The organism is Clostridium cadaveris, from assembly GCF_020911725.1.
Taxonomy (GTDB): domain Bacteria; phylum Bacillota; class Clostridia; order Clostridiales; family Clostridiaceae; genus Clostridium_X; species Clostridium_X cadaveris.
The window spans coordinates 562501-1485246 of record NZ_CP076620.1 but is presented as its reverse complement, the minus strand read 5'-3'; the positions used below and the strand labels follow the sequence as shown (position 1 = coordinate 1485246).

854 protein-coding genes, 1 tRNA gene, 2 rRNA genes, 2 other RNA genes, 14 pseudogenes, 13 riboswitches and 3 other annotated features (1 of these 889 only partly in view) are annotated in these 922746 nt (G+C 31.0%); of the genes and pseudogenes, 157 read left to right on the top strand and 716 right to left on the bottom strand.

Annotated elements, in window-relative coordinates; all coding sequences use genetic code 11:
- The first annotated feature begins 4 nt into the window (after positions 1 to 4).
- Positions 5 to 1135 (top strand): aldo/keto reductase, encoded by a 1131-nt coding sequence (locus KQH81_RS06865; protein WP_074845867.1) that lies wholly within the window; start codon positions 5 to 7, stop codon positions 1133 to 1135.
- Positions 1136 to 1181: 46 nt separating this feature from the next.
- Here the strand turns inward: KQH81_RS06865 and KQH81_RS06860 are convergent, their stop codons facing one another.
- From KQH81_RS06860 to KQH81_RS06850, 3 genes and pseudogenes are all read right to left on the bottom strand, one after another.
- Positions 1182 to 2009 carry an N-acetylmuramoyl-L-alanine amidase gene (locus KQH81_RS06860; protein ID WP_027637986.1) on the bottom strand — a complete coding sequence of 276 codons (828 nt, stop codon included), beginning with the start codon at positions 2007 to 2009 and terminating at the stop codon, positions 1182 to 1184.
- A 257-nt stretch (positions 2010 to 2266) separates the two neighbouring features.
- A pseudogene (locus KQH81_RS06855) lies at positions 2267 to 2427 on the bottom strand (IS200/IS605-like element IS200H family transposase); the annotation flags it as partial.
- Between the two features lie 60 nt (positions 2428 to 2487).
- Positions 2488 to 2901, bottom strand: a pseudogene (locus KQH81_RS06850) (manganese catalase family protein); the annotation flags it as partial.
- A 245-nt stretch (positions 2902 to 3146) separates the two neighbouring features.
- Here KQH81_RS06850 and KQH81_RS06845 point away from each other — a divergent pair.
- From KQH81_RS06845 to KQH81_RS06835, 3 genes are all read left to right on the top strand, one after another.
- Positions 3147 to 3446, top strand: a complete 300-nt coding sequence (locus KQH81_RS06845) for a hypothetical protein (RefSeq protein WP_326839256.1) — start codon at positions 3147 to 3149, stop codon at positions 3444 to 3446.
- 137 nt (positions 3447 to 3583) lie between these two features.
- Positions 3584 to 3934 carry a site-specific integrase gene (locus KQH81_RS06840; protein ID WP_027637984.1) on the top strand — a complete coding sequence of 117 codons (351 nt, stop codon included), beginning with the start codon at positions 3584 to 3586 and terminating at the stop codon, positions 3932 to 3934.
- Positions 3935 to 3951: 17 nt separating this feature from the next.
- The gene (locus KQH81_RS06835; RefSeq protein WP_230029131.1) at positions 3952 to 4101 is read left to right on the top strand and encodes a tyrosine-type recombinase/integrase; all 150 of its coding nucleotides are present in this window, start codon (positions 3952 to 3954) and stop codon (positions 4099 to 4101) included.
- Between the two features lie 55 nt (positions 4102 to 4156).
- Here the strand turns inward: KQH81_RS06835 and rnpB are convergent.
- The 7 genes from rnpB to KQH81_RS06800 form a co-directional block, all read right to left on the bottom strand.
- Positions 4157 to 4528, bottom strand: an RNA gene (rnpB, locus tag KQH81_RS06830) — RNase P RNA component class A.
- A 100-nt stretch (positions 4529 to 4628) separates the two neighbouring features.
- On the bottom strand, positions 4629 to 5432 hold the full coding sequence (locus KQH81_RS06825) for a Nif3-like dinuclear metal center hexameric protein (RefSeq protein ID WP_027637983.1): 804 nt from the start codon (positions 5430 to 5432) through the stop codon (positions 4629 to 4631).
- Positions 5423 to 6115, bottom strand: a complete 693-nt coding sequence (locus KQH81_RS06820; RefSeq protein ID WP_027637982.1) for a tRNA (adenine(22)-N(1))-methyltransferase — start codon at positions 6113 to 6115, stop codon at positions 5423 to 5425. Before KQH81_RS06820 ends, KQH81_RS06825 begins: the two co-directional genes overlap by 10 nt.
- Before the next feature lie 26 nt (positions 6116 to 6141).
- Entirely contained in the window at positions 6142 to 7029 is an 888-nt protein-coding gene (locus KQH81_RS06815) for a PH domain-containing protein (protein WP_027637981.1), read from the bottom strand.
- Positions 7030 to 7112: 83 nt separating this feature from the next.
- Complete coding sequence (gene rpoD / locus KQH81_RS06810; RefSeq protein WP_051196189.1) at positions 7113 to 8177, bottom strand: RNA polymerase sigma factor RpoD; 1065 nt, start codon at positions 8175 to 8177, stop codon at positions 7113 to 7115.
- 39 nt (positions 8178 to 8216) lie between these two features.
- The gene (dnaG, locus tag KQH81_RS06805; protein ID WP_027637979.1) at positions 8217 to 9980 is read right to left on the bottom strand and encodes a DNA primase; all 1764 of its coding nucleotides are present in this window, start codon (positions 9978 to 9980) and stop codon (positions 8217 to 8219) included.
- A 238-nt stretch (positions 9981 to 10218) separates the two neighbouring features.
- Complete coding sequence (locus KQH81_RS06800) at positions 10219 to 11247, bottom strand: deoxyguanosinetriphosphate triphosphohydrolase (RefSeq protein WP_074844182.1); 1029 nt, start codon at positions 11245 to 11247, stop codon at positions 10219 to 10221.
- Positions 11248 to 11404: 157 nt separating this feature from the next.
- Between KQH81_RS06800 and KQH81_RS06795 the strand changes: the two genes are divergently transcribed.
- Complete coding sequence (locus tag KQH81_RS06795; protein ID WP_027637977.1) at positions 11405 to 12475, top strand: CotS family spore coat protein; 1071 nt, start codon at positions 11405 to 11407, stop codon at positions 12473 to 12475.
- 36 nt (positions 12476 to 12511) lie between these two features.
- Here KQH81_RS06795 and ppdK read toward each other — a convergent pair whose 3' ends face one another.
- The 26 genes from ppdK to gpr form a co-directional block, all read right to left on the bottom strand.
- Complete coding sequence (gene ppdK, locus KQH81_RS06790) at positions 12512 to 15142, bottom strand: pyruvate, phosphate dikinase (RefSeq protein ID WP_027637976.1); 2631 nt, start codon at positions 15140 to 15142, stop codon at positions 12512 to 12514.
- Between the two features lie 66 nt (positions 15143 to 15208).
- Positions 15209 to 15850: a helix-turn-helix transcriptional regulator gene (locus KQH81_RS06785; RefSeq protein ID WP_027637975.1), complete on the bottom strand. Its 642-nt coding sequence runs from the start codon at positions 15848 to 15850 to the stop codon at positions 15209 to 15211.
- A gap of 115 nt (positions 15851 to 15965) precedes the next feature.
- A complete protein-coding gene (locus tag KQH81_RS06780) occupies positions 15966 to 16556 on the bottom strand; it encodes a DUF4342 domain-containing protein (protein WP_027637974.1) in 591 nt (196 codons plus the stop codon).
- Positions 16543 to 17304, bottom strand: coding sequence for a DNA repair protein RecO (recO, locus tag KQH81_RS06775; protein ID WP_027637973.1), 762 nt, complete (start codon positions 17302 to 17304; stop codon positions 16543 to 16545). Before recO ends, KQH81_RS06780 begins: the two co-directional genes overlap by 14 nt.
- Before the next feature lie 12 nt (positions 17305 to 17316).
- Positions 17317 to 18207 carry a GTPase Era gene (gene era, locus KQH81_RS06770; protein ID WP_027637972.1) on the bottom strand — a complete coding sequence of 297 codons (891 nt, stop codon included), beginning with the start codon at positions 18205 to 18207 and terminating at the stop codon, positions 17317 to 17319.
- An 8-nt stretch (positions 18208 to 18215) separates the two neighbouring features.
- A complete protein-coding gene (locus KQH81_RS06765) occupies positions 18216 to 18620 on the bottom strand; it encodes a cytidine deaminase (protein ID WP_027637971.1) in 405 nt (134 codons plus the stop codon).
- 71 nt (positions 18621 to 18691) lie between these two features.
- The gene (locus KQH81_RS06760) at positions 18692 to 19396 is read right to left on the bottom strand and encodes a diacylglycerol kinase (RefSeq protein ID WP_027637970.1); all 705 of its coding nucleotides are present in this window, start codon (positions 19394 to 19396) and stop codon (positions 18692 to 18694) included.
- Between the two features lie 57 nt (positions 19397 to 19453).
- Positions 19454 to 19960: an rRNA maturation RNase YbeY gene (ybeY, locus tag KQH81_RS06755; protein WP_027637969.1), complete on the bottom strand. Its 507-nt coding sequence runs from the start codon at positions 19958 to 19960 to the stop codon at positions 19454 to 19456.
- Positions 19961 to 19962: 2 nt separating this feature from the next.
- Positions 19963 to 22035: an HD family phosphohydrolase gene (locus KQH81_RS06750; RefSeq protein ID WP_027637968.1), complete on the bottom strand. Its 2073-nt coding sequence runs from the start codon at positions 22033 to 22035 to the stop codon at positions 19963 to 19965.
- Between the two features lie 42 nt (positions 22036 to 22077).
- Positions 22078 to 23205, bottom strand: a complete 1128-nt coding sequence (gene yqfD / locus KQH81_RS06745) for a sporulation protein YqfD (RefSeq protein ID WP_027637967.1) — start codon at positions 23203 to 23205, stop codon at positions 22078 to 22080.
- A complete protein-coding gene (gene yqfC / locus KQH81_RS06740; RefSeq protein WP_027637966.1) occupies positions 23195 to 23482 on the bottom strand; it encodes a sporulation protein YqfC in 288 nt (95 codons plus the stop codon). Before yqfC ends, yqfD begins: the two co-directional genes overlap by 11 nt.
- A gap of 139 nt (positions 23483 to 23621) precedes the next feature.
- Complete coding sequence (locus KQH81_RS06735; RefSeq protein WP_027637965.1) at positions 23622 to 24071, bottom strand: GatB/YqeY domain-containing protein; 450 nt, start codon at positions 24069 to 24071, stop codon at positions 23622 to 23624.
- 23 nt (positions 24072 to 24094) lie between these two features.
- On the bottom strand, positions 24095 to 24271 hold the full coding sequence (gene rpsU / locus KQH81_RS06730; RefSeq protein ID WP_027637964.1) for a 30S ribosomal protein S21: 177 nt from the start codon (positions 24269 to 24271) through the stop codon (positions 24095 to 24097).
- A gap of 131 nt (positions 24272 to 24402) precedes the next feature.
- The gene (locus KQH81_RS06725) at positions 24403 to 24747 is read right to left on the bottom strand and encodes a histidine triad nucleotide-binding protein (RefSeq protein WP_027637963.1); all 345 of its coding nucleotides are present in this window, start codon (positions 24745 to 24747) and stop codon (positions 24403 to 24405) included.
- A gap of 40 nt (positions 24748 to 24787) precedes the next feature.
- Entirely contained in the window at positions 24788 to 26092 is a 1305-nt protein-coding gene (gene mtaB, locus KQH81_RS06720) for a tRNA (N(6)-L-threonylcarbamoyladenosine(37)-C(2))-methylthiotransferase MtaB (RefSeq protein WP_027637962.1), read from the bottom strand.
- A complete protein-coding gene (locus KQH81_RS06715) occupies positions 26092 to 26841 on the bottom strand; it encodes a 16S rRNA (uracil(1498)-N(3))-methyltransferase (protein ID WP_027637961.1) in 750 nt (249 codons plus the stop codon). The genes mtaB and KQH81_RS06715 overlap by 1 nt, the downstream gene beginning before the upstream one ends.
- A gap of 12 nt (positions 26842 to 26853) precedes the next feature.
- On the bottom strand, positions 26854 to 27789 hold the full coding sequence (gene prmA, locus KQH81_RS06710) for a 50S ribosomal protein L11 methyltransferase (protein WP_027637960.1): 936 nt from the start codon (positions 27787 to 27789) through the stop codon (positions 26854 to 26856).
- A gap of 184 nt (positions 27790 to 27973) precedes the next feature.
- Positions 27974 to 29098: a molecular chaperone DnaJ gene (gene dnaJ, locus KQH81_RS06705; RefSeq protein ID WP_027637959.1), complete on the bottom strand. Its 1125-nt coding sequence runs from the start codon at positions 29096 to 29098 to the stop codon at positions 27974 to 27976.
- 237 nt (positions 29099 to 29335) lie between these two features.
- Positions 29336 to 31180, bottom strand: coding sequence for a molecular chaperone DnaK (gene dnaK, locus KQH81_RS06700; RefSeq protein ID WP_027637958.1), 1845 nt, complete (start codon positions 31178 to 31180; stop codon positions 29336 to 29338).
- 30 nt (positions 31181 to 31210) lie between these two features.
- Positions 31211 to 31828 (bottom strand): nucleotide exchange factor GrpE, encoded by a 618-nt coding sequence (gene grpE / locus KQH81_RS06695; protein ID WP_027637957.1) that lies wholly within the window; start codon positions 31826 to 31828, stop codon positions 31211 to 31213.
- Positions 31829 to 31845: 17 nt separating this feature from the next.
- A complete protein-coding gene (hrcA, locus tag KQH81_RS06690) occupies positions 31846 to 32877 on the bottom strand; it encodes a heat-inducible transcriptional repressor HrcA (protein ID WP_027637956.1) in 1032 nt (343 codons plus the stop codon).
- A gap of 209 nt (positions 32878 to 33086) precedes the next feature.
- Complete coding sequence (gene hemW, locus KQH81_RS06685) at positions 33087 to 34211, bottom strand: radical SAM family heme chaperone HemW (protein ID WP_027637955.1); 1125 nt, start codon at positions 34209 to 34211, stop codon at positions 33087 to 33089.
- Positions 34212 to 34225: 14 nt separating this feature from the next.
- Complete coding sequence (gene lepA / locus KQH81_RS06680) at positions 34226 to 36034, bottom strand: translation elongation factor 4 (RefSeq protein ID WP_027637954.1); 1809 nt, start codon at positions 36032 to 36034, stop codon at positions 34226 to 34228.
- Positions 36035 to 36176: 142 nt separating this feature from the next.
- Positions 36177 to 36533, bottom strand: a complete 357-nt coding sequence (locus KQH81_RS06675) for a hypothetical protein (protein ID WP_027637953.1) — start codon at positions 36531 to 36533, stop codon at positions 36177 to 36179.
- A 69-nt stretch (positions 36534 to 36602) separates the two neighbouring features.
- Entirely contained in the window at positions 36603 to 37670 is a 1068-nt protein-coding gene (locus KQH81_RS06670; RefSeq protein WP_027637952.1) for a stage II sporulation protein P, read from the bottom strand.
- A gap of 51 nt (positions 37671 to 37721) precedes the next feature.
- Positions 37722 to 38696: a GPR endopeptidase gene (gene gpr, locus KQH81_RS06665; RefSeq protein WP_027637951.1), complete on the bottom strand. Its 975-nt coding sequence runs from the start codon at positions 38694 to 38696 to the stop codon at positions 37722 to 37724.
- A 242-nt stretch (positions 38697 to 38938) separates the two neighbouring features.
- Between gpr and rpsT the strand changes: the two genes are divergently transcribed.
- Positions 38939 to 39205 (top strand): 30S ribosomal protein S20, encoded by a 267-nt coding sequence (rpsT, locus tag KQH81_RS06660; RefSeq protein WP_027637950.1) that lies wholly within the window; start codon positions 38939 to 38941, stop codon positions 39203 to 39205.
- A 43-nt stretch (positions 39206 to 39248) separates the two neighbouring features.
- Here rpsT and holA read toward each other — a convergent pair whose 3' ends face one another.
- The 9 genes from holA to KQH81_RS06615 all read right to left on the bottom strand — a co-directional run bounded on the left by holA (position 39249) and on the right by KQH81_RS06615 (position 47970).
- On the bottom strand, positions 39249 to 40292 hold the full coding sequence (gene holA, locus KQH81_RS06655; protein WP_027637949.1) for a DNA polymerase III subunit delta: 1044 nt from the start codon (positions 40290 to 40292) through the stop codon (positions 39249 to 39251).
- 3 nt (positions 40293 to 40295) lie between these two features.
- A complete protein-coding gene (locus KQH81_RS06650; RefSeq protein ID WP_051196187.1) occupies positions 40296 to 41954 on the bottom strand; it encodes a ComEC/Rec2 family competence protein in 1659 nt (552 codons plus the stop codon).
- 82 nt (positions 41955 to 42036) lie between these two features.
- The gene (gene spoVAE / locus KQH81_RS06645; protein ID WP_027637948.1) at positions 42037 to 42390 is read right to left on the bottom strand and encodes a stage V sporulation protein AE; all 354 of its coding nucleotides are present in this window, start codon (positions 42388 to 42390) and stop codon (positions 42037 to 42039) included.
- The gene (spoVAD, locus tag KQH81_RS06640; protein WP_027637947.1) at positions 42390 to 43415 is read right to left on the bottom strand and encodes a stage V sporulation protein AD; all 1026 of its coding nucleotides are present in this window, start codon (positions 43413 to 43415) and stop codon (positions 42390 to 42392) included. The genes spoVAE and spoVAD overlap by 1 nt, the downstream gene beginning before the upstream one ends.
- 16 nt (positions 43416 to 43431) lie before the next feature.
- Positions 43432 to 43890, bottom strand: a complete 459-nt coding sequence (gene spoVAC, locus KQH81_RS06635) for a stage V sporulation protein AC (protein WP_027637946.1) — start codon at positions 43888 to 43890, stop codon at positions 43432 to 43434.
- An 83-nt stretch (positions 43891 to 43973) separates the two neighbouring features.
- On the bottom strand, positions 43974 to 44729 hold the full coding sequence (gene sigF / locus KQH81_RS06630; protein ID WP_027637945.1) for an RNA polymerase sporulation sigma factor SigF: 756 nt from the start codon (positions 44727 to 44729) through the stop codon (positions 43974 to 43976).
- A 9-nt stretch (positions 44730 to 44738) separates the two neighbouring features.
- Positions 44739 to 45170, bottom strand: a complete 432-nt coding sequence (spoIIAB, locus tag KQH81_RS06625) for an anti-sigma F factor (RefSeq protein ID WP_027637944.1) — start codon at positions 45168 to 45170, stop codon at positions 44739 to 44741.
- A gap of 16 nt (positions 45171 to 45186) precedes the next feature.
- Positions 45187 to 45519 (bottom strand): anti-sigma F factor antagonist, encoded by a 333-nt coding sequence (spoIIAA, locus tag KQH81_RS06620; protein WP_027637943.1) that lies wholly within the window; start codon positions 45517 to 45519, stop codon positions 45187 to 45189.
- 150 nt (positions 45520 to 45669) lie between these two features.
- Positions 45670 to 47970, bottom strand: coding sequence for an AAA family ATPase (locus KQH81_RS06615; RefSeq protein WP_230029129.1), 2301 nt, complete (start codon positions 47968 to 47970; stop codon positions 45670 to 45672).
- Positions 47971 to 48297: 327 nt separating this feature from the next.
- Between KQH81_RS06615 and KQH81_RS06610 the strand changes: the two genes are divergently transcribed.
- Positions 48298 to 48711 carry a hypothetical protein gene (locus tag KQH81_RS06610; protein ID WP_027637941.1) on the top strand — a complete coding sequence of 138 codons (414 nt, stop codon included), beginning with the start codon at positions 48298 to 48300 and terminating at the stop codon, positions 48709 to 48711.
- Positions 48712 to 48749: 38 nt separating this feature from the next.
- Here KQH81_RS06610 and KQH81_RS06605 read toward each other — a convergent pair whose 3' ends face one another.
- The gene (locus KQH81_RS06605; protein ID WP_027637940.1) at positions 48750 to 51290 is read right to left on the bottom strand and encodes a calcium-translocating P-type ATPase, PMCA-type; all 2541 of its coding nucleotides are present in this window, start codon (positions 51288 to 51290) and stop codon (positions 48750 to 48752) included.
- 121 nt (positions 51291 to 51411) lie between these two features.
- Between KQH81_RS06605 and KQH81_RS06600 the strand changes: the two genes are divergently transcribed.
- Positions 51412 to 53055: a putative manganese-dependent inorganic diphosphatase gene (locus KQH81_RS06600; protein ID WP_027637939.1), complete on the top strand. Its 1644-nt coding sequence runs from the start codon at positions 51412 to 51414 to the stop codon at positions 53053 to 53055.
- Between the two features lie 45 nt (positions 53056 to 53100).
- Here KQH81_RS06600 and KQH81_RS06595 read toward each other — a convergent pair whose 3' ends face one another.
- The 13 genes from KQH81_RS06595 to KQH81_RS06535 all read right to left on the bottom strand — a co-directional run bounded on the left by KQH81_RS06595 (position 53101) and on the right by KQH81_RS06535 (position 69935).
- Positions 53101 to 53865: a hypothetical protein gene (locus KQH81_RS06595; protein WP_027637938.1), complete on the bottom strand. Its 765-nt coding sequence runs from the start codon at positions 53863 to 53865 to the stop codon at positions 53101 to 53103.
- Between the two features lie 118 nt (positions 53866 to 53983).
- Positions 53984 to 54370, bottom strand: coding sequence for a chemotaxis protein CheW (locus tag KQH81_RS06590; RefSeq protein ID WP_051196186.1), 387 nt, complete (start codon positions 54368 to 54370; stop codon positions 53984 to 53986).
- 7 nt (positions 54371 to 54377) lie between these two features.
- Positions 54378 to 54737, bottom strand: a complete 360-nt coding sequence (locus KQH81_RS06585; RefSeq protein ID WP_027637936.1) for a response regulator — start codon at positions 54735 to 54737, stop codon at positions 54378 to 54380.
- A 19-nt stretch (positions 54738 to 54756) separates the two neighbouring features.
- Positions 54757 to 55362: a chemotaxis protein CheC gene (locus KQH81_RS06580; protein WP_027637935.1), complete on the bottom strand. Its 606-nt coding sequence runs from the start codon at positions 55360 to 55362 to the stop codon at positions 54757 to 54759.
- A 12-nt stretch (positions 55363 to 55374) separates the two neighbouring features.
- The gene (locus KQH81_RS06575) at positions 55375 to 56991 is read right to left on the bottom strand and encodes a chemotaxis protein CheA (RefSeq protein ID WP_230029128.1); all 1617 of its coding nucleotides are present in this window, start codon (positions 56989 to 56991) and stop codon (positions 55375 to 55377) included.
- Positions 56992 to 57084: 93 nt separating this feature from the next.
- Positions 57085 to 57726 carry an HAD family hydrolase gene (locus tag KQH81_RS06570; RefSeq protein ID WP_027637933.1) on the bottom strand — a complete coding sequence of 214 codons (642 nt, stop codon included), beginning with the start codon at positions 57724 to 57726 and terminating at the stop codon, positions 57085 to 57087.
- Positions 57727 to 57789: 63 nt separating this feature from the next.
- Positions 57790 to 58164, bottom strand: coding sequence for a DUF1292 domain-containing protein (locus KQH81_RS06565; RefSeq protein ID WP_027637932.1), 375 nt, complete (start codon positions 58162 to 58164; stop codon positions 57790 to 57792).
- A gap of 183 nt (positions 58165 to 58347) precedes the next feature.
- Complete coding sequence (gene nifJ / locus KQH81_RS06560) at positions 58348 to 61848, bottom strand: pyruvate:ferredoxin (flavodoxin) oxidoreductase (protein ID WP_027637931.1); 3501 nt, start codon at positions 61846 to 61848, stop codon at positions 58348 to 58350.
- Between the two features lie 299 nt (positions 61849 to 62147).
- Positions 62148 to 63521: an MBL fold metallo-hydrolase RNA specificity domain-containing protein gene (locus KQH81_RS06555; protein WP_230029127.1), complete on the bottom strand. Its 1374-nt coding sequence runs from the start codon at positions 63519 to 63521 to the stop codon at positions 62148 to 62150.
- Between the two features lie 98 nt (positions 63522 to 63619).
- A complete protein-coding gene (locus KQH81_RS06550) occupies positions 63620 to 64693 on the bottom strand; it encodes an undecaprenyldiphospho-muramoylpentapeptide beta-N-acetylglucosaminyltransferase (protein WP_230029126.1) in 1074 nt (357 codons plus the stop codon).
- Positions 64694 to 64793: 100 nt separating this feature from the next.
- Complete coding sequence (locus KQH81_RS06545) at positions 64794 to 66845, bottom strand: PAS domain-containing sensor histidine kinase (protein ID WP_051196184.1); 2052 nt, start codon at positions 66843 to 66845, stop codon at positions 64794 to 64796.
- Positions 66846 to 66961: 116 nt separating this feature from the next.
- Entirely contained in the window at positions 66962 to 68725 is a 1764-nt protein-coding gene (gene recJ / locus KQH81_RS06540) for a single-stranded-DNA-specific exonuclease RecJ (protein WP_027637927.1), read from the bottom strand.
- Positions 68726 to 68741: 16 nt separating this feature from the next.
- Positions 68742 to 69935: a M16 family metallopeptidase gene (locus tag KQH81_RS06535; protein WP_027637926.1), complete on the bottom strand. Its 1194-nt coding sequence runs from the start codon at positions 69933 to 69935 to the stop codon at positions 68742 to 68744.
- 47 nt (positions 69936 to 69982) lie between these two features.
- On the opposite strand from KQH81_RS06535, the gene KQH81_RS17730 reads away from it, so the two are divergent.
- Positions 69983 to 70432: a GtrA family protein gene (locus tag KQH81_RS17730; protein WP_074844219.1), complete on the top strand. Its 450-nt coding sequence runs from the start codon at positions 69983 to 69985 to the stop codon at positions 70430 to 70432.
- A 27-nt stretch (positions 70433 to 70459) separates the two neighbouring features.
- On the opposite strand, the gene KQH81_RS06525 is transcribed toward KQH81_RS17730, so the two are convergent.
- The 9 genes from KQH81_RS06525 to KQH81_RS06485 all read right to left on the bottom strand — a co-directional run bounded on the left by KQH81_RS06525 (position 70460) and on the right by KQH81_RS06485 (position 85730).
- Positions 70460 to 71008 (bottom strand): DJ-1 family glyoxalase III, encoded by a 549-nt coding sequence (locus KQH81_RS06525; RefSeq protein WP_099335696.1) that lies wholly within the window; start codon positions 71006 to 71008, stop codon positions 70460 to 70462.
- A 23-nt stretch (positions 71009 to 71031) separates the two neighbouring features.
- Positions 71032 to 73941, bottom strand: a complete 2910-nt coding sequence (locus KQH81_RS06520) for a DNA topoisomerase IV subunit A (RefSeq protein WP_027637923.1) — start codon at positions 73939 to 73941, stop codon at positions 71032 to 71034.
- 26 nt (positions 73942 to 73967) lie between these two features.
- Positions 73968 to 75917, bottom strand: coding sequence for a DNA gyrase/topoisomerase IV subunit B (locus tag KQH81_RS06515; RefSeq protein ID WP_027637922.1), 1950 nt, complete (start codon positions 75915 to 75917; stop codon positions 73968 to 73970).
- A 22-nt stretch (positions 75918 to 75939) separates the two neighbouring features.
- Positions 75940 to 76986, bottom strand: coding sequence for a tRNA 2-selenouridine(34) synthase MnmH (gene mnmH / locus KQH81_RS06510; RefSeq protein ID WP_230029124.1), 1047 nt, complete (start codon positions 76984 to 76986; stop codon positions 75940 to 75942).
- Between the two features lie 194 nt (positions 76987 to 77180).
- Positions 77181 to 78566, bottom strand: coding sequence for a glycosyltransferase family 2 protein (locus KQH81_RS06505; protein WP_027637920.1), 1386 nt, complete (start codon positions 78564 to 78566; stop codon positions 77181 to 77183).
- Between the two features lie 299 nt (positions 78567 to 78865).
- Entirely contained in the window at positions 78866 to 81388 is a 2523-nt protein-coding gene (locus KQH81_RS06500; protein WP_027637919.1) for an RNA polymerase sigma factor sigma-70 region 4 domain-containing protein, read from the bottom strand.
- A 143-nt stretch (positions 81389 to 81531) separates the two neighbouring features.
- A complete protein-coding gene (locus tag KQH81_RS06495; protein ID WP_027637918.1) occupies positions 81532 to 82908 on the bottom strand; it encodes an MATE family efflux transporter in 1377 nt (458 codons plus the stop codon).
- Between the two features lie 201 nt (positions 82909 to 83109).
- Positions 83110 to 85146: a helix-turn-helix domain-containing protein gene (locus KQH81_RS06490; RefSeq protein WP_027637917.1), complete on the bottom strand. Its 2037-nt coding sequence runs from the start codon at positions 85144 to 85146 to the stop codon at positions 83110 to 83112.
- A gap of 17 nt (positions 85147 to 85163) precedes the next feature.
- A complete protein-coding gene (locus KQH81_RS06485) occupies positions 85164 to 85730 on the bottom strand; it encodes a hypothetical protein (protein WP_027637916.1) in 567 nt (188 codons plus the stop codon).
- A 160-nt stretch (positions 85731 to 85890) separates the two neighbouring features.
- Here KQH81_RS06485 and KQH81_RS06480 point away from each other — a divergent pair, with 160 nt between their 5' ends.
- Positions 85891 to 86886, top strand: a complete 996-nt coding sequence (locus tag KQH81_RS06480; protein WP_027637915.1) for a CehA/McbA family metallohydrolase — start codon at positions 85891 to 85893, stop codon at positions 86884 to 86886.
- A gap of 10 nt (positions 86887 to 86896) precedes the next feature.
- On the opposite strand, the gene KQH81_RS06475 is transcribed toward KQH81_RS06480, so the two are convergent.
- Entirely contained in the window at positions 86897 to 87247 is a 351-nt protein-coding gene (locus KQH81_RS06475; RefSeq protein WP_230029122.1) for a hypothetical protein, read from the bottom strand.
- A 238-nt stretch (positions 87248 to 87485) separates the two neighbouring features.
- Between KQH81_RS06475 and KQH81_RS06470 the strand changes: the two genes are divergently transcribed.
- Positions 87486 to 87953: an Lrp/AsnC ligand binding domain-containing protein gene (locus KQH81_RS06470; protein WP_027637913.1), complete on the top strand. Its 468-nt coding sequence runs from the start codon at positions 87486 to 87488 to the stop codon at positions 87951 to 87953.
- Positions 87954 to 88003: 50 nt separating this feature from the next.
- Here the strand turns inward: KQH81_RS06470 and KQH81_RS06465 are convergent, their stop codons facing one another.
- A complete protein-coding gene (locus tag KQH81_RS06465) occupies positions 88004 to 88525 on the bottom strand; it encodes a protease complex subunit PrcB family protein (protein ID WP_177192643.1) in 522 nt (173 codons plus the stop codon).
- Between the two features lie 143 nt (positions 88526 to 88668).
- On the opposite strand from KQH81_RS06465, the gene KQH81_RS06460 reads away from it, so the two are divergent.
- Entirely contained in the window at positions 88669 to 88875 is a 207-nt protein-coding gene (locus KQH81_RS06460; RefSeq protein WP_027637911.1) for a DUF378 domain-containing protein, read from the top strand.
- Positions 88876 to 88952: 77 nt separating this feature from the next.
- Here the strand turns inward: KQH81_RS06460 and KQH81_RS06455 are convergent, their stop codons facing one another.
- Complete coding sequence (locus KQH81_RS06455) at positions 88953 to 89672, bottom strand: lysophospholipid acyltransferase family protein (RefSeq protein ID WP_027637910.1); 720 nt, start codon at positions 89670 to 89672, stop codon at positions 88953 to 88955.
- A gap of 152 nt (positions 89673 to 89824) precedes the next feature.
- On the opposite strand from KQH81_RS06455, the gene KQH81_RS06450 reads away from it, so the two are divergent.
- The gene (locus tag KQH81_RS06450) at positions 89825 to 90688 is read left to right on the top strand and encodes a ComEC/Rec2 family competence protein (RefSeq protein WP_027637909.1); all 864 of its coding nucleotides are present in this window, start codon (positions 89825 to 89827) and stop codon (positions 90686 to 90688) included.
- Positions 90689 to 90735: 47 nt separating this feature from the next.
- Here KQH81_RS06450 and KQH81_RS06445 read toward each other — a convergent pair whose 3' ends face one another.
- A complete protein-coding gene (locus KQH81_RS06445) occupies positions 90736 to 91407 on the bottom strand; it encodes a ribonuclease H-like domain-containing protein (RefSeq protein WP_035770452.1) in 672 nt (223 codons plus the stop codon).
- 250 nt (positions 91408 to 91657) lie between these two features.
- Between KQH81_RS06445 and KQH81_RS06440 the strand changes: the two genes are divergently transcribed.
- Genes KQH81_RS06440 through KQH81_RS06430 form a run of 3 tightly spaced genes read left to right on the top strand, consistent with a single transcriptional unit; the run spans position 91658 to position 93844 of the window.
- Positions 91658 to 91918, top strand: coding sequence for a FeoA family protein (locus tag KQH81_RS06440; RefSeq protein WP_027637907.1), 261 nt, complete (start codon positions 91658 to 91660; stop codon positions 91916 to 91918).
- The gene (feoB, locus tag KQH81_RS06435; RefSeq protein ID WP_074844228.1) at positions 91893 to 93668 is read left to right on the top strand and encodes a ferrous iron transport protein B; all 1776 of its coding nucleotides are present in this window, start codon (positions 91893 to 91895) and stop codon (positions 93666 to 93668) included. Before KQH81_RS06440 ends, feoB begins: the two co-directional genes overlap by 26 nt.
- 20 nt (positions 93669 to 93688) lie before the next feature.
- The gene (locus KQH81_RS06430; protein ID WP_081670199.1) at positions 93689 to 93844 is read left to right on the top strand and encodes a FeoB-associated Cys-rich membrane protein; all 156 of its coding nucleotides are present in this window, start codon (positions 93689 to 93691) and stop codon (positions 93842 to 93844) included.
- Between the two features lie 41 nt (positions 93845 to 93885).
- Here KQH81_RS06430 and KQH81_RS06425 read toward each other — a convergent pair whose 3' ends face one another.
- Both KQH81_RS06425 and KQH81_RS06420 read right to left on the bottom strand, forming a co-directional pair.
- On the bottom strand, positions 93886 to 94677 hold the full coding sequence (locus tag KQH81_RS06425) for a ribonuclease H-like domain-containing protein (RefSeq protein ID WP_051196180.1): 792 nt from the start codon (positions 94675 to 94677) through the stop codon (positions 93886 to 93888).
- Positions 94678 to 94712: 35 nt separating this feature from the next.
- Complete coding sequence (locus tag KQH81_RS06420) at positions 94713 to 96077, bottom strand: DALR anticodon-binding domain-containing protein (RefSeq protein ID WP_230029121.1); 1365 nt, start codon at positions 96075 to 96077, stop codon at positions 94713 to 94715.
- Positions 96078 to 96321: 244 nt separating this feature from the next.
- Between KQH81_RS06420 and KQH81_RS06415 the strand changes: the two genes are divergently transcribed.
- Positions 96322 to 97830 carry a Ppx/GppA phosphatase family protein gene (locus KQH81_RS06415; RefSeq protein ID WP_074844237.1) on the top strand — a complete coding sequence of 503 codons (1509 nt, stop codon included), beginning with the start codon at positions 96322 to 96324 and terminating at the stop codon, positions 97828 to 97830.
- A gap of 44 nt (positions 97831 to 97874) precedes the next feature.
- Here KQH81_RS06415 and trmB read toward each other — a convergent pair whose 3' ends face one another.
- The 5 genes from trmB to KQH81_RS06390 all read right to left on the bottom strand — a co-directional run bounded on the left by trmB (position 97875) and on the right by KQH81_RS06390 (position 102928).
- Positions 97875 to 98510 carry a tRNA (guanosine(46)-N7)-methyltransferase TrmB gene (trmB, locus tag KQH81_RS06410; protein WP_230029120.1) on the bottom strand — a complete coding sequence of 212 codons (636 nt, stop codon included), beginning with the start codon at positions 98508 to 98510 and terminating at the stop codon, positions 97875 to 97877.
- Between the two features lie 25 nt (positions 98511 to 98535).
- Positions 98536 to 99183, bottom strand: coding sequence for a site-2 protease family protein (locus tag KQH81_RS06405; RefSeq protein WP_230029119.1), 648 nt, complete (start codon positions 99181 to 99183; stop codon positions 98536 to 98538).
- Positions 99184 to 99277: 94 nt separating this feature from the next.
- Positions 99278 to 100294, bottom strand: a complete 1017-nt coding sequence (locus KQH81_RS06400; protein WP_074844244.1) for a hypothetical protein — start codon at positions 100292 to 100294, stop codon at positions 99278 to 99280.
- A 20-nt stretch (positions 100295 to 100314) separates the two neighbouring features.
- Positions 100315 to 101352 carry a phosphodiester glycosidase family protein gene (locus KQH81_RS06395; protein ID WP_074844250.1) on the bottom strand — a complete coding sequence of 346 codons (1038 nt, stop codon included), beginning with the start codon at positions 101350 to 101352 and terminating at the stop codon, positions 100315 to 100317.
- Positions 101353 to 101551: 199 nt separating this feature from the next.
- The gene (locus tag KQH81_RS06390) at positions 101552 to 102928 is read right to left on the bottom strand and encodes a PhoH family protein (protein WP_027637899.1); all 1377 of its coding nucleotides are present in this window, start codon (positions 102926 to 102928) and stop codon (positions 101552 to 101554) included.
- 185 nt (positions 102929 to 103113) lie between these two features.
- On the opposite strand from KQH81_RS06390, the gene KQH81_RS06385 reads away from it, so the two are divergent.
- Positions 103114 to 104088, top strand: coding sequence for a biotin--[acetyl-CoA-carboxylase] ligase (locus KQH81_RS06385; protein WP_027637898.1), 975 nt, complete (start codon positions 103114 to 103116; stop codon positions 104086 to 104088).
- Positions 104089 to 104179: 91 nt separating this feature from the next.
- Entirely contained in the window at positions 104180 to 104794 is a 615-nt protein-coding gene (locus KQH81_RS06380; protein WP_027637897.1) for a 3'-5' exonuclease, read from the top strand.
- A 42-nt stretch (positions 104795 to 104836) separates the two neighbouring features.
- On the opposite strand, the gene pdaA is transcribed toward KQH81_RS06380, so the two are convergent.
- Positions 104837 to 105784 carry a delta-lactam-biosynthetic de-N-acetylase gene (pdaA, locus tag KQH81_RS06375; protein ID WP_027637896.1) on the bottom strand — a complete coding sequence of 316 codons (948 nt, stop codon included), beginning with the start codon at positions 105782 to 105784 and terminating at the stop codon, positions 104837 to 104839.
- Positions 105785 to 105935: 151 nt separating this feature from the next.
- The gene (pflA, locus tag KQH81_RS06370) at positions 105936 to 106652 is read right to left on the bottom strand and encodes a pyruvate formate-lyase-activating protein (protein WP_027637895.1); all 717 of its coding nucleotides are present in this window, start codon (positions 106650 to 106652) and stop codon (positions 105936 to 105938) included.
- A 348-nt stretch (positions 106653 to 107000) separates the two neighbouring features.
- On the opposite strand from pflA, the gene KQH81_RS06365 reads away from it, so the two are divergent.
- Complete coding sequence (locus KQH81_RS06365) at positions 107001 to 107816, top strand: formate/nitrite transporter family protein (protein ID WP_027637894.1); 816 nt, start codon at positions 107001 to 107003, stop codon at positions 107814 to 107816.
- Between the two features lie 85 nt (positions 107817 to 107901).
- On the opposite strand, the gene pyrE is transcribed toward KQH81_RS06365, so the two are convergent.
- The 9 genes from pyrE to KQH81_RS06320 form a co-directional block, all read right to left on the bottom strand.
- Positions 107902 to 108582 carry an orotate phosphoribosyltransferase gene (gene pyrE / locus KQH81_RS06360; protein ID WP_027637893.1) on the bottom strand — a complete coding sequence of 227 codons (681 nt, stop codon included), beginning with the start codon at positions 108580 to 108582 and terminating at the stop codon, positions 107902 to 107904.
- Positions 108583 to 108604: 22 nt separating this feature from the next.
- A complete protein-coding gene (gene pyrF, locus KQH81_RS06355; RefSeq protein ID WP_230029118.1) occupies positions 108605 to 109471 on the bottom strand; it encodes an orotidine-5'-phosphate decarboxylase in 867 nt (288 codons plus the stop codon).
- A 24-nt stretch (positions 109472 to 109495) separates the two neighbouring features.
- Positions 109496 to 109699 (bottom strand): hypothetical protein, encoded by a 204-nt coding sequence (locus KQH81_RS06350; RefSeq protein ID WP_051196178.1) that lies wholly within the window; start codon positions 109697 to 109699, stop codon positions 109496 to 109498.
- Positions 109700 to 110623 carry an aspartate carbamoyltransferase gene (gene pyrB, locus KQH81_RS06345; protein WP_027637891.1) on the bottom strand — a complete coding sequence of 308 codons (924 nt, stop codon included), beginning with the start codon at positions 110621 to 110623 and terminating at the stop codon, positions 109700 to 109702.
- Positions 110624 to 110829: 206 nt separating this feature from the next.
- Positions 110830 to 111612 (bottom strand): serine hydrolase, encoded by a 783-nt coding sequence (locus KQH81_RS06340; RefSeq protein WP_027637890.1) that lies wholly within the window; start codon positions 111610 to 111612, stop codon positions 110830 to 110832.
- Between the two features lie 21 nt (positions 111613 to 111633).
- Entirely contained in the window at positions 111634 to 112731 is a 1098-nt protein-coding gene (locus KQH81_RS06335) for a 6-phosphofructokinase (protein ID WP_099335686.1), read from the bottom strand.
- A 333-nt stretch (positions 112732 to 113064) separates the two neighbouring features.
- Entirely contained in the window at positions 113065 to 113700 is a 636-nt protein-coding gene (locus KQH81_RS06330) for a hypothetical protein (RefSeq protein WP_027637888.1), read from the bottom strand.
- Between the two features lie 110 nt (positions 113701 to 113810).
- Complete coding sequence (locus tag KQH81_RS06325; protein ID WP_230029116.1) at positions 113811 to 114788, bottom strand: type I phosphomannose isomerase catalytic subunit; 978 nt, start codon at positions 114786 to 114788, stop codon at positions 113811 to 113813.
- A 25-nt stretch (positions 114789 to 114813) separates the two neighbouring features.
- The gene (locus KQH81_RS06320; protein ID WP_168972472.1) at positions 114814 to 116649 is read right to left on the bottom strand and encodes a tetratricopeptide repeat protein; all 1836 of its coding nucleotides are present in this window, start codon (positions 116647 to 116649) and stop codon (positions 114814 to 114816) included.
- Positions 116650 to 116780: 131 nt separating this feature from the next.
- Here KQH81_RS06320 and KQH81_RS06315 point away from each other — a divergent pair, with 131 nt between their 5' ends.
- From KQH81_RS06315 to KQH81_RS06305, 3 genes are read left to right on the top strand one after another with little or no spacing between them, the layout of a single operon-like run.
- Positions 116781 to 118136, top strand: coding sequence for a Mur ligase family protein (locus tag KQH81_RS06315; RefSeq protein ID WP_143081303.1), 1356 nt, complete (start codon positions 116781 to 116783; stop codon positions 118134 to 118136).
- 16 nt (positions 118137 to 118152) lie between these two features.
- Positions 118153 to 118884 (top strand): type 1 glutamine amidotransferase, encoded by a 732-nt coding sequence (locus KQH81_RS06310; RefSeq protein WP_027637885.1) that lies wholly within the window; start codon positions 118153 to 118155, stop codon positions 118882 to 118884.
- 20 nt (positions 118885 to 118904) lie between these two features.
- Positions 118905 to 119615, top strand: coding sequence for a helix-turn-helix domain-containing protein (locus tag KQH81_RS06305; RefSeq protein WP_027637884.1), 711 nt, complete (start codon positions 118905 to 118907; stop codon positions 119613 to 119615).
- Between the two features lie 213 nt (positions 119616 to 119828).
- On the opposite strand, the gene KQH81_RS06300 is transcribed toward KQH81_RS06305, so the two are convergent.
- Genes KQH81_RS06300 through KQH81_RS06270 form a run of 7 tightly spaced genes read right to left on the bottom strand, consistent with a single transcriptional unit; the run spans position 119829 to position 124554 of the window.
- Positions 119829 to 120377: a 2-oxoacid:acceptor oxidoreductase family protein gene (locus KQH81_RS06300; protein ID WP_027637883.1), complete on the bottom strand. Its 549-nt coding sequence runs from the start codon at positions 120375 to 120377 to the stop codon at positions 119829 to 119831.
- Between the two features lie 4 nt (positions 120378 to 120381).
- On the bottom strand, positions 120382 to 121128 hold the full coding sequence (locus tag KQH81_RS06295) for a thiamine pyrophosphate-dependent enzyme (protein WP_027637882.1): 747 nt from the start codon (positions 121126 to 121128) through the stop codon (positions 120382 to 120384).
- The gene (gene vorB, locus KQH81_RS06290; protein ID WP_027637881.1) at positions 121128 to 122186 is read right to left on the bottom strand and encodes a 3-methyl-2-oxobutanoate dehydrogenase subunit VorB; all 1059 of its coding nucleotides are present in this window, start codon (positions 122184 to 122186) and stop codon (positions 121128 to 121130) included. Before vorB ends, KQH81_RS06295 begins: the two co-directional genes overlap by 1 nt.
- Positions 122187 to 122203: 17 nt before the next feature.
- A complete protein-coding gene (locus KQH81_RS06285; RefSeq protein WP_027637880.1) occupies positions 122204 to 122422 on the bottom strand; it encodes a 4Fe-4S dicluster domain-containing protein in 219 nt (72 codons plus the stop codon).
- 24 nt (positions 122423 to 122446) lie between these two features.
- Complete coding sequence (locus KQH81_RS06280) at positions 122447 to 123121, bottom strand: nucleotide-binding protein (protein WP_027637879.1); 675 nt, start codon at positions 123119 to 123121, stop codon at positions 122447 to 122449.
- Between the two features lie 43 nt (positions 123122 to 123164).
- Positions 123165 to 124211 carry a Glu/Leu/Phe/Val family dehydrogenase gene (locus KQH81_RS06275; RefSeq protein ID WP_035770395.1) on the bottom strand — a complete coding sequence of 349 codons (1047 nt, stop codon included), beginning with the start codon at positions 124209 to 124211 and terminating at the stop codon, positions 123165 to 123167.
- Positions 124212 to 124263: 52 nt separating this feature from the next.
- Positions 124264 to 124554 carry a hypothetical protein gene (locus KQH81_RS06270; protein ID WP_230029115.1) on the bottom strand — a complete coding sequence of 97 codons (291 nt, stop codon included), beginning with the start codon at positions 124552 to 124554 and terminating at the stop codon, positions 124264 to 124266.
- Between the two features lie 84 nt (positions 124555 to 124638).
- Here KQH81_RS06270 and KQH81_RS06265 point away from each other — a divergent pair, with 84 nt between their 5' ends.
- Positions 124639 to 125394 (top strand): helix-turn-helix domain-containing protein, encoded by a 756-nt coding sequence (locus tag KQH81_RS06265; RefSeq protein WP_027637877.1) that lies wholly within the window; start codon positions 124639 to 124641, stop codon positions 125392 to 125394.
- Between the two features lie 169 nt (positions 125395 to 125563).
- Here KQH81_RS06265 and KQH81_RS06260 read toward each other — a convergent pair whose 3' ends face one another.
- From KQH81_RS06260 to KQH81_RS06225, 8 genes are all read right to left on the bottom strand, one after another.
- Complete coding sequence (locus KQH81_RS06260) at positions 125564 to 126379, bottom strand: polysaccharide deacetylase family protein (protein WP_230029114.1); 816 nt, start codon at positions 126377 to 126379, stop codon at positions 125564 to 125566.
- 96 nt (positions 126380 to 126475) lie between these two features.
- Positions 126476 to 127093, bottom strand: a complete 618-nt coding sequence (locus KQH81_RS06255; protein WP_027637875.1) for a cyclodeaminase/cyclohydrolase family protein — start codon at positions 127091 to 127093, stop codon at positions 126476 to 126478.
- Positions 127094 to 127168: 75 nt separating this feature from the next.
- The gene (ftcD, locus tag KQH81_RS06250) at positions 127169 to 128062 is read right to left on the bottom strand and encodes a glutamate formimidoyltransferase (RefSeq protein WP_230029113.1); all 894 of its coding nucleotides are present in this window, start codon (positions 128060 to 128062) and stop codon (positions 127169 to 127171) included.
- A 267-nt stretch (positions 128063 to 128329) separates the two neighbouring features.
- Complete coding sequence (gene hutH, locus KQH81_RS06245) at positions 128330 to 129874, bottom strand: histidine ammonia-lyase (protein ID WP_074844483.1); 1545 nt, start codon at positions 129872 to 129874, stop codon at positions 128330 to 128332.
- Positions 129875 to 130188: 314 nt separating this feature from the next.
- Complete coding sequence (locus tag KQH81_RS06240) at positions 130189 to 133281, bottom strand: AAA family ATPase (RefSeq protein WP_230029112.1); 3093 nt, start codon at positions 133279 to 133281, stop codon at positions 130189 to 130191.
- 128 nt (positions 133282 to 133409) lie between these two features.
- A complete protein-coding gene (locus KQH81_RS06235; RefSeq protein ID WP_027637871.1) occupies positions 133410 to 134576 on the bottom strand; it encodes an iron-containing alcohol dehydrogenase in 1167 nt (388 codons plus the stop codon).
- 193 nt (positions 134577 to 134769) lie between these two features.
- Positions 134770 to 136338: a sigma-54 interaction domain-containing protein gene (locus tag KQH81_RS06230; RefSeq protein ID WP_407647341.1), complete on the bottom strand. Its 1569-nt coding sequence runs from the start codon at positions 136336 to 136338 to the stop codon at positions 134770 to 134772.
- A gap of 84 nt (positions 136339 to 136422) precedes the next feature.
- Entirely contained in the window at positions 136423 to 136716 is a 294-nt protein-coding gene (locus tag KQH81_RS06225; protein WP_027637869.1) for a nitrous oxide-stimulated promoter family protein, read from the bottom strand.
- Between the two features lie 229 nt (positions 136717 to 136945).
- Here KQH81_RS06225 and KQH81_RS06220 point away from each other — a divergent pair, with 229 nt between their 5' ends.
- Positions 136946 to 137272, top strand: coding sequence for a DUF1904 domain-containing protein (locus tag KQH81_RS06220; protein ID WP_027637868.1), 327 nt, complete (start codon positions 136946 to 136948; stop codon positions 137270 to 137272).
- A 169-nt stretch (positions 137273 to 137441) separates the two neighbouring features.
- The gene (locus KQH81_RS06215; RefSeq protein WP_051196176.1) at positions 137442 to 138284 is read left to right on the top strand and encodes a CAP domain-containing protein; all 843 of its coding nucleotides are present in this window, start codon (positions 137442 to 137444) and stop codon (positions 138282 to 138284) included.
- 77 nt (positions 138285 to 138361) lie between these two features.
- Here the strand turns inward: KQH81_RS06215 and KQH81_RS06210 are convergent, their stop codons facing one another.
- From KQH81_RS06210 to KQH81_RS06200, 3 genes are all read right to left on the bottom strand, one after another.
- The gene (locus KQH81_RS06210; RefSeq protein WP_230029110.1) at positions 138362 to 139255 is read right to left on the bottom strand and encodes an SPL family radical SAM protein; all 894 of its coding nucleotides are present in this window, start codon (positions 139253 to 139255) and stop codon (positions 138362 to 138364) included.
- Between the two features lie 9 nt (positions 139256 to 139264).
- The gene (locus KQH81_RS06205) at positions 139265 to 139528 is read right to left on the bottom strand and encodes a zinc ribbon domain-containing protein (protein WP_027637866.1); all 264 of its coding nucleotides are present in this window, start codon (positions 139526 to 139528) and stop codon (positions 139265 to 139267) included.
- 69 nt (positions 139529 to 139597) lie between these two features.
- Positions 139598 to 140506 (bottom strand): helix-turn-helix transcriptional regulator, encoded by a 909-nt coding sequence (locus KQH81_RS06200; protein WP_027637865.1) that lies wholly within the window; start codon positions 140504 to 140506, stop codon positions 139598 to 139600.
- Between the two features lie 139 nt (positions 140507 to 140645).
- On the opposite strand from KQH81_RS06200, the gene KQH81_RS06195 reads away from it, so the two are divergent.
- Complete coding sequence (locus KQH81_RS06195) at positions 140646 to 141986, top strand: MATE family efflux transporter (protein ID WP_074844287.1); 1341 nt, start codon at positions 140646 to 140648, stop codon at positions 141984 to 141986.
- Between the two features lie 22 nt (positions 141987 to 142008).
- Here the strand turns inward: KQH81_RS06195 and KQH81_RS06190 are convergent, their stop codons facing one another.
- A complete protein-coding gene (locus KQH81_RS06190; protein WP_230029259.1) occupies positions 142009 to 142659 on the bottom strand; it encodes a deoxynucleoside kinase in 651 nt (216 codons plus the stop codon).
- 341 nt (positions 142660 to 143000) lie between these two features.
- On the opposite strand from KQH81_RS06190, the gene KQH81_RS06185 reads away from it, so the two are divergent.
- Positions 143001 to 143525, top strand: a complete 525-nt coding sequence (locus tag KQH81_RS06185) for an ECF transporter S component (RefSeq protein ID WP_230029109.1) — start codon at positions 143001 to 143003, stop codon at positions 143523 to 143525.
- Positions 143526 to 143567: 42 nt separating this feature from the next.
- Here the strand turns inward: KQH81_RS06185 and KQH81_RS06180 are convergent, their stop codons facing one another.
- From KQH81_RS06180 to KQH81_RS06125, 12 genes are all read right to left on the bottom strand, one after another.
- Positions 143568 to 143987, bottom strand: a complete 420-nt coding sequence (locus tag KQH81_RS06180) for a DUF3842 family protein (protein WP_027637861.1) — start codon at positions 143985 to 143987, stop codon at positions 143568 to 143570.
- Between the two features lie 156 nt (positions 143988 to 144143).
- Positions 144144 to 146339, bottom strand: coding sequence for a sensor histidine kinase (locus tag KQH81_RS06175; protein ID WP_230029108.1), 2196 nt, complete (start codon positions 146337 to 146339; stop codon positions 144144 to 144146).
- The gene (locus tag KQH81_RS06170) at positions 146314 to 147018 is read right to left on the bottom strand and encodes a response regulator transcription factor (RefSeq protein ID WP_074844294.1); all 705 of its coding nucleotides are present in this window, start codon (positions 147016 to 147018) and stop codon (positions 146314 to 146316) included. Before KQH81_RS06170 ends, KQH81_RS06175 begins: the two co-directional genes overlap by 26 nt.
- Before the next feature lie 56 nt (positions 147019 to 147074).
- Complete coding sequence (locus tag KQH81_RS06165; protein ID WP_230029107.1) at positions 147075 to 147689, bottom strand: lysophospholipid acyltransferase family protein; 615 nt, start codon at positions 147687 to 147689, stop codon at positions 147075 to 147077.
- Positions 147679 to 148938, bottom strand: coding sequence for a glycosyltransferase (locus KQH81_RS06160; protein ID WP_099335678.1), 1260 nt, complete (start codon positions 148936 to 148938; stop codon positions 147679 to 147681). The genes KQH81_RS06165 and KQH81_RS06160 overlap by 11 nt, the downstream gene beginning before the upstream one ends.
- Before the next feature lie 19 nt (positions 148939 to 148957).
- Positions 148958 to 149467, bottom strand: coding sequence for a DedA family protein (locus KQH81_RS06155; protein ID WP_027637857.1), 510 nt, complete (start codon positions 149465 to 149467; stop codon positions 148958 to 148960).
- A gap of 447 nt (positions 149468 to 149914) precedes the next feature.
- Positions 149915 to 150979, bottom strand: a complete 1065-nt coding sequence (locus tag KQH81_RS06150; RefSeq protein WP_027638990.1) for an ABC transporter permease — start codon at positions 150977 to 150979, stop codon at positions 149915 to 149917.
- A complete protein-coding gene (locus tag KQH81_RS06145; protein WP_230029106.1) occupies positions 150951 to 152033 on the bottom strand; it encodes an ABC transporter permease in 1083 nt (360 codons plus the stop codon). Before KQH81_RS06145 ends, KQH81_RS06150 begins: the two co-directional genes overlap by 29 nt.
- 9 nt (positions 152034 to 152042) lie before the next feature.
- On the bottom strand, positions 152043 to 152978 hold the full coding sequence (locus KQH81_RS06140; RefSeq protein ID WP_027638992.1) for an ABC transporter ATP-binding protein: 936 nt from the start codon (positions 152976 to 152978) through the stop codon (positions 152043 to 152045).
- An 88-nt stretch (positions 152979 to 153066) separates the two neighbouring features.
- Positions 153067 to 153702 (bottom strand): response regulator, encoded by a 636-nt coding sequence (locus tag KQH81_RS06135; RefSeq protein WP_027638993.1) that lies wholly within the window; start codon positions 153700 to 153702, stop codon positions 153067 to 153069.
- Complete coding sequence (locus KQH81_RS06130) at positions 153703 to 154857, bottom strand: sensor histidine kinase (protein WP_027638994.1); 1155 nt, start codon at positions 154855 to 154857, stop codon at positions 153703 to 153705.
- Positions 154858 to 154872: 15 nt separating this feature from the next.
- The gene (locus KQH81_RS06125) at positions 154873 to 155964 is read right to left on the bottom strand and encodes an acyltransferase family protein (RefSeq protein ID WP_230029105.1); all 1092 of its coding nucleotides are present in this window, start codon (positions 155962 to 155964) and stop codon (positions 154873 to 154875) included.
- Between the two features lie 219 nt (positions 155965 to 156183).
- Between KQH81_RS06125 and KQH81_RS06120 the strand changes: the two genes are divergently transcribed.
- The 4 genes and pseudogenes from KQH81_RS06120 to KQH81_RS06105 all read left to right on the top strand — a co-directional run bounded on the left by KQH81_RS06120 (position 156184) and on the right by KQH81_RS06105 (position 159720).
- Positions 156184 to 157020, top strand: coding sequence for a prephenate dehydrogenase (locus KQH81_RS06120; RefSeq protein WP_027638996.1), 837 nt, complete (start codon positions 156184 to 156186; stop codon positions 157018 to 157020).
- A gap of 108 nt (positions 157021 to 157128) precedes the next feature.
- Positions 157129 to 157698: pseudogene (locus KQH81_RS06115) on the top strand (LemA family protein).
- 3 nt (positions 157699 to 157701) lie between these two features.
- On the top strand, positions 157702 to 158466 hold the full coding sequence (locus KQH81_RS06110) for a TPM domain-containing protein (protein ID WP_230029103.1): 765 nt from the start codon (positions 157702 to 157704) through the stop codon (positions 158464 to 158466).
- Between the two features lie 174 nt (positions 158467 to 158640).
- The gene (locus KQH81_RS06105; protein WP_230029102.1) at positions 158641 to 159720 is read left to right on the top strand and encodes an NAD(P)H-dependent flavin oxidoreductase; all 1080 of its coding nucleotides are present in this window, start codon (positions 158641 to 158643) and stop codon (positions 159718 to 159720) included.
- A 55-nt stretch (positions 159721 to 159775) separates the two neighbouring features.
- Here the strand turns inward: KQH81_RS06105 and KQH81_RS06100 are convergent, their stop codons facing one another.
- From KQH81_RS06100 to KQH81_RS06080, 5 genes are all read right to left on the bottom strand, one after another.
- The gene (locus KQH81_RS06100; protein WP_230029101.1) at positions 159776 to 160114 is read right to left on the bottom strand and encodes an arsenate reductase family protein; all 339 of its coding nucleotides are present in this window, start codon (positions 160112 to 160114) and stop codon (positions 159776 to 159778) included.
- A 14-nt stretch (positions 160115 to 160128) separates the two neighbouring features.
- The gene (locus tag KQH81_RS06095; protein WP_230029100.1) at positions 160129 to 160473 is read right to left on the bottom strand and encodes a hypothetical protein; all 345 of its coding nucleotides are present in this window, start codon (positions 160471 to 160473) and stop codon (positions 160129 to 160131) included.
- A 14-nt stretch (positions 160474 to 160487) separates the two neighbouring features.
- The gene (locus KQH81_RS06090; protein ID WP_074844319.1) at positions 160488 to 161639 is read right to left on the bottom strand and encodes an AI-2E family transporter; all 1152 of its coding nucleotides are present in this window, start codon (positions 161637 to 161639) and stop codon (positions 160488 to 160490) included.
- A gap of 239 nt (positions 161640 to 161878) precedes the next feature.
- Positions 161879 to 162082 carry a hypothetical protein gene (locus KQH81_RS06085; RefSeq protein ID WP_230029099.1) on the bottom strand — a complete coding sequence of 68 codons (204 nt, stop codon included), beginning with the start codon at positions 162080 to 162082 and terminating at the stop codon, positions 161879 to 161881.
- 28 nt (positions 162083 to 162110) lie between these two features.
- Entirely contained in the window at positions 162111 to 162323 is a 213-nt protein-coding gene (locus tag KQH81_RS06080) for a hypothetical protein (RefSeq protein WP_230029098.1), read from the bottom strand.
- A gap of 177 nt (positions 162324 to 162500) precedes the next feature.
- Here KQH81_RS06080 and KQH81_RS06075 point away from each other — a divergent pair, with 177 nt between their 5' ends.
- Complete coding sequence (locus KQH81_RS06075) at positions 162501 to 163208, top strand: response regulator transcription factor (protein WP_230029096.1); 708 nt, start codon at positions 162501 to 162503, stop codon at positions 163206 to 163208.
- Positions 163198 to 164652, top strand: coding sequence for a sensor histidine kinase (locus tag KQH81_RS06070; RefSeq protein ID WP_230029095.1), 1455 nt, complete (start codon positions 163198 to 163200; stop codon positions 164650 to 164652). Before KQH81_RS06075 ends, KQH81_RS06070 begins: the two co-directional genes overlap by 11 nt.
- A gap of 125 nt (positions 164653 to 164777) precedes the next feature.
- On the opposite strand, the gene KQH81_RS06065 is transcribed toward KQH81_RS06070, so the two are convergent.
- The 5 genes from KQH81_RS06065 to thiD form a co-directional block, all read right to left on the bottom strand.
- Positions 164778 to 165464, bottom strand: a complete 687-nt coding sequence (locus tag KQH81_RS06065) for a helix-turn-helix domain-containing protein (protein WP_178311106.1) — start codon at positions 165462 to 165464, stop codon at positions 164778 to 164780.
- Between the two features lie 175 nt (positions 165465 to 165639).
- On the bottom strand, positions 165640 to 167076 hold the full coding sequence (locus KQH81_RS06060; RefSeq protein ID WP_230029094.1) for a DEAD/DEAH box helicase: 1437 nt from the start codon (positions 167074 to 167076) through the stop codon (positions 165640 to 165642).
- A 111-nt stretch (positions 167077 to 167187) separates the two neighbouring features.
- On the bottom strand, positions 167188 to 168288 hold the full coding sequence (locus KQH81_RS06055) for a GH25 family lysozyme (protein ID WP_230029093.1): 1101 nt from the start codon (positions 168286 to 168288) through the stop codon (positions 167188 to 167190).
- A gap of 235 nt (positions 168289 to 168523) precedes the next feature.
- On the bottom strand, positions 168524 to 169891 hold the full coding sequence (locus KQH81_RS06050) for a Na+/H+ antiporter NhaC family protein (protein ID WP_230029092.1): 1368 nt from the start codon (positions 169889 to 169891) through the stop codon (positions 168524 to 168526).
- A 268-nt stretch (positions 169892 to 170159) separates the two neighbouring features.
- On the bottom strand, positions 170160 to 170939 hold the full coding sequence (gene thiD, locus KQH81_RS06045) for a bifunctional hydroxymethylpyrimidine kinase/phosphomethylpyrimidine kinase (protein WP_230029090.1): 780 nt from the start codon (positions 170937 to 170939) through the stop codon (positions 170160 to 170162).
- Between the two features lie 98 nt (positions 170940 to 171037).
- Positions 171038 to 171147: riboswitch (TPP riboswitch) on the bottom strand.
- Between the two features lie 353 nt (positions 171148 to 171500).
- Here thiD and KQH81_RS06040 point away from each other — a divergent pair.
- Positions 171501 to 172853 (top strand): alanine/glycine:cation symporter family protein, encoded by a 1353-nt coding sequence (locus tag KQH81_RS06040; RefSeq protein ID WP_027639009.1) that lies wholly within the window; start codon positions 171501 to 171503, stop codon positions 172851 to 172853.
- 84 nt (positions 172854 to 172937) lie between these two features.
- Here the strand turns inward: KQH81_RS06040 and KQH81_RS06035 are convergent, their stop codons facing one another.
- The 3 genes from KQH81_RS06035 to KQH81_RS06025 all read right to left on the bottom strand — a co-directional run bounded on the left by KQH81_RS06035 (position 172938) and on the right by KQH81_RS06025 (position 179809).
- Positions 172938 to 177485: a synaptonemal complex protein 1 gene (locus KQH81_RS06035; protein ID WP_230029089.1), complete on the bottom strand. Its 4548-nt coding sequence runs from the start codon at positions 177483 to 177485 to the stop codon at positions 172938 to 172940.
- A 198-nt stretch (positions 177486 to 177683) separates the two neighbouring features.
- A riboswitch (cobalamin riboswitch) is annotated at positions 177684 to 177885 on the bottom strand.
- Between the two features lie 160 nt (positions 177886 to 178045).
- Positions 178046 to 178399 carry an arsenate reductase family protein gene (locus KQH81_RS06030; RefSeq protein WP_178311114.1) on the bottom strand — a complete coding sequence of 118 codons (354 nt, stop codon included), beginning with the start codon at positions 178397 to 178399 and terminating at the stop codon, positions 178046 to 178048.
- Between the two features lie 90 nt (positions 178400 to 178489).
- A complete protein-coding gene (locus KQH81_RS06025; protein ID WP_230029088.1) occupies positions 178490 to 179809 on the bottom strand; it encodes a sodium-dependent transporter in 1320 nt (439 codons plus the stop codon).
- A gap of 436 nt (positions 179810 to 180245) precedes the next feature.
- Here KQH81_RS06025 and KQH81_RS06020 point away from each other — a divergent pair, with 436 nt between their 5' ends.
- Positions 180246 to 181841: an ABC-F family ATP-binding cassette domain-containing protein gene (locus KQH81_RS06020; protein WP_074844362.1), complete on the top strand. Its 1596-nt coding sequence runs from the start codon at positions 180246 to 180248 to the stop codon at positions 181839 to 181841.
- A 59-nt stretch (positions 181842 to 181900) separates the two neighbouring features.
- Here KQH81_RS06020 and KQH81_RS06015 read toward each other — a convergent pair whose 3' ends face one another.
- The 11 genes from KQH81_RS06015 to KQH81_RS05965 form a co-directional block, all read right to left on the bottom strand.
- Positions 181901 to 183799 carry a deoxyguanosinetriphosphate triphosphohydrolase family protein gene (locus KQH81_RS06015; protein ID WP_230029087.1) on the bottom strand — a complete coding sequence of 633 codons (1899 nt, stop codon included), beginning with the start codon at positions 183797 to 183799 and terminating at the stop codon, positions 181901 to 181903.
- Positions 183800 to 183908: 109 nt separating this feature from the next.
- Positions 183909 to 185390, bottom strand: coding sequence for a DUF4825 domain-containing protein (locus KQH81_RS06010; RefSeq protein ID WP_168972444.1), 1482 nt, complete (start codon positions 185388 to 185390; stop codon positions 183909 to 183911).
- A 73-nt stretch (positions 185391 to 185463) separates the two neighbouring features.
- Positions 185464 to 185937 (bottom strand): L,D-transpeptidase, encoded by a 474-nt coding sequence (locus KQH81_RS06005; protein ID WP_230029086.1) that lies wholly within the window; start codon positions 185935 to 185937, stop codon positions 185464 to 185466.
- 118 nt (positions 185938 to 186055) lie between these two features.
- The gene (locus tag KQH81_RS06000; RefSeq protein ID WP_027639016.1) at positions 186056 to 187285 is read right to left on the bottom strand and encodes an NAD(P)-dependent malic enzyme; all 1230 of its coding nucleotides are present in this window, start codon (positions 187283 to 187285) and stop codon (positions 186056 to 186058) included.
- Positions 187286 to 187309: 24 nt separating this feature from the next.
- Positions 187310 to 188701 carry an aspartate ammonia-lyase gene (locus tag KQH81_RS05995; protein WP_099336206.1) on the bottom strand — a complete coding sequence of 464 codons (1392 nt, stop codon included), beginning with the start codon at positions 188699 to 188701 and terminating at the stop codon, positions 187310 to 187312.
- Positions 188702 to 189117: 416 nt separating this feature from the next.
- Positions 189118 to 190281 (bottom strand): AI-2E family transporter, encoded by a 1164-nt coding sequence (locus KQH81_RS05990; RefSeq protein WP_027639018.1) that lies wholly within the window; start codon positions 190279 to 190281, stop codon positions 189118 to 189120.
- Positions 190282 to 190565: 284 nt separating this feature from the next.
- Complete coding sequence (locus tag KQH81_RS05985; RefSeq protein ID WP_099336205.1) at positions 190566 to 191837, bottom strand: helix-turn-helix domain-containing protein; 1272 nt, start codon at positions 191835 to 191837, stop codon at positions 190566 to 190568.
- Between the two features lie 200 nt (positions 191838 to 192037).
- Positions 192038 to 192271: a hypothetical protein gene (locus tag KQH81_RS05980; RefSeq protein ID WP_027639020.1), complete on the bottom strand. Its 234-nt coding sequence runs from the start codon at positions 192269 to 192271 to the stop codon at positions 192038 to 192040.
- Positions 192272 to 192354: 83 nt separating this feature from the next.
- On the bottom strand, positions 192355 to 193692 hold the full coding sequence (locus KQH81_RS05975) for an HAD-IIB family hydrolase (RefSeq protein ID WP_099336204.1): 1338 nt from the start codon (positions 193690 to 193692) through the stop codon (positions 192355 to 192357).
- A 98-nt stretch (positions 193693 to 193790) separates the two neighbouring features.
- Positions 193791 to 194579: a hypothetical protein gene (locus KQH81_RS05970; RefSeq protein ID WP_099336203.1), complete on the bottom strand. Its 789-nt coding sequence runs from the start codon at positions 194577 to 194579 to the stop codon at positions 193791 to 193793.
- Positions 194580 to 194749: 170 nt separating this feature from the next.
- Positions 194750 to 195616, bottom strand: a complete 867-nt coding sequence (locus KQH81_RS05965; RefSeq protein ID WP_027639023.1) for an SDR family oxidoreductase — start codon at positions 195614 to 195616, stop codon at positions 194750 to 194752.
- 173 nt (positions 195617 to 195789) lie between these two features.
- On the opposite strand from KQH81_RS05965, the gene KQH81_RS05960 reads away from it, so the two are divergent.
- Complete coding sequence (locus tag KQH81_RS05960; protein ID WP_180269234.1) at positions 195790 to 196686, top strand: LysR family transcriptional regulator; 897 nt, start codon at positions 195790 to 195792, stop codon at positions 196684 to 196686.
- A gap of 42 nt (positions 196687 to 196728) precedes the next feature.
- Here the strand turns inward: KQH81_RS05960 and KQH81_RS05955 are convergent, their stop codons facing one another.
- The 3 genes from KQH81_RS05955 to KQH81_RS05945 all read right to left on the bottom strand — a co-directional run bounded on the left by KQH81_RS05955 (position 196729) and on the right by KQH81_RS05945 (position 200086).
- Complete coding sequence (locus KQH81_RS05955; protein ID WP_230029257.1) at positions 196729 to 198042, bottom strand: cation:dicarboxylate symporter family transporter; 1314 nt, start codon at positions 198040 to 198042, stop codon at positions 196729 to 196731.
- Between the two features lie 84 nt (positions 198043 to 198126).
- The gene (locus KQH81_RS05950) at positions 198127 to 199461 is read right to left on the bottom strand and encodes a CoA-disulfide reductase (protein ID WP_230029085.1); all 1335 of its coding nucleotides are present in this window, start codon (positions 199459 to 199461) and stop codon (positions 198127 to 198129) included.
- A gap of 268 nt (positions 199462 to 199729) precedes the next feature.
- The gene (locus tag KQH81_RS05945; protein WP_027639027.1) at positions 199730 to 200086 is read right to left on the bottom strand and encodes a zinc-ribbon domain-containing protein; all 357 of its coding nucleotides are present in this window, start codon (positions 200084 to 200086) and stop codon (positions 199730 to 199732) included.
- Positions 200087 to 200259: 173 nt separating this feature from the next.
- On the opposite strand from KQH81_RS05945, the gene KQH81_RS05940 reads away from it, so the two are divergent.
- The gene (locus KQH81_RS05940) at positions 200260 to 200682 is read left to right on the top strand and encodes a hypothetical protein (RefSeq protein ID WP_027639028.1); all 423 of its coding nucleotides are present in this window, start codon (positions 200260 to 200262) and stop codon (positions 200680 to 200682) included.
- 62 nt (positions 200683 to 200744) lie between these two features.
- On the opposite strand, the gene KQH81_RS05935 is transcribed toward KQH81_RS05940, so the two are convergent.
- The 4 genes from KQH81_RS05935 to KQH81_RS05920 all read right to left on the bottom strand — a co-directional run bounded on the left by KQH81_RS05935 (position 200745) and on the right by KQH81_RS05920 (position 205215).
- The gene (locus KQH81_RS05935; RefSeq protein ID WP_099336200.1) at positions 200745 to 201923 is read right to left on the bottom strand and encodes a M20 metallopeptidase family protein; all 1179 of its coding nucleotides are present in this window, start codon (positions 201921 to 201923) and stop codon (positions 200745 to 200747) included.
- Between the two features lie 26 nt (positions 201924 to 201949).
- The gene (locus tag KQH81_RS05930; RefSeq protein WP_230029083.1) at positions 201950 to 202642 is read right to left on the bottom strand and encodes a hypothetical protein; all 693 of its coding nucleotides are present in this window, start codon (positions 202640 to 202642) and stop codon (positions 201950 to 201952) included.
- A 16-nt stretch (positions 202643 to 202658) separates the two neighbouring features.
- A complete protein-coding gene (locus tag KQH81_RS05925) occupies positions 202659 to 203372 on the bottom strand; it encodes a DUF5058 family protein (protein ID WP_074844396.1) in 714 nt (237 codons plus the stop codon).
- A gap of 253 nt (positions 203373 to 203625) precedes the next feature.
- The gene (locus KQH81_RS05920) at positions 203626 to 205215 is read right to left on the bottom strand and encodes a PucR family transcriptional regulator (protein WP_099336199.1); all 1590 of its coding nucleotides are present in this window, start codon (positions 205213 to 205215) and stop codon (positions 203626 to 203628) included.
- Positions 205216 to 205435: 220 nt separating this feature from the next.
- Here KQH81_RS05920 and KQH81_RS05915 point away from each other — a divergent pair.
- Positions 205436 to 206580 (top strand): IS3 family transposase gene (locus tag KQH81_RS05915; RefSeq protein WP_180269231.1). Its coding sequence is split into 2 segments (ribosomal slippage): positions 205436 to 205694 and positions 205694 to 206580, totalling 1146 coding nucleotides; the frame shifts between segments, so codons are not numbered across the junction.
- A 75-nt stretch (positions 206581 to 206655) separates the two neighbouring features.
- Here the strand turns inward: KQH81_RS05915 and KQH81_RS05910 are convergent.
- On the bottom strand, positions 206656 to 210312 hold the full coding sequence (locus KQH81_RS05910; protein ID WP_230029082.1) for an efflux RND transporter permease subunit: 3657 nt from the start codon (positions 210310 to 210312) through the stop codon (positions 206656 to 206658).
- A 145-nt stretch (positions 210313 to 210457) separates the two neighbouring features.
- Between KQH81_RS05910 and KQH81_RS05905 the strand changes: the two genes are divergently transcribed.
- The gene (locus KQH81_RS05905; RefSeq protein WP_051196267.1) at positions 210458 to 210760 is read left to right on the top strand and encodes a hypothetical protein; all 303 of its coding nucleotides are present in this window, start codon (positions 210458 to 210460) and stop codon (positions 210758 to 210760) included.
- 81 nt (positions 210761 to 210841) lie between these two features.
- On the opposite strand, the gene KQH81_RS05900 is transcribed toward KQH81_RS05905, so the two are convergent.
- The 3 genes from KQH81_RS05900 to KQH81_RS05890 form a co-directional block, all read right to left on the bottom strand.
- Positions 210842 to 211870, bottom strand: a complete 1029-nt coding sequence (locus KQH81_RS05900) for a threonine aldolase family protein (protein ID WP_168972447.1) — start codon at positions 211868 to 211870, stop codon at positions 210842 to 210844.
- Positions 211871 to 211895: 25 nt separating this feature from the next.
- On the bottom strand, positions 211896 to 212372 hold the full coding sequence (msrA, locus tag KQH81_RS05895) for a peptide-methionine (S)-S-oxide reductase MsrA (RefSeq protein ID WP_027639035.1): 477 nt from the start codon (positions 212370 to 212372) through the stop codon (positions 211896 to 211898).
- Between the two features lie 244 nt (positions 212373 to 212616).
- On the bottom strand, positions 212617 to 213510 hold the full coding sequence (locus KQH81_RS05890; RefSeq protein WP_074844407.1) for an anthrax toxin lethal factor-related metalloendopeptidase: 894 nt from the start codon (positions 213508 to 213510) through the stop codon (positions 212617 to 212619).
- 273 nt (positions 213511 to 213783) lie between these two features.
- Here KQH81_RS05890 and KQH81_RS05885 point away from each other — a divergent pair, with 273 nt between their 5' ends.
- On the top strand, positions 213784 to 214305 hold the full coding sequence (locus KQH81_RS05885; protein ID WP_027639037.1) for a nitroreductase family protein: 522 nt from the start codon (positions 213784 to 213786) through the stop codon (positions 214303 to 214305).
- A gap of 71 nt (positions 214306 to 214376) precedes the next feature.
- On the opposite strand, the gene KQH81_RS05880 is transcribed toward KQH81_RS05885, so the two are convergent.
- The 17 genes from KQH81_RS05880 to KQH81_RS05800 all read right to left on the bottom strand — a co-directional run bounded on the left by KQH81_RS05880 (position 214377) and on the right by KQH81_RS05800 (position 227194).
- Positions 214377 to 214856, bottom strand: coding sequence for a cupin domain-containing protein (locus KQH81_RS05880; RefSeq protein ID WP_074844499.1), 480 nt, complete (start codon positions 214854 to 214856; stop codon positions 214377 to 214379).
- Position 214857: 1 nt separating this feature from the next.
- Positions 214858 to 215949 (bottom strand): ethanolamine utilization protein EutH, encoded by a 1092-nt coding sequence (gene eutH / locus KQH81_RS05875; protein ID WP_027639039.1) that lies wholly within the window; start codon positions 215947 to 215949, stop codon positions 214858 to 214860.
- 18 nt (positions 215950 to 215967) lie between these two features.
- Complete coding sequence (locus KQH81_RS05870; protein WP_027639040.1) at positions 215968 to 216513, bottom strand: BMC domain-containing protein; 546 nt, start codon at positions 216511 to 216513, stop codon at positions 215968 to 215970.
- On the bottom strand, positions 216506 to 216772 hold the full coding sequence (locus tag KQH81_RS05865; protein WP_230029081.1) for a EutN/CcmL family microcompartment protein: 267 nt from the start codon (positions 216770 to 216772) through the stop codon (positions 216506 to 216508). The genes KQH81_RS05870 and KQH81_RS05865 overlap by 8 nt, the downstream gene beginning before the upstream one ends.
- 10 nt (positions 216773 to 216782) lie before the next feature.
- The gene (locus KQH81_RS05860) at positions 216783 to 217442 is read right to left on the bottom strand and encodes a hypothetical protein (RefSeq protein ID WP_074844410.1); all 660 of its coding nucleotides are present in this window, start codon (positions 217440 to 217442) and stop codon (positions 216783 to 216785) included.
- Positions 217443 to 217462: 20 nt separating this feature from the next.
- A complete protein-coding gene (gene eutD, locus KQH81_RS05855; RefSeq protein WP_027639043.1) occupies positions 217463 to 218089 on the bottom strand; it encodes an ethanolamine utilization phosphate acetyltransferase EutD in 627 nt (208 codons plus the stop codon).
- Between the two features lie 13 nt (positions 218090 to 218102).
- Positions 218103 to 218255: a hypothetical protein gene (locus KQH81_RS05850; RefSeq protein ID WP_155850295.1), complete on the bottom strand. Its 153-nt coding sequence runs from the start codon at positions 218253 to 218255 to the stop codon at positions 218103 to 218105.
- Positions 218256 to 218307: 52 nt separating this feature from the next.
- Positions 218308 to 218592, bottom strand: coding sequence for an ethanolamine utilization microcompartment protein EutM (gene eutM / locus KQH81_RS05845; protein WP_230029255.1), 285 nt, complete (start codon positions 218590 to 218592; stop codon positions 218308 to 218310).
- Between the two features lie 25 nt (positions 218593 to 218617).
- Positions 218618 to 220084 (bottom strand): acetaldehyde dehydrogenase (acetylating), encoded by a 1467-nt coding sequence (locus tag KQH81_RS05840; protein ID WP_099336193.1) that lies wholly within the window; start codon positions 220082 to 220084, stop codon positions 218618 to 218620.
- The gene (locus tag KQH81_RS17675; RefSeq protein WP_326839255.1) at positions 220084 to 220719 is read right to left on the bottom strand and encodes a BMC domain-containing protein; all 636 of its coding nucleotides are present in this window, start codon (positions 220717 to 220719) and stop codon (positions 220084 to 220086) included. Before KQH81_RS17675 ends, KQH81_RS05840 begins: the two co-directional genes overlap by 1 nt.
- Before the next feature lie 15 nt (positions 220720 to 220734).
- On the bottom strand, positions 220735 to 221388 hold the full coding sequence (gene eutL, locus KQH81_RS05830; RefSeq protein WP_027639046.1) for an ethanolamine utilization microcompartment protein EutL: 654 nt from the start codon (positions 221386 to 221388) through the stop codon (positions 220735 to 220737).
- Between the two features lie 12 nt (positions 221389 to 221400).
- Positions 221401 to 222297: an ethanolamine ammonia-lyase subunit EutC gene (gene eutC, locus KQH81_RS05825; RefSeq protein ID WP_230029080.1), complete on the bottom strand. Its 897-nt coding sequence runs from the start codon at positions 222295 to 222297 to the stop codon at positions 221401 to 221403.
- Positions 222298 to 222309: 12 nt separating this feature from the next.
- Positions 222310 to 223674, bottom strand: a complete 1365-nt coding sequence (locus tag KQH81_RS05820) for an ethanolamine ammonia-lyase subunit EutB (RefSeq protein WP_027639048.1) — start codon at positions 223672 to 223674, stop codon at positions 222310 to 222312.
- A 16-nt stretch (positions 223675 to 223690) separates the two neighbouring features.
- A complete protein-coding gene (eutA, locus tag KQH81_RS05815) occupies positions 223691 to 225124 on the bottom strand; it encodes an ethanolamine ammonia-lyase reactivating factor EutA (RefSeq protein ID WP_230029079.1) in 1434 nt (477 codons plus the stop codon).
- Between the two features lie 58 nt (positions 225125 to 225182).
- On the bottom strand, positions 225183 to 225614 hold the full coding sequence (locus KQH81_RS05810; protein ID WP_027639050.1) for a EutP/PduV family microcompartment system protein: 432 nt from the start codon (positions 225612 to 225614) through the stop codon (positions 225183 to 225185).
- An 8-nt stretch (positions 225615 to 225622) separates the two neighbouring features.
- A complete protein-coding gene (gene eutS, locus KQH81_RS05805; RefSeq protein ID WP_027639051.1) occupies positions 225623 to 225970 on the bottom strand; it encodes an ethanolamine utilization microcompartment protein EutS in 348 nt (115 codons plus the stop codon).
- Between the two features lie 90 nt (positions 225971 to 226060).
- Positions 226061 to 227194: a 1-propanol dehydrogenase PduQ gene (locus KQH81_RS05800; protein ID WP_230029077.1), complete on the bottom strand. Its 1134-nt coding sequence runs from the start codon at positions 227192 to 227194 to the stop codon at positions 226061 to 226063.
- Between the two features lie 201 nt (positions 227195 to 227395).
- Here KQH81_RS05800 and KQH81_RS05795 point away from each other — a divergent pair, with 201 nt between their 5' ends.
- Together KQH81_RS05795 and KQH81_RS05790 are read left to right on the top strand one after the other, a co-directional pair.
- The gene (locus KQH81_RS05795; protein ID WP_074844433.1) at positions 227396 to 229156 is read left to right on the top strand and encodes a sensor domain-containing diguanylate cyclase/phosphohydrolase; all 1761 of its coding nucleotides are present in this window, start codon (positions 227396 to 227398) and stop codon (positions 229154 to 229156) included.
- A gap of 167 nt (positions 229157 to 229323) precedes the next feature.
- Positions 229324 to 229467 carry a hypothetical protein gene (locus tag KQH81_RS05790; protein WP_168972448.1) on the top strand — a complete coding sequence of 48 codons (144 nt, stop codon included), beginning with the start codon at positions 229324 to 229326 and terminating at the stop codon, positions 229465 to 229467.
- A 56-nt stretch (positions 229468 to 229523) separates the two neighbouring features.
- Here the strand turns inward: KQH81_RS05790 and KQH81_RS05785 are convergent, their stop codons facing one another.
- The 8 genes from KQH81_RS05785 to KQH81_RS05750 all read right to left on the bottom strand — a co-directional run bounded on the left by KQH81_RS05785 (position 229524) and on the right by KQH81_RS05750 (position 237214).
- Complete coding sequence (locus KQH81_RS05785) at positions 229524 to 231227, bottom strand: bifunctional diguanylate cyclase/phosphohydrolase (protein ID WP_230029076.1); 1704 nt, start codon at positions 231225 to 231227, stop codon at positions 229524 to 229526.
- A gap of 58 nt (positions 231228 to 231285) precedes the next feature.
- On the bottom strand, positions 231286 to 231411 hold the full coding sequence (locus tag KQH81_RS05780) for a cyclic lactone autoinducer peptide (RefSeq protein ID WP_099336188.1): 126 nt from the start codon (positions 231409 to 231411) through the stop codon (positions 231286 to 231288).
- Between the two features lie 28 nt (positions 231412 to 231439).
- Complete coding sequence (locus KQH81_RS05775) at positions 231440 to 232072, bottom strand: accessory gene regulator ArgB-like protein (protein WP_099336187.1); 633 nt, start codon at positions 232070 to 232072, stop codon at positions 231440 to 231442.
- Positions 232044 to 232532: a hypothetical protein gene (locus tag KQH81_RS05770; RefSeq protein ID WP_099336186.1), complete on the bottom strand. Its 489-nt coding sequence runs from the start codon at positions 232530 to 232532 to the stop codon at positions 232044 to 232046. The genes KQH81_RS05775 and KQH81_RS05770 overlap by 29 nt, the downstream gene beginning before the upstream one ends.
- Before the next feature lie 16 nt (positions 232533 to 232548).
- The gene (locus KQH81_RS05765) at positions 232549 to 233085 is read right to left on the bottom strand and encodes a DUF5317 family protein (protein ID WP_230029075.1); all 537 of its coding nucleotides are present in this window, start codon (positions 233083 to 233085) and stop codon (positions 232549 to 232551) included.
- Positions 233086 to 233405: 320 nt separating this feature from the next.
- Entirely contained in the window at positions 233406 to 234791 is a 1386-nt protein-coding gene (locus KQH81_RS05760; protein ID WP_230029074.1) for a L,D-transpeptidase family protein, read from the bottom strand.
- Between the two features lie 254 nt (positions 234792 to 235045).
- Positions 235046 to 236212: a class I SAM-dependent methyltransferase gene (locus KQH81_RS05755; protein WP_074844443.1), complete on the bottom strand. Its 1167-nt coding sequence runs from the start codon at positions 236210 to 236212 to the stop codon at positions 235046 to 235048.
- 60 nt (positions 236213 to 236272) lie between these two features.
- Positions 236273 to 237214, bottom strand: a complete 942-nt coding sequence (locus tag KQH81_RS05750) for a dipeptidase (RefSeq protein WP_230029072.1) — start codon at positions 237212 to 237214, stop codon at positions 236273 to 236275.
- A gap of 156 nt (positions 237215 to 237370) precedes the next feature.
- On the opposite strand from KQH81_RS05750, the gene KQH81_RS05745 reads away from it, so the two are divergent.
- From KQH81_RS05745 to KQH81_RS17720, 3 genes are all read left to right on the top strand, one after another.
- Entirely contained in the window at positions 237371 to 238549 is a 1179-nt protein-coding gene (locus KQH81_RS05745; protein ID WP_027639795.1) for a galactokinase, read from the top strand.
- Positions 238550 to 238633: 84 nt separating this feature from the next.
- Entirely contained in the window at positions 238634 to 239215 is a 582-nt protein-coding gene (locus KQH81_RS17725; RefSeq protein WP_407647340.1) for a helix-turn-helix domain-containing protein, read from the top strand.
- Positions 239182 to 240057, top strand: a complete 876-nt coding sequence (locus KQH81_RS17720; protein WP_407647349.1) for an IS3 family transposase — start codon at positions 239182 to 239184, stop codon at positions 240055 to 240057. The genes KQH81_RS17725 and KQH81_RS17720 overlap by 34 nt, the downstream gene beginning before the upstream one ends.
- Before the next feature lie 85 nt (positions 240058 to 240142).
- On the opposite strand, the pseudogene KQH81_RS05735 reads toward KQH81_RS17720, so the two are convergent.
- Both KQH81_RS05735 and KQH81_RS05730 read right to left on the bottom strand, forming a co-directional pair.
- Positions 240143 to 240283 (bottom strand): annotated as a pseudogene (locus tag KQH81_RS05735) (phosphohydrolase); the annotation flags it as partial.
- Positions 240284 to 240470: 187 nt separating this feature from the next.
- Positions 240471 to 241514 carry an aldose epimerase family protein gene (locus KQH81_RS05730; protein WP_027639793.1) on the bottom strand — a complete coding sequence of 348 codons (1044 nt, stop codon included), beginning with the start codon at positions 241512 to 241514 and terminating at the stop codon, positions 240471 to 240473.
- Positions 241515 to 241695: 181 nt separating this feature from the next.
- On the opposite strand from KQH81_RS05730, the gene KQH81_RS05725 reads away from it, so the two are divergent.
- Both KQH81_RS05725 and KQH81_RS05720 read left to right on the top strand, forming a co-directional pair.
- Positions 241696 to 241905, top strand: a complete 210-nt coding sequence (locus KQH81_RS05725) for a cold-shock protein (RefSeq protein ID WP_027639792.1) — start codon at positions 241696 to 241698, stop codon at positions 241903 to 241905.
- 387 nt (positions 241906 to 242292) lie between these two features.
- A complete protein-coding gene (locus tag KQH81_RS05720) occupies positions 242293 to 242685 on the top strand; it encodes a GGDEF domain-containing protein (RefSeq protein WP_081670372.1) in 393 nt (130 codons plus the stop codon).
- A gap of 38 nt (positions 242686 to 242723) precedes the next feature.
- On the opposite strand, the gene hypE is transcribed toward KQH81_RS05720, so the two are convergent.
- The 10 genes from hypE to KQH81_RS05670 form a co-directional block, all read right to left on the bottom strand.
- Positions 242724 to 243734 (bottom strand): hydrogenase expression/formation protein HypE, encoded by a 1011-nt coding sequence (gene hypE / locus KQH81_RS05715; protein WP_230029070.1) that lies wholly within the window; start codon positions 243732 to 243734, stop codon positions 242724 to 242726.
- A gap of 16 nt (positions 243735 to 243750) precedes the next feature.
- Positions 243751 to 244782, bottom strand: a complete 1032-nt coding sequence (hypD, locus tag KQH81_RS05710) for a hydrogenase formation protein HypD (protein ID WP_074844454.1) — start codon at positions 244780 to 244782, stop codon at positions 243751 to 243753.
- Positions 244779 to 245006, bottom strand: coding sequence for a HypC/HybG/HupF family hydrogenase formation chaperone (locus KQH81_RS05705; RefSeq protein ID WP_027639789.1), 228 nt, complete (start codon positions 245004 to 245006; stop codon positions 244779 to 244781). Before KQH81_RS05705 ends, hypD begins: the two co-directional genes overlap by 4 nt.
- Position 245007: 1 nt before the next feature.
- Entirely contained in the window at positions 245008 to 247248 is a 2241-nt protein-coding gene (gene hypF / locus KQH81_RS05700) for a carbamoyltransferase HypF (RefSeq protein ID WP_230029069.1), read from the bottom strand.
- Between the two features lie 24 nt (positions 247249 to 247272).
- Positions 247273 to 247923, bottom strand: coding sequence for a hydrogenase nickel incorporation protein HypB (hypB, locus tag KQH81_RS05695; RefSeq protein ID WP_074844458.1), 651 nt, complete (start codon positions 247921 to 247923; stop codon positions 247273 to 247275).
- A 1-nt stretch (position 247924) separates the two neighbouring features.
- Entirely contained in the window at positions 247925 to 248188 is a 264-nt protein-coding gene (locus tag KQH81_RS05690) for a hydrogenase maturation nickel metallochaperone HypA/HybF (RefSeq protein WP_230029068.1), read from the bottom strand.
- Complete coding sequence (locus KQH81_RS05685; protein ID WP_230029066.1) at positions 248169 to 248642, bottom strand: hydrogenase maturation protease; 474 nt, start codon at positions 248640 to 248642, stop codon at positions 248169 to 248171. Before KQH81_RS05685 ends, KQH81_RS05690 begins: the two co-directional genes overlap by 20 nt.
- On the bottom strand, positions 248642 to 250042 hold the full coding sequence (locus KQH81_RS05680; RefSeq protein WP_230029065.1) for a nickel-dependent hydrogenase large subunit: 1401 nt from the start codon (positions 250040 to 250042) through the stop codon (positions 248642 to 248644). The genes KQH81_RS05685 and KQH81_RS05680 overlap by 1 nt, the downstream gene beginning before the upstream one ends.
- A 15-nt stretch (positions 250043 to 250057) precedes the next feature.
- Positions 250058 to 250906, bottom strand: coding sequence for a hydrogenase small subunit (locus KQH81_RS05675; RefSeq protein ID WP_099336181.1), 849 nt, complete (start codon positions 250904 to 250906; stop codon positions 250058 to 250060).
- A gap of 137 nt (positions 250907 to 251043) precedes the next feature.
- Positions 251044 to 252750 (bottom strand): ABC transporter ATP-binding protein, encoded by a 1707-nt coding sequence (locus KQH81_RS05670; protein ID WP_027639783.1) that lies wholly within the window; start codon positions 252748 to 252750, stop codon positions 251044 to 251046.
- 257 nt (positions 252751 to 253007) lie between these two features.
- Between KQH81_RS05670 and KQH81_RS05665 the strand changes: the two genes are divergently transcribed.
- Both KQH81_RS05665 and KQH81_RS05660 read left to right on the top strand, forming a co-directional pair.
- Positions 253008 to 253739: a 3'-5' exonuclease gene (locus tag KQH81_RS05665; protein WP_230029064.1), complete on the top strand. Its 732-nt coding sequence runs from the start codon at positions 253008 to 253010 to the stop codon at positions 253737 to 253739.
- A gap of 93 nt (positions 253740 to 253832) precedes the next feature.
- Positions 253833 to 254231: a hypothetical protein gene (locus KQH81_RS05660; protein ID WP_230029063.1), complete on the top strand. Its 399-nt coding sequence runs from the start codon at positions 253833 to 253835 to the stop codon at positions 254229 to 254231.
- 57 nt (positions 254232 to 254288) lie between these two features.
- On the opposite strand, the gene KQH81_RS05655 is transcribed toward KQH81_RS05660, so the two are convergent.
- From KQH81_RS05655 to KQH81_RS05645, 3 genes are all read right to left on the bottom strand, one after another.
- The gene (locus tag KQH81_RS05655) at positions 254289 to 255038 is read right to left on the bottom strand and encodes a GNAT family N-acetyltransferase (protein ID WP_027639781.1); all 750 of its coding nucleotides are present in this window, start codon (positions 255036 to 255038) and stop codon (positions 254289 to 254291) included.
- A gap of 248 nt (positions 255039 to 255286) precedes the next feature.
- Positions 255287 to 255823 (bottom strand): DUF1836 domain-containing protein, encoded by a 537-nt coding sequence (locus KQH81_RS05650; protein WP_027639780.1) that lies wholly within the window; start codon positions 255821 to 255823, stop codon positions 255287 to 255289.
- Positions 255824 to 255844: 21 nt separating this feature from the next.
- Entirely contained in the window at positions 255845 to 256696 is an 852-nt protein-coding gene (locus KQH81_RS05645; RefSeq protein WP_099336180.1) for a DegV family protein, read from the bottom strand.
- Positions 256697 to 257021: 325 nt separating this feature from the next.
- Here KQH81_RS05645 and KQH81_RS05640 point away from each other — a divergent pair, with 325 nt between their 5' ends.
- Positions 257022 to 258074: an inorganic phosphate transporter gene (locus KQH81_RS05640; protein ID WP_074844467.1), complete on the top strand. Its 1053-nt coding sequence runs from the start codon at positions 257022 to 257024 to the stop codon at positions 258072 to 258074.
- A gap of 39 nt (positions 258075 to 258113) precedes the next feature.
- Positions 258114 to 258737, top strand: coding sequence for a DUF47 domain-containing protein (locus KQH81_RS05635; protein ID WP_027639777.1), 624 nt, complete (start codon positions 258114 to 258116; stop codon positions 258735 to 258737).
- A gap of 119 nt (positions 258738 to 258856) precedes the next feature.
- Here the strand turns inward: KQH81_RS05635 and KQH81_RS05630 are convergent, their stop codons facing one another.
- Entirely contained in the window at positions 258857 to 259195 is a 339-nt protein-coding gene (locus tag KQH81_RS05630; RefSeq protein ID WP_051196339.1) for a hypothetical protein, read from the bottom strand.
- A gap of 232 nt (positions 259196 to 259427) precedes the next feature.
- Between KQH81_RS05630 and KQH81_RS05625 the strand changes: the two genes are divergently transcribed.
- Complete coding sequence (locus tag KQH81_RS05625) at positions 259428 to 260432, top strand: CPBP family intramembrane glutamic endopeptidase (RefSeq protein WP_230029062.1); 1005 nt, start codon at positions 259428 to 259430, stop codon at positions 260430 to 260432.
- A gap of 69 nt (positions 260433 to 260501) precedes the next feature.
- Here the strand turns inward: KQH81_RS05625 and KQH81_RS05620 are convergent, their stop codons facing one another.
- The 17 genes from KQH81_RS05620 to KQH81_RS05540 all read right to left on the bottom strand — a co-directional run bounded on the left by KQH81_RS05620 (position 260502) and on the right by KQH81_RS05540 (position 278920).
- Positions 260502 to 261503, bottom strand: coding sequence for an electron transfer flavoprotein subunit alpha/FixB family protein (locus KQH81_RS05620; protein ID WP_099336231.1), 1002 nt, complete (start codon positions 261501 to 261503; stop codon positions 260502 to 260504).
- Positions 261504 to 261515: 12 nt separating this feature from the next.
- Positions 261516 to 262310, bottom strand: a complete 795-nt coding sequence (locus tag KQH81_RS05615; RefSeq protein ID WP_027639666.1) for an electron transfer flavoprotein subunit beta/FixA family protein — start codon at positions 262308 to 262310, stop codon at positions 261516 to 261518.
- Between the two features lie 16 nt (positions 262311 to 262326).
- Positions 262327 to 263463 carry an acyl-CoA dehydrogenase family protein gene (locus KQH81_RS05610; RefSeq protein WP_027639665.1) on the bottom strand — a complete coding sequence of 379 codons (1137 nt, stop codon included), beginning with the start codon at positions 263461 to 263463 and terminating at the stop codon, positions 262327 to 262329.
- 27 nt (positions 263464 to 263490) lie between these two features.
- On the bottom strand, positions 263491 to 264918 hold the full coding sequence (locus tag KQH81_RS05605) for an FAD-binding oxidoreductase (protein WP_027639664.1): 1428 nt from the start codon (positions 264916 to 264918) through the stop codon (positions 263491 to 263493).
- A 171-nt stretch (positions 264919 to 265089) separates the two neighbouring features.
- Positions 265090 to 266640: an L-lactate permease gene (locus KQH81_RS05600; protein WP_178311446.1), complete on the bottom strand. Its 1551-nt coding sequence runs from the start codon at positions 266638 to 266640 to the stop codon at positions 265090 to 265092.
- 508 nt (positions 266641 to 267148) lie between these two features.
- Positions 267149 to 268495, bottom strand: a complete 1347-nt coding sequence (gene mgtE, locus KQH81_RS05595; protein ID WP_099336234.1) for a magnesium transporter — start codon at positions 268493 to 268495, stop codon at positions 267149 to 267151.
- Between the two features lie 405 nt (positions 268496 to 268900).
- Positions 268901 to 269413, bottom strand: coding sequence for a ferritin (locus KQH81_RS05590; RefSeq protein ID WP_027639661.1), 513 nt, complete (start codon positions 269411 to 269413; stop codon positions 268901 to 268903).
- A 149-nt stretch (positions 269414 to 269562) separates the two neighbouring features.
- The gene (locus KQH81_RS05585) at positions 269563 to 270174 is read right to left on the bottom strand and encodes a class I SAM-dependent DNA methyltransferase (protein ID WP_099336235.1); all 612 of its coding nucleotides are present in this window, start codon (positions 270172 to 270174) and stop codon (positions 269563 to 269565) included.
- A gap of 29 nt (positions 270175 to 270203) precedes the next feature.
- Positions 270204 to 270755 carry a DUF2087 domain-containing protein gene (locus KQH81_RS05580; RefSeq protein WP_027639659.1) on the bottom strand — a complete coding sequence of 184 codons (552 nt, stop codon included), beginning with the start codon at positions 270753 to 270755 and terminating at the stop codon, positions 270204 to 270206.
- The gene (locus KQH81_RS05575) at positions 270756 to 271163 is read right to left on the bottom strand and encodes a hypothetical protein (RefSeq protein ID WP_027639658.1); all 408 of its coding nucleotides are present in this window, start codon (positions 271161 to 271163) and stop codon (positions 270756 to 270758) included.
- A gap of 21 nt (positions 271164 to 271184) precedes the next feature.
- Positions 271185 to 272228: an aminopeptidase gene (locus KQH81_RS05570; RefSeq protein WP_099336236.1), complete on the bottom strand. Its 1044-nt coding sequence runs from the start codon at positions 272226 to 272228 to the stop codon at positions 271185 to 271187.
- 254 nt (positions 272229 to 272482) lie between these two features.
- Positions 272483 to 273343 (bottom strand): CPBP family intramembrane glutamic endopeptidase, encoded by an 861-nt coding sequence (locus KQH81_RS05565; protein ID WP_230029061.1) that lies wholly within the window; start codon positions 273341 to 273343, stop codon positions 272483 to 272485.
- 184 nt (positions 273344 to 273527) lie between these two features.
- A complete protein-coding gene (locus KQH81_RS05560) occupies positions 273528 to 274736 on the bottom strand; it encodes a cytochrome c biogenesis protein/redoxin (protein WP_230029059.1) in 1209 nt (402 codons plus the stop codon).
- Positions 274737 to 274760: 24 nt separating this feature from the next.
- Positions 274761 to 275099: a winged helix-turn-helix transcriptional regulator gene (locus KQH81_RS05555; protein WP_027639655.1), complete on the bottom strand. Its 339-nt coding sequence runs from the start codon at positions 275097 to 275099 to the stop codon at positions 274761 to 274763.
- A gap of 10 nt (positions 275100 to 275109) precedes the next feature.
- Positions 275110 to 276486: an FAD-dependent oxidoreductase gene (locus KQH81_RS05550; protein WP_099336238.1), complete on the bottom strand. Its 1377-nt coding sequence runs from the start codon at positions 276484 to 276486 to the stop codon at positions 275110 to 275112.
- Between the two features lie 132 nt (positions 276487 to 276618).
- Complete coding sequence (locus KQH81_RS05545) at positions 276619 to 278331, bottom strand: S41 family peptidase (RefSeq protein ID WP_099336239.1); 1713 nt, start codon at positions 278329 to 278331, stop codon at positions 276619 to 276621.
- A 172-nt stretch (positions 278332 to 278503) separates the two neighbouring features.
- Positions 278504 to 278920, bottom strand: coding sequence for a hypothetical protein (locus KQH81_RS05540; protein WP_099336240.1), 417 nt, complete (start codon positions 278918 to 278920; stop codon positions 278504 to 278506).
- A 214-nt stretch (positions 278921 to 279134) separates the two neighbouring features.
- Between KQH81_RS05540 and KQH81_RS05535 the strand changes: the two genes are divergently transcribed.
- Both KQH81_RS05535 and KQH81_RS05530 read left to right on the top strand, forming a co-directional pair.
- Positions 279135 to 279557, top strand: coding sequence for a MarR family transcriptional regulator (locus KQH81_RS05535; RefSeq protein WP_027639651.1), 423 nt, complete (start codon positions 279135 to 279137; stop codon positions 279555 to 279557).
- Between the two features lie 19 nt (positions 279558 to 279576).
- Positions 279577 to 280416: a DegV family protein gene (locus KQH81_RS05530; protein ID WP_230029058.1), complete on the top strand. Its 840-nt coding sequence runs from the start codon at positions 279577 to 279579 to the stop codon at positions 280414 to 280416.
- A gap of 166 nt (positions 280417 to 280582) precedes the next feature.
- Here the strand turns inward: KQH81_RS05530 and KQH81_RS05525 are convergent, their stop codons facing one another.
- The 3 genes from KQH81_RS05525 to greA all read right to left on the bottom strand — a co-directional run bounded on the left by KQH81_RS05525 (position 280583) and on the right by greA (position 282159).
- On the bottom strand, positions 280583 to 280849 hold the full coding sequence (locus tag KQH81_RS05525) for an ATP cone domain-containing protein (protein WP_027639649.1): 267 nt from the start codon (positions 280847 to 280849) through the stop codon (positions 280583 to 280585).
- A 78-nt stretch (positions 280850 to 280927) separates the two neighbouring features.
- Positions 280928 to 281566, bottom strand: coding sequence for a YczE/YyaS/YitT family protein (locus tag KQH81_RS05520; protein ID WP_027639648.1), 639 nt, complete (start codon positions 281564 to 281566; stop codon positions 280928 to 280930).
- A gap of 128 nt (positions 281567 to 281694) precedes the next feature.
- Entirely contained in the window at positions 281695 to 282159 is a 465-nt protein-coding gene (gene greA / locus KQH81_RS05515) for a transcription elongation factor GreA (RefSeq protein WP_099336241.1), read from the bottom strand.
- A 178-nt stretch (positions 282160 to 282337) separates the two neighbouring features.
- Here greA and KQH81_RS05510 point away from each other — a divergent pair, with 178 nt between their 5' ends.
- On the top strand, positions 282338 to 284134 hold the full coding sequence (locus KQH81_RS05510) for a WG repeat-containing protein (RefSeq protein WP_178311436.1): 1797 nt from the start codon (positions 282338 to 282340) through the stop codon (positions 284132 to 284134).
- 203 nt (positions 284135 to 284337) lie between these two features.
- Positions 284338 to 285972 (top strand): aspartate 4-decarboxylase, encoded by a 1635-nt coding sequence (gene aspD, locus KQH81_RS05505; protein WP_230029057.1) that lies wholly within the window; start codon positions 284338 to 284340, stop codon positions 285970 to 285972.
- A 67-nt stretch (positions 285973 to 286039) separates the two neighbouring features.
- On the opposite strand, the gene KQH81_RS05500 is transcribed toward aspD, so the two are convergent.
- The 15 genes and pseudogenes from KQH81_RS05500 to KQH81_RS05430 all read right to left on the bottom strand — a co-directional run bounded on the left by KQH81_RS05500 (position 286040) and on the right by KQH81_RS05430 (position 304895).
- A complete protein-coding gene (locus KQH81_RS05500; protein ID WP_207654106.1) occupies positions 286040 to 286945 on the bottom strand; it encodes a putative ABC transporter permease in 906 nt (301 codons plus the stop codon).
- A 48-nt stretch (positions 286946 to 286993) separates the two neighbouring features.
- Positions 286994 to 287530 carry an HD domain-containing protein gene (locus tag KQH81_RS05495; RefSeq protein ID WP_206153036.1) on the bottom strand — a complete coding sequence of 179 codons (537 nt, stop codon included), beginning with the start codon at positions 287528 to 287530 and terminating at the stop codon, positions 286994 to 286996.
- A gap of 197 nt (positions 287531 to 287727) precedes the next feature.
- Positions 287728 to 289920, bottom strand: coding sequence for an extracellular solute-binding protein (locus KQH81_RS05490; RefSeq protein WP_099336244.1), 2193 nt, complete (start codon positions 289918 to 289920; stop codon positions 287728 to 287730).
- 156 nt (positions 289921 to 290076) lie between these two features.
- A complete protein-coding gene (locus KQH81_RS05485) occupies positions 290077 to 291822 on the bottom strand; it encodes an ABC transporter permease (protein WP_230029056.1) in 1746 nt (581 codons plus the stop codon).
- 22 nt (positions 291823 to 291844) lie between these two features.
- Complete coding sequence (locus KQH81_RS05480; RefSeq protein ID WP_027639641.1) at positions 291845 to 292849, bottom strand: ABC transporter ATP-binding protein; 1005 nt, start codon at positions 292847 to 292849, stop codon at positions 291845 to 291847.
- Positions 292850 to 292905: 56 nt separating this feature from the next.
- Positions 292906 to 293961, bottom strand: a complete 1056-nt coding sequence (locus KQH81_RS05475) for an extracellular solute-binding protein (RefSeq protein WP_027639640.1) — start codon at positions 293959 to 293961, stop codon at positions 292906 to 292908.
- 31 nt (positions 293962 to 293992) lie between these two features.
- Positions 293993 to 294832 carry a glycerophosphodiester phosphodiesterase family protein gene (locus KQH81_RS05470; RefSeq protein WP_027639639.1) on the bottom strand — a complete coding sequence of 280 codons (840 nt, stop codon included), beginning with the start codon at positions 294830 to 294832 and terminating at the stop codon, positions 293993 to 293995.
- 267 nt (positions 294833 to 295099) lie between these two features.
- A complete protein-coding gene (locus KQH81_RS05465) occupies positions 295100 to 295726 on the bottom strand; it encodes a hypothetical protein (protein ID WP_027639638.1) in 627 nt (208 codons plus the stop codon).
- Between the two features lie 26 nt (positions 295727 to 295752).
- The gene (locus tag KQH81_RS05460) at positions 295753 to 296532 is read right to left on the bottom strand and encodes a pseudouridine synthase (protein ID WP_027639637.1); all 780 of its coding nucleotides are present in this window, start codon (positions 296530 to 296532) and stop codon (positions 295753 to 295755) included.
- A 64-nt stretch (positions 296533 to 296596) separates the two neighbouring features.
- A complete protein-coding gene (locus KQH81_RS05455; protein WP_099336245.1) occupies positions 296597 to 299788 on the bottom strand; it encodes a ligand-binding sensor domain-containing protein in 3192 nt (1063 codons plus the stop codon).
- A gap of 167 nt (positions 299789 to 299955) precedes the next feature.
- Positions 299956 to 301965 carry an FtsX-like permease family protein gene (locus KQH81_RS05450; RefSeq protein WP_099336246.1) on the bottom strand — a complete coding sequence of 670 codons (2010 nt, stop codon included), beginning with the start codon at positions 301963 to 301965 and terminating at the stop codon, positions 299956 to 299958.
- The gene (locus tag KQH81_RS05445) at positions 301955 to 302722 is read right to left on the bottom strand and encodes an ABC transporter ATP-binding protein (protein WP_027638850.1); all 768 of its coding nucleotides are present in this window, start codon (positions 302720 to 302722) and stop codon (positions 301955 to 301957) included. Before KQH81_RS05445 ends, KQH81_RS05450 begins: the two co-directional genes overlap by 11 nt.
- 185 nt (positions 302723 to 302907) lie before the next feature.
- Positions 302908 to 303882, bottom strand: coding sequence for an aromatic acid exporter family protein (locus KQH81_RS05440; protein ID WP_168972246.1), 975 nt, complete (start codon positions 303880 to 303882; stop codon positions 302908 to 302910).
- A gap of 29 nt (positions 303883 to 303911) precedes the next feature.
- Positions 303912 to 304215 (bottom strand): annotated as a pseudogene (locus KQH81_RS05435) (aldo/keto reductase); the annotation flags it as partial.
- A 2-nt stretch (positions 304216 to 304217) separates the two neighbouring features.
- Entirely contained in the window at positions 304218 to 304895 is a 678-nt protein-coding gene (locus KQH81_RS05430) for a class II aldolase/adducin family protein (protein WP_027638853.1), read from the bottom strand.
- Positions 304896 to 305013: 118 nt separating this feature from the next.
- Between KQH81_RS05430 and KQH81_RS05425 the strand changes: the two genes are divergently transcribed.
- Positions 305014 to 305580, top strand: a complete 567-nt coding sequence (locus tag KQH81_RS05425) for a hypothetical protein (protein ID WP_168972245.1) — start codon at positions 305014 to 305016, stop codon at positions 305578 to 305580.
- Between the two features lie 95 nt (positions 305581 to 305675).
- Here KQH81_RS05425 and KQH81_RS05420 read toward each other — a convergent pair whose 3' ends face one another.
- Together KQH81_RS05420 and KQH81_RS05415 are read right to left on the bottom strand one after the other, a co-directional pair.
- On the bottom strand, positions 305676 to 307445 hold the full coding sequence (locus KQH81_RS05420; protein WP_168972244.1) for an oleate hydratase: 1770 nt from the start codon (positions 307443 to 307445) through the stop codon (positions 305676 to 305678).
- A gap of 147 nt (positions 307446 to 307592) precedes the next feature.
- A complete protein-coding gene (locus tag KQH81_RS05415; protein WP_027638856.1) occupies positions 307593 to 308150 on the bottom strand; it encodes a TetR/AcrR family transcriptional regulator in 558 nt (185 codons plus the stop codon).
- Between the two features lie 119 nt (positions 308151 to 308269).
- Between KQH81_RS05415 and KQH81_RS05410 the strand changes: the two genes are divergently transcribed.
- Positions 308270 to 308677, top strand: a complete 408-nt coding sequence (locus tag KQH81_RS05410) for a DUF5684 domain-containing protein (protein WP_206153034.1) — start codon at positions 308270 to 308272, stop codon at positions 308675 to 308677.
- Between the two features lie 34 nt (positions 308678 to 308711).
- Here the strand turns inward: KQH81_RS05410 and KQH81_RS05405 are convergent, their stop codons facing one another.
- From KQH81_RS05405 to KQH81_RS05390, 4 genes are all read right to left on the bottom strand, one after another.
- A complete protein-coding gene (locus tag KQH81_RS05405; RefSeq protein WP_168972243.1) occupies positions 308712 to 309902 on the bottom strand; it encodes an MFS transporter in 1191 nt (396 codons plus the stop codon).
- A 149-nt stretch (positions 309903 to 310051) separates the two neighbouring features.
- Positions 310052 to 311635 (bottom strand): Na+/H+ antiporter NhaC family protein, encoded by a 1584-nt coding sequence (locus KQH81_RS05400; protein WP_230029055.1) that lies wholly within the window; start codon positions 311633 to 311635, stop codon positions 310052 to 310054.
- 245 nt (positions 311636 to 311880) lie between these two features.
- The gene (locus KQH81_RS05395; protein WP_230029054.1) at positions 311881 to 313503 is read right to left on the bottom strand and encodes an amidohydrolase; all 1623 of its coding nucleotides are present in this window, start codon (positions 313501 to 313503) and stop codon (positions 311881 to 311883) included.
- Between the two features lie 306 nt (positions 313504 to 313809).
- On the bottom strand, positions 313810 to 315531 hold the full coding sequence (locus tag KQH81_RS05390; protein WP_230029052.1) for a sigma-54 interaction domain-containing protein: 1722 nt from the start codon (positions 315529 to 315531) through the stop codon (positions 313810 to 313812).
- A 284-nt stretch (positions 315532 to 315815) separates the two neighbouring features.
- Between KQH81_RS05390 and KQH81_RS05385 the strand changes: the two genes are divergently transcribed.
- The 4 genes from KQH81_RS05385 (at position 315816) to KQH81_RS05370 (ending at position 320812) form a co-directional block, all read left to right on the top strand.
- Positions 315816 to 316610 (top strand): SDR family NAD(P)-dependent oxidoreductase, encoded by a 795-nt coding sequence (locus KQH81_RS05385; protein ID WP_027638862.1) that lies wholly within the window; start codon positions 315816 to 315818, stop codon positions 316608 to 316610.
- Positions 316611 to 316647: 37 nt separating this feature from the next.
- Entirely contained in the window at positions 316648 to 318039 is a 1392-nt protein-coding gene (gene gcvPA, locus KQH81_RS05380; RefSeq protein ID WP_168972240.1) for an aminomethyl-transferring glycine dehydrogenase subunit GcvPA, read from the top strand.
- Positions 318040 to 318060: 21 nt separating this feature from the next.
- A complete protein-coding gene (gcvPB, locus tag KQH81_RS05375; RefSeq protein ID WP_230029051.1) occupies positions 318061 to 319623 on the top strand; it encodes an aminomethyl-transferring glycine dehydrogenase subunit GcvPB in 1563 nt (520 codons plus the stop codon).
- A gap of 79 nt (positions 319624 to 319702) precedes the next feature.
- Positions 319703 to 320812: an ATP-NAD kinase family protein gene (locus tag KQH81_RS05370; protein WP_230029050.1), complete on the top strand. Its 1110-nt coding sequence runs from the start codon at positions 319703 to 319705 to the stop codon at positions 320810 to 320812.
- Between the two features lie 104 nt (positions 320813 to 320916).
- Here KQH81_RS05370 and KQH81_RS05365 read toward each other — a convergent pair whose 3' ends face one another.
- From KQH81_RS05365 to KQH81_RS05355, 3 genes are all read right to left on the bottom strand, one after another.
- Positions 320917 to 322356: a deoxyguanosinetriphosphate triphosphohydrolase gene (locus KQH81_RS05365; protein WP_027638866.1), complete on the bottom strand. Its 1440-nt coding sequence runs from the start codon at positions 322354 to 322356 to the stop codon at positions 320917 to 320919.
- A gap of 222 nt (positions 322357 to 322578) precedes the next feature.
- On the bottom strand, positions 322579 to 322773 hold the full coding sequence (locus KQH81_RS05360; protein WP_027638867.1) for a hypothetical protein: 195 nt from the start codon (positions 322771 to 322773) through the stop codon (positions 322579 to 322581).
- A 34-nt stretch (positions 322774 to 322807) separates the two neighbouring features.
- A complete protein-coding gene (locus KQH81_RS05355) occupies positions 322808 to 323614 on the bottom strand; it encodes an alpha/beta hydrolase (protein ID WP_027638868.1) in 807 nt (268 codons plus the stop codon).
- Between the two features lie 224 nt (positions 323615 to 323838).
- Here KQH81_RS05355 and KQH81_RS05350 point away from each other — a divergent pair, with 224 nt between their 5' ends.
- On the top strand, positions 323839 to 324942 hold the full coding sequence (locus KQH81_RS05350) for a DEAD/DEAH box helicase (protein ID WP_230029049.1): 1104 nt from the start codon (positions 323839 to 323841) through the stop codon (positions 324940 to 324942).
- A gap of 182 nt (positions 324943 to 325124) precedes the next feature.
- On the opposite strand, the gene KQH81_RS05345 is transcribed toward KQH81_RS05350, so the two are convergent.
- The 10 genes from KQH81_RS05345 to KQH81_RS05300 all read right to left on the bottom strand — a co-directional run bounded on the left by KQH81_RS05345 (position 325125) and on the right by KQH81_RS05300 (position 335000).
- Positions 325125 to 326345 (bottom strand): patatin-like phospholipase family protein, encoded by a 1221-nt coding sequence (locus tag KQH81_RS05345; protein ID WP_051196250.1) that lies wholly within the window; start codon positions 326343 to 326345, stop codon positions 325125 to 325127.
- Between the two features lie 150 nt (positions 326346 to 326495).
- The gene (locus tag KQH81_RS05340; RefSeq protein ID WP_027638872.1) at positions 326496 to 327113 is read right to left on the bottom strand and encodes an arginase family protein; all 618 of its coding nucleotides are present in this window, start codon (positions 327111 to 327113) and stop codon (positions 326496 to 326498) included.
- Between the two features lie 430 nt (positions 327114 to 327543).
- Positions 327544 to 328485: a sugar kinase gene (locus KQH81_RS05335; RefSeq protein WP_230029048.1), complete on the bottom strand. Its 942-nt coding sequence runs from the start codon at positions 328483 to 328485 to the stop codon at positions 327544 to 327546.
- Positions 328486 to 328509: 24 nt separating this feature from the next.
- Complete coding sequence (eda, locus tag KQH81_RS05330) at positions 328510 to 329478, bottom strand: bifunctional 4-hydroxy-2-oxoglutarate aldolase/2-dehydro-3-deoxy-phosphogluconate aldolase (RefSeq protein ID WP_230029046.1); 969 nt, start codon at positions 329476 to 329478, stop codon at positions 328510 to 328512.
- An 18-nt stretch (positions 329479 to 329496) separates the two neighbouring features.
- On the bottom strand, positions 329497 to 330447 hold the full coding sequence (locus KQH81_RS05325) for a C-terminal binding protein (RefSeq protein WP_178311419.1): 951 nt from the start codon (positions 330445 to 330447) through the stop codon (positions 329497 to 329499).
- Between the two features lie 59 nt (positions 330448 to 330506).
- On the bottom strand, positions 330507 to 331271 hold the full coding sequence (locus KQH81_RS05320; RefSeq protein ID WP_230029045.1) for an SDR family oxidoreductase: 765 nt from the start codon (positions 331269 to 331271) through the stop codon (positions 330507 to 330509).
- 18 nt (positions 331272 to 331289) lie between these two features.
- Positions 331290 to 332093 carry a 5-deoxy-glucuronate isomerase gene (locus tag KQH81_RS05315; RefSeq protein ID WP_027638877.1) on the bottom strand — a complete coding sequence of 268 codons (804 nt, stop codon included), beginning with the start codon at positions 332091 to 332093 and terminating at the stop codon, positions 331290 to 331292.
- Between the two features lie 85 nt (positions 332094 to 332178).
- Complete coding sequence (locus KQH81_RS05310) at positions 332179 to 333459, bottom strand: TRAP transporter large permease (RefSeq protein WP_027638878.1); 1281 nt, start codon at positions 333457 to 333459, stop codon at positions 332179 to 332181.
- Positions 333459 to 333965: a TRAP transporter small permease gene (locus KQH81_RS05305; protein WP_230029044.1), complete on the bottom strand. Its 507-nt coding sequence runs from the start codon at positions 333963 to 333965 to the stop codon at positions 333459 to 333461. The genes KQH81_RS05310 and KQH81_RS05305 overlap by 1 nt, the downstream gene beginning before the upstream one ends.
- 12 nt (positions 333966 to 333977) lie before the next feature.
- Positions 333978 to 335000, bottom strand: coding sequence for a TRAP transporter substrate-binding protein (locus KQH81_RS05300; RefSeq protein WP_168972237.1), 1023 nt, complete (start codon positions 334998 to 335000; stop codon positions 333978 to 333980).
- 325 nt (positions 335001 to 335325) lie between these two features.
- On the opposite strand from KQH81_RS05300, the gene KQH81_RS05295 reads away from it, so the two are divergent.
- On the top strand, positions 335326 to 335748 hold the full coding sequence (locus KQH81_RS05295) for an HIT family protein (RefSeq protein WP_230029043.1): 423 nt from the start codon (positions 335326 to 335328) through the stop codon (positions 335746 to 335748).
- A 66-nt stretch (positions 335749 to 335814) separates the two neighbouring features.
- Here KQH81_RS05295 and KQH81_RS05290 read toward each other — a convergent pair whose 3' ends face one another.
- Positions 335815 to 336501, bottom strand: coding sequence for a FadR/GntR family transcriptional regulator (locus KQH81_RS05290; RefSeq protein WP_027638882.1), 687 nt, complete (start codon positions 336499 to 336501; stop codon positions 335815 to 335817).
- A gap of 450 nt (positions 336502 to 336951) precedes the next feature.
- On the opposite strand from KQH81_RS05290, the gene KQH81_RS05285 reads away from it, so the two are divergent.
- Genes KQH81_RS05285 through KQH81_RS05275 form a run of 3 tightly spaced genes read left to right on the top strand, consistent with a single transcriptional unit; the run spans position 336952 to position 338025 of the window.
- Complete coding sequence (locus tag KQH81_RS05285; protein WP_027638883.1) at positions 336952 to 337497, top strand: NADH peroxidase; 546 nt, start codon at positions 336952 to 336954, stop codon at positions 337495 to 337497.
- An 18-nt stretch (positions 337498 to 337515) separates the two neighbouring features.
- Positions 337516 to 337833, top strand: coding sequence for a DUF1540 domain-containing protein (locus KQH81_RS05280; protein WP_027638884.1), 318 nt, complete (start codon positions 337516 to 337518; stop codon positions 337831 to 337833).
- Between the two features lie 9 nt (positions 337834 to 337842).
- On the top strand, positions 337843 to 338025 hold the full coding sequence (locus KQH81_RS05275) for a (2Fe-2S)-binding protein (RefSeq protein WP_027638885.1): 183 nt from the start codon (positions 337843 to 337845) through the stop codon (positions 338023 to 338025).
- Between the two features lie 197 nt (positions 338026 to 338222).
- Here the strand turns inward: KQH81_RS05275 and KQH81_RS05270 are convergent.
- From KQH81_RS05270 to KQH81_RS05220, 12 genes and pseudogenes are all read right to left on the bottom strand, one after another.
- A pseudogene (locus KQH81_RS05270) lies at positions 338223 to 339234 on the bottom strand (transposase); the annotation flags it as partial.
- 63 nt (positions 339235 to 339297) lie between these two features.
- A pseudogene (locus tag KQH81_RS17830) lies at positions 339298 to 339549 on the bottom strand (transposase); the annotation flags it as partial.
- A 167-nt stretch (positions 339550 to 339716) separates the two neighbouring features.
- On the bottom strand, positions 339717 to 339839 hold the full coding sequence (locus KQH81_RS17600; RefSeq protein ID WP_267890559.1) for a hypothetical protein: 123 nt from the start codon (positions 339837 to 339839) through the stop codon (positions 339717 to 339719).
- Between the two features lie 103 nt (positions 339840 to 339942).
- Complete coding sequence (locus tag KQH81_RS05260; protein WP_027638886.1) at positions 339943 to 340878, bottom strand: 3-hydroxyacyl-CoA dehydrogenase family protein; 936 nt, start codon at positions 340876 to 340878, stop codon at positions 339943 to 339945.
- 412 nt (positions 340879 to 341290) lie between these two features.
- Entirely contained in the window at positions 341291 to 341611 is a 321-nt protein-coding gene (locus KQH81_RS05255) for a CGGC domain-containing protein (RefSeq protein WP_230029039.1), read from the bottom strand.
- A gap of 153 nt (positions 341612 to 341764) precedes the next feature.
- Positions 341765 to 342646, bottom strand: a complete 882-nt coding sequence (locus KQH81_RS05250; RefSeq protein ID WP_168972236.1) for a Cof-type HAD-IIB family hydrolase — start codon at positions 342644 to 342646, stop codon at positions 341765 to 341767.
- Positions 342647 to 342830: 184 nt separating this feature from the next.
- On the bottom strand, positions 342831 to 343838 hold the full coding sequence (locus KQH81_RS05245) for a YeiH family protein (protein ID WP_027638889.1): 1008 nt from the start codon (positions 343836 to 343838) through the stop codon (positions 342831 to 342833).
- 107 nt (positions 343839 to 343945) lie between these two features.
- The gene (locus tag KQH81_RS05240; protein WP_027638890.1) at positions 343946 to 344635 is read right to left on the bottom strand and encodes a radical SAM protein; all 690 of its coding nucleotides are present in this window, start codon (positions 344633 to 344635) and stop codon (positions 343946 to 343948) included.
- Position 344636: 1 nt separating this feature from the next.
- The gene (locus KQH81_RS05235; protein ID WP_074845806.1) at positions 344637 to 345197 is read right to left on the bottom strand and encodes an ECF transporter S component; all 561 of its coding nucleotides are present in this window, start codon (positions 345195 to 345197) and stop codon (positions 344637 to 344639) included.
- 23 nt (positions 345198 to 345220) lie between these two features.
- Positions 345221 to 346201, bottom strand: coding sequence for a nucleoside hydrolase (locus KQH81_RS05230; protein WP_027638892.1), 981 nt, complete (start codon positions 346199 to 346201; stop codon positions 345221 to 345223).
- Between the two features lie 206 nt (positions 346202 to 346407).
- Positions 346408 to 346452: riboswitch (PreQ1 riboswitch) on the bottom strand.
- Between the two features lie 80 nt (positions 346453 to 346532).
- Positions 346533 to 347996 (bottom strand): protein adenylyltransferase SelO, encoded by a 1464-nt coding sequence (locus KQH81_RS05225; protein ID WP_230029038.1) that lies wholly within the window; start codon positions 347994 to 347996, stop codon positions 346533 to 346535.
- A 14-nt stretch (positions 347997 to 348010) separates the two neighbouring features.
- A complete protein-coding gene (locus KQH81_RS05220; RefSeq protein ID WP_027638894.1) occupies positions 348011 to 348526 on the bottom strand; it encodes a hypothetical protein in 516 nt (171 codons plus the stop codon).
- 160 nt (positions 348527 to 348686) lie between these two features.
- Here KQH81_RS05220 and KQH81_RS05215 point away from each other — a divergent pair.
- Positions 348687 to 350027 (top strand): annotated as a pseudogene (locus tag KQH81_RS05215) (MATE family efflux transporter).
- 154 nt (positions 350028 to 350181) lie between these two features.
- Here KQH81_RS05215 and KQH81_RS05210 read toward each other — a convergent pair.
- The gene (locus tag KQH81_RS05210) at positions 350182 to 350487 is read right to left on the bottom strand and encodes a hypothetical protein (protein ID WP_027638896.1); all 306 of its coding nucleotides are present in this window, start codon (positions 350485 to 350487) and stop codon (positions 350182 to 350184) included.
- A gap of 217 nt (positions 350488 to 350704) precedes the next feature.
- Between KQH81_RS05210 and KQH81_RS05205 the strand changes: the two genes are divergently transcribed.
- The 4 genes from KQH81_RS05205 to KQH81_RS05190 all read left to right on the top strand — a co-directional run bounded on the left by KQH81_RS05205 (position 350705) and on the right by KQH81_RS05190 (position 355492).
- Complete coding sequence (locus KQH81_RS05205) at positions 350705 to 352528, top strand: S8 family peptidase (protein ID WP_230029037.1); 1824 nt, start codon at positions 350705 to 350707, stop codon at positions 352526 to 352528.
- On the top strand, positions 352512 to 354233 hold the full coding sequence (locus KQH81_RS05200) for a S8 family peptidase (protein ID WP_206153042.1): 1722 nt from the start codon (positions 352512 to 352514) through the stop codon (positions 354231 to 354233). The genes KQH81_RS05205 and KQH81_RS05200 overlap by 17 nt, the downstream gene beginning before the upstream one ends.
- 117 nt (positions 354234 to 354350) lie before the next feature.
- Entirely contained in the window at positions 354351 to 354926 is a 576-nt protein-coding gene (locus KQH81_RS05195) for a hypothetical protein (RefSeq protein ID WP_035770762.1), read from the top strand.
- Positions 354927 to 354955: 29 nt separating this feature from the next.
- Entirely contained in the window at positions 354956 to 355492 is a 537-nt protein-coding gene (locus KQH81_RS05190) for a hypothetical protein (protein WP_027638899.1), read from the top strand.
- A gap of 24 nt (positions 355493 to 355516) precedes the next feature.
- Here KQH81_RS05190 and KQH81_RS05185 read toward each other — a convergent pair whose 3' ends face one another.
- The 12 genes from KQH81_RS05185 to KQH81_RS05130 form a co-directional block, all read right to left on the bottom strand.
- Positions 355517 to 357031: a bifunctional metallophosphatase/5'-nucleotidase gene (locus KQH81_RS05185; protein ID WP_027638900.1), complete on the bottom strand. Its 1515-nt coding sequence runs from the start codon at positions 357029 to 357031 to the stop codon at positions 355517 to 355519.
- Positions 357032 to 357102: 71 nt separating this feature from the next.
- Positions 357103 to 358377 carry an ABC transporter substrate-binding protein gene (locus KQH81_RS05180; protein WP_027638901.1) on the bottom strand — a complete coding sequence of 425 codons (1275 nt, stop codon included), beginning with the start codon at positions 358375 to 358377 and terminating at the stop codon, positions 357103 to 357105.
- Positions 358378 to 358394: 17 nt separating this feature from the next.
- A complete protein-coding gene (locus KQH81_RS05175; RefSeq protein WP_027638902.1) occupies positions 358395 to 359690 on the bottom strand; it encodes an MBL fold metallo-hydrolase in 1296 nt (431 codons plus the stop codon).
- Positions 359674 to 360492, bottom strand: a complete 819-nt coding sequence (locus KQH81_RS05170; RefSeq protein WP_027638903.1) for a carbohydrate ABC transporter permease — start codon at positions 360490 to 360492, stop codon at positions 359674 to 359676. Before KQH81_RS05170 ends, KQH81_RS05175 begins: the two co-directional genes overlap by 17 nt.
- Positions 360493 to 360500: 8 nt before the next feature.
- Positions 360501 to 361382 carry a carbohydrate ABC transporter permease gene (locus KQH81_RS05165; RefSeq protein WP_230029036.1) on the bottom strand — a complete coding sequence of 294 codons (882 nt, stop codon included), beginning with the start codon at positions 361380 to 361382 and terminating at the stop codon, positions 360501 to 360503.
- A complete protein-coding gene (locus KQH81_RS05160; protein ID WP_027638905.1) occupies positions 361382 to 362452 on the bottom strand; it encodes an ABC transporter ATP-binding protein in 1071 nt (356 codons plus the stop codon). Before KQH81_RS05160 ends, KQH81_RS05165 begins: the two co-directional genes overlap by 1 nt.
- A gap of 307 nt (positions 362453 to 362759) precedes the next feature.
- Positions 362760 to 362918: a DUF1540 domain-containing protein gene (locus KQH81_RS05155; RefSeq protein ID WP_074845789.1), complete on the bottom strand. Its 159-nt coding sequence runs from the start codon at positions 362916 to 362918 to the stop codon at positions 362760 to 362762.
- Between the two features lie 171 nt (positions 362919 to 363089).
- Positions 363090 to 364838 (bottom strand): 5'-nucleotidase C-terminal domain-containing protein, encoded by a 1749-nt coding sequence (locus KQH81_RS05150; RefSeq protein ID WP_051196253.1) that lies wholly within the window; start codon positions 364836 to 364838, stop codon positions 363090 to 363092.
- A gap of 266 nt (positions 364839 to 365104) precedes the next feature.
- Positions 365105 to 365263, bottom strand: coding sequence for a DUF1540 domain-containing protein (locus tag KQH81_RS05145; RefSeq protein WP_074845786.1), 159 nt, complete (start codon positions 365261 to 365263; stop codon positions 365105 to 365107).
- 89 nt (positions 365264 to 365352) lie between these two features.
- The gene (locus KQH81_RS05140; protein ID WP_027638906.1) at positions 365353 to 366522 is read right to left on the bottom strand and encodes an ABC transporter permease; all 1170 of its coding nucleotides are present in this window, start codon (positions 366520 to 366522) and stop codon (positions 365353 to 365355) included.
- The gene (locus tag KQH81_RS05135) at positions 366509 to 367654 is read right to left on the bottom strand and encodes an ABC transporter permease (RefSeq protein ID WP_027638907.1); all 1146 of its coding nucleotides are present in this window, start codon (positions 367652 to 367654) and stop codon (positions 366509 to 366511) included. The genes KQH81_RS05140 and KQH81_RS05135 overlap by 14 nt, the downstream gene beginning before the upstream one ends.
- A 12-nt stretch (positions 367655 to 367666) precedes the next feature.
- Complete coding sequence (locus KQH81_RS05130) at positions 367667 to 368599, bottom strand: ABC transporter ATP-binding protein (RefSeq protein WP_027638908.1); 933 nt, start codon at positions 368597 to 368599, stop codon at positions 367667 to 367669.
- 186 nt (positions 368600 to 368785) lie between these two features.
- On the opposite strand from KQH81_RS05130, the gene KQH81_RS05125 reads away from it, so the two are divergent.
- Complete coding sequence (locus KQH81_RS05125; protein WP_027638909.1) at positions 368786 to 369844, top strand: sensor histidine kinase; 1059 nt, start codon at positions 368786 to 368788, stop codon at positions 369842 to 369844.
- Between the two features lie 21 nt (positions 369845 to 369865).
- Positions 369866 to 370489, top strand: coding sequence for a response regulator transcription factor (locus KQH81_RS05120; protein WP_027638910.1), 624 nt, complete (start codon positions 369866 to 369868; stop codon positions 370487 to 370489).
- A gap of 87 nt (positions 370490 to 370576) precedes the next feature.
- Here KQH81_RS05120 and KQH81_RS05115 read toward each other — a convergent pair whose 3' ends face one another.
- Positions 370577 to 371170, bottom strand: a complete 594-nt coding sequence (locus KQH81_RS05115) for an ECF transporter S component (protein ID WP_206153030.1) — start codon at positions 371168 to 371170, stop codon at positions 370577 to 370579.
- Positions 371171 to 371528: 358 nt separating this feature from the next.
- Between KQH81_RS05115 and KQH81_RS05110 the strand changes: the two genes are divergently transcribed.
- Positions 371529 to 372035, top strand: a complete 507-nt coding sequence (locus KQH81_RS05110) for a GNAT family N-acetyltransferase (RefSeq protein WP_027638912.1) — start codon at positions 371529 to 371531, stop codon at positions 372033 to 372035.
- A gap of 182 nt (positions 372036 to 372217) precedes the next feature.
- Here KQH81_RS05110 and KQH81_RS05105 read toward each other — a convergent pair whose 3' ends face one another.
- From KQH81_RS05105 to KQH81_RS05095, 3 genes are all read right to left on the bottom strand, one after another.
- Complete coding sequence (locus KQH81_RS05105) at positions 372218 to 373576, bottom strand: transglutaminase-like domain-containing protein (protein ID WP_230029034.1); 1359 nt, start codon at positions 373574 to 373576, stop codon at positions 372218 to 372220.
- A gap of 75 nt (positions 373577 to 373651) precedes the next feature.
- Positions 373652 to 375304: a hypothetical protein gene (locus tag KQH81_RS05100; RefSeq protein ID WP_027638914.1), complete on the bottom strand. Its 1653-nt coding sequence runs from the start codon at positions 375302 to 375304 to the stop codon at positions 373652 to 373654.
- A 2-nt stretch (positions 375305 to 375306) separates the two neighbouring features.
- Entirely contained in the window at positions 375307 to 376086 is a 780-nt protein-coding gene (locus tag KQH81_RS05095; protein WP_035770766.1) for an ABC transporter ATP-binding protein, read from the bottom strand.
- 233 nt (positions 376087 to 376319) lie between these two features.
- Here KQH81_RS05095 and KQH81_RS05090 point away from each other — a divergent pair, with 233 nt between their 5' ends.
- Positions 376320 to 376673, top strand: a complete 354-nt coding sequence (locus KQH81_RS05090) for a hypothetical protein (RefSeq protein ID WP_027638916.1) — start codon at positions 376320 to 376322, stop codon at positions 376671 to 376673.
- 63 nt (positions 376674 to 376736) lie between these two features.
- Here KQH81_RS05090 and KQH81_RS05085 read toward each other — a convergent pair whose 3' ends face one another.
- The 4 genes from KQH81_RS05085 to KQH81_RS05070 form a co-directional block, all read right to left on the bottom strand.
- On the bottom strand, positions 376737 to 377699 hold the full coding sequence (locus KQH81_RS05085) for a tRNA dihydrouridine synthase (protein WP_027638917.1): 963 nt from the start codon (positions 377697 to 377699) through the stop codon (positions 376737 to 376739).
- A 35-nt stretch (positions 377700 to 377734) separates the two neighbouring features.
- A complete protein-coding gene (locus tag KQH81_RS05080) occupies positions 377735 to 378943 on the bottom strand; it encodes a BaiN/RdsA family NAD(P)/FAD-dependent oxidoreductase (protein ID WP_230029033.1) in 1209 nt (402 codons plus the stop codon).
- Positions 378944 to 379006: 63 nt separating this feature from the next.
- Complete coding sequence (locus tag KQH81_RS05075; protein WP_230029032.1) at positions 379007 to 379438, bottom strand: hypothetical protein; 432 nt, start codon at positions 379436 to 379438, stop codon at positions 379007 to 379009.
- Between the two features lie 91 nt (positions 379439 to 379529).
- Positions 379530 to 379679 carry a hypothetical protein gene (locus KQH81_RS05070; RefSeq protein WP_230029031.1) on the bottom strand — a complete coding sequence of 50 codons (150 nt, stop codon included), beginning with the start codon at positions 379677 to 379679 and terminating at the stop codon, positions 379530 to 379532.
- A 279-nt stretch (positions 379680 to 379958) separates the two neighbouring features.
- On the opposite strand from KQH81_RS05070, the gene KQH81_RS05065 reads away from it, so the two are divergent.
- Positions 379959 to 380261, top strand: a complete 303-nt coding sequence (locus KQH81_RS05065; RefSeq protein WP_027638920.1) for a hypothetical protein — start codon at positions 379959 to 379961, stop codon at positions 380259 to 380261.
- A gap of 161 nt (positions 380262 to 380422) precedes the next feature.
- Here the strand turns inward: KQH81_RS05065 and hdhA are convergent, their stop codons facing one another.
- From hdhA to KQH81_RS17595, 3 genes are all read right to left on the bottom strand, one after another.
- Complete coding sequence (hdhA, locus tag KQH81_RS05060; protein WP_027638921.1) at positions 380423 to 381220, bottom strand: 7alpha-hydroxysteroid dehydrogenase; 798 nt, start codon at positions 381218 to 381220, stop codon at positions 380423 to 380425.
- A gap of 161 nt (positions 381221 to 381381) precedes the next feature.
- On the bottom strand, positions 381382 to 381612 hold the full coding sequence (locus tag KQH81_RS05055; protein WP_027638922.1) for a hypothetical protein: 231 nt from the start codon (positions 381610 to 381612) through the stop codon (positions 381382 to 381384).
- Positions 381613 to 381625: 13 nt separating this feature from the next.
- Positions 381626 to 381757 (bottom strand): hypothetical protein, encoded by a 132-nt coding sequence (locus KQH81_RS17595; protein ID WP_268254225.1) that lies wholly within the window; start codon positions 381755 to 381757, stop codon positions 381626 to 381628.
- 118 nt (positions 381758 to 381875) lie between these two features.
- Between KQH81_RS17595 and KQH81_RS05050 the strand changes: the two genes are divergently transcribed.
- Positions 381876 to 382490 carry a hypothetical protein gene (locus KQH81_RS05050; protein ID WP_027638923.1) on the top strand — a complete coding sequence of 205 codons (615 nt, stop codon included), beginning with the start codon at positions 381876 to 381878 and terminating at the stop codon, positions 382488 to 382490.
- Here the strand turns inward: KQH81_RS05050 and cydC are convergent.
- The 4 genes from cydC to KQH81_RS05030 form a co-directional block, all read right to left on the bottom strand.
- On the bottom strand, positions 382437 to 384080 hold the full coding sequence (cydC, locus tag KQH81_RS05045) for a thiol reductant ABC exporter subunit CydC (protein WP_035770774.1): 1644 nt from the start codon (positions 384078 to 384080) through the stop codon (positions 382437 to 382439). The two genes, KQH81_RS05050 and cydC, sit on opposite strands and share 54 nt — an antisense overlap.
- A 31-nt stretch (positions 384081 to 384111) precedes the next feature.
- Positions 384112 to 385926, bottom strand: coding sequence for an ABC transporter ATP-binding protein/permease (locus tag KQH81_RS05040; RefSeq protein WP_027638925.1), 1815 nt, complete (start codon positions 385924 to 385926; stop codon positions 384112 to 384114).
- An 18-nt stretch (positions 385927 to 385944) separates the two neighbouring features.
- Positions 385945 to 386259 carry a hypothetical protein gene (locus KQH81_RS05035; protein ID WP_027638926.1) on the bottom strand — a complete coding sequence of 105 codons (315 nt, stop codon included), beginning with the start codon at positions 386257 to 386259 and terminating at the stop codon, positions 385945 to 385947.
- 106 nt (positions 386260 to 386365) lie between these two features.
- Positions 386366 to 386755 (bottom strand): YbaN family protein, encoded by a 390-nt coding sequence (locus tag KQH81_RS05030; protein WP_027638927.1) that lies wholly within the window; start codon positions 386753 to 386755, stop codon positions 386366 to 386368.
- A gap of 416 nt (positions 386756 to 387171) precedes the next feature.
- Between KQH81_RS05030 and KQH81_RS05025 the strand changes: the two genes are divergently transcribed.
- Positions 387172 to 387711, top strand: coding sequence for a 50S ribosomal protein L25 (locus KQH81_RS05025; RefSeq protein ID WP_027638928.1), 540 nt, complete (start codon positions 387172 to 387174; stop codon positions 387709 to 387711).
- A gap of 166 nt (positions 387712 to 387877) precedes the next feature.
- Here the strand turns inward: KQH81_RS05025 and KQH81_RS05020 are convergent, their stop codons facing one another.
- From KQH81_RS05020 to KQH81_RS04990, 7 genes are all read right to left on the bottom strand, one after another.
- On the bottom strand, positions 387878 to 389401 hold the full coding sequence (locus tag KQH81_RS05020; RefSeq protein WP_407647338.1) for a transposase: 1524 nt from the start codon (positions 389399 to 389401) through the stop codon (positions 387878 to 387880).
- Between the two features lie 170 nt (positions 389402 to 389571).
- The gene (locus tag KQH81_RS05015) at positions 389572 to 392520 is read right to left on the bottom strand and encodes a putative mucin/carbohydrate-binding domain-containing protein (RefSeq protein WP_178311634.1); all 2949 of its coding nucleotides are present in this window, start codon (positions 392518 to 392520) and stop codon (positions 389572 to 389574) included.
- A 107-nt stretch (positions 392521 to 392627) separates the two neighbouring features.
- A riboswitch (cyclic di-GMP riboswitch) is annotated at positions 392628 to 392711 on the bottom strand.
- Between the two features lie 60 nt (positions 392712 to 392771).
- Complete coding sequence (locus KQH81_RS05010) at positions 392772 to 393509, bottom strand: amino acid ABC transporter ATP-binding protein (RefSeq protein WP_027639556.1); 738 nt, start codon at positions 393507 to 393509, stop codon at positions 392772 to 392774.
- Positions 393510 to 393521: 12 nt separating this feature from the next.
- A complete protein-coding gene (locus KQH81_RS05005) occupies positions 393522 to 394298 on the bottom strand; it encodes an amino acid ABC transporter permease (protein WP_027639555.1) in 777 nt (258 codons plus the stop codon).
- Between the two features lie 67 nt (positions 394299 to 394365).
- On the bottom strand, positions 394366 to 395184 hold the full coding sequence (locus tag KQH81_RS05000; protein WP_027639554.1) for a transporter substrate-binding domain-containing protein: 819 nt from the start codon (positions 395182 to 395184) through the stop codon (positions 394366 to 394368).
- Between the two features lie 143 nt (positions 395185 to 395327).
- A riboswitch (Lysine riboswitch) is annotated at positions 395328 to 395511 on the bottom strand.
- 159 nt (positions 395512 to 395670) lie between these two features.
- On the bottom strand, positions 395671 to 396096 hold the full coding sequence (locus KQH81_RS04995; RefSeq protein WP_027639553.1) for a flavodoxin: 426 nt from the start codon (positions 396094 to 396096) through the stop codon (positions 395671 to 395673).
- A gap of 119 nt (positions 396097 to 396215) precedes the next feature.
- Entirely contained in the window at positions 396216 to 396497 is a 282-nt protein-coding gene (locus KQH81_RS04990) for a DUF2325 domain-containing protein (protein ID WP_027639552.1), read from the bottom strand.
- A 417-nt stretch (positions 396498 to 396914) separates the two neighbouring features.
- Between KQH81_RS04990 and KQH81_RS04985 the strand changes: the two genes are divergently transcribed.
- On the top strand, positions 396915 to 399659 hold the full coding sequence (locus KQH81_RS04985) for a leucine-rich repeat protein (RefSeq protein ID WP_230029029.1): 2745 nt from the start codon (positions 396915 to 396917) through the stop codon (positions 399657 to 399659).
- A gap of 122 nt (positions 399660 to 399781) precedes the next feature.
- Here KQH81_RS04985 and KQH81_RS04980 read toward each other — a convergent pair whose 3' ends face one another.
- Entirely contained in the window at positions 399782 to 400672 is an 891-nt protein-coding gene (locus KQH81_RS04980) for a YitT family protein (RefSeq protein ID WP_051196324.1), read from the bottom strand.
- A 458-nt stretch (positions 400673 to 401130) separates the two neighbouring features.
- Here KQH81_RS04980 and KQH81_RS04975 point away from each other — a divergent pair, with 458 nt between their 5' ends.
- Complete coding sequence (locus KQH81_RS04975) at positions 401131 to 402156, top strand: ornithine cyclodeaminase (protein WP_027639549.1); 1026 nt, start codon at positions 401131 to 401133, stop codon at positions 402154 to 402156.
- A gap of 210 nt (positions 402157 to 402366) precedes the next feature.
- On the opposite strand, the gene KQH81_RS04970 is transcribed toward KQH81_RS04975, so the two are convergent.
- From KQH81_RS04970 to KQH81_RS04940, 7 genes are all read right to left on the bottom strand, one after another.
- The gene (locus KQH81_RS04970) at positions 402367 to 402957 is read right to left on the bottom strand and encodes an McrC family protein (protein WP_081670355.1); all 591 of its coding nucleotides are present in this window, start codon (positions 402955 to 402957) and stop codon (positions 402367 to 402369) included.
- A 34-nt stretch (positions 402958 to 402991) separates the two neighbouring features.
- A complete protein-coding gene (locus KQH81_RS04965) occupies positions 402992 to 403237 on the bottom strand; it encodes a hypothetical protein (protein WP_027639547.1) in 246 nt (81 codons plus the stop codon).
- Positions 403238 to 403513: 276 nt separating this feature from the next.
- The gene (locus KQH81_RS04960; protein WP_027639546.1) at positions 403514 to 404080 is read right to left on the bottom strand and encodes a DUF4352 domain-containing protein; all 567 of its coding nucleotides are present in this window, start codon (positions 404078 to 404080) and stop codon (positions 403514 to 403516) included.
- A 107-nt stretch (positions 404081 to 404187) separates the two neighbouring features.
- The gene (locus KQH81_RS04955) at positions 404188 to 404439 is read right to left on the bottom strand and encodes a hypothetical protein (RefSeq protein ID WP_051196323.1); all 252 of its coding nucleotides are present in this window, start codon (positions 404437 to 404439) and stop codon (positions 404188 to 404190) included.
- 251 nt (positions 404440 to 404690) lie between these two features.
- Complete coding sequence (locus KQH81_RS04950; RefSeq protein ID WP_155850328.1) at positions 404691 to 404861, bottom strand: hypothetical protein; 171 nt, start codon at positions 404859 to 404861, stop codon at positions 404691 to 404693.
- Between the two features lie 197 nt (positions 404862 to 405058).
- Positions 405059 to 405316 carry a hypothetical protein gene (locus tag KQH81_RS04945; protein ID WP_099335786.1) on the bottom strand — a complete coding sequence of 86 codons (258 nt, stop codon included), beginning with the start codon at positions 405314 to 405316 and terminating at the stop codon, positions 405059 to 405061.
- Positions 405300 to 405476, bottom strand: a complete 177-nt coding sequence (locus tag KQH81_RS04940; protein ID WP_180269204.1) for a hypothetical protein — start codon at positions 405474 to 405476, stop codon at positions 405300 to 405302. Before KQH81_RS04940 ends, KQH81_RS04945 begins: the two co-directional genes overlap by 17 nt.
- Positions 405477 to 405554: 78 nt before the next feature.
- On the opposite strand from KQH81_RS04940, the gene KQH81_RS04935 reads away from it, so the two are divergent.
- Entirely contained in the window at positions 405555 to 405884 is a 330-nt protein-coding gene (locus KQH81_RS04935; RefSeq protein ID WP_074844735.1) for a hypothetical protein, read from the top strand.
- Positions 405885 to 406058: 174 nt separating this feature from the next.
- On the opposite strand, the gene KQH81_RS04930 is transcribed toward KQH81_RS04935, so the two are convergent.
- The 3 genes from KQH81_RS04930 to KQH81_RS04920 all read right to left on the bottom strand — a co-directional run bounded on the left by KQH81_RS04930 (position 406059) and on the right by KQH81_RS04920 (position 407340).
- Complete coding sequence (locus KQH81_RS04930) at positions 406059 to 406220, bottom strand: hypothetical protein (RefSeq protein ID WP_155850326.1); 162 nt, start codon at positions 406218 to 406220, stop codon at positions 406059 to 406061.
- Between the two features lie 141 nt (positions 406221 to 406361).
- The gene (locus KQH81_RS04925; RefSeq protein WP_099335787.1) at positions 406362 to 407135 is read right to left on the bottom strand and encodes a nucleotidyltransferase domain-containing protein; all 774 of its coding nucleotides are present in this window, start codon (positions 407133 to 407135) and stop codon (positions 406362 to 406364) included.
- A 61-nt stretch (positions 407136 to 407196) separates the two neighbouring features.
- A complete protein-coding gene (locus KQH81_RS04920) occupies positions 407197 to 407340 on the bottom strand; it encodes a hypothetical protein (protein ID WP_230029027.1) in 144 nt (47 codons plus the stop codon).
- A 365-nt stretch (positions 407341 to 407705) separates the two neighbouring features.
- Here KQH81_RS04920 and KQH81_RS04915 point away from each other — a divergent pair, with 365 nt between their 5' ends.
- Positions 407706 to 408509 carry a recombinase family protein gene (locus tag KQH81_RS04915; RefSeq protein WP_230029026.1) on the top strand — a complete coding sequence of 268 codons (804 nt, stop codon included), beginning with the start codon at positions 407706 to 407708 and terminating at the stop codon, positions 408507 to 408509.
- A 15-nt stretch (positions 408510 to 408524) separates the two neighbouring features.
- On the top strand, positions 408525 to 409232 hold the full coding sequence (locus KQH81_RS04910; RefSeq protein ID WP_230029025.1) for a zinc ribbon domain-containing protein: 708 nt from the start codon (positions 408525 to 408527) through the stop codon (positions 409230 to 409232).
- Here KQH81_RS04910 and ssrA read toward each other — a convergent pair.
- The 3 genes from ssrA to smpB all read right to left on the bottom strand — a co-directional run bounded on the left by ssrA (position 409184) and on the right by smpB (position 414847).
- Positions 409184 to 409539, bottom strand: a transfer-messenger RNA (tmRNA) gene (ssrA, locus tag KQH81_RS04905). The genes KQH81_RS04910 and ssrA overlap by 49 nt on opposite strands.
- 309 nt (positions 409540 to 409848) lie before the next feature.
- On the bottom strand, positions 409849 to 414186 hold the full coding sequence (gene polC / locus KQH81_RS04900) for a DNA polymerase III subunit alpha (RefSeq protein ID WP_178311658.1): 4338 nt from the start codon (positions 414184 to 414186) through the stop codon (positions 409849 to 409851).
- A gap of 184 nt (positions 414187 to 414370) precedes the next feature.
- On the bottom strand, positions 414371 to 414847 hold the full coding sequence (gene smpB, locus KQH81_RS04895; RefSeq protein ID WP_027639539.1) for an SsrA-binding protein SmpB: 477 nt from the start codon (positions 414845 to 414847) through the stop codon (positions 414371 to 414373).
- 300 nt (positions 414848 to 415147) lie between these two features.
- Here smpB and KQH81_RS04890 point away from each other — a divergent pair, with 300 nt between their 5' ends.
- Positions 415148 to 415495 (top strand): four helix bundle protein, encoded by a 348-nt coding sequence (locus KQH81_RS04890; protein WP_326839253.1) that lies wholly within the window; start codon positions 415148 to 415150, stop codon positions 415493 to 415495.
- A 364-nt stretch (positions 415496 to 415859) separates the two neighbouring features.
- Here the strand turns inward: KQH81_RS04890 and fsa are convergent, their stop codons facing one another.
- The 19 genes from fsa to malQ form a co-directional block, all read right to left on the bottom strand.
- Positions 415860 to 416510: a fructose-6-phosphate aldolase gene (gene fsa, locus KQH81_RS04885; protein WP_230029024.1), complete on the bottom strand. Its 651-nt coding sequence runs from the start codon at positions 416508 to 416510 to the stop codon at positions 415860 to 415862.
- A gap of 138 nt (positions 416511 to 416648) precedes the next feature.
- On the bottom strand, positions 416649 to 417908 hold the full coding sequence (locus KQH81_RS04880) for a PTS ascorbate transporter subunit IIC (RefSeq protein ID WP_230029023.1): 1260 nt from the start codon (positions 417906 to 417908) through the stop codon (positions 416649 to 416651).
- 133 nt (positions 417909 to 418041) lie between these two features.
- Positions 418042 to 418311 carry a PTS sugar transporter subunit IIB gene (locus KQH81_RS04875; RefSeq protein ID WP_027639535.1) on the bottom strand — a complete coding sequence of 90 codons (270 nt, stop codon included), beginning with the start codon at positions 418309 to 418311 and terminating at the stop codon, positions 418042 to 418044.
- Positions 418312 to 418331: 20 nt separating this feature from the next.
- Positions 418332 to 418781 carry a PTS sugar transporter subunit IIA gene (locus tag KQH81_RS04870; protein WP_027639534.1) on the bottom strand — a complete coding sequence of 150 codons (450 nt, stop codon included), beginning with the start codon at positions 418779 to 418781 and terminating at the stop codon, positions 418332 to 418334.
- Positions 418782 to 418907: 126 nt separating this feature from the next.
- Positions 418908 to 419840 carry a transketolase family protein gene (locus KQH81_RS04865; protein WP_027639533.1) on the bottom strand — a complete coding sequence of 311 codons (933 nt, stop codon included), beginning with the start codon at positions 419838 to 419840 and terminating at the stop codon, positions 418908 to 418910.
- A gap of 14 nt (positions 419841 to 419854) precedes the next feature.
- Positions 419855 to 420676, bottom strand: a complete 822-nt coding sequence (locus KQH81_RS04860) for a transketolase (protein WP_027639532.1) — start codon at positions 420674 to 420676, stop codon at positions 419855 to 419857.
- A gap of 14 nt (positions 420677 to 420690) precedes the next feature.
- Positions 420691 to 422823: a BglG family transcription antiterminator gene (locus KQH81_RS04855; protein ID WP_027639531.1), complete on the bottom strand. Its 2133-nt coding sequence runs from the start codon at positions 422821 to 422823 to the stop codon at positions 420691 to 420693.
- A 317-nt stretch (positions 422824 to 423140) separates the two neighbouring features.
- Positions 423141 to 423911 (bottom strand): SDR family NAD(P)-dependent oxidoreductase, encoded by a 771-nt coding sequence (locus KQH81_RS04850; RefSeq protein ID WP_027639530.1) that lies wholly within the window; start codon positions 423909 to 423911, stop codon positions 423141 to 423143.
- A gap of 71 nt (positions 423912 to 423982) precedes the next feature.
- Positions 423983 to 426223 carry a ribonuclease R gene (gene rnr, locus KQH81_RS04845; RefSeq protein ID WP_027639529.1) on the bottom strand — a complete coding sequence of 747 codons (2241 nt, stop codon included), beginning with the start codon at positions 426221 to 426223 and terminating at the stop codon, positions 423983 to 423985.
- A 183-nt stretch (positions 426224 to 426406) separates the two neighbouring features.
- A complete protein-coding gene (locus tag KQH81_RS04840; RefSeq protein ID WP_027639528.1) occupies positions 426407 to 428437 on the bottom strand; it encodes a sodium-translocating pyrophosphatase in 2031 nt (676 codons plus the stop codon).
- Positions 428438 to 428665: 228 nt separating this feature from the next.
- Positions 428666 to 428899, bottom strand: coding sequence for a preprotein translocase subunit SecG (gene secG / locus KQH81_RS04835; protein ID WP_027639527.1), 234 nt, complete (start codon positions 428897 to 428899; stop codon positions 428666 to 428668).
- 296 nt (positions 428900 to 429195) lie between these two features.
- Positions 429196 to 430488, bottom strand: coding sequence for a phosphopyruvate hydratase (eno, locus tag KQH81_RS04830; RefSeq protein ID WP_027639526.1), 1293 nt, complete (start codon positions 430486 to 430488; stop codon positions 429196 to 429198).
- 167 nt (positions 430489 to 430655) lie between these two features.
- Positions 430656 to 432185 carry a 2,3-bisphosphoglycerate-independent phosphoglycerate mutase gene (gene gpmI, locus KQH81_RS04825; protein WP_027639525.1) on the bottom strand — a complete coding sequence of 510 codons (1530 nt, stop codon included), beginning with the start codon at positions 432183 to 432185 and terminating at the stop codon, positions 430656 to 430658.
- 168 nt (positions 432186 to 432353) lie between these two features.
- Complete coding sequence (gene tpiA, locus KQH81_RS04820) at positions 432354 to 433100, bottom strand: triose-phosphate isomerase (protein WP_027639524.1); 747 nt, start codon at positions 433098 to 433100, stop codon at positions 432354 to 432356.
- An 85-nt stretch (positions 433101 to 433185) separates the two neighbouring features.
- The gene (locus KQH81_RS04815; protein ID WP_027639523.1) at positions 433186 to 434364 is read right to left on the bottom strand and encodes a phosphoglycerate kinase; all 1179 of its coding nucleotides are present in this window, start codon (positions 434362 to 434364) and stop codon (positions 433186 to 433188) included.
- 102 nt (positions 434365 to 434466) lie between these two features.
- Positions 434467 to 435477 carry a type I glyceraldehyde-3-phosphate dehydrogenase gene (gap, locus tag KQH81_RS04810; RefSeq protein ID WP_027639522.1) on the bottom strand — a complete coding sequence of 337 codons (1011 nt, stop codon included), beginning with the start codon at positions 435475 to 435477 and terminating at the stop codon, positions 434467 to 434469.
- A gap of 51 nt (positions 435478 to 435528) precedes the next feature.
- The gene (locus KQH81_RS04805; RefSeq protein ID WP_027639521.1) at positions 435529 to 436572 is read right to left on the bottom strand and encodes a sugar-binding transcriptional regulator; all 1044 of its coding nucleotides are present in this window, start codon (positions 436570 to 436572) and stop codon (positions 435529 to 435531) included.
- Between the two features lie 202 nt (positions 436573 to 436774).
- Entirely contained in the window at positions 436775 to 438142 is a 1368-nt protein-coding gene (gene rpoN, locus KQH81_RS04800) for an RNA polymerase factor sigma-54 (protein ID WP_230029251.1), read from the bottom strand.
- Between the two features lie 175 nt (positions 438143 to 438317).
- A complete protein-coding gene (gene malQ / locus KQH81_RS04795) occupies positions 438318 to 439799 on the bottom strand; it encodes a 4-alpha-glucanotransferase (protein ID WP_230029021.1) in 1482 nt (493 codons plus the stop codon).
- A 331-nt stretch (positions 439800 to 440130) separates the two neighbouring features.
- On the opposite strand from malQ, the gene KQH81_RS04790 reads away from it, so the two are divergent.
- Positions 440131 to 441654: a transposase gene (locus KQH81_RS04790; protein ID WP_407647337.1), complete on the top strand. Its 1524-nt coding sequence runs from the start codon at positions 440131 to 440133 to the stop codon at positions 441652 to 441654.
- A 205-nt stretch (positions 441655 to 441859) separates the two neighbouring features.
- Here the strand turns inward: KQH81_RS04790 and KQH81_RS04785 are convergent, their stop codons facing one another.
- From KQH81_RS04785 to KQH81_RS04675, 23 genes are all read right to left on the bottom strand, one after another.
- A complete protein-coding gene (locus KQH81_RS04785) occupies positions 441860 to 442795 on the bottom strand; it encodes an ABC transporter permease (protein WP_027637287.1) in 936 nt (311 codons plus the stop codon).
- Positions 442788 to 443870, bottom strand: coding sequence for an ABC transporter permease (locus KQH81_RS04780; protein WP_035770161.1), 1083 nt, complete (start codon positions 443868 to 443870; stop codon positions 442788 to 442790). The genes KQH81_RS04785 and KQH81_RS04780 overlap by 8 nt, the downstream gene beginning before the upstream one ends.
- Positions 443863 to 445404: an ABC transporter ATP-binding protein gene (locus KQH81_RS04775; protein WP_027637289.1), complete on the bottom strand. Its 1542-nt coding sequence runs from the start codon at positions 445402 to 445404 to the stop codon at positions 443863 to 443865. Before KQH81_RS04775 ends, KQH81_RS04780 begins: the two co-directional genes overlap by 8 nt.
- Before the next feature lie 65 nt (positions 445405 to 445469).
- Complete coding sequence (locus KQH81_RS04770) at positions 445470 to 446582, bottom strand: BMP family lipoprotein (protein WP_099335843.1); 1113 nt, start codon at positions 446580 to 446582, stop codon at positions 445470 to 445472.
- A gap of 373 nt (positions 446583 to 446955) precedes the next feature.
- A complete protein-coding gene (grdD, locus tag KQH81_RS04765) occupies positions 446956 to 448119 on the bottom strand; it encodes a glycine/sarcosine/betaine reductase complex component C subunit alpha (protein ID WP_168972409.1) in 1164 nt (387 codons plus the stop codon).
- A gap of 14 nt (positions 448120 to 448133) precedes the next feature.
- Positions 448134 to 449669, bottom strand: coding sequence for a glycine/sarcosine/betaine reductase complex component C subunit beta (gene grdC / locus KQH81_RS04760; protein WP_027637292.1), 1536 nt, complete (start codon positions 449667 to 449669; stop codon positions 448134 to 448136).
- A 129-nt stretch (positions 449670 to 449798) separates the two neighbouring features.
- The gene (grdB, locus tag KQH81_RS04755; RefSeq protein WP_230029249.1) at positions 449799 to 451112 is read right to left on the bottom strand and encodes a glycine reductase complex selenoprotein B; all 1314 of its coding nucleotides are present in this window, start codon (positions 451110 to 451112) and stop codon (positions 449799 to 449801) included.
- Positions 451113 to 451139: 27 nt separating this feature from the next.
- Positions 451140 to 451598: a glycine/sarcosine/betaine reductase complex selenoprotein A gene (gene grdA, locus KQH81_RS04750; RefSeq protein WP_081670136.1), complete on the bottom strand. Its 459-nt coding sequence runs from the start codon at positions 451596 to 451598 to the stop codon at positions 451140 to 451142.
- 48 nt (positions 451599 to 451646) lie between these two features.
- Entirely contained in the window at positions 451647 to 452933 is a 1287-nt protein-coding gene (locus KQH81_RS04745) for a glycine/sarcosine/betaine reductase component B subunit (RefSeq protein ID WP_027637297.1), read from the bottom strand.
- Between the two features lie 91 nt (positions 452934 to 453024).
- Complete coding sequence (gene trxA, locus KQH81_RS04740) at positions 453025 to 453354, bottom strand: thioredoxin TrxA (protein ID WP_027637298.1); 330 nt, start codon at positions 453352 to 453354, stop codon at positions 453025 to 453027.
- Positions 453355 to 453433: 79 nt separating this feature from the next.
- A complete protein-coding gene (gene trxB / locus KQH81_RS04735) occupies positions 453434 to 454357 on the bottom strand; it encodes a thioredoxin-disulfide reductase (protein WP_027637299.1) in 924 nt (307 codons plus the stop codon).
- A gap of 37 nt (positions 454358 to 454394) precedes the next feature.
- Entirely contained in the window at positions 454395 to 454772 is a 378-nt protein-coding gene (locus tag KQH81_RS04730) for a GrdX family protein (RefSeq protein WP_074844773.1), read from the bottom strand.
- Between the two features lie 88 nt (positions 454773 to 454860).
- Positions 454861 to 454921, bottom strand: a riboswitch (glycine riboswitch).
- A 1-nt stretch (position 454922) separates the two neighbouring features.
- Positions 454923 to 455025: riboswitch (glycine riboswitch) on the bottom strand.
- Positions 455026 to 455277: 252 nt separating this feature from the next.
- Positions 455278 to 456114 carry a DegV family protein gene (locus tag KQH81_RS04725; protein WP_027637301.1) on the bottom strand — a complete coding sequence of 279 codons (837 nt, stop codon included), beginning with the start codon at positions 456112 to 456114 and terminating at the stop codon, positions 455278 to 455280.
- 22 nt (positions 456115 to 456136) lie between these two features.
- A complete protein-coding gene (trmL, locus tag KQH81_RS04720) occupies positions 456137 to 456604 on the bottom strand; it encodes a tRNA (uridine(34)/cytosine(34)/5-carboxymethylaminomethyluridine(34)-2'-O)-methyltransferase TrmL (protein ID WP_099335846.1) in 468 nt (155 codons plus the stop codon).
- A gap of 179 nt (positions 456605 to 456783) precedes the next feature.
- On the bottom strand, positions 456784 to 458907 hold the full coding sequence (locus tag KQH81_RS04715; RefSeq protein WP_230029019.1) for a transglutaminase-like domain-containing protein: 2124 nt from the start codon (positions 458905 to 458907) through the stop codon (positions 456784 to 456786).
- Positions 458908 to 458925: 18 nt separating this feature from the next.
- The gene (locus KQH81_RS04710) at positions 458926 to 460086 is read right to left on the bottom strand and encodes a DUF58 domain-containing protein (protein WP_230029018.1); all 1161 of its coding nucleotides are present in this window, start codon (positions 460084 to 460086) and stop codon (positions 458926 to 458928) included.
- Entirely contained in the window at positions 460073 to 461038 is a 966-nt protein-coding gene (locus tag KQH81_RS04705; protein WP_074844776.1) for an AAA family ATPase, read from the bottom strand. The genes KQH81_RS04710 and KQH81_RS04705 overlap by 14 nt, the downstream gene beginning before the upstream one ends.
- Before the next feature lie 113 nt (positions 461039 to 461151).
- Complete coding sequence (locus tag KQH81_RS04700; RefSeq protein ID WP_178311644.1) at positions 461152 to 462597, bottom strand: VanW family protein; 1446 nt, start codon at positions 462595 to 462597, stop codon at positions 461152 to 461154.
- A 395-nt stretch (positions 462598 to 462992) separates the two neighbouring features.
- Complete coding sequence (nth, locus tag KQH81_RS04695; RefSeq protein WP_051196121.1) at positions 462993 to 463637, bottom strand: endonuclease III; 645 nt, start codon at positions 463635 to 463637, stop codon at positions 462993 to 462995.
- Positions 463638 to 463649: 12 nt separating this feature from the next.
- A complete protein-coding gene (locus KQH81_RS04690) occupies positions 463650 to 464354 on the bottom strand; it encodes a lysophospholipid acyltransferase family protein (RefSeq protein WP_178311646.1) in 705 nt (234 codons plus the stop codon).
- A gap of 83 nt (positions 464355 to 464437) precedes the next feature.
- Positions 464438 to 465439, bottom strand: a complete 1002-nt coding sequence (gene queG / locus KQH81_RS04685; protein WP_027637309.1) for a tRNA epoxyqueuosine(34) reductase QueG — start codon at positions 465437 to 465439, stop codon at positions 464438 to 464440.
- A gap of 104 nt (positions 465440 to 465543) precedes the next feature.
- Positions 465544 to 466155 (bottom strand): NUDIX hydrolase, encoded by a 612-nt coding sequence (locus KQH81_RS04680; protein WP_178311648.1) that lies wholly within the window; start codon positions 466153 to 466155, stop codon positions 465544 to 465546.
- 790 nt (positions 466156 to 466945) lie between these two features.
- Complete coding sequence (locus KQH81_RS04675; protein ID WP_230029017.1) at positions 466946 to 468310, bottom strand: IS110 family RNA-guided transposase; 1365 nt, start codon at positions 468308 to 468310, stop codon at positions 466946 to 466948.
- Positions 468311 to 468718: 408 nt separating this feature from the next.
- Here KQH81_RS04675 and KQH81_RS04670 point away from each other — a divergent pair, with 408 nt between their 5' ends.
- The 4 genes and pseudogenes from KQH81_RS04670 to KQH81_RS04655 all read left to right on the top strand — a co-directional run bounded on the left by KQH81_RS04670 (position 468719) and on the right by KQH81_RS04655 (position 471879).
- Positions 468719 to 468937: a hypothetical protein gene (locus KQH81_RS04670; RefSeq protein ID WP_206153009.1), complete on the top strand. Its 219-nt coding sequence runs from the start codon at positions 468719 to 468721 to the stop codon at positions 468935 to 468937.
- Positions 468938 to 469002: 65 nt separating this feature from the next.
- A pseudogene (locus tag KQH81_RS04665) lies at positions 469003 to 469755 on the top strand (ParA family protein).
- 76 nt (positions 469756 to 469831) lie between these two features.
- Positions 469832 to 471031: a ParB N-terminal domain-containing protein gene (locus KQH81_RS04660; RefSeq protein ID WP_230029015.1), complete on the top strand. Its 1200-nt coding sequence runs from the start codon at positions 469832 to 469834 to the stop codon at positions 471029 to 471031.
- A gap of 278 nt (positions 471032 to 471309) precedes the next feature.
- On the top strand, positions 471310 to 471879 hold the full coding sequence (locus KQH81_RS04655; protein ID WP_168972142.1) for a hypothetical protein: 570 nt from the start codon (positions 471310 to 471312) through the stop codon (positions 471877 to 471879).
- Positions 471880 to 472111: 232 nt separating this feature from the next.
- Here KQH81_RS04655 and KQH81_RS04650 read toward each other — a convergent pair whose 3' ends face one another.
- From KQH81_RS04650 to KQH81_RS04635, 4 genes are all read right to left on the bottom strand, one after another.
- On the bottom strand, positions 472112 to 472675 hold the full coding sequence (locus tag KQH81_RS04650; RefSeq protein ID WP_168972143.1) for a manganese catalase family protein: 564 nt from the start codon (positions 472673 to 472675) through the stop codon (positions 472112 to 472114).
- A gap of 17 nt (positions 472676 to 472692) precedes the next feature.
- A complete protein-coding gene (locus tag KQH81_RS04645; protein WP_168972144.1) occupies positions 472693 to 472941 on the bottom strand; it encodes a spore coat protein CotJB in 249 nt (82 codons plus the stop codon).
- 11 nt (positions 472942 to 472952) lie between these two features.
- A complete protein-coding gene (locus KQH81_RS04640; protein WP_168972145.1) occupies positions 472953 to 473102 on the bottom strand; it encodes a spore coat associated protein CotJA in 150 nt (49 codons plus the stop codon).
- 200 nt (positions 473103 to 473302) lie between these two features.
- On the bottom strand, positions 473303 to 473974 hold the full coding sequence (locus tag KQH81_RS04635; RefSeq protein WP_168972146.1) for a manganese catalase family protein: 672 nt from the start codon (positions 473972 to 473974) through the stop codon (positions 473303 to 473305).
- Positions 473975 to 474135: 161 nt separating this feature from the next.
- On the opposite strand from KQH81_RS04635, the gene KQH81_RS04630 reads away from it, so the two are divergent.
- Positions 474136 to 474321: a hypothetical protein gene (locus KQH81_RS04630; protein ID WP_168972147.1), complete on the top strand. Its 186-nt coding sequence runs from the start codon at positions 474136 to 474138 to the stop codon at positions 474319 to 474321.
- A gap of 13 nt (positions 474322 to 474334) precedes the next feature.
- Complete coding sequence (locus tag KQH81_RS04625) at positions 474335 to 474583, top strand: spore coat protein (protein ID WP_168972148.1); 249 nt, start codon at positions 474335 to 474337, stop codon at positions 474581 to 474583.
- Between the two features lie 464 nt (positions 474584 to 475047).
- Here KQH81_RS04625 and KQH81_RS04620 read toward each other — a convergent pair whose 3' ends face one another.
- A complete protein-coding gene (locus tag KQH81_RS04620) occupies positions 475048 to 475656 on the bottom strand; it encodes a VanZ family protein (protein WP_168972149.1) in 609 nt (202 codons plus the stop codon).
- Positions 475657 to 475740: 84 nt separating this feature from the next.
- Between KQH81_RS04620 and KQH81_RS04615 the strand changes: the two genes are divergently transcribed.
- Complete coding sequence (locus KQH81_RS04615) at positions 475741 to 476130, top strand: hypothetical protein (protein WP_230029014.1); 390 nt, start codon at positions 475741 to 475743, stop codon at positions 476128 to 476130.
- A gap of 596 nt (positions 476131 to 476726) precedes the next feature.
- Here KQH81_RS04615 and KQH81_RS04610 read toward each other — a convergent pair.
- The 24 genes from KQH81_RS04610 to KQH81_RS04495 all read right to left on the bottom strand — a co-directional run bounded on the left by KQH81_RS04610 (position 476727) and on the right by KQH81_RS04495 (position 499384).
- A complete protein-coding gene (locus KQH81_RS04610) occupies positions 476727 to 477098 on the bottom strand; it encodes a hypothetical protein (RefSeq protein WP_168972668.1) in 372 nt (123 codons plus the stop codon).
- Positions 477099 to 477175: 77 nt separating this feature from the next.
- Positions 477176 to 479134 carry an ImmA/IrrE family metallo-endopeptidase gene (locus tag KQH81_RS04605; RefSeq protein WP_230029013.1) on the bottom strand — a complete coding sequence of 653 codons (1959 nt, stop codon included), beginning with the start codon at positions 479132 to 479134 and terminating at the stop codon, positions 477176 to 477178.
- Between the two features lie 57 nt (positions 479135 to 479191).
- The gene (locus KQH81_RS04600) at positions 479192 to 479401 is read right to left on the bottom strand and encodes a hypothetical protein (RefSeq protein WP_168972670.1); all 210 of its coding nucleotides are present in this window, start codon (positions 479399 to 479401) and stop codon (positions 479192 to 479194) included.
- Between the two features lie 36 nt (positions 479402 to 479437).
- Complete coding sequence (mobP2, locus tag KQH81_RS04595) at positions 479438 to 480616, bottom strand: MobP2 family relaxase (RefSeq protein ID WP_168972671.1); 1179 nt, start codon at positions 480614 to 480616, stop codon at positions 479438 to 479440.
- Positions 480617 to 480618: 2 nt separating this feature from the next.
- Positions 480619 to 481026, bottom strand: coding sequence for a hypothetical protein (locus KQH81_RS04590; RefSeq protein WP_168972672.1), 408 nt, complete (start codon positions 481024 to 481026; stop codon positions 480619 to 480621).
- Positions 481027 to 481048: 22 nt separating this feature from the next.
- Positions 481049 to 481324: a hypothetical protein gene (locus KQH81_RS04585; protein ID WP_168972673.1), complete on the bottom strand. Its 276-nt coding sequence runs from the start codon at positions 481322 to 481324 to the stop codon at positions 481049 to 481051.
- Between the two features lie 243 nt (positions 481325 to 481567).
- On the bottom strand, positions 481568 to 482398 hold the full coding sequence (locus tag KQH81_RS04580; RefSeq protein ID WP_168972674.1) for a hypothetical protein: 831 nt from the start codon (positions 482396 to 482398) through the stop codon (positions 481568 to 481570).
- A gap of 28 nt (positions 482399 to 482426) precedes the next feature.
- Positions 482427 to 483023 (bottom strand): hypothetical protein, encoded by a 597-nt coding sequence (locus tag KQH81_RS04575; RefSeq protein WP_168972675.1) that lies wholly within the window; start codon positions 483021 to 483023, stop codon positions 482427 to 482429.
- A gap of 28 nt (positions 483024 to 483051) precedes the next feature.
- Positions 483052 to 484182: a C40 family peptidase gene (locus tag KQH81_RS04570; protein WP_168972676.1), complete on the bottom strand. Its 1131-nt coding sequence runs from the start codon at positions 484180 to 484182 to the stop codon at positions 483052 to 483054.
- Positions 484183 to 484261: 79 nt separating this feature from the next.
- Positions 484262 to 484858, bottom strand: coding sequence for a hypothetical protein (locus KQH81_RS04565; RefSeq protein WP_230029012.1), 597 nt, complete (start codon positions 484856 to 484858; stop codon positions 484262 to 484264).
- Positions 484859 to 484869: 11 nt separating this feature from the next.
- Positions 484870 to 486771 carry a VirB4 family type IV secretion system protein gene (locus tag KQH81_RS04560; RefSeq protein WP_168972678.1) on the bottom strand — a complete coding sequence of 634 codons (1902 nt, stop codon included), beginning with the start codon at positions 486769 to 486771 and terminating at the stop codon, positions 484870 to 484872.
- A 59-nt stretch (positions 486772 to 486830) separates the two neighbouring features.
- Positions 486831 to 487496, bottom strand: a complete 666-nt coding sequence (locus KQH81_RS04555; protein ID WP_168972679.1) for a hypothetical protein — start codon at positions 487494 to 487496, stop codon at positions 486831 to 486833.
- Between the two features lie 52 nt (positions 487497 to 487548).
- Positions 487549 to 487827 carry a DUF5592 family protein gene (locus KQH81_RS04550; RefSeq protein WP_230029011.1) on the bottom strand — a complete coding sequence of 93 codons (279 nt, stop codon included), beginning with the start codon at positions 487825 to 487827 and terminating at the stop codon, positions 487549 to 487551.
- Complete coding sequence (locus tag KQH81_RS04545; protein WP_230029009.1) at positions 487827 to 489641, bottom strand: pLS20_p028 family conjugation system transmembrane protein; 1815 nt, start codon at positions 489639 to 489641, stop codon at positions 487827 to 487829. Before KQH81_RS04545 ends, KQH81_RS04550 begins: the two co-directional genes overlap by 1 nt.
- 97 nt (positions 489642 to 489738) lie before the next feature.
- Positions 489739 to 492051 (bottom strand): VirD4-like conjugal transfer protein, CD1115 family, encoded by a 2313-nt coding sequence (locus KQH81_RS04540; RefSeq protein ID WP_230029008.1) that lies wholly within the window; start codon positions 492049 to 492051, stop codon positions 489739 to 489741.
- A 50-nt stretch (positions 492052 to 492101) separates the two neighbouring features.
- The gene (locus KQH81_RS04535) at positions 492102 to 492338 is read right to left on the bottom strand and encodes a hypothetical protein (RefSeq protein ID WP_168972683.1); all 237 of its coding nucleotides are present in this window, start codon (positions 492336 to 492338) and stop codon (positions 492102 to 492104) included.
- A gap of 3 nt (positions 492339 to 492341) precedes the next feature.
- On the bottom strand, positions 492342 to 492527 hold the full coding sequence (locus tag KQH81_RS04530) for a hypothetical protein (RefSeq protein WP_168972684.1): 186 nt from the start codon (positions 492525 to 492527) through the stop codon (positions 492342 to 492344).
- 57 nt (positions 492528 to 492584) lie between these two features.
- Positions 492585 to 492956, bottom strand: coding sequence for a hypothetical protein (locus tag KQH81_RS04525; protein WP_168972685.1), 372 nt, complete (start codon positions 492954 to 492956; stop codon positions 492585 to 492587).
- A gap of 45 nt (positions 492957 to 493001) precedes the next feature.
- Entirely contained in the window at positions 493002 to 494690 is a 1689-nt protein-coding gene (locus KQH81_RS04520; protein WP_168972686.1) for a pentapeptide repeat-containing protein, read from the bottom strand.
- 100 nt (positions 494691 to 494790) lie between these two features.
- Positions 494791 to 495012 (bottom strand): hypothetical protein, encoded by a 222-nt coding sequence (locus KQH81_RS04515; protein ID WP_230029007.1) that lies wholly within the window; start codon positions 495010 to 495012, stop codon positions 494791 to 494793.
- Between the two features lie 167 nt (positions 495013 to 495179).
- Positions 495180 to 495362, bottom strand: a complete 183-nt coding sequence (locus KQH81_RS04510; RefSeq protein ID WP_230029006.1) for a hypothetical protein — start codon at positions 495360 to 495362, stop codon at positions 495180 to 495182.
- Positions 495363 to 495909: 547 nt separating this feature from the next.
- Positions 495910 to 496131, bottom strand: coding sequence for a helix-turn-helix domain-containing protein (locus KQH81_RS04505; protein ID WP_168972459.1), 222 nt, complete (start codon positions 496129 to 496131; stop codon positions 495910 to 495912).
- The gene (locus KQH81_RS04500; RefSeq protein ID WP_168972460.1) at positions 496125 to 496361 is read right to left on the bottom strand and encodes a helix-turn-helix domain-containing protein; all 237 of its coding nucleotides are present in this window, start codon (positions 496359 to 496361) and stop codon (positions 496125 to 496127) included. Before KQH81_RS04500 ends, KQH81_RS04505 begins: the two co-directional genes overlap by 7 nt.
- Positions 496362 to 496456: 95 nt before the next feature.
- Entirely contained in the window at positions 496457 to 499384 is a 2928-nt protein-coding gene (locus KQH81_RS04495; protein WP_230029005.1) for a SpaA isopeptide-forming pilin-related protein, read from the bottom strand.
- A 338-nt stretch (positions 499385 to 499722) separates the two neighbouring features.
- On the opposite strand from KQH81_RS04495, the gene KQH81_RS04490 reads away from it, so the two are divergent.
- Positions 499723 to 500052, top strand: coding sequence for a hypothetical protein (locus KQH81_RS04490; protein WP_168972462.1), 330 nt, complete (start codon positions 499723 to 499725; stop codon positions 500050 to 500052).
- A gap of 212 nt (positions 500053 to 500264) precedes the next feature.
- Here the strand turns inward: KQH81_RS04490 and KQH81_RS04485 are convergent, their stop codons facing one another.
- The 15 genes from KQH81_RS04485 to KQH81_RS04415 form a co-directional block, all read right to left on the bottom strand.
- A complete protein-coding gene (locus KQH81_RS04485; protein WP_230029004.1) occupies positions 500265 to 501212 on the bottom strand; it encodes a CAP domain-containing protein in 948 nt (315 codons plus the stop codon).
- Between the two features lie 41 nt (positions 501213 to 501253).
- Positions 501254 to 501484 (bottom strand): hypothetical protein, encoded by a 231-nt coding sequence (locus KQH81_RS04480; protein ID WP_168972464.1) that lies wholly within the window; start codon positions 501482 to 501484, stop codon positions 501254 to 501256.
- A gap of 204 nt (positions 501485 to 501688) precedes the next feature.
- Positions 501689 to 502156, bottom strand: a complete 468-nt coding sequence (locus KQH81_RS04475) for a hypothetical protein (RefSeq protein WP_168972465.1) — start codon at positions 502154 to 502156, stop codon at positions 501689 to 501691.
- Positions 502157 to 502195: 39 nt separating this feature from the next.
- Complete coding sequence (locus tag KQH81_RS04470; protein ID WP_230029002.1) at positions 502196 to 502900, bottom strand: DUF2786 domain-containing protein; 705 nt, start codon at positions 502898 to 502900, stop codon at positions 502196 to 502198.
- Between the two features lie 42 nt (positions 502901 to 502942).
- Positions 502943 to 503089: a hypothetical protein gene (locus KQH81_RS04465; protein WP_168972467.1), complete on the bottom strand. Its 147-nt coding sequence runs from the start codon at positions 503087 to 503089 to the stop codon at positions 502943 to 502945.
- Between the two features lie 16 nt (positions 503090 to 503105).
- Positions 503106 to 503444 carry a type II toxin-antitoxin system PemK/MazF family toxin gene (locus KQH81_RS04460; RefSeq protein ID WP_168972468.1) on the bottom strand — a complete coding sequence of 113 codons (339 nt, stop codon included), beginning with the start codon at positions 503442 to 503444 and terminating at the stop codon, positions 503106 to 503108.
- A 12-nt stretch (positions 503445 to 503456) separates the two neighbouring features.
- Complete coding sequence (locus KQH81_RS04455) at positions 503457 to 503717, bottom strand: hypothetical protein (RefSeq protein ID WP_230029001.1); 261 nt, start codon at positions 503715 to 503717, stop codon at positions 503457 to 503459.
- Between the two features lie 17 nt (positions 503718 to 503734).
- Complete coding sequence (locus KQH81_RS04450) at positions 503735 to 504223, bottom strand: hypothetical protein (RefSeq protein ID WP_230029000.1); 489 nt, start codon at positions 504221 to 504223, stop codon at positions 503735 to 503737.
- A 12-nt stretch (positions 504224 to 504235) separates the two neighbouring features.
- Positions 504236 to 504643, bottom strand: a complete 408-nt coding sequence (locus KQH81_RS04445; RefSeq protein ID WP_168972470.1) for an HTH domain-containing protein — start codon at positions 504641 to 504643, stop codon at positions 504236 to 504238.
- A 208-nt stretch (positions 504644 to 504851) separates the two neighbouring features.
- Positions 504852 to 505424: a serine O-acetyltransferase EpsC gene (epsC, locus tag KQH81_RS04440; protein ID WP_230028999.1), complete on the bottom strand. Its 573-nt coding sequence runs from the start codon at positions 505422 to 505424 to the stop codon at positions 504852 to 504854.
- A gap of 29 nt (positions 505425 to 505453) precedes the next feature.
- Positions 505454 to 506359 carry a cysteine synthase A gene (cysK, locus tag KQH81_RS04435; RefSeq protein ID WP_027637312.1) on the bottom strand — a complete coding sequence of 302 codons (906 nt, stop codon included), beginning with the start codon at positions 506357 to 506359 and terminating at the stop codon, positions 505454 to 505456.
- Positions 506360 to 506448: 89 nt separating this feature from the next.
- Positions 506449 to 506684, bottom strand: a binding site (T-box leader).
- A gap of 139 nt (positions 506685 to 506823) precedes the next feature.
- Complete coding sequence (asnB, locus tag KQH81_RS04430) at positions 506824 to 508680, bottom strand: asparagine synthase (glutamine-hydrolyzing) (protein ID WP_027637313.1); 1857 nt, start codon at positions 508678 to 508680, stop codon at positions 506824 to 506826.
- A gap of 12 nt (positions 508681 to 508692) precedes the next feature.
- A complete protein-coding gene (locus tag KQH81_RS04425) occupies positions 508693 to 510057 on the bottom strand; it encodes a hypothetical protein (RefSeq protein ID WP_027637314.1) in 1365 nt (454 codons plus the stop codon).
- A 164-nt stretch (positions 510058 to 510221) separates the two neighbouring features.
- Positions 510222 to 511487 carry a magnesium transporter gene (locus tag KQH81_RS04420; protein ID WP_027637315.1) on the bottom strand — a complete coding sequence of 422 codons (1266 nt, stop codon included), beginning with the start codon at positions 511485 to 511487 and terminating at the stop codon, positions 510222 to 510224.
- A gap of 187 nt (positions 511488 to 511674) precedes the next feature.
- Positions 511675 to 511837: riboswitch (M-box (ykoK) riboswitch) on the bottom strand.
- 78 nt (positions 511838 to 511915) lie between these two features.
- A complete protein-coding gene (locus tag KQH81_RS04415) occupies positions 511916 to 513775 on the bottom strand; it encodes a DUF5696 domain-containing protein (protein ID WP_230028998.1) in 1860 nt (619 codons plus the stop codon).
- 280 nt (positions 513776 to 514055) lie between these two features.
- Here KQH81_RS04415 and KQH81_RS04410 point away from each other — a divergent pair, with 280 nt between their 5' ends.
- Entirely contained in the window at positions 514056 to 515975 is a 1920-nt protein-coding gene (locus KQH81_RS04410) for a YgiQ family radical SAM protein (protein ID WP_074844784.1), read from the top strand.
- 53 nt (positions 515976 to 516028) lie between these two features.
- On the opposite strand, the gene KQH81_RS04405 is transcribed toward KQH81_RS04410, so the two are convergent.
- Together KQH81_RS04405 and KQH81_RS04400 are read right to left on the bottom strand one after the other, a co-directional pair.
- Complete coding sequence (locus tag KQH81_RS04405) at positions 516029 to 516673, bottom strand: hypothetical protein (protein WP_027637318.1); 645 nt, start codon at positions 516671 to 516673, stop codon at positions 516029 to 516031.
- Between the two features lie 44 nt (positions 516674 to 516717).
- Positions 516718 to 517602: a YegS/Rv2252/BmrU family lipid kinase gene (locus KQH81_RS04400; RefSeq protein ID WP_027637319.1), complete on the bottom strand. Its 885-nt coding sequence runs from the start codon at positions 517600 to 517602 to the stop codon at positions 516718 to 516720.
- A gap of 246 nt (positions 517603 to 517848) precedes the next feature.
- Here KQH81_RS04400 and pssA point away from each other — a divergent pair, with 246 nt between their 5' ends.
- On the top strand, positions 517849 to 518361 hold the full coding sequence (gene pssA / locus KQH81_RS04395; protein WP_027637320.1) for a CDP-diacylglycerol--serine O-phosphatidyltransferase: 513 nt from the start codon (positions 517849 to 517851) through the stop codon (positions 518359 to 518361).
- Between the two features lie 11 nt (positions 518362 to 518372).
- Here the strand turns inward: pssA and KQH81_RS04390 are convergent, their stop codons facing one another.
- The 7 genes from KQH81_RS04390 to KQH81_RS04360 form a co-directional block, all read right to left on the bottom strand.
- A complete protein-coding gene (locus KQH81_RS04390) occupies positions 518373 to 518732 on the bottom strand; it encodes a hypothetical protein (RefSeq protein WP_027637321.1) in 360 nt (119 codons plus the stop codon).
- A gap of 61 nt (positions 518733 to 518793) precedes the next feature.
- The gene (gene cax, locus KQH81_RS04385; RefSeq protein ID WP_074844787.1) at positions 518794 to 519879 is read right to left on the bottom strand and encodes a calcium/proton exchanger; all 1086 of its coding nucleotides are present in this window, start codon (positions 519877 to 519879) and stop codon (positions 518794 to 518796) included.
- Positions 519830 to 520036, bottom strand: coding sequence for a hypothetical protein (locus KQH81_RS04380; protein WP_074844790.1), 207 nt, complete (start codon positions 520034 to 520036; stop codon positions 519830 to 519832). The genes cax and KQH81_RS04380 overlap by 50 nt, the downstream gene beginning before the upstream one ends.
- 12 nt (positions 520037 to 520048) lie before the next feature.
- On the bottom strand, positions 520049 to 520600 hold the full coding sequence (locus KQH81_RS04375) for a rubrerythrin family protein (RefSeq protein ID WP_027637324.1): 552 nt from the start codon (positions 520598 to 520600) through the stop codon (positions 520049 to 520051).
- Positions 520601 to 520723: 123 nt separating this feature from the next.
- Positions 520724 to 521599, bottom strand: a complete 876-nt coding sequence (gene sdaAA, locus KQH81_RS04370; RefSeq protein WP_027637325.1) for an L-serine ammonia-lyase, iron-sulfur-dependent, subunit alpha — start codon at positions 521597 to 521599, stop codon at positions 520724 to 520726.
- A gap of 2 nt (positions 521600 to 521601) precedes the next feature.
- Positions 521602 to 522285, bottom strand: a complete 684-nt coding sequence (gene sdaAB, locus KQH81_RS04365) for an L-serine ammonia-lyase, iron-sulfur-dependent subunit beta (RefSeq protein ID WP_027637326.1) — start codon at positions 522283 to 522285, stop codon at positions 521602 to 521604.
- A gap of 83 nt (positions 522286 to 522368) precedes the next feature.
- Positions 522369 to 524024, bottom strand: coding sequence for a nucleoside kinase (locus KQH81_RS04360; protein ID WP_230028997.1), 1656 nt, complete (start codon positions 524022 to 524024; stop codon positions 522369 to 522371).
- A gap of 212 nt (positions 524025 to 524236) precedes the next feature.
- On the opposite strand from KQH81_RS04360, the gene KQH81_RS04355 reads away from it, so the two are divergent.
- The 3 genes from KQH81_RS04355 (at position 524237) to fba (ending at position 526329) form a co-directional block, all read left to right on the top strand.
- Positions 524237 to 524884, top strand: coding sequence for a DUF421 domain-containing protein (locus tag KQH81_RS04355; protein ID WP_027637328.1), 648 nt, complete (start codon positions 524237 to 524239; stop codon positions 524882 to 524884).
- Positions 524877 to 525260: a DUF4363 family protein gene (locus KQH81_RS04350; protein WP_051196122.1), complete on the top strand. Its 384-nt coding sequence runs from the start codon at positions 524877 to 524879 to the stop codon at positions 525258 to 525260. Before KQH81_RS04355 ends, KQH81_RS04350 begins: the two co-directional genes overlap by 8 nt.
- Positions 525261 to 525396: 136 nt before the next feature.
- Positions 525397 to 526329, top strand: coding sequence for a class II fructose-1,6-bisphosphate aldolase (gene fba, locus KQH81_RS04345; RefSeq protein WP_027637330.1), 933 nt, complete (start codon positions 525397 to 525399; stop codon positions 526327 to 526329).
- A 50-nt stretch (positions 526330 to 526379) separates the two neighbouring features.
- Here fba and KQH81_RS04340 read toward each other — a convergent pair whose 3' ends face one another.
- A complete protein-coding gene (locus tag KQH81_RS04340; RefSeq protein WP_027637331.1) occupies positions 526380 to 527417 on the bottom strand; it encodes a nucleoid-associated protein in 1038 nt (345 codons plus the stop codon).
- Between the two features lie 168 nt (positions 527418 to 527585).
- Between KQH81_RS04340 and KQH81_RS04335 the strand changes: the two genes are divergently transcribed.
- The 4 genes from KQH81_RS04335 to KQH81_RS04320 all read left to right on the top strand — a co-directional run bounded on the left by KQH81_RS04335 (position 527586) and on the right by KQH81_RS04320 (position 532051).
- Complete coding sequence (locus tag KQH81_RS04335) at positions 527586 to 528134, top strand: class IV adenylate cyclase (protein WP_027637332.1); 549 nt, start codon at positions 527586 to 527588, stop codon at positions 528132 to 528134.
- A 62-nt stretch (positions 528135 to 528196) separates the two neighbouring features.
- Positions 528197 to 528415: a binding site (T-box leader), on the top strand.
- Between the two features lie 42 nt (positions 528416 to 528457).
- Positions 528458 to 530917 (top strand): leucine--tRNA ligase, encoded by a 2460-nt coding sequence (gene leuS, locus KQH81_RS04330; RefSeq protein ID WP_178311654.1) that lies wholly within the window; start codon positions 528458 to 528460, stop codon positions 530915 to 530917.
- Positions 530918 to 531118: 201 nt separating this feature from the next.
- The gene (locus KQH81_RS04325; RefSeq protein WP_230028995.1) at positions 531119 to 531448 is read left to right on the top strand and encodes a HesB-like protein; all 330 of its coding nucleotides are present in this window, start codon (positions 531119 to 531121) and stop codon (positions 531446 to 531448) included.
- A gap of 396 nt (positions 531449 to 531844) precedes the next feature.
- Positions 531845 to 532051, top strand: coding sequence for an iron-sulfur cluster assembly accessory protein (locus tag KQH81_RS04320; protein WP_230028994.1), 207 nt, complete (start codon positions 531845 to 531847; stop codon positions 532049 to 532051).
- A 59-nt stretch (positions 532052 to 532110) separates the two neighbouring features.
- On the opposite strand, the gene KQH81_RS04315 is transcribed toward KQH81_RS04320, so the two are convergent.
- From KQH81_RS04315 to KQH81_RS04280, 8 genes are all read right to left on the bottom strand, one after another.
- Complete coding sequence (locus tag KQH81_RS04315; protein WP_035770168.1) at positions 532111 to 533478, bottom strand: vWA domain-containing protein; 1368 nt, start codon at positions 533476 to 533478, stop codon at positions 532111 to 532113.
- A 12-nt stretch (positions 533479 to 533490) separates the two neighbouring features.
- Positions 533491 to 534609, bottom strand: a complete 1119-nt coding sequence (locus KQH81_RS04310) for an ATP-binding protein (RefSeq protein WP_027637336.1) — start codon at positions 534607 to 534609, stop codon at positions 533491 to 533493.
- 21 nt (positions 534610 to 534630) lie between these two features.
- Positions 534631 to 535413, bottom strand: coding sequence for a hypothetical protein (locus KQH81_RS04305; protein ID WP_027637337.1), 783 nt, complete (start codon positions 535411 to 535413; stop codon positions 534631 to 534633).
- A gap of 164 nt (positions 535414 to 535577) precedes the next feature.
- Positions 535578 to 536366 carry a GTP pyrophosphokinase gene (locus KQH81_RS04300; protein ID WP_027637338.1) on the bottom strand — a complete coding sequence of 263 codons (789 nt, stop codon included), beginning with the start codon at positions 536364 to 536366 and terminating at the stop codon, positions 535578 to 535580.
- A gap of 70 nt (positions 536367 to 536436) precedes the next feature.
- Complete coding sequence (locus tag KQH81_RS04295) at positions 536437 to 537123, bottom strand: metallophosphoesterase (RefSeq protein WP_027637339.1); 687 nt, start codon at positions 537121 to 537123, stop codon at positions 536437 to 536439.
- 169 nt (positions 537124 to 537292) lie between these two features.
- A complete protein-coding gene (gene tyrS / locus KQH81_RS04290; protein ID WP_027637340.1) occupies positions 537293 to 538513 on the bottom strand; it encodes a tyrosine--tRNA ligase in 1221 nt (406 codons plus the stop codon).
- Positions 538514 to 538708: 195 nt separating this feature from the next.
- Entirely contained in the window at positions 538709 to 539131 is a 423-nt protein-coding gene (locus tag KQH81_RS04285; RefSeq protein ID WP_027637341.1) for a hypothetical protein, read from the bottom strand.
- Positions 539132 to 539337: 206 nt separating this feature from the next.
- Positions 539338 to 539832 carry a YajQ family cyclic di-GMP-binding protein gene (locus KQH81_RS04280; RefSeq protein WP_027637342.1) on the bottom strand — a complete coding sequence of 165 codons (495 nt, stop codon included), beginning with the start codon at positions 539830 to 539832 and terminating at the stop codon, positions 539338 to 539340.
- A gap of 322 nt (positions 539833 to 540154) precedes the next feature.
- Between KQH81_RS04280 and KQH81_RS04275 the strand changes: the two genes are divergently transcribed.
- The 4 genes from KQH81_RS04275 to KQH81_RS04260 all read left to right on the top strand — a co-directional run bounded on the left by KQH81_RS04275 (position 540155) and on the right by KQH81_RS04260 (position 544078).
- The gene (locus KQH81_RS04275; protein WP_027637343.1) at positions 540155 to 540316 is read left to right on the top strand and encodes a zinc-ribbon domain-containing protein; all 162 of its coding nucleotides are present in this window, start codon (positions 540155 to 540157) and stop codon (positions 540314 to 540316) included.
- A 201-nt stretch (positions 540317 to 540517) separates the two neighbouring features.
- Positions 540518 to 540747 (top strand) — a binding site (T-box leader).
- Between the two features lie 67 nt (positions 540748 to 540814).
- Positions 540815 to 541810, top strand: a complete 996-nt coding sequence (gene trpS / locus KQH81_RS04270) for a tryptophan--tRNA ligase (protein WP_027637344.1) — start codon at positions 540815 to 540817, stop codon at positions 541808 to 541810.
- Positions 541811 to 542214: 404 nt separating this feature from the next.
- Positions 542215 to 543810, top strand: a complete 1596-nt coding sequence (locus KQH81_RS04265; protein ID WP_027637345.1) for a peptide chain release factor 3 — start codon at positions 542215 to 542217, stop codon at positions 543808 to 543810.
- A gap of 67 nt (positions 543811 to 543877) precedes the next feature.
- Positions 543878 to 544078, top strand: coding sequence for a hypothetical protein (locus KQH81_RS04260; RefSeq protein ID WP_027637346.1), 201 nt, complete (start codon positions 543878 to 543880; stop codon positions 544076 to 544078).
- Between the two features lie 137 nt (positions 544079 to 544215).
- On the opposite strand, the gene KQH81_RS04255 is transcribed toward KQH81_RS04260, so the two are convergent.
- From KQH81_RS04255 to lysA, 3 genes are all read right to left on the bottom strand, one after another.
- A complete protein-coding gene (locus tag KQH81_RS04255; RefSeq protein WP_074844807.1) occupies positions 544216 to 544785 on the bottom strand; it encodes a hypothetical protein in 570 nt (189 codons plus the stop codon).
- A 178-nt stretch (positions 544786 to 544963) separates the two neighbouring features.
- Positions 544964 to 545209: a zf-HC2 domain-containing protein gene (locus tag KQH81_RS04250; protein ID WP_074844810.1), complete on the bottom strand. Its 246-nt coding sequence runs from the start codon at positions 545207 to 545209 to the stop codon at positions 544964 to 544966.
- Positions 545210 to 545379: 170 nt separating this feature from the next.
- On the bottom strand, positions 545380 to 546687 hold the full coding sequence (gene lysA, locus KQH81_RS04245; protein ID WP_074844813.1) for a diaminopimelate decarboxylase: 1308 nt from the start codon (positions 546685 to 546687) through the stop codon (positions 545380 to 545382).
- An 87-nt stretch (positions 546688 to 546774) separates the two neighbouring features.
- Positions 546775 to 546942, bottom strand: a riboswitch (Lysine riboswitch).
- Positions 546943 to 547133: 191 nt separating this feature from the next.
- On the opposite strand from lysA, the gene KQH81_RS04240 reads away from it, so the two are divergent.
- Positions 547134 to 548321 carry a cation diffusion facilitator family transporter gene (locus tag KQH81_RS04240; protein WP_074844816.1) on the top strand — a complete coding sequence of 396 codons (1188 nt, stop codon included), beginning with the start codon at positions 547134 to 547136 and terminating at the stop codon, positions 548319 to 548321.
- Positions 548322 to 548387: 66 nt separating this feature from the next.
- Here KQH81_RS04240 and KQH81_RS04235 read toward each other — a convergent pair whose 3' ends face one another.
- The 14 genes from KQH81_RS04235 to KQH81_RS04170 form a co-directional block, all read right to left on the bottom strand.
- On the bottom strand, positions 548388 to 549077 hold the full coding sequence (locus tag KQH81_RS04235; protein WP_027637350.1) for an amino acid ABC transporter ATP-binding protein: 690 nt from the start codon (positions 549075 to 549077) through the stop codon (positions 548388 to 548390).
- 14 nt (positions 549078 to 549091) lie between these two features.
- The gene (locus KQH81_RS04230; protein ID WP_027637351.1) at positions 549092 to 549733 is read right to left on the bottom strand and encodes an amino acid ABC transporter permease; all 642 of its coding nucleotides are present in this window, start codon (positions 549731 to 549733) and stop codon (positions 549092 to 549094) included.
- 33 nt (positions 549734 to 549766) lie between these two features.
- Positions 549767 to 550576, bottom strand: coding sequence for an amino acid ABC transporter substrate-binding protein (locus KQH81_RS04225; RefSeq protein ID WP_027637352.1), 810 nt, complete (start codon positions 550574 to 550576; stop codon positions 549767 to 549769).
- Between the two features lie 137 nt (positions 550577 to 550713).
- A complete protein-coding gene (gene yjeM, locus KQH81_RS04220; RefSeq protein ID WP_230028993.1) occupies positions 550714 to 552210 on the bottom strand; it encodes a glutamate/gamma-aminobutyrate family transporter YjeM in 1497 nt (498 codons plus the stop codon).
- 127 nt (positions 552211 to 552337) lie between these two features.
- Complete coding sequence (locus KQH81_RS04215) at positions 552338 to 553291, bottom strand: sugar-binding transcriptional regulator (protein ID WP_230028992.1); 954 nt, start codon at positions 553289 to 553291, stop codon at positions 552338 to 552340.
- Positions 553292 to 553324: 33 nt separating this feature from the next.
- Positions 553325 to 553990 (bottom strand): deoxyribose-phosphate aldolase, encoded by a 666-nt coding sequence (gene deoC / locus KQH81_RS04210; RefSeq protein WP_027637355.1) that lies wholly within the window; start codon positions 553988 to 553990, stop codon positions 553325 to 553327.
- Between the two features lie 309 nt (positions 553991 to 554299).
- Positions 554300 to 555723, bottom strand: a protein-coding gene (locus KQH81_RS04205) for an IS3 family transposase (RefSeq protein WP_230028991.1) whose coding sequence is annotated in 2 segments (ribosomal slippage) — positions 554300 to 555234 and positions 555234 to 555723 — 1425 coding nt in all. Because the reading frame shifts where the segments join, the coding sequence is not laid out codon by codon here.
- A gap of 83 nt (positions 555724 to 555806) precedes the next feature.
- The gene (locus KQH81_RS04200) at positions 555807 to 557006 is read right to left on the bottom strand and encodes a 6-phosphofructokinase (RefSeq protein ID WP_230028990.1); all 1200 of its coding nucleotides are present in this window, start codon (positions 557004 to 557006) and stop codon (positions 555807 to 555809) included.
- Between the two features lie 278 nt (positions 557007 to 557284).
- Positions 557285 to 559123, bottom strand: a complete 1839-nt coding sequence (locus tag KQH81_RS04195) for an LTA synthase family protein (RefSeq protein ID WP_035770173.1) — start codon at positions 559121 to 559123, stop codon at positions 557285 to 557287.
- 138 nt (positions 559124 to 559261) lie between these two features.
- Entirely contained in the window at positions 559262 to 561385 is a 2124-nt protein-coding gene (locus tag KQH81_RS04190) for a HelD family protein (protein ID WP_035770174.1), read from the bottom strand.
- Between the two features lie 76 nt (positions 561386 to 561461).
- On the bottom strand, positions 561462 to 563324 hold the full coding sequence (gene ftsH, locus KQH81_RS04185; RefSeq protein ID WP_051196123.1) for an ATP-dependent zinc metalloprotease FtsH: 1863 nt from the start codon (positions 563322 to 563324) through the stop codon (positions 561462 to 561464).
- 76 nt (positions 563325 to 563400) lie between these two features.
- Positions 563401 to 564771: a dipeptidase PepV gene (pepV, locus tag KQH81_RS04180; RefSeq protein ID WP_027637359.1), complete on the bottom strand. Its 1371-nt coding sequence runs from the start codon at positions 564769 to 564771 to the stop codon at positions 563401 to 563403.
- A gap of 7 nt (positions 564772 to 564778) precedes the next feature.
- The gene (gene lepB, locus KQH81_RS04175; RefSeq protein WP_027637360.1) at positions 564779 to 565327 is read right to left on the bottom strand and encodes a signal peptidase I; all 549 of its coding nucleotides are present in this window, start codon (positions 565325 to 565327) and stop codon (positions 564779 to 564781) included.
- Positions 565317 to 565547, bottom strand: coding sequence for a DUF3006 domain-containing protein (locus KQH81_RS04170; protein WP_027637361.1), 231 nt, complete (start codon positions 565545 to 565547; stop codon positions 565317 to 565319). The genes lepB and KQH81_RS04170 overlap by 11 nt, the downstream gene beginning before the upstream one ends.
- Positions 565548 to 565915: 368 nt before the next feature.
- On the opposite strand from KQH81_RS04170, the gene KQH81_RS04165 reads away from it, so the two are divergent.
- The 3 genes from KQH81_RS04165 to KQH81_RS04155 all read left to right on the top strand — a co-directional run bounded on the left by KQH81_RS04165 (position 565916) and on the right by KQH81_RS04155 (position 569551).
- On the top strand, positions 565916 to 567229 hold the full coding sequence (locus KQH81_RS04165) for a helix-turn-helix domain-containing protein (protein ID WP_074844833.1): 1314 nt from the start codon (positions 565916 to 565918) through the stop codon (positions 567227 to 567229).
- Between the two features lie 193 nt (positions 567230 to 567422).
- Positions 567423 to 569285 carry an LTA synthase family protein gene (locus tag KQH81_RS04160; protein ID WP_074844836.1) on the top strand — a complete coding sequence of 621 codons (1863 nt, stop codon included), beginning with the start codon at positions 567423 to 567425 and terminating at the stop codon, positions 569283 to 569285.
- A 5-nt stretch (positions 569286 to 569290) separates the two neighbouring features.
- Positions 569291 to 569551 (top strand): hypothetical protein, encoded by a 261-nt coding sequence (locus KQH81_RS04155; protein WP_027637364.1) that lies wholly within the window; start codon positions 569291 to 569293, stop codon positions 569549 to 569551.
- 73 nt (positions 569552 to 569624) lie between these two features.
- Here the strand turns inward: KQH81_RS04155 and KQH81_RS04150 are convergent, their stop codons facing one another.
- The 4 genes from KQH81_RS04150 to KQH81_RS04135 all read right to left on the bottom strand — a co-directional run bounded on the left by KQH81_RS04150 (position 569625) and on the right by KQH81_RS04135 (position 573910).
- Complete coding sequence (locus tag KQH81_RS04150) at positions 569625 to 570002, bottom strand: RidA family protein (RefSeq protein ID WP_027637365.1); 378 nt, start codon at positions 570000 to 570002, stop codon at positions 569625 to 569627.
- A 118-nt stretch (positions 570003 to 570120) separates the two neighbouring features.
- Positions 570121 to 571554, bottom strand: a complete 1434-nt coding sequence (gene cls, locus KQH81_RS04145) for a cardiolipin synthase (RefSeq protein WP_230028988.1) — start codon at positions 571552 to 571554, stop codon at positions 570121 to 570123.
- A gap of 118 nt (positions 571555 to 571672) precedes the next feature.
- Positions 571673 to 572539: a polysaccharide deacetylase family protein gene (locus KQH81_RS04140; RefSeq protein ID WP_051196124.1), complete on the bottom strand. Its 867-nt coding sequence runs from the start codon at positions 572537 to 572539 to the stop codon at positions 571673 to 571675.
- A 219-nt stretch (positions 572540 to 572758) separates the two neighbouring features.
- Positions 572759 to 573910, bottom strand: coding sequence for an iron-containing alcohol dehydrogenase (locus KQH81_RS04135; RefSeq protein ID WP_027637367.1), 1152 nt, complete (start codon positions 573908 to 573910; stop codon positions 572759 to 572761).
- A gap of 293 nt (positions 573911 to 574203) precedes the next feature.
- Between KQH81_RS04135 and KQH81_RS04130 the strand changes: the two genes are divergently transcribed.
- Both KQH81_RS04130 and KQH81_RS04125 read left to right on the top strand, forming a co-directional pair.
- Positions 574204 to 574848, top strand: a complete 645-nt coding sequence (locus tag KQH81_RS04130) for a transaldolase family protein (protein ID WP_230028987.1) — start codon at positions 574204 to 574206, stop codon at positions 574846 to 574848.
- 20 nt (positions 574849 to 574868) lie between these two features.
- Complete coding sequence (locus KQH81_RS04125) at positions 574869 to 576413, top strand: BglG family transcription antiterminator (protein WP_027637369.1); 1545 nt, start codon at positions 574869 to 574871, stop codon at positions 576411 to 576413.
- Between the two features lie 84 nt (positions 576414 to 576497).
- Here the strand turns inward: KQH81_RS04125 and KQH81_RS04120 are convergent, their stop codons facing one another.
- The 21 genes from KQH81_RS04120 to KQH81_RS04020 all read right to left on the bottom strand — a co-directional run bounded on the left by KQH81_RS04120 (position 576498) and on the right by KQH81_RS04020 (position 600000).
- Positions 576498 to 577109 (bottom strand): YitT family protein, encoded by a 612-nt coding sequence (locus tag KQH81_RS04120; RefSeq protein ID WP_027637370.1) that lies wholly within the window; start codon positions 577107 to 577109, stop codon positions 576498 to 576500.
- A 63-nt stretch (positions 577110 to 577172) separates the two neighbouring features.
- Complete coding sequence (locus KQH81_RS04115) at positions 577173 to 577889, bottom strand: ribulose-phosphate 3-epimerase (protein ID WP_027637371.1); 717 nt, start codon at positions 577887 to 577889, stop codon at positions 577173 to 577175.
- A 276-nt stretch (positions 577890 to 578165) separates the two neighbouring features.
- Positions 578166 to 579785 (bottom strand): PTS transporter subunit EIIC, encoded by a 1620-nt coding sequence (locus tag KQH81_RS04110; protein ID WP_074844839.1) that lies wholly within the window; start codon positions 579783 to 579785, stop codon positions 578166 to 578168.
- Between the two features lie 19 nt (positions 579786 to 579804).
- Positions 579805 to 581139, bottom strand: a complete 1335-nt coding sequence (locus tag KQH81_RS04105) for a Sapep family Mn(2+)-dependent dipeptidase (RefSeq protein WP_230028986.1) — start codon at positions 581137 to 581139, stop codon at positions 579805 to 579807.
- Between the two features lie 243 nt (positions 581140 to 581382).
- Complete coding sequence (locus tag KQH81_RS04100) at positions 581383 to 582597, bottom strand: CapA family protein (RefSeq protein ID WP_074844845.1); 1215 nt, start codon at positions 582595 to 582597, stop codon at positions 581383 to 581385.
- A gap of 159 nt (positions 582598 to 582756) precedes the next feature.
- Positions 582757 to 583494 carry an ATP-binding protein gene (locus KQH81_RS04095; protein ID WP_027637374.1) on the bottom strand — a complete coding sequence of 246 codons (738 nt, stop codon included), beginning with the start codon at positions 583492 to 583494 and terminating at the stop codon, positions 582757 to 582759.
- A gap of 129 nt (positions 583495 to 583623) precedes the next feature.
- Complete coding sequence (locus tag KQH81_RS04090) at positions 583624 to 585381, bottom strand: CotH kinase family protein (protein WP_230028985.1); 1758 nt, start codon at positions 585379 to 585381, stop codon at positions 583624 to 583626.
- Between the two features lie 15 nt (positions 585382 to 585396).
- Positions 585397 to 586068 carry a DUF4956 domain-containing protein gene (locus KQH81_RS04085; RefSeq protein ID WP_027637375.1) on the bottom strand — a complete coding sequence of 224 codons (672 nt, stop codon included), beginning with the start codon at positions 586066 to 586068 and terminating at the stop codon, positions 585397 to 585399.
- Positions 586069 to 586100: 32 nt separating this feature from the next.
- Entirely contained in the window at positions 586101 to 586787 is a 687-nt protein-coding gene (locus KQH81_RS04080; RefSeq protein WP_027637376.1) for a polyphosphate polymerase domain-containing protein, read from the bottom strand.
- A gap of 164 nt (positions 586788 to 586951) precedes the next feature.
- A complete protein-coding gene (locus tag KQH81_RS04075; RefSeq protein WP_230028984.1) occupies positions 586952 to 588412 on the bottom strand; it encodes a sensor histidine kinase in 1461 nt (486 codons plus the stop codon).
- Positions 588402 to 589082, bottom strand: a complete 681-nt coding sequence (locus KQH81_RS04070) for a response regulator transcription factor (protein ID WP_027637378.1) — start codon at positions 589080 to 589082, stop codon at positions 588402 to 588404. The genes KQH81_RS04075 and KQH81_RS04070 overlap by 11 nt, the downstream gene beginning before the upstream one ends.
- Before the next feature lie 121 nt (positions 589083 to 589203).
- Complete coding sequence (gene rsgA / locus KQH81_RS04065) at positions 589204 to 590247, bottom strand: ribosome small subunit-dependent GTPase A (RefSeq protein WP_230028983.1); 1044 nt, start codon at positions 590245 to 590247, stop codon at positions 589204 to 589206.
- A gap of 445 nt (positions 590248 to 590692) precedes the next feature.
- A complete protein-coding gene (locus tag KQH81_RS04060; RefSeq protein ID WP_230028982.1) occupies positions 590693 to 590908 on the bottom strand; it encodes a hypothetical protein in 216 nt (71 codons plus the stop codon).
- A gap of 373 nt (positions 590909 to 591281) precedes the next feature.
- The gene (gene mgtA / locus KQH81_RS04055) at positions 591282 to 593927 is read right to left on the bottom strand and encodes a magnesium-translocating P-type ATPase (RefSeq protein WP_407647333.1); all 2646 of its coding nucleotides are present in this window, start codon (positions 593925 to 593927) and stop codon (positions 591282 to 591284) included.
- Positions 593928 to 594337: 410 nt separating this feature from the next.
- Positions 594338 to 594499: riboswitch (M-box (ykoK) riboswitch) on the bottom strand.
- Positions 594500 to 594643: 144 nt separating this feature from the next.
- Positions 594644 to 595078, bottom strand: coding sequence for a DUF3955 domain-containing protein (locus tag KQH81_RS04050; RefSeq protein ID WP_178312140.1), 435 nt, complete (start codon positions 595076 to 595078; stop codon positions 594644 to 594646).
- Positions 595075 to 595551 carry an RNA polymerase sigma factor gene (locus tag KQH81_RS04045; protein ID WP_027637382.1) on the bottom strand — a complete coding sequence of 159 codons (477 nt, stop codon included), beginning with the start codon at positions 595549 to 595551 and terminating at the stop codon, positions 595075 to 595077. The genes KQH81_RS04050 and KQH81_RS04045 overlap by 4 nt, the downstream gene beginning before the upstream one ends.
- Positions 595552 to 595719: 168 nt before the next feature.
- On the bottom strand, positions 595720 to 596769 hold the full coding sequence (locus tag KQH81_RS04040) for an ABC transporter substrate-binding protein (RefSeq protein WP_027637383.1): 1050 nt from the start codon (positions 596767 to 596769) through the stop codon (positions 595720 to 595722).
- 21 nt (positions 596770 to 596790) lie between these two features.
- Entirely contained in the window at positions 596791 to 597561 is a 771-nt protein-coding gene (locus KQH81_RS04035; RefSeq protein WP_074844702.1) for an ABC transporter permease, read from the bottom strand.
- Entirely contained in the window at positions 597555 to 598397 is an 843-nt protein-coding gene (locus KQH81_RS04030; RefSeq protein WP_027637385.1) for an ABC transporter permease, read from the bottom strand. The genes KQH81_RS04035 and KQH81_RS04030 overlap by 7 nt, the downstream gene beginning before the upstream one ends.
- Positions 598397 to 599440 carry a spermidine/putrescine ABC transporter ATP-binding protein gene (potA, locus tag KQH81_RS04025; RefSeq protein WP_027637386.1) on the bottom strand — a complete coding sequence of 348 codons (1044 nt, stop codon included), beginning with the start codon at positions 599438 to 599440 and terminating at the stop codon, positions 598397 to 598399. The genes KQH81_RS04030 and potA overlap by 1 nt, the downstream gene beginning before the upstream one ends.
- Positions 599441 to 599460: 20 nt before the next feature.
- Complete coding sequence (locus KQH81_RS04020; RefSeq protein WP_027637387.1) at positions 599461 to 600000, bottom strand: helix-turn-helix domain-containing protein; 540 nt, start codon at positions 599998 to 600000, stop codon at positions 599461 to 599463.
- Positions 600001 to 600482: 482 nt separating this feature from the next.
- Here KQH81_RS04020 and KQH81_RS04015 point away from each other — a divergent pair, with 482 nt between their 5' ends.
- Positions 600483 to 600983 carry a CarD family transcriptional regulator gene (locus KQH81_RS04015; RefSeq protein ID WP_230028981.1) on the top strand — a complete coding sequence of 167 codons (501 nt, stop codon included), beginning with the start codon at positions 600483 to 600485 and terminating at the stop codon, positions 600981 to 600983.
- Positions 600984 to 601025: 42 nt separating this feature from the next.
- Here the strand turns inward: KQH81_RS04015 and KQH81_RS04010 are convergent, their stop codons facing one another.
- The 4 genes from KQH81_RS04010 to KQH81_RS03995 form a co-directional block, all read right to left on the bottom strand.
- Positions 601026 to 602555: an alanine/glycine:cation symporter family protein gene (locus KQH81_RS04010; RefSeq protein ID WP_230028980.1), complete on the bottom strand. Its 1530-nt coding sequence runs from the start codon at positions 602553 to 602555 to the stop codon at positions 601026 to 601028.
- Between the two features lie 162 nt (positions 602556 to 602717).
- Positions 602718 to 603263: a folate family ECF transporter S component gene (locus KQH81_RS04005; protein WP_230028979.1), complete on the bottom strand. Its 546-nt coding sequence runs from the start codon at positions 603261 to 603263 to the stop codon at positions 602718 to 602720.
- A 61-nt stretch (positions 603264 to 603324) separates the two neighbouring features.
- A riboswitch (THF riboswitch) is annotated at positions 603325 to 603427 on the bottom strand.
- 98 nt (positions 603428 to 603525) lie between these two features.
- Positions 603526 to 604701 carry a YibE/F family protein gene (locus tag KQH81_RS04000; RefSeq protein ID WP_099336028.1) on the bottom strand — a complete coding sequence of 392 codons (1176 nt, stop codon included), beginning with the start codon at positions 604699 to 604701 and terminating at the stop codon, positions 603526 to 603528.
- 90 nt (positions 604702 to 604791) lie between these two features.
- A complete protein-coding gene (locus tag KQH81_RS03995) occupies positions 604792 to 609525 on the bottom strand; it encodes a CehA/McbA family metallohydrolase (protein WP_230028978.1) in 4734 nt (1577 codons plus the stop codon).
- Between the two features lie 900 nt (positions 609526 to 610425).
- On the opposite strand from KQH81_RS03995, the gene KQH81_RS03990 reads away from it, so the two are divergent.
- The 5 genes from KQH81_RS03990 (at position 610426) to KQH81_RS03970 (ending at position 615803) form a co-directional block, all read left to right on the top strand.
- Complete coding sequence (locus tag KQH81_RS03990; protein WP_230028977.1) at positions 610426 to 610926, top strand: NADH-quinone oxidoreductase subunit NuoE family protein; 501 nt, start codon at positions 610426 to 610428, stop codon at positions 610924 to 610926.
- An 11-nt stretch (positions 610927 to 610937) separates the two neighbouring features.
- Positions 610938 to 612176, top strand: coding sequence for a complex I 51 kDa subunit family protein (locus KQH81_RS03985; RefSeq protein ID WP_027637393.1), 1239 nt, complete (start codon positions 610938 to 610940; stop codon positions 612174 to 612176).
- Positions 612177 to 612203: 27 nt separating this feature from the next.
- A complete protein-coding gene (locus KQH81_RS03980; RefSeq protein WP_230028976.1) occupies positions 612204 to 613964 on the top strand; it encodes an NADH-dependent [FeFe] hydrogenase, group A6 in 1761 nt (586 codons plus the stop codon).
- Between the two features lie 200 nt (positions 613965 to 614164).
- Positions 614165 to 614884, top strand: coding sequence for a MerR family transcriptional regulator (locus KQH81_RS03975; protein ID WP_230028974.1), 720 nt, complete (start codon positions 614165 to 614167; stop codon positions 614882 to 614884).
- Positions 614885 to 614981: 97 nt separating this feature from the next.
- Positions 614982 to 615803 (top strand): MBL fold metallo-hydrolase, encoded by an 822-nt coding sequence (locus KQH81_RS03970; protein ID WP_230028973.1) that lies wholly within the window; start codon positions 614982 to 614984, stop codon positions 615801 to 615803.
- 82 nt (positions 615804 to 615885) lie between these two features.
- Here KQH81_RS03970 and KQH81_RS03965 read toward each other — a convergent pair.
- The 8 genes and pseudogenes from KQH81_RS03965 to KQH81_RS03930 form a co-directional block, all read right to left on the bottom strand.
- Positions 615886 to 616008 (bottom strand): annotated as a pseudogene (locus KQH81_RS03965) (glutathione peroxidase); the annotation flags it as partial.
- 4 nt (positions 616009 to 616012) lie between these two features.
- The gene (locus tag KQH81_RS03960) at positions 616013 to 616489 is read right to left on the bottom strand and encodes a glutathione peroxidase (RefSeq protein ID WP_230028972.1); all 477 of its coding nucleotides are present in this window, start codon (positions 616487 to 616489) and stop codon (positions 616013 to 616015) included.
- A 143-nt stretch (positions 616490 to 616632) separates the two neighbouring features.
- Positions 616633 to 617064 carry a MarR family winged helix-turn-helix transcriptional regulator gene (locus KQH81_RS03955; protein WP_027637398.1) on the bottom strand — a complete coding sequence of 144 codons (432 nt, stop codon included), beginning with the start codon at positions 617062 to 617064 and terminating at the stop codon, positions 616633 to 616635.
- 185 nt (positions 617065 to 617249) lie between these two features.
- On the bottom strand, positions 617250 to 622829 hold the full coding sequence (locus KQH81_RS03950; RefSeq protein WP_230028971.1) for a beta-N-acetylglucosaminidase domain-containing protein: 5580 nt from the start codon (positions 622827 to 622829) through the stop codon (positions 617250 to 617252).
- A gap of 260 nt (positions 622830 to 623089) precedes the next feature.
- Positions 623090 to 624028, bottom strand: a complete 939-nt coding sequence (locus tag KQH81_RS03945; protein WP_230028970.1) for an L-lactate dehydrogenase — start codon at positions 624026 to 624028, stop codon at positions 623090 to 623092.
- Positions 624029 to 624225: 197 nt separating this feature from the next.
- A complete protein-coding gene (locus KQH81_RS03940) occupies positions 624226 to 624540 on the bottom strand; it encodes a PTS lactose/cellobiose transporter subunit IIA (protein ID WP_027637400.1) in 315 nt (104 codons plus the stop codon).
- Positions 624541 to 624588: 48 nt separating this feature from the next.
- Entirely contained in the window at positions 624589 to 625197 is a 609-nt protein-coding gene (locus KQH81_RS03935) for a copper homeostasis protein CutC (protein WP_027637401.1), read from the bottom strand.
- A gap of 63 nt (positions 625198 to 625260) precedes the next feature.
- The gene (locus tag KQH81_RS03930) at positions 625261 to 626220 is read right to left on the bottom strand and encodes a N(4)-(beta-N-acetylglucosaminyl)-L-asparaginase (RefSeq protein ID WP_027637402.1); all 960 of its coding nucleotides are present in this window, start codon (positions 626218 to 626220) and stop codon (positions 625261 to 625263) included.
- Positions 626221 to 626489: 269 nt separating this feature from the next.
- Here KQH81_RS03930 and KQH81_RS03925 point away from each other — a divergent pair, with 269 nt between their 5' ends.
- Positions 626490 to 628079 (top strand): sigma 54-interacting transcriptional regulator, encoded by a 1590-nt coding sequence (locus tag KQH81_RS03925; protein ID WP_027637403.1) that lies wholly within the window; start codon positions 626490 to 626492, stop codon positions 628077 to 628079.
- Between the two features lie 80 nt (positions 628080 to 628159).
- On the opposite strand, the gene pepV (KQH81_RS03920) is transcribed toward KQH81_RS03925, so the two are convergent.
- The 12 genes and pseudogenes from pepV (KQH81_RS03920) to nagE all read right to left on the bottom strand — a co-directional run bounded on the left by pepV (KQH81_RS03920) (position 628160) and on the right by nagE (position 641354).
- Positions 628160 to 629542, bottom strand: coding sequence for a dipeptidase PepV (gene pepV, locus KQH81_RS03920; RefSeq protein ID WP_230028969.1), 1383 nt, complete (start codon positions 629540 to 629542; stop codon positions 628160 to 628162).
- 20 nt (positions 629543 to 629562) lie between these two features.
- Positions 629563 to 630666: a M42 family metallopeptidase gene (locus KQH81_RS03915; RefSeq protein ID WP_230028967.1), complete on the bottom strand. Its 1104-nt coding sequence runs from the start codon at positions 630664 to 630666 to the stop codon at positions 629563 to 629565.
- Between the two features lie 17 nt (positions 630667 to 630683).
- Positions 630684 to 631754, bottom strand: a complete 1071-nt coding sequence (locus tag KQH81_RS03910; protein ID WP_027637406.1) for a M42 family metallopeptidase — start codon at positions 631752 to 631754, stop codon at positions 630684 to 630686.
- Between the two features lie 33 nt (positions 631755 to 631787).
- Positions 631788 to 632912 carry a Sapep family Mn(2+)-dependent dipeptidase gene (locus KQH81_RS03905; protein WP_230028966.1) on the bottom strand — a complete coding sequence of 375 codons (1125 nt, stop codon included), beginning with the start codon at positions 632910 to 632912 and terminating at the stop codon, positions 631788 to 631790.
- A gap of 111 nt (positions 632913 to 633023) precedes the next feature.
- Positions 633024 to 633545 (bottom strand): GrdB-related putative oxidoreductase, encoded by a 522-nt coding sequence (locus KQH81_RS03900; protein WP_027637408.1) that lies wholly within the window; start codon positions 633543 to 633545, stop codon positions 633024 to 633026.
- A gap of 12 nt (positions 633546 to 633557) precedes the next feature.
- A complete protein-coding gene (locus KQH81_RS03895; RefSeq protein ID WP_230028965.1) occupies positions 633558 to 634898 on the bottom strand; it encodes a PTS sugar transporter subunit IIC in 1341 nt (446 codons plus the stop codon).
- 27 nt (positions 634899 to 634925) lie between these two features.
- On the bottom strand, positions 634926 to 635249 hold the full coding sequence (locus KQH81_RS03890) for a PTS sugar transporter subunit IIB (protein WP_027637410.1): 324 nt from the start codon (positions 635247 to 635249) through the stop codon (positions 634926 to 634928).
- A 64-nt stretch (positions 635250 to 635313) separates the two neighbouring features.
- Positions 635314 to 635835 carry an RDD family protein gene (locus KQH81_RS03885; RefSeq protein WP_230028964.1) on the bottom strand — a complete coding sequence of 174 codons (522 nt, stop codon included), beginning with the start codon at positions 635833 to 635835 and terminating at the stop codon, positions 635314 to 635316.
- Between the two features lie 448 nt (positions 635836 to 636283).
- Positions 636284 to 636814, bottom strand: coding sequence for a phosphatase PAP2 family protein (locus KQH81_RS03880; protein WP_178311699.1), 531 nt, complete (start codon positions 636812 to 636814; stop codon positions 636284 to 636286).
- An 87-nt stretch (positions 636815 to 636901) separates the two neighbouring features.
- Complete coding sequence (locus KQH81_RS03875) at positions 636902 to 638206, bottom strand: Na+/H+ antiporter NhaC family protein (protein ID WP_178311697.1); 1305 nt, start codon at positions 638204 to 638206, stop codon at positions 636902 to 636904.
- Positions 638207 to 638358: 152 nt separating this feature from the next.
- A pseudogene (locus KQH81_RS03870) lies at positions 638359 to 639663 on the bottom strand (voltage-gated chloride channel family protein).
- A 52-nt stretch (positions 639664 to 639715) separates the two neighbouring features.
- Positions 639716 to 639775, bottom strand: a riboswitch (Fluoride riboswitch).
- Positions 639776 to 639905: 130 nt separating this feature from the next.
- The gene (gene nagE, locus KQH81_RS03865; RefSeq protein ID WP_230028963.1) at positions 639906 to 641354 is read right to left on the bottom strand and encodes an N-acetylglucosamine-specific PTS transporter subunit IIBC; all 1449 of its coding nucleotides are present in this window, start codon (positions 641352 to 641354) and stop codon (positions 639906 to 639908) included.
- Between the two features lie 394 nt (positions 641355 to 641748).
- Here nagE and KQH81_RS03860 point away from each other — a divergent pair, with 394 nt between their 5' ends.
- On the top strand, positions 641749 to 642294 hold the full coding sequence (locus tag KQH81_RS03860) for a DUF6512 family protein (RefSeq protein WP_027637415.1): 546 nt from the start codon (positions 641749 to 641751) through the stop codon (positions 642292 to 642294).
- A gap of 94 nt (positions 642295 to 642388) precedes the next feature.
- Here KQH81_RS03860 and KQH81_RS03855 read toward each other — a convergent pair whose 3' ends face one another.
- The 11 genes from KQH81_RS03855 to KQH81_RS03805 all read right to left on the bottom strand — a co-directional run bounded on the left by KQH81_RS03855 (position 642389) and on the right by KQH81_RS03805 (position 650928).
- Positions 642389 to 642895 carry a GyrI-like domain-containing protein gene (locus KQH81_RS03855; RefSeq protein WP_027637416.1) on the bottom strand — a complete coding sequence of 169 codons (507 nt, stop codon included), beginning with the start codon at positions 642893 to 642895 and terminating at the stop codon, positions 642389 to 642391.
- A 21-nt stretch (positions 642896 to 642916) separates the two neighbouring features.
- A complete protein-coding gene (gene pcp / locus KQH81_RS03850) occupies positions 642917 to 643564 on the bottom strand; it encodes a pyroglutamyl-peptidase I (protein ID WP_027637417.1) in 648 nt (215 codons plus the stop codon).
- Between the two features lie 33 nt (positions 643565 to 643597).
- Positions 643598 to 644563: an aminopeptidase gene (locus KQH81_RS03845; RefSeq protein ID WP_230028961.1), complete on the bottom strand. Its 966-nt coding sequence runs from the start codon at positions 644561 to 644563 to the stop codon at positions 643598 to 643600.
- Positions 644564 to 644992: 429 nt separating this feature from the next.
- The gene (locus KQH81_RS03840; RefSeq protein WP_168972019.1) at positions 644993 to 645145 is read right to left on the bottom strand and encodes a hypothetical protein; all 153 of its coding nucleotides are present in this window, start codon (positions 645143 to 645145) and stop codon (positions 644993 to 644995) included.
- A 91-nt stretch (positions 645146 to 645236) separates the two neighbouring features.
- The gene (locus KQH81_RS03835; RefSeq protein ID WP_230028960.1) at positions 645237 to 645671 is read right to left on the bottom strand and encodes a hypothetical protein; all 435 of its coding nucleotides are present in this window, start codon (positions 645669 to 645671) and stop codon (positions 645237 to 645239) included.
- A 68-nt stretch (positions 645672 to 645739) separates the two neighbouring features.
- Positions 645740 to 646129: a DUF2871 family protein gene (locus tag KQH81_RS03830; RefSeq protein ID WP_230028959.1), complete on the bottom strand. Its 390-nt coding sequence runs from the start codon at positions 646127 to 646129 to the stop codon at positions 645740 to 645742.
- 83 nt (positions 646130 to 646212) lie between these two features.
- Positions 646213 to 646650: a MarR family winged helix-turn-helix transcriptional regulator gene (locus KQH81_RS03825; protein ID WP_230028958.1), complete on the bottom strand. Its 438-nt coding sequence runs from the start codon at positions 646648 to 646650 to the stop codon at positions 646213 to 646215.
- Positions 646651 to 646800: 150 nt separating this feature from the next.
- The gene (locus KQH81_RS03820; protein WP_230028957.1) at positions 646801 to 647976 is read right to left on the bottom strand and encodes a GGDEF domain-containing protein; all 1176 of its coding nucleotides are present in this window, start codon (positions 647974 to 647976) and stop codon (positions 646801 to 646803) included.
- 118 nt (positions 647977 to 648094) lie between these two features.
- Positions 648095 to 649153, bottom strand: a complete 1059-nt coding sequence (locus tag KQH81_RS03815; protein ID WP_230028956.1) for a lysylphosphatidylglycerol synthase transmembrane domain-containing protein — start codon at positions 649151 to 649153, stop codon at positions 648095 to 648097.
- Positions 649146 to 649841 (bottom strand): polysaccharide deacetylase family protein, encoded by a 696-nt coding sequence (locus KQH81_RS03810; protein WP_027637423.1) that lies wholly within the window; start codon positions 649839 to 649841, stop codon positions 649146 to 649148. The genes KQH81_RS03815 and KQH81_RS03810 overlap by 8 nt, the downstream gene beginning before the upstream one ends.
- 1 nt (position 649842) lies before the next feature.
- Entirely contained in the window at positions 649843 to 650928 is a 1086-nt protein-coding gene (locus KQH81_RS03805) for an MGDG synthase family glycosyltransferase (RefSeq protein ID WP_051196134.1), read from the bottom strand.
- Between the two features lie 147 nt (positions 650929 to 651075).
- On the opposite strand from KQH81_RS03805, the gene KQH81_RS03800 reads away from it, so the two are divergent.
- The 3 genes from KQH81_RS03800 (at position 651076) to KQH81_RS17715 (ending at position 653910) form a co-directional block, all read left to right on the top strand.
- Entirely contained in the window at positions 651076 to 651759 is a 684-nt protein-coding gene (locus KQH81_RS03800; protein WP_027637424.1) for a response regulator transcription factor, read from the top strand.
- Complete coding sequence (locus KQH81_RS03795; RefSeq protein WP_027637425.1) at positions 651746 to 653113, top strand: sensor histidine kinase; 1368 nt, start codon at positions 651746 to 651748, stop codon at positions 653111 to 653113. The genes KQH81_RS03800 and KQH81_RS03795 overlap by 14 nt, the downstream gene beginning before the upstream one ends.
- A gap of 98 nt (positions 653114 to 653211) precedes the next feature.
- Complete coding sequence (locus KQH81_RS17715; RefSeq protein ID WP_407647332.1) at positions 653212 to 653910, top strand: CPBP family glutamic-type intramembrane protease; 699 nt, start codon at positions 653212 to 653214, stop codon at positions 653908 to 653910.
- Between the two features lie 95 nt (positions 653911 to 654005).
- Here the strand turns inward: KQH81_RS17715 and KQH81_RS03790 are convergent, their stop codons facing one another.
- The 7 genes from KQH81_RS03790 to KQH81_RS03760 all read right to left on the bottom strand — a co-directional run bounded on the left by KQH81_RS03790 (position 654006) and on the right by KQH81_RS03760 (position 662726).
- Entirely contained in the window at positions 654006 to 655448 is a 1443-nt protein-coding gene (locus tag KQH81_RS03790; protein ID WP_027637427.1) for a bifunctional metallophosphatase/5'-nucleotidase, read from the bottom strand.
- A 68-nt stretch (positions 655449 to 655516) separates the two neighbouring features.
- On the bottom strand, positions 655517 to 655867 hold the full coding sequence (locus tag KQH81_RS03785; protein ID WP_027637428.1) for a DsrE family protein: 351 nt from the start codon (positions 655865 to 655867) through the stop codon (positions 655517 to 655519).
- A gap of 122 nt (positions 655868 to 655989) precedes the next feature.
- On the bottom strand, positions 655990 to 657720 hold the full coding sequence (locus KQH81_RS03780; protein ID WP_027637429.1) for an FAD-binding oxidoreductase: 1731 nt from the start codon (positions 657718 to 657720) through the stop codon (positions 655990 to 655992).
- Between the two features lie 13 nt (positions 657721 to 657733).
- On the bottom strand, positions 657734 to 659353 hold the full coding sequence (locus KQH81_RS03775; protein ID WP_230028954.1) for an FGGY-family carbohydrate kinase: 1620 nt from the start codon (positions 659351 to 659353) through the stop codon (positions 657734 to 657736).
- A 40-nt stretch (positions 659354 to 659393) separates the two neighbouring features.
- Positions 659394 to 659759, bottom strand: coding sequence for a DUF1667 domain-containing protein (locus KQH81_RS03770; RefSeq protein WP_027637430.1), 366 nt, complete (start codon positions 659757 to 659759; stop codon positions 659394 to 659396).
- Positions 659759 to 661000 (bottom strand): NAD(P)/FAD-dependent oxidoreductase, encoded by a 1242-nt coding sequence (locus tag KQH81_RS03765; protein ID WP_074844652.1) that lies wholly within the window; start codon positions 660998 to 661000, stop codon positions 659759 to 659761. Before KQH81_RS03765 ends, KQH81_RS03770 begins: the two co-directional genes overlap by 1 nt.
- Entirely contained in the window at positions 660987 to 662726 is a 1740-nt protein-coding gene (locus KQH81_RS03760; protein WP_027637432.1) for an NAD(P)/FAD-dependent oxidoreductase, read from the bottom strand. The genes KQH81_RS03765 and KQH81_RS03760 overlap by 14 nt, the downstream gene beginning before the upstream one ends.
- A 282-nt stretch (positions 662727 to 663008) precedes the next feature.
- Here KQH81_RS03760 and KQH81_RS03755 point away from each other — a divergent pair, with 282 nt between their 5' ends.
- Complete coding sequence (locus KQH81_RS03755; protein ID WP_178311682.1) at positions 663009 to 663596, top strand: TetR/AcrR family transcriptional regulator; 588 nt, start codon at positions 663009 to 663011, stop codon at positions 663594 to 663596.
- A gap of 106 nt (positions 663597 to 663702) precedes the next feature.
- Here the strand turns inward: KQH81_RS03755 and thiC are convergent, their stop codons facing one another.
- The 18 genes from thiC to KQH81_RS03665 form a co-directional block, all read right to left on the bottom strand.
- Positions 663703 to 665010 (bottom strand): phosphomethylpyrimidine synthase ThiC, encoded by a 1308-nt coding sequence (gene thiC, locus KQH81_RS03750; protein ID WP_230028953.1) that lies wholly within the window; start codon positions 665008 to 665010, stop codon positions 663703 to 663705.
- A 69-nt stretch (positions 665011 to 665079) separates the two neighbouring features.
- Positions 665080 to 665187, bottom strand: a riboswitch (TPP riboswitch).
- A gap of 68 nt (positions 665188 to 665255) precedes the next feature.
- Entirely contained in the window at positions 665256 to 666260 is a 1005-nt protein-coding gene (locus KQH81_RS03745) for an AraC family transcriptional regulator (protein ID WP_074844646.1), read from the bottom strand.
- Positions 666261 to 666262: 2 nt separating this feature from the next.
- Positions 666263 to 667588, bottom strand: coding sequence for a PocR ligand-binding domain-containing protein (locus KQH81_RS03740; protein WP_074844643.1), 1326 nt, complete (start codon positions 667586 to 667588; stop codon positions 666263 to 666265).
- A 232-nt stretch (positions 667589 to 667820) separates the two neighbouring features.
- Positions 667821 to 668936, bottom strand: coding sequence for a 1-propanol dehydrogenase PduQ (locus KQH81_RS03735; RefSeq protein ID WP_230028952.1), 1116 nt, complete (start codon positions 668934 to 668936; stop codon positions 667821 to 667823).
- Between the two features lie 48 nt (positions 668937 to 668984).
- On the bottom strand, positions 668985 to 670403 hold the full coding sequence (locus KQH81_RS03730) for an aldehyde dehydrogenase family protein (protein ID WP_027637438.1): 1419 nt from the start codon (positions 670401 to 670403) through the stop codon (positions 668985 to 668987).
- A 36-nt stretch (positions 670404 to 670439) separates the two neighbouring features.
- A complete protein-coding gene (gene eutJ, locus KQH81_RS03725) occupies positions 670440 to 671249 on the bottom strand; it encodes an ethanolamine utilization protein EutJ (protein WP_027637439.1) in 810 nt (269 codons plus the stop codon).
- The gene (locus KQH81_RS03720) at positions 671240 to 671908 is read right to left on the bottom strand and encodes a phosphate propanoyltransferase (RefSeq protein WP_074844638.1); all 669 of its coding nucleotides are present in this window, start codon (positions 671906 to 671908) and stop codon (positions 671240 to 671242) included. Before KQH81_RS03720 ends, eutJ begins: the two co-directional genes overlap by 10 nt.
- Before the next feature lie 67 nt (positions 671909 to 671975).
- Positions 671976 to 672254 (bottom strand): propanediol utilization microcompartment protein PduA, encoded by a 279-nt coding sequence (gene pduA / locus KQH81_RS03715; RefSeq protein ID WP_027637441.1) that lies wholly within the window; start codon positions 672252 to 672254, stop codon positions 671976 to 671978.
- Positions 672255 to 672290: 36 nt separating this feature from the next.
- Positions 672291 to 673475, bottom strand: coding sequence for a methionine adenosyltransferase (gene metK, locus KQH81_RS03710; protein ID WP_230028951.1), 1185 nt, complete (start codon positions 673473 to 673475; stop codon positions 672291 to 672293).
- Between the two features lie 24 nt (positions 673476 to 673499).
- Positions 673500 to 674822, bottom strand: coding sequence for an aldehyde dehydrogenase family protein (locus KQH81_RS03705; RefSeq protein WP_143081315.1), 1323 nt, complete (start codon positions 674820 to 674822; stop codon positions 673500 to 673502).
- A 24-nt stretch (positions 674823 to 674846) separates the two neighbouring features.
- Complete coding sequence (locus KQH81_RS03700; RefSeq protein ID WP_027637444.1) at positions 674847 to 675110, bottom strand: EutN/CcmL family microcompartment protein; 264 nt, start codon at positions 675108 to 675110, stop codon at positions 674847 to 674849.
- 63 nt (positions 675111 to 675173) lie between these two features.
- Entirely contained in the window at positions 675174 to 675770 is a 597-nt protein-coding gene (locus KQH81_RS17670; RefSeq protein ID WP_027637445.1) for a BMC domain-containing protein, read from the bottom strand.
- 12 nt (positions 675771 to 675782) lie between these two features.
- Positions 675783 to 676541 carry a hypothetical protein gene (locus tag KQH81_RS03690; RefSeq protein WP_027637446.1) on the bottom strand — a complete coding sequence of 253 codons (759 nt, stop codon included), beginning with the start codon at positions 676539 to 676541 and terminating at the stop codon, positions 675783 to 675785.
- 75 nt (positions 676542 to 676616) lie between these two features.
- A complete protein-coding gene (gene pduA / locus KQH81_RS03685; RefSeq protein WP_027637447.1) occupies positions 676617 to 676904 on the bottom strand; it encodes a propanediol utilization microcompartment protein PduA in 288 nt (95 codons plus the stop codon).
- Positions 676905 to 676942: 38 nt separating this feature from the next.
- Positions 676943 to 677734: a propanediol utilization microcompartment protein PduB gene (pduB, locus tag KQH81_RS03680; protein ID WP_027637448.1), complete on the bottom strand. Its 792-nt coding sequence runs from the start codon at positions 677732 to 677734 to the stop codon at positions 676943 to 676945.
- 26 nt (positions 677735 to 677760) lie between these two features.
- A complete protein-coding gene (locus KQH81_RS03675; RefSeq protein ID WP_074844630.1) occupies positions 677761 to 678678 on the bottom strand; it encodes a glycyl-radical enzyme activating protein in 918 nt (305 codons plus the stop codon).
- Positions 678679 to 678713: 35 nt separating this feature from the next.
- Positions 678714 to 681245, bottom strand: coding sequence for a glycyl radical protein (locus tag KQH81_RS03670; RefSeq protein WP_027637450.1), 2532 nt, complete (start codon positions 681243 to 681245; stop codon positions 678714 to 678716).
- Between the two features lie 147 nt (positions 681246 to 681392).
- A complete protein-coding gene (locus tag KQH81_RS03665; RefSeq protein ID WP_027637451.1) occupies positions 681393 to 681965 on the bottom strand; it encodes a DJ-1/PfpI family protein in 573 nt (190 codons plus the stop codon).
- Positions 681966 to 682250: 285 nt separating this feature from the next.
- On the opposite strand from KQH81_RS03665, the gene KQH81_RS03660 reads away from it, so the two are divergent.
- Positions 682251 to 682709, top strand: coding sequence for a GlcG/HbpS family heme-binding protein (locus KQH81_RS03660; protein ID WP_230028950.1), 459 nt, complete (start codon positions 682251 to 682253; stop codon positions 682707 to 682709).
- 65 nt (positions 682710 to 682774) lie between these two features.
- Here KQH81_RS03660 and KQH81_RS03655 read toward each other — a convergent pair whose 3' ends face one another.
- Together KQH81_RS03655 and KQH81_RS03650 are read right to left on the bottom strand one after the other, a co-directional pair.
- Complete coding sequence (locus KQH81_RS03655; protein WP_230028948.1) at positions 682775 to 682951, bottom strand: hypothetical protein; 177 nt, start codon at positions 682949 to 682951, stop codon at positions 682775 to 682777.
- A gap of 33 nt (positions 682952 to 682984) precedes the next feature.
- Positions 682985 to 683869: a hypothetical protein gene (locus KQH81_RS03650; protein WP_074844621.1), complete on the bottom strand. Its 885-nt coding sequence runs from the start codon at positions 683867 to 683869 to the stop codon at positions 682985 to 682987.
- A gap of 256 nt (positions 683870 to 684125) precedes the next feature.
- Here KQH81_RS03650 and KQH81_RS03645 point away from each other — a divergent pair, with 256 nt between their 5' ends.
- Together KQH81_RS03645 and KQH81_RS03640 are read left to right on the top strand one after the other, a co-directional pair.
- The gene (locus KQH81_RS03645; RefSeq protein ID WP_074844618.1) at positions 684126 to 684821 is read left to right on the top strand and encodes a Crp/Fnr family transcriptional regulator; all 696 of its coding nucleotides are present in this window, start codon (positions 684126 to 684128) and stop codon (positions 684819 to 684821) included.
- Between the two features lie 160 nt (positions 684822 to 684981).
- On the top strand, positions 684982 to 685488 hold the full coding sequence (locus KQH81_RS03640; RefSeq protein WP_074844615.1) for a CPBP family glutamic-type intramembrane protease: 507 nt from the start codon (positions 684982 to 684984) through the stop codon (positions 685486 to 685488).
- A gap of 151 nt (positions 685489 to 685639) precedes the next feature.
- Here the strand turns inward: KQH81_RS03640 and KQH81_RS03635 are convergent, their stop codons facing one another.
- From KQH81_RS03635 to KQH81_RS03610, 6 genes are all read right to left on the bottom strand, one after another.
- The gene (locus KQH81_RS03635; protein WP_230029245.1) at positions 685640 to 685981 is read right to left on the bottom strand and encodes a DUF6050 family protein; all 342 of its coding nucleotides are present in this window, start codon (positions 685979 to 685981) and stop codon (positions 685640 to 685642) included.
- A gap of 155 nt (positions 685982 to 686136) precedes the next feature.
- The gene (locus tag KQH81_RS03630) at positions 686137 to 686697 is read right to left on the bottom strand and encodes a hemerythrin domain-containing protein (RefSeq protein WP_027637456.1); all 561 of its coding nucleotides are present in this window, start codon (positions 686695 to 686697) and stop codon (positions 686137 to 686139) included.
- Positions 686698 to 686701: 4 nt separating this feature from the next.
- The gene (locus KQH81_RS03625) at positions 686702 to 687328 is read right to left on the bottom strand and encodes a hypothetical protein (protein WP_074844609.1); all 627 of its coding nucleotides are present in this window, start codon (positions 687326 to 687328) and stop codon (positions 686702 to 686704) included.
- A gap of 12 nt (positions 687329 to 687340) precedes the next feature.
- The gene (locus tag KQH81_RS03620; protein ID WP_027637458.1) at positions 687341 to 687535 is read right to left on the bottom strand and encodes a DUF1858 domain-containing protein; all 195 of its coding nucleotides are present in this window, start codon (positions 687533 to 687535) and stop codon (positions 687341 to 687343) included.
- Positions 687536 to 687726: 191 nt separating this feature from the next.
- Positions 687727 to 688503 (bottom strand): SDR family NAD(P)-dependent oxidoreductase, encoded by a 777-nt coding sequence (locus KQH81_RS03615; protein WP_027637459.1) that lies wholly within the window; start codon positions 688501 to 688503, stop codon positions 687727 to 687729.
- A 20-nt stretch (positions 688504 to 688523) separates the two neighbouring features.
- Positions 688524 to 691331, bottom strand: coding sequence for an oxidoreductase (locus KQH81_RS03610; protein WP_230028947.1), 2808 nt, complete (start codon positions 691329 to 691331; stop codon positions 688524 to 688526).
- A 165-nt stretch (positions 691332 to 691496) separates the two neighbouring features.
- Here KQH81_RS03610 and KQH81_RS03605 point away from each other — a divergent pair, with 165 nt between their 5' ends.
- Complete coding sequence (locus KQH81_RS03605; RefSeq protein ID WP_230028946.1) at positions 691497 to 693023, top strand: PucR family transcriptional regulator; 1527 nt, start codon at positions 691497 to 691499, stop codon at positions 693021 to 693023.
- Positions 693024 to 693192: 169 nt separating this feature from the next.
- Here KQH81_RS03605 and KQH81_RS03600 read toward each other — a convergent pair whose 3' ends face one another.
- The 4 genes from KQH81_RS03600 to KQH81_RS03585 are packed head-to-tail and all read right to left on the bottom strand — an operon-like array spanning position 693193 to position 696184.
- Positions 693193 to 693780, bottom strand: coding sequence for an ATP-binding cassette domain-containing protein (locus KQH81_RS03600; RefSeq protein ID WP_027637462.1), 588 nt, complete (start codon positions 693778 to 693780; stop codon positions 693193 to 693195).
- Positions 693781 to 694545, bottom strand: coding sequence for an ABC transporter permease (locus KQH81_RS03595; protein WP_230029243.1), 765 nt, complete (start codon positions 694543 to 694545; stop codon positions 693781 to 693783).
- Positions 694517 to 695521: an ABC transporter substrate-binding protein gene (locus KQH81_RS03590; RefSeq protein ID WP_230028945.1), complete on the bottom strand. Its 1005-nt coding sequence runs from the start codon at positions 695519 to 695521 to the stop codon at positions 694517 to 694519. Before KQH81_RS03590 ends, KQH81_RS03595 begins: the two co-directional genes overlap by 29 nt.
- A 12-nt stretch (positions 695522 to 695533) precedes the next feature.
- Positions 695534 to 696184 carry a Crp/Fnr family transcriptional regulator gene (locus KQH81_RS03585; protein WP_027637465.1) on the bottom strand — a complete coding sequence of 217 codons (651 nt, stop codon included), beginning with the start codon at positions 696182 to 696184 and terminating at the stop codon, positions 695534 to 695536.
- A 192-nt stretch (positions 696185 to 696376) separates the two neighbouring features.
- Here KQH81_RS03585 and KQH81_RS03580 point away from each other — a divergent pair, with 192 nt between their 5' ends.
- Genes KQH81_RS03580 through KQH81_RS03570 form a run of 3 tightly spaced genes read left to right on the top strand, consistent with a single transcriptional unit; the run spans position 696377 to position 698725 of the window.
- Entirely contained in the window at positions 696377 to 697069 is a 693-nt protein-coding gene (locus KQH81_RS03580; protein ID WP_230028944.1) for a GTP-binding protein, read from the top strand.
- Positions 697069 to 697824, top strand: a complete 756-nt coding sequence (locus KQH81_RS03575) for an ATP-binding cassette domain-containing protein (protein ID WP_099336108.1) — start codon at positions 697069 to 697071, stop codon at positions 697822 to 697824. The genes KQH81_RS03580 and KQH81_RS03575 overlap by 1 nt, the downstream gene beginning before the upstream one ends.
- Positions 697811 to 698725, top strand: coding sequence for an ABC transporter substrate-binding protein (locus tag KQH81_RS03570; protein ID WP_027637468.1), 915 nt, complete (start codon positions 697811 to 697813; stop codon positions 698723 to 698725). Before KQH81_RS03575 ends, KQH81_RS03570 begins: the two co-directional genes overlap by 14 nt.
- Before the next feature lie 110 nt (positions 698726 to 698835).
- On the opposite strand, the gene KQH81_RS03565 is transcribed toward KQH81_RS03570, so the two are convergent.
- The 16 genes and pseudogenes from KQH81_RS03565 to KQH81_RS03490 all read right to left on the bottom strand — a co-directional run bounded on the left by KQH81_RS03565 (position 698836) and on the right by KQH81_RS03490 (position 717323).
- The gene (locus tag KQH81_RS03565) at positions 698836 to 699960 is read right to left on the bottom strand and encodes a radical SAM protein (protein ID WP_027637469.1); all 1125 of its coding nucleotides are present in this window, start codon (positions 699958 to 699960) and stop codon (positions 698836 to 698838) included.
- 281 nt (positions 699961 to 700241) lie between these two features.
- Positions 700242 to 701270, bottom strand: a complete 1029-nt coding sequence (locus tag KQH81_RS03560) for a sensor histidine kinase (RefSeq protein WP_051196136.1) — start codon at positions 701268 to 701270, stop codon at positions 700242 to 700244.
- A gap of 2 nt (positions 701271 to 701272) precedes the next feature.
- Positions 701273 to 701989 carry a response regulator transcription factor gene (locus tag KQH81_RS03555; RefSeq protein WP_099336111.1) on the bottom strand — a complete coding sequence of 239 codons (717 nt, stop codon included), beginning with the start codon at positions 701987 to 701989 and terminating at the stop codon, positions 701273 to 701275.
- 41 nt (positions 701990 to 702030) lie between these two features.
- Positions 702031 to 703206 (bottom strand): hypothetical protein, encoded by a 1176-nt coding sequence (locus KQH81_RS03550; RefSeq protein ID WP_230028942.1) that lies wholly within the window; start codon positions 703204 to 703206, stop codon positions 702031 to 702033.
- 41 nt (positions 703207 to 703247) lie between these two features.
- On the bottom strand, positions 703248 to 703889 hold the full coding sequence (locus KQH81_RS03545; protein WP_230028941.1) for a hypothetical protein: 642 nt from the start codon (positions 703887 to 703889) through the stop codon (positions 703248 to 703250).
- A gap of 140 nt (positions 703890 to 704029) precedes the next feature.
- A pseudogene (locus tag KQH81_RS03540) lies at positions 704030 to 704635 on the bottom strand (ATP-binding cassette domain-containing protein); the annotation flags it as partial.
- 177 nt (positions 704636 to 704812) lie between these two features.
- Entirely contained in the window at positions 704813 to 706174 is a 1362-nt protein-coding gene (gene allB / locus KQH81_RS03535; protein ID WP_230028940.1) for an allantoinase AllB, read from the bottom strand.
- 11 nt (positions 706175 to 706185) lie between these two features.
- Entirely contained in the window at positions 706186 to 707628 is a 1443-nt protein-coding gene (locus tag KQH81_RS03530) for an NCS1 family transporter (protein WP_230028939.1), read from the bottom strand.
- Positions 707629 to 707768: 140 nt separating this feature from the next.
- Positions 707769 to 708752, bottom strand: coding sequence for an electron transfer flavoprotein subunit alpha/FixB family protein (locus KQH81_RS03525; protein WP_230028938.1), 984 nt, complete (start codon positions 708750 to 708752; stop codon positions 707769 to 707771).
- On the bottom strand, positions 708753 to 709547 hold the full coding sequence (locus KQH81_RS03520; RefSeq protein ID WP_099336116.1) for an electron transfer flavoprotein subunit beta/FixA family protein: 795 nt from the start codon (positions 709545 to 709547) through the stop codon (positions 708753 to 708755).
- A gap of 45 nt (positions 709548 to 709592) precedes the next feature.
- Positions 709593 to 710756, bottom strand: coding sequence for an NAD(P)/FAD-dependent oxidoreductase (locus KQH81_RS03515; protein WP_178311662.1), 1164 nt, complete (start codon positions 710754 to 710756; stop codon positions 709593 to 709595).
- 48 nt (positions 710757 to 710804) lie between these two features.
- The gene (locus KQH81_RS03510) at positions 710805 to 712040 is read right to left on the bottom strand and encodes a Zn-dependent hydrolase (RefSeq protein ID WP_178311660.1); all 1236 of its coding nucleotides are present in this window, start codon (positions 712038 to 712040) and stop codon (positions 710805 to 710807) included.
- A gap of 32 nt (positions 712041 to 712072) precedes the next feature.
- A complete protein-coding gene (allE, locus tag KQH81_RS03505) occupies positions 712073 to 712834 on the bottom strand; it encodes a (S)-ureidoglycine aminohydrolase (RefSeq protein ID WP_027637480.1) in 762 nt (253 codons plus the stop codon).
- A 34-nt stretch (positions 712835 to 712868) separates the two neighbouring features.
- Complete coding sequence (gene allC, locus KQH81_RS03500) at positions 712869 to 714101, bottom strand: allantoate deiminase (RefSeq protein ID WP_099336119.1); 1233 nt, start codon at positions 714099 to 714101, stop codon at positions 712869 to 712871.
- A 21-nt stretch (positions 714102 to 714122) separates the two neighbouring features.
- Entirely contained in the window at positions 714123 to 715475 is a 1353-nt protein-coding gene (gene allB, locus KQH81_RS03495; RefSeq protein ID WP_027637482.1) for an allantoinase AllB, read from the bottom strand.
- 177 nt (positions 715476 to 715652) lie between these two features.
- Positions 715653 to 717323: a PucR family transcriptional regulator gene (locus KQH81_RS03490; protein ID WP_326839252.1), complete on the bottom strand. Its 1671-nt coding sequence runs from the start codon at positions 717321 to 717323 to the stop codon at positions 715653 to 715655.
- 225 nt (positions 717324 to 717548) lie between these two features.
- On the opposite strand from KQH81_RS03490, the gene KQH81_RS03485 reads away from it, so the two are divergent.
- Together KQH81_RS03485 and KQH81_RS03480 are read left to right on the top strand one after the other, a co-directional pair.
- A complete protein-coding gene (locus tag KQH81_RS03485) occupies positions 717549 to 717764 on the top strand; it encodes a helix-turn-helix transcriptional regulator (protein ID WP_027637484.1) in 216 nt (71 codons plus the stop codon).
- Positions 717751 to 718194, top strand: coding sequence for a hypothetical protein (locus tag KQH81_RS03480; RefSeq protein ID WP_027637485.1), 444 nt, complete (start codon positions 717751 to 717753; stop codon positions 718192 to 718194). The genes KQH81_RS03485 and KQH81_RS03480 overlap by 14 nt, the downstream gene beginning before the upstream one ends.
- A gap of 73 nt (positions 718195 to 718267) precedes the next feature.
- Here the strand turns inward: KQH81_RS03480 and KQH81_RS03475 are convergent, their stop codons facing one another.
- Positions 718268 to 718534, bottom strand: coding sequence for a hypothetical protein (locus tag KQH81_RS03475; RefSeq protein ID WP_027637486.1), 267 nt, complete (start codon positions 718532 to 718534; stop codon positions 718268 to 718270).
- Between the two features lie 217 nt (positions 718535 to 718751).
- On the opposite strand from KQH81_RS03475, the gene KQH81_RS03470 reads away from it, so the two are divergent.
- The gene (locus KQH81_RS03470; RefSeq protein WP_051196139.1) at positions 718752 to 719447 is read left to right on the top strand and encodes a response regulator transcription factor; all 696 of its coding nucleotides are present in this window, start codon (positions 718752 to 718754) and stop codon (positions 719445 to 719447) included.
- The gene (locus KQH81_RS03465) at positions 719431 to 720486 is read left to right on the top strand and encodes a sensor histidine kinase (RefSeq protein ID WP_027637488.1); all 1056 of its coding nucleotides are present in this window, start codon (positions 719431 to 719433) and stop codon (positions 720484 to 720486) included. The genes KQH81_RS03470 and KQH81_RS03465 overlap by 17 nt, the downstream gene beginning before the upstream one ends.
- A gap of 33 nt (positions 720487 to 720519) precedes the next feature.
- Here KQH81_RS03465 and KQH81_RS03460 read toward each other — a convergent pair whose 3' ends face one another.
- From KQH81_RS03460 to KQH81_RS03440, 5 genes are read right to left on the bottom strand one after another with little or no spacing between them, the layout of a single operon-like run.
- Complete coding sequence (locus tag KQH81_RS03460) at positions 720520 to 721083, bottom strand: ABC transporter ATP-binding protein (RefSeq protein WP_326839251.1); 564 nt, start codon at positions 721081 to 721083, stop codon at positions 720520 to 720522.
- A 42-nt stretch (positions 721084 to 721125) separates the two neighbouring features.
- On the bottom strand, positions 721126 to 721938 hold the full coding sequence (locus KQH81_RS03455) for an ATP-binding cassette domain-containing protein (RefSeq protein ID WP_027637490.1): 813 nt from the start codon (positions 721936 to 721938) through the stop codon (positions 721126 to 721128).
- A 10-nt stretch (positions 721939 to 721948) separates the two neighbouring features.
- Positions 721949 to 722776 carry an ABC transporter permease gene (locus KQH81_RS03450; RefSeq protein WP_206152965.1) on the bottom strand — a complete coding sequence of 276 codons (828 nt, stop codon included), beginning with the start codon at positions 722774 to 722776 and terminating at the stop codon, positions 721949 to 721951.
- Positions 722769 to 723752 carry an ABC transporter permease gene (locus KQH81_RS03445; protein ID WP_027637492.1) on the bottom strand — a complete coding sequence of 328 codons (984 nt, stop codon included), beginning with the start codon at positions 723750 to 723752 and terminating at the stop codon, positions 722769 to 722771. The genes KQH81_RS03450 and KQH81_RS03445 overlap by 8 nt, the downstream gene beginning before the upstream one ends.
- A 59-nt stretch (positions 723753 to 723811) precedes the next feature.
- The gene (locus KQH81_RS03440; protein WP_207719606.1) at positions 723812 to 725449 is read right to left on the bottom strand and encodes an ABC transporter substrate-binding protein; all 1638 of its coding nucleotides are present in this window, start codon (positions 725447 to 725449) and stop codon (positions 723812 to 723814) included.
- 310 nt (positions 725450 to 725759) lie between these two features.
- On the opposite strand from KQH81_RS03440, the gene KQH81_RS03435 reads away from it, so the two are divergent.
- Together KQH81_RS03435 and KQH81_RS03430 are read left to right on the top strand one after the other, a co-directional pair.
- Complete coding sequence (locus tag KQH81_RS03435; RefSeq protein ID WP_027637494.1) at positions 725760 to 727241, top strand: helix-turn-helix domain-containing protein; 1482 nt, start codon at positions 725760 to 725762, stop codon at positions 727239 to 727241.
- Positions 727242 to 727301: 60 nt separating this feature from the next.
- A pseudogene (locus tag KQH81_RS03430) lies at positions 727302 to 728285 on the top strand (IS256 family transposase); the annotation flags it as partial.
- A 177-nt stretch (positions 728286 to 728462) separates the two neighbouring features.
- Here the strand turns inward: KQH81_RS03430 and KQH81_RS03425 are convergent.
- From KQH81_RS03425 to KQH81_RS03185, 49 genes are all read right to left on the bottom strand, one after another.
- The gene (locus tag KQH81_RS03425; protein WP_099336549.1) at positions 728463 to 729689 is read right to left on the bottom strand and encodes an IS256 family transposase; all 1227 of its coding nucleotides are present in this window, start codon (positions 729687 to 729689) and stop codon (positions 728463 to 728465) included.
- Positions 729690 to 729823: 134 nt separating this feature from the next.
- Positions 729824 to 730996 (bottom strand): LPXTG cell wall anchor domain-containing protein, encoded by a 1173-nt coding sequence (locus tag KQH81_RS03420; RefSeq protein WP_230028936.1) that lies wholly within the window; start codon positions 730994 to 730996, stop codon positions 729824 to 729826.
- 1617 nt (positions 730997 to 732613) lie between these two features.
- Positions 732614 to 733501: an N-acetylmuramoyl-L-alanine amidase gene (locus tag KQH81_RS03415; RefSeq protein ID WP_230028935.1), complete on the bottom strand. Its 888-nt coding sequence runs from the start codon at positions 733499 to 733501 to the stop codon at positions 732614 to 732616.
- 50 nt (positions 733502 to 733551) lie between these two features.
- Positions 733552 to 733929 (bottom strand): phage holin family protein, encoded by a 378-nt coding sequence (locus KQH81_RS03410; protein ID WP_074845026.1) that lies wholly within the window; start codon positions 733927 to 733929, stop codon positions 733552 to 733554.
- Between the two features lie 48 nt (positions 733930 to 733977).
- Entirely contained in the window at positions 733978 to 734190 is a 213-nt protein-coding gene (locus tag KQH81_RS03405; RefSeq protein ID WP_230028934.1) for a hypothetical protein, read from the bottom strand.
- Between the two features lie 4 nt (positions 734191 to 734194).
- Positions 734195 to 738664 carry a hypothetical protein gene (locus KQH81_RS03400; protein WP_230028933.1) on the bottom strand — a complete coding sequence of 1490 codons (4470 nt, stop codon included), beginning with the start codon at positions 738662 to 738664 and terminating at the stop codon, positions 734195 to 734197.
- Positions 738665 to 738680: 16 nt separating this feature from the next.
- Positions 738681 to 738878, bottom strand: coding sequence for a hypothetical protein (locus KQH81_RS03395; protein ID WP_230028932.1), 198 nt, complete (start codon positions 738876 to 738878; stop codon positions 738681 to 738683).
- Positions 738878 to 739114, bottom strand: a complete 237-nt coding sequence (locus KQH81_RS03390; RefSeq protein WP_230028931.1) for a hypothetical protein — start codon at positions 739112 to 739114, stop codon at positions 738878 to 738880. Before KQH81_RS03390 ends, KQH81_RS03395 begins: the two co-directional genes overlap by 1 nt.
- A gap of 61 nt (positions 739115 to 739175) precedes the next feature.
- A complete protein-coding gene (locus KQH81_RS03385; RefSeq protein WP_230028930.1) occupies positions 739176 to 739409 on the bottom strand; it encodes a hypothetical protein in 234 nt (77 codons plus the stop codon).
- 181 nt (positions 739410 to 739590) lie between these two features.
- On the bottom strand, positions 739591 to 739767 hold the full coding sequence (locus tag KQH81_RS03380; protein WP_178312349.1) for a hypothetical protein: 177 nt from the start codon (positions 739765 to 739767) through the stop codon (positions 739591 to 739593).
- 20 nt (positions 739768 to 739787) lie between these two features.
- A complete protein-coding gene (locus KQH81_RS03375) occupies positions 739788 to 740132 on the bottom strand; it encodes a DUF6711 family protein (RefSeq protein WP_027639499.1) in 345 nt (114 codons plus the stop codon).
- 13 nt (positions 740133 to 740145) lie between these two features.
- Positions 740146 to 742845, bottom strand: coding sequence for a hypothetical protein (locus KQH81_RS03370; protein WP_230028928.1), 2700 nt, complete (start codon positions 742843 to 742845; stop codon positions 740146 to 740148).
- A 55-nt stretch (positions 742846 to 742900) separates the two neighbouring features.
- Positions 742901 to 743323, bottom strand: coding sequence for a hypothetical protein (locus KQH81_RS03365; RefSeq protein WP_178312302.1), 423 nt, complete (start codon positions 743321 to 743323; stop codon positions 742901 to 742903).
- A gap of 44 nt (positions 743324 to 743367) precedes the next feature.
- A complete protein-coding gene (locus tag KQH81_RS03360) occupies positions 743368 to 743733 on the bottom strand; it encodes a Gp15 family bacteriophage protein (RefSeq protein WP_027639501.1) in 366 nt (121 codons plus the stop codon).
- Positions 743690 to 744031, bottom strand: a complete 342-nt coding sequence (locus KQH81_RS03355) for a hypothetical protein (RefSeq protein WP_230028927.1) — start codon at positions 744029 to 744031, stop codon at positions 743690 to 743692. The genes KQH81_RS03360 and KQH81_RS03355 overlap by 44 nt, the downstream gene beginning before the upstream one ends.
- Positions 744032 to 744090: 59 nt before the next feature.
- On the bottom strand, positions 744091 to 744546 hold the full coding sequence (locus KQH81_RS03350) for a phage tail tube protein (RefSeq protein WP_230028926.1): 456 nt from the start codon (positions 744544 to 744546) through the stop codon (positions 744091 to 744093).
- Positions 744536 to 744937 carry a phage tail terminator protein gene (locus KQH81_RS03345; protein ID WP_027639504.1) on the bottom strand — a complete coding sequence of 134 codons (402 nt, stop codon included), beginning with the start codon at positions 744935 to 744937 and terminating at the stop codon, positions 744536 to 744538. The genes KQH81_RS03350 and KQH81_RS03345 overlap by 11 nt, the downstream gene beginning before the upstream one ends.
- Entirely contained in the window at positions 744937 to 745320 is a 384-nt protein-coding gene (locus tag KQH81_RS03340; RefSeq protein ID WP_230028925.1) for a minor capsid protein, read from the bottom strand. The genes KQH81_RS03345 and KQH81_RS03340 overlap by 1 nt, the downstream gene beginning before the upstream one ends.
- Complete coding sequence (locus KQH81_RS03335; RefSeq protein WP_074845049.1) at positions 745320 to 745643, bottom strand: hypothetical protein; 324 nt, start codon at positions 745641 to 745643, stop codon at positions 745320 to 745322. Before KQH81_RS03335 ends, KQH81_RS03340 begins: the two co-directional genes overlap by 1 nt.
- A gap of 2 nt (positions 745644 to 745645) precedes the next feature.
- Positions 745646 to 746008, bottom strand: a complete 363-nt coding sequence (locus KQH81_RS03330) for a head-tail connector protein (protein ID WP_074845052.1) — start codon at positions 746006 to 746008, stop codon at positions 745646 to 745648.
- A 31-nt stretch (positions 746009 to 746039) separates the two neighbouring features.
- Positions 746040 to 746273 (bottom strand): hypothetical protein, encoded by a 234-nt coding sequence (locus KQH81_RS03325; RefSeq protein ID WP_074845055.1) that lies wholly within the window; start codon positions 746271 to 746273, stop codon positions 746040 to 746042.
- 13 nt (positions 746274 to 746286) lie between these two features.
- Complete coding sequence (locus tag KQH81_RS03320) at positions 746287 to 747195, bottom strand: capsid protein (RefSeq protein ID WP_168972575.1); 909 nt, start codon at positions 747193 to 747195, stop codon at positions 746287 to 746289.
- A 20-nt stretch (positions 747196 to 747215) separates the two neighbouring features.
- Entirely contained in the window at positions 747216 to 747800 is a 585-nt protein-coding gene (locus KQH81_RS03315) for a hypothetical protein (protein ID WP_230028924.1), read from the bottom strand.
- A 106-nt stretch (positions 747801 to 747906) separates the two neighbouring features.
- Complete coding sequence (locus tag KQH81_RS03310; protein ID WP_168972574.1) at positions 747907 to 748278, bottom strand: ABC transporter ATPase; 372 nt, start codon at positions 748276 to 748278, stop codon at positions 747907 to 747909.
- A 61-nt stretch (positions 748279 to 748339) separates the two neighbouring features.
- Positions 748340 to 748507, bottom strand: a complete 168-nt coding sequence (locus tag KQH81_RS03305) for a CPCC family cysteine-rich protein (RefSeq protein ID WP_230028923.1) — start codon at positions 748505 to 748507, stop codon at positions 748340 to 748342.
- A 3-nt stretch (positions 748508 to 748510) separates the two neighbouring features.
- Positions 748511 to 750148 carry a phage minor capsid protein gene (locus KQH81_RS03300; RefSeq protein WP_230028921.1) on the bottom strand — a complete coding sequence of 546 codons (1638 nt, stop codon included), beginning with the start codon at positions 750146 to 750148 and terminating at the stop codon, positions 748511 to 748513.
- Positions 750132 to 751658, bottom strand: a complete 1527-nt coding sequence (locus tag KQH81_RS03295) for a capsid protein (RefSeq protein WP_230028920.1) — start codon at positions 751656 to 751658, stop codon at positions 750132 to 750134. The genes KQH81_RS03300 and KQH81_RS03295 overlap by 17 nt, the downstream gene beginning before the upstream one ends.
- A 2-nt stretch (positions 751659 to 751660) precedes the next feature.
- Entirely contained in the window at positions 751661 to 753034 is a 1374-nt protein-coding gene (locus KQH81_RS03290; protein ID WP_230028919.1) for a terminase large subunit domain-containing protein, read from the bottom strand.
- Complete coding sequence (locus tag KQH81_RS03285) at positions 753027 to 753548, bottom strand: terminase small subunit (RefSeq protein ID WP_168972571.1); 522 nt, start codon at positions 753546 to 753548, stop codon at positions 753027 to 753029. Before KQH81_RS03285 ends, KQH81_RS03290 begins: the two co-directional genes overlap by 8 nt.
- Before the next feature lie 16 nt (positions 753549 to 753564).
- Positions 753565 to 753774, bottom strand: coding sequence for an Rpo12/RPC10 RNA polymerase subunit family protein (locus KQH81_RS03280; RefSeq protein WP_230028918.1), 210 nt, complete (start codon positions 753772 to 753774; stop codon positions 753565 to 753567).
- Positions 753775 to 753932: 158 nt separating this feature from the next.
- Positions 753933 to 754367: a DNA-binding response regulator gene (locus KQH81_RS03275; RefSeq protein ID WP_230028917.1), complete on the bottom strand. Its 435-nt coding sequence runs from the start codon at positions 754365 to 754367 to the stop codon at positions 753933 to 753935.
- Between the two features lie 129 nt (positions 754368 to 754496).
- Positions 754497 to 754646: a hypothetical protein gene (locus KQH81_RS03270; RefSeq protein ID WP_230028916.1), complete on the bottom strand. Its 150-nt coding sequence runs from the start codon at positions 754644 to 754646 to the stop codon at positions 754497 to 754499.
- A 79-nt stretch (positions 754647 to 754725) separates the two neighbouring features.
- Positions 754726 to 756087 carry an SNF2-related protein gene (locus KQH81_RS03265; protein WP_230028914.1) on the bottom strand — a complete coding sequence of 454 codons (1362 nt, stop codon included), beginning with the start codon at positions 756085 to 756087 and terminating at the stop codon, positions 754726 to 754728.
- On the bottom strand, positions 756084 to 756362 hold the full coding sequence (locus KQH81_RS03260; protein ID WP_230028913.1) for a VRR-NUC domain-containing protein: 279 nt from the start codon (positions 756360 to 756362) through the stop codon (positions 756084 to 756086). The genes KQH81_RS03265 and KQH81_RS03260 overlap by 4 nt, the downstream gene beginning before the upstream one ends.
- 278 nt (positions 756363 to 756640) lie before the next feature.
- Positions 756641 to 759055 (bottom strand): virulence-associated E family protein, encoded by a 2415-nt coding sequence (locus KQH81_RS03255; RefSeq protein ID WP_230028912.1) that lies wholly within the window; start codon positions 759053 to 759055, stop codon positions 756641 to 756643.
- A gap of 53 nt (positions 759056 to 759108) precedes the next feature.
- A complete protein-coding gene (locus KQH81_RS03250) occupies positions 759109 to 759291 on the bottom strand; it encodes a hypothetical protein (protein ID WP_230028911.1) in 183 nt (60 codons plus the stop codon).
- 28 nt (positions 759292 to 759319) lie between these two features.
- A complete protein-coding gene (locus KQH81_RS03245; protein WP_230028910.1) occupies positions 759320 to 761272 on the bottom strand; it encodes a DNA polymerase in 1953 nt (650 codons plus the stop codon).
- 4 nt (positions 761273 to 761276) lie between these two features.
- Positions 761277 to 761438: a DUF6877 family protein gene (locus KQH81_RS03240; RefSeq protein ID WP_230028909.1), complete on the bottom strand. Its 162-nt coding sequence runs from the start codon at positions 761436 to 761438 to the stop codon at positions 761277 to 761279.
- Between the two features lie 5 nt (positions 761439 to 761443).
- Positions 761444 to 762001, bottom strand: coding sequence for a DUF2815 family protein (locus tag KQH81_RS03235; protein ID WP_230028907.1), 558 nt, complete (start codon positions 761999 to 762001; stop codon positions 761444 to 761446).
- Between the two features lie 2 nt (positions 762002 to 762003).
- Positions 762004 to 762372, bottom strand: coding sequence for a helix-turn-helix domain-containing protein (locus tag KQH81_RS03230; protein WP_230028906.1), 369 nt, complete (start codon positions 762370 to 762372; stop codon positions 762004 to 762006).
- Positions 762373 to 762380: 8 nt separating this feature from the next.
- On the bottom strand, positions 762381 to 763529 hold the full coding sequence (locus tag KQH81_RS03225; protein WP_230029241.1) for a DUF2800 domain-containing protein: 1149 nt from the start codon (positions 763527 to 763529) through the stop codon (positions 762381 to 762383).
- Positions 763526 to 763939: a hypothetical protein gene (locus KQH81_RS03220; protein ID WP_230028905.1), complete on the bottom strand. Its 414-nt coding sequence runs from the start codon at positions 763937 to 763939 to the stop codon at positions 763526 to 763528. Before KQH81_RS03220 ends, KQH81_RS03225 begins: the two co-directional genes overlap by 4 nt.
- A 23-nt stretch (positions 763940 to 763962) precedes the next feature.
- Positions 763963 to 764490 (bottom strand): hypothetical protein, encoded by a 528-nt coding sequence (locus KQH81_RS03215; RefSeq protein ID WP_178312013.1) that lies wholly within the window; start codon positions 764488 to 764490, stop codon positions 763963 to 763965.
- A gap of 60 nt (positions 764491 to 764550) precedes the next feature.
- The gene (locus KQH81_RS03210; protein ID WP_230028904.1) at positions 764551 to 764805 is read right to left on the bottom strand and encodes a sporulation transcriptional regulator SpoIIID; all 255 of its coding nucleotides are present in this window, start codon (positions 764803 to 764805) and stop codon (positions 764551 to 764553) included.
- Positions 764806 to 764816: 11 nt separating this feature from the next.
- On the bottom strand, positions 764817 to 765392 hold the full coding sequence (locus tag KQH81_RS03205; protein ID WP_230028903.1) for a sigma-70 family RNA polymerase sigma factor: 576 nt from the start codon (positions 765390 to 765392) through the stop codon (positions 764817 to 764819).
- A gap of 145 nt (positions 765393 to 765537) precedes the next feature.
- Positions 765538 to 766374, bottom strand: a complete 837-nt coding sequence (locus KQH81_RS03200) for a Rha family transcriptional regulator (RefSeq protein WP_230028902.1) — start codon at positions 766372 to 766374, stop codon at positions 765538 to 765540.
- Positions 766375 to 766385: 11 nt separating this feature from the next.
- Positions 766386 to 766589, bottom strand: a complete 204-nt coding sequence (locus KQH81_RS03195) for a helix-turn-helix domain-containing protein (protein WP_168972224.1) — start codon at positions 766587 to 766589, stop codon at positions 766386 to 766388.
- A gap of 16 nt (positions 766590 to 766605) precedes the next feature.
- On the bottom strand, positions 766606 to 767346 hold the full coding sequence (locus tag KQH81_RS03190) for a hypothetical protein (protein WP_230028900.1): 741 nt from the start codon (positions 767344 to 767346) through the stop codon (positions 766606 to 766608).
- A gap of 14 nt (positions 767347 to 767360) precedes the next feature.
- A complete protein-coding gene (locus tag KQH81_RS03185; RefSeq protein ID WP_027638630.1) occupies positions 767361 to 767567 on the bottom strand; it encodes a helix-turn-helix domain-containing protein in 207 nt (68 codons plus the stop codon).
- A gap of 72 nt (positions 767568 to 767639) precedes the next feature.
- Between KQH81_RS03185 and KQH81_RS03180 the strand changes: the two genes are divergently transcribed.
- Positions 767640 to 767834, top strand: coding sequence for a hypothetical protein (locus KQH81_RS03180; RefSeq protein WP_230028898.1), 195 nt, complete (start codon positions 767640 to 767642; stop codon positions 767832 to 767834).
- Between the two features lie 3 nt (positions 767835 to 767837).
- Here the strand turns inward: KQH81_RS03180 and KQH81_RS17590 are convergent, their stop codons facing one another.
- A complete protein-coding gene (locus KQH81_RS17590) occupies positions 767838 to 767972 on the bottom strand; it encodes a hypothetical protein (RefSeq protein WP_268254224.1) in 135 nt (44 codons plus the stop codon).
- A 240-nt stretch (positions 767973 to 768212) separates the two neighbouring features.
- Here KQH81_RS17590 and KQH81_RS03175 point away from each other — a divergent pair, with 240 nt between their 5' ends.
- The 3 genes from KQH81_RS03175 to KQH81_RS03165 all read left to right on the top strand — a co-directional run bounded on the left by KQH81_RS03175 (position 768213) and on the right by KQH81_RS03165 (position 770491).
- The gene (locus KQH81_RS03175; protein WP_230028897.1) at positions 768213 to 768623 is read left to right on the top strand and encodes a helix-turn-helix domain-containing protein; all 411 of its coding nucleotides are present in this window, start codon (positions 768213 to 768215) and stop codon (positions 768621 to 768623) included.
- Positions 768624 to 768635: 12 nt separating this feature from the next.
- A complete protein-coding gene (locus tag KQH81_RS03170) occupies positions 768636 to 769064 on the top strand; it encodes an ImmA/IrrE family metallo-endopeptidase (protein ID WP_230028895.1) in 429 nt (142 codons plus the stop codon).
- Between the two features lie 143 nt (positions 769065 to 769207).
- Positions 769208 to 770491: a site-specific integrase gene (locus KQH81_RS03165; protein WP_230028894.1), complete on the top strand. Its 1284-nt coding sequence runs from the start codon at positions 769208 to 769210 to the stop codon at positions 770489 to 770491.
- 65 nt (positions 770492 to 770556) lie between these two features.
- Here the strand turns inward: KQH81_RS03165 and rlmD are convergent, their stop codons facing one another.
- The 46 genes and pseudogenes from rlmD to KQH81_RS17665 form a co-directional block, all read right to left on the bottom strand.
- Positions 770557 to 771927: a 23S rRNA (uracil(1939)-C(5))-methyltransferase RlmD gene (gene rlmD / locus KQH81_RS03160; protein WP_027637497.1), complete on the bottom strand. Its 1371-nt coding sequence runs from the start codon at positions 771925 to 771927 to the stop codon at positions 770557 to 770559.
- A 150-nt stretch (positions 771928 to 772077) separates the two neighbouring features.
- On the bottom strand, positions 772078 to 772434 hold the full coding sequence (locus KQH81_RS03155) for a DUF1540 domain-containing protein (protein WP_027637498.1): 357 nt from the start codon (positions 772432 to 772434) through the stop codon (positions 772078 to 772080).
- A gap of 487 nt (positions 772435 to 772921) precedes the next feature.
- Positions 772922 to 774331 (bottom strand): annotated as a pseudogene (gene pyk, locus KQH81_RS03150) (pyruvate kinase); the annotation flags it as partial.
- A gap of 84 nt (positions 774332 to 774415) precedes the next feature.
- Entirely contained in the window at positions 774416 to 775375 is a 960-nt protein-coding gene (gene pfkA / locus KQH81_RS03145; protein ID WP_027637500.1) for a 6-phosphofructokinase, read from the bottom strand.
- Between the two features lie 212 nt (positions 775376 to 775587).
- Positions 775588 to 779184: a DNA polymerase III subunit alpha gene (locus KQH81_RS03140; RefSeq protein WP_178312197.1), complete on the bottom strand. Its 3597-nt coding sequence runs from the start codon at positions 779182 to 779184 to the stop codon at positions 775588 to 775590.
- Positions 779185 to 779335: 151 nt separating this feature from the next.
- Entirely contained in the window at positions 779336 to 780235 is a 900-nt protein-coding gene (locus KQH81_RS03135; RefSeq protein WP_178312195.1) for an ROK family protein, read from the bottom strand.
- Between the two features lie 36 nt (positions 780236 to 780271).
- Complete coding sequence (locus tag KQH81_RS03130; RefSeq protein WP_027637503.1) at positions 780272 to 781576, bottom strand: DRTGG domain-containing protein; 1305 nt, start codon at positions 781574 to 781576, stop codon at positions 780272 to 780274.
- A gap of 2 nt (positions 781577 to 781578) precedes the next feature.
- Positions 781579 to 782532 (bottom strand): DNA-binding protein WhiA, encoded by a 954-nt coding sequence (gene whiA, locus KQH81_RS03125; protein ID WP_027637504.1) that lies wholly within the window; start codon positions 782530 to 782532, stop codon positions 781579 to 781581.
- Between the two features lie 13 nt (positions 782533 to 782545).
- On the bottom strand, positions 782546 to 783877 hold the full coding sequence (locus KQH81_RS03120; protein ID WP_027637505.1) for a gluconeogenesis factor YvcK family protein: 1332 nt from the start codon (positions 783875 to 783877) through the stop codon (positions 782546 to 782548).
- Positions 783874 to 784758 carry an RNase adapter RapZ gene (gene rapZ / locus KQH81_RS03115; protein ID WP_027637506.1) on the bottom strand — a complete coding sequence of 295 codons (885 nt, stop codon included), beginning with the start codon at positions 784756 to 784758 and terminating at the stop codon, positions 783874 to 783876. Before rapZ ends, KQH81_RS03120 begins: the two co-directional genes overlap by 4 nt.
- A 156-nt stretch (positions 784759 to 784914) precedes the next feature.
- Positions 784915 to 785481 carry a pyridoxal 5'-phosphate synthase glutaminase subunit PdxT gene (gene pdxT / locus KQH81_RS03110; protein WP_099336127.1) on the bottom strand — a complete coding sequence of 189 codons (567 nt, stop codon included), beginning with the start codon at positions 785479 to 785481 and terminating at the stop codon, positions 784915 to 784917.
- A gap of 1 nt (position 785482) precedes the next feature.
- Complete coding sequence (gene pdxS / locus KQH81_RS03105; RefSeq protein ID WP_099336128.1) at positions 785483 to 786352, bottom strand: pyridoxal 5'-phosphate synthase lyase subunit PdxS; 870 nt, start codon at positions 786350 to 786352, stop codon at positions 785483 to 785485.
- Positions 786353 to 786629: 277 nt separating this feature from the next.
- Positions 786630 to 787544: a UDP-N-acetylmuramate dehydrogenase gene (gene murB, locus KQH81_RS03100; RefSeq protein WP_027637509.1), complete on the bottom strand. Its 915-nt coding sequence runs from the start codon at positions 787542 to 787544 to the stop codon at positions 786630 to 786632.
- Between the two features lie 70 nt (positions 787545 to 787614).
- Positions 787615 to 788343: a phosphatase gene (locus tag KQH81_RS03095; RefSeq protein ID WP_178312193.1), complete on the bottom strand. Its 729-nt coding sequence runs from the start codon at positions 788341 to 788343 to the stop codon at positions 787615 to 787617.
- Positions 788340 to 790211, bottom strand: a complete 1872-nt coding sequence (gene uvrC, locus KQH81_RS03090) for an excinuclease ABC subunit UvrC (protein ID WP_099336130.1) — start codon at positions 790209 to 790211, stop codon at positions 788340 to 788342. The genes KQH81_RS03095 and uvrC overlap by 4 nt, the downstream gene beginning before the upstream one ends.
- 155 nt (positions 790212 to 790366) lie before the next feature.
- Positions 790367 to 791830 carry a peptidoglycan D,D-transpeptidase FtsI family protein gene (locus KQH81_RS03085; RefSeq protein ID WP_027637512.1) on the bottom strand — a complete coding sequence of 488 codons (1464 nt, stop codon included), beginning with the start codon at positions 791828 to 791830 and terminating at the stop codon, positions 790367 to 790369.
- A 1-nt stretch (position 791831) separates the two neighbouring features.
- Positions 791832 to 793007, bottom strand: a complete 1176-nt coding sequence (locus tag KQH81_RS03080) for an FtsW/RodA/SpoVE family cell cycle protein (protein WP_035770236.1) — start codon at positions 793005 to 793007, stop codon at positions 791832 to 791834.
- 110 nt (positions 793008 to 793117) lie between these two features.
- Complete coding sequence (locus tag KQH81_RS03075) at positions 793118 to 793546, bottom strand: FHA domain-containing protein (protein WP_027637514.1); 429 nt, start codon at positions 793544 to 793546, stop codon at positions 793118 to 793120.
- A gap of 167 nt (positions 793547 to 793713) precedes the next feature.
- Positions 793714 to 796554 carry an excinuclease ABC subunit UvrA gene (gene uvrA, locus KQH81_RS03070; protein WP_178312191.1) on the bottom strand — a complete coding sequence of 947 codons (2841 nt, stop codon included), beginning with the start codon at positions 796552 to 796554 and terminating at the stop codon, positions 793714 to 793716.
- A gap of 209 nt (positions 796555 to 796763) precedes the next feature.
- Complete coding sequence (murQ, locus tag KQH81_RS03065) at positions 796764 to 797663, bottom strand: N-acetylmuramic acid 6-phosphate etherase (RefSeq protein WP_027637516.1); 900 nt, start codon at positions 797661 to 797663, stop codon at positions 796764 to 796766.
- 308 nt (positions 797664 to 797971) lie between these two features.
- Positions 797972 to 801301: a penicillin binding protein PBP4B gene (gene pbp4b, locus KQH81_RS03060; RefSeq protein WP_230028892.1), complete on the bottom strand. Its 3330-nt coding sequence runs from the start codon at positions 801299 to 801301 to the stop codon at positions 797972 to 797974.
- A 217-nt stretch (positions 801302 to 801518) separates the two neighbouring features.
- A complete protein-coding gene (locus KQH81_RS03055) occupies positions 801519 to 801836 on the bottom strand; it encodes a DUF1540 domain-containing protein (protein ID WP_027637517.1) in 318 nt (105 codons plus the stop codon).
- A 62-nt stretch (positions 801837 to 801898) separates the two neighbouring features.
- Entirely contained in the window at positions 801899 to 802741 is an 843-nt protein-coding gene (locus tag KQH81_RS03050) for a MurR/RpiR family transcriptional regulator (RefSeq protein WP_027637518.1), read from the bottom strand.
- A gap of 49 nt (positions 802742 to 802790) precedes the next feature.
- Complete coding sequence (uvrB, locus tag KQH81_RS03045; RefSeq protein WP_027637519.1) at positions 802791 to 804761, bottom strand: excinuclease ABC subunit UvrB; 1971 nt, start codon at positions 804759 to 804761, stop codon at positions 802791 to 802793.
- A 53-nt stretch (positions 804762 to 804814) separates the two neighbouring features.
- Complete coding sequence (locus KQH81_RS03040) at positions 804815 to 806104, bottom strand: PDZ domain-containing protein (protein ID WP_027637520.1); 1290 nt, start codon at positions 806102 to 806104, stop codon at positions 804815 to 804817.
- Positions 806105 to 806118: 14 nt separating this feature from the next.
- Complete coding sequence (locus tag KQH81_RS03035; RefSeq protein WP_027637521.1) at positions 806119 to 807378, bottom strand: S41 family peptidase; 1260 nt, start codon at positions 807376 to 807378, stop codon at positions 806119 to 806121.
- 141 nt (positions 807379 to 807519) lie between these two features.
- The gene (ftsX, locus tag KQH81_RS03030; RefSeq protein ID WP_230028890.1) at positions 807520 to 808437 is read right to left on the bottom strand and encodes a permease-like cell division protein FtsX; all 918 of its coding nucleotides are present in this window, start codon (positions 808435 to 808437) and stop codon (positions 807520 to 807522) included.
- Positions 808403 to 809089: a cell division ATP-binding protein FtsE gene (ftsE, locus tag KQH81_RS03025; RefSeq protein ID WP_027637523.1), complete on the bottom strand. Its 687-nt coding sequence runs from the start codon at positions 809087 to 809089 to the stop codon at positions 808403 to 808405. The genes ftsX and ftsE overlap by 35 nt, the downstream gene beginning before the upstream one ends.
- Before the next feature lie 225 nt (positions 809090 to 809314).
- Positions 809315 to 810157: a YitT family protein gene (locus KQH81_RS03020; RefSeq protein ID WP_099336134.1), complete on the bottom strand. Its 843-nt coding sequence runs from the start codon at positions 810155 to 810157 to the stop codon at positions 809315 to 809317.
- Positions 810158 to 810530: 373 nt separating this feature from the next.
- Positions 810531 to 811373 carry an RnfABCDGE type electron transport complex subunit B gene (locus KQH81_RS03015; protein ID WP_099336057.1) on the bottom strand — a complete coding sequence of 281 codons (843 nt, stop codon included), beginning with the start codon at positions 811371 to 811373 and terminating at the stop codon, positions 810531 to 810533.
- Between the two features lie 19 nt (positions 811374 to 811392).
- Positions 811393 to 811971 (bottom strand): electron transport complex protein RnfA, encoded by a 579-nt coding sequence (locus KQH81_RS03010; RefSeq protein ID WP_027637526.1) that lies wholly within the window; start codon positions 811969 to 811971, stop codon positions 811393 to 811395.
- Positions 811972 to 812016: 45 nt separating this feature from the next.
- Positions 812017 to 812688, bottom strand: a complete 672-nt coding sequence (gene rsxE, locus KQH81_RS03005; RefSeq protein WP_051196140.1) for an electron transport complex subunit RsxE — start codon at positions 812686 to 812688, stop codon at positions 812017 to 812019.
- Positions 812688 to 813278 carry an RnfABCDGE type electron transport complex subunit G gene (locus KQH81_RS03000; RefSeq protein ID WP_027637527.1) on the bottom strand — a complete coding sequence of 197 codons (591 nt, stop codon included), beginning with the start codon at positions 813276 to 813278 and terminating at the stop codon, positions 812688 to 812690. The genes rsxE and KQH81_RS03000 overlap by 1 nt, the downstream gene beginning before the upstream one ends.
- Positions 813268 to 814206, bottom strand: coding sequence for an RnfABCDGE type electron transport complex subunit D (locus KQH81_RS02995; RefSeq protein ID WP_035770243.1), 939 nt, complete (start codon positions 814204 to 814206; stop codon positions 813268 to 813270). Before KQH81_RS02995 ends, KQH81_RS03000 begins: the two co-directional genes overlap by 11 nt.
- 98 nt (positions 814207 to 814304) lie before the next feature.
- Positions 814305 to 815627 (bottom strand): electron transport complex subunit RsxC, encoded by a 1323-nt coding sequence (gene rsxC, locus KQH81_RS02990; RefSeq protein ID WP_027637529.1) that lies wholly within the window; start codon positions 815625 to 815627, stop codon positions 814305 to 814307.
- A gap of 140 nt (positions 815628 to 815767) precedes the next feature.
- On the bottom strand, positions 815768 to 816259 hold the full coding sequence (locus tag KQH81_RS02985; RefSeq protein WP_027637530.1) for a Gx transporter family protein: 492 nt from the start codon (positions 816257 to 816259) through the stop codon (positions 815768 to 815770).
- A 14-nt stretch (positions 816260 to 816273) separates the two neighbouring features.
- Positions 816274 to 816654, bottom strand: coding sequence for a NusG domain II-containing protein (locus tag KQH81_RS02980; RefSeq protein WP_027637531.1), 381 nt, complete (start codon positions 816652 to 816654; stop codon positions 816274 to 816276).
- Entirely contained in the window at positions 816638 to 817678 is a 1041-nt protein-coding gene (locus tag KQH81_RS02975) for an FAD:protein FMN transferase (RefSeq protein WP_027637532.1), read from the bottom strand. Before KQH81_RS02975 ends, KQH81_RS02980 begins: the two co-directional genes overlap by 17 nt.
- 197 nt (positions 817679 to 817875) lie before the next feature.
- Complete coding sequence (locus KQH81_RS02970) at positions 817876 to 818814, bottom strand: transketolase family protein (protein ID WP_027637533.1); 939 nt, start codon at positions 818812 to 818814, stop codon at positions 817876 to 817878.
- Positions 818814 to 819638: a transketolase gene (locus KQH81_RS02965; RefSeq protein WP_027637534.1), complete on the bottom strand. Its 825-nt coding sequence runs from the start codon at positions 819636 to 819638 to the stop codon at positions 818814 to 818816. The genes KQH81_RS02970 and KQH81_RS02965 overlap by 1 nt, the downstream gene beginning before the upstream one ends.
- Positions 819639 to 819822: 184 nt before the next feature.
- Positions 819823 to 820173 carry a type II toxin-antitoxin system PemK/MazF family toxin gene (locus KQH81_RS02960; protein ID WP_027637535.1) on the bottom strand — a complete coding sequence of 117 codons (351 nt, stop codon included), beginning with the start codon at positions 820171 to 820173 and terminating at the stop codon, positions 819823 to 819825.
- Positions 820124 to 820429: a hypothetical protein gene (locus KQH81_RS02955; RefSeq protein WP_027637536.1), complete on the bottom strand. Its 306-nt coding sequence runs from the start codon at positions 820427 to 820429 to the stop codon at positions 820124 to 820126. The genes KQH81_RS02960 and KQH81_RS02955 overlap by 50 nt, the downstream gene beginning before the upstream one ends.
- A 204-nt stretch (positions 820430 to 820633) precedes the next feature.
- Positions 820634 to 821794, bottom strand: coding sequence for an alanine racemase (gene alr / locus KQH81_RS02950; protein ID WP_230028888.1), 1161 nt, complete (start codon positions 821792 to 821794; stop codon positions 820634 to 820636).
- A 47-nt stretch (positions 821795 to 821841) separates the two neighbouring features.
- Entirely contained in the window at positions 821842 to 822489 is a 648-nt protein-coding gene (locus KQH81_RS02945) for a germination lipoprotein GerS-related protein (protein WP_230028886.1), read from the bottom strand.
- An 86-nt stretch (positions 822490 to 822575) separates the two neighbouring features.
- Complete coding sequence (locus KQH81_RS02940) at positions 822576 to 823889, bottom strand: NAD(P)H-hydrate dehydratase (protein WP_035770198.1); 1314 nt, start codon at positions 823887 to 823889, stop codon at positions 822576 to 822578.
- Positions 823890 to 824022: 133 nt separating this feature from the next.
- Positions 824023 to 824238, bottom strand: coding sequence for a DUF6514 family protein (locus KQH81_RS17665; protein ID WP_326839249.1), 216 nt, complete (start codon positions 824236 to 824238; stop codon positions 824023 to 824025).
- A gap of 818 nt (positions 824239 to 825056) precedes the next feature.
- Here KQH81_RS17665 and KQH81_RS02930 point away from each other — a divergent pair.
- A complete protein-coding gene (locus KQH81_RS02930; RefSeq protein WP_027637540.1) occupies positions 825057 to 826271 on the top strand; it encodes an FprA family A-type flavoprotein in 1215 nt (404 codons plus the stop codon).
- Between the two features lie 88 nt (positions 826272 to 826359).
- Here the strand turns inward: KQH81_RS02930 and KQH81_RS02925 are convergent, their stop codons facing one another.
- From KQH81_RS02925 to KQH81_RS02845, 17 genes are all read right to left on the bottom strand, one after another.
- Entirely contained in the window at positions 826360 to 826707 is a 348-nt protein-coding gene (locus KQH81_RS02925; protein WP_027637541.1) for a single-stranded DNA-binding protein, read from the bottom strand.
- A gap of 230 nt (positions 826708 to 826937) precedes the next feature.
- Positions 826938 to 827858, bottom strand: a complete 921-nt coding sequence (locus tag KQH81_RS02920; RefSeq protein WP_230028882.1) for an IS1/IS1595 family N-terminal zinc-binding domain-containing protein — start codon at positions 827856 to 827858, stop codon at positions 826938 to 826940.
- A 293-nt stretch (positions 827859 to 828151) separates the two neighbouring features.
- Entirely contained in the window at positions 828152 to 829810 is a 1659-nt protein-coding gene (locus KQH81_RS02915; protein WP_178312051.1) for a putative 2-aminoethylphosphonate ABC transporter permease subunit, read from the bottom strand.
- An 18-nt stretch (positions 829811 to 829828) separates the two neighbouring features.
- Complete coding sequence (locus KQH81_RS02910; protein ID WP_168972204.1) at positions 829829 to 830800, bottom strand: ABC transporter ATP-binding protein; 972 nt, start codon at positions 830798 to 830800, stop codon at positions 829829 to 829831.
- Between the two features lie 83 nt (positions 830801 to 830883).
- On the bottom strand, positions 830884 to 831933 hold the full coding sequence (locus KQH81_RS02905; RefSeq protein WP_178312049.1) for a putative 2-aminoethylphosphonate ABC transporter substrate-binding protein: 1050 nt from the start codon (positions 831931 to 831933) through the stop codon (positions 830884 to 830886).
- Between the two features lie 11 nt (positions 831934 to 831944).
- Positions 831945 to 832637 (bottom strand): CTP--phosphocholine cytidylyltransferase, encoded by a 693-nt coding sequence (locus tag KQH81_RS02900; RefSeq protein WP_027637545.1) that lies wholly within the window; start codon positions 832635 to 832637, stop codon positions 831945 to 831947.
- 225 nt (positions 832638 to 832862) lie between these two features.
- Positions 832863 to 834167: a phosphoenolpyruvate mutase gene (aepX, locus tag KQH81_RS02895; RefSeq protein WP_027637546.1), complete on the bottom strand. Its 1305-nt coding sequence runs from the start codon at positions 834165 to 834167 to the stop codon at positions 832863 to 832865.
- A gap of 14 nt (positions 834168 to 834181) precedes the next feature.
- The gene (gene aepY / locus KQH81_RS02890) at positions 834182 to 835309 is read right to left on the bottom strand and encodes a phosphonopyruvate decarboxylase (RefSeq protein ID WP_074844584.1); all 1128 of its coding nucleotides are present in this window, start codon (positions 835307 to 835309) and stop codon (positions 834182 to 834184) included.
- A gap of 56 nt (positions 835310 to 835365) precedes the next feature.
- Positions 835366 to 836496, bottom strand: coding sequence for a 2-aminoethylphosphonate aminotransferase (locus KQH81_RS02885; protein ID WP_027637548.1), 1131 nt, complete (start codon positions 836494 to 836496; stop codon positions 835366 to 835368).
- Positions 836497 to 836766: 270 nt separating this feature from the next.
- Complete coding sequence (locus KQH81_RS02880; protein WP_230028880.1) at positions 836767 to 837726, bottom strand: DMT family transporter; 960 nt, start codon at positions 837724 to 837726, stop codon at positions 836767 to 836769.
- A gap of 17 nt (positions 837727 to 837743) precedes the next feature.
- Entirely contained in the window at positions 837744 to 839603 is a 1860-nt protein-coding gene (locus KQH81_RS02875) for a winged helix-turn-helix transcriptional regulator (protein ID WP_027637550.1), read from the bottom strand.
- A 178-nt stretch (positions 839604 to 839781) separates the two neighbouring features.
- Positions 839782 to 841629 (bottom strand): winged helix-turn-helix transcriptional regulator, encoded by a 1848-nt coding sequence (locus KQH81_RS02870; protein WP_027637551.1) that lies wholly within the window; start codon positions 841627 to 841629, stop codon positions 839782 to 839784.
- Positions 841630 to 841664: 35 nt separating this feature from the next.
- Entirely contained in the window at positions 841665 to 843155 is a 1491-nt protein-coding gene (locus KQH81_RS02865; RefSeq protein ID WP_027637552.1) for a flippase, read from the bottom strand.
- Between the two features lie 6 nt (positions 843156 to 843161).
- Positions 843162 to 844175, bottom strand: coding sequence for a glycosyltransferase family 2 protein (locus KQH81_RS02860; protein WP_027637553.1), 1014 nt, complete (start codon positions 844173 to 844175; stop codon positions 843162 to 843164).
- Positions 844168 to 845571 (bottom strand): O-antigen ligase family protein, encoded by a 1404-nt coding sequence (locus KQH81_RS02855; RefSeq protein WP_074844575.1) that lies wholly within the window; start codon positions 845569 to 845571, stop codon positions 844168 to 844170. Before KQH81_RS02855 ends, KQH81_RS02860 begins: the two co-directional genes overlap by 8 nt.
- A 23-nt stretch (positions 845572 to 845594) precedes the next feature.
- Complete coding sequence (locus KQH81_RS02850) at positions 845595 to 846410, bottom strand: LicD family protein (RefSeq protein ID WP_074844571.1); 816 nt, start codon at positions 846408 to 846410, stop codon at positions 845595 to 845597.
- A 60-nt stretch (positions 846411 to 846470) separates the two neighbouring features.
- Positions 846471 to 847766: an O-antigen ligase family protein gene (locus tag KQH81_RS02845; RefSeq protein WP_178312047.1), complete on the bottom strand. Its 1296-nt coding sequence runs from the start codon at positions 847764 to 847766 to the stop codon at positions 846471 to 846473.
- Positions 847767 to 848050: 284 nt separating this feature from the next.
- Here KQH81_RS02845 and KQH81_RS02840 point away from each other — a divergent pair, with 284 nt between their 5' ends.
- Positions 848051 to 849850, top strand: a complete 1800-nt coding sequence (locus KQH81_RS02840; protein ID WP_230028878.1) for a sulfatase-like hydrolase/transferase — start codon at positions 848051 to 848053, stop codon at positions 849848 to 849850.
- Between the two features lie 63 nt (positions 849851 to 849913).
- On the opposite strand, the gene KQH81_RS02835 is transcribed toward KQH81_RS02840, so the two are convergent.
- Both KQH81_RS02835 and KQH81_RS02830 read right to left on the bottom strand, forming a co-directional pair.
- Positions 849914 to 851296 (bottom strand): sugar transferase, encoded by a 1383-nt coding sequence (locus KQH81_RS02835; protein WP_027637558.1) that lies wholly within the window; start codon positions 851294 to 851296, stop codon positions 849914 to 849916.
- Between the two features lie 218 nt (positions 851297 to 851514).
- Complete coding sequence (locus KQH81_RS02830) at positions 851515 to 852546, bottom strand: mannose-1-phosphate guanylyltransferase (protein WP_027637559.1); 1032 nt, start codon at positions 852544 to 852546, stop codon at positions 851515 to 851517.
- Between the two features lie 183 nt (positions 852547 to 852729).
- On the opposite strand from KQH81_RS02830, the gene KQH81_RS02825 reads away from it, so the two are divergent.
- A complete protein-coding gene (locus tag KQH81_RS02825; RefSeq protein WP_083405163.1) occupies positions 852730 to 853791 on the top strand; it encodes an LCP family protein in 1062 nt (353 codons plus the stop codon).
- 115 nt (positions 853792 to 853906) lie between these two features.
- On the opposite strand, the gene KQH81_RS02820 is transcribed toward KQH81_RS02825, so the two are convergent.
- The 16 genes from KQH81_RS02820 to KQH81_RS02745 form a co-directional block, all read right to left on the bottom strand.
- Positions 853907 to 855070: a DHHW family protein gene (locus KQH81_RS02820; protein WP_051196143.1), complete on the bottom strand. Its 1164-nt coding sequence runs from the start codon at positions 855068 to 855070 to the stop codon at positions 853907 to 853909.
- A 13-nt stretch (positions 855071 to 855083) separates the two neighbouring features.
- Positions 855084 to 856499: an MBOAT family O-acyltransferase gene (locus KQH81_RS02815; RefSeq protein WP_230028876.1), complete on the bottom strand. Its 1416-nt coding sequence runs from the start codon at positions 856497 to 856499 to the stop codon at positions 855084 to 855086.
- Between the two features lie 145 nt (positions 856500 to 856644).
- On the bottom strand, positions 856645 to 860031 hold the full coding sequence (locus KQH81_RS02810; RefSeq protein ID WP_230028874.1) for an N-acetylmuramoyl-L-alanine amidase: 3387 nt from the start codon (positions 860029 to 860031) through the stop codon (positions 856645 to 856647).
- Positions 860032 to 860212: 181 nt separating this feature from the next.
- Entirely contained in the window at positions 860213 to 861334 is a 1122-nt protein-coding gene (locus KQH81_RS02805) for a glycosyltransferase family 4 protein (RefSeq protein WP_230028872.1), read from the bottom strand.
- A gap of 12 nt (positions 861335 to 861346) precedes the next feature.
- Positions 861347 to 862366 carry a UDP-glucose 4-epimerase GalE gene (galE, locus tag KQH81_RS02800; protein WP_230028870.1) on the bottom strand — a complete coding sequence of 340 codons (1020 nt, stop codon included), beginning with the start codon at positions 862364 to 862366 and terminating at the stop codon, positions 861347 to 861349.
- Positions 862367 to 862501: 135 nt separating this feature from the next.
- Complete coding sequence (locus tag KQH81_RS02795; RefSeq protein ID WP_230028868.1) at positions 862502 to 863314, bottom strand: glycosyltransferase family 2 protein; 813 nt, start codon at positions 863312 to 863314, stop codon at positions 862502 to 862504.
- A 205-nt stretch (positions 863315 to 863519) separates the two neighbouring features.
- Positions 863520 to 864725: an ethanolamine utilization protein EutH gene (gene eutH / locus KQH81_RS02790; protein ID WP_035770831.1), complete on the bottom strand. Its 1206-nt coding sequence runs from the start codon at positions 864723 to 864725 to the stop codon at positions 863520 to 863522.
- A gap of 22 nt (positions 864726 to 864747) precedes the next feature.
- A complete protein-coding gene (locus KQH81_RS02785; RefSeq protein WP_230028866.1) occupies positions 864748 to 866490 on the bottom strand; it encodes an NTP transferase domain-containing protein in 1743 nt (580 codons plus the stop codon).
- 167 nt (positions 866491 to 866657) lie between these two features.
- Positions 866658 to 867563, bottom strand: a complete 906-nt coding sequence (locus KQH81_RS02780) for an LCP family protein (RefSeq protein WP_230028865.1) — start codon at positions 867561 to 867563, stop codon at positions 866658 to 866660.
- A 257-nt stretch (positions 867564 to 867820) separates the two neighbouring features.
- On the bottom strand, positions 867821 to 869854 hold the full coding sequence (locus KQH81_RS02775; RefSeq protein WP_051196269.1) for an LTA synthase family protein: 2034 nt from the start codon (positions 869852 to 869854) through the stop codon (positions 867821 to 867823).
- Between the two features lie 131 nt (positions 869855 to 869985).
- Positions 869986 to 870381: a D-ribose pyranase gene (gene rbsD, locus KQH81_RS02770; protein ID WP_027639064.1), complete on the bottom strand. Its 396-nt coding sequence runs from the start codon at positions 870379 to 870381 to the stop codon at positions 869986 to 869988.
- Between the two features lie 53 nt (positions 870382 to 870434).
- Entirely contained in the window at positions 870435 to 871553 is a 1119-nt protein-coding gene (locus KQH81_RS02765; protein ID WP_230028863.1) for a hypothetical protein, read from the bottom strand.
- A gap of 9 nt (positions 871554 to 871562) precedes the next feature.
- Positions 871563 to 873026: an MBOAT family O-acyltransferase gene (locus KQH81_RS02760; RefSeq protein WP_230028861.1), complete on the bottom strand. Its 1464-nt coding sequence runs from the start codon at positions 873024 to 873026 to the stop codon at positions 871563 to 871565.
- 193 nt (positions 873027 to 873219) lie between these two features.
- Complete coding sequence (gene galU, locus KQH81_RS02755; protein ID WP_027639067.1) at positions 873220 to 874083, bottom strand: UTP--glucose-1-phosphate uridylyltransferase GalU; 864 nt, start codon at positions 874081 to 874083, stop codon at positions 873220 to 873222.
- Positions 874084 to 874194: 111 nt separating this feature from the next.
- Complete coding sequence (locus KQH81_RS02750; RefSeq protein WP_230028859.1) at positions 874195 to 874767, bottom strand: response regulator; 573 nt, start codon at positions 874765 to 874767, stop codon at positions 874195 to 874197.
- The gene (locus KQH81_RS02745; protein ID WP_230028857.1) at positions 874767 to 876602 is read right to left on the bottom strand and encodes a sensor histidine kinase; all 1836 of its coding nucleotides are present in this window, start codon (positions 876600 to 876602) and stop codon (positions 874767 to 874769) included. Before KQH81_RS02745 ends, KQH81_RS02750 begins: the two co-directional genes overlap by 1 nt.
- A gap of 194 nt (positions 876603 to 876796) precedes the next feature.
- On the opposite strand from KQH81_RS02745, the gene KQH81_RS02740 reads away from it, so the two are divergent.
- The 5 genes from KQH81_RS02740 (at position 876797) to KQH81_RS02720 (ending at position 880336) form a co-directional block, all read left to right on the top strand.
- Positions 876797 to 877192, top strand: a complete 396-nt coding sequence (locus KQH81_RS02740) for an NAD-binding protein (protein WP_027639070.1) — start codon at positions 876797 to 876799, stop codon at positions 877190 to 877192.
- Complete coding sequence (locus KQH81_RS02735; RefSeq protein ID WP_230028855.1) at positions 877180 to 877584, top strand: NAD-binding protein; 405 nt, start codon at positions 877180 to 877182, stop codon at positions 877582 to 877584. The genes KQH81_RS02740 and KQH81_RS02735 overlap by 13 nt, the downstream gene beginning before the upstream one ends.
- Entirely contained in the window at positions 877572 to 878246 is a 675-nt protein-coding gene (locus tag KQH81_RS02730) for a potassium channel family protein (protein ID WP_230028853.1), read from the top strand. The genes KQH81_RS02735 and KQH81_RS02730 overlap by 13 nt, the downstream gene beginning before the upstream one ends.
- Positions 878247 to 878345: 99 nt before the next feature.
- On the top strand, positions 878346 to 879878 hold the full coding sequence (locus KQH81_RS02725) for a TrkH family potassium uptake protein (protein ID WP_230028851.1): 1533 nt from the start codon (positions 878346 to 878348) through the stop codon (positions 879876 to 879878).
- Positions 879854 to 880336, top strand: a complete 483-nt coding sequence (locus tag KQH81_RS02720) for a hypothetical protein (RefSeq protein ID WP_230028849.1) — start codon at positions 879854 to 879856, stop codon at positions 880334 to 880336. Before KQH81_RS02725 ends, KQH81_RS02720 begins: the two co-directional genes overlap by 25 nt.
- Before the next feature lie 64 nt (positions 880337 to 880400).
- On the opposite strand, the gene rocF is transcribed toward KQH81_RS02720, so the two are convergent.
- The 19 genes from rocF to KQH81_RS02625 all read right to left on the bottom strand — a co-directional run bounded on the left by rocF (position 880401) and on the right by KQH81_RS02625 (position 901716).
- A complete protein-coding gene (gene rocF, locus KQH81_RS02715) occupies positions 880401 to 881303 on the bottom strand; it encodes an arginase (RefSeq protein WP_230028848.1) in 903 nt (300 codons plus the stop codon).
- Between the two features lie 305 nt (positions 881304 to 881608).
- Positions 881609 to 881830 carry a hypothetical protein gene (locus KQH81_RS02710; RefSeq protein WP_230028846.1) on the bottom strand — a complete coding sequence of 74 codons (222 nt, stop codon included), beginning with the start codon at positions 881828 to 881830 and terminating at the stop codon, positions 881609 to 881611.
- 637 nt (positions 881831 to 882467) lie between these two features.
- Positions 882468 to 883076, bottom strand: a complete 609-nt coding sequence (locus tag KQH81_RS02705) for an acyltransferase (RefSeq protein ID WP_230028844.1) — start codon at positions 883074 to 883076, stop codon at positions 882468 to 882470.
- Positions 883077 to 883096: 20 nt separating this feature from the next.
- A complete protein-coding gene (locus tag KQH81_RS02700; RefSeq protein WP_230028842.1) occupies positions 883097 to 884611 on the bottom strand; it encodes a lipopolysaccharide biosynthesis protein in 1515 nt (504 codons plus the stop codon).
- Between the two features lie 8 nt (positions 884612 to 884619).
- Entirely contained in the window at positions 884620 to 885531 is a 912-nt protein-coding gene (locus KQH81_RS02695; RefSeq protein ID WP_230028840.1) for a WlaTC/HtrL family glycosyltransferase, read from the bottom strand.
- Between the two features lie 72 nt (positions 885532 to 885603).
- On the bottom strand, positions 885604 to 886704 hold the full coding sequence (locus tag KQH81_RS02690; RefSeq protein ID WP_230028838.1) for a polysaccharide pyruvyl transferase family protein: 1101 nt from the start codon (positions 886702 to 886704) through the stop codon (positions 885604 to 885606).
- Positions 886705 to 886816: 112 nt separating this feature from the next.
- Positions 886817 to 887512 carry an O-antigen ligase family protein gene (locus KQH81_RS02685; protein ID WP_268254230.1) on the bottom strand — a complete coding sequence of 232 codons (696 nt, stop codon included), beginning with the start codon at positions 887510 to 887512 and terminating at the stop codon, positions 886817 to 886819.
- A gap of 482 nt (positions 887513 to 887994) precedes the next feature.
- Positions 887995 to 889278, bottom strand: a complete 1284-nt coding sequence (locus KQH81_RS02680; protein WP_230028834.1) for a glycosyltransferase family 4 protein — start codon at positions 889276 to 889278, stop codon at positions 887995 to 887997.
- A gap of 43 nt (positions 889279 to 889321) precedes the next feature.
- Positions 889322 to 890524 carry a glycosyltransferase gene (locus KQH81_RS02675; RefSeq protein WP_230028832.1) on the bottom strand — a complete coding sequence of 401 codons (1203 nt, stop codon included), beginning with the start codon at positions 890522 to 890524 and terminating at the stop codon, positions 889322 to 889324.
- A gap of 1 nt (position 890525) precedes the next feature.
- Complete coding sequence (wecB, locus tag KQH81_RS02670; protein ID WP_230028830.1) at positions 890526 to 891650, bottom strand: non-hydrolyzing UDP-N-acetylglucosamine 2-epimerase; 1125 nt, start codon at positions 891648 to 891650, stop codon at positions 890526 to 890528.
- A gap of 2 nt (positions 891651 to 891652) precedes the next feature.
- Entirely contained in the window at positions 891653 to 892762 is a 1110-nt protein-coding gene (locus KQH81_RS02665) for a capsular polysaccharide biosynthesis protein CapF (RefSeq protein ID WP_230028829.1), read from the bottom strand.
- A 28-nt stretch (positions 892763 to 892790) separates the two neighbouring features.
- The gene (locus KQH81_RS02660; protein WP_230028827.1) at positions 892791 to 893834 is read right to left on the bottom strand and encodes a polysaccharide biosynthesis protein; all 1044 of its coding nucleotides are present in this window, start codon (positions 893832 to 893834) and stop codon (positions 892791 to 892793) included.
- Between the two features lies 1 nt (position 893835).
- The gene (locus tag KQH81_RS02655; RefSeq protein ID WP_230028826.1) at positions 893836 to 895047 is read right to left on the bottom strand and encodes a glycosyltransferase family 4 protein; all 1212 of its coding nucleotides are present in this window, start codon (positions 895045 to 895047) and stop codon (positions 893836 to 893838) included.
- 34 nt (positions 895048 to 895081) lie between these two features.
- Complete coding sequence (locus tag KQH81_RS02650; protein WP_230028824.1) at positions 895082 to 895735, bottom strand: GNAT family N-acetyltransferase; 654 nt, start codon at positions 895733 to 895735, stop codon at positions 895082 to 895084.
- 25 nt (positions 895736 to 895760) lie between these two features.
- Positions 895761 to 896450 (bottom strand): sugar transferase, encoded by a 690-nt coding sequence (locus KQH81_RS02645; RefSeq protein WP_230028822.1) that lies wholly within the window; start codon positions 896448 to 896450, stop codon positions 895761 to 895763.
- A 22-nt stretch (positions 896451 to 896472) separates the two neighbouring features.
- Positions 896473 to 897726 (bottom strand): DegT/DnrJ/EryC1/StrS family aminotransferase, encoded by a 1254-nt coding sequence (locus tag KQH81_RS02640; RefSeq protein ID WP_074845909.1) that lies wholly within the window; start codon positions 897724 to 897726, stop codon positions 896473 to 896475.
- Positions 897727 to 897864: 138 nt separating this feature from the next.
- Positions 897865 to 899736, bottom strand: a complete 1872-nt coding sequence (locus KQH81_RS02635; RefSeq protein WP_230028820.1) for a polysaccharide biosynthesis protein — start codon at positions 899734 to 899736, stop codon at positions 897865 to 897867.
- A gap of 417 nt (positions 899737 to 900153) precedes the next feature.
- Complete coding sequence (locus KQH81_RS02630; protein ID WP_027639096.1) at positions 900154 to 900984, bottom strand: YihY/virulence factor BrkB family protein; 831 nt, start codon at positions 900982 to 900984, stop codon at positions 900154 to 900156.
- Positions 900985 to 901152: 168 nt separating this feature from the next.
- Positions 901153 to 901716 (bottom strand): sigma-70 family RNA polymerase sigma factor, encoded by a 564-nt coding sequence (locus KQH81_RS02625; RefSeq protein WP_230028818.1) that lies wholly within the window; start codon positions 901714 to 901716, stop codon positions 901153 to 901155.
- 339 nt (positions 901717 to 902055) lie between these two features.
- On the opposite strand from KQH81_RS02625, the gene KQH81_RS02620 reads away from it, so the two are divergent.
- The gene (locus tag KQH81_RS02620; RefSeq protein ID WP_230028816.1) at positions 902056 to 903105 is read left to right on the top strand and encodes an LCP family protein; all 1050 of its coding nucleotides are present in this window, start codon (positions 902056 to 902058) and stop codon (positions 903103 to 903105) included.
- Between the two features lie 223 nt (positions 903106 to 903328).
- Entirely contained in the window at positions 903329 to 903469 is a 141-nt protein-coding gene (locus tag KQH81_RS02615) for a hypothetical protein (RefSeq protein ID WP_230028814.1), read from the top strand.
- Between the two features lie 168 nt (positions 903470 to 903637).
- Here KQH81_RS02615 and KQH81_RS02610 read toward each other — a convergent pair whose 3' ends face one another.
- Both KQH81_RS02610 and KQH81_RS02605 read right to left on the bottom strand, forming a co-directional pair.
- Positions 903638 to 903781 carry a YvrJ family protein gene (locus KQH81_RS02610; protein WP_230028812.1) on the bottom strand — a complete coding sequence of 48 codons (144 nt, stop codon included), beginning with the start codon at positions 903779 to 903781 and terminating at the stop codon, positions 903638 to 903640.
- A gap of 101 nt (positions 903782 to 903882) precedes the next feature.
- A complete protein-coding gene (locus KQH81_RS02605) occupies positions 903883 to 904482 on the bottom strand; it encodes a DUF1836 domain-containing protein (RefSeq protein ID WP_027639099.1) in 600 nt (199 codons plus the stop codon).
- A gap of 805 nt (positions 904483 to 905287) precedes the next feature.
- Here KQH81_RS02605 and KQH81_RS02600 point away from each other — a divergent pair.
- Positions 905288 to 905533 carry an AbrB/MazE/SpoVT family DNA-binding domain-containing protein gene (locus KQH81_RS02600; protein ID WP_027639100.1) on the top strand — a complete coding sequence of 82 codons (246 nt, stop codon included), beginning with the start codon at positions 905288 to 905290 and terminating at the stop codon, positions 905531 to 905533.
- A gap of 405 nt (positions 905534 to 905938) precedes the next feature.
- Here KQH81_RS02600 and rsmI read toward each other — a convergent pair whose 3' ends face one another.
- The 3 genes from rsmI to KQH81_RS02585 form a co-directional block, all read right to left on the bottom strand.
- A complete protein-coding gene (gene rsmI / locus KQH81_RS02595) occupies positions 905939 to 906775 on the bottom strand; it encodes a 16S rRNA (cytidine(1402)-2'-O)-methyltransferase (protein WP_230028810.1) in 837 nt (278 codons plus the stop codon).
- Between the two features lie 306 nt (positions 906776 to 907081).
- The gene (locus tag KQH81_RS02590; RefSeq protein WP_178311930.1) at positions 907082 to 907816 is read right to left on the bottom strand and encodes a tRNA1(Val) (adenine(37)-N6)-methyltransferase; all 735 of its coding nucleotides are present in this window, start codon (positions 907814 to 907816) and stop codon (positions 907082 to 907084) included.
- 137 nt (positions 907817 to 907953) lie between these two features.
- Positions 907954 to 909201 (bottom strand): C40 family peptidase, encoded by a 1248-nt coding sequence (locus KQH81_RS02585; RefSeq protein WP_178311928.1) that lies wholly within the window; start codon positions 909199 to 909201, stop codon positions 907954 to 907956.
- A gap of 282 nt (positions 909202 to 909483) precedes the next feature.
- Between KQH81_RS02585 and KQH81_RS02580 the strand changes: the two genes are divergently transcribed.
- Complete coding sequence (locus tag KQH81_RS02580) at positions 909484 to 911193, top strand: methyl-accepting chemotaxis protein (RefSeq protein ID WP_230028807.1); 1710 nt, start codon at positions 909484 to 909486, stop codon at positions 911191 to 911193.
- Positions 911194 to 911321: 128 nt separating this feature from the next.
- On the opposite strand, the gene KQH81_RS02575 is transcribed toward KQH81_RS02580, so the two are convergent.
- Positions 911322 to 911621: a hypothetical protein gene (locus KQH81_RS02575; RefSeq protein ID WP_027639105.1), complete on the bottom strand. Its 300-nt coding sequence runs from the start codon at positions 911619 to 911621 to the stop codon at positions 911322 to 911324.
- A gap of 263 nt (positions 911622 to 911884) precedes the next feature.
- Here KQH81_RS02575 and KQH81_RS02570 point away from each other — a divergent pair, with 263 nt between their 5' ends.
- The gene (locus tag KQH81_RS02570) at positions 911885 to 913228 is read left to right on the top strand and encodes a [Fe-Fe] hydrogenase large subunit C-terminal domain-containing protein (protein ID WP_178311924.1); all 1344 of its coding nucleotides are present in this window, start codon (positions 911885 to 911887) and stop codon (positions 913226 to 913228) included.
- Between the two features lie 171 nt (positions 913229 to 913399).
- Here the strand turns inward: KQH81_RS02570 and KQH81_RS02565 are convergent, their stop codons facing one another.
- From KQH81_RS02565 to KQH81_RS02555, 3 genes are all read right to left on the bottom strand, one after another.
- Positions 913400 to 914635 (bottom strand): O-antigen ligase family protein, encoded by a 1236-nt coding sequence (locus KQH81_RS02565; RefSeq protein WP_230028805.1) that lies wholly within the window; start codon positions 914633 to 914635, stop codon positions 913400 to 913402.
- Between the two features lies 1 nt (position 914636).
- A complete protein-coding gene (locus tag KQH81_RS02560) occupies positions 914637 to 915473 on the bottom strand; it encodes a LicD family protein (RefSeq protein WP_168972157.1) in 837 nt (278 codons plus the stop codon).
- Between the two features lie 302 nt (positions 915474 to 915775).
- Positions 915776 to 916522, bottom strand: a complete 747-nt coding sequence (locus KQH81_RS02555; RefSeq protein ID WP_230028803.1) for a peptidylprolyl isomerase — start codon at positions 916520 to 916522, stop codon at positions 915776 to 915778.
- A gap of 134 nt (positions 916523 to 916656) precedes the next feature.
- On the opposite strand from KQH81_RS02555, the gene KQH81_RS02550 reads away from it, so the two are divergent.
- Positions 916657 to 917331 (top strand): uracil-DNA glycosylase, encoded by a 675-nt coding sequence (locus KQH81_RS02550; protein ID WP_178311919.1) that lies wholly within the window; start codon positions 916657 to 916659, stop codon positions 917329 to 917331.
- 111 nt (positions 917332 to 917442) lie between these two features.
- On the opposite strand, the gene KQH81_RS02545 is transcribed toward KQH81_RS02550, so the two are convergent.
- From KQH81_RS02545 to KQH81_RS02530, 4 genes are all read right to left on the bottom strand, one after another.
- Positions 917443 to 920037 carry a glycoside hydrolase family 3 N-terminal domain-containing protein gene (locus tag KQH81_RS02545; protein ID WP_230028802.1) on the bottom strand — a complete coding sequence of 865 codons (2595 nt, stop codon included), beginning with the start codon at positions 920035 to 920037 and terminating at the stop codon, positions 917443 to 917445.
- A 226-nt stretch (positions 920038 to 920263) separates the two neighbouring features.
- Positions 920264 to 920339 (bottom strand) — tRNA-Phe (locus tag KQH81_RS02540).
- Between the two features lie 5 nt (positions 920340 to 920344).
- Positions 920345 to 920462, bottom strand: a 5S ribosomal RNA gene (rrf, locus tag KQH81_RS02535).
- Between the two features lie 134 nt (positions 920463 to 920596).
- Positions 920597 to 922746, bottom strand: a 23S ribosomal RNA gene (locus tag KQH81_RS02530); it runs 755 nt beyond the window's last position.

Here is a 922746-nt window from a genome sequence, read left to right as displayed (position 1 = left end):
TTTTATGCTATATAGAAATTATGGTAAAACTAACGAAAAAGTATCCACATTAGGTTTTGGTCTTATGAGACTTCCTTTATCAGATGGCAAAATAGACAGGTCAAAATCTAGTGAACTTTTAGACTACGCTATATCAAGAGGGCTAAATTATTTAGATACCGCTTATCCATACCACAATGGAGAGTCAGAGGAATTTTTAGGTGAATATCTAAAGTCACGTAATATTCGTGAAAAAGTATTTATTGCAACTAAACTTCCAAGTTTTCTTATAAAAACTAGAGATGATTTTGAAAAATATTTTAATGAGCAGATGAAAAAACTTCAATTGGATTATGTTGATTTTTATCTAGTCCATGCTTTGAACAAAGAGTATTTTGAAAATGTGAAATCTCTTGGAGTTTTTGAGTTTCTTGATTCCTTAAAAGCTCAAGGTAAAATCAAACATGTAGGTTTTTCTTTCCACGACAAATTAGAAGTTTTTAAAGAAATTGTTGATTCTTACCCTTGGGAATTCTGCCAAATACAATATAATATCTTAGATGCAAACTATCAGGCAGGCGAAGAAGGCTTAAAATATGCTACTGATAGAGGTCTTGGACTTGCTGTAATGGAACCTTTAAGAGGTGGAAGGCTTGCTTCAAATGTTCCTAAGGACATTAAAGAGCTTTGGGATAGTGCCGAAGTTAAACGAACTCCAGCTCAATGGGCCTTTAAATATCTTTGGAACAATGAAAATGTAGATGTGGTTTTAAGTGGTATGAATGATTTTGATCAAATAAAGGATAATATAGATACTGCCGAAACTACAGATGCAAATTCCTTATCTCATTCTGAAACAGAACTTATTGAAAAAGTTAAAGAAAAATACATTTCAAAAATAAAGGTAAACTGCACCGCATGCAGGTACTGTATGCCATGTCCAATGGGAGTAAACATTCCTAAAGCTTTCGACTATCTAAATAATGCCTCTTTGTTTGATGATTTATCAACATTTAAAGAAAACTATATAAAATCCCTTAAAGATAAAGAAAGCCCTGTAAATTGTATTAAATGTGGAAAGTGTGAAACTATTTGTCCTCAACACATAGAAATAAGAAAATCTTTAGAAGAAACTATTTCTGTTTTTAATTTATAATAAAAAAATGGGATGAAAACTCATCCCATTTTTTATATAATTGTTACTATAATAATAGCAGCTTTCTCCATGTTTCTTTTCCCACAATACCATCTTCAGTTAACCCATTATCTCTTTGAAATTTCATTATAACTTGTTTAGTTCCATAACCCAAAATGCCGTCTGCTCCATAAGGTAAGCCATATCCAAGTGATGTAAGACGTTGTTGCATTATTCTTACAATGCCTCCTGTATTACCTATTCTGAGCATAGGACATACTTCTAAAGTATTCTCATCAGCTATTCCTTGTATAATCTCAATATTACCTCTTTCCTTGCTACATTCTTTTTGAAGCTCTTCCACCCAGCTTTTCCTGCTTTTCTTTCCTATAATTCCATTAACTATTTCACTAGCCATAGCTTCTGCATTATACAATTCCATGTCTTTTTCATTGTCTATAAAACAACATTCTATCACCATAGCTTTCATTACCGTTTTTCTAATAACATATAATCTTGATCCATCCTTAATTCCTCTGTTACGATATCCCAGACTAGATATATTTTCCAAAATATCTAGAGCCTCTTTAAACTTTCTAGCGGCATAGGTATAAATCTCTGTTCCATATGCAATACCATTAAAAGCATGCAGATGTAATGATATATATAAATCTCCCCCCTCTTTGTTAGCAGTTTTAACTCTATATTCTAAGGATTCGTGCAATGTAGCTGCATTATCAGGACTACATACTATAACTCTATGTCCTATAGCTTCCAATTTTTCTTTTATCTTATAACCTATTTCTCTAGTGCATTCCTGCTCTTTTCTGCCACAACCTTCCGTACCTAAGTCAGCTCCGCTTAACGTATGTCCCATATCCAGTAAGATTTTCATTTTAGACCTCCTTCTTAATTTCTGTACATACTACATAGTGTGCGAATCTTTAATAACCGTCACTTTAAAATTTTAATTTTTTACGGTAACACAATAGTTATAAAATTTTTATATGATTCCTTAGATATAACTTTTTTATTTTATTGTATAAAATTTTTTAAAGTGTCTATAATTTAGAAGGAGTTTAATGCTATAACCTATTTTTATTTTTTTATAATACTCCCTCTATTTTAAAAAGCTAGATACGAATCTGGCTTTTTTATTTTCTTTGTATCTTTTCCTACTATATCAACATAATATACCCTACAGCAGAATTCTCTATTTCTATATTTGTCCATTTTCATATATCATTAAACTACTCTTACCCTTCAAGACCCCCCATAAAACTTTAAATACTCATCTTTGGAGGTATTTCAAGTTTGCATTTAATAAACTATGTACATCATTCAACTTTGAATATGCGGTATTAAATATAAAGTTATCTTCTTGGATTTTCAAAAGATGGTGGTGTAGGGTTCAGAGATTCATGATTAGGCCCAGGAGTAGATAAATTAAAATATAGTTTAGAGTCTTAAGTAACTCCAAAATCTTTATTTGAACCTGTATTTTGAACCTTATTTAAAGCTTCTCTAAATAAAGCATTATGAGCCTCTTCTCTATTTAGTAAGAAATCAATTGTTGCTCTTACTTCTTTATCTTCTATTTGTCTATATAAATATTCATAAACTACTTTAGCTCTCTGCTCAGAAGCTATATTGGATAACAAGTCAGCAACTAAATCCCATGTTACTGTGACATAATCAGATGTCCAAGGTGATCCTGATGAATTAATTAGAACTGGTGACAAATCACATTGTACATATGTTTGAATTTCACCACTATCAACTTTTTCATTACTGTATTATTTAACTTTCAAATAACGTCTATATCTTCTTATCTTATAATTGCGAACTTATTTTATTAATAATATAGAAAAACCTTCTCTTAATTTCAGGTCATTAGCGCATCTTCTATAAACTTAAGTTATTTTTTCTTATCTACCCTTCCTATATAAATTGCATATTATAATTTCCATTACACACAATAACTTTGAAAGGATGATATTCTATGAAAAAATATATTTGTATATTGTTAATTTTGATAGGATTAACATTTAATCCATTTGTTTCAACGACTGCATTTGCCAAAAATATATTCAATGAAGGCATTTATACATCAAGTGATTTTAACTTCTCATCTAATGAAACTTATTTTGTGCAGAATATTTCATCAAATAATAGTGCTCATATTACCATTTATAATGAAAATCAACTTATTTTACAAAGTATCCATCTAAATCCTAAATCAGCTAAATTTGATTTAATTCCTCTTAAACCTAGTTATAGAGTTGTAATAGTTGGAAATGGCAAAATATTCATTGATAAAGATACCAGATAAATTCTTTTATTATTTTATTGTCATATGAGTGTATAATCTTACGTAAGTATCCTCATATGACGTTATTTAATGCTATTTCAATATAGTGCTACAATTTATTGTCCTACCCACCATTTCATAACATCCTCAGAAGTTTTATGAATAGAGCTTTAAAATTAAGGCTAATTAAAGAGAACCCTTGTAAATATATAGAACGTCCAAAAAGAGAAAAATTCACTCCGGATATATTAACTCCTAGTGAAATCTCTACAATAGTCAATAAGCTAGATTTATCTAATGAATATGATTATATGTTTTATATTGCTCTTAGATTAACTCTGGAACTTGGACTTAGACGTGGTGAACTTGAAGGTCTTGAATGGAATAATCTTAAGCTTAGTGAAAACTCATTAATTATCAAAAATAATATGATATATAGTAATGGTCATGTATATTTAACTACTCCTAAAACTATTGAGAGTATAAGAGAGTTAGATTCCATGATTTAAGACATACTAATGCAACCTTGCTTTTGCAGCAAGGAGTAAATTCAAAAGTAGTTCAAGAAAGATTGGGTCATAAAGATATAGCTACAACTTTAAATATCTATTCTCATGTAAATAAAAAAATGCAGAAAGATGCCACTGACAAACTCACAGACATTCTTCACTTTTAGAATGTCAAAAGAATTTCAATAAAAAAAATACTAAGCGTAAACCTAGTATTTTCAATGCGCGACTAAATCTATAAGCCGAGTTCTGTATTTGACAATCATCTATCTAGGCCTATTGTTACCAATAAGCTCAAGCGACACACCCGATGGCGGGACGGGCAGCCCCATATGCCATCCTATTCGGTCTTGCTCCAAGTGGGGTTTACATAGCCGCAAAGTCGCCAATGCGCTGGTGAGCTCTTACCTCGCCTTTCCATCCTTACCAGTCAGCCGTAACTGCTCTCATTTTAATAAATTAAAAATCTGGCGGTATATCTCTGTTGCACTTTCCTTCAAGTCACCTTGACTGGGAGTTACCCAGCACCCTGCCCTACGGAGCTCGGACTTTCCTCTCCTAAGTAAACTTAGCAGCGATTATCTGACTTACTCGCAGAACTTATGATAACACATAATCGCATTATTTGCAAATCATTTTAGAATTTTAAAATCTATAAGCGAGTCCTATAATTATCAATTATCTATTTTAAAAATTAATATACTGAATACGGCTCTTTAGATTTCTCCGAAATATATACTTTTAAATCTGGATCCATTCTTTTTAACTCTTCTTCTATATTTTCGAAAAATTTCTTGAATAGAGGCCACTCACAGCTGAAATGTGTTATATCTATTATTGACATGCCCATTTCTTTGTAGTCACTTACATAATGATAAGATGTATCTCCAGTTATTATAAGATCTGCTCCTAAATTTTTAGCTTCTTCAAAATAATCTTGTCCACTGCCATTTATAATTGCAACCTTTGAAATTTTGCTATACATATCTCCAACAACTCTTAAAAAGGGAGTTTGAAGTTTCATTCTTATATTTCTGCATATTTCTTTTAAAGTCATTTCCTTTTCTAATTCAACTATTCTTCCTATGCCACATCCATCATGGCCCTTCTTGTCATCTATAATAGTGCTGTTTTCATATCCAAGTAGGTTTACTATTATATCATTTAGTCCTCCTCCTACAGAGTCTAGGTTAGTATGAGCACTATATACATTTATATTATTTTTAATAAGCTCTATTATCTTCTTTCCTTGAAGGGTATCGGTAGTTATGGTTTGAGGTTTTATAAATAAAAGAGGATGGTGTGAAAATATTAAATTTGCTCCTTTTTCTTTAGCCTCTTCAATAACATCTAATGTGACATCTAATGCAACCAATATTCCTTTTATATTATCTTCTTTATCACCTATAGCCAATCCAACACTGTCATAACTTTCTTTAAGCTCTACTGGGGCTATTCCTTCTATATATGATGCAAATTCTTTAACAATTAAAGCCATGTTGTCAACTCCTCTAATTCTTTGATTTTTCTTTCAACCTTTTTCTTTTTTTCTAAAGCATTTTCAGTTACATCCTGAATTTTTGATAGTATCTTTTTATTGTTATCTATCTTTTCCATTAAATAATCTTTCATATGCACATTTCCACTTTTTAATAAAGATGAACTTACTTCATAGTATACCTCTGGTATAGAAACAGGAGAATTCCCTTCAAATTTTACTTTCATAACTTCATAATAAATTCCTTCGTCTAAACATAAGTCCTCTTCTAATATGGTTATTCCTTCTTCATAAAGAAATTTTCTTAATACTTCTGGATTTTGACTTGGTTGAAGAACCGCAAAATCTAGTTCTTTAAATATATCATAACTTTGTAATATTATATCTCTTATTAAATTTCCGCCCATACCAGCAATTACAGCCCCTTGAACTTCACCCTTTTTTACCGTTGTAAGTCCAGGTCCAAGTCGACATTCAACCTTATCCTTCATTCCATACAATGATACATTTTTCTTAGCTTTATCCACAGGTCCTCTATTTATATCAGAGGCAATAGCTTTATCACATAAAGTTTTCTCTGTTAGGTATATGGGTATATATCCATGATCTGTTCCAACATCAACTATTGAATGACATTTATCTACTAAATTACTTATCGTCTTTAATCTTATGCTTAATTCCATAATTTCTCCTTTGATCTCTATAAATTTTATGCAAATGCCACTAAAACCTTTATCTGCATAAATAAAAATGCTAAAGCAGATATAAGCGATATATAGATATATTTATATGCAGACTCCTTATCGTACTTTGCACAGAAGCGAGATGCATAATACATACATAATAATACTATCATATTAAATACACCATAAGTCATCTGTCTAAATGCAAATATCTTTCCTGTAGTAAATGCAATAACCTCAAAATTTGCATTGAAACTTACAGGCATCATTGCAGGAAGCTTGTTCATTAAATAAAACATAAAAGGATTAATTGTCATAAATATTATAATTGCTGATGCTAGAACAAATGGTATAATAAATTTTTTCTCTTTATATAAATGTACATTCTTGTTTTTTACAACTTCAAAAGTTTTAAGCTCTTTACCATGATTAATTAGCATTTCCTCAAACTTATCTATTCTTTTAGGGCTTATTCCATAGCCGATATCTTTAGTCTTTATATATAGAACCTCTCTGCAAGAAGGTGTATACATATAGGTAATGCCTACATTTTCAATAAGTCCCTTACCAAAAGCAAATTTTGATGTTCCTATACCAGAAAGCTTAGTTCCCTCTATAGCACCATTTTGTTTTCCATATCCTAAGATCTCATTCATAGGAATTTTAACTTTTCTAAAAGGCATAATAGTGTTTATTTCTATCATATCATCGTAAACTCTATATTCTAAAGTTAAATCCATTATAAAATAATAAAGACAATAAAGCGTAAAGCATACTATAAAAACCCCTATTAAATTTAAAATAATATAAGAATCTAAAAACTGCATCAAAAGTAATGCTAATCCATCAACTATGAATATACTTAGAAAAAGATAAATCGCTCCTCTTCCTCTTTCCGGTTTATAAATTTTCATTAAAGTCACCTCTATTCAATCAAATAAGTTCTCACTTTTATATTATACTATTATAAAGAAAGAAAAAAAGCACCAAATAGGTGCTAATCTAAATAATCTTTTAATTTTTTACTTCTGCTTGGATGTCTAAGTTTTCTAAGAGCTTTTGCTTCTATCTGTCTAATTCTCTCTCTAGTTACGTTAAATTCTTTACCAACTTCTTCAAGAGTTCTAGCTCTTCCATCATCTAATCCAAATCTTAATCTTAATACTTTTTCTTCTCTTGGAGTTAAAGTATCTAGCACATTGATTAGCTGTTCTTTTAGCATAGTGAATGCTGCAGCTTCTGCTGGTGCTGGTGCTTCGTCATCTGGTATAAAATCACCAAGATGGCTATCTTCCTCTTCTCCTATTGGAGTTTCTAAAGATACTGGTTCTTGAGCTATTTTCATTATTTCTCTTACCTTGTCTACAGGCATTTCCATTATCTTTGCTACTTCTTCAGGAAGCGGTTGTCTTCCCAGCTCTTGTAAAAGCTGTCTTTCTATTCTTATTAATTTGTTTATAGTTTCTACCATATGAACAGGAATTCTTATAGTTCTTGCTTGATCAGCTATAGCTCTTGTTATTGCCTGCCTTATCCACCATGTTGCATAAGTAGAGAATTTATATCCTTTTCTATAATCAAATTTCTCAACAGCTTTTATAAGACCTAAATTACCTTCTTGTATAAGATCTAGAAAAAGCATACCTCTTCCTACGTATCTCTTTGCAATACTTACTACTAGTCTTAGATTGGCTTCTGCAAGCTTTTTCTTTGCCCACTGGTCTCCTTCCTCTATCCTTTGTGCAAGATTAATTTCTTCTTCTGAGGATAAAAGTGGAACTTTCCCTATTTCTTTTAAATACATTCTTACTGGGTCATCTATTGCTATACCTTCTGGTATTGAAAGATCTAATTCACCCTCTGCAGGAGCCTCTTCTTGTATGTCTCCTATAACTTCTACACCCATAGATTCTAGTACTTCATAAATTTTTTCTATTTGTTCTGGTGCAAGCTCTACGTCATCAAGTTCATCCATTATTTCTTTATAGGTTAAGCTTCCTGATTTCTTTCCTTTATCTATAAGCTTTTTAACTATATTCATTTTGGCATTTTTATCCTTCATGTTCTTGCCTCCTTCCGTCATAAGCTTCTAATCCCCTTCCTAACTCTTTTTCTGAAGATCCTTAAGTTTTGATGCATACTTTAATGCTTCTTCAAATTTTCCAGATTCCTCAAGTTCTTTTATAATTTTTATAAGATTTTTTTTATCATTTTGAGATCTAAAATTATTTATCTCATTTATATAGTCGTCTATCAAAGACATGATTTGATCTTCTTCACAAATAATAATAGTGTCATTTATATTAACCCATTCTTTAATTATGTCAGTATTACTATTACATTTATTTTCTATATATGATTCTTTTTCTTTTAAATCCTTTTTGTCTCCACATTCTACTATAAGATTAAATATAAATCTATGAGCTTCCATTACAAAATCTGATTCATTGATATTTGAACATATATAGTCATAGCAATTTGAATTATTTCTAACCAGAAGTTTTAGTAGGCTACGTTCTGCCTTTATATATGCGGGTTCTACATATAATTTTTGTCTAAATCCTTCAGTTGTATTCATATTTTCGTAACTAGATGTAGCTTTTTGAATATTTTCATTCAATAAATCATAGATAGCATTCTCTCCTATTCCACTTTCCTCTGAAATTTTCTTGATATATACATCTTTTTCTATACTATCCAAGCTAGTAAGAATATCTGTAACTTTTTTAACATATGATATAACCATATCTCTATTTTTAAAGTTTACACCTTCTTTAGCTTTGTTTAGTCTATAATCAATTAGAGGTAATGCTAAATCCATTAATTTTTGAAAAGCTTCTTTTCCATTGTTTCGTATAAATTCATCAGGGTCTTTTCCATTTGGTACTGTAAGAACTCTAACATCAAAGCCATTAGACTTTAGTATTTCCAGCCCTCTCATCGTAGCCATCTGTCCCGCCAAATCCGCATCATAAGATATTATAACCTTATCTGCATACCTTTTTAAAAGCCGAGCCTGGTTCACCGTAAGAGCTGTTCCTAGTGAAGCTACTGCATTAGTTATTCCATGCTGATGAAGAGAAATCACATCCATATACCCTTCTACTATTATAAAAGTTCTAGTATTGCTATTTTTAATAGCAAAATTTAATCCGTATAGATTAGTTCCCTTATTGAAGATCAAAGTTTCAGGAGAATTTAAGTATTTAGGTTTTGAGTCATCTAAAACTCTTCCTCCAAATCCTATCACTCTTCCCTTGTAATCAAAAACTGGAAACATTACACGATTTCTAAATCTGTCGTATACAGTTCCCTTTTCGCTTTTTAAAACCAACCCCGCTTCTAATAATAATTCTTCCCCATATTTTCTACGAAATACTTGCAGTACACTATTCCAACTATTTAAAGAATATCCAAGTCCAAATCTTCTTATAGTCTTCTCATCTATGCCTCTAATGTTAAAATAGTTTTTACCAGTTTCGTATTTGTATAGATTATTAAAAAAGAATCTAGCCACTTCCTTATTTAAATTATATAAAATCTCCTTTTTGTCATGGAGCTTCTTAGAAGAGCCTTTTTCTTCTATTGTTATATTTGCTCTATCTGCCAAATATTTTACAGCATCTATATAACTCATATTTTTGTATTTCATAATAAATGAAAAAACATTGCCGGCTTCCCCGCAACCAAAGCATTTGAAAATTTGTTTATCGCTAGATACACTAAAAGAAGGTGTTTTCTCACGATGAAACGGACATAGACCTATATAATTTCTTCCGCTTCTTTTAAGTTTTACTACTTCTGAAATTACATCCACTATGTCATTTTGTTCCTTAATTTTCTCAATTATATGTTCTGGTATCAATGATACTTCCCACCTAACTTTTAATTGATAAAAGTCCAACAAAGAATATTATATTCGACACAAATAATGATTTTCCTTCTTATTTTTAACTTTTCATATAAATTTTTATAAAATTCTTCTTATATTTGACCTTTACTCTATATATATTCTTTGTAAAAACAGTTTTTCCTTCTATTCAGTACTATTTTTCTCTTTGGTTATTTTACCCACAACCTTAATAATATTATTCCTTATTATATTAAAAGATAACAATCTTTGGCATGTATATGTTATTGAATACATATATACAATAATCATCCGTCATACCTGATATGTAATCTGAAACTCCTCTACATATTCCATCATTATAGGCTATTTCTTGATATAGTTTCGGCATTTTTTCTGGATGATTTTTATAATACTCAAATACTTTTTTTAAAACAAATTTAGCCTTATCTCTTTCTTCACTAAGAACATTCCCGAGATATATCCTTTCAAACATAAAATTCCTAAGGGAAGTCAGAGCATTTCCTATATCTTCGCTTAATTCTATTTTTAAAACACCTTGTTGTATATTGTTTTTGCTCGTTTTTATACAGTCCTTTACTAATGTGTCAATTCTCTTGCTGTTAGTATCTCCAAGAAGGTTAATTATATTTTGGGGCAATTCTTCCTCTTTTAGAAGTCCCGCTCTTATAGAATCATCGATATCATGATTGACATAAGCAATTTTATCGCTAAACTTCACTATCTGTCCTTCTAAAGTATACGCAGTTTTATTACCTTTGCTAAATCCACTATGATAAAGAACCCCATCTAAAACCTCCTCAGTCAAGTTCAATCCTCTTCCATCTTTCTCTATATATTTGACTACTCTTATACTATTTTCATTGTGTTTAAATCCGTTAGGAAGAATCTCATTTAGAACCTCTTCACCACTATGAGCAAAAGCCACATGCCCAATATCATGACATAAGGCTACAGCTTCTACTAAAGTTTCATTGAGTCTCAAAGACTTTCCTATAGTTCTTCCTATCTGAGAAACTTCTAGTGTATGTGTAAGTCTTGTTCTATAATGGTCACTAGATGTTTTTATAAATACTTGAGTTTTATGTTTTAATCTTCTAAAAGCTTTACTGTGAATTATCCTGTCTCTATCAACCATAAAACACGTTCTTATCTCATCCTCTTTTTCATAGGATGCTCTTCCTTTAGAATCTTTACACTTGCAGGCCTCTTTAATAAAAATCATATCTTCATAATCTTCAATTTCTTTTCTTATTTCCATAAAACTCACCTCTTTGTATACTTCTATAAATCATCCTAAATTTCCTTTAAGGTTGTTATAGGAATAAACTCTAATATATAAATCATATATTAGTATGTATATATTTATTATTTGATTAATATGATTATAGTAAGATTAATTTTAAAGGAGTGTTATAATGCCTGAGGATTCTGCCAAATATCTTCAATATGAGCTTTTAAAAGAAGAGAATATTAAACATTATATTCTTCCTCATTATGGACTTGAAAACGGAACAGTATCTCAAATAAAGTTCAAGGATACAGATAAGCAAAGAGCTGTATATAGAATAGAAACTCCTACAAATAAATTCTGTTTAAAGAAAATATATTTTGATAAACCTCAGCTTCTTTTTGTATACTCTGCCATAGAATGGCTTTATAGATACGAAGTTAATGTTCCACGTATACTTCCAACTCTTCGTGGAGGTAGGTTTGTAGAAAAAAATGAAATGCTTTTTATATTAACAGAATGGGTAAACGGAGATAAATGTGATTATGATAACATAGAAAATGTTATGAATTCTGCTGCTAATCTTGCAAAACTTCATAATGCCGGCATAAAATTTCAACCAATTTTAGGCAGCGCATCAAGGACAGGATTTGATAGCATATATGATTCTACATCTAAACATTTTCAAGATTTATTAAAATGTTCAAATCTCGCATTTAAGTACAAGGATAGGTTTTCGAAAATATTTTTAGACTCGTTTGATTCTAATTTATTATTAGCGTCTAAAGCCTTAGAAATTTCATCCTCTATAGACAGTAATAATCTAAGAAGAAGTCTTTGTCACGGTGACTACGTAAATAAAAACATAATTTTTGATAAAAATAATAATGTTTTTGTGATTGATTTTGATAAATGCAAAATGGATTATTGCTGTCATGATATATCATATTTTTTGAGGCGTCTTTTGAAAAGAGAAAATACAAAATGGGATTTTGAAATTGCTATAAACGCTTTGTCTTTATATAATAAGACTTTGCCTTTATCCATTGATGAATATAAATATATTATAGCTTATCTCGCTTTTCCTCAAAAATACTGGAAACTTTCTAAGGACTACTATAACAATATTAATAAATGTAATAAACATTCTTTCCAATCACTTATTATACATGCTACTAAAAAGACTGATGGACAATTAGAGTTTATTAATAAACTTATAAACTATACTGAAAATCTTTTTAATTCATCATTATCATAAAAAAAGACCACTTTTTAGTGGTCTTTTTTATGTTTATTATCTTTTATTCTTAACTTGTGCTTGAGCTGCAGCAAGTCTAGCTACTGGAACTCTAAATGGTGAACATGACACATAGTTTAATCCTATATTATGACAGAATTCAACTGATGATGGATCTCCACCATGCTCTCCACATATACCAAGCTTTATGTTTGGTCTTGTAGATCTTCCTTTAACTGCTGCCATTTCAACTAATTTTCCAACTCCATTTTGATCTAACTTAGAGAACGGATCTGATTCATAAATTTTTCTTTCATAGTAATCATTCAAGAATTTGCCAGCATCATCTCTTGAGAAACCAAATGTCATTTGAGTTAAATCATTTGTACCAAATGAGAAGAACTCAGCTTCCTTTGCAATCTCATCAGCTGTTAGTGCAGCTCTTGGAATTTCTATCATAGTACCAATTAAGTACTTCATATCTGTTCCTTTTTCTTTTATTATTTCATCAGCTACTTTAACTGCTATATCCTTAACAAATTTAAGTTCTTTAACTTCGCCAACTAATGGAATCATTATTTCAGGTATTATATTGTAACTACATTTTTCTTTCACACATATTGCAGCTTCTATAATAGCTCTTACTTGCATTTCTGCAATTTCAGGATAAGAAACAGCAAGTCTGCATCCTCTATGTCCCATCATTGGATTGAATTCATGTAGTGATTCTACTGTATTTTTAAGATCTTCAAAGGTTAATCCCATTTCCTTTGCTAAATCCCTTATATCCTCATCATCATGTGGTAAAAATTCATGTAGTGGTGGATCTAAAAGTCTTATAGTAACAGGTCTTTCTTCCATAGCCTCATATATTCCTATAAAGTCTTCTCTTTGCATTGGAAGAAGTTTCTCTAAAGCTTTCTTTCTTTCCTCTACATTTTTGGCAACTATCATTTCTCTTACTGCTGAAATTCTGTCTTCTGCGAAGAACATATGCTCAGTTCTGCAAAGACCTATTCCTTCTGCTCCAAACTTAACAGCTTGTCTAGCATCTCTTGGGCTATCAGCATTAGTTCTAACCTTTAAAGCCCTTATTTCATCAGCCCAACTCATGAATGTTGCAAATTCACCACTTATTTGTGGCTCTTCTGGACTTATTGCTTGCCCATAAACATTTCCTGTATTACCATCTAAAGATATATAATCTTCACAACCATATACTTTACCATTTACTGACATAGTCTTAGTTTCTTCATTAACCTTTATATCTCCACATCCAGCTACACAGCAAGCACCCATACCTCTAGCTACAACCGCTGCATGAGAAGTCATTCCGCCTCTTACAGTCAAAATTCCTTCTGCTGCTATCATTCCTTCAATGTCTTCTGGGGAAGTTTCAAGTCTTACAAGAACAACATCTTCTCCCGCGTCTGATCTTTCCTTAGCTTCTTCTGCTGTAAATGCAATCTTACCACAAGCTGCTCCTGGAGAAGCTGGAAGTCCTTTTGCTATAACTTCTGCTGATTTAAGCTCTTTTGCATTGAAAGTTGGATGAAGAAGTGAATCTAATTGTTTAGGTTCTACCTTTAATATAGCTTCTTCTTTAGTTAACATTCCTTCTGCAACTAAATCAACAGCTATCTTTAATGCAGCCTGTGCTGTTCTCTTACCATTTCTAGTCTGCAAAAAATATAATTTTCCTTCTTCAATAGTAAATTCCATATCTTGCATATCTTTATAATGCTTTTCTAATTTATCAACGATTTTTACGAATTGATCATAAATCTCAGGCATATCATCCTTAAGCTTTGATATAGGTTGAGGAGTTCTTATTCCTGCTACAACATCCTCCCCTTGAGCATTCATTAAGTATTCAGCAAATAATTTCTTTTCCCCTGTAGATGGGTTTCTTGAGAACGCAACTCCAGTACCTGAAGTATCTCCTTTGTTACCAAATACCATTTGTTGTACGTTTACAGCTGTACCCCAGTTTCCTGGTATGTCATTTAATCTTCTATAAACTATTGCTCTAGGGTTGTCCCAAGATCTAAAAACTGCTGTTATTGCATCAATTAATTGAGTCTTAGCATCTTGAGGGAAGTTTTCTCCCATTTCCTTTTTGTAAAGCTCTTTAAATTTAAGTACCAATTCTTTTAAATCGTTACAATCAAGTTCAGTATCATACTGAACGCCTTTTCTCTCTTTTGCTTCATCTATTAACTTCTCAAATAATCTCTTTTCTACTCCCATTACTACATCAGAGAACATTTGTATGAATCTTCTATAAGAATCATATGCAAATCTTGGATTATTTGTCTTTTTTGCTACAACTTCTACAGTTTCATCATTTAAGCCTAGATTTAATATTGTATCCATCATACCTGGCATTGAAACTCTTGCACCTGATCTAACTGAAACAAGAAGTGGGTTATCTAAGCTTCCAAATTTCATTCCTGTAATTTCTTCAAGTTGTACCATCTTTTCTTCTACTTCAGTCATTATTTCTTTGGATATCATCTTACCATCATCATAATACTTGTTACATGCTTCTGTTGATACTGTAAATCCTTTTGGTACTGGGATACCTAGATTTGTCATCTCAGCTAAATTGGCACCCTTTCCACCAAGTAAATTTCTCATTGAAGCATTACCTTCACTAAAGAGGTATACATATTTTTTGTTGTCCATCTTATAACACTCCTCTAATTTGTGATTTTATTATAAATGGGATTTCCTCCCTATTTTATAAACTATTTAATCATTTTCACCTAATTTAAGGAATAACTTTGTTATGTTTGTTTTGGATACTTTACCTACAATTTTCATTACTTCTCTACCGTCTCGTTCCATTCTCTCTATCACGGGAAGACTATCCACTTCATGCTCTATAATTTTCTTAGCTGCAAGATAAGCGCTGTCCTCTCTCTCGATACAAATAATGTTAGGCATTCTAGTCATTATAATTCCAACTGGAACCTTGTGTATGTCAGTTCCACCTATTGCTATTTTTAGAAGGTCTTTTCTGGATATTGCTCCTACTAAAACTTCCTTGTTTTCTACAAATAGAGTTCCAACATCATTTAGGAATATATGAACCGTAGCATCATATACTGAAGTTTCTTCATTTACAACCACAGGTGCAGACATTATATCTTTTATTTTTATATCAATGATATAATCATATACCATACTATGGGATGGCTTTTGAGAATAAATATATCCGACCTTCGGTCTTGCTTCCAATATTCCAGTCATAGTTAGTATTGCTAAGTCTGGTCTGAGAGCTGCTCTTGTAACCCCTAGATTACGAGCTAGAGCTTCACTAGTTATAGGTTCATTTTCCTTAACTAGTTTTATTATTTCATGCTGTCTTGGTGTAAGTTTAATTGCCCTCACCTCTTTCCATAACATTCAAATACTATAATTAATTATACAACAAATCTACTTAATGGTATACACTATTTTTCAATTAGTCCATATTTTTTAACTTTATATATTATTTGGATTGTTATTAATTTTCTTTATTTTCTTCATCAAATTTTACTGTATACTGATAAACAGGCTCATCATTTGATATTATATTTCCATCTTCTGTACTCTTATTCTTTAAGTTAGTCGTAAAGTTTTTAAATCTATTCTTCATATCTTCAGCTACTGCAGAAGCTTTATCTTTTACATCATTTGCTGTTGTTTTTACTAGCTTATTTACCACTTCTATAGAGCCATCATCTTTTGTAATTTCTATTGTAACTTTTGATACAACTGCTGTTGCAGTAAGTATTGCTGCTATAGGCCACCATATTACTGCTATAACTCCAGCAGCGACTCCGGCATTTACTGGAACATCAACTATAACCTTATCATCTTTTTTCACTTTAATTCTAGATATATTGCCTTTTTCAATAGTATTTTTTAGCCATTCCTTAAATTGTTCTAAGCTTGTATCTACTGGAGATGGTTCATTATTCTTCTTCTCTTCAATGTAAATTATAGCGTCAACCACATCTCCATCACATGTTTCTAGAGCTTCTCTAGCTTCACCATAAGATACACCAGTTCTCTCTTTTATCATATCTAATTTTTCCAAACTAATATCTATCATCTTTAACACTCTCCTTAAACATAGTAAGCATTTCTAAACTTTTAGGTTTTCTTGAATAGCTGTTTTGAATTATGTATGATAATATTTTTTCTATTTCATCTTTAGTTTTTCTATCTAAATTAAGTCTATAAACTTTTTCAAAGGTAGTGTTATATAAAAACCTTAGAGCATTAAAAGTTCCTCTAGATACCACTAATCCTCTTTCCTTTCTACAGTTATCACAAACACCACCAGAATAAGCTAAGTTTATGTAATTAGATGATTTTAAAGGAGTTTTGCAGGCTACACAATGATTGAGCTCCATGCCATATCCTGTAAGCTTTAAAAGCTTAAGTTCGAAAGTACGAACCAGCATCTCATCATCCAAAGCATTTGAGTTCATAAAATAAAGAGCTGAAACAAATATTTTAAATAATTCCCGATTAGGTTCCTCTTCCATTTCACTTATGTCTATAAGTTCGCAAAGATATGTAGCATAAGTTAGTTTTTCTAAGTCATCTAATAACCCTTGAAAGGATGCTTTTATCCTTCCTTCATTTATTGTATACAAACTCTTTCCTTTATATAAAACATATTCTCCAAAACACAATGGCAGGGATGATGGAAATAACTTATTGCTATTCTTTTTTGCTCCTTTAGCTATAGCAGTTATTTTACCAAGATTTTCTGTAAATATCCAAAGGAGCTTATCATTTTCTTTGTAATCCTGAGACTTAATTATAACTCCATTAGTTTTAAACTGAGCCAGAAAATCATCTCCCTACTTTTTAGTTTTATAACCTAATTCTTTTAAGAATGATGGATTATCTCTCCATTCCTTTCTTACCTTTACCCAAATTTTTAAGTTTACATTTGCTCTTAAGAATTTTTCTATATCTTCTCTTGCATACTGTCCTATTCTCTTTAATGTTTGACCATTTTTACCAATGATTATTCCTTTGTGAGAATCTTTTTCACATATCATATCAACCTCAATGGTATACTTTCCTCGTTGATCCCTTTTCATTTGAATGATATCTACTGCTATTCCATGAGGCACCTCATCAGATAAAAGCTTTAAAGCTTTTTCTCTTATTATTTCGCTGACTACAAATCTCTCTTGAACATCTGTTATCATATCATCTGGATAATATTTCGGTCCTTCTGGAAGTTCTTTCTGCATAAGCTCTACAAGTACATCTACATTTTTTCCCTTTATAGCACTTATAGGAATTATCTCTTTAAATTTAAATTTTTTCCCGTAAGCTTCAAGAGTTTCTGCAACTTTATTTTGAGTATTCTCATCAATTTTATTTACGATTAAAAACATTGGTATCTCTATGTCTTGAAGCTGCTCTAATATAATTTCGTCTCCTTTTTGGATTTCTCCTTCTGGTGTTGTCAAAAATAATATTAAGTCCACTTCTTTTAATGCATCCTTAGCTACCTTTACCATATATTCACCAAGCTTATGCCTTGGTTTATGTAGTCCTGGCGTATCTACAAATACCATTTGATAGTCATCAGTTGTAAGTATTGTTTGTATATTATTTCTAGTAGTTTGTGGTCTTGGTGAAACAATAGAAAGTTTTTCACCCATAATATAATTTAATAGCGTTGACTTTCCAACATTCGGTCTTCCGATTATAGTAACAAATCCTGATTTAAACATTTTGCCTCCTATGCTTGATCTAAATCCTTTTTAGTAAAACTTCCAGGAATTATCTCATCTAATGTTTTTGTAATGAATTCTTTCTTGTTTTTAATTATTATAACAGGTATATCTTTATTTTCTGCGAATTCAAGCATAACCTGTCTGCATATCCCACAAGGATAAGTATATGCTTTAGTATCACCTATAACAGCTATGGCTTTTATAACTCTATGACCTTCTGAAACAGCTTTAAATATAGCAGTTCTTTCCGCACAATTAGTAGCACCAAATGATGCATTTTCAACATTACATCCACTGTATATAGATCCATCTTCAGTGAGCACAGCAGCTCCAACCTTAAAATGGGAATAAGGAGTATAGGCCGCTTCTCTTGCTTCTATAGCTTTTTCTATTAATACATCATATTTCATATTTTATTCCTCCAATAGTTAAGCTCTTGTATTTAAATTATAGCATTATTTATATGTATTTCAATAATGTTCTATACTATAGAAAGAAATTTGAATATTGCAACTGTTAAAAGTGTACCAAAAATAGCACCTACTATTACTTCCAAAACAGAATGAACCTCGGAATCAACTCTGCTTTGTGCAACAATTAGTGCCAATAGATAGCTAAGCATGACACTTATAGGTTCTTCTGTTATTAAGGCTATAGTTGTGGCTATTGAAAATGCTATAGCACTGTGTCCGCTTGGCATGCCTCCCTTTAATGGTGTTCCCTCTCCAAATATAGCTTTTACAATTAATGTAGTTATAGATACGAATATAAGTACTAAAAATATTAAATATGGATCTGAATTCTTTATCTTATCTATAGTTGAAAATGTTATTTCACTTAATCTATCCCAAAATATTATATATCCTACTATAAGAGCATTTATAGCTGTAACTAAAACTGCACCTGCTGCAACATTTTTTGCTATTTTTGCAAGAGGGTGATAATAGTTTGTCGTAGCATCAACAGCAGCTTCTACAGCTGTATTTATAAGTTCTGCCCCAATAACCATACTAACTGTTATTGTTATTATTAAAAGCTCCATTTTAGTAAGGTCATAAAAAAAGCACGCTGACAGAACACATAAAGTAGCAACCATATGAATCTTCATATTTCGTTGAGTTCTAACAGCATATATAATTCCTTCTATTGCATAGTTAAAACTATCTACTAGTCCTCTTATTTTCACAAAACCACCACCTCTTCTAGTATGTTTAAAAAGAGTTAAGTTTAATCTTAACTCTTTTTAAAGTTCCCTATTAATATTAAACTTGTCTAAAATATACTCTTCTCTTTGCCTCATAAGGATTTTCTCATCATTTTCCATATGGTCATAGCCCAAAAGATGTAGAACAGAATGTATTACCAGATAACAAGCTTCCCTCATGTAGGAATGCCCAAACTCTATGCTCTGCTCCTTTGCTCTTTCTAAGCTTAAAACTATATCTCCTAAGACTAAAAGATCTCCATCCAAGTCTTCTGCTTTAAATTCATATCCTTTATATGCATCTTTAAATACTTTTCCATTAGGATAATCTAGCATAGGGAAAGATAACACATCGGTTACCTTATCTATTCCTCTCTGCTCTTTATTTATTTCGTGAATACCTTCATTATCTACAAACAACAGACTTATCTCATAAGGAACTTTCACTTCCTCTTCTTTTAATGCAAAATCTATCATTTCAGAAAGCTTTTCTTTAAATTCTTCTGAAGGTTCTATCTTCTCTTGTTCATTATCTATAAAAATCATTATTATTCTCCTTGTTTCTTTAATCCTATAGTATGATCTGTAGGATATTCTATCCTTTGGTGGTAAATTCCATTCAAGGATTTCAAAAATGACTCTCTTATTTTATCCAAATCTTTTAATGTTAAATCGCAGTCGTCTAATTGTCCAGTATTTAATTTATCCTTTATTATGTTGTTTACCATCTCTTCAATTTTGCCTTTAGTAGGGTCAGGAATAGATCTTACAGCTGCTTCAACACCATCTGCCAGCATTATAATACCACTTTCTTTAAATTGTGGTATTGGACCCATATATCTAAAATCTTCTTCTTTTATCTCTTCTGGATTCTCTGCATTGTTCTTTGCAGTATAATAAAAATATTTTACTAAAGTAGTACCGTGATGCTGTTGTATTATATCTTGTATAACCTTTGGAAGATTATTTTCTTTTGCCATCTCAAGACCATCTTTTACATGAGATGTTATTATCAGCGTACTTAAATTAGGACTTATCTTATCATGAGGATTTTCTTTTCCTGTTTGATTTTCTTTGAAGAAATAAGGCCTTTTTGTCTTTCCAACATCATGATAATAAGCTGCTATTCTTGCCAGTACTGGATTTCCACCAACAGCTTCTGCAGCTAGTTCTGCTAAATTTGCCACAAGAACGCTATGATGATATGTTCCCGGAGCTTCCATTAGAAGTTTCCTCATAAGAGGATTATTAGGATTAGAAAGTTCTAAAAGTTTTATAACTGTGACTATGTCAAACATGCTCTCAAACAAAGGTAAGAAACCTATAGTTAAAATAGCCGCAAGAACACTTCCTGCTCCTGCATATCCGGTCTTTTTTATAACATCTAATATGTTATTTGATATAAGGGTTCCCATTGAAAAAGTTATTATCATATTAAATGCTGCAATATATATAGATGAGTACAATATATCATTTCTCTGCTGAAGTCTCTTAAGAGTTGTAGAAGCCACTATTATACTTACAAGTGCTATTATAGTTATTTCAACGTTAAAATCTACTACAGGACTTATAAGAAGTATATTTAATGCACTTATGACTATTGATACTTTATAGTTTAATAATATTGATAATAATAGTGGTCCACACGCAAAAGGAATTAAAAACGGAGATACAAAGTTCATAATCCTTGATATCACTATCATAGATACTGTAATGACGCTTATGAGTATAAGTTTTCTATTGTCATTATATATTTCATCCCTATGGTATTTATATAGGTACATCCATTGTAGATATAAGCTCATCATAACAACCATAGCTATTACAAGGTATATATACCACGCAGTGCCTACGGAATCATCTAATATACCTAAATCCATAAGGATTTGTATTTGTTCTGCTGTAGCAGGTTCTCCCTCTTTTACGACTATTTGATTCTTTTGTATCATTTCAGGAGTTATATTTTTTACTGCCTGCTTTTTCATTTCTTCCGTTTTATCTTTATCATAAAATAAGTTTGGCGCTATTTGATATACACCTATCATAGAAGCTACATCCTTAGATTCAGAGGACATATTAGATTTTGTAATAAACCCTAAAAATACTTCTTGAGCCTTTTTTAAATCTTCGGAATTATTTTCTTTTATGCTTCCTTCATAAACTTGATTCATTCCATCCAAAATCTGATTTTCCATTGAAGTTAAATCTTCCTTAGATAGCTTTAAAAGATATTCAAATCCATCATTCTTCAATGTTATAGGACTCTCCTCTTTTAATCTTGAAATCTTTTCTTTGTCTTCTATAGTCATGTCCCTATAAGTATTTACCTTAGCAAATAAAGTCTTTATATTTTCTATAGAGCTCTTTTTGACATCAGGTTTTTCCGTATACTGATTAGGGACATTTTCTTCAGCTTGTTTTTCCTTTGCTTTTGTCGCTATGTTGTTTATTACCTCTCTGTTGGCTTTTATATTGTATTTAGCTATTTCTCCAACAGATATATTTATCTTTTTAGCTATTTGAGAAGTCATAAGAACTACATAGCAAAGCATAAAGGTAATTATAAATATAAATGGTTTCTTATACTTTTCAAAAAAACTGCCTTCTTTTTTCGTTTCCATCTTTTATCACCCACTCGTTTTTAATGTGAAATAATCGTCTTTTTAATGTGTAGCAATATCTTGTTCCACTATAAAGACTGTTCTTATATTTACATTAGTTTCACTAATTTCTTTGTCTATTATTTTATCTGTTACTACTGAGCTTTTATCAAGATTTTTCGCAAGTTCTTCCTCCATTTTTTGCACTTCCTTTACCACCACATCATCTACATTACTTTCAAAAGCTTCTTCCTTAACTTCATAGTATATAGTGCTATTTAAAAATTTTCCACTCTCTTCTATTTTATCATATTTTGAATATTTCACATCACATTTTTTCAAATATAATTTTTTACCAAAAATATTTAAATATATATCTTTTTCCTGATTTCCAGTCCTTACATCATTTACTCCTTTTATCTTCACATTTTTCGAGTTTTCGTAAAAGGTTTTAGCTATCACAGTTCCCTCTGCAGGTGTTTCGTAGGTGAATCCTTCTTTACCTTGTATTCCTTGTATAAGAACCTGTCCTTTCTTTACTATATCTCCTTTTGATACTACAGCACTTCCAGAAGTAGTATAAAGCCTCACTATTTGTCCATCACATTTAGCAATTATATCTCCTTTATTTTCCTGTACCTTTATAGATGGTGGATTCTGCTTTTCTTCTATTTTAATTCTCAAAGTTCCGCCTTCTATTCTTGCTCTTGCCCACATTATTCTATCGTCATCTTTTTTCAAATCATTTTCTAAATCATATATATTTATAGATGATTTTTTTATTCCAGGCTTTATTCCATAAGTAAGAAGCTGTTGCCTTACTTCATAAGGAGATAAAACTTTTGTATCATCTATATTGATATTCCATACATAAAGGGACAAGTAATAAATAAGAAATATAAATATTGCTATCCCACTTATGAGAAGACCCCCATTTTTCACTCTAGATAGTATATATAATATACCATTAGATCTTAAAACCCTCACTTTGCACTTTTTTATTTTTGCTATTTCTTTTACATTTGATAAATCCCTTATATTTATATCTAAGTTAAGTATTGTTATGTTTATTCTTTTCAAATTCTTTATGTCTATCCCTTGAGCCCACATAGCATTTATAGTACTTTCTGGATGCATACCCTGGATCTCTATGGTTATAGTTCCACTTTTAATGCTATCTTTAATTTTCATTGCTTCCATACCCTACAGATTCTAAAATACCGCCTATAGTCAAGGTATTCCCCCCTATGAACAACACTTTAAAATCCCTTCCCTTTAGCGTTATTGATCCTACTTTAGAATTAACTACAACCATGTTTTCATCAAATACTATTAGTCCCTTATGATTCTCTATAACTATTTGATAGTTTCCGTCTATTATAATCTTAGGTATGTCCAAAGCGACTTCTAAAGGTATCCCTAATGTATCAGCTACAGCTTCTCTTGTTCTATTTAGTTTACCATCCATACTCTCACCTCATAAATTTTAAGTTTTCATAAATATCCTCATATTATCTTATGAGGATATTTTCTTATAAATGCTTATGAGATGAATAGTAATTATTATTTTTTGCGCAAATCAAAAGACTCACCTTTCGGTGAGTCTTTTATTTATTATTCAAGTAATTTTTTACTATTGAACTTACAAGTCTGCCATCGGCACGACCTACTATTTTCGGCCTTACTTCTGCCATAACTTTGCCCATGTCTTTCATGCTACTTGCGCCCAAGTTATCAGCTACATCTATAACAATTTTTTTAATTTCTTCTTCACTTAACTGCTGAGGAAGGTATTCTTTTAAAATTTCTATTTCAGCTTTAGCACTATCAACAAGATCTTGCCTATTTCCCTTTTGGAATTCAAGGATAGCCTCATTTCTTTGCTTAACTTCCTTTGCCAAAATCTCTATAACCTGCTCATCCTCAAGCTTAATACCATCAGTTTTTTCAACTAAAAGTATTGCAGACTTTGCCAAGCTAATAGTAGAAGATCTAAATTTATCTTTAGATTTCATTGCTTGTTTCCAGTCTTCTTGAAGTCTTTCTTTTATGGGCATATTTTTACCTTCTTTCAAAACTCTTACTTAAACTTTCTCTTTCTAGCAGCTTCTGACTTCTTCTTTTTCTTAACGCTTGGCTTTTCATAATGCTCTCTCTTTCTAACCTCTGAAAGAACACCAGCTCTAGCGCACTTTCTCTTAAATCTTCTTAACGCACTATCAAGTGATTCGTTTTCTCCAACTTTTATTTCTGACATCTAATATCCCTCCCTCCGCTAGCACATTATTACATTATAATTAAGTAAACTAAAGTAGCTAACGCTAATAGCACACGCTTAATTATACAATAAGCTATTCTTCACTGTCAACAATTTCATTTATATATTTTTTAACCTGGAGGCCAAGCAAGATTTCTTCCACCTAATAAATGAAAATGAAGATGATCTACAGTCTGTCCTCCATGTTCTCCACAGTTGCTTACAACTCTATAGCCATCCTTGTCTATTCCTTGTTCTAATGTTATTTTATTAATAACTTCAAAGATATGTGCTATTATATGGCTATTGTCATTGTTGATTTCATTAATATTCCTTATGTGACATTTTGGCACAATTAAAATATGAAACGGTGCTTCTGGACTTATATCTTTAAAAGCAAAAACAACATCATCTTCATAAACCTTTTGAGATGGAATCTCTCCATTTATGATTTTACAAAAAATACAGTTTCCCATGATTTCACCTCCTTTAATGTGCTTATGTAAAAGTATATCTTTATAAAACTTCTCCAATAAGGTTATCTTTAGAAACTTCTTTTATATATACTTTTTTTATCTGTCCAATTAAATCTTCAGTACCTTCACATATAGTTTTTATATAGTTTGGAGTATATCCTGTATATATTTTTTCTTCTCCATGTACAACTTCCTCAAATAATACATCTACAGTTTTTCCAACCATTTTTTTCATGAATTCTTCTTCATTCTTTTCATTAAGTTCAATAAGCGCTTTGCTTCTTTCTTCCTTTATTGTACCATGAATTTGGTCTTTCATAGTAGCTGCTTTTGTACCTTTTCTTGGACTATATTTAAATATATGCATTTTAGTAAGTCTTACATCTTTTAAAAATTCATAAGTCTCTTTAAACTCTTCCTCAGTTTCACCTGGAAACCCTACAATTATATCTGTAGTTATAGATACATCTTCTATAGAGTTTCTAAGCATATTAACTATATCTTTATATTCCTCTTTAGAATATCTTCTATTCATCCTCTTTAATGTATCATTGCTTCCACTTTGAAGGGATAAATGAAAATGAGGACATAATCTTTTAAGTTTTACAAGCCTTTCTTTTATATCTTCTGTAAAAAATGTAGGATCTATAGAACCTATTCTTACTCTCTCTATACCTTGGATTTTTTCAATTTCTTCTAGTAGATCCATAAGTGTTGTTTTATCTTCTAAGTCTACACCATAGGAAGCGGTATGTATTCCTGATAATATTATTTCTTTAAATCCATGTATTGCAAGATTTTTGACTTCTTCTATAACTACCTCTGGTTTTTTACTACACACAGCACCTCGTGCATAAGGTATAAGGCAGTAGCTACAAAATCTATTGCATCCATCTTGAATTTTTAAGAAAGCTCTTGTTTTATCCTGATAATCTTCTATCTTAAGTTCTTCAAAAACCTTATTTTTCAATATATTTTCTGTTACATTTACAACCTTGCTTTTTTCTGATTTTGCTCTATTAACCCAATATACTATATCTCCTTTATTTCTTGTTCCAAGGACTACATCTACACCATCTATTGATGAAACTTCGTCTGGAGCAATCTGAGAATAACATCCAACTACTGCAATTATTGCTTTTTCATTAAGTCTTCTTGCTCTTCCTATTATCTGACGAGATTTCTTATCTCCCATATTGGTAACAGTACATGTATTTATAACATAAACATCAGCTTTTTCAGAGAAGTCTACAACTTCATAGCCTTCCTTTATAAATTTCTCTGCCATAGCTTCTGATTCATAAACGTTAACTCTACATCCTAAAGTAGAAAAAGCTACTTTCATTATACGACACCTCCTACATCCCCTAATTCATATTGAAGAATAGCAGTACATACAAAACCTGCACTTTCAGTCCTTAAAATTCTAGGTCCCAAAGTCACTATATGAGCTCCTATATCTTTAAGTTTTGATATCTCCTCTTCTTCAAAACCGCCTTCAGGTCCTATCACTATAGCAATATCCACTATAGATTCTGCATTTAAGTTATCCATCATCTTTTTTATTCCATATCCTTCTGCATTTTCATAAGGCACCACAATAAGGTCCATATCATTTATTTCACTCATCATAATTTCAAAGGATATAGGAGTATTTATAGAAGGTATTAAGGTTCTCTTACTCTGTTTAGAGGCTTCTAAGGCTATTCTCTGCCATCTATCTACTTTTTTAAATTCACCCTCATTTTTTACAATAACTCTTTCTGTTATGACAGGAGTTATAGATGAAATACCAAGTTCTGTTCCCTTTTGAGCTATTAAATCCATCTTTGTAGATTTAGGGAGCCCTTGATATAAATGAATTCTTATTGGACTTTCATTGCTTACATCTAACTTTTCTATAATTGCAAGCTGAACTTCTTTTTTGTTTATATCATCTATGCGAGCTAAATATTCCTGACCATTAAGATTATTGATTATGATTTCATCCCCAACTTGCAATCTTAATACTTTATAAATATGTTTTACATCATCGCCTTCTATTAAGGCTTTATCTCCATCTATAAGATTGTTTGAAATGAAAAACTTATGCATTATTACTCTCCTTTAAGCTTCTGCAATTATGCAAAGCCATTCTCCCTGCTCTTTAACTTCTTTTATCTTAAATCCTTTTTCTTTAAGTTTTGTTTCAACAAGTTCTCTTCTTTCTCTTATTATTCCTGAAGTTATAAAAAGTCCTCCAGGAACTAAGAAATTCTTAACGTCTTCTGCAAGAACTACTATTATTTCTGCAATTATGTTAGCAACTACTAAGTCAGCTTTCCCTGTTACAACATCCATAAGATTTCCATAAAGAATTTCTATGTTATTTAAATCGTTAAAGCTTACATTCTCCTTTGCTGAGTCTACAGCTACAGGGTCTAGATCAACTCCTATTACCTTTTTCGCACCAAGTTTAGCTGCTGCTATAGCTAATATTCCTGAACCTGTTCCTATATCAAACACCGTAGTGTCACCTTTAACATTTTCTTCCAAAGCCTCTACACACATTCTTGTAGTTTCATGAGTTCCTGTTCCAAAAGCCATTCCAGGATCAAGCTCTATAATCATTTCCCCATTAGCTTCATATTCTTCCCATATAGGCTTTACAATTATATTTTTTCCTATTTTCGTAGGCTTATAATACTTCTTCCAATTGTTGGCCCAATCTTCTTCATTTACTTTTATGTACTCCACAGTACCTTCTCCAATATCTACGCCCATATCTTTGATTTCTATAAGCTTAACTTTTATGTATTCTAAGATTTCTTCCATATCATCTTCTACTGAAAAATATCCTTTTACTACTGCAGCCTTTCCACCATGCTCTAATATGTTTATATCTGCAAAATCCCATGTAAGAGGTCCTTGTTCTCTCTCTAATATATCTCTAGGGTCTTCTATAGCCACCCCTTTTACATCTAATCCGTAAAAAATCCCCTGCACCATCTCTAATGCATCAGGCTTTGTCACAACTTTAACTTCTATCCAAGTTCCGTTCACTAATATCATCCCTTCTAAAGTTATCTGCTTCATTGTTAGTTTCTAATTTACTTATATATTTTATACCTTATCTTAAAATATGTCCACAATACTATTATCTAAGCATAAATGTCTATACTTTTTACTTTAAAATAATAGACCTTCAGCCTTTTATTTTAGGTTGAAAGTCTATCTCATTTTAAGTCTATCTTTTGAATTTACTGAAAAATCCTTTTTCATGCTCTGATTTATGTTCTCCACTTGCTTCTAAAAACATTTCAAGAGCTTCCTTTTGTTTGTCATTTAACTTCTTTGGAACTTCAACTACGACATCTACATACTGGTCTCCCCTAGAAGAACTATTTATCTTAGGTACACCTTTTCCTTTAAGTCTAAATCTTGTTCCTGGCTGAGTTCCAGATGGCACTGTATAAATTACATCTCCATCTACTGTAGGAACTTTTATTTCTGTTCCAAGAGCCGCTTTAGCCATAGATATATGTGTGTCTATATAAATATCATTGCCTCTTCTCTTAAAATATTTATGAGGAGCTACATTTATTCTCACGTAAAGGTCTCCTGCTGGTCCACCTTGTCTACCATGGTCTCCCTGACCTCTTAGTGGTATTACATTTCCAGTGTCTACTCCAGCTGGTACATTTATTGTTATATTCTTTCTCTTATTTTCTTTTCCACTTCCGTGGCAGTTAGGGCATGGATCTGATATTATCTTTCCTTTACCTCCACATTTATCACAAGTTGAAACTGTAGCAAACACTCCAAGTGGTGTTTGTCTTTGAACTCTTACCTGACCTGTTCCATGACATTTGTCACATGTTACAGGAGAAGTGCCTGACTTAGCTCCACTTCCATGGCACTTTTCGCAGTTCTCTTCTCTATTTATAGTTATTTCTTTAGTTGTTCCAAATACAGCTTCTTCAAAAGTTAAGTTTAAAGTGTACTCAAGGTCATCTCCTCTTACAGGTCCATTCTTACGTCTTGAGCTTCCTCCAAAACCTCCTCCAAAGATATCTCCAAATCCTCCAAAGATATCTCCTAAGTCACTGAAATCAAAGCCACCTGCACCTCCGCCAAAGCCTGCTCCATCAAAGTCAGCAGTTCCAAACTGATCATATCTTGCTTTCTTCTCTGGATCACTAAGAACTTGGTAAGCTTCATTTATCTCTTTAAATCTTTCTTCTGCTTCTTTATCTCCTTGATTTTTATCAGGATGATATTTTATAGCTAGTTTTCTAAATGCACTTTTTATTTCACTTTCGCTGGCACCTTTTTGAAGACCCAGCACTTCATAATAATCCTTCTTTGCCATGGATTTACACCGCCTATAACTACTATTTTCACTACTTATCTATATAATGCCCACCATTGTAAAACTTCCATCTCTTTTTAAAGAAAAGTTGCACACCATTAGATAACGATTTATAACCTTCAGAGAAAGTTAAAACTCCTTCTGAAGCTAAGAATTCAGTTTATTATAACTCAAATATAGGGGAAGACCGCTTTTGGCTTCCCCTATATATTATACCATCAGTTAATGAAATTGCTATTATTTATCGTCATCAACCTTAAAATCTGCATCTACTACATTGTCATCATGAGAAGCACCTGCTCCTGGATTTCCACCCATGTCTGGACCTGCTCCTTGACCTGCTTGTTGCTGATCTTGATATAATTTTGATGAAATAGCATAGAATTCTTGAGTTAATTCTTCAGTAGCCTTTTTAATAGCTTCTAAATCTTCACCATCTTTGATTTTCTTTAATGCTTCTACTTTAGCTTCTATCTTTGATTTATCTTCTGCTGAAACTTTATCTCCTAGTTCATTTAAAGTCTTTTCAGTTTGATAAACTAATTGATCTGCATTATTCTTTACTTCTATAGATTCTTTTCTCTTCTTATCTTCTTCTGCAAATTTCTCTGCTTCTTTAACTGCCTTATCTATTTCGTCATCAGAAAGATTAGTTGATGCAGTAATTGTTATATTAGCTTCCTTTCCTGTTCCCTTATCCTTAGCAGATACATTTACTATACCATTAGCATCTATATCAAAGGTTACTTCTATTTGAGGAATTCCTCTTGGGGCTGGAGCTATTCCTGATAAAGTGAATCTTCCTAAAGTCTTGTTATCTGCTGCCATTTGTCTTTCACCTTGAACTACGTGAATTTCAACAGATGTCTGTCCGTCAGCAGCTGTAGAGAATACCTGGCTCTTTCTTGTTGGTATTGTTGTATTTCTTTGTATAAGTGATGTAGCAACTCCACCTAAAGTTTCAATTCCTAAAGTTAATGGAGTAACGTCTAATAATAATACGTCCTTTACATCTCCTGTTAATACTCCAGCTTGAATTGCAGCTCCTATAGCAACACATTCATCTGGATTTACTCCCTTTGAAGGTTCTTTTCCTGTAAAGTTCTTAACTGCTTCTTGAACTGCTGGTATTCTTGTAGAACCTCCAACTAATACTATCTTATCTATATCGCTTAATGAAAGACCTGCATCAGCTAAAGACTTTCTCATTGGCTCTATAGTTCTTTGTACTAAATCATGAGTTAATTCATTGAATTTTGCCCTAGTAAGATTCATATCTATATGCTTTGGACCAGTTGCATCTGCAGTTATGAATGGAAGATTTATATTTGTTTGAGTTGATGAAGAAAGCTCTATCTTAGCTTTTTCAGCAGCTTCTTTTAATCTTTGTAATGCCATTTTATCATTTCTTAAATCTATTCCATATTCAGCTTTGAATGTTTCAGCAATGTAGTTCATTACAGCTTCATCAAAGTCATCTCCACCAAGCTTTGTATCTCCGTTAGTTGCTTTAACTTCAAAAACTCCATCTCCAAGTTCTAGTATAGATACGTCGAAAGTTCCGCCACCTAGGTCATATACTAATATCTTATGATTTGTGTCAACCTTATCCATTCCATAAGCAAGTGATGCTGCTGTTGGTTCGTTTATTATTCTTAAAACTTCAAGACCTGCAATTTTTCCAGCGTCCTTAGTTGCCTGTCTTTGGCTATCGTTAAAATATGCTGGAACAGTTATAACCGCTTGAGTTACTGGCTCTCCTAAGTAAGCTTCTGCATCCTTCTTTATTTTTTGAAGTACCATTGCTGATATCTCTTGAGGAGTATATTCTTTGTCATCTATCTTAACTTTATGGTTAGTTCCCATATGTCTCTTTATTGACATTATAGTCTTTTCTGGATTTGTTATTGCTTGTCTTTTTGCAACCTGTCCTACTAGCCTTTCACCATTAGCTTGGAAAGAAACAACAGATGGGGTTGTTCTTGCTCCCTCTGAGTTTGCTATAACTACTGGTTCTCCACCTTCCATAACAGCTACACATGAATTTGTTGTTCCTAAATCAATTCCTATTACTTTTCCCATTTTCTATTTCCTCCTTATACTCTTCTCTAATTAATTAGCTACTTTTACCATGCTATATCTTAAAACTTTATCTCCTCTTTTGTATCCCTTTTGGAATACTTCCACTATTACATTAGGATCTAAGCTTTCATCCTCTACATGCATTACAGCATTGTGGAAGTTAGGATCAAAGTTACCATCTGCATCTATTTCTTCAACATTTAATTTATTTAATGAATCCTTAAATGACTTCATAGTCATCTCTACACCTTTTTTAATGTCTTCTGCACTGCCTTCCATAGAAATAGCTCTTTCTAAATTATCTATTATAGGCAATACTTCTTTTAATACATCCTCACAAGCATCGGTATATATGCCTTCTTTTTCTTTTGAAGTCCTTTTTCTGTAATTGTCATACTCTGCTGTTATTCTTAACAATCTGTCCTTTAATGTGTCAACTTCCTTTTGAAGTTTATCTTTACTATTCCTTAATATGGCTAACTCCTCCTTAAGGGCATCAAATTCGTTTTTTTCATCTTCTTTTTGAACTTGATTTGCATTCTCTTCAATATCCACATTTTCGGATTCTTCTGAAACATTTTCTTCAAGATTTTCTTTTAATTTTTCATCTAAATCTTCAGCAGAAGAATTTTTCTTATTTTCCTCCATAGTAACACCTCATTCCATTAATAATCAGTATTAAATCTTAGCACTTCATTCAGCTCATTCACAACTTTTGCCATTATGGATGTAACCTTGGAGTAAGGTATCCTTGTTGGTCCTATAAGAGCAATAGATCCAAGAGATTTATCTCCTATCTTGTAAGATGCCGAAATAATACTACAATCTTTGGCCTCTGGCAAGAAATTTTCCTTTCCTATCCTTATAGAGATTCCTTGTTCATCTGTAAGTAAATTTTTAATGTATTCCTTACTATTAATTAGTGATAGAAATTCCCTTGCCCTTTCAACGTCATTATACTCAGGATAGTTGAACATATTTGTTGCACCTTCCATATATACGTCGGTATCGGAACTTTCTTTTAAAATATCATACAACGCTGGAACTATAGCATTAAATATCTCATCATATCCTTGCAAATCACTCTTCATTTTATTAATTACTTCTAAATTAATTTGCTCAATTGTAAGATTTTTAATTCTTTCATTTAAAGTAGTTGACATCTTATAAAGCACTTCACTGCTTGGAACAATTCTAACTCTTATCATACTATTTTTTATTATAGAATCATCAGTTACAACTACCAGTAAAATCAAGTTATCATCAATCCTTATAAGTTGAAGCGATTTTATATAACTCTTATTTACTGATGGTGTGGCAAGTATGCATGTAAGCTTTGTAAGCTCTGATAATAATCCCATAGCCTGCTTTAAAGTCTTATCAACTTCAAATAAAGCTTTATCTAACAAATATCCTTTTATTAGATTTTCTTCTTCAAGAGTAACAGGTTCATTTCGCATAAGTTTATCTACATAAAGCCTATAACCTCTATCCGAAGGCTTTCTTCCAGACGAAGTATGGATTTGTTCAAGATACCCCATCTCCTCTAAGTCGGCCATTTCGTTTCTTACAGTTGCTGAACTTATTCCTAAGTCATATTTTTTTGCAATAGTTCTGGAGCCAACAGGCTCGCCAGTATTGATGTAGTCACTAATAATAGCCTGAAGAATTTTTATTTTTCTATCATCAATATCCATGAGACCACCTCACTTATTAGCACTCACTCTTGTCGAGTGCTAATGACTACGATTTAAAGATATCATTTAGCCTTTTTTTTGTCAATATCACCCTTAGCTATTCTTTTTAATATTTAGGCATTTTATTGATAATATCCTATAAATTCTCGAATTATCTTCTTTTTTCTTTGTATATCTAAGTTTTATATTCCAAAAATATTTTTTATCGATTACAATATGAAATCCTTCATTACATAATTAGAAACTTCTATTCCGTAAGTTGTTAGATATATTTTTTCCTCATCTTCTACAAGGAGCTTATTTTTTATATGAGTTGATATTACTTCTCCATATACTTCATGAATTTCTTTCTTAAATCTTTCTTTAAACTCACCTTTATTTATTCCTTCTATCTTTCTAAGACCCATAAACATGAATTCTTCCATATCATCCTTTATTGAATTTTCAAACACCTCTTCTATAGCATTCCCGTTTTCCATCATAAATTTTATATATTTTTCTATAGAAGTATAATTACTTATTCTTTTTTCATCTATATAAGAATGAGATCCCGAACCAATGCCTATATAATCATAAAGACTCCAGTATACAATGTTATGCCTGCATTCATATCCTGGCTTTGAAAAGTTAGATATTTCATATTGATTATATCCACTTTGCTTCAATATTCTTAAAGCTCTTAAATACATTTCTCTCTCTAAATCTTCATTAGGGAGATTTAGTTTTCCATCATCAAAAAGTTTATAAAAAACCGTCTCTTCTTCTACTATAAGACTGTAGCAAGATATATGTTCCGGTTTCAGATCTATTATTGTCTTCAAAGTTTCATCTAAATCTTCTAGACTTTGGTCCGGAAGGGCAAACATCAAATCTACGTTTATATTATTAAAGCCAAGATTTCTAGCAAGTATAAAATTTTCTTTAAACTCCTTATAACTGTGAATTCTTCCTATTTCCTTCAGCAACCTATCTTGGACAGCCTGAAGTCCTATGCTCAGTCTGTTTACACCCATATCTTTTAAAACCTTAAGTTTTTCTTCATTTAAAGTTCCCGGATTACATTCTACTGTAAATTCTCCGTCACTTTTTAAGTTGACTTTTTTCATTATAGTTTTAAGTTTAATTAATGCCTCTAAATTTAAATAGGTGGGAGTACCGCCACCTATAAATATAGTATTTATAGCAGTATCTCCCACCCTTAAATCAAGTTCTTTTTCTAATGAATTTAAATAATCATTTATTAAGGTTTCTTTTCCACTGAAGGAAGGAAAATCACAGTAAAAACACTTTTGTTTACAAAATGGTATGTGAACATAGAGTGATTTACCTTTCATGTTTTTCCTCCATATTAATCGACTTTCAGCACAGACATGAATGCTTCTTGAGGCACTTCTACTGAACCTACCTGTCTCATTCTCTTCTTTCCTTCTTTTTGTTTTTCTAAAAGCTTTTTCTTTCTGCTTATATCTCCACCATAACACTTGGCAAGAACGTCTTTTCTCATAGCCTTTACAGTTTCCCTTGCTATGATTTTAGAACCTACTGCTGCTTGTATAGGGATTTCAAATAACTGTCTTGGAATTATCTCTTTAAGCTTTTCTGCAATTCCTCTTCCTCTATGATAAGCACGTTCCTCTGGAACTATCATAGATAAAGCATCTACTATATCTCCATTTAAAAGTATATCTAGCTTTACAAGTTTTGTTTCCTTATAACCTTTAAGTTCATAATCTAGTGATGCATAACCTCTAGTTCTGGACTTTAAAGCATCAAAGAAGTCATATATAATTTCATTTAGAGGTATTTCATAATTAAGCATTGCTCTTGTTGTTTCAAGATATTGCATATCTATGTATGTTCCTCTCTTATTTTGACAAAGTTCCATTACTGCACCTACATAATCTGTAGGAGTTATTATGGAAGCTTTTACAATAGGCTCTTCCATGTATGATATTTCAGATGGTTCAGGAAGATTAGCTGGATTAGTTATATCAAGGACAGTGCCCTCTGTCTTAGCTACTTTGTATATAACAGATGGTGCTGTTGTTATAATATCCAGATTAAATTCTCTCTCTACTCTTTCTTGAATTATTTCCATATGAAGCAATCCTAAGAATCCGCATCTAAAACCAAAACCTAAAGCCAATGATGTCTCTGGCTCAAATGATAAAGCAGCATCATTTATCTGAAGCTTTTCTAAGGCTTCTTTTAATTCTCCATACTTGGCTCCATCTACAGGATAAATTCCACTGTATACCATAGGTATAGCTGGTCTATATCCTTCAAGAGCCTCTGTTGCTGGTCTTTCAGCTTCAGTAACAGTATCTCCAACTCTAGCATCCCTTACATTTTTTATGGAAGCTGTTATATATCCAACATCTCCAGCCTTCAATTCTCCTGTAGGTAAAAAGTTTGGCGAGAAAACACCTGCTTCTGTTATCTCGTAAGTTTTGTTTGTAGCCATAAGCTTTACTTCTGTGCCAACCTTAAGACTTCCCTCTTTTACCCTTATGTAACACACTACACCTTTGTATGCATCATAATATGAGTCAAAAATAAGTGCTCTTAAAGGAGCATCTTCATCTCCCTCTGGGCAAGGCACCATTTCAACTACAGCCTCTAAAACATCATTTATATTTAGTCCTGTCTTTGCAGATATAAGAGGAGCATTATGTGATTCTATTCCTATAACATCCTCTATCTCCTGTTTTACTTCATCTGGTCTTGCAGATGCCAAATCTATCTTGTTTATAACAGGTACTATTTCTAAATCATGATCCAAAGCCAAATAACAATTAGCTAACGTCTGCGCTTGTATTCCTTGTGTCGCATCTACAACAAGAACTGCTCCTTCACAGGCTGCAAGACTTCTAGATACCTCGTAGTTAAAGTCTACGTGACCTGGGGTATCTATAAGATTTAATATATATTCTTTGCCGTCTTTTTCTCTTCTATATATAAGCCTTACTGCTTGAGATTTTATAGTTATTCCTCTCTCTCTTTCAAGATCCATGTTATCAAGAACCTGCGATTCCATTTCTCTTCGAGTTAGAGTTCCTGTAGCTTCTATAAGTCTATCAGCAAGGGTTGATTTACCATGGTCAATATGGGCAACTATAGAAAAGTTTCTTATACACTTTTGTCTTTCACTGCTCACGCTTTCACCCCCGTAACATAATAAGTCAAAATAAATTATATCACAAATCACATGAGTTCTGTCAATATTTTAATATGTGCATTTTATTAAGATTTTATATAGATAAATTTAATAAGGTCTGAATTTCTTCAGACCTCATCTACTATTTTTCAAACATGTCTTTTACATATTCTTTTAAGGTTGTCATATTAGTCTTAAAATTATATGCCATATCAGTCGTCATATTATCATTTACCACTATATTATAATCGCCAAAATTTATTTTTAATGAAAATGGATCTGAGGAATTGTATATCTTTAAAAAACTTCTATCTCTATCTCTCAAAAATATCTTCTCATATCCTTCATCTTTAAGCAGACTTTCTGTATTAGATACAGTATTTTCTAAATATTGATTTTTGGCAGTCATATCTATATTTATAATTATTATACCTGCAAATAATATCAAAGCAGCAATCACTATTACTATACTTTTTTTATATTTTCTTATTACATTCATAATAAAAGACACCCCTATAAGTATTTTACTTATAATGATGTCCCATATTATAGATTTATATTCCTTTTTTTACTTTTTACCATTCAATTCTTCTGCAATGAGTCTTCCTATAATCTTAGCAGTATTCTGCGCCTCATCTAATGTATTCATTTCAGTTCCCATCTCTATAAGAACCACATTATCACTTAAATCCTGATTAAAGTGATAACTTCCATGATTATACCACCATATATAATCTCCCCATTTAGTCTGTCTCATTGCCCCTGGATATAATTTATTTGCAGTTGCTATCATTCTATCTACAAGAGGCTTATTTTTACTATAATTACTTCTATCTTTTGATATTACAAACATAAATCTAGCTACCTTTTCTCCATTTACTGTAGCTGTAACGCTGTCCTTATTAACTCCAGAGTCTCTGTGAAGGTCTATTATAAGTTTAAAATTCCCATATTTATTTAAATATTTTTGTACTGTTTCTCTGGACCTTTTATAACTTAAAGTATACATATCATTATGGAGCGTGTTGTCATGAATAACAGATATACCGTATTTATCTTGAAGTTCTGATGTCAATACATCTCCTACTGCAACTATGTTTTTGCTATTGTCTTTTGAATTGGCATCTCCTGGCGCAAAACTTTCAGTGGTGTGACTATGATATATTAAAACCTCTGGCTTATTAGGGTTCAAAGTTTTCTTTAAAGATGCATCAGATACTTCTATAGAACCATTGCTACCTTCCTCATCCTTTACTATGTTTGTTTCATTTAATTTAAACGGGTTCAAACCATTAAGCTCTGGCTTGCCTCCTCCATTATCTTTTAAAGCTTCTTTGAAAAACGGAATTTCTTTAGCAATTATAGATAATGGGTTACTTATGTTTATGCCTAAGGCATTTAATACTTCTTCTTTTATATTTAATCTATGTTCCGATTCTCCAATATTATTTCCTTGAGTCAATATAGGAATTGAGTAATTAAGTATAGACGTGTATAATATGTTTCCTTTAGTTCCTTTTATCATTTTATCGCTTAATGAATTTAAAAGCATTAAACTCAAAATGATGGTAAGCAAAAATAATCCTAGGAGCTTAAGTTTTAGCATTTTATTAGCATTAGTTTTAAATTCAATCACAAGAATCCCTCCCCATAGTCTTAATATATGAAGAGGGATTTTTTTATATGATTAATTTAAAAATTTATTTATATCTTCTACATCTAGTGATGGCTGAAGTGCCATATTTATTCCTGTTGAAATTATCTTCGATACTGCATCTATTACAGCATCCACATCCTTAGGAGTAACTACTAAATCCCCCACATAAGGATTTAATAAATCACGTATCATCCTGTTCTTTTCTCCTTTGTCAAGAGATTTAAGCATATTATAAAACTCTCCGCCACTAGTAGCTTGATGTATCATCTCATCTAATACTAAGTCTATGCTGTCATTAGCTATTGTTGCAGCATCAACTACTGTTGGAACACCTATTGCTATTACAGGAACACCCACAGTTTTTTCACTTATTTCCATTCTTCTGTTACCTACTCCTGCTCCTGGACTTATACCTGTAGTACTTAACTGTATAGTTGTATTTACTCTGTCTATCCTTCTTGAAGCCAAAGCATCTATACATATAATAAAATCAGGTTTTATATTTGATACTATTGATTTTATTATCTCTCCAGTTTCAATACCTGTTATCCCCAGAACTCCTGGCGCTATAGCACATACAGGTGTCACTTCATCATCTATACTGTCTGGCATTAATGCCTTTAGGTGTCTTGTTATCATGAGCTTTGATACAACTTTAGGTCCCAAAGCATCAGGAGTCACCTTCCAATTTCCAAGTCCTACTACAAGAGTAGTGCTTTCTTTCTTTACTTTTAATATTTCACCTATTTGAAAAGCCAATATTTTGCTAACTTCGTCCATAAGTTCTCCATCATAAAGTGTCAACTGAGGCATTTGAAGGGTTATATATGTACCTATAGGTTTCCCCATATTTTCTTCTCCAGTTTCATTTAAAATTTTAACTGTAGTCACATCAACATTTCCTTGTTTTCCCTCTAGAAACTCTATCCCATCTGATTCTTTTCGATTAGTTTCAACATACATTTCTCTAGCTTCTAAGGCTAGGTCAGTTCTTATACTAAACATAAAATTTTCACTCCTTAAACTTTCTCTATATACTATTTTCTCTATTTTTCTATAGAAATATTACTAAAACTAAAAAATACTATTCTTTTTTCATTTTTTTATAAAATAAATAGACAGATCTATATAAATAAAGACTTGAAGTAATAATAGATTAATGTTATAATAGCTTTTGTTAAAATGAAACTCGCAAGCAGATTCCCCAAGCTGCTGAGACCCTATAAAATTAAAGGGGGTGAATTAGAATGGCAAACATAAAATCAGCTAAAAAAAGAATAAAGGTTACTGAAGCTAAGACTTTACAAAATAAGATGATAAAGTCTGCGCTTAAGACAACTATAAAGAAATTTGAATCAGCTGTTGCTGCTAACAACGCAGAAGAAGCTAAGGTTGCTTTCAACGCTACAGTTAAAGCTTTAGATATGGCTACTTCAAAGGGAGTAGTACATCAAAACATGGCTGCAAGAAAGAAATCAAGACTATCTGCTAAGTTAAACGCACTAAGCGCATAATAAATAAACCGGTATTTATACCGGTTATTTATTTTTTTGATATTTAATTCTTAATTTGTGCACTTCTTACAAGAAGCATTTCAAGTTCCATCTTAGCATTGACAGATTTTGATTTCAGTATTCCATCTACATCTGCACATATCTTTATGCATTCTTTTAACTTTTTCTCTGAGAATCTTCTGCTCTGTTCCATTATTCTTTTTCCAACATAGAAATTCACTCCATGAAGCTTCTCAAATTCTTCTGCTCCTTGTCTATTATTTACAGCAACTTTTCCTTTCAATAAAAGATCGAACTGTCTTTCAATCATATATAAGATATTTATTTCATTTGTCCCTTTAAATATAAGTTCATTCATAAGGGAAATAGCTTTTTCAATTTTTCCTTGGCATATTGCATCCACTAAATCAAAAACATCATCAGTATGAGATATATTTAGAAGCTTTGATATATCATCTTTAGTTATAGTTCTATCCATACAATAGCTTATGAGCTTATCTACATCATTTTCTATTATGTTCAAATCCTTACTACTGTTTTCACAAAAATAAGTAAGTTCTATCTTCCCTATGTCTCTTCCTTTTTCTCTAAAAATATCAGCAACTTTCCTATACAGCCTATCACCTTTTAGTTCCTCTACTTTTATCAGACATATATCACTTTTCATATTATCCAAAGCTTTATTTTTTTCTCTCTTATCATTAAATACATAATAAGCTATTATAACACAGTGATTTGGAGGATTTTTTAGGTAATCCATCAGCTCTTTGCTTTCTTTTTTTGCGTTGCCCTTTCCAGCTTCCTTAGATTTTGCCCTTAATGCTTCTGTTCTATAAAGAACCATAACCTTTTTCTCACTCATGAAAGGTATATTTTCCGCATTTTCCTTAAAGGACTGAAAATCAAAATTCATTCCGTCAAATTTAAATAAATTCAAATCTTTTAGAGGACCATCTAAAACTTTATCTATAATGGCTTCTATAGCTTCCTTTATCTGCTTTTCATCTATTCCATAAAAGATATAAGAATTGTGTACTATACCTTTTTTTAATTCTAAATACAAATTTTCAATAGATATATGACTCATCTTTTACCCCCCTATTTTAAGTATCTTTCCATTTAGTATGGTGTAAATGCAACCTTCTACATTTAAATCCAGAGTTTCATAATCTTTATCCGTAATTAAATACCGTTTATTTTCATTAACTAATATACCATACTTAGAATTTAATTTCACTTTCATATTTTTATCTTTCAACGGCTTAATCTCAAAACCGACATATTTATTTCTTAATTTTTTGCTTTTCCCTTCATTAATTATTATAAGTTCTCTTTTAAATCCATCATTTACAGTTATACCATGCTCGTATCCTTCTTTTACTGGGAAGATTAATGGAAAGAAGTTGTAAGAACTTATAGCTGCACATATACATGCCGATAATGCTAAAGCTTTTCCCCATTTTATATTATTGAAATAAAATATAATTCCCATCAAAAATGCCATATATATAATTCCTATAGCATAATCCATATAGCTTATATTAGGTGATATTGCTGTAAGGATGCCACATAAAAAATATATAAAATCTATAAGTTTCCCTATCAAAAATACAGATACATTCTTTAATACAGGTATAAACTGTATGGGTATATATATCATGCCTAGAACTACTAAAACACTGTAAAGCGGTATTAAAATCATGTTTCCTATTACAAATCCTAATGCAAAGTTGTTAAATGAGAAGGCTGTATAAGGAAACACAAAAACTTGTGCACTTAAGCATAAACTTAAATTGCTATTTATTTTTTCTGGAAGTTTGTATAATAGTTTTCTAATTTTATTATAAAATAAAATTATGCCTAATGTAGAAATATAAGATAAGTGGAACCCCATATTAAGTGCAAAATAAGGTTTATATACTAAAAGAATTAAAGCGGATGTGCATAGGGCACTTAATGGATTATATTTTTTATATAAACACTTGCTGAGTTTCATCATCATTATCATAATAAAAGATCTTATAGTTGCTGCTTTGCTTCCAGTGAAAATCACATACAAAAAGCAAATTATAAGTGCAACTTTATACCCAAAAACTTTTTCAACTGCTGAAAACACTAATGCTATATGAAGTCCTGATACACTTATAACGTGTATTATACCTAAAGTTTTTAATTGGTTCATAGTATCTTCGTCTATAGAATCTACCATTCCATATGCAACACCGTTTATAACCGCTGCTCTTTTATCTCCTAATGTTTCTTTAAAAGAGTCTATAGTATAATTCTTAAATTCATATATCTTTTGTAAAATACCACTTCTTGTCTCTTTCACAATATCTATATAAATTGTTCCAATAAATCCATTTTCATAAGATATTTCTTTTTTAAAAACCCCATGTCCTTTTATATAGCTGCCTTCTTTTATTTTTTCTTTGTTGTCCGGAAGATTAAGATTTACCCTTCTTCCTTTATATTCCCCCTCAGTATAATATTCCTTATATTCATCCAGCTTTAATTCATATACTCCCCTTCGTGGCACATCTATATTGAAATATTGATAAAATAAACCAAAACCTAGGATTAAAAATATAATCATGAGAATAGCATATTTATTTTTTATAGTTACAGCCATAACTCCTGATATTGTAATAAAGAATATAAGTGCAATAACCTTATTAAAAAAGTACAAATATCCAGACAGCATACCCAAAAACACCATAATAGTATAATATACAATTGCTTTATTCATAAAACCCTCACATAAAAAATAGTCTTTCTATAAGCATTAACAATTATAGAAAGACTTAGTCAAAATTTCTTTATGTATTCTTTTATTTTGTTCTAGACCTAGATAATAAAGCCATTATATATCCAAAGATTATTGCAGCAGTTATCCCACCAGCAGTTCCTTTGACCCCTCCAGTAAGAACTCCTATAAGTCCACTATTATCTACTTCTTTCATTACTCCCTTTGCCAAAGAATATCCAAACCCTGGAAGAGGAACTGTTGCTCCGGCTCCTCCAATCTCAACTAATTTATCATAAATGTTGAGTCCTCCAAGGATTGCTCCTATAGTTACAAAAGCTACCAATATTCTTGCTGGAGTAAGTTTAGTTTTGTCCATAAGAATTTGCGCTATAACGCAGATAAGTCCACCTACTATAAAAGCTTTTATGTAATCCATTATCTCCCCTCCTTATTGTATTCTATGGTTACAGCATGTGCGATTCCAGGTATAGTTTCTCCTTGATAGCTGCTTGTCGGACTCATTAAAGCCCCTGTTGAAACAATCATAATTCTCTTAAACTTTCCTTCCCTCATCTTCTTATATACGTATCCGCATCCAACTACAGCTGAGCATCCACATCCACTTCCTCCAGATTCTGTTTTCTGCTCACTATCATCGAATATGGAGTCACCGCCATCCATATATATGCTTCTTATATCCAAGTCATATTCTTCTAAGAGCATCTCTTCAGTTATACTCTTTCCTACTTTACCCAAATCTCCACTCATTATAAGGTCATAATCTTCTACTTTAAATCCTGTATCCTTAAAATGTTGACTTATAGTAGAAACAGCTGCTGGAGCCATTGCTGCTCCCATATTGTTTGCATCATTTATTCCATAATCTTTTACCTTTCCTGTAGTTATATATGTAACTTCAGGATAGTCTCCATTCAGTCCTAAAAGCATACATCCAGATCCAGTTACAGTCCATTGAGCTGTTTTTGCTCTTTGACTTCCAAACTCTAAAGGATATCTATACTGCCTTTCAGCACTGCTGAAATGTGAGGATGTGCATGCCAAAGCGTAATCAGCAAATCCTCCGTCTAATGTCATTGCTGCTAAGCTTAAAGATTCGGACATAGTTGAGCATGCTCCATACAATCCAAAGAAAGGAATATCAAGGCCTCTTGCAACATAGTTGGAAGATATAGTTTGGTTTAAAAGGTCTCCCGCAAAAAGATAATTTATATCCTTATCCTGAAGGCCAGCTTTTTTTATGGTTTCTTTAATAGCAAGATCCATAATACTGCTTTCAGCTTTCTCATAGCTGTCTTGACCATTTTTATCATCTTTTAAAATTATGTCAAAATAATCTTTTAAAGGACCCTGACCCTCTTTAGGTCCGACAACAGAAGTCGTTGCTATAATTTTAGGTTTCTTTTCAAGCTTTACAGTTTGTTCTCCCATTCTTTTACTCATAATATCACCACTTTCTTTACATTACATATTTCACTATATAATAAACTATTCCAACTAAGACTGAAGATGATATACCATAAACCAATACCGGTCCGGCAATTGTAAACATCTTAGCACCTACACCAAACACATACCCTTCAGATTTAAATTCTATGGCTGGAGAAACTATAGAGTTAGCAAAACCTGTTATTGGTACAACAGTACCTGCTCCTGCGTAATTAGCTAATTTATCATATACTCCAAGTCCGGTTAGGAAAGCTCCTAAAAATATCATGGTAGATGATACTAATATAGAAACTTCATCTTTATCAAAGCCAAAATTAGTATATAAGTTAAAAAAAACCTGTCCGATTGTACAAATAGCTCCTCCAAATAAAAAAGCCATTATACAGTTTTTTAGTAAATTTGGCTTTGGCTCAGCTTCCTTAGCTATCTTATGAAATTTTTTCTGCAATTCACTATCTTTTTTATCCATAATATCCTCCCTAAATATATTTTCTTCTATTTTGCCAATTCTATATAATTTATATTCAAAAAAAGAAAAAGGACTTAGCGTCCTCATTCTGTAAGCATCTCTTTCATCTGCTTTAAAACCTTTTTTTCAATTCTCGATACTTGTACTTGGCTTATTCCAAGCATCTTTGCAACCTGCACTTGAGTTTTATCTTTAAAATATCTAAGCATTATTACCTGCCTAGCTTTTTGATCTAAATCTCTTAAAGCTTCTTTTAAGGCTATTCTATCTATTATAGCCTTATCTTCTTCTGGACTTTCACTAAGTTTATCTATAAGCAATACTGGAGCACCTTCATCTTGATGAATAGTATCATAAAGGTAGTTTATATTATTTATTGAATCTAACGCAAAAACTACATCTTCTACATCTATACCTGAATACTCTGCAAGTTCTTCTACGGTAGGCTCTCTATCAAGCTTTTTAGTTAATGCTTCTCTATCATAATGCAGCTTTTTTGCCGTATTTTTTACACCTCTGCTGACTTTTATCATACCATCGTCTCTTAAAAATCTCTTGATTTCACCTACAATCATAGGCACAGCATAAGTTGAGAATTTAACATTAAAGCTAGCATCAAAATTATTTATTGCCTTTATAAGTCCCATGGAACCTATTTGATATATATCTTCGTAGTCATAACCTCTATTTAGAAATTTTTTGCTTATAGATGAAACTAATGGAAGATTTATTCTTATAACCGTGTCTAAAGCATTCTTATCTCCTGTTTTAGATATCCTTATAAGTTCTTCATTGTCGTCATAGTTGTAAAGCTCTTTTTTTTGTAATACTTCATCCATAACTTTCACCTAACTTACTGATTTAAAGATTTTCTTCATTATGACCTTTGTACCTTTTCCTTTCTCGCTGACAACTTCTAAATTATCCATAAAGCTTTCCATAACGGTAAATCCCATACCTGATCTTTCAAGGTCTGGTCTTGAAGTATATAAGGGTTCCATAGCTTCCTTTAAGTTCTCTATACCTACTCCATTATCTTCTACAATAACAGTAACATTATTATCACATATTTCAGCCTCTATCATAACTAGCTTATCCTCTTTATTCTCATACCCATGTATGATAGAATTTGTAACTGCTTCTGACACTGCTGTCTTTAAGTCTGAAATTTCTTCAATAGTAGGGTCGATTTGAGAAACAAAAGCCGCTACAGCAACTCTTGCAAACCCCTCATTTTCTGATTTACTTAAAAACTCTATTTTCATTTTATTATGAAGCATATTTATCCCCCCATCACTAGTTCTTTAAGGCCTCTTCTATAGTGTCAAATTCCTTTATTATCTTATACATACCAGAAAGCTCAAATATCTTCTTTACTCTGTTGCTGACTGACACTACAAAAAGAGATCCGTTTTTCATTGCAAGTTTTTTATATCTTCCTATAACAACTCCTATACCAGAGCTGTCCATAAAAGTAACTCCTGAAAAGTTTAATATAAGTTTTGTTATATCATCATTGTCTAATCTATAATCGATTTTATTTCTAACTTCTTCAGAGCTATGGTGATCTAATTCACCTAGTAAGGTCACAATTAAAGTTTTATCCTGTTCATCAAATTTTAAATACATAATGTTCCTCCTTTACATAGAATATTTTCTGGCTGTAAAATTAAAAAATATATTTTCATAAACTAGTCATAACGCCCTACTACATTCATATTCTACGCAAAGGATTATTTTCCTTCTTTTTCCATGAAAATTCATATTCTTAGGTTTAATCTATTTCTTCTTTCCTATAAACCTTTTTATTTCATTATTAAATATCTCCATAAAGCGACTCCAATTCATGTCTTCCATAAGGATTTCCACAGCATCTTCTATAGTATTCATAGTATATATGGAGAATTCTCCTTTTCTTACTGCTTCTTCTACCTTGTGATTTAGTATTATATCACTAAGATTAGTAGCTGGGATTAAAACTCCTTTTCCATCAATCGTTGAGATACTGTCACATAAATTAAAAAATCCCTCTATCTTTTCATTTATTCCTCCTACAGGCTGAATTTCACCAAATTGATTAATAGAACCTGTAACAGCTATATTTTGATTTATTGAAATAGAAGTTAAAGCTGATAACATGGCTATAACCTCTGCTACAGAGGCACTATCACCTTCGAGATTTCCATAAACCTGCTCAAAGCTCAAATAAAAATCAACAGGTAGAGAGTTGTATTTGTCATACAAACTATTTATATAGGCTTTTAAAATGTTTAAAGATTTCTCATGAATCTTACCGCTTAGCTTACTTTCTTTATGGGCATCTAGTATATTCCCATCGCCTTTATAGCAGACACAAGTTATCCTTATAGGCTTTCCAAAACTTATATTATTTGTCCCTACCACAGATAATCCATTAACGGAACCAGTTTTAGTTCCATCTACATTTATAAGAACTTTTCCTTCTTTGTACATATCAATATTTTCAATTTCAAAAATAGATTTTTCTTCTGTTATTTTTTGGATTGATGCTTCATCTATTTGATTCTTACCACTTATCTTTGCTTTTATACAACATCTTTGCAATAATCTTACAACATCTTCATCATTAAAATAAATCTTGTCTCTATTTTCAGATTTTCTGCATAAATATTTCACGATTTCTTTAAAACCACCATGAGTTATCTGAAGCAAATTGTTGTCTTTAATTATCTTATTTAGCCTAACTCTTATATCTTCCATATCTTCTTTACAAATCCTTATCACAGGATTTGCTTCTAAATGTATTGGAAAATTGCTTTTAAAATTACTATCATATTCTGATAATATATTGTAATATTCAAAATCTCCTATTATTATTATTTTCGTATCAAATGGTATCTCTTCAATGTCTAAAGTGCTTAAAGATAGTATTTCTAAATAACTTCTATAAAAATCATAGCTTATTTTTTTATTAAATATAGCTTTGTTTAAATACTCATATGAACCTGCGTTATTTAACAAATCGCTAATCCTTACAATAAACACTCCTTCATTGGCTCTTATAAGTGATCCTCCATATATTAGAGAAGGACTTGTAGCATACGTTCCACTCTGAGTTTCATATTCTATTTTGCCCATGAGATTAGACACTATAGGATTGCTTTCAAATATTACTCTTGGATGTTTTTCTCCACTATTGTCAGCTATTATATTTACTATAAATTTTTCTATAATCTTATCTATAACCTCTGCATCATCATCCAATTCTCCTGAAAAATTATCTACCGCTGAATCTATAATATTATTTATCACAAATTCCAAATAATTCATAGAAACTTCATCACCATTTAAATCTTTGTAATATTGATCTTTTATATCTTTGCTTTTATCATCCAAATAAGTTTTCATTATCATCTTTACCTTATCTAGATATTTATCTTCAAGCTCTCTTATTGAATCTAATATATCTTGAGCTGAACTCTTAAGTTTTGATACTTTTCCTAAAATCTCCTCCTTAAGAAGCATATCAAGACCGTCATATTCCTTGGTCGTCATGGCTTCCCCTTCTTCTTTTAATGGCATAAAAGCAAATCCTTGAGATGTAGCCTTTATGTCAAACCCCTCATCTTTAGCTTTTTCCATTAAAAATTCTATTAAATCACTTCTCTTTTTATTTAATTCATCCATAATTAAATCTTTATCATTTGCCGAGGAAGTACTATAAAATTTTAAAATTATTTTATATACTTCCTCCTTAACAAACTCTAAAGATTCTTTAAGCTTTACTGCCATACCATTTTTAAGAATAAGCACTTTAGGAGCTTTTTCATTATCATATATGACATAGCAAATATCCTTAGGCGGATTTTTGCCTTTTAATATCTCTTCTATTCTTGATATAAGATCATTTATTTTATCTTTAGAGAATTCGTCTACCAAATATATATTCAAATCTCCTTTTTCATCATGTAAAACTATCTCTTCTATCTCTTTGTATACATCTTTATATTCGTGAAGCACACAATCCTTCGAAAGATCCATGTCTTCACCTTTAAAATCAAACTGAAATATTACTTCCTTAGAGGTTAATTTTCTCTTCATAGCCGCACCTATCTTTAATTTTTTTAAAGATAGTCCTCCCTTCAAAACATTACTATTATATTAATATTCATTATTGTGATTTTTAGTAACAATATTAAAAATAAAAGTTTTATGATACCCTTAACTTATTAACTATATTTTTAATAGAGAAATTGTTAGAACATAAAATAAGTTAATTTATATATAAAAATATCTAACATAAGTTTTAATCTACAAATTTTATATAAGCTATTTTAATGATATTTATACTATGATATAATATTTCTTAGTCATATATAAAATTGATGTAATAATATATTTACAATTTATAGTAAAGGAGTCTTTAATATGGGATTTAAGGATAAGCTTGTACAGCATTATACTAATGCTTATTTCAAAAAATATGGTGACAGATTAACACAAGTTCAAGGAAATGTAGTTTCTGCTAAGGTAGAAGAAAAGAGTATTCTTTGGATTTTTCATAAGCTAACTGCAACACTAATTGTTAGACCTCAAGGAACAAAAAACGTAACTAAGTGCGTTTATCAAAAAAATAAATGGTTTAAAAAACCTGAATTTATAACTATAGCTCAAGGACATTCTGTAATCATTCAAGGACTAAAAGGCAAAAAAGGTAAAAAAGGCAAAGAGAACAAAGAAAGTATAGAAGTTATGAACATAAGAAACTTAACTACAAAACGTGATTTAGTTCCTGTTGATGCTCCAATGAAACAGCAAGTTAAAAGAGTTAGATACAAATAAATTATTAACGGCTAGCCCTGAGGTTAGCCGTTTTTTCATTATCTTTTTCTATATAGATACAAGCTGTTTATCATCGCTATTATCCCTGAAAAGAAAACCACTATAAACCATTGTCCAATATTTAACATTGTAGTTTGGAAAACAATAGATAAAAATGGTATATAAATTATAGATAAAAGCATTACGATGGATACTAATACAGCTCCAACTAAATATGGATTAGTAAATAATTTTATCTCAAATATAGAGTGTCTTTCAGACCTGCATTCAAATACATGAATTAATTGAGATAAAACTAAAGTACTAAGAGTCATAGTCCTGCAAGTTTTAATGCTGAATCCATAATACATTCCTGCTATAAAAGTTAAAAGTGTGCAAATTCCTATAAGTGCTCCCCTTATAACTATCTTTTCAACTAATCCTCTAGCAAATATATCCTCATTCTTTTTCCTTGGTTTTTCTCCCATTATATCACTGTCTGGTGGGTCTACACCTAACGCTATTGCTGGAAGTCCATCTGTTGCAAGATTTACAAATAGTATTTGTATTGGTGATAATGGTATTGGAAGACTGAACATAGATGCTAAAAACATAGTTAGAACTTCTCCCAAATTACATGAGAGCAAGTATCTAATAAATTTTCGTATGTTATTGTATATTACTCTTCCCTCTTCTACTGCAGAAACTATAGTTGAAAAATTATCGTCCATAAGTATCATAGCAGAAGCCTCTTTAGATACATCTGTTCCTGATATACCCATAGCTATTCCTATATCGGCTTCTTTTATGGCAGGAGCATCATTAACTCCATCTCCGGTCATAGCCACTACTTTCCCAATACTCTTATAAGCTTTAACTATTCTAAGTTTGTGATTTGGACTTACTCTCGCATATATCTTTGTTTTCATAACTTTTTTTATAAGATCTTTGTCACTGATACTCTCTATCTCTTCGCCAGTCATGACTTCATCTAGAGATGTACATAAATCAATTTCTTTTCCTATAGCAAATGCTGTATTTTTATGGTCTCCAGTTATCATAACAGGTCTTATTCCAGCCATTCTGCATTTTAGAATAGAATCCTTTACTTCTTTTCTTGGAGGATCTATAATACCAGCTATTCCTAAGAAAATAAGATCTTTCTCCAAAGACTCATTTTTTGTAATTCCGCTGTCCTTATAAGCTGCGCCTATACATCTTAAAGCCTTAAGTGACATTTCTTCTATAGATTTTGACACCTTATTTTTTAAAGTATAATCAAAAGGAACTACAGAATTATTCAAAAGTATATATTTGCATTTTCCAATTAATTTTTCAGGTGCACCCTTAACATAACATACCTCTTTGCCATTTTCTTTTACTACTACAGACATCATTTTTCTAGATGAGTCAAATGGAAGTTCATAAATTCTTTGAGCGCCGTTTAAAAATATTTTTATATCTTTCATATTCTTAAAATAAGCACTTATTAAAGCCGTTTCTGTAGGATCACCCATTAGTCCTTTTTCCATAGACCTACTTTCAAAATCATAATTACAGTCATTGCAATAAGTAAAGGCTTTCTTTAAAAGAATATTTTCTGGTAATGATATTTTGTCACTTTCATATATGTTATTGTTAAAGTACATAGCTTTTACAGTCATCTTATTTTCTGTAAGAGTACCTGTCTTATCACTGCATATTATAGAAGTACATCCTAAGGTTTCAACTGCTGGCAGCTTTCTTACAAGAGCATTTCTCTTAAGCATTCTAGATACTCCTAATGCTAGTGAAACTGTAACTATTGCTGGAAGTCCTTCTGGTATAGCTGCCACAGCTAGTGATACTCCCAAAAGGAACATTTCTCTTGGTTCTTGTCCTCTTGCTATTCCTACTAAAGTTACAACAGCGCATATAGCCATACATACAACAACAAGAACTCGCCCGACTCTATTTAATTTTTCCTTCAATGGCGACTTTTCTTCTTCTATGTTTGATAACATATCAGCTATCTTTCCCATTTCTGTTGACATTCCTACTTCTGTTATCTTAGCTAGGGCCTTTCCCTTTAAAACGATAGTTCCCATAAAAATTTTATTATTTCCTCTTAAGTTCTTTTCAACACCATCAGATTCACCAGTCAAAAGAGATTCATTTACCATGATTCCATTGCCATCAATGATTATTCCATCACCTGGTATCCTATCTCCTGCCTCTAAAACTACCACATCACCTAATGTAATCTTTTCCGCGCTCATGACGCATATCTTCCCATTTCTATAAACTTTAGTTGTAGGAGCTGCTAAATTTTTTAAAGCTTCTAAGGATTTCTCTGTTCTATACTCTTGAACAAAACCTAGCAACCCATTTATTACAACTATTATAAGTATGGTTATAGCATCTGCCATGTCTCCCATAATTCCTGATATCACAGTAGCTGCCAATAGCACCCACGTCATGAAATCATTGAACTGTGCTAAAAATATAAAGATGGGAGATATCTTTTTCTTATCTTGAAGAGTATTTAATCCATAGACTTTTAATCTTTTATCAGCTTCCTCGTTTGTTAAACCAATTATTAAATCTTTTTCTTCAACCATTTTATCTCTCCTCTGGTATTAAAATTATGTTATATAGTAATATATGTTAATACCCCTTGAGTATATGAAATATTTATGATATAAAAATATGTATCAGTGCTAATTTAAGGAGGCGTTTTTATTGAAAGACGTATTATACATTACAGGACACAAAAATCCCGACTCAGATTCAATCTGTGCTGCTATAGCTTACGCTTATTTCAAGAATAAAATAGGAGTATCAACAGCTATGGCAGCAAGACTGGGAGAAGTAAACAGAGAAACTAAGTTTATACTTGATTATTTTGGAGTAAACGAGCCTACTTTAATAGAAACAGTAAAGCTTCAAGTATCTGACCTTCATATAGATAATATAGCACCTATATCAAAAGATATATCTGTTAAAATGGCATGGGCCATAATGAAAAAAAATGATGCAAAAACTCTACCTGTAACAGATGAAAACAATAATCTTATAGGACTTGTTTCCTTATCAAACCTCACTTCTACCTGCATGGATATTTGGGACAGCCATATACTAGGTAAAAGTCAGACTACTTTAGATAATATTTTAGATACATTATCTGGTGAGATAATATATGCTACTGATGAACCTTCTTTCAAGGGTAAAATTGTTGTTTCTGCAATGCATCCAGATAGCTTGAAAGATATAGTGGAAGAAGGAGATATTGCTCTTTGTGGTGATAGAGAAGATGCACAATCTCTTCTTATAAACTCAAAAGCATCACTTATTATAGTTACAGGAAAACATTATTTAAGTGATACTCTTATAAATAAAGCTAAAGAAAATAAATGTAGTATAATCTCTACCCCTTATGATTCATTTACAGCTTCAAGACTTATAACACAAAGTATTCCTGTAAGTTACATAATGACTACAGGTGATCTTGTAAGCTTTTCTACAGAAGACTTTGTTGATGAGATAAAAAGTGTAATGCTTGAAACCAGATATAGAAGCTATCCTGTTGTTAATGAAAGCAATAAGGTAATGGGAAGCATATCTAGGTATCATCTTATAGCTCAAGCTAAAAAGAAAGTGATTTTAGTAGACCATAATGAAAAAGGTCAGTCTGTTCATGGTCTTGAAGAGGCAGAAGTTTTAGAAATAATAGACCATCATAGAATTGCTGACATACAAACTGGTAATCCTATTTATTTTAGAAATGAGCCAGTTGGAAGTACTTCAACTATAGTGTCATCAATTTTCTTCGAAAATGGCATAATACCATCAAAAAAAATAGCCGGCATATTATGTGCTGCTATAATATCAGACACTCTTTTATTTAGATCTCCAACATGTACTCAAGTTGATAAAATCATGGCTAATAGACTTTCAAAAATAGCAGATATAAATATAAATGAATTTGCTAAAGAAATGTTTAAAGCCGGAACATCATTAAGCGGAAGAACACCTTATCAAATGCTACATCAAGACTTCAAAGTATTTAATATAGATAACATAAAAATAGGTGTATCCCAAATAAATACAATGGATATTGAAGGATTTCAGTCATTAAAAGATGATATTTTAGATCTAATGGAAGAATATACAAAAGAAAATAGTTTCAGGATTTTAGTATTTATGCTTACTGATATCTTAAAGGAAGGGTCTGAAATTCTTGTAGTAGGTCCTGATAAAGATATAATATCAAAAACTTTCAATGTAGATTTTGATACAACAAATTCAGCATTCCTTCCTGGAGTTCTTTCTCGTAAGAAGCAGGTTATACCTCCAATAACAGCTACTATAGCTTCTTTAAACTAAAAAATAAAATCAGCAGATTTTCAAATATCTCTGCTGATTTTTTACTTAAAGTATTCTTATAATTAAGAAAACTATAAAGAACAAAAATGCTACACCATATACTATATTTAAATAATCCTTGATACACTCCTTATCAATCTTCGAATTAAAATTTCCATAACTCTTTATATAGCTTGCATTTTTACTCTGAAAGTAATAATAAAAGTTTATATTTTCTATATATGCAGCCATTATATCTGGATTTAAAACAGGTCTTTTTATTACATTTGATAGATAGTCCTCTTTAAAATCTATTTTGAATGTTCTGTTCTTAAAAATATATATGATGTAATAGATTCCTTGTAATATTAGAGATGGTATTATAGTTGTTATTCTAAAAAGAAAGTCTATAATCACATAATCTCCTACTTCGTAAAGTTGATAGATCATAAAATATATTATTCCATAATAGTTGTTTCTAAAAACCATTATGGAAAATAGAGGTGCTATAAATCCACATAATATACCCTTTGTTAGAAGTGATAAAGATTTATAAAATTGTATTTTGTCAGTTAAGTTCAAATTATACCTCTCACTGTAACTTATGTTTATGACTAAAAAAGCAGTTATAAAGTTCATGTATTCATTAGACCCCAAATAGTAATATACAAAAAATAGAGCTATGATAAAAGATAAATATATAACCTCAACTACTATTTTTTCTCTAAAGATTTTTATAAGCTTATCATTTATCTTTTTAAAAATCTGCTGTCTATCGATTTTCCATAAAAGTATGCTGACTAGACATCCTAATACATATCCTATACCCATAAAACCCCTCCATAATTCTAATAATAAATTATATGAAAAGCTTAAAGTTTATATTCTGATTATAATTAATAAAGACTGAAAATTAGACTTATGTTTTTATAAATCTAATTTTCAGTCTTTATATTATACAATTCGTATTTATTATAGATATTTTCTTTTCCTTTACTTCTACTACTCCACAAAGAAATATATTATTTTGAATTAACTCTATTTTTTCTTTATCTATCTCAACAATTTCTAAAGCTTTGTCAACTGTAATACCCATTTTTTCTTTATCTACATTAAATATAATTATATTTTTTTCAATATTATCTTTGCTTAAAGATAATATTGCTTTTATATCTAAAACAGTAATTATATTTCCATTAAGTCCAATAATTCCTTTAATATAATAGGGCGCTAGAGGTACCCTTGTTATATCTCCTGTATCTTTTATAAGCTCTATATTTTCTATATCTAGTGCAAATAACTTTTCTTCTAAAGTAAAGATTAAAATCTGCATCATTCTATTCCTATCCTATAACTTTATTGATAGCCTCTAAAACCTGAGATTCCTCAAAAGGCTTTACTATAAAATCTTTTGCTCCAGCTCTTATTGCATCTATGACCATAGCTTGCTGCCCCATAGCCGTACACATTATTATTTTAGCACAGCTATCTATTTTTTTGATCTCTTCCACTGCTTTAATTCCATCCATATCAGGCATAGTTATATCCATTGTTACTATATCTGGCTTGTACTTCTTATATTGTTCTATAGCAGACATTCCATCCTTTGCTTCTGCTACTACATGAAAACCATTCTGTTCTAATATATCCCTTATCATCATTCTCATAAAAGCTGCATCATCCACAATCAACACACTACTCACTTTTATTCCCACCCCCACTTTATCTTACTTTTAATGATTTTAGAATCCTGTCTAAAGAATCTGTAGTTGGAATATAATAAAGATGTCCAATAATTTTTTCATATTCTTCTGATACCAAAAACCTTATTTCTAAATCAACCACCTTATCTTCAAATTGGCTTAATTCTATAAACGTAGTAGACAAGATAGCTCCAAGTGTATCCTGTACAACTTCTTGGTTTGAAGAAACAACCTCAAGACCTGTAAATTTTGATATAGATTTTATAAAGTATTGAGAAATAATTTCTACCATATTTTTAAACATCTCTATATTTAGAATAACTTTATTTTTCTCTTCAATCTGTATATAAAAGCTTGAAAATTCATCAATCTTATTCTTTTCTAATATAAAAAGTATACTTCCATGTATTTCTCCCAATATCCTTGTTCCTATTGAAATGACCACTTTTTCCGCATCTAAATCCCCAAATATTTCATCAAAGCTTAATATATTAATCTTAGGAACAGTCATATTTACCTTTTTATTGATTAACCCTGAAATTGCTGTTGCGGCATTTCCAGCTCCTATATTAATTACCTCTTTAATAGCATCAAGTTCAATATCATTGAACTCTTCCCTACTCATACAGCATCCCTCCTACATCACCTTAAATGCGCTTATATCTAAAATCAACACCACTTTTCCATTCATTAAAATAGTTGCCCCCATATATTCCTTTAAACCAGAAATTATTTTTCCAAGAGGCTTAATAGCTATTTCTCTTTGCTCCAAAATAGCATCAACTAAAAAAGCTAAAATCTTTTCTTCAACTTTCACAATTATAACAAAATTCTCATCGTGAGCCTTAACAGCCCCATACATATTTACTATGGGGATATAGTTTCCCATATAATTGATTATTCTTTTATCTTCTATTTCTTCTATAACAACTTCTTCAGTACTTATAATTCTATATATGTAGGATAAGGGAATTGCAAAAATATTTTCACCTATTTTTACTATTGTTGCTGCTAATATTCTTAAAGTTAATGGAATTTTTATAATAAATGTAGAACCTAATCCATTTTCACTATAAAAATCTATACTTCCCCCTAGATCATCAATCTTAGATTTAACAATACTCATACCAACTCCACGACCAGATATATTAGTAACTGTATCCTTTGTGGAAAAGCCTTGAGTAAAAATCAATTTTTTAATCTCATCCTTGTCCAATTTCTTTTCTTCCAAATTTAAAGATTTTCTTTTTAATCTTAGTGCTTCTGTATCTATACCACAACCATCATCAGATATTTTTATTATTGCATTTTTTCCTTCTTGATAAGCTGTAAGCCTTATATTTCCTATTGGTTCTTTACCCTTCTTAATTCTATCATCATTAGACTCTATGCCATGATCAATAGCATTCCTTAAAAGCTGAATCAACGGTTCTCCTATTTCTTCTATAACAGTTCTATCCATCTTTGTTTCTTTTCCCTCTATGACAAAATTTATCTCTTTATTTAATTCTACAGATAAATCTCTCATCATCCTAGGAAATCTGTTAAATACAACTTCTAACGGCATCATGCTTATATCCTCAACTAGATTTTGAAGCTTTGCTGTAGTACGCATCATATCTTCAAGAGTTTCATTTAACTCAGTTAGTCTATTTTCTTTAGTAATCTGTTCTAGATTTAATCTCTGTGCAATTACCTCAGAGACTAGATTCATTACTTCATCTAGTTTGTCTACCTCTACTTTTATATTTTTATTCCTATTATTTAATATACCTTTATTAAGTTCCGAGTTATTTATCCTTTTTTCATTTTTTAAAGTCTTAGAATTAGTTGAGTTAGGTGTTATTATTTCTTTAGGCTTTATACTTTTTTCTATATGTAAATTTATTCTTTCTATCTCAGCACTAACAGAGCTTATATCATACTCACCGTTTTCTGTATTGTCTATAGTATTCACTATCAATGTAAGTATATCTATACAATTAAATAAAGTATTAGTTATATCAGAATTTAGCTCTATAAGTCCACTCTTTATGATTGTCAATAGATCCTCCATCTTATGAGTAAGTTCTGACATAGCTTTAAACTCCATAGCTGCGGACATACCTTTTAATGTATGTGTTCCTCTAAAAATTATATTTATTTCGTTTAAATCATGAGGATTTTTTTCAAGAGCTAACAAACTATTGCTTATCATCTGGAGATTATCCTTGGACTCTTCTACAAATATCGAAAGATATTTTAATTTATTCAAATTTCCACCTCTGAATTTAAATATTACTATTATTCATTTTAATTAATTCTATATCATGATTAGAATTCCTTCTGACAAATGTATTGAATTCTTTTATTTCCAATGCAATATTTCTACACCATCATATTTTTTCTTATAATTGATTAAGTATGGCTTCCCAACAAGCTTTAAAAGTGGTAAATCAGATAAGGAATCAGAAAACATATATGAGTCTTTAAAATCCACCTCTATATTATCTTTTTTTAAAGATTCCATAAGGCGTTTTATCTTCTCCTCTCCTTTGCAATTTACGCCCTCCATAAATCTAGTGTAAAGTGATTCTTCTCTTTTAAATTTTGTACCTATTATCTTATCAATTTCTTTCATCTCATAAAGTTCATTAAGATAAAATTCAGGAGATGCTGATATTAAATAAATTTTATATCCTTCATTTTTTAATTTTTTAATCATCTCTATCCCATCTTTATAGAGAATTTTTTTAAATCTATTTTCATAAAAGTCTTTAATTAATTCATCCATCTTTTCTTCACTCATTCCATGAATAAATTTTAAAAAAAATTCCTTGGTTCTTTTTTCGTCAAAGATTCTCATAACAAATAAAAGTCCTGACAACACAGCTCTTGGTGCATAAATTATATTTTTAGGATATCTTTTTAAAGAATAATAATAAAATTGTCTTAAAGTCTCCTTGCTGGTTAAAGTATAATCCACATCAAATATAGCTAATTTTTCTATGGTAATCCCTCCAATACCTTCATCTATAAGAAAAAGAGCCGCCTTACGGCAACTCTTTAAATTTTACTCTTCTTCTTCCATAAGACTTTCATAGTAAGCAGTTACTTCTTCAAACTCCTCGTCATCAGGAATAACTAATTCGCCTTCTTCACCTATTGATTTAAATAAGTAGCATGATCCATCTTCAGGATTTTGTACTAGAACGTATTGACCATCATTGTATTCAAATGCGTCTGTCACAGGACACGATATGATATTTCCTTCTTCATCTTCTAAGTCAACAACAAATGCTTCTTCATCATGACCTTCACAACCGCATCCGCAGTCATGATTATGCTCATGGCTATGTCCCTCACAGCAGCAGTCATGTTCCTTCTCATGGTTATCAGTGCAATCACAAGAATTGCATCCACAATTTTTAATTTCTTCGTTATTCATATAGTCATAGTTGCGAAGTCCTCGCAACGTCCTCCTTTCCATTTATGGATTATGTATTCATTTTACCCTTAAATTCAAGTTATTAAAAGACTTTTTTTTATTTAATATATACTTTTTATAAAAAGATGACTTTTGCATCACTGCAAAAGTCATCCTTTATATAATCGCTAGGTTTTAAAACTATTATTGATTTGCTAATTTCTTATAGTTTTCTAATCTTTCCATAGCATCTTTATGAGTCTTTTCAAATAAAGCTTCTGCTGCTTCTGGGAATGCTTTAGCAAGTGAAGCATATCTAACTTCGCCCATTAAGAATTCCTTAAAGTCTGCAGTTGGCTCTTTAGAATCTAATGTAAATGGATTCTTTCCAGCTTCTTTTAATTCTGGATTGAATCTATACATTTGCCAGTATCCACATGCAGTCGCTCTCTTAGCTTCTTCTTGGCTGCTTGACATACCAATCTTAATTCCGTGGTTTATACATGGAGCATAACCAATTATTAATGATGGTCCATGATAAGCTTCTGCTTCAGATATTGCCTTAAGAACTTGGTTTCTGTCAGCTCCCATGTTGACTTGTGCTACATATACATAACCATAGCTCATAGCCATCATTCCAAGGTCTTTCTTCTTAGTCTTCTTACCTGATGCAGCAAACTTAGCTATTGCAGCAGTTGGAGTAGACTTAGAAGATTGTCCACCTGTGTTAGAGTAAACTTCTGTATCAAATACAAATATATTTACATCCTCTCCAGAAGCTAAAACGTGGTCAACTCCACCGTATCCGATATCGTAAGCCCAACCGTCTCCTCCGAAGATCCATTGAGATCTCTTAACGAAGTAGTCTTTTTCAGCTAAAATATCCTTAGCAGCTTCTGTTCCTGATTTTTCTAGAGCTGCAACTAATTTGTCCGCTCTTTCTCTAGTTCCAGCACCTTCATTCATGTTGTCTAACCAATCTTGTAATTCAGCCTTAGCTGGATCTCCAGCTTCTATAGCAGCCTTAGCCTTTTCAGCTATAGCTTCTCTTATAGCATTAACTCCTAAGAACATACCTAATCCGAATTCAGCATTATCTTCAAATAATGAGTTAGCCCAAGCTGGACCATGTCCATTGTGGTTCTTAGTATATGGAGTTGAAGGAGCAGATCCTCCCCAAATTGATGAACATCCTGTTGCATTGGCAATCATCATTCTGTCACCAAATAATTGAGTTATAAGCTTAGCGTATGGAGTTTCTCCACAACCAGCACAAGCTCCTGAGAACTCAAGTAATGGTTGTTCAAATTGGCTACCCTTAACTGTTGTGTTCTTCATTGGGTTAGCTTTTGGTGATACTTCATCTATTAAGTAATCCCAAGCTTCTATTTGACCATGTTGGCTCTCTTGTGGCTTCATTTCTAATGCATTTACTGGACAGATTTGAGCACAGTTTGAGCATCCTGTACAATCAAGTGGTGCTATAGCCATAGCATATGATAATGTTTCTTCAGCCTTTATTCCCTTAGCAGCTACAACCTTAACAACTTCTGGAGCTGCTGCCTTTTCTGCATCATTTACAAGAATTGGTCTTATAGCAGCATGTGGACATACTAAAGAACATTGGTTACATTGGATACACTTGTCCATATTCCATTCTGGAACATTTACAGCGATTCCTCTCTTTTCGAATGCTGCAGTACCAGCTTCGAAAGTACCATCTTCCATTCCTACGAATGTTGAAACAGGAAGAGAATCTCCTTCTTGTCTATTCATTGGAATAACTATATTCTTAACGAATTCAGAAGCATTCTTTATTGGAGCTGCTTCTTCATCCTTAGCATCCTTCCATGATTCAGGAATTTCAATTGCAACTATTGATTCGATTCCTCTATCTATAGCAGCATTGTTCATATTAACAACTTTTTCACCCTTCTTACCATAAGAAGTTACAACTGCAGCTTTTAAATACTTAACAGCATCTTCAACTGGAATAATGTTAGCTAACTTAAAGAAAGCAGATTGCATTATCATGTTGATTCTTCCGCCAAGACCTATTTCTTGAGCAATTCCAACAGCATTTATAGTGTAGAACTTAATGTTGTTCTTAGCCATAAATCTCTTGTAGTAAGCTGGTAATTTTTCTTCTAATTCTTCTGGAGTCCAGATAGTATTTAACAAGAAAGTACATCCTGGCTTTAATCCATCAAGAACATTATATTTGTGTACATATGATTGGTTAGAACAAGAAATAAAGTCTGCCTTATTGATTAGATATGGTGACTTAATTGCTTTCTTACCAAATCTTAAGTGAGATACTGTTATTCCACCTGACTTCTTAGAGTCATAGAAGAAGTATCCTTGAGCATACATGTCTGTATGGTCTCCAATGATCTTTATAGCACTCTTGTTTGCTCCAACAGTACCATCTGATCCTAATCCCCAGAACTTACAAGCTGTAGTTCCAGCTGGAGTTGCATCTATATCTTCAGTTACTTCTAATGAAGTATTTGTAACGTCATCAACTATACCTATAGTGAATCCATTCTTTGGTTCTTCTTTTGCTAAGTTTGTATAAACTGCAGCAATATGTCCTGGGTTTGGATCCTTTGATCCTAATCCAAATCTTCCACCAACTATAAGTGGTGCATTTTCTTTTCCATAGTATGCATTTCTAACATCTAGGTATAATGGTTCTCCATCACAGCCTGGCTCCTTAGTCTTGTCAAGAACAGCAATCTTCTTAACAGTTGAAGGAATAGCTGCTACTAATTTTTCTATTGAGAATGGTCTATATAATCTTACTTTAACAAGACCAACTTTTTCTCCATGTGCATTTAAGTAATCTACAGTTTCTTCAACTACGTCTGTAACTGAACCCATAGCTATTATTACTCTATCTGCATCTGCTGCTCCATAATAGTTAAAGCAGTGATATTCTCTTCCTGTTATCTTAGAAATCTCAGCCATGTATCCTTCAACAATTTCAGGTAATTCGTTGTAGAATCTATTAACTGATTCTCTTTCTTGGAAATATATATCTGCATTTTGTGCAGTTCCTCTTGTTACAGGATGATTTGGGTTTAATGCTCTAGCTCTGAAAGCTTTAACTGCATCCCAGTCTACTAATTTAGCTAGTTCATCATACTCAAGTAATTCTATCTTTTGAACTTCATGAGAAGTTCTAAATCCATCAAAGAAGCTTAAGAATGGAATTCTTGACTTAATAGCACTTAAGTGTGCTACAGCTGATAAATCCATAACCTCTTGTACTGATCCTTCTGCAAGCATTGCAAAACCAGTTTGTCTTGTTGCCATAACGTCTTGGTGGTCACCAAAGATGTTTAATGATGAAGTTGCTAGTGCTCTAGCAGATACATGAAATACTCCTGGTAACATTTCTCCAGATATCTTGTACATATTTGGAACCATTAACAATAATCCTTGAGATGCTGTATAAGTTGTAGTTAATGCTCCTGCTTGTAGTGAACCGTGAACCGCACCTGCTGCTCCTGCTTCTGATTGCATTTCCATAACTTTTACAGTTTGTCCAAAAATATTCTTTCTTCCTTGTGCTGCCCACTCGTCTACATGCTCAGCCATTGGTGATGATGGTGTGATTGGATATATTGCAGCTACTTCAGTAAATGCATAAGATACGTGAGCTGCTGCGGTATTTCCATCCATAGTTTTCATTTTTCTCATTGCTCATCTGACCTCTCTTCCATTAAGCTTTATAATTAACTTTAATACTTTAAATAATCTAACTCTATAATTAAATTATAGAGTTAAATTAAGTGAAAGTAATAAAAATAACCACTATATTATAATAAATACTACATTTAATCGTATACCATAACGGTATTTTCTCGCATATCATTATTATAGTACAACGATTTGAAGGTTTCAAATGCCATAATTGGTATAAATATATAGAATATTCGCGTTTGCTTTCCAATATCTCTAATTTTCATCTTATAACACACTGTTATCTTTCATATATTCTACAAAATAATCTTTTCTCCTTCTTTTCCCAACAGACAATTTAACCCTTGTTTCTGTAAATAATCACAAAAAATTTTTTTTTCTTTTTCATCTCCATGAACTAAATAAATTGTTTCTGGCTTTTCCCTGAATGAATCTATCCACTTTATAAGTCCGTTTTGATCTGCATGACCTGAAAGTCCCGGAATTTTATATACATGGCATTTAACATTTCTTATCTTTCCAGCAATCCTTATTTCCTTGTCTCCATGTAATATTTTACTTCCTAGGGTTCCCTTAGCTTGATATCCAACAAAGACGATAGCACTATTTTCATCATCTATATTATTAAGCAAGTGATATTTAACCCTACCACCTTCACACATACCACTGGAGGATATTATAATAGAGCTCTTTTCATCTTTTATCTTTTTTGATTCCTCTACTGAATCAGTAAAAATTAAATTCTTAAAATCTAAAGGATTATCTCCTTGTAATAAAAGCTTTTTAGCATCCTTATCATAATACTCTTTAAACTCATTAAAAACTTTTGTTGCTTCTTTAGCAAGAGGACTATCAATATAGACTTTTGCTTTTAACTCTCCATTTTCAACATATCTATTTAAAATATATATTATCTCTTGAGTCCTTCCAACAGAAAATGAAGGTATAACTACATTACCACCGTTTTTTATAGTTTTCTTTATTATATCTATTAATGACTTATATGAATTTCCTTCTTGATGGTTTTCATTTCCATAAGTACTTTCCATTATAACATACTTGGCAAATTTTATCTTTGCGGGGTCATTAATTATAGGAACATCTATATTCCCTATATCTCCACTAAAGACAAGTTTTGGTTCCGTTTCATCTCCTTCATATATCTCTGTTATTGCAGAACCTAAAAGATGACCCGCATCTCTAAAGACTATATGTATGTCATTACTTAAGCTTATCTCTTCATCATATTGATATCCTTCAATATTCTTTAATGCTTTTTCTGTATCTTCAATAGTATATAATGGACTTAACATCTCCATGCCTTTTTCTTTTCTGTATTTATTTTGATTTTCTATGTTATGTTCTTCAATTAGCGCACAATCTTTTAACATTATTTTGCACAAAGCTCTTGTTCCCTCTGTACACAATACTTTCCCCTTAAATCCCATTTTATACAAAAGTGGAATTCTTCCACAATGATCTATATGTGCATGACTCAATATAACATAGTCTATGTTCTTTGCCTCAAAAGGAAAAGTGCCATTAGCATTTTTACCCCCATCGTCACCTTGATACATCCCACAGTCTAATAAAAAATTTATCTCTTTTCCACTAATAATATGACAAGACCCTGTAACACCTTCTGTAGCACCATAAAATTTTAATTCCATAAAAAATCACCTTATCCTAAAATAATATAATGGAGTTACTTTAAGCAAGTAACTCCATTATATTATTCCCTAAGATACAGATACTATTATAGGTAAATCTATTTTTTTGTATTATCCCTAATTACAGAAATAATAGCATCTACTCCATTCCCTATAGTACTATTATCCATATTCTTTATATATTTAACTCTATTTTTATTTAGTTCATCTAAAGCCTTTAAAAGACTTTCCTTCTTTAAATCCTCTTCTTGAATAACCATGCTATATCCACTTTTTTCAAAGGAAGCTGCATTTAAAATCTGATCTCCTCTGCTAGAATTTCTTGAAAGCGGTATTAAAAGATTAGGCTTTTTCAAAGCTAACAGTTCAAAAATAGAATTTGCCCCTGCTCTAGATACAACAATATCAGCTACAGCCATCACATCCGGAAGCTCTTCTCTTATAAATTCAAACTGTTTATATCCTTTTACATCTTTTAAAGATTCATCTAAATTCCCATTTCCACATATATGAACTACATTATACTTATTTGTAATCTCATTAAGTGACTCTCTTATTGTTCCGTTTATAGCCTTTGAGCCTAAACTTCCGCCTATAACCATCATTACAGGTTTCATATCGTCAAAGTTTAAAAATCTTCTTCCTTTTTCTCTACTTCCTTTTAATAATTCCTTTCTTATAGGTGTTCCCGTAAGAACTCCTTTACCACCTTTTACATGTTTTAATGATTCTGGAAATGTTACGCACAGCTTTGTGGTATATGGAATAGTAAGTCTGTTTGCTAGTCCTGGTGTCATATCTGATTCATGACAAACTATTGGTATTCCTCTTAGTTTAGCAGCTATAACAACTGGAACAGTAACAAATCCTCCTTTAGAAAACACGATGTTAGGTTTTTCCTTCTTAAGCACACTATAAGCATCTTTTATCCCAATTATAACCTTAAATGGATCTGTAAAGTTTTTTAAATCAAAATATCTTCTAAGCTTACCACTTGAAATCTCATAATAAGGTATTCCTTCTTTATTTATTATTTCCTTTTCTATACCATCTTTACTTCCTATGTATTTAATATCATAATCAAGTGTTCTAAGAGTTGGTACTAATGCTAAATTTGGGGTCACATGTCCAGCCGAACCCCCGCCTGTCATTATTATTTTGTATTTACTCAAAAGACATCCTCTCCTCTTATATTTTCACCAATATATATATTATCCACAAAATAGCATTAAGTTACAAGAGAAAAGGCACAAAGTTTATATCACTTTGTACCTAGATATCAGAAAACTCAACTTCAACTTTATTTTTTATATTGTCTAACTGACAGTTTTTAAATTCACCTTCATCTCTCTCTATATTTTCACGAATAAATTCTATAGTGAAAGTTGACCCTTCATTTTCCATACTATCTAAATATATATTTCCACTCATTATTTCAACTAACTTTTTTACAAGTGATAGTCCAATACCAGTTCCTGAAGACTTGTTTGACATTTTGTTGTTAACTCGAGTATACCTATCAAAAATAGTAGCTATTTTATCTTCAGGAATTCCAACCCCCTCATCACTTACGCTTATAGACAAGTGCTTATTGTCCAAATTTAAGAATACATGAATGTTTCCTCCTTCCGGAGTATACTTTATTGCATTAGATAGCAAATTCAACATAACCTTTTCATATTTATCTTTATCTAAATTCACAAAATATTTATTTAGGCTACAATAAAATTGTACTGAAAGTCCTTTCGATGTAGCATAAGATTTCACTGAATCAACTATATAATTAGTTGTATCAATTAAATCAAATACAGAATTATTTACTTCCATAAATCCAGCTTCTGCCTTTGATATATCTAAGATATTATTTATAAGCTTTAACAGTTTACTACAATTATTATTAATAGTACTTAAAGTTCTATCTATATTAGGCCCTATTTCTTTTCCATATATGTTTTTAGCAAGTTGAATAGATGAGCTCATTATAGCAAGTGGTGTCCTAAGCTCATGAGAAGTAATTGCAAAGAAATCATCTTTTATCTTAGTCATATTTTGAAGCTTTATATTGGTATTAACTTCATCTGTTATATCAATACCATAAATGCATATGTGTTTTATTCCATCTGATTCATCTAAATAAGGGGATATTTTTATCTTATAAAATTTATTTTCCCCATTTTTATCTTTTATTTTAAAATTATTTATTATTTCTTCTTTATTTTCCTTTATTACTTTATCTAAAATATTTAAAAATTCTTCTTTTATATCATTCCTAATTATATCTAAAAAATAATTGTTTAAAATTGTTGTATTTTCTTCTTTTAAGATGCATTGAGCCATCTTTTCAAAATCTTCATTTTCTAATTTTACATAAAAAGATGGATAATCTAATATAGCCATAGGTACGTCTATAGTGTATACCATTCTTTCCATTAGCACTCTAGCATTTTCTAGTTTCTTTTCATGCTGCTTAATTTCAGTTATATCTTTAACTGTTATTATCATATATCTAAACTTGTTATTAGAATTATAAACTGGATTTACATTAAACTCTAAGTACTTTCCTTTTTTATTTTGTGGATTCACGTAAGCTACTATGTCTCTTACAACTTTTTTATTTTCAAGAATATACATCTCTATAAATTGTCTTATATTGTATGATTTATTGTCATCTCTTATAACTATATATTTATCTAAGTTTTTTCTTTTATTTTCTATATCAAGATTTGTGATACCTAAAATATCATAAAAAGAACTATTACAAAAATTAGTTTTTTCTATATTAGGCATAACTAAAATTCCCTCTGAAATATTTTTCAATATATCATTCAAATTCAAAAGATGTTGTTTTTCTTTCGCTCTTAATGTATCAATAACATCACATTTGCATTGAAGCTCTGTATTTAATAATTCAAGATTCTGCCTTTCTTTCAGCTTCTTCTCCATTTTATTCTTATAATTTGTGACATCATTAAAGATAACGCTTATCCCTTCAATTTCTACGCCGTCTTCACTTAATGAAACAACATCTAAATTGTACGTTTTATTTAAGTATTTTACTACCATTCTTTTTCGAGTACTCAAATTATGATTTATTATATTGTATAATGGATTGTTTTCTTCTTTTAAGCTTTTACCATCTTCAAGATAAAATTCATTAAAATCCAAAAAATCTGAAATATACCTTTGTATCACTTCATCTTTTCTTTTATTAAAGCTAGCTAAAACATTATCACTACACTCTAAAATTTTACCATTTTTATCCAAGATGTAAATGTATTGCTGAGAACCCTCCATTATGGATCTAACCCATAACTTATTAACCATATTACCTAACCTCTAAAGAATTATTTTACTTTTAATGTATTTAATTCTATAAGTTATCTCAAATCCCTCTAAAAATTTAATATTTTTTAATATTTAATTTACTTTTTCCACAATATCTATCTTAAATCTTCTATAATTAATTGTATACTAGTGTTCCCATTAAATTCGTTTATTTCTGGATAAAAAACTATATCTAAAATTATATCATTTTTATTACCATTATAAAGTTTTCTAAGTTCTGATTCTCCATATTTTTTCATAATAGTATATTCAAAATCCGTTATATCTCCAAAATATATTCCTTCTATTGATAAACCTTCTTTTGATAAGAATTGAAGCTTCAATACATTTCTATTTTTTCCTAATATACTGGCTCTGATAACCTTCAGTCCTTTCTCCCCAAATAAAGGCTTAGGGTTTGCTTTCCCAAAAGGTTCTATCCCATGAAGCTCATCTATTATCTCATAACTTATGGACCTTATTGGAAGCTGCATGTCTAAATAAACTTTAGGTACAAGATCTTCTTTTGTAAGTGGTGAAAACCTATTTAATCTTTCCCTCAATAAATCTATACTATCTTCAGAGATTGACAATCCCGCAGCCATTGGATGACCACCAAATTTAATCAAAAGATCTTTACATTTCAATAGCTCTTCAAACATATTATATCCTTCAATAGATCTGCCTGATCCTTTAGCTCCATTTTCTGCTTTTGTTATTATTATGGAAGGAACATTATATTTTTCTCTTATCCTCCCTGCCACTATTCCAGCTAAACTCTCATGAATATCCGGAACATAAATAACAAAGACACTTTGATCTTTATAATTATTTTTTTCTATGATTTCAATGGCTTTTTCAACACCTTCTTTAGTCATATCTTTTCTCTCTGAATTTAAATCATATAATTCCTTAGCCAATCTGTTTGCAGTTTCTTCTTTTTTAGATAATAGTAGTTCAATTCCTCTTTTCGCATTATCTAATCTTCCCGATGCATTTATGCATGGGCCTATTACAAATCCTAAATGATATGCCGATAAAGTTTTATCTTCTATATTATTAATCTTAAGAAGTGCCTTAAGCCCTATATTCTCTGTCTTATTGAGCATCTTAAGTCCTTCTTTAACGAATATTCTATTTTCATCAATTAAATCAACTACATCACATACTGTTGCTATGGCCACAAATTCTATAAATTTGATAGTTTCATCTTTAGGTATTAAAAATTCTTTATAAAGTATCTCTATAAATTTATAGGCTACTGCTGCACCACATATTTTTTTAAATTTATAAGAGCAATCTTCCTGTTTAGGGTTTACCACACATTGAGCTTTAGGTACCATAAAACTCCTACATCCATTATCATCTTCTATAAAAGGAATGTCATGATGATCTGTAACTATTACCGTCATATCATTTGATACAGCATGGCTTATCTCATCTATTGCTGCTATGCCATTATCACATGTTATAAGAGTATCAATACATTCTTCCTTAGCTCTATTTATTATATCTATATTTATCCCATATCCATCTTTAATTCTATCTGGTATATCATAATCCACTATGGCCCCAACTCTTTTTAATGCACTATAAAGTAAAAATGTACTTATGACCCCATCTACATCATAGTCTCCTATTACTCTTATTTTCTTTTTTTCAAGTATCTTTTCTTTTATTATCTTAGCTGCCTTTTCCACATCCTTCATCTCTTCCGCTGGATGAAGGCGGTTTATACATGGATTTAGAAAGCTTTCTATAAGTTTATCTTCTGTAACGTCTCTATTTACAATAAGCTTTGCTAAAAAGTTGCTTATATTAAATCTTTTAGATATTTCATTATAATTTACACCTTTATTTTTAATGTACCATTTCTTCAACTTCGTCACTTCCTAGCTATTTTATTATTTGAACTATAGGTTTTTTTAAGACTTTACAAGCAGTTTCTATAACTTGCTCTGTAGTTATATCTTCCATATCTAGTTCCATATCATCTTTAAACATTATATTATTTACACAAAGCCATTTAGCTCTTTCTATAGTTCTTTCCTCCATAAATTCTTTTCTCATTTTAATTCTCTTTTTATAAATATCTATAGATTTTATATTCATAAATTCTTCCTTCCAAGAGTCAAGCAAAAAATCTATCAATTCTTTGACCTTGTATATTTCAGACTTATCGCATCCTGCATATATAGTATAAAGCCCTATATTTTTCTCGTATTTTATCCTTCCGTACACATCATAGCTAAGACCATTTTCTGTCCTTATTTTATCATATAGTTTAGAGCTTACCCCTTGACCAAAATACGCATTAAATATGTATAATGCTTTAAGTTCTTTATGTGAAAGAGAACTTATATCAAATCCGTAAAGTATCTTTGCACCAGAAAATCCTTCAACTTGCTTTTCAAAAGTTCTAGGTATAATAGCTTCATTAAGATCCTTAGCTTTAAGTTTTTCATTCACAGGTACCTGTGCCCAAACATCAGAAATAATTTTTATAACTTCCTCATAATCCATGGACGTTACTACGGAAATGACACAATTATTTGCAACATAATACTCCTTGTAAAATTTATTTAAATCATCAATTGTAAGACTTCTTATATTATTTTCGTTACCAATTATTATATCTTTTATCCTCTTAGTTCTATATCCATTAGCTAGTAATTCATCTTCTAAAAGCTGCTCGAAATCTTCTTTCCATTCCTTAGATTCCTGTATAACCACATCTCTTTCTGTAAAAAAACCTTCCTCACTCATAGTAGGATTTAATAATATATCACTATAAAGTTTAAATCCTTTTTCGAAGTCTTCTTTTAATGTAGTTCCGTAATATATGACATATGGATAATTGGTCATAGCATTATTAAATACAAACAGTTCATCCAATATATTATTTATTTCATCTTCACTTTTTGAAGTAGTCCCTTTAAAAACCATATGCTCTAGAAAGTGAGCTACTCCTGTGGATGTATCATCTTCCATGAAAGCTCCTGCATCAAAACCTATAGAAAAAGAAGTTAAATCTCCATTCCTGTGTTCATATATAAAAGTAACCCCATTAGGCAATATTATTTTTTTCATATACAATCTCCTTTGTTGTAAAATCCCGCAATTGTATTATAATATATATGGTGATAAAATTGAAATTTAAAACTAATCTTAAAATACCAAAATCTTTAATACAATTATTAACTTATAGTTTAGTTGGACTTTCTAATATGATTTTAGATCTTCTTATAGTAAATATTCTAATGAAAATCTTTAATACATATAATGGTCCACTGCTTATGGCATTTAACATTATATCATTTCTTCTATACTCCTTAAATGGATATGTACTAAATAAAAAGTTCACATTTAAAAGTGAAGAGAAGTCATATTTAAAATATATGATAGTATTAGGAGGTTCGGTAATAATTGAAAGTCCTCTCTTTTCTCTTCTAACTACCTTTAATATCTTTTCTTTAGACAAAGTATTATGGGCGAATATATGCAAGATCATATCTTTTACTCTAGGTGGTGTTATGTGCTTTTTAATAAACAAATTTTTAATATTTAAAGACAAAAAATCAGATTAAACTTTATGTCTAATCTGATTTTTTATTTTATCTATGATATATCATTGAAGATTTTAATTCTTTTCCTTGTTTTTCGTATCCAAGGTAATTCATTATGGCAACTGCAAAGTCAAAAGCAGTTCCTGCACCTCTACTTGTTATTATGTTATCATCTTTTACAACAATTTCTTCTATATAACAAACTTCTTTAAGTTCTTTTTCAAATTCTGGATAACTGGTTACTTTTCTTCCCTTGACTATACCTGCTGAAGATAACACTATAGGTGCTGCACATATAGCTCCTATAAGTCTTCCATCCTCGTAGTACTGTTTCAATGTATTTAAAACACAAGTACTACTTTGAAGGTTTCTGGTGCCAGGCATACCTCCAGGAAGAATAACTCCATCATATTTTGACTTAACATCACTTGCCTTAATATCTGCAATAACTTTAATATTATGAGCCCCATTGACTTCAAGATCTTCTGAAATAGACACCGTATCACAACCTATTCCAGCTCTCCTAAGAACATCTACTACTGTAAGAGCTTCTATTTCTTCAAAGCCATCAGCTAAAAATAGAATTACCTTTTTCATAAATCATCCTCCTAAACTATTTTTTACGCTATGTCTACTTTTATAATTTTGTCATCCATAACTATAGTCATTATACTAGTTCCTCTTCCAGCTCTATTTTGAAGTTTTATAAAGTTTATATCTATATTTCTTTCTTCTTTATATTGAGTTTTTATTGTTACATAGGATTTATCTCTCGTAACTGATATCTCATCATCATCACTATAAGAATTTAAAATTACTGAACCAAACATAACTTTGTCTTCTTCCTTAAGACTTATAGCAGTAACTCCTGTAGCTATTCTCCCCATAGAATTTACAGAATCAATCGGAAATCGTATTGCCATACCAAGCTCTGTAATTACTAAGGCTTCGCCTCCTGGCGCTTTTATATACTCAACGGCAACAAGTTCATCTCTTTCCTCTTTAAACTTATAACAAGGTATTCCTTGGAAGTCACCAACAAACTCCTTCATAAATGTCTTTTTTATCATACCGCTCTTGGTGAAAAATACAAAAGTATCCTCATCATTATATTGAGTAAATTCTACAACTTTTATTATCTTTTCTTCATCATTCAAAGAGTCTACAAAATCCCATAGCTTTAGATTATTATCCTTAATGCCTTGAACCATAAACCCTTTAATTTTATATACATTTCCTCTATTGGTGAATATCAGTATATCACTAAATGAATTTGCCTTTACCTTTTGGTAAGAGTCTCTTTTATATCCAGAATAAACTCTAATCATACCTTTTTCATTTATGCCTAAAGTAAAATTATAAAACTCTATATTTTCTACCATCTCAACGCTTATTATAAAATCCTTTGAGGATAAGTTTACTATACTACTTCCCAATATATTTCTATCAACAATTTGCATTTCAGGCTCTTCTATGGTGAAGTCTAAGCCTAAACTGCTCTTCACCCTTAGATTTTTTCTTTCCTCTCCATTATCTCTAAGTTCTACAAAAACAAGAGAGTCATTATCCTTAAGTTTTAAAGCTGAAAGCCTGCTATAGTTTGTTGAGAATTTCTCTAGAGATGTTTTCTTAATCATTCCTTTGGATGTTATAAGAACGAAGCACTTATCTGGATTAAATACATCTATAGAAAATGCATTAACTATCTTCTCTTCATTTAAATCTAAACCTCTAATTAAGCTATCAATTCTTTCGCCTTTATCTTTCCACTTGCATTCTGGCAAAGAATTACCTCGAGCTTGATACATATTACCTTTATCTGTAAATAAAATCAGAACATCCTTAGTGTTTGAAGGTATTAAATATTTTCCAAAGTCGCCTTCTCTATATTCTATATCACTTAAATCACTGTTTAATCTATTATAAGATTTTAAAGGTATTCTCTTTATAAAACCATCATTAGATAAAGTTATCATCACATCTTCTGATACCATTATATCTTCTAAATCTATCTTAGCTTCCTTATCATCTTCTATAATTTCAGTTCTTCTGTCATCATTATATTCTTTTTTTACTCTAAGAAGATCTTCTTTTATAACTTTCATAAGCTGGCTTTCGCTGCTTAATATACCTTTAAGCTTCTTTATAAGCTTCTCCAACTCTCTATGTTCCTTTTGGAACTCCTTTATCTCAAGTCCAGTTAGTCTATAAAGCATAAGTTCTAATATAGCTTCTGCCTGTACAGCAGTAAATCCAAATTTATTAACAAGATTCTCTCCTGCTTCTTTCTTAGACTTAGAGCTTCTAATAGTAGCTATTATCTGATCCATTATATCTATGGCTTTTATAAATCCCTCTACTATGTGAAATCTCTTTTCTGCTATTTCAAGTTCTTTCCTTGTTCTTCTTGTAACTATCTCTTTTCTGTGATTTACATAATGTTTTAAAATAGATTTTAATCCCAAGGTTTCAGGTTTTCCATCTGCTATAGCAACCATATTAAAAGTTAAGTTACACTGAAGATCTGTCCTTTTGAATAAGTATTTTAAAACTTTATCTACCACATCATAGTCAGCAGATTTTTTAAACTCAATTACAGCTCTTATTCCTGTTCTGTCAGATTCATCCCTTATATCACTTATAGAATCTAAAGCCTTTGAGTGTCTCTTGTCTCCTGTCATCTCAGAGATATTTTGAAGAAGCTTAGCTTTATTTCTCCTATAAGGGAATTCAGTTATAACTATGCCAAGTCTTCCATTTTCTAATTTTTCTATAGAGGTCTTTGCTCTTAAAGTTACTTTTCCTTCTCCTTTTTCATATGCAGCTATAAGCGAGTCTTTTCCTATAAGAATGCCTCCTGTTGGAAGATCAGGTCCTTTTATATAATGCATAAGTTCCCTTGTACCTATATCATTATTATCTATATAAGCTAAAGTACCATCTATTACTTCTCCTAAATTATGAGGAGGTATGTTAGTTGCAAGTCCGACAGCTATTCCAAAAGTTCCATTAACCAAAAGATTAGGATAACTTGCTGGAAGAACTTTAGGTTCCATTTCAGTTTCAGAATAGTTAGGAATCATGTCTACAACATCTTTCTCTATATCTTTTATCATTTCTAATGCCATAGATGTAAGCCTTGCTTCTGTATAACGCATAGCTGCAGCTCCATCACCATCTATACTTCCCCAGTTACCATGACCATCTATAAGAGGTTTCCTAGTAGAAAAGTCCTGAGCAAGAATTACCATGGCATCATAAACAGATGTATCTCCATGAGGGTGAAACTTACCTAATATATCTCCAACTATTCTAGCAGACTTGTAATAAGGTCTGTCTGGAAAAGCCTTTAATAAATAAGCTCCATATAGTATTCTTCTGTGAACAGGCTTTAGTCCATCTCTTACATCAGGCAAAGCTCTATCTTTTGCAACTTCTACCGCATAAGGAAGATAATTTTCCGGCATAGCTTCTTCAATAGCTACATCTATTATATTATTATCCTTTGGGATATCAATTTTCTTCGCCATATAATTTTTTCGCTCCTTCTATAATGTTAAAACTCTGCATATTTGTACATATAATTTTTTCTAGGTTCTACTACATCGCCCATAAGAAGTGACACCATCTTTTCTGCCTTTGATGCATCGTGTATACTCACCCTATGAAGAGTTCTTGTTTCAGGATTTAAGGTTGTATCCCAAAGCTGATCTGGATTCATCTCTCCAAGACCTTTATATCTTTGAATTACTATATTTTTACCCATCTTCTTTTTTACGCCCTCAAGCTCATCATCACTATAAGCATATTCAAATACTTCTTTTCCTTTTACCTTCTTTGAAATCTTATATAAAGGAGGTTGAGCTATATAAAGGTGCCCGTTCTGAATGAGAGGTCTCATATATCTGTACAAATATGTCATCCATAATGTCCTTATATGGTATCCATCTACGTCAGCATCACTCATTATTATTATTTTATCGTATTTTAAATCTTCTTCCTTATAGTTATCTAAAGTTCCTGTTCCTATTGCTGTATTAAATATCTTAAGTTCTTCAGAAGCTAATACATTTTCAAGTTTCTGCTTTTCAGTATTCATGATCTTACCTTTTGACGGCATTATAGTCTGGAATCTTCTATCTCTTGCCTGCTTTGCAGAACCTCCTGCTGAATCTCCCTCAACTACTATAAATTCATTTACAGTCTTATCCTTCATGGTACACACTGCAACCTTTCCTGCTAGTGGCGCAGTTCCTTTACCTATCTTCTTCTTTTCTGCCTCATTTATCTTTTTTATTTTATCTCTTCGTGCAGCAGCATCTATAGCATTATTGATTATTGATGATGCTATATCCTTATTATCTTCTATCCACTGGCTCAGCTTGACATAAGTAAGTTCATTCATCATAGTATAAGCTTCATTATTGCCAAGCTTAGTTTTTGTTTGTCCTTCAAACATAGGATTTGAAAGCTTTATTCTAACGATAGCAGTTAATCCTTCTCTTAAATCATCACCTTCAAACTCCTTGTCCTTTTCCTTTATTAAATTAAGCTTTTTTGCCCATTCTTTAAATGCTCTAGTCATACCAGTTTTAAATCCTGTCTCATGGGTTCCTGCTTCTGTTGTAGGTATATTATTCACATAGCTTGCTATGTACTCCGTAGTAGAGTCCGTAAATTGCATACATATTTCTCCATACATATCTATACCATTGACAGATTTCTCACCATCAAATAATATCGGGGATTGATGAAGAATTGTTTTACTTTCATTTAGATAATCTATAAAATCTAGAAGCCCTCTTTCAGAAAAATACTCTTTTTGAAAAAGTTCTTCTTTTCTCTTATCTATAAGTCCAAGAGTTATTCCTTTATTTTGGAAAGCAAGTTCTTGAAGTCTTTCATCAATAATCTCCACTTTAAAATCAGTGGTAGAAAATATTGATTTATCTGGCATAAATGTTATTTCTGTACCTGTAAGCTTAGTCTTTCCTACCTTTTCAAGTGCGGTAACAGGAGTTCCTGGCATATTCCTTTTAAGTTCTTTGTCATAAGCATATTCAAATCTCTGCTTATAAATATTTCCATCTTGATAAATGCTAACCTCCATCCATGAAGAAAGTGCATTTACTACTGCAGCTCCAACTCCATGAAGTCCTCCTGAAGTCTTATAGTTTTTATTATTAAACTTACCTCCAGTATGAAGTTCAGTAAATACCATCTCAACTCCAGACTTCTTCTTTATAGGATGTATTCCTGTGGGAATTCCTCTTCCATTATCTATTACAGTTACACTTTTATCTTTGTTCAAGATTATAGTGACTTTGTTTCCAAAACCATTTGTTATTTCATCTATAGCATTATCTAATATCTCCCATACACAATGATGTAATCCCTTTGATCCTGTAGAACCTATATACATACCTGGTCTTATCCTAACAGGCTCAAGCTTTTCTAAGGATGTAAGGTCAGTTACATCATAGGATTTTTTAATTTCTTCTCCCATGTTATTCCTCCTAAGCTCTATATTAAATATTAATTCCTATATTATCTTTGTACCATTTTTCTAAAGCGGCTACTCCTTCATCTACATTTTCAATGTAGAATTTAAATTCAAATTCATAACCCTTCATAGAATTTAAATACATTGGATCGTAATAATCAGTCATAAGCTCTAAAGCAACTTCGTAAAATCCATCATTATTTATCAATTCTTTATAGTGAGCAGCTTTTTTCTTTCCCAAGTATTTTTCCATGTTATCTAGAGCAGATAAGATCTCTTCTTTAGAACTCCCGTGCTGTGTATACTCCTCTATAAGAAGTTCTGCTCTTTCTTCTAAACTTGACTCCACATATATATGATATCCATTTTTCATTGCATCAAATATATCATTGTTAAGTATTATATTACCTATTCTTTTGCTTTCTCCTTCTATAAAAACATAGTTGGTTTTTCTTTTCCTAAGTTCTTCTATAACAAGAGATTCAAACATCTTTTGTTTTCTACATTCTCCAAGACCTACACTTCCAAGCAATGATCCTCTATGGTTTGCACATTCTTCTAAATCAAGCATATCATATCCTTTGGAATGCAGCTTTTTTAAAATTTCAGTCTTTCCTGTTCCTGTTTTTCCATGGACAACAATATATTTTATTTTTGAATTTATAGTATTCATTTCATCATTTATAAATTCTCTATACCCCTTATATCCACCTTTTATTTTATATGCACTAATTCCTAAAGAATTAACTAAGGCAGTTATGCTACTACTACGCATACCTCCTCTAGCACAAAAAAATACTAAGTTTCTATTTTTTTTATGTAACTCCATTATATCATCAAAAATTTGAGGCAGCTTCTTAGATACAGCTTCAATCCCCATCTTTTTAGCCTTTTCAACACTTTCATTTATATATACCGTTCCTATCTCTTTTCTTTCTTCATTAGTGAAAAGAGGTATATTTATCGCCCCCGGAATAGTATACTCTTCATGTTCTTTTGGACTTCTCACATCAATCAATGCATAGTCTTTAAGATTCTCTATAAGATTTTTATACTCTACTGTTTTAAACATTTCTAGCACATGCCTTTCCAATTAAAGTTCCTAAGAAAGCACTTCAACTAAATAGTATAAAGCTTCCTTTTTTAGATGTCAAACTTATGTTCTATAAGCTTCAAATTTCATTTCATATTCACCTTAGATATTATAAACTAAAAATAACAATTTATAAAATCTATTATATAAAAAAACCAGTGATATCTCACTGGTTATACATCGTATATTCCTATCTGTCTTACGTGTTTTGTATGGTTCCATTCTTTGTTATTTTTATCTAACATACCTTGAATAGTTATTGGAATCCAAGTCAAAGTATATAGCCCAAATAACAAGTACCAAAAGAATCTCTTACTTGCAAGTTTTCCTAAGAACATATATGTTACTCCAAAGAAAACTACAAAGTATATTACCTGGCTTATTGCAACCATATAAAAATCAGGATTTTCTCCTATAAATCTTGCCATTACTAAAACATTTGTTGAATATAAAGCTAAAATAGCAAATAACTTTTTGCTAAGTTTAGAGTCTATTAGCATAACAAGTGGAGTAAGCATAAACTGACAAATAGAAAATACCTTCCATATAAATCCTGGCACTAGTGCATTGATTGTAAATATATTAAGTGGACTCATCGCTTGAACAAAAGTTAATAAAGCAGATAGTCCTATTAATAACACTGCAAAAGGCTGTATAACATATAGTGCACAATCTATCACTATCATACTTCTCTCTTTAATTCCCTTTTTCATAAGCTTTGTAAAAAATCTTGAAGCAACATCAGCAAATCCTTGCATCCATCTCTTTCTTTGACGCCAAGATTGTTTTAATGTTAGAGGCTTCTCATCATAAACTACAGCTTCATGAGCCCAGCCTACCTTATATCCGTTTAACACAAGTTTACAAGTAAACTCAAGGTCTTCTGTAAGACAAGTAGCACCCCATCCTAGTTCTTTTAATATATCTGTATCAACTATAAATCCAGTTCCACCAAGCTGATTAGAAAGACCAATATTATGTCTTGCTAATTGAAATAATCTATTTGCAGCCCAGAAAGATACTGAGTATGATTCACTAATCCATGAGTCATGAGGATTCTTGCTGTCTATATATCCTTGAACAACTTTATATCCTTCGCACATATAACAATTCATTTCTGATAAAAAGTTTTGTGATACAAGATTGTCAGCATCAAAAATACCTACTGCATCATACTTTTTATCCATTTTAAATATCTTGTCAAACATCCACTCTAAAGCGAATCCTTTTCCTCGTTTATCCTTGTTAGTTCTTTCAAAAACTTTAGCGCCATGCTCTCTCGCTATAGCAGCTGTATTATCGTCACAGTTATCTGCTATAACAAATACATCATATAATTCTTTAGGATAGTCTAAATGCATTAAACTCTCCACTGCTTTTCCTATAACTACTTCTTCATTGTGAGCCGCTACTATTAAAGCAAATGATTTCTGATTCTCATGTATGTTAACTTTTTTTCTCTTTTTAAGACCAAATAATGATAAAACTACATAATATCCAGACAACACGAATACAAAGATTTGAAAAACCGCTGTAAGTGTGTACATATAATTTCCCATCTTTTCCTCCTAAATTTTATAATAATCAATTTTTATCTCTCCCTTAATTCTAACCTAGTATATCATAAATTTGTTTAAGGCCAGTCTTTTAAGAAATATTCTGATTATTCTAACCATTTCAGAGTTCTCTAACTTATTATCGTCTATTTTTAATTGTATCCTTAGTGAAAGATATATATTCCTATTAATAAAAAATTTAATCAGCGAAAAATTTAATAATATCTTTATTTTTTTTGATTGTTTTTTTAGCAACAAAAACCATTAGTTTTAAATTTTACTAATGGTTTTCTATCATTAATTTATTCTATTATTTTTAATTTTCCATTGGAATCTACCCATATTACCTCTGAATCCCAAACTTCTTTTGGAAGAACTTTTAATATTATATTCTTTTCTTGAAGATATTCCTGAATCCTTGTTATAGTCATTACATCATCATATTCATTCTTTATTATATAGACAATTAAATCAGAAATATTTTTGATACTAGAGTTATTTTTAACTAATATTGAGCATTTGTATCTTCTATCTTTAAAATATTTCTCTATAATTCTGTAATCAGGGATATATTCTTTTACAATGGCTTCTAATAAATAAGAATTCCATCCATATCCTATGGCTGGATAAGAATCAAAATTTTCTATTCCTCTCAGAGGAAGATATTCTATATCTCTCATTACATTCTTAATATTCTGTTTTATCCTTTTTATACTTTCCTCGTCTATGTTAAAGTCCTTTTTTAGTACATAGTTATTATCATTTATCTCTATCAGATCTTTAGAGACTTTGTGAAAAGCATTATAGATAGTTCTCTCTGTAAACTCCAGATTTTTAAAATAACTGTAGAATTCATCGTAGCTTATCTTCTTTTTATTTTCTAGAAGAGCATAAAATAAATCCATCGTAGTAAACTGCTTTTTAGGTCTTTCTTCCAATATATGAGGCCGTCTAAAGTAATAATTACTACCAAAGTTGTATTCTAATATGGAATATAAATTAAATGAGTTTTTTACGTTATTTGCTTTTATAAAATCACTCATGCTTTTCTTTACTTCTTTGTAGATTATATTTGCATTGGTATACCCATTATTTTTATCAAAAGATTTTTTAACAATGTCCCTTAAATTGCTTGTCCATTCTTTTTTCATATTTAGTGCCATAGCACTTATAAAGTATCCATTATCCCAATATAATATATCTTTGTTAACAGACACAGCGTTATTAAACATGGAGTCTGTCCATCCTGGATATACCTTACGTATTTCTTTTTTGCTCACAGGTGCATTTTTTGAAGACAAAAACTTTCCAAATATCTCGTGAGAGGTCATAGTTCTATTTAAATCTTTTACTATATTGTCTTTAGTAAAAATAAATTCATCACCATAGTAATATTTAAGGATACCATGGAGAAAATATCTATTATTTATATTACTTTGGGATAGCAATTCTTCTTCAAATTTTCTATATAAATCTGCTATAAAAATAGAATTTTCTTTAAAATTCAATATATGCCTCTTTATTTTTTCTAAGGTTTTTACACTGATGTCTATATAATCAGGACTTATATATGTTCCTCTGTCGCATAAAACATTATCGCTTTCTATTCTTGCTGCAATAGCTCTATTATTCTCACAAACATCTTCACGTCCAAATTTTTCTTTAAAGATCTTTCTTACAAATTCTATGCTGTTGTCATCACTAAGCTTTATTCCTTCTTTAAAATATTCTTTTACTATTATGCTATAGCATTTCGATAGCTTAATTGAACCTTTCCATATATAATCCTTATATCTTTTATATCCATGCTTCATTATATATGATATAAAATCATCATATTCTAGAAATCCTATATCATTCTCTTCTAAACACTCTTCCATAGGATATATCCCCTCATAATAATTGAATACTTCTGGCACATCATCCAATATTATGGAATTAATTTTTCTTAAGAACTCTTCCTTATTTTCATCTATTATATACTTTTTTATATCTTCACAATAAACTATCCTATCACTATCAGCACTTTTAAGTGAATATTTGATTATCACTCTGTCTTCTATATTGTCAAATAATAAATTTAAATCTTCACCATCAAAAATTTTTTCTTTTTCTAAATTATTTATTATATACGAAGAAAACATAGCAAAATATCCTTTGAGCCTCTGATGAATCCTAAGTTCAAGCTGTCTTACACGTTCTCTGCTTATGCCTTTGCTGTCAGCTATATATTGAAGTGTCTCTTTATTTATTGCTCTTCTTTTAAAAACATTAAAATGTTCATCATCTTTTATAAGATGAAGTGTAAGCTTGTATAAACTATTTTCAGGGATTTTAAGAAGCCCCATGCCATCTATAAAACGCTTATATTTAGCTTTACCTATATTAGGTATAGTACTTATAACAGATAAATCTAATTTTTCTATCATACCTATAGTTTCTATATGATTTTTTTCTAACCAGTGAATTATTTTAGAATCTATAGAAAGGGCACCTAACGCCTTTACACACATAGATTTATAGCATGGTTGTATATCAATATTTTTTTCGTAATTCTTTTGAGGATTGTATTTCATGTTGAAATCTTTGTTCTTCCATTGATTCCATCGATTTATTATACTTTGTATCTTTGCCTCTCCAAAACCCTTCTCGTTATATAATGTGTTAAAATCAAATTTTTCTAGGTCTTTTAAATAAAGTTTATGCTGCTTTCTGCAATAATCTTTAAATAATCTAAAAGAGTTCTCATAAAATAAATCATCAATTCCATAGGAATCATAATCTTTTGAAATGATGTTTGTGGCATTTACAACTGAATTATTCATCCATATATCTCCTTTTAATAAGCTTCTCTTTTATTATTTTATACCATTATTCAGAATTTAATGTCAATGAAAATAATATTATTTTTTTGATTATTCAAAAAACACCTTGAGGATATATTTTTTATCCTCAAGGTGTTTTTACTTTAAGCATTGACTACATGCTTCATCTTTTCATAAGAAATTTGTTCTTCTTCTATATCTCTATTAGCTTTCCTTATATATATAACGCCTGTTATCGAAGCTATTATATCTGTTACAGGATATGTAGCCCAAGCACCTTCCACCTGCCATAAAGCTACAAACACTATTACTAATGGTATAAAAATTACTATTTGTCTATATATAGAAAGTAAAAAGCTCATTTTTGCTTCTCCCATAGCTTGATAATAATACATAGCTATATAATATAATCCTATTAGAGGGAATAACGATATACAAATTCTAAAAGCTCTTACTGCATCGTCTAAAAATTGTATTTCTAAAAGGAAACTTCCTATAATCTGTTTTGTAAAAATCATCATTATAGCCCACATAGCAAAAGAAGCAATTGTAGCAGATTTTATCGCACTTTTTACAGTGTCTTTAATACGTTTAAAGTTTCTAGCACCATAATTGAAAGCTACTATAGGCTGCATTGCAGACGCAATTCCTAATATAGTTATATACATAAACATAGATACCTTGGTTATAACTCCGACTATTATAATAGCTTCGTCTCCACCGCTATTAGATAAAAGATTGTTTAATAACACCGCAACTACAGCATCTGATATCTCTATTACAAAAGTTGAGAATCCTACTGCAATTATAAGCTTTGCAATGCTGAAATTTATCTTAAACGATAATTTTAAATGAAGCTGGTCTTTTATTTTCCAAAATTGAATAGTAGCAAATATAAAAGCTACTATTTGTGAAATAACTGTAGCTATAGCTGCTCCTTTAACTCCCATAAATAATTGACCCACTAACATAAAGTCTATAATTACATTTATCGTTGCACCCATAGAATTTGTGTATAAGGTTACTCTTGTATTTCCTAATGAATTCATTATAAAACACATTACAAAAGTAAGTGCTTGGAATATACCACCCAAAAGAACGATTGACACATAATCCCTAGCAAGAGGATAAATAACACTGCTTGCCCCCATTTTAATCAATATAGGTTCTAAAAACATATATATACCTAATGGTAAAATAACTAAAAATACTATTGTAAGAGCTAGTGCAGTACTTATGGTTTTCTTTAGCTCATCATAGTTTTTCTCTCCTAGATATCTAGCAACTGCCGTAGATGTACCTATTGATATTAACATCGCTATTGATGATAATAGTCTTTGAATTGGAAATGCTATAGTTAAGGCGCCAATAGCGTTAGCTCCTACATGTCGTCCCACAAAGAAGGTATCTACCATATTATAAAGTTCCGATACCAGCAGAGAAATTATAGCCGGTAATGCAAACTTCCATAATACCTTGCTTATCCTTCCTTCTGAAAATATTTTACTATCTATACCCACTTTAACACCTCATATCATATTTTTGTAATAATTTTATTTATTACTCTAATATAATTATAGCTTGTCATAAAACTTTTTTCTTTCACTAACTTGTGGATATACAAGTACTTTTTTAAGGGATTCCAATAAACAAGTTTTTATCCATAAAGCATAAAAACACCTTGAATAAGGTGTTTTTGTACTTTTTTGAATATAAATTTTCTATTTTACTGCATTAAATGTAATTAATACAGCTCCATAACCCTGAATTTTTATTCCTAAATGGTGCACAGTGTTCTTTTTTCTGTACTCCATATCTATTTTGGGATTACATGCAATTTTTATCAAATCTATCTCTTCATCACTTAGTCTTCTTGGGGAGCCTAATGATAAATATTTGTTATAACAAGAGTTTATTCTTTCATATATTTCATACTTTGTTACCTTATATTCTTTAAATAAATTAGTTATATTTAATGATATATTTCGTTGGGCTATATTTTTCTTTCCTCTTAACTTATTTATTTCTGAAAGCTTTATTAAGTTTTCCATCTCTTCATTATAAGTATATAAGAGAATTTGAATATCATCCCCTTTGGATGTAACTATATATCCTTCACCTTGAGCTACTACTTTATCACCCAATCTGCTCAAAAATTGATATGCATAATATGAAGGCTTTCTTATTCCTTCCCAATTTATTATTCCGGAATCACCAAAAAAAACCTCATTATTTTTGTCTAAGCTCAGTGCTATATCATCTATGATCTTTAAGAATGATATCTTCTTACCATCTCTTAATCCATGATGTATAGTGTATGGCAACATATATGAAGTATCATATATTTCATTCTGTTGAATTTCAAGAATTTCCTCTTCCTCTGCTGGAAGTCCCCATTCATCTATTAAAAGTTCTTTTAGTTTTTGTTTGCTATCAACCTCTATCCTTTTATCTATTGTATATCTCCACTTTCCAATCTCATAATTTCCATACTCATCAGAAAAATAAGCCAAAAACTCATCTAATATTCTTAAAGTATCTTTATCTACGTTATCTATTATTATATCTGGTCTTAAATCAAGAGACAGTATAAAATCTATTACATCTTTAGCCATCTTGACATTTTTAAATTCTCTTACAAATAAACCAGATAATCTTCCATAATCAAAAGTTATGTCTTTTTGAATGTTTTTTATTATATTCCTATTATAATAGTCCATTAAATTTTCAGCTTTAGGTAGCCATATACTGTTTTTATAAGGATGATCAAAATTTTCTAGCACATCACTAGCATTTATAGAAATCTTTATTATCTTATCATCATAATTAAATCTATCATAATCCTCTAAAAATGTAGTTAAGTAATCAAGTGCTATATCTAAATCATAACTTTCAACATCTTTTATCTCTTCCAATTTTGAATCATCAACTTTATACATCTTTCTGTACTGCATTGGAGTCATATTGTAATGCTTTTTAAAATGTTTATTATAATACCTTATATGAGAAAACCCAACCTCTAAAGATATATCTGAAATTGTCATATCTGTATCTAGTAAAAGTTTTATAGATTCCTGAACTCTAGTTAGGTTTACGAAATCCTTAAAACTTAATCCCATAGTGCTTTTTATCTCATGAGAAAGATAATGAGCACTTAAAAACTCCTTCTCAGCTATGTCCTGAAGGCTTATTTTATTATTGTAATTATTATATATATATTTAGCTATTCTATGATATCTCTCAAGTTGTTCCTCATTATCCTTAAGCTCTTCCTTCTCATAAATAAGATAATGAAAATTATTCAGCAAATGGTACAAAAGCTCTACCATGGTTTCTTCTATATACTCATCGTAATCATCGCCTTTTTGTACCACTTCACATACTATCATAGATATATATTTTCTTAGAATCTCGTATTTTTCATCACCTTGCTGTATATTTTCTTCTGTGGTGTCAGTGTAGAAAAACATATTTTTTATATCATCATAATACTTTTGAAAAAAATTAGGATCCATGTGTATCATAAGAACCATATTATCTTCATCACTATGAATTCTATGACATTCTTCCATATTTATTATCTCTATTTCATTTTCCTCTACAACATAATTATCACTTTCTATAGTAACTTCTATTGATCCTTTAAGAACCATTAAAAGCTCTATTGCATCATGCCAATGAATAGGATGCTCCTTTATATTTAGCAGTTCCACCTTTACAGGTATATTGCCATTATAACTCACGTATTCTTTACGCATTAAACCCCACCTTTTTATTATGGCGTATATATCTTAATAATCTTTTCTACAAATTCGCCATCTCTATTTTCCATATATACATTAGCAAACATATCATTTACCATTCTATTTATAGGATTGCTATTTTTAAGACATTTTATTTTATATATATATACTTCTTCGTACTTCGCACTTTTTTTATTTTTTATGAATTGCACATTTTTTTCTTTGCTGTAATATCTTTCGTAACCTTTTGATTTTCCTTCACCTTTCTCATTTACTACATATACTTCTCCGTTATCATTGTTCTCATCCTTAACATAAGTCCCATCTTCAAAAGGAACCAAGGTATTCTCTTGAACTATCATTTCTACCTCTCTAAAGTCCTTTTTCCCAACAACCCATATGCCATATGGGATTATAAAGCTTATTGTAATCATAATTAAAAAGGCTAGTACCAAATCAACAATGATAAACTTTGTAAGCTTAGTCCTAATTTTAGCCTCATTATCTGATCTTTTATGAATATTCCTTGTCTGCTTATTAAACATAATCCAAGCTACTATAAATCCTATGAAAAATCCTATATATAAAAGTTTTATCATGTATCCCGTCCTGCCTTCCTTGGTATTTTTCACCTATACTAATAACATAATAATACCATAGAGAAGATTTAAAATAAAGAACGCTAAGACTCATGATTTCTTTAACAATTTTATAATTATGAAATAATATATAATATAACATTTTATAAGGAGCCTTTTCATGTCCAGTTTTCCAAAATATAAAACCTTATATGGAGTTCCTCACTGCCATTCCTCTCTTTCTACTGGGGAAGAGATTCCGGGAAGAATATTGTCTTCTGCAAGAAATAGAGGATTGGACTTTGTTATATTATCCGATCATAATACTTTTTTAATAAAGGAAATAAAGAATAAATCCTCTAAAATAATGAGGTGGGCAGCATGTCAAAAGGCCTGCACAAGTTTTAATAAGAAATATAAAGATTTTCTTTCTCTTACAGCTTTTGAGGCTAAAAGTCATTTATATGGTCATTTTAATATAATAGGTTCTTCTAATTTTTTTAGCAGTCCTATAAAAAATATAAATGCCTTCATGTTGTGGTTATGGGCAAACCCATCAATAGTTGCAATAAATCATCCCCATTCTTCTGTTGAAAACATCCCTTCACACAAGTTTTTGAAAGAGTCTATATGTTTAATAGAAGTTGGAAATGGTTGTTTAAAAAACAATTACTGCCGTTTTGAAAGAAGATATTACTCAATGCTTGATTTAGGCTGGAAAGTTGGGGCAATAAACGGTCAAGATAATCATAAAAAAGATGTAGGTGTAAGTGATAATTTGACTGCTGTCTTGTGCAAAGAAAAATCAATTCCTGCTCTTTTAGATGCGTTAAAATATCGAAGGACCTACTCAACGGAGTCAAGAACATTAAAATTATTATTTTCTATAAATAAAACTTTTATGGGAAGTACTATAAAAATTAAAGAAGGAAAAAAATTAAATTTTAACATATGGGCTCATGATTCAGAAAATCTCATAGATAAAATAGAAGTAATCACTTCTGGTGGAAAAGTAATACGCACTCAGGATTTCCCTCCTGAGAAAAATATCTCTTATCTTCTTAGTCTCACAGCTTCTTGTGAAGAAAAATGGTACGTTATAAAAATATATCAAGCTAATGATAAAATAGCATTTTCGTCTCCTATATTTTTAAAAATAGAAAAATCAGCTAAATAAGCTGATTTTTCTATTTCTTTTCGTCGTGTTGATTTTTAACTCTATTTGGCTTAGCCTTTGGTTTTACTACTACCTTATTCTTTGCTGATTCTTTTTTCTGTTTGTAATCCCCTATGTCTCCTCTAGTTATGTCAAAGAACCACATGAAAAATACAACAAAAACAGCAGATTTAGTAAAAATAGCTATATTTCCTGTAAAGCCTATTGAAGGTATAGCTGGAAATATTAGTCCTATGATAGATATAGCTAAAACTATCCATCTAGAGATCTTTACTTTTTCTAATACAAAAATCTTTAAGATGTTATATACCATTATTATAAGTATTGAAAATAACAATAATATACCAATCTGTTTCCACATATTTCAATTCCTCCTTATAGATGCTAATATATATTGTATAGCAAAAGAGTGCTGTAGTAAATATTTCAAAGCCATTGTTTTAATATTTTAATATTCCATCACCTAAAATAAGTAAAAAATAATTCATTTAACTTAAATTTATCAAAAATATTTTTTTTTTTTGATAAGTTACTCTGTTTTCTGATATAATAAAAAATGAGTAATAACAACAATATAAATAATTTTATGGGGTGATTTTGTGTCTTTTATTTCAACTTCACAATTAGATGATTTGGATTTACAAATTCTTGACATATTAATCAAGGATTCTAGAACACCTTATTTAGAAATAGCTAGAATATGTCATGTTAGTGGTGGAACTATACATGTAAGAATGAAAAAAATGGAGGATTTAGGCATTATCAAAGGTACCAAAATACTTTTAGATATGCCTAAATTAGGTTATGATGTATGCTGTTTTGTTGGTATATATGTTGACAAATCTTCTTCATTCTCAAATGTCATAACTGAAATGGAAAAAATCAAAGAAGTTGTAGAACTTCATTATACAACAGGAGATTATTCCATTTTTGCTAAAGTTATATGCAGAAACATAACAGATCTTCAAGATTTACTTATGAATAGAATAAACAACATCGTTGGTATTCAAAGGACCAACACTTTTATATCACTATCACAACCGGTTGACAGAAACGTTCAATTGTAAGTATATTTCTATAAAAAAGAGACCACTTGAATGGTCTCTTTTTTATATTACTAATATTTCTCACCTGTTTCAAGCTGTTGGAATTTTTCTCCATCATCTGTAGATACATCGATATTTTTAAAAGCCTTTGTAACCTTTACAACGATAGTTGGATAAGTTAACGCCTGAGTTACCTGATCATTCGGACCAGGTCCACTTTCTTTTATGACTATATATGCACTTTCTCCTTTATCATAAGCTTCTAACACCTCAATACTAAATCCTCCAGTATTTTTCTGACCTGAAAAAATTATTATATAATGCTCACCATCATTGGCGTATTCTGTAAATCCCCTTTTCTCCTTCATATTGTCTATCATAGACTTTATATTCTCTGTATAAAGTTCAGGTTTTATAATGTTAAAGCTACTTTTCTTAACTTCTTTCTTTTCCTCTGTTTCTTGTTTTACCACAGGAATTTCTTCTTTGTTCACTTTAGATTCCTCCTGACTCACATTAGATTCTTTTTTAAGGTTACATCCTAAAATAGTAACCGCAAAAATACACAAAATTATTAATAAAATTTTTTTCATAGTTTCCCCCCCTACTTTATTATATAATATTTCTCCCGCAAATAAAATTATTGCTTTTAAAATATAATTTAGCTTTTTATACATAAAATTCTCTTTAATGAAAATACTAACCATAAACTTAAATATAAAGGAGATGTATTTTAATGAAAACTTTTGATATCATAGCACTTTTATTAGTTATAATAGGTGCAGTAAACTGGGGTTTAGTTGGATTTTTCCAATTCAATCTTGTAGACACTTTATTTGGAACTATGAGCGCTGTTTCAAGAGTAATTTATGCTCTAGTAGGGCTAGCTGGATTGTATTCAATATCCTTCTTTGCCAAAGATAAATACCGTGATGCAGAATAATTATCATGATGCAGAGTAATACTTAGGATAAAAGCCTGACATAAAATTTAATTTTGTCAGGCTTTCAATCTTGTATGCTATTTATTATTTTGTTCTAGATTTTTAACTATCTTGCTTTTTATTTCATCTATAAGGTCATTTTGCTCTTCTTTTGTCATTCCTTCTGTATAAATAGGTTTATCTACTGTAACTATAACATGAGCTTTTCTTAACCTATTATTTTCTTCTAAAATTTTATATGCTCCATCAATTGTAACTGGTACTATTGGAACTCCAGATTTTAACGCAAGCTTTAAGCTTCCCTTTTTAAATGATCCTACATTATTACTTTTACTTCTCGTTCCCTCCGGAAATATGCATAAAGAATGACCCTCTTTTAGATAATTTACTCCTTCAAGAATTACCTTTATGGCTTCTCTCGTATTCTCTCTATCCAAAAACAAACTTCTAGTTCTTTTAATCCAAATTCCGAATAGAGGTACTTCAGCTAATTCCTTTTTTGCGACAAATCCCAAATGGCTTTTAGCTATTGAAACTATTATAGGTATATCCATATAACTTTGATGATTTGAAACAAAAAGACATGGCCCATCAACTACGTTTTCTTCTCCATGAATTTCTACAGTAGTTCCTGTAATCTTCAAGGTATTTCTAGCCCAACGTTTTCCTATTTTAAACATAAATTTATCTACGTCTTCTTGGGTTCCCTTAGCTTTAACCCTGTTATATCCTATAGTATTTAAATAAAATAAAAGCATATAAATACCAAAAATTAGTCCTCCAATTATAGTCCTCATATAATCCCTTCCCTTGTGCTTATCTTAAATTAATTTTAATTATATCACAAATGGCAATAATTTTTATAGCTTACTTTTAAATTCTGTTCGCTTTTACAACAAACTCATTTTTGTTATAATTATTTTGAACCAACTATGAAAGGAGTAGTAAATTGCAAAATAAGATACTAAAAAAAATTATACTTGTACTTGTAGTGATACTTTCACTATCTTTTGCGGCATGCAGTAGTGAAAGCAGTTCTAAAAAGGCACCAATATCTACTGGTAACGAATTAAAGGTTCATTTCATTGATGTTGGACAAGGAGACTCTATACTTGTTCAGTTTAAAGACAAGAATTTATTAATCGATGCTGGTCCTAGAAGCAGCAGCAATGACCTTTTAAAATATCTTAAAGGTATTAATCTAACTAAATTAGACTATGTTGTTGCGACACACCCTCATGAAGATCATATTGGCGGTATGCCTGAAATTATAAAAAACTTCGAAATCGGGGAATTTTATGCACCTAAAAAGCAGGCTTCAACCAAAATATTCCAAACCATGGTTGAAGATTTAAAAAAGAAAAATCATAAGATAAATGTTGCAAAAGCAGGGGTTTCCCTAGACATGGATTCTGACATATCTGTAGAGATGATAGCCCCAAACAGTAGTGATTATGAAAATGTAAACAATTATTCCGCAGTAATTAAAGTAACTTATAAGGATACTTCCTTCTTATTTACTGGTGATGCAGAAAAATTATCTGAGAAAGAAATTCTTCAGAAAAAGTATGATATCAAAGCAGATGTCCTAAAACTTGGACATCACGGAAGCTCAACATCATCATCTAAAGAATTTCTAGACAAAGTAAACCCTAAAATAGCAGTGGCTTCCCTTGGTAAAAATAATGACTATGGTCACCCTCATAAGGAAATCATAAAAGCTATGAAGGATAGAAAGATAAGTTTCTACAGAACTGATGAACTCGGTACAATAGTACTCAAAAGCGATGGTAAAAATATAACCAAAGAATAAAAAATTAAGCTAAGGGAGAATTTAACACTTTTAAATTCTCCCTTAGCTTATGATTTTTCATCTTCTTTTTCTTCATGATCCATTGTATTCCACTTTGTAAGTATATGGAATAAATTAACTACATCCTGTTCATTATATAGAAGTATCTTTTCTATTTTTTCTTCTGGCATTCTATTTATGTAGTCTTTATCTTTAACAACTTTTGCAAAAGTTTTAGCCAAAGTAGATCCGCTTATCAGCTCACCTTCGCGCTCTATTCCAATTTTCTTTTCAAGAGCCTTAAGACCTATGTTTTCCTTTGTCTTTTTTTCAAATGCCTTCTGAAGATCCAGATCTTTAAAAGAACTTTTAAAATCAAATTTTAAATGATACTTTTCTAGCAAATAATTGATAACAAAAAAATCATTATTCCCAGAAAATGTAACGATATATTCTTTATTTAATACCTCTTTTGCATAAGTAAAATACTTAACTGCCATTATTAAAATATCCTTTATTTCCCTTTTACTTTCAAGCATATATTGAATAACCTTTAAAGAATTTTCCTCTTCATCATAATATGCACATCCAAAAACTCCTATGCATATAGGATGCTTATATACATAATGTTCTAAATCAAAATATAGCGCTTTCTTATATACATATATATCATCTTCTACTGACAGTATATCTTCTTCGCTAAACTCTCCTACTTCAATAGTGTTATCTCTAATTATCACTGTCATCACTCTTTCTCACAAAATCAATTCCGCTATATTTCAACTACAATATAACTCATTATTTACGACACAATTATAGCATAATGTGGTGTTGTTTTCCATAACAAAATTGTGAATTGTCTTTATCTATGACACACTCATCCTATACAAAAATTTTATTGTCATTATATTTCACATTATTGACAAATAACTATACAAGTGATATTATAATATTATAAATGATAATGATTTTCAGTACGAGGTGGTAATGATGTGCATTAATGATTTAAAATATGGAGATAAAGTTTTTGTAGAAGATATAGTTGGATCCTCAAAGCTAAACAAGAGATTATTAGCTTTAGGTTGTATAAAAGGAACAGAAATTACGTTTAAGGGAAAAGCCCCTTTAGGAGACCCCATACTGATTTCTATAAGAGGTTTTGATATAGCACTTAGAAAGAAGGATGCAAAAAACATCTTGGTATCTAATGTTAAGGAGGATATATATGCTTACAATTGCTTTGCTAGGTAATCCTAACGTTGGAAAAACTACTTTATTCAATGCACTTACAGGTTCTAAGCAGTATGTTGGAAACTGGGCAGGTGTAACTGTTGAAAAAAAAGAAGGTTATTTAAATGATGAAATAAAAATAGTAGACCTTCCTGGTATATATGCTATGGATACTTTCTCTAATGAGGAAAAAGTATCTAAAGAATTTTTGGAATCTGGACAAGTTGATTTGATAGTTAATATAGTAGATGCTTCCAATTTGAGCAGAAATTTATATTTAACTACTCAGCTAAAACAATTTAATGTTCCTATGGTATTAGTGCTTAATATGATGGATGTGGCAGAAAAGAAAGGTTTGAAAATAGATACAAACTCTTTAGGTAAAAATCTTAATGTAGATGTAATATCTATTGTTGCAAGCAAAAAATCAGGTATTGATGAAGTTAAGGGTTTTTTAGAAAAAAAGAACTTCCTATCCCCTTCAATTGATAATGACTATAATTTCCAAGACGAGGAAACGGCTTATAGATTTATAGACAATATAATTCTTAATAGCACATTAAAAGACAATAAAAAAATAAGTAAATCTTCATCAGATAAGATTGATAAATATTTTTTAAATAAGTGGTTAGCTTATCCTATATTTCTAGGACTTATGTTTTTAATGTTTAAACTTACTTTTTCATGGATTGGCCAACCACTTTCTGATGCTTTAGATGGATTCGTAGGAGAGACTCTTTCCCCATTTGTAGAAGGTCTTTTATCTAATTCAAGCCCTTGGTTTTCATCCTTGGTCGTAGATGGAATAATTGGAGGAGTTGGTGGAGTTATAGTGTTCGTTCCTATAATCTTTACTCTTTTCTTCTGTATTTCTTTCTTAGAAGATAGTGGATACATGGCGAGAATAGCTTTTCTTATGGATAAAATAATGAGGAAAATAGGTCTCTCTGGAAAAGCCTTTATCCCTTTTATAGTTGGATTCGGATGTTCCGTTCCTGCTATAATGTCAGCTAGAACTTTGGAAAGTGAAAAAGATAGAAAGATGGCAGCTCTTTTAGCTCCTCTTATGTCATGTAACGCAAGACTTCCTGTATATATATTGTTTGCAACTGCTTTCTTTCCAAATAAAAGTGACTTAGTTGTAATATCCCTATATCTTTTAGGTGTATTACTAGCAATAGGAATAGGACTTTTATTTAGAAATACAATATTTAAAAAAGATGAGGAACCATTCATAGTTGAACTTCCTGAGTACAAGCTTCCTGATATTAAAAGCATAACAACATTAACATGGGACAAAGGAAAAGGATTCTTAAAGAAAGCTGGAACTATAATTTTTGCTATGTCCATAATCATATGGGTATTGTCACACATGAGTTTTAATGGTTATGTAGAAGATGTATCTAGTGGATTTTTAGCTTCTCTTGGAGGAATTATAGCACCGATATTTAAACCATTAGGTTTCGGCAACTGGCAATCATCTGTGGCTATCCTTACTGGTTTAGTAGCAAAAGAATCTGTAGTTTCAACTATGGAAGTTGTTTTTGTTGGAAGTCATGAAGTTCTTCCTTTATTCTTTAATCAGTTGTCAGCTTATGCTTTTATGGTATTTGTATTAATTTATACTCCTTGTATAGCAGTAATCGCTACAATGAAAAAAGAATTTGGGAAAAAAATGATGTATTTTTCAATATTTTATCAACTTGTATTAGCATGGATTGTATCATTCTTAGTATATAACGTAGGTGGATTTTTAATAAACATATTATAGGTGCAGGAGGTGTTGATATAATGGAATTTATTATAGCTGGTTTACTGCTACTATTATCTATATTCATATTATATAAGAACTTAAAGTCTAAAAAAAATGGCAGTTGTAACTGCTGTTCATCCAAAGATTGTGCTAACTGTCATAAGGCTGTTTTAAATACAATAGAGAAAAAATAAAAAAAACATGTGCAAAGCAAATTTTGTTTTGCACATGTTTTTTAATAGCTTTCTTTTATTATTGTTGTTATTTCTTCTTTACTTAAATTATTTTTATTTAAAGAATATATTATTCGTTTTGCGCATCTTTTTGATATATTAGAATAATCCAGTTTAAAATTCAATCCATTCTTTTTCATTAAGTTAGTAATTTTAAATTTTTGACCTTGGCTTAAAAGGTCACTCCTAGATATATGATTTTTTTCTATATGGTCTTTTATTTTAAAAAGATATGGCAAACTTAAAACATCTTCGCAATTATGAAGCAATATACTTTCTAAAATATTCTCATCTTTATTTTTTAAATAAATATTGTACTGATCTTTACTTGCCTCTCCATTTATATGATCTTTTCTTTCTATTCCAATGTATTTTTCAAAAGCTTTAAGACTGCACTCTTCTAGTCCTATAGATTTCGAATATGGTGTAAGCATCCTATAAAGATCATAAGTGATTTCCTTCGGCTCAATTTCTATACCATATTTACTACATTTTTCAAAAATATAAGGTTCATCTAGAGACTTACCATTAAAAGTTGCCCAAGCCTCATATTTTTTTAGAAATGATGCTGCTTTTTCAATAAGCTCTTTCTCCTCATTCAAATCTTCACATAAAAACTGTTGGATGAAAAATTCATTTCCCTCGATATATCCTAAGGCAATAGACCATATATAGCCTATTTTACTATTTAAAGAAGTTACCTCTATATCAAAATAAAGAATTTTATTTAATGAGTATTTTTCTATTATTCTATTGTCTATTTCTAATTGATTTATATAATTTCTATCTATCATAATCCTTCTCCGCACATAATCTACCTATAACTATATCATATTTCTTCAATAGTTTGTACTCCTATGAGCTTCATTGCATTTTCCAGCACTATTGTACTAGCTTTAATAACTTTTATTACATGAGGTTCACATAATACTTCCTCTCCTTCTAAGGATACATTAAAACTATAAAACTTATTAAATGCCTTTACAAAATCTATAACATATCTTACTATTATATATGGTTCTAGAGTGTCTAAAGCATATAAAATTTCTTTATTAAATTCACCTAAAATTTCAATCAATTCACGTGAGTACATATCTATAGAATTTGGAATCTGAGTACTGAAATTTATTTGTTTTGATTCTCTCAAAACTTTAATTCCTTTTATATAAACCTCTTCTACACAAAGATGACTTTCATAATTAAAATTCATGATATTGTTCCACAAAATCACCTTGTTTTTTTCTCTAGAATCTTTCATACAAGAAAATATAATCCTTCCTTTTAATAATTTGTAATCTATTCCATTTTCAAATTTTACAATTCCTAAACTTGCATACTCTAAAGAAGCCTTGCCCAATTCCATTTTTATAATATTTAAAGCCTTGCACAACTTCTTAAAATAGATATTGTCATCTTTTCTTCCAATGATTACACACTTATCAAAATTAAGAATTTCTTTTTCATAAAGGAGTTTTGATAGCATTATGGCTTCTAAAGATAATTCATCAGAAATATTTTTAATTATAAATGGAGACATATTATAGTCTCTAAGATCAATAACTTTTGTGCAGTTTATATTCTTTACATCTTTTCTCTTAATGATCTCCTCAGCTATATGCTCTGTTCTTTTATTGAGTAAATTGTTTTTTGCCTTATCTAAAGATTCCATACTGTTATCACAGTTCTCATTATAACGGCAGCTTGCACTGGATTTACAGTTCTCTAAAAAATTTTCGCTATTAACTTCATACCCTTGTGATTTAAATATATTGCATAAAGAATTTTTGATTATTTCCGAAAAAAAATAATTTTCCTTAGATTCTTTTGTTGCTTTAGATAAAAACTGATTAATATATACTTTCTTCCCTATTCCCTCATTAGATGTTCCATATAACTCTCCTTCTGATAAAATATTATCTATAATAGCATTCATCAATATATTTTTATTTATATAAAAATTTAAATACCCTCCAGAGATCTCTATTTTTTCAAAAAATTTATTTCTAAATCCAGACTTTATTTCCTTGGCAATTAAAACTGGAGACTTTCCAATTTTATTTATCACTTTATAGCATGGAAATGAATAATCACCAAAGGCCTTATCTCTTGGTATTTCTATTAATTCTTTGATATAATCTTGTCCTAAATTTATTAATTCATCTATAGATGCAGCCAATATAATTTTATAATTCATTCTACCCTCCAATTTCACAATCTTTATTATACAAAAAATGTCTCTTAAATAAATTTAAGAGACTATAATATCATAAAAATTAAAATTTACAGAATTATTTTTAAAAATTATATCATAGAATCTTTCACTTAACAATATAAGCTTAAATTATTCCTATATTTTCTCTTAAGATATTGCAAAATCCTTCCTTATAAAATAAGATAGTGTTATGTTGTAATTTTATTTATAAGGAGATATCTGTAATATGCATTTAGGTATAATAGACATTGGTTCTAATTCAGTTAGATTAATAATTGCTGAAATTCAAAAGAACGGTGGTTATAAAGTAATAAACGATGTAAAAGAATCTTTAAGGCTTGGAATGGATGTAGAGGTTGATGGTTTCATATCTGAAAACAAGATAAATGCAACCATAGATACTCTTAAAAATTTTAAAAATTTATGTATCTATATGGAGACTGTAGATATAATAATAGTTGCCACAGAAGCTATTAGAAAAGCTTCTAACAAAGAAGATGTGCTAGGCAGAATAAAGAAAGCTGTAAACCTTGATATTCGCCTTTTAAAAGGGGAAGAAGAAGCCTATTTAGATGGAGTTGCTGTCTTAAGTAGTTTCTACACTAAAAGATCTCTTGTAATAGATATAGGCGGTTCTAGCACTGAATTATCCTTACTAAAAGATAATCAGATATATAAATGCACATGCTTACCTTTTGGTTCAATAAATTTAACACATAGATACGGATTGAATGATATAATAATCCCTACAAAAGAAGACGAGTTAAATGCCTTTTTATTAGAAGAGTTTAAGAAGATTCCTTGGCTTCAAGAAGAAAATATAGATTCCTTAATCGCCATTGGAGGCGCTGCTCGAAATCTTGGACGTATGGATAGGAAAAGGAAAAGATACCCTTTGGATGTATCAAGTGGTTATAGTTTTTCTGATATGGATCTTACCCAAATGTTTAATATTCTTAAAAGCAAAAATTTAAAACAACGTTTAAAAGTAGATGGTATTTCAAAAGATAGAGCTGATATAATAGTTGCTTCAACTGCTATCCTTAATACTCTTGTTTCTGTGGCTAATATTAAGGATATTACTGTCAGCGGTAGAGGTTTACGCGAAGGTATTCTATGCAAATATATAAATGATAATATAGGTCCTCATAAGGATATATTAGATTTCTCTTTAGAGGCAATAATATGTGACCATAATTTAGACAGGAATCACGCTTATAATGTTTATAACTCAACACGTACATTATTTGAAGAGTTAACTCCTATGCTTGAATTAGATGATTCTTATGATAAGATATTAAAGGTAGCTTGCTTATTACATGATTCCGGCATAAGTATCAGATACTATGACCATCATAAGCATTCTTTTTATATAATATTGAATTCACCTATAAATGGACTTAGCCACAAGGAGCTTATAATGGCTGCATCTATAGCTTATTGTCATAGAAGCATAAGCGCTCAAATGAATACTATGGCATTTACAAGTATAATAAATAGAATGGATATAGAGGTTATAGATAAACTTTCGCTTCTTTTGAGAATATCTGAAGCATTAGATCAAAACATGATGGGCATTGTGAAAATAAACCGCTGTTCTATAGATGATAAAAAAGTCACTATATTCTTATCCGGACTAAAAGATCCTTCTTTAGAAATAGAAAAAGCTATGCTTAATAAAGATAAATTTGCAGAAATTTTAAAAAAAGATTTAGAAATAAAATTTGAAAGTTAATAAATAGGACTTGGGGGGATTTTATCCTCCAAGTCTTATTTTTATTATTTTAATTTTGCTATAAGACACATGGTCTTCATTCCCAATTTAGTAAACTTCTCTTCATATTCCGTCATAACATTTTCTTTAAAATCCGAATTATGTAAGTCATAAGTTGAAAATAAAATTTCAAAGCCACTTTGTGGAAAATATTCTAAAGATGCTTCAAATAGTTCTTTATCGTCAGTTTTAAACCAAACTTCCGTATCTGCTTTTATAAATTTTTTATATCTTTCCAGAAAAGTTGTATGTGTAAGCCTTCTTTTATTATGACTCTTTTTAGGCCATGGATTGCAAAAATTTATATATATCCTTCCTATTTCGTCTTTATCAAATACATCCTCTATAAATGCTATTTCTAAAGGTATAATTCTTACATTTTCTATTTCTTTCTCCTGTACATTTTTTAGTGTATATATAAGAACCTCATCTTTTATATCTATTGCTATATAATTTATGTTAGGATTATTTTCTCCATGAGTTGATATAAATCTTCCTCTTCCACATCCTAATTCCAAGTATATCGGATTAGAATTTTTGAATTCTTCACTCCATTTTCCCTTCTTTTCTTTTGGGTTAATTATAACCAAGGGGCTTTCTTCTAGCATCGGTCTTGCCCACCATTTCTTTCTTAATCTCATTTTGTCCTCCTATATATGCATATTTCTAAAACATTCCTATTTTTAATGCTAACATCAAAAGTATATTTGTTAATCTCTCTATTGGTATTCTTATTATCCCTATTATCGGAGTTAAAAGTATTATCGCTACAATGATATATCTATATTCATAATATCTATTATAATATTTGTAATAGAAGTTAGGGAACAAGTCCCTTATAACACTTCCTCCGTCAAAGCTTGGTAATGGAAGCAGATTAAAAATAAACATCATTACATTTAAATATATTGTATAATAAAACATAGTATTGACTATTGTATACAATGATGCTGACTCAATTTCTCCGCCAAATCTGTAGAACACACCTAAAATCAACGAAAAAATCACAGCTACTGCCAAATTTGCCAAGGGTCCTGCTAATGTTACTTTCAAATCATCTTTATAATAATTCTTAAATGCCCTTGGATTAGTCTCAACTGGTTTTGCCCATCCGATCTTAGCGAATATCATCAAAACAAATCCTATTAAGTCTATATGGACAACTGGATTTAAAGTAAGTCTTCCCTGAAATCTAGGTGTTTTATCCCCTAGCATATCAGCAACTTTTGCGTGAGCATATTCATGAAATGTAAAACCTATCAGCATTCCTGGAATCATACATATTGTATCTATTAAACTAAAATTCCCGAACATTTTATTTTCTCCTCCTTTAATACTATTTTATAATTATATCATTAATTTTTGTAATGAAAAAGGATTAAAACCAAAAGGTCTTAATCCTTATATACTATTTCAGTTCTACATGTTTTAGCTTTCCTTCATTTATAGTTGCTGCTGCATTTTTATAGAAATCTAAGAAGGTTCCTTCATAAGTTACTGCATTATTATTTTTTAAATTAATGATTTTTCCCTTTAAATTGTCATTTACAAATACATCACCGTCTTTAGATATATTGATATACTTAGGTGATGTCAATTCTTCTAAATCATATTTTTTCCAAGAAGCCGTATTTTCCTTTATATTACCACAATATACAGTCTTTACCTTTTCATCATTACCGTAGCCTATGTATATATTATCTTCGCTGTCTATTCCTAAAATAGTTGATTTTCCTGATTGACCTTTCACACTTAAAGTCTTTCCTTCATTTAAATATAAAGTTCCATTAATACTATCTTGATATAGAAGTATATCCTCTCTATTTAAAGTTATATAATCACCTATTCTTGAAGTTTTAAGTCTCATTCTTGTCAAATCATTATTTATTCCTATTCTATATATGCTGCTTCTTGTTTGACTAAATGTAATCTTTGCGTAAGTAACTTGAGTAAGAGTTGATGCTTCTATATCAGTAAGTTTAGCCTTAGAATCTCCTGTAGAGATTTCATTATACTTTTCTTTTTCATCTCTGCTTACATCATAATAAGATAAGGCTATGTTTCCGCCGCCCTTTTGTTCTCCTATTATCATTCTATTTCTATCATTCAGCCATTTGTAATAGGGCTCTTTTCCTTCACACTCTAATGTCTTCTTCGTACCATCCATAGTGGTTATTATAGTCATAACATTGTCTTGAAGGTATGATAAATATTTTCCATTGTAGCTCATACTCACATATTTTGCATCTTCAGGAATATTTATCGCTATATCTGCAATCTTTTCTTTCTTTTCTTCTACCTTTTTAAATTTTGCTTTACTTGCTGCATCAGTAAAAATGAAATTTTCAGCATAAAATAGCACTGATACTTGAGCAACCAAAGATATTAATATCCATATAATAATTCTCTTAACATTTTTTCTCATGGTTCTTCTCTCCCTTAGTCCTATTTTACGTATACTATAGACGGTACAGCTCTTTCTCCTAAACTGTTTGGAGGATTGTTTATAACCTCATCATTATAAAACATCGTTGAAGATGAACCTCCATCTAAGTTGATTGCATTTACAGCACCATTTTCTAACATTATATTTTGAACGTCTTTTAAAGTTGCTCCAAGACTTGTGACTCTTCTTCCATCTATTACAACTAAAAGTATAGCACCATCTGCTCTCTGACCAATTGCAGTCCTAGGTGCTATACCCCATCCGCCATCACCAGATTTTATAGTACCTTTACCTCCAGATACAAGGGTTGGTCCAAAAGTAAGTGCTTCCTTTACATTCAATTTTTTTAACTCCGCTAGAGTATGCTTTCCAACTATCATCTCACCTTTGCCAGTAAATGCCATCACATCATATTCTACACCATCACTGTCAGGATCTTTATAAACAACCTCACCATTTGATATTATAACTCCTGTAGGAACAGCTCCAGTACCAGTATAGTTTTGAGACTCATCTGGAAATCCACCTCCATTTATAGCAGCTACAGCTTTATTTGCTCTAGCTATTTCAGATGTAAGCTGTCCTTCTTTTCCAAGTTTCGCAGTATATCCAACCTTCATTCTTGTAGGATCTTTTACAACAAGCATATAACCTGTAAATTTTCCTGTACTTATATCATATCTCTCTATAGTTTCATCTTTAACAGTTGGAAGTTTAACTTCAGATACTGTAGAGTTGTAATTAACTTCCTCTATTTCTTGACCATTAAGGATTTCTTTTATCTTTTCGTCTGATAAAAATAATGTAGCTATATACTGATGATTCATAGTTGTCATTGCAGATCCAACAACGGTTGTTTTTACATTCTTAAAAGGACCGTAATATAACATGAATGGACCAGTAAGGAGGCTGAAAACAATTTCAAAAGCTATAAATCCAAAAATCAGCTTAAAATTTGTTTTTTTCTTCTTTTTTCTCTTCTTTTTTCTCCTAGTTTTGTTAGGACTAGGCCTTTTAATATTTTCATATTTTTTCATCTAATTCGTTCCTTCCTAATAATTAACTATTAGTCAACGTTTATTCTATAATAAATTTTAATTAAATTGATTAAAATTTTATTACATCTTATTATAAAGTGAATTTACACAACAAGTTTAATTATAATATAATTAAAGCGACAATTTCAATTGTAATAGGATTAAATTTTTATAAATATTATCTTAAATGATATTTATTTTATAGTCTTATGGCTCCTTCATAGGCTAACGGTGACCTTTCACACTCATCGTAATTTAGTGTTACTTGATAGCACAAAGGACTTCCTTTCATTTTTTCTGAAGCATAACATAAGCCATTAGATCTAGAATCTAAAAATGGCTGGTCTATCTGTTCAGGGTCTCCTATAAGAATAAGCTTAGATCCCTCCCCAACTCTTGTAATTATTGCCTTAATCTGTTTAGGACTTAAATTTTGGGCTTCATCAATTATAATGTATGTTTTTGCAATAGACCTTCCCCTCAAATAAGCCACAGCCTCAGTTGTTATTATATTCCTATCAAATATTTCTTTCACTTTATCTTCTAGTTCAGCCTCATTTTTATATCTCTCATTATCATCAGAATCAACCAAAATTTGAAGATTATCATATATTGGTCTCATAAATGGAGAAATTTTTTCCTGCTCAGTTCCAGGTAAAAATCCTATTTCTTCATCCATAGTCACAGTAGGCCTACATACTAAAATCCTCCTGTATTCTTTTCTACTTACCTCTAAAATTCTATTTAATCCTGCCGCTAAAGAAAACAATGTTTTTGCGGTGCCTGCAGGGCCTTTTATTATAACTAGTGGTGCTTTAACTGCACTTGTACAAAGACACTCTGTCATAAACTTTTGCCCAACATTTCGTGCTGATACTCCAAACAAAGTCATATCCTTAAAATATATAGGTACAATTTTTCTCCCATCATATCTTCCAATGGCTGTCTTTTTTAGATTATCTGTAGCTTTTATTATTAAAAATTGATTTATTTCCAACTCTGGTATTTCATATTTATCCTTTTCTTTGTTGTAAGATATTACTTCATCTTTATCTAAAATTTTATTTTTATAAAATTCATCTATATTATTAGGTGAAGTAAATACTTCTATCCTTCCAGTATACTGTTCATCACTCTCTGGAACTTCTACTTCGTAAAAATCCTCTACGTTTATATTCATCACATCTGCTTTTATTCTTTCAATAACATCCTTTGTGATAAGATATACATCTTCGCCTCTTCTCTCAAGTCCTTTACATACTTGAATTATTCTATTATCAGGTTTGTTTATATCCCATGATGATGGTATTTTAACATCATAGTTATTCATCTCAACCCTTAACATACCTCCGCTTGGCAAAGCAACTCCTTGATTTAGCTTTCCTCTCTTTCTAAATTCATCTATAATCCTCGCTGAGTGTCTAGCATTTGCCCCCAAATCACTTTTATCTTTTTTAAATTTATCTAGTTCTTCTAATACCACTTCAGGAATTACAACATCATTATCCTCAAAGGACATAATAGTTCCTGGTGAATATAATAATACATTGGTATCTAAAACATACGTCTTTTTCAAGTCACATCCTCCTTCTCATTAAATAAGCCTTCCCTTGAAATTTTTTTTGGGGTAAATTATATATCTCTACCTTATATAATATGCATAATATACTTATTAGTAGAAGTAATTAAAGTTACGTAGTATAATTTTTATAAAGACTCTCTATTTAATCTATATTTAGTTCTTATAAAGGAGGATATACTTTGAAAAATGAAGTGCTTAAAATATTAAAAAATAATATAGATAGTTATACTTCCGGAGAAGACCTAAGCAGAATTTTAGGTGTGAGCCGGACTTCTATATGGAAATATATTTCTTCATTAAAAAAGGAAGGTTATGAATTTGACTCTTCTACCAAATTGGGATATAGGCTTACTAAGTGTCCTGATATTCTAACCTTTAACGAGGTAGAAAAATTTCTTTCAACTTCATTTATAGGCAGAAATTACATACATTTTAATTCAATAGATTCAACTAACACTAAAGCTAAAGACCTTGCAAAGAAAGGATCTCCAAATGGCACTGTTGTTATATGTGAGGAGCAGTCAAATGGACGAGGAAGACTCGGTCGTTCTTGGTTTTCTCCAAAAGGAAAAGGTCTTTATTTTTCAATAATTTTAAGGCCTAATTTAAGCCCTCTCGATATATCCAAACTTACATTAGTAGGAGGAGCAGCTGTCTGGAAGGCTTTATCTTCTCTTAATATTGGCTCTGCAATAAAGTGGCCGAACGATATATTTATAAACAATAGAAAAGTTAGTGGTATCCTTACTGAAATAAGCGGTGAGCTAAACCAAATAAACTATGCTGTAATGGGTATCGGTATAAATGTGAATACATTGAAAAGCGAAATTCCTGAAGATTTAAGAGAGATTGCTACATCTTTATTAATAGAAACTAATGAGATCATTGACAGAAAGGTTCTTTTATCAGAAATACTTAATATATTTGAAAGACTTTATATAGACTTTGTAAATTCAGGTTCTTTAAAAGAATCATTACAAATATGCCGTGAAAATTCTTTAGTCTTAAACAAAACATTAAACTGTATAAGTACTAGAGAGTCTTTTACTGCTAAAGCTAAAGATATTAATGATAATGGTGAGCTTATAGTTGAGCTTTCAGATGGATCTACTAAAAATATTTTATGTGGTGAAATATCTATACGTAACTTATAATATACTAAATATCCTTTATTTATTTCAAATTTAATATATAATAATTTAGTATATACTATTTTTAAATACTTGATAATCTAAGGAGAATATAATGATTTTACTTTTTTTTGATACAGAAACTACAGATATAAAACCAGAACGAGGCAGTATATGTCAAATAAGTTATATAACTGTTGATACTTCGTTTAAGCCAGCTAAAACAGAAGGAAAAAACTTTTTCTTTACTGTAGAAGATATGTCTCCTGGCGCTGAAGAAGTCCATGGTTTTTCTTTAGAAAAGCTTTATGAATTAAGCGAAGGATTATACTTTGAAGATTTATGTCATCAATTTATAAATGATTTTAAAAATGCAGATGTTATTATAGGGCATAATGTAGCCTTTGACATAAAATTTTTAACCCATGAACTAGATAGTCTTGGCGAAAGCTTTTATCCAAAAAAGTCCTTCTGCACTATGAACTACTACAAACCTATATGCAGATTTTTAAATTCTAGAAGAGATATAAAGAATCCAAAACTTCAAGAAGTAATAGCTTTCCTTAATATAAAGGAAGAAACTATAGCCTTAAAGAGTAACGAACTTTTCAAAGGAAGCGGAAATTATCATGACGCTCGTTTTGATACTACTGCAACTTACTTAACCGTAATAGAAGGTATAAAAAAAGGTTTTATACCTCCACATTACTTTACTCAAATGATGAAATAGTATAAGGGCTTTGCAAACTAAAAAGTTATGCAAAGCCCCTTTTTATAATTCATATAAACTTTTAAATTTAAAACCTTGTGATTTCCAATATTTTATAAGCTCCTCTAATATGTCTGTGTTAGTTTTTGACATAGCATGAAGCAGATATATTCCCCCATCATGAGTTCTTTCAATTATTAAATTCTTAGCTTCTATAGGATCTGGCTGTTTATTTTCGTCATAGTCTCCATATGCAAAACTCCAGTATATAGACTTGTACCCTAATAAATTAGTATAACTCATAGATGTTTCGCTGAATATCCCCATAGGAGGCCTAAAAAATTTATCTATATCTCGACCTGTTGCCTTCTTAAACTCCTTTTCTACATCAAGAATTTCTTTATTAAAAACTTCTCTTCCTTGGGTAGCTTTTTGAGCCATAGAGGGATGTGTTGCAGAATGATTCCCGACTACATGCCCCTCATCTAACATTCTTCTAACAAGCTCTGGATGTTCTTTTATATAAGGAGATGTAACAAAGAATGCAGCTTTTACATTTTCCTTTTTTAGTACATCTAATATTCTAGGTGTATAACCATTCTCGTATCCTTCATCAAAAGTAAGATATATATTTTTTTCCGAGGTATCTCCTAAGTAATATCCATTGTATAACTTATTATATTCCATACCTTCTTTTGGCCCTAATGGAATTTCCCCATTTTTTTTCGGTGTATACCACCAACTTCTCTCGGTATTATCTAATTTTTCCTTTAAAAATTCATTATTTTTTTTGTCCTGCTCTGCAATATTCACTGATGAATTGTTATCATTTTCCTTCTTAACTTCATTATTATCGCTATCATTCGGTTTGCTATTATCGTCGCTTCCTGTTTCATTTAAATTATAATTACTATCGTATTGCTTGTCCTCCTTCACTGCCTTTCCACAACCTACAAATAGTATAGTGAGGCTAAGAACTAATGCACAAATTGAAATAAATCTCTTTAACATCTTAGTCCCTCCATAAAACATGTTTATTATATACTTTATACCACATAAAAAAAACGAAATCGTTATGAAATGTTTACAAAAAGATAAAATGCTGAGTTTAATAACCCAGCATTCTATCTTTTAATCCATGTTCATTTATTTTATATCATTACTAACAAAGTTTATTTAGGACATATTTCTCTAATTCTCTACATTTATCCTTATCCATAGCTTCAATTCCTTCAAGGCTATACTTCATACCTAAATTTTTATATTTATCCATAGCTAAAGTATGATATGGAAGAAGCTCAACCTTTTCAACATTTTTTATACCTTTTATTATATCTACCAAAGCGTCTAGATGCTCTATACTGTCTGTAATTCCAGGTACTACTACGTGCCTTATCCACAGCTTTGTACCACATCTTTGGCATGCTTCTAAAAACTTATATGTTTCATCTCCATTTTGGCCTGTTAAATTTATATAACCTTCTTTATTAACATGTTTTATATCAAGCATAACTAAATCCGTATACTTTAAGATTTCTTCATACCTTCCAATACCATATCCTGATGTATCTATTGTAGTATGTATTCCGCCTTCTTTACACAGCTTCAAAGTTTTTATTAAAAACTCTGGTTGAAGAAGAGGATCCCCTCCAGAAAAAGTTATACCACCGCCGCTGCTTTCAAAATACGGCTTAAATCTCGATACCTTTTTATAGACATCTTCAGGCGACATTATAGTTGCCCCTTCCATGGTCCATGTATCTGGATTATGGCAGTAGGCACACCTTAATGCACAACCTTTCAAAAATACTACTGTTCTTATTCCAGGCCCATCAACAAGCCCCATACTTTCTATAGAATGAATTCTACCATCCATAATTTTTCCATCCTTTTTCCCTGGTTCATAATTTCACATACAAATCAAATTATTTTATATTTTATAACTTTTATCATTTCCTTTGACTCATGTTTTTTATTATGATATTCTATTAAAGCCGACATTTTTAATACAGTTTTAAACTTTTAATTAATACAGATAAATCCTTTATATAAAAGGTTTTACAAACTTATTTTTATGTGTTTCACTTTTTATCTAAATTAAATATAACACTATTTTATAAAATTTACAATAGATTATAAGAATTTTATTTTAAATTTATAATTATTATGTGGTATTCTAATATTGGAAATATTTTAAAATTATTACATTTGAAAGGAGTTTATTAAATTGGAAAAACTTGTACTAACACCTCAAGAAACCTATGATAATGTATTAGCAGCCTATGAAAAAAAAGCTAACTATCCTTTAAAGAAAACCATAATTTTAGGATTTTTATCTGGAATTTTCTTATCTTTAGGTAGTTTTGCAGCAGCAGCAACTTCTCACAGCATCACAAACTACGGATTATCAAAATTAATATCAGGTAGCATCTTTCCTATTGGACTTATTCTAATCATATTATGTGGCACAGATTTGTTTACTGGAAATGTACTTCTTACAGTGCCGCTTTTAGAAAAGAAAATATCATTGAAAACTATGGCAAAAAACCTAATGGTTGTATATCTTACAAATCTATTGGGTGCAATAATAGTCACCTCACTTCTAATTTTTAGTGGTGCTTTTGATGCAAACTCAGGAGCATTAGGTACCTACGCTATAAAAGTTGCTGCAACTAAAGCTTCAATACCTTTTTTCAAAGCTTTATGTTCTGGCATTCTTTGTAACATATTTGTTTGTATAGCTGTATGGGGGTCATTTATTTCTAGAGACGTATTTGGTAAAATGGCTATAATATGGTTTCCTATATGTGCTTTTATAATATCTGGATTTGAGCATAGCATAGCTAATATGTATTATTTTACTGCAGGACTTTTATCTAAAGCTAGCGGATTATACGAGTTTCCTGTGGGTAAAGATATAACTATATCTGGAGCTATAAGCAATCTTATTCCTGTAACTATAGGAAATATAATAGGCGGAGCTATATTTGTAGCTTTAATGTTTTATCTTGTTTATGGACATAAAAATTCAAATGATAAATAATAATGGAAAATGATGTGACCCCCATAAATTAGACCTGAAAATCTAATTTATGGGGGTCAGTTCACAATCCAGAGGTTTCTATATATTAATTCTTTTCAGCTCCGTATAACTCATAATAAGCTTCTATATTTTCTTTCATTTTATCGTCTATTAAAACTGTACCATTTATTTCTTTATTATACAGATATTCAACCACTTCAGCCATAGTAACTATAGCACAAGGTTTGAATCCAAACTTTTCTTTTAATTCATCTAGTGCTGATACTTCTCCTTGACCTTTTTCCATTCTGTCAACAGATATTATAAGACCTATTACATCAACGTCACCTTGTTCGTTTAATATAGGCATAGTTTCGTATATTGAAGTTCCCGCCGTTGTAACATCTTCTATTATTAGTATTTTATCTTTATCCTTTATCTTGCTTCCTAAAAGAATTCCCTTATCCCCGTGATCTTTTACTTCCTTTCTATTAGAGCAATAACTTACTTCCATGTTGTATAATCTGTCTAAAGCCATAGAAGCTGCTACTGTAAGAGGGATTCCCTTATATGCAGGTCCAAACAATACATCAAAATCTTCTTTAAAATTCTCTTTTATAGCCTTAGCGTAAAATTCTCCCAATTTATTTAGCTGATGTCCTGTTTTGTAGTTTCCAGTATTAACGAAGAAAGGCGTCTTTCTTCCGCTTTTTGTAACAAAATCTCCAAAAGTTAAAACTCCACACTCTACCATAAAATCTATAAACTCTTTTTTGTAATCTTGCATATCTAAATCTCCTCTCTAGTCACTATCTTCCACAAGCTTTTCTTATTTCATCTCTCATTGATATTGCTTCTAATCTAGCATACTTTGCAAAGTTCATATCATCATCTTTTCCCTTATAGGCTAAAAGTATCTTTCTTGATGAGTTTACAACACCACCGTTACCATTTTTTAAATATATAGCTACATCTTCTGCCTTTCCACCTTGAGCACCATATCCTGGTATAAGAAAGAAAGTTTTTCCTAGTCTTTCCCTTAAAATCTTTCCTTCATCAACATGTGTACATCCTATTACAGCACCTAAATTGCTGTAGCCACACTTTGCCATAGCTCTTTCCCCTAGATTTTGAAGTTTTTCTCCAACTTTGTAGAATACTTTGTCTCCATCTTCACAGTTCATATATTGAAGATCTTGTGCTCCTTTATTAGATGTTCTAACTAACGCAAAAGCCCCCTTTTCTCCGCTTTCTAAATAAGGCATATATGGTTCTATACTATCAAGTCCCATATACGGACTTAGCGTTACAAAATCAACTTCAAAGTCCCCTTCCAAATGAGCCTTAGCATACATCTTTGCTGTATCTGCAATATCTCCTCTCTTTATATCACCTATAGATATAAGATTTCTTTCCTTTAGATATTTAACAGTTCTGCTATATGCCTTTAAGCCATTTAGTCCTAATGCTTCATAATAAGCTATCTGAACCTTGTAGCATGCCACAACATCAGTTGTAGCATCTATTATTTCTTTATTGAAGTTAAATATAGCTTCACTTAAATCCTCAAATTTATTAATATATTCTTCTGGTATATATGATGGATTTGTATCTAAACCTAAGCATACAACTCCTACTTCTTCAACTTTTTCATATAATCTATCTACTATGTTCATCATTTTCCTCCTTAGTTGCCATAACTATACTGCTTTAAAAGATATTATATGGTCACAATACTCACATCTGTATTCCATATTGTCTCTGTCTACTAAGTGCATCTTGTGAGGCACATAAGTTTCTGTGATAGTTGCACACTTTAAGTTATCACACTTTATAACATCAACAATTTCCTCTGGTAATTCTCTTCTTATAATTTTAAAGCTTTCTTTATTTAATACAACCATTTATTCCACCCCCAAAAGTTTAGCTATAAGAGCCATTCTAACGTACATTCCGCATTTCGCTTGATAAAAATATTTTGCTCTCGGATCTTCATCTACATCATATGATATTTCATTTACTCTTGGCAGTGGATGAAGAACTATTAAATCATTCTTTCCTTTGTCTAGCTTATTCTTATCTAATACATATGAATCTTTAAGTCTTAGATACTCTTCTTCACTATCAAAACGTTCTTTTTGAATTCTAGTCATATATAATATGTCTACTTTATCAATGGCTTCTTCGATAGTTCTAACCTCTTGAAATTCTATATTATTCTTCTGTAGTATTTCTTTTTTTATATATTCAGGGATTGCCAATTCTTTAGGTGATATAAGGATAAACTTATTATTCTTATATCTTGACATGGCTTTCAATAAAGAGTGAACAGTCCTTCCATTCTTTAAGTCTCCGCATAGTCCAATTACGTTTCCTTCAAGATTACCCTTTGTAGTTTTTATGGTAAGAAGATCTGTAAGAGTTTGTGTTGGATGCTGATGTCCTCCATCTCCTGCATTAATTACAGGAATATCGGAATAAAGAGAAGCAATTTTTGATGACCCTTCTTGAGGATGCCTCATTGCTATTATGTCAGCATAACATCCTACAGTCCTTATTGTATCAGCAATACTCTCTCCCTTAGAAACTGAGCTAGAACCTGGTTCTGAAAATCCAACTACTTGACCTCCTAGTCTAAGCATAGCTGTCTCAAAAGAAAATCTAGTTCTTGTGCTAGGTTCGTAAAAAAGGGTTGCCAATATTTTTCCTTTGCATTTATCCTGATATTTTTCAGGATTTTTCATTATTTGTTCTCCAAGCTTAAAAATACTTTCAAGCTCTTCTAGTGTAAAATCCATTGGGTCAATTAAATGTCTGTTTTTTAACATATCCATCTCTCCTTTTTAACATCTCGGTGTTAAATTTAAAGGCATAAAAAAATACCTATCCCAGTTAAAGGAAGGTATTTTCGCACCATAATTAATCAGTAATATTTCACATCTTCCTTAACGATCTCACTGGATCACTTTTAAAGGTTAATTTCTTTTTTTAAAGAATACCACTTTGAACTTATATTGTCAAGCGGTTAATGGATTTATTTACTCCAATCATTGCATACAATATCAAACATCATCTTTCCAGTTTTAGATAGACTCACAGTCCCATATACATTACTTGGAAGCTCATCTGATAATACTGTAAAAGTAAAATTTCCTTGAGGAATCTCAAACAATATAGAATCATTTTCTATATTCTTTAAGTCTCCGGATTTACTTGCCACAGCTTCCTTAGTTTTAGAATAAAAATAATAAGAAAGCTTATTTTTTAATTGCTGTCTCTTTAAAATATCTAACAAAAGTTCACTATTTTCTGCATTTAAGAAAGATTCCTTATATAGATGTTTCCAGCATATGCTTAAATCTAATGCTGTGGTCATATTTTCATTTATACCATCATGTAATTTTTCTTCCATTGCAACTATATTAAGCTTTGTATTTTTTAATCCCATAGCTTTTATAGTTTCATTTATGTTTTCTATAGAAAGAATACTTATTATCTTATTTGTTGCAGTATTATCACTTTGTATAAGCATAGCTATCAAGAGTTCCTTAATTGTATACTCTCTGTCGCTAAACTCATGAAGTATCCCATTGCCATTTACTTTATCCTTAGGGCCAATCTTAACTTTATCCATTAAATTTAGCTTGCACCCTTCGCATTGTTTTAATAGCGCCATAGCAATAGGAAGCTTTATACATCCTGCTGATGGCATAAGTTTGTCTTCATTAAAGCCATATATATATCCACAATCTAAATCCTCAAAGAAAAAACTATATTCACCATCTCTAGATTCTAAATATTTTTTTATCTCTTTCAACAGTATCCCTCCATAACTCAATTAATCTCCAAAAGAAATTCCAATCTTTCTAGCTACACTTACAAGTTCGCCATCTACATCTACATTTTTTTCTTTTCCAATAACATTTTCTAACTCTTCAAAGCATATGGTGTTGCCTTTTAAACATACCATTTTCCCAAATTTACCTTCATGGATAAGCTCAGCTGCAGCCACTCCATATCTAGTTGACAATATTCTATCGTATGTTGATGTTATTCCTCCTCTTTGTACATGTCCCAAAATAGTACTTCTAATTTCATTTCCTTTTATAAGTCTTTCTAAATCATAGGCTAATTTGTTTGCAATTCCGCCTAATCTTATAGGATCAGGGCTATCTTCCACTATTTTATTTACAACAACCTGACCATCTTTAGGCTTAGCTCCTTCTGCTACTACTATTATGCTGAACATTTTACCTTGCCTTTTTCTTTCTTCTATTTTTTTTATAACTTTTTCTATGTCGTATGGTATTTCTGGTATTAATATAACATCAGCAGAACCAGCAATTCCTGATTCTAATGCAATCCATCCAGCATTTCTTCCCATAACTTCACAAATCATTATCCTATGATGGGATTCAGCAGTGGTATGAAGCCTGTCCAATGCTTCTGTTGCCACATCTATAGCTGTATTGAATCCAAATGTAACATCTGTTGCAGTCAAATCATTATCTATTGTCTTAGGTACACCTATTACTTTTACACCTTTTCTACTAAAGTCTCTAGCAGAGGTTAGCGTACCATCGCCCCCTATTATTACTAGAGCATCTACTCCTTCTTTCTTTATATTTTCTATGGCTTTATCAGATACATCTTTTTTTATTTTTCTGCCATTTTCTTCGATAGAATAGTTGAATAGATTGTCTTTGTTAGAACTGTATAATATGGTTCCTCCTTTGTGTTGGATTCCTGAGACTGCATCCAAGGTTAAAGGCATAAATTCATTGTTATATAGTCCTCTATAACCAAACCTATAGCCTATAACCTCATAGCCATACTGCAATATTGAACACCTTGTTACAGCTCTTATAACTGCATTCAGCCCCGGGCAGTCTCCTCCACCTGTTAATATGCCAATCTTTTTAATTTTATTATCCATAGCATCCAACTCCTCAGCTAATCTACTTTAATTATAAACCTTTACATGAACTTCATGAATAGAATTTTGAATTTTTTGTATAAATTACAAATATGAGTAACGTTAGCCGAATAGATATTACTTTTTTCCTATTTTTCTCAAGTAGTATATAGTTATGTGTAATTTATGTATGCTTTTTATTTATATGTTATACTTTTCGCCTTTTATTCCACCATTTTCTAATTTGTAAGACAAATTTTTCATATAAAACAATAAAAATATGTGCTTCAGAATAAAATATAAATCTACCTTGAAACACATATTTTTTATTTAATCTATGTAATTTTTACAATGCTATTCTTTATAGAATATTGCTTTAATCATATACGCATATTCATTTCTAAGAATTTCACTTTCTCCGCTTTGATCACCTTTTAAACTTTCTTCATTGAAGCTTATTGCATCTTTATTTTTGCATATAAATCCTATATACATTTCTTCACTATTATTTATGTTTCTGACTCCTTCCGTTGATTTTATTTCTTTAAGATAATTTTTAGGAGCCTTGTATTCCATTACTGCCGGTCCAACTCTTTTAATATTGCTTTTTCCTTTAGCAGAAGCATATATATTTATAAGTTGTCTATTATCGTCTTCAACTATTGATAGTGATAACTTTTCTCCATCACTCATGCTTATTTCTCCAATAGGATAGTCTTTTTTCTTTTCTCCCTTATAATAATATTCCACCCAAAGCTTCACTCTTTTAAAGTTATAGTTTTTCAAATCAAAGACAAAAGAATTATCTGCACCGCTTGAACTTAAATAAAATTTTTCCTCATCTTCTAATTTTAAAGTTTCAATTGAGGGATGAGTTTGTTTTTCTACTATATTTTCTTCTTTTTTTTCTTTACTGCATCCTGAAAATAAAATTAATATAAAAGATGTCATAACTGCATATAGCACTAATTTACTTTTCCTTATGTTCATCAGATATTCCCCCTTTAAATATATTATACTTTCCATCTTTCCTTTATATCAATAAATATTATAAAAAACGCCTTATTTTTTCTTAATAGGCGTTTTTTATGAATTTTATATTATTTTTCTATTATATCTAAAATCTCTTTTTCTACTTTTTTCACATCAGGAACATAACTTTTGAGCAACTCAAGTTGTCCAGTAATTCTATATTGTCCTAAAGAAGCAGGTATAAATATGCTATCTCCCTTTTTTATTTTTTCATTTCCATCAGCATACTCTAAGGTACCGCATCCATCTACACAAGTTAGGATAAAGAATCTCTCCTCATCACTTTCCTCCATCATGGTTTCTGAGATAGTATACTTTTCCAAACAGAAATATGGATTTAAGCAATAATATACTTTTTCATATCCATTGTATGATATTTTTATGCCTTCACTTTTTTTCCCTTTCAAAGAAAAATCTATTACATCTAAAGCTTTTTCTATTTGAAGTTCTCTTCCTCTATTATAATCATAAACCCTATAAGTAGTATCTGAATTCTGCTGAATTTCAACTACTGTCACACCTTCTCCTATTCCATGAACAAGACCGCTTTTCACGAAATAGACTTCACCTTTTTTTACATAAACCTTATTAACACATTCATCAAATGTTCCGTTTTTTATAGCGTCTATGAATTTTTCCTTAGTACAATCCTTAGTTCCAACTATAAGGTTGGCACCTTCTTCAACATCCATAACGTACCAAGCTTCTGTTTTCCCTAAATCATTTTCATATTGTAACCCGTATTCATCATCAGGATGAACTTGTAGAGACAATTTATCCTTAGCATTTATTACTTTCAATAAAAGTGGAAATCTATCTTTTGTTATTTTAGTACCTAAAAGTTTATCTCCAAGCTTTTCTATAAGCTTGTCCAATGACATGCCCTTATATTCACCATTGGTAACTATACTCATACCATTTTTATGGCATGCCACATCCCAACTTTCTCCTATATTGCCTTGAGGTAGATCTACTCTAAAAGCTTCCATAGATCTTCCCCCCCATATTTTGGGATAATATAAATTTTCAAATCTTATAGCATACATATCTTTTCCTCCTTTAACATGAAAACTAATAAAATAAAACTAACTGAGGAACTTTTAAGCTTTCTCCTTCTTCTTCAGTGAGGTATTGCTCTAAAAGCTTAGAAGCCTTATCATAATTTTCTTTTACTGTGGTTTTTGTATATTCATCATATGTATCATTTAGTCCTTCATATGCTTTCTGAAGATTATAAACCCCTCTTTCAATGTCATCTGTGAAATTTATGTAATAGCATCCTGCATTATTTAAATTAAGCACATCATTTTTATCTGACTCGTAAGCTGCTCTTGTTTCCTTTATGCCTTCCTTAGTATTTCCAACTACCATATATAAAGTTCCAAGAGTTCTATGATATTTAGGAACAGATTCATCTTCTTTTATGCACTGTTTCAGTATTTCTATTGCCTTGTCAAAATTATTTATACTTATATTTATCATTGCCATACTGTATTTTATTTCAATATCCTCTGGCTTAATACAAGCCGCTTGTCCAAAATACTCCAATGATTTTTCACTATTCTTTTCCGTATCCCAATAAAAATTTGCTATATTTAAAAGTATATTATAATTGTATGGTTCCATATATATTGCAGTTCTAAAATATGGTTCACCCTCTTTAGGATTGTTTAAAGCTTTTAATATTTCAGGCATTAGAAACCCATAGTTATCAGGATAATTCTTATTTTTCTCAATTGATTTGCTGCAATAATCTAAAGCCACTTCATATTGACCTTTATTAAAGTAATACCATGCAGCAGTATGAAGAACCCTGTAATCTTCTTGATTATCATCTATTATAGTTTTTATTACACTTTCGTTCCCTTCCATATCTTTTTCATCTTTATGTATATTAGCTTTCATAAAGTTTACCTGTATAGAGCCTATATCATTTGCTTTTATTTCATCTAAAAGTTCTATGCTCTCCTCTGCAGTATCAGCACTTATGGAATAGATTTTAGCCATCCATACTTTATATGCAACCTCATTATTATTTTCTTCTATGAGTTTTGATACCCTTTTTACCATATCATCTCTGTTATAAGCTGATATTTGAGCTATTACATCATATACCTTATATTCATCTTTATCTATATACCACGCTTCCTTTAGCTCATTGAATCCTTCATCCCATTTATCTATAAGCATAAGCATTCTTGCAAATTCTGCCTTGTCATAAGAAGAATTATTATCTACAGGATAATTAATAAGTATATCTTTAGCTTTGTCCATATTTTCTGTAGACTTATATAAAGCTATCATAGTCTTTATAAGATGCTTATTATCTTTATATATCTCTATATATGCTTCTCCATCCTTTAATGCCATATCATAATCTTTATTTATATATTCATTAAACACTATGTAGTTTAATATTTCCTTATGTATATCTTCAAAGCCATGATACTTTGCTGAAGATTTTTCAAAATTTACAAGCTCCTTTTTTGCAAGTTCTATGTACTCTTTTGATTTTTCTAAGTTTCCCTGTACTGAATAGACTTCTGCTATTTTACAGTACCATAGCGGATTGCCGTCCTTATGAAATAGTTTTTCGTATTCCTTAATTGATTTTTCATAATCACCGCTATAAAAATATCTTTCGCCATTATTTAAAACAGTAAGTCTTGTTAATGAATTAATTTTTTCAATTTCATTAGCCTTATAGCCATAGACACAAAAAATTACTGCTGAAGCTGCAATAACACTAATAAAATTAACAACTTTTTTATTTTTTATATCAAAATTTGCAAAACTCCCCTTTACTCTTTTCCATTCTTTATTAAACTCGGCTTTTATATCTTTTAATCTTATGCCTTCCTTTACACCCTTTAAGGCTTCAAGTATACCTTTTATACTATCTTTCATTGTAAAATTCTCCCCTCCAGAATATATATAAATTTTATCAGAAATTTCATAAAAACTCTATAGTATAAACTATTGCTATTGATTATTAACGATTTTTGTTGTATATAATGTAAGTAGACTAGTTATAGGTGGTGTTTAAAATTAGTATAAAAACTTATATTGCTGTAATAGCATCAAAATTTACAATGTTTCTATCAAAAAAATTCTTAAAAGGTGGAAGTAATTTTCCTGGCAAAGTTGCTTTAAAGATTCAAAAGGATATTTTAAAGCCTCTTAGTAAAAATTATAAAGTAATCTTAATTACAGGAACCAACGGAAAGACCACCACAACCAGTATGATATACAATATTCTAAAGGAAGCTGGCCTTAATGTTATGACCAATAATACTGGCGCTAACATGCTTTCTGGAATAGTTGCAGCCTTTGTTGAAGATTTTTCTTTTGGTGTAGCTGAAGAAAAATATGCTGTAATAGAAGTAGATGAAGCCAACTTAAAATTTATAACTGAGCATATAACTCCTGAAATAATAACAATAACAAATCTTTTTAGAGATCAGCTTGACAGATATGGGGAAGTATATACTACCTTAAATAAGATTCTAGAAGGTGTTAAAAAGGTTCCTGAATCAAAGCTTGTTCTTAATGGAGATGAGTCTCTCCTTGGAAGAATGGACATCAAAAATCCTTGCATTTATTATGGATTTAAAGAAAGTTTAAATAATAATACTTCTATAGATGTAAATGCAGACGCTAAATTCTGTAAGTTCTGTAAAGCTCCATATAAATACAATTTCATAACTTATAATCATCTAGGTGATTTTTACTGTGAAAGCTGTGGGTATAAGAGAAATACTTTAAAATATGCTATGGATACAATCCTTGAACTTACACCAGATAGCTCTAAAGTAGTCATAAATGGATCTGAAGTCTTATTAAGCCAATCAGGATTATATAACATATATAACGCCCTTTGTGCTTATGCTATAACCTCTGAGCTTAAGGTTTCAAATGATACTATAATAAAATCACTTGAAAATCAAAGTTCATCTTTTGGTAGGCAAGAAATAGTAAACATAGAGGGAAAAGAGCTGAAAATAATATTAGTAAAAAATCCAGCTGGTTATAACCAAGCTTTAGATACTTTATCATTATCAAAAGAAAATATGTCATTAGGTTTCTTCCTTAATGACAATTATGCTGATGGTCGAGATGTATCTTGGATTTGGGATGTAAATTTTGAAAATCTTCTTTCTTTGAATGTAGATGATATTGCTATAGGCGGAATTAGAACTTATGATATGGCCATAAGATTAAAGATATGCGGATTTAATGAAGAAACCTTCAGCATATGTCCTTCTTTTGAAGATATGACGAAAGCTATAATAAGTTCTAAAAATAAAAAAGTTTATCTTTTAGCTACATATACTGCAATGATAAACTATAGAAAATATCTCTATAGCAAGGGATATATCAAAAATCTTTGGTAGTTAAGGAGGGATTGTTTTGGAATTAAATATTTGTCATTTATACCCTGATCTTTTAAATGTATATGGTGATTTAGGCAACATACTCATGTTGAAATATAGAGCTGAAAAGCGAGGAATAAAAGTAAATATATCTAATGTTTCTATGAATGATGAGTTTAAAAATGAAGATTATGATATAGTTTTCTTTGGAGGCGGCCAGGACTATGAGCAATCAATAGTTTCTGATGACCTGATTAATAATAAGAAAGATAATTTAAAAGCATACATTGAAAGTGATGGTGTTATGCTTTGTATATGTGGAGGATACCAGCTTCTAGGAAAATATTACACAACTCCAGATGGTGAACATTTGGAAGGGCTTGGAATACTTGACATATACACAGAAGGCGGAGATACTAGGTTTATAGGAAATACTGTAATCAAAAATGAAGATACAGAAGAAACCTATGTTGGTTTTGAAAATCATTCTGGAAGAACTTATATTGGAGATTTAAAACCTCTTGGAAAAGTTATTTCTGGTTATGGTAATAACGGTTCTGATGGATATGAAGGATGTATTTACAAAAATACTTACTGTACCTATTTCCATGGACCTCTCCTTTCAAAGAATCCAGAACTTAGCGATAGACTTCTTTCTTTAGCTTTAAATAGAAAATATGATTCCGTTTCTTTAGATCCTTTAGAAGATACATTTGAATTAAAAGCTAAAGACTTTATAATATCAAGATGTAATGAAAGTAAGAAATAATAAAAAATAAGGGGCATTGTATGATCGAGAATAATAATTTATTAGTTTACATTGGTAAAAAAATCAAATTGTATCGAAAGTTAAAAGGAATGAATGCAGCAAAATTAGCAGCATCTATTCACAAAAGCAGGGCAACTATAGCTAAATATGAAGCTGGAAAGATTGCCATGGATCTTGGTGACTTAGCTGATATTTCTAAAGTACTTGATGTAGAACTTAAATATTTACTTGATTATAAAAGAGAACAACCTGTCAGCTTATCTTCTGGGCTTATGCAGCTTTCTCATTTAGAATACCTATATTTGTATAAAATCAGTGATAAGAAAATTCAAACTTCAGTTGTACATATGATTCCAAGTGATGACCCTAAGATTATGGATGCCGTATTATATTATAATATGTCAGACGGTAAAAATATGGAGTCGTGCTCATGTGTTTATCATGGAGTTATGAAAAATCATGAAAATATACTAACCTTTATCTTATATAACTATTATAATAATTCAGAAATTATTATGATTAATGTTGAAGTACCAATGAGACGTGCAGAATATTGGGTGGGCATGTTACAAGGAGTTTCTTATGAAACTCTGCGCCCAATTAACTTTAAAGTTATCATCACTCAAAATCCTTGGAATAAATCTATGGATGAATTAAAAAATAATCTTATGATATCAAAAGAAGTTATAAAAGAAATGAAGGAGAAAAATATTGTAACTATTAATTTATAGGACTATTTATGACCTTTAGATAAAGTTTTAACCCCCTAAGGTAAAATTATATAATATCCCTTTAAAACAAAACCGGCAGTAAAATCACTATAATTTCCTGCCGGTTTTTTTGGAAACTTTTTATTAAAATCTCCTAGTCATAATGAGCAATATATTTTAAAAAATGAAAATCTCTTAATTCAAATTGATTTTTACCACTACTGAAAATCAATTTTATTTTAAATTTTGTGCATACTCCATTCCTTTTTGCATAGCCATTTTGTTTTGAGGTATAAATTTTTCTTTCGTTGCCCCAAAAACTTTTCTAAATGCTTCAACAATTGACTCAGAATCTACAATATGCAAAATTTCATTTACAGCACCAAGCATAACAATATTGGCTAACTTAGTGTTTCCAAGTTCTGAAGCTATATCATTAACTGGAATTTTATATACTGTAATGTCATCACGCTTAACTTCATCTGAAACTAAACTTGAGTTTAAGAATGCATATCCACCAGGTCGTAAATCCTTAATGAATTTTATAGATGCCCTATTCATAATAACAACCACTGTGGCATCATTAGAAATTAATGGTGATCCTATCTCTTCATCAGACACAGTAACTGAGCAGTTTGCAGATCCTCCACGCATCTCTGGTCCGTATGAAGGACACCATGTAACCTGCTTATTTTCAATCATTCCTGCATATGTGAAGAGCATTCCAAGGCTCATTACACCTTGTCCACCAAATCCTGCACAAATCATACGAGTATCTGTCATGGCATTACTCCTCCTTTTGCTTATCTTTGAAAACACCTAAAGGATAATAAGGAATCATCTTTTCTTTCACAAAATTGAGAGAATCAACCGGGTTTTTTCCCCAGTTTGTAGGGCAACTACTTAAAACCTCTACCATAGAGAATCCAATTCCTGCCTTTTGTGTTTCTAAGGCTTTTCTTATTGCCTTTTTTGCTTTTATAATATTAGCTGGTGAATTAACAGCAACACGCTCAATGTAAGCTGATCCATCAAGTGTAGACAGCATTTCTGACACACGTATAGGATATCCTTGTATGTTTACGTCTCTACCTAAAGGAGCTGTTGTTGCTCTCATACCCGGAAGAGTTGTCGGTGCCATCTGGCCTCCAGTCATTCCATAAATACCATTATTAATAAAAATCGTTGTAATTTTTTCTCCTCTTGCTGCTGCATGAACAATTTCAGCAGCTCCTATAGATGCTAAGTCTCCATCTCCTTGATAAGAGATTAGAAGTTTGTCTGGGTGTACACGTTTTATTCCTGTTGCTGTCGCTGGTGCCCTTCCATGAGCAGCTTGAATACCATCAAAAGCAAAGTATTTATATGCAAATACAGCACATCCAACTGGTGAAATGGCTATTGCATTATCAATCTCTCCCATTTCTTCTAAAACTTCCGCTAATAACCGATGCACAATTCCGTGAGAGCATCCTGGGCAATAATGTGTCTGGACTTCTTCTAGTCCTCTTGTGCGTCTAAATAACACAGCCATTATTTCACACCTCCCATTATTCTCTTAGCAAATTCTATAACTTCCTGTGGTTTTATGACAATTCCACCTGTCCTTCCAATGAATTCAACCATATTTTTATCATTGCATGCAAGACATACGTCATCTACCATCTGTCCCATACTAAGTTCAACACAAATATATTTTTTAATATTATTTCCCCTATTTTCAAAAGCTTTTACCGGGAATGGCCATAAGCTCTTAGGACGAATGTATCCTATTTTGTATCCTTCTTTACGAAGGCTTCCTATCGCACTCTTTACAACACGAGCTGCAGTTCCATAGGCTACAAATGCATATTCCGCATCCTCCATCATATATTCTTCCCAAAGCTGTTCTTTCTCTTCTATCTCTTTATATTTTTTATACATTCTAACATTAAATGCCTCTAAATCTAATGGTTCCATTTCAAGATTTAGTACACAATGCTTTTCTCCACCATTTTTCCCTGTAAGCGCCCAATCTTTTGGTGGAAGCTCCCTTTTCTTTGGCTGACGGAACTCAACTGGCTCCATCATTTGACCTATCATTCCATCTGCTAAAATGATAACTGGAGTTCTATATGCATCTGCTAATTCAAACCCCTCCATTATCAAATCAACTGCTTCTTGCAAGTTTCCAGGAGCTAAAACTATATTGTGATAATCTCCATTAGCCCCGCCTTTCACACACATATGGTAGTCACTCTGAGATGGCTGAATTCCTCCAAGTCCTGGACCTCCACGCATCATATTTACAATTACTGCTGGCATTTCAGCCTTTGTAAGATATCCAATACCTTCTTGTTTTAATGCGATACCTGGTGAAGATGATGATGTCATCGCTCTAGCTCCAGCTGCTGCTGCACCATAAATCATATTAATTGCTGCAACTTCACTTTCTGCTTGAATGAAAACTCCTCCAACCTTAGGTAATTCTTTTGCAAAATATTCCGGAACCTCATTTTGAGGAGTAATTGGGTATCCTGCAAAGAGACGACAGCCTGCTTCTATTGCAGCTTTTGCTACTGCCTCATTTCCTTTCATTAATACCTTTGTCATATAACACTCTCCTCCTTTCAGTCAATCTTCTCAATTTGTATAGCTACATCTGGACACATCATTGCACAGCTTAAGCATCCAATACATTCATCTACATTTATTATCTGCATAGGGTTGTATCCTTTTGAATTTGTTCTTTCTGCTGATAGTTCTAATATTTTTTTAGGACAGACAACAACACATAGTCCACACCCCTTACAGTACTCTTCATTAACCTGGAATACTATTTTTTTCATATCAAGTACCTCCTGTCAAATGTTTCAATACCATTCTTCCCTCATATAATATTTCATAGCAAATAACTCACCTGTCACTTCCTTTTGATTTATATCAACCTCTTCTTTTACATAAGATGTGTATCTTATAGGAATCTTTGAAATTTTGCTTGCTTCTTGAAGAATCTTATTTCCTTTAATTATATTTTCAGCTGTAGTTTCATGTATTAGATTTGTATTTAGCACAAATCCTGTAATAGCCATGCCAGCTGCTTTTTCTAAAGATTCTTTTTGTTTCAAGATGCCCTCTACATCTGATGTATCTGGGCGTTTTGTATTTACTATCATGAAGAAATCGCTATTTTCCGGTGTCAGATATGGACTTAATCTTGCTAATGCGAGTACGCCCACATCATTTCCACCTAAATCTACCACATAATCTATGGATGGATCGTGAACTACAGCGACCACTCTGGCTGATATTGCCGGAATATCACAATTGTTCTGAATCAATGAGGATGATATAACTTCAATCCCCAAATCCTCTAATTCTTGTTTCCGCTCTCTGCTTCTAAAATAAACATTTACAACATCTAAATCTGCTAGAGCAACTTTCTTTTTCAATTTACTTAAAGCAACTGCATAATTTACAGCGAACTCCGTCTTTCCACTTCCATAATGTCCTGCAATAATTCTTATTCGCTTGTCCTCAGTAATCACTTATATCACTCCACTCCATAGATTTATCTATATTTCAAAAGTCTTATTTTTTTCCTTTAGCTAGAATTGCTTCTGCAAATGTTTCGGCTGCCTCGTAAGTAGTAACTCCATTCTTCTCAGCAATTTCAAAAATTTCAAGAGTAGTATCATAAATTCTATCTACTAACTCAATTACTCTTTCTTTGTTGTATCCTTCTTCACTTATTTCAGCACCGCAGTTTAAAACTCCACCTGCATTTACAATATAATCTGGTGCATAAAGAATACCTAATTTTTGGAGTTCTTCACCTGTTTCAGCATCCACTAAAACATTATTAGCACATCCACATACAAGTTTACACTTTAAATCATGCACATTTTTGATATTTAAGACAGCTCCTAAAGCACATGGAGCAAAGATATCACATTCTGTAGATATAACTTCCTCTGCAGGAATAGAAACAGCTCCCAATTCTTTTACAGCTCTTTTTACAGCTTCTTCATTTATATCATAGACTTTCAAAATTGCGCCTTCAGAATGTGCTAATTCAGCAACTCCATACCCTACATTTCCAAGTCCTTGAACCATAATCACTCTATTCTTAAGACTGTCACTACCAAATTTAACTTTTGCTCCAGCCTTCATTCCTCTCCATGTTCCTCTTGCAGTATATGGAGAAGGATTCCCGCTTAATTCTTCAGTCCCTGTAATGCAATTAGTCACTTCATGTATATATGCAATATCCTGTGTATTAGTATTTACATCTTCTGCTGTAATAAAGTTTCCATTTAATCCATCAACAATTCTTCCGTAAGCATGCCAGAATTCACGGCTCTTTAACTTCTTTGGATCTCCCCATATTACGGCTTTTCCGCCGCCATTAGCAAGTCCACATGCAGCATTTTTGTAAGTCATTCCTCTTGAAAGGCGAAGTACGTCATATAGGGCAGCTTCTTCACTTTCATAATTCCAGAAACGTGTTCCACCAAGTGCTGGTCCTAGAGTAGTGTCATGAATTGCGATAATGCATTTCAATCCTACAGAATCATCCCTTCCAAATACTATTTGCTCATGTCCATAAAGATCCATTTGTTCAAATACCATTGTCATACTTATCTCTCCTTTTTTTATTTATATTTTCATATTGCATAATATATTGATTTTATTTATGTTTTGAAAACCTTTCCAAGCTGTCGTTGATTAAATCATACCCATACTTAAAAAAAACAACAAATACCTTATTGTTTCCTATAAGTAGATTCTTACCAGCCAAAAGTTTCTTTTCATTACTATTTTTTTCATGTTTAATAAGTAATTTTTTATTTAACAAAATTTTTAACGAATTTTCAGCAAATTTTATATTCTTAATATCATATATTTTTATTACTATACTATTCATTTTGTTGATTGACATATAAAAACGTGATATATTTTTATTAATTAACATATCCATTCTATTTTTCATATTTACAACTTTGTCTCACTTTATTTTAATATATAAGACATTTCAAACATCTATAATGGGGGAGGTATAAAGATGATCAACGACAAAAATGAGCTCCAAACAAATGATATAGAAACCAGTACCATTACTGATTTTTATTTACCTGCATGGCTTGGAGAACAGATACGATTTTATCGTAAAAAAAAGGAAATGAAGTTAGAAACTCTAGCAATGCATATTCATAAAAGCAAAGCTACTTTATCCAAATACGAATCAGGTACAATCGTTGTTGATATATTAACTTTATTTAAAATTGCAGAAATTTTAGAAGTTAACATAAAACAATTTCTTCCCTATAAAGAAATTAAGAAAAAGACACTTACTGATATGATTTTTGATATAGATAAGCCTATATATATGTACCATTTCACAAACCATACTATCCATACATCTATTATGAAAATGAATTTAGACAAAAATACTCAAGAGATAAATGTATCACTGCATTACATTATAAAAAATCCTGAAGACTTAAGCCTATGCTCTTGTGTCTATCATGGAACCTTTAGAAGTTCATACAGTATTGCAACTTTTCTTCTTAATAATCATTATAATTCTTTAGAAACTGCTATGATTACACTTTCTATAGCACTAAAAAAGCAATCATACTATATAGGGTTCTTAACAGGAATTCATTTCGATTATCTTAAACCGTCTGTTTTTAAAGTATTACTCACACAGACTCCTTTTACAGGCTCTAATAATGAGTTAAAAAAATATCTATCATTTTCAAAAAAAGATGAACAAATCTTAAAAAATAAAAATTATCTAACATTATCAGATAATTAAAATCCTCCATAAAAAGTAAATATGTTTAATTTTTATACTTTGGATATTATATTGTAGTTAATATAAAAAATTTTGTGATGCTAGCCATATAAAATGTCATAAGCATCACAAAAATTTTATTTTTATAGGTTTGTAAGATTATTTAAGGGCTCAGTATTTCATAATTTTTTTACTTGTTTACAATTCCGAACTTTATCATCTTATTAAGTTCTATTTTGCTCATATCATCTAAAGTTCTAAAGGCATATCCGTTATCCTTGAAATACTTTATTACATTTGGCAGAGCATCTACAGTTGTAGTCTTAGCCTCTGCATCATGCATTAAAATTACTATTGTATTCCATCCCTTTGAATACTCTACTATATTTTTTTCTATTTTATCCTTTGGAACCTTATACGCTGATGCATCCCCAGAACTTACATTCCAGTCTATATAATATATGTCTTTCTCTCTAAGCTCACCTTTTATATCTTTCATAACATCAGTCCTACAGATAGTATTAGTTGACCCTCCTGGCATCCTTACAAAATTCTTTACCTTTTCATTTGTCACTGATCTTATAGATGCCATACAAGAATAATAATCTTCAAAAAAGCTATCCTTAGATTTATATACCTTTTTATAATCATGATTATTACAATGAGGTGCTATTGACATATTATCCATATACATACGCTTTACAATATCCGGATGACTTTTTACTTTAGTTCCAACAACAAAAAATGTAGCATTTACATTGTTGTCTCTCAATATATTAAGAATTCTTGAAGTATTGTTTACGGAAGGACCATCATCAAAAGTCAAGTATACTACCTTTTCTGGAACCATTCTATAACTTCTATCTGTGACGCCTTCATCCCACACTAGCATATTATAATTGTTGATGCACGAAACGCTTTCCAGTTCTTCCGCGTCAGCTATTCTAATATAAGGAAAAAATAAAATAATAATAACAAAAAATATAAAAAGTCTGGATCTTTTCATAACATCACCACCATACAATTAATTTTATACTTTTAGTATTGTAATTTTCTTTACATTTTAGTAGTGGCAAATAAATGAAATTTTCCAGACTATAAATTAAAGTTTAACCTTAGATAATATGCTCTTTTCTATATTATCTAATTTAGATTCTATAAGATTTATTTCTTCTTTTGCATGTTTAACAAATTCTTCATCTTTTATAGATCCTAAATTTATTTTCACATTGTAAAAAGCGGAATATACAGCAGTTCTTGCAGACATTGCCGCGACGGCACCATCTGTCACCGCATTATGATTTCCTCTTGTTATAATCTTTTCCGCTAATTCTAACAATTGAAAAGCATTTTTACCCACATTTAAAGGAACTTCTGCAGCCTCTTTATATGCAGCTTGGATTTCTTTCTTTCTCTCTTCTTTTTCCTTTTCTGTATCCTTTGGCATTTTAAAAGCAGCCATTATTTTGTTAAATGAATCTGAATCTTCATCTATATAATTAATAAATTTCTCTTTGTAGCTAGAAGCCTTAGCCCTTACATTTTCCATCTCTTCTCTCACATCTTCATAGCCTTTTTTACCTATTGTTAAATTTGCAACCATCTCAATAAGTGCAGCAGACGAAGCAGCACTTAATGCTGCAATACTTCCTCCTCCTGGTGCTGGAGATTCAGATGAAGTTTCATATATAAACTCTTTTACAGTTTTATCTCTAAGCATTTCTTTTCCTCCATTATAAATATTTAACCTATATCAAATATTAAAATCACCTTTTAATCATGCTTATTTTTTCTACTATTCAAGAAGTCTCTTTTCTAGTATTTGATTTATATCAAAGTTTTCTATCTGCAAATAATATTCTGCACAATCTAACAATGCTCTCATAGGTACTGTTCCTATTACTTCACTTCCTACTACTGGAACCCCATATCTTTTAGCTTCCATCTTTACCATTTCAAATGCTCTATAAACTGATGTCTTTTCATAATTTACAAGATTCATAGAAACTTGTACAATATTTCTTTCTTCAAGCTTTAATCCTATAGCTTTCACAAAACGCAATCCGCCGCCTATAAATCTAACTTTCTTTGCTATAGCTTTTGCTATTTCCACATCATTTGTGCCAAGATTTACATTAAAAGCTACAAGAGGAACTCTTGCACCTATTGCTGAACAACCACTCTTTATGTTCATAACTTGAGGTCCAAAATCAGGTTTCCAGTTTTCTCCTGAAATCTTTTCAAAGAAACCTTCATATTGACCTTTTCTTATGTCTGCAAGATTTTTTCTTTCAGGCTTTGTTGCAGCCTCTTCATATAGATATACTGGAATATCTAATTTTCCAAATTCCCCTGCAACTTCTTTAGCTAATTCTATACATTCTTCCATTGTTATATCTGATACAGGAGTAAATGGTATGACATCAACTGCTCCCATTCTTGGGTGAGCTCCTTGATGTTTAGACATATCTATAAGTCCTATAGCAACCTTAGAGGCATTTAATACTGCTTCCTTTATTTTCTCAGGAGCTCCTATCATTGTAATAACGCTTCTGTTATGGTCCTCATCACTTGAATAGTCTAATAGTTTTACACCGTCTATTTTTCTAACTTCATCAACTATTTTTTCGACTACTTCTTTATTTCTGCCTTCACTAAAATTAGGTACACATTCAACTAGTTTTGCCATGATTCATTCCTCCTCAATTCTCAAAACTTAATTTTATATTTGTTTAATGCTAAATTCCTCTTAATTATATCTTCCATACATCAACAAAACGTCTATTTTTTGTATTTATTAAATATTTAACCATTTACAACAGCCTTTTTATAGACGCTGAATTCTTAATAAAATAGTAAAAGACCGCATCAATGCCAAGCACTCCGAGCATTGATGCAGTCCTTTTATAATATAGTTTAATATAAAATATTTACTTATACATCTATATACTAATCTTTAATATTCTAAAGCTATTTTTTCTTCTACAGATTCTAATAAAGAACCATTTTCTATAAGTTCCGTAGCCTTGTCAAGGTATTTGTACATTTCTATGTCTTTATCATTTTCAATAAAATCTATAGATTGTCGTACAACCTTATATGCTTCACTAGTTCCCTTGCCAAGTCTCATATTATCTTCTTTTCTAAAGTCTATTGCCTGACATGCAGCCATTATTTCTGTAGCTACAACTCTTTCTGCATTCTTTATTATATCTCTAGCAGTCCTTGCAGCTATTGTTCCCATACTTACGAGGTCTTCCTGATTTGCTGATGATGGAATTGAGTCTACTGATGCAGGATGAGCAAGTATTTTATTTTCCGATACTAATGCAGCTGCAGCATATTGAGTTATCATAAACCCAGAGTTTAGTCCTCCATGCTTAGCAAGAAAAGCTGGTAAATCATTTAATTGATGGTTTATAAGTCTTTCAAGTCTTCTCTCAGATACATCTGCAATTTCAGCTGCCCCGATACCTAAGAAGTCAAAACTTAATGCCATAGGTTCACCATGGAAATTCCCCCCTGATATTACATCGCCTTCTCTTGTTATTATAGGATTATCTGTAACAGAGTTTATTTCTATTTCAACTTTATTCTTAACATAATTTATTGTATCTTTGCTTGCCCCATGAATTTGTGGCACACATCTTATAGAATAAGCATCCTGTACCCTAAGTTGTCCTTGACGTGTTACATAAGTACTTTCATCTACTAATTTTAATATATTTCTTGCAGTAGCTAATTGACCTTCATGTGCTCTTATTATATGGATTCTTTCATCAAAAGCATCTGTTATACCTCTTAAAGCTTCCATAGTTAATGCTGCTGCAATGTCGCTTACTTTTAAAAGCTTTATTGCATCATAAGTTGCTAATGCTCCGGCAGCTGTGAGTACCTGAGTACCATTTATAAGAGCAAGCCCTTCCTTTGCATCTAATTCTATTACAGGTATCCCAGCTCTATCCATAGCCTCTTTTCCTTGTAGAATCTCACCATTATATTCTGCTTCTCCAAGTCCAAGCATAGGAAGAACCATATGAGCAAGAGGCGCTAAATCTCCTGATGCTCCTAAAGACCCCTTTTCAGGTATTAATGGATGTACTCCTTTATTAAGCATATCTATCAATGTGTTTAAAGTTTCTAATCTTATTCCTGAATATCCTTTAGATAATGCATTGGCTCTAGCAACCATTATCGCTCTTACAGTATCTTTTGGAAATTTAGGACCATAGCCACAAGCATGTGATCTTATAAGATTTTCTTGAAGACTTTTACAGTCTTCTTTTGATATAGTTACATTACAAAATTCTCCGAAACCTGTAGTTACCCCATATACAGTTTTCCCATTTTCAACTATGTCATCTATAATTTTTCTTGAAGCTAAAACATTCTTTATGGCTTCTTCACTAAGAGATACTTTTAGTCCCCTTCTAGCTACTGACACCATATCTTCTAAAGTTAAATCGTTTCCATTTAAAATAATTTCCTTTAGCTCTTTCATCATTATTTCCCCCCTGTGTAAAGATGTAAATGTTTATGCCCTGACTTATTTGCAATATGGTAACTAATCTTCTTACTATATAATTTTATTTATATATGTCTTTTTATTTTATTATAATTATATCAATACTTCGTCAGCTTATCGTCTATTTACATATTTTAAAAAATATATTTATTTTTACAATTTATAACTTTACTTCAATAAAGCAGACCTATCTTTCTCTATTTTTTCTATGTATTTTTATATTTTATTAAATATTGAAGGCAATAAATTAGATTTATTGCCTCCAAAACGTCTATAAAACGTCTATAACTTTATATATTTTTTCTCATACTATTAATGACTTCTATCTCATAGTTATCTCTAGAATTCTTCAAAAAACTTATTCCTTCTTCACAATAATAATCTTTATCTTTATTCAAATATCTAAGAAATACTTTATTAAGAGCTTCATTTTTTTCCATGCTCATTCGTATTTCTGCTTTCACTCTGAATACTATGCCAACTTCATGTGGATTTCTTATCTTCTGGGAATGCATATCTGCACTTTTTAAATATTTAAGGGCTTCATTATATTTCCCTTCTTTTACATAAAGTAATGACATAAAAGCTTCGACTATAGAACGTCTCCATATTGAATCATATTGTTTGTAAAGACTAAATGCCTTTTCAAAATATTCCTTCGATCTTTTGTAATCACCCATATCAAATGCTGCCTGACCTGCATTTATATTAAAAACAGATAAACTGCTAAGAGCTTTCTTATCTTCACATATCGCTATAGCTTTATCATAATACTTTATTGCTTCAGAGAATTTCATATTAACACGTCTTATTTCACCAATATAGTTATATGCCGCTGCTATATTAAGTGAATATCTATCAGCAACTTCTTTTGTTATATTAAATATACTTATAGATTCATTTAAAAGTTCTTCAGCTTCCTTATATTCTCCACACATTATCTTGTATAGTCCCTTTAATCTCAAAAGAATCCCTGTTTCCTTATGATAGTTACACTCAACAGCTAAATTTAGAGCAAGGCTTACATACTTCATCATAACTTCTATATTATTTGTTTGTATACAATAATATATTATTTGTTTGTATCCCTCTAGTGCATAGTCTCTATCCCCTATTTCAATGGACTTTTCAATCATATCCTGGATAATACTTGTCCCTTCTTCGTAGTCACCTTCTCTTATTAAATATCTGCCCTTCATATGAAGAAAAGCTATTTCGATTTCTTTAATTTCTTCATTACTACCTTCTTTTTTCTTAACTTCTTTTAATACTTTTTCTATGTCTTTCAATGATGAAATTGTTTGTTTTTTGCTGAAATAAGCACCCTTATATCCATCTGATTCATGACTATTTACTATAGGAAAAAGTTCGTGACTAAAATTCAAATAATAATTTAAGCTTTTTATCTTATAATTTAATGCTTCGATATCATTTCCAGCATTAGTGTAATGATATATAAGTTTATGGTACATGTTTATATCGCCTTTATTATTTTTTAAAGTTTTTTCCAGTAGTTTTGCTATTTTATTGTGAAGTATTTTTTTTCTTCCTTCTGACTGCTTTAAATACACAAACTCTCTCAGTTTTTGGTGCGTGAATTTAAAGCTTACAGTTCCATTTTCAGTAATATCTTTTAGTATAAATTTATGTTCAAGTTCTTCTATTATATCCATAAGTTCAAGTTCTTCTTTTCCCGTGAGTTTTATAAGTATGTCTATATTTATCTCATCAAAAAATAATGAAGCTATATTTAATATCTTCCTTCCTTCTTCTGATACATCTAAAAATCTGCTTTTTAAAACATCCTGCATTTTAGAAGACATTATGTTTATATCATTGCCTGATTTTATAGCATTCAGATACTCATTTATAAAAAAGGCATTTCCTTCTGTTTCATCGTACATTTTCTTTATTAGTTCTTTAGTAATTTTATAATTTGGCACAGAGCATCTTATAAGATCTTCCATCTCTTCCCTAGTAAAACGATTAAGATTTAAGGTTATAACCTTATTATAATTATTCATTGAAGTCATAAATCCATCCACATTTTCGTCATATTCATTTCTGCAAGTTGCTATAAATATTATGTTACTTCTATATTGATGAAATATTATACTGCTTAAAAGTGATAAGCTCATTGCATCCATCCATTGTATGTCTTCAAATACAAATATTACTTTTTTCTTTTCTGTAACCTTTTTTAAGAGCTCAACAAGAGCATCTCCTACCACTTCATATTTTAGCGTATCTATGTTTTCTATAAGCTTTATATTGCTATTTTCCCCGCTCTTATAAATCTCTGGAAATATTGCCGAAATTATATGAGTCCAAATGGTCGGTATACTTATATTCTCACTTTCTATGGTCTCTGATAACTTTGATATTATGCTATTCCAAGTTTTTAACAGATATACTTTCTCTACTTGATAGCATTCAGCTTGAAATATATACACATCATCTTCTATAGATGAGATAAATTTTTCTTTTAAAGCAGTTTTTCCTACTCCTGCCTCTCCTATTATAATTACAGATTTACCCTCTTTATCAGCAAGAAAATTCCGAAAATTCTTTTTCAAAAATTGCATTTCTGTTTTTCTTCCGTAGAAATTCGTATTTTTTTCATCTTTTAAGCTTTCTTCTTTTAAGGTTAAATTCTCCAAAATTTCATTTAATATATTTCTTGTTTCCTCATCTGGGGCAATTCCAAGTTCCTGCATTAAAATTCCTGATAGTTTATCATAAACCTTTAACGCTTTTTCATATTTTCTGTTTTCTTTATAAAACAACATGAGGGTTCTATATGCCTTTTCATCAAACTCATCCAATTGTATTAAAAGTTTCGCATATTTTTCTATGTCTATATTTATAAATCCTTGCTTTGAATTGTTTATATAATAATACAATTTGTTGCGGTATGTTTCTTTAAAATGCTCTCTCATTTTTATAGTCCACTCTTCAAAACATTGAGCATTTTTTACAAAAAAACCCTGCAAAAATTCTCCTTTATAAAATTCAAGACAATTATCTTCTGAATTAATAAAATCATCTATATCTGTTTTGATTTCAAGCTGAGTGTTTAGCATCACTATGGATTTTTTAGGTGATATAAGTACTTCTTCACCAAAGGATTTTTTTATCTTATAAATAGCATTCCTTAAATTCTTCTTTGCTGTATTATCCTCTTCATCGGGCCACAAAAGTCCAGCAAGTTCATCACGGCTACACTGTTTATTCACTAATAAGTAATAAAATAACGCCTTAACCTTATTATAAGGAAAAAGTATTTCTTCTTTATCCTTCATAATTATAGGAGTTCCAAATAACTTTCCATATATAACGCCCACTCCAATTCCCCCCATTATTTTATATGACTTTATGTTCATTATAATATATAAATTTTTCCTTGTAAAATCCGTGCCTTTATTGTAAGAACCTACTAGTAGTTTTATATAAAAAAAGATGATTTCTGGATACAGAAATCATCTTTTCATCTACATATATAATTTATATTTTAGAAGTTAACCTTAGTTCCATAGTATGTGCATTCAAATAATTTTTCCATTGTGCTGTCATCTATTGATCTTGGATTAGATCCTGTACATGCATCTAACACAGCATTATGAGCTATAAATTCTTTGTTTGCAAGGAAATCTTCTTCAGTTATACCATATTCTTTCATGCTATGAGGTATTTCTAAAGCATCATTTAATCCATTTATCATATCGATTAATGAATCAGTAAGCTCAGCATCAGTTTCTCCTTTTAATTTTAATGCTCTAGCTATATCAGCGTATCTATCTTCACATTCAGTTCTATTGTATTGAATTACATATGGTAAAAATATAGCATTAGCGCATCCATGAGGAATGTGGAATACAGCACCAGTCTTGTGAGCCATAGAGTGAACTATTCCAAGTAATGCATTTGAGAATGCCATTCCAGCTAGACATTGAGCTTCATGCATCAAGTTTCTAGCTTCTTCATCTCCACTAAATGAATTTATAAGGTTAGCCTTTACCATTTCTATAGCCTTCATTGCTAGTGGGTCTGAGAAATTTGATCTAAGTGATGCAGTATATGCTTCTATAGCATGAGTTAATGCATCCATTCCAGTATGTGCAACTAACTTTTTAGGCATAGTTTGAGCTAAGTCTGGGTCAACTATAGCTATGTCTGGAGTTATATTGAAATCTGCTAAAGGATATTTTATTTTTGCTTTGTAATCAGTTATAACTGAGAAAGCTGTAACTTCAGTAGCTGTACCACTTGTAGATGGAATTGCTACGAATTTAGCCTTTTGTCTTAATTCTGGTAGTCCAAAAGGTACTACTGCTTGTTCAAAAGTGAATTCTGGGTATTCATAGAAAATCCACATAGCTTTTGCTGCATCTATTGGAGATCCTCCACCCATTGCTACTATATAGTCTGGTTCAAAGCTTCTCATAGCTTCTGCACCCTTCATAACTGTTTCTACTGATGGGTCTGGTTCAACACCTTCAAATATCATTGTTTCCATTCCAGCTTCTTTTAAATAACTATCAACCTTATCTAAAAATCCAAATCTCTTCATGGAGCCGCCACCAACAACGATGATTGCTTTTTTTCCCTTTAATGTCTTTAATACTTCAATTGATCCCTTTCCATGATATATGTCTCTTGGTAATGTAAAACGTGCCATTTTGACAACCTCCCCATATATAAATTATATTGTTATTTTATTAACATATATTTATATAGCAAAATTTGTGCCAATTTTAACAACCTTAAAACATATGGTCTTGTGATTTTTTGCATAAATATGTGTCCTAAAATAATACACTTCTTTCCAAATTTAATTGTATCATTTTAGGACATGTATCAAATTAAGACACTTATATGTTATATCTTTTTATTTTAAGATACAATGTATTTCTACTTATTCCCAAACTTTTAGCCGCTTTAGTCATATTTCCACCAAAAAAGAATATTGCTTTCTCTATCATTTTTCTCTCCATATGTTCTAAAGTGTGCAATGTAATATTTTTTTCACAAACATTTTTAGAATCATTCACATTCTCTTCTATTTCTACATCAAGCCTAACATTAAAGTTAAAGGCATCATCCAAATTAACATAGCTTTCAATAGAATTTTCTAATTCTCTTATATTTCCTGGCCATTTATAATCAATAAACAGCTTAAGTAAGTTTCTATCCATTAATGGCAAAGACTTTCCTAATTTATCAGACTTTGATTTTAGAAAATGATTTATTAGCTCTTCAATATCTTTTTTTCTTTCACGAAGAGGTGGCACAATTATCGGAATAACACAAAGCCTATAGTATAAATCTTCTCTAAAAGTACCATTTTCAATTTCTTTTTTCAGATCTCTATTTGTTGCAGCTATTATTCTTATGTCTATAGGTATTTCTTTATATCCACCAACTCTCGTTATTCTTCCTTCCTGGAGTACCCTCAAAAGCTTAACCTGCATATCTAGTGGCATCTCTCCTACTTCATCTAAAAATAATGTTCCTCCATTTGCAGCTTCAAATTTTCCTGCCTTTCCTCCTTTTCTTCCTCCTGTAAAGGCTCCATCTTCATATCCAAAAAGCTCACTTTCTATGATATTTGCAGGAATAGCGCCACAGTTAATTGCTACAAACCTATTGTTTCTTCTATAACTATAGTTGTGGATTGATTGAGCTAATATTTCTTTTCCTGTACCGCTCTCTCCTTCTATAAGTATAGTAGATGGACTGTTTGCTATTATTTTGCATTTATTTATAACATTTTTCATTGCTTCACTACTACCTATTATGTTGTCAAAAGTATAGAAAGCACCTGTATTATTTTCTCTAGTCTGATATAAAACTTCATATTTTTTATTCTTGACTTCTTCTCTTCTCATCTCATTTTCAATTATGTTAACACAAAATATAACTACTCCAAGATTTTGATAGTCTTTTTTATCACAGCTCCCAGTTAGATTTAATGTACCTATTATTTTCCCATCTTTATCATGTATAGGAGATGCTAAGCATGTTAGAGTCTGAAAAGCTGTTATATAGTGCTCTGTAGCTGTTATTTGAATAGGCTTATCTTCTTTAATAGCTGTCCCCATGGCATTAGTGCCTATACTTTCCTCATCCATATAAGCCCCCAAAGTTAAGTTTCTTTTTTTAAATTCATGAAGCAGATCTTCATTTCCATTTATGTAAAGAATACATCCCTTTTCATCTGTAAGTATGGTTATAAAGTCCTCATTTCCTATGGAAGATTGAAGCATATTTATATAAGGCACTGCTACATTTAACAGATTTTCGTTTTCTCGTAAAATTTTATTTAATTCTTGTTCATTTGCAAGTCTTTTATAGAAAGTCCCATCCTTTCTCACACCATAACTTGCACTTCTCCTGTGAGACTCTTTTATAATTAAATCTTTGTTTTCTATAATAATCACATCCTTTTTTCAGTGACTTATAATATATAATTTTAGTTTTTAAACTTATGGCTGTCTATAAGTTTTAATAAGTATGATAAAACTTTATTTAAATATATGCCTTATAAATTCATAAGGACTATAAAACAATATTCTTGGTCCTGAAAATTTCATTACCTTTTTAATTTTTTCTTTCATATCTTTCCTATAGCAATGAATAGGACATTTGCTGCAAGAAGTTTTGTTTTCTCCAAACTTGCAATATGTAAGCCTCTTCTGAGCATATTCTAAAAGTTCATTACATTCGCCACATAAATCTCCTTTAGTCCCATGATTTTTTCTGCAGTACAAATTTATCATAAGTTCTATGGTCCTTTTTTCTTTTTCAATTCTATTCATTACAATTCACCTTCCGACACATTTATTCTATCCTTGATTTTTGAAGCTTACTTAAAATATAATACTACAAATGATAATGATTATCAATACATTTAAGAAAAAATGTATATAATTGCAAAAATCCTCATTATCATATAGCCTAATAATTTAAATTTCATTTGAATCTTGTTTGCCGAAGTTTAAATTGGTAAAATAACACTATATAAAATTTTACTAAGGAGGATTTTTTATGCCACAATTAAAATTTAGGGGAATAAAGGAAGATTCTATACTTACCTTAAGTACCCCTCTTGTTGACAGATTACAAGAAGTTTTAGCTTGTCCTAGGGATTATTTCACAATAGAAGTAATGAACTCAACTTTTGTAAGCCAAGGAAAGATTACAGATGGCTATCCATTAGTTGAAGTTGCTTGGTTTGATAGAGGTCAAGAAACTCAAGATAAAGTAGCAAAAATAATTACAGAAGAGCTTAAAAATGTAGGTTATGCGCCTTCAGATATATTCTTTACGATACTTAAAGAATCTGCTTATTACGAGGACGGAAAACATTTTTAGATAAGAGGGGATATTTTCCCCATTTTTTATTTATTAGCTTTTTTCCCAATGTAATAATATCTTTTGAGTCCATATTATTCATACCTTTGATTATATATCTATATATCCGTAGAATTACCATAGAAAAGAACATTTATTCTTGTTATACTATGACAAAAGGAGGGATAAGATGAAGAAAAAAATACTTTCACTAATAATTTCATCAATTCTAGTAATAGGGGGAGGTACTGTTTCTATACTAAATAGAACTAAAAACAATATACCTTCAAAAATTTCCGAAGTAACTAAAACTGTAGAAGAGCCTAGTGAAGATGTTGTTGCTTCTTCTGATTCTCAAATTGCTACACAGGAATCTAATGAGCAGACTAAAAGCAATGAATCTGCTTCAGAAGTAAATACCGTCAACCATAATACAGCTTCAGAAAACTCTAAAGCTGCTAGCTCTAACTCTAATTCATCAAAGAGTAATGAAACTGCTAAAGCAAGTTCAAATAAAGGACAAGCATCCGGAGGTGAAACTTCTTCTAGAAGTAATAAAAATACTTCAAAGTCAAGTAGTTCTGCTAATGGAATGCCAGCCATTCCTCAAAACCACAATGTTGAGTTTTTATCTCAAGTAGAAAATGAAATTCTAACTCTTTGCAATAACGAAAGAGCAAAGGCAGGACTTAAACCATTATCTATGGATGAGACTATGAGAAAGGCTGCAAGATATAAAGCTGAAGAAATGCTTCAATATGGATATTTTGATCATAACTCACCATATACAGGAAGTCCATTTCAGCTATTACAAAAATTTAATGTTTCTTACAACACTGCAGGAGAAAACATTCAGTCCAGTACAGGTTTAGGAAAAGCTTCTGTAACTGCTCAGGATATAGTAAACAGATGGATGAATTCTGCTGGACATAGAGCAAATATACTAAATGCAAACTTTGGAAGAATGGGAATAGGCGTAGCCTTTTCTTCAGAGGGAAATCTAGCTTATGAATCTCAGCTATTTGCAAACTAATTAAAAATTTAAATTTACTTGTATAAATTAAAGCAAGAGGACCTTTATTAATCCTCTTGCTATTTATTGTTGATTCGCTAAAACCATCTAATCTGCTTATTCTCATAGGGGCTCTTATAGCCATTTATTATATCCTTCATCTTATACAAAATACCGTTGAGTTCACATTCCTCTACAAACACTTTCCACAGAATTTTAGAATTCAACGAAGCACATTCATATTTATTATGATAAGTTTCTATATATTTTTTCACAAGATTTTCTCCAGTAAAATTCTTGCAAAGCTTCTCATAATAATAGTCTCTTTGATTTTGCCTTAATGTAACACCCATTCCATAAGCATAAATAAATTTTGCTCCACACCTTGATGCTTCCCTTACAATATTTCTTATGTTTTCTACGCTGTCGTTTATAAAAGGAAGTACAGGCATTAAAAGTATACCCGTATATATTCCATTAGATGAGAGCTCTTTTATAGCTTTAAAGCGTTCTGATGATACCGCTACATTAGGCTCTATTTTTCTGCATAATTCATCATCAAAGGTTGTTATTGTTATTTTTACAAGTACAGAAGAATGAGATTTTATTTCTTTAAGTATATCTATATCCCTTGTAATAAGTGAGCTTTTAGTTGCAATTGCTACGCCAAAATTATTAATGTTTATTTCCTGTAAGGCATTTCTAGTAAGCATTAATTCTTTTTCAAATGGATTATATGGGTCACTCATAGCGCCTGTGCCTACAATACCCTTTTTCTTTTTACCTCTAAGTTCTTTATGAATTATATTAACTGCATTTTTCTTTGCTCTCACCTGGTCAAAATTTTCTATTTGATAGCATTCACTTCTAGAATCACAATAAATACAACCATGGCAGCAGCCTTTATATATATTCATATTGTAGTTAATTCCAAACCAAGGGTTTTTCTCTATATATTGTGATACTATAGTTTTTGCAGTTATATAATCCATTACCCACTCCTATTTATTTCTCCATCTTTTTAAACATGGAAAAAATTTTCTCATATTATCCTTAGCTTCTTCTTCTGTCATATTTGGATTAGACTTTACCATAAAAGGTGCACAAAAAGCAATCATTTCTTCCATAGTCATATCACCTTTAAAGTCACCTTGTTCAAAACAATAAATGCAATATTCTTCATTTCTGCTGCCATCCTTATTAGTTCCAAGTTCCTTCTCATCAATCAATGGCATACCACAACTTTGACAATATTTTCTTTCCATAAAACATACACTCCTTTAATATCTTTTGAGTATATATTACGTTATATAATATGACACTAGTATGTCATATTATATATATTTTTTTAAGGTATTCATTAAAATATATTTTATCTCATCTTTTACAAAGTCCGGCTCCAACACTTCAACATCTTGTCCATAAGACAATATATGTGAATATATCCACTGACCGTAAGGAAATTGAACTGTAACTAAATATTTTCCTGTATCTTCTCGTGTTATTTCGTTTTCCTCATAATAATCCATAAGCCTAAAAAGCATATTTGAATTAAACCTTAATTTTAAAGTTACTATATCAAACTCAGCATTATTCTCTTCTTTTAAAAAAAGATTTTTTATCTCATCTCTTTTAAACTTATCACATATTCTTTCAACGTCTCTCATCCGTGAAATTTTAAATATCCTAGGGCTATGTTTTTCTAGGCAATAAGCCGAAAGATAGAAACTCTGACTTTTGAAAATTATCTTAAAAGGCTTAACCTTACGGTAGGTTAGTTGATTTTGTGAGTTTACATATTCAAAAGTCAGCATGCTTTCATTTAAAATTGCATCTTTTACAATATTAAATCTATCATCTATTTTTCCGCTACTACCCCAAGGACTTAAATCTACGTCAATCCAATCAATAAAGTTCTTTTGATTGAATACGCCCTCTATCTTTTCTAAAGTTTTCTCCATTTTAAAATCCTTGGTTGAATTCAAAGTTTTTAAAGCTATTAAAATGCTCTCCTTTTCCTCATCGTCAAAGATATTTTTATCCAAAGTATATTCTTCTAAAAGAAGAATACCTCCTCCTTTTCCTTTATTCATATAAACAGGAATACCAGCAGAAGAAAGATCTTCTATATCTCTATAAATTGTTCTAGTTGATACATTGAATCTTTCTGACAACTGTTTTGCTGTAATTTTTTCTTTTTTTAAAAGTATTATTATAATTTCTACTAATCTATTAACTTTCATAAAGCTATCACCACTCTCATTATACCTTGATAATTATATATTACTACTCTATATGCATATCTTAAAACTAGCTATATCATAAGATCCTCTTCATTTATTCCTTAAAATCTTATGCTATAATATTTATTGAGGTGAAATTATGACAAAGAACGTTTATGAAAGCTATTCAGATAATAGGCTTATTTTTTTATTTGCAATTCCATCTATAATCTCTTTATTTTTAGAATCTCTTACTTCAATAATAGATACCGCCTTTGCTGGACATATTCCATTAGTTAGCACAGAGTCTCTTACTGCTATAGGATTATTATCTCCAGTTATATCAATACTTATTGCTGCACAGCTTTTATTTGGAGTATCTACGGGAATTTTTATATCCAGATATTTAGGTAAAGATGATAAAAAAAAGGTCAACGATACCTTTCAAGTAGGGTTTTATACAAATCTCATATTTGCCTCATCTATATCACTTTTACTTTTTATATTCATGAATCCACTTTTACAAATTTTAGGTGCTGAAGGTGAGGTTTATATTTTAGCCAAAAAATATTTTTCTATAGCTCTTTTAAGTAATGTTTTTAGTTCTGTGGGATATAATCTTGTAAATATATTAAGAGCCTTTGGTTATCCAAAATTAGAAATTACAATAGCATCCTTTTCTACTGTTCTAAATGTGATATTTAATTTCATATTTACCTTCAAAATGGATATGGGACTTACGGGTATAGCTTTAGGTACCTTGATAAGTGAGGTTTTTTATACTTTTTCTGGAGCATATTTCTTATATAAACATAGATTATGGTTCTCTCATAATAAATTATCTAAGAATTTTATATATAATATAATTACGAAGATGACTAAGGTAGGTTTCGTTCAATTCGGTGTTCAATGCCTTACAAGTTTATCAGGACTTGTTATAAATAATAGGCTTCTATATTTTGGTGGAGCAATAGGAGTAAGTGCCTGGGCTGTGGTTCAAAAAATACACAGTGCAGCTTTAATGCCTATAGTCGGTATTACTCAAGGTCTTATGTCAATTCTTTCTTACTTTAAGGGAAATAATAATAAGAGCAGAGCACATTCTGTCACCAAAAAATCTATACTTTACTCTTTAGGTTATGGAATTATTGTTACTGTAATAATATTCTTATTTGGAGATTATGTAGTGTTGATATTCAGTGACAGCATGGAAATAATAACAGCCTCATCAATGGTTTTAAAAATTTGTTTTTCTCTTTTCTTTATGCTTGGAATAGTATACACTCTTATCTCATTATTTCAGGTCACTGATAAGGAAAAATATGCAATGACTTTAGGCTTTGTTAGGCAGCTTATAGCTTTGGTGCCTTTAAGTATTATACTTCCCATGATCTTTAGTAAAAGCCCTGTGAATGCAATATTTTTTTCTTTGCCATTAAGTGATCTTTTAACTCTCATATTGGGTATATATCTTTATAAGTCAATTAAAGCCATTGTTTAAAAAATAAACAGTGGCTTTAGGCTTAACCTCTTATTTGCTTTAGTCTTTCTTCTACTTGGCTTATAACTAAATGCTTGTCTTCCTCATTTTCAATTATATCAACCTTGTCCATGTCAATTATTAAAACTTGAGAAGCCTTATAATGATTATTGACCCATTCATCATATCCTTCCCATAGGACTCTGTAATAATCTACAAGCTCTGCATCAAGTTCATAACTTCTTCCTCTTTTTCTTATTCTGTCTAGAACTGTCTCAAAGCTTCCCTTTAAATAAACCATAAGGTCTGGTGACTTTTTAGGAAGTTCCTTTAGTTCATCCATCATGTTGTCAGCTAAATTTTCATAAACCTGCATTTCTAATTCAGTTATTCTTCCTAATTCCATATTTTTCCTTGCAAAATACCAATCTTCATATATGCTTCTATCTAGCACATTATTATCTTGTACTAAGGCCTTTTTTATACTCTTAAATCTAGTGTCTAAGAAATATAGCTGCAATAAAAATGGGTATCGCTTCTTTTCTATTTCCTCTGGAGATGCTGTGTAAAATAAAGGTAATATTGGATTCTCCTCAACACTTTCATAAAATACATCACTTCCAAAATGCTTTCCTAACATTTCCGCCACAGAACTTTTTCCAAGTCCTATCATTCCACCTACTACGATCACCATCTTCACCGTTCCTTCCACAACTATTATCATAATTGTATATAGCTATTTACCAAATTCAGTATGATAATATAATTAATTTTCTCTCAAATATGTTTTCAAATAAATCGCTATTATAGAATACTAAAATATTTATCATTAATCAATATGAAATAAAATCAAGTTTACATTTATTTTATTTAATGATATAATTATATATAAGAATTACGAAAATTCTTACAGGTTTTAATTTTATAAACCTCTTAGCACACATTATTAAAATATATTTTGATTTTATGTTTACCACGAAGGTAGAGTTTTTTTCTCTACCTTCTTTTTTTATTTTAAATTAAGGGGGAATAACAATGAAATCATCAACTAATACTTTAGTAAAAGCGGGGCTCTTTTTAGCTTTAGGAATCATAATAACTTATATATTTCACGCTACAGGAATACCTGGAACCATATTTCTTCCAATGCATATACCAGTGCTTTTATGCGGTTTTATACTAGGAAGCATATATGGACTAATAATAGGTGTATTAACTCCTCTTTTAAATTCACTTTTTACAGGAATGCCTCCACTATACCCTGTGGCTATATCTATGGCTTTAGAACTTGGAGCCTATGGTTTCTTCGCAGGATTTTTATATAAAGAAAAAAATAAAAACATATATGTATCTTTAATTAGTTCTATGATTTTAGGAAGAGTGATAGCTGGTATAGCAAACTTTTTGCTTCTCACTGCAAAAGGCGGTTCCTTTGTGCTAGCTGGATTTTTAACTTCAGCTTTTGTAACAGCATTTTGGGGAATAGTTATACAACTTATTCTAATACCATTTTTAGTTAAAACTTTAGAAAAAGTTAGCTCCAAAGAATTATCACGTTGAATTTAAAAAAGGTCAATGACGTCAGAGGTCATTGACCTTTTACTATAAGTTTTTACTTATGTTTTCTATAATTTCATTTATCATATCTTTTATATCCATATTAACTGTGCCAGGAATATATATTCCGTGAACCTTTAAAGGAAGAATATATTTCAAACAGTCTAGCTTAAATACTTCTCTAGCTATATCAGCTGTTACTTCCCCATTTATACCGCCACTACATATAACTCCAATAGGGCCTATTACAGCCCATATATTTTCTTTATTTAAGAAATCACATATATTATTAGACCCAACTATAGATTTTTCTGCCCCTGCTTTAACCATATTAGATGCTGCTACACCATTAGTTCCAAGGGCTACAACTCTTACTTCTTTACAATTACATTCCTTTTTAATTTTTTTTATTATAGTTTGTCCAATTCCAGCTCCTTGAGCATCTATGATGGCTATTGTTCTCATATATCTTTTCCTTTCATAACAGCTGTTATCTCAGTATCTATAATTTAAAAATTTACATATATTCCTATTATATCACCTATCCATACTTATATAAAATCACTATAATTCCCAAATCAAAAATCACCCCAGAAAATTCCAGGGCAATCCTAAATTACTTTATTTTTTTAGAAAAGAAATTGTTACTTTAAAGAGGTCTCCATCTATATCTATATTAAATTTCCCTCCTTGAAGTTCCACAAAGCTTTTTGCTATAGCAAGACCTAAACCAGAGCCTTCAGTATTTCGTGATTTATCTCCCCTTACAAATCTTTCTGCAATTTCATCTATATTAAAATCAATTTCTGCATAAGACATATTCTTCAATGTTATCTTTACTTCGCTTTCATCTTCAATTATAGAAATATATACTCTAGAATTGTCCATAGAATACTTTAATGCATTCACTATAAGATTCTCAAACACTCTAAAAGTTCTTTGACTATCTAAAAGAAGCATAACTTTATGATCTGGATAGTTGTTTTTAAAAGTTAAAGTTGACTCTTCTATCTTATCTGAGAGTTCAATCTGTACTTGTTTCATAAGAGAAACTATATCTACATTCATTATATTTAAGCTTATATTTCCACTGGTAGCTTTGCTTACTTCAAACAAATCTTCTATTAGATCTTTTAATCTTTGCGACTTCCTATCTAAAGTATCTATATATAACTTTCGAGTTTCTTCATTAATGTTTTGATCCTTCAATAAGTCTATATAGGTAATTATTGATGTCAGTGGTGTTTTTAAATCATGAGATACATTTGATATAAGCTCTGTCTTCATCTTCTGGCTCTTTACTTCTTCGTCAACGGCATTTTTAAAACCATTTTGTATCTTTGATACTTCTTCCTTGAATGGTTCAAATACACCTAAGTCATCTTCAATCTTCACATCAAGATTTCCTTTAGCAATTTCATTTGTAACTTTTAAAAGTTTTTTATATTTTTCACTCACATCTTCTATATATTTTTTTAAAATTTTAAATAATATAAAACTATATATTACAGCTCCAATTATTCCAAAGAACCATGTACTACACATAATTGTGACTGCAACAAAGTTGATTAAGACTATTTTCAGTAATTTTTTGTTCTGATTATCTCTTAAGTCTACATTTCTTATTGAGTCAAAAACTTTACGAAAACCATTCTTTATCCATCTCAATATAGCAAGCAAAAGAAATTTTTCTCTAAAATATTTTCTTATTCCTTCATGAAAGATATACTTTATCATAGTAATTTCTAAGAAAATAAAGGCAAATATTATGACGTAGTATATCACATTTGCCAAATATACTATGATATCTGACATGTACATACTAAAGCTTTCTCTTACAAGTTCAGTAAAGCTTCCATTTATGGTATTCATAATTATTATTTCAGGTGACATCCCTATAAATGCTGTTACAACCAGCATGGCTATTAATACATTAAATTCAAATGGTATTTTAGATAAAGCTTTAAATCCTATAAACTCTTTCCCTAATCTATAAGGCACTAATAATGCTAAAAACAGTACTATTATCCCTATTGTTAATATAAACATAGAAGAACTATTTCTATAATCCATATACTCTAGAGAGTGAATTGACATAGTTATGTTGTCATTATATTTTAAATTTCTAGGAACTGCATATATAATATCTATATTTTTTATAGGATTCAATTCATATGGTGTATATTCATAACTATTTAAATTCTTTAAAACTTCATTATCTAATTTTTGCTGCATAGTGTACTGATTAGCCCCTATGGAATTATTTACTTTAATTTCTCCCTCTTCATCAAAGCTTAAATTCACATAAAACAAATAATCTTTCTTTAAGTTTTCTATTTCTTCATCAGTAAGTTCTTTGCTCTGAATATATTTTTTTATATCATTTCCGCTATTTGCTTTAACAAAACTTCCATCTTTAAATGAAGCATAGTATTCTAAATTCTTCAAAGAATACTTTAACTTGTTGGCTGAAGAATCAAAGTCACGTCTTATAGCTTTTTCAGTATTATCTCCTTCTCGATTATAATTTGTTTTATCACCATAGCTCACATCTCTAGGCTTTATAAAAAGAGCTTCAGGATATATGGTCTTGCCCTCTTTTTCTTCCATCATATCTTTGTAAATTACATAACTGCTGTCATAAATATCATTTACAAAATTCATCATTTCAAATGGAGAATAATTTTCTCTTTCATTAACCTTTTTCTCTATCATAGGATAAGTGTATATCATACCTAATGCTGATGTTATAATCATTATTAAAACTACTATATTTAATAAAACTTTCTTTTTAATATTTTTCGATTTTGTATCCAACTCCCCATACCACCTTTAAATATTTTGGATTTTTAGGATTAATCTCTATTTTTTCTCTTATATTTCTTACATGAACCATAACTGTATCTGTATTTATAGCTTGCTCATTCCATACTGACTCATATATTTCCTCTGCAGAGAAAACTCTTCCTGGATTTCTCATAAGAAGATGAAGAATCTTAAATTCTATAGGCGTAACCTTTACCAAATTCCCATCAAGAGACACTTCTTTTGTATCCTCATTCAGTTCTAGCCCTCCAATGGTAAAGGTACTTTTATTCTCTTTTTTTCCTGATATAATATTTAAAAACTTGCTGTATCTTCTAAGCTGAGAATTAACCCTAGCTAAAAGCTCCATAGGATTAAATGGCTTTGTTACATAATCATCAGCTCCTATGTTAAGTCCCATTATTTTGTCTATCTCCTCTGACTTTGCTGAAAGCATTATAACAGGAAAATCATGGTGCTCTCTAAGCTTCATAGTTAAAGTTATTCCATTCATCCTTGGCATCATTATATCTATTATTGCTAAATGAATCTCTTCTTTTGATATTATTTCTAACCCTTCTAATCCATCATAACCTTTAAAAACTTTATATCCTTGATTAGATAAATATATCTCCAAAGCATCTGCTATTTCTTTCTCATCTTCTACTACTAAAATATTATATGACTTCATATACACACCCTCGTTTTCTATAAACTTTCTACTTTATGATATCATAAAATACTTTTTCAACATAATTTACTTTTTATTATTTCTTTATAATCGATAAAGTGTTTTAAATCTTCATCTTGAACATTTTTAAAGTCATAGGCTTCAACTTTTACTATAGAAAATGGTAATGGAATAATGTAATTATCCCATCTATTTTTCAAAGAAATCTTTTTAGATACTTTTAAATTCACTCCTATAAATTTTTTTCCTGATTTATTAGATAAAAGGGGCCCTAGCTTTTTGAGTTCCTGAAATGGTCCTAATGGTCCATCTAAAGAAATCGCCATAGAGGCTCCATCTATATTGCTTTCATCTTTTATATACCTTAAAAAATTCTTTATCTTCGCTCCATCTGGCACCCTCAATGCTCCAACTCCGTATTTTCCTATGGTCTCCTCTATATAGTCACCTCTTTTGTCTGCTGTGACTATAACAGTCATTGGATAATTTTCCTTATAGATCTTTTTTATTAAGAAATTCATAGCATAACTTTGACCATGCCAAAATCCTAAAATGCAGTTCTTTAAATTGACTTCATTTAATTTGAATTCATCAGAAAAATCCCACTTCATAGTTCTATAAACTAATTCTATATAAATCCAAGAAAATCTTATCAAAGCTTTATCCCACATTTATCTTATCTCCATATAAACATTGTTCCTTGTAATAAGAACTCAATACACTTGAATAGTTATATTCAGCAATTTTAGCAACATTGCCGCTCCTATAACTTAAAGCAGTATCATAAGCGCCTTTCTTTAAACTCTCCCTCAATTCTTCATCATTCAATATACTTATAATCTTTGAAGCCCACTCATCTAAGTTTTCATCTGTTACATAACCATTTATATCATCACAAACCACATCTACAACTCCACTTCCCTTAACTGCTACTACAGGATTCCATGCAGCCATGGCTTCTAATAAAACTATCCCTTGAGTTTCTGATTTTGAGGCAAATAAAAATAAGTCTGAAGCCCTATAGTAATCGTCTATATTTTCATTTTTAATGCTGTTTAGAAAAGTAACATTGTTATCAAGCCCTAATCTAGTGGTCTTTTTCTTTAAAGTTGTTTTTAAAGGCCCATCGCCTATTATCAAAGTGTTAAAACAATCTCCAATGTTGTCTTTAATTTTCTTCAATCCATCTATCAAAAACTCTATATTTTTTTCTTTTGTAAGACGAGCTACTGTACAAAAAAGATATTTTTTATCTTTTTTATATTTTTTTCTTATGTCATCACTTGAAACATCATATGCATCAAAACATCTATCCTTCAATCCTGTAGGCATAACTTGAATTCTAGAATCAACTCCAATTTCCCTTAGATATTCTTTCATGGATTCCGTCGGCGAGAACACCATATCACATTTATTAGCGAAATTTTTTATATAGCTTGGAATGACCTTTTCTTTAGTAGAATTTAATAGTTTTACTTCAAGCTCTCTTAACTCATGATTTTTTTCATTTTTACTTCTATTTTCTAGATATTCATAAGGTTTTATATAATGAAGATACTGCTCATATCGTGTATGATATGTAAAAGTAACAGGAACATTATACTTTTTCCCTAAATGTAAAGCCACATTGCCTATAAGCATAGGATGATGAACATGTATGATATCTATATTCATTCTTTTAAATTTCCTTTCAATCTTTGGGTCAAACATATTTGGAATTACTATGCCCCCTTGTAGTGCTCTCCCTTTAAAAGACTTATATCTTATTACATTATCCTCATCTTCCATATTTCCATAAGCAGGAGCAAATATAAAAACTTCATGTCCAAGTATTTTTAAACCTTCTGCAAGTCTTTCTATTGATATAGGAACACCTCCTATAAATGGCTTATAATTATTTGTCATCATTGCTATTCTCATAAAAAACCCTCCTAAAACCTTAACCTATCACCTGAATCACTGTTGTAGAGAAGAAATATCCAGCACTTATAAATGCACAATTCCATATTAAAATTCCCAAAGCAGAATATAAGCTATATTTTAAAAAATTCATCTTTAAAAGCCCTGCTGGCAGAGATATAAGGGTTCTTGCTACCGGTAGAAGTTTACTTATAAAAACTCCTATAGTTCCCTTTTCCCTTAAAAATTCAATTTTCCCATTTATATAGTCTTCATGTTTAGGAAATCTCTTAAGATATTTTTCCAACAAAAAATTCCCTCCAAATCTTCCTATGCTATAAAGCACCCAGCTTCCCAATATTCCTGCTATAACAGATAGTATAACTACTGAAATCAGTGATATATTTCCCGTTGCTGCCCATACTCCAGCCAAGGGCATTATTATTCCTCCCGGAAGCCCTGGAAGATTTAAATATTCTAAAAATACTATTGTAAAAACAAATAGTGATCCATATTGATAAAAATAATTTGTTAAATTAGAAGCATCCATTTTCTTCTCCTCACAATCTCTTAAACTATGGTTTAATGATAACTTCTAAAGTTTAAGAACAGCTTCATAGAAATCTAAAGAAATTCTAAAGGGTTTCTTTTAATTTATTAAAGAGAATTTATAAAAAAGGATTGCATATAGACTTTATTCAAACTTCTATATTTTTATTAACTATATAAAGGACTTTTCATATTATGTACTATGCAATATGAGTTTAAGTTTTAACAAAAGAAGGTTATGATATGGTGAATCATGCGATAAAGCATAAAAAATGGAGTGTAAAAAACACTCCATTTTAATATAAACTAATAAAAATATAAAGATATTATTCTTATTTATCCTTTTTCTTTTTATCAAAGAAACCTATAATTACTAATGTCATGAACAATGCTGTTAGTATCTGTATTAATCCTTCCAATAATTTCACCTCTTAAATAGTAGACTAAATTAATTATCTTTTACAAAATCCATCAATTTGAAACTTCCAGCTGTAAAAAAGCATGCTGACATCAATAAAATCATTCCTATACTAAGAATAATATCTGTACTTCCAAGAATATTTCTCATCCAATAAAATGGACTTAATTTATCTAGAATTGTTATCACTGATGTAACTTCTCCTAAAGAACTCAAATTAAGATTCACCATTGATATTATAAATGCTATAAGGTCATAAACAACAACAGTAAGTGAAACCATTGTAGCATTTTTTATCCATCTAACTGCTGCTAACACAACTGCTGTAGATAATAAACTGCATAAAAGTATCACTAATATAGTTTGAGGAAGTATATTAAGTGTTATCCCAGCAAATTTATATATAGCCGTAAATATTAAAGAAGTTGATAGAGACTGGCATATGAATATAGCTAAAAATATTCCTCCTAAAACTTCATAATCCTTATTGGCAGTTGTTATAGCCCTCTTAATTATATTCTGTTTCTTTAGTTTTATAAGGTCTTCTCCTATTACAGATGCAGAAATTATCATAAAGTAACACATCATAAGAATCATAACTATAAAGTTCATAGTATTATCCTTTTTATCCATTTCTATTTTGGCTTCAGGTACTTGATTTGCCTGATTGCCATTGATCTCTCCATTTACAAAATCATCTATGATATTTTTCGCAGTAAATCTTCCTGTATCTTCTGATGCACTTACTATCTTAACCTTTGGATTTTCTTTTTTATGAATTTTCTCCTCAAATCCTTTTTCTATATAAAACACATCTGCCAAGGATCCATCTTTTATTTTTTCATAAGCAGATTCTTTATCATTCATAAAGTTTATTTCATAACTTTCTTCAAGTTTACTTATAAGCTCTCTGCTTTTTTCACTTTTATCTTCATCAATTATAGACAATGCAGGTTTTTCAGAATCCTTTTGAGATAAGTTTCCACTAAATATACTCACTATCATTACGGATGGCACTAAAAGCAGCATCAATAATATCTGAGGATTTTTAATTAGTCTTTTTATATTAACCCAGGTTAGGCTTAATAGCTTCATTTTTATTCCTCCTTAGATTTATCTTTATTATAGATGCTAAATATAAAAGTATTGCTGCAATAATTATTATAACTATTGTAAATATACTTTCCTCCATGTTTCCCTTTCTTTCATAACTGCTAAAAACTTCTGATATATAATAGGTTGGTGCAATCTTAGAAATAATACTTACATTTGGGGTAAACATCCCCCCTCCAAGTATAGGTATCATAAATAAGACCATAGCTGCAATTTTTGCATACTTTTCAGTAAACATAGTTATGAGAAATATTATAAGGCTTGTTATTAATAGGCTCGCTATAGCTATAATAATTAGAAGCTGTTCAATATTTCCTATAAATGCCTTTCCTAAAAATCTATAAACAAAACAATAAGATAATATACTTAAAAAGCTATATATATAGTAAGTTACATACTTCAAATTTAAAATTTTACTTTTGCTATTTGGAGTTGATAGAATTCTTTCATCGAAATTCTTCTCATTCCGTTCAGCGTTTATGCTTGAAAGACCAAATATTATCATGCTGCATACAAGACCAATAAGACTTACAGAATAGAAAGCAAAGGGATCTTCCTGTTGTTTACCTTCTAATTTTACCTTTTCTACGGCTTCTTCCCTATTTATGCCTTTTGTACTGTCATAAATGGCCTTATGATAACTATCAATTATGGATTTTACAGTATTCAATTTTTCTATGCTTGTATCATTATCTTTTATAGTTATATCTACATTTTGAAAATCCCTTATTCTTTCATCATAGCCCTTTGGAATCACTATAGTTCCATCCATATCATCGTCTACAACCGCTAAAATATCCTTACTTATATCATTTCCCAAAAAGCCTACAAGGTTCTCAGATAATTGTGATTTATCTTCATCTATTATTCCAATCTTTATGGTATCCAGTTTGAATTCTCCTCCATGAAGTGACTTATTCATAAATCCCATAGCACCCCCTATTATAAGAGGTAACGCTATAAAATATAATATGCTTACTTGAAAATTAGAAAATAAGTTTTTAAGCTGAATTTTAATATAGGTTAATCCTTTCATAACTTCCTCCTAATCCCTTAAAGTTTTTCCTGTAAGTGCTAGAAATACATCTTCAAGCCTTGGTTCTTCATAATTAATTTTATTTATTATACAATCATATTTTTCAAGTATATTAAGAGTATCACCAAGCTTAAATCCATCTCCAATATTTAATATGATATTTTTTTCATCTTCTTTTATGTCTATGACTCCCTTTGATGATTTAAGTTCAAAAATGGCTTCTGCATTTTTTCTTGAAAGATTTATTATGACTTTGTGGTTTTTAAATACTGATGACTTTACCTCTTCCTGAGTTCCATAGGCAACTTCTTGTCCTAAATCCATTATAAATACCCTTTTGCAAAGTTCCTCTATTTCCTCCATATAATGAGAAGTATAAATTATGGTTGTTTTTCTTTCTTCACATATATTTTTTACAAAAGTGAATATATGATTTCTTGACTGAGGATCAACCCCTACGGTAGGCTCGTCCATTATAAGCACCTTAGGATTGTGCATTATAGCTGCTGCTATATTAAGTCTTCTTTTCATTCCACCAGAGAACTTTTTAACCTTTTCTTTTTTCGTATCTCCAAGTCCTGTGACCCTTAATGCTTCAAGTATTCCATTTTTCAACTCTTTTCCTTTAAGTCCATATAATGCACCAAAAAACTCCAAGTTATCATATGCACTAAGATTCTCCATAAGAGCTAAATCTTGAGGGACTACTCCGATATATTTTTTAGCCTCAACAGGTTCCTTATTTATATCATGCCCACATATAGTAATAGTTCCGCTATCACTATATAAAAGTGTGCTTATTATATTTATTAATGTAGATTTTCCTGCTCCATTAGGGCCTAAAAGTCCAAAAATCTCTCCCTCTTCTACTTTAAAAGAAATATTGTCTAAAACCAATTTATCTTTAAATCTCTTAGTTACATTATTTACTTCTATTATATTCATAAAAAAATTACCTCCCTAGATCTTATGTATTAATAATAATACATGCTAGAGAGGTAATGAATACCATTAGGTCATAATTTAAAATGACTTAAGTCACTATTCCTTTTTTAAATGCAAAAATAGCAATTTGGGTTCTATCTCTAAGAGACAACTTTCCTAATATGGATGTAATGTTATTTTTTATAGTTCCTTCAGATAAGTATAATTTTTCAGATATTTCTTTATTACTATATCCCGCAGCAATAGCTTTTATTATATTTATTTCTTTTTCTGTAAGTCCATAATCATCCATATCTTCATCGTGAATATTTTCCTTTATACCTTGTATCATCTTATTAGCTATTTCTGGATGAACCACTATATTTCCTTTATACGCACTCTTTATGCCTTCATATATTACGTCATGGGAGCTATCTTTTAAGAGATATCCATAAGCTCCATAGTTTAATGCCTCTCTTATATACTCTTCATCTTTAAATGTAGTAAGTATAAGAATTTTTATATTATGAAATTGTTCCATTATAAGCCGTGTTCCCATAACGCCACTACAGTTCTTCATTCTAACATCCATAAGTATTACGTCTACAGTATTGCATCTACAAAACTCTAAAGCCTCATACCCATCACTAGCCATGCCTACAACTTCAATATCATCATAAGTAGACAACATTATTTTTAATCCTTCTCTTATAAGTTTTTCGTCATCTACAATAAGCAGTTTCATTTAAAATTCCTCCTCTTTTTCACGAACTACCGAAAGAAATATCTTAAATCCTTCATTATCTTTAGATAAAAATTTCACCTCTCCATTTAATTCATTTATTCTTTCCCTTATGCTTTTTAGTCCTAATCCAACTTCTTCTATGGAGTCCGTTCCGATACCATTATCAGATATTACGACAGCAAGTCCATCCTCTGAAAAGTTAAAGCTAATCTTAACCTTAGTCGCTCTTCCATGCTTTAAACTGTTAGATAAAGCTTCTTGTATTATTCTATACATATTTGAAATTTGCTTAGATGACATCCCCCACGGTGTTCCAGTAGTTTTAAAATCCACTTCAACTCCTGTAAGATTACTAAAATTTTTCAACAATTCATCTACCTTAAATATTCCCTCAAAAGAATTGTATTCTATTGGTTTTAACTCTTTTACTGCTCTTCTTACATCTTTAAGACTTTCATTTATAAACTCTCGTAAATTCTTTGTCATAGGCTCTAGCTTGCTATTTTCTTTTGATGCTATTCTTTCCATAGCTCCCAACTGAATCATTGCAGTTGATAAAGCATGTCCAACGCTGTCATGAATTTCTCTTGAAATTCTGTTTCTTTCTTTTAAAAGCGTAAGTTCCTCTATAGATGAAGCATAATTTTCTAAATTTATATTTGCTTCTTTTAATTCTTTTTCCTTTACTCTCAGCTTGTCATAAAGTACTTGAGCATTCACCTTTTCTTTGTTTTCATTACTAACATAAAATAGAAGTATAATCATTGTACATATATACACTAAATTTAATGTACCTTCCCCATCCCCATTTATTAAAGATGCTAAAAATGTTCCTATAAAAATAATTCCTATAAGCCATTTTGAATACCTTGCCTTAAGCATGATAAAACAATCTAAAATAGATGGCAGCAAATATAAAATAAGTTTTCCAGAATATATGCTATAAGATAAAAATGCCAGCATTATTTCTAGAGCAACAGAAACATATCCAAGCTTAGTTTTAAAATAGAATAGCCTTAGCTGATTGTTCAGTATAAATAATCCCATTATTATAGTAGCTAAAGTACTCATATCCTTATGATTTACAATAAGCTGAAACAGGATTGCCGCTATCATAATATATCTTATTAAAATAAATTCCTTTAACTTTTTCATATTTATCTCCTAAAATTATTTTATTCCAAGCAGTACTTTAAAAGGTGATACCCTTTTACACAACTCATAAACCACGAAGCTTATCACAAATGACGATAAAATTATTATTATCATAGAAAGCCAGTGAGGTAGCATAAATGGAATGATGTAAAATGCTATGGTTAAAAGTATTGTTTGGTGAAGTATATAAACTGGAAAAGTCGCTTCATTTAAATACTTTAATATTTTATGATTCTTATTTAAGTACTTTATTCCATAAGAAACAACAACTAAAATCATAGTGATCATTACTGAATTTTTTAATATACCTTCTATGACGTAGGCTAATATCCCCAAATCCATAGATTCAAACCATATAAAATAGGTAATACCTAATATGCTGAAAATTACATTGAAAATTATAAATTTTTTTCTTTTAACTACCAAGTGATTTAAATATACTTCGTTACTATAGACTATATATCCTAATACAAAAATCAAAAGATTAGTAACAAATCCTTTACCCCCTATATTAGGAGCTAAATCAACAATTATTATAGATACTACAACCCAAAAAAGTCCTAGTTTACTCAAAAATACTTTTTGGAACTTTTCTAAAAATACTTCTCCTGCCTTTGTCTTCAATATCTTTATTATTCCTGTTCCTGCTAATGATATGAAAAATAAAAAGACTATAAACCATAAATGAGCTGGGGTAAATCCTCCATCAAATCCCATAAAATCATTTATATTAGTAAAGAAATACTTCATGTGTTCAATATAATTTACATTAGTCTCCCCTCTCCAAACCCTTGCAAGGTAAGTTTGAGGAGGCACCAAAGCTACAATTCCGAAGATAAATGGAATAAGCAACTTCTTTGTTTTTTCTTTTAGATACTCTTTGCAGTTTCTTCTTGATAAAGCAAAATAAGTTGAAGCTCCTGCTAAGAAAAATAATAATGGCATATACCAAGAAAATGTGAATATTATAAATAAGTTTGAAAATAGATTTGTACTTTCAGACTTTACATAAAAATCTCCTAGATCTGTATATATCACAGCTGTGTGATATATAAACAGCATTAATATACATATATTTCTGATCCAATCAATTTCTCTTCTTCTCATCCTGTCACCTCTCATAATATATTTATTGCATCCTTATATGCACTATAATTATACCTTAATTTTTTTACTATTTATACATAATATTTTTACATTTACTAAGCTATAATATTTAATTATTAAAAATTATAATTATTTGATATAATATTCCTAATAATCAAAAATAACGGAAGTGATGTGTCACTTCAAAAGTAGCATAGCAGTATGGTAGGAGGATAAAAAATGAAAATTGTTATTGTAGGTCTAGGAGTCATAGGTGGGTCCTATGCTTTAGCACTAAAAAATTGCGGTTATAATGATGTGTATGGGATCGATACAGATGTGTCTGCATTAAATATTGCAGAAAACAAGGGTATAATAAAGAAAGGCTTTACTGACGGAAAAGAAATATTAAATCATTGTGATTTAGTTATTTTAAGCATATACCCTGATTCTGTAGTAAAGTTTTTAACTAAAAACAAAGCTTTTTTTAAGTCAGGAGCTGTGTTAACTGATACCACTGGTATAAAGGTTTCCTTAGTTTCTAATATTGAAAAAATCTTAAGAGATGATATTGAATTTGTTTTTGGACATCCTATGGCTGGACGAGAGAAAAAAGGATTAGCATATGCTGACAGCAAAGTTTTCAAAGGTGCTAATTACATAATCACTCCAACAAATCGGACTTCATCTAATGCTATTAATATAGTTGAAAAGCTGGCTTTGGATATAGGATTTAAAAGAGTTACGAAAGTTCATCCAAAAGAACATGATGCTCTCATAGCATTTACATCTCAGCTCCCTCACATTATTGCTGTAGCTCTAATAAATAGCGATGATGAAAAGTATGAAACAGGAAAATTTATAGGTGACAGCTACAGAGAACTAACTAGGATTTCAAATATAAATGGAGAACTTTGGACAGAGCTATTCCTTAACAACAAAGAAAACCTTCTAAAATCTATTGATAATTTTGAAAAACAACTGACACTTTTAAAAAATGGTCTTATAGAAAACGATAAAAATCTTCTCATGAATTTATTTAGAGAATCTTCTATTAGAAGAGAAAAATTAGAATAAAAATAAAAGTCCTCTGAAATCTATAAATGTTTTCAGAGGGCTTTTATTTGTTTATTTTATATAATTTATAGGAATAATAATCTTATAAAGAAAGGAGGTTTTAATAGCATGAGCAGAAACGCAAAAATATGGTTAGTTGTTATGATAGTGTTAGCCTTGATTATTTTTCCTATAGTTAACAGTTACAACGGTTTAGTCTCTCTTTAGCAGAATACGGCAGCTGCAGAATCAAACATAGATACCCAGCTTCAAAGAAGATCCGATTTAATTCCTAACCTTGTAAATACAGTAAAAGGTTATGCATCTCAAGAAAAAGATATTTTTACTGATATCGCAAATGCAAGAAGTAAACTAGCTGGTGCTACTAATGTCACAGACCAGGCTAATGCAGATAGTGAACTTTCAACGGCATTGTCTAGACTTTTGGTGATAGTTGAAAGATATCCTGATTTAAAATCAAATCAAAACTTTAGAGATTTAACAGTTCAACTGGAAGGTACAGAAAATCGAATTGCAGTAGCAAGACAGGATTATAATACTGCTGTTACAAAATATAATACTAAGAGAAGAAAATTCCCTACAAACATGATTTCTTCAATTTTGGGTTTCGACGAAAAACCTCTTTATAAAGCTAGCGAAGGAAGTCAAGATGTTCCTTCAGTAGATTTTACTAAATAATTTATGAAAAAGAAAATTTTTCTTTTTTCTCTCTTAATATTAGTATTACTTTTTTCTGCCAGTGCAGGAGCTTCTCCACAACTACCTTCTCCAACTCCTTACAAATATATAAACGACTACTCTGGTATCATTAACCATGACTATGCTGAAAAGATCGTTTCTATAGGCCGTGAACTGGAAAATAAAACTGGTTCTCAAGCAGTAGCTGTTGTAATAGATTCCACTGAAGGTATACCTATAGAAGATTATTCTATCAAGCTCTTTCGATCTTGGGGAATAGGTGAAAAAGGAAAGGATAACGGCCTTTTAATATTAGTAGCTGTAAAAGATAGGACTTGGAGAGTTGAAGTAGGAAGAGGTCTTGAAGGCGCAGTACCAGATGCCTTAAGCAACAGAGTTATGGAATCTTTAGCAAAACCAAATTTTGCAGATGGAAATTACGATGATGGAATACTAAACAGCTATAGCACTTTTTCTGATTATATTGCTAAAGATTATGGAATTACTCTTGATAAATCTCTAAAAATAATGCTGCCTAAAGAAGATTCATCTAACTCTAATATAGGCAAAGTTGCAGTATTCGGTTTTTTTGTCTTGATTCTTTTAGATGTTTTTCTAAATAAAGGAAGAGTTTCATCTACTATTCTTCAACTAGCATTTTGGAGTAATATTGGAAATAGACGAGATCCCGGAGGCGGAAATAGCGGTGGATTTGGAGGATTTGGAGGCGGTTCTTCTAACGGTGGTGGTTCTTCCGGCAACTGGTGATTTTTGATATAAACCCTTTGAATTAAAGGAAGGTGTAATTAATTTAACTTTACACCATCCTTTAATTTTTTTTATAAAACTGTTGTGTGAAAATGATTAATAGACTATAATTAACTCATATATTTTGATTGTCAAAATATTTTATACTCAAAACATATGGAGGATTTTAAAATTATGAATATAAAACCATTAAAAATAGGAGAATTTATATGCAAACTCCCTATAATTCAGGGAGGTATGGGAATTGGTGTATCCATGTCAAATCTAGCATCAAGTGTCACTAATGCTGGAGGTATAGGAGTGATTTCAGCAGCTCAATGTGGCTATAAAGAAAAGGATTTTGAAACTAATAATCTAGCTGCAAATCTTAGAGCATTGAAAAAAGAAATAATAGCTGCCAAAGACAAATGTAATAATGGTATATTAGGCGTTAACATTATGGTTGCTACAAACTTTTATGAAGAGCATGTAAAAACTGCAATAGAAGCTGGTATAGACTTGATAATTTCTGGAGCTGGTCTTCCAACTGCTCTCCCTAAGATTGTAAAAGGTTCTAATGTAAAAATAGCCCCTATAGTATCATCTTTAAAAGCAGCAAAAGTCATTTTAAAACTTTGGGATAAACATGACAATGTAACTGCTGATATGGTAATCATAGAAGGTCCTAAAGCTGGTGGACACCTTGGCTTTAAAGAAGATTCCCTTGAAATTGAAAATAAAAATTTTGATAATACCATATTAGATATAATATCAGAAGTAAAATTCTATAGTGAAAAATACTCAAAACACATCCCTGTAATAGTAGCCGGAGGAGTTTTTAATGGATTTGATATTGCAAAATATCTAAAGCTTGGAGCTGATGGAGTTCAGATGGCTACAAGATTTGTAGCTACACATGAATGTGATGCTTCTATAGAATTTAAAAACGCATATATAAATGCACAATCTAAAGATGTGGTAATAGTGAAAAGTCCTGTGGGAATGCCTGGACGTGCTATTTTAAACGATTCTGTAAGAAAAACTCAAGTTGGAAATATTAAAGTTACAAAATGTTATAACTGTTTGGCTCCATGTAATCCTGCCTCTACACCTTATTGCATAAGTAAAGCTTTAATAAACGCCGTATCTGGAAATGTTGAAGAAGGATTAATATTTTGTGGAGAAAATGCTTCTAGGATAAATAAAATTTGTTCTGTAGAGGAATTAATGAATGAACTTAAAGAAGAAATTCTTATGGCAGAAATAAATCAATAGATTTGTAAATAAAAAGGTGTGCTGCAATATGATTATTTGCAGCACACCTTTAATTTTATTCCCAAGTCTGCCATATTTCAGGCTTATAACCAACAGTAGCTTTCTTTCCATTTCTAACAATAGGAGTTACATATAGTGAAGGATTCTTAAGAAGTATCTCTTCTCTCATATCTGCACTTCTTATCTTATCTAAGTTAAGCTTAGAATAATCTTTAGACTTTTTATTTATAAGCTCCTCGAGTCCAATAGCATTTTTTATATTTGTAAGTTCTCCTTTGCTTATAGACTTTTCTTTTAAATCTATAAATTGAAACTTTATATTTCTCTCTTTAAAGTATCTCTCTGCTTTCTTGGTGTCAAAACATTTTTTTATACCAAAAATTTGTACATTCATATTTTATGTACCTCCTATTTTTGAAAATATTCTTCTATTTCTTTCACTCTATTTTCTCTTACATAGATTTCACTTAAATCTATGTTTTTAGGATTAGTAGTTAGAGGATATCCTTTGAGCCATACATTCCCATCTATCATCATAACATCATCTACAGCCTTTTCTGGAGATTCATCATAAACTTCTTCTAGTTCCTCGTAAGGTGTAAGAACAGCAATTCTCCTGCATGGTTCATCTGACTCCGTGTAAATATTATAAAAGCTGTTATAAGTATCAAAAGACTTCATTGATGTAGCAATCTTAAGATGTACATTTAATTTTTCTGCCAGTTTTAGTGCGTTTATAAAATTATTATCCATATTAGTACCTCATTCTATTTATTTTCAAGTTCTTCTTCATTAATATTTTTTTTAGAAAGTCTATTATTAATTATTGTAGACATTATACTATATATAATACCAAGTAATGGTATACCTATCAATATCCCAAGTATTCCAAAAGTGCTTCCACCTATGGTTATAGCAAGTAGTACCCATAATGCAGAAAGGCCTATAGAGTGACCAACAACAAAAGGATAAATTAAATGCCCTTCTAACTGTTGTATAACTATTATGAGAACTATAAACCATAGAGCTTTGGTTGGATCTATCATAAATATTATAAATACGGCTGGAATAGTTCCTATTAATGCTCCAAAGATAGGTACAAGTGCTGTAACGCCTATTATAGTGCTTATAAGAACAGCATATGGAAGATCTAAAACTTTCATTCCAACTAAGCATAGTAATCCTAGTATTATAGCTTCAATGCACTGTCCTGCTATAAACTTAGAAAATTTCCAATGAGATATCTTGGCTACTCCCATAACTTTATCGGCTTTATCTACATTTGCAAAAGCATAAAGCATCTTCTTTGCTTGAAGACCAAGCTTTTCCTTACTTAATAATATATAAATAGCTATTAAAAATCCCATAAAGAAATTTGCTATAACTGCTGTAACTCCAAAAGTAACCTGCAAAATCTGAGTAAGTACATTTCCTGTTATTTGTCCCACAACTTTCAATATACTTTCTCCCATAGACAATATGCTGTTTACTATTTCATTTAAAACATCTGTATTTCCTACATATTTGAACAAGAAATCTTCTAATGACACCAAATAATCCGGTATATTTTTTACTAACGTAGATCCACTTTCTATAAGTTGAGGAATTACAAAAACTATAAGACCTGTAACGAGTCCTCCTATTATAACAATAGTTAAAATAAGAGAAATTCCTCTTGCTCCACTTTTTATATTAACCTTTTTTAAAATAGGTTCTACGATTTTATTTTCTATAAGCTTCATAGGAAGATTAAGAATAAAAGCAATGGCTATACCTATAAGAAATGGTTTTAATATGCTTAGTGCCCCTCCTATAACCCCACCTACTGACTTTAAGTTTAAAAATATAAATGCTAAAACAACTATGTATGTAGATAGCATTAAATTTGATTTAAATTTTGGATCTTTCATATAATTCATTTCCCTCTACAACTCCCCATATCATGACAAAATTTATTACAGTAATAACAATTATATCATAGACGGAGTTTTTTATAAGAATCATAATAGCTGAAATTTGTTAATAATTATTTACTTTTATTTTAATAATATAAGTCTGCCCTTATATTCAAAAAAAATTACGGATAGCCAAACTATCCGTAATTCTTATTAGTTTAAGATTTTTAATTTATTCTTTTGAACTTAAAGTTATATAGTATTTAATTATTTTTTCCCATTTGTCCTTTTCTCATACCATTACCATTTTTACTACTATTACCTAAGCCTAATTTCATTCTATTTTCTTCTCGTTGTCCACTACCATCACAATTTTTTTGTCTTTCTTGAATTTCATTTACAATTTTATCTGCCTCTTCTTGTGTCATAGATCCTGACGAAACCTTTTCCTTTAGCCTTTCTCTCACAACTTCAAGCTTTGCTGATTTGAATTCTTCAATTAATTACACCTGCTTCTTTTGCAATAGTTCCACAAGTCTTTCCTGTCTCTTTTCTTTCATCTCTTATGCTTTCTACGCTACGTCCTGTTAATCCTGCTACTGCTTCTGCTGGACTATTATAACTAGTTGCTGCTAATGCTGTTATTGATGTAACCCCTATTACTCCAGCCATAGTACCTATTAAAATCGCTTTCTTTATGTTTTTCATTTTCCTACCTCCAATTAAGTTTTTATTTTCTTTAGCTATATACTAACAACAATGTGTGTCAAAAGTATGTTTTTCAATATGCTTTTTTGTGTTAAAATCTTAATTAATAACACAAAAAAGACAAATTTGTTTGGTAGAATTATATTTGAAAAATATATTTTAAGGAGTTAAAAAACAATGGGTAACATACTTATTGCAGATGACAATTTATCAATATCATCTATTTTAGGTGAATATGCTAAAAAAGAAGGTTTTACAGTATTTACAGCCGTTGATGGCGTTGATACTCTAAATAAATTTAATGAAAATGAATTTGAAATAATATTATTAGATGTAATGATGCCTAAAAAAGATGGCTTTCAAGTATGTAGGGAAATACGAGAAAAATCTAATGTCCCAATAATAATGATTACAGCTCGTGGAGAAGATTTTGAAAGAATTATGGGGCTGGATATAGGTGCTGATGATTATATCGTAAAACCTTTTTCACCTGGTGAAGTAATGGCTAGAATAAGAGCTATACTCAGAAGAATTTCACCTACTACCAATTCTTTAGATGAATCAAATTGCAAAGAATTTTCCTTTGATAATCTTCATATTAATTTAACTGACTTTACTGCACAAATAAATGAAAATCCTATATCTCTTACGAAAAAAGAACTTGAAATCTTGTGGACCTTAGCTAATAATCCAAATAAAGTTTTTACAAGGGATTCTCTTTTGAACAGCCTTTGGGGATATGATTATTTTGGAGATAACCGTACAGTAGATTCTCATATAAAGCGTCTTCGTTCAAAGCTTGATTTATATGAGCATAACTCATGGATTATTAAGACCATATGGGGAGTCGGATATAAATTTGAGGTGCTACAAAATGAAAAATAAAATTTCTACTAAGCTAATGATTAATTTTTCAATATCACTTATATGTTTTTCCATAATTATAGGAATGATGTTTTCATATTTATTTTCTGATTACACAATGAAAGTTCATAAAAATGATTTGCAGAAAAGAGCTGAAACAATAGCAAAAACATTATCTGACTATTATTCCGACTCTGAATCTATGAAATTTTCTTCTGGAAAAGGCAAAGGCTATGGTGCTTATATGAAATTCATAGATGAAATAGCAATGAGTGATGTATGGATAGTAGATAAAGAGTCTCAGCTTATTTCCCGTGGAAAAGGAAATATGAATTTAAGTTATTCCGAGCTCCCTAATGATGCTGAGTATGTGATAGAAGAGGCTTTTCAAGGCAAAACATCCTTTAGTGAAAGTTTCAGTGATATATTAAATGTAAAATCTCTAACTGTAGGAACTGCAATAAAAAATTCTGATAATACTCCTATAGGTGTTGTACTTCTTCATTCTCCAGTGGAAGATATATCTTCTTCTGTAAATGGTGGATTTAAAATTCTAGCCATAAGCATAGGAGCTGCTTTAATTATAGCTATTATAATTAGTATATTTATGTCTTTAAGTTTTACTAGACCTTTAAATAAAATGAAAAATACAGCTATTTTACTTTCCAAAGGAAATTATGCAGTTAAAACAGAAGTTCACCAGTCTGACGAAATCGGAGAACTTGCATCTGCAATAGACATTCTATCAGAAAAACTTTACGAGTCATCATTAGAAAGTGAAAAACTTGAAACTATGCGAAACAATTTTATATCGAATATTTCTCATGAACTACGTACCCCTGTTACAGTTCTTAGGGGATCTTTAGAAGCATTGTGTGATGGAATAATAACTGATTCAAATAAGGTGTCTGAATATCATAATCAGATGTTAACTGAAAGTATTCATCTTCAACGTCTGGTCAATGATCTTTTAGATTTATCAAAACTTCAAAATATTGATTTCAAAATTGAAATGGATAATTTAAATCTTTGTTTAATAGTTGAAGAAGTCGTTCACAGTATGAATAGAATAGCCAGCCAGCGTAATATTGAAATATTTTTAAACGAAGTATCAAAGAGCTGTCCTATAAATGGTGATTACAGTCGTATACGTCAAATGATTATGATAGTGTTAGATAATGCTGTTAAATTTTCTCAGGACAATTCCGCTATAGAAGTGAATCTTGTTGACAAAGAAAATTTTATTGAGTTGTCAATTGTAGATCATGGATGCGGAATATTAGAAGACGATCTTCCTAATATATTTGATAGGTTTCATAAATCAAATAGTCATGAAAACAAAAACGGAACGGGTCTTGGCCTCGCCATTGCAAAACAGATAGCTCACCGTCACAACGTAATTATAGATGTAACTAGCAAGCCATATGTTAAGACCTGTTTTACTTTTAAATTTCCCGCGACTTAATTATATATACAAAGGTGCCAACCTCTTTGGTTGGTACTTTAATAAATTTTGAGTTGATAACCAAAATATACTCAAAGTTAAATATATCAAAAACTCATGTTTTTTATTGCTAATTCCAATTTTCTTTATATTCTAACCTTCATTTTTAACTTACTATTTAAATATAAACAAATAGATCCATAAGCTAATCCTCCAATAAAAGCTCGTATAGTTTCATGATAATTACCATAACAATTTACAATTGTAAAATCTATAGCAACCCATACATAAATCATCCAAACATAAATCAATTTTTCCAAATATTTTCTCATTTCATATAAACTTTTCTTTCTATTAGGAAATAATTTATTAAATTTCTTCATTTGCATTTGCAATGCATTATATCCAATTAATCCCACACACCCACTAGCTAATCCAAATACAAGGCTGATAAGCAATGACACTCTATTATGAGTTTCATACCAAAGAATCCAATATGCCATCACACCAAAAATAGAAAATGCTACTGATAAAATGCAACTATTTTTAAATTTTAATATTGTTTTACCCATCAAATATTCTGTACACTCCATATCATCTCTTTTTAAATTTTCATTGTTTTTTAAGGAGCTTCCATCCAACAACTCATCAACAGTAATATCAAGAGCCTCTGCTAATACTGGTAAAATTGTTATATCTGGAAAACCTTCACCTGTTTCCCACTTTGACACTGTTTTATTACTAACAGATAATTTATCCCCAAGCTGCTTTTGAGTAAACCCTTTTTCTTTTCTTTGTCTAGCAATAACTATACCCATTGATTTTTGATCCAATTTTTATACCTCCTTTTCAACAATATTATATTTAAAATTGATGAAATGCTCAATCTTCTATCGATTCCAAGATATCTACGAAAAGCAGAATTACCATTTATAGTAAAAACATCATATTATATAGAAAATATAACCGAAAATAAAAATTTCCAGTTATATAAAATGCCTTATTAGTTTATTTTCTCGCTTTTTCTACTCTGAGCTTCTTTCCCTTAATAGTTGAATCTTTTAATGCTGTCATTACTAGATTTCCTTTACCATTTAGTATCTCAACATAAGAACCCATATCCTGTATATCAATAATTCCTATGTCATCACCATTTACTCCTTCTATTCTAGAAACAGCTCCAACTATGTCTACTACTCTTATCTTCTTTTTCTTTCCACCATTAAGATAAATCTTAGTTATGCCTTTATTTACAGATTTAGATTTTACATTTTTTGCTTTAGGCTTAGAGGTTAATACTTTAACGGACTTTTCAATTTCCTCTTTAGATATTTCCTCCATTAAACTTTCTTCTATAGAAAATCCTATGTAATCAAATATGTCATTTAAAAATCTATCCTCATATTGAGTTGCAAAGGTTATAGCTTTACCTTTACTTCCTGCTCTTCCTGTCCTTCCTATTCTGTGAACATAAGCTTCCTTTTCCATAGGTACATCTATATTTATTACATGAGTTATTCCTTCTATATCTATTCCTCTTGCTGCTATATCTGTTGCTATAAGTATTCTAAAATCCCCTCTTCTAAAAGCTTCCATTACTTCTAATCTTTCTTTTTGAAGCATACCTCCATGAATTTTTCCAATTGAATATCCCTTTTTATTTAGATAATCATATGTTAAATCAACATTATCCTTTGTTCTACAAAAAACAATTGTCGTTTTAGGAACTTCTCCCACTAATATTTTATTTAATGCTTCCAACTTTTCTTTATCATCAACTCTGTACAAATTATGTTCTATATTGTCTGTTATAAGCTTTTGAGCTTTTATTTCTATCTTTACAGGTCTTCTCATATGATTTTTGCAAAGGGATTCTATTTCTTCTGGTATTGTTGCCGAAAACAGCATAGTAACTCTATTTTTAGGTATTCTTCTTATAACTCCTTCTACCTGACCTATAAAACCCATATTAAGCATTTCATCAGCTTCGTCTATTACAAAATACTTTATTTTGCTCAAATCTAAAGTTCCTCTATCTATATGGTCAAGCACCCTTCCTGGTGTTCCAGCTACAATGTGAGTTCTCTGCTTTAGTGCCGCTGCCTGTTCTGAGAAAGGCTGCTTTCCAAACACCGCTATAGTTTTCAGCCTTTTAAATCTACCTATATTTAAAAGATCATCCTTTATTTGAACTGCTAATTCTCTAGTTGGAGTTAGTATCAATACCTGAGGCTTATTTTCATTCCATTCTATTTTTTCACATAATGGAATACCAAAAGCTGCTGTCTTTCCACTACCTGTTTGTGACTTTACAATAACATCTTTATTAAACATGATTTCAGGAATAACCTTCTCCTGAACGTCTGATGGTTTCTTATATCCAAGTTCTCCTATAGCTTTTAATATATCTTCACTTAATTTAAATTTTTCAAAATTACTTCTCATATTTCCTCCTTAGTAACAGATTTGAATTTGTTACTTATACATTATACCCTATTTTAAATTTTTGTGTAAAAATAGCTAGTAAAATTAATTACTAGCTATTAGCTATAAAGCCTATCTTATATTTATAACTTCACCTGGATATATCAAATTAGGATCCCTCAAATTATTTATCTCTGCTAAGTGTTGCCATGTTGTACCATAAAGCTGTGCTATTCCACTTAAGGTATCTCCTGACTTTACTACATAAGTCTCACTATTGTTATTTTCAAATCCTACATCTATGGATTGACCTGGATATATCAAGTTAGGATTACTCAAATGATTTATCTCTGCTAAATGCTGCCATGTTGTGCCATAAAGCTGTGCTATTCCACTTAAGGTATCCCCTGGCTTAACTATATAAATATCCTCATAACTTTTATGGTTTATTACTATTTTTTCTCCTGGATATATCAAATTAGGGTCGCTCAAATGATTTATTTCCGCCAAGTTTTGCCATGTAGTACCATAAAGATGTGCTATTCCACTTAAGGTATCTCCTGATTTTACAGTATAAATTATTTCTTCACCTGATGAATTTTGGTCTCCTGTTGAAGAAACATCTAGTGATAAAAATATCTCTTCAGTAAATACGTCTAAATCACAATTACCATTTACCCCAGATACTCTGCCTGTGTCAGAGTATTGAAATCCTATCCATCTATCCCATATACTATTACTTGATGGTGTATCTACTCCATAGGCTGCTATCCATAAGGGATATGAAGATAATCTTGAAGTTAAAGATGTTTGTGCAAAATTACTGTAAGTGTATACTACTACTTCTTTTCCTGATAAACTTTTTACTTCTTCTAAAAAATCTACACACATATCTGTCAATGTGACAGCATCATATCCTTCTGTTGTTTCTATATCTAAAGCCAATCTACAGTCTGAAGTTTTGTCACCTATATTTTCCACAAAGTATCTAGCTTGTTCTCTAGCATCTACATTTGCTCTAAAAAAGTGGTAAAATCCTATTTTTAAATCATTATTTCTTGCATTATTATAGGTTGAGTTCATATATGGATTTATATATCCTGTTCCTTCAGTAGCTTTAATATAAACTATATCTATACCATCAGATCTAACTCCACTAAAGTTAACATTTCCTTCCCAGCTTGATATATCTATTCCGTTATATGTGCCATAATTTCTTGATTGCATACTCATCATCTCCATAAAATAAATTCTTTTAATATCATATGAATCTACAAGTGAAAATGAATCCCTAAAATTTCACATATTAAGTTTGCATCATTTCCATTTATTATCCAATTTATATAATGCTTACTCATCTTAATTCCTCATACATTAAAAATCATCTTGAATTGCATAAATATGGAATGAATTGAAAAAGGAATATCACAAAGTTCTATTTTTGTAACACTCCTTTTTATTTCACAGCTTACATTACAAACCCAAATATTAAATATCCAATTAAGCTAACACCTGTAGCAATTAATGCATATGGGAATTGGCTAAGAGCATGATCCATATTGTTTATCCCACAAGAGTTCGAAGTTAAAACAGTTGCATCAGAGTAAAAACATGCATGACTTCCCAAAGTTCCTCCAGATAAAACTGCTGCCATAACTAATAATGGATTAGCACCTAAAGAGAAACCTAAAGGTATTATTATTGGAACGCATACTGCTGGTATACCCCAGTTACTTCCTGTAACAAAAGTTAGAATAGCAACTACTATAAAAGCTACCGCTGGGAATATAGCTCCATTTAAATAAGGAGTAACGGTTTCTATAACATATCTAGGAAGTCCTATATCACTAGCAGCCTGTTGCATTACAAACGCCATAAATACAATAGCTATGGTAGGAACCATATGGCAGAATCCATTTATGTAAATATCACAAAACTCTCCAAAAGACATTTTATTTCTTGGCACATATAAGACTAAGCACACAAATAAAGATATTATAACTGCTAAAAATAAATCATCAAGAATCATAGTAGCACCTATTAAAACCCCTATAGGTAATAGAAAATCTATAAGCTTCCCTTCACCTTCAGAATACTCGTCCAACATGTTGCTATTAAATTTTATGCTTTCATTACTAAATACATCACCTGTTCTATCTACACGTTGGTAAGCTTCTTTCATCTTACCTAGCTTTGGAATAATTCCCACTATAAAGAGAGGAACTATTATTACAGCAGCCCATGCATAAAAAGTGTATGGTATTACTCTTATATATGTAGCTATATCACTACCATAACCTAATTGTGATATTCCTTCCTGCTTTCCAAACATGCTTGAATAAAAAATAGCCCATGTTGAAAATGGTAAAAGGACACATATAGGTGCTCCAGTAGAATCAATTATATATGCAAGGGATTCTCTAGGAACTTTCCTCTTATCAGAAATATTTTTCATACATGCTCCTAGAGTCATTATATTTAAATATTCATCAACAAAAATTAAAATTACTAATACCCAAGTAGTAAATAAAGTTTTTTTCTGAGTACTGCAATACTTTTCAAGTCTTCCTGAAAACCCTAAAGTTCCTTTTGACTTTCTAAGAAGTGCAATCAAACTTCCAAATAGTCCACATACAATAAGCACCCATTGATTATCTGGATTTCCAGCAGCTGAAAAAAATGCTTCTGCCCAATGTACTCCAAATCTCCATCCATACATTATTATGTAAGTAGTTAAAGTTCCTATAAGTAACGCTTCTAACGTTCTCTTTGTTAATAGTGCAAAAATAATTACAAGTAAAGCAGGTAAAATGCTTAATATTCCATAATTAACCACTAGAATACACTCTCCTTTTCAATAAAAAATCTACAGAATGAAAAAAAGATGCATCTTACCTTGCGCAGAGATTTAATGCTCTTCACGTTCATCTATAATGTAATAATATCCTTTATCTTATCTAATATAAAATTCCCTTTACAATAATAAACCAAATTTGCTAAAGATTCCACTGTTTTTTTATTATTTTTTCAATATATTTTTCCAATAAAATATATTAAAAAAGAGAATCTTAAAAAGCAAGATTCTCTTTCATTATTTCAATAAATTAAAGCTTATAACAGTGATTTAACGGACCGCTTCCTTGTCCTAAATTTAGTCCATCTTTTAAAGCCCCTGTTATATATTCTTTAGCATTTTTTATACTGTCTTCTATAGATTTTCCATCTGCCAAATTACATGCTATTGCAGATGAAAGTGTACACCCTGTACCATGTGTATTATTATTATCGAACTTTACTCCTTTAAACCATATAAACTTTCCTTGATGATACAACAAATCATCACTACAATCCGCAAGATGTCCACCCTTTATTAAAATATTTCCCTTATACTTTTCTGAAATTTTAAATGCTGCTCTCTCCATATCATCATTATTCTCTATTTCAAAATTACAAAGACATTCTGCTTCTGCTATGTTAGGCGTAATTAAATCTGCTAATGGAATAAGTTCATTTATTAAACTGTCCATTGCTTCTTCGCTGAGAAGTCGGCTTCCACTAGTGGATATCATAACCGGGTCTACAACTATATTCTTTGGTCTATATTCCTTTAATTTTTTCACGATAGACTTTATTATTTTTGATGATGAAACCATTCCTATCTTTATGCTATCTGGAAAAATATCTTTCATAACGCAGTCAAGTTGATTTTCAACAAATTCTGGCTGTGTATCAAGCACTCCGTAAACACCTGTAGTGTTTTGAGCTGTGAGAGAAGTTATTACACTCATGGCATACATTTTATGAGCTGTAATAGTCTTTATATCGGCTTGTATTCCTGCTCCTCCACTACAATCAGATCCTGCTATAGTTAATACCTTTTTCATTTTATCTCCCGCTTTCTTTTAATATAAACTGAATTCAACTTAAAATAGAATAAAAAAATAGGATATACAATGCCGTATATCCTTGAAATAATTCTACTATCACCTTTAATTGCTTTCCTTACGTTGGCATTATCCAAATCAAGTTATGGGTCAAAGCTATATTTAGCTTACTCTCAGCCTGCAGATTCAAGCTCCCCGTAATTTATTTAATTTTACATCTTATATATTACACTCATTATAAAATTTGTCAATGATACCACTATTGTTTAATAGATTTGAATATTTTTTATAAATAAAATTTTAATTTCCCTCTTATGTGCTTTAAAATATTTCTTTAAGTTGTAAAAATAAACTTTTTACATAATCTTTTTAACTTTACTAAGTGCATTATATTATCTCAAATCATAGAGACGTATATTCTATTATTATCAATATGTTTAATAGATAAATCAAATATATTTCCCCATAGATTCATTAGAAATTTATGTAATTTTTTTAAATTACTCTTAATATATATGTATAGTAGATAAATAAATTATAAAATATTTGAGGAGTGATTTTATGGACGCATTATTGCCAATAGTCGTTAAGATTAATGACATACTATGGAATTATCTTTTAATCTTCTTATTGTGTGGCACCGGAATCTATTTTACTATCCGTTTAAAATTTATACAAATCACTAAATTTAAACAAGGTCTTAAACAAGTATTTGGTGGAATAAAATTCGGTAAAAAAGCTGGAAAAGATGGTATGTCCTCTTTCCAATCTGTAGCAACAGCTATAGCTGCTCAAGTAGGTACTGGAAATCTAGCTGGAGCTGCTACTGCAATAGTATCTGGTGGACCTGGAGCCATATTTTGGATGTGGCTTAGTGCATTCTTTGGAATGAGTACTATTTTTGCCGAAGCTACCTTAGCACAAAAATTTAGAACAAAAGTCAACGGTGAAGTAACCGGAGGACCTGCTTACTATATAAGTCAAGGACTTAAAAACAAAGGACTTGCATGCTTCTTTTCAATAACCATAATTCTTGCACTTGGTTTTATTGGAAATATGGTACAGGCAAATTCAATAGGTGATGCTTTCTATACTGCATTTAATATAGACCCTAAGATAATTGGAGCTATACTTTCTGTAATAGCAGGATTTATATTTATAGGGGGAGTATCTCGTATTGCATCATTTACTGAAAAAGTTGTTCCTTTTATGGCTGTCTTCTATTTAATAGGTGGATTATTTGTACTAGTTACTAATTGCACTCATATACTTCCAGCATTTAAAATGATCTTCGTTGGAGCTTTTAATCCTCAGGCAGTTCTTGGTGGAGCTATTGGTGTTTCTGTTAAACAGGCTATGAGATATGGTGTAGCTCGTGGATTATTCTCTAATGAAGCTGGTATGGGTTCAACTCCTCATGCCCACGCTGTAGCTATAGTTAATCATCCTGCTGAACAAGGATTTGCTGCTATAGTCAGCGTATTTATAGATACATTTCTTGTTCTTACTATGACTGCTCTTGTTATCCTAACAACAGGAGTTATTGGAAATGGAAATACAGGTATAGCATTAACCCAAGAAGCTTTTACTGTTGGAATGGGAACTTTCGGAAATCCTTTCATAGCAATAACCCTATTCTTCTTCGCTTTCTCTACAATAATAGGATGGTACTTCTTTGCTGAAGCTAATGTTAAATACTTATTTAAAGGCAAAGGACTTACAATCTTTAGAATATTAGTTATGATGTTTATATTCCTAGGCTCATGCATAAGGGTTGACCTAGTTTGGCAGTTAGCCGATACCTTTAATGGACTTATGGTTCTTCCAAACTTAATTGCATTATTATTATTGTCACCTCTAGTTATTGCTACTAGAAATGATTATTTAGAAAAAGAAAAAAATAAACTATTATAATACTAAATTACTCAAAAATCAAAGCTGCAAGTCATTTTGTGACTTGCAGCCTACATTGGTTGTTTATATGTGCAAAACAGCACATTATTTAATTAAATTTCTCTTCTTTCTTAAAACAACTATGCCTCCAAACGCACCAAATAGAAGTAAGCTATACATTAAAAGATTCTCGTAATCACCCGTAGGTATTAAACTAAGGTCTTTGTTTTGTTCTTTATCTGAATTTGGATTGATTGGCTTATTATTTTCTTCCTCAACTTTGTTTTCTTCCTCTGTTATCTGTTCATCTACCTTAATCTTATCTAATTCTGCCTTTGCAGCCTTCAAGATTTCTTCAATATCTGCAGTAGTTTTTGCAGCATCAATTTTTGCAATATTGTCAGCTAAGATAGCTTTTATCTCTTTTTGTTGATTTTCTTTATAATCCTTTAAATTCTTATATGATTCTAGTTCTGCTTTTGCATCTTTCTTAGCCATTTCTAACTTTTCTGATTCTGCTAATAATTCCTCATATTTCTTTTCAGCAGTAACTAACTTATCATAGTTTATTACCTTTACCTTGACACCGTCGCTTAAAATATTATATGCTGCTCTTGCCTCATCGATTGCTTCTTTGCTATTTAAATTTACTTGTCCAATTTTGTCAATTAGAATAATAACTTTATCTACAGCAACATTGTTTTCTTCCTCTGTTAACTGTGCATCTGTCTTAACATTATCTAACTCTGCCTTTGCAGCCTTCAAGATTTCTTCAATATCTGCAGTAGTTTTTGCAGCATCAATTTTTGCAATATTATCAGCTAAGATATCTTTTATCTCTTTTTGTTGTGTTTCTCTATAATCCTTTAAATTCTTATATGATTCTAGTTCTGATTTTGCATCTTTCTTCTCTGTTTCATCATTTCTTTCAACATTTATATTTAAATAAGGCGCTATAAAAAACTCACTGTCACATTTTTCAACTGTAGCAATATATTTTCCTATATCTGAAACAGCAAATGTAACTTGTCCATTCTCATCCGTAATCCCCTCAAGCTTTTCATTCTCTTGTCCATTTACAGGTTTTAATACAACCTTGCAATTTTTTTGTGGTTCTAACGGTACATCAATTGATATAGAATAACTTGCTACAAACCCATTAACAGTAAGAGCAAAGCTTTCATCGGCCTTTACAGTTACTTCGTTTTCTGCAAACTTCAAGTACATATCATCATATAAATCACTACCATAAACAAATATATTTACAGTATCATTGTTTTTCAAGACGCTATCATTTGCCATAGTTCCCATACCTGTACTGTCTTTTGGCATTTTGTCATTTACCATAAAACCTAAATTCATAGTTGATTTGCCAAATATCTTGCTTATCCATCCATTTGAACCCATCTCTAAATATGCTTTAGGATTTTTATCAAAAGCTTCACCATACATATTTCTATGCATTACTACAAGCGCATCTATAACAGTTACATCATTTTGACATTTATCAGGTTTTGCATATCCTGCTTTCTTAGCTTCATCTGCTGCTACATCAGCAACAAGTTTATTCCCAAGTACATTAGAATCAGGATTTGCAAATATTGTGGCATTCACTCTATTAGAATTTTGTGATTCCTTCGCTTTGTCTATAGCCTTCTGCAACTCAGCTGTTGCATTTTCATAGTTCTGTTCTGTTGAAACCTGATCTTTTAAAACTGTTTCAGCTACATTTACAGCTTTCTCAAGTTCAGCTCTCGTGCCAATTTTATATTCTCCTGGCTTTGTTCCTTCTGAGATTTTATCCAAAAAATCTTTTGCTTCTACAATTACTTTTGAAAGTCCATCTGAAGCACTCTTTGTGCCTTTTACGGTAACCGTAACTTCAACAAGCTGTTTGTATAGCTTCTGTAATTTTTTATTTTCAGGATGAATCTTTGCAAATTTCCCATATTTTGCACTACTAAGAAGCGATGAAATTGTTACTTGCTTTGAAGTTTCTTGTCTGCTTACTAACAAATTATCAGCCTTAACAACACCGATATTTGAGGATTTAAATTTATTATATCCTTGACCTTCCATCTCCCATGGATCCTCAAAAAAGTCATCCGGTACTATTCCATCACCAACAAAATCTTTTGAGTCATATACCCAAACAGGCTGACCTTTACTGTCTACCCTCATTTCTTGGAATGAATGTAAATTTCCTGTAATAGAATTTTTATCAGCAAAGTTTCCATCATTAATTCCATCGAAATAATGTTTCTTTGCAAGATTCATCTTTTGGATTTCTTCATCTAGCTCTTTATCTGTTACCTGTTTTACATGAAGTGGTATTTTCTTAGTTACTGAAACTCCATCTCTTGTAAAGTTAACAAGTAAATTTACATCTGGATTTTCTTTAGTGAAAATATCAACACTCGCCCTATATCCATTTATAGATATAACCTTATCATTATCTGTTGTTACTGTAATTTCTTTGTTTTTAAATACAAAGTTACCTGTTTCATCTGTTATCTTTGTATATCTTAAAATCCGTATATCACCGTTTACATTCTTCGGATCTATCACTTTACCCGTTACAGAGTAAGTTAACTCGTCAACTGTATAGTATTTATCTAGCAAACCCATAAGTTCTTCTTCTGTTGGTTTTGCTTCTCCTGTTCCCTTAACTGTAACATCAAATGTCTTTTTAACAACTTTAAAATCAGATGGTTTTTCCACATATGAATTTAAAACCATTTCATTTGCTTCAAATGTTGCAGTTAATCTTACTACTGTATCTTCTGGTTGAGCCTTTACTTTTCCTATACAAGGATTAATAATGAAATCTATGCTAGGATCAACAATATTAATTACTTCTGGATTTGATGACTCCCAACTTATCTTAGACCAAACCTTCTTTGCACTTGTTCCTATAGACTGAGGTAATGATAAATCCTTTGTAACTTCTTTTTCTGATTTATTACCATTTAAAATCTTATCTATTGTAACCTGTTCAGATTCACAATTCATCATATTAAAGAAAAAGTCTTGATCCCAACAAACAGTTACAGTTCTGCCACTTTTATTTGTTGTAGCTTCTGCATTACCAGCTTTAAATTTAAAGGAGCAGGTTACATTTTGAAAATATATATGTCCACTTAAAATTGGATCTTTAACATAATTAATTATGCCATCTTTTCCTATAACATCTTCATTATTTGAACTTACAACTTCTACAGTTAACCCCTCTACATTAACACCTCTAGCTTCTAAAGATTCGATAACAACGGTATTAATGTTCTTATCCTTTGAAAACTTAGGTCTAAGTGCACCTAATTCTTTATCAAAGGAAGCTTGGGCATCATCTACTTTCTTTTGATCAGCTGGATCAATAATAACTCCACCATCCAACTCAATTTTTTGGACTATTGTTTCATTATCCCCAGAAGGATTTATTTTTCCACTTACATCAGGATAACCAGATGCCGTAATATTATAATCATATTCAGTTCCTTTGCTAAGTTTATAACTACCATCTTTTTCTTGAATAACTTCTGTAGTTACATAATCCATTTCAAAGTCATCATACTCTTGGTATGTAACAGAAACTTTAGCATTTTCTACAGAAATTCCAGCTTTATCTTTTATTTCAAATCGTACTGTATATTCTGCAATATTCTTTTGTAATACTACAGAAATAGTTTCATCCTTTTTAGGATCAATTGTTCCAGTTACATTGCTATAATTTTCTGCTGAAACGGTATAATTATATTTTGTACCTTCTTCTAATTTGTAACTTCCGTCTACTTCTGGCTTAACAGTATCATAGAAACCCTTTTTTACAGAAATCTTGGCGTCATTTACCCTTTTTCCTGTAGAATCTTTTACATCAAATTTAACTACATGTGTTAAACTTGGATCGAGTTTTAATTGAAGCAGCCCGTCCTTTGTTGCATTAAAACTTGTATTTTTATATGATTTATAGCCTTTTGCTTCAGCTGTTACTGTAAACACTTCACTGGACTTCATAGTATAGTTTCCATCTGAACCAGGGTTTACATCCCTAAAATCTTTTCTTACCTTAATTTGAGCAGAATCAATTTTCTTATCTGTGTTACTGTCAACAGCTTCAAAAGTCACCTTAAATTCTTTTTCTGCTTGTGCCAATGAAACCTCAAAATTTTGTTCTGCCAATGACTTTGCCACACCATTGTTTATATCATCAGCTGTTACATTCTTATCAAATAATTTAAGAGTTGCCGTAAATTTATATGGTGGTTCATCTGCAGTAGGTCTTGATTCAATACTACATCTTCCTGCACTTGATCCAATTGATTTTACATACTTTGAATCTGAATTTATGTACCATACACTTTTATACTCTGATCTAGAAGATTCACTTTTAAAAAGTAATGTTGTTATATCTCCACCGCTTGGTGTCTTTAATCCAACCTCATAACTAAGACCATTTTTACTTTTAACTACACTATCGCCACCATTTCTAATTACCTTATTTGCTCCATCGATGTAGTTAGTTTTTAGATATTTTTCTGCTGCTTGCTCTGGAGTTATATCAGCTGCGTATGATGTCAAAGGTGTAATCATTCCACTCATAACCATTCCCACAGCGAGCAACAGTGACAATATCTTCTTTGATAAACTATTTTTCATATTTCCTCTCCCTTCTTTAACTAAGTATTCTGAGAATCAGAGGAGATTATAAATAAGATAATCCCTATACCCATTTTAAAAGAAGAGATTTAATACCATACCCGTGTTGGTTTTTTAAACAATAAAAAAGCAGACTATGAAAAAAAGCATAGTCCGCATTTACTAACTTTACTGTATATCTTCTTTGAGATTCTCCGCCTCAGAAGTAAATTTTATGCATGTCTCCTGGCTAATGTATCATAGTCTGCTCTACCTTCCCAATATAATAATATATCAGTGGTTTATATAAGAGCATTCTCCTCACTCACAGTGGCGGGACCGCGCAGGAATTACACCTGCTTCCATCTTAGTTTTCTATTGTGATTAATCAATAGAAAAAACATAAAATCCATTTTATTTAGTTACATTGACATTTTACATTGCTGAGACATATTTGTCAAGATATTGTAAAAACATTTAAAATTGTTCTAATTGCCACATATCTCCTACGTAAGAACTTTTATTATTTCTCTTATCCACCTATAATGGAACATGTCATAAATACCCTAATCTTTTAGATTTTATAATATTTCTTTATACGAATCTTCTTTAAAACCAACAAGAACCTTTCCATCTTTTATAAGAATAGGCCTTTTCACAAGCATGCCATTAGAAGCTAAGAGTTCTGCCGCATCTTCCCTTGACATATCTTTTATCTTGTCTTTTAAGTTCATTTCTTTATACAACACACCTGATGTATTGAAGAATTTTTTAGTTTCTAACCCGCTGATTTCCATCCAATGAAGCAGTTCTTCTTTGGTTGGGTTATTCTCAACTATATGTCTGTTATCAAACTCTACATTATTTTCCTTCAAAAACTTTGAAGCCTTTTTGCAAGTTGTTCATCTTGGATATTCTACAAATAAAGCGCTCATTATTTACACCTCTTATTATTTAATAATTAATATTAATTATATCATGACTAACTTATAGAATTCAATGCTCATCCAAATATATTGTTTATTTTAGCCAATGCCTCCATATACTATTCCTAGCACAATTACAGCTATAGTTATAATTGTAAATCCATATTTAGCAAATCGTAAAAATCCTTTTCCTAACTTTCTAGCAGCACCTTCATTTATAGCCTCCATAGCTCTCTCTTCTCCGTACATATAGTAAAATACTATAAGCACTATTAAAGCTGCAACCGGCGATATAATTACTGTTATAAGATTAGTGAAATTATCAAATGATGTCATGCTCATATTTAAAGGTATAGAAAAAATAAATGCTATAGATGCTATAATTATAGAAGATTTCTTTCTATTAAATTTCGTTTGAGACATCATAGCTTCAACTGGACCTTCAAGCATATTTATAGACGATGATATAGCTGCAAATAAAAGGCTTAAGAAGAACACTATTGATATTATTCTTCCCCCAGGCATAGATTTAAATATTGTAGGCATTGTAATAAATAACAATGGTGGCCCAGCCATAGGATCTAAATTAAAAGCAAATACTGCTGGCATTATAACAAAAGATGCTAAAAGTGCTGCCATAGTGTCTAGTATAGCTGTACTTAATGCTGACCTTGGAATATCAAAATTATCTTTTATATAACTGCCATAAACAACCATGCCACATCCATTTAATGATACAGTAAAGAATGCTTGTCCTAGCGCCATAACCCAGGTGTTAACTTTAAAAAAGTATTCCCATTTTGGAGTTAGAAGGTATCTTACCCCTTCTATAGCACCAGGAAGTGTTAATGACCTTATACCTAAAAGTATAAATATTATAAATAAGGCTGGCATTATTATTTTATTTATCTTCTCTATTCCCTTAGTGACTCCCATATAAACAATAGCAACTGTCAAAATTATAGAAATGAAGTTCCACACTATGGTATTACTTGTACCTGAAAAACTATTAAAATAACTGTTTATATCTATACTACTAAGTTCTCCTGAAATACTCATAGAAAAATACTTTAGTATCCATCCTACAACTATGTTGTAAAACATAAAAACTCCCATAAGTCCAATTACAGGTATTATCCCTAAAATAAATCCCCCTATTTTGTTTTTCTCTTTAAATACTGTTCTTATTCCATTCATTGAGCCGCTTCTAAATTTTCTTCCAAAAGCAAATTCAGTTATAAGCCCTGTAGATCCTAATACTAAAACAAATAAAAAATAAGGGATTAAAAAAACCATTCCTCCATTCTGACCCAGCCTATAAGGAAACATCCATATATTTCCCAATCCTACTGCTGCTCCAATGCAAGACAAAACAAATCCTGCGCTACTACTAAAATTTTCTCTTTTTTTCTTTTCCATACTACTATCCTCCTAAAAATAATAAAAAATAATTAAAGCCTCATAGCATAATACTATGAGGCTCATGATAAACTAACCATACTACTATCACCACACAGCATCATCTATGTGGTATAATTTGGACACACAAAATTTCCTAACCATCATAGATGCAAACTAAAGTTTCCTTACAGCCTGCATCCATAATAATAATAATAATAATAATGCAAGCTCTATCTATAATAGTTAGAATAATACGCCCTATTAAATTTTACTTTTTGTAAAATTAAGCATACCATAACTTTATTCTCCAAATTCAAATAATTTTCTTTATTTTATCATTATACTTACAAAACTGTCAAGGTTTAATAAGCTTAAAATCACTTACCTGTTCTCTATAATGATATTCTATGATATAATATGCTGATGAATAACAAATGAAATGAGGTAGAATTTATTGATAACTGTATCTAATGTTAGCTTAAGATATGGCGGACGTAAGCTATTTGAAGATGTAAATCTAAAATTTACTCCTGGCAACTGTTATGGAGTTATAGGCGCTAATGGTGCCGGTAAGAGTACTTTCTTAAAGATATTATCCGGAGAAGTTGAACCTAATACTGGAGAAGTAGTACTTGCTCCAAATACAAGAATGTCCGTATTAAAACAGGACCACTATGAGTATGATGAATTTGAAGTATTGGAATCTGTAATAATGGGTAATGAGAGACTTTACTCTATAATGAAAGAAAAGGATGCTTTATATGCTAAGGAAAACTTCAGTGATGAAGATGGCATCAAGGCTTCTGAACTTGAAGGAGAATTTGCTGACTTAAACGGTTGGGAAGCTGAGTCTGAAGCTTCAACTTTATTGCAGGGATTAGGTCTTGGAACTGATACTCACTACAAAAGAGTTTCTGAACTTACTGGTTCTGAAAAAATAAAAGTTCTTTTAGCTCAAGCTTTATTTGGAAATCCTGGAGTGCTTGTATTAGACGAGCCTACAAATCACTTGGACATTAAAGCCGTAAATTGGTTAGAAGAGTTCTTAATAAACTTTGAAGGAACTGTTATAGTTGTATCCCATGACAGACATTTCCTAAACTCAGTTTGTACTCATATGGCTGATGTAGATTTTGGAAAGATCAAGCTATATACTGGAAACTATGACTTCTGGTATGAATCAAGTCAGCTTGCCCTTCAGATGGCTAAAGATCAAAACAAAAAGAAAGAAGAAAAGATTAAGGAGCTTCAAGACTTCATCGCAAGATTTAGTGCAAATGCCTCTAAGTCAAAACAGGCTACATCTCGTAAAAAGCTTCTTGACAAAATAAATTTGGATGACATACAACCATCAAGCAGAAGGTATCCTTTCGTAGGATTCAAACCTGAAAGAGAAGTGGGAAATGACATACTTACAGTAGAAGGACTTTCTAAGACTATAGACGGAGTTAAAGTTTTAGACAACATAAGCTTTAGAGTAAATAAAGATGATAAAATAGCTTTAATCGGAAATGGTTTAGCTATTACAACTTTATTTAAAATATTAGCTGGAGAAATGGAACCTGACAGTGGAAGCTATAAGTGGGGGATCACTATAACAAAAGCTTACTTCCCTAACGATAACTCTGAGTATTTTGACGGAGTTAATATGACTCTAGTAGATTGGTTAAGACAATACTCTGATGAGAAATCCGAGAGTTATATAAGAGGTTTCCTTGGAAGAATGCTATTCTCTGGAGAAGAAGCTTTAAAAGAGGCCAGTGTACTTTCTGGAGGAGAAAAGGTTAGATGTATGCTTTCTAAAATGATGCTTAGCAATGCTAATGTTCTTATGTTAGACCAACCTACTGACCACCTTGACCTTGAGTCAATTACAGCTTTAAACAATGGTTTAAATGACTATAAGAGCAACTTACTATTTGCTTCACATGACCATCAATTCCTTCAAACAATAGCAAATAGAATTATAGACATAAAAGATGATGGTTCTATAATTGATAGATCTATGACTTATGATGAATATTTAGAGTTTAGTGGTGTAAATAACTAACTCTAATACATTTAATCCCAGCATATACATGCTGGGATTTTGTCTTTCTTATATATGATTTAATTTCCATTATATAACTCTTTAAATCTTGAATTAGCGTAGTTATCTGTCATTCCACCAATGAAATCAGCAATATTTCTCATAAAAGTTTTTTGTTTCAAGAAATCTTCTTTTCTATTTTCAGTACATATAATTCCTTTAAAAATTAATATTTCTCTATCTACATCTCTTTTCTTACCTTTCCTTACATCAACCGTAGGAATATTCATATCTTTAAGTTCTCTTTGTATCCTCCTTAAAGTGTGATCTGGAAGCTGTTTAGGATTATTGTAATATGCCTGGAATAATTTTTTAATTATGTACATAGATTTTCCATCAAAACAATTAACTTCTTGAGAATTTATAACTTGAAGATTTATAACTTCTTCTAGTTTATCAACTATCTTTTTCATTTCTTTAGAAAAACATATAAGCTCACTGTCAATCATAACATCTTCCTTAATTTCATGAGTTTTTAAATACTCATCCATATTTTTTCTTGAATTTTCAGCTATATCATCTATAAAAAGTCTTATTATTTTAGGAGTAACTCTAGCTCTTAAAAGCTCTCCTGGATCTACCAGCTCTCTTTTAGATTTTTTTATTTGATCTAAAGATGTTTCTATTATGCTAACTATAGGACTCATAAACTCATACTCTTTAAGCTCCTCTTTAAGGTCATTTATATCAACAAGCTTTCCTGCAACTCCATCATCTAAATCATGCCCTCTTTGAGCTATCTCATCAGCCCATGCCACAACTTGTCCTTCTAAAGTACTGGCAAATGGTTGATTTAAGTAGAGCTTTTCTTTATCCCCTATTATCAAGAACTCATCTATATCAAAACATTTATTACAGCATGTATCGCAATCTATACCTTTACACTTTTTTATCTTGGTATGTTTAAGCATGCCTTCTAAAACCTGATAAGTCAAATCTAGTCCTTCACATTCAACATATTTTTCTTCAACATAATTGGCGAGTTTTAAACTTTGATAATTATGCTTAAATCCTCCAAAATTTTCAGGATTATGATCTTTGCAGAGCTTAAGCTTTCCGGACATTATAAGGTCAAGCTGTCTTTCTCCTTCATGACCAAAAGGGGTATGTCCTATATCATGACCTAAAGCTATAGCTTCAACTAAATCTTCATGAAGTCTTAATGACCGTGCTATACCTTTTGCTATTTGATTTACCTCTAGTGTATGTGTAAGCCTTGTTCTATAATGATCTCCTTTATGTGTACTGTAAACTTGAGCCTTATCAACAGTTCTTCTAAAAGCCTTTGAATGTACTATACGATCCTTGTCTCTTTGAAATTCACTTCTGCATTCATCTGGTTTTTTCATACCTATAGCTCTTTTAGCCATATAGCTTCTTTGAGCAAGAGGATGAAGGTTTCTTTCCATTTCTTTTACCAAAAAACTTATATCATCTTTTTTTAGAGATGTATAATCTCCTTTAAACACCTTGTCCTTTTTTGAATTATGTACACAGCTATCTTTTAAATCATACAATATGTCGTAAAGAATATCCTGAGGAAGTTCTCTCATAAATAAATACTCTTTTACATCTTTCAAATTTTTCTTATATTTAGATGCATTTACATAAAGCCTTTCGATTTCTCTAATTTGTTCTTCTCTTAAAGGTTTAATTCCTCCTATAACTATCTTTAAAGAATCATCTGCTACAGGCTCTGCAGTTCCTATCCAACCTTCAGTTATTCTTCTTTCCTTTGAATCATATCCTATGAGTACAGTTTCTAATAACTTGTCCTCATCCTCGTTAAACCAATAGAATACCTTTTCTTCTAAGCTCTCTGGAGTATCATATACATAGATACCTGTATTTAAAATACTGCTTCGCAGTGATTCACCTATAGATCTATTTGATATATACCTTAAGAATAACAATTTCATCTCTTTCACCTCTACCACAAATTAAGTACAAAAAACCGCACATCTTATATAATGTGCGGTTTTACTACATAATCTTATTATAACAAATTTTCTGAAATTAGTACAGTGCTTAATCCATATGCTTTACAGCTACAGGATAGTTAACTAATCCCCTTGAATTCATATCTATTTTTATATTATTCCCTAGTTTTATATTATATTTATCTATAATACTTTTGGGTGCTCTCACCTTTTTATAATCAGTAAATGTTATATCACTATATCCAGCTATATCTGATTCATTAATCTCTTTCACGGTTCCACTGACTACATATCCATATATTAAATTATTGTAGCTTCTCATATCTGTAAGCATTGCTTTTATATTCCGGCAGTTTTCTTCAGACATTTTATATGTGCATTCTTTACTGCCATACTCCTGACCTTCTCCGCTATCCGTATTCAATCTTATACTTTTTACTTTCTGTCCATCTTTATAGACACATATTTCGCAATCATAATTTTCCTCATTAACTTTATCCTCTGTGGCACCATTTATTATCGCATTAACTAAGGTTCTTCTTTCAGCATCATCTTCATTTATTACGGCTACTAATTCCTTTTTAGAGGCATCTTCCTTATCTAAGCTGTACAATTCTATTCTAGAATCATTTTTAATTTTTAATTCCTTTTCTTTAAACCATAAATCTCTTACCATCATATACATTCCATCTTTATTTAATATCTTAAAGTTATCTTCATCAACTTTATCCCCATTTTTATTAATTAAACTTACATTCAAAGCACTCTTTTCAAATTCTTCTACTTTTTCTCCATTAATTTTAGGAGACCAATATATATCTATCCATCCATCTTGTTCTAGATGATTTTCTTCAAACTCTTTTCCCCATTCTTTTATTGCTCCATCATCTTTCACAGTGTAAATTGAACCATGCTCACAAACGTATTTTACACTTTTATTTTTCATATCATTATAAATAACTGAAAAGTTGTTTGATATTCTTATACCTAAAGATGTTATCATAGCTTCATTATAAATTTCTTGTGAAATAGCTGCTTTAGGATATATCTCTTTAAGCAGTTTCTGCAGCTTCTTAGGGTTTTGTCCATATTTGTATGTTTCTTCAGCTAGACAGCTATCAATCTGTCCCCTGTTAAACGTTATTGTATAATATCCATTTATTCTTTCCATGCCTGTCACATTAAACTTTATATAATCCGTATATTCTATAAGTGCAAACATTACTGCAGCATTATTTCTTAAGTTTGTTTTTAATAATTGGCTACTAACACTTACTCCTCCAAAATCATAAGATACTTCTATATAAGGATGATTGCCGCTTCCTATATCCACAGATGTTTGTACATCCCCATAATTTATACACTCTAATAGCTTTTGAATCTCGTTGCTGTATTCAACTTTTGTAATCTTGTATTTCATAAGTTTCTTAGCTTCTCCTTCATAGTAAGTTGAATTGTAATTTTTTATAGCTATTATCCCTACTATAAAAATAGCTAATAAGAAAAACATAATAAACTTTGGTCCTTTAAAAATTTTCTTTGTTTTAGAAGTTAGAGTTTCCTTGCCCATAGAACAACCGCCCTCCCACATAACTTTATTTATTAAGTATATTATTTCATATATGGGAAAAAAAACAAGATATTTAATAAATTATAACAGCTGTCCCGTTAGGTATATTTTCATATATCCATTTAGCATTTTCTGTTTTCAGTCTTATGCACCCATGACTTAAAGTTAAACCTAATCTTCCATCTATTATATAAGTGCCTTTTGGGTTATATAACACAGAATGATAATAGTATCCATCTATTATTCTAGTTGCATATTTCACAGAATAGGTATTATTTCCAAAAGAATATTCTTTTCCACTTATATTAAATATTCCTTTAATTGTAGGAGTTGATGGCTTACCAACAGTACAGGCCCATTTATAGATAAACCTCCATCCACTTAGAGATTGTTTGAAAATGTATGTGTACTTTAAAGCTAAAGAGGTTATTATTAAATATTCTGTATAACTTTTAATATTATTCTCTTTTACAAAAGCTAAAATATCTTTGTTAAATTTGCTATAGTCTATAGAGTTATATAACTTTAACAAATCATTATCTATCATAGACATAGTCTCCTAAAAAATTTATTTTCTATATAAATATGTTACGTTCCATAATTTTGCTTATAAAAAAACTCACATCCAAAAATATTTACGGATGTGAGCTTTTATTATATATATGCTATTTTAATAAATCTTTTGTGTGCTGTTCAACCATTTCTGGAGTAACGTCTGATCTTCTAGCAACTCCTGTTTCTATAGCTGCCTTTGCTACACGTGCTGCTACCTTTGGTGCTATTCTTAAATCAAATGCACTTGGGATAACAAACTCTGGACTCAATTCTTTTTCATCTACAAGATCAGCTATAGCATATGCTGCTGCTATCTTCATTTCGTCATTTATATCACTTGCACGAACATCTAATGCTCCTCTAAATATTCCTGGGAACGCTAAAACGTTGTTAACTTGGTTAGGGAAGTCTGATCTTCCTGTACCTACAACCTTTGCTCCAGCTTCTATAGCTAAATGTGGAAGTATTTCTGGAACTGGATTAGCCATAGCCATTATTATAGCATCTTTATTCATTGATCTTACCATATCTTGAGATACACAGTTAGCTGCTGATACTCCTATGAATACATCTGCTCCCTTCAATACTTCTGCAAGAGTTCCTGCTTCCTTATTAGGATTTGTTATTGCAGCCATCTCATTCTTAAACTTATTCATTCCAACTGGTCTGCCTTCATATATAGCACCCTTAGTGTCACAAAGAATTATATTCTTTGTTCCCATGCTCATTATAAGCTTTGTTATTGCTGTTCCTGCCGCTCCTGCTCCATTAACAACAACCTTTAAATCTTCAAATTTCTTATTTACTATCTTTAATGCATTTATTATGCCAGCAACTGTAACTATAGCTGTTCCATGTTGGTCATCATGGAATATTGGAATATTACAAATTTCTTTTAGTTTAGCTTCGATTTCAAAACACTCTGGTGCTTTTATATCTTCTAGATTTACGCCTCCAAAAGTAGGCTCCATAAGTTTTACTGTTTCAATAATTTTTTCTGAATCCATTGTGTCTAAGCATATTGGGAATGCATCTACTCCTCCAAAAGCTTTAAATAGAACTGCTTTACCTTCCATAACAGGCATTCCTGCACCTGCTCCTATATTTCCAAGACCTAATACTGCTGTTCCGTTAGTTACTACTGCAACTAAGTTTCCTTTTGCAGTGTAATCATACATTGTATCAAAGTTCTTGTTTATTTCTAAACATGGCTCTGCAACTCCTGGTGTATATGCCATTGTCAAATCGTCGCTGTTTCTTACAGGCACTTTACACTTAAGTGCTATCTTTCCTTCATGGTCTTTATGGAATTTTAATGCTCTTTCTCTTAAATCACTCATTTTTCAATCCTCCAAACTTTTATCTTATAATATTCCCGGCTCAGTCATTGCTACAGGATCTAGTATCTCATTAAGTTCTTTTTCGTTTAATATGCCTTCATCTAATATTAATTTTCTTACAGATGCTCCTGTCTTTATAGCTGTTTTAGCTATTGAAGCAGCTTTCTTGTATCCAACATGTGGACAAAGTGAAGTAACTATTCCAACACTATTTTCAACTAATTCTTTACATCTTTCCTTGTTTGCAGTTATTCCAACTATACAGTTATCTACAAAAGTATTAACTCCTCTTCCTAGAGTCTCTATTGATTGGAATAAGTTATAGAATATAACTGGTTCAAAGGCATTTAATTCTAATTGTCCTGCTTCTGCTGCCATAGTTATTGTCATATCATTTCCTATGATATTGAAAGCTACTTGGCTCATAACTTCTGGTATTACTGGATTAACCTTTCCTGGCATTATAGATGATCCATTTTGCTTTGATGGAAGATTTATTTCTCCAAAACCTGTTCTTGGACCTGAAGACATAAGTCTTAAATCATTTGATATCTTAGATAAATTTACCGCACATGTCTTAAGTGCTCCAGATACAGCTACAAATCCATCTAAGTTTTGAGTTGCTCCTACTAGATCTTCTGCTTGGGATAATTTTAATCCACAAACTTTAGAAAGATTAGGGACGATATTTTGAAAATATTTTCTATCTGCATTAACTCCAGTTCCTATAGCAGTACCACCCATGTTTACTACTACTAACTCTTCCTCTACTCTTTCTATTCTCTCTATATCTCTCTTAACAACAGTGCTGTATGCTGTAAACTCTTGTCCCAATCTTACAGGAACTGCATCCTGCATTTGAGTTCTTCCCATTTTTATAACATCATTAAATTCTTTTGACTTTTCTATTAATGCATCATATAATCTTCTTAATTCTTTTAAAGTTGTAGGAATAAGCTTTAAAGCTGTCATCTTTCCAGCTGTTGGTATAACGTCATTAGTAGACTGTCCATTATTAACATGGTCATTAGGATGAACTATGCTGTAATCTCCCTTTTCTCCACCAAGAATCTCTATAGCTCTATTTGCAATTACTTCGTTAGCATTCATATTCATAGATGTTCCCGCTCCTCCTTGGATAGGGTCTACTATAAAATCCTCATGTAATTTTCCGGCTATTATATCATCACAAGCTTCTACAATTGCATCTGCTACTTTTTTATCTAGCACGCCTGCCTCAAGGTTAGTTATAGCTGTTGCTTTCTTTATTTCTGCAAGACTAATTATAAAATCTTTATGAAGTCTAAGTCCTGTTATGTTAAAATTTTCTGCTCCTCTTAATGATTGTACCCCATAATAAGCTTCCTTAGGTACTTTTTTTTCTCCGATTGAGTCACTTTCTAATCTAAAATCCATTTTATTTTCCTCCCTTGATAAATAAAATTTGATGTATTATATTTTAAATTCATTTAATACACTATGCTTTTTATTCATTTTTTCTTATTTTTTGCAAGTTTATAATCTTATTTATTCATTTTAGCAAAATTTTGATTTTTCTATTATGTTAAACGTTTTTTTCTCTTTCTTTTAATAATATAGTACCATGTTTTACTTAATCTGTCTAAGCTGACCATAGCTAAAAATACTGTTTTTTCTCAAAAATGCATTAAAATACTTCATGTTTTAATACATTTCTTAAAAATATGCAATTTTTTATTCTTTTACTTTTTAAGGCTTTCTTTTAAAATTATCTAATGATTAGTTAAAATTTTTCTTAAAAACATAAAACCTCCAGCTAAAATAATTCAAGCTGGAGGTGAAATAAAATATAATTATATATATTTTTTAGTTTCCGTTTCTAAACCTTTCTTTTCAAGTTTTGCTTCAACATTCTCTTTTACAACTGAATAAATTACAGCAAATAGTGGAACTCCTATAACCATTCCTACAAATCCAAGGAATTTTCCTGCAATCATTATGGAAAATAAAATCCAAAAAGCTGATATTCCTATAGAGTCTCCAAGTATCTTAGGCCCTATTATATTTCCATCTATCTGTTGTATTATAAATATTATAAGCAGGAACCATAGTGCCTTTATTGGAGATACAAAAAGTATTATTATAACTGATGGTATTGCTCCAATAAATGGTCCAAAGAATGGAATTATATTTGTAACCGCTACTATGAAGGATATCAAAAGTGTATATGGTATTTTAAATACAGTTAATATTATAAAAGTTAAAATACCAATTATAGTCGAATCTAATATCTTCCCACTCAAGAATTTTCCAAAAGTAGAATTGCTTCTGCGCGTAAGTTCTAATATCCTTTCGGCACGAGTAGTAGAAAATATTGCATAGGTAATCTTTTTAGAAATCCCAAAGAACTTCTCTTTATCTATTAGTAAATAGATAGATATTATAAGACCTAAAATTATATTCCAAACACTTGATGCTATTGCAGTAACAGCTGAACCTAGTACTGGAAGAAGATTTGTTGCAAGTTTTATTATATAATTACTCATCTCATTAAAGTTTCTGGTAATCATATGAATGTATTCATCTCTAAGCTCTAAATTAGTCACTATCTTATCAAATAAATTACTTAAATTCGCTATATATATTGGTATGTCATTAACTAATCCTACTATACTTTCTACAACTTGAGGAAAAACAAAGTGCATAAACAAATAAAGAAGGAAAAAAGCTGTTACATATGTAAATAATAGTCCTAATCCTCTTTTTGATTTTAGTTTTAATCTCTTAAAAAATGCCATTTCTAAAATTCTGTTCTCATAAAATTTTAGAAGAAAGTTTAAAATATATGCAATTGAAAATCCTATTATGAATGGTTGTAATACGCCTATTGCTTTTCCAATTTTTGCAGTAAATGTTCCAAGTTGTGATATAGCAAGATAAAATGTGCAAACCCCACATGTTACAAGAAAAGCATATACAGCTATAGTGTTGTATTTTGTGTTCCAGTTAATCTTCATCTTTACCTCTCTTTGATAATAATCATTTTTATTACTTTTCATTCAATATTCAAGTACATATATTATATCATTTTTATTCCATAGTATCTATTATGAAATTTTATCATTTTCGTATAATAAAAAAACGAGGCTATTTTACTAACTACATAATCTTTACCTCATGTTCTATTCGTCACTAAGACTTTGTTGTACTTCCTATTTTCTCATACTAATTGAAGTTTAGATTAGTACATTTTTGGTAGCAATTACGCAATTTTTTAGTTAAAAATCAAAATATATAACTTTTAAAAATTATTTAATTTTAAATTTATTTTTTCATGAACCTCTTTAACTAGTTCTAAATCATTATTTTCAATTGCAATCTCTAAAAGTTTATCTACACTCCACATATTGGCTTCGTTTATATTGTTATGATTTGAAAAATCAAGTATAGCCAAGGCTATTTCTTTTTTCTTCTCATTTTCTCCTTTTGTATTATACAAATTGTATAGCACTTTAGCTATATCAATACTATAATAAAAGTCTTCAAATTTTTCGCTGAGCTGCATAGAATCAAATAATAGTTCTTCAGCTTCTTTATACATTCCCTTATCAAAGTACATTGCTCCTTTTGCTCCTTGTACTTTATAAAGTTCACTTAATTTATTTTTACTCAATTCTAAAGCTATATCAAAATATTTTTCTGATTCATCAAATTCCTTTTTCTCCTGATAACACAATGCTGTGTTATGATATATCTCTATCATAACATTCCTATCTAAAACCTCTTCCAAAAGCTCTTTATATATCTCTAAGGCTTTATCATATTCTTTTAGTTGCACATACATATATCCGTACAAGCTTCTTCCTTTACAATAGAAATGGTGATTAAGTTTCAATTTAAAAAGCTCATCTAAATATTTTTTAGATGATTCAAATTTATTTAGCATAAAACAGTTGGATGCTAAGTTATAAAGCACTGTAACTCGTATCTTGTCATCATTGTTTATATTACAAAATGTTAAAGCTTCCTTTTCATAGTTTATAGCATCCAAATATTCTCCTAGCTTATTCTTTACAACACCAAGATTATTATATAGTTTCTGATTTATCTCACGTCTGCCTATAGTTTCGGTGATTTGTACTGCATCTAAATATTTATTACTAGCCTTTTCATATTCTCCGCTTACACAAAATATGTCTCCTAATTTTTTCAAAGCATATACTCTAGCCATTTGAAAATCTTTTTCTTCACTGTATTCAATAATCTCATAACACTTTTCCAAATTCTCTATGTTGTTAGAAAGTTCATCACATATCTTACATAAATCTTCCTCCTCAGATCTGGCGATAAATTCCTCATCTAAATCAAGTTCTATACCACGTTCTTTTGCATACTCTAAAGCATTTTTCATAGCAGTAAGTGCCATATCTCTTCTCATGCTTCTTTTCCCGCTTTCAACCATACTGATGAATTCTCTGCTTATGTTATCTTTGGCTAGTTCCTTTTGTGTTATATTTAGAAGCTGCCTTACATATATTAATTTTTCTCTTTTGCTCATTAGATTTATAGCCATACATCAACCCACCATACATCTTTTTATTTGTATATATATTTATTTAATTATACTTTTTTTATAAATTTCCTTCTTTTTGCAGAAAATATATACTTTTTGACAAATTTAAAACTTGGATACCTACTTTTTAAGATATTGCACATTTACTCTTCTCTTAAATATAATAAGCTCCAAGTTTTCATGTAAACAAATATTAAATATTAGTTATTTATTAAAGTTAGTAATTCATTTACCAGATGCTTCACCTGTTCAGGCAGATGATCCATAGCTTTTTGCCTCTTTCTCTCATCCTCTATTTGAGCTATTTTCATAACTTCCTGTTGAAGTCCTGGTACACTGTTTAATTGATTAAGAATATTGTTAAGTCTTGCAGAAAATGCTGGATCACGTTGCATTTTCCGTTGTATCTTCATAATTAATTGATAGGCATTCATATAAGTTTAGGCCTCCTACTAATATTATCCTAATTTATAGTATTCAGCTTCGTTTTTAAATGTTCATCACATTAAAAAAACACTTATTTTTTTATTTTTACTTTAAAGAGGTTCTTAGAATAAAATAATTTTGCCATAGTCTTAACTACGGAATCTTCTGCACATGAACCTATCACCCCAAATGCTTTTTCTTTAATCCTATTGTCCGCTCCCTCTACTACGTAACTACAATCAGCATTTTCTACGATACTTTCATCATTTATGTGGTCTCCAAATGCAACTATAAAATCTACTGACGTCATTCTTTTTATAGCTTTAGCACCTTCATATTTAGATGCCTTAGAACTGTATATCTCTAATATATAGTATCCGCTATTATTTAAATATTCATAATATAATATATTTATTTTTTCATCTATATCAATCTTTTTAATTGAATCGTATATTTTTTTTATATTCTCAATCTTATCTATAGCTATAAAATACAACGTTTCTCTATCTTGAGGAATATCTCCATAAATATAATTATGCATAGGTAGAAATTTTCTCTCATCATAGAAATTTTTTTCTATCTTATTGTTAAATTCACCATAGTATATATGAAGGATATCATTTTTAATTGTATGTACAAAACAATTACAATGGCATTTTTCAAACTGTCTTATAATTTTAAATGAAGTTTCCGAATCAATATATTTACATTCCATATAACGTCTTTCATTCATATCATATAAAGCAGCTCCATTCATAACTATAATAGGAAGATTTATCTCCACACCTTCCATTATATTCCTTACTGTTGCAGGTGTTCTAGAGGTTGCTATTGTAAAAAACGCTCCTCTTGACAACATTTGATTTAGTTTTACTTTACAATATGAAGAGATTTTTCCGCAACCATCAATTAATGTTCCATCTAAACCACTTATAAAAAGTACATTGGAATTCTTTTCCTTTGGCATATGAAAAGCATTTACTCCTAATGATACTACTATACCTATTAATGTATCCAGTATTCTATTTAGTGCAAATTCATATATGCTTACATCAATACCGTGAGCAACTGTAACACTTAGAAATACTACACAAGTTATATATGATGCAGTAGTTTTTTCAATAATTACTGTTATATATATAAGTGGAATTATTGCTACTGCAATTAATAAATAACTTATAATCTCCATATGAGCTGGTATAAACGCTCTTTGTATCGTTAATATAACAATCCCAAATATACCACCTATCAAAGTTCCTACAATACGATTCTTTGCTACTTTTAAACTATTAGATACATAAGGCTGCATACATAAAATTGCTGCAATTGCCGAATAAAAAACAATTCCTTGACCTCTAATCATAGATATTAAAAAGCAGATAAAAACTGCTATAGCTGACTTTATAATTCTCATTCCTATCTTTGGCATAAACTATTCCTCTTCCTCATTAACATACTGTAATATAGTTTTTTATTTATTATACCTTTTATTTTTTTTATGAACAACGTTGGAATTATTAATTATATTTAAAATATGACCCTTAGTTCCCTTATTATATTCTTTATCGCCTCTATAATCTCTCTTACAATGCTTGTTCTAATTTTCTTTTCTTCCATACATAGAGAATCTATTATATTCAGTATTATTTCTGCAATTTTGAACCCTATTATATAACCTATAGTTCCTCCTAAAAAACCTAATGAGCCAGCTAATATATAACCAAATGTCATTCCTATATTGTACCCTGCCTTTATTCCTCTTTCACTTATAATTATACCTAATATAATCTCTAAAGTAGTCATCTCCATAGTTTTAAAACATTTATTTCTTTTTAATCTGCCTAATATTGCAGAGCATAAAATCTTTATATTTTCAATAATTATATAAGATAGATTTGATATAGTTCCTGATTCAGTAGTACTAGGAATAAATGCTATAGCTCCTGATTCAACAACACCTTTTAAGACATATACCCCTAAAATCTTCACTCCAAAATCAATACCCCAAAAGGCAGCTTTTTTTATGATTTCAAAAAATCTTATCTTCTCTTTACGCCATAACTTCGACAGTATCTCTATACCTATTCCTATACCTATTCCTTGAAGTACAGAATATCTTACTTGATTTAGTAGTTTTATAGTGTCGTCTACTCTTTCTGTTTGTGATGCTATCATATTCGAAGTAGCATCTTTTATCGCTGGCCCCAGCCATCCTTCATTGCCATGATTTATTACGCTAAAACCATGTTTTACTTTACTTTTACTAATTGATAGTTTAATTTTTTTATGCTTATTTATCTTTCCGATTAAATTCAAGGTAATATCTCCATATTCTAAGTACTTCAATTTATTTTATGATATTTAAACTTGAATTTATGATATTATTGAGCGTAATAAAATCCTTAACAAAATACTGTTAAGGATTTATAGATTTTATAAATTAAATTTTATACATTTGAATCTTTAATATTTTATATAAGAATTCATCATGCATTTACTATTTCCCCACCATTTATATGAATTGTTTGCCCTGTTATATATGAAGCTGAGTCAGATGCTAAAAATACATAAGCTGGAGCACACTCTATAGGCTGACCCGCTCTTCCCATTGGAGTATTGGCTCCAAACTGTGCTACTTTATTTTCATCAAAGCTTGATGGTATAAGGGGTGTCCATATAGGTCCTGGTGCAACTGCATTTACCCTTATACCTGTTTTCCCCTTTGCCAAAGCTGTTGAAAGACTTCTTGTAAATGCTACAATTGCTCCCTTAGTCATAGAATAATCTATAAGAGTTTCATTTCCTGCAAAAGCTGTGACAGAAGCAGTATTTATTATACATCCACCGCTCTTTAAATGTTTTATGACACACTTAGTCATATAAAAAGTTCCATAAACATTTACTTTAAAAGTCTTGTCAAATTGATTATCTGACAGCTGTTTTATGTCATTGCATACATATTGAACTGCTGCATTATTTACTAATATGTCAATCTTACCATACTCATTTATGGTTCTTTCTATAACGCTGCTACAGAAGCTGGAATCGCTTATATCACCAGCCATAAGAATACATTTTCTTCCCGCAGATTCAACAAGCTTTTTAGTTTCCTCTGCATCATTGTGCTCATTATAGTAAACTATGGCTAAATCTGCCCCTTGATTAGCATAAGCTAAAGCAACAGCTCTTCCTATTCCACTGTCTCCTCCTGTTATTACAGCAACCTTTTCCTTTAATATATCACCCTTTTTTATGTACATATTATCAGCATATATAGGTGTAGGGTTCATCTCACTTTCAATACCTGGATGTTGATTTTGATGTTGAGGTGGAAAAGATGTTGGAAATGTCATATTATCCCTCCTAGTTTTGAAAAGTATATTAATATTTTCTCCCAATCCTTTATAAATATTATAAAAAATCAATATATTTCTTTAGATAGCTTAATTGTATTATTAAAAACTATGATATAATACTCCTATTAAATATACAGACTATAAGTTTATGAGAAAGGTGGATGGATAACATGAATTTAAATCAGCTAAAATATTTTAGTGTCCTTGCAAAAGTTCAACACTATACTAAAGCTGCAAATATACTTTCCATAAGCCAACCCAGCCTTAGCAATTCTATTTCTTCCTTAGAAGAAGAACTAGGCACTGAACTTTTTGAGAAAAAAGGAAGAAATATTTTTCTAACTAAATATGGTAGAGTATTTTTAAAGTATGTAGACAGCGCTTTAGATACCTTAAAACTTGGTGAAAAAGAAATATATAAAATTACTGGTTCTTCTAAAGGTCTTGTAGATTTAGCATATACTAATGATATAGATTCAACCTTTCTTCCAAATATAATAGAAAAATTTTATAATTCTAGTAATGAAAAAAGCCAAATTTCTTTTTCTTTTAATCAAGAAGATAATCTTGCTATTATAGATGGTCTACAGGATGGTCGATATGATTTAGGATTATGCTCACATGTAATTAAGACAAAGGATATAGAGTTTCTTCCTATAAAGAGACAAAATCTCTCAGTTATCGTTTCTGATTTACATGAACTTAGCAATTATGAAAGTGTTGATTTAAGAGATATATCATCTTATGCAATGATATCCTTTAATCCAAATAACCTTATTTACAAGTCCATCACTGACATGTTTGTTGAGGTATCTACAACTCCTAATGTAATATGTGAGGTTAAAGATATAGCCACATTAGCTTCATTAGTAAACATAAATTATGGAATTTCTATAGTACCTGAGACTCAATACTTAAATAATTTTAATGTAAAAGTTATTCCCATAAATAATCCCTTCCACGAAAGATTTATATATTTAGCTTTTTCAAAGGAAAAATTCCAAAGTCCTATGGTGAGATTATTTAAAAACTTTATTTTAGAACAAAGTAAAATAGAATTTTTATAGACAAAAGGTTTTAGTTCAAATAAACGAACTAAAACCTTTTATTTAAGATTCTTTTTCTATTTTATCTATGCTCTTTGCAACAACCACTGTAGACACCATTGATCCATTAACATTGAGCATTGTTCTTCCCATATCTAAGATAGGGTCTATTGCAATTATTCCACCTGCTAGAGGGAAATAAGTCCCCATGCCTATACCAGATATAACTATTGAAACTACCATAGTAGCTGCTCCCGGAAGACCTGCTACTCCTAAGGAAGTTATAGCTATAACAATAATAAGCATAACATAAAATCCAAAATCCATATTCATTCCTGTCATGTTTGAAAGGGTTACAACCAAAAGTGCTGGATATATTCCTGCACATCCATTCATGCCCATATTTGCTCCAAGACTTGCTACAAAACTTGCAACTCCTTCATCCACCTTAAGATTATCAGTTAAACACTCTATAGTTACAGGAAGTGTACCCAAACTTGATCTTGATGTGAAAGCTAGTATAAGTGCTTCTATAACTCCCTTTAAATATTTCATAGGACTTATTCCGCATAATGATGCTATTATAAGTTGTACCACAAACATAATAGCTGCACTTACATAAAGAGCTACTATAAAATTAAGAACAGTATAAAGAGCTGAAACCCCTCTTGATGTAATTGTATTTGCTAAAAGTGCTACTACTGCATAAGGCATAAATTTTATAACAGTCATAGATACACTTACCATGATTTTATATGCACCTTGAATCCATCCCACAAAAGGTTCAATAATATCACTATGTTTCTTTTTTAATCTATTTATAGATGTTCCTATAAATCCTGAAAATATAACGACTGCCACTATGTTTGAATCAGCCATGGCTTTTACAGGATTTGATGGAATTAATCCTCTTATAGTATCAATCACATTGCTGACTTCTCGCATTTTAGCTGCATTATCTATCCCCGTCATATCAGTACCGACACCTAAGTTCATAATATTTGCTACCACGATTCCTATTGTTGCAGCAATAATAGTTGTAGATACAAGTGTTATTATACTTCTTAAAGTTAATTTACCAAGATTTTCACCATTCATATTTATGATAACTCTAACTATAGATAAAAATACCAATGGTACTACAAGCATCTTAAGTAAATCTATAAATCCATATCCAAATAATCCATACCATGAAGTCACTTCACTTAGCCATTTTACATCTTTAGGTGTAGCTGGAAAGCTAGCTGCCCATTGAATGACTATTCCTAATATCAATCCAATTACTGTTGATGTAATCATTCTTACTGAAAATTTTATTTTTTTCTTTTCCATAACTCTAACTATAAAAAATACTGCAATTAATAAAGCTATGAACATTACAGTTTTCCCTTCAGAAATCAAAAGGAAATCCGCTAAAAACGAGCTACTATTCACATTTTTTCCTCCTTAGTTTAAATATCTTTATTTACTTACATTTCCTAATACATTTAATGCATCCCATGTTCTTGCAAATGGTGGTGCATAACATAAATCAAGCATTCCTAACTCGCTAGTAGTAAGACCTGCAAATATACATGCTGCTATTACATTTACCCTTTGTACAGCATCTTTATAACCTGCTATCTGTCCTCCAAGAATCTTCTTTGTATAGCCGTCATATATAAGTTTTAAATATATTTTATTTTGTCCTGGATAATAACTAGTTTGATTCATATCATTTATAAATTTAACTTTATAATTAATTCCTTGTTTTTCTGCCTGCAATTCCGTAAGACCGGTTCTTCCTGCTTCCATGTTCATTACCTTAATACAGCTTGATGCTAAAGAGCCAGGAAATTCAGAATCCATATTCCCCATATTTTCTCCGACTATTCTCCCAAGTTTATTGGCACCAGTAGCTAGCGGTAAATATAAGGGTTCTCCATCTATAAGACTAGGTATTGTTGCACAATCACCTGCAGCGTAAACGTCTTTTATTGATGTAGCTCCTTTATTATCTACTATAATAGCTCCATTTTTAAGCATCTTTAATCCCTTATTTTTGAAAATTTCTGTATTTGGTCTCACTCCAGTGGCAATAATTACTATGTCTGCATCTATCTCTCTTTCAGTTGTTTTGACTTTAGAAACTTTTCTCTCACCAATCATTTCAATAACTGTTTCATTTAAATAAAGTTTAATTCCATGACTTCTAAGTTCCTCTTCTAAAACATCGGTTAGTTCTTTATCAAATACATCTTTTAAAATTCTATCTTCTAATTGTATTACTGATACTTCCTTACCATATTGTTTAGCTGCTTCCACAGCCTCAAGTCCTATAAATCCTGCACCAACTATAACAACCTTTTTATTGTTTTCACCTTTCATAAGTTCCTTTAGCTTTAATCCATCTTCCATAGATTTTAATGTACAAACATTAGAAATATTTACATTTTTTATAGGCGGAATTATACTGCTTGCACCTGTAGCAATCATAAGCTTATCATAGTATTCCTTAAAATTCTTGCCATTAGATAAATCCCTAACTACAATAAATTTATCATCAAAGTTTACATCTACAACCTCATGTTTTGTTTTAACCTTAACCCCTGATTTCTCAAAGGCTTCTGGAGTTCGTGCAATCATTTTATTAGATTCTTCAAAATAATTTGCAACAAAATATGGAAGGCCACAAGCTCCAAAAGATACTATATCTGACTTTTCATATATTACTACTTCAGTATCAGGAGATATTCTTTTTAATTTTGCCCCTGCACTTGTTCCTGCTGCGATTCCTCCAATTATTATAACCTTCATATTATAACGCTCCTTTCGTGTATTTTGTTTCTTATATAATATATCATTAGTATTTGCAGTTCTTCCACAGGATATTTTTACCACGATAACTAAATTAAATATATTATTCTCTAATTTAAATATATTCTATTTTTTAAGCTTATTATCTATCAAATATTGAGTACTTTTCACAAAAACAGGGAGCAAAGATTTAATCTTCACTCCCTGTTATATTAACTTTCCCTTGTAAGTTCTAAGATCGAGCAAGAAAGACTGCCTCCAACTCTGTTTACTTTATCTTTGCCCCACATTTTTTGCAATAAATTTCATTGTCGCCAATCTCTGAACCACATTCTTTACAAGTCTTTATACCCTTTAATCCATTTAGTTCCCTTGATAATTCTTCTATTTTATGTTTTGAATTTTTTATAGCAGCACAAAGTTTTGTAAATTCATCACCTGGCTTATCACTAAAAAGTTTAAAATATCTTTCACCAAGTTCCATATAAAGAGTTTCTAATGTGTCTTCCTCTTCTGCTAACTTATTTTTTATTTTCATAGTTTCAGTAACAGTTTTTGTCTTTTTTACTGCTGATTTACTGCCTTCGCTAATCTTCTTTCCTATATCTTCAAAATTTACTTTCATAAATATCACCCTTTCATTATTTTAAACCATTATATGAAGTAGAAACGAATTTTGTTACTAGTCAATGCCAATTTTAATTTTACTCATTATATTAAATAAAAATTCACACATATTCTTCATTTATCTATTAAAATATATAATGATATTTATTTTGCAAAATGGGAGGGTACAACATGAACTTTTTATATGGTGCTTACGGTTTTGACTTGCTTTCTATATTCTTGCTTATATTAAGCTTCATATTTAGCTTTATGCGTCACACTAGAATATTAGCAATGATACTTAATCTTATTGTTTTATACAGAGCTTTTTCTAAAAATATATATAAACGTTCCTCAGAACTCAATAAATTTACAAATTTATTGAATAAAGTATTAAGTAAATTCGGAAGAAAGCTTCCTGATAATTTTCCAAGAGCAACTTTAGACGGAATTCCAAGGCTTTTCAATGAACTTAAGTATTCATTTAATCAAAAAATTAAATTTAAAATAGTAGTATGTCCTAGGTGCAATCAAAAACTTAGACTTCCTAGAGGAAAAAAGAATATAATAGTAACCTGCAGAAAATGTTCTTATGAATTTAAAGCACGTACTTAAAAACTATAAAATAAAAATATCTTGCTCATATAAGCAAGACATTTTTATTTTGTATAATATTCCTATTTCAAATAGTCGCATACTGATTGTACAAAAATTGCACTTCCTTTCCACATTACATCCTCATCTATATCAAACTTAGGATTGTGATGTGGTATATCTGTATGTTTTTTAGGGTTGTTAGATCCTAAGAAAAAGAAAGTTCCTGGAACCTTATTTAAATAATGAGCAATATCTTCTCCTCCCATATTAGGGGCATCAAATTCAGACACAACTCCTTCATCTCCTAAAACTTTTTTAGCTGATTCTATAACCATAGCTGTAACTTCCTTATCATTTACAACTGGTGGTGCACCCCATACTATTTCATATTCGCATTTACCATTCATAGCCTCAGCTATATCTTTAGAAACTTTCTCTATTCTAGAGGACAAAAGCTGTCTTATTTCCTCTTCTGTGGCCCTTATAGTTCCTTCCATCTCAACAATATCAGGAATTATATTATATGCAAAACCTCCGTTTATTTTTCCAATAGCTATAACTGCAGGTTTTGTTGCGCTTATTTCTCTACTAACGATTGTTTGAATAGCATTTACTATATTGGTTGCTATTGTTATTGGATCTATTCCTTTTTCAGGAGTGGATCCATGACATCCTTTTCCCTTTACCTTTAAGATAAATTTATCATAAGATGCCATTATGTTTCCTGGTACTATTCCGGCTTGGCCTAATTTCACTTTTGCCCCATATATAGATCCTATGTGAAGTCCTACTAAAACATCAACCTTAGGATTTTCTAAAGCACCTTCCTCTATCATTACCTCTGCACCTTCTGCCGTTTCTTCTGCTGTTTGGAATATAAGCTTTACCGTTCCATTTAATTTATCTTTATTTTTATTTAAAATTTCAGCTGCTCCAAGAAGCATTGCAGCATGTGAATCATGACCGCAAGCGTGCATATTTCCATTAGTAGATGCAAAGTCTAAGCCTGTTTCTTCTTTTATTGGAAGTGCATCCATATCAGCTCTAAGTGCAATTACTTTATCCGAATTTCTACCTTCTATCAATGCTATTATTCCTGAGTCTTTTATATTTCTCTTATATTTTATCCCCATTCTATCAAGTTCTTTTGCTATATATTCAGAAGTTTTAGGCAAATCTTTCCCAAGTTCAGGTATTTCATGAAGCTCCCTTCTTGCTTTTACTAAATAACTTTGTATATCTTTACATTGTTCCCACATAAAAATTGCTCCTTTCTTTTTTTATATTAAACCTTACCTGCACTAATTTTTTGCTGTTCTTTTTTATAAAAGAATTTTTGAAGTATTATACTTCCGAATACAGCTACCACTATCAGTACATATGCTGGCGGATTGAACACTACCTTAAGAACAGTAGGAGCTCCTAAAGAGAATATTGCAAGCTTAGGATACTTTATTGCAAACTGACCAAATACCGCTCCGAATATAGCTGGTGCACTATAAGTCTTGAATGCATTTGCAACAACTGGAGGAAGTACACTTATAAGTGCGGCTCCTACTATAACTGCTAAAGTAACAAAGAATATATTTACAATAATAGATCCTGTTATCCCTAAAGTAGATACTATCTCAGCTTGTCTTGTACCTGGAGTTGTGTCTGTAGCCTCTAACGCCATGGCAGCACAAGGTACTCTCATATTTCCTATATTCCCTGAAAGGAAAGACAAATATGTCCCCGAAAGTCCTAATACTGAATAATAAGATATAGGTTCCACCACATATAACGCTCCAAATGATGCTGCAACTAATGCCCAGCTTTGAAGTATTTGCCCTATAGGTGGCATTACGCCCTCTGATATGCACAACCATACTGTAGGTGCAAAAGATGTTAACGCTGCCAAAAGTACAGTGACTGCACCTACTCTTATGACAGGTCTATTCCACATATTTTCAAACTCTTTATCACTTATATTATTCATAATTACCTCCTAATTTCTAAAGAAATAGTACGTCGTATAAAACTGCTCCAATCATACCACAGAGCATGGCAATTCCTAGTGAATACTCTTTTAGTTTAGGATATTTCACTGTAACTTTAGTCACCATAAATATCATAAATAATGCTCCAACTATAACAGCAACTAAATTGCCACCGCCTTTTGCTACGTCTCCAGCATTAAGGTAACCAAATACTCCAAGCATTGAAGCTCCACTTAATGCAACAAGCCACTTAGAATCTCCTCCACCAACTTTCACTCTTAATTTTTCTAATTTATGTGCAAATAATCCCGTAAATAAAAGCCATCCCGCTCCATTTAAAGTCATTGTTATCCATGAAAGTGCTAATGTTTCTGTTGTATATCCTGATCCACCGAAGGTAACACCTGCCACTTCTGCACCTATTTTTGCTGCAGTAAGCTCTGTAGGGGCAGCACCTATAACTGATAATCTTAACCAACTTAATGGTCCTCCAATAGTGGACATTAAACCTACCATTACAATAAATACTCCTATACTAGGTCCGATAGATGAAATCATACCTGTTTTAAAAGCTTTATCACAAGTAGATTTTGGAACTCCTATAGTATTTGCTGTTTTTCTAGCTAGTCTAGTAAATATAACCGCTTGAATAATCGTAATAATAACGGTAATGGAACATAGTACCCAGAATATAGGTTTATTAGCTATGTGTAAAATTGTTTCACTCATAATTTCCCTCCATATGATTTTTTAGAACTATTGTCACTAGTAATTTTCATAAGTTAATTAAGATAATATATATTGTCATTAATTTAATTAAGAATCACGTGATAATTGATTGTATGGATATTTATAAACTCCACTTATCGTTTACATGTTTAGTATAACTTAACTTTTTTGTAAATAATATAGCCCTATAGTACATTAAAAATATAAAAATAATGTACTATAGGGCCATCATATTATCTGCTAATACTATGTTTTATATTAAATTTTCAATGTTATTCGCCAAATAAAGTTTCACTGCTAATTCCATATTAAGCTTCTCTTTAGTCTCATGAAGCTTTAATTCACTTACTTCCTCAATTTTTTTATATCTATTTTTTAAAGTGTTATAATGTATATACATAGTTTTAGATGTTTCTTTTAGATTCCATCCATTTTCAACTATGCCAATTAAAGTTTTCATTAGCTCTGTATTATGCATATTATCATAGCTGATTAATCTATCTATATATTCTTTATAAAAGTTCTTTACTCCTGGAATTTCGTTTACCTCATACAAAAAATTATAAACTCCTAATTCTTCATAAAGCATTATCTTATCATTCTTATAGATACGTCTTGATATCTTTACACATTTTTGAGCTTCTAAATATGCTTCATGACATTTCGTTATCGAATCTCTGCTCTTTCCAATTCCAATGGTTAAAGTAAATTTAAATTTTTCATAAGTATTATTTTTTAACTCGTTAAGAACTTTTACTATGCTGCTCTTATTGTCACATAGTTTCTCACATTTTATTATAAAAACTATGCTATCTGTAAATTTTGTATACATTATATCTTTAAAATTACAGTTTAAAATCTCAGCACAGTATCTAAAAATCCTTTGATTCCCAATTTCTATCTTTTCCGTATCCTGCCTACTTTTAACACCAAGATATTGTATTTTCGTGTTATCTATATCTATTATTATTGTTGTATACCAGCTTTTATCAAGAATCCACCCATATGTTTCTCCTCTTTTTACAACTTCCTCTTCACTCTTTATATTGTTTAAAATTATATCTTGCACAAAGCCATCCCTATATCTTTCTTCTATAGATCTATTTGATAGTTTTTTTTGAATACTCAATTTTATTACTGTAGATGCATGCTGAACCGCTAAAAGTTCGTACTTTTTTAAATCATTTCTTGAATTTGAAACTATTATATGTCCATAATTTCTATTATCTAAATTTACATCGTAATAAAAATATTTTTCTAACATTTTCTTATCCATATTTTCAAAGTTTATCTTGGTGTCTTTAGATTTATAGGTTTTATTAAAGATATTATCTATAAATATAACATCTCTTTTAAGTAATTCTCCTAGTGTATCAACTATCTCACAAATTCCACCGCCATTTATAACTATGTTTATAAAAGATGTATGTATCCGCTCTGAAGTAGCAATAATATTGTTTTTTTGATTTAAAAGCTCCAAAAAAGCTGGTTGTATAGCTTGCAAAAACAAATGATCTTTAGGCATCTTTATTATAGGAAACCCTATATCATTACATATTTTCACTGCTTCTTCTGGTACTTCACTTAAAAATCTTCCTAATTTTATAAATAGAGCAGCTGCTTTTGCCTCGTGAACATCCCTTACTATATTTGCTATACTGTCTATGTTGCAGTATAAAATGTATCCAGATGTCAGAAGCACCTCTCCTCCCTTCACCCAATTGCGTATATCAAGAGCATCCATTACTGTAACAGCTCTAACTTCATTCTTTAATCCCTGCTCTCCACAAATAACTTCATAATCCTGAAATTCCTTTAGTGATAATAATTCCTTAACATTCACTCACCTATACCCCCCAACATGTATAACCATTATGAATACGCTAATTATTAAAAATACTTTACAATAATTGTACCATATCATATTTCATCAATAATATAAAAAAACTACCTCATACTTAAAATGTACCCCATAGAGTAGACATTAATAAAAAGTCTACTCTGGAAGTGGTATACTTAAGTAGACACTAAGTTAAGAGAAAATAGTGAAAGGTGGTCTACTTATGAGAAGAAGTTATGATAAACAGTTTAAAATTGCTGCTGTAAAATTAGTTCTTGAAGATGATATGTCAGTTTCTAATGTGGCAAAAGAACTATCTATACATTACAATTCTTTGTATAGATGGATAAGTGAATATGAAGAATATGGAGAAAGTGCGTTTCCAGGACATGGAACTGCACTTTATTCATGTCAGTATGAGCTAAAAAAATTGAAGCAAGAAAATCTTGAGTTAAAAAAGGAGCTTGAATTATTAAAAAAATACCAGGCCTTCTTGAAGCAAAAGAACAAATAAGATTTCAGTTTTTAAAAGAAAATAATGATAAATATAATATCAAGAAGGCCTGCAAAACATTAAATGTATCAAGATCAGGATATTATAAATTTTTAAAACATAAGCCATCTAAAAGGGATATTGAGAATGAAGTATTAAAAGGTGAAATCAAACAAATTTTTGAAGAAAATAAGGGACGTTATGGCTCTATTAGAATAGCAAAAGTTTTAAATAATAAAGGGATTAATATTAATAGAAAGCGTGTAGCAAGGCTTATGAGAGAACTAAAGTTGTGGCCTAAAGGAACACGTTATAGGTATAAATATTATAATAAAAAATCAAATGCTATTGAACGTCCAAATTTACTAAATCAAATGTTTCAAACAGATGGTAAAAATAAAATATGGGTTGGGGATATTACATATATACCAACTAAAAAAGGAACGCTCTATTTAGCAGTTTTTCTTGATATATATTCACGAAAAGTAGTTGGCTGGTCTATGGAGAAGAAAATGAAAGATAGTCTAGTTGTTGATGCCTTTATTCAAGCTTACGGTAAAGAACAACCCTCTGCTGGATTAATTGTACATACTGATCAGGGTTCACAATTTACAGGATGCAATTTTAGATCTATATTAGATAAATTTGGTGCAATACACAGCAATAGTAGAAAAGGCAATCCATATGATAATGCCGTTATGGAGTCTTTTTACAGAACTATAAAAAGAGAGCTTATTCTGGATGCTAAATATGAAACTCCAGAACAAGCTCAAAAAGAAATATTTAAATATATTGAATTATACTACAACACTAAGAGAATTCATTCTTCATTAGGTTATCTTTCACCTGCTGAATTTGAAAAATTAAATTCATAAAATTATCTTAACTTTGTGTCTACTTTTTGTTGACAACTCCAACTCTATGGGGTATTTTTTAATTTAGAATTTCTCCTATTTTAAATCATTATCATCTATAACTATAGGTTTTAGAGGCTTACGATGAAGTATATCGTACATTATTGGGACAACAAACAATGTAAGTATTGTTGCATATGAAAGTCCTCCAATTGTTACGATAGCCATAGGCTGAATCATATCTGATCCCATACCTATACCCATAGCTAAAGTTGATAATCCTAATATAGTTGTAAGAGCTGTCATAAGTATAGGTCTTATTCTTGTTTTTCCAGTTACTAAGATAGCTTCCTTCTTATCCATACCTTCTAGTCTTAATTGGTTAACGTAGTCTACAAATACTATACCATTATTTACTACGACTCCTGATAATACCAAGAACCCTAAAAGGGCAATCATACTTATTTCAAAGTCTGTAAGTGCAAGAGCAAGAAATCCTCCCGTAAACGCTAAAGGAATTGTAAATAGAACTATGAATGGTGATAGTAATGATTGGAATTGTGCTACCATTATCAAGTATATAAAAGCTATAGCTAATGCTATCATCTTTACCAAATCAGTAAAGGCATCCTTTATAGATTTATCCTCACCTTTCATTTCCACTGTATATCCCTCAGGCACATCATAATTCTTTAGTTTCTTTTTGAAATCATTACTTACTAAACCTATATTATGTGAACCATCTATATATGCTTTTACTGTCATAGCACGAATTTGACCTTCTCTATTTATAGATTTAAGGCTTTGCTCTTCACTTATCACTGCTATTTCTTTTAAGAGAACTGTTTCTTCATTTCCATCCTTTTTTATGGTTATTTCATGATTTTTTAAATCTTCTCTATTCAACTTGCTTTCATCATCATTTACTAGTATTACTGGATATTCATTAGATTCAACATTCAAAGTTGTTGCTTCACTTTCTGATATAATGGCTGAAGCTACCTCTTGATATACTTGGGCTACAGTAAGTCCCTTTTCCATAGCCTTATTTTTATCTACAACTATTCTCGTTTCCATGGTTCCACCATCTAGTCCATCAGATATATCTATAGTGCCTTCTGTATCTTTCAATATTTCTGCTATATCTTTGGATATTTGTTTTAGCCTATCTATATTATTTCCTTTAACTTCAACAGAAATTCCACTTCCTCCTAAAGCAGACATATCCATATTTGATGACTGTACTTTTATTTTACAATCTAAATCTGATGTTTTTTCAGTTATAATGTCTGCTACTTCTTTGCTGCTAAGTTTCTTATCCTTATTCAATAGAACGTAGAATGAAACACTATTATCGTTTCCCCCCATCCCCATCATGGTGCTACTTCCACTGTTTTGCATAGCACCTGCTGTATCAATATCTTCTATAGTAAGAATTCTATCCATTACGATGTCACTCATAGCTCTTGCTTCATCTCTGGTAGAACCTTTAGGCATTTTTATTGATATGGATATTTGGTTGCTATCCATTGAAGGCATAAGAGTAGTTCCTTTAGAAACTGATGCCGCTATACTTACAACAAGCATTATAACTACCAATATCATTATTGAGGCTTTATGTTTAAGACTCCACCCTAATATCCTTTCATACTTCTCTACAAATTTATCAAAGAACTTATGCTCCTTTTCATCAGCTTGAATAAGCATATTAGATGACATGGCTGGTACCAGTGTCAAAGCTATTACTAAGCTGGCAATCAGTGAATAAGCTATAGTAAGACCCATATCGGTAAATAATTGCCTTGATATACCTTCCGTAAATACTATAGGTAAAAATACACATATTGTAGTTAACGTTGAAGCAAATATAGCACCTGAAACTTGAGCAGCTCCTTTTACTGCAGCTTTAGCAGCATTGACTCCTTGATTTCTTAACCTATAGATATTTTCAATAACAACTATACTATTATCAACCAGCATACCTACTCCTAAAGCTAATCCAGCTAGAGAGATTATATTCATTGTTACTCCGCTAAAATACATCATAACCACTGCAAACAATAAACTTATTGGTATACTAAAGGCTATTATAATTGTAGGTTTTATGCTCCTTAAAAATATAAATAAAATTATAACTGCCAATATTCCACCTAAAATTAAATTGTTTAATACAGATTGTACTACAACATTTATATATATGCCTTGATCATCCAATGGTGTTATATTTATCCCATCATTTGACGATTCCATTTTCTTTATAGTTTCATTAATTTTATCAGAAACTGCAGCAGTAGAAGCCGTACTTTGTTTTTGAAAGCTTAAAACAACTCCATCATTACCATTTACCTTAGCATACATATCTTCTGCATTGTCTATAAATTCAACTTTAGCTACATCTTTTAAGTATATTGGCCCTACCCCTTCAACATTTATATTGAAAAGAAGAAGGTTTTCTAGTTCTTCCACTGTTGAAAACTGTTCTCCAACTTTAACTAAATATTTTTCTCCTGACTCGTTTATATAACCAGCTGGCATAGCAAAATTTTCAGCTTTCAGAATTTTGCTTATAGTATCTTTTGTAAATACTTCCTTTACTCCAGCCTTTTTATAAGCCTCATCTCTAGATTCTTCAAATTGCTTGATATTTTTATCTAATTCAGCCTCAGCATTAGAAATAGTTACAGATGCCTTCGCCATTTCCTCGCTTAATATCATCTTCCCTACTTCTAAATTTTTTTGACCTTTACTAAGCTCTATAAGCTTCGCTTCTAAATCTGGCTTTTGCTGCTTTATTGCTTCTGTTCCATCATCAATTTGCTTTATTCCAATATTAAATTGCTCTAAAGCATTTTTTTCCTCATCGAGAACAGGTATCCCTTGATTCATCTGCCATTTTATCAATTCCTCTAATAATTCCTTTTGTTTTATCAAACCTTCGCGCTTTTTTTCTAGCTCATTTTGAGTCTTTGGCAAATTTTTAAGAGCATTTTCAAGCTGAATTCTTCCATCTGAAATTGCAATACTGCTATCAACAATTTGTGACGACTTAACTTCTCTTTCTTTAGCTAAAATCTTTTTACTATCTTCAAGTTTTGCTTTTGCAGCATCTAGTTTAGTTTTCCCCTCAGCAAGTTTATCGTCAACAGAACTCAAAACTTTGTTATTAATTGAATCTATCTTTTTATCATCCAATTGAATCTTAAGCTTTTTTTCTACTAATCCTATTCCCGAAACCGATGCAACTCCATCTATTCTTTCAAATTCAGGTATTATGTCTTCTTTTACTACCTTTGTAACTTCTTTTACATCCAGACCGCTTACATCTACGCTAGCCACCATTACCGGCAGCATATCCGGATTAAGTTTCATCATCATAGGTGAACCTATAGTTTCATCTTTAAGTTGAGCTTTAACCATATCAATCTTACTATTCATCTCTATTATGGCACTATCCATATTTACATCTTGATTAAATTCAAGCATTATCGTACTTGAATTCTCACTTGACACACTATTTATATTTTTTACTCCACTAGTAGTAGCTAGAACACTTTCTAATGGCTTGGTAACGGCTGTCTCAATTTTCTCTGGACTAGCACCTGGATAGGAAGTAATTATCATCACATATGGCAGATCTATGCTTGGTAACAAATCCGTTGTCATTTTGGTAAAAGATATGCACCCAAGCAAAACCACTAATATCATAGCGACAGCTACCGTCATAGGTTTCTTTACACTATATTTCGAAATCATTTATATGTCCCCCAGTTTTTATAAGTAATTCTTTATATAAGTTTGAGTTATTACTACTATCAAACGATTATTTTACATATATTGTAAAATATGTTATTATAGAACTATCATCATTTTATAAATTTTAAACAAGCGAGGTATAATAATGGAAGCTAAAACATTTAAAGTATATCAAAGAACAAAAAATGAAAAAATTAATCAACTCAGAAAAAACAAAGAAATTCCTTGTGTGATTTATGGTAAATCTTTGGAACAATCTCTTTTAATAAAAATAGATAAGTCTGAATTAATTCGAATGTTAAATAGTAAAAATGTCAACTCATTAATCACTTTTAGATTAAACCGTAAAAGATTAAAGTGTTTAATCAAAGAAGTTCAAAAAGATAATAATCATGACATACTTCATATAGATCTATTATGTTTAAATAAGAAAAAAGTGGTTATATAATCATTTCCACTTTTCATACTTTTTATAGCCTGCAATTCATTGTTGAATTTATTATAACGAATTACAGGCACTTCTCATATATTATAAGCTCCAACTCTTAAGATCATCAATAAATTCTCTAACCTTTTCTTCTAAAGTAGCCCATGATGTTACCAATCTTATAACTTTACTTCTGTCATCCCATTTCTGCCAAACACTATATTCATACTTTAAATTTATTTTTTCTAATATTTCATTAGGTAAGATAGGAAATATCTGATTAGTTGATGTCTCTATCATAAAATCATATCCTAATTCCTTTATCCCTTTTTTTAATATAGCCGCCATATTATTGGCATGGTTTGCTAAATCAAAATATAAATCATCTTTAAACAATTCATAAAACTGTATTCCTAAAAGTCTTCCTTTTGCAAGCATTGCACCTTTCTGTTTTATAAAAAATCTAAAATCACTTTTTAATTTCTCATTACATATAACTATGGCTTCACCCATAAGGGCTCCTCCCTTTGTTCCCCCAATATAAAAGGCATCTGTAAGCTGTGGCATGTCAGAAAGCTTCAAATCATTTTCTTCTGATGTTAAAGCCGCTCCTATTCTTGCTCCATCTAAATATAAATATAAATGATTTTTTTTGCATTCTTCTTTAAGAGCTATTAATTCTGATTTTGTATATATGCTTCCTATCTCTGTTGAATCAGATATATATACCATTCTAGGTTTTACCATATGTTCATCTGTGTGTTCATCAACTACACTCTGTATATGACATGGTTTTAGCTTTCCATCATTTACAGCCACAGATATAACTTTATGTCCAGTAGCCTCTATAGCTCCGGTTTCATGCACAAGTACATGTCCGCTATTTGCAGCAATCACTGCTTCATGAGGTCTTAAAAATGCTGATATAGCAGTGAGATTCGTTTGAGTACCGCCTACAAGAAAATGTATATCTGCCTTATCATAATTTATCTTTTTCTTTAAAACACTTCTAGCCTTATCGCAGTATATATCTAAACCATATCCTTCGGTTTGCTCATAATTTGTCTCCACTATAGCTTTAATTATTCTTTCATGAGCCCCTTCGCTATAGTCATTTTTGAAACTATACATTTTTTAACCGCCCCTTTACTATCCATTAATCATCGAATTTTATATGACAGTATCCGTCAGGATTTTTTCTTAAATATCCTTGGTGATATTCCTCTGCCTTATAATAATTTTTAAGTTTTTCAATTTCTGTTGCTATAGGCATTAGATATCTCTTTTGAGTATTTTCCTTGCTCTTCTTTAATGTATCAAAATCTTCTTCATCTATGTAGTAAATGCCGCTTCTATACTGTCTTCCTGAATCCATTCCTTGTCTGTCCACTGATGTAGGATCTATAATACTCCAAAACTTTTCTAACAAATTTTCTAATGAGATTTTTTCTTCATCATATGTAACATAACATACCTCTACAAAATCAGTATCATTATTACAAACCTCTTCATAAGTAGGGTTTTCTGTCTTACCATTTGCATATCCAACTTCAGTATTTAATACGCCTGTTATCATAGAAAAAACTTTTTCTACACCCCAAAAACATCCACCACCAAATACTATTTTTTTCATTTTAATCCCTCCTAATTGTTAGTAATATTTCATATAGATATCTTATTTCCCTATAATTTAGTTTATTTTTTATAATTTAAATTATACACCTATTTTTTATTTTAAAAGTATAACATAAAAAAATTCATCAAAAATTCCTATTATTTAGGCAAAAAAATACCATGATATTTAAAATGGGAGGTTTTAAATATCATGGCCTTACTTTTTATATAAACGGGAAGTTTATTAAAATTTATTATATACTTTATATTGAATTTACAGCCTGTCTTACTACTTCATAAGTCCTAGGCGCTACAGATTTTAAAGCCCCAGGATTTTGTATATATATTTTGAATGCTTCTGCAAAGCATTCTGTTGATGAACTCTTGGCATAGTTGCTATGTAAATATGATGCTATAGCATCTCTTTCTGCTGGGAATATATCCTTTTTAAAATCATCAGCTTCTGATCTACCGAAAGTAGTGCTATGTTTTCCGTTACTTTTTGTAAAGCCAGCCATTTCATCTACGAAGTGACCGAATTCATGAATTATAGAGCTTGTACTATTCGAAGATCCTTGAACATATATAGTATTTGATGGCGAATATTTATATAAAGCTGATATAGATCCAGCTGGTCTATTACCTATGCTATAATTTGTAGCTATATCCTTTGATGTAACTACTATCTTTCCACCTATTGCTCTAAATCTATTTACAATATTAGATGGTATAACTGATATTAATCTATCTACTTGAACAGATCTTTCTGAAGATACATCTCCTTCTACTTGTACATATTTTAAACTATAACTTGGGTTCTCTTGAGATGAACTTGTTTTATTTGATGAAGTCCCATTGCTAGAAACTTTTTCATTTGAAGTCCTATTTGTATCACTATTCTTGGCTTCTTTTACATTATTTGTAGCTTTTTCTTGCGGTGACGTATTATTTTCTGTTGTTTCAGCTTTTTTCTCTTCTTTTGGTGGATTATATCCTTCATACAAAAGTTCTTCTGACTCTTTATATTTGACCGGTGATGAATACTCTATTTGTTTATTTTCTTCTGCAGCCTTAGCTTTAACATCTCCAATTGCTGTCATTCCAACAGAAACTACAATAACTGAGCTGATTATTATTCCCAATATTTTTTTATTCACGTTTTCACCCCTCCTACAAAACTTTAAGATTTTTTTTATTTAAATTATACTTTATATTATAATACTTTTATTTAGTAAAAAATATAGTTATTTTAATTTTTTCATTAAATTACTCTTTTTTTCTTTTTTATGCCTATTTATTTTTAAATTATCATTTTATGAAAAATATTTAATAATAATTTTTCTAATTTTATTTATATATTTTAGAGAATTGTACCCTTAACTTCATTATGGTAAAATTTAAATATATTTTATATTAAAGGAGGTTTTTTTATGAATGAAGTACTTAATAACATCCTTACTAGAAGAAGTGTTAGAAATTTCAAAGATGAACAGATAAAAGACGAAGAATTAGAACTTATACTAGAAGCTGGTATCTATGCCCCTAGTGGTAAAAACGAACAGAGCTGGCAGTTTACCGTTGTTCAAGGTCACGATAAAATAGAAAAACTTGCAAAAGTTGTAAGAGAGGCATTAGGGCGTGATGAAGGATATAATTTTTACGCTCCACCAACTTTAATAATGCTTTCTAATGATATAGATAATTCCAACGGTCTTGCTGATTGTTCTTGTGCACTAGAAAATATATTTTTAATGGCTAACTCATTAGGAATAGGTTCTTGCTGGATTAATCAATTAAAAACCTTATGCAATGAAGAATCTGTAAGAGCTGTATTAGATGAATTTGGAATCCCTAAAAATCATGTAGTATGGGGAATGGCATCTATCGGATACCCTGCAGTAAAACCAGAAGCAAAACCACGTAAAAATGGTGTTGTTAAATTTGTAAAATGATTTTACTCTTATAGACATAAGATAAAGAGGCATTTAAGATTATAATCTAAAATGCCTCTTTATTGTGTGCTTTAGGCTTGAGTTGCCCAATCTGCTGGATAAGTTACATAAATAAATCTAGCATAGTTTGGAACTGAAAATTTTATACTGCTTCCTTTTGGAATTAAAATTAATTCCCCTGGGTCTGCAGACACCTTATTTCCATTTATAACTATATCCAAATGACCTTCTATAACATAATCTATTTCATCATAATTTAAAGTCCAGTCAAATGTTGTCTCTTTCATAACCATAACGCCGCACCCAAGTCTTGGACTTTCTTCTAATGTAAATAAATCTTTAGTGTATACTTCATCTGTTATATTGCCTGTATCTAATCTGTTAGATTGATCAACTTTTACGGTTGGAACTTTAACTGAAATCACACCGCTTGCATCTTTATTTCTTATGTAATCTAGTGCATTTTCTTGTTTTGCTCCACCTAACTGCTCAACTATTATTTGTCTAACTAAATTTTCCAATACTGACCTATCTAAATCTTTCTTATCCATATTAAGCATTTTCCTTTCCTAATGTCTTGTTTGCAATAAATATAGCCACTATTACAGCCGTAATACCACCAACTAATTTTGCGACTATCATTGGAGCAATCATATCTGGATTAAATCCTGCCGTAAATCCTAAATGGTCTCCAAATACGAAAGCTGCTGATACTGCAAAAGCCACATTTATTATTTTTCCTCTGTTATCCATATCCTTCATCATATCAAGCATTGGAATACAGTTTGCAAGGCTTGCTACAAGGCCTGCTGCTGCTACTTCATTCATTCCTAAAACTTTTCCAAGTCCCATCAAAGGCTTTTTAAATACCTTAGTTATTACATAAACAAGTGGAAATGCACCTGCTAATACTATAGCTATATCTCCTACTATAGCAATACCATCATGTATTGGATTCATCCCTGGAATGACAACTATTCCTGTAAGCTGTTCTATTATAGCAGCACCTAATCCTATTGTAATAACTATGAGAACAAACTTTCCAAAGTATGTAAATCCAGTTATCATTGCTTTTTCAAAGAATACTAATCCTAATGCAATAAGTACTGCAAATATAATTATAGGAACTAAATTTCTTAAAATCATCATGATAGGAAATCCTGCTACAAGACCTCCAAAGAACGCCCCTACTGGAACTGTTATTATACCCGCTAATATACCAGTTGCAAGATATTTATGGTCTTCTTGCTTTATAATACCAAGAGCAACAGGAATTATAAATACTATAGTAGGTCCCATAAGCGCTCCTACAATAAGTCCTCCAAAAAGTCCTGCATTAGGGTCAATTGCAAGCTCCATAGCAAGAGGTGCACCACCCATGTCATTTGCAAGAAGTGATCCTGCAAACATGGCTGGGTCGGCTCCAAGCAAATTAAATAGAGGAACTATAACTGGCTTTAGTATATCAGCAAGCACTGGTGCTAATGATATAACTCCAACCATAGCAAGAGCTAAAGATCCCATAGCCATTATACCTTCTTCAAATTTTTCCCCTAATCCAAACTTATTTCCTATACATTTATCTATGGCTCCTAAAGCCATAAAGATTACCATAATATAAATTATAATCTCATTTATTCCCATAAAACTTCCTCCTTTCGGTTACTTTAGCATTTCCATTATCATAGAATCCGGAGATGGTATTACAGATATATTTATAATTTTCTTTTCATCTATAGCCTCTCTAGCTGCTCTTACTCCATTTTCTACATCACTTACTTCTCCAGATATTATTGATACAAATTTACCACCTATGCAGAAAGCTAATTGCATCTTCACAATAGAAACATTTGAATCTTTCATAACTTTATCTAAAGCCTGTATCCCGCTACACACATTAGATGTCTCTATAATTCCTAATGCTCCTTTATTTGTTACATTGTACTTATTCTTTAATCCAAGAATTATATCATTATGTACAGCATTTACTATAAATGTATCTACAGCATATCCATTACTTATGGATATGCCATAATCTATTGATTCCTTTACTTCCCCTTCATTGCCACTGATTATAGTCAAAAATTTTCCTGGACATATATTTTTAAAAAGAATAAGCTCAACGCTTGATTTTTTTACGATTAAATCACTTATTTCTATGCCTTTACTTATAGATCTAAATTCCATGGCACCTATACTTCTATGCATCATCTACCTCTACCGAATCAATTATAGCTATTATAGTGGAATCAACAGGAACCTCTGAGGACCCAACAGCTTTTCTTGCCGAACCCCCTTGAGTTATCATAACTAAATCATCTTTTCCTGCACCAACACTATCCACAGCTATAACAAGATTTTCACTTTCTTTATGATTGTTTATTATAGGTCTTACCACTAAAAATTTTTGTCCATTTAAATTTTCATTTTTTCTAGTAGACCATAAACAGCCTACAACTCTTCCCATAATCATAAGATCATCCGTTTCTTTTTATAATTTCCATATTATTTATTTTTATAAAATCTTTTGCCAAAGGGGTTAGTATACTTTTTTCTCCTATAATAATCACATTTTCTCCTTTTTCATGAACTCTTCTTATATCATTTTCCGTTATGACTTTTTTAAAAATTTTTTCACTTTTAATAATTTCTGGTGAAAAATCCTTCAATAAATCTTTATTACATGATGTGGTTATTTTAGAGCTTAGACTTTCATTTATAATTTCAATGCCATAATTTATTAATTGTTTTTCGAAATTTAAATATTTATTGTAAAGCTGCTTTGGGGCTGAATCCTTATAAATTTTATATTCCATACCATTTTCAAATACATATATTTTCTTCCCCTTCATGAGCATATTTAGAATAAATTTTTCTTCATTACTTGAAGCATTTAAATTCGCTAAATTTGCCATGACACTTAAATCCAACTTAGGTAATATTGCAATATCACATTCCCTGATATTTTTATTGTAAGAAATCACTTCATATTCTTTTCCAACTAAGTCATAAAACTCTTCAAGATCTCCATTTTGAAATATCACAGCTTTTTTATTGCAATCATTAATTATAGGTGTTTCTTTTAATTTATCTAATACTTCCTCTACGATAATACTGACCATTTTATCGTAATCCATCTAAACACCTCCTAAAAAAATCACTTTATAATTCTACACATAGTTCCTTTTGCAAAGCCGCATGCATTTGCTTCGTCATAATCTATATGCATATAAGTTCTAAAGTTTGGACTTACTCTTATAACTGTATCTTCAAATATTAAAGGTCTTTCTCCCAAAACTTCCACCTTTACATTTTCTTTATCTTTAACTCCAAACTTTTCTGCATCTTCAGGAGTTATATGTATATGTCTTTTAGCTACTATAAGTCCTTTATTTAAAGTTATAGAGCCTCTTTCAGTAGACACTATAAGTCCTGGGGTATTTTCTATATGTCCGCTTTCTCTTACTGGTATCTTAATTCCTAAGGATAGTGCGTCTGTTAAGGATACTTCAACTTGAGTTTCTTTTCTAGTTGGTCCCAAAACAATAACATTTTTTATAGCTCCTTTAGGTCCTGTTATTGTTACTCTCTCCTTGCATGCGTACTGTCCAGGCTGAGATAAGTCTTTAACTTTTGTAAGTGTATACCCAGATCCAAAAAGAATCTGTAAATGTTCATCCGACAAATGAATGTGTCGTCCAGAGGCTTCAACTTCTATAAGCATTTGGCTTTTTATTCTCTTCACAACTTCATCAATTATATAGTCTAATGAAATATTGCTCATTTATGTCCTCCATCTAACTCTTGTATTTCCCAGTTTTATATTTGAAAATCATTATATTAAACAGGGATGACAATCTGTTTAATGCTGTTATTATATCTTCTCTTTCTATTCCGCCGTATTTTTCTTTAAATGCTTCATAAGCCGAAATTTCGGTTAATATACTCATCTTGGCACATCTCTAATTAAATGTACTACCCTAGAGTAGTACATTTAGTTTGTTATTGTTGAGTTCCCTTTGGAAGTATAGCATCTACTTCTGTGTGAGGTCTTGGTATTACATGAACAGAAATCAATTCACCAACTCTTTCTGCAGCAGCTGCTCCTGCGTCTGTTGCAGCTTTAACAGCACCTACGTCTCCTCTTACCATAACTGTTACAAGTCCTCCACCAACTTGTTCTTTACCTACTAATTGAACATTAGCAGCCTTAACCATAGCATCTGCTGCCTCTATTGCTCCTACTAATCCTTTAGTTTCAATCATTCCTAATGCATTTGATGTTATCATATCTATTCCTCCTTAACTTTTCTTACTTTAATTGATTCAATATCTTTTTTACTAATAAATCAATTAGTACTTCACTTTCCATAGATCCAGTGCAGATGTTGCAGCTAGAACTATTAGTACCTCTTATGTCTTCTAATTCCCTTACACCATAAGCAACTCTCTTTATGTTTATAAGGTTCATAGGTCCCACATTTTCAGAAGTAGCACTTCCTCCAATACTTCCACATCCAAGGGTTAAGGCTGGCATCATGTTTACTGTAGCTCCTATTCCTCCTAATGCACCTGGACTATTTACTGGTATTCTAGATACTGGCATTGCAAGAGCAAATTTCTTCACAACTTCCTTATCTTCTGAATGAATCATAAAGCTGTGGCCAGCACCTTCATTAAGAAGTATGCTTCTGCATCTTTCTAAAACTGCATCTATGTTATCTTCTACATAAAACGCTAATATTGGTCCAAGTTTTTCTCTTGAATAAGGTATATTGTGTCCCACCCTGTTTTCTCTAGCTATAAGGACTCTTGCATTTGATGGCACTGATATGTCGGCAAGTTTTGCTATGTATTCTACACTCTTTCCTACTATTTGAGGATTCATACTTCCATTTGGTCTTATTATAAATTTTTCAAGTTTCTTGCTTTGTTCTTCATCCAAGAAGTATCCTCCTTGAGCTTTGAACTCTGCAACCACTTTGTCTTCTATACATTTTTCTATAACTACAGATTGCTCTGATGCACATATTGTTCCATTGTCAAAAGTTTTAGAATCTAATATTCTCTTTATAGCAAGTTTTATATCTGCACTCTTATCTATAAATCCTGGTCCATTTCCTGCTCCAACTCCTAGCGCTGGGTGTCCTGATGAGTATGCAGCCTTAACCATAGCAGGACCTCCTGTTGCAAGAATCATTCCTGTATCAGGATGTTTCATAAGCTCATTTGTAGCTTGAAGTGTTGGAGTAGATATACATCCTATAGCTCCTCTTGGACATCCCACTTTTTCAGCTGCTTCTGATATAACTTTCACTGTTTCTAGTATGCATTTAGCTGCATTTGGATGTGGAGAGAATACTATAGCGTTAGCTCCCTTTAAAGATATCATTGCTTTGTATATTACAGTTGATGTAGGGTTTGTGGATGGTATAATCCCTGCTATTATTCCCATAGGAACACCTATATCCATTGTTTGTTTTCCTGGATCTTCTGCAATTACACCTATTGTCTTTAAATCCTTTATACTTTCGTATACATTTTTAGCTGCAAAAGCATTTTTTAAAACTTTATCTTGCCATATTCCAAATCCAGTTTCTTCGCTAGCCATCTTAGCTAATCTCTCTGCATTTTCATATCCAGCATCAGCTATAGCTTTTATTATTTTATCAATTTGTTCTTGATTCATTGTGGCTAACTGCTTTTGTGCTTCTTTGGCCTCTTTCATAAGGTTTCTTACTTCTTGAATTGATACTAAATCCTTATCTGTTAATTGCATTATTTATCACCTTTTTCATCGTATTCTTGAAGTATCTTAATAAGTTCTTCTTTCTTCTCCTGTTTAATTTGCTTACTGCTCATATTAGGAAGTTTTAAAGCTCTTACCATGTTTCTTAGAGTTTCAACTTTCATATCTCCATAATTTGTATTTTCATCTTTCTTTACATTCTCTTTTAATGCTTTTTCTTTTTTATTTCTATAATTTTCTAATGTTTTTTCAAGCTTCACTATTTCCTGGGTAATATCCTTAGATTGTTTTATGTCTTCTGTTTTCTCCATTTTCGAAGGTGCTATAACATCCTCTTTATGTATTTTGTCATTATCATCTTTTACTTTTTCTACTGGAGAATCTTCTTTTTTCTTTTCTAAGTTAGGAAATATTTTTAGAAGTTCCTCATGAGGTCGTGGAATTACATGAGAACTTCTTAAAAGTCCTAAAAAATCAGCTGCAGCCCTGCCTGCATCTACAGAAGCCTGAACAGCATCTACATCTCCAACAACCTGAACATTCGAAATCCCAGCTTTTACAATTTCAATTCCAATAAGGGTAACATTAGCAGCTTTTAGTGCAGCATCGGCAGCTTCTACTGCTGCAAGATAGCCGTTAACCTCTATCATTCCTAATGCTTTCATCTATGTATATTTCCTTTAATAACTTTTTGGTTCATTAGCAACAGATTTTACTGCCTCTGCAAAAGCATCACAAGCTGCTTTACAAGCGGATTGAGTTCCTGTAAGCAATGCTCCACCAAAGTTTGTTTCTGTTGGAGGTTCAAATAGTTGCTTTAATTCAACATCCGCTGCCTTCAATGCTGCGTCTAATGCATAAATAGCCTCTAGTGGCGGTGCTACTAGATATGCTATTGGTTCTCCTTCTTTTACTCCAGCAACCTCTGCAAGATAACTGCCTGTTCTAGATATACAATATGAATAATAAACAATTGAATTATCTTCATTGGCACTTACAAAATGTGATCCATTCTCCATAAAATTAAGAGCTGCATTTAATCCGCTTCTTACTTCAGCTGGACTTGGTCCTGCAAGAATTCCTAAAACTTCCCCCGCAAGTTTTGTTGATGCGTTTCCTGATCCTGCATACATAGATTTTGCATATACCACTTCAACTTCTGCTGCTTTTGTAGCTTCATCTAATGCTGTATATGTAACATCATCTACGTCTGCTGTTATCATCCCTAAACTTTTATGTTGAGGTCCAAGATTTAAAGATTTTGCTAATCCTGGGCTTACATTTGAAATTATTTTTACTGCTAATACCGTTGGTCTAATTGCTTCATTAAGCACAATTAACCCCTCCTAAAGTTTATTTTTTAAATTTATACCTGAAGCTTTTTTATCAAGCATTGTTTTTATAAGTTCTGCTATATGTGCACCTGCTTCAACTGCAGGTGTTCCACCTTTATGTATATTAGAAATAACAGATCTATTAGCTTCTGGCATATTTATAGTTGGTTTGTATGCTATATATGCACTCATAGATTCTGCAGTTACCAGTCCTGGTCTTTCACCAACTAGTAGACATACAACTTCGGCACCAGTAGCTTCACCTACAGCATCCATAGCACCAACTCTGCAGTGTTTTACAAATAAAACATCTCCGATTTCTATGTTATACATTTTTAATCCTTGCTTAATAGCCGGTATTATATCCGTTATATTTGCCTCAATTGCAGCTGAACTAAGTCCATCTCCTACCATAAGAAGAACCTTAGGATTACCTCCAAATTTTTCTTTTATAAATTTTAGAGTTTCTTCATTAAAGTTTCTTCCTAAATCCGGGCGAGTTATATATTCATCTTTATCCTTACATTTAGTCTCTACAGGTATTAAGTTGTTTTTCTTTATAAAATCCTCTAATACATAAGAAAAAACTGAATCTTGTGCTGCTGCATGGTCAGCTCTAAACCTAAGGGCTGTTATAGTTTTATATCTTGTTCCAGCTCTTCCAACTCCTAATCTTGCAGGTGTCTTTTCTTTCATTTTTAGATATCCTTCTGCATTTTTAGGATTTTTAACTAAAAGCTGCTTTCTTAGGTCAGTTTCGGTTATATCTTCAATACATCCTTCGTTATCAACTACTGTTGAAGTTGATATGTCATTATGTCCACCATTCACTCCGTCATTTGCAGCTGATTTTCCAACCATTTCATTTAATAATTTTTCAACCATTAATCTTATTTCATTTTCATTCATATTCACTGCCTCCTAACGTAGAAATACTGATGCATCGCCAGCTAATTCAGTTAATTTTCCATTTCTCATAAAGCCCATCTTTTCCATCCATTCTTCAAATTCCTTGATTGGTTTTAAGTTAAATAGTTGCCTTAAAGTAGCTGTTTCATGATATCCTGTTGTTTGGTAATTAAGCATTACGTCATCACCATGAGGTATTCCCATGAAATATGTACATCCTGCTGTGGTTAATAATACAGCTAAATTTTCTATATCATTTTGATCTGCCTTCATATGATTTGTGTAACAAGCATCGCAGCCCATTGGAAGTCCTGAAAGTTTTCCCATAAAGTGGTCTTCAAGCCCTGCCCTTATTACTTGCTTTGAATTATATAAATATTCTGGTCCTATAAATCCAACTACTGTGTTCACAATAAATGGCTGAAATCTTCTTGCAAAACCATAACATCTGGCTTCCATAGTAACTTGGTCTGCTCCAAAGTGAGCTTCTGATGAAAGTTCTGATCCTTGACCTGTTTCAAAATACATTACATTAGGTCCTGTTGCTGTTCCTTCTGATAACGCAAGCTGCCTAGCCTCTTCTATAGTAGCAGCTTTAAATCCAAAAGCTTCATTACCCTTTTCTGATCCTGCTATGGATTGGAATATAAGATCTGTTGGTGCTCCTTTTCTTATAGCCTCCATTTGAGTTGTGACGTGAGCAAGAACACAGTTTTGAGTTGGTATCTCCCATCTTTGCTTAAATTCTTCAAATCTCTTTAATACCTTAGTTACACTTTCAACCGAGTCATCAACTGGGTTTAAACCTAAGACTGCATCACCTATTCCAAAGGTTAAACCTTCCATAAGGGAAGCAACTATTCCATCAGGATCATCTGTTGGGTGATTTGGCTGAAGTCTTGCTGATAATGTTCCTGGCTCTCCTATAGTTGTATTACAGTGAGCTGTTACTCTTATTTTCTTTGCTCCACAGATTAAATCCATATTTGACATAAGCTTTGCTACTGCAGCTATCATTTCAGAGGTTAGCCCTCTAGATATTCTTCTTATATCTACGGAAGTAGTATTATCATCTAAAATCCATTCTCTTAAATCTGAAACAGTCCAGTTTTTAATCTCTCCATAAATTTTTTCATTTATGTCATCTTGGATTATTCTTGTTACTTCGTCCTGTTCATATGGGACTACAGGATTATTTCTTAAATCTGATAAAAGGAAATTTGATAGAACTACCTTTGCAGCAACTCTTTCCTCAGCTGAAGTTGCAGAAACACCTGCTAATTTATCACCTGATTTTTCCTCATTTGCTTTCGCTAAAACCTCTTTAACTGAATTAAATTGATACATTTTTCCAAATAATTTAGTTTTTAAAATCACGATAATCCTCCTTCCACTAGTTGAATACTAATGTTTTTATAACTACTGGTAATACCTTTCCCCCCGCTATTGGTTTACCTATATCTATGTAATCTCCATTTTCAACCTTAATTCCATCAATACATACAACATCTTTTTTAAAATTAAGCAATGCATATATAGCCTGCCCTAATACCTTTGCCATGTCATTTTCAACAATAATAATTAACGGCAACTCCCTTTCTATAAACTCTTCTAATCCGCCTACCATTCCTTTAGCTATGTCCTGCACTTCTATAAATGAAGGATTCTTTTTGCCATTGATAGCTATAGCTACTCTTTGAACATCGTTTTCAAGCTTAAACCAGTCAAGCTTGGTTTTTATAGCATTTTTTAATACTTCTGATCCAGAACTCTCATCCTCTTCACTAAGTTTTAGGATAGGAAGGTTTTTTATTGGGAAATTTTCTTTTGTATATGTTATAGTGCTTCCGCTGATTTCTGTAGTGTGAGAACCAGCTCCTACAACAGTAGCTCTTATAGTTTCTATAGATCTTACAACCTTAAGCTTTTTGAACATCTCAGACTCTCTTATTTTTTGTCCTAAAAGTATGCCTATATCTCCATATTTAAAATAGTCATCTATAGGCCCATCATAGTAAACATAATCTGCAACTCCTCCAGAAAAGGAAATGCAGTGAATCTCTTTTTTTAATACTATAGTTTTATTTGTCACTACTACATCAAATAAACTGCTCTTTTCTCTTACCCCTACACTTTCTTCTAAAAAATGTACCATTTCTTCTACAATGGGCATGAGTTTTTCTTTAGTTGCTATGTCACCAATGCTTATACTAAATCCCTTTTCTTTTATTATCTTTTCTATCTTTGGAGATATATAAGTTATTTGTTTTGTAGAAGTATCTATCTTTATGAGCCTTCCACCTATATCTAAGCATCCTGTTTCAATTACATCCCCTATATTGAATAATGCCAAGTTGCTGGTTCCTCCACCTATATCTATGTTTACAACGGTGGTAGAATGTTCTTTAGAATATATATGAGCCCCTGCTCCCTTTCCTGAAATTATACTTTCTAAATCAGGGCCAGCAGTAGCAACAACAAAATCCCCAGCAAACCCGCTTAATCTGTGTAGAACTTCATTAGCATTTTCCTTTCTAGCAGTTTCCCCTGTTATAATTACAGCCCCAGTTTTTATATCTTCTTTATTTATTCCTCCTTTTATGTACTCTTTTTCCACTATGTCCTTTACTCCATCACTGTCTATTTCAGTAAGTGATTTTAAAGGAGTAAAGTATATGTCACTTTTGTATATGATATCTTTATCAACTATTGATATTCTAGGTATCGTAAAGTTGGATGCTGTATTTTCTATTATCAGCTTTGAAAATACCAGTTGAGTTGTACTAGTACCTATATCTATACCTACACTTAATAGCTCTTCTCTCATTAATTCAGCTCCAATCTTTATACTGTAAATGTATATTGATATTAATTAAATAAATAAGTTATCCCTCTATATAGCTCATAAGCTCTTTCATTCCCTCACCAGACAAAGTATTAACCTTAAATATAGTCGATACACCAGCCTCTTTAAGTATTTTTTCTGCTCTATTTATTAAGCTTTCATCTTCTGCAAGATCAATCTTTGTTATGATCCCTATTACATCTTTCATGAACATACTGGCAAAACCGGGAGCTATATAAGATTCCTCATTTGTACAGTCATACACTAAAGCAATAATGTCTGCATCTGCTGATGTTACTACAAGTGCCTTATAATAATATCTATTTTCTAGATACTCTCCTGGAGTATCTATAGATTTGTTGTAAATCTCCACTGATTGAGTTTTCTTATACTTAAGCTCTAAATTATCTAAGTTTTGGCATAGTGTGGTCTTGCCACTTCCTGTTTTTCCTATAAATATTATTCTTTTCATAACTTCTCCTAAGTTCGTGTGATTTTAGTAGATGAAAAACTAAGTAGATCTCCTAAAACCTTTGTAACTTCATTTAAAGCAGCCTCAACTGCCCCAACATCTCCAGTAAAAATTACAGTTCCACTAAATCTATCAACAAAGCCTAGATCCACGTCTGCAGATTTTGTTGCTACATCTGCTGCAATTATTGATGCTTCGCTAGGAGTTATTGTAAGGATTCCAATTGCCCCTCTTCTCTCTATTACAAGTCCAAGTTTTTTATATATTTCATCATTTGGATTTGCTATTATATGAGCTAAAGTCACCTGTTTTCCCGGAACATATTCTTGTATTACTCTCTGCTTTTCATCACTCATTGCATCACCTTCTCCTATGACTTGTTAAACATAAATATACTTTTAACACTTAATATTATTGTGTTCTTGTAAAAAATTCATATTCATATATCATTCTTTTACCTTTTCTACAATTCTCATAATATCTTCCTTTGTTGGAATCCTAGGATTAGTAGGTGTACATGCATCTGTAAAAGCAGATTCCGCTATGTTTTCTAATGATTCTGCAACTTTATGTGTGTCAACTCCACATTCTTTTAAATTCAAAGGCATTTTCATATTTTTTTCCATAGTTTTTATTAAGTTTATGAGATTTTTTACTCCCATCCTTATATTGTTAGATGGAAGTCCTAAAAGTTTAGCTATATTATGATATTTCTTTGCAGCTAGACTGTAATCTTTATTGTCATATCCAACTATGTTGGCATTATATTCAATTACATACGGTAAAAGCATAGCGTTGGTTCTTCCATGAGGCACATGAAATTTGCCACCAAGTGTATGAGCTATACTATGATTTATTCCTAATGAAGCAGAATTAAATGCTATACCAGCAAGACATGAAGCATTGTGCATCTTTTCTCTAGCTTCCATATCACTTCCATCTTTATATGCTTTTTCTAAATATTTAAAAGCCAGCATCAATGATTTTTCAGCTAATGCATCAGTAAAATCATTAGCTTTCGTGGAAACATAGGCTTCTAAACCATGTGTTATAACATCCATGCCAGTATCAGCTGTTATCGCAGGCGGCACAGTTTTTACTAATTCTGGATCCAGTATGGCTATATTAGGAATTAATTTTTCAGAAACAAGAGGATATTTTACTCCCTTTTCTTTATCTGTTATAACAGAGAATGATGTGACTTCTGATCCAGTTCCACTTGTAGTAGGTATAGCTATAAATTCTATATTTTTAAGTGATAATATATTTTTAGAGAAATCCATTATTGCTTTTGCAGCATCTATAGCAGATCCTCCACCTAGTGCTACTATAACTTCTGGATTTACCTTGTTTAATTCTTCTATGCCTTTGACAACTAACTCTATTGGAGGGTCTGGTATAATTTCACTAAATACAGTTACAGAAGCACTGACAAGTTTATCTGTAATTTTATTTATTGTTCCTGATTTGACCATGAACGGATCAGTTATGATAAGTACGTTTTTATTTCCTATATGGCTTAATCTTTCCAAAGAACCTTCTCCAAAATATATGGATGTTTTTATTTTGAAGTCTTCCATAGCTATCTCCTTTCTTATTTACTTCATATAACATAGTTTATAAACTCGTCACCATATTTATACATATTTTTATCTATTACCATAAATTTCATCAAAAATTTTTTAAAGATATATTATATGTATATCAATAAGTTGTAAAAAAATGATATATGTATTATTCTTTATAGTAGATAAAATAATTTCAAAGAGGTACTTATAATAATGGTTATTTTGAAATCCTTTTTAAATAACATTCCTTTCCCATTGTGGATTGAAGAATTAAACAATACAGTTTTATTTTTTAACCAGGCATATTCAGATATGTTCAATGTAAATTTCAATGTAATAAATATTTTGAAAGGATATCATATCTTTCCTAAAAATGTTGCAAAAATATATAATTCTAATCGGATTCATTGTATAGAAACTCTCAGCAAGTCTATTTTTGAAGCAACTATAAATGACCAAATTCTTCAATTTCACATATTTCCTCTTTTAGGTGAAAAAGATGAAATAATAGCCATAGGAAGCATCCTCTTAGACTTAACTAGTCAAAGAAAATATGACGTTGAGCTTGAAAGTCAAAAAAACATATTAAGAACTATAATAGATTCTCTTCCTCACAATATTTTTTATAAAGACAAAAGCAATAAATTTATTGGATATAATAAAAATTTCAAGAATTTTTACAACAAATTAGGTGTTACAGATATTATAGGAAAATCAGATTTAGATATTTTTCCAGATAAAGATACCGCTATGAATTTCATTAAACAAGATGAAGAAGTTATTAGTAGTAAAATAGCTAAATATTCCGAGTATTATTCTATAGATGAAAATGGTAATCCTTGTTTTGAAGAAAGTGTTAAAGTTCCCGTAATAGATGACTCTGGTAATGTGTGGGGAGTAGTAGGTATATCTAACAATATAACTAAGAGAAAAATTTTAGAAGACAAACTTAGATATTTAAGTTACACTGATTCACTTACTAAGTTATACAACCGTTCTTACTTTGAGGAAAAGATAAAAGAGTTGAATGATGAAAAATACCTTCCTCTAGGTGTCATAATGGGAGATGTTAATGGACTTAAACTTGTTAATGATACTTTTGGTCATTTAGAAGGAGATAAACTACTGAAATCTATAGCTTATGTTTTAAAAAATGTATGTGGAGACAAAGGGTTTGTTTTCCGTTGGGGTGGAGATGAATTCATAATGCTTATCCCTAACTGCAATGAAAATTTATGTGAAAATACAGTTTCTCGCATACGTTTTGAATGTGAAAATTACAACTATGATTTTATAAAACTTAGTATAGCATTAGGTGAAACTGTTAAATACTTTTTAGATCAAGATGTGTATGAATGCATTAAAGATGTAGAAGAAAAGGTATATAGACAAAAACTTTTAGATGGAAAAAGTGTAAGAAGTGCTTTAATGGATTCGTTAAGAAAAACTCTTGAAGCTAAGCATACTGAAACAGAAGAACATACTGAAAGAGTTGTAAAATATGCTTATGTCATTGGGAAAGCTTTAAATTTTAAAATTGCCCAATTAGACGAATTGTATTTAGTAGCAAAGCTTCACGATATAGGTAAAATAGGGATCAAAGAAGATATACTTTTAAAATCTGATACTCTTACTACAGATGAACTAAAGATAATGCGAACTCACTGTGAGAAAGGCTATAGAATACTTCAAGCTTCTGGAGAGCTTGAAAATGTAGCAACTTGTGTTCTGTGTCATCATGAAAGATGGGATGGTACTGGCTATCCTATAGGTCTTTCTAAAAGCGAAATACCGCTTATGGCTAGAATAATAGCTGTTGCTGACTCTTATGATGCTATGACTTGTGAAAGACCTTACAAAAAAGCTTTAACAAAAAAAGAGGCTATAGAAGAACTTCAAAAATGTTCCGGCTCTCAGTTCGACCCAGACATAATAAAAGCATTTTTAAATTATCTTAAAAACAACGATGACTAAATTTCTTAATTTATTGACAGACTAAATGTGTAAAGCAAATTTTTAGCTTAAAATTGATTTTAAGAATTCGTTATCTAGAGGCGTGTTCACTTTAACACTCTAACATAAAAAGAAATGTGAGTGTTAAATCTGCTAGACATTAGATAAATTATTTAGGAGGTCTGATTATGGATAATAAAAAATCTGCTCATGACACAGCAAAACAAATGCTTATTGACGGAAAATCTTTTGAAGACATCATGGAAAAAACTCATTTAAGATTAAAAGATTTAAAAAGAATTGAAAAAGATGAAATAAATCCTCATTTTTGATAAAATAAAGGCCTAAAGCAACAAAATACTTTAGGTCTTTATTTATGTTGATTTAATTATTGCAGTCCTTCAAGGCAATTTCTACCACGTTCACTGGTGATAACTTCAATAAATAACTCTGCTATCTTAGGGTCAAATTGACTTCCTTCACATTTTCTAATTTCCTCTATAGCTTCTTCATATGACTTTCTATTATTATATGGTCTATTAGATGTCATTGCATCAAAACTATCAACTACAGTAAGAACTCTAGCAAGAAACGGAATTTCTTCGCCCTTTAAATTATTTGGATATCCTTTCCCATCATACCGCTCATGGTGACTTATTATAAGTGGGATTACATGGTGAAGAGACTTTACTGGTTTTATAATTTCCACACCATTTGCTGGATGCTCCTTAAGCTGAGCCCACTCATCATTTGTAAGTTTCATTTTTTTCATTAATATATCTTGAGGAATATTAATTTTCCCAATATCATGCATATAAGCTCCATAAATTAATGCATTTTTTTCTTTTTCTTTTAATTGGAGCTTTTCTGCCATAAGTCTGCTATAAATAACAACTCTCTCAACATGTCCATATGTATATCTATCTTTGGCGTTTATAACACTTATTAAAGTCTTAATAGATGTTACAAGTTCTACATCTTTTTCATCTATATTTGTTTTTATTTCATCTAAAATTGATGTATAAACTTCAACCCTGTTTTTAGAGAAAAATTTAGCTCTATACAAAGCATCATCAGCGCTTTTTATAAGTTCAACATCATCTTTAGCCTTATCAGGATAAACCGATATTCCCATAGAAGCCGTAAGTTTTCCCTTAGGCTGATTTTCTTCTCCCTCAAAATAAGTATTTTCTATCCTTATTCTTATATTTTCTGCTATTTTTGTCGCAACTTCTTCTAAAGTATTTGGAAGAATAACAGCAAATTCTTCTCCTCCATATCTAGCAACTATATCATCTGGTCCTATACTTTCCTTAATTAGATGTCCAAGCTTTTTAAGCACCACATCTCCTTTTTGATGTCCATATAAGTCGTTATAATGCTTAAAATAATCTATATCAATAAAAATCATGGATACAGGTTTTTGTTCCTTTTTTCCAATCATAATTTTTTCTCTTAATCTATCATGAAAATATCTATGATTATAAACCTCAGTAAGTCCATCTATATTAACCATTTCTTCAAGACGCTTTATATGCTCCCCTTCAATTTTCACATAGAATCCCAAAGGCCATGCAGTTAAGATAAATATACCTACCAAAATCAAATCATTTTCAAAATAAGGATTGACCTGTGCATTAGGTACCATTATAATGTCCATTACAAGAATTATAAAAGACGAAATCCCAGCAACAGTTATCCCCTTCTTTAAGCCTGATTGTATAGTAGTTGTTATAATTATAAATAAATACAAAAATTTGTATTGGCTTTCATTAGCTCCACATATGTATATAATTGATGTAAATAAAATTATAAAAAATATTGTTTCAACATTATTAGCCAATTCCTCGTGTTGCTTTTTTATTTTATTTGCAATGGAAAAACTCCACATAAAATAAATTAACAATAAAATAAATATAGGTATAAAAAGTACACTAATATCATAATAACCAACAAATGACTCAGCTATCATGTTATTATCCTTAAATATATATTTACATAAAATTAGAGCAACAAATAAAAGAGATGCTAATTTCACCACAGAAACTATATCTTTTATCTGTTGTTGTTTATCACCATTCATATTTATCATTGTTTCTACCTCTTAATAATCATAATGAGACCGGTAAGCCAGTCTCATTAATGAAATGTTATTCTTCTCTTAAGCTCTTTGGTTCTTCTGGTTGATAAAAGCAGAAGAAACATGCTGATGTTGCAACTAAAGATGCAACAAAAGTTGATATAGCTGCTAAGCTCATTAATACCTTCTTTTTCATTATATTCACCTCCAAAGTTTAAATGTTTTTATTTAAAGACAGCATCTATTTTTCCTAATATTAAATGTCCACTTTTGGTTAAAGAAAAAATCTGCCATACTAGTCCCATATAAATACATAGTGTATATGTAAGGACACTGACATTATTTGTATAGTAATAGTATATAATATTAACTATTACTATTATTAAGTAGACACTTAATATTATTATAGAGCTTCTCTTTAGCTTTTTTCTTCTTTCTTGATTTTTAATTGGTTTTGCTGCACTATCTACTGGTGCTAGCTTGTATATTATATAAAAAGACCATAGAAAAATTATAATTCCTATAAAGATAATAGCCACTAAATTTTTACCGACAAATTTTGACAACAATCCAAAACCTACACTTACAAATGTACCTAAAACTGCACATCTTTCTGGAGTTCCTGCATGTGCTCCTCCTGAACTTTTTCTAAGAATACTTATAGTAAAAGCCACTATAAGAGATTCTGACAAAGCATTAAATACTAATCCAAATATCATAGTAAGAATTATTGAAAATGTTATTTGAATTACAGCAAATAATCCATAATTTATTATTTCTTTTTTATCTTTATCTGACTTTAACTCTCTTGCAATATTATCTGAAATTCTATTGCTTAAGTTTTCTATTTTGGACATCTTTAAATCTACCTCTTTTACTCAAAAAACAATAATATGATATTACTATAATTGCAAAACATATTAATGAAGGCATTCCATATATTGTTTTTGTAATAGGATCAGCTATTAACTGTTGAATAGTTTCTCCATATAAGATATTTAAAATTAAAACATTAAATCCCTCACAAACAAATAATAATATTGATGTTATAATAGATGACCTTATTCCATTAATTACATCAATATTATTTATTACTATAGTAATTATTGTAAGAACAATAAGATTTAGTATAGTATGTACTCCATAATTTATTGGTAACATTCTTATTAAAAAAACACAAACTCCTAAAGATATACTTGAGAAAATATATCTTTTTATATTAATCTTTGTACTAGAAAATGCATAGGTTGCAAATATAAATAATAACACTTCTGGTATTAACCTAACTACAAGTTCAAACATGGTTAATCTTAGCATTTATTTTCCTCCTTTGTTAGCTGCTATTTGATTTTTTTATTGAATTATATATTATTAAAAATACAAAAACTCTTATAAGTATATCTCCTACACTAAGAATGCTATAGCCAAGATCTATAAAATCAGTCAAAAATTTAACTTTCGTATCTGTATTCCCTAATATATGTATATCGTTTACTAAATCAAAAGCTTCTTTCTTGGCATATCCTGTAAAATATGACAAACTTGGAAATACAGGCATAAATCTTCCATTAGCCTTTATAGCAATATCATTCAACATGCCCCCGCATATCATAAATATAGAACCTAATATTGCACTTTTATAAACCTCATATTTAAATATTAAAAATAAATATGCGCTTAAATATACGACTTTTAATAACCCTACAACTTTTATAAAGTCGTAGTTTCCATTAAAAATCGTAACTTGTCCTATTGCAGTTATTACTTCTAACACAAGTAAAGGATATATCGTCCATGATTTAAATAACGGTTTTATTTTATATCCTTTTAATTTAGCTATAATCATAGCAAGAAGTATAGTTTCTACCATAAATCCTCCTAATTGATAATATATTGTAAATATTGGATAATTTAATGTCTACTTAATACTTTTGTATATTTATGTATATTATTTCCTACAATCTTATTATACTACCTATTGTATATTTTTTCTACACATTTGCCTATTAATAGTTTAAGTTTTTTTTATGTAGTATTAAAGTGTTTTAATACTCTCTATATATAATTTTTGCAACCAAATCATATTTTCTTTGATATTTATCGTCAAGTATTGCAAGATAATTGTGTAATTTTCGACGCAATAAAAAGCGATAAAAATACATATTTGTATTTTTATCGCTTTAAATCATTTTAATAAAAACATACTACAGGAGTACCTGGTTCTATATTGTCAAATATAGCATTTGCTACAGAGTATGGGGCATTTATGCAACCATGAGATCCTTTAGTTTTATATTCTTCTTTTCCAAATACTGATCTCCATGTAGCATCATGGATTCCTATTCCACCATTAAATGGCATCCAAAAACTCACAGGTGATGCATAATCTTGCCCAACTAAAGTTGCATCTTTTTCCTTATATTTTAACCTATAAATTCCACCTGGAGTTCCCCAATTATTTTGCATATTTCCTGTAACAACATCCCCATCTACAACAAGAGAGCCGTTTTTATAAAACCAAATATGCTGTTTTGTCATATCTATTTCTACATAAGTGTTTCCAATATCATTTATTCCGGCTACTTTTCCTTTTTGACTATAAGTTGGTTCTTTATCTATTTCTTGTCCACCTTTAATCGCCTCTATTAATCCATTTGTCTCTGTATTCGTATCAAGCACCCAGCCATAATCTCCTCCACTGACATTTATAGTTCCGCTAGATGAAGTTTTAAAGCTTCTTGTCTTTCCTACAGTATTATACTTTGCTGCAAGAGAATTTATATACTGTCTCACCTTAGCTTGGTCTACAGACACCTGAAATTCATCATCTACATATATCCACTTATGAATCATGTCCCCATCTACACTTTCAGTATTATTCCAAAATTTATAATTTACTTTTGCAGATACATATTTATTAAGACTATCTTTTGCATCTATAACTTCGTTAGATTCTGATGTATACTTAGGATTATAATAATAACCATCTTTATCTAAATCGATTAGTATCTCTCCATCTACCACTGCTTTTTTTACTTTCTCTGTGAGTTTATCTCTATTAACTTTATTTCCATAAATCTCATTTATAATATTATAAGTTCCATCCTTATATTCAATATAAGAATCTTTAGGTTCTATCACATTTTCATCACTATAGAATACCATTTTTGATAGTTGGTCATTGAGCATTTTTTCATCATATTCAACCGATGAAGAAATTTCATAATTTTCTCTTTTAAATATCGAAATCGGCCATAAAAATTGCTGTTGATTATCTTTTATTTCTTGTATTTCTCCAGTAGATATATATTTTAATCCTATATCCCTTCCTACAACCTCCTCTTCTTTTTCTTCTCTTCCTTTTAAAACTAACGTGTAATCTTCTAGTTCTTTTGTTATTTTATTTTCTATCTCTGATACAGTATCACCGCTAATATCAATACCATTAATTTTACAATTGAAATAAAAATGTTTTGTAAAATATAATGACATTCCTAGATAAATAGTCGCTGATATAGCTAAAACTATTAGTACTACCTTTTTCTTATTGGTTTGTTTCATTATTTCTGTCTCCATTGAAATCAGTCTCCCTTCAAACGAATCCAAAAATTCCCAATCATTTTCTATATTATATCATGTTTTTTATCATTACATAAATAAAATCATGATATCATATGATTAAAACCCTTTTTTATTATAAACCTTTCTAAAATTTTGTCCACAGCAATATATTATATCTTTTTACATTTTTATAGATTTATCATTAAATTACTTCTTTTTTATAATAAAATCTCTGCACATCTTTATATAATGTGCAGAGATTTATAATTCTAGTCTATAATTTTGCTTCCCTTAAATAAATTTAATAAAGTTGGATTAATATTAAATTCATTAATTAAGTTATTTACTTCAAGAAGTGCTTTTTCTTTTTTGTCTTTAGAAATTTTGCTTTTAGAAGCTCTTATTAAAATATTTTTAGGAGAATGAGATATATCTATAAACTCTAATAATTGAGTTTTATATCCTGCAGCTTCTAATAAGTTTGCTCTTACTGCATCAGTCATAAGAGCACTTAATCTTTCTTGTATTATTCCATATCGTGTAACAATTGATAGATTTTCTGACTTTATCTGAGAATTAAATTCATGCTGACAGCATGGAACAGAAAAAATCATATTAGCATTCCACTTTACTGCATTATATAGTGCATAATCAGTAGCAGTATCACAAGCATGAAGTGTTATAACCATGTCTACCTTATTGCTATATTTAAAGCCATTTATATCTCCTAATTCGAAATGAAGATTTTCATAATTGTATCTTTTTGCTATTTCATTGCATTTCTTTATAACATCTTCTTTAAGATCAAGACCTATCATTTTTACGTTTATATTTTTTATTTTTACAAAATAATAATAAAGAACAAAGGTTAAATAAGATTTTCCACACCCAAAGTCTAGTATAGTAAGATCAGAAATATTTTGATTTTTTATCTCATCATCAATAATTTCTATAAATCTATTTATCTGTTTGTATTTATCATATTTAGAATTAATCACTTTGCCCTCTTTAGTAAAAATCCCCAAATCTATAAGAGGTTCTATTAACATTCCTTCTTTAAGAATATATTGTTTTTCCTTATTATGGCTCTTATTTATTATCTTAGAATTATTAGCAACTTTTTTAGAGAAAAGTACTTTTCCTTTTTTAGATATCTTTATATCAAATGTTTTTTCAGAGCACCAAGCTGATAGCTGCTTGTAGTCCTTTGACAGGTATTCTAATACCTTGTCTTTAATCATATTCTTATCTATATTTTCATGAAAAACCTGTTTATCAGTAAATTTTTCTATCTGATAATACTCTGTTCCATTTTTCTCTTTAAGGACAATATTTATTTTATTATATTTCACTTCTTTATTTAGTCTATTGCTTATAACTGCTTTAATCAATTCTGAATTTATGATTTCATCAATAGCTTGTTTTAGTTCTTCCATTTTTTCACACCTTGTCATTTATTTAAAATCTATTTTTAATAAAGTTTTATTTTCTTTAAATTACAATACATCCTTAATTAATCTAAGAGCATTTTTATAATATATCTTCTCGATGTCTTCTTCTTTAAATCCGGCTTTTTCTAATGCTTCTACAAGCTTTCCCATTTCGCCAGCATTGCTTATTTCAACCTTAGAGCTTATTCCATCAAAATCAGTGCCAATTGCTAATACTTCTATGCCACCTACATTTCTTATATGAGTAATATGTTTTATCATATCATCTATATAAGTATTATAACCATGATCGCCCATAAAAGCTGAACAGAAGTTTATTCCTGTAACTCCTCCTTTATTAGCAAGAATCTTTATCATATCATCAGTTAAATTTCTCATATGTCCTGTTACCGATCTGGCGTTAGAATGTGTAGCTATAAAAGGTTTTTTCGAAACTTTTGCTACATCGTAAAAGCCTCCATCAGACAAATGAGACACATCAACTAGCATTCCTAGTTCATTCATATATTCTATGGCCTCTATTCCAAAAGACTTTAGACCCTTGGCATAATTTTCCTCTCCTTTATTAGGATATCCTATTTCATTTTCATGATTCCATGTAAGTGTCATCATCCTTACCCCAATATCATAAAAATTCTTTAAATTCTTAAGACTCCCTTCTATAGTAGCACCTTCTTCTATGGATAAAATAGCTGACAACTTACCGTCTCTATCATTTTGTATTATATCATCATAGTTAAGTGCAAGAGCGATTAAGCTGCTATTATCTTTAATCTCTTGAAAAAATTTTTCTGCCATCTTCATGCAATAATCATGAGGACTTTTTACATGCTCTTTATTTACAAATAGAGCAAAAGTTTGTGCAAGATAATCACCTTTCTGTAGTTTCTCTAAATCTACTGAAAGATTATTTCTTTTTAAAGTATTCTCTTTATTTTCTCCCATTAAACAGCTTATAGTATCACAATGCAAATCTATTAATTTCATCTTATATATTCCCCCTATAAATAATTTCCTACTTTATATTTTACTACATTATGGCTTATATTACGAATTTCATTTTCTATTCCATACCCTTTTATACTATTTACTTTTACATAAAAAAAGGTTACTATTTAAATACAAGTAAGGAGGTTATTGGATATGGATATTGTTACAAATTTATTGAATTCTTTCAAAGAAATTTTCAAATCAAATGCTTTCAGTTCATACTTTTCTCCAGGGAGAGTTAACTTAATTGGTGAACATACAGATTACAATGGTGGCCATGTATTTCCTTGTGCGCTTTCCATTGGAACATATGGATTAATCGAAAGACGTAATGATAAAAAATTCAAGGTTTATTCCATGAACTTCGAAGAAAATGGCATAATCGAATTTGACCTTGATAATTTAGTTTATTCCAAAGAACATGGTTGGGCAAATTATCCTAAAGGAATAATTAAAATCTTAAAAGATCATGGCTTTAATATTCCTACAGGTCTCAATATACTTGTATATGGAAATATTCCAAATGGTTCAGGGTTATCATCATCTGCATCTTTATTAGTTCTTATAGGCGTAATATTAAAAGACGTGTTCGGTTTTTCTATAGATATGGTTGAAATAGCAAAGCTATGTCAGGAAGCAGAGAATAAATTTATAGGTGTGAACTGTGGAATAATGGATGAATTTGCAATATGTATGGGAAAAGAAAATTCTGCTATTCTCCTTGACTGTAACACTTTAAAGTATAGATATAGTACCATTTCTATGAGTGGATACAAGCTTGTAATAGGTAATACAAATAAAAAACGTACACTTGTGGATTCTAAATATAATGAAAGAAGAAGTGAGTGTGAAGAGGCACTTCATATATTACAAAAATATAAAAATATTTCTTCTCTTGGCGAATTATCTGAAGAGGAATTCAATTCTCTTAAACATCATATAGACAACCCTATACTTTTAAAGAGAGCAAGACATGCTGTTTCAGAAAATCAAAGAACCCTAAAAGCTGTTAATGCTTTAGAGGAAAATAATATGAAGCTATTTGGAAGACTTCTAAACGATTCTCATGAATCATTAAAAAATGACTATGAAGTTACCGGAATAGAGCTTGATACCTTGGTTTCTTCTGCTCAAGAACAAAATGATATAGTTCTTGGTTCTCGTATGACAGGAGCTGGTTTTGGGGGTTGTACGGTATCATTAGTAAAAGAAGATTCTATAGATAAATTTATAGAACACTCTACAAAACAATATGAAGAAAAAATAGGCTATGCACCTAGCTTTTATATAGTTGATATTTCAGATGGTGCTAAAAAATTAATGGATCTATAATTTAAAAAGTCATAATCATAAGCAAAAGTGAACCGACCCCCAAAAGTTAGACCAAAAATCTAACGAATTGGAGGTCGATTTTTTATGGCAAAATACAGTTATGAATTTAAGAAAAAGGTTGTTGATGCATATTTAAATGGTGAAGGCGGATATCCGTATCTTGCCAAGACTTATGGTATTCCTGCGTGGAGTAACATTAAGAAGTGGGTATTATCTTATTCCAAAATGGGTGATGAAGGATTAAAGCGCTCAAGAAAAAAAAATAATTATTCTTTTGAATATAAACTTCATGTGGTAGAGTTATATTTATCAAGTGAGGTTTCGTATAAGGATTTAGCTCTCCAAGAGAAAATCAACAACCCAGTACAGATATGTAAATGGGTCAATGATTTTAATATTGCAGGTGTTGATGCATTGAGACCGAAGAAGAAAGGTCGTAAGAAGTCATTGGTGTCAAATAATAAGAAAGAAAAAGTACAGTTATCTTCAGAAATTACTCCAGTAGACACAAGTGCTGAACATTTGAGACAACTTGAAGATGAACTTTTAAAACTTAAAATTGAGAATGCCTATTTAAAAGAACTGAGGAGGCTGCGTTTAGAGGAGGAAACTCTTCTGAAAAAACAGCGAGAATCATCCACAGCCTCCGAGGAGACTTCAAACTAAAAGATATTCTCGCAATTGTTAGCTTTCCGAAGGCAACATATATGTACTGGCAGAAAAGATTTGATAGGGAAAATCCTGACCAGGCAATTGAGGATAAAATCTTAGAAATACATAACACAAACAAGGATTATGGCTATCGTAGAATATATGGTGAACTTCGAAATCAGGGCTTTATTGTTAATAAAAAGAAAGTACAGAGAATCATGCAGAAACTAAATCTCCAAGTTGCTTCCTTTACTAGAAAAAGTCGTAAATATAGTTCTTACAAAGGCAAGGTCGGAACAGTTGCCCCCAACAGAATCAGAAGACGTTTTAATACCAATATCCCTCATCAGAAAATCACAACAGATACTACTGAGTTTAAATACTATGAGGTAGATTCTAAGGGACATATGACGATGCACAAACTATACTTGGATCCGTTTATGGATATGTGTAACAGTGAGATTTTAAGTTACGGTATTGATAGGCGGCCTTCTGCCACCAATGTGATAAATGCTCTAAATGAAGCCATTGAAATAACATCTGATTGCCCATATCGAAGAACATTTCATTCTGACCAAGGCTGGGCTTACCAGATGAAGTCATACTCACATCGTCTTAAAGAAGAGCGGATTTTTCAGAGCATGTCCCGCAAGGGAAACTGTCACGATAATTCTGTAATGGAAAACTTCTTTGGACTCTTGAAACAGGAAATATACTATGGTGTTGTTTATTACAGTTATGAGAAATTGAAATCTGAAATAGAAAGATATATAAAGTACTACAATGAACAAAGGATTAAAGAGAAACTAGGATGGATGAGTCCTGTGCAATACAGACTCAAACTCTTGGCTGCATAAAAATAGCGAGGCAGCCGAAACTGTCTCGCTAATAAAGTCTAACTTTTGGGGGTCACATCAAAGCTATGATTATGACTTTTAATTTTTATAAATACAATTTTGTTTCTATCCTTCTATCATATTCAGACCATGTATCACTTTCAGTCTTCTCCTTTACCTGTGATACTTTATTCATAGTTGCATCTATTGAATCTGCAAAATTTACTATAAAAGCCTCTTCTGTTTTATCTGCTAGTATGCATACAACCTTGTTTTCATCTTTAAATATCCTCTTCATAACCATCAGTGATATTCTTGCACTTTTACCATTTTTAATATCAATTAAAAATTTATCTTTTGTTTCTATAAAACGCCTCCATTTTTTAATCTTCTAACAAAAGTAGTATGTTTAAAATTTGAAACTTTAATTTATATTAAAAGATAAACTTAAATATTGTCACTGCTCTATATTCTTCTCCAGCTTTTACAAGAGAACCTTCAATAAATGTTTCATCTTTTCCTATAGGAAGGTTTTGTGTTTCAAAACAAATAGCTTGATTTTTTTGTAAAGTACCCCCATTGAAGAGTTTTTTCTGCTGTTCTGGATAGTTAGTAGAATATATAACTACTGCATCCCTATCAGTAGTCACTTCCATTTTTCTTCCTGATATCTCATCTTCAAGAATTATATCAGGCCCTTCTGATTTGTCTAATATCCATGGATGGTCATAGCCATTACCTAAAATTAATTGCTTATGATTTACTTTTATATCTTTACCTATTTTCTTTGGTACCTCAAAATCAAATGGTGTATCTTTTACTGAAATCACTTCTCCACTTGGTGCAGAATCTTCCCTTATAGCTGCTATATTACTTGATTTAATTGTAAGTTTCTCATTTAAGATATCTGTTTTTAAATTTCCTGATAAATTAAAATAACTATGATTTGTTAAATTAATTAAAGTATCCTTATCAGACAAACCATGATATTCTATTTTAAACTCATTTTTATTATTTAAAGAATATTTAACTCTGATATTAACATTACCCGGATATCCGTTTTCTCCATCTTCACTAAATGTCTCTAAAATCACTGATACTTCATCGCATCTGTCTTCTAAGAAACCATCCCATATCTTTTTATTAAGACCATTTTCTCCACCATGAAGGGTATTTACCCCTTGATTTTGAGAAAATCTGTATAGTTTGCCATCAATTGAAGCTATTCCATCAGCAATTCTGCCTGCTGTTCTTCCAACTACTGCTCCTGTGCACGCTCCATCTTCAATATAGTCTAAAGTATCTTTCCACTTTACAACTACATTTTCTACAGTTCCAAAAGAATCTGGAACTAATATATCTGTTATTATAGCCCCTAAATTTATTATCTTAACTTCTAATTTATTATCGTTTACAATGTGGTACTCATAAATTTCTCTACCTTGCTTTTCCACTAATAGTTTTTTTTCAACTTTCATAATTAGCCCCCCCCTATAATAATAGTTTTTCTTCATTTTTACATATATACTTTTATATTACTATTTATTTTATTCATCATCAAACAAGTTTTAAAAATTATAATCTAAAAATAACTAAAGATTAAATTTTATGATTTTATACCATACTATCTTTATAAACTTATTTTAAGGAGGATTATTTATGGCTGAAAAAACTGGAATTGTAAAATGGTATGATCAAGAAAAAGGATATGGATTTATATCTTGTGAAAGTGGTAATGATGTCTTTGTGCATCATTCACAAATAAAAGAAAAGGGTCCTGAAAAAGATCTTCATGAGGGACAAAATGTAACCTTTGATATAACTGAAGGTGAAAAAGGTCCTATGGCTATTAATGTACAAAAAATGTAATTTTTTTATAAATCCTTGGACTAAGTATCCTTGGATTTATTTTTTTCCATTTAATTATAGATGTATTTTTAAATACAATTGATAGAGGATATTTATTTTGTGTTCAACTAATTGTAAGCCTCATATATTTTCTTCTATTTATTTTTATAGAGTGTCAAGATAGAAAATGTTATATGCACGAAGACAGTTTGTGTTTTATATTTATGTGCATATTAATCCTTGCAGGTCTTACTTTTCAAGTATTTGTAACTCAAATTCTTCTAATATGGAGTACCATATCCATAGGTTTATTATTTTATTATATAATAATAAGGGACATGCAATTCAGGTATGATTCTCTTACAAATATTCCAAACAGAATGATGTTTCAAAGGAGTTTAAAACAATATAATCACAAGAAAAAAAGTCATAATAATTTCCTTAGATTTGAATGGATTAAAGAAAGTCAATGACTCTTTAGGTCATTTTAATGGAGATGAATTACTTTTCCTTGCAGCTCAAAATCTAAATGAAACATTTAGACCATATGGAACGGTATATAGAATAGGTGGAGATGAATTTTGTATTTTATGCAAAAATATATCAGTAAAGTTCGCTGAAGTCTTACTAGAAGATTTGGAATGTAATTGTGATAAAATAAAATCAACATTTAATATAAACATTTTATACTCTTATGGTATAACTGAATATTCTCATGAAATTCATGATAATATTTTAAATGCAGTGAATGAATCTGACAAGCTTATGTACATACATAAAAACAAAATAAAGCATATGTAATTAAATCCCTCACAAAATTAGAATGTGTGGGATTTAAATTAACATATTCTTGGTATAAGCTCTTCCTCTAACATGCCTATAATTCTCGTTCCATTATATTTTGTCTTAAGGTATACTTTTTTATTAGGATCTATTATAAATTCTCCTATCACAGCTGCCTCTCTTCCTAATGGATTATTCTTTATAATCTCTAAGGTTTTGTCACAATCCTCTTTGGATACTACAATTAATATTTTCCCTTCATTTGCTATATATAGAGGATCAAAGCCTAATATCTCACATAAAGCCATAACATTTTCTCTTACTGGTATATCCTTCTCATTTATAACTATACTTATCTTTTCCTCATGTAAAGTCTCGTTTAGTGTTGTAGCTAATCCTCCTCTTGTTATATCTCTTATAAATTTTACATTAACCTTTTCCCTAAGAATTTCTTCTATCAATGAATTTAACGGATTACAGTCACTTTCAATATCTGTTTCAAAGTACATTCCTTCTCTTTTACAAAATATTGACATCCCATGATCACCCATAGTTCCGCTTACTATAATCTTGTCTCCCTCTGATATCAATTTCCTTCTAAAGTCCCTTTTAACGTCACTTATTACTCCTATTCCAGTAGTGTTTATATAAAGTTTATCTCCCTTTCCTTTTGGAATAACCTTTGTATCTCCTGCTACTACTTTTATTCCACATTTAATAGCAGTGTCTGCCATAGATTTTACTATATCTTCAAGTTCTTCAATTTTAAGACCTTCTTCAATTATAAATCCGGCAGTTATATAAAGTGGCTTTGCTCCACTTACAGCTAAATCATTTACTGTACCACAAATAGACAGCTTTCCTATGTCTCCTCCTGGAAAAAATATTGGATCTATAACGTAAGAATCTGTTGTTACTGCTAATTTCCCATTAATATTATCTATTATGCTTGAATCCCCTTGCTGCAAAAGAATTTCATTTTTTAAATACTTATAAAAAATATTATGAATTAGTTCATTGGTGCCTTTTCCTCCATTTCCATGGTCTAATGTTATAATGTTCACCATTGTCTCTCCCCCTTTGCTAATTTCTTGAATATTCATAATATATTTTGCAACTTCCTTCTCTTGATACCATACATACTCCTATTGGATTATGTGGTGTGCATATTGTTCCAAAAAAATTGCAATCCTTAGGTTTTTTATAACCTTTTAATATTTCACCACATATACACTCACGTACATGTTCTTCTTTGCTAATTTCTATTTTAAATTTTTTTATAGCATCATACTCCTCATACTCTTTTTTTATAGAAAGGCCGCTACCTTCTACTTTTCCAATTCCCCTCCATAAACCTTCCGTTTTTTCAAACACTTTATATATAAGTGCTTTAGCATTTTCATTCCCATCATATCTTACATACTGAGAATATATGTTTTTCAAATCACTCTTGTTTCGTCTTATCATATCTGATAGTATATAAATTCCTGCAATAACGTCTCTGCTTCCAAACCCTGCTATAACAGCCGGTTTGTGAAATTCATCTCCGAGGAATTTGAATTCTTTTTCTCCTATTATGGTACTTACATGTCCAGGACATATAATTCCATCTATTTTTATATCTTCTCCCTTAAGAAGTACTCTCAATATTTCCGGCATAGTTTTTAAACTTGTAAAAACGCTAAAATTTTTTATTCCTCTAATTCGACTTTTCTCTATGGCAAGTGCGATCAAAGGTGCTGTGGTTTCAAATCCGATTCCTAAAAACACAACTTCTTTATTTAAATTTTTCTCTGCTATTTTTAATGCTTCTAGTGGTGAATATATAACCCTTATATCTTTTCCCAAAGCTCTTTGAATATTAAGTGAACTTTCTGTTGCAGGAACACTTATCATATCACCAAAAGTAGCTATTATGACATCATCTCTTTTGCTTAATTCAATGGCAGCATCTATATAGCCTTGAGGTGTAACACATACTGGACATCCTGGTCCACTTATTAAATTTATATTTTTAGGCAGTGTATCCTTGATTCCGCTTCTCAAAATAGCCATGGTATGAGTACCACACACTTCCATTATATTTATTTTTCTATCACACTCTAAACTCTTCATGATTCATCCTCTTCACTAAACAATTCATCAAATATAGCTTTTGTCTTTTCTCCTTCCTCCCTATCAAGCCTTTCTATTGCACATCCTGCATGAACAAGCACATAATCACCTATATTTACTTTCTCTAAAAGAGATATATTTACTCTCATACTAACACCTTTATATCCAACTACAGCTTCTTCCTCAAATAATTTTATTACTTTTAATGGTACTGCAATGCACATTCTAATTCATCTCCCACTCATTAGATATTGCTATTTGTCCCAAGGAAACTCCACCATCATTGCATGGTGCTTCCTTATTTGTATAGACTTTAAAGCCATTTGCTACTAATCCGCTATATATACCTTCAAGTAATATTTTATTTTGAAATGCTCCGCCACTTAAAGCTACCTTTTCTAAGGCATATTTTTCTCTAATCATGCTACAAATTTTAACGGTAAAATTTATTATAGTATTATGAAATCTTTTTGCTATTATTTCTCTTGGAGTATTCGTTAATATATCATTAATCATAGCTTTAATTACACCTTTAGTTTCTATGACATACTCTTTATCTTTGTAGTCTATTGAAATTTCATAACTGCAAGTTTCATTTTTATCAGCCATATTCTCTAAATATATAGCTGCTTCCCCCTCGAAAGTAACCTTCCTGTTAAATCCCAAAAGCCATGCGGCTCCATCAAAAAATCTCCCAATACTAGATGTTTTAGGACAGTTTATATCTTTTTTTATCATTTCTATATACAACTTATCCTTTTTATCTAAAGGCCATACCTTTTCAATATCCTCATTAAATGTATCATACAAATATGAAATTCCCATCCTTCTAGGTTCAATAGAAGCTTTATCTCCTCCAGGCATAGCCGATGCTTTGAGATGTGCTACTCTTTTAAAACCCTTTAAATTGCATACTAAAAATTCTCCACCCCATATAGTCCCATCTTCTCCATAACCAGTTCCATCATAAGCCACACCTATGACTCTTTCCTTAAGATTGTTTTCAAAAAGAACACTAGCTATATGAGCATGATGATGATAAATCGGATGTGTTTTTTCTTCTTTTAAAATTTCCGAAGAAAATATATCAGGATGCATATCACAAGCTATAAATTCTGGATCTATAGAATATATATCTCTTAAATTTTTTATAGCTTTCCTCTCACGAATTCTTGTTTCCTCATTGTTTAAATCTCCTATATACTGGCTTAAAATTATATTTTCATCTTTGCACAAACAAAAAGTATTTTTAAAATGAGTTCCCATACTTAAACTTTCTTTGAATCCATTCCCCTTAAAATAAGCTGGTGAATATCCTCTTCCTCGCCTTATAATTCTCGTTTCTTCTAAAATTACTCTAACCACTGAATCATCAATAGAAGTATATATCTCTCTGTTGTTCATGAGATGATAGTCAACTATACCTTTTAATTTCTCTATTGATTCTTCATTCTCAAATATTATTGGCATTCCATTTATATTTGCACTTGTCATAACAAGCACATCAAGTTCATCATCAAATAAAAAATAATGTAGAGGTGTATATGGGAGCATCACTCCCAAAGTCATATTGTCTGGTGCTATACTGTTTGGTAAATCAGTTTCATTTCTTTTATCCAAAATTACTATAGGTCTTTTATTGCTGCATAAAATTTCTTCTTCCTTTGGTGATAATACACAATATTTTTTCACCGTTTCAATGTCTCTCATCATAAGAGCAAACGGTTTTGATGGTCTATGCTTTCTATTTCTAAGTTTTTCGATAGCATTATTATTTTTCCCATCACAAACTAAATGAAATCCACCTATGCCTTTTATTGAAAAGATATTTCCTGATTTTAAAAGTTCTATAGTTTCTTTAATTTCATCTACTCCCTCTAGGAGCATTCCTTGATTATCGTAAAGTTCCAATCTAGGTCCACACTGAGGACAACAGTTTGGTTGTGCATGAAATCTTCTATTTAATGGATTACTATATTCTAAGCTGCAAGGTTTACACATATTAAAAGATTTCATTGTTGTCGACGCTCTATCATATGGTAGTTTTTTTACTATAGAATACCTTGGTCCACAATTAGTGCAGTTTGTAAAAGCATATAAATATCTCTTATCTTGTTTATCCATAGCATCACGATAGCAATCTTCACACATTCCTAAATCCGGCGATATGAACGTGAACCCCTGATTTTCTTTAGAACTTTTTCTTATGTCAAAGGTTTTATAATTAGTGATTTCCATATTCTTTATACTTATGTTTTCAATCTTGGAAAGTGATGGTCCATTATATTGAAGGCTATCTAAGAAAGCTGATATGTCATTTTCTTCTCCCTCTATATCTATAACTACACCTATACTGCTATTTTTAATAAATCCTTTAAGATGATTTTGTAACGCTATTCTATACACAAATGGCCTAAATCCAACTCCTTGTACTAGTCCACTTACTTCTATATACTTCCTAATCATATCTTAGCCTCTTTAATTAAAAATTTAATTTTTTACTAAATCACTCAAATAATCACAGAAACTTTTTATTCCCTCACCATTTCTAGCTGAAACAAGAAATAATTTTATATCTTGATTTATAGAGAATATATCCTGATAAAATTCCTCTAAATCAAAATCAGTATAATCGATTAAATCAAGTTTATTTAAAATCACTATATCTGCCTGCTTAAAAATAAAAGGATATTTTAAAGGTTTGTCATTTCCTTCTGTAATACTAAGTACAGTTATCCTTTTAGATTCTCCTAGATCAAAAGAAGCTGGGCATACTAAATTTCCTACATTTTCTATAAAAATCAGCTGTAGCTTGTCCATATTCATAGTTTCATAAGCTCTCGCTATCATTGCAGCATCTAAATGGCATGCTCCGCATGTATTAATTTGAACAACCTCTGCTCCTTTATCATCAATACGCATTCCATCCTTTGAAGTGTATAAATCGCCTTCTATAACTCCTATATATAAATAATCCTTTATATAGTCTATAACTCTCTCTAATATTGATGTCTTTCCAGCTCCAGGAGAACCAAAAATATTTATAGCCATTACTCCTTTTTTTCTTAGAAGCTCTTTGTTTTTGTCTGCAAACTCCGTGTTAGATTTTAATATTCTCTCCTCTATTGCTATATTTTTCATCTTACTCCCCCTCTTCCCCTTCTATCCTTTGAACTATAAGATCAAAACCTTGCCCAGGTTCTATTAATATCTCTGCGTTTTCACAATTTGTCCCATAACTTAAAGCTTTAAATGCAAATTTTAGTGACTCCTCATCTATCCCATTAAAGTCCCCTATCTTAAGAAAAATTGAACTTATTACTTTTAAATTATACAGCTTCGCATTTTCTTCTATAATTTTATATATTTCCCAGGCTATAGATGCCTCATGCATTTCTCTTTTCATTCCTCTCATATTCAAAAATATTTTTTTCTATAAGTCCATAGATGGTATTGCATATAGTGGAAAACTTATTTTTTAATTCCATTGATAACTCAATGTTAAATTCAATACTTGCTGCTTTTATTGCTAGTATGATACCGTTAACTTTTATATTTAAACTACTTATTTCAGATATTAAACTCACATTATGAATAGAAAGAGATTTCTTGTTATTCACAGCTTCCTCCAATGAGATTTCTATGATCTCTCCATATTTAGCCATAGCATCAGATGTACTATCAATTATAAATAAAAAATCTCCATCTTTAATATTGTCTAAAGCATAATCGACATCTGTTTCAGCTTTTATAAACTCTATCCCTATATTTTTCATCTTTTTTTCAAGTACATCAACAACCTTGACACCTATCCCATCGTCTCCCATAAGTATATTTCCAATTCCAATAATCTTAATCATCATACTATCCTTATTGTGAAATCTTCACACTTATCGCTTATTATATGAGTGGCACAGGAAATACATGGATCAAAAGCTCTTATTATCTTTCCGATTTCAGTTGGATTTTTTATATCTTCAACATAGGTTCCTATAAGTGCTTTCTCTATAACGCCCTTATTTCCCTTAGAATCCTCTGACGACACATTCCACAATGATGGAGTTAGTATATTATAGGTATCAATCTTCTGATCTTTAATCGTAAGTCTGTGACTTAATGCTCCTCTTGTAGTGTCTCTAAAAGCCACACCTACTGCACTTTGTGGTATCTGCCATATTTTTTGATCTGATTTATTAAGTTTAACCTTCTGTAAAAGGTTGTCTAATATATTACATACCTTTGATGCTTCAATAGCTCTAGCAGTTATTCTATCCAACGTAGATATTCCTCTTGAATATTCTCCACTGATCCATAATCTTGCCAACGGTCCTACTTCCATAGGTAGTCCATCGTATCTAGGAGCTTTTATCCAACTATAAGCGTCCTTTTTCTGAGTATCAGGCTGCCAATCATAATCCTCTTGGGTTAAAACTTCCTTTGGTGCAGAATAATATGAATATCTTATATCTTCACTTATTTTGTTAGGATCAAAATCTTGTCTTTCATTATTTATAAGAACTCCACTTTTCACATAGATTTCTGGTGCATTAAAAAGCTGATCAAAAACCCCATAGGTCATGAAATTTCCATATCCTCTTCCAGTTTGAAATTCTTCAGGATAATATTTTGCAAGCATATTTATATCTAAAAGCATAACATTGCTTACGAATTCTTTTATTGTATATAAAATGGATTTTAGCTCTATAATCTTTAAAGAATCTATATTGGCAGTAACCCCTCCAACAAAAATTCCATGAGTATGAGGGGCTTTCCCCCCTAATATTGCTAACATCTTATGAGCATTACGACTATACTTAAATGAATCTACGTAGTGATTATTTATCATATCATTAATTTCTTTTGGCATCTTATATTTCTTATTATCTTTTGACGGATCAATTTTTATAGGTACGTAATCAGGAATTATAAATTGGTAAAAATGTCTTATATGATTTTGTAAAAATTCACAGCCATGCATTATCTGTCTAAGTATACTTCCATTTTCATCAGGTTGAACTTTAAGTGCATCTTCAAGAGCCAATGCTGATACAAATCCATGAGCTGTTGAGCATATACCACATATTCGTTCTGTAAAATAAATGGCATCTAAAGGAGAACGCCCTTTAAGCATCTTTTCAAATCCTCTAAATATTAATCCTCTAGTCTTCGCATCTACAACTATATTTTTTTCTATCATAATCTGAACTTCGAGAGCTCCGCTTACTCTAGTCACAGGATCTATCACTACCTTTTCTGGCATTTTATATTCCTCCATTTACAGCTTAATAAAAGATTCATTTTCATCTGGAAAACCCTTACTTGCACAACCTATACATGGAGTGTTAGCTCCTACAGGCCAGTTAATTCCATCATCCCATCTTACAATAGGACAATCTGCTCTTGTTATAGGACCTTTACATCCTAATCTATACATGCACTCCTTATCTCCTAATTTCTCTGCAAAAATCTGCCTATCAAAATAAGAACGTCTTTCACAATTTGTATGAATTGTTTCACCATACAGAAATTTAGGCCTTCCTTCAGAATCAAGCTCTGGTATACCATAAGATATCAAATGAGCTATTGTGCTTGTTATCCACTGTGGATTGGCTGGGCATCCAGGAACTCTTATAACTTCTTTACCTAAAAACTCTTGAAGACTCATGCTCATTGATGGATTTGGCTTTGCTGCTGAAATCCCTCCATAAGCTGCACAAGTACCTATGGCTAGAATGTACTTTGCTTTTCCTGATGCAAGAGTTATAGCCTCTGCTCCAGAAATACTTTTCCCATTATATTCAGCAATTATATCGTAGATACCATTATCCCTTACAGTAACAGCACCTTCTACTGCTAAAATAAATTCTGTATCTAAAGTCTCAAGAAATTTTTCAAAAGCTTTTTGTCCTTCTGATCCCATAAGACTATTATTATATGTCATATTAACCATTTCACTAAAAAAATAAGGCATATCTGGGTTGTTACCATCTAAAAGAGCGATAATATCACCAGCACAGCCACATGCTTCTATCCAAATAAGATTTACTTTTTCTAATCTATTATTTCTTATTTTGTCTAAGGTTAAATCTAATACTTCTTTAGGACATTTTCTTTTTTTAGACAATTTAACACCCTCTTATATATATCTTATTTAAATTATATTTTTATAATTATTCTTTTATACTAAAATATTTCATCTTAAAATGGACATAAAAAATCACACCAAATTTATTTATTGGTGTGATTTTGTTTAACTTATTCTTATCGACTTACAAACCTATGAAGATCCTTATATATTCCATTAAGTGCCATCAACTCATCATGAGTCCCTCTTTCTTCTATTCCTTTATCCGTAAGCACTATTATCTCATCTGCATTTCTTATTGTAGACAATCTATGAGCAACTACTATTGTAGTTCTACCCTTACATAGCTCATCAATTGATTGTTTGATATAATATTCAGTTGTATTATCAAGGGCGGATGTAGCTTCGTCTAATATAAGTATTCTTGGATTTTTCAAAAATACCCTTGCTATAGAAATTCTCTGCTTTTGCCCTCCGGATAGCTTGGTTCCTCTCTCACCTATATAGGTATCATATCCATCCTCAAGTTCCATGATGAAATCATGAATATTAGCTCTTTTAGCAGCCTCTACAATTTCTTCATCACTTGCATCTAAGTTTCCATAACGGATATTTTCCTTTATAGTTCCTGTAAACAAAAATACTTCTTGCTGCACTATCCCTATATTGGCTCTTAATGATTCTAGAGTTACATCGTAAATACTCTTATCATCTATCAATATATCACCTTTGTTAAGATCATAAAATCTAGGTATAAGGTTACAGAATGTAGTTTTTCCCCCACCAGAAGGTCCAACTAAAGCAAGCATTTTACCCTCTTCGATTTCTAAAGAAAGATTGTCCAATATTTGATTGTCTTCATAGCTAAAGCTAGCGTTTTTAAAGGTTATCTTTCCCTTTATATCCTTAATAGGTTTAGCTCCCTTCTTTTCCTTTTCCCTGTCTTCATTTAATATTTCAACATATCTTTGGAAACCTGTCATTCCATTTTGGAACTGTTCCATAAAGTTTATAAGTTTCTTTATAGGATCCATAAATATTTTTATATATAGAAGATATGCAACGTACTCTCCCATACTTATAGCTCCATTAAATGTAAATAATCCTCCAAAGATTAAAACAACATAGTTTAAAATATCTAGAGAAAGGTTTGCTCCTGCAAAATATTCAGCCATAACTTTGTAAGCTTTTTCTCTTGCTGCCATAAAACTCTTATTTCCCTGTTCAAACTTCTCTTCCTCATAGCTATGGCTTACAAAAGCCTTAGATACTCTTATCCCTGCTATACTGTTTTCTAAATTTGCATTTACCTTCCCAGTTTCAACTTTGGTTTCTAAGAAGGCTTTCTTCATCTTCTTTCTCTTATTCATAGTGAAAATTACTATGATAGGAATAAATGCAAAGATGATTAGTGTAAGTGGAACATTTATTGTACATAATATTATAAATGAACCTACAAGCATTACTCCTGAAATAAACAAATCTTCTGGACCATGGTGAGCAAGCTCTGAAATATCCATTAAATCATTGATTATTCTAGACATAACGTCACCGGTTTTAGTGTTGTCAAAAAACTTATTTGGAAGTCGTTGAAGATGGTTAAATACCTTTCTTCTCATATCACCCTGCATTCTAACACCAACAACATGTCCCCAGTATTGCATGAAATATCCACAAAGTGCCTTAATCAAAAATAAGATAATCAATGTTGCTGCGAATACTCCTATCATCCTAATATCTCTATTAGGAATTGATTTATCCATAAGTTCTCTTGTCATCATAGGATAAACCAAGTCTATTGCTGCAGCTAAAAAAGCTGCTATAAGATCAAATACAAATAGTTTTTTGTATGGCTTATAAAAATTCACAAATTTCTTTAACATAATACCTCCATTTTTTTAAAATTTCCCTTAGTTATCTATCAATCCATAAATATTTTATCATAAAAGTATTAGCCTAAGTTAATTTTATTAATTTTGCTAATACAGATTTTATTTTTTTTTAAATCTGTACTCATTTTATTTTTATGATATTGTTTTACTATATTTATTTATAAATTGTTATATCAAAAGCTTATATTTTGGTTATAATTACATATATAACACTAAATTATATTAATCTTAAAAGTTAGGTGAAAATGATGAATTATATAATATATGATCTGGAATTTAATCAAAAGAATTCCAAAGATACTGAAGATTTGGGAATGCCCTTCGAAATAATACAAATAGGTGCCGTTAAACTTGATAAAAATTTAAATCACCTAAAAGACTTTAATGCTCTTGTAAAGCCTACGCTTTATGCTGAAATTCATCCTTACATAGAAAACTTGACAAATATAACTACTAACAAAGTTAATTCTAACAAATCATTTCCAATGGTTTATGCTGAATTTTTAAAATTTATTGGAGACGAGGATTTTGTATTATGTATATGGGGTGCTGGAGATATAAAAGAATTCTTAAGAAATATCAAGTTTCATCAACTAGATATAGTTCCTCAGTTCAAAAGATATATTGATATCCAAGCTCTAGCCTCTAAATATTTTAATACACCTAAAGGTATAAAGATTGGATTAAGCAAAGTTGTAGACCACTTTAATCTTCCTCTAAACGGTGATTTTCATGATGCCTTCAATGATGCCTGCTATACAGCGGAAATATTTAAAAAGCTATTTACCCCAGATATAAAACCTACATACTATGATTTAAGTTGTTCCTATAGAAAATCTCAACATTCAAAGTATAAAATCGATACTACTTCTCTTTTTAATCAATTTGAGAAAATGTACAATCGTAATCTTACTGAAGAAGAAAAATCAATGATAAAACTTGCTTATATTATGGGGAAAACTAATCAGTTTCTTTTATAATTAAATATCTATAACTTATTACATTGTATAGGTGTTACTAAGTCCATTTTTTTCATATGCTAGTATGAGGTAACTATGCTTTGAGGAGTTTTTATGGATAATGATGAATTTGATGAATTTATTAAAACTTTAAATATAAACTTAGCAGAGTTAGAAAAAAGTGGAGCTTTCTTTCTAACTTTAGGCTATAGCCATTTTCTCAAGGGAGCAGAACTAACTATCTTAGAAGTTCTAGAGACAAATTTCACAGGAAATTCTTCAGATGAAACCACATTACTAGGACAGCAGTTTGTTGTGATAGGATATACACTGCTCTATATCGTAGCTTCAAAACGATATTATGAAAAGAAGTGCAGAACATCAGAAGACAATAAAACAATTAATCTAATCCCATATAAAATTATTGTAGAATCATACTTTTTAAGTATTGTTTGCAATTATAGAAGATACGTCGCTTTTTCTCAAATTTTAAAAAATTTATCCGAAGATTAATTTTTAAGTTCATATAAAGAGAGCTTCTATCATTATATGAAGCTCTCTATCTCTTAATTAATCTATGCTATTAGAATATATCTCTCCCCATATTGGACGAAAACCAGAATTTAATGATACATTTTGTGAATTAAAGTGTGATTCAACTGTACCCGTAAATGGTATTTTCCCTCTTTTTAAAACTTCTTGTTTAAGTAGTGTTACCAAATTGCTAGCTATACCGCTTCCTCTATAGCTTGGTACAACATTAACTCCAATTTGCCACATAGTGCTGCAATCCTCAGAGGCACCTGCCATAGCAACTATTTCATCTCCATCAAAAGCTGCCACTGCTAAAACATCAGGATTTTCTTCGTCAAACATTAAAGCTTCCCCAAATCTTACATCATCTTCAAATTGAAAAATCTCATCCTTTTCATACCATTTAACTTTCATGATTGGCTCTACATTCTTCATATCAACTAATGGAAGATAATAATGATGTATATCCTCTATTTCATGACCAACTTCCTTCAACTTCGACTCTATCTTTCTTAAATTTTCATATTCAAAGAACCAAGCACAGTTAAAATCCTTATATGTTTCTTTGAACCATGGAAGAAGCTCTTCTCCAACATTTATTATAGCTTTTCCCCCAATACATACTGCTCTAAAATAGCTGTCTTCACTAGCCTTTATTCTCCGTCCTTCTACCAAGTCATTCAGAACTATAGTATTTTCATCTTTATCAAAATCTTTTTTATTGCAATTATAATCCAATGCTAATTGCTCTTTTGCTATATCTATTATTTTTCTTTTATCAGCCATTATTAATCCCCCCATTACAATAGATAGTGCTTTATATATATTTTAAATTATACCAAACTTTATAATTAATGTAAATTTGCATAAATAAAAAGCAATTATATAAAACTTCTAAAAAGGAAAAATTAAGCTGCTAAAATTAAATGGTATTAATAAAATGGCACTAACCGAATTAAACGCTTAGTGCCATTTGTTAAAGGCTCATATGTTATAATATTATGCTATATCTTTAGCTTAAACTAGAAAAAACTTTATTTATTCGATTTCTCATTTTCACATTTCTCAAGATATTTGCTTATAAAAAGCTTATTCGCAAAAGATATTACTGAAGCCCTAGCAACCTTTCTTTCAAGAGTATCATTGATTTCTATACTAGAAACAATGTCATTCTTAGTGAATACGCATATTAACGCTTTTTCTAGCTCCTCACAAAAATAATCATAAGCATGCTCAATATGGCAAGTTTCTATTTGAATTTTTATAAGTTCACAAATTTCAGTTAAACTGCAAACCTGCTTTAAAATGCAAACAACTATTAAATATGCCAAATGTTTTTCGCTATATCTCTTATTTTTAGGTGGAGACACTACCTTCTGCTTAACATAATTGTTAACCATTGTTGGCGTAAGTAAACTTTCTTTCGAATTTATATTTATAACTTTAAGTACATCTTCTATATACAGGATTACCTGGTCTTTGTATAACGAAACAGTTGGTAACTCACTATATCTTGGGATATGAAAATTTAAAATCTTTTCTATACTATCCCCGTTTATATGTCTATCCATTACTCCTCCTAACCGAAAAGTTTATCCCAATATAGAATGTTTTTTTATCATTTGAATAGCAATACAACCAGGTCCACCTTGAGTTGTAAATGCTGGTCCAAGCTTTTTAATCTCTATATCCGCATTTTCTATATTATTTTCTATTATTTTTTTTGCCGTATTTGCCAATTCTTCTATACATGCATGAGAAATATATATTTTAAAACTGCTATCTACACCTAATTTAATTAGATCTTCACATATTTTAGAAACAGCTTTGTTAAACGTTCTCTTAGCTGTGAATTTAGTAAGCTTTGAACGTTCTTCTGAAAGCATCATAACAGGTACTAAATTTATGAGAGCGCCTATTCTTCCAGCTAAATGAGATAATCTTCCCCCTCTAACTAGAAAGTCGAAATCTTTCGGAATCAAATAAGATTGAGATGTTTCCATTAATTTATGGAGCTCTTCTAAAATTTCTTTTTTAGGCTTGTCCATTTCAGCAAGTTTAACTGCTAAATCAACTAAATATCTCTGTGGTCCACATAATGTTTTTGAGTTTACTACATCTATCCTGTCTGAATTTTCAACAAGATGCTTAGCAGTACATGCTGAATTATAGGTGCCCGAAAGTCCATCTGCCATACATATATTGATAATTTCATCATTAGGATATTTGTTATATAACTCTATAACTTCTCCTATAGATGGTTGAGATGATACTGGTATATGTCCTTCATTGATTATATCTATAAATTCTTCAGTTTGAATTTCTTCATATTCTTTATATGTCACATTATTGATTGTGACTGAAAGTGGTGTAATTTCCAGATTATTTGCTTTTGCTTGCTCAATAGAATAAAGTGATGATGAATCTGATATAATTTTTACCATAATTATTCGGCCTCCATTTTACATTTGTTTTTCAACCTAAATCATCTAGTTTCCAATACTACTTGCTTTAGATTATCATACTAACTATTTAAAGTCAATAATTATAAAAGAAAATTAAGAAAATATAATAATGTTAATTTTTTTTAATGCATTTCTAATTTCCTTAAATCACAACGTATTCATTTTGTTCAAATATTTTTTATGTTAAGAAAATTTAACACAAAAAACCATTGTTATATTTATCAAATAATGCAATAATATGCTTGATTATAATAATGTTAATTTTTTTAACAGATGTTATCCTGATTTTGGAGGTAATAATTTCATGACTATTTCAGTTTTAGATTTTTTAAATCAACTTAGGACTAATATTCCTCTTCTTATAACAGTAATTTTGACTCTTGGAGTAATCCTTGTAAACGGATGGACAGATGCTCCTAACGCCATTGCTACTTGTGTTTCTACACGTTCTATAAGTCCTCGAGCAGCTATTCTTATGGCAGCTGTTTTTAATTTTCTTGGAGTTTTTGTAATGACAATGATAAACGCTAATGTTGCTGAAACCATATATAACATGGTTGATTTTCAAGGAGATCCCCATGATGCTTTGATAGCTTTATGTGCTGCATTATTTGCAATAGTAACTTGGGCAACAGCTGCTTGGTATTTCGGTATACCTACAAGTGAAAGTCACGCTCTTATTGCAGGTATTTCCGGTGCTGCCATAGCACTTCAAGGTGGATTATCAGGTATTAATGGAAGTGAGTGGATTAAAGTAATTTATGGATTGATTTTATCAACAGGTTTAGGTTTTGTAATGGGCTGGATTACAGTAAAACTAGTCGAGCTGATTTTTAAAAGATCTGACAGAAGAAAAACCTCTGACTTTTTTCAAGGTGCTCAAATATGTGCAGGTGCTTCTATGGCGTTCATGCACGGAGCTCAAGATGGACAAAAATTTATGGGTGTTTTTATGTTAGGAGTTTTTCTAGCTAATGGTCAAGGTACCGTAAATAATTTTGTAATTCCTCTATGGCTTATGGTAGTTACCTCTCTAGTTATGGCATTAGGTACATCCATAGGTGGCTATAAAATTATTAAAGCTGTCGGTATGGATATGGTTAAACTTGAAAAATATCAAGGTTTTTCTGCAGACCTAGCCGCTGCTGGATGTCTTCTTTTATCTTCTGTTACTGGAATACCTGTCAGCACTACTCATACAAAAACAACTGCTATAATGGGTGTTGGTGCAGCTAAACGTCTAAGTTCTGTAAACTGGGGCGTAGTAAAAGAAATGGTTTGGACATGGGTTCTTACATTTCCTGGCTGTGGTATTATAGGATATTTAATGGCCAAGATTTTTATCTGGATATTTTAATTAATATAAAATTTTACACCACTGAAAGGGGTATTAATAATGGGTATTAAAAAGGAAAATGATTATTTCAAAATGTTGGCGGAATTAGTTGATTATTCTTGCAATGCTGCTTCACTTCTTAATGAAACACTTTTGAATTTCGACAGTTCTACATTAGATTCAAAAATAAAAGAAATGCACGATATTGAACATACTGCTGATTTAAAGAAACATGATATGATGAATAAATTAGCTAAAGAGTTTATAACCCCTATAGATCGAGGTGACATAATCGAACTAGCTCATGAAATAGATAATGTTACTGATGCTATTGAAGATATATTGGTAAGAATGCACATATTTAATATAACATTTATGAAAAAAGAAGCTTTAGACTTTTGTGAGGTAATAATAAAAAGCTGTGATGAATTGAAAAAGCTTATGTCTGAATTTCATAACTTCAAGAAGTCACATGATATCCATGATTTTATAATAAATTTAAATGGTTTAGAAGAAGAAGGAGATAGACTTTATACTATGAGTATAAGAAAGCTATATACTACTTCAAAAGATCCAGTTGAATTAATGTCTTGGAAAGATACCTTTGAATACTTTGAAAAGTGTTGTGATGCCTGTGAAAGTGCAGCAAATGTTGTTGAAAGTGTAATAATGAAAAATTCATAAAGTAAAAAGAGCTGATTAATAATCAGCTCTTTTATTAACGTCAAATTTAAATTCTGTATTTATTTCCGTTTGACTAAAAGCTATAACTGGACTCATAAGAGGATGTACTGCAATATATTCTAAATATATTTTGGTGGAATTCTTCTGTTATAAGTTGAGAAAGAAAATACTGAATTTCTAGTTACTGAACTTCCCCATACAGCATCATATATTCTGCTAATATCATCCCCTATTTTGACTATAGCTTCGTATATTCCCTCAACATTATTATAAGACGCAACTACATAGAACCTAGTATTATCTTCTTGTCCTTGATAAAGTTCCAAACATATATAGTATCTAGGATATTTTCTCTTTAAATACTCATTCAAAAGATGTGAAAATTTTATATAAACCCTCTGAAGTCCTGGTTCAACTGTAATTTCATTAACATTGTATAATACGCAACATGGACTCATCCCCTAACCCCCTTTAAACATAATTTGTTCTACTATATAAATTATGTTTTACATATTATCTACGCCACCCTTTAAACTTCCATTTATTCAACTAGAATACAATTATATATACTTTAATTATTTAATATATCTAAACCGCACTTCATATGTAAATTGTTTCTTTTTATTCCAAATGATATAATATTATTAAATACCTTTATTATATTCATAAATAATTAAAGGAGTGTTGTAAATGAACCATGATTTATCTCAAATAAAAAAAGAAATAAAATCCTTTCTACTTATCAATTTTAGTATTATTGCTATATTTGCACTTTTATTATTTATATCACGCGGCAATCTAAAGGGTTCCCCTACTCCAAGTAACTTTGCAGTAGTTTTTATGTCAATCCCTTCACTTGCGGCCATAATAACTTTTAAAAAAGTGTCTACATTGTCATTTAACAAAGAAGTAGCTTTTTTCTTTAAAATTTTTACAGCTTCTGCTTTTATGCAAATTTTAATTGTAAGTATAGGAACATTCTTATCACCAAATATTACTGGTATGATTTTATCCTTAGTTCAGGGCATTACCTCTATATATCTTGTGTTTGATGTACTTATATATAGTGATTCCTTTAAAGATTTAAATTTAAAATTTACTAAAAATATAAAAACAGTATTTTTTCTTATTCTTATATTTGTAATTTTAAAATTTTTGCCAAGTATTTTAGCATATATAATTAGCCCTGAACCTCTTCCTGAAACAACAAGCATAGGAAGATTATTTGGAGGAATAATTTCAAATTTCTTACTTGGCTTTATATTATTCTTTGGAGAGGAGTTTGGATGGAGATACTTCTTACAGCCAAGAATGCAGGCTGTTTACGGTAAAAGAATTGGTGTCATTATTTTAGGAGCTATTTGGGGAATATGGCATGCTCCACTATGTTTCACTCTATACAGCCCTGAAACACCTATTCATTGCGTATTTGGTCATATAAGTTCTTGTATAGCATTTGGTATTTTCTTTGCCTATGTTTACATGAAAACCGAAAATCTCTGGGCCCCTATACTACTTCACTTGGTAAATAACTGCATTGCTCTATTGTTCTTATCCTCCACTGACCTTATTAATAATGCTCCTTTGTACACTACAGAAGATCTTATAATAAAAATCATTAGTGATTTTATTATCTTTGGTCCATTTTTATTAGCAGGAGTGTTTAAAAATGATATTTCAGTTTCCAGTGAATAAAAATAAATAAAGACAGGACCTATAAAGTGATTCATTCATTTTATAGGCCCTGTCTTATTAAGTTATAGTCTAATTGGAGGATTTAATCTTTTTAATTTCCTCTATCATTACAGGAAGTACTTCAAGTACATTTCCCACAATACCCACATTGGCAACTTCAAATATCGGCGCATCCTCATCCTTATTTATAGCAACAATATAATCTGATCCAACCATTCCTGACATATGCTGAGTTGCTCCAGATATGCCACAAGCTATATAAAGCTTTGGTGATACTATCTTTCCTGATTGTCCAACCTGATGAGCCCGCGATACCCATTCAGCTTCTATAGCAGGTCTTGTAGCTCCAACAACTCCCCCAAGAAGCTGTGCCATTTCTTCAACTAAAGAAAAGTTTTCCGCACTTCCCATTCCACGTCCTCCAGACACTACAACATCTGCTTCTTCAAGGTTTATTGTTTCTGAAATTTCCTTTACAGTATCAACTATATTGGTTTTAACTGAAGCTTCATTATATAATGCATTTTCACTTAATATGTTTCCTTTAGCCATATCACCTTTTAAAGGCTTTTTAAAAGCTCCTGAACGTACTGTTATAATTTGAGGTCTAGATTCTTCTACTATAACATCATTTAAAATTGTTCCTCCATACATAGGAGTTGTCCAAACTATTTTCCCATCATCTTCTACAGAAACACCTATGACATCAGTTATACATCCTGTATTAAATCTTGCGGCTAGCCGTGGCGCTATTTCTTTTCCATATTGGTTTCCACCAATCATAAGAACTGCCGGCTCATATTTTGAAACTAAATTTTCTAAAATTTCTGTATAGATATCTCCGTTATAAGCTGGAGCTTCTACTAGTATAATCTCATCCGCTCCACTTTCTGCAACTATCTCTGCTGCATCCCTGCTATTCTTATCTACAATAAGCGCAATGACCTTTCCTCCTTTTGCATCTGCAATTGTTCTAGCAGGTGTCATCATTTCTAATCCAACATTAACTGGTTTTTCATCTGATATTTCAACATATACCATTATATTTTTATAATCTATATTTCTGTCCATGACAACCCCTCCTTAAATTACTTTTGCCTCTGCCATCATAGCAATAGCTTTAAGTGCAGAATCGGCGCAAGTTTCTTCCTTTATCTTTATTCCAGCTTCTCTCTTTAAAGGTTCGTATTCTTTTACTACTTTTACATAACTTTTAACTTTTTTATCGTCTAATTCTAATTCTGATGGTAAGAATGCTGTTATAGGAGTCTTTCTAGCTGCCATCTTGCTCTTTATAGTTGGATATCTTGGATCATAATTTGGCTTTGTTACAGTTACAACACAAGGAAGATTTGTTTCTATCAAATTATAACCTTCTTCTGTTTCTTGCTTTGCCTTTATTCCTAAAGATGATACATTTATTTCAATTATATTTGTAATCAGTCCCACATTTAATAACTCTGAAAGGTCTGCTCCCACCTGCCCAGATGTACAATCTGTAGTTTCTTTTCCACAAAATATAACATCAAATTTCTTTCCATTTAATTCTTCTATTTTTTTAATTGATTTCTCTATAACATAGCTAGTGCTTAATGTATCTAATTCAGGCAGTTCCTCATCACTAACCCAAAATGCTTTGTTGGCACCTACAGCAAGACAATTTTTCAAGCTGTCCTTTGCCTTTTCTGGTCCTATGCACATAACACTTATCTCACCGCCATTAGCTTCTTTAAATCTTGCTGCCATCTCTAAGGCATAAGTGTCAAATGCATTTACTACAGGTGTTATATTTTCTATAGCCGGCTTATTTGTATCCACATTCAATTTAATTTCAACAGAATCATCTGGTACCTGTTTTATACAAACTAAAATTTCCATAGCCTTCTCCCTTCACTTATCTACCTATTACATTGTTTGCAATGACAATTCTTTGAATTTCATTAGTTCCCTCAAAAATTTGAAATATTTTCGCATCTCTAAGAAGTTTTTCTACAGGGTATTCTCTACTATAGCCATATCCTCCAAACATTTGAATAGCCTCTGATGACACTTCCATAGCTATGTCACTGGCATAACATTTTGCAATAGCGGATTCCTTGGCATAAGGAAGTCCCATATCCATTTTAGTTAAAGCATGAGCAACCATTTGACGTGCTGTTTCTGTTTTTATTTCCATATCTGCAATTTTAAATTGAAGAGCTTGATTCTTTATTATTGGCTTTCCAAATTGAATTCTTTCTTTTCCATAAGCAATCGCTTCATTTATGCCTCTTTGAGCAATTCCTGTAGCTACACATCCCATCCAAGTTCTTGCTTGGTCTAAAGTCTGCATAGCAATCTTAAAGCCTTTTCCTTCTTGTCCTATAAGATTTTCAGCTGGTATTCTGCAATCTTCAAACACTACATCACAGGTATTTGAAGTTCTTATACCCATCTTGTTTTCATGATTTCCAGTACTCAGTCCAGGAGTTCCAGCTTCTACAAAAAACATTGAGATACCTTTTGTTCCTTGAGATTTATCTGTCATTGCAGTTACACAGTAAAAAGATGCCACTGCTCCATTTGTTATGAAACACTTTCTTCCATTTAGTACATAGCTGTCTCCATCTTTTACTGCTGTTGTCTTTCCAGCACCAGCATCTGAACCAGCCATTGGCTCTGTAAGGCAGAAAGCCCCAAAACCTCCATCTACTATTAGATTGCACGCTTTTTTCTTTAACTCTTCAGACCCCGCAATTAAAACTGGTTTCATGCCAAGTCCACTAGCTGAAATTGTAGTTGCAAAACCAGCATCAGCAATAGCCATTTGTTCTATCAACGCTGCAACACTAACTCTATCAAGTCCTGGTCCACCATATTCTTCTGGGACTTCAAGTGAATGAAGCTGCATTTCTATTGCCTTATCATAAATCTCCTTTGGCCATTCTCCAGACACATCATATTCCTTACACTGTTCTTTAACTTCATTTTCACAAAATTCCTTTACGTCCTCTAGTAAATCTTTAGCTTCCTCTGATATTATATATGCCATTTTTTATTCCCCCTCTGTTAATTTATTTTATAATTTATAACAAACCTTTCCTGGATTTAAGATCATATTAGGATCAAAAACTTTCTTTATATTTTCCATTAAACGCATATTTACTGCTCCTACTGATTTTGCAAGATAGTCCATCTTTCCATGTCCTATTCCATGCTCACCAGAAATTAATCCTCCACATTCGGTTGCCTTTTCATACACCTTGTCCATAAATACTGCTACTCTCTTTTTAAATTCTTCTTCATCTAATTCATTACTACATGTGTATATATGAAGATTTCCATCTCCAGCATGTCCAAAGCTCTTTACTGTAACTCCAATTTCATCTTCTAAAGAATTTACATACTTTAGATATGGTGCTATTTGATTTGTTGGAACTACTACGTCACATTCATCTAAAAGTTTTGTATCAGCTTCTATAGCTTCAAGAAATGAACTTCTTGCTGCCCAAGCATCTCTCTTAAGAGCTGGAGTGTCTGCTACTAAAACATCTATAGCTCCTGCCTCTAAGACAACTTCTGAAGCCTTTTCTATTATTTCATTTAATTCATCTTCACTGTCTCCATCAAAAGTTACAAGGAGATATGCACCTACCTCCTGTCCGTCAACCACTCTTGGGAATACACTCTTTCCAAGGTAAGCTTCAGAAGAAATGACTATGTCCTTTTCCATGAATTCCAAAGCTTGTGGATGAAGATGATTGCTTATGAATTTAGGAACTGTAGATATACATTCATCTAAATCTGCATAAGGAATTATTAGGCTTATTACTTCTTTTGGCTGAGTGATTAATTTCAGAGTCATCTCTGTTACTATACCTAATGTTCCCTCTGCCCCTATTATAAGGTTTAATAAACTGTAGCCAGAACTCGTTTTAGATACTGTAGCCCCAAGTTTTATTATCTCTCCAGTAGGAAGAACCACTGTCATTGCACGTACATAGTCTCTAGTCGCTCCATACTTTACAGCTCTCATTCCACCTGCATTAGTGGATACATTACCCCCTAAAGTAGCAAACTTTTCACCTGGATCTGGTGGATATAAAAGTCCTTTTTTAGCTGCATCCTCTGCAAGATCATTAAGAAGAACTCCTGCTTGTGCATGAACAACAAAGTTTTCTAGGTCATAGCCTATTATCTTATTCATTTTAGTTGTAGATATTATAACTCCTCCATGAATAGACACTGCTCCACCTGCAAGACCAGTGCCTGCTCCTCTTGGAGTTACAGGAATAAGATTCTCATTACATAATTTCATAATAGCTGCTACTTCTTCGGTGGATATTGCTTCTACAACTAACTCTGGAAATGCTTTACCGTAAATAGGCATCTCATCATGAGAAAAATCCTCATTTATATCACCATCTATATAAACTCTGCCTGGAGCAATCCTTTTGAATTTCTCCACTAATTCTGGAGTAACTTTGTTATATACATATTCCCCCATGTTTTTTCCTACTCATAATATATATTAAAATTAAATATTCATCATATTGATTTAAGTTTGATAAGAAAAGTTTATAAATTTTCTAGTTCTTGTCTATATTTATGTTTAAAAATTATACTTAAGTCCTAGAAATTCTTTTCCTCATTTTTATGAAATCGGTTTAATATATGGCTAAATTAATCCTCCTCCAAAGAATGCGATCAATCCAAAAACTACTATAAAGATTATATAGTACTTAATTGATGCATTTAATATCTTGCTTTCTTCACCAACAGTATTAGCTGCTGCTACTGCAATAGCTATACTTTGAGGTGATATTATCTTACCAGCTGTGGCACCTGCTGTATTAGCTGCTGCCATCCATACTGGACTCATATTAAGAGTCTCTGCTGTCTGAGCTTGAAGACCTGCAAATAATACACTAGATGAAGTTGCACTTCCTGTAACAAATGTTCCAATAGAACCTATAAGAGGAGCAACTAAAGGATAAAAGGATCCAGTAATAGACACTATAAGCGCTGCAATATCATTTATCATCCCACTATATCCCATGAGCTTTGCTGTAGCCAAAATAGATACTATAGTTATCACTGTTTTCCACATCTGTTTTAAGCTATCTCCTAATACACCAAATATTTCTCCAAAAGATGCTTTTTGAATTCTTCCTCCAATTATTGCAGCTATAAAAATTAGTACACCTGGAGTCGCTACCCATGTAAAGGTATACTTAGGAGCTCCAGCACCAGAATAAATCTGAATAGATGTCTTAATAGATGACAAAACGTTATGAATTGGTGGAATTAAACTTGATGTCAAAAGCAAAAATACTAAGATAAGTATAAATGGCATCCATGCTCTTATTGCTCTAGAAACTGTAAGAGATTCAATTTTGGTATCCTCACTATCTGCTGCTATTTCTTCTAGTACATAATCTGGAGCTGGTTTTTTTGCTAAGAATTTAGAAGCTAAAATTGTTGCTGCCATGGAACAAACTGAACCTATAACTACTGGAAGTTCAGCTCCAACAAATTTTGCTGTCAAGAATTCAGGAATTACAAAAGCAAGTCCTGAAATAAGTGTTATTAATCCAACACCCTTTAAAGATTTCAAAGATTTCCCCGTCATTATTACCATCAAAAATGGTGTTATTACAATCATCAAAGCAAGCTGAGTTACTGCTGCAATTGCAACATCAGAAGCTCCAAGCCCTGTTATTGAAGCTGCCGTAATAGTTGGAATCCCTATGGATCCAAAAGCTGTTGGAGTTGCATTGGCCACTAAGCACACCGTCGCCGCAAAAATTGGATTGAATCCAAGTCCACAAAGCATACTTGCGGGTATAGCAACGGCTGTTCCAAACCCAGCCATTCCTTCCATAAATCCTCCAAAGCCCCAAGCTATTATAAGCACTAAGATACGTTTATCCATAGATACGCTTGTAAGCATTCTCTTTATTAAATCCATATTCTTAGTATATACAGTTAAGTTGTAAGTAAAGATTGCTGCTATTATTACCAGACATATAGGCCATATTCCCATTACAGCTCCTTCAAGAGCTCCAGTAAACATATCCATGAAAGGCATTTTCCATACAATTAATGATAAAAATATAGTTAGTAGAAGTGCAATAGGACAAGCTTTAAAAGCTGGCATTTTTAAGCCACTTAAAGCTATAATAAGCCAGATAATTGGTAGCATTGCTAAAAAGAACATTATGACCATAGACTTTTCCCCCTAATATAAAATTGGTTAAAAAATGTTGGTTCATTAGTATTTAATTAATAATTGGTCTGACCATCTAACAATCTCATCATAATTCCATTGGTATCATTTGTCAACACAGCTTTTATTGTTATATTTTTAACTTTTCATAGTATCTAATCAATAAATTTCTATATATTTCATATCAAATTCAGAAAATTAAACCAATTAGCTATAATCACTTTTATTTTTTATAGTTTTTTTCGTTGTAACAAATCATAATAATCTTGTATTTTATCACAATGATTTTTAAATATTTTTATCTTGTTTTTCTAATTTTCTTCATCTAATTTTTTCGGTAAACCATTTCTATTACTAAATTAAACTATTAGCAATTTTTATAGATTGCACTTAAAATACAAGTTTTTATGCTTATTTTTCTCAAAAATAAAACAATTGAAATGAGAAATCTATTATAAAAAGTATTCTCATTCCAATTGTCACCAATATGTATGTGCTTATTATATTTTTAAATCAAATAATTTATAAATGCCGTTGCTAAACCTAAGAAGAAAAAGAAACCTAAAACATCAGTAACTGTAGTTACAAAAACTGCTGATGCAAGAGCAGGATCTATCTTAAGCTTTTTCAATATTACCGGAACTATATATCCAGCCATAGTTGCAACCATCATATTCAATATCATCGCTACTCCTATAACTATTCCAAAAATCACATTTCCTTCCCATATAAACCCTAATACAGCAATAATAAAACCTATTGCTATACCTGTAGTGAGTCCAACTAAAAGTTCTTTTAGAAAAACTCTTTTTGCATTTTCTCCAGTAAGCTCACCAAGAGCTATTCCTCGAACAACTATGGTTAAAGACTGCGTTCCAGCATTGCCTCCCATTCCAGCAACTATAGGCATAAATGTTGCCAAAGTTACAACCTTACTTATAGTACTTTCAAAAATTCCTACTACAGAAGCTGCTAATATAGCTGTCACCAAATTCACTATAAGCCATGGAAGTCTACTCTTTATAGATTCCTTTAATGTACCATCTACTCTTTCCTCTTCGTCTACTCCTCCTAAACGGTGAATATCCTCAGTTGTCTCTTCTTCCATTACATCTACTATATCATCTACTGTTACTATTCCAAGTATCTTATTTTTTTCATCGACTACAGGAATTGTTAAGAATCCATACTTTTTAAACTCCTGCGCAACTTCTTCCTGATCCATGTAGTAAGGCACAGAAATTACATTTGTATTTGTTATATCTGAGATTTTTGTATTAAAGTCATTGCATACTATATCTCTTAAAGAGACAACGCCCTTTAAAATATCATCGTTATCTACAACATATAAATAATAGGCTGTTTCCGCCTCAGGTCCTTCTTTTTGAAGATATTTAAGAGTCTTCTCTATTGTTTTATTTTCTCTTATAGATACAAATTCAGTGGCCATAATTCCACCAGCCGTATCAGGTTTATATGACAAAAGTTTGTTTACATCATCTCTATCCTCTTTGTCCATCTTTTCTAATACGTCATTTGACTCTTCTTCATCAAGAACTCCTACTAAATCTGTAAGTTCATCTGAAGACATCTCGTGTAGTATGTTTTTTTGTTTTCCTTCAGAAAATCTCTTTAATAATTCATACTTTTCCTCATCGTCTTCTTCTTCAACTATATCTGCAAGAAACCATTCCGGTAAAAGATCTAAAATTTTAAAGAAATCATCCTCATTTTGATGCAGGATATCTAGTATATCTGCAGGATGAATATCCTCTACTAATTCAGAAATTTCTTCTTCATTAGCACACCTTAATAATTTTTCCAAAAATTCTTTGTAATTTAATTCCGTCTTCATAGACTTCCTCCTTTTCTTAGAGGTTTATTTTCCTTATTAATGATATAATTTACGAGCTCATTCGTCAATTCCAAAAATATTTTAACCAAAAACTAAATATAATAATATTGTCCTATTTATCCTTATTTATATTGTTATCTATGTCTTGCTTAGTTTTTCATAACAACTCATTTCCTATACTCTAACACATATCTTACTATAAAACTTAATCAATTACCTTAAACAAAATTACTTTGTGTAATATAATAAATTATGCAAATAAAAATAGACTTTGCTTTTACTGTGACAAAGTCTATTCTTTAGAATAAGTTATTTTATTAATATTATATAAAAATTCATTTTGACTGATTTTCAAAAACTATGTATCTTTCACTTAAATTAGTATATGTTTTAATAGAAGCTTAATTATAAAACTAATGAAGGTGCCGCGTAAACTCGAGCTTCCAATTCTTGATCTAACAAATAAAGAGCTCTAGTATCATCACCAAATAACTCAAATTTTTTAATAAGTTCATTAGCATTCATTTCTTCTTCGCCTTGCTCCTTAACATACCAGTCCAAAAATTGCAAACTTCTATAGTCTTTATTCTCTTGAGCCTCAGTATATATATCGTGTATCAAATCAGTAATATATTTTTCATGTTCAAGTCCTGCTCTTAAAACCTCCATACTATTAGCCCAAGTATTATCAGGTCTTTTAATAGATTCATAATTAACCTTTACTTCATTATTTTGCAGGTACTTTACAAGCAGCATTGCATGATCACGTTCTTCCTGTGCTTGAACTTGATACCAATTAGCAAATCCATTCAAACCATTTTCTACAAAATAATTAGAAAAGCTTAGATAGAGATATGCAGAGTAAAATTCATGATTTATCTGTTCATTCATTAGCTTGGCAACTTTTTCTGTTAGCATAATATGTTCACCATCCTTATTATAGTAAATTTCACGCAATTTAAATAACGCCTGATTATAATATACTATTTATTTTTTTAATAATCAAACAAATTTTGCTTAATATCTATAAATTTCGCACTTTTTCTTTAGCTTTTTTATACTATTATTTATAATTTATCAGCTGTCATTATAAACAATGTGTAGCTTATTTCCTCACCTAAAATTTCTTGATAACATTTATGAAAAGTGTAAGATTTCACATTTCCAAATCCCTTTGCCCTTAAAAGACTTCTCATCCATTTTTGAGAGAACCCATTATGTCCATCGAAGTCTTTATAATCTCTATGAAGAGCACCGCCATCTTCATCTAAATCAACTATACACAGCTTTCCATAAGCTTTAAGCATATCATAAAATTTGTCAAAAGTTTTCTCAATCTCAATGATATGGTGCATTACCATAGAACAGTAAACAACGTCATATTGCTTTTTCATACTTGCATCAAATAGATCACAACATATACTTTCCATGTTTGATACACCAAAGGTTTTGATTTTGTCATTTAGGACATTAATCATTTCTTGAGATAAGTCAATCAAGGTTATATCCTTAAAATCATTTTTTAAATTAAAACTTATAAGCCCTGTACCACAACCAAATTCTAATGCTGATTTATCTTTGGTGTTGCCTAAGCTTTTCCTCATTTCATCAGCAATTACTACAGCTCTTTCTATTCTTCTTGCGTTATCCCATTCCTTTGCTTCATTATCAAAGTTCATATAGAGATAACCTCCTTTTATAAAAAATTTTAGTTATTTTTAACCTTATAAATTCCATTATTTCTTTCAAGCATATCAAAACCTACCATATCTCTTCGAATAGTGCAGAAATCATCATTAAAATCAGCAATTATTATATTTACTTCTCTTTCTGTATATTCTCTGTTAGGTTTGAAGCTTTCCAATATTTTTTCCATTACTATTTTTCTCTTCTTCTGTTGTACTGGAATTGATTTTAATTTTCCATATTCAAAAAAATCCTTTATAACACCATCTTTATACTGCTTTTCTCTTTCTTTCTCCACATCGCGATCTATATCGTTCAAAGTTATTAAATCTTTTACTGTCATTGAAAGTACATCATAATTTAAATAATATACAATATAATACTGTTCCTTTACAGAATAAACCAGTTCAGCATCTTCAAGCTTCTTCAAATGAAACGATATAGTAGAAGCTGCTAAATTCAATCTTTGTGATAACAATTCAACATACATAGGTTCTTCCATTAAATTGTTTATAATTAATATCCTTGATTTATCTGCAAGGCATTTCATAAGTTTTATACAATCTCTAGACATTTATTCATCCTCACATATTTTATTATAGTGATCTAAAAATAAATTTTTCACCATATCCGCTGTCTCTAGCTTTATTTGCTCTATATAATATTCTTTCATCATCCCATGTTCTTTATCTTTTTCTCTCTTCTCAATCCAGCTTTTGGGTATTTTATTAAAGTATTCAAGATAAGTTTCATATAAGTTATCAAGCTTTATATCATCTTCATCTTTTCCATTGCATACTTTATTATAGCTTATATCAAACATTTTAGAAAATATATCAATAACATTTACTTTTATATTCTCTAAAATTGCATCATCTTCTGCTCCTTGTTTTCTTAATTTTATAGCCTTATCTTTCCAATTATTTATTAACTCTTGGACTTGCTTTATATATTCCTCTTTTAATATTTCACATCTTTCCATAATTAACTCCCCTTTGATAATTTAATCTAAATATAAAATCTTTGAACCTTCCATAAAGACATTCCCATCTATCTCTATCTTTATAGGCTTAAATACAAAATCCATATGAAGGTCTGATGAATTCTTTCCACCAAACATCTCATTCATTCCTATTGCTATATGGGCTGTTCCTCTACATTTTTCATCTATAACATTACATCCTATAAGTTCTTTAATGTTTTCATTTAATCCAACACCAAACTCTCCAATGATATCACTATTTCCATGAAATTTTTTAATAAATTCCTCTAATTCTCTTAATGAACATTTAATAAGCCTTCCTTTTTCAAATTCCATAAAAACATTTGAAAACCTTCTTCCCATTAATGTTATCTTTGGAATTAGTATTGTTCCATTTGCACTTTCTTCAACTGGTGCAATGTAAACTTCACCACAAGGTATATCCCCTGTACCATCGTCTTTATACCACTTTCTATTTTCCACACTAAATTTAAGTTCATTTTCGTCTTCTGTAAAAATAGTAACTTCTTTTTTCTCGCTCAGATTATCTACTAATTCTACACATTCTTTTTTAAGCTTATTAAAATCTATACTTATACCGGCACATATTGCATCTTCATAAACTGAATAATCTATATCTTCTTCCATAGCATTTTCCTTAGTTGGTACCCTTACTTGAATAAATAAATCTTTTCCTTCGATAAGAGAATTAAATAGTTTTCTCATATACTTTTTATAATAGGTTATTTTATCCCTTGGAAAATCCTTATGCGGAGCTGGAGTATACATTAATATATCAATCACAACATCTGATACTTTAAAGATTTCAAAAAACTTATCCGGAAAGTCTAGGCTCTCTTCTGACGCTTCTTCAAAATATTTTTTATTTAATTCCCTTGAATGTTGATATCTTATTGGTATTCCTCCCTCCTTAACAATTTCTACTGCAAACTTATCTAATATATCTAAATCTCTATTTTCTCCCCAAAAGTTTAGTAATATAATCGATCCTTTTTTCATTTCAAATCCCTTAACCAAATTAGGAATTGCATTTATAAAATCCATATTTACCACTCCTTTTTTATAAATACAAAATTATATTTTGTATTTTGTTTCTATATCTATCTAAATAAATTTTATATTATATAGAATATTTTGTCAATAGAAACAAATTTTTATTTTCCATTTAATATTCAAACACATAAAAAAACAATTGTAGTTAGAACCTTCATCAATGGACAAAAGATTCACTACAATTGTTCTATACATATGTTTTAACGCCTATATTATTTTATCAATACCTTCTAATTGCAACTTTATTAAGTTTTTTTAAATATACACAAACATTGCTTATCCGTAAAAATTTGATATATCAATACTTCTATAACTATCAAAATCACTATTGTACATATTATTCCTGCCTCCGGTCCAAACGCTCCTCCACTTATAAAGCCACTGCCCGAAGTATTTAAATCAATCAAAGTTCCTGTAGGTACATTTATTCCACTTACTTCAAATCCAAATATATTTCCTTGCATGAAATTCCATGCTGTATGAATTCCACAAGCTCCCCATATGTCATTTGTTTTTATCACATATAATCCCATAACTATCCCAAAAAGAGTAAGGTTTATTAGTGCCAAAACTCCTATAGAGTTATTTCCTAGATGCAAAGCTGCAAACAATATTGATGACAATAGTACAGATAGAAATATATTTATTTTTGTAGATAGAAATTTCATTATAATACCTCTAACCAAAAATTCCTCACTCGCTCCTTGTACTATCCATCCTGTAAACATTATAAGTATATATGGAACAGCCTCTAATCCTGTAGACTGTACATTTAAAGATTCAACTTCTGCATTCCCCGTAAAATAAATTCCTGCAGTAACTAAAATAAACATCACTATTCCAATAAGAAGTCCTTCTGTATACCCTTCAATTCCTTTTCCTATCCCTATATTAAAAGTATTATAAATTCCATGAAGCTTCTTATTAGCAATAACTATGCATATAAAAATAATTAAACTATTACTTAATAAGCTCGTCTGCATAGCAATACTATTTTTAAGTACAGCTTCATTTGGTAAATATGGTATTATAAAAGTTCCAACTATAGATATTACAAAGAGAGTTGAAGTTATTCTTTTCCATTTCTTATATATTCTCTCCTCCACTCATAAGCCTCCTAATATTATATATACTATAAATAGTATACAACAATCAGGGAATATATTACAAAATGTACAATACCTTTGATTTATACTTTACATCTTATATTTTTTAAGATCGCAAATAAACTTTAAAATTATAAAACCACGCAGTTTTGTCTACGTGGCTTTATATTCTCTATTGCAAATTTTACTTTGCACTTTCTATAAGTTTTTTCATAGTATTCTTGCTCATAGCACCTCTAGCATATTGTTTTACATAACCTTCTTTATCGATTATAAATGTTGAAGGGAATGAACTTATGCTATATTTGTACAACATTGAGTCTTTTTCTCCAAACACTACTGGGAAGGTATATCCATTCTTATCTAAAAAGTCTTTTATGTCATCTTTTGATCCTTCTCTTGGTGTATCTGGTGAAGCAACTCCTAGTATTATCACATCTTCCTTATTTTCATTATATTCCTTATAGATTTCTTCTATATCAGGCATCTCTCCTCTACAAGGTGGACACCATGTTGCCCAGAAATTCAAAAATATAGTTTTACCTTTGTATTCGCTAAGGCTATGTTTGTTTCCATACTTATCATATAATGTAAAATCAGGTGCTGGAACCTTCTTTTTCTCTTCTTCCTTCTTTGGATTTTCCTTATTTTCACTACTCTTTGAACTTATATTATTTTGAGATGAACTATCTTTTGCTGAATTGTTCATATTTTTAATACCTCCAAAGCCATTTACAAGCATTATCACTCCTGCGGCAATTATTATTATTCCACTTACCTTTTTTATCGTATCCATATGATTTTTTACACTATCAAACCTTCTAAATAATTTGCTATAGAATAATGATGCGATTATAAATGGCAGTATAAAGCCTAAAGTGTAAATCAAGATAAGCAGATTTGCCGTTAATGAATTTTGAGAACTTGAGGCCATTATAAGAACTGATGCAAGGATTGGACCTATACACGGAGTCCATCCAAAACTAAAAGTAAAACCTAATATAAAAGATGACAGAGGCGTCATGTTTTTAGATTCCATATTAAATCTCTTTTCTCTACTTAATAAAGATGATTTAATTATACCTATATAGAATAACCCCATAAATATAATTATAAGTCCTCCTATAATCATTATAAGACTCTTATTAGTATTGAAAAATGAACTCAACGCATTTATGGATGATCCTAAGATAAAGAAAGTAGTTGATATTCCTAATACAAAGAATATAGTATTCTTCATAAGCAGGCTGCTGCTAAACTTTGCTTCTCGCATATCACTTATAGTACTGTTAGATAGCATGCTTAAATAAATAGGCAGTATCGGCAGTATACACGGCGAAAATATCGATAGTATTCCTTCGACAAACACAATAAATAAATTTATATTTTCCATTATATTCTCCTCTAAATTTAATAATTAGTAGTATCTATCACAAGATAAGTTATCATTACTCCACTCTATCATTTTTCCCATGATAGGTAAAAGTGTCAATCCTGATTCACTTAAGTAATACGTAGACTCCACCGAATTATTTAAGACTTTCTTTTCATTAACTATGATTTGATTATCCATTAATAACTCTAACTGCTGGGTTAACATTTTTTTACTACATCCTTCTATAGCTCTTTGTAATTCTCCAAACCTCATCTTTTGATCTTGCATAGTCCAAATTATAACTGCTACCCATTTTTTGCCCAATATATTTGATAAAGCCTCCACTGGACATTCATACATGATTTCGTCTACGTTATACATAATTAACCCCCTATATTAGTGAAAATAAATCATTTAAAGCTTCACTCATAGTTGGATGAGTGAATATATTATCTCTTAGGAAAGTATAATCTTCATTTGCTTTCATAGCAACACTTACTGTGTTTATTATTTCACTTGATTCTGCACATAAAAGTGTACATCCTAATATTTTATTTGTCTTTGCATCCACTATTGCCTTCATTAATCCATCAGTCTCTTCTATAACTTTTGCTCTTGGAATAGCCGCTGCCTGAAGCTTTGCAACTTTTATATCATATCCCCTTGCTAATGCTTCTTCCTCACTTAATCCTACTCTTGATAAAGTTGGTTCGATAAAGACTGAATAAGGTACTATCTCTCTATCATCCGTACTTCTTTTTCTTTCTCCAAATAAATTATCTTTTACTATTCTAAAATCGTCTAAAGAAATATATGTGAATTGTAATCCACCTTTAACGTCCCCAAGGGCCCATATATTTTCTGCGCTAGTCTTTAATGTTTTGTCTACAGCTATTGCTCCTCTATCAGTTACTTCAACTCCAGCTGCAGATAAATTTAATTCATCTGTATTAGGTCTTCTTCCTATAGCAACCAATACTGCATCTGCCTCTATTTCCTTAAGTTCATTGGACACTTTATTTAAATATGAAACAACAACATTTTCTTCCTTATCTCGGAAAGATTTAACCTGGGAATTTGTCACAAAAGATACTCCTTTATTTTCTAATACCTTTCTTATAACCTCTGCTACATCTTTATCTTCTCTTTTAGCAATACCATCAGCAGTTTCAAGTACAGTAACTTTAGACCCGAATTCTGAGTAAATTGATGAAAACTCAAGTCCTATATATCCCCCTCCTACAATAACTAAATGTTTGGGCAATTCCTTAAGTTCCATTATTGTAGTACTTGTATATATTCTTTTACTTTCTTTAATTCCTGGAAGATTTGGTATTATAGTTTTAGATCCTGTATCTATAAATATCTTTTCCCCTTCTATAACCACATCTCCATCTTCTTTTGAAACTTTAACTTGAGTATTAGATACAAAAGAAGCTACTCCATTATATATATCTATATTTTCATTGTCATTTAGCATATTAAAATTTTTCTCTCTTAAAGCTGATGTAAGCTTTGCTTTTTCTTCTATAGCGCTTTTATAGTATTTTGCCTTTTCTTCAAACGTTTTTTCTTCGTTATATAAACCTACTTTAGCTTTATATACTAAAGATTTGGTTGGTATACATCCAACATTTATGCATGTTCCTCCATACATATATTTTGATTTTTCTATTAAAGCTACCTTTTTACCTAATTTCCCTAAGTATCCAGCTAAAGTTTTTCCACCTTTTCCAAACCCTATTATCACTGCATCATATTTCTTCATATTTATCACTCCTTAACTTATTTTCAATATATATCAAAGCAAATTTTCATGTCCTTTTGTTAAGGTTAATATAACATCTGTGATTATTGTTATCAATTAGGCACTTTAAAGTAACCAATTTACCAATAGTTCTTATTCTTTTATAAGATCTATTGATTTTTCTAGGAGCTCATCTCGTCCTTCTCTTATCCCCTCTATGGTAGGCTTAATATAAACATCTGGTGTTAACCCTACTCTCTGAGTTTCTGATCCATCTGGATTATACACTCCAAGTCCTGTCATAACCGTAGTTATACCTCCTGGAAGCTTAAAATAAGCTACATCACCATCCGCACCAATAGTATTTTCCCCTATAACTAGAGAATTAGGAGAATTTCTAAAAGACATAGTTGTAAACTCTGCATTACTTTGAGTGCATTCATTATTTATTATTATAACTTCACCTTTGTAATAATCCTTATTATCCTTTCCTGATTTTTGATCTTCCATGAATATAAATTCTCCAGGTATTGCTCTATTAGGCATGGTTATTCTTGCAAATACCTCTTCCTGAGGAAGCAGATATTCCGCTAAGCTTTTGGTTATAAAATCTGATGGATAGTATCTCAAATCAATTATAAGCCCTTTAGTATTCATGAACTCTGTCATAATTTTATCTATCTCACCTTTTTTCAAAAGTCCTGGATTTATATATCCTATATTTCCATCTATAAGTTTATGTGACTCTCCGCTAAATTTAAACATATCTATATTGTGACATTTTACTTCTTTATCGAATATTTCTCCATCTCTATCTATTGTTATCATTAGGGATTCTTTATTTGTTCCGAATAGTTTTGTCTGAAAGTTGTTAACTAAGACTTCGTCTCTCGAACGTGCTATATATTTAGATTTCTCTTTTATTAAATCAAATATGTCTCTGCCATCAACTTTTAAGATTATATCTCCAGGTTCAAGGTTACATTCCATTTTATATTTCTCAATTTTTTCAGTAACAATTATTTTTTCTTGAACAACTGCAAACCTAACTGGAATTGTATTTCTTCCAAAATAATCAAATAAAACTTTTCTTTCATCCATAAGCGAAGCATGGGAATCATGAATTCTCGCAGTTAATTCAGCTACTGTGAGCTTATAACTTAGTTCATCATCACAGTTTAAGAATTTAGGTATAAATTCATTTAAGACTTCATTCCAGTCTTCTCCCATAACATCTCTATAAGGGTTATAATATTGAATTATGTTCCAATATCTAAAAAGACTTAAAAGTTTAAAACCATCATCATCATATTTCATATCCGGATAGGCTTCTTCCATATCAAAATTAGACTTTACAGCCTCATGCTTATAATTTACATAACCTTTCTCCCTCTCAGTTATATAAGTTTTTGAAAGATTCACCATGAGAGAGCTTAAGTCTTCTCCTAAATACTTTTTATCTTCTATCCAGTCTGTATCAGCCTTTACTTTAATCTCCTTAGAATCATCATAGTTTCCTTTTTGAAATTCTCCTAGGTTATTTATCCATGTATACAATACCTCATTTACTTCATTAGTATTTTCAGCTTTCAGAATCTTAGGCATAACTCTAAATAGTTCATAATCCCAATTCACTGATCCATCCACTATCTTAGGATGATAATATTTTGTAAAACCCCATATCTTACAGAGCTTATTTAATTTTTCCGTATCTTCATTATTTAAAGCTTCAATTTTTATATTACTTCCTTTATTAAATTCTTTATCCCATATTCTTTTGGGCTTAGCAAGCATTGTTGGAACCTTTAAAAAAATAATTAATATAATTAGACAAACTAATATTTTAACCCAAAATTTATTCTTCATATAAATCTCCTCCCGACTTACATAGTTACCAAATTTATCATTTACATCATTATAACATATGTTTTTTTTTTTGTCTCCTTATATCTTGTAAAAAAACATAAGGTAACCATAAATTATTTAATCACTACAACACAAAAGCATGGATATATTAAAACATCCATGCTTCTGCATTCTAAATATTATGTGGCGCAAATCCAGTGATAGTTAAAGTTGCCCAGTCACCTTCTGATTCATCATTCCATACATATTCAATATCAAGTTCTCTAAGCCATGCATTAAGTCCATTGGCTTCTTTTGAAACATTGGGATACGTTCTTCCAAAAGTCTCTCTTATCTTATCAAGAAGTCCCTTCTGTTCAGCTTTATCTAACTCTCTGTCTAACAACTTTCTCATAAATTCACAACATTCAAGATAATTTTTGTTATCATTATAATAAAGCTCATCTGCCAAAGTTTGTCTTTTGCTATTTAAGCTCTTTCTAACTTCCTCTATTTCTTCCTTATTGGATAGGTATTTAGATGCAACTCTTAATGCATCTATCTCTCTATCTAATTTTTTAATTGACTTTTCTAATTTTAAACTTTCCATATAACTTCTCACTTATCATAAAATATTTTGACCATACAGGACAATAAATTTATTGTATCACTAATCACCACCTTTTGTAATCTTCTTAATTATTATGCTCATCTTTCATAATCTTAAATCTCAGTTGACAAATTCCTAAGTTAAGTATATTATTAAAATAATTTAATTAAAAAATTTTAATTAAATTATTTTAATTAGTGGGGGATGTTTTATCATGTTAGATAAAAGTTTTGAGCATTTATATTTGATATTTAGAACTAAATATTATAAAAAGGTGCTTCAAGATACAAGTTTAAAAGATAATGGACTTAATACTACAGAGAATTTCTATGCAGAAATAATATTTCTACTGAACCACCCAACTATATCTGAATTTGCAAACTACTTAAATATATCTCTTCCTAATGCTAACTATAAGATAAATAGTCTTGCTAAAAAGGGCTATGTGAAAAAAATCATGTCTCCTGACGATAGAAGAGAAATCAGATTAGAATTAACAAATAAATTCACTGATTATTATGGTTTAAATGATGAAGATAATTCCATGATGCTAGACAAGATAAAGGAGAACTTTACCGAAGAAGAAGTAAATAAGCTTGATGAAATGATCAACAAAATAATCAAACTAATTGAATAAGAAAGAGAGATGATCATAAATGATAAGAATAGTAACAGATTCAGCAGCAGATATAACTTATGAAGAGGCAAAAAAACTTAATATTGAAATTGCTCCTCTCAAAATATCCTTTAAAGATAAAGTTTATATACAAGATATAGATTTAAGTTTTGATGAGTTCTATGAAAAACTTAAAAATGCGGATGAATTTCCTTTCACAAGTCAGCCATCACCAAATGATTTCTTAAACATATTTAATGATGCAAAAAAATGCAAAGACAGCGTTGTATATATAGGAATATCTAGTAAGCTTAGCGGAACACTTCAATCAGCTCATATAGCAAAAGAAACTTGTGAGTATGACGATATCTATCTTATAGATTCCTTTCAGGCAGTGGTTGGACTCCGTATACTTGTTGAATACGCTGTAAAGCTTAGAGATGAAGGAAAGACAGCTCTTGAAATTTACGAGATAATATCAGAGGCACGTACACGAATTGATTTATGGGCTATGGTTGATACTTTAAAATACTTATATAAAGGCGGAAGATTGTCAAAAGGTGCTGCTGTGGTAGGTTCAATGATACAAATAAAACCAGTAATAACACTTAAAGATGGAGCTATAGAAGTTATAGATAAAGCTCGTGGCCTTAATGGAGGAATAAAATCAATTTTAAATTTCATGGATAATTCTACAGGTATTGATCCTGTTATGCCTGTATATTATGGATATACATATATAGGTGAAAACTGTGATAAGTTAAAAGTAAAAGCTGATGAAAAATATGGATTAACAGACACAAAGTCTTATCCTATAGGCGGAGTTATAGGAACTCACATAGGTCCTGGAGCTATAGTTGTAGCATATATTAGAAAGTAAATTCTATAATATAGGGATGTCATATTAGTAATTAAAATTTACTAATGCGACATCCCCTTTTATGTTACTTGTACTGTTTATGAAATTTTTAAATTTGCATCTTTAACTGCTCTTAAATAAATGTTCTTCTTAATACGTATGTGTATTTTTTGAATCTACTCTTCTCCTATATTAAATTTAAATAACTAGGAATTATTATATCAAATTTATCCTCTTTTAAAACATTTACTGTAACTCCAATAATTTCATAACTACTTGTTTTTCCATCAGCTCCATGTATCATTGTAATCTTCTTTAAAACACTTCTAGATATTAGTTTAAGGTCTGACTTATTAAGCTCTAGTTTTATATCTCTTGCTGAATTTTCAATGCTTCTTTCTAGTTTCTCTAATTGAAAACTTTCTTCTCTATGATCTTTTTTTACTACTTTCACCTGAAAATCACGCCCTTTTTAATTTATTATACCATAATTATACAAGTTTAATATTACAATTATTTATTTATAATTTCTCTACTTAAAAAAACCCAAACTTTCTACAATAGATTTATGATTTACCTCTTCCGGATTGAAATTTCTAAATTTAAATACAGTCTGAAGGCTATAACCTAAAAATAGTGCAGATATAAAAGTTCCCATCCCTACTTTACCGCCTAAAAAATATCCTATAATTAGTACCATTACTTCCATACTTGATCTTACATATTTTATTGGTTTGTTTAGCTTTATGCTCAAGGCAACCATAACCCCATCTCTAGGTCCGCAACCCAATCCACATCCCATGTAAAAATAACATCCAAACCCCATTATAAGCATCCCAATTATCATCATTATAATACCCATAAAAACACTAGATGCTTTTGGAATTATATCTATATATATTATTATATCTATAAACTGTCCTATTAAAATCATATTTAGTATAGTTCCAAAACCTAGTTTCTGACCAAATAACATTCCTAAAAATACGAACAATATTCCTATCAATATGCTTGCTTGTCCTATAGTTATTCCCGTTAAAATAGATAATCCTTGATGGAAAACATCCCATGGAGATAACCCCAAATTAGAGTTTAACATAAACACTGTAGAGCTTGAACATAGTATAAATCCAAAAATCAATCTAGCAAAAATTACCAGTTTTCCCTTCATATCTTTTCTCCCTTTTATGTACATTTCACTTTAATTATACATTATTGTTCGAAACTATTCATTATAATATAATATTTTTGCATAAATAAACTCCATAGCTATATGCATATGAAGTTTATTTATATTATTTATAATATTTCTAGTATCTCTACACTATATTTTGCAGCTGGAGCATTTACTTCAACTATATCATGAACTTTTTTACCATATAATGCTTTTCCTAAATCTGATTCTATGCTTATATGCATATTTTCAGGGTCCAAATCTAAAGTTGTAACTAAAGTTACTTCATCTTCATCATCATCTTCTACAAATCTTATTCTAGCCTTGCTATTAACCCCAAGAACAGATTTATCATTCTTATTGTCCTCTATAACAGTTGCTGTTGAGATCATAGTCATTAAGTACTGGATTCTATTATCATTTTCTCTATAATTTGCGCAAGCTTCCTTATACTCTGCATTTTCCGATCTATCTCCATGAGCTGCAGCAATCATCTTTTCTTTTGCTATCTCCGCTCTTTTAACTGTCATTCTATATTCTAATTCTTCTTTTAATTTTTTTATATTTTCTTCAGTTAATGCATTATTCATAAAAACTAACCCTCCACTAAAATATACTATAACTAATATTATATAATATCTAAAAAAAATTTAAAGATTAAATCTGCTCTTATTATAAACATAAAATATTCATATTTGTAAATTTATGTCCACCATTATTCTATGCCGCATATATTGATTAGTAGTAATAATTTGATGGAGATTTAATATGAGTTCAAAAAGACATGAAAAATCAAGCTCTACTAAAGATAATCACAAACTAGAACCCAAACTGTTTCCAGCATTAAAAAATACAAGTAACGGCTCTTTTTATGGCTATATTAATCTTGCAGGAAAGATGATAATTTATCCTAAGTTTTCAAGAGCTTATGACTTTAATTCTGAGAATCTAGCCATAGTATATTACAACAATAAGGCTGGTTTAATAAATACAGAAGGTGAGTTTGTTCTAACTCCTATTTATGATGAAATAAATGATTTTAAAGAAATGAGAGCTATATTCAATATGGATAATTATATGGGGGTAATGAATGAAAAGGGGAAGATTCTTACTAAGAAAAAATACAGCTTTATTTCCGATTACAGCAATGAAATGGCTCTAGTTTCAAATATTTCATCAGATTACAGCTCAAAATATGGTTATATTGATATGGATGGTAATGAGGTTATATCACCCCAATACTTATCAGCTGATAACTTTAAAGAAGATTCAGCCTTAGTAAAATTAAATAATAATCTCTATGCTTTAATAGATAAAAAAGGACATGTTGTCCAAAGCTATAATTATCCTTATGTTGCCTTATATGGAGATGGACTTATGGTATTTTCTAATACCTTAGAAGGGCCTTATGGTTTCATCAATAAGAAAGGACATGTTGTAATTAAACCGACTTTCACTGAAGCTCAAGGCTTTAAAAACAATATGGCAATAGTGAGTGAGTCTTCTGATTTTAATGGTCCTTATGGTGTCATAGATTTAACAGGTAAGTACATCTTTCAGCCTTTATTCAGCGATATAAAAATTCTAGGAGAAGATAGAGTTGCCCTTGGAATGGGAATAGGTGAAGATAAATATGCTCAAAGAAGCATCTATGCCATCGGAGATAACAAAGGAAATATATTATCACCATTTATATACCTTGAGGTTGGAAATTTTGAAAATGGTCTATCCTATGTTTCAGATAATGAATATACTTTTTTTATAGATAAATCTGGCTCTCAAGTGAGATCTCTACCTTCTGTAACAGGCAACGGTACACTTTCTCTAAAAAACAATATAATTTACGCTAATATAGACTATTCTCCTTACTATCTAGACAAAGCCGGTAAAATAATATACAAACCTAATGATGTAATTCCTTTAAGTCAAAACTATAGTGTATTAAAAGAAAAATATAAGCCTAATATCAACTATCTAATATACTATCCCTCAGTATACGGTATGAAGAATAGAAAATCTCAAAATTCTGTAAATATAAAATTTAAAAAAATGTCTTATTTCATTCCTTATGGAAAAGATGGGAATCCTCAAGACTCATTAATAAGCAAAACTGATGTATTGGATTATGATTATACAGGAAATTTTGATATACAATATTATAAAAAAGATTTGCTAATTCTGAATATGATGGGATATTACTATCCTTTAGGTGCTGCTCATGGAATGCCATCAATGAAAACTCCAAGTATAGATTTAGTCACAGGTAAATTCTATACTTTAGGCGATTTATTTATGGGCGGAGTTTACTGGACTTCTGAATTAGATAAGATAATAGAAAAAATCATTGAAACAGATCCTGAATATTCATACGTATTTAAAGGATCTTTCAAAGGCATAAATATGAATCAGGATTTTTATGTAGATGATAACAATCTATACATTTATTTTCCACCTTACGAAATAGGTCCATATTCTGCTGGATTTATAACTTTTAAAATTCCTTTTGCTCAAATAAATAATATGATAAATAAAAAAGGAGATTTCTATAATTCATTTCATTATTAATCTTCAGAAAGTAACTATATTAAAGTGATTTTATAATAATCGTATTTAATATAGTTATTTTTTATAATTTTTTATGTAATTTTTTTATTATGTTTTGTACACATTAAGATAATAGGAAATACTATTCTTACTGTTTTGAGTTATGTACTAATACTTTTCTTCGCTTAGATAAAATAAAATTTATTTTCAGGAGGATAATAACTATGACAAGTTCTTATGAAAAATTCAAAAAACTTATAGAAGAAGTAAAATATCTTAGTCCTTTTGAGTTAAAAGATAAACTTATAAGCCTTGCAACAGACCACGAAATGAAAGGAGTAGAGATATTCCTTAATGCAGGCAGAGGAAACCCTAACTGGACTGCCTCTACTCCAAGAGATGCATTCTTTACGCTAGGACACTTTGCAGTTTCAGAAACTAAGAGAGTGTGGAATGACGGTGATTTAGCTGGTATGCCAGAAAAAGAAGGTATTGCTGATAGATTTGAAGATTATTGTTTAACTCACAAAAAGGCCCCGGGCTTAAACTTACTTATGGAAATAGTAAAATACGGAATTGAAAAATATAAGTTTGATCCAGATGCTTGGTTATTTGAATTAGTAGATGGAATTATCGGTGACAATTACCCTGTGCCTGACCGCATGCTTATACATATAGAAAAAGTAGTTCATGATTACTTAATTAGAGAAATGGGCGGAGTTATTTCTGAAAATCCAACTCACGATTTATTTGCTGTAGAAGGCGGCACTGCTGCAATGTGCTATATTTTTGACTCTCTTATGGCAAATCATCTATTAGAAAAGGAATCTAATATTGCGTTAATGGTTCCAATTTTCACTCCATATTTAGAGATTCCTCATTTATCAAGATATGAATTTAATGTTACTGAAATCCATGCTTCAAAATTAGATAAAGATGGTCGTCATAGTTGGCAATACCCTAAAGAAGAACTCGACAAACTTGCCGACCCAAACATCAAACTTTTATGTGTAGTTAATCCCAGCAATCCTCCATCAGTAGCTATAGATGATGAATCTATGGATTATATTAAAAATATAGTTAAAGAAAAAAATCCTAATTTAATGATAGTAACAGACGATGTTTATGGTACTTTTACAAATAACTTTAAATCCTTTATGGTTACTATACCCTATAATACTCTTGGTGTTTACTCCTTCTCTAAATACTTTGGAGTTACAGGATGGAGACTTGGTGTCATAGCATTATCAAAGGAAAATATATTTAACAAATTAATCTCCGAACTTCCCAAAGAAGCTAAAGACGATTTGATAGACAGATATAGCTCTCTTACTACTAACCCTGAAGAAATTACATTTATAGATAGAATTGTTGCTGATAGTAGACAGGTAGCATTAAATCACACTGCTGGATTGTCTACTCCTCAACAAGTTCAAATGGCTATATTTTCAATGTTCGCCTTATTAGATAGCAATGATACTTACAAACAACAAACAAAAGATATATGCTTTAGACGTAAAAAAATGGTATATAACAACCTAACAGGCCTACCAATGAAGGAAAAAGACCCATATTCAGCTTCATACTACAATGAATACGATATGCTGGTCTGGGCTAGATTATCTTATGGTGAAGAATTTGCACAATACCTTCAAAAAAACCGTGATCCGCTTGAATTCTTATTCGAACTAGCAGAAAAATACCATATAGTTTTATTAAATTGCGGAGGCTTTAATGGACCTAAGTGGTCTATACGTATATCTTTTGCAAATCTATATGATGATCAATATGCTGAAATAGGCAAAGCTATAAATGAATTATTTGCTCAATACGCAGAAGATTGGAAAAACTCCAAGTAGAAATCTTTGACATTTAACTGAAAACTAAACATTATAAAAAATTGCTACAAAAATTTGTAGCAATTTTTTATATTTTTCTCTTTATAGCTTCCTTTAGCTTTTCTAAAGTTTCACTATACTTAGTAGATTTAAAATGTGGAAAAGTTTTAAGAATATGCTTTTCTTGATAGTTTAGTTTCTTTACCAATGCTTTTATGTACTCATTTGATTTGTTATTTTTAATATTCTCTTCAATTGACTTTTTCACTTTGTCAGCATAAGCTGCTGATCCCTCAAAAGATTCTTCGAGAACTTTTCTAACTTCACCAGCTTTAGGTATTGTTTCTTGAATAATTTTCTTTATTTCGCCAGCCTTAGGTATTGTTTCTTCGATAGTCTTCTTCACCTCTTCAGCACGGTCAATGGATTCCTTTATAAAGGTATTAATCTCAATTTGAGCTTGATGTAATTTTTCATTAAATTTAACTATATTAATTACAGTAATCACAAAATCTATCATTATAAGTACACTTAAAGCTAAAGTTATATTCACTCTGATATATGTAGGAATTTTATATGTCCACTCAACTATGTATGGATGTACAATCTTGATTAGAAAAACAGAAAAAAGTCCAAATACTACTGCTCCAATCAAACAAATTCTACCCTTTATGTTAAACTTTCTTGGTGTATAATCCCACCATCTCGCATGAAACAGTTTTTCAAGAACCCAAGATGTTATATATTCAATAGTACATGCAAGCAATGCACCTAATAAAAATATAGTTATAATATTAGTTTGTGATCTAAGACATACTATCATGGCAATAGCCCCCGAACCATAAATAGGACAGTATGGCCCATTTAGAAAACCTCTATTAATCAACTTCCTTTCATCTACAGAGCATAATATACTTTCATACACCCATCCCACAAAACTATAAAATAAAAACCAAAGAATATAATTATACAAAGTTATCATTTCGCTACTCATTTCAACCTCTTCTCCTTAAATATATTAACATTAATCAAAATACGCTTTCTAGCTAAGGTTTATCCATTTAATATATAATTTTCTATATGGATCAGTTTTAAAAGTCTCATAAATAGAACATCCCTTGTCTACAATGCACACAATAATGCTTTCCTTATATCGTGGCGGTACTATTGTTAATGGAAACATATGCCTTATTATAATATCCTTTTCAACACAATTTACATGATAATCCCGACATGCATTCATATATGCTTTTTTAGGATGAAAAAATCCATGTAATCTATGGGATGAGTCCTTTTCATGCCAATCATATAGAAAATAATCATGAAGTAACGAACCTACTATAAGGCTCTTTTTATCACATTTTGCATGTAAAATCTGCATCAAAACTAAACTATAATAGCTTACGGCAATACTATGAAGCAAACAAGATGTATTTCCATGCTGTATGAATTCATGAGATTTTAATAATAATGTATTGGATCGTATGATATTAAACTGTTCTTCAAAAATTTTTTCTTCTTCGTCTTTTAAAGAAAATAATTTATCTTTTTTTCTAAATATATTATTACGTAGTATCACTTAAATCCTCCATATCTGCATATATAAAACTTTATTATTTACTTCCTTTTCTCTTTGTTTATTATGCTCCATTTACTTCCATTATTCAAGTGAAGTCCTTAGGTTTATAAAAAAAATTCCATTTTCTTAATTTTTGTAAATTAATTAAATGGAATTCTTAATATTTATTTTTAATAACTTTTAATTTAAAGTTATAGTTAAATGCTCTTAGAATTAAATAATTTGTCTACTTCAAGCTGAGCTTCTTTTAAAGCATCATTTATGTTTACAACTCCTAGCGTTGTAGAGCGAATTGCCTTTCCTATAATTTCTTCAAACTTATATTCGTCAAACTTAGAGTTATCATCACATTGAAATCTGCTTCCTATTCTAAAACCTTCTTCCATTCCTTCAATCCAAGGATAGAGCTCTAGAATATCTATCTTATCAAGTAGCCTTTCATTGTTAATGTAACCTCCAAGATAAGTTATTATTGAGACTATCTTGTCTCTATAAATCCACTTCAAAAATTCATAACATTCAGCTTCTTTTTTCGTATCCTTTGAAATCCCTATTACTCCTCCGCCTAAAAGAGGCTGCTTTCCTGGAACTTGGGCAAAACCTATTTTCCCTATAACCTTAGAGTCAGGATTATGCAGTATATTAGCTGCATGATTTGAGAAAAATACATTCATTGCAATCTTCCCCTTTGAAAACTGCTCTATAGGATTTACCCACCATAAATTTGTGTAACCATCTGCATATTTATTTGCTTCAATATAATTTAACATAGCTTTTTTCATTATAGGAGTGTCTATATTGACCCTATGATTTTCATCAAAAATGCTTCCTTTCATAGCTTTAAACTGAGGCATAAAATCACATGCAGCTGCAACAGGAGCACCAAAAACTTGGGATACCCCAAACTCTGTTGGTGAATTAGCATTGAATTTTCTTGTAAAGAATTTTGCTACTTCCATATATTCTTTATAGTTTTCAGGCACGTCAAGCTGCCTTTTATACGTCTCATAAAATTCCCTCTTTATAAGAGCATCTTCAAACAAATCTTTCCTATAATATAGCATCTGAACACTAGGATCAAAAGGTAGTGTATATGTGATTCCGTTAACAGAAAAATAGTCTTCAGGAATACTCTTTGAAAATGATTTTTTTATATCCTTGATGACTTCATTTTCAATATTAAGAGGCATAAATAAGTTCTCATTAAATTGTGAAAGCCATACTACGTCCATTCTTAAAATATCATATATAGGATGATCTACATTATCCTTTACACTTCCATAAAGTTCATCATATGGCATATCTATCAATTTAACTTTAATTCCTGTTTCCATTGTAAAGCTCGGTATGAGTTTCTTTAAAGCAGCACAAGTAGGACTTTTAAGCATAAGAACCTTTAATTCTTCATCTTTCTTTGCTATTTTTTTAGAAACAGGCATATAAAATCCATCATTGTTTAAAATCATTTTATCAGAAAACACAGTTTTTTTCTTTTCATTCTCAAATAAAATATCATTTGCTATCATGCGTCCCATAAGCTTATAATTCATTTCATATTTAAAAACCTTTGGAACGGGCCCTATAGAAGAACTTGCAAGAGTATATACTGCTGGCATTTTCTTTTCTGGATTAAATTCTTTTATAGCCTTAAAGTAATCGACATTTTCGATATTAGTGGTTATTATAGCATCATATTCTTTTTCAGAAAACATTATATCGAAAGCTACATTAAATCCCATTGAGTCATCAGCTCTAAAAACATCGTAAGGTATTCCTCTTTGCTCCATTTCATCCACGGCACTCTGCATAAACTGCTTATTTTCCGTAAATCTAGTATCTCCACAAAAAAATGCTACATTATCTGGTTTATTTTTTATACATAATTTTGCAATATCATGTCCTGCCTTTATAAAGTCAAAGGATATAAATTTTGATTTCTTTGGTAATTTCTCCACCATGCGTTCTACAAAATAGAATTTTACTTCTGAATTTCTATTTATAATGGTGTTTTTTTTCATAGAGCTCACTATAACTACTGCCTTAGGGTTAAAAGCTAAAACTTTTTCTAAAATTTGTTCCTCTTCATGAATTAAATTATTGGTACAAAATACATCGACCTCATGTCTTTCTGAAATAAGTACATTATTTAGACTCATATAAAGATCATTGTATCTCTTCAAATAAATTCCAGGAATAATTACAGCAACTCTATTTGATTGTGAAGCTCTAAGTTGTTTAGCTTGAGCATTTAAAGTAAACCCTAATTCTTTAGCTGCATTTTCTACTAATTTTATTTTCTCTACACTTACATTCCCACGTTTATTTAAAACGTTTGAGACAGTTCCATGAGAAACACCAGCTAATTTTGCAATATCTTTTATCGTTGCCATACGCCACTTCCTTCTATGATACACATATATTTTTTAAAACAAAAAAATTTAAATATGTGCACAGTAACAAGCACACATATTTAAATTTTATATCATTAAATCTAACATTTCAATAAACTTCATTTTTAAGTATCTATATAACCTTATAATTTTGCTTTATACTGCTTTTTCTCTTTTACGGAAAACATTCTTTATCTTTTCTATTCCCTCTCCTTGAGTAAGCCAAAGAGCAAAAGAAGATATTATCATAAGCACACATGAATATACAAAAGCCATAGCTTGAGCATTTGTTGTAGCTGTCTCATCGCTGGCTGCTTTGATTACTATACCAAGTGGTTGAAGAAACGGATTATATAAGAATACTGATAAATCGTAATCCGACAACATGCTATTAAAGTTAAGTACAATTACTGATAATACAACAGGAAGTATTACTGGTATTATTACCTTAACCATTGTATAAAAAGTATTTGCTCCCATACATTTTGCGGCTTCTTCTAAATTATCATCTAATCCAAAGAAAGCAGCCCTTATCATTCTATATGAAAACGGTAATTTTACAACTACATAAGCTATAAGCATTATAACATATGAACCTATAAGAACTTTATTTCCTATAATCCATTTAGGTGAATCATAAGTTACCATAAGTCCTAAAGCAATAAGTGTGCTAGGAAGCAGCCATGGTATAAGTACACTGCCTTCTAAAACAGCATCTATCTTTTTCTTGGACTTATGAACAAATTTTGCTACAATTATTGAAATTATTGCAACAATAACCGCTGCCACTAAAGAGTAAATAAAACTCACTAAATAGGGTTGAAATGCACTCTGCTGCGTGAATAGAGTCTTATAATTCTCTAATGTAAATGAGTTTAGAGATAAGGTTCCTGTTTTAATTGCAAGAGAATCTGAAAATGAAAATAATACAACTAATGTTATAGGTGCCATGTAAATCACCCATAAAAACCATGCTATAACATGAGCTAAAACATTCATTATAGGATTATTTATTTTCTGCTTAGTAAGTTTAGCTTTTGTCTTTGAAACCGAAATATAGTTTCCACCTTTTTCAACCTTAGTTAAAATTGCAAGTAATATTATAGTTGCTATTCCTAAAATAATTGCAAGAAGTGCTGCAAGCTCTCTAGAATATGAGCTTTTGGCAAAAGTCATAATCATAGGGTTTATTGTCTGAAAATCAGTTCCTCCTACTATAAGGGGTGCTGACATAGCTCCAAGTCCAGTTAAGAATGTCAGTATTGTTATAGCAAAAAGTGTTGGCTTTAACGTAGGAAGTACCACCTTAAAGAATATCTGACTACCCTTTGCCCCCATATTTTTTGCCGCTTCAATAGTGTGATAATCAAGACTTCTAACTGCATTAGTCAAAAACATCATATGGTTAGATGTACATGCAAAAGTCATTATAAAAATTACTGCCATATATCCTTGGAACCATTCCATATTCATGGTCGGAAATATATTAACTAAAAATTTAGTAAGAATCCCATTAGATCCGTAAATAAACTTATATCCTGTTACTAAAACAACTCCTCCATATACTAATGAAGTCATATATCCTGCCTTAAGTATTTTAGAGCCCTTTATATCGAAATACTCTGTGAAAAGTACGACTAAGGTTCCTACTATATTTACAGTGAATATCATTGATATAGCTAAGATAAAACTGTTCATAAGACTTTTAAGAGCTCTCTCAGATTTCATTATCTTGTCAAAAGCATCTACAGAAAATTCTCCATTTTTAAAGAAAGTCGATATTAATAAATTTACATTAGGGTAAATTACAAATGCAATAATTAACCAAACAAGAATAAGCTTGACAATTAATGACCCAATATTGATCTCTTTTCTTTTAATCTTTTCAATCATATTTGCCATAATATATTCATTCCTTTCTCAATTAAAATTGCATAATATCTTTTGGATTCACATATATGGCAATAGATTTACCAATATCGTGGAAACCGCTTCCATCATTCTTCTCAAGGAATTTTATAGTCTCTCCAAGAACTTCTATAGTATATTTAGTTAGTATTCCATTGTATTCATAATCTTTTACCACTGCATTTAGCTCGATAAAACCTAATTTCTTATCTGTAAGTAGTCTTTCTATACGTACAAAAGCCGTCTTAGACTCATCAAATTTTTTCTCTGACTCTATATTTATATACTTTAAAATCTCTCTTCCTAATCTATTTATATCACCTATAAAATCGCATACAAATTCCGATGCTGAATTGTTATATATTTCATACGGAGTTCCCACTTGTTCTATAAAACCATTATTAAATACAGCTATTCTATCCGATAAAGTAAGAGCTTCTTCTTGGTCATGAGTTACATAAAGAGTTGTTATTCCTAAATTCTTTTGAAGCCTTTTAAGTTCTCCCCTAAGCCCTACTCTAAGTTTTGCATCTAAGTTAGAAAGAGGTTCATCAAGGCATAAGATTTTAGGTTCTAATACAATTGCACGTGCTAGTGCAACTCTTTGCTGCTGTCCTCCTGAAAGTTCTGAAACATTTCTAAAAAGCTGAGTTTCATTGATTTCAATCTTTTTCGCAACTTCATATACTTTCTTTTTGATTTCATCTTTTGAAAGTTTCTTGACTTTTAAACCAAATGCTATATTATCATAGACAGTCATAGTTGGAAATAAAGCATAGCTTTGAAACACCATTCCTATCTCCCTTTTCTCTACTGGCTTATCTGTTATATCAACATCATCCACAATTATCTTACCTGCACTTGGAGTTAGAAAACCAACCAAAGAACGAAGAGTTGTTGTTTTACCGCATCCTGATGGACCTAAGAATGTAAAAAACTCTCCTTCTTTAATTTGTAAATTTAAATCTTTTATAGCTATAAAATTACCGTATTTAATTTCTATATTCTTAAATTCAATCATGGTTACATCCCTTTCTAAAAACGGTGCATACTAATATGCACCGTCAATTAATATAACTATTTTACAAATTCTAATTCTACTTTTTCAACCCATGCATCTATATTTTCAGCAACTAAAGCCCAGTCAATTGATTGAGGAGTAGGTACTTTCGCCATAAATTCTTTAACTTCAGAAGATGCTTTTTCAAGAGCCTTTGGATGAGCTGGTATTGATCCAAACTTTTCAGACCAAGCTGCTTGCACTTCTGCACTTCCAAACCAGTTAGCAAACTCTTCAGCTAATGCTGTCTTTTTACTCTTAGATATTATTGCTACCTGCTCAGTTACATATGGAACGCCAACTTCTGGAGACATAACACCAAATTTGTAATTACGCTCTTTTTCATGTTGAAGAACACCACTTCCCCACATCATTGTCATTGGTCTTGAACCATCGATTACATTTCCAACATAATCTTCACCTTTAACTTCAAAGTGTGCATTTTGGATGTACGCTTTAGCTACTTTCCATCCTTCTTCAGAAATTCCGAGTTCTCCTTTAGGGTCAGCATAACGAACTAATATACTTGATAATACGTTCTTTGCAGTACCTCCAGTTAATGCAAATATATTGTACTTATCTTTATACTTTGGATCTACTAAATCTGTCCAATCCTTTGGAGCATCCTTTAAGTCTTTATTATACATTAATACTAATGGCTGTATAACTATTGGATAGTAATATCCTTCTGCATCTCCTAATTTCATATCAACTTCACTAGCCCAAGTTGGAGTATATTTAAACAATAATTCTTCCTTCTTCAATTTTTCATATTCTAATGTGTTTAATCCATAAACTAAGTCTGCTTGTGAGTTATTCTTTTCAGCTATTAATCTATTAGTAAGCTCTCCCCCTGGTATGTTTACAACTTCTATATTGTATCCCGCTTTAGAAGCATATTCAGTAAGCCACTCTCCACGTCCATCTGCTGCTGAATTCGAGTAAATTAATAATTTTTCGCTTTTGTCAACTTTTCCTTCATTTGCTGCTGCATCATTCTTGCTTCCACAAGCTGCCAGCGATAATGCCATTGATGCTGTTAAAACTAAGGTTAATAACTTCTTCATTTTCATTTTTACTCTCCCCTTTACTCTTCTTATCCTCTTAATTAAATCTGCTTAATATATATTCTTTAATTAGAGCCGGCCAATCGGTTTGAATCATATCAAACCCCATCTCTATTAGCTTACCCCAATTTTCATCGTAACTATTCTTTATAGAATTATCATCATCTAATCCTGCAGACAATACTATTCTATCATTTAATGTGATAGCATTTACCCATGCCAAAATTCCAGCTTCGTGTAGCTTTTCTATAAATTCTTTTTGAACTAATGGAGACTCAAGAGTTTCAAATATAAGTTCAGCTGCAACTAAATTAACATCATATTCTCTAACTAAATTCCACTCATCCATATTCTTTACTATAGGCATGTACATAATTTGTGATTTAGATTCTTGAAGTATGTGTAAAAGTTCTTTATCAACAGGAGATTTTAAGATTATCTGATGATCCATATTAACTTTTTTCAAAAATTCTATTATCTCTTTCCAATAAAACCATGATCTATCTATATTGATAAAGCATCTATCTCTCAATCCTTCTAAAACATATTCTAATCTTTCAAGCTTTTGTCCTGACACCTCTCCAACAGAGTTATAACAATTGCATTTATCAATTTCCTTAGAAGACATATCTCTAATGTCTCTATCTTCCCTTAACAAATATTTTTCTTGTCCATTGTGGAAAGCATAAAAGTCACCATCAGTTGACATTATAACATCAATTTCCACTAAATCTGCCCCATGCTGCATTGCTGTCTCATAAGCCATCAAAGTATTCTGTATAACATTACCACCATTAGTTCCTCTATGGGCTGCTATAAGCACCTTGTTTTCTTTTAATTTTTTATGCAAATTTTTTGCACCAGCACTTAATTCCATATGTTTTCTCCTTTTGTTAACTACTTTATGATTTAATCCTATCATCTATTTTGGAACGTGTCAATAAATTTGTTAGCGTTTTCATTTTATTTTACTTATTCTTAACGTAAATTAACCTCATTTTCAACATTTTTCTATGTTTTTGATTTTGACACGTTTCAAAATCATATTTAGAGGAAAATAATAGAACTATCATAAAACAACATTGAATATCATTTCATAATAGTTCTTGTCTTACTCTTTTATCTGATTCTAGAAGTCAGTTTATTATCTTTTACTGTTTTTCATTTCTTCTATTTCAAATCCATTATCGCCTTCTACTATTTTTATATTTAATTTTCTAAGAAGTTTATCCATGCTTTTAACTTGATTTACATATTTAATATTACCTTTATCCATAAGCTTTCCTATCATTTCTATTATTTCTTTTTTCTCTTGTGCACTTAGAAATAACTGTCCTCTCATGGACTCTCTATTAATATAAGTTAAAGTGGTCCATATTTGTTCATCTAAAATCATGCTGTTATCTTGAATGACATATGTAAAGCTCTTAGTCCTTTTTCCCTCTGGATAAGCTCTTTTAAAGAATTTAATAAAGGAGCTTTCTTCAAATTCTTCTTTACCTTTTACAAGCTTACCTAGATCAGTTTTAAGCTGATTTTTAAGAAACATTATTGTATTTGGCTTAACCTTTCCATGCATATTGTCGATACTGTCACTTATGAGCTTATATGTTCCTTCTTTTAGAGAATCAGGTACACCCTCTGTCTTTTTTAATATTTTTGCCATTTCTATATATTGAAGCACATCTTTTTTGGTTCTTAATTCTTCCCCATATAATTCCTTCAATAGTTCTTCTGGATTTAAACTTATCATCTTGTTAGTATCAATCATTATTTCACCTCAAATTAATTTTTCTACTAAAATATAAGATTTTTAATTTCATTTTCTTCTAGACTTTTATACTGTCCTGGTTTAAGATTTTCATCAAGCATTAATCCTCCAATAGCGGTTCTTTTCAAGTATACCACATAACATCCTGAAGCTTTTAGCATTCTCTTTACCTGATGCTTTCTTCCTTCTGATATAGTGAGATATCCTGATAAAACTGACTGATCAGGATGTTGACTATACATAGTATAAGATGTCATAAGCTCTTCTTGATTTTTAAACTCTCCATAGGTTCCGCTTTTTAAAATTCTTATCTTTGCAGGCTTAGTCAAAGTTTCTCCTTCACCTATAGAAATGCCAGTTTCTAAAATTCTTTTCTTCTCTTCATCTAATGATCCTAATGCCCAAAAGAAATAAGTTTTTTCTATATGCTTTTCTGGATACATTATATCATGATTTAGATTTCCATCATTAGTAAGGATTAAAAGCCCTTCTGTATCCTTATCTAATCTTCCTACATGAAATACTCCTTTCATATCCTCTTGTTTGAAATAATCAAAAACAGTCGTATGAAATTCATCTGATCTTGCTGTAATGCATCCTTTAGGTTTATTAAAAATATAGTAGACTTTTTTATTATTCTTTATAATCTCACTATTATATTCAATTATATCTTTTTCATTGTCAACTTTAGCAAAGGCTTCTTTAATTATCTCACCATTAACCTTAACTAGTCCTCCTTGAACATAGCTTACAACTTCTTTTCTTGTACCAACCATGGCTCCTGTCAAAAACTTATCCAGCCTCATAGGTTCCTCCTTTTTCATTTGTATCTAAAAACTTTTATCTTATGTTTTTATATACTAATACAATCTATTCTGATGGAAGTTCAATTATAAATGTACTTCCTACTCCACATTTACTTTCAACATAAATCTCTCCGTTATGAAGGTTTATTATTTGTTTTGTTATAGTTAATCCTAATCCACTTCCACCTTTAATTTCAGAATTATTATCTACAACTTGTGAAAATCTATTAAAAATCAAGTCATGGAATTTTTCTGGTATTCCTATTCCTGTATCTTTAACTTTAATCTTTACAACATCCCCTAGATCCTCTATGATAACAGTTATTGTACCTCCATCCATTGTAAATTTAGTAGCATTACTTATCAAGTTTACTATGCATCTTTCTATTTCAACAGCATCACATTTTATGATTTTTTCTTCAATTTGAGGATCTATTATAAAAGTTATATTCTTACTCTCAACATAATCCTTTAAGCTAAGAGCTGCCTCTTCTACTAAATATACTATATCATTATCCTTTTTATTTAGAATATATTTTTCATTTTCAATTTTTGATATATCAATGAGATTATTAATAAGTGTAAGAAGTCTTTTATTGTTTCTTCTTACTATGCTCATATAGTGTTCTAAGCGTTCATTATCGATTTTTTTATCATTATTAAGTTTAGTTATAAGCTGCTCACTAGTATGGAGAACATTTAAAGGAGTTCTAAGTTCATGGGATAAATTTATAAAATAGCTGTTTTTATTCTTCTCAAGCTTTATAACTCTTTCGAATAACTCATTATTTTTCATCATTTCATTTCGAAGTTCCTTTGTTCTTGCATCTACTAATGCATCTAACTCTTTAACTTTAATTTTTTGCCGTCTTACTAAAAATATTATTGCAACTATATAACATATGATGGCTGGAAAACTAAGCCATGGTACATTTCCAATCCTGAATTTCAGGCTGTTTTCTTCATTTAAACGACCTTTACTGTCTATGGCTTTTACTCTAAATGTATAATTGCCAGGTGCTAGATTACTGAACATGACCTCTGTCCCCTCCATGACTCTCCATTCTTCATCTGCACCTTCAAGTTTATAATAATATCTTATATTTTTACTATTTTTATATTCTGGCAAAAATACTTGAATACCAATATTATTTTCATCATATCTAAATTTTTTATCATTTATTTCTTCTACTCTAACACCATTTACACTAAATTTATCAAACATGACTTTGAAAGATATACATTTTTGATCTATATCTTTAGGATAAAAAGAATTCATACCATTTATTCCGCCAAAAAAGAATTCCCCATTTTTAGTTTTTAAATAAGCTTCTCCGTTAAATTCATTACTTTGAAGTCCATCAGTTATATTTAAATTTATAAATCTATCATCGTACACATTATATAAAGATATTCCTCCATTAGTTGATACCCAAGGGTTGTTATAGTCATCTATTAATATACCATATACAGTATTGTTAGCTAATCCTTGAGTTGTAGTGTAATTAGTAAATTTCTCTGTACTCTTATCAAATTTACATAGTCCACCACTTGTTCCAATCCACATAAAGCCATTTTCATCTTCTGTTATAACTCTTATGGAATTATCTATAATAGAATTGGGGTCATTGCTATCATATTTATAGTTTTTAACCTCTCCAGTATTAGGATTTATCTGAACAAGTCCTCCATTTAAAAAATACCCAAGCCAATAAAATCCTTCGCTATCTTGAAAAATAGCACTACCATATTCATCACCAATATTAGCTTTTAATAACATTGAATTTATATCCGTTATATTACCTGTATCTATATTGAAAACATAAAATCCATCTATAGTTCCTATCCAAAGACATTTTTTATCATCAATAAAAAGTGTCTTTATATTTGTAGCATTAAGTCCTTGATCCTCATTATAAATTTTTATAGTTCCAGTATCTTTATCAATGACATTCAATCCATTACTAGTTCCTAAAAAAATAAATTTATCATATCCAGTAATATCATTTATTCTATCGGAACCTATAAAACTATTATCAAGAGTGCTGATGGATGCCACTTTGTTTCTATTTCTATCAAGTATATTTACTCCTTTAGAATTTGTCCCAACCCACAAATATCCATCATTATCCTCATATATGCCTTGAATCATATTATCATTTATTGTTTTATCATTAAAGGGATCATGCTTATAATGAATTATTGTGTTAGCTGAATCGAAAACGCTAAGTCCTCCATAAGTTCCTACCCACATCATACCTCCTCTATCTTCTATGACTATAAAAACAGTATCATCAGCAAGACTCCTTTTATCATAAATTTTCTTCTTATATAAATCCATCTTATCTGATTCTTCATCATAGCGTACTAATCCATTGCTAGTGCTTATCCACAATATATTATTGCTATCTCTATAAAAGTCCCTTATGTGTTCTCCTGGTACTTGCTTAAGGCCCCATGACTCTTCAAAAAAATTTTTTATTTCTCCTGTTTTGGTATCTATTCTTGATGCACCTTTAGTAAGAGTACCTATCCATACGATCCCATCTTTATCGCAATATACTTTGTAAATACTATTCTCTCCTATAGAATTTCTGTTATCATCATGATAATACTGTTGAACTTCTAGTGATCCCTTTGATATTTTATTAAGTCCATTAGCAGTTCCAACCCATATATTACCTTCTTCGTCCTGATCTAAAGAATATATATCTTCATTGGAAAGCTCCCCGTTATTATATATCCTTTCAAAAGAATCAGAATATTTATTATAGATATTCATTCCATCGCTTGTTCCAACCAAGATGGTTCCATCATCTAGAACTAGTATGCCTCCTATTTTATAATGAGATAAATTCCCGTCCTCCTCACTATCAAAATAGTTAGTTATAGTTTTATAATCACTGCTAATTTTACTAAGTCCCTTTATGGTACCAACCCATATGTTTCCATCTTTATCTTCTTCTAGTGCTAATATGTAATTGTTGGCTATACTATTTTTATCATTTTTATCTTCTCTAAAAACCTCAAAACTGTATCCATTATATCTGTTTAATCCATCATTAGTGCCTATCCATATGTATCCTTTTTTATCTTGAAGAATAGTCTCTACAGTAGCTTGAGACAATCCTTCTTCTACTGTTATATTTCTAAAATTAATTCCGTCGAACGCTAAGCACTCCCAGCCTAAATTAGATATGATAAATAAACTCAATATAAACCCTATAAAAACTCTAAATCTTAATTTTTTTTCCATTGTTTTATCCTTTTTCATAAAATAGTAATAATTATTATAATTATACTATGATTATAGCTCTAATGTCATTGAATCAGATATATTGTATTAAATTACCATATTTTATATTCTTCTTTTATAAAAAATTAAAAGTCAGCAATGCTAATATCATTGCTGACTTTTATCTATTACAAATTATTTTTTACTATATTCTTGTATCCTGAATATGTAGCGTAAAAATACCCAATATAGACTATCATAAATATCAATGCTGTAATCATAGCACTTCCCGATATGTTTGTCTTATTAAACATAGATATAAAATTATTTGTTACTTTTATTCCAACAACTGAATGAACAAATGCTAATATTACTGGGAGTGAAAAATACACTAGTGTTTGGATAAAGATTGTCTTCTTCATCATCTTCTCATTCGCTCCTATTTTTTTTAGAGCTTTGTACCTATCTATACTGTCAACAGCTTCCGAAAGCTGTTGTAGAGCAAGTACTGCCATACTTGTTATAAGAAATACTATTCCCAAATAAATCCCAACAAACAATATAATAGTAGTCATTCCCTTATTTCCATCATAAATCTGCTGTCTAGTATACCCTATAATAAAATCTGTGTTGTCGAGATTCTGTTCTCCTCGTGTGAAAGAAGCGAATAAATCAAGTAATTTTTTCTCTGATTTCTCAGCACTGTTTTTATCATAATTTATATTTATAACATTCTCTTGAATCTTAAGCCCTTTAGTTTCTTCATCATTTACTACAATTGTCGGAAAAGTATTTTTCATCATATCTGTTGATATATTATCTTTTATCACTTTTCCGCCTTTTATAGCAAATTGTTTATTATGAAAGTTTATATATTTATTATCTTTAACATAACTTTCTATAGCTTCAGTTTCATAAATATTACTTAACAAAAGTGATTCATCTCTGCTAAGATTCACTTCAACTTTATTTTCTAACTTCATAATTTTATTGTAATCAGAAAGTTTCATTACAGACACTTTGTAGCGCAGTTTATTCAATTTTTCTTTATCTTTTTTAGAAACTCCATTAGAGAACATCTCTACTGGTGTTAAATTTGACTCATATAGATTATAATAAGCATATTCTTCTCCATCTTCAAATTTGAAACCCAAGTTCTTTAATGAATCTTCTATATTATTTATTGCACCATCTCTTACATATATTCTTCCTGTAGCGTCAAAAGGAGTTGAATCTTTAAGGCCTGACTCTAATGCATTTTTGAAACTTATGCCAGTTGATAATACACATATAGTTAAAAACAGCATAAGACATATAATCGACATAGATATAAAATTAGTATTAACCTTATTATTTAATTGCTTTACTACAAATATATTTAGACCTTTAAAGTATATTCCTTTGCTTCTTTTAACAATGAACAAAACAAACCCAGCTAAGCTAAAGAAAAATAATACAGTCCCAATGACTCCTAGTATTATAGATATTGAGAACCTCTGATCTTTTACATTAAGTCCAATTTCCATTATAATATTATAAGCTAATCCTAAACTTATTACACATATTATAAATGATATGAAGTATACGATTGGATTTTTGAATTTGATTTCTTCATTTTTTCTTCCAGATGTCAATAAGTCTATAATTTTATACTTTGATATTATTGCAGTATTAAAAATAATTACCAAAAAGAACATTATACTGAAATATAATATTGTCTTTCCTATAGATGATATTGAAATGATAAAACTATAGTCACTCATAGGAATATCAAATAATTTTGATGTTAGTAGAGAAAGTCCTTGAGAAGCTATAATTCCTAGCAAAAGCCCGCTTATTAGTGACATAACTCCCACTATTAATGTTTCTGTTACTAATATTCTAGATATTTTACCCTTCCCCATACCTAATACCATATATATCCCCAGCTCTTTTTTACGTTTCTTTATTAAAAAGTTATTTGCATATATTATTAAGCTTCCTAAAACTATAGATACAAATACTGATATATACGCTATTACTGTTACTAATGCGTTAATCGACTCTTTACCTGAAGATTTCAACTCAAGCACAGCTTTTTGTGATTCTATAGAATTAAAACTGTAAAATATGCATACAGCTAAAGCAAGAGTCAAAAAGTATATTGTATAGTCCTTAAAACTTTTTTTTACATTTCCTATAGCAATCTTATAATACATTATTGTCATCCCCCCCAAGAAGAGTAATAACCTCAATTATTCTATTAAAGAACTCCTTTCTGCTATTCTTACCTCTAACTAATTCACTAAAAATCTTTCCATCCTTTATAAATAAAATTCTATGTGCATAACTGGCTGTGAATGCATCGTGAGTTACCATAAGTATTGTAGCATTTAAATCATTATTTAATGTTTCAAATCGTTCAAGAAGTAGTCTTGCCGATTTAGAGTCTAAAGCTCCTGTTGGTTCATCTGCAAGTATAAGTGATGGATCTGTAACTATTGCTCTTGCCGATGCAACTCTCTGTTTTTGTCCACCTGACATCTGATAGGGATACTTACTTAAAATCTCATCTATCTCTAAATATTTAGCCACTGATTTTATTTTTTCATCTATATTAGAAGTTTTCTCTCCCTTTATAGTTAATGCTAAAGCTATGTTTTCATACGCTGTTAAAGTATCAAGAAGATTAAAATCTTGAAATACAAAACCAAGTTCATTTTGTCTAAATTTATCTAGGGATTTAGATTTTAATCTTGTTATATCCTTGTCGTTTATTATTATACTTCCTGTAGTAACAGTATCTATTGTAGATATACAATTAAGTAATGTTGTTTTTCCACTTCCTGATGGTCCCATTATACCAACAAATTCCCCTTCTGCTACTCTAAAACTTATATTATCTATAGCCTTTGTAACATTACCTTTATTACCATAATATTTTTCAATTTTTTCTACACTTAATATCTTCTTCATTTCTTACTCCTCCATCTTTGTTATACTACTTATTTTATCCTAGATAGTTGAGTTTATATATGTATCTTTGTTGCATTAACATTACAGTTTTGTAATATAAAAATAGGACTACGCCTACAAAGTACACCACAAATATTAAGTAAAATATATCTAACATTTGAAGGCACACTTCATGGCGGTCCTATTTATTTGCAATTATTCTTTTTGAATTCTTTCTTTATTGTAAGAAGATCCTCTAAATCATTTAGGAATTGAAATAGTGTTGCTCTATTTTCAAATTCCTCTCTTGTTTTTGGAAGTTCCATTTTCTTATACTCTTCTCTAAGAATCTGTAATTCTTCAATAAGTTTAATACAATCATTTTTCTCATGAACATTTACGGATACATTCAAAGTAAACTCTGATAGAATCACTGCTTGCTCATACTTCATATTGAGTCTTTCAAAATGATTCTTCATTCTCCTTATAGTATCCAGCTGCATTATTCTCATATCCATATAATTAATATAATAGCAATCATTTTTAAATAAATAATTGTTATTTATTTTGTAAGCAATTTCCCTTGTATCTAATATTAGCTTTTCTACTTTCTCTATGTCCACCTGTTCTGTCTGAAGTTCAAAGTCCATAAGCAGTCTTAATGCCATCTCTGATAAAATGCTTTTATATTTGTCTTCTATTATTTCTTTATTCCTTAAAAATTCCTCTTCCAAAGATGGAGTATATAAATTAAATATAAGTGCTACTCCAATACCTATTATAGATAATATAAATTCATTGATTACCCATTGAAAATTTATATTATTGCTTATTAAAAGATGTGTGGATAAAACGGCACCTATTGTTATTCCCTCTTCTAAATTTAACTTTTTAGTTATCGGAATAAATATAAGAAGAAACAAACCAAATATTATTGTACTGTTTCCTAATGCAATATAAAGTGCACCTGATAAAAGTATGGCTATGGTACATGAGAAAATCCTCTTTACTCCTACCTTTATAGCCTCTTTCTTTGTGTTTAATATACTTAGGATAGCAATTACCCCTGATGTAACTCCAAACTGAAGTCCTATTTTATTTGCTATAAATATAGCTATAGTGGCTGATAAAGCCATCTTTACTGTTTTTGATTGAAAAAATTCTTTAAATTGTGTATTCATCTTTTGCATTCACCTTACTGATATTTTAATTAAGTCAATTTATTTCCAGTTGCTCTGTATATCTCATGCCACTGCTGCCTTGTTATTTCAATTTCTGATGCTCTTGCTATGTCCTGTATACGCTTTTTGTTTGTAGTTCCAACTATTGTTTTAATTTTTACCGGATGTCTAAGTATCCATGCTATAGCTATAGCTGTGTTTGATACTCTATTTTCCTTTGCTATCTCATCTATTTTTTTTATTTAGTTCAGGAAATTTGTCATTATCTAAAAACACACCTTCAAAGAATCCATATTGGAATGGAGCCCATGCCTGTATAGTTATATCTTCTAATACTACTTTTTATCTTTGTCATTTAATTTTATTTGTTCTGGATATGACCATTTACCAAGCTCGCTTTGTGCTATTGTCTTTGGTTCTTTTCCGCCATTTATAAGTAAAGTTCTATAATAAATTTCAGCAACCTCTTCTACATAAGATGCCTTTAAAAAAGCATCATCTATGCTTTCTTTAGATACTGCCAAAACACCATGATTAGCCATCAAACACGCATCTGCATCTTTAATAGGTTTTTTGATGCTATTTGCCAAATCCGCTGTACCTGGTCTTGCATAAGGCGCGACCTTTATAATCCCCTCTCCTCCAACAATATTCACTATTTCATATACTATAGGTGGTATTTCTTTATTTAGTACTGAGAAAGCTGTGGCAAACTTTGAATGAGTGTGTACTATAGCCTTTACATCCGGTCTGCATTTATACGCTTCTACATGCATAAGAAGTTCACTAGTAGGACGTACATCCTCATTTACTTCTATCAAATTCATATCTATGTCTACAACACAAATATGGTTTGTTGTAAGTTTATCTCTAGACACTCCTGATGGTGTAACTAGAACATATCCTGTAGACTCATCTCTTATACTGAAATTTCCTGATTTATGCTTACATAAGCCATCTGCATCTGCTCTCTTAGCGATTTCAGTTAATTTAATTTTTAATCCTTCTAGCATCTCTCTTCTCCTAACTTATTATATATATTTTATATTATACCATTAACATAATAATGAACTGAATATTAATATTTATTCTAAGCAAACTATAAGTATAAATTCTAAGGAGGAAAATAAAATGAAAATAAAATTAAGATCACTTTTATTAATTGTATTATCTATATTTATGATAGGACTTGTTGGTTGCGGTAATGATAAAGCATCTTCTGATAACAATAATTCTTCATCAGATACTGCAACTACAAAAGAAGAATATGTAAAATACTTAAATGATAGATATACTCATCATTTAGGTAATTCTGCACTTTCAAACGATTACAACATATATTCTGATAACTACAGCTTTAAAGGAACAAATGAAGAATTTATAACAGGATATGGAACCGCCTATGGAGATTTAAGAACTCAATTAACATCATTAAAAAAGGATTTAGAAACTAATGTCAAAAAAGGTACTACTGAGGTGGATAAGTTGAATAAAGATGTAATGGATTCTATAGATAAAACTATAGCTTCAATTGATAAATTTAATGAGACTTACTCTACAAAAGTTAAGGATTATGGCTCTTCAACTAAGGAAGAAATGATTACAGGTTTTAAAGATATAGGCAAAGCCCCTCATGATGCTAGAATGGAATTAGACAAATTAGTTAAAGATGCGAAAAATACTTTAGGCGTTAAATAAGTTTTTAACATGAAAAATAGACATCAAACCGACTATAAAGAGAACTTTAGATAGGTTTAATGTCTATTTTATTTCATCTAAAAATCATCTATTCATTATATAATATTATATCTTTTCAAAAGATCTTCAATCACTGTTCCTGAAACCTTCTTTAAAGCTATCTTTTTAACAATGTTAGCTGTCCATGGAAGTTTCATATCAACTACTTTTTTTCCATCCATCATCTTTGAAGTTGAATCAAGAAGCACACGGATGTCATAGCAGGAATTAAATACTTCTGGTACACCACGATCAACATTTAAAAGTGTATATACTGCTTCCATAGCAGTTCTTACTGAATATTCAGTAGTGAATACTGTATCACGAACTGTATCTGCAAATTGTCCTATGAATGCAAAATTAACACATCCATCAGGAACAACTTTTGGTCTATCACCTTTTGTTCTTGGCATGAAAAAAGCTGTAATATATGGCATCATACATGGCACGCAATGAGCAGAATTCACTGCCATATCATGAATTTCCCTTTCTGGTACTCCCATATGATAAAGCCACTCTTCTGTTATTTCAATACCCGTACATTCTCTCATAGGCTTCTTAATATAATCTCCTGGTACATCTGTAAATAATCCATAAACCCACACTACTAGTTGATCTTTTGGCTGTTCCTTAAAATGAGGCTGACGATTAAGTGTGTAGCTCATAAGCCAACTTGAATCCTTAACTGTTATTATTCCTCCTGTGACAACCTTACCGCTAAAAGGATCTCTCTTGCATATTTTCTCAATATATTTTGGAATTCTATTATCTAAAGTTGTAACAGTAGCTGATTCCCAGTTTGTAAGTTTCGTATTTGTACAGAACTTATCCGGATGTCCAAAGGAAGGGTCTTGAGATGCGATGTTCCTCCAAAGATCCCAACAGCCTCCGTTCTCAATTTTAAATTCTGGTGCATGATTATCATCTCCAAGAGATGAATTTTCAGTGCAACTTCCATTGGTTACAAATACAAGGTCATCTTCAACTAAATCAATAGTTTCCTTTTTCCCTTCATGGATACATACAATTTGTTTTGCTACTTTCTTATCTTTGCTTATATCAAAAATAACGTTAGTAACCTTTGTATCATATTGAAAATTTACGCCATGGCTTTCAAGATACTTAACCATAGGAAGTATAAGAGATTCATATTGATTATACTTCGTAAACTTTAAAGCACTAAAATCAGGAAGTCCTCCTATATGATGTATAAAACGTTGAATGTATAATTTCATTTCAAGAGCACTATGCCATTCCTCAAAAGCAAACATTGTACGCCAATATAGCCAGAAATTAGATGAAAAGAATTCTTCAGTAAATACATCCTCTATTTTTTTATCATATAAATCTTCGTCTTTTGTCATAAATAATTTTACTATTTCCATAGATGCTTTTTCTGAAAGTCCAAACTTTCCATCGGTATGTGCATCTTCTCCACGATTTATTGTAGCTCTCATAAGAGAATAATTTGGATCATGCTTGTTTAGCCAATAGTATTCATCTAAAACTGAAACTCCCTCAGTTTCTATTGAAGGAATGGAACGGAATAAATCCCATAGGCACTCAAAGTGATTTTCCATTTCACGACCGCCACGTATAATAAAGCCTTTTTCGTGATCTTTAATTCCGTCGCAAGCACCACCAGGAAGTTTTAATTCCTCTAAAATATGAATATGCTCTCCTTTCATCTGTCCATCACGTACAAGAAAGCAAGCTGCTGCAAGAGATGCAAGGCCTGAGCCTACAAGATAAGCTGATTTTCTATCAACATTAGCTGGTTTTTCAGGATGTGCAAAAGCTTCATAGTTTCCATTACTATAATACATATAAATACCACCTTTATCTATTTTATGAATAAATAATAATCCTTTTTTTAAATCATTAATATAGACAAAAATAACGCTGTGCCAAAATTTTAGGCACAGCGTTATTTTTGTAAAAACTTTATACACATCATATAATTTGTCTAAATTTTAATCAGTTCTATACTTTTCAAGGGCTTTTTTTACATCACCTTGGATAAGTATACTTAGCTTATCAATAATAACTGATGGATTCTCCTTCATTCCTTTTCTTATCCAGTCAATCATAAGCCCTACAAAAGCAAATTTATAAAAATCTGCTATAAAAGCTTTATCTTCATCTCTTACTGACATGTCAACAGCTATTTCCTCAACTACTCCAATCAGCAGATCATAAGTTTCTTTATAAAGATAATATTCTAAATGCTCACGGGCAACAGAATGAAACACATTTATAACAAGTGCCTTATTTGAAAGCACATACTCAAATATCTGTAAAAATCCCTGCTGCCATGTATCATAAGTATTGTTTCCATCAATAGCTTTTATTGACTCATTTAAAAAAGTCCATTCGACTAAATCATAAATATCCTTAAAATGATAGTAGAAAGTTTGCCTATTTACCTCACAATCTTCTACTATGTCTATAATCGTTATTTTATCAAGAGGCTTTTCTCCCAAAAGTTTTTTAAGTGAAGCGGCAAGTGCTTTCTTGGTGGTCTGTGACATTATCATTCCCCCTTGAAATATTTTATAAATATTATATCAAAAAAATATAATATTTTCTATGATTTATGTATTTTTTTACCATAATATTGTATAATTATATATTATAAGGAGGTGTATTTATGATTTCATCTTTTTTACTTCTCATCCGTAGTTCTAACTCTTTCTTTCCTCAATTTGCGCAATTTTCCGTATATTCTGTGTGGCTTGTTCTTATTTTCTTGATCAGCATCCTTCCCATGTGGAAAATCTTTGAGAAAGCTGGACAAGATGGCTGGAAGTCTATTATTCCCATATACAATACTATAATACTTTTGAAAATATGCGGTTTAAGTCCGTGGCTAGTTATATTAGGCTTCATCCCTTATGTTAAACTTATCCTAGCAATAATAATTTGGTACAATCTATCTAAAGCTTTTGGTAAAGGTATAGGATTCACTTTAGGACTTATCTTTCTAGATGTAATCTTTTTATTTATCCTAGCCTTTGGCAGTAATGAGTACAATAATCCAAATGTTTATGATGTTTAAAAGAGTCTCTTTTGTGAGACTCCTTTTTAATAATTTAAACTTCTTCGGTTGTAAAAAAAATCAATATTGTTCCAAGGATAGATACTATAGCTCCAATTAAAAGCATTGAATTCACTCCTAAAGTATCAATAAGTATTCCTCCTGATAAACTTGCAAATACTCCACTTATTGTTATTGCTCCAGTAACTAATGCTTGTCCTTTAATCATATCACTCTTATCTATAAGTCTGCTTACATAATATACAGAGGCTGGTATGAATAATGCATAGCCTGCAATTTGAATTACTTGAGCTAAATATATAATTGCTACAGATGTTGCAAAATAAGTTATGATATGTTTTACAGAAAATGCTATTCCAGAAATCATAATAAGTTTTTTGCAACTTATCTTATCTTTCATTTTAGCAAACAAAGACATAGTTGGAAGTTCTAATACCGCTGCAAGAAATATGGCATTCCCCATATCTTTACTGGTGCCTCCTACATTAGTCATAACTTGAATAAAAAAGTTATTGATTATAGTATGATCTAAGAAAACACATATAACTCCCAAAAGAAAAAGCATGAATTTCTTATATTTCTTACAGAATCCAATAATACTTATGTCACTTCCACTTTTTACCCGATGCCTCTCATGAGCTATGCTACTATTCACTCCCTTAGGAAGAGAAAATGTATAGATGAATATAATAAGTCCACATGTGAGCAGTACATAAAATATAGGTAAAACCTCAGGGTTGTGCTTTTCCACTACATATCCAAGAAGTAATGATATTACTGCGTAAGATACAGATCCAATTCCTCTTGCAAGTCCAAAATTAACTTCATAACCATGACTTTCAAATTCGAAAGATAGAGAATTTATCAATGGTTGAAGAGACATAGTTAGTGTAAAAACTACTATAATTAAAATTATAAGTGCCACAGACGGTGATTTGAAAAAATTTACCGAAATAGAACCTCCTATTATCATTATTACGATTAAACTTATTAAATTTTTTAACGATATTTTTCTTTTGCTATCTGCATAAGCAGCAAAAGTTGGCTGTGCTACAGCGGCAATAATGTTGGAAGCAGCCAAAATCACACCTATTAACGAATTATTGAATCCTTTATTAAGTAAAAATATCGACGCATATCCAATCATGGCACAATAAGTCATCCAATATAATCCGTGGATCATTGAATATCTTATGTCTAAGGATTTGTTGTGTTTTAAATTCATATTTTACCTCTCTCAATATAAAATGTTACTCTTTATTATATATCAAATACTATCAATTATAAATAAAAAGAACTTCGGAGAAAACTATGATAAATTCCGAAGTTCTTTTTATATTAAATTTAAAGTACGCTTATTTATTATATTAGATTTTATTTATGATCTGCAGTCATAGATAAAGAATAATCTTCATGTATATCATACTTCTTTAAATAATATTTATGAAGTAAATGCATCAACAATATTTCCATTACAACTCCTATTGGAAGAAGTGTAAATGGACTTATACCTGTAAATCCAAATATAGTATATAAAATAGCTATTACAAATCCAACTGTTGCCACATAAGGAAGCTGAGTTTTTACGTGATCTATGTGGTCAGCACCTGAGAATAGTGATGCCATAACTGTAGTATCTGATACTGGTGAGGAGTGGTCTCCAAACAGAGCTCCTGATAAAACTGCTCCACACATACCTACTGTGATATTTATATCTCCAGTTATAGAATAAGCTAGTGGAATTGCAAGTGGAGTCATTATTGCCATAGTTCCCCATGATGTACCAGTAGCAAAAGCTATAATTATTGATATTCCAAATACGATTGGTGGCAAAAGTCCAAATGGAATACTATCTCCAACAAGCTGAACTACGAAGGCTGCTAGTCCCATTTCCTTAGTTATTGCCCCTAATGACCATGCCATAACTAATATAGCACCTGTCAATGACATAAGTTTAAATCCATCTACTACTGTAGCCATAGTTTCTTCAAATGTCATAATTTTACTAACTAATGCTATTATCATACCACTAACAGCCATTACAAAAGATCCCCATAAAAGTGCTGTTTGAGCATCGCAGTTTTCTAATACAGCCATAATTCCGTTTGGAAATCCTGCTCTGCCTGTATATAAAATACCTGCAATAATTGTTGTAAGAGCTAGTACTATAGGAAGAACAAAAGATTTAATCATAGGCCTTGTCTTTTTAGGTTCTCCAAGGTCAGAAGAAACATCTAGCATTGGATTAGCACCAGGTCTTGTAAACTCTCCAGTAGTCATGCATCTCATTTCAGCCTTTAACATAGGACCATAGTCTTTTCCAGTATACATAAGTACACCTACAAAAATAAGAGTTAATATAGAGTACATATTAAAAGGTATACTTTTAATATAAGCTGCAACTGGCTGAATTTCAGTTATTCCTGCAATATCAAGTCCTTGTCCAATCATTCCTATTTGATAAGCAATCCAGTCTGATAAGAATAAAGCAGCGGATGGTGCTGCTGTAGCATCAAGTACATATGAGAATTTCTCAGATGAAATTCTATAATCTTTACATATATCTCTGAATACGTTACCATCAACCGCAGCAACTAGGCAGTCATTGATTGAAGTTGCCATTCCTAGGCCCCAAGTTCCTAAACATATTGAACGTCTTTTTTTGAATTTCCTCTTTGCAGCATCAGCTAACGCAAAGCTTCCACCAAGCCTCCAAATAAAAGAAATTCCTACACCCATAAATAAAGTAAATAATAGCAGTGTGACATTCTCTGACATGTTAGTAACTATAGTTTCTAATGCATAAGTAACTCCAAATATAGGGTTCCAATGATTAATAACTAAACACCCTGCAAAAAGTCCGGCAAACAATGAAATAAGTACCTGTTTTGTAGCAAAACATAATGCGATAGCTACAATTGCTGGCAAAAGCGCTAAGACACCATAAGTTGTTTCCATAATATTTCCCCCTTTATTATTTATCACTAAAATATTCAAGCAAATAATATGCCAATACAACTTAATCAACTAAAAGTTATATTATATCACAGTATTAAAGTGATTTAATTTTAAAAGGCAAATTTATATGTCATAATTATCTGACAATTACTCTTTAATCCTTGTCAACATATGTCAACATTTATTATGAGTAAAAAAAGAACTACTATAAGTTTAATTCATAGAAGTTCTTAAAATTTTATATATTAAATACTATAAACCTTCTTTCCACCTAAATAAGTTGCTTCTACTTTTATATCTTGTATATCCTTTTTATCAATATTCATAATATCATCTGATATTATAATAAAGTCTGCTAATTTGCCATACTCTATTGATCCCTTTATATTTTCCTCATAGGATGCATATGCTCCGCCTAGTGTTAAGCCATACAAAGCTTCTTCAACACTTAAAGCTTCTTCCATTATCCAACCTTCATTAGGATATCCATTATAATCCTTTCGGTTAGTAGCTACATAAATGCTATGCATAGGATTTAATGAGTCCACTGGGCAATCAGATGAGATGCATATGTTAAGTCCTTCATCACAAAGCCTTTTATATATATAAGATGTTTTCATTCTTTCTTTTCCAACCCTGCTTTCTGCTATATATAAATCAGTATTTATACATATAGGCTCCATATATGCTACCACATTAAGTTCCTTAAATTTATTTATTATACTTTCTGAAAGAATTTGTATATGAATAAGTCCAAATCTGTTATCTTTAATTGAACTTATTTTTCTTGCTTTTTCAAAAGACTTTAAACACATATTTATAGCTCCATCTCCAATTGCATGAAACACTAGGTTCATGCCACCCTTAACTGCTGTACTAGAAAGCTCATCTAATTTTTCTTGTGAAAAAACACTAATTCCTTTTGAATTAGGATCATCTGAATAAGGTTCATCTAAATATGCCGTATTCATTCCTAATGACCCATCGGTTAAAAGTTTCAATGGTCCTATTTTAAAATTCTCATTTCCAATTCCAGTTCTATAACCTTCACTTAAAAATTCTTTCAATCTATCTACATCAGGTAACAAACATTGCTCATAAATTCTAATTGGTAATCTATTTTCCGATATAAGTTCATCATATGCTTTTAATATTTTCCTCCAATTTTTACTTGAAAATGTTTCGAAATCATCTGTTTGCAAAGATGTAAGTCCATAGCTTATTGCCTTATTAACTCCCTTAACAATCATTGTTTTTATTTCCTCTATAGTTACATCTGGAATTTTGCTGTATATTAAATATCTAGCATTTTCTTTTAATACTCCTGTAGGCTCACCATTTTCATCTCTTTCTATTTCACCACCAATTGGATTATCAGTACTTTTATCTATATTTGCTTTTTTTAGAGCTAATGAATTTACCACAACAACATGTTCACATATCCTAGTGAAAACCATTGGATGAGTAGTAGATATTTTATCTAAATCATATCTGTTTGGATATCTTCCTTCTTTAAAATGTGTTTGATTCCACCCTCTCCCACAGACCCATTTATCAGCTTCTATTTTGTTTTCATATATATATTTCTTAGATTTTTCAATAACTTCCTCAATGGATTTAATACCGTTACAATCTATTTTTGTAAGAGAATACCCATAGTTTAATAAATGAACATGACTATCATTAAATCCTGGAACAACGGTTTTTCCGTTTAAATCAACCATCTCATACTTTTGTCCTATTAATTTCATAGCATCATTATACTTTCCAGCAAATATAAACTTATGTTCTTCCACAATCATTGAATCTACATATGGTTGATTTTTATCCATAGTAATTATGTTACCATTAAAAAATATAGTTTTCATATATGCCCCCTATGCTTTTCATTTTTATTGATTTATAAAGATCTTTGCTATACTAAATATAAAATTATTTTAGTATGTGTAAACTTTTATTACTTCATATACAAGCATTTTTTATGCCATATATTTAAGAATCCTATATTTTGAAAATAAACTTAATATTCTATATATTAAAACTATTATAAATGATGATTTTATTAATATATTATAGTTTCTATATTAAATTTCAATATTATTGCCATTTTACTTGCCAACATGTCATTTTTATCCTTCAATTTTTTTACTTAACTAATAGAGATTTCAAAATAATCACTCAACTTTTCCACTGTTTGCATTATGACCATTTATCCTTCTATAAAGTGTTCTTAAACTGATACCTAAGATTTTAGCAATCTGTTTCTTTCCTTCCAATGTATATCCATATTGGTCTAAAAGCTTTTTTATTTTTTCATTTTCTAAATCATTACATTCTTTATTGCCTTCCTTACTAATCATAGTCTGATTAAATATAGTATCCGGCAGATCATTTATAGTCATAGTTTTGTCTTCACATAAATTTGCAGCATATTCTACTACATTTTGAAGTTCACGTATGTTACCCGGCCAATTATAATTTAAAAATAAATTTTCAACTTCTGGACTTATTGAATCTAAAGGTGTTTCCAATTTTTCCTTAATCTTTTCTATATAATTATAAGCTATGGGAATTATATCACCCTTACGTTGCCTTAATGGAGGTATTTTTATATTAATTACTGCTATACGATAAAAAAGGTCCTGTCGAAATTTTCCTTTATTAATCATCTCTTCTAACTTGCAGTTAGTTGCTGCTATAACTCTTATATCTAGTGGGATTTTTTTAGAAGATCCAACTCTTTCAAGCTCATACTCTTGGAGTACTCTTAAAAGTTTAGGTTGAGCTGAAAGTGGCATCTCACCCAATTCATCTAAAAACAAAGTTCCTCCCTGAGCCATTTCTATTTTTCCAATCTTTCCTTCTTTTCTTGCACCAGTAAACGACCCTCCTGAATATCCAAAAAGTTCACTTTCAAAAAGATTTTCTGGTATGCTAGAACAATTTATAGCCACAAAAGGATATTTGCTTCTTTTGCTAGCATTATGTATAGACTTAGCTATAAGCTCTTTCCCAGTTCCAGTTTCTCCAGTTATAAGTACAGGCGTAGGACTATCTGCCAATTTTTTAATTAATTTTTTTAGTTCCTTCATTTCTTTGCTTTCTCCAACAATCCCTGTATTAAAACTATGAATTTGAAGCTTTTCATTAATCTCGTCTGCAAATCTCACTAATGTTCCTATTCTCTTATTATCTATAACTATAGGTTTAGTTGTAATCTTAACACTGAACTTTCCCATAGATACATTTTTTTCAAAAAAGTTTGCTCCATTCAAAATATCTTCAGCTATCTCTTTAGAGAAAATCTGTCGTATAGATAAAGAACCTTCATCTAATTTTAGAAGTTTATATGCAAGATTATTACCCTGTATTATAACTCCATGTTGGTCAGTGAGAATTAAAGGATCTTTCGAAATTTCTAATGTATCATTAATAATATAATCCATATGTCCGCACTCTAAAGCTCCAGATTTACTAAGTACATATTCTCCTATCAAATCAGCCATTTCCTTAATTGCATCTAAATATACAGGATTGTTCTTGCTTATCCTTCTCTGTCCTTCTTTAGTAAAAGAAGTAAAATCTGCAACTCCTATAACAGAAGTATTAGCCCTTATAGAACATAAAATTTCAATAGTAGATGGACAGTGTTCCCTAAATCTACATCCTATACATGACGGCATATCCCCTGGAGTATTTACCAAAATGCTTCCATTATTCAATACATCTCTTATAAATTTTGTATGTACAGTACTTCCTTTCTTCTTTAAATAAGTTGGAGTACAGTAAAAAAGAGTACCTCTTTCATCAAATATAGCAACTTCAAGCTTTAAGCAATCAGAAATTGCTAAAACAAGTTTCTCAATAGATGGTCGAACATCTTCTAAATTAAACATATTTATTCCTCCTCACAAAAACAATTCTGAATATTATTTACATTATAATTATACTATTGTAATATTAGGTTGACAATTAATATTGTCAATATTCAGTCATATTTGACAAATGTCAATAATCTTTCAATGTCTTTTACATATATTTTTATTACAGTTTATTGACAAACCCTTTAATATTCAAGGGTTTAAATTATTATATATATTTTTGGCACACATATTGCTATTAAATATTTCATAAGGTCAGTAGCAAATTTAGGATTTATTTAATATAAGGGGGATTTAAAATGTTAAACAAAAAAGACGTTCTTAACTTAAATGGCAAAGTTGCTGTTATTACAGGAGCTGGCTCTGGAATAGGTCTAGGTGTTGCTCAGTTATTGTCTGCATATGGTGCTGCAGTAGCTATGGTAGATATAAGTGATGCTGGCGAAGCTGCTGCTGAAGAAATCAGACAAGCTGGTAGAAATGCTGCTTTCTTCAAATGTGATGTAACTAACGAAAATCAAGTTATAGAAACTGTAAAAGCTATTAAAGAAAAATTTGGTAATATCGATATTCTTCATAATAATGCAGGTGTAACTGTTAGAAAAACTATGCCTGAATTAAGTGAGAAAGAATGGGATTTCGTATTAGATGTTGGCTTAAAGGGATTATTCCTTTTCTCTAAACACATAATCCCTGTAATGGCAGCTAACGGTGGTGGAAGCATAATTAATACTGGTTCAGGATGGGGCTTAAAAGGTGGAGATCAAGCTGTTGCCTACTGTGCAGTTAAAGGTGGAATCGTAAACGTAACAAGAGCTATGGCTATAGATCATGGTCATCAAAATATACGTGTAAACAGTGTAAATCCTGGCGATACAGATACTGCTATGCTTAGAGATGAAGGAGTTCAAACTGGAATAGTTAACGAAAACACATCTCAAGATGAATATTTAAAGGACTGTGGTTGCGGAAGACCTCTTGCAAGAATTGGTATGCCTGAAGATATAGCAAACGCTGTACTATTCCTTGCAAGTGACTTATCAAGCTGGATAACAGGTGCTGCATTAGTTGTTGACGGCGGCGGTATCGCATAATATATGATTTTATTTTATTAAAGGAGGAGACAAAAATATGAGAGGATTTAAAAATCATCCTTACATACCAAATTCAGTTCCAGAAGTTGAAGCAGAGATGCTTAAGGAAATTGGCATGAATTCTTTGGATGAACTTCACAAAAATGTTCCAGAACTTTTAAAATTAAAGAAAGAAATGAATCTTCCAGAAGCATTTCAATCTGAGTATGAATTAAGAAGACATGTAGAAAGAATATTAGATAAAAATGCAAATTGCAAAAAGAATCTAAACTTCTTAGGAGCAGGCTGCTGGCAGCACTATGTTCCTGCTATATGTGATGAAATAAATGGAAAAGGTGAGTTCTTAACTGCTTATGGTGGTGAACCTTACAATGATGAAGGTCGTTTCCAATCTTTATTTGAATATGCAAGCATGGTTGCTGAACTTGTTGATATGGACGTTGTAAATGTACCAACTATGGACTGGGCTCAAGCTGCAGCGACTACTTCAAGAATGGCTCAAAGAATTACAAATCGCACCACTGTTTTAGTTCCAGAAATAATGGATCAAGAAAAACTTGATGTTATGAAAAATTACTGTGAAAGTGTTATTAAGTTTGAAACTGTTAAATGTAACGCTAAAGGACAATTAGATTTAACTGATTTAAAATCAAAGGTTAATTCAGATACTGTTGGTGTTTATTTTGAAAATCCAAATTACTTTGGAATAATCGAAGAAAATGGAGAAGAGATTTCAAAAATCGTACATGAAGCTGGTGGATTAAGCCTAGTAGGTATAGATCCAATATCTCTTGGTGTATTAGCTGCTCCACCATCTTATGGTGCTGATATTGTATGTGGAGATTTACAACCACTTGGAATTCATATGAATTACGGCGGTGGTCAATCAGGATTTATGGCAACTAAAGATGATGAAAAATTCGTAATGGAATTCCCATCAAGATTATTTGGTATAGCTCCAACTACAACTCCTGGTGAATACGGCTTTGGTGATGTAGCTTACGATAGAACTTCTTTCGGTCATCACAGAGAGCATGGCAAAGAGTATGTTGGTACTCAATCAGCTTTATGGGGTATCACAGCTGGAGTTTATCTAGCAACTATGGGACCTTGTGGAATGTATGAAATAGGACAAACTATAATGCAAAATTCTCAATATGCTGCTAAAAAGCTTTCTTCTATACCTAATGTTAAGGTAAATAGCTTTGGAAGCACATTCTTTAAAGAATTTGTAGTTGATTTTTCATCTACTGGAAAAACAGTAAGTGAAATCAATAAAGAACTTTTAAATAGAAATATATTTGGTGGTAAAGACTTATCTGAAACCTTCCCTGCTCTTGGACAATGTGCTCTTTACTGCGTAACAGAAATCCATACTAAAGAAGATATTGATACTTTAGTTAAAGAGATTTCTGATATTGTGAAATAATTCTTAGAAAGGGATGATACTGTGGAAAGAATAGATAGATCAACAAAGGTAAGAGTCAATTTTCATCAAGCCAAATGGGATGAGCCTATCATATATGAATTGAGTACACCAGGAGAAAGAGGAATACTTGTTCCAAAGGCAAACAAAGCTATAGAAGCAGAAGTTGGAGACGGTTTGTCTGCACTTCCAAAAATCATGGTTAGAAAAAATAAAGTTAATCTTCCTGAAATGTCTCAAAGCAGAGTTTTAAGACACTATGCAAGACTTGCTCAACAAACTTTAGGTGCAGATGTCAATATTGAAATTGGACAAGGTACTTGTACTGTAAAATATAGTCCAAAGGTTAACGATCAGCTTGCAAGAAACGTTGAAGACCTTCACCCATTACAAGATATCGAAACTGTTCAAGGTATGCTTCAAATTTTCTATGAAACAGATAGATATATGAGTGAAATTTCTGGAATGGATCGTTTTACATTCCAACCAGGCGGTGGTTCTCAAGCTATAATGGCTATGGCATCAGTAATGCATTCATATTTTAAAGATAAAGGTGAAGATAGAAATGAAATAATCACAACTATCTACTCTCACCCATCTGATGCAGCAGGTCCTGCTGTAAAGGGATTTAAAATTATTTATCTTCAACCAGATCCAAAAACAGGACTTCCTACTTTAGAACAGTTAAAAGCTGCTGCTTCAAATAAGACTGCAGGATATATTGTAGCTAATCCTGAGGATACTGGAGTATACAATGAAAATGTTAGGGAATTCGTTGATTATATTCACTCTATAGGTGGACTTTGCGGTTATGACCAAGCAAATGCTAACGGATTATTAGGAGTAACAAGAGCACGTGATGCTGGATTTGACATGTGTTTCTTCAATCTTCATAAGACCTTCTCTACTCCACACGGCTGTGGCGGACCTGCTTGCGGTGCTACAGGAGTAAAGGAAGAATTAGTCCAATTCCTTCCAGCTCCAATCATAGATTTTGATGGAGAAAAATATTTCTTAAACTATGATATATGCAACAATCCAAATGGTGTTGGTAAAGTAAGACAATGGCACGGAGTTTCCCAAGTTGTTTTGAAAGCTTACTGCTGGATTCGTTCTTTAGGCGCAAACGGATTATATCAAGTTGCTAAGACTGCAGTTCTTAACAACAACTACTTATTCAAAAAATTAATGGAATTAGATGATGTTACTGCTTACTACGAAGATGGAAACAATCAAAGAATTGAACAAGCTAGATACTCTATAGAAAATCTAGAAAAAGCTACAGGCATTGGAACTGGAGATATTCAAAGAAGAATGATGGATTTTGGAATGCACTACTGGACATCCCATCACCCATACTACTTACCTGAACCAATGACTTTAGAGCCAACAGAAACACCATCTAAGAAAGATATAGATGAATATATTGAGACTCTTAAGTATGTGTTCAACGAAGCTCATACAAATCCTGAAATAATAAAGACAGCACCTCATAATAGTGTTATACATCAAGTTGATGAATCAGGTATGGATGATCCAAATATGTGGGCAACAACTTGGAGAGTATATTTAAGAAAATATAACTAAAGTTTTAAACCTATTTAATAAATGTGCAGCTAATTATTTATGCTGCACATTTATTAAGTATAAGTTAGGGGTAGTTGATATGAAGAAAATAGGCTTAATTATAAATCCAATTGCAGGCATGGGCGGAAGTGTCGGCTTAAAAGGTACTGACAATATGATTGAAGAAGCAGTAAAAAGAGGCGCAGTTCCTCATTCAAATGAAAGAGCAAAACTCGCCCTTGCTGAACTTCTTTCTATAAAAAATGAATTTAAAATAGTAACCTATGCTGGAGAAATGGGTGGAAATTTAGCACAGGAAATGGGATTCTCATATAGTTTTTACAGTAAAAGTACATCTACATTAAGCAAATCTGATACCATATCCTTAGCCAGATTATTAAATAAGGATAAAGTTGATCTTATAATATTTGTAGGCGGTGATGGTACTGCAAGAGATATTTTTGAAGCTGTGGGGGACACTTCAGTTACTCTTGGCATACCAGCTGGTGTAAAAATCCATTCTCCTGTATATGCTAAAACTCCTAAAAACGCAGGTATCTTAGCTAAAAAATATATTTTAGGCCACATATCAAATATAAAGGAAGAAGAAGTTCTAGATATTGATGAAGAGCTATATCGCAAAGAGATAATCAATACAAGGCTTTACGGGTATCTAAAAGTTCCATTTGAAAGAACCTGTATGCAACATTCAAAATCTTCCACTCCTTTATCAGAAGCCGCTGCTATACACTCCATTGCTTATGAAGTTATAAATGCTATGGAAAAAGACACATATTATTTGATAGGAGCTGGAACTACAACTCGCGGAATAATGAATATGTTAGATATTCCAAACACCTTAATAGGAGTTGATCTAATTTATAATAAGCAATTAGTAGCTAATGACCTTTATGGAAACGAAATTTTAAAATATATTAAAGGTAAAAAAACTAAACTTATTGTAACAATTACGGGGGGACAGGGATTTTTATTTGGCCGTGGTAATCAACAGCTTACTCCAGAGGTAATTCGCGAGATAGGAAAAGAGAATATAATTATACTAGCCACTAAGGAAAAGCTATTTAAGCTTCAAGGACAGCCCTTGATGGTTGATACCTTTGATAAAGACCTTAATGAAACTTTATGCGGCTACTATAAAGTTATAAGTTCCTATGGAGAATTTGTGGTCTGTAAAGTAAGTAATATATAATTATGAACCATAAAGGTGTGCTATAAAATTTCTATCTTTTACAGCACACCTTTTTATATTCTTTCTGTTTTGTTTACATATCAAGCCATTCTTTATGACTCCTATTAAGCTTTTATTCCATTTAATTCTTGATATAAATAAGCAGCATAAGAATCTGTCATACCGCATATAAAGTCGGTTACTAATAAAAGTCTTGAATATTCACTACTGCATCCTTTCTGATCTACATCATTTTCACAGACAAATCTATAATTTTTAGAAATCAATGAATACAGCTTACCATCATATCCTTTATATGGTTTTACATCCTTGTTTAAAGCTGCTGGAACAAATATATTTAATAAGCTGTGAATAATGTTATACCCTACTATTTCATTTGCCACTACGCTTTCATTAGTATAAACATATTCTTTTGATATACTTCTCAGGAATAAAGAGATGTTATTTGCTTTTGAATTTCCTAAAAGATCTCCTTTATAATTTCCGTCCATAATATCATCATAAGATGAAATAAATTCTTCTATCACAGAATCCCTTAAGTACCTATTAAGCTTTATAATAAATGACTTTAATGCATATTCACCTGGATCTTCATATCCATATTCTTCTTTTGCTATTTCATAATTTTTAGAAAGGTAAAAGGACAAACTCTCTTCTAAAGTTTTTTCTTCATATCCTTGTTCTTTAATAAATTCCTTATATCGTTTTTTGAATATGTCATGCGATATTATCTTTTTATTAAAGGCATCTTCTAAATCACCTAAAAGATAAGCTATATCATCTGCTGCTTCTAAAATATATACAAGCGGATTCCTACAGCCTTCAATTTTTATATGCTCTGCAATTTCTCTAAATACCTTCTCCTCTGATTTATAATATCCCATTTTTTTTAGTCTGCTGTTCTCAAGTTCTAATGATGATATTGGATATTTAATAATTGAACCTAATACGCCTATTGTAAGATTCATTCCATATCTATCAATAACAAAATGCAATTTTGTAAGTATCCTAAGTCCTTGAGCATTACCTTCAAAATTTAATAGATCTAGTCCCTCTTGCTTATCTAATATAAAATTATACTTATCATACTTGAAAGTATATGTATCATCATCATTTTTAAAAAGCTTTTCCTCAAACCATTCCCTTATAGCAACTTCTCCAAAATGACCAAATGGAGGATTTCCTAGGTCATGTATAAGTCCTGCACAAGCAAGTATGTTTCCTATATCCTCAACCATATCTGATGTAACTCTATCTTCATAATTTTTCGTATTCTCTACAAGTTTGCATCCTATACTAATACCAAGTGATTTTCCTATAGATGATACTTCTAAGGAATGCGTAAGTCTTGTTCTAACAAAATCAAGCTTTTCCAAAGGAAATACCTGAGCTTTATCCTGAAGACGTCTAAAAGACGCACTAAAAAGAATCCTGTCATAATCATTTTCAAACTCATCTCTACAGTCTATAGATTTTTTATTAGTACCTTTATGATCCCTTATTCTATTTTTATTTAATAATTGATTCCATGTAAATTTAGCCATTATTACCCCTCACTTTTAGTGAATATATATTATATTTTGTCTTAATTTCATTATTATTCAGTTATAATGATAATAATTTATAATAATATTTTCTCTTATAATTAATTCGTCTTAAAAATATTTATCATCAAAAAGAACTTCGTTAAAAATTATCTTTAGCGAAGTTCTTTCTTTATTATTTAGATATTTTAACTAAATAAATTCTATAATCTCTGAAACAACTTACATATCAAGCCATTCATGGGTTCCTTTATATATGAATTCTGCTCTTCTGCAATTAGGACATATATAAACATCGAATATAAGATGTTCTTCCACATCAAAGATTGTACTGAAAAATCCCCTATTGTTATCCTGACTATCAAACCTATATTCTTTTAAATACTTCATTTCCGTTTTACATGCTAAACATTCCATAAATTTCTCTCCCCAGTTTAATATTAAATTAATATTATGCTCTATTTAAAATCCATCTTATAGAGTCATCAATGACCTCATCACGGCAATATTCATTAAATATTTCATGAAATAGTTCACCATATATTTTCATTTCACGATCTTTAGATGATGCTGCTTTGAAAAAGTCATAGGTATCTTGAACTGAAACAAGTCCATCATTTTCTCCATGCATCATCAAAACTGGATAATTAAAGTTTTTAACTTCATCTTCAAACCATCTAAGTCCATCACAAATAGCATAACAAAGTCCTGTAGTGAATGTCTTTGTGTTATATGGATCCTTCCCGTACCAATCTACAACCTCTTGAACTGAGCAAACGCCTTGTCCAAGTTCATTAGGAAGCTTTTCATGTGGATCTAATTCTTTAGGAACACTTGATATAAGTTTACCATTATCTTTAGTAAGAGCTCCACTGGTAACTATGCCGGCTAATTTTTTATTTGGATACTTTGCTCCATAAAGAGAAACTGCAAATCCACCCATACTATGTCCTAAAAGGAACACTGGAAGATTTTGATTTTCACATATAGTCATATCTACGATTACATTAACATCATCTAACATTTCATTGAAATCATTATAATATGTCTTCTCCCCATCAGAACGTCCATGCCCACGGTGATCAAAACGATAAGTACTTATTCCTGCCTTATGAAACTTTTCTGCTAAATAATCATAACGTCCTTGATGCTCACAGAGCCCATGAACAATTATACATACTGCTTTAGAGTTATCCACCATTTCTTTGTTTAAAAATAACTTTGTTCCGTCAAATGATGTAATTACCTTCTCACACATAATAATCCCCCCATTATACTGTTTCTTATATTTAAGTATAAACTTATTGGAATCAAATGTAAATGCAATCCAAATCACTTATTAAATAACTAGTAGTTATCCCATTGACTCCCCTCCCCCTAAATGTTATGATTACCTAATGATAATACTTAATAGAAGTACTTTTAGAGCTTTATTATCGCTGTATAATGTAAAGCTCTATTTTATTTGAAAGGATATGAACTATGAACTTTAAATCGCTTGGAATAAATGAAAATCTTATTGAAATATTAAATAAAAATGGTATTAAAACCCCTACACCAATTCAGCGTGAGAGTATTGTGCCAATCTTAAACGGAAGTGATGTTATTGGAGAAGCAAAAACTGGCACAGGAAAGACTTTAGCTTTTCTTTTGCCTATTTTCCAAAACATATCGGTGAAAAACAATTTCACACAAGTTTTAATTCTTTCACCTACTAGAGAATTAGCTATACAGATTACAGAAGAAGCAAAAAAGCTTAATGTCAATGATAATATTAATATTCTGGCTGCTTATGGTGGACGTGATATTGGAGGCCAGCTTAAAAAACTTAAAAATACAGTACATATAATAGTGGCAACCCCTGGAAGGCTTCTCGATCATATTGAAAGAAAAACTATTGATTTGAGCAAACTAAAGACCGTAATTCTTGATGAAGCTGATCAAATGCTTTTGATGGGATTTAAAAATGAGATCGATAAGATAATGAAGGTTACTTCAAAGAAACATCAGACCCTCTGTTTTTCTGCAACTATGAGTTCTGACGTTAAAAAACTAGCTTATAGATATATGGCAGATCCTATAGTCATTAATATAAAATCTCCAACTATTGCTGTTGAAAAAATAAAGCAAGAAGTTGTTGAAACTACTGATAGATGGAAACAAGAAGCTTTAGCTACTGTTTTAAAAGAAGATAATCCATTCATGGCTATTATATTTTGCCGAACTAAAAGAAGAGCCAATGCTTTAGAGATGTCTATGGCACGTATAGGCTTTAACTGTAAAACTATCCATAGTGATGTTCCTCAATCTAAAAGAGAACGTATAATGAAAGCCTTTCGAAATGCAGACATTCAATATCTTATAGCTACAGATGTAGCTGCTAGAGGTATAGATATTTCTGGTGTCACTCATATTTACAATTATGACTGTCCCGAAACTCCTGAAAGTTACATACATAGAATTGGAAGAACTGGAAGGGCTGGAGAAGATGGTTATACATGTATGTTCATAGCACCAAAAGATGAAAGCCTACTTTATGATATAGAAAAAACTCTTAGCTTCACCATTCCAAGACGAGAGGTTTAGTTAAGCAGTAAAAAATAAGAGAATGTATCTATATTTATTTATACATTCTCTTTTATATACCCTCTAATTATTCTTATCTAAGGTTTGTTTACTATTTTACTCTACTACTGACCTTTTAAAAATCAATTTAACTAATTGTGCTCTTACATTAAACTGAAGTCCTGTTACATACTGCTTAAAATTTATTTAATTTTAAGTAGTTCTAATGGAAGTGTATCAAAAATAACATAAGCTACCTCATCAAGCATATTTGTGCCTAAAAGTTCTGTAGCAAGCCTTTTTAGATTAAGTAAATTTCTGTATTTTCTATTCTCTTTATCTTCAACAGGCATTGAAGTTTCTATAGCTTCTATAAAAGAATTTATAGTATATACCTTAAATTTTTCTACATTTCGTTCTGCTGCTATCACTTCCATAAGCTCTATAAATATCTCCTCATAAGTTGCGGTTTTGGGAAGTTTTAAGAGTTCAGCTATTGTTGGAATTATTCCTTCGAAAAGCATCCTTTTACTATTCATATTTGTAAACTTAAAGATCTTTCCTATGTTAAATATAATTTCATTTGGTATATTATTTATTATATTAAAAAATAAATCCTCATTAGCTGGCTCTATATAGTATCTTTTCCCTTTAAGACACTTCATGACTCTAATGGTATCATAATAACCCATCTTTATGTTTCTTTTTATGAGATCATTATCAAAAATTAGAGTCCCTCCTAAATCTTCTGATGGTATTATATTTATTACATTGCAGTTTCCACATTTAACTTGTTGAAGCTTCTCTTTTTGCGAAGTTCTTACAGCAACTACATTAGTATATCCCTTATCTGCGAGAAGATTTATAGGACAATTATTATAGATTCCTCCATCAATATAATATTTATTATCTATAGGCTGCGACTTAAATAAAGGAAAATTTGCACTAGCCATTATATAATCCTTGAGCTTTCCTTGAGGTATGTCATCTTTTAAGATTTCTAAAGGGGTTAGATCAGAGATTGATACCGTAACCATTCCAAAATCTACTTCTGATTTCCTAATCTCCTCTTCAAAAACCAGGCTATCTACCACAGTTCTTAATTTGCTTGTGTCTATTCCCCTATTCATTATAATTTCCTTAGCTTTTTCAGATAAATACCTTAGTGATTCCTTGGTAAAGCCACTTTTATTTATAGTTTCCATTTTGTTATCTTCTATATTAAATAACATTGATGGCTGCATGTTATTCCAAATCTCATAAGCTTTCTCAAAGTCATTTTGAGCTACAAGTGCAGCATTAAAGGCCCCGATAGATGTACCTACCACACCATCAATCTTACATCCATTCTCTATAAGTGCCCTAATTGCTCCAATATGATATGCTCCTTTTGCTCCTCCACCTTCTAGTGCCACACCAAACATTTTATCACTCCACTCTTATTGACATTTTATATTTAAACATATTATACCATATATTACCCTATCATCATTTCTTTTAAACCATAAAAGAGACACCCATAAACCTCCTCTTTTAATTAAACAAGTGATAGTTTAATGGCTGCCTCCCTATATTTATATTATTACTTCATTTCCTAGTTCCATTAGCTCTTTATTTATTCGATTATTTTTCAAATTTGCTTCTTCAAATAAATTTGGCATCCTATAATCCATGCTGTATTCACCACATACATCCATGCCTATTATCTTTGTTGTATTTGCAATTGCTTCAAATCCTTTTAGAAAATCCTCCATAGTCATATCTCCTTGATCCCAGTTTGTAACTGCATGTCTCTTGCTGAAAACATCCTTATCGACAGATATATAAGCCGGATATTTAATTTCTTTTGCTAAACTGATGTCCCAATCATTATTTTCGCATATTATACCATATGGAAAAGTCATTATTTCATCCTTTATATCCCTGTCTATGGTACTTATAGAATGTTCATTTATACCAACCAATATTATTTGCTTTAAATGAGGCTCCGTCAAAAGAGCGGTTCTAATCCATCCTCCGCAAGAAAGCAGTTCTTCAAACACTGGAACTTGAGCATCACTATGATTGTCAAACAATATAAGAGTGAAATCCTCCTCAATCTTTCTTGTAAGAAACAAACTTACATAATGATAATTTCCTGAACCTATAAAAGTAAGTTTAGGCTCTAATATTTCTTTTAGTTTTTCTTTCAAACACTGCTGTGCGCATTTATCACAATAAGAGTTTGTCCCAATTAAATCGTCTGTTGAAATTCATTGATGGTAATGATCTCTATAAAAATCTTGAGTCCTGTAAACGCCATCAAAGTCAAGCAAAACAACTTTATCCTTCATAAAACAAGTCCCCCCCTATTCCTACATTAATCATTTTAAATAAAAAAGATACACCTACACTTACCTCGTGCTAATGTATCTTTTGTAATATAACGGCATTATCTATATCCTATATTACATACAATTTATCACATTTACATATATGCGTCAAATATCATAAATCTATATAAACTTTTACAAATTACATTTATATAATAAAAAATCACCCCGATTTATTGCTCAGAGTGATTTTCAAGGATTAATGACATTATAATGTATATCTAATTATGTTTTACTCTACTGATAAGGATTAATGAGTTTGCATGAATAATTCTAATTCTTTATGATTAGGAAGTGCTGCATTATCACTGATGTTTGTAACTTGAATTGCACCTATAGCATTTCCGCGTCTAACCATTTCTCTAAGTGAAAGACCTTCTAGACGTCCACTTATAACACCGACAGCAAATCCATCTCCAGCTCCTACAGTATCTACAACCTCTTCTACTTTGAATCCTTTAACTGTATAGCTTTCATTATTATCATAGACAAACGCACCATCAGCACCATTTTTTATAACTATTGTTTTTATGCCTTTCTTTTGATAAAAGTCACAAATTTCATAAAAATTTTCTGTACCAGCTAAAATCTTACATTCTTCAATTCCAGGAAGTATTAGATTAGCTTTAGAGGCAAGATCATTTATAACTTTAATCATAGTGTCTTCATCTTCCCATAATGCTGGGCGAAGATTAGGGTCAAATGTTATAAATACATTGTTTTCTCTTGCGCGTTCCATAAGGTGATATGTTGCCTCACGACTTTCTTTAGAAAGTGCTGGTGGAATTCCAGTAACGTGAACATGCTCAATATCTTTGAAATCAATCATATCAATTTGTTCAGTTGTTATATGTGATGCAGCAGAGCCTTTCCTATAATATGGAGCATAAGGATCACTTCCATCTGTAACTCTATTTTTTAATTGAATTCCTGTACGATAAATATTATCATAAGTTACAAATTCTGTTCCTATATTATCTTCCTTTAATTTTTTCTCTATATAACGTCCAAATGGGTCATCCCCTAATCGCGTCATGTAAGTCACCTTATGTCCAAGGCGAGAAAGTCCTATAGATACATTTACTTCTGCTCCTGACAGAGATCTGCTAAAATGTTCTACATCTTCAAGTGGTCCTACGGTATCTGCAATTAAGAGTGCCATAGGTTCTCCGAATAAAATTGTTTTCCCCATTTAAACTACTCCTTTGTACTTCTTTTATTGTGGCTTTCTGACTAAATGAATTGCAAACCCACCAATTTCATTTTGAAAATAAATAGCTTGCATAGATCCATCTGCTCTAAACACAACACTTTCTTCATTAAATTTAACACCTTTAACCTTTAAATGTTTTACTGCGCGCTCTACAAAATTTGTAGAAATTGCAATATGTCCCTTTTCTCCTAGAAAAGGCATCTTCATAATTTCTACACTTGTTGATCCAAATATAGAGCTTGGATTTTCATTTTGAGTAAATCCAAAAATATTCTCAAAAGAATCCGCAACACTATGTGCTTCTTCTGGCTTACTACAGTTTATGCCCACATGAGCTATTTTAAAATCAAACATGTTTTTCACAGCTTTTCTTACTAAAATTTCTATTTCGTCAAATTTTCCTTCATTGATTAAATCCGATGGAACCATCCATGTTCCTCCACAACATATAACACGATCATAGCTTAAATATTCTGTTATATTGTCAGCATTTATTCCTCCTGTAGGGAAAAATTTTATATTTCCATATGGAGCTGCCATACTTTTTATCATTTTAATTCCACCGGATGCTTCTGCCGGAAAAAACTTTGCAACCTCTAAACCATACTTTATAGCTTGTTCAATATCAGAAGGATTTGCGCATCCAGGAGTTATTGTAATTCCTCTATTAACGCAATATTTAACCACATCTGGATTTAAACCTGGACTTACAATAAACTCTGCCCCTGCTTCAACAGCTTCATCAACTTGTCTTGTTGTCAATACAGTTCCCGCCCCTACTATCATATCAGGACATTCTTTTTTCATAGCCTTTATAGATTCAATACATGCATCTGTACGAAAAGTAACTTCTGCACAAGGAAGTCCTCCCCTGCAAAGTGCTTTTGCTAAAGGTGCTGCATCTCTAGCATCATTCAATTTTATAACCGGAACAATTCCTATATCAGAAATTTTTTTTAAAATTTCATTCATCTTTGTTACCTCTTTTCTTTATTTAAGATGATTTACTGGATAATGTATTTCTTCACCTTTAGCAAATCTTACAGATTCCTCTGCGACTTTTCTCTTAAGTTCTAAAGCAGCTTCTTCTGAATACCATGCCATATGTGGTGTGATAATTAAGTTTTCATGTTTAAATATAGGTGAATCAGAAGGCATTGGTTCTTTTTTCATACAATCTATTCCTGCTCCTGCAATATCTCCATTTGTTAAGGCTTTATCCAAATCACCCTCATTTATAATTCCTCCACGAGCAACATTGATGATTACTGCATCTTTTTTCATCTTTTTAAATACTTCTTCATTGAATAAGTTTTGATTACCATCTGCTGGACAGTGAATTGAAACCGCGTCTGACTTTTGAACTAACTCCTCTAATGTTACTGGAGTTATATAGCTTGTCTCAGATGTTTGTTTAAAATAAGGATCATATCCTATAACTTTGAATCCAAGGGCATGAGCTCTCTGTGCAAAACACCTTCCTATACGTCCAAGTCCTACAACACCAACAGTTTCTTCACTAAATCTGTGTATTGGAATTGATTTTGTATAGTCCCATTTTTGAGATTTAGTGAAATCGTTCATTTGAATAATTTTACGCTTTAATGTTACTAAAAGTGCAATTGCATGATCAGCAACTTCATTCATTCCATAGTCTGGAACATTTCCAACTTGCACTCCATGCCTTGTTGCTGCTTTTAAGTCTATAGTGTCTACTCCAACACCATATCTCACAACAAATTTTAGCTTAGGCATAGCTTCCATTACTTTCTCAGTTATATTGGCATATTGAACTATTAAAATTTCTCCATCTTTACATTGTTCTATAACTTCATCCTCTGTTTTTGCCTGCTTTAATTCAACTTCCATTCCTGCATCACTAAATACTTTCTTTTCAATATCGATATTATCATGATCACAATCTGTGATAAAAACTTTCATATTGTCTCCCCCTTGTATTGCAAAAATAAATTATATTATATTTCTATATTATTTTAAGATTATCTAACAAGATATCCTCCATCTACTGGAATAATTGCACCATTTATATAATCAGATGCATCAGATGCAAGCCATACCACTGGCCCCTTCATATCTTCTGGAGTACCCCAAGTCTTATTTGGAATACGGTTTGTTATTGATTCATATCTTGGATTGCTTGGATCTAATAGGGCTGTATTCATTTCTGTAGCCATATATCCTGGAGCCAAAGCATTAACATTAATGCCTTTTTCCGCCCATTCATTGCATAATGCTTTTGTAAGCTGAACTACTGCTCCTTTACTTGCTGCATATGCTGGAACTGTATATCCTCCAAAGAATGAAAGCATAGAAGCTATATTTATGATTTTTCCTCTGCTTTTTTGTTTAATAAAAGTACGGCCTGCTAATTGACACATAGCAAATACACTTCTTGTATTAATGTTCATAACAAAATCCCAGTCCTCCATTGGAAACTCTTCGCTTTTATGTCTTCTTTGTACTCCCGCACCATTTACAATAATGTCTAAATGTCCTCCTAAAGCTTCTACTGCTTTATTAAATGAATCTTCTCTTGTTTCATCATTTCCAAGATTACCTACAACTGCATGACACTTGAATCCCTTGCTTACAAAATCTTTTGCAACATCAACTGCTTTAGGGTTTATATCCATGATGCACACCTCTGCACCTGCTTCCATTAATCCTTCAGCCATACCGCAGCTAAGTCCTTGAGCTGCACCAGTTACAATTGCTTTCTTTCCTGTTAAATTATTTAAATTCATAATCACTCTCACCTTTCACTATTTCTTAATATCAAATGCAGGATCATTTATTGCTAAATCATATCTTCTACTCTTTTGACTAAATGAAGCCAATACCCATAGATAAGCATTCCTGCTACCTGGACTCGCAACTGTTGGATGATATCCACACGGAGCCTGAACCATAGTTCCTGATTGAACTGTATGGGTTACTATATCTTCTACTTCTCCACTCTTTAAATAACTTATATGAAATCCAAACTTTGGTGCTGGCATATCAAAATAGCAATAGACTTCTTCAAGATCTTTCTCATGCTGATGTGGAGGCCAACTAGTCCAAGCACCTTCTCCTGACCATGTAAGACCACAAATAAGCTTTGATGCTTTATCCTGAGGAGCTAGCGTGAACATAACTTCACGCTGCCCAACCCCTTCCCCATGAATTTGATGTATATCTCCAATAGGAAGTGTAATATCAAATTTTCTAAAAATAGGTTTCCCTATGCCTTCATATTTAGCTGCTGCAATATAGAAAATACATTCTTCTATTGCAGTAATCATAAGAATATCATTACCCGGAATATAACAAGAATCAAACTTATCCATTTCTTGATTTAAAATACTATGTCCACTTAATTTCGCTTTTCCATTCAATAAAACCGGATGCATTTCAAGTTCATTTGATTCTAACTTATATGTTTCTCCTTTTGAAAGATTCAAACGAAAAATCTGTGCTTCTTTACATTCACATTTATCTGGTGTTATTACTCTATGAAACCCTGGCTTCTCTGAAGATTGAACAGCCCAATTCTCCATTCTTTCTTTGTTTTTTTGATTTATCATTCTTCCTATTCTCCTATATATTATTTCTATTTTCAAAACTCAACTTATAATTTTTAATTTTATTTAATTAATCTTTTTTTATTATCTACTTAACCAAAAGCATACTTAATGCTGGGAAAAATACTACTGCTAAAAACACTACTACATAACCTACAAAGAAAGCCAACTGACCTTTAGCAATTTCGCCCATTTTAAGTTTTGTTACTGACGCTGCTGAAAAAATATTTACAGCTACCGGAGGTGTCATAGTACCTATTACGTTTGAAAGGCAAACTATCATTCCAAAATGAATTGGATCTACTCCAAGGCTCTTTGCAACTGGCCAAAGGATTGGAACCATAAGTACACATGTTGCTATACCTTCTAAAAAAGTACCAAAAATCAGTAGTACAATTGCAACAACAAAACAGAATAATGTCTTGCTTAAGTTTAGTCCAACTATAAAGTGTACTAGCTCTCCTGAAATTCCAGAGTAAGCAAAAATCCATGAAAATGCAGTTGATGTCGCTATTATGAAGAGAATCATTGCTGACCCTTTAGCTGAATCTAAAAATATAGGAATAAGATCTTTTATATTAACTTCCTTGTATATAAACATACCTGCAACTAGTGCCCATACAACAGCAACTGCTGCTGATTCAGTTGGTGTTAAAAGTCCTGAATATATACCTCCCAAGATGATTACTGGTAGTAATATAGCTGGTATAGCTTTTACAAAAGTTTCTCCAAATTCTTTAAGTGTAGGTCTCTTTTCTGCTTTTGGCCATTTTTCCTTATTTGCAAGAACTAGAACTACTAGCATTAAAGTTAACATTATAACTATGCCTATAAACATCCCTGAAGTAAACATGCTACCTATAGATGCTCCCGTTATTGTGGCATATACAACCATTATTATGCTAGGAGGAATAATAGGTCCAAGCCCTCCTGAAACAACTAATAATCCTGCTGTACGATCCTTTGGATATCCCATCTTTACCATTTCAGGATAAAGCATTGAACCAATTGCTATAACAGTAGCAGGAGCCGAACCTGAAAGCGCAGCAAAGAATGCACTTGATAAAACAAGAGCAAGAGCCATACCTCCTCTTATACCTCCAACTATGCTATTTGCAAAGTCTACAAGTCTTTTTGATATTCCACCTTTGGTCATAAGATTTCCAGCAAGAATAAAAAATGGTATTGCCATAATAGATGTAGACTCTAATCCTCCAAAAATTCTTTGTGCAATAATACCAGTTGTAACTGTAAAGTCTGGGCTAAATACTATGGTTGTCCACACTGAAGCCCCAAGTGCAAATGCTATAGGCACTCCTATAACTAGAAATAATGCCATAGATCCGAATAATAATAATGCTGCTGTCATTATTTTTGCACCTCCATATCTATAGATTTTCCTTTAAACATATTTACTATCATTTCAAATGTTGTTACAGCTTGAACTAAAACGATCATAACAAAGCTTATGACAAGAGCTGCATAAGGAACCGCCATGGGTAATCCAAGTGCTGCTGAAGTTTGTCCTGTTTCTATTTGTTTTCCTACCATTTTAATCGCTGATATTAATATAGTAGACGAGAATATTAAAACTACAACTTTAGCAAAAACCTCTACTATTTGTTTTGTTTTTCCCTTTAATTTATCTACAAGAGCTGTTACAGCTATTTGGGTTCCATCTCTTAATCCTAGTTCCGTTCCTATAAGAGCCATATAAATCATACAATAAGTAGATGCTTCATCAAACCAAGAAATCGGAAGTTTAAAAATATTACGATTTACAACTTGTGCAAAAGAGCACATAACCATTGTTGCAAAAGTAGCAACCATAATTACATTTTCTATATTAGTTAATGCTTTTATAAATTTTTTCACTATTAATCCCCCCTATGGATTTTCTGAGATAGCCTTATCTACTGCAGCCTGCCATTCTGGATTAAATGTAAATCCTTTTTCTTTTGCAGACTTCTGATAACATTCCTTAAAAACTTTTGTATCGATTTCATTGAATTCTACACCTTTTTCTTTAAGCTGCTTTATAGCATCTTCATTTGCTTCATCAAGGAATCTTCTCTGCTCAACGTATCCTTCTTTGCAGCCCTCTATAAATTCATCTCTTAAATCTTCAGGAATTTTATTCCAAGCCTTATCAGACATCAAAACTGGAATATATGTAAATGCATGATGTGTAAATGTGACATGTTTCGTAACTTCATAATATCCATTTGATAAACAATTGCTTACAGCATTTTCACAAGCATCTATAGTACCTTGTTGAAGTGCTGTAAAGACCTCATTGTACGCCATAGCTGTTGGCATAGCTCCAAATGACTGAAATGCTGCCATATGATATTTATTTTGCATTGTACGAATCTTTACACCTTTAAAATCGTCTACATTTTCAATTGGTTTCTTTGCAAATGTATCTCTAAATCCTGATTCTAAATATCCTATAACATGAACCCCCAACTTTTCCTCTGCAGCCTTATCAATTAAATCTCCTAACTCTCCATCCACAGCAGCATGAGCTTGATCTTTATTGGTCCATAAATAAGCTTGGTCTAATATATCCATCTCCGGAATCCAGTTAGTTAAAACAGAGTTAGCAGCAGATGCAATGTCTAAATCACCTTGCATAGCTAGCTCTACAGAACCACGTTCATCTCCTAATGCTCCTCCAGTTACAACAACGATTTCAACTTTTCCATCTGTTTTCTCGAATACTTTATCAGCCATAGCTTTTGCTCCTTTGTAAATCGGAGATGTTTCTCCATCTACAATAGCCATACGAAATACTACTTTGTCACTTTTACCACTGGTCGATACTCCACAACCAACAGCAGTAAACATCATCATTACAGAAACAGCTAAAGCAAAGATACGTTTACCTGTTTTTTTTAATATTTGCATATTGTTTCCTCCTTAACAAAACATCGTATTACTTTTATAAAAATCATATGATTTATTTTATACTTATAATTTACCATATTCACGTTTTTTGTCAATACCTTTAGCAATTTTATGACGAAAAATATACTTTAAACGTTTTATTTGCATTTCAAACATCTTTATAATACAATATTCATATGATGTATATATGATTATATGCTTTAAAAAGTGTTTTATTTCCAAAAGTCATATGATGTATTTCAATTAAAATTATATGCTTTATCGAAAATCCCATTTAATACATCATAAATAATCAACATCAAAAATTACTAGCAGGAGGTGTTTTATGGATAAAGAAAATTGTTTCTATTGTACAAAAGACCTTAGACTTGTAAGTTTAATGACAAAAATTTGCACCATTGAGTGTGCAGATATATATCTTTTTAAGGATCAAAAATATCCTGGGCGTTGCGTCGTCGCTTTAGACGAGCATTACGAAGAGATATTTAGCATTCCTATGGATAAACTTAATATTTATATGAGTGTTGTATCCAAAGTTGCAAAAGCGCTCTATAATTTGTTCAATGCAGATAAAATTAATTATGCTGTATACGGCGACTTAGTATCTCATTTCCATGTACATATAGTTCCAAAGAAAAAGGACAACTTCGATTGGGGTAGTCCTTTTACAGATACGGATTTTAAAGTATATCTTGATGACAGTGAGTTTTCTAAGAGAATTGAATTAATAAGAAATGCACTTAATTAAAAAAAGACTTAGGTTTTAGCGTCACTCTATAAACCTAAGTCTTTTTTATATAAATCCTAAATATACTTAATTCTCTTTTTTATTTCCCATAACTTCCTTGCGACTAGTATTCAAATGCGTAATCATTGCATACTTAGCCCCATTACTATCTTTTCTTTCAATAGCTCTAACAATTGAGCGATGTTCAATTATAGTCATTTTTTTATATTGATCCTTTGTCCATGTGATATTCAGTTCTACTGAAGAATTAATCACTGGAATTAGCTTATTTACTACTTTATTTGCGCTACATTCAGCGATTCTCTGATGAAATAAAGCATCAGCTTCTTGATACTCCTCATCATTTATAATTAGCTTTTCAACTATATCACATTGTTTAATCAATCGTTCTAGTTGTCTAGGGCTAGCATTTAATGCAGCCATAGCTGCAATTTCTGGCTCTATAATTAATCTTACATCAAGAACATCAAGCATCAATGACCCATCGTTTTTTATAAATGTCAATCCAAGAGGATCTTCTGGAATACCATTTTTAGATGATACAAAAGTACCTGCACCTTGACGTACCTCTAAAATATTACGTGATACCAATATTTTAATAGCTTCACGTACAGTACCACGTCCCACACTCAAGTCCTGAGCTAATTCATATTCATTCTTAAGACGATCCCCCGGTTCCATATGGTTATCTTTGATAAGTTGTATAATTTCATCAGCGATAACCTTTGTAAGCGGCTTATCATTTCTACCCATTTAATGATTCCCTTCCTTAAAAATTTAACTTTACCTCTAATCCCATAATGAATTTATTATATAATATCTATCAATCAATTACAACATTATGAAGTTTTATTAAATCTATACATAAAAAGACACCTCAATTATCATCAAAGCGTCCCAAAACCATTTACTTATCTTTTATTGCATTATATAGCAAAAATACTGAGTTTATAATAAGAACTATAGCTATCCAAACTGTTATGTTCATTATAATTCTCCCCCTCTGTCAATAAACATTTCGTTTTACTTGTAATGTCGTTGAGACATCCCCTTACATCTCATAATATTATACATAATTACATTACAGGAAATTACTTCAAAAGTCAATATATCTAATACTTATTCAGTATAATGAATAAAATCTCTCTTTATTCAAACAATAAATTTATATAAGATTACATTTATATTAAAAGGAGAGATAGTATGAAAAAATTTGTTTGTACAGTATGTGGTTATATACATGAAGGAGATACTCCTCCAGAAATCTGTCCTATATGCAAAGTTGGAGCAGATAAGTTTGAGGAAATAAAAGAAGATGTTATTTGGGCAGATGAGCATAGAATCGGGATTTCCAAAGATCTTGATTCCGAAATATTAGAAGGATTAAGAGCTAACTTTATGGGTGAATGCACAGAGGTTGGCATGTATTTAGCTATGGCTCGTCAAGCTGACAGAGAAGGATATCCTGAAGTTGGTGAAGCTTACACTCGAATTGCTTATGAAGAAGCAGAACACGCTTCTAAATTTGCAGAAATCCTTGGAGAAGTGGTAGTAGCCGATACTAAATCCAATTTATCAGCAAGAGTTGAGGCAGAATATGGTGCCTGTGCAGGTAAAAAACAATTAGCTTCTCTAGCTAAGAAAAACAATTTAGACGCCATTCATGATACAGTTCATGAAATGTGCAAAGATGAAGCAAGGCACGGAAGAGCCTTTAAAGGTCTATTAGACAGATATTTTTCTAAATAACAATTAGGAGGAGAAAACATGAATAAAATAAACTGTGATGTATCTATATGTTCCCATAATAACAAAGGAGTTTGTTATTCAAATCGTGTAAACATAGGAGGTAAAGGTTCAGAAAGTTCATGTGACACATGTTGCGGTTCTTTCTTGAATAAAGATACTTATTCTAATTTAACTAATAATACAAATTCAACCGGCTGCTGTGATGCTTTAATATGTGAAGCTGAAAACTGCATTTACAATGAAAATAAATTATGCAGCGCTGATTACATTTCTGTTTCAGGAAATAATGCAACTATATATACAGAAACATCATGCAAGACTTTTAAGTCAAGATAGGAGACAAATATGAGTAACGATAAAATAATATGTATATGCAATCAAGTAGATGAAGATACAATAATAAATGCTATAAAAGAAGGAGCTACTACAGTAGATGCTGTTAGAGAAAAAACAGGGGCTACTGGTGGAGCCTGTCATGGAGCTAGGTGTAAAAAAAAGGTTGAAGCATTAATAGAAAAATATAAATAGGATTTTTTAACAGCTTATAACTTTATTTTACTTATAAAAAAAGGGGCTGTAAAATAAGTCCTTAATTAAGAATCGCCAGTTCCGGCAAATGCCGGTTCTGGCGATTCTTAGTTTTAAAAGTTATTATTTATGGTAATTATTGATTTTCCAGTAAAAAAATGTGCACTTAATAAGGCTGTGTGTATAACTCTTTGATTTTACGCAGCCAGCCCTTTTCTATGCTTTTTATTATGATATTTGTAAAGGTTAAAACCGCAAGAAATCAACGTAAGTTCAAGAATTACGTTTTTCTCGCCTCTTCGGAATAGTCTTTTGTAAGACTTATCCCATTTTAAAACACCAAACGTTCCTTCTGCCTGTATGCTGCGATTCATTCTTAAAAGTGCTCCGTGTATGGATTCAAGGTTTGAAATCACCTCTTTATGAATAGAGGTTAGTTCCTGATTCATGTGGATTGTCCTGTTATGAGATGCTTTAGGACAACAATCACTTTTATACTGGCATCCTTCACAGGTTTCACATTCATAGATTTCTTCCGTTCTTCCATATTTGTTTTTGTAAACATGTCGCCTGCTTTTAAAGTAAAATTTCCTCCCGTTTGGACATATCAGATTTCCGGATTCATCCTGCTTAAAGTTTACTGCTCGATAGGGGTTTTCATGATACTTTTTATCTGTTGTTTCTTTTTTAAACATGGTGAATTTCATATATTTTTCCATCCCATGCTCTTCACAATAAAGATAGTTATTGTAAGAACCATACCCTGCATCTGCAACTGGATATTTGGGGTAATGCCCGTAGGATTTATTGAACTTCTCCAGTAAAGGAACAAAGCATTCCATGTCTGATGCGTATGGTTTTACATCAACTGCCGCAATGTATTCATCGCAGACAGCGGTCTGAAGATTATATGCTGGAAGCAGCTGATCATTTCCCATGTAATCCCGTTTTAACCGCATAAAAGTGGCATCATGATCCGTTTAGGTTTATTACTTTCCTGTACATTTCCAGCAATTCAGAAACATAATCGATGGCATACTCTTCCCGCTTTTCAAGTTTCACATTTAAATAGCCTAAAACTTCCTGGTTCATGGCATCGATTAGCGTGGATATCTTTTCAAAAACTTTTCCCCGGTTTTTTGTACATGACTTTTTCCATACCCAAGTATAGCGGTTCGCGTTAGCTTCTATTTTAGTACCATCGATATAGGTATGCTGCAAGTCAACATGGTCTTTTTCAAAAATATAAGTATTCATATCTAAAAAAATTTGTTCTATGGAATCAGTAAGTTCCTTTCGGATCATGTTGCCGAAAGTGGCAAATGAAGGTGCCTTCATTCCATCAAGAAGATACATATACCGGATATCATTTCTGCAGAGTTTTTCAATGTACCGCAGAGAACATATTCCGTGTTCCATAAAGGCAAAGAGTATCACCTTGAGGAGCTTCTGTTCATCACATCTTGGACGACCTGTTTTGCAACCCTTCTCTACAAAATATCTTGATAGGTCGATGTGATCCATAACCTCACAAAAAGTGTATACCGGATCAGAAATATCAATTAATTTTTCCATTTCCAATGGTAATTTCAACTGACGTAGAGTATAATTATTATTGGTTTTATTAGTTAGTGGCATAATTAATTATACCAAAAAATCGCTGGAGTCTCACGACCTCAGCGATTTTTCTTTTAGGGGAGTTTTTTTACAGCCCCAAAATTTAATTTCCCTCCGTCAAGTCTTGGATCTACAAAAGTATTAAGTCCTACTTTAGATGTAGTTCCTGGTTTTCCCGTAGCATATATTAATGTCAAGTTATTTGGGATTCCATATTTTCTAAACTCACAATTTTAGATTTCATTTTACTCTCTTCCAATAAATACTATAATATTTTACTTTATAAAATTTATAATTTAATTACTTCTTGTCCCTATCTAGAAAATATAATAAAACTTCTGTTCTTTCCTTTTGCTTACTTTCGATATCTTCTTTTGTCCATTTATAAAAACCTTCTCCCGACTTTGTTCCAAGCTTGCTTTCCTTAACTTTTTCATTTAAAAGTGCTGATGGTTCTGTATAATTGCACAAGTCTTTAAACAAATACGAAGAAATATTATTAAATATATCTAATCCTCCTAAATCTGCACTACATAAAGGTCCTGTAACTGAAAGCCTTCTGCCATGTCCATATTCCATAGCCTTATCCACTTCTTCCGGTTTTGCCCACCCCTGCTCTACTATATACATCGCTTCTCTAAGAAGGGCAAGTTGCAATCTATTACCTATGAAGCCTAAGCATTCCTTTTCCATCTTAACTGATTTTTTTCCTATGAAATCAATCCATTCCGATGTTATATCCACAGTTTCCTTACTTGTTTTTTCCCCTGGCACTACCTCTACTAGTGGTATTAATTGAGGTGGGTTCCAAAAATGTGCTATTACTACTCTCTCAGGATGTGTAGTAACATTTGCAATTTCGCTTGGACTAAGTCCTGATGTATTACTTGCCAGTATAACTTCTGGTGTACACAAGGAATCTAATTTTCTAAAGATATCTTGTTTAAGCTCTAAATTTTCTGCTACAGATTCAATTATAAAATCTGCCCCATCAGCTGCTTCTTCAAGAGTTTTAACACCTCTAATTCTGCTTATTATATCCTGGCACTCCATTTCACTAAAAGTACCTTGAATAGTTAGCCTGTTTAAACTTGATATTATACTGCTCATTCCTCTATCTAAGCTCTCATCACTTCTTCCATACATCTTTACATTTAGTCCTGCTTTAGCTGATAACAATGCTATTCCATGCCCCATAGTTCCAGTTCCTAAAACTGCTATGTTTCTTATGTTCATAGTCATCACTTAACCTTTCTTTAAAATATCTATATTAGTATCAAAAATGCTCAAAATATTATTACTCCTGTTATTAATAAGTCTACTATACATAATCCCATGATATACCTAGCATTTAACCCCTTAATTTTAATCTAAAGCTTAGGATCTAGCCCATTAAATCTTTTCTTTGATATCATTTACATCAAGTTTCGTGCCAACTTTATTTTTTCAAAAAGCTTCATTATATTGAATTTTACAAATGTATACTTCTGGATTATAACATTCAATGAATTCTTTATAGAACTTGCTCATCATTTGAATAATTCCATATTTATCAACGACAACTACACATTCTTTATAGGAAATATTATTATATACTGTAATAATATACTAAATTTATAAATAATAAAAGCACTCACTATTAAAATAATTAATGACTTCCCCTAACTACAGTAAATCCATTGTTTTTTAAAAAATCCTCTATATCTGAATATCTAGAGCACTCCACATCTATGCATAAAGCCATATGTACAGTGTCAACATTTAGATTATGAAGTTGATTTATCTTATAATCTAGTTCTTTATTCAAATCTTTTCCACAACCGTTACAGTGAAAAAAACCACAAAGTTTAACATCTTCATTTTTATAAATTTCAAAGGCTTTGGATTTTTCATTAAAAGCCTTGAAGCACCCAACTCCAGCACATTCATAAGTAACTTTATTACAAACCATAATTGCTATATTCTTCAATTCATCATCTCCTAAATAAGTAAATTATAATATCTTCAATGTAAATATAACAATATAATGGTATTTGTTCAATAAATTTTATATGACAAAACAGCTTCCTGTGATGTTTAATCCCATCATAGAAAGCTGTTTTATTTTGAATCTACATATTTTTTATTTAAGCATTTTATCCATTTCATCATTTAAAACATTGTAAATAGCTTTTGCTACACCTAAATTGTCATTGCTGTCTGTTATATACTTAGCTATAGCTTTAACTTCTGGAATAGCATTTTTCATAGCAACACTCTCTTCAAATATTTCAAACATAGAATAGTCGTTAAAGCTATCTCCAAGGATCATAACTTCTTTTGAATCTATAGACATCTTTTTAGCAACTTTCTCTAATATAATTCCCTTTTGAGCATTTATATCAGTTACTTCTATATTATCCCTAAAAGATGAGGATATCGCCAAGCCAGGAATTTCACTTATAAGCATCTTCATTTTATCTATAAGCTCTATATCCTTATGAAAAGCTACAAATTTTCTAACTTCTATGCCCTCACTAAAAAATTTTTCTATATTGTCAATGTATTTAAGGCATGTAAAGAAGCCTTGTGTTTCCGCTATTTTTCTCGCCTCTTCTTCCGTAGTTCCTGGATTAAAAGTCATAGTCCTGAATACTACCTCTTGAAGAGCTTCTTCTTTTGTAGATGTTGTAAATACTCCCTTATCCGTAAAGATACGTGCAGATAATTTGTTTTCATTTAACATCTTTATTATCTTTTTTGCAGCTTCCTCATTTATATTTATTACATCTAAAATATTTCCTTCTTCATCTCTGTATTCTGCTCCATTTGAAAGTACACATTGAGCCTTTATATTATGTTTCTCGAGTATACCTTTTACACTGTCATATTCTCTTCCTGTAGATATTGCAAATATTATTCCAGCTTCCTCTGCTTTTCTGATAGCCTCTACAGTTTCTTCATCTATATCATGTTTATTATTCAATAAAGTTCCATCCATATCTGATGCTATAATTCTTATCATATGTTTCACTCCGTTTCAAAACTATTTTATTTCACTCTAATATCTTATCATATATTCATTATTATTATAAAGCATTTGCAGCACACTTTATACAGTCCTACAAATTCACTTAAAATAACTCTTATCTTATTTAACACAAAAACTGCTGATATCTTAGAGTTTCAGCAGTTTTATTTTCTATAATCTATATAAATATTTTTATAAGTATTAAAGCAAAGACTATCTGTAATGTTCCAACTAATGCCCCATACAGCATTCCTTTTGGTCCCTCTTTAATCAAGTCTCTAAATTTAACTCTCATTCCTATAGCAGCTAAAGCTATTATTTCAAACTGTACACTTGTTAGATGAGCTGCCTCTGATAATCCTTTTGGTATTAAATTTAAGCTATTTATTATGCTTAAGATGAAAAAACCTATTATATACCAAGGTATTTTAACTTTTACCTTTTTAGATTTTTCATTTTTACTGTTTTTAAATAGCTTTCCTTCCTCATTTGAGTTCACTTTTGAGAATAACATAACTACTGCTACTATAAAGATTATCCTTATAATTTTAAATATCGCAGCCATCTCAACTACATGTTCATTTATAAACTCACCAGATGCTATAACTTGTCCGACTGATTGAAGAGTTCCTCCTATTAAAGCTGAAGAATGAATTGTTTCATTATTATACATGCAGCCTGCTATAGCAGGAAGAATAAACATAAGAACTGTACCTGTTACATTGACTATAGTTACTGATAACCCCTTATCTTTTGCACTTGGATTTACTACATCTGAAACAGATGCTATGGCAGAAGATCCACATACTGCATTTCCTGCACTCATAAGAAGAGAAAACTTTCTATTGAAACCAAGTTTCCTTCCTATTATAAATGCAGTTACTATTGTAAAAGACATCTGCAATATTATAAATATTATACCTCCAATTCCAACAGATCCTATGTCAGCTAAATCTAAAGTCGCTCCCATAAGAACTATTGAGTAAGAAAGAAGTTCACGCTCTGAAAACTTACTTCCCTCGTCATATTTTTCTTTATTAAATATAGTATTACCTGCAATTATTCCTAGAAATATAGCAAAAGTTGCTGCTCCAAAACTAGGTATGAACTTTGCTAAGATTTTGCTTATTAATGCTATTATCAAACACACCATGAAGCCTGGTATTATTCTTTTTATTTTATCCATATTTCACCTCGTCGTAGTTTAAATTTACTTGTTAATTATAAATTCTCATTCATAAAAGGTAAAATACTTATTTGATAGGTTTTTAATAGGTATTTACTTATATATCTCTAATCTCCTACTCCAAAATCAGTGTTTTCAAACAGCACCTCTATTTTGTCGTTTTTTTCCAAAAATCTGTACTCCTTTTCAAACCATTTAATCAATTCTTCATCTCTTTTTATATTGGTAGTATTCTCAGTGAAAATATTTATAGTTCCGTAATCAAAGTTGTTTAATACTATATTGATATCCTTTTGTATCATTTCTTTGCTTTGCCCCTTTATTCCTACCATAAGGCAAATTGATGAAAAGTACTTTTTCACTTCTGTGTAATCCTTAAATTTTGCATTTTTATTTAAAAATATATTCCTAAAATCATTATCAAAACTTTCTACACCTATTTTGAAAACTATATCTATACCAAAAAAATCTCTCATCTCTTGAAGCCTATTTCTGTAGCACCAGTGGCTTTCTAAAAATAATTTTTTTATATTTTTTTCTTTTATTATATTTCTTATATGTTCTAAAGTCTCTTTTGGCAGTTCAAAACAGCTTCCTGAATTTATCACCTCCAAGACTCCATAAGTTCCTTTTATATTCTCTAAAACCTCTTTGTTAAGTTTATTTATTTCTGAAACATCAGTTGAATTATCATCTATATAATCGCAAAATGAGCATTTTCCCCATATACATGGTAAAGCCTTTAAAAGCACTATTTCTCTTTTATTTTTTCCTGTAATTAAATTGTATCTGTCCATATTATTTTTCTCCAACAACCATACTTTTAATATTTACTGGAAGCATTTTTATAATTGTAAATACTACACCAAAACTAACAGCTTTATCTAGCAAATCGGTAAAAATTTGAGTAGAAAAGACTGACGTAATTATACTCATTCCTGAGTTTTTAAGTATTGCAACTAAAATACTTGACCCTGAAGAAGTTACCCCTTCAAAAACAAAAGATGCAATAACTGCTGCAGCCGCAGAACCTAATACAGTAACTAATATAATTGATATTATTGATTTTACACCTTTAAATTTTTGTTCTTTAAAAAGCATTCCTGTGCTTAAACCAACTATTATTTGTACAGGCATAAAATAAAATGATATTGGATCAAAAGTTACAGCATTAAAAATTGAAGATAAACCTCCGACCATTGCCCCACTTATAGGCCCAAATAATATTGAAACTAAAATAGTTCCTATTGTATCAATGTAAATCGGAAGTTTTAATGTTAATGCAATAAATCCTCCAACTAAATTTATAGCTATTGCTAAACCCATAAATATGATTTTTTTATTATTTTTGCTATCCATAATTTTACCTCTTCTTTCTTAAATTAATTTAAACCGTATTTAATGTTATTTAGAACTTTTAATATATCTTTTTTATGCTCTGGAAATATTCTCGTCAAAAACATCTCCATAAAACCTTTTGAATCAACTTGCGTTAATACTAAACAATTAGGTTTTTGTCTGTAAAAATCACCCTCATCAACTAAAGACATTCCTATAGCCTTGCCTTCAGTTACTATATCAACGTAATATTCCATTCCACAGCACAACTGCGGATTAATAAAGTATGCCACAGCTAAAGGATCATTAATCACACATCCTAATGTTCTCTCCTGATTCCAGTGAAAATCCACATAAAATCTTGTTATTTTCACTATAAAATCCCCTAATGGTTCTTTAAACTGCTTTATCATCTCTATATAGTTTGGTGTTAAGATACATTGTCTTGTTACATCAAGCCCTACCATTGTAATTTTCCTATTTAGTTCTTTAAAAACTTTTTCTGCTCCATGAGGATCTACCCAAAAGTTAAACTCTGCTACTTGAGAGCAGTTTCCAAAACTTTTAAAAGCTCCTCCCATAAGAACCAATTCCCTTAGACATCTAATAGATTCAGCATCTTTTTCTAAACACATAGCAATATTAGTAAGCGGTCCTAATGCTATAACTGAAACATCTTGTGACTCTACAGTTTCTAAAATAAAATCTATTGCACCCTCTTTATAAAAAACTTCCTCTACCTTTGGCAGAAAACTTTCACCAAGTCCGTCACAGCCATGAGTATCTTCAGCTGTTATGAGTTCCCTTTTTAATGGCTCACAGCTTCCAAGATACACTGGTATATCTAATCTATTTAATTCTTTAAGAATCTTTAATGCATTTTCTGCCCCTTTTTTTCCATGAACATTTCCTGATGTTATTGTGATGCCCACCACTTCTAGTTCCTCTGATTTTAAAGCCAGCATTATAGCCAAAGCATCGTCAATTCCTGGGTCACAGTCTATTATCACTTTCTTTTTAATCATATTTTTAGCACTCCTCACAATGTAATCTCAAATTTTAGATACAAAAAAATACCTTGAGAACACCATCTCAAGGTAAAGCTCACTTATACTCTTATCATCATATGCTTCATTTAAGTTTCAATGTTAAAATTGACATGATAATAAAACATATAGGTAAAGAATAGTAAAAAAAGTCGCACTAAGGGTATAGTACGACTATAAAGTCTTTTTCCCTAGTTTTTTATAGAGGGATGGTTACGAACCTCTCCCACAGAATTCTGTGGACTTATTATTAAATTACAGTGCTTATTATAGCAATATTTATAGATTATATCAATATTTATTTTTTAATTTAGGTTCCACAAAAAGTTCTGTAATGACAATTTGAAGCTTTCGGTATCTTTGAGTATTCCTTATGTTCTTTTGAATGTTCATATGGTGATGAAACCACATATAAAAGCTTTTTCATAACTTCAAAATCCCCTTTATCCGCTGCTTCTATTGCTTCTTCTACTCTATGATTTCTTGGAATTACAACAGGATTTGATTTGCTCATAAGCTCATAAGCTTCCTCTTTTGTTTTAGACTGTCTTTTTAATCTTTCCTGCCACGATTTATACCAATCTTTAAATTCTTCACTTTTAAACATATCTTTCTCAATATCTTCATTAAAGGTAAGACTAAGAAACGTATTAGTATAGTCTTCTTTAAACTTCTTCATCATACTAAGCAAATTTTCAATTAAGTCCCTATCTTGAAGTTCTTCATTAAATATCCCCAGTTTAAATCTCATTATTCTCATCCATTCTTCATAGAATAGATCTGAAAATTTAGCAATTTCCTTTTCAGCAATCTTTATAGCCATATCTCTATCATCATGCAATAAAGGTAGTAAAGTCTCAGCAAATCTACATAAATTCCATTGTGCCATCACTGGCTGCTTTGAGTAAGCGTAACGTCCATTAATATCTATGGAGCTAAATACAGTATCAGGATTATAAACATCCATAAAAGCGCAAGGACCATAGTCAATAGTTTCTCCGCTTATGGTCATATTATCTGTATTCATAACACCATGTATAAAACCTACAGTCTGCCACTTAGCTACAAGGAAAGCATGAATTTTTATGATCTCCTTAAGAAAATTAATGTATTTGTTACTATCGTTCTTTATGTAATTGTAATGTCTATTAATACAATAGTCAGCTAGAGCTTTAACATCATCTAAATTTCCAAATCTAGCTGCATATTGAAATGTGCCAAACCTAACGTGGCTTGATGCTACACGAGTTAATATAGCACCTTGTTTTTCTTCTTCTCTATGTACAATTTCTCCAGTCTTAATTACAGCAAGACTTCTTGTGGTAGGAATGCCAAGACCGTTCATAGCTTCACTTATTATATATTCCCTAATCATAGGTCCCAGCACTGCCCTTCCATCTCCTCCACGTGAATATGGAGTTTTTCCTGAACCCTTTAGCTGAATATCATATCTTTCACCTGAAGGAGTTATTTGCTCTCCTATCAAGACTGCTCTGCCATCACCTAACATTGTAAAATATCCAAACTGATGTCCAGCATAAGCCTCAGCTATATAGGCTCCATCCTTCGCTTCCTTGCTGCCTGATAATATATATACACCTTTCTCACTTTCAAGAGCATCACTATTTAATCCTAGTGATTTCGATAAATTTTTATTGAAAATAACCATCTCTGGACAACATACTGGATTTAAATCAATTTTGCTATAAAATATCTTTGGCAGAGCAATATAGCTGTTATCAAAGTTCCATCCCATTTCTTTTATCTTAATCATATATTTCCTCCTTTTTAATTATCTTCTTCATGTATACGAGAAATACACCACTTTTCATCATGACTTTTTAATTCTAGTTCCACTTTATTTTTTCCAAATACCCCCTTCGAATCATTCAATGTAAATTCCACCGTAACTAAATATGTATCATTATTTATTTTTTTAGTATCTAAAGTCTTATATTCTGTTACCCATGGACTAGAAACTCCTGTCACCCATGCATAATTTTTGTCTGTTTCCATTTTATCAGTAAAATCTTTTTTTAAAATGCTACACATAACGGAATACTGCAAAGGACCACTTCTTTGTTCTACCCCTTCACAATATAAGTTTACTGCTTCCTCAATTGAAGATGCACCAAAATTATCTAATGCTTCTCTAAATAGCTTATTTTTTTCTTCTAATTGGTTTATATATACCTCCGAATCATTAATATTGTCCTTAGCCTGTACTATATTAATTTTAATAAATATAGTTAAAATTAATATTAGTATAGTTAAAACTTTTTTACAGTATAAACCTTTTTTCATTTATTATCACTCCTTACTTTCATGATTTCTATGTATATAATTTTAGTATGCTTAAATATAGTTATTCCCTAACTTACAAAAAAGTTTTATTACTATACTAATTTATAAAAATATGTTATTCTACTACTTTGTAAGAACTGACTTAGGAGGACTTTACATAATGACCAATGATATGACAACTGGAAATCCCGTTAAACTTATTTTGTATTTTTCTATACCTTTATTGATAGGTAATATATTTCAACAATTCTATAGCATGGTTGACACTATAATCGTGGGAAGATTTGTTGGTATTGATGCTCTTGCAGCCGTAGGTTCTACTGGCTCTATGGTCTTTTTAGTTAATGGTTTTGTTGTTGGGCTAACTAGTGGTTTTGGAGTACTGATTTCTCAAAAATTTGGTGCTAAAAATGAGAATGCTATTAGAAAAGCTACAGCAAGTGCAATTAAACTATCTATAATTTCAATAATACTTATTACTGTTATAAGTGTAATATTTGCAAAGCCAGTGCTTAGATTAATGAATACTCCATCAAATATAATAGGTGACGCCACTACATATATAACTATAATTTATGCTGGTACTGTAGCAACATTCGCTTACAATATGGTTTCAAGTATTTTAAGGGCTCTTGGCGATAGTAAAACTCCATTGTATTTTTTGATAATCTCATCTATATTAAATGTTATTTTAGATTTAGTTTTCATCATTAATTTTTCAATGGGAGTTGCGGGTGCTGCTTATGCTACAATTATTTCTCAAGGTATTTCCAGCTTATTATGCTTTATTTATACTTCAAAGAAATATACCATCTTAAAATTTAAAAAAGGTGACTTTAAACCCAATAAAACATATGTCAAAAGGCACTTAAGGATAGGCATACCAATGGCTTTACAGTTTTCAATAACAGCAATCGGTATAATGATAGTTCAAGGTGCCTTGAATATATTTGGATCAGCAATTATAGCTTCATATACTGCTGCTTCAAAAGCATTACAGCTTGTAATGCAGCCTTCAATAACCTTCGGTGTAACTATGTCCACATATTGCGCTCAAAACCTTGGTGCTAAGAATTATAATCGTATAAAAGAAGGCGTTAGAGAATGTACTAAGATATCCATAGTTACCAGCATAATATAAGGATTAATCCTTATATTCTTTGGAAAATACTTTGTAATGTTATTTATAAATAGTCCTGATGAAACTATATTAAGGTCTGCATCACAATGCCTTAATATAGCTGCAATATTCTTCATTCCACTTGGACTTATATTTATATATAGAAATGCTCTTCAAGGAATTGGGGAATCTTTTATTCCAATGATGGCAGGTGTTTATGAGCTAACAGCAAGGGCTCTAGCAGCTTTTATACTGCCAAGATTCTTAGATTACCTAGGAATTTGTTTGGCTGATCCTATAGCTTGGATAGCTGCTTCAGTTCCTCTAGCCTTTACATACTTTAGAAGAATAAAAACTTTAACGGATGAAAACATCAATTAAAGTAAACATAAAAGAAACCTCTGTACATAGAATTAATCTACAGGGGTTTATTTCACTTCTTCAATAGTCAGATTCACATTGTTTACTGCTGTCATTCCTGGAAACTCTTTCACTAAATCAACTAATTTTATCTGCATAATTGATATTCCCCTCTCTATCCATAGTATATAGTTGTTTTTATATCATTAGGATTATTTACTAATGCACTAATAATAGCCGAACACGTTGATAACTCTTTAATTTCATTATTCTTCCCCTCTATTAATATAGGCACATATTGAGGTTTATATGGAACTTTAGAATTAACTTCTTCAAAGAAATAATATTTTTTAAAGCTACCATACTTTTTTAAGCTTTCTTCTATCTCTTCTCTCATGTCCTCATCCCCATACTTAAACAGTTTTCTATTCATAAGACGCATAGACAAATCTTTAAGTATAGCATCACTACTTTTCTGCATAATATAAATTCCATAACCAGCCACAGTTTCATCTAAATCTAAATAGTCATGAATTAGTATCTAGCCATTATATAATCTTCTACAGCATGAATTCCTGACTCTTTTACTTTTAATATTTCATTATTAATCATACTTATACATAAATACTTTATAATTTCTATATCAATTTTATAGTTTTATTCATATTATAAATTGTAATATTATGGGAGTGATTTATGTGGATAATAGAAATAACTGCTCTTTTTATAATAATCCTAATTACTATGAGCATTTAATAGAATACAGAGGTAATTTTTTAGAAGAAATATCTAAAGTTTCTTATGCTTGCGGAGATATAATAAACAATCGATTTGCTATCGTCTCAGTTAAAGCCGGCATGATTGATAATTTAATTTTAGATGTCCCATCTATTTTATTTGTCAATTTTAGAGAAATGTTTATCTTAGAATCTACTTCTCCTGAAAATGTGAGCAATATATATCAGGTTAAATTAAACCCTTATCTATCTTTAGACGGCTCAGGCATTTTAGTTGGTATAGTTGATACCGGAATAGATTACTTAAATCAAGAATTTATAAGAGAGGATAATACATCTAGAATTGATACAATTTGGGATCAAACATCACCTTCTAATGAGGGTTCATCCCTTTTTATTGGGAAAGCTTACTCAAATGATGATATAAATAAAGCTATACAAGCTCAATTAAAGGGTGAAGATCCTTATAATATTGTACCATCAACAGATACAATTGGTCACGGAACTGAGATGGCTGGAATAATTGGTGCTAGAGGATATAGCAAAGAATTGAAAGGAGTTGCAAATAATTGTACATTTGCTGTAGTTAAATTGATTCAATCTGCTACATTTCAGCATGACCTTAAACTAAATGGATTTGAGTTACCAGTATATAATACGGCAGAAGTGGTAGCTGGTATAGAGTATCTACGCCAATATGCATCCGAAAAAAATAAACCAATTGTTATTTTTCTTGGGTTCGGTTGTACTGATTATAGTCATGATGGCTCTGGATTATTTGCAAAATATATAGACGAAGTTGGATCCTTTAGAGGAGTTGTAGTTGTTACCAGCACAGGTAATGAAGGTAATGCTGAACTACATTCATCTGGATATATAAATAATATAGGAGAAATTAATACATCCGAATTAAACTTAACAAAGCAACTAAACAACTTATCTTTTAGAATATGGATAAGAAAGCCAAATAAAATGTCACTCAATGTTATATCTCCATCTGGACAAAGTACAAAATTTATTACCTCAAAATTATACAAATCAGAAACTTTTTCTTTTGTTTATGAAGCAACAAAACTAACCCTTAAATTCTATGTACCCGATAACGTTACAGGAAATCAAGTAATAATTTTGACCTTTACCGATATAAAACCCGGAATATGGAAATTACAATTAAAAGGTGAGTATATTGCTGATGGAAGATATGATATATGGCTTCCTCCTGCAATAACTCTTCCGGAAGGTACAAAATTCTTAAATTCTGACCCAGAGGTAACATTATCTCTCCCTTCCAGTTCCAAAAAAATAGTTTCTGTGGGATACTATGATCAAGAATCAGACTCTATTGTAGGTAAATCCGGCAATGGTTTCCCACTAAACACTTATATTAAACCCGATATTGCTGCACCGGGAGTTAATATACTTACTACATCTTTAAGCAATAAAACTACTACGGTCTCAGGTGCATCTGTGGCTGCAGCAATAACGTCAGGAGTTTGTGCTCTACTTCTTCAATGGGGAATTGTAGAAAGAAATGATTTAACTATGTATGCATCAAAGATTATTAGTTATCTAATAGCTGGAGCTTCAAGAAAGCCTTTTGATATATATCCAAACGCTCATTGGGGATACGGAAAACTAGATTTTTTAGGAACAATAAATGCTTTGTCTGGAACTAGAAATCTAGAATCTCAAAACAATTTTGACCTTGAATATTCCCTAAACAATATGCTTTTAAGATTTACATTAAAAAAGGAGGTATTATTCGGTGATGAAACATTTTTCTAATGCACCACCATCAGTCTTTACGAGTCCCGAATATCTCCATTATATTGCAGAATATAACGGAGATATAGAAGCAGAAGCTTATCTTGCTCCAGATTATTATATAACTATAATGGATGAAAAATTCGCAATAATATCTTTAAAGTTACAAAATATTATTGAAGACTCATTTACCTTGTCCAATAATCCCTTTCCATCTGTTGTCTATATAAACAGATTATATTTATATACCATGCAGGCACTTAGCCCTATTATTGCTGCAAATATTAATCTAACTCAAATACAGCCTCCTTTTTTCTTAACAGGAAAAGGTGTTGTTGTTGGAATTATTGATACCGGGATAGATTATTTAAGCAAAGAGTTTATGAATGATGATGGAACATCTAGAATTCTCGGTATATGGGATCAAACTATTAGTAACCCTAATTCAAGCGGAAATGTTCCCTTTGGAACTGTGTATTATAAAAATGATATTGATAACGCTATAAAAGCATATAACGAAGGAAAAGATCCATATGAAATTGTTCCTTCAAAAGATACAGATGGTCATGGTACTGCAATGTCGGGTATAATAGGTGCTAAAGGTATTAATCCTGAAATTAAAGGTGCTGCTCCTGACTGTAATTTTGTGGTTGTAAAATTAGCAGAAAGCCTAGCTTTAAAAAAAGCTTTAAACCCGTCAGTTCCTGTTTATGATCAGGCTTTTTTAATGATGGCTATAACTTATCTTTATGAATATACGCTATTTACTTTAAATAAACCTACAGTAATATATCTACCACTTGGTGCCTCTTTAGGAAATCATAAAGGTGATGGATTATTAGAATCCTTTATAAATAATATTTGTAATAATAAAGGAATTGCTGTAGTTACAGGTAGCGGCAATCAAGGTGATAGTGGCGGTCACACTTCTGGTTATGTAGATAAAAAAGATACATTTAAAGATATCCAATTATATATCTCAGATCAGCAAAAATATCTTAGATTGGAAGTTTGGGTGGATAAGCCTAATATTTGTTCTCTAGAAATTATCTCCGCTTCTGGAGAAACTTCCGGCATCATGACTGCCCTTCTAAATAGAGAACAAACAATCAACTATATTTTTGAAAAATCTAAGGTAAAAGTAAAGTACTATCTTCCTGAAGCATTATCTGGTGATGAATTGATAGAAATTGACATGAATTACCTTACACCAGGTATTTGGAAATTAAGATTATATCCTGATTATATTTTAAATGGAAGTTATAATATATGGCTTCAGCAAAAAGGGCTTGCATTAGGTAATACAGGATTTACTTCCCCAGATCCTTATGGTACTTTTACAACCCCATATGCCCCTCAGATTATTAAAGTAGGCGCTTATAATCAAAATAATTTCAATTTAGTGGAGTATTCAGGAATGGCATTTCTGTATAATCCAAGCGCAATTGATATAGTGGCTGGTGGTGTAAATGTAACCGCCCTTGCCCCTGGTAATAAAACTATGATAGTAAATGGCACCTGTGTATCTGCTGCTGTAGTAGCCGGCGCAAGCGCATTAATGTTTCAGTGGGGCATAGTTGATAAAAATGATCCAAATATCTATTCTCAAAAATTAAAAACTTATTTATCAAGAGGAACAGCTAAAAGGCTAAATGATTCATATCCTAATGCAGAATGGGGATATGGTGTTTTAGATATGATTGGTGTTTTTAGATATTTAGAGTAATAAAAATACCTTATGTATACTTTTATAAATATGCATAAGGTATTTTTTTACGCACCCAATTTGTCAATAAATAGATATTAGCATAGTATAATAATATAAATATAATGACGGTGAATCGTGGAAAACTATAATAATATAAATATAATAAGTGAGCTTATGAAAGCTTTAGGCTGTGAAGATTATGAGTCAATCAAGTCTAAGTACTGTAAAGACAATGGTTGTAAATGCAAAATAGATCCTTCCGGCGGTGCTGATAGCAATTGCTGTGATAATATAGACCTAGATATAAAAGGCGGATTTCAAGACATAGATCCTATTTTATTTTCTATAATTGGAGAAATCTTAGGAAATATATTTGCTGGAAAACTCCCCTTTAATGTAGCAAACTCTGTTGCAAATTTTTTAGCTTTAGTTGGCCAAATACTTGAAACTTATGCCGCTCAGCAACAGTATCAACAGTCTGGTCCAGGCAGATTTTTCAATCCAGCATATAAAAATATCACTAATCCATTTTGTCAATCTGTATGTGAAGATGATAAAAATGGATGCTCCAATTCCTCCTTATATAAGTCCAATGAAAAAATAGAAAACATAGAACTCCAATTAGAAATTATAACCAATTCTTTAAAAAATTTAGATAATCGTCTATGCCTAATTGAAAATAAACTTAATAATTACAATAAAAAATTATAAATATATTAAAAGGATAATTGGTGCTAAATATGAATTATGAAGATGCTTTAAAGAATTTGGAGGAAATTTTAAAGAAATGCGGATATAAAAAATGTGATTATGAAAGTTTTAAAGATTTAAAATGCCATTTTGATCCTTCTGCTGGTGCTGATACAAATTATTGCAGAAATGCTAACTCTGATATTCCTAATGGATTTCAGGACATCGAACCTATGCTTCTTGTTACTATTGCTGAAATTTTAGCTAATGCTATATCGGGAAAGTTTCCTGCAAACGTATTAAATTCTTACGGAAATTTTCTACAACTCATAAGTCAAATAATTTCAACCTACAACGCCCAGCAGCAATATCAGCAGTCTGGTCCAGGTAGATATTATAATCCATCCTATAGAAATGTAACAAATCCTTACTTCATCAATTCTTCTCCTACTTCCAGTGATGGAGGAGAGCAAGCTACAGTCCGTTCCTCATCTAATGAAAAAAATAGAACTAACTTAGATGAAATAAGCACACTAAAAAAAGAAATAGAAAATTTAAAAAAACAAGTAGAATCATTAAGGAGGTAATATTTTTAATTACCTCCTTATAATTTAATATTCAACAACATAGTTACTTTTATCAATTACTTTTACATTATGATTCTTTTGAAGATATTCTATAATCAACTCACTAATATCGGTATTTATTTCTTTTATACATTCTGCATTTTCATAGCATGGATAAATAGCTGTGTTGCTAGCACGGTAATTATTTAAAACAATTGTGTAGTAATCTTCTAAATTAATATCTATACCATTCTTCTTCATAGAAACAACACGATTACCAAATTCCTTTGATAAATTAATTGTATATGTTAACCCTCCAAACATATCATAATTATAATTTTGGATCTTAGGCACAAGAAACTCCTCATTTATCTCAACTTTACCATCTTTAACAACAAAATATGTAGCGCTCTTTTCAATAGCTTCCTTAAGTTGTTTTCCTGTTATCTTAAGAATTTTGATAGTATTAGGATAAGGATAATTTATTAAAACATCCCTTATAGAAACTTCTTTTTTAAATCCAATGGCACTATCAAATAATGATAAAGCTGAAAAGTCTGCATTAGAGACATCAAGCTGAACTTGATGAAGAAAATTTATAAATGGATGTCCTTTTAGCCTTGCTTCAAAAATGTCATCCATTAACATATCTTTATCAAAAGTTCCTATTTCTCTATCTAGATATTTTTGTAGTTCTCCCTCTATCTCTGTAAAGATACCTTCCAAAGATTCATCTATTCTTTCATTTAAAGAGCTAACTTTTATAAGCTCATAACTCGTTTTTTTAGTATCTGTATCAAGAACAATCTTAGTAAAATTTTCACCATTATGAATTGGCTGTGCACATATTACACCCTTTATTTTTGTTATAAATGATCTATGCTGATGACCACTTAAAACTATATCTATTGAATCGAATTTTTCCAAAAGCTCACTTGCCTGATTTTCTTTAGTCAACTTTTCTGTAGGAATCATATCATCATTTAAACTTTTTTCAAAGCCACCATGATAGCATACTATTATCATATCTGATTTTTCTTTTAATTCTTTCTCATATTTCCCATACATCTCTACTGGATCTAAAAACTTTAAATTAGGAATATTTTTTTCATGCTCCCAATTAGGAATAAAACCTGTAGTAAGTCCTATACATCCAATTTTGAATCCATTAAAATCAAAGATAGTATATGGTTTGCTTTCAAAAGGCAACCCTTTAATGTTTGCATTTAATAATTTATTTGATACTTTTTTATAAGCACTGCTTAAATATTCTAATCCATAGTTAAATTCATGATTACCTAAAACATATGCATCATATTTTACAGCCTCTAGACATTCTATAATAGGATTGTTTTCCGTCTTTTGTTTAGATAAATAATGTGCAAGGGCTGATCCTTGAATTAAGTCTCCACAATCTATTTTTAGAGACGCATCATAATTCTTTTCATCATTTAATATGTAACTTCCTATCTTTAAAACTCCCAATGATTTTTCAACTACATAGTTGGTTGGATATACATATCCATGTAAATCACTAGTTTGATATATAACAATTTTCATGATTCTCCTCCATTACAAAGGACTGCCTCAAAATAATTGAAGACAGCCCCCTTATACTTATTTGAAATTTACTATTCCCAGATTGATTTTAAAGTAGTCTTAAATCCTTCTAGTGTTTTATTTACATCAGCTGTATTTGGTGCAGCTAAAATTGTTTCCATAACTGTTCCAGCTTCACGGTATGCAGCATCAGCCCCTTGTAAAACTGGGTTTGTGTATAAATTCTTAGTTGCATTTGATAAGATTGGAGCAATTAAGCTTCCGCTATTCTTATATTGATCTGAATCAACAGCACTCTTTCTTACAGGCATATATCCTGTTTCTATAGCCCATTTAACTTGGTTATCTTTAGTAGTTAAGAACTTTAAGAACTCATATGCTGCAGTTTTTTGCTCTGCTGTAGCACTAGAGAATACATATAAATCAGTACCTTGTTGTAAAGATACAGTAGTTGGTGATGGTGCAGCACCTACTTCGAATTTATCGCCAACACCTTTTTTAACAAAATCTTCACCAGCATTTGATCCAACGTACATAGCTACTTTTTCATTTCCAAATGGTCCTGATAAGTATTTATCTGTTCCAGCGATTCTAAAATAGCCTTCTTTTATTCCATCTAAATAATAATTTACAGCAGCTTTAGATTCATCACTTGTTACATCAAAATTTGAATCGTATGTCTTACCTTCAGCTTTTAAGAAAGTTGTATAATATGTATGCAGAGCGTCAACTCCAAATCCAGCTATACCTTTTTTAGCTTTTATTTCCTTAGATACAGCTTTAAGCTCTTCATAATTTGTTGGAACCTTTAAATTTAATTCATCTAAAATAGTTTTGTTATACCATAAAACTTCTGTTGATTTATTAAATGGCATTCCATATATTTTACCATCAATTTTAACTGTTTCTCTAAGACTTGGTAAAATATCTTCATAGTTATCAAACTTAATTTTTTCATTTTCTATGTATGGTGTTAAATCAGTCACCATATTTTCCTTAATCGGATTGAACATCCAATCAGGATATGCTTGAGTTAATGTTGGTAAATTATCAGGACTTACAACTGTAGCTGTAATCTTTTGTTGTAAATCTGGATAAGTTGATTGGTTTTGTAAAGTTACAGTAATGTTTGGATTAGCTTTCATAAACTCATCTGTTAAATTTTGTAGAGATTTTTCTTGTGCTCCCTGCATTGCATGCCAAAATGTGATTTCTACTGGTTTAGTAATTTCTGTTACTATTTCCCCATTATTTGCTTCTGTTTTGTTTTTAGATCCGCATCCAGCCAATACAGTTACAGTTGTTGCTGCTGCAAGAACAAGCGCTAATAGCTTCTTGTGTTTCATATTTTATTCCTCCTATGTTATATAGTTTGACCTTTTTCTGGTAACAATACATCTCCAGATTCATTATAAAGTCTTTCAGGATGATAAGAGTGTATAGGCACTAATAGTTTAGGTTTAATTAAGTTTATTACCTCAATTAAATCATAAGGATGCGCATGACCACTACATGAAGCTCTTACGAACTCTACATTATGCTCTGCAAATGAATTTACAAATGGCTCATATGCAGGGTCAAAATCACCAAGTGGTACCGCATTTGAGTGAATATAAATTCCACCTTCCTTCAATTTATTTATATGATTCATAGCAAGTGTATCTAGTTGCCAGAAAAATTCACCTTCATCATTTAATAAATCTTCGAATTCTATTTTAAGACCTCTATCTAAACCATAGTCTTTTCCATCTAACTCATAATAATACGCTTCATAACCAGTTGCTTCTTTTAAAACATAAGCATAATATGAATCTAAAACAACTTTTCTTGAGTTAGTTTTTATTATGTTTGAAATTCTCTCGATATTAGAAATATAGTAGTTAAATGTAATCTGCTTATTAGGATTACTATTTACAATTTCATTTATGGTTTTCAATAATTCTTTTTCATTTAATATTTCATCTGAACTTATCTTTTCATCAACTTCTTGGAATGATACACTAACACCTTCAATTAAGAGAACATCACAGTTTTCACTTTCCTTGCAGAAATTTAAAGTATCATGCTTTCTATATCCATGAAGTCTTATATCGCCAGTATATGATATAACCAAATCAGGTGTAGTTATAAGTAAGCCTGATGCTCCATATGCATCATGATCCACTGGCATTACCTTTACCTTAATATCTCCAACTTCTATAACTTCATTCTCTTTTACTCCCACTATATCTCTAGTATTTTTTCCTTCATTGACATGAAGAGGGAAAAGAAAATCATTATTTATATTTAATGTATTAAGTAAAGACTTCGTTCCTTCCAATGTATATAATGGTATAGATGGATTCAAGTAATTTATTATCTTTGAATGATCTAAGTGAACATGTGATAAAAATACTGCAGTATTTTTAAAGCTGTCTTCTTTAGATTCAAATCCTTTTACAGGTATTCTAGGATCAAACATATTATTTATGTATGGTACTAGACCTGCATCTATCAATCCATTTAATTCTGTTGGCTGAACAGGAAGTTTTGGATTGTACTCACTTCCAAAATCGAAAAAGATATGGCTATCTTCATATGCGATTTCTATAATAGTTCCTCCAATGGTAAGAATACCATTGTGAAATGTAATTTTTGTCTTTTTATCCTTTAACGCCACTCTTAACAACTCCTCTAATAATTTGTTTTCTAAATACTAGGTATAGAATTAAAATTGGCACTATCGCTATTGTTGAGGCTGCCATTTGAAGGTGAACATTTGTACCACTTTCACTAGCAAACGAACTCAATCCATTACTTAGCAATCTTAACTCTTTAGTATTAGTTACAAGGATTGGCCATAGGAATGCATTCCACCCATTAATAAAACTTAATATTCCCATTGTAAATAAAGCTGGTTTTGATAGAGGAATCATTATTCTTTTAATAAACTCTAAATCTCCACATCCATCAACCTTTGCTGCCTTATAATAAGATATTGGTATACTTGTCAAATATTCTTTTAAATAAAATATATAAAATATACTTGCTAAAGATGGAAGTATTAATGCAGTATATGTATCAAGCAAATTAAGTTGTGCAATGGTTTGATAATTAGTAAATACTGTCACTTCATAAGGTACCATTAATAATGCAGCCATAGCCATAACTAAAATATTCTTATACTTAAACTCTAATTTTACTAAAGCAAATGCTGAAAGTACTGAAGTTATAATTATTCCTAATGTAGTTACTCCTGATACAAAGATTGTATTGAAGAAATATCTAACAAAAGGAGCCTGCTTCATGGCTGCTGCAAAGTTTTCCCACTGAGGCTGATTTGGGATTAATGTTGGCGGAATACTAGTTGCCTCTTGATAAGTCATTAAACTTGCTAAAATCATATATACAAAAGGAAATAATGTTATCAACGCCATAACAACAATAAAACCTTTTGATAAAATCGTACTAACTTTTTTCATTCTTTCACCTACTTAGATATTCTTTTCAAGATACGATTCTGAATTACCGTAAAAAGCAAAATCAAGATAAATAATATAACTGCTGCAGCCATACCCTGACCATACCTATTCTCAACATAGAATTTGTTAAAAATGTAGAAAACAGCAGTTGTAGCACTGTCAGCAATACCAGCTTTTCCATTAAATATAGCAAATACCTGAGCATACACTTTAAATGCACTAATAAAATTAACCATTAGTAAGAATGTAATTATAGGTATCATTTGTGGTAAAGTTATTCTAAAAAACTGCTGAATCTTAGTTGCTCCAAACATATCTGCAACTTTATAGTAATTAGAATCAACATTTCTTAGTCCAGAAAGTAAAATAATTATATTAAATGCCAATCCTGACCATATTCCAAATATGATAAGTGTAGTCATACTCATACTAGGGTCATCTAAGAAGTTTATTGTGCCTACATTAAATATTTCTAGTATGTAATTCACAAATCCATATTCTCCATTTAATAAATATCTAAATACAATACCGACAGCTATTATACTTGTTAAATATGGTATAAAAAATATTGTTTCACAAATGTCTTTATGCTTTATCTTATCGTGAATAGTAATTGCAATAAACATAGCAATTATAAGTCCTACTGGTACAACAATAAATGCATATAGTGCCGTATTAATTAATGCTGTATGAAATTTCGGGTCACTTAATACTATTTCAAAATTTTTAAATCCATTAAATTGTAAGTTATTTAATGTTCCTTTCTGGAACGACATTACAAAAGTCTTTATTAATGGGAGAACACTAAAGATCCCAACTATTATCAATGCTGGTAAAAGAAATAACCATGCCTGTGGTGAATTCTCTGCTCTATATTTAAACTTTTTCATTAGTACACTCGAACTCCATTCTCTTGGAAAATATAAATACTCTTATAATCGATATCAAATCCTACCTCATCGTCCTCTTTGATATTTTTAGATATATCTGTTATTGACTTTGAGTGTGTGTCGTTGATATTAAAATTAACTATACAGTCTTTACCAATTAATTCTATTGATTCAACATTGACTTTAAATAATGGATTTTCACTTAGCTCAAAATATTCTGGTCTAATTCCAACATAGTATTTACCCTGATTTAATTCTCCTTTAAATCTATCATTGCTTAGAAGATTCAAATCAATTGAAAAATCTTTAGATTTTAATGCATCGCCCTCTTTATTCATCTCAAATATATTGATTATAGGATTTCCCATAAACTTAGCCACAAAAAGATTTTCCGGTTCTAAGTATAAGTTTTGAGGGATATCAAATTGTTGAACAATACCTTCATTCATTAATACAATTCTGTCACTTATAGATAATGCCTCTTCTTGGTCATGTGTAACAAAAATAGTTGTAATTCCTATTTCTTTTACAAGCCTTCTTATTTCCTCTCTTATTTTAAGCCTAAGTCTTGCATCTAGATTACTTAAAGGCTCATCCAATAAAAGAATCTTAGGACTTTGAACTAAAGCTCTTGTTATTGCAACTCTTTGTTGCTGTCCTCCAGACATTTCACCAGGTTTCTTATCAGCTAACCCCTCAATACTTGTAATCTTCATAAATTTTTCTGATATGGATTTAGCTTCTTGTTTTGATTTCTTATTCTTTCCAACTGTTAGAGGAAACATAATATTTTCTAAAACTGTCATATGAGGATATAATGCATAATTTTGGAATACTAACCCTATGTTTCTATCTTTAGGATGTTTATCAATAACTGATTCATTATCGAACTTAATATCTCCACTTGTAGGGTCTAAAAGTCCTGCCAATAAGTTTAATATTGTTGTTTTACCGCATCCACTTGGACCTAATAGGCATATAAGCTCTCCCTCATTAATTTCAAGATCGATGCTTTTTAAAGCTTCATACCCATTACTGTAAACTTTTTTTAGTTTTTCAATCTGTATCATATTTCACCTCTGTTATTTTTACCTTTATCATATTGTTTTAAAAGATAAAGTTTGATTATGGCTTTCAGAAAAAATTCTTTATATATAATATATATCATTTCTACAATTTTTGCATATACTTTTTTGAACTTTTTATATTATCTTTTTGTTTTTTTAATATAGCTCGAAATTTTTTCATTATTTTGAATTTTCTATTTTAAGAATTTAAATGCGAAGTTTAATGTATTTAAATATCTATTTTAAGAATTAACCATAAAAAATAATAGATAAACATAAAGGAAGGTCGTCCTTTCTCTATGTTTATCTATTATTTTAAAGCAAATGATTCACAATCAGTGCACTCAACTACCTTAGGATTTGATTCGTGGGTTGCAACTTTAATTTCATTTAAAGTACAGTAATCTTCTGAGTAATCATGGAACTTACATTGTTCTACTGTACATTTTATTGATGTATTCTTTGACATAAAATATTACCTCCTCACTTCATCATAATTTTAGTTTTTCTAATAAATCAAATAATATTCTCGCAACATTTACCATTTAGGATACTGGAAAGTTTACACAACAAAAAGAGGCCACTTGAAGTCAAGTGCCTCTACTCTGTATTTAAACAGATTATGATGATTCAATAATTTTTATGCAATATTCTTTTTCTTCCTGTCTACAATAACTGCTGCTCCTATTACAAGCATAATTATTCCAAAAGCTACTGTGCTTTCTGTAGACACTACTGAACCTGTTTGTGGAAGCTTTTCAGCATCTTCAGTGTTTTTATCATTATCTACCACTGGTGCATCAGGTGCTTTTCCATTTATTAATGGATCAGTGTAATCAAATACAAGATGTTCTCCATTTAATGCCTTTAGTGATTTAACTAATGCATCTCTTATTGGAAGATTTGTATCTTTCATGTCTATAGCGCCGGTGAAATCGTATTCATCTCCACCTGTTGACATAAAATCGTTTGTTACTACAGTGTATAGCTTATCCATTTCTATCTTTGTTCCGTCATCAAGGAACATATCACTTATTCTGTTTCCAGCTTCTTTATCCTTGTCATAATATACTTTTAATCCTGAAACTTGTACCCATCCATATTTGTCATTATAGATACCATGTTCAATAACTTTCTTTAACTGCTCTCCAGTTAACTTCATTGTAACTAATGTATTATCAAAAGGCATAACTTCGTAAAGTTTCCCCATTGTTATATCTCCCTTAGGAATAGATGTTCTAAGTCCTCCACCATTAGTTATTCCAATTTGAGTTCCTGCCTCTTTTCTCATAACATCACAAGTCCATTGTCCAAGTGGTGATGTACCTTGATGCTTAAATCTATCATGGCTTAATTCAGTATCTGTAACTCCAACTACTTGAGCTAAAACTGGTCCAAGTTCCTTTTGGTATTTATTATATATTTTTAATGCATTTTCGTCATCCTTTAATGTATCTGGTCTTTTATATAAAGTATCTGCATTAGGTACTATTGATACTAATTTATTGTCTTCAGTAAAAGTCATTTTTAAATTTGCTAATGTTCTTCCTGCATAGTATCCTTCAACTATAGGTTTTCCATTAACATAACCTGACACTTGATTATGTGTATGTCCTGCTATTATTCCATCAATACTAGCTACTTTAGTTAAGTCTGTAGCTTCTCCGGTAATTGTATAATCTTTAGCTTGTGATGCACCTAAATGTGTCAAAGCTATAACTACATCTGCCTTTCCTTCTGGAAGACTACCTGACTTTAATTTATCTGCCCATTCAGTTGCTGCTTTCACAGGATCTCTAAATTCTAATCCTGCTACATTTTCAGGTTTAGTTTTAAATTGTGTTTCTGGAGTTGCAAGACCTACAAATCCTATCTTAATTCCATCTTGTGCAACTACCTTATAAGGTTTTGCATAGTTTATAGGCTCACCTGTGTTCTTATCATATATATTACATGCTAAAAACTCAAAACCGCCATCCTTCTGCCATGTATCCATATACTTTGTTCCCCAGTCATATTCGTGGTTTCCTATGGCAGAAGCAACTAAACCAATTTCTTTAAACATCTCAGATACTGGTTTTCCATAAGTAAGGTTTGACATTGCAGTTCCTTGATAGTTATCACCACCAGAAACTACTATAGTGTTAGGATTTGCTTTCTTATATTCCTTAACCGCTCCCACAAATTTAGCCATTCCAGGTGTTTTTCCACCAGAATCTAACGCTCCATGAAAGTCATTAAATGAAATTATGTCTATGACTTTATTGCCGCTCTCTAGTTTTGGAGAGTTTTCGTCTGCTCTTGCTGTAATTGAAGTAGATAGTCCTACTGTCATCATTGCTGCAACAAGTAGCGATAAAAATTTTCTTTTACTTTTAGATTTTAACATTTGATTTATTCCCCCTTCTTTATGTATAATAAATCTCATCTATATTATATATTTTTCCAGTTATTAAATCAATTACCTTTACTGTTTATAACATGAAAATAACTATTCTTAACACTCATCCTTCATCTCTTGATTTTAGCATAGGAGTTCTTTTTCATTCAGTGCTATATTCTTTTATTCACTGGCATAGCCATGGGTTTTCAACGCAAAAAAAAGGTTCAAATGGATGTTTTTCAGCCCCATCTGAACCCCTTTTTTAGATTCACTTATTTTAGAACAAAAGATTGACAGTCAGTACATTCTACTACTGTAGGATTTTTCTCATGAGTTCCTACTTGAATTTCATTTAGAGTGCAGTAATTTTCAGATTGATTATGAAATTTACATTGTTGTACTGAACATTTTATTGATGAATTCTTTTCCATATTCTCGCCTCCTTTAATAATAATTACTATTTTAGTTTTTCTAATATCTAAAATAATATACTATTATTAAAATAATTGATTTTTATAATTTAATTACTTAATCTTTTCTGTTTTATAATTACAAGAGTTATTGCAAATATAGCTATTGCAAAACAAAGTATTATTGCCATACTCATAAATATAGGCATAAGATTTTCTTTGCTAAAATTAACCAAGGCTGATATTTCATTATTAGCTTTTACATACCAATAGGTTGGGTTAAAACTTGCTATAGAAAGCACTGTTTTTCCCAAATATTGCTGAGGAACAAACACACCACTTATAAAACAACAACCTAATGAAACTACATTTGACGCAGCCGACATAGCATTCTTGCTATTAATGATATTTCCAATTAGAAAACTTATACTTAATGCTGATATAGTAAATACAAAAGAATTTAAAAGAAATAATGCTCCATTTGCAGTAAACATATACTTACCATACATTATAAAACTTGCAAATATCATTACCACCCATACAAGTAATGAATAACTAATGTTTCCCAACACCATTTGAAAATTCATATCTTTAAGCTTTAATGCTGATGATGAATTTCTCATTTTTAAATCTTTATTATTGAAAGTTATCATTACCGATGATACTCCAAGTATCAATATGGCAAACATAGAATAAGCTAAATAGTTATAATAATTTCTGCATTTATCTTCATCTCTATGCCCATTATCATAAGTACTAAGCTTTACATCTGTACTCTCTGACAAGTCCTTGCTTACATAGCTTACAATCTTTTCTTGAGATAAATTACTTATTGATCCACTATACATCTTAACTGTATTAAGATATCTATTTATCAAATTATTCATATACATTTCACTATTTGAATTAGGAACTGTAGTTGTTTTAATACTAACATTTTCACTGCCACCCATCATTTCCTTTGTAAACCCATTAGGAATCCTTACTATATACTCTACTGTTCTAAAGAATAAAGCATCTTTAAGCTTTTCATCATCCTCTGATATATCTACTATATTAGCATTTTTACTGATATACTCTCTAAGTCCTTCTACAAGCTCTGAATCTTCATCTTCATTAATAAAAGCCACATTGATTTTAGTTTCCTCAAAATTTGTATCTGCAGGATTAACATCCATATTTCCAAGGAGTATAGCAAATGCTAAAAATACTACTACATAAATCATTATTTGATTTAAATTTTTTATAATAATTTTAAAAAAGGCCTTATAAACTTGCATATTTTTGCCTCCTTAAAACTAAATAGGTTATACTACTAAAAATAATTGAAAAACCACAAAGCAGGCTTAGATTTGTAAAAAACTTTGTTAAATTATCATAATAATATAATGAGTAAAATGAATCTGCTATCAAATTTACAGGATTGATATATCCTAGAATTGGCATATTATTATTCACAATATACTTCATCTTATCATACATCATACCTGAGAAATATGACATTATCATGGTTAACCCAACAAGAATCCCTATCTTAAGACCTTCACCTTTTTTTATTATAGCTCCTATACATGTTCCAAAGGTTACCCCCGCTATTGTTCCAATTATGCATGTCAAAATTATATATCCAAGTTGATTTCCAAACCCTACCTTTATAATTAAAGCTAAATAAGCTATCAATATTCCAATATCAAAAAGTTGAACTGTAGTCGCCGCTGCCATAGATACCATAAATACTTTCAGCTTATTAGTTGGCGCAGTATTTATTCTTGCTCCTTGAGCAGACTGATTCCCTTGGATAGCTGACACTTCCTTTATTCCAAGAAAGCTTCCATAAAAACAAGTCATTGCTATTAAAGTATAAAAATAATTTACAGTTGTATCTGGATTAACTTTGCTAATAGATACATCTTTAATATAATTTGACCTTTTCATTAAACTATTTAAAGTTCCTTGATTAATTATTTCTGGATTTTTCTCTATAATAGTTTTAATTGTTGAAGAAGTTTGCTTAAATTCATCTACAAAGCTTTTTAATATGGTTTGATTTATTCCAGACTTTTTGACTACAACCTTTATCCCATCATTAAAGTATATAAAACCATCTACTTTATTATCATCCAAAAGTTTTTGAGCCATATCTTTAGATGTATATTCTACATTAAATAAATTCTTATCATTTTCACCATTTGAAACTGATTTTAAAACTTCAATAAACTCTGTATTTTTTTCGTGTTCGTCATCTTTAACAACAGCTATATTTATACTCGAAAAATTTTCTGCACTTGAAAGATTGGAAAATGCTAAATTAAATAAAGTTGCCAAAATTATAGGAAATAAAAGAGTCCAAAACATCATCTGCTTATCTTTTACAATACATTTAATTCTATATTTATAATTATGAAAAAACATCTTACCCCTCCTTTAATCCCTAAGTTCCTTGCCTGTTATCTCCAAGAAAACATCATTTAATGTAGGCGGCTCTGAATAAATCTTTCCTACATGAACATTCTTACTCTTTAAATAATCTATCAAATTAACTAAATTATTTTTGCCCTTACTTGACTTTGCCACAAGATAATTATCTTTATATTCAGCATAAACTACGTGAGGAAGTTTTCTAATTCCTTCTAAGATTTCCTTATCCATTTCAAATATCTCTATAGTTATCTTTTCTCCGCAATTTATCATTGCCTTTAACTCTTCATTAGTTCCAGTAGCTATTATCTTACCTTTGTCCATAATTGCAATTCTTGTACAAATCTGCTCAACCTCTTCCATATAATGAGAAGTATAAACTATTGTAGCTCCTTCTTTATTAAGCTTTTGTATACCCTCTAATATATTGTTTCTGCTTTGAGGATCTACAGCAACTGTTGGCTCGTCCAAAATAATAAGCTTTGGCTTATGGGCAATTCCACAAGCAATATTTAATCTTCTAAGCAGCCCTCCACTTAATTTTTTTGGATAAAACTTTTTAAAATCAGAAAGTCCAACAAAATCTACAGCTTCTTCCACAAGTTTTCTACGAAGTTTCTTGTCAGAAATATAAAGTCCACAAAAATAATCAATATTCTCATAAACTGTCAGTTCATCAAACACGGCTACATTCTGCATTATTACTCCTATATTCATTTTTATATCATAAGCATTTGGTCTCATAGGCTTTCCATAAACATCTATGGTTCCTTTATCATACTTTAATAAAGATAAAATACAATTAATCGCTGTAGTCTTTCCTGACCCATTTGGTCCTAAAAGTCCAAAGATTTCTCCATCATTAACTTCTAGATTTAAATGATCAAGAGCCAATAGATCATCATATCTTTTAACTAAATTTTTAACATTTATAACCATAACAGTTCCTCCACTCCTATCTCTCACATTTTCTATACTTTAATTCTACTAGACTCAAGGATAATTAATAAGTGATAAAACTCCGAAACTATCATGACAAATATAATAATGTTATTGTTATATATATATCTTAAATGTTAAAATTGATATATAATTACTTTTTTTAGAACAAAGGTTGATTTATTTATGAATGCTTTAATTGATAAACTAATTATTTTCATTATTTGTTTTGCCTTATATGTGCCAAACATAAATAACAAATATATGGTTGTACCTATTTTGATAGTTCTATTTTTGACTTCATTATTAAGTTATAAAGAAAATAAAAGAGCTTTAATTTCTATCTTTCTTATTTTCTTATTTCTTTGCATATGGCAGTGGGCTTTTATCTTTTTCATTCCAGTCATATGTTATGACTTATTTTTTTACAAAGTAAAATGGCTGTGGTTACTGTCACTATTTCCTATTTTGATAGACCTCAATGTGATTCCTGCATTCTCAAAAGTGTCTATCGTAACTTATATTTTTTTATCATATATATTAAAATATAGAACTATCTCTTTAGAGAATATAAAGAAAAGCTACTATTCTGCTAGCGATAATGCCAAAGAGCTAACTATGAAATTTGAAAGTAAAAATAGAGATCTTCTAGAAAAACAGGATTACGAAATAAATTTAGCAACTTTAAGAGAACGTAATAGAATTGCAAGAGATATCCATGATAATGTTGGACATCTTCTATCTAGATGCATATTACAAATTGGAGCTCTTCTTGCTATAAATAAAGATAAAAACGTTAATGATAATCTTTCTCTCATAAAAGAAACCCTTTCAGAGGCTATGACCAGCATTCGCAGCAGTGTCCATGACTTGCACGAAGAAGCCATTGACCTACAAATTGAAGTGCAGAAGTTAGTTGATAGTTTTAAATTCTGCTCTATTAAATTTAATTATGATGTTGAATCATCCCCAGAAAAAAATATAAAATACTGCTTCATTACAATAATAAAAGAATCTTTATCAAATATTATAAAGCATTCCAATGCTACAGATGTTTTAATCTCTATTAGAGAGCATCCTGCATTATATCAGTTAGTGATTAAGGATAATGGAAATAGCGGCAAATATCTTAGTGAAAAAGGTATAGGCATTAAAAATATAAGTGACAGAGTATCCGCTTTAGGAGGTAATCTCAACATTAACGATGATAATGGATTTAGAATTTTTATTTCAATCCCAAAATAAGTTGAAAGGATAATATAAAATATGCGTGTATTAGTTATTGATGATGATAAATTAGTATGTGTTTCTTTAAAAACTATTCTCGAATCACAAGGTGATATAAATGTTATCGGAACTGGAAATAGTGGACAAGAAGCCTTAGAACTCTTTCAGAGTTTAAACCCTGATATTCTTTTAATGGATATAAGGATGGACGGCATGACAGGACTTGAGGCTGCAGAAACTATTTTAAATAATGATAAAAATGCAAAAATACTATTCTTAACCACTTTTTCTGATGACGATTATATAGTTAAAGCTTTAAAAATTGGAGCTAAAGGATATATAATAAAGCAAAACTTTGAATGTATTGTCCCATCTTTAAAAGCTGTATATAGCGGTCAAAGCGTATTTGGGGATGACATCGTATCTAAAATACCTTCTCTTATAAATAATACTAGCAAAGTAGATTTTTTTAGCTTTGGAATAACCGAAAAGGAGCTTGAAATAATAACTCTTGTTGCAGACGGTCTTAGCAATAAAGAAATATCATCTAACCTCTATTTAAGCGAGGGTACAGTTAGAAATACCATAACTATAATTCTTCAAAAACTAAGCCTTAGAGATAGAACTCAGCTTGCTATATTTTATTATAAAAATAAGTCTTAAGTCTTATAATTGTATATCCCATATATATGTACATTAAAAAAGCTACTCAAAAAGAGTAGCTTAAAAAACATAATTAATTACTTTATACTATTCAATAGGTAGTAATAATCCTGATTTTTTCAAGATTGGTCTTAGAACATTGTAAAGTATTGCAACTAATATTACTGACACTACTGCATTTACAAAGGTAGTAACAGCACTTAATTTTGCCAAAATAACAGCAGCACTTTGTGTCTGTCCTAATATATACTGTTTATAGAAAAATCCAACAACAGGATCTGCTATTACATTGAAAGCCAAGCCTCCAATTGAAGCAATAAGACTCCACTTAAATATATATTTCTTATCATTGCTTTTACTTATCTTAGCATATTTATGTGCGATTAATCCTGTTATAATTCCAATACATAATTTCAAAACAAAAGTTTTAGGTGCTACCATTATATATACAGGATCCATTAAATCCGCAATTGTCATGCCTATGGCCCCAGCAATTCCTCCATACCACCCTCCAAGTAATAATGCAGCTAAAACACAAAATGCATTTCCAATATGAAGCGAAGTAGCATCTCCTCCTCCTGGCATTGGAATCTTAATTTGTAAATAAGTGAAAGATACAAAGCATAATGCTGCTAATAATGCCGTTTGAGTTAATTTTTTAAATCTTATTTCTCTACTCAAAATAATTGCCCCCTGATCATCATAAATCTTTAACTACATTTTATAAATCAAATCAATTTTGGTCAATTGTATCCATACAAAGCCACAAGTGTTTATTTATTTTAAATTATAACTTTTAACATAAAAATACTTTTAATAACTTTAAAAGGAAATTAAATGCTAAAAATGGAAAATATAGTTTGCATAGCAAAATCGATATAAATTCAGATAAACACTTAAAAGATAAGTTAAACTTCGTTAATGATAAATATAACTTTTTACTTATCTATACATTGGTAGTAATATGTATAGGATGACTAGTCTGTGAGCAATTGCTATGTATATTTAAAATAATATGATAGATTAAGGAGTGTACCCAGTGGAAACGATTAGTATTCAGCTAAGTCAAGAAGTATACAGATCTGATGCCGAAAAAATGGCTGATTGGCTTAGCGACGAAGAGATAACTAAAAATTTAAACGAGGATGCTAACGCTAAGGCTAACCTAATCAATATTGTAAATAGAATAGATATGCCTATATTGACTCATTTATTTAATAATAATTGTAGATTTTTCACTATAAAAACCACTTATGAAACAGTAGGTTTTTTAAGGTTAGTTCCCAAAAACGGTGGAATTGAGATTGTAATTGCAGTCGGAGAAAAAGATCTATGGGGAAAAGGGATAGGTCATGATGCTGTAGTTGAAGCCTTGAAAAAAGCTTTTTTTGACATGCGCACAGAAAAGGTAGTAGCAAAGATAAAAAAGACAAATAGTAGATCAAGAAATCTTTTTAAAGGTATTGGCTTTAAAGAAGTCAATGAATTAGAAAAGGAAATCGAATATCAAATGTCTAGGGAGACTTTCTTTAAGATAGCTTGCTAGATAATATATTTCTGTAAATATAAAATTTTGCTAAACTAAATATAAAAATCATTGCATTTATTCTGCAATGATGTTATTCTATATAAGCAGTTGGTACGAAAGTGCTGATTACAGTAGAGCCTAGTTTGTCTTTCGCCGGATTTCTAGGCTCTACTTTTTATTTTAGTTAAATTAACTAAAAATTATATCTCATAAATACTTATTATTTTCTTTATAGATTCAAAATCCTCTGAACAAAGTCCCATATCTGTATACTCTGCCTCTCCAATCTGGTTGTCGTAAGGATCGGATCTAAAGAATTTCTTCTCTGGCATTAAATCTTGTTGGAACTCTGAATTTGCAACCATTCTGAAAGGATCAAGGTTTCCAAAATAGAAGTTCCATTTTTTCATATCACCTGTTCTATAACCGCTTCCTCCAAAAGACGGATCTGCAAAAAGCCATCCATATGGTGCAATATAGAATTCTGCCCAATCGTGGCACCCAATATGTGTTGGATTTACATAAAGTCCAGACTGCCATCTTGCAGGTATTTTCTCAATTCTGCATAAAGTTATGAATAAAAGTGCCATAACTCCGCAATCACCTTTTAAATTGTATGATGCATATTCTGGTATATTAATTATAGATGCATACTCCCTCATAAAAGAATATTGAACGTTTTGTGTAACATAGTCATATATTTTTCTTGCTTTGATAAGAGGATTTTTCTCATCCTTTACAATATCATGAGCTAAACTAACTAAATATGGTGTAAATCTGATATGAGGTATTATTTCTTCTGTATAGAAATCAGGTTGCTCTTCTGAAACCATATTAAAATCAGGAAGATTGTATTTTATATGATTTTCATAAGAATACTCTACTGTAAAGCTCTCTTCACCCTCAACCTGTTTTTCAAAATAAGCTGTCCTTTGCAAGCAGTCTTCTGGTGATATTAAGCTTGCTTCTGGCGAAGTGCTTATGATTTTTATATTATGGATCTGCTGTGCTTCTTTAGGAATCGGAATATGCACTCTTATTGTTTCACCACGCCTTACAGATTCCTTATTAATCTTTATTCCAGCCTTCACATATATTGAATACTTTTTTTCACCATCATTAATTATGTCATCAATAACTTTATTTAATATATCTGTCCTGCCAGTTTCTTTATCTTCATGCTTTTCAAGAAGTCTATCTGATATATTAGGCGCCGTTTTTATAATGGTTTCTAAAAAATTATGGTGAAACATTACATTACCGTTTATATATATCCAGTCAGCAAATCTTTCATCCATCATATTTTGGAGCTCTTCGCTGCTAAAATCCTTTAATTTTTTTGACGCCATCTCTAAAGCTTCATCAAAAAAATAAATATAATCTTTTTCAAGTCTTCTTATCCTTCTTTTTTCATATCGAAGTCTCTCTTTAAGTAATTCTGAAACATTTCTTTTCATATAGATGTCAATAAGCCTATCAGCAGAGTCAAAGTCTCCATACATTATATATCTTTCAACATCCTCAGGAAGTCCTAAAACTAACGATTTTAATGAATACATACTATCCCCCCCATAGTAATTGATTTATATAAATCCATGTATTTTTCTCTGGATTCATATATATTATATCATAAATTAATTTATGATTTCCTTCTTCATTGCTATTTTACGCCACATTACAACATTTAAGATTATAAGAACTACTCCATAAATAGAGAGCATCTCTATTCTTTGCCCCAAAATATTGTGAATAAAAGCTCCTGCCCCTACTACGCAGAGCGAAAGTATTGCAATAATCACATTGGAACTATTGTCACCTGCATTAAATTCCTCGGTAAAAGGAAGGGAAAAGTTGTTCATCATATGAAGAGAAGGAATCATTAAAGTTATAAAAAGTAACGCAATTATCAAGTGAATTATTACTTTGACTTTAAAACATAGAATAAATATAATACTTTCAAATAAATAAAGAGGTAATAATACGTTAAATAGAAAAGCTTTATAGCTTCCTCTATAGATCTCGCCTTCATCAGTCAGTGGTGAGGTTTTAAATATCCATGCTGCTTTGTAGCACTGTGAGTACTGAAGCATTGTCATAACAGTAGATATCATCAAAGCAAAAAAATATATATTCAAATAGTTCTTAGAGTTCGCCAAACTATTTTGCCATTCTAAAAGACTGCTAAATTTATTGTCTTGTGAAAATATGAATATAAAAAGCAGAGGGAAAACTATTGTGAAACCTAGACTAGGGTAAACTTTAAGTTTAAATTCTCGTTCTTTTTTCATAATAGAATTTGCCAAGGTATAATAAGCTTTTTCTGCATTACTTCTGCAGAATACCCTTCCTAGCTTAAAAAACATGCCTTTTTTCTTTTCCTTTTCTTTCGAATCACTGCTATTTAATTTAGCTAGATATAATTCAAAATTATTGCTCTGTTTAATATAAATCATTATGGAAATTAAAGGAACAATAACTGCAATTACTGTTAATGCTATATTAATTGACGATATTCTTCCACCCTCAGCCAAATATATCGGTGATGAAAACCACATTGGTGGAAAGATTAAATTCCATAGTTTTTCTGTATAAGTTATATTAAAATCCACTAAATTAAAGATTCTTCCCAAAAATTGATAGCCTACAGCCATAACAATAGTAAGTATGATCTGTACAAAATTTATAATATCTTTTACCTTCTCACCATTAAAGAATTTTAGTATAAAGAAATATAAAAGTGCAGTAATTACAATCATAAAAATATCAGCTATAAATATTTCTACTAGAAATAAAATACCTGTCAATATACCAGATTTAAATGTTCCTATAATTGCAAGCCAGCATAAAGATAAAGAAATCAAAAATACATAGTAACAAATATGCGTTATCTTTGCTGCATTAATAGTTCTACTACTCACCCCTCTTGTAGCTATGAGATTCCTATCTCTCACATCCAATAAAACTGAAGAAAAATCCGATATGAAAACTGTCAAAACCAGAAACATAAACATACCAAAAAACATAGTATAAACATACATTTTATTTATAGGTAAAAATGTAATCATACCAATAAATAATCCCATAAGTCCATAAAATAGTAAGCTTTTCATGAACTTATTTTTTCCTTTATCCTCATTCCTATTGTCCTTCATAATTGTAGGAACTCGCCTCTCATCCATGGTCAGCTTAACTTTTAGTATTAAACGCATCTTTTCATAATCCACATCAAATTTCTCATATATTCCTTGAAATTTATCCAAAAATTTTAGGAACTTAAACTCACTCATAATTACACCTCATTTATAATTGATGTCATAGTCTCTGCAATTTCTTTATGATCTTTAAACCCAGTTAATTCATTAAATATTTCCTCTAAAGAATCTTCCTTACAATTTTCTTGAAGCTCATGAAAACTGCCATCAGCAACTATAACACCATCATTAATCAATACAATCCTATGACTTATCTTCTCAACAACATCCATAATGTGAGATGAATAGAATATAGTTTTTCCTTGAGCAGCAAGGCATGCAAGTAATTCCTTTATTATCATTACACTATTTGCATCCAAACCACTTAAAGGCTCGTCTAGAAATAAAATATCAGGATCATGAATAAGGCTGGAAATCAATACAATCTTTTGTTTCATTCCCTTTGAACAAGCTGATAATCTTGTATTCATGCAGTCTTCAATACCTAGTAATGTCATCATAGCCTGAGCTTTTTTTAATGAGGTTTCCTCTTTTAAACCATATAACTCACCAACAAAAGTCAAGTATTCCTTTGCCGTTAAACTCTCATAAAGCTCTGCCACTTCCGGAACATAACCTATTCGCTTTTTATATTCCATGCCGTTCTTCTTTATATCTTCTCCAAATATAAATACATCTCCAGCACTAGCCTCTATGAGTCCTAAAATGATTTTTACTGTAGTACTTTTTCCTGCTCCGTTTGGTCCAATATACCCTATTATCTCGCCTTTATTTACTTCTAGATTTATTCCACGCAATACTTCCTTGTTTCCAAAATTCTTTTTTAATCCTCTTATCTCAAGTATTTTACTCTCCACTAAAATCCCTCCTATATATTTATCCGCTTTTAAATTAAGTATATTTTACCATATAATATTATTTATTCCTACGAGTAACATAAAAACTTATATTGTTTAGCTTTATGTAAGCTTTTTCCATATCAATGAGTCAAATTTTTACTTGGTTAATATGTTTTTACCTAATTGACACTATTTTTTTATTATAATAAGCCACGTTAAAATATTGCATAGGAATAATATGAGAATTAAGTATGACCAAAAATATAACTTGTAAAGAAGCTCAAATAGCATTAGAAACTGCTGGACTAGATAATTTTTCAGATCGTTTTGCTTCCGTTATAGATATGAGAATAGATAGATGTATGAAAAAAGATATGTTTACACTAGAAGGATATAAAGTAGTTTCAGGATTTTTCAATAAAAAGCTAGAGTTGTTACGTCCTCAATTCGATATAAAAGTATCTGTCCCTACGCTTATATTTACGGATATGCATGCCGAAAATTTCTTTATTGGTTTCCTTGCTGGATGCAGGCTTTTAGAATTTTCCCAATCTTATTGGGGACATACAAACAGCCTCTTCATCCACTTAACTAACTTTATCTGATGGTTAGCATTGTTATCTCCCATCTCTTTTTATGTGGGAGATAACAATAGATTATATAGATTTCTATTTACTATTAAATAATCCAGCTCCCTCTACAATATGCTGCTCTATAAATAAAGTAGAAACTGCCATATTATAATCAATTAAATTTTGAGCTTTCTTTATTTTCTTGGCATATTTTTTATTGTCTGAAAATATGTAAATCATATATCCCCATAGCTCTTTCATTCTATATATAGCATTCCTATCTTCTCTCAATACTTCTCTATACCTACTAAATACTTCATCATGGAAAGCTTTTAATACTTCTTTGTCTATAACTCCCTTACCCTTTATTTCATTTATTAAACCTGGATTAGCGAGAATTCCTCTTCCTATCATCACCTTGTCTACATTTGGAAAAGTCTCTGTTATTTTTTTATAGTCACTAACAGTGAAAATATCTCCATTATAACATGTTGGATTTGTGCTTAAAGTTAATGCATCTTTAAACACTTCTAAATTTGGTTTATTTCCATAAAAATCTTCACGTGTTCTCGGATGAATGATTAGTTCTTCTATAGGATATTTGTTGTAAATCTTTATTAATTCATAAAATTCCTCTGGACTATCTTTCCCAATTCTAGTCTTCACAGAAATCTTTACATCATCCATAGAAAATATATCTTCTAAGAATCTGTCAAGTTCTTCTCTTTGTGCTAGAAATCCCGATCCTCTATTCTTTGAAACAACAGTTCCTGAAGGACACCCTAAATTTAAATTAACTTCATCGTATCCTAACTCCTTCAGTTTCCTAGTAGTAACAATAAATCCTTCTGAGTCGTTTGTGAGTATCTGAGGAACTACATTTATTCCGTTATTGTTTTCTGGCAGAACATCTCTTAGTTCTTTAGTCTTAATACTTGTACTTGTATTTGGTATGATAAAAGGTGTAAAATACTTATCAATATTGTGAAAAAACTTTTCATAAGAATTTCTATATATGTGTCCTGTGATTCCTTCCATAGGTGCTAAGTAATATTTCATTTAATAACTCCTCTTATTTTAAATTTCTATATTCACTATTCTTCCAGCATTCCAGCTAAATTTCCCGTTGAGAAGGCTATTTGAAGGTTATATCCACCTGTTTCTGCGTCAACGTCCATAACCTCTCCTGCAAAATATAGGCCTTTTACTTTTTTAGATTCTAATGTTGATGAATTTATATCTTTAACAGCTACTCCTCCGCTGGTTACCTGAGCTGCTTTGATTGTTAGAGTCTCCCTTACTGTAAGATTCATCTCTTTCACCATCTGAAGAAATTTATTTTCACTTTTCTTTTTTAGTTCAGATGCCTTTACTCCATTTAATTCACAAAGTTCACCTATTTCTTTCAAGAAGTTTTGTGGCATTTTTCCTTTTAGATTATTGAGAACATCCTTTTGAGTATTACTCTTCATAAGTCTTATAAGTTCTTCTCTTTCAATGTTCGGTAAAAAATCTAAAGTTATACTAACCTCACCTTCCTCTAAAGCCTTATTTATATAAGAAGAAAGTTTTAAAACAGCCGGTCCTGATATTCCAAAGTGAGTGAATATCATATCTCCTCTTTGTTCATATTTTTTATTTTTAACCTTAGCTTTTATTAGGACATCACTCATAGACACCCCTTGAAGCTTTTTCACGAATTCCTCTTTTATAACAAGTGGAATGAGTGCTGCATACTGCTTTTGGATCTTATGTCCATACTTCTCCAAAACCTTATACATAGCCCCATCCGATCCTGTAGCAGGGTAGCTTCTTCCACCTGTGCAGATTATAACTTTGTCACACTCCATGGTTCTAAAATCATTTATAACTACACCTTTTATGATGCCATCTTCAACTATAAAATCAGTCACATCAGCTTTATATACAACTTCCACATTATTTTTCTCTAAGTCATCCCTTAAAATGTTTATAACCTCATCTGCCTTATCACTGTCTGTATAAACTTTTTCATCAAGCTCTACCTTATACTTAAGACCTCTATTTGAAAAATAATCCAAAACATCTCTATTGGTATATCCATAAAAAGCCGAATAAAGAAACTTCTTGTTTGTAACTACTTTTTCTAGCATCTCTCCAATATCTCTATTGTTTGTTATATTACACCTTCCGCCACCTGTAAGCTTGAGTTTCTTTCCTATGGATTCAGTTTTCTCCAATAAAATCACTTCATTATTTTTTGATGCCCTTAATGCAGCCGTAATGCCTGCTGGTCCACCGCCAACTATTATAACTTTTTTCATATATAGTAACCTCTAATCTTTCAAAATTTTAAACTATGGCTTTTAGGATTAATTTTAATCAGTCTATCTATAATCAATCTTCTTAAAGGCTATAATTTTTTCAGCCTTCTTTTCCTTAAAATCAATACGGACCTTAAAAATCTCGGGACATGTTTCTTCCCTCCACAGCTTCATATAATCAGCCGTAGCCTTACATGTATAAAAGAATTCTCCTTCATATTCATCAGAAAACTCAAAGTAATATTCTATTGATTTTTCATCTATATAAAAATCTTCTTTTTTTAAATTATTTATAATAGGAAGAAAATACTTTAAAGGAACTTCATACTCATATATTCCCTTAATGCTCTTAGCTTCCATAAGTGCCCTCTTTAGAAATAGATATTTTTCTCTATCTTCTTTGTCAGCATGGATTTTAAAACTCGGTTGTTCTCTTTTATTTTTATCTATCTTGATTTTAATCATATTTATCACCATATCTTTAGTCATTATCATAATTCAGCATCTTCATGGCAGTTTTGCTTCAATAATCAACATAAAAAACTATTCATAAGAATTTCTGTATATATGTCCTGTAATTCCTTTCTTAGTAAAGCTCTTTAAGTTCCTCCCTCAAAAATATCAAAGCACCTAATTTGGAATTGTAGAGACTCTCGAAGTATTCCTGCTCTTTTTTTAAATCCTTTAATTTTTCATATAATCTTAAATATTCATCATTTAAGATTATAATTGACATCTCTCTATTGTATCAGTAATTATACATTTTATTATACTATTATTCACTATGATTTTTGAACAAAATCAAAATCTATTCTTTATGTTTTTTTACAGTACCTCCATCGATAAGCTTGCTACATCTTAAGTACTGCTTCTCACCTATAATATCTATGTTATAATATGAGCCTAAATCTTCTTACATAAAAATATTAATTTACATTCCATATTATTAATGTATAATTTAAATATAAATAAACAAGCTATTTATATACTTTTAGTTTTGAAAGGAGATAATTTTATGTCAACATATATGATTACATATTTTTTAAGTGATACTTGTGGCTGTGGTCACCATCATGATCATGAACATGAGCATATAGAATCTAGTGAAGGTAATATAATTGCCAAGATAAAATCTTTAGGAGCTTGGGCAAACTTTATGCCTGAAGCATACCTTGTTAAGAGTAATATTTCTGCCGAGGAAATATTTAATGAGCTTCAATCTGTAGCAAATAAAGGTGATATCTTGTTTGTAACAAAGGTAGATGCAGAATCATGTGCTTGCCAAAATCCATCAGTTAAAGAATGGATCGCAAAGTAATTTTCATAATCATCATGGCGTGACTCTAAAGCCTCGCCTAATTCACATGAATACTAAAGGAAATTAAGCTTCGGTTATGAAACAATTTCTTTCCTACAGTCTAAAAAACGGCATTGAGTTATTTTACTCAATGCCGTTTTGATACATTATTATTATAAGATTTATCTTCTATTTTTCATTTCAATCATGTCGCCATATACTGGTGTAGGCATTCCAAATCCTCCGGACACCTCTAAAATCTGTCCAGTAGTATATGCAGACTCGTCACTTGCAAAGTATAAAGCTGCAGCTGCAATCTCTTCAGGTGTTCCCATCCTCTTGATAGGAGTATGCTTTAAAAAGAAATCGCGAAAATCGTCTGTTAAATTATCTTTTACGGCATCTGTTGCAGTCATTCCTGGTAGCACTGCATTGCAGCGTATATTATCTCTAGCACATTGTACAGCAATTAGCTTAGTTAAATAATTAATTGATGCTTTACTAGTACCATATGAAATCTGAGAAATATCAGGATGTGTTCCTCCAATGGAAGATATGTTAATAATGCTTCCTCCCCCATTTGCTACCATATGAGGAATAACTGCTTGAGAAGTCATAAATACACTAGCAAGATTCATATCAATAGTAGAAATAAACTCGCTATACTCAGTTGATTTAATATCTAAATCTTTTTTAGGGTTTGATGTACCAAAATTATTAACTAACACATCAATTTTTCCTTCATTCTTTATAACTTCCTCTACCATAGAAATATAAGTTTCTTTTTTAGAAGCATCATTATATACTGTTTTTACATTAAAGCCTTTATCATTTAATTCTTTAGCACGCTCTGCAGCTGTTTCAAGATTTCTAGCTCCCATATATACAGTAGCACCCTCTTTTGCAAAACGCTGAACGCAAGAAAGTCCTATTCCTCTAGTAGATGCAGTGATTAAAACTACTTTTTTCTCTAATCTCATACAAATATCCCCTTTCAAAATAGTATCTATATATATATTAGCATAGAAATGTATGAAAAAGATTTTAAAAAAATGAGAATATTAAAATATAATATAATTTTCAAGTTACGTAGTCTTTAAACAACTCTTTATCAGTCCGCCTACTTTCATCTTAAGAAAACTCAAAATCTATCTTTCTTGCACAAAAAGTCTTCATAAAGCTTATTAAATGCCTTAATTCCTATAGACTTAGCTGAATTCTCATCATAATATTCTTCCAAATCATCTACCTTTTCTATATCCATATCATATTGAATTGAAATAGTTTTACTTAAGAATGCTGTTCTATTTTCTTTAATAAAATCTATTACTTGTGTAAATAACTCATTTTTATTATCTATAAATTTTCTCATCTCTCCATAATAATTAATCTCTACTATACAATCTATTTATAGAGTTATCTATAAATCTACTTAATGATTTTGCTAATTCCTCATCTTCCGATAAATACTTTTTTAAAAGTTTTTTATTAATTATAACTCTATTAGAATCGGCCATAATTCTCCCTTTTATATAAGTAATACAATATATTTATATGCATAAAATCTTACTTTATTTCTCCATTAGTCTTATTTCAGAAATTAACCGTTTATGTAATAGCAGCATTTTATTAACCATGATAATATGTTTTTTAGTAGCAATTGTTTTATTAATGAAACTTTGTTTTGTAGCAGTAGATGAAGAAGGTATATTAGGAATTATCACTTCAAAAATAGGATCAATTATATTAGTAGTTCTATTAATGGGAATATTAACTATTGTGTATCCAAAACTTGATAGGAAGATTAATAAGAAGAATCTAGAGATGTACCAAGAAATGATGGATGTAAATCAAAAGATGGAATTTATGTCTTGGAGATTATCCATAGATAGTGATTATGCCAAGGAGATAAGACTTTACAATATGCAAGGCATGATATATCGTGAGTGGAAAAAGCTATCTATAGATATAATTGAATTTTATCAAAAATTCTGGAAGGTTATGAGAAAGTTTCTAATGACTACATCATTCTTAAGTGATTTTGTATTATTAGTAGCATATTATCATAGGAGTTCTTTTTTCTTCAGATCTAAATCCTTTTTATCCACTGGCATAACCAGTGGTTTTAAACACAAGACAACAGCATTGAAATTTTGTTTTCAATGCTGTTTTTTAATTTATAAATTATATTTTATTCTAACTAAATTTAAGTGTATTATTTTTTACGTAAACTTTTTTATCGCATATTGATGTTGAAGATTTTCTATGTGATACCATTATTACTGTTTTATCCTGTGATTCTTCTTTTATACTCTTTAATATTTGAGCTTCATTAAGAGTATCTAAGTTGCTTGTTGGTTCATCAAGAATTAAAACTTGAGGATTATGCAGGAATGCCCTTGCAATACCTAATCTCTGCTTTTCTCCAGATGAAAGGTTAGAACCTATTTCTCCAACGTTAGTTTCATATCCATTTGGCAGTGTTTCTATAAAATCATGTATAGATGCTTTCTTGCAAGCATTTATAACTTCTTCACGACTAGCATCTTTCTTACCGATTTTCAAGTTATTTTCAATGGTATCATTGAATAAAAATGTTTCTTGGCTAACTAAGGATTGGGCCTTTCTTAAGCCTTTAGTTGGAATAGTTTTGATGTTCTTATCATCTATTTCAATAGTTCCCTTTTTTACATCCCAAAATCTCATCATAAGCTTTAAAAGTGTACTCTTTCCACAACCACTTTCCCCTATTATTGCAACTTTGTCACCTTTATTGATTTTAAGATTAACATCTTTAAGCAGTACTTCATCTCTTCCTGCATATTTGAATTCTAAATCATTTATATCAGTGCTGCACATCTCTAACTCCGCATCTCCAGCCACTTCTTCTACAGCAGGCACCTCATCTAATATATCAAATAATCTTTGTGCACAAGCGAATGTATGCATTAAATTGTTAGATAAATTACTTAGTGCTACAGTAGGTCCAAAGGAACTAGCAAGTAAAACTAGTGCTACTATTAATTGACCTAAATTTATAGTCCCTGACTTGTATAACACTGTTCCCATATAAAGTGTTGTAAGTATTGCAATCATTATAGTTATGTCAGTTAAAGCTCTTATTAATCCTTCGTGACCTTTTATAACCTTCATTTTTTCATTTAGTTTTTCACTGTTTCTATTTATTGAGTTTAATCTATTGTTCCCTTGACCAAATAAAAGTATCTCTTTTATCCCTCTTAATGAATCAAGCAAGAAGCTATTAGTTTTACCAAATTCATTTCTGTAAGCAACTCCTGCTTCACTTCCAAGTTTTGAAGATAAAACTGGTATTATATATCCCACTATTACATAGAATACTAATCCTATAATTCCAAAGTATGAATTTATACTATATAGGACTAACGCTATTATAGAAGATGTAAGTATCGCTATGGCTATTGGTGCTATTGTATGAGCATAAAATACTTCTAGAAGTTCTATATCACTAGTTATAACAGATATTAGATTTCCCTTTTCTTTGCTTTCAAGTTTAGCTGGTGCTAATTTCCTTAAAGCTTTAAATATCTTATCTCTTAAAATAGCAAGTATTTTAAAGGCTATATAATGCCCAGAATACTGCTCTATATATCTTAATATTCCTCGAATTATCCCGCAGATTATTATGACTTTCACTGTGGTATTTAGAGCATACCCCATGTTAATCCCCATAATATCTCCTATTGCTATGGCCCCAAAAGTAGTTATGGCTATAGCTGCTAAAAATCCTAATACACCAAAACTTATTGTTATCATCATTACAGGAACTAGTGGCTTTAATATTTTTATAAGTCTAAACATTATCTTTCCGCCAGATAACCTATTTTTTTCATTATTCACTTATAGCCACCTCCCCAACTGTATTTTTCTTCTTTTCTGTTCTTTTATCTATACTATCTTTATGAGTTTCTTCTTTATATATATCCTCAAGTTTTTCTTGATTTGTATATAAATTTGCATATACTGAATTATTCTTCATCAGTTCATCATGATTTCCACTTTCCGCTATATTTCCTTTATCTAAAACATATATTTTATCTGCTCCCTTTATATTAGCCAGTCTATGAGATATAACAATAACTGTTTTTTCTTTTGATAATTCATATATAGTGTCAAGGATGGAGTCTTCACTTTCAACATCAACATTTGAAGTGGCTTCATCAAATATATAAACTTCTGAATTTGTAAGTATCATTCTAGCTAAAGCTAATCTCTGCTTTTGTCCACCAGACAGGTATGACCCGTTTTCCCCAACTGGAGTTTCTAATTTTTTATCTAATGACATTACAAAATCATATAAATTTGCCTTTTTAAGTGCAGCATACAACTCTTTTTCACTTGCATTGTATTTGCCCATTCTTAAATTTTCTTCTATTGTTGAATTAAATATATATGAGCTATGGCTTATAAAGCTTACCTTTTGCCTTAATTCATCAAATGGTATATCATTTAGGTTTATTCCATTTAATAAAATTTCACCTTTATTAGTTTTGTTTAACTTTAAAAGCAAATTAGTAATTGTGCTTTTTCCACAACCGCTTTCGCCAACTAAGGCAACCATTGATTTATTCTCTATATCTATATTTATATTGTGTAAAACTTGTCTTTCTTCATCATAACTAAAATCCACATTCTTTATTGAAATAGATATATCTTTTAGTTTATCCTTATCACTTTGAGATAAAGCTTTTTCCTCTTCAACCGTTGTATCAAGTAAAGCAAAAATCTTATCTGCTGCAGCTATTCCATTCATAGCTACATGGAAAAATGATCCTAAAAGTCTCATTGGTATAAAGAATTCTGATGATAATAATATTATTACTACTGTAGATCCTACTGTTATATTACCTTTGCTAAATTCATTTATAGCTATTAATATACCTATAGCCGCCCCACCAAATGCTATTAAATCCATGATTGTTATGGAATTTAGCTGCATTGATAAAACCTTCATTGTTATATTTCTAAAATTCTCTGCTTCCTTATTCATCTCATGATTTTTTTCTTCATCCAAATCAAATATCTTTAAAGTTGTTAAACCTTGAAGATTTTCCAAAAATGAATCACCTAAATTAGTATATATTCCCCAATATTTGCTTAAAAGTTTTTTTGCAAACTTCATAACTGACGCTATGGATATTGGTATAAGAGGAACACAAATTAAAAGCACTATTGCAGCTTTAAGACTTATTGGTGCAATAACTACAAATAAAGTAAGTGGTGCTAATAAACTATAAAATAATTGAGGTAAATATCTTCCGAAATAAATTTCAAGAGCCTCTACTCCATCTACTGATATTTGTACAATTGAAGAAGTTGATATTGTCTCATTATAATTTACACCTAATTTTAATAATTTTTTATAGATGCTTTCTCTTATAGACCTTCTTACATTGGCTGATGATTTATAAGAGAATCTTCCAGACATATAGTTGCATATAAACCTTATTAAAATTAATGATCCTATATAAAGAGCATAAACTCCCATATTAAAATTTAAATCATTATTAAATAATTTATCTATTATATTTCCTACAAATAGGACTATTCCTATATTGCAGATTATTGATATCCAGTTCATTAAAACTGTAAAGTATACATATTTTTGAGATTCTTTACTTAGTGAAAGCAATCTTTTATTTACCATAATAATCCCTCCTTTATGCTAATTCATTATGTGAAATGTCAATGCTGCTGCAAAACCTATAGACGATGTTAGATGCAGCCATTTATATTTTTTTCTTACTTTTTTAGTTCCAGATACGATTATTAAAATACTAGCTAGTCCAACTAGTAAAATTGTTTCTTCTTTATCTTTAACAAAATCTAATATTGAATACATAACCATTGCTAGTACACCTAATGTGCCTGTAATAATATGAAGCTTTACTGCCTTCTTGCTATTCATAAGTTTAAAATACTTTAAAAAAATAGTTATTATAGCTAATAAAAATAAAATTGATCCTAATCTGTGTAACATATAAATCTGTATCTCCTTTTTAATTTAAAATTAAAATTATTTGCTGCTTTTCATGTATCACATTTCCTCATCATATGTACAAATATCTTATTTGATTAATAAAGATCTAAGCATTTAAATTAGTTGGCTTTATTGTTTTTATTTTAAAGATGAAATAATAAAGCTTAACACATATTAAACCTATTAGAAACAATCTCATATGCAAGCTGTCTATTAATATCATTGGAATTGCCAACATTGCATTTACAAATAATAATAATGTTACTTTTTGTTTTAGTGTCATTGCTCTCTCTTCTACAAAACTCTCTAGATGCTTTTGGTAAATCTTTGTTGATTTAAACCATCTATCAAACTTTTCTGACCCTCTAACAAAACAAAAAGATGCTAATAATAAAAACGGTGTTGTAGGAAGTACAGGAAGTACCACTCCTATTGCCCCAATAGCAAATGCCAACAGCCCTAATATTACATACATATACTTTTTAACTTTATTCATCCTAGCTTCTCCTTACTCTTCAAACTATAATTATAGTATCACAGTTGATAATCATTTTCAATAGATTTTATATAACAATTGATAATAATTTTCGTTTAGATTCTACAAATTGGAATCTTAAATACAAAAAATAAAATATTTTCCACTTCAATAATAATTATAGTTTTTTATTAATTTATCATAATATTACCAACTTTTCCTTAACACTTCTATTTAAATACAAGATTTTATTGCTAATTTGATATTTCTATATCTTTGCCTTTTGTATCTTTCTCCCTTACACTTAACATAAACGTTTAAAGGAATCTAGTACATATGATGAACCTTAAAGTTCATCTTTTGATGTTGTCAGCTGAAATATCTCTATTGATAATTCCATTTAAAAACTACAAAATTATTGAAAGAAGGTATTTATTATGAAAAACTCAGCATTTAAAGTGTTTAAAAGAGATGCTAACTCAAATCAAAAAAGACTTAGAAAATTAGGACAAACCCCAGGAATAATTTACGGAGAATTCCTTAAGACTTCAATCCCAATACAAATTCCTACTTTTGAACTTGAAAAACTACTCAAAACAAATAATAGCGGTTCTATTATTCCAATAGAGTTAGATGGTAAAACATTAAATTGTGTAGTTAAAGAAGTTCAAAAAAACACATTACATGAAATATTGCATGTAGATTTACAATATACTAAACCAAATGAAGTCATAAAAATGAGAATTCCTGTTAGAACTATTGGACAGGAAGCTTTAGAATTTAAAAAATTAGTTTTAGAAACTTATAATTCATTTATAGATTTACAGGGAAGTGTTGAAAAAATTCCTGAATATATTGAAATTGATGTGTCTGAGATGAAATTTGAAGATAAGATCTTTGTTGAAGATGTATCTATTCCAGAAGATGTAACAGTTTTAACTAACCCTAAAACTTTACTAGCTGTTGTAAATGCGTAATTTATAAAAAAGGGGCTGTAAAATAAGTCCATAACTAAGAATCGCCAGTTCCGGCAAATACCGGTTCTGGCGATTCTTAGTTTTAAAAGTTATTATTTATGGTAATTATTGATTTTCCAGTAAAAAAATGTGCACTTAATAAGGCTGTGTGTATAACTCTTTGATTTTACGCAGCCAGCCCTTTTCTATGCTTTTTATTATGATATTTGTAAAGGTTAAAACCGCAAGAAATCAACGTAAGTTCAAGAATTACGTTTTTCTCGCCTCTTCGGAATAGTCTTTTGTAAGACTTATCCCATTTTAAAACACCAAACGTTCCTTCTGCCTGTATGCTGCGATTCATTCTTAAAAGTGCTCCGTGTATGGATTCAAGGTTTGAAATCACCTCTTTATGAATAGAGGTTAGTTCCTGATTCATGTGGATTGTCCTGTTATGGGATGCTTTAGGACAACAATCACTTTTATACTGGCATCCTTCACAGGTTTCACATTCATAGATTTCTTCCGTTCTTCCATATTTGTTTTTGTAAACATGTCGCCTGCTTTTAAAGTAAAATTTCTTCCCGTTTGGACATATCAGATTTCCGGATTCATCCTGCTTAAAGTTTACTGCTCGATAGGGGTTTTCATGATACTTTTTATCTGTTGTTTCTTTTTTAAACATGGTGAATTTCATATATTTTTCCATCCCATGCTCTTCACAATAAAGATAGTTATTGTAAGAACCATACCCTGCATCTGCAACTGGATATTTGGGGTAATGCCCGTAGGATTTATTGAACTTCTCCAGTAAAGGAACAAAGCATTCCATGTCTGATGCGTATGGTTTTACATCAACTGCCGCAATGTATTCATCGCAGACAGCGGTCTGAAGATTATATGCTGGAAGCAGCTGATCATTTCCCATGTAATCCCGTTTTAACCGCATAAAAGTGGCATCATGATCCGTTTTGGAATAGCTGTTTCTTTCCTCTCCACAAACTTCTATATGATGCGCATATGTTTTCAAACGTTCCAAATATCCTTGTAATTCCTGATACTGTTTTTGCTGAATGCTTTTTCTATGACCACAACCAGATACAAAAGTGGACTCATCTAGGTTTATTACTTTCCTGTACATTTCCAGCAATTCAGAAACATAATCGATGGCATACTCTTCCCGCTTTTCAAGTTTCACATTTAAATAGCCTAAAACTTCATGGTTCATGGCATCGATTAGCGTGGATATCTTTTCAAAAACTTTTCCCCGGTTTTTTGTACATGACTTTTTCCATACCCAAGTATAGCGGTTCGCGTTAGCTTCTATTTTAGTACCATCGATATAGGTATGCTGCAAGTCAACATGGTCTTTTTCAAAAATATAAGTATTCATATCTAAAAAAATTTGTTCTATGGAATCAGTAAGTTCCTTTCGGATCATGTTGCCGAAAGTGGCAAATGAAGGTGCCTTCATTCCATCAAGAAGATACATATACCGGATATCATTTCTGCAGAGTTTTTCAATGTACCGCAGAGAACAGATTCCGTGTTCCATAAAGGCAAAGAGTATCACCTTGAGGAGCTTCTGTTCATCACATCTTGGACGACCTGTTTTGCAACCCTTCTCTACAAAATATCTTGATAGGTCGATGTGATCCATAACCTCACAAAAAGTGTATACCGGATCAGAAATATCAATTAATTTTTCCATTTCTAATGGTAATTTCAACTGACGTAGAGTATAATTATTATTGGTTTTATTAGTTAGTGGCATAATTAATTATACCAAAAAATCGCTGGAGTCTCACGACCTCAGCGATTTTTCTTTTAGGGGAGTTTTTTTACAGCCCCTTAAATATTAAGTACCATAAAATTCATTTTTTAGAAATATGGATTTGCAGTTTTACCACTTGATACAGCCACAAACTTATTTTTATCTGTATCAAATTTTAAAGATAGTATTATTTCATTGTTATATCCTTTAAATACTACTTCATTTATTTTTCCCAAATTTTTTATTGCAGCATCTATATTGGATATAGCCTCTGTGACCTCTTTTTCATATAAATTTGGCGTTTCTACTAAAGTTTCACCTTCCGATATTTTATTTTGTAAGTTCTCAAATGATGACTTCGTATAACCTTTATTTGATATTTTTTTAGATTCTTCTAATTTTACAATTAAATCATCTTTGTTTGCAGATAAATCTAATTGTGAATCAGAATACTTTAAACTTTCACCAACTAAATAGAAGAAACTATTATTTAAATCTAATTTTCCTACCCCATTGCTCAAGTCTGATGGTGAATTTTCTACATATCCTTTTATTCTAAATGCTCCTGTTTTCTCTAAATGAGTGAATTTTAAATAATCACCCTCTACGAAGCTTGTTTCATTTAATTTAGCTGCTACTGCTTCTGATGTTTCATTAGCTCTTATTTGGTACTTCCCTTTTTCATTTCCTTTTTTATCATAATGAGTTATTGTAGCATATACTGCTGATCCATAATATCTATGAGCTATTTCTCCATTTGATATTGCTTTAAATTTCTTATTGTCCATATCAAATTCAATCTTCAAGAACATATTAGAGTGTGAACCTATAAATTCTATTAAATTTATTGCTCTTAAATTTTCTATAGCTTCTTTAAGATTTATGGCTGACTCAACTATTTCTTTATTACTTGCTTCATTGTTATCATATACTAATTTAGCCTCATTGGATTTTTCTATCACATTGTCCCAAGTAGTTTTTGTATAGTAATTTTTCTTAAGAGTGCTAACTTTTTCTATAAAATCTTCCAAATCATCTTTATTAAACCCTAAATCTAGCCTTATGTTTGAGTAAGTTAATTTCCCATTTATAATATAAAAATAGCTGTTATTTAAATCTACTTTGCCTAAGCTTTCATTTATGTATGCTGGTGCATTTTTGACTTTACCATTAATAGCCAATCTATCTTTTTCAGCATGATATAGTTTTAAATAATCTCCATCTCTATAATTTGTTTCATTTAATTTATTAGCTAATTCATCTGCAGTTTGTCCACCATTTAATGCATAATTGCCTTTTTTATTTCCATGTTTATCATAGTGCTCAATTTTAATATATTGTCCTCCTATATAGACATTTGCTGGATTTCCACTAGATTCCGATTTAAATTTTTTATTTTCATAATCAAATTTTAATGTTAAAAAAGTTTCACTTTTATATCCTTTAAACATTATTTCATTAGTCGAATCTTTGATTTGAAGTTTTTTATAAAAGCTTGTTTCTTTTCCTTGTTCTTTAGAAGCTACACTTACATTGCTATCTAATGATATATCTACACCTAATTCATAATTAAATTTACCATTTTCATCAGCTGTAGTCTTATAATGAATTCCATCTACATCTATAAATATTTCTGCATTAGGATTACTCATGCCCGATATAACACAGTTTTTTCCATCAAATATAGATTTTAAAGTTGGAGGAATTGATATATTTTTATATTTATTAAAGTTTTCTGTATCTGACATATATATGAAGCTTGATGTTGCATTTTCAAGAACATCATCTATTACCCTTTGTGATGTTACGCTATTTCCTGTTGCTTCAATGTATGGTATTACATTTAACTTATACTCTTTTGCTATAAAATAAGCAATATAATCCCATCCACCTCTTGAGTATCCATTTTCTCTATAATAAGTTTCAGCCTTTGCCATAAAGTCACTATCTATGTTGTCTATAAAGCTTAAAAAGAAATACATGGCATGTATACTTCCCTTTTTCCCTGTTTTTAAATAATTTTCATAACTAGGAATTACACTTTTTATATCATAATTAGTTTTTTCATTACCATAAATCCAAGACCAATTTGGATTTTCAAAATCAACTCTTCTAAGAGTATTTGCAAACATATTATTCCAATACTCTATAAATCCCCATCCCTGTTCATACATATGCCCATACTCATGGTACATTCCCCATACATCTTGAGTTTTTGGCTTTTTAAAATATTCATGTATGTTTTGAGGTAATGTATCTAACATTTGTCCACCAGCAGACATATATCCAGCTTGTTCATTTCTCGCACTAACTAATACAAAGTTTTCTCTCGGTCTATTTATTTCATCATTGTTTTTTTCGTCTAATCCTGCAACTTTATTATATGTTGCTATTATTTTTTCATGTGTATCTAATGTATCACTAGCATCTATATCTTTAGGTATATATTTTGATTTTGGCACATAAATTCTTACATTATCACTTATTAATAAAGCTCCATCTTCTGAATTTTCTTTAGAAAAAATAGTTTCCTCAAATTTTTCTTCATCTAAAACTTTATCAGTAATCTTTTCTTTTCTCATATCATATGTTGGTGTTATTTTGTAGTCTTTTCCGTTTAATGTAATGGTTACATCTAAAGAAAAATCATCATCTACATTTCCATCATATTTAATATTTCCTACCTCTAAAAATAATTCACCTTTTCTAGGAATATGTACCGTAGTTTTTTCACCTACTCTAACATTTTTTAGTCCTCTTAAATTATTTACATCGTGAAGTGCTAAATTTGCACTACCTGATATCCCTTCACCTGTAATAAGTACATCCACTTCTGTTGCTTCCATTACTTCTATGCCTAATGGTTCACTTATGTGGAATGTTATGTTGAATTTTTTATTGTCCTGACCTGGACTTAGACTTGTTTTTCTATAGATTTTTAAATTTTCTATACTGTCTTTGGTTACAGTATTGGTGCTTGAAAAAGCTGTTACAGTATTAGTGTTTGTTATTAGCATACTTACTAATAACCCTGTTACAATAAATTTTTTGTTCATGGCTCATCTCCCTTTCAAATAATTTTAAAGAAAAATTCCCCCAAAGAGCAAAAAAGACCACTCTAAAGAGCGGTCGTTAAAAACAAGAATACAAAGAATATTCACTCTTTGGCAACTGGCTGGCATGGTGTAAGACTTTAGCCCCTCTAGCTTTGCGTCATTAGATTTCTCTAATTTTGCTAATATTCTATTTATTCTTTATTATATCTTAGCATTATTAAAAAGTAAACATTTTTTGACTTTCTATGACATTATTTTCTCAAAGTACGTTTTAAAAATTCTCTTGTTCTTTCCTTTTTAGGATTATTGAAAATTTCTTCAGGGTCTCCTTCTTCCTCAATAATCCCATTATTCATAAAGACAACTCTATGGGATACTTCTCTTGCAAACTCCATTTCATGAGTTACAACTAGCATTGTAAGCCCACTTTCTGCAAGCTTTTTCATTACCTTTAGAACTTCTCCAACCATTTCTGGATCTAAAGCAGATGTTGGTTCATCAAACAATATTACATCAGGTTCCATAGATAAAGCTCTTGCTATTGCTACTCTTTGTTTTTGTCCTCCTGATAATTGTTTTGGCTTAGCATTTATATAATTACTCATACCTACAATATCTAAATATTTCATAGCAACTTTCTCTGCTTCTTCCTTGCTTCGCCCTAAAACCTTAATCTGTCCAACTACACAATTGCTTAAAACATTATGATTGTTAAATAAATTAAATTGTTGAAATACCATTCCAAGCTTAGTTCTATATTTATATATATCGTGTTTATCATCTAATATATTTTCACCATTGTATATTATTTCGCCACCTGTTGGTTTTTCTAAAAGATTTACACATCTTAATAATGTTGATTTTCCAGATCCGGAAGATCCTATAATACAGACAACTTCTCCTTTATTAACAGAGAAATCTATATCTTTTAAAACCTTATGGTTTCCAAAGGATTTACTTAAATGATTAATTTCAATTATCTTTTCCATATTTATTCCTCCTTAAGCCACCACATTTTCAGCAGATTTTTTAGCAATCTCTTCTGGTGTTTCAACTTGCATTTGATTTCCTGCCATAATATAGTTTTCTGGTCCATCAAGCTTCTTTTCTATTGCTCTTAATATTCTCGTAACTGTAAATGTCATAATAAAGTAAATTATGCATGTTATAAAGAATGATTCGAAATATCTAAAATTATTTCCGGATATAGTCTTTGTCTGGAAATATAGTTCCGATACAGATATAACATTTAAGACAGAGGTATCTTTTATATTAATAACGAATTCATTTCCTGTTGCTGGTAAAATATTTCTAATAACCTGTGGCAAAACTACGTTTGTCATAGTCTGAAAATGATTCATTCCTATAGCTTCCGCTGCCTCAAATTGGCCCTTATCTATAGAAATAATTCCACCTCTCACTATTTCAGACATGTAGGCACCTGTATTTATCGATACTATAAATAATCCTGCTAAAACTCTATCTATGTCTATTCCAAAAGCTGCTGCAGATCCATAATAAATAACCATAGCTTGTACTATCATAGGAGTACCGCGGAAAAACTCTATATAAATCGATAAAAGTGTATTTACTATCTTTAAAACTGATCTTTTAGCTCCTCTTTCTGGAACTGGAATAGTCCTTACAACTCCAACTATAAGTCCTATCAATGTTCCTATCAATGTCCCTATTATAGAAATTAATAAAGTCATTCCAGCTCCACGCAAGAACATTGGCCAGTTATTTTTCAATATATTTATTACCCATTCTAGACTCATAACAAAACTCTCCTTAAAATATTTAAATCATATAATATACACTCTCCATAATGTTCTATACATTTAACTATTGAGCTGCTGGTTGATTCTTAATAGCCTCATCCATAATCTTCAATCTATCTTCTTGTGATATTCCCTTTAGAATTTCATTGATCTTATCCTTCAATTCACTTCCCTTTGCTACTCCAACTGCTATAGCTGTATCTTCTTCTGATGTAGTAAATCCATCTTTGAATTCTACCATCTTAAATTTTTCATTTGCCATTTGGGCACTTAATGCTTCTGGTCTCTCTGTAACATATCCATCTATTACTCCAGATTCCAATGCCACTCTCATAGCTGGGAAGTTGTCCATAGCAGTTTGCTTATTAACTGATGGTATTTGATCTATTACGGAATAATGGAAAGTATTTAATTGAGCTGTTATTTTAGCCCCCGAAAAATCCTTTAATGTATTTGAATTCTCATATGCTCCGCCTTTTTTAACAAGCATAACTAAATCTGATTTATAATATATATCTGTGAAATCTAATGTTTCTTTACGTTCTGCCGTTGGTGACATCCCTGCAATAATAGCATCTATTTTCCCTGATGTTAATGCTGGTCCTAAGCCATCCCATTCAGTTTTAACTATAACTAATTTTTTACCTAATGAATCAGCTATTTTTTTTGCTATTTCCACATCATATCCACCTGCATATTCTGCACTTCCATCTATTTTTACTGCTCCATTTGAATCATCTAATTGAGTCCAGTTAAAAGGTGCATATCCTGCCTCCATTCCTACTTTAAAAACATTTTCTGATGACTCCTTTGCACCACATCCTGTAAATGTAACTGCTGCTGTTGCTACAGCTAAAATTAATGATAATAACCCCTTTTTCATATTTATCCTCTCCTTTTTTTGTAATAAAAAACCAACCTCTAGGGTTGGCACTATCTTAAATCTTTTGATGAGATTATAAATACAAAAAAGCTAAACCTGTAGGGTTTAGCTTAAATTTCATACTAATTTCCCTCATCTTTCCCATTTGAGATAGCGCAACTTAATAAACCGGGTAGCTTATTAAGACAGTCCTACAGTTCTTAACTGTAGACCCAGCAAGTAATACTGAGATATATTACAAACTTCGGCAAAATCCCCTTCTCTATAGCTTCATAGCTCTCTCTAGCTCTGCTAAAGACTGTTAGATTTCGCGCCTCTACCTCACAGCAAAGTGAGGTATATATTCAATTTTATATTCTTATAATATCAATATAGTTAATGTTTGTCAATTTATTTTTTTAAATATATAAACAATTATAAAATTTTTATATATTCATCAAACTTAATCCCTTATCATTATGATATCATATCCTATATTTAATTCATTTAAACTGCTAATGCTTTACCTAAATCATAGCAAGCTTTTTGAGCTTCATCATCTGGTGTTTCATTACAAATAACACTTTCACAAACAAGGTTTGCACCCTTATCCTCACAATTTTCTTGCCAGCTTTGCATCCATTCTCCAGTTCCCCATCCATAAGAACCAAATAAAGCTATTTTCTTTCCTCCAAGCTTAGATTCACAAGATGAAAACATAGGTTCAAACTCACTTTCCTCTAATTGTTCTGCTCCCATAGATGGGCATCCAAAAGCAATAGCATCAAATTTATTCATCAAATCGGCTGAAAATTCTGCTGAAGTATATACTGTAACTTCCGCACCAGCTTCTTTTGCTCCATTAGCAACACAATCCGCCATAATCTTTGTATTTCCAGTACCACTCCAATATACAACTGCAATATTACTCATTTATATAACCTCTTTTCATATTATTTTTATTTCAAACAGCTACTTTAAGCTGCTTAGAACAATCTTATTTTTTTAATAAAGATACTATTTTATATAGTCTTTAATCTATACTAACTTCTTTATCTGCAATGCTCTTTTAATGCATTATTCAATGCTGTAGCAGAACTACTATGTATACGAGCAATAGTAATTCCATTTTTCTTTGCTTCTTGCATTGCACTAATTACCATTTTATGAGACACTGTATTCGTAAAAAGCACCATCAAATCAGGTCGACCAAGTTTCTTTTTAATAGAACCATTTTCCTTTGCATATACCTTTGCTTTGCATCCATAATTTTTGCAAATCGTTTCATACTGGCAAGCCATTCGCTCATTACCACCTATAATTACAACACTCATCCTACACCTTCCTTCGAGTTAGGCTTAACTAACTCATATTTTGAAATATAAACGGTAACAACACTTTACCGCTTTAAAATATATTGTATATTAAAAACTAGTCAATTTCTAAAGTCGTCACTTTACAAGTTAGCTTAAACTAACTTATTCTGTTAAATAAAAGTGGATATCATCCACATAACTCAGTTAGTATTAGCTAACTAATTGTAATATACCATGTTGTGCATTAGTTGTCAAATATATTTTTAAATTTTATAATTATAAATAGAAATATCCTTCTTTATATTAATAATTGTGATAATAATTTAGTTAAAACTTAAATTCTCTATAAATAGCTTGACAAAATACTATTGGAAATATAATCTAAAAAAGAAAACAAGTTAGTTATAACTAACTTGAAATAGGAGGTATGAATTCATGAAAAAACTAAAAAAAGTTACACCTTTGGTGCTATCAGCAGCGTTCATTTTCACACAAACTGCTGCTCCTGTTTTGGCATTGGAAAATACAACACGAGAAATCAGGGCAACTTTTAAAACATTGCTAACTGGTACACAAGTATCAGAATTAAAATGGAATGGTAGTGATTGGGCACAGGGATTAGATTTCCCAAATATCGATAAATATTCAGACAATTCCAATGACTCTAAGTATGCTAATAGTATAGATGAGGTTTTAGTTAATGGAACAAAATATAAAAAAGATATAAATGAGGAAAATAGCAAATTAATATTTGAAATTTCTCCATATGGTTTAAGAATCAAAGACGGCGCATTTGTTGAGGGTGACAATACCATTCTTATAAAAGCAAAAGGATATAAGAATAAAGAAATACATTTTTCAAAGAATGGCAAAACATATAAACTTGTTTCTCAGAAAGATATTGGAGATACTTCTGATGGTGTACAGATATTAAACAAAGATTCCTTAAATCAGAAAATTGATAATGCAAAACTAATTAAACAAGGTACTAAAACATATAAAGCATTCAAAACTTTACAGATTGCAATTCAAGAAGCTGAAAAAGTCAGAGATACTGCCAAAACACAATCAGAACTCAATAACGCAGTAGAAGCATTGCAAAATGCAATCAATACTTTTGAAAACACTCAATTAGATCCTGAAAAGTTGGAAAATGGTGAATATACTCTAAGCTTTAGAGCAAATGTTGAAGGTAAAGACAGTTCCTCTATGCTGCAAGGAGCATTTGATCCTAAAGTAAAACTTACTGTAAAAAACGGAGAAATGAAGATTTCTATGCTGAACACTGGTCTAGCAAAATTCCTGTTAGATTTTAGTATTGAATCTAATGGTCAATATCCAAAATCTGAACAGAAAAAAATTGGAGAACCTGATAATGACGGAACCTTCAAGCTCCAAGAATTTACGATTCCTATTAAGAATCTTTCTAAAATGCATAAGGGAGCTGTACTAGTAACTATGATGGGTGGTCAAATCACAGATATAGGTAAATATGAAAAATATACAAAACTAGATATGACTTTTGGTAGCAATATAGAAAAAGGATGGACTGGATATAAATATGACATAGACAATAAGAATACCCCTACCGATTCTGCACTTTTAGAACAGGTATTAGTTAAGAAAGGTTTTGACTTAGATGGTGATAAAAAAATCAGTAAAGCAGAACTACAAGCTATTTCTGGTGAATTAGATTTAAGTAGTTATAAATTAACTGATATCAGTATGTTAAAAGATTTATCTGACAAATTGACAACTCTTGATATATCTCGAAATAACATAAAGGTGCTTCCAAAAGGACTTTTAGATAATATGACTAATTTAGAAAATTTCTATGCTCAAGCTAATCATATTACAGATATTCCCGAAAACTTTTTCCTTAATAACAACAAAATTTCTTATGTTGCACTATCTACAAATAAACTTACAGCTATTGATAACAAAGATTTTACTGGATTAAGTTCAGCAGTTGAAATTGATTTAGGTGAAAATTCAATAGAGTCAATTGATAAAAATGCTTTTTATGGATTAAATAATCTTACTAGTCTATCTTTTTCAGGCAATAAGCTTAAAGAAATACCATCTTCTGCTCTTAAATCATTATCTTCACTTAAAATGATATTTTTAGATAATAACTTTCTTTCAAAAATACCAGATGGAATTGAAAATCTGATAAAATTAGAAAGGATATCTATTACTAAAAATAGGATATCAGAAATCAATGCAGAATCTTTCAAAAACCTAAAAAACCTTAAGCATTTAGGATTAGATTCTAATAGAATTTCAAAAATAGAGAAAGCAGCCTTTGTAAATAACACACAATTGGAAGAATTGAGACTTTATGATAATGATTTGACATCATTTAACACAGATATTCTTCCTGATAATATTAAGCTTAGAACATTAGATTTACAAATGAATAATATTAATAAAGTTGACAGTTTCCTTAGAAAATTAGTGGGAGATGCCAAAATATTCCCTCAAAAATCAGTAACAGCCTTATCATTAAATGTGGACAAAAATCAGAAATTAAAGTGGTCACAAGAATTTGGAATGCTTGATTTACTCCTATGGTACAATTCTACAGTTTCTAATATGGATAAAGAAATCACTAGTATTAAGGAATATAAGAATATGCTTGCATCTCAAGGATTAGAGAACACAGATATAGTAACCATTATGAATGATAAAGGATATGATTGGGACATTAAAACAGAACTTCAAAGAAAAAATGATGATGGTATATTCACAACTGTTTCTGAAAATATTTCATCAGATAAAGCAGATGAACTTTCAGGAAGTTTTAAAGTTAATGAAAATGGAACATACCGCATTGTAAAGAGCATATATCCTTCAACTTATGGAGATAAACAATACAAGTATTCTATAGTTTCTAACGAAATAACAGTGAATCAAATTCAAAAACCTGAAACTCCAGGTACAAATCCATCTGAAACTCCTACTGATGGAAATATAAACTCTTCCTTAGCATCACCTGAGAGTACTAATACCAAAAATGAAGTTTCTACTAAACCTGTAATTGGACAATATACTAATGAAGTTGTCACAACTCCAAAGACAGGGGATTTCACTAATATTGGAGTATGGGCTTCTATCCTTACAGCCTCTGCTGGAATGTTGGCTTTCATTATAAGAAAAAAAAGCAGAAAAGAAGTTTAGGAATAATAGCAAACAAACTCTGAAGCATTGCTTCGGAGTTTGTATCTTTTAACTATTAATACGCTGTAATGATATGAACTAAGATACTAAAAAGATTTTCATTACAAAGCTAGTAGTTATTTTTATTTGTTTTCTAATAATACTTTAGGTTTGCCTTTAATTCCTTTCATGCCAAAATTCCCATAGATTTCACTAACTGTTCCTGCCGTAATAAATGCATCAATTTTCTCTTTTTTAATAAATTCCATAAGATAAGAAAATTCTTCTCGTGTCATTAAACTTTCAATTTCAAATTTGTCCTCATATTCTAGCCCACCTTTAATTGGATATAGCGTTGCACCACGATGCATATCTTCTATTATAAAATTACGAATCAGCTGGTAATCTTTCGAAATAACACATACCCTTTTTCTAGAATTGAATCCTATCATAAAGTGATCCAATATTATTCCGTTAAGATAAGTTCCAATTAATCCTATAATTACTGATCTTATATCATACACAAAAATTGCAGTACAACAAATAAGTCCTCCTGCAATAGAAACTGACGTTCCTAAATCAATATGAAAATATTTATTTACAATCTTAGCTATAATATCTAAGCCTCCAGTTGATGCATTATGTCTAAACAAAATTGTTTGTGAAAAACTCAAAATCAACACAAAGCACAAAAGATCTAACCACTGATCCTGCATTAATGATTGTTCAATTGGATATATTTTTTCCAATATAGCAATCATAGGTGACAAAATCAACGCTGAATACACAGTTTTAACGCCAAATTCTTTTCCAATAATAAAGTAAGCCAATACCAACAAAAATGCATTTATAATAAAAATTAATACTGGCAATGATATTGATGTAAGTAAATTAATTACTATTGATAACCCCGTAATAGACCCAATAATTAATTTACTTGGAATCAAAAAGAAATGTACGGCTATTGCTCCAATAAACATACCAAATGTTAATATTGGTAAATCTTTGATAAAAGCTTTTATATTTTCCCCCATTTTACCTCTCCTCAAAGTTAATTTAATTTCTTATATAATTTGTTTCTTTCATTGTAAACGTTTTTAATATTTACATAATTAATTTTACCATAATTACCTATATTTTAAAATCTAACCTTTTTAACTTTTCTCAGATAAAATCTTATGAAATCTGCGTTTTATAAAAAATTTTAACATCATATTTCTACATTTAATATTTCTTTTCAAAACTTGATGCCTTTTTTATATTTATGACTGCTATTTTCCAATATAAAATTTAAAAATTAATTCTATAAGTTCAAATTATACATATAGTGTTAATTGACATGAATCCAATGTTTTGGTACATTGTTATTGTAAGTATTGTGTGAATATTTTGACATAACCTTTTATATTACAAAAATTCATCTCTGTCTATCTTCTTAATTATTCTATTACATAATCAATTTCCACTAAAAATTATATGAGAGGTGTTAAATTTGGAAACATTAAAAACAAGGTATATTGATTTACCAACCATGACTAAATATTTAAAATCAGTTGGATCAGAAAATGTAATAAGTCGTCTTATCCCATATTTAGAAGACGATTACAGCCGTTGGAATGATTTTCACAAGATTCCAAGGACAGCACACCACAGTGATATAGGTGTTCTTGAGTTAATGCCTATAGGTGATTCAAAAACTTATTCATTTAAATATGTAAATGGTCACCCTGGAAATCCTAAACATAACTTTTTAACGGTAATGGGCATTGGTCTTTTAGCCGACGTATCAACTGGATTTCCATTGTTTTTAAGTGAATTGACATTAACAACTGCTATCCGTACAGCAGCTACTTCCGTAATGGCTGCAAAATATTTAGCAAAACCTAATCCAAAAAAAATGGCTCTAATCGGAAATGGTTGTCAAAGTGAATTCCAAGCCCTTGGTTTTCATCATGTATTAGGTATAGAAGAAATTTATTGCTACGATGTAGATCCCTCTGCTACTGATAAATTGATGAATAATCTTAAGGATGTAAAAAATCTTAAATTAATAAAATGCAACAGTACAAAAGAGGCATGCAAAGGCGTTGATATTATAACAACTGTTACTGCAGACAAGAAAAATGCTATAATCATTACCCCTGATATGGTTGAACCAGGTATGCATATAAATGGTGTTGGCGGAGATTGTCCTGGAAAAACCGAACTTCATTCAGAAGTTCTTCATATGGGAAATGTCTATGTTGAGTTTGAACCTCAAAGCCGTATAGAAGGAGAAATTCAACATATGAGTAAAGACTTTAAGGTAACTGAAATTTGGAATATAATTAAGACTGGAAAACCTATAGATAGAAAGCCTGATGAAATTACTATTTTTGATTCAGTAGGCTTTGCTTTAGAAGATTTTTCAATCCTACGCTTGATGTATGACATTGCCAAGGATGAAAATATAGGTGTACCTCAATCTCTTGTCCCAATATTAGAAAATCCTAAAAACTTGTATGGAATGTTAAGATAAAAAGAGACTGTTATATTATTTCTGTAAATAGCTTTTATGATAATTATTTAAAAAGGCATGGAAGTCACGAATGAAGTGACTCCATCCCTTAATTTTAATATTGCTTTATTTAAAAAATTATTCTTGACTAATTATAAGAATATATTTTCTTACAATGCTTCAAAATATTACACTCTAGAGATTCTGACAAAAATAAAATGCTTTGGAATGTTAGCTTCTGATTACTAATATTTTTCTCAAAGCTTCTAAGCTATCTGTTATATTTGCTACATCTATAAAAAATATCCTCACTCTAATATTTTCTTCATCTTCAGTGCATTCAAATCTTATATCTTGACTATTTTCCATTTCTTCATGACATGGATATATTAACCAAATTTCAGGTGTTTTATACTTCTTTGCATATGCATACATTTGATACATATCCTCTTGAGATATTCCATAGTTTTGAGACGGTTTATTAATTAGTATTTTCCACTTGGTATCCAAAACAACTCTACTTCCATCTTCACGGTTTATCACTATATCTGGACGTAAAGCGAACTTCTTGGGAGTATCAAATAAATAATATTTTCTATCTTGTGTTGATACATCCCAATTTAAATCGTCTAAAACTTTTTTTAAATTTTTCGATACATAAGCCTCAAAAACTTTTTCCATCGGAAATAGTAATGCTCTTGCATTCGTGCTTCCCGAAAAAGTAGTGAAGCTTTTATTCATCAGAAAAACCTTTGACCATTTTAATAATATTTTATAATCTTTTGTATTTCTATCAATTATTACTTTTGTAAAATCTTCAATATTGTCGAGGGTTTCATTGTGGAGGCTAGGAGAATTACATCTGTTTTTTTATACAACTCCATATTGAATACAATCTGCTATCTCTTAGATTGTGTTTTATTCTTCCACATCCACATGAAGTTGTATGCATTCTTTTTAGGTCTGTTCCTATAGCTATTATCTCTTTACCACATTTGCATTTGCATCTCCATAAAGCTTTTCCATATTTGTTTGAGCCTTCTCTTTTTATAACTTTTAAATCCCCATATACGTTTCCACATAAATCATTAATTTTACTCATTATGTTCACCTCTTAATATAACACCATAACAGAGTCTAAAAATATTTTTAAGTGTATTCAATAAGGGATTTAGATTATAAATTCATTATCATAAATCTTTTCATACTTTCCTCCTTACCCAATACATTCCTAATGGCCCATATCGTTCAAATATAATATTTAAGCAATTTAGAGTCTTATTTAGGTTAAAATAAAAAGCCTTAGTTTTCTAAGACTTAATTTTAATATATAATAAAAGCACTCACTCTTTATCTAAGTAAATGCTTTATAAATAACTTATTTTAATTTAAATTGTACACCTTCACCTGCATTTCCATTATTCTTATTTACTAATACTAAATTATCTAGTTGTAAATACTCATTTACTTCAAATGATATACATGCTATTTTTGATTTATCTGGATTAACATCATCCATTATTGTTATATATTCATCATTTCCTTTATAAAATTTTTCTTCTGATATCAATTCATGAGCAACTTCATAACCTATATCTTCTATAACATATGTCTTACCAGTAGATATATCCTTTAGTTTAAAATCAGTTAACGAATAAGAAACAGGATTTTGTGATATATTTTTCATATCCAATAATGTATTTATAAATTTACCATCTGCAGTAAATTTCCCTCCGTCTTTTTTATCTACCTCACTTACCTCAGAAACATCTCTAATTTTTATATTCCAATTCCCTGAGTCTGCTGAATCACCATACGCTATATAATTATCTTCTTTTTTTTCTTGCTTAATCCCTTCTTCGTTCACAGGTATATTTGCGTTACCACAAGCAACTAAAGTTGACATCATTAATCCTACTAATAGAATTCTTACTATTCTTTTCATATATTTCGCCCCACTTCCAATGATTATTTTACCATATAAGGAAAATTTGTCAATATAACCCTTATAATCTTAATAAAAGCACCTACCTTTAAATTAGTAAGTGCTTTTTAATATGTTATTTCATATTTGGGAATAACCTTATGAACCTCATCCAAATTAATAACATTTTTTATTTCTTTATTTATTCTTACTCTACTTATATGTCCCATCTTTTTACACTCATTACACCATACATCCAAATATCCATTTTCATTATCTACTTTAACATGAGCGTAATCAGTATTGATATTGCCACAATAAGGACATTTTCCAGCCTTTCCAGTACTAGCTATTGACTTTATGCATTCAATCCAAATCATTACACTCACCTACCCTTCATATACATATTATACCACTCTACCTCTTTATTGTGATGTTCTTCCTCAAATTTATTTCTTAAGCATATTACTTAAACCAGTCATTCTTATTTAACTGTAAATATTCCGCCATAAATCTTTCTTTATAGTCTGAGCTCCCCATCATTTGAACTGTTTCTTTTAATTCCATTTTTATATTCCTCCTTAATTTTAAGCATAATAAAAGCACCTACTCTTTATCTTAGTAAGTGCTTTTACTTTTCTTCAAATTGTATCCCATTATCTCCAGGATAAGGTTTATCATGTGTTACTTTTTCAAAGAATATTTCATCTGGTATTCCTTTTGTGAATGCTTTGCAAGTAGGAATGAATTTATCTGTTGTTTCACCTAAGTACTTGCATTCTAAACATTTAACTCCTTTCATCTTTATCCACCTCCATTAATTACTTTCAATAATTTCTTTACAGTTCTATTTTCAAAGCCATTAATTTTATTAGCATCTAGTAAATCTGCAACAAACTCATATCTATCTTTTCTAGAATTAATAGATATAATATCCTCTTTTTTAGCTACACTACAAATTTTATTTATTATAGATGTTGAATTATCTATTTCATCACCCTACATTCTATCTATAACAATATGTTTCCAGATATCCTTTAACGGTATACCGTTTGAATCAACCTTATAGACACTACCTGATATTGTATTTTGTTTAGCTTTAACTTCTCTGTATAAATTCTTTAGTTCAATACCTTGTCCTGTTATCCCTAGCATTTCATCTTCTAATTCTTGTAACTTTATATCTGCGTCTATTATTTCAGCTTTAAGCTCTTTATATCTTCTTATTTTAGCTATAGTTTTATTTATTGTAATCACCTCTGTATTCTTTATTACTTAGCTTATCAGTTATAAGAGAAGCTAAAATTATTGCATATACCGTATCGCTATGCTGATTGAATATTTGACCATCAAGATAGTATTCAACTCCTACCCACAAAAACAAATTATCAATAATATAGCTATAAATAAAACGCATTTTCTTAGCTACCCTTCCTATATAAGTTGCATATTATAATTTCCATTACACAAAATAACTTTGAAAGGAGGATATTCTATGAAAAAATATATTTGTATATTGTTGATTTTAATAGAATTAATATTTAATCCATTTGTTTCAACAACTGCATTTGCTAAAAATGTATTTACAGAAGGTATTTATAAAGCAAGTGATTTTAACTTATCATATAATGATACTTATTTTGTGCAGAATGTTTCATCTAATAACAGCGCTCTTATTACTGTTTACAATGAAAATCAAATTGTTTTACAAAGTATTCGTTTAGCCCCTAAATCAGCTAAATTTAATTTGATACCTCTTAAATCCGATTATAGAGTTGTGATAGTTGGAACTGGTCAAATATTCATTGATAAAGATACCAAATAAGTTCTTTTATCATTTTATTGTCATATGAGTATACAATCTTGCGTAAGTATCCTCATATGACGTTTTATCTACTTTATTAAGTTCAAATATTTTATGATTTTCTTAGTTAATACTCTCTTAGTATTGCGAATTATTGCTTATAATTAAATGTGAAACACTTTTCATCATCTTCTATTATTTTAATAACATATTTTCACGCCCTCGATCATCTATAACAACAAAACCATTGTCATCTATTTGTTGCCTACTTTGTCTGTAATTTGCTAAAACTTTGTATTCAGCTCCAAATTTAAAAGGTGTATATCCTATAGATTGTATAATATATTTTACTTTCATAAAATTCCTCCTTATTATCTACAAACTTTCTTAGAATTACGGCATAAAAAATACCGCAACTTAATTTCTGAATAGTGCGGTATCCTCTTTTATCTATATTTAATTTTATCTTCGTAATATATTAAAAATGTGAATTAAAAGCTATGTTAACTTTGCCAATGAAATTTCTTTCTCTAAAACATCAGCAAATCTCTGAATATAATTCCCAAGTGTCCCCAACCACTTCATAACTTCATTATCATTTTTATATCTATTAGGTTCTTCCCTAATTTTTATAACCTTTTTCATTATATCAATATCTAGAACTAAATTGTTGTCTAAAGCCCATTTTCCTGCTTTTGTTTTAGAAATTATTTTACCTGTTTTAAGTGTATAAATACATCTTGCAATATCCAAAAGCCAACCTGCCGAGTATAAATTTCTTTCTGTTATGACTGCAAATTTTCTTATTATCTCATAATGTTTTGAAACAGCTTCTATAATTTCTTCTTTTGTTGGATAGATGAAGTTGTTTCTTACTTCATTACCATATAACAAATTTCCATGCTCAATCAACTCTACCATGGAAAAAGGATCAACATAGTGCTTATCTATTATTCTTTGACCACTTGTACCCCAATATGCAACTGTATCAGGAATATCATTAATAAATGCTTCAAGTGTTAAGAAACTACCCTCAAATGAGCGAAAATATGAATTGTTTCTATACTCATTTAAAAGTTCTTGTCTTAAGTTAAGCAATTGTTCTGCTTGTTTAGCAGAAATTTTAGTTTCTGTTAAGCACAATATATCAATATCACTCCATCCATCTTTAAAATCTTCAAGCACAATTGAACCATAAAGATATATAGAAGGGTTATTATCCAATAGAATGTTTGCTATATAATTTTTCATTATTTCAATTGACTGTTCCATTGCTAACTTCCCCCATTTTTTAATCTCCACTACTTCCCCATTATTTACTATGATTTTCCACTTATAATTTATTTATCAGCTCTACCAAGCTGAAATAATTATGAAAGGCAGAATTTAATATGAAAGATTTTGATGGATTTTTGAAAACTCTTGACTCAAAAGATTGGTCATTAGTTACAGGTTGTTTTTCTTTATTTGTATCCATCCTATATCTCCCCTCTTTTAGATTTACCATGATAAACTTATTCTTTGAGGTGAATTGTTTGTCTTGGTATGTTTTAATAATATCCTATTTAAGGATAAAATCAAAACAATGTTATATCCTTTTTTAGGATAATATGAAGAACATGAAGCAAATTTATTTGCTGCTGAATTTTTAATATATGATGTGGATCCTGTTATACTTGAGGGATACTCTATTAACCAATTAGCTGCTTATTATGAAGTACCTATTGATTTAATAGAGTTGAAAAAGCAAATTCAAGTTAACTATTATTGTAGGTCTTAACTGACCTTATATATTTTTTATCATTACAAAGAACATACATTCGCAAATAAGGAGGTACTTTTATGTTAAAAGCAGCAATATATGCTAGATATTCTAGCGACAACCAAAGAGAAGAATCTATAGAGGCTCAAATTAGGGCTATAAATCAATATGCTAAAGCTAATAATATACGGATAGTAAAAACATACATTGATGAAGCTAAATCGGCCAAAACAGATGATAGACCTAATTTTACTAGAATGATTAAAGAATCTTCCCTTGAGTTATTCAATATGATAATAGTCCATAAACTTGATAGATTTGCCCGCAATAGATACGACAGTGCATTCTATAAAAAGAAACTTAAAGATAATAGTGTTAAAGTTGTGTCTGTCCTAGAACACTTAGATGATAGTCCAGAATCAATTATGCTTGAATCCGTTCTAGAAGGTATGGCCGAATACTACTCTGTCAACTTAGCAAGGGAAGTCATGAAGGGAATGAAGGAAACAGCTCTACAATGTAAACACACTGGAGGTACTCCAGCTTTAGGATATGATCTCAATAAAGATAAAACTTATAAAATTAACGAATCTGAAGCTAAAATAGTGCAGAAAATTTTTAAAATGTATTCTGATGGCAATAGCTATAATACTATAATAGACACACTGAACAATGATGGATATAGAACTAAGAGGGGAAATTTATTCGGCAAGAATAGCCTTTATGATATTCTAAGAAATGAGCGTTATACAGGAGTTTATATTTATAATCGTTCATCATCAGAAACTAATGGTAAACGCAATTCTCATGCTTATAAACCTGATGATGAAGTTATTAAAATTAAAGGTGGTATGCCTCAAATAATATCTTATGATGTATGGTAACAAGTAAAAAAGAAAATGGATGCCAATAAAGTTAATAGAGCTGCTAATTCAGCTAAAACAATTTATCTTTTGAGTGGTCTCATATACTGTGGAAAATGTGAAAAATCCATGACAGGAAACAAAAAGTATGCTGGCAGAAATAAAACTTTATACGAGACATATGAGTGCTCTACTCGCAAAAGAACCCATGATTGTGATATGAAATCTATTAATAAGCAATACATCGAGGATCTTGTAATAAACTATTTATATGATAATTTATTCACTTCCAAGGCTATTGAGAAAACTATAAAGAAAATAAAAGAAAATGCCTTAAAACAAAATAAAAAAATAGCTGAGGATATAAAACAATTTTCAGCTGAACTTTCATCAATAGATACTAAAATAAATAACATAACAGATGCTATTGCAAATGGAATGTTCCATGAATCAATGAAAACTAAACTAGATGAATTGGAAAATAGAAGGTCTGTTATATTTATAAGATTGGAAGAAGCCAAAAGAGAATCTCTATTAACCTCTCCTAGCGAAGAACTTATAAGAAAATATCTTGAAAAAGATTCCAATATAAAAGAAAAAAGCCTGGAAGAGCAAAAGCTCATACTCCAAGCGTATGTGTCTAAAGTTATTGTAAATGAAGACACAATCGCAATAAATACGATTGTGAGTTTTGATGGTGGAGGCGAGGGGAATCGAACCCCTGTCCGAAAGCCAAACTCCTAAAGCATCTCCGAGTGCAGCCAGATGATTTAACATTCCCTCCATGAAATGCCCATTGGCAGGCTTTTCACTTTAGTAGCTTCATGAATTCCGTTCATAGGTCAAAGCTTTCCTACGCTCGGTTCCCCACTAATCGACGCCCTATCCTAAGCCGTGGGACTCAAAGGTAGAACGAACAGCTATATTAAGCTGCTAATGCAAAATTATCTTCTGCGTTTACATTTAGTGCATCGTTTTTTAAGGCGGGCCCATACTTCCCTCCACTCGCTTCCTTAGAACTCCGTACCCCCGTCGAAACCATTGCGCCCCCATGTTATGGGATTTAACGCAGAGGTAAAAGTCTCTGAAACTTTGTTTGTTTTGCTCCACATATTCAATTTTTAAAAATCTTAGTAAGTTTTGTTTCTTACTGACACTTATTATAATACATTAATCAGCCACTTTAATCAATAGGTAACTGTAACTACTCATTGAAAAGTTTATATTATCATACTAGTTGTTTCCTTCGTTATATATAGTATGCCTTATTTAGAAGATGTTATTCATATTTTTTAATTTTGAACTAAAACACATACAAGAAGATTTTATCTAGTATGTGTTTTAGTATTTTAAGATTTAGTTATGCCTGCATAAGGTCAAAGAAGCTTACCTGATCGCTTTCTGTCATGCCATTTAAACAGCCAAATTTTCTAAGAAGATCTACTGCTGCATTTCCAATTTTTGCACGTTTCTTTAGATTGTCTATAGAGCTTATTGGTGGATCTTCATGTACAGCATTGTAAATAGATTCAGCAGCTACATTTCCCATACCTGATATACTATTTATAGGAGGTCTTAGTCCGTCTTCCTCCATTTTAAATTTTGTAGCATCCGATTTATACAAATCAATAGGAAGGAACTTTATACCTCTTTCATACATCTCTAAAACTATTTCTAAATCATCATACATATCCTTATCCTTTGGTGCTGCATCATTACCTTGATCACTTATTTCCTTCATCTTTTCTTTTACTTTTTCTTTTCCGAAAATCATGAATTCAGCATCAAAAGCTTTAGCTCTTATAGTGAAATACGCTGTATAATAAGCTTTTGGTATATGAACCTTGAACCAAGCAATTCTAAAGGCCATCATTACATAAGCAGCTGCATGGGCTTTAGGGAACATGTATTTTATCTTTCTACAAGAATCTATATACCATTCAGGTACATCATGCTCTCTCATATTCTTTTCATAGGCTGCCCATTTCTCAGGATCTTTTAGGGCCTTACCTTTACGTACAAGTTCCATTATTTTAAAGGATGTATTAGGATCTAGTCCTTTCTTAATAAGATAAATCATTATATCGTCTCTTGTACATACAGCTTCACTTAGTGTAACTGTTCCTGCATCAATAAGGTCCTTAGCATTTCCAAGCCACACGTCTGTACCATGGGACAATCCTGATATACACAAAAGGTCTCCAAAAGTTTTTGGAAGAGTATCTACAAGCATTCCTCTAACGAATTTAGTACCAAACTCAGGAACTCCAAAAGTCCCTACCTTAGAATTTATCTGATCTGGAGTTACACCAAGAGCTTCTGTTGATGAAAATAGCGACATAGTATCTTTATCATCAAGTGGTATCTTTTGAGGATCAACTCCAGTAAGATCTTGAAGCATTCTTATTACAGTAGGATCATCGTGACCAAGTATATCAAGCTTTAGAAGGTTTTGGTCTATGGAGTGGTAATCAAAGTGCGTCGTTATAATATCTGATTCAGGGTCATCAGCTGGATGCTGTACCGGACAGAATTCAAATATCTCTCTTCCCTTAGGAACTACTATGATTCCCCCTGGATGCTGACCTGTAGTTCTTTTTACTCCAGTACAACCCTTTGAAATTCTAAGAACCTCTGCTTTATTTACCTCTTCATTCTTTTCATCAAAATACTTTCTTACATAACCAAAAGCTGTTTTATCAGCTATTGTTCCTATAGTACCTGCCTTAAATGTAGTTCCCTTACCAAAGATAACCTCTGTGTATCTATGTGCTTTAGCTTGATATTCTCCAGAGAAGTTTAAGTCTATATCAGGCTCCTTATCTCCATTAAACCCAAGGAAAGTTTCAAAAGGTATATCCATACCGTCCTTATCCATCATTTCTCCACATATAGGACAAGCTTTATCTGGCAAGTCAAAACCGTTTTTCAGGCCATAATCTTTAAAATCCGAGTACTTGCATTTAGGACATCTGTAATGAGGCGGTAATGCATTTACTTCTGTTATCCCCGTCATATAAGCAACAACGGAAGAACCTACAGATCCTCTGGAACCAACGAGGTATCCATCTTCATTAGACTTCCACACAAGCTTTTGGGCTATGATATACATTACTGAGAATCCATTCTTTATTATAGAATCAAGCTCCCTATCAAGTCTATCTTGAACAATATCAGGAAGAGTATCCCCGTAAAGTTCATGAGCCTTTCCATAGGCTATATCCTTTATTGTCTGCTCACAACCTTCTATGTGCGGTGGACATTTTTCGGGAGAAATAGGGCTTATCTGCTGACACATATCAGCTATCTTGTTTGTATTCTCAACAACAACTTCATAAGCTTTTTCACTACCTAAATATGAAAACTCTTCAAGCATCTCTTCAGTTGTTCTAAGATATAATGGTGCCTGATCATCAGCATCCTTAAAGCCTTGACCTGCTTCTAATATACGTCTGTATATTTCATCCTCAGGATCCATAAAGTGAACGTCACCTGTAGCAACTACCGGTTTATTAAGTTTTTCACCAAGTTTTATGATCTTTCTATTTATATCTTTTAAAGTTTCCTTACTTTCAACTTGCTCAGTTCTAATCAAATAATCATTGTTTCCAAGGGGCTGAATCTCTAGATAATCATATTTTGAAGCTATTTTTTCAAGGTCATCATCAGATTTTCCCATCATCACAGCCTTATATACCTCACCCTCACTGCAGGCGCTCCCTAGGATAAGTCCTTCGGAATATTTTTCATACATGCTTATAAGTATACGAGGCTTTTTGTAGAAATAATCTAAATGAGAATATGATACTAATCTATAAAGATTCTTAAGTCCTGTATAATCTTTTGCAAGAATTATAGCATGATATGTCTTACGCTTTTTATATTCTATCTTAGCTGCTTCCTCACATAAAGCACACTTATTTATATCATCAATAGTCTCAGCGCCTTTTTCTTTAAGTTTATCAATCATTATATTAAATACTTTTACAGTAGTATCTACGTCATCTAAAGCTCTGTGGGCAACTAATACTTTTATACCAAGATTCTTAGCAATTCTGCCAAGCTTAAAACTCTTGTACTCATAAAAAATATCTTGAGCCAAAGGAAGTGTATCTATATATGAAAAGTCAAAATCATAACCTAAAGCTTTAGCATTATACTTTAAAAATCCTATATCAAATTCTGCATTATGAGCAACTAATACGCTGCCCTCAATGAATTCAAGCATCTTAGGGAATACTTTATCTATAGTTTCTGCATTCCTTACCATATCATCAGTTATGTTTGTAACTTCCACTACTCTTGGTGGAATAGGCTTCTGTGGATTTACAAAAGTACTAAAAGAATCTATTACCTTGCCATCATTAACTTTCATTATACCTATTTCCGTTATTTTTTCAGTTACAGGCGAAAAACCTGTGGTTTCTAGGTCTAACACACAATAGGTAGTGTCTATACTTTGACCTTTTGAATTGACTACAGATGGATTCCTGTCTGGTGCTAAATAAGCCTCTACTCCATAAATCACTTTCATATTAGGATTATCTCTTCCTAAAAGCTTATGAGCATCTGGGAAGGACTGAACAACTCCGTGGTCAGTTATGGCTATGGACTTCATTCCCCAGCTCATAGCCCTCTTGATTAAGTCAGCAGCACCTGTCATTCCATCCATCTGACTCATCTTGGTATGCATATGAAGCTCTACTCTCTTCACCTCTGCCTTATCCTTCCTTGTTATCTTCATAAGGCCTCCACTTTCAATTATAGTGTTAGCTATAACTTCTACTTCACCAGAAAATTTACTGTAACCTGCATTTCCACGAAGCTTTACTCCCTTAGCCTTTTTAATCTTTGACTCTACGGTTTCAAACTGTTCACCTTTTACAAAGGATTTGCAGGTTATAGATCCAGAACCATCATATAAGTCAAAGGAAATCAATACTTTTCCGCTTCTTAATTCCCTTGTTTCTATATTGGATATCTCACCTTCTAAGACTATATTTCCTTCATCCTGTGTGATATCAACTATCTTCACTACTTGATCCTTTATATTAGCATTTCTTCCGTATATTAAAAGTGTATTTTCCTTCTTGCCTTCCTCTTTAACTTCAGACTCACTTACCGGTTTAGGTGCTTTATTTATAGCAGCCTGCTGAGATTTTATCTGCTTTTGAATAGCTAGAAGTTCTTTCTTCTCTTCCTTTTCCTTAATTTTCATAAGTTCTTCATGACTTACATCATCAGAAAAATTTATCCTGTAAGACATACCGCAAAAGTTTTTTATAGCTTCTTGAAGTTCCTTATCATAATTGAGCTTTTTAAAAATATGGGATACAACTACTTTGAATTTTAGGCTTATCTCATTTTCATTTATATCATAATCACAGTCATTTACTGCAGCTTTAAGAAGTGGATGCCTATCTGAAATCAAAAGTATTACATTTTTAATTTCATTTTCTATATGCTTCCTATCAACTTCATCAGTATACTTAATAGCTGTTTTAGAATCAGATAATATAAATCTCTTTTTTATAAAATTATTGAAAGCTTCAATCTCTCTTATAGCAATGTACTTGCTTGAAATAATCCTTATAACAAGGCTATTGGTCTTTTTCATTAAAGTTACATTTTCTATAAGAGCATCGCCTATGCTGCTTCCACCACTAAAATCACTAAAAATTTCATATACTCTATTCATCTTCACTTTAAACCTTCCTTAAAAGATTTCTAGTATGTATTTTATATTTTAACATTTCAAAAGAAATAAGTCATGAAAAATAATATCCATTAAATTTTCTATGGATGACGCAAAAGAAAAGAGTGTGCTATAAAATGATTTACACATCTATAAACACACCCTTTATTTCAAATTTTTCTATGCTCTATCTATATCTTTCCTTCATTTCTCTCTCTATGTCTCTCTTATGAGCCTTTTCAAGCATAGCATCACGCTTATCGTAGTTCTTCTTACCCTTTGCAACACCTAGTGCAACCTTAACTCTTCCACGCTTTAAATATAAAGATAATGGAACTAAGGTATACCCTTCCTGTGCTGTGGCTCCCAAAAGCTTTAAAATTTCAGCCTTGTGAAGAAGAAGCTTACGCTTTCTTAAAGGGTCTACATTGAATATGTTTCCCTGTTCATATGGGCTTACATGCATATTATTTATAAAAATTTCTCCATTATATATATCAGCATAGCTGTCCTTAAGGTTCGCTCTGCCGTTTCTTATGGATTTAACCTCTGTACCTACTAGTTCTATTCCAGCTTCATAAACTTCCTCTATGAAGTAGTCATGTCTTGCTTTTCTATTTTCCGCTAAAGTTTTATTATTGTTCTTTTCTCCTGTTTTAGCCAATATAATCACCTCTATATCATCTGTGATACTTAATTATATTATATATAGGATTAATTATCAACTAACATGAGGTTAATTTCTATTTAGTGAAGAGTAATTTGAGTGAAGAGTGAAAAGTTCGGAGGGGATTTAGTAGTTGCGAAGGATTTAAAGTTGGGGGGATTAGTTAAGAGTAATTTTAGTGAAGAGTTAAGAGTTCGGAGGGGATTCGGTTGTTGTGAAGGATTTGAAGTTAGATGAATAACTTTTAATTAGGAAGTTAATAATTAGGATAAATTGAGTTTAGGACGGTGAGTTATTGTGATTGGGCCTATAGTTGAGCAGAGTATTGAATTTGGTGTTGATATTGTTGAGTATTATAAATGGCTTATTTATGAGAAAAAGGAATTTGTTTTATCTAAGCAAATTCTTAGAAGTGGGACTAGTATTGGTGCTAATGTTCATGAGGGGAATTTTGCTGTTAGTCGAAATGATTTTATATACAGAATGCAAATTGCTCTGAAAGAAGCCTCCGAAACAGAGTACTGGCTTATAATTCTAGCAAAAACTGGTTTTTTACCACAAAATTTTCATTCTCTAAAAAATAAATGCACTAGCCTAAAAAAGATGCTAATCTCAACCCTAAACACAGCTAAAAATAAAAATTAATCTCTCCCCTCCCCAGAAACTTCATCCACTCCTATTTTTTTGCTCAACTCTTCACTCTTATCTACGTCACTCTTAACTAATCCCTATATCTCCTAAAACTCCATTCACTCCTATTCCCTGCTTAACTCTTCACTCTTATCTATGTAACTCTTCACTAATCCCTATATCTCCTAAAACTCCATCCTCCCCTATTCCCTGCTCAACTCTTCACTCTTATCTACGTCACTCTTAACTAATCCCTATATCTCCTAAAACTCCATCCACTCCTATTCCCTGCTTAACTCTTCACTCTTATCTACGTCACTCTTCACTAAAAACAAAAAAGAACTCACACCTTTACGGTTGAGTTCTTTTCTTGTTTTTACTACTTGCTCTTTGTCACGCCTTCCCAGTCCTTTAAGAATCTTTCGATTCCTGCATCTGTTAATGGGTGCTTAGTCATTTGAAGTAATACGTTGTAAGGAACAGTTGCTATATGAGCACCAGCTCTTGCAGCTCTAGTTACGTGCATTGGGCTTCTTGTGCTTGCAGCGATTATTTCTGTTTCTATTCCATGTATTTCAAATATATCTACGATTTCTTCTATTAGGTTCATACCTTCCATTCCGATATCGTCTAATCTGCCTAAGAATGGGCTTACATATGTAGCACCAGCTCTTGCTGCAAGTAATGCTTGAGCAGCTGAGAATATTAAAGTTACGTTAGTCTTTATTCCTTTAGATGAAAGGATCTTTGTAGCTTTAAGTCCTTCTACAGTCATTGGTAATTTTATAACTATGTTCTTGTGGATTTTCACTAATTCATCAGCTTCTGAAACCATACCTTCTGCTTCAAGGCTTATAACCTCTGCACTTATTGGTCCATCTACTATATTAGTGATCTCTGTTATAACTTCTTTAAAATCTCTTCCTGACTTTGCAATTAGAGATGGGTTAGTAGTTACTCCACAGATAATTCCCATGTCATTAGCTTTTTTTATTTCTTCAACTATGGCTGTATCGATAAATAATTTCATCGTTATCCCTTCCTTTTCTTAAAAATTCCATGTTCATTATAACATTATTATAAAAATTTTTAAAGTTTATAATTCTTTTCTTTGTTTTACACAATATTGTGGTAACAGTAAAAGGGAGGTAAAATCCTCCCCTTTATATTATCTTACAAATTGAACGATCTTTCCTAAAAGTATTCCAAATACTCCGAAGTCAGCATCTGAGAATGTTGATCCTGCAAATCCTAATCCTCCAAGTACTGGCATTAACAATGCTGGTAAGAAAGTTATTAATAATCCGTGTGCGAAAGCTCCAATTATAGTTCCTCTTCTACCACCTGTTGCGTTACCGAATACACCTGCTGTAGCTCCACAGAAGAAGTGAGGTACAACACCTGGAAGTATTGCTGGAGCGCCTAATGCCATTAGTATGAATAATCCTACTATACCTCCAGCGAAACTTGATAAGAATCCGATAAGTACTGCATTTGGTGCATATGGGAATACTACTGGACAGTCTATTGCTGGTTTTGCATTTGGAACTAACTTCATTGCTATTCCTCTGAATGCTGGTAATATTTCTGCAAGTATTAATCTAACACCTGAAAGTATTACGTAAACTCCACCTGCAAAAGTGATTGCTTGAATTAATGCATAAACTATAAAGTTTTGTCCTTTGCTTAATTCTGATTCAATAAATGTTTGTCCTGCCGCAAATGCAACTATTAAGTAAAGTATGCTCATTGTTAAACTAATTGCTACTGATGTATCTCTTAAGAAAGTTAAGCTTTGAGGAACGTTCATTTCCTCAGTTGATTTTGATCCTTTTCCTACTAACTTACCAACCCAAGCTGATAAAATATATCCAAATGTTCCAAAGTGTCCGAATGCAACATCATCTACTCCAGTTATCTTTCTCATTGTTGGTTGAGCTAAGGCTGGCATAACTGCCATTATAAATCCTAAAACAACTGCTCCTATTACTATTAGAGGTACTCCTGTTACTCCACCTGATACTAATATAACTGCTATCATACAAGCCATATATAAAGTATGGTGTCCTGTTAAGAATATATATTTTAGCTTAGTAAATCTAGCTATCAATATGTTAGCTAACATACCAAATGCCATTATAAGTGCTGTCTGACTACCAATGTCTTTTAATGCAACTGCAACAACTGCTTCGTTGTTTGGTACTATACCTTGTATTCCAAATCCTTGTTGGAACATTGCTCCGAATGGTTCAAGAGCTCCTACAACAATAGCTGCTCCTCCACTAAGTACTAGGAATCCCATTATTGTTTTAATAGTTCCTGTAATTGTTTCTGAAGCCGATTTCTTTTGAAGTAATAGTCCTATAAGGGCTACTAATCCAACTAATATTGATGGTTCACTTAGAATATCCACGATAAAATCTAGCATTTTTATCTCTCCCTCGTTTAATAAATTTTAATAAATATATATAATTTCTTTTGGAAATTGATAACTTATTTTATTCAAGATTTCTCTTTTGTTAATTTGAGGTGGTATTGAGAGAATTTCTTCTCTCAATATATTAAGCTAAAGCTTCTTGAAGCTTTGTCTTTAATTCATTTATGTCTATCATATTGTTTAGGGAAACAACCTTTCCGCCTAATCCATTTAATTGAACTGCAATATCTCTAGTTCCTACATATATATCAGCTGGCATTCCCTTTGCTGAAGATAAGTCAGCATGATTAACTTCTACTCCTGTTTTTCCTAGCTCAGTTAATACCTTTTTGATATTCATCTCGATCATAAAACTACTTCCAAGTCCGCTTCCGCAACATACTAATATTTTCATAAGTGATTCCTCCTAAAATTTTATATTTTATATTTGTTTATTATAGTTAATAATTGTTCCTTGCTTGATGCTTCAAATATTTTATCCATATCCTCTGCATTCATAAATAACTCCATAAGCTTTGATAGAGTTTCCATATGACTTGTATTATCTGAAGCTGCTAAAGTAACTACTAATGTAACTGGATCATTTAATTCGCTTCCAAACTCTATTGGAGTTTCTAAAGTTACCATACTCATTGCCGTACTATTTACTCCATTTTCTGGTCTAGCATGAGATAATACTATTCTTGGTGCTATAACCATGTATGGTCCCAACTCTTTAAAATTTGCTAAGATAGCGTTTTCATATTCCCTTGTGATATCTCCTGACTTTACTAAAAGCTCTGCACCCTCATGTATTGCCTCTTTCCAATCACTACATTTTGCCTTTACTCTTACAACCTCTTCGGTAATTAATCGTTTATCCATTCTTATCCTCTTCCCAATCCTATGAATTTCTTAATAACTACCTTTACCTATATTATATGGTATAGTTACTTCCCATTAAATAAGGTAAAGGTACGTTCTTTTTCGAATTAAAAGTGAAATTTTGAACTATTTATTTTTGCATGCTATAGCTTCTTTTGCTTTTTCCACTATAGTCTTGTATGTCATATTGTATTTTTCCATAAGGAAATCAAGCTTTCCAACTTCTCCAAAGTGATCCATAACACCTACAGCCTTTACTGGAACTTGCACTTCTGAAGCTGCAACTTCTGATATTGCACTGAATAATCCGCCTAATACATTGTGATTTTCTGCTGTTACAGCACATCCAGTTTCCTTTAATGTCTCTATTATGCTCTCTCTGTTTAGAGGCTTTATAGTATGGACATTTACAACTTTAGCGTTTATCCCTTCCTTTTTAAGTTCTTCTGCTGCCTTTAATGCTTCACTTATCATGATTCCGTTTGTAAATATTGCAACATCTGATCCTTCTCTTACTGTATGATTTTCAAATAGTTTGAATTCATAATCATCCTCATATACCTTTGGAGAATCTTTTCTAACCATTCTTAGGTAAACTACTCCATAATGTTCATCTATTACAGGAAGTGCCTTTTTAAGTTCTACTTCGTCTGCAACTTCAACTATCATAACGTCTGGTATACTTCTTAAAACTCCGATATCTTCCATACTCATGTGAGTACCACCGTTAAGCTGTGCAGTTATTCCTGAGTCAGTTCCTATTATCTTTACATTTTGTTTTGCATAAGCCATAGATATAGCTATTTGATCGCATATTCTTCTCGTTGAAAAAGCTGTGAATGTGCAGATGTATGGCTTAAGTCCGTAAGCACTCATTCCACTTGCCATTCCTGCCATGTTTTGCTCACTTATACCTGCATCAAGTCCTCTTTCTGGAAATCTCTTTCTTATTGGAAGTGTTCCATTAGCTGATGCTAAATCTGCATCTATAAATACTACCTTTTCATCCTTTTCCATTAGGTTAATCATTTCTTCGCATAAAACTTCTCTCATTCCCATAACTTTTCTACCTCCTACTTTAACTCTTCTAAAGCTTCTTTAACTATTTCTTCTGTTAAAGTCATGCTGTGATTTTTGAATCCTTGAGCTTCTATTGATTTTACGCCTTTACCCTTTATAGTATTTAGGATTATCATAGAAGGCTTATCCTTGCATTCTTTAGCTTTCATTATGGCATTATACATTTCTTCCATATTGTGTCCATCTACGTCTATAACATTCCATCCAAATGCTTCCCACTTCTTGTCCATAGGAGACATTTCTATAATTTCCTTTAATGGTCCGTCTAACTGTAGCTTGTTATAATCTACAAATCCTATAAGGTTGTTTAGTTTGAAAGAGCTTGCTGCAAGTGCTGCTTCCCATATTTGACCTTCTTGGCACTCTCCATCTCCAACCATTGTGTAAATATATGCATCTTCTTTAGCTATCTTTGCTGCTAAAGCCATTCCAACTGCTGCTGAGAATCCCTGTCCTAAAGAACCTGTAGTCATATCTATTCCATTTACCTTGTTCATGTCGCAGTGACTTGGAAGTGTTGTATTATTTTGATTTAATGTGTATAGAGTTTCTTCAGTTATATATCCCTTTTCACATAGAACTGCATATAATCCAGCACCTGCGTGTCCTTTAGAAAGTACAAATCTGTCTCTTCCTTCCATTTTCGGATTATTTACATCTATATTCATAACTTTGTTGTATAAAAGTACTAAGGCATCTGCAGCAGATAAACTTCCGCCTACGTGACCTGTTCCTATACTTGCAATTTCCTTTATTATTAATCTTCTTACCCTTTTAGCTTTCTCTTCAAGAAGTAAAATCTCTTCTCTATTCATTATTTTCGTCCTCCTTATTTTGAGTATTTATTTATAATTTCTAACACCTTTTCTTTAGAAGAAGTATGCATCATTTCATTTAAATCTTCAGTATTATTGAAAAGTGACATAAGCTGAGATAATGCATTTAGATGCTTTTCATCATCTTCTGTAGCAAAGGTTATTATTAATCTTACTGGATCATTTGTTGCATGATTAAACTTCACTGGATATTTCAGGTTTACAATACTCATTGCTGTACCTTTTACATCTTCCGGCACATTAGCATGAGATAATGCTATTCCTGGTGCAATTACTATGTATGGACCATATGTGTCTATGTTGTTTAGCACTTCTTCATAATATCTTTCACTCACTATATTTTTGTCTATTAAAAGCTTGCAGCCTTCATATAAAGCTTCTTTGTAATCTTTACAGTTACATTTTAGCTTTACAGTATCGCTTTTTATTAAATCTCTTAAGACATAGAGCTGATCTTCCTTTTTATACTCATATTCCTTTTTAAGTTCATATAAAAGTTCATATTTCAAAGTATTTTCATCTCTTATAGTACAATGCTTTTCTATTATTCCAATTAGTCTTTTTACAAGCTGTGCTTCATAAAAACTGTTATCTGCTTTAAGCTTTAAATTTAAATATTTTTCAAGTTTCTTGCAGTCCTTTTCTAATAGTAATGCACTTATCTTTATATATTGGTCTTTATTAAGTTGTGGTATATCAACTGTACTTATTATGTAATCATAATCTTCATGACCTAAGGCATCTATATTTCTGCTGGCTGTAGTTGCTACAACATCAACTTGGAATTTTGACTGAATCTTTGTTGAAAGCATCTTTGCTGTTCCGATTCCAGTTCCACATACTAAAACAACCCTAGCCTTTTTGCTTGTTCTCTCTTCAAGATTTCTTAGTGCTGCTGCATAGTGGATTACAACATATGAAATTTCCTGTTCATCTATTACAGTTCCTATATATTTTTCTAAATGAACCATTGCAGCTTTCACATTATAGAACAATTCCCTATAGCTCATCTTTATTTCTTCAAACATTGGATTCACAAGCTTTGAACCATATTTCATTCTATATATGCTTGGTCTTAGATGAAGAACTAAATCATCTATAAGTTTTTGCCTTTCTTCGCCAAACTGCACTCCATAAAGATTTTCTATTTCTTCCGTTATCTTTATTACTATATCTCTTAAATCTCCTATGTTGTGACCAGCGTTTTTGTATAGATTGTCATCTTTTAGAACCTTTGCCCCTAAAAGATGTATAACTATATAACTCTTTTCTCCTTCTGGTACCTCTATTTTAAAATGCTTCTCTATTCTTTCTATCATTTCATTTGCCACTCTGTACTCTTCTGTGTAGAGTATCATTTCTTCATTAACATTTGGCAAATATATATCTTTGTGAAGCTGAACTCTCTTTATCATTATAGAAAGATGAGTTATGAGTCCCCCGTAAGCTTCATCACTAAATTCTTTTTTAAGCTCGCATTCAGCCTCTCTTATTACTATGTCTAGAAAATCTACATCTATATCAGCAAACAATATGTCAAATTGAAGGTTGTTTATCTTTGATTGAACCATTTTTCTAGAAACATAGTTTAACAAATCCTCCGAAGACATTGTTTCAGAGGTTATATCTATTATTGCTTTCCTCTTATTTATCTCATCACCATCAGCTTGTATTCCTACCCTTGGCTTTCTTATAAGAGTTATACCCTTAGTTTTAAGCCAGCTTTCCACTTCATTTATCTCTTTTAAAACTGTATTCTTGGAAAGACATAAGGTTTTTTCAAAGTAAGATAGATTTATTGGATTACTGCTTTGAAGAAGCTTTATAACCATAAATTCAAATCTCTCTTCTTTTGAATATACATATTTGTAAGGTGTATGTTCTGCCAAAAATCCTCCTATGAACTTCTTAAGGTCTTTTGTCTTTATTATCTTTACACCTTTGCTGTGCTGCTTTTCTAAGTAATCAAATCCATTAGTTACTAGAAAATCTTCTATTTTATCTATTTTGTATCTTATAGCTCTATTCGTTACCTTGTACATTTCAGCAAGTTCAGAAATGGATACATAATCGTCTTTATTCCACATATATTTTAAAATATCTATACAATCTTTATTAAGTACCATTACTCTTATCACTTCCTCTATTTAAATTATAAATCATTACTATATATAAATTTAACCCATGATGAGTCCTTTAAATTTCTAATTGATTAGGAAAAATTGAACTATTTCACTTTAAATACTACGTTTTTACTTGAATCAAAGTGAAATTTTGTGCATTTATTCTCTTATTAGTTCTAAATTCCCCATTTTTCTAATGGTGTATTCTCATTTCCTTTTCAAAAAATTAATAAAGCGGCTGTACTCAGTCGCTTTTATTTATCTAAAACTTAGACTCTCTATTTTCTATAAAATTCCATATAATATTCATTAACAAGATTTTATTTACCATTAACTTTACATATTATTTTGCTCAGACATTTCCTAGGCAATATTTTACTGCCCGCAACTAAAAATTTATTGTTTAGGCCAGGTACTACTACAGTTTTACCCTTCATAAATTCTTTATAAGAAATCTCTGCCACTTTCTCTGGCTTCATAAGCGTTTTTTTTGCAAATTCAGCTTTTTTTACCTTAGCTGTACTTTGGAAAGCTGTCTTTGTTGGTCCAGGACATATTGCACTTATTTTTATATTTTTCCCCGACACTTCTTCTTTAATTCCCTCTGTAAAGGACAAAACATAAGCCTTGGTTGCATAATATACCGTCATATAAGGTCCTGGTGAAAAAGCTGCAGTGGAACATAAATTCATTACTCCTCCAGAATTCTTCTTTATCATATCTGGAAGAAAAATCTTTGTAAGATAAGTTAAAGCTCTTACATTGATATCTATCATATTAAGGTCTACATCTTTATCTATATATTGAAACTCACCAAAAGAACCAAGTCCTGCATTATTGACTAGAAATTCAATAAATATATCTTCTTTTTCAACCATCTTTTTTATTCTCTCTATAAAGGTTGCATCTTTCAAGTCCCCTTTAAGTGTTATTATCTCTATCTCTTTTGGAAGCTCATCTCTTATTGATTTAAGTTTTTCTTCATTTCTTCCTATAATCAAAAGATTATGCCCATGTTTTCCAAAGACTTTTGAAAGCTCCCACCCGATTCCTGACGTAGCTCCTGTTATCAACGTAAATTTCTTTTCCACACCCTGTCCCCCTTCTTTCATCTTAAAGGCCTACCTAATTCTTCTTAGGTAAGCCTTCTATAAACTGATTTCTAATCTAGTTCATCGTTTAGATCTTCCTCATACTTCTCTTCTTCACAGCCATAATCTTCATCATAATCTTCTTCGACTTCTTCAAACTCTTCTTCTAAATCATCATAGACATCTTCATCTCTTTCGTTTTCTGTAAGTTTGAAGTATATATCATGAGTATCTATATTTACTCTATCAACTTTTATTTTGACCTCATCTCCTAATCTGTAGATTTTCTTTGTAAGCTCTCCTATAAGAGAGAGGTGTCTTTCATCATAAACATAGTAATCATCATCTAAGTCTGTTATATGAACAAGTCCTTCTATGGTATTTGGCAGTTCAACAAAGAATCCAAAATTTGTAACTGAAGAGATAATTCCATGATATTCTTCCCCAATTTTCTCGCTCATATATTCTGCCTTCTTTAAGTCATCTACTTCTCGCTCTGCATCTTGAGCTCGTCTTTCCATATCTGAAGACTGCTTTGACGCATAATCAACAATTCCTGAAAGTCTTTCTGACCTCTTAGGGTCAATCTTTCCATTTACGAATTCCTTAATTATCCTATGAATCATAAGATCAGGATATCTTCTTATTGGAGATGTAAAGTGGCAGTAGTATTTTGCTGCCAATCCAAAGTGTCCCACACATTCTGGAGAATACTTTGCCTGCATCATAGAACGAAGAAGTAATGTAGAAACTACTGTTTCCTCTTTCTTTCCTTGAACTTTTTCAAGAATAGCTTGAAGTGCCTTTGGGTGAACTTCTCTTGATGATTTTAAGCTGTAACCCATGTTGTAGATAAAATCACTAAAGTGTTGAAGCTTTTCTTCATCTGGCTCTTCATGAATTCTATATACAAAAGGTATATTTGCCCAATACATATGTTCAGCCACTGTTTCATTACAAACCAGCATGAATTCTTCTATGATTCTATTTGCTATCTCTCTATCGTAAGGTTTTATGTCTATTGGCTTTCCATTTTCATTTAAGATTATTTTGCTCTCTTCAAAGTTAAAATCTATAGCACCTCTCCCTAATCTCTTCTTTCTAAGGATATCGCATAGTTCTTCCATAGCTTTGAAATCGTCATATAAATAATCATATTTCTTTATAAGCTCATCATCATGATCTTTAAGTATTTTTGTAACATCAGTATATGTCATTCTTTCATCAGTTTTTATTATACTTTCAACTATTTCATGGTCCAGAACCTTTCCTTTTTGATCTATTGTCATAATACAGGATAAAGTAAGTCTATCTACTTTAGGGTTCAATGAACATATACCATTAGATAATTCTTTTGGAAGCATTGGAATAACTCTATCTATAAGGTAAACAGAGGTTCCTCTTTTTAGAGCTTCTTTATCTAATGGATTAAGTTCTTTTACGTAGTTTGATACGTCAGCTATATGGACACCAAGCTTATAGTTTCCATTTTCTAATCTTTCTATAGAAACAGCGTCATCAAGGTCCTTTGCATCTTCACCATCTATAGTTACCATTCTTACATCTCTAAGATCAACTCTTCTTTTATACTCGCTCTTTGGAATATCTTCTTCTATTCCCTCAGCATATTTTTGAACTTTTGGAGGAAACTCTTCTGGAAGACCATGTTTTTTAATAATAGTAAGGATATCTATACCCTTATCGCCTTTCTTTCCTAAAACATCTATAATCTTTCCTTCTGGATTTCTCCTCTTTCCTGCCCATTCGATTATTTCTACTATTACTATATCTCCATCCTCAGCATTATTAGTCTTTGCTTTTGGTATAAAGATATCATTTTGAATTCTCTTATCTTCTGGCACTACAAATCCGAAATTTCTAGAAGATTCAAATACACCTATAACAGTCTTATTTGCCCTGTCTATTATCTTTACAACTTCTCCTTCGCATTTCTTCTTGCCTACATCTTCTTTAGTTATCTGTACCATAACTCTATCGCCATGAAGAGCTCCATTTATAAAAGAGCTTGGAATAAACACATCTTGATGTTCCTCATCATCTGGTATCAAAAATCCAAATCCCTTTTGATGAACCGAAAGTTTTCCTACAATCATGCCCATTCTTTCTGGAAGTGCAACCTTATCGTTGTTTGTCTTTATAATTAATCCTTCCTTTTCCATAGCTTTTATGGTATCTTGAAAATCATTAAATTCTCTTTTAGATATATCAAAAATTTTTGCTAATTCGCTTACATGCATAGGCTTGTAAGCAGGTTCATTCATAAATTTCACTAATATCTCTTTTATACTTATCATAAACTATCCTCCTTATTTATTTAAATTAATCCCCAAATAATTTTAATCAATAAATTCTATCTATATAGACTATAACACTAAAAATATGATGCTACACTATATAATAATTATATTTTATCCTCTTTAACATAAAAATAACCCTGCGAGAAAAACTCACAGGGTTATTGTGAAAACTTTAAATTACTTTATTAAGTTTAATAGTATTCCACCGTACTGTGCTATTACTGGAGCGAAAACTAATGAAACTATAGTCATAAGTTTGATTAGGATGTTCATTGAAGGTCCTGATGTATCCTTGAATGGGTCACCAACAGTATCTCCAACTACAGCTGCCTTATGAGCGCTGCTTCCTTTTCCGCCATAAATTCCGCCTTCGATGTACTTCTTAGCGTTATCCCAAGCTCCACCAGCGTTAGCCATTAATATAGCCATAAGAACACCAGTTACAACTGCTCCACCTATAAGTCCGCCTAGAGCTTCTGCACCTAGTAATAAACCTACTGCTAAAGGAGCTATTATAGCAAGTACTCCTGGAAGCATCATTTCCTTTAATGCTGAAGCTGTTGAAATTTCAACGCATCTTGCATAATCAGGTTTTGCTTTTTCTTCCATGATTCCTGGTATTTCTCTAAATTGTCTTCTAACTTCTTCAACCATTTCATTTGCAGCCTTACCAACTGATTCCATTGTTAAAGCACCAAATAAGAATGGAAGCATTCCTCCTAAAAGTACTCCAACTAGAGTTACAGGAGTTAATAGGTCAATTCCCTTTAAGTTAACTGCTTGTGCATAAGAAGCAAATAATGCTAATGCAGTTAATGCAGCTGATCCTATTGCAAATCCCTTACCGATAGCAGCTGTAGTATTACCTACTGAGTCTAGCTTATCAGTGATTTCTCTTACTTCATGAGGTAAGTGTGACATTTCTGCTATTCCACCAGCATTATCAGCTATTGGACCATAAGCGTCAACAGCAACTGTTAATCCAGTGATTGAAAGCATACCTACTGCTGCAAGAGCTATTCCGTAAAGTCCTGAAGCAGAATCACTAGCTCCACCCATTACATAGAAAGCAACTAAGATTCCTAATGCGATAAGTAAAATTGGAGCAACTGTAGATTTCATACCTACTGCAAGTCCTGATATTATAGTAGTAGCTGGACCAGTTTGAGATTGGTCAGCTATAGTTTTAACAGATTTAAAATCAGCTGAAGTATAAACTTCTGTAATCTTACCAATTGCCATACCAACTACAAGACCTGCTGTTACAGCAAAGAATGCCTTGAAGTTTCCAAACATAAAGTTACTTAATACAGCAGTTGCAATTATAACTATAATTCCACCTATATAAGTTCCGCTGTTTAAAGCTTTTTGTGGGTTATCTGATTTACTGCTTCTAGCTATTACAGCACCAAATATAGAAGCTATTATTCCGATTGCCATTAAGATCATTGGGAACATCATAGCTTTTGGAGCTATGTCTGCTGCTAAAGCTGCTCCTAAAGTTAAAGCTGATATTATAGCTCCAACATAAGATTCAAAAAGGTCAGCTCCCATACCTGCAACGTCACCAACGTTATCTCCAACGTTATCAGCTATAACTGCTGGGTTTCTTGGGTCGTCTTCTGGTATTCCAGCTTCAACCTTACCAACTAGGTCAGCTCCAACGTCTGCTGCCTTAGTATATATACCTCCACCAACTCTAGCAAATAATGCTATAGAAGATGCTCCTAGACCAAATCCTGTCAAGTAAGCAGTTTCTCCTCCAAATGCAAGGAAAAGTGCACTTACTCCAAAAACTCCTAATCCAACAACGCTCATACCCATAACAGCTCCACCTGAGAAAGCTATCTTAAGAGCTGGGCTTTGTCCATGTCTAGCTGCTTCAGCAGTTCTAACGTTTGCTGATGTTGCAACCTTCATACCAAAGTATCCTGCAAAAATTGAGAATATTGCTCCGACAATAAAGCATAATGCTGTTTGCCAGTTAAGGAATATTGCTATAGCTGCTGCTATAACTACTACAAATATAGCTAGGTACCTGTATTCTCTATTTAAGAATGCCATAGCACCTTCTTGTATATGAGCTGCAATTTCCTTCATTCTGTCATTTCCTGCGTCTTGCTTTAAAATACTTTTAGCTAATAAATACGCAAAGATCAATGCTATCACACCTGCGATAGCAGCTAAGATATAAATCTTACTATCCATTTTATCGTTTCCCTCCTAGGTTTTTAAATATGTTATATAACAATCCCATAAATATAATATACAATATTATTGCAAAAATGGGAATAATATATGTCATTTTCTCTTCGACTTTCTTTTCGCATATACTTAATAATTTTATAGCTTACGTAATTAACTTTTCGTGAAAAAAGCTGGCTTATTTATTATTAGGCAGACTTTCCTAAAAAAACATAAGTCAGCAAGAAGCTTTTACTTTCCTATAAAATTTAAAGCTAAAGTATTTACTGCGAGTAAGATTGCCACAAGTACTGTAAGTTTTGATAAAAACGCTTCTTTTGTTCTTGATTTGTTTTTACTGAAAAATGTTTCTGTAGTTCCGGTAACAAATCCCTTTAAACCATCTGCTTTACTTGGTTGAAGTAATACCACAACAATCATGGCAATTGCCAAAATTAATTCTGAGGCTATGAAAAAAGTACGCAAATTCACTCCTCCATTCCTAGGTTAATTAATACTTTAACATTTTATCATATTGCTATAAATTTTACAACATTTTATTATTAAATAGTATATTAAATCTTAAGGAAATCACTGGTTTTTCTTAAGATTTCTATGATTTTTTCTTTCCACATTAAAGTGTCATCATTTAAAGTGAAGTTTATGAATTATTATGTAAAATTATGATGCAAATTTCCTAAAATTTTTTTAAAATAATATATTTAAGGGCACTTCAAAATTTCTTATTTCATTTGAAGTGCCCTTGCTTATTTTTTATAGGATTACTTTAAATTATAAAATGCACATCTTCCTCTATATTCACCCATATCAGCAAGTTCATCTTCTATTCTTAGAAGTTCGTTATACTTCGCAACTCTTTCAGATCTTGCTGGAGCTCCAGTCTTTATTTGTCCTGCATTTACAGCTACAACTAAATCTGCTATTGTTGTATCTTCTGTTTCTCCTGATCTATGAGATACTACTGCTGTGTATCCTGCTCTTTGTGCCTGTTCTATAGCATTTAAAGTTTCAGTAAGTGTTCCTATTTGGTTAAGCTTTATAAGAATTGAGTTTGCAACTCTCTTTTGGATTCCCATAGTAAGTCTCTTTGTATTTGTTACAAACAAGTCATCTCCAACTAATTGAACTTTTTTGCCTAATTTTTCAGTTATAAGCTTCCAGCCTTCCCAGTCCTCTTCTGCCATACCGTCTTCTATTGAGATTATTGGATACTTGTTACACAAATCAACATAGTAATCTGACATTTGTTCTGGAGTTAAGCTCTTTCCTTCTCCCTTAAGTTCATATTTCCCATTTTCAAAGAATTCTGAAGATGCAGGGTCTAGAGCTATAAAGATTTCTTCTCCTGGCTTGTAGCCTGCTTTATTTACTGCTTCTAATATGATTTGAATTGCTTCTTCATTAGAGTTTAAATCTGGTGCAAATCCACCTTCATCGCCAACTCCTGTAGAATATCCCTTATCTTTTAATATTGATTTTAATGAATGATAAACTTCTGCACACATTCTCAATGCTGAGCTGAAAGATTTAGCACCTACTGGCATTATCATAAATTCTTGTAGGTCAACATTATTATCTGCATGCTTTCCTCCATTTATGATATTCATCATTGGAACTGGAAGAACCTTAGCATTTACACCGCCTATGTATTGATATAAAGGAATTCCTAAATAAGCTGCTGCTGCTCTTGCTGCTGCTAAAGATACTCCTAAAGTTGCATTTGCTCCAAGCTTACTTTTGTTTTCTGTACCATCTAAATCAATCATAATTTTATCTATTTCAACTTGGTCAAATATGTTCATGCCTATTAATTCTGTGGCTATTTCTTCGTTTATATTCTCTACTGCTTTTAAAACACCTTTACCATTATATACTTTTGAGTCTCCATCTCTAAGCTCTACTGCTTCAAAAATACCTGTAGATGCTCCTGATGGCACTGCTGCTCTTCCTACAGTTCCATCTTCTAAAGTCACCTCAACTTCTACTGTTGGAAAACATCTAGAGTCTAAAATCTGTCTTGCATAAACGTCTACGATTTCTACATAATTTTTCATTACTATACCTCCTAAAAGTTAATGATAAAATTCTAAATTATATTTTTTTCATACAGCCTTAGTTTTATTCAAAAACCATATATTTATTACAATAATTTAAAAATAGATTTATCTAAAAAAGACAAAAGGATAAAACCCATGATATTCTTGAGTCTTATCCTTGATGTCTATTTTAATAAAGATTTTCCTGTCATCTCTTTTGGCTGAGGAAGTCCCATAGCTTCAAGCATTGTAGGAGCTATATCAGATAGCTTTCCCCCATCTTCTAATCCCTTGTTACTCTTTGATATATACAAGAATGGTACTGGGTCAGAAGTGTGAGCTGTCATAGGATTTCCTGTAGAGTAGTCTATCATCTGCTCTGCATTTCCGTGATCAGCTGTTATAAATACTGCTCCGTCTTTTTCAAGAACCTTTTCTACAACTTTTCCAAGACATGTATCTACAGTTTCTATAGCTTTCTTTGCTGCTTCAAATACTCCTGTATGTCCAACCATATCTGGGTTAGCATAATTAAGTATTATCATATCATACTTGTCTTCATTCAGTCTCTTTATAACTTCTTCAGTAACTTCATTTGCACTCATCTCAGGCTGCATATCATAAGTTGCTACCTTTGGAGAAGGTATTAAGGCTCTATCTTCGTTAGGGTTTGGTGCTTCTACTCCTCCATTAAAGAAGAAAGTAACGTGAGCATATTTTTCTGTTTCTGCTATTCTAAGCTGATTTAATCCCTTGCTTGCTACATACTCACCTAAAGTATTTGTATAACTTTGTGGTTTGTAAGCTACATGAACACCTTCAATAGTCTTATCATATTGAGTCATTGTCACGTAAGTAAGGTTTAGAGTTTCTCTCTTAAATCCATCGAATACTTTGTCATTTAAAGCTCTTGTTATTTCTCTAGCTCTATCTGGTCTAAAGTTAAAGAATATAACTGAGTCTCCATTCTTTATTGTTGCAACTGGTCTTTCGTCTTCCATTATTACTGTTGGTAGAACGAATTCGTCAGTTTTATTGTCATGATAAGAAGCTTCTATACATTCTTTAGAAGATGTAGCTATTTCTCCTTTGCCAAGAGCCATAGCATTGTATGCAAGCTGAACTCTTTCCCATCTCTTATCTCTATCCATAGCATAGTATCTTCCGCTTACAGTAGCAATCTTTCCTACTCCTATTTCAGCCATATAAGCTTCAATGTCTTTCAAAAATTCCTTACCTGAAGATGGAGGTACATCTCTTCCATCCATAAAGCAGTGTACATATACTTTAGTTAAACCTTTTTTCTTTGCCATATCTAAAAGTGCTTTTAAATGATCTATGTGAGAGTGAACTCCTCCATCAGATAAAAGTCCTAATAAATGTAGTGAAGAATTGTTTTTAAGAGCATTGTCCATAGCAAGGTTTAATGCTTCATTATCAAAGAATTTGCCTTCTTTAACTTCTTTAGTTATTCTTGTTAGTTCTTGATATATTATTCTTCCTGCACCTATATTTAAGTGTCCAACTTCTGAATTACCCATTTGTCCTTCTGGTAGTCCTACGTCTAGACCACTGGCACTTAAAGAAGTGTGAGGATAGTTATTATAATATCTATCAAAGTTTGGCTTGTTTGCTGCTGCTACAGCATTTCCGTCTACCTTATCAGAAAGACCAAAGCCATCTAAAATCATCAACATTACTGGTTTCTTAGCCATAATACTCCTCCGAATTATTTATTGTCTTTACTATAAATTATAGTACATTTCTAATTATATGAAGTCACGAATTATTTGTTCAATTTTAAATTTATGAAGAAACTACCATGATAGTTTTTAAAATTGTTTGGAAAGTTCTAAAAAGAATCCCCAACCATTCTAAATATTCTAGTAGTTAACTATAGCTGAAAAATCATTGGCAACGAGACTTGCACCACCAACTAAAGCTCCATCTATATCAGACATAGCCATTTGAGCTTTAATTGTGTTTGGTTTAACTGATCCGCCGTATTGGATTCTAACCTTTTCAGCAACTTCAGATCCGAACATTTCAGCTACTATATCTCTTATAGCCTTTATTGTTTCATTAGCTTGCTCATCTGTAGCAGTCTTTCCTGTTCCTATAGCCCAGATTGGTTCATAAGCTATAACAACTTTTTCTGCTAATTCCTTTGATAATCCTTCTAAGTCAGCTTTGATTTGAGCTCCAACAACTGCGTTAGTTGTTCCATTTTCTCTCTCCTCTAAAGTTTCTCCACAGCAAAGGATTGGAAGTAAGTTGTGTGCAAATGCAGCCTTAACTTTCTTGTTTAGAGCTTCATCAGTTTCATTGAAATATTGTCTTCTTTCACTGTGTCCTAAAACAACATAGTCTACTCCCATAGCTTCTAACATTCCTGGAGCTATTTCTCCAGTGAAAGCGCCTTTTTCTTCAAAGTGCATGTTTTGTGCACCTATCTTTATATTGCTTCCTTTAACTGCTTTTAATGCAGCATCTAAAGATGTGAAAGGAACGCATAAAACTACGTCTACCTTTGCATCCTTTACTAAAGGTTTTAATTCATTTATAACTTTTACAGTCTCATCTACTGTATAGTGCATTTTCCAGTTTCCAGCTATTATTGGTGTTCTCATACCTAAACATCTCCCTTTTAATGTGGAATAGGTAGAAGGTATTATAGCTCATCCCTCTACCTGAAATCCTTATATTAATTTAAAATTATTTATCGTTTAATGCAACGATTCCTGGAAGTTCTTTTCCTTCTAAGAATTCAAGAGAAGCTCCGCCACCTGTAGAGATGTGAGTCATCTTATCTCCAAATCCTAAAATATTAACAGCAGCAGCTGAGTCTCCTCCACCGATAACTGTTGTAGCATCTGCATCAGCCATAGCCTTAGCAACTGCAATTGTACCCTTATTGAAGTTTTCGAATTCAAATACTCCCATTGGTCCGTTCCATATTACAGTCTTAGCATCCTTTATAGCATCAGCATATAAAGCTTCTGTCTTAGGTCCGATATCTAGTCCCATGAATCCAGTTGGAATGTTTTGTCCTTCTGTTATTGTAGGCTCAACATCTTTGAATCCATCAGCTACTCTATGGTCTACTGGTAATAAGAATTTAACTCCCTTATCAGCTGCCTTTTGAATCATTTCCTTAGCATAATCTAATTTATCATCTTCACATAATGAAGTTCCTATTTCATATCCTTGAGCCTTTAAGAATGTATAAGCCATTCCTCCGCCAATGATTATTGTATCAACTTTTTCTAGTAAGTTGTTGATAACTGCTATCTTATCAGAAACCTTAGATCCTCCAAGTATTGCAACAAATGGTCTAACTGGATTATTTACAGCTTCTCCTAAGAATTTTAATTCCTTTTGGATTAAGTATCCACATACAGCTGTATCTAAGAATTCAGTAACTCCAACTGTTGAACAGTGAGCTCTGTGAGCTGTACCAAATGCATCATTTACAAATACATCTGCTAAAGAAGCTAATTCCTTAGAGAATGTTTCTATATTCTTAGTTTCTTCTTTTCTGCATCTAGTGTTTTCTAATAATATAACGTCTCCGTCTTTCATCTCAGCAACTGCTGCTTTAGCATTAGGTCCTACAACTTCCTCATCTCTTGGGAATTTAACTTCTTTTCCTAGCATTTCGCTTAATCTTGCAGCAACTGGTGCTAAAGATTTAGAAGCATCTTTTCCTAAGTGAGAGCAAAGTATAACCTTAGCTCCATTTTCAATTAGATATTTTATAGTTGGAAGTGCTCCATTTAATCTATTTTCGTCTGTTATAACTCCATCTTTTAGGGGTACATTAAAGTCACATCTAACTAAAACCTTTTTGCCCTTAACTTCTATGTCTTCTATAGTTTTCTTATTAAAGCTCATTCTATTCACCTCATAAAAATATTTCTACATTTTAAAATAGTCTGGCTTTATAGCCTTATACTACAAAACCAGACTTATCTTACTTTCTACTAATTCTATAAATTATAGGCTAGCGAAGTATTTGATTGTTCTAACCATTTGGCTAGTGTATGAGTTTTCATTGTCATACCATGAAACAACTTGAACTTGGTATAAATCTTCTCCGATTGGAGCAACCATAGTTTGAGTTGCATCAAATAATGAACCATATCTGATTCCGATTATGTCTGAAGATACTAATTCTTCTTCAGTGTATCCGAAAGATTCATTTGAAGCAGCCTTCATAGCAGCATTTATAGATTCCTTAGTTATGTCTTTTCCTTTAACAACTGCAACTAATATAGTAGTTGATCCTGTTGGAACTGGAACTCTTTGTGCAGATCCTATTAATTTTCCGTTTAATTCTGGAATAACAAGTCCTATAGCCTTAGCAGCTCCTGTTGAGTTAGGAACTATATTTACAGCTGCAGCTCTAGCTCTTCTGAAGTCTCCCTTTCTGTGTGGTCCGTCAAGTACCATTTGGTCTCCAGTGTAAGCATGGATTGTTGACATTATACCAGATTGAATTGGTGCAAAGTTGTTAAGTGCTTGAGCCATTGGAGCTAAGCAGTTAGTTGTACAAGATGCTGCTGAGATTATATTATCTTCTGCAGTTAATATATCTTGGTTTACATTGAATACAACTGTTGGAAGGTCGTTTCCAGCTGGAGCTGAAATAACAACTTTCTTAGCACCTGCATCTATGTGTGCTTGAGATTTAGCCTTAGATACATAGAATCCAGTACACTCAAGTACTACGTCTACGCCGATTTCTCCCCATGGAAGTTCAGCTGCGTTAGCTTTAGCATAAATCTTTATTTCTTTTCCGTTTACAACTATTGAATCTTCTTTAGCTTCAACAGTTCCTTCATATCTACCTTGAGATGAATCATATTTTAATAAGTGAGCTAACATCTTAGGGTCTGTTAAATCGTTGATTGCAACTATTTCATATCCTTCTGCTCCAAACATTTGTCTGAATGCAAGACGTCCTATACGTCCAAAACCATTAATTGCTACTTTTACATTTGCCATTAAAATTACCTCCTAAAAGTTCATCTTTATAAAAATTTTTTTATAAACTATTTAATTATTTTTACTATCTTTGCTTAAAATATGCAAGATTTCTCTAGCTGCTCCTTCATCTGTCACAAGGACACTTCTTGGATTTTTAAGCTGTGCAGATATTATAGCTCTTGCTTTAAAGATTCCTCCTGCTACGGCTACAAGATGCTCAATACTTTCTGTATCATCGCCATTGATTCCAACTGAAGATATTGAGTAAACTACTTCTCCATGCTCTGAAAAATAACATCCAAATGCTTCTCCTTCAGCACCTTTACTCATAATTTCTTGTGTTTTTTCTTCACTCATACCTCTTTTTCTGCACATAGATTCAGCTTTTCCTATACCATAAATAAGTATATCAGCATTTTTTATACTGCCTACTATATCGCTTATGTATTCTTCATTCATCATAGCGCTTATGGCTTTATCGCTTAAGCTGTCTGGTATATGAAGCATCTTATAATTTCCACTTAATCTCTTTGATAAATTTGCTGCTAAAGTATTAGCTTGGGTCTCAACATTTTTCCCCATGCCCCCTCTGGCCGGCAAAATCAAAATGTTATCATAACCATTAGTCATTGGAAAATTATCTACAACTTCTTTCATTGTGGTTCCACCTGTAAGTGTTATGATGCTATCATTTGTAAGTATAGATCTTACATATGCTGCTGCTGCCTTACCTAGGTCTTTCATTACGGACTCATCTTCATCTACATTTCCTGGAACTATAATTACCTTTTCTGCTCCAAGCACTTTTCTAAGTGATTCTTCTAAATCATTTAAACCTTTTAATTCATATATAAAAGCTTTAAGTTTTTCTAGAACTTCTTCACCTTCATCAGTTACTGTCATTCCTGGAGTGCTTATGTTTATGAGGTTTTGGGACTTTAAAAAATTTATTTCTGTTCTCACAGTTCTCTCACCGATGTCAAGTTCAGTTGCTAGAACTCTTCTTCCTATAGGTCCGTTGTAATAAATAGTCCTAAGTATATTGTATCTCTTTTCTAGAACTTCTATAAGTTCTGGAACAATCTTTTGTTGAAGTTTTAAAATTTCTTTCAAGCCAAACACCCCTTTGGTCGATTAGTGTCCCAGCACATTTACTTTTGTCCCACATTTATTATTATAGTACATATCATTTGATTTTTAAATAGACTTTTAGAAAAACTTGATTTTTTTTTGTGAATTTTATTTTAAATCCTTTTCCGTATAATAGTGGTAATTTATTTTAATAAAAAAGGAGTGACCCCTCACCCCTTGATTTTTAAAGTCTTTTTCTCTTACTCGAGGATTTTATTCCAAGTTCTTCTCTATATTTTGCTACAGTTCTTCTCGATATATTCATGTTCATATCATTAAGCTTATCGCATATATTTTGATCTGAAATAGGTTTTTTCTTGTTTTCTTCATCTATAAGTTTCTTTATTGCATTTTTTATGTTGACTGTAGATATATCTTCTGAAAAACCATTTGCAACTATTCCTTGTGTAAAAAATTTTTTAATTTTTATTATCCCTTTTGGTGTATAAACATATTTGTCTCTTATAGCTCTGCTGATAGTTGATTCATGTAAATTAAGTTCTTCAGCAACTTCTTTTAATGTCATAGGATGAAGATGATCTTCTCCATAATCTAAAGAATCCTTTTGTTTTTCAACTATCTTTTCAAGGACTCTATAGATTGTACTCTTTCTGCTTTCTACACTTTTCATAAGAAACATGGCACTATTCATCTTATCTTTTACATATTTAACAGCATCCTTGTCCTTATCCATTTTCAGTATTTCTTTGTATATACTATTCACAGAAAGCTTAGGTGCTAAAGAATCATTCATTATTATAAAGTATTCTCCATCAATATTCCTTATATACGCATCAGGAGCTATATATTTGGTCTCTTCTCCATTATAAAATCCTCTGCTTGGCTTTGGTTCCAATTTTTTTATGGCATCTCCATAGTTTTGAGCCTCTTTTGCAGTAATTTTCAAGCTTTTTGCTATATTAGCATACCTATTTTCAGCTATATCTTCTAAATGATTATCTATTATTTCTAGTAAATTCTCATCAAAAATACCTTTACATTTAATCTGAATTTTTAAACACTCTTTTAAATCTCTAGCTCCTACTCCGTAAGGCTCTAAAGATTGTATTATATAAAGAATATCTTCCATATCATCTTCTGAAATATGAAGCTCCTCTGACAAACTTTTAAGAGGAACTGCTAGATAACCTTTTTCATCTAAACTGTTTATTATGTATCTGCATAATGTTTTGGTATACTCATCCTTATTAAGCTCTAATACCTGCTCTTCTAAAAATTCCCCAAAACTTTTTTGATTGCTTATAAATTGAAAAGGTGACACCTCATCACTATTATCATAATGCTCATAGCTTTGAGATCCATAATTATCAAACTCTAAGAACTTTACAAGTTCTTTGTAGTCAATATCGTCTTTATTATCTTTTCCTGTAAGCTCTTCATATTTCGCATCCAACACAGGATTTTCTTGAATTTCTTTATCAATGTATTCTTGAAGCTCTATACCAGACATTTGAAGAATTTTAACTGATAGCTGCATCTGTTGAGTCATTATTAACTTTTGCTCTTGAGTAATATTAAGATTAAAATCCATCCTCATTTTAGCCACACCCTCTGAACTAATTCTATCACTTATAGCTCCATTATAACAATTATGCAAAATTATATCTATAGAAATAAAATAGGATAGTTTAAAATGACATATTGCGACTTTAAGCTACCCTGTTTTTTTATGGCATTTTATAAAAATTTATTTTTAACTTCATTCTTTATTTTGGAATTCTACCAAAAATTTTAGTAACTTCATATAATTTATTAGAAAGCTCTTTTGTAAAGACATCTTTTTTTGCTCTCCAAAGCCAATTAGTTCCTAATGTAGATGGCTGGTTCATTCTCGCTTCATTTCCCAATCCCAAAATATCCTGCATCTGAATAACAGATATTTCAGCTTTAGTTTCCAAAAGTGTTCTTATAACACCCCAATTATATCCTTCTTCCTTTGTTAAATTCATATATTTTTTAGCAAAATCCAAATCTTCTCCATCAGCTTTATTAACCCATCCCATGTAAGTATCATTGTCATGAGTTCCTATATAAGCTACTGAATTAGCTTCAAGTTTATACGGTATATAATCTGAATCTTCCCTACTGTTAAAAGCAAAGAGTAAAACTTTCATGCCTGGAAAGCCTACCTTTTCCATTAATTCATAAACATCTTGAGATAAAACCCCCAGATCTTCAGCTATTATCCTCACATTTGAAATTTCTTCTTTTACCCTTTTGAATAGTTCTTCACCATAGGCTCTTTCCCAACTTCCATTCTTGGCAGTCCTTTCTCCCTTAGGTATTCCATAGTAAGACGAAAATGCTCTAAAATGATCAATTCTCACAACATCATAAATTGAAGAAGCATATTTAATTCTATTGATCCACCATCTAAAATCTTGATTTTTCAATGCTTCCCAATTATATAATGGATTTCCCCAAAGCTGACCATCCTCTGAAAACGCATCAGGAGGACATCCTGCCACCTCTATAGGATTAAAATCATTATCCACACAAAATATTTCTTTATTAGACCACACATCTACACTGTCTTCTGCTACATATATTGGTATATCTCCTATGATTTCCACACCATTTTTATTAGCATATTCCTTTAAATTTCTCCATTGTTTAAAGAACAAGTACTGCACATAAATATAAAAATCTATATCATCTTTTGAAATCTCTCTATATCGTTCACGTTCTTCTTTTTCTCCTCTTCTTATCGACATATCCCATTGAAGAAAAGATTTTAATCCGAAATACTTTTTTATTGCCATGAAAAGACCATAGTCTAAAAGCCAGTACTCATTTTCTTTCTTAAACTTTTCTACTTCCTTTTTGTCTCTTTCAAAACCATTTCTGTAAGCTCTTCTTAGCACCTTATATCTATTTTGAAATAGTGCATTAAAATCAACTTTTTCTTCATCTTTTCCCCAATCATATATTTCATAGTCACCGTTTTCTAATAATCCGTCATGCATTAGAAATTCAAAATCTATAAAGTAAGGATTACCTGCATAAGTAGATGGTGATTGATATGGTGAATCTCCAAAGCTGGTTGGTCCTATAGGTAGTATCTGCCAAAAGCTTTGTCCTGAATCCTTTAAAAAATCTACAAATTTATAAGCTTCTTCTCCCAAAGTGCCTACGCCATACTTTGATGGAAGCGAAGATATATGCATTAATATTCCACTTTTTCTCATACTATCCCTTCCTTTTCATATACTTGATTCTCATTAACGAATTTCAACTTGACTCATCTTTATAATAATGACTTTATATTTTTTGATTTGGGTATAATATATAATTAAATTTTATCATCTAACCCATAAGTTTCCAAATAGTTTTTTACGTATTTCTATCTCCAATATACCTCTATTCATAAAACTGCAAAGGGGCTGTAAAAAAACTCCCCTAAAAGAAAAATCGCTGAGGTCGTGAGACTCCAGCGATTTTTTGGTATAATTAATTATGCCACTAACTAATAAAACCAATAATAATTATACTCTACGTCAGTTGAAATTACCATTGGAAATGGAAAAATTAATTGATATTTCTGATCCGGTATACACTTTTTGTGAGGTTATGGATCACATCGACCTATCAAGATATTTTGTAGAGAAGGGTTGCAAAACAGGTCGTCCAAGATGTGATGAACAGAAGCTCCTCAAGGTGATACTCTTTGCCTTTATGGAACACGGAATCTGTTCTCTGCGGTACATTGAAAAACTCTGCAGAAATGATATCCGATATATGTATCTTCTTGATGGAATGAAGGCACCTTCATTTGCCACTTTCGGCAACATGATCCGAAAGGAACTTACTGATTCCATAGAACAAATTTTTTTGGATATGAATACTTATATTTTTGAAAAAGACCATGTTGACTTGCAGCACACCTATATCGATGGTACTAAAATAGAAGCTAACGCGAACCGCTATACTTGGGTATGGAAAAAGTCATGTACAAAAAACCGGGGAAAAGTTTTTGAAAAGATATCCACGCTAATCGATGCCATGAACCAGGAAGTTTTAGGCTATTTAAATGTGAAACTTGAAAAGCGGGAAGAGTATGCCATCGATTATGTTTCTGAATTGCTGGAAATGTACAGGAAAGTAATAAACCTAGATGAGTCCACTTTTGTATCTGGTTGTGGTCATAGAAAAAGCATTCAGCAAAAACAGTATCAGGAATTACAAGGATATTTGGAACGTTTGAAAACATATGCGCATCATATAGAAGTTTGTGGAGAGGAAAGAAACAGCTATTCCAAAACGGATCATGATGCCACTTTTATGCGGTTAAAACGGGATTACATGGGAAATGATCAGCTGCTTCCAGCATATAATCTTCAGACCGCTGTCTGCGATGAATACATTGCGGCAGTTGATGTAAAACCATACGCATCAGACATGGAATGCTTTGTTCCTTTACTGGAGAAGTTCAATAAATCCTACGGGCATTACCCCAAATATCCAGTTGCAGATGCAGGGTATGGTTCTTACAATAACTATCTTTATTGTGAAGAGCATGGGATGGAAAAATATATGAAATTCACCATGTTTAAAAAAGAAACAACAGATAAAAAGTATCATGAAAACCCCTATCGAGCAGTAAACTTTAAGCAGGATGAATCCGGAAATCTGATATGTCCAAACGGGAAGAAATTTTACTTTAAAAGCAGGCGACATGTTTACAAAAACAAATATGGAAGAACGGAAGAAATCTATGAATGTGAAACCTGTGAAGGATGCCAGTATAAAAGTGATTGTTGTCCTAAAGCATCCCATAACAGGACAATCCACATGAATCAGGAACTAACCTCTATTCATAAAGAGGTGATTTCAAACCTTGAATCCATACACGGAGCACTTTTAAGAATGAATCGCAGCATACAGGCAGAAGGAACGTTTGGTGTTTTAAAATGGGATAAGTCTTACAAAAGACTATTCCGAAGAGGCGAGAAAAACGTAATTCTTGAACTTACGTTGATTTCTTGCGGTTTTAACCTTTACAAATATCATAATAAAAAGCATAGAAAAGGGCTGGCTGCGTAAAATCAAAGAGTTATACACACAGCCTTATTAAGTGCACATTTTTTTACTGGAAAATCAATAATTACCATAAATAATAACTTTTAAAACTAAGAATCGCCAGAACCGGTATTTGCCGGAACTGGCGATTCTTAATTATGGACTTATTTTACAGCCCCTTTAATTCAAGCTTTTAATTCAACAAAGCTCAAAATGTAAATTAAATTTATTATCTTTCACCTTTTCTGTAAGGAACACCATCAGCTTCTGGAGCTTGAGTCTTACCAACAAATCCTGCTAAAACTAACATAGTTAGTAGATAAGGGAATGCTGCATAAAATTCTTGCGGTATGCTCCAGCCAAAGCTTTGAGCTGCAAGCTGAAGACTTTCTGCAAATCCAAATAATAAACATGCAAATAATGCATTCTTTGGCTTCCAGTTACCAAAGATCATAGCAGCTAGTGCTATAAATCCTCTACCACTTATCATACCTTCTCTGAAGTAGTTTAATACTCCGATAGATAAAGAAGCTCCTCCTATACCGGCTAATACTCCTGAAAGTAATACTGCTATATAACGGATTTTGTATACATTAATTCCTAATGTATCTGCTGCCTTTGGATGTTCTCCAACAGCTTTTATTCTAAGTCCAAATGCTGTCTTATTTAATATATAAGAAGCTAATATTACAAGTGCTATTGCTATCCATACAAACCAGTTTAAGTCTCCTATTATAGGTCCTATAACAGGTATATTTGAGAAAAATTCTCTTGGATATGGAAGTGTAGCTACTGCGCTTGATTGAGATGGATTACCAAAAACTTTAAATAACATATATCCAATGATTGCTGGTGCAAAAACGTTGATTCCTGTACCTGATACAACCTGTTCTGCTTGAAGATGTATACTTAAATAAGCATGTATTGCCGCAAATATCATACCACCTACTGCTGCAAATACTAATCCCATCCATGGATTTCCTGTAATATAAGAACCTAAAACAGCAAAGAAAGCTCCTGCTACCATGATACCTTCTAATGCTATATTTACAACTCCTGATTTTTCAGAGAAAATTCCGCCTAATGCTCCAAATATAAGAGGAGTGGAATATCTAAGAGTGGCTGCAATAATCCCTATTATAGTTACATATAATGAGCTATCCATTTACAACTGCCCCCTTCTTCTTTTTCTTCTCTCCTACTAGCTTAAACACATATTGTCCTGCTATGAAAAGTATAACCATACCTTGAATGATGTATGATATCTGCTTTGGTATTCCATTCAGCATCATTGTACCAGAACTTAGGTTTAATGACCCGAATAATAAAGCTGATAATATTACACCAAATGGGTTACTGTTAGCAACAAGAGCTACAGCTATACCATCCATTCCTAGATTAGTAAATCCAAATAATTGCATTGACATATGCTGAACTCCAGCTACGTGAAGTGCTCCACCAAGCCCTGCAATTGCACCTGATATCGCCATTGCTAGTATTATATTCTTCTTTATGCTTATTCCACCATATTCTGCCGCACTAGGATTAGTTCCAACTGCTCTCAATTCATAACCTACATTTGTCTTCCAAAGTAAAATGTAAACTAAAATAACAAATATTAATGCTACAAAAATAGCTGTATTTAATCTATATTGGGGTCCTAAGAATCTTGTAAGTTCTGCACTGCTTTGAATTGCTTCTGTACTAGCACTACCTTCTTTATGGAATATTCCCATTGTGAAGTAGTTTGATAAGTACATTGCTATAAAGTTCATCATTATTGTATTAACAACTTCATTTGTTCCAAGCTTTGCCTTTAAATATCCTGGTATTCCAGCCCATATAGCTCCACCAATCATACCACCTAAAGCTATAATTAATATGTGAAGAGGCTTTGGTATTCCAGGTATAAGCCCTACTAAAGAGGCAACAAGCATTCCTATTATAAACTGTCCTTCAACACCTATATTGAATAATCCAGTTTTAAATGCTACTGAATGAGCAAGACCTGTGAATATAAGTGGTGTTGTGAAAACTAGTGCTTCTGCAAATTGAGCAGGACTTCCTAAACTTCCTTTCCATATAGAACTAAATAAAACTCCTGCTGCTTTAAAGAATCCTAAATTTTTTCCCCACATAACAAAAAATATGGATATAAATAATCCAAGTAATATGGAAACCAAGGATATCATGAATTTTCCAAATACTTCTGAGGATTTTCTATCTTTCATTTTAAGCATTTTTATTACCTCCTTGGTTCTCCTTTTTTAAGCTTCCTCCAGCCATAAGTATACCAAGCTTTTGTTCAGTAGCTTCTTTTCTATCTAGTATATCTACTATTTCTCCATCATATATTACGGCAATTCTATCTGCTAAAGCTAAAACTTCATCAAGTTCTAGAGAAATAAGAAGTACAGCTCTTCCATTATTTCTTTCATCAACAAGCCTCTTATGGATATATTCTATAGCTCCAACATCAAGACCTCTAGTTGGTTGTGCAGCAATTAAAAGTTCTGGATTCTTTTCAACTTCTCTTGCTATTACCATCTTCTGTTGATTTCCTCCTGATAATGCAACTGCGTTAACATCTTCATTTGGAGTTCTTACATCATAATCTTTTATAAGTTTTTTAGCATGTTCTCTTATAGCACCATAATCCAGCATTAAACCTTTTGAAAATGGCTTTTTATAGTGAAGTCCTAGTATAGAATTTTCAAGTAATGAAAATCCTAATATAAGTCCTCTCTTATGACGGTCTTCTGCTATGTGTCCAAGTCCAGCTTCTATAGCTTCTCTTGGAGACTTGCCAACAATTTCATTTCCATTAAGAATTATCGAACCTTTTTCAGGCTTTCTAAGACAAGAAATTCCTTCTATAAGCTCAGTTTGACCATTACCATCAACCCCAGCTATAGCTAAAATTTCTCCTCTTCTAACTTCTAGATTAACGCCTTTTACTGCTGGAATATTACGGTTGTCTAAAATGTGTAGATCTTTTATTTTAAGTACAGGGTCTCCTACTTTAGTGTCAGCTTTATCTACAACCAAATTTACTTTTCTTCCTACCATAGCTTCAGCAAGTGCATCTATGTTAGTTTCTTTAGTTTTTATAGTTTCAATTACTTTTCCACGTCTTACTATAGTTACTCTGTCACTCATACTCATAACTTCTTTAAGTTTATGAGTTATAAGTATTATTGACTTACCTTCTTTTACTAGGTTTCTTAATATAACACCTAATTCTATTATTTCTTGAGGAGTTAAAACTGCAGTAGGTTCATCTAATATTAGTATTTCTGCTCCTCTGTATAATGCCTTTAATATTTCAACTTTTTGTTGTTGTCCAACTGTCATGTTCTCAATTATATCTTTAGGATTTATGTTAAAGCCATACTTTTTAGACAATTCTTCTGTATCTTTTATAGCTTTCTTTATATCTATATTTAAACCTTTTTTAGGTTCGTTTCCTAAAATCATATTTTGAGCAACTGTAAAATTATGCACAAGCATGAAGTGCTGATGTACCATCCCTACCCCTAAAGCTATTGCTTCCTTAGGGCTTTTCATATTTGCAAGCTTTCCATTTATATAAATTTCTCCGCTTTCTTGTTGGTAAAGACCATATAGCACGTTCATAAGCGTTGTCTTACCTGCTCCATTCTCACCAAGGAGCACATGAATTTCTCCTTTTTCTAAATCAAAATTCACATTGTCATTTGCAATAACTCCTGGGAAAATCTTTGTTATACCTCTCATCTCAACAACTTTTTCCATAGATTTTCTCCTCCTATAGGTTAAATAAGGCTAGATGAAACTCATCTAGCCTATTTGAAATGCTTTTACTTTATTTCTGGAGCCTTATAGTTTACTAGTTCTGCACGTGTTGCAGGTACTGTTATCTTTCCATCTTTAATTTGTTGTTCTGCATTTTGTGAAAGCTTCATTAAATCATCAGTAACTACTGCTAGGCGAGTTGGAGATATTCCAACAGCTCCTTCTTTAAGTCCTAAAGTTTCTGTCTTTCCACCAGTGAATTTATCATCTTGAAGTTCTTTAACAACTCTCTTAACAGCTACGTCAACCTTTTTCTCCATAGAGAATAAGATTACATCTGCAAAAGGCTTTCCACCTTCAGTCTTAGCTTGGTCTGAGTCAACACCTATAGCATACTTTGGAGCATCAGCAGTTGTAAGTTCCTTAACAGCCTTAAATACTCCTAATCCAGCACCACCAGCTGCATGATAAACTATATCAGCGCCTTCGTTTATTAACATCTTAGCTGCTTCATATCCTTTTCCTGCATCATCAAAAGATGCTACGTACTTAACCATTTGTCCTGGAGTCTTGTCATCCTTAGGCATTAAAAGCTTTCCAGCTTCTGGGTTAACTGATGAAACACCAGCTACAAATCCAGCTTCAAATCTTTGAATAACATCTCCATCTACTCCACCAACAAATCCTATTTTGTTAGTCTTTGTAAGCTTACCAGCTAAAACACCAGCAAGGAATGAGCCTTCATGCTCTTTGAATAATACTGATAGTACATTATCTACTTTAACTTCAGCATCTATCATTAAAAATTTCTTGTCAGCTTTTTGAGTAGCTATGTTCTTCATTGAATCTGCCATCATGAATCCAGCTCCAACTGTTAAATCTGCTGCTCCTGACATTGTTTGAAGATTTGGAAGGTAAGCATCTTGTTGCTTAGATTCTATTGAAGGTATTTGTTCAATTCCTAATTCAGTAACTGCTTCGCTTATACCTCTATTAGCGCTCTCGTTGAAAGAACCGTCATGAACTCCTCCTTGGTCTGTAACTAAACCTACTTTTAATTTAGCTTTGCTATCATCTTTTTTTCCTGCATCACTACTGCTATCTGATCCGCAACCAGCAAATAAAGTTGCTACAACAGAAAATGCAGCTATGGCTGCCACAAGTCTTTTTCTTTTCATAAGACTACCTCCTAAAAATTTTAAATACTTAAAATAAAAGTTTATTATATAATCATTGAAAATAGACATAACAAAAACTATTTTTCAATAATCATTTACAACGTTTTCTTGAGATTATAAAAAAAAATAAAAAATCTAAAGTAGCACTTAGCCTTCTCTATGTAATTTTAAAGTAAATTTATAAAAATCACTATATTTCCACAATTTTTTTTGATAACTTACTATAAATAACAATTTGATTATATCAATAAACCCCTCAATTGTGAATAGCCTTTTTACAAAATAAAAAAAAAGTTTATCGCAAATTAATATAATTTTTGATATGGATAATCGACTTTAAAGCGGTTTTAAGGCCTTAAAGTCGATTAAAATCTTACTTATATCCAGCTTTTTTTAATACTTCTACAGCAGCGTCGCTTTCATCTTCTCCTACTAAAACGATTGGTCCTGTACATCCCATTCCACTTTCTGAATATATGCCTGCTTTCCATAAAGCTCTGCATGCATCATCAAGTTCTAGTATATCGATTCCTGCTATAGCATAAGTTACTACTTTCTTAGGAGGCATCTTTATTTCTTCGTCGCTCTCCTCTTTCTTTTTCTCTTTAGTGTTCTTAGCTATTATTTCTTTTAATCCTGCTTTATTAGCTTTTTCAAATTCATTTTTTGCAATAGTTAAGACATTGTTTTCTGCACATTTAGCACAATATCTAAGTGCTTCACATATAAGTGGAGCTCCTGATGCTCTTGAAACTATATTTACAAGCTTATCGTAATTTTCTCCTATTCCAGGACCATAGCCTGCTCCAATAGTTTCATAATTTCCACCTGTTGTGAAAGATGCAAATACCTTTATAAGAAGATTTCCTGTAAGGGAGTCACAAATCATAACATCTGGAGTTCCTGCAAGAAGGTCATTTCCTCTCATTACAACTCCGCCATCAGCTCTTAAGGAATCACTGAATTCTATTTCATATCCGCCTTCTTTAAGTTCTGTTAAGATTTTTTCTACTTTTCTTGCACCTTCTATATTTAATATCCCTATTTTAGGTTTCTTTATTCCTATAGCTTTTGCTGCTGCTATCCCAGAAATTGCATTTATAGTCATTCCTTCTACTCTGTTAGTAGAAGTTGTTCCTGTAGTTGTTGCAAGAATCATATCTTTTCCTTTTCCTGGTGTTACAACTTTTCCTACTGTGGAAACTCCTATTGGAAAGTCAAAATGTTGAGTTACACATCCATTTAGGTATCCGCTTTCTAAAAGCTCAACCATTTTTTTATGACCATCTTCTGGAGTTTCAACTATAACTTGTTCTAATTCAGATTCAACCTTTGAACCTATTAAAACTATGTCAAAATCTCCATACTTTTCTTTTGCCATTTCTGCAGCGTGAACCATTTCGCATACACCATGCTCAGATCCTAATGTTGTAAGTCCTATTTTAACCTTTGGTTTAAATGAACCAGATTTTATTCCATCTGATATTTCATTAAATACTTCTGAAATCATTTCTTTTACTTTATTATTTTGTTCCATTTATATCACGCTCCTTAATTGTTCATTAAGTAAGCTGCAAAATCTTTCATGGCATCTGCAACCATTGACTTTACTTCTTCTTTAGAAACTCCAGCATCGCTTCCCATGTCTCCGCTATTCTTTTCTACAACTATAGAAACCCCATCAAATAAATTTGTCATTCTTCCTAGGAATAAACTTCCTTTTCCTATTATCATAAAGTTATCCATATCACCATTTAAGATACTATCTCTTCCATGTCCTATTACTGGAACTCCTGAAGGTATGTGTCCTTGAGTTGGTGCAAATCCTGGATATCCATGATCTTTAACAAAATTCATTAACTCTTTTCTTTCCAATTGTCCCTTCTTAACTGCTAGAGCTCCTATCATCTTATAGTTTTGAGTTGGAACATCTCCTGCTCCTGCTGGTTCAGTTATATCTGGTGTTTGCATTTCTGGAGCAAACTTATTTATATCTGTAATCTTAAGTCCTGCTTTTTCTAATGGTTCAAGAACTAATGCTTCTAATACAGCCTGTGGTGAAGCACCATGTCCTATAGTATGTCTTCCTGCTACGTCAGTTCTTATTATTGGATTTACTCCATCATTTTCACTTATAAGTACTGCAAATCCTCCTAAACAGTCTTCTAAAGCTGGAAGGTTCTTTTCTACGTGACTCTTACCATTCATACCAAGTTTTGCAGTACATCCTCCTGCAACAACTACTACATTTTTGTAAATTCCTGATTTTACAAGTGCTGCAGCATTTATTAATGAGTGAGATGGTCCTGCACAGAATCCTCTCATATCTATTCCTGAAGCATTCTTAAGTCCTACTACTTCACCAACAGATTTAGCTAAATTTCCGCCACCTCTTTGATTCATATCTCCAATTGCTTCTTCTGAGCATTCGATTATATATTCAACATCATCTGGATTTATATCGTTGTCTTTGAATAAATTCATAAGAGCAACTACTCCTGATGCCTTTGTTGATAAATTTTCTAAAAGTACGTGAGCAGAAAGATTCTTATCATACTCATGAGCTCTCTTTACACATCCTACAAGTTCATCATTTTGATATAAACCTACAGCTACATGATTGTCTACTAAAGCTTGAATCTCTGATTGCTCTACGCCTTCTTTTATATCCTGAACTTTATCTTTTAATAGTGGATGCTTTGATAATTCTTCTTTAACGCTTTCTGTGAAAGCTTTTTCTAAAAGTACTAAGTCGAAAGTATCTGCAAGTTTCATAACACCATAAAATTCTTTTTGTGGCATTATTTCACCAAACTTACCAAATCTATTTGCCCCTTCAACATTTTCATTGTGCCAAGGTCTTTTTCTTAAGTTTAACTCTTCTGGAGTCATATTCCCTATATATGTTTGGTTTGGAGCGTAAGCAACAACATCCTCAAAACTTCTTATATGTTTTGGTAATTCCTTTAAATATTCTGAGTCCTTGTTTGCTTCTAATTCTACTGTTTGAGTTGTACCATCATGTAGAACCATATCTGGTGTATTAACTAAAATATAACTTGCCTTTTTAATTACTGGAAAATCCATTGTTATACCTCCTTAAATTTCAAATAGATATAAGTCAAAAGATGATAATTAACCTTTCACTTTTGTCTACTTTCTTAATACTCTTATTAGAATATAAGGGGACAAGTGTTGTCCCCTTATATATATATATTATTTGTCTTCAAATACAGTTTGAGTTTCTACTTCAGTTTCAAGAGCTCTTAAAGCTTTTTCAACTAACTTGTATCTTAATTCATATTCATCCTCTTGGCTTAATGCTGGGTTTCCAAGTGGGTGAGGAATAGCTATTGTTGGTACTATTCTATTTGCTCCAACTGTTAATGATATTGGAACTACTGTACACATATGAACTACTGGTAGAACTCTTTCTATTTCTTTAACTAACGTTGCACCGCAACGAGTACAAGTTCCTCATGTAGAAGTTAAGATAACTGCTTGAACCCCATCAGCAACTAGCTTTTGAGCTATTTCTGCTCCAAACTTCTTAGATGAAGCAACAGCTGTTCCATTACCAACTGTAGTATAGAACTTGTTGTGTAAAGAACCTATCTTTCCTTCTTTCTCCATTTGTCTTAAAACGTCAACAGGTAATACTCTGTCTGAGTCGTCATTTGCATAAGTTGGGTCGTATCCACCGTGAGCTGTTTCATAAGTATCTGCTGTTAAATCAACAACTCCTTCGATACAATATTCACCATACTTTGATGCATTTGAAGATTCTATGTGATCTGGATTTCCCTTTGGAACTATTCCACCAGATGTAACTAAAGCAACTTTAACCTTTGTTATATCCTTAACTGCTGGCTGAGGATCAACTCTATCGAATACTGGCATCTTAAACTCAGTAACAAATTCCTCGCCTTTAAGCTTCTTAGCTAGCATATTAACCGCTCTCTTAGAACCTCTTTCAGTAGCAAAATAATTCTTTCTTATTCCTCTTTCTATATATCCTTCTTCAGCTGGTGAAAGAATTTCTTGACCCTTAACTAACTTTACAGCAAGTTTAGCTATCTTAGGAAGAGCATCTCTCATACCTACCGCACTGTTTCTAGTTTCAACTATATAAACAGCCTTCTTATACATATCAGCACCTGGGTTTTCTGGATACATAGCTGTTAATACAGGGATGTTTAACTTTGCTTGAACTTCTTCAGCTATAGTTCCACAAGCAACACCGTATCTACCAGCATTGAATGCAGGTCCTGCTATAAATAAGTCTGGATTATAAGACTTAACCATTTCTATAATCTCAGCCTTAGCTTCATCTATGTTTTCATTGAAATATGAGTCTCCACATATAACTGTAGCAACTATCTCAATATCTTCCTTTTTTAGTAATCCATTTAGGCCCATTCCTGGTCCTACAACGCCTTCTCTAACTTCTGGTTTTATATCAGCTTTTTCTTCTCCACCGATTCCAGCATAAAATTGATTTATATAATGCACTACTCTAATCAAGGATATTTCCCCCTTTCTGGAGTTCAAATTTTATTAATTTCTTTGATCTCTTACAGCTTTAACTTCTGCTATGATAGCGTCAACATCTAGAACCATTTCCATCATTCCACATTGCTCATCATAAACAGCAGCATCACACTCGTCTTTTATTTCTGGCTCAACTACATGATATACATCTAGATTTAAAGCCACACCTGCTAAAGGTCCTGCATAAGTTGGGTCTCCAAGGACTACTGTTTCTGCAGATAATCCTGAAGCTTCAGCTTCTGCTCCTCCTAAAACAACTACTACATTTTCAGCACCGTGCTTGTCAGCAAGGTCCTTAACTCTTTGTTGGATCTCCAGATCCATAGCTCCCGCAGCTGTTCAGACGAAACATTCTGTAGAAGCAAATATTACATCAGCTCCAGCGCTCTTAACACAAGCTTCAATAGCTGGTCCTGGTATTCCATCTCTATCACCTATAGCGATAACTTTCTTTCCTTGTAACATTTTCTTCATCTCCTTCTATATACAATTACTAATTTTTAATATTAAATCTTAAAGTCCTTTTGCAGATAAGTAGTTAAATCCTACTTCTGAAGTTGCACCTGTTATAACTTGAATTTCTGCATTTATAGATCCATCTTCTCTTAAACTTCCAACGTATCCTCCAGCTATTATGTTAGCTGCTTCTGGATGTCCTATTACCTTCTTCATTGGAGGTAATGTTACAACTTCATTAGCATTTCCACCTGTTACAACTGCATCAGCCTTTGGAGTTGAGTCTGCTAATGATTGAGAGCATCCATCTTGTCCTGCATATTCATCAGTTATAAGAACTGTCTTGATTCCCTTGTCAGTTATCTTGTTACAGTTCATAACTAAGTCTGCATCTGGATTTCCGAATCCTTCTTCGGATATTATAACTGCATCTGCTCCTAAATATTCAACTAGCTTAGCAGTCATATTTGAACTTCTTTCCTTGTCTGCAAGATAAACATTTTCGTTTGTTATTATGCAGCCTAAGAAGTTAAAGTCTTTTCCATGTCTCTCATACAAATCAGTTATTACTGGTTGATTCATATGAACATAGCTTGGGTTCTTATCACATGCAGATACACAGTTTCCTGAAACTATGGCTCCGTCAAACACTTCTGTTGGATAAATGAAAGTAGGTATTATCTTCTTCGCATCTACTCCATATACATATGTGTCATGTAATAATCCTTGAGTTTGAAGCATATATACATAAACTACCTTTGGTAGATCTGGATATTGCTTAACTTGCTCAAGTAATGGTAAAGTTTCATAAGTCTTTATTTCATCTGGCTCAACATTTCTTCCTGCTTCGCCTAAGTATGTTGCAGCTTTAAATCCTATCATTCTTAAAGCTTCTTCATGCTCATGTTGATGAACGCCATCTTTTGGCTCAACTACTGCAACTAAGTTATTAGTCTTTGAGAATGGAGTATATTTTGCTCCTTCTCCGCACATGTCGATGATTCCTTCTTGGAAACCAACAACCTTACCTGTAGTAACTACTGCTGCTCCCTTTAAAACGTGAGTTCTTCCAGATCCAACAGTGTCAACCTTGTTGATGAAGCCTGGGAATATTCCACCCTTTCCTTCAACTTTTACTCTAGGTTCTACTACGTCTTTAACTGGTATTATTCTTACTTCCTCTCCTGGTCTTACGATATCAAAGTCTATAGACTTTATTCTTTCGTCACCAGAAACAGCTTGTAATAATTCCTCTTTATTGATGTAAAGAGTTCCATTTTCTACCTTTGTGTCATTTCCAAATTGCATGTCTTTAATAAATATATTGCCTAATTCTAGACGCAAAGCCTTCACCTCCCAAATAATTTGAAAGTTTTTTATTATTAACTAGAATCATCTCTATATTGAGACAATTCTAGTTATAACCTTCTTTAAATTATAATGTTTCGTAATATGTTTTTATAAAATTCTCTACATCGTCAAGAGTTGCTATCTTGTCTGGAGTTATAGTTGCAACTTTTTCTCCACCATTGTAGATTATCATTGTTGGTAGTCCTAAAACTTTTTGAGCTATAGCAAGTCTTCTTGCTGCTCCGATATTTAAAGATGCAAATTTGATCTTGTCAGCATATTTTTCTTCTAATCCATGTACTCCTGGCATTAATTCTTTACAAATTTCACATTTGTCTCCCCAGAAATCAACAAATACAGGTTTGTCGCTTTGTAGCACCTCTGCTTCAAAGTTATCCTTATTTAATTCTATCATTCTGATCACTCCTATATTTTTATTTATTAGAGGATAGCCAGCTTTAATCCAGCCATCCATTTAATACACATTTAATTTTTTAGAAATTCTCTTCTACATACTTTTCAGCATTTGTTGCTGCTATAGCACCATCTGCTGCTGCAGTAATAACCTGTCTTAAAGACTTTTGTCTGATGTCTCCTGCTGCAAATACTCCTGGTATTCCAGTATTCATCTCTTCATCAGTGATTATGTCTCCTCTTTCATTCATATTAACCTTGCCCTTGAATAACTCTGATATAGGTAAAAATCCAACGAATACGAAACATCCATCAACTTTTACATCAGATAATTCTCCAGTCTTAACATTTTTTACAACTAAGCCTTCTAAAATTTCATCACCCTTAGCTTCTGTAACTACGCTATCTAATATGAATTTAATTTTTGGATTATTTTGTGCTTTTTCCACCAAAGATTTTGCTGCTCTAAATTGGTCTCTTCTATGAATTATAGTTACACTGTCAGCAAATTTTGTTAAGTATATAGCTTCTGTTATAGCTGAGTCTCCTCCACCTATAACTGCAACGTCAAGTTCTGTAAAGAAGTCTGCATCACAAGTTGCACAGTAAGAAACTCCCTTTCCTCTTAGTTCTATTTCATTAGTGAATCCACCAAGTCTTGGTTGAGCTCCTGTAGCTATTATTATAGTCTTACCTTGGTATTCTTCTTTTCTTCCCTTTAAAGTTTTTGTCTTACTTTCTAAATCTATGTCTACTATTTCGTCTTTTACAAATTCTGTTCCAAAGCTTTCTGCTTGGCTTCTCATTCTCTCAATAAGAGTAGGTCCTGTACAATCTAAGATAGATCCAGGGTAATTTTCAAGTTCATCAGTAGTAGCTGCCTGTCCACCGAATTTTCCTCTTTCAATTACTAATGTTGTCATTTTTGATCTTCCTGCATATAATGCTGCAGATAAACCTGCTGGTCCTCCACCAATTATGATGGTATCATAAATCTTTGACATACTAATCCTCCTACTTGTGTATTTTTTTCATTGCTCTTTAAAGATTAAGAGCATTTTTTATTAAATCCATATCTATTAGTTCAAAGTCATCTAGTATGGATTGTGTCCATTTTGGTGTTTTAGCCATGTTTAAAAACTTTTGAGTTGTATTTATAGAATCCTCTATTATAGCAAGTGAGTCAAAATCTAACTTCCCTTTTTCCTTAGAAATAAGGATTGTCCTATATGGAGTTTCATTAGGTTTTACACTGCTCATAAGAGGATGAGTTAACAACCTGTGACCCTCATGTATTCGATTTCTAACCATGCACATAATATCCAAAACCTCTGTTTCTTTGTACTCTACCTCGTATCTGTCCTCAAATGTTTTTTTGCTTAGTGGATTGTTAGTAAGTATTATACATGGTTCTATCATATGCATCTGATTCCTTTCATCGTGAAATTATTACTTATTTTTACAAATAAATTTAAACAAAAAAGACAGAAATCTAAAGTTTCCCTTTAGCTCTGTCTTGTTACCTGAGAGATTTGCTCCTTCGGTGCGTAAACCCGCTTTCCAGAGTTGTGTCCATTCTCGATACATTTGCCTGAGAGCTTCATGATGTATGGGAATACATCACTTATTCCTTCGGCTATTCTTTTTCAGAATCATCTCCCGAGAATTTCATTCACAGCTATTTGTTTTTACATCTTTATTATATACTAGGTTTATAACTTTTACCATGAAATTTTCTAATAATTCTATTTGTTTTTATAATAGCATTTATTCTTAAAATTTATAAAAAAACTATTTTTCCCGATTTTCTGTCTAATTATGATAATGTTTACATTTTTAGTTTGTGAAAAATGTGGTTTTAATTAGAAAAGTCTTTAAATAATTAAACGTTATTTAAAGACTTTTTAATTTTATAATAACACTATTAATCTTTTATAAAAAAAACCCCAACTGCATCTGGCCCCGAATGAGTTCCAACAACACATCCAACCTTTTGCTCTATAACTTCAAAATCTTTCTCCTGCAATTTTTTAAGAACCACTTTTTTCATATCTCCACCTGGAGCTTCTAGTAATATCACAGGAGTTCCTTGTTTTACTTTTTTATCTTCTAAATAATCAGTTACAGCTTTAATAGCTTTTTTTGTTCCTCTTACCTTATCTATAACCCCTATCTCACCATCTCTTATGGCAAGCATAGGTTTTATACTTAAAACATTTCCTATAAAACCTGCTGTTTTTGATAATCTTCCACCCTTTATCAAGTGTTCTAGAGAATTAAAAGCAAGCATGTTATCCACCTTTGGAATACATTCTAAAATTTCTTTTTCTATTTCCTTTAAATTCATTCCCTGCTCCATCAATTTTCCTGCATAGATAACTAATATCCCAAGTCCTGAAGTTACGTTCTCAGAATCTATTATAACTATATCTTCTGATGAAAGCATATCTCTTGCTATACATGCTGATTGATATGTTCCGCTAAACTTCGAACCTATGCCTATATAAATTATTTTATACCCATCTTCTATATTTTCCTTAAAACAGTCATAAAATCTTTGAGGGTTTATTTGAGATGTTGTAGGAAATTCAACTCCTTCTTTTATTTTAGCTATTAATTTATCAAAAGTCATATCGACTCCATCATAATAGCTTTCTTCTCCAAAATTAACTATAAGGGGTAGCACTTCTATATTGTATTTTTCAACGATGTCTTTACTTAAATCTGACGTACTATCTGTTATAATTTTTATTTTTTCCATCAATATAAATTCCTCTCCATCTCTATTTCATATTTGGAAAATCTAGCTGTCTTAATGCTTCATACGCAACTAATGCTACAGTATTAGATAGATTCAAAGATCTTGTGCTTGATTCTATCATAGGAACTCTGATGCATCCATTTGCAATATCCTCTCTTATATACTCTGGCACTCCACTTGATTCTCTTCCAAATATAATGAAATCTCCCTTTTTAAACTCTATATCAGTATATATTTTACTTCTTTTTGTAGTTGATAAATAAAAGTTTCCTTCTTTATATTTTTCTCTAAAAGCTTCATAGCTTTCATGAATCTCTAAATCAAGATACTGCCAATAATCAAGTCCTGCTCTTTTTAAGTGCTTTTCATCTAAACTAAATCCAAGAGGTTTAATAAGATGAAGTTTCGAATTAGTAAGAACACATGTCCTTGCTATATTTCCTGTGTTTTGTGGTATTTCTGGTTGATATAAAACTATATTTAAATTCATATAAGTCCCTCCATGTATCCTAAAATGACATATAGATACATAAAATATATTACTCTAAATCATGAGTGTAGTAAAGTTTTGAATTAAAGTTCATAAATAATATACAATTTAATTATTACTAAAAAAACAAAAATTAGGCATAGAAAGTTTTAAATATCCATGCCTAATACTAGTTTAAATTACTTTTTAAAATATTTATTTTCAAAATATCCTACTTTATTCAGATGTTTTTTTAAGTAATCGTCTAATATATTTAAAACTTCTTCTCCTTTTATATATGATTCTTCTCCTCCATAATATTCTTTATAACAGCACTCTACTAAATTTATGATAGTTTCTCTTAACTTATCATCCTTGATGCTATATGCAAACTCTAGATCTGTCATATATTTTTTCTTTTCTATCCCTGCTTGTCTAAGTCTTCTCAAGCAATAATAGTATATATCTGAAGGTACAGTATACCCTCTAAGTCTCTTCTTTACTGCCTTTGCTTTTAAAAGTCTAAAAATTATACAAGTTATCAAGGCTGCAATCAAAGATAGATAAACAAAAACTTTTAAATCTTTACTTCCACCTTTTTCTACATTTAATTCTTCACTAATGTCTTCCCCATGTTCATGGTTTGTATCGTTTTCTGGATTTATTTGATTATCTCCTGTATTTTCTGATTGATTAGATAAAGTACCTTGAGTCTGTTCAGATATTGTAGTTGAAGCATCTACTGAAATCCATCTGTTATCTTGTTCATCTATAAGAACTTCACTCCACGCATGAGCATCTTCATTAGTCACATAAATTTCTTTAGAAGGCTTAATGTTCTCTCCTATTTTAAATCCTTCTACATATCTTGCTGGCACTCCAGCTATTCTACTCATAATTGTTAGTGCAGATGCAAAATAAACGCAATACCCCTTTTTTTCAGTGAAAAGAAAATAATCTATAAAGTCTTCCTTCTCTTCATTCTCTCCCACTGTTGTAGAATAGGTGTAGTTCCTCTCTAAATAATCTTTTATAGCCATAGCCTTTTCATAGTTTGTGCTTTTTCCTTTTGTTATATCTCTAGTGAGTTCCTTGGTTCTATCTGTTATTGAGAGAGGCAACTGGAGATATGGTATACTTATATCTTCATTTTTTTCTTCGTCATAATAATTTTTGTCTCTTGTATATTCTATAGTATAAACATTACCCTTTTTCTCCTCTGATAAAAAGCTATTGTCTATTTTGTCTTTATATATCCGGCCCGATTGTAAATTTATATTTGTTGTATTTAATGGTGAAAATAATGTGCTGGTTTCCATTCCCACTTGATTTATATTTATCTCTAAAAAATCTTTTTTTTCATTTGATTTCGCTGCATTTAATCTGTTATATTCCTTAAAACTGTCCTGCCAAGAGTTTCCATCATAATAATCTCTTACACTTCCTCGCAGATATAATCCCTTATAGTCTCCTGTTATTCTTAAAATCCTATTTTTATTTATATTTATACTTCCTCCTAGAGTTTTCGAAGAATCACTATATCCCGAATAGCTTAAGTCATATTTTGTAGATTCATTTATAGCTCCAAATCCGTTAGTTCTTAACATAGACATCATTTTCTTTTCTATAAAGCTTTGATATTTCCCTTCCTTTCCTAAAGGAATCACATTTATAATCATAGCTATTATAACAGCTGATGAAATTACTCTAAAAATCACAGATGAATCTTTTATACTATTTCTTATATTAGAATTATGAATATATTTTAAAAATGTATTCTGCTCATTAATACCTAGTGCAATTATATTTACCATCATGAACGATATCATTGATCCTCTGATTAATTTCTCATACCCTATATAGTAAAAAAACATCATAAATACTAAATTTATATACACAATAAAGTTTAGTTTGTGATTCTTTGCAAGACTAAAAAATATCATTACTATAGGTGGCAATACCAACAATACAATATATTTATATTGACTAAAGAAAGTTGGTCTTCTTTGTGCCACCAGTTCATTTATATTTACTATATTATAAACTATATCCTTAGTTATAGAAGTATAAACATTTTCTCTAAATATCAATACTAAAAATATCAATACAACTAAAATGGATATTATGACATAGAACCTTTTCTTTTCCTCAAAAAAAACTTCTGAAAAAACAAAATATACTAGAAGGGATACTACAAATAAAACTGTTATGAAGACGTAGCTGAGATCTTGAATGTCATAACATTTTTTAAATAAAGATATTATAAATATTGAATTTATATATACTAAAATTATTCCGAATTTATTCCTTTTGAAAAAATCCACTGCTCCCCCTCCCAGCTTCTATTTTTTCTTCATCATTAAATTCATATTAAAAGTTTTAATATGTTCTTCTTTAAGCTTATACCTTAACTTTTCTTCTGCTATTAAATAAAATATACATATGTGTCTAGAAATTCCCCTTATTATTAGTAGAGAATCGATAAACTCTTGTGTAATTTTCCCTACTATAATTATAAACTGTTTTCCCAAGAATCTTTCATCAATAATATTTATCATATACTTTCCCATACTGATTTCGCCGCAGCTTTTATTCTCTAAAAAATATTCATTTATTCTTTGGATGTCTTTATGTGAATTTATCTTTATTTCACATGGTGGTGAATTGTTTATATAAACACTATACACATCAATGTTTATACTAAATTCTTTTATGATAGACTCCGTAAAATCTATAAGTCGTTCTTCCATTATGCCTTTTAAATCTAAAACATAATTTTCTTTATTCATATCAAGAAATATAAAACACTCTTTTCCAGATCTGTAGTTATAATTTTTTACTATGAGATTTCCCGTCTTTGCGCTAAGTTTCCAATTAATCCTTTTTACACTGTCGCCATATACGTATCTCCTCATTTCCCTTACATCATGCATATCTTCCATAGATGTATCATGACTATTCTGTGTATCTAACAAATTGAACCCTCCTAAATAGTCATCCTTAACTATACAATAAATTTTAGGATATACAATCACTTTGCTATGACTTTTTTCTTTTTTACTTAAGGTAAATATATTAAAATAGTCACTTATAAAAATTTCAAAATCATCTAAATCATAAATACCTCTATGATAAAATTTAATCTTATATTTTAAAAATTCTTCTCCATTAACTCCTAAACTTAGAGCTTCACCATCATAATTGTCTCCAGACTCTTCTATTACGTGTCTTTTAACTATCATATATGGAATTGAAAAAAAGCTTCTATTTTGTATATTAAGAGTTATCTCAACTTCATCACCGCTAAAATATATATTCTCATCTATACATACTGTAAATTTTATAGCAAAATAATTTACTCCATTTATAATAGCTGCTAATATAAATATTGAAAATATGCTAAAGAAAAATCCAGTAGCTATATACCCTCCTTGCAAATAGTAAAATATAAATGATGCTATTAGTAAAAACATCATTCTTAGATTAACTTTAATTCCATTCATTTAATTTAACCCTTGGCGGATCTATTCTTTGTGATATAGCCTCAATTATGCTTTCTCTGCTGTATCTATTTGATACTCCTAGAGGGCTTAGAAGTATTCTATGACTTAAAACCATAGTTAAATTTTCTTTCACATCATCAGGAATAACATAATTTCTTCCTCTTATAAGAGCTGTTGCCTGACATATTCTCTGAAGAGCTAGTACCCCTCTAGTGCTTACTCCTAAAGATATATATTTTGAATTTCTGGTATTTTCAGCTATTTCCACTATAAATTTCGTTATATCTTTTGATATATTTACCTTTTTAGCTTCATTTTGTAACATTAATATTTCATCTATTGATGCAACTGCTTTTATATCATCCAAAGGTACGCGTTCTCTATATACGCTTAGTATTATTTCTTCTGCTTCCTTCGATGGATAACCAATCTTAACTTTTATCATAAATCTATCAAGCTGTGCTTCAGGAAGTGGAAAAGTTCCTTGATATTCTATAGGATTTTCTGTTGCTAAAACTATAAATGGCGCTTTAAACTTATAAGTATCATTTCCATCAGAGATTTGATTCTCTTCCATGACTTCCAATAAGGCCGCTTGAGTCTTAGGAGATGTCCTATTTATTTCATCTGCTAAAACTATATTTGAAAAAATAGGTCCTTTTTTAAATTCAAATGTCATTTCTTTTTGATTAAATACAGAAATCCCTATTATATCTGAAGGTAATAAATCTGGTGTGAATTGTATTCTTCTATAAGATAAATCTAATGATTTAGATAAAGCCTTTACTAAAGTTGTTTTACCAACTCCAGGAACATCATCTATGAGAACATGACCTCCTGCAAGTACAGCTTTTAAAATATTATATATTTCTTTCTCTTTGCCAATTATAACACTACTTACATTTTCAACTATTCTATCTACAATAGCCCTTTCTTTAACTAACTGACTCAACTTAATCCCCCCTAAAACATAAAATTCCACAAGATAATTTTACCATTTTAATACTATAAAAAAAAGAGAACACATATATACATATTAATGTGTTCTCTAAGGTATATGATTTTTTATTCTCCTGTATTACCATTATCTGCTGGTGGTGTTTCTGGTTGTTCTGGTGGAGCTTGCACCTTTTTTGTTCCAACCTTCACAACCCCATCTACCTTTTGATAAGTATCATTAGATATTTGTTCTGTTTTTACAAGAGTTCCATTTTCATAAGTATGCAGATAAGTCTTTACTCTATAACCTGTAGTAGGAGACTTTTCTGTTATAGTTTGGCCCTCTGGTAAATTAGGGTCCTGTATAGTCTGTGTAGTTGGAGTTAATGTTTCATATACTTCGCTTGTAAAATCATAAGTCTTATTGTTTGATACAGTATCTCCATACACATTAAAGATCAAGTTTCTGTTGCTAATATATCCTTCTATGTATATAGGAAAATCATAGGTGTTTTTAAACTTATAATCAGGTCCTCCCCAAGATACTGTGGCATCAAATCCCTTTGGAAGATATCCTACAACTAGTGAATGATTATATCTTTCAACAGATTTTAATCCAGATCTTATAATTGCTTGATATAATGTGCTTGATGTCTGGCATATTCCTCCACCAAGTCCGTTTTCAACTTTGTTTCCAACAATAACGCCAGCATCTTGATATCCTCTTGCTCTGGTTCTTTCTCCAACAACTTCATTGTAACTGAAAGTTTCTCCTGGCATAACAACCGTTCCATTAATAGCTTTAGTTGAAAGTTCTACGTTTGACGCTCTTCCACTTGCAGAAGATGCAAAATTAGTTGAATAAGTTGACATTTTGCCATTTATTCTTTTGAGACTTTCTCCCTTAATTGAAGGTTCCACAACATCTATCTTTGCCTCTAAAGATATTGATTCCCCTAATTCACCATTTATTTTTTCTAAAATCTTATTTTCTAAATCTTCTTCATCAACTTTATTTCCAGTAGTGCTGTCTGCAACAGATATTTTCCCACCATTTATTGATATAGTTGCATTTTTAGCTTCTTTATTATTTTCATCAGCTATAGTTTTTATAAATTCTTTTACATATTCATTATCTGTAGTAAGGTCAAGCTTAATTGTTTCTCCTGAACCATTCTTTATGAATTTATAAGCATCCATTAAACTCTTATCTCTGTGAAGTTCAAATGCCTTATTTACAGTATCCTCTATATTGTATCTAGCATTAAGTTTTGAGTAATCTAAAACATAAGTTTTGTCATTAGCTTTAACTTCTAACTTCTTTTCTAAAATTGCCTTGCCATACTTTTCTTCTAATTCTTTCTTAGCTTCCTCTTTAGTCATCCCACCAATGTTAGTAGACTCTACTATAACTTGCGGATAAATAAGATTGTCCCATTCAGCCACCTTATTTTTAACATAAATTCTATAAGATACCAAAGCTGCTATAAATACAATTACTGCTACACTAACAGATATTATAGTAATTTTCATTTTGCTTTTATTCTTCGATTCCTTGCCATTTTCTTTCATGTAATTTTCCCCTTCCTCTGCCTCAACTTAAAGCTTTAAGCTGGTAGTTAATGTATAGCATAATTTACAATTACTTAAAATCATTTCACTTTATATTATAAATTGAAATACAATTAGTGGGTTACAAAAGTATTAAATGCATTAAAAAAATCTCTGAACTATTCTAGTATAGAAATTCAGAGAAATTCTCAATAAACTTTCGTCATTATTGGAAATAAATTCTACCTATATACCTAAATAAAGACTCGTATCACTACAAGTCTTTATTTAAAGTTAATTTTTATTTATTGGTTTACTTTCATATTCGACTAAAGTATTAATTCAATTATTATTATATCACTTGAATATGACTTTTAGAAGTATAAAATTCAAAAATTATTAAATATTTTATAATACTATTTAGCTCCTTCAAAATAATCACAATATGAAGCTAGAGCACAATTTTCACAGTCAGGTTTTCTCGCATAGCAGCATCTTCTTCCATGGAAAATTATGAGATGATGTGCAAGAGACCACTCTTCTTTAGGAATATTATTTTGAAGCTGTTTTTCTGTATCCTCCACATTCTTAGCATGGGCAAGCCCTATCCTATTAGATACTCTAAACACATGGGTGTCTACTGCAATAGCTGGAACGCCAAAGGCATTGGATAAAACAACATTAGCTGTTTTCCTTCCTGCTCCTGCAAGAGAAGTTATGCCTTCCATGGTGTCTGGAACCTGTCCATTAAAGTTTTCCTTTAATTGCTGGCACATCTTCAAAAGATTTTTGGCCTTATTTCTATAAAGTCCAATTGTCTTTATCTTCTCCTCAAGTTCTTCCTGAGTTAATGTCAAAAATGCATCAGCATCAGGATACTCTTTAAATAAGGTTTCAGTAACCGAATTTACTTTTTTGTCCGTAGTTTGAGCAGATAAAGCTGTTGCTACTAAAAGTTGAAAAGCAGTACCATAATTAAGTTCACACTTAGCATCAGGATATAACTCTTTTAAAATATTTAAAACACCATTTACCTTTTCTTCACTTGGATTTTTCCTCATATTTTTACCTTTCTATTTGTATACTCCTCTGTATTCTTCTGGTAGAAGAGAAGCTATGGATTTCATTATATGTGTAAGTACTCTATCATCATATAAATGTCTGTCTTCATCTTTTTCCTTTTCAGGAATAGCTACTGGGGAACCTATATTCACTGTTACCTTTGCATGATGGAAGTTCTCTGATTTCATGTTCCCTTCTTTGTTTATAGGAAGAAGCTTTTCACTGCCACACATACCTATTGGTATTATAGTGGCTTTAGACATTCTAGCAATTAAAACAATTCCCTTTTTTCCTTCTATCATTGAGCCAACTCTGCTGCGTGTTCCTTCTGGAAATATAACTATATTTTCTCCGCTTCTTAAAGACTTTATAACTTTTGTTATAGCATCTTTGTCAGCACTATTAGGTTTTATATTTATAGTTCTGATTACTCTCATTCCTATATTGGTTACGTTATCTCCTGAGAGTTTAACTCCTGCAACAAAGGTTGGATCAAATTTTCTTAGTACTTCGTTTAAAACAAGACCATCTGAATTACTTAAATGGTTAGCTGTAAATATTATTGGTCCCTCTATATTTTCTATGTTTTCTAATCCATGGATATCTAACTCTGCATACTTATCCATATATCCTTTAATTATTCTTTTGCAAAGCTTATCCCCGTTTTCTTGTGAAAGAACTTTTAAGAAAACAGATAGTATTTGAGCTTTTTTCATTGCTTATCAACCTTTCTAATTATAAACATTTTAGGTTCTCTATAGATATATTATATTGGTAAATATAATATTCTTCAATATAGTTATAACTTCTTCAAGATTTCGTAATATTCCTGTACCTTAGGTGATGTAATTTTTTCCTCGTCTATATCAAATTCCTGCTTTTTTAATATTTTTGCTATTAAAGCGTTCCTTTGAAGAGTAGCCTTGCCTCTCCATCCGCAAGAAGTAGTCCCATACTTTTCTCTAAAGGTTTTATTGTCCATATAAATAATCTCTTCTATATCAGCTTTTTTCATATAATCCATAGGCTCAAACTCTTTAATGTAATCAGTAGCTATATTCTCATTATATGGACAACATATCTGACAGTGGTCGCAGCCAAATATTCTTCCATCCATCTTATTTATAAAAGGTTTTTCTATGACTTTGCTTTGAGTAATATAAGACATACATATATTAGGAATAGTCTTGTTGTAATTTATAGCTGATGTTGGACAGTTAGATAAACACTTTTTGCACTGACCACAATTTTTAAATTTTAAAAGTTCTTCAACTTCTCTTTTATTATTTTTAAGATCTTCAACTTCTATATCAGTTATTATCTCTCCTAAGAATACGTAAGATCCATATTTTTCTGTAATAAGCATTCCGTTTCTACCTATGAATCCTAATCCGCTCAAATATGCTATATATCTCTCCGGAAGAGCGTTGCTATCCACAAAATATTCTGCCTTACCACAAAATTTCTCTTTTATAAAATCACAAATCTTTTTAAGATAACTTTCTACAACCTTATGATAATCCATTCCCATTGTATAGTAAGAAAAATATACATCTTCCCTTTGAGAATCTCCTCCATAGTATGGGAATGCAATAGATATTATTGTCTTTCCATCGCCCATATACAATTTGGGATTTATCCGTTTTTCTATGTCAGGTTCTTCAAATTCATTTTCAATTTTTCTTTCTTTTCTTTCCTTTAGAAAATCTTCTAATTCATTAAATCTCCTGCAATATGTAAAGCCTACAGCATCTAGCCCTAGGCCTTTAGAATAGTTTACCACTTCATTTTTAAAGGTCATTTACGCCTTCCTCTCATAAAATCATATATTTAATCTTATACATTTATCATAGTTTTTGCTCTAAATCTTTAAAATGAAACTATTGAATGCATAGAGTTATTTCTTTATTCTATAAACATCTTTTCTCCTAATATTGCAAAGCTCCTTAATATCACAGATAATTTCATATCCATCTTTTCACCGCTTTTTAGTAGTTCTTCCGCTTCCTTAGGTGATACCATAAATGCATATATATCTTCATCTTCTTCTAAGAATTTGTTAGTTATTTCTCCTTTGCATGTACAGTATATAAGTGAAGCTGATTCATCTGTCATTCCTGGAGACATATACCCTCTCTTTAGACTTAAGTTATGTTTTACACTAACAAGCTCTAAGCCTGTTTCCTCTTTAAGTTCCCTTCCTATAGTACTTTCTTCATTTTCATTTGGGTCTATAAGTCCTGCTGGAAGTTCGTATACATATGAATTTATAGGTATTCTAAATTGTCTTATAAGAACTAATTTGCCGCTTTCCTCATGATATGCAGCTATTACAACTGCATCTAAAGAGTCTTCCTCATCTCCAAAATATTTTTCTCTTAATTTATCATAGCTTTTTCTTGAAGCAATAGTCCAATGCTTTTCTCTTCCACCTATATTTATATAAGTAGCATCAAACAAACTCAGAAATTTTGTTTCAGCTAGAACCTCTAATTTTTTAATTCTATTTTCTTTCATTAAGCTCACCTTCCTATCATAAACCTTCATATCTTCATTATTCTATTATATCACGTCAGTATCATATATGAGTATTTTTGTATTATAGTTACCTATTGTAACATCCTATCTCTTTTTATGTAAGTGATAGCAATATACACTCCTTACATAAAGACTTATAACCTTCAGGTGAAGTTAATACTCCACCTGAAGGTTAAATTCAGTTTATAATAGTTAGTATATGCAATGTATTTAGCCCATTATCATATAACCATATTATTATATATTACCTCCCTTGATTATTCTTATCTATCTTAAATTAACTGCATTTTCCTAAGTTTTTCATAGTAATCCATTTTTTATATGGTTGATATACCTGTAAACCTTTGATTTTATTAGGTTTTCAGCCACGACAAACAGACCTTCATACTTCATCTTTTTTAAAAAGATGTGAAAGCCTTATTAATTTCTATGAATTAATAATGTACGCTTACACATCTTTCCTTCTTTAAGACATTTAAGAAACTCCCATTTTCCGTATATACAAACTATATGTATCACTAAAACCCTTATTCCTCATAATGTCCTGGCATAATGCGATTTATTCTTTTTTCCCGAATCTTGTTCTGAGTAATATATTCCATCTGCATTACATTATTAATTATATTTAATCTATGTATTTTTATCAATCTATTTTCTTATATAGTATTATATTTATTATATATTTGTTATTAGAATGACTTTTATATCTCTAAACCATTGCTATTACTAAATTCCCATTAGTTTTTTTCAATACTTTTTCGTTACTTTTTCAATACTTTTCTTTAAATAATGCCTCTAATTCTTCTTTGGGAATAGCTAATTTTTTCTTATCTCCTATATATTCCTTTATGAATTTTTCTTTATTGCAATCTCTAAAATCAAAGTGTCTTAACAATTCATCTGGATCAAAATCTTTATTATGTTTCAACATTCCGTAAAGAACTCTTAGAAGTTTACAAGCTACAGCAACTAGCATTTCATTGTTAGAATTAGCGGTTTTTCTATTATAAGATTTATAATAACAATATAATTTTCTCCAATCTTTATTATGATTAACTAACATCATTGCTATATTATATAGAATTTTTCTCCCAACTCTATTTCCTGCCTTTGTGATCCTGCTTTGTTTAACCATATTACCTGACATATCTGCTCTAATACTTAAGCCAAAATAAGCTTGTAATGCTCTTGCAGAAGGAAAATTTTCAATTAATCCTATTTCTGCAAGAAAATTTACTATTTGAGTATCACCCATTCCTTTTATTTTTATTATTTTTTCATATGCAGGTATCGTTTCCATTGCTAATTCTTGTATTGCTAAATCTAGTTGCTCTAATTGCTTTTCTATAGATGCCACTTGATCTAAATAGCACTCCAGCTCTCTTCTATCTCCATTATTAAGGACTATAATATCTTTATATAAATCTTTGCATAACATTACATACTCGTTTATTATTCGTAAATCTATTCCCTTATTCTTTCCGTCCTTTTTAAGAATTCCTTTAATTTCTTCCATGTCCTTATTGACAACATCATGAGGTGAAGGATATTCTCTAAGTATGGCAAGTCCAGTTTTTGAATCCATTTTAGTGAAAATCATAAAATATATAGGATTATTTACATCTATCCATGCCCCTAGTCTATTTTTATTTTGAACTTTAATTTTAGTATAATCTTCTTTGCTCCTGGTTAATCTTTTTAAAGCTGAAAAGTTTCTATCTGTCTTTTGTATATTGAAATAATCCCAATCCTTTAATACTAGCCCTATACAATGACAATCAATAGAATCATTTTTCCCCTTTTGAGAATATTTAGCTTCTCTCTTCAGCTTTACAACTCTGTTTTTAACCATAACAACTTCATAATCCCTTTTTGTAAAGAATTCATAAAAATTTATCCAATAATGCCCCGTAGATTCTATTCCTATCAAAATTTCTTCTTTAGTTATTTTTTCTTCTCTTAAAAGTTCTTTTAATATGCTCTCAAGCTTTAAAAATCCATAGATATTATTAGTTATTTTAATTCTTTTTCTTATCTCATCTTTTGAATATAACGATAAAAATGAAACCCAATTTAAAGTTTTACCTATGTCTATTCCTAGAAAAATCTTTTTATCTTCCCTATCCTTTTCCACTTTACTGCTGCACCCCTTTCATTTTAGAAGATTATAAAAGAATATTACTTTATTTTTCCTATTAAATCTCTATTAATTTTAATAATTATCCATTATTTAAGATTAATGAATTTATTTACCTTTTCATTAGTTTAAGAATTCAAAGTTAAATATATTATTTTTAAGGTTTGCTAAATACCAAATAGGTAAGAAGTCCTACTGGACTTCTCTTAGTTTGTTTTTTTGAAGCACTAGCCTAACATATTTCCGTTAAAATTGTAAAGCCATTCCATAAAAAATTTTGTTTCCAAATTTTTTTCTTTCATTTTCCTTTACAATTCACTCCAATATGTAATTCTAGGCTCAACAAAAAAACAAAACGTGACAGCGACGGTGGTTATTTAAAATTCAAATAAGGAGTTGATAGTTATGTGCCAGTACAAAATTTTTCTATCTGCTACTGATAACAAAATAGCAGATAAATCTAAACTTAGAGTTGACCTTTATGGTAATTCAAAGATTAAAGACATTCCCCAACTTAAAAATTTCAATATTATTTATTTATCTAAAGGGCATGAAGATTTAATATCACTTAAAGGAAAACTTATCTATCGAAAAGTTAGATACATACAAATATTTAAGAAGTAAATATAGGTGTCCCCCGGGGACACCCAATACATAACTAAAATATTAAAAAGAAAGAAGGATTTTATATGAGAAAAGTATCTATTATGAACATAAAGGGTGGAGTAGCAAAAACAACTTCTACAGCTAATCTAGGGGCTTGTTTAAGCCAACAAAATAAGAAAGTATTATTGATAGACATTGACCCACAAAGTAACCTTACAAAGCTATTTAAAGCCTATAGCATGGACGATTTATCAGTATCAGATGTCTTGTTAGATAAAAACTTAGATATGCATAAAGTAATTAGAAAAACTGACTTTGAAAGTATAGATATAGTTCCTGCAAATATAAACTTAACTTTTGCTGAAAGAAGTATTCTTATTGATAATACTAGAAGTCAACAAAATAGACTTGCTAAAGCTTTAAAATTCATAGAGAGCGAATATGATTATTGCTTGATAGATTGACCACCAAGTTTAAATATGATTACTGTAAATGCTCTGTGTGCAAGTGATGAAGTTTTTGTTCCACTTAAAATTGATAAGTTCGCTTTAGATGGACTTGAGTATCTTCTTGAAAGTATAGAAGAAATTAAAGATGAATTTAATCCTAGTCTTAACTTTAGGGGTTGCTTCATAACAATGGATAGTGACACTACAGTAAACAAGCTAATAAAAAAAGAACTTAAATCTTTACTAGGAGATAAAATTTTTAATACTACTATAAAGCAAAATGTTAAAGTAATTGAAAGTACCTTTGAAGAGTGTCCTGTTGTATTTAGTAATAAAAAAGCTAGAGCAAGTATCAATTACAAAGACCTTTGCAAAGAAGTTTTTTAGAAATTGAAGAAGGTGTCCCCCGGGGACACCTAACCAAATACATAATTAAAAGATTAAATAGAAAGAAGGGTTTTATATGAGTAAGAAATTTTCTATAAGTAGTGGAATGTTAAATGGAATTAGTAAGAACACTGAAAAAGCTGGCACACTTGAAGCTAAGAATAACTTTAAAGTTGAATATATAGACATTAAGAATATAAAAAGAAATGAAAAAAACTTCTATGAGATAGTTAATGTTGAAGAACTTGCCGAGGATATTAAAATGAATGGATTAAATCATAATTTAGTAGTTAGAAAATTAGATAGTGGGGAATATGAGTTAATAAGTGGTGAAAGAAGATATAATGCACTTACACAATTAGTTGAACAAGGGAATGAATTATTTGCTTTAGTTCCTTGTAAAGTCATTGAAGCTAATGACCTTGACGCTGAAATAATTTTAATTCAAGCTAATGCTCAAACTAGGGAATTGACAGATTTAGAAAAACTTGAACAAGTGAAAAGGCTTACTGAACTATATAAAGCTAAAAAAGCTAATGGAGAGAATATACCAGGAAAGGTTAGGAATCTAATTGCTAATGATTTAAAGCTATCTCCTACACAAGTTAGTAGATATGAGAGTATAAACAACAAGCTTATTCCTGAATTAAAGGAAATACTTGAAAATGGGAATCTAACAATTGCTAATGCAAGTGAATTTTCCAGTTTAAGTGAAGATAATCAAAAGGTAATTTTAGATATCATAAATGATAAAGTTGAATTAAATAAACAAGAAGCAATAAACTTAAAAAATAAGTTAAAGCAGTTGGAAGATTACAAAGAATCCGAAACTAAAAGTAAACAATCTATAATTGATGAAAATTTAAAGTTAAAAGCTAAACTGGATAAAGATAATTCAAGAAGTGAAGAAGAAATAAAACAACTCGAAGGTCAATTAAGAATCGAATTAAAGAAAGAACTTGATAATAAATATAGACAAATGATTGAAGAGATTAAGAATGAAACTAAAGTAACTAAAGATGAAAAAGAACGCTATAAAAAAGAACTAGAAGAAATCAAAGCTAAAACTAAAGACAATAATTCAGAAGAACTTAAAGAAAACTATAAGCTTATAACAGAATTAAGAAATGCTAAATCTAGCTTAGTTGCTATAATGAAGCAGTATGATAAGATGAAAAATAATAATATAAACCTTTTAGATGATATCACAGACGAACTTAAGAGTGCTAATAATGCAACATCTATCCTAAAAATTCTTATAATCGAACTCAAATAATAAGGTGTCCCCTAGGGATACCTTATTTCACTCATATCTATAAAGTACAAAACTATTTTCCGTAATATAATTTGATTTTTCAGCTATTTTCATAATATCTAAAACTTAAGTCATTAGATTATAAAACAAATATTAACAAGCTTTATTACAGTTAAAATCATGTAAATTATTAAAAACACGATAATATTATGATATAATGCATATTAAATATAATGATATTTTTGCAATATGTAAAAATTGTTCAACTACTTAATATAGCTAAACTGTGGGGAGATATCATGAAATATTTTAAACATGAGCAGGATATGCCATTGCACGAGATTAAAAAAAAAGATGGGACACTAGAACATTTAATTTGTCTAGAAAGCACACGACATTCAGTATGGTATGATATAAATGGATTTCATTGCAATGAACCAAACTGTGAAATTAATAATAAACAAATTCACAGGAAAGTTGAATTAAATAAGCAAGAAACTATAAACTTAAATAATAGGTTAAATGAATTAGAAGATTATACAGAATTTGAAATCAAAAATAAACATACTATAATCGATGAAAATTTAAAGGTAAAAAATGAAAACAAAGAAGAAATAAAACAACTTAAAGCTCAATTAAGAATTGAATTAAAGAAAGAACTTGATAGTAAATATGGGCAAATACTTAAAGATAACTACAAGCTTATAATAGAGTTAAGGAATGCTAAATCTAGCTTAGTTGCTATAATGGATCAGTATGATAAGATGAAAAATAATAATATAAAACTTTTAGATGATGTCACAGACGAACTTAAAAGTACTGATAATGCATTATCTATTCTAAAAATACTTATAACTGAACTCAAATAAAGTAAAGGTGTCCCCAGGGGACACCTTTACTTTCTATATATTCTTTAATTTATTTATCAACTACAATTTTGGTATTCTTTTCTTAAATATTCGTCATAATCTTAAATTCGTACTTCACTACTATTTTTCTAAATTTATATTAACTTATTTATTCTCTCTTTGAAAATTACAAAATTTAGTTTTAAATATCTTATAGCTAGTTTTTTACTTAAGCGTTAATTACTTATACTTACTAATGGGTAATCATATTATCTTGTACATCCATTAATGCCTCTCCAAATCTTTGAAAGTGAACAATTTCCCTTTCTCTCAAAAATTCAAGAATTTCCTTTATCTCATTATCCTCTGTTAGGTTTATTAACCATTCATAGGTTGCTCTAGCTTTTTGTTCTGCAGCCATATTTTCATGAAGGTCTGCTATTACATCTCCCTTAGCCTGAATATAGGTGGCAGTCCAAGGATTTCCTTGTGAATCCGAATAATATAGTGCCCTCCCATGATCTGTATAGTGTCCACCTAAATTAGCTTCTTTTAACTCTTCTAGAGATGCATTAGACATCAACTGATAAATCATAGTTGCAATCATTTCAACATGAGCCATTTCTTCTGTACCTATATCTGTTAAAAGAGCTTTTGATTTTCCTGTTGGCATAGTATATCTTTGATTTAGATATCTAAGTGCTGCACTTAACTCTCCATCTGGACCACCATACTGAGACATAAGAAATTTAGCCATATTTAAGTCTTTAGATTTTAAATTTATCGGATATTCTAACGTTTTAACATAATACCACATAATTATAATTATCCTCCTTAATAATTTTCCCATGGCCATGGTTTAGTTGTCCAACTTAACGAATCTTCTCTTGATGCATCACCAAAATTTCTTAATGGTCCAAATCTCTCTTCATACTTTTTTATAATTAAATCTAATTTTGCAGAGATTCTTTTATAATCACTCAAAGCTTCTCTACTATTAGGGAAATTATCAAGATATAAATTTAACTCCACAGCATAAAACTGATATTTTTTTATTTCATCTAAAAGTTTTTTTTCACACATATATATACCTCCTAACTTTCCCCATTATGGCCAATATAAGGCCTATACAAATCTTTAAAAATAGTTCCAATTTTTAAAGCTATCATTGGATTTAAAAGATTTTCATATCTTTGTTTAAAAATAAAGTCTCTTCCATAATTATTATTTTCTCTTTTGTACATCCAAAATTCACCCCTTCATATCTTATTAATTCATATTATGCATATAATCATTCTTATGATACAATTTATTCATATTATATCAGTTAATAATATAATTTAATTGTAAATTTATGTACTATTTCCTATAAAAAAGCATTTCATATTCTACTCTGAATACGAAATGCTTTTACTTAATCTTATTATATATAATTTGGCTAATTTTACCTTCTTGGATTCTCAAATGAAGGAGGTGTTGGATTCGGTGCTTCATGAGAAGGTCCTGGATTTGATAAATTGAAATAAAGTTTAGAGTCTTCTGTAACTCCAAAATCTTTATTTGAACCACTCTTTTGAATCTTATTAAGCGCTTCTCTAAATAAAGCATTATGAGCTTCTTCCCTATTTAGCAAAAAATCTATAGTTGCTCGTACTTCCTTGTCTTCAATTTGTCTATATAAATATTCATATACAACTTTTGCTCTTTGTTCAGATGCTATATTAGATAATAAATCCGCAACTAGGTCACCTGTTACTGTTACATAATCTGCAGTCCATGGAGCTCCTGATGAATTAATTAATACTGGAGATAATCCACATTGTACATGAGTTTGAATTTCTCCATTTTTAACATCATTATTATTCACATCATGACCATTTAATAAATTTATTGTTTGTGCAACCATTTCCATATGACTTAATTCTTCCGCACCAATATCTAAAAATAAATCTTTTATTTCTGGATCTTTAATTCTAAAACTTTGGGAAATATATTGCATTGCTGCCTTTAATTCTCCATTCCCTCCACCTAATTGCTCTTGCATTAACACCGCATATTGAGGATTAGGTTTTTCTACTTTTACTTCATGCAATAACTTCTTCTTGTGTTCAAACATCTTCTTTCCTCCTTATAAATTAATATACTTTTAAATCTATTATTTCATATGATTATAATTAATATTCACAATATGATATTAAATTTTTAATTCATGCATAATTTATATGTTTATTTCAAATACTATGATTAGTATTCAAATTTAATTAAGGAGATGATTATATGTCGAACTTAAATGAATTAGAGCTACAAAACTTACGCCATTTAATAGGAGCTCATTCCAATATTGAAAAAAAGCTAACTTTCTACTCTCAGCAATGCACTGATTCTAACCTTAAACAAATGCTAGAAAAAGATGCTCAAGATGCTAAAAGAAGCAAAGACACTTTAATGGGATTTCTAAATTAGGAGGAATATATTTATGAATGAAAAAGAAATGATTAATGATTATCTTGCTGAAATAAATTCTAGTATAGCTGCTTATGGTGGCATAATTGCTCAAACTGAAAATGAGCAACTTCGCCAAACAATTCAAGGAATGAGAAATCAAGATGAAATTCGCCAATATGCTTTATTCAAAGAAGCAAAGAATAAAGGATATTATATCCCTGCTCAACAAGCAACTTCTGAAGAAATTTCTACAGTTAAACTTCAATTATCTCAAGATTAATTTAATATATACTCAAACTAATTCTTTTTGTCTAAAATCAAGAAGAGTAGTTTTACATTAAAGCTACTCTTCTTTGTCTTATTTTAAGCATTTCTTATATATGCAAATTACTTATTATCTCTGTTCTTATATCTAAAGGTGTAAAAATGCAACTGGTCAAGTAACACAAATAATAAAATACTTTTAGAAATTGAATAGATAGTAAGGCTAGCTTTTAAAAACATAAAATATATAAAGATGTATACTACTACGCTACCTATAACAAGAATTATTAATCTTTTCAAAAGTTCATCTTTATATCTAATAATATATACTATAAAAAACAGTATGGAATTTAGCAACATTAAATTATCTAAAGTCATATTAATATCACCTACTATTTTATTAAATTACAGCATATCTAAAAATTCTTGTAAATTAACCGAAATAAGAAGTTTCTCTAGTAACGTAACTTCTTAAAATATTTATTCTTTATTTATTTGAAAAATATTTTTTAATTTGGTCATTGATTTGCTTTTAAATACTTTTAAGCCTATTATAAATCCTATTATATTAAGAATTATATCTCCAACATCAAAAACACCTAAAGATAACATATATTGAATCGATTCAAAAATTATTATTAAAAATAGCATTACAGGAATTATTTTTTTTGGGTTTTTATTTGTAAAATTTAATGACAATGGCATGTACATTAATAAATTAGCAATTGTTATAACAACATTATATGAATTGCTTAACCAACTTTTACTAGAATTTAAAATATTTAATTCTACTCCCTTAAACCCTATATTTCTACCAAATAATAGAAATAATAAAATTATAAAGTATTGCAGCCAAAGTAATTTCTTTGAAAATGAGTCTAATTTATTGTTTATAATCCCTAACAGTATTATAAAAATTATTATACTTTGGACTAAAACAATTGATATATATAAAGGTATTTTATTAGTTATAACAAATGGAATAAAGTCAAGTAAGTTTATAGTTATAAATCGATAGATAAAAAAAGAAATTATAATTGAAAATAAGATAAGAAAAGTGTTTTTTAGTATTTTTTTCACATTATTCATATTACTTCTCCTTTACATATTTACATTTTATAGTTAATATTATACAATAAAATCAAATATATGTAAATAAAAGGAGGGATATTCATGGGAAAATCATTTTTAAAAAAAATTACAGTATTAACCACTATAATTATTTGCTTTTCAACAATAACAGCATTTGCAGTATCTTCATTTACTTATAACGGTTCTGGAATTAGAGGAAAGCGTTCTGTTGGTAGGCTTACCGCAGATAGTGGAATATCTGTAAGCCATACAAATTCTAATTGGAATATACCTTATGGACAGACAATGGAAATTTGGGCAGATAGAAATGTTTGGTGGGGATGGTCAACTGAACAAAAGGAGACAACCAAAGGAGAAGGAACAACTAATTTTGATTTTTCAGGTTTACCTAGTGGCACATATTCTTTTTATTTTCATGCACCTGTTGATCCAGCTTGTACCGATATTAGTGGTTCTGCATCAGGGTATTAAATTATTTTAATTAAAGAGATGTCGCATTAAGAATAAATACTACAATTATATTGTATGTAAATTTCTTAGTACGACAATCTCTTTTTTTAGTGATTTAAAAACTATAACTTTCCTAAAATTTAAAAACATAGATTTTAATTTAATCTATTATCTCCCCATCACTCAATTAATTTTTTATTTTTATTTTGCTCTATAAATTTCTTAATCAATAAAGCTAGTTTTCTAGCTTTATTTACTCGCTCTCCCCCTAAGTGGAAAATTAAAATAAAATATAACTTTCTACTTAAAAGGGAAAATAATAACATTATTCTCACAGTAAAACTGCTATATTGGTCAAACTCGCTTAGGTCTAGTTTTATCAAGTATACTACCATGTAACTTCCAATATACCCCTAGAAGCCAAAGACTTCTCTAGGACAGGCACGCCACTTCTAATACTTCTTTTTAGAAGTGTCTAAGAAATTAGTCTTTTCCTTTTGACGGAGATATTATCGCTGGTGAGACGATCAGTTTTTTATAGTGTTATTCCTTTAACCACTTACCTTGTACGGATTTTTCCATTATAAAAAGGTGTCCCCCGGGAACACCTTTACTTTCTATATATTCTTTAATTTATTTCTAAATTCTTTTATTCTCTCATACTCTTCCACTGAATTTTCATAGCTTATTCTATATTTTTCTATTGTTTCTTTAATGCATTTATCAGCTACAATTTTTTCATATTCTTTTCTTGCATTTATCATCTGAATATATGCTTCTTTAGTTTTTCTTGAATACTCATCATAAATGCTAGGTTCATATTTAACTAGAATTCTTTCTAGCTTATTCTTCTGCTTTTCTATTTCTTTTATCTTATACTCATTTTCGGCACTTATTATAGTCCCATTTAGAAGTTCTATTAACTTTTTGACTTGGCTGCTTAAATAAAAAATTTCTTCTTTTTTAAAGCTTTTTGATAAGTCTCCCATAAAATTCACTCCTATATTAAAATAAATTTAGGTTCTTATTTTAAACCTAAGATTCAGGAAAACACCTGGAGTTAAATTTATATTTGTATCTCATTTTCATTATTTTTTTCTTTAGTTTTTCTCTTATTTTTATTTGTTTTCAAGGTTGATTCTGCTTCATTATGTAAGCTTAATTCTTCTTTTATCTGTATATTAATTCGCTCTAATTCCTTTGCATCTATCTTTAGATTTTCTATTTTTGAGCCTATAAATTTGCTATTTTCTATTTTAGTTCCTTCAAAATCTGCTCCATCTAAATTAGCAAAAATTGTACTGTCTTTTATGGTCATATTTTTTAAATTAGCTTCTTTTAAATTGACATTCAATAATCTTATTCCATTAAGTTCTTTTCCTTCCAAATCTAATCTCTTGCCTTTTTTACCTTTTGTATTAATCCACTCTTCATGATCCTTCACCATTTTATTGACTTCTTTTTGTGTTAGTCCTATCTTCATGTTTTCATTCCCCTTTACTCTATTTTCATTTTTTATTTGTTCTTCTTCTGTTAATGTATAACCAAAAATTTCGTAATTTAAAAAATACTCAAAAGATATACCAATAGAATTATCTTCTTTAACAAAATAGTCATCTAAAGTGTCTTTAAAAGTATTTACAAGAGAAGATAAATTTAATTCGCATTCTCTTATTAAAGATTTAGTAGTTTCTGATAGTTCTTTTTCATATACTTTTATTAAATCTTCTTTATTCAGATTTAAAAATTCTTCTTTTTCTCGATTATTTGTTATTTTAGTATCTATACTTATATTGTCTATTGTAATTTCTTTGCTTGTATTAAACAGTTCATTATAAGTACCCATTGTTTCTATTAAATAATCTTTAAAAGAAAATTTCTCTATATCAAATTCTTCTAAAACTTCTTTAAAATTTTCTACAACATCACTTAATTTTAATCCTTGTTTCTCTATAAAAACTTTTTCTTCTTCTGTCATTTGTCTTTCATATATCTTGGCTAATTCTTCTTTATTTAAGTTTAAAAATTGTTCTTTTTCCCGATTATTTGTTATTTCTGTATCTATACTTATGTTGTCTAATGATAAAGATAATTCTTTATCATTAATCAATGTATTTTCAATTATTTCAACATACTCCTTTACTGTTTCTTTAACTTCATTTATCAATTTTTCTTTTAATTCAGTATCTTTACTCCATGAACTGATATACCTAAAAGAGTATTCTGATGTATCTATCCCAAAATAACTACTTACTACATAAGCTGTCATTTCTGCTTGAAACTCTCGTTCATTTGTCGTATAGTTATCTATCTTTTCAATTGTATGAAGCTTTGCATGAGCTAATTCATGTATTAGTGTCTTAACGTTTTGTAATTCAGTGTTTCTTGGGTTTAAAGCTACTTCTTTAGTTAATGGATAAGCTGCACCCTTAGCTGCTCCTAATTCACTTTTAGGCTCTATAATTTTAACTTCTATTTTCTTAGCTATATTCTCCATAGCTTTATACATTAAATCATAATTTTTAACTTCTCCATCAAGCCATCTACCAGGAAATATTTTAGGAAGATCTTCAGCTTTTGCATTGGTCTGGCTTACATCAAAAACATAGCCTTGATTGAATATTATGTTCCCTTTCTTTAATTCAATTTTACCTTCTTCTATTAGTTTCTTTTCTTCAGTAGTTGCTTTACTTAATTTAGTTTCCTCACCTTTTGAGTTAATAAAATAATCACTTAATTTATTTGGAACTAATATCTTAATCCCTTTTTCACCCTTGTTAACAGAAAAGCCTTTGTCCTTCCAAAAAGAATATGAACCTACCGCAAATGCTCCTTCAAATTGTTCCTGAATTAAAAAAGTGTTTCTTAGTGAGTAATTATAAAATTTACTCATATAGTCAGCGAGTTCTTTAAGTTGTTCAATGCTACTAAAGCAATTTTCTATTCCTTCATTAGCTTTTTTAAAAAGTTCATTAACTTCTTTTTCTTTATCTTCCTTAGATTTTTTATTGTATATTTTCTCCACCTTTTTTCTCCTTTCTAAAAATTTTCATAAGAAAACACCAGGTGTTTTACCTGGCGTTTACTCTGTAATATTTTCATTTACTACCTTTGTTTCTAGGTCATACTCAACGATCACTGTTTCTCCATCTTCATCATTAAGTTCAGCTTTAATTGAAGATACATAATCTTTTGAAGCTTGTACTATAACTTCCTTTCCTGAATATATCCTTAGCACCTTTAATTCTCTTTCACTTATTACTCCTGTAACTATAGCTAGATTATTAAACATTTTTATATCCTCCCTTTATAAACATGACAATACCATTTATTCTAATTCGTATTCATTAATTTTAATTTTATTGTTTAAATATTCTTTTTCTCTTTCAAGCTTCTCATATTCAATTTGATTTTTTATGCTAGTAAAATTCTTTCTTAAATTACGCTTGAAACTATTTATCATCTTTTGAGTAATAATAGGTTTCTTTTCTGTAAGATTACTTCTATTCATATATTTTTTCTTTTCTTCTTCATAAACATATTTTTTTATGTTGCTTAAAGTTGCATTTCCCATTCTTGTATAAAGCTCTTTTATTTTTCCTTCACTATAATTTTTATAATATTCATTTGCACCTTCTCCATATAAATCCTTCAATCTTTCTCCTTGCTCTTCTAATAACTTGTTTAATTCTTTAAAGTCTTCTTTAAAATTTTCTTCAATAAATTGTGTTGTTATTTTATCCAGTAATGGTCTTACATCATATAATGTGTTGTAGTTATAGTGCCATTGCTTTTTATCTTTTGGCAGCATCTTTACAATTTTTTTAATATTATTTTTCAATTCTCTATCATTTTTTAAATCATGATTTCTAGTTTTATGAACTAACTTTTCTCTTATTACTTCATTTATTTTTTGATACTCTTTGTTGAAGTCAACTAAGGAATTAGTAAAAGAACTTTTCATTGCAATAATAGCACTTAATTTTCTCTTTCCCCTATTATCAATTTTATCGAGTTGAACACTTCCTACATGAACATGAATATTGTCAGTGTTATAATGAATACTTGATGCCCAAAAATACTTTTTATCACTCTTTTTTTCTAGTGCATCCATAGCATTTCTTACTGCAATTTGTATTTTTTCTTCGTCTAAAATTCTTGTCTTACTATCATATAATCCTTGTTTTTCTAACCACTCATTATTAAAAGAAAAAACATCTTGCCATAGAATACTATGTTTATTTTGAGCTTCTTTAAATAGCCTTTTTACTTCTTTAATCTCTTCATCATTTAAACTTTCTTTGTCTTTAGTAAAAAGTGATCCGTTCTTATTTGGATTTCCCATATAATCATTATAACCCTCATAATCCTTTTGAATTTTTTCTTTTCTTGCTTCTTCTCGATTCATATATTCTACATAGTCATTAAATTGTACAGCTTCTCCATTTTTCATAAGTCCATTTGGTAAAACAAAATCAGAAGTTAAAATTATTCCTGGTGTACTCATTTTTAATGTTCCTCATATAATTTTCTAACTCTTTTATTTTTTATATCTTCTTCAATATATTTTTTCATATCTCTAAAAGCTTCGCTTTCAATTTCAGTTGAAGGTAGTATCGGTCCCAAACTCTTTTTTATATAAATTCCATTTAATAATTCTAAAGTTATTTTAGAATTTTTATTAGCTTCTCTTGAAGAGTACCTTATACTTAAAAGTTCTTTAGAAATTTCAGCTGCTATTTCTTTTGCAAGAAATTTAGCTCTTTCTTCTATACTTAGTGTTTCATCTTCTTTATGCTCTCTTATGATAGTTTCTAAAGCTTCACTACTATATTTTAAGTTCCTTTCTTCTTTTATCTTTTCTATATATTCTAAATCCTCACTTTTAACTCTATAAGTTTTCTTTTCTCTAGTCATATTTAGCAAAACCTCCTTAATATTATAATTTATTTTTTATGATAGTTTGAATATCTTCTGATAAAATTTCCTCAGCCAATGCTTCCATTAACATCGAATTATATTCAATTACTTTACTTAATCTTTTTATTAAATAAGTATAATTGTCTTCCATCTTTTTTAATGGTTCTAATGAGATCATTAATTCTAATTGCTTATTTAAATATTCATTCCTACTTTTATAATTTTGATTTTTCCAATCTTCATCTATCTTAGAAATTATATGCCTAGGTATATTTCTTATTAGAATGTCATCCATTTTATCTGCACTCCTTTTTGATTTTAAACTTTTTGTATATACCAAAACTGAAAAAACTTTTTACTGGAAATGACTAACCATTAAAAAGTTTAAGAGCATAAGGAGAAACTGATATCATTTTAGATGATATGCTAGGCAAAGCCTAGCGTTTCTCTGATATCAAAATAATTCCCAAATATGACACTTTGCCATACCTTAGTAGTACAAGAATGGTACAAAAGATTGCCCTTTGCCATACATAAATTATTGATTTTTTTCTAAGTCATATTTCTTTTCTTGAAGTTTTTCTACTCTCTTTTTTTGCTCTTCTAGTGATTTCAATAATTTTATAACGCTATTTTTTGTGTCTTCTATGATTTTATTATTTTGGTTTATCTTATTTTCTGTTTCCTTAATCTCATCTTCTGTTTGATATTTTTCATTAGCTTTTTGTCTAGTATTATCATCTGAAAGGTTCGATATTAACCTATTTTTAGTGCCTATTTCTTGAGTTATATTCTGAATTTCTTTGTTTATATTTTCTATTTCTAAATTTACAATCAATATATTATATGCATTTAAGTTTTCTTCTTTAAGTTTATTGTCCTTTTCAACATCATCTTTATTGCTGTATACACTTATACTTTTTTTCTCTTCTTCATTTATGCTTTTACTTACTACTAGTGAAACTGTATGCCAATTTTCTTTTAAGTAAGTAGTTACTATATAGTAATTATTAGATACCTTTACTAGATTACTTTTTATTGTATTTTGAGGATCAGTGTCTATTTTTACATCAACACCTATAGAATTATTGTCTTGAAGGTCACTATTTGATACATGTAATATGCCTTGAAATAGTCCTGTATCTTCATTGTATTTTCTACTTATTAGATTAAAGGTTATGTTTTCTAATGTGATTTTTTGTTCTAATGGTGTACTTTTTATATCAACAAAATTCTTATTAAAAAGATAATTTGAGGATAAAAAAAAGCCTAATATAAATATCATTGAAAATGTAATACAATAATATTTAGATGATTGGCTTTTAAATATTCTATGTCTATTTTTAAACTCTTCCTTCCCAATGTTCACCTTAAACCCTCCCTATTTAGTTTATTATTCATCTATACTTTTTTAATAAATTAATCCTATCAATTTCTTCTTTAGTTAATCCATAATAACATCCTTTTATAAAAGTATTATTCTTATAAATTTTTAATCCATCATTATAAACTTTTATATTGTATTTATTATCTTCTATATCTTTTAACTCTATATTTTTCTTTAATGATGTATCTGCATAAACTATATTTGCCTTTATATATTCATATACTCCATAGAACTTTAATACATCCATTATTCTTTCATAACCTTCTAAATCCAACTGAAAATATAACTTATATAATTCTTTTATCACTTCTTCTAAGTATTTTTTATGCCTATTCTTATCTATTTCACTTAACTTTGAATATGCCATTATTAATATATTTATATATAAATTTAATTTTAATTTTGTATTTAATCTTACCCCCATATTTTCTTCTGAAGTCTTTTTTAAATTTAATAATTCTACAAGCTTAAAATTCATTTCTCCACTGTATTGATATAATAGAAATTTAAACTCTATAATTTTATTAATTATTTCTTTATATGATTTAATAAAATATTCTTCATTGTTTATTGTTCTCATTAATTTCATCTTCTTTCTTTTTATCATTCCTCATATTTTTTTAAAACCTCCCTATTTAATTTATTATTCTTCTAACCTTTCCATTAAACTTCTCTTTGTAATATCCATTAAACTCTGATATAGTTACACCTGTTGACGTTCCATCATGTAAAAATTTATTATCTCCAAGCCATATTCCAATATGTCCATCAGTTGTATAGGTATCAAAAAATAATAAGTCTCCTCTTTTTATATCTTTGAAGTCTACCTTTTCCCCCATGTTAACTAAAGAAAATGTGACAACGCTTGCTCGGTCTCCAAGCTGAATACCTGCACTTGCATAGCAGTAATGAACAAATGAACTGCAATCAAATTTTCCTGAATCTACATCTTCCTGTGTCCTTCCTCCACCCCATACATAAGGAGAATTTCCGACCCATTTCATTCCTGCTTCTATTGCTTTTTCTATTGTTTCATTACTTCCTTGATTTAATCCAGCATTTCTAAATTCTATTGCATACTTAAAAACTTTATTAGGATAATCATGTTGTGCTTTATCTAACTCAACATTCATACCATAACTACCTCCACCATTGTAACAAGCAAATATTCTTTTTAGTAACTCTGCAAACTTATCATTGCTTTCATTTTCATTCCAATTTATAAGTTTCATATTTTCAGTGCTATTATAATCTAAAGAGTTTGCTATTCCTTTTCTAAATAAAACGTAATTTGCATAATATCTTGTCTCATATGCTCCTGCAAATATCTGTGCCTTTGGATCATTCAAAAATATATTCCACATTTCCTCACTGTCATTAAATGAATAGCCTTGAGCCTTATATATATCCCCTAATCCATTACTAATTAAATACTGCCACAAATCCTTCCCACTTGCTGTATCTACCTTTTGTGTTTGCATTATTCCATATGCTCCACCATAACTAGTATTAGGATTAAAATTACTTTCTTGCTTTGCTATGGCAGCTAAAATCCAATTCGGTATTCCTGTAAGCTGTGAAGCTTCATTAAAGAAGCCAATATATTCTACTGGAACTCCAACTAAATTATGATAACCGCTATTCTGATTTTTGTTTTGAATCGCTCCAATTATTGCAGTAATAATAATTAGAAAAAGAATTAATATAGCAAAACTACTTAAACTAAATCCAACTATTATTCTCTTTACAATTTTCTTATAGTCCAATAACTCACCACCTTAAAGTAGTTTTGTGCAACAAAAAGAACTAATAGAAAATCTACTAGTTCTTTATCCAATATTCCTTTTATTTTTTAAAGCTTATAACTTTGTATTGACCATTTATTTTCAATAATTGTACAACATATGATATAACATCTTCACGTTTTTGATTATATTTATCAGTAATATAATATCCATCTCTTACCTTTATAAATATATAATCATTTTTTTCATGATTATATGTTTCCTCACTATATTCTTCATCTACAACTATATTCTCTATAGTGTTATCGCTCTCTTTTGTTATGAACATTCCTTGTATATCTTTATATATCTCTTCTGACACACAACTTAAAGCTTCCTTTTCACCTTTATTAGGATCATCTGAACTATATTCTGTTATTGCTTTTACAAATTTTCTAGCTACTTCTGAAGCTTCTACTCTATCTTTAACGGGTACTTTGCTATCTTTGAGAAGTAGATATTTCTTTATAAGCTCCTGGTCTGATAGTCCTTTTATAGAATTATTCAATTCATTTTTATTTAGACTTTCAACTTCTTTTTGCTGTTCTATTTTAATGTTATTAGCTTCTTTCTTTTTATTTTTCTTTACTATTGAATAACCTCCAATTCCTAAAAGAACTACTACTGCAAGTCCACCTATTATTACTTTTTTATTCATAAAGCCCTCCTTTATATACCTCCTGTAAATAACCTTTTTTCTTCTTCGGATATTTCTATTTTAAATCTTATATTCCCCATCCCATTTATAACAAGCATACATTCTCCTTCTTCATAAAGGGGAATATCTTCAATTTCACTTTCTGTAAGCTGATTTTTAAATGTCTTTTCTACAGCTTCTTTAACATTATTATCTTGTTGCATTATAAATTTATATTGAGTAAGTTCAAAAAGTGTTGATATTTTTTCAGTGATATTTCTAACTCTATCGTCATTTCCTTTTGGAACTAAATCATTTAATGCATGAGTTGCATAAATTAAACTCCCGAAATATTTTCTATCTTCTCTTGTAAAATTAATAAAATAATCTACTGCATATTCACTATTAGAGTTAATATATTTATGTGCTTCATCTACAAAGGCTAAAAACTTTTTAGCTTCCCATAGTGTTATTTCTCCATTATCATATTTTCTTTTCTCTATTATACCTTGTTTTAATGCTTCATTCCAAATCATAGTTAAAACATTAAATATTTGTGCATTGAATATATTTGATTTAAATTGAGATAAATTTCTAACTTCATAGCTTATTATCTGTTCATTAGTTAAATTCTCAAGGCTTGAATGACCATTGAATAGACTTCCATATCCATCTATTGTAGAAGTTATTGTTGCAATTATGTTTTCAATCTTTTCTATTCTTGAATGACTAAGGTTACTTCTTAGTAATTTATTTTCTACATCAGAATATAAATTCCTTTCTAAGAATCTTAAAAAATCCTCCATGATTGGATATTCGTTAGACTTGAAAGATGTACAGTTTTCTTTTGTTAATCCACATTCTCTATAAAATTCATTTACCAGTCTTTCAAATTCACTTGTCACAGCTTCATCATAATTATTAGATAAAAACTGATACATCATAGTAAGTCGGCTTATCTGAAACATATAACTTAATTCTTCCAACACTTCATTGGTATCTACATCAATCATGGTAGCGAAAATTTGAAATGGATTAATCATACCTTCTGTCCCATCTAATTTTATAATTTTCCCTCCACGTTCAAGCACAAGATTTCTAAATTCACCAGTTAAGTCTAATACTCTTACCGTATTTCCTATGATTACATTATCATCTAATAATTTTTTTAATGCAGTTGATTTTCCTGCACCTGTTAGTCCTACTAATAAAGCATTAAATGATTTTCTTATACTATTTTTAGTGAATAAATCAAAGATTACATTACCACCTGTTTTAGTGTACCCCAAATATCTTCCTGTTGGATCACACAACTCAACAAAGTGAAAAGGATAGCCACCAGCAAGAGAATATTCTTGTATAGGCTGTTCTATAACTTTATTTCTAAACTTTTTTTGAAGTTTTATTGGAAGGAATAAAGCTGCCCAATCATATTCTTGTTCATTTAAAAATACTGCACCTTTAAATGTTTTTGTCTCTAATTCAGTTAGTATACTTTTAACCTTATCGTCTAATTCATTTAAGGTCTTTGCATAGACATAATATCTAATGATGATATATTTAACTACCTCATTATGTTGTACAATATCAGTTGTAAGCTCTGCTAAATCTTGAACTTTAGCAGCTGCCTTTATTGCTTCATAATTATTCTTTTCATTTTTTCTTTGTAGATTTTCATTTATAGCTTTATTTAATGTATCCGGTAATTTTGACATGTCAGCTGTTCTAACGTCTATAGTCGTAACTACATCATTACTAATGTTTGACAAAGAATTAAGCCAAAAGTCACCACAAGTAGTTGGAAAATCATAAATGTGTATACAGGCTTCATACCCATCACCTTTTTTTATATAGTTTTCTTTAAAACTTATTCCCCCGCAAGGTTGAACCAAATTTATAAAATAAGGGTTATATTTATACTTAATTTTTTCCATGTAATAGTTCCTTTCTTAATTGATTTATTCCATAAAAAAGATGTCCCCCGGGGACACCTTTACATTAGTTTAGAATTAAGATTATGCAGTTTATATAGAATTTTAAGTTTCTTTTCTATGTCTAGTTCCATTAGTCTAAAATTCCTTTTTAAACACTGCTCTAATGAGGTTCTCTCTGTTTCTAAATTTGAGTTTTCATCATAAAATGTTTCTAAATAGTATTCAGTGTTAGTTTTATTTTTCTCTAATATTTTAAGTTCTTCTAATTTTCTTTCTAGCTGATCCTTAAATAATTCATTATTGCATTTCTTTATCTTCTCTAGTAAATGTTGTTGCTGTACTGCTGTGCTTACAGGAAAATTCATTATTATTATTTTATAATCATCTTTATATGCTGTTATAAAATCTGAAAAATCGTTTATTATTCTTAATTGTTCTACTTCATTTAAGGTTACTATATTTATTCCTTGTATTTGATATAAGTTTAAATATCCTGTTTTAGTTTTAATAAAAGTGTCTCCTTGAATTTCTTCAGTTATATCTAAAACCTGCATCTCTTCAAGAACGTTGGAAGGAATTTTCTTCAGGAGTTTTTTTGCTTCTTTTTCTTCTTTCTTTAGTTTTTTTATCTCTTCTTTTCTCTCCTTTTTCTCTTCTTTAGTTAATTTTTTATTTTCTTCTTTTAGATTTTTTATCTTTATATTATCAAATTTTTTAAATGGCATAATGTTTTCCTCCATATAAATTCTATAAAAAAAGAACCATTAAACTTGGCTCTTAAAATCTCCTATATACATATCTATTTCTAGACATAGCATAATATATAGATTGAAAATTCCTTCTTTTAGGGTTTGTGCTACTTTTACCTGTTAAGTAGGATAGCGAAAAGAAACAAAATGTAAAATAAGAAACTTTGAAAATTAAATTATCATATACTAAGAAGTTGAATATAACAGCAACTATCATTCCTGATAGTATGAATACTAAATCAAAGGCTGTTATTTTACTTGTGAATAACGGCTCATGGTTTAAATCCTTTATTATTTTATATTGCATTATTTTTTATTCCCCTTCCCTTTTAAATTCCACTTATTTTGATTTCCAACATTATAGTTTTTATAATTCACACCATTAAAATTAGCTTTATTGCTTCTATTAAAGCTATTCTTGATTGTTTCATTATTATTATTTATATTACCTGGTCTATTTCTGTTCCTGGATAAATTATTCATGTCCTTAGAATCCTTTATATTGCTAGGCTTTGAACTATCGTTTGGATTGTTATATATAGGTTTTCCATTGTTAGTATTTATGTTATTGCTTTCACCTTTATCTTTATTAACGTTTCCTTGAGATAGATTATTACCATTAACAAACTTTTCTTTATCACTATTTGTGCCTGATCCATCTTTACCATAAATACCATTATCCTTGCTCGAACTGTTTTCTTTACTACTATTATTAGTATTTGATTTGTTATTCACGTTATCTCCTGCTTTATTATAAATTCCACTATTTCTATTGATATTACTATTAGCATCATTTTTATTTATATTGTTCTTATTGCCTGATGAATTATTGTTGTTTAAATTATTATTATTAGAGTTATTGTTTGCATTACTATTATTTTCACTTTGTTCATTACCATAAATTCCACCAGAGTCATTTTGTGTATTACTTTCTTTTTTATCTGAACTTATGAGAGAATTCTTAGCAGCATTGACACCTTTCTTCGCTAAACGACCAGTACCCATTAAAGCTCTTCCAACGCCTTTAGCTCCTTCATATCCTGCAATAACTGAAGCCCAGTTAGATTTAACACCTGCATCTATTCCAAGTATTCTTTCAACTATATCAGGAGCGTCAATTACCTTCCATGATACTCCTGCTAGTATTACTAAATTAATAATACTATAGCTTTCAAACTTATTCCCTAGAAAAGCTACAAATATAACGTATAGCTTAAGTATTACTGATGTTACCATAAGAATTGTAAATGATGATACAATATCCATTACAATAGCTTTTAGCTTTCTTCCATCACTAATATCAGCCATGGCTAAAAGTGTAGCAAATATCTTTTTAAAGCCAAGTTCAAATATTATGCCAGCAACCTTTAAAGCTATACAGAGAAGAGTTACTCCTGTTATACCTAAAGATACTATTATAATCATGAAATTGGCATTGTATCTATAATAACCTTCATTGAACATTCCAAAAAAACCTTTATCTAATTTTATAAGTGATTCATTTCCATTTTCATTTCTTATTAATTTATAGTTTGCTAAATCTTTAAATCTCCTATTGCTCACCTTCCTAGAATCTAAATTTTCATTTATATCAATATTTGTTATATCATCTACTTGAATACCGTTCTTTTTATTCTCTATTTTAAATCCAATTCTATCTAAATAGTAAAGGTCACTTACATTATCTTTTACTATTTCTTTTGCACTTGATTGTTGATCTGATATATTATAGCTTACAAAAGCTTCTGTTAAGTCTCCTAGCTTTGTCATAAACAATGGAAGTGATATTATAATCATTGCTGATATCAAAATATTTGTTGGTATCTCACTTCTATCCTTTTTCTTACCCATCATTACAGCATATCCTAAGAACAGCAAAGCTAAAGCTAGTATTCCAAATATTAATGGCTTATAAGCATCTAGTAATTCATTTACTCCTTTAGAGTTAAAAAAATCATTAAAGCTATAGACTTTAGTTGCAACTTTTTCTAATCCATTTACTAAAGAAACAGGTCCTCCTATTATCCACCAACCAACTTTTCTTAATCCATCTGCAAATACTCCTATAGGAGATAAAACTTGATTTTCTATGAGCATTTTCATGAATTCTATATCTGTCAATATTCTAGTCCTCCTTTTCTCATTATATTTAAAAATTATTTGTTATACTAAAAATTCAAATACTCAATTAATAAAAAAAGATGTCCCCTGGGGACACTTACATTTCTTTTAGTCTCTTAATTCCAATTAAAATAAACTCTTTTAAATCTTCTTTTGGATTTTTATTATATAAATTTTCAAGAGTTTTAAAATCACTTGAATACTCTATTCCTTCTTTTTCTTCTAATGAATATGTGAAGTCTAATATTCTCTTAAGATCCTTCCATTCTAGTGGACTTAATAATTCATTTATCTTAAATTCTTTAGTCTTACTTTTTTTCTTTTCTTCTTCTGAGCCTTCCGCTTTGACTATTACATCAAAGATTTTAAATCCTTCTTTAGATTTTAAATCTTTGATTTTCACTTTATATTCTCCTTCATTAGTTAAGTCAACATCATTATTTAATATTTGATTATCTAGTTTAAATAAGACTAAATCTTCTAATTTAACCTCATTATGAATACATTTAACCTCAATATCTTTAACTCTCTTACTATTATCGAACCAGTCTCCCAAATATTCATATCTATACTTCATTCTAGTTTCACCATAGTTATGAATTGGGTATGGTACTATTAAATTACCTTTCTTATCTCTTCTTTTTAGTGTCCTTATAACTACTGTTTCTCCTTCTTCAAATAACATAAGCTCATTATAATTTCTAAGCTTTCTACCATCAACATTTTCTGTAATATGCTTTGTTGTATCTAAAAATTCGCCACTACGAGATACATTAGTTATTGTTTTATCTCCTAAAAGGTCTGATATTTCTACAGCTGTTTCTTTTTCTGTAGTTAAAATATAAATTTTATTTCCGCAATTTCCTATTATAGTTTTAGATGCATCTTTTCCATATTTGCCTTCAATTTGAGAAAGTGCTTGTATTACTAAAGTGAAGAATATTCTTCTACCTAGACACACTGTAAGTATTGTGTCTAATTCTTCTATTGGTGGAATGTTTCCGGCTTCATCAATAAGATAAATAACGTCTCTGTCACATTTCCCATTTCCTTCTTCGGCTGTCTTTGCAAGCACATAATATAATTGTCTTATAAACATAGAAGATACTATATAGTCAGATTTATCATAGTCAGGAAGTATAATAAATAAGGCTACTGGTCTATTGTCTTCTTTATTTATAAAACCAACATCTTTTAAGTCAATTGAATTTTTTGATGTCAATTTTGCTATCTTTTCCATAGTGAATTTTTGTAGTTCATTCATAGCAAAAGAAAATATACCACCTCTTGCAGTTCCTTTGGCAAAATTACTTGTAGCATACTGTATTTTAGCAACATTATTAATATCTAAACTTTGAAAATATTTATCTAATTCATTATTCCCAGCTTCATCATATGCTGAACCTAATTCTGACAGCATTTGAGATACAGCATATAAAGTTATTTTCCCTTTAAGTTCTTTTATTTTTTCTTCATCATCTAAGTTTTTAATTTCATTAAAGACTTTATCTATTACTGCAAGGATTAAAGCATTAACTAAACTCATAGAAGAGTCTTGCCAGAATGGGTCTTTAACATTTGGCTTATAGTACATTGCATATGTTAAAGTTTTGCATAACTTTTGTGCTTCTCCTAATTCTCCTTTTTCATAAGCATTAATTATAAGTTGTAGTGGATTATATGACATAGATTTTTCAGGATTTATTAAGTTTAAAACCTCTATCCTATACCCCCTTTTTTCTAAAGTTTCCTTACTTGCTCCTAAAAGTTCTCCTTTAGGATCATTTATAATTAAACTTGCTTTTTCTTTTGCTCTACTATATGAATCTATAGTAGGGAATAAAAATAGTTCTCCTTTACCACTCCTGGTTGTACCTATGACTAAATTGTTTGAGTCACTATCATCTATATAGACTTTTTTCCCTAACCTACTTATTACAACTCCGCCTTTTCCCTCATATCCATCATTTTTTATTTCTTCATCTGTCTCTACTTCCGGAATAGCTTTATATTGTTCATCTATTTCTTTAATTGTAGAAAATCTGCTTGTTCCTTTCTGTCCTTCGTTTATACTTCTGAAGCTTGTTTTTAGTCTAAATTGTAGTTTAATTATTATAACCACAAGAATTATAAATACAATTAAGTATATAAACAGAAGATCACTTGAAAAGAAAAATAGACCTTTGAAAAAACTAAAAGTCTCTTCACTATTTTTTAATTTATTAATAGAAAACTTTATAGAATATATAAATATGTTAGTAAATAAGATACCACAAATTAATATAATTATTGACACTATTAGATTAAATTTATTGCTTGCCAATATATTAGCTTTCTTAATTTCTTTATTAGCTTTGTCTTCATTTAGATATACTTTAAGCTTAAATAGTAGTTTTTTTATAAACTCCATTTCCTACCTCCTTTGTTTAAAAGGTGTCCCCTTGGAACACCTTTAATCTTTTAAAAATAAAGCTTAGTTTTCAAGTAACTAGCTATTGCTATTGCTCCTACAACTAGTATGAAACCTATAATCCCTGCTGCTATTGTTCCTTTAGCAATTCTAAATCCTTCTGCACCATGAAAGAAATATTGAATTCCTGCTTTTAAAAGTGAGTATGCAAGTAATCCAAATCCAACCACTTGAGCAGCTGTTATTAAATCTATAATCATTGTGTTCATTCTTGAAAATACATCCATATTCTATTCCCCTCCAAATTCTTTAAGTGTATCTAAGCTCTTTAATATTTGTTCTTGATTTTCTTTGCTGTTTAGAAATTCTTTATGTTTTTCTTCTAACCAATCTTTATAACTCACTCCTTTCATTTCTAAAATCTTTAATACTAATTTCTTATAAAAGCTATCTTCTTTATCCTTTTTCACTGCCATTCATACACCTTCTTTCTATATTTTTCTATATAAAAAAGATGTCCCCAGGGGACACCTTTATATAAGCATTAAATATATAGTTATTAATATTATCACTGTTGTTATTAAATTTAGTGATCCATAAAGAATCAAGAAGCATTTTATTATTTCCTTTTGTTCTTCTTTATCATATCCTCGTTCTTTAGAAGTTTTAATAAAAAATCTAAGTCCAATTATAAAATTAAATATTATCAATATATAATAATATCCTAAAATAATGTAGCTAGACTTTGTTATTAATCCAACTATAACAAAGCTGCTAATTATAGGTATATAGATTATTTCTTTTAAATAAAAAACTGTTGGAAGTAAAAATAAAGATAAAAACATAAATATAATCGGATAATTTATCTTATACAAGTTATCTATTATATTTAAAACTACATTCATGGTTAATCTCCTTTGTATAAAAAAGATGTCCCCGAGGGACACCTTTTATCTATCCATTTCACAGTCCTTATTGTTTGTTTTCTCTTTGTCTTTTGTAAGATTTGATTTCAATGTTTTATTAACTTCTTTATGAAGTTTTTCTTCTTCTTTCAACTGTTTATTTATAACTTTTAAGTTTACTGAGTCTATCTTAATAGTTTCTATATTGGAACCTAAAAATTTAGTGTTATCTATTTTTGCCCCTGTAAAATTTGCACTATTTAAATCAGCAAAAATCACACTATCTTGTATTACTGTATTACTTAAATTAGCTTCTTTTAAGTTAACATTAAGTATTCTTAGTCCTTTTAATTCCTTTCCTTCTAAATCTAATCGCTTACCTTTTTCACCATTGGAATTAAGCCATTCTTCATGATCCTTCACCATTTTATCAATTTCTTTTTGTGATATTACTTTATTGCTATCATAATTAAAAACTACTTCTTTATCAATAATTTCATTTATATCTTTTTCTTTTAAAATTAAGTTATTTTCTTCATAATTTAATTTTAATTCTAATTTTTTCAATGCTTCATTATATTTATCAGTATATATACTATCATGTTCAGAAGGTAACACTGCAATGTCATTTCTTATTGCTTCAGCTCTATTTTCAATTAACATTTTTTCTTCTAACTTATCTAAAAACTTTTCATTAGTTTTTAGATTATCTTTAATTTCAACATTTGTTATACCTTTACTCTCTAAATAATTATTAATCTCTTTTTCTTTATTTTCTTTTTCTAGTCCAACTAAATTTAAATGTTTATCAAGTATAGCTTCTTTTTGCTTTACCTTTTCTATAACATCATCTTTTAAATAGTTCTTTGCTAACATTACAGCCTTATAACGTTCTTTTTCTACATTTGCATATGATACAAAATCATCTATATCTTCCATTACAGCTTCTATACCCTTTTTTTCTATTTCTCTATTTATCTTAGACAAGTCGAACTCATTGTATTTTTCTACAAGTTCACTACTTTTCTCATCTTTCCTGCTAAGCATTTCTTCATGATTCTTACTCGTCTTTTCAATTTCTCTTTCAGATATACCTATATTAAATTTATCATTTATAAGATTAAATTCACTTTTCATATATTCCTGGTACATGTTATCTAGTAATTCTAAATCATCTACGCCCTTTTCTATAGATATAATGCCTTTAATAAATCCCTCATAATTGTTATCCATCATTTTTTCTATATCTTTTTTCATAAATTTCAACTCTAGTTCTTCTATTTCTTTTTCAGATAGCCTCCAATCTTTAACATCTTTTTCTGCTTCTTTATTATTCTCCATATATTGATTTGGATCTATATAAATTTCTTCATTAGATAATTTCCAGCCTTCTATATATGTGTCATAAGCATTCTCTATTGTTAAATATTTTTTTATAGAATAATCATAATTTTCTTCTGTCAACGTATCCTCAAAGTCATTAAACGTAAATATTTCTTTATATTCATCTTTAGTTAATTCATTATCAAAATCATTTTCTAATTCAAACATTTCTTCAAATGATACTTCATTTTCTAGTTCTGCATATTCTGAAAATCCCATTCTAGCTGTTTTTTCTCCACTATCAAATTCTGTGAATATGGGATTGCTACCACCATGGAATTTCTGCCATAAATTCTCCTTTTCAATATCTTTTCTCCATTCATTATACTTTTCTTGTAAATTTTCTATCATTTAAAACACCCCTTTAAATTTTTATAAAAAAAGATGTCCCCCGGGGACACCTTAATTTGCTACCGTACTACAGATTAACTTAATCACTTTGTTATATAAGTTAATCTTCCGTTTGGTCTGATACTATCATTATTTCTTTAAACTTTACTTCTATAATTCTTTCGATTTCTGCTCTTTCTTCATCTGTAAATACTTTCTCATTTCTTTTCATATCTTCTTTAATTAAATTTTTTATGTATTCTGAAAAACCATTATGAGATAATGCAAAAATTATTAATTTTTTCTCTGATTTTTTAAAGCTTACTGAATGTATAAATCTCACATCTTCAAACTTCCTTCAATTCATTTAATATATTTTTCTTTAATTAATACAAAAGCCTTTTTCACTATAAATATAAATTTTATATAAAACTTTCTTATTAAGGAAATTATTAACATAATCCAAATTATCCTTCTAATATTAAAACCAGCATTTTCAGCAGCTGCCATTCAATATAATAAAAAAGGAAACATTAAAGAAAAAATCATAATATCTAAAAAATCATTAATTAGTTTAAAAACATTTATTTTAAAATCCTCTCTCATTAACATTACTCCACTACTTAGAAAAATAGCTACTATAAAAATGCACATAACAGTTGCTCCATAATTAAATTCATTCCAATCAATCATTTTATTACCCTCTTTCTTTGTTTTTTATATTTAAAAAGATGTCCCCGGGGGACACCTTATTCTTTCTTTCCCTATATTAAATTCATCTTGTCTAGCGGAATAATTGTATACTCACTTAATTCTTTATATAAACCCTTTTTATAAATTAAATTAAAGTTTAGAAATGAAAAAAATGCTTCTTTTATGCTGAAAATATATACAGTGTGTTTTTGAAAAAGGATATATATTATTCCAAAAACACACATATAAATTAAATTTTCAATAATAAAATATTTATATAGATTAAATCTAAATATACTTATATTGATATCACTAAATACAATATGGATGTTATAAATAAATAAAAAAATTAATGTAATAATAAAAATATACTCTATAATCATATAAAAAATTAGAATCACTACATCATATTTAAATAAGTATCTTTTCATTTTACCCCCTTCAATTAAAAGATATCCCCCGGGGACACCTTTATTTTTTATTATTTATCTCTTTATGTATTTTGAAAAATTATCATTTTCCTAAAAGTGTTCCCGGGGAACACCCTTTATTTTAAATCTTTAAAAACTAAATCATCTATAGCTACTTCATAAAATCTAGACAATGCATATAGTTCCTTATAAGTTACAGAAGCTTTTCTTGTTTCAATTTTTCTTAATCTTTCTTCCGTTATCCCTGTGTTTTTATAAATGGTTTCAAATTTAAAGTGTTTTTTGCATCTTACTCTTTTTAAGTTATTTGCAATTCTTTTTAATTCATACTCTAACATGCTACTGCTTTCCTTTCCACAATCAGCTCTTCTAAACTTACATTTAAAACTTCTCCAAGGGTTATTATTGTATCAAGCTTAGTCATTTTAAACCTTTCTTGTTCTATAGAAAATATAGTGCTTTTAGCAATCCCACTTTTTCTTGCTAGTTCGTCAACTGAATATCCTTTTCTAATTCTATTTATTTTTAGTTGCATAGCTAAATTTACTTTTTCTCTTATTTCTACCATAATTATAATCACTCCTCCTATTATAAAAGGTGTCCCCCGGGGACACCTTTATAAATTCACTCTTCCTAAATTGTATGCAAAAAAATAAAACTAACTTATTTGCTAGCTTTTTTTCTTGAAATTACAGCCAATGCTGCTATTGATAGGACTACTATTGATATTAATAATCTTAAAGAATCATCCCCTGTTTTTGGTACTTCTACAGGTATTTTTTTATTCTTTAGTTCTGCTTTAACTATTTCTCCATTTTCCTTAATTTCAAATTCTCCTACTTCTGTAGAAAGTTCATAGCCTTCGGGAGCCGTAGTTTCATAGAATTTATATTTACCATACTCTAATTCAAATCTATTACCTTGGGAACTTGATATAAACTCTATAACCTTTCCTTTGTTAAATCCTTCAATACACTCTATTTTTATATTTGCACCATCTATCAATTTTCCAGTTGATACATCTGTTTTAGAAAAATCTAAAGTTCCTGATATTCTCTTATTTTTTAGCTCCGCTTTAACAACTTCCTTTTCTTTAATTTCAAATGTACCAATTTCTTCATTAAGAACATATCCTTCAGGAGCTAAAACTTCTTTAAATTCATATTTCCCTACAGGAAGTTTGAATTTATTACCTTCTTTTGAAGATACAAATTCTAGCTTTATCTGATTGTTATGGTCTTCTAATCCTGTTATTGTTATTTTAGCACCTTCTATTAAATCGCCAGTTGTTACATCTGTTTTAGAAAAGTCAACTCCACCTTCCTTAACTTTATTTGTTGCTGATAGTTTAACTATTTGTTTATTTTCCAATATTGAAAAATACAGTTTATCTTCATCATTAACAATATAATTGTTTGGTGCTTTGACTTCTTTAAAGTAATATTTTCCTGCTTCTAAATTTTCAACTACTATTTTTCCATCTTTGTTTGTAGTATATTTTGATATTAATTTCTCACCATTATAAAGTTCAAACTCTGCTCCTTCAAGCGGTCTTTTAGTGTCCTTGTCTAACTTTATAATTTCTACACTACCTCGAATTTTTTTGTTTTGAGCTTTAAGTTCAATAGTCTTGCCATTTTCAGTTATTTCAAATTGTATCTTTTTATTATTATGAATGTAATTCCAAAGTGGAGTTATTTCTTCAGCTACATATTTTCCGTATTGTAAGTCTTTTAAGTTTATTTCTCCATTTTTATCTGTAGTTTCTGTCCATTTCTTAGCTTTCATAAATCCATCAGTACAAGTAATTTTGAATTTTACTCCTGGTAGAGTTATCTTGTTATTTTCCTGATCCACTTTTATAAGCTTTAGTTTTCCTTTAATTCTTTCATTTTTAATATTGTAAGTTAATGTTTTATTATCTTCTCTTATCTCTACTTTCCATTCATTATTGTTTAAACCATAACCTTCTTTAGTTTTAAGTTCTCTAATGGTGTAATCTCCCCAGTTAAGAAGTTTACTTAAAGCGTGTCCATTTTTATCTGTTGTTAGTTCTTCTACTAACTTATCTTTAAAATCAAAAATACCAAACTTAATATCTTCTAATTTTAATCCTGGTATTTCTCCATCTTCTTTATTTATTTCAATTTTTCCTTTGATAATTTTATTTTTATGCGTTATTTCTATAGTTTCTAAATCTTTAGAAATAGTAATCGGATATTCTTGTTCATTAAGAGTATATTTGTGAGGTGCTTTAGTTTCTTTTAAAACATATTCTCCAAATCTGTGTAGTCCACTTGTTGCCGTACCATCAGTTCCAGTAACTAACTTCTCAACTACTTTACCTGAAGATTTTTCTTTTAATTCAAACTCTGCACCTACAAGCTTTTCTCCTGTTTCAATATCAGTTTTAGTTATCTTAACTTTTCCCTTTATTGTTTCATTCTGAACATTTTCTTTAGTTGTAGAATTGCTTGGTAAAACTTCTATACGCTTTGTTTTAAAGTTGTTTATATAACCTGGTGCTGGTTCTAATTCAACTAAATCATAAAAACCACTTTCAATGTTTTCAAATCTTATCTTACCATTTTTAGTTATAGCTTCAGCAACTATAGATCCATCATTAATGTTCTTTAATGCAAATTTAGCACCATCTATAAGTTCCCCAAAATCATTAGTTTTAGTAAGTTCAAAATTACCTTTTGTGTTCCATGTTATATTAGCAAAGTCTTTACTTTCAGCATCAGTTGCAATTTGATCCCATTTTGCAATATCTTGAACATCATCTCTAGGGCTTTTATATACTACTACTTTAGCCCCTATAACACTTCCCCTTGCACCTATTTTAACTTCACATTGTTTAGCATTTTTAGGAACTACTACTCTAAAGTTAGTATTCATAGGTACTTCTTCTACGTAATCTCCATTTTCTAGCTGATATCTTACTCCATCTACTTCTGTTTTCATTTTCATTTGAAATTTTGCTTCTTCTATTGCTCCTGTTACATTAACTGTAAAATAATCTGTAACATAGTTTTCTCCATCAAACGTAGCTTCTAAATCTGTTTGAGAAAAATTAACACTTATAGTTTGAGTATCACTTCCATTTATAGAGTCCCAGTATAAGTCTCTAAAATAGTTTGTCATTTCCATATCTGCATATAGTGTTCCTTTTTCTCTTAAAAATGCTGTTTCTAACACATAAGGTCTATTAACATAAGCCCAAAAAGCTGTTTGTGTTATCATAAAATCTTTTTTATCATCACCAGTAAAAGACTTGTTAGGGTAACCATTTTTGAGTACTCTATAAGCAACATCATCTAACAATTCACCTTCATCAAAATCTATACTTGGAGGTGAGTTTTTCATAGAGTTCATACAGTAAACTACATTTCCATATTCATCATGTTTAATATGAGTTCCTTTCCCTAGTTCTGCATCTTCAGGATGCCAAGTAATCTCATAACCTGTGTCTTCTCCACTGTCAATAACAAGTGCTTGTGCTATACTAGGTGGTATTAATGTAATTGAAACAGCAAGGCAAGCTATAGCTGCAATTATTTGTTTACTTTTCTTTAAAAATTTTCTCACTTCTTTTCCTCCCTAATTTAAAATTGATAATACTATTTCTTATTTTTATAATAAATACACCATTTTTAACTCCCCCTTAATATAAAATCTATATATAAAGACACTTACACTAATACAAATGTCTTTAATATCTATGAAAAAAAGTGTCCTCAAGGGACACCTTTTGTCTATTCATTACTTCACAATATCTTAGTATTGAGAATATAGGTCATGATGAAAGGTATATTCTGCCTATATTCTATACGTGATGTACTACGCATTTTATTAGCTCCCCTTCCTATATAAGTTGCATATTATAATTTCCATTACACAAAATAACTTTGAAAGGAGGATATTCTATGAAAAAATATATTTGTATATTATTAATTTTAATAGGATTAACATTTAATCCGTTTATTTCAACAACTGCATTTGCTAAAAATGTATTTACAGAAGGTATTTATAAAGCAAGCGATTTTAACTTATCATATAATGATACTTATTTTGTGCAGAATGTTTCATCTGATAATAGCGCTCTTATTACTGTTTACAATGAAAATCAAATTGTTTTACAAAGTATTCGTTTAGCCCCTAAATCAGCTAAATTTAATTTGATACCTCTTAAATCCGATTATAGAGTTGTGATAGTTGGAACTGGTCAAATATTCATTGATAAAGATACCAAATAAATTCTTTCATCATTTTATTGTCATATGAGTATACAATCTTGTGTAAGTATCCTCATATGACGTTTTCTCTAATTACTATAGCTTTTCGGTTTCTTTCATTTTCAATTATTTCAAACTTTGAATTCATCCGGTTTCTCCCTTCGCAATTTCTACAGATTGTAATTATTCTTCTATTATTTGCATTAAAAAAGAAGTTCGTAGAGAACTTCTTTTTAATCCCATCCAAATCCGTCTGCAAAGCTTGCTACCACATAGCAAACTCCATCTGAATCTTTGTATACTGCAACAGCTCCTTCAATATTTCTTTTATCTAACATGCTTTCTCTATGACTAGGTGACTTTTCCCATTGTCTTATAAACATAGATGAGGTGATATTCATTCCTGATCCCCCTCTTAATAATGATATTTGATCAAATCCATGATTGGATATAGATTTTTGTGCATTATCTTCACATTGTTTTTTAGCTTTAGTGTGTTCTACATCACTCCATTTTAATGCTGCTACACCGTTTTGTTGTCTAAATTGGTTCATTAGGTTAAATGTTTCCCTTGACATGTCAGCCATATACTGCCATGTTCTCTTTGGTGGTTCAGGCTGTGGTGCTGGTGGATTAGGTGTTGGTTCAGGTGCTGGAGTTGGTGGTATTGGTTCAGGTTTACTTGGTTCTTCAGATTTTGGTTGTGGCTCTGGACTTGGTTCATGTTGTGGTGTTGGCTTTGGATTATCTGCCACTGGTGGCTCAGGTGTTGGCTTAACTGTTTCACCACTAGATGAAGTTACTTTATTCCCTTCTACTTTATCTACACTTATAACAGAACCATTTTCAGTTTTTGCTACAATTGTTTCACCCTTACTTTTTTTCTCTTCTACAAGCTTTGCTACTTCTTCACCTTCTGCAACAATTTTACCTTCTTTATCTGTAGCTACTAAGTTGCCGTTTTCGTCTTCTGTTAAAACTATATCTGCATTTTCAGCCTTTTTCTCTTCTTTAGCAACATCTATTTTGCCACTTTCACTCTTTTTTTCTACAGCTACCGAATCTTTATTCTTTGAATATATTGTACCTACTATTCCTACTGCTATTACCCCTACTACTAAAGCTGAAACAGCTAATACCTTTTTATTTTTTAACATATCATTTATTTTTAGCTTCTTCATTTATATCCCCCTTAATTCGTGTCCCCCGGGGACACCTATTTTTATTCTTTTTCTAATACTATTACCCTTTTACCATTGTAATTTAAGCCTTTTAGAATGACCGCTTTTTCTCTTGCTGAAATAAATTCATAAAATTTATAATTATCTCTATTCTTTTTAGATAGTATTTCAGTAAAACTTTTATATGCCACTTCTTTATCAATATTTCTTGTTAGCTCTCTGTGTTTCACAATTTCATTTCTATTAATATAATATTCTCTTACATAAAACATTTTCCTTTATTTCCTTTGCTTATTATTAGGGAAGATAAGCATCCTCCCTAATAGCTTTACAATAGCCCCGGGGAAATTTAATCTATTTTTGTTAGATTTGTAAAGTCTTAGTTATTATACTATATTTTGTGTTTTAATATTTTATTTTCTATTTAACAACTCAAATTTTTTCTTAAAAAACATTAAAGTTCTCCTTAAAACCTTTTATATATCCATTTTCATTTGTTTTCCATTATATCCTCTTATATTATCTGCTCTCCATATTTCTATATCTTCTTTGGTTAAATTGAAATAAGCTTCAGCATCTAAAAAAGGGACTTTTTCAATTCTTCCTGGATATATTTCTTCTTCTTTGTAATATGCAATTTCAAGAAATCCTGTATCTATCATTTTTCTTCTTTGGTAGTTATTAACCTTAAATTTATTATCAAAACGGGATGGATGTATTCCATAGGCTCTATCCTTAAATCTATTATAAAAATCCAAGTATGTTACACCATTTTTAAGTAACTCTTTTATCATTGAATAGCTATCTAGTTTTAAAGAATTAGCTAGTCCTAATTCTTTTTTCCACTCTATAAGTTCATTCAGCTTTATATTTTTTTCTTTATTTAGCTCTACATATATTTGTTCACTTATATACTGTGAAAATCTATCTATGCTATTTTCCAAATCATCACCCCATTTTTATGTGTCCCCCGGGGACACCTTTTAAGCTAATTGAAATTCTTCTTCTCCATCATTTTCAATTTTATCTGTTATATCAAATTTCTTGCCGTCTTTTTCTCCTTGCATATAAGCTTTATAATGTCTATTAAATTTTTCATTTACTGATATTGTTCCAAAACCTTTAGAAAAGCTATTATAACTGTCTATTACTGCTTGATCCTTCTGAAGAACTAATCCCCATTCTTCATTTTCTTTAATTTGACTTCTAAATCTTTCTTCTAGTCCTGTAATAAATCCTAATGCATAATCATTCTTTATATTATCAAAATGTTTTCTTCTCTTATCTTGCTTCATCATTTTAACAAGCTTATTCCCTTCTAAGTTAATCCACTTTACTGCATACTCAAACATTATATTAGCAATTATTACATCTTCTTGTTTACCATAAAAACAGACTCTATGAACTTTGTAATTTCCAGTTTTATAATATAAAAAACATCCAAAATTATTAGCTATAACTTGTGCTAAATTTCCTTTCCAACTCTTTCCTCGAAATTTTTGTTCTGTTTTAAGGTCTTCTATTTCAATGTTCTCTTCCTCATAACTTTCTACTTCTTGTAATGATATCTTATGCTTAATAAGAAGCTGTTGAGCTTTAAGCATAGCGTTTTGAGCTTCATTTTTATTTGTACTCTTACTTAAAGCTAATAGCTTTTTTATCTTTATAATGACTTCCCCTTGTTCCACTTTTAGCACAACTCCTTTCTCATGCTTGTAGTAACGCTAAACTTAATATCTCTCAACATATTTTTCATATTCAGCTTTAAGATACTGTAAAACCGCTTTAGTTTCTCTTTTATAGCAAGCTTCCACCTTATCTTCCAAAAATTCAAAATGTTCCATCAATTCTCCATATTCTTTATCTGTCATTTTCATATACTTACCCCTTATTTTATAAACCCACACTTATCCTAAGTGCATCATCTACATTTTTTAGTTTCAAGTAATCAAGTTTGCCTATTTTCTCCTTTAGTTTTCTTTTATCTAAAGTCCTTATTTGCTCTAATAGAATCACAGAATCCCTTTCTAATGCTATTTCTACATGTACAGGAAGCTCCTTTGATTTTTTGTTAAAAGATGCTGATATTGCTGCAACTATCACTGTTGGACTATATGTATTACCTATGTTGTTTTGAATTATTACAACTGGTCGTTCTCCTTGTTGTTCGCTTCCTGCTTCTTCGCTGTTTCCTAAATCAGCTTTGAAGATGTCCCCTCTTTTAATTAACACGGCTCTCCCTCCTTACCATCCTAATAGCTTGTTTTCTAATTCTTTATATTCTTCTCTTTTGCTCTTTGTAATCCAGGCATATGTTGGATTTTTTCTTTCTCTTTTAAGTTCTTCTCTAAACTTTGCTTGATTATGTACTTTATTATGTATTACTGTCTTTATGTAACTTAATAGACCTTTGTTATGTATCGGTTCTTTATCAGTTTTTTGATATAAACTTTCTATGACTTGTTGGAATGGAATAGACCCCTTTTCTATACCAAATTCCTTCATAGCTTCATAAGCTGTTTCTATAACTGCTCTTGAGAAACTGCCCTGTATTCCTTGTCCTCATTTTCTTTTTTCTTTGAATCTTCTCTGCTATTGCTCCCATTTTCAACTCTCTGTTTTAATATTTCTAACTCTCTTCTTATACTTCCTAACTCTTCCTTGAGAATAGAATTCTCTTCTTTTAACTTTTTGTTTTCTTCTCTTATTTCTATATTACTTTTGCAATCATTTGTCCCATAAAATTTTAATCTACCCCTATTTATCACTTTTAAAAATCCTAAATCAACTAGTTTGTTTGCTATTTTTTTAAAGTTGGATAAGGTTAAAAAGAATTTATTTTTGTATTTTTTATATAGCTTGTCCAAAGAGAATCTAAGAAACCCTAATTCTTTATCCTGCCAGTAATTAATGCTAGAAAATATAGACATTGCAATATTTCTCTGCTCTTGGTCTACAAAGTATCTATTAAATTTTTCTCTTTGATCCATTGTAAGATTAACCCTAGACATGCTCTACACCCCTTATTCAAATATTTTAATGTATTCCCTTATCTCTTTATTCTCTAATTTTTTAGGCATATCTTCTGTGTAAACAAAATTTTCATTTTCAGCTTTATCTGTATTTAAGACTAAGTCCCCTTTAGAATTGTTTCTATAAGCAGACATACAAGCCTTAACTGTTGCACCATTGCTTAGAAAATTACTATTTTCCCTATTTAGTGTCCTTTTAAATTCCCTGTTTTCTAGTTGTTTTAATGTCCTTACTTTTTCTATAATAAAATTTTCTTTCTTAAAAAGCTGAATTCTCTTTTGAATGGCTGCTTTTGTCCTATTAAGTTCTTCTCCTATTTCTCTGCTGGTATATCCCTTGTTAAATAATTCTATTATTCTTAAGTCTTCTTCTTTGGAATAATCACTTTTACGTACCATATTGACCTCCTTATCTAAAAAAGAATATAGTTCGCCCATACCGTTAGTGTGGAAAATTCAATATTTTAGTCATAAAATATTTTCATATTATTCATAAAATATTAAATTATAAATTTCCAATAAAAAATAGTCATTTATGATTAAGTTAATTAGTATATAGTTATACTAATACTTTAATCATTTTGACTATCTTTATCAAACAATCTATTTATTCATTATAAGGGTTCTTTTTTCTGCCTTTATAATCCTCTATCTCTATTATGTCACATTGTTTTTTTAGAATATTTCTAGCTGGTATACCGACAGCTGTTGCATAATCAGGAACAGGTTTTAATACTACAGAGTTTGCTCCAACCTTTGAACCTTTTCCAATAGTTATTGGTCCCAAAATCTTTGCCCCAGCCCCTATTATCACTTCATCTTTTACAGTAGGATGTCTCTTTCCAGTATCCTTTCCTGTGCCTCCTAAAGTTGATCCATGATACATTGTCACGTTATCACCAATTTCAGCAGTTTCACCTATGACAACTCCCATTCCATGATCTATAAATAATCCTTTTCCTATGACAGCCCCCGGGTGTATTTCTATACCTGTAAAAAACCTCCCTATTTGAGATAAAAGTCTAGCTATAAATTTTAGGTTTAGTTTATAAAACACATGAGCTATTCTATATATAATAAGAGCATGTATTGTTGGATATAGCAGGAGAACTTCTAAAAAATTTCTAGCTGCTGGATCCTTTTTTAGTACATTTTTTATATCATATATTAGCATTTTCATTTCCTCTCCTCCCACTTATTTCATTTATTTTAATCGTAAAGTCCTGTAGATAAATATTTTTCTCCTCCATCTGGAGCTACTGTAACAATAGTTTTTCCTTCTCCTAATACTTTTGCAAGTTCTATAGCAGCAGACACATTAGCTCCTGCAGAAATACCAATTAACATTCCATTTTCCCTTGCTGTATTTCTTGCTGCTTCTATTGCCTCATCATCCTTAACTCTAAAAACATCATCAACAAATTCCTCATTATAAATGTCTGGTATGAATCCTGCTCCTATACCTTGTATCTTATGTGGTCCTGGCATTTCTCCATTTAATACAGATGAACTATAAGGTTCAACTCCATATACTTTTACACCTTCCTTATTTTCTTTAAGGTATTTTCCTACGCCTATTAATGTTCCTCCAGTACCAACTCCCGCTACAAAAGCATCAATCTCTGGTAAATCTTTCAATATCTCTTCTCCAGTGGTTTCATAATGCTTTTGTGGATTAGCCTCATTAGCAAACTGATTTGGCATAAAAAAGTTATCATTTTCTTCTACCAATTGCTTGGCCTTTTCTATTGCACCTTTCATACCTTGCTTTCCTGGTGTAAGAATAAGTTCTGCACCATAAGCCTTTATCATATTTCTTCTTTCTAAACTCATAGTATCTGGCATAATTATTATTACTCTATATCCCTTAAGTCTCCCTATCATAGCTAATCCTATACCTGTGTTTCCACTAGTAGGTTCTACAATAACTGATCCATTTTTAAGCCTACCATCAGCTTCTGCCTTTTCAATCATTCCCAAGGCAGCTCTGTCTTTTATACTTCCTGCTGGATTGAAGTTTTCTAGTTTGATATAGACCTTTGCCATTCCTTCTTCTGTTTTTAATTGCAATAAAGGTGTATTGCCTATCATGTTTAAAACTGATTTATATATCATATAAATCCCTCCTTGAAATTTGATTTTTAATATCAATTGTATTAAATGTCCTAAATTTAGATACAAAAAAAACTCCGTCTCTTTTCATAATTAGAGACGAAGATTATGTACTCCGCGGTTCCACCCTATTTGGATATAAAATCCCACTTAAATTCTGACACTATCATGTCATATGGCTGTAACGGGCCAATCCGGAGAAGCCTACTGAAAATTTCGGCTTTCTACTCAAAAGGGCACTTCAAATAAATTCTAGATAGAAGGCTTTCACCATCCCTTCCTCTCTGTTATCTTCCTTTATCCTACTTTCCTTTGTCATAGTATTTCCTAGTGTTTTACTCTGAATTAGTTCATAGTTATATTATATTCGAAATATTTAATTTGTAAACTACTTTTTACAAAAAAGTTTTTTTTATTGAATCTTCGTATAAAAAAGGCGTGAATTTCACACCTTTTTTAGAAAAAACTTAAGAATTAACTATATCAATATTGTATTTTTCAAGCCAATAATTCACTTGAAGCATATAAGCAATCATTTGAGGACCAGCCATAAGTTGTCCATACCATGGCTTTCCATAATCCGAAGGTGTATTTATAAATTTTACTACCTTCTCCTTGTCTATTAAAGAATTAATTGGGGATGATAAATTATTCAATACAGTCATCAGTCTTTCCCCTAATAATTTTTCATAGTTAGGGTTGTAAGTCTTTGGATAAGGACTCTTCTTTCTATATAAAACATCATCTGGAAGGAGTCCTTTAGCACTATCTCTTAATAATCCTTTTACAACACCATCTCTGCACTTCATATTCCAAGGAACATTCCATATATATTCTACAATTCTATGGTCTGCGTAAGGAACTCTAGCTTCAAGCCCAGAATACATGCTTGTTCTATCCATTCTGTTAAGCAATGTTGCCATAAACCAACGCAAATTCAAATAAGCTATTTCTCTTCTCCTATTTTCAGTGGCATTTTCACCTTCTAAAAGGGGAGTTTCCTTTACAGATTCATCATACCTTCTTTGAATATACTCATCTATATCCAATTCATTTACAATATCATCTGATAAAAGCGCTTTTCTAATATCTATATTTCTTGTCCATGGAAAAGTATTTGCTTCAAAACTTTCTTTTTTATGGAACCAAGGATATCCACCAAAAATCTCATCAGCACATTCTCCAGTAAGTGTAACAGTATTGTACTCTTTTACCTTGGAACAAAAATATAATAAAGATGAATCCACATCTGCCATTCCAGGAAGATCCTTAGCATCAACTGCTTTATATAGATAGTCTGCTAATTCAATATTGTCACATTCCAAATATATATGATTTGTTTTAAGATAAGAAACCATCTTATCTACCCAAGGTCTATCCATTTCTGGTTGGAATGCATTTGATTTAAAATATTTATTGTTATCTACAAAATCAAAAGAAAAAGTATTTAGTTGTATTCCCTTCTTTCTTAATTCGTTGGCACAAACTGATGATACTATGCTGCTATCTATTCCACCAGACAAAAAAGTACATATAGGAATATCAGAAATCATTTGTCTCTTTATTGAATCCGTTACAAGAAAAGAAGTCTTTTCTACAGTTTCTTCATAGCTGTCTGTGTGAGGTTTACTCTCTAAAGTCCAATATTGTATTTCCTTTGGAGCATCATTAGAAAATATAATATAGTTAGCTGGAAGCACTTCATATATATTTTTAAATACACCAATGCCTGGAGTCTTTGCAGGTCCCATAGCAAAAATTTCATTTAATCCTGTCTTATCTAACTGTGCTTTTATCCCTGGATATCTGAACAAGGCTTTTATTTCAGATCCAAATATTACAGTTTCTCCAAATATAGTATAGAATAGAGGCTTTATTCCAAATCTATCTCTATATAAATAAATCTTATTATCTTTTTCTGACCATATAGCAAAAGCAAATATTCCATTTAGCTTCTCAACAAAATCTGGTCCATATTCTATAAAGCTGCAGAGTATAGCTTCAGTATCTGTCTTTGTCTCAAATTTCCATCCTCTTAATGTAAGATCACTTTTAATTTCTTCTGTATTATAAAGTTCTCCATTATAAACTATTGCATAAGTGTTTCCATCAATGGTCTTTACAATTGGTTGTCTTCCAGTTGTTAAATCTATTATAGATAATCTTGCATGGGCAAGAGCTACCGTTTTAGATAAAAACTCTCCGTGATCATCAGGACCTCTTCTATCTAAACTTTCCCTCATATTTAGTAAAATATTTTCCCATTTTAGCGGTACCTTTTTATAATTTTGATGAACATTAAAAAAACCTGCAATTCCGCACATATACTTCACCTCCTATAGTATAAGCCAAGTAACTATTAACGTGGCTCCAAGTCCAATCATAACAGGTTTAAAGTTTCTCCTTGCTAATTCAACAGGATCAACATTACAAATTGCAGCTACAGATATTAATCCCCAAGGAATTATTGTTCCGCCTCCAACCCATATAGCTGATATCTGACCTAAAGCCGCAAATACTGGTATGGAACCTCCTACTATACCTCCAAAAGTTGCTGCAAGGGACCCTGTTAATGGAAGTCCTGAAAAACCAGATCCGTCAAGCCCTGTCAATCCTCCAACTACTAACTGAACAGCTGCAGCTATATATTTATTTACAGGTGCATTTTGGGCAATCCATAAAGCCCAATCATTCATTAATCCTGATTTAAACTGCTCTCCTAATATTTTAGTAATGCTATCTCCACCCAAGAAAAAGAATGCTGCTATAATTATTACAGGGGCAAATACTTTCATACCAAATAGGAAGCCGTAATTTATATATTCGGTTATTTTATCAAAGGCTTCTTTTTTGTAGTTCAGTATTGTTCCTATACACATTATAAATATAGCTGCCCCAACTATTAAAGCTGTGGCTTCTCCACCTTTTAATTTCAATGCAAGTATTGTAATTATAGATATGATAAAAGTCACTGGAGTTAATATAGCTGTTACTTTAGCTGCTTTAGTAACTTCTTTTTTATCCATTTTTTTGTTCGTAGTTTCTTCTTTTTTATTCATGTCTTTTTTATTAAAGAAGTACCCTGCTACCACTGTTACTACAGCCATAACTGCAAATAGAGGAAATCCTTGAGACATTATATCTGTTGGTAATATCCCAGCGGCTGCTGCTGATACACTAGGTGCTCCTTGTATAACAAAATCTCCACTTAGAGCAATACCGTGTCCAAACAGGTTCATAGCTGCTGCTGCTGCTAAAGGTGTTATCCCTGTGGCTAATGCAACTGGAAGCATTATAGCCCCAATTAAAGCTGATGCTGGAGATGGCCAAAAGAAAAGAGCAAAAATAGACATAGAAATACCTATAATCCAAAAGGCTTTCTTAGGTGTTTTCATGATTTTAAGCATAGGCGATATTAAAATCCCATCACTTCCTATATCCGACAGGCATTTAGATAAAGCTGAAATTAATGCTATAGTTATTATAATATCCATAAATGTAGCACCAGCATATACAACAGAATTGAATACGGATTGTACTCCTCCAACTATACTATTAGTTGCTAGCACTCCAATTATAAATAGAAATATCAAACAAGGTAATGGTGCATCTTTTCTCATTATCATAAGCCCAAGTATGACTATTACTCCTATGAGATATACAAAATGAATTGGTGTTAAAACTACTGCTGTTTCAAGCATTGTAACTATCTCCTTTACTTTAATAGAATAATTTATAATATGCTTGCCAGCCATAAATTGTGAAAAAAAAGGATTTATTCTAAAAAAAATTATTTTTTAATATTTTTTGTAAATAAAAAGCCTTAGATATTCCCGTTTTTTCCAGTTAATCTAAGACTTTTTATTTATCCTACTCTTTTAAATTTTTTATGCCACATAGGTACTAAAAATTCATCTACTATATCATGAAGTATAACTACTCCACATAATTTATCACTTTTATCCACAACTGGTATAGAAAGTAAATCATATTTTGTGGATATCTCTATAGTATCTTCAATATCGTCATCAACTTTTATTGTTGTAATGTCCTTTTCCATTATATCAGCAAGTTTTGCATCAGATTTATTCATTATAAGATCCTTTAGTGTTACAAATCCTTGAAGTTTTTCTTCATCATCTACGATAAAAATGTAGTACATCATTTCCTCATCAGGTTCCATTTCTCTTAATATATCAATAGTTTCTGCCACTGTAACATCTATATTAAAAGATATAAACTCTTTACTCATAAGAGAACCAACAGTTTCGTCCTTATAAGCCATAAGCTCTTTTATTTCTCTTGAGTCTTCTTCCTCTAAGTGGGTTAAGATTTTTTCCTTAGTTTCTTCATCAACTTCATCTATAAGGTCTGCAATTTCATCATTAGACATATTTAAAAGCACCTCTGAAGTTTTGCTTTCACTAAGAGCCTGTATTATATCTGCTTGAACCTTTGGTTCTATTTCCTCTAAGGTTTCTGCCGCTAAATTTTCATCGAGACTTTCAAAAATCTTAGTTCTATATTTAGCATCCATCTCTTCCAATATGTCTGCTAAATCTGCTGGATGCAGCTTAGAAAGCTTTTGAAATGGAATTTGAAGCTTTAAATTGTTGTCGATCATCTCCAATGACTCAACGTCTTCCCACATTATCATGGATTCAAATTCTCTCTTACCTACTATTTTGTAAAGGAATTTCATAAATGATTCAAATCCAAGCTTTCTTCCTAATGCTAATGGACCTTGGTCAACAGCAACAACCTTAAGTTCGCCTCCTACAAAGGCCAATCTTAGATCATTTACTTTTATAACCTTCTTGCCATTTATATCAACAATTTCCTTGCCGATTAAGTGTTTTGATAAAAGATAAGAATAAGTTCTTGGAAGGATTTCTCTTCCTCCTTTAACTTGTATTTTAACATTTCCATTATCTAGTTCAAGGAACTCTATATTCTTGAACTCATGATTAAAAGTTTCTGATCCTCTCTTTATCTTGTATCCTATAGCTCTTGGATATCCGTCCTCTGTTGTTACATAAATATCCTTCAACTTTCCTATACAATCATCGAATTCGTCATACACCTTCTTGTTTAAAATACTGCTGAAATAAACTACGTTTAATTTCTTCATTGTTATTCCTCCTTCGGCATAACTTTAAGAGGAATAACACATCTTAAAACTTTAAAACGTATCCCTCTAAAGTTATATTATTCAGTTTTGGTTTTTCAATACGAGGGACACCCTCCATTTTAAAATTCACCACCTTGAAATTTAAAAAAATATAAAAGGAGCCTAATAAAGGCTCCTAAAATCCAACTATAATTATATCGTTGAGTTTTAGCACTACAGGGCTTTGGCTTTTGCCAGCTACGTTAAGTAAAACCTTAATCCGATCATACCTGTTGACCCCATTGGCATGTCTCCATGTTTCGGGGCAGCAGCATTTATCCCTGTAGGAGCCTCACCTAACTGTAATCTCCTACTAATTATTATATTATAAATCGCCAAAATTGCAACTTAAGATTACTAAATAAATACCTGTTAAAATTTAGCTTATTTTATCTGTATTTTATATAATAGCTATTCTTCTCTAAGTCAATTGTAACTTCTGTTCCATCAGAAAATGTAGTCTTCTGTCTATTATAAGATCCATCTATAAATTCATGCTTTGTCATTTCATACTTTGCAACCCATTCTTGAAGCTGAACAACTTCTCTATAACGTTCTATTTCCAAATGAAGTTCTTCTCCTTCTTTATCACAATCTAAGTATGCAGCACCACCATTTAAAAGTGCATAAAGCTTATAGTCTTGTTTTCCTTCATCATCACTCATAAGCCATGGAATAATTATACAATCATGATATACTAAATTTAATAAAGGTACTGGAACTCCCTTTTTGGGAGAATCAGGTTTTTCAAGCATAAAATCATATGGTGCATAGTGACAAAAAACTAAGCTTTCCATGGCCCAATCTACAACTTCTTCTGAACTTGGAAGTATTCCTCTTGATAATAAATAGTCAAAACATGACTTTCTATACTCTGCACATTGTTTTCTAGTCATCCTATGCCATTTGTGATTACACTCATCAAGCTCATTGCAAGTAAATACATCCAAATAAGTTCCTTCAAGATGAATTCCAGCTTTGAAAAGCTCCTCAAAATTTCTTTTTACATAGTACTGAGCTTGACTTGCACATAAGAAAGTCTGATGTCCACCATCCCAATAAGTATTTTCTGGTACTGTTCCATCCATATTTGTAACTGCAAAATCCTTATCAAAAGTTGGGGCATCAAAATAATAATCTCTATATTGATCATGAATACCAAACATATAATTAAGATCCTTCATAGTATCTGAAAGTTCCTTCATACCTTCTATTCCACCCGCTTCTATACATGGAGGAAGATAATCTGGATGCTTATTATCATAACCAGGATCTCCCCATCCATCTAGATGGAAATATACCTTATCTACTCCTAATTCCTTAAGTTTTTTCATCTGCTCAGTTCTATGAGAAAATTGAATAAGCTCATCATTTTTTGATAAGTCTTCCTTATTATATTGCCTTGATTCTTCTACAACATGTTTTTTTATTCCTTTATGAACTATAGCAGACCCAATTAGCTTATCTACCAACGGATTCTTAGCTGCTTTTTCTTTTAAAGTTACAAAAAGTCCATTTTCTTTCACATAAGTTCTATAAATTTTACAAAGATCATTATAGTCACAGTTTTCTCTAAAAGTAAATCTCATCTCACGTTTATAAGATATTTTCCCAAGGCTTGGAAGCCATTTTACTCCTATATGAAGTGGTCCTCCAGGTATCTTGTCTATTTTATAAGCAGCATCCCAAGGAGTTTTGCATATAGCGATATATCCTTCTGATTCTTTAACTTGTCCCCACCAAGGCATACATGATGCTGTACTACAAAACTGTGAATTTAAAATAATTTTATCTATAGCATTTGGCCAATCATTTGGTATCAAAAGTCCTTGTCTTAAATTCAAAAGTGTATACCATTTATGATTTATTTCACTAAACTCCATAGGACCTGGCCAATATATAGCCTCTATATCTATCCCATCTTCACACACAGGAATAAGTTCAAAAAATACATCGTCTGTTGAATTTTCAACCCAAACTACGGTTTCAAATTCAAAAGGAATAGTTTTCCCCTCTACTTTAAATCCCTTATAAGAAGTTCGTATTCCTCTTCCTATGCCTGTATTCCATGGATAAGTAATTATATCTACGGCATCATCAAAATAAATTTTTCCCTGCTTAGTATCCATGTACGGTCTATAATCATTTTTCCAAGTCCATGTTTTGCCTTCAACTTGTAAAGTCATATTTAGACTTTCTTTACAGAAATCAAGAGCTACCTTTCTGCTTTGTGATGAAACGTCCCCCATAATAATCCTCCTACTATAAATTGAAAGTTTTTCTTTTATTGGTTATTATTATAAATAGATGATATCATTAATTTTCTTAGTTTTCAATAATCTCTATTATGCTATATTATTTACATTTTTGATAAAAATATCTTGTCATAATTGTTTATAAATTACTATCTTGGTATTTTCATTTCTCTTATTCCACTTTACATCAAATAAGTTTTACAAGGTTTTTATATTATGCTAATATATCAAGTGATACTCAAAGATAATCAAATGTAGAAATGAGGAAAAATTTATGAAGCTTGGTAGAAACTTTTTACCTGTAAGCATAGAAGATATGAAAAAACAATCCATAGATGAATTGGATTTTATAATAGTTACAGGGGATGCCTATGTAGACCATCCTTCTTTTGGTACTGCAATAATAGGAAGGACATTAGAATATAACGGTTATAAAGTTGGTATAATACCTCAGCCAAATTGGAAAGATGTAGAATCATTCAAAGTTCTTGGACGCCCTAAGTTAGGTTTCTTAGTTAACTCTGGTAATATAGACTCTATGGTAAATCACTATAGTGTTTCTAAAAGAAAAAGAAAAGAAGACTTATACTCACCTGGTGGTGAGCCTAATCATAGACCTGATAGAGCCGTTATAGTTTACTGTAACATGATTCGTCAGGCCTACAAAGATGTTCCAATAATAATTGGAGGTATTGAAGCATCTCTTAGAAGATTTGCACATTATGACTACTGGGATGACAAAATAAGAAGAAGCATACTTTTAGATTCTAAAGCAGATCTTTTAATATATGGAATGGGAGAAAAAACTATTGTTCAGATAGCAGATCTTTTAAAATATGGTATGAACATTAAAAACCTAACTCATGTAAGAGGAACATGCTACATTTCAAAAGATCTTCCTGATAACGCTAAAGATTACGTAATCACTCCATGTTTTGAAGATATAGAAAAAAGTAAATCTGAATACAACGAAAGCTATAAGCTTGAGTACTATGAACAAGATCCTGTTAATGGCCGCGGTATAATACAACAGTATGGTGACAGATATCTTATAGCTAACAGACCTCAAGAACCTCTTACTGAGGAAGAAATGGATATAAGCTATAATCTTCCATACATGAGAACCTATCATCCTATGTATGAAGAAAAGGGAGGTATCCCTGCTATAAGAGAAGTTAAGTTTTCAATAACAAGTCATAGAGGCTGTTTTGGTTCTTGTGCTTTCTGTGCTCTTACCTTCCATCAAGGAAGAATAATTCAACATAGAAGTGAAGAAAGTATTGTAGATGAAGCAAAACTACTCACAACTTTAAATGACTTCAAAGGATATATACATGATATAGGGGGTCCTACTGCAAACTTTAGAAATATGGCTTGCAAAAAACAAGAAACTCATGGTGCCTGCAGAAATAGACAATGTATGTTCCCTACACCATGTAAAAATTTAAAAGTTGACCATAAAGATTACCTTCACATCCTTAGAAGAGTGAGAGCTCTTCCTGGAATTAAAAAGGTATTTATACGTTCTGGAATAAGATATGACTATTTAATTCATGATAAAAACATGGAATTTTTTAATGATTTATGTAAATATCATATAAGCGGCCAGCTTAAGGTTGCTCCTGAACATATCAGTGACAAAGTGCTTCTTCAAATGGGAAAACCATCAAGAGAAGTTTATGATAGATTTAGCAAAAAATATTTTGAAATAAATAAAAAAATAAATAAAAATCAATTTTTAGTTCCTTATTTAATGTCAAGTCATCCTGGATCAGACCTAAAAGCTGCCATAGAATTATCGCAATATATAAAGCAAATGGGGCATAATCCAGAACAGGTTCAAGATTTTTATCCTACACCTGGAAGTCTTGCTACAACCATTTATTACACAGGAATTAACCCTCTTACTGGAGAAAAAGTCTATGTGCCAAAGAATCCAAAAGAAAAAGCTATGCAAAGAGCTCTTCTTCAGTTTGAAGTTCCAGAAAACTATAATTTAGTGAAAGATGCTCTTTTGAAAGCAGGAAGAGAAGATCTTATTGGTAACAGCAAAAACTGTTTAATACCATTTAATGCTCCTTCTAAAAAGAGCTCTCCAAAAAAATATCAGGGCAAGAATCATAAAAATTCTTCTTCTAATAAAGATTCTAATTCATCAAGAAATAAGGTTAAAGGAAAGTCTAAAAAGCATTAAATATAAAAAAGGTGTACTGTAAAATTTAAAAACGATTTACAGTACACCTTTTGTTATTTAAAAGTTTTAAGTCCTATATTAAGAGTCAAAAGAATCATAAATTCACCTATTAAAGTATTAAAAGCTAGCGATACTCCCATAAGTTTTAAAAGCAATTCTCCTAAGATCACCATTATGCTAATCATCGTAATTATAATTCCTGAAGATTTACTATTTGCTTTGCCAAAACCAACAATAGTTATTACAAGAGCTGCAGAAATAATTGCTATATATGCTAGATATATTTTGTCCTCAAACAAAAACCGCATTATATATCCAAAAGGATTTCTTATCTCAATAGAAACTTTACACAATGTCATAACTATTCCATAAAGCACAGCACCTAATGCCATGAGAACAAAGAAGTAATCAAATTTTAAACCGTCAACTCTCATGAAAATATATAAGCATAAAGCTATAGTGCATGGCACTATAATAAGATTTAAACACACAAGGTATTTAGTAAAGTATATATAATTCATGCTTTGTACCATAAATAGTATAAGCAGCGCTATGTATCTTAAACTAAATCCCAATGTTATGACAGTATTGTATATCCTTATCTTTCCTGGTGCTTTTCTACGTCCTATGAAAAAAGCTTTTATACATAGAACTATCATAAGTAACAATAATGCAACGTATAAGTATACACTTATCATTTTTTAACTTCTCCTTAATTACTGCTACTTAATATTTATTAAAGTTATCTTTCATTTATTCCTAAAAGCTTAATTCCACCTTTAACACATTCTATATCAATTGGGAAATCTGGTCCCTTTTCTCCATCTATATCAGTCACTATATCTTCATTACATTTTATATGAAGTTTATTTGTTTTAAAATAAATCACTCCATTATCTTCTAGATGCTCACCCTTTAACATCTTTATAAATAAAGGCAACAGTTCAATTATGTTTACTGCTTTTACTATAATAACATCAAGTTTTCCATCATCTACTTCTGCTTCAGTTGCCAGCTTAAAATTCCCAGCAGTTTGTCCATTAAATACCAACATAAGGTACATCTCACCATCAAAATCTAGTTCCTCTGATTCAACATTTATCTTGAGCTTTCTGAAATTAGGAAGTTGCTCTATTCCTTTTATATAATAAGCTAATTTTCCAATAGTATTTTTTAGATTTACATCTGTCTTTTGAGAAACATCAGTAAAAAGTCCTGTACTTGCTACATTTATAAAATATTTATCATTAATCTTCGCAATATCAACAGGCTTTGGAGTAGAGTTTAAAATACGTTCACATGCCTTGCCAACATCATAAGGCATACCTATAAATTTAGCAAAATCATTTGCAGTTCCAGTTGGAAGAATCGCTAAAGGTAAATCTATCTTAAGTTCTTTCATTTTGTTTACTACAGTATCAACGGTTCCATCTCCGCCTGCTACTATAATATATTCATATGTATCGTCTATATCTATAAAAGCCTTCTCTATTTCTATATCAAAACTTATTCTATGCGGTACTACTATATATCCTTTTTGCAGGTGTAGTTTTATTACAGTATCTATATCATTTAATATGGTGTTTTCACCCGAAAAAGGATTGTATATGAATTTTACTTTTCTCATATTTACTTCCTCCTTTAAAAATCATTATCTTTAAATTATATCATCTTAATACTTATGTGTCGATTGACATATGATCATATATGTGTTTTATAATATATTATCATCTTACATTATTTTTTAATTGTTTTATCTTATATCAACCTTAAAAATCCACTTTTTTAAGTGTTCCCCTTATGTAAATAATAGTTTTGATGTATAATATAATATATGAAGTTATATTATTTTTATTATGGTAGGAGTGATTTAATGAAAAAAAGCGCAATACCAAATACCTTTACATTAGGTAATTTAGCTTTTGGTTTATTATCGATTTTAATGACTTTTCACGGAAACTTCAAATTAGCAGCAATTTTTGTATTATTAGCAGCATTAGCCGATAGATATGACGGAAGAATAGCACGTCTTTTAAATGTAGACAGTGAGATAGGAAAAGAACTAGATTCTTTAGCAGATTTAGTATCATTTGGTGTGGCACCGTCCATACTTATCTATAGACTTTATAATTTTATGAGCTTTGGATTTGTTGGATATCTTCTAGTACTTGTTTTTCCTATATGTGGTGCATATAGATTAGCTAGATATAATATCTCAACATTTGATGGAGTATTTACCGGTGTACCTATAACATTAGCTGGAAGTTTTATGGCTGTTTTTGCTTTATTTACAGTAAATAGACCTTTGAATCCAGCATTACCAGTAATTTTTATTGTATCTTTATCATATCTTATGATTAGTAAGTTTCAACTTAAAAAAGTTTAAAAGCCAAGGGATTACGTCCCTTGGCTTTTATTGTTTTCATTGTTTGGTGAAACATAAAGTTCTCTTTCTATCTCAGCCAATAAAAACTGAGGATTTATAATGGTTTTTATCTGATTAGAGTACATGACACAATAATCTAAATATCTGCATTGAGATTTTCTTATAGCTGATATTACATCATCCATTATATATCCAATTTCATCAGCTCTCTTTAAGGCATCTTTAACTTCACTCTTTTTAGCTAAAGCTATGCCATTTAGGTCATTAGCTCCACCAATAAGTGTTCTATATGCACTGGTAAATTTAATCAAACTGTCTTGCAAATTACATACATCTCTGTAATGGAAATCTATTATATTTCTGTACGGCATATTTTATTCCACCTTTTAAATATTTCACATTATTTATATTATTGAAGATGGATTTTTATGCTTAAATAATATAATAACAAGAAATTATGCTCATAAGATATATAGCTAGCAGTATAGCCCCTTCAAACCAATAACTTTTTCCATCTACATATACTATAAATGACATAGCCACTGCTACCAGAGCTATTATTATCTGTACTGGAGAAAAAAGCAAGTTCATAGTTATACCCATGGTATATGATAGAACCATTATTATTGGCGTTACAAAAAGAGCTATCTGTATACTTGATCCTACTGCTATTTCTATGCTCATGTTTATTTTATCATTAAACGCAGCCATTATAGCCGAAATATTCTCTCCTATATTTCCTATAAAAGGTACTACCAGTATACCTAATAAATTTTCGGAAACTCCATTTACTTTAACTAATTCATTTAAGTTATTTATCACATTTTCGCTAGAAAAAAATAGTGTAAGAGATAATATTAAAATAATTGATAAGATTCTTATCTTCCTATCTTTATTTTCATTTCTCACCTCATTTCCATCTTCGCTTACAACAAATAAATTACTATGAGTTACTAATGAAAATATCAATCCTAATCCATATACAAAAATTAATACTATAGCTACTTTATTACTTATAGAAGATATTGCTTCACTGCTTAATGGTACGTAATAATTAACTGTAGCCAGCAATATCATTGACGCTAACGCCAGTGTAAGCATATTAAAATTTGTTCTAGCTATATTTTTATTAAAGCTCTGTTCTTTGTATTTTACACCTCCTACAAATGAAGATATTCCTAATACTAAAAGCATATTGCTTATTATGGATCCTATAAGAGCCCACTTTACCATAGATACCATCCCATATCCTAAAGACCATATACCCATAGCAAGTTCCGGTAAATTTCCAAGGGTTGCAGATAAAAGCCCTCCTCTTTTTTCGCCTACATATTCAGAATATAAGTTAGTGTACTTTCCAATATACACAGCTAAAATTATCATAGATATAGAAGCAAACACCGTATTTATTAAAGCGTTTTTTGTGTTTATAATAGTTCCAACAAGCACCAATGTTATAACTATAAGTTTATAAATAATATTCTCTGTCCTGCATTTGACTCTTGATATATTCTTCATCTATTTCCTCAAATTCATCTTCCTGAATGTTTTTTTTATTAATATCATCTGATATAATTTCTTCGCCTCTGTACATAATTTTTTCATTGGTGAACTGTTCAAAATCATCATCCATAACTACAGGCATCTCAAAATATTTAGGGTATATTATTATCATATTCTCCCCCTCCTACTTTTTCTCATTATTATTGCAGTAAGGTGCAAAAAATCCCTTTGGGAAGTGGCATAGTGGACATAATTCTGGTACTTGTAATCCCTCATAAATGTATCCACAGTTTGTACACTGCCATAATGATTCTACATTTCTATTGTATAAAGTACCTGACTTTAGACGATTGTAAATCTCCATAAATCTTTCTTCATGAGTCTCTTCTACTTCTGCTAGTTCTTTATAGAAATCTGCAATATCATTGAATCCTTCTGCTCTTGCTGTTCTCTCATACTCTTTGTATATAGAATTTGCCTCCTTTGCTTCTCCTCTAGCAGAATCCATCAAATTTCCTTCAGTATTTTGTATCTTTCCTAAAAATCTGTCAAAAACTTCTCTGGCATGGGCATATTCGTTATGTGCAGTTTCTCTAAACACATCTCCTACATATACCAATCCCTCTGCATTAGCTTTTTCTCCGTATAAATCATATTTATCTCTAGCTCTTGCCTCTCCTGCAAAAGTGGCTAATAAATTTTTATAGGTCTCAGTGCCTTTTAGTTTATTATCCATTAGACTAAAATCCTCCTAGTAATATTCCTATATACACAATATTCCTATCACCCGAGTTTTGTTACATTTTTAGTAAAAAAAGAGAGGCATTGCCTCTCCTTAATGTTATATATCCTTTATAGTTTACTCACCTAATATTTGTTTTTTAAGTTCAATTCCAGTAGGAGTTGCAGCTAATCCGCCAAGAGCTGTCTCTCTAAGTTCACTTGGAAGAGATTTACCTACCTTGTACATTGCAGATACCACATCATCAAATGGAATCTTGCTTACTATGCCTGCCATTATCATATCAGCTACAGTAATAGCACTAACAGCTCCTGATGCATTTCTCTTTGCGCAAGGAACCTCAACAAGTCCTGCAATAGGATCACAAACAAGTCCTAATATATTTTTTATAACTATAGCAGCTCCATTTAGACACATTGCTGGAGTTCCACCCATAAGTTCTATAATTGCTGCACAGGCCATAGCTGCAGCAGAACCGCATTCTGCCTGACATCCTCCTTCTGCACCAGCTACGCATGCATTTTGAGCTATTATAATCCCAACTGCTGAAGAACAGAAAAGAGCTTTAATAAGTTCTTCATCATTCTTATCTAAAGCTTCTCCAACAGTAGTTATTACTGCTGGAATTATTCCACATGAACCAGCTGTAGGACATGCTACTATTCTTCCCATAGATGCATTTACCTCTGAGCAGGATAAAGCTCTTGCCATGGCTGTAACCATTATATTTCCGCTTAAAGTTTTTTCATGATTTGAATACTCATTTAATCTTTTAGCATCTCCGCCTATAAGACCACTTACTGAAATTATTTCCTTATCTAATCCCTTGCTTGCAGAGGCTTTCATGGTCTTAAGATTTTTTCTCATCTTTTCTATAACTTCTTCTCTTGAAAGTCCACTTTCCTCCACTTCATTTTGTATTGCAAATTCGCCTATGGACAAATTCTTTTCATTGCATACTTCAACCAGTTGTTTCCCGTTGCTTATATACACCGTTAAATTTCCCCTTCCTTAACTGGATTAATAACTTTAACTTTTTCTATATTTTCTACTGCTAGTATAGCTTCAACTATATTTTCTGGAATTTCATTGTCTGTTTCAAATATCATGTTAGCAGAAGAACCTTTCACGGTTCTAAAAACTTTCATAAAAGCTATATTTATTTCCTTTTCATACAATAATCTAGTTACCTTTGATATCATTCCTGGTAGATCTTTATGATGTATTATTATAGTTGGATACTCTCCTGTAAACTCTATTTCTTCACCATTTACCTCAGTTATGACTACACTTCCGCCACCTATGGATGAACCCATTACTGTAACTATATCTCCATCTTCTTTTTCAATGATAAACTTAACTGTGTTAGGATGTACATCTCCTAAATCTGCTTCTTGAAATTTTATTTCTATGCCTCTCTCTTCAGCTATATCTATTGAGTCTCTAAGTTGTTCATCCCATGGATCCATGCCTAGAATTCCAGCTACAAGTGCTCTATCTGTACCATGTCCTCTATAAGTCTTAGCAAAAGATCCATGCAACAGGAATGTAACCTTTTTTACAGGTCCATCTGCTATAGATCCTGCTAATTTTCCAAGTCTTGCTGCTCCTGCAGTATGTGAACTAGACGGACCTATCATTATAGGACCTAAAATATCAAAAACTCCATATTTTCTCATAATTTTCTCCTTATTAAACTTTTGTAAAATTCCATTTTTAATTATAATATAAATTTTAAGGCTTAACCACAATATCACTTAACTTATCTATAAAATATACTGCCTCCTATAAATTCCCTTAATATAGAGTTTGAAGGAACTAAACTAACATCTACATCTTTAAACAAATTTAAAAAACTTATCAGTCTTTCTGCCTCATAATAAACCGGACTGTTTTTTGAAATCTTTTTAAGTTCCTCTACGGCATATTTTTTTAATACACATAATTCATAAACTAAAGTAGAATTAAACATCACATCTGCTTCTTCTTGGAACACGAATATATTTTTCTCTTCTCCACGCCTAACAGATGGCCACATGGTAAGAGTTGTCTCTCCACCATACCCCCTTGAAAGAAAATCTCTTACTATTCTTCTTATTCTTCTTACATCAGTTGTAGCTATTCTATTATGACTATCTAAATTAAGCTGAGTAAGAGCGCTTATATATATCTTAAATTTATTTTTTGCTGCAATAGAATTAGTAAGCATATCATTAAGTCCATGTATGCCTTCAACTATTATTATGCCATTATGAGGAAGAGTAAGCTTATTTCCTGACCATCTTCTCTTTCCTAGTTTAAAATCAAAGTTTGGTATCTCTACTTCTTTTCCATCCATAAGATCTCTCAAATTTTCATTAAACAATTCTATATCCAAAGCTTTAATAGATTCAAAATCATAATTGCCATTTTCATCCTTAGGAGTTATTTCTCTATTTAAGAAATAATCATCTAAAGAAATAGGTATTGGTGTGAATCCATTAACTCGCAGCTGTATTCCTAGTCTATTTGCAAAAGTTGTCTTTCCAGATGATGAAGGTCCGGCTATAAGAACTATTTTCACTTCTTTTCTTTCCTGTATCATATCAGCTATATATGCTATCTTTTTCTCTTGAAGTGCTTCAGCTACCATTATGAGTTCATTTATATTTCCATTTTGAATATACCCATTTAATGCTCCTACATCTGCCACATTTAGTATATCCAGCCAATCTTCTGTTTCTCTAAAAATGGCATCAAGCTTCTTATGCTCAATAAAAGGCAGTATTTCTTTTGGATGTTCTTCTGACGGTATCCTTATTATAAAACCTGGATCATGAAATATTACTTTAAAATTTTTTATAACTCCTGTAGAATACCCCAAAAATCCGAAGAAGTAATCATATCTTCCATCTAACTCATATAATGTCACGTCATTCTTTCCGATACTCCTTAGAAGCCTAAGCTTATCTTCAAGCCCATAACTGTCAAAAATATTAATTGCTTCTTCTACTGTTACTCTACTCTTGTTTATTATAGTATCCCTATCTATAATCTCCTGTATTCTTTTATTTAAAGCCTCTATATCTTCTTCATCAAGAGCTTTCTCTTTATGAATTTCTCCATATATTCCTTTATCAAGAGCATGCTCTATAGTAACTTTGCATCCCGGAAAAAGCTCATAGGCTGCTTTAATAAAAACGAATTGAAGTGTTCTAAAATAAGTCCTATTACCTGTTGTCGTTGATATATCAATAGGTTCAAAATTTCCTTCTTTGTGTATTTCTTCCCTTAATTCTATATGATCATTATTGAGTTTCGCCAAAATTATAGGTACTTCTCTATCACTATAGTATTTTTCTATAATCTCATATGCTGTTGTACCTTCTTCCACTTTTATATTTCCTATATCCTTTAAATTTAATGATATCTGTGCCATAGAAAGCACCCCCTTAATTTATAATCGTCTTTTTAATCATTACATATTATAATTTTACTGAATTTTTAAAATTAATAGTCACTTATGATTTATAAGTTATATCATTTCATCCTTATGGTCAATAGCACTTTTATGATTTCTAAAAATTTTAACAGCCTACTCTTTTACATAAAAGCTTATTTTTTTACATATCATATGTGGGAGGTGATTAAATGTTTATATTTTTAGTAAGAACTGCAATTTTATATGCACTAATAGTTCTCATAATGAGACTTATGGGAAAAAGACAAGTTGGAGAGTTGGAACCTTATGAATTAGTCATCGCATTTATAATATCAGACTTAGCAACACTTCCAATGCAAGACATAAGGATGCCTCTCATAAACGGCATTACCCCTATTATAACTATATTAATAATGCAGATTGGAATTTCATGGCTTCAATTTAAAAACAGAGGATTTAGAAAAATTGTTGACGGTCAAGCAGTTGTATTAATAAAAAAAGGTGTGGTGAATGTAAGCCAATTAAAGGCACAACAACTCACAATAAATGAACTTTTAGAGGAACTAAGAGGAGCTGGTTATTTAGATCTATCGGAAGTTGAATACGGATTGTTAGAAACTAATGGAAAACTAACTGTAGTCCCATCTAAAGAATATAATAATAAGTCTCTACCTAAAGTTGTATTCTGTAACGGGCAATTTTACGAAGACAATTTAGCATATTACAAAAAAAGTAAAAACTGGGTTCATGAAGAACTTCATAAAAATAATTTAACTGAAAAAGATATAGATTTTGCAATAATAGATTCTAACAAAAGTTTATTCTATCAAAAGAAGGAGGAAAGACTAAATGAATAAAAGCACTATAACCTCTTGTGTACTTTTTCTACTTTTATTGATATCAGCAACTTTTTCTAGTTTCTATCTACACAATTTCTGTGTAGATTTTTCTAATAAATATGATGAATTAGAAGAATTAATAGTGGATGAAAACTGGGATGAGAGTTACAATTATGTAATAGAGCTATTAGAAGAAACATCTAAAAAAGGAAAATTAACCGCTGTAATTATAAATCATCAAGAAGTAGATAATTTAGAATTAGAATTATATACCCTAACTCAATATGTTAAAAATAAAAATCTAGACTTATCTCTTTCTACTCTGCATAGAATGAAATTTAATTTAGAAAATATACGAAAGTTAAACGAATTCACTTTAGAAAATATTTTTTAATTTCATAATTATGCTTTATGGGGTAGAAAAATCTTTTTATTTCATTTATAATAGTATTGTGCTTTAGGAATAGTCCCGCTGGGTTATATAAAGTCCCACGCGGGCAAAATTTAATTTGTGAAAGGTGGTATTTCTTATGGCATTAGTTACAACTAAAGAAATGTTTAAAAAAGCTTACGAAGGTAAGTATGCTATAGGTGCTTTCAACATCAATAATATGGAAATAGTACAAGGTGTAATAAACGCTGCAAAAGCTAATAACTCTGCAGTTATATTACAATGTTCTACAAGTGCTATAAAATTTGCTGGAATAAAATATTTAAAAGCTTTAGTAGACGCTGCAATAGCTGACACTGGAGTTGATGTAGCTCTTCATTTAGATCACGGTCCAAATATGGAAGCTATAAAAGAATGTATTGACAACGGATTTACATCTGTTATGATAGACGGATCTCACTACAGCTTTGAAGAAAACATAAAAGTTACTAAAGAAGTAGTTGAGTATGCTCACGCTCGTGGAGTAGTTGTAGAAGCTGAGCTTGGAGTTTTAGCTGGAGTAGAAGATGAAGTTTCTTCTGACAAACATATCTACACTGACCCAGATCAAGCTGTAGAGTTTGTAAAAGCAACAGGTTGTGATTCATTAGCTATAGCTATAGGAACAAGCCATGGTGCATTCAAATTCCCTCCAGACTTTAAGCCACAATTAAGATTTGATATATTAGAAGAAATCCAACAAAGACTTCCTGGATATCCAATAGTTCTTCATGGAGCATCTGCTGTTGACCCTGCAGTAGTGGCTGAGTGCAACAAGTATGGTGGAAAGATTGCTGATGCAAAGGGAATTCCTGTTGAAATGTTAAGAAAAGCTGCATCTATGGCTGTATGTAAGATAAACATGGATACAGACTTAAGATTAGGCTTAACAGCTGGAATAAGAAAGACTTTCGGAGAAGATCCTGCATGTTTCGACCCAAGAAAGTACATGGCTTCTGGAAGATCTTCAATAGAAGCTATAGTTGATAGCAAGATCAAGAACGTTTTAGGTTCTGTAGACAGCATGAAATAGATATAATAAAAAGATTGAATCTCATCTAAAAGAGATTCAATCTTATTTTTTTATTTCTCAATATAATTCATTATGTGTTTTAAAACTATGTTTATACTACCATCACCATTTCTTTGTATCTCAAATCTATCGTTATCATGATAAGCCTCCTCGTTAAGATAGAGATCTATGTCTCTATCTATCTTAAGCCTTACTCTTTTTAATTTCTTCTCTACCCATTCCTTATCTACTTTAACTTCATTCTCTATTCCTTGAGCTGTTACAAATTCTTTAAATTTAGATTTATTTAACATATCTTCTCCAAATAAGTCATCACTTATCTTCTCAACATCTATAACTTCATCTTCTCTTAAAGATTTTTTTACAGCAGTTCTTATTGTTTCTGCTTTTACTGCATCCTCTGATATATGGTTTCTGGTAAAGTTTTCTGTTGCATTTAAAAAGGTCTTAGTCATGTCTCTTTCATTAGTTATAAGTGTACATCCAAGATAATTATTTATGAAATAATTAGAGCCATACTCATCTTTTTCTTTAGATTTACTTTGCTTATCTATAACCATAAGATTAAATTCTTGTTCCTCTTTTATAAGTTTTATAAAAGCCCCTTTTTGAATTCGTTGACTGCTGCTTGGAAGTCCTGCACTTTGAGGAATTATGTTTATTCCTATTTTATTTTCAATAAAATCTATCTTATGAGTAAAATTTTTTACATAATCCATCTTAAGTATAACAAGCATAGGCCCATACTCAGTAACTATAGATATTATAAGAAGGTCACAGGAAGGTATATTTCCATTAGCCTTCATCTGATTAAAAAGCTGATTTGCAAGCTCCTTTGACACTTCTATTAAGGTATTTTCACCATTTAAATATTCTTGACTCACTTCTTTAACTATGCTTCTTCCAGAATTAAACTTTGCGTATTTCAATTCTTCATCCTTAAAACATCTCTCTAAATGCTTTAGTAAAAAATTGTATGTATCTTCGTTAAGTTCTAAGGAATATTCATTGAGTACCGGCTCATCACTGTTATTATCTAAAATATGAAGCACAGCTTCCATTATATTTATCTCTTTTATGTATTCCATATCTAAACCTCTTTTCTCCTCATTTAGCTTAAATATTATATCATAATTAAGGTTTGTCTAACTCATATTAATTCATTAATCAATAAAATATTATATCACAACTTCTGTTGCACTCCATCGTGGTTATGTTTAAAATAGATTTATATCATGAAAAGGCGGTGTATTACATTGAAAGAATTAGAAACTAAGATATTTAAAATAGATGTAGAAAAAATAAGGAGTTCTTTAATCTCTCTTGGATGCGAAAATGTAAAAAAAGAGAATCAAATCAACAACATTTTTGATTTTCCTGATAGGACTCTTTTAGATAAAAAAGGCTATGCAAGAGTAAGAGAAGTTGAAGACCTTTTAAACGGCACAAATCATTACTACATGACAACAAAAAAAATGCTCAGTCAAGATAAATTTAAAGTTATGGAAGAAAATGAAACTGAGGTTAATGATTGCGAAGCTGCCAAAGCTATATTTGAATCTTTAGGACTTGTGCTTTTTGAGTCAATAAAAAAATATCGTGAAAGTTATAAATACAAAGACAGCTTGATAGAAATAGATATAAACGACCCTTCTTTCTGTCCTTTTCCATATATAGAAATCGAAGCACCTGACGAAGGTGCACTACAGGAAATAGTAGAACTATTAGGATACACTATGGATGACACTACTTCTAAAACTATTTATGAACTCATAGGAGGGTCTGAGAAATTAAAAGGTCTATAGTCTAAAAAAACTCTATGTTGACTTAAAATACTATATATAATATAATGATTTACAAATACTAATATTTTGCTTTGATTAGGAGTATTAGTAGGTTATTTGTCTTTCAGAGAGCCGCAGTTTGGTGTGATGTGGTGTCAGATTCCTATGAACTCGCCTATGAGCTTACTTGAGGAAATGCAAGTACGGTTAAAACCGTTATATTTCAAAGTGAATTCTGAAATTCTATTTTTCAGAATTAATTAGAGTGGTACCACGAGGATTATTATACCTTCGTCTCTTTCAAGAGATGAAGGTTTTTTTATTTATCAAAAGGAGGAATTTTAATGGCTAAATACTCTACTGCCATAGATAGAAAATGGCAACAAAAATGGGAAGATTCAAATCTCTATAAGTTTGATGAAAATAAGTTAGGCGAAAAGCTATATGTTTTAGAGATGTTCTCTTATCCTTCAGGAGCTCAGCTTCACGCTGGACACTGGTTCAATTATGGACCTGTTGACTCTTGGGCTAGAATGAAAAGAATGCAAGGATACAATGTATTCCAGCCAATGGGCTTTGATGCATTTGGACTTCCAGCTGAAAACTATGCAATAAAAACAGGAGTTCATCCTCAAGATTCAACTTTAAAGAATATTGAAACTATGGAAAAGCAGCTTAAAGCTATGGGAGCTATGTTCAACTGGGAAAATGAAGTTGTTACCTGCTCTCCTGATTACTACAAATGGACTCAATGGTTATTCTTAGAGCTTTACAAAAAGGGATTAGCTTACAGAAAGAAAGCTCCTGTAAATTGGTGCCCTAGCTGTAACACAGTTTTGGCAAATGAACAGGTTGTTGATGGATACTGTGAAAGATGTAATTCCGAAGTTACAAAGAAAGATTTAACTCAATGGTTCTTTAAAATAACTGATTATGCTGAAGAACTTCTAAATGATATAGATGGATTAGACTGGCCAGAAAAGACTAAATCAATGCAAAAACACTGGATCGGCAAATCAACTGGTTCTGAAGTTACTTTCAAGGTAAAAGATTCTGATATCACATTTGACGTGTTCACTACTAGAGTTGATACATTATTTGGAGTTTCTTATGTAGTATTAGCTCCTGAGAGTCCACTTGTAGATAAAGTGGTAACTAATGAATATAGAGATGCTGTAGAAACTTACAAAGAAGAAACTAAAAAGCAATCTGAGATAGAAAGACAATCTATAACTAGAGAAAAAACTGGTGTATTCTCTGGTGGATATGCTATAAATCCTATAAACGGAAAAGAAGTTCCTATCTGGATTGGAGACTATGTTCTTGCTGGATACGGTACTGGTGCTGTTATGGCTGTTCCTGCTCATGACGAAAGAGACTTTGCTTTTGCTACAAAGTATAACCTTCCAATAGAAAGAGTTATAGAAGGCGGAGATTCCCTTCCATATTGCGAACATGGAACGATGATAAACTCTGGAGAGTTCGATGGATTGACTACTGCTGAAGGTAAAGAAGCTGTCACTAAAAAACTTGAAGAAATGGGACTTGGCCGTCTTAAAGTTAACTTCAGACTTAGAGACTGGCTTGTATCAAGACAAAGATACTGGGGTGCTCCTATTCCAATAATTTATTGCGATCACTGCGGAACTGTTCCTGTACCTGAAAAAGATTTACCTGTACAGCTTCCATACAACGTTGAGTTTACTCCAGATGGAAAGAGTCCTCTTGCAAAATGCGAAGACTTCATAAATACGGTGTGTCCTATATGCGGAAAACCTGCAAAACGTGAGGCTGATACTTTAGATACCTTTGTATGTTCATCTTGGTACTATTTAAGATATGCAGATGCTCACAACAGTGGAAAGCCTTTTGATACTGAAATAATCAACAAGATGCTTCCTGTTGACAAATATGTAGGTGGTCCAGAGCACGCATGCATGCACTTATTATATGCTAGATTCATAACTAAAGCTTTAAGAGATATGGGATATCTAAACTTTGATGAACCATTTAAATCATTAACTCACCAAGGACTTATACTTGGACCAGACGGCTTAAAGATGAGTAAATCAAAAGGAAACACAATTTCTCCAGATGACTACATCAAAGAATATGGTTCTGACGTATTTAGAATGTATCTAATGTTTGGTTTTGGCTACACTGAAGGTGGAGCATGGAGTGATGACGGAATACGTTCTGTAGCCAGATTCATTGAAAGAATAGAAAGAGCTTTAATAGGTGCTCATGAAGCTATAGTAGAAAGCAAAAATGATAAATCAACTATGGATGCTGCTGAAAAGGAACTTAACTTCTGGCGACACAATGCTATAAAAAACGTTACATCAGATTCAGAAATCCTTCAATTCAATACAGCTATAGCTAGAATGATGGAATTCGTTAATGCTTTAAATAAATATATAAACGAAGAAACTAAGAACTTAGCATTCTTAAAAGAAACAGTTTTAGATTTCATAAAATTAATAGCACCATTTGCTCCTCACTTTGGTGAAGAATGGTGGAACACAATTAACGATAATTCAAATGTAGTCGATAATTCTTATTCAGTATTTAATGCTAAGTGGCCTGTTTTTGATCCTAATGCTTTAATTAAGGACGAAGTAGAAATAGCAATTCAGGTTAATGGAAAGATTAAAGCTAGAATAAGCATTGCTTCTAACTTAGATGAAGAATCTATAAAGAAAGCCGCTCTAGAAAATGAAGATATAAAAGCTGCTACAGATGGTAAGAATATCGTTAAAGTAATAGTTATAAAAGGAAGACTTGTAAATATAGTTGCTAAATAAATATACAGATTTATGAATATAAGCATTATATTCTAATTCTTGTAAATATGCTTATAAAATTAACCTAAAGGACTGTAATTTAAAATAGATTACAGTCCTTCTATTGTATTATTCTATAGATGCCCTATTTTCATTGACTACTAATAATTACTATTATATAATAATCACATAAAATTTCTATTAAGAAAGAGAGTGATTATAATGAGCTCAGTTAATATAAGTAGTGAAGCTTTTAAAGATTTCAAGAAATTACTTGAAGATAATAAAGTACCTAATAATACGGTTAGAATAAATTTAGCAGGTTTTGGCTGCAGCGGTCCTATGTTTAATCTTGTTATCGGAGAAAAGGATGATAATGATGATGTTACAACAATAGAAGATGTTACTATATTAGTTACAAAAGAATTAGTATCAGAATTTGGAGGCTTTACAGTGACTTGTGAAGCTGAAAATGGAAGAGGATTATCTCTTGAGCCAATAGTTAAAGTGGAAGGCGGATGCGCATCCTGCGGTGGCGGATGTCACCACTAATTTAAATTATATAAGAATTTTAAAGTTCAAAATAGATATATTTGAAGGTATCTTCAGATATATCTATTTTTTTATACAACTTTATCCCAAAATGTCGAATTTTTTATCATTATTTCTTTGACAAGGAATAATTATTATCTTATAATAACTTTATAACTATCGATATTTTCGATAAATATAGCGAATACTATTAGTATAAACTATAACATAGATGTGTTGAAGTTTATTATTCGATGAATTTACACATTAATTTTAAAAGAAAGAGAGTGATTACTGATGAGCGCAATTAATATGAGCGATGTTGCTTTCAAGGATTTTAAACAATTACTTGAAGACAATAAAGTAGAAAATAATACAGTAAGAATAAATTTAGCAGGAATGGGCTGAAGCGGTCCTATGTTTAATCTTGTTCTGGATGAACAAAAAGAAAATGATGATGTTACAAAGATTGAAGACGTAACTATATTAGTTGATAAATCTTTAGTTGAAGACTTCGGCGGATTCAACATTACTTGTGAAGCTGAAAATGGCAGAGGATTATCTCTTGAGCCTGTAGTTAAGGCTGAAGGTGGATGCTCTTCTTGTGGAGGAAGCTGTCACTAATTCTAATTTAAACATAAAAGTAAGGGATTAGATTCTTATGAATTTAATCCCTTCTATATTTATAAATCAAAGGTCAGTACACTGACCTCTCCTTGAATGTCATGTATCATATCTCTTGCTATATGAATACCCACCTTATCATCATCATATTCTCTTTTATTTTTTAAGCTGAGAACTTTTCCGTAAGGCTTTTCTAAAGAAATCTCTTTTTCCTTTCCTGTAAGAACCCATATGGTTTTATAATTCACAGGTTTAACCTTCAATTCCTTTTCTCCAAGTCCATCTGTAAAGTAAACTACTAAAGTATCTTTTAAATTTTCTTTTTTTACGTAGGAAAACAGTGGAGAAAAAGCAGTAGCTCCAGTCTTATCTAATCTAGATTTTATATCTTTTAAGTCTTTTATATCGTAAACTCTTCTGACTTTATCATCACATTCAGCTATTTTTATATTAGCCTTACAATTTTTTAGTATCTCAAAAACCTCTTTTAAGATGTTGCGTATTTCGCCGGTAGTTATAGAACCGCTTATATCTATAACAAGAAGTATATTAGCTACTCTATCCCTTAGATTTCCTCTAAGGTCAAGTCTTTCCGGCTGTCTTCTATCCTTTCTTGTTATAGTCTTTTTATAACCATGTGGCATTGTCATTACCAAGCGCTTTAAGTAGTTACTCCAACTTATTTCAGCTTTCATTTCTAAAGCTTCTAGTATAGCTTCGAGACCCTCTGGAAGATTACCATCTTTAATTGCTCGTTTAGCCATAATCTTTACAAGATCCTCATTATACTCTTTGTTTAAAACATTAGATTTCTTCCAACTATCATGAACAAGCTCCATGTCATAGATTTCATCGCTAACTTCAGGCTTTCCTAGCCTGTAATCCTTCATTGCTTCATTAAGCTTTAAGGCATATTCTTCAAATGATCTTCCCTTTTTTAAACTTAAATTATAAAGAAAATTCACCTTTTCTATGGTGTAGGTAAAGTTTGGCGGATATTTTATATATTGATTAACTGATATATCCATAGCAATATTTATCGCTGATTTTCTGTATCTTCCTTCCAAAGCCTGCGCCCTGTCATAATGAGAATACATTATATGATAAATCTCATGTTTTATAAGAGCCTGCATCTCCCACTCAGTAAGCTCAAGACAAATCTTTACATCAAAGTTCATTATATAACCTTTAGCACTTCTAGTAGTTTCTATAGGCCATTTTAATCCTAAAGAAGTCTGCTTTTTTACATTCAGCATGAAGTTTCCAAAAAAGCTGTCTTTCCCTGTAATCATATGCAGATTACATTTTTCTATAAGAGAAAAAAATTTAATTTTGAACTGAGCATCTATATCCTTTTGACTGTTAAACTCCGCTGCTTCCCTATAAAGATTTGCTTTTTCTTTATCATAATACGTAAAATTACTCATTATATCACCCTTTTAATAACATTCAAAGAAAGCATTTATGAAGTCATCATCCTCTAAAAGTTCTTTATAAATTCCATCTTTATAATCTGCTCTTATATCCTTCATTATTGATATTCTAAGATCTACAGGATAGCATTTAAGAACATTGCTGAAAATATTTATATCCTTTTCTTTATGATTCTCCTTGTCAAGATACATAAGGAGATTTTTTGCCATTATATAAAGTCTTGCGTGGTCTTCTTTAAGTATTATGTCTTTTACATCTGAAGGCACGACTTCATTTGAGAATAACTCTTCTGCTCTTAGAGGCATAGGCTTGTAGTCGCTTATGTAGCTTATGAAATCCTGCGCTATATCTCCTCCAACATTGCCTTTTACCACATTGTAGAATATATTTTTACTATAAGAATCCTTATTGCTTAAATACACATTATAAGATTTTGAAACTCTTTCCCAGCTTCTTGGAGTTGCCTTCACCGTTTCTTTTGATTTTGGTCTATGAAGATAATGAGGAAATACGGATATAAACTCTAGTATGTGAGGATGTATATCGCCTTTCTCTGCTCCCCAGCTTATCCAGTCCTTAAAGTTTGACTCCATATAAACCCATACAAACCTATTTTCCTGTGCTTCGTCCATATCTACAACTTCATACTCTGTATCTTCAAAAGCATCATATTTATTTGATGGGTTCATAGCTGCCATTACATGAACCGCTTCCTTCAAATGATATCCATTGATTTCTCTATTCAGTATAAGATTCATCAGCTCTTGCTGAACATTATGGTCACATCTATTTATTTCATCAATAAAAAGCATAACTTCATTTTCTGGGTTCTCTCTCAAATACTCTTCTATATCTAAAAACTTTGTATGCATAGCATATACTGTTTTTTTACCCTTTATGTTTCTGCCATTATCATAGGTATTATACTCTTCTACTGTTGGAAGCCCTCCTATTTCACCTTCTTTTAAAAGGTTAGCATCTATATTTACAAGATGATAGGAGTTTTTTCTGCAAAGTTCCTTTGCAAGTGCTGTCTTTCCAATTCCGCTCTCTCCCACTAAAAGAGGAACAGACTGGCTTTTAATAATTAAATCTACTGTTGTTAATGCTTCATTAAAATTCAATTTTCTTTCCGCCTTTCCTCATTATAGTGATAAAGTGTAATCCATAGAAAACTGCTTTACTTTTTTACTTCCATACTCACTTATAAAGGCAAGTTTATTCATAACTAAGACTTCCAAATTTAAAAAGTTTTTTATATACACCTTGTCTGGTTCTTCGCAACACATTTTTTCAATTAGAACTTCTTCTATAAGATTCTCATCTACATCATCATATATATATTTTAAAATTTTTATATTTCCTTTTAGAAGAGCCTTAAGCTCATAATCATCTACAGCATCTATATATCTTATTGCTTCTTCATTCTGCCTTACAGCTTCTATCTTTGCGTTTAAACAAGGTTTTTCTATAAACTTTATTACGCTCCAATAATTTCTTATGGCTTCTATTTGAGTCTTTTCTGTAGGATTTTTTATATACTTTACTGCATCGCAGTCCTTTTGTACTGCTTTAATCTCTAAATCCTCAGAAGCATCTTTAATGTACTGTATAGCCCATCCCTTCATAGATAGTGCTTTTTCAATGACGGCTTTTGATGGATTCTTTATGTGTTTTAAAGCATTCCATGAAGCTGTAACCGCTAAAAGACATATATCTTCTTCAGGGTTTTCCATGTACTCTATAGTCATTGGATTTTTCTTTACTGCAATTTTTCTAAGATTTTTTGATTGTTCCTTTATGTACTGAATAGCTGATGGATTTGATGAAACTGCAGCTATCTTCATCTCTTCTGTTGGACTATCTATATTCTTTATTGAAAAAGGATTATCTCTCAACTGTTTTATAATTAAACCTTCCTCTTCCATTCTAACACCTTCTTATTAATAATCATTATTTATAAATATAAATTATTATATCATGTTATGATAAAAATTTAAATACATAAAATAAACCCTGGCTTCACCAAGGTCTACTTACGTATTATTTATTTCTTAATTTTAAAGCCAAATATTGCAAAAAGGTTACATATCTACCTATACTTTTCAACTTCTTTTCTTACAGCTTCAAGGAGATTGTTTAGTTCCCATACTTCTCCCTGTCCTATAAGTTTATTAAGCTTAGCCTCATATCTATATGCTTCTTGTACTTTATTTAAAGAGCTTAAAGTAAGTATTCTATTCATTATACTTGATACTATGTCAGATTTAACTTCAAAAAGTTTTTGTGCATCCTTTATTTCTTCCTTGATTTCTGTCATCTCTTCGTCAAGTCTATGAGCTGCATCAGCTGCACTTTTAAGCTTTTGCTTTATCTCCTCAGGAATCTGCTGTTTGTACTTATAGTTTAATGAATGTTCTATAGTCGCCCAAAAGTTCATAGCTAAAGTTCTTATCTGAAACTCAGCTAGTATTTCTGTCGTACCCTCTGCCATATTTACAGGATACCTTATTATCACATGATAGCTTCTATAACCGCTTTCTTTCACATTTGCTATATAGTCCTTTTCATACATTATCTGCATGTCTTTTCTTCCTCTAATTATCTCAACAACTTTTTCTATATCATCTACAAACTGGCACATGATTCTTACACCAGCGATGTCTTCCATTTCATATTGTAATCTATCTAAAGGAATGTTAAATTTATTAGCTTTTTCAAGTATTGATGAAACTTCCTTTACTCTTCCCGTTACAAACTCTATAGGTGAATATTCATTCGTTCTTCTATATTCTTTTCGTATTCCCCTAAGTTTTACTTTCAGCTCTTCTACAGCCTGTTCATACGGTGTTAAAAAACTTTTCCATTCCATTATTGCCATGATATTTCACCCTCTTATTGTTTTTCTCTTACCCTCTCTTGTATGCCTTTATCTTATGGCTATCCTAAGTTTATAATATTTTAATGGGATTAAAGTCTAGAAAGTCACAAGAAGTCATGATATATTCAATTCCGTCATAGACACCATTTAAAGCATTTTTTAAACCTGCTCCATGAAGATGACCATATATAACTTTCTTCACTCCATATTTTTTAAAAGTCTCTGTATATAAAGTTTCCTGATTTTCATTAAACTTAGGAGGATAATGCATCATAACAATTATATCTTTATAACCATCCTTAACTGCCTGTTCTAAAGATAATGTAAGACGTATATTCTCTCTATTGTATATTTTGTCATCATGAGCTGTAAAACCAGTTGCCCCTTTACATATCCATCCTCTTGTCCCGCATATAGCCCAATTTTCATATGTATAATAATTGTTTTGTATAAAATCCATATCTTCATATAAATTTCTAAGTTTAGATATAGTAGTCCACCAATAATCATGATTTCCCTTTGATATTATTTTTCTTCCTGGAAGCTTATGAATCCATTCTAGATCCATAAGACCTTCTTCCATTTTCATGGACCAAGATATATCTCCAGCTATTAAAACTGTATCTTCTTCTTTAATTATTTTAATCCAATTTTCTTTTATCTTTTCATCATGCTTGCTCCAATGCTGGCCAAAGATATCCATAGGCTTTTCACCATTTAAAGCAAGATGAAGATCTGAAATAGCATATAAAGCCATGTCTTATCACCTTTCGTTATGTATAATATATTTTTAAAAATATTTCCCAGACCATGCATCATTAGTTAAGTGTTATTTTATCCATTTAGATTATATCACAATTATATATATTTAAAAAACGGGAGTGTCGCAAATACTTTATAGTTTTGCAACACTCCCTAGATTTTAACTATACTAGTTGAAGTTTATGATAGCTCTTTTTACCCTTTTTAACTAAGGCTACTCCATCTGTAAAATCTTCTTCTACTAAGTTTCTATATATATCTGTAACTTTTTCATCATTTAAAGATAAACCATTTTGTTTTATGATTCTCTTTCCTTCTGCTTTAGATGGTATTATTCCACCTTCTGCAAGGATATCTAATAAAGATGTATTTAATTTCTCTCTTGAAACTTCAACAGTAGGAACATTATTCATATTGTTTCCACCTGCAAATAAAGCTTCTGCTGCTTCCATAGCCTTTTTAGCTTCTTCTTCGCCATGTATAAGCTTTGTAACTTCATAAGCTAAAACTTTCTTAGCTTCATTTATAGCCGATCCTTCTACAGCACATAGTTCATTAACTTTATCCATTGGAACAAAAGTTAAGAGTGATAGACACTTTTTAACGTCCGCATCTTGAACATTTCTCCAGTACTGATAGAATTCATATGGAGATGTCTTCTCTGGATCAAGCCATAAGGCTCCATTTTGAGTCTTACCCATCTTTTTACCTTCACTTGTTGTAAGAAGTGTGCAAGTCATTGCATAAGCCTGTTTTTGTTCTTTTCTTCTTATAAGATCTACTCCTGCAAGCATGTTAGACCATTGGTCATCTCCACCAAGCTCCATTGAACATCCGTATTTCTTATTTAATACAAGGAAATCATAACCCTGCATTAACATATAATTAAACTCAAGGAATGATAATCCCTTTTCTAATCTCTGCTTGAAACATTCTGCAGTAAGCATCTTATTTACAGAAAAGGCTGAACCTATATCTCTTATAAAATCTATGTAATTTAAATTTAAAAGCCAATCTGCATTATTTTCTAGTATAGCTTTTCCATCGCTGAAATCTATAAATCTTTCCATTTGCTTTTTAATACAGCTTACATTATGTTCTATAGTTTCTCTAGTCATCATTTGTCTCATGTCAGTTCTTCCACTAGGATCGCCAATCATAGCTGTTCCGCCGCCTACTAAAGCTATAGGTCTATGTCCTGCTCTTTGCATATGTGCCATAAACATCATAGCTATAAAGTGTCCTACATGAAGACTGTCTGCTGTAGGGTCAAAGCCTATATAAAAAGTTACCTTTTCCTTTTCAAGTAATTCTCTTATTTCCTTATCGTGAGTCAACTGTTTTATGTATCCTCTTTCCGTAAGGATGTCATATACATTTCTCATGTAATACCTCCCTATAAATTCGCTATAGTCTTATCAATTATTTTATTATATCACATGAATTTACATTTATATAGGGAAACAATTCAGTAATTTTCTAAAAATAAAAGTCTACCTGATTTTTGAATGAAAATCTTTCTTTCACTCATTAGGTAGACCTTTACATATAGTTCCTATAATATTTTCAACTTTATCCTTCTAGGCTGCCTTCACATATTTTTTTAGAAACTCAGGCATTCCTTCTTGTGAAATGTCAGAATTTAAATTTATATACATTTCCACGCCGTTCTTTTTACAAAAACTCTCTAATCTGCAAAATAAATGTGCCATATCTTCCATGGACCCAGACACAATATTGTTTAACCCATCAACAAATATCATATCAACGTCATAATTTCCCGAAAGTATACCGCACAATAGTCCGTAAAATTCATTACAGTCTTTTACTTCATAATCTTCAGTTGTGATAAATCTAATTCTTCTGTCCAAACTATACATAGGTCTTTTGTCATCATCAATATAAACCATTTGCCCGTCTGCATTATGGATCTTTTGGTTAGCCAAATCTATTAAAGCTTTTGTTTTACCTGAACCTCTCTTGTTACAGAATACATTTATCATTTTTACCACCCCTTAAGTTTTTTTTAGGTGAAAATCTATTAATACTAGTATATAATATTCAGAATATTTTAGCAACTATTTTAATCCACTTTTTTATCTATTTATTATTTAAATTCCGACCTCACCCTATATTATAGATTCTACTCCATGATAATGATTTTTATACTTCATATCATGGAGTTTTCATGTAAATTTTAAGTAAGTTTCTATCTATAATTTGTAAATTGTAGTGCTATTCCAAAATCCTTTTCCTTTAAAAGCTGCATAATATTTTGAAGATCATCTTTGTTCTTACCTGATACTCTGACTTGTTTATCTAATATCTGAGATTGAACCTTTATCTTACTGTCTTTTATAGCTGCTACAACCTCTTTTGCCTTTTCCTTAGAAATTCCATTAACTATCTTTGCATTTACTCTAGCGCTGCCAAGAGAACCATGTTCCACTTTCCCAAACTCTAAAGCCTTAGGAGATACCCCTCTTTTTATAAGCTTACCCTTTAGTATATCTATTACTGCATTTAATTTGTATTCATCATCAGAAACTATCTTCACTTCTTCGTCTTTTATTATTTCTATTTCTGATTTGCTTCCTTTGAAATCATATCTTTGAGAAATCTCCTTTAAAGATTGGTTTACAGCATTGTCAACTTCCTGCATATTTACCTCTGAAACTACATCAAATGAATATGTACTAGCCATTTTATGCCCTCCTACAATATTTTTTATATATAATATAGTTTAAAATATTTATATTCTATAATCAATAATATTTCCTCTATTCTCTAAATTAACTCATAATATCAGCATAAATTTATCGAAATTAATATTATTTCCCATTACTTAATCTTTATTTAATATTATAAAATTGTAATATAAACTTATTGATTTTATTAGCCATTATGTTATAATAAATACATAATAAATTTATGTATAGGTTAATTTTCAGGTACTTGTCCTTCCTTGAATAGCGGAAGTAAAGTTATCCCAAAATTATCGCTATATTATCAAGGAGGATTTTAAAATGGAAGATAAGACTATCGTATGTAAAGATTGTGGAAAAGAATTCGTATTCACTGTTGGAGAGCAAGAATTCTTCAAAGAAAAAGGATTCGAAAACGATCCAGTAAGATGCCCAGAGTGCAGAAAAGCTAGAAAAGCATCTAAAATGAGCAATAGAAGATAATTGACTTAATTCCTCATGCCTTATGGCATGAGGTTATTTTATTTTTTGAGTATATTTTTTATATGCATAATAATTTTTCAAATTTTGTCATCTGTTTCTAATAAGAATTTTTTTAATTATTTTTCTTGTTGATTCCTTAAAAATTACTCTATAGCTATTGACAAATGCAAATCAAATACATATTATAATAATCAAAGAGTCTTAAAATCTATGATAAGAATTAGTAGGCTAAAAAACAAATTTACAGAGAGCTATAGGTGGTGGAATTATAGCAATTATGCTTTAGTTGAATGGGTCTTTGAGATGCGGTGTGAAATTTATTAGTAGCATCAGCCGTTACCTTACGTTATAAAGGATAGATATGTTAGTATCTTATTAGAGTTAACCTTTCAGGTTAAAATAGGTGGTACCGCGATTATTACGCCCTATGAGTTTTATCTCATAGGGCTTTTTTATATTTTAAATTTACAGTTAAAACTTTATTAGGAGGAGTTTTTTATGGAAGATAAGAAAAAAGTTATATTTAGTGGAATTCAACCCTCTGGTAATCTTACCTTAGGAAATTATTTAGGAGCATTAAAGAACTGGGTAGCTCTTCAAGATCAATATGACTGCTATTATTGTGTAGTGGATCTTCATGCTATAACAGTTAGACAAGAACCAAAGGATCTTAGAGCCAGAACTTTAGAGGTTCTTGCTATATATATAGCAGCAGGAATCGACCCTGAAAAAAATACTATTTTTATACAATCCCATGTACCTGCTCACTCTGAAGCAGCATGGCTTTTAAACTGCTCAACTTACATGGGTGAATTATCTAGAATGACTCAATTTAAAGACAAATCTCAAAGAGTTGGAGATTCTGTATCTGCAGGATTATTCACTTATCCTGTTCTTATGGCAGCAGACATCCTGCTTTATAATACTGACCTTGTACCAGTTGGTAAAGATCAAATGCAGCATTTAGAGATTACTCGTGATATAGCTCAAAGATTTAACAGCGCTTATAGCCCAACCTTCACAATACCTGAAGCATATATTCCAAAGGCTGGAGCGAAAATAATGGATTTACAAGACCCTTCTAAAAAGATGTCTAAATCCGCTGATAACCCTAATGGTTTCATACTTATAATGGATCCACCAGAGGTTATAAGAAGAAAAGTAAGCAGAGCTGTAACTGATAGTATAGGTATTATAAATTATACTGAAGATCAGCCTGGGGTAAAAAATCTAATAGATATTCTTGCTGTAATAAAAAAGCTTGACCCAATAGAAGTTGCTGCTTCTTATAAAGATAAAGGCTATGCTGAATTAAAACATGACGTAGCAGAAGCTATAGTAGAAGAACTGTCTCCTATCCAAGAAAAGGTGAAAGAGCTTCTAAAGGATAAAACTTATCTAGAAGAGATATACAAAAAAGGCGCTGAAAAAGCAAACTATGTATCTAGAAAAGTTCTTAGAAAAATGCAAAAGAAAATAGGCTTTATACAATAATAAAACCCTCCGTGTATGTCTATAATATACACGGGGGGGTTTTTTTCTTGTTGGGGAAAAGTTAAGAACTCACTACGGGGAATAGTAAGTTCTTAGGGGGTTGTTTCTAGTTCTTATATATCTTAGCTTTTATGAGCTTCTCTTTTCAAAAACTATTATATCACTTAAATAGCTCATATCAAATTTGATGAAAGCTTAGTTTTTTTCATAATGACTATTTGGTAACGTTTTTAACATTCATTATCTTTAAATTATTCAGCCTTTCATTATTTTACAAAAAATTTAATGAAAATATTATAAGATGCATTATGTAGAATTTTAGATTATAATAGTTAATAGAATTGCAGTTTAAATCTTTTTGAGATAAATTGATTTATTGGTAAACAATAATAGGAGGAACATTTATGACAGATTTACAAAGAGAAATAGATAAGAGACGAACCTTTGCCATAATCTCTCACCCAGATGCCGGTAAGACAACATTAACAGAAAAATTCTTGCTTTATGGAGGTGCTATAAGACTTGCAGGTTCTGTAAAGGCTAGAAAAGCTTCAAAGCACGCTGTATCTGACTGGATGGAGATAGAAAAACAAAGAGGTATCTCTGTAACTTCGTCAGTTATGCAATTTAATTACGATGGCTATTGCATAAACATACTAGATACTCCTGGCCACCAGGACTTTAGTGAAGATACATATAGAACATTAATGGCTGCAGACAGCGCTGTAATGGTTATTGATGGTGCTAAAGGTGTCGAAGCACAAACAAGAAAATTATTCCAAGTTTGTGCACTTCGAGGAATTCCTATATTTACTTTCGTAAATAAGATGGATAGAGAAACAAGAGACCCTTTTGAGCTTCTTGAAGAAATAGAAACTGAACTTGGAATAAAATCATACCCTATGAATTGGCCTATAGGTCAAGGTTCTGAATTCAAGGGAGTTTATGAGCGTGATAAGGAATCTATAGAAGTATTCCAAGACGGAGAACATGGTCAAAAGGAAGCAGAAAAAGTCGAAGCTAAGGTTGATGATCCTGCTCTTACAGAACTTTTAGGTTCTGCTTTACATGAAAAACTTATGGAAGATATCGAACTTTTAGACTATGCAGGAGATGAATTTGATTTAGAAAAAGTAAATTCCGGTGAACTTACACCTGTATTTTTTGGTAGTGCCTTAACTAACTTTGGTGTTGAGCCATTCTTAGAGCACTTTCTAAATCTTACTTCTCCACCTACTCCAAGAAATTCTGATAAAGGTCTTATAAATATCTACGATGAGCCATTCTCTGCTTTTGTATTTAAAATTCAAGCTAATATGAATCCTGCTCATAGAGACAGAATTGCCTTCATGAGAATCTGTTCTGGTAAATTCGAAAAAGGTATGGACGTTAATCACATTCAAGGTAAAGGAAAAGTAAAGCTTGCCCAACCTCAACAATTTTTAGCACAAGATAGAGAAATAGTTGATGAAGCTTATGCTGGAGATATCATTGGAGTATTTGACCCAGGTATATATTCTATAGGTGACACACTTTGTAAGAGCGGTGAAAAATTTAAATTTGAAGGAATTCCAACTTTTGCTCCTGAACATTTTGCTAGGGTACGTCCTATAGATTCTATGAAGAGAAAGCAATTCATAAAAGGTATAACTCAGATTTCACAAGAAGGAGCTATTCAGGTTTTTAAAGAATTGTTTATCGGTATGGAAGAAATTATCGTTGGTGTTGTAGGTGTGCTTCAGTTTGAAGTTTTAGAGTATAGACTTAAAAATGAGTATGGCGTAGACATAAAGATGGATAGGCTTTCTTTCAAATATGTTAGATGGATTGAAAACAAGGAAATAGATATGAATTCTATAAATATAACTTCTGATACTAAGAAGGTTACTGATTTAAAAGATAGAAATCTATTAATCTTCCAGTCTGACTGGGGAATAAGTTGGGCGCTTGATCATAACAAAGAACTTATACTTTCCGACATAGGCAAAAATAACGACTAATGGAAAATATATATACGATTAAAAAGTAATTTTTGAAACATACTATTACTAAAGGAAGGTGATCAAGTTGAGTAAAGGAAGTAAAAACTATCCTCCTAATGACAGGACTTTTTTAAAGCCAACAAAACATGAGCTTTGTTCAAAATCAAAAGATGGATCTGACAGTGTTAAACTACCAAGTCCAGTAACAGATGATATTGTTGTAAATAATATCGCTAATGCTGAATTTGATTACACTCATGTACCTGGCGAAAGTGAAGATTTCTAATAATCAATATTCATTACCTTTCTAAAAAAGACTAGGAGCACTGCTCCTAGTCTTCTTAATTTGTAAACTGTTCTTGAAGGATAATCTCTGTGGCTTTCACATAAGGATTTCTGTGAAATCTTTTTTGAAGAATATTATTATTTATATAATTTGAACCTCTCTATTAAAGTAGTCATAAGTGAAGCTGGTAATACTTCAAGTTCGTCTATAGTCAGATTATCTTTAAAATTTTTAAAAAATATTTCTAGTCTATCCTCATTTATATCATTTATAAATTCTGATGACACATAAAAAATTCTTGGTTTGCCATCATAAAAAGATAGCAAACCAACATAATCTGTAGTAGATAATTCATTCTGTATATAGTCGTAAGCTTCTTGTACCAAATATACATTTTCTAATATACATTTCTTTTCTTCACTAAAATTAAAGTTTTTTTTTGAGACATCATTGAAGAAGCCGTGATTTTTTATTATATTCTTATATATTTTTCTTAAATATTTTGTAAGTCTCCTATTTACTCCTTCTCTTAATGCAACAGCATTATTTTGAGATAAACTCATTCCCTTTTCTTCAAGTTCCCCAAGGGATATATCTTTAAATTTTATATTTGCTAATGGATTCTTTTTGCATTTGTTATCTCTAACAACAAAATACGCTATTATTACTGCAATTCCAAATACTAAGGCTATGTATAGCAAAATCATATACCACAACTCCATTCCCTTATTAAAATCCTCTATACTTTATTCTTTCCACATAACTAAAATTTTATGTATGTGTTTATCTCATATATTTTTAATAAAGTGGGGAGGTACATCCCCCTAACTAAAAAAAGCAGCTGCAAAATGCATAAGTCACTTTACAACCGCTTATTAATAGTTTTTACTTTTTCTCATACTCTAATGTTTTATAACTGCTTTTTATCTGTTCTTCAGTAAAATTGACTATGCCCGCTTCTTTTTCTTCATTATTTCCGATATTTTCATAATCCAATTTTACAGAGTTATAATATCTCCTACACTTCTCACATTCTTTTAAATGTTCATTTACTAAATTATCACTTTCATTACTAATCAGCCCCTCTACTTTTAATGGAATCAAATCCTTTATAACATTACAATCACTCATAACTTCACTCCCTCACTATTTTTTCTTTCACTCTAAAGAATATAATTTTACTTATTAGTGCAGTAATCTATATGTTTCGTTACAATCTAATTTTAAACTATGAATAACCAATTAAAAAGGATGGTAAGCATCTATTAATATCAGCTTACCATCCCATAAACTTTATAACCCTATATGACTTGAAGTCCTAATTCATTTTTTATTATATCTTCATAGGTTTCTCTTTTGCATATAACTCGTGATTCACCATTATTTACAAGAATTACTGGTGGCTTGGGTATCTTGTTATAGTTTGAACTCATTGAATAACAATACGCTCCTGTAGACATTATGGCAATTATATCCCCTATTTCAACTTGTGGAATATTTATATGATTTATTAGGACATCTCCGCTTTCGCAGCACTTCCCTGCTATAGTAACATTATTTACACAAGTTTCTTCTGCTTTGTTGGCTATGAGGCATTCATAGCTTGCACTATATAAAGATGGTCTTATATTGTCTGTCATCCCTCCATCTACAGATACATAGCTTCTAACATTAGGTATTTCTTTAACTCCTCCTACAGTGTAAAGAGTTGTTCCTGCATTACCTACAATAGCTCTTCCTGGTTCTATTACTAAATCTGGAATCTTAACATTAAATTCATTGCATATTCGTTCCGTCTCAGTTATCATGTCTCGGCAGTAATCTTCAATTGTCATTGGAGTATCACCTTCTGAGTAGTATATTCCAAAACCTCCACCTAAATTTAATTCTTCAATCTCTACATTCCTTGAATCTTTTATGCTTTTTACAAGTCTAATCATAACCTTAATAGCTTCCTTATGACCTTCCGTATTGAAAATCTGAGATCCAATATGACAGTGAAGCCCCTTGAGATGAATGTTCGGCATATTCTTTAATTCATCCAATACATTAAATAAATTGTTTTCTAGAAGAGTAAAGCCAAATTTCGAGTCAATTTGTCCAGTCTTTATATATTCATGAGTATGAGCTTCAACACCTGGAGTCACTCTTAATAGTATATTTTGTATCTTCTGTAAAGCATGAGCTGTCTTGTTTATTTCATAAAGTTCCTCGATATTATCTACCACAAAAGTTCCTACCCCATATCCTAATCCCATGCGTATCTCTTGATTAGTCTTATTATTTCCATGGAAATAAATTTTCTCCATAGGGAATCCGCTTCTATATGCTGTATATAATTCTCCTCCTGATACTACATCAAGATTCAAACCTTCCTCATTTACAAGCTGTGCCATGGCTATTGTCAAAAATGCTTTTCCAGCATAAACAACTTTATTTCTTCCCTCTATAGCATTGAAAGAATCCCTAAACTTTCTACAATTTTCCCTTATGAATCTCTCGTCCATTACATATAGTGGTGTTCCATACTCTTTAACTAAGTCTAAAGTATTTATTCCTCCTATATAAAGATTATTATTTTCTAAATTCATTGTTCCAAAAATTCTCATATTTTTCTCCTCCCCTGCGTGCATAAAAAAAGATATAACAAAGGACACCTTCGTTATACCTCGGAAAGAGACTTAACAATTTTGGTGTACCTCTGTAGCTCCCCACTAATAATAGTGACAGTTCATCATATATTCTATGATGAACCAGGATTAATTCGTGCCAAATTTAATCCTTCGGCTATATTTCCTTTCACTTTATATCACAGCGTGCCCGCTAATAAAGCTACTTATAAATACAGCTCCTCTACCCTAAGGTTACAATAATAATTTGAATTTTCATTATTTTTAATATATTATTATATATAATATATAACTAATATCAGATTGTCAATATATAAATTAAGTCCTTTATATAAAATTTAATATTTACCATATGATTCATGGAAATATATATTAAATATATGATATAATATATAGATATTTCTATTACAAAAGGACGTGAAATAATGCTTTCTAAATTCTTAATCAAAACTTTTGTGAAAAATTCTGAAAATACATCAGATGAAAATGTTAGAGGGGCTTATGGATTTCTTGCGGGGATTATCGGAATCATTGTTAATCTTTTTTTATTTGGAGTTAAACTTACGGTAGGTATGATATCTCAAAGTATAGCCGTAACTGCTGATGCATTTAATAACTTTACAGATGCTGGTTCTTCTCTTGTAACCATATTAGGATTTAAACTTTCTAATATGCCTGCAGATGAGGAGCACCCTTTTGGACATGGAAGGATAGAATATCTTTCAGCTTTAATTGTATCTGCCATGGTTATGCTTGTTGGACTTGAATTCATTCGTTCTTCTATTCAGAGAATATTAAATCCTACACCAGTACAATTTGAAGTAATTCCTTTTGTGCTTATTTTATTTTCAATATTATTTAAAATCTGGCTTTCTAGATTCAATGTACTTATTGGAAAGAAGATTAATTCGTCTGCCCTTAAAGCAGCAGGATTAGATGCTCTTGGTGATGTTGTAACTTCAAGCACTGTTGCATTATCTCTTTTAGCTTCTAAATGGACAGATTTTCCTGTAGATGGATATGTAGGTGTAGCTGTAGCTCTTATGATTTTATACTCTGGCTTTAAGCTAACAAAAGAGACATTAAACCCTCTTCTTGGAGAAGCCCCAGACCCTGAACTGGTTAATGCCATAAAAGATCAGGTTATGTCTTATGATAATATAACAGGAGTTCACGATCTTATAATACACAACTATGGTCCTGGAAAATGTATGTGCTCTATTCATGCAGAGGTTCCTGCTAATATGTCTGTAGTTAAGATTCATGAGATTATAGATGCAGCTGAAAAAAATGTATCAGAAAAATTAAATATTTATCTTGTAATTCACATGGATCCAATCAATGTTGATGATGCTGAGGTTATGGAAACTCAATATGAACTATTGAAAATCTTAAATGAACATCCATTAGTAAAATCTATGCATGATTTTAGAATAGTTGGGTCTGGCGAAAAGAAAAATTTAATCTTCGACGTAGTTGTTGATTCCAATAGGAAAAAAATACAACTATCTGATGAAGACATAAAACATGATATATGTGAGAAAGTTAAAAAAATATATCCTACGTACAATTGTGTAATAACAATAGATAATGATTTTCTACATTATCATTAAAAGTTTAAATTTCAAACAAAATGGGTTTAATGAAATGATATATACATTTCATTAAACCCATTTTTCTTAAGAATTAAGTTTATAGATATGTTCCTTCAATATAACACCATTTTTTATAGATATTATATTGTCAGCTGCTTTCTTTGCAAAACTCATGTCATGAGTTATGATAAGTATAGACATCCCTCTAGCTGCTAACTCCCTTATTAGAGCAGCAACATCATCTACAAGCCCAGGATCTAATGCTGATGTTGGCTCATCGAAACACATAAGAGATGGATTCATCATAAGTGCTCTTCCTATAGCAACACGCTGCTTTTGTCCACCCGAAAGCTCACTTGGATATGATTCTTCCTTTCCTCTTAATCCCAAAAGTTCTAATAATGTTCTTCCTTGAATCACGGTCTCATTTTTCGTCTTTCCTAAAACTTTTTGAGGAGCTTCAACTAGGTTTTCTATAACACTCATATGTGGAAAGAGATTAAAATCTTGAAACACTAGTCCAATCTCTCTTCTAACCTCTTTAAGCTGTTTTTTATCAGCATATTTTCCATCAATACAAATGTAATCATTATTTATTTTAATTGTACCTCCATCACACTTCTCTAAGACGTTTATACATCGCAACAGTGTGGTTTTCCCACTTCCCGATGGCCCTACTATTACCGTAACTTCTCCATTCATAACTTCTAGATTTATATCTTGCAATACTATATCTTTTCCAAAACTCTTCTTTAACCCTGTTATACTAAGCATTTCTCTTATATCTCCTAACTATAGTAATTATATTTTCCTTCTACATTTCTAAGCATCTTAGTCAAAGCCCCTACTATTATAAGATAAACAACACCTGCTAATAATAGAGGTATAAGAGACGCTTCCCTGTTAGATGCTATTTTGGCAACTCTCAACAATTCATCAAGTCCTACAATATAAACCAAGGAAGTATCTTTTACTAACGTTATTATTTCATTAGAAACAGCTGGAATTATCCTTTTTACAGCTTGAGGAAAAATTATTCTAAAGAATATATTACTCGGTGTCATTCCCAATACTTCTCCACCTTCATACTGTCCTTGATCTATAGAACTTATTCCACCTCGAAATATTTCTCCAAAGTAGGCTCCATAATTTAAAACAAAAGCTATTATTATAGCTGCAAATCTATCAAATTTTATACCTATAACAGGAAGTCCAAAGTATATAAATACTACCTGAAGCAATAAAGGTGTTCCTCTCATTATCCATATATAAATCTCTGTAACTCTAGAAATAATTTTTATCTTAGATAACCTTCCTATTGCTGTGATGACGCCTAATGGCATTGCAAGAATTATTGTAAATATAAATACCTTCAAGGTCATTAAAAGTCCAGATAAAAACTGAGGCATTAATTCTACTATCATTTGCATATCTTTAAGTCTCCCATCAAAATTTAAATAATTCTATTTCAATATGTTTTCTCCAAACCATTTATTACATATATTTTCTCCAGTGCCATCTTCCTTAATTTCTTTATAATACTTATTTATATCATTAATCAGCTCTTCATCGTCTTTTCTTGCTCCTACAGCATAAATTTCCTTTCCAAAGTCACCGTTTAATATTTTAAACCTTTCTTCGCCTCTTTGTTTCATGTAATATCTTGCTAATATTTCATCAACAACTACAGCATCAAGTCTACCTGCGTCTAAATCCATAAGGGCATCATTATAAGTATCAAACAACACTAGTTGTCCATCTTTAAAGTTCCTTGTTAATTCCTGATCTTTATTTATTGCTTCTAAGGAGCTTGATTCACTTTGTGTTCCAACTTTAGCACCTTTTAAATCCTCCTTAGATGAAAGCTTTGAAGTAGCTAAAACTATGATTACTTGTCTATTGTCTAAATATGCATCAGAAAATTTAACCTGCTCTTTTCTTTCTTCTGTTACACTGTATCCATTCCATATGAGATCTATGTTTCCTTGATTTAATTCTGATTCTTTCATAGTCCAATCCACAGGCTGAAACTTAACTTTTCTTCCGCTTCTTTTAAATATCTCTTTGGCTAAATCCACATCAAATCCTACAATCTCTCCCTTTTCATCTTTATATCCCATAGGAACAAATGTATCATCTAGTCCTATTATTACAGTATCATTATTTTCATCAGCTTTTACACTATCTTTACAACATGCCACAACATTTACTGATAATAATACTAACATTATAATTACTGTTATTTTTTTTATAACTTTTATATTTGATTTCATATTTATTCCCCCTAAACTCATAGTATACTTTAACACTTTACCACGCTAAATTGATAAAGTCAATAATTTATCTAATTTTTATTTAAAAATACAAATCCTTGAAAGTGATTTCAACCTTCAAGGATTTATATAATCTACTATTTTAAATATTTTCTTTCGTATCTTTGATACATTACTAATGCTACTATAGTAAAAAATAATGGTCCAGCTATCATAAAGATAGTAGAACTCATGTCTCCTCTTGTAGCTGGTTCAACTATTGTAAATATATTTGCAAACAATACAGTTAGTGTTACAACTACAGTTGCAACAAGTGATGAAGCATGACTCTTATATGCAACGAAAGGTCTATCTATATTCTCTATTCTTTTAAATCTTGCAAAAGCTCCTGATAAAAACATGTATGGAAGAGTCATTGCAACATTAGTCATAAGAACTAATTTTTCAAAAAATTCAGCAGCACCTTCGCCCCCAAAGGATACGATGGCTATGAATACAGCAACTATTACGCATTGTACCCACATAGCATTCTTAGGCATTCCATCTGTTATTACAGAAAGTTTTCCTGGCCAAAGTTCTTTTGGTGTACCTTCTATAAGTTGTTTTAATGGCGAATAAGATAATGTAAAAAAGGCTCCTATTAAAGCCAAGAACATAGAAATTCCAACAAATCTAGCTACCCACAATCCTATATTTAACGATACAGCTTCACTTAATCCTACACTTGTACCTATTGCGTAACCTAAATTTTTCATTACCACATAAGCTACATTTCCAAGGTGTACATTCTTTGTAGATAATGACTGTCCCCAGTTAGTAAAGATTCCTATTAAAAGAACTCCTAATGAGTATCCTATAGATATAATAATAGCTGCTATTGAAAGCCCCTTAGGAAAAACTACTTCTGGATTCTCAGTCTGATCTACAAGTCCTCCAACAGCCTCTATTCCTCCATAAGCAAATATTGCAAAAACGGAGAATGAAAGCATTGCAATTGTTGTTTTGTAAGCCGGATTAGGTGAATAAAGAAAACTCTCATAAGAAACTATTGGTTCTGCAAGTTTTCCTCCATTTAAAATTAGAACAACTACAGCACCTATTAAGAGAACTATATTTAAAAGTGCTACAGCGGTTCCACCTATTGATGTTACCTTTGTTATTTGTTCTAATCCCTTTGTAGCTATAAATGTAATAGCTATAATTAGTAATATGCCTAAGACTCCTAAAGTACGTGTAGAATTAAGTCCAAATATGGACCAATTTACTGTAGTGTCTGTTCCTGAAATAGCATTAGCAAAGGGAATCCATATAGCTGAGCATATATTAACCATCCATACTATATAAGATGCATACCACATAAATGTTCCTATAAATGCATATTTAGGACCTACAGATTTATCCATCCAGGAGTATATTCCTCCCTTCTCATTCTTGAATGCTGCTCCGTATTCAGCTTGCATAAATGCATATGGAATAAAAAACAATATAGCTGAAATGATATACCAAGGAACAGCTGCATATCCCATAAGATAGAAGCCTCTTGGTATATTAGCGAATCCAAATACGGAAGTAAAAATCATTAATATAAGAGCCATCATGGACATCTTCTTGCCCTTCAATCCATCATCTGACATATAAAACTTCCTCCTTTTGTTTTATTTTTCCCTACTATGTTTCCCCATAATTCTTTAATACATTACAGAAAAAAAGAATACATGAAATATTTTTTATTTCATGTATTCTTTAAATATTTTTATATATTTATTTTTTTATAGAATCATTATACATCAGTAATTTATCTGCAGTGTATTCATCTACTACAAGACAATTTATGTATCCTCCATTAATAGCTCCTATTATTGCAGGAATACAATTATCTCCTCCAGAAATACCTATAGAAAATTCTTTTTCTCTTAAATCCTCTAATTCTATACTGGTATTTCTATCATTTAAATTCTTATCATATATGGTACCATCTACGTTAAAGAATCTAGAACAAATTTCACCTACTGCTCCTTTTGCCCTAATATCCTCTAACTCTTCTCCTGTTATATAACCACAATTTGATATAGTTGACTTTTTAGATGGATATCCAATGGTAAATACAGCAATGTTAGCTTTTTTCCCTAGATCCACAACGCTTTTTATACTTGGTTCATTTAAAAGCTGTTCTTTTAAAAGTTTGCTGCTTACCATAACTGGTGCATGAAGATATCTTACTTTAGCATCAAACTTTTCTCCTAGCTTTTCTGCTACAAAATATGATATTTCTTCTCCTTTTCCGTTAGGTATGCTTCCTTTAAGCTGAACTACTGTAAGATCTTTTATTTCACGAGAAATCATGCTATCTATCATATTTTTCATGGTAACTCCCCATGATACTCCTATGATATCTCCATCTTTTAAAATACTCATGACATATTCTGCGGTTTTTGCTCCTATGACTGATTTTAGAACTTCACCTTCTTCTAAAATAGCTATCTTTACGTCCTTTAATCCTAAAGCTTCAGCCAATTTCAGCTCCTTTTCTTTAATTATAGAAAATGGATCTAAAACTACAGTCCTTATATACCCAAGCTCCTTAGCCTTAGTAATACTTCTAGATACTTTTGCTCTAGAGATATTTAAGTCATTAGCTATTTCTTCTTGTTTAAGTTCCTCTTCATAATACATTTTGCATATTCTTATAATCAGTTCTAAATCATTGCTTTTCATATTTACCACCTTATATCAATAGAACTCTGCTTTTTAATAGCCAGTTGCCTCTTGATTGTTTATTATCTTTAAAAGTGAACTAGTACCTAATCTGCTTGCTCCTGCTTCTATAAACTGCTCTGCAGTTTCTAAGTTTTTAACGCCACCTGCAGCCTTGATTTTTACATCTTTTCCTACATATTTAGCAAAAGTTTGTATATCTTCAAGAGTAGCACCTCTTGTTCCAAATCCTGTTGAAGTTTTTATGAAATCTGCCTTTGCGTTTGTTACTACTTTGCATAGTTCTATCTTTTCTTCATCAGTTAAGAAGCAAGTTTCAATTATTACTTTTAAGATTTTATCTCCACAAGTTGCTTTTAACGCTTCTATTTCAGCTTGGATTTCGTTAAATTTTTTATCTTTAACATGTCCAAGGTTTATAACCATATCTATTTCATCAGCACCGTTTTCTAAGGCATCTTTTGTCTCAAAGTTCTTTACAGCTGTTGTTTGGTATCCATTTGGAAAACCTATTACTGTGCATATAGCTAATTTATCTCCAACATACTCCTTAGCTTGCTTAACATATGATGGTGGAATACATACTGATGCTACTTTGTTTTCCATTCCTTCATCACAAATTTTCTTTATTTCTTCCCATGTACAAGTTTGTTTTAATAGAGTATGATCTACTGTATCTAATATTTTTCTAACGTCCATCTTCATTACCTTCCTTTTCTATTATTTATAAATTTATAAAAATGAAAATGTTTCTACAAATTTATTATACCATACTTTTTATTCACTTCCATAAAATATCGAAATTTATTTCATATATTTTATAATTGAATTTTTTTTCTTAATTACTTTATAATAAATTTATTTCATATATCTTATTTTTATTTTATCTAAAACAAGTTTTTTAATTCCTTTTTACAAAAAATAAAAAAGCCATAATGAAGAGAATATTGATGTGACCCCCAAAAGTTAGACTTTATTAGCGAGACAGTTTCGGCTGCCTCGCTATTTTTATGCAGCCAAGAGTTTGAGTCTGTATTGCACAGGACTCATCCATCCTAGTTTCTCTTTAATCCTTTGTTCATTGTAGTACTTTATATATCTTTCTATTTCAGATTTCAATTTCTCATAACTGTAATAAACAACACCATAGTATATTTCCTGTTTCAAGAGTCCAAAGAAGTTTTCCATTACAGAATTATCGTGACAGTTTCCCTTGCGGGACATGCTCTGAAAAATCCGCTCTTCTTTAAGACGATGTGAGTATGACTTCATCTGGTAAGCCCAGCCTTGGTCAGAATGAAATGTTCTTTGATATGGGCAATCAGATGTTATTTCAATGGCTTCATTTAGAGCATTTATCACATTGGTGGCAGAAGGCCGCCTATCAATACCGTAACTTAAAATCTCACTGTTACACATATCCATAAACGGATCCAAGTATAGTTTGTGCATCGTCATATGTCCCTTAGAATCTACCTCATAGTATTTAAACTCAGTAGTATCTGTTGTGATTTTCTGATGAGGGATATTGGTATTAAAACGTCTTCTGATTCTGTTGGGCGCAACTGTTCCGACCTTGCCTTTGTAAGAACTATATTTACGACTTTTTCTAGTAAAGGAAGCAACTTGGAGATTTAGTTTCTGCATGATTCTCTGTACTTTCTTTTTATTAACAATAAAGCCCTGATTTCGAAGTTCACCATATATTCTACGATAGCCATAATCCTTGTTTGTGTTATGTATTTCTAAGATTTTATCCTCAATTGCCTGGTCAGGATTTTCCCTATCAAATCTTTTCTGCCAGTACATATATGTTGCCTTCGGAAAGCTAACAATTGCGAGAATATCTTTTAGTTTGAAGTCTCCTCGGAGGCTGTGGATGATTCTCGCTGTTTTTTCAGAAGAGTTTCCTTCTCTAAACGCAGCCTCCTCAGTTCTTTTAAATAGGCATTCTCAATTTTAAGTTTTAAAAGTTCATCTTCAAGTTGTCTCACATGTTCAGCACTTGTGTCTACTGGAGTAATTTCTGAAGATGACTGTACTTTTTCTTTCTTATTATTTGACACCAATGACTTCTTACGACCTTTCTTCTTCGGTCTCAATGCATCAACACCTGCAATATTAAAATCATTGACCCATTTACATATCTGTACTGGGTTGTTGATTTTCTCTTGGAGAGCTAAATCCTGATACGAAACCTCACTTGATAAATATAACTCTACCACATGAAGTTTATATTCAAAAGAATAATTATTTTTTTTTCTTGAGCGCTTTAATCCTTCATCACCCATTTTGGAATAAGATAATACCCACTTCTTAATGTTACTCCACGCAGGAATACCATAAGTCTTGGCAAGATACGGATATCCGCCTTCACCATTTAAATATGCATCAACAACCTTTTTCTTAAATTCATAACTGTATTTTGCCATAAAAAATCGACCTCCAATTCGTTAGATTTTTGGTCTAACTTTTGGGGGTCGGTTCATATTCCTCTGCCTTATGGCTTGTCAAATTATTTTACATTATCTAAATATATAGGGAAAGCTTGTTGTCCTCCCATAAGAGGCTCTACATACCTTACCATATCTTCTGTTATAAAGTCATTTTCTAAATCAATCCACTGTTTTGGTAAAAGTTTTGTATGATTTGCCACCTTTTCTATTTCTATTGGCTTTATCTCATAAGTATAAGGCTTATCACAAGTTCTTATTATACCTGGAAGAATTCCACTTAAGCCTTGGTTAGCAAAATTAACTGCATTTACTCCAAGTTCAAAAGCTTCCTCTACATCTACAGATGAGGAAACATGAGCTGCACATCTTTGCAGTATATTTAACTCTACACATTTGACTCTCTTGATTATTCCAGCATCTATAAGCATTTGTCTAAGTTTTTGTCCAGCTCCTCCAAGTTGAGCATGTCCAAATGTATCATGACCTGCATTGATTGAAGAATGAGACACAAAAACTCCATCTTCATATCTTATTCCTTCAGATACAACTATATAAAGTTTATCTTTTTTTGTTAAATCTTCTTTTATAGTACTTAAAAACTTTAAATCATTAAAAGGATTTTCTGGTACATATATATGATCTACAATCCTTTGTCCATTAAGTTTAGCTGCTGCTGCTGAGGCTGCAAGCCATCCTGCTTCTCTTCCCATTGTTTCTAGTATGATTACACTTTTCCCCTGGTATACACTGTCATCTAAGGCTGTTTCCATTATACATGTATTTACAAACTTAGCTGCACTTCCAAATCCAGGAGTATGGTCCATAACCTCTAAATCATTATCTATAGTTTTGGGAACTCCTATCGCTCTAAAGTCTATATTATTCTTCTTAGCATATATACTTAAGTTTTTTACTGTGTCCATTGAGTCATTTCCACCTATGTAAAAAAAGACTCCTATATCATATTTCTTAAAAATATCAAACAGCTTTTCATACTGCTCTTTATTTTCCTGAATTCCTTTTAATTTAAATCTACATGATCCTAATATAGCCGCTGGAGAATGCTTTATTATCTCCCTTTTCTCTTCAGATAAAGTTGATATGTCTTTTATATTTTCTTTTAATATTCCTTCAATCCCATTAATTCCAGCAAAAATTTTATCAAACTTTCCGCTTTTTAATGCTCCTTCTAAAACTCCCATAAGACTACTGTTGATAACAGCTGTTGGTCCTCCCGATTGAGCTACTATACAATTCATAGATCAAATCTCCTTTTCCACGGTTTATCTTTTAGCTTCATCTAATAATATATAACTCATATTTTCACCTATAGTGATACTTTTTCTAAAATAGAGTACTCTTTATACTATATAATTATATTATAAATTACTCTATATGTAAAAATATTATAAGTTCCTTTATTATGTGGTAATGTGTTTTAAAGCGTTTACTTTTCAATAATCCTTTATATTTGGTATAGAATTATGTTTACATTAAAATAAGATGATATCTAAAAAGATATCATCTTATAAATTGTCTATTCATCTTTAACCTTAAAATAGTTTCCTTCTATAATTTTATTAGCTATAGGAATAGCATTTTTTATATGCTGTTCTTCTTCTTTTGTGTTAGGATTTCCAACTATTTCTCCAAAATTTAAAACAGTAAAGTTTCTTTTTGTATTTAATAGATTTCTTCCCATTACTGTATTAATATACTTATCCTTTTCCACCCCTAATGCATATAAGACTGTAGGCATCATATCTACCTGTCCTCCTATTACATCTCTTATTTCTCCATTTATTGAAGGATTATATATTATAAATGGAACTTTCTTTTCAGGACTCTTCCACTGCTCTTTTATTCCATTAATTGCTTCTATCTTATCTTGATAAAATTTGTGTGGACCTGAATGATCTCCATATATAACTAACACTGTATTGTTCATAAGCTTATTATCATTTAGGTACTTGACTAGGTTTCCAATCTCATTATCTACATAACGTATACTTTGAAAATAAGCTCCAAGTATCGTATCCTTTATATTGTCTGATAAATTAAGTTCTTTTTTATTATCAGGTATATCAAATGGTCCATGACTTGTAAGTGTAGCCGCATGAAGAAAGAATGGAGTTTTTTCATCTTTTATAAAGTCTACAGTCTGCTTAAAGAAAGATCCATCTGACAATCCCGGTCCAATTATCTCATCAAGTTTATAATCATTTATATCATAAGTGGTTTCAAATCCAAAGTTCTTATGATTTGTTCTCCAATTCCAATTTCCTGATCTTTCTGGATGTACAGATATAGTTTTATAATTCTCACTTTCTAATATATTTGCTAAAGAATTATATTTATTAAACGCATATCTAAAATAAGTAGCTCCTTGTCTTACAGGATACAAAGATGTATTTGATATGAGATCTCCATCTGCACTAGTTCCATTATTAACATTATCATATATATTATTAAAGTAATAGCTGTTATTAAGCATTTTATTGATGTTAGGAGTTATTTCCTGACCATCTACAGTTTCATTTATCACAAATGACTCTAAAGATTCAACTTGAAGGAATATTACATTTTTGCCTTTTAAAATCCCCTTGTACTTATTATCTGGGAGATTTTCATCATTTTCCTTGTACCATTCATCTATAGCCTTCATATCATCTTTGCTAAGATCTTTTACCTTATTTGCAACAAAGTGATTATAAATATCAAAAGCATGATATCCTAAAGGTGATGTATTTGACATAGTTTGGAATGGTGCCCAAGTTGTTTTAAAGAAAAGCATATCTCCGTTTGTCTTATCTTTCACATCTATATAGATATGAGCTCCATATATATATGCTACTGATAAAACTATCAACACAGCTGATGTTAAAATATTCTTTCCTAAAGATTTAAATCTACCTCTATAATACTCTTTGTATTTTATAGCTATAACTAAAAGAACTATTATGTCTATAAAAAATAATATATCTACAAGGTGTATATGCTTGAATAAATTAACATCTCCGGGATTAAAGCTTCCTGGATGGAAAAGATATTCTACTGTCAAAAATCCACCGTATTCTCTATAATAAACTAAATCTGCCCATAAAAGCATTGACACAAATAAATTTATTATTATGTAATATGCTAATCTTCCACGTCCCTTAAAGCACAAACCTATAGCCATTATTATAACTACAAACAATATGTGACATATAAAAGGTGGCGGAGAAAAGTACATTCTTGCTATGTTAAAAGTTGCTGAATCTTTTCCATGGATAAGTGCCAAGAACATCAGTGTTTTTAGCCATATCAAAAATCCAACTATTAAAAATAGCTTATCTCTTTTCTTAAACCATTCTTTTAAATTAAATTTAGTCATCGATGCACCGCCTATCGCTAAAATTCTTTCATCAGTTTAATATTATATCACATAAAAATGAATATTAATTCCTTTCTTTCTTAAGAAAAGCTGAATTAATTGGAAATCATATATTTCCCAACTAATTCAGCTTATACTTTATCCTATTCTAAAATCATAAAGCCTATGAAGTGCTCTTGTGCTCATTATATACTTAACTAAATCCTGCCCCTCTTTATTTTCATCTACTATGATTACTCCGTCAAATTCAAGTCCTTTTGCAAGGTAACTCGGTATAACTACTACTCCGCCATTATAAATCATGTATTCATTATCTATGCTTCTAATATTAATACTCTTTTTAAGCTGCTTTGATATTTCTTTAGTCATAGATGACGTTCTACATATTACTGCTATATTTTCTAATCCATCTTTTAAAAGTAATTCTATAGTTTCTTTAATTCTAGTTATTGAATCACCTATATTTTTGAAGTTCTGAACTTGAACTTTTTCTCCTTCTCTTACAAATGGAACCTCTTCATAACCCGTAAAACTATTTGCATATTCCATAATCTGTTTTGTAGAACGATAACTCTTTTTCAAATTGAATTCCTTTATACTCTCACTTTCAAGTATATCATTTAAATGCATCATAGGAATGTTTTTGTTTACTATAAGTCTTTGGTTGCAATCCCCTACAACAGTGAATGATTTTGCTCCTGTAAGTTCCTGTATAACCTTAAATTGAAGTGAAGAATAGTCCTGAGCCTCATCAATTACAACATGCTTTATGTCATCATTAGATTTTAATCCCCATAACTTGATTTCTAGATAAAGCATTGGTGCCAAATCTTCATCTATAAGCACTCCATCTCCGTTATATTTCTTATATATGCTGTAAACGTCCTCTCCATCAAGCCAGTTTAAGCTTTTTCTTGTATTCATAACATCTCTAATTAAATCCCTAATCTCAAGTCTTCTCTTAAATTCAAGATCATTTTCTTGGAACTCCCTATCACTTTCAGATAAGGATTCTCGCTTTTCCTTATACTTAGCCTTTATATCTCTAAATATATTATCTCTTTCATCTTTTATTCTGCTTATACAAATTCTTTTTATCTTTGCAGCCCTTCTAAATAAAGGCATAGATTTGTAGTAATCACTGAACATAGCTTTTATCTCTTCTGCATTTACTACTACTTTCCCTCTAAACATTATATTTTCAACATTATAATAGTTTTTCTCTAATTTCTCTATAAGTCCATCAAGATTATCTATGAAACTTTCAGAAGTCTTTTTTAAAATATCTTCTTCTAAAGATTTATCTCCTTCTAATACCTGCTGCATTTTTGTAGAAAAATCCATTATTTCTTCTGGAATATTCAAAAGACTTAATGCAAATTCTCTGAAGGTATTTTGCTTTACTCCATCCTCTCCTAGTGATGGAAGAACTCTTGATATATACTCCATGAAAATAAAGTTAGGTCCAAGTATTAGAACCTTGTTCTCTAAATATTTTCTAAAGTTATATAATAAATAAGCTATCCTGTGAAGAGCTATAGTAGTCTTTCCGCTTCCAGCTACCCCATTTACCACAACAACACCGTTTCTAGGCTGTCTTATTATCTCATCTTGTTCTTTTTGAATAGTTAAGATTATGTCTTTTAATTTCTCATTTGTATTTGAACTCAACACCATTTGAAGTATCTCATCCTTAACGTCCAAATCCGAATCAAAAAGACCTAAAAGCTCTGATCTCTTTATTATATACTGCCTTCTTTTCTCTATATCAACATCCACTCTGCCTGCTGGGCATTCATAATGATATTCTCCTAAAGTTCCAGCATAGAATAAAGATGCTACAGGAGCTCTCCAGTCTACTATAGTTGGAAGATATGCACCTTCTTTTTTAAGCCCATATTTTCCTATGTATATATCTTCCACTTCTTCAATATCTTTGTCTAAAAATGTTATCCTTCCAAAATAAGGAGATAGTTTAAGCTCCGTAAGCTCCTTTAATCTCTTATCTATGATTTTAAAGCTTTCTTCCTGAAGAAATTTATCATGATCAAAATATTCAATACCCATATCTTCATCATCTCTATATTCTTCAAGATTTTCTTTTCTATATTCTTTTATATAGTTCATAAAGCCTTTTCTTTTATCTAAAGTACTTAGTATCTCATCATTTATCTTTTCTATAGTTTCTTTTAACTTAAGCTTTTCCATATGAAACTGTATTTCCTTTTCCTGGTCTTTCAAGAAATTATTCTCACTCACCATTGTCATCTCCTTTTTATGAAAAGTAAAACTGACTCATAATATTAGTATTACCTTAATGAGTCAGTCCTATAAATTACTATTCTTCTATAATCTCCTCTTTATCAAAAGCTATTCCCTCTTCATTGCTAAATAGTTCTGGCTTTTTAGCCTTTACTATTTCACTAAATTCTTCACCTAGTAAAGTTTCCTTCTCTATAAGAGTTTCGGAGATTTCTAGTAAAAGTTCTCTATTATCACTTAAAAGCTGTATTGCCTTATCATGACATGTTTTTATTATACTAAGAGTTTCTTCATCTATTATAGATGCTGTTTCATTACTGCATTGCTGAACAGGTCTTCCGTCAAGATATCTGCTAGACATAGATTCTAAAGCCATCATGTCAAATCTATCGGTCATTCCGTAAATAGTAACCATATTTCTAGCACTTTGTGTTGCTCTTTCTATATCGTTAGAAGCACCAGTAGAAATTATATTAAACTCTACTTCTTCTGCTGCCCTTCCTCCAAGCATTACTGTTATCTGATCTAAAAGCTCATCTTTAGAAACAAGATATTTTTCTTCTGCTGGCAGTTGCATTGTATATCCTAAAGCTCCCATAGTTCTTGGAACAATAGTTATCTTATGGACAGGGTCAGCATTCTTTAACAAGGTAGCGATAAGTGCATGACCAACCTCGTGAAATGCCACTATCCTCTTTTCCTTTGGAGAAAGGATTCTATCCTTCTTCTCCTTACCTGCTATTATAACTTCAACTGCCTCTTCTAAATCTTCTTGCATAACCATTTTTCTATCATTTGCAACAGCTCTAAGTGCAGCCTCATTAACTATATTTGCTAAGTCCGCTCCTACAGCACCTGGGGTTCCCTTTGCTATAGAATTCAAGTCTACATCATCTGATAGCTTTACATCCTTAGCATGTACTTTTAAAATTGCCTCTCTTCCTTTAAGGTCAGGTCTATCTACTATAACCCTTCTATCAAACCTTCCAGGTCTTAAAAGTGCCTTGTCCAACACTTCTGGCCTGTTAGTTGCTGCTAAAATTACAACTCCTTTAGAAGAATCAAATCCATCCATTTCAGATAAAAGCTGATTTAGTGTCTGTTCTCTTTCGTCATTTCCTTGTATAGATCCCTCTCTGCTTTTACCTATAGCATCTATCTCATCTATGAACACAATACAAGGAGCTTTTTCTTCTGCCTGCTTAAATAAGTCCCTGACTCTGGCAGCTCCCATACCTACAAACATTTCTACGAAATCAGAACCAGACATAGAGAAAAATGGTACCTTAGCTTCTCCCGCTACAGCCTTAGCCAAAAGAGTCTTTCCAGTACCAGGAGGTCCTACTAAAAGTGCTCCTTTAGGAAGCTGTGCTCCTATGTCTGCATACTTTTGAGGATTGTGAAGAAAATCAACTATCTCTACAAGAGATTCTTTTGCTTCTTCTTGTCCTGCTACATCTCTAAAGGTCTTTCCTGTTTCATTTTCAGCATAAAGTTTCCCAACATTCTTTCCGAAGGACATAACTCCTCCACCCATTTTCTTGTCTAATCTTCCAAAAAGCAATTTACCTAAAAACATAAATATGACAATAGGTCCTATCCAATAAAAGATTATATTAGTTATTGGGTCGTTGGTTTGAACATTTCTTTTCATATCTACATTATTAGTCTTTAAAATCTTTATAAGGTCCGGATCATTTATATATCCTGTATATAAAGTCTTATTTGAATACTCATTGTTCTTCTGAGGTATTATGAGTATCCTATCTCTCTCCATGATTACACTTTCTACTTCATTGCTTTCAACCATATTTAAAAATTCATTATAGGTTATTTCTTTTGTAGTATACGATGTTATCAAATCATTAATAAATAAAACCATAAGTAAAGTTATTATCACATATGCTAGAGTAAATTTAGTTTTTTTATTTTTAAACATGTCTCCGCCTTATGGCATTTCACATCCTTTCGTATCCATATATCTGTCTTGTTTTAAGGATGACTTGCAAAACAAACTATTTTGCAAGTTCATATATAGCTCTTCCATATATTTTTGCACTCATCATTAAATCATCTATGCTTATATATTCATTTGGTTGATGAGCCAAATCGCCTCTGCCTGGGAAAGCTGGTCCAAATGCCACTGTATTAGGCATAGACTTTGCATAAGTTCCTCCTCCAATAGCTAAAGGTTCTGAGTCAAATCCAGTTACCTCTGCATAAGCCTTTTGAAGTTTCTTAATAAGCTCATGATCTTTTGAGAAGTAAAGAGGCCCTACTTCATCTATATCTTTAATCTCAATTTCTGATTTCTTTAATGAATTTTCTATTCCATCTAGTATCTCTGTTTTATTTTTAGTAACAGGGTATCTTATATCTATTCTGAAATCTAATGAAGTTTCACTCATATTTATAACTCCTGCATTTAATGTTAACTTTCCTGAAGGCTCATCCCATAAGCCGGCTCCTATGTTTTCTCCATTAACATCTCTTCCAATCTTATGTGCAAGAGTATCTATTATAATTCCTGCTTTTCCATCTATATCTAGAGTATTTAATGCAAGTATAAGTTCCATTATAGCATTTTTTCCTTTTTCTGGAGTCGAACCATGAGCAGATACTCCATGAGATTTTAAAATCATTCCCTCTTCACACTCTTCTATATCTATAGCAGCTCTATTTTGAATTATATAGCTATCTAATATAGCCCTATCTGCACCCTTGACTAATGCTTCACAATATCCTGGTACTATATTGGCTCTTTCTCCTCCCTTTATATAAGATATTATGACATTTCCACTTTGAGAAAAGTCACTATGCATTGTAAAGTTCAATATTCCCTTTTCAGCATAAATTATTGGAAACTCTGCATCTGGAGTAAACGCCATAATAGGTGCCTTTTCTTTTTTTAGATAATATTCTATCTCACCGCAGCCTGTTTCCTCATTAGTTCCAAAAATTATCCTTACCTTTTTGCTTAATGGAAGGTTTAAATCCTTTATAGCTTTTAATCCATAAAGTGCTGCAATTATAGGCCCCTTGTCATCTAGAGATCCTCTTCCCCATACCTTTCCGTCGCTTATTTCTCCTCCATATGGTTCATGATTCCAGCCACTACCTTCAGGTACAACATCTAAGTGTCCTAATACTCCTATATACTCGTCACCATCACCATACTCTGCATATCCTGCATAGCCATCTACATTTTTGGTTTTAAAGCCTAATTCCTCTGATATTTTTAAAGCTTCCATCAGTGCATCATTAACTTCTTTTCCAAATGGCATTCCTGGAAGCGCTTGCCCTTCTAAACTTCTGATTTTCAAAAGCCTTTGGGTTGAAGAAAGAAGTTCCTCTTGTAATTCATCTATTCTTTTATTTAACATAATTATCCCCCTAATCAAAAAATTTCATTCTATTAAATGGATACACTCTAACTCTTGCTTTAGCAATTATATTACTTTTATCTATATATGGGTCTTTCCAGAATCTGCTGTCATAAGAATTGTTTCGATTATCTCCTAAAAACAAATATTTCCCATCAGGCACTTGAAAATATCCAGGTTGCGTATTTCCTTGAACTTTGTATGGTTCATCTAATTCTTCATTATTCACATAAACTTCTCCGTTAGGTTTAACAACCACTTCATCTCCTGGAAGTCCTATCACTCTCTTTATTAGAGTTTCATCCTTACCATCTTGGTCAAACTTGAAAACTATCATATCCCCTCTTTTTATCTTATCATGATTGTAAATCATTGTAGCAAAAAGCTGGTCTCCCTTTTCAAGAGTAGGATACATGGATTCGCTAGGTATTAATACTTTAAACAACACATACTTAGTAACTAGATTAGCTACGAGTACAGCTATTAAAATTGGTATTATCCAATCTTTAAAAAATGTCATAAATTCATTACTATTTCTCTTTGCTCTACTACTCCTCATCACTCCACATACCTTTCATAAAATCCTGCACTTCCTTTTCCCTCTCTCTTGTCTTTTCTTCATCAACTCTGAAATATCCTTTGCAAGTTTCTAAAAGAATTACACCATCTCGTATATCACCTTTTATCTTCTCTAAAGATATATTTTCCATGGTTCCATCTTCTTCTTCACATACAGCAAAACTGCCCTCTATCCTGTCTACTATATAAGATCTTCTCATATGTCTAATACTCCTTTAATATAAAATTATGTATTGCTAATTTTTCTAACTTAAAGGTAAAATTTAATTATTGTATTATCTAACAATTATATCACAAAAACAATACACTAGTCATATATGATTTGTTCAAGTTTTTGTAAATTAATGTGTAAATATTACGAAAATTTCATTACATATTTTTCTTATATTTGATATAATAAAGATATGATGTAATATTTATGTTAATTTACATATCTTTAGTTTCAATATTATTTTAATTATACTTTCATATAATGTTAGATTTTCTCACACATTACTATATTTATTCTTTACTTATTATTTTACTTATTATTTTATTTATTAATTATTTTTAAAGGAAGGAGATTATAATGGAAGGTCAAGAAATATTATCACCTGGGAAAAAGATTCGTAAAATTCGTAAATCATTTAAAATTAATCAGGAAGACATAACTGGAGGCGAGATAACCAGAAATCTAATTAGCATAATTGAAAATGACAAAGCTAATTTGACATCTAAAGTTGCTATAATTTTATCTGAAAATATAAATAGAGTATGCAAAGAAAAGGGAATAGATTTCAGTGTAACTTCAGAATATTTGCTTGAAGATGTAGAAAGTCAAGCAAAAAAAATTGCTGATAAATACATACTAGATTTAAAAAATGACTTTCTATCTTTATCAAAACTAAACAAGATATCTATAGATATAGAAAAATTTCTAATGAGCTACCCTATATATGATAAAAAAGCTGAAATTTATTGTCTTATAGGAGATCTGTATTTTAAATTTAATAATTTTTATAAAGCTAATAATTTCTATCTAAAAGCCTATGAAAACATTCTTCAAGAAAACAATTTGAGAGAACTTATAAATGTTCTTTATAAGTTAAGCGTAAGTTCTTTCTCTAATCATAACTATGAAGATGTTTTAACTTATAGTAGCTTAGCTTTAGTAAATATAGATATTTTAAATGATGATATACTCTATCAATTCTACATCAACAGTATAAAATCTTGTATTTATTTAGATAACCTAGATGATGCATTAAATAAAATTTCTTTTATAGATGATAAGCTATCTCCTTATTTTGCAAAAAATCCAGAAAAAAAGATTTTACTTCTTAAATTGAAAGCTCAATGCTTAAAGAAAAAGAGATTTTTTAATGACACTTTAAGGATTGAGAAAAAAATTCTTGCTTCTCTTCGTAAAGACTGCATAGAGGACAAACTATTAGCTATAAATTCCATGCTTGAAATATATGTCTTTACTAAAGATTCTAAGAATGTATTAAATTCTTTAAAATTAAATGAATCAATTTTAAAAGAATACTGCACTATGGATACAACTATAAGGTCAGCTAGAATATTCAGCTCTTTTGCTGAATTCTATTGGTTCATAGATGATCTTGAGTCTGCAATAAAGTTATTTGACTTATCTATAAGTGCTTGCAGAAACAATGTTGATAACGATGAAATAATATCAATATTATCTAAATATCTTGATTTTTTAATAAGTAATAATTGCTATGATAAGATAGATTTTTTTAAAACAGAAATCCTTACTTTAATATCTATAAATAAACTTACTAAAGTAAATGAGCTTATTTTCAAGCTTTTAAATTACTATATTAATACTAAAGATAGCGATTCATTAAGTGGCCTTTTAAGCTTTCTTACAGAATAATTTTAATACTTGTTTTCAAAGGACCGTTACAAAGTGAAATAATCATTTTGTAACAGTCCCTTTTTATTTAAAAAACATTTTAAATACTTAAGTTTACCTTAAGTACCCAACAAAATTCATAACCTACTAGTTTATATGTAGTATACTAAATATACTTTATAATATACACTTTATAATATGGAGGATACTACCAATGAAAAATTCAACATTTAACAATACTGTATCTGAAAATAGTTTTTCATTAAAATATGCTTTTAAGTCTTTAAAGAAAAATAAACTTTTAAGATACAGTCTTTTAGCTATATCATTAAAAACACTTTTATTTCTATTTCTTATATCTAGCGATACTGCCACAACTGTCAACTTTAAAACTATATTTTTTAGTGCTCCGCCAATTTTGGCATACTTAAGTTTTTTTATGTTAGCACTAGCACCTGCATTTTTATTCACAGGTAAAGTTCACAAGTGGAGTTTTTCTGTTATAAACCTTCTTATCACTATACTTTATATAGGTGATATATGGTATTTTAGAAGCAATCGTTCATTTTTAAATTACCATATGCTTCAATACTCTTCTAATTTAGACAACTTAGGTTCAAGTATAATGGCCATGTTTAGATGGGTTGATTTGTTATTTCTTTTAGACTTGATAGTTATAATGATCTTAACATTAAAAAGTGATTTAAAAATAAAGTCATATAAAACTCAATTTATATGCTTTTTGATAATGGTTTTCATTCCCAGTTCTTATCTTTTTTATGCTCATATAAAAGTAGATAAGCTAGGTAAAGCATACCCTAATCAATATTTGTTTAGAGTTACTTGGGCACAAAATCAAACTATGTCATGCCTTACTCCAATTGGCTATCATATCTTTGATTATTTTGAGTTTAAAGAACAAAGCAAACAATATGTTTTTAACAATGAAGAATTGGATTGTGTAAATACTTGGTTCTCTAATAAAAAAGAAACTCTCCCTGACAATGAGTATAAAAATATGTTTAAAGGCAAAAATCTTATAATACTTCAAGTAGAGTCTCTTGAAAACTTTGTTATTGGCCAAAGTATAAATGGCAAAGAAATAACCCCTACGTTAAATAAGCTTTTAGAAAACAGCCTTTATTTTAATAATTTTCATGAGCAAACTCATAATGGTACGACATCTGATGCTGAACTTTTAACTAATACTTCACTTTTCCCAGTAAGGTCTGGAAGTACATTTTTCAGGTTCCCAAATAACACATATAAAAGTTCTCTTCCTATACTTATGAAGGATATGGGATACAATACCCTAGCAGCTCACCCTGATAAGGGTTCTTATTGGAATTGGATGTCTGCTTTAAAATCAATAGGATTCGAAAAATGTTTAGATTCAGCAAATTTTGAAATTGACGAAATTATAGGACTAGGTTTAAGTGATAGAAGCTACTTAAAACAGCTTTCAACTTACATAAAAAATCAGCCTCAGCCTTTTTATAATTTTTCTATAACATTGACAAATCATACTCCATTTAATATGCCTAAAGAATTTATTGATATAGATACCTCAGGACCACTAAAAGACACTAAAATCGGAAAATCAATAGAGGCCGTTCACTATACAGATAAGCAGATAGGAATGTTTTTAAATGAATTGGATACTTCAGGAATATTAGATAATTCTGTAGTAGTAATATACGGAGATCATGAAGGTGTACACAAATTCTTTGCAGATGAAATCGCTACAATAAATGATAATGAAACTTGGTATAAAAATAACGATTTAAAAGTACCTTTAATAATATACTCTAAAGGCATGGAAGGTAAAACTATAGATACTATTGGTGGACAAGTTGATATTCTTCCAACTTTAAGTTATCTTTTTGGAGTAGATAGTTCTAAATATGATAATAGCACCTTAGGAAGAAACTTATTAAATACCAATAAAAGCTTTGCAGTTCTTTCTACTAGAAAAATAATAAGTACAGGTCTTAGTGAGGAAGAACAGCAATATATGATAGACTCATTAGATTTGAGTGATAAACTAATTAGATCTAACTATTTCAGGAAGGAGTAGATATCATGAATAAAGCACCAAAATGGGTAATAGTATTTATAGTCATAGGACTAATGATGCCTATTTTTTCTATAGAGAGCATCATTCCATGGATACTATTTATTCTTCTAAGTTTAAAATGTATTAATATATCCAAGTCTTCTGAAAATACAAAAACCAAGGTAATAAAATGTTCCATATATACATTAGCTTCAGTTCTTTTAACTGTGGGATTCAATGTACTTCTTACTCTTGGCATGCCATTTATAATAAGTATGATAGTGTAAAATTTATAAAGGGCACACATTATTGAATTTTATTTAATAATGTGTGCCCTTATGTTCATTTAGTATTATACTATTATGCTAAAGCTATAACCTCTATTTCTACCTTGGCATCTTTTGGAAGCCTTGCTACCTGTACAGCACTTCTTGCTGGATATGGTTCTGTAAAAAATGAAGAATATATTTCATTCATTTTAGCAAAATCATTCATGTCACTTAAAAATACAGTAGTTTTTATAACTTTGTCCATGCTGCTTCCTGATTGTTCAAGAATTGCTTTAACATTTTCTAATGATTGTTTTGTTTGCTCTTCTATTGTCTCTGGCATTGCTCCAGTTTCAACGTTTATTGGAAGCTGACCAGAAGTGTATACAAGCTCTCCTATTGTTATTCCTTGAGAATATGGTCCTATTGCACCTGGTGCCTTTGTTGTTGCTATAGCTGATTTATTCATAATAATACCTCCAAATCATTTTTTTATCAAGTTAATTTTATAATATATTCAAATATTTTTCAATGATTGAAATCATTTCATATTGATTTAAAGTTCTAATTGAGGCTGAGAATTCACCTTATAAAAGCGGTGATACAAGCCTTACTACAGATTCTACAAGTCTATCAAGAACACTTCTTTTTGAAAACTCATTAATCTCTACTTGATTAGAAGCTTTAATATCCTCTTCAAATTGATTTTCCATAATTTCAGCAATTTCTTTATTGTATATGAAACAGTTGACTTCAAAATTTAATTTAAAGCTTCTTATATCCATATTTGCTGTTCCAACGCTACTTACAGCTCCATCAGCTACAATAGTTTTTGCATGTATAAATCCCTTTTGGTAGTAATAAACTTTAACTCCTGCTTCTAAAAGTTCTCCAATATATGAATTAGCAGCCCAAAACATGGTTTTATGATCAGGTTTTCCAGGAATCATTAATCTCACATCTACTCCCGATAATGCACTTATCTTTAAACTGTTAAGCATTGTCTCATCAGGTACAAAGTATGGAGTTTGTATATATACATTTTTTCTTGCATTATTAATAATTTTTAAATATCCATTTCTTATATGCTGCTCATCATTATCAGGGCCACAGGACACTACTTGCATTCCAGTTATCTCTTTTATATTATCTACTTTAGGGAAATACTTAGAATAATCATTAATTTTTTCTCTAGAAGCATATATCCAATCTAAAAGGAATCTTTCTTCTATATCTTCTACTCCTTCCCCTTCTATTTTAAGATGAGTATCTCTCCAATATCCTATCTTTTTATCTTTGCCTATATGTTCTTTTCCAATATTGAAGCCTCCTGTAAATGCAACTTCACCATCTATTACAACTATCTTCCTATGATTTCTGTAATTTATTCTAAAACTTAAATACGGTATTACACTTGGAAAAAATGCTGCACATTTTCCGCCATTTGCTTTAAACTCTTTAAAATATTTTTTTCTATTAAGTTTATTAGATCCCATGGCATCATATAGGAGCTTAACTTCTACTCCTTCTTTTGCTTTCTCACTTAAAATTTTTATAAATTCTAGCCCAACTTCATCTTTTTGAATTATATAATACTCAACATGTATATACTTTTTAGCCTTTTTTATAGATTCAAAAAGCTCTTCATATTTTTCTTTTCCATCAAATATAACTTTAATTCTATTATGCTGGCTGTATATTGCTTTTGATTGAGCAGTATTCATTGTTATAAGGTCTTGATTTTTATTTGAATCAACATCATATACATATGTAGTTCTTATTTCATTTAAGTATTCTTTTCTTGTATTATCATCTATAATTTTATTTTTGAACATCTTATGCTTGCTCATACCATGTCCTATAAATAAATAGATAATAAATCCTACTATGGGCAGAAAAGTAAGAACCATAATCCAAGCCCATGTTAATGTAGGGTTCTTTCTTTCAAAAAATATAAGGGCTATTATTGCTAAAATATTTAATCCATAAATTATAGTAAGAATGTTTGTAAGTAATTCCATACAGCTCCTCCTAAATTTTTGTATCTATCTCTTAATTATATAATAATAGCACACTTTTTTAAGATATCATATATTAAAGCCTTAAAGGACACTATTTCCTCTAAGGCTTTTCTTTATTTTATATATCAAATGCACCAAATGAATAACCTTGAGATCTAAAATAATTTATAATATCTTGTATCATATTTGCAGTATCTTCTCTATCTTCTGAGTCATGAAGAAGCACTACAATTTTATCTTTGCCTTTAGATGTCTTTTTTAAATTATTCATAAGCTGCTGTTTACTTTTCTTGTTTCCTACAGCATCTTCAGTAAGGCTATTCCAATCAATGCTTGTTATACCATGCTCACCTAATATATCTATAGCTTTATTTATATTTCTATCATGCTTATAAATTCTTGTGACTTCCCCATAAGGGAATCTGAACATTTTACACTTATAATCAAAGCCTAATGCTTTTGATATTGCATTATCAGTATCATCTATTTCTTTTAATAAATGATCTACGTTAACTACACCATTAGGATAAAGATTTTTTCCGCTATGTGTATATCCATGACTACATATGGCATGACCTTCTTTATGCATTCTTCTAACGATTTCTGCATATTCTCCACCTTGATCTACAGTTTTTCCTATTAAAAAGAAAGTACCCTTTATAGAATTTTTATCTAATACATCCAGGATTTTTGGAGTATTCTTTAAAGATGGTCCATCATCAAAGGTTAAAAACACTATCCTTTTCCCATCTTTGCTAACTCTTCTTTTTACTATATCCCTGCCATAGGATGCTGGAAATCTTTCTTCTGTCTTATTGTCGCTTCCCTTATTCTCATTTTCCTCTCTTTCTTCATTAGATGCAGTAATATTATCTTTTGCAAATACTGTAACATTATCCATATATGAAAACATAAAAAAAGTACCTCCTAGAACTATTATTACTGCAACAAAAAAATTTAATACTTTACACCTTTTTTCCTTCAAAACCCTTCGCCTCCTGATATAAAAACCTTGAATTTAGTTGTTCCCAATTTCCTGTTTTTTATTTAGATAAAAATTTTTTATAACTTTTATGAAGTCTTTCTTAACAAAAAAAGTTTGTGATTATGAACTATGTAACTGCTTGTTTCACAGGAATTAGTTCAAATCACAAACTCTTATATATTAAATACTGATTGGCGATGAGATTAAGAATTCAGTTTATTAATATGATTCTTTTATTATATTTTGTAAATATTCTTTCGATCCAAATGGAAGGAACCCAAGTACTGGACACTCCATAACTTCTTTTAGCTGTTCTTCACTTATATTGAAATCTTTTAATGTCTTTCTTAAATTCACTTTTTCTAAGAAAGAAACTAGTTCATCATATAGTTTTTCTGATGCTTCTTCATCAGATACATTTTGAAGTTCTACATTGAACAATCTAGCTACATCTGCAAATTTCTTTACATTTTCCTTATGAGAATTCTTAACGAATGCTGGGAATACAATAGCTAAAGATTCTCCATGAGATATGTGAGTTATTCCTCCTATAATCTCTGAAAGTGGATGTGGCGCAGCTGCTCCTGCGTTAGCAAGTCCTGAACCAGCTAATGTATCTGCTACAGCTAGGTTTTCTCTATATTCTAAATTACTTCCATCTTTCATAGCCTTTTCTAGATTGTTTATAACAAGTTCCATACTCTTCAAACATTGAATCTCTGTCATTGTTGATGCATTCTTGTTTATGTAACTTTCAAATGCATGAGTAAAAGCATCAAATCCTGTAGAAGCAGTTATTCTTGCTGGTAGTGTTGTCATAAGCTCTGGGTCTACTATACACTCTCTTGAAAAGTTTTGTGGATGGAATATAGTGTTCTTCTCTGCTCCTCTTGATATTACCGCAGCTTGAGTAACCTGACTTCCTGTTCCTGATGTAGTTGATACAGCTAAAAGTGGAAGTGCTTTTTCACTTACTGGTTCATATTGTTCAAAAGGGCTTGTATATGTTCCATACATTATGTCCCAATCTATAGCATCTAATCCATAAGTTAAAGCAATGATTTTTGCTGTATCTATGCTGGATCCTCCACCTACAGCTAGTACAAAATCAACCTCTGCCTCTTTTGCTAATTCAAATCCTTGGTTTACTATCTCAACTGTTGGATTTGGAATAACTTTATCAAATTGTACTGTATCTATATCACTTTTCTTTAATATATCCTTTACTCTTTGGAAAAGCTTATCAAGTGGCGCCTCATTTGGAGTTGTAACAAGTAAACACTTCTTACCATATTTTGAAGCTATTTGTCCAAGTTCTTCTAATCTACCTTTTCCAAAGTGTATTCTTGATGGCTGATAATAATTAAACATATTTTACCTCCTATATACTTTATCTAATAGTTAGTTATTAATCACTTTTTCTTTCCATACCCCCATTATAAGAGATATTCAGCTTTCCTTACAATACAATGACCTTTCATAAAAATTAACTAAAGAATGTGGTACTTTTCAACTATAATAAACTATTTTTATATATTTAATTTTATATTTTTCCTCATTGTTGTGGAAATAAAAACTACACACCTTTAACCATGATATCCGTTTTACAATGATATAATTTAATTGCATAGAAAATTACTAAAATTTAAAGAGGGAAGGGATTAATGATGCAATATTTAATAGACACAGCAAACATGGAAGAAATAAAAGAAGCCTTAGAACTAGGAGTAAAAGGGGTAACTGCAAACCCATCAATGTATCTTAAGGAAAATGTAAATTTCAAATCATTTTTAAGTGAGGTATCATCATTAGAACCATCCATATTAACTGCGGAAGTTATGGAAGATACACTTGAAAATATGGTAAAATCATCTGAAGATATATTAGCTATAAATCGTGATATAATAATAAAGATAAACTTCTCCGAAACAGGACTAAAACTTATAAATATTCTTAGTAAAAGAGGAGTTAAGACAGCAGCTACACTAATATTTACTTTAAGACAAGCAACTATAGCCATTAATGCTGGTGCTTCTTATATTTTCCCTTTCATAGGAAGAAATGATGAAATAGGATTAGACGGATTAGATATATTAAAAAATATATGCCATTTAATAAAGCTAAATAACTACAACACAAAAGTTGTAGCAGCTTCTATCAAAAACTTAAATCATTTAGAGAAAGCGGCTTTAGTTGGAGCAAATTATGCTGCTGTAACTTTTGACTGTTTTAAAAAAGCCATGTATCATCAGCTTACAGAATCAGGAGCTAAAACTTTTGAGGAACATTGGGCTATTTTAAACAAATAATCTTTTAAGGAGGTCTATCGTTGAACAAGAGACTATCATCTATAGTATCCATACTTCTTAGGAAAAATGACTATGTTACAATAGATTCTATATCAAAAGAATTAAAAGTTTGTAATAAAACCATAAGGAATGACCTTGTTACCCTAGATAACTGGCTTAGAGAAATGTCTCTAGACTTAGATAAAAAACCAGGAGTTGGAGTAGCTATATTAGGTGATGAAGATATAAAGCTTAGAATTTTGAACGATGTTGTTTCTAAGGAAAATGTTATTGAATCTTATTCTCCTGAGGATAGAAAGCTTTATATACTAAAAAAACTATTTTCAAGCAATAGTACTATAAAACTTCAGTCTTTGTCAAAAGAACTTTACGTCAGCCGTGCAACTATCCACAAGGATCTCATAAGTGTTGAAGTTTGGCTGAAAAGACATAAGATAAGCCTTATAAGAAACAGTGATTACTTCTTATTCATAGAAGGAAAAGAAAAAAACATAAGAAAAGCTATATGTTCACTTATTCAGATGGAAATGGAATTTACCAATCTTAGTAAGCTTCTTCAAAGCAATGATAAAACTACATCTGAACCTCAATTTACTTCAATTGAAAATCTTATAGATATTGATTTTATAAAGCTTCAGAATATAGTTCTTTCTGTTGACTCTCTATCAAAATATAATTTATCTGATGACTCTCTTATGCAGCTATTAATTCTTATTGCTGTTTCAATGAGAAGAATCGAAACAGGTCATAGTCTTACTCTATCCCATGACTTTTTAGAAGAGCTTCGCTCACTTAAAGAGTTTAACATGGCGAAAGATTTGACATCATCACTTGAAGCTAACTTTGATGCACCATGGTCTGATGATGAAGCAGGCCATATATTGGTAAATATATTAGGCTCTAAAACTAACATAGCCAGCCACGATTCATTCCTAAAAGAAGGACTTAGTGATATATACAACAACGAAGCTACCACAATAGCTAAAGAATTGATATCATGCTGGGAAAATGATTTAAAAATACCACTTACAAAAGACAGTAAATTATTATGTTCACTTAGAAGCCATCTTAATCCAGCTATAACAAGGATTAAGTATGGTCTTCCACTTAATAACCCTCTTCTTAGTGATATATATGATACTTATCCTAACACTTTTAAAACGGTAAAAAGAAGTGCCTATATATTTAAAAGAATCTTAGATGTAGATATAAATGATGATGAAATTGGCTATTTAACATTACATCTAGCATGTTCTATAGATAGATTAAAAGAGCCTTTAAAAACTGTCGTTGTATGTCATAGCGGAGTTGGAGCTTGTGAGCTTTTATTAAATAAGCTTAATTTTGAATTTAATGAGCTTAAAGTTATAGCATTAAAATCAGCCACCTCCTTAGCTTCATTCAGTTTATCCGGCGTAGATCTTATAATATCTACAGTACCTTTAGATATAGACTCAGACATAAGAAATATAACCATCAATCCACTACTGACAAAATCAGATATGCTTAGGCTCAAAGTGGTTATAAAAGAAATCTATTCTCAAAAAAATAGTCCTGAAAAATAAAAGATTTACCTTTAAAATTATACTTTAATTTTAAAACAATGGTGTCCTGCAAAATGTATAAATCATTTTACAGGACACCATTGTTTATGCAGCAACACTGCTTTCTGTAGTAGTTATAAACTTTTTTGTTATAAAATTTATAGTATTTATTATTACAAATAATGATAACAATGAATAAACAGAAATCATAAAATTCTTACTTATTATACCTGAACCTACAACAATGGTTCCATCAAGAATAAATAGTATAACTGGAAGCTTCACAAATCTTACAATCTTATTTATAAGCATTGCTGCAAGGTCTGTTCCTCCAGTAGCACAATTTCTAACTATGGCAATTCCTATAGCACTTCCTACTAAAAGACCGCCTATAATTCCTGCTATTAAAAGATTATCTGTAACGTGGATTTCTGGTATAAGCTTTAAAAATAAAGGTGACATTAATGTTATGTAAAGTGTTTTTATACCAAAACTCTTTCCTAAAAATAAAATTCCCATTATTAAAAGTGGTATTGATATAGATAATGACATTACTTCAACAGGTATTCCTGTAAAGTTACTTCCTATTATAGAAGCTCCTGTAATTCCTCCTGGAGCTAAGTTGTGTTCTTTAAAAAAGAAATTTACCGCCATAGCAGTAAGAATGCTTGATAATGTTATCCATAGATAATCTTTTATTATTTCCTTATTTTTCATTACTTTCTCCTTTGCTAATAACAATAACCAGTATTAAATACTGGTTATTGAATGAAGTTTATATTACTCTAATCCTAATTTTTCTACTGCTGCATCAATTGCTGCTCTACATTCTTTAACGCCTTCAGTTATTCCCTTTTCGCATCTGAATATAGCTGATGAAAGAACTATAACATCTGGGTTACATGCTATAAGTTTCTCCATATTGTTTACACGAAGTCCTCCGTCTATAGCAAGTTCACATCTTGGATTCTTTTCATCTATCATCTTTCTAGCTCTATTAACTAGGTCTATAGCACTCTTTCTCCATCCCCAGTTCTCTTGTCCATCTGTTTCATCAACTCCATGAACAACGATGTGTAATCTATCTATGTCATAGATTGATTCTTCTACAAAACTTAATGGAGTATAACATCCAATTGTTAAACCTATCTTTATTCCAAACTCTCTGCAGTAGTTGATGATGTATGCAAGAGGAGCTCCTATAAACTGCTCTGCTGGTATTATAAGCATATCACATCCAACTTTAGCTAACTTCTCTATAAATAATCTATCACATTCTCTAGTGTATATATGACACTCTATTGGCTTATCTGTAACTGGTCTTATACCCTCTATTATTTGGTGACCGCCCATAAGCTGCATGTTTCTTAAATCGTACATATCTGCTGCATCTGAGTGTACATAATCGGCTCCTGCATCTGTAGCTTCCTTTACTACTGCTGCTATATTTCCATAATTAACGTGTGCAAGTCCTGCTGCTATCTTTATATGTTTCATTTTAAATTCCTCCTATATACTAATTATTATTATTATTTATTCTTATATTTTTGCTTACGTCATATTGTTTGAACTGTTTCTTAGCTTCTTTTCATATTTATCTTACACTGGCTGAACCCCTACCGTCAATGGGTTTAGACCCTCCTTAACTTACCTTTATATTGTGGTAAATTATAATGGTATATATTAGATTTAGTTGATATATTTATATTTACATGCAAAAATAGACCTAGACTGCCTGTCCAGTCTAGGTCTATTAGTGTGCTCAAGGAATTATTAATCCATTCCTAATTGTTCTTTAACTTTTGCTGCTAAAGTTATTACATGAGGTCCATATATTACTTGAAGAGATTTCTTTCTTCTTACAACCCCAGTTGCTTCTAATTTATTAACCCAAGTATCATTATCAGCAGTTTTTTCTGCATCATTAAGTTCTACTCTTAATCTTGTAGCACAATTTGTAACATTTACTATGTTATCAGCGCCGCCAAGACCTTCAATAATTCCACTGATTAACTCAGAGTTATCATTAATGCTAGCTTTGCCTTCTTCTCTTGCCTTGTACTCTTTTTTGCTATATAGTTTAACATCCTTATTCTCAGATCTACCTGGAGTCTTGATATTAAATTTAACTATAACATACTTGAATAAAATATAAGCTACAATGAAGAATACTGGTATTAAGTATAATAATGACCATGCGTGAACCTTTTGTGGTTGTAATAAGTTAGGAAACATATTTCTAAATGATTCTCCCATTATTGAAACATTTGTAGCCTCAGTTACAACATAAGTTAATCCTGCTAGTGGAACATATGCTAGGAAGTATAGTAGTGGAGCTACGAATAAGAATGTATACTCGATTGGCTCTGTAACACCAACTAACATAGCTGTAAGTATTGCTGGTATTAATATACTTGCAGCTTTTTTCTTGTTCTCTGGTCTTGCAGTTTTATACATAGCTAATGCTGCACCTGGTAGTATTGCAAAATGTATTAGTAAACGTCCTGTTGTAAAGTTACGTACTATATAAGATAATGTATTTGGATCTCCCATTTGAGCAAGCTTTATGTTATTTACACCCTCATAAATAACTCCACCTATTTCCATAGCTCCACCAACTTTAGTGTACTCGATTGGGAATGCTATTAAGTGATGTATTCCAAATGGAAGTAAAGCTTTATCTGCCGCTCCGAAAGTAAATGTTCCAACTAGTCCACTTGATCCTATAAAATTACCTACAGCTGCAAGAGCACCTCCTATATAAGGCCATACAAAATACATAATTAATCCTAGTGGTATTGCTACTACAAATAACATTATTTGAACAAATCTTGGACCTGAGAAGAATGATAGTGCATTTGGAAGTTCCTTCTCACAGAATTTGTTATGTACTAAACTTGCAACAAATCCTGATATTATAGCTCCAAATATGCTTGAATCAAAAGTAAATATTCCTAAGAAAGTAGTATAAAGTGCGCTTTTATTCATTGCAGCTTGTTCGCTAAGTCCTGATTTCATAAATGCTTCTGCTGTTGCAGTTTGCGCATTTATTCCGTTAATTCCAAGTAAAGTGCTTATTACAGTGTGCATAGCTATGAATAATACTAATCCACCAAATGCACCCCATCCTTTTTCTTTTTTAGATAGACCAAACGCTATACCTACAGCGAAGAATATTGGTAAAAATCTCATTACCATAAATCCTAGGTCATTTATCACCTTAAAAAATGAGTGAAGCATTCCTCCCTCTGTTATAAGCCATCCAAGTCCTAAGGCTCCTACATTTTCCATGTTTACAAATGCTGATCCAAGTCCTATAAATACCCCTGCTACAACAAGTAGTATAACTGGTATCATCATTGCTCCTGATATAACTTGCAGTTTATCTTTCATTTGTTTTTCCTCCTCTTTTTTACCTGCATGCTAACAAATATATAGCATTGCAATATATTTCTATTGCCTTTTCAAGTGTCTCTATTTTTATATTCTCATTTGCTTTATGTGAATTTGGTACGTCCCCTATTAAGGTTGGCCCAAAAGCAACGCCTTCTTTAAGCGTTCGAGCATATGAAGCTGCTCCCTTACTTATAAGCTCTGCTTCTTCTCCCATAACTTCATTATAGGCAGACTTTAAAGATGATATAAGTTCACTCTCTGGGCTTACATATAACATATCAAGTTCTTTAGTTATTTCATAAATTAGTCCATTTTCATCTGCTATCCTTTTGAAGGTATCTTTAACTTTTTCTTTTTTAATACCTTTTGGATATCTAAAATCAAATTTTATGCAAAAATCCTCTTCCCTAAAAAATAAATTCATAAGACACATAGTTGTGTTTCCCATTTCTTTATCATCAACATTAAGTCCTATGTTCTCACCATAAATAGAATCTATAAAATATTTCTCTAATATATTTCTAAGTGCTTTACCTTTGCTGTTTAATTCTCTTATTTCACATAAATCTTTACCGAACTTAAATGCAGCATTTTCACCTCTTTCAGGATGCCTTGACAAAGCTCTCTTACCCTCATAGGTGACACGAACTTTGTTATCCTTAATTTCTACAGAAGAAGCTCTTTTTAATAATGACTTAAGCTCTTTTTCATCTTTGGTTATAAATTCTGCTTCTATAAAATCACAAACAAATCCGTCTTCATCTTTACTACAAACCTTTGCAAGGTTATGTTTATTATCATTTTTTGTAGCTTCATCGAGTCTGTATGAATAGTACATTATCCCTTTTTCACCATTTACTATAGGAAAATCTCCATCAGGTGAAAATCCATATACTGGTTGAGGATTCTTTGAAAAATAATACTTCATACATTCCCATGTAGTTTCTTCTGCTCCACCAACTATAATTCTGACTCTTCTTTTCATGTCTAAATTTAGTTCTTTTAAAATTTTCACAGAATATAAAGCAGCTAAAATAGGACCTTTATCATCGTTTACACCTCTACCATATAAAAATCCATCTCTCTCTGTCATTTTAAATGGATCACTATGCCATTGGTCTGGATTAAATATAGGTACCACATCTAAGTGTCCTAACACTCCTATAAATTCATCTCCACTACCTATTTCTGCATGAGCTGCATATCCATTAAAATCTTCCGTTCTGAATCCTTCTCTTTTGGCTATGGTTAAAAACTCATCAAAAGCTTTACTTATGTTCTCTCCGAAAGGTGCATCTTCTTTTTTAGTATTTAAATCTCTAATCGAAGGAACTGCCACTAATTTTTCCAAATCTTTTATGAGATAGGGCATATTTTCTTTTATAAGCTTTTTTAATTGTAACTTATTTATAATATTATCGACATCCTTCCATTTAATTTTTTAAGAAACTATCTTTCAGTTCATGACTTAATTATAATGGAGAAATACGTCGCATTTCAACGTTTACACTTTCTACATTGATTACCATAATGATATGGTAAAACCCATACATCTAAAACGATTTTACATCCTACATAAACTTTGATCTTGTTTTTAATCAATTACCTTTATAACATTTTCCGTATCTTCTCCAAGGATTTTTTCTGTATCTGCTATAGAAGTTTTTACCCTGCTAATTGCCTCATCTGTCAAATTAAATCTTTCTTTATTCTTAACAGCTTCATCTATAGGAATTACTCTATGAGTAAATAATCCTTTTTCCTTTTCTTCTCTATAAACCCAGGTAGGTATTATCTCATAGTCCTGTATTTTAACCTCATTTCCCTTCTTCAAGTTAATCTTTAGTATATATCCATCTTCAGTTAATCTATTCTTTAATTCTTCATAGCATTGATTGGATAAAAAATTCCCTTGAGAATATGTAACTAATGTATTTTTTGTCTTGCCTTTTATTAGTTCACATGGCTGAATTACATGAGGATGTGCTCCTAATACAAGATCAACACCAAGCTCATTTGCCTTTTTAGCTATATCCTTTTGATATTGAGATGGCTTTGTATCATATTCATTCCCCCAATGTATTTCAAGAACTATAAACTGAGCTCCATCTCTTTTCATAGATGCCATATTATTTTTCATATCTTCATAAAGTTTTGAGAGTTCTTTGTAATTAAAAGTATTTACAATTCCCTCTATTTCTTTAGAGATAGGTAAAGAATTTATCGTTTTCTTTCCCTTTTGAGTTGGAGTTTCATAGACATATGACATAAATCCTATCTTTACACCATCTGCTTCACTAATAAGATACTTTTTAGAAGAAGTATCTTTCCTCACTCCTATATATTGAAGCCCTTGTTTTTCTGTTAATTCAATTGTTCTTTTTATAGCAGCAATACCCTTATCTACGATATGATTATGTCCATAATTCACAATATCAATGCCGCTATTTTTTATGTCTCCCAAAGCTTCATCTGGAGTATTAAATAACGGAAAACCACTATAGTTTCCCCCTCCAGCAAAAACCGTTTCAAGAGTTCCAACAGCTATATCACTATCACTTAAAACATCTTTGACATACTCAAAAGACTTTGAAAAATCATAACTTTTGCCTTCTTTTGCTCCATCTATCTGACTTTGATGGAATATTATGTTTCCAACCGAAGTTAATGTTATCGTATCTTCATCATTTGGTAATTCCGCTTTAATCTCATCTTTTTCCTTGTATAATTGATTTGTATATGCATATCCAGTAGCTGCTCCTAAAATCAAAAACCCTATTACACTAAATACTTTAATATATTTTTTCAAATTAACCACCTCACTCTTATATATAAAATTATAGCCAATAAGTGTTAATTTTTATAACAATTTTTTATTAATTCTGACTATTGAATTTATATAAAGCAAAAGCAGGATATCTTTTTAAAGATTATCCTGCCTATAAAGACTTAATTTTTATTATACTTACTACTCTTCAATTATTTCTCCGCTTGTACTTATAGTAGAAATACTCCATGGTATTATTTTCCCACTATTTTTCAAAGCTTCTTTTACGGAGTTTAAAATTCCTGTACAGCATGGCACTTCCATTTTTACTACGGAAACTGATTTTATGTTGTTATTTTTTATTATAGCAGTTAACTTCTCAGCATAATTTCCTTCATCTAGTTTTGGACAGCCTATTATTGTAACCTTATTTTTTATAAATTTACCGTGGAAATTTCCATAAGCATAGGCTGTACAATCAGCTGCTATAAGAAGATTACAATTATCAAAATAAGGAGCATTTACAGGAACCAGCTTTATTTGAACCGGCCATTGCATAAGCTCAGATATTGTATTCTCATTTGTAGTTCTATTTGTGCTATTTAAATTTCCTCTACCTATAGATAAAGTTTGTCTTTTTATAACTTTACTCTGACTTCCTGGACATCCGCAAGGTAACTTTTCCTTTTCAACTTCTTTAGCTTGTTTCATATTATCTTGAACAGCCACTTCATCAAATGCATCTGCCTCTCTGTTTTCGAATAAAAGTGCTCCTGTAGGACATACAGGAAGGCAATTTCCTAATCCGTCGCAGTAGTCGTCTCTTAAAAGTTTTGCCTTTCCATCAATTATTCCTAGAGCTCCTTCATGACATGCAGTCACACATAATCCACATCCATTACATTTTGATTCATCTATTTTTATTATTTGTCTAATCATATTTATTAATTCCCCCTTGAGTTTATTTAATCAAGTCAAAGTTAAATCTTAGCCTAAAGCTAAGAATTCAGTTTGTATTCTTATTATACTAAAATAAACTCAAATATTCCGTTGCACAGGCAACAAAATTTAGGGTAAATTTAATTCTTGCTTTTTATCTTGTCTGTTTCCTTTTTCTCCACCTCCACCTTGCATTCCCATAGTTGAAAGATTTATACTAGATGCATCTATAAGTTTAGAAGAATCTTCTTTTTGTTCAGTGGTTGTAGAAGGTATAGTTCCTTCTAGCTGTCCTTGAATGCTTAATGCTCTAAGTCTTCCAAACTCTTTTAATGTTCCTAATGATTTTGTGTACTCATCATAAGTATAAAAAGCTGAAGGATCATTTTTAACATATTCACCTATTATAGAATTTAACTTATTTATTTTGTTTTTAAATATGCCATTTCCAAAATAATTAGATGCTATTTCACTCAAATACTCATGATACTTTTCTTTGTATTCATCTACTTCTAAAAGTTTTGAAAGCATTGGGCGCTCTGACATCTCAACTCCTGATACTGGTGTATCTATAGCAAAGTTTACAGCTGATGTAGCATTCCCTGATTGGAAACCTGCAAAAGATAAATTATAATCCCATGGTACCATGGAAAGCTGTCCATCATTCTCATACAAATAGTAGTTATGCTGCATATTTGTCACATAGCTATCGAGATTTACAAGAGCAGTATTTACAGCAAAATATCTTAAAACTTGGTCAACATCTATATATTTTTCTAAGTCTTTACCCTCACTTAAATTCTTTAAAGCTGTTATAACTCTCTCATAATCTTCGTCTGTTACCTTGAACACTGATGAATTGAAGATATTAGAATAATTATCTATATTATCATCTACATACTTAAGATCACATCCTGCACTATTCCCGTTTCTTCCCATACCTATATTCATCATATTTTTTTTATCTTCATTTTCTCTATCATTATTATAATTAGAGACCTTTTCATTAGGCATATCATTGCCATTAAAAAGAGGCATTTTATTTTCTCCAAAGTTCTCACCATTTATTTCTGGCGGCATATTTCCACCATTGCCACCTTGAGGTATGTTTGGAGCATTTTCTCCTTGAGGCATATCACCTTTCATTCCAGGTCCTATATTGCCTCCATTATTACCTTTTCCATTCATATCAGGTGGTCCATTATTGTCTTTATTCTTGTCATTCTCTCCATTATTTTCTTTTTTCTTAGCATTCATCCCCATACTTTCAGGCTTATACAGCATCCCATAGTTACTTCCATAATTTCTTTCTGCAAAAGATTCCTCAACACACTCTACCGCTATATAAAATCCCCAAGTTTCATCATTTACCATTATATTCGTAAATGAATATAATGGAGATACTACACCCATATAGTCTAAAAGATCATAAGAAAGATACTCCTTCATGTAAGTTGTGTCTGCCTGGATATTATTTAATGCTAATTTATCTAAGCCAAAGCAAGTTTGACCCTTTATATAATGGTCAAATTCCAACTTAAAGCTGTATCTATCTGTATTAGGATCACTATATATAGTGTTAAGACTTGAATTTCCCTTTGGTCTTATACCTACAGAATTAAATGTAGTTCCATTTATTGTTACGTCACATGGAATATATTCTTCTTTATTAGCATTTCTAATCATATCGTCCCATTGACTCTGATCAGCTTTTATACTTACTTCTATTACACCTTCCTTATCAAAAAGTTTAGTAGCATACTCTGGCTCTAATGTTACTATAGCTGCTTCTGTAGAAGAAGAGGTTCTCATAAAACTAATGGTGAAAGCAAGTGAAACAATTACAAATACAGCTATAATTTTGTCTATATACTTGCTGTTTATCATCTTTTACACACCACCTTAAGACATATACTCACCGTTATAGCTCACAAGAACGGCATTAGTCACTCCTTCAATATTTGAAATCTTGTTTACAAAATCTGTAGACATATCTTTAAGCCTTACTTCAACAGTTAATTCTATGCCCTTTGTTGAAACTGTTTTTGATTTTATCATATGTTTTCTTACACTTTCCCTTATTGCCTTTGTAACATTATTTTCAGAATTCATATCACTACAACTTACTAAAAGTATATATGGACTGTCTGTACTTTTTTTGTTAACAAATATAATCATTATTATTCCTATAAATATAGACCCAAAAACAGCTAGAGGAATAAGTCCTGCCCCTACAACAATTCCTACTGATATAGACCAAAATAAAAATGCTATATCAAGAGGTTCTTTTATTGCAGTTCTAAAACGAACAATAGACAACGCACCTACCATACCAAGAGAAAGCACCACGTTTGATGTTACTGCCAATATTATTAACGTAGTTATAAGAGTCATTGCCATAAGTGATACCCCAAAACTAGAGGAATACATTACACCATTAAAAGTTTTCTTGTAAACATAAAAAATAAATAATCCTAAAACAAAAGCTAACCCTAAAGCTATCACCATATCCATAGGTGAAAATGATGATACTTTTTCAATAAAACTAGACTTAAAAATATCATTAAATGTCATCTTAATTTACCTCCACATAATTCCAAAAATTTTTATCCATAAATTCTACAAGCTGCATACTTTGAAAATGCTGATGCCTGTCTATCTTTAATTTCTATTACGTTCTTTATGATTTCAGGAATAAACTCATCATACTTAATCTCTAATATCATAATTCCTTCATTATCTGTTACCATAGTTGGAAGATTATTATCAAATAAGTCTTTTGAATATATTCCTGTACGAATATTTTTATCTATAGTTATTCTTACATTTCCAGCATCATATATAAATGGTTCTCTTTCATAATCAACTATTGTTTTAGGTTTAAGCTGCTGAAAATTCATCTTTGCATAAAATTCTAATATGAGCTTATTGCAGCACTTCCTCATCCATTCTATGTCACCTGAAATTATCTTCTCGCACTCCTCTTTAGTTATAAGAGCACTTTCTTTGTAACATAAACCATTTACTTTGCTTTTCTTTTCTAATTTTATAAATGACGTATCATCATTGTAATACCGTATTCTAAATTTTTCTCTCTTATTTACCCCATTTATTTTTTCATTTAACACCTTGTCATAAAGGTTATCGAAATATAAACTTCTTATTTTGTACTCTCCATTTTCTCCAGCATAAGGGTCTTGCTTTGTAATTATCTTTAATCTTTGAATAAGAGCAAAGTAGTCAGCTAAATTTATGTAATGCTTAAATTCATGTCTAGGTTTTCTGCTTTTCATTTTCTCACCACCTGTTCCAAAGCTTTTTATTTCCTTTGACTATTTAAATTTTAACTTCCTTATGTGATGGTTGTCTGAAGGTAATTTGATTATTACGAAAAACATTTCAGTTATTTTTACATAAAAATAACACCTCAGTTTAACCCGAGGTGTTTATATGCTTATCATAAATTAACTTTTTTTATCTCAAACCAGAACGTACTTCCTTTGTTTTCTATACTAGTAACTCCATATTTTCCATCATGAGCATCAAGGACTGTCTTCACTATTGAAAGTCCAAGTCCTGTTCCTATTGTAGCACTTTTATGAGATTTGTCTACTTTATAGTATCGATCCCATATATACTCTATATCTTCTTTAGGTATTCCTTTCCCAGTATCAATTACTTCTATCCTTACTGTATCGCCATTCACTTTCTGAAGAACTTTTACTAATTTATCATCTCCAGTATAGTTTATTGCATTATTTATAAGATTGTAGATTACTTGAGATAATTTTATTTCATCTGCTTCTACATAAACTTCACAATCCTCTATAAATTTTATAAAATAACCTTCTTGTTCTGTAAGCTTTTTATATCGTTCAAGAACACTTCGTATACTATCTGTAAGATTAAATTTTTCTATAGTAAGCTCATGAGAACCAGATTGAATCTTTGATATGTCCAAAATATCATTTACAAGATTCGCAAGTCTCTGTGTTTCATCAATTATTATCTGCACATTCTCAGGTGTATTTTCTCCTGGAATATCCCTCATAACTTCACTATATCCTGCTATCATTGTAAGTGGTGTCCTTAAATCATGAGATATGTTTGCTATAAGTTCTCTTCGTAAACCTTCCACTTTAGAAAGTTCACTAGCTGCATAGTTCAATGTATCATTTAATTCTTCAATTTCTCTATATCCTTTACCTGAAAATATAGTATCATACTGTCCATTTGCTAATTCCTTTGCAGAATCATTTATCTTTATTATAGGCCTTGATACCTTTTTTGATATAAATAAAGCTAGAATCAAAGATAAAACTACTAGAATTATAGTTATATAAATAAGCTGAACTCTTAAAGTTTCTATAGTGGTTTTTACAGGTGTTATAACAGAATTCAGTATTATCATAATTTCAGAGCCATCACTTTTCTTTCCAACTTTTACATAAATCATGCTCTCCTCCTTAATCATATCAGGCGGAGGCATCTTCCCTACAAAAAACTTTTCATTAAACCCATTTCCTTTTATATCTTCCTTAGAAGATATCTCTAAAACTGATCCATTATTTTTCTTTGCTTCTTCATAATAACCATATATCTGACTTGGATGCATCTTATGTATAGCACAGTTTGGGATAGCATCTATAGAATATTTGTCATATCCTTTAGAATCCATTATTCTTATACATACATCATTTTGATTAGATATTCTATCTAAAAGACTTTGAAGATCTTCATTATCTATATTTTTTTCAATTAAATCGCCATAAGATTTTATCTTTTTACTCTTTATAGACTTATAAAAACTTTCTAGGAAAACAATTTGAAAAAGCCATAAAAGCACTAGAAGTATCGCAACAAAAGCCGCTAGATAGCCAAAGATCTTCCACTTTATGCTTATTTCTCTAGACTTCAAATCTATAACCTACCCCTCTAAGAGTAACTATACATTTACTGTAATCTCCCAGACTTTTTCTAAGAAGTTTTATATGGGTATCTAGTGTTCTGTCATCTCCATAAAAATCATATCCCCATACCTCACTTATAAGTTTTTCCCTAGTAAGAGCAATGCCTCGATTTTTTACAAGATAAAAAAATAAATCATATTCCTTTGGTGTCATATCAATCTTTTCATTATCTATATAAACTATTCTTCCTGTAAAATCTACGGTAAGTCCTCTGAATCTAAATATCTCCTTTTGCAATTCATCATTTAAAGAATTTTTAGAGCATCTTTTCATGACTGCATTTATCCTCATCATAAGTTCTTTAGGCGAAAAAGGCTTCACTACATAATCATCTATACCAAGCTCAAAACCGTGAATTCTGTCGTACTCTTCACCTCTTGCCGAAAGCATTATCACAGGTGTATTTTTATATTTCCTTATCTCTCTGCAGGCTGAAAATCCATCCAAATCAGGCATCATTATATCCATTATGATTATATCAAAATCATCATTCCTGCACATCTCAATAGCTTTCATTCCATCTTCCGCTTCAACTATGGTGTTGCCTTCAAAAACTGCATATTTCTTTATTATCTCTCTTATTCTCTTTTCATCATCTACAACGAGAATTTTATACATTTTTGCACCACCTTTTATATGCATAAATTAATATTAGTTTAACACTATTATGTGATGATTAAGTGAAAAATAGAGAAATAGGAGTGAAAAGTTTTTCTGCTTTCACTCCTCATCATATTAGCTAAATATATTTTCTCCTATTAGCCTTTTTCTGTTTAACCTTTTCACCTGCATATTTTTTCTCTATAAATCTTACTTCCCTTCTCAGCTTCATATAGCTTTCCCACCTTTCACATGATATCTCACCATTATCCAAGGCTTTTTTCACGGCACATCCCGGTTCTTTATCATGATTGCAATCTCTAAATCGGCATTCCTTAGCTATTTCTTCAATATCATCAAAAACCCTCTCCATTCCATTTTCCCCATGAAACGCTGATAATTCTCTCATACCTGGAGTATCTATTATCATTCCTCCATCTCTGAGCTTTATAAGCTGTCTATGAGTAGTTGTGTGTCTTCCTCTGCTGTCATCTTCTCTTATAGAGTTGACATCCATTATTGTTTCTCCAATAATTGCATTTACTAAAGATGACTTTCCTACTCCTGATGATCCTAAAAATACTACTGTCTTCCCTTTTTCAAAATAAGAAGCAACATTCTCTAGTCCCTCTCCTGTGAAAGAGCTTAATGAAATAACTGAAACTCCCAAAGCAACTTTCATAACCTCAGCTTTCTTTTCATTAATATTATCACACAAATCACTCTTAGTAAGGATTATCACTGGGATTCCCCCGCTTTCCCATGCTACTGTCAAATATCTCTCAAGTCTTCTCAAATTTAAATCATAATTTAGAGAGGTCATTATAAAAACATAATCAAAATTTGAAGCTACCAACTGCTCCGATTTTTTCACAGTATCAAATCTAGAGAATTTACTCTTCCTTCTAAATACATCATATATCACAGCTTCCTTGCCTTGGCTTAGCTTTACTAAAACAAAATCACCAACTGTAGGATATTCTTCGCTGTCAGTAACACTATAAAGAAAGCTTCCCTTTAGCTTTGCACTATACTCTCCTAAGCTGCATATTATCTTATACTGTTCCTTATGAACCTCTGTTATCCTTGCTGCTATTAGTTCTCGTTCTTCTTTTCTAATATCATTTTCTTGTGATTTAAAATAGTCACCATATCCACATTCCTCTAGGTTTATTGTATTCATAAAATTCCTCCATACTATTCTTACAAAATAATTCATTCATCTCAACATTCAATATATTTTTTTTCATAAACCATCTCTCCTTTCTTTATCCCATTAAAAATGGGCATAAAAAATCCGTAGAAAACAAACCCCTAAAACAGGCTGCTTTTCTACGGATATATAATCTTTTTATATAAGCAGTTTTCTAAAAGGCTTTGCAGTTTCAAAAGTGCATACTCCTGTACGGAATCAGCTCAATGCACCTTTATTATTTAATTTTAGGAATTAATCACCTTTTTCATCATAATAAATCACTCCTTTTAAACACTACTTCACAAATAATTATAATCTATTTTCTAATTTTTCACAATATTATATTTGTGATATATACATAATAATTATCATAATAATTTTACTGCATTATTTTAAATCGTTGTTGATTTTTTAGTTACATCCATTTATATATCTACTGAAATATATAAAAAATAAGTCCTATAGATAATATCACTGCCATTATGATACATACAACTCTGGTAATAAATATTGAAAATTCCAAGGGGTCATATCCTCCAAAATAACTATATACTCTATCCATTCTAATCAAATCCTCTACATAAATAGCATACAAAATAAGAAATATGATAAATAACAGTAGCGATATAATTGTAATAATTCTTCCCATATTTACCTCCAAAGCCCTTTCCCTAATTATACCATATATATTTTTGTATACATATCTTAATTACAATTTTACTTTAAGCTTTGTAGTAAGCGTGATATAAAAAATTAAAGGCTTCAATAAAACAATAGGTTGTTTTCATACCATAATGCCCGACCAGTGAAGATATAACTGATAAATATGTTGAAATGTATTTACAAAGGAATAGAAAAAATATTTTACAAGAAAATTTGAATATATATACAGTAAATAAATAAAACTAATTAATATCAATCATACTTACTATATTTTCTGAGATGTTCCTAAATTAAATGAGGTAGTCTCCCTAAAAGACTACCTCAATCAATACATCATATTACATTATTATATTATTTTCTTATAGCCAATCTCCATATTTCTTAATATAAAGTTTCTTCACTACTTGAGTTAAACTGCAGTAGCATAGTAAAATTCCTATAATCCATGGAAAATATGATAGTGGAAGCACTTGAAATCCTAAATAAGTTCCCAAAGTTGTAAATGGTATTGCTACTCCTATTACCATTATTGTCATTGTAAGAAGCAATACTGGGTATGATGCTCTACTTTGAAGGAATGGTACTTTCTTCGTTCTTATCATATGAACGATAAGTGTTTGTGATAGTAATCCTTCTATGAACCATCCTGCTTGGAATAAGCCCTGCATTGATTCTACATTAGCTTTAAATATTGTGAACATTACTATAAATGTTATAATATCAAAGATGGAACTTATAGGTCCTATAAATATCATAAATCTTCCTATATCATCAGCATTCCATTTTCTTGGTATCTTTAAATATTCTTCATCCATGTTATCCCAAGGAATTGATATTTGTGATATATCGTAAAGTAAATTTTGAGTTAATAACTGTATTGGGAGCATTGGTAAGAATGGTAAAAATATGCTAGCTACTAATACACTAAACACATTTCCAAAATTAGAGCTAACAGCCATCTTGATGTACTTTATGATATTACCGAATACTCTTCTTCCTTCTATCACACCTTCTTCTAAAACCATTAAGCTCTTCTCAAGAAGGATTATGTCTGCAGACTCTTTTGCTATGTCCACTGCTGTATCTACAGAAATTCCTACATCTGCTACCTTTAGAGCTGGTGCATCATTTATTCCGTCCCCCATAAATCCAACTACATGTCCATTTTCTTTTAATACCTTAACAATTCTTGATTTTTGCATAGGTGATAATTTTGCAAATATGCTTGTTTTTTCAGCTTTGTCAGCTAATTCTTCATCACTCATATCATCTATTTGCCATCCTAATAATACTCTATCCGAATCTACTCCAACTTCCATGCATATCTTTTTAGTAACAGAATCATTGTCGCCTGTTAAAACTTTTATAGCTACTCCGTAATCTTTTAATGCACTTATAGCACAAGATGCTGACTCCTTTGGTGGATCTAGAAATCCTATATATCCTATAAGAACCATATCCCTTTCATCTTCTTGAGCAAATGATCCTTCTTCTGCCACATGATTTTTTTGAGCTACAGCTATAACTCTCATGCCCTCATTGTTTAAGCCGTCAACAGTTTTTTTAATTTTATCTTTTAATTCATCAGTAAGATTCACAACCTGGCCATGATATTCTGCCATAGAACATATAGAAAGCATTTCCTCAACTGCACCTTTTGTGATTAGCTGACTCTTTCCTTCTTTGTCTACTAAAACTACTGACATCCTTCTTCTTGAAAAATCAAATGGTATTTCATCTATTTTAGTGTATTTCTTTTTTAGTTCCTCAAATCCAAATTCTTCTCCATGATTTAGTATAGCTATATCCATCAAGTTTCTAAGTCCTGTTTGATAAAAACTGTTCAAGTAAGCGTGTCTTAGAACCCTCTCATCATCTTCTCCATGAACATTCAAATATCTTTCAACTATTATCTTGTCTAATGTCAAAGTTCCAGTCTTATCAGTACACAAAATATCCATAGCTCCAAAGTTTTGTATAGCATCAAGCTTTTTCACTATAGTCTTTTTCTTTGCCATTTTTACTGCACCTTTAGCAAGATTGCTTGTTAATATCATTGGAAGCATTTGAGGGGTAAGTCCTACTGCAATTGATATTGCGAATAATAAAGCTTCAATCCAGTTATGCTTTGTAAAACCATTTATAAAAAATACAACAGGTACCATTGCCATCATAAATTTTACTAGCAATAACCCTATGCTGTTTACTCCTTTTTCAAAACTTGTTGCTTCTTTTGTTCCTGATAAACTCTTTGCCATAGCTCCAAAATAAGTTTCATCTCCAGTTGAAACAACAACTGCTTTTCCACATCCGCTTATAACTGTGGTTCCTAAAAGACAGATATTATTTAAATCTGATACATTTACGTTATTTCCGCAGTTCATTATCTCTGAATATTTTTCAACAGGCTCTGACTCGCCAGTTAAAGATGATTGTCCAATAAATAAATCCTTTGCCCTAATTATTCTAACATCAGCTGGAATCATATCTCCTGCTGCAAGATATATTATATCCCCTTTAACTATATTCTTTATATCTATTTCTTTAAGTGCACTATCAGCTCTTCTTACTGCTGCTGTATTGCTTACCATAGTTTTAAGTTCGTCTGCAGCCTTACTTGATTTAAATTCTTGAAAAAACTTTAAAAGTCCGCTTAAAAGTATCATCAAAGCTATTATAAAAACAGTGCTATAGCTCCTGTCTTGTGGAGCTACAAAAATAATATCGGTAAGAGCGGATGCTATTCCAATTATTATTAATACAGTAGTGAATGGACTCATGAATGACATAAAAAGTTCTTTATACCATGGAGCTGGCTTTTCATGAGACATTTGATTCTCTCCATACTCCTCTAATCTCTTTTCAGCTTCTGCTTCCTTCAATCCCTTTGATGTTGTATTTAATTCATCATATACTTCATTTATCTCTTTATTGCTAAAACCTATTAGATTCATTGCTATTTCTCTAGCTTTTATTTCCATAATCTCATTATTCTTTTTAATCATTTTTAACACCTCCAAATTCCCTCTTTTCTAAAAAAGACAACAATAAACTAAGGGTAGTGACTTTAATTTTTTTTACTACCTCAACACAAAAGGGCATAGTAACCCCTTTTAAATATTTAGTTTTAATTTAATACGAAACTGGTAATTTAAAGATTTGCTTTAAGACAGCGAAGATGTTCTAAATTATTCCAAAGAAATGCATAAGATTTAAACTACTAAATTTATATTCTGTAAAAAGAATGTACCATCAGTTAGTAGCCTATTCAATGTTACATATGCAATTCTCCCTCCACTGCCTATACTACTACTGCCAGCTTCCATTCTTTCCACCTCCTAAAATTCTATAATAAAATTTCTTTGTAAATATAAAAAACCTCCGTCAAAACCAAAACATGACGCAGGCGTTATTATAAAAATACGTTTCGTTCAAGTTTTGGCTCTGCAAGGCAATGAAGTTGAATTAGATTAAGCCTTCTTTGTTCGGCCAAACCTGCTAACCTGTTAAAAATGTTTCCATTCTTTCACGGCATCAACCCGTATCCTTGTAGTAACCTCACCTACCGAGGTTTTATTCAGTTTACACTATTATAATATGCGTATATATGGATTTTGTCAACAGCTTTAACAAACTTTATGTATTTATACACAGTTTTATCTATATAAACTCATGATAAAAGCTCCCAATAGTTTTATATAAAACTATTGGGAGCCTCTTATTATCCTTGTTTCGCTCTATATTTTGAAATGAAAAACAATGAGATTCCTGATATAAGTGCAATAAATGCAAACAAATAAAATAGTGGAATTAATATAAATGGTTCAACCAAAGTTCCATCTTCTAAAACTTCAGACCCTATTACGTTAAACATAACTAAACACATTACACTCATTAATAATGATGTTATCGTAACTCCTTTGGTAAATGCTTTTGCTTTATCTTGTTTCCATGCTTTTGCGATTTTTTTCATTGCCTTACCATCCTCTAAATTTACTGTATTATATTTAATTTCTATATCAAATTTTTTAAGTTCCTCTCTACAGCTTTCACACTGTGCCAAATGTTCCTCTACAAGTATTTTGCTATCTTCACTGCATACATTATCGTAATATAGAGGTAATAAGTCTCTTATGACATCACAAGATATTTTCATACTAAATCCTCCTTAAGCTTTAATTTTGCACGATGATATGTGACTCGTGCCCAACTCTCCGTTTTTCCAAATAGTTCTCCGATTTGAGCAAATGATAATTCTCCAAAAGTTCTAAGTGTAAATACTTCCTTATATGGTTCTTGAAGTTTATGGAGCAATTTGTGTATTTCAAATGCCGTTTCATTATTTATAAGTCCTTTTTCAATTTCTTTTGAATCAGTTTGGATTTCACTTATCTCTTTTTTCATCTTACTTTTCTCTTTTTCGCAATAAGAAAAATAAGTATTTTTTGCAATTTGACAGAGCCATACTTGAAGTTTACATTTGCCATTAAATTTATCAATGCTTTTCAGTGCCTTAAAAAATGTTTCTTGTGTCACATCTTCTGCTATAGCTGCATCTTGACATAAAGATAATGTATATCTATAAACATATTGAAAATATTCATCATATATTTTACTAAATTCAGTCACTATTTCACCTCACTTTCATATATAAGACTTAGAAGTTTCTATTTCGTTACAACATTTTATAATTTTTTTATAATCTTAGCTTTTATTTACTATTATTAAGGAAATATAAAAATAGGTGTGTTTCAATATGAATTATACATTTTGAAACACACCTTCTTTTAATGACTATTATTTTGATTTTATCTCAAGCCACAAATCATCGTATAATTTAATTTTATCTCCTAAATCTATAAAGAATTCACTCTTCTTTACAATATCATCACTTGGATATGCTACTGGATTGTTTTTAACCTCTTCATCTAGTAATTCAAATGCAGCCTTATTTGGAGTTGAGTAATTTATATAATCTATATTTTGCTTTGCATTTTGTGCATCAAGCATAAAGTTTATAAACTTTTCAGCTTCCTTTTTATTTTCTGCATTATATGGTATACACATAGCATCTATCCATTTATTAGTTCCTGTTTTAGGAATAGCATAAGCTAAATTCTTATCTTCCTCCATAAGAGTTATGGCATCACCAGAATATACTATTCCCATGGCTGCCTCTCCACCTAAGAGTCTATCTTTTATATCGTCATTTCCATAAGCAAGAACAAGAGGTCTTTGCTTTATAAGCTCTTCCTTAGCTTTTTGAAGTTCTGCCTCATTAATACTATTTTGAGAGTATCCAAGCTTCATAAGCGCTATTCCCATAGTATCTCTTACTGAGTCAAGCATAAGAATTTGTTGTTTGTATTTTTCATTCCAAAGTATATCCCAACTCTCTATAGGATCACTTACCATAGTTTTATTGTACATTATTCCAAAAGTACCCCAAAAATATGGAACAGAATATTCATCTTTTGGATCATATGATGCATTTTTAAATTTCTCATCTATATTTTTATAATTAGGTATGTTGCTATAATCTATTTTTTGCAAAAGATCTTCTTTTATCATTTTTTCTATCATATAGTCAGATGGAAATACTAAATCATATTTAGAACCACCACTCTTTATTTTTTGATACATAATTTCATTAGTGTCATATTTTTCATAGACTACTTTTATTCCTGTTTCTTTTTCAAATTTAGGAATTAAATCTTCATCTATATAATCTCCTACATTATATATGTTTAAAACCTCAGCTGATGATTTTGATCCACATCCTGCTAAAAGTCCTACAGATATCACTGATGTTAAAGCTAACGCTATAATTTTCTTTATATTTTTCATACAAGCACCTCTTTCTTTGTGTTACTTATTTACTGGCTGTCTTTTATTTGCAAGTAGTAATAATACTAAAACTGATACAAACATTAAAGTTGATAAAGCATTTATTTCAGGTTTTATTCCTCTTCTCGCCATAGAGTATACTTCAATAGAAAGGTTAGAAACACCACTTCCCGTATTAAAGAAACTTATAACAAAATCATCTATAGACATAGTAAATGCAATTAAAAATCCTGAAATTATTCCTGGTTTTATTTGAGGTAATATTACCTTCCTAAGTGCATACATTGGCTTTGCTCCAAGATCCATTGCTGCCTCTTCTATATTTTGTGGTAATTGCTTTAATCTAGGGAGCACTGACAATACTACATATGGAATATCAAAAGTTATATGTGCAAGTATCATAGTGCCAAGTCCTAAGTCTAAATTTAAAAAGATAAATAAACTCATAAGCCCTATAGCTGTAACTATATCTGGGTTTAATACTGGAAGATAATTTATATTAAGAAGCACTGACTTTTTGGCACCTTTCATTTTGTGGATTCCTATAGCACTTATAGTTCCAATTATTGTAGCTGCTATAGATGCAACAACAGCAACTAATATAGTGGTTCTAAGAGCTGATAATATAGCCTCATTGTGCATAAGCTCCTGATACCATTTAAAAGTAAATCCTTGCCACTTTGCCATAGATTTAGAATCATTGAAAGAAAATAATATGAGAGCAAATATAGGTGCATATAAAAACACAAATATTGCTGATAAATATACATTAGAGGTTATCTTCTTTACCACAATAGTCTGCCTCCTCTCTCCTCTTCATCTTCATCAGAGAACTTAGATGTAAGTCCCATACAAATTAATATTAACAGCATCATAACTATTGATATAGCTGAACCAAAGTTCCAATCTCCAACAGTTGTAAATTGCTGCTCTATCAAGTTTCCAAGAAGAGTGTATTGTCCTCCTCCCAAAAGTCGCGATATAACGAAGGTAGAAACTGCAGGCATAAACACCATTGTTATACCAGATACAACTCCTGGTATGCTTAATGGAAAAATAACCTTTGTGAATACCTTAAATTTTCCAGCTCCTAAATCGTAAGCTGCATTAACCAAATCTTGGTCAATCTTTAAAAGTGAAGTGTATATAGGTAGTACCATAAATGGTAGGAAGTTATATACCATACCTAAAAGCACTGCACCATTTGTATATAAAATACTTACTGGATCTAGTCCAATAGAAGTTAATAGCGTGTTTAAAAGTCCATTTTTTCCCAATATAGACATCCAAGCATAAGTTCTTAAAAGAAAATTCATCCACATTGGAAGTATAAATAGCAATATAAGCATACCCTTCTTATGATCTGGTTTTTTAGATATTATATATGACACTGGATATCCTATTATTAAACATAATAATGTAGACAAAAATGCAAGCCATATGGAACGCCCGAAAACTTTTAAATAAATTGGATTCATTAGTCTAGTAAAGTTATCTAAGGAAAATACATATTCTCCTCCTTCTGTTTTAGTACAGCTGAAGAAGATTATTAAAAGTAAAGGAACTACTATAAATATTACACTCCATAACACATATGGATAAGCTAAATAATCTTTTTTCTTTTTCATTATTCATCACCTGATTTTGTCATGATATGAAAATCTTCTGGATATAAATCCATTCCTATAGTCGCACCTATTTGTGCACACTGAGTATTGTGAATAAGCCATGTTCTTCCGCTTTCCTCTACTTCTAGTTCATAATGAACTCCCTTAAATACTATTGACTTTACTATTCCTTCTAACATACCTTTACCAGCAGCTACCATCTTTACGTCCTCTGGTCTTATTACCACATCAACTGGTTCATTTTTAGCGAAACCTTTATCTACACACTCAAATACCTTATTACATACTTGAATTTTATAATCCTCAAGCATAACTCCGTCGAATATGTTGCTTTCTCCTATGAACTTTGCAACGAATCTATTTTCAGGTTCATTGTATATATCTTGAGGAGTTCCCATTTGCTGAATAACTCCTTTATTCATAACCACAACTGTATCTGACATGGTAAGTGCCTCTTCTTGGTCATGAGTAACAAATATAAAAGTTATTCCAAGTTGTTTTTGAATCTTTTTAAGCTCTATCTGCATCTCTTTTCTAAGCTTCAAGTCTAAAGCTCCTAAAGGCTCATCTAAAAGAAGAACTCTTGGTTCATTTACTATTGCTCTTGCTATAGCTACTCTCTGTTGCTGTCCTCCACTTAGTGAATCTATATTTCTCTTTTCAAACCCTTCCAATGATACAAGCTTTAATACTTCTTTTACCTTTGTATCTATTATTGACTTTGATAATTTCTTTATTCTAAGACCAAAAGCTATGTTTTCATATACATTCATATGAGGAAATAAAGCATACTTTTGGAATACAGTGTTTATCTGTCTATCAAATGGAGGTACATCATTTATCTTTTTATCTTCAAAAATTACCTCACCATCATCACAGGTTTCAAATCCTGCTATTATCTTTAAGGTGGTCGTCTTTCCACATCCACTAGGTCCAAGTAAAGTTACAAATTCATTTTTTCTTATGTTTAAATTTATACTATCCAATACTTTTAAATCATCGTATTGTTTTGAAAGATTTTTAATTTCTATTATGTTTTCCATTACCTAACACCTCTTATTCTCTAAAATGATGGCGGAGTGCTTACCCAGATTACCTTGGCATCTGTCTTTCCTTCATTGGAAATATAATGTCTTTCCTTTGGTTGAAAGTAAAAGCTCTCTCCTTTTCTTATCTTATACACCTTTTCACCTATGTGAAGGTGTATTATTCCCGCTAATACGTATCCAAATTCTTCTCCCTCATGAGGTTCTTCCTCTTTATATTTTCCAAATGGCTCTAATGTGAGCATTATAGGCTCCATTTCATTCTTTTGTGCATCTGGCACAAGCCATTTTAATTTATATTTTAATTCGTCATCCTCTGTTTCAAACATATCATCTGCTGTAAATCTAACTCTTTCACTGGTTTCCTCACTGAAGAACTCCTTAAGATTTGTTCCCAGCACCTGAAGTATATCCACAAGAGTTGCTATTGAAGGTGAAGTTAATTCATTTTCTATTTGAGATATGAATCCTTTAGATAATTCACACCTATTCGCTAGTTCTTCTTGAGTTAGCTGCTTTTCCATCCTTAATCTTCTAATCTTATCTCCAATTTCCATAAAACTTACCTCCAATACTTGTGTATTATATCTAAACTATATGTTTATTTTTACTAAACAAACAATGTTATTTTATAGCTTTTTTTATAATAAATCAATAGATTTATAAAAATTTTTTCTAATATTTTTGGGTATTTCTATTTTTTTAATCGTTGGCAAGTCATACCTTTGCTTCACTTTGTTTACATTAATATTCTATATGTTTAGTATTACTAATTTTAATTAGTATATGTATATTAAAAGTAAAGTATAGTTATTATATACTCAAAAAATATAAAATATCTTTCCTTTTTATTTAAGTATTTTATAATATAACTTTTTATGCAGCATTATAGAAAAATTTCATTCTTCTCTATAAAAACGTATACATTACCACATTTTTTACATATTGACACCTTTTAAATCATTATGATATAATAAAAATTTTATATTATTCCTTTAATATGTTATAATATAATTAATATCATATTGGAGGTGTTTTTTTGTTTAATATTAGTGACACAATCGTATATCCTAACCAAGGTATTGGTACAATAGTATCTATACAAGAAGAACCGTTTTTAGGTGAATTGCAGACATATTACAAAATAAAATTTAGGAATAGTAGTTTAGAAATAATGCTCCCTAAAAAACGTCTTAAAAATTCTAACATAAGGCTTTTGAGTAATTCTGAAGACTTAGATGATGCATTTGATCACATTGATGATTTTGCTGAAGATCTCTGCGAGATGAATGAATGCAATTTAAAAGAAAGAATGCTTCAAAACTCATTAAAATTAAAATCTTCTACAATAAAAGACTATATAGAAGTAATATTAAATCTTACAGAAGTCCAAACTCATCATCACCTAAATTCTAGTGAAAAGCAGATGCTTACTAGTACAACTTCATCACTTATAGATGAAATTAGTCTTGCAAAAGATATAACTACAGAAAATGCTGCAGATTTATTAGATGATTTACTCTCTAAAGTAAAGCAATAACCGCACACAATGTGTACGGTTATTTTTTCGTTCTTTCTTATATTATTTCCAATAATCTGTTTCAATTCCAATGTCAATAGAACAGAACTTTCCACCATCAGTTTTATTGTAATGATCTAGTACTTTAAATACTATTTTACTTCCTATAAGAAGTATAGGAACATTAGCATATACAACTATTATATTTACCAAGTCAGATATATACCATAGGTTTCCAAGTTCTAATCCTGATAAAACTGTCAAACATCCAAAAGGAACAAATATAAGTGCTCCTAATGCTCTTAAAGATGTTATGAATTTTTTGCTTCTAGATATGAAATTACCTGATATCTCTGCAAATAATATCATCCCTATAAGTGTTGTAAATGCAAACAATGCATAGCATAAAGATACTATTACTGTTATGATTCCATCAAAAGATGTTCCAGGTATTAGATTTTGAAGTGATGTAAGATAAAGCGGAAGCTTAGCACTTCTTATAGTTTCCCATGCAGCTGCTCCTACTCCATTCCAGACACTTGCCATTACTACAACGAATCCAGTCATTGTGCATATTACCATAGTATCTAAAAATACACCTATCGCTTGAACAAATCCCTGCTCTGCCGGATGCTTATTATCCGCAACTGCTGCAGCCATAGTTATTGTTCCTTGTCCAGCCTCATTTGACATAAGACCTCTCTTTATCCCTTGTGATAATGCTATTCCAAATGCTCCTCCAAATATAGCTTCAGGAGTAAATGCTCCCTTAAACACTGCACTAAAGAAATATGGTATTTTATCTAGGTTAAATGTTATTACTACTATAGTTATTCCTATATATACAAGTGCCATTATAGGAACAAGTCTATCTGTAACCTTAGTTACTCTCTTTATTCCTCCAAATACAGTAGCCGCTACTGATATTATAAGCAATATTGTAATAGTATAATATACAACTGACTGTCTATCTATAGGACCTCCTGTTACAGTTTCCGCTATAGAACCTAAGCTTGTTATAATATTAAAGGTCTGAGCTGGTATGCAGAATAGTGCATATACTATAAATATTATAGAAAGTATAATTCCAATCCATCTCTTGTTACCTAAAATCCTTTTTCCGTAAAAAGGCAATCCTCCTACAAACTCATCACCTTTTCTTTCCTTGAACACCTGAGCTAAAACAGCTTCTGAAAAAGCAGTAGCCATTCCAAAAAAGGCAGAAAGCCACATCCAAAATAAAGTTCCTGGACCACCTACACTTATAGCACCAGTAACTCCAACTATGTTTCCTGGTCCTATTCTCATAGCTGAACTTAATAAAAATGATGCTAAAGGGCTGACCCCTATCTCACTGCTTTTCTTCTGGGCTAATATCTTTATCCCTCTTTTAAATCTCTTGCATTGTACAAAAGATGTCTTAAAGGTAAAGTATATTCCTGTTCCTAAAAGTAGTATAACTGCTAATGACATTCCTCCTAAAACAGGTATTTTAGAGTACCAGTCTATATTAGTCGGAAAATCCCATAGAAAATCAGTTATAGGTACTATAAATTCAAAAAAGCTATTTACAGCATTAAATATCTCCGTCAAATTCTCTCCTCCTTTAATATAAAATTTAAGTCCTTTGACAACTTTATTCGTCTACTTATTATAACATTATTAACCTATTAAAATAACTGTAAAATCATTGAAACTTAATAAATCACCGTAATATTAAGAATACCCATGAGCATTGCACTCATGGGTATATTTTTATACACAACTTCTTTTCAATTTTCCATCTAAAGCTTTCAAAAGACACCATACAATTATGATTTCTATAGGAAGCATTATAAGATTTTTTGCTATTCTAGGTATTAATAAAACCATAAACGCTTTTCCACCTATTATAGATAACCACCATGTATTAAGAATTAAATTTACAAATAATGTTATACACGTTCTAGCACCAATTACCCTCCATAAGGAAAGTTTTGATCTATACATAAATAATCCTACGATTATTCCTCCCAGTATAGCATTAAAAGTAAATCCGAAAAAATATGGTCCAGTGGGTTTTATAATATAGCCTATTATATCTCCCATGCCTGCTCCAAGTCCCGCAGCTACAGGACCATACATGGTTCCCATTAAAAAGATTGCAATAAATGCAAAGCTTAGTCTCAACGTTGGCAGAATATCAATTCTAAAGAACGATAAAACCAACTGTAGTGCCACAAGGAGCGATATCGCAACTAAAGATCTTACGTTTTTCATCTCCTTATAAGAGTAATAAAATTTTTCAATAATTTTTTTCATAGCAGTTACCTCCTTCCAAAAATTTGCTGATCAAATTTAGAGGTAACCCTCATAAATTAATCACAGCGGGATGCGGCAAATAAATCGCAAGCACTTGTTTACTTTTCGTTTTGGTAACAACTCCCCGTCTACCAAACACTTCACGCTTATAAGCCTACTCTGCTACTTTCTAATTTACATCATTCATGTTATCACAAGGACAACCCTCTTTCAACATTAATTATATGTTTTATTTATTCATAATAAACTGTAATTTTAATTTTTAAGCTTTTACCTTTTTGATCTTCATATCTTTTATCTTTGTCTTACATAAATAAGCTGATATTATTGCAGTGATTGGAACAGTTAATATTATTCCTATAGTTCCTGCCAAACTTTGTATCACTTCCGTACCCAAAATATCTAGATTTATCAGTTGTGTAGTCCACATATTTGCTGAATATAATAGAATCATAGTAGTTATAGACCCTCCTGCAAAAGCCAAAACTAATGTATTAGTCATAGTACCTATGATATCTCTTCCAATATTCATTCCGCTTTTAAATAATTCTTTTAATGTCATCTTTTTATTAACATCATATATTTCAAATATTGATGATGATATAGACATTGCAACATCCATTACAGCTCCTAAAGACGCCACTAATATTCCTGCAAATAATATTCCACTTACCTTTAATCCAGTTGTTTCAGCTATATACATTATGCTTTCTGAGTCTTCCATAGTTATACCTGAAAGATGAGCCCAGTTTCCAAAACCATAGGCTATAATTCCAGCTACTATAACACCTATAAACGTTCCAGTTATTGCCGCTAATGTCTTTTTATTTATCCCAGAGACCAAAGTCATGGTTATAGAAATACTTATTATAGCTATCAATATAGCTGAGAGTATAGGGTTTACCCCCTTTATCATAAGAGGCATCATCAAAAATATTACACATACAAGTGTAAATATTAAAGCTAATATAGACTTCACACCTTTAAACCCACCGACTAATATAGTTATTATCACAAATATCGCCATTAAAGTTATTAATACATGACTTCTTTTATAACTTGTTATAGCTATATCATTCAGATTTCCTTCATTAAAGTACATACATGCTACAACTTTTGTTCCTTTTGAAACTTTAAAATTGTATAATCTGCTTATATTATTTATTATATCGTACTCCTTACCTTTGTACGGACCTTCCAACATTTTGATTTTCACATTTTGATATCCAAGTTCTACTTTTTCTATGTATTGATCTGCTTTTAACTCTTCCTTTGCAACCTCTGTCACTTGAGCCTCATAATACTCTGTTCCTTTATTATATTTATCTGGAAGAAATCCACTCTCCCCTATGGATTTAGAAAATATTATTATAATTGCACTCAATAATATTGTAACTCCTATTGATATTATGTCATTTCTATAGTTCTTTAAATTCATACCCTTCTCTCCTTAACTCTTTTGTCCATTGTTATGAGAAAGAGTGTCTTAGAAAAATCACATTCCTAAGACACCTTCAATTATTTTAGTTTAATTTTCTTTTCTTCTGCTTCTTAGAACCAAGTAAGCTCCCGCAAGTACTGATATTGAAGCTGCAACTATTATTAATCTGTAATCAAATCCTCCTGTTTGAGGAAGTTTATTTCCTTGGCTAGTTGAATTTCCTGGTTTATTTTGATTTTCTGGATCTGATGGTTTATTTGGATCTTCTGGATTTGTTGGTTCTGATTGCTTATCTAATTTAACTATTTCAGCGGTATTTCTAACCCTTAATCTAGCTCCTTCTGGGTCAAAAGAAGCAAGTCCTACAGCTGAAACATTATCACCAATCTTTATGTCAGGATTCCATTTTCCCTTCATATCTCCATTTATTCCATCCCAAATGTACCCCTCTACATATACTCTTGAAACGCCTGTTCCATCATCTATATAAAGATTTGATCCATTTATATCCACAACTTTGCCTTCTACTTTAACAAGTTTTCCACCATTTATTGGATTCATACTGTCAATTGTAGATAACTTTGTAGGCTCTATTGGATTTATAGCTTCATCTATAATTTGAACTTCGCTATCTTCGTCAGAAACCTGTATTTCAAACTCTCCTTGGTAGCAATCAACAGCCCCTGTAACCCTTATCTTTTGGCCAACCTTTAATGGTGTCTTAGAAACACCAAATACACATATTCCACCAGTTTCATCTTCTACATATACAACTTCAAAGAATGAATTCTTTGGTGATATAGCCTCTGATTGAGATGTTACAGTACCTTCAATAGTGAATCTTTGCTCTAATAAGTCTGGAACTCCATCCTTATTTTCATCTTTTCTTATATCTGCTATCTTAGCAGTAGGTGCTTTCTTTGCTGGAAGCATCCAATTTAAAACATTGTTAGTAAGCTTAATATTGCAATACTGTTCTCCATTTGTTCCATCTATTTCAAAGTCAGAGAAGAAAGTATTTCCTGAAGCAACAACCTTTGCTCCACTATCCAGCATCTCTGCTCCAGTAACATTAACCTTTCCTTTTTCAACTGCAACATTATCTCCCGCATTGTCAGAATCTAATGTCTCAGTAGTATCATAACCTTTAACTAGAAAATCAACCTTTCCTCCCTTTGAGCCATCTGCAAGTATTACAGAACATCCACTATAGAAACTGAATTTATCTTTATCATTTTCCATTCCTTCTGTTAAATTATAATTTTCTGATGAGAATCTACTTAGATACAATCTATACTTTTGCTCTCCATCAACGGTTTGATCAAGAACTTCATCATCATTAAGTCTTAATTCTGATCCTATAGCTTCTAATATAGGATTTAATTGAGCACTATTACTATAATCTCCTGTTCCATCCTTGTAGTCAGCTTTAGAAGATATTATTATATTTCCTCCTCTGTCTACATATCTCTTAATAACTTCTATCTCACTCTTTTCAAACTTGCTCTTTTTTAAATTGAACTTTGAATCATCTACACTTTGAGGATCTGTTAATATAAGAAGCTTAGCATCTTTTAAAGTCTCATCTGTTAATGTATTATTATTTATAGTGGTTATGCACCCTCTATCTTGTAGAAGTTGTTGAAGCTTTGTAAGCTTTCCAGCATAGTTTCCAGTGACATATTGATTGCAGTGAGCACCATCTATGACAACTTTGTGTGTATCTTCTTTGTTTACAACTTTAATCTTCACACTTGTTGTAAAGATTCTGTCTTTTCCACCTATATTTAAAGAAGCTTTTGCATAAATAGTATATTCGCCTGTTTTATCAAAGCTTACAGGCATAGATACGTTCTCAGTTTTACTTGTATCAATAGTTTCTATTATCTTTTCGCCTATCTTATTTTCATCTGAAATTTCGTTTTTAAAGAATTCAATTTTGGCATTTTTTATAGGACTTGTTCCATTGTTATATACTCCAACTGAAACATTTGCCTCTTCCTTAGAAAGAACCAATGGCTTGTCTGTACTCATTGATGTAAGACCAGCACTGATGTTTTCTCCAACCCATACTGGAGCAGTAACAGCTATATCTTTATCTGCTTGATCTACCCTTACATAATAATACGTATATTGAGGATTTAATTCTAATTCCCAATTTACATTGTTGGAATTAAATTCTTTTGATTCAACAACAACTCCACCATTAGCTATTATTGAAACTTTCTTTATTTGGTCATTATCATTTATATTTATTTTAAAGTCTAGCTTATCTACATTTCCTAAGAAGCTTCCCATAAGATTTCCATTTACAGAATAATCAACTGTCATATCTGGATCTTCTGAAGCATAAACTCTTCTATTTCTTAGTGCATCATATATAGACTCTCTAGAATTGTTATCTGTTATTATTACTGTTCTAGCATCATTTGAACTATACCATTTTCCCTTATGGTTATCTTGGTTGTTAGTTGGTGCTAAATGCCATCCTTTATCTAAAGCTCTTGTATAATATTGATAGCTTGGGAAATATCCACTTCCTCTTATAGGTCCTTCTCCATTTCCTACTTCCACCATATTTACTACTGAATCAGCAGCTGCAGTGTAAAATCCAAAGTCAGCAAAATCACCAAAAGTTTTTCCTGGATGATTCAATTGTGATATTGATTGAGGCTGAGTAGGTAAAGTATCATAATATTTCTTAAGATCCATACTCTTATTTGTTCTTGTTTCAAATCCTGGTGTGTTAAAAGTATTTATATGCCCCCATCCACCAGTTGAACCTGACCAAGTCATCTCATATCCGTATATTGATGTAAAAGTTCCTGGCTCATTATGTTTATCTGCTGTAACATGTGCTCCTGTCCAAGCTTTACTCATTGACCCATCTGCAAGATTTGCTGAGGTATCATTATCAAACCAGTTAGAGTGGTCTGTAACTGCAATATAGTCTGCTCCATGAGCTTTAGCCCAATCATAAGCCTCATCTAATGTTCCAGATCCATCTGAAATATTTGTATGAGAGTGAAGTTGTCCAAATAAGTGCTGTAACTGTCCTTTTCTAAATGACCATTCTTTAGAAGAACTATTTCCAAGCATATCCTTAGCTTCTACCTTAACTGTATGAACTCCATCTTTTAGAGAATTTTCTGGTACATAGGATACAGAAAGTTCTTTTACATCTGCTTTAGCTGTCACATCTTCTTCATCAAAGAATATCTTTATTGAAGATTTATCAACCCCTGAAGCATCCTTTAGTGAAGCCTTTATCATAGGCTTTTCTTCTGTTCCCACACTGCCTCCCTCTGCTGGTAATAATTCAAATATTTCTGGTCCATCTATGTCTTTGTCACTTACTTCTACTAAAAATGCATTTTCTTTAGGAAGCTTTGATGTATTAACGCCATCTGTAGCTTCTATATAATATTCAATACCTGTTTTTACTACATCTATAGCAGGTATAACAGCCTTATAAGAGTTTTCTCCATCTTTAGCCATATCTATGTTTTTAAAGGTAGTTTCACCTTTAGCTCTATAGTTTAAAGTTACCTTTTCAACATTTCTATTATCACTAACTTGTGCCATTATTTCCAAGTCTTTATTCAAAGAAGCTTTCTCTATTTGAGTATGTTTTATGACTGGAGCTTCTTTGTCATTATTATTTACTAATGTAAATGTGCAAGAGCTTCCATAAATTTGAACATTGGAATCATATCTTCCTATTGTCCCTTGAACATTTACTTCATCACCAGTTTTTACATTGATATCACTAGGTACAAAATAGATATCTAACGAATCTGCACCTTGAGTTAACGTTTTCTTTTCTACGTCTATTATAGCCTTCTCTATTTTAATGTATAATGAATCATAATTCTTTTCTTTTAGCTCCTTTATAGTCAATGTCTTTGGTGCAGGCATTCCCTGATCAGACACTACTTTTACGTCACTAGCTTGAATTTGTATCAAATTATGGAAGCCATCTAAAGTTCCTGTAACTTGTACTAAGTTTCCGCTTTTAACAGTGCTTAAGTCTATCTTACTTTTATAGTTAGAAATCGCTACAGCACCAGTTTCATCTTGAATATGCAAAGTACTGTTTCTATCGTTGAAAGAAACCACACCTTTAACTGTAACTTCCTTTCCCTTTTCCAAAGCTCTAGCTTCTGCAATTGTTAAAACATTTACACCAGGGTCTGGATTAGGGTCTGGCTTTGGATCTGGTGGTGCTATTGAGCTTCCATCACCCTTTATGGTTATGTCATCTATAGCTAAATTTCCAACTACCTTTGAGAATGAAAACTTAACTTTTGTTGTTTCCTTTGGTATAGCTGTTTCAAATGTGGTACCTTTATTTAAAGTGTCAACTAAATTATACCCTTGTACTTCCTGCCACTTATCACTTACCAAAATTTCAACCTTCAAGCTTGACGTATATTCGCTATTTCCCCTTTGAGCTTTATACCAAAAACTCAAGGTTCCATCTTTTGTTAACGTAAATGAGGGACTTTCTAAGGTTTCATTTTTGCTACCTCTCATTCTTCCAAATCCAAAAGACGGTTTTTCTTTTCCATAATTTCCTGTACTGTCATACCCACCTAATAAGGTAGCTACTTCACCATTTCTTGTCATCATCCACCCACTATTAGCAGGTTTACTTTCTTTTTTTTCACCTATAAAGCCTTCTTCTAGTATAATCCCACTGTCACTGTTACCATTAGAAAAGTCTTGCGCCCAAGCCGCTATACTTGGCACACCAATAGATGTCATTAAAAACGAAAGTGCTACAAAAAAACTCAGTAGCTTTGTTCTTTTTCTTTTCATTTTGCTCCCCCTAACATGTAATATTTACAAATATAGTTTACTACTAATACCGTATATTTTCCATTTATTAGACGTAAATTAATTCACTATTTTTCTGCATTTTTCAACTTTTTTCTTTTCATGCTACTGTACCTCTATAATATTTTATATTATTATCAAGCTGTTATTTTGTATAAAAATGTCAGTTTATAACTTTAAGTTTATTATTAATGATATAATGTATTTTAAAATTTTTATTGAAGTTAGGTGAAATTATGTTTGAAATTAAAAATTTGAAGTATAAAGACATATTAGATATTCCCGAACTTGTAATTGATAAGCAGGTTACATGCATCGTTGGCCCCTCAGGAAGCGGAAAACAACACTTCTTAAAATGCTTAATGTACTTAACGTTCCTAGCAGCGGAGATATAGATGACAGGTCAAATACTTTTTGGCACATTTCCATTAACAGCTATAAAATATCAAAAAAGAAGTAATTCCAGTGTTAAATATTAAACATGTCAATAAGAATAATGCACTCTGCAATCTTAATCTTATATTTTTTTTAATTTTTTATAATTTTATTTTTCCTTCTTAATTTATTCTTAATAAAATTATTTACAAACAAAAATTTCTAAAAGTTGCAGTCTTAATTGATAAATCATATAATAAAACACCTCAAAACTTGAATTCTAAAATATATATTATTCTACAATATGTAATTTTAGCTTTTTGCTATCATATATTTTTTATAATGTCAAATATTTTAATACTAATATAAATAACAATATATCAATGTTAAATTAATAACATATTTTTACTTTTACCTATGTTTATGATAAAATACATATATGATTTTTCTTAATTTTCTAAATTTGTTTCTAAATTAATAGTTACTTATGAAATGGAGGATATGGAAGTGTATAAATTTTCTACTAAAACCATTGTACTAGATAAAAATCTAGCAAAAGAAATTGATGAAATTATTTTAAGCCATGATAATGATTCAACTCAGCTTTTAGGAATACTTCTTGACATACAAGATGTTGTTGAAAGACATTATATTCCCGAGGAGATAGCTTACTATCTAGCTGAAAGACTATCATTACCTATAAGTCAAATTTATGATGTCATCTCCTTTTTCTCAGCTATATCGGACAAACCTAGAGCAAAATATCCTATTGAAATTTGTGACAGCATTGTTTGTAAAATAAATGAAAACGTATTCTTATTTAATACATTAAAAGATTTATTAGGTATCGAATTGAATGAGGTCACTTATGATGGTAAGTTTACTATTGAAAAAACTCCTTGCTTTGGAGCCTGCGATGTTGCTCCTGCCGTAAGAATTAATGGTACGGTTTATGGCAAGCTTACTACTAGAGAAAAAATTCAAGATATGCTAAATAGCTTAGATTAGGAGGGAATAGTATGGCTAAAACAGTTAAGTATATTACAAAAGATTTTGGTACTTATGATGTAAATTCAATTGACTCCTATGAAAAAATAGGTGGATTTGCTGCACTCAGAAGAGCTACTAATATGGATGGTTATGACATAGCAAAACTCATATCTCTTTGTAAGGTAAAAGGTCGTGGTGGTGCTGCTTATGATATGGGGAAAAAGTGGAGTCAAGCTAAAGACATATCTGCTCCTAAAAAAGTTGTAGTATGTAATGCTGATGAGGGAGAACCATGTACTTTTAAAGATAGAACTATAATTCAAAACGATCCTTTCAGGCTTATTGAAGGAATTATAATAGCTGGTTATAGTGTTGATGCCCACGATGGATATATCTATCTTCGTGAAGAGTACAAGCACTTAAGACCTCTTCTTTTAAATGCTATAAATCAAGCAGAAGAAAAAGGATATCTTGGACGCAATATTTTAGGAAAAGATTTTAACTTTAAAATACATTTATACTCTGGAGCTGGTGCTTATGTGTGTGGAGAAGGTACAGCCCTTGTGGAGTCAATTGAAGGTAAAAGCGGAAGACCTAGGATGAAGCCACCTTTCATAAAGCAGTGCGGATTATTTAAGCTCCCTACACTAGTTAATAATGTAGAAAGTCTCTCTTTAGTACCCAGCATATTACTTGATGATTCGAAAGAGTATTTAACTTATGGTACAGAAGGTTCCGTTGGAACAAAGCTTGTTAGCGTTGGAGGAAATGTTAGAAATCCAGGTGTTTTTGAAATTCCATTTGGCATAACCCTTAGAGAGATAATTTATGAACTTGCTGGCGGAATAATAGATAATAACGAAATACGATTAGTCCAACTAGGTGGAGCTTCTGGTAAAATAGCTTCTCCAAAGATTTTAGATATTCCATATACCTATGAAGATTTAAGAAAAGTTGGCCTTACTGTAGGTTCTGGAGCAATTTTAGTAGTTGATAAGAGGACAAGTGTTCTAGAGTTTTTAAAGGCTACTCAAGAATTCTTCTCCCATGAAAGTTGTGGACAGTGTACACCTTGTAGGGAAGGTAATCTTCATATCAGCTTGATTTTAGACAAATGTATAGAAGGAACTGCAAAGAAAAAAGACATAGCAAATCTAGAAAAATTCGCAAATATAATGTGTGATTCTTCCCTTTGTGGTCTTGGCGAAACAGCTCAAAGTGCCCTACTTTCTGCTATGCATTGGTTTAAAGAAGAATTTGAAGTTTAATTAATATATGAAACGAGGTGTATGTTCATGCAATCTGAAAAAAAGATGGTAAATATCAAAATAAATAATATTCCTTTAAAAGTTGAAGCTGGTACTACTATAATTGAAGCAGCAAAGCTTATCCATATAGATATCCCTCATCTTTGTTATCATCCTGACCAAACTGTAAAAGCTCATTGCAGGATGTGTGTTGTTGAAGTTGTAGGAAGTAGAAAATTACTTGCTGCTTGCTCAACAGTCGTATGGGAAGGTATTGAAGTTCATACTGATACAAAAAGAGTTAGAGATACTCAAGTTGGTATATTAGAACTTATTCTCGCAAATCATGGCCAAAACTGCTTATCTTGTGCAAGAAACCAAAATTGTGAGCTTCAAGATCTCTGCAGCCGTTTTAATATTTTAAGACCTACTCTTCCTTCTGTAAATGTTAAACAGCCTATGCAGATAAAGAATCCAAGCATAGTACGCGATCTTTCTAAATGTGTTAAATGTGGAAGATGCGTTAAGGTTTGTAAAGAAGTTCAAGGAATAAGTGCCTTAACATATTCTAATCGTTCAAGCAATTTCATGGTTACAACTGCATACAATAAACCTCTTGAAGATACAGATTGTACCTTCTGTGGTCAATGTAGCGTAGTTTGTCCTGTTGGGGCCATAGTAGAACTTGATGATACTCAACGAGTATGGGAAGCAATGCATGACCCTAAAAAGCATGTAATAGTTCAAGTTGCTCCTGCAGTAAGAGTTGCCTTAGGAGATTCACTTGGTTTAAAACCAGGAACAATAGCTACAGGAAAACTTGTTACAGCTTTGAAAATGCTTGGTTTTGACAAAGTGTTTGATACAAATTTTGCTGCCGACCTTACAATAATGGAGGAAGGTTCAGAGTTATTGGATAGAATAAAAAATGGTGGAACACTTCCAATGATAACTTCTTGTTCACCAGGATGGATTAATTTCATGGAAAAGAATTTTGGAGACCTTCTAGAACATTTATCTACAGCAAAATCTCCTCAACAAATGTTTGGTGCAGTTTCCAAGAGTTATTATGCTAAAAAAACTGGTATTGATCCTCATGATATAGTAACTGTTTCTATAATGCCTTGCACCGCTAAAAAGTATGAGGCTACACGCCCAGAAATGGAACATGATGGAATACCAGATGTTGATATAGTAATAACTACTAGAGAACTTATAAAGATGATTAAATATGTTGGTTTAAAATTCGTAGACCTACCATCTACTGAATTTGATAGTCCTCTTGGGCTTGGAACTGGTGCTGGTGCTATATTTGGAACTAGTGGTGGTGTTATGGAAGCTGCTCTTAGAACAGTTTATGAAGTTTATACTGGTAAGGAACTAAAGAAGCTTGACTTTATAGATGTTCGAGGATATGAAGGAATTAAAGAAGCCTCTATAAAGCTTGGAGATAAAGAAATTAAAGTAGCTATCGCCCACGGATTATTAAATGCACGTAAACTTATGGAAGGTGTAAAAGCTGGGGAAACCCCTTATACATTTATAGAAATAATGGCATGTCCTGGTGGGTGCATTGGAGGCGGCGGACAACCTGTAACAACTATAGTAGATATAAAGAAACTTCGTATGGATGCTCTTTATGACATTGATAACAGCTCTGCTATAAGAAAGTCACACGAGAACCCAGATATCGTAACTTTATATAACGAATATCTAGGATCTCCTTTAAGCGAATTATCTCATGAACTTCTTCACACTCACTATACAGCTAGAAAAAAAGTATATGACTTCTCATATCTAGAAGAATAAAATATTAAGAAGATCTGATGTAACTTCTATTAGTTAAATATTTTATGAGGCTATAGCATTGATTAATGCTATAGCCTCATTACTTTTACTTATAAAAAATAATAATTTTGAGAAATAAAAATAATTACTAAAAGTTCTTGACCATAACGGAACGTCATAGGTTAAAATAATCTTATCAAAGACAAGGAGGATATAAGCTAATGAAAACAGTAAAGGAAATATCAGATTTGACGGGTATTAGTGTGCGCACACTTCACTATTATGATGAGATTGGACTTTTGCACCCTACAAATAAAAGTGATGCTGGATACAGACTTTATGACGATAAAGCCTTGGAAACATTACAACAGATATTATTTTTTAGAGAATTTGATATTCCTTTGAAAGAAATCAAAGCTATTATATGCAATCCTACTCTTGATAGAAATAAGATTCTGCAAATGCAGCGGAAAATGCTAGTTGTAAAAAAAGAGCGAATGGAACACCTGATTTCCGTTATTGATAATATTATAAAAGGAGAAAATAATATGGATTTCACAATATTTACAAAGACAGAAATTGAAGAACTATGTCAAACAACACTTGATCATATGCCAGATATTATGAAGGAAAGCATTATACAGGAATTTGGAGGAATTGAACAGTGGCAAAAACATTATGTGGAGCGTTGTTCAAAAGAGGATATGCAGAAAGGTTATCAGAAAATGGTAGAGTGGTATGGAGATAAAGATAGTGCACTTAAAGCTATGAACAATCCTCCAAGTAAAGAAGTTGGCGAGGCCTTTGCAAAACGAGTAGAAATAATTGAAAAAAAGTTAAGTGATAAGAAAAAATATCCATTGGATTCATTTGAGGTTAAACAAATAATTGGAACGAATAGTGTTTGTAATACCGAAAAATGCCTACCCTTTAGATTTTAGGTTTATTTGCACCATTTTACTTATATTTGATATAATTATTATAATTCATGTTTATTATGAATTTATGATATAAAATTTAATAATATGGGGGTACTTTATGAAAATCATACCACTTGTTGAAAACACAACCATATCCCTTTCTTTAAAAACTAAACATGGCCTGTGCATCTATATTGAAACAGAGAAACATAAGATTTTATTTGATTTAGGTCCAAATGACCTATTTTTAAGAAATGCTTCAAAGATTGGCGTAAATATATCAGATATAGACACTGTTATAATATCTCACGGACACTATGATCATGGCGGTGGTCTTGAAACGTTTATGCAAAATAATGATAAAGCGAAAATATACATTCATAATATGGCCTTTGGTGACTACTACTCTAAAAGATTAGGCGTAAAGAAATACATAGGTCTTAATAAAACTTTAAAAGATAATAATAGAATAATATTTACTAAAGATAATTTTAAAATAGATGATGAGCTTCAGTTATTTTCTGACATAACAAATCATATTTTATGTTCAGAAACAAACAGCTCTCTATACGAAAAATCTTGTGAAGATTTTACTGTAGATTCCTTCCAACACGAGCAGAGCTTGATAATCCATGAGGGAAATAAAAATGTACTGCTTGCCGGATGCGCTCATAATGGTATAGTAAATATACTAGAAAAAGCTGAAAACATATGCGGCAAAGAGCTTGATTATGTAATTTCAGGCTTTCATCTATCAAATCCTGCTACCCTTTCAACAGAGAAGCCGGAGCTTATAGAGGCTATCGGAAAAGAACTTAAAAAGCGCTCTACTAATTACTACACATGCCATTGTACTGGCAAGAAGCCATTTGAAACCCTCCAATCAATTTTGGGAAATCAAATAAAATATCTTGCACTTGGATGCAATTTTGAAATATAAATTTGTATAATTAAAACTAAAGATCCTTTAAGATAAAATCATTATCTCAAAGGATCTAATTTTCTTTATTTCATCATAATAATTGATTGCAAGGAAAATCTAATATTTCAAATCCTTTATCTTTATACCCATCGTAAAGCTTTTGTAGACCTTCATATTGTGGTGTAAATCAACAACCACTTGCTGTATTTACTATTAATTTTATTAAACTATTTTAATAATGATTTAATATCATCTTCTATTTTTAATGGTTTTACTGTAGGGGCATATCTTTTAACTACATTACCTTGAGAATCAATTAGAAATTTTGTAAAGTTCCATTTAATTTCCTTGCTTAATAATCCCTTTTTCTCATTCTTTAAAAATTTATATAATGGATGAACATTTTCCCCATTTACTTCAATCTTTTGAAACATAGTAAAAGTAACGCCATAGTTTAAAGAACAAAATTCTTGTATCTCATCATTACTTCCATTATCTTGATTAGCAAATTGATTACATGGAAATCCCAAAACCTCTAACCCATATTCTTTATACTTTTTATTTAATTCCTCTAGCTCTGTAAATTGAGGTGTTAAACCACACTTACTTGCTGTGTTTACTACTAGTACAACTTTTCCTTTAAAGCTATCCATGTTCACTTCTTGTCCATTCATCTTTTTAGCTGAAAAATCATAAAATTTCATATTATCTTATTCCCTTCTTTAATAAATTTTAATTTATGTAAATTTAATTTAACTCAATTAATTATCTTAAAATAATAGCATCTACTGATTACACGTTTAATTTAGAATTGATTTTTAAACTAAACGTGTAATTTAGTAAATACCTATTTGAATCTTAATAATAATTTATCTAACATTTTTTTAAGTTCTATTGCTTCTTCAACATTTCCGTCAAATTTACAATACATTTGCTCTGGAACCTCTAAGATTTCATCTTTTAGCTCTTTTCCCTTTTGCGTTACTTCAACAATAACAACTCTATCATCATTTACATCTCTATATTTATTTATTAATTCCATTGAAAAAAGCTTTTTTAAAACAGGAGTAAGGGTTCCCGAATCCAAATGAAGTTTTTGCCCCATTTCTTTAACTGTTATTTTTTCATGCTCCCATACTACTAACATTACAATATACTGGGTATATGTAAGCCCATACTTATCTAATAATGGCTTATAAACTTTTATTACTTCTCTTGAAGCTGCATACAATGAAAAACATAATTGATTCTCTAACTTCAATTTTTCATATTTACTCATAATAGACCTCTTTTATTTTTTTAAATTCAATTTGATTCAATTTAATTATATTAAACCAAAATACTTTTGTCAATATAAATTTATGGCAGAGATTCCCCATAAGATCATGTTATCTTAAGGTAATCCCTGCCTTTAAATTAAATATATGATTTTATTTTTATGACATCATTTAACCATTTATAATTTTATTGTTCTTTAAGTTTTGATCTTTTATTGTATATAAGCATCGCACCTAAAGATATTAATAAAAATCCAGTAAATATAATGTCATTAGTACTTACTCCACCTGTTTGTGGAAGTTTATCTCCATTGTTGCCATTATTATTGTCATTATTATTACTATTGTTGTTATCCTCTTCATCCTCTTTATCAGCTTTTAATTCTAAGCCTGCTTTTGCATTCTCAAAATTATTTTTAGCCTGTACAAATTCTATAGCAGATATATTTTCTGCATTTTCTAACATAGCTTTTAATGCTGATAATGCTTCATTGTACTTAGCTACACTTTCATCTGTGTATTTACTTAAATCAAGATCTTCAATAGCATTAATATAATCTGAAAGTTCTTTATTATTCACTCTAGCTTCTAGCGCTTTAATAGCAGCATCAAGTTGATTAATTAATTTTTGTATGCTTTCTGTTGTACCAGATGTAAACTCTTCATTTGAAGCTTTTATAACTTCCATCAATGCATCATAGCTGGATTTGGTATATAAATCAGCTTCAAATCCATTTGCTATTTCAACCTGTTTACGTAATGCTGTTACATCAACTAAATCATTCTTTAATGATAATAATTCATTTTCAAGCTTCTTCAATTCTTCTTCTGTCATATCATTAAAGTTCATACCATCAATTTCATTTACTTTATCCATTAATGTCTTGTATGAATTAGCAGTATAGTTTTCATTATTTAATGCCTTCAACTCATTAATAAGGCCCTTAATACTTTCACTTGAGCCAACTAATTCTAAATTTTTCTTAGCTACAGCAATATTTTCTAATGCCTTTTCAACAGTTTCAACAGCACCATTTGTTAACAACTCTTTAGCCTTTGTAATTTCTGATTCGTAAGCTTTATAAGACTTTTCTGTGTATATACTTGGATCATTTATTGCTTCAAACTCTTCAATTGCTGACACTAATGAAGTGACATTTACTAAAGAATTCTTTGCCTCTAGCATTACATTCTTTGCTTTTTCAAATAATGCTGGTTCTTGAGGTTTAGTTTTATTTAATTCTATCAACTTTTCTAACTCAGTTTTGGCATCGATTAATGCTTTCCATGAATTTTTTGTATAAGTCTTCTCTGGATTTGTAATAGTATTGATGAATATAGTTATATCCTCTAGTACAACCTCAGCTTCTTCTCTATTGGTAGGATTATAAACTAAAGCTTCCTTAGCCTTTGTAAGTCCATCTATCAATGAAGTAACATCATCTTCTGATAAGTTATTAACATCTTCCATAGCTTTCTTAGCTGCATTTAGAGCCTTTTGATACTCTTTCCAAGTCTTAGCTGTGTATTTAGCTTCATCTGTTTCAGCAGCATCTATCGCAGCTTGCACAAGTGAGCTATCTCCTTTTAATTTCTTGTTTGCTTTTGCGTTTTCTATTTCTTTTACTGAGCTATCTACAGTTCCTTGTGATACGTTGGAATTACTAACTAATTCCTTAGCAATCTCTATAGCATCATTATAAACTTTTGCTGAATCAGTTGTCCAATTTGTAGTATCTAAGTTTTCGTCTATTAATTTTTGTAATTCTGTTTTATCTACATTAATATCAGAAACTGAATCAATCATCAGCTCTACTAAATTTGGAACAACTCCACTCCACTCAAATTTGACATCTAATAAAGTAGTACCTGATGGTAAATTAAATTCATTTGTACCTTTATTTAACTTACCTAATGTTACCCATTTTGAGCTTCCATCGTTAGATAAAATTCTTGCACTTACCTTAGCATTTGATATTACCTTAGCATTTTGCATTACCTTTATATGATTTGATTTATTGTTTTCAGATACCGAATAAACAAGCTGCCCATTGTCTGAAGAAGGTATAAACATTGTAGTTATATTTCCATCTACTAAGTATTCAAATAATCCATCTTGAGTATCTGAAACGTTTGATTTAAATGTTGGGTTATTTACTGATGGTATATATGCTCCACCATTTATTTCAATTTCATTTATTTTTGTCCATCTATGTCCATAAGATTGTGTTATTTCAAGTTTTAAGTAACGAACCTTTTTATTTATATCAGTTGCTTTGGCTACATTGTATGAAATTTCATGATCTGGGAAACTTTCATTTATAGTTGAGTCATCAGCAGTTGTATTAGCTATTTGATCACCTATTTGAATTATGGCATCTCCCCAATTTTCTTGATCTATTGACGCATAAACCTTACCATCTCTTAGATAGTCTTGATGTGAATCATGAACAACTATTTTTAATTCATTCAAATCAATTTCTTGGCCTAAATCAATAATCATATGGTCACCTTTAGTTTGATGTCTTTCAAATTGTAGACCTGTTGTACGATCCTTATCAAATAAATCTTCTGGTTTTCCTGCATGGATTTTTCCCATATTGTTTTTGATTATTGTTGGTTTTGATATTTCTCTTGATGATACTCTAAATTCCTTTATATCAAAAGTTACTTCTGAATCTCCTAAGTTAATTAAGCGAATATATCTTGCATCAGTATTTTTGCTTAAAGTCTTGTTATCTAAGTTAGTCCACTCATAACCATTCTTAGAAACTTGTAAGGTAACCTTATCTAACCCATTTCCCTTTGCAATTACTTCAGTTAATTCATGTATACGATCTAACTTTAATCCAATATATTGGTTTGATCCTAATGTTATATTATTAAGCTCAACCATACTAGCATTATCATTGAAATAATCTGCTGGGTGATCTTTGTAGTTTTCTACATTTGTGTATACTTTACCGTTGTGATTTATTTTTGCATTAACTTGAAATTCTCTAAATCCAATCCAGTTATGTTGATTTTGATTATTTCTTAAACGTACATATTGAGCTTCAATATTTTGGTTTGAAAGATCTATTTCTATATCTCTTTCATTTACACATTGCTTAATTTCTTTATAGTCAGTACCATTTAAAGAATATTCTAAAGTAGCATTTTTAAAGTAATCTCCTGAACTAGCACTTGGTCCTTGAAGAATTTTAATTTTACCTAAAACTATAGGCTCACTTAATTTTACTCCTACATAATCTCCTGCAATTGTACTATCAGCTGGGTTTCCCCCTTGTCTTACTCTATAATGAACACCAGTATTTTCATTTCCATCTAACATATCTACATCTTTTCCAGAGTAAATTCCCCATCCATCAGTTGTGCGAATTACTTCACTTGTAAATGTTGGAGCTTCTACTGGTGGAGTAGTTAATAGTCTAAACTCTCTCATAGCAGGCCATTTTCTACCATTATCTGTTGCTGTGCATATATATCTCACACCAACAACATCGTTTATTTCCACATTTGATATTTTAACATTTACTGCATATGGTCCATAAGTTTTGTTATTCATATCTTTCCAAGTATTACCGTCAGTTGTATATTGTACTTTAGCATGTCCAAAGGTATCCTCTGGTTTTCCATTATTACCATTTAATATATCCACACCATATATTGTAGTTGGTTTACTTAAGTTAACTTGGTAGTATTGATCTTTAGCTTCATATACACCATTCCATATATAAGTATCATTTTTACCATCTATGATGTTTTCAATTTTGCCTTGATATACATTTGAAATATTTGTTTCTGCTGTTAGTTCTAATTTTTCTTGTCCACTATTAACTATTTCATTTATCTTCTCAGAAATAGTATTTCTAACTGACTCTACAAATGGAACTAAACGTTTAGAACCTGGTTGAGCTTTTTTAACACCATTAATTACTGGTCTTTCATGCTTTTTGCTATTTTCATACAAAGTAGTTCCTTCAGCAAAATTTTGTACTGCTGAATCCTTATTATTACTTTCTAAATCCATTGATGATTGGATAAAAAATTTGATAGCTGATGATAAATCTTTTAGAGAATTTGCAAATGGAGTAATCTGTTCAACCATTCTTTTATTTGTGCTAGCTTTTACAAATTCATTACAAGCTTTAATTATTGTATCCATTTCATTTAATAATTTAGCTCCAGTTTCAGTTACTGATTCTTTAGCTTTTAGTTTATTAGTGAATTCATCTAATAAAGGCTTTATTTCTTCTGATTCTCCTAATACCAATCCATGTCCATTTGGAGCTGGATCTGATGTATGCTTAGCTATTGTGTGTAAAGCTTCTGATGCATCACTATCTACATATTTGAAAGAATCTTTCCAACTCTTGTCTTCATTAAATCCTTTTACATTCCATGAATAATCAGATACAGCAAAAATAGCTACCTTTGATGGTTCTGCGTCTTGCATAGGATTTGTTACTACACCTGCTAAATCTTCGATATTTATATCAGTGTGCAATAAACTTCCCTTACCCATCATTAACCTGCTCATGTTTATGTCATTAACCGGCCAGTTTAGCCAAAATAGAGGACTTCTTCTAGTTTTTCCTTCTTCTGCTCTATTTCTTCTAAAATTATCTAATGTATTTTGTATAATAGGTGCACATACTGAATTTCCTGTCCAGAAAATTTGCACATTTTTAGGAAAGTCTTTATCATATACATTTAATTCTGAATAGTCACCTTGCCAACTTGCATTATATCCCGCTGGACAGAACACCCAGTCATAAACATCACCTTTTGCTTTACCCCATTCAGACAATCTATTCATCATATCGGTAATAATCTTTTTATTAAGATTACCAACATCATCACCAAGAACACCGAATTGACGAACACCAACTGAATATAATTGTTCAAACTTAGCGATTAATTTTTTCATTTCACCTTCAAAATCATTTGCATTAAATCCCCCCATAAATGGATGCGCAGTCCAAACAAATCTTGTTTTTGACTCTATTCCTACTTTAACCATTTTCTCTATCTCTGCCAATTGATCTGCTGGATATAATTCTCTCCATTTTCTGGTATGATATAAATCATCTTTTGGTGCGAATATATAAGAAGTCATCTTAAATTCTCCACCAAACTTCATTAAAGACATACGATCTTCATTTGTCCAAGGAATTCCATAGTATCCTTCAATAAATCCACGTATTGCTGTATCTGCATAATCCTTAATTTCAAAATTCTTAATAGTAGAACCATCCATTTGGTTAAAAATATGCTTTAAGGTTGTTATTCCATAGAATGCAGCATCTGTATTTTTACCTAAAATAATAATTTCTCCATTTTTTGCTATAGTATAATAAGAGTCAATTTTTTCGAATACACTCTCATCTATTTCATAATTATTTTTTACATAATTGTCCACATATTCATCTGAAGAATGAGTTCCAACCAAAATATTAGTTTTTCCATCTACAACTGCATTTGATTCTGTAATATTTTTCTCCTTTAACTTTAAGATCTCAGTCATGCGATTTTTAGTTGCTTTATCAATTGTACTATCATAAACCACATTTACATCTTTACGTATAACAAATTCATCACCCAAATAATTTACTTCATGTGGCTTAGGATAAATTTCATATTCTTCTTGCTGATTATTTTTCTCTGCTACAGGTGAAGCATTAACTACAGATGTTTGAACCATCCCTAAAGTTAATGCAGTAGTCAATAAAAAGCTTACTAGTCTCTTAGTTTTTATTTTCACACTTTTTCCCCCTTGTATACTTAAATTAATGTTTTAAAATTTTATTATTAGCTTTGTCACCTCCTATGAATTCACATTTTTATAATTGAAGACAAAAAAAGCCTTCCTACAAACTTGTAGGAAAGCTAGTGCCCAATAGGTAACACGCTTCAACTAAAAAACAATGTTATACTTTAATTTTCAACTATATTATATAAGAAAGCTTTTCCTATGTAAACATTATCTTTACAAATTATTTAAATAAATTTATATTTATTATTTTACTTATCAGATACAACTGCTTTTATCCTATCTTTAATAATTCTGCAAATACTATGAAACTCCTCTTGTTCCTTCTCTGTCAAATTTAGTTCTATTATTTCCTCTACTCCGCTCTTTCCTATGACACAAGGTACGCTGGCATAAACTTTAGTTTCACCATATTCTCCATTAAGCATTGTTGAACAAGGTAGCACCTTTCTCTCATCTTCTAAGATAGCTCTTATCACTTCTGCGGCGGCTGCTCCTATTCCAAATTCTGTTGAACCTTTTCCAACAACTATATTCCATCCAGCTTTCATGGTATCTAAAGCTATATTTTTAAGTCTTAATCTTCCATAAATATATGGCTTTTCTCTCATAATTTCTAAAATAGGTTTACCATTTATAAAAGCACTGCTCCATGGAACCATTTGACTGTCACCATGTTCCCCTAAGCAATAGGCTTCAATACTTTTGGGATCCAAATTAAGCTGCCTTCCAAGTCTTGCACGAAGTCTTCCTGAGTCAAGGACTGTTCCGGTTCCTATGACTTTCAGTCCTGTTTTTTCATGTAGATAATATGCTATGATATCACATGGATTTGAGATAGATACTATAATTCCTTTAAATCCACTATTCTTTATGTATGGTATTATTTCATCCATAACTTCTATAGTCCCCTCTAATTCCTCAAGACGATCCTCTTTGAATATTGGCCCGCTTGCACTCATAACTACTATATCTGCATCCTCTATATCTTCGTATCTCCCCACTTTAACATTGACTCTCTTTGGCATATACGCCATTGTATCTGCTAAATCTTCTCCATGACTTAATGCCTTTTTAATGTCATTATCAATGATTATAAGTTCATTGCAGATTCCTTGAGTTATAATACTACTTGCTACATGAGACCCTACATGTCCTATTCCAATTACGGCTACTTTTCTTATACTCATTATATCCCCCAACTTTCATTTAAAATCTTTTATATCTATAATATAATGAATTTTCATAATACATCAAGATAATTTTAATATATCGTGAATTCTACAAAGATTAAGGTAATAAATTATAAAAAGCACCTATTAGATTAAAGAAATCTCCCATCCAATTTCATTAACTTAATAGGTGCTTTTCTATTTTACTAAATTTCTTATTTGTTAGAGTACTTCTTGTGAGTTAAAATAACTTCCCTAACTATTCCCTTTAATGTTTCTGTTGTCATCATTTGGTCTTCTGCATGCATCAATAGTAATGATACAGTTACAGTTTTTCCTTCTGCTTCTTGTTGAATTAATCCCATATGAGATTCTTGAGCTTTTAACAAGCTTGCATCTGCCTTTTTAACTAGCTCTTCTGCCTCTTCAAATCTTTCTTCTCTTGCTGCTTTCATAGCTTCAAATAAAGCTGATCTTGCCTCTCCTACATTCGTTATTAATTGAAATGATATTAACTCTAATTCTTCCATCATTGTACTCCTTATTTCCCACCTTAAATTTACTGTATCTTAATAGCCCTAAACAATTTTACTTCCATGAATCTCATCTGTGTGCACATACTCTAATAGGAAGCCCCTGTTTTCTTTGTTTACGCCCTTTCCTGGCATTATAGTAATTCTTCCCGCTGCATAATCCGATAGCTTTCTTAATTCGTCTTTACCTGACATTGCATCTTCTGTTCCGCCTTTTGTAAGTATCCTATCAATGCCTAAAGCTGCCAACTGATCAATAGCTTGAAATTTATCATCGATTTCATCAAATGCCATATGAAATGTAGTGCTTAAGGGTTTTGCCTCTTCTACGAATGCCTTTGTAGCATCTATATCTATCTTGTTCCCTTTTAAAGCCCCTATGACAACGCCATAAGCCCCAAGCTCTTTTGCAATTCTTATGTCGTCTTTCATTATTTCAATTTCTTCCTCTAAAAATTCAAAATTTCCACCTCTAGGTCTTACTATGACCATGATAGGTATATTTATTTTCTCTACTACTCTCTTTATAGTTCCATAGCTAGGAGTTGTTCCCCCTTCTAATAGATTGTCACACAGTTCAATTCTATTAGCTCCTAGTTCCTCAGCTTTTTTAGCTTCTATATAATTTCCAACACATGCTTCATAAATAGCCATTAACTAATCCTCCTAAAAACAGAACTTTTCTAATTACTACTAATAATATTTTAAATTAGTAGTTTAGTCAAAAGTTATAGGTGATTTTATTCTCTTTAAATATGCATCAAGCCATTCTTGACTTGCCTTTTCATAAAGAGTCTTCCCTTCGACATTCTTACATACGTAAACAGTTGGCTCCAAATCTTCTGTTACTACTGAAAATGAGAATCCATCAATATTAGTTGCGACCCCAAATTCTCCTTTGTTATTTAAGCATACTACAGACAAATCTCCTGACTTTCCTCTTCTTCTAGTAAGCTCCTCATGTAAATCTGCTACTGCTTTATCTGCCGCATCTTGTGGATGATATCCTTCTTTCATAAGTCTAACTATTTCATAAGATATACATCCCTTCATCAAATCTTCTCCAAGTCCTGTTGCAGTTGCTCCCCCAACTTCACTATCTACATAGAAACCTGAACCTGATAATGGAGAATCCCCGACTCTTCCTCTTCTTTTCATAAAAAGTCCACTTGTTGATGTACCTGCTACCATATTCTTGTCACTGTCTAAAGCTATCATTCCAACAGTATCATGTCCATCATATGGGCTTAATCCTTTTTCTATTGTTTCTCTTCTTCTTTTTTCGTAATGTAATTTTGCTCTATCTGTAAGCATATTCATTCTTTCGAAACCATTTTTGTGTGCGTATTCATCTGCGCCAGTTCCAACTAAAAAACAGTTAAACTTTTCATGGCTTAGCTTTCTAGCTATACTTATTGGGTTTTTGAAATCCCTTATTCCAGCTACTGCTCCTATACTAAAAGTGTTTCCATCCATATATGCTGCATCTAATTCTACCTCTCCATTTTCATTAGGAAGGCCGCCATATCCAACGGATTTATAGAATGGATAATCTTCAACCATTTTTATAGCTTCCTCTATAGCATCTCCTGCATTTATTCCATTCTTTAATCCTTCTGATGCTTTAGTTATTCCTTCTACAGCCATTCTCCAAGTAGCTATCATTGCAAATTTCATCCTTTTTCCCCCCGTTAATGTAGTATACTTTTTAAAACAGCAAAAATCATGCCAAAAATGTGTTTATATAATGAAAGTAATCTTTTCTAAGTTTACCTTTATATTTATAAACTTTTATTTGCCTTATATCTATAGTGTGTTATAGAATAATACATAAAGAGATATAAATAGTTAAAATAATAATACAGTATTAATTATTATATTTATTTTTTGATACAATAATAAAAAAGCAAACTATACTAATACACTTTATAAGGAGTAGATCAATTTTGAAAAGAATAGATTCGATTTTTAACTCTATAAAAACTTTAGACAAAGGTGACGGAGTCACTACATCTGAAATAAGCAGTTATTTAAATCTTGAGCGTTCTAACGTAAGTAAAGATTTGAATATTCTCGTTAACAATGGTTCACTATACAAAAATAACGCTCGTCCTGTTAGATATTTCTTAAATAATCCTAATAGCATAGATTTTTCACATAAATCGTCACTAGATAACTTAGCTTATCTTTATCCTTCTCTTACTGAAGCTATAAAGCTGGCTAAGACAGCGATACTTTACCCACCTAATGGTATGAATTCACTTATCATAGGTAATACCGGTGTTGGTAAATCTATGCTTGCACAATTGATGCATGAATATGCTAACTCTATTAATAAAGGCAAGGATATGCCATTTCTTCATTTTAATTGTTCTGATTACTCTAATAATGTTCAGCTTTTAAGTTCACATCTTTTTGGAGTAAAAAAGGGTACTTTTACAGGTGCTACTGAAGATAGAGCTGGATTAATCGAACAGGCTGATGGTGGCATCTTATTTTTAGATGAGATACATAACCTTCCTAGTGAAGGTCAAGAAATGCTCTTTATATTTATGGATACAGGATATTTCAAAAGGTTTGGAGAAGTTTCAAAAAAAATCAAATCCTCTGCAAGAATCATATGTGCAACTAATAAAGATATAAGTACTTCTCTTTTAGATACGTTTATAAGAAGAATACCAATAAAAATCTATCTTCCTGACTTAAATGAAAGACTTATAGAGGAACGGCTTACACTTATAGAACATTTTCTCAAAGAAGAAAGTATGAAGCTTTCTAAACCCGTACTTGTTTCTTACAACGCTATGCTTTGTCTTTTATCGTATGATTGTCCGTATAATATAGGTCAGTTGAAAAATGATATAACCTTAGCCGTAGCAAATGCTTATGCTTCATATTTTATAAACAACAAGAAACAGATAAAAATAAATAGCCCTGACCTTCCAAATGATTTGAAAAAGCCTCTAAGCTCTCCGCTTACTAAAGAAAGGGAGCTTATTAATTCTCTAAAAAGCATAGACGGATATTTTACTTATGATGAAAACACTGAGGTTACAAGCTTATCATTTTTAAAACAGAAACATATAATACTATCTACATTTAAAAAACTTATTAAAAATGTAGACAATACACTAAAGAATAGAAATACAAATAGTGCTTTAATAAACTCTATATTTACAGATTATTTCAATATAATAGATGAGAACATGGCAACTTATCATTACAGTCTTAATAATTCTGCCTTTGATGAAATACTTAGTAGTATAAGCCATCTTCAAAACTCTTTAACGGATGCTTTAAACGATGATATAACAAAAGATTTCTTTCATATTCATTTAGATATGCTTTATGACAGGATAAACCTTATGGATTTTAATGCACTTCCTATGCTAAATAAACTAAAGGATTTATTTCCCAATCATTATATAGAAGCATTAACCTTGAAATCCATAATAGAGAAAACATATAATATAAACCTTTCATCAATAGAAATACTTTTCCTTACGCTTTTTGCACTTTTCATTATAGAAAAATAATTAAAAGTTTATGAAAAAAGTGCTATTCCTCTTTAGAGGCATAGCACTTTTAATGTAATTTTTCACTCTTAATGAAATATTTATTTTGCTAATTCATATATAGCTCTTCCATATATCTCAACACACTTCTTTAGGGTTTCTAACTTTATATACTCATTTACTTCGTGAGCAAGATTTTCATCATCTTCAAATAGTGGTCCAAATGCAACAGTGTTCGGCATAAGTTTTGCATAGGTTCCTCCCCCCATAGCTAAAAGCTTTGCTTCTTCACCTGTAGCTTCTTCATAAGCCTTTTTCAAAGATTTTACTAAATCATGATCTTTAGGAAAATGAAGGGGAGCATTATGATGTCCCATTTTAAATTGAAATTCTGTTCCAGTTAAACTTGTGTCTATATGTCTTAAAATATCATCTAGTTTAATTGTTACAGGATATCTCACATTAAATCTCATGGAAACCTCTTTTTCATTACCATCTATTATCCCAAGGTTTAAAGTAAGTTTACCTGATTCTTCATCTTGAAAATCAATTCCAAGTTTCTTTCCATTATATTCTTTAGCTATTACATTATTAAAATCATTTAAGAAATTTGTAAAATCGTCTTTGAAAGTCATAACTTCATTTAAGTATAATAAAAGATTGCTTATAGCATTATCACCAGACTGAGGCGTACTTCCATGAGCAGCCACTCCTGCAGCTGCAACTATCAAATACCCGTTGCCATTTTCTATTTCTATCTTATATCTTTCTTTTATCGTTTCATCTTTAAAATACTTCAAAAACACTGAATTAGTATAAGATATCTTACACTTACAGCAGTCAGGAACTATGTTCGACCTCTTTCCGCCTTTTATATATTCTACCTTATAATCTCCTTGAGTTTCTTTGAAACTTCTATGGAATTGGAATGTCAGTATTCCTTTTTCCGAAGTCACTATTGGAAACTCTGCGTCCGGCGTAAAACCTGCAATAGGAGGCTTCTCTTTCTGTAAATAATAATCCATATCCTCAGTACCTGTTTCTTCATTAGTTCCAAAGATAATTCTTACCTTTTTAGAAAGTTTTATTTCATTCTCCTTCATAAGCTTCAGAGCATATAATGATGCAAATATAGGTCCTTTATCATCAGATGTTCCTCTTCCAAATATTTTCCCATCCTTTACTATAGGAATAAATGGATCTGAATTCCATCCTTCACCTACTGGAACCACATCAAGATGTCCTAACACCCCAACATACTCTTCACCACAACCATACTCAGCATATCCTACATAATTATCTAGATTTTTTGTAGTAAAGCCATATCTTTCCGCTATTTCAAGAGCACACTTCAATCCTTCTGTCATATCTTTTCCAAATGGATTCTCAGAGTCCGCTTCTCCTTTTAATGTTTTCTTTTCTAAAATCATCTTTAAATCATCCAAAAATTCTCCGTTTATATCTATATTCTTTAGAAAATCCAAAATCCTATCTCCTTTTAAACTTATCTCTTTACCTTCTGTATCTCATCTAACATATTATTATCTATTACTTTGCAAAACTCTGCTATAGCTTTAACTGTCTGCACATAGTCCTTGCGGTGTATAACCAACCTGTGAGAATGCATGTATCTAGTTGGTATTGACAGTGTCATTGTTATTACACCTTCAAAAGTCTTATGTATATTTCCAGCGTCAGTACCTCCTGCTACCATGCAATCATAATTTATATCTAATCCAAGTCTTTCACATATCTCTTCAAGCTTTTGTAAAAGCCCATTGTTTGCCAAAGTTGAAGAATCTAAGATGCTTAATATAACTCCTCCACCAAGCTTTATATCTCCTTTATCCATAGGAGTATCCTTTGCTGTAGTAACATCTAAAGCAAAAGCTATATCTGGCTTTATATTGTGGGTAGCAGTTCTCGCACCTCTTAAGCCTACTTCTTCTTGAACAGTACCAACAGCATACACATTTGCCTTATGTGCACTTTTTTTAAGTTCCTTTAAAACATCTATAGCTACTGCTGCTCCTATTCTATCATCCCAGGCTTTACCTATTAAGTAGTTTGGATTATTCATAACTTCAAATTTTGTATCAGGAGTTATCATATCACCTATTTTTACACCTAGAGCTTCAACCTCTGACTTATTCTCTACTCCTAAATCCATAAATAAGTTCATAGGAACTATTACCTTACTCTTTTCATCAGCATTCATTCCATGAGGTGCCCTGCTTCCGATCACTCCTTTTATTTTCCTGCCATCTTCTGTAGTTATAACCATTGCTTGCGATGGAAGAACATGTCCCCACCATCCGCCAACGGGAATAAGTTTTATATATCCATTATCATCTATATCTCTTACCATAAAGCCTACTTCATCCATATGACCGGCTATCATAATTCTTGGACCATCAGCTTCTCCCTTTTTTAGCCCTATGATAGATCCCAAATTATCATAAGATATTTCATCAGCATAGTTTTCTAAATACTTTTTCATAACCCTGCTGACTTCCTTTTCACAGCCAGAAATCCCATCAGCTTCTGTAAGTTCTTGAAGCATCTTTAAATCCACATCACCATATGGCTCTATATTATTCGTAATCATAAGTCATCCTCCTAATGCTATCTATTTTCAGCTTTAAAAGCTTCAACTTTTTCTGCATTTAAAGATTTAATTACACTTATAACAGCTTCTTTTGCTGCAACATAATCATTTGCATCTATGATTCCACTATTTGTCTGAAGATTTCTAGCACAAATACAAGCTGTTAATGTAGGACATCCTCTTAAAAGTTTATGTATCCAACCATTATCCCCATCTCCTAATGAAAAATAATACTGATGCTTAATATTTTTTTCTTTACAAGTTTCTACTAAACAATTTAATAACGCTCTATTTGGCATCATTGACTTATCATAATAGTTTATAAGAACACCTTCACCAAGCTTTCCAACCCCATCTTTCTCTCCTGTAACATCATTAGCTGAAAGGCAGTCCAGAACTATTCCTAGATCAGGCTGTACTAAATTTGTTGATGTCTGAGCGCCTCTTAATCCTACCTCATGCTGAACTGTGGCTCCAACATATAAATCTACTTCAAGTTTTTCTTCCTTTAGAGCTTCTAAAATTTCTATTCCCATTACGCATCCAAATCTATTGTTCCATGCCTTTGAAAGCAATCTCTTTCCACCGGCTAAGATTTCAAAATCCCCTTCAACAACTATAGAATCTCCAAGTTGTATTCCTAAATTTAAAACCTCTTCTTTTGTTGACATTCCCATATCGACAACTAGATTTTTAATATCAACTAACTTTGAAGCATCTTTAGAAGAAGACATTATAATTCCTCTAAATTCTTCACCTTTACGATTTACTATATTTACCCTTTGTCCAATTAATCCTTCATTGCATATAGATCCTAATGGAAGCATCTTTATTAAACCTTTTTCTGTTATATCCTGAACCAAGAATCCTATTTCATCCATATGTCCACTTACTAAGACCTTTGGTGCATTTTCTAGTCCACATCGTCTCACTGCAAAAACAGATCCTAGATTATCGAAAATTATTTCATCTGTGTATTTCTTATAATAGCTTTGTAGAAGTTTGGAAACTCCAACTTCATTTCCTGAAACTGCTGATATTTGAGTAAGTTTTTTCATCAATTCTAGTGTATTTGTATTTAAATTCATGTTTAATTACCTCTTTCTATATGGAAGTCTTGTTTATTTTGCAAGGTTATATATGGCTTGAGCATATATCTTTGCATTCATCTCTAGATCACATATGTCCATGTATTCATTAGGATTATGAGCAATTCCCTTTTGTCCTGGAAAAGATGGTCCAAAAGGTACTATATTAGGCATTGCTTTAGCATAAGTCCCTCCTGTAGTTGTTACAGGTGTTCCATCTAAGCCTGTTACTTCTTCATATGCCTTCTGAAGCCCTTTTACAAGATCACAGTCCTTTTCAAATCTTACTGGATTATAATTATGATCTAATGTTACTTTTATATTTTCAGTACATTTGCTTTTTATTTGCTTTAATATTTCTTCTACAGTAACAACCGCTGGATAACTCAATGCACAACTAAAACTTAAACTTTTGGCACTACTACTTAGTTTGTATCCTCTCATATGCATGAGTCCAAATTCTTTGTCGCTATAATTGATTCCTAATCTATCTCCATTAGAGTTACTTGAAAGAAAATATTTATTTACAAAATTAAAGAATTCCTTTGTAGCATCATCTCTATTTTCATTATCTATGTCAACACTTATACTTATTTTCGCTCTTCCTCTTTCACCATAAACTACAGGATATTTGCAGTCTGGTGTAAATCCCATAATAGGTGGTTTTTCCTTAGTCAAATAATATGTTAAATCTTCAAATCCGCTTTCCTCATCAGTTCCAAATATAATACGAACTGGCTTTGAAAGTTTTAACCCAGATTCCTTTATAGCATATAATCCATATAATGCACTCATTATAGGCCCTTTATTATCAAGAACCCCTCTACTATAAATTCGTCCATCCTCTATATGTCCGCTAAATGGAGAATTAATCCATCCATCCTCTGTAGGTACTACATCAAGATGTCCAACTACTCCTATATAGTCATCTCCTTCTCCAAACTGTGCATATCCCATGTATCCATCTATGTTTCTAGTTCTAAATCCTAGATCCTCTGATATTTCTAACGCCTTCAATAAAGCTCTATTTACCTCTTCACCAAAAGGAGCATTCTCTTTTGCTTCACTTTCTATACTTGGTATCTTTACCACGTCTATGATATGTCCTATCATTTGATCTTTAAATTTTTCTATGTTATCGTTCAATATCTTTTCCATACTTGCCCCCCTAAAACTTCTATAAAGATTTATATTTTAAAATTTATCTTATATAAAAATTATAGTTATTCTATAAAGGGTAGTCTAATAAAATTAGACTACCTCTCTATTTTAGTAACATATTTCTTTTGTGTATTCAGCTACATCTTCTTTTGCTGCCTTCTTTTGCGCAAGTTTACATATGTGTCTTAAAGACTCACTTAAACCTATTCCGCCTTTTTTAGGCATTTCTACTATATTAACTATATCTTTATAGTTTGCAATTACATTTTCACACTCTTTGGACATAGCTGCTATAGCTGGAATATCAGTTTTATTATTTATTTCATTGGCAAGCACTGCACACATTTCTGCATAACCTGCATAATTAAAAGCTGGTCCGCATATAACTACATCTGGATTCATCTTCTTAACCATTGCAACCATCTTCATCTTAACTTCTTCTGTATTTTCTCTAAAGAATCCGTCTCCGCAATATAGACATGCAGTTACTTTCCCATCAACTTCTTTAAGATATGATTCTAACATACTTGCTGAACCTATAGCCATGCCTTTTCCACCTAGTGGTAGGTTGGGGTTTTCCTTTCCCCCGAGTCCTGCTTGGGTTTGATCAAATATCATTAAAACCTTCATTAATATTACCTCCTAAAGATCATCGAAGGATAAGTCATCAAATGAGATATCTTCTTCTGAAGCATTGTTTTGAGCTTCTTCTTCATCTTTTAAATATTGCTTATCTAGCATTTTTATGAATGGATAATATATTAAACATCCAAGTAATAGTAATCCTATTTGCCATAAACCTGCCATCCAACTTCCTGTGGATAAGTATCCTGAGAATCCTATTGGCGTTGTCCATGGTAAACTTACACCTGTTGTATAAGGTATGATTCCTGCTTGAGTAGCTAAAGTAGAAAGTACTAGATTTATTGCAGGTACTGCCATAAATGGTATTAATAATATTGGGTTTAACACTATTGGTAATCCAAATATTATTGGCTCATTAATTCCAAAGAATCCTGGAACTATTGATAATTTACCAAGCTGAGTAATTCTTTTTGATTTACAGAAAAGCAGCATTACTATAACTAGAGATAAAGTACTTCCGCCTCCGCCAAATCCTGTAAAGAAGTTAGAAAATGGATCTGTAAATATGTTTGGTAATGTTAGTCCTGCTTCAAAAGCTTCTAAGTTTTCTATTGTTAATACCTTTGTTATTGGTCCAAATACTGAGTTAGCAACTGCTGGTCCATTAATTCCAAAGAACCAGAATCCTGTACAAGCAAATGAATATACAAGTTGAGCTGTTAATGTATTACCTGCACCCTTTAGCGGAGTTTGTAATACTGTGTATATAAAGTTATGTGCTGTTTCGTATGGAGTGAACTCAAATAATATTCTAATTAAGAAGAATATTAGCATAACTACAGCACTTGGAATTAAAGCTGCGAAAGAATCTGCTACTGCTGGTGGAACTCCATCTGGCATCTTAATTGTCCAGCCTTTTTTATAAACCCAAGTGAATATCCATACTGAGAATAATGATATTATAAGTGCTAAGAATATACCATTAGAACCTACATATTCAAAACCTAGTGCACTTAAAGTTCCCTCTGCACCCTTCATAGTAAGTCTTGTTGGCATCAATATTACAAATGAAACTAGTGCTACACAGGCACCTTGAATTGCATTTCCTTTTAGCTCTTTAGCATATGCATATCCAGTACCTACAACTGTCAATAGACCAACTATATTGAATGTTGCTCTTGATACATTAGTAAACCAAGTTTCCCATCCTTCTCCAAGGAATCTAGCCCAAAATTCCGACCATCCTTCAATCGGGAAGTTTGCTATTAGTAAGAATATTGATCCTACTATTAGTAGTGGTGTACTTATTAAGAAACCATCACGAATCGCGCACAGTATCTTATTTTTTCCTAGTTTATCTGCTACAGGCATCAAAACTTTTTCTAATTTTGAAAACATGCGTTTGTCCCCCTCTTTTTCTAGTTATTATTGTTTATTTTTCTTTATAGCCATAATAGCTTTTTTTAGTACTTTTTCCCCATCCATTACACCATAATCTGCTGAATCAATTACTTGAATTGGAATATTTAAATTTCCAAATTGAGATACTGTCTCTTCATATAAGTATTTAACTTGTGGTCCTAGTAATATGCAGTCTGGATGTAACGTCTCAACTATTTCACCTAATTTTCCGTGTGGAAAAGCTTTAACTTCCACTGGTAAGTTATGAGTATCTGCCACTTTTTGCATTTTACTTGCTAATAAACTTGTAGACATCCCTTGACTACAAAATAAATAAATTTTTTTCATGCTTTTCACCTCATTAAAAATTTTATTAATAAATTTATAATTTAATTTATTATTATCATTTTATTTATTTTTCTACTTCTATAACTTTTGTATTTCCTATAAAATCATGTATCATTCGTTTTTCTTTTAAAACTAACATTATCAATATAGAAATTATCGATATGGCAAATCCTAATTTAATGATTAGCCCATAAATATTGTCGCTGGTGAACATATGAATTATTTGCCTAAAGTAATCCCCGCTACAAACAAGAGCTCCTTCGACAATCATAACCCCTAATAGCTCACGCTTTATCATGGTAAAAAGATTCACATCACTTCCATCATTATTCACTACCTTTATACTAAGCAGTCTTTTTCCTAAAGTTTGTCCCTTATTTACTTTAGTTGGAATCACTACATAGTATATAGCTACAAATAAAATAGCAAGTATTCCCGCAGTTATTCCACTTGAAAGAGACATTTCTGATAATGATTGTGGAGAACCTGTTTTCCCACTCTCCATACCATAAATAAGCAATACAGGTATAGATGCAACTACAGAGGCCAAATACCAATCCAATACATATGCAAAAGCTCTTCTCATGTTTATCGTTTTCTTTTGAGATTCTTTTGCTCTTACAACCTGCTTTGTAACTTTATTTTTCTTATTTTTCTTAATGGTAATCTCCTCCTATTATTTGAAGTGTAATTTAAATTTATACCTTATTGCATTTTTACTTAATTTACACTTTATTATATTAGCAAATGTCATGCCAACTTATAATTGTATGTATAAATCTATATTTTTCAACATTTTTTCATATTAATTTATAATTTTATTAATTTTTTAAAGCAGAGTATTTAATTAGAATACACTTATAAAAGGTTTTCTTATATTTTTCAACATCAGTGTGTTGATATTTTCATCTATTTTCACACACTTTTATTATTTTTCAACACAGTTCTTATTTAGATATATATAAATGACATAAAAAAACGAGTTTGATCATTAATATCTAATATTAACAATCAAACTCATTTTAAATATACTATTATTTTATAAATTTACGAGATATTCTTATAGCTGCAAATCCTATTAAAATTGCAAGTACAACTCCTGCTAAAATGTCGCTTGGAAAGTGAACATACAAATACATTCTCGAAAAAGCTATAAGAATTGCAAGAATCATTGCTACATATCCAAATTTCTTATCTTCCTTAAGTAAAATAATAGCAGCTATAAATGATGAAAGTGTATGTCCTGATGGAAATGAGAAATCCTTCGGACTAGCTATTAACAGGGCTATATCACTATTAATCCAACAAGGACGTGGTCTTGCTACAAGAGGCTTTAAAATAATATTTCCAATTAAAAGTCCTAACAGTAATCCTATAACTAAAGTTATTCCACACTTTCTATATTTTTTTATAGATAGAAGAACAATAGAAATAACTATCCATATGACTCCTGCATTTCCCAACATAGAGATCTTTGTCATAAGCCAATCTAAAACACCGTTTCTTAAATGATTTTGAATAAAATCTAAAATACTAAAATCTATATTTGTAATAAAGTTTATCATACTATCTTCCTCTCTTTTGCACTTATTTTAAATAAGATTGTATAAAAATTATAACAGCATGATACATTAAATGCACCATGCTGAATATTAAAATTTCTTAATTATTATTGCTATAAGAGCTATCACACCTAATATATATGGATAAAATAAGAACTGCATTATTTCAAAAGAGCTTATTCCTGCAATTCCTGCTGCCATTAGAAGTTGCGCTCCATAAGGAATAATTCCTTGAAATACACAAGAAAATATATCAAGTATACTAGCCATTTTTTTAGGCTCTATTTCATATTCATCTCCAACTTCTTTTGCAATTGGTCCAGACATTACTATAGCTACTGTATTATTTGCCGTACATATATCAACTATACTTACAAGAGCTGCAACACCTAATTTTGCTCCCATCTTGCTCTTAATCTTTGATTTAATAAAATTAATTATGAAATCTATTCCGCCATTAGCTTTTATTACCTCCACAGTCCCGGAAACTAATATGGTTATTATTATAAGCTCTCCCATATTAAGCATTCCTGTAGACACTGAAGAAACAAATCCCCATATATCAAAGCTTCCTGTAAATATTCCTATAGTTCCTGCAACTATAGTTCCAAAAGTTAAAACCACCATTACATTTCCGCCTAAAAGTGCTCCTGACAAAACTAATATATATGGAACTATCTTTATGATGTTATAAGTGTACTCCGTATCTAAAAGTGCATTTCCCTTCCCGCCAAGCATAAATAATATAACCACACTTATAACAGCTGCTAGCAGCGCTAATTTAAAGTTACAACGGAATTTGTCTTTCATTTCACTTCCTTGAGTTCTAGAAGCCGCTATTGTAGTATCGGAAATCATGGAAAGGTTGTCTCCAAACATTGCTCCTCCTACAACTGCTGCAACTACTAATCCTATTGGTGAACCTAGTTTTTCAGCTATGGAAACCGCAACAGGTGTAAGGGCAACTATAGTACCTACAGAAGTTCCTATAGATAATGATATAAAGCATGCTATTATAAATATTCCAACTACCATTATATTTGCCGGAAGTATGGACAATCCCAAATTAACAGTTGAATCTACAGCTCCCATATCCTTTGCAACTTGAGCAAAGGCTCCTGCTAAAACAAATATAAGAAGCATAAGAATTATATCAACCTTACCTACACCCTTACAAAAAGTTTCTAGTTTTTCCTCAAAAGCCTTCTTTCTATTCATAGCCAAAGCTGCTATAGCTGATACAAGAAACGCTACACCTACTGGTATCTTGTAGAAGTCATTTGCTATTATAGATCCAGCTAGATAAATTAAAAGAAATACTCCTAGTGGAATTAGGGCAAAAATATTTCCTTTTGATTTATTCAAGTTGACAATCTCTTCTTCCTGTATATCCATCTTTATTCGCCTCCTATCTAAAATATGCAAACATTATTATCTTAAAATAACATTACAGTTTTAAATATATCAATTTAATTATTTTTTTAATACACACATGATATTTTAATACAAATTCGCATATTATGCTAGTTTTTTTATAAAAATTAGGTTTATTTCTTAGTATATCGTGAATTTATACTCGAATTTTCATCTATATTTATCAGACTGCTTTTGCTGGTGCTAATCAGTTGAGACGTATAAATTCCACTATGACCGGAAAATAAATAGCTTATTATACAAACCATAAGTATAAATATAGTACCATCTGAACCAAACATCTCTATTCCCATGAATACAGCTGCAATAGGGGTATTAGTAGCTCCTGTAAATACTCCTATAAGACCTAATGCTGCAAAAAATGATACTGGCGCATTTAAAATACTTGATAAAAAACTTCCCAAAGTTGCACCAATAACAAATAATGGTGTAACTTCTCCGCCTTGAAAACCTGATCCCAATGTCACAGAAGTTAAAAAAAGCTTAATTATAAAATCTAACGGACTAGATACATTGGTGAAGGCTTTAGAAAGCATAGGAAGGCTTAGACCCAAATATTCTCTTGATCCTATGATATATGTAAAAAATATTACTGCTAATCCTCCTATAAAACTCTTTAAAGCAGAATTTTTAAATCTAGAAGTAAATAGTTTTTTTAAACCATGAGTAGTCATACTAAATAATTTACTAGTTAGTCCAAAAAGTATAGCTATAATTAAAACTTTTCCTAATAATAAAAATGTTAACTTTGGAACTACCCCCATGGAATAATGGCTATGTGATACTCCAAAGGTCTGAGTTACAAAATTTCCAATAAAACTTGAAACAAAACATGGCAATATAGCTACATAGTTCATGGATCCTAAAGCTGCTACTTCCATTCCAAAGATTGTTGAAGCTATGGGAGTTCCAAACACTGATGAAAATCATCCGCTTATACCTGCCATAAGTATTATTCTACTGTCCGCCTTATCTAACCTAAAAATTTTTCCTATTCTTTCTGCTATGCTCGCTCCTATTTGAACCCCTGTACCTTCCCTTCCTGCTGATCTTCCAAATAAATGAGTTATAATAGTGCCTAATAACACTAATGGAGCCATTCTTAGATGCACTTCATCTTCATTATCATTGAGTTTTTCTATTATAAGGTTATTCCCTTTTGACGATTTCCCACCAAATTTATAATAAAGCCAGCTAACAAAAGCTCCTCCAAAAGGAAGTAAAAATAATATCCACCACGTATTTATACGAACCTTTGTAACATATTCTAAGCTTTTTAAAAAGAAAGCTCCAACTAATCCTGTAAATATACCTACTAATCCCCCTAAGAATACCCATTTTACAAAAAAAATAGTGATTTTAAGACTTTCATTTTCTCTACTCTTCAATTTTATAACTTTTATCTTTTTCCCTTCCATTTAATCCTCTCCTTTAATATAAAAAAACTCCTATAAGATAAGTAATACAACTTATCTTATAAGAGCCATCAGCTTATAGCATTTATAGGTGAACTCCTTCACCTTTATATTTATCATTCCATTTTCTAATTATACTCCTCCATATAAAATATGTAAATCTACTTTTATAAAAACACAACCCCGAAAGAATCACCTCTAATTCCTTCGGGGCCGCCTTTATATTATAAGATTATGGTAACGTATTATTTAACTAACTCGCTTAATGCCTCTGCAACGAATTGAACTTGAGTTCCAACTATTACTTGTGCACTTGTCTTGCTTGGCTTAATTATACCAGCTGCACCTGTAGTCTTTATCTTCTTGTCATTTATTATAGTTGAATCTTTAACTTCTAATCTCAAACGAGTTATACAGTTATCTATAGATACTATATTATCTTTTCCGCCTAATCCTTCAAGGATAACTTGAGCAACTTCTTTGAAGTTGTTATTTGCTAGACTTACGTGCATTTCTTCATCAGAAACATCATCGTCTTCTCTACCTGGAGTCTTTAGGTTGAATTTTACTATTAAGAATCTGAATAATGCATAGTAAATAACTCCGCATACTAATCCTAGAGGGATTAACATGAATATATTATTTGCTAAAGGCATCTTTATGCTTAGTAAGTAGTCAACTAAACCTGCGCTAAATCCAAATCCAGCTATCCATTGGAATTGAGCTGCTATAAATACCATTATTCCTGTTAATATAGCGTGAACTAGGTATAAACCTGGAGCAACGAACATGAATGCGAATTCTAAAGGCTCAGTAACACCTGTTAAGAATGCTGCGAAACCTGCTGCTAACATTAAAGATGCAACAACTTTCTTCTTTTCTGGCTTAGCAGATTTGTACATTGCAAGTCCTGCTGCTGGTAAACCAAACATCATAACTGGGAAGAAACCTGCTTGGTACATACCAGTTACACCTTTAACTCCACCTGCTACAGTTCCCCAGAACTTACCTATATCATTTATACCAGCTACGTCAAACCAGAAAACTGAGTTTAATGCATGATGTAGTCCAGTTGGTATTAATAGACGGTTGAAGAATGCATATATACCAGCTCCTACTGGTCCTAGTCCTATTATTGATTCACCAAATGCTACAAGTCCTCCGTAAACTACTGGCCATATAAAGAATAATATTCCTGATACAATTATCATAGCTACTGAAGACATTATTGGTGCTAATCTCTTACCGCTGAAGAATGCAAATGCTTGTGGTAATTGTACATGTGAGAATCTATTGTAACATCCTGCTCCAACTAAACCTGATATAATACCGATAAAGGCATTTTCTATCTTACCGAAAGCTGGTGCAACCTCTTCTACTGGTATTCCTTGTAGCATTGCAACTGTTGCTGAAGATAATAGTGTAGTTACTACTAAGTATGCAACAAGTCCACTTAATGCAGATGCTCCATCTTTATCTTTAGACATTCCTAAAGATACACCTACTGCAAATAGTATTGGTAAATGATCTATAATTGCTGATCCTGACTTTATTAAAAATGCGGCGATTGGACTTCCGCCACCCCATCCTGCTGGGTCAATTGCATATCCTATACCCATTAATATTGCTGCTGCTGGAAGAACAGCAACTGGAAGCATTAATGACTTACCTAGTTTTTGAAGATATTTCATCATAATTTTTTCTTCCTCCCTTTTATTATATGAATTCTTAAAATTTCAATTGTATGTGTAAAATCTAAAAGTTCTTTAAAAGTATCCCTGTCATGAGAGACATTTTATTTTCAGATGCTGGCCACTCATCATATAAATAAAAAAGACCTATTAATGGACGTAACTCGTCCAATAATAGGTCATGCCTGTCGAAACAGTAACACTCTATTTACTATGATTTTATAATATCATAGATTTTCACATTTGTAAACATATACAGTGTAATTTTTTATTATTTTTCTATTTTTCTTTGATTACACCTGATTTAATCTAAATCTTTTATAAAATTACAAATACCACATAAATATTAGGAATAGCTTGTGTTTTAGAGAATAAAATATTTTATGAGGTGATATAAATGAATTGGAACAATTTTAACAATCCAGAAAAGTGGATTATAGTCGGTATTCCCGCTTTATTTTTTATAGGTTCATTAATGCATTTTATATATGATTTAACAGGCAAATCTTATTTTATAGGTGCTTTTTCACCAATAAATGAAAGTGTATGGGAACATAGCAAGATGATAGTTATTCCTATGATTGATTGGTGGAGTTTGTATTATTTATTTTGCGGTTCTACCTATAACATAGATAGAGATAAGTGGTTTATGTCATTAATAATTTCATTAATATCTTCTATAATAATAATGATTGCATTCTTCTATACTTATTCATCAGCCTTAGGATGTGAACTCCTTTGGGTTGATATCCTAGATCTTTTTTTAAGCCTAGCTGTGGGACAGCTTTTAGGTCTTCATTATTATAATTATGGAACTGCTGTCAATATAAATATCTCATTAATAATTCTGGTATCTATAGTTTTATTATTTATTATTTTTACTTTTTATCCTCCACACATACCTATGTTTAAAGATAGTATAACAGGAAAATATGGAATTTAATTCTGATTTCTCTTTAAATTCATTCCTAATTTAAAAATAAAAGCTGCTCTAATGCCTTCTGTACATAATACATTCAGATTTAGAACAGCTTAATTTATTTTTTTATAATTGGAAAATATAAATCAATAGTTGGAGAATAGTTTTTACATCTTCTATCATAATATTCCATATCTATAAATTCATTTGAAGCTTTATATTCTGATTTCGGAAGCCACTTATCACAAAAAAATCTCCTAGCATTTGCAACATCAACATTCCACATGACAGAATTTTTATATTTAACTGTTATTATTGCATATAGACCTTTTGGTATAGTTACAGTATTAAATTCATCATTTCCCTCTGAGTTTTCTACTTTATTACCTATAAAATATTTAAATTTTCCACTTTTGTCTTTGGGATAAGTGATAACTGTTATACCCCAAGGGTCACAGCCATTTTGAATATGAGCTTTCTTCTCATAAAATTTCTTTTGAATATCTGCTCCATCATTCATAATGCTTTTCTCATCGGAAGTTATCATAAAACCAGCAGAAAACATATCTTCTTTTATCTCAATAACTTCAATTTCATATTTAGGTTTCCTATTAAAAAAACTCACTTTAATCCCTCTCTTTTTATGTTAGTGTGTAGTTCCACACTCAATCACCACATCATCTTTATTTTCTACAGCAGCTTCTACACAACATCTTAGTGCCTCTGCTATAGTTCCTATTGGCATTGAAGGTGTAGTTATTGGACGACCTATTGCCTGCTTAGTGTCAAATGGTACATGGATAAATCCACCTTTTACACCTGGATATTTTTTGTCTAAAATATATAATAGGTTGTACATTACATCATTGCATACATAAGTCCCTGCAGAGTAAGATATAGCTGATGGTATACCATGGTCATGCATATTTTTTACCATAGCCTTCACTGGTACAGTTGCAAAGTAAGCATCTTTTCCATCTTCTTGAATTCTTCTGCCATCAGGAGTGTTACCTTCATTATCCGCAAAATTTGGACACTCAGCTAAATTTATAGCAACACGTTCTACAGTCATAGCCGCTCTTCCGCCTGCTTGACCAACACTTATAACTATGTCAGGCTTTTCTCTTTCTATAGCTTCTTCTATAATATTTGCACCCTTATAATATACAACTGGAATTTCTATTTTTACAACTTCAGCTCCAGCTATTTCATTTGGAAGCAATTTTACTGCTTCATAAGCTGGATTCATTGTATCTGTTCCAAATGGTTGGAATCCTGTAACCAAAACTTTCATTAAAATCTCCCATTTATTTATATATAATTTTATCTAAACGATAATCTCTCCTTCTTTTATGATCAAAGTATCGCCTGCATATATATTTGGTTTCTCAAATACCAAATCAAAATGTCCCTTGGCATCATGAACTCCTCCAAGCGCCAAATTTCTTCCCATTCCTATATGAAAAGTCCCATAAGCAGATTCATCCTCTATGTAACTTCTTCCTATACATTTTGCTTTTTCATTAAGTCCTATACCAAATTCTCCTGCAACATATATGCCTTCATCGTTGAAATGTTTCATATATTCCTTAAGCTTCTTACCATCTTCTGTTTCTTCAATGAATACAAGTTTCCCATTTTCAAATGTAAGTTTTGTAGGCTCTTCTACAGCTCCTATGTAACCAAAAGAACCATCTAAAATAACAGTTCCATTAGTTTTATCTTCTTCCATGGCAAAGTAAACTTCAAAACTTGAAGATGCAAAATCACCTGGATTCTCTGCTACTCCATTAAAATAAGATGCCTTTCTATTATTCTTGCGAAAAGTCATATTAGTACCATTTTTTGATGTAACTCTTACATCATCAACCTTGTCTAGATATGATATAAGTCTCAAAGCTCTATCCTTTGCAATTTCTGTATCCATATTCATAAAATCAGCTGTAAGAACTGATTTTCCATCATTTGATGATAAAGGCATAGACAGATATCTTTTTCCATTCTTTATAGCTTCTTTTACAGCATTAGTTGTTATAAGTGAGTAATTTGTAGCTCCAACAATAACATCATTATTGCTAAAAAGATCTATCATATCATCAAAAAGATGTCCTAGCTGTGGACAATGTTCTGGTACTATCATGACCACTGCTAATGCTCCCAGCTTTGCTCCTTCCTCTTTAAGGCACATAGCCTCTTCCACATGCGCTTCATCTGTTATTATTAAAAATTTCTCTTCATTTTTTATCTTTAGCCAATTCTTGGCAACAATCTTTGCTCCTTTTGAAATGTCCATAATTCTCTCCTAAAACAATATATTTATCATAAGTAGATCCACTTATAGTATTTATAAAAAGTTATAATTATATTACTTATTTTTTGTCCCAAAATATTTTATATTAGAATATCATAAATTACATTTAATTTTCAAGTTTAATTGACCAATTATAAATACTTAATAAATTATTTGTAGTTTATTCATATTTTTCCGAATTTAATGTCGCACAATTAAATACTATTACTTTATCAAAGTAAATCTTTATTTATTAAAAGCTGACCTAAAATAACATAAATTATCTTTAGGTCAGCCCTATTTTTATAGATATAACAGATTTTGAAAACTAACATGATTAAAGCCATTGGAATAATAAGTATACCACAGAAACCGCAAATTAATTAGGTTATACACCAAAATTAAATACCAATGGTACTCCAACGAATTTAATTATTTATCAAATAATCCTCCACCATTACTATTTCTTTTTCCTTTTGATACAGATCCTATACTTTTTTTAGCTTTCATATTACTCTTCACATTTTGTCCTTTTTTCTTTTTTTCTTCAATTATCTTTTTCATCATTTCAATATTCTTATCCATATTAAACTCCTAATATATATTTTATATAATAGAATAATATTAGACTTCTCTAAGAATTACAATATAAAACATGACATATATCTTAAAAAAATTATGAAACCACCTTTTTTCTGAAAAATACACTTATAAACCTTGTTCCACATGCAAATAATGCCAAACCCAATCCACTATAGAAAAATCCTATAAACCATACTGGTAATAAGTTTGAAGATCTTAACCATATTCCTCCACTCATCATAACTGCCATTATTATATATGATGGGAGATCAAAGAACTGCCAAAATGGCATCTTTTTTGATGGGTGATGCTTTATTCTATTTGTATGTTTTCCAACTAACTTTGAAAATATAAATAAATAAAATATTAAAAACACTATAACGCTTAACACTAAAACAATAAGATTATCTGATACTATATCCATAAATATAGGAATCCCTATCTTCATGACCATAAATCCTGCAAACATCCATACAATTCCTGCTATAAGCATTAAATAATTCTTTGGTATTGATAATTTATGATTCAATTTAATCACCTCAATATAAAATTTGGTTTTATGTTCTTATATCACTTCACAGTTTATGAATGATTACTTTAATTTTTTTTGGCAACTTGATTTTTTATTATAATCATAAACCAAATAAGCGCTGATCCAAGCATAAAGTGAAATAATCCTGCTATGTGTGAAAGTCCAACAAATTCTCCGCCTCTTACCTGTAGTATTCCCCTCCACAATAATGTAGAAATTGTTCCTATTATAGAAACTATATATACATATATCCATGCAGTAAATTTCTTAACTTTTTCAAGTTTAAACATATTGTTTAAAATCATTACTATTAAAAAGAACAAAAATCCTAAAACTAGCGTATGAACATGCAATACAGATAAAGTTGTATATCCTGTAAATTCACGATAAACCACTCCTAATACTAATCCTAAAATTAAAAACATAAATGATATATTAAATAACTTCTTATTCATTTCTCAACTCTCCTCACATTTTTACATATATACTTAATTGTATAAAGTAATTTTACGTATCTTTATATTTTATAAATGAAACTTTATGTACTTCCTTTCATCTTGTATATCATTTCTTTTAAAGTGTCTATATATCTTTGAACATCATCCTCACTAGATGTCTTAAAAATATTTTTAAAAGTATCATTCATTTCATGCCTTATTGAATAAGCAAATTCTCTTCCTTTATCAGTGAAAACTATAATGCTGTTTCTTTTATCGCTGTCAATAGGCTTCTTTTCTACCATACCTTTTTCCATGAGACGCTTTATGATTCCCGAGACAGTTCCTTTAGATAAATTCATCTCCCTACATAAATCAGAATGCTGCATCCCATTATTGTGAGCTATCAATTTTATAGTTATCAGCTGTTGAGGCGTTATTCCAAATTTTGAAATCTGCTCTTCCATAGAGCTCATGGACATGAGGTATACCTCTTTTATAAGCATGGCTAGCTGATATGAACATTTTTGCTTCTCCACTCTTAATACCTCCTCAATTAGTTAGCTTGCAAACTAATAATAACTCTTAATTAATAATACGTCAATATTATTTGCAAATTTTCTTGTACCTTTTATCAAAAAAATAAAAATCCATTGTTTTCCTTAGCAAAACAATAGATTTTTTAGTCATTATTTATAAAAAATTACTTTGTTCTTACCTTTATTTTTAGCTTCGTAAAGAGCTTTATCTGCTTTTTCTATGAATTCATCTAAATCTACATTCTCTTTTATGCGTTTTGAATATACCCCTACACTTATAGTTACATACCCAAAAGGTGATCCATTGCATTCAATTCTCTTATTCTCTATTGATAAACGTAATGACTCAGCCTTTTTTAAAGCAGAGCGTTGATTACATTCAAATAGACATATAAAAATTTCTTCCCCACCATATCTTATAACACATGTACTTTCATTCTCTGTTTGATGCTTTATTTCTTTTGCAACTTCTTTTAAACATTCATCACCTGCTTGATGTCCATACTCATCATTGTATAATTTAAAAAAGTCTATATCTGTCATAATTCCTGCTACATAATTCCCTCTTACCTCAGGTTTGCACAACATTTTTCTTACAACTTCCTCCAAATATCTTCTATTCCACATACCAGTAAGCTCATCTGTCATAGCAAGTATACTTAATTTATGATTTATTTGTAATATTTCTTGATATTGTTTCCTTATCACTATACGATCATAGTAAGATATAACTTTGCTCCTATATAATCTGATAGAAATAAAAATTGAAAGAATAGTTATAAAAATACTATTTAATATATTACCAAACATATTATTTGTACCATTAGGAAATAGAACTAATAATATATTAAGCACTATAAATTCACTTGAAAATATTATCATGCTTTGCCAAGGTTTTAATATAACTGTAGCTGCTGTAACTGGAATTATGTATGAAAACACACTTATTCCACCACCCCCAAGCTGATCAAGAATTGTTACTCCAGAAGTCCATAAACATATTATAACGGCATAAATAGTTCTTGCATTTTGATGAAATGATGCAGAATATATCCTCTTTCCCCAATTAAAAACTATCAAATAAACTAAAGTTGTTAAAAATAAAAAGATATAGCAACTAAAATATCCTGAACTTCGCATAGAAGTGAAAGGTCCACCTTTTTTTAATAAAAATAAAACTGCCATAAATGACTGCATAAATAATATAATATAACACATTATAATTTCATATATATAAGAATCTGTAGATAGATTGTTTTCTATCTCTTCTTTATATTTTTTATCTGCTGGAAAATCAATACATCTTTTTATTATGCTACAATTCATAAATTTCTCCCTCAAATAATTTAAATTCTAAATTTCATCATAGATTATATATCTAATATTTATTATATAAAACTTCAAATTAATTGTATAGTTTTAGATAAATTTAAAATTTATGTATTTAATCTTTATAAACTACATTAAAAACATTATCTAACTTACTTTTTTTAGATACTATTTGTATACATAATAATACTCCCAAACTCAATATAACAGGAAAATAAAAGTTTACAAATCTAGTCAATAAGACTGCACTATTTAATACATCTAAAGAGTAAATCTTTGAAAATATTTTCATATAATTGCTCTCACTTACTCCTGATGCCCCTGGAAGCGGAATAAAAGAAGAAGCTGAGTAAACTATACTTTGCATCATAAACATATTTACAAATGAAGTTGAGTTCTGGTTTAAAGCTAAATAAACTAAATATGGAATACTAAATAATCCTATTACTTGTATGAAGGTAATAGATAAACATTTCAAAAACAATAATGGCTGTTTTTTTAGAAACTCCGAACACTGATTGTATTTATTCAAATTTTTCTTCACTGAATCAGAAAGATCTTTTTTCTTTATCTCACTAATAAAAAATGACTTATTTATTAAAAACTTTGCGATGATATAAATCTTTTCTAAAAATTTCTTTGAAAATATACTTGTCCATATACCTATTAAAATAGATGTATTTATAGCAAATCCTAAATAGGCTAAAAATTTTACAACATTAGTAATCTGTGAATTGGATATGCTCATCCATGCTATTGCTATACCACTAAAAATTAATGTTACTGTTTGAAAACATGCTAGTTCAACCAATAAAATAAGAGTACCATGGGATAAATTTATCCCATCCTTCTTCATTTTATAAAGCTGCATAGGTTGTCCTCCTGTAGAAGAAGGTGTTATAGAGCTATAAAAAAATCCCGTAATAGCATATTTTATAGAATGAAATAATGATGTATTATATCTCATGGATTTTAAAAGAAGATTTATATTAAATGCCTCACATAAAATAAACAAAATTATCAGCAAAGAAGCAGCTATTATAATAGAAGGATTTGCTGAAATTAACACATCAAAAATCTTATGAATGTCCTGATCTTTAAATAGTGCAGTATAAATGAAAAGCGTAAGAATCGCAAGAAGAATTACATATATTGCTGTCTTTTTCTTATTCATATACTGATTCATAATACTCACCTAAGTTTTTAAACTTATATCCCTTCTTTAGTAATATAGGAATAGATTCTCTAAGGGCCTCTATAGTTCTTTGTGGAGCCTTTTTTTCTTCTCCTCTTCCATCATGTAAGCATAGTATAGAATTTCCATTTTTCATGGCTTCAATAATTTTTCTGTTAATCTCTTCAGATGTGGTATCTGCTTTCCAATCCTGTGCCATTGCTCCCCATAGAATAAGCTTTATCTTCAATTTTTTAAGCATATATAATGTAACAATATTCAAATGCCCCCATGGCGGTCTATATCCACATACATTAACATTCATATTTTCCATAGCTTTTAATGATTCTTTCAAATCTCTGCTTGTATACTTCCATCCTCTATAAAGTGAATTTTTATGACTACAAGAATGTAAGCCAATTTCATGTCCTTCAAGCTTCATTCGCTTTATCAAATCAGAATTTTCTTTAGCAAAATCTGTTACAACAAAAAATGTTGCTTTAATATTAAATTCTTTTAACAAATCCAATAGTTCCGCTGTGTATTCTGAACTAGGACCATCATCAAAAGTTAAAAAAACATTTTTTTCTCTTCCTATAGAGAAAGATTTTCTACGCCATAATGCTTTAAAAATCATAGTTGGGAAAAAACTATAACTTAAAATCATAAAAATAATAATCCAGTACATATTATGCTACCTCCACTTTATGTAGTTCATTGATTATCATTGAAGGCTGTTTCTCTATAATCTCTTCTTTTGCATTGACCATATTCATATGCATCCTGTCCAAATCTTTTTCTGTCTTCAACAATTCTACAAGTTCTTTAGAATAATCAAAAGACTTGTCCCATACAACTTTTCCAATTTTTCTATCTTCAATAAATTCTGCATTTCTTTTTTCTTGTTCTAAAAAAGGATTTATAACGAACATAGGCGTTCCACTATAAATGGCTTCAAATAGAGTAATCCCTCCAGCTTTAGTTATAATCAAATCTGCTTTTTCCATATATTTATTCACATTTTCTGTATAACCCAAAACTTCTATGCCTTCAAAATTTTCTTTTAAATAATTAAAAGCATTTTTATTTTTCCCTGTAATAACTGTTATATCAGCATTATCAATAGTTTTTAGACTCAAGATTAGTTTGTCTATATCAGGTAATAATCCAAGTCCTCCCCCCATTATTAATACATTTTTTCTATCATTAGTTTTTTGATTTTCTTTTATATTTTTAAAGTTTCTTCTCACAGGTATCCCTGTAACAAAAATATTTTCTTCATTTACACCATTACTTACTAAATGCTTTTTTATATCTTTTGTAGGAGCAAAATAAAAATCTATATATGGAGCAATCCATTCTTTATGTTTGCTTATATCTGTAATACAAGTAATCAATGGTATAGTTAAACCTTTCTTCTCTTTATACTGAGATATAATTCTCGCACTCAATGGTATAGTGCATATTATAAAATCAGGTTTATTTTCAGTAATAAATTCATCCATCTTTCTATATATTCTACTCCCTAATGGAGTAACATCTACTTCTATTCTTGCAGAAAGCCTGTACATCATGTTATAAACACCGTGACATTTATCTATCATCATCTCGAAACCTTTATATAAAAATTGATGTACCAATGGAAATAAGTATTCTAATATATCCAATATAACTATTTCATTATTTTTATCTGCATCTTCAAATTCCTCAGCAATTGCTTTAGCTACTGAATTATGACCCATTCCAAACTTTCCAGTAAGGATTAAAACCTTCATTTTTCAGCCTCCTTCTTGACTTATCTTCTTAAAGTCTACACTTTTACTTTTAAATAATAATTACTTTAACATTAAGGAATCTTAATATTCATTTTATAATGACTTAAAATAAAAGGCATACTATAATAAGCATTAAGGAGTGATGATATGAGAATTTTAATTGCAGAGGATAAAGAAGATATTGCAAATTTAATAAAAGTTTTTTTACAAAAAGAAGGTTATGAAGTAATCTTAACAAAAGATGGCGAAGAAGCACTAAGATTTCTATTAAGCGAAACAGTAAATCTTTGCATTTTTGATATAATGATGCCTAAAATGGATGGTTTTACTTTGATTCAACGAGTACGTGAATTTTCTAATGTACCTATATTAATACTTACAGCTAAAAATATGGAACAAGACAAAGTTTTGGGACTTGACCTCGGAGCTGATGATTATATAACAAAGCCATTCTCTTCCCTTGAGCTTGTCTCTCGTGTAAATGCCCATTTAAGACGAAACTATAAAATGAATACTTCTGATTCCATAATAAAATATGGAGACTTGAAGATAGATAAAGAAAAGTGCGTAGTTTATAAAAATGATGTTGACTGTCTTTTAACAGCTATGGAATTTAAACTCCTTGTAAAATTAATTTCAAATCCAGAACAAGTATTTACAAAATCTCAGCTGTATAAATCAGTGTGTAGCAATAATTGTTATATAGAAGGAGATGAAAATACAATAGCTGTACATATAAGCAGGCTAAGAGAAAAAATTGAAACAGATCCTAAAACTCCTCAATATATAAAAACAATAAGGGGGTTAGGTTATAAAATTGAAAAAAAATAAAAGAATAAATTTAAAACAGTTTATATCTGGGTACTTATTGATATTTATATCAGCTGCAATAATAATTTCTTTTTTTGCAGTTTCAGAATTGAATTACATGTATTCACGACACCTTAAAAAAATTGACCTATTTGAAAATCTAGAGATTCAGCTAAAACAATATGATGATATATCTGAAAGCTATTTGACAGAAAATAGTGCTGGAATGGAAATCGTAGATAAAAATTTACGTGTTTTAAAATCAAAGGGAAGTGCCGAAGTTGCTGGATATCAATATTCTGCTATCTCCTTCGCAGAATTGATCTCAAACCAACAGTTTAATATTAAGACTACTTATCAGAATATTGAAGAAAATGGTGAAACTTATACAGTACTTTTAAAACAGCATTTTACCAAAAAAACTGCTTCAAGGGTTTCATATTTATCATCAATCTACTCCCTTTCAATATTTGCAACTATTATAATAGTATTTTTGATTATTTTTTATGCCTTTGTTAGAACTATTTACAAAAGGATAAAAACTGCTTTTGACTTGATAGAAACTAATATATCCAAGACACCTCATGATAAATCTAAAGTTGATTTATCTTCCATTAAGTTATCCGAATCCTACTCAGTGCTACAATCGTATAACAATATGCTTGATGAACTAGAACAAATACGAAAGGAAAAGGATTCTATACTTAGGCAAAATAAAACTCTGATTTCAAATTTATCACATGATTTAAAGTCGCCCATTACTACATTAAAAGGATATTCAGAGCTTCTTATTGAGGAAGATCTCTCACCTATACAGCAAAAAGACTATTTAATGTACATTAATCAAAGAGCTAGTGATTTAAGTGAATTAATCTCTCTATTATTCGAACAAGTAAAATTTCAGCATCCTGATTTCAGTTTAAATTTAGAAAAAGAAGATATGAATAGTTTCTTGAGAGATTTATGTGCTAATTATTATATGATATTTGATAAACATGGATTTGATGTAAATATTGAAATAGATGAAACTCCTCATATTATGGACTTTGATTCTACAAATATGAAGCGAGCATTTTGTAATCTTTTTGAAAATTGCTTAAGTCATAATAAAGTACCCACAAAGTTTGAAGTATCTACTTTTATAAAAAACGGTGTTTACTTTATTCAGTTTAAAGATGATGGAATTGGAGTACCAAAAGAAAATAAAAATCGGATTTTTGACCCGTTCTTTCAAGGAGATAACTCACGTTCTAGAAACCATGGTGGATTAGGTTTGTTTGTAACCAAACAAATCATAGAAAAACATGGTGGTGAAATAACTCTAAAAAGCGAACCTAATTATAAAACAGTGTTCGAAATTCAATTTAAAATTTAGCTAATATCGAAAATTTATATAGAAGAAAAACAAGAATGACTCTTTTCTCCCCTTGATTCATTCTTGTTTTTTATTACTTTATATTTTAAAACTAATTAATGCAAAAAAATTTAATTTTAAGCATAACAATATTAATTATATGGTTAAATATGGTACAACTTAAAGCATATCATATTTACTTATACTTATATATTGATAATATTTATTTTAAGAAAGGAGTGTTTTTAAAGATGTGTATATTTACGAATCTAAAAGCTCGGTTAAAAAGATTACATAATTATCTTAAAAGCTTAAAAAAATTTAAGTTTATATTAATCATGACTCTTTTTACATATTTGCCTCAGATACTCTTCTTACAATTAATTGTAGCTTTGCTTTCAATTATGTTTCCTGATTTTCAAGGTGTACCACATCCTTCATCAACAATTGATAGTTCAGGTATATATCTTTTTCTTTCCTTATTCATAGCTCCTGCTATAGAAACACTTTTCTCTCAAACTATACCTATACATCTATTATTAAATAAAAAAAGGCCAAGTAAAAAGAATATTTTTATTACAATTCTTATATCATCTATTATATTTACTTGGAGACATGGTTATAGCATTTCCTATTTAGTTTTTGCATTTTTTATGGGTGCTATATTGGCCTATTCATATATTATCTATCTATTAAAAGCTAGACAAGGTCTCGAGAATGATTTTTCACCTTATTTGGTGGTATTCTCTATACATTTTCTAAGAAATTTAACCGCTCTTGGATTAAGATTTATTTTACTTAATACTCTTAAGCTTTAAATAAAATATGTATTTTTTAATGCTAATTGAATTAGAGTACCAAAATAAAATAAGAATGAATCAAAGAGAAAAGATTCATTCTTGTTTTTTATTAACTATATAATTGTAAATGTTCCAAGTAACTCTTCTGATATCTCTCGTTTTTCAGCTAAATACTCTTTCATTGCATCTATTGCTGTTACTTTTAATTTTTCTCTATTTGTACCATAGTGTTCTGGTACGCCCTGTTCAGTAATATAGCTTACCTTATAAACTCTATCCGCCTCTAAAGGTTCATCTTCAATATATAATTTTTGAATACGATAGTTATGTGGATTCTCTATCTTTATATACGCCTTTACTCCTATAGCTCTTGGTAGATATCCACCAATTTGTCCAAATGGATTTCTTGAATAAGTGTTATTTATAAAATTTTCTAACATCTCAACAATTTCATATCCTTTCAAATCCACATTTATGATTTTTGGATTCATAGGAACTATATTGTACAAGTCTTCCTCAGTAATATTTCCCTCTGGAATTGGAGCTCCATACCTCCAGCCGTGTGAAAAGCATACCTTTCTTCCTGTAACATTAGATATTGAATGCAATAAAAAATTATCCATAGTCGATTCAGCAGCTAAATCCCTACAAAGTAGAGTTTTCATCTTTCCAACTACTGTATTTAAATTATCAATATACGGTTCATATGCTTCTTCTACTAGTTTTTTTATCTCTTCATTTTCATCAATATCAGCTGTTACTGGAATAAGTTCATGTTCATAATTCACAACTCTTCCATTCAATATTTCTAAATCAAGCTTGCCTATAAAGGATCCATGACAACCTGATTGTATTAATATAGTATTTCCCGCCTTAATTGGAGAGTTTAATCTATTATGAGTATGACCGCTTATACATACATCTACTCCTGTTGTCTTTGATAGAATCTCATAATCTGTAGGCATACCTAAATGAGAGAGCATTATTACAATATCACATTTATGCTTATTACGTAGCTCAGAAGCTATTATTGGTATTTCTTTATATTCTGGTGACATATATATACCTTCAGAAAATTTTTGTGGAAATCCTTGAACAACATGTTCGCAGGCCATTCCAAATATACCAACCTTTAACCCATCATATTCTTTTACTATATAAGGATCAAAAAGTCGCTTCTTTTTATCGTAGATATATACATTAGCAGCAAGTAATGGATAATTGAGCCTATAAATTAAATCTCTTAATTTTGATGGAGTATATGCAAAATCCCAGTGAGCAGTCATAGCTTCAATACCCATTGCATTTAAAATCGGTAAAATTGCCATGCCATGTGTCTGAGTAGTTATAAATGTTCCATGAAATGTATCACCGCAATCAAGAAACAAACTATTTTCTGACTCTTCTCTTATATTATCAACAAGAGTTTTTATTCTTGCATATCCTCCTGCCTCTTTAACCTCAAATCCTTCTTTTTCAAAGAATACTTCTTTATGAGAAGCAATGTATCCATGGACATCGTTTAATTGAATTAAAGTTAATTTCTTCTTTTCCATTAGTACATCCTTTCCTTTTAGATTAAAAACATCCTTAGTTTAATATCAATATTACATTTTCGTTTTTACTATGGTCTAATATAGGAATATCCTTCTTGCTGCTTCTTTGCAATTTCTACAACACCAGCAGGAACAATAGTTGCAAATGCACACATAGGACTGTTTTCCGGATTAAATTTATTTAATGCATTTTTACATGCAGCAAATTTAACTTTTTCTTTACTTAATTCGTCCATCTCAAGATATAATTTTGATTTTTGTGCTACATGCTCTATAAGTCCCATAACTGCAATACCATTAGCTACAATTTCAATTTCAAACTCCTCATTATTTTCCTTTCCATACTTAAGCATATTTTTTGTATTTTCTAAAACCATATGCCATTTAGATTCTTCATCTATGTGATAAAGTACTTTCATAAAATGTTACCTCCAATATATTTATTTTAAATCAATATATATTTTTCTCTTAAATCCTTTTATTATTCTAATTTTACATAAAGCAGAGACATTAAGACTTTTAATCTCAATGCCTCTTAAAATTATTTTTTAAATAGAACCTTTTCTTCTTCATTTAAATCTAACCCAAGAGTTCCTCCCGGATTCATATTGTAACTAGGATCGAAATAATCCTTTAAAACTTTAAACACGCCATATTCTCGGCTTCCAAGTTGTCCTTCTAACCATGGTGCAAACATTTTTCCAATTCCATGATGATGACTTAAAGCTGCTCCTGATTTTTGAATTGCATCCAATATGGTTGCATGGTAGCGCTTAAATTCATCCGCATCGCTCATCTTTGTTATAAATATGAAATATAAGTTTGCTCCTTGTGGGTAACAGTGAGACATATGAGTAGTAACTATAGTATTTGGAAGCCTATGGCATACTTCTCTGACTTCCTTGTGCACCTTTGCCATATTAGACCAATTTACAGTGCACTCTAAAGTATCTGTGATTACACCAAAATCCATAAGGGTATCTCTAAGATATGGGTCATTGAATCTTCCCTTCTCCCAACTTTTCGTAACAAAAGAAGTAAGGCTCATCCCTCCAAACTGTTTCGCAATTCTTTTTATATTTTTTGCTACATTTTTAGAATATCCCTTTCCACCATCAGTAAATCCTAAAAACAAGCATCTTTCCATATCTTTATATCCGCGGATATCAAAAATTTTCTGAAGTGGTGTTTCATCTACATTATAAAGACGAAGCATCAAATTAGTTTCCTCTGGATCAGAAAGACGGAATACAGAAGAATATCCTGCTTCACACTGCATCATTTCTCTCGCCGCTGCCATAGCAATTTCCCAATTTTTAAAGATATAAGAAAAACGAATTCTATTTTCCGGCATATATCTAAACACTTTTAAAGTTACTTCTGTTAACACTCCGAAAGTTCCCTCACTACCCATCATAATCTGGTTAAGGTTTGGTCCAGTAGCCTCTCTTGGGTAATGGCTGGTAGTTATTGTTCCTATAGGCGTAGCATATTTTTGTCCCATAACAATATCTGTTATACATCCATAATAAGTACTATTCTGTCCTGCACCTCTTGTAACAACCCAGCCTCCTACACTGCTGTACTCAAATGATTGTGGAAAATGTCCACAAGTATAAGCTCTTTTAGCTCCAAATAACTTTTGTGCGTCATTTAATACCTGCTCTAACTTAGGACCTGACATTCCTGATTGCACTGTAATTGTCTGATCTATTTCACTGAAAGAAATAACCTTATCATAGCGTTTTCTCATATCAAGGGAAACTCCACCCTTTATAGGTTCAACTCCTCTTGTAACACTACTGCCTCCCCCATATACATATAAAGGTATATTATGTTCTGTACAGTAGGCTACAATCTTTTCAACCTGTTCAGTAGTATCTGGGTAAATAACTATGTCAGGAACACAATCTACTCTTTTATCACGAAGGCGAAGTGCATCATATCCAGTCTTTCCATAAGCTACTGCAAGCCTTGGATAATCCTCTGTTGTCACAAATTCTTTTCCTGCGATCTCTTCAAAAGCACGAATGTGGCATTCATCAAGATTACATGGAATATCAAGCTTTACTTCATCCATTCCTATGTCTCCATTATAATGACTAAAATCTTCATCTGTCATTTTAAATTTTTCTTTCATCAGCTTATATAAAGATTCTTTTGGATACTTTACGAATTCTGGATCTCCCCATCTAAATATAGAACGATAACTTTTAGCTGGCGCTGCTTCCTTTACCCATTTAGGTTCAAATCCTGTATATGGCTTACTCATTCATATTTCCTCCTCACTTCTGCACTGTTTGCTCAGTTCTTATAATTTTTATATTCTGATTTGTATTTTTCTTTTCTTTAAAATTGTCATCATGTTTTGAAAGAATCTTAATCTTTTTATAAAGCGGTAAAAGATGTGAATATATTTTTCTATAAATTTGTTTATATATAGCCTCATATTGCTTGTGTACTTCAACTTTGGGTTCAAAAATATCTTTGACATGCACCATAGATTCCATAGCTTCTTCATAATTTTTAAACTCTCTCATAGCTACAAATCCTGCTATGGAAGCACCAAGTCCACAAGCTTCATGGGTTTGAATTCGCTTTACTGGAAGTCCAAACATATCAGCTGTTATCTGGCAAATTTCATCGCTCTTAGAACCTCCACCTGCTACATATAGTTCACTTATTTTTTGAGAAGACCTTCTTTCCATACTATACATCCCATCCATAAGTGCAAATCCGATTCCTTCTATAATAGCTCTATAAAGGTGGATTCTCGTATGAACATCTGAAAATCCTATAACTGCTCCTTTTGCATTTGGCTTTATAACTCCAGGTGTCCAAAATGGCTGCAATATAAGACCATCACATCCAGGTTCAATTTCCCTAAGTCTCTCATTCAAAAGCTCTTCTGCTGAACAATCTTTCATGTCAGCCTCAACACATTCCTTAGCTGCAAATTCCCGCTTAAACCATGATATTAGCCAATATCCACGATATATTTGAATTTCTGGATTAAAAATCCCTTTAGGAACTCCAGGATATGCCGGTAAAAATTTTTCGGGTTCAAAATACTTTCTTGTAGCAAATTGAATTGTAGCTGTGGTTCCAAAAGACAATGCAGCTTGATTTTCATGAATTACTGACAAGCCTAGTGTCTCACACCCTTTATCAGACCCTGTAGAAATAAGAGGAAGCCCCTCTGGTATGCCTGATAATTCTGAACTTTCTTTAGTTATATATCCAATTACATCTTCAGTGCATACTAAATCACACATCATCTCTTCAGGTATATCACACATACATCTCTTAAGATTATTTTTTGACTGCCATGTTCCATTTCTGTAATCAAAAGGAATGTGTCCAATCATATTAGCTGGGCAATCTTTAAGCTCTCCTGTCAAAAGATAATTTAAATACGTTGGCAGCATTACAAACTTTTTTGTCCTACTCCATATATCTGGCTCATTCTCTATAATCCAATTTGCTTTTGTAACTTGATACTGTCTTTTCAATGCCACGTCCATTCTCACTATTTTAAGTGCGATTTTCACCCACCATTTAAATGGTTTTATAGTTCTTGTCTCCCTACTATCAAGCCATAGGATTACATCAGTGAGTGGATTATAATTTTTGTCAAGGCATATACAAGAATCTCGAATTGTAGTAAGAGTAACAGCTATAACATCATCGTATCCATTTTCATTTTTCTCTTTCAATTCCTTTCCTATCTCACATAATGTTTTATAGTAAAATTCAGGTTTCTGCTCTGCCCACCCGGGTTTTCTAGAAAAATAGGGCTGGACATATTTGTGCTGAACCATGCTTACAATATTACCAGATTTATCTACTAACATTCCACGCATGCTCTGGGTTCCAAGATCAAAGGTTAATATTAACGGTTCCATCATATACCCTCCATCATTTCATCCCTATATTGAATCAATGCTAATTATCAATTTCTCCTAAAAGGCTGCTAGTAGCTATCACATCAACATTAAGTCCCAATACATCGTGTATAATAATGTCTCCCCGCAATACCCTTTCCTCTATTACTACCTTGTTAATCTCTTTCATAACATCAAAAATCTTGTCTTTTGGTATTTCTGCACTAACTCTTACTGGCAAAACAGGTGCGTCCTTAAAAATCGTTTTCACTGTAGAGCAAATTGTGCGCATAGGATGAGTAAACTCTGTTTTTGCAAATTCTATTCCCCTTTTGCACTTATTTCCACTTACTGACATACCCTTTTCTGTGAAATCTATTTTAAGATGGCATCCATTAGGACATACAATGCATGTTAACTCTTTCATCACTGCACCTCCATTTCCACTTTTGAATCCTGCTTAATTCCAAGGTCACTTAAATTCACTATCAACCTCTCCATTTCAGGAGGCTTTAAATTAAAATATTTTTTTTCAAATACCGTCTTTCCATCAACTTTTATTGAAAATACAGCTTTTTCCATAACATCTCTGCTTCTAAAATATAATATTATCTCTTCCTCAAGATTAACATGTACCTTCTGTGGCACCATATAAAAAAAATTAGAACTTACATTTAGGTTAACAATTTTCTTTTCATCCTTTCTATAATGCGCTGCTGCCTTCCCTGCAATTTCACCGCTTTCCGATACGTAATCTACAAGGTCGTTGACATGAAGTGCATTACCACAGGAAAAAATGCCAGGAACATTTGTCATAAATTTCTCATCGCATATAGGCCCTTTAGTCCTTGGATCCAATATAACACCAAGATTTTCTGCCAGCTCATTTTCAGGAATTAAACCTACAGATAGGATCAACGCGTCACACTCTATAATTTCTTCTGTTCCAGAAATAGGCTTCATACTTTCATCAACTTTTGAAATCTCTACAGCCTCCAATCTGTCCTGTCCAAAGACTCTCGTTACAGTCCTTGATAGATAAAGTGGAATATCAAAATCAGTAAGACACTGCATTATATTTCTTGTAAGTCCCGATGGTGATGGTTTAGCCTCATATACTCCACATACCTTAGCTCCCTCTAGTGTAAGTCTTCTTGCCATGATAAGTCCTATGTCTCCACTGCCTAAAATAACACATTTCTTCGTAGGCATCTCTCCTAAAATATTCGTGAAATGTTGGGCAGTTCCTGCTGTAAATACTCCTGCTGGTCTTGTTCCATGAATTGATACTTGCTTTGCAGTTCTCTCTCTACATCCTGTGGAAAGAACTATAGTCTTAGTCTCATAAGATATAACGCCATCCTTATTAACTACTGTGACTTCAAAGCCATAGTCGATTTTCTTTATATAAGTTACAAAAGTCAAAACCTTATAATCAATTTTTAATAAATGAAATTCTTCTATAAACTTTTCTGCGTATTCCGGTCCAGAAAGCTTCTCTCCAAATCTAACTAATCCAAATCCATCATGAATACATTGTTTTAGTATACCTCCCAATCTGCTTTCTCGCTCAATTAGCAGAACTTCTGCATTTTCTTTCTTTGCAGAAATAGCAGCTGCAAGGCCGGCAGGTCCCCCTCCAATTACTATGACATCATACTTTTTCACAATCAACACCTACCTTTGTATCTCCAAATATAATTACTGAATCATCATTGGATTTTTTTACATCATCCATAGGAATATGGTCGTGTTCACTGATTATCTTTGTCACTAGTGGCATGCAGAAACCTCCTTGACATCTTCCCATTCCAGGTCGTACTCTCTTTTTCACACCATCAACAGTATGGACAGGTATAGGAGATTCTAAAGCATCTATTATTTCTCCTTTGCTTACTTCTTCACATCTACAAATGATTACGCCATAATCAGGATTTTTTCTAATCATTTCTGAGCGTTCCTCTTTGCTCATCTCCCTCAATACGGGTATTCCCTTTCTGAACGGATTAAAATCTTCGTTTTTTCTCACATCCTGTGATTTTTTTAATTCCTCAATAACCATTTTACAAACATCCTCCGCTACTGCAGGAGATGTTGTAAGTCCTGGAGATTGAATCCCAGCACAGTGGATAATATTATTTGTTTTTCTTCCTCTTTCAATAACGAAATCCTCTTCAAAGGTTGCTGCACGTACACCTGTAAAATATGTGATTATATCACGCTCTGATAATCCTTTTGCAGTCTGTTTTTGCTTTTCAAATACTTCTTCTATGCTTTCAGCTTCTGTAGCAAAATTTTCTTTTTCATAAGTTTCAACAGCATTAGGTCCTACTAATAAGTTGTCATGAACGGTTCGTAAAATCCCTCCACCTTTTGTATGCTTTTTGTTTCGAGTTAAAGTTTTAATTGAAGCAATAGATCCTACTAAATGAGCTGATTTCTTATCTAATATAGAATTTGTTCCTCGTCTTGGATGAATGGAGTAAAAGCGATCTTTTGCCATGGAAGCTATATCTTCTGCAAAAGTACCAGCAGCATTTATAACTAGCTTTGGATATATATCTCCTCTATTTGTATGAACGCATATTATTTCTCCATGTTCCACATTCATTCCTAATACTGCCGTATTTAATGATACCTTAGCTCCATTTATAACAGCATTTTCGCCATAAGCTATTGTTAATCCATATGGACATACACATCCAGCGCTTGGATTATACAATGCAAAAGAAAAGTCCTCATTGAGTTCCGGTTCACATTCTCTAAGTTTCTTCTTTCCGATAATCTTCGTATCCTTTACTCCACAGATATACTTTCTCTGCATAGCGTAGAGCCATATGATAGGGTATAGATATGCTTGCTTGAATCCAACATACTGTCCACATCTCTTGAATGGTACAGAAAGTTCACTGCACACTTTATCAAACATCTTATTTCCAATTAGTACATAATGCTGCTTTAGACTTCCTTTGCCTAGATCCACACCGGGATGAACCTCTCCGTCGTTCCTTCCAGAAGCTTGCATAGCTAAATCGGATTCCTTTTCAACTAGAAGTATATTAAGTTTCCATTTCGTTAATTCTCTTGCAATACTGGCTCCAGATATTCCACCACCAATTATTAATACATCTGGTATAGCCCCTTCTAGTTCTGAAGTTTTTATTTTTGGAACTCTCATCTTAGGTATATCATCACCTGTAAATTTAATGTCATTAACAACATGCATATTGCTATTCTTAACTACACACAAGGAGCACGCATGGACAATATCTTTCCAATTGTCTAATGTTCCTCTTACCTTAATACACTCATCTTCAATATTTACTGCAAGCTTACCTCCATACTCACTGTCCAGCTTTTTCTGAATCTTTTTTTCTAGTTTTTTTATATTCATATTTACCCCCATTGCTACATAGTAGCAGGCAGCTACGTCAAATTCTTTTCCGCTTCAAAATCCGCTGTCTTTTATAATTTTAACTTAAGTCGGTCGGCTGTCCGACTTCCTATCTTAAATTTAACTCCTTTTCTATAATATGTCAATATGTCTTTTTTATATAATTACTCGTAAATTTTTATCTAACTAGACAAAAATTTCTTGCTGACATATACTGTAATTATCATGACTCTACACAGTGTATTTGCTATTTCAAATTTATTATAGAAAGGACTCACAATCATGGCAGCTCCAAGGAAAGATAATGTGCAGAAATTAATCATAGAAACAACAGAAAAATTATTAGAAACACAAAAACTATCTGATATTCCATTTTCTCAGATAGCTAAAGGTGCCGGAATTTCAAAAGGAACATTATATTATCATTATAAAAGCAAGAATGATATACTCTTTGATATCATGGATAAATATTTATCTAAACAATTTAATGATCTGCTTACATGGACTGAAAATCCAAATAAAGATACTTCACTCCATCGTCTTGTAAAGTATGTCTTAGAACGTGATATCTCTAATGCCAATATGCGTCTACACTTTTTCTATGATGCTATGCTTGGTAATGAGGAAGTACGTGTTAAACTTTTAAAACGTTATGAAGACTTTGCAAAAATCATTTCAGAAAAGATAGAAGAAAGAACCTCTATAATGTCAGCTGACTACCTTGCTTGGCTCCTACTTCTTTTATCTGATGGCTTATTTATACATAAAACTTTAAACAATGAAAATCTAGATGTTACAAAATTTATCACTCAAAGTGAGGAGCTAATGAAAATGTTTAGCAATAGCATTTCAGATTTTGATTCAAAATAAATTGACTTCTAATCTTCAAGTGGATTTTTAACTCCATCGAAAGGTTAGAAGTCTTTATTTCATTACTTTTATTTTTTTATTCTACACTACAAATAGATTTACCATTCTACTCGTCAAATATAGATACAATCTCACCGTCAAGAATTCTATTCATGTTTTTAACGGCACAGAAGTTACCACACATACTACAAGTGTCCTCTTTCTCTGGCTTAGAAGAAGCTCTGTATCTTCTTGCCTTTTCAGGATCTATTGAAAGCTCAAACATACGCTCCCAATCAAGCTTCTTTCTTGCAAGACTCATTTCATTATCCCAGTCCATTGCTTTTGGGACACCTTTAGCGATATCTGCTGCATGAGCTGCGATTTTTGTAGCAATAATTCCTTCTTTAACATCATCTATATCTGGTAGACGTAGATGTTCTGCTGGTGTAACATAGCATAGGAAACATGCTCCATTTGCAGCAGCCATTGCTCCTCCGATTGCTGAAGTAATATGATCATATCCAGGAGCTACATCAGTAACTATAGGTCCTAATACATAAAATGGTGCTGAATTACATAGTGTTTTTTGAATTTCCATATTAGCAGCAATTTGATTCATAGGCATATGTCCTGGCCCCTCAATCATTATCTGTACATCTTTCTCCCAAGCACGTCTTGTCAACTCTCCTAAAGTTATAAGTTCTTCAATTTGTGATGCATCTGTGGCATCCTTAAGACATCCTGGACGACAAGCGTCACCAAGGCTTAATGTAACATCATATTCTCTGCAGATTTCTAAAATCTCATCAAAATGTTCATAGAAAGGATTTTCTTCTCCAGTCATCTCCATCCATGCAAAAATTATAGATCCTCCTCTTGAAACGATGTTTGTAAGACGTTTATTTTTCTTGAATTTATGAGCTGTTTCTTTGTTTATTCCACAATGAATAGTCATGAAATCAACTCCATCCTCAGCATGCATTCTCACAATGTCAATCCATTCTTGAGAAGTAATTTTAATAAGAGGTTTATGATAGTAAACTACAGCATCATATATAGGAACTGTTCCAATCATAGCTGGACAATTCTTAGTAAGGTGTCTTCTAAACTTTCTAGTATCTCCATAAGAGCTTAAATCCATGATTGCTTCTGCTCCCATGTCAACAGCACTTTTAACTTTGGCAAATTCCATATCTAAATCAATCATATCTCTTGAAGTTCCAAGATTTACATTAATTTTTGTTTTTAACATAGAGCCAAGACCATTTGGAGAAATTGCCTTGTGATTCTTATTACATGGAATAATTACCTTTCCCTCTGCCATAAAGCCAATAAGCTTGTCCATAGAAATATGTTCCTTTTCAGAAACTATTTTCATCTCATCTGTAATGATACCCTTACGAGCAGCTTCCATTTGTGTTGAATATTCCATTATATTTACCTTCTTTCTTTTCAGGGCAAGAGAAAACGGAGAACACCATCATAGGTATTCTCCGTATAGTAAGCAAGCGCTTTCTCTTCCTACGGTGGCATTACCCACATCAGGTTTAAGGGTCGAAGTTTGATTACTTCCTCTCAGCCTGCCGTACAAGCTCCCCTGAAATATATTTTTACTAAATGTTATCATAAGCGTTTGATTTTGTCAAATTTTCAGATTAATTAATCATCTTATAGATTCTATTTCGTTGATATTCCATTCTTGTATTGTTTAACAGTCATCTTTTCATACTTTTTAAATACCTTACTAAAATAGCTACTTTCATTATATCCAAGTCTAAATGCAACTTCTGCAATACTATCTGACGTAAAATAAAAGTATCCCTTTGCCAAATTCATTTTTTTCATATGAAGATATTCTGTTACACTTACTTGAAACTGCTCTCTAAAGATTCTACTTAGATATCCTTGGCTAATTGCACAATTATCAATAATTTTATTAAGAGTAATATCTTCCTTTATGTGATTGTCTATATAAATAAAGATATTTTCTAAAAGTGGATATCTATTAATACTATTTTGTTGAAACAAATAGTCCACAATCTGAAATAACCACAATTCTGATGTCTTCTTTTCTAGTATAAGACCTTCATTAATAGGGAATATTTCTGTAATATTTTTTTGACCATCATAAAAATTAATAGTATCTAAAAGATTACGTCCTATATACTTGAAAATTTCAATCAACTTTATTGAATCCTCATTCCCAATAACATAAATTTCATCAATAATTTTATTTAAGTTCATGTAAAAGAATTCAAAATCTCTTTTTTTAATAATTTCAGTAAGTTGTTCTAATTGTTTTTGAACTGAGTCTTCATGCTTTGATTTATAACTATCTAATGTTCTTTTTAATTTAGCATATGTAATCGGTTTTTCAAAAATGTCTTTTACTGAATCCTTAACTTCATTACTGATTATAATATTAGTTGAGTAATCTAATAAAAGATAGATATCTATATTAGAGTTAGCTTGATAAATGATTCTACTTGCTTCCAAACCAGTAATACCAGGCATTCGAAAATCAATAAAAACAATATCAATATCTTCCTCTTTACATGCTTTAACTGCTTCTTCACCAGTTCCGACCATTTTCTTAACTTTAAATTTTTCTTCTCTGGATATCATAATATTTAATGCTTCTTTCATTAAAATATCATCATCTGCAATTAAAACGTTGTACATAATTATTCAATCCTTTCATTCAGATTTTCTGGCCAAATTAAAATACATTTTCGTCCCTTATTCCTATAATCCTCTATGACAATATTATAATCTTCTCCAAAAAGACGTTTAACTTTTTCCATTGCACATTCCATTCCAAGTTTTATATAATACCTTTCGTTCTTATCTTTAAAAGATTCAAATTTAATATCTAATTCTTTTCCTGTTAGTCCTACTCCATTATCACTAATTATTAAAACAATATTATTATCTTTAATATCTCCGCTTAATGAAATCTTTCCCCCCTCCTTCTTTAACATAATCCCATTATAAAGAGCATTTTGAACAAATGGCATTAATAAAGCTGTCGGTATTTTTCGTATATATAAATCTTTAGGGATATTAATTGAATAATCAAGTCTTTCTCCCAATCTTTTCTTGTGAAACTTAAGATATTGATTTACGTGCTCAATTTCATTAGAAATAGTAGTAAATGTCTCTTTCTCCATATACATATATTTTAAATACTCTATAAATAAATTCATCATTTCATTAGTCTGAGGTGCATTTTCAATAATTGTCATATTAAGTATTGATATCAATCCATTAATAATTTCATATGGATTTGACAATGCTTTTAATTCATTAAGTTGCATATCCTTCTGTTCATTTTCTTTTCTACAGCGATTATTGGCTATCTGAAATTTTTTAATACGTTTCTTTAAAACTTCCTCCTGCATATGCTTACTGATTTCATTCTCACTCAATTGATTAATTACAAGAAAAACAAGATTTGCAATATCTACAAACTTTTCGTATGAATACTCAGGTATCTCCTCCATTAACTTACGGTTATCTTCTAAAAGTTTTTCTGATTTTTTTGAATGAATCACTGATTCTAGACAACTTACAGAAGATGGAGCATCATTACAACGTATTTGTCCTCCGATAAATCCTCCAAGATAATGTCCTTTTACTACTATTGGAATCGCTACTTCTAATAATCCACAAGGACAAAAATAAACATTAGGCTTCTGTGTAACTGCAGCCTGAATAGCCCCAAACGCATCTGAAGACCTGCATAACTCTACAGCTGATGCATCTTTACGAATATTAAAGCAGAACTTTGAAAAATAAGTTGATTCTGTTATTGGCTCTCCTTTATAGTCTACTGTAATAAAAGCTAATCCTGTAGCTTTAGAAAGACTTGTCTGTATCTTTTCTAGTTTCTCCTTACCAAATATATGAATAATATCTAACTTGTTACTATTATCATCATTCATATAATTATCAATATCTACTTTGGTATGGTGTTCAATGGAATAATCGTTTTCATAAAATTCTTCCATATAATCACTCCCTCTATTCATGCTTCTTTTATTTTATCATTTTAAAAATATGATGACAATTTCTCTGTAATCTATTGTAATTTTTCATACAATTGCTCAAATTTTTTAATAGTTATTTATCTGATTCTCTTAAATTTAATTTTTCAAAATAAGAAAAGCCAGACTGACTTAATATCAATATTAAGTTAGCTTGGCTTTTCTTATTTTATGATTAACTGTCTTTATAATTCATCTAGTAGATACTACATAAAATCTTTTGAATGCCAGCCGCTCCAATTTTACGAGGAGTAGTATTTAAGCAATTATCTAAAAGCGCAGTATCACTCATTCTCTGAATATGATGTTTGTATTCTTCAATATCTATCCCAATTCCTCTTATGTTGAGTGGCATATTCATACAACGCATTAAAGTATTTATTATTTCTTTTAATACTTTTACTGCAAATTCAGGTGTTTCATCTATACTTACAAGCTGTACTTTATATGCAAGAGAGGCATATTTCAACATAATATCATGATTTACACAGTTATATTCAATTACCTCATTTAAAAGAATCGCATTAGCTAAACCATGTGGAATATGAAAAGTACCTCCAAGTTGATGAGCAATACTATGATTAACACCTAATCCTGCTGTATTAAATGCTATTCCTGCAAGGGTTGAAGCTTCATGCATCATTGTTCTAGCTACTAAATTTTTACCTTCTTTATAGCATGTAAGAAGTGAATTCAAAAGTAATTCTATTGATTTTTCAGCTAGTGCATCAGAAAATACATTTGCATCCTTTGAAACATAAGCTTCAAGAGCATGAGTAAATACATCCATACCAGTATTTGCTGTAATTGATTGCGGAACAGAAAGTGTTAATTGGGGATCTACTAATGCAACATCAGCTAAAATTTCATCTGATGCAATCAAATGCTTGCTTTTGTTTTCTAAATCTGTTATAACGGCCACAGATGTAACCTCAGAACCAGTTCCACTAGTAGTAGGAACTGTTATAAATTCAGGTTTCTTTATTCCCTTCTTAAGGTTAGCAAAATAAATAATACCTTTTGCTGTATCAATAGCTGAACCTCCACCAAAACCAATTACAATATCTGGTTTCACTTTATATATCATATTTAACCCTTTTCCAACTACTTCAGTAGTCGGATCCGGTATAGCTTGATCAAAAACTTCTACAGAATTAGTTAAATCTAAAGCATTAGTGATATATTTAATAGTTCCACTTTCTGATATAAATTTATCACAAACAATAAAAATAGTTTTACTTCGAATTTCCTTTAAATATTTTATAGCAGAATCTCCACTAAGTATTTTTGTTTTTATGTATACATTTGCCATATACATTTCCCCTTCATTATCATTTTATCTGTTAAAGCAGCTGTAAGTTTAACGAATGCTAAATGCATCACTTAAAACACATTTACGTTTTCTGCAAAATGATTTTGCTGAAGTAAGTCCTTCACCTGTTGGTCCTGCAATAGTAAATGTAGTATAACCTTCACCACCAACACCAATTCCAGCATATGATGGAGCATTTTTCACAAAAATTGTTGTTTCAAGTAATTTTGCCATTTTACTTAATTTATCAACGTTTTTAGAATGCATCATAGCTGTATGACGATTTCCATGTTCAGCTTCATGTGCATACTCAATAGCAGTATCTACATCAGGAACTCGAACAATTGGAAGAATTGGCATCATCATTTCTTCTTGAACTAATAAATGATTCTTGTCTACTTCCATAATTATAACTTTTACGCTGTCATCAACTTTAATTCCAAGCTTATCAAGTATATATTTTGCACTCTTACCAACAAATGATGTTTTGGGCCCACCTTTTTCATTTGTAACTAATTCAACTAATCTCTCTATAAGTGCTGAATCTGTAATTTGATAAGCTCCATTAATTTTCATATAATGAATCAAATAATCACAAATATACTCAACTGCAAAAACTTCTTTTTCTGCAATACAAGGAACATTATTATCAAAACTACATCCATCTATTATATCTTTAGCTGCTTTTTCTATATCAGCAGTTTCATCTACAACAACTGGTGGATTTCCTGCTCCTGCACCAATTGCTTTCTTTCCTGAAGAAAGCACCTTTTTTACAATAGAAGGTCCACCTGTTGCAACAAGAAGACGAACTTTATCATTATCAATCATCTTATTTGTATTTTCAATAGAAGGTTCTTCTACCATAGTAATAAGATCTTCTGGAGCTCCATTTTCCATTAGTGCTTTATTCAACATTTTCACAAGCATTTGAGACACCTTTTTTGCTCTTGGATGCGGGCTGAATACAACAGTGTTTCCACCTGCTATCATTGAAATAGAGTTACAAATTATAGTTTCTGTAGGATTTGTAGTTGGTGTAATTGCACCTATTACTCCAAATGGACAATACTCAACTAAAGTAATTCCATTGTCTCCTGTCTTGGATTCTGTTATTAAATCTTCAGTGCCTGGTGTATTTTCAGCAGCTACACGATTTTTAATTAATTTATCTTCATATTTTCCAATTTCTGTTTCTTCTACCGCTAACCTAGATATAAGTTCTAGGTTCTCTCTTTTTAAAATAGTCTCTTTTATAACATCAACATACTTTTGACGTTCAGATATTTTAGAGAACAATAACTTTTTCTGAGCGATTTCAGATGCATTTATTGCTTCGTCCATAGTTTTAAATATTCCATATTGTTTTTCTGTTTTTACAGATGTAAATTTTTGTGGTTGTTCTGTTTGAATCTCCTTCAAAGCTTGAGCTACCATTTGCTCAATTACTTTAATATCCATTTCCACGAATATCACTCCTTATTTTCTTATTTGAGGTTGCCTTTAAGCATTCCATGCAATTCCTAAAGGCGTAACAAGTAATGCATCATTAGGCTTTATTGTTCTTATTCCTAATTGTTTTTCAAAAGTGCTTTCAAATTCATTGAAACAAGCTGCTCCACCTACAACATATACATCGTCCACATCATATTCTGAAAGAAATCCCTTAACGATAGAGGCCATTTTCTCTACAACAGGTTTTATAATTGGAAATACATCATTTTCCCTTGTGATATCTTTCTTAATTTCCTCTGCTTCTTCAATAGAGATTCCGTAATATCCTGCAAGAACTAAAGTCATATGTGTTCCACCAGTAGGTTCATCAGCAGTGAAGATGACATTTCCATCTTTTATAATACTTATACCAGTGGTTCCCCCACCTACATCTACTACTGCTCCATCTTTTATTCCTAAAACAGTAGCAGCAGCTGAAGGTTCATCAATAACATTTGTTACCTCAAATCCAGCTCCTTCTATTACATTAGAAATACATCTTACATTCCCATCTATAATTCCAGGAGGAATAGCTGTAGCAGCAGTTTCAAGAGTTACTCCAAGCATATCTTCTAATCTAGCTTTCAAGCGCTTAATTGCTTGTATTCCTCCTACAAAATCTACTACAACTCCATCCTTAACTACCTTTGAAACCTCCGTTACTCCTGCTATAGGTCTGTTGTTTTCATCTACAACTGAAATTACAATATTTGCTGTTCCAAGGTCTACTCCTGTTTTTAAAATTCCAGAAAAAGAGTTACATTTATTTTCACGAATAAGCTCTGAAAATTCTGCAAGAATATCATTATTTATGAGCATATACTTCCTCTTTCTTGGTTATTATCATGTTTTATAACCACATAATCATTATTATTAAGTGAAAAAGCGTTTGCCTCATCAACATCTACATGCATTTCTAAAGCCGATTTGTCAGAAACTCTAACTAGTACATCTCCAAATATTCCTTTTCTTTCTCCAAAGGTCTCAACATCTACTATCTCATTATCTCTTAGTCCCATTGCTAAAGCTTGTTCCGGTGTCATATGAATATGCCTAAATGCAATAATAGCTCCATACGGAAGAACTATTTTACCTTTAGGCCCAATAATTTCTATACCTGGAGTTCCATCTAATTTACCTGATTCTCTAATTGGAGGCTTAATTCCAAGTCTAAAACTATCTGTCTTGGAAATTTCCACCTGACTCTTAGCTCTTACTGGACCTAATATTCTAACACGCTCAAATTCGCCTTTAGGTCCGCGAATTGTAACTGTTTCATTACTTGCATATTGACCTGGTTGTTTTAAAACAGATTTTTTAGTTAACTCATAGCCTTTTCCAAATAAAACTTCTAAGTCTTCTTGGCTTACATGTACATGACGATTGGAAACTCCTACAGGGATTTTAAAATCATTGTATTCCTTTAATTTCTTAATTACTCTTTCAGTAACTATCTTTATAATTTCATTGTTAGTCATTATCCTAACCCCTTTCGGAATTTTATTATTTAAGGGGCTCTAATGCCCCTATATATTTTCTTTTATCTTATAAAGATTTTGGTAAAATCTTTTCAACATCTGTATGTGGTCTTGGGATTACATGTTGAGATACTACTTCTCCAACATTAGATGCTGCAGCTGCTCCTGCATCTACAGATGCTTTAACTGCTCCTACATCTCCACGAACCATAACTGTTACTAATCCTGATCCTATCTTTTCATATCCTATTAATACTACATTTGCAGCCTTTGTCATTGCATCTGCTGCTTCTATTGCTCCTACTAAACCTTTTGTTTCAACCATTCCTAACGCTTCATTTGTCATACTTAATTCCTCCTAAAATTTAATTTTATATAATTATTAAAGTATTGATTCCTTTAAGATTAACGCTTTATCAGTTTCTTCCCATCTGAAGTCTTGATCTATTCTCCCAAAATGACCATAAGCAGCTGTTTTCAAAAATTGAGGCTTTCTTAGGTCTAATTGTTCAATAATATCAGCAACTCCAAATTTAAATACCTTTTTAACTAACTTTTCTATATCATTATCAGAAATCTTTCCAGTTCCAAATGTATTAACAGTAACTGCTTCTGGCTCAATTCCTCCAATTACATATGCAAAGGAAACCTCACACCTCTTTGCCAGCCCTGATGCTACAATATTTTTAGCTACATATCGTGCCATGTAAGCTGCAGAACGATCAACCTTTGTAGGGTCCTTTCCTGAGAATGCTCCTCCCCCATGTTTCCCTATTGTTCCATAAGTGTCCACCATAATTTTTCTTCCTGTAAGCCCTGTATCTCCTGTTGGCCCACCAATTACAAATCTTCCCGTAGGATTTATATGAATTTTTGTTTCTTCTGTCATCCATTTAGTATCTATAACCGGTTCAATTACTGCCTTACGTATAAATGATTCTAAGGTATCATGGGATATCCAATCACTATGCTGTGCAGAAACAACAATACTATGAATATTAATAGGTTTTCCTGCATCACTATATCTCATAGTAATCTGAGTTTTTCCATCTGGATATAAAAAACTTGCTTTAAGTACTTTTCTTACATAAGCAAGCTGCTTTGCAAGATTATTAGCTAAATCACATGGTGCAGGCATCAAACTTTCAGTTTCATCTGTAGCATATCCATACATAATTCCTTGATCACCACCACCAAGTATCTCTTTATCTTCAAAAGATTGTTTTGTCACACCTTGAGAAATATCTGGTGATTGATTATGAATATTAGTAAATATGAGACATGTATCAGCATCAAATCCCTTTCCATGTTCAATATAACCAATTTCTCTTATAATCTCTCTAGCCTTCTTTACAATATCGACTTTTGCAATAGATGTAACCTCTCCTGAAAGCATTAATGCATTAGTCGAAACCATAGCTTCTATTGCAACACGTGATTTAGGATCTTTTTCAAGATAAGCATCTAATATACCATCTGCAATTTGATCACATATCTTATCAGGATGCCCTTCGGTTACAGATTCTGAAGTTATGAAATAAGTTCTGTCATTGTATACTTCTCTCATTTAACCAACCTGCTTTCTTAACAATTAACGTATAGAGAAACCGTTGCTAAGGGTACATCTTCTTCGTCTAGTAAAATGTCTTGCTGTCGTAGTACCTTCTCCCGTTGCATTAGCTATTGTAAAACTCGTATGTCCCTCTTTATCAAAGCCAATTCCTAAAAGAGATGATCCGTTCTTTACAAAAACTGAAGTTTGCATATTTTTTGCTGCTCTATTTAAATGTTCTATAGACTCTGAATGAATTGTAGCTGTATGCTTATATCCCTGTTCAATATTTATAGCCAATTCAAGAGCTTCATCAAAGTTATCTGCTCTTATAATTGGAACAAGCGGCATTAATAACTCTAACATTACAAACTGATGACTTACTTCTGTCTCAGTTACGATTAATTTCACATTATAATCACATTGAATTCCAGCACATTTTAAAATATAATTTGCATCTCTACCTTCTAGTTTTTTATTAATAGTACAATCCTCTGTTACTACTACATCTAAAAGTTTTTGAACATCATCCTTATTCTTTGTATAATAAACTTCATTTTTGATTAGTTCACCAATAAATGAATCAGCTACATTATCTAAAACTACGATATTTTTTTCTGATGTGCACATAAGATTATTATCAAAAGATGCACCTTGAACAATATCCCTAGCAGCTTTATATAAATCTGCAGTTTCATCCACAATTGCTACTGGATTTGCTTGTCCAGCTCCAATTACCTTTTTTCCAGAAGTCATAGCTTTATGTAATGATTTATTTCCTCCTGTGCAAACCACAAGATCAACATCTGGGTGACTCATAACTTCTCTTGTAAATCCCATTAAACTTTCATCCAGAGTCACTACCAAATTATCTATTCCACAAACAGAACGAATAGTATTGCTTATGATGCTTGTAAGATATTGAGAGACCTTAATTGCTCTTGGATGAGGGCAATGAATGACTGCATTTCCAGCAGCCAGCATACCAATAGTATTGCTTATTAAAGTCGCACATGGATTAGTACATGGATGGACTGCACAAACTACACCAAAGGAAGATAATTCATATAAAGTCATACCATGATCTCCAGTATTGACTTCTGTGATTAAATCTTCAATACCAGGAGTTTTTTCAATTGCAAGCTTTAGCTTCTCTGTCTTATCCTCTGCATTTCCCATATGAGTTTCTTTTACTGTCATAACTGCAAGATCATACAATATTGGACGTAATGCTGTTTTTATAGCTTCCAATATTTCTTGACGTTCATTTAAAGTTAACTTCATATATCTTAAATAAGCTGATTTAGCTGCAAAAACAGCATCGGTAACACTAGAGTATATACTGCTTTTCATATGAAACACTACCTCCTCTTTTACGATAACCTGCTAAATATCTATAGCATCAATAATTCCTATAATGGCCATATCAATGGTAGCTTCTTTTTTCGCTTTATTTAAACGAACAGCAGATCCTTGACCTATAAGAACTATCTCTCCAATTCCAGCCCCTACATAATCTACTGCTACTTCTTCATCTCCAATAAAATTGGTGCTGCCATCAATACGCCTAATCACCATTAATTTGTAACCAACAAGGGATTCCTCTTTTCTTGTAGCCACAATAGTTCCTATAACCTTAGCTAATTTCATACTGCTCACTTTCCTTTCATCGAAAATAAACTCCATTAATATATAACCTAAAAGTTCTCCATGTTATTTATTCTTTCGCTTTGATGTATCTTTTTTTATTGAATTTGTTTTCTTACTTCCAGAAGATGATACTACTTTCTTTTCAACTTCTGTTTTATTACTTTCACTTTCTTTTGTTTTCTTTATATCAACTACTGATTCTTCTAAATTAGCCTCTTTAATAACTTCTCTTTCCTTAATATCAGTCTTTTCTTCTAAAATTGTTGATGTATTTACAGTTTTATCAGCTACCATAGTGCTATCTTCTATGAAAGAATCCTCATTTTTTGCAACTTCATTTTCTTTTATTTCTACTTTGTGTTCTACCTTTGATGGCTTTAATGTTTCTAAATTACAAAAGGTATTTTCTACAAAATCTGAAGGTCTCGGAATAACTCTCCATGAAACCAACTTTTGGTTCATAGCCCCAAGCTGCTGTCCTGCATTTACTGCAGCATTTACAGCTCCTACATCCCCAACAACCTTAATTGTCATATAGCCAGAACCTTTAGCATTTTCAATTTCTATAATACGAACATTAGCTGATTTCACCATTGCATCTGCTACTAAAACAGCAGTAGATAAACCTTGAATTTCAACCAATCCCAGTGATTGTTTCATCCTATCACCTCACTATATTGCATATTTAAAAATTATATTTAAAAATTTCGCCTTATCTCGTGCTAAGTCTGTAACAATATCATTCTTATTTATATGAACAATACCATCTTCAGCATAGTGTTCAATATTTGATGCTGTTATAACTCTCTTTTCATTCCTAATAGCTTTACTTGGCAAAACGTATTTTTCCTTCATAATGTATTGCTTATTTAAAGTCTCATTTTTAGCTTTTTCTTTTATTTCATTGATATCACTAATTTCAATACCATACTCTAAAATCTTACGATAGTAAGATAATATTTGGCTTATATAAACTTTTGATTCCTTACCTGAAAACTTCATAAGTCCATTACGTAAGAAAATAATCCTACCTCCATTTTCTATGCATGAAGTAATCCATGATGTTTCAAATGTGTCACTTATACATAAAGCAGACTTCACAACTATATCTTTAGGAACTACTGGAAATACAGTAACTGCTTTATCAAGATCTTTTGGTAACTCACATGATTGGGATATTGTTTTATAACAAGATTTATAACTTTTTAAAATTCTTTCATATTCTTTGCCTATCCATAATTCATGGACAACTACATATATCTGAATATTATCAAATTTCTCCATGAGTTTTAAAAAATCACAATATCTCTCATCCCATTGTGAGGTACATATCATATATACTTTCTGAATCCCTGAAAGTTTCTTCTCTTCTTCAAAATCATGTAATACACGCAGTATTATCTCTTTTAAACGCTCCTCACTAATTTCCAATTATTTCACCTCGTTTCAAGAGATGCTTAAAAAGCATCTCTCGATACTACCACTCAAACAATAATTTCTTATAGTCTATTTTTCATTTTCAAGATGTGGAATAATTTTTTCAACATCTGTATGAGGACGTGGTATAACATGAGTAGAAACAACATCACCAACTGCTGCTGCAGAAGCTGCTCCTGCATCTGTAGCAGCCTTTACCGCTCCTACATCACCTCTAACCATAACTGTAACAAGTCCTGAACCTATTTTTTCATATCCTACTAATGTAACATTTGCTGCTTTTACCATAGCATCTGCCGCTTCGATTGCTCCAACCAATCCTTTTGTCTCAACCATACCTAATGCATCTGAATTCATATTGAAACCTCCTCTGTTAATCTATATTTTATTTCTTATTAAATATATGGTGTTGTTGTAGATTTAGGTTCTTCTCCCAATGCCCCCAACATCTTCTTGCCAGCTTCTATAGCTGCTTTTACAGCTTGTCTTACAGCTCCTGAATCACCAGTGAAAGTAAGAATAACTTCGTTTGAATAACTAGTTCCATTTGAAGGCGAACAGTATCCTACCACTTCTACATTTGCTGCCTTTACAGCTATATCTGCTAAAACTGTTCCTATTGCTGCTGGACCTGCACATGTCATACCAAATGCCTTTCCTATTGGAGCTCCTAAAGCTTTTTCTAAGCAATAACTTGCTCTTGCAGTATATTGAAACTCTAAATGTCCTGCATCGTTTCCATATACATCACCAAAGTATTTTGGTATTGATTGAAGTGCAATTTCAACTGCCCTTCTTGCATCTGATACATCATCTGCACCTATATAAATTAAACTTCCATGTCCTGCTCCACCCTTTGTATCTCTTGGAAGTTCAACAGAAATTATCTCTGTATTTGTTGCCTTTACAGCATCATCAACTGCCCAAATTTGTGGACCAGCTCCTACTCTTCCCCCTATAATACCTATAGAACGATATTTTCCTAATTTCATAACATCAGATAACATAGGATCTACACTAGCTATTACTAATCCAATAGTATCTCCCATTGCAGTTCCTACAAATTCAGTTAATCCAATACCATTGCATCTATTTCCTGATTTGCTTTCTTTTTCACAAGTTTCTTGTTTAATTCCAAGTTCATCAGTTACCTGTTTCATTACTTTTTCAATTAACTGTTGATCCATTATTTTTCCTCCATCCTCATTAAAATTTATCCTCCAATTATGCATTGGAAACCATAACTTTCAACTATACTCTTACATTCTTCTAAATCTTCTGATCTAAGAGGTTTTATATTATTTAAAGCATAGTTTTTACCTATTAATTCATATTTGTTTTGCCCATATACATGATATGGTAATAAATGCATTGTCCTTATACCAACTAAGCTTCTTGCAAATTCAGCAATATCCTTAATATCTTCTACTGAATAATTAAAACCTGGTATTACTGGAACACGTATTACGGTGTTAGATATCTGGCTAATTCTCATTGCATTTTTTATCATGTTTTCATTACTTATACCTGTAAACTCTTTATGCTTTTTTGCATTCATATGTTTAACATCCATAAGCACTGTATCAACATGAGGAATTACCTTTTCAATTGCTTTACTACTTCCTATTCCAGTGGTCTCTATAGCAGTATTCCAACCTTGCCCTTTGCAGGCTTTTAAGACTTCTGAGGCAAATTCATATTGAAGCAGCGGCTCACCTCCAGATAAAGTTACACCGCCACCAGATCTTCTGAACGTAGTGGCATCCTTTTTTAATTCCTTTATAAGCTCCTGAACTGTCATTGTATTTCCTTTTAATACAAGGGCTCCTGAAGGACATGCGTTTACACATTCTCCACACCCATTACACAGATCTCTATTTATAAATCCATTGTTGTCAAAGCTGATTGCCCCCCTCTTGCAGGTCATTATGCAACGACCGCAATGGAGGCATTCATCTTTCTTATACATAATAATCGGATTCTTGTCTTGAGATTCCGGATTACTACACCATTGGCATGAAAGAGGACATCCTTTCAAAAATACAATTGTTCGAATTCCTGGTCCATCATGTAGAGAAAACCTCTGAATATCAAACACAGTTCCTGTTAGATTATAATTAATTGAATTCATGTCTACTCTCCTTCACCGTTTATAATCACAATATATTAGAATGATTGTTCTGTACGGCTGATGATATCATCTTGAACTTCCTTTGCTAATACAGTGAATTGAGCACTATATCCTGCAACACGTACAACTAAATCTTTATAATCTTCTGGATGAGCTTGAGCTTCAAGTAACTTCTCTTTATCTATAACATTAAATTGTACATGCATACCCTTATGGTCAAAGTAAGAACGTACTACAGAAGCAAAATGTCTTAACCCCTCATCTCCTGCAAGTGCAGATGGAAGGAATTTTTGATTATAAAGTGTACCATTAGAGTAATTTTCATGGTCTAATTTTGCAACAGACATAGCTGCAGCAGTTGGTCCATTAGTATCCTTGCCTTGTCTTGGAGATACTCCGTCTGCTAATGGAGCTTTTGCAAGTCTTCCGTCTGGTAATGCTCCTACATCTTTACCAAATAGTACATTTGCTGATACAGGATAGCATCCAGCTTGGAATTGTCCGCCACGTGGATTCTTATATTTTTCAACCTCATATGAATAGATTTGTCCACATTTTCTTGCTATCATATCTACTTCATCAATATCATTACCAAACCAAGGTGTCTTCTCCATAATTCTCTTTATTTGAGCTAGCTCTTCATTACTGCAACTTAAAATTTGAGTATTGCTGCTGCTTAATTGTTTTTGAAGATCTGCTATATCAATAGAACCATTATTGCTTAATATTTTCTTTACGGCTTCATAAATTTTAGCTTCATCATTTAAATCAACATTATTTGTGTTTGATGAAGAATCACATGCATAGCCAAAGTTATTAGCTAAAGCTTCTTTTAGTTGAGCCATTGTAACTTCTTTATTCTCAAACACATGCTTCTTAATTGCACATAAAGAGTCCCCTGAGTCAGCTACCCCGAAAGCCTGAGGTCCAGTGAAATTGTAAATTGCACCACCTTCTTGAACACTCTTTCCTCTTCCAATACAGTCATCTACAAGTGCAGATAAGAATGGAAGCGGAGCTCTCTCTGCGTGAGCAAAATCAACACAGTTATCAGCTTCAGCAAGATGATAAACAAAGTATTCCATTTGTTTCTTGTAAGCTTCTAATATATCATCAAGACAAGTAAATGTAGTTATATCCCCTGTAACAGGTCCTAATTGCTTGTCTCCAACTTTACCATTGTTTAAAGTTATTTCTAAAACTTTTGCAATATTGAAGAACGCAGCATCATGCCATCCTTCTGTCTTATGTGGGCATTGTGGTTCAACACAACCAATAATACAGTAATTTCTTGCATCTGCTAGAGAAACTCCTCTATTGCAAAGTGCTGGTATAATAACCTCGTCATTATACATTGCTGGTACTCCAAACCCAAGACGAGTTACTTCGCATGCTCTATATAAAAATTCATCTGGAGTATTTTGATGTACACGGATAGAGAATGAAGGTGCTGGTAATTTAACATGTGCAACTGCTTCCATACACATATAAGAAACTTCATTAGTTGCATCTAATCCCTCTTCATTTTGTCCACCTACAATTAAGTTTTGGAACACTGCATACCCTGCGAATGCTTGTGCAGACACTTCATCACGTGTCTTGTTTACATCATTCAATTTAACCCATATACAGTCAACTAATTCTTGAGCGAAATCCTTTGATATATTCTTATCATTATCTAAAAATGGATACATGTACTGGTCAAAACGCCCTGGAGAAATAGAATGTCCATTTGCCTCAATTTGAAGAAGAATTTGTACAAACCAGAAAGATTGGCATGCTTCATAAAAGTTAGTAGCTCCTCTTTCAGGAACTCTATCACAGTTAGCTGCTATTTGAAGTAATTCTGCTTTTCTTACAGGATTTGAACAAGCTGATGCTAATTCTCTTGCTTTAGCTGCATACCGATGTGCAAAATTAATTGCTGCAGTATATGTAATAACTAGCGCTTCATAGAAATTTCTCTTCTTAATATAATCGGGATCACTAATGTCCATAGACTCCATCTTCTCAATAACCTGTTTGATAATTCCAGTAAACCCTATTTTCAAAACCTTTTCATAGTCTACGCATACATGACCTACTCCACCATAAAAGTAGTTTCCAACTGTGAATACTCCATTTGCTATACAGTCCTTTGTTTCTTGTGACATATAAGAATCTGCTAATTCACTTGTTGTCTTTCCCTTCCAATATTTAAATGCTTCTGATAATTCAGCTGCTGTTTCCTTAGGAATTTGGAATGGATCTGCAAGTCTAGTTCCCATAGTATCAAATTCTTTTTCTACCCACTCATAAGAAAACTCTGGACAAATTTCTGTAGAACGTAAATTTTTTGTAATTGCTCCAACAATTAATTCATCTTCATGAATAGTAATTGGTAGGTTATTAAATATCTTTTCAGCTGCTTTTGCACGTCTCATAATTGGAGATAATCCTTCTGTCTCCTTGTAAGACTCTGTTACCAAAACTGCTCTTTCTGACTCCACATATGGAGTTGCATCAACAATTGCCTTTTTAAGTCTTTTTACTCTTTCGGTTGGTTCACTAAATCCTTTTCCAATCATCAAAATATCCTCCTTCACTTATATTGAATTCATAATTTTGCTTTTAAACAAAGAACGTTTTGTTCTTAAATAAATCATAGCTTATCTACTTAAACACACTGTAACATTATTAAAACGCAAACACTGTAAAATCCAAACTTTTTAACTTTATAAAATAATAACTCCTAACAATTTAAGAAATCCTTTTAATATCTCAACATTTCCTGGCCATGCAGGAGCAGTTACTAAATTTTCAAATATTACAGCTTCATCAGTTTCTTTGCTTACAAAAATTCCTCCTGCAGCTAATACTTCTGGCTTTACTGAAGGATAAGCAGTAACTTTCTTCTCTTTTAATACATCTGCTGCAGTTAGTATCTGAACGCCATGACAAATTGCTGCTACAGGTCTTTTTAAATCCATAAAAAATCTCACTATATCAATAACCCTATAATCTAATCTTAAGTATTCAGGAGCTCGTCCACCTGTAATAAATAAGCCATCATACTCTTCTAGTTTTAAATATTGAAAGGATGCATTTAATTTAAAATTATGTCCCGGTTTCTCTGTATAAGTTTGATCTCCCTCAAAATCATGAATAGCGGTTTTTATATATTCCCCTGCTGATTTATCAGGGCATACTACGTCTACAGCTATACCAGCCATACTCAAAGCTTGATATGGAACCATTACTTCATAATCTTCTGTAAAATCACCAGCAAGCATTAAGACTCGTTTCATATAATCACTCCTTTTCTTTAATTTAATTTTTATTTTCCTACATTGTAGCATTTGAATTATAAGATTTTTAGTAATAGACAAACCTAATTTATGTACTTTTCAGACCTGATTTCTTTTACGGCAAAAGTATTGTATTTTACACTTTTTTAGATTTTACATTAATTGAGTTAAGTTTCTTTTTTTTCTATAATATATTTAAGGAATTTTCTATTCTTATGAAAATATAAAATTATATTGATATTTAATCTTTTTTCATATCATCATTTTTATTTATGGAGGTAATTTATGAAGGATACAGATATGACAAACGAAATTGCTAATACCATAATAAGTACATTAAAAAGACAGCGCCTCACTTTAAAAGATGCACTTGAAATGATTACAAAGGCCGAAGAGATGTCTGCTTTGATAAAAGTTCCTATGGCTATTACTATTGTTGATGACGGTGGAAATATAATTGCTCAACATCGTATGGATGACTCACTTCTTGCTAGTATTTCAATTTCTTATTCTAAAGCCTACACAGCCGTAGCACTCCAAATACCAACTGAGGAAGCTGCCAAAAATATTCTTCCTGGAAACTCTCTATATGGACTTCAAGATACACATCCCGGAAAATTTTGTATCTTTGGAGGTGGAATTCCTATTGAAAGACACAATCACTGCATAGGGGCAATTGGAGTTTCAGGCGGTTCTGTAGAACAGGATATAAAGGTTGCTAAATATGCTGTTAATTTTGCTTAAAGACTCTAATATTTATAGAATAAAAAGGCGTCAATTCTTAAATCTTACGAATTGACGCCTTTTTATTATTTATTTTTACTTTCTTCTTGATTTTCTTTATTTGGTATGTAGTAACAGTTAGGACATTCCTTCTTGTTCTTCTCTACCTTTTTATTTTTATACATGCAACTTGGGCAATTTTCATCCATATCTTCTTTGTTATCATTATTATAAAAATTACCAGAATACTTTTTTTCTCTCATAATAACTCCTCCATAAAAATATATTTAATTTTACTAAATCGTGAAGATTCCAACTCCGAATATTACGTTTACAATAAACGCAAATATAAAAATTGTAAATGCAGGTGGGTCAATATGTGTATCACAATAGCTATTAAATGTCTTTCCTATAAAGTCACCAAATAAAGATGTAAGAATGCCAAATACAACTCCCATGATAGGATTTCCTGACGAAACTACAGCTAAAGCTGAAATTAAAGCAATGTGATGAGTAGCTGGAGTTGCAAATCCTGTTTGAGTAAAAATAAGAGAAAATGCAGCAATACCAAAACAAAGTATTGGATAGCTACCTATAACGATTTCATTAGCTCCAGCATTTATTAATGTTTGATATATAAATCCTATAGCAGTACCTAAACCTAGTCCTAATAAGATATTACATATACAGCCTTTACCACCAGTAAAATACTCACGTTTCTCACCTTGATTTGCTTTTCCAATAAGTCCACTTCTTCCAAATACAAGACGCACAATAATCGCTGATATAATTACTGTAATAGCAGGAAGATCTGTATTAAGATGAAGTACTTGACCTATTAAATAATGTATAAAGAATCCTAAAACACCAAAGACTCCTCCTACAACTAATGTTATAGGATCTGATAAACCATTAAGGGATGATAAAATATCAGTTCCACTTTCTATTTTTTTCGTTTTTCCAGCATATGCTGCTGCTGCAACTCCTCCTGCAAAAGCGATATGTGGTCCTAAGTAAGATCCAAAAGTCACATATCCTACTGTCATATCTGCTCCTCCAGACATTGATACGATTGCACCTACGATTGCAAGAACTCCCGTTAATATAAATGATGGAAGTGCTCCCATATAAGCTCCTATTACCCCTCCCCCAAATGATGCGATTAATGCAAATAAATCCATATTATATTTTCTCCCTTCTCCCTAAAATATATTTTTATAAGTGTTGATTAAATTTTAGCATTTATGCCACTATTTCCTTTTATGTTATTCATTCGAAAAAAGGGTAATTTTAAAACTTTTATATAAAGCTGTTTTATGACAAAAAGGGAATATAATATTTTATTTCTAAATTAGAGTCTTGTCATTTATATGCAGTTATTATATTATATTTATTAAAATGATTTGGTATCTAAAGATACAAAAGGATGGATTTTATATGATAAATAAGTATATTGACGTTATTAAAAAATCACCTTTATTTAATAGTATAAATGATAATGAAATCCCCTTACTTTTCAACTGCTTGACTCCTAATATAGTTAATTATGACAAAAATGAATTTATAATAAATTCTGGCGACACAATTAATGAATTTGGATTAGTCTTAGAAGGAGAAGTAATTATCACTAAGGAAAATGTTAACGGAGACAGAGTAGTGATGTCATTAATAAAAAAAAGTGGATTATTTGGTGAGATGTTTGTATTTTCAAGCCGCAAAACATGGCCAGTAACAGTAATGGCACAATCACCTTGTAAGATTTTATTTATTACAAACTCATCTCTCATAACTAAATGCGGTAAAAATTGTTCTTGGCATACCTCATTACTTCAAAATTTTATAAAAGTAATATCTGATAAAGGATTAATGCTAAACAAAAAAGTTGAATATCTTTCACTTAAATCTATAAGAGGAAAAATTTCTTTGTACTTAATAGATCAATATAAAATTTCGAAAAATACAACTTTAACTATTCCACTAAAGCGTAATGAACTTGCTGATTTTTTAAATGTATCACGTCCATCGTTATCTAGGGAAATGTGTGCAATGCGTGATGAAGGTATTATTGATTTTCATTTGTCTACATTTAAGATAAAAGATATTGAACTATTAAAAAGTTTTTGTGACTATTAAAGCAAAAAAATAAACGTCATGTCTCTTGCTGAGCATAGATAAAGTCATACAATTCCAATGGTATTTGTATGACTTTATCATGTTTAAGGTCTTGTAAATACTGAGTTTATATTGGCATTGTGTTATAATTAAAATATAATAATTAATTGAGGGTTTTTTTATGAAATTTTTAAATAAAGTAGATACCTTTTTAAGAAACTTATCTACTTTCAAATTTATCGTTACTATTACATTAAGTATGTTCCTTTGTTCATATATATTGGGGTTATTAATTGATATTTTTAATATTAAAATTGCCGAAACTAATCCATCTATATCACAAGCTCCTTTAATCATAGAGTTTCTAGCTATATCAATAATTGCACCTTTATTAGAGACCTTTTTATTTCAATATGGAGCTATAAAAATCTTAAGAAAAATAAATATATTAAAAAATAATAATTTAATTATAATTCTAATATCAGCTTTAATCTTTGGTCTGCAACATTGCTACAGTCTAAGTTATGTAATTCATACAACTATTTTAGGTATGTTCCTTTCTTATGCTTTTGTAGTTTATGAAACAAAAAAAGTATCACCTTTTTGGGTCGTATGTATTATCCATAGCTTAAGAAATTTTATTAGCTTTAGCATTATAAACATTTTAAAAATATATAACTTATGCTAAAGATAAAAAAATAAATAAAAATTAGTTTTAGATTTAAAATAAAGAAGAGACTGTCTCAAATCGAATTGCTCCCTGTCAAGTAGACAGGGAGCAGTTCAAATACGATTCGAAGAATCATTTTAAGACAGTCTCTTTTGTTTTACTTCTATTATTATTTAATATAATACTTTTCTTGCTTAGCTTCTATTAAATTTCTAATTCTTACTATTGTTAATATTAAATAATAAATTGCTAAAGCTAATTTCCATATCATTACAAAATCACCTATAATGCATCCTATAAATATATTTAATACAAGAGTAGAAATATTACTTGGAATTAAAATATTAAACATATTTTTTATTCCAAAAGGCAAGCCACATACTAGTAATAAAGAGAAATAATCTAGAGGTGAATCACCGTTTATGTATATATAAACATTATAAGTTATTACTATTATTAATATTGGAGATACCACATATACTAAAAAATCTCTTCTTATATCTCGTTTCATCACATCAATATATGTCATCTATATTTTAACCTTTCTTTTCTTTTTCTCATAAAAAAACAGCTTTCTATGATATATTTATTTTATCACAAAAGCTGCTATTATTTATAATTTATAAACTTTTTTCATAATATCTGATTTCATAATGAAATTACTTCTTATACTTCATTATATTTTTTCTCAAGCATTTCTAAAACTTTGATATACCTGTCTTGAAGCCCTTCTTTGTGAGCTTCTATTTCAAACTCCTCACATTCAATATCAATTTTGCTTAATGTATCTTTACATAGTTCTCTTTTAGCAAAAGAATAGGCAACATTATCCTCTCTATCTATATGTCTAAATAATAAATTTGCATAGGATACAGCATTAGCAACTATATCTAATTTTGCTTCTTCATTACCAGATTTATATTTTTCAAGTGCTTCTTCAAGATCCCTTATATACATTCTTCCAAAATCATGCTCAACCAGCATACCAAACTTAACTAGTTTTTCCGCTGCCCCACCTATTTCATCTACCATTTTAGTAAATAAAAACTTTTCTTCTTTTCCATGGTGATGTTTATCTGCATAATTTCTTACAAAATCAATTATATTTTCAAAATCCTTAAACTCAATTTCCGCTCCATTCATGATGTCCATACATACTTTTCTTATTACATCAAGCATTCTCTTTATTTTTTTGTGCTCATCTATCATCAATACAATTCCATCCATATAACTACACCTGCCCTATTGTATTTATTCCAGATTCTGTTCTAATGTATTTAAATTTACTACCAATTCCCTTTAAAAATCCCTCTATCCATGAATCTCTTAATGAGTAAAATTCATTGACATCTCCTCCAACTACATCCCAATATTGTTTATGAATTTCCCTTGTAGTCTTCCATTGAATCATAGTATCACTATTTTCAACTATTTCATTTACTCTATCACAAGGCATTCCTTCAAGCATAAAATCAAAAATCAAATTAAATACATTTTGTGGAGAGTACTCACTTATATTAAGTTCTTTTCCTGTGTTAAATGCATTTTTATAAAAAACATCTTCAATTTCTTCTTGTTTTAGAATATCATTTTTCAGTAATTCAGTTATAATATATGCCAATCTGCTCTCTACACTTTTTATTTTCTCTTGAAGCCATCCATGAATATTAGAATGATTTATTTCATCTTCTAATTTTCCTTCTACTGGCATTCCATATTTAGAATAGCTTTCATTTACTATTACATCACTGTTGTAACCTATACTTTCAGACAAACCAACTATTTCTTCTATAAGTTTTTCATGCAATTGTATTTTATTAAATAGCCAATAATGTATTTTCCCTAAAAATGCACTCATATTCTTCCCGCCTTATCTTACAGCATCATTTAATGCCTTAATAAGTTTTTCAACATCTATACCATGAACTTTACTTGCTTCTTCTATTGTCTCTGCTTGTGCAGATGGGCATCCAACACACCCCATACCAAAACTGAAAAGCACATCTATACAATCTGGATAATTTCTAACAACCTCTCCAATAGTCATTTCCTTTAAAATCTTCATTTTTTATTCCTCCTTTTTTCTAGTTAATCTATGCTTTAATTATATTGTTATCCTTTATCTTATTCGGTATCCATAGATACGAACTAATAATTATTACAAAATAAAAAATCCCAGTAAAAACTAGGATTTTTCTGAATTAATACTTGGAAATGGCATCATTAGAATTTTTTATTTTACTATAATTTAGTTAATTAAACAATTGAGCCGCCGCCATCAACAATTATAAACTGTCCTTGAACATAGCTTGAAGCATCACTTGATAAGTAAATTACTGTTCCATTTAATTCCCCTCTTCTACCTGGACGGCTTGTTGGATTCATCATATTATATCCTGCTAAGAATTGTTCTGATTTAAATAAAGTATTTGCTGTCATTTCAGATTCAAATAAAGCAGGTCCTATTGCATTTACAGTAATTCCATATCTTGCGTAAGAAGCTGCCATGCCCTTTGTCAATCCTAATACTGCTGACTTTGATGCATTATATGAATGTCTTATAAATATATCATTCTTATCAGCTATTACTGCATTTACTGATGCTATGTTTACTATTTTTCCATAGCCTCTTTCTTTCATTTGTGGTATTACATATTTGCAAGCTAAGAAGATTCCCTTTACATTTGTGTTAAATGACTTATCCCAGTCTTCCTCTGACATGCTGTCAACTCCACCACGCACTGCAACTCCAGCATTGTTTAATAATATATCAATATGTCCAAATGTCTCAAGAACTTTTTCTATTGCTGTCTTTACGCTTTCTTCATCTGTTACATCGCATTGAACTGCAATAACCTTGTGTCCATTCTCTTCTAATTTCTTCTTCACGTCATTAAGCTTTTCAACTCTTCTAGCAAGTAGTGCTACATCTGCTCCTGCTTCTGCATATGCAAGTGCTGCATCTGCTCCTAGTCCTGAACTAGCTCCTGTTACAACGGCAACTTTTCCTGTTAAATCAAATAAATTTTTCATTTTTCTTTCCTTCCTCTCTATCATATTCTTCCTGTTTCCATAAAAGCAGTGCGGTCATATCTTGCTGTCAATAAATAATTTATTATTTCATCTGCATTTAATTCTTCTGCTAAATTAAGTTTATGAACTAAAAGACTATTTACTGAGTATGCTCCTCCAATAATAGTTCTAATTGGAAGTTCAGCCCATGGATCATCAATGCTTGATTTTAATTCTAATGATACTAACCCTGGCTCCCAAGACGTATAATTGTATTCACATTGATTCATCAAAAGTGCTGCATTTTTAAAGTTAGATACTCCCTCTTTATTTGGAATTCTATCAAGATGGAAATAGAATCCACCTCCATATGTCTTTTTACCTGGTGCTGGACTTTGATATAATACTGAAGTAAGCGGGCTGTTGTATTCTCCAAGCTCCATAGTCATATCTACAAGCTGTGTTCCTCTTCTTGTAACTCCTACATTAACATTGTTTCCATTTCTTCTTATTACGAACTCTGCCCCTAATTTCTTAGGAATACTTCCATTGTCCCTTCCACATTGAACTGCCATTTCAGCACCTGGACCACCTAATACAAGGCTTATTGGATATAATCCAAGATTCTTACCATACATTGCATATACTCCTAAAATAGCCTCATAATAATCATCCGAAAAAGTAGGATTATTTATATGGCAAACCGATAATGTTACTACAGGCATTGAGAATGGCTTTAATGGTGGCGGAAGTATTTTAGAAATAGCTTCTGGATCTGTAAGATAAGCCATATATACACCTTCCTGATTATCCATTAATGAAACCTTGCCAAAGTTCTTTAACTCATCATTTGATATTTTAAAGCTTGTGTTTTTCTCTAATTTAGCAAAAAGTTCACGTCCAATTTTGTAGCCAGTTTTTGTGGCAGGTGATATTGTTCCATCCTTTACCGCACTTCCAATTACTCTAACTTCAACGTCTTTAAGATCATAAACTAAAGAATTGTCAGGTCTGAAACCTAAAGATAATACTACTGCATCTGTATTTATTACTGCTTCTTCCTTAGTATCAATATTCTCTATCACTATGCTATCTTTCTTGATTTCCTTTAAAGAATATCCTAGTTTGTACTGTGCACCATATTTTTGTAGTCTTGAGCATACATCTGCAACATTTGTGTGATTAGCATTAGGTGCTGGCTGCTTTAAAATATCAACTATTGTAACCTTATTCCCATTTACACAAAGATATTCCGAGGTCTCAAGTCCAGTAAGTCCTGCTCCAATTACAACTACATTCTTATTTTCAAGATTGGTTTTATCTTTAAGTATATTTTCTACTGTATATACATTATTTTCATTTATTCCTTTAATACTTTCTGGAATAATTGATACTGAACCAGTAGCTATTATAACTGCATCTGGATTTTCTGCCATTATGTTCTCTTTAGAAGCTTCAGTATTTAATCTAACTTCAACTCCTAGCTTTTTGAGTTCAACTGTATAATAATCTGCTATCCATTGCATGTGTTCTTTTAGAGGAGGTTTTTTAGCTAAATTTACAGTCCCTCCAAGCTCTCCCTGACGCTCCATTAGTACAACCTTAATTCCTCGTCTTGCTAATGTTTCTGCGGCACACATTCCCGCTGGTCCACCACCAACAACTACTACCTTATGACCTTCTGTATCATATTCTAAATCTCCAAATTGAAGTTCCCTTGCCATTCTTGGGTTAATAGCACACTCTGGTGGTACGCCTTGTGCATTATATTCATTTAAGCTCTCAAAGCATCGAAGGCAGTTTACACATTTTCTTAATTCATTTTCTCTTCCTTCTTGTACTTTTCTGCCCCACTGTTCATCAGCCAGCCATGTACGCCCCATAGATACAAAATCCTCTACGCCATCTTCTAATAGTCCTTCTGCGACCTGAGGTTCCCTTATAACTGATACTCCTATGACTGGAATACTGACATGTGACTTAACTGCTTTTATCATATCTTTTCTCCAGCCTTGAGGGAAAGATATAGGCTCAATACATGTCATTCCTGTTTCATATAATCCACAGCTTACATCAATAAAATCTATTCCTGCTTTTTCAAGTGCAATAGCTATTTTAATTCCATCTTGAATATGAATGTAATCCTCCTTTACTCCAGTCTTATCTAGGAATTCTTCCACCGAAAGACGTACTCCTATTGGAAAATCAGATCCACATTCCTTTCTTATTTCTGATATTATTTCTAGTACAAATCTGAGTCTGTTTTCAAAGTTTCCACCATACTCATCTTCTCTTTTATTTGTATATGGAGAAAGAAACTGCTGTAAAAGATATCCATGTGCTGCATGTAATTCTACTCCATCGCATCCAGCCTTCTGAACTCTTTTTGCACCCTCTGCAAACTGCTTAACAAGCTGTTTGACTTCTTCAGTAGTTAGAGCACGTGTCTCCTGCTTAAGATAGTTACATGGTATTGCAGATGCTGACACAACAGGCTGTCCCCCTAATAATGCTGACACAGTTTCTCTTCCTGGATGATGAAGCTGAATCATAATTTTGCTTCCATGCTTATGAACTGCTTCAGCTAATTTAGAAAGTGGTTCGATATGTCTGTTCTTTGTTACTGATAGCTGTCTCATGAGCCCAGCACCATGTACATCATTTATCCTAGTAATCTCTGGAATAATAAGTCCTGCTCCTCCTATGGCTCTCGCTTCATAAAATGCAATCATTTCTTTGCTTGGAGTCCCATCAAGGTTGGCAAGTCCACATCCCATAGGAGACATAACTAATCTGTTTTTCAATTTAACTTTGCCAATGTTTCCCGCTTCAAAAAGTTTCGGATACATAATATCACTCTCCCATTTAAATCTTCAAATCTTCATTACTATTGTTAATACCATTATAAGAATATTTAGAATTCTTTACCATGTGTATGAACTACGATAGTTATTTGACAACTTGTGCACGATGCACTATATTGTATCTATAGTTATATTTTGAGGTGTTATACTATGATTTTTTCAAAACTATTGGAAACATTAAGAAATGATTATTTTATCGAAGTTATCTCAGAAAAGAATGAAATTAATATCCGCGATGTTGCTCTAATTGATGTAAAACGTACCACATTTTCAGAAAATACGTTATACTTTGGATATGATTCACAACTTCAGGGCATACCTAATCTACCATCTCAGTGCATACTTAATCATTCAGTAAATTCACCTAAAATCACGTATTGTAACTGTAATTTAGCTTATACTGATGACAGTTCCCTTTTCAGCATATTTAATGAAGTAAAATCATATTTGGAAAAAGACATAAATTCAACACTCTATGAAGACTTAATCACCATTGCTGATAAAACACGAAACCTCAATTCAGTCATTGACTTAGCATCTATAAATCTTGGACAATCATTGCTATTATGTGATACTACATTTAAAATAATTGCAAGCTCATCCTCCATACCCGTATCTGATCCATTGTGGTCTGAGAATGTAAAAAACGGATACTGTAATTATGATTTTATCCGCGCTGTAAAATCACTTCCCAGCATAAAAAACTTATCTAAGTCATCGTCTCCAGTTGAGGTTACATGTAGTGAATCCCCTAACCGAAAGTTCACAAAAAAAGTGTTTTTGAATGAACGGCAGATAGGATTTATTCTTATGATTGAAGGCCAGAAAAAAATATCGTCATCTAATGATGAGCTGTTAAAAATAATATGTGATGCTGTAGAGTACACTATAAAAAAGTATATTTCAAATTTATCGGAAATAGTTACGCCACATTATAGAGTCATGTATGACTGTATAATCGGGGTTCCATTTGAAGATATTGAATCAAGACTTACTAGTATTCAATTCCCTTCAAAAATGACTGCCCTATATATTCATGATAATTATAATGATGATAATTGGTATAAAAGAAATAAGATAGTTCACGACATTAAGCTTGAATTTTTAGGTGCACATGTGACTTATGACAACAAGGGAATAATTGTTGCTATTCCTAACGACAAAATAAATATTGATAATGATTTAATATTGCATCTTAATAAATTTGCAGATAATGAAAATATAAAAATAGGCATCAGCTATCCTTTTTTCACCATAAAACAATTGTATAATCATTACCAGCAAGCTTATAAGGCACTAATATTAGGTCAGCTCTTTAAACCATCTAAAAAGGTATACTCATATGAAGATTATATGGCTTATGACTTAATTTCCCGTGTAGATGATAAAAATTCACTTAGTACCATGCTTCATCCATCACTTTCAATTCTTAAAGATTATGATAAAAAGAATAAGACGCATCTGTTTGAAACCTTAAAAGCATACATAAACAATGACTGCACTATAAAAACAACTGCTTCTGAACTTTTTATACACCGAAACACCTTATCTTACAGGGTTAATAGAATTATAGAATTGACTAACCTCGATTTTGAAGATTATCATACAAAATTTTTATTAAAATTTTCTTTTCTAATAAATGATTACTGCTATAAAATAGATGAGAGGTCTATGTGAAATATTGAACTACTTTCAAAGTTAGAGAAAAGATATAATAAATTAGAAACATGATTTAAATAAATATAGTGGACATAAGAAATTTAACACATTCTTCTTTTGTAATATATATTGTGTTAAACTTTTCGTGTCCACTATTGCATACAGAAATAAAATTCATAATTCAATTTTAGATTATTTTTATATCTACTGATAGGTCTTTATGTTTCTTAAAATATTCTATATCATCCATAGCATGAGTAATTATTATCGCACTTTTATTTTCCAATTTGCTTATTACAAAATCCATAACTTTAAACTTAGTTGTTACATCTAATCCATTAAAGGGTTCATCCATAATAAGTAAATCAAAATCATATAATAAAGCTCTTAATATTGCTACTCTTCTCTTCATGCCACCGCTTAATTCTCGTACCCTTTTATTAATGCAGTCATTTAAATCTAATGCATCTAAAGCCTTTTCAACTTCTAGATAATTTATATTTTTGCATACTAACTTTAAATTTGATAATACACTTAAGTTTTCACATAAACTATTTTCTTGAAATACTGCACTAATTTTTTTATCATTAATACCTATAATTTCCCCACTATCTACCTTATCTAAGTTCATTAATATTCTTATTAAAGTTGTCTTTCCAACTCCAGATGTCCCCATTATAAAAGATATATATTTTTCTTTAAAAACATTGTTGAAACTATCTAAAACAACTTTATCATTATATTTTTTACTTATATTTTTAATTATTATATCCATTCAATTTATCTCCACTTTATGTAATAACTTATCTATTAATGCTAGAAATCCATTTTGAAAACAAATACTTATGATAATTATGACTATAGTCCATGCAAATAAATCTGGTGTATTTAAATAAATTTTAGCTTCATACAAATTTTCTCCAATGGAATTAGTTGGCATACCTATTACTTCTGCTGCTATTCCTGACTTCCAACATAATCCTAGTGAAACACTACATGCAGCTCTTAAATATGGTACTACATGAGACATGTATATATATCTTATTTTTTTACTTTTGCTAACTTTAAATACCTTCGCCATATCATTTAATTCTCTAGGAATACTATTTATCCCATCTAAAATATTCCTATACACAACTGGCAATACCATTAAAAATGATATAAGAGTAGATAAATTATTTGATGATATCCATATTAAGCATAATATTATAAAAGAAGCTACCGGTATAGCCTGTATTGTAAGTATCAATGGCTCAATTAATATCTTAAAACTTTTATTGTTAGCTGCTATTATAGCCATTATTATTCCTGTAAAAAAAGCTAATATAAAACCAGTTGTTATTTTAGTAAAAGAAAATGCTATAGATTCCCAAAATTCAAGTTCCATAGATAATTTTAATAATCTTTTAAAAGCAGAAAAAGGAGATACTAAAAGTATCTCCTGACCAAGTATTACGCTGCTTATTTGCCAAATCATAAGCCAAAAGACTATTGCTAATATATAATGCTTATTAATTTTTTTCAATGTAGTAGAAATCATCACTTGGCATTTTTCCTCCCACAGACTTTTGATTAGCATCATAAAGAACCTTTAAGTATCCACTAAGTTTATCCTTCATATCCTTACCATCTATAAATGTTATATTGCATTTAGGTATTGCCATTTTAGCAACTTCTGCTTGTACTATTCCATTTTCTCCAATAAGTTTTGATGCTTCTTCTATGTTATTGTTTGTAAAATCAACAGATTTTTTATACTCTTCTAAGAAATTTTTAACCTTTTGGGGATATTTATCGATAAACTCTTTTCTTGCAACAACAACTCCCGTTATTAACGCACTTCCATCTTTTTTATCTTTATTCAAGGCATCCCATTCTTTTGTTAAATCTAAAGCTACTCTTAAATTTTCGTTCTTAGTTAATGCTATTGTAACAAAAGGTTGAGGAAGCAATGCTATTCCATTTTTATCATTTAATAAAGCCGATAAACACTCTGTATGTTCTGATTTATACTCAATCTTAAGATCTTTATCTGGATTAATTCCATTTTCCTTTAACACATAATTTAAAGCATATTCAGGAGTTGCCCCTTTTCCACTAGAATAAATTGTTTTTCCCTTTAAATCTTCCAAGTTATTTACAGTGTTCCCATTTTCAACTATGTATAAAACTCCTAAAATATTTACAGCTAATGTCTTTATTTCTCCACCATTATTGTTATATAAAATTGACGCTAAATTAGATGGAACCGCTGCAATATCTATTTCCTTATTAACAAGCTTAGGCGTAATTTCATCAATAGAATTCGCTATATTAATATCATACTTCTTATCTTCTTTATTTTTTTCATCACTAATCATTTTAGCTATCCCCATTCCTGTAGGTCCCTTTAATGCTGTTATCTTAACAGCTACCTCTTCCTCCTTTTTCTGATTCTTTGATGATGTCATCACACATCCTGATAAAGAACTTATTATTAATGATATTAATAATAATGTTGTTATCTTCTTTCTCATAATCTTATCCTCCTATATTTCATATAAAATTTTTCTTAATTTTTCTTTATCTAATATTTCTATGCTTTTTTTATCGAATTCCAAACAATTTTCATTTTGTAAGATTTGCAATTCCCTATATAAAGATGCTCTGCTTACATTAATTCTTTTGCTTAATTCTTCTTTAGAGCATTCTAACAAGACTACATTGTCCTCTCCTTTTTTATCTAGCAAATATTCAATAATCTTTTTCTTGCTAGATTGTATATTTAAGAATTCTATTTTTCTTAATAAAAACTGTATTTTCCTATTACAATATCGCGAATATTCTAAAGCGGCTGCACTATCTGACTTTATCATTTCTATAAAATACTTTTTAGGATAGAAAATTGCTGTAACACCAGTTTTGCACTTTAATACAGTGTCTAAGGATTCTTCCTCAAATATATTAGAAATTCCAAAAACATCTCCATCTTTTAAAACAGACATATTAATTTCATTTCCATCACTAGATATACAATATACTGATACCTCTCCCTTTCTTATTACCCCAACATAATATTCTTCATCAAAAAAATCACTTATAAATTGGCCTTTTTTATAAATTTTAGTTTTTATTTTATCTTCTATAATACATCTTTTAGAGAATAATTTACTTTTTACCAGTACTTCCTTTTCACTCAAAGCTATCACCTTTTCTGTTAAATATTCACTTTAATTAAAATCATATCATAGTGTTTTCTAACTTTCAATTACAATTGATAATCATTTTTAATTGAAATACAATGTCGTTTGTCTCATTTGATACAACTTCTATCATCTTCTAATGATATTATAGATTTTAGTTAAAATTCGAAAGGAGGTTTTCAATAAACAATGAAAACTATATTGATTTCTGGCTCATCATCTGTTGGAAAAACAGCTTTAATAAAACATTTGATTCCTCATCTAAAGTCTAAAAACCTTAATCCTTCTATATGTAAAATAGATTGTTTAGCTACTGATGATGATTTAGTATATAGAAATTTAGATATACCTTATATGGTAGGTCTTAGCAAAGATATTTGCCCTGATCATTTTCTTATTTCAAATCTAAATGAACTTATGATTTGGGCTAACAATAAAAAAAGTGATGTTTTAATAATAGAAACTGCTGGTCTTTGTAATAGATGCTCTCCCGCAACAAATAGAACATTACACATATGTGTTTGTGATTGTACTTCTAGTTTCAAAACACCACAAAAACTAGGTCCAATGTTAAGCGAAAGTGATGCTATAGTTCTAAGTAAGATAGATATGGTATCTCAGGCCGAAAGAGAAATAATATCTTTTAATATAAGAAAAATAAATCCTAATTCTAATATATTCTTTATTGATGGCTTAGTTGGTTTTGGTGTTGAGCTAGTTTCAAACTATTTAATTAATACTAAACTTGAAGATAATAGAGAACATTTATTAAGACACACTATGCCAAGCGGAGTTTGTTCTTATTGTATTGGAGAATGTAGAATCGGCGAGGAATTCCAGCAAGGAATAGTTTCTAAAATAAATTTTAGAGGTGAATTTTAATGAAAAGTATAACTATATATCCAGGTAAAGATAAGTTTGGTAATTGTGAATCTTTTGATCCTCTAACCTTTCATAGAGGTCATATTTATTCTATTGTAGGTAATACTGGTTCTGGTAAGAGCAGATTAATTAAAGATATAGAACAATTTGTAAATAGAGATTCCTTGACTAATAGAAAAATAGTTATAGATAATATTGAAGTTTCCATGGAACAACGTAATAAACTTTCTATAGAACTTGTTTCTCATCTCAGTCAAAATATGAGATTTGTTCTAGATTCTACTGTTGAAGAATTTTTAACTATTCATAAAAAATGTAAAAATAATACGTCTGTATCAATAAAAAAAGTATTAGATACAGCAAACTCTATAACAGCTGAGCCCATTTCTTTATGTCAAGATCTTACATCATTAAGCGGAGGACAAACTCGTGCTTTAATGATTGCGGATATTGCTCTTATTTCAAATAACCCTATTATTCTAATAGACGAGATAGAAAATGCTGGGATAAACAAAAATATAGCTTTAGATATTTTATTAAAAAGTGATAAATTAATTTTTATGGTTACCCACGATCCTCATACAGCGTTAATAGCCGAAAAACGGATAATAATGGAAAACGGATCAATTTTTAAAGTAATTGTCAAACCTAAAGAAGAAGAGGAAATCTTAAATAAACTAAAAGTTATGTATGATTTTCAAATAGAATGTCAATCTAAACTAAGAAAAGGAGCTATTCTTTATGAAAACTGTTAAACTATATTGGAGTAACATTTGTATACTTCATAAATATGAAAAAAACTATTTAGATAATTTAATTTTATCCTTAAGAGAAAAAAATATTAATTTAGAAGTCACTTATTTTGGCATAGGGTATCCATGTAAACTAAATGAGTATTTAAAGAAAACTAACGCTATACTTCCTGATATCATGGTTTCAACCGATTTAGAAGTATATGAAGATAATAATATTTATTCAAAGTTCTCAAATGATTTATATAATCTCTCAAAATATTTTGATATAAAAAATGAAATTAAATCATCATCTATATATTTTGATGATAGATTACTTCCTTTTCTAGTTATACCATTAGTATTTTCCTACAATAGCAATTATACTGGAGTAACAGATTCTATAAAAAATCTAATTGATACTGATACAAAAACTGCTATAGGCGGAATAAATAACTCTGGTGCAAAATCTATAGTTAAAGCTATATGGAGTAAATATGGTAAGGACTCTGTTAGAAGATTTCTGTCTAACTCAACCATATTAGATATGCCAATACAGTCCTTTAATGATATAAAAAATGGTTCTAATAGAGTTGCTATAACTCCTAGCATATATGCAAAACGTGCCAATAACAAAGATTTGTTTATGTCATATCCTAATGATGGGGCTATAGCTTTACCTTCTTATATTGCTGCAAATAAATCATTAGATGAAGATACTATGTTAGAAGTGCTAAATTCTCTTATTTCTGAAGACTTTTGCAATTCTTTTGTGAAATCTGCATCTCTATTATCTTGTATTTCTAATACCATAGATGATGGTCTTGTAAAACAAAATCAATATAAATTTTTATATCCATCTAAAGAATGGTTAAACACAGTTACCCCTGAGGAGTTTATTGAACTTTATAATACGTATATATAAGTTATGAAAATTAAAATATTGCACTCCTCAAATTATGCAAAAATAAGATGCCAATAGCAGACTACTTTTTTAGCTTCTATTGGCATCTTACACTTTCTTAATCACCTAATTTAAAAAATCAATTCTCCTGGTTTATATCCTTCAGGTAATTCTTCTTCGGTTAAAAATTTGAAGTTGTCATCACGTAGTATTGGTAAAAATGCTTCGTAAGGAGTTCTAGAGAACTCACAGCCGTAATCACTGGCCCCGAACCATTTGCCTTCTTTATTACTTAAATTTAAATTTCTAGCAAATTTTGTGTGATTTGAGCAATCATGAACTGCTAAATCCCATTTTTCTTCATCAGCTATCTTCATAAATTTCAAGGTCAATTCTCTGCTCCAAATCGGAGAGATATATCCTTGTCTCGAAATATACATGTTTTCTTCGCTATAATTATATATGTTGTTCTCATTTAAATGTAATTCTGCACAATTCATAAAATCTAGCTTAGTATCTAAAATAGCTTCCTTTTTCTCAAAAAATCCCTCAAAGAACTCAGGGGTCATTGGAGTTTCAATGCCTACACTTTTGATATATTTTTTAGCTATTTTCATATTTTCAATAACCTTATCTGAACAGTTAGAAGCACCAAGATTAAAACGTATCTCGTCAAGTCCTGATTCACCTAGCGCTTTCAAGTTCTCTTCCGTAGCTAAAATACCATTTGTATACATGTGCTGGTAAACCCCTGCATCTTTAAATTTCTTTATAACTCCATAGTATTTTTCAATCTCCATAAATGGCTCTAAATAAACATAAGCAACACCAGTTGGCTTCTTGTGGATTGAAAGAAGCAAATCTATATCTTTCTCATAAAATTTTGTGCCTCCGATTTCCCACATACCTTCACCAATAGGTGGCTGATCATCTAGCTCTCCATAATTGTAACAGAACTTACATTGTATATTACATTTGTTAGTTTTTCTAATTGCACTAAGCCCTGTACCAAATAAGCATGAAGTGCATCCCTTTGAGAATTTGCTGTCATTACCAACAAAATAAGTTCTATTTTTTAAAGTTTTCAAGTTTTTAATTTCCGACATTAATATATCATTTCTATGATCAATTGCCTCTTCAATCTGAGCAAATGTCGCATAAATTATTTCTTGCTGCTTTACCATAAGTTCCTGATCCTCTGGCAGCATAGCAAAGAATTCAAACCACATCAACGCATCTTTCTTTGAAATTTTCATTATGTTATCCTCCTCTAATGTGAACAGTCATCTATAAGCAATCTTGTTACTTTTAAACACATCACTGGTCATACAAAAATTATACCATTTTAAATAGTTCCCAAAATATTTATTCCAACTTCATTGAAACTAAGAAATTTCTACACGGCATATTTTAACATAAAAATACACCATATAGATGGTGTAAAACAAAAAATCTTTACTTATATTAAGTTTATCACATAACTTAGGAAACTATCAAATTCTTGCTCATAACGTACACTTTTATATTTAGATTCCTATTATATAATTATCTCTATCCTAGTTCCTTCACCTAATTTACTTTCTATATTTATGTCCCAATTATGAGCCTTTACTATATTGTAAACTATGGCCATACCTAAACCTGAGCCCTTATGTATATAGGATGTATTAGTTCCCCTATAATACTTATTAAATATATTTTCTAAATCATATTCACTTATTCCATTTCCATTGTCTTTTATGATGATATGTGTCCTGTCTATCTTTAATACTTCTACGCATATTTTGACATCATCATTATTATGAATAAGCGCATTATATATAATATTGTCTATTAGTCTTTTTAAAAGTTTTAAATCAAAAGTCTCCTCTACAATATTTTTATTGCTTTCAAATGTTATTTCTCTCTCCGAATATATAGAATCATTCAATATACTTATTATGGAATTTTTTATTTCTGTTACTAAATTGGCTTTCTGCAAATTTAGTATTTTTTTATCGTCTTTCAAATAAATTGTTAGATTCAAATCATCTACAAGTTCTTTTATATATTCTGATTTTTGATTTATTACAAATCCATATTGTTTTATTTCATCCTCAGTAAAATCGGAGTAATTCTCTAAAAGTTCTGCATAACCTTTAATAGAAGATAATGGTGTTTTTATATCATGGGTTATATTTGATATCCATTCATTTCTCATAACTTCAATCTTTTTTCTTTCAATTTCATTTTGTTTTAATGTTCTAGCTAAATTATTAAGTTTTACCTTAACATCTTTATAAATCCCATCCTCATCATATAAAATATCATATTTTCCTTCTTCAAGGTTATCTACTCCTTCTATCACTTCTTTCATGGGTTCTGTAACCTTTTTAGAAAATTTAATTCCAAAATAAATTGCAACAGTAAGTTCTAAAATTGGCATACCTACTAATACTTCTAACAATGCATAATCTAAGTTTGATTGCATTAATATCAAAGCTATACCCACAACATTTATTATAGTTACTATTAAAACTATACATGTAGTCATCATGCTATATTTAACAGTTATATTGGATTTCATAATTACTCATCCTTAACACTTAGTTTATATCCTAAGCCCTTTACATTTATAATATATTTAGGCTTTGAAGGATTGTCTTCTAACTTCTCTCTTAACTTTCTTATATGCACCATTATAGTATTATCAAAACCCTCAAAATCTTCCCCCCATACTTTATCACAAAACTGTTCTTTACTTATTATATAATTTATATTTTTAGCCATATATAAAAACATTTTATATTCTTTAGGTTTAAGATAAATTAACCTACCATTTTTCATTACCTCAAACTTTTGTTGATCTATCTTAAATGGACCAAACTCTAATACAGAATCTTCTTTTTTTGCATTATTCATTATTACATTTTTCTTTAAGTTTATCTTAATCCTTAAAGCAACCTCTTTTGGACTAAATGGTTTTGTTATATAATCATCTGCTCCAATAGATAATCCTAATACTCTATCTATCTCATCAGTTTTGGCTGACAGGAAAAGTATAGGTATATTAGATTCTGATCTTATTTCTCTGCATATGTCATATCCTTCTTTATCAGGCAGCATTATATCCAGTATTACTATGTCTGGACTTACATCATTAAACAGTCTAATGGCTGATTTTCCATCTAAAGCTGTGTATATATTTTTAAATCCTTCTTTCATCAGAACTGTTTTTAAGATATTTAATATTTCTTTCTCGTCATCTATTATTAAGACTTTTTTCTCCTTTATTAAAGATTCCATAAAAACTCCTTATCTCTAGAAATTCAAACCAAATTGTAAGTTTATTGTTTTGATAGATCTACTAACTTTTTACCTTGAATTAGCAATTCATTATAATTATTTTCATTTTCTATGTTTTGAATCGTTTCTTCGCTTATATCTTTATCACTTATATTAAAATATTTTTCTAATATCTCATATTGAGTTCTTCCTTTATTATCTTTACTATCTTCTATTTGATTTTTCCAATCTATATTTAATTCATCCATCATAAGCCCGAGAGCTGACCCAACCTCATATCTCATAGGTCTTTTTAGGTATTCTAGTGACTTAGCTTCTCCATTAGCTATATAATTAAATGCTTGAATAAATGAAATATGGTATGGCGACTTTTCATTAGCAAGTACAGTCAACCTTCCACCAGTTAATTTACTATATTTATACTCCATATATCTAGCAGTACCTTCTATTGCCTCAGTATTAGTTTCATTTTTTAATTGAGGCCATTTTCTATATTTATATCCACGTATCATTGTCCAATCTTTTAAATATTTCTTTATATCATCTTTATTATCTGTTTTTAATCCCTTGTCTAGTAATGAAAATTCAACACCCATTAAAGCATAGTTCTCTTTATTATTAGGATAGTCCTCTATATATTCCTTATCATTTTTATCATATTCCCAATTTTTTTGCTTAAACACATGAAATGATTCATGCAATAAAAACGAGGAAAAATCAAAATATAAATCAGGATTTTCAATCATCTTTTGATTATATTTAAAATAAAAAACCTTTTCTCCCTTTATATCTACAGTTCCAAAGTTTCCTATCATTAGAGTCTTAAATATCTTAGGATCTAAACTACTTAGTCTATAAACTTTAGGTAAATTTAAGTCTTTTGGCAATGTAACTTCAGTAGAAAAAATCCCTTCTTTTATTCCATCCACGTTAACAGCATAGGCATATTTTCTAAGAACTCCTTTATCCTTATAATTTCTTATTAAAATTAGAGGCTTCTTCTCAAAATCATAATCTGGCCATAATTTTTCTCTATTTTCATCAAACTCTTTATATATCTCTGATAATTTATTAAACATTTCCTTATCTACGAAATTAAAATTTTCATACTTAACTTTATAAAATTTATTTATTAAAATATTACCTGTGAAAATCACTAATAATAAGGCTATTAAAATAATAGTTATGATTTTTCCCTTTGATTTTAAAATATTCATATATTCATCTCCTTAATTACACTACTAAAAATCAATATTCTTTAAAATACTTTCTTAAATATATATATATTTACAGCAATACCTAAGATAATAAAAATAACTAAAATTAAATAACATAAATAGTATAAGTCTAAAGTATTGTTTAATAGTATTATGCTTCCTTTGTAAGTACCTATATATATTTGAGGATTTCTAAATGTGTCTACGAAGTTAATATTATTTAAAAGCTTCAATACTTCCTTTGCTAAAAATTTTGCTTCAGACAATACTTTAAACAATATTAAAATCACTGTTGCACTGACTATGGAACTTATACTATCTTTACTTAAAAATGAACATATACTAGTAAATAATGAAAATTCTACATATAATGCTATTATTGTTAGAACCGTAAGAATTAAATATTGATTTATAGTAATACTTCCTTGTAAAAAAACTGGATTTTCTACTATTCTATAGGCTTGAAGATACCCCATATTAGGAAATCCATACTGCATAGCTGTTATTATTCCAATAATAACTATATAAGTGAGGTATATAAAGGTTGGAATTATTAACGCCATCCCTAATTTAGAATACAGTACATTAGATTTCTTTTTAGATGACAATAATATTGTATCTATTTTTGAAAGTCTCTCTTTAACATATATATTTGAAAATATTATAAGAATTATAATACTCATTGAAATGTTTATCAAAGCATTAGAGATCCTAAAATAAAATATCTTATAAAAATAAGTATTTTTATATTCATCTCCGCTGTCCTTTTGTAATTTATCATAAGCCATTTTAGATAAGTCCTTAGCATCTTTATCTAAATTCTCATTATTATTTCTTTTGAGATTTGTTCTATATCTGAAATTATATGAGTTGATAATATTACTATAGCTTCTTTTCCCAGGTTAGATATTAAATTTCTAAACCTATTTCTCTCTTGAGGATCTAATCCAGCAGTTGGTTCATCTAAAACTAATATCTTTGGGTCATTAAGTAAAGCCTGTGCTATACCAACTCTCCTTTTCATTCCCCCTGATAATTTTGACATTTTTCTATTTTTGACTTCATGCAAACCAACCAATGTCAATAATTCTTTAATCTTTACTTCTTTATCTTCAATGTCCTTTAAATCTGCCATATACTCCATAAATTCAATAATTTTAAAATCCCTATATGCGTCAAAATCCTGTGGTAAATATCCAATTAATTCTCTATACTCTGATCCTAATAATTCTATATTCTTACCATTGTATAAAATCTCACCATTTGTAGGCTTAGTAAGTGTAACAATTTGTTTCATAAAGGTTGTTTTTCCAGCACCATTTGCTCCTAATAAACCATATACCCCACAATCAAGCACTAGATTTATATCATCATTTGCTATTTTTTCTTTATAAACTTTTTTAAGTTTAATGATCTCCAGTTTATTCATCCATACTCTCCTTCTATTTAAATCTAAATAACAATTTATATATTACCGAAGCAACCTTATCTATTTATAATCCCAACCTTATCTAAACCTTAAAATTACTAAAATTTTAATATAAATCTTATACCACTAATAAAGGCACCTTAGCCATTAATTGCTAAAGTGCCCTTATATATTTTTTTATCCTTTTTTTATGTATTCTCCTATTGCTGTTCCTATAATCCCATTGTCTTTGTCATATACTAAATTTCCACGTACTAAAGTCTTTATTACTTGACATCCAATTTCTTTTCCTACATATGGACTATGTTTATGCTTGTACTGTAAATCTTCTGCTTTTAGTCTATAAGGACTGTTTGGTTTTAACAAAACAATATCTGCGTCCTTCCCAATAGATATTTCTCCTTTATCTTTTAATCCAAATATTTTAGCCGGATTTGTTGAAAGTATTTTCATCAATTGACATACACACATTTTCCTTTTTTGAACTGCCTCATCAAACATAACATCGAGAACATTTTGACAAGCAGACATACCGCCCCACACTTTAAACATATCATTTTCTTGGTTTCCCTTCATTTCTGGAGGACAAGGAGAATGGTCAGAAGTTAAAATATCAATATTTCCTTTTTTAAGCTGCTCCCATAATTTCTCTACTTCATCTTTATCTCTTACTGGTGGAGAACATTTGGCAACCCCACCTAGTTCTACGCACTCCTCTCGTGTAAGAGCAAGATAATGAGGACAAGATTCTACTGTAACATCCATGCCTTCATTTTTAGCTTTTACAACTTCTTCAACAGCCTCAGCACAACTTAAGTGAACAAAGTGAAGTTTACATCCAGTTACTTTTCCAAAATATAATACCCTTTTTACTGCCTCTACCTCTGCAAAAATAGGTCGTGAATCCATATAAGCATTCATATCTTTTTTACCTTCATTTATTGCATCATCAGCTAATCTATCACATACAACTGCATTTTCACAATGAATAGAAAGAGTCTGATTAAGTTTTTTTAGTTCTACCATTCCTTTATACAATACATAATCATCTATATTTTTGAAATCTCCTGGAACATCAAAACCACATGTGGAAACAAAACATTTATAAGCAACTACTCCTGCTTCATTAAGCTCATGAAGTTTTTCTAAGTTATTTGGCATTAATCCACCATATAGTGCATAATCCACATAGTTTTTTTCTTTAGCACTTGCTAATTTTATATTCACAGTTTCCCAATCTGTAGTAGCTGGCAAATTATTTAATGGCATATCTACATAACAGGTTGTACCTCCAACTGCTAGTGCTTTAGTTCCAGTTTCAAACCCTTCCCATACAGTTCTACCTGGCTCACAAAGGTGAACATGAGCATCAATAACTCCTGGAAGAACATACATACCTTCTGCATCAATGACTTTTTCTGAATCATATAAATCATGACCTATAGAAGAAATCTTTCCATTTTTAATACCAACCTCTATTTCCATCACCTGATTAGGCAAAACTACCTTACCATTCTTAATGACTATGTCATAGCTCATTCTCTTCCCCCCTATTGTGTTAACTTTTCAGTGTTAATTTGTTTTATGCTCTTCTTTTCCTTATATTTGCTAAAGAAATAATATGTAACTGCTGTAGGTATGATACTTGCTAGCCAAGAAACTTCTACAAACATAAGTGAAAATATTACACCTACAATAATTGCCACAATTGCCGGGAAATTAATTCCTTTAAATGGTCCATCTGGATTATAATAATCATTTAAATTTATTTTTTGTTTTCTTAATATATAATAATCAACTACGAGTATAGAAAAAATTGGCCCTAAGAATGCAGAATATGCCAAAATAAATATATTTAATCCTGCAGCAGATGATTCTTTGATAAGTTCCCAAGGAAATGTTGCAAAGGCCGCAAGTCCTACTATTATAGCGGATTTTTTAAAGTTCAGTTTTACAATGTCCATAAGTGCATAAATTGGTGGTAATGCATTATTTAAAAGATTAGTTGTTATCTGTGCAAAAATTATAAATACAAGTGTTAAAATAACAACTAATTTATTAGGTACAATTTGCGCAAAACCTACTACTGGATTCGCAATTCCTGTTACTTTTGTTACTAAAAGTCCAATTACTCCCATAAATACCGTGGCTGGAATTAATGCTAAGCAATAAATAACTCCTCTCTTTCCAGGCCCCATTCCCGTTTTCACTTCTCTTACATAATCACCAACATTGATTAATACTGCACAATTAACACCAATAAAGGATGTTACAGCTCCAAAGAATGGTAGTCCCCAAGATCCTTTAGTATTCATAAGTTGTTCTGTTACAACATTTCCGTGAAGTTTTAAAATTGTGATTAGCATATATGTTAACGCTGCAATAATAATAATTCCTCCGATGTTTTCTATTGCCTTTATTCCTTTAAACCCCAAAGCAGATAAGCCTATCTGGATTAAGTGGAACAGAATGAAGAATAAAACAATATTGTTATAATCAAATAATATCTTACTAACTTCATTCAATGCTGAAGCGCCAACCCAGCTTTGAAATCCATACCATATTACTCCAGGTATGGCTCTACATAAAGATGGAATAAAAGTTCCTTTAAACCCAAAAGAGCTTCTTAATTGTACAACATATGGTATCCCAGTCTTATAACATAATTTATCATTTAACACAAGGCAAACAGCTACCAATGTAGAACCAAGGGCAATAGCTACAATAGATTGTATTAGATTAAGTCCACCTTCTACAAGATTTGACCCCAATGAAAAATTTCCAATAGAAACACATCCTCCAAGCCATGCTAGTAAGTAAGAGGTTCCTCCCATGATACGCTTATTTGCAGGAATTGGAGAAAGACTATCTGTTTCATAGCTATCTGTATCTATATTTTTCATGTTATTATCCATAGATTTATCATTCCTTTCATTTAAGGTACAGAAGGTTAGAAAAACCAGCTGTACCTTTCTATTTGATTTGTAATTCATATATTTTAAGGTATTGATAATTTTTATAAGGCTAGTTACTCCTTATTCTTTGGATCTAATGTCAAAAATATTGTGATTTTGAACCCTGATTTTTTCGATAGAATTACTTCTAAATCTAGTAAAATCAATCTCTAATCTCTTTATAATTCTAAAATGCACTCCAACACTTCTTTCATATCACCAACAATTCCATAATCGGAAATATTAAAAATTGGAGCTTCTTCATTTTTGTTTATAGCTATAAATAATTTTGTATCCTTAATTCCCTCTGTATGCTGAATAGCTCCTGATACTCCTAATGAAATGCATATACGAGGTCTAATTGTATATCCAGTCTGTCCAATCTGATGCTCAAATGGTATAAATCCTGTATCTGCAAGAGGTCTTGTCCCTCCTATAGCAGCACCTAATTTATCTGCAACCTTCTTGAGAAGTTCAAAGTTTTCTTCACTCTCTGCTCCTCTTCCTCCCACTACTACAATATCAGCGGATAAAATACTATCTGTATTATTAGCTGAAGGAAGTGCTTCTATAAATTTAATCTTAGATTCTGGCATAACTATATCATCTAAATAATACACTTCAGTATTGCTATTCTCTATTTTTTCAACTTCTGTATAAACTCCTGGCCTTACTGTCATCATTTGTGGATAATATCCCTCCTTTGTAACGATTGTTACAAATATGTTTTCTCCAAAGGAAGGCTTATTCTGTTTTATGTAAAATGACCCATCTTCTCTTTTATCTACTTTTAATTCTGTACAATCTGCTGTAAGTCCACATTCTAATTTTGCAGCAACTCTAGAAAATAATGACCTACTCATAGTTGTTGCAGGAATTAAAACACTAGATGGTTCTATCTTTTTAATCATTTCTGCAATAACATGACTAACTGCATCATCTTGAAATGAACAATCTGTCTCTGTTTTAACTGCATAGATTTCATCTATTCCAAGTTGTTTTACTTGTTCAATAATTTTTTCACAATCTTTGGCAACTAATAAAGCCTTTATCTTTTCTCTAGTTGTCTTTTTAATTAGATTGGCTGCTGAAACTAGTTCTGCTACAACAGCTTGTAAATTACCATTATAATTTTCTGCAAAAACACAAATTCCATTAGCCATTTAATTTTTTCCTTTCTCATTTTCAATTAATTCTATAATCTGCTTAGCCATTTCTTTTGGCGTTCCTACAAGAATCTCAGCTTTTTTTGTATGTTCTGGTGCATATGAATCTGTAACTACTGTAGGTGATCCAGTTAGTCCTATATCTGATGTACACATACTTAGCTCTTTGTTTGTATAAACATCCATAGGTTTATTTTTAGCTCCACGCTTTGTTCTTAATGTAGCAAGACGTGGTTCATTAGACCCAAAACAAACAGTTACTAATGCTGGAAGCTCACACTGGAGTTTCACTATTGTATTTTTATATTTTTTAACTGCATTTATCTTACAACTTTCATCAGGATTATATTCTATACCTTGTATTTCTGCTACATGGGGTATTGATAAATATTCTGCAACCATTGCTCCTACCTGTCCTGTTGCACCATCTGAGGATAATGCTCCACATAATAACAAATCAAATTTACCATATTTCTGTATAGCCTTAACTATTACTTTTGCTGTTGCAATAGTATCCCCTGCAGCGAAAGCTCTATCTGTGATAATACAACTTTTATCACATCCCATAGCCATAGCATCTCTCAATGACTTTTCTGCATCTGGTGGACCCATTGTAAATACTACAACTTCACCATTAGTTTTTTCTTTTAATCTTATAGCTTCTTCAATTGCATTTAAATCCGCAGGATTAATCATTCCTTCAGAACTCCCACGCACAAGTGCGTGGGTTTCTGGGTCTACAGAAACATTATTTGAAACAGGAACCTGTTTAATAAGAACTGCTATATTCATATTTCCTCCTCATTCCATCACAGTTTTTATAAATCATTTAAACATTTATTTCTCTAATAAACGGCTAAATGCCCAATCCTCTAAAAGTGGAGTCGATTCACCTCTCATAATAAGCTTAGCAAGATCTCTACTTGCTGCTGGAGCTTCTATAACACCATTTCCACCATATCCTGTAGCTAATATATATCCCTCAACAGGTGTTTTCCCTAATATAGGAAGGAAATCTTTTGGTTCAGCTCTATAAGACAACCATGAAGAAACAAGACCACTGTCTACAATTCCTGGAACCTTACACTCTAATTGCTCTAGTAAGAAATCAATAAAGTAATCATCTGTACCACCAGTAGATGGTAATTTATCTGGATCCCATTGTCCTGCATGCATTGGATTATTTAAATCCATTGATAAATGAGATTTACAAATAAAGATATTATCTCCAGCACGCAATGCATAGAATTCAGGATATTTTAAAACTGGGAATGTATATCCTAGCTTCTTTCCTGGAGGACATAAAAAGAATGCTTCTGCTTTTGTATGCCAAATTGGAACATCTAGTCCCACCATTTCACCTGTGAATTTACTCCATGGTCCGGTACAATCAACTACATAATCAAAATCATACTCAGTTCCATCATTAGTTTTTAATCCATTAACTTTATTATCTTTAACTTTAACCTCTGTAACCTCTACGCCTAGTTTTATAATTCCACCATTTGCTTGCATTTTCTTTGCATAAGTATTAGAAATCATGGTACCATCGAAATATCCATCATCTTCAGTGTAACCTGCTCCTAAAATATTTTCTGTAGAAATATCTGGTAGAATCTTTTTGATGCGTTCTTTATCAGTTATATATTCTCCTGTATAACCTGCTGCTTTCGTTAAAGCAATACCTGTTTTAATTACTCTTTCTACCTCTTCATTAGTAGCAACTACTAATGTTCCTGTTTTATCAAAACCCGCAGATCCTTTTTCTTCTTGCTCCATTTTTAAATAAGATTCAAATCCATAAAGCCTTACATCCCAATATCTATTTCTTAAAGAGTCATCAAATAAACATACAGTACCAGCTGATTTTGCTGTAGATGCCCCCCCTATTGTGCTCTTTTCAAATAAAACTATTTCTGCGTTATCATAAAGACTTAAGTGATATCCAAGTGCTGTACCTGATATACCTCCTCCAATAATTCCAATACGTATTTTTTCCATAAGTTTATCCACCTTTCTTCTTATATTTAAACTAATTATTTGATAAAACTACTCTTTATCTATAGCAAGCACTGTGTTTAATAATACCTGACATCCCTTTTCAATATCCATATCTCGTGTAAATTCATCTCTTGAATGACTAATCCCATTAACACTAGGAACAAATATCATCCCTGTTGGAAACCTCTCCGCCATCACTAAAGAATCGTGGAAAGCTCCACTTGGAACTATTTCATAATCAAATCCTAATTCTCTAACTGAATACTCTATTTCACTTTTTACCCATGATGACATTGGTGCTGGTTCATGGTAAGAAATATTGCGAAATGTATATGAATTTACTGATTCGTCACAAACCTTTCTAAGATATTCTGTTAATTTTTTTTCTATTAAAGAGATAATCTCATCATCTTGGTCTCTAATTTCTAAATTTAATGTACAAATTCCCGGAATAACATTTACAGAATTTGGTGAAACCTTTATTGTACCCACTGTAGCAACAGTAAACTCATTCCCATGCTCTGATACAATTCTTGGTACCTGTGATATAAAATCAGCTGCCGCTACTAAGGCATCCTTTCTGTCTCCCATAACTGTACTTCCAGAATGATTTGACTCTCCACAAATAACGATTTCATATCTGCTAACACCAGCTATGGATGATACAATTCCTATAGAAGTATCTTTTTTATAGAGTGATGCTCCCTGTTCTATGTGTAATTCTAAAAAGCAATGAACTGAATCTTTTTTTCTTTTAGCCTTATGAAGCTTAGAAATATTAATTCCATATTCGCTCATAACTTTACTTCTAGATTCTCCATACATATCCACATCATTTTCATTAATCATAGGATCCACTCCACATATAGCACTACTTCCCAAAAGTCCATTGCTAAATCTAAAGCCTTCCTCATCAGTAAATACAATAATCTCTATAGGGTGTAACAATTTATAATCATTCTCTAGAAGGGTTTCACATACACAAAGACCTCCTACACATCCAAGAACTCCATCATACTTACCACCATCTGGCACTGTATCTAAATGAGACCCGATAACAATAGCTGGAAGACTAGAATGTTTTCCTTCCATTCTAATGATAATATTCCCAGCCTCATCTATTCTTGGTTCAAGACCTAAAGCCTTGAAATATCCCATAAAAATTTCTCTTCCCTTAATGTCTTCTTTAGAATACGCCACTCTACTATGTGTCCCGTCCTCTTGAACACCACATTCATAAAGCTCATTTATATGAGAAATGACTTTTTTAAAATTAATTTTCATAGCCTCATTCCCTTTATTAATTTTTGAGTTTTCTATATTTCTGGATCACGGTTACAGTCTTTAGAGTAAATATAGGCAAATGGTTCTCTTCCAACTCCATAAGCTGCTTGTAAAGAATATGCACTCATAAACATATAATCTTCTTTCTCAACAGGTATCCATTCATTGTCTAGATTATAAACTCCTTGTCCAGTTAAAACATAAGCGCCATGTTCTTGATAGTGTGTTTCAATAAACGGATGGCAAGCCCCTGGTTCAAATGAAAGAATATGCATGTTCATATCAAAGGCTAGATCTGTTGGTAATAAGTCTTTAATTAAAACATTTTTCATATCCTCATAAATTCTATATTCCATTTCATTTACATTTCCTGTAACAACCCATGTTTTCATATCATCAAGCTTTTCATATCTTTTTTTGTATAAGAATAATCTGCAAGGCTCTTTTTCAGTATTTTTTAAATACATTTTTTTATCTGGAGGACAATATAAATATCCACCTGCTGTAAGTTTAAATGATTCATCATCTGCCGATGCCGTAACATTTCCTTCTATGCAATAAACAAAGGTTTCTACCCCATTTCCTCCAAAGCCTTTTTCGTTCTTTCCATCTGGATTCATTTTAATAATATAATCAACGAAACCGGCACCTAGCTTAGGAGATGCAAGAATTGTCATTTCACATCCTTCAAATCCAGGAACAATATTATTTACCCTTCCTTCTGCAGAAATCAAAGCATAATTATTTTTCTTTACTATTGATCTATTTGTTAATAATCCTTTTGGATAAGCCATTTCTATTCCTCCTATTCCTTTTTTACCTAATAAATTACTTATATGCTAATTGATATATGCTATCAACTAATATCTCAACCCCTTTTTCAAGATACTGAGGAGCTGTATATTCTTTTGGATTATGACTAATACCTCCTCTACTTGGAACAAAAATCATTGCCGTAGGAATTTGTTTTGCAATGAGTTGTGAGTCATGTCCTGCTCCGCTATTCATGACCCTATAATTAACTTTTCTATCAACACAAACTTTTTCAATACAAGCCACAATCTCTTTGTCCATTTGAACTGGTGGCTCGTCCATCCACATATGAATATCAACTTCAACATTACATTCTTTTGCTGTCTCATTCATAAACAAAACTATTTCATCTGTGTATTTTTTTAGAAACTCTTCATCTGTATGTCTTATATCTAAAGAAAATTCTGCTTTTCCTGGAACTACATTTCCTACATTAGGTTTTATTTCTATAAAACCTGCAGTTGCAACTAATGGGCTTCCATATGCCCTTGCCTTATCTAAAATGTTACTAATCATTTTGCTTGTGGCATAAAATGCATCTCTACGATATTCCATTGGGGTTGTTCCTGCATGATTTGCAGTACCTGTAACCTCAACCTTATATCTTCGCTGTCCAGCAATACTATCTACTATTCCTATTTCTTTTCTTTCCATTTCCAAGATGTTTCCCTGTTCTATATGCGCTTCCAAAAATGCCTTCACATCACTACGTTTATCTCTTGATGAATTTCTAAACTCAAACCCAGCCTTATGCATTGCATCTGTAAAAGCTATTCCATCTCCGTCCTGAATATGTTCTACTTCTTCTTTGTCTCCACATCCCAAGAAATTTTTACTTCCCCAAAACACAGTAGGAAATCGTGATCCCTCCTCTTCCGCAAATGACACTACTTCAATATTGCGGCAAGCTTGACCATACTTATCTTTAAGCTGACTCAAGGCTACAATCCCTGCAATAATTCCATACATTCCATCATACTTTCCTCCATTTATAACTGTATCCACATGTGAACCCGTCATAATGGTTTCTTCTGGATTTTTATTACCTTGTATACGCCCATATAAATTACCCACTTCATCAAAATATGTAATTAATCCCTCTTCCTCCATAATCTTTTTTAATTCCATCTGAGTGTCTAACCACTCTTTAGAATAAAGAAGACGGGTAATTCCTCCTTTTGAATCAGATGCTTTATCAGCCACACGTTCAATTAGCTGAGCTATCTTCTCCTGTAAAACTTCTGACAAATATTCCACATCCTTTTCATATCATCTTTTTGGAGTTATTAGCTTCCCTATTGGTTCTGATACTATTTTCCCATCTTTATAAATTGTTGTACCTCTCAAAATTGTCCTAACAACTTGTCCATGAAAATTACAATCCACATATGGACTAACTTTGTGTAAATAAAATAAGTCTTCTGACTTTAATGTATACTCTTTATTAAGGTCAACCAGTGTAAAATCTGCATCATACCCTATTTCAATTTTTCCTTTTCCTTTAATCCCAAATACCTCATTAACATTTGATGCTGTTAATCTAGCAATTTTATGTAGTGGTAATTTTCTATCATGGTAAGCATGCTTCAATAATCCTGCCAGAGTTGTCTGACAAGCTGAAATTCCCCCCCACACATTTAAAAATTCTCCTTCTTTCAGTTTTGGGTCACAAGGTGAGTGATCAGATGAAATAAATGTAATCTCATCATTAAACAACTTTCCCCATAACTTTAACTGGTTTTCTGCATCTCTAATTGGTGGTGAACATTTTCCGATAGTACCCATGCGTTCCACATCATAATCTGTAAGATACAAATAATGTCCAATTGTCTCACAAAAAACATCTACACCTCTTCTTCTTGCCTCAGTCACTAGTTCTACACCTTTAGCTGTACTAATATGTGCAATGATTAATTTACATCCTGTTTCTTCGGCAAAACTAATCACCCTTGATATACTTTCTATCTCTGTAATTGGCGCATGTGCTGCAAAATAATCCCATACTCCTGTTTTGCCATCTTTTCGTGAATTTTCTGTCAACATACTAGTCAGTTTATCGTTTTCACAATGAACCATTAATGGTAAGTCTAATTTTTTCAATTGCTCCATTCCCTTTAGGAATGTATAATCATCTGAACCTGGAAACTCATCGATACCACTAAAACAATCAAAAGCCTTAAACCCAATTACTCCACATTCAGCAAGTTCCTCAAATTTATCCATGTTATTTGGTGAAAATCCACCCCACAATCCAAAATCACAAAGGGAATCCATTTTTGCTATTTCTAATTTCGCTTGAAAAGTTTTTCGGTCTAATGTGCAAGGCGAGCTATTTAAAGGCATATCAAAATATACAGTTCCACCAGCTGCAGCAATGGCCTTGCTACCAGTTTTAATAGTTTCCCAATCCATTCTTCCAGGAGAGTTGAAATGTACATGTCCATCTGTTGTAGCTGGGAAAATGTGAAATCCTAATGCATCTATTATTTCATTAGCATCTCCTGATATTTCGTCATTAATTTCAACGATTTTCCCATCATAAACGCCTATATCAGCTTTCTTTACACTATCATTAAAAACTACTATTCCATTTCTAATAATCAGATCGTAATTCTTTTGCAATATCTTCACCTCCATATTATATTTCTCAATTTTCTTTATTTTCTAAATATAATTTCTATATTTAGAATTATAAATAAATTTTTAACAATTTTCATCGCCAGATATAGATAAAAAAAGAAAGATATTTTATCTATATGGGATAAAATATCTTTCTATATAATTATTGATGCTGTTTTACTAAATCAAATTTTTATTATGTTTTTCAATCATTTTATATACAATCAATCCAATTCTCACTGCCAGTACTTCACTAGGATTATTAAAATCAATTCCTGTAATATTACTTATTTTGTCCATCCTATAAGCTGCAGTTTTATAATGAATATACAAATCATCTGCTGCCCTCTTAAGGTTTTGGTTTCTATCTAAATAAGCTTTAAGTGTAAGAAGTAAGTCATCTCTCATATTTTTTTTATAATTATACAATTTCTGAAGGGATTCTGGAACATACTCTAATAACTCAGCTGTATCATTTATCTTACAAAGCAATTTAAAAATCCCTAAATCAGAAAATAAAATAATTTCAGATCCAATACTTGAAATTTCGTTAGCAACATCAACAAAATTAAATGCATCATTGGCCTCTCGAAAGCTTCTTGAAATATTTATGATTCCATCTACTACATTTCCAATTCCCACTTTTACTTTTAAATCATTGTTGTGCCTTTCAATATACTTTTGAATTTTTTCTACTATAATTTTTATTTCTTTCCTATATTCTTCTTGTTTTTGATCTAGGTTTATCTCCTGAATAACTATTACTCTATCCAAATCATTCTGAATTCTAGCATTTACAAAATACATAAAAATAGCGTCATTTAAAATATTAGTATGTTGGGTCTTTTTATTAAAATCTAGATATGATTCTTCTTCATTCTTAAACCCTAAAACAATTGCTCTATAATTCCCCTCACTCTTAATGCCAAGAATGTTAAGACTTTTCTGTAATTGATCTACAGAATGAATCTTCCCATTTAAAAGATTATGCATAATGTCATTCTGAAATTTTTTCTCCAACTCATTAATTGCATATTGTCTAGAGTATTCATGATATAGAGCAGTGATTGCATTTTCAATAGCAATAAAATCCATAATATCAAGGATTTTATTTATTTCTGTAATAACTAAGTATAATTTTACTCCTAAAGTTATATTTAAAAATGTTAAATATTGATTCCTTATTTCACCTTCAATGGTTATTTTTTGCTTTAAATATGTATTATTAGAATAAAACCCCACCTCATATATTTCTGAATTATCTCCTATATCTAGATTAAGTATTTCATCACTAGTAGTTTCTAAACACTTCATATTCTGATTAAAAATCGAAACTGGATTATGAATGAGTTTAGAAAGAACCTCTAATATTCTTTTTATTTCATTCTCTGTGGAATTCAATGAAAATAGAAGTGCACTGAAATTATCATGTGTTGTTTTAAAGTATTTTAACCTTGCAACTTCCTCATTAAATATATGTTCCATAATTATACTCATAATTTCTCTAAAAGATACTTCAAATGGGACTTCTAAAACAGGTATAGAGTAAGCTTCTGCAAATTCCATTAATAAATCAATTTTATTATCAGCAAATTCTACATTTCTTCCTCGTTTTAGTATAAGTGCACTGACATTTTTTTGCGTAAGCTCTCTAAAATATCCCTTAAATGTTTCTATCGAGCAAGATTTAAAGGCGTATAAACCAGTCAATAAAACTTCTCCACCTTTAATAAATTTTACTATATCTGGTGCTTCAATAATTGTTACTCCTTTAATCTCATTATCAATTCCGCTTTTACCAGCAAGTATTTTAGCGTTTTTTAAAGTTTCTGTTCTTAATAACTCTCGCACACTAAAGTTCATTTTAGCACCTACCTTCACTTATTCTTCATAAGAATTTTAAATACTCTTACATTTCTTACTATAAGCTCTCATCTTTTCAATTTCAATTTATTTTCAATATTTGTACTAATCATATCATAATTTTTATCAAAATCTTGTAAAGGAAACTTGACATAACCTTCTCAAAAAGTTATTATATTTATGTAAAGTTACCTTGTCAATGGAGGTGATAATGTGAAAAATAGAGTTGAAACATTAAGAAAAGAAATGGGATTAAATCAAGAAGATTTTGCTAAATTACTTCGTGTATCTAGACAAACTATTAGTTCCATTGAAAGAGGAAAATATAATCCTTCTTTAGACTTAGCTTTTGAAATTTCAGATTTTTTTAGAAAACCTATTGAAGAAATTTTTATACATGAAAGGATTGATAAATATGAAAAAAAGTAATTTATTTCTAGGGATCTTATATCTCATTGCTGGTATCCTTTGCCTACTTGCCGCTATCTTTTTTAAAACTATTTTTCAAAGCTTACTATGTGGATTTGCAGGGGCATTTATTATACCTGGAATAACCATGTGTTATAAATACTTTTACTGGTCCAAACCTGAAAACAAAGAAAAATATAATGAAAAAATCGAAAGTGAATATATCGAGTTACATGATGAGCTTAAAGAACAATTAAGAAATAAAAGTGGAAGATATGCTTATATTGCAAATTTGATTATTCTTTTATTTTCAATAATTATATTTTCAATTCTTTCATTTTTATATGCATCTATAGATATTAAATATATTGTTGTATTTTTAAGTGGACTTTTAGTTTTTCAATATATTTTAGGTATTATTATTTATAAAAAACTTTTAAAAAATTTCTAATATACAGAATCATATTGTATTTTTATTGAATCTATAATAGTAAAAGCAGTTAATGTTTAATAATTAACTGTTTTTACTTAACAAAAAATCCGACTATCAATATACTACCCGAGATAATTATAATAAAACTGATTAGCATAAATACTCCATCAGATTTATTTTTTGTTTTTCTATATGACTCTATGTAAGTCATAAAGTAACTAATTCCTATCATCGTCATAGCAATAGAACTTACAAATTCACTTAATGAATTTTTTAAAATAAATCTAAGTATGAACCATATAACTATTAGTACCATTATTATTGATGAAAAAATTTCTTTAAACTTCTTATTTTCCATATTATATCTTAACCCCCAATTATACTTATTTTATTATACTATAATATAAAACACTTTAATTTTATTTTTATCTTAAATATAATTTATACAAAATATCATGAAATTTTAATCTGTTTATTGCAACAAAATAATCAATATAATATAATTTAGTTAGTCCGAACTAACTAATATCCTACAATTAATTTACTTTATATGAAAAAATAAATTTTTAAATGAGGTGCTTATTATAAATACTATTTTAGTTGTTGATGATAACGAAGAAATTTTAGATATTATTTCATATCATCTAAATAAAAAAGGGTATCATGTTATAACAGCTACAAATGCTGACCATGCAATGAATATCGTAGAGCAAAATGAGATTTCCGCTGCAATTTTAGACGTAATGATGCCTGGAAAAGATGGTTTTTATTTATGTAAATCCATTAGAACTAAGCATTATTTCCCTATTTTATTTCTAACCGCAAAGGTACAAGAAAATGACAAATTAGAAGGATTGGAATGTGGAGCAGATGACTACATGGTTAAACCTTTTTCTGCTAAAGAACTACTAGCTAGAATTGATTCCTTAATAAGAAGATGTACTCAATACAATTTAAAACAAAAAGATTCTATAATACAAATAGCAAATCTCAAATATAATCAGTTGACAGGAATTATTTCTATACACGGATATCAACTCGATTTGACAGATATCGAATACCGAATTTTAATCCTTCTTATAAATCAAAAAGGAGTGTCCTTAAATACAGAAATGATTTATAAGAAAATTTGGGGTGAAACTTTCACAATTTCTTCAAATAACAATGTAATTGTACATATCAAAAATCTACGAAGAAAAATAAGTGCTTTTGATAAAGAGGTAGAATATATACACACAGTATGGGGGAAAGGATATGCTATTTATGTCTAAGCCTACTCCTTACGGACTTATTCCTCAGTTTATATATAAAACAATTAAGTATGCATTATGTTTATTGGGTTTATTTATCTCAATATATTTAATTGGTAGCTCAATCATTGACTATTTTGCCAAAACTGAAGTTAGTCCAAATACACTCCATGTCTATAAAGACTTTTTATTTTTTTCGGATTTATTATTTTGTTTTTGCATTTACGTCATACTTATGATTCGTTTTTTATTAAAACAGCAAAAGTATATTGCCTATCTAATAGATATGATTCATTTGATAAAAGGTGGCAACTATACAAATCAAACAGAAATAAGAGGAAATAATGAATTATCTCATTTAGCAACCCATATTGACGAATTAAGAAAATCAGTGAGTATTGACAAAGAAAATCAAAAAATTCAAATCGAAAAGGAGCAGAAATTATTAACTTCTATATCTCATGATTTACGTACTCCTCTCACTACTTTAACTGGTTATTTAGAAATTTTGCAAGATGAAGATTTTCAAGATAAAAAGAAACGTAAAAAATATTTGATACATTGCTTAGATCGTGCAAAACAACTTGAATATCTAATTAATACAGCTTTTGAACATTTTTATCTTACTGAAAAAGAGAATTGTGAAATTGAACTGCTTCGATGCAATTCATATCGAAGTCTATCAAATATCATTCATAAATGCACAGATATTTTGAAACAAAATGGATATTCTATTCATTCTGAGCTTCCTAAATGTCACTATTCTATGGTATATGATATACGAATGATGGAACGATTATTTGACAATGTCTTTACAAATATTGTGAGGTACGCTGATACTACTCACCCCATTTTTATTAATGGTGAATTAACCAAAGACACTCTTAAAATTTATGTAAAAAATAAAATTGGATTAACTTTTAATAAAAACAAAAGCACCGGAATAGGCTTACAAAATTGTAAAAAAATCATGAAGATACATGATGGAGATTTTTTTTCTGAGATTCTTGATGATAATTTTATTGTTTCAATTATATTTCCTATACAAAATAAAGGATAACCGCATAAAATTTCTCGGTTATCCTTTGTTTTTTTACAAGTTACACTGCATTTCTTTTATAGATAAGATGCGGTCACATAGTTTGGCAAGCAATTCTGTTTCATGGCTAATAACCATAAGTCCAATATTTCTTTCACGGCAAATTAGCATAAGTTCTTTCCAGATTTTCGCTTGAGTTACTGCATCCAACATGGTCGTCATTTCATCAGCAATTAAATATTTTGTATTTGGTCCTAAAGCTCTTACAATACAAAATCTTTGCATTTCACCTCCAGATATTTCTACTGGAAATCTCCTATACCATTCATCTTTTATTCCAAAACGATCCAACGTTTTTTGATCAGGATAATAGCTTTCTGTAAGTGAACGATACATATGCCATTTAGGATTCAGAGCCTTTTCTGGATGCTGATAAATCATTTGAACTGGTTGACAACTTCCTTTTATAAACGATTGACCATCAACGGTTACCTTACCTTCAATTGGTGATAAATAATTAGCCATTATTTTAGCAAATGTGCTTTTTCCACAACCGCTATAGCCAGAAATTCCAACAACTTCTCCTCTTGTTAATTCAAAATTTATATTTTGAAACAACCATTCCTTTTTTTTTATAGTAAAACCCTAAGTTTTTTGCAGCTAAAGACATTTGTTCACCTCCTTGCTTCGAATAAAGTCATTGGTAGGTAAACAATTCCAAAGAGCTTTGGTATATGGATGAGAAAGCTTTTCTCCATACCCATCAAAGCAATCAGCATTTACGGTTTCAATTGCCCGTCCATCTTGTAGTACAGTTACTCTATCACTAATTGATAATGCAGATACAATATCATGTGTAATAAGCATTACCGCAGCTCCGTCATCCGCAAAAGTTCTAAGTTGATTTAATATAGCACTTAAAGCCTCTGGATGAATACCTGGTGTAGGCTCATCAGCAATTACAAGTTTAATTCCTTCTCTTACGCTAGTAGCAAATAAAATACGTCTCAACATTCCTCCAGAAAGTTCAAAAGGATATCGTTCCCTATCCTTTTGTTTCAGTCCATATTTCTCTAACAACTGCCTTTCTATTTTCCCAGCACTTTGCTTTGGCAATCCAATTTTAATCTGTTTACCTACCTTCATAAGAGGGTCTAAATAGTTTACTGACTGAGGAATAAAAGCAATTTCTTTGCCTCTTAATTGCTCTTTTCTTTTTTCAGTTAAAGGTTCTCCCATATATGTCATACATCCAGTACAAATTGCGTTATATGGTAATATTCCTAATACAGCGTGAGCAAGAAGACTTTTACCTGACCCACTAGCCCCTATAATCGCATGCACTTCTCCTGCATTAAGCTGAATACTAAGCGAACTAATAGGCGTAATCATTTTTTGTTTCAAACCTTTTACATATTGAGAAAAAGATACAGATAAATTTTCTACAAATAAAACACATTTATTATACTTCATGTTACCCCTCCTATTGATTTGCACTGTTGGGATTAATAAGTATTCTAAACTGTTCACCTATGCTGTCAAAGCTTTCAACAACTAAAATAAGCATCAGCCCTGGAAATACCGCTAACCACCAATCTCCCACAGAAATATGCTTTACTGCCTCTGATAGTATTAAACCAATGGAAGGAGTTTGAACTGAAAGTCCAAATCCCAAAAATGTAATAGCAGCTTCATGAAGAATTGCATGAGGAAATAATAGTAAAAAACCAACCATAATTTGAGGTAATATATGCGGTAAAATATGCTGAAATACAATAAATGTCTTAGACTTTCCAAGGTTTCTTGAGAGTTTAATATACTCACTGTTTTTAATACTCATGACTTCATTACGAATAATTCTAGTAAGTGATGGCCAATGAGTTAACCCAACTCCTAATATAACGCCTTTTACTCCGCCACCTACCATGAAAGAAATCAATATAATAAAAACTAAATGAGGCATACCAATAAACATATCTACAAACCATGAAATTACTGCATCTGCTTTCTTACCAAAAGTTGCTGCCACAATTCCTAAAATACTTGCAATGCAAGCACCTACAAAAGCTCCAATAAATCCTACAACCAAAGATAACCTTAACCCCTTTAATGTTCTTGTAAACATATCTCTTCCAAGCCAATCTGTACCAAAAATGTGGTTCCATGAAGGCGGAAGGCTTTTTTGAGCAAAATTAGTAACTAAATTATTATCACTTAGCAGATAACTAAGTATTAATGCTATCAAAATAATCCCAATTGATAAAAGAAGCGAGAAAACAAGCTTGCTTCTTGCATTATGTTTTTTAATCAAGCGAATTTCCCTCCTTTAACCTTGGATTGATAATAGCATTTAATATATCTGCTATCATGTTTCCTGTAAAAACAAAAACAGCACTTACTACTACAATGCCCATTAAAAGCGGAAGATCACTTTTCAATCCTGCCTCGGTTAAAGTAGATCCTAATCCTGGATATGAAAAAACCTGTTCTGCTAAAACCGACCCTCCAAATAGCTCGCCAAAATAGGCAAAGTGAAGTGTGATTGCAGGAAGTGCAACATTTCTTATTCCATGGTTTTTTATAATTTCCCATGACCTTTCCCCTCTAGCTTTTGCAAACAAAATATACTCTGAATTTAAGACATCAATCATCTTTTCTCGTGTATGTAACGTTACATTTGCAATCCCTAGTACACTTAAAGTTATTATAGGCAATATCATATGATGTATATGATTCCATAATGTAACCTCACTGCTCATTACCCCAATTGGTACAGATATTCCAATAGGAAACCATCTAAGCCAAACTGAAAATATAATCAGTAGCATAAGGCCAAGCCAAAAAGTTGGTACTGATGCCTGTATATACGATAAACATTTTATTATTTTATCTAAAGGCTTGCCTTTTTTCACTGCTGCTAAAATTCCTAAACAAAAACCTATTACACCAGACAAAATCCAAGAGATACCCATAAGTACAAATGAGGCTGTAAATTTCTCAGAAATAATATTAGAAACTGGTCTTCTGTATATTTTAGATGTACCCATATCTCCAGAAGCAAAGTTTTTAAGCCATGTTAAATACTGTTCCTGAGGAGGGTTATTGAGCCCCCAGTATTCTTCCAGTGCTTCACGCTGCTCTGTGGTAATTGACACATCTCCACCTATATATGCAGAGATAGGATCTATTGGTGAATTATACATCATAATAAAGGTTAAAATTGATAATCCAATAAGAAGAGAGCAGCCTCTTAAAAACTTCAATCCAAGGAATTTTAATTGTTTCACCTACATCACTCCTTTAAAAAGAGTGTAGTGAAATTCCACACCACACTCTTAATTTTTACTTATTTTACAGTAGCATCTGCATCCCATGTCCATTCTGCAATATTAGCTAAAAGTGCCCATTCATGCCCATGTGCATGAACTGGTTGTTTCCCAACATTTATTCTACTATCTCCTAAATAAATGTGATCCAAACGAATTAACCACACAAATGGAACATCTCCTAATCCACTAGCACCAGTTTCTCCATTCCATTGTGCAAGTTTCCAATACTTATTTGCTTCTTCCATTGTATTGGAATGCAAAGCTTTTTCCATGTATTCTGTCACAACTGGATTATTGTAATAAACAATATTATTGTAGGAAATACCAGCACCTTTTGGGTCATGCATAGTATAAAACTGATGTGGATGATGTCTTCCCCCTCCAAAAAGAGTTGGATTTGAATGCATTAATGTTTTCATTTCATCCCAGTTACTTCCCACTAATTGTATATCTATACCAAGTTTTTTTGCTTGCTCTGCTACTACAATTGCAATATTTGTTCTAACAGCATCAGCAGATGAATGATATAGCTTGAATGAAGCCTTTAAACCATCCTTTTCACGAATACCATCTTTGTCAGTATCTACCCATCCAGCTTTTTCTAATATTTCTTTTGCTTCTTCAATTCGATTGTCTTCAATAGCTGTTTCTTCATTCCACCAAGGCATTTTATCAACTAAAGAATAAGCTTTTTTACCATGTCCATTTAAAACAGTATCGACGATTTTCTGCCTATCAAAACCTATATACATTGCTTTTCTAATTGCGATATCAGAAGTAACATCATTTCCAATTGGATAACCTTGAGGTGTTTTCCCGTATCCACTTTTCTGTGTAGGCATAGATATCCCTCTAACGTCATTGCTTTCATGAGAAAATAACTTAAACCCATCTATCTTCGTATCTGCAAATTCTGGCAAAGCATAAATCATATCTACTGTTCCATTTTTTGCTGCAGCAAGTGCGGCATTTTCATCAAGGAATAGTAATGTAAACTTTTTAAAGTGAGGTTTCTTTCCATGATAATAAGGATTCACTTCAAAAATTGCCTGCTGATCTTTATCCCACTGTACCAGTTTATAAGGTCCAGAACCAATAGGATTTTCAGAGTAATTATCATCATAATGGTCTTTAGGCAGAATTACGATTTCAGTTAATTGAGCAAAAAAAGTGGAGCGTGGCTCTGAAAGATGAAAAATAATTGTTTTATCATCTTGAATCTCAATTTTTTCAAGGAAACTAAGATCCCAGTTAATACCATCTTTTTTCAACATCTCGTATGTAAATTTAACATCTTCCGGAGTAACATCTTCTCCATTTGAAAACTTAAAATTATCGTTTAAATGAAATGTCCAAGTTAAACCATCATCACTTACTTGATATTCTTTCGCATAATCTCCAACAATTTTTAAATCTGATGTCTTCTTTAACAATGTGCTGTGAATAATTTGAGATTCACTCATAATACCCCATCTTTTTCTAGGATCAAACTCTCCATATGGACGAGTTCCCATACTTATTATAAGTTCATCTTTAATTTCTGATTTGTCCTGATTTGAATTAGTTGTAGTTTTTCCTCCGTTAGCACACCCAGAAAAAATGCCTACAGCTAGTAAACCAGTACAAAATAAGCTTACAAAGTTTTTAAGCTTCATAATTTTCCCCCTTTCAATACATTAGTTATAACTAACTACACTAAAATTATATATATTTAAAAATTTCAATCAATAGTTTTAAGTTTAATTTCACTTTTCTTCACAATTAGTTTTTTGCTATAAACAATAAAATTCAAGAATTTCTTTTATAATGCTATCTTTACGTTGATATAAAATAAATGTACTTGAAAAACATTGTCAATTATAAGATAATAAATCTGAATTAAATATTAACTTTTACAAAATATTTTATTAAGTCTAAATTTTAAAATAAAACTATATCGGTTTTAAAACACACAGGGAGACTACTATGTTTAAAGAAAATTTATTAGAACCATCAGAAAAAATTGAAATTGAAATTTTAAAAAAACTTTATATCAATAATGGTAAATTTTCAAAATATAATCTTTGTAATGAATTACATATTTCTTTTCCAACATTAAAACTTTACATAAAAAATATTAATATAATGTTTTCTACTTATTATAATAATCAGGTTAATATACAAATAAACAAAGAAACTATATTCTTGAAATATCACACTGACATTAGTTTAGATAACTTTATTTCCATATACATAGAAAATTCATTAAAATACAAATTATTACATACTCTTTATTACTATGAAAATTTAAATAGCATTAAATTATGCCATCACTTAAATATAAGTTTATCAACTCTCAACAGAAAAATTAGAGAATGTAATGAGTTATTAAATCCCTTTGAATTAGCAATTAAAAAATTTGAAATAAAAGGTTCTCCGCTTCAAATTTCATATTTTTATTATTATTTTTTTAGAAATATTAGTTTAAACACACAGATTGAAACTGATCTAAGTGATGAAACTCTTATTAAGTTTTTAAAAAATTTAACTTCGATAGAATTTAATTTCTCACAAAAATTAAGCATATATATTTGGTCAAAAGTTATTATGAAACATAAAAAGAAATTTACTAAAGAAGGTTTTTCAGATAAATTTTCTTTATCAAACCTTGATAGTTTTAAGAATGATATGCTTTTTAATAATTTAGAATCATTTTATTCAGAATTTCCAATTCACAAAAAGTATTTAGCTTATTCTACAACTTGTTTTCTTAAAAGTTTTGGAATTTTATCATTAGAAAACATAATAGATAAAACAGTTCCTTTCAATATATATAATTTTATCTTGCTAAAAATGAAGTCTCTATTTTTAAATGATAATTTCAAATTTGATAAATATATTAAAAGTAATATCTTAGCTTATTGTAATAAGCAATTTTATTTTAAGGGTATATTCTATTCTATTGATCAAAATACTAGAGATTTTTATTTGAACACACATTTAAGCTTTTTTAAAAATTACTTTATAGATACGTTATTTAAAGATATCCAATTAATTTTTAAGCTAGATAATTTAGATTTTGAATACTTCAAATTTTTAATAGTTTTAAATTTATCATATATAGATGAAGAAAGTAAATATACTATAAAAATTGGCGTATTATCCAAAACAGAAAATTTAGCATTAAAAATTCTGCTTAAGGACTTCAATAATTTATTAACAAAGAGATTTAATGCAAAAGCTGAAGTTTTTTCCGAGAAAAATTCACATAACTACGACTTAATAATAACCAATATTAATGATCATTTTTTAAATGGCATCTCAAGTCATATTTTTAGATTTACTTATTTAGGAGTAGAGTATGATTTAAATAAGTTAACTAATCTTTTAAATACTATAGAAAAAGAAAAAATACAAACTTTAGAATTATTTAGGAATGTAGATGAGCCTGTGAAAAAAAGTCTGTAAATTACGAATACTAACAGCTTTCTATGATAAAATATAAATATCATGGGAGGCTGTTTTGTTATGGTAAAAAGAAAAGAAAGACTAACTGATGGGAAAAAGAACATTATTGCAGATTTAATTAGGGAATATGATATAAAATCTGCAGAGGATATTCAAGATGCGTTAAAATATCTTCTTGGTGGAACTATTGAAAGTATGCTTGCGGTTGAGATGGACAATCATTTAGGCTACGCCCCATATGAACGTACCGAAGGTTCAAATGCTAGAAATGGTAAAAAACAAAAGACCATTAGAAGCAAATATGGAGAAATGGAAATCGATATACCTCAAGACCGTGATTGTTCTTTTGAACCGAAGGTTGTAAAAAAGAGACAAAAGGATATTTCCAATATCGAAGATAAGATAATTTCTATGTATGCAAAATGTCTTACGACCCGTCAAATTTCAGATCAAATTGAGGACATATATGAATTTGAAGTTAGTGAAGGAATGGTTTCTGACATAACCGATAGGTTGCTACCAGAGATTGAGGATTGGCAACAACGCCCACTTTCTCAAGTTTATCCTATAGTTTATATTGATGCAGTTCATTTTTCAGTAAGAGACAATCATGTAATTAAAAAGCTAGCCGCTTATGTTATTTTAGGTATAAATGAAGATGGTAGAAAAGAAGTTATTAGTATTCAAATTGGTCAAAATGAAAGCAGTAAATATTGGCTTAGTGTATTGAATGAATTAAAAAACAGAGGAGTAAAAGATATTTTAATTTTCTGTGCTGATGGGCTTTCAGGGATAAAAGAATCTATAAATGTTGCCTTTCCAAACACAGAATATCAACGTTGTATAGTTCATCAAGTTCGCAATACCTTAAAATATGTTGCTGATAAAGATAAGAAGCAATTTGCAGCTGATTTAAAGACAATATATCATGCTCCATGTGAATCACAAGGTCATGAACGTATGCTTGAAGTTACTGAAAAGTGGCAAGGTCATTATCCTAATGCAATGAAAAGTTGGTCAACTAATTGGGATGTTATTAGCCCAATAGAGAATGTGCATCGATTTGTGTAAATTAGATATTAAATCTTTTATATAACTGGAAATTTTCATTTCCAGTTATATTTTTAAGCTTTTCAACTAATACTAAAAATAAGAATTCTTTATATTTCTATCTTGCACTAAAATTTGTGAAATATACTTAATTTTTATAAATAATACAAGCTATACTGCTAATGCTTCGTTAATTCTGTCTTTAAACATTATCTCAAATTTTAAAAGTGTTACACCCCAGTTTGGCAGTGGTGAAGTCCACTTCCTCATTATCTGATCAGTGGCCAAATACAATGATTTACGTAGTGAATCATCAGTAGGAAATACTGTGCGTGTTTTAGTGAACTTCCTTATTTGTCTGTTAAAACCTTCTAGTGTATTGGTTGTATAAATCATTTTTCTAATTTCTTTAGTGTAGGAGAAGTATGTAGATAACTTATCCCAGTTTTCATACCAGGAGTCTACAACTGAGCCATACTTATCATCCCATTTGCTCTTCAGTTCATCCAAGTTAGATAATGCAAGCTCTTCTGTATCAGCCTTATAAACTAGTTTCAAATCATTCATGAACTCTTTTCTATGCTTGTATGACACATACTTTATAGAATTTCTAATCTGATGAATTATGCAGTTTTGAATACAAACATTAGGAAATACTGCTCTTATTGCATCTGGAAGTCCTCTAAGGCCATCCATGCAGGCTATCAATATATCCTTAACTCCTCGATTGCTCAAATCATTGCAGACGCTTAACCAGAACTTTGCACCTTCTGCTTCGCCTATCCAGATGCCTAATATATCTTTATAGCCTTCCATATCAATGCCCATACAAATATAGGCGGCCTTAGACACAATTCTGTGTTCATCTCTAACTTTAAAGTGTACTGCATCCATGTATACTATTGGATATACTGGGTCTAACATTCTGTTTTGCCACTCAGCTGCTCCAACCATAATTTTGTCTGTTATCTTTGATATCATTGATGGTGAAACCTCTATTCCATATAAGTCTTCAAGTTCTGATTCTATATCTCTTGTTGACATTCCACGAGCATATAAGCTTATAATTTTGTTATCTAACTCATTGCAGTCAGTTGTATATTTTCTTATTGATCTTGGTTCGAATTCTGCTTTCCTGTCCCTTGGAATATCCATAGGTAGTTCCCCGTAGCTGCTTTTCACTAGCTTTTTAGAATGACCATTTCTGTAATTCTTATCTTCGTCTTCATCTGTTCGCTCATACTTCTCACGTCCTAAATGTTCATCCATTTCTGCCTCTAATAACTGCTGCATAACATCTTTTAGAAGTCTTTGCATCAATCCATTCTTGCCAACTACATCTTCCATAGTCTTACACTTTTTAACTTCTTCATGATAATCAATATCTGGTACTTTCATTTGGAATCCTCCTCAATCTTTTTAATGTATATTATTCCAAATCTACCATCAAAACATACAAAAAAGGAATGTAGTAGATTTGATTTACACAAATCTATCTACATTCCCAATCATTATGAAATTTCTAAGGGCAACTATTTTTTCTTATTTTTTCTATCTAATTTCATTAAAGCTACTAAAGACATTACCATTCCACCTACATAAGGTAAGCTACTAAAATCCCCTGTTTTTGGTAATTCTTGAATGTTTTTAACTTCTGCTTTAACTTTTTGCTTAGCCTCTGTCTTATCTGCTGCTTTAACTACTGGTTTAACCTCTGCTTTATCTACTGGTTTAACTACTGCTTTATCTACTGGTTTAACCTCTGCTTTAACTACCGGTTTAACTACTGCTTTATCTACTGGTTTAATTTCTTTATTAACTGCTGGCTTTAGGTTTTTTATTTTAACTAACTCAACTATAGCTAATTCTAAACTATCTCTTGTATCCTCAACCAACTTTTTAGTTAACTTTTCTTTTTCATTAACTACTTTTCTTGCTTTTTGTAGCTCATTCTTTAATCTATTCATAGAATCTTTTGTATATATCATATATGCATCTTTATCCTCAGATAAATTTTCAGCATAACCTATACTTTTTATTAATCCTATATAATCTTTATTTTTAAGTATTTCATTTTCTATTGGCTTAATCACTGTAGATACTGGTTTAATTTCCTCATTAACTACTGTGATATTTCCCATACTAACTGTTGGTTCAACTACTTCAGCAACCGCTTCACTAACTGCTGGTTTAACACTTGACACTACCCCTTCATTAGTTGATGGTTTAACTATTGAAACAGCCTCTGAATTTACTAATGGTTTATCTACTGAAACAACCTCTTTATCAGCTTTTGGTTTAGCTGTTGATCTCACAATTGGTTTTACATTATTTCTTTTAACTAATTCAACTATAGCTAATTCTAAACTATCTCTTGTATCTTCAACTAACTTTTTAGTTAATTTTTCTTTTTCCTTAACTACTTTTCTTGCCTTTTCTAACTCACTTTTTAGTCTATTCATAGAATCTTTTGTATATATTATATATGCATCTTTATCCTCAGATAATCTTTCAGCATGACCTATACTTTTTACTAATCCTATATAATCTTTATTTTTAAATATTTCATCTTCCATTTTTTCTTTTTCTACAATTCTCACTTCAGGTTCTTTTGCCTCTACCTTTTGAAAATTAATAACAGAAGTACTAATCGTAAAACTTAATATAGCCGTGTTTAATAATATTAATATTTTTTTTCTATTCATCCTTATATCCTTTCTCTTATCGTAATATCCTACATATAATAATCTATATTGAGACTTAATATCTAATCTCAAAATTACATGCTTAATAGTATCATATATTCACGAATATTTAATTTTATATTTTTATTGATTTTAGAAAAAATTTGACACTAACTAGACTTATAGCTTGATTAAACCTTGTAAGGATATGTTATCAATAGCACTACTCGTGCTCTGAAAAACCGTCAATAACAAGACTACTAAAGCAGCCCTCTAATCAGATGAATGTTTTATTTTCTTTTTTTGTCAGTTGTCTCGTAAACAAATCAATGTATTCTTTCATACTTATCTGTGCTCTTGCTAATAAATAATAATTTTGAGCTACATAAAAAAGGAAATCATCTTAATTGACAATTCCCCTCAATTTGTTTAAAGTCTTCTTAAATCATCTTATTTATTTTTACTAAAAAGGTGCTTCATACTTTTGATAACAGCACTTAATACTAAAAAAGCACACCAAAAAATTATAAATTCAAGGCTTGTAACTAATCCCATAAAATCTCAACAAAGTTTATATATCATTAAAATTATTGGCACTATCTCCTTTACATACCTAAAAAATAGATATCACGTCCATAAAATTTCCAAGAATTTTGATGGCTCATTATCCTTTAGACATATTAATTCACTATTGATTAAAGGAATTCAAAAGATCTGTTTTATTAATCGCCCTAAGTTATCATACACTAACTTACAATAATCATATATTGCCACAGAAAATATTTTGGTATAAATATAGTTTTTGGATAATCAATCAAGATATATATTCACCCAAACTTGTACTATAGGAAAACAATTTTCATTTAGAATACTTAACAGAAAAACTTATATCTTTCTTATATTTTCTTGTTTTATATCTTTAAGATGAAAAAAATAACATTATTCATTTAAAAAAGTAACAAAAAAATAATTGTTGCCCAAATAAAAATAAGGGCAACAATTAAGCAACAAATTATATGTTTCACATCTACTTTATATCTAAAACCTTTATTATCTCTTGATTAGCTTAACTATAGTTTCTACATGTGATGATTGTTAATATCCTTTTATTTTTTATTGCTTATTTTTATTTTTTATTACTTTAAATGAAGTAATACCAAGGTTTTTAAAAGAAAGTAAATTATTTTTTATTACTTATTTTTATTTATTACTATAAAAAAATATTTCCACCTAGTGGACATATCGCGGGCATTGACCACAAATAATATGAAGGCAGAGAGATTTCTCTCCCTACCTTGAATAAATTCTATAAAATTGGATAGCATTTAAAATGCACGGAAACATGCTATTTTATTAGGGTGTAGTTGCTGAAACTGCACCCTTTTGTTTATATTCCTAAAAGTACTTTTCAATATCATAAATCCCCTAAGAATACTAATTTTTTAATATATAATATGCACTTACTTATATAATGCTTACGATATTTATATAATTTTTTATACCCATCCTAATTTTAAACATAAAAAATAAGGTAGCAGGATATATCCCACTACCTTCTACTATTATAGTAATCTTATATAATCTGCACTAACCCATCCACCATGATCTCCAAAATATATATTGTGCCACTTTCCATCTTCACTTTTCTCCACAACTTAAAACTCCAAGTTGTCTATATCCAGTTCCTGCTCCATCTCTTACTTTCAATCCACTTTTAGCGGTTACTATACCATATTGGTTTTCTAAGTTTATATAGTTCTTGTGGATCCATCCACCATGGTCGCCAAAATAGACATTATACCAATCTCCTAATGCAAATCCTATTCTTACTTTCTTACCTTTTACTAGTTGTCCTATTATCTTGTATTCTGTTCCTGCTCCATCTCTTACATTAAGAGCACTTGCTGTTACTGTTCCTATTTTGTCTTTTACAGAATAATCATAGTTTGATGGTTCTTGTGGGCTTTCTTCTGGAGTATTTACTTTTTCTCCTGTAATTCCTTCCACTATAGCATTTGCTATACCTTCTCCTCCAACTCTTCTATATATAGCTACATCCTCTGTAGCTTCTATAAAGAAAGGCTCTACGATAACAGCTGGCATACTGGTTTTATTCATTTCTGCTAGACCTCTTATATCTACTTTCGCTCCTCTTGATTTAAAACCTATATCCGATAATTGTTTTTCTATATTTGCTGCATATTCTTTTCCTTTTCTGCTATTTCTATGGTATACAACCTCACAGCCAATAACTCCATTATAGCTATCATAGGCCTTATTGGCATGGCAAGAAATAAATATATCTGCTCCCCATGCATTAGCTTTATTTATACCATAATATAAACTATCACTTAGACTTCTATTAGCTTCTGGTGGTGTACAGTCTAAAACTTCATGGCCTAGCTGTCTAAATTTCTCCATAGCTCTTTTGTAATAATCTTCTGCCACATCTATTTCATTTAATATACCTACTGCACAGCCATCTGATCCTGTTCTTTGATGTCCTCTTCTCATTGCTATTTTCATAATACATTACTTCCTTTCTTAATTAAATTTAATAAAGAGCAGCCTTTTGGCTACTCTACTTTAGATTCTTTTTTATTAAAAACTTCTAGTTTCTCTTTAACTGCCAATGGCATTTCTACACCACACTCTGTAAGATTCTCTAATATACTTCCTGCTTCTTTATATACAAATAAAGATAATGTAAAGCCACATAAATAAAAGTTTAATCCTAACACCATATCTACAACTACTACAAAGACTATAGCCACTATTTCGGCTATCCATCTTACTATTCCATCTCGCATTTTGCCACTTCTATAGTTATTGTTCTTCCATGCTTTAAGTATCCCTAAAAGCATATCTAAACACTTAAACCCTAAGTAAGCTAATAATAACCACATAATAGTTGTTGGTAGTAATTTTAATAATCCTGCTTGTAAAAAATTCATTTTAATACCTTCTTTCTAAATTTAAATAATAAAAAAAGACCCCTCGGTCTACTCTATTGGATTAATAACATTTAATTTTGCACTTACTAATGCTTCAAGCTCTTCAACTTTTGTTTTCATGTCCTGGTCTATTACAAAGAAGCTGTCTTTATGGTTGTTCTCTTTTAAAATTCCATTGTTATCTATGATGTCACTTGTTACATTTATTCTTTTTCCACCACCAACGTTTAAAACGCTTATTCCTGTTATATTTCTTAACATTCTATCACTCCTCTAAAATTTTTTCTCTTTCAATTTCCTCTTCTCTAACTTCTTCATCCATACTTAGCAGTATAGCTTGTTGTTCTCTATTCTCTTCCTTTATGGCATTACTCATTATTGCCAGAGTTTCCTCTGAACGCTTATCTAAATTAAGAGTTGATTCATCTTCTTTATTTAGTCTAAAATCCATAGATACTTTTGGTGTAATTTCTACTGTTTCTAGTCTATCTGTTTCAAATCCTTTACGCTTTGCTTTAAGCTCCCATCCGAATAAAAGACCTGGAGTCCCTTCTATTATAAAATAGTTTTCTTTACGTTCTTTTACCCAAACATCTCCTGGACCATACTTCTGTAAAAACACTTCATATTTGCACTTAGTATTAATAACTTCCATAAATACATCATCTATGCTTATATAACAAAGCCCATCTTTACCAATAGTTCCTTCCCCAATATCTCCGAAGTAGTAACTTGCAGTCTCATATGCATTAATAGCACGATAGCCATAATTCTCTGTGTCCTGGATGCAGTTCTTTGAACCTTTAACATAGAGAGAGTTTGCACTAATCTTCCCCCAATTACCCATATCTCCAGCACCAATAACTACTTGGCTAGTTGAAACTGAATCTGTTAAATAATTGAGCCACAATATTCCGTCTCCACCTCTTGAGTTAAGTTCGTTTCTGATTAACTGTGAGTAGTTACCTTCAGCATGGTTAGAGTACACATCATTACCAAATATAGATTTAGCTTCTATGTTCCCCCATTCAGTATCTATCATGTTACGTATTTCTACTTTATGAGTATTACTTCCTATAGTAAATGGTAGGTTATTAAAACTCTCATGGGTGATTCCATATGGCTTAAGTCCACTATTGCCGCTTGATAAAGTTACACCTCTTACAGTCGGTTTATTATGTGGAGCAACTGCAGCTTGTAATCCTCCTTGGGCATAAGTCCATCCATTTCCAGAACTTAAAGCTAAATCTCCATAAGTATCATACAATTTAAAAGCTGCATTTCTAACCTCAAAGCTATTCTTACTTAGAGTTGTACTTGTAGTAGATATTGATGAACTCTTTCCATTAAGTGCTTCATTTACACTTGATACTATAGATGTAGGAGTAAGTTTATTTTCTGCAGTACTTATTCTAGTTTCCTGTGCTTTAACCTTACCATCTATAGTAGTTGTTTTATTCTCTACAGTACTTACTCTGCTAGTTATAGAGCCGAGATTAGTTTCTATAGTAGACACTTGCTGCTTAGTTGTACTTATCTCTGTTGTATGTGTAGCTAATGTTTTATTTACTGGTGCTAATCCATTGTCTGTATATGCTTTCCCATCTTTTAACGCATTATTAGCCTTAGTTGTGGCATCTGCACTTGCTGTACTTATAGCATCTGTTTTAGCAGTATTTATTTTCCCATCTACTGCACCTATTTGTGTAGTGTGACTTCTAACGGTACTTTCAGTTGAAGAAACTCTTTGAGTTATCCCATTAAGATTAGATTCTATAGATGCTGCTTTATCAGAAACCGTCTTGACTTCTGCTTTAGTAGCCTTATCCCCTAGCTGTGTTTCTATAGTTGTAGTTTTAGTTGTTAGATTAGATACATTAAGTGCTATAGCATCTGTAGTAGTTTTAATCTCTGCCTTAGCTTTAGATATCTTAGTATCTGTCGTAGTTATTACATCTGCTATAGCTTTATCAATGTCCTCAGGAGCTTCTGAATATCCAGTAGTTTTAGTACCAAATTCCATTTTAGGTAATGAGCATACACATCTTGTAGACTTAACTTGAATGTATAGTCCTCCAAGAATTTTTGTTATTGGTTTTCTAAGAGTAAAAGGATCGCTTACAAGTCTGCCTGTAAATGACTCTCCTACTTTAGGTTTGTACCATTTACCTGCATAAGTTGTAGTACCGTCATCATAAAAGATAGCTAATTCAATACCAACACGCATTCCATAACTACTTAATGCTTCAATAGCATTATTAAGTTCTAAATCAAATGATAGCAATATTTGTTTACCAACAAGATTTTTGAAATTATCAATTAATTGTTTGGAGAAATCTAAATATACACTTCCTCCATTTTCTCCTCCACCAATCTTTGTTGTAGCGGAATTTAAAATTAGATTCCTAGTGTCCATTTGTATTCCATCAATCTTCGTAACCAATTCATTTTTAGCTGTAGTAACTGTCTTATCTATATCACTTTGCTCTACTTTTAAAGCTATTTGCCCTTTAAGTACACTTATATCCGAAGTAGCTTTGCTTAAGTTGCTATTAACTGTTTTAATCTCTTGATTTATATAGAGTTTGCTATCTGCTAAAGCTTTATCTGCTTTCTTCTGTGCTTCTGCTATAGCTGTATCTTTTGCGGCATTTGCCTTAGTTGTTGCATCTGTTGCAGCTGTATTAATAGCAGCATTTTTAGCATTATTGGATTTAGTTGTAGCATCTGCACTCGCAGTACTTATAGCTTCATTCTTCTTTGTATCTGCATAAGCTTTACTGTCTCTAAGAGTAGTTGCTATACTGCTATTTATAGTAGTTTTATCTTGGCTATAGGTCTGTGTATCTACTTTAAGCTTTATGGAATTTTCATTAGCTGTTATCCTAGCTTCTTGTGTACTTAAGCTCTTGCCATGCTCTGTAATGGTGTTAGTTTGCTCTTGTAGCAATACATTAAGAGTTTTATTGCCTACATTCACTACAGTGCTTTCTATCTTCTCTGTAGCTCCATTAATACGTCTTACTACACTGTTAATATCTAGCTTTGAACTATCTAAACTATTGTTCTCTAGCTTATTATAACCATCTGTAAATCCAGCTTTAGTAAGTCCATCTTGTGTAATAAGAACAGTGTTACCATCTGCACCACGTAAAACTAAAGAACTATTGTTGTTATTATCTATACCTAACATAATACGTTCATAAAGTTTACCACTCTTACTATCAAATACCTGGAGTTTATTACCGCTTATCTGTAGCCTTCCCCCTGGTCCTGCTACGGTTACTAAAGAAGTATCTACGGTACCGCTCCTAATCTTGTTAGCGTTCAAGTCACTTATCTGTGCATTACCTATAGAACCCTCTAACATCCATCCTTGTAATACCTGCAAGAAATTAGATTGTATATTTTCAGCTGTAATATTTCCTGCTACTAAAGTTTTTATAGTTGCACTATCTGCTTCTAGTACATTAATCTTTGCACTTACTGCATTTAGTTGTATTATATCTGCTTTGTTTATAATTGCTTTATTTATCTTAGCATCTTCTGCAATCAAGTTCTGTATCTTGCCATTTATAACGTCTAAATCCTTAATATTGGCTTTATATATTAAAGCATTGTTTATCTCTGCATCTTTAGCTTTTAGACTTACTATTTCTGCATCATTTATTCTCGCATAATCTACAAAAGCCTTATTAACTAATGCAAGCTCTGTAACAACTCTATTTATCTTTTTAGAATTTTCTCCACTGGAATTAAAGGAGTTCTTATTTTTAGACTCTCCTTTTGCTCCCATTTCTACAGTAAGTCCGCCAGTATAGTTGAATTTTTGTGATAGAATAGGGTGCTTTCTAACTACTCCTTTTTTATCTGTAATAGTTACTATATCTCCGAGATCTAAAGATATATCTCCTTGCCACTTCATAGAATATCCTAGATAATTAAACCCATTTAGCTTATTGTATATATCGTTTAATATACTTTCTGTAACCCATGGATTCTCAAATTGGAGTTCCATAGAATCTGTACCTAATGCTCCTTTAGATAATTCTTTATCTCCAACTTTACAACTAACTTTACCTATCTTATATTTAACTTCTTCTCTCTTATAATCAAAGTAGTTGCTAGTGTCTATAGAGTAGTTTATGTCCTTTGGCACTACGATAGTAAACTTACCTTCTCTAGTAATAACTGCATTTCCACCACATAAAGATGCGACATATCCAAGTACCTCTCTACAAGTAAAGCCTTCCAACTTTTTAACATTGTAAGCTGGAAGGCTTCCTGTAAATTGTACTCCTGTTTTACTTGCTAATTCATTAACTACTTGTTGTAATGTGGCTGTATCTCCTAAGCTAGAAAAGTAAGGTGTTTCAAATTTTATCATATTATCAAATGCAGTAATCTTGATAGTATAGTCAGTTTTAGTTATATCATCTATATTGTAATATCCCATTAATATATATTCTATTGTAGAGCCTATATTAAGCCCTATTTCAATCTTAATTTGGTTAGTAGAGTAAATGGTATCTCCACTATTTAAAAGCGTTAAATCAAGCATATTTGAAGGTGTAACACCTATCATAAAACTATCTTGAGGTTGCATATTGCCATCTATTTTTACATCTACTATATTCTCATTAGTAAATATTCTATCCCCTATAGTTATCTTGCATTGAAATTGTCTGCTTGCTTCTTTTATTTTAGTCTTAAATAAGGTACTTGTATTCTGCATAGCCTAACCTCCTTACCTATTTAAGGTCTACAGTTAGACCTCCATCTGCTAGTTTTGATATATTAATCTCTGCATTAGCTACAACAAACTTCTTAATTATATTTCCTTTGCTTATAACTTCTATGATGTAGTTACCTTTTTCTAAGACTGGTTTATTTTCTTCCCCCTCCACTGATGTGGATTCAACGTCTATTATTTCTTTCTTATCTTCCATTACCTATTACCCCCTAATACTTGTTTTTGCTTTTCAAATACTCTAGTATTAAATGCTGTTATATCAGCTTGACACGTTTCTATATTAGCCGCATAAAGTTCCTTATCTAAAACTGTATGAGAAGTATTCGGAAAACCTTCTCCGTCTGTGTTTATGCTTGCAACCATGCTTACTACAACCTTGTCTTCTATTTTACTTTCGCCTGATATTGTCATACTCTCATTACTTTTTAACATTTTTATCATCCTTTCTTATTTTAAATATTAAAAAAGAGCCCTATTTAAGAGCTCTTAAGAATTAGTATTTTGGTTTAAAAACAAACTCAATAGCTGACACTTTATTAATCTCATAATCCATTCCTGGAGCTGCTTGCAAACTAAAGCCATTGTACTTGCATTTAAGCAATTGTTCTGTAAATAATTGCATATCTAATTGAGTTTTATCATCCCCATTATAAACTATTTCAATCGGATTCTTATGAGGATATTTTAATATAATTTTGTCAATTAAAGCTTTCCTTTCTTCTGCCATTTACATCACCCCCTTTTATGTTAATATTCTCTCTTAGGGGTGAATATCCTTGCTAATATTCGATTATCTTAAATTGATCTAATCCTTTAAACTCTATTACTATAGCTTTTCTCTTAAATTCTAAATTGAAAATTCTCTTTATAAACCTTTTAAACACAGTATCCTTTCCTCCTTTTTTTAATTAGTTACCAACTTCGCAAGTAATACATGATTTATTAACTACTACTTTTGCTTTTCCTAGAGTAGTAGTTAATTCCCCTGATGATTCTAAAACATCAACTTTGCAATTCCCTAGTATCTCTTCATCTATTTTGCATTTGTTTAAGATATCCCTATTTAAATCCTCAACTTTAATCATTATTTATCACTCCTTGATTTCTATTTCTCAATAAAATTCATTTTAAGACCACTCCACTTAACTTCTCCATTCTTAAATTGATAAGCTGGTGAAGTCCTATCCCCTACATACATTGTTTTGGTAACCATACCAAGTTGAGGATCTGGAAAAGTAACCGTAAAAAAAACACCACTTACTGCTGTAAGTAATGTTGATATTTCACTTTGACTTAATGGTTGCCATTCTAAATTAAGCTTTCTTTTTACTGCAATTCTATCTCTTATCATGTCACCATTAGCATTTCTATTTGTTTCTCCATCTAGGTCCTGTACTGTAACTTCATATGTCTTAGGAGTAGCAATAGCCACTCCATTAATTTTAAGCATATTACCACTCCTTTTATGTTGGTATTAAGGTTATTCCACCTTGTCTTTGCATCTTTCTTAATTGATTTAATGCTACTTTACCTATTACACTACCATCTATCATAAGAACTAAATCCCCATTAGAATTATCATTAGAACCTCCATGTGGCATTCTTTCAAGGAGTTTACTAGCTAGTAAATCTAAACCACCAGTATTATTTTCTAATGGTACTACTGCCTCTTTACCTGCTTCACCTACCATTGCAAGAGTTGGACTATCTAAAATTCCTCCTTTAGCTAATTGAGGAACATCCATATAATTAATTCGTCCTATATCTACACCTGGTATTTTGTTTATTAATCCTATTGCACCATTTATAGCACGTATAAATCCATTAATAGTATTTGCTGCAAATCTTAAAACGCCATTTATTGCTTTTCTAAACGCTCCGCTTACTGCATCACTGACTGCGCCACCTATGTTAGTAAAAATATCTTTTATGCTACCAAATAAATTGCTAAAAAACCTACCTATAGGACTGAATTTTTCAATTATAGCATTCTTAGCTTCAACAAACTTTTCTCCAAACCATTTAGGTATATTAGTAAAAATCTCTTTTAAATTAGTACAGAAGTTACCAAAGAAATCAATTATGCTTTCTTTTAAAGATTTAATACCATTAAGTAGTCCTTGCATTAAATAAGTACCTATTTCAGCGAAAACCGTACTTGGAGAATGTATTCCGAAAAAGCTTTTTATTGCATTAAGAATTGGATCTACAATATTATCTTTAAGCCAACTTCCTATAGTAGACATTACACTGCTTATTCCTTCAAACAACCCGAATATCAAATTCTTTCCGAATTCAACCACAGTATCCACAAAGTTTCTAAATCCTTCGCAAGAATCATACAACTGTGTAAAGATAGCAATTAAACCAACTATAATTCCAATTATTAATGTAATTGGACTAGTTAAAATACCCATAACAATTGCTACTCCAGCAATTGCAATTTTAACAGCTCCTAAAGCAATTCCTATAATTCCTATAACTTTTGCAATCTTAGATAATGTTTCCTTATGCTCATTAATCCAAGCACCTATTTTGCTTAATACATCTGCAAGCCCATTTAATACATCTACTATTATTCCACCTGTCCATTCTGCTATTGGTTGTAGAATGTTATCCCATAACCATTTACCTGCATCCATAAACACTTCTAAAATTGGATTTAATACTTCTAATGCTCCAGCTACTACATTCAGAAAAGCTGGAAGTGCATCTTCTATAGTCCAATGTGCTAATGGGTCTAATATCTCTGTTAAGAACCACTTTATAACTTTACCTATATTATTTAATATAGGCTCTACTGCTTCTTTAATTTTATTAAAAGATTGTATCAATGGGTTAAAGTCAAACGTACCAAAGTAAGCCTTAATCTTATCTGTAAGCTTTTGCATAGCACTGTCAACACTTGTTGTATCAAGTGCTGGTGTAACTAGTTTTGGTACTTTAGAAGCACCTCCACTACCTCCGCCACTATCATCAGATTTATTAGCGTTAAGAGAATTTATTTCATCAAAACTTGCTAAACCTAGTGCATCTTTAGCTGCTTTACCTGCTTTTTTAGCACTATCTCCATAAACACCCATAGCAGTTTTTGCATCTATAAGTCCTTGTGTAGCTTGTTTACTTTGTTCAAATGTTTTACCAAATATAGCACTTATAAAACTAGCTATATACTGAGTTGCTACACTCAATGCACTCATTAAAGCATTAATAGCTGGCAAAATAGCTTGATAAATTGGAGTGAATGCAATCATAAGATTAGACTTTATTTGAGCTAATGAATTAGAAAATTGTTCATTAGTCTTTAAATTATTTATTAGTCCCGTTCCTAGGCTTCTTATACCTTTTGCTATCATAGGAAGTATTATCATCCACTTAAACATTTGATTAAGTGTAAAACCAATCCCCGATCTCATTCTCCCCATATTACCATTGGCAATTTTAGTACTACGACTTAACTCATTAGCACCTTTCCCAGACTTATTAAAAACCCCATACATGCTATTTAAAACTGATTTAAGTTTACTAGTGCCTCCACTTGCCTTGCTTGCTCCACTACCTACCTTGCTCATTTTATCCTCTAAGTTAAACAGTTTAAGAGATAGTTTGTCAGCTTGTCCTATTAGTTTAATTATTTTCCCTTCTGTTTTAGCCATTTCTTCTTCTAATACATTTTTTCTCTTTTGATTAAAACAATTATTGTATTCCTCTTTAAGTCGTTTTAATTTGTCTGTTTGTAGCTCAATTTTACTACCAATATTATCTAAATTTGCTGTCATATTAGAAACTTGAGACTTTAATATTTCTGCATCAGCTGGTGGTCCTCTTTTATTAACATTAGAGTTTGTTTCAACTGTTCTAGGCTTAACTACATTATTAGGTCTGGGAATGTTTATCTTAGGCATTTTCATACTACTTAAAATAGATTTCATAGTCTTAGCTATATTACTAATAGTTTTTTTCATGGATGAACTAACATGACTTGTTATGCTATTTAGATTATTTTTAACAGCACTATTCATGTTCTCAAATGTACCTTTCATTCCGCTACTTAATGACTTCTTAAGATTATTCGCTATTGAATTAGATACACTACTAATTTGATTGCTTAAATCTGATTGCACTTCTAAGTCAAGACTAATCTTCCCTACGCTATCGCTCATACTAATCCTCCTTTCAGACATAATAAAAAGCACCTAGTTTTCTAAGTGCTTTTGGCTAATTATATTTTTTTATATTAGTGTATATTTTTTCTGCAATTTTTCTAGCAAATAGACTCTTTCCTTCAAAAGTTAATGTAAAATCCTCTGTTTCTATAACTAAATATTTCTCTTTATTAACCTTTCTTTTCTTAAATGCTAATGCAAATGGTCCGAATAGTGCAATTCTTGTTGCAGTAAATCTTTCTATTATCTCCTCTTCTGTCTCTATACTCACATGCGTTATTTGGTCTAATGGTATCTCATCCTTTTTAAACATAGTACCAAATTTAATGCTATCAGTATTAACTCTTAAAGTCATCTTACATTCTTTAGGAAACATTGGATGTGCTCCAAAATACTTTATATTCCCCTTTGCATACCCGTTCATTTTTTGTATTATAGATAAATCATTCTCTTGTACTTCTTCAACTTCATTCATATAAGTATACCCCCCATTAACATTTATGTTAATTTAAGTATATACTATCCAAAGGCTTTTGCAAATATTTCTTGTACTTTCTTTATTTCTTCTTCTTTCTCTTCATCTGACATGTCTCTAATTGGATTTACTCTATTTCTCCAATCATTACGTATCTTATGTTGTTCTTGAGTAAAATTCTTTAATACATCTTTATTTTCTTCACATCTAATGCTTACTATTTCTCCTAATGGAGTCTTTGGCATTATTCCAGTTAATAAAGTACAAAACTCATTCCATGTCATATCATCATTTCTTAAGCGAATTCCGTATTGCATAGCAAAGGAGGCTTCTATTAAATCAAAGTCCTCTACTATGTCATACCATTTATTTTCTGGGATTTTTTCTTTCCTTTTTTGCCTCTTTCTCAATTTCTTCTAGCTCTACATCCCCTATTGCTGCCATTATTGTATTTATAACTAAAGTATAATTAGGCATACTTAACTTTAAGCTTTCTATATACTTAAAAGCTTCTTCTCCCAATCCTACTTTAATAATCTTTTCTAGTCTTTCATCTTCTTTTACATTTTCATCATCAACTAAAGCCATTATTTTAAAAGCTGCAGCTTTGCTATTATTAATTTTAAATTCATGATCTTTATCTATCTTTACTACTGGTTTTTGATTACCATTCTCTAATCTGCTTATAATATCATATACTCTTGCCATTTATATCATCCTTTCAATAATAAAATAGTGCTACTAGTTTTACTAATAGCACCTAAAATTTATGCTGGTAAACTTGCTGGTGTATATGTTGGTTTACCATCACCTTGCATATCAAATTCAAGAGGTGCAACGTTTGTACTATCTCCACCGCCTACATTCTTAACATTAATTACACAATCAAAAGCTAATTTACTGCCATCTGGAAATTCTATTTCCCCTTTTGTACTGCATCCTAATCCGTCTTTCCAAGCTGTAGCAGCAACATAATCATTGCCCTTATCACCAACATTTCTTTTTCCTTTTAAACCTATACTGAACTTCTTACCTGTCATTAAAGCTCTTGCCCATCCATCTGTATCCATTGGAGTCCATTCTTCTACTGTTCCATCTATGCTGATAGAGAATGACTCCATATCAGCTATAACTGCCATATCTGATGGTGATGTACTTTCTTTTCCTTTAGTTCCAACTTTAAATTTAATATTATATACTGGGAATACTCCACTAAATGCCATTTATATCATTCCTTTCATAATAAATTATTGCTTCAATTACATATTCAATAATGCCTTCACTATCAGTACCTACACTTATAGGGTTAGATGTTTTCATATCAAATTGTATTACTCTCTTACCACCTATAAATCCATATTTACCAAAGAAAGCATTATATACTTCTTGTGCTTTTTTCTCTGCTTCATCCGAATTTTTACCCCAATGTACTAAAACAGAAATAGATTTGGTGGTATAGCTTGTGTTAGCTAAACCTCCAATAGCTATCATTGGTTTAGGTCCTACAGTATTATAAATCGTTATACTCTTTTCCTTATCTCCAATCTTATTTAAATACCATTGAGGACATTCTATTTTCTTTTTTAAAAATTCTCTTATCTCACTTAATAACATTACTTAATCAATCCTTCGCTAAGCATTTTTAGGAATTTAGAATAGGTATCTATTATGAATTGCTTATTGTCTCCGTATAAATAGCTATCCATCCATTTCCCTTGAGCATTAGGGTTTTTATCCTTCCTGAAGTTATACTCTGGATGCCAATATAATCTACGTGCATAAGGAGTATCAAAAACTATCCTCATAATACAGTTTATTAATTCAGACCTATCTACAAAGGCACTATCTTCTAATATACTTGTATCTTTAGGAACTACAGCACTAGTCTTAATATCACTAAGAACTACATCTGCTGTCATTTCTAGGGCTTTTTTATGTGCCTCAATTAGTGTATTTATTTTGCTAGTGTTTAGCTTAACTGTTACTTTCACACTCATTACTGTAAATTCAATTCCGTACTGAAGATAGTACCATCTGGATTTAAAGGTCTTTCAATAGAATAAATCTTTTTCTTTATTTTATTTACTATTACATAGCCTTCAAATGGACCATCATAAATAGATCCTTCAATAACAGCTTTGCCGCTTAATAGAATCAACTGTCTTTCTGCATTAAGAACCTGTCTAGACTTATCAGTATAGATACATTTACCTTCGAATAGTTTCTTTTCCTCATAGTCTCCATCTGTATTAGTTCCTTCAAACCATACTTCTATTGGAGTATTAGCTAACCATTTAGGAAACGGTAATTTTAATCCCATACTCAAATCCTCCTACAAGTTAACCCGGTTTGACTAAGATAATTTAATACTTCTTGTGTAGTAGTAATCCCATTAACCTTATTAGCATTAAAACTAACAGATGTACTACCTGCAGAAAAGCCACTTAAAGGCATATTAATATATTCCCCATACTGTTCTATAAACTCAGCGTGGATGCATACAGCCTTTTTAATTTTATCTTGTTGGAAGTTAGCAAGATTTTCAAAGCCTTTGCCTACTATCCTGTTATAAGTGAGTGTATCAATTTGATCTGATGCTCTTTCTAGTTTTTGTTTTATGTGATCCTCTGGAAGGATAGTCCCTCCAAAGGTATCTTTATAATATGTGCTGTCTACATAAGACATTTAATCACATCCTTAAACTAAAAGAAGGTCACTAATTAGCACCCTTCTTCAATTCCTTAATTTCTTCTTTTAATTTCTTATTTTCTTTTTCTAACTTTAAAGCCTTTTCTTCTAAAGCCTTGTATTCCTCATATGAAACTGACTTTCTAGCTCCATACTCTATTACAGTTCCATCATCTTCTGTAATATCATATCCTAGTGCTTTATACATAGCTTTTTGAGTTTCATCTATTGTGTAAACTTTATTTTCCATTGTAGCTTTCAATTAAAATCTCCCCCTATGCTTCTGCCTCAGCATTTATTGCAATACCACAAGCTTTATTTTTAATTAAGAACGTGTCTCCATACTCTCTAGTTTGATATACATACTTATCTGCTGTTCTTGAATCAGTACCAGGAGTAAATAACTTCATGTAAGCATATTTTCTTCTAGTAACTTGGCAAGAAGGATGGATAAGAATCATGTATATTTGCTTTGCATCTTCAGCAGCAACACATCCATTAGTAAAGTTATACTTAGTTTTCATTCTGCTAGATGGTACTTTCTTTATTTTTACATCATCTAAAGAATAAACTCTTCTATCAATGTTGCCATTATTACTGTTAACATCAATATTTCTTGTTAACCCTTCTGCTTGCTTAAGCATTTTATGGACTGATGGAATAACATAAAGTATTCTTCCTTCTGATGGTACTCCTGTATCATCCATTTTTTCCATCTGAGTATCAAACCAATCTAAAATGTTAGCAGTAGTTAATTTTGTAGTAGTGTCTACTACTGCACCATTTGAAGTATAAGTCTTAGCCTCTGAATATAATTTAGAATACCTATAAGAGTCCCTTTCTGGAATAGCCTGCTCTGTTTCAAATGTATTTTGAACATTTGCTACCTCTAAAGTTAAATTAGTTTCATCTATATCCATTGGATCTAAAGCAAATTCTATATCTCTATCATGAGCTAATTTCTTTGGCTCCCATTCATTTGTTATTGTTCCCGTATTAAATCCCATATTACCTCTATTATGGTCTTTATAACCACTAACTGTAATACTAGGTAGTTTAATAGTTTGTGCATTGATAAACTTAACTTGTGGATTAGAATTTTCTAAATCATTTGAAGTTTGTTCCCTTGCATATTTTTGTTGTAATTCTCTTTCAAATTGTTCAGCATAACTATATACTGCCATTAATAATCATCTCCTAAATTTTATTTATTTCCAAATGCTCTTGCTAGGGCATCATTTGAGTTTTCTTTTTGTCTTTGATTTTCTGCACCAATTTTGATGAATCCTTTTTGCTCTTCTTGTTGCTGTTCACTTTTGAAATTCGGATACTTTTCTAGCACTTTATCAATAGCCTGCTCTATAGTCACATCTTCTGTAACCATAGCTTTAGCAAGTGTAACTACATCATCTACAGATGTTGCTATAACTCCTTTAGATAAACAAGTTACTTTTGTTTCTGCTAATAAAGCTCTTTCTTCTGCTGCAAGCTTAGCCTTTTCAGCATTAGTTAAAGCTTCATCTTTCTTCTCTTCTTCTGTCTTTTGACTTTCCTTCCAATCGTTATAAGCTTTTAATTCCTCTTTGCTTGGTTGCTCTTTCTTTAATCTAGCAACCCTTTCTTTTAAAAGATTATCAACCTCCGCTTGTGTAAAAGTCTTTTCTTCTTGAGTAGTTTCTTGTGTATCTGCTCCAGTTTCTGCGGTGTCTGCCTTACCGGTATCTGCTCCACCATTGGCTCCTGTATCAGCTTCCATTAATCTACTCATTCTTAAATTTTCTAAAAACATAAATACCTCCATTTATAGCCTGTCGGCTGTTATCTCCTTGCACAGTTTAGAGCCTTAAAGCATGTTTTGGGCTTAATAAAAAGCCTTAGTTTCCTAAGACTTTAAATCACTTATTATTAGTTCCTAAAACATTTCTTTCAATTCTATCTTCAACTCTTCTGTTAGCATACATTAAAGCAATTTCAATATGCTCTAATGCTTTAGCATTATATTCACTAGCAAATGGTCCATCTTGGAACGCCTTATATCTATCCCTTACTATTTCTAATAAGTCAGTATCTAAAACCCCTGGAGTTGAACCTTCTTCTTTTCTTGCCCCATCTTGAAATTGTATTATTGCCATATTTACAACACCATTAACATTAGGTTGATGTGCAATAACCTCATATCTATGATTAGCACCCCCATTACCTTTTTCATCCGTAGCTACTACTACATTTAACTTTTCTCTTTTTTGAATAGTACTTAATTCCCTCATAATTTATTCCTCCTTAATTTTAAGCATATAAAAGCACCTACCATTTACTTGGTAAGTGCTTTTATATAATCTTTTCACCATTTTTATAAGCTTCTCTAGCTTCTCTTAATGTCATTTTATTAGGACCTAATGGACCATCTAAATTTTCTTTTGGACCACTATTTTGATAATCACAATTATCGCAAATATCAAACATATCTACTTCATAACCACATACAGGACATTTCATGCTCTATTCCTCCTTATTCTTAAATAAATTTATTTGTTCTTTCCAATACTCTATATTATTATCTGGTTTAAACAATGTTGATATTTTACCATCAGCTCTTCCTATAGCAAAATCATTAGTACTTATTCTATACTTAAATGTAAATCCATCTTTACTAATAAATCCTTCTATATCATTACTTAATGGAGCTGCTAACAAATCTCTAGCTGTATTCAAGTAATCTTCTGGTGTTATATCACCATATTCTGATAAATGTTTTTCTATATGTCTATCATATTTCTTTTGTGTTGAGAAGTTGGCTTTTAACCACTTCCTATCTATAATTTTATCACTACCACTAACTTTATCAATAGGTATTTTATCTATTTCTCTTTGTGGAGCTCTTCTTAATTGCTTGTTTTTATCTAAATGATTAGTTAATTGATATTCTAATTCCTTAACCTTCTTAGCTGCATCATTTACATTTTTAGCATCAACTGATCCTACTTCAATCCTTTTCCACTTTCTTATATCTCTTTCAAGTGCTCTCTGCTTTTGTTCTGCCTCATATACTTTTATGGCTTCTTTACCATCTGGAATTACTGGAAGTCTTGTTATGCCTTCAAAATAGGTAATTAATGCATGCCTGCAATTGGGATGTAATAATCCTTTTTCTATGGCTTCACTTGCCATCTTATACTTATCTCTATATTTCTCTATATACTCTTTACTAGGATGGCTAAATACATCATCTATAAGTATTTTCCCTTGCCATGGTTCACACTTAGGACAAGTATTAGCATGAGCACTGACAACTACTAAATGTATTCCATATTCATCTCTCTTACTGCCTTCTCCTAAAAGCATGGCTCTATGATTGGCTGTTCTTAATGCCATTTCTGCATAACTTGCTATATTAACATTAGCACCATTTTTATACTGTATAGAGTTGATACCCTTATCTAAGAAATCTTTAGTAGCCATATCTATAGCTTGATTTAATGTCTTAGCACCATTTTGCAAATACATATGAGTTTTAAATATAGTTTGTCTATATACATCATCCATCTTTCTAAGGATTGCATATTCAGCCTTATTTAAATCATTATTTACTGTAGATATTAAAGCCTCTAACTTCTTTTCATTAACTCCAAAGAAGTTCTTTTCTTGTGGAACTGCTCCTGGACTTCCTAATTCCTTAGCTATATATCCTTTTAAAGTAGATGTATCAATATCTTGTGGAAACTCTATTGTTGGATTTTCTTTTTTTCTCCACTTAAGTAGTTGTTTAATCTTATTAAATAATCTTTCTACCTTACTCTCACCCTTAGAGAAATTTCCTTTTAGTTCTCTGTCTATTGCTTCTTGAATAGGTTTATTATATTTGCCAACTATCTTTTTATTTCTCTTTCTATACTGCTCCATAGCTCTTAATTTAGATAATTGCCATTGTTCCCACTCAAAACCTTCCTTAATCTGCTCGTTTTGATGAAAATAAAAAGCCCTATTCATAGAAGATATTAGATCCAGTTCCATCTGTTCAAATATCTTTCCTATGTCATAAGACTTATTCCTTTCCTTCTTTACTTCATCCTGTACATACTTTTTTGTAATGCTCTTGAGTATGTCGCCTATTTGTGTAGGTTTATTCTTCTTGTCCATCTAAATCCACATCCTCTGGATTCTCTAAGTTATTATAGTCTTCTTCATCTACTGTCTTAGGCTCTTCTGCTTCAATCATTCCATTTTGTTCTTTTATTCTTTGGACCTCTATAGCCTTATCTTCATCACTCCATGTATCTCCATACATCTCTTCTACACATTGCTCTATAGACATTACTCCGTAGCTTTTAGCTTTGCCAACAGTTTCTACTACTGCATCAAAGCTAGGTGAAGCATACTCACCAAATACTATTGCCACCTCATATTCTCCTGGTGTTTTACTATTCATTGTATCATATGTCTTGAGTACTATATTGACTAATTGAGGTATAACCTCCGTTAGTATATCTACCATCTTATTCCTAGTGTATAAAGTAGTCTTTTCCTTTTCTCTTTGTGCTTCTGCATTATCCGTTTTCTTAAGGTCTATTCCTAATGTAGAAGGACTTATAATACCTTGTAGACACATATCAACTGCATTAGCGTAACTCTCTACATAAGCCAAATAATTAATATCTGCTTGTTTCATATCTATTTGATTACTTGTATCTTCTGCAAGACTTGAACCTATCTTAACAAATTTATTGTCAAAACTATTAGGCTTTATCAATTCACCTGTAATAGGATTCTTAGGTATTAAATCTTCTGGAATATACTTTTGTACCCTACCATCACGAATTGCATCTATCCATTGACTTATAACTTCATCAAGTGCATCAAATGAATCTGATTTACTATCAAATATACTCTTTCCTCTACCTTCCCACTTAGGAGATTTAAAAAACATCAAAGGAACTGACATAATAAAATCACCACTAAAGGTTACGTCCAGTAACTCTGCTGTTTCCTCTAAAGTATTTAGGGGTACTTCATTATTCATATCATCATATAATTTATAGTTAACATATCCTATACCATAAATCTCTACTAATTTGTATTGTTTATTTTTCTTGGCATAGTAAGTATTGAATTTAATTTCCTGTAACCTTCCTCTTTTAGTCACATATTCTACCTTATCACCCTCACAAAACTCTATGATTGGGTATTTAGATATATCTGTATCAATAGATATTTTAAAAGCTCCATCACCAGATACTAAAGTACTAGCAATCATATCACCTATATTATCATCAAACTTATTATCTTTCCTTATTTCTTCCCATATGTTATTAAACTCATCTCCAGTAACTTCTATACTATCTATATCAGAAACTACTATATCGCTTAATCTATCAGCTATCATTGCTGGCATACCACTGTGTATTTTTCTTATATTTAAGTCCTCGCTTGGTACCGCACTCCAAAATCTAGCTTTATTTACTGGATCACTGCTTATATTCTTAAAGAATTGTTCTAACTCATAAGCTTCCCCCCTATACCATAGCTTATTTCTAACTAAATTAGATTCATAAGTGTAAGCTTCTTGTATAGTTATAGGGTTAGATATCGCTGGCTGAACATTTAAATATTTAATTGCTGCTTTAGTTAACATCCCTTTAAACCACCCCACTTTTACTCCTCCTTATAATCTCCTATCATCTTTCTAAAAGGTATCCATGCATACTGACAAGAGTTAATCGTATGGTCATTAGCATCTTCTGGCTCATCTTTATCCTCTTTCCATGAATAAGTTTCCAACTCCCTTATATGTTCTTTGCAAGTATCAACCACATAATAGAATACCTGTGTTTCATCACTTCCCATCCAACTTAATAAGAAGTTAATTCTATCTATTATCTCTACTTTCTTATATGAATTAATAAAGTTATATAAATTAGGCTTTTGCCTTTTTAGTTTCTTAAGTTCAGTAATAGTTGCTTGGTCTGCACTATCAACAAAGACATCTCTAGCAAATCCCCATTCTTTTCTGTTCTTCTCTAAAAACTCAACAAATTTTACTGCTGTATCACTTGGAGCTAATGGCTTTTCTTTATTGTCCTTATTGTTGTAGGTTTCTTCGCTTAAATAAAATAACTTTTTATCAGCTGTAATTCCCATAAAAGTCATTGCTATAGTATCATTGGATTGACTTGAATAAGAAGTGTCTAACCCAGCTGTAAATTGTATAAATCTTATTTTTTTATCTTGTATCTGTTTCTTTATTTTAGCTTTAGTTGTTAGGTTTCTGTTTCTATCAAAATTACAGAATATTAATCCTGTTGCCCTTCCCCTAAGTCCCAGTATCTTATTTTTATAAAGCTTAGTACCTTTAGGAGCACTTAACTTCTTTTTCTCTATATCTTCCTCACTAAGACTTGCATTATCATAGAAATCAAAAAACCAGTAAGTCCAACCTTTCTTGGATTCACTGGTTAATTGCTCCATAATTTCTCCTGGAACATCTTTCTTATATTTTTCTAATGGTCTGGCACAATTTATAAACTCGCTATATACTGGCAAGTTAGGATCATCTGGGTTAAGCGTCATCATCATGTAATCATTTCTAGTACATATTTCTCTTATGAAATCAATACTTGCTGTGTTTGCTTCGTCTATCAACACACAACCAAATTGAGAACCCAAAGCCATCTTCCACTTTTCTATATTGTCATATCCTAATATATAAATTATCTTTTCACCATTAGGTGTTATATACCTTATATGAGGTATCTTATTATCTTTATCACCATTTCCATTGTATCTTACCAAATCTCCAAATACATCTAATATCCCATATTCCTTTTGGATTATATTCTTTTCAGCTACACCAGTTGTCTTTGCTGCTATTACATGCATTTTCTTTTTAGACTTAGCAACCATTAACATAAACTTAGTAATACCTACTGTTGTTTTTCCTGCTGCTGTTGTACCCTCTAAAACTTCTACTGGTGCTTTATGCTTTAAGAAATCTTTGTATTTAGGAGATAACTTATAATCATCACTCATTACCATCATCACCTAGTTGCTCTAATATGGCATCAAGTTTTTTAGTACTACTCACGTTAGCATTTATATTTATATTATCTTTGAACATACCCAAATGCTTTCCTAGGAGTTCTAAAGCCTTAAGCTTATCATTTAACCTAATCTCTCTTTCAACTCCATCACCTTCTTTAGTAGGTATAGTTTTTACTTTTACTGATGCAATAGCAGCTGTATCATCTTCACTAGCATTACATTTTATAGATGCTTCATCCATGTCTATTACATCACTAGCATTTACAAATGCAAGTCTTGCTAGTTCTCTTATTACTCTATCTTGGTTTATTCCTGTTCTCTTAGACCTTTCTGCTATAGCTTGGTCTATACATGCACGAATAGACGGTTTTGACATGTTCTCTGTTCCTACTTGTCTTGCACTTGATGGTTTATATCCTGCTCTAATTGCTGCTTGAGTAGCATTAAGGTCTATAAGATATTCTTCTACAAATCTTTGTTGTTTTTCAGTTAACTTGGCCATAATGCCACCTCACTTTCTATCTCTGCCTTAAGGCTCCTTTAACTCTCTTATAACTTCTTTCCTGCATACATTCTTTTAGATTATCCGTAACAGTTTCTTTCTTAACTCTTTTACTGCTGCAATAAGGACACACTAAGTATCCCTTTGATCTCTGTTCTTCTTCTGATAATAATACAAACTCTCTACCACAACTATTACATTTATAACTTGTATAGATACTTAACATGTTCTCACTTCCTTTATGTAAAAACTACCTCAAACTAAAAAAGCATCTACAGCCTAAGCCATAAATGCTTTTTATATAAAACTTGAAAGGAGGCTACTATTTTTCTAATTACTATTATACTATAGATAAAATAATTATTGAGTGGGTTAAAAGTGGGATTATATTCTTGAGTTTATTTCTTTTATATAGTCATAGCTATATCCAAGTTCATCAGCTATCTCTTTTAATGACTTACCTTCTAAATAATATTTTATACCAACCTTATATTCTAAACCTTTTAACCCTTTTACCCTCTCTACTAAAGTATTTCTTATGTTATTAAGATTATTTAGAATATCTTCTTGAAGTATTATCATACTATCAAGCCTAGACAGTTCCTCTACTAATCTTTGATAATCATCTACATGATATTCCTTTCGGGTTCCATGAATACAATCTGCATCTAAATAACTTGTACCTTCGCTATATCCATCAGGACATCCTGACATGAGTAAAAAACATTCTATTTTTATTTTACTCTCTCTACATCCTCTTAAAATATTTGTATTTAAATCTATTAACTCAGATATTTCTTTAAGATTATGCTTAATCATACTTATCACTCCTTTATGTCAATCTCAATTCCAGTTTCTATGATCCACTGTCTTTCCATAAGCTTGTCTTTATGTTCTATATTAATTTCTGATATAAGATTAGGTTCGTCCAAGGTATGTGCCTTAATATTACATCTCCATAAAATTAAGATACATATCTGAATTAACTACCTCATTGTATTCTTCTTTAAGTTTCATGATTATATCTACTGGTCCTATATTTTCATTATCTACCTTAAGCTTATTATTCTTTTTTAACACATGCATTAACAGCTTCATTTTCTATCAACTCCTTTGAAAAATATAAAATAAAAGACTATTAAAAATAAGTAAAATAATACTCCTGCTATCACATACCTCATATTTTCTCCAATCTTGCTTTTACTGCTTTTAAAAGCATATTCTGATTTATTTCTTTATTGGCCAATGCATTCATTACATCCTCATCTACCGTTCCTTTAGCTATAAGATGGTGTATTATAACTGAATTAGATTGACCTTGCCTGTAAAGTCTTGCATTAGCCTGTTGGTATAGCTCTAGGCTCCATGTAAGTCCAAACCATACAATGATATTCCCTCCATACTGAAGGTTTAAGCCATGTCCTGCACTTGCTGGATGAAGTAATGCAACTTCTATTTCTCCATTATTCCAGGATTTAATATCTTCTGAAGTATTAAGTGTTTGATATTTAATTTTAAGCTTTTCTAGAAGTTTTGATATTCTCTCATAGTCATGCTTAAAGTTATAAAAAACTAATACTGGTTTTCCATTTGATGTGTCAATTATTTCTTCTAGTCTGTTTAGTTTTTCATCATGAACCTTAATGACTTCCTTGGTTTCTGTATATATTGCACCATTGGCCAACTGCAATAATTTATTAGTCAACACTGCTGCATTGGCTGCTGTTATATCATCTTCACCTAATTCTATTACTAAGTCTTTTTCTAGTTGTTTATAAGTATCTAATGCTTTCTTAGGTAAAGTTATATCAATTCTATTATCTATTCTATCTGGCATATCTAAATAATCCTTTGCACTCATACTTATACAAATATCTGATATCTTATTTTGAATTGATTCTTCTGCACCTTGTTTAAGTTCCCAATTATAAACTACATAACCATTTCTTCTTCCAGGAGAAAAGAATCTTTCTCTATATCCTGTAATGGTCTTGCCTAATCTCTGTCCTCCATCTAACAAATATATCTGTGGCCATAAGTCTATTAGACTATTAGGTGCTGGTGTTCCTGTAAGCCCTACAATTCTTTTAAAGTATGGTCTTACTTTCTTTAGTGCCCTAAACCTCTTTGCCTTACTAGACTTAAAAGAACTCAATTCATCTATAACAACCATATCCCACATCCAGCTACTAAAGCATTCATCAACTAACCAATCTACATTCTCTCTATTAGTTACATAAACATCTGCATCTTTTAGTAATGCATCCCTTCTTTGCTTTTTAGTTCCTAAGATTTTAGATATCCTTAAATGTTTTAAGTGCTCCCACTTCTCACATTCTGTTGACCAGGTATCTTCAGCTACTCTTAAAGGTGCTATAACTAAAACTTTATTTATGTCCCCAAGCCACAGTAAATTATCTATAGCCGTTAAAGTTGATACTGTTTTCCCCATACCCATATCTAGAAATAATCCTGAAGCTTTATGATCCATAACATGATTAATTGCATAGGTCTGATATTTCCATGGACTAAATTTCATATAACCACTTCCTCTATGAAGTTTTTGACCCCATCTATGGAATCTATAACTCTCACATCAAACCCTAAGTCCTTTAACTCTTTAATTCTTTTAATCTGTATAGGCCTTGGTTTCTTTCCTGGTGCTTTAAGTTCTATGAAAACAATTCTGCCATGAGGTAATAAAATAATCCTATCTGGCACTCCTGACATTCCTGGACTAACGAACTTTAATGCTTTACCACCTATCAACTCTATTTCTTTTTTAAGTCTCTTCTCTATTTTTGATTCTTCCAAATTATCATCTCCCGATTTAGGCGGTGACAAGGTGACAAAATTTCTTATATAGTTCTATCTGTGTATTTAGGCGTATACGTATATACGTGTATATGCCTAATTATATAAATAATACTTATATATAATTTTTTGTCACCCTTGTCACCTTAGCCATTTGAACCTTTATTTTATATGGCTTTTTATGGGTGACATACAACGGTGACACAATTATTTTTTTGTCACCTCTGTCACCTCTCTTGATTTTTAACTTTGTCACCATCATTTGTATTCTGTCACCGCTAAAATTTACGTATATATGCCCTTTGTTGACCATAACATTTTCCAAATTTAAGTCTTCCGCTAAGTTCCCAATTACTAAATCCTCTTAAGATTTCATTTATTTCTCTACTTAACAACGGATTAAGCTGTTTAGGATCTCCATTAAAAAGCTCACACCAAATTTCCATAACACATGTTTTAGTTCTGGTGATATTGCCTTCTGGAACTTCTCCAAAATCTCCACCTTGTATATATGCTCTTCTATCATTTAAACTTAATGAATACCAATCTTCAGTAATAGGCTTATTTAAGTATTCATCTATTAATCCAGCTTTAGCACTTTCCTCGCTATGGCTATCCTGCTGTTTAGCAGCCTCCTTCTCTTCCTCACTGTTGAGATATAAAGGTTCATTATTTTTATATAACTCATAGGCTTCAGCCCATATCTGGTCTATCTCATATTTATTTAAATCATTAAATACACTCTTACTTCTTTCTTGCATACCTACATCTATTGGCCAGAACCTTCTATTTCCTGTTTTATCTCTTAAAAACTCTCTGTCATTAGTTGTACCTATGAACACACATTGTCTAGGAAATCTGCTTGTCCTACGTCCATATGCAACTCTGTATATATCTTCTGTTTTGGATAGAAAATGTTTTGTAGCTTCAATATCAGCTTTCTTTGTGGCCATCATTTCACCCATTTCTAAGATCCATACACCTTGTAATTGTTCATAAGCTTCCTTTCCGCTTACAGTAGTTAAACTATCTGAATACCACTCCTGTCCTAACTTTTTAATAATAGTACTTTTTCCTATTCCTTGTGGTCCACTTAAAACTGGCATATTATCAAACTTACATCCAGGATTGAATGCTCTTGCTACTGCAGCAACTAATATTTTTCTAGTTACAGTTCTTACATAGTTATTATCTTCTGCCCCTAGATAATCAATAAATAGTTTATCAATTCTTTCTTCTCCATCCCACATAAGACTATCTATATAATCTTTAATAGGATGAAACGAATGTTTTTCAAAACTTAATGCTAATGCATCAGCACATTTTGCAGTACTTGAGATAGCATAATATTTCTCAATAAACTCTCTAAGTCCACTATCATCAGTATCGTTCCAATCCGATTTATTTTCTTTTTTCCTCCATGGAAGTTGGCCAACTACTACAGCTCTATTAGAAAACTCATTGTAAGCAATCTTGCCTTTAAGCAATGGTTCATTTTCTATAATTAGTAGAAAATTACTTATAGTACTTCTTAATTTACCTTGCTCTGTATAAGTAAGTTCTTTTACCCATTCTGCATCTGATTCATCTTCAATTATTCCAAAATCCTCCTGAGCTGCTTGCATTTTTTCTTTTCCTATAGTAACTATTACTTTTTTATCATCTGCAGCAAACTCGCTCATTTTTGAGAAACTTGGAAGCCTATTAGCAGGTGTATCTTCCTTTGCTTCATCATCTAATTCCCCAAATTTATGAATTCTTACCAGGTCAAAGGCATTACATAAAATATTTGAAGCTGGATCCGTACCATGGTGGGAATAGCTAAATTTATCATCATATATAACTACACCGCCTGTGGTACTACCTTCTGCGTATGTGTACCTTGTTTCATCTGCACCAGATACATAAATCTCATTTAAGAACTCTGATATAGCCTCAGTAATTGTATAGGTTCTACAGAAGGCTCCTATAATACCTTTCTTAGTTAAAGGATCTTCTTGCTTCTTTATTGCACTACTAATCTTAGCTCTTACTCTGCTACTCTCTGGCCAATAACTTATATCTTGCCATCCAAATGTATATCTGGATAAGATATCATCTGGATTTAACCAAGGTAAGTCTTGATATTTAAATACATAATCTCCATCAGTTGGAGTTGATGGCCAATACATAAGTCTTTCAGGCTCATAAGTTGTGTCATCAAACTGGTCTATTCCTAAATCATCAGCTACCATTCTTCCTATAGCTTGATATTCATCTGGAAGTACTGGTCTTGATAAAGGTATTATTAACCTTAATCTTTGATTATCTGCCGTATGAGTATGAGTTGAATACATAACAACAGAGAAGTCATATAGGAGCTCTATACTGGACCATATATCTCCTTGTATATAATCTAGGTCTAATGTTAGTAGAGTTCTATTTTGAACATTACCTTTGAGCCTACGACCATTCTTTAGGCATCCACCTACAAATCCACCAACGTCTTTAATCTTCCCCTTTTCAGCCTTAGAAAGTTTTTTATATTCTGCAACTGTCTCCGGGGTTCTGGTTGTATGTGATAACTTTTCTACAAGTTCTGACCATTGCATGGTCTTGTTCTTCCATGTCTTTGTTTTGCTACTTGCTCCAGTAGCGATTGATATGGACCCATCATGTTTAATTTTTTCTTCTGTTTTATAAATGCTTTCCAAGGTATCACCTCTTTTCTGTATAGCACTAATATGATAATTTATTACATCTAATTTTATATAACTTCTATTTGCTTTATTAGTTTCTCTAAGCTTTTTGGTTCTAAATGATATAATCCATCTTTAGAACCATGTATACCATTGGTCACTATAGTTCCGTCTTCAAAAATAACTGATATAGTATTTATATTTAATAATAATTCTTCTTCACACTGAAATTCTTTTACTCTTATAAACATTACTTTCATCTCCTAATATCAATTTCTATTAATCTTTCATGTAGTAATTGCATTCATATCCATCAGCTGTAAGAGGCAGTCCTGGAGCCCATGAGATTGGTTCTCCAAAGATATCATTAACTTCCTCTAGACTTCCATAATCTTTAGGTACATCCATGATAATTTCATCATGAACATGCATTACTATAGGGTATCCCTTATCTTCAACTCTTTTCATTGTTATCCCTAAGCAGTCCCTAGCTGTAGCTTGAACTATATTCTCCACAAGTTTAGGTCCATAAGTTTCTAATGTGGTCCACTGCTTACTTGTTTGTTCCATGCCTTCATAAGTAATAATATTACTGCCATATTTGCCTTCTTCAATCTTCGGTCTTATATAGGAAAGTCTCCTTCCACAAGGTAGCTGGATGAATAGCACTCCAGGATCATAGATAAACTTAAGACCATACTGCATACATACAGTGGTTCTTTCAGCTATAGCTTTTTTAGCAGCTTTATCTACATCCCACCAAAACTTAGTTATGTTAGGACTTGCTGCTCTCCAATCTCTTACAAGTGGTTGTATTTCTTCTTCTGGAATACTCCCCGCTTTATCCATACTCTTTATAGCTCCTACACTTCCACCATAGCCAAGTGCAAGTTCTGCTATCTTTCCTTTCTGTCTTAAGTGCCCATTAACGCCATGCTTTTCTACTGGAACTTTAAACATTTGAGATGCAGAAGCACAGTATATATCTCCATTATTCTTAAAAACATCTAGTCTCCACTTCTCACCTGCGTACCAAGCAATTACTCTTGCTTCTATAGCTGAGAAGTCTGCAACCATGAATATATTACCTTCACTAGGTATAAATGCCGTTCTTATAAGCTGACTTAAAGTATCTGGTATACTGTCAAATAAAAACTCTGCATCATCAAATCTTCCTTCTTTTATACAATTCCTAGCTTCTTCTAAGTCAGGCAAATGGTTCTGAGGCAAGTTTTGTACTTGTACTAATCTGCCTGCCCACCTACCTGTCCTATTAGCTCCATAAAACTGTAATAATCCTCTTACTCTTCCATCTTCACATCTTGCTACTTCCATAGCCTGATATTTCTTTATAGAAGTCTTTGCCATAAGTTGTCTTAACTCTAAAACTCTTATTACTTTATCGTCCTCAGCTGCTTCAATTAATCCTGGAATACTATCTTTAGTCAAACTCTTAACTTCATATCCAACTCTTTCACTTAACCATGCTTTTAATTGTGTAGGTGAATTAGGATTGTTTAATCCAGTTAATTCAATAGCTTCATTTGTTAGTCTCTCTTTGAATTGTTCATCACATTTTATAGCATTTAGAATCACATCCATATCAAGATTTATTCCTCTGTCATTTATTCTTTGGTCTAAATCCCATAATTCTTTTTCATCCTGTATAGTTTTATATCTACCAAGCTTTTTCCTTATTTCTCTTTCAACTTCAACGTCTTGCTTACAGTATTCTTTAAATAGTTCCCACTTCTCAGGTTCATGTTCTGGAAGGTTTCTATTTCTTCCACCGTTAGTCTTAGTGGGTTTACAAGGCTTACAAAAGTATTGGACTAATGCTTTACCTTCCTTCATCTTTTGCTTATCTTCTTCAAAATGTAATGCCTTACCAACCATGTCCAAAGAACCAGGAAGTCCCATAGTTAACGCTTTAATCATTGTGCATTCCCATTGTTCTGGTGGCATTTCATAACACATAGAATTCTCTAATGAATTCCTTTCGAAATTTGCATTAAAAGCCGTTTTTAATATTTCATAGTCTAGAATAGCCGATTTCACTTCTTCAGGTAATGTTTCGCCATTCATAATATCTATTATTTCTACTGGTTCATCATCAAAAGCATATGCGAATAGCAATATTTCAAATGATGGGTGCTCACAGTATCTATAAGCACCCACCTCTTTAATATTCAACTCGCAATATGTCTCTACATCTATTGCAAGTGTTCTCATTAATCTACCTCACAAACTTCTCAGCATATCTAAATTGCTGTTTTATATATTGATCATCCTCTTTTCCTCCAGAAGCCAACCAATCAGTTATCCTTTTCTCTACATCTTTTAATACAACAAATGGAATGTCATATTTGCATAGGTCTGAAATCGAATTAATCCTCATATTTTCTAACCTAAGAAATCATCCTCAGCTGATTCTATAGCTTCAAAGTCATCTTCTGCTCTAGTGAATCCTCCAAGAGGTTCTCCATCTTCTAATTTTTGTACATTCCCTAATCCTGCTGCTATACCTTTATTCCCACTTGCTGCATAAGCATAAAAGTTAAGTGTTAATCTTGCATAACATCCGCTATAAACTTCTGATTGATCAAGTATAGGCTGTACATCTTTATCAACTATTCCTGGTTTATTCTTAGAGTTAGCATTTAAGAAATAACATCCTGCATAAGCTTCATCACCTTCTCTGTCTACATCACCATCTCTAAGAGGGGTTTTAACATTAGCAGGTACTTTTCCATTCCACTTAGCTTTTCCATCTTCCTTAGCTTGATTAACTGCATCCTTTATAGCTTGTAATGTCTCCTTATCACTCTTTGGAATGATAACTGATACTGAATACTTTGGCTCATTTCCTTCTATTGCATGTGGCTCAAATAAATGAGCATAGCTTAATCTAACCTTTCCTGTAGTTACCTTTGTTCCTGTTCTTTTTGCTGTTATTTTCATAATTAAATTTCCTCACTTTCATTTATTAAAATTTTTAATGCTATTTTTAACCCATCTAAATTACCTTTCATGTAATTTAAATTTGGATTATATCCTTCCTGTAAAATTGATTTTTCAATATTTTGTATGGCTTCATTTAAATGTTTGATAACATTGTCATAGTTCTTAACATCATATATATCTCCCACTAGTTTACCAATAGTAACCCCAAGAGCCGCAGCTATTTTATTTAGTATATCTATAGATGGCTCTCTAGTATTAGTTTCATAGCGAGTAATCGCTGAATCAGTTGAATCTATTTTCCTCGCAAGTTGTGCCTGGGTCATATTTTTCTCTTTTCTATATTTCTTAATGTTTTCTCCTAATGTCAAAATATCACCTACTCTTGAAAATCTGCTTTAGCAGGATTATAAGGTTCTCTCTTATCAGATATAGGTACTAACGTAGGTTTTCCTGGTGGCTTTATAATGTAATCACCTAGAAGTCTTTGAACTTCTTTCTTACCTATAGCACTTTCTATTTTGCTAATTCCATCAAGCTTAGTTGTGTAGATAATACTCCTTTCAAATCCTTCACCAGTAAGTATTTGTCCGACTTTATCCTCACTACTCCACTTTCTATTACTTCTACCTTCAACTACTTTAAAGCCCTCATACTCTTCACCTTGCAGAGCTTGCTCCAGGGCATAATCTTTTACATCACTGGCCCACTTAACTAATTCATCTACTCTGCTTAGAACAAAAGCTATATCGTTATTATCCATAGTATCTTGCTTCTGAAAGTCATACTGTGCAAGTTCCATATTCTTATCTGCTCTAGCCTTGCATACTGCTTTAGCTCTACAAAATTGACAATGGTCTCCTGCACAAAACTCTCCTTCACCTTTGAAAGCTAAATCCGCAGTTGGTTTAACATACTCTTCTGCCCATTTAAGAAGATCATCAGCCATTACCTCAAAAGTTGATATGTTATCTAACCTTGGTTGAATAATGGTCATTCTCACTTTTTCAATATCATATAAGAATGAGAATTCTTGTATTGCCCCTAATGCATATAACATCATTTGCTTATTGTTATTTGCGCTTACTGGAACACCCTTACCATACTTAAGGTCGCATATTTCCATAGTTCCATCTGCTATTATCACAAAGTCACCAGTTCCAAAACCTTCAGGAACCCATTCACTGAAATCTAGTCTTTGTTCAACTTTGAATACTGCATCAGGAGTTTTTGCTTTTGCTTCACTAACCTTTTCCATACATGTATCTGTATAAATCTCAACATAGTCAGGCATGTCAGCTGAATATAACTCATGAGCTTCTATCTTCTTAATTTCAGAGTTATATTTTCTTGTACTTATTTCTCCTAAGGCTTTTCTGAGTCCTAATTCCCCTAGCTCGTGGGCAAGTGTACCTTCTTCTGCATACTCACTTGTCTTATTTTCAAATCCTTGTTCTAGCCTAGCTGATGGAGGACATGCCATCCATCTACTAGCACCAGAAGCACTTAATATCGCATGTGACATTATAGTAATTCCTCCGCTTCTTTAAGAACTGCTTCATAGTCCTCTTCTTTAATTTCAGGTATCTTACTAGCACCATATTTTGCTGTAAGGTCCTTAGCCTCCTGCTGTTTTCCAGCTTTAAGTAGTTTAGAGAATACTGCTCTCACTTGTTCCTTAGTGATTTTTATAACTTTTTCTTCCTTTGGTTCTTCTACCGGCTTATCTTCCTTAACAGGTTTTTCATTCTTACTTTTTTCTTCTACTTTGACTTCTTCCTTTGATTCTTCTATTGGCTTTTCTACTATAGGAGCTTGTGTAACTTTTTCAAAAGTCTCCTTCATTCCCTTCTGAGCATAAGTAATTGACTTAGCTCCAAATGTATTGATAAAACTTACTAACTCCTCATTAGAGTTAAATTCTGCTGTAATTTTCATATTTTCTTTCCTCCTAAATTTTTTTATTTTCTTTCGCCACATACAAATAATTTGGATTTATCTATATCAGCTACTAATGACTTCATTTCATCTTCCTCTAAGCTTGATAAATCAAAGCCTAGTCCTTTTAAATACTCTGCTATCTTCTTAGCACTGCTCATACTCTTAGAAACTACACGTACTTTATGATAATTAGCTTTGACCTCCTTTATTTCTTTGTTTTTTGCATCTTTAAGTTTCTGAACCTCACCTTGAAAGCTACAATTATTAACAATACTGCTTTTTAAGTTAGATAAATATCTCTTCCCATGGTCTATATCATAAGATCCATTGTATAAAACTTCTGTATCTTCTCTCATGTCTGTTAATAGTAATGTCAGATTAGTTGAAAAACGGTTGAAAATATCTTGAAACTGATCTATCTTATCTGTATAAACCTCTAGCTTTTCAGCTTTCTTGCTTTCTATCTGCTTATTAAATCTATCCTCGACGCTATTAATTGCCTTTTGTTCTACTCTATCTATGAAATCTATTAATTCTCTTTTTACCATTTGAATTTCCCCTTCCATGTGTTATACTGAACTTGAATGTTTTATTAAATTTTTGGTGGCTTATGCCATCTTTTTTTTATATCTTTTTTGAGTGGTTATTCCACCTCTTATATGTCTTACTTCTTTGTTGTGATCCAATAGCTTTAGCACTTCTGTGTGTAGCTGTGGATTTACTATAGCTAATCTTTTACTCAAATCCTTATGAATAAGTGATTTACTTACACCAAAGGCTTTGGCTGTTTTCCTTGTTGTTGAGTTGTTAGCTAAAAAGTAACTAGCTTCTTCCTTTATCCTTTCTTCAATATCCCTATGCATTTTATAACCTCCTAACTTGCAATTTCTTCTCTAAGCTTCTTTAAAATTCTACTTCTAAGTCTGCTTACTTGAATTTGAGATACCCCTATCTCTTTACCAATTTCACTTTGTACATACCCTAACTTCAATAGTTCAATTATTTTCTTGTCTCTATCAGCTAATCTTGATATAACGCTTTCTACATCTAACTCTGTGATTAGTTCTTCCTCAAAGCTATCTTCAATACATATCTTCGATTCAAAAGAATTCTCCTTATTATCGTCATTTTCAAAAATGGCATTATAAGATACTGTTCTTAGATTTATAACTCGTTTAGTAGCGTTCAAATCTCTAAGAAAAATCCACATATCTGCTTCCACATACTGAAAAGCATATGTTAAAAATGCTACCCTGTCATTGAACCTTTCATCATACTTTAGAAACGCTCTGTAAAAAGCTATATCTATCTCTTGCTTTAAATCCTCCATATCCATTGGCATTCTGTTCCACTTGATTTGCATCTTATGTCTAAATGCTGCAAACTGCTCATAAGCTTGTTCAAAGCTCATTTCTACTATCTCTCCATTGATGTTTAATCTCTTCTTCATACCTTCACCTCCTATAGCATGTACCACAAATCAAATAAGAAAATTGACGCTGGTACAAGCAAAGCCACTTGAAAAAGTGTGTGAAGATCATCCTTACCTTTTATAGCTTTATAAATGTTTCTAGCTATGATATAAAGTACAACTGCTAAGCAGTATAAGCTTGCTGCTTTAATCCCCCATGTGTGCATATTAACCCTCCTAAACTATCCCGTTTTTTTATAGCCATTTTGCTGACAATGCTTAAATATCCATTTATAAGCTTTTCATCTTCTGCTATTACATCCAAAGGATTAAGTTTATCTATCTTAGACTTACTAACACCTTCAAGAGCCATATTCTTTTTCTTGTTTTGTAGCCTACGCTTAACATCTACTTTGAAAGTTTCATCAAGTATTTTATAGCTTTCTTCTCTCACATCTCTAATGTGCTCGAATCCACCAAGCTTGTTTGCTATTTTATTAATTATAGCTGCTGTATCTTTCCTCCAAGCATTAGGTGTAAGAGCTACTAAATCCCTCATGCCCTGTATCTCTTCCCTAGACTTCTCTGCTTCCGCCTTAGCTTCAAGGGCGTGGTAATTAGCTTGATTAACCTGTTCTCTCATGTCCTTTAAGCTTTGTGCCTGCATTATTATTAAATCTTCTATGCATGTAGGCTTGGACTGTTCTTTTAAAGCTTGTTCCATCTTGTTAAATGCATCAATGTACTTTAACTTCCACTCTATAGCTTTACCGCCTGTGAACCCCATAGCAAGTAGCGTAAATCCGTCCCTGGTAAGCAAATATTCTTTATAACTTTTCCCAGTACCAGCCTTATAACTACTTTCTATAAACATTTTTGTCATAACGGAATTTTCCGTTTTGATAAATTCCTCAATCTTTTCTATTACATCTGCATGTCTCTTTTCAAAATTCTCTGCTACTTCTCTGCTTGTAACTACCATTTCTCCTTCGTGGTTTTTAATACTAATTAATTCTTTCATACTGTTCCTCCTTATAAATCTTTAATATCCTTAGGATCTGTTAAATCTTTTCCTTCATATTTAGCTAAAAACTCTAGCAATGATGTCTTTCGAATCTTATAACTTCCTAACTTAAGAACTGGCAATAATCCTTCGTTAATAAGCGAGTAAACATATGCAGGGTTTGTTTTAATAAGCTTTGACACTTCTTGGACTGTATAAAGAACATCTTCCATTTGCTAGCCCTCCTTTCTAATCAAACATTACTTCTAAAAAAGCATATACAGTGTTATATTTATTTACTGGTATCTCTTCCCACTTGATAACGTCGAATTCTTTAAAAACTCTATCTTTAGCGTTTTTGTATTTAATGTCATTAGCGTATATTGCTCTTCCATACTTCTTGCATAGAACTTCTTTAAGTTTTCCAGTTAATCTTGACACGTTTCTAGCTCTTAACCCTATAAGGTCCATAGCTTGGTCTATTTGATGGTCTTTGGCTTGAATACTGTCTTGTACATATTGTTGTATCCCAGTCATAGCTTTACTCATAAATTGCATATTCTGTGCCATTAGGCTCATATTTTTTACGACATCTTCATCTATATTAGCTAAAGCAAGTTGTCCGTTTTCTCTAGCTTCATCTAGACTTACCAACCAGTTCTTAAACCTATTGGCCTTTTCACTGTGGCATTCGATTGCTAATCTTTTACTTAACCAACTACTCATATAAATAGAATTTCTATCATCTGTATTTTCTATTTCATCTAAAATGTAGTTGATTTCTACCAGTATTTTCTTGTCCACATCTGTGGACTTAATTAAATTTAACTTTTCTGTTATTCCTTTATCAGTCCACCTAATTTTTAAATAGCCATTTTGTTCCCTGGTTAATCCACAACACTTAGCAACATGAACTAAATTAATAAGTGTATTCCCTTTATCTGTTTTAACTTTAACTTCTTGCCCTTCAAACAATTTGATATTATTCATCTTCTTTTCTCCTCCTATCCCATAATCTTAAAATCTCTAAAGATTTCATCTGTAGTACATTTATAAGTATCTGCAAGTCTTTTAATCAACTGTGCTGATGGACTAGTCCATCCCTGCTCTAACTTATAAAATGTACTTTTACTTACGCCTAAACGCTCAATAGCTTCTTCTTGCTCTATACCAGCGTTTAACCTTCTTAGTCTTATAGGTGTGTTTTTCACTGTATATCATCTCCTTTATTGCTATATTGTTACTTTAGGTGATAAAATTGTCTTTGAAAGGTGGTGAATTTTATGTCTGATGTGATTACTTATTCAGTAAAAGCTAAAGCTCACGATCTAACTTTGTTAAATCTAAAATCTCAAAATTTGTCTGAACTTTCTCCAGAAGAACTTACAAATAAATATTTAGAAATTTACTCTAAAATATATAAGATTTTAGAAGATGACAGAATTACAAATAAGCCCAAATTAAAAACTAGTTTCTAAAAACTAGAGTGCTCTAGCTGATATTAGTTCAGCTAGAGCTTTAACCATATCAATAGTTGCATCTGTAACAATTTTAGATTCCACTTCTGAATTAATATAGTTACATAAATTTTCTATAACTTTATCTATATTTTCCATTTCCTATTCCCCCTTTACAATTTGATTTACAAGATAAACTTATTCTTTGAGGTGAATTGTTTGTCTTGGTATGTTTTAATAATATCCTATTTTGCGATAAAAATAAAATACTTGTATATCCCTTTTTAGGATAATATGTAGAATTAGCTCCTCATTACTTAAAAAATCTTTAATTATCGCAAATTTGCTATTGATTTTATCCTCAAAAGTGATAATATTATCTTATGAGGTGAATTTGTTATGTTAGGTGATAAAATTAAGAATTTAAGAAAAGGTATGAGTCTAACCCAAGAACAACTATGTAGTAAAATTGGCATAGCTCAATCAACATTAGGTATGATTGAAAGTAATAGTAGACCAGCTGGCAGAAAGACATTAGTTAAGATAGCTGACTTCTTTGGAGTAACAGTAGATTATTTAATAAGTGATAATGAAACTGGATTGAATGAAAAAGATAAAAAATCCATAACTAAAGATTTGAAAGTTCTTATGGATGAATTTAGAGAAGGTACTGATGGTACCGCTTATTATAATGGACAAGAACTTGCAGAAGAAGATTTAGACTTGATTGAAAGTGCTATGAAAATAGCCTTAGAACAAATAAAAATTAAAAACAAGGAGAAATATACACCAAATAAATATAAAAAATAGGTGGGGGATAATTTGAATACTTATATTAAAAGGGTAATTAACGATTTAAAAGAAAAATATAAAACCAATGACCCTTTTGAGTTAGCAAATTGCTTAGATGTAGTTTTAGTAACCCAACCTTTAGGCAGTATCTATGGTATGTACAAATATATAAAAAGAAATAAAGTTATTTATTTAAATTCAAATTTAGATGATTGTCAAAAGCGTTTCGTTCTAGCTCATGAATTGGGTCATTGTGTACTTCATACAAAATCGACATGCTTTTTTACTAGCATAGGTTATATAAATAAGGGAAAAAAAGAATATGAAGCAAATTTATTTGCTGCTGAATTTTTAATATATGATGTGGATCCTATTATTCTTGAGGGCTACTCTATTAATCAATTAGCTGCTTATTATGAAGTTCCTAGCGAATTAATAGAATTAAAAAGACACATTTAAATTGTTTATATTATAGGTCTTTACTGACCTTAATATATTTTTTAACTTACAAAAGAACATATATTCGTAAAGGTGGTGATTTTATGTAATTTTAAGACATATATTCTAAGTTTTACTTTAAAATCAAGGAAAGGAGAATTCATATGGCAGAAATTAATGTAAGAAAAAGGGGCAATAAATGGGAATATCGTTTTGAAGCTGCAAAGATAGATGGGAAAAGAAAGCAGATTTCAAAAAGTGGATTTAAAACAAAAAAAGAAGCTTTAGAATCAGGAACAAAGGCTTTAGCTGAATACAATAATACAGGAATGCACTTTGAATCAACTGAAATCAGTGTATCTGATTATTTGGATTTTTGGTTTGATAATTATTGCAAGATTGAACTAAAATATAACACACAACTTGCTTATTTGAGTATCATAGAGAATCACCTAAAACCGAACTTTGGTCAATATAAACTGAAATCACTAAATCCAACAATGATTCAAGTATATGCCAATAATCTGAAATTGAATGGATTTTCAAGGTCACACCTTGTGGGAATTATTTCAACCTTTTCAGCTTCATTGGATTATGCAGTTCATCCTTTGCAGTATTTAAAAGAAAATCCAATACACTATGTAAAATTTCCAACTGTAGAAAGAAAACCAAAGGAAAGGATAATATTGAAACCTGATGAATTTCAAGAAATCATTGAAAGGTTTCCAGTAGGAAATAGATTTCACATTCCACTACTTATTGGATGGAATTGTGGTTTGCGTATATCTGAAACATTTGGATTAACATGGGATGATATTGACTTTGATAATAAAACACTGACAGTTAACAAACAGATTGTAAAAAGAAATTATGGTGTTGATGTTCGTGAAGTTTTAAAGAAAAAAGGTAAGAAGGAAGAAAAGTCAGCATGGTACTTTACAACACCAAAATATAATTCTGTAAGAACAATTAAAATTGGTGACAGCCTAATCAAAGCATTAAAAGCTGAAAAAATTAGGCAATTTGAATATGAAATAACATATGGTGAATATTATACAATCATGATAAAGAAGGTTGAAAAAGACGAAAAAGGAAATGATATTATACGATTAATGCCTGTTCAGAAGTGTGTTGGAGCAACATTACCAAGGGTAAAAATGGTTTGTATAACTGAAAATGGTGAATATACTTCAACCGATTCATTTAAATATTGTAGCAGAGTTATTCATAATCAATTGAAACTTGCTTTTGATTATCATTCCTTAAGACATACACATGCTACATTGTTGATTGAAAATGGGATATCACCAAAATCAGTTCAGAAAAGACTTGGACATAAAAACATCCAAACTACTCTTCAAACATATGTCCATGATACAGAAAAAATGGAACAAAATGCAGTTGATGTATTTGAAAATGCTGTAAATGGAATTTTGCCCACCAAGTGATTTTTAGGTGGACACTAAGTGGACAAAACCATATTTTTTAAATATTTAAAACCATATAACCTTTATTATCTCTTGATTAGCTTCACCACAGTTTCTACATGTGATGAAAAAGGGAACATATCAACCGGCTGTACTTTTTCAACTTCGTAGCCCTTTCCTACTAATATAGCCATATCTCTTGCCAATGTACTTGGGTCACAAGATACGTATACTAGTGTTTTTGGTTTCATTATGCCTATAGAATCTAGCAGCTCTCTTCCGCAGCCTTTACGTGGAGGATCTACTACCATGACATCAGCGTAGATGTTTTGGTCTACCATTTGTGGTATGACTTTTTCCGCTTCTCCTACTAGGAATTCAACATTGTTTACCTTGTTTTCCATAGCGTTAATTTTAGCATCCTCTATGGCTTCTGGTACTATCTCTACCCCATAGACTTTCTTTGCTTTTTGGGATAGGAATAGTGATATAGTTCCTGTGCCGCAGTATGCGTCAAAAACCACTTCTTCTCCTGTTAATCCTGCAAACTCTAGAGCTTTACCGTAAAGCACTTCTGTTTGAAAAGGGTTCACTTGGAAGAAGGATAGTGGAGATATGTTAAAATGAAATTCTCCTATATAGTCCTTTATTGTGTCACTTCCCCATAGAGTTATGGATTTTAGTCCAAGAACAACATTTGTTGCTTTTTCATTTATATTTTGAATTATTGACTTTATGCCTTCTATATTCTTTGTAAGAAGAGCTATAAGTTCTTCCTTATGAGGAAGATGTTTTGATGAGGTAACTATAACTACCATGACTTCTCCTGTTTTATAGCCTTTTCTCACCATTACATGTCTTACTCTATCCTTCATAGCTTCTCTTGAAGTGTTATTTTCGTCATAAGCTTTTATATTGTAAGTATCCATCCAGTATTTTATTATTTCTACAACCTTGTCCCCTTCTTCATGCTGAATGAGACAAGTATCCATATCTATTATATTGTGACTCCTTGGTGCATAGAAACCTACAACTGACTTTCCTTCCTCTTTTCCTATAGGAAGCATAACCTTGTTTCTATATCTATGAGGTTCTACCATACCCAAAGTATCTTCAACCTTTATATTCTTAAAACCGCCTATCTTTTTAAGACAATCTTCAACTCTAGATTTTTTAAATTTAAGCTGCTTTTCATAGCTCATATGCTGAAGGTTACATCCTCCACATTTTTTATATAATTCGCAGGAAGGAGTCACCCTGCTTTGTGAAGGTTCAAGTATCTCTAATATCTTGCCATATCCATAATTTTTATTTGCTTTTATTATTTTTATAGCAACTTTTTCTCCTGTAAGAGCTCCTTTGACGAATATAGGATAGCCGTCTATTCTTGCTATGCCTTCACCTTCATAACCTTCGCCTTCTATGTACAAAATGTGTTCACTATTCTTTTCTATCAATAAATTCCACTCCTTAGCCTTCATTTCTATCCTCTATTATATCCTAAAGTATTTAAGGCTTAAAGCTAAAAATATTTATTTAGCTTTAAGCTCTTTATACAAATTTCTTTAATTAGTATTCTATTCTAAAATTAATAATTGATTTGTGATTTATTCATAAGTCTCACAGTAAGGTTTTGTGCCTTCTTTGTTTAATGATGCTATCATAACATTTTTAGCTTCGCATCTTCCATTATCGTTATACAAACATTTATAAGCAATACAATTTACAAATGGTGTTAGCACAACTTCATCAGGGTTTAATGCCTGCTCTATGGCTCCTCCTAAGTTTACATTGCCAAATTCTCTTAAGGCCTCTGCTAAATTTCTTTCACCAAAGGTAGAGCAAAATATTAAATCCTTATCTTTTTCATTTTCCTGTTTTATGTTTATATCTATATATCTGGCTGTACAATATCCTCCGATGTTGTTTACGCATCCATTAGCATTACAAGTAAGCTTTGTCATAATATTTATGGTTAAAGATATCCTATCTTTAACTGCCTCCTTCCTAAGCTTTCTTATAATTTATTTTTCCCAGTCTTTTAATACAAATTCATGAAATATCGAAAAAGCATAAGACCACTGGGGTAATCAGTGGTCTTATGCTTCTCCAACATTATGTATCATTAGAATGAGTAAAATTCCATGATACTTTTGCAATAGCTTTGAATAAATCAGTTGCCAGTTTTTCTCATATTCTCTTCTTAATCTTCGCCTGCATAAAATATACTATACACAAAAATCAGCTTAAATGTTGTTAACAAATTGTAAATTTTAATTGAAATATTATTTTTTCATGATTTTCTCTAAAATTAATAGTTTTTAACTATTAAATTATAGATTTTTAATTATAAAAAACTATAATTCTATTTATTATCCCGATTTTCAAAATATAAAAATTAGAGGTCTGAGAAAATTCTCAGACCTCATTATTTTTAAGAATATTACTTTATACTGTGTGAACCTTCATTAGGTTTGTTGTTCCTACTTGTTGAATTCCTGCTACTATTATAACCATATCGTTCTTATTTACAAGACCTGATTTTACACACTCTTCACTAGCAACATCTAAAAGTGCATCTATACTTTCTTGCTTTGGTGCTATTATAGGATATACTCCCCAGCTTAAATTAAGCTGTCTAGCAACCTTTTCTGATGGAGTTACTGCTGCTACAGCACATTTTGGTCTATATTTTGAAACTATCTTTGCTGTACTACCGCTTTGAGTTACTGCGATTATAGCTTTTGCATCTGTTTCCATTGAAGTATTAACAGCTGCTAAACTTATTGAGCTTTGAACTCCTGGAACGTGCTCTTTACGCTTTCTAGTAAATACTCTATCATAGTTTATTTCTTCTTCAGCTGATTCAGCTATTCTCGCCATAGTCTTTACAGCTTCTACTGGATACTTACCATTTGCAGTTTCACCGCTTAGCATTATACAGTCAGTTCCATCAAGTATAGCGTTTGCTATGTCTGAAGCTTCCGCTCTTGTTGGTCTTGGGTTTCTTATCATAGAGTCAAGCATTTGAGTTGCTGTTATAACAGGCTTTCCAGCTCTATTACACTTTTCTATGATCATTTTTTGTACTCCTGGTACCTTTTCTATTGGAATTTCTACTCCTAGGTCTCCTCTAGCTACCATTATTCCGTCAGATACATCTAATATTTTGTCTATGTTCTCTACACCTTCTTGATTTTCTATCTTAGAGAATATTAAGATGTTTTCTCCACCATTTTCAGTTAATACTTTTCTTATAGTCTCTACGTCTGATGCCTTTCTTATGAAAGAAGCTGCTATTAATTCAACTCCCATTTCGCATCCAAACTTTAAGTCATCTATATCTTTTTCTGTTATAGCAGGAAGTGATGTTGAAACTCCTGGTACATTAACACCCTTATGGTTTCCAACCATACCATTGTTCTTTACAACACAGTTAATTTTTGCTCCGTCGATAGAAACAACTTCAAGTCCTACTAAACCGTCATCTATTAATATGAAGTTTCCTGGCTTTACGTCATTACATAAGTTAGCATAAGTGATTGAGCACTTTGTCTCATCTCCAATAACTTCTTCTCCACAATATATTGTAAAGTTTGCTCCCTCTTTTAATTCAACTTTACCTAAAGCAAAGTTTCCTGTTCTTATTTCTGGCCCCTTTGTATCAAGCATTATAGCTATTGGTTTATGGTATTTTGCACTTAATTCTCTAACTAGTTCCATTCTTCTTCTATGTTCAGCATGATCACCATGAGAGAAATTGTGTCTTGATACACTCATTCCTGCTTCTATTATTTGTGATAAAACTTCTTCACTGTCACTAGCTGGGCCTATTGTGCAAACTATTTTTGTTTTTCTCATATAATAACACTCCTTATAATTTTCTAAATAAATCTAACTGGAAATTTTGTAATTTAATCTAACTGGAAAACGTATTTTTTTATTTTAGTGTGCTAGAACTTTTGATATTTCATATAGTTCTTCATCAAATCTTCTTGGTATTGATAATGCTTCATCTATATCTTGATCCATTATCTTTCCACTTTCTATTCCTATAACTCTTGCGCTCTTACCTTCCATTAAAACATCTACAGCTTTAACTCCCATCTTTGATGCTAATATTCTATCAAATCCAGAAGGACTTCCACCTCTTTGTATATGTCCTAATATTGTTGCTCTTGTTTCTATTCCTGTCATTTCTTCAACATATTTTGCAAGCTTAGAAGCTCCACCAACACCTTCAGCTAATAATATAAGGCTGTGAGTTTTTCCTTTTAGCTTACCTTCTAATATTGTCTTACATAATTCATCTTTATCAAACTCAATTTCTGGTACTATAACATCTTCAGCTCCACCTGCGATTCCAGCATATAAAGCTAAATCTCCACAATGTCTTCCCATAACTTCAACTATGCTTACTCTTTCGTGAGATGATGAAGTATCTCTAAGTTTGTTTATAGCATCTAACACTGTATTTAATGATGTATCAAATCCTATAGTATATTCTGTGTACGATAAGTCATTGTCTATAGTTCCTGGTATTCCTACAGTTGAAACTCCAAGCTTTGATAATAATCTAGCTCCTGTGAATGATCCATCTCCACCTATTACAACAAGACCATCAACTCCAAATACTCTTAAAACATTTGCAGCTTTTTGTCTTCCTTCTTCCGTCTTAAACTCTGGACATCTAGCAGTCTTTAATATAGTTCCACCTCTATGAACTATATCTGATACACTGTTTCTATTCATTGGAGCTAATTCTCCATTAATAAGACCTGCATATCCTCTTTGGACTCCCATAACTTCGATTCCCTTATCAATAGCTGATCTTACTACTGCTCTTATTGCTGCGTTCATTCCTGGTGCGTCTCCGCCACTTGTTAATACGGCTATTTTCCTCATTTTTATTCCTCCTATCGCCACCTGGGACAAAGCTAGTCCCACCATCAGTAAAGTAATTCTTCTTAAATCTTCATGTTTATATTATATCCTTAATCCTCAATAATAATTATACACTAAATCTCTTATTAGGTGAACATCAAACTACATGAAAATAGTCAAAAGAGGGCATCAAAGCCCTCTTCACAAACCTTTTCACCTTATTTATTTTAAATTTAATTTAAAATTTTAATATTTTCTTCGCCAAAAACTTTTCGTAGTTCTTCCATTAAGTCAGAGTCTGCATCCACCCAAAAGTCTTTGCTGAGCATATATTTTTGTTTTTCCTTTCTGGAAAAAATGAAAAGTGGAGTTAATCCCTTATGTTTCTCACATATAAACCTCAATTTATTTTTTATTGAAGCAAATTCCTTATATTCAGGTATAGCTATATATAATTTTTGACTATCTACTTTCTCTAATGGATATATATTCTCACATATAACTTTTGGAAGTTCATCTTCTTTTAATGATAATCTTCCTTCTATGACTACCATCTCATCTACCTGAAGAAGAGTCATCAGCTTATCATAAGCTTTTGGAAATACTATGCACTCCAAATCTCCAGTCAGATCTTCTAATCTAAGAAATGCCATCATAGAATTATTTCTTGTTATTTTTCGATTTACTTCTGAGAGTATTCCTCCGACTTTAACTCTTTGATTATCCTGTATGGACGCTTCAATTTCTTTTACTACATTAGTGGATGTCACAATGGCTTCATCTTCTTCTAATGTCATCCCGCCAAAATACTCGTTATATTCTTCCATTATTTTACCTAAAGTTATTGATGTCTGAAACTTTAAGCTGCTTTCATAATCATCTAAAGGATGACCGGTTATATAAAGTCCTGTCATTTCTTTTTCCATAGCAAGCTTATATTTTTTTTCAAATTCTTTTATGTTTGGAAATGGAATTGTAGTTGTAGTCTCTACTTCTTCATTTCCACCAAATAAGCTCATCTGGCCCTCTATATTTCTTTTTTTCTGACCTGCTATTCCATCCATTATTTTTTCATAAACTGCAAGCATTTGAGACCTATATATTTTAAATTCATCTAATGCTCCAGCTTTGATTAAGCTTTCTATAGCTCTCTTATTTACAGTTCCAAGATCTACTTTGTTACAAAAATCATACAGGCTTTTGAAACGTCCTTTTGAGTTTCTTGCCTCTACTATAGATTCTACAACATTAAATCCAACATTTTTTATAGCTCCAAGACCAAACCTTATAGTGTCTCCTTTAACAGTGAACTTTGTATAACTCTCGTTAATGTCTGGTGGAAGTACTTGTATTCCAAGGCCTTCTGCAAATGCTATATAGTAAGCAGCCTTTTCATTCTGACCCATTATACTATTCAGCATGGCAGCTATAAACTCTACAGGATAATATCTCATAAGATATCCAGTCTCATATCCTACAACAGCATAAGCCGCAGCATGAGATTTATTGAATGCATAGCTTGCAAAGTCCATCATCTGATCAAAGATTTGATTTGCTGCTTCAGGAGATATTCCATTCCTAACACAACCTGGGACCTCAACAGTACCATCCTCATTTACTATCCCATTTATGAAATTTTTTCTTTCCTCTTCCATAACCTTGTGCTTTTTCTTGGACATAGCTCTTCTAACAAGGTCACTTCGTCCCATAGAGTATCCAGCAAGTTTTCTAACTATCTCCATAACTTGCTCTTGATACACCATAACACCATATGTTACATTAAGTATGCTTTCAAGCTCTGGAGTTTCGTAAGTTACTGAATCAGGATTTCTCTTCCCCTCTATATACCTAGGAATTTCCGCCATTGGTCCTGGTCTGTACAAACTTATTCCAGCTATTATATCCTCTAGATTGTCAGGTTTAAGTTCCTTCATGAAAGATGTCATTCCTGGAGATTCCAGCTGGAATACTCCTACAGTCTTTCCTTCACCAATCATTTTATATACCTTAGGGTCATCAAAGCCTAAATCATCAAGATTGATTTTTACCCCTCGGTTTTCTTCTATCATCTCTATAGCATTTCTCATTACAGTAAGAGTTCTAAGTCCCAAAAAGTCCATCTTTAAAAGCCCAAGCTCTTCTAATGTTCCCATAGGGAATTGAGTAACTACCATTTCTTCGTTTCTCTGAAGCGGTACATAGGACACTAATGGTTGTGACGCAATTACAACACCTGCTGCATGAGTTGATGTATGCCTAGGAAGTCCTTCAAGGCTTCTGCTCACATCTATAAGTTCCTTTATCCTCATGTCTCCATCATAAAGATCCTTAAGCTCTTTATTCATATCTAGAGCTTTATCTATAGTTATATTAAGCACTGATGGTATCATCTTTGCTACTTTATCTACTTCTCCGTAGGAATAATTCATAGCTCTTCCTACATCTCTGATACATCCTCTTGCTGCCATAGTACCAAAAGTTATTATCTGTGATACATTGTTTGCACCATATTTTCTTACAACGTAGTCTATAACTTCCTGTCTTCTTTCATAACAGAAGTCACTATCTATATCTGGCATACTAACTCTCTCTGGGTTTAGGAATCTCTCAAAGATAAGTCCATATTTGATAGGGTCTATCTTGGTTATTCCTAATGTGTAAGCTACTATTGATCCTGCTCCAGAGCCTCTCCCCGGACCCGTAGGTATGCCGTTATCATAAGAAAACTTTATGAAATCCCATACTATAAGAAAATAATCTACATAACCCATTTGGTTTATTACACCAAGCTCATATTCTAATCTTTCTATCAGATGGGCTGCTTCATCATCTTCTTTTTTTATCTGCTCTGCTTTTTCATAGTCTATTTTTTCATCTTTCAATATAGGTCTAATACAACCGTATCTTTCTGCCAGCCCTTTATAACATAAGTCTCTAAGATATTCAAAAGGGTCTATCCCTTCATCTAAAGGAAATTTTGGAAGCTTTGATTTGTGGAACTCATAATCAAATTGACACATATCTGCTATTTTCTGAGTGTTGTCTATAGCTTCTTGAGCATATGGGAACAGCTCACGCATCTCTTCCTCAGACCTTAGGTAAAACTGCTGCCAAGGATACCTCATTCTATTTTCATCTTCTATTGTTTTTCCTGTTTGTATACATAAAAGTATGTCATGAGCCTTAGCATCTTCTTTATTGATATAGTGAACGTCATTTGTTGCTACCAAAGGTATTTGGAGTTCCTTTGACATCTTTAGAAGCTCTTCATTGACTTTTTTCTGTTCCTCTATACCATGGTCTTGAAGTTCTAAATAAAAATCTGGTCCAAAAACACTTTTGTAAAATACTGCTGCTTCTTTTGCTTTTTCAAGTCTTCCTTTATTTATATGGCTTTGGACCTCACCTCCAAGACATGCACTTAAAGCTATAAGTCCTTCACTATGGCTCTTAAGATAATCGTGGTCTATTCTAGGCTTATAATAGAAACCTTCAAGAGATGCCTTTGAAACTATATCCATAAGATTATCGTATCCTTTAGAATTCTTCACTAAAAGAACCAAATGATAATTTTCATTATCTGGATTATGTTCCTTTATGTGCATACTCTTAGGTACTATATATATTTCAGAACCTATTATAGGTTTTATTCCTTTACTAACTGCCTCCTTATAGAATTCAACGCAGCCATACATGACACCATGGTCTGTTATGGCAAGGCTATCCATTCCAAGCTCTTTTGCCTTATCTATAAGCTTCGATATTTTTCCTGCCCCATCCAAAAGGGAATATTCGGTATGGACATGAAGATGACAAAAATTACTACTCATCAGCTATTCACCTCCCTGTATTTTCTTAAGTTGTACTATATAAATTATAAGCTTTAATCTAAAGTAATTCTACAAAATTTTCATTAATAAAAAAGAAACCAGCTTTTCTCTTATTTAGAGTCTTAGCTGATTTCATATTTTAAAACACTTTTTAATTATTTTCATTAAGAATGTTATATAACGCTCCTATAAGTCCTCCATCGTTTTTGTGGCAGCATCTTTCTATTTTAGTTTCAACATACCCCCACCATTTTATAGACCTTAGAGTTTTTTCAATACTTTCTATGAAATCTTCTCGCTCACATATACCTCCACCTATTAAAATCTTTTCCGGGTTTAACATAGCGCAGATATTTATTATGCCATAGCTTATATTTTGAAACCATTTATCTATTATGGCTTGTACATTGATATCCGTTGAAGCTGACTCAAATACTTCATAGCCTTCTACTTTAGAAGTCATAGGTATCTCTTTATAAAGTTTATACATTCTTATAAGCGCATTAGTTGATGAATTATCTCCATAAATTTGGAACTTTTCATCTACACCTTCTAGTCCATTGTTTATTAGAAAATTGAATTCTCCACCCTTAAATTGATGTCCTCTTATGAGTTTTCCATTTACGAATACTCCGCCGCCAATTCCTGTGCCTATAGTTATTACTGCAAAACTATCACATTTTTCGCCAGCACCATTGAACTTTTCGGCTAGAACAACACAATTAGCATCATTTTCTATAGCTGCTGGAATATTAAACTTTTCCCTCAGCATATCAGTAATGCTTATATCTTCAAGAAAGCTTAGAACCTGACATACCTCTATACTCCCTCTATAAGGATTAATAAACCCTGGGCAGCTTAAAGATATTCCTTTAATATCATGACTTAATATAGACCCTTTTATTATACTTTCCATAGGCCCCATAAATGACTCCAAAGATTCTTTTGGAGTATCATAAGAAGCTTTATTTAATATTTGTCCATTAGAATTTAAAATTCCATACTTGACCTTAGTGCCCCCAATATCAAAACACAAATAATATTTTTCCATACTTATCCCCCTGTATGATTGGTTATTATATATGTATTATTTCTTTAATATCTTTACTGATACCATAGCTTTTCCTATGATTTCACCTTTACTGCTGTCTATATCAATCTCTAGTTTTCCTGAACTCCTGCCTATATCTATTATAGTAGATTTTATTACTATAGCTGTGCCAAGCTGAGCAGGTCTCATAAAATAAACGCTTATGTTATCTACTGCAACGTTTATATTAAGGTCATTCACATGCCTTAATGCTGCCGATGTTATTATCATATTTAGGATTCCCCAAGATGCTGTACCCATGCTGTCTATCATTTGAGGAGTAATACTTCCCCTATATACTCTGCTCTCTCCCTCTTTTGTACATTGGAAGGTTTTGAATATAGTATCTTCTAAATTCTCTACCATCTGAGAGTTATTATCCATAGTTTTTAACGCCTTTATAACATCTTTTCTGGTTATAACACCAACTAGTTTCCTTCCATCTACAACAGGACAAAGCTCGATATCTTCACCGCCCATTATGTTTGCAGCATAAGATACCGTTGTTTTTGGCGTTACAGTTATCGGATCACGTCTCATAAACTTTTTAATAGATTCGTTTTTGTCCATATTCTCTATAGGCATATCTTTTGATGTTATTATGCCAACTACTCTCATATCATCATCCACTACAGGATATCTTGTATGTTTGGTGCTTATGACAAGCTCTTTCCATGTCTCTAAATCTTGAGATTCTTTAATACAATATAAGTCTTGGTCCATGATTTCTTCTACAAATATTATGTCTTTCTTCAACTTAATTTCTTGAATAGCTTGATTTATCATAGAAGCTATTGTGAATGTATCATATGTAGATGAAATTATTGGAAGCATCTTGTCATTTGCTAAGTTTTTAATTTCTTCTGAACATGAAAAGCCTCCACTGATAAGCACTGCTGCTTCATTTTCAAGTGCATACCTCTGAATCTCTTCCCTATTACCAACTATTGTTAAACATCCTGGTACTACATATTTAGTAAAAGCCTCTACAGCCATGGCTCCTATAACAAGTTTATTAAGCTTCTTATAAAGGCCATCCTTTCCCCCTAGTATGACCCCGTCTATTATCTTTACTACATCTGCAAAAGTTAATGTTTCAGTATTTTTCTTTCCTGCTCTCTCTACTCTTACAGTCCCAACTCTTGGTATAGTTGAAACTATTCCTATATTTTCACTTTCCTTTATAGCTCTATAGGCTGTTCCTTCACTTACTCCTAGCTGGCTTGCTATTGTTCTTACTGAGATTTTGCTCCCTGGGTCTAGCATTTTTATATAGCTTATTATTTCATCCTGTTTGGACATGCTTATATACCCTCTTTCCTTAATTCCTCCGCTATCTTTTCAATCTTTCTTAATCTATGATTGACTCCAGATTTTCCAACAGGAGGGTCGAGCATTTCTCCCAGCTCCTTTAATGATTCATCTGGATAGTTTAGCCTTAATTCTGCAATGTCTCGCAGATTCTTTGGAAGTCTTCCAAGACCTATCTCTTTTTGTATAAGTTTTATGCTTTCTACCTGTCTTACAGCAGCATTTACAGTTTTACTTAAATTTGCAGTTTCACAGTTTACAAGCCTATTTACATTGTTTCTCATTTCCTTCATTATTCTTATGTTCTCAAGTTCCAATAAAGCGTTGTGAGCTCCAATTATATTTAATAAATCGACTATCTGCTCTCCTTCTTTTAAGTAAACTATGTAACTTGTTTTTCTTTTTATTATTTTTGAATTAAGTTCAAATTTATTAATTAATTTACATAGATCCTCTGCATACTCTAAGCTGTGAGTCACAAATTCAAGATGGTATGTTCTCTCTGGATTGCTTATACTTCCTCCTCCAAGAAAAGCACCTCTTATATATGCTCTTGAAGTTTCCTCATCATTTATAAGATGAGAATTTATGCCATAGTCTAAAGACATCATTCCATCTTCTTCTTTTAAGATACCAGTAGTTTTTAAAAGGTCTTTTACTCCCATATCCTCTGTTATCATTACCATATATATATTATTCTTCTTTAAAGAATTACTTCTCTTTACCATGAGCTTAGAGTGAATATTAAAATACTCTTTTAATATATTAAACATCAATCTAGCCGTAGCCGGATTTTCTGTAGACACTTTAAAGCTCACTTGCATCCCACTAGTAAAAGACAGTGTTCCACTGACTTTCATTATAGCTGAAATTTCTGCCACAGCTTCTTGATGGGTCAAATCCATATTTCTACATATTTCTCCTTTTACCTTTGATGAAAATGACATAACTTCTCTACTCCTAATTTTTCTTATTTTGCTTTAATCTCTCGGATAAATAGAAGTACTCTACAATCTTCTTTCTATCATAGAATAATTTTTTATCCATTATAGTTTCTACTAAAATAGAAGATAACTTTTCTGAATCATGTCTTATAAGTCCCTTTCTTACTTTAACTAAATTAGCTTCTACAACTTTTACATTTAACTTCTCTAGACTTTTTCTATCCAATGCAACTAATGTTGATTTATCTTTCTCATATTTTTTTCTAAGCTCTTCATCTATCCCAGCCACATTGCATATTACGTAATCAACTATATTATTACCACCATGTTTAAATATAGCTTTTATATGGTCACTTACTGTATAACCGTCGCTTTCTCCAGGCTGTGTCATTATATTTGATACATATATTTTTATAGCATCGCTCTTATGAAGTGCTGATGATATATCTTTTACTAAAAGATTAGGTATTACACTAGTATAAAGACTTCCTGGTCCAAGTATTATGGCATCTGCCTCCATTATAGCAGTAACAGCTTCTTTAAGAGCTCTTGCGTTCTTTGGTTCTATAAATATTCTATCTATAGGCGATTTTTGTTTCAGAGCCTCTTCAGGTATTGCTGATTCTCCTGTTATTACGTTACCATTTTTAAGTTTAGCCTTTAACACCATATTTTCTAAAGTTACAGGAAGAACTTTACCTGTAACGGCTAATACAGAGCTCATCTTTTGAACTGCATCTTCAAAATTATCTGATATTCCATCCATAGCAGCTAAAAACAGATTTCCAAAACTTTGGTTCTTAAGCTTACCATCAGGAAATCTGTACTGAAGCAATTCTTCCATTAAAGGCTCCGTATCAGCTAATGCTAATATACAATTTCTTATATCACCAGGTGGAAGTATGCCTAAATCTTCCCTTAAGTCTCCTGAACCGCCTCCATCATCAGCAACTGTAACTATTGCCGTAACATTTGACGTATAATACTTAAGTCCTCTAAGCATGGTAGACAATCCTGTCCCCCCACCGATTACAACTATCTTAGGACCTTTTATCAAAAGTCTCTTTTCATACATAAGATTTTCAATCTTCTTAGAGTCTAAAGAAAACCTTAAATATCCTTTGTTTATTAAAGCTATTATGGATCTTATTCCTTCAGTTATAGCTATATAAAGTAAAAATATTCCTGTAATATTCAAAAAGGCATAGAAACATTTATAATAAACAGAATAATACCCATTCCATAACATTTCACTTACAGCAAAAACGATTATAAGTATACCTAGTATTGCTAGAAGTATCCACCTTTTCACTTTAATCCCCGGCCTTAGCCAGTCGCTAAACCTCATAGTTTTCCTCCACCTCTATTGATATCTTCGTTTATATCTCTGTGTTCAATAGTAACTTTAGCCCATTTAGCATTTAAGTAATCATATATTTCATTGGCTATAGCTACTGAACGGTGTCTTCCACCTGTACATCCTATAGATATTATAAGCTGTCTCTTTCCTTCATTTTCATAATGAGGAATTAAATAATCAAGCATATCCTTAAGTTTTTCTATAAATGTAGTAGCTTCTTCATGTTCTAATACATATTCCTTTACCGGCTTATCATTACCTGAATATCTTCTAAGATCAGGTATATAAAATGGATTTGGCATAAATCTTACGTCAAAGACTAAATCTGAATCCACCGGTATTCCATATTTGAAACCAAAAGAAAGAACTGCAATAGAAAGTCCTGATCTTTCTATCTCCATTTCTCCGTAAATTTCGTTTATCTTTGCCCTTAAATCCTTTATCTCCATTTTTGAAGTATCTACTATCATATCTGCTCTATTTTTTACTTCTCTAAGTTTTTGTCTCTCTAAGGCTATGCCTCTTATAACTCTTCCCTCTTGAGCTAAGGGATGAGTTCTTCTTGTTTCTTTAAATCTCTTTACAAGTACCTCATCAGATGCATCCAAAAATAATATTTCATAAGGAAATTCATTATCTTGAAGATACTTTAAACTTTCAAATAAAGCATCAAAGAATTTTCCTCCTCTAATATCTATTACCAGTGCTATCTTTTCTATCTTTCCATCACTTTGTATACATAGCTCTGCAAACTTCGGAATCAATGTAGGAGGTAAATTGTCTACACAAAAATATCCCAGATCTTCCAGGTTCCTTGTAGCTTGAGTCTTTCCTGCTCCAGATAATCCAGTTACTATAACAAATCTCATACTGCTCCTCCTTAAAGTTATAATATACTATTATATCATAGTGGCATAATTATTCTCTACATTATGAGTGATAAAAATGCAAAATGAAAACACCCACTGTTTTAATCCTTTCATAAGAAATAATTTTTACAGCAGGTGTTTCTATTTTATATGAATTTATTTTACAATTTCCAAAAAATATTTTAGAAAAGTTAAGTCTTTCGTCAATTCCGGATGAAATGATGTGGCTATAATATTGTTTTCTTTAACTGCCACTATGCGCCCATCAATTTCACATAATACCTGAACCTTTTCACCACAACTTTCCACATATGGAGCTCTTATAAATACAAGATCTATAGGTTCTGAACTAACTTTATTTATAGCTTTCCTAGTTGTAAAACTGTCTATTTGAGTTCCAAAGGCATTTCTTTTAACCTTAATATTCATAACTCCAAGATGACTTTTATCTTCTCCATCAATGTCCTTTGCTAAAAGTATCATCCCAGCACAAGTTCCCCAAGTTGGAAGGCCTTCCTCTATTTTCTTTCTAAGAGGCTCCATCATACCAGTAATATTTAGCAGTTTTGACATAGTAGTGCTTTCTCCTCCAGGAAGTATGATACCTTCTATTCCTTCCAAATCGTTTTCCTTTTTTACTTTTACAGCTTCGTGTCCCAATGCTTCTATTTGTTTTATATGCTCAATGACTCCTCCTTGAAAAGCTAAAACCCCAATTTTCATTTTACCATCCTCTTTTAGCATATTCAGTTTCCACTTCTGATGCAGAAATTCCGCTCATAGCTCCTCCTAAATCTGTGGATACTTCAACTAGTTTTTCGGCATCGTTGTAATAAGTTGTAGCAAGAACTATAGCTCTCGCTCTTTTTTCCGGATTGTCAGATTTAAAGATTCCTGACCCAACAAAGACACCATCACATCCAAGCTGCATCATAAGCGCTGCATCTGCTGGAGTCGCTATACCACCTGCTGCAAAATTTACTACTGGAAGCTTTCCATTTTCCCATACATACTTGACTAAATCATATGGTGCTGCAATTTCTTTTGCCACAGTCATAAGTTCTTCCTCTGGAACTGATTGAACTTTTTTCATCTCATCTGTCATTGTTCTCATATGCTTAACAGCTTGTATTACATCTCCTGTACCTGCTTCTCCTTTTGTCCTTATCATAGAAGCTCCCTCTCCAATTCTTCTAAGTGCTTCTCCAAGGTTTGTGGCTCCGCATACAAATGGCACTTTAAAGTTTCTTTTATTTATATGATATCTGTCATCTGCTGGTGTAAGAACTTCACTTTCATCTATAAAATCTATATTTAAAGCTTCTAATATCTGTGCTTCAACAAAGTGACCTATTCTAACCTTAGCCATAACTGGAATTGTTACAGCCTCTTGTATCTCCTTTATCATCTTAGGGTCAGACATTCTAGCAACTCCACCTTCTTTTCTTATATCAGAAGGTACTCTCTCAAGTGCCATTACCGCACAAGCTCCAGCTCTTTCTGCAATTATAGCCTGCTCTTTATTTGTAACATCCATTATTACTCCGCCTTTTAGCATTTGAGCTAAATTTTTGTTTACATTTTCTCTTGTCATTCCTATTCCCCCTTAACTTTTATCTTATAAAGAATTCAATTTATAATTAAAATGTATTCTAAAACCGAAACTTTATCAAATGTATGGGTACATTTAATAATATTTGTAAGGGTTCACTTAATCGCAAATATTTTTAATAGCCTGCCAAATATCAATTCTAAAATTTATATTAATAATATTTTTAATAAAAAAATACCACTTGAAAAGCTATATCTATTCAAGTAGTATCTAATATTATTTCTATTTAAATTTTTTTATAAAGTTTGTATATGTGAATTTAATCTTCCCCTATTATTCTAACTTCTGTTGATAGGTCTACACCAAATTCTGATTTTACTGTGTTTTGGACATGCTTTATAACATCAAGAATATCTTGAGCTGTAGCATTTCCTTTATTTATTATAAAACCCGAATGTTTTTCTGAAACTGCTGCTCCTCCTATAGAGAATCCTTTAAGTCCGCAGTCTTGAATAAGCTTTCCAGCAAAATACCCTTCTGGTCTTTTAAAGGTGCTTCCTGCTGATGGATACTCTAAAGGCTGCTTCTCAGTTCTACGTCTAGTAAGCTCATCTATTCTGGCTTGAACTTTTGCTTTATCACCTTTTTCTAAGCCTATTCTTACTTGAAGAACAAAATATCCATATTTCATTATAGCTGATGTTCTATAGCCAAGCTCTAATTCACCATTCTTTAATTCTCTTATGTTTCCTTTATCATCTAACACCGTAGCACTTTTAACTACTCTCACCATTTCACTGTCATAAGCTCCTGCATTCATGAATACAGCTCCACCTACACTTCCAGGTATTCCACATGCAAATTCAAAACCGTGTAGTGATTCCTCTAAAGCTCTTTTAGAGATATTGCTTAATTGTGCTCCACACTCAGCTATTATATCATTTTCCTCAACCGTGATATCTTGAAGAGTTGTAAGTTTGATAACAACGCCCCTTATTCCACCATCTTTAACTAAAAGGTTAGAGCCATTACCTATTAGATAGTAAGGATGACCTGAGTTCTTACATACCTTCACTACTTCTATAGCTTTTTCTACAGTTTGAGGAACAACCAATACATCTGCCGGTCCCCCTACTTTAAAATAAGTATGATTCTTCATGGGTTCATCTATCAAAACATTTTCTTCATTAACTATGCTTTTAAATTCTAATACTAAATCCTTCAATGACTTCATTCTTTATCTCCTCATTGCGTAATAATATATAGTATACGGCATTTATACCCATTTAATCAAGATTAAAAGGTTAAAGCTCTATATCATTTAATCTACCCTTTTCCTTCAAATATCTAAGAATCTTATTTTTGTCAGTATTCATAATAAGCTTCTCTGGTATCTCGAGTTCTCTTATAAGTTCATCTGCAAATGTAAACTTGCCTATAGCAGTGAAAAAATGAGCATCACTATTTACCATCATAGGAACCTCATACTTTTTACAAAGTTTTGCTATTTCTCGACAATTCTCTGAACTTCCAGGTCTCGCCTTAAACGATCCATTGTTTAGCTCTATTATTTTGCCAGTTTCTTTTGCTTTTTTTATAACTGCTTCATAATCTATCGGAAATATAGGGTTGCCTGTATGACATATTATATCTACCAATGGATTATCCATAACATTTATAAAAGCCTTGGTATTTAGATCCTTTTCTCTTGTTTCTATACATACATCGTGAAGACTTGCTAAAATTATATCTAATCTTTGCAAAGTTTTTTCAGGTATATCTAAAGTTCCATCAACATCTATTATGTTGGCTTCACAACCTCTTAAATGTATAACCCCTTCTAAAATTCTTGGAACAGATTTAAGATTTCCAAAGTAAAGCCTTGAAGGTCCTCCTGGCATAGTTGGACCATGGTCTGTTGTTGCTAACACCTCTATTCCATTCTCTGATGCCCATTTTATATTTTCCATAAGTGTACTATAAGCGTGTCCGCTTGCGTAGGTATGTGTGTGTGTATCTACTACGTATTTCATTTATTCTCCTCCTTCGTAAAGAAGTTAAGAATACTTTCTGCTGCTTTTCTATCTATTGAAGGAGTTTTTATAAGCTCATCATAGCTGGCCTTTTTTATTGCTTCAATGTCTCCAAAAGCCTTAAGTAATTCCTTTCTTCTTCTTTCACCCACGTTTGGTATATCTTCTAATACTGAATGCAGAACTCGCTTATCTCTAAGTGTTCTATGATATGTTATAGCGAATCTGTGTACTTCATCCTGCACTCTAGTAATAAAATTCATTGCATTCCTTTTTTTAGAAATATTTATCTCTATATCATTATATATTATTCCTCGAGTTTTGTGCCTGTCGTCTTTTACTAGCCCTGCTACAGGTATGTCTAAGCCAAGTTCATCTAAAACTTCTAAAGCTACATTAACTTGGCCCTTTCCACCATCCATTAATATAAGCTCCGGAAACTCACAGAACTTTCCTGCACTAAGCTCTAAATCTCTTTCCCTAATTGCTCTGACCTCTTCCATTCCATGCTTGAATCTTCTTCTCAAAATCTCTCTCATGGAATCATAGTCGTTTGCTCCCTTTACCGTCTTTATCTTAAATCTTCTGTACTGGCTGTTTTTAGGTTTTCCTTCTTCAAAAACTACCATAACCCCTACAGAATCCATGCCTTGTATATTAGAAATATCATAAGCCTCTATTCTATGTGGAAGCTCCTCTGTTTGAAGAGAATCCATAAGCTCTCTAAGAGCGATCCTATGTATCTCTTTATCTTGAAGTATTTTAACTTTAAACTGATCTAAAGTTATCCCTGCATTTTTCTTCACCATTTCAAGAAATGCAAGTTTTTCTCCTTTTTGAGGAATCTTTATAATGACTTTAGAACCTCTTTTTAAAGTGAGCCATTCTTCCAAAAGCTCTTCGTCCTCTACAGCTGGCACATATATGGTTTTTGGAATCTTAGGAGTTCCACTATAGAAACTTTTTATAAACTCTCCTACTATTTCCCCATCTTCATAGGAAGCTTTATTTTCAAGTATAAAATGCTCTCTTCCAATAAGCTTTCCTTCACGTAAAAAGAAAGCTTGAACACATACATCCTTTTCGTCTTTATAAATATTTATAAAATCTTCATCTTCCATAGTTTTTGTAAATATTTTTTGTCTTTCAACTATAGTGTCTAAAGCTCTTAATTTATCCCTAATAGCAGCTGCTTTTTCAAACTCTAAATTGTTTGATGCTTCCATCATCTCATCTTGGAGTTTATGTATTATATTAGTATTTTTGCCATTAAGAAGATTTATAATCTCATTTATTATACTTTCATAATCTTTTTTTGAAACATATCCAGCGCAAGGAGCATTACAAAGTTTTATCTGGTAATTTAGGCATGGTCTTATAAAAGGTCCTTCTTCCTCTATATGCTTTTTGCAAGTTCTTATAGGAAACACCTTTTTTATAAGCTCCATAACCTCATAAACAGCACCTGCATCTGTATAAGGTCCAAAATACTTATTTCCATCTTTGCTATATGTCCTTGTTACAAAAATTCTTGGAAATGCTTCATTAGTTGTAATTTTAATGAACGGATAATGCTTATCATCTTTTAAAAGTATATTATATTTGGGCTTGTATTTTTTTATTAAATTACACTCTAAAATTAAAGCCTCCATCTCAGTGTCTGTAACTATATATTCAAACTCAGCTATATTAGCAACCATGTTCCTAACTTTTTCAGTATGGTTTTTAGAGTTTTGAAAGTACTGCCTTACTCTGTTTTTTAAGATTTTAGCCTTTCCTATATATATTATTTCGCCTTTATTGTCTTTCATTAAGTAAACTCCAGGTCTATCTGGTAGTCCTTTAAGTTGTTTCTCAAAGTCAAACATAGCCTCATCTCCTGTTTTATGGGAATATTTGAGTCAGTTATATTGTACCTTATTATCTCTTGGTATAAAAGATAAAATTAATATCTAAATATGCAAATTTTTACAAATATAAAAGTTAAGGTTGATACCCTTAACTTTTATTGTAATCTTAAAAATTATTGGTTTACTGCAGCCTTTAATACTGTACCTGCTATCTGAGCTGCTTTTCCACCACCTACTCCTCCATTTTCAACTATTACTGCTATAGCGTACTTTGGATTATTGTATGGTGCAAATCCTACAAACCACGAATGTGGCGAAGCTGGTTTCCCGTCTTTGTCCATATGGTCAGCAGTTCCTGTCTTTCCCGCTGCATTTGTTCCAGAGAAATACGAAGATCTTACTGTACCATTATCTACAACTTCCTTCATATAGGAAGCTATAAGTTTAGCATCATCACCAGGAATTACAGTTGACACTTCTTTATCCTTTATAGTATTTACTATCTCTCCATCCGCATTTAATATATTCTTTACTATCTTTGGTTCCATCATAACTCCATTATTGGCTATAGTGCTTGCTACAAGAGCCATCTGCATAGGACTTACAAGTATTGAACTTTGACCTATACCACTTTGAGCTATATTACCCTTTTCATAACTTTCTAAAGTAGGAAATCTTCCTTTTGCTATAGAGAATCCATCGCTTGGTATACTTTTATTAAAATAGAAATCTTCCGCAGTTTTACGAAGTTTTTGATTTCCAAGCTCTAAAGCTAATGTACCAAATACTACGTTGCTAGACTTTCTAAATCCATCTTTTAAATTTAAATCTCCGTAAACTGTTCCACCATAGTTGCTCAGAGAATATCCCCCTCCAAAGTCTATCTTTCCAGTGTTGTCATGGAACACCTTGTTTGTAACACCGCTTATATTTTCAAGAGCACTGGCAGCTGTTACTATTTTAAATACTGACCCTGGAGGATACATACCTTGAGTTGCTCTATTTAGCAAAGGTGAATCCTCATTTGTATTTATGTCCGCCCAATTAGCCTCAAGGTTATTAGGGTCATAAGTAGGTTTTGATATCATTGTTATTACATCTCCAGTTTTAGGATCTAATACCACAACAGATCCTTTATTATCGCCAAGAGCATCATAAGCAATCTTCTGCAAATCGTAATCCAAGGTTGTTCCCAAACTATTTCCAATCTTTTCTTTTGTCTGCCTATTAGAAAATGCCTCTTTAAGATTGAAAGTCTTTAACGCTTCTTTTATATTAAACATGGTGTTTTTTGTATTCATAAGTTCATTATCATAAGCTGATTCTAATCCCGTAATTCCGTATTTGATATCAACAAAACCTAATGAATGAGTGAATAAATCTCCATATACATATTCTCTTTTCTGTGTTAAAGTATCTCCTCTTTCACTCTTTGTAAGAGCTTTTCCATCTCTGTCATAGATAGTTCCTCGTAGCACTTCATTTCTCTTTGCCCATAATCTTTTATTATCAGATCTATCAGCTATTGTTGGAGCTTGAAATACAGTAAAGTATGCCATATAAGTTATAAGGGCTAAAAAGCAAACTAAAAATACAACAAGTACTTTTTTCATTCCATTCATTAAATCCTTTTGCATACTAACCCTCCTCTGAAATCTTTTGTATTATTCCAAGTGCAAAGAAACTTGTAAGCATTGAACTTCCTCCGTAACTTACGAAAGGTAAAGCTACACCTGTAAGAGGAATTGCGTTCATAACTCCTCCTATTATTACAAGAACTTGCGTTGCAAACATAGCTGCATATCCTACTGCCATCATTTGAGAAAATTTATCTTCTACATATATTGCAGCTCTCATTGACCTATAGAACATCAAGAAAAATAGTATCATTATTCCAAATCCCATTAAAAGTCCCATTTCTTCGCATATTACCGCAAATATAAAGTCTGATGTATTTACTGGTATGAATCCAGGGTATCCTTTCCCAAGACCAGCCCCTAGAAGACCTCCTGATGCCATTGCAAATAATCCCTGTACTATTTGAAGACCCTTATTGTAAGCATCTGCCCATGGGTCTAACCATATGGCCACTCTTACTCGAACATGATCAAATAGCTTATAGCTTAAAGTCGCACCAACTCCAGCTAATATAAATGTTGTCACTATATATTTCAGTTTATTTGTTGACAGATATAGCATAGTTACTGATATTCCAAAAAATATTAGTGCTGATCCCAAGTCCTTTTGTATAACCATAAACCCTAAGGAATACATCACAATCAATGCCGGTTCTATAAGGGATTTTACACTGCCATTATAATCCTTTAAAGCTGATGATAAATAAGCTACTAAAAATAGTTTTCCTATCTCAGATGGCTGAAAACTTATAGGTCCAAACTGCACCCAGTTCTTAGATCCAAACTTCTCTACACCTATAAGAGTTGCCATAGCCATAAATACTATAACTCCAGCTAAATATACATATTTATACTTTGAAAAACTCTTTAAATCAGGCAATACAACCACCACTAAGACATAAGCAACTACACCTAAAGTAAACCAGATAAGCTGCTTTATAGCAACGCTAGGGTCTATCCTATACATGGTTACAATGCCTATCATTGAAAGTATGAATGCAAACAGCATCAAATACTTATCTCCATCTGAAAAAAATCTTCCTATTACAAAATGTGCATACCCTAAAAGTAGTGCCATAACTACACCAAGAATAACCGCCTTCGTATCAAAAGGCTGCTGCAGTAAACTTAAGTTTCCAAACATAGCTATTAGCAGCAGGTATGTATATAAAAGCATTCTTCTCTCATCATTAAAAAAGCTCTTCACTCAATTCACCTACTTTAAATTTAATTCACTTTATATTTTTATGTAAATTCTTCCTCCAAAATTCATGGCTAGCTTAATTGCTAGCCGATGACTCTAAATACTAAACTTCCTATCTTTATTTCATCTCCTAATTGAACATATCGTCTTCCTTTTATGTTCTCTCCATTTACAACAGTACCATTAGTGGAGTTTAAATCTTCTAGTATATATTGATTGTTCTTTGTATATATCTTAGCGTGATGTCCTGAAACATAGTGATCATCCAGCATTATTATATTGTCTTCTCTTCTTCCAAGGGTTATAACGCCCTTTATTGGTATAATAGAGCCTGTTTTTAGCGTACTATTATCTCCTGATGATACAACTTCAAGTCCCCAAGAAGACTTTAATACTTTCTTTCTCCCTCCAGCTTTTACGTCTTTATACATTACCCTTAAGGCAAGAATTATAATTATATATAATATAACTATGAATACCGCTGTAAAGATAAAGCTCAATACCTTATTCATATACTTCACCTCATGCACACATATTAATTCATTATTATTATATCACCAAATTCTCTAAAAAATGTTACAAAAATATCTTGTAATTCTTAAATAAAAGTTAATATATATTAAACTTACATCAAAAAGGCATATTAAAAGTAAACATAACCCTTTAATACGCCCCTTTACTAATTATTTTTCAAAACAGTTTTTAGGTACTTTCCTGTATAAGAATCCTTACATGCTGCAACTTCTTCTGGAGTCCCAGTTACAACTATAGTGCCTCCCTTATCTCCGCCTTCTGGTCCTAAATCAATTATATAATCTGCTGATTTTATAACGTCTAGGTTATGTTCTATAACTATTACCGTATTGCCAGCTTCCACTAATCTCTGAAGTATTTGTATAAGCCTTGCTACGTCGTCTATATGCAGTCCAGTTGTAGGCTCATCTAGTATATATAATGTCTTTCCTGTACTTCTCTTTGATAATTCATAAGCAAGTTTTATTCTTTGTGCTTCTCCTCCTGAAAGCTGAGTTGAAGGTTGACCAAGTCTAACATAGCCTAGACCTACATCTTGAAGAGTTTGAAGCTTATTTTTTATTCTTGGAAGATTCTCAAAGAACTCTAAAGCTTCATCTACAGTCATATTAAGAACTTCATCTATATTCTTTCCTTTATATTTTACTTCAAGAGTCTCTCTATTATATCTTTTTCCTTTACATACTTCACAAGGTACATAAACATCAGATAAAAACTGCATTTCAATTTTTATTATTCCATCTCCGCTGCAGGATTCACATCTTCCCCCTTTCACATTAAATGAGAATCTACCAGGTTTGTAGCCTCTCATTTTTGATTCTGGGGTTGATGCAAAAAGTTCTCTTATTATATCAAACACACCAGTATAAGTTGCTGGGTTAGAACGTGGAGTACGTCCTATTGGACTTTGATCTATATCTATTACCTTATCTACATTTTCTTGTCCTTTAAGTTCTCTGAATTGTCCTGGATTGCTCTTTCCTCTATTAACTATCTTGTGAAGAGATTTATATAAAATTTCATTTACAAGAGTACTCTTACCTGAACCTGATACACCTGTTACAGCAGTAAAAGTACCTAGAGGGAATGCTGCCTTTATATTTTTAAGGTTATTCTCCTTGCAGCCTATTACCTCTATAAAGTTGCCATTTCCAGTTTTTCTGTTCTCTGGAACTTCAACTCTCTTTTCTCCATTTAAATACTGTCCTGTTATAGACTCCTTGCAAGCCATTATATCCTCTAAAGTACCAGCGGCAACTATATTACCACCATGTTCTCCTGCTCCTGGTCCTATATCTACTATATAATCAGCAGCTTTCATAGTGTCTTCATCGTGCTCAACAACTACTAAGGTATTTCCTAAATCTCTCAAATTTTTTAATGTATCTATAAGTTTGTCATTGTCTCTTTGATGCAGTCCTATGCTAGGTTCGTCTAATATGTATAGAACTCCCATTAAGCTAGATCCTATCTGAGTTGCAAGCCTTATTCTTTGAGATTCTCCTCCTGATAAAGTTCCTGCATTTCTTGCTAGATCTAAGTAATCTAAGCCTACATCTATAAGAAATCTAAGTCTGCTCTTTATTTCCTTTATAATCTGATCACTGATTATTCTATTCTTTTCAGAAAGCTTAAGATTTCGTATGAATTCTAATTCTTCCTTTATTGACATCCTACAGAATTGATTTATATTTAAATCTCCAACAGTGACAGCAAGGGCATCTTGATTAAGTCTTGCTCCTTTACACTTGCTACAAGGTGTATTACTCATAAACTGCTCTATCTCATCTTTTATAAGATCAGAACCTGTTTCTCTATATCTCCTCTGCATGGAGTTTATTATACCTTCATAAGCATGATTATAAGTACGATTTACGCCATCTTTACTATAATCAACCTTTATTTTCTCTCCACCTAGTCCATAAAGAAGTATCTTTACTATATCCTTTGGAAGTTCTTCTATTGGTGTATCTAATGAAAAATCAAACTTCTTTGTTAAAGCAGTAAGTACTCTATAACTCCACGAGTCTTCCTTTAGCCTTCCTTCTCCCCATGATGCTATAGCTCCCTCCATGATACTCTTAGATTTATCTGGTATAACTAAATCAGGCGATATCTCTAAAAGAGTTCCTAAACCATCACATTTGTCACACTTTCCAAATGGAGCATTAAATGAAAATAGTCTAGGCTCTATTTCTCCTATACTTATTCCACAATCTTCACAGGCAAAATTCTCACTAAATAGTCTATCTTCTTCCTCATTTTCTTTTATTATATTTACTATAACTATACCTTCTGCCATCTTTAAGGCAGTTTCTAAAGATTCTGCAATTCTACCTCTAGACTCTTCCCTTACCATAAGTCTATCAACTACAGCCTCTATATTGTGCTTCTTATTCTTTTCTAATTTTATTTCTTCTTCAGTGACTTCAAACATCTCACCGTCTACTCTTGCTCTCACAAATCCATTTTTCTTTATATTTTCTATAACTTTTTCGTGAGTTCCCTTTTTTCCTCTTATGACTGGTGCAAGAATTTGTATCTTAGTTCTCTCTGGAAAATCCATGATTTGGTCTACCATAGTATCTATTGATTGTTTAGTTATTTCTTTACCACACTTAGGGCAATGAGGTATTCCTATTCTTGCGTATAATAGTCTTAAGTAGTCATATATCTCCGTAACCGTTCCTACTGTTGAACGAGGGTTTCTGCTGGTTGTTTTTTGATCTATAGATATAGCCGGAGAAAGTCCTTCTATGTACTCAACGTCTGGTTTATTCATCTGTCCTAAAAACTGTCTTGCGTAGGACGACAAAGATTCTACATAACGTCTCTGTCCCTCTGCATAAAGTGTATCAAAAGCTAAAGATGATTTTCCAGATCCCGAAAGTCCAGTAAATACCACAAGTTTGTCTCTTGGTATTTCTAAAGATACATTCTTTAAATTGTGTACCTTAGCACCTTTAATTATTATCTTATCCTGCATGGTGTCTCTCCTTTTATAAAAAATTACGAATATCTGTTCTTATAATACTATATTAGTCTTTATAAAATACTCTGTCAATAACTACTAATTATTATTTAAAAAATATACTTATTCCTTAAAATAAAGATTTCTTTACATAAAAAAAGTCTTATAAGACTCTCTTTACATTGTTCCCAATTTCAGGTCTTATAAGACATCGTTTATATTTTTTACTTTGATAAAGCCTTTGCTATATAGCCATTATTTTTTTCTAGAAGTTCTTTTCCTTCTTCTTTTGATAAGTTTGCCATTATCATTAAAATAGAAAGCTTCACATCATAATTTGTTTCTTCAAGAACAGCCTCAGCCTTTTCTCTGTCAACTTCTGTTGCTTCCATAACTATGTGTTTTGCTCTTTCAACCAACTTTTCATTAGTAGCCTTTACATCTACCATCAGATTTCCATAAACTTTCCCTGTTCTAACCATAGCCCCTGTAGAAAGCATATTCAACACCATCTTTTGAGCTGTCCCTGCCTTCATTCTAGTAGACCCTGTTATTACTTCTGGTCCCACTACAGGTGAAATAGCTATTTTTGCAACAGACGCTATTTCTGATTGAGGATTACATGTAACTCCTACTGTAACAGCTCCAATGCTGTTTGCATATTCAAGACCTCCTATTACATAAGGTGTTCTTCCACTAGCTGCTATACCTACTAATACATCTTTATTTGTAAAATTCATATTATTTAGGTCTTCTACACAAAGTTCTTTAGAGTCTTCTGCCCCTTCCTTTGCCTTGAAAATAGCCTCAATTCCTCCTGCTATTATACCTTGAACTAATTCTGAAGAGACTCCATAGGTTGGTGGACATTCTGATGCATCTAATATGCCAAGCCTTCCTGATGTTCCAGCTCCACAGTATATAAGCCTTCCTCCATTGTTCATAGCATCTGCTATTTTATCTATTGCCTCCGCTATTTGTGGAAGTTCCTTTTCCACTGCACAAGCAACTAATTTATCTTCACAATTTATCTTTTTAACCATTTCTAAAGTAGAAACTTTATCAATATCCTTAGTGTTAGAATTTCTTTTTTCAGTAACCATTTTACTTAAGTCTATATTCATACTTACCCTCCTATGTCCAGTTCGGTTAAAAGTTGATTTATACCTATATTATATCATCAAGAAATTTAATTTCAATATATTTCAAACATATAGAAATTTAATTTCTTATAATGGATTTTTGTTTCATATCTCAAAGTTTTTGTATATTTATTTTACTTCAAAAGTAAAGAGTATGACAGCTTTAATAAACTTCATACTCTTTTATTGGGAATTTTATAAGAAGTTGTTATCTAGGGGCCTATCCATTGTGTCACTCACATCTAAAAGTGATAGAGTTTTATAATGACTAGCCATAAGATAATTTTTCTTTAGTTGACTTTTTTTCTATTCTTTCTATCTACAACTATACCTGATGCTGCTATAATGCTTCCTAGAGCTATCATCATATTAGTATCTACTAAAGAACCTGTTTGAGGAAGAGTTGGCTTTCCATCCTCTTTACTTTCATTATCAGTATCTAAATCTGCTTTTGGATTTACTAGTCCAAGTAAATAAGTCTTTTCTGTACTATCCATCATAGATTCGATTATTGGTTTAGCTGTTTCAGCTCCAAGCTTTTCTATTACAACTTCCATAAGAGCTACCACAGCCTTCCTATTATCTTCGCTATTATCCTTGTTCGCCCTTGATACTGCATCCTTAGTCATCTGTAATAAAGAACTATAATTGTCATCTCCTTGAGCATTTAAAGCTTCTCTTACCAATGACATCACATTTCCACCTCTAGAAACAATAAAACTGCTTCCTTTATCCATTGCTGTAAATACAGAAGCACATCCACTTTCCATATCTATAGCTACTGAAACCCCAGTATTAGATTCAAATCCTATAGTTCTGCTACTTCCATATGCCCCTAAAGATTCTATATTGTCATAAGATCCTTGTCTTATAAATCCTAAAGCCTGCTGAGGATTTTCATCTACAGCACTAATCATATATTGAATTTGGTTTTTATCTATAATCTTATCAGTGCCATATCCGCCATAGTTTAATATTAATTGAGAAAGCACTGACATATCCTTAATTGTTGAGTATAATCCTGATATTCCTGACACTCCATTTAAATTCTCTGAAGTATAATCATTTAACCCAGCTTCTACTTTTGATGAGTCTATTCCCTTTGATGTTGGATTAAACATTGTATTATTTAAACCTAATGGCTTATAAATCATAGATTCCACATATTCATCCAAAGTCATTCCTGATGCTTTTTCAACAATCTTTCCTAAGAAATATCCATCATATTCACTATATCTAACCTTAGAACCAGATGCAAACTCTTGTGATGCTGATGTTTGTGTAATTTTCTCTGGTAATCCAGAAGTGTGCTCTAGTAAATTTCTTATAGTTATAGAATCATTAATTCCTTCTACATACTTTGATGCGCTATCTGTATATTTAACAATACCGTCACTTATAAGCTTTTCTATTGCTAAAGCTGTCGCAAATGCTTCTGTCCCATTTCCTAAAGGTATCAATTTGTCTTCAATTGCTGTTCCATAGTAACTTTCTTTAATTAATTCTCCGTTATTTATAACTCCTAATGATGCTCCAGAAACACCCTGCTTTATTTCTGAATTTATTATGCTGTCAATAGTTGAAAATCTGCTTAAACTCTTATCTGACTTTACAAGCTCTGGATAAACTATTGAAATATTTAGCTTTGCATCCTTTTCTGGAGCTATATTTTCCACTTTTAATGCATTTACTCCATTTTTAGTGTAAGCTCCTATATCGAAAATTTTTCCATCTCCATTGTAAGATGACAAATCACCTATATTTAGCTTGTTTCCATTTACATATACATCTGCATTAGTAACTCCTGAATTTTGAATTAATAGATATCCCCTGCCTTCATATCCATAAAAACCTACCTTGTTGTTTATAAGTGGTCTAGCTGTACTTGTTATTCTAGGAAACTCAAATGTATTTTTAGACTTTGTATCTAAAACCTTAGTTAATGTTTCTTCATTTTTAGAAGATGTAGCTGACTTGTTTTCAAGTAATGCTTCATATACTAAAGTTATTGGACTTCCATATCTTCCTGTTTGAAATTGTAATTCTCCTTCAAATTTTCCCTTTGGACAAGGAGAATTTCTTTCATTTGTCAGCAATATAACTGCCATATTATTTTCAAAATCTATGCTAGTTAAAGTTCCAGTCCATCCTGTATGACCTATTGTATTATAAGTATAAGGCGAGAACATCCAGTCTCTGCTTCTTTTTCCATCCTGTGAGTTCCAACCAAGTCCCCAGTCTGCTCCATAGTAAGAAGGTTTTATAAACTCGTCTAAAGTTGCCTTATCAAATAAAGTTACATTACCATAAGTACCTCCATTTAATAAAAGCTGAGTTAAAACTGCCAAATCCTTTCCTGTTGAGAATAATCCTGCGTGTCCTGAAACTCCATCCATGCAGTAGAATGCTTTTTCATCATGAACCTCTCCTCTTACAGTTTCAGTTCTTATGTCTGGATAGTTTCTTGATCCATCACGAGTATTACCATTTCTTTCAGTAGCAGCAAATTGATCTACTGTGAATCCTTTTTCCAATGGATTGTAACAAGTATTCTTTAATCCCAATGGTTTATATATATTTTCTTCAACATATTTGTCTTGCTTCATCCCTGTAACTTGCTCTACTATATATCCTAATATCATATAGTCTGTATCAGAATATACGGTTTTTGATCCAATCTCATATGTTAGAGGTACCTTTGATAGTAATGATATTGTCTTTTCTCTGTCATGAGAATAAAACTCTCCTGATGACTCCTCATAGAATCTTATTGATGATTTATGTCCAGCACAATGATGTAATAGATGTCTTAAAGTTATAGTGCTCTTTCCTTTAAATTCTGCATCTGGTGCATCTTTGTATTCTGGAAGATATTTTTGAACCTTATCATCTAAATCTATCTTTCCTTCATATACAAGTTTCATAAGAGCTAAGTTAGTTGAATACATCTTTGAATTTGATGCTAAATCAAACATAGTATTTTCTGTCATAGGCTCTCTCTGAGCTTCTGGTATTAAATCATTTTTATTCCAAAGCTGCTTAGTACCATAGGCTGTACTTTTTACGATTTCTCCATCCTTAACTACAGTAAGAACTGCTCCTGGAAAACCAGCTTGAACTTTACCTGAAGCAATCATATCTTCTCCTGTAATAGGATTTATTCCTTTTGTTTCCTGTCTTATAAATTTATCTACATAGTTTAATTTTGATTTTGAAAACTCCTCAGTATTTCGTGTATCCTTCACTGTAGGCGCGCTTACAGCGATTTCTATCTTGGAATTTGCCGGTGAAACCTCTGTTACTTTCACATTGTTGTATCCGTCCACAGTATATTTACTTATGTCTACTACTCCAGATCCATTTTTTAATGCTGCAGAAACATCGACAAGTTTATCGTTTACATAAACCTCAGCATTTGATGCACCATTTCCCTTTATAGTTAACGTTCCTTGACCTGCATATCCCTTAAAACTACTCATATTTCTTGATCCAAGTACCGTAGTCTCACTGTTCAAGTTAAGACCATATTGTTTTGCTGCTGATGCCGATGCTAATGTGGAATTGCCTATAAAAGTTGTCAAAGCCAGAGCTGCTATAAAGGTTTTTAGATTTTTTTTCATAGCTATCTCCCCCCTAAAAATTAATTCTTCATTATTAATAATAAAAATTTATGTTTTTATTACCAAAATTTATTCTTCTATTCATAATTATAACTTTTTAGAAATATAATTTCAACTTAATTCACATATTTTAAAAAATAATTTCATATATGTTCTAATAATATGAAAAAAGCAAGTCACATATAAAATGACTTGCTTTCGTGTCAATATTTATTTTTTATTTACAGTCACATTGGAATGTACCGCATTTTGTTCCTTCACAATGGCATGCACCATCTCCACCTATATCAACATGGTCAGCATTACATTCACAATTATGGTTATATACACATTCTTCAGCTTTGCAGTGTATGTGTAATTCTGGATTTGGATTGTTTGAACAATTTGTCATAGAACCATCTTGTGGCGCAAATGTACTGCAACAAGTTTCTCTTTCTTCTGTAGCATTCTTTCCATCAACGTCTATATGTCCTAGACAGCAATAATTATCATTGTTATGCGCACAGGTAGTAACTGAACAATTTAATCTATTCATATATATACCCTCCTAAGTTTATAAAATTAATTACGCACTTAGTATCTGCATTTATGTATCTTTTATTCTTTCAACATGTCTGTCATTTTCTTAGTTGATTTTAGATATTTTTCTACCTCTTCAAAGTTATCCTTGGCTATTCCTAAAAATAATATATCTGTAACCATAAGTTGAGCCATTCTAGATGCAATAGCTCCAACTCTAAGTTCCTTTTCTACATTGGGAACTCTTAAATTTATATCACATAAATCTGCCAGAGGATTGTTTCCGTATTTTGTGATAGAAAGACAAGATGCTCCATTTGCTTTTGCTCTCCTAATAGAATTATTTACATCCTTACTTCTTCCTCTATAAGATATACCGATGACTAAGTCTCCTTTATTAGCATGAACTGACATAGCTAGCTGTATATTAGCATCAGGATGAAAAACTGCTATCTTATTTATTCTAAGAAGTTTATGTTGAAGATCCATAGCCACGATAGCTGAAGCTCCAACTCCAAATAAATATATATTTTTTGCTTTTTTGATTTCATTTATGGCCATTTCAAAATCTTCAATATTTAAAAGAGCAACTGTATTATTTATTGTATTTATTCCTTGATTTGCTACTTTTTGAACTACCTCTTCTATACTGTCGCCTTCTTCAATGATATCATCAATAATTTTCTCTTCATCCTGATTTTGAGTTTTTGCAATCTCAAGCTTCAGATCTTGAAATCCTTCATAGCCTAAAGTTCTAGAAAACCTTACTACAGATGCAGGAGATGTATCAGTAAGAATTCCTATTTCCTGCGTAGAGAGTGTTATTACATCCTGTCTATTTTCTAATATATACTTTGCTATCTTCCTTTCAGATTGTGTAAAATCCTCAAAATGCTGCTCTATTTTTAATATATAACTCATTATGATTCTCCTTAATTCTTAAAACCCTGTCTTTTAAAAAGCTAAAAAATTATTGTTTCTTCTTCAGCTTCTGTATAATATCTCTAAGTTCAGCAGCTCTTTCAAATTGAAGATTCTTAGCTGCTTCCATCATCTCTTCTGTATACTTTTCTATAAGTTTTGGTATATTTTCTTCTTTTTTAATTTCCTCATTTACTTTATAATCCTCAGCACTTTCCGCCACCTTAGTAACCTCTAGTACATCTCTTATGTCTTTTATTATAGTTTGAGGTGTTATACCATGTTTTTCATTATACTCCATTTGGATTTTTCTTCTTCTATTTGTTTCCTTTATAGCTTTATCCATAGAACGTGTTATGGTATCACCATACATTATTACCTTACTTTCAGAATTTCTAGCAGCTCTTCCTATTGTCTGTATAAGCGATGTTTCAGACCTTAAGAAACCCTCTTTATCTGCATCTAAGATTCCTACTAACGCTACTTCTGGTATATCTAGTCCTTCTCTTAAAAGATTAATTCCTACTAGTACATCAAATTCTCCTTTTCTTAAGTCCCTTATTATTTCCATTCTCTCCATGGTATCTATATCCGAATGAAGGTAAGTGGTTTTGATGTCTAGCTCCTTTAAGTACTTTGTCAAATCTTCAGACATCCTTTTTGTAAGGGTTGTAACTAGAACTCTAAAACCTCTGGCTATAGTATCTTTTATTTCTTTATACAAATCATCGATTTGTCCTTTGACAGGTCTAACTATTACTTCTGGATCTAACAATCCTGTAGGTCTTATAATCTGTTCTGCTATTACATTTGAATGATCTAGTTCATAAGCTGATGGTGTAGCACTTACAAACACTACTTGATTTAGTTTTTCTTCAAACTCATCAAATTGAAGAGGTCTGTTATCATATGCTGATGGAAGCCTGAATCCATAATCAACAAGAGAGTTCTTTCTAGATCTATCTCCTCCATACATAGCTCTAACTTGAGGAAGAGTCACATGACTTTCATCAATGAACATTAAAAAATCATCTGGAAAATAATCTAAAAGAGTTTGTGGAGGTGTTCCTGGATCTCTTCCATCTAATATCCTAGAATAATTTTCTATACCCGTACAATATCCCATCTCTCGTATCATTTCTATATCATAGTTTGTCCTCTGTTTAAGTCTTTGAGCCTCAAGGAGCTTGTCTTCAGATGTAAGTTCCTTAAGTCTAACCTCAAGTTCCTCCTCTATTCTTTTTATTGCTATCTCAAGCTTATCATGAGAAGTAGCAAAGTGAGATGCAGGGAATATAGCTACATGCTTTAGTTCATTTAATATATTTCCTGTTAGTACATCAAATTCTCTTATTCTATCTATCTCATCTCCAAAGAATTCTATTCTTATTCCTTTATTGCTTGATGATGCTGGGATGATATCTACAACATCTCCTCTTGCCCTAAAGGTTCCTCTTGCAAAATCTATTTCATTTCTCTCATACTGTATTTCTACAAGTTTTCTCATAAGTTCATCCCTATCCTTTTCCATGCCAGGTCTTAGGGATATAGTTAAGTTCTTGTATTCCTCTGGATTACCTAATCCATATATGCAAGATACTGATGCAACTATTACTACATCTCTTCTTTCAAATAGAGCTGATGTGGCTGAGTGCCTTAATTTATCGATCTCATCATTTATAGAAGCATCTTTTTCTATATAGGTATCAGTTTGAGCAACATATGCTTCTGGCTGATAATAATCATAATAAGATACAAAATAATCTACAGAATTATCAGGGAAGAACTCCCTGAATTCTGAGCATAGCTGCGCGGCCAATGTCTTATTATGAGCTAATACTAAAGTAGGTTTTTGACATCTTTCTATTATGTTTGCCATAGTAAAAGTTTTTCCTGAACCAGTAACTCCTAATAATGTTTGAAATTTATTGTGATTCTCTATAGACTTTACTATGGAATCTATGGCTTGAGGCTGATCTCCAGTGGGTTTAAATTTTGATGATATTTTAAACTCTGGCATCTATATCTCTCCTTACTTATTGTGTACTCAGACAGCATCTTTTTTTAAGAATACTACTTGTCATCTCTGTTTTTCTTTATCTTTTCTACTATATCTTTGAGTTTTGTTTCACTAACTTCAACTACCCCTACACCTTTAGGAATTCCTCTAGGAATCAGTATCATTCCCATAGTGTTTTGTCCATTATTTATATGGAATCTTATATCTTTAATTTTACCTTTTTTATCTTTTATCTTAAGCTTTAAATCAGCTAAATTTTTGTTTATACTCTCATAAATCATGGTATATTCATCAGGCCTGTCATCATTTACTTCTAATATCTTATCTCCACTTTTTATTCCTTGTTTTTGTGCTGGAGAATTAGGCATAACATCTAATATAGTTATTCCCTCTTCATCGCTTACATATTTCATCGTACCTTTATTTTCCCTATAATTCTCAATGAGTCTCATTCCTTCTTGAGCTAAAGGCATGAATATTAAAAGAAGTCCTTGAAAAATAGCTCCATAATTAGCTAGTTTATAAATCAGAAGCAAAATTATTCCATATAGGATTTTTAATAAAGATGAAAAAGCTATTTTTGATACTTTACTTTGAGTAAATGTTATCTGTTTATATCCTATAGTAGAATATATAGGCACAGCACTTACTATAGCAGCTGATAAAAGGGATATATTTATTCCTCCTTTTATAACAGGCCACCAACTAGGAGTCAATATAGCCGAGCCTCCGCCTGATATAGCTTCTGTCGTAAACATCATTATTACTATAGGCACAGGCCAATATCTTTCAAGAGAAAATCCTCCTGCCAATTTTCCATCTTTGTTTGTAAATATAGGAATAGAGCCTCTATATCCATCTACTAAGATTAATAGCCCTTCAACTATAGTTAATACTCCTACAAGAGCTACTAATGTTCCTATATCTAGCTTTACAGTAAACCCCAAAGATATAATCTCTAAATTCTCTAGCCATCCTAAAATTAAAGTTACTCCTCCCAATATAGCTGCACTGTATGAAAAGCTTACCCATCTTGGCTTTAGTACAAGTAAGAATAAAGACATAAAAAATATAAGTTCTATGCCGGCACCTATATTAAACATGACTCCCAAATATGAGAGTATCATGCTTCCTATAAGTCCCCCAAGAATACCCATTACCACTTCCGATAAAGTAAGTTCTAAGGGGGAAATTACTTTCTCCCCTACCATCATTCTTTGGAGTATTACAATTTTTCTATTCTTTTTATATAGAAGGAATCCTAACAGTACCAAAACAAAAACTAATCTTGGATCTGCGATAGCATAAGCCATGGTGCGTAATGTGTATTCAAATAAATTCATTAGCTAAAATCCTCCTATTTTATTTTATCCTTTATAGCTTCTAAAGCCTTATTAAATTGAGGATCATTACTACGTGTCAATCCTTTTTCTTGAATTTCCTTAGGGATTGTCACTTCAATATGAGGTGCTATACCTTTCTTATGAATATTTTCTCCATTTGGAGTATAGTACTTAGATATAGTTACTTTTAATCCTGTTCCCTCATCCATTCCTAGTACTGTTTGAACAACACCTTTACCAAAAGTAGTAGTTCCTATTAATGTACCTATATCGTAATCTCTTACAGCTCCTGCAACAATCTCTGATGCACTTGCTGTATTTTCATCGGTTAAAACTACTAAAGGCATTCCTATGGCAATTCCGCCCTTAGAATTGTATTTTGTTTCTTTATTGTATTTATCTATTGTAGAAGTTATAACTTTATCCTTTTCTACAAAGTTAGAAACCACATTGATGCATTCTTTTAAAAGTCCTCCTGGATTTTGTCTAAGATCTAAGATTATTCCTTTAGCACCTGAATCCTTCAACTCTTGTAATTTCTTTGTGAAAGCATCTCCTGTATGTTCATCAAACATTGATATTTGAATATATCCTATATTTCCCTCTATCATTTCTCCTGCAACAGTCTGCATAACTATTGTATCTCTATAAACTTCAGTAGTATATAATCCTTTTCCTTCTCTATATAAAGTCATATCTACTTTTTCTTTTGCTTTTCCATTTTTCATAAGTGCTACAGCTTTTTCTAAATCTTTTCCGCCTACATCTGTACCTGCAACTTTTTTAATCTTATCTCCTGGCTTTATTCCAGCCTTTTCTGCTGGAGAATCATTGAATACTGCTATAACAACTATATCTTCATCTTTTGCTGCTACTTGAAGACCTACGCCTACATAGTTACCTTCATTTCTTTCATTGAAATCACTAAATTCTTTTTTGTTCATAAAAACAGTATATGGATCATTAAGAGAGTTCGTCATTCCTTTGATGGCTCCTTCTACCAAAGTGTCTTCATTTATTTCTCCATCATAAAGCTTATATAAAACATCTCTCACCTGAAATAATTTTTTAAATTTAGAAACATCGCTTATGCCTTCTAGGGACTTAGCTATATCCTTATTACTTACTCCCATTCCTGGAATGGCCATAGCAGCTTTTGTTCCTACAAAAAATGCAGCAAAGTTTGTAACTATAAGTATTGCTGCTACTATAGCAATCCATTTCCAACGCAATTTCCTTCTCTTTTTTGTTTCTTTTATTTCTTCATTATCCATTTAATAACACCCTCTCTTATAAACCTTCTCAAATTATTTTACCTAATATCATTTATTTTATTATATTAATATTCAATATATATAATTATATATTAATTAAAGCTCAGATGACATAAATCATCTGAGCTTTTACAATTTTTTTTAAACTTCTAAGAATTTTCTTAAAGAAACGAAGCTTCCTAAAGCTCCCACTATTATTCCTGCAACTAAGAATTCTAGTAATATTATAGTGTAAACATAACTTGGTGCAGCTAAAGGTGTCGCTCCAATCATAGATTGAGTTACATTTGTATATAGGATATTGTATCCAATTGAAAGCAGCCCATTTGCAATAAGTGCTCCGATAACCCCTATTATAATACCCTCAATTATGAACGGCCATCTAATAAACCAGTCTGTTGCTCCAACAAATTTCATTATGCTTATTTCTCTTCTTCTTGAGAAAACAGTAAGTTTTATTGTATTAGAAATTAGGAATAACGATACTCCTATAAATATTATAAATACAATTACTCCTACTACCTTTATAGTTGAAGATACTTTTACAATTTTGTCTATGATGTCTGTATGCCCCTCTCCTGGTTCATAACCCGGCATACTTTTCACAGCATCATTTATACTTTCTGCTACTTCTGGAGAAGATATTTTCACCACAAAGGAACTTGGTAATGGGTTATTATCACTGCCATATCCTGATAATATAACCTCATTTCCTTTCATTTGATCTTTAAAATTTTCTAACGCTTCTAATTTGCTCTTATATATAACGTCTTCTACTCCATTAAGATCTTTTAAAGTTGCTTCTATATTTCTCTGTTCTGATATGCTTATATCATCAGTTAAGAATACCTCAACTTCTACCATATCTTCAATCATCTTAACCTGGTTATTTACAGTTACTGCAATAAGTACGAAAATACCAAATATAAACAGAGTTGCTGATACAGTAAGGGCTGATGCAATACTTATAGTTTTGTTTCTTTTCAAACTTTTCATTGCATCTACAAAGAAATGTTTTATCGTATTAGTTTTCATATCCGTATCTTCCCCTCTTCTCATCTCTAGCTATGCATCCTTTTTCCATAGCTATAACTCTCTTTCTCATACCATTAACAATTTCTTTAGCGTGAGTAGCCATAAGAACTGTTGTGCCACTCTTATTTATATCATCTATTATTTCCATTATATCTTTAGCTGTTTCTGGATCTAAATTCCCTGTTGGTTCGTCAGCTATAAGGATAGCTGGATTATTTACTATAGCTCTTGCTACAGAAACTCTCTGTTGCTCTCCACCTGAAAGTTCATTAGGGAACATCTTGTGCTTATCTCCAAGTCCAACCATCGCAAGCACCAAAGGTACTCTCTTTCTTATTTCTTTTGGTGTCGCTTCTACAACTCTCATAGCAAAAGCAACATTTTCATATACATTTAATGTTGGAATAAGTCTAAAATCTTGGAATACCATTCCTATCTTTCTTCTATAGTAAGGAACTTCTCCCTTTTTTATAGCTGAAAGTTTTTGATCCTTTACTACTATTTCTCCTTTTGTTGGGTCAACTTCCTTAAGGAGCATTTTGATGAAAGTAGATTTTCCTGCTCCACTTGGTCCTACTAAGAATACAAATTCACCCTTCTCTATTTTTATATCCACATCTTTAAGGGCTAAAACATTATTATCATAAGTCTTACTGACATTCTTAAATTCTATCATATATTCAACTCCTCACTAAGTTATCCATTCTTCATATACAAATTTATAATAATTATATCACATTATGTTGCTACTTTGAATTTAAATATTTACAATTAAAAAATTCGTAAAAATATTGGTCAAATCTCCTAAGAACTTTCTACATAAATTGATATAAAAAGCCAGTATATTAAAATTTCTTTAATAATACCAGCTCTTAAGAATCTCATACTTATTTGATTTTTACTATAATGAATTAAAGCCTTTTCCTAATACCTCATGTGCCTCAATTACTGTAATGAATGCCTCCGGATCTATTTCCCTTATAAATTTTCTTATATCTATAAACTGCTTTCTATTAACCACGCAATATATCATCTCAGTTTCTTGTCCACTATATGCACCTTTTGCTGGAACTATAGTACATCCTCTGTTAATATCATTCATAATAAAAGCTTTTATTTCATCATTCTTGCAACTCATTATATGCATTTCTTTACAGTTATTAAAACCTGCTATTACTTTATCTATTATAAATCCATTCATAAATACTATTACTAAGGAGTACATACCTTTTTCCCAGCCAAATGTTATTCCTCCTAATACTACCACTATCATATCTACTACCTGCATGGATTTCCCCATATCAAGTTTTAAATATTTGTTCAGTATCTTTGCTATTATGTCTGTTCCTCCAGTTGATGCACCCTGACTAAACACTAACGCTAGTCCAGTTCCAGTTAATGCACTTGCAAAGAAAGCATTTAACATTAAATCATTGGTTAAAGCTTGAGGGTTAAATACTGTCTTTATAGCCCACATAAGTCCTGATATTCCTAAAGCTCCATATAATGTTTTTACTCCAAAACTTCCCCCAATAAAAATGAATCCAATTATAAAAAGAAATATATTAAATATGAAGGTTAATGCTTCAACAGACAACAATGGTATATAATGATTCATAACCACTGAAAATCCTGTTATTCCTCCAGATGCCATATCATTAGGTATTACAAAAAACTCTACTGAGGTCGCTATCATAATCATACCTAATGTCATAATTAAATACTCTTTAAACTTTTTGTTCATGAAAATCCCCGTCCTAACATATTTTAATTTTTATCATGAGTTAATTTAAAATTTCATTTGCTGGTTTTCTTGTATTTATATATATATTTCTGCATTAAATTATTCATAATCCTTTACAATTATATGATATATCTCCTTTGGTTTAAAGTACCTTAAAAAAATATATGAAATTATGCACTTTTATTCATTATCCTTGTTAAATTATTTACACTGGTTAGAATTTTATAATAATTTTTTATTCAAATCTTCATATTTAAGAATCTAAAAAAAGCTACAACTCTATGAATTTTATTCATAAAATTGTAGCTTTATTTTTAATAAAACTGTAGTTTAGCTAAAGAGTTAAAACTCCATCTAACGCTAAGAATTCAGTTTATTCAGATTTCTCAACCTTATCTATGATTGATCCTGATTCTACTTTACTTCCAAATGCCTTTATAATCTTAGCTGGACATTTTTGTACACAAGTCATGCAAAGAGTACATTTTTCCTTATCTATTACAGGAAGATTTCCTTCTATAACTATTGCTCCATTAGGGCAAAGTCTTGCACAAACTCCACATCCCATACATCCAGTAGAACATACATCCTTAACAGCCTTAAGCTTGTCTTTAGATGAACATTGAACTCTAATAATTTCTGATACTGGCTTGATTTCTATAATGTTTTTAGGACAAGCGGTAGCACAAGCTCCACATCCTGTACATTTTTCTTCGTCAACCACTGCTATTCCATCAACAATATGTATAGCATCAAATTGACAGACCTTTGTACAAGATCCTAATCCTAAACATCCAAAAGAACAAGATTTATCTCCGCCACCTGGAATTATAGCTGCTTCTCTGCAGTCTCTGTATCCATAATATTCTCCTGATTTCTTAGCAGTAGTACAAGTACCAGCACATTTTACAAAAGCCTTATTTGGCTCTGATGATCCTGCATCTACTCCCATGATTGAAGCTATTTTTTCTGCAGCTGGAGCTCCTCCAACAGCACAGCCATTAACTGGTGCATTACCTTCAACAACTGCTTGAGCGAAAGCTTCACATCCTGCATATCCACATCCACCACAGTTTGCACCTGGTAGACAATCCTTGATTTGAGGAACTCTCTCATCTACTTCAACTTTAAATTTCTTAGAAGCATATCCTAAACCAGCACCTAGCACTAATCCAAGACCTCCTAAACTTACAATCGGAAAAACTATTGAATTTATATCCATTCAATACACCCCCTTAGTGAATTAAGCCTTGGAAGCCTAAAAATGCGATTGACATTAAACAAGCAGTTAATAAAGAAAGTGGTAAACCTTGCATACATGCTGGTATGCTTTCGTTTTCTTCCATTCTCTCTCTTAAGCCCGCTAGTAAAACTATAGATAGCATATATCCAAGACCTGTAGCTACTGCTGCTACTAAAGACTGTATAAGGTTATAGTTTTCATTCATATTAATGATAACAGCACCTAATATAGCACAGTTAGTAGTTATAAGTGGTAGGAATATTCCTAGAGCTTTGTACAAGCTTGGACTGTTCTTCTTTAAGAACATCTCAACTAATTGAACTAAAGCTGCAATAACTAGTATAAATGCTAGTGTATACATGTAAGTGATATCTAGTGGTATTAATATATATTTGTATACTGCGAAAGATACGATAGATGCGATAGCCATAACGAATGTAACGGCTCCTCCCATACCTACTGCAGTTTCTATCTTCTTAGATACTCCTAAGAATGAACAGATTCCTAAGAATTTTGCTAAAACAACGTTATTTACAAGCAAGCAGCTTATAAAGATAACAAATAAATTCATCTAATCTCACCCTTCTTTCTATTTGACTTCTAACTATTTTCTACTTTATGCTTCTTTATGCTTTGAACAATGTCCACAATTTCCATCGCAGCCTGCAAATTCAGTAATTCTCTTGTTTTCATTCTTCTTCTTAGCATTTCTGTAATTTAATAAAGCCATTAATATAGCAAGAGTCAAGAAAGCTCCTGGTGCTAAAACCATTATTGTTGCTGGTTCATAAGCAGCTGGTAACACTGTGTAATCAAATATCTTTCCTGTTCCTAAAAGTTCTCTTATTGCTCCAACAACTAAAAGAGCTACTGTAAATCCTAATCCTTGTCCTAATCCATCAAAGATAGAAAGTACTGGACCATTCTTAGAAGCAAATGCTTCTGCTCTTCCAAGTATCATACAGTTAACAACTATAAGAGGTATGAACAATCCTAATGCGCTATATAATGAAGGTACAAAACCTTGTAATAAGAATTGTAACATAGTAACGAAACCTGCTATTACAACTATAAATGCTGGTATACGAATTTCATCTGGTATGAATTTTCTAAGTAGTGATATAACGATGTTTGAACCTATCAATACCACTGTAGCAGCAAGACCCATACCTAGACCATTAATTGCACTAGTAGTAACCGCTAGTGTTGGACACATAGCAAGTACTTGAACAAATATAACATTTTCTGTGATAACACCATTTTTAATACGCTCTAAAGGAGAATACATTATTTATTACCTCCTTGTAAATTTTCTTTGTAGAATTTGATTGCATCATTAACTCCATTAGTTACTCCTTTTGAAGTTATTGTTGCACCTGTGATAGCTTTAATTTGACTATCATTTCCTTCAGTCTTTACAACTTCTATATCTTTGTCTATAGACTTTCCTGCATATTGTCCGTAGAACTCAGGATTTTTACAGTTTGCACCAAGACCTGCAGTTTCTGATTGAGAAAGTATTTGTATTCCTGCAAGTTTTCCTGCTTTATCTATTCCAACTATAAGTTGAATTTGTCCGCCATATCCTTTGCTTGCTACTTTTATAGCATATCCAACAGATTCGCTTCCTTTTTTACCTTCATTTACTTCTAAAACAGTTTCAGTTAAGTTTACTTCTTTTTTAGAGAAACTATCAGCATCAGTAAGCAATGCTTTCATGGCATTTTCATTAGCTAACTTTTCTTGGTTAGCTATAGAATCTTTAGTTACATTGTAAACAAGACCTAAAATTAATCCAGCTATAGCTGTTATAATTAAAAGTATTAATCCTAATTGAACTATACTTTTTTCTTTTTTTATTTCAACTTTATTTTCCATGTTTTTTCGCCTCCCCAAAAGTTCTAGGAGTTGCAAACTTATCTATTAGTGGAACACATAAATTCATTATTAATATTGAATAAGAAACACCTTCTGGGTATCCACCTATAGTACGAATTATAGTTGCAATTATACCACATCCTAATGCGAATATAACTTGTCCCTTTTTAGTCATTGGTGTAGTTGTATAATCTGTAGCCATGAATATAGCTCCAAGCATTAATCCACCAGTGAAAATTTCGTATATTCCATTTCCAGTCATAAATCCATTTCTTCCAATGACAGTAGTTAATATTGCAACTGTTCCTATATAAACCACTGGTATTTCCCAAGAAATAACTCTTCTATATAATAAATATATAAACCCTATTAAAAGTGCTAATGCAGAAGTTTCACCTATACATCCTCCGATGTTTCCAATGAAAGCTTGTGATAAAGTTGGAAGAGTGCCTTCTCCAGCTTTTAATATTGCAAGTGGAGTTGCTGTTGTTGCTCCATCAAGAGTCCAAGTAGTCATTGCTATAGGCCATGATGCAAGTAAGAAAGCTCTTCCTGCTAAAGCTGGGTTTACTATGTTTTGTCCAATTCCACCGAATAATTGTTTTACGATTAGAACTGCAAAAACACTACCTACTGCAACCATCCAAAGTGGCATAGTTGGAGGAACGTTAAATGCTAAAAGTAATCCTGTTACTGCTGCACTTAAATCTCCTACAGTTATATCTTTATGTGTTAATCTTTGCCATAAATACTCTGATAAAACTGCTGCTGCTACTGCTACTATCATAACCAAAGCAGCTCTCATTTTAAAGAAGTATATTCCAGCTAAAGCTGCTGGTAATAATGCTATTAAAACATCCCTCATAATAGTCTGCACAGACTCATTAGTTCTAATATGTGGTGATGAAGATAATGTAAGCATTGGCATCTTCACCTTTCCACTATTGCCAGTTTGTCCTGCAGTTTTTTGGGATACTGTTGCGCTTGTTTCGCTCATTATAAAAGTCACCCCTTAGTCTATTTTTCTTATTTCTTTCTCTTATTTGCTAAAACTGCACGCTTAGCAACACGTATTGATTGAAGTATGTTCTTCTTTGCAGGACATACAAATGTACAACATCCACATTCTATACAGTCTAATCCGTGGAAGTTTTCAAATTCTTCTAATTCATTTCTTTGAGATAAACTTTGAAGCTTAGTTGGTAGAAGATTCATTGGACATGCTTCTACACACTTTCCACATCTTATACAGTTTGAAGTGTCTGGTAATACTGCCATATCCTTTGTAAGAGCTAATATTCCTGATGTTCCTTTTGTAACTGGAATTTCTATAGTGCTTATAGTCATTCCCATCATAGGACCACCAGATATAACTTTAACTGGATCTTCCTTAAATCCACCACATGCCTCTTCAATTAATTCTTGTACTGAAGTTCCAAGCTTAACTTTAAGGTTCTTTGGCTCTCTTATAGCTTCTCCTGTTACAGTTACTATTCTTTCTATAAGTGGCTCACATTGAACTACACTCTTATAAATTTGATATACCGTACCTACGTTTTGAACTATACATGAAACGTCAGCTGGAAGTTTTCCTGATGGTACTTCTCTCTTAGTTACAGCATAGATTAATTGCTTTTCAGCACCTTGTGGGTACTTAGTCTTTAATGCTTTAACTTCTATTCTGCTTTCATTAGCAGTAAGCTTGTTCATAGCTGCAATAGCATCTGGCTTATTGTTTTCTATTCCAATATAACCTTTTGCTTGAGGGAATAATTTTAATATAATTTTTAGACCTTCAACGATCTTTTCTCCCTCTTCAAGCATTAATCTGTGGTCACAAGTTAAGTAAGGTTCACACTCTGCAGCATTTATTATTATGCTGTCAATAGTCTTGTCCTTAGGTGGAGTTAACTTAACATGAGTTGGGAATGTTGCTCCTCCCATACCTACGATACCAGCTTCTTTAATGATTGATACTATCTCTTCATTTGAAAGCTTTTCGTAATCTCTTTCTTCAGCCTTTTCAACTGCTTCGTAAAGGTTATCGTTTTCTACGATAATAGACATAGCCTTTGTTCCCATTGATGTCATTCTTGGTTCAACATTTTTTACTGTACCGGAAACACTGCTATAAATTGGAGCTGAGACAAAACCGCCAGCTTCACCAATTTTTTGACCTACTAATACTCTATCTCCTTTTTTTACAAGAGCTGTACATGGTGCTCCTATATGCTGAGATAAAGGAAATACTAAGTCACCTTTAGGAAGATACTCTTCTATAGGCTTCTTCTCTGTTAAGTGCTTTCCATGAGGTGGATGAACACCTTTTTTAAAAGTTAACAGTTCCATTGTATTACTTCCTTTCTTCTTTTATGTTTTGAAAAGTTTTAAAATAATTTTTTTAAATTTATTATAAATTTTAAAATATTTATCTTACTTATTATAAAACAATCTTTATTAGGTTTCCAGTAGTTTTGAAAAAAAGAACTTTATTGTATTAATTTTCTTTTTTTTAAATTATAACAGACAATCCCTGTAAAATAACCGGTTATGACAGCTGCTATCATAAGTACTGGAAGATATATATACATCCTAAAGTCTCCAATGACAATTGACGCAATTAAAAGCTGACCTATATTGTGAAATATAGCTCCAGCTATGCTTAGCCAAGGAATACTTATGTCATCCTTAAAATAATTATATAAAAGAATCATTGAAATATTGCTCAAAAGACCTCCTGCTAAGCTAAAAAGAAATCCAAATATATTTCCTCCAAAAATAGAACCTATAATCGTTCTTAGTATCATTATTGTTATAGCTTCTTTTCCTCCAAAAGTCACAAGGACAAATAATGATACAGCATTAGCTAGTCCCAGTTTAATCCCTGGAAATATAACTGGTATTCGTGCTTCAATAACATGCACTATTAAAGCTATACCTAATAGCATACTGAGGTACAATAATTTATTTACTTTTTTCATATTCTGCACCAACCTTAGTAAGTTGCTCCATCGATTTCATCCTGGATACCTGATATCTTTATATAAGTTTTATGTGGAATACAAACTGCCATTTCTCCTTTTTTAGAAAGCCACCCTGTTTTCACACAGACATCATCTTTACAGTTTGCTTCTTCAAATCTAATTCTTCCCTTTTCAACTAGAATAACATTGTATTCATCATCTCCAACGGTAATTTTTTTTGGTTTATCTACAGCTTGTAGGTCTATGGTATCTATCAGTTTTCCATCCTTGTACACTTCCGCCTTTAGACGATCCGTACTGCTATCCTTAAAAAAATAATAGGCTATGGAAGCTATACTTGCTATAAATACAGTTATCGTCAGCATCAAGACAAATTTATCTCCACGCTTCATGTGAATACTCCTTATTAGTTATATTAAAATTACTCTCATTTATGCCTGATGATGTGTAAATCTTGTTATCATCAGTTACAATAATAGCCTCTACTCCACCTATTGATTCTATAAGCTGCATAGCTTTTTCTACTCCAATAACATAAGTAGCAGTAGAAAGGGCATCTCCATCTATAGATTTATCAGATATTATTGTAGAACTTATTATTCCATTTTCTGATGGATATCCTGTACTTGGATCCATTATGTGATGATATCTCTTACCATCTTTTTCAAAGTATCTCTCATAATTTCCTGAAGTAACAACAGATTTATCCTTCACTTTTACAACTCCAAAGTATTCTCCTTGAGTCTTTTTAGGGTCTTGAATTCCTATATTTAAAACTTCTTTTCCATCTTTGCTACCGTAAACATAGAGATTCCCACCTAAATTTATCATAGCACTATCTATTTTATACTTTTTCAATATATTTACAAGTTCATCTGCAGCATATCCTTTGGCTATACCGCCTAAATCTATGGCCATTCCTTTTTCTTTAAGGTATATAGTCTTTTTTTCTTTATTTATCTCTATATTTCTATAGTCAACTTTTTTTAATGCTTCATCTATCTCCGATTTTTCTGGAACTCTCTCATTTTCAGTTCCTATTGCCCATAAAGCATCAACTGGTCTTATTGATATATCAAATCTTGATTTACTAAGCTCTCCATAATAAATCCCTCTTTCAATTACTTCAAATATGGAATCGCTTACTATTACGGGTTTAATACCTGCTTCTTTATTTATTTGGGATATTTCACTATCTCCTATATTAAGAGACATACTTTTCTCTATTTCATCAATCCTTTTTACAGACTCTTCAATAGCTTTCTCTCCATCTTTTCCATAATATTTTAGACTTATAATGGTTCCCATCATAAAAGCTTCTTTTGAATATTCCTTTTTCCCTACGCTACACCCGGCTAGTGGCAGTAAAACTATTAAGATTAAAATTAAGCTTATAAATTTACATGTTTTCTTCATAATTTTCTATAACCACCCTTAAAATTACTTTTTTCTCACGTTAAGAGTTATTTCTTATCATATTATACAATATTTTTTTTCTCATATCCATATATTATAACATATTTTTTGAAAATTCTATAACAAGAAAATAAAGCCTAAGAACCAATTTAAGCGATTCTTAGGCCATTAATTACATATATTTCTATATTTCCATACTATTTTATAGCTAATCCTCTTTTTACTACTTTAACTATATCATTTGCAGTTAATTCGTAAGCTTTTAATAATTCAGCTGGCTTTCCACTTTCTCCAAAAGTATCTTTAACTCCTACTTTTAGAACTGGAACAGGATGATTTTCACATATAACTTCACTTACGGCACTTCCAAGACCACCGATTATAGAGTGCTCTTCTGCAGTTACAATCAAACCAGTTTCTCTTGCAGCAGCAACTATAGCTTCTGTATCTATTGGCTTAATTGTATGTATGTTTATAACTTTAACCTTTATTCCTTCTTCTGCTAACATATTGTAAGCTTCAAGAGCTGCATCTACCATTATACCTGTAGCTACAATTGTTGCTTCTTTACCTTCTCTTAGAGTAACAGCTTTACCTATTTCGAATTTGTATCCTTCAAAATCACTTACAGTATTTACTGCTGCTCTTCCAAGTCTAACATAGCAAGGTCCATTTAGTTCAGAAATAGCCTTTATAGCTGCTGTTGTTTCTATATCATCTGCTGGACATAATACTGTCATTCCTGGTATTGTTCTCATTAAAGCTATATCTTCTATTGATTGGTGAGTTGCTCCATCTTCCCCAACAGTTAATCCTGCATGAGTAGCACATATTTTTACGTTTAAATGAGGATATCCTATAGAGTTTCTGATTTGCTCAAAAGCTCTTCCTGCAGCAAACATAGCAAAAGTACTTACAAATGGAATTTTTCCACAAGTAGACATACCGGCTGCTACTGACATCATGTTAGCTTCTGCAATACCCATGTTGAAGAATCTTTCTGGATATTCTCCTTTAAAGTCCGCTGTCTTTGTTGATTTTGATAAATCAGCATCCATTACAACTACGTTCTTATTTTCTCCGCCTAGTTCTTTTAATGCTTTTCCATAAGCCTCTCTAGTAGCCATCTTTGCCATTAGTTTTCACCTCCGATTTCTTTTATAGCAATTTCACATTGCTCTTTGCTTGGAGCTGTTCCATGCCATCCAGCTTGATTCTCCATAAATGATACTCCCTTACCTTTTACAGTATGACACACTACTGCTGTTGGCTGTCCCTTAGTGTTCTTGGCTTCATCTATAGCATTTTGTACCGCTTCTAAATCATGTCCGTCTATCTCTATAACATGCCATCCGAAAGCTTTAAACTTTTGGTCTATTGGACCTGGGTTCATTACATCTTCACATTTCCCATCTATTTGTAATCCGTTTGAGTCAATAAATGCTGTTAAATTGTCAAGTTTGTAGTGAGCTGCACACATTGCCGCTTCCCAAACTTGACCTTCTTCAAGCTCTCCGTCTCCTAATAAAGAATATACTCTATAAGCTTTACCATCACATTTTCCAGCTAGCGCCATTCCTACAGCTGTAGAAATTCCCTGACCCAATGATCCTGTTGACATATCAACTCCAGGAACATCGTTCATATTTGGGTGTCCTTGAAGCATAGTTCCAATTTTTCTTAATGTGTGAAGTTCATCAACATTGAAGAAACCTCTTCTTGCTAAAGCACTGTATAGTACTGGAGCTGCATGACCTTTAGATAGTACAAATCTATCTCTCTCTGGGTCTCTTGGCTTTTCTGGATTGATATTCATCTCATTAAAATATAATGTTGTTAAAATCTCTACTGCTGAAAGAGATCCACCTGGGTGACCAGATGCCGATTCAGTTAGCATTGTAACTATATCTTTTCTTATTACCTTTGCTATTTCTTGTAATTCATTAATGTTCTTTTTCACAGCAAACACCTCCTAAGTTTTTGATAATACATAGTTATCATATTTTAAAATAATTTACTAGTTTTTTTCAATATGTAGTAAAGTTATTTTTTACCCATCTAATATTCTACCACAAAATTATAACTCAAATACAAAAAAAGTGCCAAGAAATATTTCTTGACACTTTGTTACGGTATTTTTATCTTCATAGACCTACGCTTATTAAAAGAGCTTTATCTACTTTTTCCATATCACTATCGGTCATATGTCCTATTTTCTCTTTTAATCTTCGCTTATCTAGGGTACGTATTTGTTCTAGTAAAACTACTGAATCTTTGTTTAATCCATATTCTTCAGAAGATATCTCCACATGGGTCGGTAATTTTGCTTTGTTGATTTGAGACGTTATAGCTCCAACAATAACCGTTGGACTGTATTTGTTTCCCACATCATTCTGCAATATGATAACTGGCCTTATGCCTCCCTGTTCAGAACCGACAACGGGGCTAAGGTCTGCATAAAAGATATCTCCCCTTTTCACCACCATCATTGCCATTAAATATATCACTCTCCGAAAGCCATGACTCATATTTTATACATTCTTCTAACTCATAAGTACAGCTTATTTCTGAAAACTCTAAATTTATAGAAGCCATCTCTGCGTATCCGCGTTTTAAGTCTTCTGCTTCATATTTTTTATCGTCTATATATACTATTAATCTATCATTGAAAAATTGATTGTTTTTTTTATTATTGACTTTGTTTTTTTGTTTATCAGAGAGGTTTTTTCTTCCTACCTTTGAATACGACATTTTAATACATTACCCCCTATATTCCTTAGCGAAAATATGTATATTACAATTATATTGCTTTTTTTGTCAGTATGTCAAAGACTTTAGGAAATTTTCCACGAATATTAATTTTTTTTGTATTCTATACATAAGATTAATCATATATCAATATCTTTGAAGAGATTCGTGTAGAATTACATTATTAATGCACTTATTCATGACTAATTATACATAATTTCTAACCTTTACTATCTCTCTGTCCCTTATGTATACTCTTGGAACTCTCTTGCTTATCATGCATATCACTTCATAACTTATTGTCCCTATTATTTCTGCCATGTCTTCTGCATCAAACTTCACACCATTTTGTTCTCCAAGTAGTATTACTTCGTCTCCTTCTTTAACTTGTCCAATGTCTGTTACATCAACCATGCATTGATCCATACATATAGATCCCACAACTGGCGCTAACTGACCATTGATTATAACTTTAGCCTTGTTTAGCATCTGCCTTGAATATCCATCTGCATACCCTATAGGAATGGTTGCAATTATACTCTCGCGTTCCGTATAAAATTTTCTTCCGTAACTTATGTATTCTCCTTTAGGCAGGGTCTTAACATATGAAATATTTGCTTTTAATGTAAGTACCCTTTTTAAATCTAGCTTCTCTCTATTTACCTCATAAGATGGATAATATCCGTATAACAAAATTCCTGGTCTAACTCCATCAAAGTATGCATCTGGCATATCTATTATAGCAGCACTATTAGCTATATGTTTTTTTCCTACATTTACCCCTCTTTTTTCTAAAGCATCACAGAACCAGTTGAATTTTTCCATCTGCTCTAATGTGTAACTCTTATCTGCTTCGTCAGCTGTTGCAAAATGAGTAAATATAGCATCTATATCTACATTAGGAAGTTTACTCAAAGCTTCTATTTCATTTAGTCCCTGATTTGTAGGTAAAAAACCTATTCTCCCCATTCCTGTATCCACTGCAACATGTATTTTTACTCTCTTATTTAGAGATTGTGCTTCTTTTGACAATTCAGCAGCACACTCATAGGTGTACACTGTTTGTTCTATATCGTTTCTTATAAGCTCTTTGGCAAAGCTTAAAGGAGTGTATCCCAATATTACTATAGGAGTATCTATACCACTATCTCTAAGTTCTAATGCTTCTGTTATTACTGCTACTCCAAGCTTTGTTGCGCCTCCATTTATTAAAGTTCTGGCAACATCTAAAGCTCCGTGTCCATATGCATCTGCCTTAAGTACTGCAATTATTTCTTTTCCCTTGCATAGTTTAGCGATTTCTTTCATATTATGCTCTAAATTATCTAAATCTATTTCTGCCCAAGTAGGCCTTATGTTATCAATCACTTATAGTTCCTCCTCATTACCTATGCCGTCAAACCTTTTTTCTTACGTTACTCCTGGAATGCTTCCTTTTCCATGGCTTCATTTGCTACAAAATCGTTAAATCTTATTTCTACCCTCTCTTCCCCCTTTAAATCATAAATTTTCTCTACCTCTGGTTTCAAAGTTAGAGAATTCATATATAATACCCCTTTTGCAATATTTCTATTAGTGCTTGGGATTATAAACTCAATAACTACGTAATGCTTATCGCTTTCTTCATCATCTTCAGCATAAACTTTACTTTCAGGGTGACTTGTCAAATCTACTATTTCATTTAGAAAAGTATATTTGTAAATCTCATCAAACTCTTTTATTACCTCATATTTCTTTCCAGCCTTTTTATCTTCTACATATATATAGTCGCCTTTATATATATTAACCCTATCTTCTCCTAAATCTAGTCTATACCCTTCATCTTTCATATAATAATGCTTAGCTGAGTACTTATCTTGATCTTTTTCATTTTTAAATGTGTATTCCACATCACAAGTATAGTTCTTAAGGTTTTGTATATATTTTACGACTTTCTTTTCTGGCTGGACTATTTCTTTACATCCTCCAAAACATAAGATGGTGCAAAGAAGTAATACAATAGATATTATTTTTTTCATAGCGCTCCTTAAATCAACATTAATTACATTACTACTAATATTCACGTCAATTTAATTTTATTCATATTTTTCTTTCAGCGGCTATTTAAAATATTGTTCAAGATATTATTCTTACTAAATCTCAAGAATAATTAAGTTTGATGATTTTTAAGGGCTAACTCTTTCATAACACATGGTATCATTTCTATAATATCTCTAGCCAACAGTGAATACATATTTTCGCTAAGTATATCTCCTGCTTTTCCATGGATATATGCTCCGCTCACTGTTCCATCTAAAGTGCTAAGTCCTTGACCTATGAGAGCACTTATAAGTCCTGTAAGTGTATCTCCCATACCACCTGATGCCATGGAACTATTTCCTGTAGGATTTATGAAGGTTTTACAGCCATCAGTTACAATTGTATTTTTACCTTTCAATAGCACTACTATGCCATAATTTCTAGCAAACTCTTCTGCTACTTCTCTTCTGTGTTCTTCTATATATTTTATCGAAAGCTTTGTAATTCTAGACATTTCACCTAAATGAGGCGTTATAACTATACTACAATTACTATTTTTTAAAAGATCCAAATTATTTTGGAGACAATTGATTCCATCTGCATCTATAACAACTGGACATTTAGCTTTATTTAAGACCATACTAACTACTTTAAATGTGAATTCATCATTATCCATTCCAGGTCCTATAGCAATTGTATCGGCCTTCTCTATGAGTCTAATAAATTTTTCTTCATCTTCAACAGCTGATGTCATAGCTTCATTAAGTTTTACTGCCATTACATCCATAACCTCTTTACGTGTTGCTAATGTTACAAGTCCTCCACCACTCCTAAGAGCTGCCTCAGCGCTAAGATAAGCAGCTCCTGTGAACCCTTTAGATCCCGCTACTATGAGTATTCTTCCATAATCGCCTTTATGTCCGTCTTCTTTTCTTATAGGAATCATTGATGATATGAATTTTTCATATCTTTCTTCCTCTTCAAAACAATTCTTATTTAAACTTCTATTTTGAATATCAGATATGTTTCTATTACTATAACATTTTCCCACTGTACTCATATTTTTTATAGAGCCACATCCTTCTAGGATTGCAAAAGCTGTGGCTCTCTCTCTATCGTGTGATAAAGACAACTTTATTGATTGATACCTCAGCTCTTCAGCTCTTTTAAGAGCTCCTTCATAAAGCACTACATACGGTTTTCCTAATTCATCTCTGAGAATTTCAATATCTCTAAATCCAAAGCCTCTAAATCCAGTGCCTAATGCCTTACTTACAGCTTCTTTACCACTAAAAGAAGCTGCCACAGTCTCTTCTTTAAAATTTCTTTCTTTTATGTATTCTAATTCTTTATATGTAAATATCTTATCCATAAATCCCTTTTGATTCATGGCTTTTTTTATTCTGCTTATTTCTATTATATCTACTCCATTTCCCAGTATCATAAATCTACTCTCCTATACATTCCAATATACCTTATATTATAACGTTTAATTATCCTATATAAACCCTTACATTAAATTGTATCATATTTATAAAGGGCATAGCTAAAGCTATACCCTTATTTTCAACATCATATTAATTTGTAGCTAATTCTAGTTCACATCTATCAAAATCTGAAACGTATTCATCTATATATTCTCCTAATACATCAATTAAATGTATAGGGGATACTACATTATCATATAATAAGTTCAATAAATTTTTAACTTTATATCTTTGGGGACTTATAGATTCTATAAATTCTCTCTCCACATTGATAAGTACACCATTACAAAAATCCTGTCTTTCCACTTCAATTCCATAAGCTTGTATTTCTATACGCTCTCCACTAGAATCTAGAACCTTAAGTTTTTTGTTAATCTATAACTATAGATTAAACTTTTTTCCTCTAAAGATTCTGTACGATTCATTTGTTCTACTACTAACATAAAAAAACTCCCCCTCATTTCTGCTTCATACGAACTTTATAAGACTTTAAGAATATGATAACATTAACACAAAAAAAAATATGTCATTATATGAATGCTTAAATATTTTTTTATCTTTTTTAACCGACACTAAAATATTTTTTCTTTTATATAATAGTGTATTTTCAAAACCCTTTTACCTTTTTATGTAAATTAACTCAATGAATTTTGTCGTTTCAGTGGCATTATTATCAATTCATAACTACATATTTTTAGAACTCTCCACATAATCTCAACACTTTTTCAACAGTTTTCACACCAATATCAACACTTTACTAACATAATATCAACATTTTTTCTTCATTACATGTTGATAACCCACATCGACATTTTAATTTCCTCACAGCTTATCAACATTAATATAGTAATAAAACACACATAATCAACAGCTTATCCACACTATATTTTGTATTTAATTTTAAAATAGTCGTTTTTTGCAACATAATCCACAAATTTTTAAAGAAAACGACTTCATATGTTGAAATAAATTTTATTAATTGATAATATATATTAGTACTTTTGTTTCAAAAATTATAATTCTTTATTGAGCATTTGATACATATTGTTTAAAATATATTTAAAGAAGCAAACTATATTTAACTGCATTTGGAAAAATCTTTTTGTAGAAAGGGTATGAAAATAATGAAATCTGTTGAAGTAAAAAAAGATATATTTTGGGTAGGAGCTTTAGATCCCGGCTTAAGAGTATTCGATATAATTATGTATACTCCTTATGGAACATCTTATAATTCATATGTTGTACAAGGAAGCGAAAAAATCGCTATTTTTGAAACTGTAAAAGAAGAATTTTTTGATCAATATATTGAGAGACTAAATTCTTTAAACATCAATATTTCTGATATAGACTATATAGTAGTAGATCATACTGAACCAGACCATGCTGGTAGTGTAAGTAAAATTCTAGATTTAGCTCCTAATGCTAAAGTTGTTGGCTCAAATTGCGCTATTCAATATTTAAATCATATAATAAACAAACCTTTTGAACATATAGTTGCCAAAGACGGCACCAGCCTAAGCCTTGGAAATAAAACATTAAAATTTATATCAGCTCCATTTTTACATTGGCCAGATTCAATGTATACTTATATACCTGAAGATTCGCTTCTTATAACATGTGATTCTTTTGGAAGTCACTATAGCGAAGAAAATATGTTTAATGACCTTGTTAAAAATGAAAAAGATTATATGGATGCTTTAAAATATTACTACGACTGCATATTTGGACCATTTAAACCTTATGTATTAAAGGCTATAGATAAAATTAAAGATCTTTCCATAGATACAGTATGTCCTGGACACGGTCCTATACTAAGAGAAAATCCTTGGAAGATCATAAATATTTATAAAGAGTGGAGTACACCATCCCCAATTCCATCCATCCCTAATATAACTATTTCTTATGTTTCAGCTTATGGTTATACTAAGCAGCTTGCTGAAGAAATAGCTAAGGGAATTTCATCTAAAGGTGATTTTGAAATAAAATTATTTGATCTAGTTTCTTCATCTCAAGACGAAATTCTAGAGAGCATAAATAAATCTGATGGAATATTATTTGGTTCTCCAACTATTAACTGCGATTTACTAGAACCAATTAGAGATTTAATGACAAAGCTTAATCCTGTAGTGCATGGAAAGAGAGTTGCCGGAGCTTTTGGTTCCTATGGATGGAGCGGCGAAGCTGTTCCTAATATGGAAAATAGACTTAAAGAACTTAGAATGGACTTACTTCTTCCAAGTTTAAAAATAAAATTCAAACCATCTTCAGAAGAATTGACTTCCGCATTTAATTTCGGCGAACTATTTGCTGATAAAGTGCTAGCAAAAAGACATAAATAATATTTTCATAAAATCAAAAACCGACTAGGATATGCCTAATCGGTTTTTATTTCATTTTGTGCATGAGTTGAATAAACACTTATATTTCTTATGCTTCTTTTTTTTCTGAAATTTTCTTAGGAGATTCTGAAAACTTAAAGTCTTCAGCTACCACTTCATATACATATTTTTTATTTCCGTCTTTATCATCATAACTGTCTGTTCTAAGCCTTCCACTTACAGTGACAAGACTTCCTTTTTTTAGGTTCGAACAAATAAGCTCAGCTCTTTTACCCCAAACTGTCACTGGAATAAAGTCTGCTTTTCTATCTCCATTTGTCTCTCTATAATTTCTTTCTACAGCAATGATAAATCTTGTTGATATTTTCTCTCCTTCATTAAAAATTCTTAATTCTGGATCCTTAACCAACCTTCCAACTAATAATATCTTATTCATCCTAATTCCTCCACAAAATAAATATATAATATAGGTTCATCAACTCTTCTTGAATTCTAACCATTTTAAAACCAATTATTCACTTAAATAAAATAAATTTATCTTTCCCTATATTATTCTAAAACCCATTCATTAATCTCTGGTGCAGTCACTTTACTTCTTTGCTATGTAGTTTTTTTAATTAACGGTTGTTAATTGAAGAAACTACATAGCAATATAAAAAAATCAACTTAAATTCCTACTATTTCGCCTCTTAAATTTACTTTAGATATTTCAAAAAATCTTATTTTATATCTATTTTTCATTATAGCCTTAAGAAACATATTTTCTTTGCAACCGCTATATTGAATCCACATAAACCATTTGCTATAAAATGATAAATATTTTGTAGATATTCCATTCATTTTTCTTATAAATTTTTTAAAATTATCAGATTGTTTCAAAGCTAAATTCTCTTTAGGACATTCATCCGAAATTTTATTAGTGTCAACACCAAATGCATATCTTTTAGCAATAACTTTTTTATAATTAGCAGAAATATTATATCTTCCTGGATTCATAGTTGCTATTATAGTTCCTTCAGTAACTCTTGGCATTAAATATCTTCTTATATTAGGTATGTCTATTCTTTCTGCCACTGGTATTATATCTCTATGATATGCAGAATCAACACAACTAAATAATTTTACGCTAGGTACAAATTTATTCAAAATCCACCTAGGTCTTCTCCACTTTATATTCTTATTTTTATGATTTCCTTTATTATTAATCGGAAGAATCAATTCATTAATTTGAAGTACTTTTGAAAATCTTTGATTTGAATTTTCCGGTGTTAATGATGCTAAAAGCTTATGTCTCCAGTAAAAAGAGGTCGTCAAACATAATTTACTAGCTTTAGCCCCTTCATCCAAAGTAGCTTTTTGATTTAATAAAACTATATAATTTGCCCATGATTCTATTGGCTTTTTGCTATAACTCATGGGAGATGATGTGAATTGAGAAAAACATTTTTTACATTGCTTACAACGATATCGTTGTCTTCCTATATTACTTTTTCCATATTTTATAATTGATTCGCTAGAACAATGAGGACATTTGCTTAAAGTGGTAGTATATAGCATATTTATAATTGTTTTAACAGCCTCTATCATACTTTTCACCTCTAAACTAAAAACGTTATTTTAATTATTGTCATTAATTTAGAGATTTAATCACTTTATTCGAATATTAGTTCGCATTTTTTAATTTTTATAATATCTTACCAACCGTTTATTAATAAATAAACATAGCCAGTTTTTATGTTATCTATGAATGAAGGAAAAATAGGTTTAGATAAATGTATTTTCTGTACCTAAAAAATAACTTTTCCTAATATCCTTCGTACATGTCGGACACACAAAAAATAACCCCTCTAAAATTAGAGGGATTCAAATTATTCTTTAAATTACTTATTCATTTTTTCAATTATCTTATCAAAAATAGCTTTAAATATAATATTTGTAAATATGATTAGAACTGCCATAGCTGCTGCAGCTGCTACTTCACCTATATCATATTTATTAATCATATCTATTGCTGCTAACTTCGTATCAAATGCATATAAGAATATTACAGCCGATATAGTCATCATAGAATTTACAAAGTAATACGAAAAACTTTCTAATATTGAAGGCATTGACATTGGAATTATAACATTTGAAAGTACTTTGTACCATGGAACTCCCATAGATTCAGAAACATTTTCATATTCCATATCTATCTTCTTCATAGAAGTTGTTATAGTCATATATGGTACTGATAAGAAGTGTATTATATTTGCAAGAACTATTATTGTTATAGTCCCGTATATCCCATTTAGAGGATTATTTGCCTTGTTGAAAAATAATATATATGATAGACCAACCACAAGTCCTGGTAATGCTAATGGCATAGTACATAAGAAAGATAATGCCTTTTTCATCTTTCCGAAACCTCTTCCTCTATTAGTTAAATAAGAGGTTATTAAAACAAGTACTGTTCCTATTATAGCACTCATAAGAGCCGTATAAATAGTATTATAATAAATCTCAAATGTGCTTATTCCATAGGTCTTGACTTTAAACCAATCTAGCGTAAATGATAAGTCATATGGCCATTGTTTTACAAAAGCAGCAAAAATTATTGTTCCAAATATCATAATGATTATTAAAGCAATTATATATGTAAAACTTCCAAATATAATATCTCTTTTTTTGTCTTTTTTCGTAACATATTCAACCGCTTTAGAGTCTACCGTACTATTCTTCTTATTTAATCTTTGATCCACTATAAAAGCTATTACAGATGGAATTAAAAGAAGTATTCCTACTGTCGCTCCCATAGTGATATTTTGCTGTCCTATAACTTGTTTATATATATCTGTTGCCAAAAGATTGTAGCTTCCTCCAACAACTTTTGGTGCTCCAAAGTCTGTAAAAGCCATAGTAAATGCTCCAAAAAAAGCACTTACCATAGTATATTTAACACTAGGAATGGTTATTGTGAAAAATTGTTTTACTTTGGTTGTTCCCATAACTTCTGCTGCTTCATAAAGTCTATTATCTGTAAGCTTTAAAGCTACTCTAAACATCATAAAAATTGATGGAAAAATATATATACTTTCCGCAAATATTATTCCCCACATTCCATATAGAGGAAACTCAAAAGCTAGTGACGATAGTTTTCCAAAGAACCCTGTTGTTATTATTCCTTGAGCTCCAAATAAATATATTAATGCTATACCATGAGTCATTGTCGGTGCAAACAAAGGTAAAAGTGCAATCCATTTTAAAAAACCTTTCCCTTTAACATTAGTTCTTTCCAATGCATATGCATATAAAAATGCTAGCACAATGACTATTGCCGTAGATATTAATGCAATTGTAAAACTATGCTTTATAGAACTCACTAATGCTGGCGTCTTTAAATATTCACTAAAATTTGCAAAACCTATAAAATCCCCTTCATTATAAAAAGCTTCTTTAAACAAGTTCACTATAGGAAAAAGTAAAGTTACCATTAAAAATGATATTATTATAACAATTAATGATATTCTGGTCGAATCTGATTTATTTATTTTTTTCATGACTAGTCTCCATTCTTTCTATTCTACTGCTACACTGTCATTTAATTTTAAATATATAGTGTCTCCAACTTTAAAATCTTTTTCTTCCATCTTTACACTAATTATATCAACCATAATATCTTTTATAGCTACTTCTAAATCTACTATTATCCTATAAAAAGCTCCTCTAAACTCAACAGATTTAATTTTCCCTTTTAGATAATCTTCTTGTTCTAAAAGTGAGCATTTAACTTCTTCAGGTCTTATAGCTCTTTTTTCTCCATCAAGTTCGAAAAAATTTACATTACCAACAAAATCAGCAACAAACTTGTTTGCTGGTTTTTTATAAATTTCTTCCGGAGTTCCTATTTGTTCAATTTTAGAATTATTCATAACTATTATTCTATCAGACATTGTTAAAGCTTCTTCTTGGTCATGGGTTACCATTATAGTTGTTATACCAAGTTTACTTTGAATATTTTTTATCTCTCTTCTCAAATGTTCTCTAACCTTTGCGTCTAATGCTGATAATGGTTCATCCAATAATAATACTCTTGGAGATAATGCAATTGATCTAGCTATTGCAATTCTCTGCTGCTGTCCCCCACTTAACTTATTAGGATATTTATCTTTACACTCTAAAAGTCCAACAAGAGAAAGTACATCATTTACCATTTCCTCTATTTTATCTTTAGGCATTTTTTTATTTTTAAGTCCATAAGCTATATTTTCTCCTGCTGTCATATTTGGAAAAAGCACATAACTTTGAAACACTATTCCAAAATTTCTTTTAGCTGGTGGAAGATTTGTTATATCTTCATCCTTTAAATATATTTTTCCTAAAGTTTCATCTTCCAGTCCACTTATTATTCTTAAAAGTGTGGTTTTACCACATCCACTTGGTCCTAAAAAACATACAAATTCGCCCTCATTAATCTCAAAATTTATGTTATTTAATGCATTAAAGCTTCCAAATTTCTTATTAAGATTTTCAACTTTTAAATAGCTCATACTTTTTTACTCCTACCTTAAGTTTATTGTTTCTTTACAAAACTAAAGAGGATTTTCCCCCATCCTCCTTAATTTTATTCATCTTACTTTTTTTCTCCACTAAATCTTTTATTCCACTCTTTTAAAATATCTTTTCTATTACTTGATGACCAATAAAAATCATTTTTGCAAAGTCTTTCTGATAAATCTTCTGGCATACCTTTTAATTGAGATTTTGCTCCTTTTAAGCTTACTAGACTCCTGTTTTTAGCATACATATCCATAGTTTTTTTAGATATTGCCCAATCTACAAATGTTTTTGCTTCATCTTTTACATGAGGTTTGTTTATAAGTGCAACAGCTTCCATTTCCCATGGTAAAATATCTGATGGAAACACAGTCTTTATTTGAGGCGTTTTATTTTCCATTCTCAAACTTTCAAAATCCATTCCAAGACCTATTGCTTGTTCTCCTGTAGCTGTTGATTTTGTTGGAAGGCTTCCTGAGTGAACATAACTTTTCATATTTTTGTTTAGCTCATCCATGAACTTCCATCCATTTTCTTCTCCATCATTTTGAAGCCATCCTGAAACCATAAGAAAACCTGTACCTGATGATCCTGGATCTGGCATAATCATTTCATTCTTATATACTGGATTTAAAAGATCAGTATATGATGTTGGCATTGGCAGTCCATTTTTCTCTAACTCTTCAGTATTAACTGTAATGGCTCCTGTCCATAAACAAATTCCAACCCAGTGTGGCACCTCATTTTTAGAATCATAAAATTTTTCATCTACATTCTCTAATCCTATAGGTGTATATGGATGTAGTGAACCTTCCTCATCTAATATTAAAAGACTGCTGGCAGCTACTCCCCATACTATATCTGCTTTGGGATTATCCTTTTCTGCTAAAAGTCTTGCTGTAACTATTCCTGTAGAATCTCTTATTATATTTACTTTTATATCAGGATAATCTTTTTCAAATTCATTTACGTATTCATTCAAAAATTCATCCTCTATAGCCGTATATATGTTTATTTCCTTCATGGATTTATCTTTACTAAAAACTCTTTTAGGACTAAAAACTGTCATTAATACCAAAATTACAGTTAAAATAATCGCTAAAGTAGATGTACTCCTCGCTTTCACAATCTCACCTCTTAAAAACTTAAAGTAGTTAAACATGCTTCAGCGTTTTCTAGGTCTGATACTGAATCTATTTCAAACCAATCATTTGTTCCAATAATTCTTGCCTCTGCATCCATATCCTCAAGACATAAATTAACAACTTCATCCCAATACATCGTGTCAAAATGTCCTGCATCTATAACCTCTTCAAGTTTTTCTTTTATTAATTTACTGCTGTCCTTTGTCCAGTAAGATAGACCAGCTAAAATATAATCACTTCCTGATTGCAATTCTATGCTATGAAGCTTATTGTTTTCACCGATTCCCAATACCCACTCGTTAACAAAGTTTTCTCTATATCCTCCAAAGTAAGCTGATTTTTTAATCTCTGGGTCAAAATAATTTTTTACCATGTATACGTCTGCTTCTGATACATAAGCATCTTCTAAATATTCTCTAACTAAGTACATAGTATAAACATTGTTATAAACATCATATTTATCATTGTGAATAAGCTTCACTCCGTATTTTTCCTTTAAGTACTCAAACTTTTCTGCCATATATCCTGTAACTATTATTATATCTTCTATTCCTTTTTCTTTTAAAAACCTTAACTGTCTTTCAATCATTGGTTCTCCATTAACCTCAACCAATGACTTTGGTTTATCATCTGTAAGCGGTCTAAGCCTTGTACCCATTCCTGCTGCTAGTATTATAACTCTCATTATATATTCTCCTTTTTTTCTATATTTGAACTACATTTAAACATCTTTTCTAAATTTTAAAATATTGTTCATTTTATGAACAAACTGTAGATTTATTATACCTTATTCCACTTTTTTGTTCAATTAATTTTGATAAAAAAAATAAGAATTAATTATTAACATTCTGAAAAAATTGCCCAAAAAAACCGTCTCACTTTAAATTTTGAGACGGCCTTTTAACTTATATTAGTCTATCAATGTTATTATGTCTTTTATAGACATAAGACTCTCATCAACTTCTTTTGCTCTATGACATTGAAGTATCTTAGTAGCTGTATCCTGCATAGCAGGAAAAGCGCTTCTTGTAAGCTGGTTGGCATAAATTACTATGTTAACTCCATGCTCTACAAACTCTTCTTCTGTCACCATATTAAAGGATGTCGGAACAACAACTATTGGAGTCTCTTTATTAGTTTTTCTGAATGTATCGCAGAATTCAAATATTTCTGCTGGGTCCTTCTTTCTACTGTGAATCATAATCCCATCAGCACCAGCCTCTACATAGGCATATGCTCTATTTAATGCATCATCCATACCTTGTTCAAGAATTAAGCTTTCAATTCTTGCTATTATCATAAATTCAGATGTTCTTAAGGCTTTCTTTCCTTCACTAATCTTATAGCAAAAATTCTCAATAGTATCCTGAGTTTGTTTAACCTCTGTACCAAATAATGAATTCTTCTTTAAACCTGTTTTGTCTTCAATTATAATTGCAGATACACCCATTCTTTCAAGAGTTCTCACATTATATACAAAGTGCTCTACAAGTCCACCTGTATCACCATCTAATATTATAGGTTTTGTAGTAACATCCATAACATCATTCACTGTATCAAGTCTTGAAGACATATCAACAAGCTCTATGTCTGGCTTTCCCTTTGCAGTAGAGTCACAAAGACTTGAAATCCACATAGCATCAAACTGATCTAGTTCACCGTCACGTTCAACAACTGTTTTTTCAGCAATAAGACCAGTTATTCCATTATGGACTTCTATAGCCTTCACTATTGGTCTAAGCTTTAATAATTGACCAAGCCTCTTTCTTCTGTATTCAGGCATAGATAATTTTTCTCTTGTAGTATCATCTATAGCCTTAACATTTTCATTTCTTGTATATGGTACTTCAATTAACTTTCCATCCCATTTTGATAATATTTCTATAACCCCATCTCTTATAATCCTTTGTGGTCCTGACTTCCAATTATCCCCGTGTACTACATAATCAGGTTTAAGATCATCTAATACATCTTTATATGTAGTATTTTTTTGAATAATAACCCTACTTACTCCAGGTATTTTTTCAAACATCTTAATCTTTTCATCTAAAGATATTGTTGAAAATCGGTCAAACTTTACACAAGCCTCATCACTCAATACTCCTACTGTAAGTTCCCCATATTTTTGAGCCTCATTTATTATATTAATATGCCCTTCATGTAAAACATCTGTACTAAAACATGCATATACCTTCTTAACTCTTTCCTTATTCATAGCTCTCTCCTTTTCTACCTTAAATGATATCCCATAAAATTCTCTTTATTTTCTCTTGCTGACTCCTTTGGTCTACCTAAATCAGCTCTAGATTGTAAGCTTACTTTTACTTCAATAAAAGACAATTCTTTTAAAGACTTAGTAATTTTCAATGCATTCTTTAACTCTTCTAAGCTATAAGCTTTAAAGACATTTTTATATCCTGCACTTTTTGCTATATCTGCAATGTCTACCCCAACTGCTCCAGTAGGCATTCCCCCCACAGATTCATGAGCATCATTATTTAGAACTATGTGAATGAAATTGTTTGGATTTTCATGAGCAATGAAAGGTAAAGCTCCCATATGCATAAGTACTGCTCCATCTCCATCTATACAGTATGCTTTTTTGTTTTTATTCTCTTTAGCTAGTCCTAAAGCTATCATTGAAGCATGTCCCATTGATCCAACTGTTAAAAAGTTTTGTTCATGTCCTCCAAGTATAATATCACTTTGTTCATACACTTCCCTTGATATCTTTCCTGTAGTCGAAATTATCATATCATCTTTATCAACTTGACTTAATATCTCTTTTATAGCATCTTCTCTCACTAGTTCATATGAATTTTTATGAGATTCTCCTTTTCTCTTTTCAAAAGTCCCCTTTTTTACGATTATTGCAAACTGCTCATTGTTTTTTAATGCCTCTTCTGCTTTTCTGAATATTTCGCTTAGTTCATCTTCACTAGTATTTCCATCAATTACTTGATTTTTTATATGAAGAACATCAAAGAGCTCCCTAGTTATAGTACCTTGAAATTTATGCTGAGGCTCATCATGAACACCTGGTTCCCCTCTCCAACCTACCAAAAATAATGCTGGAATATCATATACCTTTTCATTCAATAATGATGCTATTGGGTTCACAGCATTTCCAATACCACTATTCTGCATATAAACACAAGCTGGTTTACCACTGCCAAGATATATTCCAGCCGCAAGTCCTACGGCTGCTCCTTCATTTGCTGGAACGTAATGTTTTAAACCATTTGGATTTTCATAATTTATATAGTCACAGAACTCCTTAAGAGTTGAATCTGGAACTCCAACAATTGAATTAATTCCAAGACTTTGAATTTTATTTATTATAGTTTCGACTTTCATTTCTTCACACTTAACCTCTCATTTAACACCAAATATAATCACTGCTATCCTGTTTATTATTTTTTATATCCCACAGGAATCGATATGTTATTTTTTTCTAACGCTTCTCTAAATACTTTAAAGAATTCTTCTATATCGCATACATCAATATCTCCCAAAGAACATAATCTAAATGTATCTGTAGACGCTATCTTCCCAGGATATATTGTGAATCCTCTTTCATAGCAGTAGTCATGTACCCTTTCGAAATCCCAGTTAGGATCATCCGGATATTTTATTGAAACAACAAGCCCTGTCTGCCATTCTCTTTTTATTACATCTTTAAAACCAAGCTCTTCAATTCCTTTGTGAATTGCTTCAAAGACTCTTGTATGTCTATTCCACTTTTCAATTTCTCCCTCTTGGAAGTATTCCTTAATAGCTTCTGCTGTAGCATATACTGTTTGAACCGGAGGAGTGAAATGCATTTGTCCTGTCTTCTCAAAGAATTCATATTGAAGATATAGATTGCAATAATATGAACGTTTTGGATAGTCTTTTGACTTGATTATCATTTCTCTATTTCCTATTACAAAAGAAAGTCCTGTCATGGACATAAGTCCCTTTTGAGCTGACGCCATGCAAAAATCTATATTGTCCCTATCCATATTTATAGGAACCATTGCATAAGTTGAAGTTGTATCTACAACAAATACTCCATTGTATTTGTGAACTATCTCTCCTATCTCCTTTATAGGATTCATTATTCCAGTTCCAGTTTCATTATGAGTTGTATAAACTAAGGCGATATCTGGATTTTCTTTTAATGTATTTTCAATTTTGCAAAGATCTGGTCTTTCATCAAAGTTAAACTTTAAATCTATATGAGCAAGACCGTAATACTCACATATCTCTACAGCTCTTGAGCTATATGCTCCATTATCAACGATAAGGATCTTCTTGTCCTTTGGAAGTAATGAATTTAAACATACATCCATGTTTAATGTACCTGATCCAGTAAACATTACACATGTATACTTCTTCTGATCTCCATGAACTATAGTTACCAAATCCTTGCGCATTTGATTCATTAGTTCTTCAAATTCTTTTTCACGAGGACATATATCTGGCACAACTTGAGCCATCTTTACTCTGTCAGTAGTAGTTGCAGGTCCTGGATTTAATAAAATATTTCTTTTAATATTCATCTTTCCTCGCCCCATTCCTTATAAATTTATCCCGGGAAATAATTTATGTTCAAAAATTGAACATAAATCGTGTTTTCATTATACTCTGAATTTAATCTCAATTCAATTATTTTTGATAAATAATTCAAAAATTTAATATTAACACGTTAATATTATGTTAATATTTGAAATCTAAGTTATTTATAACCACATAAATAAAACATAAAAAGAGAAATGTTTAAGACTATCTGTCTGAACATCTCTCTTTTTATGTTTTAGCTATAATACTACTTATTTAGTAAATCCCAAAAGCTCTTTTGGGTTAATTGCAACCAATATAGAGCCAGTAATTACAATTATACTTCCAAGCAATAACTGTACATTAAACTCCATACCCATAAATAAAACTTGTATAACTATAGCCCACATGGAATAAGTTATATTTAAAGCGGTGCTTCTAGCGGCCCCTATAATATTTATAGCGTTATAATAGAACAAATAAGACATAGTTCCAACTAAAGCTGTGATTCCTATTGTAACTATATTAAAACTCCTTACTGTTTCAATCACTATAGGATATCCCTTTAAAATCGGCATTAATATTATTGCATAAAATACTCCCGAAGTAAGTTGCCTTATATTCAAGGCCTGTTCTGGAGTAACATCATCCTTCATTCCATAAGCACATATAACACTTTCCAATGCCCATCCAACTACTGTAAGCAATGCAAAACCTATTCCCAATAAGAAAGTTGGGCCAGTAGTTGACATCTTACTTGGTGAATATCCTAGTATTATTACTCCTATTATACTAAGAATAATACCACTCCATATTCTAATATTCATAGGTTCTTTTAAAAATATAAAGGCTAGTAATGCTCCAAGAGCTGGATAGAAAGCTGTTATGCTGGCAGCATAAGCAGGACCTATATATTTTATACTAAGCATATAAGCTGTCATCCCCAGTGGTCCTGCCATAAGTGCAGCTATCATTATAAACATCCCACTTTTTGATCTTATAGCTTTAATGACTCCTTTAAATTCTCCTCTTATAGCATTATATATAGATACCCACACGGCTGAAATTGAGTCATGTAAAAACGTACTTACAAAAGGTGCCAAAGCTATAGCCATTTCAGTATCTATAAATGGTGTTTTGGCTAATATTATTCCTATAAGTATTGTATCTATACTCCATGCAATTCCAGATCCTAGGGCTGATATAAATCCCAAATTTGTTCTATCTTTCACCTTTATTCCCCCAATTTTTAATCATAAAGTTCTTCAAACATCTTTATATTTTCCTTCGCTCTGTTGTACCTGTCTAATCCATAGGTTCCAAAATGATCACCTTTAGCCTCTTTTACTACTGTCCAAATAGCCCATAAAAAATCCTGCATAATCTTATGAATCAAAATTCTCTTCTTTGTATCCCCATCCGGATCATTTCCAAGATATAACTTTAATAACAATTCTTCTTCATCATCTGTAAACCTGCACTCTATAGAATACGCTGATAAATCCCACATTGGGTCATTCATACCACTATATTCCCAGTCAATCAAATGCATTTTATCATTGCTATCTTTAATAAAATTCTCTGGAACTGTATCATTATGACATGGTCTGTCCTCTAAATTCATATATTCAAGTGATTTATAAATTTTCATAACATCTTTTTTTACTTTGTCATAATCAGAGAAATTTTCTCCCTCATATTTTTTAATGAGGTCTTCATATGCTTTTATCTTTCCTAAAACATCAAACTTATTATTAAACTTTATGTCAGAATTATGCAGAGTTCTTAAAATATCAGTAACTGCTTTCATATTATTTTCTTTTTTTGCAGCCATAGGAGTTAAAGTTTCTGCATCCTTTATGTATTCTGATATTTTTATTCCCGTAATAGAATCAAAATAGATGATCTTTGCATCAACGCCAATTTTATATCCAAGCTCAGCATTCTCTTTCTCTATATTTCTATCTATCATCTCTTCTGTTCCAGCCCCTGGAACTCTCAAAATATATAGTTTTTCATCTATAGTTACTTTATAATTTTTGTTAGTCATTCCACCACAAGGAATTATCTCAGTAATTAATTCCTCTTTTATCTTTAATGCATCTACGATGTATTTCTTCAGTGAGCTTATTTTAAACTCAAGCTCTTTTCTCTTTAGTGTAGGATACACATAATTTTTTACATTTCTATAATGCATCATATTATCAATTTCAAACCATATAAGATCATCTATCTTTTCATAGCCTATATTATAATACCTTGCAACATCAAAAAGTAGATACTCATAATTAATATATGGATTTTCATTTTCTCCATACTCTTCGAGCATTTTTTCGAAAACCTCATAAGACAATTTACATATCCCAACCATTTCTCCATTTATTTTATTTAAGGCATGTATATCTTTAGAGATTTTATATAAAAATCCATTTTTAATTTCCACAAAATCTTCATCATAAGACCCAGTTTCTGAAGTTATTAAAAGACAGCTACTATTCTTATTTTTTAGCACTGTTGATATAGCTCTATCCTCAAATAACAAATCATTTTCAATTAAAAGAAAATCTTCTTTTATAAAACCCTTAGCCAATGATAATGATGACATACTTCCTGTCCATTTATACTTATCATTAGTTATCAAAGTTATATTGTATTTATTTTTTATTTCCTCATAATATTCTTTTTTATAACCTACTATAACTACTATATCTTGAATTCCATTCTCTTTAAGTGTTTTTATATTTCTGTCTATAAGCGTTAAATCATTTTCTAAATTTAAAAGTCCTACCGGCCTATCGAAGTCCTTGCAGACTCCTGCTGCAAGAATAACAGCTTGTTTTATTTTCGTTTGACCACTATCATTAGAAAAGTTAATTTTTATATTTCTAGATTCTTTTATGCTATTGGCCAAATAATTAATTCCTTTATCAGTAAAACTATATTTAACCTTGTTGTTTTTTCTTATATAATTTAATATTCCTTCATCAATAAGTTCTTTTAATGTTGAATTTACAACTCCCAATGACATATTCAGTTTTTTAGCAATTGCTCTTTGACTCAAAAAATTATTTTCGTTTAATGCTTTTAATATATCTAACTTTTTACTCATATTTCTCCTTACTTATAGCTTTGTTATATATAATAAAACTATAATCTCATCATTTATTGTTTCATTTATTGTTTCATTTTTTGAACACATGTTATATGATAATACTTTTCATTATAATATGTCAATATTTTACCCACAAAAAACACCTTTATGTATAAAAATACATAAAGGTGTCGGTTTACAATCTAGTATATATATAGTTTTTTACATTATTATATCTATCTATGCCAAATGTACCTAAGTCTTCATTCTCCGCTTCCTTAAATCTACCCCATAGACTCCATAAGAAATTTTGTAAAATCTTATATTTAAATATTTTTTCCCTTACTTTCTCATCAATATCTCTTTTAAAATATATTCTTAAAAATAATTCTTCATCATCTTGAGAAAAAGCACATTCAAGGAACAACGATGCAATATCCCAAAGATAATCATTCATAGCAGAGTATTCTAAATCAACTAAGTAGAATTTACCATTTCCACTTTTAATTATATTTTCCGGAATTAAATCATTGTGGCAAGGACATAATTTTATATTATTATCCTTTATTTCATCATATATATTAAAAACTTTTTTCTTAATTTCGTTATATTGATGATAAATATAGGTGCTTGTTTCCTTGATCAATTCCTCATATTTTTCAACACTTTTCTGAAAGTCAAATGTGTTTTCAAAAATAACATTTGATTTATGAAGCCTTTTCAAAATACCAGCTATATCTTTCATGTTCTCTTCTTTTTTTGCAGACGTAGCATTTATAGGCTCAGCTTTGTATATAAACTCACTAAATTTTATTCCTGTCTTTTCATCGAAATAAACATCCTTAGGACTTATGCCTAATTCATAAAGCTTCTTTGAATTATATTTTTCAACACTTCTATTTACAGACCTATCCGCGGCCTCCCCAGGTATTCTTAGGCTATACGCATCATTTTTTAATAAAACTTTGAAACTATTATTATTTACTCCACTTAAATGACTTATATTTAATATTTCTGATTTATCAACTTTCAATAATTTGCAAATCAACGATTCTAAATACCCAAATTTCACCTCAAGTTCTTTTCTCTTTATCATTGGATAAATATAATTTATAACTTTATCATAGTGATCTTTATTATCTACTTCCGCCCATATTAAATCATTTATTTTTATGTATCCTACATCATAATATCTGCAAACATCTAAAAGTGTATATTCATAATTTATATATGGATTTTTATTTTTGCTATATTCATCTAGCATCTTCCTAAAAACATCTAAAGATATTTTTGTTAATCCTATAAATTCTCCGTCAATTTTATTTAATGCATGTATATCCTTAGAAATTTTAAACAAGAATTCATTTCGAAGTTCTACAAAGCTTTCATCATTAGATCCACTTTCTGTAGTAATAACTACACAGTCACGTCTCGGATTGGTTATCAATCTTTTTAATGCTCTTTCCTCAAATATAAGATCATTTTCAACAACTATAAAATCTCCTTTAATGGTCTTCTCCGCTAAAGCTAAGGATGCCATAGTTCCAGTCCATTTATATTTAGGATTATTTATAATTGTAACATTATTAGTTTCTTTTAAATGCTCATATTTTTCACTTTCGTACCCTGTTATTACAGTTATATTATTTATTCCATTATTCTTAAGAGCATCTATTATACGATTTATAATGCTAATATCTTTTTCCAGCTCTAAAATCCCAACTGGATTCAGAATTTCTTTTCTTTTACCGGCTGCAAGAATAACTGCCTGTTTCACTTCTGTAGGAGTATCATCTAATATTTTAATCCTTGTATCATCATTTTTTTTAAGATTTTGCTCCAATAAAAATAATGCCTTTTCAGTTATTATATAACTATATTTTTTATTCTTTGCCTGGTTATACTCCAGGTACCCTTCATTTTCTAAGCTTTTTAATATGCTATTTACTTTGCCAACCGAAATTCCTGCTCTTTTTGAAATTTCTCGTTGACTAAGATTACTATCTCTATTTAAAATTTCTAGGACTTCAATATTTTTGTTCATTAATCCCAGCTCCCATAATTTCAGATACTTAAATTTTACTTTTTATCTCTATGCAATTTATGCTTTACTTTTCCTAATATCATATCTAGTAGTTGGACCAATGCTTCATCTTTACACACTAATAAAACTACAAAGTAGAATATCACACAAGTCATAACAATAACAGCAACTATAATAATAAATTTAAGATTTATTATATATTCTAATCCCATTACCTTAGAAATTCCAAAGCCTATAGGATAAAACATCACAGCAGTTAAAAAGTATCTTAGAGTACTCTTATTTAAAACATGAATGGTAGGATCAATTTTTCTTACACACGAAACCATCATGGAAATTAAAACAACTTCAGACATAAAAGTAGTAATTACTAATAGCTCAGGTCTCACTACTTTAAAGACTACTAGCAATGAATTAAGGACTAGATTTATTCCTCCACCTATAAAGTACATTTTTGTTAATAGACTTTCTTTTCCATGAATGAAAATAACTTGATTAGCTAGGGTTAAATCACATAAGCCTAATAAATATCTAAAAGCAAATAACGCCATTGTCATTCCTGCTCCTACATATTGTTCTCCTCCATATAAAAGCATAATAGGTTTAGCAAGAACACTAAGTCCTATACACATAGGTATACCTACCATAAAAAATATTCTCGATGAAGAATACAATAGATTCTTATATTCCTTATCATTTTTTTGACCTATATATAGTGAAAGCCTAGGTATAGTAACAATTATTACTGCATTTATAACACTACCTATAAGTCCTGTTATAGATTGAGAAAATGTGTAATAAGTTACGTATACCTTATCTGAAAATATACTTAAAAATAACTTATCTAGATACGTATAGAACATGTTTGCATTTGCTAAAAGAAGCATTACAAACAAAGGTCTTATTAATACTTTTAACTGCGCCTTATCTATTTTGTGAAAGGATATCTTTTTCTTTATATATACGTAGCTTGCTAAATTGTTTATTAGTAGTATTAAAGAATTTATTAATGCATATTTTAATATATCATCTGGTTTCTTTATAAATATAAGTATGCTTGCTACGTTAACTAAACGAACTGCCATAGTTTTAAAAAGTATAAAACCATAGCTTTCAAAAGCCTCATTCATCCATTCAACCATGAAAATATTAGCAACAATTTGTATTGACAATATGGTATAAAGCCATGTATTAGCTTTATCTGGTATTAAAAATACATATATAAAATATATGATTAAAACAGCTACCGTGCTTATAAGTCCCATTGAAAAAAGACTTGTAAACATAGCTTCTGTTTTCTTCTTATCATGTTTTATTTGACTTATAACACGAATTCCATAGTTGTATATTCCAAAAGATGCAAATGGAATAAACCAAGATACTATAGCGAACGCCGCATTAAATTCTCCATATAGATTTTTATCTAAAGTTCTTGCCAAATAAGGTCCTGTTATAAAAGGCAAAACCACATTCAAAATATTTAATGCTAATTTTGCAAGGGCATTCTTTTTAATTGATTTTGACAATGGTCATCACCTCTTCATCATTCTATAAAATTTTACAGTAGAAAAAAACAAAAGCTTATTACTGCAAAATAATTTCCATTCTATTTTTTTTGCTTTGGATAGATATTTTTCTATAGAAGATATATTTATATCTTCTGGTATTATTTTAAATTTATCGTAAAATTTTTCTGCCTCTCTAAAAGAAAACGAACCTGTATTTTCTACAACATTTTTAGCTGCAGATGTTGTCAAATGAATGTAATCAACATCACAAGCTACTAACATCTTATTTTTTTCTTCATCATTCAGATCATCTCTACACTCTATTGTTTTGTATAAATCTCTATTAAGATTAGAAGCTTGAATAAGAAACGGATTAATGCCTGCTCTAGTTGCTGATCCATTTCTCATAAGATAGTTGAGAAAATTTTCTTTAACAAATCCTATTTTCTTTGAATAGCTTATGTATGTATTTATAAAGTTTATATCTTCTCCATATTTATAGCCTGAACTATATTTTATATTAAATTTATCTAAGATGGATTTTTTATAAATACAGGATCCTGTACATATCCAAAGTTCTCTCATAGCTTTAGATAATAGACATTCAGCTCCAGTCAATTTATTTTCAGGATATTTATGAATATCTTCATATTTTCTATATACTTCACCATTTTCAGATACTTCTTTAAAGCCATAGAAGCACATATCTACATTATTGTCTTCTTTAAAGATTTCCATAACTTTTTTAAAACAATTATTATCAAGAAAGTCATCGCCATCTAAAAGACATATGTATTCTCCCTTTGCCGCTAAAATTCCATTGTTTCTAGCAGAACTAACTCCCTCATTAGATTGATTAATTACTTTTACATTAAGATACTGTTGTTTTAACTGTTCACATATCTTAAGCGTATTATCTGTAGACCCATCGTTTACTAAGATAATCTCAACATCATCATATGCCTGATTAATAATTGATTTTACTGACTTACTAAGATAATTTTCAATATTATAGCAAGGTATAATAACACTAATCACTTATTTCACCTCTTGAATCCTTATCCATTATAAATAATCCATATCCTAAATATGTCCAAAATACTGTAGCCATGTATGATGCACTATATAGAATACTTGCCTCAACCATATTATGTACTAAAAGCATAAGTAGCAATGCACTCACCAATAAAACAGTTTTAGAGCTATGACTCTTCAGTTTGCTGTCTATTAAATATTTCAAATAAACGAATATAATTGGAACTATGAAGACTAACAAAGCTAGAAATCCAAGTATTCCATTAGACACTAACACTTGCATAATTATATTATGCATTCCTCCTCCCTCTATTCCTGGGAGGCTATTCATATCACCATATTTTAGTGCAACATGATATACATTTCTTGAACCAACTCCAAACCAGGGATTTTCCTTTATCATTTTCACTCCACATTCCCAAAGTTGAGCTCTTCCATTTAAAAATCCTCTGTTTATTTCTTTTTCCACAGCACCAGATACCCCTGGTGATATGTTGCTAATAATCGAATCATCTATGCTAGGAGTGATTCCATCCTTAGTTATATATGATTTAGCAATCCTAAATCCATACACAACAACTTTTTCAATAAAGTTAATACCTCTATAAAGCCAGTACACCGCTTCATTAACTATTTTTGATAAATAGTATACTGCTGCCACACCTACCACTGATATAGTTTTTTTCTTAGCTCCTTCAAAATAGAACAATGCAAATATTATACCAAATACAATCATAGAATATAAACTTGCTCTAGAGTTTGTAGTATATATAAATATCAATTGAACAATTATATTTGCGTATTCAAATTTGCTCAATTTTTTTCTTTTACTGAATTGATAATTGATTATAGTCAAAATTATAGAAATAGATGCTAATGGTCCTGCAGTATTAGCCCCAGTGTAAATACCATTAAGCATACCATTTTCAAGTCCAACTACATGTCCATTGATTGTAAATCCAATACCAAATAAATATACTAAAAGTGAAATACATGTAGCTACGAAAGTCATATTAATAATAATTCTATTAAACTTTTTCATTTCATTCTTTATGTTATCATAGTTGTCATGAACATCAAAAGTAAAAATAACAAAAAATTGAAGCGCAGTCAAAGCAAAAATTTTAACATTTTCAAACAAGTTTAAATTTCTATTTATAACCACAGTAATAAAATAAAAAAACATAAATATTATTAGTGGTATAAACCTTTTAGATTTAAAAATTATTCTCTCCGTAAATAAATCCTTTAAAATTAAAATTCCACCCCATGATAGTAAAAATAAATTTAATATAGTACTAAAAGGTGTAAAAAATGATATTGCAAATAAAATGGTTATTCCCACAAATATTTCTCTATATAAGCCTCTATTAAAAACATAATTTCCTATCGATGTCATAATTTCTCCTCCATCACTCAATATTAAATTCGATATTTCTCATATGAATTTTCAAAGTCTACAATTCTATCTCCATGTCCTGTTCTTTGATCTTCTGGAGGAAGCTGCATATAATCACCATAATAATTTGTTAAAAGTTCATCATATTTTTTTGGAGCATAGAATTTCTGATCCTCAAACTTTAATAAAACTTTCTCATTAAACCATTCTCTCTCCATTATTACTATTTCACTTAAATCTACAACTCTCTTGGTATTCTTATCAGCAGTTGCATAAACCAATTTTTTAGATAAATTCATAAGAAACTTTTTTACGCACTTAGGTAAAATTTTATATATTTTAGTATCTCTTTCCCTTTTAAATTTATCATCAACAGCATCATGTGCTTTTTCAAACTTCATTAATCTATATACATATCCTGCTTTTCTTTGTAATTCAAACATAATTGGATTATCTGAAATAGATACAAGTTCAAATATATCCATATCTATTCCATAGTGAATGTGAAGCTTTCTATATTCTCTTTCCATATTACATGTATTATTTATTCTAATCTTAGACCACATTCTTGGATACATAGGATCTGTTTCATCATTCTGTAAAAAATATTTTTTTGGAAGCTTAGTTCTGCATATATCCAAAAATTTATTGTAATCGCTGCTAAACATCATAATATCTATGTCATCATCCCAAGGTATAAATCCTTTATGTCTTACAGCACCTAATAGTGTTCCATATGCTATAAAATAATTTATATTATTCTCCTCACAAATTTTATGTATGTCTTTTAACATATCAAACTGAGTTAATTGAAGTTTACGTATATCATAACTTACCAATTATTTTTCCTCCATTCATATAACCATCATTTATTTTATTATTATCACATTAAATTTTAATTATTTATAATTTTCTAAACTACTGCTATTATTGCTTATAAGCTCAATACCATACCCCATGTATATCCAAAACATAGTTGCTGCTATACTTAATACATACACCATTATTGATTCTACTATATTAATTACTAAAATTGACACTAAAAAAGCTGTAATGCACTTAATATAAATTCTATTTTCCTTATTTACCCTATTGCTAAAGCTGCCCATATAAAGTTTAATACCTTCATAGATGATAAAAGTCATAAATGCTAAGAATCCTAAAATTCCATTAGAACATAATACATCTAAATATATATTATGAAGCCTTCCTCCCTCTATACCAGGTAAATACGTATCTGATAATGTCTCAGTAACTTCTACCATATTACCTGCACCAGTTCCTAAAAATTTGTAATTTTTAAAGGCATGATTATATCCATTTTCCCATAATAATAACCTTCCATTAAAAAAGTTTCCTTCTGTATCTTTATTAAAAAGGTTTATATTAGGTAAATGACTTTTGTAAATAGGAAAACATAGAATAATAGTAATTAAGCTTAATATTATTCCTACTCTTATTTTTTTGTTTGATATAAATAAAAACCCCAAGACTACTATGAAAGCAAAAAAAGAAATTAGTGATCCTCTTGCACCACTTAGGAATAACCCGTAACCTTGAAGGAAACAATTAAACAAATAAAATATACTTAAAAATTTATAGTCTCGCATTTCTTTCCTTAATATTATTAAAGAAACTACTGTTGCCATTAAAGATAAGTAACATATAAGACCTGCTGATGTACTTATAACATAAACTCCTTTTATCAAATCACTTCTAGTTGGATCAGTAATAGAAAAAGTTGAAATTGAAATTTTAAATACATACATAATCAAGCTAATCATTGTAAATATTGATGTTGTAAGTATAAATACAAAGTTTAATTTTTTAAATTCTTCTTTTACCGATTTGATATTGTTTTTTCTCTTTATACTTGTTAATATAAAAAGTTGGATTAATGTTATCAAATAAAATTTAAGATTTCCTGATTTTCCATTATTAACGATTAGAGTTAATGTACTAAAAATCATAAAAGCTAGTAGAAGTTTATTTCTTACTAAATATTCACCTTTAGTTTTAAAGGATTCATAAATTACAATTAAAATTCCTCCTCCAAAAATCAATGCTTTTAGTAGTGTAAAACTTCTCATTTGTGAAAATTCTGTTGCCAAAAATACTGTATATATCACAAATAAACATTTGTATAAAAATATCTCATCTATTTGCATGATTTTATTTTGTCTCAAATCAATCATTTCCCCTCCATGACACATGTCTATATCATATATTTATCCCATCATAATTATGATTTGCATACCATCTAAACAATTATACTTTATTATAACAAATTAATCATGTCAACTTTTTGTAAAATTCGTTTTCATCAAACATAAACTATTTAATTTTTATATAATATTGATAATTATACTCAATTAGCTATTTGTACCCAATATCCTTTTGTTGTATAATGATTAATGTTAATATTATAATCAACATTTTATTACAATATAAAACTATTATTTTAGAAAGGAAATTTGTTATGAGTAAAAATGTTATATTTTTTGTTATAGACTCACTTTTATATACTCGTTTAGGTAATTCACATGGATATTCTGCATCACCTTTTATTGATGAGAAATTAAAAAACGCTGTATTTGCAGACAATATGTATTCTGAAGCCCCATTTACTGAAGCAGCCACTATAGCATTGTTAACAAGTGCACACACTCTAGATAATGGCGGATACTTAAAAAAATTCAAAAATCAGGGAAAAAATATAGGTGAACTTTTTGAAGATAGAGGATATGAAACCTTTAATAACACTTATCAACCTCATGTATACCCTACTAGTATAAGAAAAGGATTTTCTTCTGTATATTATAATGTAGGATTTGATATAAATACTCTTTGGGCATATAGATTTGATTACTTCTCAAACTTATATAAAGAAAATAAGCTTTTAGATTCTGATATAGAAATGTTAAAAGAATTATTAGAAGAGAATTTTAACGGATGGATACTATTCTTAGAAGAATTGAGTGAAAATGCAGAGGCAATAGAATTTATAGCTAAAAATTTAGAGTATTATGATGCAAAATCAAATTTAGATTTTGTAAAGAAGGAATTTGATAAGTTTTTACAAGATAAAGAAGGATATTTAAAAAATCTATTATCAGAAGGAAAATCTCATGCTCTATTCACAGTGCCTGAAGCTGAACAAAGAAAAATAACAGATGTTCAATGGAAAGAAAACTTCATTAAAAAACATCAGGAATTTTTCAACCGTTCTTTCAAGGCTAACAAAAATTTTAACCTAAGAAATAATAGAGTTTCTTTTAAAGAGATAAAAAACATACTTACAGTTAAAAATATATCAGATTCAGAAAGTAATCTTAGACAACTTGCTAAATATATGTATAATTATAAAAAAAGCTTAATAGCTCCTGACTTTATGGATAGGATAGCTATAAATTACGATAAATTCAAAAGCGCTCCAAGTCTTCATACTCATTTGGAACATCTAAAAAAATGGGTATCATCACGTAATGAGGAACGTTCTGAACAACCTTATTTTGCATTACTTCATGTAGATGACGTTCATTCTCCAGCTATGTTTTTCAGCTATGACTGCACAGATACAGCCATTTTAGATGAAGAGTTTGAAGCTTTAGAAAAATTTCTAGCTTCTCTTCCAAAAAATTATAAAGGCTCTTTAATTTATGATTATTCTATAATTTATATGGACTTATGTATAAAAAGATTAGTAGATTGGTTAAAAGCTGAAGGTAGATATGATGATACTACTATTGTAATCACAGCTGATCATGGTTTTTCTTTCTCCTACGATCCTATAAGAAAGAATTCAGTCCATAATTTTTATGATGAAAATTATAGAATACCATATATTATTTTTGATAAGGACTCTAAATATAATAAAATAGAAAAGTTCTCTTCAAGTGTAGACATAATACCAACACTTGTAGATTATTTAGGTCTTCCTGAGGCTGACAATATACGAGGTAGATCTCTTTTAGATCCATCATACATTCGCGACTTTATAATAATAGAATATATGGGAAGCGGTTGCCCTGATCTTGTAAGAAGAGATATAAGGTATTGTATTAGAAGTAGAAAATTTAAGATAGTATACGCAGTAAATGTAAATAATGATTTTGATTCTGGTAAGCTTTTAGAATTATATGATTTACAAAAGGATCCTATGAACTATACTAATATTAGAGATAAATTCACCAACTTCCCTGAGGCAAAAGACTTATTAAAACATTTAAAAACTCGTCATGAAGAGCTTCAAAGACAAAATAGAGAAAATAATTTTTAACTAAAAAAGGGTATAAATGAATTTAAAATTCATTCATACCCTTTAATTTTACGTTTACGATATCTATTCCTTATCTTCTGTCACTACTACTTCTTGGGGTAAGATTGTTCCATCATCTACTCCCTCAGTACTTTCTGACATAAATAAAATCTTTATAGTCATTAATATAAGTTTAAGATCTAGGAATAAAGAATATTTTTCTATATACATTAAATCTAATAACAACTTATCCTTTGGAGTTGTGTTATATTTTCCTAATACTTGAGCATATCCAGTAAGGCCTGCCTTTACCTTTAGACGATATTCAAATTCAGGCATTGTCTTCATATACTCTTCTGCAATTTCTGGTCTTTCAGGTCTTGGACCTACTATAGACATATCTCCAAGTAAAATATTGAATAATTGTGGTAGTTCGTCCAATCTTACCTTTCTAATGAATTTTCCAATTGGAGTTATACGATCATCATTTTTGCTGGCAAGACGAGCAACCCCATCTTTTTCTGCATCAACAATCATACTTCTAAATTTGTAAACTTCAAATACTTTTCCATCTATAGTTAGACGTTTTTGTTTAAATAAGAATGGACCTCCATCATATAGCTTTATCAAAATAGCTACAATAATCATAAATGGTGATGTTATTATTATTGCTATAGATGATAGTAATATATCAAGTGTTCTCTTTCCAAATCTATTTTCTGGTGATAACCCCCTATTTCTAAGAAGAAGCATAGGTGTATCAAATAAATGTATATTATCACTATTGCTTATAAGTATGTCTTCTATATTAGGAACTACATAAACCCTTATGCTCTTAGAATAGCAATAATTCACTATCTTTAATCTGTCATCTGGATTAACTCCACTTAAAACAACTGCTTCAAATTCATCAAGCATTGCACATATGCTGCTCACACCCTTTTTAGCAGAAACCATAGAAGTTATGTTAAACTTCTCTTTACGTAAATTCATCTTTCTTACTATAGATCCCGCTTCTCCGCTTCCATATACAAGCATAGTATTTCTAGGCGGATAAACTAGGTAATATACTTTGTGAGTAGCAAGTGCCCAGACAGTTATTATTATAATCTGAACTACAGTCATACCAAGTATAGGTACTACATTTAGAAATTGTCTTCCTATAAGACTTATTTGTAAATATGTAATTGCATTTACAAATAAGAGAGATAGTACTTGTGAATAAATAACCTCTGATAATCTTAAAAATCCTACTTTATATCCGCTATAAATTTTTGTAAATGCATATAAAAGCACAGCATAAATAGCTCCAATAAGCCAATTACCTTTTCTATAAAAAGGTAAAACTATGCTATCACTATAGTAAACATCCCATACATAAAAGAAAATCAACGTAGTTGCTAATAATATGATGAATGTTGTAAGAAACATTATAGTTCTTTTTAATCCCATTATCTTTTCTTTCATAATATCCTCCAATTAACCTAGTAATTATTTGGCATAGCTAAACTGCAATAAGTACAATAATTCTATATATATTTCTTTATATATACAATGTCTATATAAAATATATTAACTAGGCTATAAATATAAAAATTCCCCTAACTTGTCGGTAAACCTATATAATACTTAACGTTATCATGTTACCATAGATTACCCTAAAACTCAATAATACTACAACTTTCTTAATATTGTTTATAATTTTTTAATTCTTTTATATGAGATACGTATTCCCTATTTAGTATCATTATTTCATTATCTGTTTCTATAATTATAAGATTTTCTGCTCCCATAACATATGTCTTCTTTTGAGTTTTTATAATGTCATTCTTACATTTTAATACAACAACGCTTCCATCAATTACATTGTCATCTTTGTCACTTTTTTTGTATCTAGAAAGACTATTCCAGCTTCCAAGATCATCCCATCCAAATTCACCTAATACAACATAAATTTCTTCTGCTTTCTCCATAATAGCGTAATCTACTGATATATTATCAACTCTTTTGTAATTATCTTTAAGCCTTTCCTCAAAACCTTCCAAAGATATTGCAACTTCATTTAAAATATCATAAGTGTTTTTTAAATGACATTTTGTAAGTTCAAGAATCCTTTCTGCTTTCCAAACAAACATTCCTGAGTTCCACAAATAGTTTCCATCTTCTAAATACTCTCTGGCCTTTTCTATGGATGGCTTTTCTTTAAAGCTTTCCACCTTTTTTATATAGTTTTTACTTTCCTCATATTTTATATACCCATATCCAATCTCGGGTCTTGTTGGTTTTATTCCAATAGTTACAGCCGCTTCTCCATTAGTCTTTACATATTCATAGGCACATCTAACCGTATCTAAAAACTTCTCTTCATCTAAAATTATGTGGTCAGAAGGTACAACTAAAAGTGTAGCATCATCGTAAAATTCTCTTATATAAAAGGCTGAAAGCGCTATACAAGGAGCCGTATTTCTTCCCTCAGGCTCAAAAATTATATTTCTACTTGGTATGTTGGGAAGATTTTCTTTTATGAGCTCTTCATATCTCTCCGCAGTTACTATAAATATTCTTTCCAATGGTATAATTTTTTCAAGTCTGCTAACTGTAAGTTGTAGCATAGATTCCTCACCTAGGAGATTTAAAAACTGCTTTGGCTTATCCTCCGTTGATAAAGGCCAAAATCTTTCACCTTTTCCTCCAGCCATTATTACAGCACACAACATATATTTTACCTTCCTTCCATAACTCTCTTTGCAAAATTAAACATAAATACATTATATAATATAGCGCAAAAAATTGAAAATCAAAATTTACCTAATTAATCTTAAGAAATTTTTACCTTGAAAAAGAATTCAACAATCAATATAATAAAATTTGTAATATTGTTACAGAAATGAGGTAATTTTATGTCAAAAAATCATCAAGAGCCTCCTAGGTCTAAATCTCGTTCCGTATCATCTAAAAAGAAACGTAGGAGACGCAAAAAGAGACAAAGAAGGATAATGATGTTTATAACATTGATGCTTTTATTTGTAATAGGCTTTGGAACTTTCTATGGTTATAGCATGCTTAGCGGAATCAAGCACGATAAAATTTCTAGTAATAAATCTGAGCTTGGTGTATCCAAAGAAAATATAAATATGCTAAAAAAATATGATACTTACAATAAAGTAACTAACATTGCATTATTCGGTTTGGACCAAAGAAGTGAAGATGAGCCTTCTCGTTCTGATGCAGTTATGATAGTCTCTATAGATAAAGCTCATAAAAAGGTAAAACTGACATCTGTTATGAGAGATTCTTATGTATCTATAGATGGACATGGAAATGATAAGCTCACCCATGCTTATGCCTATGGCGGACCTGAATTATCAATAAAAACATTAAACGAAAATTTCAAACTAAATATAACTGATTATGCAGCTGTAAACTTTTTTGATATGGAAAAAATAATAGATTCTTTAGGTGGTGTAAATTTAGATATAAAGCAATATGAAGTCAAAGAAATAAATAAGTATATAAAAGAGATAGCCGATATAACAGGTACCCCATATACTCCTTTAAGCGGAACTGGGTCACAAACTTTGTCAGGCAGGCAGGCTCTTTCATACACAAGAATAAGATCTGTAGGAAACGGTGATTTTGAAAGAACGTCTAGACAGAGAATAGTACTTCAAGCTTTATTATCAAAGATAAAAGAAGGCGGTATCCTAGGTCTTCCTAAAAACATCTCAAAACTAGCGCCTATGGTTAGAACAAGTCTCGGTACTGGCGAAATGATGGGAATGGGATTATCTTTGTTCCTAAGCGGTACTACAGAAATAGAGACAGCTCGTATTCCTGTGGATGGCACCTTCCCAGATGGCGGAAAGATGATAAAAGGAACTTGGTATCTTCCTTTTGATAAAGAAAAAAATATAGACTACCTTCATAAATATATATATGAAGATATCCATCCTAATAAATAATTATTATAATCTTTTATTAAATATTACTGTCAACTATAAATTTTTTAATTAATGAAAAAGTGAACTCTATTTACTATAAATTTAGAATGGGAGTTCACTTTTTTTATACTTATTTTTATCTAATATATTGAATTCCTGTAGGATTAAAAAGAAAAATCACTGCATCTGGTTTGTTTTCTTCCACATAATTATATAAAGATCCTTCATAATGTCTTAAATCAATTACACTTAATTCTTTACATGCTAATGACAAAAAAGGAGTAAATGCACACCCAAAACTATCTCTTACAATAACTACCTTTTTATTATTTAAGCTATTAAGATTTTTTATTATTTGCAAATCTCTATCTCCTCCCATATACATTGCATATGGATTAGAGTTGTAATAATTTTTCCCTTCATTACTATTGTCCATTACAACGGTATCTAACCATTTGCCCTTATCATGTATTCCATAAGAAGGCCATATCATTTCTAAATTTGTATTAAATTTAGGACTAATTATAGATATATCATCAACTCCCGCGTAAAGACTTCCGACTCTTTTGCCTTCACTTCCCAAAAACCATTTTTTTAATATCTTTTTATTATAATTATCTAAATTTAAGATTTCATCACTAATTTCAAAGCCATAATTATTTTTTAATATATCAGCTGTTTTAGTAAATGCATAAAATGCTGTTTCTGGTTTCCAATGATGATCTGTTTTAAAAAACGCATCTGTAAAATTTATACCATCATTCTTCATTTCTTTTCTTATATCTAAGATATCAATTTTACCTCTCATTTTATCTATAATCTGGTCGGCAGTTTCATTAGCTAAATTAATTATTCCTTTAGGTAGTTGGCTATTATATTCATTTGTTTTGTGTGGTGCTTGTATGTATAGCCCCTGAATGCTTCTTTCTTTTAAAAATTTATTAAACTTTATTATATTTTCTGCTCTCACATCTACATCTAAAATCTTATCAGTTATAAAAGTTAATGATCCATCATTCATTTTTATAACTTTATCATCTGGGCTTATATCTTCTACTGTTTTTCTGTCAATAATTCGTTGAAACAATCCATTTCCTTCTATAGCCACCTCTTTGAAAATACTTACATCTTTCGCACCTGATAAAACAGATCTTCCAAGTTTAAAAATCTGTGACATTGACATATCAGTAGATTTGTCCATATTTTTATATGTTTCATTCATTTTATCTATACCACCCATAATAGCCATAGTGAATATCATTACTATAAATAGAACACATGTTATTCTTTTTTTCAGCATGAATCTACACCTCCTAAAAGTTAAAGTAAATAAATGGATTATATGATCCTTTAAAAATATATGATATCGAAATTATAAATGTAAGCATTAAAATAATAATATATACAGGTGCTACAATTTTATAATTATCAATTTTTTTTGTAAAAACTCTTGTTATCGGCATAGAAAATAAAGTTGCACATAAAAAGAAGTATCTATTTTCTATAAAATACAAATAGAATTGATCATTAATTATTCCTGTTACACCGATACCAAACATATTGCCTATATATGTAATAGCCTGTACTAAGTTATTAGATCTAAATATTACCCATCCTAATATTACAAAAAACATAGTATATATGTATTTAAGTATGCCTAGTTTTTTTAATTTATTTTCAAAATCTGAAAGTTTTTCTAGAGTTATTAATACAAAATACATAAGACCCCAAATTATAAATGTCCAATTTGCCCCATGCCATACTCCTGTTAAAAACCATACAACAAATAAATTCAGTACTAATCTAGATTTATTCGTTACTCTGCTTCCTCCTAGTGGGAAATATACATAATCTCTAAACCATGATCCTAAAGATATGTGCCATCTTCTCCAAAATTCAGAAATCGATTTAGATATATAAGGATAATTGAAATTTTCTAAAAACTTAAACCCAAACATTTTTCCTAAGCCTATTGCCATATCCGAATATCCACTAAAATCATAATAAATCTGAAATGTATATGATACAGCTCCTAACCATGCCATTGCTACTGTAGTTGTGTTATTAGAACTCATTAAGAATGCTCTATCTGCAACTATAGCTAAAGTATTAGATATTAATACTTTTTTTCCCAACCCTACTATAAATCTACAGGTTCCATCTGCAAAATCATCAAATGTTTCTTTTCTATTTTTTATTTGTTCTGCTATCGTTTCATATCTTACTATAGGGCCTGCTATTAATTGAGGGAAAAATGCTATGTATAATGCTACATTCATTGGATTTTTTTGAACTTCACCATTTTTTCTATAGACATCAATTACATAAGACATTGCCTGAAAAGTAAAAAATGAAATACCTATTGGTAATGTTATTTTTGGAATTGATAATTCCATTCCAAAAATATTGTTTATATTACTTACAGTAAACATTAAATACTTAAATACAAAAAGAATTCCTATATTAGACATGATCATAAGTGTCATAAAAATTGTAATCTTTTTCTTAGACATCCTATGTTTGTCTACTAATAAAGCAAATATCCAATTCATTAGTATTGACCCAATCATTACTAATACAAATTTGGGCTCACCCCATGCGTAAAAAACTAAACTGCATATAGTTAAAAATAAATTTTGTAATTTACGACTTTTTCTAAATAGTATATAATATCCAAATAATACTCCAGGTAAAAATAAGAATATGAATACAGTAGATGAGAATAACATATTTACCTCCTATATTTTAGAAAAACAGTATATTTTTAATTTAAATAATCAACTTATACATTATATCATAATTTTTACAATGTATTATATCTTTTTATTTTACTATATATAAACTCTAGAGTATTAATACCCTAGAGTTTTTTCATTATTTCTTATACAATTTATTTACATTTCTAGTAAGTTCTCCAGCCATCTTTAATTGATGAAGAGGATCCGCTAATTTTTTTGCTTCATCTGGATTTGATATAAATCCACATTCTATAAGCATAGAAGGCATTATAGTATTTCTTGTTACATAGAAATTTCTATATCTGGCTCCTCTATTATATAATCCTAAACTTGAAGGTAGGTTTTTAGCCAAATCTGCTGTAAATTCTTTTGAAACAATTGCGGCTCTACATGGAGTTGTATCATAATCATTTCCATCAGAATCTGTTTTTACTCCATTAGTTTCAACGTTTGGTCTATAAGTATCATAGAATACAGTCATTCCATTTGAAGTCTCGTTATAAGAATCATGATGTATGCTTATAAATAAATCTGCCTTTTCATTATTAGCAATTACAACTCTCTTTAAAAGACTTTGAGAAAGTTTATCTGTCTGAATTTCACCAGGTTGTCGTGTCATTATAACATTATATCCTTGTGCTAATAATGCATCTCTAAGCTTTACAGCAACATCCATATTCATTTGAGTTTCATCATATACTATACCATCATGAACACAACTCGCTCCACTATCTCCACCATTGTTATGTCCAGGATCTATAACTATAGTCATCTTATCTTTTACATATCCATCATAACCTATATATTTACCATTTATAAATTCAAACTGAGCAGCATGACAATCATCATAGAAATAATAGTTCTTTCCATCCATGTTTATCCAGCCTTTTCTAGCTATTCCTGCATCGTCAAAATTGTATCTCTTTCCGTCTTCTTCAAACCATCCTTTTACCATTCCGTAATCAGCTAAATAGTATTTTCCTTCTGGTTTTTGAAGCCATCCTTGATGTCTTTCTCCATTTTCATTATAGTACTGCCAATGGTAATCTTCATAGCACCAACCTGTTTTTACTTGAAGAACCCCGTTTTCATCAAATGTATAGTTCTTTCCTTCTATATTTTCGGTTCTTCCTGCTATGGCTCTTCCAGCATCGTCAAAATAGTATCTCTTTCCTTCTATATCATGCCAGCCTTTTACCATTCCATAAGGCTCTACATAGTACTTACCATCATTTGGTACATTGATCCATCCATATTGACGTTCTCCATCTTTATAATATTGCCAGTAGTAATCTTCATAGTGCCATCCATTTTTAAGAGACTTTACAAGAACACCTTCATCATTAAATGTGTATTCTTTTCCTTCTATTTCTATAGTTTTTCCTACTATAGCTCTTCCAGCATCATCGAAGTAATATCTCTTTCCTTCTACATCATACCAGCCTTTTACCATTCCGTAAGACTCCACATAGTACTTTCCGTCGTTTGGTACATTGATCCATCCATGTTGACGCTTTCCGTCTTTATAATACTGCCAGTAGTAATCTTCATAGTGCCATCCACTTTTTAATGCTTTTACAAGAACGCCTTCATTATCAAATGTGTATTCTTTTCCTTCTATTTCTATAGTTTTTCCTACTATAGCTCTTCCAGCATCATCGAAGTAATATCTCTTTTCTTCTACATCATACCAGCCTTTTACCATTCCGTAAGACTCTACATAGTACTTTCCGTCGTTTGGTATATTGATCCATCCATGTTGACGCTTTCCGTCTTTATAATACTGCCAGTAGTAATCTTCATAGTGCCATCCACTTTTTAATGCTTTTACAAGAACGCCTTCATTATCAAATGTGTATTCTTTTCCTTCTATTTCTATAGTTTTTCCTACTATAGCTCTTCCAGCATCATCGAAGTAATATCTCTTTCCTTCTACATCATACCAGCCTTTTATCATACCATAAGACTCTACATAGTACTTTCCGTCGTTTGGTATATTGATCCACCCATGTTGACGCTTTCCGTCTTTATAATACTGCCAGTAATAATCCTCATAGTGCCATCCACTTTTTAATGCTTTTACAAGAACGCCTTCATTATCAAATGTGTATTCTTTTCCTTCTATTTCTATAGTTTTTCCTACTATAGCTCTTCCAGCATCATCGAAGTAATATCTCTTTCCTTCTACATCATACCAGCCTTTTACCATTCCGTAAGACTCTACATAGTACTTTCCGTCGTTTGGTACATTGATCCATCCATATTGACGCTTTCCGTCTTTATAATACTGCCAGTAGTAATCTTCATAGTGCCATCCACTTTTTAATGCTTTTACAAGAACGCCTTCATTATCAAATGCGTATTCTTTTCCTTCTATTTCTATAGTTTTTCCTACTATAGCTCTTCCAGCATCATCAAAATAATATCTCTTTCCTTCTACATCATACCAGCCTTTTACCATTCCATAAGACTCTACATAGTACTTTCCGTCGTTTGGTATATTGATCCATCCATGTTGACGCTTTCCGTCTTTATAATACTGCCAGTAGTAATCCTCATAATGCCAGCCTGATTTTAAATTTTCTTTTACAAGTTTTCCTTCTTTATCAAAAGTGTAGCTCTTACCATTTATCGTTTCTGTTCTTCCTATAATAGCTCGTCCAAAGTTATCAAAGTAATATTTATTATCGCCTTCTTGAAACCAACCTTTATGCACTATTCCATTTTCATTTAAATAATATGTTCCGTCAGATAACTTAAGCCATCCCTTATGTAATTCACCTGTTTCGTTATAATAATACCAATCATCTCCATCTTGAAGCCAACCACGTCTTCCTGATTCGGCTTCTGATAAAAGACTATTATATAGTTCAACTAGCTTTTCTCCATATTCAACACTAGTTGCCCAGCTATTCGAAAGTTGAGTGGCCGTTTTAGCTTTTCCTGCCAAATACCCAAAATGTCTTGAATCATAAGTAGCATTTGAACTTAAATTATTCCCCAAATAATTTTGTTCTATTTTTGTTTTAGGAAATCCTGGTGCTCCTGCATAAAGCGCTAAATGATCTAAATGGGCTTGTACACCATGATCCCAGTTATCAAATCTCTTATGAGCCTCTTTATCATTATTATCATCTGCAGTTCCTGTTTCTGTTCTTTTTAATCCACATGTGTTATAATAAGTTTCATCTAAAACATTTCCAAACCTTCCATAACCAGTCTCAAGAGCTGATTGTACATAAGCTAATGCTGGATTAACCCCTCCACGTGAAGGTGCATATTTCCAGAATAAATCTGCAAGACCAATAAAGGTTTGAGTCGCATTTCTTTTTTTTGCCCATCTCTTTGCATCTTCTATTGTTACAGTAGTTGTAGATACTATATTAATATCATTTACAGCTTTTATTGCAACTGTTTGAGTTTGTTTTTCTTTAGAATACGCTAAAATTCCTGATGTAGAAACATTGTTCACCACCATCAGTAGCGCTAAAGCACATGCTATCTTCTTGTTTCTTCTATACACTTGCTCACCCCTCATTATATCTATATTATTTCACTTATTTAATTTTATCACAGCTGAGTTTTATTGTAAATTTGTATTTAATTATAAAACTCATTTATCAATTTGTATTTTAAAGTTAAAATTTATCATCAAAACACATAAAAAAAATTGATAGATTGTAATAAATCTATCAATTTTCTATTTATTTCCCTATGACCTCATTGTATATAGAAGCCATTTCTTTACTTATATCCTCAAGAGAGTATTGAATTACACTTTCTAAATTAAAATTAGAAACTTTTTCTCTAAAGTCCTTATCATTATACATTTTTTCTATGGCTTTAGCGAACCCTTGTACATCATCTATTCCAACTACTATTCCATTTTTACCATTCTCAATTAAATCTCTATTACCTCTACAATCAGTAACTATAATAGGTAGCCCTGTGGCCATAGCTTCCATTATATTTACTGGTAATCCTTCTTGTCTAGCTGATGATACTGCTACATCAGCCAAAGTCATTAGATTGTTTATGTCTTTTCTATAGCCTAAGAATTTTATATTGTCACCAACATTAAGTTTGTTAGTAAGATCTTTGTACTCTTCTTCTAATGCTCCAAGACCAGCACAAAGAAGTTTTAAGTTTGGAGTCTTATCTTTTATTAAATTTATCGCATTAATCAATAAATCATGATGCTTTCTATAACTTAATTCAGCGGCATAAACCATTATAAAATCATCTTCTTTATACCCATACTCTTCTCTTAATGCTCTCTTCTTTTCCAAAGTCTGAGGGACAAATTTATTTAAATTTATTCCAACTCCTTTTACAAACTTTAAACTCTTAGCTTTAAAATTTCTTTCTTTAGCAGCATTAAAATCTTCCTCGTTTATAGTAATAAGACAATCTGTATATTTAGATAAAAATTTCTCTACATTATAATATACAAGCCAGTTAAACTTTGATGCTCCCTCATAGAAATGAAAACCATGTGCTGTATACATGACTTTTGTGCCTTTCTTTCTAGCACCTCTAGCTGCCCATCTTGTAAGAGCCCCTCCAATAGGAGTGTGACAATGAATTACTTCATAGTTATTATCATCTATCATCTTTTTTAATTCTAAGTAAGCCTTAAAATTACTTGGTTTTAATGGGTTTCTATCAAATTTTAGATTATATTTAAAATCTGTATATGGTATATGATTCTCTCCATTGCTAGCTACATGAACTTCATATCCTTGATCCTTAAACCATTTAAGATAAGGTATATGAAAATTTAATATATGACTGTCAACCTTAGCTGTAAATAAAACTTTTTTCATGACTATATTCTCCTATTTATCATATCCATTAGGATTGTTCTTCTGCCATCTCCATGAATCTCTACACATATCTTCAAGATTCTTTTCTGCCTTCCATCCTAATTCATTTAATGCCTTGCTTGCATCAGCATAGCATGTTGCAATATCTCCTGCTCTTCTAGGCGCAATCTTGTAAGGAATCTCAACTCCAGATGCCTTTTCAAAATTTTTCACAACATCTAAAACACTGTATCCTATACCTGTACCTAAGTTATAAGGTTCTACCCCTTTAAGGTTCATTACTTTTTCAACAGCTTTAAGATGACCTTTAGCTAAATCAACTACATGAATATAGTCTCTAACTCCTGTACCATCATGAGTATCATAGTCATCACCAAATACACTTAAAAATTCTCTCTTTCCTACTGCAACTTGGGTTATATATGGCATAAGATTATTTGGAATTCCATTTGGATCTTCTCCAATTCTTCCACTCTCATGAGCTCCGATAGGATTGAAATATCTAAGCAATGCTATGCTCCACTCATTATCAGAAACATATATGTCTTTAAGGATCTGCTCTATGAAAAGTTTAGTGCTTCCATATGGGTTTGTTACACTAGCTGTAGGCATAGTCTCTGAAAACGGAACCTTATTTTCCATTCCATATACTGTAGCTGATGAACTAAATACTATTCTTTTCACTCCATATTTTCTCATAACATCGCATAAAACTAAAGTACCGCTTATATTATTTTCATAGTATTCTATAGGCATAGTAACTGATTCACCAACAGCCTTAAGACCTGCAAAATGTATTACAGCTTCTATAGTATTCTCTTCAAATACCTTCGAAAGACCTTCTCTATCTAGTATATCTACTTTATAAAACTTAGGTTTTTTCCCACCTGAAAGTTCCTCTATACGGTTTAATACCTCTGGTTTACTGTTACAAAAATTGTCTACAATTACAATGTCATATCCTGCATTTAAAAGTTCTATTGAGGTGTGGCTTCCTATATATCCAGCTCCACCTGTTACTAATATTGACATATCTTTCCCTCCTTATGATTTGACATCAAGTCTTAATCTTTTATCATAAAAATTCTTCAAGAATAATAAAATGTCCTATATTTTATCTTAATTATTTTGTAAACACTTTTAACATCTATTAATATATTATTGAGGTTATCTTAATTTTGTTATTATTATTCGCCTTATATACTTCATCCAATAAAATACTCTTAAAAATATGTAAAACCCTGTACTTATTATAGATTCTTCTCTTAATTCTTTTATATTTTTTATGGTACCTTCATGCATGCCCTTAAGATTTGAAGATAATCCGCTAAATCCAAAGGAAGGTTTTCCACATCCGCATTGAACCACTTGTACTGGAAGATGATAATAATTATAGTTATTACATATTTTATAAAAGTACTGAATGTCCTCTGCAAATTGTTGATTTTCATCAAAATAACCTATTTCATCTACTATCTTCTTTCTAAAAAGCGCTGCTGGAGTTAAAGGAAAAGTCTTTAAGCACAAATCTTTAACATTTGCTTTATAAAGAGTGTCTATTTTCCTTCCAAATATACTCAAACTTTTACCATTAGCATCCCCGCCTAAAAAATCTATTTCTGGGTGTTCTTTTATAGTTTTCATCTGAACTTCAATTTTCTCAGGAAGCCATTCGTCATCGGAATCCAACAAAGCAATAAACTCACCTTTCGCTTCCTTCATTCCTTTATTTCTAGCTGTAGAAACGCCTCCATTAGGCTTATCTATAAGTCTTATAGGTACATCCTTATTTTGATCAGCATATTCTTTCACTATATCAAAAGACTTATCCGTCGAGCCATCATTAATCACTAATATTTCCAAAATCATATTAAAAGCTGTTTGTTTTCTAACAGATTCTAGAGTACGAATAATTGTATCTTCACTATTATACATAGGAATTACAACCGAAACTTTATTTTTCCCTAACTTCTCGGACATTATCTTCCTTCTCCAATCATGTTTTCTATAACACTATGAATTATATCATATACTTTCTATCTATTCACAGTACTTTTTTAATTATTGCTTCATTTTATGTCATTAAATTATGAATATATTGTAAATTGATAAAGTTTAATAATATAAAAAAATAAGCATCCTATCATGTATAAATAAGACAGGATACTTATATCTTAAACTTTATTTATGCTAATAAAGAGTCTGCTTCCTCAAGCTTTTTAGCCTTTGGAACTGCTATTTTAGTTGCAATAGCTACAGCACATATTCCAGCCACAAGCTTTCCACATAAAATTGGCAAAATTAAATTTGGTTGAAAGTTTGCTGTAAATGCAAGATGATCTCCTATAAGGAAAGCTCCACAAACACCAAATCCAATAGTTTTGACTTTGTCTTCAGCTTTCATGTCTTTAATCATTGCAAATAATGCTAATATATTTGCAGCTCCTGCTAATATACCAGTAGTTGCATCTGTTGAAAGTCCACACTTCTTTCCAATAGCATTTAGAGGTTTATTTAAATATTTTTTAATTAGATATACCATTGGGAAAGCACCACATAACATCATTGCAATAGCTCCTGATACTTCCAATGCCCTAACCTGATCTATTTGGTCAGCTAATATAGGTTCAAATCCCCATACTCCAAATATATTTGAGAAAAATCCTGTAAAATATTCTACTATAGAAAAAACTAATACTAGTTTTAATGCAGAATCCATAATTCTACCGAATATTATAAAGCCCCTTATCATGGCATCTGGCTTAAATAGTAATCCTACCGCAATAATTATACATATAATAATTAATGGTATTAAGTTTCTAAATATGTCTCCATAACTCATCAATAATTGATACGTAGCTGCGCTATCAGTGCTTATCATATCTCTTATGTATGGTTTAGTAAGTGCCATAACAACACTTGATACTAAAACTCCTACTGGAATTGTCAGTATTCCAGACATAACTCCTAAAGCTAAATACTTTTGATCCTTTTTTTGAATCATCTTTAATCCAACTGGAATACTAAAAACTATAGTTGCACCTGCCATATATCCTGTTGTCATAGCCATAATCCAACTTTCTTTTGTATGAGCTAAAGCTTCCGCAAGCTGGTATCCTCCCATATCTACTGCTATAAAAGTTGTAGCAGCCATAGCAGGATCTGCACCTACTGCCTGAAAAAGCGGTCCAAATACTGAAGACACGAATGCAGTTATAAAAGGAGCTGCAGCCATTATACCTGCAACAGGTAGGAATATTGGTCCTACACTGTTAATTCCTTCTACAAATTCATTTCCAAGTTCACTGTTCTCTTTGACTATTGATGCTACAGCCCCAGCAACTGCACACGCCATTATTATATAAACTACTACTTTCCCAATAATCTCCATAAAAATCCCCTATCTAATTTCTTTATTTATTTTCATATAAAGCTAATGCTATATTTCCATATTCAACAGCATAATCATGCCATATCTTTACATAGTCGCCTATATCTTCCCCTAAACTTTCTTTAAACACAGCCCAAACAAACCAATAATAAGAACTGATTGCCACATATCCTAAATAGTGTCTCATTTCCTTTTCAGTTAATTCTCTTCCAAAGTATATTTTTAGTACATCCTTTGCTTCATCTAATGTATAATCTGAACAGCATATAAAAGTTCCTATATCACTGGCTGGATCAGCATTACCAGAATATTCCCAGTCTATAAGATACATATTCTCCCCATCAGTTAAGAAGTTTGGATCATAGCAATCATTGTGACATAATCTTTTTGGTACATTGTCACTTTCAGTAAATTTATAAAGTCTACTTATCATCTCAGTGATTTCTTCAATATCTTTGAAATTATTTATATAGTCATATTGCTTTGCTAGAGTTAATAATTTATCCGCCTCATCGAATATACTGAATTCCCATTTTGATGGTACACAAGCATCATGAAGTTTTTTAACCATCTTCATAGCTTTCTCAACATCTTGGGTATTTCTATAGTCAAAATCTATACAATTATCTATGAACTCACATATTTTCCAGCCTTCTGTAGGACTCATATATATGTAAGTATTATCTAAGCCTAGCTCCTTAGCTACACCTTGTGAAAAAGCTTCACTTTCTCTATTTATTATTTCTTCAGTTCCAACTCCTGGCAAACGATATACATAAGCTTTGCCATCGACAAGAAACTTAAATGAAATGTTTGTAAGTCCCTTCTTTATTGGAACAATGTTCTTTACATCTGCTTCTTTACACTTTAATATACTACATATATTTTTTATAACTTGTGATCTGCTGTCATACTTGTACGATTCATCAAAATCCCTTAAATCATCTAAAGAATCAAACTCTAGAATCTCACCTTTTTTGTACTCCCTTTTATTCATGCGAAGTTCACCTAAATGTCTTATAAATATATCTTCCCATAACATAGAGTCAACACCAGGTTCATCATATTCTTTAACTAGTATATCTGTAAATCTCTTTGAAAACTCTTTTGAGAAGTAAACATGCCCCAACATTATCCAAGCATTTTCTCCACCTACTGTTACATAAGAAATTGTATTGTCATCATCTACTGTTATACAATACTCATCTGTTTCATTTTCCTCAAAAACAGATGAATAATAAGAATCATATACGTATTTTTCAAAAACATTGTCTACAAAATAGTTGTCTGATGAACATATATAAGAATTTTTTAATCTATCTCTAACTAAATAAAGTGTTGAGTTATTGTTTCTAACTTTGTACTCTTCATTTACAACTATATCTACATTAAATTTTTCTTTTAGATAATAGAATTTTTCTTTCATATATCCTACAACTATTGTTATATTGTCAATTCCAGCTTCCTTTAGCTGTCTTATTTGTCTTTCTATAAGTATTTCTCCCTTAACCTCTAAAAGAGCCTTAGGTCTTTCATAAGAAAGTGGTGCAAATCTTGAAGAAAGTCCTGCAGCCATTATAATGGCATTATCTACTTTAAATTCTTCAAGAGTATTTTTCCCTTTCTCAGTTAAAGATAGATTTTCTATCAATCCATCCTTTCTTAAATCCTCTAATATATCTTCATCAAAATTATTTTTAGTGCAACTAATCTTTTCATTTTTAAATATATCATTTAAACATTGAAATTTTCTTTTGCTTAACATAATTTTCCTCCTTTTTTTACAACCAATAATGATGTTCATTTTCCGAACACGGCGATATGTACAGTATACTTTTTTTTATGACCAAGTTCAATATATCAATCTAAAATATATATTAAAATTTGATATTTCAGTACAAAATCTTCTATATTAACTTGAAATTCATCTCATTATTCCCCATATATAAAGTCTCTAATATATTTTAAGTTTGGTTCTTTATCCCACATAAGATAATACAACTCTTTATAATCATCATGCCATGTGCCGTCAATTGGAACTCTTCCTTGTTTAATTTCTTTTCCACCATAAGATATTATCTTTTGTCCAAGAGAAAGGATTTCTCCATAGCTAAGGCTTGTCTCAACATTGTTTAAAGCCACATCTAAAAGTTTATTCATCTCACCTAAAGATAAGCTTTTAACTTTACTGTACATAGCATTTATGACATTTCTTTGACGTTGAGTCCTTTGAAAGTCAGTTCCAATTCTCCTTATACGGCTGTAAGAAAGAGCCTGTTTTCCGCTTAATACATTATTCCCAGATTTTAAATTTTTGTTTGGAGATATATATGGAATCTCTTCGCTAGTAAGGTTTACATTAACTCCCCCCATAGCATCTACAAGATTCATTACTCCATCAAAATCTATAAGTATGTAATCTCTAATTTCTGTACCATAATTTTCATTTACCGTCTTTATACTGTTTGTTACTCCTCCATAATTAATAGCATAATTAAGTTTATTTGTCTTATCTTCTCCATAATATATGTATGAATCTCTAAGAATAGATAAAAGTCTTATCTCTTTGTTATCGTCATCTAATGTCAATACCATATTTACATCTGTTGCATGTTCTTCTCTATCTAACCCTAAAAGAAGAATAGACGTTACATCCTTTTTATTCTTCACCTCTTCATTTTCATGTTTTTGTATACCTATTTCTTCATCTGGCAATTCAATTTTAGTAGTCTTTATTTTTGATAACTTAGAGTAAACTGCATAGCCTCCTGCCAAAAATATAAGTGCCAAAATTGCCACTATAGAAATGATTATTATTTTTGATTTCTTTATGCTCATATTTAATTACCCTCTTCATATAAAATCTTGAAATATGCTGTAAAATAATACAACTTTAATTAGTAATATTAAAATTTTACCATATTTCTATCTGCTTATCCAATTTATACTTTCTTAAATTTATATGTATTTTTTTAATTCCATCTGCCTCATCATCAAAATTTAAAATAATATTATAAAAATAAAAGAGGCTTATCTATAGCCTCTTTATGTTGTATATATTCTCTAATTAATGATTATATAATTTATAACTACTATTAGTACTTACCTTTAAAGTAGTTACTTTCTATTATCTTATCGCTAATTTTTGTCATTTGAATGAGATTTTGTTTTTCTTCTTCTGAATTTGGTATTCCAATTATAGTATCATTTGCTAAAACAGTAGCGTTTCTCTCAGTATTCAAAAGATTTCTTCCCATCATACAGTTAATATATTCTTCCTTATCTATACCAAAAAGCGATAATGTTGTTGGTAATATATCAACTTGTCCACCTATTGTATCTATTGTCTCACCTTTTATAGATGGATTATAAATTATAAATGGAACTCTTACATCCTTATTTCTCCATGATTCTTTTATACCATCTATTTCACCCATATCATCAATTTCATTTTGATAATATCTATGAGGACCAGCATGATCTCCATAAATCACCAAAACAGTATTATCTAATAAATTATTTTCTTTTAATAAATCTACAAATTTACCTATCGAGCTGTCAACGTATCTCATAACTTGGCAATATGTACCTAACATAGATTTATTAAGCTCATCATTAAGATTCAATTCTTTTTTCTCATCAATTATATAAAAAGGTCCATGGCTAGTCATAGTTGCCATATGAACTAAAAATGGTTTCTCTTCATTCTTAAGTTTTTCAACAGTCTGCTTATATAGTGATTCATCTGATATCTTCTTTCCTGCCACAATCTCATCTACCACAAAGTCTCTGCCATCATAAATTTTTTCAAATCCATAACCTAAATGACTTTCCTTCCAGTTCCATCCATCACAATCCTCTGGATGTATAGATATTGTTGTGTAATTTTTTTTCTTAAAATTATTTACTAAAGAATTATATGTGTTGAATGGATATCTTCTATAACTTGTTTCTACCTTTAGAGGATATATTCCAGTATTTGATAAAAAGTCTCCGTCTGCACTATTATGATAAACCTGCTCATATATATTTTTAAAATAATAACTATTATCAAGCATTTTATTCAACCTAGGAGTTATCTCTTGATCATTTATTGTTTCTCTTACTACAAAATTCTCCATAGATTCAACTTGCAAAAATATAAGATTTTTTCCATTTAATAATCCAACATAATTATTATCAGGTAATTTCTCATCATTGCTCAAAAACCATTTGTTTATTTCTTCTTCCTCAGCTGAAGTTAATTTCTTTTCTTTACTTATAGTTAATTTCTTTCCAATTTCATAAACATGATATCCCAATGATGATGTATTTTGCGCAACTCCTTGCAAATCCCAAGAATATGGTGTAAAAAATGTGACTTTACCATTAGTTATGTCTTTTACATCATAAAAATAATATATTCCCTTTATCCATAATAAGCATGCAAATAGCATAAATAATCCAAATGCTATATTCCTTATTCTGCTTTTAGCTCTCTCTTTATAAATCTCTCTATACTTAAAACATGCATATATCAAAAATAGTATATCTATAAAATATAAGATATCTTGAAATTTAGTATAACTTAATAAATTTCTATTACTTGAATTAAATGCAGATGGGTGAAATATATATTCTATGCTAAGAAAGCTTCCATATGCCCTAAGCAAAATTGCATCCATCCATATTATAAGAGATGCTAAAGCATCTATAACAGTATATGCTATAAGTCTATTTTTTCCTTTAAATAGCAGTCCTATCGATAACAAAAATAGCCCAAATGGCATGTACAAAACTGTATAATTCTTTCTAGACAACATACATGCAGACATTATAATTAATAAAACTCCTAAGCATATATATTTTAACTCTTTTGTTTTATTTTTTCTCTTCAAATACACGCATATTGCAATCATGGATAATAATGATAGAACTCCAACTATCATTATTTTACGAGATTCTATAACTCTACTCATTATTTCATTAATCTTATCAATTCTATTCACTTCAAATAAAAATAATAAGCTTTTGATCCATAATGAAAATGCTGATATACAAAAAACAAAATCAATTTTTTGCAGCATCTTTGTTAAATTAATTTTTCTTTTCACATCACTATGTATATTTCTGTATTGTATCTCTTGCATTTTTATCCCTCTTTTACAGTATTATTGTATAAGTTTTATAGAAATAATTAATACAACACATATAATTATACATCTTTTGTTAATATTATCAATATATTGTTAATATTTTTGTTTGCTTTTCTTATATTTAATTAAAATATACATCCTGATTGAAGTATTATATTTGCATATGGACTGTTTTCTCCAGTTCTTACAACTGCTTTACATTCTCTAGTCATATTCTTAAACTCTGAATGACTTACGAATTCCACTTCAACATCTGTAATTATTTCCTTAATCTTGTTTAAAACTTCTGGATTATTATTCTTTATTTCTTCGGCAAGATAAATCTTCTCTATCTTCATGTCTAAAGCTACATTTTCAAGAACTTCAATAAAACTTGGAATTCCAAAAGTTAAGGCAAGATCTATTCTTTTAGTTTCCTCTGGAATTGGAAGGCCACAGTCTGAAATACAAATCCTGTCTGTATGCCCCATGTATGAAAGCACCCTTGAAATATCGCTATTTAATATACCATTTTTCTTCATATCTATTCCTCCATAATCGTGATTTTCATTACATATTCATTAAATATATAATATTATTCTACATTTAGATGTTCATTATTATCTACATTTATTTGCTCAAAAGCTGCATCATCATACCAATACTCTCTTCCATTGTCAGATAAAACTTTTTGAGTACCATCATCCCAAGAAGCATACTTTGGATTTCCTTTCTTACTTTCTATAGGATAGTTCTCCATTATAAATTTATTGACATAATCACTAATCTTGACAGCTCCACTATAATCAACATGATTAGCATCTATCATATCATAGTAATGCAAATCAAGTTCCTCTATAAGCTTTTGATCATTGAAATTTATATAAGGCACATTGTTGCTTTCAGCTATCTTTTTAACTTTATTAAGCCTTGAAACTTCAATATCCTTAATTTCATAAGGTGCCGATGTAAGCACAAGATTTATCCCTTCATTCTTACATAACTCTATAATTTTCAAAAGATACTCTTCACTTACTTCATCAAAATCCTCAACAATATCATTTTGAGGATAATTTAGAATAGCATTTTCATCTGCATTCTCTTCTATATGCCAATATTCTTTCCATCCATTTGCCATAAAAGTATAATCTCTTTGAAACCTTTCAAAATCCACTTCTCTCATAGGTGTCTCAGATTGATAATCCCATCTATCATGAGCACTGTATAGACCGAATAAAAGTTCTAAATTGCTGTTAGCAGTATTATCATACTCAAAAGCATATTTTATTTTGTCCATGGACATTTTCAGAGATTGAAACCCAAAAATCACCGACTTATCAAATTCATCAAGAGGTATATAACTATCCATTCTATTTACACCGTAAACTTCAACCACAGCTGTCTTAATCTTTTGTGTTTTCAAAGCCTCTTTTAGGTAATAATAAGACATCTGAACCTCTTGCCCAGAACTTGCAAGGACATGAGATGTAACTCCGTAATCATCCCAAAGCTTATGTGGTATAAATGTAGAATAAGCATGACAGGAACCTACATACACAACATCTATGGAGTTTTTCTCCTGTTTATAAAAGTTCTTCATAAGACCTTGGTTTATTTCACTATAAGTCTCAAACCTTTCTGATACATTTAGATATAACAAGCCAAATATCAAGCATATCACAATTGTTCTAAACAAAAACTTTAACTTCTTCATATTTCCTCCTTAGAATTGACCATATATGAAGTGACCACTTCCATTAGAAGCTCCATATATCCCAAATATGAATATTACAAATAAAATTGAATAATACACAAAGCATCTAAATATTATACCTTGTCTAGAGAATCCTTCCACTAAATCACGCTTTTCATTGTGGATGTACTCAAAAATCAACACTATAATAGTCATAACGAACATCAAATCAAAAGAACTCTGAGTTAGTCCGAGGGTATACAAAGTACCATCAAAAATCTGCCATAGATTTGAAGTTCCCACAGTGATCTGCTTAACTATAGCTAGTCCATTCTTTAGACCATCAGCCCTAAAAAATATCCATGCAAAATTAACCAGCATAAAAGTCAAAACAGTTTGTCCCAATCTATAGGAAAATCTATTCTTGTCCACTTTAAATAGTTTAAGAAAATACTCACGAACCGGCTTTAAAATCGCTCCCATAACCTGATAAAAGCCATGAAGAAATCCCCAAAATATGAAATTAAAACTTGCTCCATGCCATATTCCACTTATCAAAAATACTATGACAATATTTATATACTGCCTTATGACACCTTTCCTATTTCCACCTAGAGGAATATATAGATAATCTCTGAACCAAAGGCTCAATGAAATATGCCACCTTCTCCAAAACTCTCCTATGTTCCTTGCACAATAAGGAAATTTGAAATTTTCCATAAATCTGAATCCAAACATCCTGCTTATACCAATAGCTATATCAGAGTAAGCTGAAAAATCAAAATAAATCTGAATAGAATATATTATGGTTGTAATGAAAAGAATGGTCCTTCCATAATTACTATAATTAGCATAAACAGAGCCAACTATAATAGACATCCTATCCACAATAACCATCTTCTTCATGAAGCCCCAAAGCATACGTATGACACCACTGGATATATCTTTTTCATCAAAATCCCTTTTATTGTTTAGTTCACTAAAGAATCTTTCACTTCTCTCTATAGGTCCAGATGTAACTTGTGGAAAGTAAGCTATATATGCAGCGTACTTAAAGAAGTTTTTCTGAACTCTGCTCTTATCTCGATAAACATCTATTAGATAGCTTAAAACTTTAAAAGTATAGAAAGATATTCCTAAAGGCATTATGATATTCCACGATTCAATGCTTGTACTCACTATAGAATTTACAATCTTTATGCCAAAATTTGTGTACTTAAAATATCCTAAAGCCCCAATATGAAAAATAATACAGCTAATTAGATAGAACTTTGCCAGTCTCTTGTCCTTGTCTGCCTTTGAAATAAGTCTCGCAAAGCAATAAGAAACAACAGTAAAGAAAAATAAAAAAGCAGCATATTTTTTGCTAAAAGCTCCGTAAAACATATAACTGGCTATAAGAAGCAATACATGCCTGAATCTAAGCGGTACTGCATAATATAAAATCAAAACTATAGGCAGAAAAACCATAAACTGCAATGAGTTAAAATTCATAAAGCTACTCCCCTCACACCAAAATACAATATCATTTTTACCATATCTGCATATTTTGTCGAAATACATATATTGTACCTTATTTTTTACATCGAATAAAGAGCTAGTTCCCACTATTTGGCTTTTTAAAAGTTAATATTATTTTAACGTATAAAAAAACTCCGCCAAACGTAGTATTCGGCGAAGTCTCTAACTATTTTACTATAGTCTTTAAATATTTTAAGAAATTATCTTTTAAGTCATCTCTTCTTAACGCATATTCCACAGTAGCCTCTAAAAAGCCCTGCTTATCTCCAACATCGTATCTTCTTCCTTCAAAGTTGTAAGCATACATAGCTTCCTTTGTAGCTAGTTCTTTTAAAGCATCAGTAAGCTGAATCTCTCCACCCTTACCTGGCTTAGTATGCTCTAAAATTTCAAATATACCTGGATTTATTATGTATCTTCCTAAAATCGCCATATCAGATGGAGCTTCATCTACAGCTGGCTTTTCAACAAGATCTTTAACCTTGTAAACTCTATCTTCTATATGCAACCCATCCACAACTCCATATTTGTTGACGTCTTCATGAGGTACTTCCTGAACTCCTAGTATTGTAGTCTTATATTCATCATAAGCATCTATCATCTGCTTTAAGCAAGGTTTTTCAGAGTAAACTATATCATCACCTAAAAGTACTGCAAAAGGTTCATTTCCTATAAAAGTCTTTGCACAGTGAATAGCATGACCTAGTCCCTTAGGTTCTTTCTGACGGATGAAATGAATGTTTACCATATTAGAAATTTTCCTAACCTCTTCTAGAAGTTCCATCTTTCCCTTAGACTCAAGTTCAAGCTCAAGCTCAACAGATCTGTCAAAGTGATCCTCTATGCTCTTCTTGTTTCTTCCTGTGATTATCAAAATTTCTTCAATTCCAGAATTCACAGCTTCTTCAATGATATATTGAAGAGTAGGCTTATCCACTATCGGAAGCATCTCTTTAGGCTGAGCCTTAGTAGCTGGTAAGAAACGTGTACCAAGCCCTGCTGCTGGAATGATCGCTTTATTTACAGTCATTTTATTACCTCCAAATTTACAACTTATAACATAAGTATAACATAAGTGTAATTTGCATACAAAACTCTGTTAAACATAAATTTAGAGGAGTTTTTATTACATATCTATTTCTTATTTAAATATCTCTTTGCAGTTTTTAAACTTTTCTCCAAGAATTTCATCACCTTTGGCAAAATAGCATTTAGATAACATGTCATATATCTCATAATTTGATGCTTCTTCAGCAAGAGCCTTTTTCAAAAACATTATTCCTTCATCATATCTTTCATTTTCTATGAGCTTTTTTGCACCTTTAATAGCATTGCTAATTGCCGTAAAAGTACTACGTTCTTCATCAAGCTTCTCTAAAACATTATTAATCTTATCTGCAGTAAATGGTTTGTGAAGATACTCGATTACTCCTAGCTTTGTACATTCTACCGCATTTTTAACTGTTGCAAAAGCTGTTATCATTATAACCTTAGTTAGAATCCCCCTACCCCTTATTTCCTTTAATAGTTCCGTACCGCTCATACCTGGCATCTTAACATCCATAAATATTAAATCATAAATATTATCTTCTAATTTTTTTAATGCTTCACTGCCTGAAGCACAAGCATCTACCTCATAATCATTAAGTTCTAAGCAGGTAGTCAATAGTGTCCTTATATTTTTTGTATCATCTACAACCAATGCTCTCTTCATCATTTCCCCTCCTCCATTGGAATAACAAAAGTAAATATACTTCCCTTTCCTACCTCGCTAGTACACCATATCTCTCCATTATGCCCTTCTACAATTTCCTTTGCTATTGACATCCCTAGTCCAAAACCTAAAGGCATAGTTTCTCCATTTTTTAATCTCACATACTTGTCAAAGATCTTATCCGTAAGCTCTGGTGGCATACCACAGCCTGTATCTGTAATAGTAACTGCTATTTTCCTCTCCTGCTTTATTCCTCTCACCGCAATAACATCATCCTTGTTACAATTTTTTATAGCATTAGATATGATATTATTCATAACCCATACAAGCTTATCTCTATCCCCATTTATAAGAGGAAGGTCTTCCTCAACATCCCACTCCAAAATAACTTCTTTATCTTCAGCCAAGCTTTTCACTGTAGTTATAGATGCATTTATTATATCTTCCATGTTGCACTGACTAAAATTATAGAGTTCCTTGTTTGATTCCATCTTTCTTAAGGTAATAAGCTCTGATATCAAAGTATTAAGCCTCTCCCCATCTTCTTTAATTGCCTCAACTACTTTTTTCTGCTTCTCTGATAAGCCTCCCATCTTTGTGCTTTCTAAAAGACTAGTACCAATCATTATTGATGTTAAGGATGTTTTAAATTCATGAGATATTGTAGACAAGAATTCTCCCTTCATTATATCTAGTTCCTTCAATTGTGTTATATCTTGAAGCACCACTATATATCCAAAAATTTTAGCCTCTTCATCCTCAATTTCATTTACAGATATATTAAAAAAGTACTCCTCTTCTTCCCTAAATATCTTTATGATCTTATTTTCTATCTCTTGATGTGTGCTTACCTCATATACTGCTTCAAATATGTTTTCTTCTTTTATTACCTGAGAGAAATATTTATTAACTGCAACTTTCTCTTGGATATTAAAAAAGTTTTCGCATTGCTGATTGATAAGTATGATTCTATAATCCTTGTCCAGTACTATAATAGGCTCTTTTATACTTTTTATTATTGCTAATGATTTATTTTTCTCCTTAATCATCTTACCCATAGTACTCTTTTCAAACTTCTGAAGCCGTTCATTCATCCTGTTAAATTCTATTGTCAAATCCCCAAGCTCATCCTTTGTAGTTACAGGCACTTGATTTCCTATGTTTCCTTCTCTTACTTCAGCTATTGATTTATTTAAAAGACTCAATGGCTTTAACATTTTATTAATAAGATAATTTGTTATGGCACATCCACTTATTATGGCCATAGCAGAAACTATGATTATTATATATCTGGCATTTTCCCCATCATCTATAGCATTTTTTCTACTTTTATTCATAGCTTCTTCGTTTACCTTCTTTATATTGCTTAACTCATCCACAATCTTATTATAATTTGTCATAATATCACTATAGTAAAATTCTCTAGCCTCTTTTATACCTTTAGTATTCATCTTTTCCTGCAATATTGAAAAATTCATTTCATAATCTCTATATAATTCTCCAATCCTTTCAACAATTCCAAACTCCTCAGGCTCTGTGACATTACTTTTTTCTATATAATAGGCATCATTAAACTCTTTTCCATGACTGTAATAACTGGTAATACCATTCTGTGTATCTTCAAAAATATATGTATCTATATCTAAATTCTGCTTTTGTATTCGATCCATCATATTGTAGGCTGCATCTATACTCTTGTAATTGTTTATCATAAGACTTTCTATCTCTGCATTGATAAGAGTTATATTGTATATAGATGTTATTCCAACAACTGCAATAAGCATGATTAATATGATACATATCATGGTCATTTTACTTTTTAATGTCTTAAACATTACTAGCCCTCCCTTTTTAATACCTTGTCCATTTTTGAGATTTACGGTGAAAATTTAAGATTCAAAATGATAACTTAAAAATTTACCCATTGAATTTATAGATAATTTTTTCTTCCCCGTTTTTCAGTGTTTGATACTTTTCTTACGAAAATATATGATTATATCATCATAGAAGTCCTTAAAGGAGGAATATCATGTATAACGTAATCATAGGCTACAACAACTTTAGCGAAGGTTTGATCCAGCATCTTTCTAAAAATGAAAATACAATCTTTATCATAGATAAAAAAGATAAACAGGATATAAGTATCCATTGTAATAAAGTTATTTACAACAAATTAGATATAACTAATATAGATACAGTGGTTAATTATGTTAACAAACATACTATTGACAATGTCTATGTTTGGACTGAGGATGATTGCCTCAATTTAGTTTTAGGTGAAAATATATCTAAGGTGAAAAACACAATAGTATTATTTAATTCTTATATTATGAAAAAACTTACAAATTATCAATACAAACCTGTACATTTGTGTGAAATAATAAAAGATTATTTAGAAGGAGATAATTTATTATGTATATCGTAATTGCAGGCTGTGGAAGATTAGGAAGAGAACTTGCACTAACCCTAGCCAAAACAGATCATGATGTATCCATTGTGGACAGACATTGCGAAAATCTAGACAGCCTTGGCAGCGGCTTTAACGGCTCTAGACTTCGAGGAGTGGAAATAGATACTGATGTATTAATAGAAGCCGGCATCAATGATGCCGACATATTTTTGGCTCTTACTCCTGATGACAATATAAATTTAATGGTATGTCAAATAGCTAAAAAGCTTTTTAATGTGCCTGTAGTTCTAGCAAGAATCTGTAACCCCGAAAGAGCTTATATATATGAAGCTCTTGGCGTTGAAGGAATTAGTCCAAACAGTCTTTGGATTAACTTAGTAAAGGAGAAATATTTATGCGTGCAGTAATTGTTGGTGGAGGGAAGGTTGGATATTACCTAGTAAAAAGTCTTCTCGAAAAGAAATATGAAGTTATATTGATTGAAAAAGATGCTGATATCTGTAACAAAATTGCTAATGATTTGAATATCGATGTTATTCATGGAGATGGTTCCAATCTAGATGAACTATCTGAAGCTATTGAGTGGAAATCTGATGTAGTGGCTGCAGTTACTGGAAAAGACGAGGAAAATATTATAATATGCCAGATGGCAAAACAAAGCTTCTCAATAAAGAAAACAATAGCTAGAATTAATAACCCTAAAAATAGAGAGGTGTTCAAAAAGCTTGGAGTTGATACCACAGTATGTAGTACAGACGTTATCTCAAAATTGATAGAAAATGAGCTTAACAGCCACACCTTTAAAGTTATTCAAACCTTTGAGAGAGGAGAAATGGTTTTAGTTGAAGCAATAATCACTTCAGAGTCAAATTGGCTAAACAAAACCATTCAAAATATAAATCTTCCTGAAGAATCTGTAATTGTATCAGTAATAAGAAATGATAATGTAATATATCCTAGAGGTCCTCTTGTACTTTTAGAAAATGACCATGTCATCGTTATGACTAACTTCTTTAATGAAAATAATCTTAAAGAAAGTATTTTTTCAAAGAGGTGTAATTATGCTTAATGGTAAAGATGTTTTTAAAGGACTTTTAGTTGAAGTAGCATCAGTATCTCTATTCCTATTTTTTATTTTGTTTTTTATTAAGGTAATGTAGGTGTTATTATGTATATAGAAAATTCGTGGAAAGATTTAAAAATAATAAATTATTATGTAGGCTTAATAGTCCTATGTATATCATCTTTAATGTTCATTCCTGTCATAACTTCAATATGTTTCAAAGAGTGGCCTGCTGCTGTAGATTTCCTCTTAAGCCTTTCTATATCTTTGAGCATAGGTTCTTTGCTTGTTATGTCTGGAAAGAATACAAGAAAAGAAGTGAAAATCCAATGGAAACACGGTCTAATCATAGCCTCATTTTCATGGATTCTTCTTATGATATTATGTGCTATCCCATATAGATTAAGTGGAAATGTTCTTTCCTTTTTAGATGCCTGCTTTGATGTAATGAGTGGATTTACCACAACAGGCCTTGTTTTGACTCAAGACCTTGATCATCTATCCATGGGTTTAAATATGTGGAGACACATCTTAACCTTCGTAGGAGGACAAGGTATGGTGGTTTTGGCCTTATCTCTTTTAGTTAAAAATACAGCTGGAGCCTATAAGATGTACGTTGGTGAAGGCAAGGATATCGGCCTTTTGCCAAACTTCAAAAATACAGCAAAGATAATATGGATAATAAGCATGATTTACTTTGGAGTTGGTGTTTCAGCTTTTTGGATAAACGGATTATTTATAGGTTTAAAACCTGTAAGCTCCTTAATGAACGCAATATTTATCTTTTGTTCTGCATGGAGTACAGGTGGATTCGCACCATATTCTCAAAATATACTATATTATCACAGCTTCTCTTATGAGGTTATAAGTATAATATTTTTTATCATTGGATCTTTTAACTTTGGTCTTCATTATGCAATGTGGAAAAACAATAAGAAGGAAATATTTAAAAATATAGAAACTCAAAGTTTTGTGATAACTGCTACATTATGTTCTCTATTATTAATTGGTTATTTTTCTAAAAGTGGTCTCTATCCTAATTTTATAGCAATCTTTAGAAAAGTTATCTATCAGCTATTATCTGCTCATACTACCACTGGTTTTGGCAGCCTTTATGCAAGACAACTAGCTGTTGACTGGGGAGACTTCCCTCTTTTAATTATGGCTATAGCAATGCTTATAGGTGGATCTGCCTGTTCCACTGCTGGAGGATTTAAGGGTCTTAGAGTTGGTGTAGTGTTTAAGGGAGTAATCAACGAAATAAGAGGTCTCATCTCTTCCGAAAATAGAGTAAGCGTGAAAAAAATTCACTATATGAAAGACATAATTTTGGATAATAATCTATTTAAAACATCTATGCTTATAATAATTTGCTATATCGCTCTGTTCTCCTTTGCAACTGCTCTTGGAACTTACTATGGATATCCAGTGATTGAGTCGGCTTTTGAAGCTGCTTCTGCTACAGGTAATGTTGGCTTATCAATTGGGGTTACTAGTGTAACAACCCCGGTTCCATTAAAGATATGCTATATATTAACAATGTATCTAGGTAGACTTGAATTCATTTCAGTATTTGCATTAATAGGTTTCTTATTTGGAGGTATTAAAAAGCTATGGAAAAAATCTTTAAATCATTAATCGCTGCAATTTGTTTAATATTTATAGTCTATACTCCTGCAAAGGCTGATAACACCTTCCCCTTCACCGACTTTATCGAAAAAGGTACTGAGTATGACAATAAAACCTTCACTATAGAGGGGGAAGCCATTGGTGAAATAATGAAAAGAGGAGATAACTGCTGGATTAATATAAATGATGGAAATATGGCTGTTGGAATATGGAGTGACTTTGATTTAGGAACTAAGGTTTCAACCTTTGGTAACTATCACAACACCGGAGATATAGTTAGAGTTACAGGAGAATTTCACAAAGCCTGTCCAGAACACGGAGGTGATTTAGACTTTCACGCTACCTCCTTAGAAATAATAAAAAGCGGCACCAAAACCCATCGTCCAATAAATTCAAAAAGAGTCATGCTCTCATGTATTCTTCTTCCCATATCAGGTGTATTATTCTACTTTACAAGAAGAAAGTAGTCATATAAATTAAGGCTCCACTGATATTATTCAGAGGAGCCTTAGTTATTCTATTAATATAATGCTATTTACTTATAACGTCACTTACTACTTCAAAGATTTTCAAACAATTATTTAGTGTCACATCGTCTTTATCTAATACTGGGTTGAATTCAACAAAATCCAGCGCTCTTACTTTTTTAGATGAAAATATTTTTTTAATCATCTCACTAGCCTGCTCTAAGGTTATTCCATCTTCAACTCTTGTTCCTGTTCCAGGAATTACTTCTGGGTCCATGCAGTCTATATCAAAGCTAACATGAATATTGTTTACTCCATTATCCTTTATCTTTTTCAATATATTGTCTATAGCTATATCTATACCGATTTCCTTTACCTGTTCTGTAGACAACACATTTACTTTATTGTTATTTAGTAATTCTATCTCACCCTTGTCTAAATCTCTTGCACATAGAATAAAGATGTTTTCACTCTTTATCTTGTTTCCAGAAAAATAGACATTCTTTAGTTCATCTATTCCAACTCCAGCTGATGCAGCTAGTGGCATTCCGTGTACATTTCCACTTGGAGTAGTTGACGTTGTATTAAAATCTCCATGTGCATCAATCCAAATTACAGCTAAGTCATCCTTATAATATTTTGCAGAACCTGCTATAGTACCTAATGCTAAAGAATGGTCTCCTCCTACAGTAAGCGGGAAGCTTTCATCCTTCAATGTCAAATAAACATTATGGGCTAAATCATTATTGCTTTCTACTATAGCTTGTAAATATTTCGCGCCCTTATGATCATTAAATTTATCTTTAGTTTGGCATTGTTTTACTACGATGTCTCCTAAATCATATACCTTATGTTTTTTTGATAAAATCTCTCTTATCCCACTGTTTCTCAATTTTGTAGGACCTTCTTCAACTCCCTTTACATCTGAGCCATAGAATAAAGGCATACCTATTATATTAATATCCATATCTTACCCTACCTTTTAATATATTAATTTTTCTGTAGTAACTTAATCCAAATTTTAATCTTGATTTTATCCTTTTTTGTTTAAATGTTATAACTCTCAAGGATATATAATACATCCGTAAGTTATGAATTGTCAAGTACTTTTGATTTTTCATGAAACTTATCGAAAAACCTCTGTAATTCTAGCTATTTCACTACTTATTATGTGCATTTGTTCAAATTAAATCGCAAAAAAGCTCCGGTAAATTTTGCTATACTATAAAAAATAGCTAAAGCCACTTTTCAGTAACTTTAACTATCTAGTATCTATTTCACTCCATAATACTCTACATACCACTTAGCAAATTTATCTAGTCCTTCTTCAATAGATGTTGAAGGTTTAAATTCTACTGCTTCTTGAAGTTTATCTGTTGAAGCATAAGTTGCTGGCACATCTCCAGCTTTTAGTGGTTCAAATATTTTTTCGAATACTACTTCTCTATTTAAAGCTTTAGTTAAAGATTTTTCTAGAGTTTCTATGAATGTCATTAATTTTTCAGGGTTATTATTTCCTATATTAAATACTTTAGCCGGAACTGATTTTGTTCCGTCATCATTGATTGTTTGGGTTGGAGGATTGTTTAAAAGTCTTACAATATATTATACCTAATGATACTATTGGAAAACCAAATGATTTATAAATCTCCATAATCATATTCTCTCCCCACTTACCCTCAGCACCAATTATTATTCTAATAGCATAAATTGTATAATATGCATATATCCACTAAGCTAAAAACTCTGTATTAGATTCTACCTCTACTTTCACATCATTAATAAATTGCTCAATCTTATAATTAATTCCTATAAGAACTATAAATTTTACAACTACAATAGAATCCTTTTCACCATTATCAGCTATCTACCTTGCAACTGTATCTATGTAATTAAGATTCGCAGAACCATCAGGATGTTCTAAAGAAGCAAATCCTATAAATATAATATATGCTTATCTATAAGTTATCGTATAATCTGTAATGTAATGAAGTCTTTCATCTTCATAAGGCTTCTTATAAATTAGAATACTTTAGAAATTTAGTTTTTTATTGCTAAAATCCAATAATTTTCGATCACGAACGCATGGGACATAGGTGAAGATTCCTTAAACTAACATTAATCATATATATTAAATAATATCTCTATATACATTATTCCTTTTTTGGTATATCAATGTATGTTCTGGAATTTCTCCTTTAATAACTGAACCAGCTGCAATTACTGAATTGTCTCCTATTCTAGTCCCCTTGAGTATAACTGTATTTGCACCAATCCAAACATTTTTTCCAATTATCACTGAAGATTTATTAATATTATTCCAATTCTGTTCTCCATATCGTTTATATATATGGTCATGATCATATATTAATATATTACCACCTAAACTTGTACCATCACCAATTTCAATCTTATCACAAGAAATTATGCTACAATTTCGGTTTATAAATACTTTATTACCAATTTTAATTGTTCCTTTATTTGCTTGTAATACTGTATTCTCTTTAAATTCGACATTATCACCAATATACATTCTTCCATTTGATACTCTTATTTCACTACCACTCATTATTTTACACTTATTGCCTATTTTAAAGAATGACTTTTTCCCAATAATTTTTATTTTAGCTCTAATTATTGAAAAACATTTATATTGAATCGATTTTATATTGAATATCTTTAAATAAAGCATTTTTATATTGGTATATATTACAAATGGTATATATTTAATTTTCTTCAACTATCACCATCTCCATTAATCTATTTTCTTTTTAATTTATTCAAAAACAATTTAAAACTACTAGTTCTAAAAAATGCTACTAAAAATATACAATTTATTTCTAATACACATACTATTATTTTTAATAACACTCCTACCATACCATTATATATTATTAAATTAATCGTACATTCTACTACAACATAAGTTAAAACCAGTAATAGAAAAAATAAAATGAATTTTAAAAAATATCTATCACATTTTTTATTAAATCCTTTCTTGTAAACTAATAAAGGATCTATAATACAAAATGTAACTATTTTAGAAATAGATGTTGCTATAAATATTCCTGCTAAACCAATCACCTTCGCTAATAATATAGATAATACAATATTTATTATAGAAGCAAGCATAGGCGCATATTTAGCTTGCTTAAATATGCCCATAGACGTTCTATATAAAGATGGTATTTGATTTATCCCTGTAAAATAGAATGCTAATACCAATGAATTTACAACAGTCTTACTTAACATATATTGCTTACCAATCCATAACTCTATAAATGGGTTAAGTAGTATAGCTAAGCAAATAGTGCAAAATCCAAAAACCCAGTAAGATATTAATACTAACATATTAAAAATTTCTTCTTTTCTATTTGAATCTGCTTCTATATTATGATTAGCTATACTAGCAGCCAATCCATTGTGAGCCTGCATTAATACAGAATTTATTGCATTAATTATCAAAGTATAATTTGAACATAATCCAATAAAAGTTGTTTTTAAAGTAACTGAAATTATTATATTGTCTGTTCCATTAAGTATAACCGCACCAAGTTTATAAAAAAATATAGACTTAATATTATCAAATAAACTCATTTTACGTTTTTTATCCAATTCATTTTTCTTGAATGTACTAATATAACGATATCTATTATTTACATAAACAGTTGTTAATATATTAGTGAGCATAGTAAATAAAATTTGAATAATTAAAAACATCATGTAATTATGTGTTACAAATAAAATTATAATTTGAAATATAAGCTGAATAATATATAGTGTTTGTTGTATAATAATTACAACATAATTCTTTTCATCTGCAATTAATAGCGATTTTTTATGAGAAAAAATATATGATGCTATTGTATTTACTAAAAATAAAATATAAATGTATATAATATTTTCTTGAATATCAACAATATCTTTTATAAGATATTTTAAAAATGGTATAAAACTTAATCCTAGTATAGAAATTACTAATATAATTATTCTATATGCTTTGCCATAGAAATTAATATATTCTGATATATCTTTTTCATCACCTTTTTTCAAGGGTTTATATAAACTATAAATAATAGCATTCCCTATACCTAATTCTGTAAAAGATAGCATTGTAAGAATATTGCTAAATAATCCACTTACCGATAAATAGTCATTCCCTAAAAGATATATAAATACAGTCCTACTTCCAAAAGTAGCAAGCATCGATATTATTTGTAATATCGATCCTATACTTACATTTGCAATTGAATTTTTAACACGCGACTTACTCATTCTATTTTCTACTCTTTAGACACTAAATTATTATAAGTTTTCACTGAATTTACAAAAGCATTTTTTCTTTTTTTATAATTAAATTTCAAATTACGGAGCTTTCTTATATACCATTTCCTCGAAGACATATTCCTTACCGTTAAATGTTCTCCACCATATTCTTTTAATGGTAAAAACCATTCACTTTCATGCAAATCAAAAATCTCTGGCTTCTCTCTATATGACATAAGTTGAATTAATTGATCATCATCACTTAATCCTACTTTATTCAAAATTATCATTGAACTTTTATTAAGTTGCCAAAGTTCGTCACATAATTTAGCAGGTAATACTATCAAACATCCCATTATACAATCACATAAACGTCTTACAATTTCAAATATAGGTTTTTCATCATATTTTTTATAATAAAACATATTTATTTTATCTGAAAAATCATATTCCCATAAATAATTAAATTCCTCTGGGTTAATATATAAATCTCCACCATGATTAAACCCAAAATCAATCCATGCTACCTGTGATGCAGTTAAACCTCTTTTTACTGCATCAGATAAAAAATATGATTTTAGAAGCATTAGATAAGAATACTCTGCAATATTAGAAGTTGCATTAGGAAGAATTCTAAAATCTAAAAAGTAATTATTTTCTGAGACCTTTTTCATATTTTCAAATATTTCTGGTTCTATACTAAATATATCATTGATAATTATTATTTCTGTTTTATCCTTTAATCCAAAATCAGTTCTTACTTTTAAAACTAATTTAGCAGTATTTTCATCTGTATAAACAATCAATTTGTTTTTCATTCTTGCCCAAAATTTAAAATTCTTCATATATGTATCATCAGTTCTTGGAATAGCTTTAAATTTTTCTCTTCCAATATTAAAAAATGCGGTTACTAAAGTAATTTCTCTCATTATATATCTCCCTATATTAAACTATTATTTTTTTATATTCCTTAGCATTAAAATTATCATTCTTTTTACACTTTACACTTTTTTATAATTTATAATGGTTTTTAAAAAATCTATAGACTTTTTTCTTTCTTCATTCAATTTTTTTTCAACTTTAGTATAATCAACTTTGTTTTCTAAATTGAGAGTTGACATATTATATATACATCTATCAGATAAATCAAATAAGCTTAAAATATTTTCTAGTCTAGAATTAACTTTTGCAGGTTCAGGCAAATATTGCATATAAAATTCCTTATGGAAATTTATCGAAAAACAAACTCCATGAAAAGAGTTAGTAACAATATATTCAGCATTCAAAAAAAGACTTAACCACTTTGCCGGATCTATTTTTCCAACATTATTCATTCCACTCTTCTTAAATAATCTATCATTTATATATATAATTTTTATATTTTTTTCTTCAGCTATTTTTTTTGCTAATTTAATAATAGATTTATTTTCCGCCAAAAGATATACTAATAAATATTTATCCTTTTGATCATTATCTACAGTAATGCTCATCCACTCATGCTTAGTCAATAAAAGTGTAGGATCTAATACCTGTGTTGCATTTTTTTCAATAATATTTTTAACAATTTCTACTCCTTGTTTCTCTCGTACAGATATATTTTCAAACTCTCTTAATAGCTCACGGTATTTATTTCTATATTCATCTGGTATCTTACTTACACCAAAACTTGCTCCATAAGAATTTTTTTTATGTCTATCTATTACAAAGTCTAAAAAGTATGCTTTATCAAAACCAGCACAATAATAACTCCATACTTGATCACTTCCTGTAATAAAAGTATCGTATTCTTCATTACACTGTATTAAATCAGAATGAGTCCTATAAATTTTCAAACTTTTCTTTATATATTTTTCAGAAAAAAGTTCAAAATTAATTCGGTTATCTTTTGTATATCCATTTTTCAAAAATATAATAGCCATTTTCTTAATATTAAACAAATCCTTTATTCTAAATGGTTTATAGTGATTCTCTAAAAACGGACAATAATAATCAATAACCTCACAATTAACTCCTAAGTTTTCAATTGTTTTATTCAAAGCATATGTTTGTAATACAGCCCCGAAATTAATTGCTCTGTGAAAAGTAATAATACCACATTTCATTCTATACTCTCTCTTTCTTATATAATTTATTAATAAAATAATTATCTTTATATACACATTTAAATTTTATTTTATATCTATATATTGTAAATTTTGTATACCAAGAATTTAACTAAATAGTTTCCTCTATATTTAATGTCCTATTTTCATAATCATATATACAAAGTCCCCAAAATAATCCTAAAAATGCTATATATGTAGGTATAAATATTAAATGACTAGATAATGAAACACATAGTAATATATAAATTGATGAACTAAAGGCTGCTGAATATTTATAATTTTTTCTCTTAAAAGTAACAGCATATCTTATCAAAATAAAATACATAAATATGTAAAATATAAAACCTACAATTCCAAAATCATAAAATATTTCCAAAAAATCATTATGTGCTGATAATCCACCTGTCATTAAAGCAACTGCATTATACCCATTTCCCCATAAAGTTTCAAAAATATTATTTTTAAGAATAGATATATTAACTAATCTAAAAATTATAAATCTATTTGAACCACCATCACTTTTTATAGATGCAACCCTACTAAAAACATTAAATCCTAAATCCAATGTATAATTATAAACTATAAAAAACATAATTAAAACAGCTAATATTATTGGTATTTTACGTATTTTACTAGAATATTTACTATCTTTTTTTCTTTTCTCCATAAATACATATATCAACAAAGATATAATTGTAGCAATAAATGCTGTTCTTTTCATCGATATCAACACTGAAAATAAGATACATATTATTCCAATCGACTTTAAAATCAAGTTATCTAAACTATATATAAATGGTAACATTAGCACTAAATAATAAATGGAATTTATTCTCAAGGAAGCATAAAGTGGATTATAATTATCCATATAAAATTTACTATACAAATATAAAATGAAAAATATAATCATAACTATAAATTGAAATTTTATAATTTTTGAAAATTGACTTTTCCCTCTATTTGAAATATATGCACTCAATATCGTTACAGGAAATAACATACAATTAATGATGGAATAAAATTCAAAATTTCCTTGAACAATTAACATAAAAAATATGTATATTGAATATAAAATAAATAAAACAAAAATATTTGAATATCGTTTAGCCGTTAATGTATACATGAAAATTTTTACAATCAAAGTTCCACCCAATAATGCTATAGCTACATATCGAATACTATCACCTAAAAAAGATAATTGATATGTCTTCATAAGATATTGAAGCAAAGCTACATTCACCAAAATCACTACAAACCAAATTTTTACTTTATTTATCTTTTCGTACATTAAATCTCATCCTTTGCTGCATCCATCCTAATTTTTTCTATTGATTTTTGAATACATAAATCATATTTATTCCATGTACATTTAAGAGATGTATTTCGTGCATTTTCACTCATATCTTTTAGTTTATCTCTATTGTTATCAAACCACATTAACTTCTCATAAATTTCTTTTTCATTCCCTGCATTAATTACAAATCCATTATATCCATTAATAATTAAATCACTAACACCTGAATTAGAAGTACAAATTACAGGTAGTCCGCAAGACATAGCTTCTAATGCTGATAATCCAAATCCATCTGCTAGCGATGGAAAAATTAAAATATCAGATTTGCTACAAAAATCTACTACTTTCTCTTTTGTAACATAACCTGTAAATTTGCAAATATCCTTAAAGTCTTTATAATATTCACTTTTTTTATCATATGTGCCAACAAACATGAAAGAAAATCTTTTATGTTTAAGCTCTTTAATAGCTTCAAGTAAATAGAATGCTCCCTTTTTTTGTGTTATCGTTCCCACAAATATGCATCTTATTTCCTCATACATATTTTCCCTCTTTTTATTATACGAATATATATTGCTATCAATCCCATAAGGACACATTAAAATTTTGCTATTTGGTACTCCCTCATATATTAATGAATTCATGGTGAAATTTGAAGCAACAAGAAAATAATCCGCCAATTTAGTCTCCTTTATGCTGTTATCTAACATATTCAAATATTGAGTAGAACAAATTTCCCTTCTTAATATATCAGAATATCTGTTATTCTTTTGCAAATCAATTTTAAATATCTTATCCATATATAAAGAATATGGTGCTGACATATCAATAATTCGTTTAATATGTGGAGCTTTTTTTTTCAAGATTTCAAAAGTTTTATACGCAAGCGTATCATACATTATAACTGCATCAACATTGTTCTTTATTGCATAGTTAGCAACTTTTATATTAAATTTATATATAATAAATCTGTTCCATATGTTGTATATATTTTTTTTCTTATCTATACGATATAGCAAAAGTAATATTAAACTTTCAAATTCGCAAAATTGGATAACATCATTATCTGATAGACTATTACATCTCCTTTTATTTGCTCTAGTTAAATTATCTCCACTTAAAACTCTCTTAGTAAATGATGTTAAAGAATGTTTTTTATCATAAACAGTTGTTATATATTTAAATAGAACCCCAGATTTTTCAAGTGCAGTTGCTGTTCTAAACGAGTGCTGTTGGGCTGAATGTGCAAGCAAAACCTTATATGTTTTATTTTCCATTATATACCTCCTTTATGCTATCTACCCCATAAAAATATTATTATCATTTACATTGAGACAATTCATATAATTCTTTATAGCTTAAAAATTTATTACGCTTATCAAATACTTTACTTTTATTAATACACTTAGAAGCTGAATTTTGAATAATACTACTTTCTCGAATTATTATTGGAATAGATTTGTATTGATCTTTTTCAACAATAATTCCACAACTATCATCTATACTTTCTGGACTTCCTCCAGTATTAAACGTAATAACAGGAATACCACACGCTAATGCCTCCAAATTAGTAGTAGGAAAATTATCTTCCAATGTAGGATTCAAAAAAACATCTGCTGCAGAATATATTTCTGCTAATTCATCTAAGTTTTTAGTTCTTCTTATTCCTATTATATTTTCAGGCATACTCTTTAATTGTTTGTCATTTATCCCTACCAAAACTATCCTTATATCATCATCTATTATCTTTGATAGTTCTACAAAATACTCCAAACCTTTTCTATGCTCCCAAACACTAGCTACTCCTAAAATCAGAAATTTATCCTCAAGATTATATTTTTCTCTAAAAATCTTTCTATCTCTTTGATAAAACACATTCAAATCTATTCCATTATTTATAACCCTAATATCATATTCTTTAAGAAAGGACTGTTTTACTAATCCTGCTAGCCACTTTGAAGGGGTAACTATAGTCATATCCCTCACTCCAGTAAATAAATTCTTTTTCATTTCATAATTCCATTTAGAATTGTCTACCACCATGCTCTGTGGATATGATTTTTTTTGTGGACAATTATTACACCCATTCTTCCATTTATCACATCCAACATAGTCAAAATAAGCACAATGACCAGTAAATGACCAACAGTCGTGCAATGTCCATATAATCCTCTTATTAGCCTCTTTTAGATAATTAAAGAAGATTTCTATATTTATATAATATCCGTGAATATTATGAAGATGTATAACATCAGGGTCATATTCCTTAACCTTTTCTATGAATGCCTTTGTCGCTTTAGTAGATGCAAATCCATGTTTATCAAGAAACCTTGTTTCAGCTACATGAACATAATTATCAAGCTTGTTTCCTATTTTTATTTTTCTTATATCTTCAGGCGCTTCCCCTCTTCCATATGCTATTAAACATTCATGTCCATGTTCTTCTAAAACCTTATATATATCCGTAGCTATTCTTCCTGTACTCCCATATCCACAAACAGAATTTATTTGTAATACTTTCATTTTATTTTCCCCACACTACTCTATTTATATAGTCTGTATAAGATAAGATTATTCTAAGTACTTTATCTGATACATTAGGCATACTATAATCAGTTACCTGTCTTAAAGTATAATTTTTTTGAGTCTCAAGTACCTCTAACCCCTGTAATATTCTCTCTTTTTCAAGTCCTACCATCATAACTGATGCTTCTTCCATAGCTTCCGGCCTTTCATGTGCTTGTCTAATATTCAGTGCTTTAAAGCCTAATATTGATGATTCTTCACTTATTGTTCCGCTATCACTAAGTACCGCTTTAGCTTTTATTTGAAGTTTTACATAATCATTAAATCCAAGTGGTTTCATAAGTGATATCAATGGATTAAACTCTATTCCTTTAGCCTCTATCATCTTTCTTGTTCTTGGATGAGTACTTACTATTATAGGCATATTGTATTTCTCAGCTACAGAGTTTAGTGTATCAACTAAGTTTAAAAAATTAGTTTCTGAACTTATATTTTCTTCTCTATGAGCTGAAACCACAAAATATTGTCCTTCTTTTAAATTTAATCTTTCTATGACATCTGACTTCTCAATATCTTCTATTCTTGAATTTATAACTTCAAACATAGGACTTCCAGTCTTTATTACTCTATCTGACGGAAAACCCTCTCTTAGAAGGTATTCTCTAGCTATATCACTATAAGTTAAATTTATATCTGATGTGTGGTCAACAATCTTTCTGTTAGTTTCTTCAGGTACTCTTTGGTCAAAGCATCTGTTTCCTGCTTCCATATGGAATATTGGAATATGTCTCCTTTTAGCTGCTATAGCTGTCAGACAACTGTTTGTATCTCCAAGCACTAAGAATGCATCTGGCTTAACTTCTTCCATGATTGGATCTACCTTCACAAGTATATTTCCTATAGTTTCAACTGCTGTTCCTGTAGCAGCATTAAGAAAATAATCAGGTTTTCTTAATTTAAAATCATTAAAAAACACCTCATTCAGTTCATAGTCATAATTTTGTCCTGTATGGACTAAAATATGTTCTATTGATTTTGACTCATCTAATTTATTTATAACAGCTGATAGTCTTATTATTTCCGGTCTTGTTCCTATAACTGTCATTACTTTTAACTTCTTCATTTTTAAACCTCCATAAAATACGTATCCGTTTTTTCTGGGTTAAACACTTCATTTGCCCACATAACCGTTACCATATCCGTATTCCCAACATTTACAATTGAATGAGTATATCCAGTAGGAATATCTACAACTTGAAACTTTTCTTCACTTACTCTATACTCTATAATTTCATCTGAATCTATATTTCTGAAGCGTATAAGGCCCTTACCACTTACCACCAAAAATTTTTCATTCTTAGTATGATGCCAGTGATTCCCTTTTGTAATGCCTGGCTTAGCTACATTTATAGATATCTGCCCTCTATCTAAAGTTCTTATAAATTCAGTAAAAGAACCTCTATTATCACAGTTCATTTTTAAATCATATGCAAATTTATCTTCAGGCAAAAAACTTAAATATGTGCTATAAAGCTTTTTAGTAAGCTCATCATCCATACTAGGAATACTTAGATTTTCTCTACTTTCTTTAAAGCTTTTTATCTTTTCTGCTAAATCACCTAATTTAATATCATGGTTTACTGGAACAACACAGTAGTTTCCTTCCTTAGTTTCTTTTTCTTCTAATGCTCTTATAAATTCACAAACCACATCATCTATATAGCATAAAGAAAGTTCCACATCAGGATTATTTATTTGTATATCTAAATTTCTAGCTATGTTGTAACAGAATGTAGCTACTACAGTATTATAATTAGGCCTGCTCCATTTCCCAAAAAGATTAGTTAACCTATATACTAAAGCTTTTGATCCTGTTTCCTCACTATATTTAAAAATCAACTCTTCCCCTGCTTTTTTACTATTTCCATAGGGATTGTCACGTTCTGCTTGGATGGAAGAAGTAATGAGAATTGGTGATTTATTATTATGCTTCTTTAATAAATCCAGTAGCTCTGATGTAAAACCAAAATTGCCTTCCATAAACTCTTTTTCATCTTTAGGTCTATTTACTCCAGCAAAATGAAAAACAAATTCACAATCTTTAGTGTATTTATCTAACAAAGTTTTTTCAGTATCTATATCAAACTTATATATATCTTTATATCCTCTATTATTAAGCTCTGCTATAAGATTCTTTCCAATAAAACCATTTGCACCTGTAATAAGTATCTTCATCTTATTTTCTCTCCTTATTTTAGGATCATTATTTTGTAAATGCGGCTTCATTCACTGCTTCCCACATACTTAATTCTTCTCTTATATAATCAAGTTCTAATAGCTTTTCTTTTATCTCTTTCACTGTTAAAATTTGTGTATTATGAGAATTATATTCTTCTTCAGTTGATAGTTTTTCATTTCCTTCTATAAAATACTTATCATAATTCAAATCTCTTTTATCAGCTGGCACTCTAAAGAATTCTCCCATATCTTCTGCATGAAGATATTCTTCCTTGGTCAACAATGTTTCATACAATTTTTCTCCATGACGAGTTCCTATTATCTTTATTTCATTATCTGCATGGAATAACTCTTTTAATGCTTGTGCCAAATCCTTTATTGTTGAAGCTGGAGCTTTCTGTACCATAATATCTCCTGCCTCTGCATTTTCAAATGCAAAAACTACAAGCTCTACTGCCTCTTCAAGACTCATAAGAAATCTAGTCATGTCTGGATTTGTTATAGTTAAAGGTTTCCCATTTTTTATTTGTTCTACAAATAGAGGAATCACAGACCCTCTAGATGCCATAACGTTACCATACCTTGTACCACAAATCATAGTATCTTCTATTGAAACAGTTTTAGCTTTTGCTACAAACACTTTTTCCATCATAGCTTTTGATATTCCCATAGCATTTATAGGATAAGCTGCTTTATCTGTAGAAAGACATATTACTTTCTTTACTCCATACCCTATAGCTGCTGTCAATACATTATCCGTACCTATTACATTAGTCTTTACGGCTTCCATAGGAAAAAATTCACATGATGGTACTTGCTTTAATGCTGCTGCATGAAAAATATAATCAACACCATGCATAGCATTTTTCACTGAAGATAAATCTCTAACGTCTCCTATATAAAATTTAATCTTATTATTTTTATATAGCTTTCTCATATCATCTTGTTTCTTCTCATCACGAGAAAAAATACGAACTTCTTTAATACCTGTATCTAGAAATCTATTAAGTACAGCATTTCCAAATGAACCTGTACCTCCCGTTATTAACAAAGTTTTGTTTTCAAACATTCTATTCTCCTTCTCTTCTATCAAAATGTTTTTCTAATATTTCAACTGATCTTTCGACCTTAAAATTTTGTTCTAAATATCTTCTACCATTTATACCCTTGTCTTTTATTCTATTATCTATAGCCATTTCATATATAGCATTAACAAAACCTTCTATATCTCCAGACCATACCCATCTTCCACAATCAGCCTCTTCAATCAAATCCTTTATATCTGTCACTTGATCTGTTGCTGCTAAAACAGGTTTTTCATATTCCATATAAGATAATATACGTGATGGATAATTAGGTATAGTAAAATTTGGATCTAGTATAATTAATCCTACATCGCATGCTTTATTCAATTCTTCATATTTATTACGAGGAAGATTTTCTAACAAAATAGCATTTTTTATACAATTTTCTTTTATTGAATCTTGTAATTTATATCTATCTGTACCTCTTCCTACGAATACAAAAAATATATTCTCTTCATTAGTACAACGTTTTATTCCCTCACATAATAAATCTATATATTGAGGCTTTCCCATATTTCCACCGAAAATAAATGTACATGCATCTGCTGGTATCCCATACTCTTTTCTCACATCATAATTAGTAGTATTGACTTTATTGTTTATTTTCTTTGTATTTGGAAATAATCCTACTTTTTTATAATCTAACCAAGGATTATGTTTTATAATATACTGTTCATTAGCCTTAGACATGCATCCTATCATATCAGATATATCATATAATTTTTTTTCTTGTCTTTTAAAAAACTTATATATAAGACCTTGTTTTTTCATAATTTTAAGATCTACTGCATTTTGAGGAAAAATATCTTTTAACATTAAATATGTATGGCAATTAAATAATTTTTTTGCCCATTTTACTAACGCTCCATTAGTAACAGGTGGTGCTTCATAAATAATTAAATCAAAAGTATAATTCTTTAGATATCTCGAAATACCATTTTTCATAATCACTGGCATCTTTAACGTTGTTATACCCTTCTGAAATAGATTAACATCATAATAATTACCTGTAACTATTCTTAAAACATCAATTCCTCTCTCTTTTTTCATTTCTGTATATTTCTTATTTCTTACTTGTTCTGAAACCACAACAACAATTTCATGTCCTTTTTCATGTATTGCTTCAGCTAAATCTGTATAGATTGTTGCACCTTTTTCCGGTTCCGGAAACGATGTTGCAATATATAATATTCGCATCTCTATACCCTCTCCTTTATCCTATAGTTAACCTTTAATTATTATCTTTCTTTATAGGATACCAACGATATTCGTTCATAACTCTTCCCTCATGCGTAACAAATTCTTGATTCAATTTAAATCCATTATATATATAAAATCTATTAGCAGCTTCATTATTAATAGCATCCGTCTCTAATTTTATATACTCATTATTACTTGTATTAAACCTATTTTTTAATTCTGTTATCATTATGCTCCCAATATGCCTATGCTTTGCTACAGGTAAAACCCCTATAGATGATAATTCTATATATTTTTCCTCTCTTTTACTTTCGGATGGTTTTAAGAATGAACGAACTAACCTAAAAAAAATCTTAGGTTTTCTTAAAACTCCTAAAAAACCATACCATGCAAATGGTAGCAGACTTGTTTTTATTAAATTCTTATAAAAATCGCTTAAATCCTCTGAGAATGCTAAGAAACCTAATATTCTATCATTTTCTTTAGCCACTATAACTCCAGATTTAGAATGCTCTATAAAGCCTTTATATAAATATTTTAAAAAACCTCGGCCTAAAAATGTCAGAAAAAATCCCGTGAATGTCTGCATATGTATATCAACTATATCTTTTAATACACTATCTTCCAAATCTACATCATCATAAGATTCAATTATTATATTCTCTTTTTTTGAATACTCTTCCATTAATGCTTTCCACCTATCATACTAATTAGTTTTTTACAACTGCTACCACAGTTCTAAACATAGTCTTTATCTCTCTAAAGAAGCTAAATCTTTTTATCGCTTCTAAATTATATTTCATCTTTCCTGGAAGAATCTTGCACACATATGTATCATCAACGTTCTGTGCTTCTGATAGTACCCTATCCTCATCCTTATATTCGATACTAGCTTCAGAAGTAATCCCTGCTGGTAAAAGCAATGTTGCTAACATTTCTTCTGTGTATCTATCAACATATTTAGGAACTTCAGGTCTTGTCCCAACAAAACTCATATCACCTGATATTATATTTAAAAGCTGAGGCAGCTCATCAAGTCTGCATTTTCTTAGAATACTTCCAATCTTAGTTACTCTAACATCATTCTTAGTAGTAACCTGAGTTCCTATTTTCTCTGCATTATTAACCATAGTTCTAAACTTAAAGATCCTAAATGTTCTTCCATACTGAGTAACCCTAACCTGTCTAAACATAATAGGTCCTTTAGAATCTAATTTAATAGCTATACTTAAAACAACAAATATAGGAGAAAGAATAATTAAAATGATTATTGCGGCTAATATATCAAATATACGTTTAAAATATAAACTTCCTCTCTTTTTATCAAGCATATCATAATATTTTTTCACACTTTCATTTTTCATATTATCAGGCAAATAATCCCACTGCTTTAATATCATTTATTCTCCTCCTATACATATCCTACTTGTCTATACTTCTTGTAGCAGCTATCTCTTCTTCCATATCTTCATGTCCTCTAACAATATTACTAAACTCTTCTATAACTTTCTCTACATCCTCATCACTTAACAAAGTGTGTAGTGGCAAAGTAATTTCATTTTCATATTGTTTATAGGAATTATGATAATCATTTATATCAAATCCTAAATTTTTATAGGCTGTATGCATTGGAAGTGGTTTATAGTGTACATTAGTAGCTATTCTTCTTTTAGCCATTTCCTCTACAATTCTATTTCTAACCTTCTCATCTTTTCCATTCAATCTAACTAAATATAAATGTCCGCTTGATGAGAAGTCTTCTCCATAATGCTGTAACACTTGTACATCTAGCTTCTTCATCGCTTCATCATATTTACCTATGATTTCTTTTCTTCTTTCTAAAAGTTCTTTATATCTCTTAAGTTGAACTAGTCCTATTGCTGCCATTATATCTGTCATATTACATTTATAAGCTGGATATACTATGTCGTATTCCCATGCTCCTAGCTTAGTTTTTGCTAATGCATCCTTTGATTGTCCATGAAGAGATAAAAGCATAAATTCTCTATAAATTTCTTCATTATCAATTCCTTCTATGTCCTTCCATGTAACAGCTCCACCTTCTGCCGTTGTTAGGTTCTTAACTGCATGGAACGAGAAACTTGTAAAGTCAGCTACTTCTCCAGCCATCATTCCTTTATATGAAGCTCCAAAGGAATGTGCTGCATCAGCCAAGACTACAACTCTTCCTATAGCTTTTTGTATTTCATTTGAAGCCTTGAACATTTCCTTTTTATTGTTTACTGCTTTAAAAATTTTTTCATAATCACACATTACCCCTGCTATATCAACAGGAATTATTGCTTTTGTCTTCTCTGTTATGGCATCTTCTATTGCATCATAATCTATATGGAAAGAGTCTTTACCACAATCCACCATTATTATTTTTGCACCTACATGCTCTATTACACTAGCTGAAGCAGTATATGTATATGATGTTGTTATAACCTCATCACCTTCACCAATTCCAAGTAATCTCAATGTAAGTTCCATACATGCCGTTGCAGAATTTAAACAAACTGCTTTTGATGTATTACAATATGATGCTATTTCTTTTTCAAACTGCTTTGTTTTTGGTCCTGTTGTAATCCAACCTGATCTTAAAGCATCAACTACTTCTGATATTTCTTCCTCGCTTATGTCTGGCGGTGAAAAAGGTATATTATTAGATTTCATACTACATCTTCCTCCCATAATTTATTTTCTAAATTTCTCTCACTTATTACCCTTTGCTATCTTTTTCTTTTGTCGCTAAAAAGCCGTTTAGTTTTATTACCTAGTCAGCTTTTCAATATTTAGTTAATATTTACATTCTTACACCATAGCTCCATCATAGCTTTTTACCATACAGTTTACTTCTTCTGGATCTTTGAAAGTTGGTACTATTTCTTTAAGCTTGTCCGATACTAACTTCTTATCACCTTTATCTATTACAAACTTTAAGGATTCAAGCTCTTCTGTAAGTCCCTCTAAATCTTTAAAAGTTGGTTTTCCTACAAATATCTTTTCATGGCCTGTGGTTTGTAATCCTTCTTCTCCCATCAAAAGTTCTTCATATAGCTTTTCTCCTGGCCTTAGTCCTGTTACTTTTATTTCTATATCACTACCAGGTTCTAGTCCCGAAAGTCTTATTAGGTCTTCTGCCAAATCGTATATTCTCACTGGTTTCCCCATATCTAGTACAAAGACCTCTCCACCTTTAGCATAGGCTCCTGCTTGAAGTACCAGCTGTGCTGCTTCTGGTATAAGCATAAAAAATCTGGTTATGTCTTTATGTGTTACCGTGACAGGGCCTCCATTCTTTATCTGCTTTTTAAATAGAGGTATTACAGAGCCATTGCTTCCAAGTACATTTCCGAAACGCACTGCCACAAATTCTGTTTTGCTTTTTTCATTAAATGCCTGCACAATCATCTCACAGCATCTTTTTGTAGCTCCCATTATATTAGTTGGATTTACAGCTTTATCTGTAGATATCATTACAAATCTCTTTACACCATATCTATCTGCTGCTTCTGCCACATTGAAAGTTCCAAAAACATTATTCTTTATAGCTTCACTTGGACTTTCTTCCATCAATGGTACATGTTTATGAGCTGCTGCATGGAATACTATATCAGGTCTATATTTATTGAATATCACATCAAGTCTTCTTCTATCTCTTATAGATCCTATAAGCACCTTTAAATCTAAATTTTTATAATTATTTCTAAGCTCATTTTGTATTTCATAAGCATTGTTCTCATATATGTCTAATATTATCAGCGTCTTTGGACTAAATTTTGCAATCTGTCTGCATAGTTCAGATCCTATAGATCCTCCGCCTCCTGTTACAATTACCGTCTTATCTTTTATATATTCCTTTATCCCCTCATTATCAAGCTTTATAGATTCTCTTCCCAAAAGGTCTTCTACCTCTACATTTCTTATTTTGTCTTGAATTGTAGTAGTTGAATTTAAAATCTGATAAAGTCCTGGTATTATCTTAAGTTTGCATCCTGTCTTCTTGCATTTTTCTATAATTTTTGCTTTTACTTCGTTAGCTGCAGAAGGCATAGCTATTATTATAGTATCTATATCTTTTTCCTTTGCGATCTTCTCCACATCATCAGTAGTTCCTAGAATCTTTACTCCAAGTATACTTCTTCCTACCTTTATTCTGTCATCATCTACTATAGCTATTGGATTAAATCTTGAGTATTGACTGTTTAATATCTCCCTAAGAATCATATCCCCAGCAGATCCAGCTCCTATTATCAAAGCTCTTTCCTTGTTCTTACCTTTTTTCATATCTGGTATAAAGGCAAGTCCTCTTCTCCAAAGTCTAAAGCTGACTCTCACACCTATAGTAAATGTCATAGAAAGTATCATAGCTATTATACTTATATTTATTCTTATATATATTCCCAAAAATTTCATAATTGAATAAACTACAGTTCCAGCAATAAGATTTGCTGCTACAGTACACAAAAATTCGTCTATAGAAGCATACCTCCATAAACTTTCATATAGTCTAAAAATCCAAAAGACTAAAATATAACCTAGCCCTATGAAAAGTATATTTTTTTTCATTAATTCAAAGGCCGCCATATCATTGCTTATAACTAAGAAAAATGATATTAAATACGATAATTCCACTAAAAATAGATCAGCAACCACTAACGCAAATCTTCTCATACCCCTCATTAAAATCCTCCCCCTATAAAATTGTTGTTTATTCTATCTTTAGTTTCTTATTACCTTAATTACGCCAATTAAGTAAATTTAATATTTTAAATGTATTTTGTCGCCTAAATCCCTATATTTTTACCATTTGTTATTATATTCATAAGATTTCTTATTAATTTACGATTTTTTTATATTCTTCTTTATAATTTGAACAACTTTTCCCTTATATGGAATACCACAATTATGAGGTATTTATTTTATAATCCTCCATTTTCCTCTAAATTACTTAATTTTCTCTATATTTTGCTTTAATGTTTTATTATTCGGTTAGAAGTCGTTAAACTTTAGTTTTTTTGAAAATAAAAAAACACCTTTAAGTCTTAACATGAGATTTTTATAAGTCCCTTGAGACATTAAAGGTATTTTAAATGTAAACTATTTTCTTATTTTTTCGTTTTCCTCTTTATATTCTAATAGGTATGCATTTATTTCTCCGCCTATGAGTAGTATAAATGAACTCAGATAAAGCCACGTCATTAGTATAAGCACTGCTGCTATTCCTCCATAAAGCTTTGAATAGTTGGAAAAATTATTCACGTAAAATGAAAATCCTAAGGAGGTTAAAATCCAGCCCAAAGTTGCTATTAATGCACCTGGTATTACCTCACTCCATTTTAGTCTTATACACGGTGTGTACCTATATATAAGAGCAAATACCCCAACCATCATTGTTATTATGAAACTATATCTCAAAAGATTCCAAAGTCTTGTAACAAATCCTGTATAAGTGAGATATTTTAACAGATAATGACCTATTATATTACCAAATACTAAAAGTATAAGTGATGCTATTATTATAAGAGTGAATACTATGGTAAATAGCATTGCTATTATAAAAACTACTATAAAGTTTCTTGTCTCTTTTTGATTGTACGCTTTATTCATACCCTTCATAACAGCTCTAAATCCTGTAGATGCTGTCCATATTGTAAGGATAAGGGACACTGATAGCAGATTCCCATTTTGATAGGTTACTACGCCTTCAACTGTACTCCTTATGAATTCAAAAGCTGTAGTAGGCATAAAAGTTTTTAATGTAACAAGTACAGACTGAGGATCAAGTTTCAGATGTCCTATGAAAGTCATGAGGAATATTAAAAATGGAATAAATGATATTACAAGCCCATATGCTATTTGAGATGTAAGAGCAAATATATCATCCTTCTGTATTCTTCTAAATAAATTTATAAAAAAGTTTCTCTCCATAAATATCCTCCAACTTTCTTCATCTTAGTCCAATGATATTTCATTTAAATCTTCTCATAAAATACCACTGCTTCATCCTTATTGTTCTTAATTTTTAACAGCTTGTTCCAATAGTCAAACACATTTATTATATCATATATTTCATTGAATACCTAGTATCTACAGTGTTTACATTGATTTTCTAAGCTTTTTCAGAAGCCTTTCTTTTAATCTGTAGCAGTACATATATGGTTTATTGTGAGTCTTTGAGTACTCTCTTATTCCTCCATATCCCCAAGAATATATCTCTATAAGAAAATCCCTTTCTTCTTCACTAAGATTTTTCATAAGATTTCTAATCATTCTTATATCTTCCTTTAACATACACTGTTCTTCTACATTGCAGTCGCCAGCTAATCGGTCTATTAGCTCATCCTCTCCTTCTTCATCATCTTGATAATTAAGGCTGAGACATATCCCCATATTTATAGCCCTTGCTCTTTGGGTATAGAAGTAATTCTTCAGGGCTGAATAAACATAACCTTCAACACTTTGATATTTCGATAAATCAATTTTTTTAATAGCTTTCAATATTACAATTATAGCAATCTGATGTATATCATCTTTATCACAGCCTGCTATATAGGTAGTTTTTACTATTTTATTTATCATCGGTCCAAAGTATTCTAAAATTTCCTCCCTAGCTTTTTCGTCACCTTCATTACTTTTTTTAATCAAAAGATGTAAGTCCATTTTTAAACCTCCCATGTTGTTATAAGATTTTTAAGCCTTTAATACTACGCATTACTAATCAGTAATGCTATGTATTTTTTAGAAGTTTAATTTCATACTAAAAATATACTAATCTTACATTTAAGAATTAAAAATTATATTTTTATAAATTTTCCTACCAATAATATATCCTTATTTCATCATTTTAGTTCTTGCTTTCCTAATAATATATATATTTATTTATAATAGTTCACATTTTTCTAACTTTTAATAACTTTTTTGTAACCACTTACTAAATATTTATGATAAGATTACTTCTGTACAATTTTACATACACTTATTATTAGGGGGTATTTTTCAATGAAAGAAGATCCAAAACATAAAAAAACAAAAAAATCCAATTCTAAATTTAAAAAAAAATATAAAAAACGTCGAATTTTCTTTATTATATCACTTCTTCTATTATTTATTGTAGGTATTATCGGATTTTATGTTACAAATAAATTAGGAAAACTTAATAAGGACTCCTCCATTTCAGTATCAAAAGAAGACCTCGGTATAGATAAAGCTACTGAAGATACCTTGAATTCCTTTAGTTCTTCTGATGATGTTGTCAATATAGCACTATTTGGTCTTGATCAAAGAACTGAAGATGAACCTTGCCGTTCTGATGCTATAATTGTGCTTTCAGTAGACACAGCTCATAAAAAATTAAAATTAACTTCTATAATGAGAGACAGCTATGTTAATATAGACGGACATGGCAAAGATAAGTTAAATCACGCCTACGCTTACGGCGGTCCTCAACTTGCTATAAAAACTCTAAACCAGAATTTTAAGCTTAATATAACAGATTATGTTTCTATAAATTTCTTCGAATTGGAGAAACTAATTGATGATTTAGGTGGTGTAGTTATTGACATTAAACCGGCAGAAGTACCTTTTATCAATGATCATATGAAGGAAGTTGCTTCTTTAACTCAAACTCCAGTAACGCCGCTAAAAAATTCAGGCAGCCAAAATTTAAATGGTCGTCAAGCATTAGCCTATTCTAGGATAAGGTATCAAGGTAATGGAGATTATGAGAGAACCGACAGACAGCGAAAAGTTCTAGAAGCTATTATGCATAAAGTTTTAAATAGCAATGTATCACAATACCCCGCATTGCTAGACAAATTAGGACCTCATGTAACTACTAGCTTATCTAATATGGAAATCCTGTCTCTTGGAACTTCCGTAGTTACTAGCGGTACTACCAACATAGAACAGGTACGTTTTCCTTATGACGGATATTTTAATGACAGCGGAAAAATGATAGGTGAAGTTTGGTATCTTCCATATGATTTAGATGAAACTTCAAATCAAATTCATGAATACATTTATAACGATAATCTTCCTAAATCTAAATAAAATTTTCTTGACCATATATAGAAATCGATATATAATTATCTTAGATACCCCCCAGGGGTAATGGAGGTGTGTTATGAATATAAAATTTAAAGACGGTACTACTGAAATTTTAAAATCTGAGTTAAACAAAAAAGGTAAAAGCGCAGTTAGAATAGTTATACAAGGCATAGGCTGAGGAGGCCCAAAGCTTGGTCTTGTTCTGGATGAACAAAAAAATGACGATATGGTATTCGAAACTAATGGTTTGAAAGTTGTAGCCGAAAATGATCTTTCTCCAATGCTATCAAATGCTTTGATAAGTCATCACAAGGGTCTATTTGGAAATAGTTTTAGAGTAAGCAGCGATGCTTCATCTAATTGCTAAAAATTTAAAAATAAAAACCGAGGTGTACACCTCGGTTTTTATTTTTATGAGTGAAGAGTTACAAGCTTTCTGTGATTTATATCCCAAAAATATTTAAACGAGAACAAGGGCTTATGCCTCAGCAAAGCCCTATTTTGCTATACTATTTTAAATACTTCTTAAATCTCTTCACTTCTTCTGAGTCATCACTTGAGTAAGTGCATTTATACTAGCTGTCAACGCTTCAAGTTTTCCTTCTATTCTTGTCAAGAGATATATGGAAACAACTATAGGAAACCCTAAATTTGCAATACTTCCAATTAGACTCTCCACATTCTTCACCCCCTATGGGGTATTAACTAAAAACTTTAAAAGTTTATCTATAATATAAAGAAATTTTTCATTCTTTTTCGAAAAATTTTCTTGGGACCCTTCTATAACTCTTCTTCATGGTACTCTGTAACTATCTGTTGTACCAATTTCTTTATTACACTGGCTTGGGCAATTAAAGACATAACTATAAGGAAAGTCCTAATTCTCTCTTCATCTGTTTCTTCAAGATTCAGATCATCTGTTATATCATCTAACATGTTATTATCAAAAAGAGGCGTTCTTAAAAATGCATCAAAACTATTTTTTTGAATATCAGCAAAAACTTTGTAAGCCTTTTCCCATGAGATTATATCATCACTTCTATCATTTATATTATTAAACGCTAATCTAAATACCTTTTTAATTTCCTCTGCAGTAAGTAAAGGTCTCATATAGCTTAGTAAAACCAATTGAACAAGATGTAATTTTGTATATCCTCTTTTCTTTCCGTCCTCTGGTTTAGATATAACATCACTCTTTATATAATTCTGTACTATATTATTTGTATAGTTTTCATTTGTAAATTTGTCATTCAAGTAGTCTATAACTTGTGAAAGAAATAAATCATATTTTGGTAGATCTTCATAAGCTACCATACTGTTATGAGATAGCTCTTCTGCTAGTGACATAACATAATCTATATTAAAATCATGTTTTTCCATTAGGCCCCTCCTTAAAAATATTACTATCATCTTCTGTTGTTTATACTATATAATGTGATATCTTATATTATATACTATGCTAAAAAATATTACCATAGTATAAGTATTATTATAGTTTAATCACTCTTTCATTACAAGAAAATTTGTTTACATTTATTCCTAATCAACAAAATTCTTAATTTAAATTCTAGTTATTTAATACTGTATATTAAAATTATTCACACTAATCCACAGTTAGTCCACAAAACCTGTGTATTATAATCCTTTATTAGCATATTGTATTTATAGTTTTCCACATGGCATCTTCTTTGTCCACATTATCCACATTTTGTATGTGGATAACTTGTTTAAATTTTTTAAATTTCTATTTATTTGTAACCTCTATATTTTATAAAACATACTATATATTGAACAGAAAATATATTTTCCTATTAATGTATAAAAACCATAATATTGAGCAAAATAGAAAATAGAAGTACAAATTCTAAATGTAAAATATCTTTCGACAATGAGATTTTACTTATCCATTAAATTACTATTTTATAGTGAATAATTTTTGTATCTATTCATTAAAATTTCATTTTTCTACTTTATTGTAAAATGATTCCTAAATATTCACTATAAATTAACCTTTTATTCTCATTTTATAATGTTAATTTATATTGACATTACAACAAATTGGTAGTATATTATCTATTGTATGGAAGTTAATAAGAATTTTGTAATTTGATTTCCAAAATTTTTTATTATTTTGACATTTATTTTACTTTTTTAATTGAAGTTAAAACAAGGAGGAACAAGTTTTATGAAATCAACAGGTGTTGTAAGAAGAGTAGATGAATTAGGAAGAATCGTTATCCCAATAGAGTTAAGAAGAACTCTAGATATCGCTGAGAAAGATGCTTTAGAAATATATGTAGATGGAGAGCAAATCATATTAAAGAAATATGAGCCAGCTTGTATATTCTGCGGCGATGCTAAAGATGTTATTAACTACAGGGGTAAGAACATTTGTAAGAATTGCTTAAACGAAATAAAAACTGATAAGTAATTAATATAAATATGCTGTATATTCTTTATATAGCATATTTTTTTATTCTCAAAATCTCTATTAAAATCCACTCTAGACATCTACAAATATAAATATGTAAATGTTTTTATTTTATCTATTTTTTCACCTATTATATTTTTTACCATTTCATTGTGTCAATGTATTTTTATGGTATTATTTTTTCTTATATCTATCTTTTCAAATCCAATTTTTACCATTTTAATTTTCCAATTTTATTTTACTTGTAATTTTGCCCATTTTTTTCACTTGATTTTATTTGTCAAGATTCAATTATTTTACATTTATTAAAATTCTATGTATTTTATAGGATTTTTAACCTGTATTTATTTCTAATATAGTAAAGTAAAATCCTCTCTTTTACAGATAAAAAAAAGCATACTACTTTTACAATATAGTATGCTTATAAACTTCTGATTTTGGAAGACCTCTATCTTTTGCTACTTTTTTGATAGCTTCTTTCTTATTATAACCTTCTTCCATATATCTTTCTATATGCTCGCCAATAGTAAGATCTTTCCAAACAGCTTCTTGTTCCGCTTTTATTTCTTCTAATGTCTTTCCTTCAATTAAAAGCACATATTCTCCTCTTGGTTCTAAAGTTTCATAGTGATTTATTATTTCCTCAAGAGTTCCTCTTATTATTTCTTCATGAAGCTTTGTAAGTTCTCTCGCAACTACCGTTCTTCTATTTCCTAAATGTTCTCTAAGAAAAGTTAATGTCACAATAAGCCTATGAGGAGCTTCGTAAAACACTAATGTTTCCTTTGAATTTTTAACTTCGTCTATTACAGGAATTCTCTCCTTATTTTCTCTAGGTAAGAATCCTCTAAATAAAAATTTAGTTGTATCTAATCCCGAATATACTAAAGCTGTTATTATTGCAGTTGCTCCAGGTAGCACTTCAAAGTCAACATTTTCTTCTATACATCTTTTAACAATAACCTCACCTGGATCTGATATTCCTGGACTTCCCGCATCACTTACCACAGCAATATTATAACCCTCTTGCGCCTTCCTTATAAGTTCTTCAGCTTTTGTTCCTTCATTATATTTATGATAGCTTACTAATGGTTTTTTGATATTAAAGTGATTTAATAATTTGAGACTCTGTCTCGTATCTTCAGCTGCTACTAAATCACAATTTTCTAAAACCTCCAACGCTCTCAATGTTATATCCTTTAAATTTCCTATAGGAGTAGGAACTAAATATATCTTTCCCACTAAATATCATCCTTTCTTTATTTTAGTGAAGAGCTAATTAGTTAATAGTGAAGAGTTTAGGACATTGAGGTGTGTTTAAAGTTTGGGGAATTATTTAGGCTGAGAGATATTTAGTGAAGAGTGACTAATTCAGGAGATTTCTTCTCCTGAAGTCGCAGAAATTATGAATTGACTGTTGTCATTAGGACAACATCGTGGAGCAACGCCCTCTAACTCACATAATTTTAGCTATTCCACACCTAACGTCTCTACACAACTCCTCACTATTTACTCTTAATCACCGACCGCAGGTCTCCTCTCTCTTAACTATCTCCCGTAAATCCTCTCAATCTCTTCTGAATACCTTCCATTTTCATCGTAGACATAAAGTGGATTATCCCACTTTAAAAACGCGCCTCCATCTCTCTGACCTTCTATAAGCACCATAGTTGGAGCTTTATCCTTATTGGGATGAATCATTCTCACTCTTTTAGGCTCTATCTTGTATTTTCTCATTAGACAAAAAATATCTATTAGCCTTTCAGGTCTATGTATCATATAAAATCTACCATTATCCTTTAGCAAAATTCTTGCTGCTGCTATAACATCTTCTAAATTACAGCATATTTCATGTCGTGCTATGGCTAGTGCATCCTCTGAATTCTTTATCCCTGCTCCGCCTAGTTTATATGGGGGATTTACAGTAACAACATTAGCTTTTTCTATGGATTTTAAAAGCTTTTTATCTTTTAAATCACCATGTATGAAATTAATTCTATGTTGCAGATCGTTAAGTTTTACTGATCGATCCGCCATTTCTACCATGTCCTTCTGTATTTCAAGACCTGTTATGTAATATGCTTCTGTTTTGCCTGCTATTATAAAAGGAATTATTCCTGTTCCCGTACACATGTCTATTACTCTAAACCCTTTTTTAACCTTAGCGAAGTTTGCTAAAAGTACAGCATCAACCCCAAATCTAAAGCCATATTTTTTTTGTATTATCTTTATACCATTTAGTTCTAAATCATCAAGGGATTCATCCTCTTTTAAAAAATCCATATTATCCTCCAGCTTGTTTTCCATCATTACCATAAGACTTATCATTAGTATTATATCCTATATGATACCTCTTTAAAAGATTAAAGGTGGCATCATAAAACTAATAAATCAGTTTATGACACCACCTAAATTTCAAATTATCCTATTATTCTTCTAAATGTCTTTGTATCCGTTCTTCCACCTAACGAACTTATCTTTACAACATCACCAGTTCTTGGCGCATGAATATATTGTCCTCCACCAATGTATATTCCAACATGGTGAGGTGAGCTTGGACTTCCAAAGAACACCAAATCCCCAGCTCTAGCTTCTGAATATGATACAGATCTTCCTTCATTAACTTGAGTATAGGTTGTCCTACTTAAGCTTATGCCTGCTTTTCCAAATACATATTGAGTATATCCTGAACAGTCAAAAGTGTCAGGACCTGTTGCTCCATATACATATTTTTTTCCTTGTAAACTATATGCTATAGACATAACTTGGTTAACTTTTTCTGAAGCATTTCCTGTCCAAGTAGAACCACTACCACCTCTATCAGCATTAGCTTCTTGAGCTTTTATTCTTTCAACTTTAGTTTTAGCCTTTTCAATTAAATCTACAACTTCACTATCTATAACTTTTATTTGCTTTCTAATTTCTCTTAAAGCAGTTATAGCATTGTTTAGTGCATCTTTTGAACTGTTTGGATCATTTACTACATCTTTTAAATATCCTATCATAAGTCTTTCATTTGCACCTAAGTCAACAGCTATGCTCTTTTTAACAGCTTCTGCTTCTGCAACTAATGGCTCTTGAGCTGCTTTCTTTTCTTCAAAACTCTTAAGCTCTTCATTTAAAGTTACCTTTAACTCTTGAATCTTATTGATATCTCCATTTAAAGATTCTTGCTTTTCTTTTATTTCATTTTGACCCTCAACAACCTTGTCCATCATTTCTTTATCTAAACTCATGATTTTTGAAGTTGCCTGTAGGTTTGATATTAAATCTGAAAAACTAGAAGAATTAAAAATAACGTCAATGTAGCCTGGAGTTCCATTCTTGTATATGGCTCTCATTCTCTTTCCGTATAACTCTTGTTGTTCATCAAGTTGTTTTTGTAAAGCTGCCATTTCATCATGAAGCTCATCTATTTTCTTTTCAATATTCTTTATTTCATTATTCTTTTCATCTATATTTCCTTGAATTCTCTCGCATTGTCCTTGAAGATTTTGAAGCTTAGCTTCTAATTCATTATACTTTGCTTCTGCATCACTATATTTTGATTGTTGTTGTTCTATCTCTTGTCTCTTCTCATTAGAAATGTTTGGCACTGCTGAAGCTATTACGCCTGTTTGCACTATCATCATAGTTGCTATGACTGCCGCTAACATTCTTTTTTTCATTACATCCACCTCTACCTATAGATTTGAGCTCTCCCCAGAGTCTCTTTGTTACTCTCTTGTAACTATTATAACATTAATCATTAAACATTTACAATGTTAATCTGTGCCATAATACGATTTTTTGTAATACTTCTGTAAACAATCTTTAAACATTTCTTATATATTTATTTTTATATGGTTTTATTTTCTATTAGCTTCTATTCATACCAATCATCTGTAGTATAATATGAATGTAAATTAACTACATTTTTATTTTATATTTGTTTTTAGGGGGAAGAGTTTATGCTTAAGGATTTAATGCTAAACATTAGGTACATATTGTATATATTTATTACGTCAATCTTAATATTGTCACTTTCGTTTGGTTCTATAAAAATTTTAGATACTATAGAATCAAATAATAACTCTCTCTACTCATCGCATCTTTCCAACATAGATATTTTAAATGAATTTTCAAGAAGTATTTTTATTTCCACAAACAATGCATCAAACTATTTATATCTGAATAGTAATAGTGAAATAGCTACAAATTCCAAAAATACACTTATCACGCATATATATAAGGCTGATAAAGCATTTGAGGATATAAAAAAGTCTGACCTTAATAATTATAACTATATATCTTTGTCTAATCTCTCTGTCTATTACTCTGAATATAAAACCACCATTTCAAATCTCATTGATGCAGTTGATAATGGAAATAAAGATAAGACTGAAACTCTATATCTTTCACTTAATGATATTTCATCTTCTATATCCACTACAACTATTGAAATTACTAAATCAGTTTTCAAAACCACTAGCGAAAAACATATGTCTAACATTTCAGATTATAACAGTAAAAGAACTCATTTGTTAATTTTTACTTTTTTAATATTATTAGTTTTTATATTTATTGGAATATTTAGTTTTATTCATACAACCAAAGTCTTTAAGAAATGTACAGAGTTTGCAAACAAGATAGCTGAAGGTGATTTGACCCCTAGACTTGATGAAGATGATGATCCAATAATATCAAATTTATATAGTGCTATGAATAAAGCAACTGAAAAAATACGTGAAGCCATATCATCTATGCGTATAGCTTCTACTACTCTAAACAACTCAAGTCTAAAATTGTCTAAAGTTACGGAAGAAATCAAGTCTTCTATAAGCTCAATTAACATTTCTTCTAAAGACATAATTCTTCAAAACTTAAATGATTATAATAAAATAGATAAGATAAAACTTAATTTAGATATGCTTCATTCAAATATGACTATAATTTTGAACAAAACTGCTGATTGTAGATATATTTCATCAAATATAAAACAAAAAACCGAAGCTATAATTTCTGCAAATTCAATTTTTTCAGAAGAACTTAATAGTATATATGCTGAAAAATGTTCTTTACTTAAAACTTCCTTAGAAGAAATTAAACTTATATCATCTCTTCAAAAGCTTACAGATGTTATATATTATATGTCTAAAAAAAGTAATATACTTGCTGCCAATGCTTCTATAGAAGCAGCTCGAAGCAGTGAAAACAACAAGTGCTTTTTAATTGTTGCAGATGAGATTAGAAAACTTTCTATAGAAGCATTTAACATTTCAACTAATGTCCATGAAGTAATAGATAATGTCAATAAAAATATTGACAATTTAAATGTAGGAATTAATGAAGCTATAGATTTTGTAGATGTAAAGATTTATCCTCAAATTAACTCTTTATATCGTAATTCCAGCTCCTGTTTAAATGATTCTAAAAATATAGTATCTATAACTAAATCACTTTATGAACTTATAGAAACTTTATTAAAAACAATTAATGATATGCAAGAATCTATATTAACTATGTCTTCTTTGTCTGAAAACTCAACAGCCAGATCAAATGAAATACTCTTAACTGTAAGTTCATCTTATAGCTGTATAGAAGACATGCATAATCTATCACTAGAAAACACCTCTGTATCAGAAAACCTTGATAAAATGATTAGTTACTTTAAAGTATAACAAAAGTTATTCAAGTTATTTATTATAACCATAAATTAAAGCCTTTATCATGCTTCCCTTCATGATGAGCATAACTTTAAAATCCTCCTATGCTGTTCTAAATACAACACAGGAGGATTTTAAAAACTCTACTTATATTTCTTTCCCATAAGTCCTTGAATAAATCCTGATCCAATCATAATCACTATAAATATTATAATTATCGTATTGCTGCCACCCATAAAATACTCTATTAAAGTAAGTATAATTCCTATTATTCCCATGACTATATAAAATATCCCGTTGAATTTCATATAATTCTTTAAATCCTTTATTTCTTCCTTACGCTTGTCAATGGCTTTATCCATTGCTTTACCTTTTAAAATCAAAGCTCCGAATATAATAAGCCAAGCACTTGCAAGTGCCATAACTATAGTTACACTTCTCATACTTTATCACTCCTATAAAATAATAAATTCATTTTACTCCTGTTTTTCCTCCTTTACAACCGTGAAGCTAGATTCTAGCCTTATATTCAGTGAATTTTTTTTTATATATTGCACAGAATAATTCTGTGAACTTCCTAAGATTATACTTTAAAATATATGCAATATTTTCTATAATTAATATATTACCAAAAGTTGATAATTTTCATATAATCATCTCTACCTTGGGAATTTCTAATTCATAAATATTAACGGAGGATAATCTTATGAATAAAAAGTATTTAGATTTATTTCAGGCCCTTGTAAAAGCCTACTATAATGACAACTTTGATAAAACTATTGTTTCTATTTTAAATGATAATAATATAGAGAAGGAAAAACTTGCTCAATGTATCTCTCTTCTTTGTGGAGTTAATTTTCCTACAGATGAAAATTTTGTTGAAAATTTAAAATTAGCTATATCATCTTACAAGGCTAATGAAAAAATAGTTTATAAACTTGCAAACACTGAATGTTCTTGTAAATCTGATGGAGAAACTCTCTGTCAAACAGCCTGTCCTTTTAACGCAATTTTAAAAGATCCTATAACAGCAACTACATATATTGATATGGATGCCTGTACTGACTGCGGTTTCTGCATCTCAGCTTGTGAAATGGGAAATCTTATGGATAGAGTTGAATTTCTACCTATTGTAGACATATTGAAAAGCGGCACTCCAGTTATAGCTTCTGTTGCCCCTTCTATCATTGGTCAATTTGGAGAAAACGTATCTATGGATCAGCTTAGAGCTGCTTTTAAAAAGCTTGGCTTCACCGATATGGTGGAAACTGCTTTCTTTGCTGATATGCTTACAATAAAAGAAGCTGTAGAATTTAATCATTTTGTAAAATCTAAAAATGATCTTATGATAACTTCTTGCTGCTGTCCAATGTGGGTTGGTATGCTAAAAAGAGTTTATGAAGATCTAGTTAAATATGTTTCTCCTTCCGTTTCTCCAATGATAGCATCTGGCAGAGTTCTAAAGGCCTTAAATCCAGACTGTAAAGTTGTCTTTGTAGGCCCTTGTATTGCTAAAAAAGCAGAGGCTAAAGAAAAAGATCTTCTAGGAGACATAGACTATGTTCTTACTTTCCAAGAACTTCAAGGAATATTTGATATTCTAGATATTAACCCATCAGAACTTGAAGGAATTCCTTCCTTAGAATATTCTTCAAAAGGAGGTCGTCTCTATGGAAGAGCTGGCGGAGTATCTATAGCTATCGCAGATGCTATAAAAGAACTTTATCCTAATAAATATGACCTTCTTTCAGCTATTCATGTAGATGGAGTTCCAGATTGCAAAGCTATTTTAGATAAAGCTCAATCTGGCAGTTTAGAATCTAACTTTATAGAAGGAATGGGATGTAAAGGCGGATGTGTAGGCGGTCCAAAGGCTATAATACCAACAGAAGAAGGTAAGAAGATCCTCGATGACTTTGCTCTAGATTCTGCCTATAAAGTTGCTACTCATAGTGAAGTTATGCTTGATATTCTAAAAGATATCGGAATAAACTCTTTAAAAGACTTCAAGGACCCAGAAAAAATAAACATCTTCGAAAGACACTTTTAAATATTAGTGAAGAATGAATAGTCTATGAGTTTTATTTCTATTATTTTCTTTACTCTGATAGTAAATCTTCATATTAATATAATTGTTATTTGTAAAACTCCAAAATACCCAAGGAAAAATTGATACTTATATTTTTCCTTGGGTATTTTTCAAAGGTCATCTATCTATTAACTACTCCCTGTATCTCTTTACTACAAAAGCTCCGTATCCCATGTATATCCAAAACACAGCTGACATTAAATTCATAGAGTAAATTAACGTTGATTCTACAAAACTTATAATTAATATAGAAACTAAAAATGCAAATATCAATTTCACATATCTTAAGTCTTTTTCACTCATTATGCTGTTAAAAGATCTTCTATAAAGCATCCACATAGCATTCATTAAAAAGCACATAAAAGTGACAAATCCCATTATACCATTGGAATATAAAACATCTAAATAAGAATTCTCAACCCTTCTATATTCTAAACTTCCCAAGTCTTGTTCTAATGAATTTTCAATGATTGTTGGAACATTAGCTGCACCAGCTCCTATCATTGGATATTCCACAAAAATAGATGAGAACCCACTTTGCCAAACAGCTTGTCTCTCAGTAAGATATTCTGAGTTTCGTGTAGCAATACCTCCAAAGATTATTCCAAGTGCTACTAAAGACGAAATTATTCTTCTTATAATTTTGTTTGGTATCATCATCATAAATGCTATAACTAAAAATAATAAAAAAGATACCCATACCCCTATGCTTCCTGTATATAACATTGCATATCCTTGAAGTAAAATATTTATTATATAAAATGCAGTAATTCTATTATAGATTCCAACACGTTTCATTGTTGTTATACATATAACCGATAAAACCACGGAAACATAACTTGCCATAGCAGCAGTTTTGTTTATTATATAAAAACCTTTAAAGAATTCTCCTCCTGAATAATCAGTCATAGAAAACGGGAATAAATCCAAATTAAACTTATAAAATATTATTCCTAATAATGTTAGTATAAAAGTTGTACCTATAAAAACAAAATTAATCTTATTTATTTCTTTCTTAATATTTGAAAATCTATTTCTCATGTCAAAACTGTAAAGTACAAAAAGCTGAATCACTGTTATAAAATAAATACCAAAATTTTTATCCTTATTTACATTAATAATACATGTAAGTATTCCTAAAATCATATATGAAAGAAGTACCACATTTTTGAAAAGGCATTTTCCTTTTGAATCATATACATCATAAGCTAAAAGTCCTATCCCCCATAGCATCATAAAAATTGTTACAAAATCAAAAGCTTTAAATCTAAATAGCTCTGTAGCTAAAAATAACGCATATATCAAAAAAGCTCGTTTATAAAAAAATCTCTGCTTTATTATATCCATACGCCTGTATTTAAAATTCATTTTAGTTTTCATCCTTTCCCTGAACCTTATAAATTCCCTTAGCATGCCATACTCTTTCATCTTCTTTAGGCAAAGTCATATAATCTCCATAAATATTAGTCAAAACTCCATCTGGATTATTTGGTCCCCAAAATTCTTTTCCTTCAAAAACTATTTTTTTAAGCGGAAATAAATCGCTTTCTTTGAAGTCATTATCCCATAAAAGCTCTACCCCGTAGTTATAGGATGTTCTCTTTGAATCTTTGCTCCACTTTAAGGTATTATGTGCCATATCATTAAGCTTCTCATAACTTAATGGCTTAAGCACATTATATATTCCTTTCCTTATAGCACCCTTAAGCGACTTATCTTCTTTCAAATTTTTAAACTTTCCTTTTATAAGAAATCCAATAAATTTCTTTTGTATAAATGCTTTAAATTCATTATCAGATAGCTTGTCATAAGGGAATATATCTATATATATGCCTCTATGATAAGGTTCATTCTCCTCACCAAATTCCTCAAATATAGTATTATCTTTTCTAACTTTCAAAGGAATATGGTAAAGTTTGTATCCTTTATCTGTTTCAATACTCTGAAGAAAAAAACCCTTCTTTAATTCTTCTTTTGCTATTGATTTAAACTTTTCATAGTTTCCCCTCGTCATTCCAATATCTAAATCATCATCCCATGGAATAAAGCCCCCATGCCTTATTGCTCCTAAAAGTGTTCCATCAATAAGAAAATACTCTATATGATTTTCTTCACAAATCCTATGAACCTCTTCAAGAATTTCCAGCATCATAAACTGTGCTTCTCTCAATGAGCAAGGTATAAGTTTTTGATCTTTTTCTTTCATTTTCACCCTCATTTAATCTCTATGTTTATATATTTTATTTTTTTCAGTTTAATTTTAATTATATCATATCTATAATATATAGTAAAAATTCTATAGCTTTTATTAATGGCAGTTTTTCCTTAATATAATATTATTTATTCCATTATTTGTTCTTTACCTTTCTAAACCTTTATTTTTTCAAAATATAAGACCGATCTAAGGAATCTCAGATCCTTCTAGAACGGTCTTCATGATATCAAAGCTAAAATCTCTAAATTTATATCATTCAGCTTTAATTACTTTCTTAAATTGTAGAAATTAAATTATTTGTAGAACTCTACTCTGTATTGTCCTTTTAATCTTTCAACTTCGTTTGCAAAAACTTCTGATTGCTTTTGTTGCATAAGATTATTCTTTATCATATCTGCAATAGCTTCATATGGTTGAACTGCAGCTTCTTTCTTTTCTTCTACCTTTATTAAATGGTATCCAAATTGAGTTTTAACAGGTTCACTTACTTTTCCTAATTCTAAAGCAAATGCAGCTTCTTCAAATTCTGGAACCATTCTTCCTCTTGTGAAGAATCCTAAATCTCCACCTTGAGCATTTGATGGACAGCTTGAATATTTCAATGCTGCATCTTCAAAGCTTAAACCTTCATTTATTTCCTTTGCAACTTTTTGTGCCTCTTCCTCATTTTCAACAAGGATATGTTTAGCTCTTACTTGTTCTTGCTCCATAAATTTGTCGCTATTCTTTTCATAAAACTCTTTTGCTTCTTCGTCACTTACAGTAACTTTTGATAATAAATCATTTATAACTACTTGAGTTAATATTTCTTTTTGAAGTCTTTCTACTTGCTCCTTATATAAAGCAGATTCCTCTACTCCATTATCTTTTCCATAGCTGTACATAAGCTCGAAAGATACCATTTGTTGAAGTAATTGTTCTCTTCCCATTGGGCTATCTACATAAGCTTTTCTATCAGCAGGGAATCTGTCAACTGCTTCTTGTATGTCCTTTTCAGTAATTTTAACGCCATTAACTATTGCTAGCACATTATTCTCCATGAAAAATCTCCTTTTTCTCTATCTAATTTGAAAATTTGGACTAACCTTTTCCAAATCTTCTTCTCTTAATGATAACATACTTTATATATCTTGTGCTATACTAAGGGTATTAAATAATTTTAAAGGGTGATTTTATGGAAATTCTAAAAAATGATTGGAAGGATCTTTTAGAGGATGAATTCAAAAGTTCTTATTATCTAAACCTTAGAAAGTTCCTTATATCAGAATACAAAAGCAATATCGTATATCCAAATATGTATGATATTTTTAATGCTCTGCATTATACTCCTTATAATAAAGTTAAAGTGGTCATTTTAGGTCAAGACCCTTACCATGGTCCAAATCAAGCTCATGGATTAAGCTTTTCTGTAAAACCAGGAGTTCCTGCCCCTCCATCTCTTGTTAATATTTATAAAGAGCTTCATACTGACCTTAATTGCTACATACCAAATAACGGATATCTAAAAAAATGGGCAGATCAAGGAATTCTTCTCTTGAATGCAGTTCTTACTGTAAGAGCTGGTGAAGCTAATTCTCATAGAAATAAAGGTTGGGAAAACTTCACTAACAAGATAATTGAATTGGTAAATAGTAAAACAGAACCTGTTGTATTTATTCTGTGGGGTAAAAATGCACAGGAGAAGCAAGCTCTTATAACAAATCCAATACATCATATTATAAAATCTGTGCATCCTAGTCCACTTTCTGCATCTCGTGGATTCTTTGGAAGCAGACCTTTTTCTAAGACTAACGAGTACTTAAAAGCTGATGGTATTGATCCAATAGATTGGCAGATAGAAAATATATAATTAAGTTGAATTTTGAATCTAGGATTTAAAATTTCTTCAATAAAAATAACCTGCATAACGAATTTCAAAACTCATTATGCAGGTTTAAATTTTAGGAGTTAGCTTGCTATATTAATTAATTTTTTTCTTCTTTTTATATATCAATGCTATAATCCCAACCCCACTTATAATTGCTACAGCTACTAATAATATTATATTAGTATTGTCTCCTGTCTTAGGAGCATTTGCATCATTGTTTTCTTTATCATTATCGGAATTTTCCTCAACATCATTTTTAGAATCATCATCTGTAATAGCCTTAAGATTATTCTTGGATGCATTCAATTTATTAATTGCTTCACTTATATTTTCATCAGCCAAACCTTCATATATTTTTTTAGCTTCTGTCAACGCTGAAACAAATTCATCTTTACACTGATCTTCATATTTGGTCAAATCTACATTCTCACACTCTTTAATTAGTTCACCTAATTTTACTTTATCTTCTTTTATATTATTAACTAAATTAATCGCTTCATTTAACCCCTTAGCGGATTCATCAATTTCATTTTGAGTTGAGTTTTTCTTATCATATACTGATTCAGCTGCAATTAAAGCATTATTAACCTTTTTTGATATAGAAGATGTAACTCCTTCCAATCCCTTATTGGCTATAAAATCTCTTGCCATATTTATTATGTCTTTTAGCTTTGATTTATCTACTGATCCAACAGCTGGATAAGTTACACTAAACCCTAAAGGGTATAATGTTTTAGCTGGATTCATTATATTTAAATCACCTTCAACATCAGGAATATCTACAGGCAGTTTTCCTGTAGCCCCATATCTTCCAAATATAACTTCTACTCCAGCTATTATATTAGGTCCAAAAGCTGTATTAGTTGGGTATATATCATTTGTTGCATCCATTCCTTTTGCACCATATGCTATTGCTACTGCTTTTACTTTATCGCTTTTGTAGCACGCAGCTTCATATGGTTTTCCTATACTTAATACTGCACAATCAATATTTTTATCATAACAATAAGCAGCTACGTCATTAGGAAATTTTGTTGCATAATAATCGGATGCCATTTGACCTTGACTTGTAGCTTCTGACACTACAATTACATAATTATACCCATCTATTTTTTCCTTTAGTTCATTGAAACTTTCTGTACTCATAGATGCACTTGTATATCTTTCTGCATTATAAGTTACACTTTCATCTATTAATCCTTCTGCTATAGCCCTTGCTATACCAAGATTTAATCCTGGTATTTCATTATTATATGGTGTTAGAAATAGTATTTTATCCTTGGCCTTAGGTGTGAAAGGAAGAATATTGTCTCTATTCTTTACTACAGTTACAGCATGAGCAGAAATATCTCTTTCTATTGCATGGTTTTTAGCTGATCCAACTTCTGATTTTGCAGCTGCTAATTTTTCTTCCCATGGTGTCGTATCATTATTTAAATTTAAGATTCCCCTATTATATTTAAGTGTTAAAATACGTTTTATTGAAGCATCAAGTTCTTTTATATCAAGAGTTCCATCGTTATATGCTTCAGCTATGCCATCAATAAGTTCTTCAAGTCTTGATATGTCCTTTAAGGAACTCATATCTGCTATAGGAATGTCTAATATATCAACTCCTGCAGCTATTGCTTTTATATTTGCATCTACTGTTCCAAAATTATCAGTAACAGCTCCCATAGTCATAGAGTCTGTTACTATTACCCCTTTAAATCCCATATCATTACGCAGTATATCTGTTAGTATCTTGTGAGACATTGTTGCTGGAAGATATATTTCTTGTCCATCCTTTTTAGAAATGACTTTAGTATCCTCTATTTTAGGATATTGAATATGTGCAGTCATTACCATATCTGTTCCTGAATTTATGCCAGCTTGAAACGGAACAAGCTCACATTTCTTTATTTCATCATAAGATTTGTCTACACGTGGCAGCCCAGTATGCGAGTCAGTGCCTGTGTCTCCATGTCCTGGAAAATGCTTTAAGGTTGTAGATACGTTGCTATCCTGTACTCCTTTTATATATGGTACTACCATTTTAGCTGCAAGTTCTGGATTACTTGAAAAAGAACGAAGCCCTATTACAGGATTAGCAGGATTATTATTCACGTCTGAATCTGGAGCAAAATTAGTATTTATCCCAAGAGCTTTAAGCTCTCTTCCAATAATCGCTCCCGCTGCATGAGTATCTTCTGTACTTCCTGTTGCCCCAAGGGCCATGTTTCCAGGTAATGCAGTTCCGCTGTTAAGCCTATATACACTTCCCCCTTCTTGATCAGTTGCAATAATCAAAGGAAGTGTTCCACCAGCATAGTCTTTACTCATAGCAGCTGCTTGTAGATCTTCGGTTAATTTTAGAGATTGTTCTGTATCCACTAAATTTGTGGCAAATAATATAACTGATCCAATATCATAATCTCCAATAATAGATGCTATCTCATCATTTAATGTAGTTACAGATTTAACTTTTGTACCATTTGACATAGTCCAACCACTTCTAAAACTCAACATAAGCTTTTGCCCTATCTTTTGTTTAAGTGTCATTTTACTAATCATTTGGTCAATATAGCTTGATACTTCATTTTCTGTCATTTGATTAGCTGTTGCTTTTAATGTCCTTCCTGAGAAATTCATAAGACTAAGAAACATTGTAGCACTAAGAAACATTGAAATGATCTTTTTCTTTCTCATTTACTTATTCATCTCCTTATAATATTTCTAATTAAAAAAGACCAAAATCATTTGATTTTGATCTGCCTAACTTAACAGTTGTACTTAAACTATATTTTTATTATATACCATTTTACAATATATGTAAACAAATGCTATGGAATTTACACTTTATTTATTATTATTAAATTTTTTATTTAATATATCATACAACAAAAAAACATCTAAACAATTTGTTTAGATGTTTTGGTGGCTGGACCAGGAATCGAACCAGGGACACGAGGATTTTCAGTCCTCTGCTCTACCGACTGAGCTATCCAGCCATATGACCTGGCGACCACCTACTCTTCCACAGAGCCTCCCCTGCAGTACCATCAGCCGTAATTTGCTTGACCTTCGTGTTCGGAATGGGAACGGGTATTACCAAATTACGCATCATCACCAGATGCTTAGTTTTTCCTAAATCTTCGATTTAGCTGAAAAACTGTACTCCTCACTTCAGTGAGTGAGTTTCCTTTGAAAGAACTTAATTATTCTTTCAAAATTGCACACAGATTTTCTATTTCTATCTTTGTTTTCTTTGATTAAGTCCTCGACCTATTAGTATGAGTCAGCTGAATACATTGCTGCACTTACACCTCTCACCTATCTACCTTGTGTTCTTCAAGGGGTCTTACTAACTTACGTTATGGGAAATCTCATCTTGAGGGGGGCTTCACGCTTAGATGCTTTCAGCGTTTATCCCTTCCCGACTTAGCTACCCAGCTATGCTCCTGGCGGAACAACTGGTGCACCAGAGGTCAGTCCATCCCGGTCCTCTCGTACTAAGGACAGCTCCTCTCAAATTTCCTACGCCCGCGACGGATAGGGACCGAACTGTCTCACGACGTTCTGAACCCAGCTCGCGTGCCGCTTTAATGGGCGAACAGCCCAACCCTTGGGACCTACTTCAGCCCCAGGATGCGACGAGCCGACATCGAGGTGCCAAACCTCCCCGTCGATGTGGACTCTTGGGGGAGATCAGCCTGTTATCCCCGAGGTAGCTTTTATCCGTTGAGCGATGGCCCTCCCACGAGGTACCACCGGATCACTAAGCCCGACTTTCGTCCCTGCTCGACTTGTTGGTCTCGCAGTCAGGCTCCCTTCTGCCTTTGCACTCTTCGAAGGATTTCCGACCCTTCTGAGGGAACCTTTGGGCGCCTCCGTTACTTTTTTGGAGGCGACCGCCCCAGTCAAACTGCCCACCTAACAATGTCCCGTCACCAGCTTCATGGTGCCCGGTTAGAATCCCAGTACTGTCAGGGTGGTATCCCAAGGGTGGCTCCACAGGACCTGACGATCCTATTTCTCAGCCTCCCACCTATCCTGTACAGACAATACCGGAACTCAATGCTAAATTGCAGTAAAGCTCTACGGGGTCTTTCCGTCCAATCGCGGGTAGCCAGCATCTTCACTGGCACTACAATTTCGCCGGATTTGCAGTTGAGACAGTGCCCAAGTCATTACGCCATTCGTGCGGGTCAGAACTTACCTGACAAGGAATTTCGCTACCTTAGGACCGTTATAGTTACGGCCGCCGTTTACTGGGGCTTAAGTTCACACCTTCGCTTATGCTAAGTGTTCCCCTTAACCTTCCAGCACCGGGCAGGCGTCAGCCCCTATACATCAGCTTTCGCTTTAGCAGAGACCTGTGTTTTTGCTAAACAGTTGCTTGGGCCTATTCTCTGCGACCATATTTCTATGGCACTCCTTCTCCCGAAGTTACGGAGTCAATTTGCCGAGTTCCTTAACTGCAATTCTTCCGATGGCCTTAGGATTCTCTCCTCACCTACCTGTGTCGGTTTGCGGTACGGGCACTACTTTGCTCCCTAGAGGCTTTTCTTGGCAGCGTGGAATCAGATACTTCAGCCACTTGGGCCTTCCCCATAACACCTCAACATTATAAAGACGGATTTGCCTATCTTTACTGCCTAAGTGCTTAGACTAACATCCATTAGTTAGCACATCTTATCCTCCTGCGTCACCCCATTGGTCATACGCTTATAGTGGTATCGGAATATCAACCGATTGTCCATCACCTACGCCTTTCGGCCTCGGCTTAGGTCCCGACTAACCCTGAGCGGACGAGCCTTCCTCAGGAAACCTTAGGTTTTCGGCCAGTGAGATTCTCACTCACTTCTCGCTACTTATGCCAGCATTCTCACTCCTATGTCGTCCACTGCTCCTTTCGGTACAACTTCTTCCAACATAGGACGCTCCCCTACCGCGTACATCTAGTGTACACCCATAGCTTCGGTGGTAGATTTTAGCCCCGGACATCTTCGGCGCAGGATCTCTTGACTAGTGAGCTATTACGCACTCTTTAAATGAGTGGCTGCTTCTAAGCCAACATCCTAGTTGTCTTAGAAATCCCACATCCTTTTCCACTTAATCTACACTTTGGGACCTTAGCTGATGGTCTGGGCTGTTTCCCTTTTGACCACGGATCTTATCATTCGTAGTCTGACTGCTGAGATTCAAGTTAGTGGCATTCGGAGTTTGATAAGGTTCAGTAAGCTCTATGCCCCCTAGCCCATTCAGTGCTCTACCTCCACTACTCATTCTCAACGCTAGCCCTAAAGCTATTTCGGGGAGAACCAGCTATCTCCAAGTTCGATTGGAATTTCTCCGCTATCCACAGTTCATCCCATGGTTTTTCAACACCAACGTGGTTCGGTCCTCCACGAAGTT

Bases quoted from the DNA above. Each gene is read 5' to 3' on its own strand.
- KQH81_RS06865 (WP_074845867.1), top strand. From the start codon at position 5: ATGCTATATAGAAATTATGGTAAAACTAACGAAAAAGTATCCACATTA.
- KQH81_RS06860 (WP_027637986.1), bottom strand. From the start codon at position 2,009: ATGAAAATCTTACTGGATATGGGACATACGTTAAGCGGAGCTGACTTA.
- KQH81_RS06840 (WP_027637984.1), top strand. From the start codon at position 3,584: ATGAATAGAGCTTTAAAATTAAGGCTAATTAAAGAGAACCCTTGTAAA.
- KQH81_RS06825 (WP_027637983.1), bottom strand. From the start codon at position 5,432: ATGGCTTTAATTGTTAAAGAATTTGCATCATATATAGAAGGAATAGCC.
- KQH81_RS06820 (WP_027637982.1), bottom strand. From the start codon at position 6,115: ATGGAATTAAGCATAAGATTAAAGACGATAAGTAATTTAGTAGATAAA.
- KQH81_RS06815 (WP_027637981.1), bottom strand. From the start codon at position 7,029: ATGAAAATTTATAAACCGGAAAGAGGAAGAGGAGCGATTTATCTTTTT.
- rpoD (WP_051196189.1), bottom strand. From the start codon at position 8,177: ATGAAGGATAAAAATGCCAAAATGAATATAGTTAAAAAGCTTATAGAT.
- KQH81_RS06800 (WP_074844182.1), bottom strand. From the start codon at position 11,247: ATGGAAATAAGAAAAGAAATTGAAGATTATGAAGATATGATTTTTATT.
- KQH81_RS06795 (WP_027637977.1), top strand. From the start codon at position 11,405: ATGCCTGAGGATTCTGCCAAATATCTTCAATATGAGCTTTTAAAAGAA.
- ppdK (WP_027637976.1), bottom strand. From the start codon at position 15,142: ATGGACAACAAAAAATATGTATACCTCTTTAGTGAAGGTAATGCTTCA.
- KQH81_RS06780 (WP_027637974.1), bottom strand. From the start codon at position 16,556: ATGATAGATATTAGTTTGGAAAAATTAGATATGATAAAAGAGAGAACT.
- era (WP_027637972.1), bottom strand. From the start codon at position 18,207: ATGTTTAAATCAGGATTTGTTACTATAATCGGAAGACCGAATGTTGGA.
- KQH81_RS06765 (WP_027637971.1), bottom strand. From the start codon at position 18,620: ATGAAATATGATGTATTAATAGAAAAAGCTATAGAAGCAAGAGAAGCG.
- ybeY (WP_027637969.1), bottom strand. From the start codon at position 19,960: ATGATTTTTATAGATAATGAACAAGAGAAGATAGAACCTTCAGAAGAA.
- KQH81_RS06750 (WP_027637968.1), bottom strand. From the start codon at position 22,035: ATGGAAACGAAAAAAGAAGGCAGTTTTTTTGAAAAGTATAAGAAACCA.
- yqfD (WP_027637967.1), bottom strand. From the start codon at position 23,205: ATGAAAATTAAAGATAGCATTAAAAGTGGAACTATAACCATAGAGATC.
- yqfC (WP_027637966.1), bottom strand. From the start codon at position 23,482: ATGGATGGTAAACTAAATAGAACAAGAGAAGCTGTAGCTGATACATTA.
- KQH81_RS06735 (WP_027637965.1), bottom strand. From the start codon at position 24,071: ATGCCCATAAAAGAAAGACTTCAAGAAGACTGGAAACAAGCAATGAAA.
- rpsU (WP_027637964.1), bottom strand. From the start codon at position 24,271: ATGTCAGAAATAAAAGTTGGAGAAAACGAATCACTTGATAGTGCGTTA.
- KQH81_RS06725 (WP_027637963.1), bottom strand. From the start codon at position 24,747: ATGGGAAACTGTATTTTTTGTAAAATCATAAATGGAGAGATTCCATCT.
- mtaB (WP_027637962.1), bottom strand. From the start codon at position 26,092: ATGAAAGTAGCTTTTTCTACTTTAGGATGTAGAGTTAACGTTTATGAA.
- KQH81_RS06715 (WP_027637961.1), bottom strand. From the start codon at position 26,841: ATGCATAAGTTTTTCATTTCAAACAATCTTATAGATGGAGATAAAGCC.
- dnaJ (WP_027637959.1), bottom strand. From the start codon at position 29,098: ATGGCAAAGAAGGATTATTATGAAGTGCTGGGTCTTCAAAAAGGTGCC.
- dnaK (WP_027637958.1), bottom strand. From the start codon at position 31,180: ATGGGAAAAGTAATAGGAATTGATTTAGGAACAACAAATTCATGTGTA.
- grpE (WP_027637957.1), bottom strand. From the start codon at position 31,828: ATGGAGGAAAATAAGAAAAATTCTTCTGCTGAAGATTTAGATGAAAAA.
- hrcA (WP_027637956.1), bottom strand. From the start codon at position 32,877: ATGGATATTGATGATAGAAAAATAAAAATTCTTCAGGCTATTATTAGT.
- hemW (WP_027637955.1), bottom strand. From the start codon at position 34,211: ATGAAAGGTAAATCACTCTATGTTCACATACCATTTTGTAAACAAAAG.
- KQH81_RS06675 (WP_027637953.1), bottom strand. From the start codon at position 36,533: ATGAATGTAATAAGAAAATATAAAAAAAGTATAGTAATAGTGATTGCT.
- gpr (WP_027637951.1), bottom strand. From the start codon at position 38,696: ATGTTTAGTATAAGAACTGACCTAGCCTTAGAAGCTAGAGAAATGTAT.
- rpsT (WP_027637950.1), top strand. From the start codon at position 38,939: ATGGCAAACATAAAATCAGCTAAAAAAAGAATAAAGGTTACTGAAGCT.
- holA (WP_027637949.1), bottom strand. From the start codon at position 40,292: ATGAGTCATATATCTATTGAAAATTTGTATTTAGAATTAAAAAAAGGT.
- KQH81_RS06650 (WP_051196187.1), bottom strand. From the start codon at position 41,954: ATGAATAAAGCAATTGTATATTATACTATTATGGTGTTTTTGGGTATG.
- spoVAE (WP_027637948.1), bottom strand. From the start codon at position 42,390: ATGGATTACATAAAAGCTTTTATAGTAGGTGGACTTATCTGCGTTATA.
- spoVAD (WP_027637947.1), bottom strand. From the start codon at position 43,415: ATGAGTAAAAGAATGGGAGAACAAACTGTAAAGCTTGAAAAGAAACCT.
- spoVAC (WP_027637946.1), bottom strand. From the start codon at position 43,890: ATGGATAAAAAAGATAGTGAATTGCAGAAAAAATTTCATAAGATAGCT.
- sigF (WP_027637945.1), bottom strand. From the start codon at position 44,729: ATGGATGAAGTATTACAAAAAAAAGAGCTTTACAACTATGACGACAAT.
- spoIIAB (WP_027637944.1), bottom strand. From the start codon at position 45,170: ATGCTTCATAATAAAATGAAAATAGAGTTTTTAAGTAAATCAGAAAAT.
- spoIIAA (WP_027637943.1), bottom strand. From the start codon at position 45,519: ATGTATTTAAAATTTGATGAACAGGATAAAACTTTAATTGTGACCTTA.
- KQH81_RS06615 (WP_230029129.1), bottom strand. From the start codon at position 47,970: ATGAAGAGAAAATTAACCTCTAAGGAAGTAATATTTCAGTTTGATTTT.
- KQH81_RS06610 (WP_027637941.1), top strand. From the start codon at position 48,298: ATGGGATTTAAGGATAAGCTTGTACAGCATTATACTAATGCTTATTTC.
- KQH81_RS06605 (WP_027637940.1), bottom strand. From the start codon at position 51,290: ATGGTTGAAGAAAAAGATTTAATAATTGGTTTAACAAACGAGGAAGCT.
- KQH81_RS06595 (WP_027637938.1), bottom strand. From the start codon at position 53,865: ATGGGTATAGGATATGTATTAGGATGTCTAGTCAGCATACTTTTATGG.
- KQH81_RS06590 (WP_051196186.1), bottom strand. From the start codon at position 54,370: ATGATGCAGATTTTAATCTTTACTTTAGAAGAAAAGTTATTTGCACTA.
- KQH81_RS06580 (WP_027637935.1), bottom strand. From the start codon at position 55,362: ATGAGTAGGGAAGAGTTCAATGATATTGAACTTGATGCTATTAAAGAG.
- KQH81_RS06565 (WP_027637932.1), bottom strand. From the start codon at position 58,164: ATGAATAACGAAGAAATTAAAAATTGTGGATGCAATTCTTGTGATTGC.
- nifJ (WP_027637931.1), bottom strand. From the start codon at position 61,848: ATGAGAAAAATGAAAACTATGGATGGAAATACCGCAGCAGCTCACGTA.
- KQH81_RS06555 (WP_230029127.1), bottom strand. From the start codon at position 63,521: ATGGAATTAAAATTTTATGGTGCTACAGAAGGTGTTACAGGGTCTTGT.
- KQH81_RS06545 (WP_051196184.1), bottom strand. From the start codon at position 66,845: ATGGTTAATAAGTTATGGGTTAGATCCATAATGGAGGGTTCTCAGCAA.
- KQH81_RS06535 (WP_027637926.1), bottom strand. From the start codon at position 69,935: ATGAAAAAAATAATATTGCCTAATGGGGTTACTTTTATATATGAACAC.
- KQH81_RS17730 (WP_074844219.1), top strand. From the start codon at position 69,983: ATGGTGATAAAATTGAAATTTAAAACTAATCTTAAAATACCAAAATCT.
- KQH81_RS06525 (WP_099335696.1), bottom strand. From the start codon at position 71,008: ATGAAAAAGGTAATTCTATTTTTAGCTGATGGCTTTGAAGAAATAGAA.
- KQH81_RS06520 (WP_027637923.1), bottom strand. From the start codon at position 73,941: ATGGCGAAGAAAATTGATATCCCAAAGGATAATAATATAATAGATGTA.
- KQH81_RS06515 (WP_027637922.1), bottom strand. From the start codon at position 75,917: ATGGGAGAAGAAATTAAAAAATCCTATGATGTAACTGACCTTACATCC.
- mnmH (WP_230029124.1), bottom strand. From the start codon at position 76,986: ATGTTTAAAACAGTAGAGTATAAAAATCTTATAGAGAATCTTAAAGAC.
- KQH81_RS06505 (WP_027637920.1), bottom strand. From the start codon at position 78,566: ATGGGAAATTATATGTACACACTTACAGCGGTTTTTCAAATCTTTGTA.
- KQH81_RS06500 (WP_027637919.1), bottom strand. From the start codon at position 81,388: ATGAATAATTCAGTTGTAAATGCCACAAACATCATTTCAAAAGATTAT.
- KQH81_RS06490 (WP_027637917.1), bottom strand. From the start codon at position 85,146: ATGCGTAAAGAATACGTGAGTTATAATGGCAATATACCTGTAAAGGTG.
- KQH81_RS06485 (WP_027637916.1), bottom strand. From the start codon at position 85,730: ATGATAAAACTTTTATATATAGGATTTTTCATAGGATTTATAGTAGCT.
- KQH81_RS06480 (WP_027637915.1), top strand. From the start codon at position 85,891: ATGTCCAGTTTTCCAAAATATAAAACCTTATATGGAGTTCCTCACTGC.
- KQH81_RS06475 (WP_230029122.1), bottom strand. From the start codon at position 87,247: ATGTGGAAACAGATTGGTATATTATTGTTATTTTCAATACTTATAATA.
- KQH81_RS06465 (WP_177192643.1), bottom strand. From the start codon at position 88,525: ATGAAAAAAATTTTATTAATAATTTTGTGTATTTTTGCGGTTACTATT.
- KQH81_RS06460 (WP_027637911.1), top strand. From the start codon at position 88,669: ATGAAAACTTTTGATATCATAGCACTTTTATTAGTTATAATAGGTGCA.
- KQH81_RS06455 (WP_027637910.1), bottom strand. From the start codon at position 89,672: ATGAGGACTATAATTGGAGGACTAATTTTTGGTATTTATATGCTTTTA.
- KQH81_RS06440 (WP_027637907.1), top strand. From the start codon at position 91,658: ATGTGCATTAATGATTTAAAATATGGAGATAAAGTTTTTGTAGAAGAT.
- feoB (WP_074844228.1), top strand. From the start codon at position 91,893: ATGCTTACAATTGCTTTGCTAGGTAATCCTAACGTTGGAAAAACTACT.
- KQH81_RS06430 (WP_081670199.1), top strand. From the start codon at position 93,689: ATGGAATTTATTATAGCTGGTTTACTGCTACTATTATCTATATTCATA.
- KQH81_RS06425 (WP_051196180.1), bottom strand. From the start codon at position 94,677: ATGATAGATAGAAATTATATAAATCAATTAGAAATAGACAATAGAATA.
- KQH81_RS06420 (WP_230029121.1), bottom strand. From the start codon at position 96,077: ATGAATTATAAAATTATATTGGCTGCATCTATAGATGAATTAATAAAT.
- KQH81_RS06415 (WP_074844237.1), top strand. From the start codon at position 96,322: ATGCATTTAGGTATAATAGACATTGGTTCTAATTCAGTTAGATTAATA.
- trmB (WP_230029120.1), bottom strand. From the start codon at position 98,510: ATGAGATTAAGAAAGAAATGGTGGGCAAGACCGATGCTAGAAGAAAGC.
- KQH81_RS06405 (WP_230029119.1), bottom strand. From the start codon at position 99,183: ATGTTCGGGAATTTTAGTTTAATAGATACAATATGTATGATTCCAGGA.
- KQH81_RS06400 (WP_074844244.1), bottom strand. From the start codon at position 100,294: ATGAGAAAAAATGTTAAGAGAATTATTATATGGATATTAATATCTTTG.
- KQH81_RS06395 (WP_074844250.1), bottom strand. From the start codon at position 101,352: ATGAAAAAATATGAAAATATTAAAAGGCCTAGTCCTAACAAAACTAGG.
- KQH81_RS06380 (WP_027637897.1), top strand. From the start codon at position 104,180: ATGATTTTACTTTTTTTTGATACAGAAACTACAGATATAAAACCAGAA.
- pdaA (WP_027637896.1), bottom strand. From the start codon at position 105,784: ATGTTAAAGAGATTTATTTCAATTTGTGCATTAGTTCTTAGCCTCACT.
- pyrE (WP_027637893.1), bottom strand. From the start codon at position 108,582: ATGCAAGATTACAAAAAAGAGTTTATAGATTTTATGGTAGAGTGTGGA.
- pyrF (WP_230029118.1), bottom strand. From the start codon at position 109,471: ATGAACATAGTAGATAGATTATATGAAAAAGTTGAAGAAGTAGGAGTT.
- KQH81_RS06350 (WP_051196178.1), bottom strand. From the start codon at position 109,699: ATGGTTGTATTAAATAAAGAAAGCTTTAAAATTATAAGAAGAGAATTA.
- pyrB (WP_027637891.1), bottom strand. From the start codon at position 110,623: ATGTTAAAAAACAGACATTTAATTGACCCAATGGATTTTACACTAGAA.
- KQH81_RS06335 (WP_099335686.1), bottom strand. From the start codon at position 112,731: ATGGATAATAAAATTAAAAAGATTGGCATATTAACAGGTGGAGGAGAC.
- KQH81_RS06330 (WP_027637888.1), bottom strand. From the start codon at position 113,700: ATGAACATAAGGAAAAGTAAATTAGTGCTATATGCAGTTATGACATCT.
- KQH81_RS06325 (WP_230029116.1), bottom strand. From the start codon at position 114,788: ATGTATGCTATAAGATTTGAAAATTTATATTATCCCAAAATATGGGGG.
- KQH81_RS06320 (WP_168972472.1), bottom strand. From the start codon at position 116,649: ATGAAAGATAGTATAAAAGGTATACTTGAAGCCTTAAAGGGTGTAAAG.
- KQH81_RS06305 (WP_027637884.1), top strand. From the start codon at position 118,905: ATGATCGAGAATAATAATTTATTAGTTTACATTGGTAAAAAAATCAAA.
- KQH81_RS06300 (WP_027637883.1), bottom strand. From the start codon at position 120,377: ATGACAGATACTCGTATGATTTGTGCAGGATTTGGTGGACAAGGTGTA.
- KQH81_RS06295 (WP_027637882.1), bottom strand. From the start codon at position 121,128: ATGGCTGTGTTATTTAGACGCACAAGAGGACTAGAAGAAGTCCAGACA.
- vorB (WP_027637881.1), bottom strand. From the start codon at position 122,186: ATGACAAAGGTATTAATGAAAGGAAATGAGGCAGTAGCAAAAGCTGCA.
- KQH81_RS06285 (WP_027637880.1), bottom strand. From the start codon at position 122,422: ATGAAAAAAATAGTATTCCAGGTTAATGAAGAGTACTGTAAGGGGTGT.
- KQH81_RS06275 (WP_035770395.1), bottom strand. From the start codon at position 124,211: ATGACAATGGTATTTGAACAAATGGATCTTTATGGACATGAGCAAATA.
- KQH81_RS06270 (WP_230029115.1), bottom strand. From the start codon at position 124,554: ATGGATATGTTAATTAATAAAAATATATCACGTTTTTATATGTCAATC.
- KQH81_RS06265 (WP_027637877.1), top strand. From the start codon at position 124,639: ATGATCAACGACAAAAATGAGCTCCAAACAAATGATATAGAAACCAGT.
- KQH81_RS06260 (WP_230029114.1), bottom strand. From the start codon at position 126,379: ATGAAAAGATCCAGACTTTTTATATTTTTTGTTATTATTATTTTATTT.
- KQH81_RS06255 (WP_027637875.1), bottom strand. From the start codon at position 127,093: ATGCTTAGAGATAAAACTGTAAAAGAGTTTATATATGAAACTTCATCT.
- ftcD (WP_230029113.1), bottom strand. From the start codon at position 128,062: ATGGCAAAACTAGTTGAATGTGTACCTAATTTTAGTGAAGGCAGAAAT.
- hutH (WP_074844483.1), bottom strand. From the start codon at position 129,874: ATGAAAGAGCTAAAGGAAATTATTTTAAATGGAAACGATTTAACTTTA.
- KQH81_RS06240 (WP_230029112.1), bottom strand. From the start codon at position 133,281: ATGAACATAAAGTCATATAAAATAATGGGGGGAATTGGAGTGGGCGTT.
- KQH81_RS06235 (WP_027637871.1), bottom strand. From the start codon at position 134,576: ATGGCACGTTTTACATTACCAAGAGACATATATCATGGAAAGGGATCA.
- KQH81_RS06225 (WP_027637869.1), bottom strand. From the start codon at position 136,716: ATGAATAGAATTGAAAAAGAAAAAAGGACCATAGAACTTATGATAAAT.
- KQH81_RS06220 (WP_027637868.1), top strand. From the start codon at position 136,946: ATGCCACAATTAAAATTTAGGGGAATAAAGGAAGATTCTATACTTACC.
- KQH81_RS06215 (WP_051196176.1), top strand. From the start codon at position 137,442: ATGAAGAAAAAAATACTTTCACTAATAATTTCATCAATTCTAGTAATA.
- KQH81_RS06210 (WP_230029110.1), bottom strand. From the start codon at position 139,255: ATGGATTATATAACTGCAAAAACTATAGTATCACAATATATAGAGAAA.
- KQH81_RS06205 (WP_027637866.1), bottom strand. From the start codon at position 139,528: ATGGAAAGAAAATATTGTCAAAGTTGTGGTATGCCATTGATTGATGAG.
- KQH81_RS06200 (WP_027637865.1), bottom strand. From the start codon at position 140,506: ATGAAAGTTAATAGATTAGTAGAAATTATAATAATACTTTTAAAAAAA.
- KQH81_RS06195 (WP_074844287.1), top strand. From the start codon at position 140,646: ATGACAAAGAACGTTTATGAAAGCTATTCAGATAATAGGCTTATTTTT.
- KQH81_RS06190 (WP_230029259.1), bottom strand. From the start codon at position 142,659: ATGGTGATCGTAGTAGGTGGAATGATAGGACTTGGAAAAAGTTCTGTG.
- KQH81_RS06185 (WP_230029109.1), top strand. From the start codon at position 143,001: ATGAAATCATCAACTAATACTTTAGTAAAAGCGGGGCTCTTTTTAGCT.
- KQH81_RS06180 (WP_027637861.1), bottom strand. From the start codon at position 143,987: ATGAGAACAATAGCCATCATAGATGCTCAAGGAGCTGGAATTGGACAA.
- KQH81_RS06170 (WP_074844294.1), bottom strand. From the start codon at position 147,018: ATGAAGTCATATAATATTTTAGTAGTAGAAGATGAGAAAGAAATAGCA.
- KQH81_RS06165 (WP_230029107.1), bottom strand. From the start codon at position 147,689: ATGTGGGATAAAGCTTTGATAAGATTTTCTTGGATTTATATAGAATTA.
- KQH81_RS06160 (WP_099335678.1), bottom strand. From the start codon at position 148,938: ATGAGAATAGCAATGATGACAAATAATTATAAGCCATTTATAGGAGGT.
- KQH81_RS06155 (WP_027637857.1), bottom strand. From the start codon at position 149,467: ATGGATGCTTCTAATTTAACAAATTATTTTTATCAATATGGATCACTA.
- KQH81_RS06150 (WP_027638990.1), bottom strand. From the start codon at position 150,979: ATGAAGCTATTAAGCCTAACCTGGGTTAATATAAAAAGACTAATTAAA.
- KQH81_RS06145 (WP_230029106.1), bottom strand. From the start codon at position 152,033: ATGAAAGGATTAACCTATATTAAAATTCAGCTTAAAAACTTATTTTCT.
- KQH81_RS06140 (WP_027638992.1), bottom strand. From the start codon at position 152,978: ATGAATATAATAGAAGTAAATAATGTAACTAAGAGATTTAAAGATAAA.
- KQH81_RS06135 (WP_027638993.1), bottom strand. From the start codon at position 153,702: ATGAAACTGCTTATTGTAGATGACGAAAAACTTATAAGAGAAGGATTA.
- KQH81_RS06130 (WP_027638994.1), bottom strand. From the start codon at position 154,857: ATGAAAAAGTTAAAGGAATTTATTTTAATAAGATATATTATGATAGCG.
- KQH81_RS06125 (WP_230029105.1), bottom strand. From the start codon at position 155,964: ATGAGAAGAAGAGAAATTGATTGGATCAGAAATATATGTATATTAATG.
- KQH81_RS06120 (WP_027638996.1), top strand. From the start codon at position 156,184: ATGAAAATTGTTATTGTAGGTCTAGGAGTCATAGGTGGGTCCTATGCT.
- KQH81_RS06110 (WP_230029103.1), top strand. From the start codon at position 157,702: ATGAAAAAGAAAATTTTTCTTTTTTCTCTCTTAATATTAGTATTACTT.
- KQH81_RS06105 (WP_230029102.1), top strand. From the start codon at position 158,641: ATGAATATAAAACCATTAAAAATAGGAGAATTTATATGCAAACTCCCT.
- KQH81_RS06100 (WP_230029101.1), bottom strand. From the start codon at position 160,114: ATGAATGTACAAATTTTTGGTATAAAAAAATGTTTTGACACCAAGAAA.
- KQH81_RS06095 (WP_230029100.1), bottom strand. From the start codon at position 160,473: ATGGATAATAATTTTATAAACGCACTAAAACTGGCAGAAAAATTAAAT.
- KQH81_RS06090 (WP_074844319.1), bottom strand. From the start codon at position 161,639: ATGAATTATATGAAAGATCCAAAATTTAAATCAAATTTAATGCTATCT.
- KQH81_RS06080 (WP_230029098.1), bottom strand. From the start codon at position 162,323: ATGAAAAACATAAAGAAAGCGATTTTAATAGGTACTATGGCTGGAGTA.
- KQH81_RS06075 (WP_230029096.1), top strand. From the start codon at position 162,501: ATGGGTAACATACTTATTGCAGATGACAATTTATCAATATCATCTATT.
- KQH81_RS06070 (WP_230029095.1), top strand. From the start codon at position 163,198: ATGAAAAATAAAATTTCTACTAAGCTAATGATTAATTTTTCAATATCA.
- KQH81_RS06060 (WP_230029094.1), bottom strand. From the start codon at position 167,076: ATGAGAAGTAATTTTGAAAAATTTAAATTAAGTGAAGATATATTAAAA.
- KQH81_RS06055 (WP_230029093.1), bottom strand. From the start codon at position 168,288: ATGAGTATGCAATCAAGAAATTATGGCACATATAACGGAATAGATATA.
- thiD (WP_230029090.1), bottom strand. From the start codon at position 170,939: ATGAAAAAGGTATTAACTATAGCAGGATCTGATTGTAGTGGAGGAGCA.
- KQH81_RS06040 (WP_027639009.1), top strand. From the start codon at position 171,501: ATGGACGCATTATTGCCAATAGTCGTTAAGATTAATGACATACTATGG.
- KQH81_RS06035 (WP_230029089.1), bottom strand. From the start codon at position 177,485: ATGAAAAATAGTTTATCAAAGAAGATATTGTCACTGTTGCTCGCTGTG.
- KQH81_RS06025 (WP_230029088.1), bottom strand. From the start codon at position 179,809: ATGGAAAAGAAAAAAAGAGAAAATTTTAGTAGTAGCGCAGGATTTGTT.
- KQH81_RS06015 (WP_230029087.1), bottom strand. From the start codon at position 183,799: ATGAAATTGTTATTCTTAAGGTATATATCAAATAGATCTATAGGTGAA.
- KQH81_RS06010 (WP_168972444.1), bottom strand. From the start codon at position 185,390: ATGGGCAAGGAAACTCTAACTTCTAAAACAAAGAAAATTTTTAAAGGA.
- KQH81_RS06005 (WP_230029086.1), bottom strand. From the start codon at position 185,937: ATGATAGATAATGATTTGTTAAAGTTATATAACTCTATAGACTATAGC.
- KQH81_RS06000 (WP_027639016.1), bottom strand. From the start codon at position 187,285: ATGAGTGATTTAAGAGAAAGAGCATTAAAATTCCATAAAGACCATGAA.
- KQH81_RS05995 (WP_099336206.1), bottom strand. From the start codon at position 188,701: ATGGATTTTAGATTAGAAAGTGACTCAATCGGAGAAAAAAAAGTACCT.
- KQH81_RS05990 (WP_027639018.1), bottom strand. From the start codon at position 190,281: ATGAAGATTAACTGGAACACAAAATACAACACTATAGCTGTATATGCT.
- KQH81_RS05985 (WP_099336205.1), bottom strand. From the start codon at position 191,837: ATGGCTATAAATCTAATGAGCAAAAGAGAAAAATTAATATATGTAAGG.
- KQH81_RS05980 (WP_027639020.1), bottom strand. From the start codon at position 192,271: ATGAATGCCTATCAATTAATTATGAAGATACAACGGAAAATGCAACGT.
- KQH81_RS05975 (WP_099336204.1), bottom strand. From the start codon at position 193,692: ATGCCAAAGATAGGAATGAGAATTATAAAGTCAGCTATAGCAGTTTTT.
- KQH81_RS05965 (WP_027639023.1), bottom strand. From the start codon at position 195,616: ATGACATTTCCAACATCTTTTCCACCTCAACATCAAAATCAACATCCA.
- KQH81_RS05960 (WP_180269234.1), top strand. From the start codon at position 195,790: ATGAATTTAAATCAGCTAAAATATTTTAGTGTCCTTGCAAAAGTTCAA.
- KQH81_RS05955 (WP_230029257.1), bottom strand. From the start codon at position 198,042: ATGTTCATAGCTTTATTAATTGCAGTATTTTTTATAGTTAGAGTTATG.
- KQH81_RS05950 (WP_230029085.1), bottom strand. From the start codon at position 199,461: ATGAAGGTTATAATAATTGGAGGAATCGCAGCAGGAACAAGTGCAGGG.
- KQH81_RS05945 (WP_027639027.1), bottom strand. From the start codon at position 200,086: ATGAAAGTAAATTTTGAAGATATAGGAAAGAAGATTAGCGAAGGCAGT.
- KQH81_RS05940 (WP_027639028.1), top strand. From the start codon at position 200,260: ATGAACTTTTTATATGGTGCTTACGGTTTTGACTTGCTTTCTATATTC.
- KQH81_RS05935 (WP_099336200.1), bottom strand. From the start codon at position 201,923: ATGTGGGAACAATGTAAAGATATACAAAGTTATTTAGTAAAAGCAAGA.
- KQH81_RS05930 (WP_230029083.1), bottom strand. From the start codon at position 202,642: ATGAATAATATAAGTGATAAAGAGTTTGAAAATATGTGGAATAGACCT.
- KQH81_RS05925 (WP_074844396.1), bottom strand. From the start codon at position 203,372: ATGAGTGAAACAATTTTACACATAGCTAATAAACCTATATTCTGGGTA.
- KQH81_RS05910 (WP_230029082.1), bottom strand. From the start codon at position 210,312: ATGATTTCGAAATATAGTGTAAAGAAACCTATGACGGTAGCTGTCGCT.
- KQH81_RS05905 (WP_051196267.1), top strand. From the start codon at position 210,458: ATGGAAGCTAAAACATTTAAAGTATATCAAAGAACAAAAAATGAAAAA.
- KQH81_RS05900 (WP_168972447.1), bottom strand. From the start codon at position 211,870: ATGTATAGTTTCAAAAATGACTATAGCGAAGGGGCTCATGAAAGAATA.
- msrA (WP_027639035.1), bottom strand. From the start codon at position 212,372: ATGAAAAAAATAGTATTTGGTGGTGGATGTTTTTGGGGTGTAGAAAAA.
- KQH81_RS05885 (WP_027639037.1), top strand. From the start codon at position 213,784: ATGAATGAAGTACTTAATAACATCCTTACTAGAAGAAGTGTTAGAAAT.
- KQH81_RS05880 (WP_074844499.1), bottom strand. From the start codon at position 214,856: ATGGATAAGAAAGATTTAGATAGGTCAGTATTGGAAAATTTAGTTAGA.
- eutH (WP_027639039.1), bottom strand. From the start codon at position 215,949: ATGGGAATAAATGAGATTATAATTTATATTATGGTAATCTTTATGGCT.
- KQH81_RS05870 (WP_027639040.1), bottom strand. From the start codon at position 216,513: ATGCATAGAAGTATAGGTGCCATGGAATTTAGATCTATAAGTAAAGGC.
- KQH81_RS05865 (WP_230029081.1), bottom strand. From the start codon at position 216,772: ATGGGAAGAGTTGTAGGCTGTTTATGGTCTACTAGAAAAAATGAAAAT.
- KQH81_RS05860 (WP_074844410.1), bottom strand. From the start codon at position 217,442: ATGGATTACGATAAAATGGTCAGTATTATCGTAGAGGAAGTATTAGAT.
- eutD (WP_027639043.1), bottom strand. From the start codon at position 218,089: ATGAGCAATATTTCATTAGACTATATAATTGATGAAGTTGTGAAGAGA.
- KQH81_RS05850 (WP_155850295.1), bottom strand. From the start codon at position 218,255: ATGAGTATATTAACCGAAATTTCGGCTTATGAAGCATTTAAAGAAAAA.
- KQH81_RS05840 (WP_099336193.1), bottom strand. From the start codon at position 220,084: ATGCAATTAACAGATAAGGATTTAGTATCAATTCAAGAAGTAAGAAAC.
- KQH81_RS17675 (WP_326839255.1), bottom strand. From the start codon at position 220,719: ATGAAAGCATTAGGAATGATAGAGGTTAACGGCTATCTTGCAGCAGTA.
- eutC (WP_230029080.1), bottom strand. From the start codon at position 222,297: ATGAATGAAAATGAAATAAGATTAATGGTTGAAAAATTATTAAATGAA.
- eutA (WP_230029079.1), bottom strand. From the start codon at position 225,124: ATGAGAGAAGAGCTATTAAGTGTAGGTATAGATATAGGTACTAGTACA.
- KQH81_RS05810 (WP_027639050.1), bottom strand. From the start codon at position 225,614: ATGAAAAGAATAATATTTATAGGAAAAACAGGAAGTGGCAAGACCACA.
- eutS (WP_027639051.1), bottom strand. From the start codon at position 225,970: ATGAGTGATGAAAAGCAGAGAGTAATACAAGAATATGTTCCGGGAAAA.
- KQH81_RS05800 (WP_230029077.1), bottom strand. From the start codon at position 227,194: ATGGAAGACTTCAAAATAAAAACATCCATATATTTTGGAGAAGGTTCT.
- KQH81_RS05795 (WP_074844433.1), top strand. From the start codon at position 227,396: ATGGTTATTTTGAAATCCTTTTTAAATAACATTCCTTTCCCATTGTGG.
- KQH81_RS05790 (WP_168972448.1), top strand. From the start codon at position 229,324: ATGGATAATAAAAAATCTGCTCATGACACAGCAAAACAAATGCTTATT.
- KQH81_RS05785 (WP_230029076.1), bottom strand. From the start codon at position 231,227: ATGATAAATATGAATGGTGATAAACAACAACAGATAAAAGATATAGTT.
- KQH81_RS05780 (WP_099336188.1), bottom strand. From the start codon at position 231,411: ATGAAAAAGAAGGTATTAATGAGCTTAGCAGCTATATCAACTTTTGTT.
- KQH81_RS05775 (WP_099336187.1), bottom strand. From the start codon at position 232,072: ATGTCCAAAATAGAAAACTTAAGCAATAGAATTTCAGATAATATTGCA.
- KQH81_RS05770 (WP_099336186.1), bottom strand. From the start codon at position 232,532: ATGCTAAGATTAACCATGTTTGAACTTGTAGTTAGGTTAATACCAGAA.
- KQH81_RS05765 (WP_230029075.1), bottom strand. From the start codon at position 233,085: ATGGTAGAAACTATACTTCTTGCTATGATTATAGCTAAATTAAAAGGA.
- KQH81_RS05760 (WP_230029074.1), bottom strand. From the start codon at position 234,791: ATGGAGACAGAAATAATGAAACAAACCAATAAGAAAAAGGTAGTACTA.
- KQH81_RS05755 (WP_074844443.1), bottom strand. From the start codon at position 236,212: ATGGAAGAACTAAAACAAGCTATTGATGAAATCATAAATTCAGAATTG.
- KQH81_RS05750 (WP_230029072.1), bottom strand. From the start codon at position 237,214: ATGAAATTAATAGATTTGCATTGTGATACTATAAGCTGTTTAATGGGA.
- KQH81_RS05745 (WP_027639795.1), top strand. From the start codon at position 237,371: ATGGATATTGTTACAAATTTATTGAATTCTTTCAAAGAAATTTTCAAA.
- KQH81_RS17725 (WP_407647340.1), top strand. From the start codon at position 238,634: ATGGCAAAATACAGTTATGAATTTAAGAAAAAGGTTGTTGATGCATAT.
- KQH81_RS05730 (WP_027639793.1), bottom strand. From the start codon at position 241,514: ATGAAAGTTGAAAAAAAACTATTAGTGGAAAAGCAAGGTAGAGAAATT.
- KQH81_RS05725 (WP_027639792.1), top strand. From the start codon at position 241,696: ATGGCTGAAAAAACTGGAATTGTAAAATGGTATGATCAAGAAAAAGGA.
- hypE (WP_230029070.1), bottom strand. From the start codon at position 243,734: ATGGTGAACATTATAACATTAGACCATGGAAATGGAGGAAAAGGCACC.
- hypD (WP_074844454.1), bottom strand. From the start codon at position 244,782: ATGAAGAGTTTAGAGTGTGATAGAAAAATAAATATAATGGAAGTGTGT.
- KQH81_RS05705 (WP_027639789.1), bottom strand. From the start codon at position 245,006: ATGTGCATTGCAGTACCATTAAAAGTAATAAAATTATTTGAGGAAGAA.
- hypF (WP_230029069.1), bottom strand. From the start codon at position 247,248: ATGATTAGGAAGTATATAGAAGTAAGTGGACTAGTACAAGGAGTTGGA.
- hypB (WP_074844458.1), bottom strand. From the start codon at position 247,923: ATGAAAAATATAGCAATAGAGGAGAGAATATTAAAATCTAACACGGAG.
- KQH81_RS05690 (WP_230029068.1), bottom strand. From the start codon at position 248,188: ATGAAAAGAGAAATGCATGAGGCATCTATAGCCTGGGAAATATATAAA.
- KQH81_RS05685 (WP_230029066.1), bottom strand. From the start codon at position 248,642: ATGATTAAGATTATTGGAATTGGAAATATACTTATGGGAGACGATGGG.
- KQH81_RS05680 (WP_230029065.1), bottom strand. From the start codon at position 250,042: ATGCCAGAAAAGGTAGTGATAGATCCTGTGACTAGAGTAAGCGGAGCT.
- KQH81_RS05670 (WP_027639783.1), bottom strand. From the start codon at position 252,750: ATGTTAAAGAAATTTGTGAATTTTTATAAGCCATACAAAAAACTATTT.
- KQH81_RS05665 (WP_230029064.1), top strand. From the start codon at position 253,008: ATGAATTATATAATATATGATCTGGAATTTAATCAAAAGAATTCCAAA.
- KQH81_RS05660 (WP_230029063.1), top strand. From the start codon at position 253,833: ATGGATAATGATGAATTTGATGAATTTATTAAAACTTTAAATATAAAC.
- KQH81_RS05655 (WP_027639781.1), bottom strand. From the start codon at position 255,038: ATGGCTGATAAAAGAAAAATAATAGATATAGCAAAAGAGCAATTAGCA.
- KQH81_RS05650 (WP_027639780.1), bottom strand. From the start codon at position 255,823: ATGGATAGACATATAAACGGGGATAGTATAGAAAAGATTTTAAATTTT.
- KQH81_RS05645 (WP_099336180.1), bottom strand. From the start codon at position 256,696: ATGGTAAAAATTATATCAGATTCATCATCACTTTATTCTATTGAGCAA.
- KQH81_RS05640 (WP_074844467.1), top strand. From the start codon at position 257,022: ATGACTATTTCAGTTTTAGATTTTTTAAATCAACTTAGGACTAATATT.
- KQH81_RS05635 (WP_027639777.1), top strand. From the start codon at position 258,114: ATGGGTATTAAAAAGGAAAATGATTATTTCAAAATGTTGGCGGAATTA.
- KQH81_RS05630 (WP_051196339.1), bottom strand. From the start codon at position 259,195: ATGAGTCCATGTTGCGTATTATACAATGTTAATGAAATTACAGTTGAA.
- KQH81_RS05625 (WP_230029062.1), top strand. From the start codon at position 259,428: ATGAACCATGATTTATCTCAAATAAAAAAAGAAATAAAATCCTTTCTA.
- KQH81_RS05620 (WP_099336231.1), bottom strand. From the start codon at position 261,503: ATGGACAGAAATATAGATTATAAAAATATAATGGTATATGTTGAAATA.
- KQH81_RS05615 (WP_027639666.1), bottom strand. From the start codon at position 262,310: ATGGAAATTTTAGTTTGTATAAAACAGGTACCAGATGATTCTGTTGAA.
- KQH81_RS05610 (WP_027639665.1), bottom strand. From the start codon at position 263,463: ATGGCATATATAATATCAGAGGAAGCTAAAGATTTACTAGAGGACGTA.
- KQH81_RS05605 (WP_027639664.1), bottom strand. From the start codon at position 264,918: ATGGGGGAATATGTATATAACAAAGTTACTCCAGAATTAGTGGAGAAA.
- KQH81_RS05600 (WP_178311446.1), bottom strand. From the start codon at position 266,640: ATGGTCATAATGTTCTTTTTAGCAATGCTACCAATTATCTGGCTTATT.
- mgtE (WP_099336234.1), bottom strand. From the start codon at position 268,495: ATGAAGACGGAATTAAATTACAAAGAATTTTTGGAAAAATTATTAAGG.
- KQH81_RS05590 (WP_027639661.1), bottom strand. From the start codon at position 269,413: ATGCTAACAGAAAAAGTTGCCAAGCTAATGAATGAACAGATAAATCAT.
- KQH81_RS05585 (WP_099336235.1), bottom strand. From the start codon at position 270,174: ATGAACTTTGATAATGAAGCAAAGGAATGGGATAACGCAAGAAGAATA.
- KQH81_RS05580 (WP_027639659.1), bottom strand. From the start codon at position 270,755: ATGTCTAGAGATTGTATAAAACTTATGAAATGCCTTGCAGATAAATCA.
- KQH81_RS05575 (WP_027639658.1), bottom strand. From the start codon at position 271,163: ATGGAAAGATGTGAAATATTAAAAGAGGAATATATAAAGCAAGTCCAA.
- KQH81_RS05570 (WP_099336236.1), bottom strand. From the start codon at position 272,228: ATGGATTTTATAAATGCAATTCCTAATTTGGTTAAGGGATTTGAAATG.
- KQH81_RS05560 (WP_230029059.1), bottom strand. From the start codon at position 274,736: ATGGAAAATATAAATTTATTTATTGTGTTTGTCGAAGGAATACTATCG.
- KQH81_RS05555 (WP_027639655.1), bottom strand. From the start codon at position 275,099: ATGTATAACGTAGACGAAATCATGTATGAATGTCCAGTGGAGGCTTTA.
- KQH81_RS05550 (WP_099336238.1), bottom strand. From the start codon at position 276,486: ATGAAGAAATATGATGCAGTGATAATAGGGTTTGGAAAAGGTGGAAAA.
- KQH81_RS05545 (WP_099336239.1), bottom strand. From the start codon at position 278,331: ATGAAGAATAAATTTTGGGTTAAAATATTAGTTTGTCTAATTATATTA.
- KQH81_RS05540 (WP_099336240.1), bottom strand. From the start codon at position 278,920: ATGGAAAGTTTAAAATTAGAAAAGTCAATTAAAAAATTAGATAGAGAG.
- KQH81_RS05535 (WP_027639651.1), top strand. From the start codon at position 279,135: ATGTTAGATAAAAGTTTTGAGCATTTATATTTGATATTTAGAACTAAA.
- KQH81_RS05530 (WP_230029058.1), top strand. From the start codon at position 279,577: ATGATAAGAATAGTAACAGATTCAGCAGCAGATATAACTTATGAAGAG.
- KQH81_RS05520 (WP_027639648.1), bottom strand. From the start codon at position 281,566: ATGAAGGGAAAACTGGTAATTTTTGCTAGATTGATTTTTGGATTTATA.
- greA (WP_099336241.1), bottom strand. From the start codon at position 282,159: ATGAATAATGCATTAACTGAAGAAAATATAAAAAAATTAAAAGAAGAA.
- KQH81_RS05510 (WP_178311436.1), top strand. From the start codon at position 282,338: ATGAGTTCAAAAAGACATGAAAAATCAAGCTCTACTAAAGATAATCAC.
- aspD (WP_230029057.1), top strand. From the start codon at position 284,338: ATGACAAGTTCTTATGAAAAATTCAAAAAACTTATAGAAGAAGTAAAA.
- KQH81_RS05500 (WP_207654106.1), bottom strand. From the start codon at position 286,945: ATGAGTAGCGAAATGATAACTTTGTATAATTATATTCTTTGGTTTTTA.
- KQH81_RS05490 (WP_099336244.1), bottom strand. From the start codon at position 289,920: ATGGCAACGATAAAAGATATTGCAAAATTAGCTGGTGTTTCTCATGGA.
- KQH81_RS05485 (WP_230029056.1), bottom strand. From the start codon at position 291,822: ATGGCAAATATGATTGAAAAGATTAAAAGAAAAGAGATCAATATTGGG.
- KQH81_RS05480 (WP_027639641.1), bottom strand. From the start codon at position 292,849: ATGATTGAATTTAAGAATATAGAAATTAAATACGGTAATTTTATAGCT.
- KQH81_RS05475 (WP_027639640.1), bottom strand. From the start codon at position 293,961: ATGAAAATGAAGAAGTTATTAACCTTAGTTTTAACAGCATCAATGGCA.
- KQH81_RS05470 (WP_027639639.1), bottom strand. From the start codon at position 294,832: ATGGAATTAAGTGCTGGTGCAAAAAATTTGCATAAAAAATTAAAAGAA.
- KQH81_RS05465 (WP_027639638.1), bottom strand. From the start codon at position 295,726: ATGATTGATACTAACAAGATGATAAGTTTAAATCCAGAAGAACTATTG.
- KQH81_RS05460 (WP_027639637.1), bottom strand. From the start codon at position 296,532: ATGAGGCTGGATAAGTTTTTGACAGGAGCCATGGTTGGTACAAGAAAA.
- KQH81_RS05455 (WP_099336245.1), bottom strand. From the start codon at position 299,788: ATGGAAAAAAAATTAAGATTTAGAGTTTTTATAGGGTTTATATTGAGT.
- KQH81_RS05450 (WP_099336246.1), bottom strand. From the start codon at position 301,965: ATGTATTATAAGATTGCTATAGGAAATGTAAAAAAAAGTTTTAAGGAC.
- KQH81_RS05445 (WP_027638850.1), bottom strand. From the start codon at position 302,722: ATGAAGAAGATATTAAGTGTAGAAAAAATTGAAAAATATTATGGTAAT.
- KQH81_RS05440 (WP_168972246.1), bottom strand. From the start codon at position 303,882: ATGAATACACAATTTAAAGAATTTTTTCAATCAAAAACAGTAAAGATG.
- KQH81_RS05430 (WP_027638853.1), bottom strand. From the start codon at position 304,895: ATGCTAGAAGGATTAAAAATTAAATTAACTGAAATCGCTAAGAGAGCA.
- KQH81_RS05425 (WP_168972245.1), top strand. From the start codon at position 305,014: ATGAAAATAAAATTAAGATCACTTTTATTAATTGTATTATCTATATTT.
- KQH81_RS05420 (WP_168972244.1), bottom strand. From the start codon at position 307,445: ATGTATTATAGTAATGGAAACTATGAAGCTTTTGCACATCCTGAAAAA.
- KQH81_RS05415 (WP_027638856.1), bottom strand. From the start codon at position 308,150: ATGTCACAGACCACCAAGAAAGCACTTGCCGCTTCACTTAAAAAACTT.
- KQH81_RS05410 (WP_206153034.1), top strand. From the start codon at position 308,270: ATGATTTCATCTTTTTTACTTCTCATCCGTAGTTCTAACTCTTTCTTT.
- KQH81_RS05405 (WP_168972243.1), bottom strand. From the start codon at position 309,902: ATGAATTTAAAACACAACAAATCCTTAGACATAAGATATTCAATGATC.
- KQH81_RS05400 (WP_230029055.1), bottom strand. From the start codon at position 311,635: ATGGAAACAACTTATGGTGTCTTAGCGCTTTTGCCAGCAATTGTAGCT.
- KQH81_RS05395 (WP_230029054.1), bottom strand. From the start codon at position 313,503: ATGAAAACTATATTTTTTAATGGTAACATAATTACTATGGATAAAAAT.
- KQH81_RS05390 (WP_230029052.1), bottom strand. From the start codon at position 315,531: ATGTTTAATTTAGAAGATGTTCGACCATCTATTGAGAAACTTGTTTTA.
- KQH81_RS05385 (WP_027638862.1), top strand. From the start codon at position 315,816: ATGTTAAACAAAAAAGACGTTCTTAACTTAAATGGCAAAGTTGCTGTT.
- gcvPA (WP_168972240.1), top strand. From the start codon at position 316,648: ATGAGAGGATTTAAAAATCATCCTTACATACCAAATTCAGTTCCAGAA.
- KQH81_RS05370 (WP_230029050.1), top strand. From the start codon at position 319,703: ATGAAGAAAATAGGCTTAATTATAAATCCAATTGCAGGCATGGGCGGA.
- KQH81_RS05365 (WP_027638866.1), bottom strand. From the start codon at position 322,356: ATGGCTAAATTTACATGGAATCAATTATTAAATAAAAATAGAATAAGG.
- KQH81_RS05360 (WP_027638867.1), bottom strand. From the start codon at position 322,773: ATGGAATGTTTAGCATGTAAAACGGAAATGAAGTATTTAAAAGAATAT.
- KQH81_RS05355 (WP_027638868.1), bottom strand. From the start codon at position 323,614: ATGTGTGAGAAGGTAATTACATCATTTGACGGAACAAAGTTATTTTTA.
- KQH81_RS05350 (WP_230029049.1), top strand. From the start codon at position 323,839: ATGAACTTTAAATCGCTTGGAATAAATGAAAATCTTATTGAAATATTA.
- KQH81_RS05345 (WP_051196250.1), bottom strand. From the start codon at position 326,345: ATGTTTGGTGTGGCACTAGAAGGTGGAGGAGCAAAAGGAGCATATCAT.
- KQH81_RS05335 (WP_230029048.1), bottom strand. From the start codon at position 328,485: ATGGGGAAAACAATTTTATTCGGAGAACCTATGGCACTCTTAATTGCA.
- eda (WP_230029046.1), bottom strand. From the start codon at position 329,478: ATGAATGAAATTTTAAAAAAAATTTCTGATATAGGAATTGTTCCGGTT.
- KQH81_RS05325 (WP_178311419.1), bottom strand. From the start codon at position 330,447: ATGAAAGTTTTTATCACAGATTGTGATCATGATAATATCGATATTGAA.
- KQH81_RS05320 (WP_230029045.1), bottom strand. From the start codon at position 331,271: ATGAATTTAAATAATTTAACAGGAAAGAAAGCAATTGTAACTGGTGCA.
- KQH81_RS05315 (WP_027638877.1), bottom strand. From the start codon at position 332,093: ATGATAAATCAAAAAAACAAAGAAAGAATGGAGAATTGGGCTGTTCAA.
- KQH81_RS05310 (WP_027638878.1), bottom strand. From the start codon at position 333,459: ATGACAGCAGCATTATTATTATTCGGATCTATGGCATTATTTCTAGTT.
- KQH81_RS05300 (WP_168972237.1), bottom strand. From the start codon at position 335,000: ATGCAAATATTAAAAAAAACAGGTAAACGTATCTTTGCTTTAGCTGTT.
- KQH81_RS05295 (WP_230029043.1), top strand. From the start codon at position 335,326: ATGGATAAAGAAAATTGTTTCTATTGTACAAAAGACCTTAGACTTGTA.
- KQH81_RS05290 (WP_027638882.1), bottom strand. From the start codon at position 336,501: ATGGGTAGAAATGATAAGCCGCTTACAAAGGTTATCGCTGATGAAATT.
- KQH81_RS05285 (WP_027638883.1), top strand. From the start codon at position 336,952: ATGAAAAAATTTGTTTGTACAGTATGTGGTTATATACATGAAGGAGAT.
- KQH81_RS05280 (WP_027638884.1), top strand. From the start codon at position 337,516: ATGAATAAAATAAACTGTGATGTATCTATATGTTCCCATAATAACAAA.
- KQH81_RS05275 (WP_027638885.1), top strand. From the start codon at position 337,843: ATGAGTAACGATAAAATAATATGTATATGCAATCAAGTAGATGAAGAT.
- KQH81_RS05260 (WP_027638886.1), bottom strand. From the start codon at position 340,878: ATGAACATAAGAAACATAGCAGTTTTAGGAACTGGAACTATGGGGCAT.
- KQH81_RS05250 (WP_168972236.1), bottom strand. From the start codon at position 342,646: ATGATAAGAATTATAGCATCAGATATGGATGGAACTTTATTGAATAAT.
- KQH81_RS05245 (WP_027638889.1), bottom strand. From the start codon at position 343,838: ATGGATAAAATAAAAAGAATAATACCAGGCTTCATGGTGTGTTTGATA.
- KQH81_RS05240 (WP_027638890.1), bottom strand. From the start codon at position 344,635: ATGGACAGATACAATTTAATTACAGGAAAAAATAAAAGAGAAATAGTG.
- KQH81_RS05235 (WP_074845806.1), bottom strand. From the start codon at position 345,197: ATGGATAGCAAAAATAATAAAAAAATCATATTTATGGGTTTAGCAATA.
- KQH81_RS05230 (WP_027638892.1), bottom strand. From the start codon at position 346,201: ATGATTAAAAAGAAAGTGATAATAGACTGTGACCCAGGAATTGACGAT.
- KQH81_RS05225 (WP_230029038.1), bottom strand. From the start codon at position 347,996: ATGATTAAGATAAAAGAAATGGGATGGAACTTTGATAACAGCTATATT.
- KQH81_RS05220 (WP_027638894.1), bottom strand. From the start codon at position 348,526: ATGAAAAAAGGTTTATACTGTAAAAAAGTTTTAACTATACTAATATTA.
- KQH81_RS05210 (WP_027638896.1), bottom strand. From the start codon at position 350,487: ATGCAGAAAAGTAGTGATGCTATACTTAAAGATTTGTCTATGCGTCTT.
- KQH81_RS05200 (WP_206153042.1), top strand. From the start codon at position 352,512: ATGAAACATTTTTCTAATGCACCACCATCAGTCTTTACGAGTCCCGAA.
- KQH81_RS05190 (WP_027638899.1), top strand. From the start codon at position 354,956: ATGAATTATGAAGATGCTTTAAAGAATTTGGAGGAAATTTTAAAGAAA.
- KQH81_RS05185 (WP_027638900.1), bottom strand. From the start codon at position 357,031: ATGAAAATTGTTATATATCAAACTAGTGATTTACATGGATATGTATAT.
- KQH81_RS05180 (WP_027638901.1), bottom strand. From the start codon at position 358,377: ATGAAACACAAGAAGCTATTAGCGCTTGTTCTTGCAGCAGCAACAACT.
- KQH81_RS05170 (WP_027638903.1), bottom strand. From the start codon at position 360,492: ATGAAAAAAGTTAGTACGATTTTATCAAAAGGTTTTATTGTTGTTATG.
- KQH81_RS05165 (WP_230029036.1), bottom strand. From the start codon at position 361,382: ATGAAAAAGTTTAAATATAGAGCAGAGAATTCACCACAGGCATGGTTA.
- KQH81_RS05160 (WP_027638905.1), bottom strand. From the start codon at position 362,452: ATGATACAGATTGAAAAACTAAAAAAAGTTTACAGTAATGGGTATGAA.
- KQH81_RS05155 (WP_074845789.1), bottom strand. From the start codon at position 362,918: ATGTCAAAGAATACATCAATAAAATGTACAGTAGAACAATGTAAGTTC.
- KQH81_RS05150 (WP_051196253.1), bottom strand. From the start codon at position 364,838: ATGTTAAAATCTAAAAGTAAAAGAAAATTTTTATCGCTACTTGTTGCA.
- KQH81_RS05145 (WP_074845786.1), bottom strand. From the start codon at position 365,263: ATGGAAAAGAATTCATCAATAAAATGTTCAGTACAACAATGTAAATTT.
- KQH81_RS05140 (WP_027638906.1), bottom strand. From the start codon at position 366,522: ATGCAAGTTTATAAGGCCTTTTTTAAAATTATTATAAAAAATTTAAAT.
- KQH81_RS05135 (WP_027638907.1), bottom strand. From the start codon at position 367,654: ATGTTTTTTCATAATTATAAATATAGAATTAAATGTATTGTAAAAGAT.
- KQH81_RS05130 (WP_027638908.1), bottom strand. From the start codon at position 368,599: ATGGTTATAAATGTTAAAAATTTAGTTAAAAGATATGATGATCTATTG.
- KQH81_RS05125 (WP_027638909.1), top strand. From the start codon at position 368,786: ATGAATGCTTTAATTGATAAACTAATTATTTTCATTATTTGTTTTGCC.
- KQH81_RS05120 (WP_027638910.1), top strand. From the start codon at position 369,866: ATGCGTGTATTAGTTATTGATGATGATAAATTAGTATGTGTTTCTTTA.
- KQH81_RS05105 (WP_230029034.1), bottom strand. From the start codon at position 373,576: ATGTATTCATTAAAATCGTTAGTTTTAGGACTTCCTGAGGATGTTGAA.
- KQH81_RS05100 (WP_027638914.1), bottom strand. From the start codon at position 375,304: ATGAGTGAGTTTAAGTTCCTAAAATTTTTGGATAAATTTCAAGGAATA.
- KQH81_RS05090 (WP_027638916.1), top strand. From the start codon at position 376,320: ATGACCAAAAATATAACTTGTAAAGAAGCTCAAATAGCATTAGAAACT.
- KQH81_RS05085 (WP_027638917.1), bottom strand. From the start codon at position 377,699: ATGAAATATTACTTAGCACCTATGGAAGGAATCACAGGACACATATAT.
- KQH81_RS05080 (WP_230029033.1), bottom strand. From the start codon at position 378,943: ATGAAAAAAGTTATAATAGTTGGCGGTGGACCAGCAGGCATTACGGCT.
- KQH81_RS05075 (WP_230029032.1), bottom strand. From the start codon at position 379,438: ATGATAATGACTAAAGATATGGTGATAAATATGATTAAAATCAAGATA.
- KQH81_RS05070 (WP_230029031.1), bottom strand. From the start codon at position 379,679: ATGTCAATTATAATCTTAAATGATGAATATTTAAGATTATATGAAAAA.
- KQH81_RS05065 (WP_027638920.1), top strand. From the start codon at position 379,959: ATGTCAACATATATGATTACATATTTTTTAAGTGATACTTGTGGCTGT.
- hdhA (WP_027638921.1), bottom strand. From the start codon at position 381,220: ATGAGATTAGAGAAAAAAGTAGTTTTAATCACTGCATCTACTAGAGGA.
- KQH81_RS05055 (WP_027638922.1), bottom strand. From the start codon at position 381,612: ATGAGAAAATTTATAGATAATAAAAATGAGTTATTTACACAAGTAATA.
- KQH81_RS17595 (WP_268254225.1), bottom strand. From the start codon at position 381,757: ATGGCCGATTCTAATAGAGTTATAATTAATAAAAAACTTTTAAAAAAG.
- KQH81_RS05050 (WP_027638923.1), top strand. From the start codon at position 381,876: ATGATAATATGTTTTTTAGTAGCAATTGTTTTATTAATGAAACTTTGT.
- cydC (WP_035770774.1), bottom strand. From the start codon at position 384,080: ATGTTTAGACTTATAAAAATATTAAAGCCACTAGTTCCTGTAATGATG.
- KQH81_RS05040 (WP_027638925.1), bottom strand. From the start codon at position 385,926: ATGGTAAATAAAAGATTGCTTTCACTAAGTAAAGAATCTCAAAAATAT.
- KQH81_RS05035 (WP_027638926.1), bottom strand. From the start codon at position 386,259: ATGTTACACAGATTAGGATCAATTTTATTTTTATTAGCTATAATAACT.
- KQH81_RS05030 (WP_027638927.1), bottom strand. From the start codon at position 386,755: ATGAATAAAGTTAAAAAGTATATGTATGTAATATTAGGGCTGTTGGCA.
- KQH81_RS05025 (WP_027638928.1), top strand. From the start codon at position 387,172: ATGAAAAACTCAGCATTTAAAGTGTTTAAAAGAGATGCTAACTCAAAT.
- KQH81_RS05020 (WP_407647338.1), bottom strand. From the start codon at position 389,401: ATGGAAAAATTAATTGATATTTCTGATCCGGTATACACTTTTTGTGAG.
- KQH81_RS05015 (WP_178311634.1), bottom strand. From the start codon at position 392,520: ATGAACAAAAAATTTATTGTAACAGGGTTATTAGTAAGTATGCTAATA.
- KQH81_RS05010 (WP_027639556.1), bottom strand. From the start codon at position 393,509: ATGGAAAAGATAATTGAAATTAATCATTTAAGTAAATCCTTTGGAAAC.
- KQH81_RS05005 (WP_027639555.1), bottom strand. From the start codon at position 394,298: ATGAGTCTAGAATGGGTAATAAATATATTGAAAAATAACTGGCCAATG.
- KQH81_RS05000 (WP_027639554.1), bottom strand. From the start codon at position 395,184: ATGAAAAAGGGGTTATTATCATTAATTTTAGCTGTAGCAACAGCAGCA.
- KQH81_RS04995 (WP_027639553.1), bottom strand. From the start codon at position 396,096: ATGAGTAATATTGCAGTTGTATATTGGAGTGGTACTGGAAATACAAAG.
- KQH81_RS04990 (WP_027639552.1), bottom strand. From the start codon at position 396,497: ATGAGTGTTGTAATTATAGGTGGTAATGAGCGAATGGCTTGCCAGTAT.
- KQH81_RS04985 (WP_230029029.1), top strand. From the start codon at position 396,915: ATGAAAAAACTAAAAAAAGTTACACCTTTGGTGCTATCAGCAGCGTTC.
- KQH81_RS04980 (WP_051196324.1), bottom strand. From the start codon at position 400,672: ATGGGGGAAAATATAAAAGCTTTTATCAAAGATTTACCAATATTAACA.
- KQH81_RS04965 (WP_027639547.1), bottom strand. From the start codon at position 403,237: ATGAGTAAAATTAATGATTTATGTGGAAACGTATATGGGGATTTAAAA.
- KQH81_RS04960 (WP_027639546.1), bottom strand. From the start codon at position 404,080: ATGAAAAGAATAGTAAGAATTCTATTAGTAGGATTAATGATGTCAACT.
- KQH81_RS04955 (WP_051196323.1), bottom strand. From the start codon at position 404,439: ATGATTTGGATTGAATGCATAAAGTCAATAGCTAGTACTGGAAAGGCT.
- KQH81_RS04950 (WP_155850328.1), bottom strand. From the start codon at position 404,861: ATGAAAGGAGTTAAATGTTTAGAATGCAAGTACTTAGGTGAAACAACA.
- KQH81_RS04940 (WP_180269204.1), bottom strand. From the start codon at position 405,476: ATGCGTTTTATTTATAGCTATATTATTGATAATTTGTTTTTGTGGGTA.
- KQH81_RS04935 (WP_074844735.1), top strand. From the start codon at position 405,555: ATGAAAAAATATATTTGTATATTGTTGATTTTAATAGAATTAATATTT.
- KQH81_RS04930 (WP_155850326.1), bottom strand. From the start codon at position 406,220: ATGAAAGTAAAATATATTATACAATCTATAGGATATACACCTTTTAAA.
- KQH81_RS04925 (WP_099335787.1), bottom strand. From the start codon at position 407,135: ATGGAACAGTCAATTGAAATAATGAAAAATTATATAGCAAACATTCTA.
- KQH81_RS04920 (WP_230029027.1), bottom strand. From the start codon at position 407,340: ATGGATACAAATAAAGAAAAACAACCTGTAACTAATGACCAATCTTTT.
- KQH81_RS04915 (WP_230029026.1), top strand. From the start codon at position 407,706: ATGTTAAAAGCAGCAATATATGCTAGATATTCTAGCGACAACCAAAGA.
- KQH81_RS04910 (WP_230029025.1), top strand. From the start codon at position 408,525: ATGGATGCCAATAAAGTTAATAGAGCTGCTAATTCAGCTAAAACAATT.
- polC (WP_178311658.1), bottom strand. From the start codon at position 414,186: ATGAATAGAGTATATGAAATTTTTAGTGATTTTAGTGGTGGAAGCAGC.
- fsa (WP_230029024.1), bottom strand. From the start codon at position 416,510: ATGAAATTATTTATCGATACAGCCATAGTTGAAGAAATAAAAAAAGCT.
- KQH81_RS04880 (WP_230029023.1), bottom strand. From the start codon at position 417,908: ATGCTAGATTTTATCGTGGATATTCTAAGTGAACCATCAATATTAGTT.
- KQH81_RS04875 (WP_027639535.1), bottom strand. From the start codon at position 418,311: ATGAAAATATTAGTATGTTGCGGAAGCGGACTTGGAAGTAGTTTTATG.
- KQH81_RS04870 (WP_027639534.1), bottom strand. From the start codon at position 418,781: ATGGATAAACGATTAATTACCGAAGAGGTTGTAAGAGTAAAGGCAAAA.
- KQH81_RS04865 (WP_027639533.1), bottom strand. From the start codon at position 419,840: ATGGGAATGAGAGAAGTTTTATGCGAAGAAATGATTAACCTAATGGAA.
- KQH81_RS04860 (WP_027639532.1), bottom strand. From the start codon at position 420,676: ATGAATAGAGAAGAGATTTTACTTCTTGAAGAGAAAGCTAAAAGGGTA.
- KQH81_RS04855 (WP_027639531.1), bottom strand. From the start codon at position 422,823: ATGGTACTTAATAAAGATTGTATAGATATTTTAAAATATATGTGGAAT.
- KQH81_RS04840 (WP_027639528.1), bottom strand. From the start codon at position 428,437: ATGGATAGTAAGATTTATATCTTAGCTGCTATCGCAGGTGTGATAGCA.
- eno (WP_027639526.1), bottom strand. From the start codon at position 430,488: ATGAAAAATTATGTAGAAATCGTAGACGTTTATGCAAGACAGATTTTA.
- gpmI (WP_027639525.1), bottom strand. From the start codon at position 432,185: ATGGCTAAGAAACCAGTAATGTTGATGATTTTAGATGGCTTTGGTCTT.
- tpiA (WP_027639524.1), bottom strand. From the start codon at position 433,100: ATGAGAACACCAATAATAGCTGGAAACTGGAAAATGCACTATACAGTA.
- KQH81_RS04815 (WP_027639523.1), bottom strand. From the start codon at position 434,364: ATGAGCTTTAATAAGAAAACTATAGAAGACATAGAAGTTAAGGGCAAA.
- gap (WP_027639522.1), bottom strand. From the start codon at position 435,477: ATGGCAAATGTAAAAGTAGCAATTAATGGTTTTGGACGTATAGGACGT.
- rpoN (WP_230029251.1), bottom strand. From the start codon at position 438,142: ATGGATTTTAATCTTAATATTACTCAAGAGCAAAAGTTAATAATGACT.
- malQ (WP_230029021.1), bottom strand. From the start codon at position 439,799: ATGAGAAAAAGTGGAATATTAATGCATATATCTTCGCTTCCATCAAAG.
- KQH81_RS04790 (WP_407647337.1), top strand. From the start codon at position 440,131: ATGGAAAAATTAATTGATATTTCTGATCCGGTATACACTTTTTGTGAG.
- KQH81_RS04785 (WP_027637287.1), bottom strand. From the start codon at position 442,795: ATGGATAGCTCATTATATGTAACTATAATAGGGATTATTGCAGCCACT.
- KQH81_RS04780 (WP_035770161.1), bottom strand. From the start codon at position 443,870: ATGCTTAAAATGAAAGATAGAAAATCCTCAGAAGTATTTGGAAAATTC.
- KQH81_RS04775 (WP_027637289.1), bottom strand. From the start codon at position 445,404: ATGGAAAAAGTTGTTGAGATGAGAGGTATAACAAAGATTTTCCCAGGA.
- KQH81_RS04770 (WP_099335843.1), bottom strand. From the start codon at position 446,582: ATGAAAAGAAAAAGACTTGTGGCAGCCATAGCTGCATTTTCTGTTGTA.
- grdD (WP_168972409.1), bottom strand. From the start codon at position 448,119: ATGGAACAAAATAATAAAGTAAAAGAAATGATTTCAGAAGTATTTAAT.
- grdC (WP_027637292.1), bottom strand. From the start codon at position 449,669: ATGGATTTTCCAGTAATTAAAAAGGCAAGTTATATTTTAGTTAATACA.
- trxA (WP_027637298.1), bottom strand. From the start codon at position 453,354: ATGATAGAATTAAATAAGGATAACTTTGAAGCAGAGGTGCTACAAAGC.
- trxB (WP_027637299.1), bottom strand. From the start codon at position 454,357: ATGTCAAAGATTTATGATACCATCATAATTGGTGGAGGACCAGCAGGT.
- KQH81_RS04730 (WP_074844773.1), bottom strand. From the start codon at position 454,772: ATGATAGAACCATGTATAATACTTACTAACAATCCACTAAGCAAAAAA.
- KQH81_RS04725 (WP_027637301.1), bottom strand. From the start codon at position 456,114: ATGGAAAAAATAAAAATTATAACAGATAGTACGTCAGATTTAAGTAAA.
- trmL (WP_099335846.1), bottom strand. From the start codon at position 456,604: ATGAATTTAAATATAGTTTTATATCAACCAGAAATACCACAAAACACA.
- KQH81_RS04710 (WP_230029018.1), bottom strand. From the start codon at position 460,086: ATGAATGGAATTAAAGTTAATCTAAGAATGATGTTTTTACTAATAGCA.
- KQH81_RS04700 (WP_178311644.1), bottom strand. From the start codon at position 462,597: ATGAAAGAAAATGGCAAGGAATCGAAGAATAAAAGCAAAATGAAAATT.
- nth (WP_051196121.1), bottom strand. From the start codon at position 463,637: ATGAGGAAAAATCCAAGTGAAGAAAAGGTAAATGGTGTTTTAAATATT.
- KQH81_RS04690 (WP_178311646.1), bottom strand. From the start codon at position 464,354: ATGAAAAAAGCTCAAATACTATCTGTTTTCTTAAAAGTTCTTTCACAA.
- queG (WP_027637309.1), bottom strand. From the start codon at position 465,439: ATGACCTTTAAAAATGAAGTGGTAAACTATTCTAAAGGCCTAGGGCTA.
- KQH81_RS04680 (WP_178311648.1), bottom strand. From the start codon at position 466,155: ATGAAAGAAAATAGAATTAAAAAATTAGAGGTTCTAGCTGAAACAAAA.
- KQH81_RS04670 (WP_206153009.1), top strand. From the start codon at position 468,719: ATGTGCCAGTACAAAATTTTTCTATCTGCTACTGATAACAAAATAGCA.
- KQH81_RS04660 (WP_230029015.1), top strand. From the start codon at position 469,832: ATGAGTAAGAAATTTTCTATAAGTAGTGGAATGTTAAATGGAATTAGT.
- KQH81_RS04655 (WP_168972142.1), top strand. From the start codon at position 471,310: ATGAAATATTTTAAACATGAGCAGGATATGCCATTGCACGAGATTAAA.
- KQH81_RS04650 (WP_168972143.1), bottom strand. From the start codon at position 472,675: ATGTGGTATTATGTTAAAACGTTAGAATATCCGATAAATTTAAAATCT.
- KQH81_RS04645 (WP_168972144.1), bottom strand. From the start codon at position 472,941: ATGTGTGAAAAAAAACTTTTAGATGAAATAAAAAAATATCAGTTTTAT.
- KQH81_RS04640 (WP_168972145.1), bottom strand. From the start codon at position 473,102: ATGTACAAAAGAGAAAATAATAATTATGGAAGAGACTTTATTTTTAAA.
- KQH81_RS04635 (WP_168972146.1), bottom strand. From the start codon at position 473,974: ATGTTTGAACACAAGAAGAAGTTATTGCATGAAGTAAAAGTAGAAAAA.
- KQH81_RS04630 (WP_168972147.1), top strand. From the start codon at position 474,136: ATGTCGAACTTAAATGAATTAGAGCTACAAAACTTACGCCATTTAATA.
- KQH81_RS04625 (WP_168972148.1), top strand. From the start codon at position 474,335: ATGAATGAAAAAGAAATGATTAATGATTATCTTGCTGAAATAAATTCT.
- KQH81_RS04620 (WP_168972149.1), bottom strand. From the start codon at position 475,656: ATGAATAATGTGAAAAAAATACTAAAAAACACTTTTCTTATCTTATTT.
- KQH81_RS04615 (WP_230029014.1), top strand. From the start codon at position 475,741: ATGGGAAAATCATTTTTAAAAAAAATTACAGTATTAACCACTATAATT.
- KQH81_RS04610 (WP_168972668.1), bottom strand. From the start codon at position 477,098: ATGGGAGACTTATCAAAAAGCTTTAAAAAAGAAGAAATTTTTTATTTA.
- KQH81_RS04600 (WP_168972670.1), bottom strand. From the start codon at position 479,401: ATGTTTAATAATCTAGCTATAGTTACAGGAGTAATAAGTGAAAGAGAA.
- mobP2 (WP_168972671.1), bottom strand. From the start codon at position 480,616: ATGAGTACACCAGGAATAATTTTAACTTCTGATTTTGTTTTACCAAAT.
- KQH81_RS04590 (WP_168972672.1), bottom strand. From the start codon at position 481,026: ATGACTAGAGAAAAGAAAACTTATAGAGTTAAAAGTGAGGATTTAGAA.
- KQH81_RS04585 (WP_168972673.1), bottom strand. From the start codon at position 481,324: ATGGATGACATTCTAATAAGAAATATACCTAGGCATATAATTTCTAAG.
- KQH81_RS04575 (WP_168972675.1), bottom strand. From the start codon at position 483,023: ATGATAAAAAGAAAGAAGATGAAATTAATGAGAACAATAAACAATGAA.
- KQH81_RS04565 (WP_230029012.1), bottom strand. From the start codon at position 484,858: ATGAATAAAAAAGTAATAATAGGTGGACTTGCAGTAGTAGTTCTTTTA.
- KQH81_RS04560 (WP_168972678.1), bottom strand. From the start codon at position 486,771: ATGGAAAAAATTAAGTATAAATATAACCCTTATTTTATAAATTTGGTT.
- KQH81_RS04555 (WP_168972679.1), bottom strand. From the start codon at position 487,496: ATGCCATTTAAAAAATTTGATAATATAAAGATAAAAAATCTAAAAGAA.
- KQH81_RS04550 (WP_230029011.1), bottom strand. From the start codon at position 487,827: ATGCAATATAAAATAATAAAGGATTTAAACCATGAGCCGTTATTCACA.
- KQH81_RS04540 (WP_230029008.1), bottom strand. From the start codon at position 492,051: ATGGAGTTTATAAAAAAACTACTATTTAAGCTTAAAGTATATCTAAAT.
- KQH81_RS04535 (WP_168972683.1), bottom strand. From the start codon at position 492,338: ATGGATGTATTTTCAAGAATGAACACAATGATTATAGATTTAATAACA.
- KQH81_RS04530 (WP_168972684.1), bottom strand. From the start codon at position 492,527: ATGGCAGTGAAAAAGGATAAAGAAGATAGCTTTTATAAGAAATTAGTA.
- KQH81_RS04525 (WP_168972685.1), bottom strand. From the start codon at position 492,956: ATGAATGTAGTTTTAAATATAATAGATAACTTGTATAAGATAAATTAT.
- KQH81_RS04520 (WP_168972686.1), bottom strand. From the start codon at position 494,690: ATGATAGAAAATTTACAAGAAAAGTATAATGAATGGAGAAAAGATATT.
- KQH81_RS04510 (WP_230029006.1), bottom strand. From the start codon at position 495,362: ATGATTGATTGGAATGAATTTAATTATGGAGCAACTGTTATGTGCATT.
- KQH81_RS04505 (WP_168972459.1), bottom strand. From the start codon at position 496,131: ATGTTAGAGTATGAATTAAAAAGAATTGCAAATAACTTAAAAAGAGTA.
- KQH81_RS04500 (WP_168972460.1), bottom strand. From the start codon at position 496,361: ATGGTAGAAATAAGAGAAAAAGTAAATTTAGCTATGCAACTAAAAATA.
- KQH81_RS04490 (WP_168972462.1), top strand. From the start codon at position 499,723: ATGAAAAAATATATTTGTATATTATTAATTTTAATAGGATTAACATTT.
- KQH81_RS04485 (WP_230029004.1), bottom strand. From the start codon at position 501,212: ATGAAGAAGCTAAAAATAAATGATATGTTAAAAAATAAAAAGGTATTA.
- KQH81_RS04480 (WP_168972464.1), bottom strand. From the start codon at position 501,484: ATGTTTTATGTAAGAGAATATTATATTAATAGAAATGAAATTGTGAAA.
- KQH81_RS04465 (WP_168972467.1), bottom strand. From the start codon at position 503,089: ATGAAAATGACAGATAAAGAATATGGAGAATTGATGGAACATTTTGAA.
- KQH81_RS04455 (WP_230029001.1), bottom strand. From the start codon at position 503,717: ATGAAGGAATTTGGTATAGAAAAGGGGTCTATTCCATTCCAACAAGTC.
- KQH81_RS04450 (WP_230029000.1), bottom strand. From the start codon at position 504,223: ATGTCTAGGGTTAATCTTACAATGGATCAAAGAGAAAAATTTAATAGA.
- KQH81_RS04445 (WP_168972470.1), bottom strand. From the start codon at position 504,643: ATGGTACGTAAAAGTGATTATTCCAAAGAAGAAGACTTAAGAATAATA.
- epsC (WP_230028999.1), bottom strand. From the start codon at position 505,424: ATGAAAATGCTAATATATGATATAAAAAATGTACTAAAAAAGGATCCA.
- cysK (WP_027637312.1), bottom strand. From the start codon at position 506,359: ATGATATATAAATCAGTTTTAAACATGATAGGCAATACACCTTTATTG.
- asnB (WP_027637313.1), bottom strand. From the start codon at position 508,680: ATGTGCGGAATTGCAGGTTTTTTTAATGTTCATCAAAATTATAAAAAG.
- KQH81_RS04425 (WP_027637314.1), bottom strand. From the start codon at position 510,057: ATGCTTGAAACAGCAGTAGTTTTAACACCAATTCATTTTGTATATCTC.
- KQH81_RS04420 (WP_027637315.1), bottom strand. From the start codon at position 511,487: ATGAAGAAATTAAACGTAGTTTATTTCAGCAGTATTTTAAACAAGAAG.
- KQH81_RS04415 (WP_230028998.1), bottom strand. From the start codon at position 513,775: ATGGGGGACGTTTCATCACAAAGCAGAAAGGTAGCTCTTGATTTCTGT.
- KQH81_RS04410 (WP_074844784.1), top strand. From the start codon at position 514,056: ATGAAGCTTGGTAGAAACTTTTTACCTGTAAGCATAGAAGATATGAAA.
- KQH81_RS04405 (WP_027637318.1), bottom strand. From the start codon at position 516,673: ATGATAAGTGTATACTTATACGTTGCATTATTGTTACTTATGATAGTT.
- KQH81_RS04400 (WP_027637319.1), bottom strand. From the start codon at position 517,602: ATGAGAAAAGTAAAATTCATATACAATCCTTTTTCGGGTGAAAACACC.
- pssA (WP_027637320.1), top strand. From the start codon at position 517,849: ATGAAAAAAAGCGCAATACCAAATACCTTTACATTAGGTAATTTAGCT.
- KQH81_RS04390 (WP_027637321.1), bottom strand. From the start codon at position 518,732: ATGCCGTACAGAAATATAATAGATTTCCATTACAGAGATGTATGTAAT.
- cax (WP_074844787.1), bottom strand. From the start codon at position 519,879: ATGAAGAATATATCAAGAGTCAAATGCAGGACAGAGAATATTATTTAT.
- KQH81_RS04380 (WP_074844790.1), bottom strand. From the start codon at position 520,036: ATGATAATAATATACCCTAAATATTTTGAGATGCCTGTAGTTATGGAT.
- KQH81_RS04375 (WP_027637324.1), bottom strand. From the start codon at position 520,600: ATGGATAATAAACTAAAAGGCACTGAGACCTATAAAAATTTATTAGCC.
- sdaAB (WP_027637326.1), bottom strand. From the start codon at position 522,285: ATGAGAAAATATGGAGTTTTTGATATTTTAGGTCCTATAATGATAGGT.
- KQH81_RS04360 (WP_230028997.1), bottom strand. From the start codon at position 524,024: ATGGCACAGATATCATTAAATTTAAAGGATATAGGAAATATAAAAGTG.
- KQH81_RS04355 (WP_027637328.1), top strand. From the start codon at position 524,237: ATGTTTATATTTTTAGTAAGAACTGCAATTTTATATGCACTAATAGTT.
- KQH81_RS04350 (WP_051196122.1), top strand. From the start codon at position 524,877: ATGAATAAAAGCACTATAACCTCTTGTGTACTTTTTCTACTTTTATTG.
- fba (WP_027637330.1), top strand. From the start codon at position 525,397: ATGGCATTAGTTACAACTAAAGAAATGTTTAAAAAAGCTTACGAAGGT.
- KQH81_RS04340 (WP_027637331.1), bottom strand. From the start codon at position 527,417: ATGGAATACATAAAAGAGATAAATATAATGGAAGCTGTGCTTCATATT.
- leuS (WP_178311654.1), top strand. From the start codon at position 528,458: ATGGCTAAATACTCTACTGCCATAGATAGAAAATGGCAACAAAAATGG.
- KQH81_RS04325 (WP_230028995.1), top strand. From the start codon at position 531,119: ATGAGCTCAGTTAATATAAGTAGTGAAGCTTTTAAAGATTTCAAGAAA.
- KQH81_RS04320 (WP_230028994.1), top strand. From the start codon at position 531,845: ATGTTTAATCTTGTTCTGGATGAACAAAAAGAAAATGATGATGTTACA.
- KQH81_RS04315 (WP_035770168.1), bottom strand. From the start codon at position 533,478: ATGAGTAATTTTACGTATTATGATAAAGAAAAAGCAAATCTTTATAGG.
- KQH81_RS04305 (WP_027637337.1), bottom strand. From the start codon at position 535,413: ATGGAAGAGGAAGGTTTAATTATAAAACAGTTGAGAGATAATCCTTTT.
- KQH81_RS04300 (WP_027637338.1), bottom strand. From the start codon at position 536,366: ATGGCAATAATGGAATGGAAAAGTTTTTTAACACCGTATGAACAGGCT.
- KQH81_RS04295 (WP_027637339.1), bottom strand. From the start codon at position 537,123: ATGGCTTTATATGCTATTTCAGATCTTCATCTTGCTTTAAATGGTGAA.
- tyrS (WP_027637340.1), bottom strand. From the start codon at position 538,513: ATGAGAAATGTATATGACATCCTTACGGAAAGAGGATACATAAAACAG.
- KQH81_RS04285 (WP_027637341.1), bottom strand. From the start codon at position 539,131: ATGATAAATGTATTCTGTAACAAGAGAGGTTCAGGTAAAACAAAAGCT.
- KQH81_RS04280 (WP_027637342.1), bottom strand. From the start codon at position 539,832: ATGGCTAGTACATATTCATTTGATGTAGTTTCAGAGGTAAATATGCAG.
- KQH81_RS04275 (WP_027637343.1), top strand. From the start codon at position 540,155: ATGGAAGATAAGACTATCGTATGTAAAGATTGTGGAAAAGAATTCGTA.
- trpS (WP_027637344.1), top strand. From the start codon at position 540,815: ATGGAAGATAAGAAAAAAGTTATATTTAGTGGAATTCAACCCTCTGGT.
- KQH81_RS04265 (WP_027637345.1), top strand. From the start codon at position 542,215: ATGACAGATTTACAAAGAGAAATAGATAAGAGACGAACCTTTGCCATA.
- KQH81_RS04255 (WP_074844807.1), bottom strand. From the start codon at position 544,785: ATGATTTTGCTATACATAGCCTTAGTATTTGGAATTGCAGTAATAATA.
- KQH81_RS04250 (WP_074844810.1), bottom strand. From the start codon at position 545,209: ATGAGTGATTGTAATGTTATAAAGGATTTGATTCCATTAAAAGTAGAG.
- lysA (WP_074844813.1), bottom strand. From the start codon at position 546,687: ATGAGAATTTTTGGAACAATGAATTTAGAAAATAATAATCTTTATATA.
- KQH81_RS04240 (WP_074844816.1), top strand. From the start codon at position 547,134: ATGCTTTCTAAATTCTTAATCAAAACTTTTGTGAAAAATTCTGAAAAT.
- KQH81_RS04235 (WP_027637350.1), bottom strand. From the start codon at position 549,077: ATGCTTAGTATAACAGGGTTAAAGAAGAGTTTTGGAAAAGATATAGTA.
- KQH81_RS04230 (WP_027637351.1), bottom strand. From the start codon at position 549,733: ATGCAAATGATAGTAGAATTAATGCCTCAGTTTTTATCTGGACTTTTA.
- KQH81_RS04225 (WP_027637352.1), bottom strand. From the start codon at position 550,576: ATGAAATCAAATATAAAAGTTATAAAAAAAATAACAGTAATTATAATG.
- yjeM (WP_230028993.1), bottom strand. From the start codon at position 552,210: ATGTCAGATGATGGATTGAAGGGCAAGAAGATGTCCATGATGGCTCTT.
- KQH81_RS04215 (WP_230028992.1), bottom strand. From the start codon at position 553,291: ATGAAAAGCAATGATTTAGAACTGATTATAAGAATATGCAAAATGTAT.
- deoC (WP_027637355.1), bottom strand. From the start codon at position 553,990: ATGGACGTTAGAAAAATATTAGATACAGTAGATCATACTCTATTAAAA.
- KQH81_RS04200 (WP_230028990.1), bottom strand. From the start codon at position 557,006: ATGAATTGTATAGTAGCTCAATCGGGAGGACCAACAGCTGTTATCAAC.
- KQH81_RS04195 (WP_035770173.1), bottom strand. From the start codon at position 559,123: ATGACTAAATTTAATTTAAAAGAATGGTTTAAGAAAAGAGATAAGCTA.
- KQH81_RS04190 (WP_035770174.1), bottom strand. From the start codon at position 561,385: ATGGTGAGTGAGAATAATTTCTTGAAAGACCAGGAAAAGGAAATACAG.
- ftsH (WP_051196123.1), bottom strand. From the start codon at position 563,324: ATGTTTAAAAATAAAAAAACTAAATTTACTCTAGCATATGTGATAATA.
- lepB (WP_027637360.1), bottom strand. From the start codon at position 565,327: ATGAGGAGTAGTAGAGCAAAGAGAAATAGTAATGAATTTATGACATTT.
- KQH81_RS04170 (WP_027637361.1), bottom strand. From the start codon at position 565,547: ATGAGAAGATCTTATATAGTAGACAGGATAGAGGGCAGTTTTGCTGTA.
- KQH81_RS04165 (WP_074844833.1), top strand. From the start codon at position 565,916: ATGGAAGGTCAAGAAATATTATCACCTGGGAAAAAGATTCGTAAAATT.
- KQH81_RS04160 (WP_074844836.1), top strand. From the start codon at position 567,423: ATGAAAAATTCAACATTTAACAATACTGTATCTGAAAATAGTTTTTCA.
- KQH81_RS04155 (WP_027637364.1), top strand. From the start codon at position 569,291: ATGAATAAAGCACCAAAATGGGTAATAGTATTTATAGTCATAGGACTA.
- KQH81_RS04150 (WP_027637365.1), bottom strand. From the start codon at position 570,002: ATGAATAAATCAGCTATAGCAACAACAAAGGCACCAGGTGCAATAGGA.
- cls (WP_230028988.1), bottom strand. From the start codon at position 571,554: ATGGAATTACTTACAAACATTCTTACTATAATTTATGGATTAAATATT.
- KQH81_RS04135 (WP_027637367.1), bottom strand. From the start codon at position 573,910: ATGTTTAATTATTATCAGCCATCAAGAATACACTTTGGAAAAGGTAGA.
- KQH81_RS04130 (WP_230028987.1), top strand. From the start codon at position 574,204: ATGATGCAATATTTAATAGACACAGCAAACATGGAAGAAATAAAAGAA.
- KQH81_RS04120 (WP_027637370.1), bottom strand. From the start codon at position 577,109: ATGAAAAATAAGGAAATAATAAAAGATTATCTATGGATAACATTATCA.
- KQH81_RS04115 (WP_027637371.1), bottom strand. From the start codon at position 577,889: ATGAAACATATAAAGATAGCAGCAGGACTTGCACACGTTAATTATGGA.
- KQH81_RS04110 (WP_074844839.1), bottom strand. From the start codon at position 579,785: ATGAAAGATAAACTGCAAGTTATATCAGGAGCAATGATGATACCAGTT.
- KQH81_RS04095 (WP_027637374.1), bottom strand. From the start codon at position 583,494: ATGATTAGACAAATAATAAAAATAGATGAATCAAAATGTAATGGATGT.
- KQH81_RS04090 (WP_230028985.1), bottom strand. From the start codon at position 585,381: ATGATAAACAGCAAGTATATAGACAAAATTATAGCTGTATTTGTAATT.
- KQH81_RS04085 (WP_027637375.1), bottom strand. From the start codon at position 586,068: ATGACATTTAATGATATTTTTAAGTCTAGTTTTATTGAAAAAGTATCA.
- KQH81_RS04080 (WP_027637376.1), bottom strand. From the start codon at position 586,787: ATGAAAAGCAGAAAACCTAGACATGAATTTAAGCATTACATAAATTTA.
- KQH81_RS04070 (WP_027637378.1), bottom strand. From the start codon at position 589,082: ATGTATAAAATTCTCGTTGTAGATGATGAAAAGAGAATAAGAGAGATA.
- rsgA (WP_230028983.1), bottom strand. From the start codon at position 590,247: ATGAATACAATAAACCTAGAGGAATGTGGATATGGTGACTATTTTAAA.
- KQH81_RS04060 (WP_230028982.1), bottom strand. From the start codon at position 590,908: ATGGGAAGAATTATTACAATTATATCGCTACTGTTATTTATCATATTT.
- mgtA (WP_407647333.1), bottom strand. From the start codon at position 593,927: ATGATTAAAAAGAATAATGAGATTATGGAAATAAAAGCTAGAGAAATA.
- KQH81_RS04050 (WP_178312140.1), bottom strand. From the start codon at position 595,078: ATGAAAATATCTTGTGATGTCATAAGAGACTTATTACCTCTATATTAC.
- KQH81_RS04040 (WP_027637383.1), bottom strand. From the start codon at position 596,769: ATGAAAAATATAAAGAAAATTATAGCGTTAGCTTTAACATCAGTGATA.
- KQH81_RS04030 (WP_027637385.1), bottom strand. From the start codon at position 598,397: ATGAAAAAGAAAAAAGATTATTTAGCTTATCCATATGTGTTATGGAGT.
- potA (WP_027637386.1), bottom strand. From the start codon at position 599,440: ATGGAAAACATAATAGAAATTAAAAATCTTTCAAAACAATACGATGAT.
- KQH81_RS04020 (WP_027637387.1), bottom strand. From the start codon at position 600,000: ATGGAAATTGGAGATAAGATTAGAAGATTAAGGATGGAAAAGCAGCTA.
- KQH81_RS04005 (WP_230028979.1), bottom strand. From the start codon at position 603,263: ATGAAAAAAATTATTGAAAAATTTTATTACTCTTATAAGGAGATGAAA.
- KQH81_RS04000 (WP_099336028.1), bottom strand. From the start codon at position 604,701: ATGAATTTAAAGAACTATAGAAATGACATAATATCAATAGGAGTTACA.
- KQH81_RS03995 (WP_230028978.1), bottom strand. From the start codon at position 609,525: ATGAAAAGAAAAAGAACAAAGCTACTGAGTTTTTTTGTAGCACTTTCG.
- KQH81_RS03985 (WP_027637393.1), top strand. From the start codon at position 610,938: ATGGCTAAAACAGTTAAGTATATTACAAAAGATTTTGGTACTTATGAT.
- KQH81_RS03980 (WP_230028976.1), top strand. From the start codon at position 612,204: ATGCAATCTGAAAAAAAGATGGTAAATATCAAAATAAATAATATTCCT.
- KQH81_RS03975 (WP_230028974.1), top strand. From the start codon at position 614,165: ATGAAAACAGTAAAGGAAATATCAGATTTGACGGGTATTAGTGTGCGC.
- KQH81_RS03970 (WP_230028973.1), top strand. From the start codon at position 614,982: ATGAAAATCATACCACTTGTTGAAAACACAACCATATCCCTTTCTTTA.
- KQH81_RS03960 (WP_230028972.1), bottom strand. From the start codon at position 616,489: ATGAAATTTTATGATTTTTCAGCTAAAAAGATGAATGGACAAGAAGTG.
- KQH81_RS03955 (WP_027637398.1), bottom strand. From the start codon at position 617,064: ATGAGTAAATATGAAAAATTGAAGTTAGAGAATCAATTATGTTTTTCA.
- KQH81_RS03945 (WP_230028970.1), bottom strand. From the start codon at position 624,028: ATGAGTATAAGAAAAGTAGCCGTAATTGGAATAGGACATGTAGGGTCT.
- KQH81_RS03940 (WP_027637400.1), bottom strand. From the start codon at position 624,540: ATGGAAGAATTAGAGTTAATATCATTTCAATTAATAACGAATGTAGGA.
- KQH81_RS03935 (WP_027637401.1), bottom strand. From the start codon at position 625,197: ATGGCTATTTATGAAGCATGTGTTGGAAATTATATAGAAGCTAAAAAA.
- KQH81_RS03930 (WP_027637402.1), bottom strand. From the start codon at position 626,220: ATGAAATTTGCAATGATAGCTACTTGGAGAATGGCTGTAGAAGGAATA.
- KQH81_RS03915 (WP_230028967.1), bottom strand. From the start codon at position 630,666: ATGATTACGAATAATATAGAGCCATATGGTGATGTGGATTTAAAGATG.
- KQH81_RS03910 (WP_027637406.1), bottom strand. From the start codon at position 631,754: ATGAATTTAAATACAAATACACTAGAATTGATGAAAAAACTTACTCAA.
- KQH81_RS03905 (WP_230028966.1), bottom strand. From the start codon at position 632,912: ATGGAAAAGATATTGAACGATAACATAGAAAAATTTAAAGATCAAATG.
- KQH81_RS03900 (WP_027637408.1), bottom strand. From the start codon at position 633,545: ATGAAGGTTTTAATGATATTTGATCAAACCCAAGCAGGACTCGGGGGA.
- KQH81_RS03895 (WP_230028965.1), bottom strand. From the start codon at position 634,898: ATGTTTTCAAAATTAGAAAAAGTTTTGATGCCTGTAGCAGATAAACTA.
- KQH81_RS03890 (WP_027637410.1), bottom strand. From the start codon at position 635,249: ATGAAAAAAATTTATTTATTTTGTAGTCAAGGGATGTCTACAAGTTTA.
- KQH81_RS03885 (WP_230028964.1), bottom strand. From the start codon at position 635,835: ATGAGAAGAGCTTTTGCATATGTATTGGATTGGTATTTGGCCTCTGTA.
- KQH81_RS03880 (WP_178311699.1), bottom strand. From the start codon at position 636,814: ATGATAAACTTTATTACAAATATAGATTTTAGTATTTTAGATTTTATT.
- KQH81_RS03875 (WP_178311697.1), bottom strand. From the start codon at position 638,206: ATGGATATACAGGAAGAAGAGATTGTCAACTTGAATAAATCAAAAGGA.
- nagE (WP_230028963.1), bottom strand. From the start codon at position 641,354: ATGATGAAATATCTTCAAAAACTAGGTAAGTCATTAATGCTTCCAGTT.
- KQH81_RS03860 (WP_027637415.1), top strand. From the start codon at position 641,749: ATGAATTGGAACAATTTTAACAATCCAGAAAAGTGGATTATAGTCGGT.
- pcp (WP_027637417.1), bottom strand. From the start codon at position 643,564: ATGAAAGTTTTGGTTACAGGATTCCAACCATTTGGAACAGATACAATG.
- KQH81_RS03845 (WP_230028961.1), bottom strand. From the start codon at position 644,563: ATGGACATTTCAAAAGGAGCAAAGATTGTTGCCAAGAATTGGCTAAAG.
- KQH81_RS03840 (WP_168972019.1), bottom strand. From the start codon at position 645,145: ATGGATAAGAATATTGAAATGATGAAAAAGATAATTGAAGAAAAAAAG.
- KQH81_RS03830 (WP_230028959.1), bottom strand. From the start codon at position 646,129: ATGAATAAGAAGTTATTTAATATATCATTTATGTTTTTAATTTTAGGA.
- KQH81_RS03820 (WP_230028957.1), bottom strand. From the start codon at position 647,976: ATGAATTGTAGCATAATAAAAAGATGTATTGATTTTCCAGCAGATAAA.
- KQH81_RS03815 (WP_230028956.1), bottom strand. From the start codon at position 649,153: ATGAATAAGAAAAAGACAGCAATATATGTAATTCTTCTTGCGATTCTT.
- KQH81_RS03810 (WP_027637423.1), bottom strand. From the start codon at position 649,841: ATGTACTGGATTATTATTTTTATGATTTTAAGTTATAGTTTTTTCCCA.
- KQH81_RS03805 (WP_051196134.1), bottom strand. From the start codon at position 650,928: ATGAAGGTTTTAATCCTTACTGGAAAGTTTGGAATGGGTCATAATTCA.
- KQH81_RS03800 (WP_027637424.1), top strand. From the start codon at position 651,076: ATGAGAATTTTAATTGCAGAGGATAAAGAAGATATTGCAAATTTAATA.
- KQH81_RS17715 (WP_407647332.1), top strand. From the start codon at position 653,212: ATGCAAAAAAATTTAATTTTAAGCATAACAATATTAATTATATGGTTA.
- KQH81_RS03790 (WP_027637427.1), bottom strand. From the start codon at position 655,448: ATGGAAAAGAAGAAATTAACTTTAATTCAATTAAACGATGTCCATGGA.
- KQH81_RS03785 (WP_027637428.1), bottom strand. From the start codon at position 655,867: ATGAAAGTACTTTATCACATAGATGAAGAATCTAAATGGCATATGGTT.
- KQH81_RS03780 (WP_027637429.1), bottom strand. From the start codon at position 657,720: ATGAGTAAGCCATATACAGGATTTGAACCTAAATGGGTAAAGGAAGCA.
- KQH81_RS03775 (WP_230028954.1), bottom strand. From the start codon at position 659,353: ATGGAACCGTTAATATTAACCTTTGATCTTGGAACCCAGAGCATGCGT.
- KQH81_RS03770 (WP_027637430.1), bottom strand. From the start codon at position 659,759: ATGAAAGAGTTAACATGCATTGTATGTCCTAATGGATGCCATCTTAAA.
- KQH81_RS03760 (WP_027637432.1), bottom strand. From the start codon at position 662,726: ATGAATATAAAAAAACTAGAAAAAAAGATTCAGAAAAAGCTGGACAGT.
- KQH81_RS03755 (WP_178311682.1), top strand. From the start codon at position 663,009: ATGGCAGCTCCAAGGAAAGATAATGTGCAGAAATTAATCATAGAAACA.
- thiC (WP_230028953.1), bottom strand. From the start codon at position 665,010: ATGGAATATTCAACACAAATGGAAGCTGCTCGTAAGGGTATCATTACA.
- KQH81_RS03745 (WP_074844646.1), bottom strand. From the start codon at position 666,260: ATGTACAACGTTTTAATTGCAGATGATGATATTTTAATGAAAGAAGCA.
- KQH81_RS03740 (WP_074844643.1), bottom strand. From the start codon at position 667,588: ATGGAAGAATTTTATGAAAACGATTATTCCATTGAACACCATACCAAA.
- KQH81_RS03735 (WP_230028952.1), bottom strand. From the start codon at position 668,936: ATGGCAAATGTATACATAAAAACAAAAATACTTAGTGGAGATTCTGCT.
- eutJ (WP_027637439.1), bottom strand. From the start codon at position 671,249: ATGCTCATAAATAATGATATTCTTGCAGAATTTTCAGAGCTTATTCGT.
- KQH81_RS03720 (WP_074844638.1), bottom strand. From the start codon at position 671,908: ATGACTAACAATGAAATTATAAAGATAGTTACTGAAAGAGTAATTAAG.
- pduA (WP_027637441.1), bottom strand. From the start codon at position 672,254: ATGACAAATGAAGCGTTAGGAATGGTTGAAACAAAAGGTTTAGTAGGA.
- metK (WP_230028951.1), bottom strand. From the start codon at position 673,475: ATGAGAGAAGTATACAATGACAGAACTTATTTCATAACTTCAGAATCT.
- KQH81_RS03700 (WP_027637444.1), bottom strand. From the start codon at position 675,110: ATGAAATTAGCTAAGGTTATAGGAACTATTGTGGCTACAAGAAAAGAG.
- KQH81_RS17670 (WP_027637445.1), bottom strand. From the start codon at position 675,770: ATGAAACAATCACTGGGATTGGTTGAAATTCAAGGTTTATCTACTGCT.
- pduA (WP_027637447.1), bottom strand. From the start codon at position 676,904: ATGAATTCAGATGCATTAGGTATGGTTGAGACAAAAGGATTGGTTGGA.
- pduB (WP_027637448.1), bottom strand. From the start codon at position 677,734: ATGGATCAACAGTTAATTGAAAAAGTAATGAAACAGGTAACTGATGAA.
- KQH81_RS03675 (WP_074844630.1), bottom strand. From the start codon at position 678,678: ATGAATTCAATTAATTATAATCTAACAGGAACTGTGTTTGATATTCAG.
- KQH81_RS03670 (WP_027637450.1), bottom strand. From the start codon at position 681,245: ATGATTGGAAAAGGATTTAGTGAACCAACCGAAAGAGTAAAAAGACTT.
- KQH81_RS03665 (WP_027637451.1), bottom strand. From the start codon at position 681,965: ATGAAACGAGTCTTAATGCTTGCTGGTGATTTTACAGAAGATTATGAA.
- KQH81_RS03660 (WP_230028950.1), top strand. From the start codon at position 682,251: ATGAAGGATACAGATATGACAAACGAAATTGCTAATACCATAATAAGT.
- KQH81_RS03655 (WP_230028948.1), bottom strand. From the start codon at position 682,951: ATGAGAGAAAAAAAGTATTCTGGTAATTTTTATAATAATGATAACAAA.
- KQH81_RS03650 (WP_074844621.1), bottom strand. From the start codon at position 683,869: ATGGATTTATTTGCATTAATCGCATCATTTGGGGGAGGGGTAATAGGA.
- KQH81_RS03645 (WP_074844618.1), top strand. From the start codon at position 684,126: ATGATAAATAAGTATATTGACGTTATTAAAAAATCACCTTTATTTAAT.
- KQH81_RS03640 (WP_074844615.1), top strand. From the start codon at position 684,982: ATGAAATTTTTAAATAAAGTAGATACCTTTTTAAGAAACTTATCTACT.
- KQH81_RS03635 (WP_230029245.1), bottom strand. From the start codon at position 685,981: ATGAAACGAGATATAAGAAGAGATTTTTTAGTATATGTGGTATCTCCA.
- KQH81_RS03630 (WP_027637456.1), bottom strand. From the start codon at position 686,697: ATGGATGGAATTGTATTGATGATAGATGAGCACAAAAAAATAAAGAGA.
- KQH81_RS03625 (WP_074844609.1), bottom strand. From the start codon at position 687,328: ATGAGTGCATTTTTAGGGAAAATACATTATTGGCTATTTAATAAAATA.
- KQH81_RS03620 (WP_027637458.1), bottom strand. From the start codon at position 687,535: ATGAAGATTTTAAAGGAAATGACTATTGGAGAGGTTGTTAGAAATTAT.
- KQH81_RS03615 (WP_027637459.1), bottom strand. From the start codon at position 688,503: ATGAAAAATTTATTTGATTTAACAGGAAAAGTTGCCGTTGTAACAGGA.
- KQH81_RS03610 (WP_230028947.1), bottom strand. From the start codon at position 691,331: ATGTATCCGAAACTTTTTGAAGCGGGAAACATTGGCAAAGTTAAATTG.
- KQH81_RS03605 (WP_230028946.1), top strand. From the start codon at position 691,497: ATGATTTTTTCAAAACTATTGGAAACATTAAGAAATGATTATTTTATC.
- KQH81_RS03600 (WP_027637462.1), bottom strand. From the start codon at position 693,780: ATGGATATAATAATTAAAAATATAAGTAAAAAATATAATGATAAAGTT.
- KQH81_RS03595 (WP_230029243.1), bottom strand. From the start codon at position 694,545: ATGATTTCTACTACATTGAAAAAAATTAATAAGCATTATATATTAGCA.
- KQH81_RS03590 (WP_230028945.1), bottom strand. From the start codon at position 695,521: ATGAGAAAGAAGATAACAACATTATTATTAATATCATTAATAATAAGT.
- KQH81_RS03580 (WP_230028944.1), top strand. From the start codon at position 696,377: ATGAAAACTATATTGATTTCTGGCTCATCATCTGTTGGAAAAACAGCT.
- KQH81_RS03575 (WP_099336108.1), top strand. From the start codon at position 697,069: ATGAAAAGTATAACTATATATCCAGGTAAAGATAAGTTTGGTAATTGT.
- KQH81_RS03570 (WP_027637468.1), top strand. From the start codon at position 697,811: ATGAAAACTGTTAAACTATATTGGAGTAACATTTGTATACTTCATAAA.
- KQH81_RS03565 (WP_027637469.1), bottom strand. From the start codon at position 699,960: ATGAAAATTTCAAAGAAAGATGCGTTGATGTGGTTTGAATTCTTTGCT.
- KQH81_RS03560 (WP_051196136.1), bottom strand. From the start codon at position 701,270: ATGAAATCCAATATAACTGTTAAATATAGCATGATGACTACATGTATA.
- KQH81_RS03555 (WP_099336111.1), bottom strand. From the start codon at position 701,989: ATGGAATCTTTAATAAAGGAGAAAAAAGTCTTAATAATAGATGACGAG.
- KQH81_RS03550 (WP_230028942.1), bottom strand. From the start codon at position 703,206: ATGAATATTTTAAAATCAAAGGGAAAAATCATAACTATTATTTTAATA.
- KQH81_RS03545 (WP_230028941.1), bottom strand. From the start codon at position 703,889: ATGAGTATTATAATTCTTATAATATTTTCAAATATATATGTTAAAGAG.
- allB (WP_230028940.1), bottom strand. From the start codon at position 706,174: ATGAGCTATGACATAGTCATTAAGAATGGTAAGGTAGTTTTGCCTAAT.
- KQH81_RS03530 (WP_230028939.1), bottom strand. From the start codon at position 707,628: ATGAATTACAAATCAAATAGAAAGGTACAGCTGGTTTTTCTAACCTTC.
- KQH81_RS03525 (WP_230028938.1), bottom strand. From the start codon at position 708,752: ATGGCTAATGGAATTTGTGTTTTTGCAGAAAATTATAATGGTAATTTA.
- KQH81_RS03520 (WP_099336116.1), bottom strand. From the start codon at position 709,547: ATGAATATAGCAGTTCTTATTAAACAGGTTCCTGTTTCAAATAATGTT.
- KQH81_RS03515 (WP_178311662.1), bottom strand. From the start codon at position 710,756: ATGGAAAAAATACGTATTGGAATTATTGGAGGAGGTATATCAGGTACA.
- KQH81_RS03510 (WP_178311660.1), bottom strand. From the start codon at position 712,040: ATGAAAATTAATTTTAAAAAAGTCATTTCTCATATAAATGAGCTTTAT.
- allE (WP_027637480.1), bottom strand. From the start codon at position 712,834: ATGGCTTATCCAAAAGGATTATTAACAAATAGATCAATAGTAAAGAAA.
- KQH81_RS03480 (WP_027637485.1), top strand. From the start codon at position 717,751: ATGAAAAAAAGTAATTTATTTCTAGGGATCTTATATCTCATTGCTGGT.
- KQH81_RS03475 (WP_027637486.1), bottom strand. From the start codon at position 718,534: ATGGAAAATAAGAAGTTTAAAGAAATTTTTTCATCAATAATAATGGTA.
- KQH81_RS03465 (WP_027637488.1), top strand. From the start codon at position 719,431: ATGCTATTTATGTCTAAGCCTACTCCTTACGGACTTATTCCTCAGTTT.
- KQH81_RS03455 (WP_027637490.1), bottom strand. From the start codon at position 721,938: ATGAAGTATAATAAATGTGTTTTATTTGTAGAAAATTTATCTGTATCT.
- KQH81_RS03440 (WP_207719606.1), bottom strand. From the start codon at position 725,449: ATGAAGCTTAAAAACTTTGTAAGCTTATTTTGTACTGGTTTACTAGCT.
- KQH81_RS03435 (WP_027637494.1), top strand. From the start codon at position 725,760: ATGTTTAAAGAAAATTTATTAGAACCATCAGAAAAAATTGAAATTGAA.
- KQH81_RS03425 (WP_099336549.1), bottom strand. From the start codon at position 729,689: ATGAAAGTACCAGATATTGATTATCATGAAGAAGTTAAAAAGTGTAAG.
- KQH81_RS03420 (WP_230028936.1), bottom strand. From the start codon at position 730,996: ATGAATAGAAAAAAAATATTAATATTATTAAACACGGCTATATTAAGT.
- KQH81_RS03415 (WP_230028935.1), bottom strand. From the start codon at position 733,501: ATGAAAATAGCAATGAGAAGAGGACATCAAAGAACAGGATCAGATGGC.
- KQH81_RS03410 (WP_074845026.1), bottom strand. From the start codon at position 733,929: ATGAATTTTTTACAAGCAGGATTATTAAAATTACTACCAACAACTATT.
- KQH81_RS03405 (WP_230028934.1), bottom strand. From the start codon at position 734,190: ATGTTAAGAAATATAACAGGAATAAGCGTTTTAAACGTTGGTGGTGGA.
- KQH81_RS03400 (WP_230028933.1), bottom strand. From the start codon at position 738,664: ATGCAGAATACAAGTACCTTATTTAAGACTAAAATAAAAGAAGCAAGC.
- KQH81_RS03395 (WP_230028932.1), bottom strand. From the start codon at position 738,878: ATGGAAGATAAGAAAGAAATAATAGACGTTGAATCCACATCAGTGGAG.
- KQH81_RS03390 (WP_230028931.1), bottom strand. From the start codon at position 739,114: ATGTTAAAAAGTAATGAGAGTATGACAATATCAGGCGAAAGTAAAATA.
- KQH81_RS03385 (WP_230028930.1), bottom strand. From the start codon at position 739,409: ATGGCAGAAGAAAGGAAAGCTTTAATTGACAAAATTATATTAAAATAT.
- KQH81_RS03380 (WP_178312349.1), bottom strand. From the start codon at position 739,767: ATGATTAAAGTTGAGGATTTAAATAGGGATATCTTAAACAAATGCAAA.
- KQH81_RS03375 (WP_027639499.1), bottom strand. From the start codon at position 740,132: ATGCTTAAAATTAATGGAGTGGCTATTGCTACTCCTAAGACATATGAA.
- KQH81_RS03370 (WP_230028928.1), bottom strand. From the start codon at position 742,845: ATGAGCGATAGCGTAGGGAAGATTAGTCTTGACTTAGAAGTGCAATCA.
- KQH81_RS03365 (WP_178312302.1), bottom strand. From the start codon at position 743,323: ATGAATGAAGTTGAAGAAGTACAAGAGAATGATTTATCTATAATACAA.
- KQH81_RS03355 (WP_230028927.1), bottom strand. From the start codon at position 744,031: ATGGCAAGAGTATATGATATTATAAGCAGATTAGAGAATGGTAATCAA.
- KQH81_RS03350 (WP_230028926.1), bottom strand. From the start codon at position 744,546: ATGGCATTTAGTGGAGTATTCCCAGTATATAATATTAAATTTAAAGTT.
- KQH81_RS03345 (WP_027639504.1), bottom strand. From the start codon at position 744,937: ATGTTATTAAGTGAGATAAGAGAATTTTTAAAAAAGAAAATAGAATGT.
- KQH81_RS03340 (WP_230028925.1), bottom strand. From the start codon at position 745,320: ATGAGTGTGAAAGTAACAGTTAAGCTAAACACTAGCAAAATAAATACA.
- KQH81_RS03335 (WP_074845049.1), bottom strand. From the start codon at position 745,643: ATGGGATTAAAATTACCGTTTCCTAAATGGTTAGCTAATACTCCAATA.
- KQH81_RS03330 (WP_074845052.1), bottom strand. From the start codon at position 746,008: ATGTCTTATGTAGACAGCACATATTATAAAGATACCTTTGGAGGGACT.
- KQH81_RS03320 (WP_168972575.1), bottom strand. From the start codon at position 747,195: ATGGCAGTATATAGTTATGCTGAACAATTTGAAAGAGAATTACAACAA.
- KQH81_RS03315 (WP_230028924.1), bottom strand. From the start codon at position 747,800: ATGTTTTTAGAAAATTTAAGAATGAGTAGATTAATGGAAGCTGATACA.
- KQH81_RS03310 (WP_168972574.1), bottom strand. From the start codon at position 748,278: ATGAGGGAATTAAGTACTATTCAAAAAAGAGAAAAGTTAAATGTAGTA.
- KQH81_RS03305 (WP_230028923.1), bottom strand. From the start codon at position 748,507: ATGAAATGTCCTGTATGTGGTTATGAAGTAGATATGTTTGATATTTGC.
- KQH81_RS03300 (WP_230028921.1), bottom strand. From the start codon at position 750,148: ATGGACAAGAAGAATAAACCTACACAAATAGGCGACATACTCAAGAGC.
- KQH81_RS03290 (WP_230028919.1), bottom strand. From the start codon at position 753,034: ATGAGTGATGATTATAAGTTATCTCCTAAATACAAAGATTTCTTAAAG.
- KQH81_RS03285 (WP_168972571.1), bottom strand. From the start codon at position 753,548: ATGGCCAAGTTAACTGAAAAACAACAAAGATTTGTAGAAGAATATCTT.
- KQH81_RS03280 (WP_230028918.1), bottom strand. From the start codon at position 753,774: ATGTTAAGTATCTATACAAGTTATAAATGTAATAGTTGTGGTAGAGAG.
- KQH81_RS03275 (WP_230028917.1), bottom strand. From the start codon at position 754,367: ATGATTAAGCATAATCTTAAAGAAATATCTGAGTTAATAGATTTAAAT.
- KQH81_RS03270 (WP_230028916.1), bottom strand. From the start codon at position 754,646: ATGAAGCTGTTAATGCATGTGTTAAAAAAGAATAATAAGCTTAAGGTA.
- KQH81_RS03265 (WP_230028914.1), bottom strand. From the start codon at position 756,087: ATGAAATTTAGTCCATGGAAATATCAGACCTATGCAATTAATCATGTT.
- KQH81_RS03250 (WP_230028911.1), bottom strand. From the start codon at position 759,291: ATGTTTATAAGAGTAAAAGAATTTCAGTGTGAAGAAGAATTATTATTA.
- KQH81_RS03245 (WP_230028910.1), bottom strand. From the start codon at position 761,272: ATGAGAACACTTGCAATAGATGTAGAGACATATTGCGAGTTGAATATT.
- KQH81_RS03240 (WP_230028909.1), bottom strand. From the start codon at position 761,438: ATGAGGATTAATTCGATTTCAGACCTATGCAAATATGACATTCCATTT.
- KQH81_RS03235 (WP_230028907.1), bottom strand. From the start codon at position 762,001: ATGAAAATAACAGCAAAAAGAACAGGAACAAAGGTAACTACAGGAAAG.
- KQH81_RS03220 (WP_230028905.1), bottom strand. From the start codon at position 763,939: ATGAAAATTACAGCAGAATTTAACTCTAATGAGGAGTTAGTAAGTTTT.
- KQH81_RS03215 (WP_178312013.1), bottom strand. From the start codon at position 764,490: ATGGTAAAAAGAGAATTAATAGATTTCATAGATAGAGTAGAACAAAAG.
- KQH81_RS03210 (WP_230028904.1), bottom strand. From the start codon at position 764,805: ATGCATAGGGATATTGAAGAAAGGATAAAGGAAGAAGCTAGTTACTTT.
- KQH81_RS03205 (WP_230028903.1), bottom strand. From the start codon at position 765,392: ATGAAGAAGAGATTAAACATCAATGGAGAGATAGTAGAAATGAGCTTT.
- KQH81_RS03200 (WP_230028902.1), bottom strand. From the start codon at position 766,374: ATGAAAGAATTAATTAGTATTAAAAACCACGAAGGAGAAATGGTAGTT.
- KQH81_RS03195 (WP_168972224.1), bottom strand. From the start codon at position 766,589: ATGGAAGATGTTCTTTATACAGTCCAAGAAGTGTCAAAGCTTATTAAA.
- KQH81_RS03190 (WP_230028900.1), bottom strand. From the start codon at position 767,346: ATGAATAATATCAAATTGTTTGAAGGGCAAGAAGTTAAAGTTAAAACA.
- KQH81_RS03180 (WP_230028898.1), top strand. From the start codon at position 767,640: ATGTCTGATGTGATTACTTATTCAGTAAAAGCTAAAGCTCACGATCTA.
- KQH81_RS17590 (WP_268254224.1), bottom strand. From the start codon at position 767,972: ATGGAAAATATAGATAAAGTTATAGAAAATTTATGTAACTATATTAAT.
- KQH81_RS03175 (WP_230028897.1), top strand. From the start codon at position 768,213: ATGTTAGGTGATAAAATTAAGAATTTAAGAAAAGGTATGAGTCTAACC.
- KQH81_RS03165 (WP_230028894.1), top strand. From the start codon at position 769,208: ATGGCAGAAATTAATGTAAGAAAAAGGGGCAATAAATGGGAATATCGT.
- KQH81_RS03155 (WP_027637498.1), bottom strand. From the start codon at position 772,434: ATGACAAAGCTTACTTGTAATGCTAATGGATGCGTAAACAACATCGGA.
- pfkA (WP_027637500.1), bottom strand. From the start codon at position 775,375: ATGAGGAAAATAGCCGTATTAACAAGTGGCGGAGACGCACCAGGAATG.
- KQH81_RS03140 (WP_178312197.1), bottom strand. From the start codon at position 779,184: ATGAGTAGTAATTTTTGTCATCTTCATGTCCATACCGAATATTCCCTT.
- KQH81_RS03135 (WP_178312195.1), bottom strand. From the start codon at position 780,235: ATGGAAAAATATTATTTGTGTTTTGATATTGGGGGCACTAAGGTCAAG.
- KQH81_RS03130 (WP_027637503.1), bottom strand. From the start codon at position 781,576: ATGTCCAAACAGGATGAAATAATAAGCTATATAAAAATGCTAGACCCA.
- whiA (WP_027637504.1), bottom strand. From the start codon at position 782,532: ATGTCATTTTCATCAAAGGTAAAAGGAGAAATATGTAGAAATATGGAT.
- KQH81_RS03120 (WP_027637505.1), bottom strand. From the start codon at position 783,877: ATGAGGTTTAGCGACTGGCTAAGGCCGGGGATTAAAGTGAAAAGGTGG.
- rapZ (WP_027637506.1), bottom strand. From the start codon at position 784,758: ATGAGATTTGTTATAGTAACTGGATTATCTGGAGCAGGAAAGACTCAA.
- pdxT (WP_099336127.1), bottom strand. From the start codon at position 785,481: ATGAAAATTGGGGTTTTAGCTTTTCAAGGAGGAGTCATTGAGCATATA.
- pdxS (WP_099336128.1), bottom strand. From the start codon at position 786,352: ATGACAAGAGAAAATGTAAACAAAAATTTAGCTCAAATGCTAAAAGGC.
- murB (WP_027637509.1), bottom strand. From the start codon at position 787,544: ATGAAGTCATTGAAGGATTTAGTATTAGAATTTAAAAGCATAGTTAAT.
- KQH81_RS03095 (WP_178312193.1), bottom strand. From the start codon at position 788,343: ATGAAATACGTAGTAGATACACACACACATACCTACGCAAGCGGACAC.
- uvrC (WP_099336130.1), bottom strand. From the start codon at position 790,211: ATGTTTGACTTTGAGAAACAACTTAAAGGACTACCAGATAGACCTGGA.
- KQH81_RS03085 (WP_027637512.1), bottom strand. From the start codon at position 791,830: ATGCAAAAGGATTTAATGAATGGAATGAAAAAAGTACTTGTTGTATTT.
- KQH81_RS03080 (WP_035770236.1), bottom strand. From the start codon at position 793,007: ATGCTTTTATATACATACCTGCTGCTAATAGCTATGTTTGGAAACTTA.
- KQH81_RS03075 (WP_027637514.1), bottom strand. From the start codon at position 793,546: ATGAATAAGGTATTGAGCTTTATCTTTACAGCGGTATTCATAGTTATA.
- uvrA (WP_178312191.1), bottom strand. From the start codon at position 796,554: ATGCAGGATAAGATAATAATTAAAGGTGCTAAGGTACACAATTTAAAG.
- murQ (WP_027637516.1), bottom strand. From the start codon at position 797,663: ATGAATATAGACTTAAGTAAAATGGTTACTGAAAAAAGAAATTCTAAC.
- pbp4b (WP_230028892.1), bottom strand. From the start codon at position 801,301: ATGAAAAAAAATCTAAAAACCTTTATAGCAGCTCTGGCTTTGACAACT.
- KQH81_RS03055 (WP_027637517.1), bottom strand. From the start codon at position 801,836: ATGAATAGATTAAATTGTTCAGTTACTACCTGTGCGCATAACAATGAT.
- KQH81_RS03050 (WP_027637518.1), bottom strand. From the start codon at position 802,741: ATGAGTTATATATTAAAAATAGAGCAGCATTTTGAGGATTTTACACAA.
- uvrB (WP_027637519.1), bottom strand. From the start codon at position 804,761: ATGCCAGAGTTTAAAATATCATCAAAATTTAAACCCACTGGAGATCAG.
- KQH81_RS03040 (WP_027637520.1), bottom strand. From the start codon at position 806,104: ATGAATTTATTTGAATACACATTACGCACCATGGCTTATGCTATCGCA.
- KQH81_RS03035 (WP_027637521.1), bottom strand. From the start codon at position 807,378: ATGGATAATGAAGAAATAAAAGAAACAAAAAAGAGAAGGAAATTGCGT.
- ftsX (WP_230028890.1), bottom strand. From the start codon at position 808,437: ATGAGAAGAGGGGAAGATACGGATATGAAAACTAATACGATAAAACAT.
- ftsE (WP_027637523.1), bottom strand. From the start codon at position 809,089: ATGATAGAATTTAAGAATGTCAGTAAGACTTATGATAATAATGTTTTA.
- KQH81_RS03020 (WP_099336134.1), bottom strand. From the start codon at position 810,157: ATGAACAAAAAGTTTAAAGAGTATTTAATTATGACATTAGGTATGATT.
- KQH81_RS03010 (WP_027637526.1), bottom strand. From the start codon at position 811,971: ATGAATTTATTTGTTATCTTTATAAGCTGCTTGCTTGTAAATAACGTT.
- rsxE (WP_051196140.1), bottom strand. From the start codon at position 812,688: ATGTATTCTCCTTTAGAGCGTATTAAAAATGGTGTTATCACAGAAAAT.
- KQH81_RS03000 (WP_027637527.1), bottom strand. From the start codon at position 813,278: ATGGAAAATAAAGTTGAAATAAAAAAAGAAAAAAGTATAGTTCAATTA.
- KQH81_RS02995 (WP_035770243.1), bottom strand. From the start codon at position 814,206: ATGCCAATGCTTACATTATCTTCATCACCACATATTAGAACTAATGAG.
- rsxC (WP_027637529.1), bottom strand. From the start codon at position 815,627: ATGGAACTGTTAACTTTTAAAAAAGGTGTTCATCCACCTCATGGAAAG.
- KQH81_RS02985 (WP_027637530.1), bottom strand. From the start codon at position 816,259: ATGAAAAAAGTAAATAAATTATTGTACCTCAGTATGCTATTAGGTATA.
- KQH81_RS02980 (WP_027637531.1), bottom strand. From the start codon at position 816,654: ATGAAGCGTGGAGATAAATTTGTCTTGATGCTGACGATAACTGTATTT.
- KQH81_RS02975 (WP_027637532.1), bottom strand. From the start codon at position 817,678: ATGAAGAAAACATGTAAATTTATAAGCTTAATTTTAATCTTAATAGTT.
- KQH81_RS02970 (WP_027637533.1), bottom strand. From the start codon at position 818,814: ATGGCAAAGATGGCTACTAGAGAGGCTTATGGAAAAGCATTAAAAGAA.
- KQH81_RS02960 (WP_027637535.1), bottom strand. From the start codon at position 820,173: ATGGCAATGATGGTGGTGAAAAGGGGAGATATCTTTTATGCAGACCTT.
- KQH81_RS02955 (WP_027637536.1), bottom strand. From the start codon at position 820,429: ATGTCGTATTCAAAGGTAGGAAGAAAAAACCTCTCTGATAAACAAAAA.
- KQH81_RS02940 (WP_035770198.1), bottom strand. From the start codon at position 823,889: ATGATACTGGGAAATGGAGTAGATATAATAGAAATAAGCAGAATAAAA.
- KQH81_RS02930 (WP_027637540.1), top strand. From the start codon at position 825,057: ATGAAATCTGTTGAAGTAAAAAAAGATATATTTTGGGTAGGAGCTTTA.
- KQH81_RS02925 (WP_027637541.1), bottom strand. From the start codon at position 826,707: ATGAATAAGATATTATTAGTTGGAAGGTTGGTTAAGGATCCAGAATTA.
- KQH81_RS02920 (WP_230028882.1), bottom strand. From the start codon at position 827,858: ATGATAGAGGCTGTTAAAACAATTATAAATATGCTATATACTACCACT.
- KQH81_RS02915 (WP_178312051.1), bottom strand. From the start codon at position 829,810: ATGAAAAAAATAAATAAATCAGATTCGACCAGAATATCATTAATTGTT.
- KQH81_RS02910 (WP_168972204.1), bottom strand. From the start codon at position 830,800: ATGAGCTATTTAAAAGTTGAAAATCTTAATAAGAAATTTGGAAGCTTT.
- KQH81_RS02900 (WP_027637545.1), bottom strand. From the start codon at position 832,637: ATGAGAGTTATAATACTAGCAGCAGGAATGGGTACAAGGCTTAGACCG.
- aepX (WP_027637546.1), bottom strand. From the start codon at position 834,167: ATGAATAAGGAAAGAGTTAAGAAGGTATATGCATGTTTTAGTACAGAT.
- aepY (WP_074844584.1), bottom strand. From the start codon at position 835,309: ATGAAAGTCGAAACTATAATAAATAAAATTCAAAGTCTTGGAATTAAT.
- KQH81_RS02885 (WP_027637548.1), bottom strand. From the start codon at position 836,496: ATGAATATTAAAAGAAATATTTTATTAAATCCAGGACCTGCAACTACT.
- KQH81_RS02875 (WP_027637550.1), bottom strand. From the start codon at position 839,603: ATGAGTAAAAAGTTAGATATATTAAAAGCATTAAACGAAAATAATTTT.
- KQH81_RS02870 (WP_027637551.1), bottom strand. From the start codon at position 841,629: ATGAACAAAAATATTGAAGTCCTAGAAATTTTAAATAGAGATAGTAAT.
- KQH81_RS02855 (WP_074844575.1), bottom strand. From the start codon at position 845,571: ATGACATCGATAGGAAATTATGTTTTTAATAGAGGCTTATATAGAGAA.
- KQH81_RS02845 (WP_178312047.1), bottom strand. From the start codon at position 847,766: ATGATTGATTTGAGACAAAATAAAATCATGCAAATAGATGAGATATTT.
- KQH81_RS02840 (WP_230028878.1), top strand. From the start codon at position 848,051: ATGAGTAAAAATGTTATATTTTTTGTTATAGACTCACTTTTATATACT.
- KQH81_RS02835 (WP_027637558.1), bottom strand. From the start codon at position 851,296: ATGAAAGAAAAGATAATGGGATTAAAAAGAACTATAATGTTTCTTACA.
- KQH81_RS02830 (WP_027637559.1), bottom strand. From the start codon at position 852,546: ATGTTGTGTGCTGTAATAATGGCTGGAGGAAAAGGTGAAAGATTTTGG.
- KQH81_RS02825 (WP_083405163.1), top strand. From the start codon at position 852,730: ATGTCAAAAAATCATCAAGAGCCTCCTAGGTCTAAATCTCGTTCCGTA.
- KQH81_RS02820 (WP_051196143.1), bottom strand. From the start codon at position 855,070: ATGCTGAAAAAAAGAATAACATGTGTTCTATTTATAGTAATGATATTC.
- KQH81_RS02815 (WP_230028876.1), bottom strand. From the start codon at position 856,499: ATGTTATTCTCATCTACTGTATTCATATTCTTATTTTTACCTGGAGTA.
- KQH81_RS02805 (WP_230028872.1), bottom strand. From the start codon at position 861,334: ATGAAAAAAGTTTTATTTACAGCTAAGGTTGACAGTCATATATTAAAT.
- galE (WP_230028870.1), bottom strand. From the start codon at position 862,366: ATGTCAATATTAGTAACAGGTGGAGCTGGATATATAGGAAGCCACACC.
- KQH81_RS02795 (WP_230028868.1), bottom strand. From the start codon at position 863,314: ATGTCCGAGAAGTTAGGGAAAAATAAAGTTTCGGTTGTAATTCCTATG.
- eutH (WP_035770831.1), bottom strand. From the start codon at position 864,725: ATGGAGATTATTGGGAAAGTAGTAGTTTATATAATAATGGCGTGTGCA.
- KQH81_RS02785 (WP_230028866.1), bottom strand. From the start codon at position 866,490: ATGTTAAGCAAAAGAAAATTTCAATGTTTAAATGATATATTTAAAAAT.
- KQH81_RS02780 (WP_230028865.1), bottom strand. From the start codon at position 867,563: ATGAGCATAAAGAAATCAAAAATAATAATCATTTCTATAGTGGCAATT.
- KQH81_RS02775 (WP_051196269.1), bottom strand. From the start codon at position 869,854: ATGCAAGAGATACAATACAGAAATATACATAGTGATGTGAAAAGAAAA.
- rbsD (WP_027639064.1), bottom strand. From the start codon at position 870,381: ATGAAGAAAAATGGTATATTAAATAGCGATATTTCAAGGGTGCTTTCA.
- KQH81_RS02765 (WP_230028863.1), bottom strand. From the start codon at position 871,553: ATGAAGAAGTTAAAGTTTTTGTTTAGAACAATTGTGATATGCTTGATA.
- KQH81_RS02760 (WP_230028861.1), bottom strand. From the start codon at position 873,026: ATGAATTTTAACTCATTGCAGTTTATGGTTTTTCTGCCTATAGTTTTG.
- galU (WP_027639067.1), bottom strand. From the start codon at position 874,083: ATGACTGTAAATAAAGCGATCATTCCAGCAGCAGGGCTTGGTACACGT.
- KQH81_RS02750 (WP_230028859.1), bottom strand. From the start codon at position 874,767: ATGAAGAGAGCATTGGTTGTAGATGATACAAAAAATATAAGGACACTA.
- KQH81_RS02745 (WP_230028857.1), bottom strand. From the start codon at position 876,602: ATGTTTAAGACATTAAAAAGTAAAATGACCATGATATGTATCATATTA.
- KQH81_RS02740 (WP_027639070.1), top strand. From the start codon at position 876,797: ATGTATAACGTAATCATAGGCTACAACAACTTTAGCGAAGGTTTGATC.
- KQH81_RS02735 (WP_230028855.1), top strand. From the start codon at position 877,180: ATGTATATCGTAATTGCAGGCTGTGGAAGATTAGGAAGAGAACTTGCA.
- KQH81_RS02730 (WP_230028853.1), top strand. From the start codon at position 877,572: ATGCGTGCAGTAATTGTTGGTGGAGGGAAGGTTGGATATTACCTAGTA.
- KQH81_RS02725 (WP_230028851.1), top strand. From the start codon at position 878,346: ATGTATATAGAAAATTCGTGGAAAGATTTAAAAATAATAAATTATTAT.
- KQH81_RS02720 (WP_230028849.1), top strand. From the start codon at position 879,854: ATGGAAAAAATCTTTAAATCATTAATCGCTGCAATTTGTTTAATATTT.
- rocF (WP_230028848.1), bottom strand. From the start codon at position 881,303: ATGGATATTAATATAATAGGTATGCCTTTATTCTATGGCTCAGATGTA.
- KQH81_RS02710 (WP_230028846.1), bottom strand. From the start codon at position 881,830: ATGACATTCATAGAAACTCTAGAAAAATCTTTAACTAAAGCTTTAAAT.
- KQH81_RS02700 (WP_230028842.1), bottom strand. From the start codon at position 884,611: ATGAGTAAGTCGCGTGTTAAAAATTCAATTGCAAATGTAAGTATAGGA.
- KQH81_RS02695 (WP_230028840.1), bottom strand. From the start codon at position 885,531: ATGAGAGAAATTACTTTAGTAACCGCATTTTTTAATATTGGAAGAGAA.
- KQH81_RS02690 (WP_230028838.1), bottom strand. From the start codon at position 886,704: ATGAAATGTGGTATTATTACTTTTCACAGAGCAATTAATTTCGGGGCT.
- KQH81_RS02685 (WP_268254230.1), bottom strand. From the start codon at position 887,512: ATGTTACCATTTATATATAGTTTAGATAACTTGATTTTAAAGTCGATT.
- KQH81_RS02680 (WP_230028834.1), bottom strand. From the start codon at position 889,278: ATGGAAAATAAAACATATAAGGTTTTGCTTGCACATTCAGCCCAACAG.
- KQH81_RS02675 (WP_230028832.1), bottom strand. From the start codon at position 890,524: ATGAAAGTATTACAAATAAATTCTGTTTGTGGATATGGGAGTACAGGA.
- wecB (WP_230028830.1), bottom strand. From the start codon at position 891,650: ATGAAGAAGTTAAAAGTAATGACAGTTATAGGAACAAGACCGGAAATA.
- KQH81_RS02665 (WP_230028829.1), bottom strand. From the start codon at position 892,762: ATGAAGATACTTATTACAGGTGCAAATGGTTTTATTGGAAAGAATCTT.
- KQH81_RS02660 (WP_230028827.1), bottom strand. From the start codon at position 893,834: ATGTTTGAAAACAAAACTTTGTTAATAACGGGAGGTACAGGTTCATTT.
- KQH81_RS02655 (WP_230028826.1), bottom strand. From the start codon at position 895,047: ATGCGAATATTATATATTGCAACATCGTTTCCGGAACCGGAAAAAGGT.
- KQH81_RS02650 (WP_230028824.1), bottom strand. From the start codon at position 895,735: ATGGAAGAGTATTCAAAAAAAGAGAATATAATAATTGAATCTTATGAT.
- KQH81_RS02645 (WP_230028822.1), bottom strand. From the start codon at position 896,450: ATGATATTAAAGCAGTGGGATTATTTGCCTGATAATATGAAAAATGAA.
- KQH81_RS02640 (WP_074845909.1), bottom strand. From the start codon at position 897,726: ATGAAATCTAATAATATACCTTTTTCACCGCCAGACATAAGCGAGGAA.
- KQH81_RS02635 (WP_230028820.1), bottom strand. From the start codon at position 899,736: ATGAGGGGTATGAGAAGATTTGCGTTAGTGGTTGCTGATCTATTTTTA.
- KQH81_RS02630 (WP_027639096.1), bottom strand. From the start codon at position 900,984: ATGGAGAGAAACTTTTTTATAAATTTATTTAGAAGAATACAGAAGGAT.
- KQH81_RS02625 (WP_230028818.1), bottom strand. From the start codon at position 901,716: ATGGACTTACATCTTTTGATTAAAAAAAGTAATGAAGGTGACGAAAAA.
- KQH81_RS02620 (WP_230028816.1), top strand. From the start codon at position 902,056: ATGAAAGAAGATCCAAAACATAAAAAAACAAAAAAATCCAATTCTAAA.
- KQH81_RS02615 (WP_230028814.1), top strand. From the start codon at position 903,329: ATGGTATTCGAAACTAATGGTTTGAAAGTTGTAGCCGAAAATGATCTT.
- KQH81_RS02605 (WP_027639099.1), bottom strand. From the start codon at position 904,482: ATGGAAAAACATGATTTTAATATAGATTATGTTATGTCACTAGCAGAA.
- KQH81_RS02600 (WP_027639100.1), top strand. From the start codon at position 905,288: ATGAAATCAACAGGTGTTGTAAGAAGAGTAGATGAATTAGGAAGAATC.
- KQH81_RS02590 (WP_178311930.1), bottom strand. From the start codon at position 907,816: ATGGATTTTTTAAAAGAGGATGAATCCCTTGATGATTTAGAACTAAAT.
- KQH81_RS02585 (WP_178311928.1), bottom strand. From the start codon at position 909,201: ATGAAAAAAAGAATGTTAGCGGCAGTCATAGCAACTATGATGATAGTG.
- KQH81_RS02580 (WP_230028807.1), top strand. From the start codon at position 909,484: ATGCTTAAGGATTTAATGCTAAACATTAGGTACATATTGTATATATTT.
- KQH81_RS02575 (WP_027639105.1), bottom strand. From the start codon at position 911,621: ATGAGAAGTGTAACTATAGTTATGGCACTTGCAAGTGCTTGGCTTATT.
- KQH81_RS02570 (WP_178311924.1), top strand. From the start codon at position 911,885: ATGAATAAAAAGTATTTAGATTTATTTCAGGCCCTTGTAAAAGCCTAC.
- KQH81_RS02565 (WP_230028805.1), bottom strand. From the start codon at position 914,635: ATGAATTTTAAATACAGGCGTATGGATATAATAAAGCAGAGATTTTTT.
- KQH81_RS02560 (WP_168972157.1), bottom strand. From the start codon at position 915,473: ATGAAAGAAAAAGATCAAAAACTTATACCTTGCTCATTGAGAGAAGCA.
- KQH81_RS02555 (WP_230028803.1), bottom strand. From the start codon at position 916,522: ATGGAGAATAATGTGCTAGCAATAGTTAATGGCGTTAAAATTACTGAA.
- KQH81_RS02550 (WP_178311919.1), top strand. From the start codon at position 916,657: ATGGAAATTCTAAAAAATGATTGGAAGGATCTTTTAGAGGATGAATTC.
- KQH81_RS02545 (WP_230028802.1), bottom strand. From the start codon at position 920,037: ATGAGAAAGAAAAAGATCATTTCAATGTTTCTTAGTGCTACAATGTTT.